The sequence below is a fragment of the Sulfitobacter sp. R86518 genome, assembly GCF_042466275.1.
Classification (GTDB): domain Bacteria; phylum Pseudomonadota; class Alphaproteobacteria; order Rhodobacterales; family Rhodobacteraceae; genus Sulfitobacter; species Sulfitobacter pontiacus.
On sequence record NZ_JAXHCA010000005.1, the window covers coordinates 1,813,710 to 2,721,649 of the forward strand.

Consider the following 907,940-nt stretch of genomic DNA (forward strand, 5'->3'; position numbering starts at 1 on the left):
GCCCTGCCAGTCGGGTGAGGAACGGGATGATCCCCATAGCGACACCGTTCAGCGTGCCGTCGATCACATTGCCGTCCCCGCGCTTCCAGAAGAAGCGACCGATGGCCATCGCGGGTTTGACGAAGATCACGTTATACAGCTCGTCGAAATACCATTTGTTCAGCAAGAACAGATAAAGCGGCCGTTGGTTCGCCGCCAGACGCGACGGCAGGGTCGGGTTCCAGATGTAGAACCACAGGGCCATCACAAGGCCAAAGACCATCGCGATAAACGGGCTGACCTTGACCCATGCCGGTGCGGCGTGGGCGTCGTCCAGAACGTGGTTGTCGGGTGCGATATACAATGCCCCCTCGCCCGGTGCACCGGCGAAGGCGGGACCGTGGTGACCGGCATCGGCACCGTGGCCGTCTTCAGCATGGTCACCTGCGTCGGCGTGGCTGTCTTCCGCCCCCTCAACATGGGTTTCACCCCCGGCGGCCATCTCGGCCATGGGGATGCCATAGAACTCGCCCACATCCTCGGCGTGGCCAAAGAAGCTGTTGTACCAGATCATACCCGCAAAGATCGCGCCAAGGCTCAACACGCCAAGCGGCACCAGCATGACCATCGGGCTTTCATGTGCGTGGTCATGGGTATGCTTGTCGCCGCGCGCCTTGCCAAAGAAGGTCAGGAGCATCAGGCGCCAGCTGTAGAAGCTTGTCATCGCAGCCGCGATCACCAGCATCCAGAAGCCATACATGGACCCGCCACCCCAGGCGCTTTCGATGATCGCATCCTTGGACAGGAAGCCCGCGAAGCCGAAATGCGTCAACGGAATACCGACACCGGTAATGGCCAGCGTACCGATCATCATCGCCCAGAACGTATAGGGGATTTTCTTACGCAGCGCGCCATAGTTACGCATATCCTGCTCGTGGTGCATCGCGTGGATCACCGACCCCGCCCCCAAGAACAACATCGCCTTGAAGAACGCATGGGTGAACAGGTGGAACATCGCGGCAGAATACATGCCAACGCCAGCAGCCACGAACATATACCCAAGCTGCGACATGGTCGAATAGGCGATGACGCGTTTGATGTCGTTCTGCACCAGACCGATTGTCGCGGCGACAAAGGCGGTGGTGGCCCCAAGGAAGGTGACGAAAGTCATTGCCTCGGGGGCGACCTCCATCAACGGGGACATGCGGCAGACGAGGAAAACACCGGCCGTCACCATCGTCGCGGCGTGGATCAGCGCCGACACAGGCGTCGGGCCTTCCATCGCGTCGGGCAACCATGTGTGCAGGAAGAGCTGCGCCGATTTACCCATCGCACCGATGAACAGCAGGATCGCGATCAGGTTCGCGGCGTTCCAGTCGGCCCAAAGGAAACCAACGGTGGTTTCCGCCAGCTCGGGGGTTGCGGCGAAGACATCGTCGAACTTGATCGAGTTGGTCAGATAGAACAGGCCAAAGATACCAAGGGAAAAGCCGAAGTCACCGACACGGTTGACCACAAACGCCTTGATCGCCGCCGCATTTGCCGAGGGCTTCTTATAGTAGAAGCCGATCAACAGATAGGATGCGACGCCCACGCCTTCCCAGCCAAAGAACATCTGCACAAGGTTGTCAGATGTCACCAGCATCAGCATCGCGAAGGTGAAGAACGACAGATAGGCGAAGAAACGGGCGCGATAGGGTTCGGCGTCCGAGAAATTCTCGTCATGGGCCATGTAGCCGAAGGAATACAGGTGCACGAGGCTGGAGACCGTCGTGATCACGATCAGCATGATCGCGGTCAGACGGTCGAGACGGATCGCCCAATCGGTCGACAGGCTGCCGCTTTCAATCCAGCGCAGGATCTGGATGTGCTGTGTTTCACCGTCAAACGAAAGGAACACGATCCAGCTTAGCAGTGCCGCGAGGAACAGCAGAGCCGTTGCCACATATTGGCCGGTCTTCTCCCCGATCAGCTTCCAGCCGAAACCACAGATCAATGCACCGACAAGTGGTGCGAAAAGAATGATCGTTTCCATGATCTTAGCCCTTCATCACGTTGACATCTTCAACCGCGATCGTACCCCGATTGCGGAAGAAGCAGACCAGAATGGCCAGCCCGATTGCGGCCTCTGCCGCAGCGACGGTCAGGACGAACAGCGTGAACACCTGCCCCACCAAATCACCCAGATAATAGGAGAAGGCGACAAAGTTGATGTTCACCGCCAAGAGCATAAGCTCGATCGACATCAACATGATGATGATGTTCTTGCGGTTCAGGAATAGCCCGAAAATGCCAATGACAAACAGCGTCGCCGCTACTGTCAGGTAATGTTCAATTCCGATCATGTCGTCCCTCGGTTCTTTTGCCCGTTTCAGGCGTTCTTTAGTTCTTGTCGCGAGATGTTTCCATCCCGATCCCGTCGCATCTAGAAAATGCTGTAGCCGCCCACGACCACGATCAAAACCACGACAAGCACCACAATTGTATTACGTGACATGGATCACATCCTTGATTGGGCAGGCCGCTTAAAGGCCCTGCCCGGGTTTCACATCATTCAGTTTCATCGCCAGCTTCGGATCACGCATCATCTGATCGACCACGTTCTGGCGTTTCACATCCGCACGGTGGCGCAGCGTCAGCACAATCGCCCCGATCATCGCGACCAGCAGGATCAGACCCGACAGCTGGAACAGCAGGAAGTATTGATCATAAAGGATCAGGCCCAATGCAGCGGTATTATGCACCTCGTCGGTGATCACCTGCGTGCGCAGCCCTTCGGCGGCAGAGTTCGCATCCCATGCGCCGAACGCCATCACGAATTGCATCAAGATCACCAGACCGATCAGCAGGGCTAGAGGCATATAGCGCGCCATTTCGGCCTTGAGCTCGGCGAAATCGACATCAAGCATCATGACAACGAACAGGAACAGCACCGCGACCGCGCCGACATAGACGATGATCAGCAGCATCGCGACGAATTCGGCGTTGAGCAGCACGAAAAGCCCCGCCGCGCTGAGGAAGGACAGGATCAACCACAGCACCGAATGCACGGGGTTGCGGCTGATCACAGTGAACAGCCCGCCAGCGATCACGCTGATCGCGAAGAGGTAAAATGCGAAAACGCTCATGCGTCACCTTCCTTGTCATCCAAAACACCCTGCGCGATTTCCATTGCGCGGGTCATGGCGGGGATGCCGGCGAAAACCGCCATCTGCCCGATCGTCTCTATCACTTGCTGCTTGTGGGCCCCTGCCTCTACCGCGTGGATCACGGCCTGACGCAGCGCCACGTCATTCTGGGCACCCTGCATGGTCAGCCCCGAAATCGTCAGCAACATCCGTGTTTTGGCATCCAACCCGTTGGGGTTCATCGTATTGCCAAAAAACGTTTCCATCATGTCTTTGGGCATCTTGCCCATCATCGCCTCGAACCCTTTGGGGGAAAACGCATCCATTGCAGGAAAGGCCTTGGCCATATCCTGCATCTGACGCATCATCTCTTCAAAAGGGTTCTGGCTGTCGGTCATCGGTACGGCGCGTCCAGTTCGAGGTTGCGCGCGATTTCAGCTTCCCAGCGTTCGCCGTTGTCCAGCAGCTTGGCCTTGTCGTAGAACAGCTCTTCGCGGGTCTCGGTCGAGAATTCAAAGTTCGGCCCCTCGACAATCGCGTCAACCGGGCAGGCTTCCTGACAAAAACCGCAATAAATGCATTTGGTCATGTCGATGTCATAGCGCGTGGTGCGGCGGCTGCCATCATCGCGCGGTTCCGCGTCGATGGTGATCGCCTGCGCCGGGCACACCGCTTCGCACAGTTTGCACGCGATGCAACGCTCTTCCCCGTTGGGATAGCGGCGCAGGGCGTGCTCCCCACGGAACCGAGGGCTCAGCGGGCCCTTTTCATGCGGGTAGTTGATCGTCGCCTTGGGCTTGAACATATACTTAATGCCCAGCTTCAAGCCTTGATAGAAATCCTGCAGCAGGAAGTATTTCGCGTGACGGGTATAGTCGGTGTTAGCCATATCAGCCCCCTACTGTCCAACGGGCATAGATACCCCAGAACCAATCGAATTTCGCGGCGAAGGATACGAAGACAACCCAGAACAGGCTGAACGGCAGGAACACTTTCCATCCCAGACGCATCAGCTGGTCATAGCGGTACCGCGGGGTGATCGCCTTGACCAACGAGAAGAAGAAGAACACCAGCCCCATTTTGGCGACCATCCAGAAGATGCCGTCCGGCAGGCCCGGGATCGGCGACAGCCAACCGCCAAAGAACATCAGCGAGATCAGCGCGCACATCAGCACCACGGCGACCAGTTCACCGATCATGAACAGCAAGAAGGGCGTGGAGGAATATTCGACCTGATACCCGGCAACCAGTTCCGATTCCGCTTCGGGAAGGTCGAACGGCGGGCGGTTGGTTTCGGCCAGCGCCGAGATGAAGAACAGGATCAGCATCGGGAAGTGCGGTAGCCAGTACCAGTTCAGCAGACCGTAGTCGCCGCTTTGCGACAGCACGATGTCCCCGAAGTTCAACGAGCCAGAGCTGATGACGACGCCGATGATGATCAGGCCGATCGACACCTCGTAAGAGATCATCTGCGCGGCAGAGCGCAGCGAGCCCAGAAACGGGTATTTGGAGTTTGACGCCCACCCGCCCATGATCACGCCATAGACTTCAAGCGACGAGACCGCGAAGACATAAAGGATCGCGACGTTGATGTTCGACAGGACCCAACCGTCGTTGAACGGGATCACCGCCCAGGCAACCAGCGCCATAACCAATGTGACCATCGGGGCCATGAAGAACACGGCGCGGTCAGCACCGGCGGGCACGACCACCTCTTTGACGATGTATTTCGCGAAATCCGCAAAGGATTGCAGCAGACCGTAGATGCCTACAACGTTCGGGCCGCGGCGCAGCTGTACCGACGCCCAGATTTTCCGGTCAGCGTACATCAGGAACGCAAGGGCAAGAAGCAGGGGAATCACAACAAGGAAAATCTGGCCAATAATCAGCAGGATCGTCCCCAGCGTGGTGTTGAAAAAGAAGTCAGCCATAGGTCCTCACACCGTCGGTATGCCTTTTTCCATGCAGTTCTGCACGGTCACTTCAGCATCTATTGTCTTCAAGCCCGCAGGCAGGCTCGGCGAGATGGTGTAAACAGCATCTGCGTGCCAGACACCACCCTCGATCTCAACATTTGTACGCACGTGGCGGGCAAAACCAAAGCCCCGGATCAAAGTATAGCGCGCCGCGGCACATTCCGCGTATTCCGCTACATTCTCGGATGACTGCGCTTTGGTCATCGCCACGTCGAACTGGACAAGATCCCCGTCCAGCAGTTTGGTTTCAACACCGCGATACTCGGGAATGAAATCTTCGGCCATGGGCGCTTGCGTCTCGCAGGCACCCAGAGCCAAAGGCAACATCATCCCCAAAATCCTCACTCCGCCGCCAGTGGTTTTTCGCGGCGGGCTTTGGCGTTGGCCGAAAGTTCTGCCATCAACTGGCTGGCGCGGGCGATGGGGTTGGACAGGTAGAAATCGGCAATCGCAAAGCGCAACGGGCTGTCGCCCAAGCTGCCCTGCGCCACCGGCTGCCATGCGTTTTCAGCGACCTGATCGATATTTCCCAGATGCGGGACATCAGCGACCAGCGCCTTGCGCAATGCTGCAAGCGAATCGAACGGCAGCTTGGCGTCCAGCTCGGCACTCAGCGCGCGCAGGATGGCCCAGTTTTCCTTGGCCTGACCGGGGGCAAAGCTGGCGCGCGCGGCAAGCTGCGGACGGCCTTCGGTATTGACGAACAAACCGCCCTCTTCCGTATAGGCGGCACCGGGCAGGATGATATCGGCACGGTGCGCGCCGCGATCCCCGTGCGAGCCTTGATAGATCACGAAGGGGCCAGCAGGAATGTCGCCCTCATCGGCCCCGAGGTTATAGATCACATCGGCGGCCAGCACATCGTTGATGCCATTTTCGGCAACGGCACCGACATCCATCGCACCCACACGGGATGCGGCAGTGTGCAAGACCATAAAGCCGGATTGCGTCGCCTCGGCCAGCGCCATGGCAGCGGCCAGAACCTCTGCCCCGTCTTCGCGCGCCAAGGCCCCCATGCCCACAACGATGACCGAGGATTTCTCGGCGATGTCGGCGTGGTCCTTTTTCAGCAGGTCATTCAGCAGCGACGGGCTGTCGCCCAGATGATCGTAATCGTAGGTCAGATCGACCGCTGGGCCCATCAGCGCCACATCCGCGCCGCGGGTCCATGCCTTGCGGATACGGGCGTTCAGCACCGGTGCTTCCACCGCGGGGTTTGCGCCGATCAGCATCACGGCTTGCGCGTGATCCAGATCTTCGACCGTGGCGGTCCCGACATAGCCCGACCGGTTACCCGCAGGCAGCTTCGCGCCATCGGTCCGGCATTCGACAACGCCGCCCTGCCCTTCGATCAGTTGTTTCAACGCATATGTCGCCTCGACCGAGGCAAGGTCACCGATCAGACCGGCGACTTTCTTACCCTTCATCGCAGCAGCGGCAGCGGCCAATGCTTCGGGCCAGTCAGCTTTGCGCAATTTTCCGTTTTCACGAATATAGGGCGTGTCCAGACGTTGGCGGCGCAGACCATCCCAGACGAAACGGGTTTTATCGGAAATCCATTCCTCGTTCACGCCATCATGGTTGCGCGGCAAGAAGCGCATGACTTCGCGGCCTTTGGTATCCACACGGATGTTCGACCCGAGCGCATCCATCACGTCGATCGATTCGGTCTTTGACAGTTCCCACGGCCGCGCGGTGAAAGCATAGGGTTTCGAGACCAGCGCCCCCACGGGGCACAAGTCGATGATGTTGCCCTGCAGGTTCGAATCGAGCGTCTGCCCCAGATAGGCTGTAATCTCGGCGTCTTCACCGCGGCCGGTCTGGCCCATCTGGTGAATGCCCGCGACCTCGGTGGTGAAACGCACACAACGGGTGCAGGAAATGCAGCGCGTCATATGGGTTTCGACCAATGGACCCAGATCCAGATCTTCGGTCGCGCGCTTCGGCTCGCGGTAGCGGCTGAAGTCAACGCCGTAGGCCATCGCCTGATCCTGAAGGTCACATTCGCCGCCCTGATCGCAGATCGGGCAATCCAGCGGGTGGTTGATCAGCAGGAATTCCATGACGCCCTCGCGGGCCTTTTTAACCATGGGCGAATTGGTTTTGACGACAGGCGGCTGGCCCTCTGGGCCAGGACGCAAGTCACGCACCTGCATGGCGCAGGACGCCGCAGGCTTGGGTGGGCCGCCCACGACCTCCACAAGACACATCCGGCAGTTACCGGCAATCGACAGACGTTCATGGTAACAGAAACGCGGAATTTCCACCCCTGCTTCCTCGCACGCCTGAATGAGCGTCATCGCCCCTTCGACTTCGACTTCCTTGCCGTCAATGATGATCTTGCGGGTATCGCTCATATGCTTATTTCGCTCTCAGTAACGAACCGATCCGGCTCGATTTTTGGATTTCTGCACGCCCTAACGCACAATAGCTTTGCGGGTCCGAAGTATCGACCCCCTTCGCCTTTAAATATGCGGCCCCACGGGCCTTCATGCGCGCCTTTTCAGCATCGCTTTTGCGGTAGGCGTCAATTTCGTCCGACGTATAGCCCAAAGATTTCGCCGTATTGTGCACATTGTTCAAATAGCTGAGTGCGCGGATCATACGGGCCGAGATATCGGGGCATTCTTTGCGAATCCGGTCGGCCAGTCCAAGATCAAGCAGCGCATCATCAACAGCCGGTACATCACGCAGCGGCGGCTTTGCGGCGACAGGGCTGGCCATCAGGGCCACGGTTGTTACGGCGATCAATACGTTACGCATCTTACTCTCCTCATGTAGCGGGGCGGACTGCCCCTTGCTACACATGGGAACTGACCCCGATGTTATTCAATAACATCTCCGGATCAGCCATTTGCCAGCGGTATGTCGCGCAAACGGTCAGGAAGGGCAAGCCCCCTGAAACGTCAAAGCGTCGTCCACAAGGCGCAAATTCTCGGGCGGGGTGTCCGGCCCCACGACCCATTTGATATCCGAACTGCCATAGTTGGTCACACAATAAACCGTCGCTTCATAGCGCGCCGCTTCGCGGGCACCGTTGATCGACTGCGACGCATTGCGCACCCGCAGGGTAAAGACATCGCGTTGCCCGTCAACTTTGGCCAGCTTGGTGCGGAAATATTTACCATCAAAGGCCAGACGGTCTTCGCGGGCGGTACAGCCGGCCAAGACCGCGGCCGTTATACAAAATAGAACAATCTGCTTCATCTTCCCTCACTCTGCCGGTGTGGCCGGACCCGTCTTTTTGTGCAGCCCCCTGCCCGATCAACGGGTGAAAGCTATCGTTCTTCAGTCGTGCCTCAGAAGGCTGCGAAAATCGCCAGGACCGCCAAGGCCAGAATACAGACCAGCCCCAGCATAAAGAACAGCGACCGCATCGGCTGGTTGGTTGTCGCGATATGCACCACGGCCATCGCGACCCGCACCACCACGAACAGCGCCGCAAAGAGGTTCACCCAAAACACAGGCGCGCCAAGCAGCACCGCCGCAAGCGTCGATGCCAGAAACGGGCCCGACGCCTCTATCGCGTTCATGAACGCGCGTTCGCGGCGATAGACCACATCGTCGTAGTTCCGCTTGGGCTTGCCGCAATCGCAGCGCCCCTCTGGCGTGCGCCCCATGGTAGAGAGCGCGCCAAGGACACTGATCAGAATGGCCCAAAAAGCCAAAGCAGTCAGCGCGTGGCTATAGGCGGCAAAGCTTTCCATCAAAGCTTACTCCGCCGCGACGGCGCTGACGCGGCCGGTGCGTTTGTGCTTGATGCGATCCTCGATCTCGTCGCGGAAGTGACGGATCAGACCCTGAATGGGCCAAGCCGCCGCATCCCCAAGGGCGCAGATCGTGTGCCCTTCGACCTGCTTGGTCACGTCGAGCAGCATGTCGATCTCTTCAGGCTCCGCATCGCCGCGCACCAAACGATCCATCACGCGCATCATCCAGCCGGTCCCTTCGCGGCATGGCGTACACTGACCACAGGATTCGTGCTTGTAGAACTTCGCCAGACGCCAGATCGCCTTGATCACATCGGTGGAGTTATCCATCACAATGACCGCAGCCGTCCCCAGGCCCGAGCGTTGTTCGCGCAGGTAGTCGAAATCCATGATCGCGTCGCGCATCTGCGCGCCGGGGATCATCGGCACCGACGACCCTCCGGGGATCACAGCCTTGAGGTTGTCCCAGCCGCCACGGATACCGCCGCAATGCTTTTCGATCAGCTCTTCAAAGGTAATGCTCATCGCTTCTTCGACGACGCAAGGATTATTCACATGGCCCGAGATCGCAAACAGCTTGGTGCCTGCGTTGTTCGGACGGCCAAAGCTTGAAAACCATTCTGGACCGCGACGCAGGATTGTCGGGACCACCGCGATGGATTCCACGTTGTTCACCGTGGTCGGGCACCCATAAAGACCGGCCCCCGCAGGGAACGGCGGCTTCATCCGCGGCATGCCTTTTTTGCCTTCAAGGCTTTCCAGCAGCGCGGTTTCCTCGCCACAGATATAGGCACCTGCCCCGTGGTGCAGATAGATGTCGAAATCATAGCCGGATTTGCAGGCGTTCTTGCCCACAAGCCCCGCGTCATACGCCTCGTCGATCGCGGCTTGCAGCGCTTCACGCTCGCGGATGTATTCGCCGCGGATGTAGATGTAGCAAGCGTTGGCGTTCATCGCGAAGCTCGCGATCAGGCAGCCCTCGATCAGCGTGTGCGGATCGTGGCGCATGATCTCGCGGTCCTTGCAGGTGCCGGGCTCGGATTCATCGGCGTTCACCACCAGATAGCTGGGGCGACCGTCGCTTTCCTTGGGCATGAAGGACCACTTCAGACCGGTGGGGAAGCCCGCACCGCCACGGCCCCGCAGCCCCGAGGCTTTCATCTGGTCGATGATCCAGTCGCGCCCGTTCTTGAGGATGCCCGCCGTGCCATCCCAATGGCCACGCGCCTGCGCGCCTTTCAGCGTGCGGTCGTGCATACCGTAGATATTGGTAAAGATGCGGTCTTGATCCTGAAGCATGAAGCTAACCTTTATGTGTCACGGCTGGCCGCGCGGGCCCGCCTCATCTGATATATATTGACCATCGCCCAGATCAGGGCTGCCAGCGCGGCAAAGTCGAACAGCAGCGCATAGCGTCCGGGCAAGCCGAACTGCGGCGCAAGCCATTGCGCCGCGATCCAAAGCAACATGGTGCCGGCAATGACAAGGCCGACCATCCGGCCCTTACGGGCCAGAGCGATTTCTTCCTTATCTGTCATTACACGGCATCCATGTCAGGCTCAGGTCTTTTTACTACGGGTGGAGAATTCGGTCTCTCCACCGGAGGCGAGGGTTTTGGCCTGCGCCATCCAGTCATCACGTTGAATACGGCCTTTGAACCGCACGCGGGCATCAACCCAAGCGATTTCAGCCGCGGTCCATTTGGCGATCTGATCAAAGTGATAGATCCCCAGCTCATTCAGCGTTTGTTCAAGCTTCGGCCCTACCCCACTGATAAGCTTGAGGTTATCGGCACCGCCAGCGCGTGGTTTCTCCAGCGTTTCGGGGCTGCTTTCCACAGTACCCGCTGGAATATCCGCGATCCCCGAACGGGTCGAGGTAGCACCCTTGACGGTGGCCGGTGCCTGCGGTGTTTCAGCCGGCGTTGGTTCTGGGATAGAGGCGACAGGTTCCGCCGCCGCTTCTGTTGCTGGCGCAGGAGCCGGAGCCGCCTTGGCCTGTGCAGGCTCGGCTGCGGGGGCTTCGTATTTGTAGCTGCCTTTGCGCGCAGCGAGTTCCTCTTGGCCCTTCAGCTTGGCCGTGGGCTTGATCCCCGAGAAAGCGGCGGGTTCGTCTTTGGCTGCTGGCGAGGTGCCCGCTGTCGCCTCTGACGCGGCACCGCCGACATCGGCCTCGGCCTGACCGCCGGTCGTATCTTCGGGGCGAGCCTCTACCGTTTCGGTGGCAGCGGGTTCCGCCTCCAGCGTCGGCTCAGGCTCTACCGCGGCGTCGCTGGTTGGTGCGGCGCTGGCCGCCTGGGTTGTGGCCGCCGTTGCAGGGGCCGCAGCCGCCGCAGGAGTGCTGGCCGTCTGCATAGGCTCATCCCCAAGCGACCCGCACATGAGTTTGGACAGGGCCACAAAGGTCACAAGCCCCAGTATGATTCCAAGGAACAGGGAGGCGATAAACCCCCAGCCGAAAACCAGCCAAAATAGCAACGCGAGGACAAGGCCGACCCCGGCCCCCCACCGCATGCAACCGCGTTTGCATTGCTCTTTTTGCGTCAAATCAGTCATGTCCGTCCCTTCGTTCGCCATTCAAGATGATCTATTATGTGTTATAGATACCATCTTTTGTGGCGCGCGACGAGAATTCTGTTTCTTCACCAGCAGCAAGCTTTTTCGCCTGCTCGACCCAGTTGTCGCGGGTCACGCGGCCCTTGAAACCTTCGAGGTTCTGATCCACCCAGGATACCTCGTTCGGGCCCCAGTCAGCGATCTGGCTAAAGTGGTAAAAGCCCATCTTGTTCACCAGCGCTTCGAGCTTGGGACCGATGCCCTTGATCATCTTGAGGTCATCCGCCGCGCCGCCTTCGGGGGCATCCAGCGTCTTGGGCTTGGTGGCTGCCGCATCCGCATTGGCCTCTGCAGATTTTGCAACCGATGCTTGTCTGGTGCCCGCGGTCGAGGCTTTGGGCGCAGGGGCCGGATCGCCGGGTGCGACGCTGCCTGCTTCGGGTTTGCCCACAGCTTCGGTGCCGTCAGCCTCCCCCGGTGCTTCGGAGCGTTGATCCGAGGCATCGCCCACATCACGTGGTGCGTCTTCCTCTGCGGCGGTACGACCGCCTTGGGCACCGTCAGGGCCTTCGGGTGGCATATTGTCATCCCGCGCAAAAGGCTGTTCCTTGTCGGAACCGGCGCTGTCTGCACCATCTTTACCCTGCCAGGGCGCTGTCAACGGCACTTCGGTACCATCGATGCGCTTGAGCGTATCGCCGATGTCCACGGCCAGTTGTGCGCTGGCGTTGTATTGTGTCTTGCCGCTGTCGTGATCGGTGAGACTGGTCAACCCGGACAGCGGTTCAGAAGGCATAGCGCCCGTTCTGCGGGCCGGGTACAGGCACCTGCCCCGCCGCCATCTCGTCGATCATGGCGCGGAAGCCGTCGACGGTCAGATCTTCGTAATAGTCCTTGCCGATCTGCGCCATCGGCGCGTTCGAACAGGCACCCAGACATTCGACTTCTTCCCACGAGAATTTGCCGTCTTCACTGATCTGATGTGCCTTGGGCGCGATCCGTTCCTTGCAGACCTCGATCAGGTCTTCAGCACCGCAGATCATGCAGGATGTCGTGCCGCAAATCTGGAAATGCGCGACCTCGCCCACAGGCTGAAGCTGGAACATAAAGTAGAATGTCGCGACCTCGAGCCCGCGGATATAGGCCATGCCCAGCATTTCAGAGACATGTTCGATTGCAGGGCGGCTCAACCAGCCTTCCTGTTCTTGCGCACGCCACAGCAAGGGGATGATCGCGCTGGCCTGACGGCCTTCGGGGTACTTCGTGATCTGCGCTTCGGCCCAGGCCTGGTTGGCAGGGGTGAAGGCAAAGCTTGTCGGTTGGTCAGGGTGCAAACGGCGCAGCATCAGATCAGGCTTTCGTTCTTGCGGAAACGGCGGGCGCCTCCGGCGGGAGTTTATTTGGCAAAATGAAGAGGACCCGGCTCAACGGTCGACCTCTCCGAAAACGATGTCCATGGTGCCGATGATCGCCGCGACATCCGCCAGCTGATGCCCCTTGGCGACATAGTCCATCGCTTGCAGGTGCAGGTAGCCGGGTGCGCGAAGTTTGGCACGGTAGGGTTTGTTCGATCCATCCGCCACAAGGTAGACGCCGAATTCGCCCTTTGGGGCCTCGACAGCGCAATAGACTTCGCCGGCGGGGACGTGGAACCCTTCGGTGTAGAGCTTGAAGTGGTGGATCAGGCTTTCCATGTCGGTTTTCATCGCGGTCCGGCTGGGGGGCGTGATCTTGCCCCGCGCCAATACATCACCCTGTCCTTCAGGCGCGCGCAGCTTTTCGATGGCTTGCTGGATGATGTAGGTGGACTGGCGCATTTCTTCCATCCGGACGAGGTAGCGGTCATAGCAATCGCCGTTCACACCGGTCGGGATCTGGAAGTCGAATTCATCGTAGCATTCATAGGGCTGAGCACGGCGCAAATCCCATGCCAGGCCAGAGCCGCGGACCATCACCCCCGAGAAGCCCCAATCCTGGATGTCCTGTTCAGACACGATGCCGATGTCAGCGTTACGCTGTTTGAAGATCCGGTTTTCTGTCAGCAGCTGATCCACGTCGACCATGAAGCCCGACAGGAACTTGTGGGTCCATGCCTCGATATCATCAAGCAGCGCGGGCGGCAGATCCTGGTGGACCCCGCCGGGGCGGAAATAGGCCGCGTGCAGACGGGCACCGCAGGCGCGTTCGTAGAAGATCATCAGATCTTCGCGTTCTTCAAAGCCCCAGAGCGGCGGTGTCAGCGCGCCCACGTCCATCGCCTGTGTGGTGACGTTCAACAGGTGGGACAGGATGCGGCCAATTTCAGAATAGAGCACGCGGATCAGCGAGGCACGACGGGGCACTTCGACACCGGTCAGCTTTTCGATGGCCAGACACCAGGCGTGTTCCTGGTTCATCGGGGCCACGTAATCCAGCCGGTCGAAATACGGCAGGTTCTGCAGGTAGGTGCGGCTTTCCATCAGCTTTTCGGTGCCACGGTGCAGCAGGCCGATGTGCGGATCGCAACGTTCGACGATCTCGCCGTCGAGTTCGAGAACCAGACGCAGAACCCCGTGCGCCGCAGGGTGTTGCGGGCCGAAGTTGATGTTGAAGTTGCGGATCTTCTGCTCGCCGGTCAGGGCGTCTTCGAAACCTTTGGTGCCGTCCATCATTTACGCTCCAGCTCGGTCAGTTTGACGCCCATCCACCACAGAAGGGCGACGGTGCCCAAAGGCACGATACAGGCAACAGACCAGTATTTATTGATCCCGAAAAACGGCAACAGCTTGACCATCGGGATGATTGTGAGGGCAGACAGTATGAACCACCACATGCCCCCCATTATTTTGCCTCCGGCTTTTCATCGCCCGGCAGAATATATTCAGCCCCTTCCCAAGGCGACATAAAGTCGAACTGGCGATATTCCTGAACGAGGCTCACGGGTTCATAGACCACGCGCTTTTCCGTCTCGTCATAGCGGACTTCGGTATAGCCGGTAGTCGGGAAATCCTTGCGCAGCGGGTAGCCGCGGAACCCGTAGTCGGTCAGCAGGCGACGCAGGTCGGGGTGGCCGGCAAAGATGATGCCGAACATGTCAAAGACCTCGCGTTCGAACCAGTTGGCCGACGGGTGGATATCGACGATCGAGGGGACCATATCCTCTTCGCGCGCGGCGACGCGCAAGCGGATGCGCTGGTTTTGGTACATCGACAGAAAATGATAGACGACATCAAAGCGTTTGGCGCGGCCCGGGTAATCCACCGCGGTGATATCCACCAGCGAGGAGAAACGGCAGGTCGCGTCGCTTTTGATAAATTCCACCAGACCGGGCAGATTGGCCTGGGTGACATCCATGTTCAGCTCGTCAAAGGCGATGTCCCAGCCGAGGATACAGTCGGGGCGTTTTGCTTCGATATACGCGCCAAGTTCGTTCAGTTGTTCTGACATATCAGCCCCTTAGCGAACAATTGTGCCGGTGCGGCGGATTTTGCGCTGCAGCTGCATGATACCATACAGCAACGCCTCTGCCGTGGGCGGGCAGCCGGGCACATAGACATCGACAGGCACGACACGGTCACAGCCGCGCACAACGGAATAGCTGTAGTGGTAATAGCCGCCGCCATTGGCGCAAGACCCCATAGAGATCACATAGCGTGGTTCCGGCATCTGGTCATAGACCTTGCGCAGGGCCGGTGCCATCTTGTTGGTCAGCGTGCCCGCAACAATCATCAGGTCGGACTGACGTGGAGACGCGCGTGGCGCGGTGCCAAAACGCTCCAGATCGTAGCGCGGCATCGAGGTGTGCATCATCTCGACGGCGCAGCAGGCCAGACCAAAAGTCATCCAGTGCAGCGAGCCGGTACGGGCCCAGTTGATGATGTCTTCGGTCGAGGTCAGCAGGAAGCCCTTGTCCTGCAGTTCCTTGTTCAGGTTCTGGGTGGCCACATCGCGGTCCATCCCGGCCACATTGGCCCCGGCGGCTGCTACTGCCATTCCAGTGCTCCCTTTTTCCACTCATATGCAAAGCCGGCGGTCAGCACGGCAAGAAAGACCATCATCGACCAGAAACCGGCCATGCTCACGTCCTGAAAGGCCACGGCCCAGGGGAAGAGGAAAGCGATTTCGAGGTCAAAGATGATGAACAGGATCGACACGAGGTAGAACCGCACGTCAAATTTCATCCGGGCGTCGTCAAAGGCGTTGAACCCGCATTCATAGGCCGACACTTTTTCAGGGTCCGGGTTGCGCACGGCCAGCACGACGGCGGCCAGGATCAAAACAATGCCAAGGACAATCGCCACGGCTAGAAAAAGTAGGATCGGCAGGTATTCCCGCATCATGTCGTCCAAGGGGAAGCTCCTTTTGCGTATGCGACGCGCCACGCGCCCTGTCAGCCAAACGGCACTATTGGCTTTGGTCGGTTTACTCCGCTGTCCGGTCAGGGTCAACCGAGCCCGCCATATTTGCGTCATCCTGTCGTGGGGCGCGGCACACCCTGCCCGCGCCCGCGTGATTGGCGCTATTTTTCCAGCAGATCGCGGCTCTCGCGCCAGCTGTGCTGCGGCGCGAACCCCAACAGGTCACGCGACTTTTCGATGCTGTAGAATGTCTCGAACTGGCCCATATCGCGGGTCTGGCGCACGTCTTTATAGTAGCGATCAATCAAGTCAGAGGTTTGTGCGGCGACAGAGGTGTCGGCGTTGGCCACATTGAACACCTCGTAGCCTAAGCCGTCCACATCAAGACAGCGCTGCACCAACTGCCCCAGATCGCGGACATCGATATAGGCGAAGATATTGCGCCGCCGTTGATCGGGGTCGTGAATGAAGCCGGGGAAAAGGCTGGCGTATTCATGCGTTTCGATCACGTTGTTGATTCTCAACCCGTAGATATCCGCCCCCGTGCGCGCCTGAAAGCTGCGCGCCGTCGCCTCGTTGCAGACCTTGGACATGGCATAGCTGTCTTCGGGCACGGTCGGATGCTCTTCATCGACGGGGATATAGTCGGGCTTACGCTCCCCCTGGGCAAAGCAGATGCCATAGGTCGTCTCGGATGAGGCAAAGATGATCTTGGGCACCCCCGCCTTCACGGCAGCATCAATGACATGATAGGTGCCAAGCGTATTTACCCGAAACACCTCTGTATCCGACGTGATCAGGATGCGCGGCACGGCGGCGAAATGCACAATGGCGTCAAACCCCTGCACGCCGGTGCCCTCATCCAGTTCGCCCAGATTCATCAGACTATGCATCACATCATGCATCTGGCCCGCATCGGTGATATCGGCAATGCGGTTGTCAACGCCGGGGTGATCCAGCGGCTGCTGGTCCACGTTCAACACCTGATGCCCCTGATCCATCAGATAGGGGATCACATGCCGCCCCGCCTTGCCGCTGCCGCCGGTGAATAGAATACGCATGGGGGCCCCTCTCGCCGTTGATGTCGTGGCAAAGCCTAGAGCCTTGCCGCCCCGCTTCAACCCGTAACCCAGGCCGCCTTGCGCTTGTCGAAGAAGGCACCGATTCCCTCGGCCGCCTCTTCGGTTTCCCAGCGGTCGGCCAATGCGGCGATGGTATGGTCCACGACCTGCGCGTCGATCCGCGGTCCCAGATCCCGCGCAAGCTGTTTCGCCGCAGCCACGGCCCCCGGCGCACAGGACAGATAGGGCACGACCTCGGCCTCGATCGCAGCGTCCAGCGCATCTGCCGGCACGGCACGGGCCAGCAACCCCAGATCGACCGCCTCTGCCGCGTCAAACAAACGGGCCGACATGAACACTCGCCGCACGCGCCCCTCGCCCATGCGGGCCAGCACATAGGGGCCGATGGTGGCCGGAATGATCCCCAGCCGCGTCTCGGTGAATCCCATCTTCAACGTATCAACCCCGATCGCCACGTCACAGACCGAGGCCATGCCGACACCGCCACCAAAGGCGTTGCCCTGCACCCGCCCGATCAAGGGCTTGGGCAGCGTGTTCAGCGCGCCCAGCATCGTGGCCAGCTTGCCTGCCTCGGCCGATCGTGTCGGCCCATCCATATCGCGCTGCGCCTGCATCCAGCCCAGATCACCGCCCGCGCAAAAGCTTTTGCCCGCGCCGGTCAGCACCACGACCCGCACAGCATCATCAGCGGCCAAGGCGGCGGCGGCCCCGGTCAGCTCCGCGATCATCTGCGCGGACATGGCGTTGTGCTTTTCCTCGCGCGCCAACGTCAAGGTCGCGACCCCGCGCGCGTCGGTCTCTAGCTTCAGTGTCTCGTACATCATCCTGCCCTCATCCGCCGCGCCATCTCGGCGGCTTCCTCGATCACCGCCTGATCCAACCCGGTGTCATAGCCAAGCGCCATCAGATGCGCGTTGACCTTTTCCGTAGCAACATTGCCCGCAGCCCCCGGCGCATAGGGGCACCCCCCCAAACCGCCGACGGCGGCATCGAACACCCGCACGCCCATGGACAGGGATGCATCGATATTGTCCATCGCCCGCCCGTTGGTGTCATGGTAATGCCCGGCCAAACGCCCCACAGGCACCACATCGCGCACAGCCAGCAACATGCGCGCAATCGTATCCGGCGTGCCCGCCCCGATGGTGTCGCCAAGCGAGACCTCATAGCAGCCCATAGAGAAAAGACGATCCGCCACTTCCGCCACCTTGGATGGCGCGACCGCCCCGTCATAGGGGCATTCCACCACACACGAGACATAGCCCCGCACCGGCATATCCACATGGCGGGCCTGCTCCAGGATCGGGGCGAAACGCTCGAACGCCTCCTCAATGCTGGCGTTGATATTTTTCTGGCTGAACCCCTCGCTGGCCGAGGCGAAGACCGCGATCTCTCCCGCTTTGGCCGCGACCGCATCCTCGTAGCCCCGCATATTCGGCGTCAACGCGGCATAACGCACCCCCTCGACCCGAGCAATCCCGCCCAGAACCTCACCCGATCCGGCCATCTGCGGCACCCATTTGGGGCTGACAAAGCTCGCCACCTCGATCCGGGAAAACCCCGCACGGCTCAGCAGGTCGACCAGCGCGATCTTCTCCGACACCGGAATTTCGCGCGCCTCGTTTTGCAGCCCGTCCCGTGGACCGACCTCGAATATCTCGCAGACCCCTTTATCCATAACGCCCACTCCCCTTCATTTTGCCAAATAAACTCACCTGCGTGACGGTAGCATCACTCGACCGGCCACGGGTCATAAAATGTCCGGTCAAACAACGGCACGTCTTTGGGCAGCGATAGCTGGAACGCCTCGCGGTCGGTGATGCGCGCATACCAGGCCGCCACATTGGGGTGATTGTCGAGCTTGGCGAAATGCTGCGCCATATAGACCGCCTGCCCCACGTTCACATCCGCCGCGGTGAAACCGCTCATCAACAGATAATCCTGTGACAGTATCCCGCCGCCCAATCGCGCCTCGATCGCGTCGTAACACTTCATCAAACGCGCGGCTTCCAGCTTCATCACGATGGGGCTGCGCATGGAATCATCGCGCAGCGCCACATGCTGCTGGGTCAGCGCGGCACAGTGCTGCGATACCGTCTCGGCAAAGTGGATCCACACCAACCACGCCATGCGATCCGGTGCCCCCGGCATCCGCCCCAAACGGTCGGGGCTGAACCGTTCGCAAAGATATTCCGCGATGGCACCCGTCTCGAACATGCGCTCCCCGTCGATCTCGAGCGAGGGCACACGCCCCGCCGGCGAAATTGCCAGATAGCCCGGATCACGCAAGGATTTGTCGAAGGCGTGGATCGACACCTCAAAGGGCACCTCCAGCTCGTGCAGCAACCAAAGGGTGCGCATGGAACGGGTCTGTTCGACGTGGTGCAGGGTAATCATGGTGCGGTCTCCTATGCCTCGGGCTCTAGCCGCACCAGTGCTACACCCGCCTCGACCTGATCACCAGCCTGCGCCAGAACCTCGGCGACCACGCCATCGCGCGCGGCAAGCAGGCTGTGCTCCATCTTCATGGCTTCCAGCACCGCAAGGCGGTCGCCCTTGGTCACCGTCTGGCCGACCTTGGCATCCACGACACGCACCAGTCCGGGCATCGGGGCCTCGATCAGGTTGCCGTCACCGTGACCACCCGCGGCACGGGCCAGCGGGTCGATAACGTCAAACACCAGCCCATAGCCGTCAAATACCGTTACGCGCCCCTCGGCGACGGATACAGCCGCTGCCTGTTGCCCGCCCACGGACCAGCGCCCGCCGATGCGCTGCGCCACCACCTCTGTCCCGTCCACGGTCCAGATCTGGTGATCCGCCGAGACGACCTGCACCTGCAGCAGATGATCCTCTCCGCCCCAGGTCAATCCGACCGCGCGGCGCAGCGGCTGCCAAAGCGTAAATCCCGCGCCCTCGGCCGGATCCAGCAACGACAGTGCCGCCATCCCGGCAAGCGCCGCATGGCGCGGCTCCACCTCTGGCGCTTGGGTCAAATCATCAATGTCACGGGCGATCAGCCCGGTATCCACATCCCCCGCGGCAAACCCTTCATGCGCCGCCAAAGCGCCCAGAAACGCAAGGTTCGTGACCGTCCCCGCCACCTCGCAGCCGGTCAGCGCCGCGCGTAGGCGCGACAGGGCAATCTCGCGCGTGTCGCCATGCACGATCACCTTGGCAATCATCGGATCATAAAACGGGCTGATCGTATCGCCGGCGCGCACACCGCTGTCGGCACGGCAGGCGGGCGTGAACTGCAAATGTGTCAAGGTGCCCGTGGCGGGCAGGAAGCCCTTGGGCACATCCTCCGCATAAAGCCGCGCCTCAAACGCATGTCCGTGGATCGACAATTCGTCCTGGCGCAGGGGCAGCCCCTCGCCCGCCGCCACGCGCAACTGCCAGGCCACCAGATCAACGCCGGTAATCGCCTCGGTCACGGGATGTTCCACCTGCAAACGGGTGTTCATTTCCATGAAAAAGAAGCCGTCCGTCTGCAACCCGCCAGAGCCGTCGACGATGAATTCAATCGTGCCCGCCCCGGCATAGCCGATCGCCTCGGCTGCTGTGACCGCCGCCTGCCCCATCGCTTCGCGCATTTCGGGCGTCATGCCGGGGGCCGGAGCCTCCTCGATCACCTTCTGGTGGCGCCGCTGAAGCGAGCAATCGCGTTCAAACAGATGCACGGCCTTTTTGCCGTCGCCAAAGACCTGCACCTCGATATGGCGCGGTTTGGTGACGAATTTCTCTACCAGCACATCGGCGTTGCCAAAGGCTGTCTTGGCCTCGGAGCGCGCGCTCTCCAGCGCGGCCTGAAAACCGTCCGCCGCCTCTACCAGCCGCATGCCTTTGCCGCCTCCACCGGCGACGGCCTTGATCAACACCGGATAGCCGATCTTATCCGCCTCTGCCGCCAGCAGCGCGTCATCCTGATCGGCCCCGTGATACCCCGGCACAACCGGCACGCCCGCCTCGACCATCAAGGCCTTGGCAGCATCTTTAAGCCCCATCGCACGGATCGCCTTGGCCGACGGGCCGATAAAGACCAGCCCCGCCGCCTCTACCGCATCCACGAAATCGGGGTTCTCGGACAAAAAGCCATAGCCCGGATGGATCGCCTGCGCGCCCGTATCCAGTGCCGCCTGAATGATCACCTCGCCGCGCAGATAGCTATCGGCAGGGGCCGACCCGCCGATATGCACCGCCGTATCCGCCATCGCCACATGGTTCGCCGCGCGGTCCGCGTCGGAATAGACCGCCACGCAGCGCACCCCCATGGCCTGCGCTGTCTCCATCACGCGGCAAGCAATCTCGCCCCGGTTCGCAATCAGGATCGTATCAAACATCACGCAGTTCCCTCACATCCATCTTATCTTCATTTTGCCCCTTAAACTCCGGGGGTCCCGGGGGCTGGCCCCCGGCTTAATTAAAAACTTGGGCTGGCCCCCGGCCGCATAAAGGCCCACCGCAGCCTACATCCGGAACACACCAAACTTCGTATCCTCGATCGGTGCGTTCAAACTGGCGCGTAGCGACAGGGACAGCACCTCGCGGCTGTGGCGCGGGTCGATCACACCATCATCCCAAAGCCGCGCGGTGGCATAAAGCGGATGCGACTGTTCTTCGAACATATCAATCGTGGGCTGCTTGAAGGCAGTCTCTTCTTCCTCGGTCCAGCTGTCGCCCGCGCGTTCGATCGCATCCCGTTTGACGGTCGCCAGAACGCCCGCCGCCTGCGCACCGCCCATGACCGAAATGCGCGAGTTCGGCCATGTCCACATGAAGCGCGGGGAATAGGCGCGGCCCGCCATACCATAGTTACCAGCCCCGAACGACCCGCCCACCAGCATGGTGATCTTGGGCACATTGGTCGAGGCGACAGCCGTCACCATCTTGGCCCCGTGCCGCGCGATGCCTTCGTTCTCGTATTTGCGGCCGACCATGAAGCCGGTGATGTTTTGCAAGAACACCAGCGGGATCTTGCGCTGCGAACACAGTTCGACGAAATGCGCGCCTTTCTGGGCGGATTCCGAGAACAAGACGCCATTGTTGGCAATGATACCGACGGGGCAGCCTTTCACATGGGCGAAACCGCAGACCAGCGTCTCGCCAAAGCGCGCCTTGAATTCGTCGAAGCGGCTGCCATCGACCATCCGCATGATGACTTCGCGGATGTCATAGGGCGTGCGCAGATCGGCGGGGACAACGCCCAGCATCTCGGCCGGATCATAGGCAGGGTCTTCGGCCGGTTGCCACTGCACATTCATCGGGGCCGCGCGGTTCAGCCCGGCCACGGCGCGTCGTGCCAAGGCCAGCGCGTGGGCGTCATCCTCGGCCAGATAGTCGGCAACACCTGACAGACGGGTATGCACATCGCCGCCGCCCAGATCCTCGGCGCTGACCACCTCGCCCGTCGCGGCCTTGACCAGCGGCGGACCGGCCAAAAAGATTGTGCCCTGCTCTTTCACGATGATCGACACATCCGACATCGCGGGCACATAGGCCCCGCCCGCGGTGCACGACCCCATGACCACAGCGATCTGAGGGATGCCCTTGCCGCTCATCCGCGCCTGATTATAGAAAATCCGGCCAAAGTGGTCACGGTCGGGAAAGACCTCGTCCTGATTGGGCAGGTTCGCGCCGCCGCTGTCTACCAGATAGATACATGGCAGATGGTTTTCCTCGGCGATCTCTTGGGCGCGCAGGTGTTTTTTGACGCTCATCGGGAAATAGGTGCCGCCCTTCACCGTGGCGTCGTTGCACACGATCATGCAGTCGATGCCCTGCACCTTGCCGACCCCCGCGATCACGCCCGCCGCTGGGGCCGCCCCACCATAAAGCCCATGTGCCGCCAGCGCACCGACCTCAAGGAAGGGCGAACCGGGGTCGAGCAGATTGGCCACCCGTTCGCGGGGCAACATCTTGCCGCGGCTCACGTGGCGCGCGCGAGATTTCTCGCCGCCGCCCAGTTCCGCCGCATCCGCCGCTTCGCGGATGGTTTGCAGGGCAGCCAGATGCGCGGCCTCGTTCGCCTTGAAGCTTTCGGACGAGGGCAAGGCTTGCGAAATCAGCTTCATGTCGGTCTCCTTGATCGGATGGAATGGGGGGACGTCACAGGGGGGTATTGCATCACGCAGCCCCTTCGGCAGCGGCGCGGGCTTTCAGCGCGCGGCGGATCACCTTGCCTGTGACGGTCATCGGCAAGGCATCCAGAAAGGCCACCTCGCGCGGGTAAGAATAGCTGGCAAGGCGGGTTTTCACCCAGTCTTGCAGGGTCTGCTCATCGACAGTCGCACCGGATTTGCGCACGACATAGGCTTTGACGATCTCTGTCCGCAGCGGGTCGGGCTTGCCCACCACACCGCAGGTTGCCACATCGGGATGGGTCAGCAGGCAATCCTCGATCTCTGCCGGACCGATGCGATAGCCGCTTGAGGTGATCACATCATCCTCGCGCCCAATAAAGCGCAGGTATTCACCGTCGAACACGCCTCGATCACCTGTCAGCATCCAGTCACCCCGGAATTTTTGTGCTGTCTCGTCGGGGCGCTGCCAATAGCCAAGCATCATCGCGGCTGATCCCTTGCGGATGGCGACATCGCCTTCGTCTGCCGTCGGCGCACCGGTATCATCCAGTACGGAGACTTCATGGCCCGGCACAGGTTTACCGATGCAACCGGGGCGCGGCGGGAACCGGCTGCCCGCGCTGGTGGCGACCATATTACATTCGGTCTGCCCGTAGAATTCGTTGATACTCAGGCCAAAGGCTTGCTGCCCCCATGCCAGCATCTCGGCCCCCAAAGGCTCCCCACCCGATGCGACAGAGCGTAGCCGCGCGATTGTGGCGCCCTCGGCCTTGAGCATCCGCAGCGCGGTCGGGGGGAAGAACACGTTGCGCACATCGCCCTCGCGGAGGATGCGCGCACAGGCGTCGGACGAGAATTTCGCCAAGCGTGCCGCGACAACGGGCACGCCAAGCGCCAGCGCGGGCATTGCCACATCGAACAGCCCGCCGATCCACGCCCAATCCGCAGGCGTCCAGAGGCAATCGCCGTCCTGCCCCAGCACATCATGGCTGAGCGAGACGCCGGGCAGATGGCGCGTCAGCACCCGATGGCCGTGCAGCGCACCCTTGGGCGACCCCGTCGTGCCCGAGGTATAGATCAGCACCGCCGGATCGTCAGGGCCGGTGTCGGCAAAGGCGACAGGATCCCCCGCCACGCCGACGCTATCTGCCATCAAGGGCGTCGCTAGCCCCCCCAGCAGATCACGTCCTTCGGGATCGGTCAGCACCAGCGTCACGCCTGCATCACGCACCCGCGACGCGAGGGCATCATACTTGAAGAGTTTGAACAAAGGCACTGAAATCGCGCCGATTTTCCAGATCGCCAGATGGGCCGCAGCACACCACGGGCTTTGCCCCAGCAGCACGCCCACACGGTCACCTGCCTGCACCCGCTGCGCCAAGGCGCGTGCCAATCCGTCGACCATATCGGACAGGGTGCCAAAGCTGACATCGCGTCGCGCGTCGCCTGTCAGATCAATGATCGCGAGCCGCGCGGGATCATGGGACAGACATTGCGCCGCCATGTTCAGCCGCGCCGGAATCTCCCACGCGCCCGTTGCGTCCAGACCTGGCAGGACGTCAGCCATCAGCCTTCCCACACGTCCAGCGACAAAGCCTGACGCGCGGTCTGTTGCATCAGACAGTTAATCGCCGCAGGTCCGCGCCCTGTGCCCCCCTGCCAAAGCGAGGCTTCGTAGGTGCACGCCTTATCGCGGAACACGATCCACGCCCGCTGCATCTCGCGCAGGGCATCCGCCACGCCGGGGCTTCCCTCGAGCCCCGGGATCGCATCGGCATCCATCCGTTTGGCCTGCACCATCACCGCGGCGTAATTATCGTTCAACCGCTGGTCCCAGAATTGCAGCTCACGGTCCAGACACCCGCCCATACCATAGGTGCTGCTCCCGCCCGGAGAATCCTCCATGCACTGGTTCGCAGAGACACCGACGCAGGCCATCTCGGCGGCAAAACCATCGGCGTCGGCGAGGCAAATCTCTGTGCCGCGATCGGTATATTGCAGATCCTGCGCGGCAAGCGGTGAGGCGCAGAGCATCAGGGCAAGGGCCAGAGGTTTCACGCCATCGCTCCCATCATCTCGCGGCCCACCAGCATCCGGCGGATTTCAGAAGGTGCCTGCCCCGATCTCCATCAGCTTGGCATCGCGGAAGATGCGCCCCACGGGGTTGTCCGACAGGTAGCCCGCCCCGCCCATGGCCTGCACCGCCTGATGCGCCTGTTTCATCGCCTCTTCGCTGGCATAAAGGCAGCAGGCGGCGGCATCCGCACGGGTGACATCACCGCGATCACAGGCCTTGGCGACCTCGTAAACATAGGCGCGGGCCGAATTCATCGCGGTGTACATATCCGCCATCTTGCCCTGCATCAGCTGGAAGTTCCCGATGGGCTGCCCGAATTGTTTACGCTCGACCATATAGGGCATGATCTCGTCCAGACAGGCGGCCATGATTCCCAGACCGATCCCCGCCAGCACCACGCGCTCGTAATCAAGCCCCGACATCAGCACCGCCACGCCGCGCCCCTCTTCCCCTAGGACGTTTTCAAACGGGACTTCGACATCGTCAAAGATCAGCTCTGCCGTGTTGGACCCGCGCATGCCCAGCTTGTCGAAATGCGGGCTGGTGGTGAAGCCTTTCATGGATTTCTCGATCAGGAAGGCGGTGATGCCTTTCGATCCGGCATCGGGGTCGGTCTTGGCATAGACCACCAGCGTGTCGGCGTCAGGGCCGTTGGTGATCCAGTATTTGTTGCCCGACAGGCGGTAGTGATCGTTGCGCTTTTCGGCGCGCAGTTTCATCGACACCACGTCGCTGCCCGCAGAGGGTTCGGACATCGCCAGCGCGCCCACATGTTGACCCGAGCACAGGCCCGGCAGGAATTTCGCCTTCTGCTCGGGGCTGCCGTTGAGACGGATCTGGTTGACGCAGAGGTTCGAATGCGCCCCGTATGACAGCGAGACCGAGGCCGAAGCGCGCGCGATTTCTTCGACCGCGACCGTGTGTGCGACATAGCCCATGCCCGAGCCGCCGAATTCTTCCTCGACCGTCATGCCCAGCAGACCAAGGCTGCCCATCTCTTCCCAGAGCGCGGGCGGGAATTCGTTCTTGGTGTCGATCTCGGCGGCCATCGGCTTGACCCGCTCCTGCGCCCAACGGTGCACCATATCGCGCATCTCGTTCACGTCGTCGCCCAGATCGAATTTCATGGTGGTGTTGAACATAGACCCCTCCCCCGAGTTTATTGAACAGTTGTTCATTACACTACACTTCTCGCGGATTCGGTCAAGCAAATGTCGCAGGCTGCGCGGAACTGCACCCGCGCCGCCGATGTTACCCCCGTGACACAGGATAGAAAGGACGCCCCGATATGAGCACGTCATTGAAGAAAGAATTCTGGGACCGCGTAGACGACACCCGCATCGGCATGCTGGCCACCGATACCGCCCGCGCCATCCCCATGAGCCACTATGCCGACCACGACGCCAACTGCCTTTGGTTCATCACCGCACGGGACACCGATCTGGCGAAATCCGCCCAAACCGGTGCTGCGGCCGAATATCTGGTGACCAGCAAGGACGAACACCTATACGCCCGGATCGACGGCACCGTTCAGGCTGTGACCGACCCTGCCAAACTGGACGAGTTGTGGAACGCCTTTGCCGCCGCGTGGTTCAAGGACGGACGCAAGGATGACGACGTGCAACTTGTGCGCATGGACCTCAAACAGGCGGAGGTCTGGCTGACTGGCGGCAGCCTGTCCTTCCTTTACGAAATCGCCAAAGCCAATGTGACCAAACAGGTTCCGGATGCGGGCGAACATGGCACGATCAGGTTCTGAACGGCGGACACTTCACTATTCACATCAAGGGCGGGCCGTTGTGTCTGCCCTTTTCGCGATGCCATGCTAGGGTGCTGCAGAACACCGGCGGGCTTTGCACCAGACCCGGCCCGATACAGCCACGAACGGATGAATTGATATGAAAATCTATGTGACCAGCATCTTCGTTGACGACCAAGACAAGGCCCAGAAGTTCTACTGCGACAAGCTGGGATTTGAGGTAAAGAACGATATCCCCCTCGGGACGCACCGCTGGCTCACCGTGGTATCGCCCGACCAGCCCGACGGAACAGAGCTTTTGCTAGAGCCCAGCGATCACCGCGCCGTCGGCCCCTACAAACAGGCGCTGGTGGAAGACGGGATCGCAGCCCATTCCTTTCAGGTTGAGGATCTGGATGCCGAAGTCAAACGGCTGACCGACAGCGGTGTCGTCTTCACCCAAGACCCTATTGATGCCGGCCCCGTCCGCATGGCGGTGCTGGATGACACCTGCGGGAACCTCATCCAGTTGATCCAGATGGCGCCTCCCGGCGCGGCTTAGCCCTGCTGGAAAACCGCCGAGACTTCCGCGCGAATGATCCGTGCGATCAGCGCGCAGTCATCCAACGAGAATGTCAGCGGGACGCGCATGTCGATGATACTGGCGAGCACCGCATCGCTGGCGGGCAGCGCAGAGGGTTCGGCATAGCGCCATGAATCGTAGCGGCTGGTAAAGCCCACAGGCTCCGCCCCGCCGAACCACTTAAGCTCCACCCCGCGGGCGGCGCAACGGGTCAGCACTGATGCAATGGCCTCGGGGGCCCAACCAGACAGCAGGAACTGGAACGACGATCCGACAAAGCGTTCCACCGCGGGGCGGTTGATGAGGGTCAGGCCGGGCGTGTCGCGCAAGCCGTCCTGAACCACATGATACCGCGCATTCCACCCGTCGATCTGTGCCTCAAGCCGCTTGAGCTGCGGCCGCAGGATCGCCGCGCGCAGGTTATCCATCCGGCCAGAGATATTCGGCGTGTCGTATTTTACCGTCTCGAAGGCTTCGGGCGGCGGCCCCGCCAGATGCCGGTCGTAAAGCATATAGGACCCTGAGAGCATGATCGCCCGCGCCGCAAGTGCGGCATCATCGGTGACCAGCAGCCCGCCCTCGCCCGCGTTGACGTGTTTATAGGTCTGGCAGGAATAGCACCCCACCGCCCCATGCCGCCCCGAGGGTACGCCGTTCCAGCTTGCCCCCATGGTATGGGCGCAATCCTCTACCACGGTGACACCGGCGGCATCACAAAGCGCCATCAACCGGTCCATATCGCAGATATGCCCGCGCATATGGCTTAGCAGCAGCACCCGCGCCTGATCCAGCTTGGCGGCCAGATCGTCCAGATCGATCACCAGCCCTTGGGTGACATCGACAAAGACCGGCGTGGCCCCGACCGCGGCAATCGCGCCGGGCACGGGGGCCAGCGTGAAAGCGTTGGACAGCACCTGATCCCCCGGCTTGACGCCAACAGCCCGCAAGGCGGTCGCGATGGCATAGCCGCCCGAGGCCACGGCAAGGCAGTAGTGCGCGCCCACCATCGCGGCGAACTCCTGCTCTAGCAGCGCGGCCTCGGCGGTTTCGCCGGGCGCGGTGTTATAGCGGTGCAACCGCCCGTGGCGCATCACGGCGACGGCGGCGTCGATGGCTTCCTCGGGGATCGGTTCTTGCTGGGTGAAGCTGCCGGCGAACACCTCTGCCGTGTCAGATGCCATGTCAGACAGCACCGATCAGACGGGTGACGATGTCGGGCAGATCGTCATAGTGGTCCAACAGGGCTTCGGGGCCAAGTGCCGCCATATCATCGCCCGAGGGACCGAAGGAGACCAACACGCAAGGCACCCCCGCCGCGCGCGCCGTCTCGCGGTCGGTATTGGTATCGCCCACAAGCAAGCACAGCGCGGGGTCGCCCCCGGCACGGCGCGCGGTTTCGAACAGATGCTCCGGATCGGGCTTGCGGATCGCCAGCGTATCGGCCCCCACCATCGCGCCAAAGGCATCGCGCACGCCAAGCTTGGTCAGCAGCGTATGCGCCAGCCCTTCGGGCTTGTTGGTGCAGATCGCCACGCGGTAGCCCGCGGCTTTCAACGCCTCCACCGCCTCCATCGCGCCGGGGTACAGCACGGTATGGGTATCGATCTCGCGGCCATAGGCTTCGAGCAGCATGGGATAGTAGCGGTCGATGATCTCGGCGTCGTCGGCGCGTCCCAAGCGTTCCATGCCCAACCGCAGCATCGCCCGGCCGCCTTTCAGCGCCGTGCCTGCATCGGTTTTGGCATCCAGCACGTCGCCCTCGCCCATGTCGCGGAAACAGGCATTGGCCGCGGCGATCAGGTCTTCGCTGGTGTCCGCGAGCGTCCCGTCGAGGTCGAATACGACTGTTTTCATCGGCATTCCTTTGCTGAATGTGTTGCAGGCGGAAATCTTCTTTGATGACCCCTAGCCTTGCGCAAAATCGCCAACAAGGTAAAGAGAGCAGACATTAAATTGATTAAAGAGATTATACATGGAAGTTGCACTGATCCTTTTGGCCGCAGGCAAAGGTACCCGTATGCAATCGGATCTGCCCAAGGTTCTACATGCGGTCGCCCACGCACCATTGTTAGAGCACGCCATGGCATCAGGTGCAGCGCTGTCGCCTGCCCGCACGGTCGTTGTTGCAGGCCACGGGGCAGATCAGGTCCGCGCCGCTGCGCAGGCTTTTGACGACGAAGCACAGGTCGTCGTGCAAGAGGAACAATTGGGTACCGCCCACGCCGTCGGTCAGGCGCGCGAGGCGCTGGCAGGCTTCGACGGCACGGCTATCGTGCTTTATGGCGATACGCCTTTCGTGCAGACCGAAACGCTTGAAAACATGTGCGCAGCACTTGAGACGAATGATGTCGTCGTGCTGGGCTTTGACGCCGCTGATCCTGCCCGTTATGGCCGGTTGGTGATGCAGGGCGACAGCCTTGACCGCATCGTTGAATACAAAGATGCCACGGATGAAGAACGCTCGATAACCCTTTGTAATAGCGGGGTTGTTGCATGCAAATCCGACCTGCTGTTTGATCTGATTGATGCGGTCGGAAACGACAACGCATCGGAAGAATACTACCTCACCGATATCATCGGCATTGCACGGGAACGCGGGCTGAAAGCCACTGCTGTCACCTGTGACGAGGCCGAGACGATGGGCGTGAACTCCCGCGCGGATCTGGCCGCTGCCGACGCCGCGTTCCAGTCGCGCGCCCGTGCAGCCATGCTTGAGGACGGTATCACGCTGATGGCCCCCGAGACGGTCTATTTCGCCCGTGACACCTATATCGGCCGCGACACGGTGATCGAACCCAATGTGGTCTTTGGCCCCGGCGTGACGATTGAATCCGGTGCCACCATCCGCGCGTTCAGCCACCTTGAAGGCTGCCACGTCGCACGCGGCGGGGTCATCGGCCCCTACGCCCGCCTGCGCCCCGGTGCAGAGCTGTCCGAGGATGTGCGCATCGGCAACTTTGTCGAGGTCAAGAACGCGCAGATCGCCGAAGGGGCCAAGGTGAACCACCTGAGCTATATCGGCGACGCGACCATCGGTGCCAAAGCCAATATCGGCGCGGGCACGATCACCTGCAACTATGACGGCGTGATGAAGCACCACACCCATATCGGGGCCAACGCCTTTATCGGGTCGAACACCATGCTGGTGGCCCCCGTGCATATCGGCGACGGAGCCATGACGGGATCGGGGTCGGTCATCACCTCGGATGTGGAGGCTGACGCATTGGCGCTGGCGCGCGCGCATCAGGTCGAGAAACCGGGCATGGCGCGGAAATTGTTGGAAATGTTAAAGGCCAAGAAGGCCAAACAGCAGAGAGGCAGCTAATCATGTGTGGTATTGTCGGTATCCTTGGCCAACACGAAGTTGCGCCTACCCTTGTCGAAGCCCTGAAACGTCTGGAATATCGCGGCTATGACAGCGCGGGGATTGCGACAATCAACGCGGGCAAGCTGGACCGCCGCCGCGCGGTCGGCAAACTAGTGAACCTGTCGGATCTGCTGGTGCACGAACCGCTCGCCGGGAAGTCGGGCATCGGGCACACCCGTTGGGCGACCCATGGCGCGCCATCGGTCACCAATGCGCACCCGCATCAGGCGGGGCCCGTGGCTGTTGTGCACAATGGCATCATCGAAAACTTCCGCGAGCTGCGCGCCGAACTGTCCAAGGACGGCGTTGAATTCGTGACCGAGACGGACACGGAAACGGTCGTGTTGCTCACCCAGAAATACATGGCCGAAGGGCTGGGCCCTGTAGACGCCGCGACCAAGACCATTGCGCGGCTGCATGGGGCTTTCGCGCTGGCGTTCCTGTTTGACGGTGAAGACGATCTGATGATCGGCGCGCGCAAGGGGGCTCCGCTAGCCGTCGGCTATGGCGACAACGAGATGTATCTGGGCAGCGACGCGATTGCGCTGTCGCCCATGACGGACCGTGTGACCTATCTCGAGGAAGGCGACCGCGCCGTGCTGACCCGCACGTCGGTCAAGATTTACGATGCCAATGATGCCCCTGTTGACCGTGTGGTCAAGAAGATCAGCCTGGATACCACCCGCATCGACAAGGCCGGCCACAAGCATTTTATGGCGAAAGAGATCGCAGAGCAGCCCGCTGTCATTGGCGAGGCCCTGTCGCGCTATCTCACCGCGGACGGAGAGATCATGCTGCCCGATCCGGGGCTCGATTTCACCAAGATCGACCGTATCACCATGGTCGCCTGCGGCACGGCTTTCTACGCCTGCCTGACCGCGAAATACTGGTTCGAACAGATCGCCCGCATGCCGGTCGAGGTCGATGTCGCGTCGGAATTCCGCTATCGTGAACCGCCCATCTCGGACCGGACCATGGCGCTGTTTGTCAGCCAGTCGGGCGAAACCGCCGACACGCTGGCCGCGCTGCGCTATTGCGCGGGCAAGGCCGATCTCATCACTTCGGTGGTCAATGTGACTGAATCCTCCATCGCGCGGGAAAGCAATCTGGCGTTGCCGATCCACGCCGGGGTCGAAGTGGGCGTCGCCTCTACCAAAGCCTTCACCTGCCAGTTGACCGTGTTGTTCCTGATGGTGCTGAAAGCCGCCGTGGACCGCGGCGCGATCACCAAGGAAGAGCTGGCCGATTATGTCTCTGGTCTGCGGTCCATGCCGTCGCTGATCAACACCGCGCTCGAACAAAACGCCGCCCTGCGCGACGAAGCCTACAAGCTTTCCTCGGCCCGTGACGTGTTGTTCCTGGGGCGTGGCGCGATGTTCCCCCTCGCCCTTGAAGGCGCGCTAAAACTGAAAGAAATCAGCTATATACACGCCGAAGCTTATGCGTCAGGAGAACTTAAACACGGCCCGATCGCGCTGATCGACGAAAACGTGCCTGTGGTGGTCATGGCCCCCAATGACACGCTTTTCGACAAGACCGTCAGCAACATGCAAGAGGTCATGGCGCGCAAGGGCAAGGTGATCCTGATCTCGGATCGTGCGGGGCTGGATGAAGCCGCCGAAGGCACGTGGGGGCAGATCGAGATGCCACCCGTCGCCGATGCGCTCGCCCCCATCCTCTATGCGATCCCGGCGCAGTTGCTGGCCTATCACACCGCGATTGCCAAAGGCACCGATGTCGACCAACCGCGCAACCTGGCAAAATCGGTGACTGTGGAATGAGCCTTACCCCCTATATGTCGCAGCTGAACGAACTGGCTGATCCCGCCGCTGTCGAGAAGATGCAGGCCTATCACAAGGTGGATCGCCCCTATCTGGGCGTTGCCAATCCGCAGATCAACGATCTGACCAAAGCGTGGCGGACCGAGCTGTCGCTGACCGACCGGATCGCGCTGGCCGATGCCCTGTGGCAGACGGATATCTTCGAGGCGCGGGTGGCGGCGGCCAAGCTGTTGACCCAGGCCCGCCTGCGTCCGGATGACGAACCCGCGTGGCAGTTGATCCAAAGCTGGGTACCGGACTTCGACAGCTGGGCCATTGCGGATCATGCCTGCATGGCGGCGCAAAAACGGTTGCTGGCAGACCCTCAACGTCTGGATGTGGTCGAGACCTGGACCCAATCGGGCGAACTCTGGTCGAAGCGGGCGGCACTTGTTGCCACCCTGCCCTGGACCAAGCAGAACAACCCCAAGCCCGAAGAGCTGGACGCGCGCGAGCGTATCCTTGGGTGGGCAGCGGGGTATCTGCCGGTCAAGAACGGCATCCTGCAAAAGGCCATCGCGTGGTGGGTCCGCGACCTCAGCCGTCATGACCCCGTGCGCGCCGCCGCCTTTATCGAGGACAACCGCGCCACCCTCAAACCCTATGCGATCAAGGAAGCCGCGCGCCATATGCCGGATTTCCCGCTGGAAGCCGCAGTGACGGCGGACGTGACGGCGGAAGACGAAGCCCCCGCATCAGACAGCTGATCCCTACCGAAAACGGGCGTCCAAGGTTCCCCCTCGGACGCCCGTTTTGTATCTTACACCATCACCGCGCGGCTTAACCGTTGGTGGACACTTCAACCTTGGTAAGATCCGTCAGCGACGCGCCAATCAGACGCAGCGCCGACAACGACATGCGGCTCCCGCCCGAGGCAGGCCCATCCAGCGGGATCAGTTCAACCGTAGAGGATTTGCCCGTCGCGGGGTTCGTCACGCGGCCCTGCATTTCCGATTTCACCAGCGGTGTTTTCATCCACAGCCCCGGCTCCGTCGCGCTACCAAGCGAGGCGACGGTGGTGCCCAGCGATTTAGCCCCTGCCTCAGCAGGTTTTGACGCCTCGGCGCGTTGTTCGGCCGTTGTGGTGTCAAGCGCGTCGGCTGTGCGTGCCCCAGCAGGCGGACGGGCAGCCGCGGTGGCGGACGACAGGGACGCCTCTGCACGCGCCTCGGCCTCGGCCGTGGGTGGGGCCGCGTCCGCCCCGCGTTTGCCCAAACCCAAACGATCCGTTACGCCCGCACATCCGGCCAGAGCAACGACAGCGACACCTAGAATAATATAATGTTTCATGGGTTAAATCTAACGCTCCGCCCCTGCCGCTTCAATCTCCTAAATGCTACTTGCCCCGGGATGGGCCGATGTTTACCTATGGGATATGAATGCACCTTTGATTGACCCGTTCGCCCGCGCTATCACCTATCTGCGCGTCTCTGTCACAGACCGCTGTGACTTCCGCTGTGTTTATTGCATGTCCGAGAATATGAATTTCCTCCCCAAGAAGGAACTTCTGACCTTGGAAGAGCTGGATCGGCTGTGCACCAACTTTGTCGATCTGGGTGTGCAAAAGCTGCGCATCACCGGCGGTGAGCCTTTGGTCCGCAAGGGTATCATGACCTTCTTCAACAGCATGACCCGCCATCTGGACGCCGGCACGCTGAAAGAGCTGACGCTGACCACCAATGGCAGCCAGTTGGAACGCTATGCCGCCGATCTTTATGCTGCGGGCGTGCGCCGTGTGAATGTCTCGCTTGATACGCTGGACGATCAGAAATTCGCCGACATCACCCGTTGGGGACGTCTGCCGCAGGTGCTGCGCGGGATCGACGCGGCGCAGAATGCCGGGCTGCGGGTCAAGATCAACGCCGTCGCGCTGAAAGGCTTCAACGAGGCAGAACTGCCGTCGATGACCGCTTGGTGTGCGGATCGCGGGATTGATCTGACCTGGATCGAGGTGATGCCCATGGGCGACTTGGGCAACGAGGACCGCTTGGGCCAGTATTGGTCGCTCAAGGATGTGCGCCGCACCTACGAGGAACATTACACCGTCACCGATCTGGCCGAGAATACGGGCGGCCCTGCCCGGTATGTCCGGCTGGAAGAGACCGGCCAGAAGATCGGCTTTATCACGCCGCTGTCCCATAATTTCTGCGAAAGCTGCAACCGCGTGCGGATCACCTGCACCGGTGAAATCTACATGTGTCTGGGGCAGGAAGATGTGGCCGACCTGCGCGCGCCCTTGCGCAATCACCCCGATGACGACGCGCCCTTGAAAGACGCAATTCGCGCGGCGATCAACCTTAAGCCCAAGGGCCACGACTTTGATTATTCACGGCAAAAGCTGGATGGGCAGATGCCCCGCCACATGAGCCACACAGGCGGCTGACGCGACCGTGTCCGCGCCTTTCCTGTACCGCGCCTGGGTTCTTGCCAGCCGCTGCCTGATCCCCTTTGCCGCCAGCGCAGAGGCGCGCAAGCTGAACGCGCAAGACGTGCCCGCCGCCCGCGCGGGAGAGAAACGCGGCATCGCCACACAGCCGCGCCCAAGCGGCGGCCCGCTGGTTTGGGTCCATGCGGCCTCCGTGGGCGAAAGCCTGTCGGTGCTGGCGCTGATCACCCGCATGGGGCACATGCTGCCCGATGCGCATTTCCTGATCACCTCGGGCACCGCTACCTCGGCTAGGCTGGTGGATCAACGTCTGCCGCCGCGCAGCCTGCACCAGTTTGCCCCGCTGGACGCCCCCGGCCCGTTAACGCGGTTCCTGGCCCATTGGCAGCCCGACGCCGCGATATTTGTCGAAAGCGAGATCTGGCCGCAGATGCTGCGACGGACCCACGCGACCGGCGCGCCGATGGCGCTGGTCAATGCGCGCATGTCCGACAAAACGGTCGAGTTCTGGGAGAAATGGCCCCGCACTGCCCGCTACCTGTTTGATGTCTTCACGCTGATCGTGACGCAGAATGACGCGATGGCGCGCAATATGATCCGCATGCATGCCCCCGCCGATCGTGTGTCGCCGGGCGTGAACCTGAAATCCATGGCCGGCCCGCTACCCGTCGATGCACAGGCGCTGGCGGCTGCGCGCACAGCGCTTGGCGGGCGGGCGGTCTGGGTCGCCTCTTCCACTCACGAAGGCGAGGAACGCAGCGTGCTTGACGCGCATAAGAAGCTGCTGCGCGAGATCCCCGATCTGTGTCTCATCCTTGCCCCCCGCCACCCCGAACGCGGCGACGCGGTAGAGGCGCTGGTTCAGGACGCGGGGCTGACCGTGCAGCGTCGCAGCCGTGGGGATGCCCCCGGGGGTCAGGTCTATCTGGCCGACACGCTGGGAGAATTGGGCCTCTGGTACAGCCTGTCCGATGTCGTGTTTCTGGGTGGGTCGCTGCTGCCCATTGGCGGGCACAACCCGTTCGAGGTGGCGCAATCGGGTGCCGCCGTGCTGTCGGGCAACCACGTTGCGGCCTTTGCGGAAACCTATGCCCAGCTCGAGGCCGAAGGCGCTGCGCGGATCGTGGCGGATGGCGATGATCTGGCCGCCCGCGTTGCCGCGCTCTTGACCAAACCGGACGAGCTGGCGACGATGACCGCAGCCGCTGCCCGCTTCATCGCGGCACAGGATGACCAGCTTGATGCCATCGCCAGCCGTCTGATCACCACATTGAAGTTGGATACCCCATGACGCACCCCCTTGCCCGCACCGATGTGATCGCGCCGAATTTCAAACGCAGGCTCAGCGGCGTCACGGCCACTGTGATGCGGCTGGTGCCGGTGCAATCGCGCGATATCTCTATCGCGGCAACGGGCCCCGTTGTGCCTGATGATGTGCCGCAGGTGCCGCTGGCCTCGCTTGTGACCATGTCGCGCCGCGGGCCGTCGCCGTCGGGCTGGCGGGTCTGGCACGCGCGGCGCAACGTCGAGATGCTGGGCGGGCTGGCGCTGCGCTATCTGCTGGGCAAGCGGCTCAAGCTGATGTTCACCTCGGCCAGCCAGCGCGAACAGACCGGCCTGACGCGCTGGCTGATCCGGCGGATGGATGCCGTTGTGGCGACCTCGGACCGGACCAACGCCTATCTGGAAAACCCCGGCCATGTGATCATGCACGGGATCGACACCGAGGGCTTTGCCCCCTCGCCCGACCGCGCCGCCCTGCGCGCCGAGCTCAAGCTGCCAGTGAACGCGACGATGGTGGGCTGCTATGGCCGTATCCGCGCACAAAAGGGCACCGATGCCTTTGTCGAGGCGATGCTGCCGATCCTGCGGGACAACCCCGATGTCGTCGCCCTTGTGATGGGGCGCGCGACCGAGAAATACGAGAGCTTCGAGAAGGGCCTGAAAGACCGCGCCCGCGCCGAAGGGCTGTCGGACCGGATGCTGTTCCTGCCAGAGGTGCCGGTGGGCGATATGGCGGATTTCTACCGCGTGCTGGACCTTTACGTCGCCCCCCAACGGTGGGAGGGCTTCGGCCTCACCCCGATCGAGGCGATGGCCTGCGGTGTACCCGTGGTCGCGACCCGTGTGGGGGCCTTTGAAAAGCTGGTGGTGCAAGGCACGACCGGCCTGCTGGTGGACCCCGATGACATTCCAGCGCTCGAGGCCGCGACGCGCGATGCTCTGTCCGACCGGACCCGACTGGCCGCATGGGCAGAGGCCGGGCGCAGCTATGTGATGTCGGATTTCTCTATCGCGCGCGAAGCGGCGGCGCTGGTCAAAATCTATCGCAAGCTGCTGGCGGCATAGGGCGCGGGTGTCCCCCCGCCCCATGCCTGTGTGATCAGCCGATGGGCATGCGTTGTTCGGCGATACCCGCCCACCAGCTGCAGCCCGCGGGAATGATATCGTCGTTAAAGTTATACATCGGATGGTGCACCATCGCGGTGTCGCCATTGCCGACCAGAATATAGGCACCGGGGCGCTCTTCGAGCATAAAGGCGAAATCCTCGCCCCCCATGACCAAAGGTGCTTCGTCGCATTGCCCCGAGATGCCGCGCGCGACATCCGCCGCGAATTCAGTCTGTTCTTCGTGGTTCACCATCACCGGATAGTTGCGCACGTATTTGACCTTTGCTGTCGCGCCGAAGGTTGCCGCGATGCCTTTGCAAATCTCTGTCACGCGCTTTTCAGCCAGATCGCGCAGGTCATTGGACAGGGTGCGCACGGTACCCAACAGATTCACCCGCTGCGGGATCACGTTGAACGCCTTGGACGAGGATTCGATCGAGGTGATCGAGACAACGATATTGCCCACGGGGTCCGCGTTCCGGCTGACGATGGTTTGCAGCGCGGTGATGATATGTGCGGTGACCACACCGGTATCGATGGTCTCGTGTGGTTTGGCCGCGTGGCCGCCCAGACCCTCGACTTCGATTTCCAGCAGGTCGGTGGCCGCAAAGAACGGGCCGGGGCGGATGCCGAATTGTCCGGCGGGGATGCCGGGCCAGTTGTGCATGCCATAGACTTCCTGAATGCCCCAGCGTTCCATCATGCCGTCCTTGCACATCTCGCGCCCGCCGCCGCCGCCTTCTTCGGCAGGCTGAAAGATCACCACAACAGTCCCGTCAAAATTCCGTGTCTCGGCCAGATACTGCGCCGCGCCTAATAGCATCGCCGTGTGGCCGTCGTGGCCGCAGGCATGCATCGCATTGGGCGTCTTGGAGGCATAGTCCAGCCCCGTCTGTTCGTGGATCGGCAGCGCGTCCATATCGGCACGCAGCCCGATGACCTTGCCCGAGCTGGTGGCATTGCCCTTGATCACGCCAACAACACCGGTACGCCCGATGCCTTCGACAACTTCGTCACAGCCGAAAGCGCGCAGTTTCTCGGCCACGGTGGCAGAGGTGCGATGCGTCTCGAACAGGATCTCGGGGTGTTCATGCAAATCACGTCGCCATGCGGTGATGTCGGTGTGCAATTCGGCAAATCGGTTCTTAACGGGCATTTTTCGAAGTCCTTGAAGTCTGTGAAAAAAGGGAACGCGCAGCGCCCCTTTCGGGCAAAGCCGGCGGCTAGGCTGGCAATCTTGTTTCAATCATTTCCGCGAACCAGCTACAACCTGCGGGGATCGCGTCATCGTTGAAATTATACATGGGGTGGTGGACGGTGGGCCCGTCGCCATTGCCCAGCATGATATAGGCACCGGGGCGCTGGTTCAGCATATACGAGAAATCCTCTCCGGCCATGATCGGAGGCGTGTCGCGGTCTACACCGGGGGCGATATTCTCGGCCACATCAGCGGCATAGGCGGTGTTCGCGTCAGCGTTCACGGTGATGGGATAGCCGCGCGCGTAGGTGATGTCGGCAGTGCATTGGTGGGCGGCGCAGGTGTGGGTCACGACAGCCTCCAGCCGGTCCTGCACCAGATCGCGGATGCCCGCATCCAGCGTACGGACCGTGCCGCGCAGCCGCACGGTTTGCGGCAGGACGTTGTGGCTGTCGGTATCGGACCGCAGGGTACAGACCGACACGACAGCATTCTTGATCGGATCAACGTTGCGTGCGGCGATGGATTGCAACGCGACAACGACATGCGCCGCGGCAAGGTTGGTATCGATCGCCTCGTGCGGGGCTGCGGCATGGCCGCCCTGCCCGGTGATGATGATGTCGAACTCATCCGCCGCCGCCAGCAAAGGGCCACTGCGGATCGCGAATGCGCCGACGGGATGGCCGGGCATATTGTGCAGCCCGTAGACCTCGTCGATGGACCAACGCTCCATCAGACCTTCCTCGACCATGACGTTGCCACCGCCGCCGCCCTCTTCGGCGGGTTGGAAGATAAGCACCGCCCGCCCGTCAAAATTGCGCGTTTCTGCCAGATATTGCGCGGCCCCCAGCAGGATCGCGGTGTGCCCGTCATGGCCGCAGGCATGCATCTTGCCCGGCGTTTTGGAGGCATACTCAAGCCCCGTCGCCTCGGTGATGGGTAAAGCGTCCATATCCGCGCGCAAGCCGATGCTGCGCCCCGAGGCATTGGTCTTGCCCTCGATCACCGCGACGATGCCGCTTTGCGCCACGCCGGTGGTGATATCGGTGATGCCAAAGCTGCGCAGCTTCTCTTCGACGAAAGCCGCGGTCTGCGGCAGATCGAATTGCAGTTCGGGAATCGTATGCAGGTGACGCCGCCACGCGGTGATGTCGGCATGGGTTTCGGCAAAGCGGTTCTTGATCGGCATCGCGTGCGTTCCTTCTTGTGTCTAGACGTTCGGGCCCAGGATCATCGGGCTTCCATCGGTGAAACGTGCGAGGCGAAAGCGGGTCAGGTCGTGCCCGGCGCTTTGCCCCGTGGCCAGACGCGCCAGAACGCGGCCCATACCCGGCCCGATACCAAAGCCGTGCCCCGACATGCCGGTGCCGATGGTCAGCCCCGGCAGTGCTGCCACAGTATCCACAACAGGTACAATGTCAGGCATGGTGTCGATCATCCCCGCCCAGGCAGATTTCAGCTTTATCGGCCCCAGATCGGGAAACATTGCTGAAAAATCACGCAGCAGGCGGCGGATCTTGGCCATATTGGGCGCGGGATTAAGGATGCGCATCGCCTCGAAGGGGGATGGGGTATCGGCCTGCCAGCGCCGCTTGGTCGTCCAGGCATCGGGAAAGCCCTTGGGCGCAAAAGGGTGAAGCCTTTGACCAAAGGGATCGGCGCGCAACTGGGTCAGGTAATGGGGCAAGGCGCGAAAGGCGTCAGGGCCCACAAAAAGCTCGGGCGCGCCGGGAGGGGCCAGCGTATAGCCGCCATCCTCGCGCCGCCGGAACGCGACCCGCCCGTCCGACACCGCCCCTGCGTAAATTTCAGGCAAGCTTTCGGTCGCCGCCACATTTTCGCGTACCGACAGCTGCGGCATAGAGATACCGTGATTGCGCAGGAACAGCGCCGACCACGCGCCACCTGCCAGCACCACCTGCGAAGACGCGATACGCCCCTGTTCCGTGATCACCCCGGCAACCCGCCCCGCCGCGATATCAAGGCAGCGCACGGCGCAATTCTCGATGATCTGAACGCCCTCTCGCGCGGCGATACCGGCAAGAGCAGGCACCGCGACCCAAGGCTCCGCCCGCATGTCCGACGGCGTAATCAGCGCGCCGATCTGAGGTGTGGCAAGGCCGGGGAACATGGCGGAGACCTCGGCCGCCGTCATCATCCGGCTGTCCGCGCCATTGGCCCGCGCATGGGGCAGCCAGTCTTCGTAGCCCGCAAGCTGTGTCGGCCTTTGCGCCAGATAGGCAATGCCGCCCTGCCGCAGCCCGATATCCACATTCGTTTGACCTGCAAGTTCGCGCCAGAGCGCCTGCGCCTCGGCCATGATCGGCATCTCGTCAGGGTCGCGCCCCTGTTGCCGGATCCACCCCCAGTTGCGGCTGGATTGTTCAGCGGCGATGCGGCCCTTTTCCAGCAAGGTGACCGAGTGACCCTCCCGGGCGAGGAACAGCGCCGTGCAGACCCCGATGATCCCGCCGCCGATAACGACGATATCCGACGTCGCTGGCTGGGGGCCTGGATAGGTAACGGGGGTGGTCGTGTGGATCGGGAAAGGCTGCATGGGTCAGGCTTTATATTGCGTGGGCATCGCGGGCAAAGCAGGCCTGGATCGGGGGCCAGCCCCCGGTGCCGCGCTGCGGCCCCTCCCCCGGGATGTGATGCCATTTGGAAGAAGGGGGCCGCTGCGCTGTGTCATTTCAAACGTTCAAGCAGGTCGCGCATGAATTTATGGCCGGCCTCGAATTGCGCGACTTCGATATATTCGTTGGGCTGGTGCGCCTGTGCGATATCGCCAGGGCCGCAGATCACCGCGCTATACCCGGCTTCCTGGAACTGTCCGGCCTCGGTCCCGTAGGAGACCTTGTGGCTGGCATTGTCGCCGGTGATCTGGCGCACGAATGTTTCAGCCAGCCCGTCTTTTTCGGGTTGTAGTGCGGGGACGTCGAAACGGGGGGTGACCTCGATATAGGTTTCGGGGACGACCTCTTGCATCTGCTTTTCGACCTCGCGCACCTTTTCCAGATAGGCGGTGCCCCAGGCGTCTTTGTCTTCGCCCGGCACGACGCGGAAATCCATGGCGAAGTGGCAATCCTTGGCGGTGATATTATGCGCTGTCCCGCCCGAGATCACGCCCACATGGGCGGTGGTAAAGGGCGGGTTGAACATCGCGGCAAGCTCGCTGGGTTTGCGGGCCATGTTTTCGGTGTTCACCTCATTGGCCCATTCGATCAGCTTGGCCCCCGCCATGATCGCGTTGACGCCTGTGTGCAGGAGCGAGGAATGCACCTCGAAGCCGACCACATGGGTGTTGAAGCCCGTGCCGCCCTTGTGGCCTGTAACGGCCTGCATGGTGGAGGGTTCCCCCACGATCACCAGCGCCCCCTTGGGCAGCACCGGTTGCATCGCCTCGATCATCGGAGGGGCACCGGTGCAGCCGATTTCCTCGTCAAAGCTGAGCGCGATCTGGAGCGGGCGTTGCACGTCGGCGTAATGCGCCTCTACCAGTGCCCAGATGGCCAGCGCATCAAAGCCCTTCATGTCGCAGCAGCCGCGCCCGTAATAGCGCCCGTCCCGTTCAACCACGATGAAAGGGTCGCTGTCCCAGGGCTGGCCGTCCACCGGCACCACATCGGTATGCCCCGACAGGACCACCGCGCCCTCTTCCCACGGGCCCACATGGGCGAAAAGCGCATGTTTGGGTTGATCGGGGTGGATATAGCGATGGGACGCGATGCCGTGGCTTTCAAGGTAATCGGCCACCCAGTCGATCAGCGGGATATTCGTATCCCGCGACACAGTGGGAAAGCTGACAAGTTTTTCCATCAGCTCGAACGGGGTCATGCGCGCAGTCATTTATGTGGTCCTTTAGTATCCGCTATCGGTGATCAAGACCTGATGGCCGGGGGATACGGTTTTGTAAACAGAGGGTTCCGCGACATAGCTTGTCGGATGGATCGGGGACGGGATCGGCTTGAAGTTCAGCTCGCTTTCCTTTTTGCGACGCCGTGGATCGGCGATGGGGACGGCTTTCATCAGGGCCTGTGTATAGGGGTGCTGCGGGTTTTCAAACACCTGCGACCGCGTGCCCATTTCTACGATCCGGCCCAGATACATCACGCCGACGTGGTGGCTGACCCGTTCGACCACAGCCATATCGTGGCTGATGAACAGGAAGGACAGCCCCATTTCCGCTTGCAGCTCCAGCATCAGATTGACCACCTGCGCCTGAACCGACACATCCAGCGCCGACACGGCTTCATCCGCGACGATCAGCTTGGGGTTCAACGCCAAGGCCCGCGCGATGGCGACGCGCTGGCGCTGACCGCCTGACAGCTCGTGCGGGAAGCGGCGCATGAAGCTGCGCGGCAGTTCCACACGGTCAAACAGCATCTCGATGCGTTTGGTCAGCTCGGCCCCTTTGAGCGTGCCATAATTGTGGATCGGTTCGGCCACCTGATCCGATAGCTGCATCTGCGGATTGAGCGAGGCAAACGGGTCCTGAAAGATCATCTGCATGTCCAGCCGCGCCTTGTGCAGGCCACGTGAATCCAGTGCCATGATGTCTTTGCCTTCGAGGTTGACCTCGCCCGATTGGGGGTCGACCAGCCGCAGCAAGGACCGCCCCGCCGTAGATTTTCCGCAGCCGGATTCCCCCACAAGGCTTAGCGTCTGGCCCTTGTTGATGGTAAACGATAGGTCCTCCACCGCATGGACATTGGCGACGGTGCGGCGCAGGAAGCCGCCCTGCACCGGAAAGCGCGTGGTCAGGTTCTTGACCGTCAGCAGCGTTTCCTCTGTGCCCTTGATGGGTTTGATCTCTTTATCCGCAGTTCCGAGCAGTTTCATCGGCTCGGGATAGGGTTTGCCGCGCATCTCGCCCAGCTTGGGCACGGCGGCCAGCAACGCCTTGGTATAGGGGTGTTGGGGATTCTCGAAGATTTCCTCGACCGTGCCTTCTTCGACCTTGTTACCGCGGAACATGACGACGACGCGATCGGCCATCTGGGCGACAACGGCCATGTCATGGGTGATGAACATGACGGCGGTGCCGGTCTCGCGTTTCAAGCGGTCGATCAGCGCGAGGATTTCGGCCTGAATGGTCACATCCAGCGCGGTGGTGGGTTCATCCGCGATCAACAGCCGCGGCGAACAGGCCAGCGCCATGGCGATCACCACACGCTGGCGCATCCCGCCCGACAGCTCGTGCGGGTATTGTGCAAGACGGCGGGCCGGTTCGGGGATGCGGACCTGGGTCAGAAGCTCCAGCGCGCGGGCCTCTGCCTGCGCCTTGGACATATTCTTGTGCAGGCGTAGCCCTTCGGTCAGCTGGCGACCGACGGTAAAGACCGGGTTCAGCGCGGTCATCGGTTCCTGAAAGATCATCCCGATTTCATTGCCGCGAATATCGCGCATCACATCCTGATCTGTGCGCGCCAAATCGACAGCGGGATCGTTCTGGCGCTCAAATAATAGGCGCCCACCCGCAATTTTTCCGCCGCCGAACTCGACCAGACGCATCAGCGACAGCGAGGACACCGATTTACCCGAGCCGGATTTGCCCACAACGCAGACAGTTTCACCCGCATTGATGTCAAAGCTGACGTTCTCCACACCTAGAACGGGTCCGTCCTGGGTTTGAAATTCGACCCTAAGCTCTTGAATTTGCGCGATTGGTGTCGGCGTTGCCTCGTCTAGCATGGTATTTTCCAGCGCTTCTCGTTTAATCAATTTGACGACGCTAAGGCACTTCGTCATCTGGTGTCAAATCGGTCCAAGGGACCGCTAACATCCGCTGCTTTGGAGGCTTGCATTTTTTTTCAAACCTGTTTCGATGCTTCGACGTTATTGGCGTGGCTGGAAAAACGGGCGTTTTGGCGGGCATCCCTGTCTGTCGCAGCACCCTGCCCCCGGCCGTGATCAAGATTGACGTTTTTGGCATTGCCAGAAAAGACAGACCATAAAAAAAGGCACCTCAAAAAACCAACGGTGTCCAACAAGGAGTAAGCTATGAACATGAAAACCCTGTTACTGGGAGCCGCGGCTTCGGTAGCGATTGCCCCCGCCGCATTCGGCGCCGCCCACGAGGGCGAGCGTGGACGCGACGGCGAGGTGAAAGTTATCTACTGGCAAGCGCCCTCGATCATGACCCCCTATCTGTCGGGCGGCACAAAAGATCTCGAGGCGGCGAGCCTCGTGCTGGAGCCTATGGGCCGCTATGACGAAACCGGCGCGTTGGTCCCCTATCTGGCGACCGAGATTCCCACCGTTGAAAACGGCGGCGTGGCCGAAGACCTGAAATCCATCACCTGGAAGCTGAAAGAGGGCCTGGTTTGGTCCGACGGCACGCCGGTGACCTCGGCGGATCTGAAATTCACCGCTGAATACTGTATGCACCCCGAAGGCGGCTGCGCGCAGGCGTCGAAGTTCGATGGCGTTGAAAGCATCGATATCGTGGATGATCTGACGGTTACCGTTCATTTCACCGACGCCAAGCCAAACCCTTACGGCCCGTTCATGGGCGCGCAATCACCGATCATTCAGGCCGCGCAGTTCAAGGACTGCCTGGGCGCGAAAGCCCCCGAATGTACCGAAGCCAACTTTAACCCCATCGGCACCGGCCCGTTCCGCGTGACAGATTTCCGTCCCAATGACGTGATCCAGATGGAAGCCAACCCCAACTACCGTGACCCCAGCAAACCTGCGTTTGCCACACTGACCCTCAAGGGCGGTGGTGATGCGAATGCCGCGGGTCGTGCGGTGATGGAAACCGGCGAATACGACTATGCCTGGAACATGCAGCTGGCCCCCGATGTGCTGGCGAAAATGGCCGAAGGCGGCAAGGGTCAGGCGATCTCTGCATTCGGGACATTGGTCGAACGGATCGAGATGAACCTGACAGACCCATCGCCGGACCTGCCAGAAGGGCGAACGCTCCACCGTGGCGCATCCGCACCCCATCCTGTCCGACTTTAAGGTCCGCAAGGCGCTGTCCATGGCGATCGACCGTCCTTTGCTGGTCGAAGTCGGCTATGGCCAGGCGGGTCGCGCGACCTGTAACCTCGTGCCCGCGCCTGAGCTTTATGCCTCCGACAACACCGAATGTCTGACGCAGGATCTGGAAGGCGCGAAAGCTCTGCTGGAAGAAGCCGGCTGGACCGACACCAATGGCGACGGCATCCGCGACAAAGACGGTGAAAAACTGTCCCTGCTGTACCAGACCTCGACCAACGCTGTCCGTCAGGATTTTCAAGCGCTGATCAAAGACTGGTGGAACCAGATCGGTGTCGAAGTCGAACTGCGCAACCTTGATGCGTCGGTCTTCTTTGGTGGTGACCCCGGTTCGCCCGATACCTTCCAGAAGTTCTATGCCGACGTTGAAATGTACGCGAACAACTTTGACGGCACCGATCCGCAGGCCTACCTGTCTGCCTATCGCTGTGGCAACGAGCCCAAGCCTTCCAGCCAGTGGCAGGGTGAGAACATCAACCGTTTCTGCAACGAAGAATACGACGCGTTGCTGGACGAACTGTCGCGCACGGGCGAGTTGGACAAGCGCGGCGAGATCGCCAAGCAGCTGAACAACATCATCACACGTGACACGATGACCATCGTTCCGCTGGTCGACCGTGGTCGGGTTTCCGCTGCGTCCAACACTCTGGGCGGCGTGATCCTGAACACATGGGATTCCGAACTGTGGAATGCCGCCGACTGGTACCGCGTGAAAGAATAATCACGCCCAAGCTCAGAGGAGCACGCTGCGCGCGTGCTCCTCATGACTTGATGCCTGTGTGAATGTGTGCGAAATCGCGCCTCCCTTCGATTTTGACATGCTTCCCCTCCCCTAGACCGACTTGCAAAGGCGCTGTGCATGCTGACCTTCACCATTCGTCGACTACTTTTGTCGATACCAACGCTTTTGTTTATCAGCCTGGTAATCTTCCTGCTGTTGCAACTGGCCCCCGGCGATCCGATGGCCCAGGTGCCGCTGACAGTCCCACCAGAGGTAAAACAGAAAATGCGCGAGGCGCTTGGCCTCGGGCAGCCGATCTATGTGCAATACTATAAATGGCTGATCCAGTTCTTCTGGGTTGAACCGCAGGTCTTCATTGACTGGGCCACCCGCGACAGCTTCCTGCTGGGCTGGCTGCCCGACACCAGCCTGTCGACCTTCATTGACCCCGACACAGGCGCTGTGCGTCCCGTTCAGCGTGCGATCAGCTGGCAGACCCGCAGCCCGATCATGGATATCGTGATCCAGCGGATGCCGCAGACGCTTTGGGTGGTTGGGCTGAGCTATATCGTGGGCATCCTGATCGCGATCCCGATTGGCATCTATTCGGCCTACCGCCACTATTCGCTATTCGATCAAGCCGGCACCTTTGTCACCATGATCGGCTTTTCGATCCCGCCCTTCTTCACCGGGCCGCTGCTGATCGTGATTTTCTCGGTCTCGCTGGGGTGGTTGCCGTCGATCTATGACACGACCCATGTGGTGACCGACTGGGAGAGTTTCAAATTCCAGTTCATGCAGATGATTATGCCCGTGATGGTGTTGGCGCTGCAAACCACCGCGCAGATCAGCCGCTACATGCGCGGCGCGATGCTGGACAACCTGAACCAGGACTATGTGCGCACCGCCCGCGCCAAGGGGCTGCGCGAGAAATCGGTCGTTCTGGTCCATGTGCTGCGCAACTCGATGATCCCAGTGGTCACGGTGATTGCCCTTGGCATGCCCGCGATCTTTGGCGGCGCGATCATTACCGAGAATGTGTTCAAGGTGAATGGTATCGGGCAGCTGCTGCTGACCGCGCTTTTTGCCAACGACCTGCCGATGGTGATGACGCTGACCTTTATCTTCGCCATCCTCATCGTTCTATTCAACCTGATTGCCGATGTTCTATACGGCCTGCTTGACCCAAGGATCCGCTATGACTGAGCAAGCCACCCCCGCAAGCCCGATCGAGGCCGACATCGAACTCTATGGTGCGCTGGTCGATAAAGAGCCGCAAAAGCCGCCGCGCAGCCAGTGGATCGACGTCTGGCAGCAGTTCCGCAAGCACAAGGGCGCTGTCTTTGGCGGAGGCTTCTTGCTGTTCATCACCCTCGCCGTGTTGTTCGGCCCCTACCTTTGGGATGTCGATCCCAAGGCGTTGGATATCCGAAACAAGAACTGGCGCCCCGTGTACCAACTGCTGTTCGACAGCGAGGCCAAGGCCGGTTGGGCACATCCCTTTGGCACCGACCAGCTGGGCCGTGATATCATGGCACAGATGATCGCCGGCGGGCGCGTGTCTATGGCGGTGGGCTGGCTGGCCATGGGGCTGGCGCTGGTCATCGGTTCGGCCATCGGCGTCATCTCGGGCTATTTCAAACGGCTCGATTTCTGGCTGATGCGCTTTACCGATCTGGTTCTGTCGCTGCCGATCCTGCCGCTGACGCTGCTGGCGGTGACCCTGTTCCGCCAACCGCTCAACGCACGGTTTGGCCCCGAAGGCGGGATGTTCATCCTGATCGTCGGCATCATCGGGCTGACCTCGTGGATGCAGACCGCGCGGATCGTGCGCGGCGACATTCTGGCGCTGAAAGAGCGCGAGTTCATCCTCGCCGCGCGGTCCATCGGGACGCGGTCGGGCAAGATCATCCGCAAGCACCTGCTGCCCAACGTCATCTCTCCGATCATGGTCTCGGCCACGCTGGGTCTGGCGACCGCGATCATCACCGAAAGTGCGCTGAGCTTTCTGGGCGTCGGCTTCCCGTCGGACTATCCGACATGGGGCAAGCTCTTGTCCGATGCCGTGTCACGGATGCAGGAATTCCCCGAGCGGGTGATCCTGCCCGGCGTCGCGATCTCGCTGACCGTGCTGAGCGTGAACTACCTGGGCGACGGGCTACGTGACGCGCTGGACCCGCGGTTGCGCGGACGGTGATCCGGATCGGACCGTCGCCTTTTGGGGCTTCTGTCGGGTTTGAGTATTTGAGAAAGGGTGAAGGGGGGCTGCGGCCTCCCTTTGTCGTGGGGGCGCAAAAGGCTTGAACTTAGGCGGTTTCCGCGTCAGGGAACTGTCGTGTTGTCGTCAAGGGGATCACGGGGATGTTTGAACAATTCGGTTTTGAGACCACCACACCGCAACAAGCGGCTGTCTGGTTCGCGCTGGCGGTTGGGGTGATCTTTGGCATACTCGGGCAGATCACCAAATTCTGTTTTCGCCGCTCGCTGATTGGCGAGGACCGGCGCGCCGCAAAAGGGGTCTGGCTGACAGCGCTGGCCTTTGCCGTGCTGGGGACGCAGGTCGCGGTCGCCATGGGCTGGATCAGCTTTGCCGAACACCGCTTTATGGTGCCGGATGTGCCCTATCTGGCGATTGGCATTGGCGGGCTGCTTTTTGGCGCGGGGATGGTGTTGACGCGGGGCTGTATCTCTCGGCTGACCATTCTGGCGGGCTCCGGCAATTTGCGCGCGGCCTTGGTCGTGGTTGTCTTTGCGGTCGTGGCCCATGCCACGTTGAAAGGCGTGCTGGCCCCGATGCGCGTGGCGCTTGGCAGTGTGACGCTTGGGCTTGGCGATTACGTCAGCCTTGCCGCCCTGCCCGGGGGGGTGATGCTATGGGGCGGGCTGATCGTGGTGGCGGCCCTTGCCGTGGCGCTGCGATCGGGCAACCGCTGGACCCATCTGGTGATGGCGGCGATGATTGGCCTGCTGGTCCCGCTGGCCTGGGTCGGGACGGGGTTTATCCTGTTTGACGCATTCGACCCGATCGCGATGGAAAGCCTGTCGTTCACCTCTCCTTCCGCCGATGCGCTGTTCTGGGTGGTGGCCAGCAGTTCGATCCCCGCGGGCTTTGGCGTCGGGCTTTTGGGGGGCGTGGCCTTGGGGGCCTGCGCGTCGAGCCTGATCTTTGGCGGCTTTGGCTGGCAGAGTTTCGAGACACCCGCCCAGACGGGCCGCTATCTGACCGGAGCAGCGCTGATGGGTGTGGGCGGTGTACTGGCGGGCGGCTGCACGCTGGGGGCCGGATTGTCCGGCGTGCCCACGCTGTCCCTTGCCGCGATCCTTGCGATTGTGATGATCGGTGTCGGCGTGCTGGCGATGCATGCCTTCCTGCGCGCAACACCAGCGGGCAGCTGACCCTATTTGATCTTGTGGCGCAGGCGGCGCAACAGCCCCCAGACCAGCACCACCACCACCGGGACGGCCACTGCCGTGAGCGTGCCCTTGCTGACCCCGATACGGTCGGCCAGCGGGTAGAGCATATAGCCCAACAGCGACACCGCGTAATAGCTGATCGCGACCACGGACAGCCCTTCGACCGTGTGTTGCAAACGCAGTTGCAGGTCAGAGCGTTTGTCCATGCTGGCCAGTATCGCCTGATTTTGCGCGGATCGTTCCACATCAACCCGTGTCCGCAACAATTCGGCCGCGCGGCTGGCGCGGGCGGACATTTTATTGAGCCGTGTTTCCGAGGATGTGACCGTACGCATCGCAGGCTCGTAGCGGCGCATCATGAATTCATCGAACCCTTGCCGCGCCATGAACCGTGTTTCGCGCAAGGCTCCGATCCGCTGTGCGACGATGGCTTGATACGCCTCTGTCGCACCCAGACGGTAAGACGCATCGGCCGAAAGCGCCTCTAGCCCGACAGAGATATCCAGCAGCCGGTGCAGCGTGTCTTCGGCCATGGCAGAGGTGCCTGCCATACCCGCCATCAGATCGTTCAGCTCTGCATCGATACGGTCCAACTGGCCCGCGAATTCGCGCACCTTGGCAAAGCCGAGCATCGACATGGATTTATAGGTCTCTATCTCGCACAGACGTTGCACGATGCGGCCCAAGCGGCGGCTGCCCGTGCCTTCGCTGGCAAAGACCGCCATGCGCATGTGACCCGCGGGATCGATGCGAAAGTCGCTGGCGATGACGGCAGCATCTTCAAGCACCGATGCCACGGCGAGGCTTTCGGGGACGAACCAGTCTTGCAACGCCTCGGCGATCTGCGCGTCCTGTGGCGGGCGGGGCACCAGCCGCAGCAGAATAGAGGTGATCCGCTGCGCGTTCAGGCCTGCGCGCCAATCCTGTGGGAAGACATCAAACTCTGCCGGATCAAAGGGGCGCTGGCCGAGCTGATCCAGAAACACGGTGTAGGTCACGAACTCGGTGTGCTGCTCCCACTTCAGCGTGTATTTCCCCATCGGGCCAAAATAATGGGTCGCGTCCGCGGCGGGCAGCGGCGCACCATAATGGGCCAAGAGATCACGGAGCTGTTGCAGATCGACAGAGCGGTCCCGCCGCGCGGCCTGCCCCGATGGGCGCACGGCCAGATAGGCCGCAACATGGGGCGCGGTGAGCGAGGGGAACGGGCGGGCGTGCAGCTCGCTATTGAGCGTATAGCGCAGGGGGTGATCGTCGAGGGCGGGCACGATGCGGGCTTTCTACAATGGGACAATCAAAGCAGTCTATCGTGACCACCGCCATTCGCCTAGATATATTTCACATATCTTTCATAGGGTTAACCGTATACCGCGGAATACCGGACCCGTTTCAGAACCGGTTGACCGGTATCTTGAGGTAGGCGTGACCGTCGTCTTCGGCCTCCGGCAAGCGCCCTGCTCGAAGGTTCATCTGCAAGACATGCAGCATCCGGTCGGGCAGCGCGAGGGTTTTGTCCCGCGCCTCGCGTTGGTCGACGAAGCTTTGCTGCGACACGCCACCGCCGATATGGGCGTTGTGCCGGCGTTGTTCGGCCACGGTGGATTCCCACATGGGTTGGCTGCGATACTCGGTGCCATAGTCATGGCCGATGAACAGGCGCGTGGCATCCGGCAGGGCAAGGATATCTTGCAAGGACTGGTAGAGTTCAGCCGCGGTGCCACCCGGGAAATCGGCGCGCGCAGTGCCCACGTCAGGCTGCATAAAGCTGTCATGCACAAAAGCCGCGTCAGAGCCTACAACATAGGTGATCGACCCTAACGTGTGCCCCGGCGACAGCATCACCCGCACGGGCAGCTCGCCGATGGTGAATGTATCGCCATCCTCGAAAAGGTGGTCGAAATCGGCGGCGGGGTCAAAGGCGTCGGGCATGTTGTAATAGTCACGCCAGAGCTCTGCGATCTCTGTCACCTTTGCCCCGATGGCATTGGGCTTGTTCAACCGCTGTTTTAGCACGTGCGAGGCCATGAGATGGTCTGCATGGGGGTGCGTGTCGAGGATCCATTGGATCTCGTAGCCCGCGGCTTCGGCGTGGCGCAGGATGGTATCGACATGCTGCGTGTCAGTCGCCGCACTTTGTGGGCTGAAGCCCAGAACCACGTCGATCACCGCCGCCTTTGAGGTCGCCGGATCCGCCACCAGATATTGGATGCTGCCGGTATCGTCATCGTAAAAGCCGGTCACTTCAGGGGAACCGGGGCCGGTCGAGGGGCTGGTGCGTGAAAACTTCATATTCAAATCCTCCTATATGACAATTCAACACGTGCCACCGGCTTGAGTTCCACTGCCTTCGCCTCAAAAGCAAAAGGGGCGGCGCATTGCTGCACCGCCCCTTAGTTTGTCGCCTGTCGCGTGATCAGTCGATCAGCGGCAGCAGCTTGTCGAGGCTCGCCTTGGCGTCGCCGTAAAGCATCCGCGTGTTGTCCTTGAAGAACAGCGGGTTCTCGATGCCGGAATAGCCTGTCCCCTGCCCGCGTTTGGACACGATGACGTTCTTAGCCTTCCAGCATTCCAGAACCGGCATACCGGCGATGGGGCTGTTGGGGTCGTCCTGTGCGGCAGGGTTCACGATGTCATTGGACCCGATCACGATCGCCACGTCGGTCGACGGGAAATCATCGTTGATCTCATCCATCTCCATCACGATGTCATAGGGCACTTTGGCCTCGGCCAGCAGCACGTTCATGTGACCCGGCAGACGCCCCGCAACGGGGTGAATGGCGAAACGCACGTTCTTGCCTTTTGCCCGCAGCTTCTTGACCAGTTCGCTTACCGCTTGCTGCGCCTGAGCGACCGCCATGCCGTAACCGGGGATGATGATGACGCTGTCGGCCTCGTTCAGCATGGTGGCAACACCGTCAGTGTCGATCGCGACCTGCTCGCCCTCGACCTCCATCTGCGGACCGGATGTCCCGCCGAAACCGCCGAGGATCACGCTGACGAACGACCGGTTCATCGCTTTACACATGATGTAGGACAGGATCGCACCGGACGAGCCGACCAGCGCCCCCACGACGATCAGAAGATCGTTGCCAAGGCTGAAACCAATCGCCGCCGCAGCCCAGCCAGAGTAGCTGTTCAGCATCGACACAACCACGGGCATATCCGCGCCGCCGATACCCATGATCAGGTGGTAGCCGATGAACAGCGCCGCCAGGGTCATGATGAACAGCGGCAGGAAGCCACCGGTGTTGAAGTACCAGACCAGACACAGCAGCGACAGACCAGCAGCCGCTGCGTTCAGGATGTGACCGCCGGGCAGTTTTGTCGCCGACGTATCCACGCGCCCCGCCAGCTTGCCATAGGCGATGACCGACCCAGTAAAGGTGATGGCACCGATGAACACACCAAGGAACAGTTCGACCCGCAGGATCGCGATCTCGACGCTGTCTTTCTTGGCCAGCAGCGCTGCGAACCCTTCGGTCGCCTGGCGGGCGGTGTCATCCATCGCCAGCACGTTGCCCAGTTCGATATGCGCGTTATAGCCGACAAAGACCGCCGCCAGACCCACAAGGCTGTGCATCGCGGCAACCAGTTCGGGCATCTGCGTCATCTGCACTTTTGTCGCCAGTTGATAGCCGATGGCACCGCCACCCGCGATCAGGATCAGCGACAGCAGCCAGAAGCCGGCCCCCGGCCCGATCAATGTCGCAGCCACGGCCAACGCCATGCCCACGATCCCGTACCATACCGCGCGCTTGGCGCTTTCCTGACCCGACAGCCCGCCAAGGCTGAGGATGAAGAGGATGGCGGCGACTACGTAAGCCGCTGTTGTAAAACCAAAATCCATTTACCTGAACCCTTTACGATTTTTGGAACATGGCAAGCATGCGCCGTGTCACGAGGAAGCCACCAAAGATGTTGATCCCGCACATAAAGACCGACAGCGCGGCCAGAATAATCACCAGGAACGACCCGGACCCGATCTGCATGACCGCCCCCAGAATGATGATCGACGAAATCGCATTGGTCACAGCCATCAGCGGTGTGTGCAGGCTGTGTGCCACACCCCAGATCACCTGGAAGCCGATAAACACGGAGAGCACGAATACGATAAAGTGCTGCATAAAGCTCGCCGGCGCGACCAGACCTACCGCCAACAGCAGCACGCCACCGATGGCCAGCAGGCCAACCTGATTGCGGGTTTGTGCCTTGAACGCGGCCACTTCGTTGGCGCGTTTCTCTTCCGGCGTCAGCTCTTTCGGCTTGTCTTTCTTCGGAGCCGCCGCAATTGCCGCGACCTTTGGGGGCGGCGGTGGGAAGGTGACTTCCTTGTCATGGGTGATGGTCGCCCCACGGATCACGTCGTCTTCCATGTTGTGGTTGACCACACCGTCTTTTTCCGGCGTCAGATCGGTCATCAGGTGACGGATATTGGTCGCATAAAGCGTCGAGGCCTGCGTTGCCATCCGGCTGGGGAAATCGGTGTAGCCGATGATGGTCACGCCATTCTCGGTCACGATTTTCTCGTCCATCTTGGTCAGCTTGCAGTTGCCGCCCTTTTCGGCCGCCAGATCGACGATCACCGACCCGGGCTTCATCGCTGCGACCATATCTTCGGTCCACAGCTCAGGCGCTTCACGGTTGGGGATCAACGCAGTGGTGATGACGATATCGACCTCGGGGGCCAGCTCGCGGAATTTGGCCAGCTGTGCCTCGCGGAATTCAGGCGAGGAAACAGAGGCATAGCCACCGGAGGCAGAGCCGTCCTGCTGCTCTTCCTCGAAATCGAGGTAGACAAACTCGGCCCCCATCGATTTAACCTGTTCGGCCACTTCAGGACGCACGTCAAAGGCCAGCGTGATCGCGCCAAGGGATGTGGACGTCCCGATCGCGGCCAGACCGGCAACACCGGCACCGACAACCAGAACCTTCGCCGGAGGCACCTTGCCCGCCGCCGTGATCTGACCGGTAAAGAAGCGACCAAAGTTGTTGCCTGCCTCGATCACCGCACGGTAGCCCGCGATGTTCGCCATGGACGACAGCGCATCCATTTTCTGCGCGCGGCTGATCCGGGGGATCATCTCCATCGCGACGACAGTGGTGCCTTTCTCGGCCGCCTCTTTCATCTTGGCCTCATCGGCCACAGGGCTGAAGAAAGATATCAGCGTCTGGTCGGACCGCAGCATCGCCATTTCTTCGGTGTTGGGGACGCGGACCTTGGCCACGACATCCGCCGTCTCCCAAAGCTCGGCCGCCGTGTCGATCACCTCTACCCCGGCTTCGACATATTTATCGTTGGAAAAACCAGCCGCCTCGCCTGCGCCAGCTTCGATCATACAGCTATGACCAAGCTTTTGCAGCTGCAGTGCTGATTCCGGAGTCATCGCAACGCGATTTTCCCCTTCAAATGTTTCTTTTGGCGTCCCGATCTTCAATCCAGAGTCCCCCGTTTGTGCTTCTACGCCCAGTGTGGCGCAATAATATTACCCAGAGCGATAGCGCTTGGGTTCCTATAGTACAAGAGACGGACATAATTAGAACAGCGTTTTGCAGCGTCAATAGCGCTAACAGCCCGATTTTTAGGTTTACGACGTTGCGTGAAAACCCGCGCGCCCTTGCACCTGCCCCCTGCTGCCGACAGCATGCCCCCCATGATGATCCATTTCATAAGGGAGAGCAGAATGGACCTACAGGGAAAACACGCGCTGATCACGGGCGGCGGCACCGGCATCGGGCTGGACATCGCGCGGGATCTGGCCGCACGGGGTGCACATGTGACCATCACAGGCCGACGCCAAGAGGTGCTGGACGAGGTCGCAGGCGATAACATGACCGGCATGGCAATGGACGTGCGCAGCGAGGAAGACGTGGTCGCCAAGATCGCCGCCGCCGTCAAAGCCCACGGTCCGATCCAGATCTGCATCCCCAACGCCGGCATCGCCGAGGGCAAGGCCGTGCATAAGACCGACATGGAATTCTGGCGCAATATGATGTCGACCAATCTCGACGGTGCCTTTCTGACCATCCGCGAATCGTTGAAAACCATGCGCGATACCGACTGGGGCCGCGTCATCGCGATCTCTTCGATGGCGGGCCTGAAAGGGCTTCCCGGGGCTGCGGCCTATTCGGCGTCAAAACACGGGATGATCGGTTTGGTCAAATCGCTGGCAGCGGATTATCTGGGGCAACCCTATACGTTCAACGCGATCTGCCCCGGCTATGTCGACACGCCCATCGTGTCGCGCAATACGGCGTCGATCTCGGAACGTGCTGGTATCTCGGAAGAAAAGGCGCGCGCGATCATGGTCAACTCCAACCCGCACAAGCGTCTGATCAAGGTGTCAGAGGTCACAGCCGCGGCCGCATGGCTCACCGGTCCGGGGTCGCAAAGCATCAATGGCCAATGCATCCAGGTCACCGGCGGCGAGATGTAATCCCCCACCGGTCATGATTTGTTAACTTTGGGGCGGCTAAGGTCGCCCCATGCACAAGATCACATACCCGATAGCCCCGCCCCCAAGCGCCGTCGCTTTTCAAAGCTGCCGCAAACGGCGCCTCCAGCAGGCGGGCAAACCACGCGCAGCGCAGCCAAGATCTGCCGCGCCGCCGGATTTCGTCTGGCAGAAGATCGACACGCTGACCGCCCGCTATCTAGCAGGGACAGGCCCCTTGCATGTGCCGCGCATCACGCTGTCGGGGTAACCTGTCAGGCGGATTTCAACATTCGCTGATGCTTGCTGTCCGCCCAGGCCTGCGCCGCCGCACCAAAGCGTTCGAACAGGGGACGCGACACCGGATCATTGCCCGCGTCCCATTCGGGGTGCCACTGCACGGCAAGGGTGAACCCCGGCGCGTCCTTGATATATATCGCCTCTGGCGTGCCGTCTTCGGCAAAACCGTCGATCACCACACGCGGACCCGCCGCCTTGATCCCCTGCCCGTGCAAGGTATTCGTCCGCACCTTCGGGGCCCCCAAGACCTCGTGGAAGACGCCCCCTTGGGTAAAGGTCACATCGTGGCGCAGCTCAAACTTCTGCTCCATCGTGCCGTCGGGGGGCATACGGTGGTTCATACGGCCGGGCAGCTCACGGATTTCGGGGTAAAGCGTGCCACCCATGGCGACATTCACCTCTTGGAACCCCCGGCAGACACCAAAGAACGGCTGCCCGCGTTCAACGCAGGCGCGCACCAGCCCCAGGGCGATAGCGTCGCGCGCACGGTCAAAGGTGCCATGAGCCTCGGTCGCGGGTTCGCCGTATTCCTCGGGGTGCACATTGGGCCGCCCGCCCGTCAGCAAAAAGCCGTCGCAAGTCTCCAACAGCTCTTCCACCGACACAAGCGACGGGTCGCTCGGGATGATCAGGGGCAAACAGCCAGACACCTGCGCCACCGCGATGGTGTTCATCGTGCCGGCGGCGTGGATCGGATATTGATCGTTCAACAGGCTGGTGTTTCCGACAATACCAACAACAGGACGCGCCATATTCAGCCTCAGAGTTTGATTTCGCTCAAAGCCTACCGCGTCCTCAATCCGACCTCAACACCCCAAAGCGGGCGTTATTCCTCGCCTTTCAGCCCTGCCGCTTCGATCCCTGCCAGCGCTGCCTTGACGTCGTTGTCCGAGGTATCCCCCGTCACGCCCAGCGCGCCAATCACCACGCCGGCGTCATCGCGCAGCAGCAAGCCGCCGGGCACAGGCACCACCGCCCCGCCGTACACACCGTTCACCGCCGCCATGAAATAGGCCTGCTGTTCGGCCCGCGCCATCTGCGCGCGCCCTGCCATCCCCAGCATCACCGCGCCATAGGCTTTGCCGTGGGCTATTCCGAAACGCCCCGGTGCGGCACCGTCTTCCCGCTCGAAGGCTTGCACGTGGCCGCCCGCATCAAGCACCACTGCCGACAAGGGCTTCAGCCCCAGCTCATGCCCCTTCTTGAACGTCTCGGCGATCATCGTCCGCGCCTGCTCTAATGTGACTGCCATGCTATCCTCACTGTTACTTCATTTTGCCAACTAAACTCCGGGGAGCGCGAGGGGCTGGCCCCTCGCCCTTTCCGAAACTTCAAACCCAGCCCTGCGCGGCTTTCAGCTCCAACCGGCGGGCATGCAGGACAGGTTCGGTATAGCCCGAAGGCTGCACGCGCCCTTTCAGCACCAGATCGCTGGCCGCTTGAAAGGCGATGCCGTCAAAACCCGGTGCCATAGGCTTATACAGCGGATCGCCCGCATTCTGCCGGTCCACGACAGCGGCCATCTTCTTGAGAGCCGCCGTCACCTGCTCTTCCGAGATCACCCCGTGGTGCAGCCAGTTCGCCAGCGCCTGAGCCGAGATGCGGCAGGTCGCGCGGTCTTCCATCAGGCCGACGTCATGGATGTCTGGCACTTTGGAGCACCCCACACCCTGATCGACCCATCGCACAACATAGCCAAGGATCCCTTGGGCGTTGTTCTCAACCTCCTGCGCGATATCCGCGTCCGACAGGTTCCGCCCGTCCAGTACCGGAATGGTCAGCAAATCGGCCAGCGTGCCACGGGCCCCACCCTGTTTGATCTCGTCCTGACGCGCCAGCACGTCGATTTTGTGGTAGTGCATCGCGTGCAGTGTGGCGGCCGTGGGCGATGGCACCCAAGCGCAGTTCGCACCCGCCTTGGGGTGACCGATCTTGGCCTCCAGCATTGCCTCCATCAGATCCGGCATGGCCCACATGCCCTTGCCGATCTGGGCACGTCCTTGCAGGCCGCAGGCCAGACCGATATCAACGTTGCGATCCTCGTAGGCGCTGATCCAGGGGGCGTTTTTCATCTCGCCCTTGGGCACCATCGGCCCTGCCTCCATAGAGGTGTGGATCTCGTCGCCGGTACGATCGAGGAAGCCAGTGTTGATAAAGGCCACGCGCGATTTGGCCGCGCGGATACACTCCGCCAGGTTGACCGAGGTGCGGCGCTCCTCATCCATGATGCCCAGCTTGACCGTATTGGCAGGCAGACCCAGCACGGTTTCCACGCGGGTAAATATCTCATCGGCAAAGGCCACTTCCTCGGGCCCGTGCATCTTGGGCTTAACCACATAAACCGATCCCGCGACCGAGTTGCGCATGCCCCCGGTCTTTTGCAGATCGTGCATCGCGATCAGCGTGGTGACCATGGCATCCATCAGCCCTTCGCCAATCTCGCGCCCGTCACGGTCCAGAATGGCAGGGTTGGTCATCAGGTGGCCGACATTGCGCACCAGCATCAACGACCGCCCCTTGATCGTCAGCGCGCTGCCGTCTGGCGCGGTATAGTCGCGATCCCCGTGCATCTCGCGCGTGACCTGCTGGCCGCCCTTCTCGAAGGTTTCCGACAGATCGCCTTTCATCAGCCCCAACCAATTCCCATAGGCCACGATCTTGTCTTCGGCGTCCACGGCGGCAACGCTGTCTTCACAATCCATGATCGTGGACATCGCGGATTCCAGCAGCACATCCGCCACGCCTGCCGGATCGGTCTTGCCAATGTTATGCGCGGCGTCGATCCGGATTTCGATGTGCAGCCCGTTGTTGCGCAGCAAGATCGCCTCGGGCGCGGCGGCATCGCCACGGTAGCCGACAAACTGCGCCGGATCTTTCAACGCAGGTATCAGTGCGCCGTCAACCACGGCATACCCCGTTACATCCGCGTGACTGCCAGAGCCAAGCGGGGCTGCGTCATCCAGAAACGCCTTGGCCTGCGCCACAACCCGTGCACCACGGTCCGCATCGTATCCCTTGCCCTGCGGCAGATCACCCAAAGCGTCGGTGCCGTAATAGGCGTCATACAGGCTGCCCCACCGCGCATTTGCGGCGTTCAGGGCAAAGCGGGCGTTGGTGATCGGCACCACCAGCTGCGGGCCAGGCACCTGAGCGATTTCAGGGTCGACGCCTTTGGTGTCAATCTCGAACGCGGGGCCTTCGGGCACCAGATACCCGATCTCGCGCAGAAAGCTTGTGTAGGCGTCCGCATCATGAGGCTGGCCGGCCCGTTCCTTGTGCCAGCTGTCGATCTTGGCCTGCATATCTTCACGGGTCTGCAACAGCGCGCGGTTCTTGGGGCCAAGGTCATGTACCAAATCGCTGAGCCCCGCCCAGAACGTTCCCGCATCGATGCCGGTGCCGGGCAGTGCTGCACCCTCGATAAAATCAACCAGTTCGGCGGCAACCTGAAGGCCGTTCTTGTCGGTACGCTGTGTCATCTCATAGCTCCTGTCGCTCGCTTGGAATTTGCTTTGCGACAAGACTTAGAAGGTATCCCCCCGTGGAGCAACATGTATTGGTAAAAACATCTTACCAATGCAGCCCCTACTGGGCGCTCGCGGCCCCCCGTGCCTTGCGGCATCGCTCAGAGCAGTATTTCACCGCCTCCCAATCGCGGGCCCATTTCCGCCGCCAGCTAAAGGGCAGCCCGCAGCTTTGGCATATCTTGGTCGGCAGATCTGCTTTCTTGCGCATTTTCGCCATTGCGCCTTACCCTCCGGATGATCCCTATCATCATAAAAAACGGCAGACCTTCTCGCCAAGGCCTGCCGTCCAAATCATTAAATCTTCAATCGTTAAAAGCGCTTATAAAACTCAGTTGCTTTCGTTTGTCCCCGGTGCGACGGGATCAACAGGCGCTGCGTTGGTGTCGTCCGCCTGTGTTGCGCCGCTTGTGTCTTCCTCGGTCACCGCGGGGACGGTGCTGTCAGTGGTGATGGCCTGCGTGCCTTCTTCGGCAGCGGGCTGACGGTCTTCGCGACCGTTGTCGATCAGGATGAAGCCAAGAATGGCCGTAATTACGATGCCGAAAATCATCGCGCCTTTGACGCCAAGCAGCGCGGGTTTGTGCTGTTTCTCTTGCTTGTCGATATTTGTGTCGGGTGCAGACATGATGCCCTCCGATGGGTTCGGTGAAAGTTGATCTTCTCGGGTGGCGACCTTGCAGGCGCCGTGTTGCAAGACTAACTTGAGCGCTGGACATCTGGTTCCAAACAGAAGGAAAAAACATGCGCGACGCTGCCCCCCAGACGATATATCTGGCCGACTACACGCCTTATGGCTTTATCATCGACGATGTCGCGCTGCATTTCGATCTGGACCCGCGCAAGACCCGCGTCAAAAGCCGTATCTCCTTTCGCCCCAACCCCGATGCAAGCGACAAGTCGTTCTTTCTGCACGGGGAGAACCTATCGCTCGTCTCGGCCGCGATTGATGGCACGCCCGTCTCGCCCGAGGTGACGCCCCAGGGGCTCACCTGTGACGTGCCGGACGCACCCTTCGTCTGGGAAGCGGAGGTAGAGATCGACCCGATGGGCAACACCGCGCTTGAGGGGCTTTATATGTCGAACGGCATGTATTGCACCCAATGCGAGGCGGAAGGCTTTCGCAAGATCACCTATTACCCCGACCGCCCCGATGTGATGGCGGTGTTTACCGTGACCATCAACGGCCCGCATCCCGTACTGCTGTCCAACGGCAACCCCGTCAGCAGCGGCAAGGATACCGCCGAATGGCATGATCCCTGGCCCAAGCCTGCCTACCTGTTTGCTCTGGTCGCGGGCGATCTGGTCGCACACCCCGGCAGCTTCACCACGAAATCAGGCCGCAAGGTTGACCTGAACCTCTATGTGCGCCCCGGTGACGAAGGCAAATGCGCCTTTGGCATGCAGGCGCTGAAAGACAGTATGAAATGGGACGAGGATGTTTATGGTCGTGAATACGATCTTGATCTGTTCAACATCGTTGCCGTGGATGATTTCAACATGGGCGCGATGGAGAATAAGGGGTTGAACATCTTCAACTCCTCCGCCGTTCTCGCGTCGCCCGAAACCTCGACCGATATGAACTTTGAACGGATCGAGGCGATTATCGCGCATGAGTATTTCCACAACTGGACCGGCAACCGCATCACCTGCCGTGACTGGTTTCAGCTGTGCCTGAAGGAAGGGCTGACGGTCTATCGCGACAGCCAGTTTACCTTCTGACATGCGCTCTGCCGCGGTGAAACGGATCGGTGATGTGATCGACCTGCGCGCCCGCCAGTTCCCCGAGGATCAAGGCCCGCTGGCGCATCCCGTCCGCCCCGAGAGCTTTCAGGAAATCAACAACTTCTACACCGCCACGGTCTATGAAAAAGGGGCCGAGGTGATTGGCATGCTCAAGCTGCTGGTCGGGGACGCGGCGTATTCAAAAGCGCTTGACCTCTATTTCGATCGCCACGACGGGCAGGCTTGTACCATCGAAGACTGGCTACAGGTGTTCGAGGATACAACAGGCCGCGATCTGGGGCAGTTCAAGCGCTGGTATTCCCAAGCGGGCACGCCGCAGCTGTCGGTCACCGAAAGCTGGGACCACGGCACATTGACGTTGCATTTCAAGCAGCACACCCCCGCCAGCGCGGCCACCGCCGACCCGCAGCCCTATGTGCTGCCGATCGCTGTCGGGCTGATCGGTCAGGACGGGGACGAGGTGCACGAGACCACGGTGCTGGAAATGACGCAGGCCGAACAAAGCTTTGTCTTTGACGATCTGGGGACGCGCCCTGTGGCATCCGTGCTGCGCGGCTTTTCCGCGCCGGTGGTGCTGACCCAAGACCTGTCGGACGCAGACCGCGCGCATCTGCTGGCCCATGACACCGATCCGTTCAACCGTTGGGAACAGGGGCGCATGCTGGCCTATGGGTCGCTGCTTGGGATGATCCGCGAGGGCAAGGCCCCGAACAAGGATTGGCTGGCCGGTATCCGTGCGGTGATCGGGGATGAAACCCTTGATCCGGCGTATCGCGCGCTGATGCTGGGGCTGCCGTCGCAATCCGATCTGGCGCGCGCGCTGTCAGAGGCAGGCGACACCCCCGATCCCGACATCATCTATGCCGCGACCGAGGCGACCCGCGCCGCGATGGCCGACGCCTTTGCCGATCTGTTGCCGACGCTTTATCGCCGTCACACCGTCGACGCCCCGTTTGAGCCAAACGCGAAACAGGCGGGCAAGCGCGCCCTGTCCAATGCCGCCCTGTCACTGCTGACGCGCAATGACGACGGCGTGCTTGCGCAAGAGCAATATGACGCGGCCGACAATATGACCCAGCAGCTTTCCGCGCTGGCCAATCTGGTCCGCGCCGGTCGCGGCAAGAAGGCTGTCGAGGCCTTCGAGGCGCAGTGGAAAGCGGACCGTCTGGTGATGGACAAATGGTTCGGCCTGCAGGTGATGGAAGCCGACCCCGAAGACGCCCACGAGGTGGTCGAGACGCTGACCAAACACCCTGACTTCAACTGGAAGAACCCCAACCGCTTCCGCGCCGTGCTGGGGGCCTTTGCTGCGCATCACGCAGGCTTCCACCATGCTTCGGGGGCGGGCTATCGTCTGCTTGCCGATTGGCTGATCCAGCTTGATCCGGTGAACCCGCAGACCACTGCGCGGATGTGTTCGGCCTTCCAGACATGGAAACGCTATGACACTGACCGTCAGGACATGATCAAGGCAGAGCTGGACCGCATCCTGTCGCAACCCGGCCTGTCGCGTGACACGACCGAAATGCTGACACGTATCCGCGGTGCATGATGCCGCCGAAGGTGTCCCGCCGCGGGGCACCTTCCACTACCGGCGTGCGGGGCGCAGCCTTTGGACGGCTTTGGTGGTCGCGGCTGTCTGGCTGGCGCTGGTCACGGCCTATGTCGTGATTGACGTGTCCCCGGTGATACTGGCGATCGTCGCCCTCTTCACCCTGCCCGCGCTATGGGATCTTACGACAAACCCCATCGCCAGCCTGAGCCTCACCCCGCAGGCGCTGATCTGGCAGCGGGGCAAGGATAAGGTCACGATCCCGCTCGACACCATCGACCACATCCGCCTTGATACGCGGCTGGACCTCTCTGTACGTGCAACGGTGGAGCTGCGCTCGGGGCAGCGGTTGCGTGTTCCCCCCGATACCATGCCCCCGCACCGCCCGTTCGAGCACGCGCTGCACGCCGCTGGCGTCCCCACGCAGCGGCACCACTTTAGCCTGCGCGGCTAGGCCGGCCACGGGCGGCGCGTTCAGGGTCACGTTCAGGGGCGCGGCTTGGGGCGCGTGGCATCCAGTGGTTTGCAATAGGCTTGCTGCTTCAGCCAGCGCGACATGTCCCGACGTTTCGCAGGGCTGCGCAACGGGCCCCAGTCCGCCGCGACACCACGCCCGCCGCGACCATAGATCACCCCGTCACGGGGCACGGTGACCGCCATGATCCGCACCGCACAGCTCAGGTTCGCGGCCCCGTTCTGCAACCCCGCGCCCGTGCCGACGTTGCAGCCATAGCCGCGCGCGGTGGCAGGCAGGATCTGCAGCAACCCGTACCACAGACCGCCGCCCCCGACCGCGCGGGACTTATAAGTACTCTCATGTTTCGCCAGCGCCGACATGAACCCGACCCAGAACGCCCTGCGGTCCGCGTCCGAGGCAGTGGGATAGGCCGGGCACCAGTCGTCGATGTCGGCGGGCACCATATCAACCAGAGGCTTGCCGTGGGACTTGAGCGCGGACAGCGCCGTGCGCGTCCAGACCGCATGCCCGCGCCGGTGCTGCCACCTTGTGCGCGGGATCACCCCGTTGCGCGCAGGCGGCGACACCTCGTAAAGATTGATCGGCGCGGCGGTCGCAAGGTCGGGGCCCGCTGTGCCATCCTCTCCGGGCACTGCAGGCGCGGGTTCGATCGGCGCGGCGGCGGTCGGCGGCGTGGTGTCAGGATCAGGGACCGCGCTGCGGGCCACCGGGCGCAGGACATTCACCGTCTCGGCCGCCAACGGCAGTGCCACGCCACCGGACAGTAGCGCGACCACCACCGGCGCGAGAATCACCCGCCCCAGACCACCGCGCCGCATGCCGCTGCGGCGTGCTGTTATCTTTGCTGACATTCCTACTCCCCCAGTCGTATTCGCGCACAACATAGCGTGTTCCGCGCCATCGTCGCCGGTCTTTGAACAATCAGGCATTATTCAGCCTTAAAGCCGCGTTCAGACGCTTGCCAAATCCCAGACTAACCATCGCGATGCCATCTTGGTGCCTAATTATCCCGCCATTTTCAGTGGCAGAAGACGGGTTCATATAGGACTGGACAAACGATGCGGCACCTCAAGAATTTATTCAAACGCAAAAGCGTTCCGACGCTGCTGTTGGATTCTGACGATATTGGCCAAACGCCGCGCAAGCAAGAGCCCCGCCCGCAGCCTCAGAAAACCGCGCAAACCGCCGTGCCGCGCCCGGATGCTGTGCCGCCTTCGCCTCATGAAATGCTCAGCATCGACTGCCCTGATCCCACCGCCGAGGACCGTCTTTGCGATGAAAACCACCAGTTGGGCCAAGGCTTGGTGCGGCAAGAGAACTGGGCGGCGCTGTCAAAGGTGATCCGCGCGGCAGATGCTGATAGCAGGCTCACCCCCGGGTCCATGCCTGTGGCCGAGCTGATCGCCTATGGTGCCCGTGCCGATGTGGTCATGGCGACAGAGCACGCGATCGAGGACGTGGACAGCGGCTTTGCCAAAGCCTTGCTGAGCGGGATCGAGGAATTCGAACATGTGCTGGACGAGCACCAAGACGATTACGTCGTCGCCTGCGTCGTGGCACAGGCGCATATCGACATCGGCTGGGCGTGGCGCGGCAAAGGCGAAAGCAACGTGCTGCCGCAACGCAACCGCGACGCCTGCATCGCCCACTTCGAGCGCGCCGGAGAGATCATCACCCACTTCATTGCCCAGCATCCCACCAGCGCGCTTGTCGCGGCCACCTGCTGCGCTCATGCGAGCGGGCCGTTCAACCACCAAGGCGGGCTGCGCGAAAGCTACGAAAAGCTGATCATGCTCAACCCGCTGAACCCGCGCCCCATGCGCGCCTTGGGCAACCACCTGCTGCCGCGCCATCACGGCGGCTATTCAGAGCTTGAGCTTGAAGCCCGACGCACCGCTGCGCGGGTACAGAATGTCTGGGGGGCCGGTGGCTATACCTGGGTGATGTTTGACGCGATCTGCTCTGATGATACGGCCTGTGCCAATCTGGACGTTGACTATTTCATCGACGGCTTGCGCGACATCCTTGCCCATCACTCCACCGCCTATTTCGCGAACCTGCTGGCGGCCTATTGCGCCAATATGACCAGCTTTGGCGGCGGCGGAAACGAACGCGCCGACAGCATTCGCGCCCGCATCGGTGCCTGCACCGAATGGATCATCCGCGCACATCTGACAGAATTGCACCCGATGATCTGGGCCCATGCCGCCCACGGCTTTGACAACAACCTGCGCATCCGGTCGCCGCATAAATTCGCCGCGTCCGGCCGCGAGGATGCGATGCAGGTGATGACCAGCCTATTCCGGTCCGAGCTCGCCTCGGGGCAGCGGATCGTGTTCACCAGCAAGGGACCACAGGCCACGCCTGCCTAAGATCGCCTTTGGGCAGCACCTCCTGGCCGGTCCGTGCGCGCATTGGCGCGGCCTGCCTCTTGCAGCACCCCGCCCCCTGTCTTATGACCAAGGCGTTCTGTTTCTGACGCCAAAGGTGCCCCCATGCTTGACCTGACCTATGACACCCCCAAAGTGCGCACCATTGCGGGTGCCAAACATGACTGGGAACTGGTCATCGGGATGGAGGTGCACGCGCAGGTTCTGTCGAACGCCAAGCTCTTTTCCGCCGCCTCGACCAAATTCGGGGCCGAGCCGAACAACAACGTCGCTTTCGTTGACGCGGCCATGCCCGGCATGCTGCCCACAATCAACGAATACTGCGTCGAACAGGCCGTGCGCACGGGTCTGGGCCTGAAGGCCGAGATCAACCTGCACAGCGCCTTTGACCGCAAGAACTATTTCTACCCCGACCTGCCACAGGGCTACCAGATCTCGCAGCTTTACCACCCCATTGTGGGCGAAGGTGAAGTGCTGGTGGAACTGGGCGACGGCACGGCGCGGCTGGTGCGCGTTGAACGCATCCACCTTGAACAGGACGCGGGCAAATCGATCCACGACATGGACCCGAACATGTCCTTCGTCGACCTGAACCGCACCGGTGTTGCGCTGATGGAGATCGTGAGCCGCCCCGACATCCGCGGCCCCGAAGAGGCAGCCGCCTATCTGACCAAACTGCGCCAGATCCTGCGCTATCTGGGGACGTGCAACGGCGACATGCAATCCGGTGCCATGCGCGCGGATGTGAACGTGTCGATCTGCCTGCCCGGTCAGTACGAAAAATATCAGGAAACGCAGGATTTCAGCCATCTGGGCACGCGCTGCGAGATCAAGAACATGAACTCCATGCGGTTCATCCAGCAAGCGATCGAGGTCGAGGCGAAACGCCAGATTGCCATCGTCGAGGCCGGTGGCGAAGTGGTGCAGGAAACCCGCCTGTTCGATCCGGACAAGCAGGAAACCCGCTCCATGCGCTCAAAGGAAGAGGCGCATGACTATCGCTATTTCCCCGACCCCGATCTGTTGCCTTTGGTGATCGAACAGGCGTGGGTGGACGACATCGGTGCCAACCTGCCCGAATTGCCTGACGCCAAGAAAGCGCGTTTCATCAACGACTTCGGCCTAAGCGACTATGACGCCTCGGTGCTGACGTCGGATCTGGACAGCGCAGGCTATTTCGAGGCGACCGCACAGGGTCGCGACGGTAAGATGGCGGCGAACTGGGTGATTAACGAACTGTTTGGCCGTCTCAAGAAAGACGAGAAAGCCATCACCGACAGCCCCGTCAGCCCTGCTCAGCTTGGTGGTGTGATTGATCTGATCGCCTCTGACGCGATTTCGGGCAAGATCGCCAAGGATCTGTTTGAAATCGTCTATACCGAAGGCGGTGATCCCGCTGTGATCGTTGAAGAGCGCGGGATGAAGCAGGTCACAGACACCAGCGCGATCGAGGCCGCCGTGGACGAAATCATCGCCGCGAACCCCGATCAGGTCGCCAAGGCGCGCGAGAACCCAAAGCTCGCCGGTTGGTTCGTCGGTCAGACGATGAAGGCCACGGGCGGCAAGGCGAACCCCAAAGCAGTCAACCAGATCGTCGCGCAAAAACTGAACGGCTAAGACATCGGGCCGGGGTTCACCAAAACCCCGGCCCTTTTCTTGCCACGCTCCCCCATCTGACATCCTGTGAAAGGTCATTTATGGAAACGCCCTTCCGGTCATCGCCGCGCATCGTTCAGCCCGAATGGATCGACTTTAACGGTCACCTGAACATGGCCTATTATTCAGTGCTTATGGATAACGCCGTCGATGATGCCTACCACCAGATCGGGTTCGGACCAGAGTATCAGAAGACCGGCCACACTACCTATGTCGCCGAATTCCACATCTGCTATCTGCGCGAGCTGCACGAAGGGGCGTCGACCCATTGCACCTTCCAACTGCTCGACTTCGATGAAAAACGTTTCCATTCCTTCACGCAGCTTTGGCACGCGGACGGATGGCTTGCCGCCACGGGCGAGGCGCTGACGCTGCACATCGACCAGTCCGGCCCCCGCGTGGCCCCCATGCCCGCCAACCTCATGGCGCGGCTTGAGGCGATGAAAACAGCCCATGCCAGCTTGCCCTATCCTGAACAGGCGGGCCGCAAAATTGGTCTGAAACGCTGAGTGTATCCCGTTGCCCACCCCCGTATTGATTTGAAAGCCAGCCGTCATGCCACGCTATGAATACAAAGTTGTGCCCGCCCCGACCAAAGGGTTGAAAGCCAAGAACGTCAAAGGGGCCGAAGCGCGTTTTTCTCATGCATTGCAAGAGCTTATGAACGGTCTTTCAGGGTATGGATGGGAATATCAACGGGCCGAGACCCTGCCATCGATCGAACGCGCGGGCCTGACCGGCAGCACGACAGAGTGGCGCAATGTGCTGGTGTTTCGCCGCCTCCGCGAGGCCGAGCCCGAGGACGAAGCCGTCACTACAGAGCTGCTTCCCCCGCCGCAGCCCGACACGCACGACACGCCCAAGCCCGAAGCTGAAACCACCCAAGCAGAGGTCACAGGCGACGCGCCCTATTTCGAGGATGAGCATGGCGAAACGAAAGACGACGGCAAGACCGCCGTGGTGGCCCCGTCCCTGCTGAACGCGCTGGCGTCGCGCCGCAAATCAACCACCGTGAAAACGCCCGCCAAGCCAAGCGCCACAGCCGCAGCGACCGCCCCGAAGACCGAGGCAGACACCACGGCACCCGAAACGGAAACGGCAAAGACGGATAAGACGGCAGACTAGCCGCGAACTGTAACGCAGGGCTTAAACGTCGAGATCCAGCGCAAGCGCGTGAATGCGGCCAATCAGATCGGGGCCAAGCGCGCCATGCACGGCACGATGCCGCGCAACACGGTTTAGCCCCTTGAAATGGGCCGACCGGATTTTCACATTAAAATGACTTTCGCCGCCCTCGCGATAGCCCCCGTGGCCGCGATGGCTTTCACTATCGTCAACGACGCTTAATTCCGACGGGGCGAACGCCTCTTCCAGCCGGTCGGCAATTTCTTGTGTCACTGACATTTTTTAGCTCAGCCCCCCTTCAATCTCACAGCCCAAGGTCTAAACTGACCGGCCTGAGTCGGAAAGGTCCATATCATGCCCAAAAGTGATCCCTTTGGATTCGACATGTCCGTGTCGTCTTCGAAAAAGAAAAATCCCCGTGGCCGTCGCGGGATGTCCGGTGCGTCCGAGACATCGCAACGCGTCTGTTCGCACGAAGGCTGCGAAGAACCGGGCAAGTACCGCGCGCCCAAAGCACCGGACGTGCTGGATGATTATTTCTGGTTCTGCCAGAAACACGTGCGCGAATATAACCTCAAGTGGAACTTCTTTGACGGCACCACAGAAGCCGAATTGAACGCCCAACAGTCCAAGGACAAAGTCTGGGAGCGCACGACCAAGCCCCTTGGCGACCCCGAAGCACGGGCCTGGGCGCGTTTGGGTATCGAGGACCCGCATCAGGTTCTGGGCAAGAACGCGACGCAGAACCCCGGCAAAGGGCCTGCCGCCGGTCGCCGCCTGCCCCCCACGGAACGCCGCGCGCTCGAAATTCTGGAAGCCAAGGACACCTGGACCAAACCCGAAGTACGCAAGGCTTATAAGGCGCTTATCAAGGTGCTCCACCCCGATATGAACGGCGGGGACCGCAGCCAGGAAGAGCAGCTGCAGCTCGTCGTCTGGGCCTGGGACCAGCTGAAGGGCAGCCGCAACTTCAAGGACTGACGCCGCGGCATTCCGGCGGGTCGAGGGCATCGGCAACCGCCTGTGACGGGCTTGAGAGCCATATAGATGGGGCGGTGCAGACAAATGCGCCGCCCCTTTTCCATGTGTCCCGGGGATTCGCGGTTTTGCCGCAGGTGCGAATTGCCCCTTTCCCTCGCGCTCAGGAAAGATATGTTGCCGTGGACGCCACCCTTGATCCGCAAGCGGTGCGCAAGACAGAAGCATGAAGGACGTACAGAATATGGCCGAGACCTCATTGGACCTCACAACCAAACCCACCAAAGAGATCTCCGTTCGCGAAGTCTTTGGCATCGACACCGACATGGTGGTGCACGGCTTTGAAGAACGTACAAGCCGCGTTCCCGATCTGGACAGCACCTATAAATTCGATCCCGACACCACGATGGCGATCCTTGCGGGGTTCAACCATAACCGCCGCGTGATGGTTCAGGGCTACCACGGGACGGGTAAGTCCACTCACATCGAACAGGTGGCAAGCCTGCTGAACTGGCCCTGTGTCCGCGTCAACCTTGATAGCCACATCAGCCGGATCGACCTGATCGGGAAAGACGCGATCAAGCTGAAAGACGGCAAGCAGGTCACGGATTTTCAGGAAGGCATCCTGCCTTGGGCCCTGCGCAACCCCACAGCAATCGTGTTTGATGAATATGACGCGGGCCGCGCCGATGTGATGTTCGTGATCCAGCGCGTGCTGGAGGTAGACGGCAAGCTGACGCTGCTGGACCAGAACCAGGTGATCGAACCTCACCCCTATTTCCGCATCTTCGCGACCGCGAACACGGTGGGTCTGGGCGACACCACGGGTCTTTACCACGGCACACAGCAGATCAACCAGGGCCAGATGGACCGTTGGTCGCTGGTGGCGACGTTGAACTATCTGAGCATCGACGCCGAAACCCAGATCGTTCTGTCGAAGAACCCGCACTACAACACCGAAAAAGGCCGCAAGACGATCAAACAGATGGTCACCGTCGCCGACCTGACGCGCACCGCCTTCATGAATGGCGAACTCTCGACCGTTATGTCGCCGCGGACCGTGATTGCCTGGGCCCAGAACGCCGAGATTTTCCGCGACGTGGGCTATGCCTTCCGCCTGTCGTTCCTCAACAAATGTGATGAGCTGGAACGCCAGACCGTGGCCGAATTCTATCAGCGTCTGTTCGACGAAGAGCTACCGGAATCCGCCGCCAGCCTGAGCCTTGGCTAAGCTACGATCCACCCCGTGCCCGCGTTGGCAGGGATGAAGAACAAGACGTCCACCGGCAGCTTGATCGGTGGACGACAGTCTGACCGCAGCGCCCCGTTTCGTGTGGCCGCGGTGACCAAAGCCGCAGGTCGGCCGCACTCGGATGGGAGAATGACATGAGCAAACAATCAGATAACCCCGCCGACGCGTTCAAAAAGGCTTTGGCCGAAGCGACCAAGGTCATGTCGAACGATCCTGACCTCACGGTCAGTTATTCCGTTGATCCGTCGGGGCTAAGCGGGGATTCCATGCGCCTGCCACAGGTCAGCCGCCGCATGACCCGCGAGGAAGTCCTGCTGGCCCGCGGCACCGCTGACGCGCTCGCGCTGAACCGCCGCTATCACAACGGCCAGACCCACGCGAAATACATGCCCGCCGGTGACATGGCCCGCGATCTTTATGAAGCGATGGAAACCGCCCGCTGCGAAGCCGTAGGTGCCCGCGACATGCCCGGCACTGCGGGCAATATCGACGCGAAGATCAAATACGACTCCCTGCGCAAGGGCTATGATCAGGCCAAGCAACCCTCGGACGTGCCTTTGGCGACGGCGGCAGGCTATCTGGTGCGCCATCTGGCGACGGGGCGTGACATGCCCGCCGGTGCCGCCAACGCAATGGAACTGTGGCGCGGCTATATCGAGGATCAGGCCGGTGGCACGCTCGAGACGTTGAAAGACACGCTGGATGATCAGGCCGCCTTTGCCCGCTTTGCGCGCAAGATGATCGTTGATCTTGGCTATGGCGATCAGCTGGGCGATGACCCCGATCAAGGCGACGACGACCAAGACAGCGCCGAGGAAGAAGGCACCGAAGAAGAGCAAGAGCCCGATAGCACCGGTCAGGACGATCAGGACGACGACGAGGCAGAAGCCTCGCCCGAGCAGTCGCAAGAGCAGCAGCAGGATGAATCTCAGGCGCAGGTGTCGATGGATGACACCGCCGATCAGGAGCTTGGCGAAGAGGCCGAGATGCCCGATGGCGACGCCCCGATGGAACCACCCGCCCCGCCGCAAGCCTCGGACGCGGACCCGAATTATCTAGTGTACCAGACCGATCATGACGAGGTGATCGGGGCCGAAGACCTTGCCGAACCGGCAGAGCTTGAACGCCTGCGCGCCTATCTGGACCAGCAGCTTGAACCGCTGAAAGGCGCGGTCAGCCGTCTGGCGAACAAGCTGCAACGTCGCTTGCAGGCGCAGCAGAACCGGTCGTGGGAATTCGATCTGGAAGAAGGCACATTGGATGCCGGTCGTCTGGCCCGTGTCGTGGCCAACCCCACAACCCCGCTGTCGTTCAAGGTCGAACAGGACACCGAATTCCGCGACACCTGTGTGACCTTGCTGCTGGATAACTCCGGCTCGATGCGCGGGCGGCCGATTTCCATCGCCGCAATCTGCGCCGATGTTCTGGCCCGCACGCTGGAGCGTTGCAACGTCAAGGTCGAGATCCTGGGCTTTACCACCCGCGCCTGGAAAGGCGGCCAAGCCCGCGAGGCCTGGTTGAACGACGGCCGTCCGGTCCAGCCGGGCCGTCTGAATGACCTGCGCCACATCATCTATAAATCCGCCGACGCCCCCTGGCGGCGCACGCGGCCCAATCTGGGTCTGATGATGAAGGAAGGCTTACTGAAAGAGAACATCGACGGGGAGGCGCTGGAATGGGCGCACCGCCGGATGATCGCCCGCCACGAGGCGCGCAAGATCCTGATGGTGATCAGCGACGGTGCGCCTGTGGATGACAGCACCCTGTCGGTGAACCCTGCGAATTATCTGGAAAAACACCTGCGCGACGTGATCGCCATGGTCGAGAAACGCAAGGCGGTGGAACTGCTGGCTATCGGCATCGGCCACGACGTCACCCGCTATTATGATCGCGCCGTCACGATCACCGATGTCGACCAGCTGGCCGGTGCGATGACCGAACAGCTGGCGGCGCTGTTTGATACCGATCCCCGCGCGCGGGCCCGTGTCATGGGCATGCGCCGCGCAAGCTGAGGGTAAGGGACGCTCCGCGGGGAGTTTTAAGAGCAAAATGAAGAATGGGGTGGGGATATGTTTCAATCGTTCGAGGTAACCTCGCGGCCGGAACAAGGGCCGCCACGGCTGGCGGCGCTGCGCAACGAGTTGCAGGCAGAGGCGCTTGACGGGTTTCTGGTGCCCCGCGCCGACGCGCATCAGGGGGAATATGTTGCCCCCCGTGACGACCGCTTGAAATGGCTCACGGGGTTCACCGGATCGGCCGGATTCTGTGCCGCTTTGCGCGATGTGGCGGGCGTGTTTATCGATGGGCGCTACCGCACGCAGGTCAAGGCGCAGGTGGCGGATGTCTATACGCCTGTGGCCTGGCCCGAAGTCTCGTTGGCCGAATGGCTGCGCGCACAGCTGCCTCAGGGTGGCGTTATCGGCTTTGATCCCTGGCTGCATGCCGCCGGGCAGATCGTCCAGCTTGAGGACGCCTTGGACGGCAGCGGCATCACGCTGCGCCGCACCGATAATCTGGTCGACCGCATCTGGGAGGACCAGCCCGCTCCGCCCATGAACCCCGCCAAGCTCCACCCGATCGGCTATGCGGGCGAGGCCCATGGCGATAAGATCGCGCGGCTGGCCGAAGGGCTGCGCGACAAGGGCCGTGGGGCCGCGGTGATCACCCTGCCCGACAGCCTATGTTGGCTGCTGAACATCCGCGGGTCCGATATCGCGCGCAATCCGGTCCTGCATGGCTTTGCCGTGCTGCATAGCGCGGGTCACGTGGACGCGTTCGTCGCCCCATCCAAGCTGGAGGGGCTTGAGGCGCATTTGGGCGCGCATGTGACCCTGCGTGCGCCTGAGGCGTTTTTAGACGCTCTCGCCGACCTGTCGGGCCCCGTGCTGGTCGAGAAGGCCACCGTGCCTGTGGCTGTTTGGGACGCTTTGGGCGACCGGATCGTCTGGGGCGACGACCCCTGCGCCCTGCCCAAAGCCTGCAAGAACGCGGCGGAGATCGAAGGCTCTGTCGCGGCGCATTTGCGCGACGGGGCGGCCTTGGTCGAGGTGCTGGCCTGGCTGGACGCGCAGCCTGCGGGCAGCGTGACGGAGACGCAAGTGGTGACCCAGCTGGAGACCGCGCGCCGCCGTGATCCGGCCTTGCAAGAGATCAGCTTTGAGACCATCGCCGGCACCGGCCCCAATGGTGCGATCATGCACTACCGCGTGACCGAGGACACCGATCGCCTTTTGCAAGACGGGCATCTGCTGGTGCTGGATTCGGGCGGGCAATATCTGGATGGCACCACCGATATCACCCGCACCATCGCCATCGGCACGCCGCCGGTCGAGGCGAAAGAGGCGTTTACCCGTGTGCTGAACGGTTTGATCGCCATGAGCCGCCTGCGCTGGCCCCAAGGGCTGGCCGGGCGCGATATCGAGGCTGTGGGGCGTTTGCCGCTCTGGATGGCGGGGCAGGATTTCGATCACGGGCTGGGCCATGGCGTCGGGGCCTATCTTAGCGTGCACGAAGGGCCGCAACGTCTGAGCAAGCTGAGCACGGTGCCCCTGTCCGAAGGGATGATCCTGAGCATCGAGCCCGGCTATTACCGCGAGGGGGCCTTTGGCATCCGGCTGGAAAACCTTGCCGTGGTGCGGTCTGCGCCTGATCTTCCGGGCGGGGACGCGCATCGCGCCATGCTGTCGTGGGAGACGCTGAGCTTTGCACCCATCGACACGCGGCTGATCGTGCCGCAGATGCTGAGCCAAGATGCGCGAGACTGGCTGAACGCCTATCATCGCGACGTTGCGGAAAAGATCGGGCCGCGGCTATCACCGGTTGCAAAACTGTGGTTGGATGCGGCAACAGCGCCGGTTTGAGCGCGATATATTTCAGTTCATTCAGGGAGGACGGTCAGCAATGGCAGACCATATCAAGATATTGAAGTCGAACGGAACATGGACAGTGCGCGCAGGGGGCGCGGTACTGGCCGAAACACGTAACGCGCTTGAGCTGCGCGAAGGCGACCACGACGCGGTGATCTATATCCCCCGTTCGGATATTGCCATGGCGTTTCTGGACAAAACCGACAAGACCACCCACTGCCCGCACAAGGGCGATGCGCATTACTTCTCGGTTGTGACCAAAAGCCGGACGTTGGAAAACGTGGCATGGTCCTACGAGGACCCCAGCGAGGATGTCGCCGAGATCAAGGGCCATCTGGCCTTCTACCAATTGCCCGAGGTTGCGGTCGAACAAATCTAGGGCCCCCGAGAGGGCCCTGGAAATTCAAGATCGAAGCAAGGGGGGCTGCGGCCCCTCTTATGCGTTCAGCAGCCAGCTTGTGTCCGCGCTGAGATCGGCGGCGCTGGTGTTTTGCACGATCACCACGACATTGCCGTTGACCACAAGTTCACTGTCGGTGCCATTGGCCGCGGCGCGGATCTCGAACATCCCGTCACCGGGGGCGAATTGCGCGGGTGAGCCTTGGGTTTCCTGCAGGTACAGCCCGTCTTCGGCGAGATTAAAGTCGGTCACGATGACCGGGGCCTTGCCCACTTGATCATAGCCGATGGCATTGATCACATCGGCCCCTTCGCCGCCTGACACGGTATCGCCGTCGTTGGCGCTGATGGTGTCGTTGCCATCGCCCCCCAGCACGACATCTGCCATCGTATCGGTATCGCCCGACACATTGCCGTTGAGGTTGAAGTCGAACGCGCGGATCACATCGTCACCGGCACCGCCGTCAATACTGTCGGTCCCCAGCCCCGAGATCAAAAAGTCATTCCCCGCCCCGCCGTTCAACGTGTCGTCGCCCATGCCGCCGAATAACGCGTCATTGCCAGCGTCGCCACCAATCAGGTCGTCGCCCCTGTTGCCCGCCAGCTTGTCCGGCCCCTCGCCGCCTGACAGTGTGTCATTGCCGGGGCCTGCATTGATCGTATCGGCACCTGCGTCGCCAGACAGCGCATCATTGCCACTGCCGCCATTGATCAGATCGCTTTGGGTGCCGCCGCTGATCACATCGTCGCCGCCATTGCCATTCAGCGTGTCGTTCAACCCGCCCCCCATCAACGTGTCATTCCCGATGTTGCCGTTGAGCAGGTCGTTGCCGCCCTGCCCGTCGAGCATATCATCGCCCGCCAACCCGCTCAGCGTATCGCTGCCAACCCCGCCCATCAGCGTGTCATTGCCCTGCCCGCCGCTGAGCCCGTCGTTGCCTTCATTGCCCATCAGGATATCGTCGCCGTCGTTCCCCTCGATGTAGTCAAAGCCTTCGCCACCGCTTAGCGTGTCATTGCCGCGCCCCCCCAGCACGGTATCCGCGCCAAAGTTACCTTGGGCGTCGTCATCGCCCGACCCGCCGTTGACCAGATCGTTGTTGGTGCCACCGCGCAGCACGTCATCGCCGGAACCGCCAAAGAGCGTGTCCATCAGCCCGCCGCCCAGAAGCGTATCATTATCGGCCCCGCCATCCAGATTGTCGGACCCGAGCCCGCCCACGAGGGAATCCGCACCGCCAAAGCCGCCAAGGCTATCGTCGCCGCTACCGCCGATCAGGGTGTCATTATCGGCACCGCCATCAAGCATATCGCTGCCGTTGTTCCCATTGAGCAGATCATCACCCAGACCACCGCGCAGCATATCGCTGCCCTGCCCGCCGGACAGGTCATCGGTGCCCCCGAAGCCTGAAAGACTGTCCGCGCCGTTCCCGCCCAGCAATGTGTCGGCACCCGGCCCGCCGTTGACGGTATCGCGACCCTCTTCGCCATTGCCAAGATTGTCGCCACCGCCAAGGTTCAGCAGGTCATTGCCCGCGCCGCCCTGCACCGTGTCATCGCCGCCAAAGCCGTTTACCGTGTCGTCACCGCCAAACGCGTCGATGTCATCATTCGCGCCCGTGCCCGTGACCAGATCAGGGCCGTTGGTGCCCTGCTGCGTGGCGATCTGCGGATCTGTCACCTCGGGCTCTGCCACGTCTTGCATGTCGTCATTGGTATCGTCGTCATCGCTGTCGCTGCCAATCAATCCCGCAAATCCCAAAAGCGCGAGCGCTGGTAGTAAAGTCAATCCAAGCATGTTCAAATCCCCCTAAGCTATACCCAGAGTGTAGCTTACGCTGAGGAACGCAAGAAAGACAAATTACCGCCGCATTTCAGATACATTTCAATATTTAGGACAGTTCAGCCCTGCTGCACCCACTGTCGCGAATACAGCGACAATCAGGAGTGTTCCTCGGCCGCTGTCTCGGCCAGGGCGCGGTTATAGGCCTTGAGCGCATCCACATGGAACAGCGCGCCCAGCAGTTCGGGCGGCGATTCGGGCTTGAGCGTGACCACGGGAATAAACGCCGCACCGGTCTGCTCGAAAATCGGCATCGCGGCCTCTAGCGTGGCGGTGCCGTCGATATAGGTACCCTCGCCAATCAGATCCCAGCAGGTTTCTTCGTTCGCAGCGCGCAGGTCGTCGGGGCGGCGCATGATGCGGCCCACCATGAACATGCCCAGCAGATAGGCCTGAGGACCGGCGGCAAGGTGGATACCGCGGCGTTCCATCTGCGTCAGGAAAAAGCTGCGGTGCACCAGACGCGAGGCCAGCGCGGTCGACATGCTGACAGCGACCATCACCGCCAGACCTGTCTGCCAGTCTCCGGTCAGTTCGAATACAATCAAGGTGGTAGAGATCGGCGCCCCCAGAACGGCAGCTGCCACTGCGCCCATGCCCGCCAGCGCATAAAGCGACGTGGCCCCCGACATCGTGGGAAAGACGCCCGTGGCGATCAACCCGAAGGCCAGTCCCGTCAGCGCCCCCAACATCAGCGAGGGCGAAAACACCCCGCCGCCCATCCGCCCGCCAAGGGTGATCGACACCGCGATGATCTTGAGCACGGCAAAGACAACGGCTTCGTGCAGGATCATATCACCGCTTAACGCACGGGTTGTCGTCTCGTATCCGACGCCGATGATATGCGGGAACCACAGCGCAATCACGCCAAGGATTGCCCCCGCCACGGCAGGGCGCAAGTAACGCGGCAGCTTGCTGCGGGCCTGTATGAAGTTGCCGAAATCTTCGGCCCAGAAGATACCGCGCATGAGAAACACTGCCACCACGCCGCAGGTAAGCCCCAGCAGCAGGAAGGCGGGCAGCTCGGCATAGAAGGACATATCGCCCACGGTGGGCAGGGCGAATTCGGTCAGGCCGCCGAATTCCAAACGGTTGATCACAGTGCCGGCGGCCGACGCGATCACGATGGGCGCAAAGGCGTGCACGGCAAAGTGGCGCAAGACGATCTCGAGCGCGAAAAGCGCGCCTGCGATCGGGGCGTTAAAGCTGGCAGAGACGGCCGCCGCAACGGCGCAGCCCAACAGGTCACGACCGGTAATACCGCTGGCATTGATCCGGCGGCTCACGAGGGTCGAGATCACGCCCGCAAGGTGGACCACCGGCCCTTCTCGCCCTGACGATCCGCCGGTGCTCAGCGTGATCAGCGAGGCCAGCGCCGACGCAATACCGGCCCGTGTTTCCACCCGACCTTCGTGCAATGCCGCGCCAAGGATCACATCGCCGACGCTGCGCACACGGGCGTCTCGGGTGAAATTATGCAAGATCAGCCCCACGGTCAGCCCGCCGATGGTGGGGATCAGAACGACCCAATACCAATCAAGGCTGCCGATAAAACTATGCAGGTGCTGCACGTCTTCAGTGCCGTAAAGAAATGCCTGTAACGCGTTGATCCCTTTGCGAAAAAACAGCGCGGCAAAGCCAGCCGAGATGCCGATTGCAAGCGCGATGAACCAGAAGGTGACCTTGCCCGGCCCTTTTTCACGCAACACATCCCACCCCAAACGCGCATGGCTGCACAATGTGTCATACTGCTGGTTCAGAAAGGGGCGCGGTTTCAAAGGCATGGCGGCTTTGCTGTCAGGGTTTACCCATGTCTAGGACAGAGCCGCCTGCGTTAAAACCCCTGCAATCAAGACTGTGCCGTTAGCTGGCGAATTCTTCGCCCAAAAGCTCGCGCGCGGCGGCGCGTGCGGCCTCGGTAATCGTATCCCCAGCCAGCATCCGCGCAACCTCGTCCACGCGTTCCGGCGCTGACAGCGGCGTAACGGTCGATAGGGTCATGCCCTTGGACACGGCCTTGGACACGCGCCAGTGATGCGCGCCCAAAGCGGCAACCTGGGGGGAGTGGGTGACAACAAGCACCTGCCCGCCCTGCGACAGCGCCGCCAGACGACGCCCCACCGCATCGGCAGTCGCACCGCCGACACCCCGGTCGATTTCGTCAAAGATCATCGTCAGACCGGTTTGCCCCTTGGCCAGACAGACTTTAAGCGCGAGCAGAAAGCGGCTGAGCTCCCCGCCCGATGCGATCTTGCCCAGTGGGCCCGCAGGCGCGCCGGGGTTGGTGGCCACGGTAAAGGACACCGCATCGCGGCCTTCCGGTCCGGGCGTTTCCTCGGTGATCTGCGTGGCAAAGACCGCGCGCTCCATCTTGAGCGGGGCAAGCTCTGCCGCGACGGCCTTGTCCAACTTGCCCGCTTTCTTGCGGCGCGCATCGGTCAGGGCGTCGGCTGCGGCATCATAGGCGGCTTGGGCGTCGCGCACGGCCTTCTCTAGGCCCGCCTGTGCGGCCTCGCCCGCGTCCAGCGCGTCCAGCTTGCCGCGCAGCGTCTCGGCAAAGCCCGCCAGATCATCGGCCAGCACCTCGTGCTTGCGGGCCATGGCGCGGATCGCAAAGAGGCGCTCTTCGGTTTCTTCCAGCTCGATCGGGTTGAACGACATGGTGTCGATGGCAGCGACCACGCCTTCCATCGCCTCGTCCAATTCGACCATCGCACGCGAAAGCGCGGCCATCGGGGCCTCTAGCGCGCCGTCGGCTTTATGGGCCACCCCGTCGAGCCAGCGCAGGGCGTCGCCCAGCTGTGTTTCGGCCCCGCCCTGCCCCATCATCTCGTAGGCGTTGACCACATCGCTGCGGATCTTTTCGGCGCTTTGCATCAGGCGGCGGCGCGCGTCGAGCTGTTCTTCCTCGCCCGCTTGCGGGTCCAGCTTGTCCAGCTCTGCCACGGCGTGGCGCAGGTATTCTTCTTCGGCGGCAATCGCCTCGCGCTCGGCGGCGGCCTGTTTGGCAGCCTTGCGCGCCGCAGCCAAGGCAGACCACGCCTGACGCACCTTGTCGCGCAGCGCGGCGGTGCCCGCGAATTCATCCAGAATGGCGCGGTGGCCCTTGGGGTCAAGCAACCCGCGGTCGTCATGCTGGCCGTGCAATTCGACCAGCGTTTCCGACAGCGCGCGCAGCACCTCGCCCGAGCAGCGGCGGTCATTGACCCAAGCCGTTTTGCGCCCGTCAGACCCGTTGATACGGCGCAAGATCAGCTCTCCCCCGCCGGGCAGGCCCGCCTCTTCCAGCACCGCGTGGGCGGCGTGGCCTTCGGGCAGATCGAACCATGCCGTGACCTCGCCCTGAGACGCGCCCTGACGCACCAGATCGGCGCGCCCGCGCCAGCCCAGCACGAACCCGAGGCTATCGAGCAAGATCGATTTACCTGCCCCGGTTTCGCCGGTCAGAACGTTCAAACCCGGCTGAAACGCAAGTTCCAGCCGGTCGATGATCAGCATATCCGAAATATCTAGGCCGCGTAGCATGGGTCACTATCCGTGTGGGCCGTCAAAAGGCGCTTGGGTCAGATCCATTCGCCCTTGATCGTTTGGCGGTAGATCGCGGTCAACCAGTTATCGCCGAAGGACTTCATTTCAAGGCCCTGACCGGTCAGCAGCTTATAGCTTGCCTCGTACCATTCGGTGGACTGGTAGTTGTGCCCCAGAATGGCACCTGCGGTCTGCGCCTCGTCCGTGAGACCCAGCGACAGATAGGCCTCTACCAGACGGTGCAGCGCCTCGGCGGTGTGGGTGGTTGTCTGGAAATCCTCGACAACGACGCGGAAGCGGTTGATCGACGCGGTATAGTGTTTGCGACGCAGATAATAGCGCCCCACTTCCATTTCCTTGCCCGCCAGATGGTCAAACGCCAGATCGAATTTCAGCACGGAAGACCGCGCATATTCGCTGTCTGGATAATCCTCGATCACGCGACGCAGCGCTTGCAGCGCCTGAAAGGTCAGCCCCTGATCGCGGCCAACTTCGTCGATCTGGTCATAGTAGCTTAGCGCGAGAAGGTAGCTTGCATAGGACGCGTCATCATCATCGGGGAAGAAATCAATATAGCGCTGCGCGGCAGAGCGGCTGTTGGGGTAATCCTGATCCTGATGATAGGCGAAAGCCTGCATGATCAGCGCCCGCTTGGCCCATTCGGAATAGGGGTAGAGGCGTTCGATCTCGGAGAAATATTCAGCGGCTTCGGCAGGGCGCTTGCGGTTCAGTTCAAATTCGCCACGCTCGTAAATCTGCTCGGCCGAGTATGTTTCAAGCGGAATTTCCTGAGGGTTGAAGAAGCTGTTGGTCGTCCGACCCGTGTCCTGAGCACCACCGCACGCGCCAAGAACGCCCGCCAAAAGCACCGCACCGACCACCCGCTTGCGCGACATCGTACCCGTCATGCGTTTCACCCTCGCTTTAAACTCTGCGTCACGTTTCACGATACGCCTTTGCCCGTGACTAGCACAAGGTTTCGCGCAACAAAACGACCATTCGGCAGTCCCCTACAAGGGCGGCTGTCGACGGGCCAAATCGTAAACAAAGGATTACCCAAGCCCCACCGGAGTTTCAACCGTCGTTAACGCCCTGCCCTGCGACATCGCGTTACCGCTTTCAGGCAACGGCGGGGATTTCGTCCCACTCAAGGCCAAAGCCGGGCAGACGCGACGCCATTTGCGCGTCACATTCAACCATGCGCACGGCACCGGGGGTCGCGAACAGCGCCCGCAGCAGCGTGTTGGTCAGGCTGTGGCCGGCGCGTACGCCGGTGTAATGGCCGATCAGCGGAGCGCCGGCCAGCGCCAGATCCCCCAAGGCATCCAGCATCTTATGGCGTACGGGTTCGTCCGCGTGGCGCAGACCACCTGGGCTCAGCACTTGGTCGCCGTCGAAGACGACAGCATTTTCACCAGCGTGACCGCCCAATGCCAGACCGTTCGCCTGCATCGCGTCGACATCCGCCTGACGGCAGAAGGTCCGGCTGTCGCAAAGTTCGCGGGCGAAGCTGCCGTTGTTCATGACCAGCGACTTTTCCTGATGGCCAATGGCGGCATCGGCGAAATCGATGACAAAGTCGATCTTCATGGTGTCTGCCGGTGCGATAGTGGCCGAGGCTTCTCCATCCGTCACGGTGACCGTTTTCAGTACTTCGAAAGCGCGCACAGGGGCCGCAAGAACGCGAACGCCGCGCTGCATGATACCACGCACGAAGGGCGCGGCAGAGCCGTCGAGGATTGGCACTTCGGGGCCGTCAATCTCGACCAGCGCGTTGTGGATGCCACAACCGGCCAGTGCGGCCATCAGGTGTTCAACAGTAGAGATTTGCAGACCCGCCGCATTTTCCAGTTTGGTGCAGAGAGGCGAGCGATTTACCGCATCCCAGCGGGCGGGGATCAGGCGATCGCCCACATCCACGTCACTGCGCGAGAACCAGATACCGTGATGCGCGCCAGCCGGACGGATCGTCACAGTTGCAGGACGGCCGGAATGAAGGCCGGTGCCGCTAAAGCTGATCGCTGTCTTAATGGTTGTCTGCACGGTCAATACTCACTGTCCAAAGATCATCTGTCTAAGTTGAACTCTGTCCTAACGGGGCCGTTCCTAATGCTCAATTCAATCATTGCTACCGTCTGAAACATCACTGTCACAATTGGGCGTTAACGTGCGCATACCCCCAATAAGCCGTTGTTATATATATGTTTTAGGTCGCAGAACGCCCCTGAAATGCCTCCGAAGCGTGAACATATAACAGCAATATTTCAAGGAATGTTACTGACTTGCGTTCACCAATTGCTGCACCGCAGCACGCTTAAAGTTGTGGCGCAAACAAAAAAGACCACCCCCAAGGGTGGCCTTTCGGACGTTTACGAGGACGTCTTAGGTAAGCTTAGTTCGCCTGACGACGCAGGAAGGCGGGGATTTCGATCCGCTCTTGATCTTCGTCCTGAACGTCGCGCGGCTGCGGCGCGGCAGAGCTCGCGCGGGTCTGAACCGGCGGCTGCTGACGTGCAGGGCGCTGCTGCTGTGTTTCCGCCTCACCGTGACCGGTCATGCGGTTGATCAACGAGTTGATGCCAAAGCGCTTCTCGCCCTGCTCCGCGGCGGGTTGTTGACGCTGCTGCTGCGGCTGCGCTTGCGGCTGACGCTGTTGCTGCTGGCTTGGCGACGCTTTTTGCGCGGCGGCGCGCAGACGGGCCAGTGCTTCGGGCGATGGGGTGCCGGGTGCAGGGGCGCGTGGCGCGACAAACGCCTCTTGCTCTTGCGCGTCGACATTCACCTCTTCGCGGCGCGGCTGGAAGGACGCAACCTCGGGACGGTAGGCGGGGGGTGGCAGATCATCTGCGTCCGACGCTTCGTCTTCGTAGGATGTGTCAGAGAAACCGCTGTGGTTGACCGCGGCTTCTTCCTTGAACAGCTGCTGCTGTGGCTCTTCTTCGTACTCGGCCTGTGCGGCAACGGGTGCAGGTGCTTCGGCGGCGGGGGCTTGTTCAACCTCTGGCGCTTTGGCAGGCAATGGCTGCGACATGGAACGGCGCGGCACGGGCATCTCTGTGTTGACGTCAACCGCATCGATCCCAGTGGCAACAACGCTCACGCGCATGACGCCACCCAGTTCGGTGTCAAGCGTGGACCCCACGATGATGTTCGCGTCCGGGTCGACTTCTTCGCGGATACGGTTCGCCGCTTCGTCGAGTTCGAACAGGGTCAGGTCGTGACCGCCGGTGATGTTGATCAGAACGCCCTTGGCACCGCGCAGGCTGATTTCGTCCAGCAGCGGGTTCGCGATGGCTTTCTCGGCGGCTTGGATGGCGCGATCTTCGCCCTCTGCCTCGCCGGTGCCCATCATCGCTTTGCCCATCTCGTCCATCACGGCGCGCACGTCCGCAAAGTCGAGGTTGATCAGGCCGGGGCGGACCATCAGATCCGTGACGCCTTTGACACCTTGGTACAGCACGTCATCCGCCATGGAGAATGCTTCGGTAAAGGTGGTTTTTTCATTCGCCAGACGGAACAGGTTCTGGTTGGGAATGATGATCAGTGTATCGACGACCTTTTGCAGCGCCTCGATACCGTCTTCAGCCTGACGCATCCGCTTGATGCCTTCAAACTGGAACGGCTTGGTCACAACACCAACGGTCAGAACACCCAGTTCACGCGCAGCCTGCGCGATGATCGGCGCGGCCCCTGTCCCGGTACCCCCGCCCATACCGGCGGTGATAAAGCACATGTGCGCGCCGGCCAGGTGGTCCACAATCTGTTCAATGCTTTCTTCGGCAGCGGCCGCACCGACAGAGGCCCGCGCGCCCGCACCCAGACCTTCGGTCACTTTGATGCCCAGCTGAACGCGGCTTTCCGCTTTGGCTTGCTGCAACGCTTGCGCGTCTGTGTTGGCAACCACGAAATCAACACCGTCGAGCTCTTTCTCGATCATGTTGTTCACGGCGTTGCCGCCTGCCCCGCCAACACCAAACACTGTGATGCGGGGTTTCAGGTCGCCCTGTCCGGGCATTGAAAGATTAAGGGTCATGAGCCATCCGCCTGTATTGTTTAGCTCGCTTACGGAGCATTTTTTGTGCAATCCCCCTTATTGTATAGGGAGAACGCCCATGCGTCACCTAGAAAACACGGTTTTGACACATTATATGGGCGTTTTTTTTGCCGGTTTTCTCATGATTTCGACGCGCGCACCGCATCTGGGGGTTACCAGTTGTCGCGGAACCACTTGACAGCGCGCTTCAACGACCGGGATGGGTAGCGGTCGGCGGGAATGTCAAAGTCCCACCACTCGTCCTGCGGGTGCGCGGCAAACAGCGCCAACCCTACAGCAGAGGCGAAACCCGGACCGGTTGCGGCTTGCGGCAGGCCATGCACGCGCAGCGGGCGGCCCAAACGGACCTGTTGGCCCAAAATCTTGCTTGCCAGACCATCAAGGCCCGGAATTTGACTGCCGCCGCCGGTTAGCACGATCTGCTGGCTTGGCAGGTGGTCAAAACCCGCGGCATCCAGACGGGCGCGGACTTCTTCCAGAATTTCTTCGACACGGGGGCGCATGATGCCGATCAGCTCGGCCCGACTGACAGTGCGACGGTCGTGTTCGTAATCACCGGTATCTCCACCGATATCGATCATCTCGCGGTCGTCCATGCCTGTCGCATGCACCCCGCCATAGAAGGTCTTGATCCGTTCAGCATTGGCCGTCGGCACCTGCAACCCCATAGAGATGTCAGAGGTGATATGATCCCCGCCCATGCGCACGCTGTCGGCATAGATCATGTGTTTGCGAATGAAGATCGAAACAGAGGTCGACCCGCCGCCAAGATCGATACAGGCGGCACCAAGTTCCTGTTCGTCCTCGACCAGCGATGAAATCCCCGAAACATAGGCCGAAGACGCAACGCCCGCCAGTTCGAGGTCACAGCGCTTGATGCAATGGGCAAGGTGTTGAACCGCCGCCGCATCCACGGTCAGCATATGCATATCGACCGACAGGGTATTGCCCAATTGGCCGCGGGGATCGGACAGGCCCGACCGGTTATCCAGCGCAAAGTTCACCGGCTGGGCATGCAGCACTTCACGGCCCTCGCCGTATTCGGGCACGTCGCAATTGGCCAGAACCTGCGCGACATCCTGCTCGGACACGACCTGCCCTTCCAGATCAAGCGCGGCATCCAGACCGTAGCTGCGCGGTTCAGCCCCCGAGAAACAGGCGATCACGTGATCCACACGGATGTTCGCCATTTTCTGTGCCGCCTGCAGCGCGGTACGCACAGCGCGTTCGGTTTCCTGCATGGCGCAGATCTCGCCAAAGCGGACCCCGCGCGACCGCGTGGTCGCAGCCCCGATCACGCGAAAACCGGATTGTCCTGCAAGCGACCCGATCTCGCCCTCCTCAGAGACGCGGCCCGTGCCGTCAAACCGCAGCACCAGGCAGGCGATCTTTGACGTGCCCACATCCAGAATAGCCACCACGCCGCGTTGCATCGCAAGCTTACGCATGTGGCGCATGGATCGCTGACTATCGTATAGGTCCATCATCTTTTCACTGTCCCGAAATCTGCCTGATGCGCCACAATTCTTGTGTGGCGTCCTTGTTCATTTGCACGGTGGGCCGTTGGGCCAACCGCATGTCTACCCGCGCAACGTCGCGGGCCAGCACATCCTGTGCGCCTTCCAGCGCGATCACCCGCTCCAGCGCCTGAACGGCCTGGGTTTCGGGCAGCAAGATACGCTGCTCACGGTCAAGAACGACGTCCCATCGCCGCTCTCCCATGCGCACCAAACCGCGCAGCCTCTCCCCCAACGGAGCCGCCGTGCGGATCAATTCAAGCGCTTCGCTCACACGCTGGTTCGCCGCCTCGCCTACCACCAAGGGCAGGTCCGTGCGATCGCCTCGCGATGCAAGCTGGCCGATGGGGCTTCCCTCGGCGTCGATCAGCAGCAGCCCGTCCTGGCTGCGCCAAACGGCGACCGGCACCCGTGGCTGTACCGACACCTGCAACACGCCGCCCGGCTTCACCCGCAGCGACGCCTGCTTGACGCCGGGAAGATCGGTGATCGCCTGCCGCAATGCAGGCAGATCAAGATCAAAGGAACTGGTTGGAAATTCGACAGGCACAGCAGCACGCACGTCGGCGGCCAAAACGCCTTCGACACCATCAATCGCCATCAGCTTGACCATGAATTCAGGGCGCTGCTGGATGCTGGTGCGGGCATTGGCATAGACATCGGCCAACTGGCCGCGTCGTGCTTCGTCCGACAGATAGATTGTCCCCGCTGCCAACGCCAAGCAGAACGGCACCCCGACGCGCAGCCCGAAACGGAACGTCGGCGTCAGCATCAAGCGCTGCATGCGCCACGCCCAACGTGATGGTGCGGGATCTGCCTTGGCCGGCTTGGCGGGTTTGACGCGTTTGATCAACGATTGCATGACGCGTCCTCGACCATCCAGGCGCAGAGCTCGCCAAAGGAAATGCCAACCGCCTGCGCCTGTTCGGGCGACAGCGACGTGGGGGTCATGCCGGGCTGGGTGTTGGTTTCCAGCAGGAACAGCCCCGCTGCCCCCTTGCTTTCATCCCACCGGAAATCCGTGCGGCTGACACCGCGACAGCCAAGCGCGTTATGCGCCCGCAGGGCGTAATCCATGCAGAGCTCAAAAATCTCGTGCGGGATATCGGCAGGGACCACATGGGTCGACCCGCCCGCCTTGTATTTGGCGTCGTAATCATACCAGCCCGTCGTGTGGATGTCGGTCACAGTCAGCGCACGTTCGCCCATCACGGTGGTGGTCAGTTCGCGACCGGGGATGAATTTCTCGACCATGACCTCGGCGGGCATGGCATCATCCAACTGTGGCGGGCCGTTGTTTTCGATCTCGACAAGGTAAACACCGACGGATGACCCTTCGTTGTTCGGCTTGACCACATAGGGCGGGTCCATCACATGGGATCCCCGCACCGTCGCCGCCGATACGATCAGGCTTTCCACAACAGGCAAACCCGCGGCACGAAAAACTTCCTTGCTGCGCTGTTTGTCCATCGCAAGGGCGGAGGCCAGCACGCCGGAGTGTGTGTAAGGCAGGCCCATCCATTCCAGCAAACCCTGCACGCAGCCGTCTTCGCCCCAGCGGCCATGTAAACAATTCAGAACGACATCGGGTTGAGCAGCGCCCAGATCGGCACAAAGGTCGGGGCCGCAATCGACCTCGATGACTTCGAAACTCCGGTCCCGCAAAGCCGCTGCGCAGGCGCGCCCTGTTGACAGAGACACCTCGCGTTCCGCCGAGGGGCCACCCAACAATACTGCAACTCTCGGGGGTGTCCTGCTCGACAATCCCACTCAATCTGCCTTTTTAAACGGGCCTGTTGCGACCCTTATTCATTCTGTTCCGGACCTTTTGGCGGCCCTAAATCATGACGCTCGAACGTTTATTTTTCGCCGATCCGCATAATTTCCCACTCTAGCGTAATCCCGCTGGAATCGTAAACCTTTTTTCGCACCATTTCCCCCAATGCTTCAAGGTCTGCTGCCGTCGCGGAACCCGTATTGATCAGGAAGTTGGGGTGTTTCGGGCTCATCTGCGCGCCACCCAAGGTGGCACCGCGCAAACCGGCGTCGTCAATGACCTTCCACGCCTTCAGATCGTGGCGGTCATCCGCCTGCCCCGTGCTGGAAAACCCCGCCGGATTGCGGAACGTCGACCCCGCGCTGCGGTCCTTGGTGGGTTGGGTTTCGTCCCGTTTGCGCAGCTGGTCCTCCATCCGTGCGTGCAGCGCTTGCGCCTCGCCTTTGGGGGGCGCGAAACGGGCAGCGGTGATGACATACCCGTCTGGCAAAGCGGTCTGGCGATAGGCAAATTGCAGATCGTCCGGCCCAAGCGTGACCTGTTCGCCTGTGCGGGTGATCGCGTCTGCGCTGATGAAATAATCAGCAGTATAGGCACCATAGCAGCCCGCGTTCATCCGTACCGCGCCGCCAATACTACCCGGGATTGTGCGCAGGAAGGTCAGGTCCAGCCCCGCGTCTGCTGCCTTGCGCGCGACATGGGCGTCCAGCGCCGCGGCACCTGCGGTGACGATTCCATCTTCGCAACTGATGGTGTTGAACCCGCGCCCCAGCCGGATCACCACAGCCCGCAAGCCGCCGTCGCGCACGATCAGGTTCGACCCGACCCCCATCGGCATGACCACGACATCGGCGGGCAGCGCCTGCATGAAAGCCGCCAGATCATCCGCATCGGCAGGCTGATAGAAATAGTCAGCAAGGCCGCCCACGCGCAGCCAGGTCAGATCAGCCAGGGGGCGGTTTTGCGTCAGCTTACCGCGCATGTCGGGAAAGGAAATATCTGTCATGCCCATCGCCTAGCCCGCTTTGGGAGGGAGGTCAATTTTCCACATGCGACCGAAGCGCGCCAAAAACCGCCCAATCAATCAGGTCGGTTCGCCCGCAGCTCGCGCGTGATACGGCCGGCCAGCCACCCTGCAAGAAACGCGCAAACCGCATAGCCCGTGGCAGCGGCTTGCGCCATGAACACCGGACGCTCCAGCGGTTTCGCGCCAAGGCCCCAGATCATCCACGCCCAGTTCAGCGCGAGCCCTGCCAGAAGGACCAGCACAAAGCCGCCATACCGGCGCATCAGACCGCACCAGCCCGCGGCAAGCATCCACACCACGAGGATGCTGATCAGGATCACCAGCGTCAGGTTCACTTTGCGGCATTCCGCACAGCGGCACCGCGCAGCCAGCGCATCAGATAGATCACCGGCCAGCGCAACACCGAACACCCGCCCGCGAACACCAGCATCCCGACCCAAGGGCCATGCTGCATGGTGACAAACCCCAGGACGGGTATGCCGACGGCAATCAGCACATAGGCGCTGCGCCAATGCTGGTCAGAACTGGGCGTCATTGCCAACACATTGGCAACGACCGCCCAAAAACAGGCAAGAACCAGTGATATACTCATTTTGGAACCTCCGGGTTTTGTCCGCGCAGCTTGGCCAGCAAAAAGCGCAAGGGATTGCGGAACATGGACACAAAGGCAGCAAGAGCAAGCAGGCTATAGAGCCAGCCCACCTGAAGACCGATCAGGATGATCAGCACCGGTGCGGCAATCAGCAGGATCACACCGGGAATATATTGCAGACGCATGGGCAGCGTCGCCACCGTGGCCGAGCAAAAGACCCACAGGATGCAAGCCCAAAGCAAGGTCATGACCGGCCCCCGTATGATGGGGTCCGCGCCATTCAGACGGCTTCCTTCTTCAAGGCTTCAAGCGCGGCAGGCAAGGCGTTGGCCCAGGTGCTGATTGTCCCTGCCCCAAGGCAGACAACCATATCCCCCGGCCCTGCCTGTTCGCGGACCAGTCGCGCCAGATCATCCTCGCTTTGGACGGCGCGGGCGTGGCGGTGACCATGACGGATCAACCCTGCGACCAGATCATCGCGCCCTGCCCCCTCGATCGGGGCCTCGCCCGCGGCATAGACCTCGGCGATGCCAACAACATCGGCATCGTTGAAACAGGCGCAGAATTCCTCAAAATGGTGGTGCAAACGGCTGTAGCGGTGGGGCTGGTGGACCGCGATCACGCGCCCTTCGGTGGCCTGACGTGCGGCTTTCAGCACGGCGGTAATCTCGACCGGGTGGTGACCGTAGTCGTCGATGATCGTCACGCCATCCACTTCGCCCACTTTGGTAAAGCGACGGTTCACGCCACCGAACCCGGCAAGCGCGGCACGGATTTCTTCGGTTTTCATGCCAAGGTGGCGCGACACGGCGACCGCCGCCATCGCGTTTGACACGTTGTGATCCCCGGGCATCGGCAGGCTGCAATCCTTGATCGTGATGCCTTCGGTCTGGAACATGATATCGAAATGCGCCACGCCCGCCTTGTAGTGCAGATTGACGGCGCGCACGTCGGCTTGGGTGTTAAAGCCATAGGTCATGACACGCCGGTCGGTGATCTTGCCGACCAAAGCCTGCACCTCGGGGTGGTCGATGCAGCAGACCGCCAGCCCGTAGAATGGAATGTTCGAGACGAAATCCAGAAACCCTTTGCGCAGGGTATCGAAGTCGCCCCAATGCTCCATATGCTCGGGGTCGATATTGGTCACGATGGCAATGGTCGCGGGCAGACGGTTGAAGGTGCCGTCGGATTCATCCGCCTCGACCACCATCCATTCGCCCTGCCCCATCCGCGCGTTCGACCCGTAAGCATGGATGATCCCGCCGTTCACAACCGTCGGATCGATCCCGCCGTTGACCAGCAGTTCGGCCACCATCGTCGTTGTGGTGGTCTTGCCGTGGGTTCCGGCCACCGCGATGTTGGATTTCAGGCGCATCAGCTCTGCCAGCATCTCGGCGCGGCGCACGATGGGAAGGCCCGCCACCCGTGCGGCATCCAGTTCAGGGTTGCCCGGCTTGATCGCCGAAGAGATCACGACAACCGCGGCCCCTTCGATATTCGCGGCCTCCTGCCCTTCGAACACCGTCGCGCCAAGGTCCACCAGACGGTCAGTGATCTTGGTCGATTTCAGGTCCGACCCCTGCACGCGGTAGCCGTGGTTCAACAACACCTCGGCAATGCCGGACATGCCGATACCGCCAATACCCACGAAATGGATCGGGCCCACATCGGTGGGGAGTTTCGTGGCTGCGTTCATCGTTTCTTTCCTTCGGTTGCCAGGGTTTCCACCATCTGGGCGAGTTCTTCTGCGGCGTCCGGCTTGGCGACAGACAGGGCGGCACGCGCCATCTGCTGCGCGCCCTCTGCGTGGGTCAGCACCATTTCGATCTGAGCCCGCAGACTGTCGGGGTTGGCCATGTTTTCGGGCACCATGATCGCGGCACCGGCGTCCACCAATCCACGGGCATTGGCCGTCTGATGATCGCCCGTCGCCGCCGCAAAGGGGATCAGGATCGACGGCCGCCCGATGATAGAGATATCGGCAACGCTGGACGCGCCAGCGCGGCTGATCACCAGCTGGGCTTCGGACATGCGCCGCGGCACGTCATGGAAAAACGGTTGCACATCGGCATTGATCCCGTTCTCGGCGTAAAAGGTAGCGACCCGTTGGCCATCCTCGTCCCGCGCCTGATGGCTGACACGGATATTGCGCAGCAGTTCCATCGGCAGATCGGCGATGGCGGGGGGGATCACCTCGCTCAAGATGCGCGCGCCCTGGCTGCCGCCCATCACCAACAGCTCCATCGGGTAATCGCCCGGCGCGATATAGCCCGCGCCCGCACGCTCCAGCACCGCGGCACGCACCGGATTGCCGGTGTGTTCGGCGTTGACACCATCGGGCAATGTGGTCGGCCATGTGCCGCAAGCCACGGCATCAACATGTTTCGAAAACAGATCATTGACCCGACCGAGCACGCCGTTTTGTTCGTGGATCATCCGGGGCTTGCGCAGCACCCAGGCCGCTGTCAGCGCGGGGATCGACGGATACCCGCCAAAGCCGACAACCACATCGGGCTTGTCGCGCAGCATACCGAAAATGCCGCCAAGCACACCGCCCAGAATACGAAACGGCGCGATGGCCTTGGCCACCAGACCGCCGCGCGCGAAAGTGGCGCTGCTGACCTGCTGAATCTCGACTGCCTCGGGGAAACCGCCGGTATAGCGCGCCCCCCGCGCGTCGGTGGACAGCTTTACCCGCCAGCCCCGCGCCAGCATGACTTCGGCAAGCGCTTGGGCGGGAAACATATGCCCGCCTGTCCCCCCTGCGGCGATGACCAGCAGCGGCGCCGTCATCGGGCACGGCTCCGGCCCAATAGATCAGAGATCTGGCCCTGTGGTCGTGTACGGGTAAACGCCAGCAACATGCCCACGGCGATGCCAGAGGCAATCACCGACGACCCGCCGTAGCTAACGAAAGGCAGCGTCATACCCTTGGCGGGCAGCAGCCGCACAGCCACGCCCATGTTGATCATCGCCTGCACGCCGAACATGCAGGCCAGCCCGGTGCCCGCCAGACGGATAAAGGGATCCCGCTCGCGCACCAGACGCAGCAGCGACCGCACCACGATCACGGCGTAAAGCGCGATCACACACATCACGAGGATCAGGCCGTATTCTTCGGCAGCAACGGCGATGATGAAATCGGTATGCGCATCGGGCAGCGACCATTTCACCTGCCCCTCGCCCACGCCGACCCCGAACAGACCGCCTTCGCGGATCGCATCGGTGGCATAGCCAAGCTGCGTGCGCGGATCGATGTCGGGCGACAGGAACCCATCAATCCGCCGGGCAAAGTGTTCAGAGTTGGAATAGGCAAAAGTCCCCGCCAAGACGACCAGCCCGGCCATACCCACCAGCAGCACCAACGGCGCACCGGCGACGAAATACATGACCCCCCAGCCGAACAGGACCAGACAGGCCTGACCAAAGTCGGGCTGCAACGCCAGCATCAGCACGATGGAAATACACAGCGCAAAGGACCACGTTTTCCCCGGAGGGCCGTTGATCTCGAGCGCGGCCGCCATCATCCACGCCGCCACAACGACAAAACCGGGCTTGAGGAACTCTGACGGCTGGAAGGACGCAAAGCCCATCGAATACCAGCGCACAGCGCCTTTGCCAAAGTCGGTGCCAAAGAACGGCAGCAAGGCCAGCGCCACAAAGGACACCAGAAAACCGACAATCGCCAGACGCCGCACCATCACCGGCGTCATCATCGATGTTAGCACCATGGCAATCACGGCAAGCACACCGAAAACAGCTTGTCGCTGCACATAATGAAAAGAGTCAAAGCCGTTTTTCGCGGCCAACGGCGGGGAGGCCGCCAGCCCCAGCAACATGCCCACGGCAAACAGCAGGAGGATGCAGGACATCGCCCATTTGTCGATCGTACGCCACCATTTGGGAAGAATCGGTTCGCCATCCCGAACGGGAACCGCGCCATAGACCATTTCTGTCATGGGACCTGCCTTACACTGCCTCGTTCCGCCCCTTTTCGGGGTCTAGCTTGCAGTGTAGCGCGAAAGGTCACGCGGGGCTAGTCTGTTTTAACCAGCCCCGCGCAAAGCTGCCTATGCCCCCGCGTGCGTGCCGCGGATCGGATAGTCGTTGTCACGCACAAACTTGATCCCGTTCAGCAGCCCCTCCAGATCAGGCCGCGCGAAGGGCGCGTTCGAGATGTCGAGGATCTGGATATTACCGTCGCCATTCACCACGAACACGCCGGGCTCTGCGAAGGGCTGATCGGTTTCTTGCGGGCTGCGCGGGTCAGAGACATAGAGCCCCAGTTCGCGCATCTGTGCGATGCTCATGTCATAGCCGATGGTCAGGGATAGATCCTGCTCTTGCGCCATCTCGCGCGCCTTGTCTTTCGGATCACCCGATACGGCAACAACGTCCACACCTGCCTTGTTGAAATCCGCGACCAGCCCGTCCAGCGTCGACAGGTATTTCTTGCAGATCGGGCAATGCAGACCGCGATAGACGACCACCAGTTGCCAGTCATTGTCGCCCCGCGGGGTGCCAAGGGTCAACATGCCGCCTTGCAGCTCTGCCACGGTCAGTTTCGGGAATGCGTTACCTGCGTCCAATACGTTCATCGGGTCTCTCCTTTAATTGCTTCGTCACTCACGGAGTTAGTCTTCATGCGCCGGGTTACCACCCCGCTCACGCCCACTTGACCGGCTTGCGTGGCGGGGGCTATGGCGGGGCCATGCAATATGACACGGTAATTTTAGGCGCAGGGGCCGCAGGCATGATGTGCGCGGCCCACGCAGGCGGATCGGTGCTGGTCGTGGATCACGCCAAAGCACCGGGCGAGAAAATCCGCATTTCGGGCGGCGGGCGCTGCAATTTCACCAATATGCACTGCACGCCTGATGCCTTCATCTGCGCCAACCCCCATTTCGCCAAATCGGCGCTGGCGCGTTATACTCAGTGGGATTTCATCGAACTGGTAGACGCACATGGGATCGCGTGGCACGAAAAGACCCTCGGCCAGCTCTTCTGCGACACTTCCGCCAAAGAGATCGTCGCCATGCTGCGCGGCCTGATGCAAAAAGCCGGTGTTGACCTGCGGCTGCACAGCACGCTGACCGATATCGCCGCGCGTGATGCCGGATATAGCATGACCTTGCACACGCCCGACGGCACCACGCCGATCACCACGCGCAACTTTGTCGTTGCCTCTGGCGGGAAATCCATCCCCAAGATGGGGGCGACGGGGCGCGCCTATGAAATCGCCGCGCAGATGGGTATCCCCGTCACCGACACGCGGGCGGGGCTGGTGCCCTTCACCTTTACCGACGCCCGTTTCGCGCCCATCTCCGGCACCGCAACGCCCGCGCGGGTGACTGCCCAAGGCCCCGCCTTTGACGAAGCCCTGCTGTTCACCCACCGTGGCCTCTCCGGCCCTGCCGTGCTGCAAGCTTCAAGCTACTGGACCGAAGGCGCGCCGATCACGGTGAACCTGCTGCCCGACAGTGATCTGCTGACCAAGCTGCGCAGCCAACGCCAGACCTATGGCCGCCGCAACCTGACGACAGAGCTTTCCCACCACCTGCCCGCGCGGCTGGTGGATCATCTGTCGGGGATCATGGACCTTGGCGGCAACGTCGCCGATTGGTCGGATGCAAAACTCGGCACCCTGATCGACACGCTGTCGCATTGGGTTATGACCCCTTCTGGCACCGAAGGCTACCGCACCGCCGAAGTCACCCTCGGCGGGATCGACACCGACGCGCTGTCCTCCAAAACAATGGAGGCCAAGACACGCCCCGGTCTCTACTTCATTGGCGAGGCCGTCGATGTGACCGGATGGCTGGGCGGCTATAACTTCCAATGGGCCTGGTCGTCTGCCATGGCCTGCGCCGCAAATATCGCACGGAAAGAGTAATTTCCAAATGGCCCTAAATCCCGGGGGAGCCGCCTTAGGCGGCGGGGGCAGCGCCCCTGGCCCGACACCATCGACCCAAAGCTGTCATCGACGCATGGAAGCGACCCCGCAATGCAGCTTCCCCAATGCAGACATGCGCCACACTATCGGTAAATTCAGAAAGGACGACCATGCGTGATCCAGAAACCGACAAGGCCAACGTCATCGCCTTTTACGAAATGATGTTCAATGATTGCCGCCCCGCCGACGCCATCGCGCGCTACGCCGGAGCGCAGTACATTCAGCACAATCCCCATGTGGCGGACGGCAAGGCGGCCTTCGTTGACTATTTCGAACGGATGGCCCGCGAGCATCCGGGTAAACATGTCGAGGTCAAGCGGTCATTCGTGGACGGCGATCATGTGATCCTGCATTGCCATCAGCTATGGCCCAACGGTCCCGATTATGCAGGGATGGACATTTTCCGTCTCGATGATCAAGGCAAGATCGTCGAGCATTGGGACGTGCTTCAGGAAATGCCTGTACAGAGTAACAATGACAACGGGATGTTTTGATGCAATGAATGCCGTGCGAGCACAGCAATGAAAGGCCAAAGCTATGCGTTGGCATTTTTGCCAAGAACCGAGCCGCAAGCCCTTTGACAGCGTCGACAACCAACGTGCCGCCAACCCCAACAAGCGTCGCAGTTATAAGAACTTGTGACGCAGGCATGTTACCTTCTTCCTTGAGGTTGGCGTTACCTTACCAGTTTTTGAGACAGTATTGGCACCGCCCTATACGCGCCGCGCCGCTTGCCAGACCAATGGCGCAAGCACGATGGCGATAAAGGGAAACATCAAGAGATTGATGAGGTGCCATCCCGACGCCTGCATCAACGCGCCGGAAAAGAACGAAAGCGCCGCGACTGTGCCGAAGACGGCGAAATCATTCAGCCCTTGGGCACGCCCGCGCTCGGCCTCTGTATGCGCGGCGGCCACCATCGCAGTCGCTCCGATGAAGCCAAAGTTCCACCCGACCCCAAGAAGGATGAGAGATATAAAGAAATGCCTCAGATCCAGACCGGTCAGCGCAACAGCACCTGAAATGCCGATGATGATCAGGCCAGCGGCGGTGACCTTTTCCTTGCCGAACCGGGCGATCAGCTTGCCCGTCACAAGGCTTGGCGCGAACATCGCCAGCACATGCCATTGAATACCCCATGCCGCGTGGTCAATCGAGTGCCCGCATCCGACCATCGCCAGCGGTGCGGCCGTCATGACGAATGACATAAGCCCGTAAGACACCACGCCAGCGGCGACCCCAAGCATGTATTTCGGCGAAGCCAGAAGCTGGAGCACGGTGCGCCCCCCGTCATCGGATGGCCTTTGCGCTGTGGCTGCGGGTTGGCGGCCCCTTAACCGGGTCAGAACAAAAAACGCGATGAGCGCCAGCGCCGCTTGGCTCAGGAAACTCCCCGCAAAGGGCACGCCCGGCACAGCGTCGCGCGTGGCAATCACCAGTTGCGGGCCGATAATGGCTGCGACCAGGCCGCCAACCATAACCCATGAAATGGCCCGCCCCCTGTCTGCCCCTTCGCGCCCGTCGGCAGCTGCGAAACGGTAAGACTGTACATAGGACGCATAGAGCCCCGCCAGAAACGTTCCCAAACAGAAGAATGTGAACGTCCCAAAGGATATCGCACCAGCGGCGACCAATCCCGACAACACGCCGATCATCGCCCCCAGAAGATAACCGCTGCGCCGCCCGTATTGTCGCATGATCCAAGCGGCAGGCACCGTTCCAAGGGCAAGCCCAAGATTATAGATGCTGACCGGAAGGGTCGCCAAAGCGGGGTCAGTCGCGAGATCCTGACCAACCAATCCCCCCCAGCGAGATTACAATCGGTCCGCTGGCAGCCCCCAAGGATTGGGCGAGGATCAGCACCGTCAGGTTGCGCCGGAACCCGGCGGTTTCAGTCGCGTCTATTGTCCGAGTCATCATATATCATCCGTATGGCCACCATGCCCGTTGGATTGGCTTGGCGCGGCGTGTTTTCATTTTTCTATTGGATGCCCAAAATCATGCGGGCGGGTGGTGATCAGGTCTGCATGGGGTCGTGCAGCGCCAGCGTGCTGGCCGCATGTTCGGCCGCCTCTAATGCGCCCTCCAGAAAGCCTCCGAATTCCGGGGCGGCTTCGGTCGACGCAAATATCATCCCGCGTGCTGACAGGGCACGCAGGTTGGACGGCAAACCATAGCGGGGATGGCTTCGAACCGGTTGTCGGTCCTGTGGGCGCGCGATGTGGGGAATGGTCGCCCAGTCTTGCAAAACAAGGTGCATCGGGTTGGCCATTTCCGGAACGAACATCGCCGTAAGCTGCGTCACCGCAAGGCGCATAATCTCATCTTTGTGCTGGGCACGCGCATCCGCAGGGACCCCGACAAAACCAAATAGCGCATAGGGACCGCCCTGCCTTGGCGAAGCATCATGGATTTCAACCATCGGTCCCTGCTGGCTCATGGCGTCGCCGGACAGCCCGGCATTGCGCCAATGAGGCTGGTCGTAAACCGCAACGATCTTGGCCTGACCGGCCATCCAGGTCGGCGTGTCTTGCAATGCCTGGATTTGGCCCGCATCCAGCGCGGGTTCAAAGGAAACGGTATCTGCAATGACCCGAGGCGGCATGGCCATCACGATCCTGTTGGCCTTGATGATCTGCGCTGTGCCGTTTTGATCAACCTGCGCCGTGATGATGCCCGCCGAATGCTCGACCGACGTCACCCGCGTGCTGGTCATGATCTTCACCGGGTCCAACCCTTTGGCCAAAGCATGCACCACGCTGCCGATCCCACCGGCCAAGCGGTACGACCCCTCCATAGAGGCGTAGCCGCGCCCGCGCTGCACGGTGCCGTTTTGCTCTTGATAGACCAAGTCACCCGTCGAGAACTGCCCAAACACAGGTATCTGAAAGCGTTCCGCGAGGGCCGCCATACGCGGCTGCCCCGGCCAGAACCATGCAGGCCCAAGGTCGAAGGCACTGCCCGAAAACTCCTGTGTAAGGATACGCCCGCCAAGGCGGTCCTGCGCTTCAACCAGCAAGAAATCGCGGCCTTGGCGGGCCAGATGGTCGGCAAGCGCAAGACCCGATAGGCCACCGCCCACAATCAGAACATCGGTCTGCATCAGAACGCCTCTCCCATCGGCCCGAGGTCCAACTCATGGGTCCAGGTGGACCGTGGTTGATCCGCCAGTGCCAGATAGGTGCGGACAATATCCTCCGGTTTCATCATCCGTGCGGGGTCCATACTGTGCAGGGCGCGGCTGGCAAGACCGGCACCCGCCCCGCCAATGATTGCAAGTGGATCTGACATCTTATCCCCCGACATTCGGTGCCGTCGGCGTGTCTGCAAGATGGCCAGATTTGACCCAAAGCCGCGCCCCATCAGGGCCGGAAACGGCGCTCAGCCGCGTGTGGGGCGGTAGACGCAGCCAGGAATTGACCGCGAAGACCTCATCCCCTTCGATAAAGCTTCCTTCGACCACAAGGGCTTCGAACCCGTTGTGGCCGGCCTGTGTCACTGCCACGTTGGGCTCCCAAAGCTCGATCCGCACCCGTTCGTGCGCATCCTTGAACAGCGGGATCTCTGAAACACCCTCACGTACCGGCTGCGGGGTCTGGGTGGTGGTGTCTATGGTGATCTGCTGACGGTCATCCATGTCAAACTGCCACAGCTTGACGAAGATCGTCGCCCCCTCGGCCGAGCTTGGCGTGTGCGAAGACGTCGGCGGGTTGCGCACGTAGGTGCCGACCGGAAAGTCACCGTGTTCGTCCTGAAACACACCCTCAAGCACCAAGAACTCTTCGCCGCCTGTATGGGTATGGGCCGAAAACGCGCTGCCCGGCGCGTAGCGGACGATGGTCGTCGCCCGCGCGACTTCGTCCCCGATCCGGTCCAGCATCCGCCGGTCTACGCCTTTCATCGGAGATGCAACCCACGGCTGCCGATCCGTATGTACAACAGCACGTTCATCAAAATTTGCGTTCAGGTTCATGGTACATCCTTCCGGTTCAGCGCGCAGCGGCGCCGCATAGCTACCTATCAGTTGATAGGCTTCCAGTTAGATATTGCCCTCCCCCCTGTCAACACCTATCTACCACATGATAGACAGGAGCCCCAAATGCCGCAGACAATGAAAGACAAAATCCTTGATGCCGCTGAAAAGCGTGTCCGCGGTGCGGGTTTCTCGGCGATGAGCTTTCGCGACCTGGCAAGCGATGTCGGCATCAAAAGCGCAAGCGTTCACTATCACTTCCCGACCAAACCTGATCTTGGCGAAGCTTTGGTGGATCGCTACACCAGCCAGTTCAAAGAGCACCTTGAACAGATCGATACGGCCAGCTTGCAAACGGCGTTGGACAGCTATGTCGCGCTTTACTCTCAAGCGCTGGTCTTGGACGAAACCATCTGTCTTTGCGCGATCATGGGCGCAGAAGCGATCGGGCTGCCCAAGAATGTAAACCAGAAAACAAAAGCATTCTTCAAAATGAACAGGTTATGGCTGCTTGACCTGTTCCAACGCCATAGCGTTCAAAACCCCGAAGACACGTCCTGCCTCATCGTCGCGGCGCTGGAAGGTGGTATGATCGTTGCATCATCCTCCGACGATCGTGCGATGTTCGACCAGATCGCCAAAGCCGCGATCCGAAGTATCGCCAAGATTTGACGTCGATATGGCAGCGCTCGCGACTGCCGTGAACTGCGTTTGCACGTCGAGAAACTATATCACCGCCCGGAACGTCCGCTTTTTCGCGGCCCGAAGTATCAAGCGCGTCATCTTGACCCCGTAAAGAGAATGCCCGCGCTCGGAAAATTCTAGGGCACTATATTTCTGTTGAATAAAAACGACGGAAAGTTGGCACGTGTCCGTTTAAGGCCTAGCTTCGGCTCAGCTGCGCCTCGACCCGAAGTTGGAAGTAAAGATACCGACATCTCATGGGAGATCAGAAAATCATGTCCAGGAAAACTCTCTATGGGACAGCCGGCGCATCGGTTGTGCTGGCCGCCGCATCCCTAATCTATTCGCCTTCATCGGCTCAGAATGCGCAACAGTCGAATGACACTGCGACGGTCGTTGAAGCGGCAAATTGGGCAGATCATGTCAAGATCACGGTCGATGCTGACGCAAAAACCTTCCGCTTTCAATCCAACGGCATCCCGGACCACGGTTTCGCGGAACAATATCTGATTCCAAGCGATCCAAACGATCAACCTTTTGCCGACAAGCCGCTGGAGTTCTTTGACGTGCAGAACTCTGCCGACTACTTCAAAGAGACCGAGATTGACGCGACAATCACAACGCAGCCGGTCTATTCGGATACATCAACGGACACCTCGCTGGGGAGAATTGGCGTGGCCTTGAGTGGCGCACAGATTTTCAACGATTACGAGAACCCCGACCGCTCCGTCGTTGCGATTGACGATCAGGTTGTTCATGATCACGTGGCATTTTTGGACAACTGCAACGGGCACACGCTCGTGGACGGGACGAATTACCACTATCATGGCATCCCTGTTTGTATCGCCGAGGCCGCGGCGCAAGCCGGGCAACATTCGCGGATGATCGGTGTTTTGGCCGACGGCTTTCCTGTCTATGGCAACAATGATGTCGGTGGCATTGTCGTGGTGAATGACGATCTGGATGCGTGCAGCGGCCACTCCGGCCCGACACCTGAATTCCCGGAAGGGATTTACCACTACCACCTCACGGCAGATGAAGCGCCCTATATGATCGACTGCTACCATGGTGAGGTCGACGTGGCCGCGAACAATGGCCCCGGTGGCGGTGGTGCCGCACCGGATTTTGCCGCAGTTGCCGATCAACTGGGCATCACAGAGGCTGAGTTGGTCGGGGCACTTGGTGACACGCGCCCGCCGGACTTTGCCGCGGCGGCTCAGGCACTTGGCGTCAGCGAAGACGACCTGCGCGCAGCTATGCCCGCCCCTGGCCAGTAAAGACCGGATCTGGTGGAAAAACTCGCCTATGCCATAATCGGGGCGTCGATGGCCCCGATCAAACAATCAGTCACGGGCCACAATCTGGACCGGAGCAGACCGAAACACCGCAATCATTGCCGATGCGGCGCTCCCTCCCCATAAACGCAGTTACGCGTCCGTCAGATGCTTCTGGACCTGCGCGACAAAATCCTCTCCGCGGCGCTCGAAACTGTCGTATTGGTCAAAGCTCGCCGCCGCAGGGGCCAGCAAAACGACGTCCCCCGCCTCGGCATCCTCGACCGCGCGCGCGACCGCAACGTCCATCGTGCCACAGACCTCGGCCTCGACCCCCAGTTTCATGGCGAACTGCGCCGCCTCGCGCCCGATCACATAGGCTTTGCGCACCGTCTCCAGCGGTTCTGACAAACTGCCCAAACCGCCCTCTTTCTCAAGCCCGCCGCAGATCCAGCGGATGTTCTTGAACGCCGCCAGTGCCTTGACCGCGCTGTCCACATTGGTCGCCTTGCTGTCGTTGACGAAGCGCACGCCGCCCGCCTCGCCCACGGTCTGGCTGCGGTGCGGCAGGCCGCCAAAGGAATGGAACGCCGCTTCGATGATCTTGGGCGCGAACCCCAGCGTGCGACAGGCGGCATAGGCGGCACAGGCGTTCTGGTGGTTATGCGCGCCGGGCAAGCCGGTGATGCTGCGCAGATCGATGGACCCGATCTGCTTGCCGCCGCGATATTCCGACAAGAAGCCTTTGCGCGCGAAGACCTGCCAACCAAGACCCGTGAGCTTGCGGTCCACCGACACGCGGATCACCCGGTCGTCGGCCGCCCCTTCGCTGAGCTGTCCCGCCAGAAAACGCCCTTCGGGTTCATCCACGCCAATGACGGCACGATCCGGCCCGCCTTCAGCAAAGAGCCGCCGTTTGGCCGCGAAATAGCCGCCCATGCCCGCATGGCGATCCAGATGATCGGGGCTAAGGTTGGTGAAGACGGCGACATCCGGCGTCAGATTGCGCGCCAGATCGGTCTGGTAGCTCGACAGCTCCAGCACCACGACCTCGCCATCAATGGCAGGCTCTATGTCCAGCACCCCGCGACCGATGTTTCCCGCCAGTTGCGTCGGACGACCCGCGTGTTTGAGAATGTGATGCACCAGCGCCGAGGTGGTGGATTTCCCGTTCGACCCGGTGATTGCGATGATCTTGGGCACAACGTCAAAATTATCCCAGGCCAGCGTCGCGAAGCTTTGAAAGAACAGCCCGATGTCATTGTCCACCGGCACACCTGCGTCCTGCGCGGCGACGATCACCGGGTTCGGTGCCGGATAAAGATGCGGGATGCCGGGCGATACGATCAGCCGCGCGATATCATCAAAGACGCCGGCCTTGCCCAGATCCACACAATCGAACCCTTCGGCCTGCGCGGCGGCGCGGGCAGCGGGGTTGTCATCCCAACAAATAGGTACAGCGCCCCCGGCGGCCAGCGCACGGGCCGCAGATAGCCCCGACCGCCCGAGCCCCAGAATGGCGACCTTTGCGCCGGTCAAACCTTGAACTGGTATCATGCCTGCTCTCCTGTTAGCGATGACCCTGAAACTTTCGGAGCCCCTTATGCCCCCTCTGCCAGAGATTTTAGCCCAGCTCAACGCCGACATGCGCGCCACGGAGGACTGGGGAGACGTGGCAGCCTATATCCCGCAGCTGGCCTCTGTCGATCCTGCGCAATTCGGTATTGCGATCACCACCGCGGACGGCGAGGTCTTTACCGCCGGGGATGCCGATACGCCGTTTTCCGTGCAATCCATCACCAAGGTCTTCACCCTTGCCATCGCCCTTGGACGGTCAGGCGACCAGCTGTGGAAGCGCGTGGGCCGCGAGCCATCGGGGCGTGCATTCAATTCCATTGTGCAGCTTGAGGCCGAACAGGGCCGCCCGCGCAATCCGTTCATCAACGCCGGTGCCATTGTCACCACGGACGAGGTGCTCACGGGCCGCGAACCGCGCGAGACCTTGGCCGAAATCCTGCAATTCGTCCGCGCCGCCGCCAGTGACGACGACATCCACATCAACGAAACCGTCGCGGCCTCTGAAACCGCCCATGGCCACCGCAACTTTGCCCTGGCGCATTTTCTGGCCTCCTGCGGAAACCTGAACAACCCGCCGGAGAAGACGCTCGGCACCTATTTCCACCACTGCGCCATCGACATGTCCGCGCGGCAGCTGGCAATGGCCGGACGGTTCCTGATCGAAACCGACAAGCTGCCCCGCATGATCCTGCCGCCCCGCATCCGGCGTCTCAATGCGCTGATGCTCACCTGCGGGCATTATGACGGGTCGGGCGATTTTGCCTACCGCGTAGGACTTCCGGCGAAATCCGGTGTGGGCGGCGGTATTCTTGCCATTGTCCCCGGCCGCGCCAGCATCGCCGTCTGGTCCCCCGGCCTGAACCGCTACGGCAACTCGAAGAAAGGCACCCAGGCCATGGCCCGCCTCGCGCGCGAAATGGGCTGGTCGATCTTCTGACGCCACCACGTCTTCCAGCCTCCCCCGCCCTTCATTTTGCCAAATAAACTCCGGGGGACGCGGCCCCTTGGCCGCGCGGGGGCTGGCCCCCGTCCGCCATAAAAAAAAGCGCGCCACATCCCTGCAGCGCGCCGTCTTGTTTCTTTCCGCTTTGATAAACGGCTCAGCGGACCTTCAGCGTCGCCAGCCCGATCATCGCGAGGATCAAAGAGATGATCCAGAAGCGGATGACGATCTGCGGCTCGGCCCAGCCTTTCTTTTCATAGTGGTGGTGGATCGGCGCCATCAGGAAGACCCGTTTGCCCGTGCGTTTGAAATAGAGCACCTGAATGATCACCGACAGCGCCTCGACCACGAACAGGCCGCCAACGATGGCCAGCACCAATTCGTGCTTGGTGGCAACCGCGATGGCCCCCAATGCGCCGCCAAGGGCCAGCGATCCGGTGTCGCCCATAAAGACCGCGGCGGGGGGCGCGTTATACCACAAAAAGCCCAGACCACCGCCAAAGATACCGGCGGTAAAGACCAAAATCTCGCCCGTCCCCGGCACATAGTGCACGTCCAGATATTCGGTGAAATCGACGCGGCCGACGGCATAGGCGATCACGCCAAGCGCCCCGGCGGCGATCATCACGGGCATGATCGCCAGCCCGTCCAGCCCGTCCGTCAGGTTCACCGCATTCGCCGCCCCCACGATCACGATGATCGAGAAGGGCACGAACAGATACCCAAGGTTGATCAGCGTGTTCTTGAACACGGGCAGTGCCAGTTGGTTCTGCAACTCTGCGGGGTGGAACTGCGCCGCCCAATAGGCCGCGCTGCCCGCGATGATAAAGCCCAGCAACAGACGCATTCTGCTGGAAACACCAGCGGTCGTCTGCTTGCTGACCTTGGCGTAGTCATCGGCAAACCCGATGGCGGCAAATGCCATTGTCACCAGCAGCACCATCCAGACAAACGGGTTGTCCAGTCGCGCCCACAGCAGGGTGGAGGTCAGCAAGGCCCCCACAATCAGCAGCCCGCCCATGGTCGGCGTCCCCGCCTTGACAAAATGCCCCTCGGGACCGTCATCCCGGATCGGTTGGCCCTTGCCCTGCCGCTTGCGCAGCACGGCGATCAGCGGCTTGCCGAACAGAAAGCCAAACACCAGCGCTGTCAGGAAGGCCCCACCGGCGCGGAAGGTGATGTAGCGGAAAAGGTTAAAGAAATCGCCGCCATCTGACAGGAGGGTCAACCAATAGAGCATCGTACGCGTCCTAACTCAAAATCTTGTGGGCTTAGCCCTGTCGTTCATTCGGGACCGGATGGCCCATTTTGTGGATCGCGTCAACGATCAGCCCTAGTTTCATGGACAAGGAGCCTTTGGCGAGCACAACATCGCCACTGTCCAGATGCGACGAAAGCGCGGGCAGCAGGTCTGCGGCGGTTTCGGCCCATTCCCCACGTTGATGCGCGGGCAGCAGGTCATAAAGCGACTTCATCAGCGGGCCCACACAGTGGATCACATCCAGCTTTTTGGTGGCGTCGAGATGGGCGAGCCCTGCGTGCAGGGCGATCTCGTCCGGTCCCAGTTCTTTCATGTCGCCCAGATAGGCGATGCGCCGCCCCTTGCTGACGCGGCCGATATCATGGGTCACCTCGGCAGCGGCCAGCACCTCTAGGGCGGCGGCCATCGACGTGGGGTTCGCGTTATAGCTATCGTCGATGAGGTTCAGCGTCAGATGGGTGTCGACCACGTCGAGATGGATAACCTCTCGCACGCCGCGCCCCTTATACGGTGTCCACCGTCCCAACGAGGCCGCAGCCAGCGCCAGATCCGCGCCCATGGCCTGTGCAGACGCCAAGGCCCCCAAGGCGTTCATCGCGAAATGCCGTCCCGGCGTTCCGATCTTGAACAGCAGTGGTGTGCCGTCCGCGTCGGCGCGCACGACGGTGGTGTCGCCCTGCACCTGCACGTCCAGCAGTTTGTACTGATAGCCATGCTCGCCAAATTCGACCTCGCGCAGGCGGCGATCCACGGCCTTGGCCATCAGGATCGCGGCGTGTTCGATGTCTGCGTTGATCACCGCCACGCCCCCCGGTTGCAGACCGTCAAAAACGGCGGCTTTCTCGACCGCGATTTCCGCGACATTGGCAAAGGCTTCCAGATGCACGGCGGCGACGGTGGTGACCATCGCGACATGCGGCTTGGCCATCTGCGCCAGCGGAGAGATCTCTCCGGGGTGGTTCATGCCGATCTCGATCACGGCATATTCCGTATCCGCAGGCATCCGCGCCAGTGTCAGCGGCACACCCCAGTGGTTGTTATAGCTGTCGACAGAGGCATGCGCCCGCCCCTGGTCGGCAAAGATCGCAAGCAGCATTTCCTTGGTCGAGGTCTTGCCGACGCTGCCCGTCACCGCGACGACCTTGGCCTGCGTTCGGGCCCGCGCGGCGGCACCAAGCGCCTCAAGGGCCTTGAGCACATCCTCGACGATCAGCAGCGGTGCATCCTCGGCCACGCCCTCGGGCACATGGGTGACCAGCGCGGCCCCGGCCCCTTTTTCCAGCGCCATGGCAACAAAATCATGACCGTCGCGCACGTCTTTCAGCGCGACGAACAGATCCCCCGGTGCGAGGGTACGGGTGTCAATCGACACGCCGTCACAGGTCCAGTCCCCGATGGCGCGGCCGCCGGTGGCGCTTTCGGCCTCTTTTGCTGTCCACAAGCTCATGCCAATCTCCCATCCAGCGCCGCGACGGCGACGCTGGCCTGTTCCACATCATCAAAGGGTAGCACATCGTCACCGATGGTCTGTCCGGTTTCATGGCCCTTGCCCGCGATCAGCAGCGCGTCGCCCGTGCCGATGGCGTCGATGCCACGCAGGATCGCCTCGGCACGGTCGCCCACCTCGGTCGCTTCTGGCGCGCCCTCCATGACGGCGGCACGGATGGTCGCCGGATCTTCGGAGCGCGGGTTGTCATCGGTCACGAACACCAGATCCGCATGGGCCGCCGCCGCCTGTCCCATCAGCGGGCGTTTGGCGCGGTCACGGTCGCCGCCTGCGCCCACGATAGCGACCAGCCGCCCCATGACATGGGGGCGCATCGCTTGCAGGGCGGTGGCAATGGCGTCGGGGGTATGGGCGTAATCCACAAACACCGCCCCGCCATTGTCCCGCGTGGCGGCAAGCTGCATGCGGCCGCGCACGGTGGTCAGATGCGGCAGCGTGTCGAACACATGGGCGGGGTCCGCCCCGCAGGCAATCACCAGCCCCGCCGCGAGCAACACGTTGTCCGCCTGAAACCCGCCAATGAGGTTCAGGCGTTTCTGGTAGGTCTTGCCGCGATAGCTGAACCGCAGGTCCTGCCCCGTCGCATCGAAGCGCTGGCCAGTCAGATGCAGATCGCCGCCGTCGCGCCCTATGGTCATCACCTCGCAGCCACGGGCGCGTGCGATAGCGACCATATCGACCCCCTTGGGATCATCGATATTGATCACCGCCGTGCCGTCCTCGGGCAGCACCCGCGAGAACAATCCAGCCTTGGCGTCGAAGTAGGCGTCGAAGGTCTCGTGGTAGTCGAGATGGTCTTGGGTAAAATTCGTGAACCCCGCCGCCTTGAGCGTCACGCCATCCAGCCGTCGCTGGTCCAGCCCGTGGCTCGACGCCTCCATCGCGGCATGGGTGATACCGTTGGCAGAGGCGTCGGCCAGAGTGCGGTGCAGGGTGATGGGCTCGGGCGTGGTATGCGCCAGCGGTGCGGTCCATGCGCCTTCGACGCCAGTGGTGCCAAGGTTGACAGCCGCCAGCCCCATCTCGATCCAGATTTGCCGCACGAAGGTGCTGACAGAGGTTTTCCCATTGGTGCCGGTGACGGCAATCATCGTCTGCGGCTGTGCGCCGTACCACAGGGCTGCCGCGCGCGACAGCGCTTCGCGGGGGGCATCGGTGACGACAAGGGCAACGTCAGCCTGTGCCAGCGCGTCAGCGGCCAGCGTGGCCCCCTCGGCGTCGGTCAACACCGCCACCGCGCCCATGCGCAGCGCATATTGGATAAACTCGGCCCCGTGGACCTTGCTGCCGGGCATGGCGGCGAAGAGGGTGCCGGGCTGGACCTGGCGGCTGTCGACGCTGATACCTGCAATGGGCGGGTTGCCCCCCCCTTTCGCGGTCAGACCAAGGGAGGATAACGGGACGGCCTGTGTGCCCATGGGGACGCTCTTTATATTAGTTGCTGCTGGAGAGCGTTATATCAGCGAGGCTGTCCGGTTCAACAGTCGGTCGCAGACCCAGCAGGGGCGCGACGCGACGGACCATTTCCGCGGCCACGGGCACGGCTGTCCAACCGGCCGTGCGACGCGGTTTGTCGCCCGAGGTCTCGACCGGTTCGTCCAGTGTGACGATCAGCACGTATTTGGGATCATGCGCCGGGAACATGCTGGCAAAGGTCGCGATGACCGTATCCTCAAGATAGCCCCCCCGGGGGCCGGGTTTATCCCCCGTACCGGTCTTGCCGCCGATCTGGTAGCCGGGCACTTCGGCAAAGCTGGCCGTGCCTTCAGTCACCACCGCACGCAACATTGCGCGGGCATCCGCCGCCGCGCGTTCAGACATCACACGCGGGCCGACCACGGGGCCGGATTGCTTGCGCAACGTCGGTGTGACCTTGTGCCCGCCATTGGCGATGGCAGAATAGCCCGCCGCCAGATGCATCGGGCTGGAGGACAGGCCGTGGCCATAAGAGACGGTTACGGTGCTCAGCTCTTGCCAGCGCTGCGGCAGCAAGGGCTTGCCGCCAGAGGCTTCGACGATCTCGAAGGGGGTTGGTTCGAAGAACCCGAGGTTTTTCAGGAACTCCTGCTGACGCTCCGCGCCGATCTCAAGCGCAAGCCGCCCTGTCCCGCGGTTGGAACTGTGCACGATGATCCCCGTCACCGTCTGCTTGCCGTAGTTCTTGCCGTGGAATTCGCCAATGCGGAAGCCGCCGACCTTCATCGGGCCAGAGGTGTCGATCACCGTATCCGCAGTGGCAATGCCAAGGTCGATCGCCTGTGCCGCGGTGAAAATCTTGAAGACAGAGCCAAGCTCGTAGACGCCTTGCACCGACCGGTTGAACAACGGGCTGTCGGACGCATCGCCTGTGACGGCGGCATGGGGCCGGTCGTTGGGGTCGAAAGAGGGCAATGATACGGCGCTGATCACCTCGCCCGTGTGGACATCCATCAGGACCGAGGTCGCCCCCTTGGCGTTCATCAGCTTCATGCCGCCATAAAGAATACGCTCGGACGCGGCCTGTACGGTCATGTCGATCGACAGTTCCAGCGGCTTGTTCCCATTGGCCGGATCGCGCAGATAATCGTCAAAGTATTTCTCTGCTCCCGCGACGCCGATCACCTCGGCGGCATGGACACCCTCGCGGCCATAGCTGGCCCCGCCCATGATATGCGCGGCAAGCGACCCGTTGGGGTAAAGGCGCATATCACGCGGCGCAAACAGCAAGCCCGGCTCGCCGATATCATGCACGGCCTGCATCTGCTCGGGGCTGATTTTCTTCTTGATCCACAAGAACTTGCGCTTACCGGTAAAGTCGCGCAGCAGGCGTTCCTCGTTCAGGTCGGGGAACACGGCCATCAGCTTTTTCACGGCCCCCTGCGGGTCGATCATGTGGTGCGGCTGCGCATAAAGCGCATGTGTCTCAAAATTGGTCGCCAGCAGATTGCCGTTGCGATCCACAATATCGGCGCGGGTGGCCGAGATCACGGAACCGGGGGCCGCCGCGCGCGGCTCTGTCGGGTCGGTGGTCGCCATGACCCCCATACGCGCGCCCACAACGGTGAAGGCGCAGAAGAAGAAGACCCCCAGAACCAGCAAACGTCCCTCGGCGCGCTGCCGAGAGGCGTCGCGCATCTGCTCGTGGCGGATACGCTTGTTCTCGCGCTCGATCGCATCGGGGTTTTCGCCCTTTTGACGGGCTTCAAGAATACGGGCCAGCGGGCGCAGCGGGGTGCGGATCATTCGGGGGCCTCCATCGAGGATACGTCAACGCCGTCGGTGATCTCGAACAGCGGCAGTTCTGGCAGCGGCGGGTAGCTCACCTGATCGATAGATCCGAACTGGTCGGGATGCAGCGGCAAGAGGTTCAGCCGGTCAAAGTTCAGCTCTGCCAGATCGCGCAGACGGTCGGGGCGGTTCTGATAGGCCCATTCCGCCTTGAGCACGGCCAGACGGCTGTAGGCTTCGCGGATTTCATAGCGCAGGTCATCGGCATCACTCAGGGCTTGCTGGGTCGCGTAATTCTCGCGGTAAGCCCAGAAGGCCAGCCCGATCACCGAAAAGGTGGTTAGGATGTAAAGCACGGTTCTCATACGGTTAATCCCCTGACCATAGGCATGCCGAGTGCCTTGGCATCGATGCTGCCCGCAGGCGCATCAGTGCGAATTGCGACGCGCAGCTTGGCCGAGCGGCTGCGCGGGTTCTCTTCCAGCTCTTGCGCATCCGGCCCGATGGCCTTGCGCTTGAGGATCTTGAATTGCGGCGCTTCTGTTTCAATTTCGGGCGCAAAGCGATTGGCGTTGCCCCCTGCCCCCGCACGCGCCGTCAGGAAGCGTTTGACCATACGGTCTTCGACCGAGTGGAAGGTCACAACGGCAAGCTGGCCACCCGGTTTCAACGCGCGTTCCGCCGCCATCAACCCGTTGAACAGCTCGCCATATTCATTGTTCACCGCAATGCGCAACGCCTGAAAGCTGCGGGTCGCAGGATGCGACTGGCCGGGTTTCGAGCGTGGCAAACAGCCTTCGACCAAGCCTGCAAGCGCCAGCGTTGTGGTGATCGGGGCCTCTTCGCGGGCGCGCACGATCGCTTTGGCGATGCGGCGGCTGGCACGTTCTTCACCGTATTGGAACAGGATATTGGCAATCACCTCTTCCTCGGCCTCGTTGACGATATCCGCCGCCGAGGGGCCGTCCTGGCTCATCCGCATATCGAGCGGCCCGTCACGCATGAAAGAGAACCCGCGCTCTGCCAGATCAAGCTGCATGGAGGACACGCCCAGATCCAGCACGATCCCGTCCAGATCCTGCGCATAATCGTACATCTTGGAAAAGACACCGCGCTGCATGACGATCCGGTCGCCATAGTCACCGGCCCAGGCCTGCGCCATTTCAAACGCAAGCGGGTCACGGTCCACGGCCACCACCTGCGCAGCACCCGCGTCCAGCAGGCCACGGGTATAGCCGCCCGCGCCAAAGGTGCCATCCAGCCAACGCCCCGAAACAGGGGCCACCGCCGCCAGCAAGGGGCGCAGCAGAACCGGTGTGTGCGGGGCGGAGGGGGTATCGCTGGGTCCGCTCATATCGATCAAGCCTCCGGCTTGCCGTCCAGGAAGGCCATCGGATCAAAGTCTTCTGGCAGATCGTCCAGCCATTCCTCTTCGCGGGCCTTTTCCTCGGTCTCGTAGGTTTCGGGCTTCCAGATCTGGAAGGTATCACCGGCGGCGATAAAGAATGCTTCGTTTTCCAGGTCGATCTTGTTGCGCAGCTTGGCTGGCAGAACCAGGCGGCCCGTTTCATCGACCGATGTGGGAAAGGACTGACCGTGGAACAGGCGCTGCAGCATCTTGCGTTCCATCGACCCGCGCGGCAGCGCGTCGATCTTGTCGTCCACCTCTTCGATGGCCTGCATGGTATAGCATTCAAGATAGCTGCGGCGGCTGTCGCCATAGACGATCACCAGCTCGGGCGTGCCACCGTTTTGCCAATTCGGGTCACCGGCTTCCAACACACGACGAAAAGAGGCTGGGATAGACACCCGCCCCTTCGTATCGACCTTGTGTTGGCTTTCGCCTCTGAACCTGCGGCTCACGTGTTTGTCCCTGCCTGCGACGCTTGTGCGCCCTAAAATCATGCCCCCGGCGGTAGATGTAGAAACGGCGGGCTGATCTGCTGCCACTGATCAACCCGCCGCCCGTCCCGCCTTGGCGGGGAAGTCCGACTGCGCGCGCCACCTGGGGGGATGTCTGCTCGCTCGCGCGCCGGATCTCTTGGTCTGATGAAAGCGAGGTGCCTGTATGAACCTGCTAGAGTTTTATTTGGTCGTTGGGGTCGTTTGGTGCCCCGTGTCTCGTTCTCATCCGATGCACTAGGGATGCCATGGGAATTGATGGGCGTCTATAAGTTTTTTGGGAAATACACACCAAATTTGGTTTTGCACAGGGTTGTAAATCAACATGTGGGAAAGAAATATCGGCCGTTTTTAGCTTATGTCGGCTAAATGTTAAATTTAGACACAACATATTGAGGTTAAAAACGCGTGCTGAAATTTCCCACAATTTCCCAACAATTTTAGACCACAGAGTTATCCACAACCTGTGTTCGCGGCTTGTTCCCCGATCGCAACGCCAATTGCAACTGTTTTATCGCGCAAACTGAGGATTCCGCGCCTCAGACAGCCATTTTCCGCCGAATCACCTTGCCAATCCGGCAGGGTCCGGCCGGCGATCTCCCATGTTTTCCCATGAGGTTTTCCCATGCGATCCCATACGCACGTCAACACGACGCCGATGAACGCGAAACGCCGCGCAGGGGGCTGCGCGGCGTTGACTACAGATAGGATGGTGAAGGAGGTTGCCCCTTAGGCCATCCCACCCTTGATCAAACCTTCGGCGATGCGGGCATAGGCCTGAGCCATCGGCCCGTCCCCCGCGGCCACCGGCGTGCCACCATCGCCAGAAAGCCGGGTATCAAGATCGATGGGAAGACTGCCGAGCAAAGGCACGTCCATCTTCGCAGCTTCGGCTGCAACCCCACCATGGCCAAAGATCTCATGTTCGGACCCACAATCAGGACAGACAAACAGCGACATATTCTCGATCAATCCCAACACGGGTGTCTTCAACGTATTGAACATATCAATCGCCTTGCGCGCATCGATCAGCGCCACGTCCTGCGGCGTCGACACCACGATCGCGCCGGACAATTCGGATTTGGTACATAGTGTCAGCTGCACATCGCCCGTGCCCGGCGGCAGATCGACAAGCAACACGTCCAGCTCGCCCCACTCTACCTGCCCCAGCATCTGCTGCAGCGCGCCCATCAACATCGGGCCACGCCAGACCACTGCCTTCCCCTCCTCCATCATAAAGCCGATGGACATCAGGGTCACACCATGGGCATGCAGCGGGATGATCGTCTTCCCATCCGGCGAGGCGGGCCGCTTGTTCACCCCCATCATACGCGGCTGACTGGGACCATATATATCGGCATCCAGCAGACCGACCTTGCGACCTGCCCGCGCCAGCGCCACGGCGAGGTTCGAGCTCACGGTCGATTTGCCCACGCCCCCCTTGCCCGACCCAATGGCGAGAATGCGCTGTACGCCAGCCGGTTTCATCGGGCCATCCTGCGCCTTCGGGTGCCCACCAATCTTGAGGCTTGGGGCCGATTGCTTTGGCGCGGGGCCATGAGCCGTCAGGGCGACTGTTACGCTGCCAACACCATCAACCTCGCGCACCACGGCCTCTGCCGCGTCGCGCAGCGGGGCCATCTGCGCGGCGACCTGCGCATTGGGGGCTTCTATAACAAAGCGCACCACATCGCCCTCAACCGTCAAAGCGCGGATCAGATCGTAATCAAGGATAGATTTCCCATCCGGCAGCATCACCCGGGCCAGAGCAGATTCGACGTCGGATTTAGAGAGCGGCATGACATATTCCTTTCGAGACTGCTTTTGACATGGCAGTTTCTGGCCAAATCGCAACCCTACGTTCGCATGCCGCACAACACCAAGGCAAAACGAACATTTAGCGCCCAAAAATTACGCAAAACCCCTATGTTTTCGCTGCATGGCAGCAATGCACAATTTGAGAATTGTGCAAACGCAGCAAATAGGTCAAAAAGGTTTCAGGAACGCAGACACTGCGAGCCAAGAATAAGACCAAACTCATCCATCCTCCTCCCGGATGTGTTTGTTTTCGGCGGCGATACCCTCCTCCTCCCTGGTATCGTCGCCATTTTTTTTCATACGACTCCTCCTGACTGCTAAAGCGTTTGCGCTAGGGTTATTTTGTTCCCGATCAAGACGTTACGTCACCTTTTGCCCATGCATTTTCTGCATAGCAGCATTGACGATCTGGCTATTGTGCAGATGCAGCATTTTACTACATAACCAACACAAGACGAATGATAACGAACACAGACGAAACAAGACGAGGTATCCGATGGCCTACTTGAACGCTACAACCGCACCGACACTGGCAGACCGCTTTGCCGCGCTGATGTCCACACTCGAGACTCGCCGCAAGCAACGCCGCGTATACCGCTCCACTTTCAACGAGCTGAGCTCCTTGTCCAACCGCGAGCTGAACGACCTGGGCATGGGCCGCTCGCAAATCCGCGGCATCGCGCTGGAAACAGCACGCAACGCTGCATAGATCATACTGGATCGGGCACACGCACCCTCCCTGTTGTGTGCCTGTAGAAAGCTTCGGGTCTCCTCCTCCTCCCTGAGACCGGCGGCTTTCATAAACGTCCCCTTCCCCCTTTCCTCCCGATTGGATTGGGGACGTAGATAAAGACGGCGGTGCTTTCCTCCCAAAGCACCGCCGTTCTTGCATCTAATTCTTGATATTTCGTAAAATTCATGACGCCCGTTTAGAACGGAACGTCATCCGATGCGCTCAGATAGCGCGACACGACCTTCTTGACCCCGGCCTTGTCAAAGCTGATCTCAAGCTTATCCCCTTCGATTCCAACAACTTCGCCATAGCCAAATTTCTGGTGGAACACCCGTTCTCCCATCGCAAAACTGCTGACGGCGGACATGTCGATTGTCACATTTCGGGCTTCCGAAGGCTGGCTCACGCTGCGCGCTTGGCTGCGCGTCTGCAACCTTCGCCACCCCGGAGAATTATATACATTCGCTTCAGCGGCTTTTTCATGCAGATTCGATTTGGGCATCGCAGCGCCATACCCGCCACCATACAGCCCCGGCGGGGTCAGCACATCCACATGGGCTTCGGGAAGTTCGTCGATAAACCGTGACGGCATGGCGCTTTGCCACTGACCAAACACGCGGCGGTTGGCCGCAAAAGAGATCGTGCAAAGCTGCTCGGCCCGTGTGATTCCGACATAGGCAAGCCGCCGCTCTTCCTCCAGCCCCTTCAGGCCGGATTCGTCCATCGATCGCTGCGACGGAAACAGCCCATCCTCCCAGCCGGGAAGAAACACCGCCGGAAACTCTAGCCCCTTGGCCGCGTGCAACGTCATGATCGACACTTTGGCACCACCATCGTCGCTTTCATTATCCATAATCAAGCTGACGTGTTCCAGAAAACCTTGAAGATTCTCGAACTGCTCCAACGCTTTAACCAGCTCCTTCAGGTTCTCGAGCCGCCCCGGAGCTTCCGGCGTTTTGTCGTTCTGCCAAAAACCAGTATATCCGCTTTCATCCAAAATAATCTGCGCCAATTCCACATGGCTGACCTCGGGCGGGCCATATTCCTCGTGAAACAGCGGCGCACCTTCGTCGATGACGCTATCGTCATCAACCACAGTCTGTAGGCGCGGGCCCCGCGCCAGTTCGGACCAGCGCTGAATCCCGTCGATGAGCAGACGCAACTGCGCCGCACCACGACCGCCAATCCCGCCATTCGCCAATAGGATCCGCGCCCCCTCCACGAGGTTCACACCGTTTTCCCGCGCGGTTTTCTGTATATTTTGTTGCGCTTTATCGCCTAAACCACGCTTGGGCGTGTTAACGATTCTCTCAAAAGCAAGATCGTCATCAGGCGAGGTAACCACCCTGAAATAGGCCATGGCGTCGCGAATTTCTAACCGTTCATAGAAACGCGGTCCACCGATCACGCGGTACGGTAGGCCAATGGTCAGGAATCGATCCTCGAACGCGCGCATCTGGTGCGATGCCCGTACAAGAATCGCCATATCGTCCAATGTGTATGGATCAAGCTCGCGTGTGCCGCGTTGCAACGCTTCAATTTCGTCGCCGATCCAGCGCGCCTCTTCCTCGCCATCCCAATGGCCGATGAGACGCAGCTTTTCACCCTCACGGGATTCCGTCCACAAAGTCTTGCCCAAACGCCCCTCGTTTCCTGCGATCACGCCCGAAGCGGCCGCCAGGATGTGCGGTGTTGACCGGTAATTCTGTTCCAAGCGCACCACATGGGCGCCGGGAAAATCTTTTTCGAACCGCAGGATATTGCCAACCTCGGCCCCTCGCCATCCGTAGATCGACTGGTCGTCATCCCCGACACAGCAGATATTCTTGTGGCCAGAAGCCAGCAGACGGAGCCACAAATACTGCGCCACGTTGGTATCCTGATACTCATCCACCAGAATATATTTGAACCACCGCTGATATTGCCCCAACACGTCTTCGTGCTGCTGGAAGATGGTGACCATATGCAGCAGCAAATCACCGAAGTCGCAGGCGTTCAAATCTTTAAGCCGCGCTTGATACTGCGCATAAAGCTCCGCCCCGCGGTGGTTATACGCCCCCGCATCGGCCGTAGGAATTTTGTCGGGCGTCAATGCGCGGTTTTTCCAGCCATCAATAACGCCTGACAGCAAACGCGCGGGCCAACGTTTGTCATCAATCCCTTCCGCTTTGATCAACTGCTTGAGCAGGCGCAGTTGGTCATCCGTGTCCAGAATGGTGAAATTCGATTTTAGCCCGACCAATTCAGCATGGCGGCGCAACAGCTTGACGCAAATCGCATGAAACGTACCCAGCCAAGGCATCCCTTCAATGCTCTGCCCCAGCATATGCCCCACACGGTTCTTCATCTCGCGCGCGGCCTTATTGGTGAAGGTTACCGCGAGAATCTCGTTCGGGCGGGCGCGCCCGGTATTCATCAGATGCACGATCCGCGCCGTCAAAGCCTTGGTCTTGCCCGTGCCTGCCCCCGCGAGCATCAAGACAGGGCCGTCCATCTGCTCCACCGCGGCACGCTGGGCCGGATTCAGCCCATCAAGATAGGGTTGCGGACGCGCAGCCATAGCGCGCGATGATAGGGAAGCGCCCTCGAAGGCGGCCATTTCGTCAAAATCATTCATACGGCCAATCTATCCCGCACACGCACCAAATAAAAGACACGTTCGCAAAATGTTCCCGCCGCATTTTCTATAATGCAGCGGCGGTTTGTTAGCCGTCTAGCGTCAAAGCCGCAGGAATTATTGTTATCTGTTCCTCCTTATTACTTATGTCATTGCATAGGTACGATCGCGCCCTCAACTCGGCGTAGCACCCCATCTCTTTCCAAATGGTTAAAAATCCCCCGCGGAGCGCAAAAAAACTTCTACTTGCACACCGCGTCAAACAGACGCAACAATGCCGCAGCGCAGCGTTAGCGCGCGCTCTAGACGCTTGAAAATTAAGATTTCTCGCCAGCAGGAAGGCCTAGCTATGACCGACTTTAAGAAAATTCTAATCGCAAACCGCGGCGAAATCGCCATTCGAATTATGCGCGCGGCCAACGAGATGGGAAAAAAGACGGTCGCCGTTTTCGCCGAGGAAGATAAGCTGGGCCTACACCGTTTCAAGGCCGATGAAGCCTATCGGATCGGGGCCGGTTTGGGGCCTGTCGCCGCCTATTTGAGCATCGATGAAATCATCCGCGTGGCCAAAGCCTCGGGCGCGGATGCGATCCACCCGGGCTATGGGCTATTGTCAGAAAATCCCGATTTTGTAGATGCTTGCGCACAGAACGGTATTACTTTTATCGGGCCGCGAGCGGAAACAATGCGCGCCTTGGGCGACAAGGCCAGCGCGCGACGCGTGGCGATGGAGGCCGGCGTGCCGGTCGTCCCCGCGACAGACGTTCTAGGCGATGATATGGAGGTCGTCCGTAAGCAGGCGGCAGAGGTTGGCTACCCGCTGATGCTCAAGGCGTCCTGGGGCGGCGGGGGTCGTGGCATGCGCCCCATCGCGAATGAAGACGAACTTAAAGAAAAAGTGATGGAAGGCCGGCGCGAGGCAGAAGCGGCCTTTGGCAATGGCGAAGGCTATCTGGAAAAGATGATCCTGAAGGCGCGCCATGTCGAGGTGCAGATTTTGGGCGACAGCCACGGCGAAATCTACCATCTATTTGAAAGAGATTGTTCTGTTCAGCGTCGCAACCAAAAGGTCGTCGAACGCGCGCCTGCCCCCTATCTTACCGAAGAACAACGCGCCGAGATTTGCGAATTGGGCCGCAAAATCTGTGCACATGTTAACTATGAATGCGCCGGTACGGTCGAATTCCTGATGGATATGGACGACGGCAAGTTTTATTTTATCGAGGTAAATCCAAGGGTTCAGGTCGAACACACGGTCACCGAAGAGGTCACCGGCATCGATATCGTCCAGGCGCAAATCTTGATTGCCGAAGGCAAGACCATCGCCGAGGCGACAGGCAAGGCCACGCAGGCAGATGTGCAGCTGAACGGCCATGCGTTGCAGACTCGGATCACCACCGAAGATCCCCAAAACAACTTCATTCCTGATTATGGCCGCATCACCGCCTTTCGTGAGGCCACCGGCATGGGCATCCGCTTGGACGGCGGTACCGCCTATTCAGGTGGGGTGATCACGCGCTATTATGACAGTCTTTTGGTCAAGGTGACGGCGAAAGCGCAAACGCCCGAGCAAGCGATCGCCCGCATGGACCGCGCCCTGCGCGAGTTCCGCATCCGGGGCGTGTCGACAAACATCGCCTTTGTCGAAAATTTGCTGAAACATCCGACCTTCCTCGATAATAGCTACCACACCAAGTTTATCGACCAGACACCCGAGCTTTTCACCTTTGAAAAGCGCCGCGACCGGGCGACCAAAGTATTAACATATATCGCTGATATTACGGTGAACGGGCACCCTGAAACCAAAGGGTTCGAACGCCCTGCGGCGGCCGCCCGCGCGCCGCAGCCGCCCGCCGCCCGAGCCGAGCCGATGATGGGCACCCGTAACTTGCTTGAACAAAAAGGGCCGCAGGCTGTTGCCGATTGGATGGGGCAACAGCGGCAGCTGTTGATCACCGACACCACCATGCGTGACGGCCATCAGTCATTGCTTGCGACGCGAATGCGCAGCCATGACATGATCAAGGTTGCCCCTGCCTATGCCGCTAATCTTCCACAACTTTTCTCGATGGAGTGCTGGGGCGGTGCGACCTTTGATGTGGCTTACCGGTTCTTGCAAGAATGTCCGTGGCAACGCCTGCGCGACCTACGCGCTGCCCTGCCAAACGTGATGACGCAAATGCTGCTGCGTGGGTCGAATGGCGTGGGCTATACCAATTATCCGGACAATGTGGTGCAAGAATTCGTCCGCGTGGCCGCGACCGAGGGTGTCGATGTTTTCCGCGTGTTTGACAGCCTGAACTGGGTTGAAAACATGCGTGTCGCGATGGATGCGGTGATTGAGAACGGTAAGATTTGCGAAGGTACCGTTTGCTATACCGGTGACATTTTTGATCCGGACCGGTCCAAATACGACCTGAAATATTATGTTGCTATGGGCAAGGAACTGAAAGCGGCCGGTGCCCATGTTCTGGGCCTGAAAGACATGGCCGGCGTGCTCAAGCCGAATGCTGCCAAAGTATTGATCAAAGCGCTGAAATCCGAAGTCGGCCTGCCGATCCATTTCCATACGCATGACACCGCAGGCACGGCGACCGCGACGATCATGGCTGCCTCCGAGGCGGGCGTGGACGCGGTAGATTGCGCCATGGACGCGCTATCGGGCAACACATCTCAGGCGACGCTCGGGTCTGTGGTCGAAGCGCTGAAACACACGGATCGCGACACGGGCCTGTCGATGGACGCGGTGCGCGAAATCTCTAACTACTGGGAAGACGTGCGTGGCGAATATGCCGCGTTCGAGACCGGCATGCAGGCCCCTTCCTCCGAAGTCTATCTGCACGAGATGCCCGGCGGGCAGTTCACCAACCTCAAGGCGCAGGCCGCGTCGATGGGGCTGGATGATCGTTGGCCCGAGGTCGCTAAAACCTATGCCGAGGTGAACCAGATGTTTGGTGATATCGTCAAGGTGACGCCGTCGTCCAAAGTGGTCGGCGACATGGCTCTGATGATGGTATCCCAAGGGTTAACCCGCGCGCAGGTCGAAGACCCGAAGGCAGAAATGTCCTTTCCTGACAGCGTGATCGACATGATGCGCGGCAATCTGGGCCAGCCTCCGGGCGGGTTCCCTGACGCGATTGTCGACAAAATCCTGAAAGGCGAAAAACCGAACACGGAACGCCCCGGTGCCCATTTGCCCCCTGCCGATCTTGAAGCGACACGCAAGGAATTGCGCGACCTTCTGGAAGGGGCTCAGGTTGAAGACGATGACCTGTCAGGGTACCTGATGTACCCCAAGGTTTTCCTGGATTACATGGGTCGTCACCGGACCTATGGCCCTGTCCGTGTATTGCCGACCCGCACCTTTTTCTACGGGATGGAACCGGGCGAAGAGATCACCGCGGAAATCGACCCGGGCAAGACGCTGGAAATTCGTCTGCAAGCCTTGAGCGAGACCAATGAAGACGGCGACGTTAAGGTCTTTTTTGAACTGAATGGCCAGCCGCGCGTGGTGCGCGTGCCCAACCGGATGGTCAAAGCGACGACCGCACAACGTCCCAAGGCCGAGATCGGCAACGTCAATCACATCGGAGCGCCGATGCCGGGGGTTGTTGCCTCGGTCGGGGCGACGGTGGGTCAAAAGGTCAAATCCGGCGACCTGCTTCTGACCATCGAGGCGATGAAAATGGAAACCGGTATCCACGCGGACCGCGATGCTTTCGTCAAAGCGGTTCATGTCACGCCGGGTGGCCAGATCGACGCCAAGGATCTGCTGGTCGAGCTGGAGTGATCCTATGCGCCTTTCTGCCCTGACCCTGATCGTTCCCAGCTACGACGAAGGAATATCCTTTTACTGTGGCACGATGGGGTTCGAGCTGACACAGGACGAGGACCAGGGGCATAAACGCTGGGTGCGCGTCACCCCTTCGGGTGGCGGCACCGGCTTTATCCTCGCCGAACCGGGCGACGATACTCAGCGTGCAGCGATTGGGAACCAAGGTGCGGGCCGGGTCTGGTTGTTTTTAGAGACCGACGATTTTGCCCGCGACCATGCCCGACTTTTGGCTGGGGGCGTGACATTCGAAGAAGCCCCCCGCCATGAGCCCTATGGCACTGTCGCCGTGTTCCGCGACGTTTTCGGCCATCGCTGGGATCTGATTGAACCGCGTACGACCCCCTAGAAAAAACATCGGCCCTGACACTTGGGGTCGGATGCATTCTGCCGCATTGATCAGGCCCGTTCTGCTGCTACGTTCAGGGCTTGGCACGACAGATGGACACCCCCCATGCCCTATGAATGGAAAACCCGACCCGACGCCTCGACGCAGGTTCTTTGCCTGTGGCCGCACCAATCCCTGCCGGCAAAGGGATTCGCCAGTTTTATCCTTATCACGTTCGTCCTAATTCTGATCCCCGTTCTGCCACTGTTGGGGACTGTTTTGCTGTGGGGGCTTCTTCCTTTCATGCTGGCCGCCGTCGCGGCGATGTATTGGGCGCTACAGCGCAACCATAAGGCCAGACAGATTGAAGAAGTGTTTACGCTCGACCACAATACAGCACATTTATCCCATCGCACCGCGCGCGGAGAGGTCAAAGAATGGCAGTGCAACCGGCATTGGGCCGTCGTGACGAAATATGAAAAAGACGGCCCCGTACCCCATTACGTGACCCTGCGCGGCATGGGCCGCGAGGTCGAAATCGGGACCTTCCTGAGCGAAGAAGAACGGATCGCCCTTTATGACGAGCTGAACCGTTCGCTGATGCGCTGAGCCTTAGCTCAGTCGCTCTTTCACTTTGGGGCCAACCGCGCCAAAATCCATTTGCCCCGTGTACTTACCTTTAAGCAGGCCGATCACTTTGCCCATGTCACGGATCGATGTCGCACCCACTTCGGCAATGGCGGCATCGACGGCCTTGGCGGTTTCTTCTTCGGTTAGCTGACGGGGCAGAAACTCTTCGATCACGGCAATCTCTTCACGCTCGCGATCCGCAAGATCAAGCCGCCCGCCCTCTTCATAGGCGCGTACGGATTCCATACGTTGTTTCGCCATTTTACTTAAAATCGCGAGCACTTCGGCATCGCCAACACCCGTGTCGCCCTCATCAGCACGCGCCGCGATGTCTTTATCCTTGATCGCCGCATTGATCAGCCGCAGGGTCGACAGCCGGTCCGCCGCCTTGTCTTTCATTGCCTGTTTCAGTGCATCCGAGATGCGAGTGCGCAGTACCATTACCATCGTCCTTTTGACCCTAGGGGGTATTAAGCCGTGCAACATAGAGATATTGCGCGGCGCAGGCAATGCCACAAGCCTCGCACAACACATTGAAAATTAACGATATTTCATTTTCAACCTGCTATTGACCCCGACGAACTGCGGCTTTAGGTTGCCACCGTTTAGCTCCATATACCTGCCGCTGGAGGCCCCCGACATGACCGCGACCACATCACCTCGTCCGACTGCCTGCCTGGCGCTAGCGGACGGATCGATTTTCTACGGCAGGGGCTTTGGCGCAACGGGAGAGACCGTGGCCGAGCTTTGCTTTAATACAGCGATGACGGGCTATCAGGAAATCATGACCGACCCGTCCTACGCGGGGCAGATCGTGACCTTTACCTTCCCCCACATCGGCAACACCGGCACCAACCCCGAAGATGACGAAACCGGCGATCCGGTCGCAGCGGGGATGGTTGTCAAATGGATGCCCACCGACCCGAGCAACTGGCGTTCGGTCCAGCCGTTGTCCGAATGGCTGGCATCGCGCGGGCGCATCGCGATTGGTGGTATTGATACCCGCCGCCTGACCCGCGCCATCCGGCAGCAAGGGGCCCCACACGCGGCATTGGCGCATAATCCTGACGGCGTTTTCGACGTCGAAGCGCTGGTCGCTGCGGCACGAGGTTTCGCGGGCCTGGAAGGCATGGATCTGGCGAAAGATGTCAGTTGCAAGCAATCCTACCGCTGGAATGAAATGCGGTGGGCTTGGCCCGACGGCTATACTGCGCAGGAAAACGCACCTCATAAAGTGGTCGCGATCGACTACGGTGCCAAGCGCAACATCCTGCGCTGCCTTGCCTCGGCCGGCTGCGATGTCACGGTGCTGCCCGCCTCTGCCACGTATGAAGATGTGATGGCGCATAATCCTGACGGAGTTTTCTTGTCGAACGGCCCCGGCGATCCGGCGGCGACCGGCGTGTATGCCGTGCCGATGATCAAGGACGTCATTGAAAAGACAGAGCTTCCGGTTTTCGGCATTTGCCTTGGCCACCAGATGCTTGCGCTGGCTCTTGGGGGCCAGACGGTCAAGATGGGTCACGGTCACCACGGTGCGAACCACCCCGTTAAAGATATTGATACCGGCAAGGTCGAAATCACCTCGATGAACCATGGTTTTGCCGTCGATGCGCAAAGCCTGCCAAGCGGAGTGGTTGAAACGCATCAGTCGCTGTTTGACGGCTCCAACTGCGGCATCCGGATGGAGGGGCGGCCCGTCTGGTCCGTTCAGCACCACCCCGAAGCGAGCCCCGGCCCGCAAGACAGTTTCTATCTGTTTGAACGCTTCGCCGCGGCGATGGCAGAGCGGGCCAGCTAAACCTGATAATTGCGGGCGTTCTCTTCATCCGCAATTAACATCCCATTAAGGCATCTCTCCCAAGGTGGTCCCATTCCGACAGGAAGGGATTCGCCCGTTGAGCAACCTTGGATTAGAGCTGAAAGCACCCAGTCCCGCGCGTGTGCGCGGGCGCTATCGTCCCTTGGGGCGCATATTGGTCGACGCAGGGTTGATCGATCAGGCCGATCTGGTGCACGCGCTTGAAGCGCAGCGCGATCTGGATGCACCGCTTGGGGAAATCCTTGTGGCTCAAGGGCTTGTCTCGCGCAGTGAGGTAACCAAAGCACTGGCGCTGCAACATCAGATCCAGCAGGTCGACCTTGACGCAGACCCACCCAAACCGATGCTTGCGCGCCATCTGTCTGCCGAAGCCAGCTTGCACCATAAGATTGTGCCGTGGCGGCGGATGGGCCAAACGCTGTTTGTCGCGACCAGCCGGCCGGATACCCTTCATACCCTTACCCGCGACGCCTTCGGTACTAGCGATCTGGACATCGTACCGGTGCTGGCAGAACCCGCGCAGATCAACCGTCAGATCACCGCACTTTACGGGTCCGAACTGGCCAAACGCGCGGCGGAGCGTGTGCCCTCTCATGAAAGCTGCCGAACATGGCGGGTTGCCGGGCCGCGCCGGCGTATTTGGGCCGCCGGTGTCATTTTTGTCGCGAGCATGCTGTTCGCGTTACTCCCCGCGGTGACGTTTACGGCGTTTGTTCTATGGGCATTGTTCTGCAGTACCATGATCATGACGCTACGATTATCGGCCTTTCTGGCGCGCTGCCTGTGGGGGAACACACCACTGCCTTCAGACCCCGCCGCGCCATCGCCCCCGACACGATGGCCAAAGGTATCGGTTCTTGTCCCGCTTCTTCATGAGGAGGAGATTGCCAGCGCCTTGATCGCACGCCTGTCGCAGCTCAGCTATCCCAAGGCGCTGCTGCAGGTCGTGCTGGTGCTGGAGGCAGGCGATCAAATGACCCGTGACACCATCGCGCGAACCGAACTGCCCTTCTGGTTCGACGTGATCGAAGTACCGCAAGCAGGCAAACTGCGCACCAAACCCCGTGCCCTGAACTATGCGCTGGAATTTTGCAGCGGCAGTATTATCGGCGTGTGGGATGCCGAGGACGCGCCGGAGGCAGATCAGATCAACCGCGTTGTACAACACTTTGATCAGGCGCACAAAAACGTCGCTTGTGTGCAAGGCGTACTGGATTTTTATAATGCGCGCACCAACTGGATCTCGCGCTGTTTCACACTGGAATATGCGACTTGGTGGCGCGTGATCCTACCCGGTGTCGCGCATCTGGGGCTGATTATTCCCCTCGGCGGCACCACATTATTTTTCCGCCGCGCCGCTTTGGAGAAACTGCGGGGCTGGGACGCCCATAACGTCACCGAAGATGCAGATCTTGGCGTCCGCCTCGCGCGGCATGGCTATAAAACCGACCTGCTACCGACTGTCACTTACGAAGAGGCCAATTTCCGTGCGTGGCCGTGGATCAAACAAAGGTCACGATGGCTGAAAGGCTTCTTGATCACATGGGTCGTGCACAGCCGTGCCCCCCTCCGGCTGATCCGTGATGTCGGGCTCATTCGGTTTTTGGGCGTGCAGGTATTGTTCCTCGCGACGTTCTGCCAGTTCATCTTTGCCCCCCTGCTCTGGTCTTTCTGCCTACCGCTGTTCGGCGCAGCACATCCTGTCCAGACAACACTGGGCGCTGACGTGTTCTACGGGCTTTTCGGATATTTCCTCTTCGCGGAAATCCTCAATATATCTGTCGCGATGACGGCGGTTTCGGGTCGGCAGCATCGCCACCTTATACCCTGGGCAATCACCCTGCCGTTTTACTTTATTCTCGGCTCTTTCGCGGCCTATAAGGCGCTATACGAATTCGTGGTCACGCCGTTCTATTGGGACAAGACCGAACATGGCGTACCACATAAATCCAGCCCCATCGGTTCTAAGGTGCCACCACTTCGTCCACCCTAGCCTTCGTCTTTGCGCTGTGCCGCTTCTTGCTTGAGCCGCGTCATGAAGGCGACAGAAATATGCGTACGCAATGCTTCATCCGCACCATCTTCGTCACGCTGTTCGATCATCTGAACAATGCGGTCATGTTCATCCTGCGCGATCGCACCGCGCCCATCCACCGCCAGTGACGATGTCGCCATCAGCGCCATGGACCGGTGCACCAGATCAAGTTGCTGCACCAGATACCGGTTGTGCGACGCGAGATGAATTTGTTTGTGAAAACGGCGGTTCGCACGCGCCAGCGCCGCTGGATTGTCGCGAAAAGCGTCGTCTTCCTCGACCATTTCGCGCAATACACGGACTTCTTCAGCGGTGGCGTGACGGGCGGCAAGCCGCGCGGCCAACCCCTCCAACTCGCCGCGTACGACGTAAAGTTCGGCCACCTGATTGTGGTCCAAGGATGCAACGATCAGGCTCCGCCCGTCCCGCGCGAGCAAGGATTGCGTCTCAAGCCGTTGTAATGCTTCACGAACCGGCGTTCTTGAGACACCGAAGCGTTCGGCCAATTCGCTTTCCACCAACCTATCACCGGGGCGATAGGTGCCCACGTCAATCGCGTCCAGGATCATGGAATAGGCGTCTGTGGGTCCGGAGCGTGGCGTCGTCATGGGTTCTCTTTCAAAAGGCTCCGGCACCTTAGCCCCCGCGTCCAATTGCGCAACCCCGTGATCTTGCGCAGATCATCTGGTCAGCGTAGCAAGTCCCCATGCCACACGCCTCTTTTTCTCATGTGAATACTTGGGTCTTTGACCTTGATAACACATTATACCCGCCATCTGCCCGCCTGTTCGACCAGATTGAACAGCGGATGACGCATTGGGTGATGACCGCCTTGAATGTCGATGAGCAGCGCGCGGATTATCTGCGCCGACATTACTGGCACACCTACGGCACCACGCTGGCCGGGCTGATGCGCGAACACGACCTTGATCCCGGCCCCTATCTGCACGAGGTGCACGAGATCTCCTTTGACGCGCTGATCCCGGATCCTCTGCTTGCCGCGCGGATCGCCGCCCTGCCGGGGCGCCGGATCATCTATACCAACGGCACTGCCCCCTACGCCGAAAAAGTCATTGCCGCACGGGGGCTGTCGGGCCTGTTCGATGCCATCTACGGCGTTGAACATGCGTCATTTTTACCCAAACCCGAACGCGCCGCCTACGACCTGATATTTGCCGCCGACGCATTGACCCCAACCACCGCCGTGATGTTCGAGGACGACCCCCGCAACCTGATCGCCCCGCATGACATGGGGATGGGCACCGTCCATGTGGCCGAACACCCCGCGCCCGCGCCGCACATCCATTTCCACACCGATGATCTTTCGGCTTTTCTTGCACAGATCACGGGCTAACTGACGGGCATGACCATGGCATGTGATATCTTGATTTCGGGCGGCGGCATTGCCGGTTTGACGGCGACAGCGGCTTTCGGCACTGCGGGTTTCAACGTGGTCTGCGTCGACCCCACGCCCCCCGTCACCGATGGTGCGGCGAAAGGGGCCGACATGCGCTCTACCGCGATGCTGCAACCGGCGCGCCGCGTGCTTGAGGCAGCGGGCATCTGGGCCCATCTGGAAGACCACGCCGCACCTTTGCAGGTGATGCGTATTGTGGATGCGGGCGGTGACGGCGATGCACCGGTGACCAGCCGCGCTTTTGATGCTGCCGATATTTCGGACCAACCTTTCGGCTGGAACTTCCCGAACTGGCTGCTAAGGCGCGCGCTTCTGGAGCGGCTAGAGGCTTTGCCGAACGTCGATTTCCGCCCCGGCACCGCAACCACCAGCTTGTTCACCCGCACCACCGGCGCACGCGTAAGCCTCAGCGATAGCACGAAAATTTCGACAAAGCTCGTGATTGCCGCAGACGGGCGCGACAGCCCCATGCGCGACGCCGCCGGCATTGAGGTGACCCGCCAAAGCTATGGCCAGAAGGCGCTTGCCTTTGCCGTGACACACCCGATCCCCCATGAAAACGTATCGACCGAGGTGCACCGCAGCGGGGGCCCCTTCACCCTTGTACCCCTGCCCGATCGCAACGGTCTGCCCTGCTCTGCCGTGGTGTGGATGGATGACGGCGCGTCCTGCCTTGCGCGGATGGCGCTTGACGCAGATGCGTTTTCCCAAGCCGCGACCGACCGCAGCGCCCATGTGCTCGGCCCGTTGACGCTGGCCTCCGAACGGGCGATCTGGCCGATCATCAGCCAGCATGCCGCGCGCCTCTCGGCCGAACGCATCGCCCTGATTGCAGAAGCCGCCCATGTGATGCCCCCCATCGGCGCGCAGGGGTTGAACATGTCGCTGCAAGACATCGCAACGCTGCTGGAACTGGCGCAAAAGCACGGCGCTGATCTGGGAAGCCAGCTGATGCTGGACGCCTACCACAAGGCGCGGTTTGGCGACATTCAACTGCGCTTGCGCGGCATCGACCTCTTGAACCGCGCCAGTCAGGCGACAACGCCGCTGGCCCGCGATGCCCGCGCCAAAGGGCTCAGCGCGCTATATGCCCTGCCCCCCGTACGGCGCATGCTGATGGAGATGGGCTTGGGCATGCGGCAGGGCTGACCTGCCGCGCGCCTTTATTTACAGTACCTTATCGACCACGGTTGCCAACCGCGCGAGCGTGGCATCCACGTCGTAAAGCTTATCCAGACCGAACAGCCCCAGGCGGAAGGTCTGGAAATCCTCTGGCTCGTCACACATCAACGGCACGCCAGCGGCGATCTGCATCCCTTCGGCAGCAAAGGCCTTGCCGTTTTGCACGGAGGGATCCGCGGTATAGCTCACCACCACCCCCGGCGCGCCAAAACCTTCCGCCGCGACAGAGGTAACGCCCCTCTCCGCCAGCATCTTGCGCACAGAATCCCCCAGACGCCACTGCGCCTCTTTCAGACGGTCAAACCCGTAGGATTTCGTCTCAAGCATGGTATCGCGGAATTGCCGTAGCGCATCGGTCGGCATGGTCGCGTGATAGGCGTGGCCACCATCTTCATAGGCTTTCATAATGCTATGCCACTTGGCCAGATCGATGGCAAAACTGTCCGATGTTGTCTCTCCCATGCGTGCAACAGCGCGATCCGACATCATGACCAGCCCGGCAGAGGGCGAAGCGCTCCAGCCTTTTTGCGGCGCAGAGAGCAATACGTCGACGCCAAGCGCCTTCATATCCACCCATGCGCAGCCCGACGCGATGCAATCCAGCACCACCAGCGCGCCGACGGCATGGGCCGCGTCTGCCATCTGCTGGATATAGTCATCGGGCAGGATCACCCCCGCACTGGTCTCTACATGAGGTGCGAAAACCACCTGCGGCTTATGCGTCTCGATGGCCTTGACGACGTCATCAATCGGGCTTGGGGCAAAGGGCGCGGGCGTGCTGTTGCCCTGCATCTGCGCCTTCATGACGGTGGCATTGCCGGTCAGATCGCCGCTCTCGATGATCTGGCTCCACCGATAGGAAAACCAGCCGTTGCGCACGACCAGCACCTCGGCCCCCCGTGCGAACTGACGGGCGACTGCCTCCATCCCGTAGGTGCCGCCCCCGGGGACGACAGCCACGGCATCGGCCTTGTATACGTCCTTGAGCAGAGTGCTGATGTCGCGCATGACCTCTTGGAACACGGCGCTCATATGGTTCAAGGACCGGTCGGTGAACACGACCGAAAACTCTTCAAGCCCTTCCGGGTCAACTGAATTTAGCAAAGCGGGCATGATATCCTCCTGATGGTTTCGCGCGAACATAGCCCCTCGCGTGGTAAAGTCACAGGCCCAATGGTCCGGTCAGTCGTTCCTCGCTTAAAAGCACATTTGCCTCGACCGCCCCCGCCCCCGGAAGGGTCATGATCCGCCGCCGCAGGACCCGTTCGAAATCCGCCAGATCCCGCGCAACAACCCGTAAACGGTAGTCATATAGCCCCAGAACATGCTCCACCGTTTGGACCTCGGGGATGGCACTGACGGCGCGTTCGAAATCCTCCAAGCTAACCCGCCCTTTGGTCGCAAGCTTGACGCCAAGAAAGACGGTGACGCCGAACCCCAATGCCTCCCGGTTCAAGCGCAACCTCTTGCCGCGCAGGATGCCTGCTTCCTCCAACCGCTTGATCCGACGCCAAGTGGCAGGCTGCGACAGCCCCAGATGGCGCCCCAGGGCTCCGGCGCTCTGTGTGGCATCCCGCGCAAGCGACCGGATCAGCCGGTGATCCACCTCATCGAGCGTAATCATAGCGGTAACGCCTCCTCTGACTTGATCCGCGCCACATGCATCAGCGCCTCGATATCGGCAATATGCGGCAAGGTCAGAATACCCTCCCGGTAAATCTGCTGATAATGCGCCATATCCCGCGCAATTACCGATAGGCGCACATCCACCCGCCCTAGAAAGGTCTGGAGCTCGATCACCTCAGGCAGTTGGCGTGCCTCTTCAAGAAAGCGGTCAAAGGCATTGCCCTGTGTCTTGTCCAAAGTGATCCGCAAGGACACCTCGACCGTGTAGCCCAATGCCGCCCAATCGACGACAGCCGCCACCCCCTGCACGATACCGGCTTCCTGCATGCGCGTGATCCGCCGCGACACCTTACCCGCAGTTAACCCCGTAAGGTCGGCCAGTTCCGCCGGCGACAGCCCCGCATCCGCCTGCCAGTGGCGCAGAAGTCGTCGATCCATATCATCAAGCATGATTTTTCCATTTTTTCCGCATACCGCGCATTACCATCTTCATTTTGCCAAATAAACTCACAATTCCGCAATAGCATCTCGCACCAGCTTCGATATGGTCTCCCTAGATTTCAACGAACCCGAAAGGACGCCCCAATGCGCGTTTATTACGACCGTGACTGCGATGTGAACCTGATCAAGGACAAGAAAGTTGCCATCCTCGGCTATGGCTCCCAGGGCCACGCCCACGCGCTGAACCTGCGTGATTCCGGTGCGAAAAACCTCGTCGTTGCGCTGCGCGAAGGCTCCGCTTCGAAAGCGAAAGCCGAAGGCGAAGGCCTGAAAGTCATGGAAATCGCCGAAGCAGCAGCTTGGGCCGATGTGATCATGTTCACCATGCCCGACGAATTGCAGGCTGAAACCTACAAGAAATACGTGCACGACAACATCCGCGAAGGCGCTGCAATCGCATTCGCCCACGGCCTGAACGTCCACTTCGGCCTGATCGAACCCAAACCCGGCGTTGATGTGATCATGATGGCCCCCAAAGGCCCGGGCCACACTGTGCGCGGCGAATACACCAAAGGCGGCGGCGTGCCTTGCCTGGTTGCGGTAGACACCGACGCCACCGGCAAAGCGCTGGAAATCGGCCTGTCCTACTGCTCCGCCATCGGTGGCGGCCGGTCCGGCATCATCGAAACCAACTTCCGCGAAGAATGTGAAACCGATCTGTTCGGCGAACAGGCTGTTCTGTGCGGCGGTATCGTTGAACTGATCCGCTGCGGCTTTGAAACACTGGTCGAAGCCGGCTACGAGCCCGAAATGGCCTATTTCGAATGCCTGCACGAAACCAAGCTGATCGTTGACCTGATCTATGAAGGCGGCATCGCCAACATGGACTACTCGATCTCGAACACAGCGGAATACGGCCAATATGTCTCCGGCCCGCGCATCCTGCCCTACGACGAGACCAAAGCGCGCATGAAGGCCGTTCTCAGCGACATCCAGTCGGGCAAATTCGTGCGTGACTTCATGCTGGAAAACTCCGTCGGTCAGCCGACGCTGAAATCCTCGCGTCGCGCCAATGACGAGCATCAGATCGAAGTCGTCGGCGGCAAGCTGCGCGAAATGATGCCCTGGATCTCTGCCGGCAAGATGGTCGACAAATCCAAGAACTGATCGCCGATGCAGCGATGTGGAAAGGCCCGGTTTTGCACCGGGCCTTTTCTTTTGCGCAACCGGCTGTCACATCTGGCGGGCCGAGTTTTCCCACAGGATATGTCATGCCGGACGCGCCCCAGATCACCAAATCCAGCTGGCTGATGATCCTGCTGCTTGCCTTCATCTGGGGAGGCACGTTTCTGGTGACCGAAATCGCCCTGACTGAAATGCCACCTTTCTGGATCGCGGCCACACGTGTCGGCTTCGCCGCCACCGTGATGATCGTTATCTGGGGTCTGCGCGGGTTTCGGCTCTTTACCCAATCCCCCACGCGCGGCGATATCGCGGCCGTGATCTTTATCGGTGCCGCCAGCTCTGCCGTGCCGTTCAGTCTGCTCGCATGGGGTCAGCAATATGTCACCTCGGGCTTCGCGGGGGTGACCATGGCCGCGACGGCGCTGATCATCCTGCCGCTTGCGCATTTCTTCGTTCCGGGCGAAGCGATGAGCCCGCGCAAGGTGATCGGGTTTGCCCTGGGCTTTGTCGGCGTTGTCATCCTGATCGGCGCGCAAGCCTTTGAAAGCACCGGCACCGCGCTTGAAACCCAGGGGCGTCTGGCCTGCCTGGGTGCGGCGGGGTGCTACGCCACCAGCTCGATCATCATGCGCCGCCTGCCCGCGGTGGACGCGATCGGCCTTGCGACCATCCTGCTGATCATTGCCACCTGCATCACCATTCCCATGGCGATCATCATCGAAGGTCTACCGCCCCGCCCCTCGCCGGCCATCTTCGCGGCGCTGGCGTTTCTGGGCCTGATCCCCACCGCCGCCGCGAACTTCCTGCGCGTGCTGGTGATCCGCAGTGCTGGCCCGGTGTTTATGTCACTGGTGAACTACCAAGTCCCCGTCTGGTCCGTCTGCCTCGGTGCGCTCTTGCTGAACGAACCGCTGCCGCCGTCCCTGCTCTACGCGATGGGGCTGATCCTCTCGGGCGTCGCACTCAGCCAATATGGCGCGTTCCGCCGCCTGTTCACCCGCACGCGCGCCTAGCTTCCAAATGGCTCTAAATCCTCGCCGAAGGCATCCCACAGACACCGCAGGCGGCGCGTCCCGCGAGGGCAAGGCAGGGCCGCCGCGCAGGACATCCCCGCCAGCAGCCCTGCGATCAGCTTAAGGTGCGACAGCCGCCGTGACCGCATCCACCACAGAATCGACAGCGCGTTCCATCAGCTGCGCGTCTTCATGTTCTGCCATCACACGCACCAGCGGCTCGGTGCCGGATTTGCGGATCAGCAAACGCCCCTGACCAGCCAGATCGGCCTCGGCCTGTGCGATAGCCCCTTGCACCTGCGCGTCTTCCAACGGCACCTGACCGGCAGAAAACCTCACGTTCTTAAGCAGTTGCGGCACGGGTTCAAAGTTATTCAGCAGCTCGGAGGAGGTCTTCTCCGACCGGATCATCTCTGCCAGAAACTGCAGCCCCGCCATCAGACCGTCACCCGTGGTGGCGTGGTCGGTCATGACGATATGGCCCGATTGCTCGCCGCCCAGATTGAACCCGCCTTCGCGCATCCGCTCGACCACATAGCGGTCGCCGACGGACGTCCGCTCAAGCCGTAGCCCCTTGCCCTGCAAGAAGTGTTCAAGGCCAAGGTTACTCATCACGGTGGCAACTAGGGCGCCATTGGCCAGCCGGTCTTCGGCCGCCCAACGGGACGCCATAAGGGCCATGAATTGATCTCCGTCACCGACCTTGCCGGTTTCGTCAATCAGGATCACGCGGTCCGCGTCGCCATCCAGACAAATGCCCACATGGGCACCGTGCTCTACCACCGCCGCTGCGGCGCGTTCGGGGTGGGTCGAGCCGCAATTCTCGTTGATGTTGAAGCCGTTCGGCGACACGCCAATCTCGATCACCTCGGCCCCGAGCTCCCACAGGGTTTCGGGTGCGACGCGGTGTGCGGCCCCATTGGCGCAGTCGATCACGACCTTCAGCCCGTCCAGACGCATCTGGCGCGGGAACGACGACTTCACCCGCTCGACATAGCGGAACCGCCCGTCATCGATCCGCTTGGCACGGCCAATCTTATCGGCGGGGTTCAACTCCACACCGCCTTCGATCAGCGCCTCGATCTCTGCTTCGACAGCGTCGCTCAGCTTGAACCCGTCGGGGCCGAAGAACTTGATGCCATTGTCCGTCGCCGGATTGTGACTGGCCGAGATCATGACCCCCAGATCAGCCCGCATCGACCGCGTCAGCAGCCCGACCGCAGGCGTGGGCACCGGCCCCAGCAACAGCACATTCATCCCCGAGGACGTCAGCCCCGCCGTCAGCGCGTTTTCGAACATATAGCCCGACAACCGCGTGTCCTTACCAATGACCACACGGTGCACACCGTCACGACCCGCGCTAAAATAGCGCCCCACAGCGGCCCCGATTTTCAAGGCGACCTCGGCTGTCATCGGATGCACATTGGCCTTTCCGCGAATACCGTCTGTTCCAAATAATTTTGTCATAAAATGCTCCCAAAATATGCGGCATGCCACAGAGCGACCGCTTGGCGGGTGTCGTCAACGTCATGCACACGGATCATTTGCACACCCTGCGCCAATCCTGCAAGCGCCACGGCGATCGACCCCGGCGCGCGGTCCTGTGCCTGCGGCGCGTTGCCGATCGTTCCGATAAACCGTTTGCGCGACACGCCTAGCAGGATAGGCGTCCCTAAAGCGTGAAACAGGCTTAGCCGCGCCAGCAGAGCCAGATTGTGATCCTGCGTCTTGCCAAACCCGATACCCGGGTCCGACAGAATGGCCCCCCGCGGGATGCCTGATGCCTCTAGCATGCTGATCTGCCGCTCCAGCGCGTCAAAAACATCAAGCAGCACGTTATCATACTGTGGGTCCAGATGCATGGTCGCGGGATCGCCTTGGGCATGCATAACGCAAACCGGCAGCGCCAGTTTTTGACACAGGGGCCCAAGGGCGGGATCAAAGGTGAAGCCCGAGACGTCGTTTACCAGATTGGCACCAGCGCTGACCGCCGCCTCGGCCACGGCGGCCTTGCGGGTATCGATGGAGATCGGCGTTTGCAGCCCCGCCCCCCGCAATGCGGCAATGACGGGAGCGGTGCGCGTGATCTCTTCGGAGACGGGCACAAAATCCGCGCCGGGGCGCGTGGACTCGCCGCCAATGTCCAGAATATCCGCGCCGGCGGCCACCATCTTTTGTGCGACGCGCAGCGCATCGGGCACGGCATTATGCTGCCCCCCGTCCGAGAAACTATCGGGCGTCGTGTTCAGAATGCCCATGATGCGCGGTCGGTCCAGCGTAAGCCCTGCCATCGCGGGTCTGGGCACGGTCAGCCGTGCCATCACACTCGCCGGGATATCGGCCGCGGGTACAACACGAGACGGCGCTCGACGCGACAAGACCTCGGCATGGGTGAACCAGCCCCACCCCCCCGCGAGAGACACCGCGGTGTCAGGCCGCGCGGGGCCGATCTGGACGAGAGGTCGAAAGTAATCGGTCATGTCTCACAGCCTGCCCTGGTCCACCGCTACGGCGCACAGCGGAACAGAGGCGTCAGCCGGCAGGTCCGCCCCGATCACCAACATCTCTGTCGCGTCGAAGCTGGCGGCGAACCACGCGGCCAAGGCCACTGCATCGCGCGGCTGCGCCGAGGGCGTATCCACGCTATCAAGCACGATCTTCGACGGAGCCCAAACGCTCGTCTGACCGTTCTTCATTGCCCAATCCAGCTCTGTCCGCGTCGCCACCACAACGCAGCGATCATCCTTTGCGGCCAGCACCCAGGCGTTCTGTTCAATCGCCAGCAGATCAATGCGGCGCTGCGCCATTTTATGCCCGACCTGCGGCGCGGCGGTGTCCGATGCGCCGACACAGAGGATCAGCGGCCGCCCCATCTGGTGCAACTGGTCCAGCCACCCCGCCAGATGCGGCGAGGCGATGGCATCATTGCTCAGATAAACCAGCTCGGGGTGTGGCACCTCGCGCGCCTCGGCCTGACTGTCGGGGGTATCATCGCGGGCGCGCACAATCTCGACGCCCAAAGCACCGGGGCCACGGTCCAGCTTTTCGATGCGCACAAACACCCGCATCGCCTGCCGTTCCAGCAGGATACGATCCGCGACCCGTTCGGCCAGCGTCTCGAGCAGGTTCAACCGTTCGTCCGACAGCTCATAGGCGATGGCCTCGGTCACGCGGTCGTAGGACAGGATACGGTCCACATCGTCGTCCACGGGGCCGGTCAGCGGCTGCACCTCGACGACGACATTGAAACAGATGCGCTGCGTTACGCCACGTTCGGCCTGAAAGGCGCCGATCTCGACCTCAACGATATGATCGCGCAGGGAAATCCGGTCCAGAGGTTCAGGCCCCGCCGTCGCAGCAGCGCGTTCGGACGGGTGCGCAAAGGCAAGCCGCGTGTCACTTGTCATGGGTTTGGGCCTTTGCTTGTCTCACTCGCAAACGATCCTAGACCGTTTGCGCGGATGTACCAAAGCCAGACACGGCTGGCCAGCCATCAAAGACGACAGAAACGCCGCTTAGTTCGACGCGGTCTGAACGCCGTCACGATAGAACATGTGCACGCCGATCTTGGTGGTGCGGGTAAAGACGCGCGACCAACGGGGGCTTACGGCGGTGGTATGATAATACGTCGCCCCCCCTGTCAGCGATGGCGCCTTGCCGTCCAGCACCGCGCGCGCGACCTTGCCGACCTGCGCATAGGCGCGAGGTTCGGCGATCACTTCGGCATTGCCATCGCAGGTGTAGGTGAACTGACACTGGTACTTGCGGCCTGTCCCCTGATTGATCACGCTGCACAAAGACCCGGGAAACTGCGCGGATTTCACACGGTTCATGATCACTTCGGCCACCGCGAACTGGCCCTTGACCGTCTCGCCGCGCGCTTCAAAGTACAGCGCCTCTGCCAGACAGCGCCATTGTTCGCCGCCCGATGCTTTCGGCTGTTCGGCCAGCCATGCGCGGGTGAATTCCACCTCGCTTGCGTTGTTCGATGCGATCATGCTTTCCAGACGTTCCGACCCGACAGAGCGCAGCCCTTTGGCTTCGATGTCAGCCAGTGCTTTGGCCTGTTGCGGGCTGGCGGACGCCACGGCAGGAGCAAGCAAAGACAGCGCCAGCAGGGCGCAGGACGAGAATTTCTGAAAAGAACGCATTGAGCGCCTCGCAAGTAGTTTCGGACAGCGCCCCCTACCCAAACTGGCACCAAGCGTAAACCCTGCCGAAACCGCCTGCGCGGGAACCCGCACAAGAAAACAACATCTAGGCGATCAGCCGCGCAAAACTACCCGATCTTGTCCGCGATGGCGAGCTGTGCCGCCGCCAATCTGGCCACCGGAACACGGAAAGGTGAGCAAGAAACGTAGTCAAAACCCGCGTCACGGCAAAAAGCAATCGATTCGGGGTTGCCGCCGTGCTCTCCGCAGATCGACAAGGTAATCCCAGGTTGTGCTTCCCGCCCCCGCGCGGCACCAAGCTGAAGCAACTCTCCGACGCCGTCACGGTCCAGCATATGGAACGGATCTTCGGGGAAAACGCCCTGCTGCACGTAGGTCGACATGAACCGTCCCGCGTCATCGCGGCTCAACCCATAGGTCATCTGCGTCAGGTCGTTTGTCCCGAAACTGAGGAAGGAACAATGGGGCGAAATCTCTCCGGCGCGCAGGGCGGCACGGGGCGTTTCGACCATCACGCCCAAACGGTAGGTAAAGCTCGCGCCGCGTTCGGATTTCACTGCCGTTGCGATCTTGTCGACGCTGGCTTTGATCAGCTCAACCTCGCGTTTGGCCGAAACAAGCGGGATCATGATTTCGGGCACCACGGGGTCGCCATCACGGCTGGCTTCGATCGTAGCCTCGAAGATCGCACGGGCCTGCATCTCGTAGATTTCGGGCACCGTCACGCCAAGACGCACGCCGCGCAGGCCGAGCATCGGGTTATATTCGGTCATCGCCTCGATCCGGCGGGTCACGTTGGACAGCGGCAAATCCAGCGCCTCGGCCAGATCGCGTTGACCGGTGCGGGTCGAGGGCAGGAATTCGTGCAAGGGCGGATCGAACAGACGGATGCATACCGGCTGACCCTGCATGATGCGGAACAGCTGGATGAAGTCATCGCGTTGCATGGGCAGCAACCGCTCTAGCACGGCGCGGCGGCCTTCGCTGGTATCGGCAAAGATCATCTCGCGCATCACGGTCAGGCGGCTGGGGTCAAAGAACATATGCTCTGTCCGGCACAGGCCGATCCCCTGCGCGTCGAAATTGCGCGCGGTTTGCGCGTCGGCAGGGGTGTCGGCGTTGGCACGTATCCCGATGTCGGCAGCGTCTTCGGCCCAGGACATGAGCTTTTGGAAGGTCGCGTCCAGCAGCGGCTCAAGCATATCCGCGGCCCCGCACAGCACCTCTCCCGAGGTGCCGTCGAGGGTGATTTCATCGCCTGCCTTGAACATCCGCCCGTCGGGGGCCGTGATCACCCCCTTGACCAGATCGAAACGCATCGACGAGGCACCGACGACGCAGGGCAAGCCCATGCCCCGCCCGATCACCGCGGCGTGGCTGGTGATCCCACCGCGTTCGGTCAGCACGGCTTGGGCGGCATGCATCCCGCGAATATCCTCGGGCGAGGTTTCGCGGCGCACCAAAATACATTTCTCGCCCCGTGCGGCACTGGCTTGCGCATCATTCGCGTTGAACACGATCCGGCCGGTGGCGGCACCGGGGCTGGCGGCAATGCCGCGCCCGATCACATCGCGTTTCACCCGGGGGTCAACCTGCCGGTGCAACAGCTCTGTCAGGGTGCGGGGCTGGACACGCATCAGCGCCTCTTCGCGGGGGATGATCCCTTCGTCCGCCAGCGCCACCGCGATCCGCACCGCCGCCCGCGAGGACCGCGACACGCGCACGCCATCAAGGATAAACAACTCTCCGTCAGAGATGACGAATTCCACCTGCATCTCGGCGCGCAGCCGCACCCGCATCAGCGCCGCGTGCTGTTTGAGCATCTCGAAAGCTTCGGGGGCGTGTTCCTCAAGCGACGGGCCGCGTGGATCGCGTGTTAGGTAAAGCGCATCGGCGGTGTCCTGCAAGGCGTCGCGCCCCTGCGACTGGCTCAGGTACCGCCCGGTGATCTGTGGCAGGCCGGTGGTGCTGTCCACCAGCTGCAACACGCCCGATCCGCATATCCCCGTGCCCACACCGAACACCATCTGCTGCACGATCAGGCCCAGCCCCGCATCCGCAGGTGCCCCCTTGGCCTGGCGTAACAGCCGCGCCGAGGTGCCCTCCCACGCCCGCGCCATGGAACTGAGCACGGCGGTCAATTGGGTCACACGATCCTGGGGGAAGCTTTCTTCGGTCTCAAGCTCGTAGGCGCGTAAGGATTGCAGCAGCGCCTCGCGCCCGTCGCCTTCGACGTCGTCGAACATATCGGGGTCCAAACGCGCCACATTGACGGCATAGGATTGCACGAAACGGGTGTAAAGCGCCGATGCGGGCCCCTCGCCCATGCGTTCGCAATAGTCGGCATAGCGGTCATCGTTCATGCCGATGTTCATCACCGCCCCCGGCCCGCCCCAATCCGGGTCCTGGCTAGAGGGGCGCACGCATAGCAGCGCGTCGTGGGGGAATTCATCAGCGACCGCTTGCAGATCGGGGATCTGCCCCTGCGCAATCTCGAGCACGACATCAAAGGGCAGCGCCACGGTGCGCGGCACCGGCAGATCAAGACGGACCAGACGCTGCAGACATTTCGCACGCCCCCCATGCGTATCATTCGCGATGGGGGCGGTTTGGGTCACAAGGGTTGTCATGGCGGTTTTCTGCACTGCGGCACCTTTTGGTTCCTGCGCAGCATAGGCTTTCGCCGTGGTGTGGCAAGGCGTGATCGCCTTGCCCACGTGTCGGGTCTGCTGCGTTACCCGTCGATTTTCGTCAGATCCGCGACCGAGCTACAGATCGTGCGGATACGGCTGAGCAGGTTCAACCGGTTGCGCCGGACCGTCGCGTTATCAGAGTTCACCTGCACCGCATCAAAGAACGCATCAATCGGGCCGCGCAAGGACGCCATCGCGGACATGGCCGTGCCGAAATCCTGTGCCTCCATCGCCGGTTTGATCTGCGCCTCTGCGGTATCAAGGGCGGCAAACAACGCGCGCTCTTCGTCCGTCTCGGCAAACTTGATGTCCGCGCCAAAGGAGTATTCCACCCCATCCGCATCCTCGGCTTGGCTCAGGATATTGTTGGCGCGCTTGAACCCCTGGATCAGGTTTTCCCCGTCGTCGGTTTTCAGCGTCTCGCTCAGCGCCTTGGCGCGTTTGACAAGCAGGGTCAGGTCGTCGTTGCCGTCCGTCGCACCAGCAGGTGCGCCATCAGAAGAACTGATGCAAGCGTCGATGATGTCATGACGGACGCCTTGGTCTTTGAGGTAGACCTTAAGGCGATGATGGAGGAAGGAGAGGAGGTTTTCTGCCGTCTCTTCGGCGCTTCCAGCAGCCGGTGCAGGGGCTTGAGACAAATGCTCAAGGATGGTGTCACGCAGTTTCAGCGACACATCATTCTCAACCAAAATCCGAATAACGCCCAAGGCCGCGCGACGCAGCGCGAACGGGTCTTTGCTCCCGGTCGGTTTTTCGTCAATCGCCCAGAAGCCGGTCAGCTTGTCGATTTTCTCTGCCAGCGCCACGGCGATGGACACGGGCGCGGTTGGCACGTCGTCGGATGGCCCCAGCGGCGCATAGTGGTCTTGGGCGGCGGCGGCGATGGCCTCGGACTTGCCTGCGGCTTTGGCATAGTAGCTGCCCATAAGGCCCTGAAGTTCGGGAAATTCATAGACCATTTCGGACGACAGATCGGCCTTGGCGAAACGGGCGGCGGCGCGGGCCTCTTCTGCGTCGGCCCCGACCATCGGGGCGAGTTCCCCAGCCAGCGCCTCCATGCGCGAGATCAGCTCGGCCTGTGTGCCCAGCTTGTTGTGGAAGGTCACGTTGGACAGGCGGTCCACCCAGGTCTGCATCCCGGCCTCCGATTGCGCGATGCGCAGATCGTTTTCCCAGAAGAATTTAGCGTCCGACAGGCGCGCAGAGAGCACTTTTTCATTGCCTGCCAGAATGGTCGCGCCATCGTCGGCGGTGGTGCGGTTGGCGACGGTGACAAAGCGTTCGATGCGGCCCGACTTGGGGTTGCGCACGGAAAAGAACTTCTGGTGCTCTTTCATCGAGGTTTGCAGCACCTCGGGCGGCAGACCAAGGAAATCATCGCCAATCTGCCCCATCAGCACGACGGGATATTCCACCAGCCCTGCGACCTCTGCCAGCAGGCCCGCATCCTCGACCACCTCAAGCCCGTTGGCAAAGGCCATATTGGTCGCGTCGTTCCAGATCGTATCGCGCCGCTCTGCCGGGTCGAGCACGACAAACGCGCGTTTCAGCTTGGCGCTGTAGTCGTCAAAGCTGCTGACGGTAATTGTATCGGGGGCCAGAAAGCGGTGCCCGCGCGTGGTGTCGCCTGCGGTGATCCCGTCGATGGTCAAGGGCACGGTCTGCGCGCCATCCTCGGCCGACAGGATACACAGGATCGAATGCAACGGGCGCACCCACCGCAAGCTGCCACTGCCCCACCGCATGGATTTGGGCCAAGGGAAATTGCGAATGGTGGTTTCCAGCACTTCTGCCACGATCTCGGCTGCGGGGCGGCCCGGCTTGTTGATCATGGCAAACAGGATCTTGCCCTTGGGCGTGTCGCGCTCTTCCAGCTGGTCGCGGGTCAGCCCTGCGCCGCGCAGAAACCCTTCGATGGCTTTTTCCGGCGCGTCGGCCTTGGGGCCTTTGCGTTCCTCGACCAGCGACGGGCTGGCGTCCAGCATCCCCTCGATCGTCAGGGTCAGGCGACGCGGCGTCGAAAAGGCCGCGGCAGAAGCATAGGTCAGCCCCGCATCCACCAGACCGTTCGTCACCAGTTTCTTTAGATCATCCGCCGCGCGCGCCTGCATGCGGGCGGGAATTTCTTCCGAGAAAAGCTCTATCAGGAGGTCGGGCATGGATTCGTACCTTTCGGGGCCGCGTGTCGCTTGGGTGCGGTTAAATATGTGTCGCGCAAACAGCGCTTATGTCAAAGGGCCTGTCGATCCGGGGTGGATCAGTCGGCGGGGCGTTCCGGGCAGGCTTCGCCCACCACGGTGCCATCATAGGATTTGTCGCCACAATCGTTCAGCTCGTGCCAGACATAGCCGCGCCCGTCCGAAGTGATCGCAACGATACGGTCAACGCCGAAATGCACGTTCTTCTGCCCCAGAAAGGTCAGCGCCGTGCCTGCCTCGATCTCTTCTGCGATGGCCCTGGCGTCGAAACAGTCGAACCAGCCCGGTGCATTGCGCGGCGTGACCTCGTCGCTGACGACATAGGTTTCGGACAGCATGGCGAGGCTGAGCGAGGTGTCGAAACATGCGCGGTAGCGGATGGGCGAGCTGTCGGCGTCGATGGCGCGGAAATTGTCGGTCAGGATCGGCTCGGACGCATTGCTGGAGATCGACACCAGCGAGACGCCCTCATCCGGTGCCGGTGCCTCGTGATAATAGCCGTAGACCTGTAGATAATAAAGCGCGAGACCCGCAATGGCTGCTGCAACCAAGATGACGCCTCCTACAATTTTACCGTTCATGCCGCGTTTTCCGACCAACCGCCGGCCCGTGTCTGAACAAAGGCGTCAGCGCAGGCTTTGGCAAGGGTGCGTACCCGCCCGATATAGGCCTGACGCTCTGTCACCGAGATGACACCGCGTGCGTCCAGCAGGTTGAAGATGTGGCTCGCCTTGATGCATTGGTCATAGGCGGGGTGCGCCATCACGATGCGCTTGCCGGTCTTGGGGTCCACGGCATCTTGCGCAAGGATCGCCTTGCACTCGTTCTCGGCCTCGACAAAGTGGTCCAGCAACACGTCGGTATTGGCGACATCAAAGTTCCAGCGGGCGTACTCTTCCTCGGTCTGTTTGAACACATCACCATAGGTCAGCGGGATCGGCGCATCGGGGCTGTTAAAGGGCATGTCCATCACGTGATCGACGCCCAGAACATACATCGCCAGACGCTCGAGCCCGTAGGTCAGCTCGCCCGATACAGGGTGGCAATCATGGCCGCCGACCTGCTGGAAATAGGTGAACTGCGACACTTCCATGCCGTCACACCAGACTTCCCAGCCCAGTCCCCATGCGCCCAAAGTGGGGCTTTCCCAGTCATCCTCGACAAAGCGGATGTCATGCAGCGCCATATCGATCCCGATCGCTTCAAGCGATCCGAGGTAGAGCTCTTGCAGGTTGGGCGGGCTGGGTTTGATCAGTGCCTGAAACTGGTAGTAATGCTGCAAACGGTTGGGGTTTTCCCCATAGCGCCCGTCGGTCGGGCGGCGCGAGGGCTGCACATAGGCGGCGGCCCAAGGGTTGGTGCCAAGCGCGCGCAGGGTCGTGGCCGGGTGAAACGTACCCGCACCGACTTCCATGTCGTAGGGCTGCAGGACAGCACAGCCCTGACGCGCCCAATAGGACTGTAGGGCGAGGATGATTTCCTGAAATGAACGGGGGCGCTGGACCGGGTCGGACATAAGATTTTGCCTTTGCTGCTGCGCGCCTTTCCTAAGGTGCTGTCGCGGTAGGGTCAATTGGCAGCTTTGTGATGATTTGCGCTGTCTCAAGCATGGTATTTTGCACAGGTTCCTGCTTATCTACTGCAAGTTTAAATCCTTGAGAGCACCCATACCTATGACGCGACTGTTTGCGGCCCTGATCGCCGCCTTGTTTATTGCCCCGTTTGCCTTTGCACAGTCTGCCGATGATGTGGTTTGGATACAGGTCGAAGCCCAGCCTAATCTGGCCGCGGCGACAGATCGCGCACGTGCCTATAGCGCCAATCTTGAGGATGTGAACGGCTTTGCCTTGGGCGGCAGCTGGTATGGAATCGCGGTCGGCCCCTATCGCCGTGATGACGCCGAGCTGTTGTTGCGCCGCTACCGCCGCGACGGGGTGATTCCGCGCGACAGCTTTATCCAGCTTTCTGAACGGTTCCAGCAGCAGTTCTGGCCCGTGGGCGCGAACGTCCTGAACATTCCGCTGATCGCACCGGTTGACCCCGCATCCCCCACCGATACGCAGACAGACAGTGAGATCACGCAAACCACACTGCCCCCCGCCAGCGAAGCGCTGGAACAAGAGAACACCGCCACCGCCGAGACAGAAACCACGCAAGTCCCCGTCCTGCCAGAACCACCACGTGACGAAACCCTGGCCGAAGCGCGCGCTAGCGAACGGGAGCTTGACCGCGCGGCGCGCGAACAGCTGCAGGTCGCGCTGAAGTGGGCCGGGTTTTACAATGCCTCTATCGACGGTGCCTTCGGACGCGGTACGCGGGGGTCTATGGCCGATTGGCAAGGGGCCAACGGCTATGACGCCACCGGCGTGCTGACAAAGTTGCAACGCGCCGCCCTTCTGAAACAATATAACGCCGTGCTCGAAGGTCTGGGCCTGCAGGTCGTGCGCAACGCCGACGCGGGGATCGAGATGGTGATGCCGACCAAGATCGTGGGGTTTGACCGGTTCGAGCCCCCCTTCGCCCATTACAATGGCACCGGCGACATCGACGCGCGGGTTCTGCTGATCAGTCAGGCGGGCGATCAGGATACGCTTTTCGGTCTGTATGACATCATGCAGACCCTTGAAATCGTCCCCGAAGAAGGCCCGCGCGAGCGGAAATCCGACAGTTTCGAGCTGATCGGCGAGAACGGCCGCATCGTCAGCCAGACGCAGGTGTCGCTGCAGAATGGCGAGATCAAGGGCTTCACCCTCATCTGGCCCGCCGGGGACGAAGACCGCCGCCGCCGCGTGATTGCCGAGATGACGAAATCCTTTACCCGCCTGCCCGGTACGCTGGATGCCGCAGCGGGGGGTGGCGACCGTCAGGCTGTCGATCTGGTGTCAGGCCTGCAAATCCGGTCGCCGAAAATCTCGCGCTCGGGCTTCTTCATTGATGGGCGCGGTACTGTTGCCACCACATCCGAGGCGGTGCAAAGCTGTGGTCGGCTGACGCTGGACGACGAGACAGAGCTTGATGTGGTTGTTGACGATGCGGCCAGCGGGATCAGCCTGCTGAAACCCCGCGCAGCGCTTTCGCCCCTGGATGTGGCGGCGTTCAACACCGTGCCCCCCCGTTTGCAATCCGAAATCGCGGTTGCGGGTTTCCCCTATGAAGGCGTGCTTGGATCTGCAACCGTGACCTATGGCACGCTGGCCGATGTGCGTGGGCTGCAAGGCGAAGAGAACATCGCCCGCCTCGCGCTAGAAGCCCGCAGCGGGGACGCGGGTGGTCCGATTCTGGATCGTGACGGGCGGGTCTTGGGCATGTTGCTGCCCCGTGCCAATGGCGCACGCGAATTGCCCGAAGATGTCGCCTTTGCGGTTGAATCCAAGGTCATCGCAGAGCTTGCGCAAAAGGCCGGTGTCACCGTGGATACCACGGCCAGCAGCACCACGATCAAGCCGCAGGACCTGCGTGAAAAAGCTAAGGGCATGACCGTACTGGTCAGCTGTTGGGAATAAAGAAAACCCCGATCCCCCGTTTAACGGGGGATCGGGGTCAGTCGTTTGAACCGCTTCGGGCAGCGCCCTTGATCAGACTGCGGTCTGGGGCGTCAGATAGATCAACGTCGGGCGGTCGGCCTTGAAGGCTTGCGCCAGGACCTCTGGCAACTCCTCCAGCGATTTCGGTGCCGCAGCATAGGCTCCGTAGGCTTCGGCCAGTTTGCAAAAATCGGGATTATGAGCGATGACCGCATTTGGCGCGATCTGCGCGCGGGTCATGCTGTCTTCGATTTCGCCCAGTTTGCCATTGTCCCACAGGATGATCGGCAAGGGCAGCCCCAGCTCTACCGCAGCCCCCAGTTCCTGCACCGTGTACTGAAAGCCATAATCCCCGATGATCGCCATGGTCGGCAGCCCGGGGCGGCCAATGGCCCCACCAATCGCAGCAGGTGTTGCGTAGCCAAGCGTGCCGAACCCGTAAGGATGATGCCAATTTCCGGGGCGGTCCATCTCCCAGACCTCTGTCGCGGCATAGGCGAATTGGGTCATATCCGAGTAGATCATCGTGCCTTCGGGCGTCGCAGCCTTGACCGCGTCCACCACGGCAAGGATGCCCGGACGCTCCATATCCACTTCTGACCGCCAGCGTTTGCGCCAGCCTGCCACCTCGGCCGCATTCCAACCCGCTGCTGTGCGTTCGTCCGGCAAGGCAGCGTCAAGCGCGGCCATTACCTGTCCCGCATCCCCAAGAATGGCAAACGGTGCCGCTTGCGGGTCCGCCAGAACCGACGGATCAATATCAACGCGCACCAGCTCGCCTGAATGCCCCAGATGATCGCGCCAGAGGTCCACCTCTGCCAGCTCGGTCCCGACGGCGATCACAAGATCCGCCTGCGCGATCACATCGACGCTGCTTTCCCGCGCGAGATAGGCCCCGAAATGCAGCGGCGCTCCGGGCGAGACGATGCCACGTCCGGCATAAGTCGTCAGGCTCGCCGCCTGCCAGCGGGCCAGCAGGGCGTCAACGTTTTGAACGCCAACGGCACCACCGCCAAAAATGAACAGCGGCTTCTGCGCTGCCGCCAGCTTTTGCGCCAGAAGGTCGATCTGCGCAGAGGGCACCGCCGGCAAGGTCGCGCTGACGGCAAGGGCGTGCGCGGGGGCGGCCTCTGCCTCCAGCAGGTGAATGGGAACAGAAATATGCTTGGACCGCGGGCGGCTGGTGGCAAATTCGGTCAGGGCGCGATCAATCAACTGGTAGGCCGCCGGTGCCGTCAGCGCCATTTCGGACCAGTCGCACACGGTTTCCGCCGCCGCGCGCTGATCGTTCATCTGGTGCAGCTGCCCCTTCCGCGCCGCCGTTTCATCCAGACAGGAGGACAACACCAGCACCGGCACGGAATCGCTGTAGGCCTGCCCCATCGGCGTCATCACATTGCACAGCCCCGGGCCGGTGATCACATAGGCGATCCCCGGCTTGCCTGTGGCCCGGGCATAGCCATCTGCCATAAAGCCCGCCCCCTGTTCGTGCCGCGCCAGCACATGGGTCAGCCCTGCTTCCTCGATCCCGCGGTACATCTCTTGGTTATGCACGCCGGGGATGCCAAAGATCACCTCTACCCCGCGAGTTTTGAGCATATGAGAAATCTGTGCCCCCAAAGGACGGGTTTGTACTGCGCTCATTATGCTCTCCAGAATTTGAATGTCAGAATGACGTATACCGCCATAAGCTCCAGCCGCCCGACCAGCATTGCGGCGGTCAGGATCCATTTGGCTGTGTCGTTGAGGGTGCTGAAATTGCCCGCCGGCCCGATGATCTTGCCCAGACCCGGCCCGATGTTCCCCAAGGCCGCCCCCGCCCCCGAGATCGAGGTCACGAAATCCAGCCCTGTCATGCTGAGCGCCACGGCCACCAGCCCTAATGTCAGCGTGAAAAACATGAAAAACGACATGACCGAGATCATGACATCGCCGCTGATCGGGCGACCGTCATAGCGCGGGGTAAAGATGCCGTGGGGTGACCGGATTCGCTGCAACTGCGCACGGATGGATGCGAACAACAGCTGATAGCGGAAGATCTTGATCGAACAGGCGGTGGACCCCGCGCAGCCGCCAATCAGCCCCGTAAAGAAAAACAGCGCCACGGGAAACGGCCCCCAGGTCATATAATCGACCGAGGCAAAGCCCGTGCCCGAAATGATTGAAGTGATGTTGAACAGCGCCTCGCGCAGGGATTGCTCCCAATGATGCGGAAAGACCGACTGGATAGAGATAAAGATCAGCCCCACCAGCACCGCAATCGTCAGCAAGAAACCCTTTACCTGCGGATCACGATGCAGCGCCAATGGATTGCCGTTCAGCAATTGCACATAGCGCACGAAAGGCAGCGCCGCGAGCACCATGAAGATCGACGCCGCATATTCCGCATTGCCGCTAAAGGTCCCGAAAGAGGCGTCATAGTTTGAAAACCCGCCCGTAGACACGGTGGTCAGCGCGTGGACCGTCGCGTCAAAGACGTTCATTCCCAAGGTCAGATAGGTCAGCGCGCAGGCGAAGGTCAGCCAGACATAAATGACCGAAATCTGGCTGGCGATCTGCCCGGCCCGCGGCAGGATTTTGCCAAAGGTATCAAAAGCTTCCGACTTGAAAATCTGCATACCACCGACGCGCAGTTCGGGCAGGAACACCATCGCCACAACAATGATCCCGATGCCGCCCAGCCACTGCAGGATCGCACGCCACAACAACAGCCCCTTGGGCAGATCATCAAGCCCGGAAAACACCGTAGATCCGGTGGTGGTCATGCCCGACATGGCCTCGAACACCGCATCGACGAAACGCGCCTCTGTCGCGCCCAGCATGAACGGCAGCGCGCCGAAGAGCGGCAGCATCAGCCACACGGCCGTCGTCAACAAAAAGGTCTGCTGGATCGTCAGCCCTTCCCTGACCCCGTTGGCACAGGCCAGCGCGATCATGCTGCCCCCCAGCATGGTGATCAGCCCGGCCTCGACGAAGACGGGCCAATGGCCGCGCCCTTCGGCAATATCGACCAACATTGGCACGATCATCGCAATGCCAAGCACCGACACCAACAGGCCGATGACATATCCAACTGGGCGCAAATCCAACATCTGCGCAGCGTTGGCGCGGCGGCGCGCCGGTGTCAAGGACGCGCCCTGCGGTAAAACGCAAAACGGCCCGGGCAAGACACACCCGGGCCGTCAATAATCAACCTGTGAACCGATCAGACGTAATATGTGTCGCGGAAAACATGGTGCACGATGTCATCACGTTTGATACCCATCGCGGCCAGCTCTTCGTCGGTCTTGGACTGCAGGAATGTCACCTGACGCATCCGGCCCGAGTTCGCACCCGCTGCGATCAAACCGTTCCAGATGGCAGCAAAAAACCCGCCGATGACGGCGAAGGGGGCTTTGATAGTGGGGACGTTGCTTTGCGAAATTGTGCTGTTGTAAGCCATAATAAACTCTCGATTTATCTTGGCATTTCTGCCGGTTACCTTGTTCTGCCTCTTAATATAACGAAGCAATCCCTAATGAGAACCGACGTTTCTGCATAGCAGCATCCCGAAGATGCCGCATCGCAGCATGGCTTTGTGCATGTTTCAAGCAAGCACCACAAACCTCCGCGCAATAAATACGCGGAATGAAAACATGTCAGAGTAACTGCCCTAAAATCGTGCGAACATCAGCCGACGTGGAACAGCGTGCTGAACAGTCTGGGGTCAATGCTTTGAGCCGCAAAGGTATCGCCCTGCGTCAGAACAGAGATCGCATCATGACTGTGCAGGCTTTCCTGGTGGCTGGCCACAACGCGAAAATCACGCACCCGCGGTTCGGCTTGCAACTGCTCGCAGAACAGCCGCGCCGCGTCTTCGACAAAGATCGGGTTAGCGGCGTTCAGCTCGGCAAACGCCTGTTCGTCCTCGCGTTTGACCATCACCTGCGTTTCTGTCGGCACCGCGCGCCGCGCCGCGTCGATCAGGTCTTCGAACCACAGGCAGCTTTCCTCGCAGTTCACCTCGACCGAGATCCGCGCGACAGAGCGTTGCGAATGCGGCGTGGCAAGTTGCCCCCGTGTCGCACGGGCATGCTCGGACAGCTCCAGCGAACAGGGACAGGTAGAGGAATAGACGTAATCAAGGTGGATGATCTTCTTGCGCGCGCCTGCGGCCTCGACCAGCTCAAGCGCAATGTCGTAATACTGGTAGCCCGACAGCCCCGACCGCAGGCTATCGATCCGTACCGGAAAGGAAAACCGCATCTGGATGCGGGCATCATAGCTTTCGAGGTCGGACTTATAATCATCCAGCGCAGCTTCCATCACCTCGAAGCTGAACACCTCATCCGCATGTTTATAGAAACTGCGCATGATGCGGGACATGTTGATGCCCTTCTTATCCGCCTCAAGGCTGACCGATCCGGTGACCGATGTCTCGAGCGTCAGATCGCTGCCCTCGCGGGTGTGAAACCGCATGGGCAAACGAAAGTTCGATATCCCCACGTGCTGGATCTGCTGTTTCGCACCACGGATTAGGCTCGACGGGCCGTTTTGCAGATCGGGCAGCGTAGCCTTGTAGTTATCTCCCACGGCGAAATCACTGGGATAATCGCGGCTAAACTGCGGATAGCTGTCAACGCTTTGCAGCAGACGGGCCAGCGACGGGTCCAGCGTCTCAATCTCGGCGGTGCTGGCCTTGCGCGCCCAGGCCCGCAACGTATCAAGTGCCGCAACCGCGTCATCACGGTCCGGTATCACTGTCGCGGCGATATTCATAGCAAGGCCCTTTCGCAAGTTGCCCCCTATATAGGCGATATCGGGGGCTTTACCAATGCTCCGTCCAGCCAAGCAGGCAAAGCCCCCAAGTGATCACTTCAATGTGTCCAGCGCCTGACGGATGTCGGCGATCAGATCATCCACGTCCTCAAGCCCCGCAGACAAGCGCACAAGGCCGGGGCTGATCCCCAGCGTGGCCTTCTGGTCATCCGGCAAACGCTGGTGCGTCGTGGTCGCCGGATGGGTCGCGATGGATTTCGCATCGGCGAAGTTGTTCGAGATGGTGATAATCTCGAGCGCATTAAGGAATGCAAAACACGCGTCCTTACCGCCCTTGACCTCTACCGCCAAGACAGTCCCCGCCGACGGCGCATGAGACGTGGCGAGCGCGTGCTGCGGATGGCTGGGATGTGTCGGATAGCGCACAGCGCTCAGCTTGGGGTGCCCGTTCAGCGCATCAGCGATCTTATAGGCGGCATCCGCCTGGGCACGCACACGCAGGTCGATGGTTTCAAGCGCCTTGAGGTGGGTCCAGGCGGTAAACGGGTTCATCGCGCCGCCGGTGTGTTTCATATAGGTTTCGACGGGTCCGCGGATCAGCTCTTTGGGGCCGCAAATCGCACCGCCCAGCATACGCCCCTGCCCGTCCACATGTTTCGTGGTCGAGATAATGGCGATATCCGCACCACATTCCTTGGCATAGGAAAATACCGGCGTCGCCATGGCGTCATCCGCCAATACCAGCGCGCCGACGGCATGGGCCGCTTTCACCACATGGCGCATGTCAACGACTTCCAGGGTAGGGTTCGAAATGCTCTCAAAGAAGACCATGGTCGTGTCAGGGCGAATGGCCGCATCCCACGCCGCGTTATCCGTGCCGTCGATCAAGGTCACCTCGACCCCGAAACGCGCCAGGATATCCTCCAGCACATACAGGCATGACCCGAAAAGCGCGCGCGCGGCGACCACGTGATCGCCTGCTTTCAGCAGCGATGTCAGCGCGCCGCTGACCGCCGCCATACCAGAGGTACAGGCGAAACAATCCTCATACCCCAAAAGGCCCGAGATCCGGTCCTCGAACATGCGCACCGTGGGGTTGCCGTAGCGGGCATAGATAAACTCGTCATCCCCCAGCGACTGGAACCGCGCCTCGGCCTGTTCGGCGCTGTCATAGACAAAACCCTGTGTCAGGAACACGGCCTCGGACACTTCGTTATACTGGCTGCGGCGGGTGCCACTGTGAACAGCCTTGGTCCGTGGTTTCCAATCAACGCTCATTCTCTCATCCTTCCTGTCCCGCCGTGCAGCGGGCGTAAAAAAACCCCAGACGCGGTCAAGCGAAAGGGGGCTTTCATCCTGACCTTTTAGCGGAATTTGGCAGGTCTCTCTGCCCGTGGCCCGCAATCCGGTATCAAATCGCCACGTGTCATCTGCTACGCCCCTCGCCCGCTCGCGTCAACTATAACAGCAAGCCGCCTTCCAAATGGCCGTAAATCCCGGGGGCGCTGCCCCATACGGGGCAGCGGGGGCTGGCCCCCGTCCTAGCTTTCGTCTTTTTCCAAACCATAGGTCTGGAACAGCCGCCCTTGCGTCATAAAAAACACAAACACCGCCGCCGTCAGCCCGAATGTCTTGAAATACACCCAAGTCTCGGTGCTGGCAAAGCGCCAGATCAGCTCGTTCGCGAGCGCCAGACCGAAAAAGCACAGCATCAGCCGCTTGGTCAGAATCATCCAGCCGGCGTCATTCAGAGGCATCATCTCCTCCATCACGAACTTGAGATAGGATTGCCCCCGCGCCAGACCTATCGCCAAAAGCACTGCAAACAAAAGGTAAATGGCGGTCGGCTTCATTTTAAAGAACCTCTCGTCATTCAGCCAAACCGACAGGCCCCCGAACAGCGTCACCAGAATGACTGTGGCAACCTGCATGCGGCTGATCTTGCCCGTCAGCGCCCACAGCGCGCCCGTCGACAGGATCAACAGCGGCACAAAGGCCGCCGTCACCACGATAAAGCCGCTGTAGTCGGTGCCCCAAAGGGTGAAAGTCTCGTCCTTGAAGCGCAGATAGGCGACAAAGAATATCAGCACCGGCCCGTATTCCAGCGCCGATTTGACGAAAGGGTTTATCTCGCGTGTCGTGCTCATCTTGCTCTCCAGTTATCCGCCCATTTCGACGATCACCGCGCCAAGCGCGATCAGCGCCATCAGGGCAATACGGCGCGGGCCTACGGTTTCTTTCAGCACCAACCATCCGATCAGCGCCGCAAACACGGTCGAGGTTTCACGCAGCACGGCGGCCTCGCCCACTTTGTCCAGACGGGTCGCCAGCATGATCGAACCAAAGCTGAAAAAGGCGACAAAGCCACCCGCCACGCCACGGGTCATCAACGGGCCAAGGTCGGGACGATCCTCCATCCGCAGCCAGCGGCGCGCGGCGATCACGGGCATGACCAGCCCGTCGATCATGAAAAACCACGCCAGAAAGGTAAACGGGTTGTCCGTCGCGCGGATGCCATAGGCGTCGAATGTCGTATAAAGCGCCACGAAAAGCCCCGTCAGCACCGCCAGCCCGAGGGCCGCGTTCAGCGTATCGCGTTCGGACACGAGGTAGACAAAGTTATACAGCGCCAGCCCGAAGATGCCGGCCACCAGCACCGCAACGCCCAACCATTGCACGCCCGAAAAGCTCTCTCCAAAAATGAGGTAGGCGCCGATCACGGTGAACAAGGGCCCCGTGCCGCGCACGACAGGGTAGACGACCGTATAGGCCCCCTTGGTGTAGGCCCAGGCCTGTAACAGCTTGTAGACAATATGGATCGCCCAAGCCCCGGCAAAAATGACCCACATATGGGGCTCGGGCCACGGCACGACAAACAGCGCAAAGGGCGCTGCCATCAGGCAATAGGAAAAGTCGATAGCCCCGCGGGTCAACCACGGATCATGGCGCCCTTTCTGAAGCGCGCCAAAAACGGCGTGCAGAAAAGCCGCGGCCAGCGCAAGCCAAAGCGCCGCTTGGTGCCCCGCTGCGGTGCCTTCAATTTGGCTGATCCATACGGTCATGTCGCCGAACCTTTATGCTGCGTCACTGCGGGTCCAGCCCCATCAAGGCATCCGCAAACTCCTGCGGGTCAAAGGGCTGCAGATCGTCAATCTGTTCGCCGACGCCGATGGCGTGGATCGGCAGCCCGAACTTATCTGCAAGCGCCACCAGTACACCGCCCTTGGCCGTGCCATCCAGCTTGGTCATGACCAGACCGGAAACATCTGAAATTTCCTGAAAAACCTTCACTTGGTTGAGCGCATTCTGCCCTGTCGTCGCATCCAGCACCAACAGAGTATTATGCGGCGCACTTGGGTCTTTCTTGCGAATGACCCGCACGATCTTGGCCAGTTCTTCCATCAGGTCGCCGCGGTTCTGCAACCGTCCGGCCGTGTCAATCAGCAGCAGATCAGCGCCGTCACGCTCCGCCTGCGTCATCGCGTCGAACGCAAGGCTCGCCGGGTCCGACCCCTGCCCTGCGGTCAATACCGGCACGTCGGCACGGTCGCCCCAGACCTGCAATTGTTCGACAGCGGCCGCGCGAAATGTGTCACCGGCGGCGATCACAACGTTCTTGCCTGCGGCTTTGAACTGGCTGGCCAGCTTGCCGATTGTGGTCGTCTTGCCCGACCCGTTTACCCCCACCACAAGCACTACCTGCGGTGTCTTGGCATAGATCGGCAAGGGCTTGGCAATCGGGTCCATGATCCGCGCGACCTCTGTCGCCATGAGGCGCTTGATCTCGTCCACAGACAGACGCTTGCCAAAGCGCCCCTCGGCCATATTCGCGGTGACGCGCAGGGCCGTATCCACGCCCATATCGGTCGAGATCAGCAGCTCTTCGAGCTGTTCGAGCATCTCGTCATCCAGCACACGCCGCACAACAGGGGCCGCGGCGCTGCGTCCCATCAAGCGGCCCATCAGACCGGGTTTGGCCGGTGCTGGCTCGGGGGGTGCGGGCACCAGATCGGGGGCCACGGGGGTCATCGTCTCGCGCAGCGGCACGGGCGCGGGCGTATCCTCTTCATCCGCTGGCATCGGTGCGGGTTCATCATCCACCGCTTCGGGCAATGCTTGGGCCGCGGCCTGCGGCGCATCCATCACCTGATCGACAGGAACCTCATCCACCGTTTCAGGGGTATCCGTCGCCCCGCCATCTTCGACAATCGCCTCAAGCCCTTCGTCGATCTTGGACGAGGATTTGAACATTTTGGATTTCAGCTTTTGAAAAAAGGCCAAGCGCGCTCTCCGAATTGTCAGGCGTTTTCTATGATCTATAGGCTCGACCGGCGGGATGGAAGGGCGACAAGAGCAATTGACAGCAAGGGGCCCGTCGCGCACCAAGTCTGTATGCGGTTTTTATGGGTGCTCTGGGTGATACTGATGGCAGGGGCGGCGCAGGCCGAGCCGGACCAGCGCTACTGTTCCAGCACCAAATGGGGTCATGCCCACTGCATCCGCCCTGCGCATTTCGTGTATGACACGTGCAACGCGATCAAGGTCTTTTCCGAGCGGCACGGGCTGGACAGCGGATTTTTCGCGCGGCTGATCTGGCAAGAAAGCAGGTTTGACCAAAACGCCTTGAGCCACGCCAATGCGCGCGGCATTGCGCAGTTCATCCCCTCCACCGCCGCGCTGCGCGGGCTGAAAGACCCATATAATCCAGCTGACGCACTGGAACACTCTGCCCAGTATCTGGCTGAAATGACGCAGAAATACGGGAACGAAGGACTGGCTGCGATCGGCTACAATGGCGGCGAGCGCCGTGCGGAGGGGTTTCTGATCGGCAAAGGGCTCGCCCCCGAGACGGTCGCCTATGTCCCCATCATCACCGGTCTGGACGCCGAGCAATGGCGCGATGCCCCGCCCAAAACGCCCGATTTCCGGCTATCAAAAACGCAAGCTTTCCTGCCCGCCTGCTACGAGATGGCACGCAATCGCCGGCTGACCGCCCTAAAGGTGACACCCCCTGCCCCGGTGATCAAACCCTGGGGGGTTCAGGTATCCTTCGGGACCAGCAAGGACCGCGCGCGGGATAAAGCCAATGCCCAGACAGCAAGCTGTCGCAGCGCGGTGAAAGGACGGCGTCTGGATTTCCTGTTCAAGAAAAACCGCGTGTCGCGCCGCAAGGGATTCTACTTCGGACAATACGGCAGCAACAGCCGCACCGACGCCCAGCGCCTGTGCGACAGGATGCGCGCGACCGGGTGCACCTGTTTGGTGGTGCAGAACTAATTCCCGCTTTGAAGAGACGTCTATCCCGTTCTAAACCTCGTCCGCGAAGTGTTTGATCACCAGGCGGATCGGGTTCGGCGCTGCCTGCCCCAACCCGCAGATAGAGGCATCGACCATAGCAGTCGAGAGCTCTTCCAGCAGGGGTTTATCCCATCGATCCGCCTGCATCAGCTTGACGGCTTTTTCGCAGCCCACGCGACAGGGGGTGCATTGCCCGCAGCTTTCATCCTCAAAAAAACGTAGCATATTCAACGCTGCGGCCTTGGCGCTGTCTTGGTCCGACAGCACCACTACTGCTGCAGAGCCGATGAAAGACCCGTGCGGCTGCAATGTATCAAAGTCGAGTGGTATATCATCCATCGCGGCGGGCAGCAGCCCCGAGGATGGCCCACCCGGTTGATAGGCTTTGAACCGGTGCCCGTCGGCCATGCCACCCGCAGCCTCGATGACATCGGTGATCGTGGATCCCGCAGGCAGTTCATACATCCCGGGTTTGGCGACGCGCCCGGATACCGAATAGCTGCGCAGGCCCTTGCGCCCGTTCTTTTCCGTGCTGTTCAGCACCTCGGGCCCTTCGCGGCAAATGCGCGCCACCCAATGCAGGGTTTCAACGTTATGCACCAAGGTGGGGCAACCAAAGATACCCACCTGCGCCACATAAGGGGGACGGTGCCGTGGCAGCCCACGCTTGCCTTCAATGCTTTCAATCATCGCGGATTCTTCACCGCAGATATAAGCCCCCGCACCGCGCCGCAGATCAATGTATCCTGCGGGAACAATGCCTGCAGCCTCGAGCGCCGCAATCTCAGTCCGAAGGAGCGCGAGCACCTGCGGGTATTCGTCCCGCATGTACAAGAACACTTTCTCTGCCTCTACGGCCCAGGCGGCGATAAGCATCCCCTCCAGGAAAAGATGTGGTAGGCGTTCCAGGTACCAGCGATCCTTGAAGGTGCCGGGCTCCCCCTCATCGCCGTTGACCGCCATATAGCGCGGGCCCGCGTTATCCCGCACGAACCCCCATTTCTTACCCGACGGGAAACCGGCGCCGCCAAGACCGCGCAAACCAGCGTCGAGCAGGTTTTGCTGCACGTCCTCCCAATCGCCGTCACGGCGCAGTTTCGTGAGCACCTCATACCCCCCGCCAGCGACATAGGCGTCGAAGGCTTCGTAGTCGGGCACATGCACATGGGTATCGCCTGCCGCGATGACCTGCTTCACCTTTTCCAGCGTTGCGTGGTCGACAAAGTTATGCCCGATCTCAAGCGCCGGTGCCGTATCACAACGCCCCATACAAGGCGCACGCACGACACGCACCTCTGACGCGTCCAACCCGTCTTCCAGTGCGGTTTTCAACGCCTGCGCACCGGCCAATTGGCAGGACAGAGAATCGCAAATCCGTATGGTCAGCGCGGGCGGTGGTGTTTCCCCCTCTTTCACCACGTCAAAATGGGCATAGAACGTTGCGACTTCGTAAACTTCCGCCATGCTCATGCGCATTTCTTCGGCCAAAGCGCGCAGGTGCGCCGCAGAAAGATGCCCGAATTTATCTTGAATAAGATGCAAATGCTCAATCAGCAGATCGGCACGTCGCGGTTTATCCGCCAATAGGGCGCGCACCTCATCCCACGCGTCCTCTTGCAGCTGACGACCCTTGGTGTGGCTGCGCCCCTTACCCTTGCCAGATTTCCACACACCTTTGCGCGGTGCGTTTGCATCTGAGGTATCATGATTATCCAACGCCATCGGGCCGCCCTCTCGTATCGCTTTCGCATCACGCTATCAAAGCCGCATCAGCTTGCGCAGAGTAAAAGCGACCAATCCGCAGCAGTTTACGCGGTAGCTGCGGCGACCTAGGCCCTTTTTCACGCGCCATTTCGCGTATAAGAAACACGCATCCCCAGCGGAGCCGCCCTATGTTCTGGTACAGCATCGCCAGCCTGACCCCAGCGATATTTCTGTTTCTCGCCTGTCTACGCGGCGGCCCCTGGCCCTTGATCGCGCTGCTGTCGATCACTGTGGTCGTGTTTTGCCTTGATAGGCTATCTCGCCGACTGCCAGTGCGAAACTCTTCGGGTCGTGTTCTAAGCCTTACACTGGGCGCTGTGCATTTCACGCTTTTACCCCTTGGGGTCTGGGCGCTGGGCGCAAGCGACACGTTGAATGTGACCGACAAGCTGTTGATTTATATCGGGCTTGGTCTGTTTCTTGGCCAGATCTCGAACTCCAACGCACATGAGCTGATCCATGCCGCGTCGAAATGGCCCCGACGGATCGGCACCGCGATTTATTGCAGCCTTTTGCACGGGCATCACGTGTCGGCCCACCTGCGCGTGCATCACATCTACGTCGCAACGGAGCATGATCCGAATTCGGCCAGATTGGGCGAAGGCTTCTATACCTATGCCCTGCGCGCCCTAAAAGGCGAGTTTATGGCCGGGCTACGGGCTGATACGCGGCAGCGGCGTGGAAAACGGCACCTGTTGTCACACCCTTATGTCACCTATGTCACTGGTGCGTTGATCACCCTCGCCGCTAGCTTTGCAGTGGCCGGCGCGCGCGGGGTCGTTGCGATGCTGGCGCTGGCGGCCTATGCGCAAATGCAGCTGTTGCTGTCCGATTATGTGCAACACTATGGCCTGCGCCGCAAAACATCTGAAAATGGCAAGCCCGAGCCCGTGGGCCCGCAGCATAGTTGGAATGCGCCTGCGTGGTATTCCTCGGCGATGATGCTGAATGCGCCGCGCCATTCGGACCATCACATGCGCCCCTCGCGCGCCTTTCCGGCGCTGGAGCTGACACCGGGCACCATGCCGATGCTGCCGCGATCCCTGCCAGTGATGGCTGTGCTGGCGCTGGTCCCACCGCTGTGGCACCGGGTGATGGACCGCCGTGTTGCGCGTTGGCAGCCGGTCCGCGATCAAGACTAGATCACGCCTCGGGTTTCTGGCACGCTGCGGCTATGAAACAGCTTGCCCTGATCCTCGCCCTGACACAGGCCTCCCCTTTGGCCGCGCAATCCATGATGTCGGCGGCAGAATTTGACGCCTATACACGGGGCAAAACCCTGTTCTACGCCCAAAACGGAGAGACCTACGGTGCGGAGCGGTATCTGAGCAACCGGCGCGTCGAATGGTCCTTTCTGGACGGTGAATGCAAGTCAGGCCGCTGGTACGAAGATACGGGAAAGATTTGCTTTACCTATGACGAGAACCCGACACCCCAGTGTTGGCGCTTTCGCGAAGGGGCGTCCGGGTTGATCGCGCAGTTCGAAAACGACCCGACCACCACCGAGCTTTACGAGGCGCAAAACAGCGGTCAGGATTTTACCTGCCTCGGCCCGAAGGTAGGTGTCTAAGACCTAGAACAGGCTGCCTTGTTCGGGCGCTTTCTTGGGGGTCTTTTTAGGGGCCGCCCCGCCGCCGATCTTCATCTTGCCGTCGATAAATTCAATCTCGAGCGCCGAAGCATCCTGCGCCGCCTGCTTGGTTGTCACCACGCCCCCGTCGCCGCGTACCACGGCGTAGCCCCGTGCCAACGTCGATTTATAGCTCAGCATCTCATGCAGACGGTCAAGCCCTGCAATCTGTTTGTGCCAGCCTTGGGTCTGCCGTTGCCCGGCATCTGAAAGGCGCCGCGCAAGCGATTGAAAGGCTTCCTCTTTCCGCTTGCGGTCCTGCTCTAACGCGTCGGGGCGGAAACGGGCGATCAAACCTTCAAGACGGCGCTTTTGCTCGCGGCCCAATGCCTCGGGGCGGAAGCGATCGGCCAGGGCGGCCAGCCTGCGCTGCTCTGCCTGAAGGCTGCGGCGCAGGCTGGCAGGGCGCAACGCGCCAGAGATGTCAGAGAGATGCACCTTGCGTTTCTGCACACCCGCGGTCAGCGCCGGACCCAGACGGGCGCCGCGCATATCGAGCCGTTGGCGCGGACCATCAAGCAGGCTGTCGGGCCGAGGCAACGCGCGCGCCATGTCGCGCAACCGCTGGTCGCGGCGCGCAAGGCCCTGACTGAGCGCTTGGGTCATCCGTGCCTCCTGCCCATCGAGCAGGGCGACGAGTTCATGGCGCACAGGCACCGCAAGCTCGGCTGCCGCCGTCGGCGTGGGCGCGCGCTTGTCAGAGACATAGTCGATCAGCGTGGTGTCGGTTTCATGCCCCACCGCCGAAATCAGCGGAATGTCGGATGCTACGGCAGCCCTCGCCACGATCTCTTCGTTGAACCCCCATAGATCCTCGACCGAACCGCCGCCGCGCGCCACAATCAACAGATCAGGCCGCGGCAAGGCTCCGCCCGGGGTCAGCGCGTTGAACCCCGCAATGGCGCGCGCGACTTCTGGCGCGCATTTCGCCCCCTGCACGGCGACGGGCCAGATCAACACCTTGCGCGGAAACCGGTCGCGCAGACGATGCAGAATATCGCGGATCACCGCCCCCGAGGGCGAGGTCACGACGCCGATCACCTCTGGCAGGTAGGGCAGCGGGCGTTTGCGTTCGGGGGCGAACAGCCCCTCGGCCGCCAGCACCGCCTTGCGTTTTTCCAGCAACGCCATCAGCGCGCCCATGCCCGCGGGTTTGATATCCTCGATCACGATCTGGTACTTCGACTGCCCGCCAAAGGTGGTGATGCGCCCCGTGGCAATCACCTCCATCCCCTCTTCGGGTTGGGTTTCAAGCCGTGCCGACACGCCTTTCCAGATCACACCGGAAATAACCGAACTGTCGTCCTTGAGGTCCAGATAGATATGCCCCGAACGTGGCCGGCTGACACGCCCCACCTCGCCGCGAATCCGCACATGGCCGAATTCGCCCTCGATCACCCGTTTGATCGCGCCCGAAAGCTCGGTCACGGTGAATTCGGGGCTGTTCTGCCCCTCGCGCGGGTCGTCGATCAGATCCATCAGCGGTGTCTTTCCGTGTTTATCTTGTGTCGGGCTCAGTCCCAGCTTAGAACGCGCAGCAACCAAGGCCAAGGGAGTGCAACCATGAACATCCTCATTCTGGGCAGCGGCGGGCGCGAACACAGCCTAGCCTGGGCCGTATTGCAAAATCCTAAATGCGACAAGCTGATCGTGGCACCGGGCAATGCCGGAATCGCCGTCATCGCGGATTGCGCCAGTCTCAACATCAACGACGGGGCGGCGGTGGTCGGTTTTGTCGATGAAAACAACATCGATTTCGTCATCATCGGGCCAGAAGCCCCGCTTGCTGCAGGCGTTGGCGATGATCTGCGCGCTGCCGGCGTATTGGTGTTTGGCCCGTCAAAAGCGGCCGCGGCGCTGGAAGCCTCCAAAGCCTTTACGAAAGAGATCTGCGACGCAGCAAACGCCCCCACTGCCGCCTATGGGCATTTCACCGACGCAGACGCGGCGCGGGCCTATCTGGCCGACCACCCTGCCCCGATCGTGATCAAGGCCGACGGCCTTGCAGCGGGCAAAGGCGTGATCATCGCCGAAACCGATGCCGAGGCGCTGGCCGCCGTCGATACGATGTTCGACGGCACCTTCGGCGACGCGGGCGCAGAGGTGGTAATCGAGGAGTTTATGGACGGCGAAGAAGCGTCCTTTTTTGTTTTATGTGACGGCGACACCGTACTGCCGATCGGCACAGCCCAAGACCACAAACGCGTCGGCGACGGCGATACCGGCCCCAACACCGGCGGCATGGGGGCCTATTCGCCCGCGCCGGTGCTGACCGACGAGATCGCCGAACGTGCGTTGGCAGAAATCATCCGCCCGACCATGGCCGAAATGGCCAAGCGCGGCACGCCTTACCAAGGGGTGCTTTATGCCGGTTTGATGATCAAGGACGGTGCCCCCCGTCTGGTCGAATACAACGCCCGTTTTGGCGACCCTGAGTGTCAGGTCTTGATGATGCGTCTTGGCGCGCAGGCTTTTGACCTGATGCATGCCGCCGCCGAAGGGCGGCTGAACGAGGCCCGCGTGAACTGGGCCGACGATCACGCTGTCACCGTCGTTATGGCCGCGCAAGGCTATCCCGGAAGCTATAACAAGGGCAGCGTTATCAAAGGGTTGGATGCCCTCCCCGAAGACAGCCGCAACATGGTGTTCCATGCGGGCACCGTCAAGAAAGACGGGGCGATAACGGCCATCGGCGGGCGGGTTCTGAACGTCACCGCGCGCGGCGACACCCTGGCCGAGGCACAGGCACGCGCCTATGAGATGGTCGAGGCGATTGACTGGCCGGGCGGGTTCTACCGCCGCGATATCGGCTGGCGTGCGCTGTCCTGAGGGCGCGGCCTGCTGGTCTGACGAGATGAACCGGGGGCTTGCCCCCGGACCCCCAGGATTTTTAACCAATTGGAAGCAGGTCTGTGTTCAGCTTGGGTTGAGCGTACAGGCCTGGGCGGCGGCGATATTGCTGGCCGTGAAGGGCACGTCGAAGCTTCGCGGGCTTAGTGTTTTGCCGTCAAGCTGAAGGGCCACCATTTGCGATGGCGCACTGCGCTGCCACGGCATCTGCGCAAGGATCACTTCGGGGTGTGGGCCGCATGTGCGGATACCCCCCGCGATTTCCGGATCACCGATGCGGTGGTTGGTGAACCCCTCTGCCGTAGCAATGACGGTGAGGCTGCTGTTATCGTAAGCAAGCAGCTGCACCGAACCGGACAGATGCGGTGTGACGACGATCGCGATCTCGAGCCGCCCATTGCCGGTGAAGTCCGCAGCACCAATCGGGGCAAGCCAGCGGTTTTTCCGCCCGATAAAGGGCGTCTGTGCGATGCGCCCGGACGCGCCATAGACCGCAAGCCGCGCACCTTTGGACTGATGGCTTTCAACCACGATCACTTCGGGTTGGCCATCACCATCCAGATCCGCAATCCGGGGCGATGTGTCTTCGAATACAAGGGCTTGGGGTAAGATTATGCGGCGGCTGGTGCCGTCAGCCAAGCCCAGCGTCAGGCTGCCCCATTCGACCGCATCGCCCAATACGCCGTGATCATAGCGTGTGGTCGGATCACCAAAGCTGGCGCGGGCGATGTCTTGCGCAGAAGCGGGCAGCGCATTGATCACGCACGCCGCAACGATCGGCAAAAGGCGCGACGAGATATGTCGCGCCAGCCGTCGCATCAGATTTGCTTTTCGGGCATTTTCACGCGCAGGCCGTCCAGCGCGTCTGTGACCTTGATCTGGCAGGTCAGACGGGACGTGGCGGGATCGGGCTCGAACGCGAAGTCGAGCATATCTTCTTCCATGTCGTCCTTGGCGGGCACTTTTTCGACCCAGTCGGGATCCACATAGACGTGGCAGGTGGAGCAGGCGCAGGCACCGCCGCAGTCGGCCTCGATCCCGGGGATGTTATTGTCACGGGCCCCTTCCATGACGGTCAGGCCATTGGCCACATCGACGACATGTTCGGTGCCATTGTGTTCTACATAAGTGATCTTGGCCATCTGAATGCCCCTTCGAATTTAGAATTTCGACATATGTAAACAGCAGCCCGCGGCTTCGCCAGCCCCTTTTCACGGCTCAGGCAAGGGGATGGCATTATTCACATCCCGATAGGCCTATCATCTAGGCATTGCTGCGAAAAGCCGCTAGCCTGCGACGGACCCTTTGACCCGCAAGGCCCGGCTGTGCAGTATTTCTCCCGATCACATTTAGTTCAATTCGCCTGCGTATTTACGGTTCTCGTCTCGCTCGGAGCGTGTAACGCCCCCTCCCAAGACGCAGAGGTACCCGAGCCTGGCGTTCGCGAGGCGACAACCAAGGGCCCGGCAGGGGCTGCACCGGGCAGCTGTTGGGGGCGGACCGTATCACCTGCAGTGATCGAAACGGTGACCGAGCAGGTACAGGTGCAGCCGGCGCAGATCAGCTCTACCGGCGAGATCCAGTCGCTGCCGATCTACCGCACGGAAACACGGCAAATGATCGTCTCTCCCCGTGTGGACAACTGGTTCGAGACCCCCTGCATCAGCGCGCTTACGCCCGACGTGATCGCAACGCTGCAACGTGCGTTAGAGGCGCGAGGGTTCTATGGCGGGGCCATTAATTCAGAGCTCGACGACGCGACACGGCGGGCAATGCGGGCGTATCAGATCAGCACTGGCGGGCCCGATAGCCCCGTTCTTGCACTGGCCACCGCGCGATCACTGGGTGTCATCGCTGTGGACATCCCCGGTGTTTCTCGGGACAGCAGCGGTTAAGAAACGACCTCAAGCGGTTGGAAAACAAAACCTTTGTCGGTGACTTCACTGAACGCAGTGATGCCGAAGACGGCTTTGACAATCTCTGTCGTCAGCGCCGCCTGTGGCAAGTCGTCTGCGACGACCGCGCCGTTGTGCAACACGATCAACCTTGTGCAGTGCCGCGCTGCCAATCCCAGATCATGAAGCGAGACGAGCACCCCGCGCCCTTGGCCCGCTGCTTTGGAAAAGCTTTCCATCGCGGCGATTTGATGGGCGGGGTCTAGCCCGGCGGTGGGCTCGTCCGCGATCAGCAAGGGTGCCTCTTGCGCGACGCTACGGGCGATCAGCACGCGCGCCTGCTCCCCACCCGATAGCTGTGTGGCGGGACGATTGCGGAAGGTGTCCAAACCCATCTGCGCAATGGCACGATCTACGGCAGCCTGATCTTCTGCCTGTATTTTCTGCCCGCCCCGTAGATGGGGTGTGCGGCCCAGTCGAATGATCGTTTCAACCGTGACCGGCCATGCAATCTCGCGCGATTGAGGCATCCACGCGGCGGCACGCCCGCGCATGCGCGGGGCAAGTGCGGCGATTGAACTTTGGCCATCAGCGGGGATCAGGCCCAGGGCCGCGCGCATCAAGGTGGTCTTGCCGGCACCATTCGGCCCGACCAGGCCTACGACCTCTCCTTCACGTAAGGTCAGGTTGATGTCGGATAAAACGGTTTTCCGCCCCCGATGAACGGAGAGGTTTTGTAGTGATAGCAGGGTCATAGCCCTTCCCTCCGCGTGCGATAGATCAGGTGGAGAAACAGCGGCGCGCCGACCAATGCCGTCACAACCCCAAGCTTGAGATCACGGTCGGGTACCACAAGGCGCACAAGGATATCCGATGCGAGGATCATCGCCGCGCCGCCAAGTGTCGCGGCCCATAGCAGCGCCCCCGGTCGCGCGCCAACAAAGCCACGTAACAGGTGCGGCATGACCAGCCCCACAAACCCGATCGCCCCCGCCACGGCGGTAGAGGCACCAACGACCGCCGCCGTACCGATAATAACCGTGAGGCGAAGCCGGAATAGGTTGATCCCCATCGCCTCTGCCGCGTCTTCGCCCAAGGTCAGCGCATCAAGCCCGCGCCCGAGGGTCGCCAACAAGACACCGCCCCCAAGCAGAAAGGGCATCGCGATCCAGACATGGGTCATGGACCTGTCCGCCAGAGAGCCCATCATCCAGAATACGATCTCATTCGCCGCATAGGGGTTCGGCGACAGGTTCAGCACCAGCGAGGTCAATGCCGCAGCAAAGGCCGATATTGCGATACCAGCGAGGATCAGCGCCAGTGACGTGCCCCGAGGGCCTGCCAACAGCAGCACCAACAACACCCCCAGCAGGGCACCGCCAAGCGCCATCGCGGGAAGCGCAAGTGCTGCAAGCGCGGCCAATCCGGTCTGTATCGCCAGCACAGCCCCCAACGCTGCAGAGCCAGATACCCCGATCAACCCCGGATCAGCCAACGGGTTGCGCAGATAGCCCTGCATCGCAGCGCCAGAAAGCCCCAAGGCACCGCCGATCATCACGCCCAATAGCGCACGCGGGAGCCGTATCTCGCGCATGACGGTGGCCAGCGGGCCGCCCTGCCCGGTGACCAACGCGTTCAAACTGTCGCCCACGGATGCGCTGGACGGGCCAATCAGCAGCGACCCGACAAATAGCACACACACAAGGCTGCCGAGACCAAGCGCCAGGACCGCTGACCGCCCCATCAGCAAGCGCCCCGGGCACTTAGGCACTTCATTTGCCCTACTGCATAGGGCGCAACACTTAACATTGGGTGAATGGATATGCTCATCGTTCCGCTCATAATTTCTTCGCGACCCTCCTATTCTCATCACAGTTGCGCGCAACCTTCGAGGGGCGTTTGGATACTGCCGCTATATAAGCTCACACACCCGTGAACTTTTCCACGCGCTACGGCGTTGAGCTTTAAATCCTTCAACTGCTGGAGCCATATTTGGAACATCTGCCCTCAATCCGGCGCTCGCTTCAGTTGCTGGTCCTGATTTCCCTTTTCGTCACCGCGTATTTCGCCAAGGACTTGATATTGCCCATTGTTCTGGGTTTTTTGCTTGCCCTGACCCTGTCGCCCGTGGGCCGTGCGCTTTATCGCATCGGCGTGCCGCATCCTGTGTCGGCCTTTTTGCTGGTGACCGCGACGAGCTTGGTGATTGCTGCCGTGGTTTTACTGTCCGCGGGCACCGTAGCGATCTGGAGCGACGAGATCCCGGAAATGGGCCGCGAGATCCAGATAAAGCTGAGCGGCGTGAGCAATGCGGTCGAAACGATGCGATCTGCCTCGGAAGAGGTAGAGAAACTGGGCACCGAAACCGGCGGCAAACCGCAAGAGGTTGTCGTGCGCCAACCTGGCTTGCTCGACACCGCGATGGATACGGTGAGCAAAACAGGGGCGTCGCTGGCGGTGATCCTGATTCTGGCGCTGTTCTTACTTGGCTCTGGCGAGCTGTTTTACTTAAAACTTGTGCAATCCATGCCGACGTTAAAGGAAAAGAAACGTGCGCTGCATACGGTCTATGACGTGGAGAAGCGGGTGTCGCGCTACCTGCTGACGATTGCCACGATCAATGCCGTGCTCGGCATATTAGTCGGGACCTATCTGACAGTGCTGGGCTTGCCGTCGGCCTATATCTGGGGGATCGCGGCGTTCATGCTGAACTTCCTGCCCTATATCGGCGGGTTTGCGGGGGTGCTTTTGGTCGCGGGTTTCTCTCTCGTGACGTTTGACACCATCGGCTATGCGATGTTGGCCCCGATTGGCTACCTGACCCTGACCCTTCTAGAGGGGCAGATTATCACCCCGTGGCTGGTCGGCCGCCGGTTAGAGATGAATACCGTCGCGGTATTTCTAACGGTGGTGTTTTGGGGGTGGCTATGGGGCATCCCCGGCGCATTGGTCGCGGTGCCCTTTCTTGTGGTGTTCAAAGTCGTTTGCGAGAACTTTGAACCGCTTCATACCATCGGGAATTTCCTGTCCGCAGAGCAGGTTAAACCCGATGATATGAAGGATCAGGAAGTCATGTCAGCCAGCGAGTGAGGGCAGCCACAACACGATGGACGGGAAGGCCACCAACAATGCGATTGTCACGGCATCCGCGATAAAGAACGGTGTCACGCCCTTGAACACGTCCTGAACGCTCAGGTCAGGGCGTACCCCTGCAACCACAAAGCAGTTGAGGCCAATGGGCGGCGTGATCAGACAGAACTCTGCCATCTTCACCACCAGGATTCCGAACCAGATCGCACACATCGGCCCCGACATGCCAAAGGCGCTATCCGCAGCAGAGACGAACTCGCCCCCGTTCAGCGCCATGACGGCAGGATAGACGACCGGAAGTGTAAGAAGCAGCATGCCAATCGCATCCATGAACATCCCCAGCACCGCATAGGCCAGCAGGATGCACACGAGGATCAGGATCGGCGAAGCCTCAAGCCCCGAAATCCAGTCGGCGAACGCGCCCGGCAGATCGGCAAAGCCCAGGAACCGAACATAAATCAGCACGCCCCAGATGATGGTAAAGATCATCACCGTCAGCTTCGCGGTTTCAAGCAGCGCGTCCTTAAGCTCGGCCCACCGCATGCCGCGATAAAGCGCCATCAGGAACACGATAAACGCGCCCACGGCCCCGCCCTCGGTCGGGGTGCCCCATGCGTCGCCGAAGGGGTTGTAAACAAAGAAAATAATGATGATCACAACCGCAAAGATCGGCATGGCCGCAGGGAGAGACGCGAACCGTTGCTTCCAAGTAAAGCCGCTTACAGGGGGGCCGACGCTTTTCCAGATGGTCGCAATGCCCACGATCAGCACGGCATATACGATGGCCGAAAACGCACCGGGGATAAAGCCCGCCAGAAGCAGTTTGCCCACGTCTTGTTCAACGATGATCGCATAGATGACAAGAATCGCTGACGGCGGGATCAACGAGGCCAAAGTGCCCCCGGCCGCCACGACGCCCGCCGCGAATTTCTTGTTGTAACCAATCGCCAGCATCTCGGGGATGGCGATGCGGGCGAACACCGCTGCCGTCGCGACCGAAGCACCGGAAACCGCGGCAAAGCCCGCGGTTGCAAAGACAGTCGACACAGCAAGACCACCGGGCAGCCAAGCAATCCAGCGTTTTGCGGCCTCGAACAAGGCGCGGGTCAGACCGGCGTAATAGGCAAGAAAGCCGATCAGAATGAAGGTGGGAATCAAGCTTAGCGTCTGGCTCGACACTTTGGAGTGTGGCACCTGCCCCGCGGTCTTGATCGCGACCGTCAGCGCCCAGTCCAGCTCGGACCACTGCATGCCTTTCTTGGACCAAAAGATCCAGATCAGGCCGACCAGACCCGCCATTGCCGCGGCGAAAGCCACGCGCATACCGAGCACCACCATAAGCAGCAGCCCGCCCGAGACCCATAGGCCAATTTCAATAGGATCCATAATCAGTCCCGCCCGTCTAGATGTTCAGCTTCCGCCATCGCCTGTTCGGCTGCGGATTGTACCAAAGGTACGGCAACAGGGTTTTCCAACCCCAATACAAAGGCCCGCCCATAGCCCCAGATCTGCAGCAGCAACCGCAGAGCCAGCACCGTAAAGGCCATTGGCACGATCAGTTTCGCAGGCCAGATCGGCAGACCGATATCGATGGAGCTGTCACGGCTCCACATCGGGGCGGCGAAGTCAAAGCTGCGCTGGAAATGCGCCCAAGAGCCCCAGATCAGCGCCAGCATAAGGATAAAGATCAGCACGACCGAGAATGTCTCGGCGGCCCATAGCGCGCGGCCTTTGAGCTGGCCGATCAGGATGTCCATGCGCACATGGCCGCCGTTCCGCTGGGTATAGGAAATCCCCATGATCGCGATCAACGGCATAGCGAATTCAATCCAGTCCACATACCCCGCCAGCGGCGTGCCAAAGAACTTGCGGCCGCCAACGGACCAAACGGCAAGCACCATCAGCATGAAAACGGCAATACCAGAGACCAGAGCAAACACGGTTTCAAGGCGTAAAAGCCCTTTGTCGATACGGCTAAGCAGACTGCCGTCTTCGAGCACGGCGGAGGAACCGGCCATGATGCTTTCCTTTCAAATGAGTGGGAGGGAGATCGTACAAACAAAGGGGGCCTGCATCGGCAAGCCCCCTCCTCGCGCCAATTAGTTGGACGCGCGTTTTTCTTCAAGCGTTTTGACGACCAGGTCATAAAGCTCTTGGCCAGGGATGCCTTGGGCTTCCATATCCTTGATCCAGGCTTCACGCGCAGGATCAGCTGCCTTGGATTTGAACTCGGCCAGAACTTCGGGCGTGAACATCACTTTTTCAACGCCCTTTTCTTCCAGCACGGCGTCCCAGCGGTTCAGCAGCTCGCCATAGTTCGCCAGATAGTGATCCAGCGCCTCATCGACAGAACCGTCCAGCGCTTCTTTTTCTGCGTCCGACAGGGCCTCATAGGCGTCGATGTTCACCACGACAGGGCAGTTCACCGTACCGGGGTTGAGGTTCGCGGTCCACCAATCGGCCTTGTTGATCGTACCAAAGCTCAGGTGGGCGTGCTGCGCGAACGCCACGGTATCCACAACACCGGATTCCATTGCGTTATATGCCTCGGAGGAGGTCACGGAGGTCGGCACAGCGCCCACGGTTTCAAAGGCTTTGCCCAGACCACCTGTCGCACGCACGCGCATGCCGTCAAAGGATTCCAGCGTATCGCGAGGCTCGCCCGTGCCGACAAGGTTGTACTGCGGCATTGGCGAGGTCATCAGCATCTTGGCGTTCCACTGTGCCATCTCTTTGGCCACGGCGGGGTGTGCATACACAGCGCGGGATACGGCGACTTCTTCTTCAAGGTTCTGAACCCCGAGGAAGGGCAGTTCTAGCACGGTGATCGCGCGGTTCTTGTCGGCGTGGTAACCAGCACAGAATTGCGCCATCTCGAAGGCGCCGATGGAAATACCATCAAGGTTGTCAGAGTTCTTGGACAGACCGCCATAGCTGACATTGATGGTGAATTCGCCATTGGTCTTTTCGGACACAAGCTCGGCAATCTTTTCGACATGCTCGGTGAACGCACGACGTTTACCCCAGACAGAGGCGTTCCATTCCGTCGCGGCCGCTTGCGAGGCAAAAGCGAAAGTCAAAGCGCAGACAGCTGCGCCGTTCAGTAGATTGTTCATTGATATCTCCCTTATGCGGGCTGTTTGGGGCCCGCTTGGGCGAAATACTATCCTTAGGGCAACTTGCTGCCAACCCCTGAACATATCTCTTGATTGCCCCTGTGGGAGCCTTCGGCGAGGATTTTTCACCATTTGGAACCATGCCCCGCGCGCGATCGGCCCCGTTAACAGGCAATCGGTGCTGTTTCCTAGGGTTTTGGCAGGGTTGTCAGCGAAATTTACTAGTCCGCGCAGCAGACGGAAAAATATTTACAGACAAACCGCGTGTTTCCATATGCTTATTTCCTTCTTTTCACTTCCCGTTATGATCTGCCAAGGGAGAGCCGCCACGCCCATGCGTCCGAGCGGCAGAAAACGAACAGAGTTCTGAGGGAGGAACCATGTCCAACGTCGCCACACAGACCTATCCGCCATCCGACGACATGGCGGCCAATGCCCATGTGAACGCCGCGAAATACGACGCGATGTATCATGCCTCTATCGCGGACCCCGAAGGGTTCTGGCTGGAGCAGGCGCAGCGCATCGACTGGATGAAGCCGTTTACCAAGGTTAAAGACGTCGACTTCACTTTCGGTCAGGTCAAGATCAACTGGTTTGCCGACGGTGCGCTGAACGTCAGCGCCAATTGCATCGACCGTCATCTTGAAACGCGCGGCGACCAGACCGCGATCATCTGGGAGCCGGACAGCCCGGACGAAGACGCGCAGCACATCAGCTATCGCGCCCTGCATGCCCAGACTTGTAAAATGGCCAATATCCTGCGCGATATCGGCGTCGGCAAAGGCGACCGGGTTATCATCTACATGCCGATGATCCCCGAAGCCGCCTATGCCATGCTGGCCTGCGCGCGCATCGGTGCGATCCATTCGATCGTCTTCGCCGGGTTCTCTCCGGATGCGCTGGCGGCACGGGTTCAGGGGTCGGACGCCAAGGTTGTGATTACCGCAGATTATGCGCCCCGCGGAGGCAAAGCGACGCCGCTGAAGGCCAACGCGGACAAGGCTTTGGCAGGCTGCGACCCATCGGTCAAATGTCTGGTGGTGCGGCGCACTGGCGGTGATGTGGCGTGGAATGATGCGCGCGACGTGGATTATACCGCGCTTGAAAAAGAGGCTTCTGACACTTGCGCGCCGGAAGAGATGAACGCCGAGGATCCGCTGTTCATCCTCTATACCTCTGGCTCGACCGGTCAGCCCAAAGGGGTCGTGCATACGACGGGTGGCTATCTGGTCTATGCCGCGCTGACCCACGAGGTCACGTTTGATTACCACGATGGCGATGTCTATTGGTGCACGGCCGATGTGGGCTGGGTGACGGGCCACAGCTATATCGTCTACGGTCCGCTTGCCAACGGGGCCACAACGGTCATGTTCGAAGGGGTGCCCACCTACCCCGACGCCAGCCGCTTTTGGCAGATCTGTGAAAAACACAAGGTAAATCAATTCTACACCGCCCCGACCGCCATTCGCGCGCTGATGGGCAAGGGGCGCGTCTTTGTTGACGGTTGCGATCTGAGCAGCCTGAAACTGCTTGGCACCGTGGGCGAGCCGATCAACCCCGAAGCCTGGAATTGGTACAATGACGTTGTGGGCAAAGGGAACTGCCCCATCGTGGACACATGGTGGCAGACGGAAACCGGCGGTCACCTGATGACGCCGCTGCCCGGTGCCCACGCCACCAAACCCGGTGCCGCGATGAAGCCCTTCTTTGGGATCAAACCGGTCGTACTTGAACCCACCACCGGTGCCGAGATCGAGGGCAATGACGTGGAGGGGGTTCTATGTATCGCTGACAGCTGGCCAGGCCAGATGCGCACGGTCTGGGGCGATCACGAGCGGTTCGAGCAGACCTATTTCAGCGACTACAAGGGCTACTACTTTACCGGTGACGGGTGCCGCCGGGACGCGGATGGCGATTACTGGATCACGGGCCGCGTGGATGACGTGATCAACGTCTCCGGTCACCGGATGGGCACGGCTGAAGTCGAAAGCGCTTTGGTCGCGCACCCTAAGGTGGCAGAGGCCGCGGTCGTCGGGTTTCCCCATGATATCAAGGGACAGGGCATCTATTGCTATGTCTCTCTGATGAGCGGCGAAAGCCCGAGCGAGGACCTGCGGGCCGAGCTGCGCAACTGGGTCCGCTCTGAGATTGGCCCGATCGCTTCGCCCGATATGATCCAATGGGCCCCCGGCTTGCCCAAAACCCGTTCAGGCAAGATCATGCGCCGCATCCTGCGCAAGATCGCAGAGAACGACTATGGCACGCTTGGCGATACATCTACCCTGGCGGAGCCCGAGGTCGTCGACGATCTGATTGCGAACCGGATGAACCGCTGACCACATAACGCGAAAGGGGCACCAAATGGTGCCCCTTCTGCATATCGCTCTATTGGCCTGAATTAACCTTCGACGCGTTGCAGTGTAATTTCACCCACGCCGATGGCAAAGTTTACGCCGTTCTGCGTGTTGACGCTCACCGGTTGCAGCGCCAGCGTGTCCTCGGAACCGCCGACCATGACATTGGCCCCAAGGCCCACACCAACAGTGGCTTCAGCAGAAACACCCTGATAGTCGCCGTTCAACCCGCCTTCGTAATATTCGGATTCAGTTGGTGCCAACACCAACCAGGACATCTGACCATTCTGGGTCTTGCCGATATCAATGCCGTAGCGTTTGATGTCGCCGATGTATGTCTCGTCAGCCAGACCCTCTTGCACAGGATTGAAGGTGCAGGTTAGCTCACGGGTAGACCCGAAGATGAAGCCCGTGCCATCACCTACGTCACAGCTCAGCGAGCCGACCTCGGTGTGGTCCACAGTCTCGCCGTCGTCGGCCAGTGCAGGCGTGGACAAAGCAGCACCGGTGACAAGGGCTGCGACAGTCAGCTTGATGGGGGCAAAACGATTCAGTGTCATAGTTAATCCTTCCGGCGGGAAACCCGCCAATAACAGTCGTGAGCGTCGGCATTCGGGTGCCTGTTGGCGGTAGCTGGAACCTCATATCCCAACACCCCTTCTCCGACAGGCAGTCCGAAATTTCGCGGTCATGCCTCTCAGTGGGGGAACAACACGGCAGGCGCTATTCGGTTCCACACAGCATTATTTAGCGACCACCATCGCCATCCGCAGAGGGCGTGCCGCAACGGGCCGGGGTTTGCTGTCTGGACAAATCCGGCTCCCCGTGGCACCGCTGCGGCATGGCTGATCCTTTGCACCACTTCATCCCCCTGCCCGATGCCACAGTCGAGCTTCGCCGCGCCTTTGGTCGTTTTGGTACGGGGGTCACGATTGTGACGGTGCAGACCGCGAATGGCCCATTGGGGATGACCGCGAACTCCTTTTCCTCGGTTTCGTTGGACCCGCCCCTGGTGCAGTGGTCCCCCGCGCTCAGCTCCAAACGTCATGACGCATTCACCAACGCGGCGCAGTTCGCTGTGCATATTCTGGGTAGCGGTCAGCGGGCACTGGCAGATGCCTTTGCTGTCTCTGGCGACGCGTTTGACCAATTCGACTGGACGATTGGCCCCAATGGCGCGCCGACACTGGCAGGCTGCCTCGCCAGCTTCCACTGTGACACCTTCGGCGTGCATCCGGCGGGTGACCACTCCATTGTCCTCGGGCAGGTCACGCATGCCGCATATGACCCCGATGACAGCGTTGCAGGCCTGATGTATGACCAGGGCCGCTATGGCCGTTTTACACCGCTGACGGAATAGCCCGTAAGCCTTTCCAGATGGTCAAAATCCCGGGGGTGTCCCGGCATCGCCGGGACGGGGGCTGGCCCCCATCCCAGCTGAACCGCAGAACAAAGCGCTCAATGGCGGGTCAATAGTCCTTCTCAAAGAAAATACCGATCCCGGTGTTCCCATCGGACCCGACCGTCCCCTTCGCCGTCAGGTTCTTGGTCAGATCAAGGTTGATAGACACATCCGCTGTCCCGTCAGAGGCGGCGGTCACATCGGTGTAGACATTCTCAGAAATGTATTTACCCGCGCGGACAGCCGTGGCACCGCTGTCGGTGGTGGTCACATCCAGATCGTCCAGCCCGAACCCTGTGCGCAGGTTAGAGATCACCCCAGCACCACCGCGCCCGGCAAGTGTCGCCACCGCGCTGGCGAGTTGCAGCGCCTGAAACGCCGAGATTTCAGAGATGTTTCGCCCAAACAGAAGCTGCGCCAGCACCTCGTCCTGCGGTGCGTCGGGTGTCGATTCAAAGGAAACCTCGGGCGATGTGGCTTTGCCTTCGATCACGATACGAACCTCGCCTGTGTTGGTGGTCGTCGAGGTTACAAACCTCAGGTAGGGCACCAGATCGCCTTGGAAGCGCACGGCCCCCTCGTCCAGCTCGAACCGTTTGCCAAGAATATCAAGACGGCCACGGATCAGGTCGAAGCGACCGGCCGAAATGATGCGATTGGTCGATCCCGTCAGCAACAGGCTACCGCCCAGTTCCGCATCCAGACCACGGCCGCGCACGAAAATCCGCCGTGGCGCATTGATGCGGACGTTCAGGCCAAACCCCGGCCCGCTGTCGCCACTTGCCGCGGGATCCGTGCCCGCGTCGGCACCGGTCAAACCGGCCTTGCGACGGGTCGCCACAACATCTGCTGGCGCGCCGATGAAATCGATCTGTGGAATATCACCGATGCTGGTCATACCGGTTGACGGCACGCTTACCTCGGTCTCGCCCACGTCGATCTGACCGGTGATATTCGCCCCCCCCGAAAGCGGTCCCGCAAGACGCAGGTTGCCATCAAGCGACGTGCGATACAGCGATGGATCGATCAGCACGAGGTTGTTCAATCCGATCTGGATATCGGCGGGCAGTGATCCGGTCAGGGTCACCGCCCCGCCCGCCTTGATCTGCCCCCCGTCCGCGCTGCGCGCAGAAAGGTCGATTTGCGCGCGGTTATTGGCCAGCCGGATATCCGCTGCGATGTCCTGCAGTGTTACCCGAAGGTTGGGGGCGGACAGCGACGCGTTGGAGGTTTGAATGCTCCCGTTGACCGACCCAAATGCCGGCGGCCCGTTCACCGTCAAATCGAACCGTGCCTGACCTTGCAAGCTCCGCGGCGCAATGAACGGGGCGGACAGCCCCAATGGCGCGTTCCCGTTCACGTCAAGGTTCAGATTGCCATCGCTGCCCACAAGCCCCGCGATCGTGGCACGGGTGCCCGCTGGTCCGGTGGCGTTCGTATTGACCCGCCAGCCAGCGCTTTCCTGCTGTGCGGTACCGGACACATTCAGCGGGCCGGACAGTTTTGGCACCACGGCCCCCAGATTGGGGATCGTGACATCATAATTCAGCGCGGGCGCATCCCCCGTGACAACGCCCTGCACAGACGCCCGTGCCGCATAGGGGCCCGTCGCGTTTGTATCTACGGCGATGCCGGCGGGCGTTTGTCGCACCGATCCTTTGGCCGCCAGGGGGCCGGACATGCCCGGCACCAGCGGCTGCACATTTGGCACCGACACGTCAAACGTCAGCGACATATCGGGGCCTGTGGCCAAGCCTTCCACCATCGCGCGCGCGCCATATGGGCCCGTCGCGTTGGTATCGACAAAGAACCCCTTTTCCGTCTGACGCACGGTCCCTGTCGCCGCAAGTGGCCCGTTCACCTGTGGCACCACCGCCTGAAGATTCGGGACCGATGCGTCGAAAGAGATATCGACCATAGGTGTTAACATCCCCTGAACGGCAACCTGCGCGGCGTAGGGGCCACTGGCTTTCGCGTCGATCTGGAACCCTTCCTCCAACTGCTTGAGGTTGCCCGACGCCTCTACCGCGCCGGTCACCTGCGGTGCAAAAGCCTCTACCCGCGGGATCGAGGCGATAAAGTCCAGATCCAGCGGAGTCAGCAGCCCCTGGACAGAGGCGGTCACATCTTCGGGGGCGGAGGCTTTGGTGTCGACCTGCCACCCGTCCGGCGTCTGGCGGAGCACGCCATCCAACGCGATAGGGCCCTCGACCGGCGCGTCGGGCACAAAGTCACGCAGTTCGGGCACATCGGCCGTGAAGTTGAGCACCGCATTCTCGCCCGTTGCCAGCCCTTTGGCGGTCAGCGCGGCACCGTAGGGGCCGTCCGTCACGGCATCAACAGTCCAGCCACGGGTGTCCTGCTCGGCCTCGGCCTTGATCGTGATGGGACCGGAATATTGCGGCAGCACAGTCGCGATATCGTTCAGTTTTGCATCAAATCGCGCTTGCGAATTATTGCTGCGCAGCTCGACGCCACCGCTGGCGGTCAATGCGTCATTTTCCAGCAGCAGGTCACGCACGAAGGTGCCCGTCTCGTCACGTGATGCGCCAAGGCTTAGCGTCGTGTCGCCGGCCAGCAATGCGTCCGCCTGTTCGATCCCCACTTTCAAATCCTGCGTCAGGCCAGAAATATTCAGGTCGAATGTCCCGTCCAGTGGCGTGATCTGCCCCGCGATCTCTACATTCGCGGCCCCGTCCATCTCGCGTCCGGCAAGAGCGGAAAAGCGGCTGATGTCAGTGGCTTCAAGGCGGGCTTTCAACTGGGTAAGAAAGCTATCGGCTGGCCCGCTAATCGTGACATCACCGGTCAGACCATAATCCGCGCCAGAAAGATCAAGCCCCGTGATCTGAACCGGTGTGCCTTCGGTATAGGCGATGGTTGTACGCCCCTTGATGGACTGACCGACCGCTTCGGAAACCGCGGCGTTGGTCAGCGTCAGCCCGTCAGCCGAGAACGCCAAATCACCCATGAATTCGCCGACCGACCCTGCCGCACCTTGCAACGTCCCGTTCAACTTCAGTTGTGTCGCGTCAATCGCTAGCGCGTCTGTGGCCAGTTCGGTCACGTCGAACGTGGCGTCAATCGCGTCGCCATCTTGCGCGTTATAGTTCACATCAAGCCCGACGCGCCGCACGTAAGTATCGCCTCCGGCCACTGGCAGCAAAACGCGACTGCCATCGGCGCTGGCGACAGTGCCCGTGATGTCGATCAGGCTGGGCCAGTTGTCGCTGTTCAGCGTGACCTTGCCCTGCAATTCCGCGGATTGCGCCTTGAGGGCAAAATCGCTGACCTCGACACCGCCTTCAGCCTGCACCAAAGCATCCACGGTCAGCGCGACATCGGGGCCAAAAAATTTGCGGTATTGCGACAGGATCAGCGCGGTCACGTCGCCGTTCAGGTCGGCCTGAATACGGCGGTCGGGCGCTGCGCTATCGCCTTGGGCGGCAACGATAACCTGACCGGCAAGCCGTTGTTCGCCGTCGGTCGACAGGTTGATATCCGTCGCGAAATCCGAAAGCGGCCCCTGCCCCGCAATCACCAGATCGACAGAAGGGCTCATCAGGCAGTTTCAACGTACGCGAGATGATGCCTTTGGCTTCCTCGGAAAGCGTTACAGCCATGTCCAGCAGGCTGTCATTGCGATCCAGATCAGCGGTGATTTTGAACTCGCCCTTCTTGCCATCGGTGCGCGCGGCCAGAATATCGATTGTCGCCGTGTCGTCATTCAACAGCGCGGTGGCTTGAACGGTCAGTGTGGCCGCTTCGCCCAGAATTGGCGCGCCCAGATTGATCTCGTCGACCGAAAAGTCAGCCACGTCGATGGCGACGGGCAGATCGGGGATCGCCGGAAAGGTAAAGGGCTTCGCCTCGGGATCGGGCAGCGTTTCTTCCTGCGCCACGGGCAATCGCGGCACGCTCAGCCGCTTTGCGGTCAGGGCCTGCACCTCCAGCCGACCGCGCAACAGTGCGGAGCGGTTCCAGTCCAACTCCACCTCTTCCAGCGTCAGCCAGACCCCTTGGTCGTCAGCGATGGTCATCCGGTCGAACCGCGCGCGCGAGCTGAGCGCACCCGCGAAACCGTCAATACTGACCGTGCGGCCCGCGCCGCTAAGGGCGTCTTGGATCGTACGGGTCAGGAAGCCTTTGTCATCCTCTTGGGCCGAAGCGACAGAGCCGACAAAGATCAGGGCGAAAACCAGAAAGCTGCGCATGAAGTGGATCAAAACGATTGTCCAATACCGATATAAACTTGAAAATTCTCATCTGTTTCGGGGCCCGACACAGGCACCGCGAGGTCTACGCGGATGGGGCCGATGCCCGTGGCATAGCGCAGACCAAGCCCTGCGCCTGACTGCCAAGTACCTGACCCGTCGTAGAATTCCTCGGCACCGATGTAGCCCGCGTCGGCAAAGGCAACGACGCCGATCTTGTCGCGTACCTGCCAACGTGCCTCTGCGGATAGGCCAGCAAAGCTGCGACCGCCCACCGTATCGCCACTAGCCAGATCAACGCCAAGCGATTGGTAGGGTTGCCCACGCACGGTGCCGCCGCCGCCGGAATAGAACAGATAGTCGGCGGGCGATTCAGCCAGCGTCGGGCCATAGACCGACCCGAGCTGTCCCCGCAGGGCAAAGGTGACGGGCCGCGTGGTGCCAAAGGTTTTATAGCCGCGCACGTCGATGTAGGTGCGCACGCCGTTATCCGACCCCGACAGCGCCACAAAAGGCGTCACGCTGGCCTTGGCGTAGTAGCCATCTTTCGCATCAAGCCGATTGTCGCGATAATCATGTTCCGCGCTTAGGGGCAGCGTCAGCAAGGTATATTTGTTCTCGCCAAAAGCGTCGCGGGTTTCAGCCGTCCGCAAACCGACACCAAGCGTATAGGTCCGTTCCTCGCTGGCGATGCGTTCGATCCCAGCCTCAAGGTCGAGCTGACGCGAGAAATAGTTCACCTCGTCAAGCTGTTCGATCTCGGCCAGCGCGTAGAAATTCGTGTCGGCGTTAAAGGTCGCAGGGCGTTCAAAACGTGTGCCAAGACGATAATCCGTGCCGCCGGAATCGCCGCCGATCCCCGACACCTCGCCTTCGACACGTAGGCTTTCGGCCCCGCCCAGCAGGTTACGGTGCAGCCAGTAGGTGCTGACGCTGAGCCCTTCAAGCGACGACAGTTCCCCGCCGAAACCAAAGCGTCGCTTGGGCGCGTCAGTGATCTGCGCTGTAATCGGCAGAACATCGGGCGCGGTGATCTGTTCGGCCTCGATCATCGCGACAGAACTGAAAGCGCCCGTGCGCCGCAACCGTGTGGCGGCCAGATCAAGTTGCTCTTGTGAATAGACCTCTCCGGTGGGCAGGCCGGCGATTTTGACAATCCGGCGCAGGCGCACATCGCTTTTTCCCTTTACCGTCAACTCTCCGAAACGCAGGCGCGGTCCCGGGCGCAGACGCAGGGTTGCCGCCAGCGTGGCATCGGGCACGCGGGCGGTCAGCTGCTGGTCGGCCAGTTCGGCTTTGGCGTGGCCCTGATCACGCCAGCCTTCAATACCGGCGGCGACGGCCTCTTTCATGACGCCAAGACTTGCGGTTTCACCTGCGGCGAATTCATCGGGCAGCTCGGTTTCGGGGGCGACTGGGGCGATTTCGGCCTTGGAAAAGCTGAACTTGCGACCGGTTTCGATGTCGATCACAGCGCGGTTGATCTGGCGCGGCGGGGCGACCGGCGCGATGGCAGAGGCGTCTACACCGTCGATGGTAATCTTGATGACGGCAGCAAAATACCCTTCGTCATAGAGCACGGCCAGAAGGCGGGCATAATCGGCCTGCGCGGCGGCCAAAAGCTCTTGCGTGGTGGGGTCTGCATCTTCGTCCGTTTGTTCGCGCAGAAGCGATCCGCCGAGCACCGTCTCGTATAGATCGGAGTCCTTATCGATGCCGGTGATGTCGAGCGTCGCCGCAAGACCCGCCGTGCATCCTCCCCAGACCAAAGCTGCCGCGGCCGTAGACGCCCGCAAGAACTTTGCAAAACTGTCTGATTGAAAATGCCCCATGCGGTGCTCCCTGTACTCATAGAACGACGTGCCGTTGGGTGAGACATAGAGCGCGCGACCGCAACGTCAGCAAACTTGTTTATTATTCTCTTGTGCATAGCGGAAAGCGCCTGCCATCGGCAAACAGTCTGTTGGTCAAAATCGCGATTGTGAACCGCAAAACACATGCGGTTGTGTCATTTTACGCAAGCAGGCGGAAGTTTGCCGTGAAAATGGGGGCGCGTATGCAAAACGCCCGCCAGGGGGAACCTGACGGGCGTTCTTTTCAAGGCCGTGCGAAACGGCCAGTGGCCGGTGGTTAGGCCGATTTCGCGAGGTTGCGCAGCACGTAGTGCAGAACGCCACCGTGTTCGATGTATTCAATCTCGATCGCGGTATCGATCCGGCATTTGATCATGATCTCTTTGACCGAGCCATCTGCCATTGTGATCGTGCAAGGCACTTCCTGCAGCGGCTTGATGGTGTCCAGACCGCTGATCGAAACGGTCTCCTCACCGGTCAGGCCCAGGCTCTTGCGGGTGTCGCCGTTGGTGAATTCGAACGGGATAACCCCCATGCCAACCAGGTTGGAGCGGTGGATACGTTCAAAATTCTCGGCGATGACCGCCTTGACGCCCAGCAACGCCGTGCCTTTGGCCGCCCAGTCACGGGACGAACCCGCGCCGTATTGTTCACCACCGAAGATGACCAGCGGCGTGCCGTTTTCCTGATGCGCCATAGCCGCGTCAAAGATCGAGGTCTGTTCGCCATCGGGGCCTTTGGTATAACCACCCTCAACACCGTCCAGCATTTCGTTCTTGATACGGATGTTGGCGAAAGTGCCGCGCATCATGACCTCGTGGTTACCACGACGGCTACCGTACGAGTTGAATTCACGGACAGGCACCTGACGTTCCACCAGATACTGACCCGCTGGCGTGGTTTCCTTGAAGGAACCGGCAGGCGAGATGTGGTCGGTCGTGATCATGTCACCCAGAACGGCAAGCACTTTGGCGTTCTCGATGTTGGTGATCACACCCGGCTCTGGCGACATGCCTTGGAAGTAGGGCGGGTTCTGCACATAGGTCGAGGTTGGTGGCCAGTCATAGGTCTTGGCGTCGGTGGTTTCGACGGACTGCCACTTTTCATCGCCCTTGAAGACGTCGGCATATTTTTCCTGGAAGGCTTCGCGGGTCACGGTCTGCTCGACCAGATCAGCGACTTCCTTGGATGTTGGCCAGATGTCTTTCAGATAGACGTCGTTGCCGTCCTTGTCCTGACCCAGCGGGCTGTTGGCCAGATCGACGTTCATGTCACCGACCAGCGCGTATGCCACGACCAAGGGAGGCGACGCCAGATAGTTGGCGCGCACGTCAGGCGAAATCCGCCCTTCAAAGTTCCGGTTACCCGAGAGGATCGATGTCCCGATCAGGTCGTAGTCGTTGATTGCCTTGCTGATCGGTGCTTCGAGCGGGCCGGAGTTACCGATACAGGTGGTGCAGCCATACCCGACGAGGTTGAAGCCTATGGCGTCCAGATCCTCTTGCAGGTTTGCGGCCTCAAGATAGGCGGACACAACCTGGCTACCGGGCGCAAGCGACGTCTTGACCCAAGGCTTGCGTGTCAGACCCAAGGCGCGTGCCTTGCGTGCAACCAGACCGGCACCGATCATCACATAGGGGTTGGATGTGTTGGTGCACGATGTGATCGACGCGATCACGATGGACCCGTCATGCAGCTGGTAGTTGCCATCTTCGGTCTGGACGTAGCCACGCTTGTGGTTGCCCTCGTCACCGGGGATGTCGCGTGGCTCGGGCTGGCCGCCCTCACCTTCCCAGCGGACTTCGGCGTTGGCTGTGGTGTCTTTACCTTCGCGCACGCCCTTCACGTATTCTGCAAATGCAGTGTGTGCCGAGGTCAGTGCAATGTAGTCTTGCGGACGCTTCGGACCCGAGATCGCAGGCACGATGGTGCCCATGTCGAGCGACAGTGTGTCGGTGTAAACCGGCGCATAATCATCGCCGCGCCACATGCCGTTTTCCTTGGCATAGGCTTCGACCAGCGCGATGCGGTCTTCATCACGGCCGGTGGTGCGCATGTAACGCAGGGTTTCGGCATCGATCGGGAAGAAGCCGCAGGTCGCACCGTATTCGGGGGCCATGTTGGCGATTGTCGCGCGGTCCGCCAGAGGCAGGCTATCAAGGCCGGCACCGTAGAATTCAACGAATTTACCAACCACGCCCTTCTCGCGCAGCATTTCGACCACTTTCAGTACCAGATCGGTCCCGGTGGTGCCTTCCATCATGGCACCGGTAAGTTCAAAGCCGATCACCTCGGGGATCAACATCGAAATCGGCTGACCCAGCATCGCGGCTTCGGCCTCGATCCCGCCAACGCCCCAGCCCAGAACGGCCATGCCGTTTACCATTGTGGTGTGGCTGTCGGTCCCGACGAGCGTGTCAGGATATGCGACTTCGACGCCGTCTTGGTCCTTGTCGGTCCAGACGGTCTGCGCCAGATATTCGAGGTTCACCTGGTGGCAGATGCCGGTGCCGGGGGGCACAACGCGGAAGTTGTTAAACGCCTTCTGACCCCACTTCAGGAAGGTGTAGCGTTCGATGTTGCGCTCGTATTCGCGGTCAACGTTCATCTGGAACGCGCGCGGGTTGCCGAACTCGTCGATCATGACCGAGTGGTCGATGACAAGATCAACAGGGTTCAGCGGGTTAATCTTGTCGGCATCGCCACCCAAGGCAACCAGCCCGTCGCGCATCGCCGCAAGGTCGACAACTGCGGGAACGCCGGTGAAATCCTGCATCAACACGCGTGCGGGACGATAAGCGATCTCGCGCGGGTTCTGGCCGCCCTTGGCACCCCATTCGGCGAAGGCCTTGATGTCATCGACGGTGACAGTTTTGCCATCTTCGAAACGCAGCATGTTCTCAAGCACCACCTTAAGCGCGGCTGGCAAGTTGGAGAAATCACCCAGACCGGCTTCCTGCGCTGCAGGAATTGAATAATAAGCGATGGATTGGCTGCCCGAAGATAGAGTTTTGCGGGTTTTGGCGGTGTCCTGGCCAACGAAGATGGTCATGGATGGCTCCCTTTATGGGTTAAAAAAGGTCGGTGACTTGGGGCCTAAATGCCTTATTGCGCGGGTCGTTTCAACTGCAAACACGCGCTTCTGGCGCTTTTGTATACCGTTGTGTACTGGATTGAGGCATTTCATACGCAATCCCGTGACGTTACAGCGCCTCAACAAAGGTTGAGTGGTAATTACAACGGGTGCAGTCTACGAATTGAGCATCCAAACCGAAAGTACCCTGCGATGCCCCGCCTGTTTACGTCCCTGATTGCCGCTGGCCTGCTGTCCATAGCGCCCGCCTTTGCTCAGGATCGCCCCGTTGTCGTCGAACTCTATACCTCGCAAGGGTGCTCTTCCTGCCCTCCTGCTGACGAGATGTTTGCCGAGCTGTCCAAACGGGACGACGTGATCGCGCTGGCGTTGCATGTGGATTATTGGGACTATATCGGCTGGCAAGACCCCTTTGGTGCGCCTGAGCACGCCGAACGCCAGCGCGCCTACGCGCTGACCGGTGGGCGGACGTCGATTTACACGCCCGAGATGATCGTCAACGGCCAGTCCGATGTGGTCGGTGCCAAACCCATGAAGTTGATGGAGGCGATCAACAAGCACAAAGAAGACGCCCCGCAGGTCGACCTATCTATCGCACGCGACGGGGAAACCCTGCGCATCAACGCGCATACCGTATCGGGTGCCGCCGGACCGTTCGACGTGCACATGTTGCGCTATCACCCGATGGCGGTCACGCAGGTCAAACGCGGCGAAAACGCGGGCCACACGTTCGAGAATTATAACATCGTCGAAGGCTGGCAGACGGTTGATCAGTGGGACGGGCAAGCGCCGCTATCACTCTCTGCCGCCATCACCGGCGATATGCCGGTGGTTGTGCTGGTGCAGCGCAGCAACGCGGGACCGATCGTGGCAGCGGCGCGGATCAAGTAGTCACTCAAAACACCTAGATGTTTAGGCATTAATTGTCGTGGATGCGCCAGCGACGATGGACCCAGAACCATTGCTCGGGATCCGCTTCGACCCGTGCGGTAAGACTGTCATTCAAAGCCTGGGTCATCGTGACAGCATCGCTGTGTGGCACAGGTGCCTCCAGCACCGTGTCGAATGACACCCCATCAGCTTGTCGAATGCCGTAGAACGGGATCAACAGCGCATCATAGCGCAATGCCAGCTCGGCGGCAGAAAGCGCTGTATTGGCAGGCTGCCCCAAGAAATCAAGCGCCGGCGCGCCAAAGACGTGTTGATCAAACAGCAGTACAAGCTGCCCGCCCTCTTTTAGATGCCGTACGAAACCCGCCGTGCCGCGTCGGCCTTGCGGGAAGACAGGACCGCCGAAAGCCTCCATCGTTTGGACGTAATGCGCGTTGAAATAGGGGTTCTTCATGTTGCGGTAGAGCCCGCCAATGTCATACCCCCGCGCCACAAGACAGGCACGCATCGCTTCGTAGTTGCCATAGTGGCCCGTCACCAAAATGACCGGCTTGCCTTGTTCCGCCGCTTTTTCCAGCGCCGCGACGCCTGCGCCGGTCGGCGTATTCTTTGCCATACGCTTGGGGAAGTCGCGCGCCGAATAGTTTTCGATAAAGCTGCGCCCCACGTTGTTAAGGCACTTTGAAGCAATTTCTGCGCGCCGTTCTTGCGGCATCTGCGGCCAGATCATGGAAAGATTATCAAGCGCCCGCGCCCGATATCCTGCTACCGGCCCGATCACATGTTGAACAACCCAGCCGACGAACGCTATGCGCGTTTTATAGGGCAGCACCAAGGCCAGTCGAATAAGGCCGACGATAAAGGCATTGGTCAGGTAGTGCCCTGCACGTCGGCTAAATCGAACGTTCTTGGGATATTTGGGACTGGCCATGCGCATCTGCCTGCAAGGAAAAGCGCCCCTAAGGGGCGGGGCCTGCCGTTCATAACGCGCAGGGCCCCGCGCAACAAGCGTGTTTCACCCAGGCGGCAATGCGCCACCGGATGCAACAGCGGCTGGTTAATAGCTAAACGTCTGACCGGTTGCGATCGCTGTCCGCAAGGAGGTTTCGGCCCATGTCCCTGCCCCGCCATGCGCGCGAATGGCACGAAGTTCGGCCAAAGCTTCGGGGATATCGCCCTGCTCTACCAAAGCTTGCCCGCGATAGGACCGCGCGAGAACATTCGCAGGGTTGGCTGACAGCGCACGCGCATAGAACGCCATTCCGCCAGCTTGGTCGCCCATTTTGCGCGTCGTGAACCCCATGTAGGTCAAGCGACGATCGTCGTGCTCAGGCATAGCGGCAAGTACGATCTGCGCATCCGAATATTCCCCTGCATAGGCCAGTTCACGAACAGTTTGATAAAGGTCATCCGGTGTTAGCCGGCTATCCTTTGCATCGATACAGGTCTTTGACTTCTTGTCATACACCTGCCCTTCTTCGCACTTCACAACGGGCTTGGGTGGGGGCGTATCATTGGAACCAGCGGCAAAGGCCGCGAAAGGCATAGCCAATGACAGGATGGACGCAAACACAACACGCATACTCAAACACTCCTGAACAAAATACACGGCTGATGTTAGACGATCCGCGCCATAGGTAAAGCATTAGGTTCCAGCCTAACGTCACGATATGGCGCGAGATAGGGCCGGAATACGCAGCTTTTGAATCAAAAAGGCTGCACCGCCGTCAAGCGATGCAGCCCTGCATGCCTGCGCGTGTATCAGTCCTTGAAGACGCGCTTAAAGATCGTATCAACATGTTTGGTGTGGTAACCCAGATCGAATTTTTCTTCGATCTCTTCTGCACTTAGTGCGGCCAGAACCTCTTCGTCAGCCAGCAGCTCGGTCTTGAAATCCTTGCCGTCTTCCCAGACCTTCATGGCGTTGCGCTGAACCAGCTTGTAGCTGTCTTCGCGGCTCACGCCGGCCTGCGTGAGCGCGAGCAAGACACGTTGCGACATTACAAGACCGCTAAACTTGTTCATATTTGCGAGCATGTTGTCAGGATAAATCAGCATATTGTCGATGACGCCGGTCAAACGGTGCAGCGCGAAGTCAAGGGTGATGGTGGTGTCGGGGCCGATCGCACGCTCCACGCTGGAGTGGGAGATATCGCGTTCATGCCACATGGTGACGTTTTCCATCGCTGGAATCACAGCCATGCGAATTGTACGGGCCAGCCCGGTCAGGTTCTCGGTGAGCACAGGGTTTTTCTTGTGCGGCATCGCCGAAGACCCCTTCTGACCCGCCGAGAAAAACTCAGCCCCTTCCAAGACTTCGGTCCTTTGCATATGCCGCACTTCGGTCGCAACGTTCTCGATAGAGCTGGCGATCACACCAAGTGCTGCGAAGAATGCCGCGTGACGGTCACGGGGGATGATCTGCGTGCTCACGGGTTCGGGCGACAGGCCCAGCTTTTCGCAGACATGTTCCTCGACCCGCGGATCGATATTCGCAAACGTCCCCACAGCGCCGGAAATCGCACCCGTAGCAATCTCGGAGCGTGCCGTTTTCAGCCGCGTCAGGTTGCGGTCCATCTCTGCATAAAAGCGCGCAAAGGTAAGGCCCATCGTTGTGGGTTCAGCGTGGATCCCGTGGCTGCGCCCGACGCGCACAGTATTTTTATGTTCCATGGCACGGCGTTTCAGCGCGGCCAGCAGCAAGCCCATATCTTCGACCAGAATATCAGCTGCGCGGGTTAATTGCACGTTAAAGCAGGTGTCCAATACGTCAGAAGAGGTCATCCCCTGATGCACAAAACGCGCCTCGTCGCTGCCCACATGTTCGGCCAAATGGGTCAAAAAGGCGATAACGTCATGTTTTGTAACGGCTTCAATCTCGTCAATGCGCGCGACATCAAACTCGACATCTTTGGCTTTCCAAACCGCCTCCGCATTTTCGCGCGGAATCACCCCAAGGTCGGCCATGGCGTCACAGGCATGCGCCTCGATCTCGTACCAGATGCGGAACTTGGTTTCGGGGGACCAGATCGCAACCATCTCGGGGCGGGAATAACGGGGAATCATGTGGTGATACCTTTGTTTTGGGGTGTTTTGATGTACGCGCGGGATAGACCGCGGGGGGGTAAAGAACAAGTCTGAACCCTTGCGCCACCAAGGCAGCGACGCTTGCTGCCTCGCCGATAGGCGCCTCCGGCGGGAGTTTTCAGAGCAAAATGAAGAAGAGGCGGGTTTGTCCCATTCTGGTCTGGCAGTTTACCTTCGGACAGGCAAAGGTGCCGCAAATTGAATATATTACGCCATTAGGGAATCGCTAAGAAATGTCTGATACGTCTCGCTTAAGCCCCGCTACGATTGCTGCCCAAGCAGCGGGAGCGGTTGATGCGCAAACCGGCGGGGTGGTCCCGGCGCTGCCTATGGCCACGACCTATCTGCGGGATGAAGCATACCAACCGCTGCGTGCAGACAACATCTATCTGCGCGATCAGAGCGATATTGTACGCGTTGCAGAAAAAGTGCTCTCTCAACTGGAGGGGGCGAAAGAATTGCTGCTGTTCCCGTCAGGCATGGCAGCGCTTGCCGCCGTCTTCCGTACCGTCCCAAATGGCGGGCGCGTGCTGGTGCAAAGCCAAATTTACTGGGGTACCACCAAGTGGATTCGGGATTTCTGCACCCGGCGTGACATTGAACTGCGAGAGGTCGAAGCCTCTGACAAGGCGGCGTTTGCGGCCGCCTGCGAGAGCTTTGGACCAACCTTGGCGCTCATCGAAACGCCATCAAACCCGTGGCTTCGCGTGGTCGATATCCAAGCTGCGGCTGATGCGGTGCATAGCGCGGGTGGGCTGCTCGTGGTGGATAGCACGGCCGCGACGCCGATTCTGCAACAGCCGCTTAAACACGGTGCCGACGTTGTAATGCATTCTGCCACAAAGGGCATTAATGGACATTCGGACGTATTGGCGGGCGTTCTGGCGACCAATGACGTCACGGGCCGCGTGTGGGAAGATATCAAAGCGGACCGGCATGATGCAGGCGCGGTTATCGGCCCGTTTGAAGCATGGTTGCTGGTCCGCGGGATGCGCACCCTGCCCCTGCGCGCCAAGCAAATGTCGTGTAACGCCATGGAATTGGCAGAATTTTTGCAAACTCACCCGAAGATTGAAAAGGTTCTTTATCCGGGTCTTGCCTCACATACGGGCCACGATTTGGCGACGCGGCAAATGTCGGAAGGATTTGGGTCGCTTTTGTCTTGCATTGTAAAGGGTGGCAGCGCAACGGCGCTGGAGGTTGTCGGTAAGCTGGAAGTTTTTCATCGCGCAACGTCTTTGGGCGGGGTCGAAAGCCTTGTTGAACACCGCCACACGATCGAACCCCACACCGGGATTCCCGAAGGGTTGCTGCGTTTATCGGTGGGGATTGAAGATATCGAAGATCTAAAACGCGACTTAAGCCAAGCGCTTGATGCATAAAGATACTTCGGGGCGCTCGCGCCCCGGGACCCCATGTCTTTCGAAGATGATTTGAAGGATACAACCAGTGGTGCGGTCGGAGAGACTCGAACTCTCACGGGTGTTACCCCACAGCGACCTCAACGCTGCGCGTCTACCATTCCGCCACGACCGCACGCCATGGTTGGTGAGGGTCGTTTAGACAAACTCTTTCACAAAGTGAAGAGCAAAATTGCGCAGATTAAGTCGTTGTTCAGATTCGTGTGATTTATCATTCAATCGGGCGGGGTGGCTTGAAAAACAGTGCGAAGACGTAAACTTAAAGGAGGATATGAATCGAGGAACAATATGACCCAAGCGCCCACAGATCCCCCTGCCCTGCAGATTGACATCGTTTCTGACGTGATGTGCCCTTGGTGTATTGTCGGGTACCGCCAGCTAGAGCAGGCGTTAGCCGCCTTGAATATCGGCGCGTTCATCCGCTGGCACCCTTTCGAGCTTAACCCCCAAATGGGCCCCGAAGGACAGAACCTGACCGAACATATTGCCGAAAAATATGGTGCATCGCCTGAGCAATCGGCGCAAAACCGTGCGCATCTTGTGCAGCTTGGCACCGAACTTGGAATCGACTTCAATTTCAACGCCGATAGCCGCATCGTCAACAGCTTTGCTGCACACCAATTGCTGGATTGGGCTCAAGATCAGAACCTGCAGCACCCACTTAAGCTTGCGTTGTTTGAAGCACATTTTACGAAGGGATTGGATGTTTCAGACCATAGTGTCCTCGTTGATGTCGCTGCAGATGTCGGATTGGATCGTAGTTCTGCGCAGGACGTTCTCGACAGCGGCAGCCATGTAGAACGTGTTCGCGAACGCCAGTCGGTTTGGACATCGCAGGGGATTTCTGGCGTGCCTTCAATGATCTTCGCGGGCAAATACCTTGTGACCGGTGCGCAGGGTGTCGATAATTATGTGCAAATTATCCAAAAAGTAATTCAAGAGGTAAGCGCCGCGGAATGACTGTCTCGTTTACCTCGGCTCAACGGTGCGCACAGAATGGTTGAATGGATCACCTCCAAGGGCCTTGTCGATTACCGGGAAGCCGAAGCATGGATGGAGGAACGCGCGTCCCTTATCGCCGCGGGGAATGCCGATGAATGCGTCTGGCTTGTAGAGCATGCTCCGCTATATTCTGCCGGCACCTCAGCAAAATCGGAAGATTTGACCGACCCCAAGCGGTTTCCGGTATATGAAACGCGCCGCGGCGGACAGTACACATACCATGGGCCGGGGCAGCGGGTTGTTTATGTGTTGCTGGACGTCGGTAAACGCGGCCGGGACGTCAGACGTTTTGTTCAAGACCTTGAACATTGGGTGATCGCGACCCTTGCAAGCTTTACCATCAAAGGCGAGATCAAGGAGGGGCGCGTCGGCGTCTGGGTGGAACGTCCCGAGAAACCGCTCACGGCGCAGGGTGGCATTCGCGAAGATAAAATCGCGGCGATCGGTATCCGACTTAGAAAATGGGTCAGCTTTCACGGAATCAGCATAAATGTTGATCCAAATCTTGAGCATTTTTCCGGGATCGTCCCCTGTGGGATCCAAGAACATGGCGTTACGTCTTTAGTTGACCTTGGCCTGCCAGTTACGATGGAAGACGTTGATATCGCCCTGAAAGCGCAGTTCGACACGGTTTTCCCTCCGCTGTCTGAATACGCGCCCAAAGACGAATAATGTACCTCGCCGCTCAAACGTTTCACTGCGCCTGTGCTATTTCCGCCGCGGCTTTACGGTTTCTTCATCGCTAAAGGCGTATGTCATCCAGCATGATGAGCACTTCTGACACCTCCTACCCCCGTCACTACAAGGCTGTGCGCCTCCGACACAGTTTGATAAATGATCTGTCTTTTTTCGTGCCCTGCGTCAAAGGCGGCCATTGCCCATATTGGCAAGCCGCACTAGAACGAACCTTAATTCAATGCGCGCCCCCTGTCGGGGCGTGAGTTGACAACCCAATCTCAGGAGGCACCGCATGGCAGACGCAGCCATTCACGGGCAAGACCATCACGACGAGCGCGGATTTTTCACGCGCTGGTTCATGTCCACAAACCACAAAGACATCGGGCTCTTGTACCTGATTGTTTCGGCCCTCGTTGGCTTCATCTCTGTATGTTTCACCATATATATGCGCTTGGAGCTTATGCACCCAGGCGTGCAATATATGTGTATGGAAGGCGCGCGGTTTATCGCTGATAGCGCAGCGACCTGTACGCCAAACGGCCACCTTTGGAACGTTCTGATTACCGCGCACGGCATCTTGATGATGTTCTTCGTGGTTATTCCCGCTTTGTTCGGTGGTTTCGGTAACTATTTGATGCCATTGCAAATTGGCGCGCCTGACATGGCGTTCCCGCGGATGAACAACCTCTCTTTCTGGCTATATGTCGGCGGCACAACGCTTGCAGTCTGCTCCGTGCTGACACCCGGCGGCAGCGGCCAGCTTGGGTCAGGTGTGGGCTGGGTTCTCTATCCGCCGCTCTCTGTTCGTGAAGGCGGCATGTCGATGGATTTCGCGATTTTCGCTGTGCACGTCTCCGGCGCATCGTCGATCCTGGGTGCGATCAACATGATCACAACGTTCCTCAACATGCGCGCCCCTGGCATGACGTTGTTCAAAGTGCCGCTGTTTAGCTGGTCCATCTTTGTTACAAGCTGGTTGATCCTTCTGTCCCTGCCCGTTTTGGCCGGTGCCATCACCATGCTTTTGATGGATCGCAACTTCGGATTCGCATTCTTTGACCCAGCAGGCGGTGGTGATCCGGTTCTGTATCAGCACATTCTGTGGTTTTTTGGTCACCCCGAAGTGTATATCATTATTCTTCCAGGCTTCGGCATCATCAGCCACGTCATCGCGACCTTCAGCCGCAAGCCTATCTTCGGATATCTTCCGATGGTTTGGGCGATCATCGCGATTGGCGCATTGGGCTTCGTCGTTTGGGCGCACCACATGTACACCGTTGGCATGTCTCTGAACCAACAAGCTTACTTCATGTTGGCCACCATGGTTATCGCGGTGCCGACGGGCGTTAAGGTATTCAGCTGGATTGCGACCATGTGGGGTGGTTCGGTTGAATTCAAAACACCTATGCTGTGGGCCTTCGGCTTCCTGTTTCTTTTCACCGTTGGCGGTGTGACAGGTATCGTTCTCTCGCAGGCAGCTGTGGACCGCTACTACCACGACACATACTATGTGGTTGCGCACTTCCACTATGTGATGAGCCTTGGTGCCGTCTTCGCGATCTTCGCCGGTATCTATTTCTACCTGCCGAAGTTCACGGGCCGCATGTATCCTGAATGGGCTGGCAAGCTGCACTTCTGGGCGATGTTCATTGGCGCGAACCTGACGTTCTTCCCACAGCACTTCCTGGGCCGTCAGGGCATGCCGCGTCGCTATATCGATTACCCTGATGCTTTTGCATATTGGAACCTGTGGTCGTCGATCGGCGCGTTCCTCAGCTTTGCGTCCTTTATCTTCTTCTTCGGTGTTATGTTCTACACGTTGACACGTGGGGCCCGCAGCTCAGCTGCGAACCCTTGGAACGAATATGCGGACACTCTGGAATGGACGCTGGCAAGCCCCCCACCAGAGCATACGTTCGAAATTCTTCCCAAGCAGGAAGAATGGGACAAACAGCCTAGCCACTAAGCTAGCACACCATTGAAATGAGAGGCTCCAACGGCGGTTGGGGCCTTTTTTCGTTCTACCCGGGCTCTCGGTACAGTTTCATAAAGACGAATGTTTATCGACGGTTAGCCGAAATCTTACCGCGTCCCCCAGTAAAATAAGGGCTTTCCAAAATTGTCTGAAATTAATTTCGGAAAATGCTATTTTTCCTCTTGCGGCTCACCGCCGCTATGGGTATTCCACGCCCTACCAGAGGATGCGGGCGTAGCTCAGGGGTAGAGCATAACCTTGCCAAGGTTAGGGTCGGGCGTTCGAATCGCCTCGCCCGCTCCAACTGGTTCTCTGCTTACCCAGCAGGACAGCAAGGCCACCTTCGGGTGGCCTTTTGCTGTTCCGGGCCCCTGTAACAATGATGCTGTTCACAGGCCTGCAAAGGGCCAGCACACTTACCAGTTCGGACAACGGTCCGTTCATTGGTGCCCAGTCTAGCACTCTGATCAGGGTTGAAGCAGGCACGGCTACGGCGCAAAATATACTGTCGCCACAATGATACGCCCAAGCGGCACGTGACAAAGCTTTCACCGCTGAATGTCCTCACTCTGCGACCTACAAGGGTTCCCTAGGCCTCTCTCTGAGGGCAGCAGCACAAACAGGCCCGATACCCCCTCCCCCGTTCTCGCGAGAGCACCTGAGGTGTCTCAGGCCTGTACCAACGAAGCTGGGGCAAGTGGATACTCGCGAGGCTCTACGCGCTCTGCCTGTCCTTGCGGATCATCGCTGATGAGGTGGATCAAACGCCCCAGCCGCGTGCGTCAGAGCCAAACACAGAGCATGTTTCAATATGGCAACGAACGAGTTTCTGCCGACGCCTAACGTCAGTCAAATACCGTTGTGATCAAAAGAAAAAGCGGGCGCTGAAAGCACCCGCCTGCGTCGGCTTATACCTGTTCGAATGATGGCACTATGAACACGACCGCCATACAGCAAACGCCGGTGACGCAATTATTTTCCGCTTAAAGAAGAGATATCGTCGAACGTGCTGATAGTGTTTCACGCTCCATCTGCTCGATGGCGCGAATGTGCCACTCCAAACCGGTTTGACCCTGATCGGCCGCTTCGGCCAGGTTGTTCTGCGCCAGCTTCGCCTGGTCGGCCGACAGAACCAACGCCTCGGCGACCTCTGCGCGGCTGGTGCGTATATCGGCAAGCTGCGCGTCATAAGCATCCTCCGAAATCGCCCCTGAGGCCTTGAGCTGATTCAACGTCGCCACATCTTCTTGCTGCTGTGCGAGCATCTGGGGAAGATGTGTCGTGATATCATCCAGCTGGTCATTGGACTTGCGGATACTGCGCACGAGGTCATTCGCGGAAACCAGCTCCATCCGTTGGGCGACTTCTCGTTTGCCAGCGAGATTCCCGCTCACCGCACCAACAACGCCACCGGCCGCAGCGGCTCGTAGGCAGCCCGAGGCATCGGATGCGGCAAGCACCGAGATACCGCAGCCCACCGCGGCACCAACCGCGGCATGCTTGATTGTGGAGTTGCGGACAATATCGCGCATCAACGCGTCAAGCGCGGCGGTTTGCTCCACCATACCGGCGTCGTTCTCACGGTTTTCTTTGAAGCTTAGCGTGCCGGACGAAGGGTCGAATTGGGCAACGCGATCGGCAGTGGGCGCAGCACATCCTGAAACAAGAACGGCAGCGGCGAGGGAAATCGTTAGAACAGTGGTTTTCATTACATGGATCCGTTGAGCTAGGCGTATTCGCGACGAATAGACGAAAATTATGCCGATTTTACGGCATCAGCGCCATGAAGTTTTCCGACGTTAACGTTTATCTATTCACCTTCGTGCCACAAATGCCCATAGTTCCCGCACAGGGTGAATTTTTTAAAAAGTCATATTGTTGCCGGTTTTGTTCACTATCGTTTAGGGAGTTCGACATAGGTTGCCTCGGAGCCCCGAAGCAAATCTTGGAAGGAGACCACATTGAAAATTCTAGCAGTCGACGATGATCCATTCATTCTAGAACTCCTTCCCGCGATGTTTGAACAGGCAGACCTGAACGATCTGCACACTGCCCCTTCGGGTCCGGCAGCGCTCGACATGATCAAAGCTCAGAAGGTGCCATTCGATTGCATGCTGCTGGACGTCGATATGCCGGAAATGGACGGGATCGAGCTTTGCCGAAGAATTCGCACTGTCCCCGGGTATGAGGACAAACCGATATTGATGCTGACGGCGAAGACGAGATTCGATCTCTATCGAGAAAGCGTTTGCCGCCGGTGCGAATGACTACATCGCCAAGCCATTTAACCTGAAGGACATCTACAACCGCATTCGCGTGGCCGAACGCCTGTTGGTGTCGTCCAAGACCATCAAGCGCATCGACGCGAGCGACCTGTCCAAAGAAGGCACACAGGTAGCTGAAGATATCACACTGGCCGACAAGGTCTTTTTGGCGAATGTCGGCAGGCTGATCCTGTCATTCTCCCTTGGAAACTACATTACGCAGCTCGATCGGAGCGAACTGGACAACTATCAGGTTTTCGGCGTGTCGATTGATGACGCGGAACGTATTTTCGAAGAAACGTCACAACAGGGGTTCCTTCATATCCTCACCAGCGTGGCAGAAACCCTGACCGACCTAATCACTTGCCCCCATCTGCTGATGTCCTACGAAGGCAACGGTGCCTTCCTGTGTATTACGCGCGACCCGAACCTGCCCGAATGGGACCGGATGGAGGCTGGCCTACAGGCCAAGCTGGATGCGCTGAACTTGCTAAGCGATGATCTGAAGCAAGAGAGCATCAGCCTGTCAGTCGGCACGCCGATTGCGCCGAATGCGAACCGGACCCAACGGGTGAAAAAGACCTTCGAACGGGCGCTATCGCGGGCTGAAATGCGCTATGCGAGCAAATGCGCTGCCGCCTGATCCTAGTTGATCGGGAATTGCACCAGACACTGCGCCGCATGTTTGCGGTAATCCTCTAGCGTCTGATCGATCGAGCGGCGGTCGCGCATTTTACCCATGGCCGCTTTCTTTTGCGCCCGCGTGCCGCTCACATGGCGTTCTAGGATCAGGACCGTCACGCCCAGCATGATGGTCTTTTCATCCTCACCGATCATGTCCGCACGCGCCAGTGTTACCGCCGTATAGGCGATCATATTGGCGCAGCGCAGCGCCGCGGCCTCTTCCCCTTCATAGGTAAGCGCATGCGCTGGCCCCCAAAGAACAGATCCGCAAAGAAGCGCAGAAAGCAGGAGCCTCAAAACGCTTTGAACGTCATCGTTGTAAGCGAACGTTCAATCCCTTCGATGTCCAGAAGGTTATCGTTGATGTAAACCCCAATATCTTTTCCCGAAGGAATATAGAGCTTCATCAAAAGATCGTAATCACCAGAGGTTGAATACAGCTCGGAGTGTATTTCCCGCAGCGCGACCTCTTCGGCAACGCGATACGTACTGCCGGGCCGGCACCGGATCTGGATAAAAACGCAGGTAGACATGGACAGGCCTTAGGCTGGTTACAACACGTCCAAGCTGACATAAGGGGGCAACAGCCGCAATCGCTGATTGGGACCGATCGGCAGCGAAACGCTTTGTCTTGGCGCGACGGCCTGCCCTGCTATAAGAGCCCGAAAGACGGAGATAATCATATGCGCCAGACCACCATCAATCGCTCGACCGCAGAGACCGAGATCAGCGTCGAAATCAACCTCGACGGGACAGGGTCCTACGCCAACCACACGGGCATCGGGTTCTTCGATCATATGCTGGATCAACTGGCGCGTCATTCGCTGATCGATATGAAAATCAGCGCAAACGGCGATCTTCACATTGATGATCACCACACCGTCGAGGACGTGGGGATCACGCTGGGCCAAGCGCTAAGCACCGCATTGGGCGACAAACGCGGCATTCGCCGATACGGCGCGTGCCTGCTCCCAATGGACGATGCCTTGGTGCGTACCGCGCTTGATCTGTCGGCGCGGCCTTTCTTGATCTGGAATGTGGACCTGCCGACTGCAAAAATCGGGAATTTCGACAGCGAATTGGTACGGGAGTTTTTCCAGGCGCTCAGCACGCATGGCGGGATCACCTTGCACATTGATATGCTGCATGGCCTGAACAGCCACCACATCGCCGAGGCCGTCTTTAAGTCTGTCGCCCGCGCCCTGCGCGAAGCGGTAGAAACCGACCCTCGGAAATCTTCTGATATCCCCTCGACCAAGGGTGCGCTGTAACGATGTTAACTGCGATTATCGATTACGAATCGGGCAACCTGCATTCGGCGCATAAGGCGTTCGAACGGATGGCGCGTGAGTGTAATGCTGGCGATGTGGTGGTCACTGCTGACGCCGATGTCGTGGCGCGCGCCGACCGCCTTGTCCTGCCCGGCGACGGCGCATTCCCCTCCTGCATGGCCGCGCTGAAAGGCCAAAGCGGCATATACGCAGCCATGGTTGAATCCGCCGTCGACAAGGGCCGCCCCTTCCTCGGAATCTGTGTGGGCATGCAGTTGATGGCATCCATGGGGCGCGAGTATGAAGACACAGCAGGCCTGGGCTGGATCAGTGGCGAAGTGACCAAGATCACGCCACGCGACCCATCCCTAAAAGTACCGCATATGGGATGGAACGACCTTGTCATAGACCACCCTCACCCCGTTTTCGACGGAATCGAAACCGGGGATCACACGTATTTTGTCCATAGTTACCATATGGATGTACACGATGAGGCCGAGCGGTTGGCGCATGTCGATTATGCTGGTGACGTCACTGCTGTTATCGGCCGTGACACCATGATCGGCATGCAATTCCACCCAGAAAAAAGCCAGACAACCGGCCTTCGTATGATTGCGAACTTTCTGAACTGGCACCCCTGAACCAGGCACCGCCTTCTATCGAAGGCGGGTCCAGATCATTTCGTCGCAAGCATTTCCTGTGCAGGTCTGTAACCGCATCGCATTGCCGTCGACCAACATCTTCGCCTTATGTTTTTTTGAGGCAGAAGGCTCCAGCAACGTGCCGACATAGCTCCCGTCTGGTTGCGGCTTCATATCCCAGAAGACCCGTTTCCCAACCGCTGTAGAGCGTTTGTCATATCCACGCCGATCCTTGGCACGCTCGACGGTCCCGCATAACGCAGGGCCGCAGGGCTTCGCCCGCACGTGAACAACCAATCCGTTAACATCCGGCGCAGATTTCCAGACACCTTCAACTACATCAGAAAATACAGTCGTCGAAGAAGCTGCAAAAATAGCAGCAAAGAAAATATATTTTGTTAAAAACATCGTATCACTCCCCCAAGCGACACATGCCTTACAGCTTTTTAGCAACGCACCAAAAAACCAAGGCGCGGGCATATTCTACACCCGCGTCCCGATTCGCGCAAATCCCACTCATTTGGGATGGAAATGAAGCTTACTGGACCCGCTGCCAGTCCTGCTTTGAACACAGCAACCCGCCCGCGACACAGCCCGACAGTTTCAGGCTGTTACCGGCGACGGTCATCTTGCCGATGTAGATTTTGTTGTTTGAAGGTCGCCAAACCTTACCTGCATATTTGCCGCTCCCGTCAGGTTTCATGTCGATGACCAACTGCTTGCCGATATTTTCAGACTTATATTCGCCCGACGCGTTGAACGTCCGCTGAATCGTGCCGCAGATCGCCCCACCACAGGGGGTCATTTTGACATGCGCATAAGCCCCGTCATCCGGTTGCGTTTTCCAAACGCCAACCGCCGGGTCAGCAGCCATGGCTGTTCCTGCAAAACCAATGCCAACGATGGCCGCAATAATCGTTCTTTTCATGATATATCCTCCCGATATGCTCTCAGATTGAAGCGAATACGACGATTCAGGCAAGCTTGACGTAGGGGACACCTCTGCCGCGTTGCAAAAACCCGCCCGCCGTGGCAATTGAAACCAACTCCCCCAATGCCAAGGGCAACACTATGATCCTCTACCCCGCTATTGACCTTAAAGACGGCCAAGCCGTTCGTCTTGTGCACGGCGACATGGAAAAATCCACTGTTTTCAACGATGACCCCGCGGCGCAGGCCCGTGAGTTTGTGGATGCGGGCTGCACTTGGCTTCACTTGGTGGACTTGAACGGTGCCTTCGCAGGGACGCCGGTCAATGCCGCCCCGGTGGAAGCGATTTTGAAGTCTTGCAACGTCCCCGCCCAGTTGGGAGGCGGCATTCGCGATATGGCGACGATCGAAGCTTGGCTGGACAAGGGTCTGGCACGCGTCATTCTGGGCACTGTCGCGGTCGAAAATCCCGCTTTGGTGCGTGAAGCAGCGCGTGCTTTTCCAGGCAAGGTCGCGGTCGGCATTGACGCCAGAAATGGTCGCGTGGCAACCAAGGGATGGGCTGAGGAAACCGATGTAATGGTTACAGATCTCGCTAAATCTTTCGAAGATGAAGGTGTCGCGGCGCTGATCTACACCGATATCATGCGAGACGGGGCCATGGGCGGTCCAAACATTGACGCCACCGCCGCTTTGGCGCGTGCCGTCAATATTCCTGTCATCGCCTCCGGGGGCGTCAGCTCCCTTGCTGACCTTGAGGCGTTGAAAGAAACTGGCGTGATATCCGGTGCCATTTCCGGCCGGGCGCTTTATGATGGCGCGATCGACCTGAGCGAAGCTTTGAAGGCCCTCGCCTGAGTTTCCAAATGGTTTCAAATCCTCGGGTGGTTTGGAGGGCAGACAGCCCTCCAACGGTTTTTTCCGCTGCCCCGTCGCGAGAAAGAAGACATGCTTAAGACCCGTATTATTCCCTGCCTCGATGTCGCCGATGGTCGCGTTGTCAAAGGCGTTAATTTTGTTGGCTTGCGCGATGCCGGTGACCCGGTTGACGCAGCGATCGCATATGACGCTGCAGGGGCGGACGAGCTTTGTTTCCTTGATATCCACGCCACGCACGAAAACCGTGGTACCATGTTCGACCTGGTCACACGCACAGCCGAACACTGCTATATCCCGCTTACTGTTGGCGGCGGTGTACGCACCGTTGCAGATGTTCGCGCCCTGCTTTTGGCTGGCGCCGACAAGGTCAGCTTCAACTCTGCCGCGGTGGCTAATCCGGACATTATTGCGCAGGCAGCAGACCAATTCGGCAGCCAGTGCATCGTCTGTGCCATCGATGCGAAAACCGTCGCCCCCGGGAAATGGGAGATATTTACCCACGGTGGCCGCAAACCCACGGGCATAGATGCAGTCGAATTCGCAAAGACGGTCACAGTGAAAGGCGCAGGAGAGATTCTGCTTACCTCCATGGATCGAGACGGTACCAAGCAAGGGTTTAACATTCCGCTTACGCGCGCGATTTCCGACGCGGTTTCTGTGCCTGTCATCGCCTCTGGCGGTGTCGGAACGCTGGATCATCTTGTCGATGGCGTCGTTCAGGGCGGCGCTTCAGCGGTGCTCGCAGCCTCGATCTTTCACTTCGGCGAATTTACGGTCGCTCAGGCGAAACAACACATGGCTGATGCCGGTATCCCAATGAGGCTCTCATGACGCTCGACGATCTATTTGAAACAATCCAATCAAGAAAAACTGCTGATCCATCAAGCAGTTGGACGGCGCAGCTTTTGGCAAAAGGTCCCGAGAAATGCGCCGAAAAATTCGGTGAAGAAGCGGTCGAAGCGATCATCGAGGCCGTGAAGGACGATAAAGCTGGCCTGACGTCGGAAGCCGCAGATGTGCTGTACCACCTGCTTGTCATGCTCGCATCCCGCGACGTCGCGCTGTCAGATGTACTGGATGAACTGAGCCGCCGACAGGCGCAAAGTGGCCTCGCTGAAAAAGCCGCCCGCTAACACGGGGCACGTTTACCACAGTATATTTCTTGACGCGTAGCAAACTGGGGTCAAAGCTTGCTGGAGATTATTCCCGTTGCAAAGCCTCCCATGCGCAATTCGCCGAAAAGGCGCTGATATTCAATCTTCGGGCATCTGTTTTGAATAACGGTCACGCCCTTTGCTTCCGCTTTTGCGGCAGCTTCAGAATGCTGCACCCCGATTTGCATCCAGATCGTCGCCAGATCAGGAAACACCTGTAATGCCTCGTCAACGATTTCTGGCACAGTCTCTGACCGTCTAAAAATATCGACCATGTCAACGCCACCCTCAATGTCTGACAGCTGCGAAACCACCGTTACCCCCAATAGTGTCTTCCCCGCATGCGCCGGATTTACCGGAACAATATCGTAGCCCTTGGTCTTCAAATATCGCGTGACATAATAGCTTGGCCGAACCGGGTTCAACGAAGCCCCCACGACCGCGATACGCTTCGTCTGCGTCAGAATATTTTTCAATTGGGTATCGGTGTAGGTCATGCTTCTTACTAAACCTCTAACGGTTCAAAAAAAGCGCCCTCGACGATAAACGTGAGGGCGCAAAGGTATGGAACGAGGGACAGTTAGGTGATCGGCGAGAGTTCCAAACTCGCCGTCATACACAATAGGTAGGAACGATTTGCTCCATTCAAAGAGCATGTGACAAATCCGTGAAGAAACGATGAATGCGCCAGCCATTTTCCGCCGAATCTCGCTTCTGGTAGCGTAAACTAGTCAAATATATCGTCGATCACATCCGTGACCTCACTCGCGATCTTTGTCGTCCAGGTTTTCTTTTTCTTCACTTTTCGATGCTTAGGCTTGCGAATAGCAGCTGCCGCTTGGGCACGTGGAAATTTCCGCATCCCCGCCGCAGGCCTGCCACTGGTACTGGGCTTTTCAGAATCGCGAGGGAGCGGAATTTGTTTCAGATCATGCAATGGTGCGCCGCATTGTGCGCAAGCCAGCTCGTGCCGCCCTGCCCCCAATGTCAGCGCTGCCTTGCTGCCGCAAAAACAGCATGTCGCGATTTTTGTCGGGTAATTCATGCAATTATGCTCAGCTGTGATCCCGCGACGCATATAGCGCGATTGCCGCTGCATTTGACACGTTTAGCGAACCGAACCCGCCCCCTGCGTCGATTCGGACCAGCGCATCGACCGTTTCTTTGGTTTTTTCACGCAGACCTGGCCCTTCGGCCCCCAGCACAAGCGCCACCGGACGGTCGCGCTTCCCCTCCAGCGCAGATTCGACGGTCATATCGGCTTCGCCGTCCAGACCAAGAACAAGATACCCCATCAATTGAAGCTCCTTGATCGCATCGGCTAGGTTCCGGACACGCAAATACGGCTGCCGCTCCAGCGCGCCACTCGCTGTTTTCGCAAGCGCCCCGGTCTCGGGCGCAGCGTGATGACGCATGCCCACAACCGCCGATGCACCTAAAACCTCTGCGGACCGCAGAATTGCACCAACGTTATGGGGGTCTGTCACCCGATCCAGCAGCAACACGCGCGGTGCTTCAGCCCCGATGCAGACATCCTTGAGCGCCCCCCAGCTCAGCGGTTTGACCTCTAGTACGGCTCCTTGATGCACCGACCCGGGGTCCAGCGGCGGGCGGAATTTTCGCGGATCAACGACCTCTGGCTCAATGCCGGCCTTGGCAATCGCCTCTTCCAGCTTGATCTGAGCATTCGGCGTCACCATCAGCTTAATCTTTTCACGCGCGGGATTTTCCAGCGCGTCGCGCACCGCATGAAGGCCAAACAACCAAACTGTTTGGTTCGCATCCGCCTTCTTTTCCTGCTCTTTTTGCACAACCCACTTAGGTTTTTTCATCGCCGAACCTTCTATCTTTCATCGCAAGGTAAAATTCCCTGCATTTCGCGCCGGTTTTCGCCTTGACGCCTATACTGCCCGCTTGTAATCACGCCTTCACATCCGGTGCAATGCACAGGGTGAAAGTGGGCGACAGGCCGCAAGGTGTGGCAGGGGACTGTAACTCCCTCGCGGAGACGCACGCCTGGTTCGATTCCAGGGTCGCCCACCACTTTCCCCTTTTCGACTATCCATAAGTATAGCGGCACAGCCGTTTGATACATTGTGTTTCGATGTGAATTTGTGACACATCTTATGCATTTAGAACGCATACGAAATGATAGGGGTGACCCGTGTCCCATGCTTCCCGGCCGGATCAGGCTTTCAACATCGCGATCGTCGGGCAACACGGGCGGCTGGCTTATGAGGCTCTGTTGTTTGCCGCATCGCTGCGCCACCACAGCCCCCATTTTTCGGGCAACCTCTATGTGATGGAGCCGCAGCCCGGCCCGCTTTGGTCGGGAGATCCACGAATCAAGAACCCCGATGTTATCAGCGCGCTCCACAATCTTGGCGCAGAGGTGATCCCGTTTGACACAAAGCACTTCGGCGAGAGCTATCCATATGGAAATAAAATCGAAATGCTCAATGCGCTTCCAAAAGCTGAGCCCTTCGTTTTCTTCGATACGGACACGTTGATCACTGGCGACCTGATGTCGGTCCCCTTCGACTTTGACCGCCCGATGGCATCCATGCGGCGCACAAACACATGGCCTGTTCCCCAGCTGTACGGACCACAATACGCCGGTCTGTGGAAATCCCTTTACGACAAGTTTGACCTAGATTTTGACAGCAGCCTCGACCTGTCTCAGCCCGACGACTATTGGCAACGGTATCTGTATTTCAACGCAGGCTTCTTTTTCTATCGCTGCCCTCACGAATTTGGTGAAAAGTTTTTGCATTATGCGCTGGCGATCCGCGATGACGCGCCGGAAGAGCTGTGCGCGCAGTCTTTTGACCCTTGGCTTGACCAAGTCGCGTTGCCGCTGGTTATTCATGCGCTTGGTGGGGCGCGCGATACCTTGCCTGACGGGCTGATCGACGGGTCTGTTAGCTGCCACTATCGCCTGCTGCCCTTGCTTTACGCACGCGAACCGGACCACGTCGTTGAGACTTTAGAAACGATTGCAGCACCAAATAAACTGAAGAAAGTTTTAAAGGGTTCGGAGCCGATCAAGCGGATGGTCTATCAAGGCCGCGGTCGCAAGGCGCGGGCTCTCTTTGATCAGGACAACTTGCCGCGCAAAGAGCAGGCTATTCGGAATCGTTTGAAATCAAACGGCTACTGGATGCGGTAGCGTCGACCGCATTTCATCCGAGTTGGCAAACAACCTCCTAAGCGTGACAGAAGCGACCTACAGCTTGTGCGTTCACATCGGTTCACCTAACCATATTGAAGACAATTTTAGGGAGAACAACGATGACAGATAGCCCCAACTATGGTTTTGATACCCTGCAGATACACGCAGGGGCCAAACCTGATCCGGCGACCGGTGCGCGGCAGACGCCGATCTACCAAACCACGGCTTATGTGTTTCGCGATGCGGACCACGCGGCGGCTTTGTTCAACCTGCAAGAGGTGGGGTTCATCTATTCCCGCCTGACGAACCCGACCGTTGCTGTCTTGCAGGAACGCATCGCCACGCTTGAGGGGGGCGTTGGTGCCGTATGTTGCTCTTCCGGGCACGCGGCACAGATTATGGCATTGTTCCCGCTGATGGGGCCGGGCAAAAATATTATCGCCTCTACCCGTCTATATGGGGGCACGGTGACGCAGTTCAGCCAAACGATCAAACGGTTCGGTTGGTCTTGCAAGTTTGTCGACTTTGACGACGTTGATGCCGTGAAAGCAGCGGTTGACGACGATACCCGTGCGATCTTTGGCGAAGCCATTGCCAATCCTGGCGGCTACATCATGGACGTACGCGCCATTGCCGACGTGGCGGATGCGGCAGGCGTTCCGCTGATCATCGACAACACAACGGCGACGCCCTACCTGTGCCGCCCGATCGAACTTGGCGCGACTCTGGTGGTACATTCGACGACGAAATACCTGACCGGCAACGGCACGGTAACAGGCGGCTGTATTGTGGATTCAGGCAAGTTCGATTGGTCCGCGAATGATAAATTCCCGTCGCTAAGCCAACCGGAACCTGCTTACCACGGTCTTAACTTTCACGAGACCTTTGGCGGCTTGGCCTTTACCTTCCACGGCATCGCCATCGGTTTGCGGGATCTTGGCATGACAATGAACCCGCAGGCTGCGCATTACACGCTGATGGGGACAGAGACACTTTCGCTGCGCATGGAACGTCACGTAGAAAACGCCCAGAAAATTGCGACTTGGCTCGAGAACGATGACCGCGTCGACTATGTCACCTATGCGGGGCTGGAATCCTCGCCCTATTTCGAGCGTGCGAAAAGCGTTTGCCCCAAGGGGGCCGGCGGGTTGTTCACCTTTGCGGTGAAGGGCGGATACGACGCCTGCGTCAAATTGGTAAATGCGTTGGAGATTTTCAGCCATGTCGCAAATCTTGGCGACACCCGATCGCTGATCATCCACTCTGCCTCCACCACGCACCGTCAGCTTAGCCCCGAGCAGCAAGAAGCCGCGGGTGCCGGCGCGAATGTTGTGCGCGTTTCCATCGGGACAGAGGATGCCGCCGACCTGATCGCCGATCTTGATCAAGCGCTGGCCAAAGCGACGTCTTAGGTTACGATCAATAAAAGACCCCCGCCGAAGCAATCCTTTGGCGGGGGTCTGTCTACCCATTCAAACCTTCAAATGCCGCGAGGCAGCAGAGGGTTAGTCAGCCTCGGCGATTTCGAACTGCAGCGTGACTTGCGCGCTGATGTCGATCTCTCCGGTCTCGATGGGCATATCCATAGTTTTCATCTGGGCACCCCGCATCTCCATCGGGCGGAAACCCTGGCTCGATTCGGACATGCTGGTGAGTTTACCAAGCTTAACGCCAGCGGCTTCTGCAAGCTGCTGCGCACGCGTAATCGCATCCTCAACGGCCCTCTCTCGGGCCTTGGCCAGCGCCGCTGCATTATCCTGCAAGCCGAACTGCAAGCCGTTGAAATCATTCGCGCCCTCGGCCACGACCGCATCCAGCAATTGCCCAAGTTTGCTTAGATCGCGAACCGTCACACTAACAGTGTTGCCCGCCTCGTAGCCCGATACTTCCACCGGGGACGCATCTTCGCGGGGGCGGTTGTCATAGACGGGCCGCAGATAAAGTCCGCTGGTCTGACGGTCGAGGCCCGCGATCTTCAATGTGTCCAATTGGTCTAGAATGCCGCGCACTTTTTCAGAAGTCTGCGCCATTGCGTCCGAAGCAGAGGCCGCCCGCTCGCTCACGCCCAACCGGATCGTCGCGGTATCAGGGGCAAGCGATACAATGCCCTCGCCATTCACGGTGATCCCCTGCGGCGCTTGTTGCGCCAGCGCCCCTGACGCGAAACCGGCACAGACGATCGCGGCAATTTTCAACATTCGCATATTCATGACCTTTTTTTACTGTGATATCCCTTGGCATCATATGTGACCTCCCGCCTAAGTTGCCGCAAGCCTCCTCTGCGCTCCGCTCTTTTCATGAGCAAACTACTGCTCTATTCTTTTGCTGTGAACGGGCGCTCTGTTTTGCAGGCGATCCGCATGGTATTGGCAATCTGCTGCCATCCGAATGTCCCACCGTCCCAATGCCTCTAGTCAAAAGCGTTCCAATGAAGCCCAATTTTGCACTGTCTCTCTCCTTCGAAGGTATTCGCCTGCTGCATCGCGCCCCTGATGGATGGCGGCAGGTGGGCGAAGTGTCCGTCGACGCGGAGGATATGGCCGCCCAACTGGCCGCCTTGCGCAGCACCGCCACCGCGCTAGAGCCGAGCGGCCTGCGCAGTAAGCTGCTGATTCCGAACGATCAAATCAAATACATGACGATCGACACCGCAGGGCTTAGCGATCAGGCGCGGCGCGAACAGGCCGAAGTGGCCCTTGATGGCGCGACGCCCTATGCCGTCGAAGATTTGGTCTTTGACATCAGCAATGACGGCCCCCGCACGCATATCGCCGCCGTCGCCCGCGAAACACTGACCGAGGCCGAAGCCTTCGCGACTGAGCATCGTTTTCACCCCGTCAGCTTTGCCGCCCAGTCCGACGATCATGATTTTACCGGCGAGGCGTTTTTCGGCCCAACAGTCTCCGCCCCCAAATGGTTGGAGCCGGGCGATTCTGTGGAGCGTGACAAAGGGCCATTCGTTATCCTGGGCGATGTGGAGCTGCCGCCGGCGGATACTTCGCCGCCGAAAGGTGATACGGCTGCTAAGGCGGAAAACCCCGGTAAAGCCGATGATGTGACGGCGGATGCGTCGCAGGAGGGTGACAGCACGTCGGATGCTCCGGCGGCTGATGCCGCAACGCCGGAAGCAAAGACGGCTGATGCTCCTCAGCCTGCAAGCCAGAAACCAGCAGGTGCCCCCGCGCCCAAAGCGGCAAAGCTTGACCCGCCTCGCGTTGCACCCGCGTCCCCATCGGTGACGCCCCCGCCAAGCAAGGTGTCGGCCCAAACCAAAACGCCCGAAGTGTCAGCTGGCAAGGCAACGGCACCCGCGGTACAGAAACCAGCCGCCCCTTCTGTTGAAAAAAATGTGGCAGCGACACCCAAGCCCGCGCCCGCCGTGTCCAAAGCCCCGCCCGCGGCACCTGCCGCTACGAAGGCCCCCGCGGATTTTTCCAGCCGACGCAGCGCACCTATCGTCACGGGTGCCGCCGCGCGCGGTAGCGTGCAGCCCTTGTCGCACACGGGCGGGCCGGTCCCCGATAGCAGTTCGTTAACCGGTGCCAAACACACACAGCCCGCCAACTCGTCGCCTTTCGGCTTTCTGAAACGCGGCAAGCCCCGCGCGACACCACCTCCGCCCAAGCCAATTGCCGCAAAAGCGGCCCCCATTCCAGGCAAGGCCCTTGCCACGGGGGCCAGCGAAGTCGACCAGATGACCGTTTTCGGGGCCCGCAAAGAGCAGTCCATCGGAGGCAAGCCGCGCTTTCTGGGGCTGGTCCTGACCGCAGCTTTGCTGGTGTTCCTCGCGGGCGTCGCAGCTTGGGCGTCTGTCTTCCTTGATGATGGGTTAGCGCTTTCGCGGCTCTTTGGCGGTCGTGACACCACGCAGACCGCTTCTGCCCCACCGGAGCCGGTGGTCAAACAGCAGGCGGAAAGCCGCGAGGACCCCATCGTACCGCAGGCCCGGCCCGAGACTACGGCTGACACCACTGTCGCCGCGCTTGATCCCACGCTCAGCGATGAAGACGGTGCGGTTTTGGACGCGATGCTCGTGCCACAGCAGCTGCAACCGCGCGAGCTGACCGCGCAGGAAATCGAAGCGAAATACGCGACAACCGGCATTTGGGCCATCGCGCCAAAGACACCAAAAGCGCCGTCGATGGTGACGCTGGATGATCTGTTCATGACCAGCATCGATCCCGTCAGCACCTCGAATGACGCTGTTGCACTGCCGACGCTCGCGTCCTTTGGCGGGGATACGGTCGATATCAGCTCGGCCCCTCCGGCGGCGGCAGGCACGTCGTTCACACTGGATGATCGTGGTCTGGTTGTTCCAAGTCCGAATGGCACGTTGAACGCGGATGGGGTTTTGGTTTTCGCCGGGCAACCGGCCCGTGTGCCCCCGGCGACCCTCGCCCGCCCCGGTGCGGTCGAAGAGGAAGAGGTTGAGGATACGGTTGTTGCCGCCCTGCTCGGCTTTCGCCCCAAGCTGCGCCCCGAGGATCTGCCCGAACAGAACGAGCGCGCTAATCTGGGTGGGGTGACCCGCAACGAACTTGCCGCATTCCGCCCAACCCTGCGCAGCGCCGATGTCATCAAGGCCGCCGCTGCAGCCAAACAAGCCGAGGTTGACGCCGCAGCAGAGGCAGCCGCCGCCGCGATCAAAGCCGCCTTGCCGCAAGAGCCGGTGAACAACGCGACGCAATACGCGACAGAAGTGTCCAAGCGGCCTGACACGCGCCCCGGTAACTTTTCGCGCATCGTACGTCGGGCCGAACGGGCGCAGCCTGCGCCTGTGACGGTCGCCAGTGCGCCGGCTGCGGTCACGCCACAGGTAGTACAGCCTTCGGTGCCGTCGAAAGCCTCCGTATCGAAGCAGGCAACTGTGAAAAATGCGATCAAACTGCGTCAAATCAATCTGATCGGGGTGTACGGCAAACCCTCAAGCCGCCGCGCCTTGATCCGGCTGAGCAACGGGCGGTACCAGAAGGTTGCCGTCGGGGATCGTCTGGATGGCGGTCGCGTCTCCGCGATTGGCGAGGCTGAATTGCGGTATAACCGCCGCGGGCGCGATGTCGTGCTCAAGATGCCGCGCGGCTAAGCCCCGCAAGATCTGACTGCTCGCTACATGAAAAAGCCGCATCCGAAGATGCGGCTTTCTGTCGTTTCAGGCTTCGCTCAACTCGCCACTGTCGATTTGTTCTTGCTCGATGCTCTCGAACAGCGCCTTGAAGTTCCCTTCGCCAAAACCGTCGTCTCCTTTACGCTCGATAAACTCGAAGAAGATCGGCCCGATGACAGTTTTCGAGAATATCTGCAGCAAAATGCGGGTTTCGCCGCCATCGACGACCCCTTCCCCGTCAATAAGGATGCCGTGTTTTTTCATCCGATCAAGCGGCTCTTGGTGGCCGGTGACGCGATCCTTGCTCATCTTATAGTAGGTCTCGGGCGGGCCGGGCATGAATTTCATCCCGTTGTCCGCAATGGCATCCGTCGCATCATAGATGTTCCGCGCGCCCACGGCGATGTGCTGGATCCCCTCGCCGTTGTATTTCTTGAGATAGGCCACGATCTGCCCCTTCTCGTCGCGATCCTCGTTGATCGGGATACGGATGCGGCCGCAGGGAGATGTCAGCGCACGCGAGGTAAGGCCGGTAAACTTGCCTTCAATATCGAAAAATCGGATCTCGCGAAAATTGAACAGATCGCCGTAGAACTTGAACCAGACGTCCATGTTCCCCTTAAACACATTATGCGTCAGGTGATCGAGATAGTAGAAACCTACGCCAGCGGGTTTGGATTGCGCGATCCAATCGTATTCCTCGTTATAGGGCGACGTGTCGTAATACTGATCCACAAAGTAGATTAACGACCCGCCGATCCCCTTGATCGCGGGCACATCCAGCACCTTGCCTGCGCCTGTATATTCCTCCGCCCCTTTAGCAACAGCGTGGTCCAGCGCCTTTTGCGCATCCACAACCCGCCAGCCCATCGACGGCGCACAAGGGCCATGTTCGGCCACAAAGCCTGCGGCAAAGCTGTCCGGATCGGCGTTCAGCACATATGTGATGTCCCCCTGCTGCCAGAGTTCGATTTTCTGCGTTTTGTGGTTCGCCACATGGGCATAGCCCATACGGGTAAATAGATCGCGAAGCTCCTGCGGGTCGGCGCTGGCGAACTCGACGAATTCGAACCCGTCGGTGCCGGCCGGGTTTTCATCGGTGATTTTGGATTTTTCGGCGTCATGCGGAAACGGACCCATGAGATGCTCCTTTGATAGCGTTCGTGCGCAGTCTATCGCCGGAACCACGCTATCTTTGCGCAAACATACAAGTGTGACTGGCTATTCGCGCGGGGTTGACGCATGGTTTTATCATTCTATGTGAGAATACCGCATGACATTAGATGATATCGATAAACGCCTGCTGGCGGCACTGCAAAAGAACGCGCATCTCACGGCTCAAGAGTTGGGAGAGAAGCTGCACCTATCCCCGTCCCAAGCAGGTCGGCGGCGGCAACGGCTTGAAACCGAAGGGTATATCCAAGGCTACACGGCCCGGCTCAACCCCGAACGGTTGGGGCTGACGGTACAGGGCTTTGTGCAGGTCCATCTGGGTACCCACGGCCCCGAACATTCCGCCAGTTTTGCGCGGCTTTTGGCCACCCGCCCCGAAATCGTTAGCGCCTGGACGATGACGGGGGATGCGGATTATTTGCTGCGCGTCTATTGTGCAGACCTGCCCAGCCTGAACCGCCTCATCCATGATGTGCTGCTCCCCCATGGTGCTGTCGCAAAAGTGCATAGCCAGATCGTTATGGATCAGCTTAAACGAGACGGGCCCTTGCCCACCTGATTGACCCGCTCGGGGCCTGCCCGACACAAAGAAAGTATGCCCCTTATGGAAGGTTTCCTGTTTCAAGCCTCGATCTATCTCGCTGCGGCGGTGATTGCGGTTCCCATCGCATCGCGTCTGGGGCTGGGGTCGGTGCTGGGATATCTCGCCGCGGGGATCCTGATCGGGCCGGCCTTCGGGCTGGTCGGATCGGAAACCAAGGATTTGCAGCACTTCGCCGAATTTGGTGTGGTGATGATGCTGTTCCTCATCGGGCTAGAGCTTGAACCCCGTGCCCTGTGGAACATGCGCCACCGGCTGCTGGGGCTTGGCGGGATGCAGGTCGTGCTTAGCGCTGCGGCGCTGATGGGCATCGCGATGGCCTATGACCAACCGATGGGTGTGGCGATTGCGATCGGCCTCACGCTGTCACTGTCGTCAACCGCGATCGTGCTGCAAACCCTGTCAGAAAAGGGTTTGATGCAAACGGCGGGCGGACGGTCCGTCTTTTCGGTGCTGCTGACGCAGGATATCGCGGTGATCCCGATCCTCGCGTTCCTGCCGCTGCTTGTGGCGCAGCTGCCTGCGCAAATGCTACCGGACGGATCGATCTCGGTGAACCCCGAGGATGCCGCCCACGGGGCAGAGGCAGCCTCGGGGCATGGTCCTGCGGCAGCAGGTCATGGTGCGGAAACCGCACAGGCGGCGATTTCACTGGTGCAGGGGCTGCCGGGCTGGGCCATCACGCTGGTCACCTTGGGTGCCATTGCCGGGATCATCATCACCGGCGTGTTCTTCACCCGCCCCGTTTTCCGGTTTATTCACGCCGCCAAGCTGCGCGAGATGTATACCGCTTTGGCCCTGCTGATCGTCGTCGGGATTTCCTTCCTGATGATGCTGGTGGGCCTGTCGCCCGCGCTTGGGGCCTTCCTTGCGGGGGTGGTGCTGGCCAGCAGCGAATTCCGGCACGAACTGGAAACCGACCTCGAGCCGTTCAAAGGGCTGCTGCTGGGGCTGTTCTTCATCACCGTGGGGGCGGGTATCAACTTTGACCTGCTGTTCGCCGATACGATCATCATCGTCGGGATGGCGCTGCTGGTCATTCTGGTGAAGGGCCTGATCCTTTACGGGCTTGGCACCCTGTTCAAGCTGCAAGGGCGCGACCGCTGGCTCTTTGCGCTTGGTCTGGCGCAGGCGGGTGAATTCGGCTTTGTGCTGGTCAGCTTCTCGGTCGCCACGGGGGTCATGCCCAATGACGTGGCCGAGACATTGTTGCTGGTCGTCGCCCTATCGATGCTGATCACGCCGCTGCTGTTCATCACCTATGACCAGATCAGCAAACGGATGGATACGAAATCCGGCCCCATCGTTGCGGACGAGATTGACGAGCAAGGCACCGTGATCATCGCGGGTGTCGGGCGGTTCGGGCAGATTGTGAACCGTCTGGTGCAAGCCAGTGGCTTTCGCACCGTCGTTCTGGACCACAACCCCGAAACCATCGCCGTTATGCGCCGCTTTGGCTTCAAGGCGTTTCTGGGCGATCCGACCCGCGCTGACATTCTGCGCAAGGCCGGTCTGCGCGATGCCAAGGTTCTGGTTGTCGCGTTGGATGATCCCAAGTCGGCCTTGCAGCTTATCGCCTATGCGCGCAAGGAACGCCCCGACCTGCATATCGTAACCCGCGCCCATGATCGGACGGATGTGTACCAACAATACCAGGCCGGCGCGAATGACATCGTGCGCGAAATGTTCGACAGCTCGCTTCGGGCGGGGCGCTATGTATTGGAAAACCTCGGGCTCTCCGATTACGAGGCGGCAGAGGCGCAGCGGATGTTCTATTCGCACGACCGTGCGTCTGTGCGCGAGCTGGCGGCCCTGTGGCGGCCTGACATCCCACCAAGCGAGAACAAAGCCTATGTGGCCCGCGCGAAAGAGCTACAAAAGGATCTGGAAACCGCTTTCCTGAACCGGATTGACCAAGAGGATAAGACTCAAGGGTAGTAGCCCCCCTCGCCCTTCAGACACCAAAAAGCCGCGCCCGATATGACATCAGGCGCGGCTTTTCAAAATTTAACGGTTGCGATCAGGCAGCGGCGACGCGGCTTTCCAACACATCACCGACCTGCTTGGAGGCCGCCAGTTCGTCCCCACCGGCGACGGCGGCAACTTCACGGGTCAGACGCTCAAGCGCGGCTTCATACAGCTGACGCTCGGAATAGCTTTGCTCGCGCTGGTCGTCGGTGCGGTGCAGGTCGCGTACGACTTCGGCGATGGCGATCAAATCACCGGAGTTGATCTTTTGCTCATATTCCTGCGCACGGCGCGACCACATGGCGCGTTTGACCTTGGCCTTACCCTTCAGGGTTTTCATCGCATGGCTGATGACGTCAGGGCTGCTGAGCGCACGCATGCCAATTTCTGTGGCCTTATGGGTGGGCACCCGCAGCGTCATCTTGTCTTTCTCGAACGCGATCACGAACAGCTCCAGCGAGATGCCCGCGACTTCCTGCTCTTCGACCGAGATGATCTGACCAACGCCATGCGCCGGATAAACAACGAATTCATTCGGGCGGAAATCTAGCTTCTTCGACTTGCTCATACAGTGGCTCCTTGGGCGCGGGGACGGCCCGCATGGGTAAATATGCTGTCACAACGACAAAGGCCGACCGGCCCAAAGAGCCGTCAGCCTCATTTCATAACTTCAGATGTTCTGGTTCAACCTGTGCAAAACGGTTGAGATTTGGCGCGTAGGTATCATCATTTGCGACAACGTATATCACAAAATTAGCCCCCCCGAAAGCGGGGGGCCGCATAAATTCGATCAAATACGTGTTAATCGAATAAATAAAGGGGATCAGGTGGCGTCACACGCAGCGATCAGCCCATGCACCCAAGTGCGAATCGCTTAGCCGCCTTCGCCGGGTGCTTCAGAGAAATACTTCTCGAGCTTGCCCTCTTCACCATCGCGTTCCTCTGCCTCGGGCAGCGGGTCTTTCTTGGTGATGATCACGGGCCACAGTTCGGAGTATTTGCGGTTGAATTCAACCCACTTCTCCATGTCCGGCTCTGTATCGGGGCGGATCGCGTCTGCGGGGCATTCAGGTTCGCAAACGCCGCAGTCGATGCATTCATCTGGATGAATGACCAACATGTTTTCGCCCTCATAGAAGCAATCCACCGGACATACTTCAACGCAGTCAGTGTATTTGCAGGCGATACAGGCATCGTTAACGATATAGGTCATAACATCATCTTTTATGGCAGGTTTAACGCAGGAGATACGTCAGCACAGCGTATCATTCAAGGTGGCGCGCCCGAGAAAGATCAAGCACGCGGCGATCACGCTTACTGGGGCGCCCTTTTCCCTCAAATGCCGGATTTTCAGGTTGTTTTTTCTCGGATCGGGGGACCGGCGGGGACAGATCGGTGTAAAGCGTTTGCGCCTCGGGGGCCGGACCACGGCGGGTGCCGATGCCCTCTATCTGGATCACCCGCACATCGTCGCCCATAGCAAAGGTCAGTACGTCGCCAACCACAACCAGCGTCGCACGCTTTTGCGCGACGCTGCCGTTGACCCTGACGGCCCCCGCTTGCACGCGGGCAGCCGCCAGAGAACGCGTTTTATAAAACCGCGCATGCCACAGCCATTTATCAAGCCGCAGCTTTGTCGGCGCTTCGGACAATTACTTGTTGTCTTTCAGCCCCATCAGCGCAGCGGCGAATGGGTTGTCGGGGTCGATCGGCTTTTCGGCACGGGCGGGCTTGCTGCTGAACTTCTGGGCTTTGCCGCCCTTGTCCCCACGCGGTGCACCCTTTTTGCCACGCGGTCCGGGCTTCCCCTTCCCTTGTGGACGATCCCCGCCGCCGCGACGCTGGCCTTGGGCATTGCCACGGGGCGTGCGCCCCCAGGTAAAGACATAATATGTCTCAAGCTCGGCACCTGCGATATCGGCGTCAGGCGCTGTGCCTTGGGGGTTTTCCTCGGCGGGGGTGTCCGGGATGTGATCGTCGACCTCTGGTGTCTCGGCCAGTTCCTCGACCATCGGGGCGATCCCGTCATCGGGCATATCCGCAGTTGCGGGCACAATGTCATCCGCCTGAGCAGCCGCCGGATCTTCGACGATACCACCGGCAGGTTGCTCGGCCGCGACATCCATCACGGGCGTCTCGGCGTCTGCGCCTTTGTCGGCAGCCATCGGTGCACCGTCATGAGGCACGACAGTATCAACTGCTTTTACCTTGGTGCGCTCGGCCTTTTCGGCCTTATAGCCCAGACCCTCCATCAGCGTGGCAAATTGTTCGAGCGTCATGCCCGTGATCGACAGCATATCGGCCTTCGCCTCGAACCCGCCGCGCGAATCTTCGGAGCGCAGCATATCTGCCAGACGTTCCAGCATATCGATACGGATCGCGCGTTCACCAGCATTACGGTACCCCGCCATCGTCGCAGCGCCTTCAGGCGCGCTTGTATCTACGGGGATGGTGACCAAACCGGGGGGCGGCGATTCAGGGAATTCGTTCAGCCCCTTGGAAATCGACCACAGCACCAGACGCAAACGGGTCGGCGCAGGCTTCAGCAACAATGGCATAAAGATGGTGAACTGACCAAAGCGCAAACCATGCTTGCGCAGCGCGCCACGGGCGTCCTGATCCAGAGCTTTCACCTCGTCCGCCACATCAGCGCGGGGCAGAATACCAAGGTTTTCAACCATGCGGAAAGCAAAGCCACGGGCCAGACCGGTCAGCGCCTCATCCTTTGAAAGGGCGATCAGGGGCTCGAACAGGGCTGCGACCTTGCGGTCGATGAAATGCTGCAAACGGCGCTGCACTTTTTGCGCAACCTCGGGGCCCGCAACGTCATCGACGAAGACCTCGACACCGGGTTTCAACGGATCGGAGCCCGCAACCAGTTTGCCCACGGCAGAGCTGCCCCACATGAGGCCGCCCTGCTCTGTAAAATCAATCTCTGTATCAGGCGCGTTGTAGAAACGATCCGCCCGCAAATGGAACTGAGGAGCCAGCGCCTGCAACGATGCAGCTTTGATCGTTTTATCTTCGGCAACGCCTGCGCCTTTGTCTTGGCGAAAGCGGAACCCGTCCAGCTTGCCAACAAATTCGCCTTCAACGGTTACTTCACCGGTCTCGTTTACTTCGGCCACCATGGCTTCCTTCTGTCCTAGCCGGCGCAAAAGCACGGATGTGCGCCGATCTACAAATCTTTGGGTCAGACGCTCGTGCAGCGCATCCGACAGTCTGTCTTCTACGACACGCGCCTCGTGTCGCCAATGGCTTTCGTCACCTGTCCAGCCTTTGCGCTGTGTCACGTAGGTCCAGGTGCGAATAAACGCCAATCGTTTGGATAACGCATCAATGTCGCCATCGGTTCGATCTATGCGTTTAATTTGCCGCGCCAGCCAGTCGTCGGGGATGGAACCGCGTTGATGCAAAAAGTTAAAAATCTGCTCTAGCAGGCTGGCGTGCTCTGCATGGCTTATACCACGAAAGTCGGGAATCCGGCAGACATCCCACAACAGACGTACTGACGGCCCATCGGTACAGCGCGCCGCGATCTCGGCATCCACGGCGAGATTCTTGAGCGCGCGCAGATCATCGGCCTCGCGCGCTTTGAACAAGCGTTCATTGTCCGGCGACATTTCAAGCGTCTGGATCAGCCGGTCAATGGACCCGAACTGCAGCGCGGGGTTGCGCCAGTTGAGCTTGTTCTGCGGGGTGAACTGATGTTCCATAATGGCTCGCGCGACACCATCATCAAGCGGAGACGCATCGCCCGTGACACCGAATGTACCGCTCTTGAACCCGCGTCCTGCCCGTCCGGCAATCTGCGCCAGTTCGTTCGGAGCCAAGGGTCGCATCCGACGCCCGTCAAACTTGCTGAGCGCCGAGAAAGCGACGTGGTCCACATCAAGGTTCAGCCCCATCCCGATGGCATCCGTGGCCACCAGATAGTCGACCTCGCCGTTTTGATACATGGCGACCTGCGCGTTGCGCGTGCGCGGGCTGAGCGCGCCCATAACCACCGCCGCACCGCCCTTCTGACGCCGGATCAGCTCTGCAATCGCATATACATTCTCAACCGAAAACCCGACGATTGCGCTGCGCGGACGCATCCGGCTTATCTTTTTCTGACCAGAATAGATCAATTCCGACATTCTCTCGCGCCGGATGAACTGCGCCTCTGGTACCAGCGCCGCGATTGAGCCGCGCATGGTGTCGGACCCCATGAAAAGCGTCTCGTGTTGACCGCGCGCACGCAAAAGACGGTCGGTAAAGACATGCCCCCTCTCTGGATCCGCACAAAGCTGGATTTCATCGACCGCAACCAGATCAGCGCCCATGCCTTCGGGCATCGCCTCGACGGTGCAGACCCAATATTGGGTGCGCGGCGGCACGATCCGTTCTTCGCCTGTGACCAGTGCCACGATGGACGGGCCACGCAGGGCAACGATGCGGTCATAGACCTCGCGCGCGAGCAACCGCAGCGGCAGCCCGATCACCCCCGTGCGATGCGCCAACATCCGTTCGATTGCATAGGTCGTCTTGCCTGTATTGGTCGGGCCTAAAACGGCCACGACCCTGCTGTCGCCTGCCACCAGAAATTCCTTAGATCGTTAAAGCGTGCGCCCGATGCCGTCGCGCCGCAGCCCGTCCAGCGCCCTTTGCGCGTTATCATGGTGAGGGTTAATGCTTAACACTCGGCGATAGAGATCGGCAGCCGCCCGCAGATCGCCAAACTCCTGCAGGATCGCCCCCAGACCGAAGATGGCGTTATACTGCTGCGGGTTCAAGGCAAGCGTGGTTTCCAGATCATCGATTGCAGGACCATAGAGACCTGCGCCAAAATAGGCCTGTGCACGGGCGTGATAGCCTTCGGCAAAATCAGGGGCGTGATCCGTCAGAGCTGTCAGATGGGCGATCGCCAAGGTGGTGTCCCCCTCTGACATGGCATCGCGGCCACGGGAATACAGCAAATCCATCGCGGCCGAGCCGGACCGCGCCCAAGCGCGCTGCACATCACGTTCGATTCGCGCCGCCTCTGCCGCGGGGGCATCGCGTAAATTCTGCAGCAATTCCGCCGCCGCGGGGAGCGACATTTGCGCGAAACTTATACCCCCAAGCAACACCCAGAGACCAAGTGCCGCGACGGTATGTTTGAGGTTGACGATGCGGTTGCCCATAACAAGAGTGAATGTAACAGGCTGCCGCCACAATTCCAGACGTGTCGGCACCATTTGCCAAGAAAAGGGCCTATGATGAGCGATATTGTGAACCAAGCTGTAACAGTGCTGAACGAAAAACTGGCGGGGGCCGACTTTGACGGCACAGCCAAGTTCGACATCGAAGACGAAGGCACTGTCATGATGGATTCGACCGGCGCACGTGCCGCGGATGAAGAAGCGGATGTAACCCTTTCTGCTGACGCAGAAACTTTCCAGGCGATCCTGTCCGGCGACACCAACCCGACCGGTGCCTTCATGAGCGGCAAGCTCAAGATTGACGGCGACATGGGCATGGCGATGAAGCTGGCGTCCGTTCTCTCCTAATATGCTGGAAACCGCGCCCTTTTTCACCGACATTGCGCCGCTGCCCGAAACGGGTCAGGCGCATTGGGCCGAGACATCGGATGGTAAAAAGCTGCGCGTCGCGCATTGGCCGCTGGACGGGGCAAAGGGCACCGTGCTGCTTTTCCCCGGCCGCACCGAATACGTGGAAAAATATGCGATGACCGCAAGCGCCTTTGCGAAAAAGGGGCTGGCGGTCATGGCGATTGACTGGCGGGGGCAAGGTCTGTCGGACCGGTTGATCCCCGACCGTAACATCGGCCATGTCGATGTCTTCTCTGACTATCAAAAAGACGTGGCGGCCATGATGCGGACAGCCCGCGCCTTGCAGCTGCCGCGCCCGTATTTCCTGCTGGCGCACTCTATGGGCGGGGCCATCGGCCTACGCGCCTGTATGGAGGGTCTGTCCGTGCAGGCCGCCGCCTTTACCGCGCCGATGTGGGGTATCCATATCGCGCCGCACATGCGTCTGGTGGCCGCGGGGCTGTCCAACCTGATGCCGCGCATCGGTCAGGGCTACAAGCTGCCCATGGGCACGCAGGCGGCATCCTATATCTCGACCGCACCGTTCGAGAACAACATGCTCACCACCGACCCCGAGATGTACGAGATGATGCGCACGCAACTGGCGGCCCATCCCGAACTGTCTTTGGGCGGGCCCAGCTTTATCTGGCTGCGCGAGGCTTTATCCGAGACCAAGCATCTGTCCCTGCGCGCCGCCCCCAGCCTGCCCTGCGCCACGTTCCTCGGGTCCAACGAACGTATCGTGCACAAGGGCCGCATCCACGCCCGTATGGAGACTTGGAAAGGCGGTAAGCTGCATATCATTGACGGCGCAGAGCACGAAGTGCTGATGGAAATCCCCGCCACCCGCGACAAAGCGGTGGATGAGATGGCGGCCCTGTTCTTTGGAAACGCCAAAAAGTAGGACGGATCGCAGGATGAATTTCCGCCTGCAACCTACTGTTATTCCGACGGAAAGCTTGACATCGGCGAGGATTTTCCTGCCCACCCTGTTCAAACGCGCGCGCCCCGCTAGCTTATGCGCATGGCCAAGCAACCTGTTCTGACATTCAACGAAAACGGCATTTATTGCCCCGCGGGTGATTTCTATATCGACCCGTGGCGGCCTGTGGACCGTGCCCTGATCACCCACGGGCATTCCGATCACGCCCGCTGGGGCATGAACCGTTACCTGGCCACCGACATCGCACTGCCCGTCATGCGCCATCGTTTGGGCGACATCACCGCTGACGGCATCGCATATGGCGAGGTGCGGCAGATCGGCGGGGCGCAGGTATCGTTTCACCCCGCTGGCCACGTCCCCGGCTCCGCCCAGATACGCGTTGAGGTCGACGGCGAGGTCTGGGTTGCCTCGGGCGATTACAAGGTGGTCGATGACGGGCTGTCCGACCCTTTCGAGCCGGTGAGATGTCATCACTTCATCACCGAAAGCACCTTTGGCCTGCCGGTGTTTCGCTGGGCCGAGCAAGCCGCCGTGGCGGCAGAGATCAACGCATGGTGGGCAGGCTGCGCGGCACAGGGCAAAACGGCGTTTCTGGGGGCTTACGCCTTGGGTAAGGCACAACGTTTGCTATCGATGCTCGACCCCGACATCGGCCCGATCCTGACCCACACCGCGACCGAGAACACCAATCGCGTCATGCGCGATCAGGGGATCACCCTGCCCGACACGATCCTCGCCGATGCGGATCTGAACCCCAAGGATCACCGCGGCGCGATTGTGCTGGCCCCACCCGGTGCCTTGGGCAGTGCGTGGTCGAAAAAATTCGGCCCGCAGGAAACCGCCTTTGCCAGCGGGTGGATGGCCGTGCGCGGCGTGCGTCGCCGTCGTGCGGGCGATCGCGGCTTTATCATCTCGGACCATGCGGATTGGGATGGGCTGCTGTCGGCGATCAAAGCGACAGAAGCCGAAAACATATATGTGACACATGGTTACACCGATGTCTTCAGCCGGTTTCTGGCCGATAGCGGTTGGCAAGCGCAGGTCGTTCCCACCCAGTTCGAAGGTGAATCCCTGGATAAGGACGCAAGCGAATGAAACGGTTTGCCGCGCTGTTCAACGCCATCGACCAAAGCACCAAGACGACAGTGAAAGTCGCCGCACTGGCCGATTATTTCAGCGCGGCACCGGATGACGACCGGCTATGGACCATCGCCCTATTTTCCGGCCGCCGCCCCAAACGCGCCGTCACGACCACCAAGCTGCGCGAATGGGCAGCCGAGCGCGCGAACATCCCCCTGTGGCTGTTCGAGGAAAGCTACAGCATCGTTGGCGATCTGGCCGAGACGATCACGCTCGTTCTGCCCCCCAACCCGACGCAGGATGATCAATCGCTTGCCGCGTGGATCGCGGCACTGCGCGAGATTTACACGCAGGATGAAGAGGCCCGCAAAGCCTTTGTCCTTGACGCATGGGCGACGCTTGGCGGGACCGAACGATTTATCTTCAACAAGCTGATCACCGGCGGGTTTCGAGTGGGCGTCAGCCAAAAGCTGATGACCCGCGCCCTGTCTCGCGCCACAGGCAAGCCCGAGCCCGAGCTTGCGCATCGCCTCATGGGCAACTGGCACCCCGACGACACCACATGGCATGGGCTGGTAGAGGCCGAAGATGCCTCTGCCGACGCATCACGCCCCTATCCCTTCTATCTGGCCTATGGGCTGGAAGCCGAGCCGCAAGAACTGGGGGATCCGCAAGACTGGCGCGCCGAATGGAAATGGGACGGCATCCGCGGCCAGTTGATCCTGCGGGACGGTGCCTATTTCGTCTGGTCGCGCGGTGAAGAGCTGATGACCGACCGCTTCCCCGAGCTCGCCCGTGCGGTGGACTTCATGCCCGACGGCACGGTTCTGGACGGCGAGCTGTTGGTCTGGCCTGACGGACAGCCTGCGCCATCATCTTTCAATGCGCTGCAAGCCCGCATTGGCCGCAAAACCGTGCCGAAGAAACTGCTTACCGAAGCCCCGGTGGTGCTGCACGCCTACGACCTGCTGGAATGGCAGGGCCAAGATATTCGCTCCCGCCCCTTCGCCGAGCGCCGTGCGCTGCTGGAACAGGCCTGCGCCGCCCTGCCCGACGATGCGCCGATCCGCCTGTCGCCGCAACTGACCTTCCCCACATGGGATGCGCTGGCCGACCAACGCGCCACGGCACGCGACGCGCAGGCCGAAGGGGTCATGCTGAAACGTGCCGACAGCCCCTATCTGGCGGGGCGTAAGAAGGGCGATTGGTGGAAATGGAAGCTGGACCCGCTGACCATTGATGCGGTGATGATCTACGCCCAATCCGGGTCAGGACGACGCGCCAACCTGTTCACAGACTTCACCTTTGCGGTCTGGAACGGCAATGATCTGGTGCCTTTTACCAAAGCCTATAGCGGTCTGACGGATGCCGAGTTTCGCAAGATCACAGCTTGGGTGCGTAAGAATACGCTCGAACGGTTTGGTCCCGTGCGCAAGGTCACCCCGCATCATGTGTTCGAGATCGCTTTCGAAGGCATCCAGCGCAGCACGCGGCATAAATCAGGCGTCGCCTTGCGCTTTCCGCGGATGCTGCGCTGGCGGCAGGACAAGCCCCTGCAAGAAGCCAACACATTGGCCGATCTTGAAGAAATGCTGCGGATTTACGGCTAATCCGCGCCGCCATCGCCTTGCTTTGCCGCGGACCCGTGCTTAGGTAGATTTAACGTCAAAAAGAGGTTTTTCATGTTTCAACTGCCCGTCCCCGTCCTTGATGCCAACGCCGGTTCCGGGGCCTCTGCCTTCGGCAAGCTGCCTGAGTGGAATCTTGACGACCTGTACACCGGTGAAGACGCGCCCGAGCTCAAGCGCGATCTGGACTGGCTTGAAGAGGCCTGCCGCAGCTTTGCCGAGGATTACGAAGGCAAACTGGCCGAATTGGATGCGAACGAATTGCTGGACTGTGTGCTGCGCAACGAGAAGATCAACCAGATCGCCGGACGCATCATGTCCTACGCGGGGCTGCGCTATTACCAGCTGACTACGGATTCCGGCCGTGCCAAATTCATGTCGGACGCGCAGGAGAAGATCACCAACTCTACCACGCCGCTGGTGTTCTTCACGCTGGAGCTGAACCGGCTGGAGGATGATCACCTTGCCAACCTGCTGAGCCAAAAAGCGGATCTGGCGCGGTATAAGCCGGTGTTCGACCGTATCCGCGCGATGAAAGATTATCAGCTTTCCGACGAGATGGAAAAGTTCCTGCATGATCTGGGCGTCGTCGGCGACGCATGGGAACGTCTGTTTGATGAGACCATCGCCGGGCTGGAATTCGAGGTAAACGACGAGCCACTGAACATCGAAGGTGTGCTGAACCTGCTGACTGACCCGTCGCGTGATCTGCGCGAAGCCGCGGCGCGCGAATTGGCGGATGTGTTTCAGGCCAATATCCGGACCTTTGCCCGCGTGCATAACACGCAAGCGAAGGAAAAAGAGGTCATCGACCGCTGGCGCGGGATGCCCACACCGCAAACCGGCCGCCACCTGTCAAACCACGTCGAACCCGAGGTCGTCGAAGCGCTGCGCGATGCGGTGGTCAACGCCTACCCTAAACTCAGCCACCGCTACTACGAGCTGAAACGCAAATGGCTGGGCCTCGACACCATGCAGGTCTGGGACCGCAACGCCCCCCTACCGATGGAAGATCCCAAAACCGTCAGCTGGGAACAGGCCGAAAAGACCGTCATGGACGCCTATAACGCCTTCGATCCCCGTATGGGCGAAATAGCGGCCCCCTTCTTTACCGAAGGTTGGATCGATGCAGGCGTCAAACCGGGTAAAGCCCCCGGTGCCTTTGCGCACCCCACCGTGACCGACGTGCACCCTTATGTGATGCTGAACTACTTGGGCAAACCGCGCGATGTGATGACACTGGCGCATGAGCTGGGCCACGGCGTGCATCAGGTGCTGGCCGCGGGTCAGGGCGAGATGCTATCCTCCACACCGCTGACCTTGGCCGAAACCGCCTCGGTCTTTGGCGAGATGCTGACCTTCCGCAAGATGCTGGACGGCGCCAAAACTAATGCCGAGCGCAAAGTGCTGTTGGCCGGCAAGGTCGAGGATATGATCAACACGGTCGTGCGCCAGATCGCCTTTTATGATTTCGAATGCAAACTGCACGACGCCCGCCGTGGTGGAGAGCTGACACCAGACGATATCAACGCGCTGTGGATGTCGGTGCAGGGCGAGAGCCTTGGGCCAGCGTTTGAATTCATGGACGGCTACGAGACCTTCTGGGCCTATATCCCCCACTTCGTCCATTCGCCCTTTTATGTCTATGCCTACGCCTTCGGCGACGGCTTGGTAAACGCGCTCTATGCGGTCTACGAGGAAGGCGAGCCGGGTTTTGAGGACAAGTATTTCGATATGCTGAAAGCGGGCGGATCGAAGCACCACAAGGAGCTTCTGGCTCCCTTCGGGCTTGATGCCTCTGACCCCGCGTTCTGGGATAAGGGCCTGTCGATGATTTCGGGCTTCATTGATGAGCTGGAAGCGATGGAGGATTGATCCTGCGGGAAGGCATAAGAGTTTAATGCCTTCGGCGAGGATTTAGGACCATTTGGAAATCGAGTGGGGCGGTGCAGATGCAGCGCCCCGTTTTGCTTTTGGCTATTTCAGCTGGCTGTCTTTGCTCCCGCGCCGGTTGATGCCACCGCGGGCCTGCGCCAGACCGTCCCGTTCGCGCACGCAATCAATGCAGAGCTTCACGCCCGGCAAGACTTGCCGGCGCTCCTCGGGGATCGGTTCTTCGCATTCGGCGCAATGGGTGCGGCTTTCGCCCTGAGGGGCCTTGCGCGCCTTGAGGCGGGCCAGTTCATCGTTAATCGACGCTTCGATCTGTTCACTGACAGCGCCGTCTTTCGCCCATCCTCCGGCCATGATCATCCCCCTTGAGTGTTACCCCTTATAGGTAGGTCGCAAGTGCCAAGGCTCAACCCCCGGCGGCAAAGGCCATATCCGTCATGCGTTGCGTGCCGCGGCTGAATTCAAGCGGACAGGGATAGGCCGTGCCCTCGGTCACTGACGCGCCAAAGTTTTCGACCTGCTGCACATAGTGGTTCACGCCGGGAAAGCGTTCGACGGTGGTGCTGTTCTGTGTGGTCTCGAGATACAGCTCGGCTTGGGAATAGACCGTCGGGTTGAACGGGCAGCTCAGACGCAGGATGCCCTTTTCGCCGTGAATAACGACCTGCTGAAACGGGAACATACGCATGGACACGGTTGCGGATAGGTCAAACCCGTCGAAGCGGGCCGCGACCTGCGCGAAGACATCGACATCGTTTTCATAGTCGATCTTGGCATGGGGGATCGCGGTCGGCTCTTGCCCCGTGACGAAACGGGTGCAGCCGAAGGCATAGGTACCGATGTCCGGCAGCCCGCCTCCACCGGCCTTGGGGTCGTTGCGGATGTTGCCGGTATCGTCGTTGAAGAACGAGAAGTTGACCGCCACGTGGCGCAGCCGACCCAGGCTGCCCGATTGCACGATCTCTCGGGCGCGTATCCATTGGGGGTGATGGACGATCATGAAGGCTTCGGCCGCGAGCAGGCCCGTGGTATCGCGTGCGGAGATCAACCGCTCATAGTCTTGCGCCTGCATCGCCATCGGCTTTTCACATAAGACATGTTTGCCCGCCTTCAGCGCCTTGAGCGTCCATTCCACATGCAAATGGTTGGGCAGCGGGATATAGACCGCGTCGATCTCCGGATCGGCAAGCAGCGCCTCGTAGCTGCTGTGCACGGCAAGCTGCGGGGCGAAGGCCTGAAATGGCGCGGCTTTGTCAGGGTGAGATGTGGCGAGGGCAACCAGTTCGGCCCCTTTCGCCGCGTGGATGGCCGGTGCCATCTGTTCTTGTGCGAATTGGGCAGCCCCGAGGATGCCCCAGCGTAGCGTTTTCATCGTGATCCCCTGATGTTTGGTGTCGCGTGACTGTAGGGGGAGCCGCGGCGGATCATCAAGGGGCGCATAAAAAATCCCCGCAAAGCGACGCGCCTTGCGGGGATCGATATTCAAAACCGTGGCTGGCGATCAGGCGGTGCCCATCAGACCTTTTTCACGGGCCAGATCACGCATGCGTTTTTGCAGTTTTTCAAAGGCGCGCACCTCGATCTGGCGGATACGCTCGCGGCTAACGTCATACTGGCTGCTCAGATCTTCGAGGGTGACCGTTTGGTCCGACAAGCGACGTTGGGTCAGGATGTCCTTCTCGCGGTCATTGAGCACATCCAGCGCCTCTGCCAGCATCTCGCGGCGGGTTTCCAACTCGTCCCGTTCCTCGTAGTCGGTGGCCTGGTCGGCGTCTTCGTCTTCCAGCCAGTCCTGCCACTGCATCGTCCCCTCGCCTTCGGAGCCGACAGTGGCGTTCAAGGACGCATCACCGCCCGACATACGGCGGTTCATGGAGATGACTTCGGTTTCAGTCACGCCAAGGTCCGTCGCGATGCGTTTGACGTTATCGGGGTGCAGATCGCCTTCTTCCAGCGCGCCGATGCGGTTCTTGGCCTTGCGCAGATTAAAGAACAACTTCTTCTGGCCCGAGGTCGTGCCCAGTTTCACCAGCGACCAGGATCGCAGGATATATTCCTGGATCGAGGCGCGGATCCACCACATGGCGTAGGTCGCCAGACGGAAGCCTTTTTCGGGGTCGAAGCGTTTGACCGCCTGCATCAGGCCGACATTGGCTTCTGAAATCACCTCTGCCTGCGGCAAACCGTAGCCGCGGTAGCCCATGGCGATCTTGGCCGCCAAACGCAGGTGCGAGGTGACCATGCGATGCGCGGCCTCGGTGTCTTGCTCTTCGACCCACCGTTTGGCGAGCATGTATTCTTCTTCCGGCTCCAACAGGGGAAACTTGCGGATTTCCTGCATATAGCGGTTCAATCCGCCTTCCGGTGTTGGCGCTGGCAGATTTGCGTAATTAGCCATCTTTGTCCCTTTCCCCAATTTCCGGGGCCCATGTTATTTGGATTAACATAGATATGGAGAGGGCCCCGCTCCGTTTCAAGTGCCCAGCCTAACGCATGGGACGGTGAATTGGGCCCAATAATCCTTAAAAAACCGTTTTACTACAGGTCGATCACACAACTGTGCACTAGGGCAAGTTGTAGCCTACGGCCCCGAGCAGCTCGGTCATATCACCGGGCAGCGGCGCTTCGAAGCGAACGTAGTCGCCCGTGACCGGATGATCAAACCCCAGTACCGCCGCATGCAGGGCCTGGCGCGGAAAGCTACGCACCGCTTCGGCGGCGGCGTCCGAGACCGCGCCTTTTGCGAGCTTGCGTTTGCCACCGTAGGTCGGGTCGCCCACCAATGCGTGACCGGCATGGGCCATATGCACCCTGATCTGATGGGTACGGCCGGTTTCAAGCCAGCATTCCATCAGCGCCAGAACCTCTGGATTGCCAAGCCGCGCAACGGTGCGCGCACGGGTCACAGCGTGGCGGCCGCCCTGAAAGAACACGGCCTGACGCTGGCGGTCGGTACGGTGACGCGCCAGCTGCGTGGTGAGCTTGAGGATATTGCCCGGCTCGAAGCTGGCACCCTTCACCCCCCGCAGGCGCGGATCGTTGGCATCCGGCACGCCGTAGACCAAGGCCTGATAATAGCGTTCAACGGTGTGTTTCTCGAACTGTTTGGCCAGCCCGTGGTGGGCTGCGTCAGACTTGGCGACAACCAGCAGACCCGAGGTATCCTTGTCGATCCGGTGCACGATGCCAGGGCGTTTCATGCCACCCACCCCCGACAGGTCATCGCCGCAATGCGCCAGCAGCGCATTGACCAACGTCCCCGACGGGCTGCCCGGCGCAGGGTGAACCACCATGCCTGCGGGCTTGTTGATCACGATCAGATCCGCGTCTTCAAAGACGACCTCCAACGGGATTTCCTCGGCGAGGATATGACTGTCTTCGGCCTCTTCCACATCGACGGTGATCTGCTGCCCCGCTTCGGCACGGCTGCGCGGATCGGTCACCACTGCCCCGTCAACCCGCACGGCCCCTTGTTCCAGCAAACGCCCCAGCCGTGTGCGCGACAGGTTCGCATCCTCTGGCACATCGCGCGCAAGCGCCTTATCAAGGCGAGGTGGCGGGCTGTCCGCGATGGTAAACGTAATTTGACGGTGCGACATGACTGATCCTTCCGAGCCCCCGAACATCAAATTCCTGCGGCGGCTGGTGACGGTGCTGACCGCCACAATGATTTTCGGCCTTCTAGTCGTGATCGGGCTACTTGTCATCCGCTTCTCGAACAAGAGCCCCGATTTACCGGCCTCTATTACCCTGCCCGATGGCGAAAAAGCGGTCACCTTCACCCAAGGCCCCGACTGGTATGCTGTGGTGACACAAGAAGATATGATTCTGATCTTTGACCGGATGACAGGCGAGCTGCGGCAGCGCGTTACGATCGAGTAACGCGCGCAGCCTATGCGCCACAGTGCCGAGGCAATGCGCACAAATACATCACGCCCATCAGACATATGCTCTAATTTTTCGGGGGGGGGGGAGAGTGGTACCACCTCCTGGTCTCGAACCAGGGACCTCCTGATCCACAATCAGGCGCTCTAACCAACTGAGCTAAGGCGGCACTGCGGTCGATCTAGCGTTCATGAAAAAGGAATGCAAGCACATATCCGTCGCAAACTTCGATTTGTCCTGTCGCAGGTGAGAATGGCAAAACTTGCCATTTCCAGCGCCGCAGGGTACGGGACCTGACACAGTTTCGGAGAAACCTTATGGGCATCGACACAGAACGCGACATTGAAGCCAACCTGCAAATCGGGCCAACCGATAAGGGCATGGTCCGGCTGTTCATCGAAGCGGAAGGCGGGATCGAGATCCCGATGGATTTCACCACGGATGAAGCCGTTGAAATCGCGGAAGAGATCATGGCCGCCGCCCATCGTGCGGGCAAAGCTGGCAAGAACAAGCGATAACGCATGTTGCCCGGTCGGGATGGGGGCCAGCCCCCGCCGCGCCTTTGCGCGGCACCCCCGGGATATTTTCCATTTGGAATATTGATGTACCCTAGCCCCACTGTGGCATGGCATGCGGGTCGCGCAGCATATGCAGCCTGCGCGCGGCATGGGTGGCAAAGAGATGGGTCATCTTTTTGCGGCGCGCGGCGGCCAGACGGGTTTCCGGCCCCATGCGCACGAGCTCTGCCCCGTAGCTATCGCCGATAAACAGGCCGGTGTCCTCGGGCAGCAGGTCGACGTCGAAATCCGCATCCACCGCCCAAAAGAACCTGTCGGCCCATTCGAGATACCCTTCCCATTTGCTGTCGGACATGAAATCGGCGCGGCTGGATTTGCATTCGACGATCCAGATCTCCCCCTTGGGGCCAAGCGCCATCACATCCACCCGCAGGCCGCGTGTCGGCACCAACTCTTCCACGCTCGCGAAACCGAGTGCGGCAAGCTGGCGGGTCACACCACGGGCAATCAACTGTCCGGGTTGCAAGGTCGGGGCGGTCATCAGGTCGGTCTGGGTCATGGGGGCAATATGAACAATTCATGAACATCAGGCAAGCGCTTGGTAATCCGCAGCGCGCAACCTATCTAGTTCAAAAGAAAACAGGGTGGGCATATGGCGCGCGACGGCGAAAACTCAACACATCAACAGCGCGGCATCCGATATGGCCGCGAACTCGAAGGGCATCTAGGCTGGCTCGATACGTTTTCGGGCACAGCGCTTGGGGTGCTGGCGGTGGCGTCGGGCATCTACACCTATCTTGGGGTGTCGTCCTTGCTGGATGACAACGGGGCGATGTCGGCCTTTGCCGCGATCGCCTATTCCGCTGCTGTTTCCGTGGGCATCTTTGTGTTCTGGTCCTATATGCTGCGCCTGTTTCCGGCGGTCCGCAGCGCCCGTGCGCGGGTCGGGCTGTTGGGGGCCATGTCGCTGGGAAGCGTCGCGATTATCGCCATGTCGAGCTGGCTGAACGCCGCCGCCCTTGCCGGATCCGCTGCGGTGGAACAGCATCTGGCCGAGACCGTGCAGGATTACCAAGGCTCGCTAGAGCGCGCGCATGAGATCACCCTTTCCGCCCAAGGGTTGGAGCGCGACGTTGCCCGTGTTCGTCAAAGCTTCGAGGATCTGAGCGAACAGGAGGCCACGGGCGGGCTGTCGGGCTTGGCAGGGCGTGGTGCCGTGTTCCGCGTGCTGCGTCAGAAATCGGCAGAGCTGTCGGGGCTGGAGGCGCAGATCGCCACCCAGACCCCGCTGGTCAATGACGCCTTTGTCGAGGGCAACCAGATCCTCAGCCGGATGCGCGCGCTGACGGTCGAACCCGGTCCGGTGGAAGCGCGATCAGTCGAATTTTCCGAACAGGCGGTACGGCTTGCCGGGTTGATCACGCGCTTGCGGCAACTGTCAGTCGCCCCGCTGGTCGAACGCGCCGCGCAGGATCTGTCGGCCTCTGTCGTGCTGCCCGAACTGGATGGCAGCAGTGTCGAGGTGCGGGGCAATCAGGCCTCGACCATCAGTGCCGTGCTTGAGGTTCTAGCCCAACGTGCCGCCACACTGGAGCGCGCGGCCCAAGACGTGCTGGCCATGGCCCCGCCAACAGAGACGACCTACACCCCGATTTCCAGCGCCGATGCGGTGATCAAATACGCGCGCAACTTCGTGCCCTCCTGGGCCGGCGCGATTGCCATTGATCTGTTGCCCGCCGTGTTGGTCTTCATTCTCGCCATCACCCAAGGGGCGATCCGCGAAGGTCGCGAGGGCAGCGCGATCGAGGAAACACTCACCCTTGCCGAACTGCGGGCCGCGGTGCTGGCAATGCGTGACATGGATGCGGCGATGAAGGGCACATCTGTTGATGAGGACGCGCATGATGACCGCGATGACACTGCGCCCCATGATATCGTGACCGAAAACCCTGCCCTTAGCACGCCTTCGAAAACCACATGAAACTGCGACGTGATCCTTCCAAACGCCCACCCGTGGCACGGGTTCTGGGCGGTGTTCTGATCTTTCAGCTGGGGTTGGCGGGGCTGCTCTTTTGGGGTGATCTGGACGAGGGGCTGCGCCTGCCCGGCTTTGGCCCGCGTGCCCCGGGGCTGACCGAACCCACGCGCCCCGGCGACCAGACCCGCCGGTTTCAACCCGACCGCGCCCGCCCCGGCGGCCGTCCCATGCCGGACACGCCCCTGCCCGAACGGCTGACCCTGACCGTGGTCGAAGGTGGCGCGCGCGTGCTGCTGGAAGGGGGCATCATGGCGGGTGATGCCGAACGCATCGAGAAACAGATCACCGCGCTTGATCCCCAACCCGAGGGCGTGATCCTGAATTCGCCCGGTGGGTCGGTCAGCGACGCGCTGCGTCTGGGGCGGTATCTGCGGGATGCCGAGCTCACGACCGCCTTGCGCAGTGGCGATATCTGCTATTCCGCCTGCCCCTATCTATTGGCTGCGGGCACCAGCCGCGACGTGCCGGAGGATGCCTCTGTCGGGGTGCACCAGCATTTTTTCGGTGAAAGCACCCTGCTGCCCGCCTTTGTCGCGGTAGAGGACATCCAGCGCGGCCAAGGCGAGGTCATGACCTATCTGGATCAGATGGGCATCGACCCGCTGGTCATGCAGCACGCGCTGGTCACGCCGCCTGATGAAATCTATCTGCTGCTGCCCGAAGAGCTGACCCGCTACCGCTTTGTCGAAAACACCGAGCCAAGCTAGAATACCCCTTGTCGCAGGCTATGGTCGCGCCTACTTAACGGGGGTGACGGGTTCTGCCCTGTTTGTAAAAGTTACATTCCAGTGGCCTTAAGCAAATCCGAGGGAGCTGGCTCTGTTCGAGCCCTGGTTCGTTTATCTGGCGCCCACCTGTACATACAGGTCCTCGGGAATATAGAACAGAACGGCAGCGGTGGTCCCGTCACACTTTCCCGAAAATATCAGCCCGAAAATATCACGTTTTTCGCTGGTCCGTCGCTGTCGACCAAAGACGATGGTCTGAGCCTGTCCGGCTCAGAACTCTTCCGGACGGGCTTCGCGGGCCATATGATCCAGAACGGCGTTCACGAACTTCGGCTCGTCGCCCCCCTCGAAGAATGCACGGGCAACGTCGACATATTCGTTGATCACAACCCGCGGCGGCGTTTCCTGCGCGCGCAGCTCGGCACCAGCAGCACGGAACAAGGCACGCAAAGTAGGGTCGATCCGCGCGATAGCCCATTTTGCCACCAGCGCACGGTCGGTCATCTGGTCAATCGCCGCCTGATAGTTCACCGCCGTCTCAAGCAGGTCTGCAAAATGCCGGATGTCACCATCGATCATTTCCTGACCGTCGTAACTCGCGCCAAAGCGGTGCTCAAGGAACTCCTTGCGCACGGTGTCAAAGCTTTGCGAAGAATGCTCCATCTGGAACAGGGCCTGCACGGCATAAAGCCGCGAAGCTGATTTCATCTTGCGTTTTTGATTGCCCGAAAGGCCGGCGGAGGATGTCATGCTGTCTTGGGTCCGTCATTGTCGCCCGCCATCAGATATTCATCCGAGCGCGGCTTGAAACCGATGTCTTTGCGAATGTCGCCCCACTTACGGCTCAGCGCGATCAGATGCAAGGCCGCAGCTGCCGCACCGCCGCCCTTGTTTTGCCCCTCCGGATCGGCGCGCACGGCGGCCTGTTCGTGGTTCTCGACGGTCAGGATGCCGTTGCCGATACAGATGCCCTGCAACCCCATCAGCTGCAAGGCGCGGCTGCTGTCGTTGCACACGGTCTCGTAATGCGTCGTCTCGCCGCGGATGACACAGCCAAGTGCTACGTAGCCGTCAAAATTGCTCTTGCGGTCAGAGATACCGATGGCGGTCGGGATTTCCAGCGCGCCGGGCATTTCCACCACGTCCCATTCAGCCCCGGCGGCCTCGAGCTCTGCCTTGGCACCTTTCAGCAAGCCCTCGGCTATGTCCGAGTAATAGGGCGAAATGACGATCAGAACCTTAACCGGCGTGTCAAAGCGCGGTGTGGTCAGCGTCGTATGATTTCCAGCGGCCATTGCATTTACTCCTGCGTGATGGGGCACGTGCCCACGATGCTAAGGTCATAGGCGTCTAGCCCCAGATAGCGCGTATCGGGATTATCCGTCAGCAAGATCAGCTTGTGCAACCCAAGGCTCGCCATGATCTGCGACCCAAGACCGGTGCGTTTGACGGTGCGGGGGCGATCATCCTCTTCGTCCTCGAAACGCAACCGCGGGTCGGGATCGCGGAACAACAGCACCGCGCCACGGCCTTCGTCCGCGATGATCTGCATCGCGCGTGGCAATTCGTCGGCGGGGCTTGGCCCGAGGCCGAGGATATCCTCAAGCGCGTTGATCGCATGGGTCCGAACCAGAACCGGCGCATCCGTTGTGATATCGCCCTTGGACAGGACCACATGATCGGTGCCGCTGATCTCGTCGGTGAAAATCTGCATCTTCCAGTCACCCCCATAGGCAGAGGTTACGGTGCGGCTGTCGCGCTCCACCAGCAGGTTGTCATGCTTGTGGCGATAGGCGATCAGATCGCTGATCGTGCCGATCTTCATGTCGTGCTGCTGACAGAATGCAACCAGATCCGGCAGGCGGGCCATGGTGCCGTCTTCCTTCATGATCTCGCAGATCACACCGGACGGATGCAGCCCCGCAAGACGCGAGATATCGACGGCAGCCTCGGTGTGGCCTGCACGGACCAGGACACCGCCATCGCGTGCGCGCAGGGGAAACACATGCCCCGGCGTGGCGATATCCACCGCGCCTTTATCCTCGTCGATGGCGACCTTCACGGTCAGCGCACGGTCGGCGGCGGAAATACCGGTGGTCACCCCCTCGCGTGCTTCGATCGATACGGTAAAGGCTGTTTCATGGCGGGCAGAGTTATTCACCGCCATCATCGGCAGACCCAGCGTGTTGACCCGTTCCTCGGTCATCGGCAGGCAGATCAGCCCGCGCCCGTGGGTGGCCATAAAGTTGATCGCATCCGCATCCGCAAATTGCGCAGGGATTACCAGATCGCCTTCGTTCTCGCGGTCTTCGTGATCGACCAGCACGAACATGCGACCCTGACGGGCCTCTTCGATGATCTCTTCGATGGGCGCGATGGCATCCGCCAATTCAGCCTCGACCGGTCCGGGCGTTTCAAATTTCATGGGGTCACCTCACTCTTTGCTGCTCTGGCACATACCCCACCCCACGCGCCTTTGCCAGAGCAGGGCCGCCCCCCGCCCTGCTTCATTTTGCCAAATAAACTCAATTCCGCACCGTCACCGCGCGCGGCGGTCCGCGTTAAGCGCCAAAATAGCGCGCGGCCTCCACATAGCCCGCCGCCTTGCTTGCAGTGGCCCAGTCCCGTTCCAATCCGGTGTCGCCGATGATCAGCACCTGATCGCCGACCAGCTTGCGCCCTTGAACCACCTGCCCCAGATGATCGCGCATCGCGCTCCAGCTGTCGGTGAACTTGGGGGCCTCGGCCACGTGATCCAGCACGGGATTCGCCTGTGCCACACTGTCGGGCCGCAGCGGGCGATGTACCAGCGCCAGCTTTTGGGCGCGCTGCACCTTGTCCAGCACCTCGGCCTCGCGCAGGGGGATATGCGGTGCCCCCGCACGCACCACCCGCAGCGCATTGGACGAGAACAGCAGCGCCAGAATATCACGCCCCGTGGCCTGACGGATCGCGGCATAGGCCTTGTAGTCCAACCCCAGCTCGCGGGCGCGCGCCACGCGCATCTTGACCACCATCAGCGGGATCGCTGAAGGCATCGCCGCCTCGCGTGCCTTTTGCCACTGGAAAGCGCGCCATTTCTGGCCGCGCTCAAGGCTGGGGCCCTGATTATGTCCGATCCCCGCGATCATGACATTTCTGCCAGCCGCGCAACATAGCGGGCCAATGTGTCGATCTCTAGGTTGATGCGGTCCCCGACAGCGACATCACCCCATGTGGTCACCTCTTTGGTGTGAGGGATAAAGTTGATGCCGAAATCGCAGCCGTCGACCTCGTTCACGGTCAGCGAGGTGCCGTTCAGCGCGACAGAGCCTTTGGGGGCAATGAAACGCGCCAGATCCTCGGGCGCGCGCAGGGTCACGCGGGTGCTGTCGCCCTCGTCGCGCAGCGCCACCACTTCGGCCACGCCATCGACATGGCCCGACACGATATGCCCGCCCAATTCGTCCCCGACCTTCAGCGCGCGTTCAAGGTTCAGACGGCGTCCGACCTCCCATGCGCCAAGGTTGGTCTTGTCCACGGTCTCGGCGCTGATCTGCACCTCGTACCAATCGGCCCCCAGATCCACCACGGTCAGGCACACGCCATCACTGGCGATAGAGGCCCCCATGTCGATGCCGCTGGTATCATAGCCCGTTTCGATCCGCGCGCGCAGGTCGCCTTGCTGTTCAAGCTTGGTGATCTTTCCGATGTCCGTGATAATGCCTGTAAACATGCGCCTGCCTCTTCTATACTGGTCGCTACCGAAGTAGACCTCTGCCCGCAGCATGACAAGTCCACAGACACGCCACATTTTCGCCGGTATCCGGTGTTTGTCTGCCCGATGACCAAGATAAACCGAAAGCAACCGATGAACGCCGCAGCACCCCGTGAACGGGTCTTCCTTTTCCTGCAAGGGCCGCATGGCCCCTTCTTCAACCGTCTGGGCAAGATGCTCCGTCTGGCGGGGGCGCAGGTCTGGCGTGTGGGGTTCAACGCAGGCGATCGGGCCTTCTGGTTCCACCCGCGCAGCTATATCCCGTTTCGCGGAACAGCTGACACGTGGAAAGACACCTTTGTTGCGCTGCTCGCCGACAAGGGTGTCACAGATATCGTGCTTTATGGCGACACCCGCCCGATCCACGCCCAAGCCGTGGCCGAGGCCAAAGCCCGCGGGCTGACCGTGCATGTCTTTGAAGAAGGCTACATGCGCCCCTATTGGGTCACCTATGAACGCGGCGGGTCCAACGGCAATTCGCGGCTGATGGACATGTCCATCGAACAGATGCAGGCAGCACTGGCCAATTCGGATATGGAGGCCCCCCTCCCCCCGGTCATTGGGGCGATATGCGCCAGCATGTGTTCTATGGCGCGCTCTATCACTGGTTTGTGCTGTTCCGGAACGGCGACTACCGTAACTTCCGCCCGCACCGGAGCTTGCCGGTGACCAAGGAGTTCAAGCTGTACCTCAAGCGGCTGCTGCTGATGCCCGCGCTGGCGCTGGACCGGCTGATCGCAACGCTGCGTATCCGGCTCGGCGGCTTCCCCTACCATCTGGCACTGCTGCAGCTGGAGCACGACAGCTCGTTCCAGGAACACTCCCCCTTCGAGACGATGACCGATTTCCTGACCGTGGTGCTGGAAGGCTTCGCCAAGGGCGCGCCGCGCCACCATCATCTAGTTGTGAAGGCCCATCCGTTGGAAGACGGCCGCGCACCTCTGCGCCGCGTGGTCAAACAGGTGGCGCGAGAGCTGGGTGTCGCGGACCGGGTGCATTTCGTGCGCGGCGGCAAGCTGGCGCAGCTGCTCAACGATGCCCGCACGGCCGTGACCGTGAACTCCACCGCCGGTCAGCAGGTGCTGTGGCGCGGAATTCCGCTCAAGGTGTTTGGCAGCGCCGTCTATGCGAAACCCGAATTCGTCTCGGACCAGCCGCTGGCGCAATTCTTTGCCGCCGCCTCGCGCCCCGATAACAAGGCCTACAAGGATTATCGCCGGTATTTGCTGGAAACCTCGCAGGTATCGGGCGGATTTTATGCGGCACGCGCGCGCACGCAGTTGATGCGGCAAGTGGTCGATATGATGCTTGCCCCCGAAGACCCCTACGACGCGCTAGAGCTGGGAACCGCGGCACCAAGGCAACAGTTGCGGGCCGTCACCTGAGCGTTTTTCGCCCAGACAGTAGCTTTTCGATCCAATCTGCGCTAAGCCGATGATAATTACGCCGAAAAAATCGGCGAATTCGAGGCAGAACAAGAACAGGTCGAGGAGACCGGGCAGTGAAATCCGTACCCTTCCGGTGGGCGCGTCCCATCGCATTACTTGCGGCTATGGCCGTGGTATCTTCATGTGGCCTTCCGCAGGTTGGCCCGAACAAACGTCAGATCTTTGCCGGATCGGTCCAGAAGGAGGGCGACGCATTTGTTGTCGCCGTCAACGACCGTGTGACCCGCGCCACCGCCGTCGCCCCCGCGCTTGGCTTTAGCCCGGGGTTCATCAACGCCGGTCAACTTGGGTCGGATACGATCAACCCCGGTGATACGCTGGGGCTGACGATCTGGGAAAACGTCGATGATGGCTTGCTGGCCGCCCAAGGGGCCAACGCCACCGTGCTGGAAGAAGTGCAGGTCGACGGATCGGGGTTCATCTTTGTGCCCTACGCGGGCCGGATCAAGGCCGCTGGCAATTCCCCCGAAGCGATCCGCCGCATCATCACCAACAAACTGTCCGAACAAACGCCGGACCCGCAAGTTCAGGTGCGCCGTCTGGCCGGTGACGGGGCGACCGTGTCGCTTGTCGGCTCTGTCGGTGCGCAGGGTGTCTATGCGATTGAACGACCGACGCGCACGCTTGCCACCATGCTGGCGCGTGCCGGTGGTGTGACCATCACCCCCCAAATCGCGCAGGTCACCGTGCTGCGTGGCAATCAGCGGGGCAAAATCTGGCTTGAAGATCTTTACAGCCACCCAGAGCTCGACATCGCCCTGCGCGGCGGGGATCGCATCCTGATCGAGGAAGACACACGGTCCTTTGTGGCCCTTGGTGCCACCGGCGCGCAGCAGAAAGTCCCGTTCGAGACCAAGAACCTGTCAGCGCTTGAAGGCATCGCACAGGTGGGCGGGCTGAACGCGGGCACCGCTGACCCGACAGGTGTTTTCGTCTTCCGCAACGAACCCGAAGCGGTCGTCGCACAGGTTCTGGGCCGCAATGACCTGCAAGGCGCACAGCGCATGGTCTATGTGCTTGACCTGACCAAGCCCAACGGCATGTTCATGGCCCGCGATTTCGTGATCCGTGATGGCGATACGCTCTACGTCACCGAAGCCCCCTTCACCCAGTGGAGCAAGGTCATCTCCTCGATCACGGGGTCGGCCAGCTCGGTCAACAACCTGTCGTCGCTCGCGTCGAGCAACTGATCTGGGCCGATGGCTTTAGGGCCTGAAATATACGACACACCCGCCGCCGGTTCCCCACGGGATCGGCGGCTTTTTGTGTTTAACGGCGGCTTCATCACCAACCGGCGGGTGCGGCGCATCTTGCAGCTGTTGGGCTATAGCCTGCATCTGGGCATGCCGCGCGACGGGGATGCGATCGCCGTATGGGGCAATGCGGGCACCGCGCATCGTGGGCTGGCCGTCGCATCCAAAAAAGGGCTACCCGTTGTCCGCGTCGAAGACGCGATGCTGCGGTCGCTGTTTCCCGGTCGCGCAGGCGAGCCGCCGCTGGGGCTCCTGGTCGATCACAAGGGGTTGCATTTCGACCCGGCACAGCCCTCCGAGCTTGAGGACATCCTGACCAGCCACCCGCTGGATGACACGGCTTTGCTGGACCGTGCGCGCGGTGCCATCCACCGCATCACCGAGACGCATCTGACCAAATACAGCGGGTTCGACACCGCGCACCCCGCGCCGGATCCCGGCTATGTGTTGGTGATCGACCAGACCTTGGGTGATGCGTCGGTCGCGGCCTCGGGCGCGGACCGGTCGCGGTTCCTTGAGATGCTGGTCTTTGCCCAGCAAGAGAACCCCGGCGCGCGGATCATCATCAAGACCCATCCGGAAACCGCAAAGGGCTATCGCAGCGGTCATTTCGGGCTTGAGGACGCCAACGACCGCATCACCCTGCTGACCGCACCCATCAGCCCCTGGACCCTGTTTGAAGGGGCCGTACGTGTCTATACCGTGTCGTCACAGATGGGGTTCGAGGCGATCTTTGCTGGCCACAAGCCCCGGGTCTTCGGGCAGCCCTTCTATGCGGGATGGGGCCTGACCGAAGATGAATTCCCCGTGCAGCGGCGGCAACGTGTGCTGACCCGTGCGCAACTTTTTGCAGGAGCGATGATCCTTTATCCAAAATGGTACGATCCGCACCGTGACTGCCTGTGTGATCTGGAAACCGTGATAGAGGCGATGGCCGCGCAGACCCGAGCCTGGCGCGAAGACCACCGGGGCTGGGTCGCCTCTGACATGCGCCTGTGGAAACGTCAGCCCTTGCAGCGTTTCTTTGGCCGCTGGGCGCCGGTGACCTACCAGAATGACCCGAAGGCCGCCCGCGCCACAGGCAAGCCCTGGATGGTCTGGGCATCGAAAGCGACGCAGGCCCATGCCGGCGCCCTGCGGGTCGAAGACGGTTTCCTGCGCTCGCGCGGATTGGGGGCCGATCTGGTGCCGCCCCTGTCGCTGATCTGCGATGATCTGGGTATCTACTATGACCCGCGCAGCCCCAGCCGGTTGGAACAGTTGATCACGTCGCGCGCCAAAATGCGCCCCGACCAGTCGCGCCGCGCGGCACGGTTGATTGCGGCGCTGCGCGACGCGGGGTTAAGCAAGTATAACCTTGGCGGCGGTGGCGATCTGGACGCCCTGCCCGCCGGACGGCGCATTCTGGTACCGGGTCAGGTGGAGGACGACGCCTCCATCCGTGCGGGCACCGATGCGGTATCCACCAATCTGGCGCTGCTACACGCCGCGCGCACCGCACATCCCGACGCCGTGATCCTGTACAAGCCCCATCCCGATGTAGAGGCCGGGCTGCGCCGCGGCGCGATTGACGCAGGCGGGCTGGCGGACCGTGTGCTCACCGATGCCGACCCCATCGCTCTGCTGGCGCATGTGGATGAGGTTTGGACCATGACATCGCTGCTGGGGTTCGAGGCCCTGCTGCGCGGCGTCAAGGTGGTGACCTTAGGTGCCCCCTTCTACGCGGGCTGGGGGCTGACCGAAGACCGCGGCGATATCCCGGCGCGGCGAAGGGCAGAGGTGAGCATCGAAGGTTTGGCGCATGCCGCCCTGATCGATTATCCGCGCTACTTTGATCCGCGCAGCGGTACCGCCTGCCCGGTCGAGGTGGTGGTGGAGCGGTTGGCTTCGGGTGATCTGCCGCGGCGCGGGGTGGCGAACCGGGTGCTGGCGAAGCTGCAGGGCGTGTTTGCCACACAGGCGCATTTGTGGCGGCGGCATGGGTGAGAGGTCGGGACTGTTGCAGATCAGAGGCGGGGGCCAGCCCCCGCGCCCCCGGGATTTTAAGCCATTTGGAAGGGGTTAGGCGGGCGTGTTGGCCCGGTGCCAGATGTGGATCAGGTCGGGGCCGATGCGCGAAGTTTCGGTCAGGGTGAAGCGCGGGGCCTGCGCCAGACGTTGAAGCTGCAGCGGCGCGATGGCGGGCAAGCCGTCCGCGCCAAGGGCCAGACCCGCCGTAAACCCGACCAGTTGATCCACGAGATTCTCCTTTAGCAGCGTCGCAGCCAGTCCGCCGCCGCCCTCGCAGAAGATGCGTGTCAGACCGTGGCGTCCAAGCTGCTGGAGCATGTCATCGGCGTCGATCTGGCCCATCTTTGGTGCGCAAGAGATCAGCGTCGCGCCAAGGCTTTCCCACGTCTCGATCAGCTCTGCCGGGGCCTTGGGGCCGTGGCAAAGGATCAGGGGGATGTCATTGGCGGTTCTGGCGAGCGTGCCATTCAGGGGGATGTCCAGCCCGTTCGACACAACAATCCGTGTCGGCTGGCGCGTGGTGCCAAGGTCGCGCACAGTCAGGCTAGGGTCATCCTGCCGCGCCGTGCCACCGCCCACCATGACCGCGTCATGGCGGCTGCGCATGGCATGAACCACGCGGCGGGCGGGCGGGGCAGTGATCCACTGACTTTCGCCCGACGCGGTGGCAATCCGACCGTCAAAGCTGCTGGCGAGTTTGAGCGTCACCATCGGGCGGCCTTCGTCGACACGCAGGAAAAAGCCCAGATGATCCGCGCGGGCTTCATCTTCGAGCACTCCTACGTCAACAATAGTGCCCGCCGCACGGAGGATCGCAATGCCCTTGCCGCTGACGCGTGGATCGCTGTCGGTGCAGGCGATCACCACGCGCGCAGGCTTGGCGGCGACAAGCGCATCGGCGCAGGGCGGCGTCTTGCCGGTATGGGCGCAGGGTTCGAGGGTGACATAGACCGTCGCCCCCTGTGCCGCAGGTCCGGCCTGAAGCAGCGCTTGGGGTTCCGCATGGGGCCTGCCGCCCGGCTGGGTCCAGCCGCGCCCGACAATGCGGCCGTGTTGCACGATGACGCAGCCGACGGCGGGATTGGGCCAGACAGCCCCCTGCCCGCGCCGGCCCAGCGACAAGGCCAGCGCCATAAAGCGCGCGTCGTCAGACATGCTTATTCGTCCGCAGGGGTATCGGGCCGCAGTTCCTGCACGAATTTATCGAAATCATCTGCCGCCTGAAAGTTCTTGTAGACGCTGGCAAAGCGGACGTAGGCGACGGTGTCGATGCGGGCCAGTGCCTCCATCACGATCTCGCCGATTTGTTTCGATCCGACATCGGTTTCGCCCATGCTTTCCAAACGGCGCACGATGCCGCTGATCATCTGATCGATCCGTTCGGGATCAATCGGGCGTTTCTGCATCGAGATCCGGATGGAGCGTTCCAGCTTGTCACGGTCGAAATCCTCGCGCTTGCCCGAGGTTTTGACGACAACCAGATCACGCAGCTGTACCCGTTCATAGGTGGTAAACCGGCCCCCGCAGGCGGGACAGAAACGGCGGCGGCGGATCGAAACGTGATCCTCGGCCGGGCGGCTGTCTTTAACTTGGGTGTCGATATTTCCGCAAAACGGGCAGCGCATAGCCGGTCCCCTTATCTTAAACCTGCTCAATAGGGGGTGAAACACCCCCATTCCCCAAAACTATAGGACCAACGCGAGGTTTTGGGTAGGGGCGAAATGCCCATCTATATGTTGTAGCGGGGAAAACTGCCCTGAACTTTGCCTGATACCATGCGTTGTGCCTGCAAGACGACTGATCTGAAAGGAATTCACTATGACCAACACGCTTTTCATCACCGGAGCCTCAAGCGGGATCGGTGCTGCCACCGCCCGCGCTGCGGCCAAGGCCGGCTGGAACGTCGGGCTTTTCGCCCGCAGCGAAGACAAGCTGAAAGATCTTGCGCGCGAGATCGGGGATCAGGCGCTTGTGCTGACCGGGGACGCCACGCAATACGACGATCAGGAACAGGCCATGAGCCGTCTTGCCCAGAAGTTCGGGCAAATCGATGCTGTCTTTGCCAATGCAGGACGGGGGACATCGCCGGGCGGCACCGAAAAGGGTGACCCGGACGACTGGAAATCGATGATCGATCTGAACGTGATGGGCGCGCTGTATACGGCCCATGCCGCGATGCCATATCTGCGCAAGACCACTGGGCAGTATGTTGTGACCGGTTCCGCCGCAGGACGCCGCCACATCAAGGGGTCGATCTACGGCGCGACCAAGTTCTTTATCCACGGCTTTGCGGGCAACCTCGCCGACGAAATGGCGGAATGGGGTGGGCGCTGTATGGTTGTCTCCCCCGGGATGGTGGACACGGCGTTCTTTGACGAAGCCAAGCCCGACAAGCTGAAACCAGAAGACGTGGCATCGGCCGTGATGCACGCGCTAGAGGCACCGGCCCACGCAGCCGTGCGCGAGATCCACTTGATGCCGGTGGATTGAGTTCAGGCGAAATGCACCGCGATGCGTCTGCTATGGGGCGCGTCGCGGTGTTCGAACAAATAGATGCCTTGCCATGTGCCCAACACCATGCGGCCTGCAACCACGGGGATGCTGAGCGTAACGGGCAGCACTGCCGCCTTGATATGCGCGGGCATGTCATCTGGTCCTTCCAGCGTATGCCGGAGGTAGGCCATTGACGGGTCATCCGCAGGCGGCACCAGACGCGAGAAATAGGCCAGCAGATCGCGCTGCACATCCGGGTCCGCGTTTTCCTGAATAAGCAGCGAGGCAGAGGTATGGCGCAGGAACAGTGTCACCAACCCGTCAGAGCGCTGCCCCGATAGCGCCTGATGCACCTGATCCGTCACCTCGTAGAGCCCCTGCCCGCCGGTCTTGACCGTAAACTCGCTATTCATTCCGCCCGCCTTGTGCTGATGGGTCAGGCTAGCCTCAACGCCCGGGCGATTGCAAACCACCGCAGAGCGTGATCCCATGGCTGATGGTCATAGCCGACCCGGCCTTGGTCAAGGATCCGCCCAGGATCACGACGGGCGATGGGGTCAGCCCCGCGGGATCCAGCGTGAAGGTGACACCATCATCGCCGCCAAAACCACGCGCGCGCGGCTCGCTTACATACAGCTTTTGACTGTCCTGCGCGCCCATTTCGCGCAGCGCATAATCCGCCGCGGCACACCAATGCCCGCGCGCACCAAAGCCGGTGCTGCCGCTGATATGCACGCCGCCCTCGGTCGGTGTGAAAGTCAGACGGTCATTCGGCACATAGGCCTGTGCGAGGGCTGGGGTCGTTGCCAATGCGGCCAGTACGAAAGCGGTGGTCAGGGTTTTCATCGTGGTATTCCTAGTTTTCAAAAGTCTTTAAGCTCAAGAATGTAGTCCTTGCAGAACTGGATGGCGTGGCCCACGGGCAGGGCCTGACCCGCGTTGCGCACCGATACCGAATAGGATTTGAATGCAGGCTCCGACAGCTCTGCATCATTCAAGGTAAAGACGACGCCCGTGCGCCCTACCCCGCTGACAGATGGCCCGCGCGGCGACTTGACGTAGATCTCAGCGGCGCTTGGCGTGCCCAGCCTTTCCTCGGCATATTCGGCGGCGGCACACCACATGCCCCGGGCCCCTTCACCATGATCCTCGATCACCTCGAAGGATGTGCCCGACAGCGGGATGACCTGCAGCTCGTTCACCGCGGTAAAGGATTGCGCAAACGCGGCGAGCGGGGCGGCAGAGAGAATGGCGGCAAGGGCAAGACGTTTCATGGCGGCTCCTGTTTGGTGCGTGGTTCACAGATAGGCTGCGCGGCGGGATTTTAAATTCACAGCTTCGAGATCGTCGTTTCAGCCATGAAAAAAGGCGGGTGCCTGAACACCCGCCTTTCAAAACTCTCGCGATCACGCGCTTACTGATCGAGGAACGACCGCAGCTTGCGCGACCGGCTTGGGTGCTTGAGCTTGCGCAGCGCCTTCGCCTCGATCTGACGGATACGTTCGCGGGTCACGCTGAACTGTTGGCCGACTTCTTCCAACGTGTGGTCGGTGTTCATGCCGATGCCGAAGCGCATCCGCAGCACACGTTCCTCGCGCGGGGTGAGGCTGGCCAGAACCCGTGTCGTGGTCTCCTTGAGGTTTTCCTGAATGGCGCTGTCGAGCGGCAGCACGGCATTCTTATCCTCAATGAAATCACCAAGCTGGCTGTCTTCTTCGTCGCCAATAGGCGTTTCAAGAGAGATCGGCTCCTTGGCGATCTTCATCACCTTGCGCACTTTCTCAAGCGGCATCTGCAGTTTCTCGGCCAGTTCCTCCGGCGTCGGCTCGCGGCCAATCTCGTGCAGCATCTGGCGGCCGGTCCGAACCAGCTTGTTGATCGTTTCGATCATGTGGACCGGAATACGGATGGTGCGCGCCTGATCCGCGATGGAACGGGTGATCGCCTGACGGATCCACCACGTCGCATAGGTCGAGAATTTATAACCGCGACGGTATTCGAACTTGTCGACGGCCTTCATCAGGCCGATGTTGCCTTCCTGAATAAGATCAAGGAATTGCAAGCCACGGTTGGTGTATTTCTTGGCGATCGAGATCACGAGACGCAGGTTCGCCTCGACCATTTCTTTCTTGGCCTGACGGGCCTCTTTCTCGCCCTTTTGAACCTGCTGCACGATGCGGCGGAATTCAGAGATATCAAGACCGACGTATTGACCCACCTGCGCCATATCAGCCCGCAGCTCGTCCACCTTGTCAGAAGGACCGTTCGATGAACATCTGCCAGCCGCGACCGGACTTCTCGGCCATCCGCTCCATCCAGTTGGGGTCCAGCTCGTAGCCGCGATAGGCGTCGACGAATTCCTTGCGGTTGATGCGCGCTTGGTCGGCAAGCTTCACCATCGCAGAGTCGATCTGCATGATGCGGCGGTTGATGCCGTAAAGCTGGTCAATCAGCGCTTCGATACGGTTGTTGTGCAGGTGCAGGTCGTTGACCAAAGCCACGATCTCGGAGCGGACGCGCTGGTATTCTTCCTCATCGGTCTTCGAAAAGGTGCCGTCCTCGTTCAGGGTGGCCGAAATCCGGCTGTCCTGAATTTGGCTCAACTTGACGTAGTCATCAGCAATGATGTCGAGCGCTTCCAGCACTTGCGGCTTCAGCGCGGCTTCCATTGCGGCCAGCGACATGTTGGCCTGTTCGTCATCATCCTCGTCGTCGTCATCGTTCGAGATCGGGTTGCCGTCGGCGTCAACTTCGCTGGTGCTTTCGGCGGGCTTTGTCTCGGTGCCCGCGGTTGGCACGACCGGAGTCGTTTCCTCTTCGTCGCCCATCTGGGTGCCGAATGTCGCCTCGAGGTCGATGACATCGCGCAGCAAAATGTCTTCGGACAAAAGTTCGTCGCGCCAGATCGTGATCGCCTGGAAGGTCAGCGGGCTTTCACACAGCCCCGCGATCATCGTGTTGCGCCCTGCCTCGATCCGCTTGGCGATGGCAATCTCGCCCTCGCGGCTCAGCAGTTCAACCGATCCCATCTCGCGCAGATACATGCGAACGGGATCATCCGTGCGGTCCAGCTTTTCGGACGTGCCAGAGGACAGCGCCACATCACGGTTGCTTTCCGTGGTCGCAATTTCTGTCCCGCCCTTGGCGTCTTCTTCTTCGGCTTCTTCGTCCTCGATCACGTTGATGCCCATTTCGGACAGCATCGACATCACATCCTCGATCTGCTCCGAACTGACCTGGTCAGGGGGCAGAACGGTGTTCAGCTGATCGTAGGTGATATAGCCCTTTTCACGGGCTTCGCCGATCATCTTTTTGACGGCGGCTTGGCTCATATCAAGCGAATGGCCGGCATCCTGGTCGTCAGACTTCGCGTCTTCGTTCGTGTCTTTGGCGGCCATGAAATTTCCTCCAGCGAATGGGTGCGAATCACGTGACGTGATTCGGTTGTTCGAATCATGCGGGGTTCTGGGTGATTCTTAAACCCGTTACCCTGTATTTTGTTAAACATCCCGGCGAAAAAGCCACGCCGGGTTCATTTTTTGTCTTTCGCATCACCCTTCAGGATCGACCCCAGCAATGCGTCAAAAGCGCTGCGTTCGTCCCGGCTGATGTGGGCACCGTTCTCGGCAATGTCGTATTCTGCGGTATCTTCCTGCCCGCTGCGCTGTGCGCGATCAGCGTTGCGTGCCGCTTCGCCCAACCGCCATGTCAGCCCTTCATCCGCGGTGCCAGTCAGATCTTCGACCGCATCGGCAATCTCTTCGTCCAGCCCGCGCACGGCTTCCAGCTTGCCCAGTTCTTCGGCGACAGTCATGCGCGTCTTTTCCAGGTTGCCAGGGCTTCGGATGCAGGGCGTGATGGCTACGTGGCGCTGCGACAGCATGTTTTCAAGGGTGTACTCCCCCACTGCGTCATAAATCTTTTCGCGCAACACCGCCGGATCGTGATGCACATGGCGCAACATCAAATCGCGGATACGCCCGTGATCAGGGTCCTGACAGCGCATCGCGGCCAGCCCGTTCTCGAACTCTTCTACAAGCTGCGGACAGCCCAGCAGAGCCATCAGGATCACCGCCTCGCGCAGATGCTCCGTCGCTCCCAGCCCGGCTGCGGTCACCAGAATAGAGGACTTCGCACTAGGGGATGGCCCCTGCGGCGCGGGGGCCCATTTGGCCCCACCGGAGCCGCGCGCGACGGGGCTAAAATCTCTCTTGGCCTTTTGCGGACGGAAGAGCTGCCAGCGCAGATCCTTGATTTCCTGGCCATAATGGCTGCGGATCGACGGGTCTTTGATCATCATGATCTTTTCGCGCAGCGCCTTGTCCAACCCTGCCTTACGCTCGGGGCTGTCGAAAACGCGGCCGTCGGTCTCGCGTTGCCAGAGCAGACGCACCATTGGCATCGCGTTATCCAGTAACTTTTGCAACGCTGGTGCCCCGTGGGCGCGGAGCAGATCATCCGGATCCTGACCGTCAGGCATCACGGCAAAACGCAAGGATTGCCCCGCCTCAAGCAGCGGCAGCGCCAGATCGATCAAGCGCATGGCCGCACGTTGACCCGCCGCATCCCCGTCCAGCGTGATGACCGGCTCGGGCGAGATGCGCCACAACATCTGCAGCTGGCTCTCGGTGATCGCCGTGCCCAAGGGGGCCACCGCCGCACCGAAACCGGCCTGCACCAATGCAATCACATCCATATAGCCTTCGGCCACGATCAACGGCTTGCCCTGCCCTGCCGCTGTCCGCGCATCACGCACATTGTAGAGGCTGCGGCCTTTGTCAAAAAGCTCCGTCTCGGGGGAGTTCAGATATTTGGCGTTGTCATTCGGGTCCATTGCCCGCCCGCCAAAGGCAATCGCCCGCCCCCGGGCATCCCGGATCGGATACATGATCCGGCCCCGGAAAGTATCATAAGGCCGCCCGCCCTTGGACGAAGGCTTGGCCAGCCCCGCCCCAAAGATCAACGCATCCTCGACATTCTTGGCCTTCAGGTGATCCCAAAGCCCTTGCCACAGGTCCGGCGCGAAGCCGATTTCCCATTGCTCCAAGGCCTGCGGCGTCAGCCCGCGCCCGGCAAGATAGTCGCGCGCGGCCCCTGCCGCGGCGGTGCGCAGCTGCAGCCGAAAATACTGCACCGCCAGCTCCATCACCTCGGCCAGTTGAGTGCGCTTATCCGCCTTCTCCTGCGCGCGCGGGTCTTGTTTGGGCATGGGCATCCCCGCCTCACGCGCCAGAATCTCTACCGCTTCCATAAAGCTGACATTCTCGGTCTCTCGCACGAAAGAGATCGCGTCCCCCTTAGCGTGGCACCCGAAACAATAGTAGAATCCCTTGCGGTCATCGACGTGGAAGCTGGCGGATTTTTCCTGGTGGAACGGGCACGGAGCCCACATATCGCCCTTGCCCTGATTGGACTTGCGCGGATCCCACATCACTTTGCGCCCCACCACCTGTGACAGGCTGGCACGGCTGCGCAGTTCATCCAAAAATCCAGGGGGCAGGCTCATACTGTTTTATATTGGGTCGGCAGGGCCAAAGTCCAGCACCCAAAGCCTGCGCGACGGGCTTCATTTTGCCGGATAAACTCCGGGGGGATCGTCCGTCAGGGCGATGGGGGCTGGCCCCCGTCTTACCGCCCCGACAAGGACTACGGCACGATCAAACGACGCGCGCGGGCGTCACTGGCCCAAACACATCTCGTTCCAGGCGGCAGAAAGGTCATTGCCCTTCACGTCGCGCATTTTCATTTCATAGACCCAAGGGGCGACCAGCGGGACAACCGCGTCATAGCGATCGGGCCATTCGGGGTTCTTGGAGGCGATGTGATCCGGCACGTCACGCTCTTTCACGCGGTCGATGCGCGCTTGCCGGACGGCCTGCACGACATCTGCCTGATACTGGCAATCGGTTTCAGCGCTGGTGGCGGCGAAGACAGGCGCGCTGGACGTCGCCAGTGCTGCGGCAATCATGAGTTTACCAAATTTCATCGTCACATCTCCTAAATGTTTCTTTGTAAGCCCGCCGCCCTTCCACGGCCTACGCCGTTTTAAGTTAAAGGCTGCAGCGGACACGAGAGCGGGTGCTCATGGCGCAGGAACCTAGCCAGCCCCCGTTGGAATACAAGTGACAGAGCGGTTTTCCGCAGTACGCGCTTGGCGGTTTGGCGCGTCTTTGCCGAAAGCCGCTATCACAGCGGCTTTCGGGGAACTTTTCAGGGGCGCAGCACAGGGCCCGCGCGAGGTTACAGCCCCTTTGCGCGGTAGCTGGCGGCGACCTTTCCGATGCTCACCAGATAGGCGGCGGTGCGCAGGTCTTCGACATCGTCGCGGCTGTGCCAGACTTCCGCCATCGACCGGTAGGCGTCGCTCATCGTGTCGTAAAGACCGGAGCGGACCAGCTCAAGCTCCCCGGCACCCCGCAGGTATTTATCCTTGAAGTTCGGGCTTAGCTGCCAGCCGACACCGCTATCGGCGCTCAGACGTTCCAGCTCGTCCACCAACAGCTGGTGGCGGCTTTCCTCGTTGCGGCGCTGCATACGGCCAAAACGGATGTGGCTCAGGTTCTTGACCCATTCGAAATATGACACCGTCACACCGCCGGCGTTGGCATACATGTCAGGGATGATCACGACGCCCTTTGCACGCAAGATATCATCGGCACCAGCGGTTACGGGGCCGTTGGCGGCTTCGACGATCAGCGGAGCCTTGATGTTATGCGCGTTGGTCAGGTTAATCACCCCTTCCAGCGCCGCAGGGATCAGGATGTCACAGTCCGCTTCCAGCAGCTTGGCACCGTCTTCTTCAAGGGGCGCATCTGGATAGCCCTTGATCGTACCATGCATGGAAATCCAGCGGTGCACCTCTTCCACATCAAGACCACGGTCATCGAACAAAGCGCCGTCGCGTTCAATGATCGCGGTGATCTTGCAGCCATCCTCTTCGCTCAGGAACTTGGCGGCGTGGTAGCCCACATTGCCCAAGCCCTGCACCACGACGCGTTTACCGTCCAGCTCACCGCCCAGACCGGCCTTTTCCATCCCCTTGGTGTCGCGGAAGAACGCGTGCAGCGCATATTGCACGCCGCGGCCTGTCGCCTCGGTGCGGCCATGGATGCCGCCCGCGTTGATCGGCTTGCCCGTCACACAGGCAACCCCGTTGATATCCGTGGTGTTCATGCGCTTGTACTGATCCGCGATCCAGGCCATCTCGCGCTCGCCCGTGCCCATGTCGGGGGCGGGAACGTTTTGCGCGGGGTTGATCATATCGCGCTTGATCAGCTCGTATGCGAAACGGCGGGTGATCAGTTCCAGCTCGTGTTCGTCATAGTCGCGCGGATCAATGCACAGCCCGCCTTTGGAGCCCCCGAACGGTGCCTCGACCAGCGCGCATTTATAGGTCATCAACGCCGCCAGCGCCTCTACCTCGTTCTGGTTCACGCCGGGGCTGTACCGGATGCCGCCCTTGACCGGCTCCATGTGTTCGGAATGGACCGAGCGATAGCCGGTGAAGGTCTGGATACCGCCGCGCAGGCGCACGCCGAAACGCACCGTGTAGGTCGCGTTGCACACGCGAATCTTCTCTTCCAGACCCGGCGACAGGTCCATCAGGGCCACCGCCCGGTTAAACATGATGTCGACGCTATCGCGAAAGCTCGGTTCGGTTCCGGGGTTCATTCTACGCTCCTAAATTGGCTCTGCGACCCTGATACGGGCCGGTTCATCGCCTCGCCTTTTGAACATGGCACCTGCGTCAAGCAAAGCTGTAAATCACCATATTTCGAAGTTTTCGCACAAATTTTAATCAGTTTGAAAACTTATCGCCCAAAGCGAGCAATCACGACACACAAGACAAGTCCTGCGCGAAGTTTCCTGACAGGGGACAGTCCGGCTGCTCCGGCGGGATCTGCCCCAAAAACGGTCTGAGTATACACTTTTTTAAACGTATTTCGCCCTATTTCGGCCAACTTCACCCCGCATATCTGCTGGCAACGCCGATCCGCCCGAAATGCGTCTGTCGCATGGGTCGCACGAATAAGGACATGGAAATGCCGGTGAACGATACAGTGAGTAAATGGGTAACCCTCCCCCTGCGCAAGCGGCTGACGCGGTTCGCCCGTGAAGACGACGGGTTGGTGACGATCCTCGCGCTTTTCATGATCATGATGATGATCGCCGTGGGTGGCATCCAGCTAGATTTCATGCGCCACGAGATGGAACGCTCGCGTCTGCAAGCTGTGTCGGACCGTGCCGTTCTAGCCGCTGCCGATCTGGATCAGATGCGTGACCCCAAAACGGTGGTGGAAGACTACTTTGCCAAATCGGGCATGACCGAGTTCCTGTCGAATGTCGTGGTGGATGACGGTCTGAACTTTCGCACCGTGACGGTCGACGCAAGCAAGGACATGGACACCCAGTTTATTGGCCGCTTTGGTTTCCCCACGCTCGAAGTGCCCGCCCATAGTCAGGCGGAAGAACGCGTTGCGAAAGTCGAAATTTCGCTCGTGCTCGATATCTCGGGTTCGATGGCCACCAATAACCGTTTGGGCGAGGTACAGGACGCCGCCGATATCTTTTTGGACACCGTGCTGAAGGACGAGAACGAAGACCTGATTTCAGTCTCCTTGGTCCCCTACTCGGAACAAGTGAACGCGGGCCCGTTGATCATGGACCGTATGAACGTGAACAGAAAGCACGACTATTCCCACTGCATCGATTTCGACAATGGTGACTTTGATTCGATCGCGATGAATAGCAGCACACGGTATAACCAGATGCAGCACTTCCAGTGGAACTACGACGGCCGCAACAACTACCGTGACGATACGGTTTGCCCGCGCTACGATTACGAGCGTATTACCCCGTTTTCACAAAACAAACGCACGTTGAAGAACCAGATCGATGATCTTGTACCGCGCGCTGGTACGTCGATCTTCCTTGGCATGAAATGGGCTGCGGCGATGCTTGATCCGGCGTTCCGGGACATCAACAACTCGCTGGTGAATGCCGGTCATGTCGACCGTGAATTCTACAACCGCCCTGCGAGCTATACCGATTCAGAAACGCTTAAGACTGTGATCCTTATGACGGATGGCGCGAATGATAACTCGTTCCGCATCAGCAATACATACTACAACGAAGATAGCGAGTATGTTCATTGGAATAAATACAACCTTTGGTGGTATCTGCGCCGCGAGGTAAACTCGCGCTATTGGGGCTACTTCTATTATCAGAAGTACAACAAATCGCTGGGCAACACCTTGCTGTCGAGTATCTGCGACGCCGCCAAAGCCAAGCGGATCGTGATCTGGTCCATCGGGTTCGAGGTCGATGACGAGGACGTGCCCGCGATGCAGGATTGCGCCTCCTCGCCCAGCCACTTCTTCCGTGTCGAAGGCGTCGAGCTGTCCGAAGCCTTCCGTGCCATCGCCCGCCAGATCAACCAGTTGAGATTGACCCAATGATCGCCCGCATTTCACAAGCGCTGCGCCGGTTCCGCCGGGGTGAGGATGGCGCAGTTGTCCTGATCGAGTTCGTGATCCTCTTTCCGGTCATCTTCGGCATGTTCCTCGCGTCAGTCGAGGTCAGTCTTTATTCCCTGCGACAGTTCCACCTGAACCGCGGGCTGGAAACGGCAGTTCGGTATATCCGGCTGAACACACGCACGACGATCACCCACGACATGATCAAAACGATGATCTGTGACAACGTGGGCTATATCGGCGATTGTAAGGATACCCTGCGCCTTGAGATGGTGCTGGTGAACCCGCGCAACTTCGCCGCGATGAACGCTTCGCCCGACTGCGTGGACAAATCCCTGCCCGTCAAACAGGAACGCGGCTTTACCCTTGGCGCGCAGCACCAGCTGATGCTGCTGCGGGCCTGCGTCAAGTTCGATCCGATGCTGCCGGGCAGCGCTATGGGCTTCAAGTTCGAAACTGATGGCGCGGGTCAGGGCAGCATGTACGCCGTATCCTCCTTTGTGCAGGAGCCAAGCTAATGGTTATCTCTTATCTCAAACGCCGTGTACTGGCGCGTTTTCTGCGCGATCAGGACGGCAGCGCCTCGATCGAAGCGGTGATCATGATGCCCATGGTCTTCTGGGTCTATCTGGCGATGTTTACCTTCTTCCAGACCTATCAGGAATATTACACCAACCAGAAAGCGGCCTATACCATCGGCGATATGATCTCGCGCGAGACGCTGCCGATGGACACCGAATATATGGACGGCATTCAGGATCTGCTGGATTATATGACCCGTTCCTCTGGCGCAACGACAGTGCGCATCACCTCGGCGAAATACGATCAGAAGAACAAACGGTTCCTGCTGCACTGGTCCCGCGCTCGCGGCAGCCTGAGCGACGCGACCCAAGCGGATGTGACCGGCTGGACTGATAAAATCCCGGAACTGGAGGATGGTGAATATATCACTGTCACCGAGACATGGACGTCATTTGCCCCGCCCTTCAACATCGGGCTGCCGGTGCAAGAGGTGAAGAACTTCGTCTTTACCCGCCCGCGCTACGCCCCTTGGGTGCTGTACTCGGACGGGGCGTAAAAGCTGACGATCACGACAGAAAGAAAAGGCCCGCGGCGATCTGCCTGCGGGCCTTTTGCTTAGGATCGTTCTGCCATCATGGCAGAGATGATCTCGGACATGAACTTGGTCTGACTGCCGGGGGTCATGCCGCCGACACCGATGCGCCGGCCAATCCGCCACCACAGGCCCGGGCGCCAGATGCGGTCACCGCCTGTGCCGGGCTTGGTGCGCAGTAGAAAACCGTTAGACGGCTTGAACGCAAAAACGCCGCGATCCAGCCCGATGATGTCTTCGACCCGTGCAATCACCGTACCGTCGCTGTCGCGTAATTCGGTGGCGGTCAGCTCGATCGCGCCCGCGGTTGCGCGGCGCATCTTGTCAGCCATCCAAAGCGCCAGCCCCCCCATTGCCAGCAAGAACACCTGCCAGCCCAGACCGGGCGACGAGGTGAACGCGACGTAGATCAGGAACAGCCCCAATATCCCAAGCGCCGTCAGCCCGATGGCCCGCCGCCCAGAGGAGGCACGCGTGGTGGCAAGAACTTCGTTCGGATCGTTGAATTCAGGGAGCATGGGGCGCGACTTTCGTTAAGGTCGCTTTGCCTACCGCGCCGGGCGCGCATTTGGCAAGCCCGCGCCGCGCAATCCCGCACGGCAGGCCCTGACCGCTTGGGCCAGTTGCCAGCCTATTGACCGGCCTTCGGAGGCTTTGCGTCGTCGCGTTTGCCCTTTTTGCCGCGCTTGAGCATTTCCTCGACTCGGTCGGCATAAGCTGCACGCTCGGTCGCCGACATCTCGGCCAACTCGGCCAGCCACGCGTTTTGAACGGTCTGCTGAACGGTCAGCGTGGCGTCGCGTTGCAGGTCCAGCACACGGCGTGCCTCTGCGGGGTCAAAGGGCTCTGCGCGGATGGCGGTCAGCGCCTCTTGATACAATGCGCGGCGTGCGGCACGGCTGACGGATTTATCCTCGCGCCCCTTGCGCGCATCGGCAAAGACGGCGCGGCGGCGTTCTTCGGGCAACGCCATGACGTAGGGCGTGCCATAGTCGCGCATGTGCCGCATCGCGCCACCATGCGGCCCGTCAAAGCGATAGACCGCCCCCGCAACCAGCCCCAGCACCAGAAGGTTCACCCCCAGCGACAGCCCCAAGGCCCACCGCAGTGTCTTCGTGCTTTTGAATGCAAAGCCTGCCATTTTCTATCCCTCGTCCAAGTCCCAGCCGAACGCCGTCAGATCTGACGTATAGGTGTCCAGCGATGTCGCATCGGCGACGATGTAATCGTCGCCGCCGGTGATGATCTGCGTCGCGACATCCGGCAAGCCGCTTGGCGGGGCGACCCCGATCCAGAACCCGACAGCCGTTGCCGTGATCAGCCCGCCCAAGGCAGGTGCGCCGCCGATGGCGCGCCAGAAACCCCGCCAGCCCCCTATCGCAGGGGCAGGCTGTGCCGCGAGCGCATCGGCGATCAGCCGGTCCATCATGCCGGCAGGCATTTGCGGCGGAGTCGCCCGCGCCTGTTCGAAATGCGCCTCTAGCGTATCTGTGTCACGTTTTGTCATCATCGTATCCCAAGGCGTCACGTCTTGCGCCCAAAAGTTTCGCCAAAGCCCTTTTGCCCCGTGCGGTCAGGCTTTCAACCGCTTCGACCCCGACATCCAGAATGGTCGCGATCTCGGGGTTCGCCATCCCGTCTATGTGGCGCAGCACCACCGCCTGCCGCTGCCGCTCGGGCAATCTGTCCAGCGCCGCTTGCAAGGCATCCTCGCGCGCCGTGCGCTGCAGCCGAGCCTCGGCGCTCTCCGCCGGATCGGTGGGTTCCGCGATGTCCTCAAGCGGGACACCACGGCCGCGTTTGCGCAGCCGGTCGGTGCACAGGTTGGCGGTCACACGGTACAGCCAGGTGGTCACCTTCGCTTCGCCATCGCGCCAGTCCGGAGCGATCTTCCACAGGCGCATCAGCGCGTCTTGCGTCACGTCTTCAGCCTCGGCCGCGTTGCCCAGAATGCGGAAGGCGTGACCAAAGATGCGCGGTGTCAACTGGAGCGTCAACAGCCGTGCCGCCGCCGCATCCCCCTGCACATAGCGGTGCAGCAAGGCGCGTTCGGGGTCATCCACCCCGTCGGCATCCGTCGTATCGTGCATATCCATCAAACCGGAGGTAGCCTTTGCGGGCGCGCCGTTCAAGCGCGCCCGCATGCTTGCCTTATTCCGTTGCAGCCGCGTCGCCGTCATCGGACTTGTCGTGCTTCATGTGTTTGCCGGGTTTGCCGTGCCCGTCCTTGCCGCCATGACCACCGCGTTTGCCGTGATGCTTGCCACCCATACGGGCTTTGGCGAACTCTTCCGCGCTCAGCGATCCGTTCTTGTCGGTGTCCAGCTTCTCGATCATCTGCTCGGGGCTGTGACGCCCGGCCATTTCTTCCATCGACAGCTTGCCGTCTTCATTGGCATCCATGCGCTTCATCATCTTGTCGTGGCGCTTGGCCATCCGGTCGCCTTTGCCTTTGCCCATGGCTTCAAGCTCGGTCGCGGAAAGCGACCCGTTGCCGTCGGTGTCCAGCTTCTCCAGCATGCGCTGGCTGCGCTCGGCGTGGCGTGCCTTGGCTGCGGCGGCCAGTTCATCCTGTGTCAGGAAGCCGTCGCCATCCGCGTCAGCAGCAGCGAAACGTGCCGCGGCGTGGGCTTTCATTTCTTCGGCAGTGACTTCACCGTTCATATCGGTGTCCAACTGGACAAAGTGGCTTTGTTTGCCGCCCTCTGCCTTATCCGCATTCTGCGCGACCAGTGTCGTGCCGCCCAATGCGATCAACCCGCTCAAGAGTGCGATCTGAAGATTTGCTCGTTTTGTCATCTGTTTCTTCCTTTGGTGATCTATCTAACGCCCGCCGTTTTCAGCGTGGCGATACCGGTTCAAACGACAGCCGCCCGTCATTCCGTCGCAGAAAATGTGAAAAAGTTTTGAGCACCCCTGCGCGGGCTTTGCGACATGGCGACGCAACTGCCCCGAGATCCCTTTATTTCGCGGCGTTTTGGCCGCATGTAGGATGGGAACAAGGAAGCCCAGATGACTGACCAGACCGTAAATATGCCTCACGTAGACACAGATGAACGCAGCATGAAGAAATCCCTGCTGCGCGGCTGGCGGCGTAAATGCCCCAACTGCGGGGCCGGTCCGATGCTGAAAAGCTATCTGAAGGTCAATGATACCTGCACCGTCTGCGGCCAAGAACTGTTCCACCACCGCGCCGATGATGGGCCCGCCTATCTGACGATCCTGCTTGTCGGGCACCTGCTGGCGCCGGGGCTGCACATCGCCTTTGTGGTCTGGCGCCCCGAACCGCTGACGTTGTTTACAATCTTTTCGGTTGGCTGCGTCGGATTGTCCCTCTACCTTCTGCCCAGACTGAAAGGAGCCATGATCGGCTTCCAATGGGCAAAGCGCATGGGCGGGTTCGGCAGCACCAGCTGACCGGCACCCCAAAAGCCCCGCTAGAAAAACAGGATATGGGGCAAGGCGATGACCATCGACAAAAGTAAAATCCGCAACGCAGCCACGGTGATCGTGATCCGCGACCGGCATACCGCGCCGCGGATCCTGATGGGGCAGCGTGGTGCGACGGCAGCCTTCATGCCCAATAAGTTCGTCTTTCCGGGCGGCGCGGTCGATCTGGGCGATGCGCAGGTGCCGCTGGCCAGCATGGTGGATGAAACCTGCCAGAGCCGTCTGGCCGAAGACGCCGATGGCAGCCTTGCACATGCCCTGGTGGTAGCCGCGATCCGCGAGCTTTGGGAAGAGACCGGCCTGATCCTTGGCCAGAAAGGCGCATGGGAGGGCACGCCCCCTGCCGATTGGCTGACCTTTGCACAGCGCGGCTATTTGCCCCACGCGGCCCCGCTGCAATTTGTTTTCCGCGCGCTGACGCCTCCTGGACGTCCGCGCCGCTTTGATGCGCGTTTCTTTCTGGTCGATGCCGAGGATATCGCCACCGATCTGGACAATTTCGACGACGCCTGTGACGAGCTTTCGCATCTGCAATGGGTGGCCCTGTCGGACGCGCGCAAATTCGACATGCCCTTCATCACCGAGGTGGTGCTGGCCGAAGTCGAGGCCCGCGCGCGGCAGCTTGACCCGCCCGCCTCGGTCCCGTTTTTCAAGAATAACGACGAAGAAAGCCTGTTCCTGCGTTTGCGCGGGCGCCCGATGCCAAGCTAGGCGACCATCACCAGCATCAGGATCGACGCGATCAGCACCGCCATGCCTGCCGCCTCTCGGGGGCTGATTTTCTCGCGGAAGAACAGGGTGGAGGCCGCGACGCTCAGGATCAGCTCTACCTGACCAAGGGCTTTGACATAGGCTGCGTTCTGCAAGGTGAAGGCGATGAACCAGCACAGCGATCCGCCCATCGAGGTCAGCCCGATCCAGACCGCGACCCGGCGCGCGCGCCAGACATCGCGAATCTGCCCCGGTTCGCGCAGCCGCAGGTACACCGCCATGATCAGCGATTGCATCGTCACCACCGCCGCAAGGGTCACGCCTGCGCGCAGCACCGGCAGATCGGTCTGCACCGCCAGCGACGCCCCGCGATAGGACACGGCTGACACCGCGAAAAGCGCGCCTGACGCAATCCCCAGCCCCGCCGCGCGATTGCGCAGGTCGCGCAGGTGAAACCCCTTGGCCTCTGCCCCGCCGGACAGCAGCAACAACCCTACCACGCCAAGGGCAATCGCGGCGAAACCGGTGGCGCTGACGCCCTCGCCCAGAATGATCCAACCCACCAGCACCGTCAGGATGACCTCGGTCTTCTTGAAGGTGATGCCCACGGCAAAGTTGCGCTGTTTGAACAGTAGCACCACACAGACCGTCGCGAGGATCTGCGCCGTGCCTCCGACCAACCCATGCGCCCAGAACCCCGGCCCAAGTGCCGGCAGGGGCGTCGCGCTGAGCGCCAGATAAGCCGCGAGCCCCAGTAGAATAAAGGGCGCGGAATACAGAAACCGCGAGAACGTCGCCCCCGCCGCCGACAGGGTCGCGGTCGCGAGGTATTTTTGCAGCATGAACCGCCCGGTCTGAAAGACCGCCGCGGCCAGCGTCACGAGGATCCACAGGTCCGGCAGCGTGTCAGCCATGGGCGCGGACCCCGATCACCGTGGCGCGGCCACATAGCGGCCCACACCCTCGGGCATCGGCAAGGCCGCATGGGCATGGGCAAAGCGCGTCAACGCCGCCGCGATCTCCGCAGACGGATCAGAGGGTTTGCGGGTTTCAAGGCTGACGTGCAGCAAGAAGTGTTCCCCCGTGGCGAGCAGCCGGTCGCCTTCGTACATCTCGTGCCAAAGGTGCATTTTCTTGCCCGCCCCCAGCAGCACGCGGGTGCGTATGTCGATCACCGCGCCTGCATGCACTTCGTCCACGTGGCGGATATGGGTTTCAGCAGTGAAAAAGCTCCCGCCCGAGGCAATATACGCCGCGTCGCAGCCGATCAGCTCCATGAATCGGTCGGTCGCGTCGGCAAAGGCCTGAAGGTATTTCGCTTCGGTCATGTGGCCGTTGTAATCGGTCCAGTCCAGCGGCACGGCACGATGGACGGTGGGCACCGGCTGGGACGGATCGTCGATATCCGCCGCTCTCGCCTCAAGCACGGTGCCCGCGCGCAAGGCCGCCTCGTGCTGTTTCATCAACCGTCCTGCGCCCCAATCCTGCTGTTTCAACGCCCGCATCATCGCGACCAGATTATTGTCGCGGATGCGTTCAAGGTCGCGGATGCCATAGGCCCCCGACTGTGCGTCCGATTGCCCCGCGATCAGATCAACAAGGGTCTCGTCAAAATCGGGCACATCCATCAGCTTGGTCCAGGGCCATTTCAATGCCGGACCGAACTGCGACATGAAATGCTTCATCCCCGCTTCGCCACCGGCAACGCGATAGGTCTCGAACAGGCCCATCTGCGCCCACCGGATGCCAAAGCCATAGCGGATGGCGTCGTCGATTTCTTCCGTGGTGGCGATGCCGTCCTTGACCAGCCAGAGCGACTCGCGCCAGACAGCTTCGAGCAGACGGTCGGCCACATGGGCGTCGATCTCTTTGCGCAGATGCAGCGGGTACATCCCAAGCCCCGTCAGCAGTTCCTTGGCGCGGTCTACCAGGGGGCCGTCCTGCCCCTCGGCCGGGACCAGCTCGACCAGCGGCAACAGGTAGACGGGGTTGAAGGGATGGGCGACCATGATCTGATCGGGGCGCGTACTGCCCGCGCGCAGTTCTGACGGTTTGAACCCCGATGTCGACGATCCGATCACCGCCTGTGCATCACAGGCGGCCTGAATTTCGGAGAGCGTGCTGTGTTTGACCTCAAGCCGCTCGGGCACGCTTTCCTGTATCCACACGGCCCCCTCCACCGCCTCGGCGATGCTGGTGCAAAACCGGAGCCCCCCTTCGGCGGGTAGGGCGACATCGGTCAGACCGGGCATGGAGCGGCGGGCGTTTGCCAGCACCTCGGCGATCTTGCGTTCGGCCTGCGGGTCGGGGTCGAACACCTGTACCTGCCAGCCATTTAGCGCAAAGCGCGCGGCCCATCCGCCGCCGATTACACCACCGCCGATGATTGCTGCGATTTTGGTCATTGTCGTATCCTCAGCTGGTCCGTGTCATAGCCGTTAAAGTCCAATATCTCGCGCGCGGCCGCGATCCGGTCCGCGCCGCCGCTGGCGCTGCGGTCAAGGATCCAGCCAAAGTCGCCAGCGGGATTGCCGACCACCGCGGTGCGGAACCCTTCGTCGACCCAAAGCACCCAAAGCGTGCGCGTGCTGCCATCGGGGCGCGACAGCGCATAGCGCCCCTGCCCCTGCTGCTGCGCCAGCCACAGCGTCCCCCCGTCGCCACAGCCGACCTGTGTGCACAACTGGAACGCGGGGCCCTGCGTCGTCTCGACCAAGGCCACCTGCGCCACGCCGTCGCCAAAGCTGTCGCGGACCAGCCACGGCCCTTTGAAGCGCGCCGCGTCATAGCGGCTGGTGGCACCGATTAGCGCCTTGCTGTCCCGCAGGCCCTGCGCGGTGTCGGGGGCCTGAGCCCCGCATCCGGCCAGAAGCGCCAGCGCCAGAGCCAGCAGCGCGCGCTTCATGCGGCGGCCCGTTTGGTCAGGCCAAGCTGTTCGCGCACCTGCGCCGGGCCGATGACCCGTGCGCCCATATTCTCGATGATCGTTCCGGCGCGTTCGACCAGCTGCCAGTTTTCCGCCAGAACGCCCTTGTCGAGCCAGAGGTTATCCTCGAGCCCGACACGCACATTGCCCCCCGCCAAAACGCTGGCGGCGACATAGGCCATCTGGTGACGCCCCAGCCCGAAGGCGCTGAAGGTCCAATCGTCCGGCACGTTGTTCACCATCGCCATAAAGGTGTTCAGATCATCGGGGGCGCCCCAGGGCACGCCCATGCATAGCTGCACCAAAGCAGGGCTATCCAGCACCCCGTCCTTGACCAGCTGTTTGGCGTACCACAGATGGCCCGTATCAAAGGCCTCGATCTCGGGCTTCACGCCAAGCTCGGTCATCATCCGGCCCATGGCGGTCAGCATACCGGGGGTGTTGGTCATCACGTAATCGGCTTCGGCAAAGTTCATCGTGCCGCAATCAAGGGTGCAAATCTCGGGCAGGCATTCCTTGATATGCTGCACCCGTTCCGCCGCGCCGATCATATCGGTCCCGGCCACAGGGGGCAGTGGCTGCTCGGTCGAGCCAAAGACGATGTCGCCGCCCATCCCCGCTGTGAGGTTCAGGATCACGTCGACCTCTGCCTCGCGGATGCGCTGCGTCACCTCGCGGTACAGATTAAGCCGACGGCTCGGCGCGCCTGTTTCGGGGTCGCGTACGTGGCAATGGACCACCGCAGCCCCCGCCTTGGCCGCCGCAATCGCGCTGTCGGCGATCTGTGCGGGCGACCGTGGCACATGGGGGCTGCGGTCCTGACTGCCCCCCGACCCCGTGACCGCGCAGGTTATGAATACGTCCTTGTTCATGGTGAGAGGCATCAAAATCTCCTTGGGTTCAGGGCCGGCGTGGCGTTTGAAGGGTCAGAACGGCATCGGATGCGCTTTATGCGCGGCATCCAGATCTGCCATCACCTCGTCATCCAGATGCAAGTCGATCCCGCCGAGGATCACCTCGAGCTGGTCAAGCGAGGTCGCGCCAAAGATCACCGAGGTCATGAAGGGCCGTTGGCGCGTGAAGGCCAAGGACATCTGCACCGGATCCAGCCCGTGTTTCTGCGCGATCTGCAGATAGGCGTCCACCGCATCGAACACGCGATCCGTTTTGCGCCCGCCCAGATCCCCATTGATCGCCATGCGCGATCCTTCGGGCAGCGCGCCATTCTGGTATTTGCCGGTCAGCAGCCCCGCCGCCAGCGGAGAATACGACAGCATCCCGATATCTTCGTTGTGGCATGTCTCGGCCACGTCGGTATCAGCGATGCGCGCCAGCAGCGAATATTCGTTCTGGACCGAAACGGCACGCGGGCCGCCCGTGCGTTCGGCGGCATTCACCCATTGGGTCAGCCCCCAAGCGCTTTCGTTGCTCAACCCGAAGGCGCGGATGGTGCCGCGGGTCACCTCGTCTTGCAGCGCGCCAAGGCAGTCTTCCATATGCGCCATCGTCTCGGCACGGTTCTGCGACGAGGGGTCATACTCCCAGTTCTTGCGGAACATGTAGCTGCCACGATTGGGCCAGTGGAGCTGGTAGAGGTCCACATAATCGGTGTTGAGCCGCTTCAGCGATCCTTCAAGCGTGCTGCGGATCGTATCGGGTGAAATCCCCGCGCCGTCACGCACCGGAGCCCCCGCGCCTGAGTGCTTCGTCGCCAACACAAAGTCGTCGCGCCGTCCTGTCTTGGCGATCCACTGACCGATGATCTCTTCAGTGCGGCCAATGGTTTCCGCCTTGATCGGGTTAACCGGATACATCTCGGCAGTGTCGATAAAGTTGATCCCCGCATCAAGGGCGCGTTCAATCTGCGCATGGCCTTCCTCGGGGGTGTTTTGCGTGCCCCAAGTCATTGAGCCCAGACAGAAATCAGTCACTTCGATACCTGTGTGACCCAGCGTGTTCTTTTGCATTGGAATTCCTCGTTTAGATTTGCGCCTACCCTTTCTGTTCCGCCACGTCACCGCAAGCGCATTTTCCGGGCAGCCGTGCCGTGCAAAAGCCGAAGGGTGAAAATTTTCGCGTGACTGTCGCTTTGACCATTGGTCTTGCCCGAAAATGGGCACAGAGTACCACGATATGCGCCTTCTCATTTCCTTCGCCGCCCTGTTTCTTTCCGTCATTCTGCTGCAACTGTCGTCAGGCGGTGTGGGGCCGTTGGACGTGCTGTCGGGCACGCAACTGGGGTTCACCAACCAGCAGATCGGCCTTTTGGGCTCGGCGCATTTCGTCGGCTTTTTTCTGGGCTGCTGGGGCGCGCCGCGCCTTTTGGGCACTGTCGGGCACAGCCGCGCCTTCGCCGCCTTTACCGCTGCGGGCGCGATCGGGCTGCTGTCGCATATGATGGTGCTGGACCCCTATGCCTGGGCGCTCATGCGGGTCGCGTCCGGGTTCTGCGTCGCCGGATGCTATACGGTGGTCGAAGCATGGTTGCAGGCCAAGGTCACGAACGAGACGCGGGGCCGCACCATGGGGGCCTACCGTGTAGTGGATACCAGCGGGTCATTGGCAGCGCAGATGATCATTGGCGTGCTCGCGCCTGCGTCCTATGTGTCCTACAATTTGTTGGCGATCCTGTGCTGTGCCGCGCTGATCCCGCTGGTGCTGACCCGCCTGCCCCAACCCGAAACCCCCGAAAAAGGGCGGCTGCGCCCCAAGCTCGCGATTGATCGATCCCCGCTGGCCGTCGCCGCCGTGGTGGTCGCGGCCCTGTCCAGCGCGTCCTTCCGGATGGTCGGGCCGATCTATGGGCAAGAGGTCGGGCTGACCGCCGGTCAGATCGCGTGGTTCCTGTCGGCTTTCGTGCTGGGAGGCGCTTTGGCGCAGTTCCCCGTGGGCTGGCTGGCCGATAAATTCGACCGCCGCTGGGTGCTGATCTGGCTGTCGGCTGCATCAATGCTTAGCTGTGCGGTCACCGTGATGTCGGCGGGCATGGGCACGCAGGCGATCTTCCTTGCCGCGACCTTCTTTGGCCTCACGACCTTTCCGATCTATTCCGTCGCGGCGTCCCACGCCCATGACTTTGCCAGCAGCTCGGAACGGGTAGAGCTTTCGGCGGCGCTGATGTTCTGGTTCGCGGTCGGTGCGATCTTTGCGCCCTACATCGCCTCGGTGCTGATCGAAGGCTTTGGCCCCGCGGCGCTGTTTACCATGATCTCGGTCGGGCACGGGGTGCTGGTGCTTTTTGGGCTGACGCGGATGCGCGCCCGCCCTACGGCTACAAAACGCACCCCCTATGTCTATGCACCGCGCACATCCTTTACCATCGGCCGCCTGATGCGCCGCAGCCGCGAACGCGACGCCCCCTAGCCCTTGCCCCGCCGCTGCGCTAGAGACGTGCAAAAGCAGTTTCGGGGTCCAAGTCATGACGCGCCACCTTATCACCTCCGCCATTCCGTACATCAACGGGATCAAACATCTGGGCAACCTTGTGGGCAGCCAGCTGCCCGCCGATCTATACGCCCGCTATCAGCGCGGGCGTGGCCAGGAGGTCTTGTTTCTCTGCGCGACGGATGAACATGGCACGCCCGCTGAACTGGCTGCTGCCAAAGCAGGTAAACCGGTGGCGGAATACTGCGCCGAGATGCACGAGGTTCAGGCCCGCATCGCGGAAGGGTTTGGCCTGTCCTTCGATCACTTTGGCCGGTCCTCCAGTGCGCAGAACAAGGCGCTGACCCAACATTTTGCCGCAGCGCTTTATGATCAGGGCCTGATCGAGGAAGTCGAACAGCGCCAGATCTATTCCGAGACCGACGGGCGGTTCCTGCCCGACCGCTATGTCGAAGGCACCTGCCCCAACTGCGGGTTCGAGGATGCCCGCGGCGACCAATGTGACAACTGCACCAAACAGCTAGACCCCGAAGACCTGATCAACCCGCGATCGACCGTTTCCGGTGCTACCGACCTCGAGATGCGCGCCACCAAGCATCTGTTCCTGCGTCAATCGCAGATGAAGGACAAGCTGGACGAATGGATCAACAGCAAGGCCGACTGGCCCGTGCTGACCACCTCTATCGCGAAGAAATGGCTGCATGACGGTGACGGGCTGCAGGACCGTGGTATCACGCGCGATCTGGACTGGGGTGTGCCTGTCAAACGCGGCGACGCCGATTGGCCGGGGATGGAGGGCAAGGTCTTCTATGTCTGGTTCGACGCCCCCATCGAATACATCGCCTGCGCGCAGGAATGGGTCGATGCGGGCAAGGGATCGGACTGGGAAAGCTGGTGGCGCACCGACAAAGGCGCCGACGACGTGCGCTATACCCAGTTCATGGGCAAGGACAACGTCCCGTTCCACACGCTCAGCTTCCCTGCAACGATCATGGGTTCGCAAGAGCCGTGGAAGTTGGTCGATTACATCAAATCGTTCAACTACCTCAACTATGACGGCGGCCAGTTCTCGACCTCGCGCGGGCGCGGGGTGTTCATGGATCAGGCGCTGGAAATCCTGCCAGCGGACTACTGGCGCTGGTGGCTACTGTCCCATGCGCCTGAAACCTCGGATGCGGAGTTCACGTGGGAGAATTTCCAGTCCTCCGTGAACAAGGATCTGGCGGATGTCTTGGGCAACTTTATCAGCCGCATCACCAAATTTTGCCGCTCGAAATTCAGCGAAGACGTGCCAGCGGCGGGCGAATACGGGCCTGAAGAACACGCGCTGATCGCGGATCTGACCGAGCGGGTAGCCCGCTATCAAACCGCGATGGAGGCGATGGAAGTCCGCAAATCCGCCGCCGAACTGCGTGCGATCTGGGCAGCGGGGAACGAATACCTGCAAGCACAGGCCCCTTGGACCACCTTCAAGACAGACCCCGACAAAGCCGCGGCGCAGGTGCGTCTGGCGCTGAACCTGATCCCGCTTTACGCGGTCTTGTCTGCGCCATTCATCCCGACGGCCGCCGCCAGCATGCTTGACAGTATGAAGGTTGAAAATGCCGCATGGCCGGATGATGTGCCAGCCGCCTTGGCCCAACTGGCCCCCGGTCACACCTTCGAGGTGCCAGAGGTGCTGTTCGCGAAAATCACCGACGACCAGCGCGACGAATGGGCCGAAAAATTCGCAGGCGGGCGCAGCTGATCTGCCAAGGCTCCGCCGTCTGACCACTCCGAAAACGATCAAAGGCCAGCGCACCGCGCTGGCCTTTGATTTAGTCCCACCAGAGAACCCTGAACGGCGTTCAGGCAGCCAGCAACGGTAAACGGAACGCAAATGTGGTAAGACCGTCATCGCAGGTCACGTCGATCTGACCGCTATGCGCCACCGCGATGGAAGATGCGATATGCAGGCCAAGCCCCAGCCCCTCGCCCTTGGTCTGGTCGCCACGTTGGTAGGGTTGGAACAGCTTTTGCTTCAGGCTTTCGGGGATTGGCGTGCCGCGGTTGGCAACGGAAATCACGGCCTCCGCCTCGCTGACGCGCCCCCGCACCGTGACCTCGCTGCCGTCATCGGCATAGCGCACGGCGTTCGATAGCAGATTCGACACCGCCTGCGCCACGCGCGCGGCATCGCAGCTCACGGGGCGGTCAAAGTCCAGATCGACGGTGATCTTGTGATCGGGTGCTGCGGCGCGCACCTCTTCGACCACGTGGTTCAACGCGTCTTCCAACCCCGCGTCCGGCGTGGCCGAGATGCGGATACCGCCGCCCAACCGCGATTTTGCGTGCAGCATGATATTGTCGATAAGCTCGCTCATCCGGTGGATAGAGGTCCCCATCAGCGGCAGAATTTTCCGCGCCTTGTCTGACAGCGGCTCCTTGTCGAGCTGGCGCACACCCGCGTTCAGCGCGGCGACCGAATTGCGCAGGTCGTGACCCAAGACGGCGACGAACTCCTCTTGCACGGCGGCCATCTGGCGTTCGTGCTCTACCAATCGCTCCTGCGCCTCAAGCCGCTCTTCGGTCTCCAGACTGCGCCCGATGATATCGGCAAACATCTCGAGCATGGCCACAACGCGGGGGTGTTTGACGTCGCGCGGTTCGGTATCAATCGCGCAGAGGGTGCCAAAGAACGACCCGTTGCTGCGGAAGATCGGGATGGAGGCATAGCTGACGATGCCGAATTGCGCGGCAATCGGATGGTTGCGATAGACATCATCCGTGGCGACATCGTTGAACATCACCTTCTCGGAGGTCTCGCGCACCGATTGGCAGAAGGTCTGGTCGATCCCGATCTCGTCACCTTCGGACAAGCCAAAGTTCACTTCGTCCACCGTGCGACAGGCGACCCAGCGATCGGTCGTCACCCGCGCCACAGCAGCAAAGCGCATATCCGTCGCCAGCATTACCGTTTCCAGCAACGTCCCCACAGTTTCGCTTGCCGCGAGCATTTCGATATCTGACTGGAAATCATGCGCACCGGCAAGATAGGCCTCATGATCCTGAATGATCGCGCGCATGTTCGTTTCGTCGTCCACCCGATATCCCCCATTTGTTTCGCATCCGCTACCATATGCACAGCCAAGAGCAACGACAATGCCATGATAACCGGCCTGTCACGCTTTTCGGAGACTGGATTTAAGTGGAGGGATGAGTGGTGCGGGCGGTGGGACTCGAACCCACACGGGCACAAGGCCCAACAGATTTTAAGTCTGGTATGTCTACCATTCCATCACGCCCGCAGTGCCGCGCACAATAGCTAGGTTGCGGGCGGTGTAAATGGTCAGATGCAGGGCAGCCGGCATCAAAATCGCGATTGGCCCCGTGCGCCTTCGCGGCTTACGCCATGTCCGCGAGCATGATTTCCTTGACCGCTTCCATCGCCACATAGGTAGAGGTGTTGGCGACATAGGGCAGCGTGGTCACCGTTTCGCCCAGAAAACGACGGTAGGCGGCCATGTCACGGGTGCGCACCTTAAGCAGGTAATCAAAGTTCCCTGCGATCATATGGGCCTGTTCAATTTCAGGCACACGGGACACGGCCTCGTTAAAGGCGCGCAGGGCGACCTCGCGGGTGTCTTCCAAACGGACCTCTACGAAAGCCACGTGATCCAGCCCCAGACGGATCGGGTCCAGCAGGGCGCGATAGCCCAGAATGACGCCGCTATCCTCAAGCCGCCGCAGCCGCGCTTGGGTGGGGGATTTGGACAGCCCGATCCGTTTAGCGAGGTCAGTGATGCTGATGCGCCCGTCTTCGGCCAGTACCGTCAGAATCGCCGCATCGAAGCGGTCCATTTTAAAGTCGTCGTTTGTCACGCAAGAGGCCCAATAATAAAGCGGTTTACCCACCAAACTGGCCGGAATCAGGAACTAATACTACTATTCCCGAGCTATTCTAGCGCAATTATCAGTTGGAGTACCTCATGGCACGCGATTCTTCCCCTATTTTGCGCCACCAGATTGACGCAGGCACCTACACCGACCAGGACAACGTCTTGCGTGAACTGGTGCGCAATGCGCACCTGTCGCCAGAGGAACGGGTCAAGATCACGCAAGACGCGGCACAGATCGTGCGCGATATCCGCGGCCATACCTCCCCCGGTATCATGGAAGTGTTTCTGGCCGAATACGGTCTGTCCACCGACGAAGGTGTCGCGCTGATGTGCCTTGCCGAAGCGCTGCTGCGTGTGCCCGACGCCGAGACCATCGACGCGCTGATCGAGGACAAGATCGCGCCCTTCTGACTGGGGCCGCCATATGGGGCACTCCACCTCGCCGCTGGTGAATGCATCGACTTGGGCCCTGATGCTGACCGGTCGCGTGCTGGACGATGACCAACCCGGCCCCGTGCGCCACCTGCGCGCAGCCATCAAACGTCTGGGCGAACCGGTGATCCGCACCGCCGTCAGCCGTGCGATGAAGGAAATGGGCCGCCAGTTTGTTCTGGGCGAGAACATCAACGCCGCGATGGAACGCGCCAAGGGCATGGAGAAGAAGGGCTATACCTATAGCTATGACATGCTGGGCGAAGCCGCGCGCACCGAAAGCGACGCCAAACGCTATCACCTGAGCTACAGCCGCGCGATCTCTGCCATCGCGACGGCCTGCGTGCACAAGGACAGCCGCAAGAACCCCGGCATCTCGGTCAAGCTGTCGGCCCTGCATCCGCGCTATGAGGTCGCGCAAGAAGCATCCGTCATGCGTGATCTGGTGCCGCGTCTGAGGGCTCTTGCCTTGCTGGCGAAATCCGCTGGCATGGGGCTGAACGTCGACGCCGAGGAAGCCGACCGTCTGGGCCTGTCGCTGGATGTGATCGAAAAAGTGCTCTCCGAACCTGCGCTGTCGGGTTGGGACGGTTTCGGCATCGTGGTGCAGGCCTATGGCCCCCGCGCTGGTGTGGTGATCGATGCGCTGTATGACATGGCGATCCGCCACGACCGCAAACTGATGGTCCGCTTGGTGAAAGGTGCCTACTGGGACACCGAGATCAAACGCGCACAGGTCAAAGGTGTCGAAGGTTTCCCCGTCTTCACCCAAAAAGCCGCGACCGATGTGTCCTATATCGCCAACGCCCGCAAACTGCTGAACATGACCGACCGGATCTATCCGCAGTTCGCCACCCATAACGCGCATACGGTCGCCGCCGTACTGCATATGGCCGAGGATAAAGAGAAGTTCGAATTCCAACGTCTGCACGGCATGGGCGAAACCCTTCATAACATCGTGATGGACAAGCACGGCACCCATTGTCGCGTCTACGCCCCCGTCGGCGCACATGCCGATCTGCTGGCCTATCTTGTGCGACGCCTGCTGGAAAATGGCGCGAACTCAAGCTTTGTGAACCAGATCGTCGACGAAGACGTCGCCCCCGAGGTCGTTGCTGCCGACCCCTTCGACAGCCTTGCGGAAAGCGGTTTGCACATCCCCACCGGGCCCGAGCTCTATGCCCCTGCGCGCGTGAACTCGATGGGGTTTGATCTGATGCATACGCCGACGCTAGACGTGATCGAATCCGCCCGCGCGCCGTGGAAAGCCCACCGTTGGGCCGCCGTGCCCCTGTTGAACGGCGAGGCAAAGCCCAAGAAATCGGCACGCCTGATGAACCCTGCTGCCTCTGGCCGCAGCCCCGGCACCGTGCGCAATGCGTCCGAGGCTGATGTCGCCAAAGCGTTGGACAATGCCGCCGTCTGGGACGCCCCGCTAGAGGAACGCCGCGAGGTCCTGTTGCGCGCAGCCGATATGCTGGAATCGCACTACGGCGAGATTTTCGCCCTGCTGTCGCGCGAGGCCGGCAAAGGCCTGCCCGACTGCGTGGCAGAACTGCGCGAGGCGGTGGACTTCCTGCGCTACTACGCACAGCAGGCGACCAACACGCCCCCCGCCGGCATTTTCACCTGCATCTCGCCGTGGAACTTCCCGCTGGCGATTTTCTGCGGGCAGGTCAGCGCGGCACTGGCTGCGGGTAATGCGGTGCTGGCCAAGCCGGCGGAACAGACCCCGCTGATCGCTTTCCTTGCCGTGACCTTGCTGCATGATGCCGGCGTGCCCCGTCACGCCTTGCAACTGCTGCCCGGCGGTGGCGAGGTCGGCGCGGCGCTGACCTCGGACAAACGGATCAACGGTGTGGCCTTCACCGGATCTACCGCCACAGCGCTGCGCATCCGGTCCGCGATGGCTGAACATTGTGACCCCGGTGCAATTCTGATCGCGGAAACGGGGGGGCTGAACGCCATGATCGTCGACAGCACCGCCCTGCCCGAACAGGCCGTGCAATCGGTTGTCGAAAGCGCGTTCCAATCTGCCGGGCAACGCTGCTCTGCCCTGCGCTGTCTCTATATTCAGGAAGACATCGCCGAAGATGTGATCGAGATGCTCGAAGGCGCGATGGACGCGCTGGTCATGGGCAACCCTTGGGACATCTCGACCGACGTGGGCCCCGTGATCGACGAGACCGCGCAAAAAGGCATCGCCGAGCATATCGAGACCGCCCGCGCCGAGGGCCGGATCATCGCCGAGCTGACCGCCCCCACCGTCGGCACTTTTATCGCGCCGACCATGATCCGCGTGAACGGGATCGCTGATCTGGAGCGCGAGATTTTCGGCCCCGTCCTGCACATCGCCACGTTCAAGGCGACCGAGCTCGACAAGGTCATCGACGCGATCAATGCCACCGGCTACGGGCTGACCTTCGGGCTGCACACCCGCATCGATGACCGGGTGCAGCATGTCTCTGAACGGATCGAGGCGGGCAACATATACGTCAACCGCAACCAGATCGGCGCGATTGTCGGCAGCCAGCCCTTCGGCGGCGAAGGCCTGTCGGGTACAGGTCCGAAAGCGGGCGGTCCGAACTACCTCCCCCGTTTCAGCGCGCCTGACCTCAAGGTGGTGGAGGACACATGGGACAGCACGCAGAAAGACCTGCCCAAGCTGCCCGGCCACAGTGGGGCCTTCCTTGAAACCATCACGCTGCCGGGGCCCACGGGCGAATCCAACCGGCTCAGCACCCTGCCGCGTCCGGCGCTCTTGTGCATGGGGCCGGGCAAGGACACCGCAGCCGAGCAAGCCCGCGCGGTCACGGCCCTTGGCGGGAATGCGGTGGAGCTGTCGGGCAGCATCGACGCGACCGCGCTGACCGATGGGCCAGCCTATGGTGGTGTGCTCTGGTGGGGTGACGAGGCGACCGCGCGCAAACTGGACCAAGCCCTGTCTGAACGCGACGGGCCGATCATCCCGCTGCTGCGCGGGCTTCCAGATACCGCCCGCGTCCGCGCCGAACGCCATGTCTGCGTTGACACCACCGCCTCTGGCGGGAATGCGCAGCTGCTGGGAGCTGCCGGCTGATCTGCCACATGGGCGGGCGTTCCGACGCCCGCCCTTGACCACACCCGCGCAATGGCTAAGGGTCAGCCCATGTTCCCCATTCGCGATCACAACCCGTCCGGCCGCACGCCCTATGTCACCTATCTGCTGATGGCGGTGAATATCGGCGTTTTCCTCAGCTATGTCGGGCTTTTCAGCGACGACCGCGCACTCAATATCTTCTTCTTCGACTGGGCGCTCATCCCCGGCCGCGTCACCACGGGGGATGGCTATACCGGCATCCTCACCTCGATGTTCCTGCATGGCGGCTGGATGCATCTCGCGGGTAACATGCTGTTTCTCTACATCTTTGGCGACAATATAGAAGACGAGATGGGCCACGGCGCCTATCTGCTGTTCTATCTCGCCTGCGGGCTGCTGTCGGCGCTGGCCCATGTGATCTCTGCCCCCTATTCGCCGGTCCCGACAGTCGGGGCATCGGGCGCGATTGCGGGGGTGATGGGCGGCTATCTGTTGCTTTACCCCAAAGCCAAGGTCGACATCCTGATCATCTTTATCGTGTTCTTCCGCATCTTCCCGATCCCCGCATGGATCATGCTCGGCTTGTGGCTGGGGATGCAGTTTATCGGTGGCGTCGGGGCGGACCCGACCGTGGGCGGTGTCGCCTATTGGGCGCACGCGGGCGGGTTTATCGTGGGGATGGTGCTGACCATTCCACTATGGCTGCGCTTGGGCGGGCCGCGCTTCTGGTCGGCCACGGACGGCCACCCGCCGCACCCGCAAGCGACCTACCCCACCTCCGCCAGCCGTATCCCGAAAGTGAAACGAAAATGACCGCCAGCACCCATAGCGCGACCTGTCACTGCGGCAGCGTCACCCTGACCGCCACCCTGCCGGAGGGGCTCTCCTCTGCCACACGCTGCACCTGTTCCTTTTGCCGCCGCCGCGCGGCACCGGCGGTGACGGCGCTCACCAGCGCGCTCAAGGTGACCAAAGGGGCCGAGCATCTGACGCTCTACACCTGGGGCACCCATACGGCGAAACATTATTTCTGCAAGATCTGTGGCATCTACATGTACCACCAGCGTCGATCCGACCCCGCGCAATGCGGCGTCAATCTGGGGTGTATCGACGGGGCTGCGCCCTGGACACAGGAACCGATCCCCTACACCGACGGGATCAACCACCCGTCAGACAAATAGCCGACGGGCGCTTCCAAATGGTTTAAATCCTCGCCGAAGGCATCCCGCCCTCGGCCACTGGATCACCCGCGTGCGATTTTTGAAAATCCGCTGAACAACGCCTCATTGGCGCAGACGATCTCACCATCGTCCAGGATGTTGCCTTCGGGGTTCAGTGGCTCGACCATGCCGCCTGCTTCGCGCACGATCAACATGCCCGCTGCCAGATCCCATTTGTTCAACCGGCGCTCCCAGTAGCCGTCATAGCGACCGGCGGCCACATAGGCCAGATCCAGCGCGGCAGAGCCCCAGCGACGCACACCGGCGCAAACCGGCAAGATGCGGCCCAGATCACGCAGGGTGTCCGGCAAATCTCCGCGACCGCCAAAGGGCAGACCGGTGGCAAAAACCGATTCAATCATCCGCGAACGGCCCGAGACGCGCAAACGGCCTTCGTTCATCCAGGCACCCGTGCCTTTTTCGGCAAAGAACATCTCGTCCTTGGCGGGATCAAAGACGACGCCCGCAACGATCTGGCCTTTATGCTCCAGCGCGATGGAGACCGCCCAGTGGGGCAGACCGTGCAAAAAGTTTGTTGTCCCGTCCAGCGGATCGACGATCCAGCGGCGTGTGGGGTCTTGCCCCTCTTCCTCGCCACCCTCTTCGGCCAGCCAGCCATAGGTCGGGCGTGCGCCCATCAGCTCGGCCTTGAGCGTCTTTTCCGCCTGAATATCGGCGCGGCTGACAAAGTCGCCGGCCCCCTTCATGGACACCTGAAGGTTCTCGACCTCACGGAAATCCTTGACCAACCCGCGCCCCGCCCGGCGGGCCGCCTTGATCATGATGTTTAGATTTGCACTGCCAACCATATTTCCGTGTCCTTTGATGGATCAGGCCGTGCGTATAAGCCCCCATGCCGCATTTGCCAAGGGGGCAGCGGCATCTGACGCAACGTGGCGCGCGCGGTTGCCTTGCTTGCCTTCGATTTCCATATAACGTGCCAGAAACATTGCTAAGGAGGAAAGCAAAATGTCCGACCAGATGAAACGAATTGTGCTTGCGTCGCGCCCTGACGGGGCCCCGACCGCCGATAACTTCCGCCTTGAAGAAGGGCCCGTGCCCACCCCCGGCGACGGCGAAGTGCTGGTCCGTGTGAAATACATGTCGCTTGACCCCTATATGCGTGGCCGCATGGACGACGCGAAATCCTATGCGGCCCCGGTGCCTGTCGGCGGCACGATGGAGGGCGGTTCGGTCGGGGAGGTCATCGCCTCCAACAGCCCCGACTTCAAACCCGGCGATCATGCGTTCGGGATGCTGGGCTGGGCCACACATGGCGTGCTGCCTGCGAACCAACTGCGCAAGGTCGATCCGGATCAGGTGTCGATCACCACGTCGCTTGGTGTTCTGGGCATGCCCGGATTTACCGGCTGGCAAGGTTTGATGGAATATGGTCGCCCGAAGGAGGGTGAAACACTCGTCGTCGCGGCGGCAACGGGTCCGGTCGGGTCGATGGTCGGCCAGATCGCCAAGTCGCACGGGCTGCGCGTCGTGGGCATTGCAGGCGGCGCGGACAAATGCGCCATGGCCAAGGAACACTTTGGCTTTGACGAATGCATCGACCACCGCGCCTATGACGACGCAAAATCGCTGCGCGCTGCGTTGAAAGACGCCTGCCCCAAGGGGATCGACATCTATTTTGAAAACGTCGGTGGCAAAGTGCTTGAAGCCGTGATCCCGATGATGAACCCGCATGGGCGTATCCCGATCTGCGGTATGATCGCTTGGTATAACGCCGGTGGTCTGGGTGCCGGTGCCGCCGAAGAGGCGCTGACCGCGCCGAAGCTCTGGCGCACGATCCTTGTGAACTTCCTCAGCGTGAACGGCTTCATCATCTCGAACCACTGGAACAACTTCCCCAAGTTCCTCAAGGAAGTCGCCCCCAAGGTCGCCGACGGCACCATTGCGGTGAAAGAGGACATTACCGAGGGTCTGGAAAACGCGCCACAAGCGTTCATGGACCTGTTGACCGGTGGCAACCAAGGCAAGGCCATCGTCAAGGTTGGCTAACACCCTACCGGCGGGGGCGTGCGCGCCCCTGCCCTTCATCGCATGAATGCGACCCCCCCCCGCCCCCTTGAAAAACACCGCGTCACGTGTCATATATTTTACGACACATGACGAAAAGGAGTTCAGCCATGGGTGCGACGGCCTTTCAATCCGACAGCAGTGCAATCCCCCTGATCGACGTGGATGCAGAGGACGCCGTGCGTGCCTTTCATCTGCTGGGCGGGCGCAAGGTGATCAACCAGACGGTGCGCAACTCGCTTGATGCGCATGATGTGATCGTCAAAGGCATCTCCTCGAAAGCGCTGCTGCATCTGGTCGATACCGTATCGGTGTTGTCCTCTGGCGATGCGCTGAACAAGGCGATCGGGATGAGCCTGCGCACGCTTCAGCGCAAGAAAGCCGACAAGGGCAAGGACCGTCTGTCCCCCGAACAAAGCAGCCGCGCGTGGCGCTTTGCCGAGCTGCTGGCACAGGCGACGGATGTCTTGGGCGATCAGGACGCCGCAGAAGCATGGATGCTGGCCCCTGCCATCGGCCTTGATAACCGCCGCCCGATTGACCTGCTGTCGTCGGCAGCGGGGGCGGAAGCCGTTGAAAACGCGCTCACCCGGATGGAGTACGGGGTCTACGCTTGACCCCTTTGCCCCCGCCGCTTGGGACGGGCGAGCTGCGTTTTTGGCGGCTGGATCAACGGCAGCATGCGCCCACATGGCACAGCGGCGAAGGGGCTTACCGCGTCGGTGGACGCTGGAACAGCAGCGGTGTGCGGGCGGTCTATACCGCGCTCGACCCTGCCACCGCGATCCTCGAGGTTGCGGTGCACAAGGGGTTCAAGGCGCTGGACACCGCGCATCACGTGCTGACATCAGGCCGTGTGATCGACCCGACGACGGTGCATATGGTGCAAGCCGCGGATGTCCCCAACCCGAACTGGCTGGTGCCCGGTGCCCATGGTGCGGGGCAAAAGGGGTTTGGCGACGCGCTGCTGCGCGATCACCTGTTTGTGCTGATCCCGTCAACGGTATCGCGGCACAGCTGGAACTTGATCTTTGACGCCCAAAAGGCAGCCGATCACTACGACGATGTGGTGCAGGAAGACTTCGCGCTCGACCCGCGGCTGCACCGCTAAGGGCAGCAGCGATCAGGCCCGCTGCAGTTTGCGCGCCTCTTCCCCTGCCAACCCCAAGAGCTTGGTCATAAACGGTTTCTCCAGATCATCCTCGCGCACCGCCGCATAAAGCCTGCGGGTGATGCCGTTCTCGGTCAGCGGACGGGTGACGTAATCATTGCTGTATTTCACCTCGCGCACGACCCAATCGGGCAGCACCGATACGCCCCTGTTCGACGCGACCAGCAGCAGGATCACCGCCGTAAGCTCCACCTGCCGGATCGCCAGCGGTTCGACCTTGGCGGGGATCAAGAGCTGGCTGAACACATCCAGACGGGTCCGTTCCACCGGATAGGTGATCAGCGTCTCGCCCCTGAAATCCGCGGCCTCAACATAGGGCTTCTGCGCCAAGGGATGCGTGCTGGAGGCGACAAAGACCGCTTTGTAATCAAACAGCTCGACGAATTTCACGCCCGGCAGTTCTTCGGGGTCGGAAGACACCACCAGATCGACCTCTTCGCGCAGCAAGGCAGGCAAGGCGTCAAAGGCCAGACCGGGGCGGATATCCACATCCACATCGGGCCAGCTTTTGCGGAATTGTTCGAGCACGGGGAACAGCCATTCGAAACAGGCGTGACATTCGATCGCGATATGCATACGCCCTGTGCTGCCCGCGCGCAGGCCCATGAATTCGGCCTGCGCTGCTTCAAGCTGCGGCAAGACCTGCTGCGCCAGCTTGAGCAGCCGCAAGCCTGCGGGCGACAGTTTCAGCGGTTTGGACCGGCGCACGAACAGTTCCACGCCAGCCTGATCCTCCAACCCCTTTACCTGATGGGACAGGGCTGATTGGGTGATGTTCATCGTCTCTGCCGCGCGGGCCAGCCCGCCTGCTTCGTGAATCGCCTGAATGGTGCGCAGGTGACGGAACTCGATATGCATATGAGGCGTTCCTCATGTTGAAAATGAAAGTTATGAGTTTGTTTCACAACCGCATCTGTGCGACAAGAGACGAAAGTTAAAAACAGGATCGTAAAAATGACCAGTCCCGCCGTTTCATTCGAAGTCTTCCCGCCCAAATCCGTGGACGCGTCGTTCCGTCTTTGGGACACGGCGCAGGCCCTGGCACCGCTGGCCCCACGTTTCTTTTCCGTGACCTACGGTGCGGGCGGGTCTACCCGCGACCTGACCCATGATTCTGCGCATGTGCTGCGCCGCACCTCTGGCCTGCCCGTTGCCGCGCATCTGACCTGCGTGGGGGCCAGCAAGGCCGAAACGCTTGAGGTCGCCGACAGCTTTGCCGAGATCGGGGTGACCGATATTGTCGCCCTGCGCGGGGATCCCGAAAACGGTGCGCCGACCTTTACGCCCCACGCGGACGGCTTTGCCGACAGTGTCGAGCTGATCGAGGCGCTGGCAAAGACCGGCAAGTTCACACTGCGCGTCGGGGCCTACCCCGAACCGCACCCTGAATCCCATGATCAGGCGCAGAACGTCGAATGGCTGAAACGCAAATTCGACGCTGGCGCGGACGAGGCGATCACCCAGTTCTTCTTCGAGACCGAAACATTCCTGCGCTTCCGTGACGCCTGTGCCGCGGCGGGGATCACCAAGACGATCACCCCGGGCATCATGCCGGTGACAAACTGGAAGTCGGCGCGCAACTTTGCCACCCGCTGCGGGGCCAGCGTGCCTGCAGCACTGGACGAAGCCTATGCCGCCGCGATCCGCGATGACCGCCACGATCTGCTGTCCACCGCGCTCTGCACCGAAATGTGCAGCGAGCTGGTGTCGGAAGGTGTCGAGAACCTGCACTTCTACACGCTCAACCGGCCCGAGCTGACCCGCGCTGTCTGTCGTGCCCTTGGGGTGACGGCGCAAACATCGCTGTCCGACGTGGCGTAAAACCACCGCACAACTTGCCCTTGGGTCAAGAACAGAACAGTCTTCTCCGGCATTCAACTGCCGGAGATTTTTTATGCCACGCCTCGCCGAAACACCCGAAGATTTGCTGAGCCAATCCGAAGCGCTCTCTCTCAGCGGGTTGGAATTCATGCAAAAGATTCTGGACGGCACCAACCCCGGCCCGCCCATTGGCGGCACCTTGGGCTATGCGCTGCATGACGTGTCCGAGGGCCGCGCGGTATTTCGCGGCACGCCCGAGTTCAACGTGACCAACCCGATGGGGACCGTGCATGGGGGCTGGTACGGCACCTTGCTCGATTCCGCGATGGCCTGCGCCGTGATGACCAAAGTCCCGCGCGGGTCGGTTTATACGACCCTAGAATACAAGATTAACATCTTGCGTTCGATCCCCTTGGGCATGCAGATCGACTGCATCGGCACGACCGATCACGTGGGTCGTTCTACCGGTGTCGCACATGGCGAAATTCGCGGGGTCGAGGATGGCAAGCTGTATGCCACCGGTTCAACCACCTGCATCGTGATGAAGATCACGGGCTAAAGCACTGCCTCGGGGCGGGTGATGCGCCCCGAGGAATGCCAAGCTCACTCTGCCGCGATGGCGCTGTCGTTCAGCAAGGCCCAGACTTTATGAGGTGTGAACGGCATGTCGGCCTGACGCACGCCACGCTCCCACAGGGCATCCTGTACCGCGTTCGACACGGCCGCCAGTGCGCCCACGGTACCCGCCTCGCCACAGCCCTTCATCCCCATCAGGTTCGCCGTAGATGGCACGGGTTCGGAGTTGAAAGACACGAACGGCACATCCGCCGCGCGCGGGATCGCGTAATCCATGAATGAGGCCGTCAGCAGCTGGCCGTCTTCGTCATAGACCACATGCTCCTGAATAGCTTGGCCGATGCCCTGCACCACCCCGCCATGCACCTGACCTTCGGCCAGCATCGGGTTTATCAGATTGCCGAAATCATCCACCACCGTATAGCGGTCGACGGTCACAACGCCTGTTTCGGGGTCGATCACCACCTCGGACACATGCGCCCCGTTGGGATAGCTGCGCCCCGGCAAAGTCGCCCGTTCGTGGTGTACCAGCAGATCGTCGCGGCCTTTCTGGCGGGCCATCTCGGCGACTTCCAGCATGTTGGGGGTCATGTTCGACCCGTCCGCGCGGAAGCGTTCGTCGTCAAAGCTGATCTGCGCCGCAGGCACGCCCATTTCGTCAGACAGAAAGGCGGTGAAAGCTTCGGTCATCTTGGCCACCGTCGCCAGCGTTGCCGTGCTTTGCGTGGTGACAGAGCGCGAGCCGCCGGTCCCGCCGCCCTGTTTGATCAGATCGCTATCGCCTTGAATGACATGGATCAATTCAGCCGGGATCCCGGTCTGATCCGACAGGAATTGCGCATAGACGGTTTCATGCCCCTGCCCGTTCGATTGAGTGCCAACATAGATGAACACGGTGCCGTCTTCGTTGAACGCGACCTTGGCCCCCTCTGCCGGATCGCCAAGGATGCTTTCGATGTAATAGCAAAGCCCCTGCCCGCGCAGCAGCCCCTTGGCCGCATCCGCCGCCTTGCGCGCTGCAAAGCCATCATGATCCGCTTCGACGGCGATGCGGGTCAGCAAGCGGTTGAATTCGCCCACATCGTAATGCTCGCCCGTGGCAGAGGTATAGGGAAACTGCTCGGGCTTGATAAAGTTGATCCGGCGCAGTTCCCACGGGTCGACGCCCAACTCGCGCGCGGCGCGGTCCATCAAGCGCTCCAGCACATAGATCGCCTCGGGTCGGCCGGCACCACGATAGGCATCGGTCTGCACCGTGTTGGTGTAGTAGCCTTCGACCTGCAGCCATGTGGTCTGCACATCATAGACACCCATCAAGACCTTGCTGAACAGCAGCGCCTGAATGGGCTGGCCGAACTGGCTGTTATAGGCCCCGAGGTTGCATTTGGTGCGGACGCGGTAGGCCGTGATCTTGTTGTTTTCGTCAAAGGCGAATTCCGCAAGCGACGTCAGATCGCGCCCGCCATTGTCGCTGAGCATGGCTTCGGTCCGGTCCGACATCCAGCGCACCGGACGCCCCAGGGCCCGCGCCGCCTGCGCGACCGAGAAATATTCGGGATAGGCGGCCGCCTTCATGCCGAAACCGCCGCCTGTGTCGGGATTTGTGACCTGCACGTGGTCATCATCCAGCCCGAAAACGCGCTTGAGGTTGCCCTTGTGCACCCAGACGCCCTGCCCGTTGTTCGCAAGATGCACCTTGCCGTCGTTCCATTCCGCATAGCAGCCGCGCGGCTCCATCGCGTTGACGATGATACGGTTGTCGCCCACGTTCAGACTGACGGTTTTCGCTGCGGCATCAAATGCCTTTTGCGTCGCCGCCTCGTCGCCCATGCCCCAGTCGAAAGCCATGTTATCCGGCGCTTCGGGGTGCAGCGTCTCTCCGCCCCGTTCCAACGTCATATGGGTGGGCAGATCGTCAACGTCGAATGCGATCAGCTCCGCCGCGTCGCGCGCCTGGTTCAATGTCTCGGCAATCACCACCGCGACGGGCTCCCCCACGAAGCGCACGCGCCCCTTGGCAAGCATCGGACGCAAGGGTTTGGCCCCTTCCGTGCCATCGCGGTTCTGCAACACGGTCGCCGCCATAGAGATATCCATCCCCGCCGCTTCCAGATCCTCGATCGTGAGCACCGCATGCACGCCCTTCTGCCTCGGCCGCATCTGTGACATCCAGCGTCGTGATCACCCCATGTGCGACGGGCGAGCGGAAGAAATAGGCATGCAGCGCGTCGGTTGGGGCGATGTCATCCACATAGCGCCCCTCGCCGGTCAGAAACCGCACATCCTCGACCCGTTTGACCGGTTGGCTTTTCCCGAACTTTTCCATCTGGCGGCATCCTTTGATCATCATCTTGGTGTTGCGCCCGACCTTAAGCGCCAAACCGGCGATGTCCATACGACGCGGGGCGAAAGCTGGGGCTGCTACGCCAAGTTTTCGGCCCCCCAGCCTTCCCCTTTACGCCCCGCTCGGCTAGATCATCCCAAAGCTCAAAGCGCTACGTGAATAGAAGGACGCTGATCATGGCCCTCGACAAGAATTTTGACGCCGCCCAGGCCGAAGCCCGCCTCTATGCCGCATGGGAAGAGTCCGGTGCCTTCAAAGCCGGTGCCAATGCCTCGCGCAAGGAAACCTTTTCGGTCATGATCCCGCCGCCCAACGTGACAGGATCGCTGCACATGGGCCATGCGTTCAACAATACATTGCAGGATATTCTGGTGCGCTGGCACCGGATGCGTGGCTTTGACACGCTCTGGCAGCCCGGTCAGGACCACGCCGGTATCGCGACGCAGATGGTAGTGGAACGCGAACTTGCCAAAGACGGCAAACGCCGCACCGATTTCACCCGCGAGGATTTCACCGCCAAAGTGTGGGAGCAAAAGCAGAAGTCCGGCGGCACGATCATCGGCCAGCTTAAACGTCTGGGCACCTCGCTTGACTGGTCACGCAACGCCTTCACCATGTCCGGTGCCCCCGGTGCCCCCGCGGGCGAGGAAGGCAACTTCCACGACGCCGTGATCAAGGTCTTCGTGGATATGTATAACAAGGGCCTGATCTATCGCGGCAAGCGCCTGGTCAACTGGGACCCGCATTTCGAGACGGCGATTTCCGACCTCGAGGTCGAATCCACCGAAGTCGACGGGCACATGTGGCACTTTAAATACCCGCTGGCCGATGGCGCGACCTATACCTACGTCGAGAAAGACGAAGACGGTAACGTGGCGCTTTCCGAGGAACGCGACTATATCTCTATCGCGACGACCCGCCCCGAAACCATGCTGGGCGATGGCGCGGTCGCGGTTCACACCTCTGACGAACGCTATGCGCCGATCGTTGGCAAGCTGTGTGAAATCCCCGTCGGCCCCAAGGCGCAGCGCCGCCGTATCCCGATCATCACCGACGAATACCCCGACAAGAATTTCGGCTCGGGCGCGGTGAAGATCACCGGCGCCCATGACTTCAACGACTACGGCGTCGCCAAACGGAACAACATCCCGCTCTACGCGCTGATGGACACCCGCGGTGCCATGCGCGCCGACGGCCTGCCCTATGACGCCGCCGCCGCACGCGCGGCCGCCATCGCCGAAGGCCGTGAAGACGCGCCCGCGGACGCGACAGAGATCAACCTCGTCCCCGACGCATACCGCGGCCTCGACCGGTTCGAGGCGCGCACCAAGGTCATTGCCGACATCACCGCCGAAGGCCTGGCCGTCATGGTGCCGCCGACCGATCCGCGTTTGGGCAAACCCGTCAAAGCCCCCCTCGCCCCCGAAGAAGGCGGCGAGGAGCGGGACGAGACGCTGGTCCCACTGGTCGAGCCCAAAAAGATCATGCAACCTTTCGGCGACCGGTCGAAAGTGGTGATCGAACCGATGCTGACCGATCAATGGTTTGTCGAGACCTCGAAGATCGTGCAACCCGCCATCGACGCCGTGCGCAACGGCGAGGTACAGATCCTGCCCGAACAGGACCGCAAAGTATACTTCAACTGGCTGGAAAACATCGAACCCTGGTGCATCTCGCGCCAATTGTGGTGGGGGCACCAGATCCCTGTGTGGTTCGACGACGAGGGCAAGGAATACTGCGCGGCAACCGAAGCCGAAGCACAGGCGATGGCCCCCGGCAAGACGCTCACCCGTGACCCTGATGTTCTCGACACGTGGTTCTCCTCGGGCCTCTGGCCCATCGGTACGCTCGGCTGGCCAGAACAGACGGATGAGCTGGCGAAATACTTCCCCACTTCAGTGCTGATCACCGGCTTTGACATTATCTTTTTCTGGGTCGCCCGGATGATGATGATGCAATACGCTGTGGTCGATCAAAAGCCTTTTGATACAGTCTATGTCCACGCGCTTGTGCGCGACGAGAAGGGCAAGAAGATGTCCAAATCGCTTGGTAACGTGCTGGACCCGCTGGATCTGATCGATGAATACGGCGCGGATGCGGTGCGCTTTACCCTGACGGCAATGGCCGCCATGGGGCGCGACCTGAAACTGTCGACCGCACGCATCGCCGGCTACCGCAACTTCGGCACCAAACTGTGGAACGCCCACCGTTTCGCCGAGATGAACGGCGTGTTCGAGGACAGCGTCGCGGCAGTGACCTACACCAGCCACACCCAGGTCGATCACACGCTGAACAAATGGATCATCGGCGAAACCGCCCGCGTCCGCGAAGAGGTCGACGCCGCACTGGACAACTACCGTTTCAACGACGCGGCAAATGCGCTCTATTCCTTTGTCTGGGGCAAGGTCTGCGACTGGTACGTTGAACTCTCCAAACCCCTGCTGCAAGACGACGCGCCAGAGGCCGCCGAGACTCGCCAGACGCTGAAATGGGTGCTGGATCAATGTCTTGTGCTGCTCCACCCGATCATGCCCTACATCACCGAGGAACTGTGGCAGACCACGGCGACCCGTTCCAAGATGCTGGTGCATGGCGACTGGCCGACCTACAGCACCGCCGAGATGCTGGATGCCGATGCCGACCGCGAACTCAACTGGGTGATCGGCCTGATCGAATCCATCCGTTCGGCGCGCGCGCAGATGCATGTGCCCGCGGGGCTCAAAGTGCCCATGCTTTATACCGATATGGACGACGCCGGCCAAACCGCATGGGACCGCAACGAGGCGATGATCAAACGTCTGGCGCGGGTCGAAACCCTTGAGAAGACAGAGAGCTTCCCCAAGGGCACCGTCTCCATCGCCGCACCGGGCGCGAGCTTTGGCCTCCCGCTTGCGGGGCTGATCGACATCGACGCGGAAAAAGCGCGTCTGCAAAAGTCGCTCGACAAGCTGGGTAAAGAAATCGGCGGGCTGAAGGGGCGTCTGAACAACCCCAAATTCGCCGCCTCCGCCCCGGCGGAGGTCGTCGCGGAAGCCCAAAGCAACCTTGATGCGCGGCAGGAAGAAGCAGACCAGCTTCAGGCCGCTCTGAACCGTTTGGCCGAGCTGGGATAATCAGCACCGCTTCCAAATGGCTTTAAATCCTCGCCGAAGGCAAAAATCTCTTTTGACGCTCCAAAAGATGCCTTCGGCGAGGATTTTTTTACCATTTGGAAACGAATACCGGCGCAAGATACGTCTGCGGTCCTCGCTGGGAAGCAAAGATCGTCCATTTGGAAGGCCCCGTCTGAGCGATCAGGCGGGGCTGACTTTTTTTGCGGCGCTAGTCTTTGAAGACCGCGGGGCGTTTGCCGAATTCGGCGGCGATGACTTCCATCTGGTGCGGGCGTCCCAGCAGCGCCGCCTGTTCACGGGATTCCGCGCGCAAAACCTCTGTTTCGGTTCCCGTCTCTGCCAAGGCGGTCAGACGTTTGGCGGCCTCGATGGCGCTTGGACTTTTGCCCGCGATGGTGGTGGCAAGCGCCATCGCGGCGGCCAGCGGGTCTTCGGCAATCTGGGTGATTAGCCCCCAGCGTTCGGCTTGCTCTGCCCCGATGGGTTGCGCGGTATAAGTCAGCAGGCGCAGCACGTCGCCGCGCACCAGTTTGGGCAGCAGGACCATGCCGCCCATGTCCGGGACGATGCCCCATTTCATCTCCATCACCGCCATTTCGGTATCAGGGGCCGCGATGCGGATATCGGCCCCGAGCGCGAGTTGCAGACCCGCGCCGTAGGTCTTGCCATGCAGCGCCGCGATCACTGGCACGCCGACACGGGTCCAGACCATCGCGACCTCTTGCCACTGGTTGGTGGTGCCGTCGCCATGGGTGCGCGTCATCATCCGTTCCGTCGGGTCACCGCCCGCCAGCGCCCCCATATTGCCGATGTCGATCCCCGCGCAGAACGCCCGGCCCTCGCCCGAGATCACCACGGCACGCGCGTTCGATGCAGCGACCTCGTTCCCGGCGGCGATGACAGCGTCGATCATATCCTGATCAACGGCATTCATTTTATCGGCGCGGGTCAGGCGCACATGGGCGATGTGATTGTCATAGGTGACGGAAACGCGGCTCATTGGGTTCTCCTCGAATTTTCGTCAGTTTGGGCATGAAGCCTGCGTGTTGCAAAGCGAAACGCTACGGCACCCAAAACCGCGCGCGGGCATGCTGATGTCACTTGCCCGAAGCAGGGCAGATGCAGTAGCTGAACCCCATGACACAGTATCGCCTCACCCCGCTTGCCGACGCCCTGCCCTCTACCGTGCCCTTTGTCGGCCCCGAAACGCAGGAGCGCGCCATGGGGCGCGCCTTTGATGCGCGGTTGGGGGCGAACGAGAACGTCTTTGGCCCCTCTCCCCGCGCGATAGAAGCAATGGCGCAGGCCCAGCAGTGGATGTACGGCGATCCGGAAAGCCACGACCTGCGCGCAGCACTTGCGGCGCATCATGGTATCTCGCCCGCCAACATCATCGTGGGCGAAGGGATCGACGGGTTGCTGGGCTATCTGGTGCGGCTCATGGTGACGGAGGGGGACGCGGTCGTGACCTCGGACGGGGCCTATCCGACATTCAATTATCACGTGGCAGGCTTTGGCGGTGTGCTGCATAAGGTGCCCTATGCCGGTGATCACGAGGATCCTACGGCCCTATTTGCCAAAGCTGCCGAGGTAGATGCCAAGCTGGTCTATCTGGCGAACCCCGACAACCCCATGGGCAGCTGGCATGAAGGGCCCGTCATTTCCAGCGCGCTAGAGGCATTGCCGAAGGGCTGTCTGCTGGTGCTGGACGAGGCCTATATCGATTGCGCCCCCGAGGGCACCGCCCCCGATCTTGCCGCCGATGACCCGCGTCTGATCCGGATGCGGACCTTTTCCAAGGCCCATGGTCTGGCGGGAGCGCGGGTTGGCTATGCCATCGGCGCACCGGATCTGATCACAGCCTTTGGGAAGGTGCGCAACCATTTCGGGATGAACCGCGCGGCCCAGGCCGGGGCGCTTGCAGCCTTGCAGGACAGCGACTGGCTGGCCCATGTGCAGGCTCGAATCGCTGAGGCGCGGGACCGGATTGCGCAGATCGCTGAGGATAACGGGTTGATTGCCCTTCCCTCTGCCGCGAATTTCGTGGCGATTGATTGCGGGGCGGACGGCAGCTTTGCCAAGGCGGTACTGGACGGTTTGGTGGCGCGCGGCGTCTTTGTGCGCATGCCCTTCGCCGCGCCGCAGAACCGCTGTATTCGGGTCAGCTGCGGCACGCCAGATAACCTTGATGCCTTTGCCGCGGCGTTGCCGGGTGCCCTTGAGGATGCGAAAAAAGGCTGACGTAGCGCATATCCCGCCTATGCTGGGCCATGATCCAGTTGCGAGGTGGCATCATGCGCTCTTCAGACCGCCGCCAACCGGCCCCTAACTATACCAGCGCCTGCGTCGTGATGTTCGGCGTCAATATCCTGTGGCTATTCGTTGTGATCTGGGCGCTATGGGGCTTGTTTGCGGTGGTGCTGTCGGGCTGGGCCGTCAATGCCATGATCGATCGCATAGCCGCGCGACGGGGCTAGGCCCCGCCGATCACCTTCGCCGCCGCCTCTAGCGCGCCGGAGCCGCGTTTGATCTCGAGTGCGGACATCCCGGCCTCTATCCCGCCGAGCATCCCCATGATCATCTGTCCGTTCACGTGCCCCATGTGGCCCAGACGGAAGAAACCGTGGCTTTCGGGGCTGCCCTTGGGGGCCATGCCCAGTCCAATACCGAGGGTCAGGCCGATGTTGCCTTCGACCCAGTCGCGCAGCTCTGTCGCTTGGGGGGCCTTGAGCCGCAGCGCTGTCACCGCATGGCTGCGCAAAGCGGGATCGGCGATGTTCAGGGAAAGATCGCCCTCTGCCCCCCACGCGTCACAGGCCGCCCACACCGCGCGCGCCAAGGTCTCGTGACGCTGCCAGACGGCTTCCAGCCCCTCGTCGTGGATCATATCCAGCGCCGCGCGCAGGCCGTAGATATGGTGCGTCGGGGCTGTGCCGCAGTGGTACTGATAGAACTCCTCGGGATTGGCGCGCGGGGTCCAATCCCAGAAACGGCTGACCCGTGGCATCGCATCGCGCACCGCAGCCGCACGGTCGTTGAAAAAGACGAAGCTCACCCCGGGCGGGACCATCAGCCCCTTCTGGCAGGCGGTGACCATGACATCAGCCCCCCAGTTGTCCATCTCGAAGCGGTCGCACGCGAAGGACGCGATACAGTCCACCATCAGCAGCGCGGGGTGATCTGCCGCATCCAGTGCCGCGCGCAGACCGGCGATGTCGTTGACCACCGAGGTCGAGGTATCCACATGCACGGCCAGCACGGCTTTGATCTCGTGGTTGGTGTCCGCCTCAAGACGATCGGCGATCTGGTCGATGTCCATTGTGGATTGCAGGCCGAAATCCATCACCTCGACGTCTGCCCCGATGCCTGTAGCGGCATCGCCCCAGCCGTGACCGAACCGCCCTGTCGCGGGCACCAGCACCTTGTCACCGGGGGCTACGACATTGCTCAGCGATGCCTCCCAGACGGCGTGGCCGTTGCCAATATACATCGCCACATGATGCTGCGTGCCCGCGATACGGCGCAGATCCTCCATCAACGGCGGCATCATATCGACGATCTCACCGGCATAGATATTGGGGGCCGGACGGTGCATCGCGTTCAACACAGCCTCGGGCATGACCGACGGTCCGGGGATCGCGAGGTAGCCGCGCCCTTGTGACAGGTTGGAAAGTTTCGGCATGACACGGGGGCCCTTCAGCAGGAAAAATCTCTTGCAACTTATCCGCAGCCAGCGCCGCGTCAATCACACAAAGCGCGCAGGCAGCTTGCCCTGCCCCTAAGGGCTGCGTAAACCCGTAACTGTATATGCCCAAAGGAACCGGCCTTTATATGAGTGATGTGACCTATACCTCGCGCGAACTGCTGACCTGGCTTTGGCGCGACTATCTGAAAAAGCATATGTGGGTGCTGCTTGTCGCGGTCATTTTCATGTCGATCGAGGCCTCGACCATGGGCGGGTTGGCAAAGCTGATGCAGCCGATGTTCGATCAGGTGTTCGTCGCCGGTGAGAAAGGCGCATTGCTGTGGGTTGGTCTGATGCTGGTGGGCATTTTCGTCCTGCGCGCCGTATCGGGTGTGGTGCAGAAGGTGCTGCTGACACGCATCAAGCAGAAATCGGCGGCTGATATGCGGATCGATCTGCTGGACCGGATGATGGTGCAGGACGGGGCCTTTCACCAACAGAACCCCCCGGGTTTTCTGATCCAGCGCGTGCAATCGGATGTGAATGCCATCGGGTCGGTCTGGCAGGCGGTGATCACCGGTGCCGGTCGCGACTTGATCGGGCTGATCGTGTTGCTTGGCGTCGCGATCTCTATCGACCCGGTCTGGGCGCTACTGGCCTGCATCGGCTTGCCGCTGATGGTCATGCCCGCAGCATTGGCGCAGCGCTTTGTGCGCGCGCGGTCGCGCGAGGCACGGGATCTGGGCGCGACCCTGTCGACACGGCTGGACGAGGTTTTCCACGGCATCGTGCAAATCAAGCTCAACGCGCTTGAGAAGTATCAGGCCAAGCAATACCGAGACCTGACCAGAACCTATATCCGTACCGAGGTACGTGCCTCTTTCGGGAACTCGGCCATTCCGGGGATGATCGACATCATCTCGGGCCTCGGGTTCATGGCCGTGATCCTTTATGGCGGCAACGAAATCATCGAGGGCGAGAAAACCATCGGTCAGTTCATGACCTTCTTTACCGCGATGGGGTTCACTTTTAACCCGCTGCGCCGTCTGGGGGCGATCAGCGGGTTGTGGCAGACGGCTGCTGCCGCGCTGGAACGCCTGAAAGAGCTGATGGACGAGCCGGTACATCTCACCTCGCCCGCCAAACCCACGCCTGTGCCCACCACCCCACCGCATATCGCGCTGGAGGGGGTTAGCCTGTCTTACGGTGATGCCAAGGTGCTGGACAATCTCACGCTGCACGCGGCGGCAGGCGAGACGACGGCGCTCGTCGGCGCATCTGGCGCGGGGAAATCGACGATATTCAACCTGCTGACCCGTCTGATCGACCCGCAAGAGGGCAACGTCAGCATCGCGGGCGTCCCCCTGACAGAGATGGACATCCCCGCGCTGCGCGGCTTGTTCTCTGTCGTGACGCAAGAGGCGCTTTTGTTTGACGAAACCCTGCGCGAGAATATCGTATTGGGCCGCGAGAATGTATCTGACGAAGAGCTGCAGCAGGCGCTGGATGCGGCGCATGTGTCGGACTTTTTGCCCAAACTTGAACACGGGCTGGAAACCCGCGTCGGCCCGCGCGGCTCTGCCCTGTCGGGGGGGCAGCGCCAACGTGTCGTGATCGCCCGCGCCCTGCTGCGCAACACACCGATCCTGCTGTTGGACGAAGCCACCAGCGCGTTGGACGCGCAGTCAGAGAAAGTCGTGCAGCAAGCGCTGGACCGCCTCTCGCAGGGGCGCACCACCTTGGTCATCGCCCACCGTCTGTCTACCATCCGCGGCGCGGATAAGATCGTTGTGATGGACCGTGGCCGCGTCATGGATGAAGGCAAACACGAAGACCTTCTGGCCCGTGGCGGCATCTATGCCGATCTCTATCGGCTTCAGTTCGAGGATGGAAAAACCGTCAGCGACGGGCGCAATCTAGCGGCGATGCGGCGGATGGAACGCGGCCTCAAACCTGTCGAGCCGAACCTGCTGCAACGTATCGGGCTCCGGCTGTTCGGCAACTAGGCCACCCCCCGGCACGCGGGTCACTTGGCATAACCCTCGGCCAGCTTGGCCGGGGCGACCCCCGCGAAATAGCGGATCAATGTCCATAGGTTACGCCCCCCGCGACGCAACCAGCCCTGCCGCGCGTATTTGTCGGCCGACGTCACCGCGGTGACCTCCAGCCCCAGCAGATGGCCGCGCAGGGCACGCGCTAGCGCTACATCCTCCATCAGCGGCTGATCAGGATACCCACCAACCGATTGATAAAGCGCACGTGGCAGCAGCAGCCCCTGATCGCCATAGGGAAGCCCCAAACGGCTACGCAGGTTCGCCCAAGCGGCCACCGCTTTGCCGGCCATGCCGCCCTGATCGAATTGAAGCTGGCACCATCCCGCTTTCTGCCCCTGCAGATGCGCGGTGACGGGCCCCGTCCACCCCGGTGCCAGCCGCGTATCGGCGTGTAATACCAGCAGCCAGTCGGATTGCGCTTTCGCACAGCCTCGCCGCAACTGTCCGCCCCGCGATGCCGGACCGATGACGATCTCTGCGCCCCATGCTTCTGCCATTGTCAGGGTCATGTCGGTTGATCCCCCGTCGCTGATGATCAGCTCGCGGATGAGCCCCGCCTCCAGCCCCTCCATCAGGGCGGTTAGGCAGCCGGTCAGGGGCGCTTCGGCATTCAAGGTCGGAATGACAACAGATATAGGCGCGCGCATGGTTGCCCCTTTCAGCTTCGAACTGCGCTGCTATATGTCATGTTAACCATTGAAAGGACAAGCGATATGACCAGCCGCCGCATCCTGAGACTGTCAGGCCCCGACACCCGCGAGTTTCTGCAGGGCCTTGTGACCAACGATATCCGCAAGCTGGATCAGGCCCCGATCTATGCCGCGATCCTGACGCCCCAAGGCAAATTCATCACCGATTTCTTCTTGTCCGCCGACGGGGACAGCGTTTTTCTGGACGTGGCCGAGGCGGATGCCGACGCGCTGGTGCAACGCCTGACCATGTACAAGCTGCGGGCTGATGTCACGATAGACGCGACCGGCCTGCATCTGCACCGCGGGCTAGAGAGCGCACCGGACAATTCCTATAGCGACCCCCGCGATGCCCGCATGGGCTGGCGCGCCTATCGCGACACACCGCAAACCGATGACACCACCGATTGGGACGCGCTGCGGGTGACCTATATGATCCCTGAAACCGGGGCAGAGCTTACCTCGGACAGCTTTATCCTCGAAATGGGGTTCGAGCGGCTGAACGGCGTGGATTTTCGCAAGGGCTGCTATGTCGGACAAGAGGTAACGGCCCGCATGAAGCACAAGACCGAGCTGCGCAAAGGTTTGGCCCAGGTCGAGATCAGCGCGCCAGTAGAACCCGGCACGGACATCACCGCCGATGGCAAACCTGCTGGTACGATCTTTACCCGCACCGGCACCCATGCGCTGGCCTATCTGCGGTATGACCGTGCCAAGGCGGCGATGCAGGCGGGGGATGCCACGGTGACCATGGTGACGGACGGCTAAGGCCCCGCAACGGCGCTGCGCAAATATTAGGCACCCTGAAATGACAGCGTGCGCAGCCCGCCGGAAAAGTTGCATATCGGCAACAAATACCCGTGATTGGGGAGTTTCGAGGCTCCCAAATCCGATACCCCGCAGCCCCGCAACGCAAAAGAGCCCCGGCGTTCACCGGGGCTCTGCATCGCAGCGAAGCTATGACGTAGCGTCACACCACAGCTTACGCGCGTTCGGAATATTCCATCGTTTCGGTGTTCACGATGATCTCTTCGTCCTGTCCGACGAAGGGCGGCACCATCACTTTGACGCCGTTATCAAGCACCGCTGGCTTGAAGGAATTCGCCGCTGTCTGGCCTTTGACGACCGGTTCAGTTTCGACAATTTTACAGGTTACTTTTTGTGGCAAGGACGCGTTCAGCGCCTCTTCCTCGTGATACTCGACCACGACCATCATACCGTCCTGCAAGAAGGGGCGACGCTCACCGAGAAGCTCGGCTGAAAGCTGCACTTGCTCGTATGTTTCGGTGTCCATCAGAACCAGCATACCTGCGTCTTCATACAGGAATTGTTGGTCTTTTTGCTCGAGCCGGACCTTTTCAACCTTGTCGGCGCTGCGGAAGCGTTCGTTCAGTTTCGACCCGTTGCGCAGGTTGCGCATTTCGACCTGAGCAAAGGCACCGCCCTTGCCCGGTTTGACATGATCGACCTTGACCGCTGCCCAGAGACCACCGTTATGCTCGAGCACATTTCCTGGCCGAATTTCGTTCCCGTTAATCTTTGGCATGTATCAGCACCATAGCAATGAAGTTGAAGAGAGATTGGACCGACCTATATATATCAACGTCGACCCCCGCAAGACAGCGCACCCGATGCTGCAACCGCGAAAGCCATGCAGTAAATGCATGAGTGTTATGCAATAAAGGTGTATCCGAATCGAGCTCTTTCAGTCATAAGGAACCCCACGCCTAAATGACAAGAGCAAGAATAATAGAAAGGACGACGAGATGAAAGATTTCGTTGATGGCACTGCCTTTAACAATGAACAAGGTAACCGTGCCCGCAAACTTTTCGCAGCTGTGGTACTGGCTGCATTGGACGATGCGATTGCCGATGACAAGAAATACGGCAACGGTCCTGAACAGATTGCCCGTTGGGCCCGCTCCCGCGATGGCCGCGAAGTATTGAGCTGCGCGGGCATTGACCCCAACGAGCGTGTTGTCGAAGGTCTGATGGACTTTGTTGGCAAAGGTGTCCGTACCTCTGTCGCCCTGTCCCGCGAAGAGTCCGAGCGTCGCCACGCTGCACAACAGGCTGAAGCTGCCTGAAGACTGCCAAAAGTTTGAACAAAAAGACGCGGCTCACGGGCCGCGTTTTTTTTGGCTAAATGCGATTGTGTTATGCCGGAAAGCGTCGCGCCCGCCTGATGCGCAAAAGGGCAAGGTGTGACGCCCTGCCGCTTACCTGATGCGTTGCGCCGAAACGGTAAAGCCCCGACAGTGGCGGATTTCTGCGAGAGTGCTGGGTTCTTGAATCTAGGTTGCAGCGACGAAGCTGGCGTTCGCTGAGGGTGCGCGATCAGGAAAAGTGCTCGCGCTGCTTTCCAAAAAAGATGGGGAGTAGAATTTATCTGCGCATGAACTTCTGGCGAGCTTCACGAGCGATATTGTATCGCAGTTCAAGGCGAGCGAGTTCAGCCATCGCTTCCTTCCGTTCAGGCCCGTTCGCAAGTGTGGCAAGATGGCCCTGATGCGCAGCCATCTTCTTCTTGAGTTCGATTTCTTCGGGCACGACACCGGCTTGAGCCATAATCCGGAACCCCGCAGCTTCTCCCGCATCCACAAAAGCATCTGCTGAGCGATCAGGCAGTGGTTTGCCTTCGCCCTCAAGACCTTCAAGCTGACCTTGCAGCTTCGCCTTCTGTATCTGGCGCTCGATGAGTCTCTGAAGGTTTCGGATCATGCTGACCAATAGCTCAGTGTTGAGGTAACGGATACTACGGGCTCGAAGCGGACGTTGCGGCGGCGGCGTCTTGGCCTGAGATGCAAAACATCTGGCAAGGGGCTTGCGTGACGCCCTGCCCTCTTATCCACTAAGATGCGCCTTCGCGCTAAAGGCTCTTTATTCCAGATCTTGCGACGTCAGGGCGCGGTGAATTTCACGGCGCACTAGTTTGCGGACGTTGCGGGTGATCCGTTCACCCAAAGCCCCCTGCAGCTCTGTGCGGACGATTTCAGACACCAGATCACGCAACATCTCTTCGTCCAGATATTCATCCGGCCCGAACCCGAGCGTTGCATCATCATTCTGCGCCGTTTCGACATGCGCGTCGGTGGCATCGGTCACAGTCGCATCTGCTGCGGTCACACGGGTGGCAAAGGGGCCGTCCACAACACGATCTTGGGGTTCGGCACGAGCTTGGGGTGCATGGGGCTCGACAGCATCTTGCCAGCCCATATCCTCGTCCAGCGGGGCCTCTTCCGCAGCGTTTTGGGCGGCATCGGACACAGGCGCGCCGGTGGCGTCGAATTCGACGTCGTCTTCCCAGGCCATCGCGGGGTCTTCGCTGCCGGAATAATCGCTTTTGCCGGGCTCGTCAGGTTCCCAGTTTTCGGGAATGCGGCTGATCGCTGTTTCGAGGGCAGCGATTTTCGCGCTCAACCGATCCGGCGTCGGTGGCACGTCATCGACCAGCTCGGATGTTCCAAGGTTGAGCATATCGGTGGAGTATGCCGCAGCACGTGGCGCGCTAAAGGCCAACTTGCGCGGCGGCTCGGCCGTATCCTGCGGCTTGCCATCCCCTGCGGGCGTGGCGAACTGGGCGCGAAAACGCGGTTCGCGTCCGGAAATAAACTTAAAATCTTCGGCAACTTGATTGCGATCCGAGGCGGACGAATCCGCCCCCTCGTCCGTCTCAACGTCCGTATCCATGTCCTGCATCGCATCCTGATAGGACGCCGACCGGGGCTGAACCGCCTCTGGCGTCGCCTCTTTCCGAGGGGCGGCCACAGGCGCGTCATTCGACACGCGCAAGGACGGCGTCAGCACAAGTTTCTCTTCAATCGCAGGCGCTTCCGACGGCTTCTGCGCCGGTTTGCGATCCTCTGAGACCAGACGGCGGATCGAAGACAGAACGTCTTCGACCTCTGCATTCGTGACGGTTTCGGACATATTTAATCACCACTCGTTCTTCGCGAATAGTCTAACCCGAAGGTTGGCTTCTCACAATGGGGGTGGTGAAAATGTCAGTCTTTTTGCAGCGCCTTCAGCACACGATCCAACTGCTTCCCCTCTTTGGAGTATTTTGTCGGGCCGTCCTTAACCATATTATAATAGGCGGATGGATCATAGATTTGCACCGGCAGTTTCAGGTCCTGCGCGGTCAGCTGACCCGTCGCGGAGAGCACGGAATAGGCCGCAACATAAAGCTGCGATTGCGCCGACACACGGGCAGAACGGGCGTCGAGCAAGGATTGCTCTGCGTCCAGCACATCAAGTGTGGTGCGCGCGCCCAAGCTGGCTTCCTCGCGGATACCGTCAAAGGCGATCTGTGCGGCGCGAACCTGACGCTGGGAGGCTTCGATCTGCGCCCGGGCGGAGGCAAGCCCCGCATAGGCATCGCTGACCGCGCGTTCCACGTCTTTAACCACAACATGCAGATTGCCGCGCTGTGCGTCGCGCTGCGCCTGGCTTTTGCGAACACCGGCCGACAAGGCACCGCCTTGATAGATCGTTTGCCCGACCTGAAAGCCGATCGACCCGCTGCGTGTCGAGGCTTGGGAATCAAACGTCTCGGTCAGACCGTAAGACCCCTGCACCGAGACATTGGGCTTCAGCGCGGTTTCGTTGCTGCGTACCAGCAGATCGGCAGCCGCGACCTGGTGCTGGACGGTCAGGATATCGGGGTGCTGACGCACCGCCAGTGCCTTGGCCGTGGCGATGCTGTTGGACAGTTTCGGCAGGCTTGGTGGCGGGCTTAGACGACCGGGCTCGCGCCCCACGGCCACCTTGTAATAGGCTTTCGCGCTGATGAAATCGCCCTGCGCACCGGCAAGATTGCTGCGTGCGGCGGCCAGCTGTGCTTCGGCCAGCGATACGTCGGTGCGAGTCACCTCCCCCACTTCGAAACGGTCACGGGCAGCCCGCAATTCCTGCGTCAGAACCCGCACGTTATTCTCGGCCAGAGAGACAAGCTGCTGCGTCTGGATCACGGTCATATAGGCATCAACCGCGCGCAGCAGAATCTGCTGTTCGGCGCTGACCAGCGTTTCGCGCGTGGCAAGCACGGTTTCTTTTGCCGCCTCGATCGAATAGCGCGACGACCCGAAGTCATAGACCAGCAGCGACGCCACAAGGTTCACCGATGTCGTCAGTGAATCGGTGGAGTTCTTAAAACCTGCCGGTGTTGTGCCACCACCGCTGACCGACCGGTTGTAGGATTGTGTCAGGTTCCCCGTCCACTGTAGCACCGGCTTGAGCGCGGATTTCGCGATCGCCACATCTTCGTCTGCGGCGCGCAACACGGCGCGGTTCTGGTCCAGCAGGCCCGAGTTGTTATAGGCCCCGACCAGCGCATCGGCCAATGTCTCTGCCTGTGTGGCCATCGGTGCCAGCAGCCCCAAACCGACGCAGGACGCCGCGATCATGCTGCGGACAGACCGCATCTTGCCCGTATTCATCATATTTCACACTCCATCGGTGTCACTGCATCTGCCGTCATCTGCAGCAGTTCTGATAGCTTAAAGCTGGAATTCTTTCGCGCGGGTAAACCCGTCCAGGACAGGTGCGGCGGCGTTGAAACTTTTGCGCCAGCTGATGCCACGTTCGCTTTTGTAGCCCAAACGCACCTCGCCCAGGGGGCCGTCCATGAACAGGCAAGCGATCCGCCCGCCATCCTTGAGCTGCGCCAACAGAGCTTCGGGCACGTCGGCGACGCCGCCTTGCACGATCACTACATCATAGGGCCCATGTTGCTGCGCCCCTTCGGCCAGCGGGCCGTGGTGCACGATGACATTGTCGATATCCGCGTTGATCAGGGTTTCCTGCGCTTCTTTCGCCATCTGCTCGTCATCCTCGACGGCGACGACCGCTTCGGCCATATGTGCGATCACGGCAGAGGAATAGCCGTAGCCACAGCCGATATCGAGCACCAGCTCGTCATTCTCGACCCCAAGATCGTCCAGCATCTTGGCCAGCGTCCGCGGCTCAAGCAGCACGCGCCCTTCGCCCAAGCTGATGTTTTCGCCCAGATAAGCTGCCTCACGGCGGGCCACCGGCACAAAATCCTCGCGCGCCACCTTGAGCATCGCATCAATTATCGGGAACTTGGTAACATCCGAAGGGCGCACCTGAGTATCAACCATCATGGTGCGGCGGGCTGTGAAATCTGTCATCAGCTAAACTCTTTCGTTCAGTTATTTGTCTCGTGAGATGCCACATCACCGCCCGCCGGGCAACGGCCAGTCGGGTCAATAGGCGCAATTTTCCGTGTTTGGCGGATAATACGGTTAAAACATAGAGGATGCCATAGCCACGACGCATGCCACGCGCGGCCAGCCTGTGAGAAACATAATTTAGAGAGGGAAATATAGTGGAGGCGAGTAGGAGAATCGAACTCCTGTACACGGATTTGCAATCCAGAAAGAGCGTAAGCGAAAACAACGACTTAAGGGTGCAAAACACCCCCTGACAAAAAGTGAACAAAAAGCGAAAGTTTCAAAGCCAAATTCGCCGGTTCAAAACGAAAAAGGCCCCGTCACAGCGGCAACTGTGAACCGGGGCCAAATAGAAAAAGCCTGTCAGCTTTCACTGCACATTAGCATGGGCCAGTGCCGTATCGCAAATGCTCAGTCGGCTTTTTCCTGGCCTCTGACCGGTGAGGTAATCCAATGAGTTGGCGCATCGCAAACGAATGCGCCGAGCGCCGCTTTGGCAGCGCCGCGCGCAAGCAGATCATCATGTTCCTGGCCGACAAGGCGAGCGATGATGGCTCGGGCATCTGGTGTTCCAAGGGGACGATCCAGCGCCACACAGAGCTTAGCGAAAGCACGGTGAAGCGCACCATCATCGACTTCTTGCGAGAAGGCATTCTGATCGAGACAGGGCGGCGGCACTGCAAGAACGGCTACACCGTCATTTACCGCATCGTTCTGGAGCGCGTGGCTGCTCTCGAACCCACAGCCGAGCCCGACATTGAGACGGGGGTCACTGTGAACCCCGTCCAGCCTGAACCCGGTACGGGGTCCATGGTGAACGGGGTACGGGGTTCACGGTGGACCCCAAACCATCCTAAAACCATCCATAAACCACCTACGCGCAGGCGCGAGGCAGCGGAGGAGGTTGAAGATCTTGAATTTGACAAGATCCTGGCGGCCTATCCCGAGGACAGGATCCGAGACCGGCGAACCAGTCTGCGCCTGATCGCAGCAGCTGTGAAGGCCGGAGTGGAGCCCGATGACCTGCTTCAGGCGGTCAGAGCCTATGCCAAGGAAAGCGAAGGCTACACGCGCAGCAAGGTCTGCTTCTCGGACAATTGGTTCAAGATGCGCCGATGGGAGAAGGGACTGGTTCAGATCCAGGCCGACCGCGAGAAAACACGAGAGGCCGAAGTCAAAGGCCGTGCGAGCCTCGCCGAGTGGATCCACGAGCGCCATCCCCTGTGCCGCCATATCACGAACCGCCAGATCGAAGACTTGATCGCGTCAAAGCTGGTAACGCCCGAACAGGCGCGCGCTGCGGGGTTGCAGGTGTGAGTGCAGCTCGCATGTTACGCTGTGGCGCAAAATTTATATTTTTACGTTGCAGCGCAATTTACTTTGATTTACTCTGCGCCGTAAAAGGAGCCATATCATGGACCTCACAGCACGAACGGCCGAGCAGATCGGCGAGGCATTCCGCCGGACGCGCAAAGCGCGCGGCTGGACCCAAAGCGATATCAGTGCGCGCACGAATTTGCGCGTTGCGACGATTTCGTCGCTGGAGAATGGCGACGCGGGAACCAAGCTTGCCACTGTGCTCGCTGTCATGGCGGCACTTGGGCTTGAGTTCCGATTGGTGGAGCGCGGTGGCTCGCTTGAGATCGAGGATATCTTCTGATGGCCAAACACGGGCGTAGTGGCACGATGCAGGTGCTTCTGAATGGACGATTGGTGGGTGCCTTGCGTCTTGCAGGTTCAGGCGCAATCAGCTTCACATATGATCCGGACTGGCTGTCGTGGGAACACGCCATGCCCATCTCGCAGTCACTGCCTTTGCGCGAAGAGGCTCACCTAGGCGGACCTGTAATCGCTTATTTGGAAAACCTGCTGCCGGATAATCAGGCGATACGCGAACGCGTTGCCGCTCGGGTGCGTGCTGGCGGTACGGACGCATGGCACATGCTGGAGAAGATCGGGCGCGATTGCGTGGGGGCTTTGCAGTTTGTTTCGGGGGAGATGCCCGAGGTTGGCGCGTTCGGGGGCGAGCCCGTTTCCGAGGCACAGATTGCGGATATGCTGCGCAACCTCGCGAGCGCTCCGCTCGGTCTGGATGAGGAAGACGACTTTCGCATTTCAATCGCAGGGGCGCAGGAGAAAACAGCGCTGCTGCGCCACGAGGGCGCGTGGATCCGTCCATCGGGGCTCACTCCTACGACCCATATCTTCAAGACCCAGCTAGGTGTTTTACCAGCGGGGATTGATTTGTCTGACAGTGTTGAGAACGAGTTTTTCTGCATGAGCTTCTGTCGCGCCATGGGTTTGGATGTAGCAGAGGTCGAAATTACTGACTTCGAAGACGTACGAAGCCTTGTCGTGACGCGGTTTGATCGGCGCTGGACCAAAGATGGCCGCTTGATCCGCCTCCCGCAGGAGGATTTTTGTCAGGCGCTCTCAGTCCCACCCAGCCAAAAATATCAAATGGATGGCGGGCCGGGGATCACCGAAGGAATCGGGTTGCTGACAGGCAGTGATGACCCCGAGGCGGATCAGCGCGTGTTCTTCCGCGCGCAAGTGCTGTTTTGGCTTTTAGGGGCGACAGACGGGCACGCTAAGAATTTCAGCATCGCATTGCGCCCTGGCGGGTTCCGCATGACCCCGCTCTATGATGTGCTGAGCGCTCAGAAAGCCGTGGATGACGGTCAAATCCGCCAGAACCGGATGCGCCTCGCGATGGCCGTCGATGGACACTACCGGATCAACGAGGTGGTGCCGCGCCATTTCCTACAGGCTGCGAAGGTGGCAGGTTTTGGTGTGGCGCTGGCGGAAGAGGTCTTGTCGAGCGTCGCGACGGAGCTTGAACCCGCCTTGGACAAGTCACTCGCAGACCTGCCGGATGGGTTTCCACAGCCATTGGCGGAAGCCATTGCTGCTGGCGTGCGACATCGGGCGGCTGCCTTTCATGCTGTATGATCCGCAGATCATATTTCCGTTTTATGGTCTGTAGATCATATTTACTGCGCGCAATCTGCAGGCCCAGCACAGTAGTTGCAGCGTTCCAGGCCAGCTTTGACGAGCCAACCCAGAGATTGACGGCCAAACTCAGATCCTCAACGCCGTGTTTCTGATTGCTGAACATACCTAGAACAAATCGAAGGCTTCGCAGCTTAATTCGGTACATATGAGGCTGCAGCAACCTCATTCTGATCTTCTGCTGTTAAGATTAATGGTCAGCCTGCTCTCTGAGCACTGAGACATAAACAATGCAATCGGTTTCCAGGTGTGTAAGCTTCGACCAAAGTGTTTATCCTTGACCACCCGGCCTCGCGAAGCACTCATAACCACTGGGTCAATTGATCTGGGACATGTCGCAATGAGAACATTCCGACGGTCCTCTCGAACTGTGGTGAGAACGCTATTTGCCTTCATCCACTAAGCAGAGCCTCGGCTAAAGCCGATGCTAACAGTGTATCTTCCCACTTCATTCTTCCATGGCGTGACCCAGTGTGTTTGCTCTGGGTGAACCGGCAACAGCACCGCGTCGCGGCTTGAAGGGAGGAAGGTTCGTTCTTGTCCGGCTTTATTGCGGGCAACCAGAACCCCACCTCCTGCGTGCAGATTTTCCTGATCGAAATACGTCACCAAGTTTGCAACCCGTGTACCTACAGCGTCCGTGTGGGGCGAAATGAAATCTTCTGAGGCATACCGAGTAAACTCAACACTAGTCGCGCTTATCTGGTCAGTATCCAAAACCATCGACACCCATGTTGATAGCGCCGGTGTCAGTATGGCGAAGGCAAAGAAATACCTGAGGGCCTTTTGCTCAATCTCTGTAAGAGTACCGTTGCCATTGAGCGCCTCATCGAGGCAAATTGCTCGGTCATGAGCACTGAAGCGGAGAGCTTGCGGAGACGCGTAGAACTCCAGCTCAGTCACTTGACGAACCGCGGCTCCGCCATCGCGCAGTACGCGCATTTTCTCCCAAGTCAAATTAGGAACCGCCTTCGACAATGCTAAGAAAGGTACCTCTTTCCACAAACCTTTGAACGGGAGCGCCGCCTCTCCGGCTCGGATGGCATCTTGGGCTTGGGCGAAGGTATCCGGCGAAGTATGACGTTCGTTGATCCAGTTAGCCCACATTCCCGAGAGGCGGTTAGATTGTGAAGAGGCGGCGTTCAATGCAGGCAACCTACTGATCAAATGGGAGGAATATGCCTTTTGAGGACATAACATCGATAAGAAAGACCAACTCGTCAGGATTGTGCGCGTTACCAATCAGGTCGTCGTAACAAAAACCGTTGCTGAAGCTTTGCGCACGCTCATAAATCGGCAAAAGGCCCTGTGAAGCCACCCATTTTTCGCGGGTTCTCCAGTTGAAAATATGCAACTCATCTCCATTGCACTGCAAATCAACGTCATTTTCTGCAACAAGCAAGCGACGCCTTGAGCCAACACCAACCGCTTTTTCGCGGGGCGTTGTCGTCTTGTGGTTTTGACGTGCGCTGACACGATCGGCAAAGTCCTGGTAAAGTACAATTACCTCCTGTAGCTCATCCGCACTCATGGCGGGGTCTTCGACTGAAAGGTGATTGTCAGCGAAGAGCGCTTGGCCTTCCGAGGTCTCTGTCTTTGCAAGCTTCAGACCAAATTTCTCAGGAGTCCGACCAATTTGGGAAGAACGAGTTGCCTCAAAAGGGAAGACCGCGACGCTAGTCAAAGTGTGCGCAATCTCTTCAAGCTTGTTCAGACTATCAATAGCGTCCTGATAAGTGGTCGTTGGTAAATTTGGTATCAAATTGATGTACAGCGATATTCCTGCTTCACTGGCATCTCTTAGAAATGCTTCGTTGTCGTCGCATGTGGCGTATTTCTCGACTCCCTGCAGTACTCGATCGCTCATCGTTTCAAGTCCGATGACCAAGTGGTCACAACCAGAGGCGGCCATTGCTTCGAAATGCTCTGGTGAGAAGTGTCGGTCGACCATCGCGAAGGAATTCCACGATATATCTATACCTTTGTCCAATATTAGCTTTGAGAAACGCAACGCAAAGCTGGGCGGGATTGCTTCGGTGATCAAAGAGAATTTTCGTGTTTTGTGCTTTGAAATCTGCGCCTCGACCTCGGCCACAAAACTGTTAGCCGAGCGTCCACGATACTTAGGACTTCCCTCATAAAGTTCGACGAAGTCACAATAGGCGCAACGCCCCCAATAACATCCTCGAGTCTGGATGATACCAAGTTCAGGCTTTTCCAGCCGCCTCACCAAAGCTGGATCATAGTCGGCAAACGGAATCTCAGCGAGTTTCGGTCCAGGTGCTGGCGGAAGGTGGCGAACGCGTTCTCTTACCAGGGCTGATGTACCCGGAACCTTGGTCGGCTCCCAATCCTCGGAAAGAGCTTGATCTGCAAGCATCGCTATTGGCCCTTCGCCATCGTAACGAACCACCGCGTCAACTTCTCGGCATTGGTCCAGCAAAAGCGCCAACGCCTCGTCTTGCATAAGGCTCATCGTCGGTCCGCCAAAGATAACTTTTGCTTTGGGACGCAGACGCTTGAGATGTAGGCAGAGAATTAATGCAGGCAACAATTGGGGACCCATAGGTACGGAAATCCCGATTAACGCTACATCAGTCGCAATGCGTTCCGTAAGATTGAGGGATTTGTAGAAAGCACTGTACCATCTCACTAGAACCCCTTGTTCTGACAAGACCGCCAGGGTCTCTGGAACAGTCTCGTCAAATTGAAAGGGTTGCGATAGGGCTGACAACAAGTACCCGGGGGCAGAGGCTCTTTCTGCGAACTGGATCCCACCGTTATCAGAATACAAGAGCGCCCGGTTCTTTTGTATCAACCGCGCTGCGGTACTTGGCATTGCCGCGGTGTCGTCTCCCTTATCGGACTCGTCAAAGAAATATCCTTGACCGAGTCTCTCGAGGTGTTCTGGAGCCAAAAGGTACTCCGCTGCCTCAGTGTTTAGGTCGAACTGTTGTACTTTGTGCCCCCACGCTGTGAGGTGGCCAGACAAAACAGCCAACGACGGATAGTAGGCTCCAAAACCTGAACTCACTATCGGAGGAAAGAAAATTGCAACTGTCACGTTGGTAGCCTCTCTCCGGATGCGGGACGCAAAACGCCATCGCGCTCTATCCTGAACCCTGCAGCACGAGGCGACACAAGGCATCTCGATCGAACTCTCAAAATCGGGACCAGAGGCATAACTTCATTTAGCATATCTTGCGCAGGCATGCAGGCTTCTAGGCGATCGAGTGGTTCCAAGACCGCCTGCGCGTTCTGCAGGGTTGAGACGAAAGCTTCACTGGTCCGCCCAAGCCAGCTGTCGCTTCCGAACATTTGCCCCAAACTTGTTGGGTCGTCGAAGGGCGGTTGGATCAGAGAGTAAACGAGGTCCACATCTGGCGCCGCGAGACAGTCTAGGAAATCTTGATAATTCAAAGCCCGAAGACTGATGTTCAATCCTAAAGCGCGCGCAAGCTGATCGGACAATTGGTCTACGACCGTGTCATTTGGAGGAAAGTTTGCATACGCGAGCGTTAGGTCTCTTTTGGGAAAAAAAACTTCAGATGAGTTTGTTTCCGCTGCCGGAGCTGCGGCTTCCGGAGCCCATAATTCGAATAAGGACCACAGAGGCCGCACTGTATCGTCGCATACCTTCGCAATCGCAGGGCGGTCGAGAGCAGTCGAAATAGCGCGCCGAAAATTGGTTGCATTCGGCTGCATGAGCATCGAGTTTGTGAAGAAAAGCGCACCTGCTAGCAGCATATCTCCTTGTATGAGCGAAGCTGTTCCAGTGTATTTTGGAATAGCTGAGACAGGTAGATTGGGATTGCTAGTAACATCGATTAAGCCGCGCTCGAATGCGCGCAGTCCGCGTGCGGGATCCCGTAAGATTGCAAAAGTCACAATATCAGGGCCATCAGGCCAGATCCGATCACCCACAGCATTTTTTTTCATGCCGAGACACTTCCCAGGTTTGTCAATCACCAAGTCATAAGGCCCAAGACTGCGGGAGTTACTGTGCACTGAAAACAAGTCTGACGTTAGGACTGCTTCGAAACATGCAATCGGCCGCTTCATATGCAAGGTTATTATCCCATTGGCGTTAGCGATCCGTTCAATGCTCCGTTCGTTCTCAAAGGAAAGTGCAAGCTTGTCGATGGAAATTGGCTCACCATCCGACCAAGTGTTGTTGGGATCCGGGTAAAGCTTCCAAGTCCATCCGCAATCAGAAGTCGTGGCATCTGTTAGTAGTCCCAACGGTCCGCCTTGCCCACCGACAAGTGCCTCGAACATCCGTCTGTTATTAAAAACCGCGACTTGCCTGCCGGCGAAATCCAATGCACGCCCCCTTCTTGGAGGCGCTGGCAGGACGTCCAATTCAATCGTCAAGCTATTGTCCTCAGTGCGTTCCGTAGCCCTTCCCCTTTTAGTGAGCTTTCCACCTTTTCTTTATTCAATAAACGCCGCGAGAGCGCTGCCAAATAACTTTCAACTTGGTTGATCAAACTTTCAGGCTTGTCCAAGTTAAGGGAGGCACTGGGCAGCCTCGCCTTGAAAGCGTCTTATGCAGTTTTTCATAGTATGCGATGACCGGAAGGCGTTTGGCAATCATAACTGCTGACAAAGCTGCCAATTTGACTTATTGGTGGTGTTGAAGTTCAACTTAAGGAGTTTTTGATGTCAGAAGAAAAAAAGACTGAACTTGTATCCGTCCAAGAAACGGCTCCCTCGATCAGTATTGAAGGTTGGGACCTTGAAGATGACCAACTTGCTGATTTGCTCGAAGAGACTGCAAAATTCTTGAAAGAAAACAAAGGCACGGATGCGGTAAAGGTAGGTAGCGGTCAGTTGCGCTTTAGGTCTGTCGAAACCGGCCAGCTGTTTGATCTGGTCCACCGTAGCTGAGCAAAGGACTGACCTCCTGATTTATGCTACCGCCTGAGGCGAAGATTGCTTTCCCGCGTGACGTGCATATTAAGTGGCAAAAGTGCGCTTGCTGGATTGTGTCAGAAACGACGGCGCTTAAGATAGATGGCGACACCGCGGCATTAGAAAAGGTGACGTCAGCACTTACGTCTGGAACGACCTTTCAATCCATTCTCGCGACATTTGATCCGGATTGGGTTACGGCGTTAATGCGGCAACTATTGTCCGACAAGCTGCTATTGGTTGAAGTTGAACCGGACGAAATCAACGAACGCCACAACCAGACTTACGGTTGGCTGTCCAGTCTTACTGCGCGGCCTCAACGTGCGCTCAAAAGGCTGCAGCGCGCGCATGTGTGCGTGATTGGAGTTGGAGGATTGGGCGGGCAAGTGTTGGAACACTTGGTGGGCAGTGGTGTAACCAATTTTGTTTTGGTGGACGGTGACCGCGTTGAGAGGTCGAATCTCAATCGGCAATACCAGTTCAACATGACAGACATCGGTAGCAGCAAGGTCGCATCAACTAGAAGTGCGCTATTGGCTAAGGCACCCGATTTGAATTTGACGATCATTGACCGCTATATTGTGGGGCCAGGAGAATTCGACGTTTTGAACGCTTATACCTTGGATTTGATAATCAATTGCGCTGACACTCCAAATGACATCGAAGCGTTGGTTGCGGACTTTGCAGATCGCCAAGGCGCAGCTTTCCTGACCGGAGGTCTAGGGTTGAATCGAGGCTATTGGGGGCCACTTTTGAAAGGCCAGGCAAATGAAAAATTACGAAATTTAAAGTCTTCTATACAAGCGGAGCTTTCAGATGATCTGCGCGATTGGTCTGGGGAGCATGTTTGCAGGTCTTCTCATGGGCCTTACAATAGCATGATAGCTGCCATGATGGCGTCGGATGCAATTCATTACTTGACTCGTCTGCACCGCCCTCGTAGCGCCGATACTAAGTGGGTGATTGACTTTCAAACGATGGCGGTGACCGAAATCGCTCTGGGTGAGAAGCAGGTTTAGATATGGATCCAAGTAGCAACGCGACTGCTGGCAATCTAGATGCCGCGGCACGAGAGAATAGCCTATGTGCTATGGTTCAGGCCAGTGAGCGAGTATTGATGAAGGCCATTTGCAGCTATAGCGAGAGCGACGGTTATCGGACCTACAAGGCGGAGGAATTTCCCGGCTTTTATGCGGGCAACGGTTTGGCGATTTCTCAACCAGCAGCCCGAAATATCCAAGGATGGGTTGCAGCTTTTCATGAAGAATTTCCGGCTGCAGACTATGCCCATGTAACGTTGTCGTTCGAAGATTGTTCTTTGCCTGATACTTTGCGCGTTGAAGCTGAGGAGGTGGGGTTTCATTCAATAACAGAGGTTTATTTGGTGGCTCGCTGTGCGGATGTTGCGAGCAACAGCTTGGATGAGGGGTTTCGCGATCTTTCAATGAGTAAACCGGATGACCAATCTGTTCTTAGACTACTTCATTTGGACGAAGCCAGTGACCAAAACTGGTTTGAGGACGAGAATTCATTTTATGACCTTTTTGCCAAGACAGTCGTTGTATCCCGCAGAACAGGTATCTCTTGGCTTGGAATCCCTCATGCTGAAAAGCCGGACCAGCTAGCCTCGGCGCTTGGGTACTTTGATGCTGGTGGTCTCTGCCGCTTGCAAGACGTTATTACTGCAAGAGATAGCCGAAATCGCGGACACGCATCAGCGCTGATCCGTGAGGTGGCCCGCCGAGCGCTAAAAAGAGGCACCCCAACGATCGGCCTAGCCGCTGAAAAAGGTGGGACGGCAGAAATGCTATATGAGAGACTTGGCTTCTTCCCGGTTGGAACTAGCGATGTGTTGATGAAGTTCTAAACAACAAATGGGCTGTACAGGAGTTTCCCGTCCGCTAGCGACGCTCTAATCCCTTGAAAACTTTCGGTTTCAAGTAGTCACTTTTTGCCGTTGGAAACTGCTATTATTGCCTCGCTGGCATCAGAACAAAGGTATGCTACGATCACTTCTTCGATGCGCGGTAGATATTTCGGCAACGCTCCCCGATTGACCTTACGCGGATGGGACTTGGCGCTGATCTTCCGGTCATCCGGCTCGTCCTCGACGAGCACAGCTTTCTGGACGGCCTCAATACTCGAATGAAATTCCGCAGTGACGGCGTGACGGCCGTTAGAGCGCAGCGGCTTTTTGGTTTCCTTCTGAATCGCCCCGAGTTTGTCGGAGACCATCAACTTAAGTAAGGATGATGGTTATGACAAAAAGCAAAATGGCAAATCGCTACTCGCCAGAGGTCCGCGCTCGCGCGGTCCGAATGGTGTTCGAGCATCAAGGCTCCTACGAAACGCAGGCGGGCGCGATCGCGGCCATTGCACCCAAGATCGGCTGTATTCCCCAAACCTTGAGCGGATGGGTCAAGCAGGCTGAGAAGGACAGCGGCATGCGCGACGGAGTGACAACCGAAGAGCGTGATCGCATCAAGACGCTGGAACGGGAAAACCGTGAGCTGCGCCAAGCGAATGAAATTCTCCGCAAGGCATCAGCTTATTTTGCGCAGGCGGAACTCGACCGCCCACTCAAGCGATGATCGGCTTCATTGATGATCAAAGGGCTGTTTACGGTGTCGAGTCAATCTGCAGGGTGTTGCCGATTGCGCCGTCAACTTATTACCATCGTCTGGCATGCCTCGCTGATCCGGCCAAAGCTTCTGCCCGGTATCAGCGGGATACAGAGCTGCGCCCGGAGATCAAACGTGTCTGGGATGAGAATTATCAGGTCTACGGGGTGCGCAAGGCCTGGCATCAGTTGAAACGTGAGGGCTTTGAGGTTGCAAGATGCACGGTGCAACGGTTGATGAAACAGATTGGCATCCGTGGGGCTGTGCGGGGCAAGGTGGTCAAAACAACCGTGCCTGACACGTCAGCGCCTTGTCCGCGTGACAAGGTGAACCGCGTGTTCCGAGCACCAGCTCCGAACCTTCTCTGGGTCAGCGATTTTACGTATGTGTCGACGTGGCAGGGCTTTGTCTATGTGGCCTTCGTCATCGATACGTTTGCTGATCGCATCGTCGGATGGCGGGTCTCACGATCCGCCAAAACGGACTTTGTTCTCGATGCTTTGGAGCAGGCCCTGCATGACCGACGGCCGGTCCAGAAAAGTGGATTGGTTCACCATTCGGATCGCGGCGGTCAATATTTGTCCATTCGTTACACCGAGCGTTTGGCTGAGGCTGGCATCGAACCGTCGGTAGGCAGCGTCGGGGATTCCTATGATAACGCCCTCGCTGAGACAATTAACGGTCTCTACAAAACAGAGCTGGTCCATCGCCAAGGACCGTGGCGCAACATGCAGGATCTGGAACTGGCCACCCTCGGCTGGGTCGATTGGTTCAACAACCGGCGTCTACTTGGTCCCATCGGAAACATCCCGCCAGCAGAGGCTGAACAGAACTTCTATGCACAGCACGACGTGCTCGATATGGTCGCGTGAAATGAAGCTATAGGTCTCCGGTAAATCCGGGGCGATTCAATGCTGTTGACGCCATCAAGGCGTAGGCACTGTAACAGAGCATTGCCGCGCGTGCGGACCGTCACGTCATTCACGAGGCTGACATATGGAAGCATGCTGGCCATCGGGCGCTCTTTGCGCGCCCAGTCCGGTAGCACGGCAAGATCATCCGAAGGATCACTGAGCATAGCTGTCCCCTGAATGGATCTTGCGGTTTGGCGTCGGGGGCGTTTCCTGCAGGGCGGTGACCATCACCTCAAGAAAGGCCGGATCCCAATCTGCCGCTTTCCACAACGCGGGATAGGCCAGAGCGGCAATGATGATCACCGGCCAGCTCTGAACCCACAGAAACAGCAACACAAACCCGAACAGCCAAACCATGGCATACATGATGGGCAAGCCGATGAGCTTTGGCGGCCGGATCAGGCCCAGGAAGAGGCGGGTTTGCGTTGCCATGCCGGATTTACGCGCCCCAGATGGCGGTCACGATGGTGGGCGCAGCTGCGATGCCTGCAATGGCAACAAGCACCCAGAGGGCTTGGCGGAAATCCAGAATGCCAAAGAGCCAGGAGAGGAACACACCAATCAGGGCCAAGGTGCCGATAACAATGCCCAGGGGACCGGTGATCGTGTCGACGATGCCTTGCAGCAGGTTTTGGACCGGCGAAAGGTCGATGCTCTGCGCAATGGCGGGATTGGCAACCATCAAGCTGGCCAGAGCCAGCGACAGGATCGTGCGGATTTGTGTGTGCATCAGGAGGCTCCAGTCAGTCGATCACGCACGGCCATGACGCGGCGCACGTGATTTTGGGTTTCTTGGTAGGGAGGGATGCCGCCGTGACGCGCGACCGCGTCTGGCCCCGCGTTGTAGGCGGCAAGAGCAAGCTCAGGCGTGCCGAACTGCGCCAGCATCATGAGAAGGTAGCGTGCAGAGCCATCGAGGTTGGCCTGCCAATCATGGGGATCCACACCGAGTTGCGCGGCCGTCGCGGGCATCAACTGCCCAAGGCCAATCGCGCCTGCGGAACTGCGCGCGTTCGGGCGATAGGCGCTTTCAATCTCGATATTCGCTTGGAAGAGCGCCTGCCATTCGGAAACAGACAGACCCGCGCGGCGCAATGCGGGGTGCCCGCCATAGCGATGTGCGGTGCTTTCAAGGGCGTCGAGGATTTCGGGACGCGGGATCGCGCGGGCAGGTGTGGGAGGCTGTGTTTCAGGCTCAGGCGCTGCAAACACGATTAGCTCTGGTGGGTTTGCACCAATCCCGTCGACGTAGCTTTGCGCGAAACCTGATTGCGGTGCTTTGGTCTCCAACTGACCATCTGCACGCATGGAAAGCACGAAGCCTTCAGAATAGGCGGGGGCAGCAAAGAGTGCTGCGAGGACGGCAAGTGGTTTAGCCCGCGTCGTCCAGTTTGTGAGAGGCGACTTTGCCCTCAAACATGGGGATAGAAATGATCGAAGCGCCGAGCCCGGCAAGGAAGCTGGATAAGCCGTTGATTGTCTTGAACTCTCGCGCAGCCATGTTGTTGCGCGCGGTAACGAGCAAGCGGCGCGTCTCGCCGTCTGGCGAGACGCAATGCACGGTCCAAACCCCGGACCACTGGGCACCTGTACGTGTGGGCGTAACTCGGCACACGACATCCGCCGAATGTCCTTCGGCAAGCAGTGTGCGCAGCCCTTCTTCGCTGACAACATTGGGGGCGTCTTGCATCAAATTCATAGGATCGAGCCTTGCAGAATTGTGCATTGGCCCGGCAGTCCCTCATGGACTACCCAACCGATACAATATTATAATTATGCAATCAATAGGTGTATTTTGATGTAGTGCACCTTTCATGCTTTGAAACGAATTTACTGCAACGGAGTGGCTGAGCCAAGATAATATGGTGCGTTTGAAACAAACATGGGTGGTTATGGTCGTTCTGAGTTGGGGGTCAGCTTCGATCGCGGGCAGTTGCCTGCCGCCCGTGCCGCCCTTTATGCCGACCAATACCGATGACGTGGGGGCTAACCTGTTGCTGCGAAACGTAGAGTTCTATTCCGCGGACGTCGACTAGCATTTTCGTTGCGTAGACCATGAGCTAGGTGCGGTCTTCGAACAGGCGCTTGGGACAAGTGCAGGTTCGGCGCGTGTTTGGGGGCGTGAATGAGGTGTAGGAATTATGAAAAAACCAAGCTGGCACGAAACTGCGTAGAATTGTGTCAACTATATTTCCTGCACGATTTACCCGGCTTCATTAAAGGGCTCCAGCGCTGACCAAGATATCTACTCTTCGTTCTTGACGCCGTATCCTAACTCAACGAGTTTTAGCCAAACACGAACTTGCTTATTCCATCTATTTTCCAGCTTTTCTCGGATGTTGAAACAAATCCTGTCTTTCGATTTGATGCGGTCCGCAAAAAAGTGCGCGGTGATGACTAGTTCCACTTCACCGATGAGTGCGCCCTCAATCTCGTGAATTCGCAAACTTATGTGACTTTCATCCATTGGCCACTCCTCGACGCTAAGTTCATCGGCAACGAATTGTCTTAGGAAAAGAATCTCATCTCTTGCATCACCCAATGTCTCTCGGTGCCCAAATATATCTAGAATCGGCATGGCTCAATCATCCCAAAAAGTTGAGGTTCGCAAAGACCTGAAGGGCGCGGTCGAAAACAACCCCAGTAGATGTTCAGTGTGTATAGTCGTTGTAACAACTTTCAAGGCATCGAACCGAACTTCGAGTGTTGCCTCAGCGAGAGTGTATCGATTGCCCTCATGTTCTAGAGCGATCCGTGCATAATCGACGATTTCCACATCTGACAGAGTTGTTGCTTCTACCGTTGGTAGTCGTTCGGGGATGGCCGGAGCCTTTACTCTTTGTACAGTCAGGCCGTCTCCAAACAGCTTTGAGTTGGGCCAATCTGCTTCCGACAACTTATATGATCTCTCTTCGAAGATTTTAGAAATGTCAGGGAGCGCGTTTCCAGTTCTCGAGAAAATATCAGTCAGACAATCCATTGCGGTCGTCCAAACAGGTTGAAGTGGCACGTTGGCATCAATAGGCTGGCGCTCCACTGCAAAAACTGTTGTGGCTTCTGTGCTTGAATGGACATCACGATAACTTGTTGAGAGGCATTTGCTTGTGGCGAATATCGATTTGTAGCCAGTGGAAATGAGAGCTTCAAATAATTGGGGCAAAGGCGACGGTACAAGAAATACGTTGTGGCCGAAGCCTGGATACTGAGCGCGCAACGGCTCAAGTCCATTGCCCCTCCACTCCGTAGACATCAGCCTTGGCTCAATTTCTAGAAAACCCAAAGATCGAAGCTTCTGTTCCAAAACTTGTACTATTTGAGCCTGTATCATCAACGTACCAGACGCAAGATATGGTTTATCTCCCAGTTCATGGGAGTTCTCCGCGTTTATCAACACTACTTCAGGGGGATGTGACGCAAAAATCGACGTGGTCTTCGAACTATCGCTTTCTCCTACAGACCCTTTCACTGCGATGATGTCACCTTTCCGGAGGGATACGCATTTGTTTTCGTATTCATCATCTGTGAAGCGATCTGCACTCATTAAAATTTGAATTTTTCCTGTTACATCAACTAATTCAATGAATAGCGTTCTGCCAGCTTTCTTTCTCTTAGTGATGATACCCCTAAGGCTTGCAGACTGCCCGTCAGCGCCATTGGCTTCAAAGTGACTGTGCACGTCACGAGCGTAGCGTAAAATAGTTTCTAACATTTATATCTTTTCCGTAGCCCTAATGAATTTTTCTATATCTTCATTAGAATTTATATAGTGTGGAGACACCCTAAGCAGAGTTGGTAGACCCTTGTTGGTGAAATCCCATGGGGCGTCCCAGTCACTCAAAGTTGAAACGTTAATATTAAGGTCCGCGTAATACTTTTTTAATTCAGCTGCATCAATTTCGTGACTATAGAAGGTTATAACACCGCTCTCTGAGTTGCCACCGGGGTACAGAACAAGCTTTGGGTTTTTTGACACTGCATCAGCTATCATCTCTCGAAATTCCTGGATCGCAGAGGTGATTGCACCCTTAGCATTCGCTGACATATATTCGAACATAGCGTTTGCCAAACCGAGTTGCCCTGCTAGTGAGCGTTCCCATGTTTGAAGTCGTTGTGCTTTCTTAAAAAACGAAACCTGGGAGCCTGATTCAGGGGATGCCAGCCAATCGGCGTTCGCTAAGTCCACCGATACGGACTGAAGCGAAGTAGCAAATCTATCATTTGCATAAATAAATCCAGTTCCCCGTGGTCCCCTTAGCCATTTTCTTCCAGTACCAACGAGCGCGTCGCACCCAATATCATCAACTTCAACGTCAAATTGCCCCACTGATTGGCATGCATCAAGCAGATAGAACGCTTCACTACCTTCAAGCTGCTTTCCGATTTCTCGAGCGTTTATTACGCTACCATTCTGTGCCGGTGCGTGCGACAAGGCTACCAGCTTAAGCCGCTCATCAATATGGTCATCAAGATGTTGAAGATCGAGTTTTCCATGATTGTCCAAATCAAGGACGATTAGTTCCGCGCCAGTGCGTTCAGAAAGTGCTTGCAACGAAACTACATTGCTTCCGAACTCTGTCGAGACCGTAACGATTTTGTCGCCTTCACCAAGTTTCATGGAGAACAAAATCGTGTTCCAAGCGCGAGTGGCACTATCTGCAAACGCAATTTTATCGGGTTGACACTTGAGCAATTTAGCCGCCGTCGAATAGAAATCCTCTATTCTGTCGTGTTCTTGTGCAGCTGCTTCGTAGCCCCCGATTTCTTGTTCAAGTCGCAAATAGGAAATCATGACGTCAAGAGTTTGATTGGACACAAGAGACGCGCCCGCATTATTGAGATGTATTCGATTAGCCATCGTTCTTGAAAACCTTTCGTGCATTTAAAACTATGTCGACCAAGGCCTTACCTAGATCACTAAGTTCCCAGGCTATCTCGTTCGTCGGTGGGTCAGACAGACGGTTGGCGTCCAATATCAAACCATGGTGCTCCAAGGTCCGTACCATTGAACGTACAACGTCCTTATAGGCCGGGAAACCAGCTATCAGTTTCTCGGGGGACATCACAGAATGTGGATCGTCGATTTTTTTCTGGTCAATGAATAGAAGGACTTCGATGTGAGGCCCCCTAAGTTCTGATAGAATATCAGCGAGAATTTCGGTAGAGCCAAAGTCGCTTGTTTCCTCGTCGCCAAGCGCCTGTGAAATCAAATATGCGATTGCGTTGTCTCGGTCTGGCTGTTCGTGTTTAGACGCAATTTCTAGCAGCCGATGACCTAGGTCAGATACACTTGATTTTTCCATAAGTTTCTTAAAGAAGTCATCCAAGGACAGGCCTGCGAAATCCGCTGCTTTGATTGCCAAAGCTTCCGCACGCTCTTGTCTACGAGCTCTAACTTGCAGCAAATAGTCTGCCAAGGGGCCCACTGCACCGCCAACTACTGCGCCTGCAGGGCCCCCAATTGCCGCTCCAACTAGCGCCCCGCCTGTCGCTGTGGCTAAGCCTTTGCCTAGTTGCTTTTCACCCTCAAATTTCTTAGTCATGTTTTTGTTTCAACTCCGAACCAGTAGCGTAGTAAATCTGCGGTCCACTTTTGCACCGCCGTCTCATAGCGGAACGCCTCTTCTACGTGATGAGCTTTCGATTTCTCACTATGTTGAGTCACTGTACCTTCACCTAGATCCATCCAAGCAGCCACCGTCGTCGGTGTCGCGTCAGGATGAAATTGTAGAGCTAACGATTTATCCACAGAGAAGGCTTGGCACTCAAATTCATCAGTCGAGCCAAGGTTAATTCCCTCCGCAGGGCAGGGCATATCATCCCAATGCCACTGGAAGAACTTTCGGTGGTTCCAGAGATCTTGCGGCGCGGCGGCCGATGGTTTTATTTCACAAAATCCGATCTCAGGCCGTTGGGCTGTCTTCACTGTGGGGGCCCCTCCATAGATCTTGGAAAGCAATTGGCCACCAAGGCAAATACCTATGATTGGCACGCCGTGCTCGATGCAGCTCTCTAGAAAGCGAAGCTCTGGTTGGTAACCCTTTCCAAGGCCTTGTGCCAACGAATCCATCCCGCCGAACACTACGACCCCATCATACAGATCGGACCCGTGGAGTGGCTTTTGCCCCACGAGGAAGTTAACCCTTTCATGGGTGAAGCCGATTTCAGAGAGCGTTGCCGGAAAACGGCCCAGATCATTGTGGTTGCTGTGCGCGATACAAAGTGCATTATTTACCATAAATTGAACCTACTAGGCCTTAGCCAAAATTTGCAAGGAAGCTATGCATCGTGACTGTAGAAAATCAAAAGCTGGTTGAGCCGTTTGGTCATTTTTCTCCACTTTCAAAGCTTGAGCGCATTTGGAGCGCGCGAGTTCCAGGAAAGGCCATCTGCAGGAAAAGGGTTCAGAGCTTTGATCCTTTAAGTGGGGCATCCTTTTCGCCGATGGAGTACTCATTCGAGGACATTGATCACTTGCACGTCAAGGAGGCACCCACGAAAAGCTGGATCGACGATGCGTTCCTGGCATTCGTGAAGGGTGAGTTTAGCAGCGGTGAGGAAAGAAGGCCGGCTCCCGGACTGCCAGAGATCATAGCTGAAAGGTACATCGAAAGAGACATATTTGCTCACTACATGCTTAGTTGCGAGCGTGAGATGTTGTATCCTTACCATGAGGCAACTGACCGTCATACAGATCAGGACCTTTTTGAAAATTTCAAGCGTCTCTTGACCGACGACGGCTTGGGAAACAAAAAGAATGCTGGTTTTGCGCCGTTTGAGGAATTGTCCCGACGAATAGAAGAATGGGCAGAAGGCGAAAACAGGCTTCTCTGTGTTTTACCGTCCTTTCCTTTCAAAGATCAAAGCCGTCTGAGAGTTGGTCCTGCCACAGCAGACGCATTTGATCTTGGTGAGATCGCTCTTCTAATCCGGCTGCATCTATTATCGTTGGCATTTTATCAATTTCATCCTTGGGGCGTTGACTGGCTGATTGCCGCAGATGGGAATTTCTATGCCGATATGTTTGGGATACCACGCGAACAGGCAGAATCTTACTTCGAAAAAATTCGTCTTGAGAGAACTGCAATGAATCTGTCTGGAACCCTTTCGATACTGGATCTTGAGGAGATCATGCTACATTATAGACAAGGTTGTTCTACAGCTTTCGACCGCGACAAGGATCTGATTCTAAATAGAATTCAAGAAATTTCGGTTTCAGATGATGAAAATTTGAGCAAAGCGTTCGCAGTTCTCAAGCGGGGGATGAGGCAGAATCAATCCACTCGAGAGTTTGAAACTTATGTGACTGCGGATGAGCTTTGGAAAATTTGCAACTGGGAATCCCTTCAGGGCGACGAGTCCGAAAACGTTAAAGGGTTACACCGGGACTTAGAAGTGAAAGCAACGGAGATTGCTATTCATTATGCAGCAGAGAACATTGTTCTAAAAAGGCACGATGTGCTGAATAGGGTTTTTCCGGACTCGATGCGAACAACTATCCATGCAAAGGAAGGTCAAGTTGCAGTACCTCAACTTGGTTCATGCTTCCCATGGAATGGGGTTGCGTACATTCCAGATCCAAACAATTTTTCTGCTAAGAGCCTTCAAGTGAAGCGCTTCCATGATCTAACAAGAAAATCGCCACAGCTTGTTGCATACAAGGATCGAATTTCGGGATCGACCTTGTTTTACTCTGACCCTTGAGGGCAATCATGAACTTTGAAACTAATAGGGCTGAGTTTGATTTTCCAACTTGGGGCGGAACACCAAATATCTCATATTTGCTGTTGTCCACGCCTAGAAGCGGTAGCAACATGTTGGTTCGCGCGTTGTGGCAATCTGGGGTCGCAGGAGCACCGGAAGAGTATTTGACAAAGCAGTTTATGGAAGACTTTTCCTTGCGTTTTGCACTTACTAAAGAGAACCTGGTAAGCGAGAATGCATGGCGAAGTGGAGCAGTTGTAGCGTTTGGTAGCATTGAGGAGTATTTTCGGCGTTTGATGGAAGTTAGGACATCGCCAAATGGTGTTTTTGGGCTGAAAATGCACGCCAGTCACTTTTTTTTGGATCACCTCCGGTTAACAAACATTCGTCACCAATTATCTATCGAAAAACTAGTGAGAATACGCCGTCGCGACTGCGTAAAGCAGGCTATATCATTGATTTTGGCTAAGGAAACAAATCAGTGGATTGTTGATCCAGAGTGGAATTCTGTGTCTCAGGAAAAAAGTAGACCGTCTCAATCGATTGAGTACAATCGCAAACGTATTTCTAACACAATCCAGTACTTGAACTGTTTGGAGCTTTTTCTTGATGAGTTAGTTTCTGATTGGGGGTTGCCGCTTAAGACGGTCTATTATGAAGACCTTTGCAAGGACTACAGAAAGGAAATGTTTCGTATTTTTTCATTCATTGGTGTTCCAGTTTCGGAGCGGGTGGACGAGGTCAACATAAAAAGGCAAGTAGATCAAACTAAGGCTATTTGGTACGAAAAATATAATCGAGAGACATAACTTTGCACACTCTGACCGCTTTACGATGGCTGCGTGAAGCCTCATCTGTCCTACAGATTTAGTCGGATTATTAGCGGTTGTGATGACTGTGGCAACTACAACTTGATCATACGTCACCCCTAGCAGCGAACTGGCTAGTATCGGATTCTTCTTTTTGGGTTATTGAGATTTGTATTCTGTGATAGCTGTCGTCAGATAGGCAAGGCTGTAAGTCGCCGTTATCCCACTGATACAGCAGACCGATTTCTTCGCCTGTCTTGATACACGTAATGCGGCCGATGGCTTCGGCCGTTGAGCGAACACTTTCATGTTCGGGCATAACTAGCCCCTCTCGTTAAGCAATTCCTTGGGAGCAACATCAAGGGCAAGCGCAATCTGCTCCAGAATATCGATTGATACTGAATTCTTGGCGAGTTCGATCTCGCTGATGTAGCTGCGGTCCACGTCCGCAGCCAAAGCTAGCTGTTCTTGGCTCATACCTTTGGAATTTCTTAGATTCCGGATATTTAACCCTACTTCTTCCCTCAATCTCATGGCCTGTATTCGGCCAGATCGCTGAGATTGCTCTACGGAATATATTCCACAAAACGCGCGCGAGCCTCGCAAAATGGATACTCGCATATGGTGTAAAGGTGGAGTGTGAACGTAAGCTATCAATAATGTAGTAATGACATCAAAAGGCGTATATTGATATGTGGCGCAGACTTATCAGAAATTGGACTGCCGGAACGGTTTTGGCTTTGCTTTCAACCGTGGCTCCACAAGCGGCGAAAGCCTATCAGGTCGATTGTGCCATTCTGCTTTGCCTGGCCGGTGGATGGCCCGCGTCAGCAGAATGCGCCCATGCCCGTGCCGTGTTTATCCGTCGGATCACGCCATGGCCGATTGAGCCGCCTTTGCAAATCTGGCGTTGCCCGATGGGTGTTTCTGAGCGCGCGCCGCTGCAAAGTACGACCCCTAAAATCTGGGAGGCCAGCAACCAAACAGGTCAGACGCTCGGCCAAATCATCCTGGCTCAGGTGGTCGAAGACGGTGCCGATATCGACATCAGTGGCTTGGAATTCGACTTCGTGCGCTCGATCCGCGTCTGGGATGTGCGGTACTACAGTCATCGCGAACGTGGCCGCGACGATGATTGCTCTGAGAGTTACAACATGCGCCTCGGGACCTACGGCACACAAGGCGAATTCGGCTGGCAACGCACAACACCAGCGGCCGCTCCACAATGGGTCCTGCCGTCACGGCGCTGTTCGTCATCGAACTGGCGGCGCGGGGTGGGTGTTGAATGGGAAGATCACGAAGGCAACCACGGATATGAGTGGGTGGCCTACTAGTGCCCAGTGCCCCTTTTTCCGTTCCCGTTTTGCCGTTTGGTGACTTGTGCTGTTGTTCGACAACGAGGGAAGGAAGAGCACCCAAGGAACGGTTCGTCGTCTGGCCCCATTCGGAGAACCATATTGCCTTGATTGCATGTTGGGCATTTCGCCCTTTCAGCTATGGGGTCTTTTAGTCGAATGGATTTCACTGCAGAAGCGCTGCCTCTACCACCCGAAAGTAGTCGCTTGGTATAATCACATTCTGGATGCGCGCTGCACGCTTCAAACGGTCCAAATCGTCCGTTCTTTTGGCTCAGTGTGCCAGCCCCGCATTTTGGGCAGACCTTCAACGTAGCCTTTTCGCTTTTGATCTCGGTGTGCCCGTCTTTGGCGAGCTCGACGACAAACCTCGAAGGCTTGTCCTGCAATGTGTAGATGCGTGTTTGTCGACGGGCGCGTGTCAGGGCAACATAGAAAAGGCGGCGCTCCTCAGCCAGTGGGAAGTCATCGGGCTCTGGCATCGCGAGCTGCAATGCAGGGTCGTCAACTATTTGGCTTGGAAAACCCATCAAGCCCTCGGTGACATTGAGAAGCATCACATAGTCAGCCTCGAGGCCTTTTGCGGCATGGGCAGTAGAATAACGGAGCTCAAGTTGATCGCCATAGGCGCGCTTCCAGCTGTTGAAGCTGGCGGGATTATCCTTGTGATAACGGCCCAAGAGCATGATGGTGATTTTGTTGCCGTCGGGCACGTCAAGCTGGCCATTTTTGGCGGCACCATGCAGTTGCCTAAGATCTTTCTCAATGCGCTCAAGAGCGCCACTCATCGTCTCAGCTGCAAATGTATGAAGTCCGGCTCTTTCATAAGTGTGTAAGCATTCGGCGAAGGCCGTGGGCGCGCCGTATTGATCAGAGGCGTTTGGGTGCGGCTTTTGGTTTGCGCGGTTTCGGGGCCCATTTCTTTGCAAGACGCTCGAAGTTATCGAGGATGCGGCCGATCTCTGCCTCATCCGGGTCGAACTGCCCCCCATACCATTCCAGCATCTGGCTGTGTTCTTCGTGCTTGGGGTCGGCTATGGCATCGAGGAAGTCAGCGTAGCCGGAGAAGCCACCCACATCCTCCGGAGGGCAAGCACCGATAGCCCTGACAAGGCGTGGATATGCGGCGCCCGCGATAGAGCCATCGATTTTCTCGATCTTGATCACGTGGTGCCAGTTGTCGCCAAAGTCATAGATGTAATGGATGGTCTTGGTTCCCACATCTTCGATCACGTCAAGCAGGCTGGTTTTGCTGGCGGGCATCGGGCCATCGTAAAAACCATCTGGGTCTGGCACGCCCCAGCCGCTGCCACCGGCTCTGAACTCATACAAGTGACTGTCAGTCCATCCCATGGCAGCCTGGATCACATCATGCAGGCGGTTCAGCTTGATCTTGAGGGGCACATCAAAGCGTCGAAGCACCTGAGGCTCGACATCGGACAATGTGACCTTGATGCGCGCGACCAGCGTCATGCAGCAATCCTCTTCAATCCTATGGCGGCCTTCCAATTCCAGGGTAACAGCTCTGGCAAGCGTGACACAGGCATCTCGGGCAGTCGCGCCAAGACGTCTGCCATCCATGCCTGCGGGTCGATGTCGTTCATCTTTGCTGTGACAATGAGGGTATACATGAAGGCTGCCCTGTCGCCACCGCGTTCAGACCCTGCAAAAAGCCATGACTTTCTGCCCAATGCGATCCCTCTGAGCGCCCGTTCGGCGGCATTGTTCGTGAGGCAGAGACGCCCGTCATCAAGGAATGCGGTGAAGGCCTCCCAGCGACCTGTGCCCTCGAGCATGTAGTTGATCGCCTTGGCAACTGGGTTGTGCTTTGACATCCGAGCCCGCTCGGCCTGCATCCAATCATGCAGATCATTGACCATCGGCGCTACCCACTGCTGGCGAGCTTCACGACGCGCTGCATCTGACAGGCCGGTGATGTTACGCTCGGCCGCAAAGATCGCATCGATCCGCGTCACAGCGTCCAGCGCGATGGGCGAGATTTCTTTTGCTACCTTTTTACCTTTGCGGGCTATGGCCTTGATGTCGGCCAGTTCAAAGAACTTGCGTCTTGCGTGGCTCCAACACAGCGCACTACGGACCGGGCCCGGGCTACGATCTGCGAGATACAAATCATTGTAGCCGCCATAGACGTCCGACTGAAGAACACCGTGCCATTCGGCCAGATGCCGTGTCGGGTGTTCTTTCCGGCGATCTGTTGAGAAGTGGAAGAGTGCGGCAGGTGGCGCACCCCCACCCCACGGTCGATCGTCGCGCACATAGGTCCACAGTCGCGCCGTTTTTGCGCCACCACGCGCCAGTAGCGGCACGGTGGTATCGTCACCATGCAAACGGCCAGCATCCAGCACGTGGCGCGCGATTAACGCATGAATGGGGGCCAGCGCCACACAGGTATGGCCGATCAGATCAGCCAAGGTGGACAGGCTCAGATCAATCCCCTCCCGTGCAATGCGCTCGGATTGCCGGTTCAAAGGTTGATGTTGTCCATACTTGTCGAAGGCGATCATCGCGATCAGTTGCGGCCCTGCCCAACCGCGCGGAATGGCGTGGAACGGGGCCGGCGGTTGGCTGATCTTCTCGCAAGCTCGGCAAGTGAACTTCTCGCGGACCGTTTGGATCACCTTCCACTGGCGGGGGATCACCTCCAGCGTCTCGGTGACATCTTCACCCATCTTTACGATCCGGTCCGAGCCACAGCAGGTGCAGGCGGCAGGTGCTTCGACGACGACCCGCTCGCGAGGCAAATGATCGGGGAACGGTTTGCGCACGGGCTTGCGTCGCGTGAAGACACGCACGGCGTTCGCCTTGTCCGCAGCATGCTCAGCTGCCAGCGCATCCTCGGTTGCGGCCGCTTCCAATTCCTCAAGCTGCAATTCCAGCTGATCAATCAGCCGCGTGCGACGCTCGGAGGTGATGCCATATTTGTCACGCCGAAGCTTGGCGATCTCCAGCTTCAATTCTTGGATCATTGCGTCTGTGCAGGAGGCCAGAGCGCGAGCCTGCGCCAATTCGGTTTCCGCAGCCTGCGCACGGGCGGTCTGCGCGGCAAGTGCAGCGCTTAATCTGGCAATTTCGGAAGCGGCGTCGGACATGGCAAATATTTACCACAGAAGCCGCTAAATACCAATAAAAACAGGCGCTTCAGCATAAATTATCCAGCCGCGTTGGGCCTTTGCGTCCAGCGTGGATTGCGCCAATCTATCCCCTCAAGAAGATAGCCCAACTGCGCCGCAGATATCGCAACAGCCGTCCCGTCTTGGCTCACCGGCCAGATGAACTTCCCCGCCTCAAGACGCTTCAAATATAACGACATGCCCACCCCGTCATGCCAGAGCAGCTTCACCAGGTCACCCTTTCGACCTCTGAAGCAAAAGATCTCGCCCGCATGCGGATCACGCCCAAGCCCCTGTTGCACTGTCAGCGCCAAAGTATTCATGCCTCGGCGCATATCCGTCACACCACCTGCAATCCACACCTTCGTTCCAGCCGGAAACGCGATCATGACCGCACCATCAAGCCGTTAAGCAGCTGCGCAGCAGCTTCCATGTCAAAACCTGACGGGATCGCCACACGACACCGCTTTCCGAGATCAATAGTCATGACAGGAGCTTGCGGCGCTGGCGCAGTGTCAGTGCCATCAGAAGCATCTTCGATCTTCATAACGCGCAAAAATTGCGGGCCAGAACCAAGCAATCCATTCTTATGGCGATAACGCCAATCATAAAGCTGAGACCGCGATACCTCATGGCGTCGTGCTACCTCCGCCACTGTCACGCCGTCGCCAAAGCTTTCCTCAACGATACGGATTTTTTCGTCATCAGACCAACGCCGGCGGCGGCCGGTATCAGAGACTGACAAAACTTGAATGCGGGGGGTGTCTTCGTGTGCGTCCATAAGGACACTCGATAAACGATCTCACAGCTCAGCAGCCAGACGGCCCTCGGCGGAGGTTTACATAAGTGTTGGTGGTTTCAACGGTCTTTTTTATTTGGACCGGATTCTTCTGGATGAAGTCGCTGGATGCTTCGCACAAAACCTTAGGGCATCGGAACGTTTTGCTTAGTGTGAGCTGTGTGGCGTTCGGGAATGTTCGGTCGAAACCGGTCATGACAGAAATATCGGCACCAGCGAAACGGTTGATCCCTTGCCAGTCGTCGCCAACAACGCACAAGCTGGCGGAAGCCCCTGCGCTTTCCTTTAGGGCTTTGAGTAAACGTAACTTCGCCTGAGAAACATCCTGAAACTCGTCTGCAAGAACCATGTTGAAGGGGCTTTGATATGTCCCTTCATTGAGGTGCTTGATCGCATCGAGCAACATGTCATCGAAATCGATGCAGTTTTCGACAGAAAGACGCTGCTGCCATTCCTCGGCGACTCTTTCGTAGAGTTTAACGAAGCGCGTTAGCCGGTCGCGGTGGCCACGCTCATGATCAGCAATCTTTTGGCGCAAGTCCCTCGGGCTCAGTCCATTGCTTTTGACATGCTGCTGGAAAGCACGGATCGTCGAGGCTAGTTGCTTGGTTGGAATTGGCTCTTGGCCGGTGGATTTGCGGTTTTCGTCGAATTCTAGAACTTTGCCGTGTTTCTCCAGTTCGGATTTCAGCCGATCCAAGTCGTTACCGTTTCGCAAGCCATGCGAGGTGGTTTCGAATAGCTGGGTTCCTTTTTCGTCGTGTAGCTCCCTTTTCCAGAGGACACCGGAGACATAGTCGCCGGAAAAATGGGCCGGTGCTTTGCCATGCGCGTCTAGCGCAAAATGCTCGTGGTAGAGGTGTAAGCGGGGGTAATAAAAGTCAGGATGGTATTGGGAGTGCGCTTCTGTGGCAGTGTCGTGTTCGTATGCTCGTTCGTACTCATATGGCACGCCGTGGTAGAAGAGAAAATCGCAGACCATGCGCTCTTCTTGGCTCTTCACCAGTTTTCCGTCTGCAGTTGGAATGCTGCCTTTACCTATGACGTCGGTTTGCGGTTGTTTGAGGTTGTCCCACTCATCAATGCCGCGACCGTAGACCGTTCTGAACAGATCCCAGTCAAGCCGGAAGCGGGGATCGCGTTGGCGAAGATCTTCGACAATTTCTGAGATGGCTTGAACGTCTCTACCTGGTTCAACCCAGTCAGCCAACCTTGGCTTTCGCCCGGTGCTCTTTCCGATTACCTCCAGGCCGAAAGCATTGAATGTCTTTACATTAATGCGTTGGACATTGGGAAAATCACCAAGGCGTTCCTTGATGCGAGCTTCCAGTTCGTCCTTTACAGATCGGTTGAACGCAAGAATCAAAATCTCCTCAGGTGGGACCAAGCCTTCTTTTAGGGCATACCCGACACGTGCAACGATAGTTGATGTTTTACCGGATCCTGCGGCGGCAACGATTTGAAGCGCGTTGTCCATGCGGATGCAGCAATCCATTTGCTCATCGGTAAGAGGGTTCCGCTCAACTGACGAAAAAAAATTGTTCAACCGGTCTTTCTGTTTTTTGCTAAAAGTGGCGTTGGCCGCATCGAACTCTTTCGAAAGCGCCTTCTGAAAACGTGGATGCTGCGAAGTGGGTTCAGCGTCTTCGCTCCCGTTCCTAAATGGTGGAAAGCGTCGGATAATGTTCTCGGCCGCACCTCTAGGGACCCACCTATCTGGGTCAACTTCGCCTTCCCACTTTGCTCGCCAGGCGGAGTATTCAGAGTCTTTGGTTATCGAAAGCGTTGGCTCCACTAGCTTTAAGCTAGTGCGTGCCAATTTGGGGCCAGGGTCTTTCGATTGCCCTTTGCCACCAAATAGTAAGCCGCCGAGTACGGCCGTTCCAATAATCCACTCAATCAATTCGAGCTCTTTCCTGCGTGCTTAGCCGCGCTCGTTCTTCGCATCGCCGCGTTCAATAGTGACCATCCGCGCAACTATCTCGTTGGCAATTGTCTCGTAGAGCGCCGCTTGGCGCTCCCTCGCTGAACCCGGTTTGGGTGTTCTGCGTCGTATTCTTTTGGCAAGCCAATAAAGAAGCCTTGCGGCAGGATCGGTGACGTTTTCCGGGACAGGAGCCGGATAGTTTTCTTCGAGAAGGGCAACGACCTCAGCATTCATGCTGCGATGGTTAGCCTCAGCCGCAAGGCGTATTCGATCGCGCAAGCCATCGGGCAGCCGTACGATGAATTTGTCCTGATTTTGAGAGCTTTGTTCTGACATGGTGGCACAGTGCCATAAAAAGCAATTGACGCAATAGTGGCTAAATGCCACTAACAGGGTGTGGTTTCAACCTGGAGGCGTTTCATGAACAGTCGTAAACCAATGCAGCTTCGGCTTCCGCAAGAGCTCAAAGAGTGGATCAAGGCGGAGTCAGATCGCAATGGAAACTCCCAAAACTCAGAAGTGATCCGTGCCATTCGCGCGGCAAAGGACAGACGTTCTGCACCTAGTGCATTTGGAAAAATCACTATGGATCAGGGTGATAATGCGCGTTGTTAACGATGTAAGGGAGGTGCCGATACGATGACCAAAGCAAGTGCACAGACAAAGGCGAAACAGGCAGCCTCGGCCTTCATCCGCGAGGCGCGGGAGGCAGGTTGGCAACGCGCGAAGTTCGAGATCAAGCCTGATGGCAGTGTCATCGTCGATGCCAACATGGTCGCGCCAGACGCTGCAGACGACTTTCTCAACAGTGACTTGAGAATGGGCGAATGACCCGAAAGAGCCTGCCCAAATACGTCTATAATGACAGGGGGTATCTCCGGTTCATCCGGCGTTCGCGCGGTATCTCGGTCATGATGCACGAGGAAGCGGGCACGCCGGAATTTTGGGATCACTACAATCGTTTGCTGAAAGGAAAACCCGCGCCAGCGCCGTTGAAACGCAATTTTGAGGCGCTGATTCTTAGCTACTACGAGAGCGACGCCTACAAAAAGCTGAAGCCCCGAACTCGGTCCGATTATCGGCGGTACATCAGCCACATTCGTGAGATCTGGGCCGACAAAGACCCGGCGAGGATCGAAACCCATCACATTTACGAATTGCACCGCGCCAATGCGGATCACTGGCGGCAGGCCAACTACCTTGTCCAGGTCATGGTCGTCTTGATGAATCACGCCCGGTTGATCGGCTTCATCAAGAAAGAGCACGGCAATCCGGCGAAGGGTATTCCGCTTTTCAAGCAGCAGAGCGACGGCTGGGAGCCGTGGCCAGATGATGTTCGGGAAGAGTTCGAAGCGCTGGCTTCAAAACGGGCGCGGCTGGTCTACGAGCTTTGCGTTGGCACAGGCCAGCGCATTGGCGATGTCGTGAAGATGAGGTGGGAGCACTTCTCCGATGAAGGATTCGATTTCACGCAGGGCAAAACCGACAAGCCTCTTTGGATCCCGCTCACGGACCGCCTGAAAACCCACCTCGAAGGCATTGCGCGAACAGACGGCACTGTCGTGACCGACACCAAGGGGCGGCCAGTGAGCTACCGGATCGTTGCGGAGGAAATGCGCACCATCAAAAAGAAGATGAAGCACGAGAAGGCGAGCTACTACAAAACCCACGGGCTAAGGAAAAATGCGACGATCGAGCTGTATCTGGCTGGATGTGATGACGAAATGGTTAAGGCGGTCACCGGCCCTTCAGGCGTTGAGATGCTGAAAAAGTACGGTGGGCCGATCCGGCAAAGAGAACTTGCGAAGCGCGCTCAAGAGGCAAGAAATCAAATGGAACGAAGCAAGACCGAACCGTGAAAGTTTCAACGGTTGTTTCAAAAATGGCAGTGAAGGAGAGTAAGGATGACGCAAGTCATTGATTTTATTGGAGGCGAGTACCGGAATCGAACCGGTGTACACGGATTTGCAATCCGCACGTTTTCGACTGATTTTAAACAGTTTTTTGTGCACCAAACCAGTGGAACATATCAGAAACATATCAGGAATGTGCGGCAACGAAAAATGCATGGCGACGAAATAACGGAGGTTTGGTGTGCGGACCAATCGACCGTTCGCCTAAGCGGCACCATCACCCGCGATCAGGCCGAAGTGGGCATTCTCATAATATAAAAAACGGGCTAACGAGCCCTACAATGCTAGCGCCCGTACCACATGTTTCAATAGATTGGGCTGAAACTCCGCTCCAACCTTTGTATCGGGTGCCTGGGTTCAGCTGCTTATATAGGGCGAGCGGCCCCTAGTTTTGCCTACTCAAGCTGCCATAAAACAGAATCGATTTATTGCACAAGGAACTGTATGGTCTGCGCATCAACGCGTGGGAAAATCGTGAGCGCTTCAGAACCCACCTTTACGCTCATCGCGCCAAGCGAGAAATCAAATTCAAATCCAATATTGGAATAAGTATAGCGCCCTGTAATGAGAGCTTTCGCTTCCTCAGGTAGATTGACTAGTCCGATCATATCAAGAAGACCTCCAGCGCCCAGAGCAAATTCTGCCACAGTACATGATAGCGCAAACCCTTTGTCTTTGGTCAAACTGTCCCACGGGGATGGGCGAACTGTAATCATTACGGGATCACCCACTGCCGTCACTTGCCCCCTTAATACCGCACCGCCATCTGCGATTTCAAATTTAATATCACCTCTTACACTGTAATCGTTTTCCAAAACTGCAACCGGCGATCGAAGAGACGGCTTTTCGCTCCACAAACAGACAATGTGCCCGACAACGCCTTCCGGGTTCAAAGTCAAATCAACTGCTAAATCAGCGACCAATGCGATATTAGACACGATTTCTACCTGTGAAAGATCCGGCGCAAATTTAATCCCAGTCACAGAGATGTCGGTTGAGATGTTTGAAACTTGTACGGTCCCATCAATCTCTCCAATGTCTAAAAAGTCTTCAACAACGCGCAAAGTCTCCAGCTCTGTTTTGCAAGCGGCCACTTTAACTTCATTGTTGAGCTTACAGTTTTTGACCTCTAGGTCCTGCCCTGCGCGACAAACTTCAGCCTTAACTCGCTCTTTCGCGCGGCAGGCCTCTGCCTCTGCTCGCGCTGTCACCCTACATGCCTCAGCTTTTGTGCGTTCGGTTGCACGGCAAATCTCGGCTTTGGATTTACAATAGAAATCGTATTTGCTGCAGTTTCTCGCACAGCTGCTACCTGCACAACTTCTTGAATTAGAGCAACTGCTTCTGTTTTCGCAGCTTTTTCTCTTTGCTTCACAATTTTGTTTTAAGTCTCCGCACCGCACATCTTCTTTTTTGTATAGTTGAGGGTGCGCGCTAAAGTGGTGAATGACATCCGGAGCCCGCGTTTCAATCCTTAAGATATCAGAATTACTAGCACCAAGGAATGCATTCATACGTTGAGAAATAAAGCCTTTAGCGATCAACGCGCCACTCGATGCGGTAAAAGCGGGGAAAGCGGCCTGATAAGTGGATGTGAAAGCATCGTTAAGTAAGTCAAAGTTGTAATCGAAGTCGTTAGATTTTAGAGCAGCGGGCTCTACGTCAACGGTGCTATCGATCGCGGCCTTAAAACCATCGTCAAACTGAGCAAGCAACGCCAAACCGTCTTTATTAATCCGTATCGCCGCGCGCTTAAGATCAAGTTCAATTTTTCTGATATCATTAGACACCGAGAGGCCATCAATATCTGCTATGTTTTCATCAGTGATCAGTACAATACTGTCAAAATTAAGTTCCAGATCAATCGGGTCCGAGAACGCTACAGCGTTCAATTGGGAGCTGAGTTGAGATATGACTCCATCAACCAGTTTCGCAGTAAATTTGCTGCGCCAACTCCAATGTCTGCCAGAAGATATTTTTCCTCCGGTAATAGACGGTAAAAGCTTCACATTTCCATTCTCAAAATACGCTGTAATGACGCCCCTTAAGTTTCCAGCTAAGGAGACATTGTAACTATCAACTTGAGCCACAAAGTTGATATCCAATGATATTCCTTGCTTTCCAAAATCATATTTTATGTCAGAAATGTTTAGTATGTCACCCTTCTCTAGGGTGATGCGGCTGAGTTTTTCCTCAATCACAGGTGCAAGGAATTGTAAGAAATCGGATTTAGATAGTTGAAAATACAAACTTGGATCTTGCAGCTGGTGAAGCTCTTGAATGGCTAACAGAGTCGCCTCACTTGATTGATCGTGAGAACTCACACCCTCAAATATTTTCGAAACATCGGACCTTAAGGCAAAAACCGCAATGAAGGCACCAAGGGTAACCAATGCAAATATAACATATATATATCTACGCATACAGTGAATCCATTTCTCGATAAATATTCCTAAAAGATCTGATTTGAGCTAATGATACTAAGTTTTTAATATGCTTACTCATAGTAGTATGGACCTATTCTGGGATCTTGCATAGACTTCCTAGAAAAAGATTGGGGATAGCGCAGGCTTCCCTCATTCACACCTACAAGGGCCTTCTGCATAAACTCCTGATTCCAGATGATTTTCGTAGGGCCTTCAAAGCACACTAAGTGTACTTGGCGAATATCCGAATCTGGAACCAATACTAACCCATTGGGCTCACTACGGCCCCTCCCTGCACCGAGAATCCCCCCCCCTTCAATTAGAGCCTACGGCTCAACCGGCACAGCAGTGCAACTGCGGTTTGCCCGGATCGGCGCATCCCCGTGCGACATACCAGGACAGCTTGTATAGAGCGGCTCCAAGCAAAACTCAGCGTTGGGTTCTAAACCAAATGGTGCGGTTACCTGATACTGGAACGTGACCGGCTTTGACCCGACGTTTTGACTTTGCACCGGCCGATCGAGGCTAACGTATAAGCTGGCGTCGGTGCGCGGATTGCGGAAGGAATAGCGCGTTTGTCCGGGCACGATTTGGCAGTTTCGTCCTTCCTCGGTCCGCTCAATCTCGACCTCGATCGCGCAGCTGCGCCCGCCCCCGCACCGGGGCCCCAATACATCTGATCGCGATATTCGGAAAATCACATCCGGCCGCTGCAGCAATTTGACGTCTTCGACCAGATGCGACAGCGTCTGGGTATTGGCATCTACCTTGTCGCCTAAGCGCCATGGCGAGAACACCAGCTCGTTAACCACGGGCACATAGGCACCGCCCCATGCGGCGAAGGCCCCAATGACGGTGATGCGGAAAAACTTTCCGCCATCCTTTCGCCACTCCGACCAGTTGATCAGCCCCACGCGCGGGGTTTCTTCTTCAGACATGCAGACAGGCTCCAGGTGCAGACATTTCAAGCCAAGATGCCCTTGGGGGCGTTTAGGAGCCTCTGGCGGGTTCCCTACTCCGGCCGCTCGCATTCGGCCATCGTGCGGTAGCCGCCCTCGGAGACTTCATGCGTCGCTGTTTTCACAACCCAAACGCCGGATGCGGCCGCGCTGAACCCGATCGGGATCAAGCGCCCCTCGGCCGCGATCGAGGGGTTTCCAGGAAGCTCCACCTCGAGCGTCTCCTTTGCGCGGCCGGCACGGCGCGACTCGGCCGTCGCGACGGCGCGCGCCTCTTCCTCAGAGCGGAACCGCTGCCGCAGCCGGCGCACCGGCTCCGCGTCCCCGACCTTCACCTCGACATCTTCGGCCTTCTCGAGATCCCGATAGGTAGCGATGATCGTACCGGTCGCCTCGCTGAGCCCCCGGCGCATTGACCAGCGGGTTACATCCGCCTCCTGCAGCACCACTGTCGCAGTGGGCTGCCCCGAGGCTTTCACCCCCTCAGCCCTGCGGCCGACGTAGAGAACGCCTCCGGCCGGCTTCGCAATTAGATCATACAGCACCGCAATCCGCGTCAGAACCGACAGGTCGCTTTCATCCAGCTGATCGATGTGACCAGGCACGATAGAGCCCGCGGCCTCGGTTACGGCCGGCTCGAGCCCGTTGTCGCCAGCAATGGTGGTGGCGATCGTTTTCAGCGTCATGCCGGCCGGCCACGACCGGGATTTCTGCTGACTGATCGGGGCAAAGCCGCTCTGCGTCTCGCCTTGCGCTTTGGCACGGCACACGGCCGTGATCATGCGAGGGGGCGAGCTCTCCTCAACCTCATCGGCGATATAGATCCCCATCTGCAAGAACGCCCCGAGATACCCCAGGGCGATCGCGACCTCGGCCCCCGGCTCCGGCATGGCAAAGCGCGACAGCGGCGAGGTATTGGCGAAAGTGATCTCGGCAGTATCAGAGATGAAGCCGGCCGTGTCGGACACGCGCACCGAACTCAGCTGCGAGAACACGAACCCCGACAGCGGCACCCCGTTGATCGTGACCTGCACCAACGGTCGATAATCCATCAGCCCCATAGCTGCGCCGTTTCAGAAGGCTCAGAGGTGTCCAGATTCGGCAACCGGATGCGAACGCCAGGATCGAGCACAGCCCCCAACGCGCCCAGACCAGGGTTAGCAGCAAGAACCGCCTCGACCTTGCCGCCCAAGGTATCCCCGTAGTGCGCGGCCACGACCCGGTCCAGGACATCGCCCTCAGAAGAAACGAAGTAGAGATCGGACACCGCCGTCATATCTTGCCATCCTCATTGTAAAATCTTGCCGATGCGGGATGCCCTGCGAGGCAAAGACTTCCTGCCCCTCGGTGACGCCTTCCACGACCCACAGGCCGAGCACCTTGCCGATGCCAGACACCAAGGGCAGTGGCAGCCCAAGGCTGGCCTGTGTGCGCATCTTATCGATCTGCTTCAGCCCGCCCCGGAAGTGGGGATAGATCACCCCCTCGAGCTCCACGGTCTCCGGGCCCAGGCCGGTGAACTGCAGCGCATCATTGGTCCCAATCCGCGCCTGACGGGCCCACCGATACTCAGCCGATCGACTGAGCCGCTGGTAGGCTGCGCTATCCAGGGAGAACTGAAAGAACCCGAGCTGCATCATGACTTCTGCCATCGTTATCTCCCAAACGGCCCCGTGGCCGGCGCGCGATCGAATAGACCGTTGCCGGCGTTGCGTTGTTCCTCACGCTTCAGGAGCCGCAAGACTTCATGAGCGTCAGCCCCAGGCGCGTTGATCGTGTAGTAGTTGGTGACGGTTTGCGATGCCTGCGCAGGAGCTGCTGCCAGTGCCGGCGCGGCCGTCTGGGAGAATACGGCCTCGATGCGCGCCATCATGCCGTCCACGTCGGGACGGCGCGACTGACCGCGCTCACTCGAGGTGAGCGGAGCGGATCCCATGCGCCGCGCCGGCTGCGCAGGAATACCCACCCGCGGGCTGCTGCGACGAAGTTCATCCAGGACACGGGCACCTCGATCGCGAACCGGCCGCGCGGCCGAGCTGCTGCGACGTGCCGCCTCCGCTGGAATGCTTACCCTCGGGCTGCCGCGGCCCAGATTAACAGGCATTACACCGCGATCGCTGACCGGCCGCGCGACCCCGCCGCTTCCGCGCACCGTATCCAGAACACGCGCGCCTTGTTTTTTCACAGACCGCGCGGCCGGGCTGAACACAGAGCCGACACGTTCGGCATAGCCGGCAAGCTGGCGCATGGCGCGATTGTTCGCCACATACCCCGACCGGTTCTCAAACTTGAGCTCCGGACCGAGCTCGCCGGTCAGGTGCCAGCCAGGACGGAAGGGTCCGCCCAAGGCGTTCTTCTGCGGTTTGATTCCGTATAGCTTCTCCGCGGCCGAGCTGGTCATCGGTGCCGCGTTGTCGTTTGATGCCGTATTGCCAAGCCCCGAGACTTTGCCAGGCTCAACGCGCGCGGCCACCGCAGACCCAACGGCCGAGCCGATCGCATTGCCGGCGCGCTGCGCGTTCTCATAGCCCCACTTCAAAGCCTCGATCACTGGTTTGATCAAGGTCATCAGCGTGGTGAACTTGTCGCCGATCCAGGTCAGCACAGGATCAATGGCGGTTTTGACCGCCTCCCAAGCCGCCCCGATGCCACCGGTCGCAGCCAGCCCATCGATGAGCGGCTTAACCAGCCCAGACCAGGTCGTGTCGAAGACGGACCCGATCGCACTAAGCGTCGTGTCGATCGCAACGGAAAGGGTCGACCAGGCGCGCTCGATCGGCGCGGTCACCCCCATAGCATCGGTCACCGGTTTGATGACATTGTCATAGATCCACCGGAACCTGTCGCCGATGCCGCCCAGGATCCCGTCCATGACAGACCGTGCCGACTTCCACATCCGCCCGAGCCCATCTGACGCGCGCTGCATGTCACCGGAAAAGGCGCCAGCGACCACATCGCCCAGACCCGAATAGTACGAACCGATATCGGACAGCACCGGACCCAACACGCTGCCAGCCTGCCGCCATGCTGCCTCGATTGGCCCAGTGATCCCCATCGCATCGGTCGCCGGCTCGATGAGGTTTGTATAGGTCGCAGAGAACACGGCACCAATGCCGCTCAAGGTCCGATCGAAGAACGACGTGGTGCCGTCCCACATTGCCCGAACCCCCTTCTCGGCGCGCTCCATATCCCTGGAAAAGACCCCACCGACGAAGTTGCCGAACCCCTGAAAGTACCCCTTCGCATCGCCCCATAGGCCCTTGAACCAGGGCGCGACGCTTTCCCAATTGCGGTAGATGAGATAGGCCCCACCCGCGACGACGGCGATCGCCGCCCCGATCGGGTTCATGACCAGAGCAGACCCGATCGCCCGGATCGCACCAACGACGATCGGTGACGCTGTGGCCAGGGACAGCATGGCGCGGCCGAGGCTGAACACTGCGCCCCCAAACTTGGCAACACGCACGATCGTGCGCGACGCCAGAACCGCCCCGACCACCATCCCGAAGTTTTCCCAGCCGCCAATCATATCGGCCGAGCCTTCGGTCACCGACCAGACCACGGACCCGATCGCACCGATGCCCGCGGCAACCTCGCCGATCACTGGCAGCGCCCTCTCAGCGCCATCAGCGAACCCGTTCGCCCACCGTTCCACATCGGCCCGGTTGCCGATCAGAGCGTCGCCGATGCGGCGCATAGAGCGCGTCACCACCGGCATCAGTGCAGAGCCGACCGTGTTCTTCAGGCCGGCCATGACCAGCTGTGTATCGAGCAGCGTGTCCTTAAAGACTTCGGCATCCCGCGCGGCCTGATCCGACAGCACATAGCCGGTGCGCCGCGCATCTTCGCGCAGCTGCGTCAGCCCGTTTGAGCCGTCCTTCAGCATGTTGAGCAGACCGATGCCCGATCGGCCGAATAGATCGTTTGCGAGCGCGGCCTTTTCTGCCTGCGTCTCTACCCCCTGCAGCTTGTCCGCGATCGAGGCCAGCGCCTCCTCTGGCAGCTGATTGGCGAGCTGGCCGGCTGAAAGACCCAAGGCGTCCAGGGCGTCCTTCTGGGCACCGGTCCCCTCAATCGCCAGACCGATGTTCTTGGTCATTTTTTCCAGAGCGCCGTCGAAGGTACCTGTCGCAACCCCTGACCGCTCGGCCGCATAGCGCAGCTCCTGCAGCGCGCCCAAGCCGATCCCCAACTTGTCGGCCGTCTTGGCGACGTTATCCCCGAGATCCGCTGTCGAATTGGCAAGGCCGAAGATCGCGCCACCCGCCAAGGTCGCGCCGATCGCGATCTGGCGCGCGTTCCGGCCGATGCCAGATGCCATATTACTGAAGGTGGACCCGACACGGCGCGACGCTGCGGCCGCGCGGTTCCATCGCTCCTGGGCGCGGCGCAGATCCACAAGCGTCCGCTCGAGCTTTTCATACTCACGATCTAGGTGCTCAACGGACTGACCCTGCTTGCGCAGAACGTTACGCTGGCGATCGAGCTCCTTTTGCCGGCGCTCGACACCCTTGATCGCGTCGCCGACTTGGGACAGCCCAGATTTTAGGAAGCCCATGTTGCGCTTGACCGACTGCTCGAGAACCGAACCGATCGTGATCGTTGCGTTTAGGCGTTGGTTTTTACTCATTCTTCGGAAGGCCTTCTATCCACCAGATGAAACGACTGACCGGCATGGCCATGATTTCACGCTCGGCCCATCCGGTGTGCCGGGCGAGCCGAAGTGACCCCGCCCGGACTTGTTCACGGGTCAGCCAATAAAAACCGAGAGCGCCGTCTGCAGCCGGCTGTACTGGCGCATTGTCATCAAGCGCACCGCTTCCGGTGAGATTTCACACAGGTTGGAAATCAGCGCGATTTCAGACAGCGCACTGCTGGACCCCGCAGAATCCGCAGCCAGCTGATCATCAACGAACGGCTCACGCATCTTCAGGCTTTTGACTTCCGTCCCGTCGATCTTCGGCGGCCGGCTTTCAAAGTTGATAGTGAGCGACCCATCGTCATTTTCGACCAGCCAAGCCGGCTTAGTTTGATTGTCCATGAAAGCTCCTTACAGGCCGATGTTTGCGCGGTGCTCTGCGAGCTGATCCACGCCGCGCACTTTGCGCACCATATTGACGACATCGATCTCATTGATATCGACGCCACCGTGCACCTCGCGGTAGTACCGAAGGCTCACAGTGAAGGTCAGCGACGGCTTCGCCCCCGAGCCCCAGGTACCGCGCGCCACCGAGACGATTTTGCCCTGCATGTGATGCGCCACGGCCGTCTTGGTGCCATCCAGGCTTTCAAGGGACCCGCGCGCCGTCAGCTGAACCAACGAGCCGTCTTTGATGCCCCAGAGGGACAGCACATCACGGTCGTAGGACGTGAGCACGAAGGACGTGGTCATCTTCTCTTGGCCCATGTCGAGATCGATGGGCGCGTCCATGCCGCCCCCGCGGAACTCTTCGGTCGAGACCGTCAGATCGGGGGGACTGTATTCCTCGATCTTGCCCGCGTGGCCACGGCCATCAACGAACAGATTTAGATATTTCAGGATATCTTCAGCAGCCATCAGTTAAACACCTCCTCGATGTAGTCGTTCACCAGGTGCGAACGGAACGTGATATGCTCGGCCGGATAGACCGGGGTAAAATCAAAGTTGAAGAATACTTTGCCGAGCTGGATATTTGCGGCCGAGTTCAGGTCCGGATCGGCCCAGCACCGCCCGCCCAGGATCGCGCCCAAAGCGACTAGATCCCGAAGGTAGGCATTCACGCTTTCCTCTACGTCCGAGACGTAAGTTTTGGTGATGCCCCGATCGACGGCCCACAGATGAGCGCGCAGCAGCGAGTCGTTGATGATGTCGGCCGTGCGACGAACGCTGAGGAAGATCCACTTGGTATCGTCGGTAAGGGTCCGGTTGCCCCAAAGACGGTAGCCATTCTGGCGGATCGTTGTGGCAACCTTAGCCTCGTTCAGCAGATTGGCGCGCGCACTCGCATCGCCCAGCTTGAAGTCAACCGGCCGGCTGGTTCCGATTACGCCCCCCAGCAGATTGTTAGATGGCGATGCCCAGAACCCGGTGTCGTTGTCCACTTTGGCGATCAAGCCGGCAACGCGGGACGAAGCCGGCACCGACACAATATCAGACCCGACCATGACCTTGTGCCACGGATCGATCAGATAGATGCGGTCCGACCCAAAGTCGCCGGCCGCGGTGATCGCGTCGGCATCGTTGGTATTGGGCCCATCGGCGATGATGACAGCGCGCAGACGGTCACCGATGCCCTGCAGTTCAGCCACAACCGGGTTGGCGTTGCCCTCGGGGCGTTGGTGGGTGAAGCCAGGCGCGCTCAAGATGCGCGGGGAAAACCCGACGACGCTCTCGGCTCCGACCAGAGCATGCACCCCTTCAAAGTTGCCATCAACCGCGTTCACGCCACCGATGACATTGGCGAGGCTTTCAGCTTCAGTAGCCCCCTCTTCGACCCGCACAACAATGACGACCGCACCGATCTGGTCGAAGATGCCGTCCATCGCGGCCGGCAACGTGCCGAGCGCGGTGCCGATGGTATCCAGACCGGCCGCTTCTTTGCGCGAGCCGGCGACCAGGACCGGTGTGTTTAGGGGGAAGGCATCAGGATCGGCGTCGGGCGCGGTGCCCACAATGCCGATGACGGATGACTTGACCGTCTGAATGGGACGTGGACCTGCATCGATCTCGATGACCTCGACGCCGTGAAGAAATGCCATAGTGACCTCGCTTGCGGATGTGAACTGTTGTCCAAGCATTCCACCGCGCCGCGGCTCAATCCTCTGGCGGTTCCCCCGCGCGCGTCCAGCCGGCGAGATAGGCGCGGTTCATTTCCAAAACACGGCAGTATAGCCCGCCTGGCGACAGCTCCTGCGGCGCACTCAACTCAAGCGCATGGGCGCAGATTTCAGAGCAGAACCACTGGTCACGGCGATGCCGGCGCAGGTTCAGCGCCTGTGATGCCAATAAGCCGGCATAGTCATAGGGATTGCCAATCTCGGCGATCACCCGGTCGATCGCGGCCGGCCCCGCCCAGGGAATGGTTACGAACTCCCAATGCCCCGGTTTGAAGGTGATCGACTTCTCGCGCACCCCGCCATCGCGGCCGCTCGATGACCAGGCGCGCGCATCAGAACCATAGTCAGGCCCTGCCGGTACCTCGCGCAGAATTTCGACATGGCTAAACGAAGATCGGGTGACCCAACGGATCACCCGATCGAGCACCTGCCCGCGCCCTTTGTAGAAAGCCAAGGCGATCATTGGATCTACCTCGCCCCGGCTCAGAACTTGTCGACAACGTCGCGCGCGCCATCCGGCAAGGGAGGCCAATTGGCGTCATCAGCGATATCAAGCGTCGGATCATCCGCCAGCTCGGTTACACGGCCGCGCATCTGCGCCACCCACCCGATCGCATCATCGAGCCCTGACAAGATCGAAGCCTCGTCTTCGGTCCGCGCGCTGGCCTCTTTCGCAGAGATGACCGCGGCCGCAGTTGCCATGTTCATCTGGGTCTCAGCAGATGCTGCAGCATAGATACGGCGGCGGCACTCTGCTTTAGCCGTAGAAACACGAACACCGTTTTCTGCGGCTGAAACGACAGCCTCCGGATACCCCGCCTGAAGAGCGTGTTCACGGGTGGTCGCAAGAGTAGTTCGACCTTCATGAGTAATATCAAATCGCATATTAGCCTCCATTTTCCAGAATGTTAGGAAGATCGCCCGTTGTTGATCGGACCAAGGCACCATTTAGCAAAGTCAGACTTTGCTTTGAAATGATGGACACACCAGATGCCGTTCGACTGACCCCAACAATAGTCCCGTCAAGCGTTGTGCTGTGAAGTCCAAGAACGTTTGTGCAACTCCCGTTGCCGGTTACTAGGGCGAACGGTGCATCTCCCGATACCTTACAATCCGTCAAAGACAGATGGTTGAAGCCGCTGACCGTATATTGAAGCAAAACGGAAGATGCCTCATTCCACTCCAAACTGTCGTCAATTTTTTCGGCGGGAAATTCAATTTCGCAAGACTTTATGTAAACGGCACCATTCCGGCAGTCATCAAAATGATACGGGTAATTGAAAACATCTGAAGCACGAGCCTTGAGACGAATTACCGGCTTTTCGACACCATTTTTGTCGATGTAAATCATCCTGTTTCCCACAGGAATATCACTAGTGACTTCATGGATACCCGGGTCCAAAAAGAGCATGACCTGTGCGCCATAAGGGGAGCGAACGACCGCATCATAAATCGTGAGGAATGTACCGCCGTCGATATTTGTAGGGTTTGGCTCATTGGGTTTAACGTACCCAACAAAATACATTTGGCCGTTTACCACACCCTTTAGATCAGCGGCCAAACCATCGTAAGCCGCACGGCGCTGCGCAATCTGCGCATCCGCATCACCAACAAAATTGTTCATACGAGCGGTTAGCGCGTTCATTGCCGTAGCGGCTTGGTTAATATTCTCAATGCTCATGGTGGTCTCCTTCAGAGGGCTTCTTGCAGAGCGCGAATGGCGATCCGCTGATCGAACTGCTCAGCCGCAAAAATCGCCTGGGTTTCTAGATTTGTTAGAACGTGGTCGAACAGGTCGTCGTCTGGTGCATCGACGATGATCAGCCCCTCGGCGACCCGGCTAAAGTTCAGCACGTGGTCGATCAGATAGACGATCGCCCCGGTGCGACGGACCTCAGCCACTGGAAATGTGCAAAGTGCAATCAGATCCCCATCAGCATCGAAGAACCCCGCCTCGCGCACATCGAACGCGAGAGTGTCGACCCCAAACTCGGCCTTCACGCGCCAAGCGCTCAGTGAGACAATATGCCGGCGCTCGATCGGCACCCGGACACGTTCCCGTCGCAAAGAGGTCTGATCAAAGTCCCCGTTGTAGCTGGCCCCATTGCCGTCACCCAACGCCACATGCGTGATCGCAACCTGTGAACCTGAGCCGGCAGCCTGGGTGATTTTCGCCTCGGCGATATCGGTGAGAATGGTGGTGGGCATTAGGCGGCATCCCTTGGCTGAACATCATGGTAAACTGTGCTGATCTGGCGCGCCCGCGACCCGACCCGCATATGCGTGGTCCCGACCGAAACGCGCGTTCGGGGATTGGGGTCATGGCTCAGATCGGAGCGCGCACGACCCCGAGTGCCGGCACGGGCATAAACGGCCGTATCGAACCGCTCCCCAATGCGGAGCTCAAAATGAGAGCGCTGAGGTTTAAGATTGACCAGGATCGAAGTGACCAACGCCAAGGTCCGACTGTCGATCGACATCCCTGCTGCGAACACATCGTCCCCGTAGGCATCAATTCGGAATGTATGGGGTTCCCCACCATAGTCGAACCATTCCGCAATCTCCGCTTCAAAGCCGATGCCCCCGAGCGCGCGACGAACAGACCCGATTGTGCCCTTTGCCCGGTGAACCTGCACCGCATCGATTAGAACCTGGCGCTTTTGGTTCTCAGGCCAAGCACTATCCCAAACCTCAACGGAGAATGCCCACGCCAGATAGGAGAGCAGATGCTCAGGGCACAGCGATGCGTCCCAAAGCGCTGCGATCGGATTGCCAAACCCGAGCAAGCGGCCGGACAGCTGCTCCAGCTCGCGCTCAATCTCTTGCGCATTTGGCGGGAGAATGGTGGGCAGATCAGACATCACGCCCTCCGACCGTCACGGATACCGACGTACAATAGGCAGCCTCAGACGCATCAATCTCGAGATCAGCGCCGGGGCTGACTAGGGTAACCTTCTGCACCCCCGCCAAATGCAGCGCTGCATGCAGCCCAGAAACCGTGATGTCATGCCCCAGGCGGTGCTGGTCCCATACGAACGCAGAAACTGACGCCTCAGCGGCCGCGCGCACAACATCGGCATCGGGCCCCTCATACAGCGTCAGCACGGCCTCGAGCTGATACGGTACGATCGATGCGCCTTGCACGATGACTTGATCGGTCAGCGGCCGGATGTCCTCATCGTTTAGCTTGTCAGACACCGTCTGGATCAGCGCGGCATCGCCGCTGCCGTCCCCGACATCCGACAGCACCGTGACCAGGATTTGACCAGGCGATGGCGATTCGACGCTGATGTCTTTCACCAAGGACGAGGCCGACAGTCCCCAGAATACATACGACCCGCGCGGGCCGGCCGTGGTGAACCCTTCAAGTGCCAGCTGCACCCGCGAGCGGAACCGGACGTCATCCTCAAGCACGGCCGGCACAGGCAGAAGTGCCGCAGGATCGGCCGGCTGGATCACCGCGCGCTCGACCCCGTAGAACGCCGCCAAATGGTCCAGCTGCGCACCACCAGCGAACGCCAGCATGTTGCCGCGGCCGGCATCGTCAATTTCAGCGCGCAGTAGCAGCTCTCGATACGCCCAAGCCTCTAGCACCTTGGTGATCGGCTCGCTTTCCAACCCCATGATCGGCGCGAGGCTCGGATCGCGAGCGACCAGCCATGCCTTGATTTCCGCCAGGATCGTCTCGAAGTCCTTGCGATCGATGATCTCGGGAGCGGGCAGACGCTCAAGATTGATTGCCGTAAACGCGCTCATCCGACCTCGATCCCCGCGATGGTAACTTCGCGGCCGTCGGGCAGATAGCGGCCGCTGAGATCAATGATGATTTTGCCAGGCTCAAAGGTCCGAAGTGTCACAGTGTCCACATCGATGCGCGGCTCCCATGTAATCAATGCCTCGGCCGTTGCCGCGATGATCGCCAGCTTGGTCGCTGAGGAATATGGCGCATCGATAAGATCGAACAAACGGGATCCATAGTCGCGCCGCATCACCCGCGACCCGATCGGGGTCGTCAGGATATCCCGGATTGATTGCCGGAGGTGGTCGATGCCGCCCAATTTACGGCCTGTGAGTGCGCTGATCCCATACATGCGCCCACATTGGACAGGACACGCGCTGCGATCCTCTGGCGGTTCCCCACTGCGCTACTTCGGAGCGCCGGTGTCGCTAGGCCCAGGCTGAATGCCCCCATGCACGTGAGACACCAAGCTGACCTCAGACGCCACGACATCGCCGGCCCCAGTGATCGTGCCGGCAAAGTTGCCGGCCGGCACACCACCCGCAAAGGGACCAGGATAGATGATGCCATGCGCAGTATTGCCACCAGGCGAAAGAACCACCACCTGAGTGCCCACCGATGGCGGGATCCAGAATTTCAGCTGCTCCGATCCGAGCTGCGCAATCTTAAGCCAATCGCTTTCCGCCCCGTCAGCCCATTTGACCTTGGCACGATCGCCTTCGCGCGCCGTGACCGTGGCCACCATGATCATCCGCTCCACGGCTTGCATCAGCTGCGACAAGGTGAACTCAGACATCGCCGCCCTCTGCCACATACTCCTGCTCATGCGCAGGCCCAATCTCCGGCGACCAGGACGTCAGCAGCTGGGTCGGTGTCACGCCGTCATCGATAAAGAAGCTCGGACCGATATCCGCTGCATGGGCCCACTCGACGCGCCAAACGTCGTACTGATCCGCTTGCGGCGCAAACTCATCTGGCTCAACAGCCAAGACTGCGGCCGCGCCCCAGGCCACCCCTAGTCGGTTGCTGTGCACCGCGGCCGCGAGCGCGCCGGCTGCCTTCAGCACCTCGCGCCGCACCTTCGGTGTCCGGTACCCGAGCACGATGCGCGCCTCGATCCGGACCAGGCACGGAAACTGCCCCGTATGTGGATCCTTGTCGGGATCAGGCTCGAGCTCCGACATCTGAACGATGATGGCCGGCACTTCTAAAGTTTTGCGCGTCTCATCTTCGGCCGCGACCGTCTTAAAGGTCGGAAACGCCGCCGCCAGCGTGGCTACGACCGTGTCCAGGGCATCGCCCAAATCAAGTGCTTCAGCCATTATCCAACTCCCAAGATTGTGCGCGCCCGAATTTCTGCCAGAAAGTGCTTCATGTAGATGCTGTCGATATCCACAAAGACCTCGTCCTCGAGGTAGATCATCATCCGATCGGCAACCGACAGCGTAGCCTCGCCGATCGCCCACCGCTTCGACCCGTACCGCTGCATGACTTTGCGCTTGCCGCCCACCTTAGCAAAGAACGCGCCGTGGACCATCGTGTCGCCAAACTTGATCCCGCCATCGACCTTTTGCGGCCGGCCTTTGAACGCTGACACCGGCAGATCATTGGCACCGAACCACAGCTTCAAAGCGTTGTTACCCTTGCCCACCTTGTACTCCTTCAGGCGACGGCGCAGTGCTTTGGCATTTCGCAGCCCGAGCTCCGTCTGCAGGCCAGTGGATGCCAGACGCCGAAGGGTCGCAGCCGTGCGTTTCAGCGCGCGCGATCGAGAGAGGTCTACCTGTTTGGGGGTTGCCGCATACTCGGCCGCGATCTTGTCGAGCTGACCGTCGTCAAAGTCAAAGGCCAGCATTGTAGATCACATTCGGCACCGCAAGGATCAGCGTGGCGATCCCCGTACCGTCCAACTGTGGCTCTTCCAGAACATCGAAGGTGCGGCCCTCGATCACGGCCGTGTCGCCGCGCAGAACCTGCGACACCTCGTCTTCGCGGCAAACGAACCGCGGCCCAGGGCCGTCGAATTCGAACTCGCCCAAGGTTGCCATCTGGCTCGGGTCGTCAAAAATGCCAAGGACATCTGCCACCTTTTCCGAAGCTCTGGTGATGCTTGCCGTGGTAGCAAATTCCTCGAGCTCAAAAAAAGCGGAGATGTCCTCCCAATCGGGATGGGGCATCGGTTACGCGTCGCGCGCTTCTTCGATGGCAGCAATCAACTTGGCTTGGTTCATGCCGTCATACCCGTCAATCTCAAGCTCGGCCGCGATGACCTTCAGGTCCGCGACCTTCATCTTGCCCAAATCGCCTTCAGCTTTGGCAGCCTTACCCTTTGCCAGCTCGGCGCGGCCGCGGTTGATCAGGTTCTTTGCCAGATCCTCGCCGATCTCCACCGTGGTGCCAGGCGTTTTGATTTTGCCCGCAATCGCGATCGCGGAGGTGATTTTAACTTTCACTGTCTTTTCAGCCATTTTGAAATCCTAAGATTAAAGAGGTCAGAGGGAGCGAACCGGCCTGATCGGCCGGCTCAGATCGTTACGCCGTCGGCTTGCGGCCGAGGCAGAAGCTCTCGGTGCGGCGCGCGGCGATATCGAAGTCCTGGTGCAGCACAACGCGGCGCGTCCCTGACAGCGACTGGGTGTAGGGATCGACCAGGATATCCAGAGCGCCCCACAGGCCGATGTAGACATCGCGCAGGTTGCCAAACAGCACGTCGCCGTTATCGAACTGATTGGTGATTTCGGCTGTCGACCCGTTCACGGTACCGCCGTCTTCCCAGATCGTCTGGCCATTCGAGTTGGCAAACTTCTCGGTCGACTTGCAGTGACCGCGGAACTTGGAGTTACCCACGTAGCGCACCGAATCCGTCAGAGCGTTGTCGAGGGCGACCTCGCTCTCCATTTCGATGATTTCCGCATAGGTCGGCTGGATACCCGCGAAGGCCACCGCGTTGATACCGGAGTGGTTCAGGATGCCCAGGGGGTTATTCCCGACGCCGTCGCCATAGTAGCCGTACCAATCGATACCGAGTGCCAGATCCGTTGCCAAAGAGCTGCGGAACTGCAGCTCAACATCCATCGAGGACTGCTGCATCATACGACGCGTCACCCGGCCAAAGACACCGATGGTGGTCGGGCTCATTTTGACCAGCCCAGCGTCCATGCTGCCCTCGCCGACATCTTCGTCTTCACCGACGATAAACACGTTACCCGAGCCGGTTTGACCAGGCACATCCAGATTGCCGACCAGACCGCCCATCGGCGTCCCCAGCTGCAGCAACGTGGCGCGGTTGCGCAACATCTCGATAAAGGACTGCGTGGCAAGGTTGGTATCGATCAAGAACCCGCCTGTGTCACCCGGCGTGGCACCGGAGGTCGACGTGTTCAGTGCGCGGGTCAGGACGTCGACGGGGACTGTGATCCCTTCGGAGCTGCGCCCCATCGTTTCCTGCGCGGCCGCCGATGCTTCGAATTCGAATGCAGCTGCGGCTTGTGCTGACCGGTCGCTTGGATTGAGCAAGGCCCGAGCTGCGCGAAGAAAGCTAAACCGACCCACCTCGGAGTCCGTCATGCCAACGACGCCTGCGTTGTCATCCAATGCGCGGTTGCCAGTATCATCGGAACGGCCGCTGTTGCCGTTGCCATTCCCGCGCCCACCACCAACGTGATCGAGCAGAGTGCGGGTGAATTCATCGACGGACGTGCTGCCGCGGATCGCATCTGCTGCCAGCTGCTGCGCCGAATACTGCTCGCCCATTTCCAGCAATGCCGCAACGCGGGTCTGCTCGGCTTCTTGGCCGCGCGTCACCAGCGCTTGTGTTTCGGATGCCCGCTCAAGCACCTCGATCTCTTCCACGATGTTGCCGTTGTCGTCCACCTTGGCACGGACCAGGTGACCGGCTGCGTTGCGGAGATTGCGAATGTTCATATCGCCTGATCCTTCTGTTTCAGTTTGCGCTGTGCGCGTTTGAGAATGGTTTGGAGTATTGGAGCCATCGCCGGTCGGTTCCTCTGGCGGTTCCCCCGCCGATCGACCGACCCCCACAGATGCATCCGCAGGAACGCTGACCATCGAGATTTCAAACGGCTCCCAATCGGTGATCGTGACCTTGTCGCGCTCGCCTTCGACCTCTTCGGTTTTGATTGCGCGCACGAAGTAACCGACCGACACGTGACGGATCACACCGTCCACAATATCGGCCCAGATTTCGGCAGCCTTGGCGGAACGCCCGAACCGCAAAACGGCACGGCCGCGGCGATCACCGTCCACCGACGACGTCTCGACCACACCGATCTGGAGATCGGGGTTGTGGTTCCAGAGCACGGCCGCGCCATTGCGCAGGCGCGCGTCCGACATTGCCCCCGGCGAGTGGTCCAGGATTTCATCGCCGAACCAACGCGCAACCGGCTCCTCAGAGCTGAACGCCACCTCAACGGTGCGCGCCTCTTCATCGATCGTGCGCACAGCCGCCTGCCGGCGCAAAGGTGCCCCGCCGCGGTTGGCGTTGACCTGCTCCACGGTCACCGACCGGGTCAGAGCAGATCCGATCAACGAAGCGGCCAAGCCGCTATTCTGCGTCAGGAGTTTCATTTTTGTCATCGGACACGTCCTCTTCTTGATTTGCGTCGCCAGCTGGTGGCCGAACAGCGCCGGGCACCACGCCCAGAACCGAGGCCATAATGAACTCATCGGGGATGCCGGCCTTGCGCATGGCCTGGATATCGTCGGCGTAGGTGCGCCAAGTGGTGTCGGGATCGTCTCCGCGACGCCGGATGATTTCAGACGGCGATGTGAGCATGTTGTTTTTGGCGTCGATTTCCGCTTTCACGTCCTTGGTCGGATCGACCCATGCCCACCGACGGCCCTGCCAATAAACATTGCGGAACTTCTCGATGCGCTCCGGACGCAGCCGGATCGAGTTGTTCACGACCAGCCCCATCAACAGCGCCGGCTCGAGCGCCGACTGATAGCAACGGTCGATCAGCGTCTCGATGAGCCACTCCTGCAGGTCCATCCAGTGATCGCGCTCATCCAGAACGCCCTGGCGGATTGAGCTGAAGTTCACCCCCTCAAGATCGTTGGCAAAGCTGACATAGGCCACGCCCATGCCGGCACCGGCACCGCGCAGCATCGACTTGTGGAATGGGGCGAACTCGCCCGAGGGATACTGCTGGGTGAATGCCTTTGATTTCAGACCCGTCGGAAGCTCTTGGAACACACCACCCGCGCTTTCGATGTAGAGCTCTTCGTCCTCCTGCTGTTCCTCATCGGGTTCAGGCCCATAGCCTTCCTCCCACTCGAGGAAACCACCGACCGACGCGCCGGTCCGCGCGCTGGTCAGCGCCGCATTTTCCAACCCGCCCAGCATGTGCAGACGCCACAGCGACGTGGCAGCCCAGGGAATGCCCCGGCGCTGGCCCGTGATATCTTCCAAGAACCCATGAATGATCTCATCGGCCGGCACCCGGTCGAGGCTGGTCCCGTTGAACGTGTATCCGGAGCCGGCTGGATCACCCGTCATGAAGTAGAACGCCAGCGGCCGACCTTCACGGCTGAACTCGATCCCCTGGCGCACGAAGCGGCCATTGGCGAGACGATCGACGTTATAGTCGACCGGGCACCGCTGCGGATCCAGCACCTGCAGCGCATAGCGCATGGGGCCCGCGTTACGGCCGCGGATTTCGCGGATCATGAACTCGCCGTCTTTGGCAGCGGTTTTGACCGCCCCCTTGCAGATCATCCGGAAGCTGCGCTTGCCAGTGATGTCGCAGTTAGACGCCCGCTGCCATTTGCGCCACCAGGCCTCGAGCGCTTCGTTTGCCCCCCGATCGAGCCCGCCGTTATTGTCACGCGCCTGCGCCTGAAGCGCAAAGCCGCGGTGCCCGACAATATTCTGATCGCACAGACGCAGGAACGATTTCAGATAGTCGTTCTTCTGCGCCTCCTCGCGCGAGCGCGCGACCAGGACACGCTGATTGCGATCGATGACCTGGTCAGCGGTCAGCGGAGTGGTTGACCAATTCGATGTCAGCCGATCCGAGATCGCGGCATCAAACCCGCGTTGACCCACCGCGGGGCGCATCGGCTTATTGCGCCGGCTCACTTTCGGGATCGAGCTCTCGACCATGACCACGGGCGCGCTCGGCTCCTGGCGATTGCCCTCGCCGGAATCGCGCGTTTTACCAAAACCAAACATTAACGACCAAACCTCACTTTAACCTGCCGGCCGGTCAGACGTCGGCGTTTTCCATTGGGGCTCTCGCGCGCGATCTCGCGCTTGTACCGATCGCGCAGCAACAACAGGTCAGCGATAGATGTACGGACCAGCGACCGGCCGTTGATCGCGTAGCTTTCCTGATCCTTCGTGGCGCGCCCCTCGATGACCGCCTCGATCGAGGCAAGCACCCGCTGCGCGTGACCACGTGCCTCAAACCCGGCATCGACCGACACCAGATCCCCGGCGATAGTCAGCTGGCCGGCTTCGACCTCATGTACATCCTCCCCCGAGACGGCACGGACCGACACCGCATAGGTGCCAGCGTTCCAACCCGAGGTGACGGCCGCGGTTACGGCGAACAAATGCCCAGACCCGAGCGGTGCCGCTTCCAGATCGATCGAAGACGGACCACGGATGATCGCCGTCAACGTCCACTCCGGTGCCGGATATGCATCGACATGCACCTCGGCCTTGATGCTTAAGCCGGCCGTGACTGAGCTGGGAAACTGATGGAGCAAACCTGACTACCTATTGTTGATCCGCCCTGATCCACGAGGTCGTGTGCGGCGCGTTTTACCTCGCCTAGTCTTGCGAGCCTTTGGCTTTGCTTCCTCTGGCGGTTCCCCCGCGGCCGTTTCATCCTCCGCAATATGATCGTCGTCGGGTTTGAGCCGGCGCAGACGCACCGAGATATTCGGGTTCAAGATTTTCAACGCGGCATAGGCATAGACCCGACAATCGAGCGCCTCGTTTCGGTCGCGGGTTTTCTTCCACTCGCGGATTGGGAAGCCCCGCACGAACCGGGTCACCAACCGCTCGGCCGTCAGCTGGTGAAACCACTCCGGATCCCGATCGACAGGCCAGTGGCAATAGCCCTGCCCAGGCGTGTCTTGCTTCGCCCGGCGCATCACAATCAGCTTGGCGTCATTGACCCCGATCGTGAACAAGGTCACCGGCCGCGCGCGCTTGCCAGACTTGGACTTCTTCGGAGCAGATGCGATCGGATTGTCCCACCCTTTGCCCCCCTTGATGGCAAAGATATTGCGCCGCTGCTTCCCACGCAGCTGCTCATAGGCTGCTTGGGTCAGGCCACCGGAACCACCGGTGTCGACACACGCAGAGGCAATCCGCATCTGCGCACCGGATTCATGCTCGAAGGTTTGATCGAGATAGTCAAAAAGCTGGTTCCAGACTTCAGGCTTAAGCGGATCGCCCCAGAACACTTGATGATCGAGGCTCCAACTTTCCTCGCCCAACCCCCAGCCGACGCGCTCGAGCTCGAGGCGATCCTCCTGCATGTCGACACCGCAGGTCTGAACGCCGACTTCCATCGGAACCTTCGATGGGAACGGCTCAGCGCGCGCGATCAGCTGCTCGACCTCGAGCGTCTCGGCCTCTTCCTCCCAGGCTTCCGCGAGCGTGACGTTGACGAAGGTCTGCAGATCCCCGGCCGCTTTCTTGTCCAGGAAGGACTGCACGATCATCTTCAGCTTCACAAAGCAGGAATAGAGCCCGTTGAGATGATAGGACGCATGCCCCCGGAACGGCTTCTTTGCCTTCCACCCATGCCCCAGCCGCTCGGCGTTGCGGATGGCAAAGTACCGGTCGGTGTCCGACCAAACGCAGCCATTCGCCCGGCACTCATAGTAGGCGCTCTCGGGCATGTGCTCGCCCTCGGCGTTCTTGTCCCATTTGACGTTTGACCACTCGATCGTCTGCACGGCATCGCAGTGCGGACAAGCTACGTGGAACTGACGCTGGTCCCCCTGCTCGTAGGCATGATCAATCCACGAAATCCCGCGAATTGTCGGCGTCGAAATCTCTACCAACTTGCGCTGATCATCAAAGGTGTTGGCGCGCTCCCACAGCAGACCGACGGGATGACCCTCGGCCGTGCGATCGTAGCCGTCGGTTTCGTCACAGACGATGAACGGCGCAGACCGGCCGCGCTGCGTCTTGGGCGATCCGGACCAGGCGAACATGATGAAGCCGCCCGGGTAGGACTTCATCCGCGTGTTGTTCACCCCCTTGCGCGCCCGCGGGGTGGCGATCCGCGTCTCAAGGTCGGGGTTGGCTTCGACCAGCGGGTTAAACTTCGTCGTCAGCCATGTCTGCAAATCGCCTTCCGACGGCTGCATCATCAGCTGAGACACCGGGTCATGCACTATCTTGAAACCCTGAGCACAGAGTGCCAGCTGCGTCTTGCCAACCTGCGCGCCCCATTTGAGCGTGATCCGGTGACACGATGGGTCGGCCGTCATGTCCAATGGCTCGCGCTGATACGGCGCGTTGTCGAAACTGATCAAACCCGGGATCGCATTCCCGACCGGGATTTGAACCGATTGCTCCGCCCACTCGGACGGCTTCAGGTCGGGAGGTGGTGCCAATCCTGCGAGAAACGAAGTGGCCACCATCAGAGCGGCGCTACCAAATGGCCAGGACATCAGTCAGCTCCAACCAGCGAAGTCGGATCAGTGGTCGACAGCTTGCGCAGAGCCGCGCCGATCTCTTCCTTTGCGATGAGCTTGATCGAAGCCTCTTTCTTTTCTGACTTCGCGCGCGCCGCGATCCGAGTGGGCGCGTTGTTCAAAAGATTGGCGCGCACCTCGGCGATCACCAAGTCCAGTGCTTCCTTCATCTGCTCGGCATCCACTAGGGCACCGCGCATCTTCGCCGCTTCCATTTCTGCCATGTCAGCCTGCGACTTGGTCAGCCGCGCCTTTTCGGTATGGTAGTCAGCCTTTTCGGGATCACCATCGGCACCGCGGGGTGCAATCCGTTCCTGCAGGTACCCGACATAGCCTTGAACCGCGGCCGCAAGCTCATAGCGGCCGTGCTCGGCCTTCGGGATCACGCCCTCCTTCGACAGCTGCTGGACCCGGCGCTCGGTCAGCTTCAGCAGCTTCGCAATCACGCTGACCGGATATGTTGGATTGCTCGAACTGCTCATTCAACATCCGAGCAATCCAGTGCGGGCAGCCAACCTACGCGCCTTGTCACTTGCCTGCCTCCCCACGTTTGCCACGCAGATCGTCAAAGCGATCCGACGTGCCCTCCAGGACAGCCTGCCCCCCGGTGAAATCCTGCCAGCGTTTCACGATCACATCCGCGAACCGTGGATCCAGCTCCATCAGCCGCGCTACACGTCCGATCTTCTGCGCCGCAATCATCGTGCTTCCCGAACCGCCGAAAGGATCCAGGACCAGATCACCGCGCCGGCTGCTGTTCTTCAGGTACTGCATCACCAGCCCGACCGGCTTCATTGTTGGGTGCTCGGTGTTGCGGCTCGGCTTTTCGTGGCGCAGCACCGAAGACACCAGCTCCTCGATTTGAAGGTCAGAACCCGAGACCCGCAGCTGGCCGGATCCCGTGTCGATCAACAGCGACCCGTCCTCTTTGACGACGAACGGCAGATCCTCTGCATCGATGACAGTTGTCTGCTTACGGCCGCCAAACCACCGGTGCGGCGCGCCAGGCTTCCAGCCGTAAAGGATCGGCTCGTGCCGCCACTGATAGTCCGACCGGCCCAGGACAAGGCTCGGCTTCACCCAGACAAGACACCCTGACAGTTTGAACCCAGCGGAGCTGAAGGCTGTGCGAAACGGCAGCCCCTCGGTGTCAGCATGGGCGACATAGAGCGCCCCGCCTGGCTTGACGGCCGAGAACACAGAAACAAAAGCATCGGTCAGAAAGGCAAGGAACGCATCCGCGCCCATGTTGTCGTTCTCAATCTTGCCGGCCGTGCCCTCGTAATTCACGTTGTAGGGGGGATCGGTCCAGCACATATCGACCAGCTCGTCAGCGATCAGCCGCTCGATATCAGACATGACCGTGGAGTCCCCACACATGATCCGGTGATCACCGCAGATCCAAACATCACCACGCCGAGAAACGAAGTCCCCCCCGATCGGCGGCACCTCGTCGTCTTCGGTTTTTCCTTCCTCTTCCAGGCCGTCAAGATCGACAAAAAGCTCGTCTAATTCGGATTGATCAAAGCCCACAACCCCGAGGTCAAATCCCAGATCGCGCAGCTCGCCGAGCTCCAGCTTCAGCAGCTCATCATCCCATCCGGCGTTCAGCGCCAGCTTGTTGTCGGCGATGATATAGGCGCGCCGCTGCTCGTCTGTCAGGCCGGTAATTCTGAGGCACGGAACCTGCGACATCCCTATTTCTAAGGCTGCAAGCACCCGACCGTGGCCGGCGATGATGGTACCGTCCTCACCAACCAACACCGGGTTGGTGAACCCGAACTCGCGGATCGATGCCGCGATCTGGCTGACCTGCTCAGAACTGTGGGTCCGCGAGTTTCGGTCATAGGGCGTCAGGTCGCCAGGCGGCAACATCTCGACGTCGGTGTAAGAAATTAGATCAGACAAGCGCTGCTCCTAAAACGAAACGAAATGGAAAAAATAGCGCTCTCACAAGTTGATTTTTGCGCACATGCGCACCCACTGGCCCTCCCGGCCGAGGAAGGACCCCTTTTTTATATGACGATTTCACTGCGACCTGCCCGCGCGCAGCTGCTCACGCAGCACGGCATAGTCGCCGATCAGCACTGGCAGCACCGAACCCTCGGGCAGCGCCTCAAGCTCATCAGCGGCCTGCGCTTGCACCGCGCGCGGGTAGTCCTTCACGATCGGCAGCACACTAGAAGGCTCCCTTCCGCAAGCGTGTAACGACAGACCGACGATCAGTAGCAACGGAAGCGCCTGCATCCTGCATTCTCCTCATGGTTTTGATGTTTTCCAGCGATTGACGCTCTTTAGCGTCAACTCTGCCCTCGCGCTCTCTGAGCTCGCCCCAGCCTTTCAGCCCAGCCAAGATCGCAAGCCCAAGCATTAGATAGCGTCCCCATGCCGAGCGCATGAATCGATGTGCAAGCAATCCGATCATCGCGCTAGGCTCCGGTTTTCACGCGCATCCAACAGCCGGCGACGACGGGTAGAATACCCAAGAGCGCGCAGTGCAAACCATGCCGTTACGCATAGCCCGCACAGCAGTAGCGCAGGCCAGTGTTCGGAAATCATCGCACTCAGCTGTCCCATCACCCCGGATGCGGCCTGCGCCGCTTCACCTGCCTGTTTGGCTTGGGTGGCAATGCCGGCAACTCCGCCCAGGCCGACTAAGTCTCCTACACGCGCTGTCATCTGGGCATCCTGCGCCGTACCGCTTTCACGATCGATCTCTTCCTGAGTGACGAAACGCTCAGGCCGTGATGTCGCCTTAGCCATTTGAAGCCAGTCATCAGCGTTCACGACGCCATCGGATGGCAGATCGTTATCGGCTTGGAAAGCGAGGGTTGCAGCACGGGTGAGCCGGCCGAAATCTTTGTCAGCACGCCCCAGATGATATCCTCGATCGGATAGCTCGACCTGCCAAACGCCGACATCAACAGACCTGTCACCAAAGCGTAGGATCGGGCGGTTGGACTGAAGCACTTCCACGCCACCCAGCATCAAGGCGATACGCTGGCGCATGAAGTCACCGACGGATCGAGCCCCGCGGAGGTCGTCTCGCCAAGGAAGCCGCGCAACGTCCCATTTGCCCCGCTGCTGCACCCCAAGCGTTGTTTGGACCTCTGCGTGCGTGAGGACCGTCTGGGGTGTGACGGGGATGCCGTACTCGACGCAAAGATCAGCGACCAGTTTGCAAAAGGCGTTGAACTGCGCCTCATTGAGTGGCGAGGGTCCGGCATCAAAGGGATGTTCCACAGCGCCACGCATGCCGCACATAGCAACGCCAATCGATCCTGTGTTCAGCTGCAGAGTATGGGCCGCATAGTCGCCATCAGACGTGACTATGTTGTCCTCAACGGCCTCTGCTCCAGCAACGACTGTGCCGTCGTACTCGACCAGCCTGTGGTAGTGGGCCTTGTCTTCAGCAGAGGCGCGCCCTGCCCCGGCAGTCCAGTGCGCGATGACGCGCTTCATTCGTCCGCCACTCACGGTACGTCCCTTTCATTGGGTTGGATTGCGGGTCGCATCATGCTGACCCTTCCTGCAGCGCGATGATCTCTCGAACCCGATAGGTTGAAAGCTCGACACGGTCTGCGATTTCGTTGATTTCCATGCCTTCATTCAGCATCCGCATGATCTCGCGATCGCGATGCTTGCGATGGATGAAGCGGCAGTTACTTGGCTGCAGGATCATTCCTGAGAAGGCGTAGACCATCTTGCAAGCATCCTGCCATCCGAGCAGCTCGACCAGCTTGTGATCAAGTGAAATTCGCTTTGGGATGTAGACACAAACACGCCAAGAGCGTGATCCGGAAACCGGCAGCTTGCCAATGAACTCGAGCGCCTTGTCACGCCCAATCACTTCCGCAATCTCTTGCACGGACTCTGGCAGCCGTGCGACCAACTCACGTCCCATCAGACCTCCACCACCTCGATGCCTTGGGCACCGGCGACAGCCCGACGGACCTCGTAGTCACGGGTGGGCATGCCCTTTGCGTCCTCGTAGACCTGCAGCCCGGTCTTCAGATCGACATAGCCAAAATCAACCGTGATCCGCATCTGCCGCCCTTTCCGAGACAGCAACGGTCCGTCGCGCCCAACAAGCGGAACGACCACCTGGCGCTTTAGGTCAGATATCTGCCCAGCGCGCTGGCGAAGGCAAAGCTGCGCCCAGCGCGCTGCCTCTTTCTTGGAATCGAAGGTTACCCCATCCACCACGGTGCGCTGGGCCCCGTACTTTTGGCTCTTTGGCTGGGATTGCGTCGCACGTAGATCGGCGGCGGTCATACGTTCAACCACGCTCGGCCCCCTTCCGCTTCGCCATCAATTGGGTAGCCGCGAATTTCAGAGCCCGCGCAACATTGGCCGCCACAGGATCGGTAACGCCGAGCCCGAACTGGACCTGGTAGGCTCCTTGAATCTCATCGATGGAATGAAAACGTTTCCGGTATGGGATATCCCTATAGGGCCCAGGCCGCTGCGAGTGGATGACGCAATCCCCCGCGATCAGATCGACGGTCACAGTGACGCCATCGAAAGTGGTGCCATTGGTTGACGGATCGTTGTGGACCGAGCTCATAGGTCGATCCACACTGCCCGGCACTCTTGGGCGGAAACTAGGCCCTCGGTGCACAGCTGACGGGCCATCGCTGCCGAACAATGCCGCGCATTCTCAGCCTTCGTTCGGATCCAGCGCGCCCAGCGCTTTTTGACGGCATCGGCGTTGACCGTGTTTTTAGCTGCCGACTTAGCAAGGAACTGAACCCACCCCTGACGAGTGAGCCAATTCTGCGAATACGACACGTAGCGAAGTTCGTTGTCCTTCTGCTCCAGGGCGTAGGCTTTGGCACCGGAGAGGATGGCAGCGGGATCGGCACCGGCGGCAATCGCCTTCTTCAGCGCAGCCTCGGTTTCGACGGGGTCACCGGGACGCGGATGCGCTTCAAGGAACTCTTCCAAGAAATCCGAAGAAATTCCATTTGTCTGCGGGTCGGCTTCCGACGCGCAAGGTTCCTTTACAGGTTCTCTTACTGGTTCTTCTATATACAACTCCACCCCAGTGGAGACGGACCCCTCTAAAAGTGGAGACGGAACTGCCTCAAAAGTGGAGTCGGCTCCGGCTCCACTGAGTGGAGTTGGCTTTTGGGCTTCTGACAGCTCGAAACCAAGGACATATCGGGTCGGTTTTTGCCGGTTTGTGCGCTCGTCACGTTCCTGCTTTCTGCGGATCAATCCCTTACGCTCGAGCTCGCCCAGCGCCTTGTTCAGTCCACCATTCGACAGGCCTGTGTGGTCGCGCAAATAGGTCTGCTTCGGAAAGCAGCCCATGCTGGCATTGTGACAATCGCATAGGTGAAACAGCACCCTAAACTCGCCATGCGTCATGTCGTTGGGCGGCACCGTTGCCAACCAGTGGGTAGCAGCGTGGCTCATAGCATTTCCTCACACCAGCGCGCCCGGGGCAGGCTCACGCCCAGCGCAACCATGCAAACGATCCGACGAGCAGACCGAATGCACTGAATTGAAAGTGATAATTGATTTACTGCCGCACCCACGAATTTGCTGCTGTGCAGCATGTCAGGCAGTAACCGCCCCGCCATAAGTCCGGCGATAAGTCCGATGCAGGGCAAAAAAATATGCGGAGCGCCCATGTCAGCTGGCCTCCGCAAATAGCATCTGAAAAGCGATCAGGCCGTGCTCACGCATTGCCACGGCAACGTGGCCACCATTGGCCCCAAATTGCCCTTTCCACCAGTTTCTGGCGGTTCTTTCGGACACTCCGAACACATTCGTGACATGGCCGATGTTTCGATAGTTGGCGACGATGTATGCCTGCCAGCGCGCTGGGAAGTCACGGTGTACTTGATACGCATCGTACCCCGCACGGGACCCGGAGGAAGGTCCGCTCGTCTGCGAACCCTCTACCGTGACAGTGTCACCGTATGGAGAGCCATTCACATAAATCACGATTGGGGAACCCGCCGGCAACGCATTCATGTCGCGAAACTCCCTTTGGAGGTAACATTCGGAAACGAATCAACTTGGGGAAGACTGTGGATATCGAATTCCAATCCATCAGAGACGCGATTGAACTCGCGGAAGACACTGGCACGTCTGCGAAGCGGGCAACTGAAACCCTCGTCGAAATCAAACAGCTGTCGAAAACGGTGGAAGAGATCCCAGCTCCGGTAATCAAACTCGCCGCTAGCGAATTGCTGGCACAGGTGGCTAGCATCCAGGTCGCGAACGCGACGCTGATACAACGGTTGTCGGTGCTTGCCGCTTCGCTTGCGGCATCGAAGACAAAGCAGTCTGACTTCGACCGCTATGAACTTTGGAATACTCCTGCCGGCAGCCTCATGTATCGGCTGAAAGAAGGCCATGACATGGGAGAACCAGAGCATTTCATTTGTCCGAACTGCATGGCCAACAAGAGAAAGTCGTTTCTGCAAGGGAACAACACTAAGATCTGCAGTGGCTGCGAGACAGTATTCACCGTCGAGCCTCTCGGACACCCCTCCGCGATAAACAGGGTGGTAAACTGAAGGTGACCAGCTCATGCCGCGTCCTCCTCAATCTGCAGAAAGGAGAACATCGAACGTGGGGGTTCTTCCAAAGACGCATCGATCGCCATTTGGCAAAGCGCGTCGTACCAAGATGCAGGCAATACGCCGCTTTGCATCGCGGTATGCACGGTCGAAGGCTTCTTTCTCAAAATTCGCGCAACGGCCTGATAGCCACCCAATGCCGCAATTACAGTTCGTGTTGGTTTATCCATAAATCGCACTTATTACGGTTTTTCCGTAATAGCAAGATTTTGGTGCTCCTCTGATGCGGAAATTCCAAAATCGAGCGATGTAGAATTATGGATTACTTAGAGCGCCAACGCCGACTTCGAGAGAAAATTGTCACACAGGAGGCCATTCACACACGGATGGTGGCCGCCCGATTGGCTACCGGGAAATCAGCAAAGCAATTAGCCGAGAACGCTGGCATCACATACTCGACATTTAAAACCCAAGAGTACGCAGGATCACCGTCACTGAAAACTTTGGACTTCTACTGGAAGGCACACCAAATCGATCCCAATTACATCATGGGCGGCGACGCCGCGAGAATCCCAGCCGACGTTCTTGAAGAGCTTCTGAAGCACCTGGACGACCCCGAAGCCAATACCTAACGAACAGCACGCGCGTAAGATCCCAGCCCATAAATAAACAAATCCTTGCGACAATGCGCAGCCACATCCACCTAGCCCCCAAGATGTTCACGTTTTACCCTCACACCCCGAGAACCCAAGATCAATCGCAATATCAACATTTACGGTTTTTCCGTATTTCTGATTGACATTCTACGGTTTTTCCGTAATTACTCCCTCAACCAAGGAGGTAATCATGAAAAGTCACATTGGAAAGCCACCAACTGGTGCCGACCTAGCCAAGGCGATAAATGGCGCAAGCAGCAAGCAGACACAGTGCCATGACTATCAAGCACACTGCCAAAAAGATGGTGAGACCGGGGTTGTCGTACATGATGGTCAGCATTCGCTGAGCCTCCTTAAATTTTCTCCACGCTCCAGCGAGCTTGAGATCACAGCTGCGTTTCATCCCGTATTTCCTTTGTTTTTGCGGGATGGATTGGATGTCGGTGTTGGTAGCGCCGGCATCCTGCCCGCGGACAAGTCATGCAAACAGACTTGCCCGCGGGTAATCCAATTTCCTCTGGCGGTTCCCCCGCCTACTCAACTCGGCAATGCGATGGCGATCGCTAGCCACCCTGAGGTGGCCTACGATCGCCCTCTCCTACGCCGTCTTGCCTGGTCGACGCTGATGGCGGATCGCGGCCACAGGGTGAACCAGACACGCTTAGCGCAGTTGCAACGGGAGATGGCACTATGAGCACCCGGAAGCTGACAGAGTTGCAGCTAGCAGCGTTGATCGATGCACACCGATCGCTGAACTACGGCGGCCTCATCGAAATGCCCTCTCGCAACCCACTGGACATCGTCTGGACTGCTATGAACCCAACCTACAAAAAGCGCCACGCCGACAGCACAGTGCAGCTGCTGGTGCGGGCTGGATTGCTTCAGGTCTCCGGTGAGAAGCCCGATCGCAGAGCACATCTCACTGAAAATGGGCTCATGGAACTGGATATCGAGGGCATCTGCGAATGACGCCTCTGCTGCAAGGAATGTTGACATGCCATTAGGATCTGCCACACTCATCAGTGGAATTGCACTCCGCAACAGTGTTGCAATTTCCCATCGGCCCTCGAGCAGTAACTCCCGCTCGGGGGCACCCCTTCCCTGCGAAGCACTAGGTCAATCCGGATTGCGCAACTCAATCCGGATTGGCTCTTTTCCCAAAGGCACCGCCTTTACGTGCGAAAAAGTTGACAAATTCGCAGTTTTTCCCAAACTTATAGGCAGGCTTGCAACTAGCGTGGCCCACGCCGCACCTTGGTTGCACCTAAGGTCTCAGCGCAGCTTAGGTGCAACCAAGCCATTCGGTTGGCGAGATATCCTCCATCACTCGAAGAGCGGACATATCAGAATGGACACATCGAAACCCAAGCCCTCTGGCCACTCTGAGCAAACGGCTGAGGCGGCACCGAATGTCGATGTGCAGACGAGCGCCTCCGTGAACTCGCGCTTCCCGTTTCACTTCCCCGAAGTAGGTGACGAGGTAATCTTTACCCGATCCCCCTCCCACGAGAGGGAAACCGGATACGTTATGTCGCGCGAATACGGTACAAGATGCATCGAGATAGTCGACGTTAATGCGAAGCCTCTGCGACTGCGACCCGGACAGTACAGGAGTGCAGCACGATGAACGCACACGTCAAACCGGCTTCGGGCACTACCATCTTGTCTCCTGCCCGCGTCGCTCTCTATGTGTCGACGTTGGAACAGAAGCTCGGCCGACAAATCGGCAAGGCAACGATTTTGCCAGGCGGCGGAATTGAGGTGGAGATAGCAGGCCATGACAAATCTTCTAACCCAGCTGACCTTGTGGACATGACTGAATGAAGGGACGCGATCTTCCCTCCTACATCCATCGGCGCAAGCGGGACGGTAAGCTGTTCTTCCGGAAGCGCTACGGCGCGAAGATCGTGGAGATCCCGCTGCAGACCCAGTTCCCAGCGGGCGACCCTGTACCCTTTGCTCTGCACCAGGAACGTGAGCGCCTACTGAACGCCCCCATGCCGGTGGCTGAGGATAAGACAGTCACTCACGTGATCGAGCGCTACGAGCGATCAGACGACTTTGCGAACCTCGCGCTGCGAACGAAGGCTGACTACCGGCAGCACCTAGACTTTCTTCAGGACAAGATCGGACACTTGCAGCCCAAGGCGATCGAACGTCACCACATCATCAAGTGGCGGGATACATGGGCAAAGAAAAGCCCGCACAAAGCCAACTATCGCCTGCGGATCCTGAAGATCGTGATGGAGCGGGCGATCGACTTTGGCCTGCTGCCAACGGGTGGCAACCGGGCAAAGGGCGTGTCCGAGGTGAAGTATGAGAAGAAAGAGCGCTTGCCGTGGCCGACCGTGATGATCGAAGCAGCCAGGGAACATGCCGAGCCTCGCACCCGGCTGCTGTTCGAACTTCTGCTCGGCACCGGCCAACGCATCGGCGATGTGCTCAAGATGAAGTGGTCAGACTTCGACGGAGAGGCGATCAGCGTCCGCCAGGGCAAGACCAAGGCCAATTTATGGATCCCAGCGCCCCAGATACTCCTGCAGTCGCTAGCAAGCGCCCAGCGCAGCTCGGTGTTCATTCTGACGAACCAGGCGCAGACAGGCCCTTGGTCGTACCGAGGTGCGGCCGACGGCATGATGAAGCTGAGACGCCAAATCGGTGCTGAACCTTACGACATCCACTCCCTGCGCTATACAGCGACAGCCGAACTGGCCCGAGTTGGCTTAGACGACGACTTGATCATGGCCATTACCGGCCACAAGACGCACCGTATGGTTCAGTTATACGCAGGCGCGGAACGGCAGAAGCTTCGTGCAAAGGCAGCTTACGTGGCGAGGTACCGCGGTTCTTCATGAATGCAGCGCCAGCCCCATAGCGCGCAGCCCGTCGGACACCGCAAGTTCCTACCGGCGCATTCGTACTAGTTGTGTGCATTCTACCCAGAGAAGAATCGTTGACGATCTGGCTTGAGCGGCGGACCTTGCACGAGCGGACCAGCCATACATCGAATTCAGCGCCTCGGCAGGTCCAGCATTTCGGCTGAGGTGAATAACGGATAATAATATGAAATTTCGCACCTTAGCTTTCGCCACGATGGTCGCATGCCAAAGCAGCACATCAATAGCGGATACAAATTTAGCCAAGACGACACCCGTTCAGTCTACCGCGGAAAGCAGCACGCCTGTAGACTTTTGGTCCCAAATTCTAAACGCTCGCGACGGCGCGGTCGTATATTCGGCAGCTTGCTGCAAGGTATGTAGCAAAGGAAAGGCGTGTGGGGATAGCTGCATCAGCCGGTCGTACACCTGCCGCAAAGGCGTCGGATGCGCTTGTGACGGTTAAACCTAGCAGCGAGACGCCAGAGCAAATCTTATGTAGTGCCGTACTCATACAGCGGATGGTGAAGTAGTGTCAGAATTGCGCCATCTATGCTGCCGAGTCATGTTTGCTCGACACCTCTATGAAAGCCCCTTGAACCGATGACGCTCGAAGATTTTATCGTATTGCTAGAACGGTTTCAGACTTCGATCGTTGGATTTTTCGGCTTTTTGGGCGTAATAATCACTCTGTTCGTGACGTCCTGGAGCTCTAAAAAAGGACATCAACGAGAGGTCACGACAAGGCGAAATGCGTTGCGACGTATTTTAGCTGCCGAGCTAAGGAACTATGCTCGAGCACTTAGAAAAAATGTTGATCAACAAAAGCCGACCGAAGCGAACATATCTGTTGGGCGCATACGCAGATTACTTTCAGATCATCTAACAGCCGATCTTGGCCTACTTGCGCTACATGAGATTGATATCGTGGTGAATGCTTTGATCACCTTAGATGGCATGGATACTGTTCTGTCGAATATCGCAACGCAAACCTTAGATGACCGGTTTCTATTTGCCTCTAGTTCATGGGAGGAACTATGCAACATAAATGCGACGGCGGCAGAAGCTCTGGATTATGCAGTTCAGGCTCTCGAAATTTCAAATAAGGGCTGAACCATTGACTATCAAAAAGAGTAAGCAACCTCGTAGCGTTAGCGATTTTCTCGAGGCAATATATCAAATAGACCCTGAGGACGAAGTGCTCTGCTTTCGGGGAGAGGCCAACGGCGCTTGGCAAACTAAGCCATCTGTCATGAGAGCGCTCAAAGACGACGCAGAACGTCACATTATCAGCGAACTCACATTAGAAGCTTCAAGCGAATTCCTATCTGATACGTCGATGTTCAAAAAGCTTGTACGAGCCCAGCATTTTGGGCTGCCTACAAGACTTTTAGACGTTAGCCTCAATCCATTAGTGGCCTTGTATTTTGCCTGCTCAGATCATTCGCAAATGGGGAGTGCAGGCCAATTAATCATATATAGATTCAAGCGCAACAGGGTTAAATTTGCAGATAGCGATGCCGTAAGTATTGTGAGTAATCTCGCAAACTTGCGCGATGATGAAAGAATCGAGCTCAACACAGAAGCAAAAGCATATCTAAACAAATACACTACAGAGGAGCGCAAAAACCCAGATCTTCGCACGGATTTCAACAAGCTGAAGTCGGCGGACAGGTTGGCCCAATTTGTGAGAGTTGAAAAGCCATATTTTCGCGCAAATATAAACCCTGTTGATCTCAGGAAATACTATTTCGTTTACCCTCATAAGGATAATCGAAGGATAATTGCACAGTCTGGTGCATTTATCATCGCTGGACTTTTATCCTACCAGCGGGCGAGCTCATCTAAAGGCTTTGCGGTTGAAAAGATTGAAATACCCGCAAACGCAAAAGAGACGATAATCAGCCAACTTGACAAAATAAACATCAATAAAAGAACATTATTCCCTGAAATAGAATCTACGTCAAGATACATTAAGGAGCGATGGACGGCATCGAACGAGGTGATCGAAGATGTTGACGATTCAGATGATGAGGGCGGCGAATAGTGCATCCCTCCAAAATTTGCCTGTCGCATTTAATCGAAACGATCAAGATCATAAGAATTGACGATAAGATATGCGAAGCACACTCTTTGTGCAGTGATGTCTATGCCCAAGGTTTTTTAAGATAGCACGCAGGAGGCTTTAATCAATGGCATTTGAAGGCGATATACACACAGTTGGGCATCACCTACAGAGCCACGCCCACAATCTTGGAGGTACTGAGAGGGATGCATACGCTCGATCCGCTTTCAACCGATATTATTACAGCGTCTTTTTGAAAACTCGCGATCTTTTCAAGTTTCTCAATCCTGAGTGGTCAAGGTTACCACATTCGCAATATCCCATCACACTGAGAAGTGCGGTACGCAAACGGATGAAAGTTGGATGGAGTAGAGCCCGTAGAGACGATGATTCCAAACTTTTACGTGATATAGAATCTGCTATGAGAGCTATAGATGCTTTAAGCAACCTGCTTGAGCAAGCGTACGCAGTCAGGGTGGTGGCCGATTACGAGCCCGAACAAGTGGTCGAGTTTAGTGGGGCAAACCGATTTTCTCTTAAAGAGGTTGAAATAACTTCAGCTCATGAATGGCGAGCTAAATGCGATACGTTTTGCACCGATATACAATCAGCATGGGTTCAAATAAATGTTTAATAAAGAGAAAATATCCAAAATAGCGCTTGGAAGTGGCCTCGCTTTGATCGGAGAACCCGTAAATGATCCAGATACCGAAAAAGGTTTAATACTTTTTGTAAAAGCAATCGGAGGAGATGCCTCTCCGATAAATAAAAGAATTTCGAAATTTCACAATCGCCTAGCCGCCGAAGACATCGTAGCGAAAATTGCAGCTCCAGACGATAGGACCAAGCAGATTGAGGCGTTTCTGAGCGCGACTTTAAAGGGTGCTCTCCCAGACCTTGAAGCTGATGTAACCCTAGCGTTCGAAAAGAATAGCGCAGCAGTTTGGATAAGTTTGCCAGATGGCAGTCAAAAACAAGAAGCGGAGGCAGTTGAGGCGTCTGCACGACGCTTTCTCTCCGAGCTAGGCATAAACGACGTAATCGTCAAATTTAAAGCAGACCAGAATTTTCTCTCTAATACTGCGTGCTTACGGATTTTACGACGAAACTCTCCTTGCAGTGCTGAAGAGTTAGTCCAATATTTGGTTCGTCCTGGCTTTGATCAGATGAGTCTAGACGATGTTAGACGTTTCCTTGATACAGCACGGCGCAAAGGCCTTGTAATCCGCCGACACGATAAAAAATACATTGTTACCCTAAAATGTCTTATGGACCTTGGCAGCAGTCGTGATCGATTCAGCCCTGATATCTCGCGGGCACTTGCGCTGCGAAACTTGGGGGCTTAAGTTGGTATCGTGGGAACCTCCGGCGAAGGTGTGTATCACACCTGTTTGTCGAGGCTATATATAGAAGGTTCCGCCATCTTCGCTTGGCGATGCCTTCAGATCGCCAATCGAAGATGGCGGTACTTACGAAAGGTAACTTTGCTAATGAGGTTCCCACACCCAGATTTCGATGAAATCTGCTTATTTGCACATGAACCTGGTATCCTTATTAAGGCCCTTGGAACTTATTCCAACGAAGACGAGCACCGGTTGATACGAGCTTACTGCGACCAGAAACTCCCTCCGGTTACTTCTGTCGAGGCCCTATCAGTAATGACTGGATTTAACCCTGGCTTCATATGGTCGATATTAACCCGTACAAGTAGGCATTACAGGACATTCGAAATACCCAAGGGCAATGGAGCCCCCCCCCGGGTAATAAACGCCCCAAAAGTTGGTCTGAAAGCTATACAGTCATGGCTTTCGATCCAGTGGGTAAAGAAATTCGTTCACCACCCAAATTCTTTTGGTTTTACACCCGGAAGATCTCACGTGGATGCCGCCAAATCGCATGTGGGTGCTGAATGGGTGATATCGGTAGATATCGAGAACTTCTTTCCCTCAATTCAGGAGGCAAGGGTAAGAGACGCGCTACACGATCTTGGGTACCAGGAGAACTCAGGTTCGCTTATGCTATCTAAGTTGCTATGTTTTAATGGCGCATTGACTCAGGGGTCCCCTGCAAGCCCGGTCATATCAAATGTGGTATTGCGAAAATTAGACGAAAAACTGACCGCATTGGCCGAAGTTACAGGTGCAGTCTATACGCGGTATGCCGACGATATTGTGTTCTCGGGTCAAGGTTTACCACCTACCTTATTGTCAGAAGCACTGCTGACCGAGATTACAGACGACGGGTGGAGAGTCGCTGAGAACAAATCAACCGTCAGCATCTTGCCTGAGAGATTAAAAGTACACGGCCTTCTGGTTCACGGATCTTCTGTAAGACTGACGAAGGGTTACAGGAATAAGATTAGAGCTTATCGACATCTTTTGAAATCCGGAAAAATTTCGGAAAAGGATCTGAAGAGCGTCCATGGACACGTGGCTTATGCGGCGTATGTTGAAAAATCGGCCGCTTCTTAGTGATATCAGTTTTATCGAAAAAACTGACTAAACCTCTGAACCGGGGCGGCACAAAAGGCCAATATCTTCATCGGTAATAGCTGATATAAAATCCGAAAATGTACCTTTAATCTAAATATTTCGATTAGCCCCAAAATTTCCAAAAATATGAAACGATCTTTGATTTGCTAGCCGAAGGGTGTCACCAACTTGTATTGAATTTGCGCTGCGTCGAAATCCACCATTCGGTGTTATTACTTGTATATCCGGATTTATCATTATTGCTTCGTTGATATCATTAGCATGTGCAGGGGTATCATTATAGGCGCTTTGGTAAAAATCCTCTACAAGCATGGCATCGCCTGATGACTTAATCCAGTCGGGGATATCGTCATATAGAGCTCTTAGCGCACCTTCTCTCGCCGCCGTATCGAAGAAATATGGGCTACCTTCGTCGTCCGGGTTATAGGACATCATATTGAGACCGGATCGACCGAAGTGAGCCTGTGAGCTAGCATTGTCATGTAGCACTTGATTGTAAACCTGCCTTGCACGGTAGTTTTTCGAAAAGTGTACTAGCCAGTAACGCCATCCCTCAGGATTGTTAATTGAGAACGGGCTGTGAAATTGAGCAACATCCTTAAACACATTGTATACAAGCATTTCGGCTCTTCCTAACCACGTCTCACAATTCATAAACCCGTCAAGCGTCGAGACTTGTGCTGGTTCTACACCGTAGGAGCCCAACTGTTTAACAAGCCCGGCCGGATTAGTCCTCTTGAGGTAAGCCAATAGAGAGTCGATCATGAACGTATAAAATATTTCGACCGAGCCGTTGAGACGCATGATACGCTTTAGAGTATCTATTTCGATATGTCGCGTTCCGCACTGATCAAGATTAAACAGAACATTTTTGAATTTCACTATACGGAGTATTTCTTCAACCTCAGGATAAAGCTCTTCAAATTTTTTGCACCTAAATTCGACGCGAAGCGTTAGTTTCGGCGCGGTTTCTCGCAAATTAGTTATCGTGGCGGCTACTGCCTCTTCAAGAACCGTAACGACATCTGGTTGAGCATCATTTAGGATTAATAGACATTCCAACTCTATTGGCTTCATGCCGCTAACGGCTCGATCTATGTTCAGCTTGTTGCTGGCCTTAATTAGCTCTTCAATAAAAATTATGGGGGAACCAGCTCCACCATCCAAGTATCGCCCGCCACCCGCAAAACCGTCGACGACGGCGACCCTGAACCTTTCTTGCTGAGGTAGGCCGCAGCGGACCCGAAGGTATTCCGCAAAATATTCGCGTACCACCTTGTGTTTTCTAGCAGTATGCAAGTCTAACTTAGGTCCGCTCTCCCAATCATACTGTTTTTTTACCAAATTAAGATCCTAGTGTTGGTTATGAGCTAGCTATCCTAGGAAGTTGGTCCCAATGTTGACCATCTAGAACCCGCCCGGCCAACTTCTTTCCGATGCGAATCATTGTAGTACCGTCGGACACAACCTTCGAGTGAGTCGGTCTAGCCGTCAACATATTGATACCATCTCCTGGGGCCCAATCCCCCCACTGCTTGAAGTGAAAGGCTGTCTCAGTTCGCATACACTGTGAATGAAGGTCTTTGAACCAATGAGGTGAAGCTGGCCTTGCTTTGGGCCCGCTCTCACCACCGGTGATCACCCAATCGATTGAGCTGCTCAGCCAGCCTTCGATGTCTAGGGGCCCCAGAAGTGGCTCCGCTGATATAAACCGAACCTTAGCAGGTATCTTTGCCAGAAACGGGAGAAGCTCGTCAGCTCTATGCTGAAGCTCAACAGTTGTGCCCAACCAGATGTTATCTGGCCACTCCTGATGCCACCGTGCCATTCGTGAAACGTTCTGAGGACGTTTGGTTAGTATTAACCAATCAAGGTTCGGTGTCGCCTCAATCAGATCAAACAGGCGATCTCTTAGAGGTATGAGGTCATCACGATCTTCAAACACATCGGCCATAGAAGCACAGAAAACCCTAGGGCGACTCCCCTGCCCTTGCGCATCGCGGTTCCATTTTAATGGTTGCCGCCAGTGAGTGTCGCTTAACCGACGGCGCTCTGGTTTTGGTCCCCACACATCCTGCCCGACCCGTTTCGCCCATGCTTCAGCATAACAATTTTTGCAGGCTTCGGACACTTTCGTGCAGCCCCACCAAGGATTAAAAGTGTGTGTCGTCCACTCGATTTTTGAATTCGCGCCCATATCACCCTCCTGCGTTCACTAATGTTCTCGCATAGTTCCAACATCGGTTAAAGAACTTTAGAATACGAGTGACTGACCAAAGTTCTTGCTTCCAGCACAGCACAATGGGACTTCGGAAACAAAACGAAAACAGAACAAGAATGTGCGGCAGAGTGTGTGGCAACCACATTCTTGCGTCTGAGTGGCGTGGTCTAACTCTTTGAAATTAAATGGAGGCGAGTAGGAGAATCGAACTCCTGTACACGGATTTGCAATCCGCTGCGTAACCACTCCGCCAACTCGCCTCGGCCGCGATGACGCGGCTGGCACATGGGCCGCTGGCCCCTATGCGTTTGGCGCTTATCCCGATTTTCTCGGGAAATGTCTAGCCCAGTTTAAAGCAAAACGGCGGGAAAAATATCTCCCGCCGTGAAATGGTCAATTACAGGGAAATGACGGGCTTGTCGTCTTCTTCGGGCGCGTCGAGCTGCAGGTGGTGATCTTCGAGGATCAGGATGTTTTCCGCCCCCACAACCGCGCTTTTGGTTTTGTAGCCGATGACGTCTTCGATCTCCATCTCGGGGTTACGCGCCATCAGGATCGTCTCTTCGGACGAGAAGTTGGTCAGCCCGCGGGCGAACTCGTTGCCCTGCTCGTCATAGACGTGCAGCACATCACCTTTAGAGAATTCGCCCTGAATCGACACCAGATCATCACGCTGCAAGCCGCGTTCCTTGGCGGTGATCGCGCGGACAGCCTCGTCCGTGACGACCAGCGTTCCGGCAACCTGCAAACGGTTGCTTAGCCAGATCATCAGCGGCGACGCGGCCTTGGCCGACGCCAGACAACGGGTGTGGCGGCGTTCGTTGTTCAGTACCGAGGAAATCGGGCGTTCAATGATACCGTCGGCGATGATCGTCTCGACACCGGCGTTCTGTGCCATATTGGCCGCCAGCATCTTGGTCAGCATGCCGCCGCTGCCCAATTCGCTGATGCTTTTGGTGGATTCGAGGTGTTCGGACACATCTTCGATTTCCTCGATGAACTGGGCACCGGGTTCGGAGGGGTCACGGTCATACAACCCTTCGACGCTGGTCAGGATGATCAGGTGATCGGCCTCGACCATCTGGGCCACCTTGGCGGAAAGACGGTCATTGTCGCCCACTTTCAGGTCGCGAGTGGCAATGGAATCGTTCTCATTGATGATGGGCAAGATCTGGTTTTCAAACAGCCGCAGCATGGTGTTCTTGATGTTCAGAAAGCGGCGACGCTCTTCCATATCTTCGACGGTCACCAGCATTTGCGCCACGTCAAAGTTGTATTCGTTCGCAACCTGACGGTAGGCGTTCATCAGCAGTGGCTGACCACAGGCGGCCGCCGCTTGCTTGTCCAGAATACCGGCCTCTTCGGGGCGTTTCCCGATCATGTTCAGGCCAAGCGCGACCGAGCCTGACGAGGTCAGGATGATCTCGTATCCTTGGTCCTGAAGGTCCCCCAAATCCGCCATGAGACCGTTCATGAAAGCATAGCGCAATGTCAGCTTTTCTTCATTTGCCAACAGGCTGGATCCGATTTTAACGACGATACGTTTCTTCTTGGACACGGGGAGATTTCTCCGGTTTATTGTTAAATTTCAACACGTCATCCCGCACGACACAGAATGCCGCAACGCAGAAAAACGCTGTGATTCGGGGATGTATAACATGTGGACACCAAGCATTTGCAACCGCCAAGCTAGGGCGCGCGGGATTACGCCACGCTCAGCCCGTGGTTTTCAGCCCTTCTAGCGCGGTACGGGTCGCGGTGGGAATCTCGGTCGGGCGGTGGTCGTCGCGGTTCACATAGACATGCACAAAGAACCCTTCGGCAGAGGCGTTTTCCTCGTCGTTCCGGAACAGGCCCAGCTCCATCCGGACGGAGCTTTTGCCAAGCTGCGCCACCCGCAGCCCCGCTGTCACACGATCGGGGAAGGCCATCTCTCCGAAATAGCGGCAACCGGTTTCCACGACGAGCCCGAAGGCGGAGCTGGTCTGTGGGTCCAGCAGCCCCCGTTCGATCAGCCAGCCGTTTACGGCCGTGTCAAACAGCGCATAGTGCACGACGTTGTTCATATGCCCATAGGTGTCATTGTCGTTCCATCGCGTCTGCAATGGATAGAAATCCGCGAAATCGGCACGGGTGGCGGCAGGTGCGCGGGCGGCCATTACCAAGCCGCCTCGTAAATCGCCTGAGCATCGGCCTGTGTCACCTCGCGCGGGTTGTTCACAAGCAGACGGGCCTGCACCATCGCGTCTTCGGCCATCTTGGGGATCGCGGACCGGGGGATATCGACGTCGCGCAGGCGGGGCGGCAGCCCAAGCCGCCTGGACAGATCCGTCAGCGCATCAACGAAGGCGGCGGTGCGGGCCTGACCGCCTTCGACCTCTGCCAGGTCGGGGAAGGCATCGGCAGCGATCTCGGCATAGACACTGCCCGCTTGGGGCGCGTTGAAGCTCAGCACGTGGGGCAGCACCAGCGCGTTGGACAGCCCGTGCGGGATATGGAAGGTGCCACCGATGGGATAGGCCAGCGCGTGTACCGCCGCGACGGGCGCGTTGGCAAAGGCTTGCCCCGCCAGCATCGACCCCAGCAACATCGCGCCGCGGGCCTCTAGATTGCTGCCATCTGCGACAACGGTTTCGATATTGGCCCCCAGTAGGCGCAGCGCCTCGCGGGCAAGTAGCTTGGACACAGGGTTGTTGTTGGCATTGACCGAGGCATAGGATTCGATCGCGTGTACCATCGCGTCAACGCCTGTGGCCGCGGTGATCGACGCGGGCAGACCGACGGTCAGGGAGGCGTCCAGAATGGCCATGTCAGGCAGGATCACGGGCGAGGAGACGCCGCGCTTTTCCTCTGCCCCGACGGTGATGATTGACACAGGCGTGACCTCTGACCCGGTGCCAGCGGTGGTGGGGACCAAAACCAGCGGCAGGCGCGGCCCCTTGGCCTGCCCTACCCCCCAAGCGGCATCCAGATCCTCGTCAGAGCCAAGCAAAAGCGCCACAAGCTTGGCCACATCCTGCGATGACCCGCCGCCAAAGCCGATGACTCCGGTCGCCCCCGCGCTGCGCCCTGCCTCTACCGCGCGCATCAATGTCTCGCGCGAGGGGTCGGCCTCTACATCATCAAAGACGGTGACCTGATGACCGGCTTTCTCAAGCGCATCGATGCAAGGGTCGCACAGGCCAAGTTTGCGCAAACCTGGGTCGGTGATCAACAGGCACGTCTTGCCCAGCAACCCGCCTGCCAGCGCGGCGATACGCACGGCGGCCCCGTTTTCGAATACGACGGATTTTGTGGTGTTGAATACAAAAGGGTTCATATGCCCGCGCCTCTCCCATAGCTGGCTGCAGCGTTCCTCCGCGCTGCGACTTGGGGGCATTAAAGGGAATTATCCTGCACGCGCATAGCCGTTATTTCGGTTTCTTTTTTCGCTCTGCGAAACTGGGGTAAGAGCTTGGCCCGCCACGCGGCACATGTGCATACCCGCCCTGCGCGATTGGCTTTTTCGACGCGGCATCCAGCGTCTGCGTGGATAACTCGGGCGCGTTTGACACATCAGACAAGCCGTCAGGCCCTTCAGGGCAAGCGGCGGACTTCGTTGGTCTGGCTGCGTAGATACTCCATCACCGCGGGACGTACCGATTGATCCCCGCGATCACGTGCGGCATGGATCACCTCGCGGATTTCCCCCAGATCAGAGCGGTGCAACATGCTTTTGACCGGCCCGATGGACGCGGGACGCATGGACAGCGTTGTGATCCCGATGGCAGCAAAGCACAGCGCCTCTATGGGGCGGCCCGCATCCTCGCCACAGAACGATAGTGGCGTACCGGTTTCGCGGCAACGGTCTACGATGTTCTCTAGGAAGGTCAGGAAACTGACGTTCAACGTGTCATAGCGGCGGCGCACCAGCTCGTTCTCGCGGTCGGCGGCAAAGAAGAACTGCTTCAGATCGTTGCCCCCGATCGACAGGAATTCGACCTCTTCGAAGAACTTCGTCGGGGCAAAGGCCAGCGACGGGGTCTCGAGCATCGCGCCCACTTCGATTTGCGACGGCAGCACATGGCCCAAGCGCGCCTCGCGGGCGAGCGTCTTGTCCATCTCGGCACGGGCGGCGCGGTATTCTTCGAACTGCGCGACAAAGGGGAACATCACAGACAGGGGGCGCCCGTTCGCCGCACGGATCAACGCCTGCAACTGCATCCGCATCATGCCCGGTTTGTCCAGCCCGACACGGATCGCACGCCAGCCCAAAGCGGGGTTCGGTTCGTCGTTGGGCTTCATATAGGGCAGCACCTTGTCCGACCCGATATCCAACGTACGGAACACCACACGTTTGCCCGACGCGGCATCCAACACGCGGCTATAAAGCGCGGACAGTTCCGACCGTTTCGGCATCTGGCTGCGTACAAGGAACTGAAGCTCCGTGCGGAACAGCCCCACCCCTTCGGCCCCAGACCCGTCAAGCGAGGGAAGATCCGCCATGAGACCCGCGTTCATATGCAGCCCGACCCGCGTGCCGCATTTGGTGATCGCCGGTTTGTCGCGGATCGACGCATAGCGTTCCTGCGCCTCGGCCTGCATCGCGATTTTGTCGCGGAAGGCAGAAGCAACGGTTTCCTCGGGGCGCAGATGCACCACGCCCTGTTCGCCGTCCACCATGATCCGGTCGCCGTTCAGCGCATCATTGGTCACGCGGCTGGCGTGGACGATCAGCGGGATCGCCAGCGCCCGTGCGACAATCGCGGCATGGCTGCCAACCGATCCGCCCTCCAGCACGATACCGCGCAGGGAACGGCCGTATTCCAACAGCTCAGCCGGTCCGATGTTGCGCGCCACCAGAATAGGGTCGGTGGGCATCTCGGCCCCCGTGTTCGACCCCTGCCCTGTCAGAATACGCAGCAAGCGATTGCTGAGGTCATCGAGATCGGACAGACGTTCGCGCAGATAGGCGTCGGCGGCCTGCCCCATACGGGCGCGCGCCAGAGATTGCTCTTTCTCGACAGCCGCTTCGGCAGACAGGCCACGGCCGATGTCTTCCTCCATCCGGCGCAACCACCCTTTGGAGTTGGCGAACATCCGATAGGCTTCAAGCACCTGTTGCTGGTCCTTGTCCCCGCCCGCCATCGCCATCATCTGATCCACGCTGACGCGCAAATCATCGACCGCCTCGTTCAGGCGTGCGGTTTCACTGGCAGGATCGTCGGCCACAAGCTTTGACACAACAACGCGCGGCTCGTGCAGCCAGACGTGACCCTCGGCCACGCCCTCTTGCGCCACGGTGCCGCGGATCAGCACCGCCTGACTGTGCCGCGCCGACATCGCGGCACCCTCACCGACAAAGGCCCCCAGCTCGGTCATTTCGGCCAGTACCATGGCAACCACTTCCAGCGCATAGACCTCGTCAGCCGAGAATTCCCGCGCGGCCTTGGATTGCACCACCAGAACGCCCAGCATCTCGCCCAAGCGCTGCACCGGTATCCCCAGAAAGCTTGAATACAGTTCTTCGCCCGTTTCCGGCATAAAGCGGAAACCGGGGGCCTGCGGGGCATTGGGCGTGTTGATAATACGTTTGCGTTTGGCGACGCGGCCGACCAGCCCCTCGCCCATCTTCATGCGCGTCTCGTGGACCGCATCGGCCTTTAGCCCTTCGGTCGCGCAAAGCTCCAGCGTGTCTTCATCGCGGAACAGGTAGATAGAGCAGACCTCGCAGCCCATAGAGGACGCGATCAGATGCGTGATCTTGTCCAGCCGCGCCTGCCCTGCATCATCACTGGCCATGGCATCGCGTAAGCGACCCAACAGCTTGCGGCTTTCTGTCTCTATCCCATCAGCCATGTGATCATTTCCCCCCGGCGATGCCAGCTTAGATCACAGGCGTCCCAAAATTGAAACGCCTGATATCATTGACATCTATCATCTGCTCCCCGAGGCCGGAAGATGCGTTTTCCCCTGTTGCGGGAAAACGCTGTGATCTTCGCAGGTGGGGTGCCCGGGAATTAGGCGCGTTTGTCCAGCTCGAACGCGTCATGCAGCGCCTGAACGGCCAGCTCCATGTATTTGCGGTCGATCAGAACAGAGATTTTGATCTCGGAGGTGGTGATGACCTTGATGTTCACACCCTCGTTCGACAACACCTGAAACATCTTCGCCGCAACGCCGGTGTGGCTGCGCATGCCGATACCCACGACGGACACTTTCGCCACATCTGTGTCCGCGATCAGATCGTCGAAATTCAGCTCGCCCGATTTTTTCGCGGCATCAATCGCGACTTCCGCGCGTTTAATCTGATCGACGGGGCAGGACCACGTCATATCGGTGCGCCCCTCTTCCGAGATGTTCTGAACGATCATATCGACGTTCACGCCACCATCGCTGAGCGCGGTGAAGATCGCGGCGGCAATGCCGGGGCGGTCCGCGACCGATACCAGCGTCATCTTTGCTTCGTCACGCGAAAACGCGATACCGGATACTACATTGCTTTCCATAATTTCCTCCTCGGCGCAGACCAGCGTTCCAGCCTCGTCTGTTTGTTCCTCAAAACTGCTCAGCACGCGCAGCTTGACCTTGTACCGCATGGCCAGTTCGACCGACCGGGTTTGCAGGACCTTGGCCCCCAGCGACGCCAGTTCCAGCATCTCTTCAAAGGCGATCTTGTCGAGCTTGCGCGCCTTGGCGCTCACCCGCGGGTCGGTGGTGTAGACCCCGTCCACATCGGTGTAGATATCGCAACGCTCTGCATCAAAGGCAGCGGCAAAGGCGACGGCAGTGGTGTCCGACCCGCCACGCCCCAGCGTGGTGATCCGGCCCTCGGGGGAAACGCCCTGAAAGCCAGCGACAACCGCGACGCGCATGCCTTCGCCGAATTTCGCCATGATGTTTGCAGGCGGAATTTCCTCGATCCGGGCCGAGGAATGCGCAGAGGTCGTCTTGACCGGCACTTGCCAGCCCTGCCAACTGCGTGCCGGTACGTCCATTTCCTGCAAGGTCAGCGCCATCAGACCCGCGGTCACATTCTCGCCCGAGGAGACGACAGCGTCATATTCGCGCGCGTCATATAGCGGAGAGGTTTCGTTCACCCAGCCGACCAGCTCGTTCGTCTTTCCCGACATGGCGGAAACGATGACGATCACGTCATAGCCCTTGGCCACTTCAACGCCCACGCGTTTGGCCGCGCGGCGGATACGGTCCAAGGTGGCCACCGACGTGCCACCAAACTTCATCACCAGAACAGGCATATGTCCCCCGTTGCAAAACTCCGGCGCGGTGTACGCGCAAGCGCCGCCCTTAGCAAGCCCGCAGGCCGCTGTCGTAACGCAGGGAAATTATGTGTGAACCGCAAGTTGCAAGGTGACGCGGCGGGGTATTCGCCCGCCCAAGGTCGCCTGCGACCCGCCGTCTATGACGTGGTGCGCTTGGCCCGAAACGGCAGCGGCGTCAGCGGGATACCCTCTTCGATCAGGGCGACGGCTTCGTCCAGACGCGCCTCGCCATAGATTGACCGGTCGGGCGCATCCCCGATGTGGATGGCACGGGCTTCACGCACGAAATCATCGCCCACATATTCCGAGGAGGTTTCGACCTCTTTGCGCAGCGCCTTCAGCGCCTCTTCCAACGCGCTTTGAGGTTTCGATAGTACCGGCACTGCGGCGTCCGGCTTTTGATCACCCTCATTGCGGTTCTCGCGGCGCTCGCCGGTTGTGACACGGGGGGCCATCATGCCCTTGGTCACCTTGGTCGACCCACACAGCGCGCAGGTCAGATGCCCCGCCTGCGCCAGCGCATCAAAGGCGGCGGCAGATTTGAACCAGCTTTCAAACTGGTGGTCCTGATCACATTTCAGCGAAAACTTGATCATCGCGCCCGCAGGCATCCTCTCATCGTTAAGATACGTTAGAAATGGGGGCGCAAGCCGGTCCCGTCAAGCGGCTCAACTCCGCCCCCGCGGATCGAAGTCCCGGATCATGCGCGCCAGCTCGGGCTCTGACACCATTTTGGCGGCCTTCTTGCGCGACATCCACTTGCGCCGGCGCTGGCCGGCTTCGGGGTATTTATCGGCGGTGATCTTGACCTCTACGGGGTAGAGCATGGCCACCACCGGCAGCATCTCTCCATCGTCCATTTCCTTTGTGTAGGAATAGACGCCAAGGCAGCCACCCGTGACCCGCCCGCGCACGCCCGCTTCTTCCCATGCCTCGCGCGCGGCGGCGGCACCGGGGGTTTTGGCATCCATCGGCCAGCCTTTCGGCACAATCCAGCGTTTCGCCCCCCGAGACGTGATCAACAGCACCTGCACCTTGCCTTGGCGCACGCGGTAACACAGCGCGGCGAACTGTGTTCGCACCTCTCCCTTGCGGGCACCTTGCAGTGATATGGGCAACTGTTTCATGCGGGGCATTCTGTCTCCGGGGTGGTACGATAACAAAAGCCTACCCGTGCCGTGATGACAAGACCAGTCGCCCTTGCACGCCCCTACGGCATGGCGGATACTGCGGGAATGAAACGTTTTTTGCCGCTCATTTTTGCAGCGCTGCTGCCCACCCTCGCGCAGGCAGAGCAGCCTTCGGTGACGGTCTTTGCGGCCGCCAGCCTGCGCGGTGCCCTGGACGAGGTCGCGCGCGGCTATGACGGCGATGTGGCGCTGTCTTTTGGCGGGTCCGGCACGATGGCGCGGCAGATCGATGCGGGTGCCCCTGCCGATGTGGTCTTGCTGGCGGCACCGGTCTGGATGACATGGCTGCGGGATCGCGGCGCGGTCAAATCGGACGCGGTGGTTGATCTGCTGAGCAATTCGCTTGTGCTGATCGCACCCGCAGACAGCAATATCGCCCCGGACCCCGCCGATCTTGCGGGTGCCCTTGGCGATGCGCGGTTAGCGATGGGTCAACGGGACGCGGTGCCCGCTGGTATCTATGCGCGCGAATGGCTTGAGGCGACCGGACAATGGGAAGCGATCGCCCCGCATCTGGCAGAAACGGATAACGTGCGCAGCGCACTGGCTTTGGTCGCACGGGCAGAGACGCCTTTGGGCGTGGTTTACCGCACCGATGCTTTGGCCGAACCACAGGTCCGCATCCTTTACGATATCCCGCAGGGGACACACAGCCCGATCACCTACCCCGCCGCCGCGCTTACTGACAGCGGCGCGGCCTTCATGGCGCATCTGCAGTCCCACGACGCCCGCGCGGTCTTTGCCCGCCACGGCTTCAAGCCGCTGCCCGAATGACCGCAGACGCCGCCGCCTGGGACGCGCTGCGTCTGTCGCTTTGGGTTGCAGTTTGGGCGACGCTACTGGCGATCCCGCTGGCGCTTTGGGTGGCGTGGCTGCTGGCGCGGCGGGATTTCTGGGGCAAGGCGCTGCTGAATGCCGCCGTGCATCTGCCGCTGGTTTTGCCGCCCGTGGTCACGGGATATCTGCTGCTGATGGCATTCGGGCGGAACGCGCCCTTGGGCCGCGCATTGGACGCCATCGGGTTGCAACTGGCGTTCCACTGGTCCGGCGCGGTGCTGGCGGCGATCATCATGGGGTTCCCCTTGATGGTCCGCGCCATGCGCCTCGCGATAGAGGCGGTGGACCCCAAGCTTGAAAACGCCGCTGCCACGCTCGGTGCCCCCCGCGCGGCGGTTTTCGCCCGTGTCACCCTCCCCCTCATTTTGCCGGGTGTGCTGGCGGGGACCGTGATGGGCTTTGCCAAAGCTATGGGCGAATTTGGTGCCACGATCACCTTTGTCGCCAATATCCCCGGCCAAACGCAAACCCTGCCAAGCGCCATCTGGGCCGCCTTGCAGATACCCGGTGGCGAGGGTCAGGCGGTGGCGATGGTGCTTATGTCTTCGGCCATCGCGGTCAGCGCCGTGCTTCTGTCCGAGCTGCTCGCCCGCCGCGTTGCCAAAAGGATCGCGGGCACATGACGCTTTCCCTGTCCCTGTCGCACCGTTTTGACGGCTTCGCGCTGGACCTCGCGCTTGAAGCCGGGCCAGGAATCACCGCGCTGTTTGGCCGGTCGGGGGCCGGAAAATCCACCGTGATCAACGCTGTTGGCGGCTTGCTCCACCCCGACCGCGGGCGCGTCGTGATCGAGGACGAGGTGCTGCTGGACACCGAAGGCGGCATCTATGTCCCCCCCCACAAGCGCCGCCTTGGCACCGTGTTTCAGGACGCGCGGCTGTTCCCGCATCTCAGCGTGGCGCAAAACCTGATGTTCGGTGCCCGCTATGCGCCGCGGGGCAGCAGCGGCCCGTCACAACGCGACGTGGTGGCACTGCTTGGGCTAGAGACATTGCTCGACCGCGCGCCCGCCACGCTATCAGGCGGCCAAAAGCAGCGCGTCGCCTTGGGCCGCGCCTTGCTGAGCCACCCGCGCATGTTGCTGATGGATGAACCGCTCGCCAGTCTGGACGGGCCCCGCAAGCAAGAGATTTTGCCCTTTCTCGAACGGCTGCGCGACGGGCCGCTGGGGCTGCCGATCCTGTATGTCAGCCACGCAGTGGACGAGATCGCGCGGCTAGCCGATACGCTGGTACTGATCCAGAACGGACAGGTTCAGGCGCAGGGCCCGCTGTTCGATGTCATGGCCGATCCCGCCGCCGTGCCCCTGCTTGGTGTCCGCGAGGCGGGTGCCGTGATCGAGGCGGATGTCCTTGAGCATGGCAATGACGGGATCACGACCCTGCGGATCAGCGCCGGAGAGCTTGAGCTGCCCGGCGTGCACGCCGATGCCGGTGCCCGCGTGCGGCTGCGGGTGCTGGCCCAAGATGTGATCCTGTCCCTGACCCGCCCCGAGGGGCTAAGCTCGGTCAATGTGCTGCCCGTCACGGTCGAGGCGATTCATCCCGGCGACGGTCCGGGCGCGGCCATTGCCCTGCGTGCGGGGCGTGACCGGTTGCTCAGCCGTGTGACGGCCCGCGCTGTCGCCGAGCTTGGCCTGACACCGGGCATGATCTGCTATGCGATCCTCAAGGCCACCACGGTCGCGCCGGGCAGTATCGGACGCTAGGCGATCTTGCGCAGCCCGACCTTGGCGCGCAGCCGCTCGACCAGTTCTTCGTGGGGGACATCCGCATCAATCGCCAGCTTGCGCAGCCCGAAATGCACATGGGCCATGTCTTCGTAATAGCTGGTATAGGCATAGTTGGTCGCCGCACCGGCCACCGCCCCCAGCACCGGCACCGCCTGCGCGGCCAGCTTCTGCCCCAAGACCAGCGCCAGACGCGGAGCCACTTTGGCAATCACCGCCTGCATGGCGCGCCCGCTTAACGCGACCCGTGCAGATAGGAACGCCAGATCGGCGCCGTCATCCTCGGACAAGGGCCCCGCGGCGCTGAACACCTGCACGCAATCGAACTGCACATTCTCGGCATGGGCATCAAAGCCGTGTTCCACCGCCACCCCCTGAATAACGCGGAGCAGCAAGGTCGTCGTCACCGGCAGTTCTGCCAGTGCCGTGGGCAGGCCACCTGCGCCGCCCGCCGCCCCCATCGCCGCGCTGACCGCCTGGTTCAGCCAGCTTTTCTGGTCCGGCACCATCGACCGCGTCGACGTCGCTGCCTTCATCGCCTGGCCCAATGCCTTGACGGTGGCGCTTTCAAGATTGCGGCGCACGGGCGAGGGAAGCTTGTCGATCAGCCCCTCGGCGCTGCCGCCGATGACGTTCAACACATTGATACCCACGCCGCCCGCGCTTTTGTAGCGCTTGGCGATCTGGTCCAGCCGTGCCTCTACGTCAATGGTGCTGGGTAGGTTGCTTTCAATCTGCATGGGGTGGGGCCTCCGCCTGTTTGGCTAGAATGTGGGCCATCCCGCCGCCGCTTTCAATGTGGCCAAGCGGTGACATCGCCCGCGATGCCTTCCCACGCGCCATCGACCAGCGCACGGCCCAACACCCGTTCAGGGTTCGTTGGCGGCGGCATCACCACATCGGTCAGCAAGGTAAAGCCGAAGCGGTTATAGTAAGGCGCATCCCCCACCAGCATCACGCGCGACCACCCCAGCGGGGCCGCTTGCGCCAGACTCCCCTCGATCAGCAAGGCACCCAAGCCTTCGCCCTGCCGCGTCGGGTGCACGGCAACGGGGCCCAACAACAGCGCGGCATGGGCACCGATACAGATCGGCCAATAGCGTATGGCCCCGGCAAGGATACCGCCCGCGTCACGTGCCACATGGTTCAGCCCCGCCACAGGCGGCACCCCGTCGCGCAGGCGATAGGACGACAACGCTTCGCGTCCCGGCGCAAAGCAGGTGTCGTACAACGCTTCGACTTCCCAGTGATCGGCAGCCGTCTCGGGGGTAATATGATACAAGGCGTGGCCCTCTGGACGGTTTTCCTGTGGCGCTGCCTTTATCATGGCGCTAGCCATAGGTGCAAACCATGAGGAGAGTTTGATGTTCTACCGCCCGCAAGACGGCCACCCCCTGCCCCATAACCCGTTCAACGCGATCGTCACCCCACGCCCGATCGGATGGATTTCCACCCGAGACGCGGACGGGAACGACAATCTGGCCCCCTATTCGTTTTTCAACGGGGTCGCCTATACGCCGCCGCAGGTGATGTTTGCCTCTACCGGGACCAAGGCCGATGTGGACGGGACCAAGGACAGCATGGCCAACATCCGCGAGACCGGCGTCTTCTGCGTTAACATTGTCGAATACGCGATGCGCGACGCGATGAACGCCTCCTCTGCGACGCTGCCCCATGGCGCGGATGAATTCGGCCACGCTGGCATCGAAAAAGCGAGCTGCGACCAGATCAACTGTGCCCGTGTGGCGACCGCCCCTGCAAGCCTGGAATGCCGCATGACCCAGATGGTCAAGATCGAGGGAGAGAATAACTTTGTCGTCTTCGGCGAGGTCGTCGGCGTGCATATGCGCGACGATTGCATCAAGGACGGGCGGTTCGACGTGACGACCTACCAACCGCTGTCCCGCTTGGGCTACCGCGATTATGCCCGCGTGACCGACGTGTTCGAGATCATCCGCCCCGACGATTGATCCCGCCCCATCCCGAAAAGCGAAAAGCCCCCGATGCGGACTGCATCGGGGGCTTTTTGTTTCCCTTGGTCGGGCGGTTTAGTGCCCGCCAAGAATGCCGGTACGGACCTGATAGTTCGCCGCGATCTCATAGTCGGGATCATCGTCGCTATCGATCATCAGATGCCCGGCCTTCTTCAGCAAACGGTGACAATCGCGGCTGAGGTGGCGCAGCTGGATGCGCTTGCCCGCGCCTTCGTATTTCGCGGCAATCGTCTCGATCGCTTGCAGGGCGGATTGATCCACAACGCGGCTGTCCTCAAAATCGACGATCACCTCGCTGGGGTCGGCCTTGACGTTAAAGAGCTCGGCGAAACCTTCGGACGATCCAAAGAACAGCGGCCCCTGAATCTGGTAGACCTTGGCCCCTTCAGGTGTGGTGTATGTCTTGGCGTGGATGCGACGCGCATTGTTCCACGCATAGGCCAGCGCCGACACGATCACACCGACGACCACCGCGACCGCAAGGTCTTCATATACGGTGACGACGGTGACCAGCAGGATCACGAAGGCATCGGTCAGGGGCACTTTGCGCAGAATCCCAAAGGAGTTCCACGCGAAGGTGCCGATCACGACCATGAACATCACACCGACCAGCGCTGCCAGCGGGATCTGTTCGATCAGCGGCGCGCCGACCAGAATGAACAGCAGCAAAAAAACCGCAGCCGCAATCCCCGCAACCCGCGTGCGCCCGCCGGATTTCACGTTGATCATGGACTGACCGATCATGGCGCAGCCGCCCATACCGCCGAAGAAGCCGGTCACGGTATTGGCCACGCCCTGCGCGATACATTCCTGGCTGGCCCCGCCGCGGGTGTTGGTCAGGTCGCTGACAAGGTTCAACGTCAGCAGCGATTCAATCAGGCCGATGGCCGCAAGGATCACCGCATAGGGCAGGATGATATACAGCGTCTCGAGCGTGAAGGGTGCCAAGGCGGTGCCGTACAGGCCGACACCTTCGCCAAACGGCATGTGGAACGTCGGAAAGCCGCCCTCGATCGAGGCCAGATCGCCGACCCGTGGCACATCCATGCCCGTCGCGATCACCAGAATGGCGATGATGCCGATGCCTGCCAGCGGTGCGGGGATCAGCTTGGTGATGCGCGGCATGACCCAGATGATCGCCATCGTCGCGGCGACAAGCGCCAGCATCAGATACAACGGCCCACCCGACAGCCATTCGCCACCCGACATGCCGTGACCTGTATCAACCATCGTGCCCGGTACTTTGAACTGGCCCATCTGGGCAAGGAAGATCACGATGGCCAGACCGTTCACAAACCCCAGCATAACAGGGTGCGGCACCAGCCGCATGAACTTGCCCCATTGCATGACACCCGCGAAAATCTGGATCAGCCCCATCAGCACGACCGTGGCGAACAGATATTCCACACCGTGCTGCGCGACCAATGCGACCATCACAACCGCCAAAGCCCCTGTCGCCCCCGAGATCATCCCCGGACGCCCGCCGATCAACGCGGTGATCAACCCCACCAGGAAGGCCGCATAGAGGCCCACCAACGGGTGGACCCCCGCGACAAAGGCAAAGGCAACCGCTTCGGGCACAAGGGCCAGAGCGACGGTCAGCCCCGACAGCAATTCAATGCGCAGCCGCGACGGAGAGAACCCCTCTCCCGGCATCCATCTCAGGTCGGTCACATCAAGATTTTTGGTAAAACTACGGAACGTGGTACGCGCCATCGGGCATCCTTCGGGTCAAATCGCATCAATAAGTCGGAAAGGTCTTTGCGGCCTCCTAGCTGAAACGTGAACAAAATGGAAGGCGCGCAACAGCGCGGGCCGGATTTGAGGCTTTCCCTATGGGCCCAGCTTGATACTCTGCGCACAACTCAATCCAAGGGCGACTTCATGACTCAGACGAAAATTGCCGTGATCGGCGGCTCCGGCATCTATGACATCAACGGGCTGGAGGGGGCCGAATGGCTTACCGTGGAAAGCCCGTGGGGGCCGCCATCCGATGCGATCCTGACCGGCACGCTTGACGGGGTAGAGATGGCCTTTCTGCCGCGCCACGGGCGCGGACATGTGCATGCGCCCTCTACCGTCCCCTACCGCGCCAATATCGATGCGCTGAAACGGCTCGGCTGCACGGATGTGATCAGCGTTTCGGCTTGCGGGTCGTTCCGTGATGAAATGGCACCGGGAGATTTCGTGATCGTGGACCAGTTCATCGACCGCACCATCGCGCGGGAGAAATCTTTCTTCGGCACCGGCTGCGTGGCCCATGTCAGCGTGGCGCACCCTACCTGCCCGCGTTTGGGCGACGCCTGCGAAACCGCTGCGCGCGACGCGGGCATCAACGTGCACCGCGGCGGCACCTACCTTGCGATGGAGGGGCCGCAGTTCAGCACATTGGCGGAATCAAAGATGTACCGCGAAAGCTGGGGGGCGGATGTGATCGGCATGACCAATATGCCCGAAGCGAAATTGGCCCGCGAGGCAGAGCTTTGCTATGCCTCTGTCGCGATGATCACGGATTACGACAGCTGGCATCCGGACCACGGCGAGGTCGATGTGACCAAGATCATCGAGACGTTGATGGGCAATGCCGACAAGGGCCGTCAACTGGTCGCGCGCCTGCCCAAACTGCTAGGAGCCGACCGCGCCCCCTGCCCGCATGGCTGCGACCGCGCGTTGGAATATGCGATCATGACCCAGCCAGAAATGCGCGACGCGGCACTGGTGGCCAAGCTGGATGCCGTCGCGGGCCGCGTGCTCTAGGCGCACTGCAAACGCCGTCGCAGCGCCCGTGGCGGGTGCTGTGGCAGGTGAGTTTATTTGGCAAAATGAAGCGGGGCCTTGCGGCTTTGACGTGATGTCCCGCGGGGCCGCGCTGTTGAAGATGCTTGCTGACAGGGGGCGTGTCGCTTAACGCTGTGGCGCGGTTGTTGCGCTGGTGTGGCGACCGACCAAAGCCCAACGACCGGAGCACTGCATGAAACAGGTTCAAGATTACATCCGTACCATTGTCGATTTCCCCCACGAAGGGATCATGTTTCGCGATGTGACCACGCTTTTCGCCGACCCGCGCGGGTTCCGTATGGCCATCGACCAGATGCTGCACCCCTATGCCGGCATCGACATCGACAAGGTCGTCGGACTTGAGGCGCGCGGCTTTATTCTGGGTGGCGCGATCGCGCATCAGCTGTCCGTCGGCTTTGTGCCGATCCGCAAGAAGGGCAAGCTGCCCGGTCGCACCATCTCTCAGGATTACAAGCTGGAATACGGCGAGGCGATTGTGGAGCTGCACGACGACGCGATCAAACCCGGTGAGAAGGTGTTGGTTGTCGACGATCTACTGGCCACCGGTGGCACCGCCGAGGCGGGGATCAAGCTGATCCAGCGTTTGGGCGGCGAGATCGTGTCCTGCGCCTTTATCATCGACCTGCCGGAACTTGGCGGGCGCAAGCGGCTGGAAGCGATGGGGATGGAGGTCAACGCGCTCTGTGCCTTTGACGGCGCGTAAACCGCGTTGCCGAGACTTTATTCCGGCGCGGGGAACATCGCGCCGGGGTTCATGATCCCGTTCGGGTCCAGCGCCGCCTTGATCGCGCGCAACGCAGAGAGCTTCGCCGGATCGCTATAGCGTTCGAGGTCTTTGACCTTGAGCCGCCCGATCCCGTGCTCCGCACTGACAGAGCCGCCGAGCTCGTGTACCAGATCATGGATCGCCGTCTTGATGGGCAAGCGATCCTCCAGATGATCCTCGCGGCTTCGGCCCTGCACCGGGAAAACGTTGTAGTGCAGGTTGCCGTCGCCCACATGGCCGAAACAATTGATCCTGAAATCGCCCAGCGCGCCGATCTTTTCCCCCGCGCGGATGATAAACTCGGGCAGCGCGCCCAGAGGGACCGAGATATCGTGGCTGGAGATCGACCCGATCTGGCGGTTGGCGTGGGGCATCATCTCGCGGACGGCCCAGAAATCTTCGGATTGCTGCTGACTTTGCGCGATGAGCCCGTCTGCCACCAGCTCCGCCTCGAAGGCGGCGGCAAACAGCGTCTCGAGCGCCGCCATCGGTTCCAGACCACCGCTGAGGCCCAATTCGATCAGCACGCTCCATTCTGGCGGGGTGTCGAAGGGCTGGCGCAGTTCGGGCATCTTTTCGGTGAGGAAATCCAGCCCGACGCCGTTCATGATCTCGAACGCGCTGATCATCTCGCCCAACTGACTGCGCGCGAGCGACAGCAGCTTCAGCGCCGCCGCCGGAGAGTTCACGACCAGCAGCGCGGTCCCCGTCTTGGCGGGCCGCGGGAAGAGTTTGAGCGCAGCGGCGGTGATGACGCCAAGCGTGCCCTCGGCACCGACCAGCAGGTGACGCAGATCATAGCCGGTGTTGTTCTTGCGCAGCCGTGTCAGGCCGTTCCATATCTGGCCATCGGGCAGCACGGCCTCTAGCCCCAGACAGAGATCACGGGCGTTGCCATAGCGCAGCACGCCGGTGCCGCCCGCATTTGTCGCGAGGTTCCCCCCAATTCGGGCAGAACCCTGTGCCGCGAGGGTCAGGGGAAACAGGCGATCCGCCGCCTCGGCGGCGTCTTGCACGTCGGACAGGATCATCCCCGCTTCGGCCACCAGCACGTTTTCATCGGGGTAGACTGCGCGAAGTTTGTTCATGCGTTCCAGCGACAGGATCAGCGGAGCGGGGCCAGTTTCTGCCACTTGACCGCCCACAAGTCCGGTACCTCCGCCATAGGGGATCACGCCGACCCGTGCTGCATTGGCATGGCGGATCAGTATCGCGACCTCTTCGACCGTGCGTGGCAGGGCCAGCACGGCCGATTTTCCGGCATACAGCCCGCGGGGTTCTTCCAGATAGCGGGGTTCGACCGCGCGGAAGACGTCGGGCGACAGATCGGCACGCAGCGCGGCCTCGAATGCGGGATCGGCGGGGTTCAATGTCATGGCCTATTGATCGCGCCAAGCGGGGCGGGATGCAAGCGGCTTTGGTCCTCGCTAATGCAGGATCGGCGGCTTTGACGGGTCAGAGCCGGGGGCCTCCATCCGCGGGGTTTTTTCCAGCGGGTCCATCTGGGGCAGATCAAAACGCAGCCCGACTTTCGACAGTTTTTCAACCGTCGGATCAGAGGGCGCGAAGAAGCCCACATCCATCGCCCCCGCATCGATACCCGAGAATGTCAGCGCCTCGGAAGCGGCACGAACCAGCGCGTCTTGTGCGCGCGGGATGGCCCCGACAAAGCCCAGCAGATGCCCGCGCCCGCCGCCGGTGTATTCAACCCCGACCAGCCACGCCCCTGCCGCCATGCCTGTGGCGGTCGCCAGCTTGGCATCAATCGCGGCAATCAGCGTTTCGGGCAGACCCTTGGGCGGCAGAACACGGTCGATGCGCGCCTCGACCTCTCCGGCTTCATGGGCGAGTGTGTCGCGCAGCCAAGCCACGGCGCTGTCGGGCAGCAGGATCGCCGAAGGGGCAACATCCAGGTTCACCGCCATGCCAAGCGGTTGGCCATCCAGCATCCCCGCAATCGCGCGCCCCGACAGCGCCACATAGGGCGCGGGCTGCCCGACATAGGCCGCAAGCCGTTCGATCCGGTCAAAGACCAGCACATAGGCGTCCTCGAGCAGGACAGGGCTGACCTGATCGGCGTCCGGTTCGTCTTCGAGCAGCAGGAAAAGCTCCACATCGGCCATGCGTTCATAGAACCGCAGGCGGGCAGCGTCATCGCTTTCATCGGCCATCATGGCGGCATGGGCGATGTCCAGGGGCGTCGCTTCAGTCATCCAGTACATTCCTTACAGCAGCGCGGAGCCGGGGAAGCACGTCCTCCTCGAACCACGGATTTTTCTTGAGCCAACCGGTATTGCGCCACGAGGGATGAGGCAAGGCAAAGACGCCCTTCGGGTGGTTTTGCCAATCGGCGACGGCGCGGGTGACTGTGGTGAACCCGGGCAGGTGATAGCGCATGGCATAGGCCCCGATCAACACGGTCAGCCGGACATCGGGCACGGTATCCAGCGCCCGGGCCCGCCATGTTTTCGCACAGATCGGCGGCGGCGGCAGATCGCTGCCCTTGGCGTCATAGCCCGGAAAGCAGAAGGCCATGGGGATGATCGCCACGCGGTTGCGGTCATAAAAGGTCGTCTCGTCCACGCCCAGCCAGTCGCGCAACCGTTTGCCGGAGGCATCCCAGAAGGGGGTGTTCGCCTCGTGCACTTTCAACCCCGGCGCTTGCGAGGCGATCAGCAGCCGCGCGCCCGGTTGGAACCAGACCACCGGATTGGGCCGGTGCCCCGTCGCCGTAGCCGCAAAGCGGTCGGCGCAGAGGGTGCATTGGCTGAGTTCGGAGCGGATGTCGGTCATGGGGGTAGACCTAAGCGGTGGCGCGCCGGTTTCAAAGGGGGCGGTGCGGTGACGCGGTGGTGCCTGACCATCGTTTCGAGACATTTCGAAATGAGCTTGACGCGGCCAATCATTTCTATATTTCTAAAACCATGAAAATGAATCCCACCTCCCCCCGTGACCTTGCCTTGGCTGCTGCGCGCTTTGCCGCGCTCGGGTCAGAGCAACGGTTGCAAGTTCTCCGCTTGCTGGTGCGCGCAGGCCCTGACGGGCTGACCATCGGCACGCTGGGTGATCGCGCGGGCATCACCGGGTCGACGCTGACCCATCATCTGAAACTGCTTGTGGCCGCGGGGCTGGTGCGCCAGCAGCGGCAGGGGCGCAGCACCATCTGCGCGGCGGTATCCCATGACGCGGTACAGGATCTGTCCGAGTTCCTGATGACAGAGTGTTGCGCCGACGCCGCGGTACCCTGCCCTGATCATCTCCACGGTTAACACCACAGATAGCGAAAGTCCCCCCATGTCACACGGTCACCACCATCACGTCGATCCCGACAGCGGCGACGGCAAGATTGCCCTCGCGGTGGCGATCAACCTCGGCCTCACGGTCGCGCAGGTCATCGGCGGGATCGTCGCGGGCAGCCTGTCGCTGATCGCCGATGCGCTGCATAACTTCAGCGACGCCATCGCGCTGATCATCGCCTTTGCCGCGCGCAAGATCGCCCGCCGTCCAGCCAATGCAGATATGACCTTTGGCTACGGCCGGATCGAGGCGGTCGCGGCGCTGATCAACTATACCACGTTGATCGTGATCGGCCTGTATCTGGTCTATGAGGCCGCGATGCGCTTTGCCAATCCCGAACCCGTGGCGGGCTGGATCGTAGTGATCGTCGCCGGCATCGCCTTGCTGGTGGATCTGGGCACCGCCGCGTTGACCTTTCGCGCATCCAAATCCAGCGTGAACATCCGCGCGGCCTTTTTGCACAATGTGGCCGATGCCTTGGGGTCGGTTGCCGTGATCGTGGCGGGGACGCTGATGATCCTGTTCGGCTGGGCTTGGGTGGACCCGTTGGCCACGCTGCTGATTGCCGGATACATCCTTTGGCAATCCGCGACCGAACTGCCGCAGGTCGCGCGGATCTTGATGCTTGCCTCGCCCGATGCGCTGCGCACCGAAGACGTGATCGCGGCACTGCGCGACCAGCCTAGTGTTACAGATGTCCATCATGTGCACCTGTGGCTGATGGAGGAACACGGCGCTGCCTTTGACGCCCATATCGTTGCCGAACAAGGCACCGACCCAAGCGCCCTGCGCCAAGCGTTGAAATCCTACCTGAAGTCCGAGTTCGATCTGAACCACGTCACGCTGGAGCTTGAGACCCAGGACGCCCAGTGCCACGGTGCCAAGGTGATCGGTCACTAGCACCCGCACCCGTCGACCTTTCGTATAGCGCGCCCTGCAAACCATCGCCGATGGCACTGCCTTCGGGCGCGTGGGTCGTTTTGGCTCCTTGTAAATTCGGCCTCAACTACGACATAATATAGTCAAAATAGAGGGCTAGACACCGCCCAAGGCTCGGGAAACAGGGCGCGACATACCCGCAACAGCACCAATCGGAGCAGGCATGCTGGAATTCGACAACGTCTCCAAGTCCTTTTGGACTGGCACGCAACACAAGGTCATTCTCGACCATGTGTCATTTCGTGTGGATTTGGGTCATTCCCTTGGCATCCTCGCCCCGAACGGCACCGGCAAGACGACCCTCATTAATATGATGGCGGGGCTGGAAAAGCCGGACGAAGGCGAGATCCGGCGCGGCTGCAACATCAGCTTCCCGCTGGGGTTCATGGGCGGTGTCGTCAACAAGGTTTCCGCGGTAGAGAATGCCCGCTATATTGCCCGTCTCTATGGGCTGGACCCTGACTACGTCGAAAGCTTTTGTCGCTGGCTGTGTGGGTTGGGGGAATATTTTGACCAGCCCGTCGGGACATATTCGGCCGGGATGAAATCACGGTTTTCGTTTTCACTGCTGCTTGCGCTTGATTTCGACATCTATTTGATCGACGAAGGCATGCCGAGCACCACAGATGTGGAGTTCAACCGCAAGGCGGGCGAAATTCTGCAAGAACGGCTGCGCACGACGACGATCATCATCGTTTCGCACCAAGCCGAGACGTTGGAACAATTCGCGCGGTCCGCTGCTGTCTTGCTTGGCGGAAAGCTACATATCTTCGACACCTTGGAAGAGGCCAAACAGCTTTATGACTACGAAACCCAAGGCTAGAAAATTCCGCATCAAACGTGCGACCCCTGCTGCGGCCCCAAAAGGAACCGACGCGGTCGAACGTGATGCCCCCGCGGCAGCCCCGCTAAAGCCGCAGGCCCCCGACGCGCCACGCGCTGCGGCTGCATCACGCGGCGAAGCACCGAAAGCTGCAGCGCCCAGCCAAGCTGCCGCTGCCTCCGCTGCGCGCCCGACCCCGCCCTCCGACGCCCGCAGCGGCGAGGTGTCATCAGCGACCGAAGTCAGTGGAGAGCAGGACATCGACGCGATCCGCCGCGAAGGGCTGACTGGCCGCCAGTTGCGCATGGCGCGTCGCGTGGCGCAAAAACACGGGCTTGCCCCGACCTCTGACTTCGATGCGGTGCGGTTGCTGCGCGCCGAAGGGATCGACCCGTTCCAACGCTCCAACATGCTGGAACTGGTCGTTCCTCAGGACAAGCAATCCACCGGCACGGCACTGCAAAAAGGGCGCATCCAGCTTCCCCAGACAGTCCCTGCCGGAGGTCGCAATCTGCCCTCGACCGACGTTAATCCGATGGAACGCCGCATGCGCGAGATCTCGGACATCCAGCGTGACATCACCAAGCGCCGCCGTCGCAAGATGGGGCTGCTTATGGTGCGTCTGGCGTTCTTTGTCGGGCTGCCCACAATCATGGGCGGGTATTATTTCTACAACATCGCCACGCCGATGTATGCGACAGACAGCCAGTTCCTGATTATCCAGAACGAAGGCACAGGCGGGCTTGGCCCCCTTGGCGGGCTGCTGCCAACGCAATTTGCCAACTCTGCCGATAGTATCGCGACACAAAGCTACCTGCAGTCAAAAGACGCGATGCTGCGGCTGGACCGTGATGTCGGCTTTATGAAGCATTTCTCGGACCCCGCGATCGACCCGATCCAGCGGATGAACCCCGATGCCTCGAACGAGGAAGCGTATAAACACTATAAGGACAACGTTAAAATCGGATACGATCCGACCGAAGGCATGATCCGGATGGAGGTGATTGCCGCCGATCCCGAGGTTGCGAAAGACTTTTCCGAACACCTGCTGGAATATGCCGAAGAACGCGTGAACGCCCTGTCGCAGCAAAAGCGCGAAGATGGCATGCGCGACGCCCGCGAAGCCTATGAGCAGACGGTCGCCAAACGCCGCGAGGCGCAGGAAGCGCTGATCAAGCTGCAGGTCGATAACGGGGTGGACCCGCAGGCGGTGATCGCGTCGATCCGCGGGCAGATCACCAATTATGAAACCTTGCTGCTGGAAAAAGAGCTTGAACTTGCCGCCCTGCTCGACAACCCGCGCCCGAACCGCGCCAAGGTGGACGGTGCCCAAGGCGACGTGCGCCGGCTTAGCGCGCAGCTGGACAAGCTGAACGAACGCATGAACAGCGCGACCGAGGGCACCAACTCGCTTGCACAACAAGCGGTCAGCTTGCAACTGGCGCAGGCCGATCTGGCAGCGGCGGATGCCGCCTTGCAGGCGTCCCAGACCCAGATGGAGCAAGCCCGCACAGAGGCTAGCCGTCAGGTCCGATATCTGACCGTCGCGGTGCGTCCGGTGGCGTCGCAAAGCGCCTCATACCCGCGCAAGTTCGAGAACACGATTTTGACATTCCTGATCTTTGCGGGCATCTACCTCATGCTATCGCTGACCTCCTCCATTCTGAAAGAACAGGTAACAAAATGACCCAAGTCACCGTTGGAAATGTCGTCATCGGGAATGATCGCCCGCTGACGGTGATCGCAGGCCCCTGCCAGCTGGAAAGCGAAACCCACGCCCAGATGATCGCCGGCCAGATGAAAGAGGCATGCGATGCCGTGGGCGCGCAGTTCGTGTTCAAGGCGAGCTATGACAAAGCCAACCGCACCTCCCTTGGTGGCAAACGCGGGCTTGGCATCGACGAAGGTCTGGCTGTGCTGCAATCGGTGGGCAAATCCATCGGCGTCCCCGTCCTGACCGACGTGCATACCGAAGCGCAATGCGCCATCGCGGCCGAGGCTGTCGACATCCTGCAAATCCCCGCCTTCCTGTGCCGCCAGACCGATATGCTGCTGGCCGCGGGCAATACGGGCAAGGTTGTGAACGTCAAAAAGGGTCAGTTTCTGGCTCCGTGGGATATGCCAAACGTCGTCGCCAAGATCGAATCCACCGGCAACAAGCGCATCCTGCTGACCGAACGCGGCACCTCCTTTGGCTACAACACGCTGGTCGCTGACATGCGCAGCCTGCCGCAGATGGCGCAAACCGGATACCCTGTCGTGATGGACGCGACGCATTCGGTCCAGCAGCCCGGCGGGCAAGGTGGCTCCAGCGGCGGACAACGCGAGTTCGCCCCCGTCATGGCGCGTGCAGCGGTCGCGATTGGCGTGGGTGCGGTGTTTATCGAGACCCACGAAGACCCGGACAACGCACCGTCGGACGGGCCGAACATGATCTATCTGGATCAGATGCCTGCGCTGGTTGCGTCGTTGATGAAATTCGACGCGCTGGCCAAGGAATACCCCCTCACCTTCTAAGGGGCCATCCTGCCAATACTAGACCTTCGCGGCGTTTCCGAATGCCGCGATCAGCCCTGCGTCCTTTACACCCGGCGCGCTTTCCACACCGGAAGAGACATCTACCTGCCGTGCGCCGGTCATACGGGCGGCCTGAGCCACATTGTCAGGGGTCAGCCCCCCTGCCAGCATCCACGGCTTGTCCCATGTGCGATCTGCGATCAGACGCCAGTCAAACGACAATCCATTGCCACCGGGCAGCGCGGCCCCTTTGGGCGGTTTTGCGTCGATCAGGATCTGGTCCGCCACGGCCATATAGGCATCAATCTGTGGCAGGTCATCTGCATCGGCCACACCGACCGCCTTCATCACCGGCAGCCCATAGCGCGCCTTGACCTCGGCGACACGCTCGGGCAATTCCTTGCCGTGTAGCTGCAGCATATCAATAGGCACAGCGGCCGTCAGCGCATCCAGAAAGGCGTCATCCGCGTTGACCGTCAACGCGACCTTACACAGCCCCATTGGCACCTCTATGGCCAGTTCAGCGGCTTGATCAATCGTGACGTGCCGAGGGGATTTTTCAAAGAAAACAAAGCCGACATAGCGCGCGCCGGCCGCAGCGGCCGCCGCAATATCCTGCGTGCTGCGCAAGCCGCAGAATTTCACGTGCAAATTTTGGGTCATCGGTTGGTTCCTGCGCTAAGGGGCATAGGCCCGCTTAGCTTGCTTGATCCAGCAGCGCCAGAACCTCGTCCTGGTCCTGATATTTCTCGCCCTTCAGGCGTGCGACTTCACGTTCCAGCCGGCGCATTTCGCGGGCCTGACGTGCGGCTTCGGCACGCTGGCCGTATTCGCGGATCCACTCCCAGACGAAACCCACCAGCAGACCGGCGATGATGCTGCCCAGAATAACAAGGAACAGCGGCACCTGAATTTCAGGGTTCAACGCGAACCAGCCCGATACCTCGGTCGGTAGCAACTTCAGCGACACCATAGACCGGTTGGCCAAGGCAACCGCGATCAGTGCAATGGCGAAGATTGCGATGCAGAGGTAGCGAACATAACGCATTAGGAATTCCCGTTTAAACGATCTCTAAGCAGTTTACCGGTCTTGAAGAACGGCACGTGCTTTTCTTCTACATGAACCGTTTCCCCAGTGCGAGGGTTCCGGCCCACACGGGCGTCACGTTTTTTCACTGAAAAGGCACCAAAGCCGCGCAGCTCTACCCGATCACCGTCGGACATCGCGCCGGTGATCTCTTCGAAGATGGTATTTACGATCCGTTCCACGTCGCGCTGATAGAGATGGGGATTGTCGTCGGCAATCTTCTGGATCAGTTCTGACCGGATCATTTAACGTCCTCCGAGGTGCGCAATTAATGTCTTAACTAGATGGGACTATAGCAAACCAAACGCGTTCGTGAAGTCATGCATATTTCTATTATTGCGATTAAGTAGCGGGAAGTCGCTGTTTTCCAGTCATTTTTTAGCCACATTTCACGCAACCACCCGGAATAGCGCTGCCAGCCGCCCTTCCTTGCCCCTCGCCACAGATTGCGATTCGCAACGAAAAAGGGCCCCGCAGTCTGCACTGCGAGGCCCCTGATCTGTGCAACAAGCGCTAAGGCTTATTCGTCGCCTTTCAGAGCGGCACCCAGGATATCACCCAAGGATGCGCCGGAGTCAGAGGAGCCATACTGCTCGACTGCTTCTTTCTCTTCTGCGATTTCACGTGCTTTGATCGACACGCCCAGACGGTGCGCTTTCGCGTCAACGTTGGTGATGCGTACGTCAACCTTGTCACCAACCGAGAAACGCTCGGGGCGCTGTTCGGCACGGTCACGCGACAGATCGGAGCGACGGATGAAGGCTTTCATGCCTTCGTATTCGACTTCGATGCCACCGTCTTCGATGGAGGTCACGGTCACAGTCACAACGGAACCGCGCTTCACGCCGCCCACTGCTTCTGCGAACTTGTCGCCGCCCACACCTTTGATCGACAGGCTGATGCGTTCTTTTTCCACGTCAACTTCGGAAACAACGGCCTGAACCGTGTCACCTTTGCGGTAGTCCTGGATCGCTTCTTCGCCGCGCTGGTCCCAGCTCAGGTCAGAGAGGTGAACCATGCCGTCGATGTCGCCTGGCAGGCCAACAAACAGACCGAATTCGGTGATGTTTTTGACTTCGCCTTCAACTTCGGTGCCTTCTGGGTGCGTTTCAGCAAACACTTCCCATGGGTTGCGCATGGTCTGTTTCAGACCAAGGGAAACGCGACGCTTGGCGCCATCGATTTCCAGAACCATGACTTCGACTTCTTGGCTGGTGGAAACGATCTTGCCGGGGTGTACGTTCTTCTTTGTCCAGGACATTTCGGAAACGTGAACCAGACCTTCAACGCCTGGCTCCAGCTCAACAAATGCACCGTAATCGGTGATGTTGGTGACACGGCCAGTGTGCGTGGATTCCAGCGGGTACTTGGCTTGAACCAGATCCCATGGATCTTCTTGCAGCTGTTTCATACCCAAGGAGATGCGGTGCGTCTCTTTGTTGATCTTGATGACCTGAACCTTGATGGTTTCGCCGATCGACAGGATCTCGGATGGGTGGTTCACACGGCGCCATGCCATGTCTGTGACGTGCAGCAGGCCGTCAACACCGCCCAGATCAACGAAGGCACCGTATTCGGTGATGTTCTTGACCACACCGTCAACTTCCTGACCTTCGGTCAGGTTGCCGATAACTTCGGCACGCTGTTCGGCACGGGATTCTTCAAGGATTGCACGACGCGATACAACGATGTTGCCACGACGACGGTCCATTTTCAGAACTTGGAACGGCTGCTTCAGACCCATCAGAGGGCCGGCATCGCGCACGGGGCGCACGTCAACTTGGGAACCGGGAAGGAAGGCAACTGCGCCGCCCAGATCAACGGTAAAGCCACCTTTAACGCGGCCAAAGATCGCGCCTTCAACGCGCTCTTCTGCGGCATAGGCTTTTTCCAGACGGTCCCAGGCTTCTTCACGACGGGCCATCTCGCGCGAGATAACAGCTTCGCCACGGGAGTTTTCTACCTGACGCAGGAATACTTCGACTTCGTCGCCGACTTCCACTTTGGGTGCTTCGCCAGGCTCGGCAAATTCTTTCAGTTCTACGCGGCCTTCCATCTTGTAGCCTACGTCGATAATAGCTTGGCCCGCTTCGATCGCGATAACCTTGCCTTTGACAACAGAGCCCTCTTCGGGCGTGTCCATTTCAAAGCTTTCTTCCAAAAGTGCTTCGAAGTCTTCCATTGAGTTCATAGCCATGTAGCTTGATTTTCCTTTAGCATTTGGTTTCTGGCCGCGCGGTTGTCTCCGCCGGTCTGTGGTTAAAATTGTCATCCGCGATGGGATTCGATCCGCAAAACAAAGAGGGCCGGATGAAACCGACCCTGCCTGATATTTCGCGCCCGAAACGTGTATCCGCCCCTTAGACAGTCGCGCGTATAGCCCTGTTTCGGGGCAAAGGCAAGGGCTGGCACGGGTGAACCCCTGTTCACACAAGGCGATGTCAGCAAAAAGGGCAGACCGTAGTCTGCCCTTGCTCATTCGGTCATCCGCGTAGTGGCGCGATCAGCTTTCAGTCGGGCCGCCCGCCTCTTTCCAGCCGGGAAAACCGCCGATGTTGGTGACATTCGTATAGCCCATGTCGTGCAGCGTTTTACCCGACAGCGCGGCCTGACCGCCCGCGCCGCAGACCAGGTAAATCTCCGCGTCTTTTTCGAAGATCGGGTTGTACATCTCTTCCTTGTTGGGGTCGGCGCGGAATTCGATCATGCCGCGCGGCACACGATGCGCGCCCTTGATGGTCCCTCTTTTTGCGATGTCGCCAGAATCGCGCACGTCGATAAAGACACCCTTGCCTTCGGCATGTTTCGCAATCGCGTCCTTGGCGTCCATCTTGGGGACAACGGCATTCGCATCGTCGAGATAGTCTTGAGCGGTCTTCATAGTCAGCACCTCTTGTTTATTCCTATCGTGCCCAGCCTACCGCCAGACACATCCCAAACCAACGTCGGGCACCGACATTCGTTCCGCCGCGTTTAGTCACGTCTACGTGCGGCCACCAGTTCGATGGCGCGGGCCACGGCTGTCTCGATATCCATGGTCGAGGTATCCATCAGCTCTGCATCCTCGGCGGGCTTCAACGGTGCCTCGGCGCGGGTGCTGTCGCGGGCATCGCGGGCCTGCACATCGGCCAGCACCCCTTCCAGCGTGACCTCGGCCCCCTTGGCGCTAAGCTCGACAAAGCGGCGCTGTGCACGGACCTCGGGCGTGGCGGTAATGAACAGCTTGACCGGCGCATCGGGGCAGATCACCGTGCCAATGTCGCGCCCGTCCAGCACCGCGCCCCCTGCCCGCATGGCAAAGCTGCGCTGGAAATCGACCAAGGCGGCCCGCACAGCGGGGATCGCAGCCGCGCGGCTCGCGGCCTCTGCCACGGCATTGGTGCGCAGCTGGTCATTCTCAAGATCATCGGCTTGCAGGGTCAAGGCGGCCTCTTCGGCGGTCATGCCCTCCAGCACTTTCGCCCCTACGGCGCGATAGAGCAGGCCAGTGTCCAGATGCGCAAAACCGAAATGCGCCGCAACAGCGCGCCCGACGGTGCCCTTGCCCGCCGCAGCCGGCCCGTCAATCGCAACGGTAAAGCCCAGCATCACGCCCCCCCCCGCGTCACATCCGCGCCAAGGCGTTTCATCAGCGGCTCGAAGATCGGGAAAGACGTGGTGATTGGCGACCCGTCGTCCACACTGACAGGCGAGGTTGCGGCCATGCCAAGGATCATAAAGGACATCGCGATGCGGTGGTCCAGCTGGCTGGCGCAGGTGGCCCCGCCCGGCACGTTCCCGTGCCCCCGTCCGGTGACCGCCCACCAATCGGGGCCCTCGTCCACTTCGATCCCGTTGGCGCGCAACCCCTTGGCCATCGCGTCGATCCGGTCGCTTTCCTTGACCCGCAGCTCTTTCACGCCGCGCATCATGGTCTGGCCCTGCGCAAAGGCGGCCACGACAGAAAGCACCGGATATTCGTCGATCATCGACGCCGCGCGCGCTGGCGGCACCTCGATCCCTTTGAGGTCGGGCGAGAATTTGGCGCGCAGGTCGGCGACAGGCTCGCCGCCCTCGGTCCGCTCGTTCTCATAGGTCAGATTGGCCCCCATCTCGCGCAGTGTGGTGAACAGCCCTGCCCGTGTCGGATTCAGCCCGATCCCCGGCACCAGCACGTCGGAGCCCGGCACAATCAAGGCAGCACAGACCGGAAACGCAGCCGAGGACGGATCGCGCGGCACATCAACATGCTGGGCCTGTAGCTCCGGCTGGCCGGTCATAGTGATCACACGGCCCTCATCCGTGTCTTCCACCGAGATCTCGGCACCGAAGCCCGCCAACATCCGCTCCGTATGGTCGCGCGTGGCCTCGGCCTCTATCACGACGGTCTTGCCGGGCGCGTTCAGCCCTGCCAGCAAGACGGCGGATTTCACCTGCGCGGACGGCACTGGCACGGTGTAGCGCACGGGCACAGGGTCAGCCGCCCCCACGATGGTCATCGGCAGGCGTCCGCCCTTGCGCCCGACAGATTGCGTGCCGAACAAGGCCAGCGGATCGGTGACCCGTGCCATGGGGCGGCCGTTCAGGCTGGCGTCGCCGGTGAATGTCGCGGTGATGGGGGAGGTCGCCATTGAGCCCATGATCAAGCGCACGCCCGTGCCCGAGTTTCCGCAGTCGATCACCCCGTCCGGTTCGGCAAAACCGCCCACGCCCACACCGCGCACAGACCAGTTGCCGCCGCCCATATTGGTCACTTCCGCGCCAAAGGCCTGCATCGCCTTGGCCGTGTCCAGCACGTCGTCGCCTTCAAGCAATCCGCTGATGGTGGTTTCGCCGATGCACATCGCGCCCAGAATCAAGGACCGGTGCGAGATCGACTTGTCCCCCGGCACCTCGGCCACGCCGGACAGCGGGCCGCATGCGGTAGAGGTCATCGGGACGGGCGTGGCGTGGCTGGACATGGATAACCCTCAAAAAAACTTCCTGAAAGCCCGTCTTAAACCAGCGATCCCGCCCCGTCCATCGCCAGCGTTCTTGCCCGCGCCCGCCCGCTTAGGTCTTGCGGAAAGTCAGGTAGTGCGGCACGCGCCCTTCGCGCAGGGCTTTTTGTTCGTAGCGGGTGGAAATCCAGTCGCCCCACGGCTCTTTCCAGTCGCCGGGGCGTTCCGCCAGCCATTCGAACCCGTGACGCGGCACCTGCTCAAGCGTCTGGCGCACATAGTCTTCGATGTCCGTGGCAACGCGAAAGATCGCGCCGGGCTTGAGCACCTTTGCCAGCGGCTCAAGATGTTCCGGCGTCACAAAGCGACGACGGTGGTGGCGCGTTTTCGGCCACGGATCGGGGTAAAGCAGGAAAGCGCGGTCAATCGACGCCTCTGGCAGCACGTCAAAGATATCGCGTGCATCGCCGGGGTGGATCGCCACGTTATCGACACCCGCGCGGCGGATCTTGCCCAACAGCATCGCGACCCCGTTGATGTAAGGTTCGCAGCCGATGATGCCTACGTCAGGGTTTTGCGCCGCCTGATGCACCATATGTTCGCCGCCGCCAAAGCCGACCTCGAGCCAGACGGGTTTGCCGCCAAACAGCGTCGGCAGGTCCAGCGGTGTACGGTCGGGGTTCGCATCCCAATCGACAGGACCGGGCGACAGCGCCTCTAGATCCTCTTCGATATAGCCTTTCTGGCTTTGCTTAAGCGATTTGCCTTTAAGGCGACCGTAGAAATTGCGGCGGGGGCGTTCAGGATGTGTCATGGCGCTGGCTTTAGCCTGCGCGGGGGACGGGCGCAACATTTCGCGTAAGCCCGCGCTGCAAAAGCCCACGCGCGCCCTGCGCAACGGCGGTGCCGCCCCTGTGAAGCGCAGCAAACCCGGAACGATCACAGGGACTTTACGTTGAGCCACAGGGTTCTACCTGACCAAGAACCGATAATAATGCAGCGGAGGACATGCGAATGCGGGAACTGGCAAGCCGACTAGGACTACGAACGGACCCTACGATATTCTTTGTTTCCGCCCTGTGTACCGCCCTATTTGTACTGGCTCTTGTCCTTGCCACTGAACCGATCGGGGATGCTTTCGCCGCAGGCCGCGCCTGGATCGTATCGCATCTGGGGTGGTTCTTTATTCTTGGCGTCAACGTCTGGCTGGGCTTTTTGATCTGGGCCGCGATGAGCCGTCACGGCCATATCCGCCTTGGCCCGCGCGACAGCCGTCCCGAGTATACAAACCTGTCGTGGTTCACCATGCTTTTCGCGGGCGGCATCGGCACCGTGCTGATGTTCTGGGGCGTGGCCGAACCGATCAGCCATTTTTCGGACCCGCCCCTGCCCGGCGTTGAACCTTTCACGGAACAGGCCGCACAAGACGCCATCTCTATCGCCACATACCACCTTGCGCTGCACACCTGGACGATCTTCGCGCTGCCCGGTCTTGCCTTTGCCTATTTCATCAACCGCTATGATCTGCCCGTGCGGGTCAGTTCGGTCTTTTACCCGCTGTTGAAAGAGCGCATCCACGGCCCTTGGGGCAAGGCGATCGACATTGCGTCGATCCTCGGCACGCTGTTCGGCGTCGCGGTCTCGCTTGGGCTGGGGTCGTCGCAGATCGCAGCGGGTCTGTCGGCGCTGTTTGGGTGGAACGACGGCGTGCCGCTGCAGGTCGGCATCCTGACCGCGCTGACCGCCGTTGCCGTGGTGTCTATCGTGGCGGGGCTCGATAAGGGGGTAAAGCTGCTGTCCAACCTCAATATCGGCATGGCCGTGGCGTTGATGGTCTTTGTGCTGGTGACCGGTTCGACCCTGTTCCTGCTGCGCGGCATGGTCGAGACCTTTGGCCTGTACCTAAGCAACCTGCCACGGCTCGCCTTCTGGAATGATATGCTTGCCGATACCAATCCCGCGAATGGGGATTGGGGCTGGCAAGGCAGCTGGACGGTGTTCTACTGGGCCTGGACGGTCACGTGGTCGCCCTTCATCGGGCTTTTCGTCGCGCGGATTTCGCGGGGGCGCACGATACGGGAGTTCGTCTTTGGCGTGCTGCTGGCCCCGTCCCTGTTCACGCTGATCTGGTTCTCTATCTTCGGCTGGCAAGCGATGGAGATTGACGGCATCGGCACCGCCGCGCGCGCGGCTCTTGGCGCGCAGGCCGGTTCGCTGAGCGCCGCTGTGGCTGATTCCGTCCCGCTTGCCATGTTCGCGTTTTTCGAAAGCTTCCCTTTCGCCGATATTGTGCAGGGTATCGCCGTGCTGGTGGTGGCGATCTTCTTTGCAACATCCTCGGATTCCGCGTCGCTGGTTGTCGACATGTTGTGCACCGGTTCGCCCGAACCCGGCCCCACCCGCCAGCGGGTGTTCTGGGGCGTGTCCGAAGGGCTGGTCGCCGCGATGCTGCTGATCCTTGCAGGCGATTTGGGGCTGACCGCCTTGCAACAGGTGATCACCGTCGTCGGCTTGCCGATCTTCCTGCTGGTCTTTGCGATGATCCCCTCGCTGATCAAAGGGTTCCGGACCGAAGATATCGACCACGTCTCTATCGGCAAACGCCCCGGCCTAGGGGATCTATAGCAGCCCCCACCAACGCAAAAGGGCAGCCCATTGGGGCTGCCCTTTCTTGTACCATGAAGCATGTGTTTACAGCGCGGCCTTCAGCGCATCGACCAGATCGGTCTTTTCCCAGCTAAAGCCGCCATCCGCTTCGGGCGCGCGTCCAAAGTGGCCGTAGGCCGCGGTGCGTTCAAAGATGGGGCGGTTCAACTGCAGATGCTCGCGGATGCCGCGCGGTGTCAGGTCGATGATCTGACGGATCGCCTTTTCAATCGCCGCATCCGTGACATCCGCGTCGCCACCATAGGTATCGCAGTAGATCGACAGAGGCTTGGACACGCCGATGGCATAGCTCAGCTGGATCGTACACCTTTCGGCCAGACCGGCAGCCACGACGTTTTTCGCCAGATAGCGCGCCACATAGGCGGCAGAGCGGTCAACCTTCGTCGGATCTTTCCCCGAGAACGCGCCGCCCCCATGAGGAGCCGCACCGCCATAGGTATCCACAATGATCTTGCGCCCGGTCAGGCCCGCGTCGCCGTCAGGGCCGCCGATGACAAAGGTCCCCGTCGGGTTCACCCACCATTCGGTGTCGGGGGTGATCCAGCCTTCGGGCAGAACCTGGGTGATATAGGGTTCGACGATGTCGCGGATGTCGGCACTGGTCTGGCCTGCATCGGCGTGCTGCGTCGACAAGACGATAGAGGACACGCCAACAGGCTTGCCGTCTTCATAGCGCACGGAAAGCTGGCTTTTGGCGTCGGGGCGCAATGTCGGCTCTGTCCCGTCTTTGCGCACTTCGGCCAGACGGCGCAGGATCGCATGGGCATAGTGGATCGGCGCCGGCATCAGCTCTGGCGTCTCGTTGGTGGCGAAACCGAACATGATGCCCTGATCGCCCGCGCCTTCTTCCTTGTCGCCTGACGCGTCTACGCCTTGCGCGATATGCGCCGACTGCGGGTGCAGCAGGTTGGTGATCTCGCAGGTGGCGTGGTGGAATTCATCCTGCTCGTAGCCGATGTCCTTGATGCAGGCGCGGGCGATGCCGTCGATCTTGCCAAGGTATTCATCCAGCTTGTCCTTGTTCGACAGGCCAACCTCGCCGCCGATGACCACGCGATTGGTGGTGGCAAAGGTCTCCGCTGCGACACGCGCTTCGGGTTCTTCGGTCAGAAAGGCATCAAGTACGGCGTCGGAAATCCGGTCGCAGACCTTATCCGGGTGGCCCTCGGAAACGGATTCCGAAGTGAACGTGTAGTTTTTGCGGGACATTTAGTGCTCCAATAGATTTCTTAGCCACGTCAGGAAGCCGTTGTGGCCGATTAACGGGGCTTAGCTTTGCCTGCCCCTTTGGTCAAACTTTAAGTTGCGTCGTCGGCGCAGGATAACAAGGGCAAACCCCGCCAAAGTGATGAAAAGAAACGGCCATTCGCCCCATCTGCTATAGGGTGTCGCAGGGCGTGGGGCGGGCAGCGGGGCATCCAGAAAGCCTGCCTCGTTCAAAGCCAAACTCTTTGTGATGCGGCCCCAGGGGTCAATCATCGCCGAAACGCCCGTGTTGGCGACGCGTGCCATGGGCAGACCTTGCTCTATCGCGCGCATCCGGGCCTGAGCCAGATGCTGCAACGGCCCCTGCCCCTTGCCGAACCACGCATCATTCGTGAGCTGCATCAAGAACGCGGGCCGCGCCGGTGCAGCGTTGACGTCCCGCGCAAAGACGGCCTCGTAGCAGATCAGGGGCAGCGCCTGGCCCAAGGGCCCCAGATCCATCAGATCTGCCCCCGGACCCGAGGAAAACCCGCTGCCAAACTGCGCCGCCATGCCGCGCAGACCGACACGGCCCAACAGATCGCCAAAGGGGATATATTCGCCAAAGGGCACGAGGTGGTGCTTGTCATAGGTCTGCACAACCTCGGCGTCTGGCCCCAGCACCACGGCCGAGTTGTAATAGGCCATGTCGTCGCGCCGCTGCACCCCCAGCACCACAGGCGTACCAGCGGCGGCTTCGCTGATATAGGTCAGCGCGCCATGGGCCAAATCAAGCGGCCACGCGATGGCGGTTTCGGACCAGAGTATCAGATCAGGCGCCGCATCCCCCTGCGCAGGCGGTGCAGCGGTCAGCGCCAGCTGACGATCAAAGAATTCGGGAATTTTGACGGGGTCCCATTTGTCTTTCTGCGCCGCGTTCGGCTGCACCATACGGATCATATGGTCCGTGATTGGAGCGTCGCCCCCTCCAAAGGGCACCGTCAACGCCGCCACACCCAAGACCCGCGCGCCCCAGACAGCGCCCTGCCGCAGCAATGTGCCCCGCGCGCGCTGCACCATCGCCACAGCCAGCGCGACAAAGGCAAGGGTCATGCCGTAGGGCCCCACCAGCGCAAGCCCCTGCCCCGGCCAATGGTTGACCAAAGACTGAGAGAACATCCCCCACGGGAAGCCGGTGAACAGATAACCGCGCAGCATTTCCGCGACGGGCAGGACGAAGATCAGCGGCCAGACCTGTGCCGACAACCGGCGGGACAGGTAGAACGCCAAAGCCCAATACAACGCCAAACCGCCCGTCAGCCCCACCACAGCAAAAGGTGCCATCCAGGCATAGCGTTCAGGGTCGACCATGAAGGGCGATACCAGCCACGACCATCCATGCAAGAAGTAGCCAAAGCCAAAGCCCCACCCGATCGCTGCGGCCTGCCGGGGCGTTGCAGCAGCACGGTAGATCAACAGAACAGCCGCAAATGCAGCCAGCAAGACCAACGGCAAATCATAGGGTGCCTGCCCAAAGGCCGCGACACCTCCCGCAAGCACCGCGGCACCGAACCGCATCCAAGCGGCACTGCGCAAAGTCATCAGTGAGTTCCGGCCATACGCACGCGCAAACGCTTGATCCGGCGCGGATCGGCGTCGATCACCTCGAACTCGGGGCCATCGGGATGCACGACCACTTCGCCACGTGCCGGCACCCGTCCCGACAGCATGAAGACCAACCCGCCAAGCGTGTCGATCTCTTCTTCGTCAACATCATCGTGGTCGGTCAGCGAATGGCCAATCTCGGCCTCGAAGTCATCCAAGGGTGTCTTGGCCAGCGCGAGGTAGCAGCCGGGCTTTTCGACCGTCCAATATTTGCCTTCGTCCACGTCGTGTTCGTCTTCGATCTCGCCGATGACCTGTTCGATCAGATCCTCGATCGTGACCAGCCCGTCGACCCCGCCGTATTCGTCAATTACCAGCGCCATATGGCGCCGTTCGGCCTGCATCTTGGTCAGCAAGACGCCGATGGTCATGGACGGCGGCACGAACAGCAAGGGACGCAGCATCGCCTGAAGGTCAAATTCGGTGTTTCGGCCGTTAAAGCCGTGGGTCAGCGCCAGATCCTTGAGGTGGGCCATGCCAACGGGGGTATCGAGCGTGCCGTCATACACCGGCAGGCGCGTCAGACCGCTGTCCTTGAACACGCCGACCAGTTCATCCAGCGTCGAGGTCACCGGCACGGCGGTGATATCCGCCTTGGGCACCGCCACATCATCCACCCGCATCCGGCGCAGGTTCATCATGCCGCGGGTCGACAGCCTGTCAGCCTGTGCCGCGGTGATCTCCTCCTCTTCCTCGTTGTCCGACGCGCTGAGTGCGCCCATGACCCGGGAAAAGAAGCCACCGGATTTCGGGGTGTCTTCGGTTTCTTCGGCCTCGGAGGCCGGTATGATGTCTTCCAACTGCGCGCTCTGCGCCGCCTCAGATGATCCGTCTGTGTCGCCCATCGGGTCCTGTCTTTATGTGTTTAGGCAGGCGGTTGCACTGCGTCGTCTCTATATGGGTCATCCAACCCCAGTTTGCCAAGTATTTCTACCTCTAACCGTTCCATCAAGGTCGCATCCCCGTCCCGTTCGTGGTCATATCCCAACAGGTGAAGCAGCCCGTGCACGATCAAATGGGTCACGTGATCGGCCATCGGGCGGCCTGCGGCCTCTGCCTCGGCGTGGCAGGTGTCATATGAAATCGCGATGTCGCCCAGTTCCAGCATATTGTCGAACCCCGGCGTGACCGGTAGCGGAAGTTCGCCGTCGCGCGCGGCTCCGCGTTCCTCGGCCGGCCAGCTGAGCACATTTGTCGGCGTGGGCTTGTCACGGAAATCTGCGTTCAACGTGGCGATATGTGCATCGTCGCAGGCCAGCACCGTCACCTCGGCGGTGTCGGCATCCAGCGACAGATGCGCCAATGTGGCGCGCATCGCGCGGGGGCATAGGGTATCAAGGTCCAGACCGGCCCAACGGGGGTCTTCCTCTATCACGTCAAGCGCCTGCATCAGCGCCCCACCGGGGGCCAGCCCCCGTCCCCCCGGAGTTTATCTGGCAAAATGAAGCAGCCGGGCATCACGCGTGGCCTGCATCTGCTTCATAGGCTTCGATGATCGCGGCCACGAGCGGGTGCCGCACCACGTCTTTCGAGGTGAAGTAGTTAAAGCTGATCTTGGGGATCGTCTTGAGCAGCCGTTCCGCGTCTTGCAAGCCCGATGGCACGCCGCGTGGCAAGTCGATCTGGGTCCGGTCACCGGTGATCACCATCCGCGAGCCTTCGCCCAGACGGGTCAGGAACATCTTCATCTGCATCGAGGTCGCGTTCTGCGCCTCGTCCAGCACAACAAAGGCGTTGGACAGGGTCCGCCCGCGCATGAAGGCGAGCGGGGCGATCTCGATCTTTTTCTCTTCGATCAGCTTGGCCAGTTGCTTGCCGGGCAAGAAATCATTCAGCGCGTCATAAAGGGGCTGCATGTAGGGATCGACTTTGTCCTTCATGTCACCGGGCAGGTAGCCCAGCTTCTCCCCCGCCTCAACGGCAGGGCGCGACAGGATGATGCGGTCCACGTGGCCACCAATGAACATCGACACGCCGACGGCCACCGCAAGATAGGTTTTACCCGTACCGGCAGGGCCGATGCCGAAGGCCAGTTCGTTGTCGAACAGTGATTGCACATAGGCTTTCTGCGCAGCCGTGCGGGGTTCGACGCGTTTCTTGCGGGTCTGGATTTCGACGCCGCCCAAATTCGGCATCTCGATCTGGTCACCCGGGCGCACCCCCGTCCCAGCCGCTGAATTGCCCATGCGTAGCAAACTGGTGACATCGGCGGGCTCCACACTGCGCCCGCCTTCCAGTCGGGCGTAAAGCCCTTCGAGCACTGAGGCCGCGCGGGTGGTCGCGTCTTCCTCTCCCATCACCGACAGGTGGTTGCCCCGACGCACGATCTGGACCTCAAGCGCCGTCTCTACGGCGGTCAGGTTGGCGTCATAGGGGCCGCAGAGATCGATCAGAAGCCGGTTGTCCGGAAATTCAAGCTGCTGCGCGTGAGAAGCGGGAGGCGTCATTGTGTCACTAGATGGCAAAGCGTTTTCCTAATTGGAGGTGTCTTTGGATTAATATGGGTCCCATATTCAAACTATGTACCCCTTTGAGCCGACAAAAAAGGGCCGGAGCGTAAAACGCGCCGGCCCGATCCTATGTGCAGGAGTGGTCGCAAGATCAGTTGGGATCTCGGACGCGCGAGCCGCCTTTGAAGTCGCCCGCCGTATATGTGGGCTGGGCCACGCCAGAGCAGACCGGCTTGCCGTATTTGTCCAGTCGCTGGCTCAGGTAGCCTTCGACGCCGTCGTCGATGATCCAGTGGTCGCAGCCATTGGGATCGACCCAGATGCCGGCCTGAAGCTGGCTCAGGTGCTTTTTGTCAAAGCCACGGTCGACGGTTTTATCGGCGGGATAGCCCCGGCCTTCGTAGTCAGCGCAGGCACCCAGTGTCAGGGCGCAGGCGGTGACCATCATAATCTTAGCTTTCATCACGTTACTGTCCCCTTAGCGAATGCAGATGATTTCGACGCGGCGGTTCTTGGCCATACCGCCCGCTGTGCCATTGGACGCCGCTGGCATCCGTTCGCCATAGCCGCGGACATCCGCGATGCGGGCCCCCGATTGCTGGGCGATGCTGGCAACCGCATTGGCACGGTTCAGCGACAGCTTCATGTTATAGGCATCCGACGCGCGGCTGTCTGTGTGCCCGCTGATGATATAGGACACGGCACCCGTGGTCTTGAAGAATTCAGCCAGACGGGCGCGGCCCTGCGGGTGCACACGGTAGCTGTCGGTGTTGAAAAACTGGTCCGTATTCATCACGCCGCAGACGTTACCCCGGCGGCAGACCGGAATACCCTGACGGGTGACATGCGGTGTCATATAGCCTTCGGCACCGTCATCCATGACCCAATGTTCACACCCATCGGGGTCAACCCAGATCGTTGGAATATACTGGCCCTTGTCGCGGCCCTGTTGAGATCTTGTTTGTGCATCGGCAGCAGATGCCTGAAGCACGAATGTTGCGGCAATCATCGTGCCCGCAAACAGCCGTAGCCCCTTGGAAATTGTATTAAACACAGCCCTCGTCCTTTTCTTACTGTCCCCCAGTCGGAAGACCCACAGATACCCCAGGCACCACGGTCGTCCGCTATATGTTGTGAGATTAAGAGGTAAACGCGCTTCTGTGAAGCGCGAATGCGGCCATATTTACTATATTACTGCCACACTTACGCCATTTTCCGGCCATTGCAGTCGTTTTGGTCTACAATCATTGCGGGCAAATCGCGGCCGGTGACACCTAAATCTGACGTGCCGTCAGCGAATTGGTTTTGGCATCAACGATTCTGACGCGGACAACGTCGCCAATTTCGGCCTGCGCCTCGTCGATATGCACAGAGTGGAGGTATTCGGATTTCCCCACCATCTGCCCAGCCTCGCGGCCCGTTTTTTCGACAAGAACAGAAACATCGCGCCCCACCATGCTGTTCTGGATCTCGCGCTGTTGACCGGTGATCAGCCCTTGCAAGCGCTGGAGGCGTTCGTCAGCTATGGCGGGTTCTACCTGCGGGCGTTCGGCGGCGGGGGTGCCGGGACGGGTCGAGTATTTGAACGAATAGGCGTAGCCGTATTTCACCTCGCGGACGAGCTCCATCGTGGCTTCGAAATCCGCGTCGGTTTCTTCGGGGAAGCCGACGATGAAATCACCCGACATCACGATATCGGGGCGCGCGGCGCGGATGCGTTCGATCAGCCGCAGATAGCTTTCGGCGGTGTGGCTGCGGTTCATCCGCTTGAGGATACGGTCCGAGCCGGATTGCACGGGCAGGTGCAGATAGGGCATCAGCTTGTCGATCTCGCCATGGGCGGCGATCAGCGCGTCGTCCATATCGTTGGGGTGGCTGGTGGTGTAGCGGATACGCTCTAGCCCGTCGATCTTGGCCAACTCCTTGATCAGGCGGGCGAGCGTGTAATCCGCCCCCTCTTCCCCCACGCCGTGATAGGCATTGACATTCTGACCCAGCAGGGTGACTTCGCGCACGCCGCGTTCTACCAGTTCGCGCGCTTCGGTCAGCACGCGGGTCGCGGGGCGCGAGACTTCGGCCCCGCGGGTATAGGGCACCACGCAGAAGGCGCAGAATTTGTCGCAGCCTTCCTGCACGGTCAGAAACGCAGAAGGCGCACGCGTCGCTTTGCCGCGGCCTTTCAGCTTTTCGAATTTATCCTCTTCGGGGAAATCCGTATCAAGCGCGGTTTTGCCAGAGCGCACGCGCGCCTCCATCGCGGGAAGGCGGTGATAGGATTGCGGCCCCACGACCAGATCAACGGCCGGCTGACGGCGCATGATCTCGGCCCCTTCGGCCTGCGCCACACAGCCTGCGACGCCAATCTTCAGATCGGGGTTCAGTTCCTTAAGAGGCTTCAGGCGGCCCAGTTCGGAATAGACTTTTTCTGCTGCCTTTTCACGGATGTGACAGGTGTTCAGCAGGATCATATCGGCGTCAGCTGCGGTCTTTGTCTCGACGTAGTTATCGCCCAGAGACTCGGCCATACGTTCACTGTCGTAGACATTCATCTGGCAGCCGTAGGTCTTGATGAACAGCTTTTTTGGCGCGGTCATGGCAGGGTCCGTTGATCAAAGGTGCAAAAGCGCGGTCTAACAGCGCCAGCGTTCTCTTGCAATGCGTCCCGATTTGACAGATTTAGGGCACAGTACAAATAGAGCCGGGGTGTCATGCAGTACCGCAGTCTTGACCATTTTATCAGTGACAGCAAAGCGGTGCTGAGCAAGGGGCCCATTGCCCTCATCATGGTCGAGGACGCGATAGAGATCGAGACGACCCTGCGCCACCACCAGCAGCTTGGCTTTGCCACCGTTGTCGCCTTTATGCCCGCCAGCTTCGTGCTGGCCCGTGATGTCGCCGAAAGCAAAGGCGTGCTGCGCGTGGATTACGACATGGACCGCGAGGGCGCGCTGGAAAATGCCGTAAACGCCGTGATCGAGGCCGCACCGGGGCAATGGCTTTATACCTGCTACAACGCCGAATATCTGTTCTACCCTTTCTGCGAGACGCGCACAGTGGGGGAGTTGCTGGCCTTTCACACAGAAGAGCGCCGCGATGCAATGCTCACCTATGTCGTTGATCTTTATGCAGATGATCTAGGTGCCGCTCCGAACGCGGTATCGCTGGACAACGCCTTTCTGGACCGGTCCGGCTATTACGCGCTGGCGCGGCCTGACGGCACGCCGGACAACCATCCCAAGGAACGGCAGCTTGATTTCTTTGGCGGATTGCGTTGGCGGTTCGAGGAACATGTGCCCGCCGCGCGGCGCAAGATCGATCGTATCTCGCTGTTCCGCGCCAAGCCCGGCTTGCGGATGCGGGACGATCACACCTTCACGGATGAAGAATACAACACCTACGCCTGCCCGTGGCACCACAATATCACGGCGTCGATCTGTTCTTTCCGCACGGCCAAGGCGCTCAAGTCCAACCCGGGCAGCAGGGATAGTATCGCCAGCTTCAAATGGCACAACTCCGCGCCGTTTGAATGGCATTCTCGCCAACTGCTGGATCTGGGGTTGATGGAACCGGGGCAGTGGTTCTGAACGCAGGGGACCGGTAAAAACCGTATCCCAGACCGAATGGCCCTAGCCCTTGCGGCGCAGACGGATCACCACATCGACCGAGGCGATCTCGGCCCCTTCGGGGGCGTCGGGCAACTGCGCGATCACCAATTGGTCAGAGGGCGCATCGGACAGGCGTGCCTCGTCCTCCCAGAAAAAATGGGGGTGATCATGGGTGTTGGTATCGAAATAGCTTTTGGACCCATCAACCGTGACTTCCTGCATCAGCCCCGCGTCGCAAAAGGCGCGCAGGGTGTTGTAGACCGTTGCCAGCGACACGGCATCGCCCTGCCCCTTGGCCGCGTCAAACAGGCTTTCGGCGGTGACATGCCGGTGCTGACCGTCGCCCACCAACAGATGCGCCAGCGTCATGCGCTGCCGCGTGGGGCGCAGGCCCGCTTTGGCAAGCCACTCAGAACTGATCTGCTGTGTTGTTTGGGTCATTGGCTATAAGTACCTCTCATGCGCTATATATAAGGGGCAATGGGGGCGGTTTTCAAACGGAAATCCGGAAACTCTTGCCAGCGCCGCCTTTCGCCGTCGCGTAAATGCGGTGTGCCTGCGCCCTTGCGGGCCTGCGGCGCGCAATGCTAAACCTGCCGGGATTTGAAATTCAGCCCTCAGGAGCCGCGATAATATGGCCGACTACCCCACCAGCTTTGACAAAGAAGCCCTGCTCAAATGCGCCCGTGGCGAGCTTTTCGGCGAAGGCAATGCGCAGCTGCCCGCCCCGCCGATGCTGATGATGGACCGGATCACAGATGTCTCGGCTGACGGCGGTGCCCATGGCAAAGGCCACATCACAGCGGAATTCGACATCACGCCGGACCTGTGGTTCTTTGACTGCCACTTCCCCGGCAACCCGATCATGCCCGGCTGCCTTGGCCTGGATGGTCTGTGGCAGCTGACCGGCTTTAACCTTGGCTGGCGCGGCTGGCAGGGGCGCGGCTATGCGCTTGGCGTGGGCGAAGTGAAGCTGACCGGCATGGTACGCCCTGACCGCAAGATGCTGACCTACAAGATCGACTTTACCAAAGCGATCCAGACCCGTCGCCTGACCATGGGCGTTGCCGATGGCATCGTCGAAGCCGACGGCGAAGTGATCTATCAGGTCAAGGACATGAAGGTCGCGCTGAGCGAGAGCTAAGCCCACCCGTCAGATCATCGCTCGGATCACCTTGCTGATCATCCAGACAGACTGATGACTTGATTTGTCGCCCCATAGGCGGCAAACGGGAAACGAACGTGCGGCCCCGCGACAAGCGTGCGGGCCGCGCAGCATCAAGAGGGCACCCGCCCCACACAGATCAAGGGAGTGCAGCCCATGCGCCGCGTCGTCGTCACAGGATTGGGAATTGTCTCGTCCATCGGAAACAATGCAGAAGAAGTTCTGGCATCGCTGAAAGACGGGACCAGCGGCATCGCCGCCAGCCCCGAAATGACAGAGCACGGCTTTCGCAGCCGCGTTGCAGGGACGCTCAAGATTGATGTGGCCGACCACATCGACAAACGCGCGCTGCGTTTCATGGGCGGCGGTGCGGCTTATGCCTATATCGCCATGCAGCAGGCCATCGCGGATGCGGGCCTGAGCGAAGACCAGATCAGCAACCCGCGCACCGGCCTTGTGGCGGGCTCTGGCGGGCCGTCGACATCGGCGCTGTTCACCGCGCATAACGTGGTGCGTGACACCGGCGCGACCAAGCGGATCGGGCCGTTTGCCGTGCCGAAATGCATGTCCTCCACCGTCAGCGCGAACCTGTCCACCGCCTTCAAGATCAAGGGCATCAACTATTCCATCACCTCGGCCTGCTCTACCTCGCTGCATTGCATCGGCAACGCGGCGGAACAGATCATGCTGGGCAAACAGGACGTGATGTTCGCTGGCGGCGGCGAAGAGCTTGACTGGACGCTGTCCTGCCTGTTCGACGCCATGGGCGCGATGAGCAGTAAATATAACGACGCCCCCGAAACCGCGAGCCGCGCCTTTGACGCCAACCGCGACGGGTTCGTCATCTCGGGCGGCGGCGGCATGCTGGTGCTCGAAGAGCTTGAGCACGCCAAGGCGCGCGGTGCCACGATCTATGCCGAAGTCACCGGCTATGCGGCGACATCCGATGGTCACGACATGGTGGCCCCGTCCGGCGAGGGCGGCGAACGCGCCATGCGCTTGGCACTGGAAACCCTGCCCGAGGGCCGCAAGGTCGGCTATATCAACGCGCATGGTACCTCCACACCGGTCGGCGACGTGGGCGAGATCGAAGCGGTCCGTCGCGTTTTTGGCCAGGGCAGCACGCCCCCCGTCAGCTCGACCAAGTCGATGACCGGCCACGCCCAAGGCGCTGCCGGCGCGCTCGAGGCGATCTTCTGCCTGCTGATGCTCAAGAATGACTTTATCGCCAAATCCATCAACGTCGTTGATCTGGACCCGAAACTGGACCCGTCCGAAATCGCGCTGGAGCGTGTGGACAATGCCGGTCTGGATTCTGTGATGACCAACTCCTTCGGGTTCGGCGGCACCAACGGATCGATGATCCTTTCCAAATTCCAAGAGTAAGGGCAGCAGATGTCAGACATGCTTAAAGGAAAACGCGGCCTGATCATGGGTGTCGCGAACGAACGCTCCATCGCTTGGGGCATTGCCAAGGCGATGGCTGAAGCCGGTGCGGAACTGGCGTTCACCTATCAAGGCGATGCCTTTGGCTCGCGCCTCAAGCCCTTGGCCGAAAGCGTCGGGTCGGACTTCATGGTCGATGTCGATGTCACCGACGACGCCTCGCTTGATGCCGCGTTTGACCAATTGGGCGCGCGTTGGCCCACGATCGATTTCGTCGTCCACGCCATCGCCTTTTCCGACAAGTCCGAGCTGACTGGCCGATTCCTGAACACCAGCCGCGCGAACTTCAAGAACTCGATGGATATCTCGGCCTATTCCTTCATCGAGATCGCCCGCCGTGCGCACCCGCTGATGGTCGAGAATGGCGGCACCCTGCTGACGCTGACCTATATGGGATCAAACCGCGTGACGCCCAACTACAACGTCATGGGCGTGGCAAAGGCCGCATTGGAAAGCGCCACGCGCTATCTGGCGAATGATCTGGGCCCCGAAGGCATCCGCGTCAACGCGATCAGCCCCGGCCCGATGAAAACGCTTGCGGGTGCCGCGATTGGCGGGGCGCGCAAGACCTATAAACACACCGACACAAACGCCCCCATGCGCGCCAATGCGACGTTGGAAGCGGTTGGCGGGACCGCGGTCTATCTGGCCTCGGATGCCGGTGCTTGCACAACGGGCGAGATTATCCGCGTGGATGGCGGGTTCCATGTGCTGGGGATGCCGCAGGCGGAGAATCTTTGACGGTACTGGCGGACCGGGGCGCTGCCACAAATTCTATTTCCGGGGCTCTGCCACAAAGTTCTATTTACGGGGCTCTGCCCCGGCCCCCGGGATTTCAGACCATTTGGAAATAGGCCGTCGCGTCTGGAAAGGGCCGTCGCGTTTACCGTAGGGGCGGGGTTTGATAGAGCCAGACCTTCATGCCGCCATGGGCGATGGCGGGACCTTGGGGTTTCCACGGCAGGCCGGTGGCTTTGGCCAAGGGCGGCTCGGACGTGACAAGGCCGACGCGCCAGCCCTTGAAGCGCGTGAGCAGCGTTTGGCCGAGCGTGCCATACAGCGGATAAAGCAGTTTCTTGTTGCCGATGCGCCCGCCGTAGGGCGGGTTCACCATGACAAGGCCGGGGGGGCCATCGGGCGGGGACAGCTCCCCCGCGGCGTGGTTTTCGAAGGTTACGGCATCGGCCACCCCTGCCCGTTCGGCATTCATACGGCTCATCCGGACGGCACCCGCGTCACGGTCGGAACCATAGAAACGCAGCGACGTGGATGTGGTGGGAGTGTCGCGCATGGCGGCCCATTGTGCAGCGTCAAAGCTCGCGAGGTCTTCGAAAGCGAAAGGGCGCGAGCGCCCGGGGTTGAGGCCCATGGCGATCTCGGCCGCCTCGATCACGAAGGTCCCTGAGCCGCACATCGGATCGACCACCGTCTCGGTGCCCGTGTACCCCGCTTGACGTAGCATCAGATAGGCCAGGTTTTCGCGCATCGGCGCTTTGCCCACGGCTTCCTTGTGGCCGCGCTTGTGCAGCGCATCGCCCGAGGTATCGAGGCTGATGGTCACCACATTGTCGTCGATCCGAACCTTGAGCACGAGAGCCGCCTCGGGCGAGATCGTGACCCCGAGGCTTTCGCGCAAGGCGGTTTCAATCCGCTGGGTCGCGGCACCGGCGTGATAGATTTTAGAGGCTTTCGTGGTCACCTGCACCCGCAGCGGCACATCGGCGCGCAGCACATCGCCCCAGGGGAACTTGCGCGCGCGTTTGTCCAGCTGCGCCAGATGGAACGCCATGAAGGACCCGATCCGCGCCAGCACGCGCGAGGCTCCGCGCAGTTGCAGGTTCGCGCGCCAGACCTCGGGCCAGCCGCCCTGCACCGTGATCCCGCCGGGCGAGGCCACAGGATTGGCAAAGCCTTTTTCTGTCACCTCGGCGAGAAGCATGTCTTCCAGACCGGGGGTGGCCACGATAAAAATGTCGAAGGTGTTTTGACTGTCCATGACCGCTGCTTACTGCGCGGCGCGCGAGGTTTCGAGCGGTTTCTTGGAGCAAGACAGTCCGGCGCGATCAAAAGCGCCGGACTGTATGGGCCTGGTTCAGGCGATTTTTACCAGTTCGATGTCGAACTGCAGGTCTTTGCCCGCCAGCGGGTGGTTGGCGTCAAGTGTCACAGTGGCGTCGTCAACCTCGACAACCATCACCGGCATCGCCTGCCCGTCCGGGGTTTGCATCTGCAGTTGCGTGCCGATTTCCAGCGGGATATCCGCAGGGATGCCTTCGCGTGGCACGGCCTGACGCATCTCGGGGTTCACATCGCCGTAGGCCTCTGCGCTGCCGATCTTGACGACTTTCTTGTCGCCGACTTCCATGCCGGGCATCGCGCTGTCGAGGCCGGGGATGATCTGGCCGGACCCGACCGTGAACTCCAAAGGCTCGCGCCCTTCCGAGCTGTCGAAGGTGCTGCCGTCAAGCAGGGTACCAGTGTAGTGAATAGCAACAGTATCGCCGGATTTAACCTGCGTCATAGAAAGCTCCGATCCATAAAGGGAAAATACAGGAGGCCGCGTATCTGCGCGGGTGCTCCGGGTTCGGCGCGCAGTGTTTCAAGCCTGCGTCCCGTCGTAAACCCCCATGAGGCCAGTTTTTCGGCCTTTTCTGTCGTGACGGGTCGTGACAGTCTTGCGAAAGAAATATTCAGGGGGGAAATCATGGCGATTACAACATGCGTGTTCGACGCATATGGCACCTTGTTCGATGTGGCCGCAGCCGCACGACAAGCCGCGTCAGAGCCGGATTTTGCAGCGATAAAAGACAGCTGGCCGCAGGTCGCCGAACATTGGCGGCAAAAGCAGCTTGGCTATTCCTGGCTGCGCGCTGTCACCAGTAAACACGATGATTTCTGGCAGGTCACCCAAGAAGGTCTGGACTGGGCACTGGAAAAGACCGGAAACGATAACGACCCTGCCCTGCGCGAACGCCTGCTGGCGCTTTACTGGGAGCTGCAGGCCTTCCCCGAAGTTCCCAAGATGCTGAAAACGCTAAAGGAAGCTGGGCTGAATACCGCGATCTTGTCGAACGGATCACCAGCCATGCTGGACGGTGCGGTTTCTTCCGCCAATCTGGGTGACACGCTGGATGCGGTGCTGTCGGTGGAAAGCGTCGGCGTCTTCAAGCCACATACGAAAGTCTATGAACTGGTCGGTCAGCGCTTTGCCTGCGCGACCTCCGAGGTGTTGTTCGTCTCGTCCAACGGATGGGATGCGGCGGCGGCGACAGGCTTTGGCTTTACCACCGCTTGGGTCAACCGCGCGGGAGAGCCGATGGACCGGCTGCCGTGGCAACCGGCCCATGTGCTGCAGGACCTCAACGGCATCCCAGAACTGGCAGGCGTATAATGGCTCATTTCACCACATCCGACGGGCTATCGCTCTATTTCACTGACGAAGGGGCGGGTCTGCCGATTCTCTGTCTTGCAGGATTGACCCGGACCACAGCGGATTTCGACTATGTCACCCCCCATCTGAAGGGCGTGAGGCTGATCAAGATGGACTATCGCGGGCGCGGGCGCTCTGACTTCGACCCCGACTGGTCACACTACTCCCCCCCGGTTGAATGTCGTGATGCGCTGGAGCTGCTGGATCATCTTGGCATCGACAAGGCCGCCGTGCTTGGCACCTCGCGCGGGGGGCTGAATGCATTGGGGCTGGCCAAGGGAGCCAAGGATAGGTTGCTGGGCGTCGCCTTTAACGACGTTGGCCCGCATATTGACCCGCAGGGGCTGAATTTCATCATGGGCTATATCGGCCGCAATCCTGCTGCCAAGACCCATGCCGAGGCCGCCGCCGCCATGCCGCGTGTGTTTCCCGAATTTGATGGCGTGCCCGACAGCCGTTGGATGGAAGAGGCGCAAAAGCATTACACCCAGAGCGAAAGCGGCTTGCAGATCACGTATGACAAGCACCTGCGTGATGCGGTGGCCAAGGCGTTCTCCGCCCCCTCCCCCGACCTGTGGCCGTTCTTTGACGCGCTTGACGGGCTGCCGATTGCCTGCATCCGTGGCATGGCGTCCAATCTGCTGAGCGAGGAAACCTTGCAAGAGATGGAACGCCGCCGCCCCGATATGGTGGTCGCGCGGGTGCCGGGACGTGGGCATATTCCGTTTCTGGACGAACCAGAGGCGGTTGCGGCCTTGAACGAATGGATCGGGAAGATGCAATGAATATCGACATGATCCGCGCGGCAGCGCGGCGGCTGGAGGGGCACGTGCGGCGCACGCCTTTGCTGAACTCTCCGTTTCTGGATGACATCGCGGGGCGGCGCGTTTGGGTCAAGCCCGAGTGCCTGCAACACACCGGCAGCTTCAAGTTTCGCGGCGGCTGGTCGGCGGTGTCGGCACTGGAGCCCTCCGTGCGCGCCAAGGGGGTCATCGCCTTTTCCAGTGGCAACCACGCCCAAGGAGTCGCCTATGCGGCCAAGCTGCACGGGGTGCCTGCGGTGATCATTATGCCCGCCGACGCCCCCCGTCTGAAGATCGCCAACACCCGCGCACTTGGGGCCGAGGTCGTGCTTTATGACCGCATGACCGAGGACCGCGACGCCATCGGCGCGGCTATGGCGGAGGAACGCGGCCTCACGCTGGTCAAGCCTTTCGACGATCCGCTGGTGATTGCCGGTCAGGGGACAACGGGGCTCGAGATCGCGCAGCAGGCCGCCGACGCGGGGATCGCCCGCGCCGATGTGATTGCCTGCTGTGGTGGCGGGGGGCTGACCTCTGGCATCGCGCTGGCGCTTGAAGCCGAGGCACCGGGGCTGCGCGCGCGCACCGCCGAGCCCGAAGGCTTTGACGATGCCGCGCGGTCGCTCGCCGCAGGAGAGATCACGCGCAACGCCGCCCTTGGCGGGTCGATCTGCGATGCCATCGTTACGCCGCAACCGGGTGATCTGACCTTTCCGATCCTCAAGCGGCTTTGCGGCCCCGGCCTTGTGGTCAGCGACGCAGAGGCGCTGCAGGCGATTGGCCATGCGTTCAACCGGCTGAAACTTGTGGCCGAACCCGGCGGGGCTGTGGCCCTCGCCGCCGCGCTGTTCCGGCAAGACGAGATCGACGGCGACGATGTGATCGTCACCATCTCGGGCGGGAATGTAGACAGTGATATTTTCTCGCGGGCGCTTGCCACGCTTGACTGACGCCCCACAGGAGGTTCTGACATGAAGATTTTCGATACTGGCGATGTGCGTCTGCATTACCGTGTGGATGGCCCCGAGGACGGTGCGCCTGTGGTCTTTGCCAATTCACTGGGGACTGATCTGCGCCTGTGGGATCCGATCCTGCCGCTGCTGCCCAAGGGTCTGCGCATCATCCGTTTTGACAAACGCGGGCATGGGCTGTCGTCCTGCCCACCTGCGCCCTATGCGATGGGGGCGCTGATTGGTGATACGGAAAAGCTGCTGGATCATCTGGGCGTAAAGGGCTGCGTCTTTGTCGGGCTGTCGATCGGCGGGATGATCGCCCAAGGGCTTGCGACCAAGCGGCTGGACCTGATCCGCGCCATGGTGCTGTCCAATACCGCCGCCAAGATCGGTACCAAGGATATGTGGGCAGACCGCGTGCGCGCCGTGCAAGAAAGCGGGATCGAACCGATGGCAGATACCATCATGGAACGCTGGTTCGCCGCCCCCTTCCGCGCCACGCCCGAGCTTGAGCTTTGGCGCAGTATGGTCGTACGCCAACCGGCCGAAGGCTATGCCGGTTGCTCTGCCGCGATTTCGGGAACCGATTTCTACACGCCCACGGCGGCGCTGCGCCTGCCAGTGATGGGGATCGCGGGCTCCGAAGACGGGTCAACGCCCCCTGATCTGGTACGCGAGACCATCGAGCTGATCCCGGGATCCAAGTTCAAGATCATCCGCAAGGCCGGCCATCTGCCCTGTGTCGAACACCCACAGGAATATGCAGCGCTGCTGACCGAGTTTTTGCAGAGCGTCGGCCATGTCTGACATCCTTTTGGTCCACGGCTCGTGCCACGGCGCGTGGTGCTGGCGCGATCTGATCCCTGCGTTGCAAGAAGTGGGCCACAGCCCCCGTGCGATTGATCTGCCCAGCCACGGCGACGACACGACGCCGGTCAACGCGGTCACGCTCGACAGCTATGCCGATGCGGTGCTTGCGGCCTCTACCCCCGATACGGTGGTGGTGGGTCATTCGATGGGCGGTTTCGCCATCGGGGCGGCGGCACAGAAAAATCCAAGCGCCATGGCGCGGCTGATCTATCTATGTGCCTACGTCCCTGCGGCGGGGCTATCGCTGGCCGAGATGCGCAAACAGGCCCCGTCGCAACCGCTGATGCCCGCTGTGCGCCTCGCCCCCGATGGCAAAAGCTTTACCCTTGATCCCGCGATGACAGAGGCGCTGTTCTATCACGACTGCCCGCCGGATGTCGCAGGTTTTGCCGCACCACGCCTCTGCGCGCAGGCCGTGGCCCCGACGATCAAGCCTCTGCCAGATACTGCCCGTGCGGACGCCATGCCGCGCAGCTATATCCGCTGTATGGACGACCGCACCATCTCGCCCGCCTATCAGGTCACGATGACGAAAGACTGGCCAAGCGCGGATGTTCATGAGATGGCCTGCGGGCATTCACCCTTCTTTACCGATCCCGCCGGTCTGGCGCGGATCATTGACGACATTATCCCGAGGTAACCCATGGCCGCCAGCGTCTTTGACAGCCCCCTGTTCGCACAGCTTTTCAACACCGGTGACGCAGGCCGCCTGTTCTCGGACAGCGCTGCGATCCGCGCGATGCTGCTGGTCGAAGGGGCGCTGGCCAAGGTGCAGGGCAGCCTTGGTATCATCCCCGAGATGAGCGCCGCCGCGATCCACCGCGCCTCTCTCGAGATTCAGGTCGACCCCGGGGCGATTGCCGCCTCTACCGGAGAGAACGGCGTGTCCGTGCCCGGGCTTCTGGCGCAGTTCCGCGCTGAGATGCAGGCACCGGAATTTGCCCAGCACGTCCATTGGGGCGCGACCAGTCAGGACATCATCGACACGGCGCTGATGCTGCGCCTACGTCAGGCGCTCAAGCTGGCGGAAACCGATCTGCGCGAGATCATCGCGGCCCTTGCGGCAGGTGCCGAACAACACCAATCCCTGCCGATGCCTGCCCGCACCTATGGCCAGCACGCCACCCCCACCAGCTGGGGCGCGGTGCTGGCGGAATGGGGTATGCCGCTGTGCGATGCGCTCGACCAGCTTGAGGCGCTGCGCGAAGGGTCGCTGTTCGTGTCCCTGTCGGGGGCGGCGGGGACGGGATCTGCCCTTGGTCCCAAGGCTGCCGAGACCCGCGCGCAGCTGGCCCAAGCGCTTGGGCTGCAAGACCCCGGGCGCAGCTGGCATGTGGACCGCGGCCCCGTGCTGCGCATCGCCGATTGGCAGGGCCGCGTGATGGCGGCGCTGGCGCATATCGCGCAAAGCACGCTGGCGCTGGCCATGACCGAAACCGCCGAGCTTGCCCTTGGGGCGGCAGGCGCGTCGTCGACCATGCCGCAAAAACAGAACCCCGTGGGGCCCTCGGCGATTGTTGCCCTCGGGCACCAGTTCACCGGCCAGCGCGCCACGCTACAGGCCGCCGCGGCGCATCAGCATCAGCGTGATGGCGGCGCGTGGTTCGCGGAATGGATGGCCGTGCCCCAGCTGGCACTGAGCCTTGCCGCCGCGCTGAACCACACGAAAAGCCTTGTCGCGGGGCTGACGCCGCACCCTGTGAAAATGCGCAGCGCGCTGACAGACGGGCTGGGCCTGATCCACGCCGAAGCGCTGAGCTTTGCCCTAGCCGAAACGATGCCCCGCCCCGAGGCCCAGAAGATCACCAAACAGCTTTGTCAGGATGCGCTGGCCAAACAGGTGCCGCTGGCCGATCTGGTCCACGCGGATTACCCCGACGTGGCCGAGACCCTTTTCGACCCGTCAACCCAGATGGGACAGGCCCCCGCAGATGCAGCCGCCTTCGTGGCCCGCGCGCGTGCGCTGTAACCGCGCAACCGGCGCGCGATAGCCCATGCGTCCGGCGGTCATATTTATCATCCTGACCGTCATGATCGATGCCATGGGCATTGGTCTGATCATCCCTGTGATGCCGGACCTGATCGCGCAGGTCCAATCCGCCGATCTGTCACGCGCCGCGCTGTGGGGCGGTGTGTTGGCGACGACATTCGCGGTGATGCAATTCCTGTTCAGCCCGCTGGTGGGCAGCCTGTCCGACCGCTTCGGGCGCAGGCCGGTGCTGCTGACCTCGCTGAGTGTGATGGCGCGGGTGGTCGCCTTGGTGGTCTTCCGGCGCGTGCGTATTAATCCCGCGCATGTGGACTGACATAACGTAAGCCTGAGCCAGCGCGGCGCATATAGGCTTGCGGGAGGGGGCAGAGCTTGCCACCCTTCCCAAAACTCACGCGCCCGGAAGGACCCGTTATGCCGTTGATCAAAGCCGCCGTTTGCCATAAATTTGGTGCTCCCCTGAAAATCGAAGACGTAGAACTCCGCGCCCCGGAGGGGGCCGAGGTCGAGGTGACGCTGGATGCCGTAGCGATCTGCCATTCGGACATTTCTTTTGCCAGCGGCGGCTGGGGCGGATCGCTGCCCGCGGTCTATGGTCACGAGGCCGCGGGACGGGTGACCGCTGTGGGCGACAGGGTAAGCGGTGTCTCGGTCGGGGATAGCGTCGTGGTCACGCTGATCCGCGCCTGCGGCAGCTGCCCCAACTGCGCTAGCGGTCGTCCTGTGATCTGCGAAACACCCTATGACGGCGACACCGGCCCGCTGAAAACCAAGGACGGCGGCAAGCTGCATCAGGCCATGGCATCGGGTGCCTTTGCCGAAAAAGTCGTTGTGGATCAGGCGCAGGTCGTCAGGATCAGCGCCGATATTCCCAAGGATGCCGCCAGCCTTATCGCCTGCGGGGTGATTACCGGCGTCGGTGCGGTGGTCAATGCTGCGCAATTGCGGGCCGGTCAGGACGTTGTGGTCATCGGTGCCGGTGGCGTCGGGCTGAACGCCGTTCAGGGCGCGCGCATCGCCGGGGCCCGCCGCATCGTCGCCGTGGATATGAGCGCCGAGAAGCTGGAGATCGCCAAGGAGTTCGGGGCCACGGATGGTATCCTTGCCACCGAAGACAAACCCTGGGGGCAGTTGGAACAGGCGATTGGCCGCAAGGGTGTGGATGCGGTGATCGTGACCGTTGGGGCGATCCCTGCCTATAACGACGCGCCGAAATACCTTGCCGCGGGGGGGCGTGTGGTCATGGTCGGCATGCCTCATATCGGCGACGGCGCGACCTATGACCCCGGCACATTCGCCGCAATGGGTCAGGGCACGGTCGGCTCCAAAATGGGCGACGTGGTGATCCAGCGCGATATTCCGTGGATGGTCGATCTATATGCCCAAGGACGGCTGAAACTGGACGAGCTGATCTCGGGGCGGTGGTCACTGGAGCAGATCAACGACGCAATCGAGGATACCAAGACCGGTGCCGCGCGGCGCAATGTCATCCTGTTTGACCGCTAGCGCCACGGGGGCCAGCCCCCGTACCCCCGGGATTTTGAACCATTTGGAAAAGAGGATCACGCGATGAAATTGCAAGATCTTGAGGTTATCGTCACAGCGCCCCCTGCCCCCGGTTGGGGCGGGCGCTATTGGATTTTGGTCAAGCTGACCACGGATACCGGCATTGTGGGCTGGGGCGAATGTTATGCGGCGTCGGTTGGGCCGCAGGCCATGCGCGCGGTGATCGAGGATGTTTTTGCACGTCACATGCAGGGCGAGAATCCCGAAAATATCGAGCTGATGTACCGCCGCGCCTATTCGTCAGGCTTTACGCAGCGGCCCGACCTGACCGTCATGGGCGCATTTTCGGGTCTGGAAATCGCCTGCTGGGATATTCTGGGCAAGGATCGCGATCGTCCGGTCTATGCCTTGATCGGCGGCAGGATGAACGAACGCGTGCGGGGCTATACCTATCTTTACCCGCTGCCGCATCACGATATGACCGCTTTCTGGACCTCGCCCGAGATGGCGGCGGAATTGGCGCTGGACTGTGTGGCGCGTGGCTATACCGCGATCAAGTTCGATCCGGCGGGGCCCTATACCATGCGCGGCGGGCATATGCCGGGGATGACCGACATCTCGCAATCTGTCGCCTTTTGCAAAGCGATCCGCGCGGCCGTTGGCGACAAGGCCGATCTGCTGTTCGGCACCCACGGGCAATTCACCACCGCAGGCGCAATCCGGCTGGGACAGGCCATCGCGCCCTATAGCCCGCTCTGGTACGAAGAGCCGATCCCGCCAGATGCGGTCGAACAGATGGCCGCCGTGGCGCGGGCCGTGCCGATCCCTGTCGCGACCGGAGAACGGCTGACCACCAAGGCCGAGTTCGCGCCGGTGCTGCGGTCGGGGGCGGCGGCGATCCTGCAGCCTGCCTTGGGCCGTGTCGGTGGCATCTGGGAGGCCAAGAAGATCGCCGCCATGGCAGAGGTCTATAACGCGCAAATCGCGCCGCATCTTTATGCGGGTCCAGTGGAATGGGCGGCCAATATCCATCTGGCAACATCGATCCCGAATGTCCTGATGTGCGAATGTATCGAAACGCCGTTCCACGACCAGTTGATCAAGAGCACGATAAAGGTAGAGGACGGGTTTATCACAGCCCCCACCGCCGCTGGCCTGGGCATAGAGGTGGATGAGGCATTGGCCCGCGCGCATCCGTATACCGGCAACGGGCTGCACCTGGAAATGCAGGAAGCGCCTTGTGATTACGTCAACGGGAATGCGTTTGAAGGGGGGGCACCGTCGGTCAAATCCTGACGGGTCCGGTGGTATGAGGGGGCCGCAGCCCCCTCAGCCAGAGATTTAGAAGAACGCCTGCAGGCCGGTCTGGGCGCGGCCCAGGATCAGCGCGTGCACGTCGTGCGTGCCTTCATAGGTGTTCACCGTCTCGAGGTTCATCATGTGGCGGATCACCTGGAATTCGCCGCTGATGCCGTTGCCGCCGTGCATGTCGCGGGACATGCGGGCGATGTCCAGCGCCTTGCCGCAGTTGTTGCGCTTGACGATAGAGATCATTTCCGGCGCGGCGTTGGCGTTGTCCATCAGACGGCCCACTTGCAACGAGGCTTGCAGGCCAAGCGCGATTTCGGTCTGCATGTCGGCAAGTTTCTTTTGGAACAGCTGTGTCTGCGCCAGCGGTTTGTTGAACTGTTTGCGGTCCAGACCGTATTGACGCGAGGCGTGCCAGCAGAATTCAGCGGCCCCCAGTGCACCCCAGCTGATGCCATAGCGGGCGCGGTTAAGACAGCCGAACGGGCCTTTCAGACCTTCGACATGGGGCAGCAGGGCATCTTCACCGACTTCGACGTTGTCCATCACGATCTCGCCTGTGATCGAGGCACGCAGCGACAGTTTGTTGCCGATTTTTGGCGCGGACAGACCCTTCATGCCTTTTTCAAGGATGAAGCCGCGGATCTTGCCGCCGTGCTCTTCGGACTTGGCCCAGACCACGAAGACATCCGCGATCGGCGCGTTCGAGATCCACATCTTGGAGCCGGTCAGCTTGTAGCCGTTGGCGGTTTTCACCGCACGGGTTTTCATGCCCGCAGGGTCGGAGCCCGCATCAGGTTCTGTCAGGCCAAAGCAGCCGATGAATTCGCCGCTGGACAGTTTGGGCAGATACTTCATGCGCTGCTCTTCCGAGCCATAGGCGTAGATCGGGTACATGACGAGGCTGGATTGCACGGACATCATCGACCGATAGCCGCTGTCCACACGTTCCACTTCGCGCGCGACCAGACCGTAAGACACATAATTGCCGCCCAAGCCGCCGTATTGTTCGGGCACGGTGACGCCCAGAAGGCCCATGTCGCCCATCTCGCGGAAGATCGCGGGGTCGGTGGTTTCATTGGCGAAAGCGTCGATCACGCGGGGCTGTAGCTTTTCCTGCGCATAGGCGCGCGCGCTTTCCTGGATCATGCGTTCGTCTTCGGTCAGCTGTTCGTTCAGGCGGAACGCATCCGCCCAATCAAAGCTGCCCATGTCGGGGGCGTCTTTGGCTTTCAATACGGGCAATTCGGTGCTCATGGTATGTCCTCCTCGGGGTTCGGATTTGGGCGCAGTATTGCAAAGCCCGGCGGCAATGACTATCGCTGGTTACTCCTGAACCTATGAGTCAAAGTCATATGATCGCCCCGCGTCGCTTCCTTCCGTCGGTCAACGCCCTGCTCGCATTCGAGGCAGTGGCACGCTTGGGCAGCGCCACTTTGGCGGCGCAGGAACTGTCCCTGACGCAAAGCGCGATCAGCCGGCAGCTCAAGACGCTCGAGGCGCAGTTGAATGTGGCGCTGCTGGATCGCCAAGGGCGTCAGCTGGTGCTGACAGAGGCGGGAAAAAGCTATGTAATTCAGGTGCGTGACGTTTTGAACAGGCTGGCTCAGGCCTCCATCACCGCGCGCACGAACCCAATTGCGGGGGCGCTGAACCTTGCCATTCTGCCGGGGTTCGGCATGCATTGGCTGGCCCCGCGGCTGCGCGACTTTGCCCAGTCCCACCCGGAGGTGACAGTGAACCTCAGCACGCGGCTGCATCCGTTTTCCTTCCAGAACAGCCCCTTTGACGCTGCAATACATTTTGGCAAGGAAGACTGGCCCGGTGTGCGCTATTTGCCGCTGATGCCCGAGACGGTGGTCCCCGTCTGCGCGCCCGAGCTGCTGACCGAACCGCTGGAGGATCCCAGCCAGATCCTGCGCTATGCGCTGCTGCATCTGGATACCCGCCCGCGCGGCTGGTCGCGGTGGCTGAGCGCGCTTGGTGTCACGCAAGAACCCCCTGCCGGCATGATGTTCGACCAGTTCTCAACCATGGCGCAGGCGGCGGTACACGGGTTGGGCGTGGCGCTGCTTCCTACCTTTTCGGCCGAGCCCTATCTGCGCGACGGGCAGCTTGTGCTGGCATCAACGCAGACGACACAGAGCATCGGGAATTACTACCTCGTCTGGCCCGAGGACCGTGCCGAAACCGCGGCCTTGCAGTCGTTCAAGACGTGGCTCGACGGGCAGACGGGTCAGGTTCTTTAGCATAGGCCAAGGTTCTGAAGCATATTCGCCCTATTTCCGCCGCAATCCTGCATTAGCACACCCTTCATCAGTTTTAGGGGGGGGCCCCTTTGAAAGGGAGCATGGATATGCCAATTTCACTTACCAAACTCATTTCTGCGGGCGCGACAGCGGTCACACTTGCGGCTGCCACCGCAGCGACCGCGCAAACCCACGACGTCGTGATCTTTGACGACGCCTTCTTTCCTGCCGTGATCTATGTCGATGCCGGGGACGAGCTGCGTTTTGTCAACAACGCCAGCGCCGCGCGCAACGTCAGCGCGGGTGACGGGTCGTGGTCATCCGGCACGCTGGAAACCGGCAGCAGCTTTAGCCAAACGGTAGAGGCAAACAGCCAAGTGACCTTTATCGGCACATCGCTTGGGGAAAACCCCAAAAGCTACTCCGGCGAGATCAGCTTTGATCCCGCACCGCTGAGCGAGTGATCGGGTCCATCCCTGCGCTTGTCGCAGGTGCTTGAAATAAAAACGGCGCGCCCCTGTTTCCAGCGGCGCGCCGTTTCGCGTTGATATGGCGACTTGGCTTATTTCACTGTGATGCGGCCATCGGTATAGGGTGTGTAGGCCCCGTTGGCGGCGATGAATTCAGCCGTCACATCCGCCAGATCGGGACCGTAGTCATAGGCATTCTGCGCAGAGGTAAACGGCGCATAGCCGTCGCCGCCATTGCGCACATAGTTGTTGGACACGACGCCATAGGTCTTTTCGGGATCAAGCGGCATGCCGGATACGGTGACATCGCTGATGCGGCTGCCCGGCTCGGCGCTGGTGTCCACGGTAAAGGTCATGCCCGCCACTTGCGGGAAACGACCTGCGACCTCTTCGATCTGGCTCACGCCATTTTCCAGCGCCTCTACCAGTGCCGCACCGGTGACCTGAAAGGTCGACAGGGTGTTCTGGAACGGCAGCACCGCCAGCACTTCGCCCATGGTCACCTCTCCGGCGTCGATGGAAGAGCGTAAGCCGCCGCTGTTCTGGATCGCGACCTCGATCCCCTGATCCGCCACACGGGCCAGCATCGCATCGGCGACGAGGTTGCCCATCTGACATTCCTGCACGCGGCAGACCGACCGGTCGCCCTCGATCGGCTCGGTGGTTTCGGCGACGACCTTGCTGCGCAGTTCTTCCAACGGTTGGGCCAGCTCACCGATACGGGCGACGGTGGTCTCGTCCTCTGCGACGCCTGCGTCGATCAGGATCGGATCGCCCGAGGCTTCCTTGATCTTACCTTCGTCATCGAAGGTCACGTTCAGCTCGCCCAGATATTTACCGTAGGCATAGGCCTGCACGATCGCCGTATCCTTGACCATCGTCGGATAGGCCCCTTCGGCTTTTTCATCGGTATTGGACAGCAGCGTATTGGTGTGCCCGCCGACGATCACATCAACACCTGTGGTATTCTCGGCGACCATCTGGTCGACCCCATAGCCCGAGTGGCTGAGCACGATGATCTTGTTGATACCCTGCGCGGTCAGCAGATCGACCTCGCCCTGCACGGCAGCCACGGAATTGGTGAAGACGACGTTGTCTCCGGGGCTCGACAGTTCGTGGGTGTCTTCGGTGGTCAGTCCGATCAGGCCGATCTTTTCACCGCCACGCTCGATCACGGCAGATTTCGCCAGCTTGTCCGCCAGCAGCGGTTCGGCAGAGACATCGGCATTCGACATCAGGATGGGAAAGTCGATCGCTTCCATGAAACCGGCAAGCACTTCGGGGCCATCGTCGAATTCGTGGTTCCCCACGGTCATGCCGTCATAGCCCAGCATGTTCATCATCTCGGCTGCCATCTTGCCCTTGTAGTGGGTGTAGAACAGCGAGCCCTGAAACTGGTCCCCGCCGTCGACCAGCACATAGTTGTTGGTGCGCGCCTTGGCGTCCTTGATCGCGTTGACCAGCCGCGCGGTGCCCCCGAAACATTCACCGGCGGTATTGTCCTCGGCGGAGCAAGGGCCATCGTATTTGCTGATCGGTTCAAACCGCGCGTGGAAATCATTGGTGTGCAGGATGGTCAGACTATAATCCGCCGCTGCCATGCCCGAGGTCAGCGCAAGCGCTGCCGTGGCTGTCAGGAATTGTTTCATGATGGGTCCCCCCTTTGGGTTGAATTATGCACCTATGGTGACCCCCAGTTTGCTCCCTTGTCAAAGACCATCTGAGCGCAAACCCGCCCTTCCCCAAGGTCACCGCCCTACGCTGCCGCAAAGCGCACAGCCCTTGACCGTTTGCACCGACCAAGGCATCACAGCGGCTATGTTGATTTACAAAATTTTCCGCTCCGATGAATGGCAGGCTCTGCGCCGCGACGGCTCTACCACGGGCGCGCCGGTTGATGTCGCCGATGGCTATGTGCATTTCTCGACCTCTGAACAAGCGGCTGAAACCGCTGCGAAATACTTTGCCGGTGAGGCAGACCTGTTTCTTCTGGCCGTAGAGACCGACCGCCTTGGTGATGCGCTGAAATGGGAGGTGTCGCGCGGCGGCGCCGAGTTCCCGCATCTGTACCGCATGCTCATGCTAGAGGATGTGGTTTGGGCCCAGCCCCTGCCCTTGCTGAACGGGGCGCATGATTTTCCCGCTGGCTTTAAGGAAGCTCAATGATGACAGGATATATCGACCCGGATCGCGCACAGTTCGACGCCTTCAAGGGGCTGGACCGCGACACGCCGCTGAATATGGTGAACCTTGTCAAACTGCGCGACAAGGCCGCCTACCCAGACGATCACGCGCTGGCCGCCAAGGCGCTGACAGGGGCGCAAGCCTATAAGAACTACGGTGCCGAAAGCGGTCCGGTGCTGGCGGATGTCGGCGGATCGATCCTGTGGCGCGGCCAGTTCGAGGTGACGCTGATCGGCCCCTCGGACGAGGATTGGGATGTGATGTTCATCGCGCAATACCCCAACGCCCACGCATTTTTGCAGATGATCTCGGACCCGCGGTACAAACAGGCGGTGGTTCACCGTCAGGCCGCGGTTGTGACATCGCGCCTGATCCGCAGCGCACCGCTGCCTCTGACGGATGAATTTGCATGAAGCGCATGGCCGAGCAGCTGGGGCTGCGCGCCCTGCATCAGGTTGACCCCGAAACGGCCCATGGTCTGGCGATCACCGCGCTGCGGCTTGGCTTGGCCCCGACACCCGGTCCGGTCACATCGAAACGGCTGAAAACCTCGCTTGCCGGGATGAGCCTGCCCAACCCTGTCGGCCTTGCCGCGGGGTTTGACAAGAACGCCACCGCCGTCGCGCCGCTGTCCAACGCGGGTTTCGGCTTTATCGAGGTCGGGGCCGCAACGCCCCTGCCCCAACCCGGCAACGACAAACCCCGACTGTTCCGCCTGCCCGAGGACCGCGCGGCGATCAACCGCTTTGGCTTTAACAACGAAGGCATGCAGGCGATCTGCACACGCTTGGCGCGCCGCGGCGCGGGCGTGCCCGTGGGGCTCAACCTTGGGGCCAACAAGACCAGCACCGACCGCGCCGCCGATTTCGCCCGCGTGATGGCGCTTGCCCGCGATCACGTGGATTTCGCCACGGTCAATGTATCCTCGCCCAATACCGAAAAGCTGCGCGACCTGCAGGGCAAGGCCGCCCTCGCAGCACTTCTGGCTGGCGTGATGGAGGTGCGCGGCGATACGCCCGTGTTCCTGAAAATCGCCCCCGACCTCACCGAGGCGGAGATCGCCGATGTGGCAGAGGTCGCCAATGACGCAGATGTGGCCGCGATCATTGCCACGAATACAACGCTGGACCGCACCGGCCTGAAGAACGCGCAGCGTGACCAGATGGGCGGGCTGTCGGGCGCGCCCCTGTTCGAAAAATCCACGCGCGTGTTGGCGCGCCTGTCGACGCTTACCGATATTCCGCTGGTGGGCGTCGGGGGCATCGGCTCGGCCGAGGATGCCTATGCCAAGATTTGCGCAGGCGCTTCGGCGGTGCAGCTTTATACGGCGCTCGTCTATGGCGGGCTGTCACTGGTGACGGATATCGCCAAGGGGCTCGACAAACTGCTGAAGCAGGACGGGTTCGATACCGTGGCCGATGCCGTGGGCAGCAACCGCAGCGCTTGGCTTTGACAGGACGCACAGGCGCAGATCGGGGCGCGATCCGCGCGACTTCACCCCGACCTTGCGCGGGCGGGGCCTATCCCGCGGCACGCTCCAACGCGGGGTAGCGCAGCGCCAGCGTGACCCCACGCGCGACAAAGGACACCAATAGCGAAATCCACAGCCCGTGGTTGCCCAGCCACGGCACCAGCAGCGCCGCACTTGCACAGTAGATCACAAACGACACCGCCATCATGTTGCGCATGTCCCGCGACCGCGTGGCCCCGATAAAGATCCCGTCCAGCATCCATGACGCCCACCCCAGCAGCGGGGCCGCGACCATATAGGGCAAGAACACCCGCGCCTCTTCGCGCACAAGCGGGGCCGTGGTCATGAGGTCGATGATCATACCCCCGCCCCATGCGAAGCCCACGGTCATCAAGGCACAGGCCAGCAGACCCCAACCGCTGGTCAGCACCGCGCCGCGCCGCAGGACATCACGCTGCTTGCCGCCCATGGCCCGCCCGACCAACGCCTCGGCCGCAAAGGCGAAACCGTCAAGCGCAAAGGCCGTGATCATCAGGAATTGCAAGAGCACCTGGTTGGCGGCGAGTTTCACGTCCCCCAACCCCGATCCCAGAAACAGGAACGAGACGAACACCGCCTGCAACAGAAGCGACCGCACAAGGATGTCGCCGTTGACCTTCATCATGTTAATCCAGCGCGGCCCGTCGAACACCTGCGCCCAGTCCCGCCATGCGGGCACTCCGAAAGCCGCACGGCAGAACCACAGCCCAAGTGCCGCACCCGACCATTCCGCCAGAAAGGTCGCGATGGCGACGCCCTGGATACCCCAGCCGAGCCCCAGCACGAACCACAGATCCAGCGCGATATTCAGCCCGTTCATCCACAGTTGCACCACCAGCACGGCACGGGTGCGTTCCTGCGCGATCAGCCAGCCGGTGATTGCGTATATCGCAATCGCCGCCGGGGCGGACCAGACGCGGATCCCCATATAGGACCGGGCGAGGTTTTCGACCTCTGCGCTGGCCGGAGAAACCTGAAACGCCGCCCAGAACAGCGGTATCTGCAGCATCACCAGCGCAAGGCCCGCTAGCCCGCCGATCAGCAGCCCGCGTGTCAGCAGTGCCGCGACCTTTGCCGCGTCGTTGTTGCCTGCCGCCTGCGCGGTCAGCCCGACGGTGCCCATCCGCAGAAAGCCGAATACCCAGTAGAGCGATGACAGGATGATCGCGCCGATGCCCACGGCTCCGATGGGGGCCGCCAGCCCGATCTGCCCGACGACGCCGGTATCCACCGCGCCCAAGATGGGCACGGTGGCGTTGGAGATAACAATCGGGATGGCGATGTTCAGCACGCGGCGGTGGGTCACCACGTCTTTCGCGGATAGTTTGCCTTGGGCGACGGCGCTGACTTCGCCCTTGGGGATCGCGTCAGTCACGGCGTTGGGGCATCAGGAAATGGCCCGTTGCCTGCGCGAAAAGCTTGCTGCGGTTGTCCTGCCATGCCTCGACATGCACCGAGGCATAGCGCCGCCCCGACCGGTTGATCCGCGCGCGCGCATAGGCATCGCGCGGCAGGCCCGAGCGCAGGTAATCGACGGTAAAGTCGATGGTCTTGGGCAGTCGTGGCAAATGCGTCGCATCCATCTTGTCGACGGCCAGCGCACCGGATTCAAGATCCTCCCACAGGTATTCCCAGCTCAGCGTGATGATCGACGTGACCTCAAGGAACGAGGCCGTGGCCCCACCGTGCAGCGCCTGCAACAGCGGGTTGCCGATCAGCTTGTCGGAAAACGGCAGAACGCCGGTCAGCTCGTCGCCGCGGCGGTCGAACTCGATCCCCAGAAAGCTGATGTAGGGCACCCCGTCCACCAGCGCACGCAGCGCCGCATCGCGACGCTTTTTAACGACCTGTACCGCCTCGGGTTTGCTCCGTGTGCTCATCGTTTGCCCTCCACCGTGAAACTGCCGGTGGCGGTGGCGACCGGGCTGCCGTCTTCTTCGTCCTGTGCCGTGGCGCGCACAAAGGCGACATTCCGCGTCACGTGATAACATTCCGCCCGCGCCGTGATCCGTTGACCGGGCACAGCCGCGCGCAGATATTCGATGCGCAAATCAATCGTCGCCGTCCCACCGGGATTGCTGGGGTGGCTCATCACCGCGGCCCCGCAGCAGGTATCCATCAACGCCGACACGGCCCCGCCATGCAAGACACCGGTGCGCGGATCGCCGATCAGCCGCTCATCATAGGGCATGTCGATCACGGCAACGCCGCCATCCAGCTCTTGCAGCTCCATCCCTAGGGCACCGCTGTAAGGCAGCGCCGCGATGAACTGCTTGGCGATGCGAAGTTTGTCTGACATTTTTTACTTCCTTGGCGTTATTCTCCCCATATCAACCGAGCGACCAAGCAAGAGCAACCCCAGTGTTGCGCTTGGAAAGTGAACCGCATAGTTTCCGAACTTGAGGAGACCAAGATGACAGACAAACGCCTGAACTTTAAAGAAATGTGTGCGGAGTTTGACGTCACGCCGCGCACGCTGCGCTATTACGAGTACATAGAATTGCTCCACCCCGAGCGCGAAGGCCGGTCCCGCAGCTATGGCGCGCGGGAAATCGCCCGCATGAAGCTGATCATGCGGGGACGCAAGTTCGGGTATTCGCTGGAAGGCATCCGCCAGTGGCTGCTGATCTATGAAAACGAAGGCACCGAAGCGCAAATGCGGGCGTGGGTCGTGAGCGCGGACCGCCAGTTGGGAGAGCTGGCAGAACAGCGCAAGCAGTTGGACGAAGCCATCGAAGAGCTGCAGAAATCTCGCGACGATACAGAGGCCGCATTGGCCAAGCGCGACTGATATTTGGGTAGCGCCTTGGGTTTACGGGGCGCTACCACATCTGACAGCCGCTGGCCGGATGACGCCGTCGTTGGCAGCATCGAGCGGTGGTATGAGAAACCGATGGGATGCGGGCTGGCTTACGCCTGCCGCGCGGCCATCCGACCCATCACATCGGAAAGACGGGTAAGATCTGCGGCTGTCACAATCAGCTCCGACAGTGAATCAGCGTCGAGACAGGCAGCAAATTCATACGCCACGTCTTCAACAAGCTTGGCCGCATCCTTGAGCCCCCGCGATGCGGAAGACGCGGAAATCACCGGCCCCTGCGCAAGATCATAGGTATTCGGTGTTGTTGAGGGTTTCGGGGGTTTGTTCTGCGCCACGGCCTGTCCACTTACGGTTGAGAATTCGCCACGACTATGCGTCCGACAGGTGATGCGCACGTCCCGTAAGTGCGCGACATCCGGTCACGCTCCCTGCATTACGACAGGTTATCCAGCGACGGGTCGATCAGGCCAAAGGCCAGGCCCCGCACCGCCGCGCGAGTCCGGTCGGTCACATCCAGTTTGCCAAACAGACGCCGCATGATCGTATCGACCGTGTGCCGCGACACCCCCATGATCTGCGCGATCGAGGTGTTGCTCTTGCCGCGCGCGATCCAACGCAGCAATTCCAGCTCGCGCGGGGACAAGCGCCGATTGGGTGCAGCAGGGCCTGCCACAAGCGCGCAGAACCGCATATGGGCAAACTGGCTGGCGACGTGCAGGTCCAGAACCTCTGCATCGCTCGGGCGCGGCCTGTCGTGGTGGAAGCCGATACTGACCAAAGCATTGCGCGCCTGTGGCCCAAAGACCTGACAGACCAGACCATCGGCAAAGCCGAATTCTCTCGCTCTGTTCAGATAGGCTTTCTGCTTTTCGGTCAAGGTGGTCAGCTGCGGCAGGTCACGCCAGAAAAACGGGGTGATCTGTGAGGCCGCGAAGGGGGGGAAGGGATCGTCCAGATACAGGTGCTCTTCGGTATACATCCGGTGAAACTCTGCCGGGATACCGATCGCGACAGCGCCAAAGCTGGAGTCCCCAAGCGATTGCACATCAATACTGTGATAGGTGACCGTGCGAAAATCCTGCGCTTTGGCAAAGCGTTGCACCAGCAGCCATAGCGCCGAAACGCTGCTGACCTCGCGCAGACACTCTGTGAATAATCGCGGATCCATATCCTCGGGCATATCACCTCCCCCCGGCCGATAAAACTTGCTCCCCCACACCACTTAGTCGGCACGAGATACCTATCAATGACCGCCCGGGGAAAATCCCTGAGGGGTTACGCAGATTTACTCAACGTAAAGCAAATGTTTGACGTAGCGTCCAAGTTACGTAAGCTTGTTTCTGGGTTATACCGCTCCCAGTTTAGGTGAAGTTGACCGTTCTACAGCAGTGATAGAATAGCGAGTAACTGATATGTCCAACACTACGATGACCATCCGCGAGATGTGCACCGCCTTCGATGTGACCCCGCGCACCCTGCGGTTTTACGAAGCGAAAGAACTGCTTTTCCCCGAACGTCAGGGACAAAAGCGCCTGTTTACCAAACGGGACCGTGCGCGGCTGAAACTGATCCTGCGTGGCAAGCGCTTTGGCTTCAGCCTCGAAGAAATCCGCCAGTTGCTGGACCTGTACCACATGGGCGACCAGCAACAGACCCAATTGGCGCGCACCTATGACATCGCGCGCGAACGTCTGGCCGACCTCGAAGCACAACGCGAGGATCTGAACAACGCCATCGACGACCTGCAAAACCAGTTAAAATGGGGTGAGAAAATGATCGCCTCCATCAACAGCGCCCGCAACGCGGCAGAATAGGCCCGCAGTCCGGCGCACCCGAACACCTGATACACCGACCTAGATATACTGACCAAACGACGGCCAGATGGCCAAGGGAGAACACCACATGCCGAGCTACACCGCCCCGATCAAGGATATGCAATTCGTCCTGCACGATGTGCTGAACGTCACCGCGTCGTCCACCCCCGGTTACGACGAGCTTGAGGCGGATTTCACCTCTGCCATTCTGGAAGAAGCAGGCAAGCTGACCTCCGAAGTCCTCGCTCCGCTGAACGCGGTAGGTGATCAGGAAGGCTGCCGTCTGGAGAACGGCGTCGTCTACACCCCCAAAGGGTTCAAGGACGCCTTTGCGAAGGTCAAGGAAGGCGGCTGGACCGGTCTGGACATGCCAGAGCAATACGGCGGCCAGAACATGCCCTATATCCTCGGCACCGCCGTGGGCGAGATGTTCTCGGCGTCCAACCAGGCGTTCACCATGTATCAGGGCCTGACCCACGGTGCGGCCTCGGCGATCCTCGCGCACGGCTCTGACGCCCAAAAGGATACATATCTGCCCAACATGGTGTCCTGCGAATGGACCGGCACCATGAACCTGACAGAGCCCCACTGCGGCACCGATCTGGGCCTGATGCGCACCAAGGCAGCGCCACAGGAAGACGGCAGCTATAAGATCACCGGCCAGAAGATCTTTATCTCGTCCGGTGAACACGACATGGCCGATAACATCATCCATCTGGTGCTGGCCAAGATCGAAGGCGGCCCCGAAGGCATCAAGGGCGTATCGCTGTTCATCGTGCCCAAGTTCATGGTCGAGGAAGACGGCTCGCTTGGCGAACGCAACGCGGTGTCCGTCGGCTCCATCGAAGAGAAAATGGGCATCCACGGCAACTCTACCTGTGTGATGAACTATGACGGCGCGGTCGGCTACCTGCTGGGGGACGAACACAAAGGCATGCGCGCGATGTTCACCATGATGAACGAAGCCCGCGTGGGCGTCGGCATGCAGGGTCTGGCGCAGGCCGATGTGGCCTATCAGAACGCGCTGGCCTACGCCAAGGACCGCCTGCAAGGCCGTGCCGTCACCGGAACAGAGCACCCCGACAAGCCTGCCGATCCGTTGATCGTCCACCCCGATATCCGTCGCAGCCTGATGGAGCAGAAATCCTTTGTCGAAGGGGCCCGGGCGTTCATCCTCTGGGGGGCCAGCCTGATCGACGCGGCACACCGCGCGGATGACAAGGATGCCGACGGGCTTGTCTCGCTGATGACCCCCGTCATCAAAGGCTTCCTGACCGACATCGGCTATGACATGACGGTCAAGGCGCAGCAGGTCTATGGCGGCCACGGCTATATCGAGGAATGGGGCATGTCCCAGTTCACCCGGGACGCCCGTATCGCCATGATCTACGAAGGGGCCAATGGCGTTCAGGCGCTGGACCTCGTGGGCCGCAAGCTGGCTCAGGACGGTGGCAAACACGTCATGGCCTTCTTTGATATGGTCAAGACCTTCATCAAGGAAAACGCAGGCCAGGACGCCGAGTTCGACGCTAGCTTTATGGAGCCGCTGAAGGCTGCCAGCAAAGACCTGCAATCGGCGGGCATGTACTTCATGCAGAACGGCATGAAGAACCCCAACAACGCGCTCTCGGGGTCGAATGATTTCATGCATATGTTCGGGCATGTCTGTCTGGGCCTGATGTGGGCGAAAATGGGTCTGGCCGCGAAGAAAGCGCTGAAAGATGGCACCGGCGACGCGTCCTTCTACGAGACCAAGCTGGCAACCGGCCGTTTCTACATGGCCCGCCAGCTGCCCGCGACTTCGCTGCACCTCAAGCGGATCGAAACCGGCGCGGATACTGTGATGGCGCTGGACGCGGCAAACTTCTAGGTTGCACCGGGGTGGGGACATCCCCCACCCCGATGCTGACTGAAAGGACGCCCGATGCCCAAACGTTTCCGCCTGACCCGCCGCTTCCCTGTCGCCATGACCGAAGACGGCTACCGCCGCCTGAAGAAATTCGCGGCAGAGGCCGGATTGGATGAAGGCGAAGCGCTGTCGTTTCTCTTCGAGAACTTCAACAGCGTGATCGACGAAGAGAACCTGACCGCGCGACTGCGGCTGTTCAACGCGGAACTGGACGGACGAAAGAGGTAGCACACCACCACACCCCGAACGCCCTGCCGAACCCGACCCTTCGGGGAGAGTTTAAGGGGCAAAATGAAGCGCAAACACCCTGCCCTGATCCTGCGACCCGCACGACCAAAGCAGGGCTTCACTTTGCACGCGGCTCAGCTCTCCAGCCTGCCGCGCGGGGGTTGAATACGACAGGATGATTAGTAACTGATTAACGCAAACCCGCGCATCTTCATTTTGCCGGATAAACTCCACGGGGGTGTGGGGGTGTGAAACCCCCACGGGACGACGATCGACACACAGGACTTGAGGGAGGGTTCAGATGACCATCAAACTGCATTGCTTCGGCGAAAGCGGAAACGCCTATAAGGCGGCGCTTGCGCTGCAGCTGTCGGGGCTCGACTGGGAGCCGGTGAAAGTTGATTTCTTCGGCGGCGAAACCCGCACGCAGGATTACCGCACGACGATCAACAACATGGGCGAAGCGCCGGTGATGATTGATGGCGATATCCGTCTGACCCAATCCGGCGTGATCCAGGATTATGTCTCGGAGCAATCCGGCAAATTCGGCGGGGGCAATCCCGAAGAGCGCCGCGAGATCCTGCGGTGGGTGCTGTGGGACAACCACAAGCTTAGCTCGAACGCCGGTATGACGCGTTTTTTGATGAACTTCCTGCCCGAAGACAAGCAACCCAAAGAAGTCATCGGCTTTATGCAGGGGCGTTTGTCTGCTGCCTATGCCGTGCTGAACGACCATCTGAACGGCCGCGACTGGATTGTCGGCGACGGGATCACCAACGCCGATCTGAGCTGCTGCGGCTATCTGTATTACCCCGAGCCTTTCGGCTTTGTCCGCAAGGACTGGCCCCATATCGACGCGTGGCTCACGCGTCTGAGCGACACACCGGGCTGGAAAGCCCCCTACGACCTGATGCCCGGCAGCCCTGCTGACCGCGCCTGACCCAAAGGGAGACACCACATGACCGAAGCATATATCTACGACGCCCTGCGCACCCCGCGTGGTAAGGGCCGCAAAGACGGCGCCCTGCACGAACTGACTTCGTTGCGCCTGTCCGCGCTGACCCTCAATGCGATGAAAGAGCGCAACAACCTTGAAGGCCACGCCGTCGAGGACGTGATCTGGGGGAACGTGACCCAGGTGATGGAACAGGGCGGCTGTCTGGCGCGCTCTGCCGTGCTGGCATCCGATCTGGATGAACGCATCCCCGGCCTTGCCATCAACCGTTTCTGCGCCTCTGGCATGGAAGCTGTGAACCTTGCCGCCAACCAGGTGCGCGGCGGCGCAGGCATGGGCTATATCGCCGGTGGCGTTGAAATGATGGGCCGCGTGGCCATGGGCAGCGACGGCGCGGCGATTGCCGTTGATCCTTCGCTCGCGATGGAGCGGTATTTCGTGCCGCAGGGCATCTCGGCTGACATCATCGCGACCGAATACGGCTTTACCCGTGACGAGGCCGACAAGCTGGCGATGCAGTCGCAGCAGCGTGCCAAGAAAGCCTGGGACGAAGGACGGTTTGATAAATCCGTGATCGAGATCAAGGACCAGAACGGCCTGTCGATCCTCAGCCATGACGAATACATGCGCCCCCAGACCGACATGCAGTCGCTCGGGTCGCTGAACCCTGCGTTCCAGCAGATGGGCGAGGTCATGCCGGGCTTTGATAAGGTCGCGCTGATGAAATATCCGCACCTCGAGAAGATCAACCACATCCACCACGCGGGGAACTCCTCGGGCATCGTGGACGGTGCGGCGGCTGTCCTTATCGGGAACAAGGAATTCGGCGAGAAATACGGTCTCAAGCCACGCGCGCGCATCCGTGCCACCGCCAAGATCGGAACCGACCCGACTATCATGCTGACCGGCCCTGTTCCTGTGACCGAAAAGATCCTTGCCGACAATGGCATGAACATCAACGACATCGATCTGTTCGAGGTCAACGAAGCCTTTGCCGCCGTGGTCATGCGCTTCATGCAGGCGTTCGACGTTGATGAAAGCAAGGTCAACGTGAACGGCGGGTCGATCGCCATGGGTCACCCCTTGGGAGCCACCGGCGCGATGATCATCGGCACGCTGCTGGACGAGCTTGAGCGTTCGGACAAGGAAGTCGGGATGGCCACGCTTTGTATCGCCTCCGGCATGGGCGCCGCCACCATCATCGAGCGCGTTTGATGGGCGACCAGCCGCATCCTTTCCACGCCGTGGCCGATCTGGCAGCGCGGCGTGGGCTGAGGGACCTTAAGCTCGCAGAGGAACGCGGGGGGCAATATGTGCGCCTGTATCAGGCCACGCCGCCGCTGTTCTTCAAGCATCGCAACGATCCAAGCGACAGCTATGACCGCGAGCGGTTCAAGGACTTCAAACGGATACTGCTAAGCGAGGAAGACTGCGACAAAGGCCCCGAAGCCACCATCGCCTTGATCCGCTCACTGCTTGAAAAATTCGCTGACTATACGCCTCAGCGCTCGTAACACACTCCAAATCAGGGAGAGATTTAAATGACCGATTTCACCATGAAGACAGACGCCGACGGCGTCGCCATCATCACCTGGGACGTGCCCGGAAAATCCATGAACGTCATGTCGATCGAGGGCCTGTCCGAGCTGGACAGCATCATCGACACGGTCCTGTCCGACGACGCCATCAAGGGGGCCGTGATCACCTCTGGCAAGGACGGGTCCTTTGCCGGTGGTATGGACCTGAACCTGCTCGCCAAGATGCGCGAAGACGCAGGGGACGACCCCGCACAGGGGCTGTTTGACGGCACGATGAAAATGCATGCCCTGCTGCGCAAGATCGAACGCGCGGGCATGGACGCCAAGACCAACAAGGGCGGCAAGCCGATTGCCTCTGCCCTTCCCGGCACTGCCGCCGGTATCGGGCTTGAACTGCCGCTGGCCACGCACCGCATCTTTGTCGCAGACAACCCCAAGGCGCGTATCGGCCTGCCCGAGATCATGGTCGGTATCTTCCCCGGCGCGGGCGGCACCACCCGTCTGGCGCGCAAACTCGGCGCGATGGCCGCATCGCCCTTCTTGCTGGAAGGCAAGATGGTTGCCCCTGCTGCCGCGAAATCTGCCGGTCTGATCGACGAAGTTGTCGCTGATCCGGTAGCCGCCGCGAAAGAATGGGTGCTGAATGCCAAGGATGCGGACATTCTGAAACCCTGGGACGCCAAGGGCTACAAGATGCCCGGTGGTGCCCCCTATCACCCTGCGGGCTTCATGACCTTTGTCGGGGCCAATGCGATGGTCAACGGCAAGACCCAAGGTGCCTTCCCTGCGGCCAAGGCCCTGCTGAGCGCCGTATACGAAGGCTCGCTAGTGCCGTTTGATACCGCGCTGAAGATCGAGGCGCGCTGGTTCACTAACATCCTGCTGAACCCGTCCTCCTCTGCCATGATCCGGTCGCTGTTCCTGAACAAGGAAGCGCTGGAAAAAGGCGCGGTACGTCCCGAAGGCGTTGCCGATCAGCGCGTCAAGAAACTGGGCGTTCTGGGGGCTGGCATGATGGGTGCGGGCATCACGCTTGTTTCCGTGCAAGCCGGGATCGAAGTCGTGCTGATCGACCAGACCCAAGAAGCCGCCGACAAGGGCAAAGCCTATTCCGCCAGCTTCTTTGACAAAGGCATCGCGCGCAAGAAATCCACCGAAGAAAAGAAAGCCGCAGCCCTTGATCTGATCACCGCGACCACCGATCTGGACGCGCTGAAAGGCTGTGACCTGATCATCGAAGCCGTCTTCGAAGACCCTGCCGTCAAGGCCGAGATGACCAAAAAGGTCGAAGCCGTGATCCCCGAGGATTGCATCTTTGCCTCCAACACCTCGACCCTGCCGATCACCGAGCTGGCCAAAGCCTCCAGCCGGGCGGATCAGTTCATCGGCATCCACTTCTTCTCGCCCGTCGAAAAAATGGCACTGGTAGAGATCATCAAGGGTGCCGAGACTGGCGACCGTGCGGTGGCCAAATCGCTCGACTATGTGCGCCAGATCCGCAAGACGCCGATCGTGGTCAATGACGCGCGCTTCTTCTATGCCAACCGCTGCATCATCCCCTATGCCAACGAAGGCGCGCGGATGATCACCGAAGGGGCGGCACCGCAACTGGTCGATCACGCGGCACAGCTTCTGGGTTTCCCTGTGGGGCCGGTGCAGCTGACCGATGAGACCTCGATCGATCTGGGGGCCAAGATTGCCCGCGCGACCAAGGCGGCCATGGGCAATGCCTATCCTGCCAGCCAAGCGGATGATCTGATCTTCTGGATGGAAGATCTGGGTCGTCTGGGCCGCAAGGCGAACGCGGGCTTCTTTGACTATGACGAAAAGGGCAAGCGTCAGGGCTATTGGAAGGGGATGCACGACAAGTTCCCGCTGGCCGAGGAACAGCCAGACCTGCGCGATGTGCAGGACCGTCTGATGTTCGTTCAGGTGCTCGAAGCGGTACGCGCGCTGGAAGAAGGTGTGTTGGAAGATATCCGCGAAGGCGACGTGGGCGCGATCCTTGGCTGGGGCTTTGCGCCTTGGTCCGGCGGCCCGTTCAGCTGGCTCGACATCATCGGCACGCCCTATGCCGCGGAACGTTGTGACCAGCTGGAAGCGCAGTTCGGCGAGCGGTTCAAATGCCCTGACCTGCTGCGCGAAATGGCCGAGAAGAACCAGACCTTCTATGGTCGCTTCGGGCCGGACGCCAAAGCCGCCTGAGACGGCAACGCCCGATAGAGAAAACGGAAGCGGCCAGCAGTTCTTGCTGGCCGTTTTGCTTTGCGGGGGATGTACCGCCCGCGCGCTCAGCCGTCGAAACTGTAGCCGAAACGCGCGATATCCTCGGCGCAGGTCGTGGCGATCAGGTCGCGGGTTTGGGGGGTGTAGTAGTCCCGATAGCCCGCCGCGCGGTCCGACGCATTCACATGCGGCAACGTCAGATCAAAGCCCAGATGGTCGAACAGCGGCTGCGCGTCCTGCGCGAAATGTTCGATCCGGATGAACAGGTTGCTTTGATCCTCGCCCGCCCCGTCACGCAGATATGACCCGTAGGGAGAGGCCAGAAGGCTGCCCTGCACGGTAGGCGTCTGCACGAAGGCATCAAACGCCAGCGACTTGGCAAGCCCCACGGCGGGATGATCGAACCCCTGCGCGCGCAGCCAATGGTAATAGCTGACCATCCGGTCCCACGGGTTACGCACCAGTGCAAAGGCGAACATCCGGGCAATCTCTTGGCGGGTGACCACGCCTTCGATATCGGCGAGGGTTGCGTGTTTCCAAAGCCGTCCTGCCGACGCCGCCCCTGACAGACGCTTGCGCCGCTTGACTGCCTTGGGCGTGTCGCCCAGCATCAGATCGTCCTTCATCGCCCGCGCTTCCAGCGCGAGAGCAAGGGACGTGCCTCCGGTCTTGGGGATATGCACAAAGATGTAGTTGCGCCCGCGGCTGATGATCATGACCGCCCCGCCGCATCTGTGATTGGCCGCTTTACGCTCGTGCCCATATCCTGCCTCTGCCCTGCTTTTATCATCCTTCCCAAAACGGGGGATGCTGCGCAATAGTAACCGGGACAAAGCGAATAAAGACAGGGTGCGCCATGGGCTGGATGACGAACGAAGACGGGTTGGACAAATGCGCCGCGAATTACGTGCCGCTCACGCCGCTATCGCACCTGAAACGCGCTGCCCATGTCTTTGCCGATATGACGGCGGTGATCTACGGCGCGCATCGGGTGACCTATGCGCAGTATCACGCACGCTGTTCACAGCTTGCTTCGGCTTTGGTGGCCGCGGGGGTTGAACCGGGTCAGGTTGTGGCGACGATCCTGCCCAATATCCCCGCGCAGGCAGAGGCGCATTTCGGCGTGCCCGCCTGCGGTGCCGTGCTTAACACCATCAACACACGGCTGGATGTGGATACGGTGGGCTACATCCTCGACCACGGCGAAGCGCGGGTGCTGCTGGTCGATACGCAGTTCGTCGATCTGGCAGAGGCGGCCTGTGCAACGCTCGACGGCCCGCCCCCGCTGCTGATCGAAGTCCCTGATCCCGCGGCGGGGTTTCCGGCAACGGGTCGCCACACCACATACGATGATTTCATCGCCACCGGCGACCCTGCGTTCAACTGGATCATGCCCGACGACGAATGGGAAAGCCTTGCGCTCAACTATACCTCTGGCACGACGGGGCGGCCCAAGGGCGTGGTCTATCACCATCGCGGGGCCTATCTGATGACCATGGGCACGGTGGTCAGCTGGCGTATGGTGATGCGGCCCGTGTTCATGCAGATCGTACCCCTGTTTCACTGCAACGGCTGGAACCACACGTGGATGATGCCCCTCTTGGGGGGCACACTGGTCTGCTGCCGCGACATCACTGCCGCTGCGATCTATGACGCCATCGCCGACGAAGGCGTGACCCATTTTGGCGGTGCCCCCATCGTGCTGAACATGATGGTGAACGCAACAGAAGCCGAACGCCGCGCCTTTGATCATCAGGTGGAGGTCTTCACCGCCGGTGCGCCCCCTGCCCCTGCCACCCTGTCCAAGATCGAAGCCTTGGGGTTCAACGTCACGCAGGTCTACGGGCTGACCGAGACCTACGGCCACGTCACCGAATGTCTGTGGGACCCCGCATGGGACAGCGCCCAAGGGGCCGAGCGCGCCGCGATCAAGGCCCGTCAGGGCGTCGCCATGCCGATGATGGAAGAGATCACCGTCATGGACAGCGAAATGGCCCAAGTCCCGCTGGACGCTGCCACACAGGGAGAGATCATGATCCGCGGCAATTCGGTGATGAAGGGATACTTCAAGAACCCCGCCGCCACGCGCGCGGCCTTTGCGGGCGGGTATTTCCATTCGGGCGATCTGGCGGTGCAGCATCCGAACGGACATATGCAGATCGCAGATCGCGCCAAGGACATCATCATCTCGGGCGGCGAGAACATCTCGTCCGTCGAGGTCGAAGGCGTATTGATGGGGCATCCGGATGTGAACCTCGCCGCCGTTGTCGCGCAACCAGACGAGAAATGGGGCGAAGTGCCCTGTGCTTTTGTCGAGCTGAAACCGGGCCGGAGTGGAGACGAAGCTGCCCTGATCGCCTTTGTGCGCGACACGCTTGCGGGTTTCAAAGCACCCAAACGCGTGGTGTTTCAAGAGCTGCCGAAAACCTCGACCGGGAAGATCCAGAAATTCGAACTGCGCGCACAGGCCGCCAGGCTTTAGTGCGGTCTACATCGCGCGCTGTGTGACGACCGGATCGGCGACGATCACCGCCTCTGCCTGCTCTTGCGGGCCGAGCCGTTTTTCATACCGCCAGACGTCGATCTGCAACGGCCCCTCGCCGGTTTCGACCTCGTAGGGGATCGTGCCCGCCTGCACCCAGCCGCAGGCCTCGTAGAACCGCGCGGCGCGGGTGTTGCCAACCGAACAGGCCAGCCATTTCAGCCCATGCCCTAGTTCTGCTTCGGTCGCCGCCATCATCTGCTGCGCCAGACCGCTGCCCTGAAAGGCTTCACTGACATAGAACTGGTAGATCTCGTCATGGTCCACCATGAAGAACCCGGCGATCTGCCCTTCGACCCAGACCACCTGCGTATGCTTAAGGTGCACCCGCATCCGCATCGTGAACTCTTCGAAACTGCGCAGGGCGGTCAAGGCGGGCGGCACGACATCGGCATGGGCCTGATGCCAACCACGATACCAGATCTCGACAAGTCTGGCGGCATCATCGGGATGTGCGGGCTTGATCTGCATGGGACGCTCCTTTCGAATTCTCCTATGCTGTCTTAAGTCCACCCATTGCTCAACCCGTGTCAGGTGGTAAACTATCCAAAACAGTTAGGCACTATACTTCAGGATATGACAGCCCTTTCCAAATACGCTCGGTTGGAAGCAACCGGACTATGGCGTTCGGCCCCCGATGCCCAACGTCGCGAGGTCATCGTGTCGATCGGCGATGCGACACTGGTGATTTCCGACCTCAAGGATCAGGCGCTGACCCATTGGTCTCTGGCGGCTTTGGCGCGGTCAAACCCTGGCACCCGCCCTGCGATTTTCCACCCCGACGGCGACCCCAGTGAAACGCTGGAAATCCCCGACAGCGAGGGAGAGATGATCGACGCCATCGAAACCCTGCGCCGCGTGGTCGAACGCCGTCGCCCCCGCCCGGGGCGGCTGCGGTTTGCCGGGGTGCTGACCTCGGCGCTGGTGGTGGCGGCGGTGGCGCTGTTCTGGCTGCCGGGCGCGCTGCAAGATCACACGCTGCGGGTGGTGCCCAAGGTCAAACGCGCCTCCATCGGGGCGGCGCTTCTGAAAAAGATCGAACGGGTGTCCGGCCCCGCCTGTACCAACGCCCGCGGGCGCACGGCGCTGGCAAAGCTCGGCGCGCGGCTGTCGTCTGATCCGATGGTGGTTCTGCCCGCCATGACCCGCCCCAGCCTGCACCTGCCCGGCGGGCTGATCGTGCTGAACAAGACCCTCTTCGAGGATTACGAGTCCCCCGATATCGCGGGCGGCTATATTCTGGCGGAGCAAGCGAAACGCGCCGTCACAGACCCGCTTGAACATATGCTCGCCACCATCGGCATCCGCGAAAACTTCCGCCTGCTGACCACCGGCGATGTGTCGGATGCGGCCCTCACACGCTACGCCGAACATCTGATGGCCGAACCCGCGCCGGAACCGCCCGTTGACGCCCTGCTTGCCCGTTTCGAAAAACAGCGCCTGCACAGCACCCCTTACGCGCAAGCCCGCGACATCACCGGAGAGACGGTGCTGCCCCTGATCGAAGGCGATCCGATGAACGGCAAGGAAACCGACCCTCTGCTGAACGATGCCGACTGGCTACGGCTGCAAAATATCTGCGGCGGCTAAGGCAGAGGTTCACGAACGAACCTTCCACGCAAAAGGCCAGCCGGATCGCCCCGACTGGCCTTTTATCTGCACTGTCGTGCGGATGCGTCAGCGAATATAGGCATCGCCGTAACCGGCACCGCGCAACTTACCCAAAGCCGCCGGGGCCGCGGACGCGCCAAAGGGCCCTGCCTGCACCGACAGATAGGTCTTGCCGCCGCGGATGGACTTACCGATGCGCGCGCCCATCCCCATCCGCGCGATACGTTGTGCCGCACGCTGCGCGTTCGCGCTGTCCCCATAGACACCGATCTGCACATAGGTCTTACCTGCGGCACGCGGGGTCGCTGGGGCTGTGGCGACTGGCTTGGGGGTCGAACGGCTGGAGTAGACCGGCTTGCGCGCGGCGGGCGCTGCGTTCTTGTTGCGTACGATACGTTTGACCAGCTGGCCGTTGCGCTTGGCAAAACTCACCTCGCCCAACTCGCGGCGCTGCTGCTCGACCGAGGTATAGGGGTAGACCAACGGCAAACGCGCGGTCACGTCCTGCCCTGTGCTTTGGTTCACTAGACGGCGCGGCACGGTGTTGGTCCAGATCAACAACATCTTGGACCGCCCCTCAAGGTTCTGTTCGGCCCGCTTGGGGTTCAGACGGTCGTCTTCCCACACGGGGCGATATCCTTTGGGCACCGAGACGTTGGCATAGGTGTTCTGGCGGTTGATCGCGACATGTTTCGGTACGATCCGCGTATGCGCATGCGCTGCTGCGGGGGCCGCAGTGGCCGCGACGCTGCCTGCGGCTGCCCCATAGGACGGCGCAGATGCCACGGCCCCGGCCTGCGCGGTGGAGGGCAGGATCGGCGCGGTTTGCGGGCCGCAACGCACGGCGAGCCCCTTGGTCCGCGACCCGGAATATTGCTGGCTGATGGCAGAGCGTCCGGCACAGGTGGTCGGCACCTGCGCCACGGCCACCGGCGCTTGCGCGCGCGGTGCGGCTGGCACGTCGACCGAGCGTGGCACCGGCTGGCGCACCGGCTTGGGTGCTTTCTGGCGTACAACAACCGGCTTGGCCTTGCGCTGTGGCAGAGGGCGTGCCGCAACCGTGGGCTGTTTGGCCGCGGCGGGCGCGTTGTTCACGGTGATCTGCACCGGCGCATCAGCACCACCGGCAGGCGCGCTGGCCGCTGTCTGCACATTGGTCGGCTTGAAGCCGCAGACACCCTGACGCTTGCGCGACACGCGCGGCACCCAGGTCACATTGCCGTCGATACCGGCCCGAATAAACACACAGCCTTTGCTGTCGACATATTGCTTGCCCTTATACGAGGCCGACGGGAATTCCGCCGGTTGATCGCGAAAGCTTTGCGCTTGGGAAATACCTGCCCCAAACGTCGTCATCAATGCCGCAACTGCCACAATACTAGTAAATTTCATCTGCGCCCCCACACAATGTAGTAAATAAACCATGCGCGATCCCGGTTTCAGAGTAAAGCACCCTGATCACCGGATCGCCCATTTTGCGCCTTACTTGGTCCCGAACATCCGGTCACCGGCGTCACCAAGCCCGGGAATGATATATCCCTGCTCGTTCAGCTTCTCGTCGACCGCCGCGGTGACGATCGGCACATCGGGATGCGCCTCTTTCATGCGGGCCACGCCTTCCGGGGCCGCCAACAGACACAGGAAGCGGATATTGGTCGCACCGGCTTTCTTCAGCATGTCGATCGCAGCCACGGATGAATTACCGGTGGCGAGCATCGGGTCCACGGCGATCACCAGACGGTCGTCCATACCCTCGGGCACCTTGAAATAGTATTCCACCGGCTGCAATGTTTCCTCGTCACGATACAGGCCAACAAAGCCCACCCGTGCCGACGGGATCAGCTCAAGCACGCCATCCATCAACCCGTTGCCCGCCCGCAGGATAGAGATCAGCGCCAGCTTCTTGCCGTCCAGCGTAGGTGCGTCCATCGGCTGCATCGGCGTGTCGATCCGCTTGGTCGTCATCGGCAAGCCGCGGGTCACCTCATAGGCCAGAAGCTGGCTGATCTCGCGCAGCAACTGGCGGAACGCCGCGGTCGATGTCGATTTATCCCGCATGATTGTCAGCTTGTGCTGCACCAGCGGATGATTAACGACGGTCAGGTGTTCTACGATATCGGACATCGGGGCGCTCTCCATATTACTTGGCTGAACTCATGCCCCGAAAAGCCGTGCCCCGCAACCATCGCATCTTCGCCAGCTTCATTTTGCCAGTCAAACTCCGGGGGGATCGCGGCCCTGCCGCGATGGGGGCTGGCCCCCATCCGACCGATACGCCTCCGAACAGAGTTTAGTCGGGCACCGCAACCCCAAGATGCCGCGCCACCAGCCCAGCGACATCGCGAAAGCCGATCTGCCCCAAGCGGCCAGCACCCTGCCCTGCCACCAGAACCGGGGCCCGTTCGCGGGTGTGGTCGGTGCCCACCCATGTCGGGTCGTTCCCGTGATCTGCGGTCAGCACCAGCAAATCCCCGTCCCGCAGTTGCCCCAGCAGCTTACCAATCTCGGCATCAAACCACTCAAGCGCGCGGGCATAGCCTGACACATCGCGCCGATGCCCATAAAGACTGTCAAACTCCACAAAATTTGCAAACGTCAGGCTGCCGTCCTCGGCGCTCTCGACCAGATCGCGAAGATGCCCCATCAACGTCTCGTCCGACCCTTTGCGCACCTCGTCAAAACCGGTCATCGAAAAAATGTCGCCGATCTTTCCAACGGCATAAACACGGGCACCACTGTCCTGCACCCAGTTGCTCAGCACCGGCGCGGGTGGCGTGATCGCGAAATCACGACGGTTGGTGGTGCGGGTAAAACCGCTTTGCGCATCCCCGATGAAGGGACGCGCGATCACCCGCCCGACTTTCATCTCATGCGCGATCGGGGCCATCTTTTCGCATAGGTCCAACAGCCGTTGCAGGCCGAAACTCTCTTCATGCGCGGCGATCTGCAACACGCTGTCAGCCGAGGTATAGCAGATCGGGAAACCGGTCTTGATATGCTGCGCGCCGAACTCCTCGATAATGGCGGTGCCGGGGGCGTGGCAATTCCCCAAAATCTCGTCCGTGCCGGCAAAGGCCGCAAGCTGCGCAACAAGCGCAGGCGGAAAGGACTTCGACACATCGGGAAAGTAATGCCACTCCCACGGGACCGGCAAACCGGCCAATTCCCAATGGCCCGAGGGCGTATCCTTGCCGCGCGAAATTTCGGTCGCCGCGCCCCATGTGCCGCTGACGGCGCCATCAAGGCTTGCGATATGCAGCCCGCTGGCCAGTTCAATCGCGGGGCCAAGCCCCAGCGACGCCATATGCGGCACGTTCAATGGGCCGCTGCGCCCGTCTTCTGCACGGCCCTCCGCACAGGCCTGCGCGATATGACCAAGGGTATTCGCGCCGGTGTCCGGCACGCGCCCGTTAAAGAAGGTGTCCGCATCGGGGGCACCGCCGATACCGACTGAATCCATCACAACCAGAAAAGCACGCGCCATCAGCCGACCCTCTCTACAATCAAATCCGGCACGGCGACCGGCTTCGGGCCGATGGTAATCGCACCGCGCACCGCCTGTGCGGCCCGCTCTGCGTCACCGGCGCGGGCGGCATGGACCACCGCCAGTGGCCCCTTGGACGATACTTTCGCGCCTAGGCGGACGACATCCGAAATCCCCACGGCCGGGTTGATCTGGTCCGTCTCGACCGCGCGCCCGCCGCCCAAAGCGACGACGGCAAGGCCCAAGGCCTCGCCGTCAATCGCGGTCACATATCCGGTTTTCGGTGCGGGGACCTCTCCGATGATCGTCGCCTCGGGCAGGAACCGCGTCCAGTTTTCGACAAACTTCGCAGGCCCGCCCATGGCCGCGATCATTACGCCAAAGCGTTCCGCCGCGCGGCCCGACCGGATCGCCTGCACGATCATATCCGCCCCGACCTGCACATCGCCCGCCAGCCCTGCATTGGCCAGCAACACCCCCCCAAGAGCCGCACAGACCGAGACAATCGGCCCCTTGTTGTGCCCCGTCAGCACGCGCATCACTTCGGCCACTTCCAGCGCGTTCCCAAGGCTGGGCACCAGGGGCTGGCTCATATCGCTGATCACCGCCGTCGTCCGGCATCCACTCGCATTCGCAGTCTTGGTCAACGCCGTCGCCAGCGCCTGCGCCTGCGCCAGATCTTTCATGAAGGCACCGCTGCCGACCTTGACGTCCAAGACCAAACCATCCAGCCCCGCCGCCAGCTTCTTCGACAGGATCGACGCGGTGATCAGATCAAGGCTGTCCACGGTCGAGGACACATCGCGCACCGCATAAAGCCGCTTGTCCGCGGGGGCGATACCGTCGGTCGCACTGACAATCGCACAGCCTGCCTTGACCACCACGGCGCGAAACTGTGCCTCGTCCAATGTGGTATTCACACCCGGAATGGCCTCGAGCTTGTCCAGCGTCCCGCCGGTATGCCCCAGCCCACGGCCCGAGATCATCGGCACATAGGCCCCGCAGGCGGCCAAGGCAGGGGCCAGCACAAGGCTGACGCAATCGCCCACACCGCCCGTCGAATGTTTATCCAGCACCGGCCCGTTCAGATCCCAGTCGAACACCCGCCCGCTGTCGCGCATGGCGAGCGTCAGGGCCACGCGGCCCACATCGCTCAGCCCGACCTGACAGACCCCCATCGCAAAGGCCCCCGCCTGCGCATCACTGACCCGCCCATCGGCAAGGGCCATCGCGAACCAGACAAGCTCTTCTCGGTTCAGCGACCGCCGGTGTCGCAGTTTGGACAGGATCGCGCGGGCATCCATGGCTTAGCCCTCCATATGCGCGCGGCCAAAGGCACCGGGCAACAGCTCGGCCATGGTCATCACCTCTTCAACGCCCGACAGGGTCGCCATGGTCACCCGCGCGTCCCCCTGACCGAATTCCGCCAGTTTCTGACGGCAGCCGCCACAAGGGGTGACGGGCGTGGGGCTGCCCGCAATCACATAGGCCTCGACAAAAGCCGTCTCGCCCGCCGCGATCATGGCGGCGATGGCACCGGCTTCGGCACAGGTCCCTTCCGGGTAGGCGACGTTTTCCACGTTGCAGCCCACAAACACCGCACCCGAGGCCGTGCGCAACGCGGCCCCCACCTTGAAATTGGAATAGGGCGCATAGGCATTTTCCTGCACGGCGCTGGCGTGCTGTCGCAAATCACTGGTCATAATTCCCCCAAGTTTCACAAAACTATAAAAACCTTTCGCCAAAGTTGCGATGCCAAAAGCGGAAAAATGCCATGCTTCATATTGCCAAACAAACTCCGGGGGAATCGTGGCCTGTCACGATGGGGGCTGGCCCCCTTCCCGCCCCATGATCTGCGCCGCATGGGCGGTGACACGCCCCGCTCCAAAAGTCGTGTTGGCGCGGCTGGCAAAATAGTTTAACGCTAAACTACTCTCTTAAAGGACCGCCAAAACATGACCGATGCGCCCAATCTGCGCCAAGCCGCACTTGACTATCACGCTTTCCCCAAGCCCGGAAAACTCGAAGTGCGCGCGACCAAACCACTGGCGAACGGCCGCGATCTGGCGCGCGCCTATTCCCCCGGCGTGGCTGAAGCCTGCCTTGAGATCAAGGCCGACCCGACCACAGCCGCGCATTACACTACCCGCGCGAACCTTGTGGGTGTGGTGACCAATGGCACGGCGGTTCTGGGGCTTGGCAACATCGGCGCGCTGGCCTCCAAACCGGTGATGGAGGGCAAGGCCGTCCTTTTCAAGAAATTCGCCAATATCGATTGCTTCGACATCGAGCTGGACCAGAACGACCCCGAAAAGCTCGCCGAACTGGTCTGCGCGCTAGAGCCGACCTTCGGCGCGATCAACCTCGAAGACATCAAGGCCCCCGATTGCTTTACCGTCGAACGCATCTGCCGTGAGCGGATGAACATTCCAGTTTTCCACGACGACCAGCACGGCACCGCGATTGTCGTTGGGGCCGCCGTGAAGAACGCGCTTTTCGTGGCGGGCAAGAAGTTCGAGGACATCAAGATCGTCTCCACAGGCGGCGGCGCGGCGGGCATTGCTTGTCTGAACATGCTGCTGAAACTCGGCGTGAAGCGCGAGAACGTCTGGCTTTGTGACATTCACGGTCTGGTCTACGAGGGCCGCGAGATCGACATGAACCCGATCAAATCGGAATACGCGCAGAAATCCGACCTGCGTGATCTGGCCGATGTGATCCATGACGCCGATCTGTTCCTCGGCCTCTCTGGTCCCGGTGTCCTGAGCCCCGAAATGGTGCAGAAAATGGCGCCGCAGCCGATCATCTTTGCGCTGGCCAACCCCACGCCGGAAATCATGCCCGATCTGGCCCGTGCGGTGGCCCCTGATGCGATTATCGCAACGGGCCGGTCGGATTTTCCCAATCAGGTCAACAACGTATTGTGCTTCCCCTTTATCTTCCGCGGTGCGCTGGATGTGGGGGCGACCACGATCAATGACGAGATGAAGATCGCCTGTATCGACGGGATCGCCGCGCTTGCCCGTGCCACCACCTCGGCCGAGGCTGCCGCCGCCTATCAGGGCGAACAGCTGACCTTTGGCCCCGACTACCTGATCCCCAAACCCTTTGACCCGCGCCTGATCGGGGTCGTCTCTACCGCCGTCGCGAAAGCCGCGATGGACACCGGCGTCGCCACCCGCCCGATCGAGGATCTGGCCGCCTATCGCCACAAGCTGGACAGCTCGGTCTTCAAATCGTCCATGCTGATGCGCCCCGTGTTCGAGGCCGCGCGCGTGGCCCCGCGCCGGATCGTCTTTGCCGAAGGCGAAGACGAACGCGTGCTGCGCGCCGCCCAAGCCATGGTTGAGGAGACCAAGGAACGCCCGATCCTGATCGGCCGCCCCGAGGTGATCGAACGGCGCATCGAGAAGGCCGGTCTGACAATCAAGCTGGGCGAGACAGTGGATCTGGTGAACCCCGAAAACGACCCGCGCTACCGCGACTATTGGGAGACCTATCACAACCTGATGGCCCGCCGCGGCGTGTCACCTGATATCGCGCGCGCCATCATGCGCACCAATACCACCGCCATCGGCGCGGTGATGGTGCACCGAGAAGAGGCTGACAGCCTGATCTGCGGCACCTTCGGGGAATTCCGCTGGCATATGAATTATATCGAACAGGTTCTCGGTCGCGACGGGCGGCGCCCCCACGGGGCCTTGTCGCTGATGATCCTGGAAGATGGGCCGCTGTTTATCGCGGATACGCAGGTGCATCTGCACCCCACCCCCGAACAGATCGCCGAGATCGCCATCGGTGCCGCGCGCCATGTGCAACGTTTCGGCATCGAGCCCAAGATCGCCCTGTGTTCGCAAAGCCAGTTCGGCAATCAGGGCGAAGGGTCGGGCAAACGTCTGCGCGCGGCGCTGCGGCTGCTGGATGCGGGCAACCATGATTTCTGCTATGAGGGCGAGATGAACATCGATGCCGCCCTCGACCCCGAGCTGCGCAGCCGTCTGCTGCCCTCGAACCGGATGGAAGGTGCCGCGAATGTTCTTGTCTTTGCCCATGCGGATGCGGCATCGGGCGTGCGCAATATTCTGAAGATGAAGGGGGGCGGGCTTGAGGTTGGGCCGATCCTGATGGGGATGGGCAACCGTGCCCATATCGTCTCTCCGTCGATCACCGCGCGCGGGCTGCTGAACGTCGGTGCTATCGCCGGTACGCCGGTCGCCGAATACGGCTGACGCCCCGCGTGAAAACGCCGCCCTTATGCGGGGCGGCGCATGGACCGGAACCGGCCGGATATTACTTGGCCGGTTTGGTGCCCTTGGCCGCAAAAGGTGCCTTGATGTCAGACACGCTGCTTGGCATCGGCTTGGCAGGCCGTGCGTCTGCTTTGGCCTTTTTCTTCTTGTTGGCGAGCTTATCACCCATTGTTCTGAACCTTTGTTCAAAGACGAAGGGCGGCGACATGCCGTCCCTATCCACGATGCTGCGCCCCTTTGCGCGATTGATCTGATCCAAATTCGACGCGGTGGGTCATATTCGACACGCGCTGTGCGAATTTCTGTGCGCTACCGGAAATAGGCCGAAACGCGCTTGTAAATTTTGACACCGCGCGCGGGGGAGCGGCTGTAAACTTTGTTGCCGGATGGCCGCGATATAGGCGCAAGCTCTTGCTCTTTCCCGCAGCCGTGGCCTACCAAATGGTATTCGCGTTCACGGGAGGGAGCCGCATATGGGATATCACGACATTTACAAAAGCTGTCAGGACAACCCTGAAGCCTACTGGCTAGAGCAGTCCAAAGCCATCGATTGGGAGGAAGAGCCCCGTCAGGCGTTGTTCGACAAGGGCAATGATCTGTACGAATGGTTCGCCGACGCCAAAGTAAATGCGTGCTATAACGCCGTTGACCGCCATGTGGAAAACGGCCGTGCCGATCAGGTGGCGATCATCCATGACAGCCCGATCACCGGCACCCAGACCAAGATCACCTTTGCCGAGCTGCAAACCCGCGTCGCCGCTGTCGCCGGCGCGCTGCAGGCCAATGGGGTGGGCAAAGGCGACCGCGTGATCATCTATATGCCGATGGTTCCCGAAGCGCTTGAGGCGATGCTCGCCTGTGCGCGGATCGGGGCGGTACATTCGGTCGTGTTCGGCGGCTTTGCCTCGAACGAACTGGCCGTGCGGATCAACGATTGCACCCCCAAAGCGATCATCGCCGCATCCTGCGGGTTGGAACCGGCACGCGTCGTGGCCTATAAGCCGCTGCTTGACGGGGCCATTGAACAGGCCGACCACAAACCCGACTTCTGCCTGATCCTGCAACGCGAACAGGCCCCCTGCGATCTGACACCGGGGCGCGATCTGGATTGGCACGCGGCGCAAAAAGGCACCACCCCCGCGCCCTGCGTCGCGGTGGAGGGCAACCACCCCGCCTATATTCTTTACACCTCGGGCACGACCGGCGCGCCCAAGGGCGTGGTGCGCCAAACCGCGGGGCATCTGGTGGCGCTGAACTGGACGATGAAGAACATCTACAACGTCGATCCGGGCGATGTCTTCTGGGCCGCCTCCGATGTGGGCTGGGTCGTGGGGCACAGCTATATCTGCTATGGCCCGCTGGTGCATGGCAACACCACCGTTGTGTTCGAAGGCAAGCCCGTGGGCACACCCGATGCGGGGACCTTCTGGCGCGTCATTTCCGAACACAATGTCCGCAGCTTCTTTACCGCCCCCACCGCGATCCGCGCCGTCAAACGCGAAGATCCCAAGGGCGAGGAGATTGGCAAATACGACATTTCCTGCCTGCGCGCGCTGTATCTGGCGGGCGAGCGCGCCGACCCAGACACCGTGATCTGGGCGCAGGAAAAGCTGGGCATACCCGTCTATGACCATTGGTGGCAGACCGAAACCGGCTATACCATCGTCGGGAACCCCGCCGGACTAGAGGCGCTGCCGGTCAAGGTCGGCTCCCCCACGGTGCCGATGCCGGGCTATGACGTGCAGATCCTGAACGAGGCGGGCGAGCCGCAACCCGCTGGTACTTTGGGGTCTATCGCGATCAAGCTGCCCCTGCCCCCCGGCACGCTGCCCACCCTGTGGAATGCCGAAGATCGCTTCCGCAAAAGTTACCTCACGACCTATCCCGGATACTACGAAACGGGCGATGCGGGCAGGATCGACGAGGATGGATATCTTTATATCATGGCGCGCACCGATGACGTGATCAACGTCGCCGGTCACCGCTTATCCACCGGCGCGATGGAAGAGGTTCTGGCCGGCCACCCCGATGTGGCTGAATGTGCCGTGATCGGCGTCAGCGATCCGCTGAAGGGCCAAGCCCCGATGGGGTTTGTGTGCCTGTCCAAAGGGGTCGACCGCCCCCATGCCGAGATTGCAGCCGAATGCCAGCAACGGGTGCGTGACCAGATCGGGCCAGTGGCAGCCTATAAGATGACGCTGGTGGTGGATCGTTTGCCCAAGACGCGTTCAGGCAAGATCCTGCGGGCGACGATGGTCAAACTGGCCGATGCAGAGCCGTTCAAACTGCCCGCCACGATCGACGATCCGGCCATTCTGGACGAGATAAAGTCGGCGCTGCAAACCATCGGCTACGCCAAGGACACCTGATAGATCCGGCCCCCAGAACGCGAAAAAGGCGGCTGTAACAGCCGCCTTTTCTAATCGATATCTAGGCCAGTTAGTGTTTGGCCACGAAGCTGTCTACCTGACGCTCCGCCTCGTCTTTGGCAACGCCGTAGCGCGCCTGAATCTTGCCGACCAGCTGGTCGCGCTCACCGGCGGCTTCTGTCAGGTCATCGTCGGTCAGATCACCCCATTCTTCTTTAACCTTACCGGTCATCTGGCTCCAGTTACCTTTGATTGTATCCCAATTCATGTCAGGTCTCCTTTTGCTATAATTCCAAACGATGAAAGCACCTGAGCGGCCTCTCATGCGTCTCGGAATATCAACGCGCCAAAGGCACCGCGGTTCCGTCTGAAACGCGGATTAGTTGAACTGCTCGCTGATCAGCCGTTCTTCCAGACCGTGGCCCGGATCGAACAGGATACGGTGCTTGATCAACGGGTCCGAGGTGATCTCGACCGCAACGACATCGCGGTAGGAATTCCCGTCGGCGTCGGCCATCACAGGGCGTTTGGCGGGCTCTAACACATCAAAGCGCACGGTCACCGTTTTCGGCAGCAAGGCCCCGCGCCAGCGCCGTGGCCGAAACGCCGCCATCGCCGTCAGGGCCAGCACATCCGCGCCAATCGGCAGGATCGGGCCGTGCGCGGAGTAATTATAGGCGGTGGACCCGGCAGGCGTCGCCACCAGTGCGCCATCGCAGACCAGCTCTTCCATCCGCACGCGCCCGTCGACGCTGATCCGCAGCTTGGCGGCCTGCGGCCCCTCGCGCAGCAAGGCGACCTCGTTCAAGGCCAGCGCCTTGGATGTCTCGCCATTCGCATGTGTGGCGACCATCACCAGCGGGTTGATCACCGCCTCTTCTGCTGCGCGCAGACGATCCACCAGATCCTCTTCGGCATAGGCGTTCATCAAGAACCCGATGGTGCCGCGGTTCATGCCATAGACCGGCGTCGACAGTTCTTGCGAGTCGTGCAGCGCCTGCAGCATGAACCCGTCCCCCCCGAGGGCGACGATAACCTCTGCCTCCTCGCGCGTGACATTGCCGTATCGTGCGCTCAGCGCCGTCAACGCATCCTGTGCAACATCAGAGCGGCTGGCGATAAAAGCGATCTTCATGGGCGGATGTTTCCAATGAGGGATATTCACAGTCAAAAGAACCACATATCGCGCCGACCTACCAGCTTTGCCGCATATGACGGTGCGACCGGCGCATTACGACCTTCACCCCCGTGCCGGATTAAGCTAGATAGCCCGCAACCCGCACACGTAGTCAAAGGAACCACGCCCATGTCCGGTTTTTTCACCACCCCCCTGTCCGAAGCCGATCCCGAAATCTTTGGGTCCATTACAGACGAGCTGGGTCGCCAGCGTAACGAGATCGAACTGATCGCCTCCGAAAACATCGTGTCTGCGGCTGTCATGGCGGCGCAGGGGTCGGTGATGACCAACAAATACGCCGAAGGCTACCCGGGCCGCCGCTATTATGGCGGGTGTGATTTTGTCGATGTGGCGGAAAACCTGGCGATTGAACGCGCGTGCAAATTGTTCAACTGCGACTTCGCCAACGTGCAGCCGAATTCGGGCAGCCAAGCCAACCAGGGCGTGTTCACCGCGCTGCTGCAACCCGGTGACACCATTCTGGGCATGAGCCTCGACGCGGGCGGCCACCTGACCCACGGGGCCAAGCCGAACCAATCCGGCAAATGGTTCAACGCCATCCAGTACGGCGTGCGCAAACAGGACAACCAGCTTGACTATGACCAGGTCGAAGCGCTCGCGAAAGAACACCAGCCCAAGCTGATCATCGCCGGTGGCTCCGCCATTCCGCGCCAGATCGACTTCAAGCGGATGCGCGAGATTGCCGATATGGTCGGTGCCTACCTGCAAGTGGACATGGCCCATTTTGCCGGTCTGGTCGCTGCGGGCGAACACCCCTCCCCCTTCCCCCATGCGCATGTGGCGACAACCACCACACATAAAACCCTGCGCGGTCCGCGCGGCGGCATGATCCTGACCAACGACGAAGCACTGGCGAAAAAGTTCAACTCGGCCATCTTCCCCGGCATTCAGGGGGGCCCGCTGATGCATGTGATCGCGGCCAAGGCCGTGGCCTTTGGTGAAGCGCTCAAGCCCGAGTTCAAGACCTACATCCAACAGGTCATCAAGAACGCCCAAGCACTGAGCGACCAGCTGATCAAAGGCGGGCTCGACACGATCACCCATGGCACCGACACCCACCTGCTGCTGGTCGACCTGCGCCCCAAAGGCGTCAAAGGGAACGACACCGAAAAAGCCCTGGGCCGCGCGCATATCACCTGCAACAAGAACGGTGTGCCGTTTGACCCTGAAAAGCCCATGGTCACCTCCGGCATCCGTTTGGGCTCGCCTGCGGCAACAACACGCGGGTTTGGCGAGGCGGAATTCCGTCAGATCGCCGACTGGATCATCGAGGTCGTCGACGGGCTGGCCGCCAATGGGGCCGATGGCAACGCCGAGGTCGAAGCCAAGGTCAAAGCCGAAGTCGAAGCGCTCTGCACCCGCTTCCCGATCTATCCCAACCTCTGAAGCCCCAACCTCTAAAGCAATGCGCCCCGGGCCCTTCCAAATGGATTAAATCCCGGGGGGGCCTGCAAGGGCGGGGCAGCGCCCCAAACCACGCCTCGAAACAAAGCCCCGCTTGCAGGTCCGCAGCGGGGCTTTTGCGTATTCGATCGTAACGTCAGCGGCCGTTAGACGTAGCCGCGCCACCACAGAAACGTGATGAACGCCACCGCAACGCACATCAGGTTGAACGCCACGCTGGCCGCAAGACCAAGCCAGCGGTCCTTGCGCCGTTCGGCCACGTCGATCCCGGCAAGATGCTCCATCACACGGTCATAGGCGGTCTGCACCGTTGCCCCCTCGAGCCTGCGTGCCATCTTGGGGTTGCGCGCCATAAAAGCCGCCTGTGCAAAGACCTTACCCTCACGCCGCACCCGCGCGGGCAGACGTCGCCCTGCGCGCGCCAACGCATGAGAGACATCGCGCCCCTGCACACCCAGCTTTGCCTGCAAGCCGCGCTGCATTTCACGTGCCTTGGTCTCTAGGTCTTTTTGATCCAGCATGTTTCAACCCTAAACGGTCTGGCACATCGGCTGCAATGGCCCTACATCTTGGGCATGTTGAATTACACTGAATATGGCACCACAGGCGACGCCCCTGCCCTGCTGATCGTGCATGGTCTTTTCGGGTCAGGCCGCAATTGGGGCGTGATCGCCAAACGGATGTCCGACCAGCGCCGCGTGGTGACCGTCGACATGCGCAACCACGGGGACAGCCCGCGCGCGCAGACGCAAAGCTACCCCGAGATGGCCGCCGATCTGGCAGAGGTCATCACCCATCTTGGCGCGCCAATGGACGTCTGCGGGCATTCGATGGGCGGTAAGGCGGCCATGATGCTGGCGCTGAACCATCCCGAACTGGTGAACCGTCTGGTGGTCGCCGATATCGCGCCCGTCGCTTATGGCCACAGCCAGCAAGAATTTATCGATGCGATGCGCACGGTCGATCTGGGTACGCTCACCCGCCGCGCCGACGCCTCTGACCAATTGGCGGCGGCGGGGGTCGAGCCCGCATTGCAAAGCTTTTTCACCCAGTCTCTGGATGTGCCCAACAAAACGTGGAAGCTGAACCTTGATGTGCTTGAGGCAGAGATGTCCAAGATCGTCGGCTGGCCCGATGGGGTCGATGGACAATACGAAGGGGAGGTGCTGTTCCTGTCCGGCGGCAACTCCACCTATGTCAAACCCGAAGACCGCCCTGTGATCAAGGCGCTGTTCCCGCAAGCGCGCTTTGCCAAGCTGCCGGACACGGGCCATTGGCTGCATGCAGAAAAGCCGCGCGACTTCGAGGCGTCTTTGCGGGCCTTCCTGACGCTCGGGTGAGGCAAAGGCGCACCGCATCGGGCGGTGCTGCGCCCCTGCCACATGGGTGTTGCCTGAAAACACGCCCCATATCCCGACATGCCCCCTTGCACCTCTCCCCCCAAAGCCTATAACGCGGAGAATTTGCAAACATCCGGGGGCCTGAGCCATGCCAAAAAGAACCGATATCCAGTCGATCATGATCATTGGAGCGGGGCCCATTGTCATCGGTCAGGCGTGCGAGTTCGACTACTCCGGCGCGCAGGCCTGTAAGGCCCTGAAAGAGGAAGGCTACCGCGTCATCCTCGTGAACTCCAACCCTGCGACGATCATGACCGATCCGGGGCTGGCGGATGCCACCTACATCGAACCCATCACCCCTGAAATCGTCGCCAAGATCATCGAGAAAGAACGCCCCGACGCGCTGCTACCCACCATGGGCGGTCAGACCGGGCTGAACACTTCGCTCGCGCTCGAAGAGATGGGCGTGCTGGAGAAATTCAACGTCGAGATGATCGGCGCGAAACGCGAAGCCATTGAAATGGCAGAAGGATCGCAAGCTCTTCCGCGAGGCGATGGACCGTTTGGGCATCGAAAACCCCAAGGCGACCATCGTCACCGCGCCCATTGCCGCCAGCGGTAAGAAAGACCTTGCGGCAGGCGTGCAGCTTGCGCTCGACGCGCTGGAATATGTCGGCCTGCCCGCGATCATCCGCCCTGCCTTCACAATGGGCGGCACCGGCGGCGGCGTGGCTTATAACCGCGACGATTACGAATTCTACTGCCGCTCGGGGATGGACGCGTCGCCGATGGGGCAGATCCTGATTGATGAAAGCCTGCTTGGCTGGAAAGAATACGAGATGGAAGTGGTGCGCGACACTGCTGACAACGCGATCATCGTCTGCTCGATCGAGAACGTCGACCCGATGGGCGTGCACACAGGCGATTCGATCACCGTGGCCCCTGCCCTGACGCTGACCGACAAAGAATACCAGATCATGCGTAACCACTCGATCGCAGTGCTGCGCGAAATCGGCGTGGAAACAGGCGGATCGAATGTGCAGTGGGCCGTGAACCCCGAAGATGGCCGCATGGTCGTGATCGAGATGAACCCGCGTGTATCGCGCTCCTCTGCGCTGGCGTCCAAGGCGACGGGCTTCCCCATCGCCAAGATCGCGGCCAAGCTGGCGGTGGGCTTTACCCTAGACGAGCTGGACAACGACATCACCGGCGTGACCCCTGCGTCCTTCGAGCCGACAATCGATTATGTCGTCACCAAGATCCCGAAATTCGCGTTCGAGAAATTTCCCGGCTCCGAACCCTATCTGACGACCGCGATGAAGTCTGTCGGAGAAGCGATGGCGATTGGCCGCACGATCCACGAGTCGCTGCAAAAGGCGCTGGCGTCGATGGAATCCGGGCTGACCGGCTTTGACGAAATCGACATCCCCGGTCTGGACAGTGACCTGCCCGCCGACGCACCTCAGAACGAAGCCGCGCTGATTGCCGCGATCAGCAAGCAGACCCCCGACCGGATGCGCACCATTGCTCAGGCGATGCGTCACGGTATGTCCGACGTGGATATCCACGGTGTGACCATGTTCGACCCGTGGTTCCTTGCCCGCATCCGCGAGATCGTAGACGCCGAGGCGCAGGTCCGTAAAGACGGGCTGCCGCTGACCGAAGACGGGATGCGCAAGCTCAAGATGATGGGCTTTACCGACGCGCGCCTTGGCACGCTGACCGGTCGCGACGAAGACAACGTGCGCCGCGCGCGTCTGAACCTTGGCGTCAAGGCCGTGTTCAAACGGATCGACACCTGCGCCGCCGAATTCGAAGCGCAAACGCCCTACATGTATTCTACCTACGAGGCACCCGCCTTTGACGAGGTTGAATGCGAAGCCCGCCCCAGCGACCGTAAGAAAGTCGTCATTCTGGGCGGTGGACCGAACCGGATCGGCCAAGGGATCGAGTTCGACTATTGCTGCTGTCACGCCTGCTATGCGCTGACCGACGCGGGTTACGAGACGATCATGGTCAACTGTAACCCCGAAACCGTCTCGACCGACTATGACACCTCGGACCGGCTGTATTTCGAACCCGTCACCTTTGAACACGTGATGGAAATCCTGCGGGTCGAACAGGAAAACGGCACGCTGCACGGCGTCATCGTGCAGTTCGGCGGCCAGACACCGCTGAAGATCGCGCACGCCCTGCAAGAGGCGGGCATCCCGATCCTTGGCACCACGCCCGACATGATCGACCTTGCCGAAGACCGCGAACGGTTCCAGCAGCTGGTGCAATCGCTGGGCCTGAAGCAGCCGCATAACGGTATCGCCCACTCCGACGCCGAAGCGCTTGAGATCGCAGCAGACATCGGCTTTCCGCTGGTGATCCGCCCGTCTTACGTTCTGGGCGGCCGCGCGATGGAGATCGTGCGCGATCAGGCCAGCCTTGAACGCTATATCCGCGACGCGGTGGTCGTATCGGGCAAAAGCCCCGTGCTGCTGGATCACTACCTCTCGGGCGCGGTAGAGCTGGACGTAGACGCGCTGTCAGACGGCACGGATGTCCACGTTGCGGGTATCATGCAGCACATCGAAGAGGCCGGCGTTCATTCGGGCGACAGCGCCTGTTCGCTGCCCCCCTATTCGCTGAGCCGCGAGATCATTGCCGAGGTCGAAAAACAGACCAAGGCGCTGGCGCTGGCGTTGAATGTAGTGGGCCTGATGAACATCCAGTTCGCGGTCAAGGACGGCGAGATCTACCTGATCGAAGTCAATCCCCGCGCCTCGCGCACCGTGCCCTTTGTCGCCAAGGCGACGGACAGCGCGATTGCGTCAATCGCTGCGCGGATCATGGCGGGCGAAAAGCTGTCGGCCTTTCCGCAACGCGCGCCCTACCGTGACGATGCCGCCTATGACGACGTGCTGCCTTTGGGTGATCCAATGACACTGGCGGACCCGAACATGCCTTGGTTCTCGGTCAAGGAAGCCGTGCTGCCCTTCGCCCGCTTCCCCGGCGTCGACACGCTGCTTGGGCCGGAAATGCGGTCAACGGGCGAGGTTATGGGCTGGGACCGCGATTTCCCCCGTGCCTTCCTCAAGGCGCAGATGGGCGCGGGCAACCCGCTGCCGCGCAACGGCTGTGTGTTCTTCTCGATCAAGGATATGGACAAGTCGGATGACATGCTGACCGCCGCGCGTATCCTGCTTGAGCAAGGGTTCACCCTGCGCGCCACCCGTGGCACCGCCGCCTGGCTGACAGAGCATGACATCGCCTGCGAGATCGTGAACAAGGTCTACGAGGGTCGCCCGAACATCACCGACATGATGAAGGACGAAGCGATCCAACTGGTGATGAACACCACCGAAGGCGCGCAGGCGGTCGAGGACAGCAAATCCATCCGCTCTATCGCGCTGTATGACAAGATCCCGTATTTCACCACGGCCGCCGGTGCCTATGCCGCAGCGCTGGCCATCAAGGCACAAGCCGAAGACGAGATCGGCGTTAAATCGCTTCAGGGCTAATCTGCCCTTTCTGACCTGCGCCGCGTCTTTGACGCGTGGCGCAGGTCTTTCCCCTTTCCTCCCCTCTCTCATTGTCCGTCGCCCTTGCATGCCAGCCCCCGCTGGACTTGACCCCGCAGCCGTTTCTTGGCCTACTCGGACAACGCTGAAAAAGGTTTACCCATGTACACACCCGCCATTACTGGTAGCGGCATCTTTACGCCGGAACAGGTCATCACCAACGCCGAGCTGGTCAAGGCGTTCAACGCCTATGCCGATCTGTACAATGCCGAACACGCCGCCGAGATCGACGCCGGGGAATTGCCCGCCAAGGAACACTCGTCAGAGGAGTTCATCGTCAAGGCGTCGGGGATCGAACAGCGCTATGTCATGGATAAGACGGGTATTCTGGACCCCAAGGTGATGCACCCGCTGCTGCGCCAACGGTCCGACGACGAACCCGGCCTGATGGCCGAGATGGCGCTGGATGCGGCACAAAAGGCGTTGCAGGCGGCGGGGAAAACCGCGGCTGATGTTGATGCCGTCATCTGCGCGGCGTCGAACCTTGAACGCGCCTATCCTGCCGTTGCGATCGAAATCCAGCAATTGCTGGATATCAACGGCTTTGCCTTCGATATGAACGTCGCCTGTTCGTCCGCGACCTTCGGCATCCAAGCGGCGGCGGATATGATCCGCTCCGGCTCGATCCGCTCGGCGCTGGTGGTCTGCCCCGAGATATGCTCGGCCCATCTGGAATGGCGCGACCGTGACTGCCACTTTATCTTTGGGGACGTGGCCACCGCCGTGCTGATCGAACGCGCCGAAGATGCAGCCGGTGCTTATTTCGAGATCAAATCGACCCGTTGCGCGACCGAGTTCTCGAACAACATCCGCAACAACAATGGCTTTTTGCGCCGATCCCGCCCCGATGGCGTCGCGGACCGCCGCGACATGCAGTTCATGCAGAATGGGCGCAAGGTGTTCAAGGAAGTGCTGCCGATGGTTGCCGAACACATCGCGGGCCACATGGCTGACGAAGGCGTTGAGGCCGCTGATCTAAAGCGTCTGTGGCTACATCAGGCGAATAAATCGATGAATGACTTTATCGGTCGCAAAGTGCTGGGTCGCGCGCCCGAAGCGGGCGAGCAGCCCAACATCCTGCAAGACTACGCCAACACCTCCTCTGCCGGGTCGATCATCGCGTTTTCAAAATACTCCGACGATCTGACCGATGGGGACACCGGGCTGATCTGTTCCTTCGGGGCCGGATATTCCGTGGGTTCTGTGCTGGTGCAGCGCCACGGCTAAGCCCACCGGCACAGAGCCACCTCAACACCTGTGACATGTGGGGCGCGGTCTGCGACAGACGCGCCCCCGCTGCCCTCCCCCCACCTTGAACGCCAAGGTCGCCTGACGCTAAAGAGGGCCATGGCAAAGCTTTACTTTCATTATTCGACCATGAACGCGGGCAAATCGACCGTGCTTCTGCAGGCGGCTCATAACTATGTCGAACGCGGCATGGTCCCCTATCTGATGACCGCGAAATTCGACCACCGCGCCGGACACGGGCGGATCGCATCGCGTATCGGGATCGGGCACGAGGCCGACACCTTCGAGACGGACGAAGACCTTCTGGCGAAGATCGAAAAGCGTTTGGCTGAAGGCCCTTGCGCCTGCATCTTCATCGACGAGGCGCAGTTTCTCAGCCCTGATCAGGTCTGGCAATTGGCCCGTGCGGTGGATGACCTGCGGGTGCCTATCATGTGCTATGGGTTGCGCGTGGACTTCCGTGGTCTGCTCTTCCCCGGATCTGCGACGCTGCTCGCCCTTGCCGATGAAATGCGCGAGGTGCGCACGATCTGCCACTGCGGCAAGAAAGCGACGATGGTGGTGCGGCAGGATGCCGAAGGCAAAGCGATCCGCGAAGGGGCGCAGGTGCAGATCGGCGGCAACGAGACCTATATCTCATTATGCCGCCGACATTGGCGCGAGGCCGTGGGCCGTTAAACGAGGTTCGGGGGCGTTTCGCCCGCGACGCCCGCTTTCAAATTCTCAACCGCCATCATCCACATATCCACACGCACCTCCCGGGAGGACGTGCCTAGATGCGGTAATAGCACCACGCTATCCAGATCCCGCAGGGCTTGCGGCACCTCTGGTTCGAACTCATACACATCCAGCCCTGCGCCGCCGATGGTGCCCGTTTGCAGGGCCTCGATCAAAGCGGCTTCCTCGACGATATTGCCGCGCGCGATGTTGATCAGGAAGGCATCGGGCTGCATCGCCGCCAGCACATCCGCATTGATCAGATGCTGCGTGTCGTCCCCGCCCGGCACGGCGATAACGACCACATCAACAGCGGCGACCAACTGTTTGAGATCACTGATATGTTCCGCCGGATAGGCGACGCTTTTCGCACTGCGGCTAAAGTATTTCACATCCATCGAAAAGCCGTAGTGACAGCGCCGCGCGACGGCTTGGCCGATCCGACCCATCCCGACGATCCCGACAGTCTTGCCCGTCAGATGCATACCCAAAAGCTGCGAAGGCTCCCATCCGGACCATTGACCTGACCGCACCAGCCGTTCGCCTTCTCCCGCACGCCGTGCGGCCATCAGCATCAGCGTCATGGCGATATCGGCGGTGGCATCGGTCACAGCACCGGGCGTGTTAGAGACCTGAAGCCCCGCCGCCTTTGCCGCCTCGACATCGATGTGGTTATAGCCGACCCCGAAATTGGCAAGCATCTTGCACCGTGGCATGCCGACCTTGCCAAAGACATCCGCGGTAAAGCGGTCGCCCAAGGTGGCCAGCACCCCGTCATAGTCGCGCAGGGCATCCTGCATCTCGTCTTCGGACAAGGGCGCGCTGTCCTCGCGATAGGTCACGTCAAAGCCTTCCAAGGCCTCGTGCACTTCGGGGGGCGCAGGGCGGGCGATCAGTAGTTTCGTCAATGCAGACGTCCTCCGTTCGGGGTGGGTTGCGTGGGGCGCATCAGCACAATCGCCCCGTCCTCGTCCGGCACCCCAAGCACCAAAACTTCGGACATGAACGGCCCGATCTGACGTGGCGGGAAGTTGACCACCCCCATCACCTGCGTCCCGATCAGCGTCTCGGGCGTGTAATGCACCGTCACCTGAGCCGAGGTTTTACGCTCACCGATATCGGGACCAAAGTCGATCCACATCTTGATCGCGGGCTTGCGCGCCTCGGGGAAGGGTTCGGCACGGGTGACCGTCCCGACCCTGATGTCGACTTTCATGAAGTCGTCAAAGCTGACCTCAGCCATTCGAAAGCTCGCGCGAACGATCGGCGGCCGCCGCCACAGCGCGTTTGAGCAGGACCGGAAAGCCGTCTTGCTCGTTCATCAGCACGTCCAGCGCGGCCTGTGTGGTGCCGTTGGGGCTGGTCACGTTGATGCGCAGTTGGTCCGGGCCTTCGTCCGCGGATTTCGCCAGCGCCCCGGCCCCTGCCACCGTCGCCGTGGCGAGCTTTAGCGCGAGCTCGGGGCTGAGCCCTTGTGCAACGCCACCTGCGGCCATGGTTTCGATCATGTGGAAAACATAGGCCGGACCCGACCCGCTGACCCCTGTGACTGCGTCGATCTGGGATTCCTCCTCCAGCCGGACAACGTCGCCCACGGCTGACAGCAGCTCTTCAGCTTCATCCATATCCTTGGCGTCGACGTGGGCGTTGCCGACGATGGCGGTGATACCTTGGCTGATGGCGGCGGGTGTGTTGGGCATGGCGCGCACGATCGGCGTCTGTTCCCCAAGCGTTTTCTCAAACGTCGCGATGGTGGTGCCGGCGGCGACGCTGACAAAAACCGTCTTGCCGTTGCCCATGGCCTGCAACGTGGGCAGCGCGTCACCCATCATCTGCGGCTTCACCGCCACAAGAACCACAGCGGGCTCCTTGGGCAGATCGACGTTCAATTGCACGCCCTGCTCTTTCAACCAATCAGAGGGTTTCGGATCGATGACATATACCGAAGATGTCGGAAGCCCGCGTGCCAGCCAGCCCGCCAGCATCGCGGATCCCATCTTGCCACAGCCCAGTAGAACCAAACCGTCTTTGGCGATGCGCGTATCTTTCATATCTGTACCCCTAAATTAACATTCGGGGATACACCTATGCGTGGCCGTACGCCTCTGCAATGGCAACCTGAAGGGCTTGTCGGGGCGTCTGGTCGCCCCAAACCGCCAGTTGCACCGCGGGATAATACCGCTCTGCGTTGTTCACGGCGGCGTTGATCATGGTATCAATCTGCTGCGCAGAGGCATCCTGCCCCCCGGCAAGAACCAGCCCATAGCGATAAACCATCAGCTTTTGTTCCGGCCAATAGGTGAAAGCACCGGTCCAGCATTGATCGTTCACATCGTTGAGCAAGTGATAGAGCACCGGCAGTTTTTCCGCGGGCGGATCCATTTCGAAGGTGCAGACAAGGCGCAGGGTTTCGTCAAAGGGCGACCACGCGAGGGTGATGGAATAGGTCCGCCACTGCCCTTCGACGGCCATCGCGATCTGTTCGTCCGATATACGGTCGAAGTCCCAGTCGTGATACGCCGCGAGATTTTCTACGATGTCGATGGGGTGAATGTCTTCTTCAAGATACTGCTCTGTCAGGGCCATGTGGTCACCTCTTTGGATCCGGGTATTCATATGCGCAGGCACATCAATACATGGGTGCATCTACCATAAATCGCCGAAGCTCTTAGCGACCTATACCAAATATGGTGCGCGCAACGCGGCCCTGAGGCAAGTCTTTTTCTGGGGGTAACCACGAAAGATAGGGGATAACCTCAGTATCTTGTGGATAAAAGCAGCATAACCCCCAATTTATAGAATGCCGCCCGAGACTGACAGCATTAGAAGCGAAGGCGCCACCCCAAAAACGAACACACCCGCCAAAAGGCGGGTGCGGATCACATCGTACAGAGTTGGCCGAGGATGAGCGCGGCGATCAGCCCTTGCTGTCCATCGCATCAAGCCGCGCCTTCAGCGCTTCATTCTCTTCGCGGGCTTTTTGCGCCATGGCGCGCACCGCGTCGAATTCTTCGCGTGTCACGAAATCACGGTCTGCCAGCCAACGGTCCAGCATTCCCTTCATCGCGGTCTCTGCTTCGGTCTTGGCCCCTTGGGCCACGCCCATGGCATTGGTCATCATCTGCGAGATGTCGTCGAAAATCTTGTTGCGCGTTTGCATGGTCATTCTCTCCTGATCGGCTGTTGCTCACTATATGGTGTGCAAAGCGGGTTCTCGCAAGGTTGACTTCCGTTTACGGTCAGGCTCAATCAGCGCATGAATGCAATGCTCCCCTTCCCCGACCTATCGCCCGAGATTTTCTCGTTCACATTGTTTGGCATGACCGTCGCCCTGCGCTGGTATGCGCTGGCCTATATCGTCGGCATCCTCGTTGGCTGGCGCATCGTTGTGCGCGCGGTTGAGCGGCCCAAGCTCTGGGCGGGCAATACCCCCGTCATGACCAAACAGCAGGTCGAGGATCTGCTTTTCTGGGTCATTCTGGGCGTCATTCTGGGCGGGCGTCTGGGATATGTACTGTTCTATCAACCGGGCTATTACCTCAGCAATCCCGCGCAGATCCTGCGGATCTGGGAGGGTGGCATGTCGTTCCACGGCGGCGCGCTTGGGGTGATCTTTGCGGGCATCGCCTATACCAAACGTCACGGCATCAGCACGATCTCTACCGGTGATGTCGTCTGTCTGGGGCTGGCACCCGGCCTGTTTCTGGGGCGTCTGGCGAATTTCATCAATGCAGAGCTTTGGGGCCGCCCCACCGATCTGCCCTGGGGCGTGGCCTTTCCCACGGTGGCCGCACAGGACTGCCCAGACATTGCAACGATCTGTGCGCGGCATCCCTCGCAGCTATATGAGGCGCTGCTTGAGGGGCTGATCCTTGGGGCCCTGCTGATCTATCTGGCATGGCGGCGCGGCGGGCTGAAATCGGAGGGGCTGATTGGCGGCGTCTTTCTGGCCGGCTACGGGGCCGCGCGTTTCATCGTCGAATTCGTACGCCAACCTGATGCGCAATTTGTCAGCGCCAACAACCCGCTGGGGCTGGCGTGGCATGTAAACGGCTGGGGGCTGACCATGGGCCAACTGCTGAGCCTGCCGATGATTGCCATCGGGGTGTTCCTGATCTTGCGGGCGACGCGCAAGGCATGACCACACTGCGCGACATTCTACACAGCCGCATCGCGTCCAACGGGCCGATGCGGATCGACGAATATATGGCCACCTGCCTGCTGCATCCGACGCAGGGCTATTATACCACCCGTGACCCCTTTGGCACCCAAGGCGATTTTACCACTGCCCCCGAGATCAGCCAGATGTTCGGAGAGCTGTTGGGCCTGTGTCTCGCGCAGAGCTGGCTCGCCCAAGACGCGCCCTCGGCCTTCACCTTGGCCGAGCTCGGCCCCGGCCGCGGCACCCTGATGGCCGATATCCTGCGCGCGACCCGCAACGTGCCCGGCTTTATCGAGGCGGCGCGGATTACGCTGGTAGAGGCGTCCCCGACGCTGCGCGATGTGCAGGCCAAGACCCTTGCGGGGCATCAGGTGATCTGGGCCGACGGGACCGACGCGCTGCCCGACCAGCCGCTTTTTCTGGTGGCGAATGAATTTTTCGACGCGCTGCCGATCCGCCAGTTCGTCCGTGGCGAAACATCGTGGCGCGAACGGCAGATTGGGCTGGCGGACGGCGCGTTGAGCTTTGGGCTGGGGCCCGAACTGCCGCAACCCGCGCTGGCCGACCGGCTGGCTGATACCAAGCCCGGCGATCTGGTCGAGGATTGCACTCAGCTTGCGCCGATCCTCCACCCTGTGTCGGAACGGATCGCGACCCACGGCGGTGCCGCGCTGATCGTGGATTATGGCGACTGGCACAGTCTGGGCGATACCTTGCAGGCGCTGCAGGGGCATGAAAAAGCCGATCCGCTGGCCGACCCTGGCCAGGCCGATTTGACAGCACACGTCGATTTTGAAAAGCTTGCCCTCGCAGCCGCACCGGCCAGCCACACCCGCATCACCCCGCAGGGCGTCTTTCTAGAACGCCTCGGGATCACACAACGCGCACAGACCCTTGCCAAGGGCATGACCGAGGACGCGCTGAACGCCCATGTCGCCGCACATAGACGCTTGACGCATCCGTCAGAAATGGGAAATTTGTTTAAAGTGATGGGGATTTATCCTCCGCACCGCAGCCCGCCCCCAGGATTGGAACCATGACGCTGGAAATACTCACCTCCGATAGTCTTGGCGACGTGCGCCACGGGTTCTTTACGCGCCGCGGCGGAGCCTCCTCTGGCGTGTTTGCCGGGCTGAATTGCGGGGTTGGCAGTTCCGACCAGCGCGAGGTCGTAGAGATCAATCGTGCCCGTGTCGCCGATGCAATGGACGTGGCACCGGACCATCTGGTTGGCGTGCATCAGATCCATTCCGCCACCGTCATTAGCGTCGATGGCCCCCTGAACGAGAAGCCCCGCGCCGATGCGCTGGTCACCGCGACACCGGGGCTGGCCTTGTCGATCCTGACCGCCGATTGCCAGCCTGTGCTGTTCCACGACGCCGAAGCCGGCGTGATCGGGGCGGCGCATGCCGGTTGGCGCGGCGCGCTTGACGGGGTGCTGACGGCCACGGTCGAGGCGATGGAAGACCTTGGGGCCACGCGCGACAATATCACAGCGGTGATCGGCCCCTGCATCAGCCAGCGCGCCTATGAGGTCGGGCCAGAGTTCATCGATGCCTTCCTAGCAGAAGATCCGACATTCGCCCGCTATTTCGCAAATGGCACCGATGACCGGATGCAGTTCGACCTTGCGGGCTTTGGCCTGAACCGACTGCGCGCGGCAGGTGTCGGCCATGCGGAATGGACGCGCCACTGCACCTATAGCGATGCGGATCGTTTCTATAGCTACCGTCGCAGCACCCACGCGAAAGAGGCTGACTATGGCCGGCTGATCGCTGCGATTGTGCTATAGAAGCGTGAATTTAGGCAGCAATGCGACAGGCACCTGCCCAAATTTCGCCCCATAGCCGGCCAGCAGCCTGTTTGAATGGCGGCGCATTTTCTACCACAGGTCATAAATTCAAGGGTGTTCCGCGCTTTTGAGGCCGTGCCACAAACCGCGCCCAGGTCTGCTCGAATTATCTGTATTTTTTCGCGAAATGCCCCATCGGTGCCCGAAAGCATTTGCATAGTGATCCTCGACGAAAGGGCATTGCCCATAGACAATAGGATACAGAGCATGAAAACCAATGCACGCTTCATCAAATCGGTTATCGACGCTTCCAACAAGGAAGGCGTGAACCTGCCTTGGTCCCGTGGCACACGCCGCGCCGCGTTTATCGCGAAACGCGCTGCCCTGACGTCCCAGCAAAAAGCCGCCTGAACAGGGTCGGCTTATGGCCCGGGGGTTCTCGGGCCAGCCGGTGACCCTGCGCGCGACGGGCGGGTGCCTGTCCGCACAGATGGTTTGAGACCGATCACAAACATTCTCTGCGCGCGGGCCTCTCTCGCGCGGATTAATCCGGATCGCAGGTGTTTCAGCGGGGGCTAGGCATGTGGGATCGACCATATAAAGGTCACGTTATGACATTGCATACTGCCCCTGATTTCATCCCCTCCCCTACACATACGGCGCAATCCGCAGCCTCCCGTTCGGTTCTGCGGGAAGCGCGTGCCAGATCTACCGGACGCACCCGCGCGTATGAGATTGCGGTGCTGCGTCAGGACGGCTCCGTCTTTGTGACCGAAGGCTACGCCCCTGCCACACCGTTGTTCGAAGAACCGTTTTCCGCTTTCGCCCATGGCACATTGATCCGCACGACCCAAGGGGAAATCCCGGTCGAAGACCTTTGCCCCGGTGACCGGATCGTACAGGCCGACGGGCTGCACACTCCGCTTCTTTGGGTTGGATCAAGCAAGTTCGTCCCTGCGGATATCGGCCATCGCACGCCGCTTGTACGGGTCATGGCGGACAGTCTGGGGCTGGCCCGCCCCTCTGGTTTCCTGACCTTCGGTCCCGCTGCGCGCATTCTGCATACGCCGCAAAGTCTTCGCGGCGCAGAGCAGACGCGCAAGGTCTTTACCCTGATGCGAGATCTGGTGGACGGGGTGAACATAATCGAAATTCAGCCTCCGACGCCGGTACGGCTGTATCACTTGGGTCTTGCCCGTCATGCCGCGATCAGCGTCAGCGGTCTGGAGATGGAGACATTTCACCCCGGCCCGTCGACAATCGCAGCCCTGCCGCTGCATCAACGTGACGCGTTTTTATCAATGTTTCCGCATATCAGTACTGCCAAAGATTTTGGCCCGCTGTGTCACCCCCGCGCGTCAGAACGGTCAGACCCGATCTACGCTGCGCAATAGCCCTTAGGGTTCGCTTTTCAGACGGCTTTCCAGCACATCAAAAGGCACGCCCGGTTCGTCTTTGGCCGGGCGGATCACAAGGCTGGTTTTGACGCTTTCCACATTGGGCGTCGTCAGCAATTGTCCGGTCAGAAAGCTCTGGAAGCTCGACAGATCGGGGGCGACGCATTTCAGCAGGAAATCCACCTCGCCGTTGAGCATGTGACATTCGCGGACCAGCGGCCAGTTGCGGCACTTCTCTTCAAAAGCGGTGAGGTCGGATTCAGCCTGGCTGGCCAGACCGACCATCGCGAAGACCTGCACCTCGAACCCCAGCTCACGCGCGTTAACATTCGCGTGGTAGCCGCGGATATATCCGCTTTCCTCAAGGGTCCGGACCCGGCGCAGGCACGGCGGTGCAGAGATGCCTACCCGTTTGGCCAACTCAACGTTGGTCATGCGCCCGTCCGCCTGCAATTCGGCTAAAATTTTCCGATCAATCGGATCAAGCCGCGTCCCTGCCATAATACCCCCATAGGATTTTCAATTGTTATAGCACCAACATCGTTGGACGCAATAATCTTTCGCCGGTGCGCAATGTTCTGAATTCAAGCAAAAATCAACCGCATTTTCGATGACGGCGATCTTTGCAGGGCGGATATGCAAACTTGGGGTTTAAGGCAACCCGAGGGGCGTCTATATCGGTTGGAACGCAACAAATGATACATTCTGGGGTTCTTTATCATGGCCGAAACTCGCGAAACCAAGCTTTTGATCATCGGCTCCGGCCCTGCCGGATATACTGCCGGTGTCTATGCCAGCCGCGCGATGCTGAACCCGATCCTTGTACAAGGCATCGAACCGGGCGGGCAGTTGACCACCACGACCGAGGTTGAAAACTGGCCCGGCGACAGCGAGGTCCAGGGCCCCGATCTGATGATCCGCATGCAGGACCACGCCAAGGCGATGGGGACCGAGATCATCGGCGACATCATCACCGATCTGGACCTGTCCAGCCGCCCCTTCCACGCCAAGGGCGACAGCGGCACGACCTATGTGGCCGACGCCGTGATCCTTGCAACAGGCGCACGGGCAAAATGGCTGGGGCTTGAGACCGAAGAGAAGTTCAAAGGCTTCGGCGTTTCGGCCTGTGCCACCTGCGACGGCTTCTTCTATCGCAATCAGGAAATCGTGGTCATCGGGGGTGGCAACACCGCCGTGGAAGAAGCGCTGTTCCTGACCAACTTCGCCTCCAAGGTCACCTTGATCCACCGCCGGGACGAGCTGCGCGCCGAGAAGATCCTGATCGACCGGCTGATGAAAAATCCAAAGATCGAACCGCTGTGGTTCCACCAACTGGATGAAGTTTATGGCACCGATGCGCCGCTTGGTGTCGAAGGGGTCAAGGTCAAGCACGTCGAAACCGGCGAGATCACCGATATTCCGTGCAAAGGTGTTTTCGTCGCCATCGGCCACGCGCCCGCGAATGAACTGGTCAAGGATACGCTGGAAACGCATATGGGCGGCTATGTCGTCACCAAGCCGGACAGCACCGAAACCTCTGTCCCCGGTGTATTCGCGGCGGGCGACCTGACCGACCACAAATACCGTCAGGCCGTGACCAGCGCCGGCATGGGCTGCATGGCCGCGCTAGAGGCTGAACGATTCCTTGCAGAAGTTGGCGATGACGAAGGCAAAGACACATCGCTGCCGCTTGGCTATGGAGCCGAGGTAAAAGACGACGCATAACGTTCGCCTAGGATGGCATTTGCTGGGATAAGATTGCCTTTTCCCAGCAAAAAACACGTCGCTGTCCGTAATTCGCCGCAAAGCGGCTACAAAGGTTGCCTAGCCCAATCGGTGCGGTCTATCAGCCCGAATATTCGAATTTGAACCTAAAATATTGCGAGACGCCCATGCAAACGCCCAACCTTGCTCCGATCCCTGAACTCTATGTCTCTTACAACTCGGCGCAGAAGCTGAAGGTGGAAGCTGGCGATCTGGTCAGCCATGACCTGACGCCGCGCCAGATCTGCGATCTAGAGCTGCTGATGAACGGTGGCTTCAACCCTCTTAAGGGTTTCTTGACCGAAGAAGACTATGACGGTGTTGTCGAAAACATGCGTCTGGCAGATGGGTCGCTGTGGCCGATGCCGATCAACCTTGATGTGTCCGAGAAGTTTGCCGAAGGGCTCGAGATCGGGCAGGACATTGCGTTGCGCGATCAGGAAGGCGTGATTTTGGCGGTCATGACCGTCACAGACCGTTGGGTTCCAAACAAGGCCCGCGAAGCAGAGAAAGTCTTTGGCGCGGATGACAGCGCGCATCCGGCGGTGAACTATCTGCATAACACCGCGGGCAACGTCTATCTGGGCGGCCCTGTGACTGGCATCCAGCAGCCCGTCCACTATGATTTCAAGGCGCGTCGCGACACGCCGAACGAGCTGCGTGCCTATTTCCGCAAGATGGGTTGGCGCAAGGTTGTGGCCTTCCAGACCCGCAACCCCCTGCACCGCGCGCACCAGGAACTGACCTTCCGCGCCGCGCGTGAAGCGCAGGCGAACCTGTTGATCCACCCCGTTGTCGGCCTGACCAAGCCCGGCGATGTGGACCACTTTACCCGCGTGCGCTGCTACGAGGCCGTGCTGAACAAATACCCCGCCGCCACCACCGCGATGAGCCTGCTGAACCTCGCCATGCGCATGGCTGGCCCCCGCGAGGCCGTGTGGCACGGTCTGATCCGCAAGAACCACGGCTGCACCCATTTCATCGTGGGCCGCGACCACGCGGGCCCCGGCAAGAACTCTGCCGGTGAGGATTTCTATGGCCCCTATGACGCACAGGATCTGTTCCGCGCCCATGAGGAAGAAATGGGCATCGAAATGGTCGACTTCAAACATATGGTTTGGGTCGCCGAGCGCGCGCAATACGAGGCGATTGACGAGATCGAGGACAAGGATGACATCACCATCCTCAACATCTCGGGCACCGAGTTGCGCCGCCGTCTGCAGGAAGGGCTGGAAATCCCCGAATGGTTCTCCTTCCCCGAGGTGGTTGAAGAGCTGCGCCGCACCAAGCCGCCACGCAACAAGCAGGGCTTTACCGTCTTCTTCACCGGTTTCTCCGGCTCGGGGAAATCGACAATCGCCAATGCTTTGATGGTCAAACTGATGGAGATGGGCGGCCGTCCCGTCACGCTTCTGGATGGCGATATCGTTCGCAAGAACCTGTCGTCGGAATTGGGCTTTAGCAAAGAGCACCGCGATCTGAACATCCGCCGCATCGGCTATGTCGCGTCCGAGATCACCAAGAACGGCGGCATCGCCATCTGTGCGCCGATTGCGCCTTACGCCACCACACGCCGCGCGGTGCGCGAAGACGTGGAGAGCTTTGGTGCCTTCGTCGAGGTGCATGTCGCCACCTCCATCGAGGAATGCGAACGCCGCGACCGCAAGGGGCTGTACAAGCTGGCGCGTGAAGGCAAGATCAAGGAATTCACAGGGATCTCAGACCCCTATGACGTTCCCGAAACCCCCGAACTGCGCGTCGAGACAGAGAATGTCGACGTCGACAACTGCGCCCATCAGGTGCTGCTCAAGCTGGAAAGCATGGGGCTGATTAAAGGGTAATCCTTTCGCCAAGTCGGACACAGAAAGGCCAGCCCTCATAGGCTGGCCTTTTACGTGCGCGTTGTTGGACGTCGTGCACAAAAAAGGGCCGCAAAACAGCGACCCTTTTTGTTCAATTTTATATGTTAAGCCTTAATGCACCATCACAGGCGCATAGTCATGATCGCGCGCGAGGCTAAAGGCGAGCTTGCGGTCACCGACCAGCGCCAGCTGCTGCCCTTCAGCGTCATGCACGGCGTATAGCTGTTTTAGCCCTTCCGCCTGTTCGCGCACTTCGAGGGGAAGGTCGGACACGGCAATCATCTTGACGTAGACGGTACGGTCCTGAACATGCGTTTCTTCGTTATGCATTTTATTCCCCTTTTCTGATCTTAATGGTCTGAACGACTTTTTCGGGCTTCGCGCGGGTGAGATCGACGTGTAGCAGGCCGTTTTCAATCAGCGCTTCGCCAACGTCTACACCGTCGGCCAGTACGAAAGATCGCTGGAACTGGCGTGCGGCGATCCCGCGGTGCAAAAAGATTCGGTCTTCTTGCGTGTCGACCTGACGGCCACGGATCACAAGCTGTCTATCCTCAACGGTTATAGAGAGATCTTGTTCCGCAAAACCTGCAACCGCAAGCGTAATGCGGTAGCTATAGTCCGACGTTTGTTCAATGTTGAACGGTGGATAGCCTTCGTTTCCGGCCTTCGCCGTACGTTCCATCACCCGTTCCAACTGCTCGAAACCCAGCATATGCGGGTAGGAAGCCAGCGTTAATTTCGTCATAAGACACGTCCTTTAAGATAAGCGACAGTCAGTCATCCGGCCCCGTATTCGGCGACCTGCATCAAATATGGGGGCCATGGGGGCAGGACGCAAGGGCTATGCCTTTGAATTGCAACCGCCTATATTCGCAGGCCTAGATATAGCAAGAATCAGCCAAACCTATGAATCCTCCCTCCGACCTGTCGATGAAGAATGACGATGTCCTGCGTGTCGAGCTTGAGGTGTTTCGCCGCGAGCATCGCGATCTGGACGATGCCATTCAGGCGCTGGTCGATAAGGGGACGGGCGATCAACTGACGCTGCAGCGGCTGAAAAAACGCAAGCTGCGCCTGAAAGACCTGATTGCCCAAATCGAAGACCGGCTGACCCCCGATATTACCGCCTGACAGCGCCCGCCAGCGGATTGCCACGCGGGCGATCATGGCTATAGTGCGCGCTTCTTATACGCTCTAGCAAAGGCCCTTTTTCATGGAAAATCCACCTGTCGGCATCATCATGGGCTCGCAGTCCGATTGGGCCACGATGCGCGAGGCAGCGACGCTGCTGGATGAACTTGGTATCGCTTACGAGGCCAAGATCGTATCGGCACACCGCACCCCCGACCGGTTGTGGAGCTATGGGAAAACCGCCGCCGACCGTGGCCTGCAGGTGATCATCGCCGGTGCGGGCGGTGCTGCGCATTTGCCCGGCATGATGGCGTCCAAGACCCGCGTGCCGGTGATCGGCGTACCGGTGCAGACCAAGGCGCTGTCGGGTGTGGATTCGCTTTATTCTATTGTGCAGATGCCCCGGGGCTTTCCGGTCGCGACGATGGCGATCGGTGCGGCAGGTGCTGCGAATGCCGCGTTGATGGCGGCGGGCATTCTGGCCCTCCAAGACCCTACCCTTGCCACCCGTCTTGACGCTTGGCGCGACGCGCTCAGCGCCTCCATCCCAGAGGAGCCTTCGGATGACTGAAGCATTGAAGACAGGGGCCACCATCGGGATTTTGGGCGGCGGGCAATTGGGGCGCATGCTGGCCGTTGCCACCGCACGTCTGGGGTTTCGCACGCATGTCTTTGAACCCGGTGCCAACCCGCCTGCAGGTGATGTCGCCCATGCGCTGACCACCGCTGGCTATGATGACGTCGACGCGCTGACCGCCTTTGCCAAATCGGTTGATATTGTCACCTTCGAGTTTGAAAACATCCCGACAGATGCGCTGGATGTGATCGAAAACATCACCCCCATCCGTCCCAACCGCGAGGCGCTGCGCACCAGTCAGGACCGTCTGGTGGAGAAACAGTTCCTCGAAGGTTTGGGCCTGACTGTCGCCCCCTTTGCCGATATCACCAATGCCGCCGATCTGGAGGCCGCGATGACGACCATTGGCGCGCCGTCGATCCTGAAAACCCGTCGCTTCGGCTATGACGGCAAGGGCCAGTCGCGTCTGCGCAGTGCGGATGATGCGGCGGGGGCCTTGGCGGATATGGCTGGCAATCCTGCGGTGCTGGAAGGCTTTGTGAACTTCACCGCCGAAGTGTCCGTGATCGCCGCGCGCAGCCCCTCGGGCGAGGTTGCCTGTTTCGATCCGGGCGAGAATGTGCACCGCGATGGCATCCTGCACACCACCACCGTCCCTGCCCGGCTCAGCGCCGCACAGCGCATGGATGCGGTACTGCTGGCCGCCAAGATCCTGAATGCGCTGGATTATGTCGGCGTGCTGGGGGTCGAGCTTTTCGTCACGCCGCAAGGTTTCATCGTGAATGAGATCGCGCCACGGGTGCATAACTCGGGTCATTGGACGCAGAACGGCTGTGCGGTGGACCAGTTCGAACAGCACATCCGTGCCGTGGCGGGATGGCCCTTGGGCGACGGCAGCCGCTATGCAGATGTGGTGATGGAGAACTTGATCGGCGACGATATGGACCGCGTGCCCGAGCTGGCGAAACAGCGCGACACAGCGCTGCATCTGTACGGCAAGGCCGACGTCAAACCGGGCCGTAAGATGGGCCATGTGAACATCGTTAAACGGCCCAGCTAGGGCGATATCCGCGCGGGCCTAGCGAAGGAACCGCGCGGCAATATCACCGGACATATAGCTGACGCGCCCGCCCGACATCGTCAGGGCCACACGGCGCGTCTGCGCGTCCAGCACCAGTAGATCAGCCCGTTTTCCGGTGGCGATCACGCCCCGATCCGACAGCCCCAGTACCGTCGCGGGCCCTGCCGACACCAAGTGCCACGCCTGCGCCAAGGGCAATACGCCACGATCCGCCAGCATGAAGGCCGCGCGTCGTGGCGACGGGTAATGGTAGTCAGAGGCAAGCGCCCCGCCGATCCCCATCGAAATCAGGTCAAGCGCGGAAACATTGCCGTTGTGCGACCCGCCGCGCACCACATTGGGCGACCCCAGCACCACATGATCCCCCGCCGCCGCTGCGGCTTCGGCTGCCTCCAACGTCTCGGGGAACTCGGCGACGCGCACGCCACGCTTGCGCCATAGGGCGCGCCCTTCGGCGGTGGTGTCATCATGGCTGCCCATCTGGATGCCCCGCGACGCCAGCACCTTGCACAGCCAGTCCAGCGCGCCGGGCACATCCGCGCTTTGGGCGTGCAGGTCTTGCATCATACGCAGATGGTCGTCCGGATTGCGTCCTGCCTTAAGCGCTTGCCCTACCATGCGTTTGGGCACCTGCCCTTTCGCCAGCCGGTCGTGCGGCAGATGGTCGTTGAACACGACATAGGACAGCCCCCAGTCCTGCATGCGCTGCGGCAGATCGGCGTAGAGGTCCAGCAGATGCGTCTCGAGCCGGAGCTGTCCGCGCAGGTCTGTAACCAACGTATCCGACACCTGCTGGATCGCGCCAAAGACCTGTTCGGCAAATTCATAGCCGCGCAGGCCGCCTTCCCAGCTGATGAACTGCGCCAGCACGGCGGTGGTGATGCCATTGGCGGCCAGCTCTGCCTCGGCGGCGACCAGACCCTCTTGCATGGTTTTCATCGCACCGCGACGGGGGGCGAGGTGCCGTTCGAACCCGTCCCCATGCACATCGACGATCCCCGGCACGATCATGTAACCGTCAAGATCAACGCGCGTGGTTTGCGCCACATCGGTAATCAGCCCCTGCGCAACCGCCAGCCGGCGGGGCTCAAGCACATCCGCGCCCAAGACGTGCGCCCCCGTAAATTCAACGTTCAGCATCGTTAGCCTTTTGTCCCGGCAAGCAGGCCCCATCGGGGCAGCCGATTGAATCCAGCACCGCGTCCACGAACCCCAGCGACCGGTCGAATTTCCCTGTGTCCAGATAGGTCATCGTCTGCGCAATCACCGTCGGGTTCATCATCATGAACGTATGCGTCACCGGCAGCATCAGAAAATCGCGCATCCCGTCGACCCGCGCGGATTGGACGGACACTTTGCCATCATCGCGCCCCGGCAGCAGCGACGAGAAATAGGGGTTCAGCGATTGCGTCCCCGCGATCACGCCCAGATCAAAGGTAACCGGAGGCAACCGCAGCGGGAGGGAGTTTTCACCCGTCCCCATCTGCGCCCCTGCGGGACCGTTCATCCAGTCAAAGGCGGCAAGATCACCCAGCGTGTCCACCACTTCGCTGCCGTGATTGGGCGGGGCCAGCATGACGACGCGGCCGATACGCGCATCTCCCGTCTCGGCAACCCATTGCCGCAGAAGGATACCGCCCATGGAATGGGTCACAAAATCAACCTTTTGCGTCCCGCATGCCGCGACTGCGTCGGGCAAGGTGCGGCGGGTCAGCTCTTCGACGGGGGCGGTGGTTGACGGGTAACCGGGGCGCACCACGGTGTAGCCCTCGGTCTCGAGCGCGGCCTCCATCACGGCAAAGGAGGTCTCTGTTCGGGCGAGCCCGTGCAACAGCACCACGCAGCGCCCCTTTCCGGCTGTGGAAAGCGACGCTTGCGCCTGTGCCATGCCCGACAGCACGCCAAGCGAGAAAGTGATTGTGACCAGTGTTTTCATAGCTAGGGTCAAATAGACTGAAAACGCCGCATGTGAAATGCTTTGACGCATGCGCCGCGAGATTGAGGGTAAGATGGCGGAAAATAGCCCGCGTTTGGCGGTTCGTGCCGTGTTGGTCCATGAAGGCCGCTTGCTGCTGGTCAACGCCTATCCCGATGGCAAAAGCGACCTGATGTGCGCGCCCGGTGGCGGGGTAGAACGCGGCAGCGCCCTGCCCGACAATCTGGTCCGCGAGGTGTTTGAGGAAACCGGCCTGCAGATCGCCGTGGGGGTGCCCTGCTTGGTGAATGAATTCCACGACCCCGAGGGGGATTTCCATCAGGTGGATATCTACTTTCGCTGCACGGTGACCGGCTCTGCCGAAGTGGACCCCGCGTGGCAGGACGCCGAAAGGATCGTGACCGACCGCCGCTGGGTCACCCCCGACGAGATGCGCGGTCTGCGGGTCAAGCCGGACAGTCTGGCGCAGGTCGCCTTTGGCAACGACCCGATCAGCTACGACCCGCTGGAGCCGATCGTGCGCTGACCGCCAGCCCGATCCCGCCAAGCACCAACGCGGTGGAAATGATCACCTTTGCGCCCAAAGGCTCTGCCAGCAAAAGCGCACCGGCAAGGATCGCGATGACCGGCACCGACAGTTGCACCACCGCCGCCGTCGCCTGCGCCAGCCTTGGCAGCACCGCATACCAAAGCGCGTATCCGAGGCCCGAGGTGACGGCCCCGCAGACCACGCCAAGAACAATGCCCGTGGGGGTGTAGAATGTCGGCTGCACCAGCAGCAGCATAGCGACCAAGGGCGTACAGATCACAAAGTTCCCCGCGCTGCCTGCCAGCGGGTCAGACGCACCGCGGCCAATGATCGTATAGGCGGCCCAGCCGAGCCCTGCGGCGATCATCAACATGGCGCCCAATGGGTCAACCGCCACGCCTTGCGACGGCCAGAGCACCAGCACCAATCCGGCAAACGCCACCCCCGCCCCTAACAGCTTGCGTGGTGTCGGTGTCACGCCGAACAGCGCACCATGGGCGAACATGGCGATCTGGACCACACCGAACAGGATAAGCGCGCCCAAGCCTGCGTCCAGCGTCAGATAGGCGAGCGAGAAACCGATAATATAGATCGCCAGCGTGACCGCCCCCAGCCCCTGTTGACGTCGCAGCAAGGGCACCCGCCCGCCGCGCAGCACGACCAGCAGCGCCAAGAGCACCGCCCCTGACAACACCCGCACCACGGCAAATCCGGTTGGATCAATATGCCCGCCGGCAATGGCAAAGCGGGTCAGGACAGAGTTGGCCGCGAAGGCGACCATCACAAGGGCGGTGAGCAAGAAAATACGCATGGCGACTGCTTAGGCTACCGACGCGCGACGTACCATGAAAAAGGGGCGCATCTGGTGATGCGCCCCTTCATTCTGTCAGCACAAGGGCGTGATCGCCCCCGCGGCGTGATTTACATCATGCCGCCCATGCCGCCCATGCCGCCCATGTCGGGCATGCCGCCGGCTGCGCCGCCGTCTTTCGACGGTTTGTCGGCAACCATGGCTTCGGTTGTGATCAGCAGACCAGCAACGGATGCCGCGTCTTGCAGCGCTGTACGCACAACTTTGGCAGGGTCGATAACACCGAATTTGAACATGTCGCCATATTCTTCGGTCTGAGCGTTGAAGCCGAACTTCAGGTCGTCGCTTTCGCGGATTTTGCCGGCCACTACGGAACCGTCAACACCAGCGTTTTCAGCGATCTGACGCAGAGGCGCTTCGAGCGCTTTGCGGACGATGCCGATACCAACGTTCTGGTCTGCGTTGTCGCCTGTCAGCCCTTCGAGCTTTTTGCCCGCTTGAACCAGTGCAACACCACCACCAACAACGATACCTTCTTGAACAGCGGCACGTGTCGCGTTCAGGGCATCATCAACGCGGTCTTTACGCTCTTTAACTTCGACTTCGGACATGCCGCCAACGCGGATCACGGCAACACCGCCTGCCAGTTTGGCAACGCGTTCTTGCAGCTTCTCTTTGTCGTAGTCGGATGTGGTTTCTTCGATCTGGTTACGGATCTGAGCAACACGTGCTTCGATCTCGGCCTTCTCGCCAGCGCCGTCAACGATGGTTGTTTCGTCTTTGGTGATGGTGACTTTCTTGGCCGAACCCAGCATGTCCATTGTAACGGACTCGAGCTTCATGCCCAGATCTTCGGAGATCACTTGACCGCCTGTCAGGATCGCAAGGTCTTGCAGCATGGCTTTGCGGCGATCGCCGAAACCAGGTGCTTTGACCGCTGCGATTTTCAGACCGCCGCGCAGTTTGTTGACAACCAGAGTTGCCAGCGCTTCGCCTTCAACATCTTCGGAGATGATCAGCAGTGGTTTTTGCGACTGGATCACTTGCTCAAGCAGGGGAACCATTGGCTGCAGCGAGGACAGTTTTTTCTCGTGCAGCAGGATGATCGCGTCTTCCAGCTCGACAGTCATCTTGTCGGAGTTGGTCACGAAGTAAGGGGACAGGTAACCGCGGTCGAACTGCATGCCTTCAACAACATCGGTCTCTGTTTCCAGACCTTTGTTCTCTTCGACGGTGATCACACCTTCGTTGCCGACTTTCTGCATCGCGTCCGCGATCTGACGGCCGATTTCTTTCTCGCCGTTTGCAGAGATGGTGCCGACTTGGGCAACTTCGTCGCTGTCGTTGACAGGGCGCGCTGCTGCTTTGATCGCTTCGACGACAGTGGTGGTCGCCATGTCGATGCCGCGCTTCAGGTCCATCGGGTTCATGCCAGCGGCAACCGATTTCATGCCTTCTTTAACGATGGCTTGGGCCAGAACGGTTGCGGTTGTTGTACCGTCACCCGCTTCGTCGTTGGTCCGGGAAGCAACTTCCTTGACCATCTGTGCGCCCATGTTTTCGAACTTGTCTTCCAGTTCGATTTCTTTCGCTACGGATACACCGTCTTTGGTGATGCGAGGCGCGCCAAAGGATTTGTCCAGCACAACGTTACGGCCTTTGGGGCCCAGTGTGACTTTGACGGCATCGGCAAGGATGTTCACACCCTTAAGCATCTTGTTACGGGCGTCGGTCCCGAATTTTACGTCCTTAGCAGACATAGTGTCTCTCCTAAAATCTTGGGTTGATGTCAGCGTATCTTGGGTGAGGCGCTAGGCCCCGGTCTGCCTGAGCTCAGGACAGGATCCCCATGATGTCGCTTTCTTTCATCATCAGCAGTTCTTCGCCGTCCAGGGTGACTTCTGTGCCGGACCATTTGCCGAACAGAACCTTGTCGCCGGCTTTTACAGCCATTGCGATCAGCTCACCGCTGTCCTTGCGCGCGCCTTCGCCACAAGAAACAACTTCACCCTCGGAGGGTTTTTCTTTTGCGGAATCAGGGATGATCAAGCCACCCTTGGTTTTTTCTTCGCTTTCGGTGCGGCGCACCAGCACACGGTCATGCAGCGGTTTAAATGCCATCTTTCAGCTCCTTAAGGCTCAAAGTTATTCTCCCAAGCCGCCCCTCCGGTCGAGGGGTGCAGCCATTAGCACTCAGCCCTGCCGAGTGCTAACGAGGGATAGCTAAGGATGTGCACGGCCCTAGTCAACCACGGTAATTTGAAAAATTTTAGCCAACTTGCACCGTGGCCCGAGCAGGCTAGTCCGACCCGAGCACCCGCCCCGCGGCGGAAACGGCTTCGGCACCTGTCGGGGTCAGGCCGTATATGCCTGTCTCGATCTTTTCAAACCATCCGTAGTGATTGTCGCGCATCATGGCGGTGGCCCGCTGAACCTGGGTTTCGCGCGCGACATGGGCACCTTTGCTGGCCCCTGCCTCGAACAGGTACATCGCGAGCTTCAGCGCATCCTGCCGATAGGCCGTGACCAGCCCTGCCCGCGTCTGCCCGCCGTCATTCGGGTCCCCCTGACGCCGTGCGAATTCACGCAGCAGCCGCGCCTGCCGCTTGGCGCTTTTGCGCGGCGCATAGGGGCCCGGATCGCAATGCACTTCGACCAGACCATCCTTCAGCCGCACGGTGATCAACCCCAACCCCAAACGCCGCGCCAGCGCTGTGTTGTCCTTGACCGCCTTGGCAAAACGTTTGCCCGGCTGACGGGCGACCGCCAGATAGACATCATCGCTAACCGACAGACGCGCGATACATTGATGGAACAGCGCGAGGCTAAAGCCCAGCTTCAGTTCGACCACCACCGGCGGCTCTGCCCCGCGAACGGCCACGACATCGGCAGCCCCCACCTCTGACTTCACGACATAGCCCTGATCCTCGAGAAAGGATTTGATCGGCGGGTAAAGGTCGGTTTCGCGCGGGTTTGTCATGGGTGCAGTGCTACCAGCTTTGCCCCGCTGCTGAGAACCCCAAAGCCGCGGCTATCAGGCAGGTGGTGACAACTGCGCCAACCAACCATATAAGGCGCGCAAATCAACACTCTCCCACTGCAGGACATTCCTATGACAACGCTTGTTTTTGGCCATAAATCCCCCGACACAGACAGCACCGGCAGCCCGATCATCTGGGCATGGTACCTGAATGAAATCAAAGGCGTCGACGCCGCCCCCGCCCTGCTGGGCGAGCCCAACACCGAAGCGCTGTTCATGCTGGACCACTGGAAGCTGGACAAGCCACAGATCATCGACGACGTGCAAGCCGACCAGCCCGTTGTGATCGTTGACACCAACAATCCTGCCGAACTGCCCGCCAGCATCAATGACGCGGACATCACCGCCATCATCGACCACCACCGTCTGGTGGGCGGGCTTGAAACCAAAGGCCCCGTCAACATCGTGATGGAGACGCTCGCCTGCACCGCGACGATCATGTACAAAATGATCGGTGATGACATGGCGCAGATGCCCGCCAATATCAAAGGCGCGATGCTGACCTGCATCCTGTCCGACACGCTGGAATTCCGCAGCCCGACCACAACGCAAGAAGACACCGCCATCGCCCACGCGCTGGCCAAGGATCTGGGTGTCGACATCGCTGAATATGCGGCGCAGATGTTTGCGGCGAAATCCGACGTCTCGTCCTTCTCCGAGGCAGAGCTGCTGCGCATGGATTCGAAAGAATACGAAGTCGACGGCAAGAAATTCCGCGTCTCCGTTCTGGAAACTACATCGCCCGCAGCCGTGCTGAACCGTAAAGACGCGCTGATGGCTGCTATGCCCGGCGTTGCCACAGAAGACGGGGCCGATCAGGTATTGCTTTTCGTAGTCGACATCCTGAACGAAGAAGCCACCATGCTGATCCCCAACGACTTTACCAAGTCTGTGGCAGAGAAAAGCTTTGGCGCGACCGTCACCGGTGACAGCGTTGTCCTGCCCGGTGTGATGAGCCGTAAAAAGCAGATCATCCCGAACATCAAAGTCTAAACGGACCTAACTGGCCCCTTGCTTAGCGGGGGCACAAACGCAAAAGCCCCCCTGAGATCAGGGGGGCTTTTGTCATTTCAGCGCCGCGCCGAAGCGTGAGGGGCTTATACCTTCAAAGGGGTATCGCCGCGTTCCCATGCCAGCGGCTTGAACACGTCGTCGACGGGTGTCTGCGCGACGTGGTTCACGTAGTTGGACATGGTTTTCTGCGCCATCCCAAGGATCACATCCAGCACCGCGCGGTGGCCATAGCCCGCGTCAAAGAACGCTTTCATCTGATCGTCGGACACATTGCCGCGCTGGCGGAACATCTGGACGGTAAAGGTGCGCAGCGCTTCCAGCTTGGGTGTCGGCAGCGCGGTTTCGTTGCGTAGCGCGTCCGAGATTTCGTCCGATACCTTCATCATCTTGGCGATACCTGTGTGCGCAGGGACGCAGTAGTGGCATTCGTTTTCGACGTTGATCGCCTGCCAGACAACTGTCAGCTCTTCCGCATCAAAATCGGTTTCGGTGAACAGCTTGTGCAGCACCTGATAGCCTTCGTAAGCCTGTGGGCTTTCGGCCAGAACCTTGTGCAAACCGGGCAGACGGCCAAAGGCCTTCTGCGACTGCTCAAGCAGCGGCTTGGAGGCTTCGGGTGCGGTATCAAGATCGTGAGAGGGGAAGGACATGGAAAAGCTCCTGTAAATGTTTCGCTAAAGTACATTTAGGGTTTATTGAGCGATCACTCAAGTATATAATTGAGCAATCATTCAAGAAAAGGTGATCCCATGCCCCGCAAACCCAGCTATGACCGTGAAGATCTGATCGAACGCGCCCGCGATCTGTTCTGGCAACGCGGTTGGGCGGGCACGTCGCTGAAGGACCTGGAGGCGAGCCTTAAGATGAAGCCGGGCAGCTTCTATGCAGCGTTCGGGTCAAAGGATGCGCTGTTCGAACTGGCGCTTGATCGCTACGCCGCTGACGGGTCAGAGCGGATGAAGACGCTTGCCCGTAACGAAGGCCCCCTGCCCGCGCTGCAAAAATTTCCCCGCATGGTGATTTCGAATGACACCGCACCGGCCAAAGCCTGCATGCTCTCGAAAACCCTGCTTGAACTGCAAGCCCACCGTCATCCGCTGGCGCAAAAGGCAAACGCCCATCTGCTGAAGATGGAGCAGATGTTCGCAGAGCTGTTTTTCCAAGCCCAAGCCGCCGGTGACATCAGCACCGAACACGATCCGCGCAGTCTGGCGCGGCGCTACCAGTCCGATGTGCTGGGGCTGCGCGTCTCGGCGGAACGTGAGGGGGTGGATGCCGCCGCCATCGCGGGCGAAATCGCGGACGGGTTGGCGCGGCTCTGACACGCATCACGGCGCGGGCCTGTTGCGCTGCCCAGTTGCCCCGCGGGGGGATGTGTGCTTTCTGCGGTGCAAAGCTCTTGCAGATTGGAAAGCGGCCCATGACCCAGATTATCAATAACCTTTTCGAAATCTCTGACCGCTATGACGCCTTGTTCGTGGACCTTTGGGGCTGCGTTCACGACGGGGTCAAGGCGCTGCCGGATGCGGTCACCGCGCTGCAAGCCTATCGCAACGGCGGCGGCAAGGTGGTGCTGGTCACAAACTCCCCCCGCCCCCGCGACGGCGTGATCAAACAACTGGCGCATTTCGGGGTACCGGATGATGCGTGGGACGATATTGCCACCTCGGGCAATTCTGCGCGCACGGCGATGTATCGCGGCATGGTGGGCACGCAGGTCTGGCACCTCGGCCCGCCCACGGACAAACACTTCTTTGATCCCAGCGACGTGCTTGATGATCCTGTCGATATCCAACGGGTTGATCTGGAAGACGCCGAAGGCATCGTCTGCACCGGCCCTTTCGATCCGTCCGAAGACCCCTCAGTGCTGCGCCCGCAACTGCTTTATGCCAAGCAAAAGGGGCTCAAGCTGCTTTGCGCGAACCCTGATATCGTGGTGGACCGTGGCGATGTGCGCGAATGGTGCGCCGGTGCGGTCGCGGCGCTTTATACCGAGATGGGCGGGGAAAGCCTGTATTTCGGCAAGCCGCACCCGCCGATTTATGACCTGGCCCGCCGCAAGCTCTACGCATTGGACAAGGACATCACCGACAATGGCATTCTCGCCATCGGCGACGGCATCCATACCGATGTCAAAGGGGCCATGGGCGAGGATATCGATTCGCTTTTCATCTCTGGCGGTCTGGCCGCGCGGGAAACCGAAACGCAGACCCAGCCCGATCCCGAGGCGCTAATCCGTTATTTGGAAAAGGAAACATCGGCTCCGACCTACACAATTGGGCACCTACGCTGACCTACTTTTTCCTTGCGTTTCTGCGCCTGCAAAGTAATTAAGTTTCACACTGGATAAAACTGGCGTCACTTTATTACTGAAAGGGCTGGCATGTTGGATAATCTGCCCCGTGGAACGATCTGTATTGAAGATATCGAAATCGGCATGACGCGCTATCTGCGCAAGGTCATCACCGACGAAGACATCGAGATGTTCGCGCAAGTGTCCACTGATCGCAATCCGGTACATCTGGACGACGCCTATGCGCAGGACACCATCTTTGAGGGGCGGATCGCCCACGGCATGCTGACTGCTGGCCTGATCTCAGCCGTGATCGGAGAGCAGCTGCCGGGGCATGGCACCGTCTACATGGCGCAGTCGCTCAAGTTCCTGGCCCCCGTGCGCCCCGGCGATCTGGTCTATGCCGAGGTGAAGGTCACCAATATCGAATTCGACAAGCGCCGTGTGAAACTGGATTGCCACTGTGCGATTGACGGCAAAAAGGTCCTGATTGGCGAAGCAACCGTTCTGGCCCCGTCGCGCAAGTTCGACTGACGATAGCCCTCCCGCCAGCGCCCGCCCCACGACGCTGCGGTTTTTCGGCACCGTGACCCGCCCCGCTGCTTGTCAGCACCGGCAGAGGGGGCTACCACCAAGCGCATGGAAATCATTCGCGACTATCAATTTGTATCCGCTTCCGATCAGGGGGCGACCGCCGCTATTGGCAATTTCGACGGGGTGCATCTGGGGCATCGGTCGGTCATCGATATGGCCCGCGCCGCCCTGCCCGACGCGCCCTTGGGCGTGGTCACATTCGAGCCACACCCCCGCGAATATTTCGCCCCCGACGCCCCGCCCTTCCGCCTGATGGGCGCAGAGGCGCGCGCGCACCAGTTGCAAAAGATCGGCGTCGACAAGCTGTATGAGCTGGGGTTCGATGCCGCCCTCTCCGGCCTCAGCCCCCGCGCCTTTGCGCAGGAGGTGATCGTTGATGGGCTGGGCCTGCGCCATGTCGTCGTGGGCGCGGACTTCCGCTTTGGCAAGGCGCGCGCGGGCACCGCTGAACAGCTGCAGGCCTTCGGTGCCGAGATGGGGTTCGGCGTGACCATCGCTCCGCTGATGGCAAAGGGCCCTGATACCGTGTCTTCGACCGCGATCCGCAACGCGCTGACAGAGGCACGCCCCCGCGACGCCGCCGCGATGCTGGGCCATTGGCACCGCGTTGAAGGCCCGATCCTGCACGGTGAAAAGCGCGGGCGCGAACTGGGCTACCCCACGGCGAATATGTCGATCGACGGGCTGCACCCGCCGGCCTTTGGTGTCTATGCGGTGCTTGTCGATGTGCTTGAAGGGCCGCAGGCAGGGCGCTACCACGGCGTTGCCAGCCTTGGCGTGCGCCCTATGTTCGGCGAGAACAAGGCCAACCTCGAGACATTCATCTTCGACTTCAAAGGCGATCTCTACGGCAAGCATGTCTCGGTCGCGCTGGTCGACCACCTGCGCGGCGAGGAAAAATTCGACAGTCTTGACGCCCTGATCACCCAGATGGACGCCGACAGCGCACAGGCCCGCAGCATTCTGGCCGCGCTATGACCGATCCGATTGCCGCCAAAGGTCTTGCCAAACGGTTCTGGGAAAAGAAGCCGCTGAACAAGATGTCGCAAGACGAATGGGAAGCGCTGTGTGACGGCTGCGGAAAATGCTGCCTGAACAAGCTTGAAGACGAAGACACCGAAGAAGTCGCCCTGACCCGCGTGGCCTGCCGCCTGCTGGATGATGCGACCTGCCGGTGCAGCCACTACGAGAACCGGCACCAATTCGTGCCCGACTGCATCGTTCTGAAGCCCGACAATCTGGATACCCACGCCTATTGGATGCCACTGACCTGCGCCTATCGGCTGCTATGGCAGGGCAAGCCGCTGTATGACTGGCACCCGCTGATCAGCGGTGACCCTGATAGCGTGCATCGCGCGGGGATCTCGGTGCAGCATAACACCGTCTCGGAATTCGACACCCCGTTCGAGGAATGGGAAGACCACATCATTGAGGAGCCAACCTGATGTTTTTTGCCTCTGACAACGCGGGCCCTGTTCACCCCCAGATCATGAACCGTCTGGCACAGGCAAACACCGGACACGCGATGCCCTATGGCAACGATCCCATCATGGACGAAGTCCGCGACGCGATCCGCACCGCGTTCGAGGCACCCGAGGCCGCGGTCTATCTGGTCGCAACCGGCACCGCTGCCAATGCGCTCGCGCTGGCGTGCTACACCCAGCCGTGGCAGACGATCTTTTGCTCCGTCACCTCGCATATCCACGAAGACGAATGCAACGCGCCCGAGTTCTATGCCGGTGCCGCAAAGCTGACCGTGGTTGAAACCGACGACAAGATGACGCCCGAGGCGCTGACAAAGGCGATCGAGAAACACCCCGAGGGCAATGTACATGGCGCGCAGCGCGGGCCGGTGTCGATCACGCAGGTGACCGAACGGGGCTCGGTCCACTCGCTGGAAGAGCTGAACGCCCTCACCGCTGTTGCCAAAAGCTATGACCTGCCTGTGCATCTGGACGGGGCGCGCTTTGCCAATGCGCTGGTTGCCCTGGGCTGCACCCCGGCAGAGATGACGTGGAAAGCGGGCGTCGATGTCGTCAGCTTTGGCGGCACCAAGAACGGTTGCATGGGTGTCGAGGCGGTGATTTTCTTCGACCCCTCCAAGGCTTGGGAGTTCGAGTTGCGGCGCAAACGCGGGGCGCATCTGTTTTCCAAGCACCGGTTCCTGTCTGCGCAGATGGCGGGCTATATGCAGGATGATTTGTGGAAGACAACCGCCGCCTTGGCCAATGACAACGCGCGCCATCTGGCCGACGGTTTGCGCGCCGCAGGGGCAACGCTGCTACATAAACCCGACGCCAATATGATCTTTGCCAAATGGCCCCGCCGCATCCACCAGAAGCTGCATGATGCGGGGGCGAAATACTATGTCATGGATGGCCCGTTAGAGGGCGACGACCCGAATGAGCCCTTATCGGCGCGGCTGGTCTGTGACTGGTCGATCGGCACAGAGGCGATCGACCAGTTCCTATCGTATTTCTGACCGCTATACCGTTTCGAGAAAGCTGCGGATTTCAGCGGCGACGGCCTGCGGGTGTGTGATCGGGGCCATGTGCCCCGCCCCTTCGATTGCCTTGCGTGTTACATTCGGCAAACGGCGGGCGATGGACGTGCTGATCGCATCTACCATATCCGCCGATGTGCCCCCGTCCATCAACAGCACCGGCATCGCGGCGCGGGCGAACTTGCCCGGCTCTAGCAGCCCGGCATTGTCGTCCCGCAAGAACGGCTGGCTGGCGGGCACATAATGGATACGGTCAGCCATATACTGGCGCAGCTTTTCCGGCGTCTGTTCCCATCCGCTGCCATCGCCCCAGCCGGTGTTGAAGATGCGCGCGGCCTCCATCCGGTCGCCCGCGTCAAAAGCCGCATCGAACCCGCCGGAGTTGCGATCCGCGGCCGCCACCCGTGCCGGATCGTCAGCCAGAGCCGCCGCGAAATAGACCGGTTCGATCATCGTCAGGCTGCGCACCAGTTCGGGGGTCTCGATGGCAATCCGCAAGCCGATCGTCGCGCCAAAAGAATGGCCGATAATATCAATCGGTTCGGTCACCAGTTCCCGCACCAGATCGGTCGCCCGGGCATGGATATCCCCCAGCCCGTCCCAATCAGCGGATTTCCCGTGGGAGGGCAGATCGGGACACAGCAGCGTCAGTTCATCTGCCAACGCCTCGCCCACGCCGCGCCACGCGCCGGAATGGGCAAGCGTGCAGTGAACAGCCAGCGCGTGCCGCGGACCATGCCCGAATTGACGTGTATATAAACCTGAACTCACAATTTACCTGCCATCACGAGGTCAAGGTCTTCAAGCCGGTCCTGGCCCCAGAACTTGTGGCTGTCGTCCAGAATATAGAATGGCGCGCCAAAGACGCCCTTTTCGACCGCCTCTTCCAGATTGCGCGCGTAGGTATCAGCCCCCTGCAGCAAGCCTTTATCGGCCAGCGCGGGGTCAAACCCGGCTTTTTCAAGACAGTCGCGCACGACCGCATCTTCGGCAATATCGCGTTCCTCGGCCCAGACGGCGGTCATGATCAGCTGGCACAACTTGCCTACATCGCCACCTTCGTTCTGCGCTGCGATAATGGCGTACGAAGACGGCGCGCCGTTGGTGGGCCAATGCGCGGGTTTGAGGTTGAACGGCATCCCCAGCTTCTTGGCCTGGCGCGGCAGTTCAATCGCGCGATACTCTTGTCGCGACGGATGCCGATCTTTCGGAGGCTGCCCGCCGGTGCGCCCGAAAGCGGTAATCAGATCGAAAGGTTTATAGGTGATCGTCGCCCCGTGTTTGGCGGCGATTTCCTCAAGCCGGTTTCCCGCCAGATAGGCATATGGTGAAAGTGTCGCAAAAAAATAGTCGATATGGGGCATTTGGGTCTCCGATCAGGGCTGTGCAGCTTTGCCAGACCGTAAGGCCATGCTAAGCGGTGTCAACGTCACGATTCTGTCACATGTTCTGCATCCAGGGACCCTTTGCACATGGCTCAAACCACCGAACCCAAACTGATCTCAGGTAACGCGAACATGCCGTTGGCCAAAGCCATCGCACGGCGGATGTCGCTGCATCGGGGGGTCAACGTAGGGCTGGTCGACGCACGGGTCGAACGGTTCAATGACGGCGAAATCTTTGTGGAGGTTTACGAAAACGTCCGCGGCGAGGATATGTTCATCATCCAGCCAACGTCGAACCCAGCCAATGACAACCTGATGGAACTGCTGGTCATGGCCGACGCGCTGCGCCGGTCCTCTGCGGCGCGTGTCACGGCTGTTCTGCCCTATTTCGGGTATGCCCGTCAGGACCGCCGCACCAAGGCTCGGACGCCGATCACCGCCAAGATGGTCGCCAATATGATGGTCGGCAGCGGTATTGAGCGTATCCTGACGATGGACCTGCACGCCGCACAGATCCAGGGTTTCTTCGATATCCCTGTCGACAACCTCTATGCCTCCCCCGTTTTTGCGCTGGACATCCAGAACGAATTCAAGGGCCGCATGGACGAGCTGATGGTCATCTCGCCGGATGTGGGCGGCGTGGCCCGCGCACGCGAACTGGCGAAGCGCATCAACTCCCCCCTCGCCATCGTGGACAAGCGCCGCGAAAAGCCCGGCGAGATCGCAGAGATGACAGTGATCGGCGATGTGACCGACAAGGTCTGCCTGATTGTGGACGACATCTGTGACACCGCCGGCACCCTGTGCAAAGCGGCGGAGGTGCTGATGGAAAACGGCGCGAAGGAAGTCCACTCCTACATCAGCCACGGCGTTATGTCCGGCCCTGCGGTCGAACGCGTTAGCAATTCGGTGATGAAATCGCTGGTCATCACGGACAGCATCGCGCCGACGCCCGCCGTCAAACAAGCAACAAACATCCGGATCGTGCCTACAGCGCCGATCTTTGCGCAGGCGATCCTGAACATCTGGAACGGCACCTCGGTCTCGTCCCTGTTCGACGCCGACACGCTAGAGCCGATCTACGACGGCATGTACAAACCCGGCTAAGCGCCCCTGAAACAACGGCTGGGGGCGCTGCTTAAAGCTCCCAGTCGTCTTGCTGCGGCAACGGCCCAATGGCCATCCAAGACGCCCTGACGCGCGCGATACGCGTATCGCCCCAGGTGCGGAACACCAGTTCAAAACCTTCCTTCGTCACATTCTCTGATCGCAGATCCGCGCGCATGACCGTGGCGTTATCCACGTCCCACAGCGCAAGCGAGGCGTGTACAGTGGGGATATCGCGGTATGGCGCGGAAAAGGTGATATGGTTGCGCCGCTCGCGCTGGCCCTTGCCCGTCCACATCTCGCCACCATCCTGAAAATCGGAGAACAACACCGTCTCTCCGCTATCGATACCAACGCTGCTTGCGTTCATTCTTTTCATGGTGATGGCCTGCCCCAACCTGTCCTACCCCTACAATCCGACAACCATAAGTTAAGGTTAACAAATAGAAAAGGCCCCGCGGATGCAGGGCCTTTTCATCAAAACGGGCAAGGAAACGTCAGAGGCTGGGTTGCTTGCTCGACAAGCCGATTTCGTCCCCCATGGCAACCATGTCGGACAGCAGCTTGGCTGCGTCGTCTACGGGGCCAGGTTCATTCACGAAACCCTCTTTTGCCGTTGTGTACATGGCTTTGGCTTCGGCGATCATTTCGTCCAGATGCTCTTGGGTCATATCACCCTTGGACACCGCGCGTTCGGCCAGGACCGATACGCCTTCGGAAGAAATCTCGGCAAAGCCGCCGGTTACCACATACTCAGCAGTGCCTTCCGGGCCTTCAACACGCAGCACACCGGGGCGCAGCGTGGTGATGGTGGGGGCATGATCAGGCATTGCTGTCATGTCCCCGTCCGCACCCGGAATCTGAACGGCCGTCACCTGCATCGAGGCCAGCCGCCGCTCGGGCGAAACGAGGTCGAATTGCATTGTGTCTGCCATTTTCAGCGCTCCTTAAGCGGCGTCTGCCGCCATTTTTTCAGCTTTCGCTTTCACTTCTTCGATGCCGCCAACCATGTAGAAGGCACCTTCGGGCAGGTGATCGTATTCACCGGCAACAACCGCCTTGAAGGAGGTGATTGTCTCTTCCAGTGGAACCTGCTTACCGTCGGAGCCGGTGAACACTTTCGCAACGTCGAAAGGCTGGCTCAGGAAGCGTTCGATCTTACGCGCACGGGCAACGGTCAGTTTGTCGTCTTCCGACAGTTCGTCCATGCCGAGAATCGCGATGATGTCCTGCAGCGACTTGTAGCGTTGCAGGATACCCTGAACGTCACGTGCCACGTTGTAGTGCTCTTCGCCAACGATGGATGGGTCCATCAGACGCGATGTGGAGCCAAGCGGATCAACAGCAGGGTAGATACCCTTTTCCGAGATCGAACGGTCCAGAACGGTTGTCGCGTCAAGGTGCGCAAAGGATGTCGCGGGCGCAGGGTCGGTAAGGTCATCCGCAGGAACGTAAACGGCCTGAACCGATGTAATCGAACCGGATTTGGTCGATGTAATACGTTCTTGCATCGCACCCATGTCGGTCGCCAGTGTTGGCTGGTAGCCCACGGCCGAAGGAATACGACCCAGGAGAGCCGAAACCTCGGAGCCGGCTTGGGTAAAGCGGAAGATGTTGTCGACGAAGAACAGAACGTCGGTACCGGATTGGTCGCGGAACTGTTCGGCCAGTGTCAGACCGGTCAGAGCAACACGCATACGCGCTCCGGGAGGCTCGTTCATCTGGCCGTACACCAGCGCAACCTGCGATTTTTCCAGATCATCAGGGTTGATAACGTTGGATTCGATCATCTCGTGGTACAGGTCGTTCCCTTCACGGGTACGTTCACCAACGCCCGCGAAAACCGAATAACCGGAGTGCACTTTGGCGATGTTGTTGATCAGTTCCATGATCAGAACGGTTTTACCAACACCGGCACCACCGAACAGACCGATCTTACCACCCTTGGCGTAAGGTGCCAGAAGGTCGATAACCTTGATGCCTGTTTCCAGTACTTCGGATGTGGTCGACTGTTCCGCGAATTCGGGCGCGTCAGCGTGGATCGAGCGACGCTCGGCCGACTGGATGTCGCCTTTTTCGTCGATGGCTTCGCCAACAACGTTCATGATGCGGCCCAATGTGGCGTTACCCACTGGGATCGAGATTGGCGCGCCTGTGTCTTCGACGCGCTGGCCGCGAACCAGACCTTCGGTCGCGTCCATCGCGATGGTACGCACGGTGTTTTCGCCAAGGTGCTGAGCCACTTCGAGGATCAGTTTCTTGCCGTGGTTTTCAGTTACAACAGCGTTAAGGATCTCTGGCAGGTGATCCTCGAACTGCACATCGACGACGGCGCCGATGACTTGTGTGATTTTGCCGACTGCATTTGCCATGTCGTTTCTCCGATTTGTCCTACAGCGCTTCCGCGCCGGAAATGATTTCGATCAGCTCGTTGGTGATGACGGCCTGACGCGAACGGTTATACTCGATGGTCAGATCTTCGATCATGTCACCGGCGTTCCGTGTAGCGTTGTCCATTGCCGACATCCGGGCACCCTGTTCAGAGGCCGCGTTTTCCAGCAGAGCCGAGAAGATCGCCGTTGCAACGCCGCGCGGCAGCAGGTCGGCCAGGATGGCCTCTTCGCTGGGCTCGTAGTCGAACAGTGTCGTCGCCTCGTCCGCGCCTTCGGTCTCTTCGAAGGTCGCCGGGATGATCTGCTGTGCCGTCGGGATCTGGCTGACGACGTTCACGAACTTCGCATAGAAGATCGTGGCGATGTCATATTCACCCGCGTCAAAACGGCCAAGTACGTCCTTGGCGATCCCCTGCGCATCGGCATAGCCAAGGCGCTTGACGTCGCTGAGGTCAACGTGACCGACCAAAAGGTCGCCAAAGTCACGACGGATGCTGTCGCGGCCTTTCTTGCCAACGGTCAAAATCTTGACCTCCTTACCCTTGGCGATAAGGCCACGGGCATGGGCTTTGGCAAGCTTGGCGATGTTGGCGTTAAAGCCACCGCACAGGCCACGTTCAGCGGTCATGACAACCAACAGGTGAACCTGATCCGACCCCGTGCCGTTCAGCAGCTTGGGGGCGGTGTCAGACCCACCTACCGATGCAGCTAACCGCGACATCACAGCGTTAAAACGCTCTGTGTAGGGGCGGGACTGCTCGGCAGCTTCCTGCGCGCGGCGAAGCTTCGCCGCGGCAACCATTTGCATGGCTTTCGTGATCTTGCGGGTCGATTTGACCGACGCGATCCGGTTTTTTAGGTCCTTGAGGTTTGGCATGTGCCCTCCCTCCCTTAAGCGAAGTCAGCGGCGAAAGAATTGATGGCAGCTTTGATCTTGTCTTCCAGCTCACCCTTCACCTTGCGGTCGTTGTTGGTGATGTCAGCCATCAGGTCGGCGTGCTTGCTGCGCAGATGCGCCAGCAGGCCCGCTTCGAAGCGGCCGACTTCTTTGACGTCGATCTTGTCGAGGTAGCCGTTTGTACCCGCATAGATCACGCAGACGATTTCCGCGTTGGTCAGGGGGGAGTACTGAGGCTGCTTCATCAGCTCTGTCAGGCGCGCACCACGGTTCAGCAGCTGCTGAGTGGAGGCATCAAGGTCGGAACCGAACTGAGCAAAGGCCGCCATTTCGCGGTACTGAGCCAAGGACAGTTTAACCGGACCGGCAACAGAAGACATCGCTTTGGTCTGAGCCGAGGACCCAACGCGCGAAACCGACAGACCGGTGTTCACAGCAGGACGGATACCTTGGTAGAACAATTCGGTTTCCAGGAAGATCTGACCGTCGGTGATCGAGATCACGTTGGTTGGAATAAACGCGGAAACGTCACCACCTTGGGTTTCGATGATCGGCAGAGCTGTCAAAGAGCCGTTGCCTGCGTCATCGCCCAGCTTCGCCGAACGCTCGAGCAGACGGGAGTGAAGATAGAAAACGTCACCTGGGTAAGCTTCACGCCCGGGCGGACGACGCAGCAGCAGGGACATCTGGCGGTAGGACACGGCTTGCTTGGAAAGGTCATCATAGATGATCAGCGCGTGACGGCCGTTGTCGCGGAAGAATTCCGCCATAGCTGTTGCGGAGTATGGTGCGAGGTACTGCATTGGCGCAGGCTCGGACGCGGTGGCGGCAACAACGATGGAATAATCAATCGCGCCTGTTTCCTCGAGCTTTTTAACAAGCTGGGCAACAGTCGAACGTTTTTGGCCGATCGCAACGTACACGCAGTACATTTTCTTGCTCTCGTCGTCGCCTGCGGCGTCGTTGATCTGCTGTTGGTTCAGGATCGCGTCCAGAGCAACGGCAGTTTTACCGGTCTGACGGTCACCAATGATCAGCTCGCGCTGGCCACGGCCAACGGGGATCATCGCGTCAACGGATTTCAGGCCAGTCGCCATTGGCTCGTGTACCGATTTCCGTGGGATAATGCCGGGGGCTTTAACGTCCGCGAGGCCACGCTCGGTGGATTCGATGGGGCCTTTGCCGTCGATGGGGTTACCCAGACCGTCAACAACACGACCCAGCAGACCGTTGCCGATTGGCACGTCCACGATGGAGTTGGTGCGCTTGACGGTGTCGCCTTCTTTGATGTCGCGGTCGGAACCGAAGATAACAACACCGACGTTGTCTGTCTCGAGGTTCAGGGCCATGCCCATGATGCCGCCGGGGAATTCGACCATCTCGCCAGCCTGGACGTTGTCCAGACCATACACGCGAGCGATACCATCACCAACGGACAGAACGCGGCCAACTTCGGCAACTTCTGCTTCTTGACCAAAGTTCTTGATCTGGTCCTTCAGGATCGCAGAAATCTCTGCAGCTTGGATACCCATTTATCCGACCTCTTTCATTACATTCTGGAGGGAATTGAGCTTTGCGCGGATCGACGTGTCGATCATCTTAGAGCCCACTTTTACGATAAGACCGCCAATGAGGGAGTCATCAACGGTCGCATTCAACGTTACTTTTTTGCCTGTGGTCGCGGCGAGCGACTTGGACAGCTTTTCGGACTGCGCTTTGGTCAGCGCCTTGGCCGAAATCACATCAGCAGTCACTTCGCCTTTTTCGACGGCGATGATGTCACGCAGGTTCTGGACCAGCTGCGGCAGGACGAACAGACGGCGCTTGTTGGCCATCAGTTCCAGCGTGCTGGCGAGCGTCTGAGACAGGTCCATCTTTTTGGCGATGGCACTGATCGACGCGGCTTGCTGTTCGCGCGTGTAGATCGGCGAATTGATCAGATCGCGGAAATCTTCGCTTTCGGCCAATGCGGCTTGCAGCGCATCAAGATCTTTCTCGATCTGGGGAAGGGCTTTGGCCTCTTGGGCCAACTCGTACACGGCGGTCGCATAGCGTTGTGCGATACCTGTAGAGATTGATGCTGTTTCGGACACGTCCATCCTCTCATACGTCAGGGCCGGATAAGCGAATACATCGCGTCACCGGGGTGTTGGCGCGACTTGAAATTACCCAAGACGTCTAAATCAGGGCGGATGTAGCAGACGGACCCGCATCCCGCAACACAGTATAGTGAGGTTGCCACAGGAAAGCGCCCCTTATTCTTAGCGCAATGCACCCCTGCGACGCTTTGACCTGATCAACCTGCCTAAAAATCAATAGACATCCGGCAATTTCGGGTGTGCCAGCAATTCTTGCCGCCGTGGCGCGGGGGTCACATAGGCTGCGGCAGGGCCGCCTAAACTGCCGAAGGCGTCACCGCGCCGACCCCTTCCAAAACGCGGATCGACCGGCGCGCTGGTGTGCGTGCAACCTTGCCTTTGGGCGGGTACACCAGCTTGGTCACCTCGACCATAAACGCCCCGCCCGCCATGATCGTCGGCATGTGCCGCCCGACCTTTTCAAACAGCGGCCCCGCGCGCCGGAACGTCCGTCTGGTCGAGGGCATCAGATACAGCGCACCCAACTGGCGCTCTGGCAGGAACTGGTGTTTGCGCAGTTGCGTTTCGAGCTGCCCCAGCGAATAGGGCCGCCCGTATCCGAAGGGCGTGATATCGCTACGCGCCCAGAAGCCTGCACGGTTGGGCACGATGAACAGCGCCCTGCCCCCCGGCCCCAACACGCGCCAGCATTCCTCCAGCAGGTCGCCCTGCCGGTCAGACGTTTCAAGCCCGTGCATCAGAACCAGCCGGTCGACATGTCCGGTTTCAATCGGCCAAAGCGTTTCTTCGGTCAGCACAGAGGTATTGGGCATGCCCGCGGGCCAAGGCATGACCCCCTGCGGCCCCGGCATCAGCGTCATCACCCGCCGCGCATCCGCCAGATAGGGGCGCAGCAAGGGGGCCGCAAAACCAAAGCCCACAACGGTCTGCCCCTTCGCCTCGGGCCAAAGCTCAAGCATGCGGGTACGCAGGGAATGCTGCGCCGCGCGGCCAAGGGCACTGCGATAGTAAAAGTTGCGCAGGTCTTGGACATCAAGGTGCATGGGCAAAGGGCCTTGTTGGGTGGATCGCCCCGACCCTAGACCAAAGCCACGCGCCGCAAAAGAGCGGACTGCGCGAAACCCGTTTGCAGCACCGCCCTGCCCGCGCTAGCGTGGTGATCCGCATCCCGAAACCCCGACCGGAGCCGCTGCCATGTCCTTTGATCTTGTGACCATACCCTGCCTGTCCGACAACTACGCCTTCCTGCTACGCGACCAGACCAGCGGCAAGGTCGTCTTGATCGACGTGCCCGAGGCCGCGCCGATCGCTGCCAAGCTGGACGAGTTGGGCTGGACGCTGACAGAAATCTGGCTGACCCATCACCACCCCGACCACATTCAGGGCGTGCCCGCGCTGGTGGCCGACCACCCTGCCCGCGTGATCGGTGCCAAGGCTGATGCCGAACGCCTGCCCCCGCTGGACGCGGCCTATGACGACGGGCAATCCTTCACCTTCGGCGCGCATACGGTCGATGTGATCGATGTGTCGGGCCATACCGTCGGGCATATCGCCTTTCACGTCCCCGCGGCCAAATGCGTCTTTACCGCCGACAGCCTGATGGCGCTTGGTTGTGGTCGTTTGTTCGAAGGCACGCCCGCGCAGATGTGGGACAGCCTGCAAAAGCTGATGCGCCTGCCCGCCGATACCACCGTATGTTCGGGTCACGAATACACGCAGTCGAACGCAAAATTCGCCCTGACGGTTGATCCGGAAAACGCGGCACTTATATCTCGTGCAAGAGAGATCGATCAGGCCCGTGCTGATGGCGAGCCGACAGTTCCCTCGACGCTTTCAACGGAACTTGAAACCAACCCCTTCCTGCGCCCGTCCGATCCGGGCATCCGTGCGCAACTGGGGATGGTCAACGCCACCGACACCGATGTGTTTGCCGAAATTCGCGCGCGCAAAGACCGTTTCTGACCGCCGCAATCATGGTCTAAAATCGACGTTCACGATAAATGTGACAGCGATATTGCAGAAAAACCTTGAAGCTGCGCCGTGATCAACCAAACTCTAATACTATGAGGCCATGCTCGGTTGCGGCGCGTCCTGTTTCTGACGCCCCCTCCGACACAGATCGAAAAGGAGCACGCCTGTGCCTTCATTCTCGTCTACCCTAGAACAAGCCATTCACGCGGCGCTGGCCCTTGCCAATGCGCGCAAACATGAATTCGCTACGCTTGAACATCTTCTTTTGGCCCTGATCGACGAACCCGACGCCGTGCAGGTGATGAAAGCCTGTTCTGTCGATATGACCGAACTGCGCGAAACGCTGGTCGAATTTGTCGATGAAGACCTGAACAATCTGGTCACCGATGTTGACGGCTCCGAAGCGGTGCCAACGGCAGCGTTCCAGCGGGTGATCCAGCGCGCGGCGATCCATGTGCAATCCTCTGGCCGGACCGAAGTGACCGGCGCGAACGTGCTGGTCGCGATCTTTGCAGAACGCGAAAGCAACGCCGCCTACTTCCTGCAAGAACAGGATATGACGCGCTATGATGCGGTCAATTACATCGCGCATGGCGTCGCCAAAGATCCGGCTTTCGGTGAACCACGCCCCGTGTCCGGTGCGCCGGATCACGAGGAAGAAGCCCAAGGCGTCACCGATGGCGACAAGAAAGAATCCGCGCTGGCGAAATACACCGTTGATCTGAACGCGAAATCCCGCGAAGGCGACGTTGATCCGCTGATCGGCCGGTCGGACGAGGTGGAACGCTGCATCCAGGTGCTGTGCCGCCGCCGCAAGAACAACCCGCTGCTGGTGGGTGACCCCGGCGTCGGGAAAACCGCCATCGCCGAAGGGCTGGCGCGCAAGATCGTTGCCGGTGAAACGCCCGAGGTCTTGGCCGAAACCACGATCTACTCGCTCGACATGGGCGCGTTGCTGGCGGGCACCCGCTACCGCGGTGATTTCGAAGAACGTCTGAAAGCCGTCGTGACCGAGCTGGAAGAACATGACAACGCCGTCCTGTTCATCGACGAGATCCACACCGTTATCGGTGCCGGTGCCACATCCGGCGGCGCGATGGATGCCTCCAACCTGCTGAAACCCGCGCTTGCGGGCGGCAAGCTGCGCACTATGGGGTCGACCACCTACAAGGAATTCCGCCAGCATTTCGAAAAAGACCGTGCCCTTGCGCGTCGTTTCCAAAAGATCGATGTGAACGAGCCTTCGGTCGAGGATGCGGTGAAAATCCTGCGGGGCATCAAACCCTATTTCGAGGATCACCACTCGGTCAAATATACCTCTGACGCGATCCGGACCTCGGTTGAACTGGCGCACCGCTATATCAACGACCGCAAACTGCCTGACTCCGCCATCGATGTGATCGACGAAGCGGGCGCGGCGCAGCATCTGCTGGCGGCCTCGAAACGGCGCAAGACCATCGGCACCAAGGAGGTCGAAGCTGTGGTCGCCAAGATCGCGCGCATCCCGCCCAAGAACGTGTCCAAGGATGATGTGATTGTGCTCAAGGATCTTGAGGCATCGCTGAAACGCGTCGTCTTCGGTCAGGACAAGGCGATCGAAGCCCTGTCGTCCGCGATCAAACTGGCCCGTGCCGGCCTGCGCGAGCCCGAAAAACCCATCGGCAACTACCTGTTCGCAGGGCCGACAGGTGTAGGTAAGACCGAGGTGGCGAAACAGCTGGCCGACACGCTTGGTGTGGAACTGCTGCGTTTCGACATGTCTGAATACATGGAGAAACACGCCGTGTCCCGCCTGATCGGTGCCCCTCCCGGCTATGTCGGGTTTGATCAGGGCGGCATGTTGACCGATGGCGTTGACCAGCACCCGCACTGCGTACTGCTGCTCGACGAGATGGAGAAAGCCCACCCGGACGTCTACAACATCTTGTTGCAGGTGATGGATCACGGCAAGCTGACGGACCATAACGGCCGGACAGTGGATTTCCGCAATGTCGTGCTGATCATGACGTCGAACGCAGGCGCGTCCGAGCAGGCGAAAGAAGCGATCGGCTTTGGCCGTGACCGTCGCACCGGCGAGGATACCGCCGCGATCGAACGGACCTTCACGCCCGAATTCCGCAACCGTCTGGACGCGGTGATCAGCTTTGCTCCGCTTCCGAAAGACGTGATCTTGCGGGTGGTCGAAAAATTCGTGCTGCAGCTTGAAGCTCAGCTGATGGACCGCAACGTGACGATTGAACTGTCCACAAAAGCCGCCGAATGGCTGGGCGACAAAGGCTATGATGCACGAATGGGTGCGCGCCCCCTTGGACGCGTCATCCAAGAGCACATCAAAAAGCCCCTCGCCGAAGAGCTGCTGTTCGGCAAGCTGGCGAAAGGTGGTGTGGTCAAGGTCAACGTCAAGAAGGGCGAGCTGGACCTGACGATCCTCGGGTCGGAAAACCCCAAGCTGACCGGCAACAAGCCACCGTTGCTGACAGCTGAATGATACCACGCAGCGCCGTATTTGCGCTTGCCCTGCCCTTTGCCAGCCCCATGCTGGCAGAGGGTTTTCTTATCTCCCCTCCCCTTGACTGCGACCTTGGCACAGACTGCTTCATCCAGCAGTATGTCGATAGCGACCCGTCGTCTGATGCGATGGATTTCACCTGTGCCGCGCTAAGCTATGACGGGCACAAAGGCACGGATTTCGCACTGTCCAGCCGGGCCCGTATCGCCGACAACATCCCCGTCCTTGCCAGCGCCGCAGGCCGTGTCACCGGTATGCGCGACGGTATGGCTGACAGCGGCTATACCAGCGAAAACGCCGCCAACATCGACGGTAAGGAATGCGGCAACGGCGTCGTGCTTGACCACGGGAACGGTTGGGAAACGCAGTACTGCCACCTCAAACAAGGCTCCGTCAGCGTCACCAAGGGGCAAGAGGTCGCCTTGGGCGATACCATCGGCTTTGTCGGGCAGTCGGGAAAGGCCGCCTTCCCCCATGTGCATCTGTCGGTGCGCAAAGACGGGGCCGTCGTTGATCCCTTCGATCCCGATGGGACCACCAGCTGCGACGCGCCCGGTGATAGCAATCTTTGGGCCGAACGGCCCGACTACCGCGCCGGTGGGCTGATCAGCATTGGTTTTGCCGATGCGGTCCCCGCCTATGACGCCATCAAACAAGGCGAGGCAACGGCGGCGTCCCTGCCCGTGGATGCGGATGCGCTGGTGATCTGGGGCTACATGTTTGGCACGCGGGCGGATGACATCGTGAACCTGTCCATCACCGGCCCTGACGGCATGGTGATCGCGGATGATGTGACGCTGACCAAAACCCAGGCCCAAGCCTTTCGCGCCATCGGCAAACGTGGCCGCGTCGACTGGCCCGCGGGCACCTATAACGGCACGGTGACGATGATCCGCGGCCTGCAGATCATTAGCCAACGCAGCACGGAAATCGAGGTCAAATAACGCTACCTCTCAGTCAGCTTAAGCTCGATCCGGCGGTTTTGCGCGCGGGCGGCTTCGGTATTGCCACTGGCAACGGGCTGATATTGGCCAAAGCCGTTCGCGGCCAACCGTTCAGGTGCGATCCCGAGAAAGTTGATCATATATTTGACCACAGATAAGGCGCGCGCCTGACTAAGCTCCCAGTTATCCGCAAATTCGCCCAACCCCGACAGCGGCTGGTTGTCGGTATGCCCGTCTACGCGAATGACCCAGTCGATTTCAGGCGGGATATCGGCTGCGATGTTGCGTAGGATACCGGCGACCTTGGCGATTTCTCCGCGACCATCGGCGGACAGCGTGGCGGCCCCCGGGGGGAACAACACCTCGGAAGAGAAGACGAAACGGTCCCCCTCGATGCGCACACCCTCCTGGTTGCCCAAAAGCGCGCGCAGACGGCCAAAGAACTCGGACCGGTATTGTTCGAGGTTCTTTGTCTCGGCCTCAAGCCGCGCACGTTCAGCCGCTTCAAGCTCGGCGCGGCGGCGTTCTTCGGCGGCGACCCGTGCGAGAGCGGTGTTCAGGTCTGACCCCAGCGATTGCAACTGCACCTCTTTCGCGGCATCGCGTGCGACGGCATCATCCAGCAGGGATTGCAGCTCTCCCAACTGGCCGCGCAGGGCGGCGACCTGCTGGTTCAATAGTTCTGTCTGGCGTTGTGCCGCAGCAGTCGCCGCTTCTTCCTGCGCCAGCTCGGACCGGGCGGCATCCAGCAAAGCGGCCTGTTTCTCTGCATCCGACAGCTCTGCCTCGGCGCGGTTCTCAGCGGCAAGCTTTGCCGCAAGCGCATCCGCCAGTTTAGCGCGCAGCTCTGCCCGATCGGCCTGAGTTGCTTCAAGAGTTTCGGTTTCCGCCAGCGCAGCGGCAAGTTCTGCATCCAGCGTTTCCTTGGCCGCGCGGGCGGCGGCGAGCAGGGTCAGCGTATCCTCGGCTTCCTTGCGCTGCGCCTCTAGCGCCAGCGTCATTGCGGTCAGCTCTGCATCGGCATTTTCCAGCTTTTTGCGCAAGCGTTCGGCGGCGGCGGCTTCGGCCAGACGGGCGGCTTCGGCCTCTGACAGCGCGGCGGCATTCTGCGCGGCGGCGGTTTCCAAAGCGGCCTGCGCATCCTGATTTTGCGCCCGCAGATCATCCACCAGCGCTGTCAGCGCATCACGGCGGGCGGCGGCAAGGCGGGCGGCTTCGGCCTGGGCGTCCGTCTCTGACCGCGCCTGCGCCAAGGCAAGGTTCAACGCCTCTTGCGCGCTCAGTAGTTCTTCTTGTCGTGTCTCAAGCGCTTCTCCACGGGCGACCGCCGCATCCCGCTGGGACAACAGACTTGCCACCTGAGCTTCGAAACCGGTGATCTTGGCCTCTGCCGCGTCAAGCTGTGCGGCCTGCGCATCGCGTGTCGCGGTCAAGGAGGCGATCATCGCCGCCTGCTCTGCCGCCTGATCGCGTGCAGCGGTGAGGGATGTGTTCAGCGTCCCCAGTTCTGCCTCAAGCTCGGCCGTGGTCTGCCGTTCCATCCCAAGCGCTTGCGCCAGTGCCGCGACTTCGCCCGACAATGAATTCAGTTCGTTCTCTTGCCCGTTGATCCGCTGGGTCTGTACGGCTTGCAGCACCATAAAGATGGTCAACACGAACATCAGCACCAGCAAAAGACCCGTCATCGCATCCACGAATCCCGGCCAGATCGAGCCCTGAAACCGTGCCCCAGTGCGTCGGGAAAGCGCCATGATCAGCTGCCCTCGGTGTCGGTACGGTCAGGGGTGCGCAAGCGGCGCGGCTCAGCGCCACGCGGGGCCGACAGCGCCTTGGCCAGCAAGGATATATCCTTGCGCAACTCGGCCATCGTCTCCTGCCGTCCGGCTGAAATCTCTTCGAGAATACGCAGCATCTGCACGTCGATCGACCGCAGGCGCATCCGGCTTTCCGCATCCGCGCGTTCGTGTTCACCCTGCCCTTCAAGCACGGCCAACATACGCTCCTGCCCTTTGGCGATCCGGTCAAGGCTTTCGGCCGGCATATCGGTCTGTGCGGCCCGCGCCGACAGTTCCTCCATCGTGGCGGCCAGCGCACCGATCTTGCTGTTCAGCGCGGTCTGGCTTTCCGCCGACTGTCCGATCAGCTGACGCAGGCTGTCCATCTGTTCGGCCATGTGATCCAGCACACCTGCCACCGCGTTTTGATCCGACGCCCCGTCCTCGCCCGAGGAAAAACCGACGCGAGTGATCGAGCTGAGCCAATCTTCAAGCTCTTGATAAAAGCGGTTCTGCCCGTGACCGGCAAAGAGTTCAAGCAAGCCAACCACCAGCGACCCCGCCAGCCCCAAAAGGGACGACCCGAACGCCACCCCCATACCGCCAAGCTGCGATTCCAGCCCTGTCATCAGGCGCGCGAACATATCGGTGCTGCCGTCCCCTTCTTGCGGGGCGAGGCTGCGGATGGTTTCAACCACCGCCGGTACGGTCGTCGCCAAGCCGTAGAACGTGCCCAGAAGCCCGAGGAAGATCAGCATGTTGACGATATAGCGCGTAATCTCGCGCGCTTCGTCGATGCGGGTGGCGACGGAATCCAAGATAGATCGGGTAGAGGTCGCGTTCACCTGCATCCGCGCGCCGCGTGTGCGCAGCAGCGATGCCAGCGGTGCCAGCAGCTGCGGGGCGACGGCATCGGCATTGGGCGCGTCAGAGGCAAAATTCTCGATCCAGCGGACAGAGCCGATCAGCTGCACCACCTGATAAAAGCATGCGATCACACCGATGAAGAAAACGACAATAATGACCCCGTTCAAATAGGGGTTCGCCGCAAAAATAGGCAAAACGCTTGGCAGCGCCAGAAAAGCCCCGATGCAGGTCAGCCCGAGGGCGATCAGCATCAGCGTGATCTGCCGCACCGGCTGGGAAAACTGTGGTTTGGATTCGCGATCTGACTGCGCCATGCCTCGTGGCTCCTGACACTTTTGTGCTTCTGTTGCCGCAGCCTACACTTAATCCCGACGGTTATGCCACGGGTTTATGCGCATAAAGTCTTTACGCGGTCGTGCAGCCACGCCAGCGACGGATCATGCAGCCCGATCTGCGTCAGATGCGCTGCGGTGTTAAATAAATATTCGGTATTCGGCCCCATGCCGCCAACCGCGCCCGAGATGATCTGCGCCTGCTCTTCCAGCGGCAAGCCGCCGCAGTATTGGTCATGTTCCGCGTCAATCACATAGACCAAGGCCGCAACCGTGCGCCCGTCCTCTAGCTGCACATCCAGGGTTTTCTCTACATAAGCCGACGAGACAAGCTCGCGTTCGCGCAAATAGGCCAGCGTCGCCTCTTCGGTGCCCGGTGCCACGCGCAGCGCCATGCCATCGCAGGCCGTGCCGGTATCCGCATCCAGCGCCAGCACAAGCCCCGGACGTTCGACCGAGCCACGGTGGTGGATGGAGCGCATGCAGAAAGATCGCGCATACCCGGGCAACCGCCCGATCACGCTTTCCGCGACGTCAAACCCCGGTTTCCACAATAAGCTGCCGTAACCGAACACCCACATTGCCATGTCTCTGGTCCTTTATCATTGGCTTGTTTAAAGCTGCGCTATCGCAGGCGTTAATAAGGTGTTGGGTAAAATGGGCAAGGTCGTGTTGGTTATTGTCGTTCTGGCGGCGGTTTGGTGCGGATGGTGGGTCGCTGCCTCGTCCGGATTGCAGCGGGGCATCGCGAAACTGATCGAAACGCGCCGCGCAGCCGGGTGGCAGGCAGACGTGGGCGAAATGAAAAAGCAGGGCTTCCCCACGCGGTTGCAAACCCGTCTGACCGATGTGACCCTGACCCCGCCGGCCCAAAGTGCCGGGCGCGGGATCTCCAGTGCCGTCGCGGCAAAGCGCATCGACATCTCTACCCCCGCATACTGGCCCGGATATGTCACCGTTGCCTCGCCCTATATCGAGCTTGGCCTGTCCGGCCCCAACCTGCGCGCCATGTTGTCGGCCGAGGACGTGACAACCGATCTGCGCCTACGCCCCAGTGTTTCCGGCCAGCTGGAACGGTTGACGCTGGACGGCGGTGCCTGGGTGCTTGACCTGCCCGTCACCGGCCCTGTCGAGGGGCGCGGGTTGAACGTCAGTGCTGTGCAACAGACCGTCGGCCAGCCGATTTATGAACTGGCGCTGGACGCGCAACACGTCACCCCCAGTGCCGCACTGCGCGGCCTATTCGGCCTGCCCGACGATTGGGCAGAGGCGTTTGACACCGTCACCGCCAAAGCGACCATCACCTTTGACCGGCTGTGGGATCGTAAGGCCCTTGGCCGGACCCGCCCCCAGCCCCGCGTGATCGACCTGCGTCACGCCGAGCTTGCCTGGGGCGACATTGCCCTGTCCCTGAGCGGCACAATTGCGGTCGCCGAAGATGGTCTGGCGACAGGGACATTGTCGGTCGCGGCACAAGACTGGCCGACGATGCTGACCATGGTTGAGAGCGCGGGATACATTCCCCCCAACTTCCGCCCCCAAGCGGAACAAATGCTGAAGGGGTTGGCGCAAATGTCGGGAAACACCGATGCGCTGGATCTGGACATCACCGTGAAGGACGGAAAAATGTCTATGGGTTTCATCCCCTTGGGCCGAGCACCCAAGATTATCTTGCGCTGAATTGCGTTAAATCAACGGCAATAGGTCCCCTTGCGATACCGCGCCGTGTCGAAATGAAAGTGATCCAGATGGAAGCGGTTCGCTTTCGGGCCAAGCACGGTGCCAAACGGCCCGCAGGCTCCCTTGTGCACCCGACGCATGGCCTTACGGCTGGCGGGGGCATTCCAGCCCTTCAACACACTGACCTCAGCGCCGCTGTGCATCTGGAAACCCGAGATATCGATCGCCCGCCCGCGCCCGTGTTCTGATATCTTGCCACCCGGCTGGTTATTGCGCGTCCGGCAGGCGTAATGGGCGGCGACACGCAGCCCGCGCAGGCCACCCTGACCGGCAAAAGCGGGCTTTGCCGATTGATCAATCCATGTTTTCAATGCTTTGGCAGTCTTGCAATCCATCACCGCCGCTTGGCTCAACCGCACGCCCGACACCGACTGGATCTGCACCGCATCGCTGACGCCGCAGCCCTTTAGCTTGGGTTGCACCCGTCCGATCGCCTTGCCCTGAATGGAAATATCCCCGCATACAGCGCCCTTGGCCAGCAGGCGGCGTTTGGCCTTTGCCGCTTGTTCTAGCTTACGGCTGCGCAGGCTGGGCCGCAGCGAGGAGGCGATCCCGCCCGTGGCCGCTATCGCGCGTTTGGCCCCCGCATTGCGCGGCGGCGTGGCAATCGACCCTTGGGGTGTCAGCGCAGCCCCCCCGGCCAAAGCGGGCGGGCGCAAAGAGGTATCGGGTCCGGCCAGTGCGGCACCGGAAAGCAGCGCGTATATCAGCGCCGCCCGGATCATTTATTGCCGGGTTGGCGACCAAAGTTCGGCGCGTCCGTGTCCTGCCCCGCTTCGATAATACCGCGACGGATCGCGCGGGTACGGGTGAAGTAATCATGTAGATGATCGCCATCCCCCATACGGATCGCGCGCTGCAATGCGAAAAGCTCTTCCGTAAAGCGGCCCAAAATCTCGAGCGTGGCCTCCTTGTTGGTCAGGAACACATCGCGCCACATGGTCGGATCGCTTGCCGCGATGCGGGTAAAGTCGCGAAAACCCGCGGCGGAATATTTGATCACTTCGCTATCGGTCACGCGGCGCAGATCATCGGCCACGCCTACCATCGTATATGCGATCAAATGCGGCGCATGGCTGGTCACCGCAAGCACCAGATCGTGATGCTCCGCATCCATTTCCTCGACATTGGCACCCATACCATCCCAGAGGTTCCGCAACCGCGAGATCGCATTGGCGTTGGTGTCGGGCACAGGCACCAGCAGGCACCAGCGGTTGTCAAAAAGCTCTGAAAAGCCGCTGCGTGGGCCGGAGTGTTCGGTCCCCGCCAAAGGGTGTGCGGGGATGAAATGCACCCCGTCGGGCAGCAGTGGGCCCACTTGCGCGATCACATCCGCCTTGACCGACCCCACATCCGTCACCGTGCAGCCGGGCTTGAGATGCCCGGCCATCTCGGCCGCGACCGACCCCATGACGCCAACGGGTACACAAAGCACCACCAGATCCGCGTCTTTCACCGTCTTGGCGATGGAATCGCAGACCTCGTCGCACAGGCCAATCTCGCGGGCGGTGTCGCGGGTTTCGGCGCTGCGTGCAAAGCCCGACACATGGCCCGCAAGCCCGCCGCGCTTCATCGCCCAGAACATCGAAGAGGCGATCAGCCCCAAGCCGATCAGTGCGACTTTCTCGTAAATTACGGGCATATCAGTCGCCTTTAAACTGTCGGATCGCATGCACCACGCGGCGGCATGCGCTTTCATCGCCCACGGTGATCCGCAAGCAGGTCGGCAGCTGGTAGCCCGCCACGCGCCGCACGATCAACCCTTGGGTCTTGAGGTATTCATCACAGGCCTCAGCCTCTTCCTGCGACTTGAACCGCGCGAGGATGAAGTTCGCGCAAGACACATCAGACGGCACGCCGATCTCTGCCAGCGCATCAGCCATCCAACTGCGCCATTTGGCGTTCTCGCTCCGGCAATGGGCGGCGTAGCCGGTATCCTTGATCGCCGCCGTCGCCGCATTCAGCGCGGCTTGCGACAGGTTGAACGGCCCGCGCACACGATTCAGCACGTCGATAATGTGCGCCGGTGCATAGCCCCAACCGATCCGCAGCCCGCCCAGACCGTAAAGCTTGGAGAACGTCCGCGTCATCACGATATTATCTTGGCTATCCACCAAAGCCGCGCCGCCGTCATAGCCTTCGACATATTCGGCATAGGCCCCGTCGAGCACCAGAATTGCCTGCTTGGGGATACCGGCGGCAAGACGTTCAATCTCGCTCAGCCCGATCATGGTGCCGGTGGGGTTGTTCGGGTTCGCAATGAACACCAGCCGCGTTTTGTCGGTGCACCCCGCGAGCAGCGCGTCCACATCCGTGACCCGTTCGTTTTCCGGCACCTCGACCGGGGTCGCCCCGTTGGCCAGCGCGGAGATCCGGTACATGCCAAAGCCGTGCACCGTGTGCAGCACCTCTGTCCCCTCGCCCGAGAACGCTTGGCACAAAAAGGCGATGATCTCGTCCGACCCGGCCCCGCAAATGATGCGGTCAGCGTCCAGCCCGTGCACCTGCGCGATCGCCTGACGCAGCGCGGTATGATCAGAAGGACGGATAGCGGTGCAGATCATAGGACGCATCGCGGAACGCTTTGACGGCCGCGTCGGACGGGCCAAGTGGGTTCTCGTTCGAGCTGAGCTTGATCACATTATCAAGCCCCGCCACATGGGACGCCCCGCCTTGATACAGCGCGATGTCCATAATGCCGGGTTGCGGGCGAATAGCGGTTGTCATCTGTCATGTCTCCTGTCGGGCGGACCATAAACGCGCGCCGAGGCCAGCGCCACTACGATCTTGTCCCAGCGTCATATGGCCCCGCGCTAAAGGCGCGTCACCAAACGCAAAAAGGGCCACGCCGGTCTTTCCAGCGTGGCCCCTTCGGCATTGATATGCGAGGAACCTTAGTTCTTCGCGTAGAATTCGACCACGAGGTTCGGTTCCATCATAACAGGGTATGGCACGTCGCCCAAAGCGGGGGTGCGCACGAATGTCGCTGTCATCTTGGAGTGATCCGCCTCGATGTAGTCAGGCACGTCACGCTCTGCCAGTTGTGTCGCTTCGAGCAGGGCAACCATTTGCTTGGAACGGTCACGCACTTCGATCACGTCGCCTTCTTTGACGCGGTAGGAAGGAATGTTAACCTTCTTGCCGTTCACTTTGACGTGGCCGTGGTTCACGAACTGGCGCGCAGCGAAAACGGTCGCGACGAATTTGGCGCGGTATACAACGGCGTCCAGGCGACGCTCCAGCAGACCGATCAGGTTTTCACCTGTGTCGCCTTTTACACGCTCGGCTTCGCCGTAGATGCGGCGGAATTGCTTTTCGGTCAGATCGCCGTAGTAGCCTTTCAGCTTCTGCTTGGCGCGCAGCTGAATGCCGAAGTCGGACATTTTGCCCTTGCGGCGCTGACCGTGCTGGCCGGGGCCGTATTCACGACGGTTCACTGGGGACTTAGGACGGCCCCAGATGTTTTCGCCCATACGGCGGTCAATTTTGTGCTTGGCAGCTGTACGCTTAGTCACGGCTGTTCTCCTTTTTGAGGCCCCCGCAGGATTGCGACGGGCGGTAAAGGGCGTTGTCCTCTGGCCGAAGCCTGACAGGGTTCCCCTTGCGGGGTCCACCAACACCAATCAAGCGGCGCTTATACGGTGCTGCGGGTTGGAGTCAATGCACGAACTTGGCCCAATTAGCCTCAAATCGTAGCTCAATAGGCAGTAACGGTCGGGAAGTCCGCGAAAATGCGCGTTTCGATGAACGCTCCGCCGCCCTACGTCATGTGACCCGCCGAACGCTGCCTTAAAATCGCCAAAATCGTTAACAAAAGGTTAAAGCGAGCACTTTTAAGTTGAAATGTTAACGATTGTCACGCAGCATCAATGTGTTGAACGGTTTGAGGGGGCTAGTGTGACGCATAACATGGGCTATCGCGGCGGATACCGTTGGCATCCAAGGCACTTCATCGGAACTCGTAATGCAGTTGTGGTGCGTAGCGTTCAAAGGCCACACGCATGAGAATCTTGGCCGTCGAGGACAATCAAGATCTGCGCAATTTGCTAGAAGAATATCTTCGGACGCAAGATCACGAATATGTCCGCACGGCCGCCTCCGGCAAGGAGGCGCTTGAAATCATCCATAGCGCGCCGGTTATTTTCGACTGCCTCCTGCTCGACATCCAGATGCCGGAAATGTCCGGCGTAGAGCTGATCCCCCACATCCGACAAATCGACGGGTACGAATTCGTGCCCATCATCATGCTCACCGGCGTAAAGAACAGCGAAAGCATCGCGAAATCCTTTGTGGCGGGCGCGTGGGACTATATCATCAAACCGTTCGAGTTCTTCGACCTTGAGGCACGCATTCATGGTGCAGAAATGCGCAACGCCGAATTTGTCCGGCACCTGAAACGCCCGCATGAATCCCCCAACCAAGAGAATTTCGACGTTCTGAAAGAGCTCGCGCTCGACCGTCCGATGTCGCCGTCCGAGCTTTCCGAGAGCGGCCTTGTCCCGCAGGACGCCTTTGAAAACTGCATTATGCGCATGCAATCCGAGTTTGGTGGCGGCATGCAGATTGCTGTGATCGTGCTGCAGAACTTTGCGGATGTGCTTGCGCAGGTTCCGCAAGACCAGCGCGTCGAGTTTTCCGTCGGATTGGCACGCAGGTTGACCGATGCGCTCAGCAGCCTGAACCTGATCGTGACATATCGATCAAACGGCACCTTCGCCGCGCTCTCGCCCGCGCTAAAAACGCAATCCACGCTCAACATCGCTGACGTGGTAAAGAACGCGGTCCAGACCTCGCCAGAGGCAGGATGTCATCGCGATATCGTGGTCAACGTCGACTACTGCCGCACCAAGGCATTCTCGACCAGCGGCGACACGATTGTGATGCTTGACCAACTCGCAAAGCGCCTAAGTTCCGTTACCGCCTAACACGGTCAAAGTGACCTAGCCGGCGTCCCAGTCATGTTTGGGCCTTTGCGCCACAGCCTGATGACGGGGACAGCACGTCAAATGGTCATTCACCATGCCCACAGCCTCCATGAACGCATAGACGATTGTCGGGCCGCAGAACTTAAACCCCCGTTTTTTCAAGTCAGCCGATATCTGCTTTGAAAGCGGCGTCCATGCGGGAACATCCGACTGACGCTCAAACCGGTTTTGCAGTGGCTCGAACCCCACGTATTTCCATAAATACCGATCAAATCCCTCCTTCTTTTCAATCTCTTGCCAAACGCGTGCATTTGTAATCGCCGCCTCGATCTTTCCGCGGTGGCGGATAATGCCGGGGTTGGCGAGCAAGCGTTCAACCTCGGCGTCACCCCATGTGGCGATGACATTAGGGTCAAAACCGGCAAAAGCCTCGCGGAAATTCTCTCGCTTTTTAAGTATCGTGATCCAACTCAGCCCTGCCTGAAAGCCGTCAAGGATCAGTTTTTCCCAAAGCGCGCGGCTGTCATACTCCGGCACACCCCAGTCAGTGTCATGATAATCCAGATAAATTTGCTCTGGCCCAGCCCAGTCACACCGCTGCATCCGCATCCCCTTCTCCGACGGATCTGGCCGGATAGCTAAAATTTGTACTGCATTGCCGCGTTAACCCGGCGTTACAAGTTTCCGCGCCAAGGTGACATGAGTACAGCGATAAATGGAAGCGCCACTTTGGAAGATATATCACCACACCCGCTCGCCGATCTGCCCGAGGGGACGAAAAACCCGCTCGACTACGCGCTGACCCAACGCGACGGCAGCACATTGGCCATGGTCAGGGCTGCTGTCGCGCATAATCAGACGTTGATGGCTTACCAGCCCGTCATGCGGGACGCGGACGATCCCAAAATCGCCTTTTACGAGGGGTTCATTCGCATTCTGGATCCCACCGGTCGCGTCATCCCCGCCCGCGAATTCATGCCCGTGGTAGAGAAAACCCAGCTTGGCCGCGAGATTGATGTGCTGTCGCTCAATGCGGGGCTTGCCGCGCTGAGCGAAAACAAAGGGTTGCGCCTTTCGATCAACATGTCCGCGCGCTCTATCGGGTATGCGGGATGGACGACCCTTTTGAACCGGTGGCTGTCGCGCGACGGCACCATTGGCGAACGTCTCATCCTGGAAATTAGCGAAAAATCGGCGATGCAAATGCCCGAACTCGTCGCCAGCTTTATGGACCAGCTCCAGACACGGGGCGTTTGCTTTGCATTGGATAACTTTGGCTCTGACTACATCGCCATCCGCTATTTGAAAGAGATGTTCTTTGACATTCTGAAGATCGACGGGCAGTTCGCCCGCGGCGTAAGCGACCACCCCGACAATCGTGCAATCGTGTCGATCATGGTGTCGATCGCGCGCAACTTCGACATGATAACCGTCGCCGAACAGGTTGAAAATCAAGACGATGCATCCCTGCTTCTCGCGCTTGGGGTCGATTGCCAACAGGGCTTTCTGTATGGCGCACCAACCACCCAACCCTACTGGCAGAGCACGCCGGAAGAGCGCAAAAATGCGTAAGCGAACATGGCGCGATTGCCGCATGTGCAGCAATGGGATATGTCCAAACCATAGAAGACGGGGGAACGGGGAAACGCCGTATTATATTACCCCACGTCAGTAGTTCAGGGGAAGAACACATATGACCAACGTTGTCATCGCATCCGCAGCGCGCACGCCTGTCGGCAGCTTCAGCGGATCCTTTGCAAATACACCCGCGCACGATCTGGGCGCCGCGGTGCTGAAAGAGATCGTCGCCCGCGCAGGCATCGACCCTTCCGAGGTCAATGAAACAATTCTGGGTCAGGTTCTGACCGCCGCTCAGGGGCAAAACCCTGCCCGTCAGGCACATGTGAATGCGGGTCTGCCTATCGAAAGTGCTGCATGGTCGATCAACCAGGTCTGCGGATCTGGTCTACGCGCGGTCGCTTTGGCAGCGCAGCACATCCAATTGGGCGACGCCGATATTGTGGCAGCCGGTGGTCAGGAAAACATGTCGATGAGCCCCCACGCACAAAATCTGCGTCCGGGTCAGAAAATGGGCGACATGCAACTTATCGATACGATGATCCGCGACGGTCTGTGGGATGCGTTCCACGGGTACCATATGGGCCAAACAGCTGAAAACGTTGCCGCTAAATGGGATATCAGTCGCGACGCCCAAGACGCATTCGCGGTGGCCTCGCAGAACAAAGCCGAAGCCGCCCAGAAGGCCGGTAAATTCCAGGACGAAATCGTGCCGTTCACCGTCAAAACCCGCAAGGGCGAGGTGGTTGTCGATCAAGATGAATACATCCGCCACGGTGCCACGATGGAAGCGATGCAGAAACTGCGCCCCGCCTTCACCAAAGACGGTTCCGTCACAGCAGCCAATGCGTCCGGCCTGAACGACGGGGCCGCTGGCGCATTGCTGATGTCCGCGGACAACGCCGAAAAGCGCGGCATCACACCTTTGGCGCGCATCGCGTCCTATGCGACCGTTGGCCTGGACCCGACGATCATGGGTGCCGGCCCGATCTATGCATCGCGTAAAGCGCTTGAGAAAGCGGGTTGGAAGGCCGAGGATCTGGACCTTGTCGAAGCCAACGAAGCGTTCGCGGCGCAGGCCTGCGCGGTCAACAAGGACATGGGGTGGGATCCATCGATCGTGAACGTGAACGGCGGTGCCATTGCAATCGGCCACCCCATCGGTGCCTCCGGCGCGCGCATCCTGAACACGCTTTTGTTCGAGATGCAGCGGCGCGGCGCGAAAAAAGGCCTCGCGACCCTGTGCATCGGCGGTGGCATGGGCGTGGCCATGTGTCTTGAGCGCCCATAACGCTGTATAATCGATCAAGCCTGGCGCGTGTTCGGCAAGAACGCGCGCCACGCGAAAAACATCTGCTTTTTCCCTGCGTAAACTGTTGCAATGAATTTCAAGCCTGACTACAAATTCTCCACGTAATTAAATTACGAAATTAATAAGGCAAACGAAACAACATTGCCTTAAGGGGAGAGATTTATGTCACGTGTTGCACTTGTAACAGGGGGAAGCCGCGGGATCGGGGCGGCTATTTCCACAGCTTTGAAAGACGCAGGATACACCGTCGCGGCAACATATGCCGGGAACGACGAGGCAGCCGCGCAGTTTACAGAAACCACGGGCATCAAAACCTACAAGTGGAACGTCGCCGACTATGACGACTCCAAAGCCGGGATTGCAAAAGTCGAAGAAGACTTAGGCCCGATTGACGTGGTCGTAGCAAACGCAGGTATCACCCGCGACGCCCCTTTCCACAAGATGACGCCCGACCAGTGGAACGAAGTGGTTGGCACCAATTTGACGGGTGTTTTCAATACGATCCACCCGGTTTGGCCTGGCATGCGCGAACGCAAGTTCGGTCGGATCGTCGTCATCAGCTCGATCAACGGGCAGAAAGGTCAGTTCGCCCAGGTGAACTATGCCGCGACCAAAGCAGGCGATCTGGGCATTGTGAAGTCACTCGCGCAGGAAGGCGCGCGTGCCAACATTACCGCGAATGCGATCTGCCCCGGCTATATTGCGACGGATATGGTGATGGCGGTGCCCGAGAAGGTGCGCGACTCTATCGTGGCGCAAATCCCGACCGGCCGCTTGGGCGAACCCGAAGAAATCGCCCGCGCGGTTGTATTCCTAGTCAGTGATGACGCGGGCTTTATCAACGGGTCCACGATCACCGCAAATGGTGCGCAGCATCTGGTCTGAACGGCCTACTTGAACGCAAAAGGCCAGCGCATTTCGCGCTGGCCTTTTTGTCGGCGGCCCAATGGGCACGCCAACGGAATTGTAATCTATCAGGCGGAAAGCCGGGTAATTTCCTCTTTCAAGCGCAGCTTTTCCTTTTTCATATTCGCAACCTTTAGCCCATCCATACTCGGCGATCGTTGGGCCTGTTCTACAGCGTCACTCATTGCCAAATGCTTCCGTTTCAGAGCATCCAGATGTGCGTCAAAAGCCATGTAACTCTCCTTAGGTTATGTTGCGTAGAATGATTGAAGCACGAAATATTCCACCTGTCACGCGGCAGCGCAGCAAAACTATCGACAAGTTGAGATATCGGCGAGAGGCTGCTTAGAATGGCAGCGCTGCGCCCTCGCGCAGGACCGCTCTTATTTCGGGCACATAGCTGTCGCCGTCGCTTAAATGTTGTGCGCCTTCGTGCATGATAAGGGGCGCGTTCAAGCGAAACGCCCCCCGCCCGCTTTTGCGCGCACGCAGGATGACCAGTTCAGCCATGCGACCAATGCGCGGTGCGATCGGCAGCACCTCTATGCTGCCCATATCATGGGGTAGCGAGCGGATCAGATCGGGCAGGCGTTCCGCCCGATGGATAAAATGCGCCTGCCCTTTCGGGGCAAGGCGTTTGGCCGCGATCTTGACCCAGGTTTCCAACGGAGTCGCTTCACCCAAGGCGGTTTCACGACCGCTATTTGTCGCAGCGACAGAGGCATGTCGATCAAAATACGGCGGGTTGGCAAGAACGTGGTCAAATTGTCGCTGCCGCAGGGCCAGCGGCATGGCATCAATGTCGGCCTCAACCACTTCAAATGCTGGATTATTACGCCGTGCAAGCGCGGCATAGGCAGGCTGGATCTCGACCCCCGTCAGCTGCAAGCCCGGCACCCGCGCGCCCAGACAAAGCGACGCCGCCCCTACCCCGCAGCCCAGCTCTAGCACGCGCTGACCGGCCTGCGCCGGCACCGTTGCAGCCAATAAAACAGGGTCGACGCCCGCACGGTAGCCTTTACGCGGCTGCCACAAATGCAGTTTGCCGCCCAGAAACGCATCCCGCGTGAGCGCGTCGGGGTCATAGACGTCCACAGCGGTTACTTGGGCAACCCGGTGGGGATGTCGTTGTCGCGCAACACCCGCGATGCGGCGGTGTGATCGTCGTCGTGCACCATCAAGCGGCGGGGGAAAATGCCGATCCCGCCTTCAAGCACGCTCATGTTTACGTCCAGCGGAAAGCAGTCTATATCCTCGCCCTGAAGAAGGGCGCTGGCAAAGGCGATTATTGTCGGATCGGTTGTGCGCAAAAGTTCCTTCATAACAGAGATGTAAGGGCAATCGACGTTGATTGTCGAGCCTTCCAATTAAGGTCGTGTAAATGACGAGCGAAAACACCCAGAAACCACATGACCGGATGGCGGCCTATCTTAGCGCGGATATGACCGCGGTGAACGATCTGATCCGCGACCGCATGGCGTCAGAACATGCGCCGCGCATCCCCGAGGTCACGGCGCATCTGGTAGAGGCAGGCGGCAAGCGGTTGCGCCCGATGCTGACCCTCGCTGCGGCGCGTTTGTGCGGCTATGACGGCCCCTACCACGTGCACCTTGCCGCCACGGTGGAATTCATTCACACCGCGACCCTGCTGCACGACGATGTGGTCGATGAAAGCGCGCAGCGTCGCGGGCGGCCGACGGCTAACTTGCTGTGGGATAACAAATCTTCGGTGCTGGTGGGCGATTACCTTTTCGCGCGTAGCTTCCAGCTGATGACCGAGACGAATAACATGCGCGTGCTGGCGATCCTTGCCAATGCCTCCGCCACGATTGCAGAGGGCGAGGTGCTGCAACTGACCGCCGCGCAGAATCTGGCTACGGATGAAGGCATCTACCTACAGGTCGTGCGCGGGAAGACGGCGGCATTGTTTTCGGCAGCGACGCAGGTGGGCGGGGTGATTGCCGCGGCCCCTGACGCACAGGTTCAGGCCCTGTTTGACTATGGTGATGCCTTGGGGATCGCGTTTCAGATTGTCGACGATCTGCTGGACTACCAAGGCGACCCGAATGCCACCGGCAAGAACATCGGTGATGACTTCCGCGAGCGTAAGCTGACCCTGCCGGTTATCAAGGCGATCGCCAAGGGCGACGCGGCCGAACGTGCCTTCTGGACCCGCACCATCGAGAAGGGCAAGCAGGAGGACGGCGATCTTGAACACGCTCTGTCGCTGCTGAATGCACATGGCACTCTGGATGAAACCAAGGCAGAGGCGCTGGCATGGGCGGAACAGGCCAAGACTGCGCTGAACACCCTGCCGGACCACGAGCTGACGCAGATGCTGCGCGATCTGGCCGACTACGTCGTTGCGCGTATTAGCTAATCGCCCCCCCCATTGGGGCGCGTCGAAGCTACCCCAGCATCGGTGCGGCGGTGACCCACCAGTCGGGCTGTGCCGCGGCAATACGCATGACGGCGCGCTGCGCCAGCGCCTCGGTCTCGTAAAGGCCAAAGCAGGTCGCACCAGAGCCCGACATACGCGCCAGCAGCGCGTCCTGTAGGCTGTCCAGACAATCTGCCACCTCTGGCACCACCTCGATCGCCGGTGCCTCCAGATCGTTGCGCTGTGTGGCCAGCCAGGCGGCGAACGCAGGCGCGCTGGTGAATGCGGGAAGCTCTTTGGGCATGGGCGCGTTGGCGCGGGACTCGAGCCTTGAGAAGACCTCGGGCGTGGCGGCGGATTTATTCGGGTTGATCAGCACCAGCCAGCAGGGCGGCAGCTTGGGCGCGGGCGTCAATCGCTCGCCGATCCCCTCCATCCGCTGGGGGGTGTCATGCAGGCAAACCGGAACATCGGCACCCAGTCGCGCCACGTCCTCGGGCACCGGAAGCCCCCAATGCGCCGAGAGCAAGCGCAGCGCCGTGGCTGCATCTGCTGATCCTCCGCCGATCCCTGCCGCGGCGGGGAGGTTTTTCGTCAAATGCAACCGCGCCCCCCTGCCCGCGCCCGCGTCCAGCAGCCTTGCCGCACGCACCACGAGGTTGCGGTCATCATGGGGGGCGGCACCGCCATAGGGACCATCGATAAACAGCTCAAGCTGGTCAGAGGGAGATACCGCGATCCGGTCGCCAAAGCCCGCGCGCACCACAAGACTATCCAGCAGATGGTAGCCATCGCTGCGCTGCCCAGTGACATGCAGGGTCAGGTTCACCTTGGCCCAGGCGAAACCCGCGTTGGCAACCCCGAGGACAGCGGCTTGGGTCGTCATTTCTCGGCAGAGGCTTTGCTGAGCGGCTCGGCCCCTTCTTCGGCCAACACCGCGTCCAGCCCCACCTCGAGCTTGCGGCGCATGCGGTCGGGATCGGCCTCGCTGTCTTTGTCTTCGGGATCAACAAACGATAGCGCCCGACGCCATTGGAATTCAGCCTCGCGTTGACGGCCAACGGACCAGTAAACGTCACCCAGGTGATCGTTGACCACCGGATCGACGGCGACCAGTTCAACGGCCCTTTCCATCTGGTCGACGGCCTCTTCGTAGCGGCCCAAACGGTACAAGACCCAGCCCAGTGAATCGACGATATAGCCTGATTCAGGGCTCGCCGCGACGGCGCGTTCGATCATGTTCAACGCTTCGTCCAGATTGCGCCCCTGTTCCACCAGCGAATAGCCGAGGTAGTTCAGCACCTGAGGCTGATCGGGGTTGATCTTGAGAGCGGCGCGAAAATCGCGTTCGGATGCCTCGCCATTGCCAGAGCGTTCTTCGGCAATGCCGCGGGCGTAATACAGCACCCAGCGTTGCGGATTGCTGTCGGGTGTCAGCTCTATCGCGCGGTCATAGGATTTGATTGCGGCCTTGAAGTTGTCCTGCGCCCGCAAAGCATCCCCCAAGGCGGAATGGACCGACGGCAAGGTGCCGTGGCTGCGGGTCAGCTGTTGCAGAACCTCGATCGCCTGTTCCGGTTTGTTCGACCGTCGCAGCGCCGCCGCACGCCCGAGTTCGGCTGCGTGATAGGCGGGGTTGTCGGCGGGTACGTCCTGCAGTTCCTCGATCGCCAGCTCGTACTGGCCGATGTTTTCCAGCAGATCCGCGGTCAGCAACAGGTCGTCGATATGCTCGGGGCGCAGGTAACGCGCGATGCGCGAATAAAGCAGCACATAGTAGTCACCGGCACTTTCATTGCGCAACACGGCGGCGAAGGTAAAGAAGACTTCGGCAATGCCTGCCTTGGCATCGGGGATCTGGGTAAAGGCGACCTGCCCCTCCCCCTGCAAGGCGGCGACCAACCCGTCAAGTTCGGGGTCGCTGCTGGCCCCGAAACTATCGGTCAGCAGCGCAAGCGCCTGTTCATTTCGCCCTAGCTGGCCAAGGATTTCCGCCCGCGCGATCACACCGCGACGAGTTTGCCCTGCCGATCCCGCTTGGTTCGAAGCAAAGATCGCCTCCGCTCCTTCGTAGTCGCCGACCGACGCCAGTGCCAAAGCCTTGTGATACAGCACGAACCCCTGCATGCCGGCTTCTTTGCTCAGATCGTCGAACTGGGTGATGGCGGCGGTCATGTCGCCCACGCCCACATGCGCCCAAGCCTTGACCAAACCGTCCACCCAAGGGCCGATCCCGCCCTCGTCTGCAGATTGTTCGATCAGACCCGCATAGTTTTCTTCCTGCGCCATGCCAGCGGTTGTCACCAGATAGGCGATCTGCCCGGGCTGGTCCGACGCGGCCATAATGCGCGCCAAAGGCAGGGCGCGGTCGATATCCCCCAGCGAGAGCAACGCCAGAACCGTGCTTTCAAGGAATTCGGGGTTCTTGGGATCAAGCGCCAGCGCCTCGCCATAATACTTGGCAGATTCCGCAAAATCGCTGCGCACCGCAGCATGCCGACCGGCAAGATAGGCCCCCGCCGCCGATTGCGCCTGTACGGGCATTGCAACGGCTCCGGTCAGCGCCAAAACGCTTGCGGTCAACAGAAGGTTACGGATCATACTGGCACGCCTCATTTGTATTTGCGCGCAAGGCTAACAGGTTCACGACCAAGCGCAATGCCGCCTATCCAAAGGGACATCCCGCTTATCCTCTATCGGCGGAACCTTGCATGAAAAAAGGCGCGCCGCAGCACGCCTTTGATCGATTTCATCCAGTAAGTGACGCTTACACGTTAGGCCCGCAAGCGACGCTTACATATTGGGATAGTTCGGGCCATCCCCACCCTGCGGCGTGGTCCAGACGATATTCTGCGTCGGATCCTTGATGTCGCAGGTCTTGCAGTGCACGCAGTTCTGGAAGTTGATGACAAAGCGCGGGTCCTTGCCGTCTTCCTCGACGAATTCATACACGCCGGCAGGACAATACCGCGCCGAGGGGCCAGCGTATTCCGGCAGGTTGATGTTCACCGGCACCGACGGATCCTTAAGCGTCAAATGCGCGGGCTGGCTTTCGTCGTGGTTGGTGAAGGAAAACGCCACGTTGGTCAGACGGTCAAAGCTGAGCTTGCCATCGGGCTTGGGGTAGTCGATCTTCTTGTGCTTGTCGGCCTTTTCGGTCGCTTCAGCATCGGATTTACCATGCCCCAGCGTCCCTAGCAGCGAGAAGCCGAAGGTATTGGTCCACATGTCGAACCCACCCACGGCGAGCGAGGTCACAAGGCCGTACTTGCTCCACAACGGTTTGACGTTGCGCACTTTTTTCAGGTCTTTGCCGATCTCGCCGCTGCGGACGTCTTCCTCATAGGCGGTCAGCTCGTCACCGGCGCGGCCCGCCTGGATCGCGTCATAGGCCGCTTCGGCGGCAGCTTTGCCCGACAGCATCGCGTTGTGGTTACCCTTGATGCGCGGCACGTTGACCATGCCCACCGAACAGCCCAGCAACGCCACACCGGGTGCGACCATCTTGGGCATCGACTGGTAGCCGCCTTCGGTGATGGCGCGCGCGCCGTAGGCCACGCGCTTGCCGCCTTTCAGCAGCTCAGCAACCATCGGGTGGTGCTTGAAGCGCTGGAATTCCATGTAGGGGAAGACATGCGGGTTTTTGTAGCCAAGGTGGACAACGAAACCGACGTACACCTGATTGTTTTCGATGTGATAGATGAACGACCCGCCGCCCGCGTTGCTGTTCAAAGGCCAGCCCATCGTGTGGGTCACGGTGCCCTCTTTGTGCTTGGCGGGGTCGATCTCCCAGATTTCTTTCATGCCAAGGCCGTATTTCTGCGGCTCTTTTCCGGCGTCCAGATCGTATTTCGCAATCACCTGCTTGGACAGGCTGCCGCGCACGCCTTCGGACAGGAAGACGTATTTGCCGTGCAGCTCCATGCCGGGCTCATAGCCGTCGCCCTTGGTGCCATCGGCGCTGATGCCGAATTCACCGGCCACAACGCCTTTGATCTCGCCATTGTCGCCATAGACCAGCTCGGAGCACGCCATGCCTGGGAAAATCTCGACCCCCAGCTCTTCGGCCTGTTCTGCCATCCAGCGGCAGACATTGGCCATGGAAACGATGTAGTTCCCGTGGTTGTTCATCAGCGGCGGCATGGGGAAGTTCGGCACCCGGATTTTTCCCGCCTCGCCCAGCATGTAAAAGTTGTCTTCCTCGACCTTGGTCTTGATCGGCGCGCCTTTTTCCTTCCAGTCGGGCATCAGGGCGTCCAGACCGATCGGGTCCAGAACCGCACCCGACAGGATATGCGCCCCCACCTCAGAGCCCTTTTCCAGCACGACCACATTGCAGTCAGCGTCGAGTTGTTTCAGACGGATCGCGGCGGACAGACCGGCAGGGCCCGCACCGACGATAACGACGTCATATTCCATTGCTTCGCGTTCAACTTCGGCCATTTGGGGCTCCTCTTCGGGCAGAAAACGGTTTGGATTTCGCTAAACCAGCACGGTCGCTATTGCAATCGCAACACAGCGTAAATTAGCGCACCCACGACAGTTTGCATCTTAAATGTTGCAGGTGCAGCAATATTGTTTCGCATCGCAAAATGCTAGCTGCGCGGATCTCCCATCAGATAGCGCGGCCCCTGCCCTTTCTCCCCCGCGCGGTCTTGGGGGTTATAAAGCGCACAGGCCTGTAGGCTCAGGCAGCCGCATCCGATACATCCATCTAGGTCGTCACGCAGGCGGGTCAACGTCGCGATCCGGTCGTCCAGCGTTGTACGAAACGCCTGGCTGATACGCGCCCAGTCCTCTTTGGTGGGGGTGCGCCCATCCGGCAGGCGATCCAGCTCTTGCTTGATCTGCGGCAAGGTAAAGCCGAATTGCTGCGCGATCATCACAAAGCTCAGCCGCCTCAGATCGGCACGCTCGAAACGCCGCTGCCCGCCGTTGTTGCGCCACGGTTTGATCAACCCTTGCGCCTCGTAATAGCGGATGGCGGACACCGCCAAGCCTGTGCGCCGCGCCAAAGCGCCAATCGACAACCCGTCATTCACCGCCATAGACATTCCCCGAAATAGTCTTTGACCTAAAGTTAGGTTTAGAAATTACACACCATAGGGTCAACGTCACAAACACGGAAGGAAGACCCGACAATGCCAGCACAATTGGAACACGCAAACATCACCGTAACCGACCCGCAAGCCACCGCCGCCTGGATGGCGCAGATCTTTGGCTGGCGCATTCGTTGGCAAGGCGATGCGATAGCGGGTGGACATACTATTCACATCGGAACCGACAGCTCATACGTAGCGCTCTACGCACCGGAAAAGACGCCGGCCACGGGCACCAGCAGCTATGACACCACCGGCGCGCTGAACCATATCGGGGTGACCGTCGATGATCTGGACGCCGCCGAAACCTTGGTCAAAGCGCAGGGGTTCACGCCGGTGAACCACGCCGATTACGAACCCGGGCGGCGCTTCTATTTTCGCGATCACGACGGTGTCGAATACGAGCTGGTCCAATACGATGACTAAGCGCGGATTGCCGCGGACGGGCTGACTCTGCTCTTGCAATCGCGGGGCAGTTTGGGTCAGGTAAGGATCAATTCAAATCGGTTGCACCCTCGGACGACAGTTCGGGGGCTGTGACCCTCATTGCGTGGACGCCCCCTGATGGAAAAAATCCCCATGACCCGCGCCGGTCACACGGCTTTGGAAACCGAACTCAAGCATCTGAAGTCGGTTGAACGCCCTGCCATCATCAAAGCCATCGCCGAAGCCCGCGAACACGGTGACCTGTCCGAGAACGCCGAATACCATTCCGCCAAGGAAAAGCAGTCCTTCATCGAAGGCCGCATCAAAGAGCTCGAAGGCGTGATCTCCCTTGCGGATGTGATTGACCCGGCCAAGATGTCCGGCGCGATCAAGTTCGGCGCGACCGTGACCCTCGTGGACGAGGACACCGACGAAGAGAAGACCTACCAGATCGTTGGTGAATACGAGGCCAACATCGAAAAAGGCCTGCTGAACATCAAATCCCCTATCGCCCGCGCCCTGATCGGCAAGGAAGAAGGCGACAGCGTCGAGGTGCGGACACCCGGGGGGGACAAATCCTATGAGGTTCTCAAAATCGTCTACGCATAAGCCGGGGACAAAGAGATGACCGACAAACCGCAGCTGACACCGAACGCGCCGCGCCTATCCGCGCGGTCGACCCCCTTTGGCGTCTATTCGCGCCCGAACGACGGCGGGATCTCGAACATCGAACTCATCGCCGCAGCGCTAAGCGCTGTATGGTTGCTGGGGTCCGCGATCTTTTTCTTGATGCTGCCGTCGGATCAGCAACCCGATACGGGCGGTGCCGGCTTGCGGTTCCTGATGACGATGCTGGCGATCTTCATGCCCGTTGGCATGATCTGGGTCGCCGCCACAGCGGCCCGCGCCAGCCGTGTCATGCGCGAGGAAAGCAAACGCTTGCAGGCCGCGATCGACGCGATCCGGCAGGCGTATATCGCGCAACAGCAAGGGCAGAACCTTGGGGCAGACGCGACCGTCGCGCGCAAGCTGGATGAAATTGCCGCCGCCGCCCGCAAGACCGAAAGCACGCTGGCCACCTTCCAAAGCCGCCGCGACGCCAGCACCCGCCTGGCGCCTCTCAAGCCTGCGGTGGTCGATGACCAGCCCGCGCTGGCGCTTGGCACCTCGGCCGCGGATATGACCCCACCGCTGTCACATGAAGATTTTATTCGCGCGCTGAATTTCCCCGAAACGGCAAAGGATACCGAAGGCTTTTCGGCACTGCGCAAGGCGTTGAAAGACCGCAATGCGTCCCAGCTGGTGCAGGCGTCGCAGGACGTGCTGACGCTGCTTAGTCAGGACGGTATCTATATGGATGACCTGCGCCCCGACCGTGCACGCCCCGAAATCTGGCGCCAATTTGCCCAAGGGGCCCGAGGCCGTCCGATCGCAGCTTTGGGCGGCATCCGTGACCGGTCCTCGCTGGCGCTGACCAGTGCCCGCATGAAGCAAGACCCGATCTTCCGCGATGCTGCGCATCACTTCCTGCGCCGTTTCGACCGCGCCTTTGCCGCCTTTGAAGCCGAGGCCTCTGACGCCGACATCTCGGCACTGACCGACACGCGCACCGTGCGGGCCTTCATGTTGCTGGGCCGCGTTGCGGGGACGTTCGACTAGCGGTCAGGTGATCCCGAAAGACCCATAGGGAATATAGCGCACCAGATCGCCCGGCTGGATGTCGGCCGCGGCGTCCGGGAGCTCCACCAATCCTTCGGCCCAAGCCAGCCCGCTGATCCGCCCCGACCCTTCAGAGGCAAAGACCTGCACCCGCCCGTCGCGCATTCGCGCGCGCAGATACTCGCGCCGCCCCGGTTTCTTGCGTTTGCTGAAATCTGCGGGCACGTCGAACCCCTGCGGTACAGGCCAGTCCTGCCCCGCCAGCCGCGCTAACGCGGGGCGCGCGAAAATCAGGGTGCAGACCATAGCCGCCACGGGGTTGCCCGGCAGACCAAAAACCGGCGCGCCTTGCCACATGCCAAGCGCTAAGGGCCGCCCCGGTTTGACCGCAATGCGCCACAGGTCAAGCGCCCCCGCCTCGGACAAAAGGGCCGACACGTGGTCCTCATCCCCCGCCGACGCACCACCGCTGGTCAGGATCGCGTCGACACGGCCCTGCGTCTCATCCAGCCGCCTGCGCAAAGCAGCGCGATTGTCACCCACATGCCCCAGATCCACCCCCTGATGGCCGAACTGCGATACCAACCCCAGCAACATCGGGCGGTTCGCGTCGAATATCTGACCCTCGGCCGCGGTCCGACCGGCCTCGACGATCTCGTCCCCTGTCGATAGCACACCAACGCGCAGCGACCGATGGGTCGACACAGACGCCGCCCCCGTGGCCGCGAGCAAGGCGATATCCGCCGCTGTGATCCGTCGTCCCGCACGCAGGGTTACGGCACCCGCCGTCACATCCTCCCCCGCTTTGCGGGTATTGGCACCCTGTTTCACCGGACCGTTAAACCGCAGGGTGCGCCCGTCAATGGTCACGTCTTCTTGCAGCACCACGGTATCGACGCCTTCGGGCAGCGCGGCCCCTGTCAGCACGCGGATCGCCTGCCCTTCGGCAAGCGCCCCCGGCGCGTCCCCCGCAGCCGCGCGGCCCTCGGCCAGCGGCATCGCATGGGCCCCGGCCGCGCGCCCGCCGGCAAAGCCATAGCCATCAACAGCCGTATTGGGCAGCGGCGGATTGGCGCGGCGTGCCAGCACATCCGCCGCGGCGATGCGCCCCAAGGTGGCAGCCAAAGCCACGTCTTCGACAGGGGTCACCGGATGCAGCCGTGCCCGCAGCTGCGCCAGCGCCTCGTCCACCGGCGTCCAATGCACGCCCGGCGGCAGGGCAAAACAATCGTTGCGCAGGGGTGGCGGGGCCTTGAGCAGATGTTCGAACCCCAGACCGAAAATCCAACCCTCCTCCGCTGCCTCAACATCAAGCATCTGCGCCAGATCGGGGGCGGGGACGGCGGCCAGCTGCCGTGCAAGCTCCTGCACCTGCCACGCATCCTTGGTCATGTTGTCAGGGGCTGGCCCCACGGTGAGCGACGGCCAGATCTCGGCGAAGACCACCTGCGCATCCGGCTTTTCAAACGGCCAGACCGCGACATGATCGGCAAAGCGAGCACGCAGGCGTGACAGCACAGGCAGCCCCATGACCACCTGCGACCCGACAGCCCCTGCCCCCGCCATTTGCCAGCAGGTGAAACTGCCCTTGGCACGCTGTTCCGCCGCGCGCTTGTCGGGAAACGGGTTGGCGTAGCCCGCCTTGGTGCGCGGCAGCCCTGCGATATCGCGGTTCGGCAGGCCGTTGGCCCAGAAAGGGCCGCTGCCATCGCCCAGCCCCAGATTGATCTCTGCCACCAGATCGAAACGGTTGTTACGGTCTGGCGCGTCTTCGACCCGCGCCTCGAACCACTCCCACAGGGCGAAGGGATCGTCGCTGCCCGTCAGGGCCTCGGCAAAACCGCTAGGGTAGGCAAAGGGGAAATCGAAGCCGATGAACAGGCGGCGACCCTGCTCCAGCTCTGCTTCGATCAACGCGGCGATCCAAGCCTCTGCCTCGGACCGGTTGCGCAGATAGACAGGCGGGTCCGAGATGCCCCCCCGCGACACCCCCGCCCAAATCGCATCTTTGCGCGGGGTTGGTCCGGTGTCATTACCGCCGGACCAATCGACCACAACAAACGTGTCGAAAGGGCTCACAAGCCCACCTCGGCCAGAATGAAATCGGCGATGGCGCTGGTATCATTCAGATCGAATACGGGGCGATCCAACGTCATGGGGGTGTCGCTGGCAATCGCCTTGATCGTCGGATCCTCAGGCGCGATCAGCGCGTTGCCGGTTTCGGCCCGATGCGCTTCGACCTTGGCGTGACCGTCGCGCTTGTAGCCTTCGACCAGCACCAGATCGACGGGCGCAAGCTTGGCCAGCAGCGCGTCGAGCGTCGGTTCATCCTCGCCGTGCAACTCATGCATCAGGGCAAAGCGGTTGCGCGAGGCCAACAGCACCTCGCGCGCGCCAGCGACACGGTGGCGGTGGCTGTCCTTGCCCGGGTGATCTACATCAAAGCTGTGGTGCGCATGTTTCACGGTAGACACTGAAAACCCGCGGCCCGTGATTTCGGTCACGAGGCGTTCCATCAGCCCCGTTTTGCCTGCGTTTTTCCAGCCGACAACGCCGTAAACTCTCATATCATCTCCTGTGCGCGGGCCAGATCTTGGGGGGTGTTGATGTTAAAGAACGCGTCCTCATGGGGGAACAGCGCTTCGCGCCCCTCATGCGTTTGGGTCCACATCACGACCTTGCGCAGCCCCCCTTGCAAGGCGGCGCGCAAATCGTCGCGTAAGGCCACGGGCCAGAGGCCAAAGGTCGGATGCCGCGCGGTGCCGCGTTTGGCATCCGGCGTGGCGGCAAGCACCAGCGGATGGGTCATCCCCTCGCTTGCCAGCAACAGCTGCGGCACCAGATCACCGGGGAAGAACGGCGTGTCTGCCGCCGCCGTGACGATGGTATCCGCGCCCTGTTCAGCGGCCCAATCCAGCCCGGCCAGCACGCCCGCAAGGGGACCGGCGAACCCGTCGATACTATCGGGCAACACCGGCAGCTTCAGCCCCGCAAACCGCGCGGCATCACCATTGGCATTCAACGCGACGCGATCCACCTGCGGGGTCAGCCGTTCAATCACATGACCCAGCACGCTTTGACCGCCAAGCTGCAACAGTCCCTTGTCGCCGCCGCCCATCCGCGTCGCCTGCCCACCGGCAAGGATCACCCCAAGTGGCTGTTTCATGCGCTGCCCTTTCGCCCAGATCGTTTCGGTTCATCCGCAATTCCGTCGGGGTCCGCGTCACGGATCAGACGGTCCTCGCCCGCCAGACACATAAAGCGTTTGCCCTTCATCCGGCCGATCAGCGTCAGCCCGACCTGCTGCGCGATCTCTACCCCCCAGGCGGTAAAGCCGGAGCGCGACACCAGCGCGGGGATGCCCATCATCGCGGTCTTGATCACCATCTCGGAGGTTAACCGCCCCGTGGTATAGAGGATCTTATCCTCGGCCGAGACTTTCTCAGAAAGCATCCAGCCCGCGATCTTGTCGACCGCGTTGTGGCGGCCCACGTCCTCCATATAGACCAGCGGGCGATTGCCCTGACATAGCACCGTGCCGTGAATCGCCCCGGCTTCCAGGTACAGGCTCGGCGTGCGGTTGATCTGCGCGCTAAGGTCATACAGCCACGAGGTCCGCAGCGCGGTCGTGGGCAGGATCACGCCCTCCAGCCCCTCCATCATATCGCCGAAAACCGTACCGACCGCACAGCCGGAGGTACGGGTCTTCTTGCGCATCTTGTCTTCGTAATCGGTTTTGCGGGCGGTGCGGACCACGACGACCTCCAGCTCTTCGTCGTAGTCGACGCTCGTGATATCCTCACCGTCGCGCAGCATGCCCTGATTGCGCAAGAACCCAAGCGCGAGGTATTCAGGGTAATCGCCAATCGTCATCGCGGTGACAATTTCCTGCGCATTCAGATATATCGTCAGCGGGCGTTCCTCGACCACATTGATCGTTGTTTCTGCCCCTGTTTGGTCGCGCCCGGTCACAGCACGGGTCAGCCGCGCCAACCCCGGTTGCGGTGCGATCAAATAAGCATCGGTGTCTGTCTTGACGGACAATTGCATCCCCCCAAAGCGGCAGTTAAGCATGTCCCGGCAATCTAGGGGGAACGCATGGCCATCACCACCACGAAATCGGCCTTTCGAAAAGGTCTTGCCGACGCCGCACCCTTTGTTCTGGTGATCATCCCCTTTGCGTCCCTGTTTGGCATCCTCGCCACCGAGGCGGGATTGAACGTATTCGAAACGCTCGCCTTTTCGGTTGTGGTCATTGCGGGGGCAGCACAGTTCACCGCGTTGCAACTGATGCAGGAACATGCCCCGACCGCGATCGTGCTGGCCTCTGCGCTGGCGGTGAACCTGCGGATGGCGATGTATTCCGCGTCGCTGACCCCTTACATCGGCTCCGCCCCCCTGTGGCAGCGCGCGCTGGCGGCCTATCTGACGGTCGACCAATCCTATGTCTGCGCAATGGCGCAGTACGAGAAACAGCCCGATATGACGATCCCGCAACGGATGGCATATTTCTTTGGCTGTGTGACCCCGATTGTGCCGCTGTGGTATTTGTTCACGCTGGTGGGGGCGATGGTGGGCGCGCAGATCCCCGAAAGCTGGGCGCTGGACTTTGCGCTGCCGATCACCTTTCTGGCCATGATCGCGCCGATGTTCCGCACGCCGGCCCATGTGGTCGCGGCGCTGGTCGCCTCTGTCGCGGGGCTGCTGACGGCGGGTGTGCCCTATTCGCTGGGGCTGATCATCGCGGGGCTTGCGGGGATGATGGCCGGTGCGCAGACAGAGCTTTGGCTGGAACGGCGCCAGCCCCAAAACCCTGAACAGGACGCGGTATAATGGATCATATCAACACCGGCACACTTTGGTTCGTGATCATCGCCCTTGGCATCGGCAGTTTCGGGCTGCGCTTTGTCTTTACCGGATTGGTTGGCGACCGCGAGATGCCCGCATGGCTGCTGCGGCACCTGCGCTATACGGCGGTAGCGATCCTGCCCGCGCTTGTGGCTCCGCAGGTGATCTGGCCCGCAGCCACGGACGGGCAGCTTGACCTGCCGCGCATGGCGGCAGCGGCTGCGGCCCTGACAATCGGGGTGATCACCAAAAACGTGCTGCTCGCCATCATCAGCGGTGCAGCCACGCTTTACAGTCTGCTTTGGTTACTGGGCTAGAAGCGACGCCTGCACCGCGTCGATCACATCGCCTTCGTCATTCTCGTAGTATTTTGTCGTCGTGACACCGGGCAAGCTGGCGAACTGTTCGCTGAGCTTGGCCGGATAGAAAGTCTTAGAGATGCTTTCGAACCCTTGGACCTGCGACAGAATGCCCGAGGTCGCATTGGCGCAGAACGCCCCTGCTACCGTGCCGTTCGACATCACAAGCTGCAAGATCTGTTCCGCCTGCGCGTCCGTCACCTGAAGTTCCTGGCTGACAACATGGTAGGTGCTCCGTGCGTGCGAGGATTTGTAGCCTTGAATCCACTTGGGCGTCATACCGTAAAGCACGTCGCCGCGTTCGATCACGCGCGGATCGCGGAAGGAACCGGCGGGGTCAAAGATTACCTGCTGCGAGCCATTGACCACCAGCGCCGTATGGCCGCCGCTGCCGGTGCGGTTGTTGATCATCGTCATCAACGTGATGGATCGCGGCCCCGGTGCCACATAGGCGGCCGCCGCGACTTCTGCCGGTGTGTTATCAATCCCGGTATCATTCGCACAGGCCGCAAGCAGCCCGACGCAGGCCAAAGCCATCCAAACACGCATAGAAATATCCTGTCGGTTAGGTTTGCCCGCCTTAGCGCGCGAAGATCGCCATAAAGACCAGAATGGCAATAATCACGATGCACGACCATTTGACGAAGTTCATGAAGCTGTCAAAAGTCTTCTCGTGCGTGCTGGTGTCCATCGAGCCGTGTTCATGTTTGGCCATTTGCGCGATCCTTGTCTTAACGTGCGTATGATTTGAACTGGGGAATACTGTATTCATCTGTCTATGTCACGGCATCAAAATGCGCGGGATCAGGTGTTTTCGCCTGTCTGTGCCGCCTCTTGCGTCTCAAGGTCTTGCGCCAAGCGGAAACCGATACAATTCGCGGGGGCTTCCTGCACCGCTTTGGGCAGCGCACGCAGGGCGACATTCAACTGGGTGACATGCTGCACCAGCTGCATCCGTGCCCCGGCGTTGTCCTTGCCGTAAAAGGTCACGATGTCCGGGTCGAAATAGCCCATACCCTCGATCCGCAACACACCGGCGTCACCGCCTGCGAACCCCATCGCGACCTCGTGATCGCCATCCAGCTGCTCTTCGAAATTTCTAAGGTAAAGCACGACCCGCTCGTAGGCCCATTGCGCCGGTGATTTCTGCGCGGCGGGCTTTTGGGTCATCCCCTTGGGCACCGGCTGGTCAGAGGCATTGCGTCTGTCGGGGTCCGAATGCACCTCGTAGAGGCGCGGCAGCGCGTCGGCCTCGATCGCTTCGGCCGCTGTCTTGATCTCGTTATCCATCGGTCAGCCCTTTGATTGATACACCCAAGCCCCGTCCAGCGCCCGCAAGCTGCGTGTGGCACGGCCCGTTTGGTAAAGATGGCTGAGATGGGCGACCGCTTCAACCAGCGCCAGACCGTATTCGCCTTCGCCAATGTTGCGCTTGAACAGGGTCGAGAAACATTCAGACGCCGACTTCGGCTCTGCAATCGCCTTTTCCAGACGGCGCAGGGCGCTGTGGTGATTCTCTATCAACTGGCGCATGCGGGTGGGCAGACCGGTGAAGGGCAGCTTGTGCCCGCCAAGCACCAGATGATCCTCGCGCGCCAGCAATGACAGACGGTCACAGGCCTCGATCCATTCGCCAATAGGGTCGGCCATGGGTTCGGTGGCATAGACCCCGACGTTAGGGCTGATGGACGACAGGATCTGATCGCCAGCTATCACCAGATTGTCATCACGGCTCCAGAAGGTGGCGTGTTCGGGGGCGTGGCCATTGCCCATATGCACGTCAAACACACGCCCCCCGATGGTGATCTCGTCGCCCTGTTTGATCCGCGTAAAGCCAAGCGGCAGAGGCGAGACGATGTCGGCAAAGTTGAATGGCCGCTCGGAGGCGCGTTTCTCGTACAGCGCGGCATCCATCCCCGACAGTTTGTAGAAAGCCAAAGTCTCGGCTGGCGGTGCCTCTTGCGGGTCGAGGGTCAGCATTCGCGCGGTCAACCACGCGGTGCGCGTCGTCACCAGCTCTGCCCCGTGCTCGGTCTGGAACCAGCCCGCCAACCCGATGTGATCGGGGTGGTGGTGGGTCACGATCACCCGCGACACCGGCTTGCCGCCCAAGGGCCCCGCGATCAGATCCGTCCACAGCGCCTTGGACTTTTTCGACGCGAACCCCGTGTCGATGATCGTCCAGCTGTCGCCTTCGTCAAAGGCATAGACGTTGACGTGATCCAGCTTCATCGGCAGCGGCAGACGCAGCCAAAGCACGCCGGGGGCGACCTCTATCGCCGCATCATGGGCAGGCGGCGTCTCCCAGGGGAAACGTAATCCGGTGGGTGCGGTATCAGGCATCAGGCGGCCAGTTCGTCAGCGGAAAGCGCGAAAAGATCAGCCTCGCCCGCTTGGGCATGGGCCAGCAGGCCAACGTGTTCCGGCAACAGACGCAGGATGTAGAACCGCGCCAGCTTTTCGCGCGGCCCGCCCTTATCGGCCAGCGCCGCCTTGAGGTGCATATGCGCGCCAAGCACCCGTGCAAAGGCCCGCAGATACGGCACCGCTCCGGCAAAGCGCGTGTCCATGTTCGATTGCTCGGTCAGCCAGTCGGTCGCCTCGCGCAGGGTTTCCGATGCTTGCCACAGGGCATCCGTCATATTCGGGAAAACGTCGCGGGCGGCTTCGGCGTCTGCCTCGATCTCGTCCAGCAAACGGTTCGCGGCCTCGCCCCCGTCCATCATCTTGCGCGCGACCAGATCCATCGCCTGAATGCCATTGGTGCCTTCGTAAATGGCGGTCACACGCACGTCGCGGCTGTACTGCGCGGCACCGGTTTCTTCGATAAAGCCCATGCCACCGTGGACCTGAACGCCCATCTCAGCGACGGCCATGCCGGTGTCAGTGCCAAAAGCCTTGGCGATCGGGGTCAGGAAGGCCGCGCGGGCTTTCCACTCGGCCTGACCGGTGGCGTTTGTCATGTCGATGGCCTTGGCACAGCACAGCGCGATGGCGCGAGCTGCAAAGGTTTCGGCCTTCATCGTCATCAGCATGCGGCGCACATCGGCGTGGTCCACGATGGTGCCGGTGCCGTCAGGGCGCGATGTCTTGCCCTGTTTACGGTCCAGCGCATAGGCCAGCGCGTGCTGATAGGCCGCTTCGGCGATGCCGATGCCCTGCCCGCCGACGCCAAGCCGCGCGTTGTTCATCATTGTGAACATCGCCGCCATGCCGCCTTGCTCGGGCCCGACCAGCCAGCCGGTCGCCTTGTCATATTGCATCACGCATGTCGGAGACCCGTGAATCCCCAGCTTGTGCTCAAGGCTCACCACCTTGAGGCTATTGGCATTGCCAAGGCTGCCGTCGTCATTGGGCAGGTATTTCGGCACAAGGAACAGGCTGATGCCTTTGGTGCCCGCAGGCGCACCGGGCAGACGCGCCAGGACAAGGTGGCAGATGTTGCCGCCAAAGTCGTTGTCGCCCCAGGTGATATAGACCTTCTGACCCGAGATCGCATAGGTGCCGTCGCCATTGTCTTCGGCCTTGGTCGCCAGCGCCCCCACGTCCGACCCCGCTTGCGGTTCGGTCAGGTTCATCGTGCCGGTCCATTCGCCGCTGATCAGCTTGGGCAGGTACAGCTCCTTGATCGCGTCGCTGGCGTGATGCTCAAGCGCTTCGATCTGACCCTGGCTCATCAAGGGGGCAAGTTGCAGGGACAGGCAGGCGCCGCTCATCATTTCGTTGACGGCGGTCGTCAGGGTCATGGGCAGGCCCATGCCGCCGAATTCGGGGTCGGCGGACATGCCGATCCAGCCGCCTTCGGCCACGGCCTTGAACCCGTCGGCAAAACCGGGCGAGGTGCGCACGACGCCGTTTTCAAGCTTGGCAGGGCTCTGGTCGCCGGCGCGTTGCAGCGGGGCCAGAACGTCATTGGTCATCTTGCCTGCCTCTTCGAGGATCGCGCGGGTGACGTCTTCGCTGGCGTCCTCGAAGCGGTCGGTCTGACGCACAGCGTCCAGCCCTACGACATGATCAAACAGAAAGGCAAAATCTTCGACAGGGGCGCGATAGGGCATAGTTTTCCTCCATTAACGCGTTCGTCTGCTTGGCAAACCGAACAGCGACCTGATAAGCCCAAGGCGATACTCCGGGCTGTTGCGGCGAGAATGTCGCTCAAGCCTGCGCACCGCAACCCAAAACGCGGCGTCATCCCCCGTGAGAGAAGCCAATGACCGAGATTCTTCCAGCCGACCCTTCCGGCATTGCCCACGCCGCCACCCTGCTGCAGCAAGGCGCATTGGTCGCGCTGCCGACTGAAACGGTCTATGGTCTGGGGGCGGATGCGCGTAACGGGACGGCGGTAGCGGGCATCTACGAAGCCAAGGGGCGGCCCAGCTTCAACCCGCTGATCATCCATGTCGCCGATGTGGACCAAGCACGGCGTTACGGGCGCTGGTCCGACACCGTCGAGATTTTGGCAAGCGCCTTCTGGCCCGGTCCGATGACACTCGTGCTGCCTCTGGCCGACGGGCACGGGCTATCGTCGCTGGTGACGGCGGGGCTGGACAGCGTCGGCATCCGCGTGCCCGCGCACCCCACGGCCCGCGCCATTCTGCGTGCGCTTGGCGGTCCGGTGGCGGCCCCCTCGGCCAACCCCTCGGGCAAGATCAGCGCCACGACGGCGCAACATGTTCTGTCGGGGCTGGGGGGGCGGATCGCCGCTGTGGTTGATGACGGCCCCTGCACCGTGGGTCTGGAAAGCACCATCATCGGCCTGAACCAGCCCCGCCCGACGTTGTTGCGCGCAGGCGGGCTGCCGTCGGAGGCGATAGAGGCAGCTCTTGGCGCACCGCTGGATGTGGCCGACGGGGCAGAGATTATCGCCCCCGGTCAGCTCGCGTCTCACTACGCGCCCCATGCCAGCGTGCGTCTGAACGCCCAAGCGGCGACGGATGAGGAGGTTTACCTAGGCTTTGGCGCGGCAAGCGGGAGCGGGCCGGATGACCTGACCCTATCGGCCAGCGGCGATCTGGTGGAAGCGGCGGCGCATCTGTTTGACCGACTGCACGCGCTTGACCGGCTGCGAAAGCCGATTGCGGTGGCCCCGATCCCTGAAACCGGTCTGGGCCGTGCCATCAATGACCGTTTGCGCCGAGCGGCGGCACCGCGTTAGGGCTTTTGCCCCGCAGATCCTCGCAAGTCAGGCGCGCCCTGCTGTCGCGCTGAGCCCCAAAGGGTCCACCCCGATAGAGGTCAGTGCCGCTTCCCATTTGCGCGCATCGGGCAGGTCGAACAGGATAGCGCTATCGCCTTGGCAGGTCAGCCAGCCGTTCTGGGCAATCTCAGCCTCTAGCTGGCCCGCGGCCCAACCGGCATAGCCCAGCATCAACATCGCCCGACGCGGCCCCTTGCCGCGGGCAATGTCTTCGAGGATGTCCAGCGTCGCGGTCATCGCCACCCCGTCCGCGATATCCGTCGTCTGCATCACGGACCGGTATTCGGCGCTGTGTAGGACAAATCCGCGCTCTGTCTCGACGGGGCCACCCACATGCACCCCCAGACCGGAAACATCGTCCATATCCACATCGCTGAGCCGGTCAAGCACATCGCCAAGCTTCAGATCAGCGGCAGGTTTATTGACGATCAACCCCATCGCGCCTTCGTCATCATGCGAGCAGATAAAGATCACCGAATGATCAAACCGAGGATCCCCCATGCCGGGCATCGCCACCAAAAGCTGGCCGGTCAGATCCATTTTCATGCTGTCGTCCTTATGCGTCATCACAATAGCATGACCTGCGCCCCTGCGGCTTTCAACCCCCGCGACTGCAACACATCATAATGCAAACGTGACTTGGCAAACGGGGGGCAGATGGCCCATGAAAGCGCCATGACCAGAAAAATTCTTGGCCTGATGGCCGCTGCCCTTATCGCCCCGCTGCCCGCTTCTGCAATGGAAGTTATCCACGGGGAAATCCTGCAAGGCTGGGTACTGCCCGATGGCAACCGTATGGCCGCGATCCGCATGACGGTGGAGCCGGGCTGGAAGACCTACTGGCGCGCGCCCGGTGACATGGGTATCCCGCCCAGCTTCGACTGGTCCGGCTCGCGCAACCTGTCGGCGGTGGCCGTGGAATGGCCCGCGCCCACGGTGTTCCGCGAACCCAATCTGACCACGATCGGGTATAAGGATCAGGTCGTGTTGCCGCTGCGGATCAGCGTACCCGACAAAGGGGCCCCAGTCACGGTCCAGACCACCATTGATCTGGGCGTGTGCAGCGACATCTGCGTGCCCGCCTCGCTTGAGCTGAGCGGCGTGATCGACACCACCACAACCCACGCCGATCCAGCGATTGCGGCCTCATTGGCGCAGCGGCCGTTTTCGGCGAAAGAGGCCCGTGTGAAAGACGTGACCTGCACCATCGGTATGGCAGGCGCGGACCTGACCCTGGATGCCGCGATCACCCTTCCCCCCGCGGGCGGGCAAGAGCTGGTGGTGATCGAAACCGGCAACCCAGATCTCTGGGTCAGCGAGGCAGATACCACCCGCAAGGGCAACGTCCTACATGCGCGGGTGGACGTGGGTCACGTCAGCGGCGGCCCCGTGGCACTGAACCGGTCGCATATCCGCATGACGGTCTTGGGCAGCAAGCAGGCCGTCGATATTGTGGGATGCAATGCGGGCTGATCACACGGCCCGTTTGCGGCGCGACAGCAGCAACGCCACCGCGCCGACGATATAGCCCACCAGCGCGATCAAAGCCGCCCCGGCCAGGAACAGCAGCAGCGCCGCGCTGCGCGGGGCCATCGCCCCGAGCTCAGGCAGCAGCTCGACCAGTGCGGGATGCAAGCCGCCCATCACCGCAACCCACCCCAGCGTGGCCCCGCCCCACAGCACCACCAGCACCCAAAGCGCCAGAATGCCAAAGCGCAGCCCCCCTGCCCGTGCCCGCATGGCCCGACGCATCGCCCGGATCTGGCGACCGATATCATGCTGCGCCGCGACCAGCGCAGGCACGACCAGCAACACCAGAAACATGCCAAAACCCAAACCATAGACCAGCGTGATCACCGTGGGCTTCAGGAACTGCGCCTGCTGGCTTTGCTCATAGAGCAGCGGCGCCATGCCAAGGACGGTTGTCAGCGTGGTCAGCATCACCGGCCGCAACCGGTCCGCCGCACCATCGATGATCGACGGGATCACCCCACGGGTGGCTCCGTATTCGTCAATCGTACCCACCAGAACAATGGAATCGTTGATGATGATCCCTGTCATCCCCAGCAGGCCCACGACCGTGAACATGCTCAGCGGCACCTCCCACAGGGCGTGCCCGTAGATTGTGCCGACCAGACCAAAGGGGATCACCGCCATCACCACCATGGGCCGCGTCCAACTGCCAAAAACCCAAGCGAGAACAAGGTAGATGCCCGTCAGCACAAGGATCAGGCCGGTCAGCGCATCCGACAGAAACGTACCTTCCTGCTCGCTCAACCCGCCGATGCGGAAATCCACCTGCCGTTCAGAGGCGATGCGCGGCAGGATATCCTCGCGCAGGGCCGTCGTGATCTCGCTCGCGCGGGCGGGGTCATCCTCTGATATGTCGCCCGTGACCGAAATCAGACGGATGCCATTCTCGCGACGGACCGTGCTGAAGCCGGTGCGTCGGTCCACGCTGACGATATCGGCCAGCGGTACATATTGCCCGTCCGGCGTGCGCATCAGCGTCCGTTCAAGGAAATCCGCGGTCAGCTCTCCCTCGGGCAGTTCAACCCGGATTGTCGCCGATCGTGGGCCGTCGGGATAGGTCGCCGCCTCGATCCCGCCCAGACGGTGGCGCAGCACCCGCCCCAAGGTATCAATCGTGAACCCAAGCGCCTGTCCCTGCGGCGTCAGATCAAGGATCAACTCTTCCTTGTCATAGGCCAGATTATCCTGCACCGCGCTGACTTCGGGATATTGCCGCAGGGCATCCTGCAGGTCCTGTGATGCGGCTTTCAACACCTGCGTGTCAGCGCCGTAGAACTGCACATCCAGCGCGTCCCCCCCGGGACCCGACCGCCAGCCGCGAAAGCTGACGGTTTCGGCAAGGGGATGATTGACCACCGCGTCTTGCAGTTCAGCGACAAAGGCGAAGCTGGAATAGGGGCGCAGGTCGGCGTCGATCAGCTCGATCGAGATGCCGCCCAGCAGATCGGCGTCCTTGCTGTCGGCCCCGTCCAGACCGCGCCCCGCATTGCCCCCGATCTGCGCGATCACATAGTCGATGGGGTTGGTGCCGTATTCCTCGGCGTATTGCGCGCCCAGCGCCTCTGTCGCGCGTTGCATTTCGCGCATCATCGCCAGCGTATCGGCGCGGGTGGCCCCTTCGGCCATGACAAAATTACCCGTCACCGACCCGCGTTCCGGCGCATTGAAGAACCGCCATTGCACGTCACCACGGATGAACAGTGCCACCTGCGAGGCAAGCACAGCGACCACACCGGCAAGCACCACATAGCGCGCGCGGATCACCCCCGCCATGAAGGGGCGGAACAGCCGTTCGCGCACCCAAAGAAACCCGCGATTGACCACTCGGCTGGGCAGGTCATACCACCGTTGCTTGGCCCCTGCTGCCATCGCATGGGCCATATGGTTCGGCAGGATCAGAAAACATTCAACCAGTGACGCGGCCAGCACGGCAATCACTGTAAGGGGGATATCCCCGATCAGACTGCCAAAGCGCCCACCCACGGCAAGCAGACCGAAAAAAGCAATGATCGTCGTCATCGTTGCGGCAAAGACCGGCATCGCCATCCGCCGCGCCGCGTTCTCTGCCGCTTGCATGGGGGGCTCGCCCAGCTCTTTGTGGCGATAGTCCGCGTGTTCGCCCACAACGATCGCATCATCAACCACGATGCCAAGCGTGATAATCAACCCGAACAAAGAGATCATATTGATCGTGATCCCTCCCGCATACATCAGCGCAATCGCCGCGGCCATCGACGCAGGTATGCCCGCGGCCACCCAAAAGGCCGTGCGCGCATTAAGAAAGAGGAACAGCAACCCCACCACCAGTGCGAGCCCCATCAGCCCGTTATCAATCAGCAGGTCCAATCGCCCGGTGATCGCCTCGGCCCGCGTGCGGATCAGCTCTATCGTCACGCCCTTGGGAAGCATCACAGACATATCCGCCGCGACGCTTTCGACGCTGTGCTGGATACCGATGGCATCCCCCCCGTCAGAGCGGTCAATACGCACAGAGATTGCGGGATCATCCCCCACGAAATACCCTACCTCGCGGTCGGAGCCCTGCTCGATCACCCGCGCCACGTCCCCGACCAGCAATGACGACCCGTCCGCATTGCTGCGCAACACGACGCGAGACAGGGCATCCGCGCTACGCTTCGCGGTGCCGGTGCGCACGCGCGCATTGGCACCTGTCACATCACCGGCGGGATTGGCGTCCACCTCGGCCGCGATCACGGCGGCGATTTCGGCCATGGTGATGTCGTGACGGATCAGTCTGGTCGACGGCACCTCGATCAGGGTTTGCGGCGCCGCGACCCCCTGAATGGTGCTGCGCGTTACACCCGCCGCGAACAGCCGCGTGACGAATTCATCCGCGAAACGCCCCAGCTGTTCCGCGCTGATCGGGCCGGTGATCACCACATCGGTCACACGGTCGCGCCAGATACCACGCCGGACCACCGGATCTTCGGCATCTTCTGGCAGTGTGGTAACCGAATCCACCGCCGTTTGCACATCCGTCGCGGCGCGGGCCATGTCCCAATTGGGCTCGAACTCGAGCGAGACGGTCCCGCTGCCCTCACGCGAGGCAGCGGTGGAGCTTTCGACCCCTTCGACCGCCAGCAAGACCGGTTCAAGCACCTGCACGATAGCGCTGTCCACATCGTCGGCCCCCGCCCCTTCCCAAACGGTAGTGACCGACACGCTGTCGATGATCACATCAGGAAAGAACTGCGCCCGCATATTCGGCGCAGCGGCCGCCCCGCAGACCAGCAGCACCACAAGCAGCAGGTTGGCTGCCGTCCGGTGACGGGTGAAATACGACAGGATTCCCCCTGCACGACCGGACATGCTGCGCGCCATCTCCCTAGCCTCCCATCCGGCTTTCAAGGCGTTCGATCATGCGCGCCGGCACCTGCGGCTCGGCGAGCTGCGCCAGCACGCGCGCCTTCGCCTTTTGGGGCATGCGGCTATTCCCCTCGATAAAGGCCACAAGCTTTGCGCGACGCTCCTCTGTCAGGGCGATCATGCTGGGGACATCTCCCTGCGCGGTCTCATCCGCCCCCGGACGCAACGGCTTTACCGCGATACCGGCCCCCAGCAGGGGCGACCGCGCCTCGACCACGTCGCGACCTTCGACCGGACCACGGACCAACACGTCGTCGCCCACGCGGCGCAGAACAGAGACCTGAATGCTTTCCAATCGGTTCTCCGCATCCAGCACCAAGACCGCTCCCGTGGCATCAAGGGCAGAGCTTGGCAGGCGGATCACATCGTCCAGCGCAGGTTCACGCACATGTACCGTCGCGAAATCCCCCGGTTTGAACCCCGGTGCCTGCGTCAACGCGGCAAAGATCAGACGCCCGCTGGCCCCCTCGCCCGCAGCGGCCCCCGCGCGGGTGATCTGGCCGCGGGCCTCAAGGTCCACGCCCGCGACATCAAGGCGCGCGGTGATCTCTGCCTTGATCAACCGGCCCTGCGCATCCAGCAGCCGCGCGTATTGCGCGGTCGAGATGCGGAAGGAAATCTCAAGATCATCCGGCGCAATCAGCTCTGCCAGCCTCTCGTTCGCAGAGACCAAGCGCCCCTCGACGACCGAGGTTTCGCTTAGCGCCCCATCGAACGGCGCGGTGATCGTGGTTTCCTTTAGCGCGCGCTGCGCATCCTCCAACGCAATTTGAGCGTTGGACAACAAGCGCACCGCGTTATCCACGCGCGCTTCTGTCTGGGTCACCACCTGTCGACGCGCAAGAACGGCCTGTCGTGCGCTTGAGGCAGCAAGCTCCGCCGTTTCTGTCGCCGTCGCGGTGCCGACACCGCGTTCGCCCAGATCACGCTGGCGGTCAAACGCGCGGGTGCGCAGCGCGGCCTGCTCTTCGGCGGCGGCAAGCTCGTCCAGTCCCAAAGCCAGCGCGCGGTCCGCATCGCGCCCCTCTGCCTCTGCATCGCGTACGGCACTTTGCGCCCGCGCGACCTCGGCCAAAGCATCCGACCGGTCAAGGCGCACCAGAACCTGACCCGCTGTGACCTGCCCGCCCTCTTCGAATTCCGGTGCCAGCTCGACCACGCGCCCGCCCACGGCCGCACGCAGCTCTAGCGTGCGGCGACTTTGCACCGCGCCAAAACTCTGCAGCACCGGCACTTCGGTCCCAGCCTGCGCACGCACCACATTGACCGAGAATACCCGCTCACGCGGGGCGCGCTCGGGCGGCGTGTCGGTCAGACGCTGCTGGACCGCCCCGCCAATGAGGTCCGCCGCAAGCACCAGAAACCCCAATGTCGCCGCTGCCAGAAACAACCCGATCATGCTTTGCCGTAGAAAACGCATCTTGCCCCGATCCTATTTCGTCCATGCCAGCTTACCCCGCAGGCCTGCAGAACAAAATCACAGTTGTGACAGCCGCGCACGGCTTATCACGCGCATCGCAAAGCAGCGCGGAGGAATTGGGTTAAATTCATCGCCCCAGCTGCTATTTCCGGCGTTGGTGTTCATCCAGACGCGGCATGATCTCAACGAAGTTGCAGGGCTTGTGCCGATAGTCGAGCTGCTTGACCAAAATCTCGTCCCACGCATCCTTGCACGCCCCCGGAGACCCGGGCAGCGCAAAGAGATACGTCCCCTGGGCGATGCCAGCGGTGGCCCGGCTTTGCACCGCCGAGGTGCCGATCTTCTGCATGGATACGATCGTGAACACGGTGCCGAATGCATCGATCTCTTTCTCGTAGACATCACGATGTGCCTCGACCGTCACATCGCGCCCCGTCAGCCCTGTGCCCCCCGTGCTGATCACCACGTCAATCTCAGGGTCGGCACACCAGTCGCGCAACTGGTCGGCAATCTCGCCGCGCTCATCGCGGATGATGCTGCGTGCCGCGAGGAAATGCCCCGCTTCGGCGATGCGCGCGACCAATACATCGCCTGACCTGTCTTCGGCCAAACCGCGGGTATCGGATACCGTCAGCACCGCGATGCGCACGGGGATAAAATCAATCGTCTCGTCAATCCGGCTCATGTCCGCTCCAATACTGCAAGGCGTGCGGCGAGGGCCACGAAAATACCGCTGCTGATCCAGCGCAGCGCCTGCCCGCCCCCCACCATCCGGCGGCCCAGACCACTGGCAAACACACCGACCAAGGCGTTGATGATCAACCCGCCAAGCGACAGTACGGACCCCAGCATCAAAAACTGCAGCAAAACCGGCCCCGCTTCTGGCACGACGAACTGCGGGACAAAGGCCAGCACGAAAAGGATCACCTTGGGGTTCGTCAGGTTCACGATCAAACCGCTGCGAAACGCGGATTTCGGCGCAGGCACGGGATTTGCGGCCGCCCCGCTGCTACGCCAGGTCTGCACGGCCAGCCACAAAAGATAGCCAACCCCGATCCAGCGGATCACATCAAACGCCCACGGCAGCGCCGCCACCACCGCACCAAGGCCAAGCCCCGCCAAGGTCACATGCACCATACCGCCAAGGGCGACCCCCGCACTTGCCGCAACCGAGGCGCGCGGACCAAAGCGCATGCCCTGCCCCAGACAAAACATCATATCCGCGCCCGGTGTCAGGTTCAGCGCCAGGGCGGCGGGCACAAAGGCCAGCAATGTGAGGGGATCAACCATGCGTCAATTTCGCTTTCAGTGAGAGTAAATCGGCCCAGGCCTCGCGTTTGAACTCGGGGCTGCGCAGCAGATAGGCGGGGTGGAACATGGGCAACGCGGGCAACCCCTCGGCTTGCGTCCACTGACCGCGCAAGCGGGTGATGCCACGTTTGCCCAGCAATGCCTGCGCGGACCAATTGCCAACGATGACCAATACCTCGGGCTTGGCCAAAGCGATATGCCGCGCCAGAAACGGCTTCATCATCGCGATTTCATCCGGCTTCGGATCGCGGTTCTGCGGCGGCCGCCAGGGCAAGACATTGGTGATATAGACAGGCGACGTCTGGTGATGGCGCCCCATGTCGATGGCCGCGAGCATCTTGTCCAGCAACACGCCGGCACGCCCGACAAAGGGCCGGCCCTCGCGGTCTTCGTCCCGACCCGGAGCCTCGCCCACGATCATCACCCGTGCCCCCGGCGTCCCGTCCGAGAAAACCATTTTGCGCGCGCCGCGTTTCAGCTCGCAATGCTCGAAGGCGGCCATGGCGGCACGCAATTCATCCAGCGTCGCAGCCCCAGCCGCGGCCTGTGTCGCCTCTGCCACCACGTCCGGCCCTTGGGCAGCCAAAGGCACCGGTCCGCTCTTGCCCTTTTGCGCCTTCGGCTTCTCGACCGCGGCGGGCACCTCGTAGCGGTTCACCGGCGCATCGCAAATCGCCTCGGTCGCGCCAAGTTCGATCTGCCAATGCAAAAGCGCAAGGGCCTGATGATAATCCACTGATTCCATGCGCCCAACTTACGCGCTGGTGTCGGCAATAAAAATGCCAACTTCCAAATGGTTTTAAATCCAACGCGGCCCCCTCGGCCGGATGCCCCCGCCCGACGACTTGCCCCGCCCTGCGCCGCCGCCTATAACGCCAAAAATAACGTGGGGTCCCCCGTCATGAGTTTCGCACACCGCCATCTTCTGGGCATTGAACACCTGTCCCAGGACGACATCACCACCCTGCTTGATCTGGCCGACAGCTATGCCGATCTGAACCGCCAGCCCCATAAACACAGCGACGCGCTGAGCGGGCTGACACAGATCAATATGTTCTTCGAAAACTCCACCCGGACGCAGGCGAGCTTCGAGATCGCAGGCAAGCGGTTGGGGGCGGATGTGATGAATATGGCTATGCAGGCGTCCTCGATCAAAAAGGGTGAAACCCTGATTGATACGGCGATGACGCTGAACGCCATGCACCCCGATCTGCTGGTGGTCCGCCATCCGCAATCCGGTGCCGTCGATCTGCTGGCGCAGAAGGTGAACTGCGCCGTGCTCAATGCGGGTGACGGGCGGCATGAACACCCTACGCAAGCACTGCTGGACGCGCTGACGATCCGCCGCGCCAAGGGCCGCTTGCATCGCCTGTCCATCGCCATCTGCGGCGACATTGCCCATAGTCGCGTGGCACGGTCCAACATCATGCTGCTTGGCAAGATGGAGAACCGCATCCGCCTTATCGCGCCGCCGACGCTGATGCCCGCGCAAATCGGTGAATTCGGCGTCGAAGTCTTCGATGATATGGAAAAAGGGCTGAAAGACGTTGATGTTGTGATGATGCTCCGCTTGCAAAAAGAACGCATGGATGGCGGCTTTATCCCCAGCGAACGTGAGTATTATCACAGATATGGGCTGGACGCCGAAAAACTGGCCCATGCCAAGCCCGATGCCATCGTGATGCACCCCGGCCCGATGAACCGCGGGGTAGAGATCGACGGAACGCTTGCCGATGACATCAACCGCAGCGTCATTCAGGATCAGGTAGAGATGGGCGTCGCCGTGCGCATGGCCGCGATGGACCTGCTGGCGCGCAACCTTGTCGACAGCCGCAAGGCCAGCGCATGACCGCAGCCCCGCCCGAAGAACAGGACCTGCTGCACTGGCGTATCTCGCCGCGGGCGTTCTTTTGGCGGTGCGTGGCGCTGGCGGTGCTGACCATGTTGTTCACGCTGCCCTTGCTCATCTGGCTGGACCCGATCACCTGGCTGCTGGCCTCGGTCCTGATTGCGGTCTTCTACATGTGGGTGTTTGAGGAATTCCAGATCTGGTTCAGCAACCGCAATACCGTCTGGCGGCTGACCAACCGTGCGCTCTATATCAACGCCCCCGATACAGCAGAGCCGCTGGTCCTGCCGCTAACCGACATCCGGTCGATCGGGAAACTGTCCTTGTGGTCGATCAGTCTTGGCCTGCCCGACGGTCAGCGGATCACCTTGCCGCTGGTGCCGAACCGGGCAGAGACCAAGGCCCGCCTTGCCCAAGCGATAGAGGCTGCATCATGAGCGATCGTTTTTGGCAAGACCTGCTTGAACCCGAGGAAGAGCTGCTCTGGACAGGGCGCCCCCGCCCCAAGCTGTCGCTGCGCAATTTTCAGCTGTTCGGCCCCTTTGTCGGGGCCATTGGCACCGTGATCGCGGGGGCATTTGTGCTGCGGGGCAACACCCTGCCCGTATCGCAATCGGTGGTGGTGGCGGTGATCGTCGCGCTGGTGGCGCTATCGTTGCTGCGCGGGATGAAACGCCTGACCGACCTGCACCGCACCCGCTATGCGCTGACCAACCACCGCGCCCTGTTTTTCAAACTGACCCGCGACGGCACCCGTGCCAAAGCTTTCTCCCGCAGCGCCGAGACGAAACCCGATCTGCGCCCGACCAGCCCGCCGTCGGTTTTCTTTATCCGGCATGAACAGCCGGGCAATCCGGCACGCGCTGCGCATCTAGGATTTGAATATGTCGAAGACAGCGACAGATTAAGTGCATTGATGGTAACCCCGTACAAAGGTGCAACACGATGACACAACTCGAAATCCCCAAGGGCGAGATCGGCCAGATCCGCCTGTTTGCCGTGAACCGCCCGATTGACGAATTGGCCCGCGACCTGCGCAACGACAGTAAAGAGGCGCTGATTGCTGAACTGCTGGGCCGCCCTGTCCCCGAAGGCGCGGCCGAGCTGTTCCCCGTGTCGGATCTGACCGGCGTGGGTCTCGCCTCCTATCTGGGTGATGGATATGCGGTGCCGCGTGAACAGATCAGCCGCGACCGCGCGCGATTGGATGCGCTGGACGGCTATGTATTGCTACTGTTCTCCTCGGCCTTTGACGGGCAGGAAGCGACGCTGGACCTTGGCCCCGAACTGACGATGATCGGCACCTATGGCGAGGCGCAGCCCGATATGTCCGTCACCCCGCTTGAGGCTGACTCCGCGCAGCCCTACACCGGTGCCGCGGATATGACCCCGAAATCCCCGCCCAAGGGCGGTGCCGGCGGTATGATCGTGCTTTTGGCGGTGATCGTGCTGATCGGTCTTATTCTATGGTGGCTGCTGTGAAAGAACCCAAACCCGATCCCAAGATGTCCGGCCGTATCGCCATGATTGCCCTGCTTGTCGCCTTTGGCGTGGCGGGCATGATGGTGTGGATCGGGTCCTGACCTTTCTGATTGCCCCTGCGGCACCCCTGTTTTCCTAACGACGAAGGCCCCTCCATGACCCTGCATTTTATCAACGCGCAGCTGATCGACCCCGAAGCAGGCACAGTCACCCGCGGCACGCTTCGGGTCGAGGATGGAAAGATCGCGGCGGTACTCGACGATACCGCACCGATCCCCGGGGATGCGCAGGTCGTGGATTGCCGTGGGAAATACCTGGCCCCCGGTATCGTCGATCTGGGCGTCAAGGTTTGTGAACCCGGGGAGCGGCACAAGGAAAGCTTCCGCTCTGCTGGGCTGGCAGCGGCCGCGGGTGGGGTCACGACAATGGTCACCCGCCCCGACACCGACCCCACCATCGACAGCCCCGAAGTGCTTGAATTCGTCACCCGCCGTGCGAACGAGGCCGCGCCGGTCAACGTCGTGCCCATGGCTGCGCTGACCAAGGGCCGCGAAGGCCGCGAGATGACAGAGATCGGGTTTCTCATGGATGCCGGTGCCGTGGGCTTTACCGATTGTGATCGCGTGGTGACGGATACCAAAGTGTTCTCCCGCGCGCTGACCTATGCCCGTAGCCTTGGCGCGCTTGTCATCGCGCACCCGCAGGAACCCATCCTGAGCAAGGGGGCGGCGGTGACCTCTGGTAAATTCGCGTCGCTGCGCGGGCTGCCTGCCGTCTCGCCCATGGCTGAACGCATGGGGCTGGACCGCGACATCGCCCTGATCGAAATGACGGGTGCCCGCTATCACGCCGACCAGATCACCACCGCCCGCGCCCTGCCCGCGCTGGAGCGCGCAAAGAAGAACGGTCTGGATATCACCGCCGGGGTCGGCATCCACCACCTGACGCTGAACGCGCTGGATGTGGCCGACTATCGCACCTTCTTCAAGCTCAAGCCCCCCCTGCGCGACGAAGAGGATCGCATCGCCGTGGTAGAGGCCGTGGCCTCTGGCCTGATCGATATCATCTGTTCCATGCACACCCCGCAGGACGAGGAATCCAAACGGCTCCCGTTCGAGGAAGCCGCATCGGGGGCCGTCGCATTGGAAACCCTGCTGCCCGCAGCCTTGCGACTGGTCCATTCCGAGATGATCGACATCGCCACATTGTGGCGTGCGCTGTCGTTCAACCCTGCGAAACGTCTGGGGCTGCCCGGGGGGCGGATGTCCGTCGGTGCCCCCGCCGATCTGGTGCTGTTTGATGATGGCGCGCCTTTCGTGATGAACCGCGAGGTTTTGCGGTCGAAATCGCGCAACACCCCCTTTGACGGGATGCGCATGCAAGGTAAGGTCTTGGAAACTTACGTTTCCGGCACCTGCATCTATAAGGCCTCCTGAATATGCCCCTGATCAACTCTTCCCTATTCGTGCTCCTGTTCTGGGCCGTTGCGGCCTATCTGATCGGGTCGGTCCCCTTTGGCATGGTGCTAACCCGCGCGATAAATCTGGGCGATCTGCGCAACATCGGGTCGGGCAATATCGGTGCCACCAATGTGCTGCGCACAGGTTCCAAAAAAGCGGCGGCGCTGACGTTGATCCTGGATGGGGGCAAAGGGGCCGTTGCGGTGCTGCTGGCACGGCTCTTCGCGGGCGAGGACGCCGCCCAAATTGCCGCATTGGCCGCGATGCTGGGCCATTGCTATCCGGTCTGGCTGGGGTTCAAGGGCGGCAAGGGTGTCGCGACATTCCTTGGTGTGTTGCTGGCACTTGCATGGCCCGTCGGCCTCGCCTGCTGTCTGGCGTGGCTGATCGCCATGGCCGTCACCCGCACCTCGTCCATCGGGGGGCTGGCATCCGCCGCGGCATCGACCTTTTTTATGATCTTCCTGGGCTACGGCAGCGCGTTATTTCTGGGCATCCTGCTGACCCTGCTGGTGTTCTGGCGCCACCGCGAGAACATCAAACGCATCCGCGCGGGCACCGAACCCAAGATCGGCGCCAAGAAAGACTGACCCTGTGACGGCTACCGTAGACGCGCGCTTTTTGGACGCGTTCCACGCGCTGCCTGACGGCACTCACACCGGCAGATATCAAACCCGCCGCTATGTTTGGTCAAAAAGCACCTTTAATTCAGGTAAAAGCTGGAAACTGGTTGCCGAGGAATTAGGCGGTCCGGACTATATCAGCCTGAACCTCTATGCGCTTGCCAGCGGCGCACGTCTTTATCCCTGCGAAATGCCCGCGGCCAAGGTCATCGCCTTCGTCCGCGGGCTGATCATCGAGGATCAGTAAGAATAATCGGCGTAGATCCGGCTGAGGTCGCCCTTCCACTTACCGTCATAATCCTCCAGCAGCTCGTCCGCGGGGACCTTGCCGGTCTCGATGCTTTCCTTCAGCGCGTTCAGGAAATGCGTCTCGTCCGGGACCATACCGCCCGCGCCGCTGCGCGCCCGTGCTTTCAGCCCTTGTTCGGACAGGGCCACGGCCTCGCGCGCGATGTCGTGCATGCGCACGCCGCCCACCTTGGCCTGCAACCCGTCGACAGAGGCCGCGACCCGCAGCGCCTCGCGCGTTTCGGCATCCCAGCCTTTAACCAGATCCCAAGCGCCATCCAGCGCCTGTTGGTCATAAGTCAGCCCGACCCAAAACGCGGGCAAGGCACATAGACGACGCCACGGCCCGCCATCAGCACCGCGCATTTCGATGAATTTCTTGATCCGCGCCTCGGGGAAGGCGGTGGTCAGGTGGTCCGCCCAATCGCTCAGCGTCGGCATTTCCCCGGGCAGCGCAGGCAGCTTGCCTTTCAGGAAGTCGCGGAAAGACTGCCCCAGGGCATCGATATATTTTCCATCGCGGTAGACAAAATACATCGGCACATCGAGCGCATATTCCACCCAACGCTCAAAGCCCATGCCGTCTTCAAACACCCAGGGCAACATGCCCGTACGCGCCGCATCCAGATCACGCCACACGCGGCTGCGCCATGATTTATGGCCATTGGGCTTGCCTTCGAAAAACGGCGAATTCGCAAACAGCGCCGTCGCGACAGGTTGCAAGGCCAGCGCCACGCGCAGCTTTTGCACCATGTCCGCTTCGGACCCGAAATCAAGGTTCACCTGCACCGTGCAGGTCCGACGCATCATGACCCGGCCCATAGTCCCGACCTTGGTCATATATTCGTTCATCAGCTTGTACCGGCCCTTGGGCATCAGATCCATCTGGTCGTGGGACCATTCCGGTGCCGCGCCCAAGCCAATGAACCCCGCGCCGATCCGGTCCGCCACATCGCGCACTTCGCGCAGATGGGTATTCACCTCGTCGCAGGTCTCGTGGATGGTTTCGACGGGCGCGCCCGACAGCTCCAACTGACCGCCCGGCTCGAGCGAGATATTGGCCCCGTCCTTGACCAACCCGATCAGCTTGCCGCCCTCTTCCACAGGATCCCAGCCGTGGCCGTCGCGCAGCCCCTCCAACATGGCGCGGATCGAACAATCGCCCTCATAGGGCAAGGGCAGCAGCGTCTCTTTGTTGTAGCCGAATTTCTCGTGCTCGGTGCCAATGCGCCAATCTTCCTTGGGCTTGCACCCGTCCGCGAGATAGTTGACCAGCTGGTCGTAACTTTCGATCGGGCCGCCGCCGGATTGAGGGATAGACATGTGGGGTGGCTCCGAGTTCAATTTCTGTGGTCTAAGGGATGGTGCGATTTGGACGGGGTGTCAATGCAACAGGGTCGAGGCCGGCCGCATCGAACGCCGCTCCCAAATCACGACGGACAGGGTCTTGTCATCGGCCAATTCGGCCAACATTCTTTCGGTACGCAGCCCCGGAAGTGCCGCAAAAGCGTCAAAAAGCGCGTCCGCCCCCGCGGCATCCACGGGGATCATCACGGGATTTTGTCCAGGCTGTTCCAGTTTCCAATGCGCCGGATAGGCCCCGCGCTCAAGGCTCAGACGCTCCATCTCGCGTAGCGCGATGACGCCGCCGGTCAGGGGACCGAAATAGGCGATCTGCCCTTCATCCACCTGCACCGCTCCGGCCCCGAGGCCGGTCTTGCGAAACCGCACACGCTGCCCGCCGATCCAGACAAAGATCACCCCCGCAAGGATCAGCGCATAGCCCGGTATCGCCAACAGCAACCCCGGCCCCGCCACCAGCCAAAGCCCGATCAAAGCGACCGCGATTCCGCCCAGAACCTCGCGCCAACGCCACAGTTCAGCCTTCGCCTCAGGTCGCAGAAAACTCATCGTGCTCTCCTAGTGCAGGCTTCATTTTGCCAGATAAACTCCACGGGGGCGTGGGGGTGTGAAACCCCCACTCCGACGCGCGTGCCGGAAACCGCACTCACGCCCAATCTCCCAATGTCTTTTGCCACAGGGTCATAGCCGCCACTGCTGCCGTATCCGCCCGCAAGATGCGCGGCCCCAAGGCGACGGGGCGCGACCAGTCCAACCCGCGCAAACGCGCGCGTTCACTGTCGGAAAACCCACCCTCTGGTCCAATCAGGATGGCCCAAGGACCAGGCCGCGCGGATGCGAGCCCCTCTTCCTCGCCCGCCAGCGCCTCGTCGCAGAACATCAAGGACCGCTCGGACTCCCAGCGATCGATCAGACGGTCCAGCCGGACCATATCGGCCACCTCCGGAACGAAAGTCCCGCCGCATTGCTCCGCTGCCTCGACCGCGTGGGCTTGCAGACGATCGCGCTGCACGCGGCCGGCGTTGGTAAATTCACTTTGCACCGGGACAATGCGCCGCGCCCCCATTTCGGCAGCTTTCTCGACAATGAAATCCGTGCGCGCCTTTTTGATCGGCGCAAAAATCAGCCACAAGTCGGGCGGCATGTGCAGCGGTTTCGTCTGCTCGGCGCAGGCCAGCACACCGCCGCGTTTACCCGCCTCGGCGACCTCGGCGCGCCATTCGCCATCAATGCCATTAAACAAAAGAACCGACGCGCCCACCGATTGGCGCATCACGCCAAAGAGATAATGCGCCTGCGCCTTATCCAAAGGAACGGATTGCCCCTGCCCCAACGGATGATCTACATAAAGTCTGATTTTCGCGTTCATGGGCACAGATATATGTACGACACCTCGCCGACACCAGATGGCAATGATGCGACACGCGTGGTCGATGCCCCTGCGGACAATTGGGTCGACCGTTTTGCGCCGCGTTTCACCCGCCCCTACCTGCGGCTCAGCCGCGCCGACCGCCCTATTGGCACCTGGCTTTTGCTGCTGCCCTGCTGGTGGGGGCTGACGCTGGCGATGCTGTTTGACCAGCAACCGCGCTGGTTTGACCTGTGGATTTTCATCGGCTGCGGTGCCGGTGCCTGGCTGATGCGCGGCGCGGGGTGCACGTGGAACGACATCACCGACCGGCATATCGATGGCAAGGTCGCCCGTACGCGGTCACGACCCATCCCCTCGGGTCAGGTCAGCGTCAAAGGTGCGCTGGCATGGATGATCGCCCAGATGCTGATCGCGCTTGGCATTTTGTTGACCTTCAACGGGGCTGCCATCGCCCTTGGTGTGCTGGCCCTGCTGCCCGTCGCCGTTTACCCTTTTGCCAAACGTTTCACGTGGTGGCCGCAGGTTTTCCTTGGCATCGCATTTAACTGGGGCGCGCTGCTGGCCTGGACCGCCCATACCGGCAGCCTCGGCGCGCCTGCGGTGGTGCTCTATGTCGCGGGCATCGCGTGGACGCTTTTTTATGACACGATCTATGCCCATCAGGACAAGGAAGATGACGCCCTGATCGGGGTCAAATCCACAGCCCGCCTGTTCGGAGACAATACCGGCCATTGGCTGCGCCGTTTCCTGATCGCCACCGTGGGCCTGATGGGGCTGGCGGTGATCTTTGCCCTGCGCGATTCCGCATCCTTTCTGGCGATGGTCATCGCCCTTGGCGGGCCCTGGGCAATGGGGTGGCATATGGCGTGGCAGTTGCGTGGTATCGACATCAACGACAATGACAAGCTTTTGCGCCTGTTTCGTGTGAACCGCGATACCGGCATGATCCCGCTGGTGTTTTTTGCCGCAGCCCTGCTGGCGTGATTGCACCCCTGTCCCCTCGGGCGTATCAAAGGCTCCAACGTTAACGGTTTCAGAAACGAGCTTATGCGCCTATCTGCACTCCTGATCATCGCGATGACCTTTACCGCCGCTGCGACCGTCTCATTGGTGGCTGCGAATTTTTCGGTAACCCTGATCGAGGAAAACTCCGAGATCGGCGTGCGTGATGCGCTTGATGCAAAAGAGATGACATGGGCCGAAGTGCAGGCAGACGGGTTGCAGGTCACCCTGTCGGGCACCGCGCCGGACGAAGTCGCGCGGTTCAATGCGCTAAGCACCGCAGGCACCATCGTCGATGCTGCCCGCGTGATTGACCAGATGGATGTGACCGCGCAGGCCGCAATCGCCGCGCCGAAATTCTCGGTCGAGATTTTGCGCAATGATTCCGGCGTCTCGATCATCGGGCTGATTCCCACGACCACCGACCGCGATGCGGCCATCGACCGTTTCCAATCCATCGCCGGTCAAGATCATGTCGCGGACCTACTGGAATCAGCGAATTACCCTGCCCCCGACGGATGGGAAGACGCCTTCGGTTTCGCCATTTCCGCGATGGAGAAACTGCCCCGTGCCAAAGTCTCTGCCGAAGCGGGGCGTGTGGCGATCACGGCCATTTCCGACAGCGCAGAAGCCAAGGCACGGCTGGAAAACCAGCTGAAACGTGCGGCCCCTCCCGGGCTGGTGGTGACACTGGAGATCGCCGCGCCGCGCCCGGTGATCACGCCCTTTACCCTGCGCTTCCAGATCGAGGAAGACAGCACCGGCTTTGACGCCTGCAGCGCGGATACCGAACAGGCCAGCGCCCGGATCCTCAAGGCGGCCGTTGCGGCTGGCGCACCGGGGTCGGCACGCTGCACGGTGGGTCTTGGCGTGCCAAGCCCGCGGTGGTCGGAAGCCGTGGAGAAAGCCATCGGCGCGCTGTCCAAGATCGGTGGCGGCTCCGTCAGCTTTGCCGATGCCGATATCAGCCTGATCGCCGCCGAAGGCACCGAACGCGCCGTCTTTGACCGCGTCGTCGGAGAGCTGGAAAACGCCCTGCCTGACGTCTTTGCGCTGAATGCCCGCCTGCCCGAAACCGTCGACCCTGACGCCGGCCCGCCCGAATTTGTCGCCACGCTCTCGCCCGAAGGTCAGGTGCAACTGCGCGGCCGTCTGACAGACGACGCGCTGCGCGAATTGGCCGACAGCTACGCCAAGGCGAGCTTTGGCTCGGACAAGGTCTATACCGCCGCGCGGATTGTCGATGATCTGCCCGCCGATTGGCCGACGCGCGTGTTGTCGGCGCTCGACGCGCTGTCCAAGCTCGCCAACGGCACGGTCATCGTGACCCCCGATAGCGTCAGCGTCGCGGGCAACACCGGTAACCCCGATGCCAGCACGCAGATCGCAACCTTGTTGGCAGGCAAACTGGGCGAAGGCAAAGACTATGAGGTCAAAGTCGCCTATCAAGAAAAGCTCGACCCCGTTCTGGGCCTGCCCACCCCGCAGGAATGCGAAGCCGAGATCGGCAAAGTTGTGGCCAAGGGCAAGATCAACTTCGAACCCGGCAGCGCCACCATTGACGCCTCGGCGCTCGGTACGATGGATCAAATTGCCGAAATCCTGCAAGACTGCCGCGACATAGCACTTGAGGTACAGGGATATACCGACAGCCAGGGCCGCGAGGAAATGAACCTCGCGCTCAGCCAGTCGCGGGCCCAATCGGTGCTGAACGAACTGCGCGCCCGCCGCGTAATCACCGGCTCCTTCGTGGCCAAGGGCTATGGCGAAGAATCGCCCGTTGCCTCCAACGACACCGAAGAAGGCCGCGAGGCGAACCGCCGGATCGAATTTAAGCTGATCAATGAAGGCACGTCGGAAGATTCTGACGAAACAGCGCTGGAAAATGGCGCGGATACAGGCGATACAGACACACCATCCGACCAGACCCAAGAAGGCAACTAACATGAGCAGAACCGAATTTGTCATCGCGACAGCGATTATCCTATTCGTCGCTTTCTGCCTTGGATGGTTTGCCAACTGGCTGCTGCACCGCTTTACCCGCGTGGCGGCCGACGATGTCGCCCAGCTTGACCGGATGAGCCAGGAATTGCACGAAGCGGAAGAAACCCGCGATCAGGCGATCACCTATCTGCAACAGCGCGAGGCAGAGCTGACGAACCAGCTCAACCAGACCGAGGCAGAGCTGCGCGCGGCGATGGACGGGTTGCGCGATGCACGTCACGAAGCGGAAGAAATGCGCGCCTATATCGATCGTCAACAGGCCAGCTGAAAGGCCGACGTGCCGCTTACCACCGGGCCAGCGCGTCTTCGTCTTCTGCCTTTGATTCAACCCAATCCGCCCCTTTGGCAGTGATCTCGCGCTTCCAGAAGGGCGCGCGCGACTTCAGGTAATCCATCAGGAATTCAGCCGCTTCAAACGCATCCTTGCGGTGGCGCGCAGCGGTGGCGACCATCATGATCATCTCGCCCGGCAGCAGTCGGCCAAAGCGGTGAATGACCAGCGCATCCCCCAGCGAAAACCGCACCATCGCGGTTTCGGCCATCTCGGTCAGGGCAAATTCGGTCATGCCGGGGTAGTGTTCAATCTCCATTGCCTGCAACGGATCATCGGGCAGATCGCGCACGATGCCGGTGAAGGTCACGATTGCGCCCATATCCCGATGGCCGGCAGCAAAATCCTGGCTTTCCTGCCCCAGATCAAAACCCGCTTCCTGAACCGAGATCTTCATCTCAACCCCCTGTCATCGGCGGGAAAAACGCCACTTCGCGCACCCCTTCCAAAGAGGCATCGAAATCGGCAAGTTCCTGATCCACGGCGACACGCAGGCCGGACAGATCGGAAAAGGCGACCGCATAGCGCTCTTCACGCGCGCGCAATTCCTCTACAAGGTCCAGAACAGTGCGCGCCGACGTATCGACCTTCTCACGAGGCAGCCCGATACGTTCTCGGACCCATGCAAAATACAAGATATTCATCAGCGTGGCTCCACCAGATGGGGCATCGATTTGCGCAGATAATCATAGCCGGTGATCGCCGTCAGCGCCGCCGCAATCCAAAGCAGCACCAACCCGATCCGACCGGCCCAGATCATCCCGTGGAACTTCCAGGTGAGCCCTAGAACGTCCTCTTCCTCGCCAGAGAGTATGGCACCGACCAAGGCGTTATCCATGCCGAAAATCGACATGCCAAAGTAATGTTCAAACAGCCCCTGCCCGAACAGCACGGCGATCGCGACCATCTGCGCGGTTGTCTTCCACTTGGCCAGCGCCGTGACCTTCAAGGTGCCGGACACATCCCCCAGAAACTCCCGCAGGCCCGAAACAAAGACTTCGCGAAACAAGATCACGGTGGCAGGGAGCACCAGCCATGGCGACCAGCTTGAAAACGCGACGATCACCATCAGCGCAATCACCACCATCGCCTTGTCGGCAATCGGGTCCAGCATGGTCCCCAGCTTGGTTTCCTGCCCCCATGCGCGCGCAAGATAGCCGTCAAACCAATCGGTGACCGCGGCGGCGATAAACAGGAACATCGCCAAAGCATCCGCATAGGGACGCGTAAAATACAAGAACATCACAGCCACACCCGGGGCCGCGACAAGACGCAAGAGCGTCAGGATATTGGGGATATTCCACTTCATAGCGTCACCCTACAGTGGCAAGACGACAGGGGAAAGTGCCAAGACATCGCCTTCATTTTGCAAAATAAACTCCCCGCGGAGCGTCCTGTCCCCACCACGTGCCCGAAGGCTGAAATTTTGGGCTATCCGCGTTCATGGAAAAACGCATAAATCCGTTCGGCCAAAGCAACCGACACCCCGTCGACCGCCTTCAAGTCGCTCAGGTTCGCACGACCAACGGCCTTGGCTGACCCGAAATGGGCCAACAGCGCGCGCTTGCGGGCGGCACCGACGCCGGGCACGTCATCAAGGGGCGTCGCCCCCACGGCCTTGGCACGTTTGGCGCGGTGGGTGCCGATGGCGAAACGGTGGGCTTCGTCGCGCAAACGCTGGATGAAATACAAAACCGGATCATTATGCCGCAGGGCCATCGGGCGCTTGCCGACGCGGTAAAATTCCTCTTTGCCCGCATCACGATCCACACCTTTGGCCACGCCGACCATCGGAATATCCTCGACCCCGTATTCGCGCATGATGGATGCCACAGCACTCACCTGCCCTGCACCACCGTCGATCAACAGCAGGTCAGGCCACATGCCTAGTTTGCGGTCCGGGTCTTCCTTGAGCAACCGTTTGAAACGGCGGGTCAGCACCTCTTTCATCATGCCAAAGTCATCTCCCGGCGTCAGGTCATCGCCGCGAATGTTGAACTTGCGGTACTGGTTTTTCATCATCCCGTCGGGGCCGGCGACAATCATACCGCCAACCGCGTTCGTCCCCTGGATGTGGGAGTTATCGTAGACCTCGATCCGTTGCGGCGGTGCAGGCAGGTCAAAGGCGTCAGCGATACCTTTAAGAAGGTTCGTCTGGGTCGCTGTCTCTGCCAGTTTACGCGCCAGAGATTTGCGCGCGTTGCGCAGCGCCCCATCGACCAGCTCTGCTTTTTCGCCACGTTTGGGGACCACGATATCAACTTTACGCCCCAGCTTGCCCGATAGCGCCTCGACCATCAGATCGGGGCTTTCGATCTCGTTCGACAGGATCAACTGTCGCGGTGGTTCGCGGGTGTCATAGAACTGACCGATAAAGGCCTCCAGCACCTCGGCGGCATCCACATCGGGGCCCACACGGGGGTAGTAGTCGCGGTTCCCCCAGTTCTGGTTGGCGCGGATAAAGAAGACCTGCACGCAAGCCTGCCCCTGATCCATGTGCAGCGCGATAATATCCGCTTCCGCAACGCCTTGCGGGTTGATCCCCTGTGCCGTTTGCACCTGCGTCAGCGCCTTGATCCGGTCGCGCAGGGCGGCGGCGCGTTCAAACTCCATCGCCTCTGACGCCTCGGCCATCTCGGTCGCCAGCCTGCCCTGAATATCGGTGGACTTACCGTTGAGGAATTTCTCCGCGTCCTGCACCGTCTTGCGATATTCCTCGGGCGAGATCTTACCCACACAGGGGGCAGAGCAGCGCTTGATCTGATGCTGCAAGCAGGGACGCGAGCGGCTTTCGAACATCGCGTCAGAGCAATCGCGCAGCAGGAACACCCGTTGCAGCTGGTTCAGCGTACGGTTCACCGCACCGGCACTGGCGAAGGGCCCATAGTAATTGCCCTTTTCCTTTTTGGCCCCACGGTGCTTTTTGATCTGCGGATAATCATGCGTGGCCGTGACCAGAATATTGGGAAAGCTTTTGTCATCGCGCAGCAGCACGTTGAACTTCGGCTTGAGCTGTTTGATCAGGTTCTGTTCAAGCAACAACGCCTCGGTCTCTGTCTTCGTGGTCAGAAACATCATCGACGCAGTGTTTGATATCATCCGCGCGATCCGGCCCGAATGACCCGACGTCCGCGCGTAGTTGCTCACCCGCGCCCGCAGATTCCGCGCCTTGCCCACGTAAAGGACACGGCTTTCCGAATCGAGCATCCGGTACACACCAGGAGAGCCATCAATCGTTTTCAGGTACGATTGAATCACCTCATGGCCGGTTTTCGGTTTTTCGTTAGCGTCTGACATTGATTCGAGCGTTCGGACCTTTTGGCTGCAACAGTGTTAGCGGTAGGACAAGATTAAACATACCCACGACTCTTGTGGATAACCTTGCAGATAACTTTCAAACAGCGCGGATTTTCCCATGTATTAATGGGGCTTCCGGTGTTTGCCTAATTTTTAGGCATATGTGCAAGTCATTGATTTTAGACGTTATTTTTATTAACACTTTCCAACCCACTGAAAACACGCCCCTTTTTGTAACGGTTTTGTTACCGATGTGACCGCGGTGCACAACTTGCGTGGAAAGCCTATTCTAGGCCTTGCGCGTCGGGGGTTTTCCAGCCTAGGTGCTGCCCCCCGTCAGTGCAGATCAACTGCCCCGTGACCGACGGCGCATCAAGGAAATAGCCCAATGCAGCAGTAATATCGCGGGGATTCGCCCCCCGTTCGAGAATCACCTTGGACCGCTGCCGCGCAAAGTGTTCGTCGGTCTGCTTGGCCCCCTTCAGGGTCGGCCCCGGACCGATTGCATTGACCCGTATCGCCGGTGCCAGTGCTTGGGAAGATGTCTGGGTCAGCGCCCACAACCCCATTTTGCCGATGGTATATGTCATGAACTCCGGCGTGAGCTTGCGCACACGCTGGTCCAGCATATTGATGATCAGCCCCACGGCGACGGGCTCGTCCTGTGCGTCAGTCTCCGGAGCCAAGCCTTGCGCGGCCATGGCCTGTGTCAGAATGAAAGGTGCCCGCAGGTTGCTGCCGATATGGCGGTTCCAACTTTCCTCTGTCGCGGTAGAAATGTTATCGTATTCAAAAATCGACGCGTTGTTCACAAGGCAGGTGATTGGCCCGCCAAGCGCCACTGCCGCGCGTGGCAGCAGATCATGCGTCGCGGTCTCGTCCAGCAGATCGGCTTGCAGGGCGACAGCCTGCCGCCCCTTTGCCTTCAACTCGGACACAACCTCGTCGGCACCGTCGCACGAGCTGTTGTAATGCACCGCAACGTCATACCCGCGATCCCCGAGATATAGCGCCATCGCACGCCCCAAACGGGCTCCGGCTCCGGTTACCAACGCGTGTTTCATACCGCACCTCTTTTAGATCAGAACAGCCGCCATATAGCCCGCATAGACGGCACATAGAACGATGCCCCAGATGCGGTTGATGTCACGCCCCAGATAGACAAAGGGGATCAACAGCAGCGACGCCCCCAGCATGATCCACAGATCGAACCGCAGGAATTCCGGATCAACATGGATCGGCCCTACGAGGCTCGCGATACCGATAATGCCCAGCAGGTTGAACAGGTTGGACCCGATCACGTTACCCAAGGCGACATCAGCCTGACGGCGCAGCGCTGCCATAACGGTTGTGGCGAGTTCGGGCATCGAGGTTCCGATCGCCACCAACGTCAGCCCGATGACCGTGTCGCTCACCCCGTAGGCGCGCGCGATCATGGACGCATTATCCACCAGCAGCCCCGCCCCGAGGGGCAAACCCACCAACCCGAGCACAAGGAATACCGCAATGCGCCAGCCCGGCATATCGGGATCGGCCCCTTCGGGTTCTTCCAGGTCCGCGGCGGCAGCGTTTTTACATTCGCGGCGATGCTCTTTGCCGTCGCGGTACATGTCGTACAGCACATAGGCCAAGGCCCCCAGCAACACGAAACCCGCCCAGAAATCGAAAACGCCACGATACGCCAGCCCGATGAACAACACCGAAGCGGCAATCATCATGTTGAACGTCTTGCGCGTGCTACACTCTGACGTGTGCATCGTCGCCAGCAAGGCGGGCACCCCGAGGACCAGCAGGATGTTCGCGGTGTTCGACCCCACGACATTGCCCAATGCGATCCCCGGTGAATCGTCCAACACCGCCTTGATCGACACCAGCAATTCGGGCGCAGACGTCCCGAACGCCACAATCGTCAGGCTGACGATCAAAGCGGGCACGCCGAGGCGCAGGGACAGGTTAACCGCCCCCTTAACCAACGCATCCCCGGCCAGCAACAAAATCACCAGCCCCAAAACACTTAGAACCCAAGGCATAATCATCCGCGTTTACCCCCGCATCCGCAGGGAGATTTCCCAATGCGATAGCGTCCACAATTATTACATTTCTTCTGGCTCAGGCGCTTACCGCCCAGCCAGTGCATCTTTCCAAACCATGCGAGCATGCCCATGGCGACCAGAAACAATAAGACAATCTTAAAGACCATGCGTCAGAGCCCGAACCGCGCATAGGCCGCGCGCTCTTCAATACTGTCGACCGCGTCGCCGATGATCTGCGCACCAAAACGGGACAGCAGCCCCTTTTTGGTGCCGTAGCGGTTGAACTTCACCTTGTCGCCAAAACGTTGCTTGATCATCGGGCGCAGGTGGCCGATGCCGTCGATCAGCCCCAGCTCGGTGGCGCGTTTCGCCAGCCAGACCTCTCCGGTGAACAGGTCAGTGTCAGAGGAGAGCTTGCTCCCGCGGCGTGATGTAACGTGATCGATAAAGTTTCCGTGGATATCCTCCAGCAGTTGCTTCAACCGCGCGACATCTTCGGGCTTTTCAGGGCGGAACGGGTCGAGCATGGATTTGGACTGGCCTGCGGTATAAACCCGCCGCTCTACCCCGTGGCGTTGGATAAATTCATCCGCACCAAAAGACGCCGAAATCACACCGATAGACCCCAGAACCGAACTGGGATCGGCATAGATTTCATCCGCAGCCGCGGCCAGCCAATATCCGCCAGAGGCCGCGACATCTTCGACAAAGGCGATGACGGGGATGTTCTTTTCCTCAGCCAGACGCCGGATGCGCGCGCCGATCAACGACGATTGCACCGGGCTACCGCCGGGACTGCTGATTTCCAAAACCACAGCCGCAGGTTTGCCGCGGTTGAATGCTTTGTCGATGGCGGGGCCAATGCCGCTGTCGTTCAGGCCACCACGGGTGCGGCCCCCGATCACGCCGGACAGTCGCACCACGGAAACCGTCGGACGGGAGGCCAAAAAGGGAAGGTATTTTCTCATACCTTCCCATGTAGAGTGCACCATACCTGCAAACAAGGAGGGCACCCGATACTTACTGCCTAATCCGCCAGCCGGTACGGAAAATCCAACCGATCACCGCAAGACACAGCGCCGTAAAGCCCGCGATGGCCAAAAGGCTCGTCACAATCGGCACATCCGCCGATCCGAAGAAGGCCCAGCGGAAGCCAGAGATCAGATAGACCACCGGGTTAAAGTGAGAGATCACCTGCCACACCGGCGGCAACATAGAGATCGAATAGAACGATCCCCCAAGAAAGACCAAGGGCGTCACAATCAACAGCGGCACAAGCTGCAACTGTTCAAAGTTGCCCGCCCAGATCCCGATGATGAAGCCCATCAGCGAAAAACTGATGCAGGTCAGCACCAGAAAGGCCACCATCCAGATTGGATGCTGAATGGTGATGTCCACAAAGAAGAACGCCGTGAGCAGGATGATCACCCCGATAAACAGTGCTTTGGTCGCCGCAGCCCCGACATAGCCGCAGACAATTTCGATAAAGTTAACTGGCGCGGATAAAAGTTCGAACACGGTGCCGATGAACTTGGGGAAATAGATGCCAAAGGACGCGTTCGAGATCGACTGCGTGATCACGCTCAGCATGATCAGCCCCGGTACGATGAACGCGCCATAGCTGATGCCTTCGACCTCTTGAATGCGGCTGCCGATGGCCGCGCCGAACACCACGAAATACAGCGACGTCGACAACACCGGAGAGATCAGACTCTGCGTGATGGTGCGAAAGAAGCGCGCCATTTCAAACGTGTAGATGGATTTGACAGCGATCCAGTTCATGCCGCGTCCTCCTTGACCAGATCGACAAAAATATCCTCAAGACTGCTTTGCGACGTCTCAAGATCAGACAGCACAAGCCCCGCGGCCGCGACATCGGACAACAGCTTGGTGATGCCCGTCCGCTCTGCCCGCGTGTCATAGGAATAGATCAACGCATGCCCGTCGTCGGACAGGGTCAGCGCGTCAGAAGCAAGACTGTCGGGGATCGCGTCAATCGGTTGGGTCAGCTGCACCACCAACTGCTTTTTCCCCATGCGTGACATCAACGTGTCTTTATCCTCGACCAGCAGCAGCTCGCCGTGGGCGATCACACCGATCCGATCGGCAATCGCCTCGGCTTCCTCGATATAGTGGGTGGTGAGGATGATGGTCACGCCACTGGCCTTCAGGTCCGCGACGATATTCCACATATCGCGGCGCAGTTCTACGTCGACGCCGGCGGTGGGTTCGTCCAAGAACAGGACGCGGGGCTCATGCGCCAATGCCTTGGCAATCAAGACACGACGTTTCATCCCGCCCGACAAGGCGCGGATCTGGCTGTCTTTCTTGTCCCAAAGCGATAGCTGCCGCAGGATCTTTTCAACTGCTGCATCATCCTTGGGTTTCCCAAACAACCCGCGCGAGAAACGCACAGTGCTGATGACTTTTTCAAAGGGTTCAAGGTTGATCTCTTGCGGTACCAGCCCGATCATCGACCGCGCACCACGGTAGTCGTTTACCGTGTCGAAACCGCCCACAGTGACGCTACCGCCTGTGCCGGTCGTGATCCCGCAAATAGTTGAAATAAGTGTTGTTTTCCCTGCGCCATTAGGGCCAAGCAGGGCAAGGATTTCGCCCTCTCGGATGTTCAGCGACACGCCTTTCAGCGCCTCGAACCCATCTGCATAGGCCTTGCGCAGGTCGGTGATCTTTACGATGTCAGGCATGGGCGTCTCCGGTGTTGTTGGCCGGAAACTAGACTGATTATCCCAAAGTGAACAGGCCCTACCCGTCAGCTTTTGCTGCGGCCGAACCAGCCCTTTTTCTCGGCTGGTGCATCCGCTGCCTCTGCTGCTTCCGCCGGCGCATCTTCGGCTGGGCCCTCAAGCGTTTCTTGCAGGTTGTTAAAGAACTGGTCCGCCATCTTTTTGGCAAACCCGTCGATGATCCGGCTGCCAAGCTGCGCAAGCTTGCCGCCGACCTTGGCCTCGACGTCATAGGAAAGCTCGGTCCCGCCATCGACAGCAGCCAGCGTCACGTCCGCCTCGCCCTTGGCAAAGCCCGCAGCACCGCCTTTGCCTTCGCCGCTGATCTTGATCGACTGGTCAGGCACCATATCGGTCATGGTGACCTGCCCCTTGAACGTGGCTTTGACGGGGCCGACCTTCTGCACCACGGTCGCCTCGAACCCTTCTTGCGGCGATCCGGTCACCTCGGTCGCGCCGGGGACGCATTTGATCAGCATGTCAGGGTCCAGCAGCGCGGCATATACCTCTGCCGGGCTGGCTGCGATCTGGCGGGTCTCTGACATTTTCATGGGGGGCTCTCCGTTGATGGCTTTGCGACAACCTAGCGCACATCAATTGGCGACGCCAAGGTCAAACGCACGGGTCCGACTATTGCGATAGGGCCGCTAATGACCTCAACAGTCGCCACATCGCCAATAAATCGCAGACCCTAGCTGACCCGTACGATAACCTTGCCCGTCGCCTTGCGCGTGCGCAGCAGATCCAGCGCTTCGTTCGCTTGATCCAGCGGCAGTACGTGGCTCACATGGGGTTTCAGCTTGCCCGCGCTATACCAGTCGATCAGCACCTTGAAGCTGTCTGTCAGCACCTGCGGTTTGAAATTCTTGTAGCCGCCCCAGAAAAAACCCAGCACGTCGATGTTCTTGACCAGCAGGATATTGGCAGGGATCTGCGGCACCTCGCCCGAGGCAAACCCAAGCGGCAGGATGCGAGCCTCGGGGTTGCAGGCCCGCAGCGCCGCCTTGAACTGGTCGCCGCCGATCGGGTCATAGACCACATCTGCCCCGCCCAAGGATTTCACCACCTCGCGGATGTCATCGGTTTCTGAATCGATCAGATGGTCGGCACCGGCAGCGCGGCAAATCTCCAGCTTGGCCGCACCACGGGCGCAGGCGATGACCTCTGCCCCCATGAGCTTGCCCAGCTCCACCGCGGTCAGCCCGACCCCGCCTGATGCCCCCAGCACCAGCAGACGTTCCCCCGGTTGCAGCCGCGCCTTGTAGTCCAGCGCCACATGACTGGTGCCATAGGCCACAAGAAAGGCCGCGGCATCCTCGGCCGGCATATCGTCGGGGATCGGCACGCAGACATTGGCGGGAATGGCGGCATATTCGGCCAGCCCCAGCAGGCCGCTATAGGCCGCGATACGTTGACCAACGGCCAGATCGGTCACGCCCTCCCCCACGGCGGCGACGCTGCCCGAAAGCTCCATCCCAAGCGTGAAGGGCAGATCCGGCTTTTGCTGATAGGTGCCCTTGATCATCAGCAGGTCACCAAAGTTCAACCCGCAGGCATCGACCTTGATCAACACTTCGCCAGCGGCGGGGACGGGCATTTCCAGCTCTTGCTCGGACAGGGGCTGGTCATAGGCGGTGACTTGCATGGCGCGCATCTGGGGATCCTCTTGCTATTTCACGCAAAAGGGCCAGAGCATTGGCGGCTTTGCAACCCCCTTACCCCGGCCCATTTGAAATTACCCAACGGCAGATGCCTGGCCCCGCCATGCCCCCCTCAGGGCATGATCATCAGCCGGATCCCATAGGCCACCAGCCCAAGCGCTGCGACGCTCAGCACCCAGATCAGGACAAACCACCCAGTGCGTGTCATCCAGTTGCGTCGCATCAGTGGTAACCCTCTTCGGGGTCGATCTTCCCGCGGAACACCCAGTAGGTATAGATCGTGTACGACAGGATCATCGGCAGCAGCACCAAGGTGCCGACCAAGGCGAACTTGAGGCTGCTGTCTGGTGCCGCGGCCTCGACGATGGTCAGCGAGGAAGGCACGATATAGGGGTAAAAGCTGATCCCGATCCCGATAAAGCCCAGCACGAACAGCGCCAGCGCGCAGAGGAACGGCGTCACATCCCAATGACGTTGCAGCCCGTGGAACAGCCCATAGACGGCCGCGGCCACCAAGGCAGGCACCAGAAAGCTGAAGATCGCGGTCGGAAAGGCGAACCAGCGGCCAAAGAAAGCGTCGTTCAGGAAGGGCGTCCAAAGGCTGACGAGCCCCATGAACACCAGTGTCGCAATGGCAAAGGGCCAGGCCAGCCGCCGCATATGCGCCTGAATACGCCCCTCGAGCTTCATGTTCAGCCAAGTCGCGCCCAGCATCGCATAGCCGACGGTCACCGCGAAACCGGTCAGGACAGAGAATGGCGTCAGCCAGTCCCACCAACCGCCGGCATAGGCGCGGTTCTCGATCTCGATCCCCTGCACCAGCGCGCCAAGCGCGATCCCCTGACACATGGAGGCCACCAGCGAGCCCCCGAAGAACGAGATATCCCACAGATGTTTGCCGCGCACCGTGCGCCAGCGGTATTCGAAAGCGACGCCACGAAAGACCAACCCCAGCAGCATCAGGATGATCGGCATATACAGCGCGGGCATCACCGTGGCATAGGCCAGCGGGAAAACGGCGAACAAACCGCCGCCGCCCAGAACCAGCCAAGTTTCATTGCCGTCCCAGATCGGCGCGACAGAGTTCATCATCACATCGCGTTCGACCTCGTCCTTGGACAGCGGGAACAGCAGCCCGACCCCAAGGTCGAACCCGTCGAGGATGACATAGATCAGCACCGCAAGCGCGATGATGCCGGCCCAGATAAACGAAAGCTCTAATCCAAACATCTGCTGTCTCCTACTCTGACGCTGCTATGTCTTGGGTCTTGTCCTGCGCCACCGGAGTCGTCCCCGCCGCCCGCACCGGCCCGTCGGTGATCTCTCCTTGCGCGCCCACATGGGGGCGTTTGCGCATCAGCCCGAGGATATAGAACACCCCCGCCCCGAAGACGAAGAAATAGACCACGATGAAAGAGATCAACGATGCACCAACCGCAGGCGCGCTTACTGGAGCAAGGCTGTCACTGGTGCGCAGCAGCCCGTAGACGGTAAAGGGCTGACGCCCGACCTCGGTCGTGATCCAACCGGCCAACACGGCGACAAAGCCCATCGGCCCCATGACGATCGCCGCCCGATGCAACCAGCGCGAGCTGTGTAGCGTCCCGCGCCAGCGCGCGATCCCGCCCCAAAGGCCAAAGCCCAGCATGGCAAAACCAAGCCCCACCATCACACGGAACGAGAAAAAGACGATGGCAACCGGCGGCTCGTCCTCGTCAGGGATCGTGTCCAGCCCGGCCAGCGGCGCGTTCAGGTCATGTTTGAGGATCAGCGACGACAGTTTCGGCACCTCGATAGCGTAATCGACCCGTTTTTCTGCCTGATTAGGAATACCGAACAGGATCAGCGGCGCGCCGTCGGGGTGGCTGTCGAAATGCCCCTCCATCGCCATGACCTTGGCGGGCTGATGCTCTAGCGTGTTGATGCCGTGAAAATCCCCTGCCGCGATCTGCAAGGGGGTGACAAGTAGCAGCATCCACATCGCCATAGAGAACATGCGCCGCGACGCAGGGCCCTGATTGTCCTTCAGCAAATGCCACGCACCCACAGCGCCCACAACCAGCGCCGTCGTCAGATAAGCCGCCAGCACCATATGCAGCAAGCGGTAGGGGAACGACGGGTTGAAGACGATCTTCCACCAATCCAGCGGAATAAACTGCCCCACATCGTTAAAGCCATAGCCCGCAGGGGTCTGCATCCAGCTGTTCACCGACAGGATCCAAGTGGCCGAAAGCAACGTGCCAAAAGCCACCATCGCTGTGGCAAACATATGCAGCCCCGGCCCGACCCGTTTCAGACCAAACAGCATGATGCCCAGAAAGCCGGCCTCGAGGAAGAAGGCCGACAGCACCTCATAGGCCATGAGCGGCCCGACCACCGGCCCCGCCTTGTCAGAGAAGACCGACCAGTTGGTGCCGAATTGATAGGACATCACAATGCCCGACACGACGCCCATGCCAAAGGCCACGGCAAATATCTTTTTCCAGTAGTCGAAAAGCACCCTGTAGGTTTCGTCCTTGGTCCAAAGCCAAAGCGCATTCACCACCGCCAGAAAGCTGGCCAACCCGATCGAGAACGCCGGAAAAATAATGTGAAACGAAACGGTAAAGGCGAATTGGACCCGTGCCAGAACCTCGGCGGAAAACCCATCAAGCATGTCGTACCTCGTAGTGAATGGCCAAAAACAACGGGTTTCGGCCCTTACACCCTAGATAGCGCTGCACCCCTCATAAGTCACATGCTCAAATCGCCGCAGAAGACGGGCGTGCTATAGGGTGATCCGCACAAGAAGCCCCGGCGCGTTGTCCAGCAGCGCGATCTGCCCGCCGTGCAGCTTTACCACCCCCTCCACAAGGCTGAGCCCCAGACCGTTGCCCGGCGTGTGGCGGCTGGCATCCAATCGGTACAAGCGGCGCAGCACTTTGTCGCGCGCGTCTTCGGGGATGCCGGGACCATTGTCGGCCACCTCGATCACAGGCTGACCCTGCGCATGGGAAAGCGTCAGGGTGATCTCGCTGCCCTCGGGCGTGTGGCGCATGGCATTTTCCAGCAGGTTCGACATCATCTGTCCCAACAGGTTTTTATCGCCCGAGACGGTGATTTGCGCGTCGGGCACGACGCTGTGCAACCGCTGCTGCTTGGCCGCGGCGGCGGGCTCGTACACTTCGGTGAGGGTCTCGCAAAGCTGGTTCAGATCGACAGACGTGAAATGCGTCTTGGGCGACCCTGCCTCGACCGAAGCGATCTGTAGCAGCGATTGAAAGACCGAAGCGATGCCCGCGACCTCCTCCTGCGCCTTGGCCAGCAAGATGCCTTCGTCCGTGTCTTCGGGCAGGCTGCGCGCCAGATCGTCCAGATGCACCGCGACGCGCTGGATCGGCGTCTTGAGGTCATGGGCAATGTCCGACGATACCTGCCGCAGCATCTGGGTTTGCGCCTCTTGTGCGCCTGCCATCTGGTTCACCTTGCTGCCGATACGCTGCAGATCATCGGCCCACCCCGGCGACACGGTCACCCGCGCGGCAAGATCGCCGGTCGTCAGGTCATCCAGCGTGCGTCCGATAACATCCACATGCCGCTTGCTGCGCCGCGCCAGATAAAGCCCGCCCGACAAGGCGACCAGCACCGTGGGCAGCAGGCTGATCAGCAGGATATTGAGAAACACCGTGCGCAGCCCTTCGATCTGTGCACGGCTACGGGCGACGGTCAACTGCCCGCCATAAAGCGGCGTTGTCAGCGACAGGTAGACTCCGTCATATTCGGCCCGTCCCTCGGCCAGCGACACGATATGATAGCCTTCGTCATCCCGCGCGATGGCCCCGTTGCCATAGATACGCCCCGACGGGGTGATATAGCTGAGCACAACGCGGCTGGGATCGGCGTCGCGCGATTCAGCGTCCACCAGCAGGGCCACGGCGCGGGCATTGGGGGCCGCGCGAAAACCCGCGATATCCTGTTCCAGATCCGCACGGATCGCGGTTTCAAATGAATTCTGCGTCACCGCATAGCTGGCCGCCAACCCCATCAGGCTGACGGTCGAGAACAGCAAGACCAGCAGCAGCGCCAACCGCACCGGCATGGACCGCCAAAGCTGCGCCAGACGCGCAGTCATCCGTCGATCCGGTAGCCGGCACCGCGCACGGTCTGGATCAGCTCGCGGTCAAAGGGTTTGTCCACCTTGGCCCGCAAACGGCTGATGTGGGTTTCGACAACGTTGGTCATCGGGTCAAAGCTGATGTCCCACACTGCCTCAAGCAGCATGGTCCGGGTCTGCACCCTGCCCTTGCGACGCAGCAGATGTTCAAGCAGGGCAAATTCACGGGGCAGCAGGTCGATCTCCTGTCCGGCGCGGGTCACCTTGCGGGTGATCAGTTGCATTTCAAGATCGCCTGCACGCAGCACGGTTTCCTGCTCCATCGCTTGGGGGCGCCGTGCGAGGGCGGTGACACGCGCCGAAAGCTCGCCAAAGGCGAAGGGTTTGACAAGATAGTCGTCGCCGCCTGCGTTCAATCCGCTGATACGGTCATCAACGCTGCCCATGGCAGTCAGAAACAGCACCGGCGTCAAGTTACCCGCGCCACGCAAGGTCTTGACCAGCGTCAGCCCGTCGATCTCTGGCAGCATCCGGTCGACGATCAGCACGTCGTAAGCACCCGAGGTCGCCTGTATCAGCCCCTCGCGCCCTTCAGCGACAAGATCAACGGTATGCCCTTCTTCGCGCAATCCCCGCGCAATATAGGTTCCGGTGGTGGCATCATCTTCGACGACAAGCAGTTTCATATACAATGGTCCATTGAGGCTTTGATCCTTCGATACCTGATATAGGGCGTGCTGCCACCTGCGAGAGACAAGTTTACACATTTGTATAGCCCGCAAAAACCCGCTGTTAGAATGGGCTGCCATTTGGGTGTCATCTCTGAAGACGAAGGAACCATGCATGACATCTCTTTTCTCCTCCCCCCGCCGCGCCGCACCTTTTGTGCTCGCAGCGGCCCTTGCCTCTACCTCGGCCATGACGCTTGCCCCGTCGGCGGCTCTGGCGGTGCCCGCCGGCGGCTATGCCGATCTGGTCGAACAAATCTCACCCGCTGTTGTCTTCATCGAGGTGACCGGCACGGCAGAGCAGGCCAGCGCGCAGGTGCAACTGCCCGAAGGCATGCCAGAGGAACTGCGCAAACGTTTTGAGCAGTTGATGCCGCAAGGACCGGCTGGCGCACAGCCGATGCACGGGCTTGGGTCGGGCTTTATCGTGTCCAAGGACGGAATGATCGTGACGAACAACCACGTTGTCGCCGGTGCCGACACGGTCAAGGTCAAGCTGGCCGATGGCCGCAGCTTTGACGCCAAGGTGGTCGGCAGCGATGTGCTGACAGATATTGCCGTGCTCAAGGTCGAAGCGGATGTTGACCTTCCAGCGGTGAAATTCGGGTCTTCCGATGACATGCGCGTCGGCGACGAGGTGGTCGCTATGGGCAACCCCTTTGGTCTGGGTGGCACGGTCACCACCGGCATCATCTCGGCCAAGTCGCGCAATATCAACGCGGGCCCCTATGATGACTTTATCCAGACCGATGCGGCGATCAACCGTGGCAACTCCGGCGGGCCGCTGTTCAATAACGCGGGCGAAGTGATTGGCGTGAACACGGCAATCCTGTCGCCTGATGGCGGCTCTGTCGGGATCGGCTTTTCCGTACCATCCGATCTGGTGCAGGACATCGTGGCCGACCTGTCCGACGACGGGGAAATCACCCGCGGCTGGCTCGGCGTTCAAATCCGTCCGATGACGGCAGAGGTCGCGCAAGTGCTGGGGCTGGACGCGCCGAAAGGGGCGGTGATCGAAGCCATCGGCGATGACAGCCCGGCCAAGAAAGCGGGTCTTGAGAAAGGCGATATCATCCTGTCGTTCAACGACACAGAGATCAAGGAACTGCGCGACCTGACCCGCGCTGTGGCTGAAACCGATCCGGAAGCCAAAGCCGAGGTCATGGTCCTGCACAAGGGCAAAGAGGTCACGCGGACGGTCACCATCGGCACATTGGCCGATCAAAAAGCGTAAGCGTTTTCCAGCGGGCTTACCTCGTTCCCTGCTGGATTTGCCCGACCGCGTTCCCCAACGCGGCGGGCCCCACCGCCCGTCCCCCCGGTGCGGCAGACCACCTCCGACGCAGACCGTCGGGGGTGGTTTTCTTTTGGGCCCTCTACGGAAGTTTAGATTGTCGCCTCGAACAGCTTGCGCAGGTTTTCGGTGGTCAATGTCACGGGGTTGCCACCGCAAGACGGATCTTCAAGCGCCATCGCGACCAGATCGTCGATCCGGTCTGCGCTCACGCCCATTTCCGACAGTTTGCGCGGGATACCGAAGCTGTCGTTGAACTCCTGCACGAAGGCGCGGAAGCCGTCATAGCCGCCGTCGATCCCCAGATACCCTGCCGCGCGGTCAAAGCGTTCGCGGATTTCAGGCTCGTTCAGGTCCAGCACCGCGGGCATGCAGACCGCATTGGTGGTGCCGTGGTGCGTGTTAAACACCGCGCCGATCGGGTGGCTCATGGCGTGGATCGCGCCCAGACCCTTCTGGAACGCCGTCGCCCCCATCGCCGCCGCCGACATAAGCTGCGCGCGTGCTTCGATGTCGTTGCCGTCTGCATAGGCACGCGGCAGATAGTCGATGACCAGCCGCATGCCCTCCAGCGCGATACCCTGCGACATGGGGTGGTAATGCGGGCTGCTGAACGCCTCGACGCAATGGGCAAAGGCATCAAGGCCGGTGCCTGCGGTGATATGTTTGGGCATCCCCACCGTCAGCTCGGGGTCGCAGATCACGATGCTGGGCAGCACTTTGGGGTGGAAAATGATCTTTTTCACATGGGTTTCAGAGTTGGTCAGCACCGACGCGCGCCCCACTTCGGACCCGGTGCCCGCCGTGGTGGGCACGGCGATGATCGGCGCGATGGCGTCGGCATCGGCGCGGGTCCACCAATCGCCCACATCTTCGTAATCCCACACAGGCCGCGACTGCCCCGCCATGAAGGCGACCATCTTGCCCAGATCAAGGCCAGAGCCACCGCCAAAGGCGATCACACCGTCGTGCCCGCCCTCGCGGTAGACCTTCAGCCCCGCCTCGAGGTTCAGTTCGGTCGGGTTCGCGTCCACTTCCGAGAACATCGCGCGGCCAAAGCCCGCGCCGTCCAGCAGGTCCAGCGTGCGGGTCGTGATTTCCATCGAGGCAAGGCCCTTATCCGTCACCAGCAAGGGGTTTTTCATCCCCGTGGCCACGCAGGCCTCTCCGATTTCAGAAATACGGCCCGCGCCAAAGCGGATGGCGGTGGGGTAGGACCAGTTGTTTTGCAGTGCCATAAGGATCAAGCCTTTTTCAGGTGGTAAGATTTGGGGCGCGTCAGCGCCTGATAGCCAAGCTCGGACAGGCCCGCGCCCTGCCCTGTGTCCTTGCAGCCGGTCCAGCACAGGGCCGGATCAAGGTAATCGCAGCGGTTCATGAACACGGTGCCGGTTTCCAGCTGCGCGCCGATGGTATCGGCGGCATCCGCATCCTTGGTAAAGATCGCGGCGGTCAGGCCGAACTGGCAGTCGTTCATCAGCGCAATTGCTTCCGCGTCGTCCTTGACAGGCATGATGCCCACGACGGGGCCAAAGCTTTCGTCGCGCATCACGCGCATGTCGTGGGTGACGTTGGTCAGGATCTGCGGCGTGAGATACGCACCGCCGTCATCCGCCTCAAAGGTATCGATCAGCGCGGTCGCACCGGCGGCGACGGCCTCGGATATCTGGGCGCGGACCTCGGCGGCGAAACGGACGTTCGCCATGGGGCCGATATCGGTATCCGCCTCAAGCGGGTTGCCAAGCTTGAGCGCATTGGCCCAAGCCACAGCCTTTTCGACAAAGGCATCATACAGGCTTTCGTGCACATAAATCCGTTCGATCCCGCAGCAGCACTGCCCCGCGTTGAACATCGCCCCATCCATCAGCCCGTCAACGGCGGCGTCAACATCCGCGTCGGCGCGCACATAGCCGGGGTCTTTACCCCCCAGTTCGGTCGCGACGGTGGTGAAGGTGCCTGCGGCTGCAATCTCCATCGCCTTGCCGCCCCCGACAGATCCGGTGAAGTTCACGAAGCCGAACTGCCGTTCAGCGATCAGCGCCGAGGTGGTGTCGTGATCAAGAAAGACGTTCTGGAAGACATCGTCGGGGATACCTGCGGCGTGGAAAGCTTCGGCCAGACGTTCACCCACTTGCAGGGTTTGGGTGGCGTGTTTCAGCACCACGGTATTCCCCGCGATCAGCGCTGGCGCGACCGTGTTGATCGCCGTCATATAGGGGTAGTTCCACGGGGCCACGACCAATACAACGCCGCGCGCCTCGCGGGAGATCTTGCGGGTGGCCTTGTCGCTGTCTTCGACAATCGTCGGGGCCAGCGCCTTTTCGGCGATATCTGCCATATAGTTGCCGCGCTCGGCAAAGCCGCCAAACTCGCCGCCATAGCGCACGGGACGGCCCATCTGATGCGCCAGTTCCTGCGCCATACGATCGGTGGTTTTGCCCACCTCGGCAATGGCATCGCGCACCAGTTGCACACGTTCGGACAAGGGGCGCGCGGCCCATGCGCCTTGTGCTGCCTTGGCGCGGGCGCAGACATCGCGTGCCCCCTCCAGCGACAGGACAGGGCGTTCAAGGTAAACCGATCCGTCAATCGGTGAGATACATTTCAAAGTGTTTGTCATGGTTTATGCTCGCTCAAATCCGCGGTTGATTTCCCAGTCGGTCACGACCTTGTCGTATTCCTCCTGCTCCCATTCGGCTGCGCGGGTGTAGTGGTCAACCACGTCGTCGCCAAGGGCCTCGCGCAGCATGGCAGAGTTGCGCAGCGTTTGGGTCGCGGCACGCAGGGTGCGGGGGATTTCGGTGACGTTGGCGTCTTCGTAGACATCGCCCATCGTCGGCTCTTGCAAAGGCAGCTTTTCCTCGATCCCCTTCAGCCCTGCCGCCAGCAACACAGCCTGCGCCAGATAGGGGTTCAGGTCAGACCCGCCAATGCGACATTCAACGCGAATACCCTTGGTGCCATCGCCACACAGCCGGAAGCCCGCGGTGCGGTTATCGACAGACCAGACGGTTTTCGTAGGCGCAAAGGTGCCTTTGGCAAAGCGTTTGTAGCTGTTGATATAGGGCGCGAAGAAATACGTAATATCAGGGGCATAGGCGATCAGACCGGCCATGAAATGCTGCATCATCTGCGACATGCCCAGCTTGGCGTCCTTGTCATAGAACGCAGGCGCGCCGTCTTTCCACAGCGACATATGCACGTGGCTGGACGACCCCACCTTATCCGCCGACCACTTGGGCAGGAAGGACGCCGAGAACCCCTGCTGATAGGCGATCTCTTTCACCGCTTGTTTCGAAATCGTGTGATGATCGGCACAGGCCAGCGCATCGGCATAGCGGATGTTAAGCTCTTGCTGGCCGACCTCGGCCTCACCCTTGGTGCATTCGACCGGAATCCCCGCCCCCACGAGATGGTTGCGCAGCGGCTGAAGGAAGCTTTCCTCTTTCGTGGTCTGGAACAGGCAGTAATCTTCGTTGTGGCCGTTCAGGGGCACGAGGTTGGCGTATTTCTCTTTCTGCAAGGTGCGGTAATCGCCCTCGAACAGAAAAAACTCAAGCTCGGTTGCCATCATCGCGTCAAAACCAAGCGCATCCAGTCGGGCGATCTGCTTTTTCAGCATGGCGCGCGGCGAATGGGAGACAGGTTCGTGGGTGTGGTGATCGAGCACATCGCCAAGCACCAGCACGGTTTTATCCAGCCACGGCACATGGCGCATGGTCGACAGATCGGGGCGCAGCACATAGTCGCCATAGCCGGTTTCCCAGCTGGTCGAGGCAAAGCCCTCGGGCGTGGACATCACCAGATCGGTTGCCAGCAGATAGTTGCAGCAATGCGTCTCCGCATGGGAATGGTCGATGAAATTCGTGACGTGAAAACGCTTGCCCATCAGGCGGCCCTGCATGTCCACCAGTGCCACCAGCACCGTGTCCACCTCGCCTTTGGCGGCCAGGTCCTTGAGCGTGTCGAAAGTAAGGTTGCCCATCTGCAAACGTCCCTTTTGATGTGAGGGGGCGGCACAGATGCGCCGCCCCGATGGTCATGATGTCAAAGCCGGATCAGCCGAAAGTATAGGGCGGGCCCGCTTTCGAGATGACGTTGTTATAGTCGCGGAAAATCTGCACGATCTTGGCGGCGGTTTCGCCTTCTTCCGCCATCTCGTCCCAGAATTTCACCGCCGCTTCCTCGACCACTTTCCATTCGTCCTGCGGTACGGATGTCAGCTCCAGCTTCTCGCCCGATGCACGCAGGCGCGCCTCGCCGCCCCAGTACCATTGGTTGCGGTAGGTGTGGCTTGCCTCGATCGCGGAGTTCACAATCTGCTTGAGGTGGTCAGGCAGCTCTGCCCATTTCTCGGCGTTGACGAAGAACGACCCGATCCACGCCCCCGAGATGTTGTTGGTGCAGAAGTAGTTGGTCACATCGGCCCAGCCCACGGTGTAGTCTTCGGTGATGCCGGACCACGCCATACCGTCCAGCTCGCCCGTCTGCACCGCGACTTCGGCGTCTTCATAGGGGATGTTGACCGGCACGACGCCGAATTGCGACAGGAAGCGACCCGCCGTCGGGAAGGTATACAGCTTCAGCCCGTCCATGTCTGCCAGCGATTTGATCGGTTTGACGGTGTTGAAGTTACACGGGTCTTGCCCCGCCGCAGATAGCCAGTGCACGCCAACCTTGGCGTATTCCTCGCGCCAGATGTCGGCCAGACCGTATTGGTTGAACAGCACCGGCACGTCGAGCGCGTGTTTCGTCGCCAGCGGGAAATACCCGCCGAAGGACCGGACAGGCGTGGGCGACGCCATGGAGTCATCATCCGAGTGCACGCCGTCGATGGTGCCGCGTTGCAGCGCCTGGAACAGCTCGCCCGTGGGGACGATCTGGTCGGCATAGAAAAGCTCGATTTCCAGCTCACCTTGGGCAGCAGCGTTGATCGCGTCGATGGCGGGTTTCGTCACCTCTTCGCCAAGTGCAGACCCCGCATAGGTCTGGAAACGCCAGCGGATCGGCTCTTGGGCGTGCAGGATCGATGGTGCGGCAAGGGTTGCCGGACCGGCAACGGCGGCTCCTTTCAGGAACTTACGTCTTGTTGTCATGTCTCATACTCCTTGTTGGGGTTGGGATGAAAAGGGCCAGTTGCTCTGACCGCTTGGTTGTTAATGCTTATTTTCCATAGACATAGTCCGGCAGCCAAAGCGCGATCTGCGGGAAGATCATGACCACCGCGAGCGCCAGCACCATGACCCCGACAAAGGGGATGATCGACCGGTAGATATCGCGGATCGTGATCTCTGGCGGGGCCATGGCGCGCATCAGGAACAGGTTATAGCCGAAGGGCGGCGTCATATAGGCGATCTGGCAGGTGATCGTATAAAGCACACCATACCACACCAGATCGAACCCGAGCGCACCCACCAGCGGCACGTAAAGCGGGGCCACGATGACCAACATCGCCGTGTCGTCCAGAAACGTCCCCATGACCAGAAACGACAGCTGCATCAGGATCAGGATCACCCAAGGGTTCAGACCCCATTGTTCTGTAAACAGGTTTTCAATCGCCTTGACCGCCCCAAGCCCGTCGAACACCGCACCAAAGGCCAGCGCGGCGAGGATGATCCACATGAACATGCACGTGATCGCAAGGGTCTGGCGCACCGACGTCTCGAACACCGCCCGCGTCATCCGCCCCTTGAGCACGGCTGCCAGAAAGGCCGCAATCGCACCAATGGCAGAGCTTTCGACAAGCGAGGTCCAGCCGTTCACAAAGGGCACCATCATCACGGCAAAGATCACAACCGGCAGCAGGCCCGCGCGCAGCAAGCGCAGCTTTTCGGGCCAGCCCACATCGCGTTCCTCGGCGGAAAGGGCGGGGCCCAGGTCGGGGTTCAGGCGGCAGCGGATGGCGATATAGATGATGAACATCGTGGCCATCATCAGCCCCGGGATCGCGCCGGCCAGCCACAGCTGCCCCACTGGTTGCCGCGCGATCATGGCATAGAGCACCAGCACGACCGACGGCGGCACAAGGATACCAAGGCTGGACCCCGCCTGAATGACCCCTGTCACCATCAGCTTGTCATAGTTGCGTTTCAAAAGCTCGGGCAGCGCAATCGTGGCCCCAATCGCCATGCCCGCCACCGACAGGCCGTTCATGGCAGAGATCAGCACCATCAGCCCGATCGTCCCGATGGCCAGCCCCCCGCGCAGACCACCCATCCACACGTGAAACATTTTATATAGATCGTCGGCAATTTTACTTTCCGACAGCACGTACCCCATGAAGATGAACATCGGCAGGGTCAGCAGCGGATACCAACGCATCAGCTTGATCGCGGCAGAGAACCCGATGTCATAGCCGCCGCGATCCCCCCAAAGAAACAGCGCCGCAATCACCGCGACAAAGCCGATGGCCCCGAACACCCGCTGTCCGGTCAGCAGCATCAGCATCATGGTCGAAAACATCAGGATGGCGATCAACTCATAGGGCATCGCGGGTCTCCTCTGCCGATTTGAGGAAAAGGATGTCCTTGAACAGTTCAGAGACAGCTTGAAGCAGCATCAGGGTGATGCCGATGCACATGGTCACTTTGACCGGCCACATATAGGGGCGCCACGCGGTCGGGCTGCGCTCCCCCCCGTACTTGAACGAATACATCGTGGATTCGATACCGCCCCATAGTAGTATCACCAGATAGATCAGCAGGAAAAAGACGGTGATACAGTCCGTCCAGGCCTTCTTGCGCGGGGTCAATTCGGCATAGAACAGGTCCATCCGCACGTTCGCTCCCATCTGCAAAGCATAAGGCCCGCCAAGGATGTAATAGCCCACCATCACGAACTGCGCCATTTCCAGCGTCCAGATCTGCGGCGAGGCGAATGTCTTGTTATAGGACGACCACAGCAGGATCCCCATGAGCACGAAAATCCCGTACATCATGATCCGGCCAAGGCCATAGTTAAAGCCGTCGACCACCCGGATATATCTGCGCATCGCGTTCATTCTGCGGCCTCGCTGTCGGGGATGGGAAAGGCTTGGGTCAGGCTTTCGGCCAGATGCCGCGCCATGTCCTGCGCTTTTTCGGGTGTATCGATCAGATCATTGCGAATCTCGATCATCACGGCGGGCAGCGCCTGCGCCTCGCCATGTTTTTCAAGCGTATAGGTCACGCCGTCCGTCGCGGCATAGGGTTCGTTCAGCGCCGACGCATAGCGCCCCCGCGCCTGTTCAACCGCCAGCAAGGCCTGCGCGGCGGCGGGCTGCGCGTGATAGAGAAAGCCGAGTTCAACCGCGCGGGTCGCCCCGTTATAGACAGGCGTAAAGCTGTGGATCGTGACCAGCACCGGTGCGGCTTGGGTGGGCTGCCAGCTTTCGCGAACACGGGCGACCGCATCGTGAAATGGCGTATGCACCTGATCAAAACGCTGCTGCCGTCCGGCATCGTCCAAAGCGGCATTTCCGGGGATGTCATAGATCTCGCTGCGCGCCGGAATACAGTCCGGGGCCTCAAGCGGGCGGTTGCAATCATAGACCAGACGGGAGATGTCACCGGCCACCAAAGGCGCGTCCAGAGCATCTGACAGCGCGTGCGCCACATCCAGCGCGCCAATGTCCCATGCGGCGTGCGAACAGCTTGCCGCAGGGGACATCCCCAACCCGTCCAACGCATCGGGTATCCGGCGCGAGGCGTGTTCACACACCAACAGCCAGCCCCCCTGCCCCTGCGGGTTCACGATGTTTACGGCATTCCAGTCAGTATTGGTCACGGCGCCCCTATCGTCTTGTTGCCTCACAATCACTACAGAATTTTCTAGCCTGTCAAGATTTTTTCTGTAATCTTTGCTTCACACTGATCTGCGCTGTACCGAAAGGAACATGAGTTGCACAAAAAAGCACTGGTCCGCGATCTGCTGAAAGAAAAGCAGACCGAGCTAACGGCGGCAGAGCGTAAACTGTCGGCTGTTCTGCTGGACGACCAGTTGCTCACGGGGCTGCAATCCATCACACGGCTGGCCGAGCTGGCCGAGGTGTCATCGCCCACCATCATCCGGCTGGCGCGCAAGCTGGGGTTCGACGGTTTCTCGGATATGCAGGACGCCATCCGCGACGAAATCGGCGCACGGATGAAAAAGCCGCTGGCCAAGCTCGACACCCCCGGTGACAGCAGCGATCACGTGGTATCGCGCTTTATTCAGGCGGTATCGGGCAATGTGAACCGCACGCTTGAACGGCTTGATCTGGCTGAATTCGACGAGGTTGCGGCGCTGCTTTCCGATCCGTCGCACAGGCTCTATCTGCTGGGCGGGCGGATCACGCGGTCCAACGCGCATTACTTTTTCAACCACCTGCAGATCATCCGGCCGCAGGTCACCCTGCTCAATTCCTCCCCCAGTGCATGGCCGCAATCCTTGCTGGATATGGACGCGGGTTCAGTGCTGATCGTCTTTGACATCCGCCGCTACGAAAAAGAGCTGGAAAAGCTCGCCGATCTTGCGGTCAAGCAAGGCACGACCATCGTGCTGTTCACCGATGCCTGGGGGTCGCCTATCGAAAAACACGCCCGCCACTGTTTCCGCGCCATGGTCGAGGTGCCGTCGAGCTGGGACTCAACGCTGGCGATTAGCTTTCTGATCGAAGCGCTGGTCGCCGACGTGCAATCGCGCAGCTCCGACCAGAGTGCCGAGAGGATCGCGGCGCTGGAACAAATGATCGGCGAGTCGCGCATTTTCCGCAGCAACTAAGCCCCAGCCGCCCCCCCCCCGCACACCGCCACTGCGTCCTCCGTTCGTGACACATCAGAGTTTGCGTTGAACGGCAACATCCCCTAATCGGAACGCGCACCGCGTCTGCGTCGTTTTGTAAAGGATCTGCCATGAAGACCCCGTATTATCTGATCGACAAATCCCGCCTTCAGGCCAACATGGAAAAGATCGCCTGGCTGCGCGAGGCATCCGGCGCGAAATCCTTGCTGGCATTGAAATGCTTTGCCACATGGTCGGTCTTTGACTTCATGGCGCAGTATATGGATGGGTCCACGTCCTCCTCGCTCTATGAGGTCAAACTGGGGTACGAGAAATTCGGCGGCGAAACCCACGCCTATTCAGTCGCCTACGACGATGACGAGATCGCCGAGGTGCTGGCCAATAGCGACAAGATCATCTTCAATTCCATCGGCCAGCTGGACCGTTTCGATGCGGCATCGGCAGGGCATACGCGCGGGCTGCGGGTGAACCCCGGTGTATCGACATCGGAATTCGATCTGGCCGACCCCGCCCGCCCCTTCAGCCGTTTGGGCGAACACGATCCGGCGCAGATCGCGGCCGTGGCCGATCGCATCACTGGGCTGATGTTCCACAACAACTGCGAGAATGACGATTTTGACCGTTTCGCTGACATGCTGACGTTGATCGAGGACCGCTTTGGCGACACGATCCGCCGGATGGACTGGATCAGCCTTGGTGGTGGCATCCATTTCACCGGCGAAGGCTACCCGTTGGACCGTCTGGCCGCGCGGCTGAAAATCCTGTCGGATACCTATGGCGTGCAGGTCTACCTCGAACCGGGCGAAGCCGCGATTACCGGTGCCGCCACGCTAGAGACGACCGTGCTCGACACGCTGCACAACGGCAAGAACCTTGCCATCGTCGACAGCTCGATCGAGGCGCATATGCTTGATCTGCTGATCTACCGCGAGCCCGCCAAAGTGGCCCCGAACACCGGCGATCACGACTGGATGATCTGCGGCAAATCCTGCCTTGCGGGCGACATCTTTGGCGAGTTCAAGTTCGACGCCCCGCTTAAACCCGGTGACCGCATTTCGTTTCAGGACGCTGCGGGCTATACTATGGTCAAGAAGAACTGGTTCAACGGCGTCAAGATGCCCGGCATCGCCATTCGTGAACTTGATGGAACGATCACATCGGTCCGGTCATTCGACTACGAGGATTTCAAATCCGCCCTCTCCTAACCCTTCCCTTACAAGAGGTGTACTGAATACATGAAACGTAACGTTCTTATCATCGGCGCCGGTGGCGTGGCTCAGGTCGTGGCGCATAAATGCGCGCAAAATAATGACGTGTTGGGCGATCTGCATATCGCCAGCCGCACCGTGTCAAAATGCGAAGCGATCATTGAAAGCGTGCATGCCAAAGGCGCGATGAAACAGGACGGCGTATTCAAGGCCCATGCGGTCGACGGGATGGACAGCGACGCGGTTGAGGCGCTGATCAACGACCTCGGCGTGCAAATTGTGATTAATGTCGGTTCGCCCTTCGTGAACATGACCGTGCTCGAAGCCTGCATCCGCACCGGTGTCGCCTATATCGACACGGCCATTCACGAAGACCCGACCAAAATCTGCGAAACGCCCCCGTGGTACGGCAACTACGAATGGAAACGCCGCGAGGATTGCGCCAAGGCCAACACCACCGCTATTCTGGGGGCAGGCTTCGATCCCGGTATGGTTAACGCCTTCGCCCGTTTCGCCGTGGACGAATTCATGGACGACGTGAAATCCATCGACATCGTCGACATCAACGCGGGCAATCACGGCAAGTACTTCTCGACCAACTTCGACCCCGAGATCAACTTCCGCGAATTCACCGGCACGGTCTACAGCTGGCAGGACGGCGCGTGGCAAGAGAACAAGATGTTCGAGGTCGGCCGCGAATGGGATCTGCCCGTCGTTGGCAAGCAAAAGGCCTATATGTCCGGCCATGACGAGGTGCATTCGCTCGCCGCGAACTATCCGGAGGCCGACGTGCGCTTCTGGATGGGCTTTGGTGATCACTACATCAATGTCTTCACCGTGCTGCAGAACCTTGGCCTGCTGTCTGAACAGCCCGTTGTGACCGCCGAGGGGCTCGAGGTCGTGCCGCTGAAGGTGGTCAAAGCCGTGCTACCCGACCCATCGACCCTTGCCCCGAACTATACTGGCAAGACCTGCATTGGCGATCTGGTCAAAGGCACCAAGGACGGCAAGGATGTAGAGGTGTTTGTCTACAACGTCGCCGACCACAAGGACGCCTATAACGAGGTCGGCAGCCAGGGCATTTCCTATACCGCTGGCGTGCCCCCCGTGGCGATGGCGATGCTGATTGCCGATGGCACCTATGACACCGGCACGATGGTGAACGTCGAAGAGCTGGACCCAAAGCCGCTGTTCGCCCTGCTCGACACCATCGGTCTGCCGACCCGTGTCAAACTGGCGGATCAGGACACCGGCTGGGACGAGGCCATCGCCTAAGCCTGCCGCATGAGGCAACCTCACCAACAACCCGCGCGCCCTTGCACCCGCGCGGGTTACCTTGCCCCCAGGGGCCATACCCCCATAAAATCAAACGATTAAACACAAACAGCCCAGCGCGCGATCATGCGTGCAGGGTGATCAATTTGATTATGAAAGTTGCGGACGGTTGTGCCGCCAAGTTCAAAATCTAACGATGTTTGAAAGTGGCGGACCGAGGAGGATTCGAACCCCCGACCCCCTGATTCGTAGTCAGGTACTCTATCCAGCTGAGCTATCGGTCCGTTAAGGCGGGGTTTAGTTCTGGGCGCGGGGGTTTGCAACCCCTTCTTTTGCCTAACGTGAATTTTCTTCAAACAAATTAGAAAGACCCGTCGCCCTTGGGCAATGTCACGATGAATACCGTGCCCGACGCGCTTGTCTCTGACAGTTTGAGCGTCCCACCGTGACCGCGCACCAGCTCTGCCGCGATGGCAAGGCCCAGACCGGAGCCCCCCTTGCGCGCACCGCCCTTGAACGCAGTAAACAGATGCTCCCGCGCCTTGGGGGGAAGGCCGGGGCCGTTGTCGCTGACGCGGATCACCCAGTCGCCGGCCTGTTCACTGGCAGCAACGATGATTTCGCCGGATTTACCCGTGGCGATGATCGCCTGTCGGGCGTTGCGCACAAGATTTGCCAAGACCCTGAACAAATGCTCCGGATCGGCGCGCACGTGCAAATCTTGCGGCACGTCGCAGGTGAACGTCAGGTCCGCCCCGTTGATCGCCAGCCGCTCGCTATCAACGACGTCATCGACGATGCGCAACAGTGGCGTGACCGTCAGCGTCGGACTTGGCTCTTCTGCGCGGCCAAAGGCCAGCGTGGATTCGCACAGGTGCACGGCGCGGGTGATTGAGCTGACCAGCTTGGGGGCCATGCGTTTGACCGTCGGATCCTCGGACATTTCGATCCGGTCGGTAAACAACTGTGCCGATGTCAGTATGTTACGCAGATCGTGGCTGATCTTGCTCACCGCCTGCCCCAGCTGCGCCAGACGCTCTTTCTGGCGCAGGGCTTGGGTCAGTTCGGTTTCAAGCTTCATCAAAGCTTCTTCGGCCTCTCGCACCTCTGTCACACCAGCAGAAGGTGAAATGATTCGTCGCGCATCCTCGGGGGCAAGCGCGTAGTTCTGCATATGCCCGACCACACCCTTGATCGGTTTCAGCAAAAACGCCCGCATGGTCAGAAACAGCAAGAACGCCGTGATCATCGAGATGGCGGCAGAAAGCACCAGAATGCGAATACCATAGTCGATCATGGCGGTCCGTAAGGAGCCCGCCTCCATTGTGATTTCGATCAGCAAGCCCGCATCCTGCACCGGGGCACCGATCACGCGGATCACCCCCGGCTCTGTTTCGGCCAGCTGATGAAACGCATCGCGAATCAACACCCATGCGGAGGCATCGCGCAGATCGTATGTTTCTTTGATCGTCTGCGACATCGGGGAGGACAGTGCCAATTGCCGTATGCGGTCCCGCCGCAGCACCACATTAAACACCTGCGCGGTGCGCAACAGCTCTGCCTCAAGCTCGGGGTCGATCATATCGCTTGCGAGCAGGGTCAGCGACGCGATCTGCGCCCTCTCTAGCCGGTTCATCATGTATTCTTCGCGAAACCGTGCGATAGAGGGCACAAAGATCAACACTTCCGCCAGCATCACAAAGATGGTGGTCAGAATAAGAAGCCTGCCAGAGAGGGATTTGAGCATAGGCGCGCGCTTTATGGGATGAACCGCTGCACCAGTCGAACGACAGTCTTGACCAAATCGCTTTCGAACAGACGCGGGCTGAAATACGCCCCCGCCGCACGTTTGTTGATTTCGCCGATGGTAGGGTAAGGTGCAACCATAGACGCAATCTGGCTCATTTTCATGTTATTTGCCAGCGCCAAAGCCCACAGGTTGATCAGCTCTCCTGCTTGGTAACCGACGATGCTTGCGCCCACGGGGCGCCCCTTGACCACCATGACCTTGATCAAACCTTTGGTTTTACGCTCCGCGATGGCGCGATCATTGTGGTTATAGTGAAAGCGCACGACCTCCAGCTTGTCACCGTGTTTCTCTTTGGCTTGCGCCTCGGTCAGGCCCACTTGCGACAGTTCAGGGTCGGTGTAGGTGGCCCACGGGATATGCGCCGTCTTCGCCTTGGCAGGCAGCGCGAACATCAGCGACCGGATCACGACGCCGCCGTGATAGCCCGCGACATGAGTAAATTGCATCCCGCCTGCAACGTCGCCAATGGCGTAGACCTTGCGGTTGGTGGTGCGCAGGGAATCGTCAACCTTGATCCCGTTCTTGATCGGTTCGATCCCCGCCTTTTCCAGATCCAGACGATCCGTGTTTGCCTTGCGGCCGACGGCTACCAGAAGATGCGAGCCTTTGAATACGCGCCCGTCTTTTGCTTCCACCTCTATCGCGCCGACATCCCCACGGATTTCAGCAGCTTGCGCACCCTCTGCAATCTCGATGCCTTCGTCCTTGAGCGTTTGCAAAACGATGGCGGCAAGTTCGGGGTCGTCCTTTGAAAGCGCTTTATCTCCCTCGATCACGGTAACCTTGCACCCCATGCGTATGTGGGCCTGCGCCATTTCCATCCCGATCGGCCCGCCACCGATGATCAGCAGATGCTCAGGCTTTTCGCGCAGATTGAACAAGGTCTCGTTCGTCTCGTACGGCGTTTTATCCAGACCTGTAATCGGGGGCACCAACGGCGATGACCCCGTCGCGATGACGATGCGCCGCGCCTTGATCACCGTATCCCCGGCCTGCACTTCGTCTTCGGAGATGAAGCGCCCGTACTCCCGGATCACGTTGACCCCGAAGCCTTCGAAGCGTTCCTGACTATCGACGGGCGCGATCTGAGCAATCACGTCCGCCACATGATCTTTTGCAGCGGCGTAATCCACCTCGCCCGCCGCATTGGCCACGCCATATTCCGCGCTGTGCCGCTGCCCATAGGCCGCCTTGCCCGTAGCAATCAGCGCCTTCGACGGCACGCAGCCAAAGTTCAGGCAGTCGCCGCCCATCTTGTGCCCTTCAAGCAGCACAACGTCCGCCCCCATTTGTGACGCCCCCGCCGCGACGGACAACCCGCCGGAGCCTGCGCCAATGATCAACAGGTCAGTTTTGATGCGATTCATTTCAAAAGTTCCTTTTTGCCGGTGACAGCTTTCAACACGACGGGCAGCACCGACAAAGCGCAAAGCCCCAGAATGGGAAGCAGGATGTGAGGTTCGAATATAATGCCGAAGTCTGGCGTTTCACCCCGTGCAAAAACGGAACCCAGCCCAGCACCGATTGAGGTGAACACAAGCGACCCGGGAATGATCCCTAGAAAGGTAGAAATCACAAAACGATAAAGAGGCACGCCCAGAAAGGCAGGAATAAGGTTCGCCACAAAGAAGGGCACCACGGGCACCAATCGTATGAAGAAAAGCATCGACCACTGGTTTTCGTCAATGCCCGCTTTGACCTTCCGCACAAGCCCTTCCGACGCGTCCATGCGCGCCTTCAATGTCTCTCCGAGACCCATACGCGCGGCAAGAAAGATCACGACCGCCCCCAGTGTCGCGCCGGTGACATTTGCCAGAACGCCGAACACTGTCCCGAATAGAAAACCGCCGGTGATTGTTGCCACGCTCGCCCCTGGAAGGGAAAACCCCACAATCATGACATAAATACCCAGAAAAACGAGGATCGTCAGCGCATAGTTCTGGTCACGAAAAGCGATCAACGCCTCGCGGTTGTCGCGCAGCGTCTCGAAGGTAAGGAAATCGCGCAGGGCGAAATAGCCGATCACCGCGACCGCCAAGATGACCACAAAGGGCAAGTAGCGAAACCACGAAGGCTTTTCAGAGGCTTGTGCGGACATATTGTCGGGTCACTTTCAAAAAGGTATAAGTTGCTCCTTATTAGATGGGTCAAATATCGCCAGTCAGATAGGGTGCTCACGTGTGGTTGATGTGAAGGCGGCTTTTATGACGATGTCACGGCAATTCCCAAGAAAACTGTAACATTGCGCAGATAAGCTGGCTTAATTTGTTGCAAAGGCCGAAATAACGGCACCAAGGGTTTGACTTGCCCGTGCTGCAGCTTTAGGAGCAGGGCTTGAAATGACAGTGACGCGCCGAATCTGGTCGCGTGCTAAAGTATAAAGTGGAGTCGGAGCGATGAAACGCACCTATCAACCTTCAAACCTTGTGCGCAAACGGCGCCACGGTTTCCGCGCACGCATGGCAACCAAAGCGGGTCGCAAGATCATCAACGCGCGCCGTGCACAAGGCCGGAAGGAACTGAGCGCGTAATACGCGACCTCGGTTTCAAAAAGATATGACACCGTCGGAGGCACCTATGGATGGCAGCATCGCCACACCAGAGGAAACGCTTCCGGCGGTTTCTTTACGTGTGCAAACGCTCAAAAATCGCCCCGACTTTCAACGGGCATCCCGTGCCCCTCGGGTCGCCATGCCCGGTTTCATCCTGCAGATGCGTAAACGCGCAGCGGGCGAAGCCGATGGCATACGGGTTGGGTTCACCTGCTCTAAAAAAGTGGGCAACGCTGTCGCGCGCAATCGGGCCAAACGACGTCTACGCGAAGTCGCACGCCTGACGCTCCCTCACGAGGGACGCGACGGTATGGATTATGTCCTCGTAGGTCGCAGCGATGCCACGGCATCCATCCCTTTTGACAAATTGCAGTCGGATTTTACCAAAGCCTTGGGGATCCTGCACGGCAAGCAACGCTCTGGCTCAAAAAAGTGACCCCTTTGGCGCGCGTTTTGGCACTGCCTGTGAAAGGGTATCGCCTCGTCTTCAGCCCCTGGGTTGGCCACAACTGCCGTTACCATCCGACATGCAGCGCATATGCGCTGGAAGCACTTGCTAAACATGGCGGCCTCAAGGGCGGCTGGCTCACCCTGCGGCGCATCGCTCGCTGCCACCCTTGGGGCGATAGCGGCATCGACAACGTACCCGACTAGCCCTTTCGCTTCTCTCCTTTCTCTACATCACCAATCGCCGCCATACACATGCACTGGCGCTTGATCGGCAAACTCAGTTGCACTAAGCCAAGCCCATGCTTGATCATCCCGAAGATATTCACCCGCTCTTCAACGGTGCCCCCCAAAGCACCGAGTTTCGCAAACTGCGCAAACGTCTTGTGCGACAAACGCGCGAGGCGATTGAGCAATACGGGATGATCGAACCCGGCGGCAAATGGCTGGTTTGCATGTCCGGGGGCAAAGATAGCTACACCCTGCTGGCCATCTTGCACGAGCTCCAATGGCGCGGTCTTCTGCCCGTCGAACTGGTCGCCTGCAACCTCGATCAAGGTCAGCCCAATTTCCCCGCCACGGTCTTGCCCGCGTTTCTTGAAAAGATGGGTGTCAAACACCGCATCGAATACCAAGATACCTATTCCATCGTCATGGATAAAATACCCTCGAGCCGCACATTCTGTGCGTTGTGCAGTAGGCTTCGTCGCGGGCACCTCTATCGCATCGCACGCGAAGAAGGATGTACCGCTGTTGTCCTAGGCCACCACCGTGATGACATCCTAGAGACGTTTTTCATGAACCTGTTTCATGGCGGGCGCTTGGCGACCATGCCGCCAAAACTCGTGAACGAAGAAGGCGATCTGTTCCTATACCGCCCCCTCGCCCATGTCGCGGAGGTCGATTGCGAAAAATTCTCTACTGCCATGAATTATCCAATCATTCCGTGTGATTTGTGCGGCTCGCAAGACGGTCTGCAACGCCAGCAGGTAAAATCGATTCTAGACGGCTGGGAGGCGAATAGCCCCGGACGCCGCCAGGTGATGTTCCGCGCGCTGATGAACGCACGCCCTTCGCATCTGTTGGACCCGAACCTGTTTGATTTTGCGGGCCTCACTCGAGACAAGTAAACCCTCGAAAAGCTGAGAGTTTTATTCAAATTCTGTAGATCAAAGGCAGAACATTAATCTTTTGGTCAGAGGCAAGGGCTATCGGTATGGCGATAACACTGTCAGCCGAGGCTTCATTTGCAACAGGATCTTCAATCTAATCGTTCCGAGCGTAGCACAACCCGTCGTCATTTACCCGCTGGCCTCGTGCTTTTGCTGGGGTTTGCGTTGTCCGTGCTTTGGTTCGGCTGGCAGGGGTTAATTTTCATCGGCTTTATCGCCCCCCCTTTGCTGTATTTGGCTTCAGATAGGTGGCGTAGTACACCATCAGAACCAATGCGAACGCGCCCCCTGGATAGGACGGCCACTGCCCGACCAAGCGGCGGCACCGATCCTACACCTCGGGAACCGATGCAGCACGCTCGAACTCTATTTCAGCCTCAGATATCCACCCATTCCGGCATGATCACCGGATTTTCTGCAGTTCCGGCCTGCCACACCAGCATGAACACCGACATGGCCGCGCCGGTCAGCACCTCGGAAATTGCAGAGGATGAAACCCTTTTCAGTCACTTCAGCAGTCTGACCCACGCGCTGCACAGGGCCAAAACCCTGCAACGAGCGCCTCACTTTCCTATTCTCATCACATGCAGCCTTTCTACCGAGCAAGTCGAGGACGTGCAGCTGGCGGCAAAACTGGAATGGGAACTTGATCGTCTTGACGTCAAACCCGGTACTTTGCGACTAGCCCTACCGCAACACCTTTGCCAGCATACGCCTTCTCACCCACTGATTTACACATGCCGTGACCTTCGTACGCTAGGATGCGGTATCGCGCTTAACGGTTTTGGCAGCGGTCCGCACTGCGTTGAGATTATTCAAAAATGCGGCGTTGACCTCGCTATTATCGACCCGTCTCTCACTAATGACGTTGATAAACACCCCAACCGTCGCCGCATCCTGTCAGCGGTAGTTGCGATGGCTCATGATTTAGGCGTCGAAACCCTGGCCTGTGATATACGAACCGCCGGAGAGCATAGCTTATTGTCTCAACTGGGCTGCGACCATGTTCAAGGCGACGGCATCGCGCCGCCCATGCAGATACACGAAGCGACCACATGGATGCATACACATAGCCAAAAACTGACACGCCTGCCCAGTGTGGTAGGTGGCATTCGTTGATGTTCAGCTTCGACAGATCAGTATGCACCAAAGGGGAAAAGGCGAATCTACTTGACCTTTGGTGCCTTACTCTGTTGAACCCACGCTGATATTACAGGCATCAGGTGACGGTCACATGGACGATCAAAACAAGAATCTCATTTTCGCGACGGTTCTAAGTTTCATAGTCATCCTAGGATGGTTCGTGTTGTTTCCGCCTCCGGAAACCGAAACCATCACTGACCCGGCTGCCACACAGCAAGTGACGGACGCAACCTCGACAGAGGCTGTTGTCCCTTCAAGTGCAGGCGCAGCGGACAATGTTACCGACGCGTCGGACGAGGCAACGGCAGCTCTCGAAGAAGCACCGCGTATTCCCGTTGAAACGGCTCGCATTTCCGGCTCAATCTCACTGCTAGGGGGGCGGGTCGACGACCTTCATTTGAAGGATTACAACACAACTATCGAAGACGATGCTCCCATCGTAAGCTTGCTATCACCTGCAGGCACACCCGACGCATACTATGCGCTATACGGCTGGGCTCCAGGTGCGGGGATTGCCCCTGAACAAGTTCCAGGACCAAACACCCTTTGGACGCTTAGCCAAGGTGAAACGCTGTCAGTCGAAACCCCGGTCACGCTCACTTGGGACAACGACGCCGGCCAGCTTTTCTCACGCACCATCTCAATCGACGAAAACTATATGTTCAAGATCGAACAGAAGGTTGAGAACACTTCCGAAAACTCGGTTTCGCTTGCACCTTACGGGCTAATTGCACGCCACGGTATTCCAAGCGACGCGCAGAATTTCTTCATTCTTCACGAGGGTCTTGTCGCCATGAACAATGGTGAACTGCTTGAGACCGCTTGGGATGACATTCCCGAGCTGGATGTCGTGAACGGCGTGCCATCCAAACGTATTGACGGTGTAACCAACGGCTGGATCGGCTTCACCGGGCACTATTTCATGACCAACCTGATCCCGGATCCGGCACAGCCAACGCGCTTGTCAGTCAAGTACCTGCCACGCACCGAGATTTTTCAAACCGAATCCGTGATGCCGACGCAAACTGTCGCAAGCGGTCAGACAGCAACGGTCACCACACAGTTGTTCGCCGGCGCCAAAGAATGGGAAATTCTGCGCGACTATGAGGCGCAAGGCGTGTACAAGTTTATCGACTCCATCGATTGGGGCTGGTTCTTTTTCCTGACCAAACCGATCTTTTGGGTACTTCACCATCTAAACCTGCTGATCGGCAACATGGGTGTCGCGATCATCGGCCTGACGTTGCTGATCAAAGCTCTGCTCTTCCCACTTGCGTATAAATCCTACGTTTCGATGGCGAAGATGAAAGAGCTTCAGCCACAGATGGAGAAGCTGAAAAAGGATGCAGGCGACGACCGTCAAAAGCTTCAACAGGGCATGATGGAGCTATATAAACGCGAGAAAGTGAACCCAGCCGCCGGCTGTCTGCCGATTTTGATGCAGATCCCGATTTTCTTTTCCCTCTACAAAGTGATCTTCGTCACGTTGGAACTGCGCCACGCGCCCTTCTTCGGCCCGTTTCAGGATTTGAGCGCCCCAGACCCGACATCTATCTTCAATTTCTATGGACTGCTGCCATGGGCTGCGCCCGAAGCAGGGACCGTTCTGGCCTTGGTCTTTATCGGGATCCTACCGCTGCTGCTGGGTATTTCGATGTTCCTGCAACAGAAACTGAACCCGGCTCCTACCGATCCCACACAGCAGATGATCTTTGCTTGGATGCCCTGGGTCTTTATGTTCATGCTTGGCGGTTTCGCATCTGGCCTCGTTGTCTACTGGATCGCAAACAACACGATTACCTTTACGCAGCAGTACCTGATCATGCGCAGCCAGGGCTATAAGCCTGATATCCTAGGAAATATCAAAGGCAGCATGAAATTCGGACGGAAGGGTGATCCGAAATAATGACAACGGTGACCCAGCTCTATCGCCACCCGCTCAAAAGCAATGGTCGCGAAGAGCTGGATCATACAGCGCCCTCCACGGGGCAGTCGATGCCGTGGAACCAGACCTGGGCGGTAGCGCATGGCGCGGCGCGTCTAGATGAGAGCGAATGGGCGCATTGTACGAATTTGAGCACCGGGTCAAAAGCACCATTTGGTTTGATACCACAACACAATGGAGCGATCTTGATTGGGTCGGGCACGACGTGTCAGGTGGCGAAACTGTCCTACGCATACGGGACCGCACCAAGCGGTGCCAAGCTACCACCGCGAATCTACACAAAGGCGAACGCGACATCGACATGTTGCGCGTATTGAGCACTTGGGGTCACCAAGATTTCTGCGTATACGCTGAGGTCATTCACACGGGCTCCGTCGCACTTAGCGACCAGGTAAAGGTACTTTAACTCATGCAAGTCCAATTTAGCATCGCCGAAGAGCCTGATGCCTATGCAGCCGAAAAAGGCCGCATGCTATTTGCAGGCGAAACGCTGTTTGTGAAAGGCGTTGTCGCGATGGACGGCCTGCCACCCGCCGACCGGATGGAGGTGTGTTTTGCAGGGCGATCAAATGTTGGTAAATCGACTTTGATCAATGCCTTGACGGGCACAAAAGCGTTGGCAAGAGCGTCCAACACGCCGGGGCGCACGCAAGAGATCAACTATTTTACTGCGGCCGACGATCACTACCTCGTCGATTTGCCCGGGTATGGCTATGCAAACGCCCCTCTACCCGTCGTCGAAAAATGGCAGCGGTTGCTGAAACAGTACCTGTCAGGTCGGCAAACGCTCCGCCGGGCGTTTGTGCTGATCGACGCGCGGCATGGCGTGAAGAAGGTCGATGACGAAATCATGTCCTTGCTGGATAGCTCAGCCGTGACTTTTCAATGTGTCCTCACGAAAGCCGACAAAGTTAAAGAAGCAGAGCGTCAGAAGGTTCTGGATCAGGTCCGCGGTGCGCTTGCCAAGCACCCAGCCGCCTACCCCGAAATCGTGGTTACGTCTTCTGAAAAGGGCTGGGGCATCCCTACGCTCCGTGCCATTATCGCGACGTTGGAGTGACGAGCACTTCGGCGTTTACCGAGGCAGAGAATGAGAAAACAAGACATGAATCGCGACTGGATCGCCACCGCACGCACCCTGAGCCAAGCGCTCCCCTACTTGCAGCGTTACGCTGACGCGACCGTTGTTATAAAGCTGGGCGGTCACGCCATGGGCAGCGACGATGCGATGGAAGAGTTCGCACGCGACGTAGCACTTATGCGCCAGGTCGGCGTGAACCCCGTCATCATTCACGGCGGCGGCCCGATGATTAACGACATGCTCGGCCGGCTGAACATCAAGTCCGAATTCGTAAACGGCAAACGGGTGACCGACGCTGCTACGATGGAAATCGTTGAAATGGTTCTGTCGGGCCTTGTGAACGCCCGCATTGTGCAAGCGATCACGGCACAGGGTGGGCGTTGCGTCGGTGTGTCTGGCAAGGATAGCGGCCTAATTATCTGTGACCAAGAGGACCCAGAGCTGGGGTTGGTTGGCGCACCGACCGAAGTAAACCCCCGTTTGCTCCGCGATCTAGCCGACAAAGGGATTATCCCGGTGATTGCGCCCCTTGGCATGGGCCGCAACGGTGAAACATTTAACATCAACGGCGATACTGCGGCGGGCGCGATTGCAGCTGCGCTGAAGGCAGACCGCTTGCTGCTGCTTACCGACGTTGCGGGCGTGAAGAATGCCGAAGGCGACGTGCTGACGGAGCTAACAGCGAGCCAGATACGCGAGATGGTGGCAGACGGAACGATTGCCGGTGGCATGATACCCAAAACACAAACTGCGCTTGATGCGATCGACGGTGGCGTGCGCGCAGCGGTGATTTTGGACGGGAGAGCCCCTAACGCCTGCTTGTTGGAGCTTTTCACCGAACATGGTGCAGGGAGCATCATCCGCGGCCAGTAACAACGACTATATAAATTACTGCATAATGCCCCCCCCTGTTTCCGGCTGTTTGAGCTTCTTGTTTATGCGGCCGATACATTAAGGAAACGTTGATGAGACGCCTTATTCTGATGCGCCATGCAAAAGCAGGTTGGCCGGCGGGGATCGCGACGGACTTTGACCGGCCTTTGGATGACAAAGGTCGGCAAGACGCACATGCAATCGGGCGATGGCTCGACGCCGAAGACTACAGACCTGATCTTGTGCTATGTTCTGCATCTCGGCGAACGTCGGAAACGCTCGAACTTTTGGAAATTCCCTCCGCTGTTAAACGAATCTTCACAGACCGCCTTTATCTAGCAGATACAGAACGGCTGATGGCGGCCATACAGGGCGCTGAAGGGTCCACAGTATTACTTCTGGCGCACAACCCCGGCGTGGCGGAGATGGCGCACCTCCTGCCTCGTGTAGGTGCCACAGCTCATCTTGCAGCGGGAAGCCCACCGGGTGCGACAATGGTGATGTCATTCGAAGTGGACGACTGGAGGGGTGTGCACTGGCACAGCGGCGACGTACAGGCGTACATGACGCCACGGATGCTTGCCCAATAAAAAAGGGCGGGGAAATCCCCGCCCTTGAAACTTAGTGGCCCAAAATCTGGCTGAGGAACAGCTTGGTCCTCGGGCTTTGGGGGTTGTTAAAGAACTCTTCGGGTTCGTTCTGTTCGACGATCTGACCTTCATCCATAAAGATGACGCGGTTTGCCACCTGACGGGCAAAGCCCATCTCGTGCGTCACGCAGAGCATCGTCATGCCTTCCTCAGCCAGTTCGACCATCGTGTCCAGAACCTCTTTGATCATCTCCGGGTCCAGGGCTGAGGTTGGTTCGTCAAACAACATGATACGCGGACGCATACACAGGCTGCGCGCGATCGCCACGCGTTGCTGCTGACCACCAGAAAGCTGACCTGGGTACTTGTCCGCCTGATCCGGGATCTTAACCTTTTCAAGGAAATGCATCGCGATTTCTTCGGCTTCCTTCTTAGGTGTTTTTCGCACCCAGATCGGAGCAAGCGTGCAGTTTTCGAGGATCGTCAAGTGTGGGAAAAGGTTGAAGTGCTGGAAACACATCCCAACTTCGGAGCGGATCTTGTCGATGTTCTTAACGTCCGAAGACAGCACCGTACCGTCGACTTCGATCCGGCCTTTCTGGTGCTCTTCCAAGGCATTGATACAGCGGATCAGAGTTGACTTCCCCGAGCCCGACGGTCCGGCAATAACGATACGTTCACCACGGTAAACGGTCAGATCAATATCCCGCAGCACGTGAAACGTGCCGTACCACTTGTTCATGTTCTCGATGCTGATCGCGACCTCGTTCGAGACTTTCAGCGCTTGTGCTTGTTCAGCCATAATTACAGCCTTTCCTTAATGGTGGTCGGTCTGGAGTTGACGTTCCAGCCATTGTGAATATTGCGAGATGCCGTAGCAGACGACGAAGAAGAGCAAGGCGGCAAAGCCCCACAGTTCCCAGTAAACGCCGTTCCAGTCAGTCGACGCTAGGATCGGCCCGCGGATCATCCCAACCAGGTCGAACATCGAAATAATCGACACCAGCGTAGTATCCTTGAACAGCCCGACGGCCACGTTAACGATCCCTGGGATCGAGATTTTCAAGGCTTGGGGCAAAATAATCAGGCGCATGGCCTGCGCATAATCTAGGCCCAAGCTATCTGCAGCCTCGTATTGACCACGTGGCAAGGCTGCCAACCCGCCGCGGATCACCTCGGCGATATAGGCAGACGCGAACATGGTGATCATGATGATAACACGCAGGATCAGGTCGAAGTTTGTGCCCGGTGGCAGGAAGTAAGCCAGGACCACGTTGGCAACAAAAAGCAACGTAATCAGAGGCACCCCTCGGATAAACTCAATGAAAACAACGCAGATCAGTTTGATGATCGGCAAGCTCGATTGACGACCCAGCGCAAGCAGAATGCCCATCGGCAAGGACAAAGACACGCAGATCACGCCCAAGATCATGTTGAGCATAAAGCCCCCCATGTTTCGCGAGGCGACCGGTTCCAGCGCGAGTACGCCGGATAGGCTTGGCGTAATGAAGCCGCAGATAAACCACGTCACGACGCCTGCAATGAGACCCGCAAAAAGGCCGCCTGCAAAGCTTGTCTTAACGATTCTGCTGTAGACCACATAGCCAACCACAACGGCCAGCAACGCCGACAACGGTACTAAAAGGGAACCGCCCCAGATCAACCAAAAGGCGATGAAAGGATAGATGACGGTAAAAAGAATGAGCCCGCGTGGCAGATTGCTAAACAGCACCGGTGACACAGCAACGAACAGGAGCACGAATGCCAATGTCGGGCGCCAGTAGCCGTCCTGTGGATAGGCGATACCAAACAACAGTTGGTTCCAGCGTTCTGTCAGCACCGAGAAACAGCCGGCTTGGACGCCGTCCAATACTTCGCGACACTCGCGAATGTTGGATGTCGTCCAAACGCCGCCCAGCAACCAAGGAAGGAAGCCGGAAAGGATCAGGTAGATAACGTAAAGCGCTGCGAACGTGAGAATGGTGTAAGGGATCGACGAAAACAGGCTTTCGCGGACCCATTTTACAGGCCCCTGCGCGGTTGGCGGGGGCGCGTGCTGTGGCAACATGGTGTCCCGCACATAAGGGACGGAGGCGGCGTGTGTATCTGACATCTTACCGCTCCTTCAAGCTGACAGAGTTGTTGTAAACGTTCATGATCGCAGAGATCGACAGCGAGATCGTGAGATAGAACAGCATCAGCAAAAGCACGCATTCGATCGCGCGGCCGGTTTGGTTCAATGTGATCCCCCCCAGTGTCGCAGTGATATCGGCATACCCTACGGCAATCGCGAGCGACGAGTTCTTCGTGATGTTGAGGTATTGCGAAATCAGCGGCGGGATGATCACGCGCAACGCCTGCGGCAGAACCACAAGGTTCATGACCCGCTTCGGGCGCAAGCCAAGCGACGAAGCAGCTTCGGTCTGCCCTTTTGAGATCGCCTGAATACCTGCACGCACGTTTTCGGCGATGAAGGCACCGGTGTATACGGACAAAGCCAACCACAATGCGATCAGCGGCGCGCCGATCTGCAGACCACCACGGAAGTTAAAGCCCTTAAGCTCGGGGTAATCCAATGCGATGGGGCTGCCCATGATGAAGAACATCACAATCGTCGGCACCAACAAGATCGCGACAGTGGGCCATCCCATCGGCAGCAGTTTGCCCGTACGGAACAGAAGGCTAACCGCATAGCGGCGATAGATAATCGCGGCGATGATCGACAGCACAAAGGTCGCAACCACGATCATAGACCCCGGGCCCCAAACCGGTGCGGGAATGTAGATGCCGCGGTTGGTGAAGGCGAAGGCGTCGAAAAGCATGCTCGACGTGGCGTTGTCACCGCGGAATTTGTTGGGCGCGGGCAATACGGCCGTCATCAAGGTGTAGATCATCAGGATCCAGATCAGCACCGGAATATTCCGGAAAATCTCGACGTAGACCGACATCAGTTTGGACACGAGCCAGTTCTTGGACAGGCGCGCCACACCGGCGATCACACCCAGAATTGTCGCAGTGACACAGGCCAGAAACGCAACAAGAAGCGTGTTGATGATACCGACCATTGCGGCACGCAGGTTCGATGACTGGCTGTTATAATCGATTAAGGATTGGTTGATATCGTAGCCGGCTGGCACGTTCAAAAACCCGTAAGAGATGTTCAATCCGGCCTCTGCCAGATTTCGTACCAGGTTAATGCCCAGAAACGACATCAATGCGATAAGCAGTATCAGCGCGATAAACTGGAAGGTGTAGGATCTATAGCGGGTGTCGTTAAGCAACATCGACAGCCGGAACGAGCCCTGTTGAGGGTCGGACATTGTCGTCATCAGATTTTCCCTGTGTGCCGGACCTGTTTTTCACGCACCATTCGGTGTCGCGGGCCGGGTTTTATTTTTGCGTCGTATAGGCGCAAAGGGCGCGGAATTGCTCCGCGCCCCTCGACGGATGTGTTTAGCGGAAAGGAGGCGCGTACATCAGGCCGCCGTCTGTCCACTGAGCGTTCAGGCCACGGGCCAGACCGATTGGTGTTTCTTCGCCGATGTTCTTGGCAAAGATTTCGCCGTAGTTACCTTGCGACGCGATGGCTTTCTTCGCCCAGTCAGCTTCCAGACCCAGCATTTCACCCAAAGTACCTTCAGTGCCAAGCAGACGGGCAACTTCTGGGTTTGTGGTGTTTGTTGTCATCTCTTCGACGTTTGCCGATGTGACACCCAGCTCTTCAGCTGCGATCAGAGCGTAGAGAACCCAGCGGGTTACATCGCCCCAGTCGTTGTCGCCATGGCGAACAAGCGGGCCCAGAGGCTCTTTGGAGATGATTTCGGGCAGGATGATGTGCTCACCTGGGTTTTCAAAGGTCGCGCGTGTCGCGGCCAGACCGGATGCGTCGGTAGTATAGGTGTCGCACGCACCGGCCAGATACTGCTGTTGGCCTTCGGCGTTTGTTTCAACAGGCACGGGCTCGTAGCTGATGTTGTTGTTGCGGAAGAAGTCCGCGAGGTTCAGCTCGGTCGTGGTACCGGTTTGGATGCAGACAGTCGCGCCATCCAGATCCTTGGCAGAGGAAACGCCAAGCTCTTTCGGAACCATGAAGCCCTGACCGTCATAGTAGTTCACGCCGATGAAGTCGAACTTGAGGTCGACATCGCGGCTGAAGGTCCATGTGGTGTTACGTGCGAGGAAATCGATCTCGCCCGAAGCCAGCGCGGTGAAGCGTGTTTTGCCGGTTGTGGGGATGAATTCGACAGCTGCGGGGTCGCCCAGTACAGCAGCGGCAACGGCGCGGCATACCGCCACGTCAAAGCCTTCCCATTCACCATTGGCGTTGGGGGCCGCAAAGCCAGCCAGACCGGTGGTAACGCCGCAGTTCAGCTTGCCGCGCGCTTTGACATCGTCAAGCGTGGACGCAGCAGCTGCACCAGCCGCAAGGCCGGCTACTGTTAGCGCACCAAAAAATACGGATTTGTTCATTTTAACCTCTTCCTGATTTTCCGCCACGTTTTAGGGCGGTTCACCCGGCACCTTTTCGGACCGGAGATGTTTTGGCGGGATTATCCCCGTCAGTGGAAGGGAGTTTGGGCGAATTTACGCCGGAACGTCAAGTCAGTGTGCTTAAAAAATGCCCTCAATCCTATGTATTGGGGTCACCGTGAAACCTATTCGGGCACGCTCAGGTCAAACATCAACTTAGCGTGTAAGAAACTAGTCTTTTTCACTGCGGCCAAGGCGTCTGCCTCGTCATCATTGCCCCACTGCTCGGCCTGCCAAATCTCGTCCAGACGCGAGATTTCCCAAATCGATTCCGCTTCCTTCGCGTCAAGCGCCGCCGCAAAGCCCAAGATTAGTGAGCCAGACAGGCTCACAAGGTCGTGGAAGGCAGCGAGTTGAAAGTTGCTTAACGCATGGGTGCGCGCCGACAGGCGTGCGACATCCGCAGGTGACTGGGGTTCGTGCATGATCCCCACTCGGGTCTGCAAGCTCACGCCCAAGGCCTCGCGGGCCCACTCCAGCATGGGGTCCCATTGTTCGGCTTGCCGCGCGACCAGCTCAGCCGGGCTATCCGCGCGATAGCACAGCAGATCACAGTCGCCGTAGGCCGCCAACATATCCGCAACCTCGGCATGTTGCAGCGCAACCTTGTCGATCGCTGCATTGGCGGTTTTGGTAGCGGGCATGGTGTCGGGGTTGATCACCCCGTCCTGTGCCTGCCACTCAGCAGCGATTTTCTGCGCCATAGCGCGGGTTGGCACCACCAGCGCACGTTTGGCCGGCGTCTTGATCCCGCGCCCGTCAAGCTCGACAGTATAGCCACCCTCCGCCTCGACAATGGCCGCCTCTTTCCAGAAACGTTTCGCTTTCCAATCGCTCACCCCCAATCCTCCTCGAACGGGTCAGCAGGCACGTCGGAGGGTGCCCACTGGAACGTGTCCCAGGTGCGCGCCATGTGGTCCGGCAGCGGGGCCGTTAGGTTCAGCCGCGCCTTGGTGACAGGATGCTCCAGCGTCAGGGATCGCGCATGCAGGTGCAGCTTCTTAGAGATATCGCCCCCCAGTTGCGCGCCCCATCCGTCGCCCATGTTTTCCTGACCTGAACCGCCATATTTGCCATCTCCGACAATGGGATGCCCGATTTCAGCCATATGCGCACGTAGCTGGTGCGTCCGGCCCGTCACAGGGATCAGCGCCATCCAGCAGGTCCGCTTGCCGGCTTGTGCGAGGGTCGCATAATCGGTGGTCGCGCGTTTGGCGCCTTCGGTTGTTTCCATGTCTTTCGGGTGGACGCAGTACATCTTTTCGCCCTCACCACGGGCGCCGTGACCGAAGGCTTTGACCAGCCCGAATTTGATCGTCCCGTTGCGCGGATGCGGGACGCCCGCGACCGCAGCCCAGTAAATCTTGCGGGTTTCGCGATGGCGGAACGACGCTGTCAGCGCGGCGGCAATTGACCGTGTCCGGGCCATGATCAGCACGCCAGAGGTGTCTTTATCCAACCGGTGCACAAGGCGCGGCTTTTCATCAAGCTCGAACATCAAAGCATCAGCAAGCGCGTCGACGTGGCGGTCCGATTGACCAGACCCGCCCTGCACCGGCAGCCCCGGCGGTTTGTTCAGCGCAATGATGTGATCGTCGCGATAGATCACACAGGACCGGATAAACTTGGTATCCGCCTCTGATATCCGCGTGCGCTTGGGCGGCGGCGGAGCCTTTTCATCAGGCAGTGGGGGAATACGTACGGTCTGCCCGACCTCAAGCCGAGTAGAGGCTTTGACCCGTCCCCCATCAACACGGATATCACCTTTACGGCACATCTTTTCGATCAGCCCTTGGCCAATCAGCGGAAAGGTCCGTTTGAACCAACGGTCCAACCGTTGATCCCCGTCGCCTTCTTCTACGACCAGATGTTGAACCCGGCTCATGCAAATACCCCTCTGGCCACGAAAAGGCCCAGCATTAATCCTAGCACCGATAGCCCGACGGACAGTGCCACATATATCCCTGCCGCCCCGATCTGGCCGCGCTCCATCAACGTGACCGTCTCGAGCGAGAAGGACGAGAACGTTGTAAAGCCGCCAAGCACACCGGTCATCACAAATGGGCTGAACTGCGTCAGCCCTTTTTGTGCGGCACACACCACAAAGAGGCCCATCAAGAACGACCCGATGATGTTGACCGTCAACACCGCGATCGGAAAATCGGACAGCCCGACCAGCCGCGTCACGACGACACCAAACAGATACCGCAAGGAGGCACCGATCGCGCCGCCCATAGCGACAAGGGACAGGGTTGAAATCATCTGCGGTCTCTCACGGTTCACGCCCCGAATGTCAAGTTTTCCGCGTTGCCCGCAGCTTTTCGAAATACTCGACACGTTTTTTCAGGTCACGTTCAAAGCCTCGTTCGACAGGTTGATAGAATTGCGGTCGCTCCATCCCGTCGGGAAAGTAGTTCTGGCCGGAAAACCCGTCTTCGGCATCATGGTCATAGGCATACCCCGCGCCGTAGCCCTGTTCTTTCATCATCTTGGTGGGCGCGTTCATGATGTGCTTTGGCGGCGGGGAGGACCCGGTTTGCTTGGCCGCACGCCGCGCAGCCTTATAGGCCACGTAGGCCGCGTTCGACTTCGGGGCCAGCGCGAGATAGGTCAACGCCTGCGCGATCGCCAGTTCCCCTTCGGGCGAGCCGAGCCGCTCGTAGGTCTCCCACGATTGCAGGCAAACAGACTGCGCCTGCGGATCGGCAAGCCCGATATCCTCGACCGCCATGCGCGTGATCCGGCGCATCAGATACCGCGGGTCTTCGCCCCCCTCCAGCATCCGCGCCAACCAGTACAGCGCCGCGTCAGGGTCAGAGCCGCGCACGGATTTATGCAGCGCTGAGATGAGGTTATAATGCGCGTCCCCCCCTTTGTCGTATTGCGCCGCGCGCCGCATCAACCGCACCGACAGGGCCTTGCCGTCCAGCTTGCCCTCGACCTTCCAGGCGGCGACTTGCTCTATCAGGTTGAGCAACGCACGCCCGTCGCCATCGGCCATCTCAAGCAGGTTTTCACGTGCAGGCCCGTCCAATGGTAAGCCACGACCCAGTTCCTTTTCGGCCCTTTGGGCCAGCCGTTCCAGATCAGACAGCGGCAAGCGCTCCAACACCAGAACCTGCGACCGGCTCAGCACAGCGGCGTTCAGCTCGAACGATGGGTTCTCCGTCGTGGCCCCGACCAGCAGGATCGTTCCATCCTCCATATGAGGCAGGAAGCCGTCCTGCTGCGCCTTGTTAAAGCGGTGGATCTCGTCGACAAACAGCAGTGTCCCCTGCCCGTTCTGCCGCCGGATTTTCGCCGCATCAAAGACCTTGCGCAGCTCAGGCACACCGCTGAAAATCGCGCTGATCTGCACGAAATGCAGGTCCGTCTCATCTGCCAGCAGTCGCGCGATCGTCGTTTTGCCAACGCCGGGCGGGCCCCAGAAAATCAGCGACCCCAGCGACCCCGACTGCAGCATGACCGTCAGCGGCGCGTCCGGCCCCAGCACCTGTGACTGGCCGATGACCTCGCCCAAGCTCCGCGGGCGCAGCCGGTCCGCCAACGGGCGGTGCCCGCTTTCCACAGCCGGCGCGTCCGATCCAAATAGGTCCGCCATCGCGCTAGACCCGGAATTGCAGCGACAGACGCTGCACGCCACGCTGCACCACCATCGACACCTGACGGCTGCCCGCCATCTGGTCGCTGACATCCGACGGTGTTTGCACTTCGGCCCCGTTCACGGCCAGGATCACATCCCCCTGCCGCAACCCCACGCGCGCACCATAGGGCCCGGTATCCATCACCGCCACGCCCGCTACCTCAAGCGGGAGGTTCAATTCAGCCATCACAGCAGGATTGATCCGCGCCAACGCCAACCCTGGTAGCAAGCTGCTGTCATCCAGCGTCAGAGCGGCACGCGATGGTTCTTCCGGTGCGGCGATCAAGGCGACCTCAACCTCTTCCACCGCGCCATCGCGCAGCCGCGTGATCCGCGCTTGCGCCCCCATCCCGGCCACGCTCATGCGGTAGATCATCTCGGCGGGTGTATGTACCTCTTGCCCATCGACCGCCGTGATCACATCGCCGACAGCCACACCGGCCTCAAGAAACGGGCTGGCAGGGTGCATCCCAGACACGATGATGCCACCAGGCCGGTCCAGCCCCAGCGGGCCCGCCATATCCGCGTCCACCGGCTGCCCGCTCATCCCCGCCCAAGGTCGGGTAAATTCAACGGCCCCGTCGCGCGCCTGCGCCATGAACGCCGCGATCAAATTGGCAGGTATCGCAAAGCCAATCCCGTTTGACCCGCCAGAGCGTGTTAAGATCGAGGTGTTGATCCCGATCAACCGCCCCTCTACGTCGATCAACGCACCGCCAGAGTTGCCCGGGTTGATCGGCGCATCGGTCTGGATGAAGTATCCCTGCCCGCCACCGTTCATCCCGCCAGACCGCGCAAGCCCTGACACGATCCCGCTGCTCACCGTTTGCCCGACCCCAAAGGGGTTACCGATGGCCAGCGTCAACTCGCCGACCTCGACGGTATCGCTATCGCGCAACGACAAAGGGGTAAGACCGTCTACGTCATCGATTTTCAGGATAGCCAGATCGCTCTCTGCATCGCTCAGCAGCACACGGGCGGAAAACTCGCGACGGTCCGACAGGACGATCCGAATGTCCGTCGACATCCCGACCACATGATAATTCGACACGACGATCCCGTCCTCCGACAAAATCACGCCGGACCCAAGCGAGTTCTGAACCCGCGGGCGGCCGGCGTCTGGCCGCCGGAAGAAACGTTCAAAGAATGGATCAGCCTGCAGCGGCGTGCGGCTTTGTTCGACGATGGTGCGGGCGTAGATGTTCACCACGGCGGGCGCGGCCTCCCGCACAAGCGGCGCAAAGCTCAACTGGATCTGCGCGGCAGAGCTTGGCACCGTTTGCGCAGCGGCAGGGAAAGACAGAACGGTCAGCAGGATCAGAAGTATTCTCATGCCCCCAGATATGCGCAGCCATAGGCCCTTGCGCAACACCCGAGTTCCAAATGGATTTAAATCCTCGCCGAAGGCATAAAAGCAAAAAGCCCCTGCGTTGGCAGGGGCTTTCAGAATTCTTAACAAAAGCGGGTCGCTTTAGTCTTCGGCAACCTCATAGGCCGCAACGCGCGCCTTGTCGTTTGCACCCTTCGCGTCGCGGTCGCGATCTACAAATTCGATGATGGCCATAGGTGCCATATCGCCATAACGGAAGCCCGCCTTCAGAACGCGGACATAGCCACCCTGACGGTCTTTGTAGCGAGGGCCCAGGATGTCGAACAGTTTCGCGACATACTGGTCTTGCTTCAGCTTGCTTGCAGCCTGACGACGCGCGTGCAGGTCGCCGCGCTTTGCCAATGTGATCATCTTTTCGATGATTGGCTTCAATTCTTTGGCTTTTGGCAATGTTGTTTTGATTTGCTCATGTTCGATGAGCGAGCCTGCCATGTTCGAGAACAACGCCTTGCGGTGTTCATGTGTACGGTTCAGGCGGCGGTAACCACGTGCGTGACGCATTTTCTAGTCTCCAATTTAATGCCCTCTACGGGCGGTTTTGCTTTGTCTGGCTGGCGTGCGTAGCGCCAACTCTCCTTGGGGCCGATGCCCGGTCGTATTGTCGGGCGGGGAAACCCCACCCGACAAATCTCTTAGAACGAATCCTCGAACTTTTTCGCGAGGTCTTCGATGTTGTCTGGTGGCCAGTCCTCGACGTCCATACCAAGGTGCAGGCCCATGCCCGACAGCACTTCCTTGATCTCGTTCAAGGACTTGCGGCCAAAGTTCGGCGTGCGCAGCATTTCGGCTTCGGTCTTCTGGATCAGATCGCCGATGTAGACGATGTTGTCGTTCTTCAGGCAGTTTGCCGAACGGACGGACAGTTCCAGCTCGTCTACTTTCTTCAGCAGCAGCGGGTTGAATTCCAGACCGTCGTCGTCGTCCTGACGCGATGCGGATTCAGGCTCGTCGAAGTTGACGAAGATTCCCAGCTGATCCTGCAGAATACGCGCAGCAAAGGCCACGGCATCGTCAGGAGAGATGGAGCCGTCTGTTTCGACTTTCATCGTCAGCTTGTCATAATCCAGCACCTGACCTTCGCGGGTCGGTTGCACGTCATAGGACACTTTCTTGACCGGCGAATAGATCGCGTCGATCGGGATAAGACCGATGGGCGCATCTTCTGGCTTGTTCTTGTCTGCCGCAACATAGCCCTTGCCGGTGTTAACCGTCAGTTCCATGTAAACGTCAGCGTTGTCATCCAGGTGGCAGATCACGTGATCGCGGTTCAGAATTTCGATACCAGCGCTTTCGGAGATGTCACCAGCTGTGACAACACCCGGTCCCTTGGCAGAAATCGACAGGCGCTTGGGCCCTTCGACTTCCATGCGCAGGGAAACGCCTTTGAGGTTCAGAACGATGTCGGTGACATCTTCGCGAACTCCCGCAACGCTCGAAAATTCGTGCAAAACATTATCAATTTGTACAGATGTGATGGCGGCACCTTGCAGCGACGACATCAGAACGCGGCGCAGCGCGTTGCCCATTGTCAAACCAAAGCCACGCTCGAGCGGCTCGGCGATGACAGTAGCCTGACGTGCAGGGTCATTGCCCGGCTTGACGTCCAACTGCTGTGGCTTGATCAATTCAGCCCAATTTTTGTGGATCATACGTCCCTCCATTCCTGTTCTGCGCCCCATGTCCAAATGGCGAAGAACTCCCGAGGTTTCAACAAAGCAGTAAGAGGCCGTGCGCAAAGGCGCGGCCCCTTTTGTAACTTATACTCTTAGACGCGGCGGCGTTTCGGAGGGCGGCAGCCGTTGTGCGCCATTGGGGTCACGTCACGGATCGATGTGATGTTGAACCCGGCAGCTGCCAGCGCGCGCAGGGCGCTTTCACGGCCGGAGCCGGGGCCTTGCACTTCGACTTCCAGCGTTTTCACGCCGTGGTCCTGGGCTTTTTTACCTGCATCTTCAGCAGCCATCTGAGCCGCGTAAGGTGTCGATTTACGCGACCCTTTAAAGCCCATGGTACCTGCGGAGGACCAGGAAATTGCGTTACCCTGAACGTCGGAGATCAGGATCTTTGTGTTGTTGAAGCTGGAGTTAACATGCGCCACACCTGCGGCGATGTTCTTGGAAACCTTACGCTTCGTCTTTGTCTTTTCGCGTGCCATTGATCAGACCCTCCCTTACTTCTTCTTACCGGCAATGGCCTTTGCAGGGCCTTTGCGCGTACGAGCGTTGGTGTGGGTACGCTGACCACGAACCGGCAGGTTACGACGGTGGCGCAGGCCACGGTAGCAACCAAGGTCCATCAGACGCTTGATGTTCATCTGCGTGTCGCGACGCAGGTCACCTTCGACGGTGTAGTTTTCGTCGATATACTCACGGATTTTCAGGATTTCAGCATCCGAAAGTTCGTTGATACGACGTGTGGAATCGATGCCAACAGCTTCGCAGATTGCAGCTGCGGAGGAGTTACCGATACCGGTGATATATGTGAGGGCGATTGGAACCCGCTTTGCAGTCGGGATGTTTACGCCGGCAATACGTGCCACGTGTGTGCTTCCTTTTCGTTGCGGGTCCGTCATGCCAGACCCTTTTTTCACAACGTGAAGCCCGAGGCGAATGTGCCGTCGGGCTCCAGCTGATCAGGTGTTCATGCGCAGGGCGTGATCGGTGCCCGTTGCAATTCGATTCTCTTACGAGATACGGCTGGTTATGAGGAATTGACCGGCGCGTCAACCCATAGCGGCGGTACGCCGTATGGATATCCCTTTCAATCCGAAAGCACCCCGCCCTGCCCCATATAATCGCAAAACGGCGCGCCTAGAAAAGCGCGCCGTTGCCTATCGGTCGTAAGGTTGGATTAAGCGTCCAGAACCTTGGCGATGCTGTCCTGCACCTCTTTAATGTCCGCCAGACCGTCAACGCGCGTGAGCATGTTGTGGGCGTAGTAGTAACCCAACAGCGGCGAGGTCTTCTTGTAGTATTCCATCAAACGATTACGGAGGCTTTCCTCGTTATCGTCTGCGCGGCGTTTGAAGTCAGACGCGCCGCATTTCTCGCACTTTCCGTCGGCGGGCTGAGGCTTGGTCACGTCGTGATAGACTTCGCCACAGTTGCCGCAGGTGGACCGACCGGAGATACGCGTAACCAGCGCTTCGTCATCCACGCCCAACTGGATCACGTGATCCAATGGCTTGCCTGTCGCTTCCAGCAGCTCACCAAGCGCGGTGGCCTGCGCCAGCGTGCGTGGAAAACCGTCAAAGATGAAACCGCCGTGGTCAGTGGTGTCTTCCAGCTTTTCGCGGATCAGGCCGATCACGATCTCGTCGGTCACCAGATCACCGCGCGCCATGACATCGGCAACCATGTTGCCCATCTCTGTCCCGCTGTCTTTAGCTTCCCGCAGCATGTCACCAGTGGAAAGCTGTACCATATTGCGTGTCTCAACCAGATGACGCGCTTGTGTACCTTTACCCGCTCCGGGTGGTCCTAAGAGAATAATGTTCATCGACGTACCGGGCTCCGTTTTTTCCGTGGTTTGCCAGACTTACCGCGCAACTGGGAACGTTCAAGCAGACCTTCATACTGATGTGCAAGCAAATGGCTTTGTACCTGCTGGATCGTGTCCATGGTCACGGACACAACAATCAGCACCGACGTACCGCCAAAGTAGAACGGGATCGCAAACTGGCCACGCAGGATTTCGGGCAGAATACAAACAGCCGCGAGGTAAAGCGACCCGAGCACCAGAATGCGGTTCACAACATATTCCAGATACTCGGCGGTTTTCTTACCGGGACGGATGCCGGGGACGAAACCGTTCTGGTTCTTCAGGTTGTCCGCAACCTCGTCAGGTTTGAAGCTGACGTTGAACGTGTAGAAATACGCAAAGAAGACGATCATCGCGACAAAGAACAGCAGGTACAGCGGCTGGCCGGGGCCGAAGTTGGCCAGCAGAACCGACATCACCGGACCGGTAGAATTGCCCGAGAACGTGCTGATCGTGACCGGCAGCAGCAGCAAAGAGCTGGCAAAGATCGCAGGGATAACACCGGCGGGGTTCACCTTGACCGGCAGGTGCGAAGAACCGCCATCGTACATCTTTTGCCCAACCTGACGGCGCGGGTACTGGATGTGGATCTTGCGCAAGGCGCGTTCCATAAAGACGACGAACATGATCGTCGCGATAACCATAACCAGCACGCCAACGATAATCGCGGGGCTGATCGCACCGGAACGACCCGAAGAGAAGAACTGCGCGATCGCGGCAGGAACCTCGGCGATGATGCCAACAAAGATGATCAGCGAGATACCGTTACCGATGCCGCGTGCGGTGATCTGCTCACCCAGCCACATCAGGAACATCGTGCCACCGACCAGCGTGATCATACAAGCGATGCGGAAATACATGCCCGGATCAGCGGCGATATCGCCAGCCTCAAGGGAGACCGCCAGGCCATAGGCCTGGAGCGTCGCCAGAGCCACCGTACCGAAGCGGGTGTATTGGTTGATCTTCTTGCGCCCCTGCTCGCCCTCTTTCTTGAGCTGCTCAAGCGCGGGCACCATCGAGGTCATCAGCTGAACGATGATCGATGCAGAGATGTAGGGCATGATACCCAAGGCAAAGATCCCCATACGGCCAAGTGCGCCGCCGGTGAACATGGAAACCATGCCGCCGATGCCTTGACCCGCGCTTTCCATAAACTGGCGCAGGGCGGTGCCGTCGATCCCGGGAACCGGAATGAACGTGCCAAGGCGATAAACGATCAACAACCCCAGAGTGAATAGAATCCGGTTGCGCAGGTCTGTCGCCTTGCCCAACGCGGACCAACTGGTGTTGGCGGCCATGCTTTCGACGGCTGATACCATGATATAGGGCTCTTTCTTTGCAAAAACGCCGCCCAAGCCGTTTTCCGGCGGGCGGCATTTGGGAAAACTCGATTGACTATGTAAGCGGGACGCGTCCCGCTCACAAGGCAAAAGGTCGGGTTACGCGTCTGCGTTTGCCGCGGCAGGTGCTGTGACGGTCAGTTTGCCGCCCGCTTTTTCTACGGCTTCAACCGCGGATTTGGATGCACCGGATACCTGCAGTTCAACCTTGGCGTTGAAATCGCCTTTGGCCAGAACGCGGATACCGTCCAACTTGCGACGAACCAGACCGGAGGAAATCAGGGCGTCCTCGGTGATCGCAGCGGAGGCGTCGATCTTTTTGGCGTCGATGAATTTCTGGATCAGGCCCAGGTTTACAACGGCATAGGACTTCCGGTTTGGCTTGGTGAAGCCGCGCTTTGGAAGACGTTGGTACAAGGGCATTTGACCGCCTTCGTAACCGTTGATCGATACACCCGAACGGGATTTCTGACCTTTGATACCACGGCCACCCATTTTACCGGTGCCGGAACCAGGACCACGGCCTACGCGCTTGCGTTTCTTGGTGGCGCCTTCGTTGTCAGACAGTTCATGAAGTTTCATGTCGCTTCTCCTTTTGCCGGATGTGGCCCCCAGCGACGGGAGCGGCCAAACGCGGCGTTGCATGATTCTTGTGGCGGATTGGTCGCCACTGGGGGCGTATAGACGGGAGGCCTGAAGGTTTCAAGCCCTGCCCCAACTCCCAGGTGCCCGAGACAAATGAAAACGCCCCGTAGTTTCCCACGGGGCGTCGATACCGAGCAGCAAGACCATTATAAAGTCTCTAGCTTTCTAGGAAAGCGTTCAGCCTTTTTCTTCGATGATCTCAACCATGTGAGAAATCTTGCGGATCATGCCACGAACGGAAGGTGTGTCTTCCAGTTCACGCACACGGTGCATTTTGTTAAGACCCAGACCAATCAACGTAGCGCGCTGGTCGGCGGGGCGGCGGATTGGCGAGCCAACCTGCTTGATTACGATCGTCTTAGCCATGCTTATGCCTCCTCAGCGACTTGTGCGGACGATTCAACATTGTCCTCACGCTTGGGCAGAATGTCTGCAACTTTCTTGCCGCGACGCTGAGCAACAGCACGTGGCGAAGATTCTTTTTTCAGGCCGTCCATGGTGGCGCGGATCATGTTGTAAGGGTTCTGGGTCCCGATCGACTTCGATACAACGTCCTTAACACCCAGCATTTCGAATACAGCACGCATTGGACCACCGGCGATGATCCCGGTACCTTCTGGTGCTGTGCGCATTACAACGCGACCGGCGCCGTGACGGCCTTCCATGTCGTGGTGCAAAGTGCGGCCTTCGCGCAGCTGAACGCGGATCATTTGGCGCTTAGCTTGCTCGGTGGCTTTGCGAATGGCTTCTGGAACCTCTTTCGCTTTACCTTTGCCGAAGCCTACGCGGCCCTTTTGGTCGCCAACAACGACAAGTGCAGCGAAGCCAAAGCGCTTACCACCCTTAACGGTTTTGGAAACGCGGTTGATCGCCACTAGGCGGTCGGCGAATTCGGGTGTCTCGTCGCGTTGATTGCGGCGGTTGCCACCCCGGTTGTCATCTCTTGCCATGCGGCATCATCCTTTTGGTGCTGCGCTTGCGCGCGTCATAGAGTCAATCCAAGTGGGCAAAGCCCCCGGATCATCGAGGCGGCGCGAGACCCGCGCCGCCTACGTTCGCTTAGATTTTCAGACCGCCTTCACGGGCTGCATCGGCCAAAGCTTTGATCTTGCCGTGGAACAGGAAACCGCCACGGTCAAAATATGCTTCGCTTACACCGGCCTTCTTGGCACGCTCGGCGATTGCCGAACCAACCTTGGTCGCTGCTTCGATGTTGTTCTTGCCAACAACGCCCAAGTCTTTTTCCATCGAGGACGCGGAAGCCAATGTGACCCCGTTTACGTCGTCGATCAGCTGGGCGCTGATGTTTTTGTTCGAGCGGTGAACGGAGAGGCGAAGACGCCCTGCGTTGACCCGGCGAAGTTTGTTCCGAACGCGCAGGCGGCGTTTCAGAAACAGTTGTCTTTTGCTGTTTGCCATCTGTGCGATCCTTACTTCTTCTTGCCTTCTTTGCGGAAGACGAACTCACCCTTATAGCGGATGCCTTTGCCCTTGTAGGGCTCGGGCTTGCGCCATGCGCGGATGTTCGCAGCGACCTGACCAACAAGCTGTTCGTCAATGCCTTCTACCACAATCTCGGTCTGTTTCGGGGCTGTGACCGTCACACCTTCGGGTGCCACATAGTCAACATCGTGGGACAGGCCCAGGTTCAGTTTCAGCGTGTTGCCGTTCATGGCAGCACGATAACCAACACCCTGGATCTCAAGCTCTTTTTTGAAGCCTTCGGTGACGCCGGCAACCAGATTGCTTACCATTGTGCGGCTCATGCCCCACTGCTGGCGTGCGCGCTTGGATTTGCCGCGTGGTGTGATGGTGACCACGTTGTCTTCGACAGCCAATGTAACGTCGTCAGTTGCCTTGAAGGAACGTGTTCCCTTGGGGCCTTTGACTTCAATGGTCTGGCCGCTCACGGATGCTGTAACACCGCTTGGCAGGTCGACCGGTTTTTTACCAATACGAGACATTTTGCTCTCCTTAGAATACGGTGCAGAGCACTTCGCCGCCAACGTTCTGGCTGCGTGCATTCTGATCCGACATCACACCCTTGGGGGTGGAGACAATCGACACACCAAGGCCCTGACGGACAACAGGAATGTCATTGACGCCCATGTAGACGCGGCGACCGGGCTTGGAAACCCGCTTCAGCTCGCGAATAACAGGTTCGCCCTCGTAGTACTTGAGGCTGATTTCAATCGCGGGGTGGCCATCGGCGCCCGTTTTTGCTTCGTAGCCACGGATGTAGCCTTCGTCTGCAAGCACGTCCAGAACCCATGCACGCAGCTTGGAAGCTGGTGTCATGACGGTGGATTTGCCGCGCAGCGAAGAGTTACGGATGCGTGTCAGCATATCTGCGATAGGATCGTTCATCTGATGCGCTCCTTACCAGCTCGACTTGACCATGCCGGGGATTTGGCCCGAAGAGCCAAGGTCCCGTAGCGCGATCCGCGAAATTTTCAGTTTACGGTAGTAAGCGTGTGGACGGCCTGTCAGCTGGCAGCGGTTGTGCAGACGCACAGCGCTGGAGTTGCGAGGCAGTTTTGCCAGCTTCAGGGAGGCGCGGAAACGCTCTTCCATCGGCTTGGATTCGTCGCTTACGATCTCTTTCAAGGCAGCGCGCTTGGCAGCGTACTTCTTGACCAGTGCTTCGCGCTTCTTTTCGCGCTCGATCATGGATTTCTTAGCCATATCTAAATCCTCCCCGCGCTTACGATGTGAAGGGCATGTTGAACGCTTTCAACAGTGCCTTCGCTTCAGCGTCGGTTTTCGCCGTGGTGGCGATCACGATGTCCATTCCCCAAGTCTCATCAACTTTATCAAAGTCGATTTCGGGGAACACGATGTGCTCTTTCAAGCCCATGGCGTAGTTGCCACGGCCGTCAAAGCTGTTGCCGTTGATGCCGCGGAAGTCGCGGATACGAGGCATTGCGATCGTGATCAGACGATCCAGGAATTCGTACATACGCTCGCCACGCAGGGTCACTTTCGCACCCAAAGGCATGTCTTCACGTACGCGGAAACCAGCGATGGATTTCTTGGCAACAGTTGTCAGCGCTTTTTGGCCGGCGATTGTTGTCAGGTCTTCCTGTGCGGATTTGGCTTTCTTGCTGTCACGAACAGCTTCTGCACCACAGCCAATGTTCAGAACGATCTTATCCAGACGCGGGATCTGCATTTCGTTCTTGTAACCGAACTCTTCCTTCAGAGCAGCGCGGATTTTGTCCGCGTATTCGCCCTTCAGGCGGGGTGTGTATGTTGCGTTATCAAGCATCGATCACGTCCCCCGTGGTTTTTGCAAAGCGCACTTTCTTGTCGCCTTCGATTTTAAAGCCAACGCGGGTTGCTTTGCCGTTGGCATCAACCAGCGCCAGGTTGCTCAGATCGATGGGCATCGCTTTGGGAATACGGCCGCCTTGCGACGTCTGGGACTGACGCGTGGCGCGGATTGCCATGTTGATACCATCTACGATTGCTTTGTTGGCCTTTGGGTCAACGGACGAGATGGAACCCGTCTTGCCCTTGTCCTTGCCAGCAAGCACGATGACTTTGTCACCTTTGCGAAGTTTAGCAGCCATTACAGCACCTCCGGCGCAAGCGAGATAATCTTCATGAAGTTTTTGGCGCGCAGCTCACGAACAACTGGCCCGAAGATACGTGTACCTACAGGTTCATTCGAGTTGTTCAGGATGACGGCGGCGTTACGATCGAAACGGATGGCTGTGCCATCTTCACGACGAACTTCCTTGGCAGTGCGAACGACAACGGCTTTACGCACGTCACCCTTTTTCACACGACCGCGAGGGATGGCTTCCTTGACCGACACGACAATGATGTCGCCGACGGATGCGTATTTACGCTTGGAACCACCCAATACCTTGATGCACTGAACACGGCGCGCGCCGCTGTTGTCAGCAACATCCAGGTTGGTCTGCATCTGGATCATTTGGTTTCTCCCGACCTTCTGGGGGGCGATGCGTGCCCTAACCCCAGGGTTTCGATTATATTGGTCCGCCCGAAATGGGCACCTCGCTCGTGCCTTTGGGCCTTGCCGCCCTCAGAGTCAAGGGAAACAAGGACCTCAGGCCCGAGCGAGCAGTACCTTAAGCCTCAGCGGCTTGCAGCACTTCCCAACGTTTGGTTTTCGACTTTGGTGCACATTCGATGATGCGAACAGCGTCGCCCACTTTGAATGTGTTGTTCTCATCGTGCGCCCGGTATTTTTTGGACTTACGGATGGTTTTCTTCAGAACCGGGTGCGTAAAGCGACGCTCTACGGAAACGGTTACTGTCTGTGCGTTGGCATCGCTTGTCACGGTGCCTGTCAGGATACGTTTGGGCATACTCTCAGGCTCCTATTATTCAGCAGATGCCGCGGCAGCGGCTTTCTGGTTCAGAACGGTTTTGACACGTGCGACGTCACGCTTAACGGTCTTCAAACGTGCGGAGTTTTCCAGCTGGCCTGTGGCTTGCTGGAAACGCAGGTTGAAGGATTCTTTTTTCAGGTTAAAAAGCTCATCGCGGAGTTGATCCGGCGTCTTGTCGTGCAGTTCTTTGGCGTTCATCGCCTCTTCCTTTCGACATCACCAGTAGGCCCCTTATGGGTGACCATGATTCTGGTGGAGTTCATGTGAAAGGTTCCTCTACAGGCCCTACCCCTGTTTGGCAAGCAAGCTTTCTATAAAACCGTATCGCCACCCAGAACAGGCTGATATAGAACGGCCCTATGTCACAGATAGAATCCCTTTTCGTCACCCGTCTTTACCGCGCCGCCCTGTCCGAGCACGGTCAACCCGTTGATCCGGCCGAGCTGGAGGCCGCGTGCCTGTCCATCGCCGAGGATGACGAGGCCGGGCAGGAATGGTGCGAGGAACATGATTTCCCGGGCTACACCAGCTATGCATCGCTCACCGATCTGCCGTGGCGCTTCCCGATCTTCAAGACGGTCAAGAAAGCGCTGGATAAACACGTCAAAGCTTTTGCAAAGGAACTGGCGTTTGATCTGGACGGGCGCAAGCTCAAGCTTGAAGATCTCTGGATTAACATCCTACCCGAAGGCGGTATCCATACGGCGCATATCCATCCCCATTCGGTGATCTCCGGCACGACCTATGTGGCGATGCCCGAAGGCACGAGCGCGCTTAAGCTCGAAGATCCGCGGCTGCCGATGATGATGGCTGCCCCCGGTCGCAAGAAAGACGCCCCGCGGGAGCTGCGCCAGTTCGTCTATGCAGAACCCGTCGTCGGCGACGTGCTGCTTTGGGAAAGCTGGCTGCGGCACGAAGTGCCGATGAACATGTCCGAAGACGATCGCATCTCGGTCTCGTTCAACTACGCCTGGGGTTAACCACGTTTGGGCGGCGTTGCCTTGCGCGCCGCCTCTTGCTCTTTGATCGCGGCCTTTTCCTCTTTGGTCAGCTTATTGCCCCACTGATTATTGCTAAGCCCCAGATCATCCGGCATCGGCTTGGTCTTGCCCTTTTTGATCGTACCCCCCTTCTCAAGAAATGCTTTGATCAGGTCTTCGTCGGTGGTGGGCTTGGGCACATGTTTCATGTCAGCTCCTATAGGCAGGTTAGCCCGAGCCTATGCGCCACGCCTTGCGCTGGCTAGACCCTGCCGCCGCTTATTCATCGTGCATTAATGTTTCAAAAATCGCGGGCTGGATCACGTCACCGCGGGTTCAACAGCTTGTGACTAGGATTGCATGTGTCCCGGTGCCATCTCGACCCCGTTACCGTAAACGATGCGCACATAAGGAAGCCCCACGTGGATACCCCAAACCAAAGCCCCCTGCCCGCCCTTGCCCTTGCCCTTGCCGGTCTGGTCGGCGAACTCACATTCGAGGCCTACGCATGGCTCGCCTCTCCCGTCCTGTTCGGCGTCAAGCTAGAGCCCGCGAACCTGGTCATCGGGCTAAGCAAAAAGCTTTTGGGCCTCGACCTGACTTACGGCGCGGCCTTCGCCGTCCACTTCCTGATTGGCGCGTTAGGATTTGCAGCGGTGGTCTATCTGACCAAGCGGATGACCCAGCTCGGCTATTTCGGTGCGGGTGCCCTGGCCGGAGTCATCTTGTGGTTTGTCGCCCAAGGTATTTTGGCACCGCTGATGGGGCGTAGCTTCATGATGGGTTTTGGCACCTACACGCAGTCATCCTTCGTGGGGCATGTGGGCATGACCATTGTCATCGCGATGGTCTGGCAAAAACTGGCACGCCGCCCCGCCACGCTATTTACCTAACCCTTACAGAGACCGACAAAAATAAAAGCCCCCGCTGATGTCTCAGCGGGGGCTTTTCTATTCATTCCTCCGACAGATGTCGAAGCGAAGGTCTTACCAATCTTCGCGTACAACGACGCGGGTTTTGATAGGCAGCTTCATCGCGGCAAGACGCAGAGCTTCTTGTGCAACGTCCTCGGCGACACCGTCGATTTCGAACATAACACGGCCTGGCTTGACCTTGCAGACCCAACGATCCACGGAACCTTTACCTTTACCCATACGAACTTCGATGGGCTTTGCGGTGACAGGTACATCCGGGAAAATACGGATCCAGACACGGCCTTGACGCTTCATGTGACGCGTCATGGCACGACGAGCAGCTTCGATCTGACGTGCAGTTACACGCTCGGGCTCGAGAGCCTTCAGACCGTAGGTACCAAAGTTCAGGTCAGACCCGCCCTTTGCCACACCTTTGATACGGCCTTTGTGCTGCTTGCGGAATTTAGTACGCTTTGGTTGTAGCATCTTTCATTCCCCCTTAGCGACGACCGCCGGCACCGCGTGGTGCTGGGCCGTCTTGCATTTCTTGTGCCTTGCGGTCACGCGCAGCCGGGTCATGTTCCATGATCTCGCCTTTGAAGATCCAGGTTTTGATCCCGATGATGCCGTAAGCGGTCGACGCTTCAACATGCGCGTAATCGATGTCGGCACGCAGAGTGTGGAGCGGCACGCGGCCTTCACGGTACCATTCGGTACGCGCGATTTCTGCACCACCCAGACGACCAGCAACGTTCACACGGATACCCAGGGCACCCATACGCATGGCGTTCTGTACCGCTCGCTTCATGGCGCGACGGAAAGAGACCCGGCGTTCCAGCTGCTGTGCGATGGATTCACCAACAAGGGCTGCGTCCAGCTCTGGCTTGCGCACTTCAACGATGTTGAGGTGCAGGTCAGATTTGGTGATCTTGGCGATTTTCTGACGCAGACCTTCGATGTCTGCACCTTTCTTGCCGATGATCACACCGGGGCGCGCTGTGTGGATCGTGACGCGGCACTTCTTGTGTGGGCGTTCGATGATCACACGGGCGATACCGGCCTGTGCACATTCTTTCTTGATGAAGTCACGGATGGCGAGGTCTTCGAGCAGAAGATCACCATAGTCCTTCGTATCGGCGTACCAGCGGCTGTCCCAGGTGCGGTTGACCTGAAGACGCATACCGATCGGATTTACTTTGTTACCCATCAGGCTTGCTCCTCAACTTGACGCACGACAATCGTGATTTCCGAAAACGGCTTGATGATCTTGCCGAAACGGCCACGCGCACGTGGACGACCACGCTTCATGATCAGGTTCTTGCCGACATATGCTTCGGCAACGACCAGTTCATCCACGTCAAGGTTGTGGTTGTTTTCGCCGTTCGCGATGGCGGACTGAAGACATTTCTTCACGTCCTGTGCGATCCGCTTTTTCGAGAAGGTCAGGTCCGTCAGGGCCTTGTCTACCTTCTTGCCACGGATCATCGCGGCGACGAGGTTCAGTTTCTGCGGGCTTGTGCGAAGCATGCGCAGTTTTGCACGGGCTTCGTTGTCAGCCACGCGGCGGGGATTTTTATCCTTGCTCATGGCTTATTTCCGCTTCGCTTTTTTGTCAGCTGCGTGACCATAATAGGTGCGAGTTGGCGAATACTCACCAAACTTCTGACCGATCATTTCTTCGCTGACGTTTACTGGGATATGCTTGTGACCGTTGTACACGCCGAACGTCAGGCCAACAAACTGTGGCAGGATCGTGGAACGGCGCGACCAGATTTTGATCACTTCGCTGCGACCGCTTTCGCGGGAGGCTTCGGCCTTCTTGAGGACATAAGAGTCAACAAAAGGACCTTTCCATACTGAACGAGACATCTATTAACGCCCCTTCTTCTTGGCGTGGCGCGAGCGTAGGATAAGCTTGCTGGACGCTTTGTTCTTGTTGCGGGTTTTTGCACCCTTCGTGGGCTTGCCCCAAGGCGTAACAGGGTGACGACCACCCGATGTACGGCCTTCACCACCACCGTGAGGGTGGTCGATCGGGTTCATAACAACACCACGTACCGAAGGGCGGATACCCTTGTGACGCATGCGGCCCGCTTTACCGTAGTTCTGGTTGGAGTTGTCAGGGTTGGACACGGCACCAACGGTGGCCATGCATTCCTGACGCACCAGACGCAGTTCGCCCGAGGACAAACGGATCTGAGCGTATCCACCATCACGGCCTACGAACTGTGCGTAGGTACCGGCGGCGCGTGCGATCTGGCCGCCTTTGCCTGGCTTCATTTCGATGTTGTGAACGATTGTACCGATTGGCATGCCCGAAAATGGCATAGCGTTCCCAGGCTTGATGTCGGCCTTGGCCGAGGAAATCACCTTGTCGCCAACAGCGATACGCTGTGGGGCCAGGATGTAAGCCTGTTCGCCGTCTTCGTACTGGATCAGTGCGATGAATGCGGTCCGGTTAGGGTCATATTCGATACGTGCGACAACCGCGGACATGTCCAGCTTGTTGCGCTTGAAATCGACGATACGGTAAAGGCGCTTTGCCCCACCGCCTGTGCGACGCATTGTGATCCGTCCGGTGTTGTTCCGACCGCCAGATTTGGTCAAACCCTGTGTAAGGGATTTGACCGGGCGGCCTTTCCAAAGCTCCGAACGGTCGATCAGTACCAGCCCACGCTGGCCTGGCGTCGTCGGTTTGTACGACTTGAGTGCCATGTTCTCTGTCTTCCGTTTTGCTTGTCCCCGGCCCCGTCGTGCTGGTGCCGAGATGGTTGTAGGGCCCCGAAGGTCCCCAATTTGAAATGCCAGACAAAGAACCCCTTTGCCCAACCTCGCGCGTGGCTAGAACTCACCAATGCGCAAAACGACACAGCCCCGGACGAATCCGGGGCACTGCCGATGGGGTCGTTTAGGGGAGGATCAGCCGAGGGTCAAGGGAGCGTTCGGGAATAGTCTCGAAAACCCGACGTAGACCTACGCGGTGCCCGTCAGGACGCCATCGCCTTGACCTTGCGCGCGACGCTTTCAACCGACGGGTCGGCAGCCTTCGGTACAATACGGTAGACCGCATTCACAAAGCAGAACAGCGAAAACATCAGCAATCCAGTACAGAGCAGCCCAACCAGCACCCGTCCGTAGGCCTGCTGGTGCAACCATTCAAACGCCGCATCAATGCCGCCTGCACTCGACGCATTGGCGCTTATCGCGGCATAGGCGATCAAACCACCGATGATCAGCACCACGACACCCTGCGCAGCCACGCCGATACGCAACAGCGGATTCCAATGCAGGGTAAAGTGGTTCGCTTCCAAATGTTCGCGATACGACTGCGACGCGGCCTTGTAGAAATAGTAGAACCCCGTGCCCATCGTCGCCAGACCGATCCCGCCCACAACCCACACGCCCGCTGTGGTCTGCAAAAACTGGTTCAGCAACTCCTTACTGCTAGAGCCAGACGACGCCACCCCCAGCACCGTCACAGCCAGCGCACCGATGGCACCGTGGATCAGGCCTGTGACCAGCATCCCGAACCGCGCAACGATGCCCTTGGCCCCGCTGCCATATGCCTCAAGATCCCAAAAGCTATCAACTGCGCGCCAGATCGCATAGGCGAACATGCCCGTGGCGATCGCAAAAATCACTGCAACCCCCGTCGCGCCGTCTAACGACTGCAGCGTCGACTTGGTGCCCTCGGCCTGACCACCAGATACAACGGACCAGAGCGACAGCCCGGCCACGACAAGGTAAACCAATCCGCGCCCGGCATACCCCGTCCGCATGATCGGCACGGCCCAGGCGAAATCGTCGGGGTCATTATGAGACAGGATCTCTGATCGGGTGGACTGGACGGAGTTGGTCGACATTGTGGCGCTATCCCTTCGGGCAAAGCCGGCCACCATTCAGCGGGGCCATTCCTTTGACGTGATGTGCAAGGTCAACGCGCCGTAGGTCGGCAGGTTCCCGCGCGACATGCGCAGCGGGTATCATCCAGGCACCACCGCCCTGAAAACGGAAAAGGCCCCCCGCCTTGCAGCGAGGGGCCCTTTAACTTTTACGTCCAGGCTGACTTACAGACCGGTGGATACGTCGATGGAGTTACCTTCTTCAAGCGTAACGTAAGCCTTCTTCACGTCTTTCCGGCGACCCATCTGGCCTCGGAAACGCTTTGCCTTGCCTTTGGTGATGGTCGTGTTCACGGCCTTCACCTTGACACCAAAGAGAGCCTCAACAGCTTCTTTGATCATTGGCTTGTTGCTGTCGATCGCAACTTCGAAAACGACTGCATTGTGCTCGGAAGCCATTGTCGCTTTTTCAGTGATGATCGGCTTGCGGATCACATCGTAATGTTCGTGCTTGGCGCTCATTTCAAACGGGCCTCCAGTGCTTCGATCCCCGCTTTGGTGATCACGAGAGTGTCACGCTTGAGGATGTCATAGACGTTTGCACCCATCGTCGGCAGGATATCCAGACCTTCGATGTTGCGCGCGGCTTGCAAGAAGTTCTCATTTACCGAGGCACCGTCGATGATCAACGCGCGTTTCCAGCCCAGGTTCTTAACCTGTTTGGCCAAAGCAGCGGTTTTCCCATCGGATGTGGCATCGTCGATGATGACCAGGTTGCCGGTTTTTGCCTTGGAAGACAAAGCGTGGCGCAGACCCAGTTTGCGGAACTTCTTGGTCAGGTCGTGGCCATGGCTACGAGGGGTTGGACCCTTGTAGATACCACCCGAACGGAAGATCGGTGCAGAACGTGCGCCGTGGCGTGCGCCGCCGGTGCCTTTCTGACGATAGATCTTCTTGGTCGAATAGCTGACCTCGGACCGTGTCTTGACCTTGTGCGTACCCTGCTGCGCGTTGTTACGCTGCCAGCGGACAACACGGTGCAGAATGTCGGCGCGTGGCTCAAGACCGAACAGGGCCTCGTCCAAGTCTACCGAACCGGCTGCGCCGCCGTCGAGTTTGATGACATCAAGTTTCATTCGTCACCTTCCTTCTTGTCCAACTCAATGGATGCTTCGGCTTCGGCAAGTGCGGCAGCTTCGGTCGCTGCTTGCTCTTCTGCCAAGCGTGCTGCTTCTGCTTCGGCCTCTGCAGCGGCTGCTGCGGCGGCTTCTTCAGCGGCTTTCGCGGCTTCGTCAGCGGCGGATTTCAAAGCGGCAGGCAGGATCGCGTCTGCTGGGAACGGCTTTTTCACCGCGTCCTTAACAGTCACCCAACCACCTTTGGAGCCTGGTACGGCACCTTTGACCATGATCAGACCGCGTGCGCTGTCAGTTTTGACAACTTCGAGGTTCTGCGTGGTAACACGGGCAGCACCCATGTGACCGGCCATTTTCTTGCCTTTGAAAACCTTGCCTGGATCCTGACACTGACCTGTCGAACCATGCGAACGGTGAGAGATCGAAACACCGTGTGTCGCACGCAGACCGCCAAAGTTGTGGCGTTTCATCGCACCGGCAAAACCTTTACCGATGGAGGTGCCTGCAACGTCAACATACTGACCAGCAAAGTAGTGATCGGCGATGATTTCTTCGCCAACGTTCAACATGGCTTCGGGGTCCACACGGAACTCCGCAACCTTACGCTTGGGTTCAACCTTTGCCGCAGCAAAGTGACCACGCATGGCCTGCGACGTCCGCTTGGCCTTAGCTGTACCTGCACCAAGCTGAACAGCTGTGTAGCCGTCCTTCTCGGGGGTACGCTGAGCAACAACCTGCAGTTTGTCGAGCTGAAGAACGGTCACAGGGATCTGCTTGCCGTCTTCCATGAACAAACGGGTCATGCCCATCTTTTTTGCAATAACGCCTGAGCGCAACATATTATTACCCTCCTACGCTTATGACTGCAGCTTGATCTCGACGTCCACACCAGCGGCCAGGTCGAGCTTCATCAGCGCGTCCACGGTCTGGGGGGTCGGATCAACGATATCCAGCAGACGCTTGTGCGTGCGGATTTCGAACTGGTCACGGGATTTCTTGTCAACGTGTGGGCCACGCAGAACTGTGAATTTTTCGATCTTGTTCGGCAGCGGGATTGGGCCGCGAACAGATGCACCGGTACGCTTGGCGGTGTTAACGATTTCCTGTGTGGACGCATCCAGCACGCGGTAATCGAACGCCTTCAAACGGATGCGGATATTTTGGCTTTGTGCCATATGTCATCATCCCTCATTGGGAGTAGAAACGAAGAGGAAGAGACGCCTCATCACGGCCCTTCATTGCGTTTTGTCGTAAATCAAACGGGGCGCGTAAAAACGCACCCCGCTGAGACTTGCGCTCTATAGGTCGAGTCGCGCCATGTGGCAAGGGGGGAATCCGAGGTTTCGCTCAAATCCGCCCAGTACGACCGCAATCAGCGGTCAAAGCAGTAGTGTCACAGCCAGCACCGCACGCCCCTAAGCCACGAAAAAGGCCGCCCCGATTGGGAGCGGCCTTCGTCTTGTCGCCGGTGCGCGGGGTGACCCGCGGGATGGCTTACTCGGTGATTTTGGAAACCACGCCCGCGCCAACGGTACGACCGCCTTCGCGGATCGCGAAGCGCAGACCGTCTTCCATCGCGATGGGGGCGATCAGTTCCACGTCGAACTGCAGGTTGTCGCCAGGCATAACCATTTCAGTGCCTTCTGGCAGCTGAACGGTACCGGTGACGTCTGTGGTCCGGAAGTAGAACTGTGGACGGTAGTTCGCGAAGAACGGCGTGTGACGGCCACCCTCTTCTTTGGTGAGGATATAGGCTTCGGCTGTGAACTTCGTGTGCGGCTTAACCGAACCTGGCTTACACAGAACCTGACCACGCTCAACGCCTTCACGGTCGATACCGCGCAGCAGGGCGCCGATGTTGTCGCCAGCTTCCCCACGGTCCAGCAGTTTGCGGAACATTTCAACGCCGGTACATGTGGTTTTCTTGGTGTCGCGGATGCCAACGATTTCGATTTCGTCGCCAACGTTGATCACGCCACGCTCAACACGGCCGGTCACAACTGTACCACGACCGGAGATCGAGAAGACGTCTTCCACAGGCATCAGGAACGGCTGGTCAACAGCGCGCTCTGGTGTTGGGATGTAGTTGTCGACTTCTTCCATCAGCTTGCGGATGGAGTTCTCGCCGATGTTCTCGTCACGGCCTTCCATCGCCGCCAGAGCGGAACCGGGGATCACAGGGATGTCGTCGCCTGGGTAGTCGTAGGAAGACAGCAGTTCGCGGATTTCCATTTCAACCAGTTCCAGCAGTTCTTCATCGTCCACCTGGTCTACTTTGTTCATGTAGACAACCATGGCGGGGATGCCGACCTGACGGCCCAGCAGGATGTGCTCGCGGGTCTGTGGCATGGGGCCATCAGCAGCGTTCACAACCAGGATCGCGCCGTCCATCTGCGCCGCACCGGTGATCATGTTTTTCACATAGTCAGCGTGGCCTGGGCAGTCGACGTGGGCGTAGTGACGACCTTCGGTCTCATACTCAACGTGTGCGGTCGAGATGGTGATGCCGCGTGCTTTTTCTTCGGGCGCGCCGTCAATCTGGTCATAGGCGCGGAAGTCGCCGAAGTACTTGGTGATCGCCGCGGTCAACGTGGTTTTGCCGTGGTCAACGTGACCAATGGTACCGATGTTAACGTGTGGTTTATTACGTTCAAACTTTGCCTTAGCCATGGTGGCCTCCTTGGTTTTCAAATTGGGCGGTGGGTTGGACACCCACCCTACGGTTTGGGTAGGGCGGGGTTATCCCCGCCGTCCCAGTTATTGCAACGCGCCAGTTACGCGAATTTCGCTTGGATCTCGTCAGAGATGTTCTGCGGAACAGGTTCGTAGTGCGAGAACTGCATGGTGAAGTTCGCACGACCCGACGACATCGAACGCAGCGTGTTGATGTAGCCGAACATGTTGGCCAGCGGCACCTGTGCGTCGATCGCGATTGCGTTCCCGCGTGTGTCCTGCCCCTGAACCTGACCGCGACGCGATGTCAGATCGCCGATGATCCCGCCTGTGTAGTCCTCAGGAGTGATAACTTCGACTTTCATGATCGGTTCGAGCAGTTTCGCACCAGCTTTACGCATGCCTTCGCGCATACCCATACGGGCCGCGATTTCAAACGCAAGAACGCTGGAGTCGACGTCGTGGAATTTACCGTCGATCAGAGCAACCTTGAAGTCGATGACCGGGAAGCCCGCCAAAGGACCGGAGTCCATGACCGAGTTGATCCCTTTTTCGACGCCTGGGATGTATTCTTTCGGAACGGCACCACCAACGATGCGGCTTTCGAAGGAATAGCCTTCGCCTGGCTCGGTTGGCATCAGGATCATCTTCACCTCGGCGAACTGACCGGAACCACCGGACTGTTTCTTGTGGGTGTAGGTGATTTCTGCTTCGCGCGAGATGGTCTCGCGGTAGGCAACCTGAGGCGCACCGATGTTCGCTTCAACTTTGAATTCACGACGCAGACGGTCCACCAGAATGTCGAGGTGAAGTTCGCCCATGCCCTTCATGATGGTCTGACCGGATTCCAGATCCGTTTCAACGCGGAAGGAGGGATCTTCTGCAGCCAGACGCGCCAGACCGGTGGACATCTTCTCTTGGTCAGCCTTGGTTTTAGGCTCAACCGCGATTTCGATAACCGGATCTGGGAAGGTCATTGTTTCAAGAACAACAGGGTCGTTGACGGCGCAAAGCGTGTCACCGGTTGTTGTGTCTTTCAGACCTGCCAGCGCGATGATGTCGCCCGCGAACGCTTCTTGAATTTCTTCACGATCGTTGGAGTGCATCATCATCATACGACCGACGCGCTCTTTCTTACCTTTGGTGGAGTTCAAGAGCGTGTCGCCCTTGTTCAGCACACCGGAGTAGATGCGGGTAAAGGTCAGCGAGCCAACAAAGGGGTCGTTCATGATTTTGAACGCCAGACCGGAGAAGGCCATGTCGTCATCCGCACGGCGTGGGATGTTACGTGTCTCTGTCTCGTCGCCTGGTTTGAAGCCCATGTAGTCAACAACGTCCATCGGGGATGGCAGATAGTCGATAACAGCGTTCAACAGAGGCTGAACACCTTTGTTCTTGAACGCGGAGCCGCAGAGTACGGGGATGAACTTGATCGCCAGTGTCCCTTTACGGATCAGACCGCGCAGGGTGTCGACGTCAGGCTCTGCGCCGTCCATCAGGTAGTTTTCCATGGCTTCGTCATCCATCTCGACCGCAGTCTCGATCAGATGCGCGCGCCATTCGTCGGCCAGGTCTTTCAACTCGGCACGGATTTCGCGTTGTTCCCAGCTCGCGCCAAGATCTTCACCGGCCCAGACCCATTCTTTCATGGTAACCAGATCGATCATGCCTTCCAGCTCGGTTTCGGCACCGATCGGAATTTGGATCGGCGCAGGTGTCGCACCGGTACGGTCTTTGATCATCTTCACGCAGTTGAAGAAGTCAGCGCCGATTTTGTCCATTTTGTTGACGAAAACGATGCGTGGAACCTTGTAGCGGTCCGCTTGGCGCCAAACGGTTTCGGTCTGGGGCTCAACACCGGCGTTGGCGTCAAGAACAGCAACCGCGCCGTCAAGAACGGCCAGCGAACGTTCAACTTCGATGGTGAAGTCAACGTGGCCGGGGGTGTCGATGATGTTCATCCGGTACTTGGTGTCGGATGTCGCGTCGGCTGTTGGCTCTTCCTGGCGCTGCCAGAAAGTTGTCGTCGCAGCGGAGGTAATTGTAATACCGCGTTCCTGCTCCTGCTCCATCCAGTCCATCGTAGCGGCACCGTCGTGCACTTCGCCGATGTTGTGGGACTTACCAGTGTAAAACAGGATCCGTTCGGAGCAGGTGGTTTTGCCTGCGTCGATGTGGGCCATGATGCCGAAATTGCGGTAGCGTGAGAGCGGATAGTCGCGTGCCATTGGGCTGCTTCCTCGAATATATCTGAAACGGATAAATCGCGCCCCGGGGTGGGACGCGACGGGAACGGCTTATGCCGCCCGAATTACCAGCGGTAGTGGCTGAACGCTTTGTTCGCGTCGGCCATCTTGTGGGTGTCTTCGCGCTTCTTAACAGCAGTACCGCGCGATTGAACAGCGTCCAGAAGCTCACCTGCAAGGCGCTCTTCCATGGTGTTCTCGTTGCGGGCGCGGGACGCTTTGATCAACCAGCGGATCGCCAGTGCTTCGCGACGCTCGGGGCGTACTTCGACAGGAACCTGATACGTGGCACCACCAACGCGGCGCGAACGCACTTCGACGGACGGCTTGATGTTGTCCAGCGCTTCGTGGAAGACTTCGATGGGCGCGCGTTTGATTTTGTCTTCAACACGGTTCATCGCGTTGTAAACGATACGCTCGGCAACCGACTTCTTACCGTCGATCATCAGGTTGTTCATGAATTTGGTGAGAACCAGATCACCGTACTTGGCGTCTGGCAGTACTTCGCGTTTTTCAGCGGCGTGACGACGTGACATTTAAAGCTCCTAATTGTCAGTTGCCGAGGCAGGTTTGGTCCAGTGCGTCTGGTGCATATTGCACCCCGATCGTCCGGCGCTCAGTCTTACTCGGCTCACTCCCTTACGGGAAAACATGGCGGGCGGCGGGATCCGGCATCGTGTATCCGCGATGCGCGACCCCAAACCGACCCAAATTACTTTGGCTTCTTTGCACCATATTTGGAGCGACGCTGCTTACGGTCTTTAACGCCTTGCGTATCGAGAACACCGCGCAGGATGTGGTAGCGCACACCGGGAAGGTCTTTTACACGGCCGCCGCGGATCAGAACAACGGAGTGTTCTTGCAGGTTGTGCGATTCACCCGGGATGTAGCTGATGACTTCGAAACCGTTGGTCAGGCGCACTTTGGCAACCTTACGCATGGCCGAGTTCGGCTTCTTAGGTGTGGTGGTGTAAACACGTGTACAAACGCCGCGCTTTTGCGGGCATTCTTGCAGGTGCATGGATTTCGAACGTTTGATTTTAGGCTGGCGCGGTTTGCGGATCAGCTGTTGGATCGTTGGCATTCCGGTTTTATCCCCGTTTAGCTCACATAAGTGGTGCAGCGGGGCGGACCCCAGTGCGGTTTCAAATTCGGTCACTTCGCACGTCCACGAAGCCTATCTTTCGCCCTACACCACTGGCGCAAAGCAAAATCACCGCAGCGTTCCCGTACCGAGGAAAACGAAGCGGTGGGGTAACAGAGGATCGAGTCAGCAGTAGACCGGATCGTGACCACAGTAGATATGATGTCGGCAAAGCAGGGCGACCCCCGCATCCGAGATAAGGGGCGTATAGGCAGAGTCGTCCACGCTGTCAACAGCCCCCGCCCCCAAGCCGCCCACGGCACGCCAAACGGGTATTCCACCTTGCAAGACACCCCGGCTACCGCGCATATTTACGCCACATTATTCGGACAGGGCGGATCACGATGCAGGTACTTGGGCTATGCCGCTTTTCCTATCCGGCGCTTGGCGGGTTTCAGGTCGGGCATGACACCACCGCTGATCGTATCGCCTACCTTTATGATCCTGCGCGGCTTGAAGAAAGGTTCCGCCTGTTCGAAACCGTCGCCCTGCCCTGCCTGATGGCGCAAACAGACCCGGATTTCGAAATGATCGTGCTGATCGGCGATCGCTTTCCCCCTGTCCATCTGGAACGTCTCAGGGCCCTGCTCGCCCCCCTACCCCAAGCGCGGATTGTGGTAGAGCCGCCACGCCCGCACCGCGAGGTGATGAAGGAAATTCTGAACAAGGCCCGCCACGCGCGCTCTGAACCCTGTGTGCAATTCCGCTTTGATGACGACGACGCAATTGCGGTCGATTTCGTGGCCAAGTTGCGTAAAGCTGTTGATGACGCCGCCCCGCTACTGGTCCAGCACAAATCCGTCGCGCTTGACTGGAACAAGGGCTACGTGGCCGAGTTCGGCGCGGATGGTATCGCGGCGACCCCGTCGTTCCGGCCGTTCTACACCGCGGCGTTGGCCATGTTCGTGAACGCGGGGTGTCCGCTTACGATCATGAACTTTGCCCACGACAAGCTGCCCCGCTTCATGCCTGCGCTCAGCTTTCCCGACCCTGCGATGTATGTCCGCGGCCACAATGGATTTAACGATTCACGCCAAAAGAATGCACGGGCGGTCGACCTATCCCCACTCAGCTCCGAGGAAGAGATCCTGTTCAAGGACCGCTTTGCCATCGACATCTGCACTGTGCGCCGCGTCTTTGCCAAAGGTTAAAGCGGCGGCAGCGGGCGGGTAGTGATGCGTTCACGGTAGAGTGTGAACAGCCCCGTCGCAGCGACGATAGAGGCCCCGGCGAGCGTTGACGGCACCGGCCAGTCGCCGAACACCAACCACCCGAGAATAAGCGCCCAGATCAACCCTGTGTAGCGGAACGGCGCGATGAACGATACGTCGCCCACCCGCATCGTCTGCACGCTGAAATAATACCCCATCAGCACAAAGACCGCGGCCGCCGTAATGGCGATCCAATGCGCGGAAGAGACCGGAGCCCACGGCGTGGTGAACTGCGCGAAGGTCGAAAATGCCGTCACGGCCAGCACAGCGGCGAAGGTCACGGTCATCGACGGCACCTCCTTCGACAGACGGCGGGTGCTGAGGTCGCGCACGGTAACGAAGAACACCGCGATCAGCGCGTAGATCGACCAGATGTTGAAGCCCTCGGTGCCCGGCTTGACGATCAGGATCACGCCGAAGAACCCCACAAGGATCGCAGAGAAGCGCCGCCAGCCGACCTTTTCGCGATAGACCAGCGCCGCGCCCAAAGTCACCGTCAGCGGCAGGGATTGCAGAATGGCGCTGAGGTTCGCCAAGGGCATATTGAACAACGCGGTCACGAAGAAAAAGCTCGCCCCGACTTCGGCACCAGACCGGATTGCGACCAGTTTCCAATCGCGCCGGCTAAGACGCAGGTGCATCGGGCCGAGCCGCCCCCAAAGCATCACGATCAACGAGATAGAGATCACACCGCGCAAGAACAGCAGTTGGAACAGGGGCACCGCCCCGCCGGTCGTCTTGGTCATCGTGTCGTTCAACACAAAGGCCGCCATGGAGCCCATCATGAAAAGTGCTCCGGCAAGGTTTGGCGACATCGGGTGGCTTTCAGTTTATTAGGTTGGCTTATCATTGGCGCAAGCCGCAGTGGAAAACCAGCCCACCTGCGCAAATTTTCGACGCTATTTCATCGTAAGCATTCGGCGAAGGCCGTGGGCGCGCCGTATTGATCAGAGGCGTTTGGGTGCGGCTTTTGGTTTGCGCGGTTTCGGGGCCCATTTCTTTGCAAGACGCTCGAAGTTATCGAGGATGCGGCCGATCTCTGCCTCATCCGGGTCGAACTGCCCCCCATACCATTCCAGCATCTGGCTGTGTTCTTCGTGCTTGGGGTCGGCTATGGCATCGAGGAAGTCAGCGTAGCCGGAGAAGCCACCCACATCCTCCGGAGGGCAAGCACCGATAGCCCTGACAAGGCGTGGATATGCGGCGCCCGCGATAGAGCCATCGATTTTCTCGATCTTGATCACGTGGTGCCAGTTGTCGCCAAAGTCATAGATGTAATGGATGGTCTTGGTTCCCACATCTTCGATCACGTCAAGCAGGCTGGTTTTGCTGGCGGGCATCGGGCCATCGTAAAAACCATCTGGGTCTGGCACGCCCCAGCCGCTGCCACCGGCTCTGAACTCATACAAGTGACTGTCAGTCCATCCCATGGCAGCCTGGATCACATCATGCAGGCGGTTCAGCTTGATCTTGAGGGGCACATCAAAGCGTCGAAGCACCTGAGGCTCGACATCGGACAATGTGACCTTGATGCGCGCGACCAGCGTCATGCAGCAATCCTCTTCAATCCTATGGCGGCCTTCCAATTCCAGGGTAACAGCTCTGGCAAGCGTGACACAGGCATCTCGGGCAGTCGCGCCAAGACGTCTGCCATCCATGCCTGCGGGTCGATGTCGTTCATCTTTGCTGTGACAATGAGGGTATACATGAAGGCTGCCCTGTCGCCACCGCGTTCAGACCCTGCAAAAAGCCATGACTTTCTGCCCAATGCGATCCCTCTGAGCGCCCGTTCGGCGGCATTGTTCGTGAGGCAGAGACGCCCGTCATCAAGGAATGCGGTGAAGGCCTCCCAGCGACCTGTGCCCTCGAGCATGTAGTTGATCGCCTTGGCAACTGGGTTGTGCTTTGACATCCGAGCCCGCTCGGCCTGCATCCAATCATGCAGATCATTGACCATCGGCGCTACCCACTGCTGGCGAGCTTCACGACGCGCTGCATCTGACAGGCCGGTGATGTTACGCTCGGCCGCAAAGATCGCATCGATCCGCGTCACAGCGTCCAGCGCGATGGGCGAGATTTCTTTTGCTACCTTTTTACCTTTGCGGGCTATGGCCTTGATGTCGGCCAGTTCAAAGAACTTGCGTCTTGCGTGGCTCCAACACAGCGCACTACGGACCGGGCCCGGGCTACGATCTGCGAGATACAAATCATTGTAGCCGCCATAGACGTCCGACTGAAGAACACCGTGCCATTCGGCCAGATGCCGTGTCGGGTGTTCTTTCCGGCGATCTGTTGAGAAGTGGAAGAGTGCGGCAGGTGGCGCACCCCCACCCCACGGTCGATCGTCGCGCACATAGGTCCACAGTCGCGCCGTTTTTGCGCCACCACGCGCCAGTAGCGGCACGGTGGTATCGTCACCATGCAAACGGCCAGCATCCAGCACGTGGCGCGCGATTAACGCATGAATGGGGGCCAGCGCCACACAGGTATGGCCGATCAGATCAGCCAAGGTGGACAGGCTCAGATCAATCCCCTCCCGTGCAATGCGCTCGGATTGCCGGTTCAAAGGTTGATGTTGTCCATACTTGTCGAAGGCGATCATCGCGATCAGTTGCGGCCCTGCCCAACCGCGCGGAATGGCGTGGAACGGGGCCGGCGGTTGGCTGATCTTCTCGCAAGCTCGGCAAGTGAACTTCTCGCGGACCGTTTGGATCACCTTCCACTGGCGGGGGATCACCTCCAGCGTCTCGGTGACATCTTCACCCATCTTTACGATCCGGTCCGAGCCACAGCAGGTGCAGGCGGCAGGTGCTTCGACGACGACCCGCTCGCGAGGCAAATGATCGGGGAACGGTTTGCGCACGGGCTTGCGTCGCGTGAAGACACGCACGGCGTTCGCCTTGTCCGCAGCATGCTCAGCTGCCAGCGCATCCTCGGTTGCGGCCGCTTCCAATTCCTCAAGCTGCAATTCCAGCTGATCAATCAGCCGCGTGCGACGCTCGGAGGTGATGCCATATTTGTCACGCCGAAGCTTGGCGATCTCCAGCTTCAATTCTTGGATCATTGCGTCTGTGCAGGAGGCCAGAGCGCGAGCCTGCGCCAATTCGGTTTCCGCAGCCTGCGCACGGGCGGTCTGCGCGGCAAGTGCAGCGCTTAATCTGGCAATTTCGGAAGCGGCGTCGGACATGGCAAATATTTACCACAGAAGCCGCTAAATACCAATAAAAACAGGCGCTTCAGCATAAATTATCCAGCCGCGTTGGGCCTTTGCGTCCAGCGTGGATTGCGCCAATCTATCCCCTCAAGAAGATAGCCCAACTGCGCCGCAGATATCGCAACAGCCGTCCCGTCTTGGCTCACCGGCCAGATGAACTTCCCCGCCTCAAGACGCTTCAAATATAACGACATGCCCACCCCGTCATGCCAGAGCAGCTTCACCAGGTCACCCTTTCGACCTCTGAAGCAAAAGATCTCGCCCGCATGCGGATCACGCCCAAGCCCCTGTTGCACTGTCAGCGCCAAAGTATTCATGCCTCGGCGCATATCCGTCACACCACCTGCAATCCACACCTTCGTTCCAGCCGGAAACGCGATCATGACCGCACCATCAAGCCGTTAAGCAGCTGCGCAGCAGCTTCCATGTCAAAACCTGACGGGATCGCCACACGACACCGCTTTCCGAGATCAATAGTCATGACAGGAGCTTGCGGCGCTGGCGCAGTGTCAGTGCCATCAGAAGCATCTTCGATCTTCATAACGCGCAAAAATTGCGGGCCAGAACCAAGCAATCCATTCTTATGGCGATAACGCCAATCATAAAGCTGAGACCGCGATACCTCATGGCGTCGTGCTACCTCCGCCACTGTCACGCCGTCGCCAAAGCTTTCCTCAACGATACGGATTTTTTCGTCATCAGACCAACGCCGGCGGCGGCCGGTATCAGAGACTGACAAAACTTGAATGCGGGGGGTGTCTTCGTGTGCGTCCATAAGGACACTCGATAAACGATCTCACAGCTCAGCAGCCAGACGGCCCTCGGCGGAGGTTTACATTTCATCCCCCCTGCCCCACAACGAAAAACCCCCGCCGATCTCTCGGCGGGGGCTCTGTTAGTCAGCTATCAAGCCTAGGCTTAGCTGCGGCTTTCGTCGTCGCTGGGGACGTTGTCGAAAACATCGCCACCAACGACATCGTCGGCTGTAGGCTCTGGCGCGGCCAGACGTGCTGCGGCTTCGGCTTCTTCGCGACGGGCCTCGATGACCACGTTGTCACGATCTGTCGCAACCTTGCGCATCTGCTGCGTCGCTCCACCGGTACCGGCTGGGATCAGACGGCCCACGATGACGTTCTCTTTCAGGCCAACCAGCTTGTCGCGCTTACCCTGAACCGATGCTTCGGTCAGAACGCGTGTGGTTTCCTGGAAGGACGCCGCCGAGATGAAGCTGCGTGTTTGCAGCGACGCCTTGGTAATCCCCAGCAGGATCGGTTCGCCCTGCGCAGGACGCCCGCCTTTGGACAGCGCTTTGGCACAGGCCTGGTCGAACTCTTGCTTGTCGACGTGTTCGCCTTTCAACAGGGTGGTATCACCGCTGTCTTGGACTTCCCACTTCTGCAACATCTGACGCACGATCACTTCGATATGCTTATCGTTGATCTTAACGCCCTGCAGACGATAAACATCCTGCACTTCGTCGATCATGTAGTCAGCCAGCGCTTCGACACCCATAATCGCGAGGATGTCATGCGGCGCGGGGTTGCCGTCCATGATGTAGTCGCCCTTCTGGACAAAGTCACCTTCCGCAACGGGAATGTGCTTACCCTTAGGCACCATGTATTCGACCTTGTGATCCGGATCCTCGGACAACTCGATCGAGATACGACGCTTGTTTTTGTAGTCCTTGCCGTAGCGGACGTAGCCGTCGATCTCGGCGATGATCGCGTGGTCTTTGGGGCGGCGTGCCTCAAAGAGTTCCGCAACACGTGGCAGACCACCGGTAATATCCTTGGTCTTGGCACCTTCACGCGGGATACGCGCAACGATGTCACCGGCCTTGATTTCAGTCTGGTCCTCAACGGACAGAATGGCATCAACGGACATTGGGTAGGTCACCGGGTTGCCCGCATCGTTGCGGACCGGCTCGCCATCGGCATCCACCAGAATGATTTCCGGCTTCAGCTCATTGCCTTTGGGTGCTGCACGCCAGTCGATCACGATCTTCTGTGTCATACCGGTTGCATCATCGGTTTCATCCTTGACCGCGATCCCCGACGTCAGGTCGACGAACTTGGTCATACCGGATTTCTCCGCGATGATCGGCAGCGTGTAGGGGTCCCATTCGAACAGCTTGTCACCGCGCAAGATCGACTGACCCTCCTTGACGAACAGCTTGGTCCCGTAGCCGACCTTGTGGCTGGCACGCTCGTCGCCGTTATCATCAACGATGGCAAGCTTCATGTTCCGGCCCATTACCATGATCTCGCCTGCGGCGTTCTCAAGGGTTTGAGCGTTCTCGAACACGACCTTACCGGACTGCGATGCCTCGAGGAAGGACTGTTGGCCACCCTGCGCAACACCACCAATGTGGAATGTACGCATGGTCAGCTGCGTGCCGGGTTCACCGATCGACTGAGCAGCGATAATGCCGACAGCTTCACCTTGGTTCACCAGCGTACCGCGTGCAAGGTCACGACCATAGCACATGGCGCAGACGCCCTCTTCGGCCTCACAGGTCAGCGGGCTGCGGATCCGTGCGGATTGAACAGCCGCTTCATCGATGATGTCAGCCAGACGTTCGTCGATCACAGTCTGCGCAGGTACCAACACTTCGTCGGTCCCGGGGCGCAGGATGTCATCGGCCGCAACGCGACCCAACAGACGTTCCGCCAGCGAAGAGACAACCTCACCATCGTTCACAGCCGCTTCGGCCGTGATCGCGGTTTCGGTGCCACAGTCATGCATACGAACGATACAGTCCTGCGCAACATCCACCAGACGACGGGTCAGGTAACCCGAGTTCGCTGTTTTCAAAGCGGTATCCGACAGACCCTTACGGGCACCGTGGGTGGAGTTAAAGTACTCCAGAACGGTCAGACCTTCTTTAAAGTTCGAGATAATCGGAGTCTCGATGATGTCGCCGTTCGGCTTCGCCATCAGACCGCGCATCCCGCCCAGCTGTTTCATCTGTGTGACCGAGCCACGCGCACCGGAGTGCGCCATCATGTAGACCGAGTTCGGCTCCATCACCGCGCCGTCATCGTTGCGACGTTCGGCCGAAATGGCCCCCATCATCGCGTCGGTGACCTTGTCGTTACACTTGGACCAGGCATCGACGACTTTGTTGTACTTTTCACCCTGAGTGATCAGGCCGTCCATGTACTGCTGTTCAAAGTCTTTAACCTGCTCGCGCGTTTCGTCCACCAAGGTCCACTTGGTTTCTGGAATCAGCATGTCGTCCTTACCGAAGGAAATGCCGGCACGGAAAGCTTCACGGAAGCCCATGGTCATGATCTGGTCACAGAAGATAACGGATTCTTTCTGACCACAGTAGCGGTAGACCGTATCGATGACCTGCTGCACTTCTTTCTTACGCAGCAGACGGTTCACCAGATCAAACGGCGCTTTGGCGTTCAGCGGCAGCAACGCGCCAAGGCGGATACGGCCCGGCGTGGTATCGTAACGCTTCATCACCTCGTTGCCTTCGGCATCGATCTGTTTGATCCGCGCCTTGATCTTGGAGTGCAGGTGGATCGCACCGGCACCAAGCGCGTGCTCGACTTCCTCGACAGAGCCGAACACCATGCCTTCGCCCGGCATGCCTTCGCGTTCCAGGGTCGTGTAGTACAGACCCAAGATCATATCCTGCGACGGAACGATGATCGGCGCGCCGTTTGCAGGCGACAGAACGTTGTTCGTCGACATCATCAGGACGCGTGCTTCAAGCTGTGCTTCCAGCGAAAGCGGCACGTGCACAGCCATTTGGTCGCCGTCAAAGTCAGCGTTAAAAGCGGAACAGACCAGCGGGTGAAGCTGGATCGCTTTACCTTCGATCAGTACCGGTTCGAACGCCTGAATGCCCAAACGGTGCAAGGTAGGCGCACGGTTCAACATGACGGGGTGTTCGCGGATCACTTCGTCGAGGATGTCCCAGACTTCGGGACGCTCTTTTTCCACCAACTTCTTAGCTTGCTTCACAGTGGAAGACAGACCTTTGGCTTCAAGACGCGAGTAGATAAACGGCTTGAACAGCTCGAGCGCCATCTTCTTGGGCAGACCGCACTGGTGCAGCTTCAGCTCGGGGCCGGTCACAATGACCGAACGACCGGAGAAGTCGACGCGCTTACCCAAAAGGTTCTGACGGAAGCGACCTTGCTTACCTTTCAGCATGTCGGACAGCGACTTCAGCGGGCGCTTGTTGGCACCAGTGATGACGCGGCCGCGACGGCCGTTGTCGAACAAGGCATCGACGGATTCCTGCAACATCCGCTTTTCGTTGCGAACGATGATGTCAGGTGCGCGCAGTTCGATCAGACGCTTCAAGCGGTTGTTCCGGTTGATCACGCGGCGATACAGGTCGTTCAGATCCGACGTCGCGAAACGGCCACCGTCCAGCGGCACCAGCGGGCGCAGCTCTGGCGGGATCACGGGAATGACGGTCATGATCATCCACTCGGGCCGGTTGCCGGACTCGAGGAAGGATTCAACGACTTTCAGACGCTTGATGATCTTCTTGGGCTTCAGTTCGCCGGTCGCCTCTTTCAGATCGGCACGCAACTGGTCTGCTTCAGCTTCCAGATCGATGGCGGCCAGCATTTCGCGGATCGCTTCGGCACCGATATTGGCGGTGAACGCGTCCATGCCATAGGCATCCTGCGCGTCCATATACTCTTCCTCGGTCATCATCTGACCATAGGTGAGATCCGTCAGACCGGGTTCGATCACAACGTAGTTTTCAAAGTAAAGAACACGTTCCAGATCGCGCAGGGTCATGTCCAGCATCAGGCCGATGCGCGACGGCAGCGACTTGAGGAACCAGATGTGCGCAACAGGCGACGCCAGCTCGATGTGTCCCATACGCTCGCGACGGACCTTTTGCAGCGTTACTTCAACACCACATTTCTCGCAGACAACGCCGCGATACTTCATGCGCTTATATTTGCCGCACAGGCATTCGTAGTCTTTGATCGGGCCAAAGATACGCGCGCAGAACAGGCCGTCACGCTCTGGTTTGAACGTCCGGTAGTTGATGGTTTCTGGTTTCTTGATTTCACCGAACGACCACGACAGGATCCGCTCTGGCGATGCCAGAGAGACCTTGATTTCGTCGAACGTCTTCATTGGCGCGACGGGGTTGAACGGGTTGTTTGTCAGTTCCTGGTTCATCTTAAATCCTTAGATAAGTCTCGAAAGCGGAGGGAGTGAGGTGTTTCCTGCTTCAGGAAACGGTCCGGGGTTTATGAAAACCCCGGCGCGTGCCTCACTCGTCTTCCTCCGCATCCAGGAGTTCCATGTTCAGGCCAAGACCGCGTACCTCTTTCACAAGTACGTTGAACGATTCCGGAATACCGGCTTCGAAGTTGTCTTCGCCTTTGACGATGCTTTCATAGACCTTGGTCCGTCCGGCCACGTCATCCGATTTCACAGTCAGCATCTCCTGCAGGGTGTATGCAGCGCCGTAAGCTTCCAGAGCCCAGACCTCCATCTCACCGAAGCGCTGACCACCGAACTGCGCTTTACCGCCCAATGGCTGCTGGGTGACCAGCGAGTATGGACCAGTTGAACGCGCGTGGATTTTATCGTCCACAAGGTGGTGCAGTTTCAGCAGGTATTTCACGCCGACGGTCACCGGACGCGCAAACTGCTCGCCTGTGCGGCCGTCAAACAGAACCGACTGACCGGAGCTGTCGAAACCGGCCCGTGTCAGACTGTCGTTGACATCCGCTTCCTTGGCACCATCGAAAACCGGCGTGGCGATTGGGACACCGCGCGCGACATTCTTGGCTGCGTCCAGCAATGTTTCCTCGTCCATACCCGAGATGCCTTCTTCGTAGACATCGTCGCCATAGGCGTGGTGCATTGCTTCGCGCACAGGTGTCAGATCACCGGAGCGTTTGTATTCCTGCAGCGCCTCGTCGATGTTGATGCCCAGGCCACGTGCGGCCCAACCCATGTGGGTTTCAAGGATCTGACCGACGTTCATACGCGACGGAACACCCAGCGGGTTCAAACAGAAGTCGACCGGCGTACCATCCGCGAGGAACGGCATGTCTTCCATCGGTACAACCTTGGAAATAACACCTTTGTTGCCGTGACGACCGGCCATCTTATCGCCCGGTTGCAGCTTGCGCTTCACCGCGACGAAAACCTTGACCATCTTCATCACGCCCGGGGGCAGATCGTCACCACGACGGACTTTTTCGACTTTGTCCTCGAAACGCGCGTCCAAGGTCCGTTTCTGGATCTCGTACTGCTCGTTCAGGGCCTCGACGATCTTGGCATCATCTTCGTCGGCCAAAGCCAACTGCCACCACTGACCGCGCGACAAGGATGCCAGCAGGTCTTCGGTGATTTCAGAGTTTGCCTTGACGCCTTTCGGGCCTTTGACAGCCGTCTTGCCGATGATCATCGACTGAAGACGCGCGTAGATGTTGCGGTCAAGAATGCCAAGTTCGTCGTCCCGGTCACGGGCCAGACGTTCGACTTCTTCACGTTCGATCTGCAGCGCACGTTCGTCTTTTTCAACGCCGTGACGGTTGAACACGCGGACTTCAACAACGGTACCGAAATCACCGGGCTTCACACGCAGCGACGTATCGCGCACGTCCGAGGCTTTCTCACCAAAGATGGCGCGCAGCAGTTTTTCCTCTGGCGTCATCGGGCTTTCGCCCTTGGGAGTGATCTTGCCGACGAGAATGTCACCGGGTTCAACATCCGCGCCGATGTACACGATGCCCGCCTCGTCGAGGTTGCGCAGCGCTTCTTCACCGACGTTCGGAATATCGCGTGTGATTTCCTCTGGCCCCAGCTTTGTGTCACGAGCGGCGACTTCGAATTCCTCGATGTGGATCGAGGTAAACACGTCGTCACGCGATACACGTTCAGAGATCAGGATGGAGTCTTCGTAGTTGTAGCCGTTCCAGGGCATGAACGCGACGACCACGTTCTTACCAAGCGCCAGTTCACCCATATCGGTCGATGGACCGTCCGCGATAACCTGACCCTTTTGAACCGTCTCGCCCACTTTTACCAGCGGACGCTGGTTAATGCAGGTGTTCTGGTTCGAACGCTGGAACTTGCGCATGCGGTAGATGTCTACGCCCGCGTCGCCCAGTTCAAGGTCTTCGGTGGCGCGGATAACGATACGGCTGGCGTCGACTTGGTCGATGATACCACCGCGTTTCGCCATATAGGCAGCACCGGAATCCCGTGCGACGACTTCTTCGATACCTGTCCCCACCAGTGGTGCTTCGGCTTGAAGCAAAGGCACCGCCTGACGTTGCATGTTCGAGCCCATCAAGGCCCTGTTCGCATCGTCGTTTTCAAGGAACGGGATCAAGGATGCAGCGACCGAGACCAACTGTTTTGGCGAAACGTCGATCAGATCGACATTCTCGGAAGGCGACAGCGTGTAGTCACCGGATTTCCGTGTCGACACCAGATCGTTGACGAACTTCATGTTCTCATCAAGGTTCGCGTTCGCCTGCGCCACGGTGTGACGCATTTCTTCGGTCGCGGACATGTACTGCACGTCATCGGAAACAACACCGTTCGTTACTTTACGGTAGGGTGTTTCGATAAAGCCGTATTTGTTGACGCGGGCGAATGTTGCCAACGAGTTGATCAAACCAATGTTCGGACCTTCGGGCGTTTCAATCGGACACATACGACCGTAGTGGGTCGCGTGAACGTCACGCACCTCAAAGCCGGCACGTTCGCGTGTCAGACCACCTGGCCCAAGCGCGGACAGACGACGCTTGTGCGTCACCTCGGATAGCGGGTTGGTTTGGTCCATGAACTGCGACAGCTGGCTGGAGCCGAAGAATTCACGTACCGCAGCAGCCGCTGGCTTCGCGTTGATCAGGTCTTGTGGCATGACAGTGTCGATCTCGACCGAGGACATACGTTCCTTGATCGCACGCTCCATCCGGAGCAGGCCAACGCGGTACTGGTTTTCCATCAGTTCGCCAACGGAGCGTACACGACGGTTCCCAAGGTGGTCGATGTCGTCGATATCGCCACGGCCGTCACGCAGATCAACCAGCGCCTTGATACAGGCAACGATGTCGTCACGGTCCAGCGTGCGCTGCGTGTCTTCTTTGTCGAGCGCAAGACGCATGTTCATCTTAACGCGGCCAACCGCGGAAAGGTCGTAGCGGTCCGCATCAAAGAACAGCGTGTCGAACAGGTTCGACGCGGCTTCGACTGTGGGCGGCTCACCCGGGCGCATCACACGGTAGATGTCCATGAGCGCGGTGTCGCGGTTCATGTTCTTGTCTGCCGCCATGGTGTTACGCATGTAGGGGCCAACGTTGATGTTGTCGATGTCGAGAAGTGGGATCTCGGTGATGCCCGCGTCGATCAGCTCTTTCGCTGTACCGCCGATGAGCGTGCCGTCTTTGTCGTGCTCGAGCGTCAGCTCGTCGCCCGCTTCGACATAGATCGCGCCGGTTTCTTCGTTGATGATGTCACGCGCGGCGAATTTGCCAGCGATGTGACCGAAGGGCAGCAGCAGTTCTGTCACTTTGCCTTCGTCGATCAACTGCTTCACGGCACGAGGCGTAACCTTCTTGCCCTTCTCGAACAGGATCTCGCCTGTTGCGGCGTCAACCAGATCATACGATGGACGTGTGCCCCGCACACGGTCAGGGAAGAAAGGTGCAACCCAGCCTTCGCCGTCTTTCAGCGTATAGTTCACGGTGTTGTAATACGCGTTCATGATCGCTTCTTGGTCAAGGCCAAGCGCGTAGAGCAGCGTTGTTACAGGCAGCTTACGACGACGGTCGATGCGCGCGAACACGATGTCTTTGGCGTCGAATTCGAAGTCGAGCCACGACCCGCGGTATGGGATGATGCGGCAAGCAAACAGCAGCTTACCCGAAGAGTGGGTCTTGCCTTTGTCGTGGTCAAAGAAAACGCCGGGCGAACGGTGCATCTGGGATACGATAACACGCTCTGTACCGTTCACAACAAAGGTACCGTTTGGCGTCATCAGGGGCATGTCGCCCATGAACACGTCTTGTTCTTTGATGTCTTTTACCGATTTCGCACCGGTGTCTTCATCCACATCAAATACGATGAGGCGCAGCGTCACCTTCAAAGGCGCGCTGTAGGTCATGTCGCGTTGCTGACATTCCTCGACATCATATTTGGGTTTTTCGAGCTCGTACTTGACGTATTCAAGCACCGACGTCTCGTTGAAGTCCTTGATCGGGAAAACCGACTGGAACACGCCTTGGATGCCGTCACCGTCTGTCGGTGTTTCCGCATCGCCGGAGAGCAGGAACAAATCATAAGAGGATTTCTGAACCTCGATCAGGTTCGGCATCTCCAGCACTTCGCGGATTTTGCCATAGTATTTACGTAGACGTTTCTGGCCAAGGAAGGTTTGCGCCATGTGTCTGTCACCTTTCGTATCTCTTGCCGAGCTCGCCATCACCGGGGCCGTGATGCGCGCCCATAAGAGCGGTAAATCCTGATCAATTCTTGAGGCACGTCCCACCGTACCTCTTCCGACCACTAGGACCTATCCAGAGAAGCATTTCGCTCGAAATACTTTTCAAAACAGATCAGGCTGGACAGGGAATTCCCCGTCCAGCCTTAATTTTTATGGGCTTGCCCAAAGCTTTACAAACTTCGGTCTGCTTTCATCAAGCAAAAACAGCACCCAGATCTAATGGCTTAGGCCAGTTCGATCTCTGCGCCAGCTGCTTCCAGCTTGGCTTTGATGTCTTCGGCTTCGGCTTTGTCGATGCCTTCTTTGATCTTGCCGCCAGCTTCAACCAGATCTTTGGCTTCTTTCAGGCCCAGACCGGTGATGCCGCGAACTTCTTTGATCACGTTGATTTTGGATGCGCCGGCGTTCTTCAGAACGACGTCGAATTCAGTTTTCTCTTCAGCAGCCGCGCCTGCATCGGCAGGGCCAGCCATCATCACTGCGCCGCCAGCTGCGGGCTCGATGCCATACTCGTCTTTGAGGATGGTTTTCAGTTCTTGTGCTTCCAGCAGTGTCAGACCAACGATGTCTTCTGCCAGTTTTTTCAGATCAGCCATGTTTAGCTCTTTCCGTTAACGATATGTGTGTTCCAACGCGAGTGTTCAACCCTGCGCCAGCTTGACGATATTGCTTTACGCAGCCGCCTTGTCCTCGATGGTGGACAAGATGGAAGCGATGTTGCTTGCAGGTGCGCCAATGGCCCCGGCGATGTTGGAAGCAGGTGCGCCCAGCATACCCGCGATGGTGGAGATAAGCTCCTCCCGCGAAGGCATCTTGGACACGGCTTCAACACCGGCGACATCCAGTGCGTTCTCACCCATTGCGCCGCCGAGAATGACAAACTTTTGATTCTCTTTAGCGAATTCCTGAGCGACCTTGGCAGCTGCCACGGGGTCTTCGGAATAGGTCAGAACGGTCATACCCGTCAGGAGATCTGCAATGCTTTCGCATGGCTTTCCGTCTAGGGCAATTTTGGCGAGCCTGTTTTTGGCAACACGCACGGCCCCGCCCGCAGCGCGAGCGCGCGCACGAAGGTCCTGCATATCAGCAACTGTCAGGCCGACGTAGTGGCTTACCACAACGACGCCAGAGCTTTCGAAGATTTGGCCGAGCTCTTCGACCAACTGTTCTTTCTGGGCTCTATCCACAGTTTCACTCCAAATCTGGGGGTTACCCCCCGGCTCAATTAAGTCCGCTTACGCGAACAGTCTTGGTCCATTTTACGGGAATAAGCCAAAATAGCCCCACGCTTACGCGAACGGTAATTCTTGCATCTCCCATCTCAGAAAGGAATTAAGGCTTGCGCCACCCTTCGTCTCGGACAGAAGACTCACCATGCGATGCATAGTGAATCGAGGGCTTCTTAGGGAATGCAGCGCGGAATGCCAAGGGGAAACTCGACTTTCTTGCGCCGAGTTTAGGCTAATCTGTTTCAAACACCATCAAACCGCGTTTATCCGGCCGGTTTCCGCATAAAAAATCCCCGCATCGGATGACCCAATGCGGGGATCTGATAGCAGGCGCAGGACTGCGCCTATCGCTGGACCTTACTCGGTTACAGCGTTGTCGACTTCTACAGTCACACCTGGGCCCATTGTGGAGCTCAGCGCGATCTTTTTCATGTAGGCACCCTTGGAACCGGTAGGTTTGGCTTTGGACACAGCGCCAACAAAGGCACGTACGTTTTCAACCAGCTTGGCTTCGTCAAAGGACAGTTTACCGATGCCAGCATGCACAACGCCGCCTTTTTCAGCTTTGAACTGAACCTGACCGCCTTTAGCAGCTTCAACAGCTTCTTTGATGTCCATTGTCACGGTGCCGACTTTTGGGTTTGGCATCAGGTTACGTGGGCCGAGAACCTTACCAAGACGACCAACGATGGGCATCATGTCAGGTGTCGCGATGCAGCGATCAAAGTCGATCTTGCCACCTTGGACAGCGTCCATCAGGTCTTCGGCGCCAACGATGTCGGCACCTGCTGCTTGTGCTTCGTCAGCCTTGGGGCCACGGGCGAATACAGCAACGCGAACGGATTTACCGGTGCCGTTTGGCAGACCGACAACACCGCGAACCATTTGGTCGGCGTGACGGGGGTCAACACCAAGGTTCATCGCGATTTCGATGGTTTCGTCAAATTTCGCGGTTGCGTTGGCTTTGATCAGTGCGACTGCTTCTTCAACGGTCAGATCTTCTTTGCCTACGAATGCTTCGCGTGCGGCGCGGGTGCGTTTTCCGAGTTTTGCCATCTTACTTAACCTCGATGCCCATGGAGCGGGCAGAGCCCAGAATGATTTTCATCGCGGATTCAACATCCACAGCGCTCAGGTCGGCCATTTTGGCTTCTGCGATTTCGCGCAGTTGCTTGGTGGTCACGGTGCCGACGGTCTCGCGGCTTGGTGTTTTCGCGCCGGAGTTAACCTTGGCAGCTTTCTTCAGGTAGTAGGACGCAGGAGGCGTCTTGATGTCCATGGTGAAGGACTTGTCCTGATAGTAGCTGATCACGGTCGGGCAAGGGGCACCTGGCTCCATGTCCGCTGTCTTGGCGTTGAACGCCTTACAGAATTCCATGATGTTGATCCCGCGCTGACCCAATGCGGGGCCGACGGGTGGGGATGGGTTCGCTTGTCCCGCTTTAACTTGCAACTTCATCGTACCGACGAGTTTCTTGGCCATTGGCCTTCTCCTTTTAATGTCGGTGAACTTTCGTTCACCCTATACAACCACATCGCGATGTGGCCGCTTGCTAGCGTGGTGCGGTTGGGCGGCGCGCCGCTATCCCCTCCCACAAACGAACGGTGTTGCCACCGCATAGCGGGTCGCCCCGCCGATCGCTCAGACCTGTTTGTTGACCTGAGTGAATTCCAATTCAACCGGTGTTTCCCGGCCAAAGATCGACACCGACACCTTGAGGCGCTGGTTCTCGTCGTCGACCTCTTCGATCATACCGTCGAAGTCTTCGAACGGGCCGTCCGCAACTTTGACCTTCTCACCCACTTCGAAGTGGATCAGCGTGCGTGGTGCTTCTTCGCCCTCTTGGACGCGGCCCAGGATCGCGGTGACTTCGGCGTCACGCATCGGCATCGGACGACCCTGCGGGCCTAGGAAACCAGTGACGCGGTTGATCGAGTTGATCAGGTGATACCCGCGATCGGACATCTCCATATGGACCAGCACATAGCCGGGCATAAAGCGACGCTCTGTCGTGACTTTCTTGCCGCGCCGGACCTCGATCACCTCTTCGGTGGGGACCAGCACTTCGTCGATTTGGTCCTCAAGCTCTTGCTCGGCGACCGTGGTGCGGATTTGCTCGGCAATCTTCTTTTCGAAGTTCGACAAAACACTGACCGAATACCATCTTTTCGCCATCTGAACTTGGTCCCTGTCTTGTGATGCAGCAACGGCCACATCTAATTCTCGTAAAAACCAGCCTGTCGCAGCATGCCGGCGGTGAACAAAAAATCGGCGCGCAACACGAATCGCCGCACGCCCCTCTTGATCAGGTCTGCGGGATAGCCCGCAATCGCACATGTTTCAAGAGGGCCACGGCGTTTTAAGGTGCCGCGCCCCTGGATCAGCCGAAGGCGGCCAGGATGTACTGCAACCCGCCACGGATGAGGATATCGACGATCGCAAAGAACACCGCTGTCAACGCGGCAAGGATGAACACCATAACCGTGGTGAGCATGACCTCGCGACGGGTGGGCCAGACGACCTTGGATACTTCGGAACGCACTTGCTGGATGAACTGAAGCGGGTTGACTGTGGCCATGTCGGTTTTCCTGTATACGAACGATTGTGGGGATGTATCTGTCAAAAGCGCTGAATTCAAGGCTTCATATCAAGCTCGCCTACTGGCGAAGCTGGTACACCAAAGTGCGCGTTCTCACATGTTTTGAGATTGGCAGGGGCTGAGGGACTCGAACCCACGACCCTCGGTTTTGGAGACCGATGCTCTACCAACTGAGCTAAACCCCTATGCCGAGTGGTGAGGTAGTCGATATTCGCTGGGGGATCAAGGGCAGATAGACGCATTGCGCAGGAATAATGTCGCCCGCCCTCAAGCCACGAAAAAGGCCGCCCCGATTGGGAGCGGCCTTCGTCTTGTCGCCGGTGCGCGGGGTGACCCGCGGGATGGCTTACTCGGTGATTTTGGAAACCACGCCCGCGCCAACGGTACGACCGCCTTCGCGGATCGCGAAGCGCAGACCGTCTTCCATCGCGATGGGGGCGATCAGCTCGACGTCGAACTGCAGGTTGTCGCCAGGCATAACCATTTCAGTGCCTTCTGGCAGCTGAACGGTACCGGTGACGTCTGTGGTCCGGAAGTAGAACTGTGGACGGTAGTTCGCGAAGAACGGCGTGTGACGGCCACCCTCTTCCTTGGTGAGGATATAGGCTTCGGCTGTGAACTTGGTGTGCGGCTTAACCGAACCTGGCTTACACAGAACCTGACCACGCTCAACGCCTTCACGGTCGATACCGCGCAGCAGGGCGCCGATGTTGTCGCCAGCTTCCCCACGGTCCAGCAGTTTGCGGAACATTTCAACGCCGGTACATGTGGTTTTCTTGGTGTCGCGGATGCCAACGATTTCGATTTCGTCGCCAACGTTGATCACGCCACGCTCAACACGGCCGGTCACAACTGTACCACGACCGGAGATCGAGAAGACGTCTTCCACAGGCATCAGGAACGGCTGGTCAACAGCGCGCTCTGGTGTTGGGATGTAGTTGTCGACTTCTTCCATCAGCTTGCGGATGGAGTTCTCGCCGATGTTCTCGTCACGGCCTTCCATCGCCGCCAGAGCGGAACCGGGGATCACAGGGATGTCGTCGCCTGGGTAGTCGTAGGAAGACAGCAGTTCGCGGATTTCCATTTCAACCAGTTCCAGCAGCTCTTCATCGTCCACCTGGTCTACTTTGTTCATGTAGACAACCATGGCGGGGATGCCGACCTGACGGCCCAGCAGGATGTGCTCGCGGGTCTGTGGCATGGGGCCATCAGCAGCGTTCACAACCAGGATCGCGCCGTCCATCTGCGCCGCACCGGTGATCATGTTTTTCACATAGTCAGCGTGGCCTGGGCAGTCGACGTGGGCGTAGTGACGGCCTTCGGTCTCATACTCAACGTGTGCGGTCGAGATGGTGATGCCGCGTGCTTTTTCTTCGGGCGCGCCGTCGATTTGGTCATAGGCGCGGAAGTCGCCGAAGTACTTGGTGATCGCCGCGGTCAACGTGGTTTTGCCGTGGTCAACGTGACCAATGGTACCGATGTTAACGTGTGGTTTATTACGTTCAAACTTTGCCTTAGCCATGGAGCAGCCCTTTATATTAATGAGGGCCTGAACCCAGACCCAAACCTATCTGGCGGGCGATGTATTGGGTCTGGCGCATAAAATCAAGCACCTGTTCGCCTCACACCGCCGCAGAATTCATGTAAATGCGCACTAGTTCGCTGTTACCGCCGGCGCAGAGGGGATTTCAGCGCGCTCGATGACCGCGTCCGCCGGGCGTTCGAACCAGCCTTCGGCCTTATTTTGCTTAACCAAATAGGTCTCGATCGACTTTGCCGCATTCTGGCTGAGGTTCTTAAGCTGTTCTTCAGCAGTCTTGGTGTAGCCAGACCCCACGATAGGCCCCTGATCAAGGGATTCGAAAACGGTGATCTGGTGCGGTTCGTCCGTAAGCTTCTTACCCGCGGCGTCGTCCCAAACGGTAAGGTTCAGGATCATGATCGACTTGGGCGCAAGCACAAGCGGAATACCCGGAGGGGCAAGAACATAGCCTTCGACACTGACGCCAAAATGGTAATTGCGCGCGCCTTCATATCGGTCAAAACGTTCGGCAATGGCGTCTTTGACGGCCGTGGTCAGCACCTCTTCACTGACTTCGCGACTGATCGGCAGTTTCTGTACCTTCGGCGCGACAACGATGTTGTGGTAGAGATTAAAGTCACCCAAAGGCACCGCCGGCTTGTCGAGGTCGGATGCCCCGTTACACGCAGAAAGGACCACGATACTGATCAAAGCTGATAAAATTCGAACCATTTCATGCCTCCTCGGCGCATTTATGCCCTTTGCGATACCCTAAGGCTGAATAGGGTGCAACGTTTGCTAAAGTGGCACGCACGGGGTGGCGTGCTACCCTATATCCGTCTGATGAAGGATAATTGCCATGGATCGCCCCCTGCCCGCCCGCGTGGCCTTGGTTAACCAGCCCCTAGGCCTGTTTCGCAGCCTCGCTATGGCGCGACGAAATGTGCTTAGCATTATTCCTGAAATAGCTGTCAAACAGCCGATGGTCTCTGGCAAAATGGGCAAGCGTTGGCACATGGTTATGGACCCGACTGCCATCCGCGAGATGCTGTTGGATCGGGTTGACGACTACCCTAAATCCTTGATGACAAAAAACCTTTTGCGCCCCGCGATCGGAGAATCCCTTTTCATTGCAGAGGGTGCGCATTGGCGCTGGCAACGCCGCGCGGTGGCACCGGCCTTTTCACACCGCAATATGCTGAACCTGTCGCCCATCATGACCGCAGCAGCGCAAAGGTCGGCCGACCGGATCGCCACCGCTGGCCCGCGGGCCATCAATATGCTGGACGAGATGGTCACGTCGACATTCGACGTCATCTCGGATGTAACATTCTCGGGCGGCGACGGGTTTGACCGCGACGCCGTGCTCCGCGCCATTGACGACTATATTGCAGAGGCCGGGAAACTGAGCCTTTTCGATATTCTTGGCCTGCCAGACTGGCTTCCGCGCCCAGGACGGGCGATGTCGGGCCGTGCCCTGAAAGACATGAAACGCATTGCCGACGGCGCGATAGATGCGCGGGCCGAACGGGGGCCCAGCGATACGCCGGACCTGCTGGATCTTCTCCTTGATGGCACCGACCCCAAGACCAAACGTCAGATGAATACGGCCGAGCTACGGGACAATCTGTTAACCTTCATCGTCGCAGGGCATGAGACGACGGCCCTTACCCTGTCTTGGGCGCTCTATCTGATGGGCTTTGATCAGGCCGTGCAGCAAAACGCCCGCGCCGAGGCGCAAACCGTGTTGCAGGGGCGCGCGGCGACGGGTGCAGACGTCGAAAACCTACCATACATCCGCCAAATTATCGACGAAACCCTGCGCCTTTACCCGCCGGCGGGGGTGATTTCACGCACCGCGCAGAGAAACGACACCTTGTGCGGCAGGGAAGTTCGGCCCGGCGATACTGTCATGGTGCCGATTTACGCGCTTGGCCGCCATCAGCAGCTTTGGGACCAGCCCGATGTTTTCGACCCCGACCGTTTCAAAGATCGCAAAGCGATCGACCGATACGCCTACCTGCCCTTTGGCGATGGCCCGCGTATCTGCATCGGCGCGTCCTTTGCGCAGCAAGAGGCGGTGATCATCCTCGCGACCTTGCTTTCGCGGTTTCGTTTCACACCGGTCGCCGGGAAAAGCCCTGAACCGGTTATGATCCTGACCCTACGCCCCGAAGGCGGAGTATGGTTAACCGCAACACCTGCCTAGTCGCAAATCCGCCGCAGGTCGCCCCAGGCGTTCGCGTCGACAATAGCAGAGTATTCAGACTGCGCGCGCGCCGCATTTTGCGCGGCAGTGATGCGGTCATCGAATGATGGATGGCTCAGGAAATGGGCCATCAGTGGGTTCGCTTCGCCTTGGGTCCGGCGCAGGCGCTCGAACATGGCCCCCATCGCTTTCGGAGACACGCCCGCAGTCGCCAGAAGTTTATGCCCGAACGCGTCTGCCTCTGTTTCGGCCTGCTGGGTATAGGTCGCGCTGATCAAACGCTCTGCCAGAAACAACACCACGGCTCCGCCTGCGAAGTCACCGAACAAAAGCCCCAATACGCCAATCGATCCGGCGGACCGCAACGCATGGCGTGTCGGGTCACGACTGACAACGTGACCAATTTCATGCGCCAACACAGCGGCGACCTCATCCGGGGACTGGGCTTGCTGGATCAGCCCGTCGAACAGCACGACAATCCCGCCGGGCAGCGCAAAAGCGTTAACCATTGGGTGGTCCAGCACCAGGACATTCAAATCCTGCACTGCCCCCTCGCCCGCGTTAAGCGCGGTGATCATGCTGGTGAGCGCCGCTTCGCCCGCCGAGGCGTCGCAAATGGCGAGGGGCTGCATGCCGGTTTCGTCCAAGGCCCTGCGAATCTGGCCCAATGTCGCCTCACCCAAGGCGGCCTCTCCTGCTGGCGGGATGAAATTCGCCAAGCGGTCCGCCAAAAATGGCACCAGCACTGTAATCTGAAGCGCAACAGCCGCGACAGCTGTCATCGCCCAAGCGAACAACCTGCGTCGCCCTCGGGCCGGCGCAGGGCGGCGAGCGGCAGGAAGATGTCGTAGCAGCGTCTTATCCGCAACGATAAGCCGCGCCAGCGGATCGGTAACCGAGCGCAGGGTATAGTCTTTCCCGCGCGCCTGATCGGGCACCAACCTAATATCGCCAAGCCGCCAGAAGATAATATCTTCGCTATCCAGTCCAATCTGCAGATTATCGTTCGCAATATGCAGGCTGACATCTTCGGCAACCGGACGATCACCATCAAAATAGGCCGCCCCCATGCCGTTAAACCCGACGCTCATATCGCGGCTCCCAGGTCCAACGCCTCTGCAAACCCTTCGGCTTCGGCGAAGTCATCCCGCCCTGACTGGCTGATGCTTTGCAAACCGTCATACCGCGGAAGCGCACTGGTTTTGGCCATGTGACGCATTAACGGAAAGGTGACAAATGTGTTGTAGCAAACGTTCCACATCAAAAAGACCGAGAGGTAAAAACCCGCCAACACTACGATCGCCAAAGCCCGCGAGATCGGAAGCGTTTCAATGTCGATCCCCAAATCAAACCCCATAAAGGCGCTTGGTCCAATGACGACAAATGCCCCTAACACTAGCAAAAACACCCCCAGAACGAGGACGGAATATGCGATAAAGCTGCCGAATACGTAGATGAACGCGATACGCGGTGCGCTTAGCCTCGACGTTATGGCAATACCATTCGCTGTCTTGTGGTTTGCCATTATTCTTTTCGAAACGAAGCGATAGTGCACTGCACCGTAGACCATGCCTAGCAGGCTCACGGGGAAAAGGAGCAACCACCAAGCGCCTTGCATAGGAAATGCTGCGCCCTGCCCGTCAGCCAGCGTTTCGAGCATCTGCGAGGCGAAGCCCGACGTGTCGAAAGTCTGGGACGCGGCAGATATGTACGCGTAGGCCACGCTACCAAGAAGCAGCAAGGTGAACAAAGCAAACGGAATCGCGGCACGATAGAGCATGCCCCAACGCCCCCCTTGATGCAGCTGTGCCGATCCGAAATAGGTGCGGTCCGTCGTGTATTTCTCAAGGTGGAAAGTCATACGTGGCCAAAGCAGCCCTAGCGAGAAAATGGTGACCAACCAATGCAGCATAGCGCGCCAGACATACCCCCATGCGCCTTTATCAAGGCCAAACCGCACCCCGCGCCATCGCGTCCGTCCCAAGACGTACCGTCGCGCACGATATCGGGCATAGAACCACAATGGAACAACCCCGAATCCCGCTGCGAAGTACCCTAAGGTCGCGCTCGAAAACACCGAGAAGCTGACGAACATCAGAATCAGATTAATGATTCCGATGTAGAAGGTGAGGATCACAACGGCGATAAAAAATCCCAATAGCTTCTCAATCGGATCGCCGACGTATTCCATCGGATGCCCGCCCGGCCGGATTGCGGACCAATACCATCGCCGCAAACGGGTCTTCATCCAGAACCGGTAAAAACCCAGCGTAATAATCGTGAGAAAACCGGCTTTGAACGCCAACCAAAAGAGCGCGCCGCGCCCCCCGACGAATTGAACCGACATCGCGGGTGCCGAACCACTGGGGTATGACAGTTCGGCGTCACTCACGTCGTTTGCGATCAACCGAAGCGGTTATCACGCGGGAACCCACGCGGTGCCATGCGCCCCGCTGTCGCGCGCTTGCCAGTCCATTCGGTCAGGTCAGCTTCGGTACGTGTCCGTCCCGCGGGATCCTGCCAGCTTAGCCCGTTCTCGCGGCTAAACGTGATCGCATCAGACATGCCCCCGTCTTTGTACTTTTGCAGCCGCACACCTTTGCCGCGTCCCATTTCGGGAAGCTCGTCCAAGCCGAACACCAAGACTTTGCGATTCTCACCCACAACGGCAACGGCATCCGCATCGCCGGTTACCGGCGCGCAAATCATTGCTTTCGCGTCGCCGCGCACGTTCAGCACCTGTTTACCGCTGCGTGTCTGCGCCAGAACATCATCCTCCGGCACGATAAATCCATCCCCGGCCGAGGAAGCCACCAATAGCTTGCGCCCCGCCTTGTGGATCAAAATATCGACAATTTGAACTTCGTTGGGCAGATCCACCATCAACCGCAATGGCTCCCCCATGCCGCGCCCGCCGGGCAAGGTCGATGCAGACACCGTGTAAAAGCGCCCGTTCGACCCGAAGACCAGCAGCCTGTCTGTTGTTTCTGCATGGAAAATAAAGCGGGGGCCGTCGCCATCCTTGAACTTCAACTCGCGATTCAGATCGATATGTCCCGTCATCGCACGGATCCAGCCCATCTGCGAACAGACAACTGTAATCGGTTCGCGGTCGATCATCGCCTCCAGCGGGACTTCCTCGATCACGCCAGCTTCGGAGAAGCTCGTTCTACGACGACCGATGTTCTTACCGTCCAGCGACCAGTCCTTGCCGAACTGCTTTTTCGTCTCGCGCAGCTGGTCGATGATCGTATCCCATTGGGTACCTTCATTTTCCAGCAGATCTTCGAGGCCCGAGCGCTCCTCCATCAAGGCGGCTTGCTCGCGCAGCAGCTCGATTTCTTCCAACCGGCGCAACGACCGCAGGCGCATGTTCAAAATCGCGTCGGCTTGAACTTCGGATAGCGCGTTTTCTGTGGAGGGCGCTGGCGGTACATAGCTCGCCTCGTCCATCGCGCGCACGTGATCCTTACTCCAATCCTCGGCCATCAACGCCGATTTCGGATCCTCGTCATAGCGAATGATATCAATCACGCGATCGAGGTTGAGAAACGCGACGATAAAACCTTCCAAGACCTCTAGTCGGTGGTCGATCTTTTCCATCCGGTGGGTCGAGCGCCGCTGAAGCACCTCGCGCCGATGATCAAGAAATGCGCGCAGCACTTCCTTCATCGAACATACTTTAGGTGTCACCCCGTCAATCAAGACGTTCATGTTCAACGAGAATCGCACCTCAAGATCAGAGCTGCGATACAGCATCCCCATCAGGACCTCGGGATCAACGTTCTTGGAACGCGGCTCGATGATCAGGCGAATATCGTCGGCCGATTCGTCGCGTACATCGCCCAGAATCGGAATTTTCTTGGTCTGAATAAGCTCTGCGATCTTTTCGATCAGCTTGGATTTCTGTACCTGATAGGGAATTTCAGTGATGACAATTTGCCAAGCACCGCGCCCCAGATCCTCTGTTTCCCACCGACAACGAAGGCGGAAACCGCCCTTACCCGTACGATAGGCATTCGCAATGTTTTCAGGGGGTTCAACGATAATACCGCCGGTCGGAAAATCGGGACCGGGAACGTATTTGAGCAAGGTATCGTCGCGGGCATCGGGCGTTTTGATCAGGTGGATACAGGCGTCCACCAGTTCCGAGATATTATGCGGCGGGATGTTGGTGGCCATACCGACAGCAATACCCGACGACCCGTTTGCCAGGAGGTTCGGGAACTGCGCGGGCAGAACGGCAGGCTCGGTCAGTGTGCCGTCGTAATTCTCTCTAAAATCGACAGCATTTTCATTCAGACCTTCCAGCATGGCCTCGGCCACGGCGGTCATGCGCGCTTCGGTATATCGGCTCGCAGCGGGGTTATCCCCGTCGATGTTGCCAAAGTTCCCCTGCCCGTCAACCAACGGATAACGCACGTTAAAATCTTGCGCGAGACGCGCCATCGCATCGTAAATCGCAGCGTCGCCATGCGGGTGATAGTTCCCCATCACGTCGCCAGAAATTTTCGCAGACTTCCGGAATCCCCCGGTGCTGTTAAGCCTCAGTTCACGCATCGCGAATAGAATCCGACGGTGAACGGGCTTTAACCCGTCGCGCGCATCGGGCAGCGCGCGGTGCATAATAGTAGACAGCGCATAGGTCAGATACCGGTCGCCCAATGCACGGCGCAAAGGCTCTGACGAATTGCGAGAATCTGGATCGGCGGGGGTGGTTACATCTGACATCTTCATTGTTTAGCCAAGGCCGCGAGACGCGGCAAGCGACTGTTTGGGGCGCAGCGCCCCAGCACGGCGTGCGGTGTCTCTGTCATGCAACTTTGCAAACATATTGGAACGATTAGGCAGCATTTTATGTTATACTTGATATTACAGCCTTGGGGAGACCTGCTGCGGGTCTAGGCTGTCTGCTATTTCGAGGAATGTGTGATGAAGCGGTTTATTTTGTTGACCTTCGGGTTTCTTGGTTGGGCATTCTACGAGATGAGCGGCGGGGCCGATTTTCAACCCGCGAGCGCTCGGATGGCTGCGAATGCAGACCAAATGCCAGCACAGGAGAACGAAATCACCGCTGAAACCTCAAACGAACCAGTCGAGACGGCAAAGGTCATCCCGGCGGTCGCGACGGCTCCGGTTGATACGACCCCGCCGGGTTTTGAAAGCACCGCGCAAGCTGATGATGCCGAACGCGTTTCTGTCACCCTCACCACCGCATTGAATACCGCGGACACCGGTGCTGCGACTGACGTATCGTATGTGCCTGTCGCCCAGAATATCGCGGCGAACGGGGCGGACACGCCAGCAATTATTCCCAGCCTGATCGTTCCGAACGACAGCGGTTCCGCGATCGTAGAGGCACGTGCTGAAACGAACCTGAGCAGCGAAGCGGATATTCGTTCTGTATCCGGCAACCGTGTGAATGTCCGTGGTGGCCCGGGCACCGAGTTTCAGGTCGTGAGCAAGCTAGGTCGCGGCGATTCGGTCGAGATTATTCAGGATAACGGCGATGGATGGGTAAAGATGCGTCCCGTAGACGGCGGGCCAGAGGGCTGGATGGCCGATTTCCTGTTGTCGAACGGGTAAACTACTCAACAACTCCCGAGACAACAGTTAATGCAACAACGTACAATTTTAATTACCGGCTGCTCCTCCGGGATCGGCTACGCCGCTGCGCATGCATTGCGCGAACGCGGCTGGAGGGTTTTCGCTTCGTGCCGCCAAACGCGCGATTGCGAGAGGCTAGCCGCCGAAGGATTTGATGCGCCCCAGCTCGACTATACGGATGCCAGTAGCATCGCCACTGCGCTGGATCATGTACTTGAGCAAACCGGTGGCACGCTCGATGCCCTTTATAACAACGGTGCCCATGCGACACCCGGTGCCGTCGAAGACCTTCCCACAGACGCGCTGCGCGAGATATTCGAAAGCAATTTCTTCGGCTGGCACGAGCTTACGCGCAAGATCATCCCTGTGATGCGGGCACAGGGTCACGGACGCATTATCCAATGCTCGTCCGTCCTGGGTCTTGTCACAATGCCGTGGCGTGGCGCTTACAATTCTACGAAATTCGCGCTGGAAGGCTTAACGGACACGCTTCGTATTGAGCTGCGCGACACCCCCATCCACGTGACCCTGATCGAGCCCGGGCCCATTACATCCAACATCCGCGCGAACTCTATCCCGCACTTCGAGCGTTGGATCGATTGGAAAAGCTCTGCCCGAAAGGCGCAATACGAAAGCGCGTTGTTAGACAGGCTATACACTGCGAGAGGGCCCGACAGGTTCGAGCTTCCGCCACAAGCAGTCGTTGACAGGCTTATCCATGCGCTGGAGGCCGACCGCCCACGGCCGCGGTATTATGTCACGACGCCGACGCGCATCTCGGGCATTTTAAAGCGTATTTTACCAACACGTGCCCTAGACTGGGTGCTCTCTCGATAAATTCGGGTTGCGCTACTGCATGACCCCGCTACATCTTTCAGCAACACAAAGGATGCTTATGTTCGCTGATCCGTTATATATCCTGACCGTCGTTGCCGTGATTGCGGTGGTTGTCGTATTGATTTTTGGGCTTGGGGGCTTCGCGGGTGGCGGAGAATTCAATAAGCGCAATTCAAATAAACTTATGCGCATGCGCATCATCGCACAGTTCATCGCTGTCGTTCTCATCGTCATATATGTGTACCTGCGAAAGGACGCTGGCTGATGGTTGTTCTTAATAAAATCTACACCCGCACCGGCGACAAAGGCGAAACCGCGTTGGGAAACGGGGACCGTGTGGCCAAACACGACCTCCGGGTCGAGGCATATGGCACATCCGACGAATTGAACTGTTTTGTTGGTGTCGCGCGGCTTGAAGCGAAAGGCGAAACCGACGCCGCGCTGTCGCGTATCCAGAACGACCTGTTCGACCTGGGCGCTGACCTGTGCCGCCCCGATATGGAAGCGGATGCAGACGCCGAATACCCGCCTCTGCGCCTCGCGGCGGAGCAGGTCGACAGGCTTGAACGTGAAATTGACGTGATGAACGCTGATCTGTCCCCGCTGAGAAGCTTTATTCTACCCGGCGGCACCGCACTTGCCGCGCATTTGCACGTGTGCCGGACAGTTGCCCGCCGCGCTGAACGGCTTGCGGTGCATTTGGCTGACAGAGATTCTATTAATCCGGCCGCCGTCAAATATCTGAACCGGCTAAGCGATTGGTTTTTCGTCGCGGCGAGGGCTTCAAATAACGGCGGTAAGGACGATGTATTATGGGTGCCCGGGGCAAATCGCTAAGGCCGTCAGTCAGAAACGCCGCGTCGAAAGACAATAAATTACTATTTTTGACTGTTTTGCATTCGATTGCTTCGTTACACCGACGAAGAGTTCACATGATCGGGGCCGAACCGGCCCGGATCGTCAACTGAGGAGAGAGAACGCTCATGAAGGTACTGGTACCTGTAAAGCGCGTGATCGACTACAACGTGAAAGTACGCGTCAAAGCGGACGGCACGGGTGTTGATCTTGCCAACGTAAAGATGTCGATGAACCCGTTTGACGAGATTTCCGTCGAACAAGCGATCCGCATGAAAGAGGCCGGCCAGGTCGAAGAAGTTGTGGTCGTCTCTATCGGCGTAAAACAGGCGCAGGAAACACTGCGCACAGCGCTGGCAATGGGCGCCGACCGCGCGATTCTGATCGTGGCGGCCGACGATGTGCACAACGATATCGAGCCTTTGACCGTTGCCAAAATTCTGAAAGGCGTCGTCGAACAAGAGAAGCCCGATCTTGTTCTTTGCGGTAAGCAAGCGATCGACAACGACATGAACGCCACTGGTCAGATGCTGTCCGCTCTGCTGGGGTGGTCGCAAGCGACCTTCGCCTCCAAAGTCGACATCGATGGCGACAGCGCTGTTGTGACACGTGAAGTCGACGGTGGTTTGCAGACTATTAAGGTTTCCATGCCTACAGTCGTGACTGTGGATCTTCGCCTGAACGAACCACGCTATGCGTCGCTACCCAACATCATGAAGGCAAAGAAAAAGCCTTTGGATGAGAAGACACCTGCCGATTATGGCGTCGAGGTTTCCAACCGTTTGGAAATCATCAAGACGGCTGAGCCAGCAGAACGTGCTGCGGGCATCAAGGTCGAGTTGGTCGATGAACTGGTTGCGAAACTTAAAGAAGCGGGGGCTGTGTAATGGCTGTTCTACTCCTTGCAGAAGTAACTGATGGCGAACTGGCACTTGACGCGACATCCAAAGCCGTTGCTGCGGCCAAGATGCTCGGCGATGTTACTGTTCTCTGCGCTGGTGGTTCCGCCGCTGCGGCGGGCGAAGCGGCTGCGAAAATCAACGGTGTTTCCAAAGTTCTGGTCGCCGAGGATGAGACCCTTGGCCACCGCCTCGCGGAATCCACGGCGGCGTTGATCGTATCGCTCGCCGGTGATTACGACCACATCACCGCGCCAGCGACCACAGACGCCAAAAACGTGATGCCACGTGTTGCTGCGTTGCTTGACGTCATGTTGCTGTCCGATGTGTCCGGTGTTGTCGATGCCGACACGTTCGAACGTCCCATCTATGCGGGCAACGCGATCCAGACGGTCAAATCCTCGGATGCGAAAAAGGTCATCACCTTCCGCACCACGACGTTTGACGCCGCGGGCGACGGTGGCTCCGCCTCTGTAGAGACGGTATCCGCTGCGGCCGATCCCGGCCTGTCTTCCTGGGTAGAAGACCACGTTGCAGAAAGCGATCGCCCCGAGCTGACATCGGCTGGCGTGGTTGTTTCCGGCGGCCGTGGCGTTGGCTCCGAAGAAGACTTCGCCTTGATCGAAAAGCTGGCTGACAAGCTGGGTGCCGCTGTTGGCGCTTCGCGCGCTGCCGTTGATTCGGGCTATGCTCCGAACGACTGGCAAGTTGGTCAGACCGGTAAGGTTGTCGCGCCCGAGCTTTATGTGGCGGTTGGTATCTCCGGTGCGATCCAGCACTTGGCCGGCATGAAAGACAGCAAGATCATCGTCGCCATCAACAAAGACGAAGAAGCGCCGATCTTCCAGGTTGCGGACTATGGTCTGGTGGCAGATCTGTTCGAAGCCGTTCCCGAGCTGATCGAAAAACTGTAAGCCGTAAGGGCTTTAAATGGATAAGGCCCGCAATCACCTGCGGGCCTTTTTCTATTTCAGACGTTCAATTGCCTGCGCGACCGCCTTCGCAATCTCTTGATGTGCCCGAACGCCGGGGAGCTGTAACTCCCGCTCCTTCTCTATCGCAGGGAACACCATCCCCGCCGTCCCCTCGGATATGGCCGCGTGTGACGGTGTCAGATATACCACCCCGGACGCCAGACGACTCACCCGAGAAACCATAGCTTTGGTCACGAACAGAAGGCCCCGCGCGAGCCTGCGCCCCCATGTCCCGCGTGGGCTTTTCGGGACTAAGGTGAAGCAGCACGCATGGCCCCGTCATCCGGCCAAGCAGCAGCGTCATCCGTGCGATCCAAGCCTGTTGAAGCTCATGCACCACCATTGCGAACCGAGTGGGCGAGACTTGCTTGAGCGCTTCCAATAGGTGGCGTGTGAAATGAAACTCCGCAAAATCAACCTCGGGGTAGATGGAGCAAAGTAGTTTCGACGGTGCGATAAATCTGTCGTTTCGACGCGGGTGCACTGAGTAGTAACGATTCGACATGTTGTGTGCGCCCAACACTTGCACCACGGTCACATGCCCCCCGGCGGCAATTTTCATGACTTCGGCATCATGTAGAAACACATCCAGACCCGCATTTTGTAACCCGAAATTGATGCAAGGCACCCCGCTAGACAGTTCTACCAACGTAGGGAACGGAGTTTCGACGTAGCGGCCAAGCGTCTGGGTGCCGCCAACAAAAACCACATAGGGCGCGGAAGTTTTACGTAGAGGTCCGCGAAACAGTAGTTTCGACGTACCATAGCGGCACAACGCGTAGTCCAACCGCCGCCTGCCATCATCCGTAGCGCCCATACCATTCACCCTGTTCCACCGCTTTACGGACGCAGAATCGCCCTAAGTATTTTCGATTTCCTTAATGTTCGGATTTGAGAAAAGCTGTCGTGAATTCCGACCCTTGCGGCTGCTACCCCGCCCGCTTTATGCTGCGGCGAAACAAAAGGGGACAGCGCATGGATATCCAGACAATCGGCATCGTTGGCGCAGGCCAAATGGGCAACGGCATCGCCCATGTTATGGCTTTGGCGGGCTACGACGTGCTGTTGAACGATGTAAGCGCTGAAGCACTGCAAAAGGCGGTTGATACAATTACCGGCAACCTCGACCGTCAGGTTGGCCGCGGTAAGGTAACCGAAGCAGACCGTGACGCGACGCTCAAAAGAATCGTGACAACCCAAACACTTGCAGAGTTGGGCCAAAGCGATCTGGTGATCGAGGCGGCGACTGAACGCGAGACCGTCAAGCAAGCGATTTTTGAAGATCTGATCCCCCACCTCAAACCGACCACAATCCTGACGTCGAACACGTCGTCGATTTCGATTACAAGGCTCGCCAGCCGAACCGATCGCCCTGAAAAGTTTATGGGGTTCCACTTCATGAACCCGGTGCCCGTGATGCAGCTGGTGGAGCTGATCCGCGGGATTGCGACGGACAAGGAAACCTTCGAAGCCTGCCGCGGCGTTGTTGATAAACTGGGCAAAACTGCGGCCTCTGCCGAAGACTTCCCAGCATTTATCGTAAATCGTATCTTGATGCCGATGATCAACGAGGCTGTCTATACACTCTATGAAGGTGTGGGCTCTGTCGAATTTATCGATAGTTCACTCAAGCTGGGGGCCAACCACCCGATGGGGCCGCTGGAGCTTGCAGATTTCATCGGTCTAGACACCTGCCTGGCGATTATGAACGTGTTGCATGACGGGCTGGCCGATACGAAATATCGTCCCTGCCCGCTGCTGACAAAATACGTTGAAGCGGGCTGGCTGGGGCGGAAATCTCAGCGGGGTTTCTATGACTACCGCGGCGATGTGCCTGTTCCCACGCGATAAAACTGCGGCGAGCAGCGGGGGCCAGCCCCCGCGCCCCCGGGATTTATCCCATTTGGAAGATAGCGTTAGTCTTTAAGCGCAAGTGTATGCGCCCGTAGCCACGCCATGAAACCGCGCGGGTCGTCCGCATGAGCGGCCATCTGCTCTGGCGAAAGCGGCGCGCCTACGATCGGGCCCTGCGGCTTGTCGCATGCATGCACAATCTCGTGGAGCAGAAGCCCCTGCCGCAAGATTGGCGAGATTTTATTCGCAATTTGATAGGCTCTGCTATTTTGCCCTGGAAAGCGCATCGGCACCACTTGCGCGCCCGAGCGCCGGATCATTTTCGCGGTGAAAACGTTCCACTCCGCCTCTATGGCAGGGCCGAACATGGTATCCGAAGCCGCTACGACCCCTGATGGGAACAGCGCGACAACACCGCCATCCTTGAGGTGCGCCATCGCTTTGGCGCGCATTTCGACACCTTTGCGCTGCGCATCAGGGTCATGGGGAAACGGCACGGGGATCATATAGCTGCCCGCGACCTCATCGATAGAGGTCAACAAAGAGCGCGTCAGGATCCGATAATCAGGGCGTACCCGTCCGATCAGATCGGCGAAAATCATGCCATCGACCATCCCGTGCGGGTGGTTCGCAACAACGACCACTGGACCCGTTTTCGGAATTCGATCCAGCTGTTCCTGCGGGGTCGTCAGGTCGATACCCATCGTATCAAGTGCCGCGCGCCAAAAGCCCTGCCCTGTGGGCGCGCCCTGTTTCTCGAACTGTCGGATCAGGCGCAGAACCTTGAGCTTGCCGGTGAAAAGTTCGATTGCGCTGATGATCCCCGATTTGACAGGATGATCAAACGTGGATGCATAAGACAGGCTTCGACGGTCATACTTCGTGAAGGTCACCGGTTCGCCGCTGCCATCGTTCAGCAGGGGCGCAGGGCCGGTTGGCGCATTCTCCGTCATGTGGTTAACCCTTTACGCATCACAGTGACCACCGGCCGCATTGCAAACACCGCCGTTACTGGCCTTCGCCGAACTTGTCAGCCACCAAGGCTGTCAACGCATCGGCCAATGCGTCCTGATCCGGGCCGGAGGTCTGTACATCAATCGTACACCCTTTGGACGCCGCGAGCATCAGCAACCCCATAATGCTATCACCAGAGGCGGACATCCCGTCCTTACTGACTTCAGCGCGCGCATCAAAAGCCTCGACGACCTCAACCAGCTTGGCGGAGGCGCGGGCATGCAGGCCTTTTTCGTTTACGATTGTCAATGAAACTTGGGTCATACAATAGGGGCCTTGCTATTCCGCACTAACATTCTGGCTATCAATATATTTTCTGCCGGCCGCCAGGGCCGCGCGCACCGCCTCGGGCACTTCCAGATCACGTGACTTTGCCAGCTTGATCAACATGGGAAGGTTTGCGCCGTAAAGGATCCGACGGTTTTCGGGACGGCATGCAAGCAAGCTGAGGTTCGACGGAGACCCACCGAAAAGGTCCGTTACGACGACAACACCATTGCCCGTATCCACGGCATCGGCAGCCTCGCAGATTTCCCGCTGCTTTTCGGTACGATCATGGTCTGCATGGATCGCAATAGCGCGCACGCCGTTTTGCGACCCAACAACATGTTCGATCGCAGCCAAATACTCTTTGGCCAATCCGCCGTGTGCAACAATCACAATACCAATCAACGCGATGTCTCTTCCCGTTTACTACGATCCAGTTCGCGGTGTCTGATGGACACCTGCCAGCCGTCGTTCGAAAGTTTGAACGCCAGATGTTCGGCCAAAGTTACGGAACGGTGTTGCCCCCCTGTGCAGCCAAACGCAAGAGAGATATGCGATTTACCTTCAGTCTTGCATGCTGGCAGGATCAATTGACACAGAGAGTTTACCTGTGCGGCAAAGCTTTCGAACAGCGGGTCGGCATGCACGTAATCGGCGACCTCTTTTTGTGTGCCGTTCATACCACGCAGCGAGGGTTCCCAATAGGGATTGCGCAAAAACCGGCAGTCAAACACCATATCCGCGCTGCGGGGCAAGCCGCGCTTATACGAGAAAGACTGTACGGATACGCTGAGGTGATGCTCCCCATCAAGCGCGAACCAGCGCTCCACTTCCGCACGCAACTGGTGCACATTCAGCTCGGACGTGTCGATCAGGACATCCGCCAGCGCCAGCACCGGTTCAAGCAGCTCTTTCTCGCGCACTATCCCCTCGACAGGCGTAGCGGTGGCCGCCATGGGGTGACGCCGGCGTGTTTCGGAGAAGCGCCGAAGCAGGACGTTGGTCGCACAATCCAAATATAGCAATTCAATATCTACATCGGGACGAGACCGCATGTCCGACATCAGTTCGATCACGCGATCGGTCGAAAAATCGCGGTTCCGCAAATCGACACCAAGAGCCATCGGACGCAGTTGACCCGGGGCTTCGAGCAAAGCGCGCAGCATCCGCATGGGAATATTGTCGATCGCTTCAAAGCCTGCATCCTCCAACACATTGAGCGTTGAAGATCGCCCTGCCCCCGCGGGGCCGGTCACCAGCACCATACGCCGGTTGGGTGTTACATCATCAGTCATCTGCTGTGTATTTCATCATCTTTGCCATCAAGTAAACAGAGGCAGCAAAATGAGGCCCGTCGCATCGTTTCAGGCATCGGATTTGGATGCCCATAACGTTTTGGTATGTGATTTCGGGAAGGCGGTCGGGCTCATCTTGGTCAAGGTCTACGATAAGAAAGATCGGTATCGCACTGCGATGTTTCAAGGTCAGCAAGCCGACGCCGCGCGCCTCGATCAACCCTTTGATCGCGGCGGGTGGATGCGCGATAATCTGGGCATCCTGAACGATCAAATCCGTGCGATCATCGGCAACCAGCTCGGCCCCCATCGCAATCATCTGCAGCGCCAGCGCGGACTTGCCTTTACCCGAGCCCCCCCTGATCATCACGCCACGCCCATCAATCGCGACGGTGGTGGCGTGGATCGTGCTTTTGGTCATGGCCGGTTCAGGTGGGCAGGCCGACTACAAAGCGCGCGCCAAGGGGATCCGAGGAGATATCGGCATCCGTGGGCCGGATATTTTCTGCCCAGATCACGCCGCCATGCGCTTCGACAATCTGCTTCGAGATCGCCAGCCCGAGGCCGGAGTTATTGCCAAAATGCTCTTCCGGGCGCTGCGAATAAAAACGTTTAAAGATCTTCGACAGAGCTTGCTCTGGAATGCCGGGCCCCGTGTCTTCGACGACCACAAGAACGCGATTTTCACGTTTACGTGCCCAGACCCGAATGGCATCGCCGTCTTCGCAGAACGAGACGGCATTGCTGATCAGATTCACAAAAACCTGTGCCAAGCGTGCTTCCAACCCGTGCACGATGATCGGCTGTTCGGGCAGATCGGTGATAAAATCGATGCCACGTTTGCGCGCATCTTCGCCAAGATACTGACCCAGATTGCTGATCATCATCAGCAGATCAAACGGCTCTTCCTCTTCCTTAACCAATTCGCTGTCCAGACGGGACGCATTCGAAATATCACTCACCAAACGATCCAACCGGCGAACGTCATGGTCGATGACATCCAGCAGTTTCTCGCGCTGGTCCTCACGCTTGATCAGGCGCAGCGTGCCTACCGCAGAACGGAGCGAAGCAAGCGGGTTCTTGATCTCATGCGCGACATCGGCGGCAAACTGTTCGTTTCCGTCGATGCGGTTGTATAATGCGGAAACCATCCCGCGCAGTGCGCCCGACAAGCGCCCTATTTCATCAGGACGCGCCGTCAAATCAGGGATCCGAATGCGGCCCGGGTTCATCTTACGCGCATCTTTATCACGCCCAAGCTCTGCCGCGGCAGCAAGATCGGACAACGGATTTGCGATGGTCGAGGCCAGCACGAGGCTCAACCCGATCGAAACCAGCGTCGCGATCACGAACATCTGGAGCACCCTCTCCCGTTCGCCGCGAACCAGTTTGTCAATTTCACCCGCAGCCGAGGTGACGGCGACAACCCCGACGGGCAATCCGTTCTGCACGATCGGCGTAGCAACGGAGAAAAGCGTGCCGCCAGTGCCGACAAGATCGTTCCGCACCTTGGTCCCGCCTACCAATGCACCCGAGACCAACGGCTGCAACTGTTCCGCCAACGGAGCAGGATCTGCCGTGGCGGCGCTTTCGAAGGGTCGGGAGAGCAGCCCCCAAAGCCAGCTCAACCCATCGGAAATCAGCGCCGTGTCATCTTCGGCACCGACGTTATTTCGCGCGGCAGCACCCGCGTTCTGCGCAACAAGGCTTTCGGTAGAATCGAATACAAACACCTCGATCCCGCTGCGCAAATCAAGCCGGCCAAGGCTTGCATCCACATCCATCGCGTCGCTCAGGCTGTCAGGCGCACCCGCCGTTGCCAACTGCGCCTCAAAAACGTCAGCGATCAGTTCAGCTTCCGAAACCAGTGACGCACCACGCTGCACGGCCAGGCTATCGCGAGAAGAGTTAAGATAAAGAATACCGGCGGCCAAAACATTCAACGCAATCAAGTTAAATGTGATGATCTTGCGCGTCAGCGGCGACGCACGCAGAGAGAAGAGCCCCCGCCGCGCGCGTTTGCTGCGCAATTCATCTGTCGCGGTTTTGTCCGGAGCGACCCAATCGTCGCCCAATACAACATCACCGTCCCGATAAGGTGTGGTCATGTCTCGCACAAAATTCCTTTCGACAATGGCCATGGCTCAGGTCACTCTTCGTTGTATCTGTAGCCGATGCCATAGAGTGTTTCGATCGCGGAAAATTCGTCATCCGCAGTCCGCATTTTTTTGCGCAACCGTTTGATATGACTATCGATTGTACGGTCGTCGACGTACACTTGATCATCATATGCCACGTCCATCAACTGGTCACGCGACTTCACAAAGCCGGGGCGCTGTGCAAGCGCTTGCAGCAGCAGGAATTCTGTCACCGTCAGGGATACGTCCTTACCCTTCCAGCTGACTGCATGGCGCAACGGATCCATGCGCAAATCACCACGTTCGATCACTTTGGTTTCTTCGGTGTCGCCGACCTCATTGGTTTCCACCGCATCCTGACGGCGCAACAGCGCACGGATACGTTCAACCAAAAGCCGCTGACTAAAGGGTTTTTTCACGTAGTCGTCAGCCCCCATCCGCAGGCCGAGCACCTCATCAATCTCGTCATCTTTGGATGTCAGAAAGATCACGGGCATCGCGGTTTTCTGGCGAAGCCTTTGCAGCAAATCCATGCCATCCATGCGAGGCATCTTGATGTCCAACACCGCCATGTCGGGCAGTTTTTTGTTGAACGCATCCAACGCGGCTTGCCCGTCATTATATGTCTCGACTTCGAAACCTTCGGCTTCCAACGTCATTGAAACCGACGTCAGGATATTCCTGTCGTCATCCACCAATGCAATTTTAGACATTGCCTGTTCCTTTTATATGCTGCTCAACTGCCATAATATTTTTTCTTTCATTGATCATCAATTTACGCGGCCGAATCAATCGGAAACTGCGAATCGCTCCTCATCTTGGCCATAATCACGCCACAATTTGCTAATGAATGGCTAAATTGCCGCACATATGGGGTGCAGACGCCACGTTATCCCATAGCACTTTACGTTCAATTAACGACAGTTTCCGCAAACAGTTACATGGTGGCGCTAACTGCGACTAACCTACCTGTTCATACTGTAAATCAACGTGCTAAGAGGCGGACACGACCCCTTGGGTCGAGCCATTTGTGCAAGAATTGGCACCTTTTCTCGGTGCAGCTACAGGAGACATCACATGACGTTAGGCCGCGTAAATCCGCAATTCCGCCTCGAAGACCAAGGCATAAGCGGGCTTGGTGATGTCTATTACAACATGATCGAACCCGCGTTGGTCGAAGCCGCGCTGAAACGGGAAGAGGGCACGTTAGGCAAGGGCGGCGCGTTTCTTGTGACGACGGGCAAATTCACCGGACGCTCCCCCAAGGATAAACATGTCGTAAAAACCGACAGCGTTGCCGATAAAATCTGGTGGGAAAACAACGCCGAGATGTCGCCTGAAGGCTTTGATGCGCTTCACAAGGACATGTTGGCGCACATGCAGGGGCGTGATTACTTCGTCCAGGATCTGGTCGGTGGGGCCGATCCGAAACACGCCATCAACGTTCGTATGGTGACCGAGCTGGCTTGGCACGGTCTGTTCATTCGCCACATGCTGCGCCGCCCCGAGCGCGACGCGCTGGATGATTTCATCGCGGACTTCACCGTGATCAACTGCCCGAGCTTTTCGGCTGATCCAGCCAAACACGACTGCCGCTCGGAAACCGTCATTGCGATGAACTTCGACAAAAAGATGATCTTGATCGGCGGAACAGAATACGCAGGTGAGAACAAGAAATCTGTATTCACCCTGTTGAACTACCTGTTGCCGGAAAAAGGGATCATGCCGATGCACTGCTCGGCCAACCATGCTACCGGCAATCCCGTTGATACCGCTGTATTCTTCGGTCTGTCAGGTACAGGAAAGACCACGCTATCCGCCGATCCGGGCCGCACATTGATTGGTGACGATGAACACGGCTGGTCGGATAACGGGACCTTTAACTTCGAAGGTGGCTGCTACGCCAAGACGATCAACCTCAGCCGCGAGGCAGAGCCCGAGATTTACGCGACTACCGAAAAATTCGGCACCGTGATCGAGAACATGATCTTTGATGAAGACACCAAAGAGCTTGATTTCGACGATGACAGCCTCACCGCCAATATGCGTTGCGCTTACCCGCTTCACTACATTTCTAACGCCTCGGCGAAAGCGACGGGTGGGCACCCCAAGAATATCATCATGCTAACCTGTGATGCGTTCGGTGTCCTTCCCCCTATCGCGCGTTTGACCCCGGCGCAGGCCATGTACCACTTCCTGTCTGGCTTCACCTCCAAGGTTGCCGGTACCGAACGTGGCGTGACTGAACCCGAGCCTACATTCTCGACCTGCTTTGGTGCGCCCTTCATGCCGCGTCGCCCCGAAGTCTACGGGAACCTTCTCCGCGAGAAGATCGCGGCGCATGGCGCAACCTGCTGGCTGGTAAACACTGGCTGGACTGGGGGTGCTTATGGCACAGGCAGCCGCATGCCGATCAAAGCAACGCGCGCGCTGCTGACCGCAGCATTGGAAGGGGCGCTCGCGGGCGTAGAGTACCGCAAAGATCCAAACTTCGGCTTTGATGTTCCCGTGGCGGTTACGGGTGTTGCTGACATCCTGCTGGATCCACGCCGGACATGGGACAACCCTGAATCCTACGATCGTCAGGCTGACAAGCTGGTAAAGATGTTTGCAGAAAACTTCGAACAATACCTCCCTTATATTGATGACGACGTGAAAGCGGCCGCCATCGGCTAAAGCTTACCGGAGCCGCGCTATAGCGCGGCTCTTTTTCCATGCGCAGACTATGCTGCTTTCGAAGCTCGGTCCGAGAGCGGCATATCCAAAATAAAGCGCAAATCATCGCGCCCCATATAGGCCATGAACCCCTCGACCGGCGCATCCATTCCGTTGATGAACCACCGCAACGTGCCTGGCTCCGTATGCATGTAGCCATGCCGCGCTGGAAAGCCCTTATACACGACCGAGTTGGTCATAAACGCGATGACATGGTCAGGATCCCAATGCTGCATCGCCTGCCAGAATGCATAGCGCCCCAGCACAGAAGATAGACCTGCGTTTCTGAACTCTCGCGGCGTTGTGCCCACCCAGAACTCCCCATGATAGCACACGTCGCCAGCGATGCGCTGCGCACCCGGCCCCGCGCGATACCGTGATCGGAGAAAATCGATGTCAACGCCGGGCGGCGGAAACTCGACAAATGACCGACGAAGATACTCGGCTAGCTTGGCTCCTTTCAAATCCAGCATACGCATTGCCTGCGTATGCATAACATCGCCTTTGGCATTTCGGCCGACAATCCAAAAGGCATTGGTTTCGTTCAGGTCGTGCGTTTCAGGGTCAAACGGCAGCCCTAGCAAGTGATCCGGACGCGCGTCCTGCAATATCGTCTTATACGCAGCAAAATCATAACCGACCGTTAATGCGATCCCGGCCTCATGTAAAAGTGCGGAACTGCTGGCGATAAACCGTTCGCCGTCGTGAAAACTCAACAACGTCATACTGAACTCTCCTTTGATGCAAGCTGATCAAAGGGTAGCTTATTTATCAGGAATTTTCTTCGATTTTTCGGTAACCGGCTAGAAGCCGACGATCGCATCCTCGGGCATGCCCACCATCGCATCTTGATCCAACCCAGAGATGGTGACGTGACGTGATCTATCTACCGCGGATATCAAAGCAAAGCTTCCGTCAGGGAAACGGCTCGCCATCAAAAGTCGTTTATAGGCCAATGGGATAAGCTCGCCGCCTGCCGTGTTTCTCGGCATTTGCGTTACAACCTCGTCAAGGCGGACCCCGCCATTCGCCTGAACCTCCCGAAAGGGGAAATCCAGCATCGCCTCAAACTCGGGACCGCCCGGAAAATTACCGAGAGGGCGGCCAATACTGCTGCGCGCATTCTCCCAACCCCACCAACTTGTGTAGAATGATTCTTGTCCGACTTCGATACAAATCCAACCACTGGGTGAGTCGCGATACACTAGGACATAGGGGCGAATTTGTTGAAAATTCTCGTGTTCCAACCGGCCCTCGCTCTGCACCCAGGCCAAGAATGCCTCCTTGATCATTTCAGATTCACCGTCCCAAATCTGGGTAAGTGGCCGTTGCTGCTGATAAAAATTCCATCCGTTGGGTGTTTCGTGGGACAGCCGTAAAAGCCCACCCGTGCTCCGCGTGTTGCCCTTGATCCAGACCTTGCCCCGCGCGAGAAACTCACGCGCTTCTGGCAAAGCTTCTTCACCACGCTGTGTTAATTTGTACCGGCGCTCATCAACCTCAAACATAGGAGCCCCCAAGAACTCCTCAATTTGGGCAATATGGCGCCGAACCGTCTGACGCGTACTTCCCAACAAGCGCACAGCTTGACTAAGGTTCAACGTATCCGCGAGGACGGTAAAAGATCTAACCATTTCATATAGTAACGGCGGAATTCGATCCGCGTCAAAATCAACTGGCTTTGGGCTGTCGACAGTGTTCATTCGTCACCAATGGTAAATCAATCATACATTAAAGCATTATTCATAATACACCCTTGGCCACTTTGTAACCACAAATTGAATAAATCTATCCAATTGAACGGAAAGAGTGATTTGGGGATGACTAATTCAACAACAACCGGAGGTAATTAATATGTCGCATCCAGTGGACATCCACGTCGGCAAAAAACTTAAACAGATCCGTACGCTGCGTCGGCTTTCCCAAACTGATGTGGCCAAGCGGTTAAATCTGTCGTTCCAGCAAATCCAGAAATACGAAATCGGGTCAAACCGGGTCGCGGCAAGCCGCCTGTTTGAACTATCCCAGATTTTAGACGTAACGCCCGCGTATTTCTTTGAAGGTCTGCATGACAACACGAATGATGCGCCCAAAGCCGACCCGAGCATCGAGATTGTCAGCGCCTTGGCCGCAATAAACGATGACGCGCTCAAAACGCGTATTGTGACGTTTATCGAAGATGTGTCTGGGCTGACGGTCGCGCGTCAGGGCTAAGCCTTAACCAAACACGCCTCGGCGCACCAAGTTTGCGCCTGCAATCAATAGGATGACCAGCGTCGCTTTCTTAAAGGACGCTTGGTCAATCTTATCCATGACTTTGCTGCCAAGCCACATACCGGTGAGCGACGGCAAGATCATGACGGCAGAAAAGGGCACGGTTTCGGCGCGAAGCACGCCAGATCCAAAGTGCGAAAACAACAATAGCACCGCGCCGAGTCCGTAGATGACACCCTGAACCCGCATTTGGTCGTGCTTGGGCGTGCCCAATGCGGTCAGGTAGGCGACGGTAGGCGGCCCCCAAACGGCCGATACGCCACCGACCGCCCCGGCGAAGGCACCTATAAACGCTTCTAGTTTTGTAGATCGGTGCGACAGGGTGAAGCTACGCCCCGTCACCTGCCACAGCGCGAACAATGTGATCGGAATACCGATCACCAGCAGCATCGTATCGGCGGCGAGAAAACGCACGGTCTGCGCTGACAAGCTAAGCGCTATGCCGCCCGCGATCAGAAAAACCTTAAACATTTTGATGGAGTCCCAAGCCGCGGCCACCCCCTGCCGCAGTGCCTGAAACATATTGGTAATTACAGTCGGGAAGATCAGCCCGGCAAGGGCAAGCTCAGGCGACAAGAACATCGTCAGCCCTGAGATTAGCACCAGCGGCATCGCGAACCCCACGACGCCCTTAATGAATCCCGCCACAAGGCCAATTACAAAGGCGAACGCCCATTCTGACGGCGTCAATAAACTGAAAAACATGTCCATACCGCACGTCATATCAAGATTGCGGCGAAGCGCACGCGAAATCCTCAACGTAATTTTAAACCAAATTGACGCAGCAAAACGTATCTTTATTGTGCTGCACCTGCGAAAAGGGTATGCCGTGCTTATCCAAACAAGGGAGCTTACAGATGGCACATGATGGACAAGACGTGATTTCTGGCGCGAACATCGTGATCGATGACCTGCTCGCAACCACCAGATCGACGCTGGCCCCGGTAGACCGCCTTTTAGAAGCCGCTAAATCCGCGGTTCGTGCGACCGTTTCTCAAGACGGGAAAGTGTCGAATACACTGGTCGAAGAAAACCAAACCGCCGCGCATGGTCTTGCGTGGCTTGCAACCTACGCTCAATCGCTTCACCAGATGCAGCTATGGGCAGAGAAGCTCGACGCAGATGGCACGTTTTCAGAAACAGAAAAGCTGATCCATCAAATCGCATTCGGCGAATATCTGTGCCAGATTTCCGGCGGCATTCAGATGAACCAAGGGGAAATTCTGCGCCTGCATGATCTTGGCGTCTCTACCGAAGATCAGAACGCGTTTTCCAATGCCGGCATCACGACACTGCAGCAACGAGGCAATTCGCAGGCTGCACGCACGCGCCTTGTCGAACTCATGCAAGAGCAAAGCGCCAACATCACCGTCGGGCGGACTGGCCTTGACGAAGAGCTGGAGATGATCCGCGAACAGTTCCGTCGTTACGCTGTTGAAAAAGTGGAGCCATTTGCCCACGAATGGCACCTGAAGGACGAGCTGATCCCGATTGAAGTCATCAATGAATTGGCAGAAATGGGCGTTTTTGGTCTGACGATCCCAGAAGAATTTGGAGGCTTTGGGCTGTCCAAAGCCTCTATGTGCGTCGTTTCGGAAGAGCTGTCGCGCGGCTATATCGGCGTGGGCTCGCTCGGCACGCGGTCTGAAATCGCGGCCGAACTGATCATCGCCGGCGGGACGGACGCCCAAAAAGAAAAATGGCTCCCGCGGATCGCAAGCGCCGAGACCTTGCCCACAGCCGTCTTCACGGAACCGAACACCGGCTCTGACCTTGGTTCATTGCGCACGCGCGCGGTGAAAGATGGTGACGATTATAAGATAACTGGCAATAAAACCTGGATTACGCACGCGGCCCGAACCCATGTGATGACGCTGCTGGCGCGCACGGATCCGCAGACGTCGAACTACAAGGGCCTGTCGATGTTCTTGGCCGAGAAAACGCCGGGCGACGACGCGAACCTTTTCCCTTCCGAAGGCATGACGGGCGGCGAGATCGAAGTGCTCGGCTATCGCGGCATGAAGGAATACGAGCTCGGTTTCGACGGCTTCCACGTCAAAGGTGAAAACCTGCTGGGTGGCGAAGAGGGCAAAGGTTTCAAACAGTTGATGGAAACCTTTGAAAGCGCGCGCATCCAGACAGCCGCGCGTGCCATCGGGGTCGCGCAATCCGCGCTCGACATTTCGATGCAATACGCGATTGATCGCAAGCAGTTCGGCAAGTCTCTCATCAACTTCCCTCGCGTGTCGTCCAAACTGGCGATGATGGCGGTCGAAATCATGATCGCCCGCCAGCTCACCTATTTCTCGGCGTTTGAAAAAGACGAAGGCCGGCGCTGTGATGTCGAAGCGGGCATGGCCAAACTGCTCGGCGCACGGGTCGCTTGGGCGGCAGCTGACAATGGCTTGCAGATCCATGGCGGCAACGGTTTTGCACTCGAATACAAAATTAGCCGTGTCCTATGTGACGCACGTATCCTCAACATTTTCGAAGGCGCGGCAGAGATTCAGGCGCAGGTCATCTCGCGCCGTTTGCTCGGATGAAGTTCAGGCAGCCTGACGCGTGAAATCGTTGGGCTGCCTATCCGGACCCCATGATCAAGCTGACCTCCCTCTTTTTGGCCATAGCCCTGACAACGCAGTGCAGTCAGGACGAAACTCTGCGGGCGTATGGGGCCGCCGATCGCCTATGGCGCTTGCAAGAACTAAACGGGGTCCCGTTCTCAGCAAACACACAGCTGTCCTTTCCAGAAAAAGAACAGGTTACCGTTCAAGGCCCCTGCAATCGGATGTCCGGCACGAACACGCTGCCCTACCCCTGGTTTTCTTTTACGCTCATATCCTCCACCAAAATGGCATGTCCTGATCTCAGCCAAGAAAACATTGTTATCGACGCGCTCAACAACGCCACCCTCGTCGAGATTCTGAATGACGTCATGATTCTGTCTAACACCGAGAACCTTAATATGGTGTTTCGCGCCGTCGACTAAATGCCTCGACGTAGCGCGCGCGCGCCTCGGGTAGGGGCTTGTCCCCTAGATCGCGCGCCAGATGCCGCTCTAGGAAATATCCCGTGGTTTTGAACGCCAGCGCAATATCCGCATCGCTTGCATCCCCTTCCCCACGTAAAACGGGCGACAATGGCAGCATTTTATCAACCCACTCCCCCGCCCCTTCTCGGGTCACGGCACGCCCCGTTTTCGGAGATACAAAGACCAGCCCGCTGGTCCGTCCGGTCACCGCACAGGCGCTCAGATCAAGCCCATAGCCAAGCTCCTCTAACAGGCTGATTTCCCATTGAAGATAGGCCAACGGCCACAGGTCCCCCTGCCCCAATAGATCCAGAAGCGCTTCAGTTCGACGATATAATGGCGGATGCGCTTCGCGTTCGGGCAATGCAAAGGCAAGCAGCCCCGTTACAGCATTCAACCCCGCAAGGCTAAGCCGACCATGCATAGCCAATGCGGCACGGCTGCGTACGGGCTCTACAGTAAACGCGCCGATATGATCCTCAAGCCGCGCGCGCCATGCGATGTCTAACTGCGCACCCGGTTGGAGAATTGGTGCGATCTTGCGACTGGTACCGCCGCGTACGATCCCGGCGTGGCGGCCGCGCTCGGGGGTGAACACCTCGATGATGGCCGATGTCTCACCATGGCGGCGCGCGCTTAGCAAAATGCCTTGATCGCGCCATTCCATCAGCTCAGCCCGCCCTCATGCAGCAGATGCCGACCCTGCCTGTCTTCCACCTCGATCACCCAGAGGTCCGGATCAAAACTGCGCTGTCGGCTGATCGACGCATCAACCTCCTGCTCCTGTCCACTTGTCATTTCGACCCAGGTCCGCTCACCACTGATCAAATCGAAACTTTTCTGAAAAAGCTGTGCATTTCCGTCGAGCGTTGCAAGCTTCACCAGAACAGCGCCGCCGGTGTCATCCCCATGCGCGACCACGAACGCAGGAATATCATACACCCGCAGCCGCGCCAGATAGGCATCGACCCAGAACCGCGCGGTCAGCCGGGCCATGACAGCCCCGTCGTTCCAAATGGTGTAAAATCCTCCCCGAAGGGTCGGGCCGCACCAGATCTAGACATTGCCGTCTTTGAACTCCAGCCCCATCTCGGAGTAGCGCTCCGCCTCGTCCAGCCAGTTCGGGCGCACTTTGACCTGCAAAAACAGATGCACTTTCCGCCCCAGAAACTCTTCAAGCTCCTCGCGAGAGGCTTTGCTGACCGCCTTGATCGTCTCGCCCTTGCTGCCAAGCACGATCCCCTTGTGACCGTCGCGCACCACATAGATCAACTGATCCACCCGCGCAGAGCCGTCTTTGCGCTCTTCCCAGTTTTCCGTCTCGACCGTCAGCTGATAGGGCAGCTCCTGATGCAGACGCAGGGTCAGTTTCTCGCGGGTCATTTCAGCGGCGATCATGCGCATAGGCAGATCGGCAATCTGATCTTCAGGATAGAGCCACGGCCCCTCGGGCAATTCGCCCGCCAGCCAGTGGCGCAACGTATCCACACCATGCCCCCGCTCGGCCGAAATCATGAATGTTTCGGCAAAATCATAGCGGTCGTTCATCTCTTTGCTCAGCCCCAACAGGACCGGTGCCTCGACACGGTCGATCTTGTTGATTGCAAGCGCGACCTTGCGCCCCTGACCGATGTCAGCGAGCCCTTCCAGGATACGTTCGACCCCTTCGGTGATCCCGCGGTTGGCCTCGATCAGCAGAATGACAACATCCGCATCGGCAGCGCCCCCCCAAGCCGCGGCGACCATGGCGCGGTCCAGACGGCGACGGGGCTGGAACAGACCGGGCGTGTCCACGAACACAAGCTGGCTTTCCCCTTCCATCGCGACCCCACGAATACGGGCGCGTGTGGTCTGCACCTTATGGGTCACGATCGACACTTTCGCGCCGACCATGCGGTTCAGCAACGTCGATTTGCCCGCGTTGGGCTCGCCGATCAGGGCGATAAATCCGGCGCGCGTGGTCATGAGGGTCTCTCCAATTGGGCCAAGAGCGTCTTGGCAGCGGCCTGTTCGGCCTGACGTTTCGATGGGGCGGACGCGACGGCGCTGGCCCCGTTTTCAATCCGGGCGGTGATGGTAAACACCGGGGCGTGGTCTGGCCCCTGCCGGTCGGTCTGAACATAGGCGGGGGGCGGCAAGCCGCGCGCTTGCGCCCATTCTTGCAGCGCGGTCTTGGCGTCGCGGGCGTCTTGCTTGACCTGCATCACGCGGTCACCCCACAATCGCAGGATCAACGCTTTGGCCTCGTCAAATCCGCCATCCAGATAGACAGCCGCGATGATAGCCTCGATCGCGTCCCCCAACAACGCCTGCTTGCGGCGGCCGCCAGACAACATCTCTGACCGGCCAAGCTTCAGAACCGCGCCCATGTCGATCTCGCGCGCGACCTCGGCGCAGGCTTCCTTGCGCACCAATGCGTTGAACCGCGGGGCCAGTTGCCCTTCGGTTGCGGCCGGATCAAGTTTCAGCAGCGCTTCGGCCATCACCAGCCCCAGAACGCGATCCCCCAGAAACTCAAGCCGCTGGTTGTCGTCACGATTGGCCGACGACATAGAGGCATGGGTCACCGCGCGGTTCAACAGCTCCGGCTTGGCAAAGTGGTACCCGATGCGGCCTTCAAAGGCCCGGAGATCAGCATTTAACTTCACTTGATCGCCTTAAAGAAACGATCGCTGCGCCATGTCCAGAAGAACAACATCGACCGACCGGCCGAGCTGAACATGATCCGGTCAGCGCGACCGATCAGGTTTTCATACGGCACGAAACCGACGCCACCGGCCTGCTGTGCCAGACGGCTATCGGCAGAGTTGTCGCGGTTGTCACCCATGAAAAAGTAATGCCCTTCTGGCACCGTGTAGACACCGGTATTGTCCGACGCCTGATTGCCAATGTTCAGGATCGCATGTTCGACCCCGTTAGGGAGCACTTCGATCTGACGGGATTTTTCACATACACCACCGGTGCCGACGGCACCGTTCTCGCAACGCGGACGCATGCCCTGCGGGCCCTGACGGTCCATCACCTCTTCGAAGACACCATCGTCACGCAATTCGACCGCCGTGCCATTGATGCTGACCACACCGTCGGTGATCTGAACCTTGTCACCCGGCAAGCCGATCAGACGCTTGATGTAATCGCGACCAGACACGGGATGACGGAAGACCACCACATCGCCGCGCTCGGGCTCTGACCCGAACAAACGCGTGTTGTCGCCGTCAAACACACCGCAGACGTCTTTCGCGTCGACCTCAATGCCGAACCGCGGCATCATCACGCTGGGACAGGAGGCGTAGGAATAGCCGTAGGCCATTTTGTTCACGAACAGGAAATCCCCGATCAACAACGTTTCCTTCATCGACCCCGAAGGGATCCAGAAAGGCTGGAAAAACAGGGTCCGAAAGACCCCTGCGATCAACAGCGCATAGACGATTGTTTTGATGGTTTCGACAAAGGCGTTGCCGGTTTTCTCTTTGGCGGCCATTTTGGCGCTCCTGTTCATGCGTTCGAGCGTTACATGCGGGTGCCATTGACGCAAGTCAAGCAACCCTGCCCCCGATCCATCGACCGAATGGGCTATGATCTGCCGTTAGGTCTGAATACCTGCCTTGGGGCGGGCTTCGATGACGACAAAGGCCTGTGCCCAAGGGTGATCATCTGTCAGCGTGACGTGAATGATCGCCTCGTGGCCGTCGGGTGTCATCTTGGCCAAACGCTCCGCCGCCCAGCCGGTGACCTCCATCACGGGCTGGCCGGTGCGCAGGTTGCTCACCGCCATGTCGCGCCAAGCGATCCCCATGCGCAGACCGGTGCCAAGCGCCTTTGAACATGCCTCTTTCGCGGCCCAGCGTTTGGCGTAGGTGCCCGCGACATCACGGCGACGTTCGGCCTTTAGCTGTTCGACCTCGGTGAACACACGATTGCGGAAACGGTCGCCAAAGCGGTCCAGCGTGCCTTGAATCCGTTCGATATTCGCGAGGTCGGTGCCGATTCCCAAAATCATGCCGCGCCCTCAGCCCTTGCGGGCGTCATCCATAAGGCGGCGCATCTCGGCGATGGCGGGGCCGAGGCCTAGAAAGATCGCCTCGCCAATCAGGAAATGCCCGATGTTCAGCTCTTGCACCTCGGGGAAAGCTGCGACGGGGCCGACGGTATCATAGGTCAGGCCGTGGCCCGCGTGCACCTCAAGCCCCAGACTATGGGCGAATTTTGACATCTCTTCGAGCTTTTGCAGCTCTTTTTGTGCTTCTTCCCAATGCCCTTCGGCATAGGCGTCGCAATAGGCACCGGTGTGCAGTTCGATCACCTCTGCCCCGATGCGGTTCGCCGCCTCGATCTGGCGCTGATCGGCGGCGATGAAGATGCTGACGCGGCTGCCCGCTTCGCGCAGAGGAGCAATGAAATGCGCCAGCCGGTTTTCCTCGCGTGCGACTTCAAGCCCGCCTTCGGTTGTCCGCTCTTCGCGCTTTTCCGGCACGATGCAGACGGCATGGGGTTTGTGGCGCAGGGCGATGGCCTGCATCTCTTCCGTGGCGGCCATCTCGAAGTTGAGCGGCACGTTCAACACCTCTTGCAGCCCTTCGATATCCGCATCGGTAATGTGGCGTCGATCCTCGCGCAGGTGCGCGGTGATGCCATCAGCGCCTGCCTCTTGCGCGGCGCGGGCTGCGCGCAGCGGGTCCGGATAGGCACCGCCGCGCGCATTCCGCACAGTCGCCACGTGGTCAATATTTACGCCCAGCCGAAGCTTACCTTGTGCCGCCATGGTCTTTCCCCTCCAGAGCCGCCTGCTCTGCCTTGCGTTTCGCCTCTGCCTTGGCCGAGGCTTTCTTTTTCAACAAATCGAACTTGGCCTTGATCGCGCCCTTGCGCCGCTTTTGATAGGCCCGCAGCAAGGGCACGGCCAGATAATAGGCGATCGTGGCACAGATCATGCCGGGCACGATCCCCCCGATCAGATATGGATAGAACACCTGATGCCAGAAGACCTCAAGCCCCGACCAATCCATGTCACGGCTGGTAAAGATCGCCACAAAGTTGGCCAACAAGTCGTGACCGGCGTCAAAGAATTTGCCCCCGAAGGACCGGTGCTCCCCCGTCCGCATGTGGGAACCGAGAATCCAGTGCCCCATGGACAGCGATGACAACCCGATCGGGACATAGGTCAGCGGGTTGCCAAAAAACGTCCCCATCAATGCGGCCAGCAGATTGCCCCGCATGACACGCGACACCAGCGCCGCCACGATAAAATGCATACCGTAGAAGGGCGTAAACGTGGTAAAAACACCGGCCCAGATGCCACGCGCAATGCGTTCGGGCGTATCGGGCAAGCGGCGCATCCGGTGTTTGACATAGTGAAACGCCCGCGTCCAACCACCCCGAGGCCACATGAATTCAGCCATCGCGCGCACTGTCGGCTTTGGATCGCGGCGTTTGAAAATCAACAGTTCGTCCTTGGGTCAGTGCAGTCCGGGCGGATCATGCGTCTTTGGTACCTGCCTTGAACAAGTCGGGGTTCCGGTATCGGCTGATCTCGGCCACCTCGCTCTCGGCCTCCAACATCGGGATCAAAGAATGCAGATGCGCAATGTCTCGCAGTTCTACGTAGATCAACAACCGGTAAAAGTCAGGCTTGCGGTCCAAAAATTCCAGATCGGCGATATTGGCAGAGGATTGGCCGATGAGCGTACAAATCCGCCCCAGCACGCCCGCCCCATTGCCGATGGTCAGATCCAGTGTCGCCCCATAGATCGCGGGATGTGGCCCGTCGTGCCAACGCAGATCCAGCCAGCGTTCGGGCTGGTCCTCGTAATGCGACAGACGCTCGCAATCGATGGTGTGGATTTTGACGCCCTGCCCGCGGAAGGTGATGCCGACAATGCGTTCCCCCGGCAGCGCCTGACAACAAGGCGACCGGTCAAAGGATTGCCCCGCTTCCAGCCCCACCACCGCGCGCTTGCGGTCGACATGTTCGCCCGGTTTGGGGCGCAGGTTGGGATAGACGGCCTGCACCACCTCTTGGCCCGTCAGTTCGGCAGAGCCAAGCTGCGCCAAAAGCTCCTCCGCGCTGGAGAGGCGCAGGTTGCGCGCCGCGGTGCGCAGCACTTTCTCCGTCGCCGATTTATTCATCTGCTCGAAGGCAGAGCGGGCAAGTTCGCGCCCGAGGCTGACAAAGCGCGCGCGATCCAGTTCACGCAGCGACCGACGGATCGCCGTCTTGGCCTTGCCCGTCGTTGCGATATCCAGCCATGTCGCCTGCGGTGTCTGACCTTGGGCGGTGATAATCTCGATCGACTGGCCGTTTTTCACCCGCGTCCACAAAGGCACGCGCATCCCGTCGATCTTGGCACCCACGCAGGCAGACCCGATTCGCGTGTGGATCGCATAGGCGAAATCAATCGGCGTCGCCCCACGCGGCAGCTTGACCACCTCGCCCTTGGGGGTAAAGCAGAACACCTGATCGGCGTACATCTCAAGCTTGACCGCCTCGAGGAAATCCTCGTGATCCTCCTCTAAATCGAGCTGCTCTGTCAGTTGCGCGACCCATTTGACCGGATCAACAGCAAAGGGGTTCCGCGACCGCACACCGTCGCGATAGGACCAATGCGCCGCCACACCGGATTCAGCGACATCATGCATCTGCCGCGTTCTGATCTGCACCTCGACCCGTTTGCCGTCACGGCCAGAGACGGTGGTATGGATCGACCGGTAACCGTTCGTCTTGGGCTGACTGATATAATCCTTGAACCGGCCCGGCACGGCCCGCCAGCGCCGATGGATAGTGCCAAGCGCGCGATAACATTCATCCTCCGAGGTGGTGATAACGCGGAAACCGTAAATATCCGATAAACGGGAAAAGGATTGCTGCTTTTCCTGCATCTTGCGCCAGATCGAATACGGTTTTTTCGCCCGCCCAAAGACTTCGGCCTCGATCCCGGCTTTCTCAAGCTCGTGCCGCATGTCGCCGGTGATTCGCTGGATGACATCGCCCGTCTCGCGCTGAAGGGTGATAAAGCGCCGGATGATCGACTGTCGCCCTTCGGGGTTGAGCACGCGAAAGGCCAGATCCTCAAGCTCTTCGCGCATCCATTGCATGCCCATACGCCCCGCAAGAGGCGCATAGATATCCATCGTTTCACGAGCTTTCTGGATTTGCTTGTCAGGGCGCATCGACTTGATCGTGCGCATATTATGCAGCCGATCCGCCAACTTAACCAAAATGACCCGCAGGTCTTTCGACATTGCCATGAACAGCTTGCGAAAGTTCTCGGCCTGTTTTGTCTCGTTGGAATTCAGTTGCAGGTTGGTCAGCTTGGTCACGCCATCGACCAGTTCAGCGACATCATGTCCGAACTTTTCATCGACGCTGCTATAGGACGCTTTCGTGTCCTCGATCGTGTCGTGCAGCAATGCGGTGATGATGGTCGCATCGTCCAGCTGCTGTTCGGTCAAAATGGCCGCGACAGAGACCGGATGCGTGAAATAGGGCTCTCCGGAATGGCGGAACTGGCCCTCGTGCATCTGCTGGCCATATTCATAGGCCAGCCTGATCTGATTTTCGTTCGTCTTAGGGTTATAGGCGCGCACAAGCGCGATAAGGTCGTCAGCCGTAATGTCGGCGGTATTCATACCTGTCCTGCCTATAAGCCCCGAAGGGCGCGGGCCTTAGCCCTGCCCTTGTGCCGCCATCAACTGCCGCAGCAGCATTTCTTCGGACATGCTGTCCTCTTCGGGCTTGTCTTGCTCAGCCCCCATAAGAAGCGCCATTGCGTCCTCTTCGGGTTCATCAACCTCGATCTGGTTCTGGTTGCTTTCGATCAGACGCTCGCGCAGCTCGTCGGCCGATTGGGTTTCATCCGCAATCTCGCGCAGGGAAACGACAGGGTTTTTATCGTTATCGCGATCAACAGTAACCGTAGAACCAGCCGCAATTTCACGCGCACGATGCGCGGCAAGCATGACAAGCTCGAACCGGTTTGGCACTTTATCTACACAATCTTCGACAGTGACGCGGGCCATGGGGATGCTCCAATCATGAATGCTGCAAGAAGCCGACTATTTAGAAGCCATCGGCGGAATTTACAAGGGCTTATTCCAGCGGCCATACCCCCTTTTTATCTGCCTCTGGCAGGTCATTCAACATCTCGCGAACGGTTTTGCCGATCAGGGGATGACGCCAGTCCGGCGCGATGTCCGCCAGCGGCACCAAAACAAAGGCACGATCCTGAAGCCGCGGGTGCGGCAGGATCAGCTGGTCAGGCGCTTTGGCCATTTGCTGTTCAAGCGGAATCTCCCGCCAATCGGTCTGGGTCTGTACATCCGGCAACACTACATCCCCCATCGCGATCAGATCCAGATCGACCGTCCGAGGGGCCCAACGGCTTTGCCGCTCGCGCCCAAGCTCTGCTTCGACGGCATGAAGAATAGCTAAAACTTGATCCGGCTCCCCTTCTACCCTTATACTAGCGGTTGTATTTACGAAATTCGGACCTGACCCTGCAGGAAACGCATAGGTTGAGTAAAACGGGCTAAGAGCGACAACCCGCACGCCCATACCAACCATAATATCAAGGGCCCGTCGCAGAGTTTCTGCCGGCCCTCCCGCAACTGATGATTGATTGCTCCCGAGGGCGATCAGCGTGCACTTGCCGATTTCACCCCCCTTGGGGTCAGGGATGGCCAATGTCTTCACTTGCTGCCTCTCGAAAAAACCTTAGTTAGTATTGTATTCATAGTCGGAAACTAAATTTGAAACATTTCGTTTTATAGCGGCTCTACACGACGCAAATTTCCGAACGACGTGTATTAGGAAGGCACTTCATGTTCTACAAGGACGAACGGCTCGCTTTATTCATAGACGGCTCCAACCTTTACGCAGCGGCCAAGAACCTGGGTTTTGACATTGATTACAAGCTACTGCGGCAGGAGTTCATGCGCCGCGGCAAACTGCTGCGTGCCTTTTATTACACCGCTTTGCTGGAAAATGACGAATACTCTCCCATACGCCCGCTGGTCGACTGGCTGAACTATAACGGGTTCTCCATGGTGACCAAACCGGCCAAGGAATACACCGACAGCATGGGCCGCCGGAAGGTCAAAGGGAACATGGATATCGAGCTTGCGGTCGACGCGATGGAGCTTGCGCCACATCTTGACCACATCGTGATCTTCTCCGGTGACGGCGATTTCCGCCCGTTGGTCGAAAGCCTTCAACGCCAGGGCGTGCGCGTCTCTGTTGTCAGCACGATCCGCAGCCAACCGCCCATGATCTCGGACGAACTGCGCCGCCAAGTGGACAACTTTATCGAACTCGAAGACCTGCGCGACGTTATTGGCCGGCCTCCACGTGAAACATCTGACGAATAACCCGCGACGGCGCGCCTAAATCTCCGCATCCCTCATGCCCCCGCAATACGTGCGCGCGCATTTGAAGCATCAGACTGTGCCGCCGCTGGTCTGGACGATGCGCCGCGCAACCCTTACCTATGGCCCATGCCCAAGGAGAGTGTGATGACCAAACCGCCTTTGACCCTGTATCTTGCCGCACCACGCGGGTTCTGTGCGGGCGTCGACCGCGCGATCAAGATCGTCGAAATGGCCATCGAGAAATGGGGCGCGCCGGTTTATGTGCGCCACGAGATCGTGCACAATAAATTCGTCGTCGACGGGCTGCGCGAACGGGGTGCGATCTTTGTCGAGGAACTGTCGGAATGCCCCGATGACCGGCCCGTGATCTTCTCGGCGCACGGCGTACCGAAAGCCGTTCCCGCCAAGGCCGAGGCACGCAATATGGTCTATGTTGACGCGACCTGCCCGCTTGTCTCCAAGGTGCATATCGAGGCGCAACGCCACGCCGACGCGGGGCTGCAGATGATCATGATCGGCCACGCGGGCCATCCCGAAACCATTGGCACCATGGGGCAGCTCCCCCCGGGCGAGGTTTTGCTGGTTGAAACGCCCGCCGATGTCGAAACCGTCGAGGTGCGCGACCCGACCAAGCTGGCCTATGTCACCCAGACAACGCTAAGCGTTGATGACACAGCCGAGATTGTCGCCGCCCTGAACAAACGTTTCCCGCAGATCATCGGGCCGCACAAAGAAGACATCTGCTACGCCACGACCAACCGGCAAGAAGCGGTGAAGGCAATGGCACCGAAGTGTGATGCGATGCTTGTTGTAGGCGCGCCAAACTCATCGAACTCCCGCCGACTGGTCGAGGTCGGATCGCGTGCGGGCTGCGATTACGCCCAACTGGTGCAGCGCGCGACGGACATCGACTGGCGCAGCCTCGAGGGGATCAAAAGCATCGGGATCACCGCCGGTGCCTCGGCCCCCGAACAGCTTATCAACGAGGTCATTGGCGCGTTCAAAGACCGATACGATGTAACCACCGAAATGGTCGAAACCGCGGTAGAGAATGTGGAATTCAAAGTCCCCCGTGTGCTGCGGGTACCCGCATGACCGGCATCCCCCGCGCGCCGCTTTGGCTTGGCCTTGCCGGGCTTACTCCCTTTATCTGGGGGGCCTTGACCGGGCTGGTCGATCCTTTAGCGAACTGGGGGGCGGCGACGTTCGGCGGCCGTTTTGTCGGGCCATATATCCAGCTGTTCTACGGCACAGTTATTCTTTCCTTCATGTCCGGCGTGCTATGGGGATTCGCAACCAAGACCAGCGGGGCGAAGGCGACGGCCGGCTATATCCTCGCCGTGATCCCGGCGCTTTGGGCGTTCTTCATGACAAGCGGCGGCCCCGTGGGTGCGGGGCTGAACCTGATGTTCGGTTTTGCGGGTCTACTGGTTCTTGATGCCGCCTTCTGGCACTGGCGTCTTGCGCCGCGCTGGTGGCTAAAGCTGCGCACGCTTCTGACCGCCGTCGTGCTGGCGTGTCTGGCTGTGGGCGTCTTTCTGTAGCAGCGAAACTTGCGGGCGGGGCGCAAATTAGGCTGGACGCCCCCACGCCAGACTGGATAAGGCAGCCCCATGACCAAGCTGATTGCATATACTGATGGTGCCTGTTCCGGCAATCCCGGCCCCGGTGGCTGGGGTGCCCTGATGCGGGCGATGGATGGCGACAAGATCGTTAAGGAGCGCGAGTTGAAAGGCGGCGAACCCGCCACCACCAACAACCGGATGGAACTGATGGCCGCCATCAGCGCGCTCGAAGCGCTGGCCCGCCCGACCGAGATCACAATCGTCACCGACAGCAACTATGTCAAAAATGGCATCACCGGCTGGATCTACGGCTGGAAGAAAAACGGCTGGAAGAATGCCGCTAAAAAGCCCGTCAAAAACGCGGAGCTTTGGCAGCGGCTGGATGCGGCAAATGCGCGGCATCAGGTCACCTGGGAATGGGTCAAAGGCCACGCGGGCCACCCCGAGAACGAGCGCGCGGATGAACTGGCGCGGGCGGGCATGGCCCCGTTCAAAACCAAATGAGCCTGATCACCCTGCTGGAATATGCCTCCGTTCTGGTCTTTGCGATTACGGGGGCGCTGGTCGCCAGCCGCGCCCAACTTGACCTTGTAGGCTTCGCCTTTATCGCCTGTCTCACGGCCTTGGGCGGCGGCACACTGCGCGACCTGTTGCTGGATCGAAACCCGATTTTCTGGATTGCGAACCCCACCCATCTCGCCGTGGGCGTCACTGCCGCAATGGTGGTTTTCTTTACCGCACATCTTCTCGAAAGCCGCTATCGCGCGCTGCTATGGCTCGATTCTGTGGCGCTCGCCGTGGCGGTTGCTGCGGGGACAGGCGTGGCAATCTCGCTTGATCAATCCGCTGTGGTCGTGGTGCTGATGGGGATGATCACCGGCTGCATGGGCGGGTTGATGCGCGATGTTGTCGTGGGGGAAGTGCCGCTTGTTCTGCAACAGGGCGAACTTTATGTGACTGCCGCTTTCGCGGGTGCCGCAACCGCTGTCATCATCCGTAGCATTCTGGGCGATGATGCGCTGGCGCTGTTTGCCGGTGCCTGTATGACGTGGATTTTGCGTGCCGGATCGCTGTATTTCGGGTGGCACCTACCCGTGTACAAAAGCCGCCCGCCGCGGGTGTAACGTTACTTTCGACGCCAGTGAAACGGCACGATGATCAGCGCCCCGATAGAGGACGCGATGGCGTTCATGCCAGCCGAGTTAAACCCGAAGCCGAACATCAACCGCACGAAATAAAACAGAAAAGCGCCGCCAACGCAGATGATGATCGAGGCAAGATAGCCGTTGCGGGTAAAGCCTGACTTTTCGGCGAAAAAGCCGACAAGCCCCGCGATCACAACCGTGCCAATAAGCGTCGGAAGCATGATTTACCCTTTGCTTAGAACTGTGCCCGCAGCAATCTGCGCACCACGCTGGAATGTCTGCGCATCTTGCGCCGCTTTCCCCGCACGTTGCAAGCGGATCAGTTGAACCGCACCCTTCCCGCAACCGACGCGCAAAGTATCATCCAGAACCTCGCCCGCTGCACCCTCGCCCTCGGCAAGCTTCGAGGCCAGCACCTTTACCCGCGTGCCGTCCAGATCGAACCATGCACCAGGAAACGGCGACAATCCCCTGATTTGCCGGTCCACCTCTGTTGCGGGGCGCGACCAATCGATGCGCGCCTCGGCCTTGTCAATTTTACTGGCATAGGTCACGCCCTCTTCGGGCTGCGGTTCTGGTTGCAAGTCAGGCAGTTCCCGAAGTGCTTCCACGATCAACTCTGCGCCCATGGCGCTTAGTCGGTCATGCAGTTCGATCGTCGTCTCGGTGGTGCGGATCGGCGTCGCTGCGCGCAACAGCACGGGTCCTGTATCCAACCCCGCCTCCATCTGCATGATGCACACACCCGTTTCAACGTCGCCCGCCATGATCGCCCGATGGATCGGCGCGGCACCCCGCCATCGGGGCAACAAACTCGCGTGGATATTCAGACACCCGGATTTCGGCGCATCCAGTACGGCTTGGGGCAAAATCAGACCATAGGCCACAACAACAGCGACATCCGCTTCGAGCCCTGCAAACTCCGCCTGCGCTTCGGCGGTTTTCAACGAAACGGGGTGACGTACCAGCAACCCCAAAGCCTCTGCCCGTTGCTGCACCGGGCTGGGGCGGTCCTTTTTGCCTCGCCCTGCAGGGCGCGGCGGCTGGCAATAGACGGCGGCGATTTCGTGGCCGGCCAAGACCAACGCATCCAACACTGGCACTGAAAAATCAGGTGTGCCCATAAAGATAACACGCATCGAACACTTCCCTTCAAACCGTAGAGGCAATCAGCCCTTGTATTTGCGCGCCTTGCGCAGCAGCATATCACGGCGCGTTTTACTCAGATTGTCGACAAACATTTTTCCGGCAAGATGGTCGATCTGATGCTGCACGCTGGTCGCCTCCAACCCGACGAAATCGCGCGTCACTGTCGCGCCCTGCTCGTCAAGATACTGCACTTTCACACCGCGTGGACGCCGGATCTTGGCCGATATTCCGGGCAAATTCGGGCTCGCCTCTTCGTAGTCATTCATGATCGCCGAAGCGTCGATGACGACAGGGTTTGCCAAACGGATCCGTTTATCCCGCGCTTGCGAGGCATCGACAACGGCGACCTGCAGCGACACCCCGATCTGCGGTGCGGCCAGCCCGACCCCCGGCATCGCGTCCATCGTGTCGATCATGTCGTCCCAGAGCGCACGAATTTCATCATGGATTTCTGCCACTTGGGCGGCGGGTGTCAGCAAACAAGCGTGCGGCCACGGAAGAATGCGACGAACGGTCATTGGCTTTGCTCCTGCGCGACACGGTCGTAAATGACGATGCCATCAAGGTGGTCATATTCATGCTGCACGATCACGGCCTCTGCGCCGGTAAACTTTCGTTCGTGGGTGCCATCAGCATCCGTCCACCGCAAGGTAACCTCGGTCGCGCGGGCAATATCCATTGGCACGCCGGGGATCGACAAACATCCCTCTTCGCCAATCGCGCGGGTGTCAGACAGGCTGACGATCTGCGGATTGATACAGGCGACAGGCGTCGGGGTGCCTTCCTTCCAGCCCGCATCGAAAACGAAAATACGCTCGGTCCGGCCAACTTGCGGGGCCGCCAACCCGCGACCGGGCGCGGCATACATCGTCTCGAACATGTCAGCGATCAGCTGGTCGATCTCGGGCGTGCGCGTGGCGACGGGCGCGCACACAGCTGTCAGCCGCGCGTCAGGCCAGGTCACGATGTCCAACACGCTCATCCGCGCGCCAGCTCGCGTTTCAGCTTGGTCATTTTGCGCGTGATCATCTGCCGTTTCATCGGTTTCAGATAATCGATAAAAAGCTTGCCATCCAGATGGTCGATCTCGTGCTGCACGCAGGTCGCCCATAGTTTGGTAAAGGTCTCGGTCTGCTCGTTCCCGTCGATATCGATCCAGCGCACGTCCACATCTGCGGGGCGCGTCACATCGGCAAACTGCTCGGGGATCGACAAACACCCTTCTTCATAGGTGTTCAGCGCGTCCGAGGCCGCGATGATTTCGGGGTTGAACATCACCAGCGGTCGCGGCGTCTCCCCCTCTTCTTTTACGCAATCCATGACGATCAAGCGGTGCATCACCCCGATCTGGGGGGCCGCAAGACCGATCCCCGGTGCGTCATACATCGTGGCGAGCATATCATCAGCCAAGCTGCGCAACTCGTTCGTCATATCGGTCACGGGGGCGCATGGCTTTTTCAGCCGCGGGTCAGGGTGTAGTAAAATATTGCGTATCATTTGGTTGATTTAGGCCAACACCTGCGCCGCTGCAACCTCGGGGCTTGCGGTCTGGTCGATTAGGTTTAGCGTGTCGGCCAAATCTGACAGGAGAACCCCATGAGCTTTGACGAAATCATCGACCGGCGTGGCACCCATTGCGCGAAATGGGACAAGATGGAGCCGATCTACGGCGTCCCCGCGGATACGGGCATTGCCATGTGGGTTGCGGATATGGATTTCCGCCCGCCTCAGGTGGTTCAAACCGCGCTGCAAGATATGTTGGACCATGGCGTCTATGGCTATTTCGGCGATGACAGCAAATATCTGGGTGCCATCCAATGGTGGATGGAGCATCGACACGGCTGGAAAGTCGCACCCGAGTGGATTTTCACCACGCACGGCTTGGTTAACGGAACTGCGATGTGCGTAGACGCCTTCACCAAGCCCGGGGACGGAGTTGTCCTGTTCACACCGGTTTACCACGCCTTTGCGCGTGTGATCTCCGCCGCAGGGCGGCAGGTGGTCGAATGCGAAATGGCGATAGAAGACGGCCAGTATACGCTCGATTTTGATGCCTATGACGCGCAAATGACGGGCAACGAGACGATGCTGGTGTTCTGTTCCCCCCATAACCCGGGCGGGCGTGTTTGGTCCAAGTCAGAGTTGGAGCAAGTCGCAGCCTTTGCCAAACGTCATGACCTTGTCCTCGTCTCGGACGAAATTCACCATGATCTGGTGATGCCTGGTCATACGCACATCCCAATGGCCCTTATCGATGGCGTGGCTGATCGGTTGGTCATGATGACTGCGACAACCAAAACCTTTAACATTGCCGGTTCCCACTCCGGCAACGTGATCATCCCCGATCCGAAGCTCCGCGAAACCTTTGCGGCACGCATTGCAGCGATGGGGCTTTCGCCAAACTCCTTCGGTCTGTTTATGGCGACCGCAGCCTATTCGCCGGAAGGGGCCGCATGGGTTGATGATCTGGTCAGCTATCTGGACGGCAACCGGCAGATCTTTGACGCTGCGATTCAGGACATTCCCGGGCTGCAATCCATGCCGCTTCAATCAACCTACCTTGCTTGGGTCGATTTCAGCGGGACCGGAATGGACAGATCAGAGTTCACCCAACGGGTCGAAAACTCCGCTGGGATCGCTGCGAACCACGGGCCAACTTTTGGCAAGGGCGGGGAAAGCTTCCTGCGGTTCAACATCGCCACCCCGCGCGCCCGGGTTGAAGAAGCCTGCAACCGTCTGCGCGAGGCGTTCAAAGACCTGCAATAAAATCAATGCGGTGCGTCGACGGTGATCAAACCCGCCGGCGCATCTGCAGCCCGTTCGAAATCCAACGCCGCAGACTTCGCGACACGGGTCGCGCGTTTGAAATCAAACAGCATTTCGCCGCCCTCTTGCTCTACCGCGACGATCAAACATTGAAACAGATGAGCCGCGCCATCGAATAAATCGACCCGACCGCGCAACTGCGGTGCCGTCTGCGCATCAAGCGAGAAGCCGGTGTCCCAATAACGCAGGACCTTATGCTCCACCCCGTCCGCGTGTACCCGCAAACGCGACGATTTTCGCAGGCTATCGACCCGTGCGGCATCCAGCCCGGCCTGAATGTCTTTCGGCAATATGGCTTCCACAGCTTCCTCCCTCCAAAGGCTTCCAACATGAAGCGTGACGTGCTGGGATTCAAAATCAAGTGCGCCCCAAGAATTTATTCGACGTGCATCAACGCAGCCCCTCTGTGCGTCGCGTGCTATGGCCTTTCGCCCGTCTGAACTTACCTTGAACAGAAACAAGTAAAGGAGTGATGTATGGGACTGCTGATCGACGGAGAATGGCGCGATAAATGGTACGATACGGAGTTTACCGGAGGTAAGTTTGAACGCTCCACCTCCAAATTTCGCAACTGGGTCACAGCGGACGGCAGCGCGGGCCCGTCAGGAAAATCAGGCTTTCAGGCACAATCAGGGCGGTTTCACCTCTACGTCAGCTATGCCTGCCCTTGGGCTCATCGCGCGCTGATTTTCCGCGCGCTGAAAGACCTTACCGACCATATCAGCGTGTCGGTCGTACACCCCGACATGATGGAAGACGGCTGGACTTTCGCAACAGATTTCGAAGGCGCGACCGGAGACACCCTCTTTGGCAGCAACTTTTTGCGTGACATTTATATCAAAGCCGATCCAAATTTCACAGGCCGCGTCACGGTGCCTGTGCTTTGGGACAAGGCGCAAAACACGATCGTATCGAACGAATTGGCCGAGATCATTCGCATGTTCAACAATGCGTTTAATGAAATCACCGGCAATACTGATGATTATTGGCCGACTGACCTGCGCGAACAAATCGCCGACATCAACGAACGCGTTTACGAGACCGTTAACAATGGCGTCTATAAAGCCGGGTTCGCGACGTCTCAAGATGCCTATGACGACGCGGTTCATCCGCTTTTTGACAGTCTGGCGTGGCTCGAGAGCATCCTCGAAAACAACCGTTTTCTCGCCGGCGACAAGTTGACCGAGGCCGACTGGCGGCTGTTCACAACCCTCGCGCGCTTTGACCTCGTGTATCACACCCATTTCAAGTGCAACCATAAGCGCCTTACCGATTACCCGAACCTTTGGGCCTATACGCGGCAGCTTTATCAACACGCTGATATCGCCGAGACCGTGCATTTTGATCACATTGTTCGGCACTACCATTTCAGTCAGACCACGGTGAACCCGCATCAGATCATCCCGATTAACCCGACGGTCGATTTCACCGCCCCACATGGGCGCGATTAGGGACACGAGCGTTAGGCCACCAGCGTCTCTGCCTTCTTCAAATCGACAGAGACCAGCTGGCTGACGCCCTGTTCCGCCATGGTGACGCCGAACAGCCGATCCATTCGCGCCATTGTGACTGCATGGTGCGTGATGATCAAAAAGCGCGTGTCAGTCTGTCGGCACATCTCGTCCAACAGGTCACAAAAGCGCGTCACATTCGCATCATCCAAAGGCGCGTCAACCTCGTCCAACACACAAATTGGCGCAGGGTTCGCAAGGAACACTGCAAAAATCAGCGCCATCGCGGTCAAGGTCTGTTCGCCCCCCGACAATAGGCTAAGCGTGCTAAGCTTTTTGCCCGGCGGCTGGCACATAATCTCCAACCCCGCCTCCAGAGGATCGTCCGATTCGACCATCACAAGGTTGGCCTCACCACCGTTAAAAAGATGTTTAAACAGCATAGAGAAATTGCTGTTCACCTCTTCGAATGCGGTCAGCAAGCGTTCACGGCCTTCTTTGTTCAGGCTCGCGATACCGCTGCGCAATGTCCGGATCGCCTCGGTCAAATCCGCCTTTTCACCAACCAAAGTGTCGTGTTCCGCCTGAACCTCTTTCGCGTCTTCCTCGGCACGCAAGTTCACAGCACCCAAGGCTTCGCGCTGCCCCTTCAAACGGCTCAGCTGGTTTTCAAGAACCTCGACATCTGACATCTCATCAGCGTTGATCTCAAGTGTTTCTGCCAGCGCTTCGGGGGTCGTGTCACGTTCTTCATCAATGCGCTCTGCGGCAAGGGCCACCGTTTCCTTCGCCGCATCCGCGCGCGCCTTTGCCCGCGCCCGCGCCTCGCGCGCCTCCGACGCCAAGCGCTCTGCGTCACGCTCAGCCAATGTCGTATCGCGCAAATCGGCTTCCCCGGTAGACAACTCTGCGCTGGCCGTCTGCTTGCGGGTCTCTGCCGCAGAAATTGCGCCCGTCAACTCTTCACGTTTCGCCGCGATCTCTCCGGGGGCAGAGCTCGCTTCGGTCAACTCTCTTTCGGACGCTTCTTTACGCTCAAGAAGCTCGGCGCTGCGTTTACCCGCCGTGTCCAGGCGGTTCCGCCAGCCGCCCAACTCCTTGGCGACATCCTGGACACGTCTCTCGCGCGCGGTGCCCTCGCGACGCAGTTCGTCCAGCGCAGAACGCCTCGTCATCATCGCAATGCGCGCGCCTTCAACGGTCTTTCGCAACAACTCCACATAGGCGCGGGCACTTGATACGTCGTCAAGTGCGGCAATCGCATTCTCTGCCTCCGACACCAAACGTCGACCCACGATCGCCTCTTCCTCGTGGCGGGCGACGGCCAATCCCAAACTGTCCAACCGGCTCTCCGCCAGGTTCCGATCCGCCTCAGCCCGGCTTAGGGCCCGTCCTGCATCGGCAACAGCACGGTCCGCATCGCGCCGCAGCGCCCGCGCATTTTTGTCTGCCTCTGCCTGAGCAAGCAGAAGCTTTTGCAATGTTTCATGTGCATCACGCGCAGCCTCTGCCCGTTGATTCGTTTGCTCTAACCCCTGCTTGAGTACCTCTAAACGGTTAATTTGTTGCAAACGAAGCGCGGCGGCAGAGGGCGCATCCTCCGCCCACGCCCGGAAACCATCCCACCGCCACAAATCGCCCTCTGGCGAAACGAGACGCTGGCCCGGCAGCAGCAGCGGTTGAAGCCGCGTGCCGTCGTCCGCGTCGACCAGACCAATCTGGCTCATCCGGCGGTTCAGAACGTCGGGCACCGAGACATGCGCCGTCAGCGGGGTGATCCCCTCGGGTAGAGGCTGGACCGTTGAATAGGCAGGTAAATATGCCCACCCCGAGGGTCCGTCGGCCTCGACATCCGGGGCGCGCAGATCATCGGCCAGGGCAGCACCAAGCGCTTTTTCAAACCCGTGTTCGACCTGCAGGCGGTCCAGAATTTGACCACCCTCGGCGGTGTCACGCTCTACCAGCTTCGCCAGCGCGCCTGCTTCGGCGCGAATGGCGTTCAGTTCGCCCTCGGCCTCTGACCGTTCGGCACGGGCATCTGCTTCGCGACTTTGGGTGGCAGCGCGGTCGTCCTCCGCCTTTTGCAAGGCTTCCTCGGCAGCGACAGAGGCCGCATGCGCCTGCGTCTCTGCAGCTTGGGCGGCGCTGAAATCGGCGTTTGCCTTCTCTAGTGCGGCGGCACTCTGCGCGACGGCGGCACGCGCTTTATCCGCTTCCGCTTCCGATCGTTGAAGCGTTTTGCGGTGATCGTTCAGCAAGCGTTCGGCAGAGCTGTGACGCGCGACCAAACGGGCGACATCCTCGGTCAGCTTCGACAGATCCGCTTCCTGTTTTTCGAGCACGCCGGCGGCCTCTTTCGCGCGCTCTGCCGCTTCCGCGACCGCGGCTTCATGGCCCTCGCCCGCATCCGACAGGTCACGTTCTTCCCGCTCCAACCGCGTGATCGTTTCTTCGGCGTCGCGGTTTAACTCACCTTCGCGGTCCAGATCACGGGTCAACTGCGCGATGCGTTTGGTCAAGGCGTCAATCGCGGCCCGGGCGCGGTTTTCCTGATCGCTCAAGGTATCGCGCTGCACGCCAAGCCGCTGCACGATAGCGGCCGCGATCGCTTCTTCCTCACGCAGGGGCGGCAAAGCCTCTTCGGCTTTTTGCCGTGCTACAGTGGCCTGACGTACGGCTTTTTCCGCCTCGGCGGCGGTGGCCATCTGGCTGCGCAGCGCTTCGGCCGTCGTTTGACGCGCATCCTCGGCCACGCGCCAGCGCCGATACAGCAGCACCCCTTCGGTCCGGCGCAGGGCATCCCCGATATCGCGATAACGCGCAGCCTGACGGGCCTGGCGCGCCAATTGCGAAAGCTGACCAGCAAGCTGTTCAACCACATCGTCGACGCGCGCAAGGTTGGCTTCGGTACCATTCAACTTCAGTTCAGCTTCGTGACGGCGGGCATAAAGCCCCGAAATACCCGCGGCTTCTTCAAGAATACGGCGCCGGTTCTTCGGTTTGGCGTTGATCAGTTCCGAAATCTGGCCTTGGCGTACCAACGCTGGCGAATGGGCTCCCGTTGATGCGTCGGCAAACAGCATTTGCACATCGCGCGCGCGCACATCCTTTCCAGCCGCTTTATAGGCGCTACCGACATCACGGGTGATCCGCCGGATGATTTCGATGCTATCACCGTCGTTAAACCCAGCCGGCGCGAGACGTTCGGAGTTGTCGATATGCAACGCGACTTCGGCGAAGTTCTTGGCCGGACGAGAGGACGCGCCGGCGAAAATCACATCTTCCATACCGCCACCGCGCATAGCGGTCGGACGGTTTTCGCCCATCACCCAACGGAGCGCTTCAAGCAGGTTGGACTTGCCACACCCATTCGGGCCAACAACGCCGGTTAGACCATCCGAGATGATCAGATCAGTGGGGTCTACAAAGCTTTTAAAGCCTGTCAGCCTGAGTTTGGAAAACCGCAATGTTCGTGCCCGCCTGATTCTTATGGATAGCCAGAATTGCGGATCATCGGGTTTAGAGTCAACGCGACCCCGCTAGGTAGAGCGGGAAGTAGCCGCCTTATCCACAAGATATTGTTATTCTATGTCTGTTATCGCGTTTCCCTTTCCCTATGGTTGTTTGATGGTTCTGCCCCTCATCCGCAGTCCAGCTTCCCGACGGCAAGCGCTTGATCCCCCGCGACATGCGTGACCTCGCACCCGCTGACCTGCGCCATCGCCCGCGCCGCACGGTCGCGGATTGGGCCGAAGCGGGGGGCGTATTCCATATTGGTGCGTATCGCTTCAGCCTGATTGCCGTTAACGCGGACGTCAAAGTCAGAACCGTCCACCGTTATGGCAGTTGCAGGCAGGCCGCTGAAATGCGCACTCGGCATGTTGCAGCCCGTGGCAAACACCATCACCAAGGCGCACAGCAAGACGGTAAGGAATCGCGTATCTCTCATCATATGCCCATCTAACGCGCGGCACCCTAAGCAAGTGTTAATGCGGTCCAACATTGTGCAGAAAACAATCGCGTTGCCGCCCCGCCCCTCCGGTCATATAATTTGACCAATCCAAGGAAACGCCGATGCCCTTTCAGCCTATCACCTCCGAAAAACTGTCAGCCGCTGTCGTAAGACAGGTAGAACAGTTAATCCTGCGTGGCATTCTGCGGCCCGGCGAACGGCTACCCGCAGAGCGGGAGCTGGCAGAGCGTCTGGCCGTTTCGCGCCCCTCGCTTCGGGATGCTATTGCCCAGCTTCAGGCCAGCGGATTGCTGACCGCAAAGCCCGGCGCCGGGGTCTATGTCGCCGATGTGCTCGGCAGCGCGTTCTCCCCTGCCCTGACAGAGCTTTTTGCACGTCACGACGAAGCCGTGTTCGACTATCTTTCGTTCCGCCGCGACATGGAAGGGCTGGCAGCCGAACGGGCCGCGCGGCTTGGTTCTGACACCGACCTTGGGGTCATTCAGGCGGTTTTCGACAAGATGGAAGCCGCACACCAGAAGCGTAACGCAGATGACGAAGCGCAACTGGACGCGCAGTTTCATATGGCGATCACAGAGGCGAGCCATAACGTCGTCATGCTGCATATGATGCGGTCGATGTATGATCTGCTGCGTGGCGGCGTGTTCTACAATCGCGAAGTCATGTTCAAACAGAGCACAACGCGCACCGCCCTGCTGGATCAACACCGCGCCATCAACGACGCATTACAGGCACGTGATCCCGCCGCAGCACAAGCCGCGGTAGAGGCGCATCTGACCTATGTCGAGAACGCCCTGCGCGATCATCAAAAGGCCGAGCGTAACGAAGATGTCGCGCGACAACGTCTTCAACACGAGACAAACACCTAGCCCAACGTAAAAAGGCCCCGGTCAATACCGAGGCCTTTTAAAGTCAGTTCGTTAAAACTTAGTGAAGCTTTGTGTCGACTTCTGCAATTGCACTGTCGATCAATGCATTGCCTTCTGCGGCTGTCATCTTCTTGGCGATAACATCCTTGGCAGCAGCAATGGCCACAACAACAGCTTGATCGCGGACTTCTTTAACGGCAGCAGCCTGAGCGGAGTCGATCTGCTCTTCCGCGGCGGCCATACGGCGCGCGATGGATTTCTCCAGGTCGGCACGTGCCTGATCCGCGGCTTCGTTCGCTTCGGCCTTGGCCGATGTAACGATACGGTCCGCTTGCTCTTTCACTTCCTGCTGCTTGCGTTCGTAGCTGGCAAGAAGCGTCTGCGCTTCTTCACGCAGCGCACGGGCTTCGTCCAGTTCGGACTTGATGCCTTCGGCGCGGCTGTCGAGCATGCTGCCCATCATCTTTGGCACTTTGAAATAGATCAAAACACCGACGAAAAGCAGGAAAGCCAGCAGGACGATAAAGTCCGTATTGCGCAGCGAAAAGAACACGTCACCAGCTGCAAAAGCAGGGGAGGCAACCAGACCGGCGATGAGGGCTGAGAAGGTCAAACGCATGGCTTATCCTTTCATCCGGGCATCGACGGCCGCGGAAATTGTTTTCGCGTCAGCAGAGCCACCGACGGCGGCGACGATTGCCTCGGCTGTGTCTTTGGCGACAGCTTCAACGTTCTCCATCGCGGAGGCGCGGATTTCACTGATCGCTTTTTCGGACTCGGCGGATTTTGCGGCGATCTCGGCGTCTGCCTTGGCAATCGCCTTGTCCAGATCGGCCTGAATGTCGGCTTTCGCGGCGGCGATGATCTGCTGTGCTTCTGCACGGGCGTCGATCAAGGCTTTGTCGTAAGCGGCTTCTGCCTCGGTCGCTTTGACCTTCAGGTCTTCGGCGGCGGCGATGTCATTGGTGATGGTGCCCTGGCGCTCCGCCAGAACAGCGCCGATGCGTGGCAGGGCAACGCGCGACAGAATAAAGTAAATTGCGACCAGAGCGACGATAAGCCAGAAAATCTGGTTGCCGAACCAATCAATGCAAAGCTGTGGCATACCAATGGCGCTGCCAAATTCGTTGACACATGTGCCAGCGATTTCCCTAGTAATCGGTTCCGTCGCCATAGCGGGCTCCTGTTAAAGCGTGGAAGTCTTTCGGGCAGCGCGCCATAGCGCACTGCCCGAAGCGTAAGGACGTAGGTGTCTTAAGCTTAGACAGCGAACATCAGCAGCAGAGCGACGAGGAACGAGAAGATCCCCAGGGCTTCTGCAAAGGCGATGCCGATGAACAGAGTTGCTGTTTGACCAGCAGCAGCAGATGGGTTGCGCAGTGCGCCAGCCAGGTAGTTGCCTGCAACGTTGCCCACACCGATGGCTGCGCCACCCATGCCGAATGCTGTCAGACCTGCGCCAATGAATTGGCCCATTTGTGCGAGTTCGCCTTCCATGTCATTTCTCCTTACAATGGAATTTTGGTGATTGGTCAGGCGGGAATATCCCGCCTTGGTGTTAGTGGTGCGGGTGCAATGCGTCTTTCAGATAAACGCATGTGAGGATCGCGAAAACATATGCCTGGATGAAGGAAACCAACACCTCGAGACCATACATCGCCGTGATCGCAAGAACCGAGAAGGGGGCGATGGCAGCAAGTGCCGCGAAGCCCGCGAATACCTTGATCACGGCGTGACCCGCCATCATGTTACCCGCAAGCCGGATAGAGTGGCTGACCGGACGTACAAAGTACGAGATCAGCTCGATCAAGGCCAGAACCGGACGCAGTGCCAGGGGCGCGCTGCTGACCCAGAACAGGCTCAGGAACGATGCGCCGTTCTTGACGAAACCCAGAATGGTCACACCAAAGAACACGGCAAAGGCCATCACGGCGGTGACCGAGATATGCGATGTCGGGGTAAACGCCATCGGCAGCAGGCCCAGGAAGTTCGAGAAGACGATAAACATGAACAGGGTCATGATGTAGGGGAAGTATTTCACCCCTTCTTTACCGCAGATATCCTCGACCATCTTGTAGATGAAGCCATAGGCCAGTTCAGCGACCGACTGCATGCGCGACGGGATAACCGACCGTTTGGAGGTGCCCAGAACCAGCAGCGCAAAGATCGCCAGAACGGCAACGGCCATCCAGACTGTTGCGTTGGTGATCGTGTACCAGGATACAGCGCCGTCGCCAAAGAATGGCTTGACGATGAACTGATCCATCGGGTGAAAAGCCAAACCGCCTGTTTCTTCGCCGTGTGCTTCTGCCGCCATATCAGGGCCCTTTTTCTTCATCGGCCACATCGGCCATCTTCTTTTCCTGGATTTCCTGCGCGGAGCGGAGCATCGTCTTCACCCCTGCCGCAAGGCCCAGCATTACAAACAGCACCATGAAAATCGGGAGCGTTCCTAAGAACCAATCCAACGAGTATCCGATGCCAAAACCGATCCCCAGACCGGCGCAAAGTTCGATCACCATCCGCCAGGCCAGCGATGCCTGGGAATAATGTTCATCCGCCCGGGGTTTTGGAGCCTGCGCCCGTTTGGCCGCTTCGATCTTTGCCTCAAGCTGCTTTAGCCGCTGCTGTTGGTCCGGATCGGTCACGCCAAAATCCCTATTGGATGTGTTGCGCAGTAGCTACTTTCACACCGCTTCAGAGTCAACTCTGTTAGCCGACCACCCAAGGGACTGTAATCAAAAGATTTTACGCTGAGCCGCAGTTCATATCCAGGTGCAAACTCCCCGCACCCCTTGCAAATTCGCGCGGCAATCATATTCAACCTTTTGGTTAAGCGTGGTTTCCGCTACCTCATAAGAACCGCCCCTACCCGCGCATCAAGGACATCCAGACAGCCGTGCCCCAACCGCCCGCCACACAGCTCGACGCGATTTTTGCCGCGCTCGCCGATCCCACGCGGCGCGCCATTCTGGCGATGCTTCTTGAGGATGATATGGCCGTCACAGACGTCGCCGACCCCTTCGGCATTTCGCTCGCTGCGATATCGAAACATCTGTCGGTGCTGGAACGTGCAGGTCTGATCGTGCAGGAAAAGCGCGGGCGGCTCAAATGGTGCAAGCTCGAGCCGGCAGCCCTAAAGGCCCCGTCCGTGTGGATGCAGGGCTTCGGTCAATATGACCCGATCAATCTTGATGACTTTGAAAGGTTTCTGGCCGCCGAAATACGCGAAACGTCAGGGGATGCGGCGCAGAATGATCCGGGGACGTTGGAAGAGTAGGTAAATATTGGCCCTCCTGCGACGAGGTTTTACACAGAAGGGCCAAACTTGATGTTATTAAATGACGCCGAACGCAAAGCGCAGGATCGCCAGAACAACAACAATCAAACCGATCAGATAAATAATGCTACGCATTAGAATAGTCCCTTTATAAACTTTATGTGATCTTAACGCTGGATATGTCGGATCGGTTCCCGCCCTTTTGATCAAACCGCTTTGGTATCGTCCCGCAACAGTAGATACAGCGCCACAATCGTCAGCCCGACGCCCCCGAAAACAAGCGGGCCGGGTGCGCCATTGCCCAATGCGACTTCCCACAGAATAACCCAGCTGGGCGTCAGATAGGTATAGGCCATCACCTTGGCCGACGGCAGCCGCAGGGACGCAAATTGCAGCAATACAAAAGTCGCGGCAGACGCAGCGATCGCGACGTAGAGGATGGTGATCCAGACAATCGCGGGCAGCGCGGTCCAATCCGTCCCCATCACATCGCGCCAGCCATAGATGAACAGCAACACACCACCGGCGATCAGCGTGCCCAAGGTGAACACCACCGCCGGCTCTCCGCGGTTCAGCTTGCGCACCATCGGCGTATAAAGCGCATGGCTTACGCAGCCGACGAAATACACCGCTTCGCCATACCCGAGCTCGAACCGCCGCAGCGCGGCCAGATCAGCACGAAAAATCACCCAAAGCGCGCCGACCGCACCGATGGCCAGCGCCAGCGCCATCCGCCCTGTCGTGATCTGCCGCAACAAGAGCCACCCAAACCCCGCAGCAATCACCGGCGTCAACGTAAACACCGCCGCCGCACTGACGGGGCGCGCGGTCTTCAACCCTTCAAACATCAGCACGAAATAGACAGCGAAAAGCCCCCCAAGCACCAGATAGCGCCAAGGCGCGCGCGTGGCCCCTTTCGGCACACCTGTCGTCGCAGCGACCGCCACGGCAATCACCATGCCCGCGATCACGAACCGCGCCGCATTCAACGCCGTGGGCGAGATCAGATTGGCCGACAGCGACCCAAGCGAAAATGACCCCGCCACCAGCGCCGAAAATGCCAGCATCGCCAGATGCCCCTGCAGATCAGATCGCATCACAGCCCCGTCTTGACGGCTTTTTTCAGGTACGACAGCAAGGCCTGCACCTTGGGCGTGCGGTGCAGATCAACATGGGTGACCAACCACAGCATCGAATCCCATTCCGGCAGATGCGGGTGCACCTCGACCAGATCGGGGTTGGCGCGCCCCTCGATCAGATCGACAAACCCGATCCCCGCCGCCTCCAGCACCGCAACGCGGAGCGCGTCTGCATGGAGACCGCGAAAGGAGATCGCATGTGCCGGCACCACCTCGCGCATCCATTTGAAGAAGGGCGCACGCATCTGCGCGTCGTCATGGCCGACAAACCGATGGTTGCCATACTCCTCGACCCCCGACGGCATCCCGAAGGCCGCGATATAGTCCTTATGCGCGAACAGCCCCATCTGGAACTGATAGAAAGGCTGCACCACATTGTCCGGCTGCTCGGGCACCTGCCCCGCGCGGATCGCGATATGCGCCTCGCCATACTCCAGCCGGAACAATCGCTCCCCGGTCAGAAAGCGCAGGGTCACATCCGGGTTTTCCCTCTGGAACGCGACCAACAAAGGGGTCATCCATCTTGAAAGCTCCATCAGGGAGGTCACGACCAGCTCGCCCGACACCGCTTCGCCGCGCCCCTTGATGCGACTGGCAAGCTGGCTGAACTGGTCATCCGTGGCAGAGGCCACACGCAGCAGATCCTCGCCTGCCTCCGTCGTTTTGTAGCCGCGCGCGTGCCGTTGGAATAGCTTTACCGACAACCGTCGTTCCAGCGCATCCACATGGCGGATCACCGTCGCATGATGGACCCCCAGAACCTCGGCCGCGCCACTGACGGTGCCCATGCGCGCCACCTGATAGGCCGTCTTGATTTCTTCCCAATTGTCCATTCTCGGCCCCTCGTCTGCCCGACTGTGCATTATTGAACACATCACCCGCAGTTTCGCCAGTTGCGTTCGTACGGGCAAGGGTCATGTAAAGGGAAGAAAGTTAACACGAAAGGATATCCTCCCATGTCTATCTTGCGTATCAATTCCTCTGCAAACACCACCAGCTCTGTGACCCGCGGCCTCACCGACCGGATCATCGCGCAACTGGCCGACAGTGATGTAACCGTCCGCGATCTGGCCCTCGAGCCCCTGCCCCAGATCACCGAAACATGGGCCATCGCCCGTGCCACCCCCGAGACAGACCGCACGCCCGAGCAAAGCGAAGCGCTGGTTGAATCCGACAAGCTCGTCGCAGAGCTTCTGGCCGCCGACACAATCGTCATCGGCGCGCCCATCTATAACTTCAGCGTGCCCGCGTCGCTGAAGGCGTGGATCGATCTGGTCGCCCGTGTCGGCGTTACCTTCCGCTATACCGAAAACGGCCCCGAAGGTCTGGTCAAAGGCAAGCGCGTGATCGTGGCGATGGCCTCCGGTGGCGTGCCCGCCGGGTCCGAGGCGGATTTCAACACCGGCTACCTCAAGGCCGTTCTGGGCTTCATGGGCATGACTGACGTGACCATCGTGGCCGCCGACGCGCTCGCAACGGATGCCGAAGGCACCATCGCCCGCGCGAACGAAGCTGTGGATGCGCTCAAAGCAGCATAATCCTCGGGCGGTGCGGCGGGTTGACTCAGACCCGCCGCTCGCCTAAACGATCCGCAATCTCCGGAAGCACCATGTCTTCCGGTCTCTGGCGCGGCCAGAGATCGCCCCCCACCAGCGTGTTACGCCCGTGGGGGCATTTGCGTATTCAACGCGGGCATCCTATCTGAGGGGCACCGCAACCGATCGAAGGGGGCCATGGCCCATGTTTGAGAATCTTTCCGAACGCCTCTCCGGCGTCTTTGACCGTCTCACCAAACAGGGTGCCCTCTCGGAAGAGGATGTGAAAACCGCCCTGCGCGAAGTCCGCGTCGCCCTGCTCGAGGCCGACGTGTCCCTGCCCGTCGCGCGTGATTTCGTCAAAGCGGTGCAGGACAAGGCCACCGGTCAGGCCGTCACCAAATCGATCACCCCGGGCCAGCAAGTCGTCAAGATCGTCCACGACGCGCTGATCGACACGCTGAAAGGCGAAGGCGAACCCGGCGCGCTGAAAATCGACAGCCCCCCCGCCCCGATCCTGATGGTCGGTCTGCAAGGCTCCGGTAAAACCACGACCACGGCAAAGCTCGCAAAACGTCTGAAAGACCGCGACGGCAAGCGCGTGCTGATGGCCTCGCTCGACGTGAACCGCCCTGCGGCGATGGAACAGCTGGCGATCCTCGGCGTGCAGATCGGCGTCGATACACTGCCCATCGTCAAAGGCGAAAACCCCGTCCAGATCGCCAAACGCGCAAAGACGCAGGCATCGATGGGCGGCTACGACGTCTATATGCTCGACACCGCGGGCCGCCTGTCGATCGACGAAGAGCTGATGCGCCAGGTCGAAGCGGTGCGCGATGTCGCCAACCCCCGTGAAACCCTGCTGGTCGTCGATGGTCTCACCGGCCAGGACGCCGTGCAAACCGCCGAAAACTTTAACGACCGCATTGGCATCTCGGGCGTCGTGCTGACCCGTATGGACGGCGACGGCCGCGGCGGTGCTGCGCTGTCGATGCGCGCCGTCACCGGCAAGCCGATCAAATTCGTCGGCCTGGGCGAAAAGATGGACGCGCTGGAAACCTTCGAACCCGACCGCATCGCGGGCCGTATCCTTGGCATGGGCGACATCGTCGCCCTGGTCGAGAAAGCGCAAGAAACCATCGAGGCTGAACAAGCCGAAAAGATGATGAAGCGCATGGCCAAAGGTCAGTTCAACATGAACGACCTGAAAATGCAGCTTGAACAGATGCTCAAGATGGGCGGCATGCAAGGCATGATGGGCATGATGCCCGGCATGGGCAAAATGGCGAAACAGGTCGAAGACGCGGGCTTTGATGACAAGATCCTCAAACGCCAGATCGCCCTGATCCAATCCATGACCAAGAAAGAGCGCGCCAACCCCGCGCTGCTTCAAGCCAGCCGCAAAAAGCGCATCGCCAAAGGCGCAGGTCTGGAAGTGTCCGAATTGAACAAGCTCATGAAGATGCACCGCCAGATGGGCGACATGATGAAAAAGATGGGCAAAATGGGCAAGGGCGGCATGCTCAAACAAGCCATGAAGGGCATGATGGGCAAAGGCGGCATGCCCGGCGGCATGGACCCGTCCCAGATGGACCCCAAAGCACTGGAAGCCGCGGCCAAACAGATGGGCGGCAAACTGCCTGGTGGTCTGGGCGGAATAGGCGGCGGCGCCGGCCTGCCCGGCGGCCTCTCCGGTTTCGGGAAAAAGAAATGATCCGCGCTTCATTTTGCCAGACAAACTCCTGCCGGAGACACCTGCCCGTGCATCGCGCCCTCCCCTTCGCCGTGAAAGGAGCCGCCGCATGACCGATCCCGTCACCCGCGCCGCCGAGGTTCTGAAAGAACACCGCGCCTCCATCGACCGTCTGGACGCGATCCTGGTCTATACTCTGGGCGAGCGGTTCAAACACACGCAGGCTGTGGGGAAACTCAAAGCCGAACACGACCTTCCCCCCTCTGATCCGGACCGCGAAGCGAACCAGATCAAGCGGCTCGAAGATTTGGCGAAAGAGGCTGACCTCGATCCCGAATTCGCCAAGAAGTTTCTGAACTTCATCATCGCTGAAGTCATTCAGCACCACAAACAACACCAATCATAGGTCCGGGCGCGTCCCTGACCCCAGTCTCAACTAAAGGAAACTACCTATGTCCATGAAAATTCGTCTCGCCCGTGGCGGTTCCAAAAAGCGCCCCTTCTACCGCATCGTTGCAGCGGACAGCCGCATGCCACGTGACGGCCGCTTCATTGAAAAGCTGGGCACCTACAACCCGCTGCTGGCAAAAGACAGCGAAGAGCGCGTGAAAATGGACGTCGAGCGCGTTCAATACTGGATCAGCCAAGGCGCGCAGCCAACCGACCGTGTTGCACGCATGCTGGAAGCCGCTGGCGTGAAAGAGAAAACCGAGCGGAACAACCCCAAGAAGGGTACCCCCGGCAAGAAAGCGCAAGAGCGCGTTGAAGAGAAAGCAGCAAAGGCCGCCGCTGCTGCCGAAGCCGCTGCTGCACCTGCAGAAGACGCCGCCGAAGAATAATCGGCACATCCCCCGGCGCGGTTCCTGCCGCGCCGGGGATTTCAGGTATATCCGACAGCCCGCATCTTTGCGCGTGCAGCCTGTCCGATGTACGTGGTACACGAAATGACACGTCCCGCCGCAGCGGCCCGCTCTCATCGGTCCCCTGCGCCCCGCCCCTGGACCAGATTGGAAGCTGACAATGTTTCGTCTTTTGCGCCTTCTTCTCATCCTCGGTATCGGTGTCGCCATCGGCATCTGGTTCGAACGCACGCTTATGAAATCGGAATGCCGCGCGGGCGAGGGTCAATGGACCGGTACAATTTGCTTAAACTCGGAGCTTTTGCAGTGAGCGATAAAATTTCGGTGGGCGCGATCTCTGGCGCATATGGTGTCCGTGGGGAACTGCGGATCAAAAGCTACTGCGCGGTGCCCGAAGATATCGAAAGCTACAGCCCGCTCTCTAGCGAGGATGGCACGCGCAGCTTCAACCTCGCGCTGGTGCGTCCGGTCAAAAACGGCTTTGTCGCGCGCATCACTGATGTGACCTCTAAAGAAGAGGCCGACGCCTTGCGCGGCACCGTGCTGTTTGCGCAGCGCGACCAGCTGCCGTCGCTGCCCGACGATGAATTCTACCACACCGACCTGATCGGGCTAGAGGTCTATGACACCGGCGGCACGCTGATCGGCAAGGTCAAGACCGTCCAGAACCACGGCGCTGACGATCTGCTGGAAACGCAGCTTGCGGGCAGCGCGCAGACCGTGTTCCTGCCCTTTACGAAGGCGGCGGTGCCCACGGTCGATCTGGCCACGGGCCGCATCATCGCCGACCCGCCCGAGGGCATTCTGCCCGATGCAAAAGACGTCTAAGCCCGTACGAAAGGCCCGCATGACACAGGCCGCGATCACATGAGCACCCCTTCACGCTCCCACGGGCGGCAATCCGTCCGTCCGACATTCAAGCCGCGCGAGCTGATGCAGGACACGCCCGATTACGCCGGCGTCTGGCGGGCCGAGATCGTGACCCTCTTCCCCGAATTATTCCCCGGTGTGCTGGGGGCCAGCCTGACGGGCCGCGCCCTGCAAGAAGGCACATGGCAGCTGCGCACCCATGATCTGCGCGGCTACGGCGTAGGCAAACACCGAAATGTTGACGACACCCCCGCGGGCGGCGGCGCAGGTATGGTCATGCGCGCCGATGTCGTCGGCCCCGCAATCGAGGATGCGATGGCCGGTGCCGCCGGACGCTGGCCCATCCTCTATATGTCTCCGCGCGGGCGGCGGTTTGATCAGGCGATGGCGCAGGATCTGGCCACCTGCTCCGGCGTGACCATCCTTTGTGGCCGTTTCGAAGGCGTCGACGAGCGGGTGATCGACCATTACGGCATCACCGAAGTCTCCCTTGGCGATTTTGTCATGACCGGCGGAGAGTTGGCCGCGCAAGCCATGATCGACGCCACCGTGCGGCTCTTGCCCGGTGTCTTGGGCAATGCCGACAGCGTGGTCGAGGAAAGCCATTCCTCTGGCCTGCTGGAACACCCGCAATACACCCGCCCCGCCGAATGGAAAGACCGCCCCATTCCGCCGGTTCTCATGTCCGGCAACCATGGCGAAATTGCCAAATGGCGGCAGGCCCAGTCAGAAACCCTGACAGAACAACGACGCCCCGACATGTGGGCGACATATACGTCCAAGAAGTGACCCCCACGGAAGGCAGACCATGACAGACCTGACCCGCACCCTCGATCACGCCCGCATTGATGAGCTGCCGAACCCCTATTTCGGCAAGGTGCGTGACTGCTACGACCTGCCCGACGACCGGCGCATCCTGATTTCCTCTGACCGTATTTCAGCCTTTGACCGTATCCTCACCTCCATCCCGTTCAAGGGTCAGGTGTTGACCCAGACCGCGCGGTTCTGGTTCGACAACACCTCCGACATCTGTCCCAACCATGTGCTCGACTACCCCGACCCCAATGTGGTGATAGGCAAGCATCTGACCATCCTGCCCGTAGAGATCGTCGTGCGCGGCTACCTTGCCGGCTCCACAGGGACATCGGTGCTGACGCTATACAAGAAAGGTGAACGGGAGATGTACGGCCACCGCTTCCCCGATGGCCTGCGCGACAATCAGGCGCTGCCCGCGCCGATCATCACCCCCACCTCCAAGGAATTCGACGGCGGACACGATGCTCCGCTGACCGCCCAAGAGATCGTAACCCAAGGGCTGCTGACCCAGGCGCAATGGGACCAGATCAGCGACATCGCCCTGAAACTCTTTGCCCGCGGTCAGGAAATGGCGGCGAAAAACGGGCTGATCCTCGTGGACACAAAATATGAATTCGGCACCGATGCGCAGGGCAATATCCTGCTGGCCGATGAAATCCACACCCCCGACAGCTCGCGGTTCTGGCTCGCCGAAGGCTATGACGCCGCGCTGGAAAACGGCACACGCCCGCCGTCCTTCGACAAGGATGTGATCCGGTCCTGGGTCGATGCCCGCTGCGACCCCTATCACGATGACATCCCCGAAATCCCCGCCGACCTGATCGCCGCCACCTCGCAAGTCTATATCGACGCGTTCGAGGCGATTACCGGCCAACGTTTCGTCCCCGATCTGGAGGGCGACACCGTGCTGGACCGCGTGCGGCACAATCTTCGCCCCTATTTCACCGGCTGAAAACATGCGCGCGTACGGGTGATACGCTCTTGATCTGAAGGGGCATCCCGCCTATACGACGCGCAAGTCTGGAATCGCGCATGTGCGGCTCCAGTCTTTTCTGCATCCGCAGATGACAAGCAAAGATGACCCTACCTTCGATGGGACGCCACGGCGGGCCCGCCAGACAGACCGAAGCTATTGGATCGCACAAAACTTCGTGGACTAACCGCGAGCATTCATAGGAGACGATCAGATGAACCTGATTGCACAGATCGAGGCGGAACAAATCGCCGAACTGGGGAAAGAAATCCCAGACTTCCGCGCCGGTGACACCATCCGCGTGGGCTTTAAAGTGACCGAAGGTACACGTACCCGCGTTCAGAACTACGAAGGCGTCTGCATTGCACGCAACAACGGCCACGGCATTGCCGGTTCGTTCACCGTGCGCAAGATTTCCTTTGGTGAAGGCGTAGAGCGCGTATTCCCGCTGCACTCCACCAACATCGAAAGCATCACCGTTGTCCGTCGTGGCCGTGTGCGTCGTGCGAAACTGTACTACCTGCGCTCGCGTCGTGGTAAGTCGGCACGTATCGTTGAAAACGTACACTACAAGCCAAAATCTGGCGCGAACGCGTAAGGAGAGCTGTCATGAAAGCCGATACACACCCCGATTACCACACCATCAACGTCAAAATGACAGATGGCACCGTTGTGGAAATGAAATCGACCTACGGCAAAGAAGGCGACCAACTGGCGCTGGATATTGACCCCTCCGTGCACCCTGCATGGAACGGCGGCACATCCCGCCTGATGGATACCGGCGGCCGCGTGTCCAAGTTCAAAAACAAATACGCAGGTCTGGGCTTCTAAACCCTTTCCATTGCGGAATTCAGGAATGGCGTGCCCTCGCGGGCGCGCCATTTTTCGTTTCGCGACTGTGGCTTAGCCCGAGGTGCGACATCGCGTCCTTGCCCAAGGGTCAGGTCACATTTTACGGAACAAAGCGGCGGCTGTTTAGGTTTTAGAAAGCAACTACGGCCCATAGTCTTCTCAGCCCTCCACGAAAGGTTCGCTGATGCCCGCTTTCCCGCTCTCTACTCCACCCCGACCGCCTCGCGGTGCCAACAGCAGCAAGGCTCCGCGCGCGCAGGCTGATCCCGCTCCCCTCCCGGCCGAGGATTTGACCGCGGCTCGTGATCTGGTCGCCCGTGGCAGCTATGCGCAGGCGCTGGTGCTTGCTGGCGCGCTGGAACGTCTGCACGGGCCCCATGATGCGCTGACCCAGATCGCCGCTGATTGCCGCGCCCATCTGGCTGTGCCCCAGGATACCGCCGTCGCGATCGACACCGGCGGCATGGGCGCGCACACCCCGCCGCTGCGCCGATCGGGCTAGCAGGCACTGCCCCTGCACGGCGCGTTCCAGCGGGTGAATTTCGCAACAATAACCACAATCTAGAGCCACAAACGCTTTCAAAAGCGCCATCGCTGCCATATGGTTTTTCCCAATGTGACCCCGATAAAAACGGGGAGTGAAAGGGACAAAAGGCAATGGCGCATATCATCGTCGTCGGGAATGAAAAAGGCGGGGCGGGGAAATCCACCGTTTCGATGCATGTGGCGACAGCCCTTGCGCGGATGGGGCATAAGACCAGCGTGCTGGATCTGGACCTGCGCCAGCGCACCTTCGGGCGCTATGTCGACAACCGCAAATCCTTCCTCGCCAGTGCCGAGCTCGACCTCCCCTCGCCCGAGATGCACGAATTGCCAGAGATCGAGGCAAGCAGCCTGCAGCCCGGCGAAAACATCTATGACCATCGCCTCAGCGCCGCCGTGGCAGAGCTTGAACCGACGTCCGATTTCATCCTGATCGACTGCCCGGGGTCCCATACCCGTCTCAGCCAGGTGGCGCATTCGCTGGCCGACACGCTGATCACGCCGCTGAACGACAGCTTTATCGATTTCGACCTGCTGGCGCGCACCGACGCTATGGGCGACAAGATCACCGGCCCCTCTCGTCTATTCCGAAATGGTCTGGAACGCGCGGCAGTTGCGGGCACAGGCGGGCCTTGCCCCGATCGACTGGATCGTCGTGCGCAACCGCATGGGCGCGCAGCGCATGGTCAACAAGGACAAGATGGAACGCGCCATCGCCAACCTGAGCAAACGCATCGGGTTCCGCATTGCCCCCGGTTTTAACGAACGCGTCATCTTCCGCGAACTCTTCCCCCGTGGCCTGACCCTGCTCGACCTCAAGGATATCGGCGTCAAGCAGCTGAACATCTCGAATGTCGCGGCACGGCAAGAGCTGCGCGACCTGATGAAAGCGCTGGACCTACCCGGCGTCGACATCAACTTTTGAACCTGCGCGCGGGGGCATGTGCCCCCCCGTCGCCCTCCGGCCCGCCGTCAGCCCGCGCTGCCCTGTCCCGCCGCCAGCTTGACCAGCAACCGCTTCAGCGTCTCCCGCTCCGCCTCCGTTAAATCCGCAGTCAGACGCGCGTCATAGGCCTTTGCCACCTCGTAAAGATGCTCATAGGCCGCGCGACCCTGTGTCGTCAGCGACAGCATCTCGGTCCGTCGGTCGTGATCCCCGCGCAGCCGCGTCACAAATCGTCGCTCTGTCAGCTTTTGCACGGCACGGCTGATCTTGGTCTTATGCATATTCGCCCGCTGCCCGATATCGCTGGCCGTCATCTCGCCATAAAGCCCCAGATGAAACAGCACCCGCCACTCGGTCCGCAGCATACCATAGCGATCTTTATAGGTGCGCTGAAACGCCAGACTGCTCGCTTCCGCTGCCTGATTTAGAAGGTAGGGCAGAAAATGGGTCAGCTCGAAATTCTGGTCTGGCATCAGGGCAATCGCTTGTTAGTTACACAAAGGACTATTACCAACGAAGCAGATTTTGCAAGGTAGCTTTCAGGCACCCGCAGCGACACGCAAGGAACACCGATGACATTGCTGACCTCTTGGGTTGAAAGCGCGAACAGCGCCGACACCGACTTCCCGCTCAACAACCTGCCTTACGGTGTGTTTTCCACCGACACGCTCGAACCGCGCTGCGGCGTGGCGATCGGGGATATGGTGCTCGACATGGCCGCGGTAGAGGCCGAAGATCTGATCCTGCTCCACTTCGATCCCGTCTTCGATGTGCCCTATTGGAATGACGTCATGGATCTGGGCCCCGACGCATGGGCCACCCTGCGCGACCGCCTGACCGACCTGCTGGCAACCGGCAGCCCCGACCAGGCCAAGGTCGCCCCGCATCTTGTCCCCATGGCTGACATCCGCCTGCACATGCCGATTGTCGTCTCGGAATACACCGATTTCTACGCGGGCCGGCACCATGCCACCAACGTCGGCACCATGTTTCGGGGCGCGGAAAACGCGCTGCCCCCGAACTGGCTGCATATGCCCATCGGATACAACGGTCGCGCCTCGACCGTTGTGGTCTCCGGCACCGACATCCGCCGGCCCAACGGGCAGATCAAACCGGCGGACGCCGAGACCCCGTATTTCGGCCCCAGCCAGCGCCTTGATATCGAGCTCGAGATGGGGGCCATCGTCGGCACCTCCACCGATATGGGCGACACCCCCAGCGTGGCCGAAGCGGACGAGATGATCTTTGGCTATGTGCTGCTGAATGATTGGTCCGCGCGCGACATTCAGGCGTGGGAGTATCAACCGCTCGGGCCGTTTCAGGCCAAGGCCTTCGCCACCAGCATCTCTCCGTGGATCGTGACGAAAGCGGCGCTTGAACCCTTCCGCGCCTCCACGCCCGAGCGCGAGGTTGATCTGCTGCCCTATCTGGCAGAGCCGAAACCGATGCTCTACGACATTGACCTCTCGGTGATCATTCAGCCCGATGGCGGCGAACAACAGGTCATCGCGCGTACCAATTACAACACGATGTATTATTCCGCCCCGCAACAGCTGGCGCATCACGCGGCGTCGGGCTGCGCGATGAACGCGGGCGATCTGCTCGGCTCCGGCACCATATCCGGCCCCGACAAAGATGCCCGCGGCAGCCTGCTCGAACTCAGCTGGGGCGGCGCGGAACCGATCGCGCTGAACGATGGCACCACCCGCAGCTTTGTGCAGGACGGGGATACGATGATCCTGACCGGCCACGCCGCAGGCGACGGCTATCGCATCGGCTTCGGGGCCTGCGCCGGTACGATCCTCCCCGCGAAACCCACGCCGTAACCGCGCTTCATTTTGCCAAATAAACTCCCGCCGGAGGCGCCCAACAGCGCGCCACGGGTCGCGCGTCTGATCCTGAACCGGATCGGGCGCGCAGTGCGTTTTGCGCAAACTCCGGTGACCGCCGCTGCTGTGGGTTGACGCACCGCCGCGCAATGCTTGAAACTCTGTGATACATGCTAGTTACATTCCTAGCCAATAAACGCAGCAAAGCTGCATCACCGCAAAGCATCCAGCGCCTGTGCTTGTGCTTCGTATCCGCCGCCCGAACCACAGGGGCAGCACCCGACCAGAGAGGAAGATCATGACGTTCTTAACCCGTACCGGCACCCCCTTACCCGCCGCCATCCACGCCTCTGCCGAAGCTGCCAAACGCGATCCGGTCAACCGACGCGAATTTCTGGCTCTCGCCAGCGCCTTTGGGGCCACGGCGACAACCGCCTATGCGATGATCGGCATGGCAGCGCCCGCACATGCGGCCGCGCATAAATCCGGCGGCACCGTACGGATGCAGATGGAGGTCCGCGCGTTGAAAGATCCGCGCACCTACGACTGGTCGCAGATCGCCAACATCACCCGTGGCTGGCTTGAATATCTGGCGATCTGGGAGAACGACGGCACCTTCACCCCCGCATTGCTCGAAAGCTGGGAGATCAACGAAGACGCCACCGAATATGTGCTGAACGTGCGCAAAGGTGTCACGTGGAACGATGGCACGCCCTTCACCGCCAACGATGTGGCGCGCAACATCACGGGCTGGTGCGATAAATCGGTCGAGGGCAACTCGATGGCCGGGCGCTTTGCCACGCTCATCGACGAGGACTCCGGTCAGGCGATCGAAGGCGCGATCACCGTGGTGGATGACCATACGGTCAAGCTGTCGCTGCCCCGCCCCGACATCACCCTGATCCCCGGCATGGCCGATTATCCCGCCGCCATCGTCCCCGAAGGGTTTGATCCGGAAACGATGCTCGACAACCCTGTCGGCACCGGCGCCTACCTGCCCGAATCTGTCGAAGTCGGGATCAAGGCCGTGTTGGTCAAGAACCCCGACCACACGTGGTGGGGCACCGAGGTCTACGGCGGGCCCTATATCGACCGGCTGGAATACATCGACTACGGCACTGACCCTTCGGCCTTTGTCGCCGCCGCCGAAGCAGAAGAGATCGACGCCACCTATTCCATCGAGGGTGAATTCATCGACGTGTTCAGCACGCTGGACGGCTGGAACCAGAACGAAATCGCCACGGGTGCAACCATCGTGATCCGCCCCAACCAACTGGCCGAGGTGGATGGCAAGACACCCTACGCCGATGCGCGTGTCCGCCGGGCGCTGGCCATGGCGGTCGATAACGCCGTGCTACTTGAACTGGGTTATGCAGGTCGCGGGCTGGTCGCCGAAAACCACCATGTCGGCCCGATGCACCCCGAATATGCCGAGCTTCCCCCGCGCGAAGCGGACCCCGAAGGTGCCCGCGCCCTGATGGAAGAGGCCGGCATGGCCGAGTACGAGCACGAGCTGTTTTCGATCGACGATGCATGGCGCAAGGACACCACAGATGCGGTCGCCGCACAGTTGCGCGACGCTGGCATCAAGGTGAAACGCACGATCCTGCCGGGGTCGACCTTCTGGAATGACTGGACGAAATACCCCTTCTCCTCGACCAACTGGAACGCGCGTCCGCTGGGTGTGCAGATCTGGGCGCTGGCCTATCGCTCGGGCGAGGCATGGAACGAATTTGGCTGGTCCAACCCCGAATTCGACGCCCTCCTGACCGAGGCCCTCTCGGTCGCCGATGTCGAAAAACGTCGCGCTCTGATGGCCAAGGGCGAAGCGCTGATCCAGAACGAAGGCGTCACGATCCAGCCTTACTGGCGCTCGCTTTATAACCACACCCGCGAAGGGCTGGTCGGGGCCGGACACCACATCGGCTTTGAATACCACCCTGCGCGGATGGCCTGGACGTCGTAACCACCCGTTTGCAATTCCAAAAACGAAAGGGCCGCGTCAAACGCGGCCCTTTTTCATGTCACATCGCTGTGTCCCTTCAGGGCAGCAGGAACAGCGTGATCGCGGGGAACATCACCAGAATGATCACCCGCACGATGTCGGAGCCGACAAAATACATCACGGCCTTATAGGTCTCTGTCATCGGAGTTTCACGGTCCATCGAGTTGATGATGAACAGGTTCATCCCCACCGGCGGCGTGATCAGACCGACCTCGACCACGATCAGCACAAGGATGCCGAACCAGATCGCCAGATGCTCTGTGCTCATCCCGAAATCCATCGCCGAGATGACGGGGAAAAAGATCGGCACGGTCAGCAGGATCATCGACAGGCTGTCCATCAGGCAACCGAAAACGAGGTAGAAGACAAGGATCACGACCAGCACGAACCACGGGCTATAGCCCTGCCCCACGACCCAGTCAGCCATGAATTGCGGCACGCCCGACAGGGCCAGAAAGCCGTTATAGAACCCCGCCCCCAGCACGATGAAAAAGATCATCCCCGTGGTTTTGGCCGTGCCCATCAGGCTTTCGCGCAAGACCGCCCAGTTCAAACTACCCGCCAGCAACGCCGCCAGACCGGTGCCCGCAGCGCCCACAGCAGCGCCTTCGGTCGGGGTGAACCACCCCAGATAGATGCCGCCCACGACGACGAAAAAGATCACCAGCACCGGCCATGTATTCGCCAGCGCCTTGAAGCGGTCCCCCATGGGCACCGCAGGGCGCACGCCCGCGGATTTGGGGTTCAGACGCACGTAGATCGAGATCGTGATAACATAGCCGATGGCCGCCAGCACACCGGGAAGGAAGGCCGCCAGAAACAGCTTGGCGATATTCTGTTCTGTCAGGATCGCATAGATCACCAGAATGACCGACGGCGGGATCAGGATGCCCAATGTCCCCCCCGCGGCCAGTGTCGCGGTGGAAAACCCGCCGGAATAGCCATAGCGGCGCAGCTCGGGCAGCGCGACCTTCGACATGGTCGCCGCTGTCGCCAGCGAGCTGCCGCAGATCGCGCCAAAGCCCGCGCAGGCCCCCACGGCCGCCATCGCCACACCCCCGCGACGATGCCCCAGAAAGCTTTCTGCTGCTTTGAACAGGGCTTGGCTCATCCCCGATAGGGTCGCAAATTGGCCCATCAACAGGAACATGGGAATGATACTCAGCGAATAGCTGGAAAACGTCGTATAGGTCTCGGACTTGAGCTTTGACAGCAGCGGCGTGGGGTTACCCCCCATTGCCAGATACCAGCCGCCAAACCCGCACAGCAGCATCGCCAGCCCGATGGGGGCGCGCAGAAAGATCATCAGCAGCAGCACAGGAAAGGACCAGAAGCCCAGTTCTAGGTTGGTCATTTTAGTGGGCCCCTTGTTCGCTGGGAAGAATATCGGTGCCGCGGATCGCCTCTATCAAGCGGATCACGGCGCAATAGACGGACACAACACTGGCAATCACGCCGGACGCAAAGCTGGCGGCATAGGCCCACCACACCGGAAATTGCAGGAACAATGTCGTCTCGCCATTGCCAAGATAGCGTTGCATCCCCTCGTAGAGACGCCAGATGATCAGCACGATCACCGCGGCCAGAACGATCTCCCAAAAGGCCATGATCCAGCGGTTCACCCGCGCCGGCAGGAAAGAGGTAAACACATCCACCGTGGCATGCGCGCCGTAATACTGGCAGATCGGCAGGAACGAGAAGATGGCGAAGGCGACCCCCGCCTCCAGCAATTCGTAATTGCCGTTGATCTCGCCGATGCCCATGTCAATCAACCCCTGTGACAGGCCGGTCAGCTTCTCCTGAAAGAAGGGGCTATGCAGCATCTTGTTGACCGTGCGCCCGATGATAGAGGCCGTGGTCATCAGCACCAGCGCCATCAGCACCAGCCCTCCAATCACGGCGGTAAAGCGGGCAAGAAAATATATCAGCCGACGCATGGTTCTCTCAATCTTGTCTAGGTATTTTGGGGTGTATCAAGCAATCAGGCCCGCGGCGCAGGGATGCACCGCGGGCCTGCTATCGTTGTCAGGGATTATTTGCCGTAGGCATCCATCAGTTCACGCGCTTCGTCGATCAGCGCCTGACCGTCGATGCCCTTGCTGTCCATATCGGCAATCCAGCTGTCATAGATCGGCTGCGACGCGTCGCGCCAGACCTGGGTCTCTTCTTCGTTCAGCTCGACAATGTTGTTGCCCAGATCAACCGCGACCTGACGCGCAGGGCCATCGGCATCCGCCTGCGTGCCCCCCGCAAAGACCGAGAATTCCAGACCGGAGTTTTCATCCAGAACCTTTTTCAGCTCATCCGACAGCCCGTCATAGCGGTCCTTGTTCATCGCCAGCACGAAGGTCAGCGTATAAAGTGCGGCACCGTCAAATTCGGTGTGGTTCTTCACCAGTTCCGGCACTTTCAACGATGGCGTCACTTCCCACGGGATCGTGGTGCCGTCGATCACGCCCTTGGACAGACCTTCGGGAATTGCCGGAACCGGCATGCCCACTGGCGTCGCGCCGGTAATCTCGAGCAGCTGGTTCACCAGACGCGACCCGCCGCGAATCTTCAGACCCTGCATATCGTCGGGCGACCGCACCTCGGTGTTGGTGTGCAGCATGCCGGGGCCGTGAACCCATGTGCCCAGAATATGTACGTCCTTGAACTCGGTGTCTTTCATGTGCTTTTCGAACATCTGCCAATAGGCAGAGCTCGCCGCGCGGGCATCGGTGACCATAAAGGGCAACTCGAACACTTCGGTCGTGGGATAGCGACCGGGGGTATAGCCCACCACGGTCCAGACGATATCGGCCACACCGTCAATCGCCTGATCCATCAGCTCCGGTGGCTTCCCGCCAAGCTGCATGGAGGGGTAGCGTTCAATCTTGATCTTGTTGTCGCTGGCGGCTTCGACCTTATCGGCCCAGACATCCAGAATAAGTTTGGGCACATTGGCCTGTGGCGGCAGGAACTGGTGCATGCGCAGGGTGACCTCTTGCGCCATCGCGCCGGTCGCGCTCATGCCAACGGCAAGGGCCGCACCCGCGATCCCCATCAGGGTTCTTCTCATCATCATTCTAATCTCCCGTGTTCAGTCAAAACGGACCGCTCTGTTGCCGAGCAGTTCCGAGCCTTTAGCTGAGTGACACTCTGACACCAGCGACAGGGGATTATCAATCACCTCCGGTACAAGCAGATGAAAAACACGCAGCTCGGGAACACGACACACGACGGGCCATGCTGAACAACAGCTAACCTACAAAAGTCATATCTGTGCGGGGGGGGGAGATGGTGGCGTTACCTGGATTTGAACCAGGGACCTAACGATTATGAGTTGTTCGCTCTAACCAACTGAGCTATAACGCCATCGGCGCTCCGAGTATGACAGGCTTCGGCCCCCGTCAAGAGCCAAAGCCAATCTTATTTGATTATTCGCCCTCGCGCACCGTATCAATCATGCGCTGCACGTTGTCAGGGTCGGCATCCGGCGTGATCCCGTGGCCAAGGTTAAAGATATGCGGGCCCTTGGAAAAGGCTTTGACGATCTGCCGCGTCTCATCCACCAGCGCCTGCCCGCCGGTAACCATATGGGTCGATGCAAGGTTGCCCTGCACGCAACCGTCCACCTGCACATGTTTGGCCGCCCAATCCGCCGAGACGGAATTATCCAGCGCCACACAATCCACCCCCGTAGCCTTGGCGAACCCGATGTATTTATCGCCGGCCTCGCGCGGGAAACCGATGATCGGAATACCGGGATGGCGCTTCTTCAGCTCTTGCGTGATCTCGCGCGCAGGGGCCAGCGCGTATTTCTCGAAAGCATCGCCCGGCAGCGACCCCGCCCAGCTGTCAAAGATCTTCATCACCTCGGCACCTGCGTCAATTTGCGCAGACATATATTCGATGGTTGCCTTGGTAATCAGGTCCAACAGCTTCTCGAACAGGGCGTTATCCTGGGTGCGCAGCTGATGCGCAGGCCCCTGATCCTTGGTCCCCTGCCCCGCGATCATATAGGTCGCCACAGTCCAGGGCGCACCGGCAAAGCCGATCAACGTCGTCTCGCGCGGCAGTTCACCGGCAAGGTTGCGCACCGTCTGATAGATCGGGTTCAACGTCTCGTGGATATCGCCCACCGGCCGCAGCCGGTCAAAATCCACCTGTGTGGTGACCGTGGACAGGCGCGGCCCTTCGCCGGTGACAAACCACAGATCAGCGCCAAGTGCCTGCGGTACAAGCAAAATATCCGCAAATAGGATCGCCGCATCAAACCCGTAACGACGGATCGGCTGCAAGGTGACCTCGGTCGCCAGCTCGGGGTTGTAGCACAAAGACAGGAAATCCCCCGCCTGCGCCCGCGTCGCCTTATACTCGGGCAGATAGCGTCCGGCCTGCCGCATCATCCAGATCGGCGGCACCGGCAGCGTCTCTCCGGCCAATGAACGCAGAATGGTTTTGCTTTGCGTGTCGGTCTGCGGCATCGGGGATTCCTACTCTTCAATGGTTTTGTCTTAGGTCAAGATGTAGCGCCGCGATGTCAAGGCAATGGCACCGCTTGTCAGATCAAATCCACACCCCTAAAGAAGGGCCATGACTGTGAACCTGCCCACCCCCGAAAACCCCATGCGCATCGGCACCCGCGGCTCGCCACTGGCGATGGCCCAGGCCTATGAAACCCGCGCCCGTCTGGCCGCCGCGTTTGAGATCCCACAGGCGGCGTTTGAAATCGTCGTGATCAAAGTCACCGGCGATGTCATTCAGGATCGCCCGCTCAAGGATATCGGCGGCAAGGGCCTGTTCACCCGCGAAATCGAAGAAGACCTGCTGGCAGGCAAAATCGACATCGCCGTGCATTCGATGAAAGACATGCCCACGATCCAGCCGGGGGGCCTGCTGCTTGATACCTACCTGCCGCGCGAAGACCCGCGCGACGCCTTTGTCGCGCCCACCCTGTCGGCGCTGGACCAACTCGCCGAAGGCGCGGTTGTCGGCACCTCCAGCCTGCGCCGCCGTGCGCAGCTGCTGCACCAGCGTCCCGACCTGCAGGTCGTCGAATTCCGCGGCAATGTGCAGACGCGGCTTAAAAAGCTCGCCGATGGTGTGGCCGAATGTACCTTCCTCGCCGTGGCCGGTCTGAACCGTTTGGGCATGCAACACGTCCCCGCCACGCCGATCGACGATACGCTGATGCTGCCCGCGGTCGCGCAAGGGGCCATTGGCATCGAACGCCGCGCCGGTGACCTTGATACCGAAGCCATGCTCGCCGCGATCCACGACACCCCCACGGGCCAACGTCTGGCCGCCGAACGCGCCTTTCTGCTCACGCTTGACGGATCCTGCGAGACACCGATTGCGGGACTGGCCACGCTGGACGGCGACACGCTCCACCTGCGCGGCCAGGTCCTGCGCCCCGACGGGTCAGAGGCGATTGCCGGCGACCGCAGCGGCCCTATTGCGCAAGGCGGTCAGATGGGCGTCGATCTGGCGCAGGACCTGCTGGCCCAGGCAGGGCCCGGCTTCTTCGACTGGCACGTCAAAGGATAACATCCAAAATAAATTCGCGCTCTGTTTGAAACTAAGCGCAGCATGGCCCCGTTGCTTCGGCATGATCAACAAATGATCACGATATAAACCGAGGAGAACACCATGACTTTCGCTAAAAAGATGATGACCGCAACCGCAGCTCTGGCCCTGACTGCTGGTGCGGCTTTCGCCGACGAGATGAAGAACCCCATGGTCGGTGGTGCTGAAATGTTCGCCGACAAGAACATCGTTGAAAACGCCGTGAACTCTGCCGACCACACCACATTGGTTGCTGCTGTGAAAGCTGCCGGTCTGGTTGATACCCTCGCAGGCGAAGGCCCCTTCACCGTGTTCGCCCCCACCAACGCCGGTTTCGACCGTCTTGAGCCAGGCACCGTCGAAATGCTGGTCAAGCCAGAGAACAAAGAGCGTCTGACCGAAATCCTGACCTGCCACGTGGTCGGCAAGGCCGTGATGTCCGACGCGCTGCAAGGCATGATCAAGGACGACGGCGGCGAGCACCCCGTGCCGACACTGGGCGGCTGCACGCTGCAAGCCTCCTACGCCGATGATGGCCGCATGAAGCTGGTGGATGAAAACGGCAACGCCGCCTTCGTAGAGATCGCGGACGTCAAACAGTCCAACGGTGTGATCCACGTTATCGACGGCGTGATGCTGCCAAAGCAATAAGCTGATACCAGTTTAGACGAAAAGGCCCCCGACCTGAACGGTCGGGGGCCTTTTTCATTCCAAATGGCAGCTATCCCGGGGGAGCCCGCAGGGCGGGGGCTGGCCCCCTAGATCCACTTCGCCAAAGGCGGCAGGCTCATAAGAACCGCATTGGCGTCATGGCCGGTCTCCAGCCCGAATTTCGTACCGCGGTCATAGACAAGGTTATATTCGGCATAAAGCCCGCGATGCACCAGCTGCGCTTCTTTGTCCGCCTCTGACCAGTCTTGCGTGATCCGCTTTTGCACCAGCGGCAGATAGGCGGGCAGGAAGGCGCGGCCGATATCCTGTGTCAGGGCAAAATCCGCCTCCGAATCGCCTGTCGCGTGATCGTCCATAAAGATACCGCCGACCCCGCGCGCGCGGTGACGGTGCGGGATATAGAAATACTCGTCCGCCCAGGCCTTCAGCCGCGGGTAGAGATCGCTGCCATGAGGGTCCAGATGCGCCTTTTGCACAGCGTGGAAATGCGCGGTGTCTTCGTCATATTCGATGCAGGGGTTCAGATCGGACCCGCCGCCAAACCAGCTGGCATGGGGGGTCCAGAACATGCGGGTGTTCATATGGACCGCCGGGGCATGGGGGTTCTGCATATGCGCGACCAGACTGATGCCCGACGCCCAGAACCGCGGGTCTTCGGCCATGCCGGGGATGCCCTTACGCGCCGCCATCGCGACCTGCGCACGCTCTCCCAAGGTGCCGAACACCGTAGAGACGTTGACGCCGACCTTTTCGAACACACGCCCGCCACGCATCACGCTCATCAGACCGCCGCCCGCGTCACTGCCGTCGTCGCTGCTGCGTTTGGTGGGGGTCACCTCGAACGTGCCGGGCGCGGCATCCGACAACGGGCCCTCGGCGTGGTCACGCTCCAGCGTTTCGAATGCCTCCACGATCTGGTCGCGCAGGCTGCGGAACCACTCAGCGGCGCGGGTCTTCTCCGCCTCGAAATCAACGGTCATGCGCAAAGCCTTTCGTTACTGCGTACTCTAGTGTGCCGGCGCGTCCACCGCGTCCAGCAAGGACCGCCCCCCGTCCACAACGATCACTTCGCCGGTCAGGAAGCTGGAGCTGTCGGCGGCAAGATACTGGATCGTGTCGGCCAGCTCTGACGGCGAAGCGATGCGCCCCAGCGGCGTGTGGTTGCGGATGTCGTCGCGCCACTCGCGGTTCTCGGCGCAGGACGCTTTCAGCGACCCGCTCATCACCGACCCGAAGGCCACAGCGTTCACCCGGATGCGATGCGGGGCCAGCGTCAGCGCCATCGACCGCGTCATCTGCTCAAGCGCTGCCGCCGCCATGGAATAGGCCATCAACTCTGGCCGTGTGTGCCGCGAGGTGGTCGAGCTGAGGTTGACGATGCTGCCTACGCTGCCCTCTTCCTTGCCCTCGGACTGTTTGATCATGCGTTTGGCGACCTGCTGCGTCAGCTGCATCGCGGTCATCACGTTTTCCTGCCACAGGGTTTCAACGCTGGTGTCATCACTGTCCAGCGCATCCGTCGGCAGGAACTGCCGCGAGGCATTGACCAACACGTCGACCTCGTCGAAAGCGTCAATGGTGGCAGAGACGAGGTTCGCAATCGTCAGCCGTTGCCGCAGATCGCCCGCGAAAAAGCGGATGTTGCCGTCGTCCTTGGCATCGCCCAGCTGTTCGACCAGCGCTTTCTCGTCGATGTCGGCACACATCACATTTGCGCCCTTGTCGGCGAATTGCCGGGCAATCGCCAAACCGATGCCGTTCGCGGCCCCGGTGACGATGACGCTTTTGCCAGAGATTGAGAATGACATAAATCGTTCCTTAATCAGGCGCGGCCCGCCTATCGGCGTTTGCGCAAAGGCCGTGCCGCGTGAAACAGTTTGAACCGCGCATCGCCGCCGATTTCCTCGACATGGGCGAAACGGGTTTTCAGCTCTGCCTCATAGGGCAGATGACGGTTCGCGACCATCCACAGCTTGCCTTGTGGCGACAGGATGCGTGCTGCCGTGGCAACAAACGCCTGCCCGATCTGCGGTTCAGCCGCGCGACCGATGTGGAAGGGCGGGTTCATGATCACGCTGTCCATGCGGTGGGGCGGCTCCCAGCTTGTGGCATCCTCCCATGCAAAGGACGCGCGATCATCGGTGACATTGCGGCGCGCACATTCCAGCGCCATATGTCCCGCTTCAACAAGATAAAGGTTCTTGATTTCAGGCCGTGTCAGCGCGTGGGCCGACAAAAAACCCCAACCGGCCCCCAGATCGGCAACCTCGGACCCGAGCTTCTCGGGCAAGGCATCCACCAGCAACGCCGAGGCCAGATCGACACCATCGGCGGAAAAGACCCCCGGCGCGGTCCAGAACCCGCCTTCGGTCAGCTCCGGCCCCTGACGCCAGTCGGAAAAGAACTCCGCCGCCGGTTCCGAGATCCAGAACATCTTGCCGTGGGCCTTCGAGATCGGCCCCTGCACGGTCACACGGTCGCGCATCTCGCGCAGGACACTATCGGCACCGTCGGTCTTTTGCCCGTCGATCACAACGATCCCGTCGCAGACCTCGCAGGCGGCGGCGATCACGGCGCGGGCTTCGGCCTTGGCGCGTGGCAGGCAGACGATACAGGCCGCATAGCGGTCCTTGATGGTGCGCACGACATCATAGCCGCGCGCGGCCCATGCGTCATAATCCGGTTTGAAATCGTGGATAATCTGCACGCGGTCTTTGTCCAGACCTGGCAAATCACTGTCACGGGGGGGCTGAAAGACGGCAATCGTCCCTTCAGCTGGCAACTCAAGACCACCGCCGTCAAGCGCCAGTTGCAGACGTGCATCAATCACGTGTTATTCTTCTTTTTCCATGGTGCATTGCAGCGGGTGCTGGTGACGCCGGGCGAAATCCATCACCTGCGCAACTTTGGTTTCCGCGATCTCGTGGCTGAACACGCCCACGACCGCCAGCCCTTTTTTATGCACGGTCAACATGATCTCGAAGGCTTGGGCATGGTTCAGCCCGAAGAAGCGTTCAAGCACGATCACCACAAATTCCATCGGGGTGAAATCGTCGTTCAACAGCATCACCTTGTACAAAGGCGGCCGCTTGGTCTTTGGTTTGGTCTTGGTCAACAGATCGGTTTCGTCGTCGTCCCGGTCTTTGCCCGCCATCATAAGATCATCAAGGCGCATTGCTGCTCCTGCCTGAGAAGTCGTTTCAAGTGAGTCGTGTAGGCGTCTATATAACCCTAAAGCAGAATTAGAAAAGAGGGCGCGCCAAAGATGGGCAATCCGCTAACGACCATCGGTTTTGATGCCGATGACACTTTATGGCACAACGAACGCTTCTTTGCTTTGACACAGGTCAAATTCGCGGAACTTCTTGCCGATTACACCGACCGCGACAGCCTGATGGACCGGCTGCTGGAGGCAGAGCGGCGCAACATCCCCCACTACGGCTTTGGCATCAAAGGGTTCACCCTCTCGATGATCGAAACCGCGATAGAGGTCACCGAGGGCCGCGTGCCGGCCGATGTCATCTCCGAACTGCTGGCGGCGGGGCGGGATATGCTGGCCCATCCGGTCGAACTGCTGCCGGATGTGCGCGAAACCCTCGAAACCCTGCAAGACGACTATCGGCTGGTGTTGGTGACCAAGGGCGATCTGCTGGATCAGGAACGCAAGCTCGCTGAATCCGGGCTGCGCGATATGTTCACCGCGATTGAAATCGTGTCGGACAAGACCCCGCAAACCTACCAGCGCATCTTTGATACCCACGGCGACGGCCCGGCCCGCGGCATGATGATCGGGAACTCCATGAAATCGGACGTGGTGCCGATGATCCACGCGGGCGGGCATGGCGTCTATATCCCCCACGGCGTCACCTGGGCGCTGGAGCACGCCCCCGCCCCGAGTGATTCGCCCCGCTTCCACCAGATCACGCGCCTGTCCGAAGTGGCAGAACTGCTGCCCTGATCGCCGCTGTATTCTCGCCTTACCTTCGCTGCGTTGTCGCCCAACTCTTGCCACATTCCCGCCACAATCGCCCCTATAGTGGCGGAGTTTTGGGCACACGCTATATGTGCTGCGCGGAAATCGCCGCTTTTCCGGGCTGCACCACATCGAACGCCTTTATCGAAAACACGTCCTATGGTAACCTTACCTTAATAATAATGGTCAGTTGAAAAATCGACGGCCGAGGCAGAGCAAAGGCAGTTATGATGAGAGTGCGGCGTGTGCAGCCAGCCCGGTATGGGCTATTTATTCTTGCGGCTATATGGATCTTGCTGATCCTGCCGCTCAGCGCAATGGCGGCCCCTTACGCCGCCTATGTGATCGACGCCCGAACCGGCGAAGTGTTGCACTCCCGAAACGCGGATACCCGTCTGCACCCGGCCTCCCTCACCAAAATGATGACACTTTATATCGCATTCGAGGCGATTAAACGTGGTGAGATCTCGCTCGACAGCAAGGTCAAGATCACCAGCCACGCGGCGTCCGAACCGCCCAGCAAATTGGGGCTGAAATCGGGCCAGACCATCGCCCTGCGCTACCTGATCCGCGCCGCGGCCGTCAAATCTGCCAATGACGCCGCCACCGCCATCGGGGAAGCCATCGAAGGGTCCGAAGCCAAATTCGCTCGCCGCATGAACCGCACCGCCAAGGCGCTTGGCATGACCAACACCACCTTCAAGAACGCCCACGGCCTGACAGAATCCGGCCACATGTCGACCGCACATGACATGACCATCATGGGCCGCCACCTGCTGTATGATCACCCCGAATACTACAACCTGTTCTCGCGCATCACTGCCGACGCGGGCGTGCGCAAGGTCAGCCACACCAACCGTCGCTTCCTGTCGTCCTACAAAGGCGCCGACGGGATCAAGACCGGCTACACCCGCGCCGCTGGCTTCAACCTCACCGCCTCGGCCGAACGGGGCAATGAACGCATTATCGTGACCGTCTTCGGCGGCACCTCCACCAGCGCGCGGAACGCCAAAGTGGCCGAGCTGATGGATCTGGGCTTCCGCCGCGCCCCCTCCAGCGCACCGCTGAAAAAACCCTCCAAACCTGCTTACGCCGATGTCGAAGATACGCCCGTTGCATCCGACGGGGCCGCGGGCAAGGTCATCCGCCTCGTGGGGGCCGTCACCACATCCAAACGTCCCACATTGCGTCCGGGCCACCAGCCTCAGGTCGTGGTTGCCACCGCAGAGGTGCCCCAAGCGACCTCGCCGATCCTGAACTCGGACATCACCGCCGCGCTGAAAGAGGCGCAGAAAACCGCGCCGCCCGTCGTCGCAGAGGCCCCTGCCCCGACACCGGAACCCGCAGCAGAGGCGGAAACCCTGCTCGCCTCGGTCTCGGTCCGGCCCACGCTGCGCCCCTCGGCTGCCGCATCGCTGGTTGAAACCGCCGCGGTCAAACAGGTCACACCCAAAGCGCCCCCCGCCCCCGAGGTCATCACCCGCGTGTCGACATCTGGCGGCCGTCACTGGGGCGTGAATGTGGGCCGCTACCCCAGCCGCTATGCCGCCGAGAAAGTGTTGCTGAAAACCGCATTGTCCGAAATCTCGACCCTCGACGGCAGCCTGCGCAAAGTCGTGCGTCGCCCACAAGGGTTCGACGCCAACTTCCTTGGCATGACCCGCGAGACAGCCGATCTGGCCTGCCGCCGTCTGGTCGCCCGCAATGTGAACTGCTTTATGATCGGGCCAAGCTCTTAAGCTTGGCCTGCTCAGGTCGTCGCCTGTAGCAAGGTGCGCGTATAGTCGGACTGCGGATTGTCATACAGCGTATCGACATCGCCATATTCGACCACGTCCCCCCGCTTCATCACCATCACCTTATGCGACATCGCGCGCACGACCTTCAGGTCGTGGCTGATGAACAGATAGGCCAGCCCGTATTTGCGCTGCAGATTGCGCAGCAGGTCCACGATCTGCACCTGTACGGTCATATCCAGCGCCGAGGTCGGCTCGTCCAGCACCAGCAGCTTGGGCCGCAGCACCATCGCCCGCGCAATCGCGATCCGCTGACGTTGCCCGCCGGAAAACTCGTGCGGATAGCGGTCCATCGTGGCCGGGTCCAAGCCCACCTCGATCATCACATCGCGTACCAGTTCGCGCGGATTGCGGTCGGGGTCCACCTTATGCACGCTCAGCCCTTCGGCAATGATCTGCATACAGGTCATCCGCGGCGACAGGCTGCCGAACGGATCCTGGAACACGATCTGCATATCCTTGCGCAACCGCCGCAACTGCCGCGTGGACCAACTGCGCACGTCCTGCCCCATAAAGCTGATCCCCCCTTCAGAGGAGATCAAGCGCATGATCGCCAGTGCCAGCGTCGTTTTGCCCGACCCGGATTCACCCACGATACCAAGGGTTTCCCCCGCGCGCACCGACAGCGACGCGTCGTTTACCGCCTTCACGTGATCCACCGTCTTGCGCATGAACCCCTTCTGGATCGGGAACCAGACCTTCAGATGATCGGTGCTGGCGATCACCTCGGCATCGGGTGCAACCGGGTCCGGTCGGCCCGATGGCTCCGCCCCCAAAAGCTTGATCGTGTAGGGGTGCTGCGGGTTGTCAAAAATCTCGTGCGTGGGGCCGTGTTCGACAATCTCGCCCTGTTTCATCACGCAGACGCGGTCGGCAATGCGGCGCACGATACCCAGATCATGGGTGATGAACAGCAGGCCCATGCCTTCGCTGTCTTTCAGCTCTTTCAGCAGGTCCAATATCTGCGCCTGAATGGTCACGTCCAAGGCCGTGGTCGGCTCATCCGCGATCAGCACATCGGGCTTGTTGGCCAACGCCATCGCGATCATCACCCGTTGACGTTGCCCACCCGACAGCTGATGCGGGTAGGCACCCAACCGGCTTTCCGCATCCACGATCCCGACCTTGTCCAGCAGTTCAAGGATACGCGCCCGCGCCTCGGCCCCCGCCACGCCCTGATGCAGCGCCAGCGATTCCGCCAGCTGCTTTTCGATCGTATGCAGCGGGTTCAGCGAGGTCATCGGCTCTTGAAAGATAAAGCTGATGTCATTGCCACGCACCTTGCGCAGCAGCTTGTCGCTCGCCCCGACCATCTGCTGCCCGTCATACAGCACCGATCCCGACACCTCGGCACTGTCGCCCAACAGCGATACGGTGCTCAGCGCCGATACCGATTTACCCGAGCCGGACTCCCCCACCAGCGCCACGGTCTCCCCGCGCTGCACGGCAAAGCTCACGCCCTTGACCGCATGGGTCAACGCGCCTTCCTGACGGAAGGAGACGCGCAGGTCATCCACTTGCAGCACCGCGGCGTTCTGGGTCGAAGGCGTCATGAGAACGTCTTTCTCGGGTCAAAGGCGTCGCGGATCCCTTCAAAGATAAAGATCAGCAGCGACAGCATGATGGCAAAGGTGAAGAATGCGGTGAACGCCAGCCAGGGCGCTTGCAGGTTCTGCTTGGCTTGCAACGTCAGCTCGCCCAGGGACGGGGCCGACGACGGCAGGCCGAAGCCCAGAAAATCAAGGATCGCAAGCGTGCTGATCGTGCCGGTGATGATGAACGGCAGCATCGTCAGCATCGCGACCATCGCATTGGGCAGCATGTGGCGGAACATGATCGTCATATTCCCCACCCCAAGCGCGCGCGCTGCACGCACATATTCAAGGTTCCGTGCGCGCAGGAATTCGGCCCGCACCACACCCACCAGCGACGTCCAACTGAACAGCACCAGCAAGAACACCAGCAGCCAGAAACTGCGCCCCAGAATGGCGAACATGATGATGATCACATAAAGCGACGGGGTCGAGGTCCAGATCTCGATCACGCGCTGGAAGATCAGATCCGTCCAGCCGCCAAAGAACCCCTGCACCGCCCCCGCGATGATCCCGATCAACGATGCCGCCCCCGTCACAATCAGGGTAAAGATGATCGACAGCCGGAAGCCATGAATGACCCGCGCCAGCACGTCGCGTTTGGTGCCATCGGTGCCCAGCAGGTTCTGCCCGTTCGGCGGCAGCGGGGCCGCGCCGGGCCGGTCCACGGCGGTGTCAAAGCTATAGGGGATGGGCGGCCAGATCGACCAGCCCGCCGAAATCGCCTCGCCCGCAACCTCGCCATCCTGCGCGTCCTCGATGATCCCCTCGGGGTCGTCCAGACAGTCGATCAACCCGCCCGAGGCGATCAGACATTGCACTTCGGGGTCGCGGTACACCGCTTCGGTCAGGAAATCACCGCCGAACTCGGTCTCGGGGTAGAACTTGAAGATCGGCATGTAATAGTCGCCGCGATAGTTCACGAGGATCGGTTTGTCGTTGGCCACAAATTCAGCGAACAGCGAGATGCCAAACAGGATCGCAAAGATCCAAAGGCTCCAATAGGCGCGGCGGTTACGGGTAAAGTTACGCCAGCGGCGTTGGTTCAGCGGGGATAGCGCCATCGGGTTCAGCCCTCGCGTTTTTCAAAGTCGATGCGCGGGTCGACGACCACATACATCAGGTCAGACAGGATACCGACCAGCAGACCGATAAGGCCGAAGATGAACAGCGTGCCGAAGACGATCGGATAATCCCGCGCGACCGCCGCCTCGAACCCCAGACGGCCCAGCCCATCAAGGCTAAAGATCGTCTCGATGATCAGCGAGCCGCCAAAGAACACACCGATAAACACCGCTGGAAAGCCCGCGATCACGATCAGCATCGCGTTGCGGAATACGTGGCCGTACAACACCTTACGCTCTGACAGCCCCTTGGCCCGCGCCGTGACGACATATTGCTTCTTGATCTCGTCGAGAAAGCTGTTCTTGGTCAGCAACGTCAGCGTCGCAAAGGCCGAGATGGTCGAGGCCAGCACCGGCAGCGTGATGTGCCAGAAGTAATCCGCGACCTTGCCCAAGGGGCTCAGCTGGTCAAAGTTATCCGAGGTCAGCCCCCGCAGCGGGAATATCTGCCAGTAGGACCCGCCCGCGAACAGCACCAGCAGCAGGATCGCGAACAGAAAGCCCGGGATCGCATAGGCGGCGATAATCGCGCCCGATGTCCATGTATCAAAGGCCGTGCCATCCTTGACCGCCTTGCGGATGCCAAGGGGGATCGACACCAGATAGGCAATCAACGTGGACCACAGCCCCAGCGTGATCGACACGGGCAGCTTTTCCTTGATCAACTCGATCACGCTGATCGACCGGAAGTAGCTGTCGCCGAAATCGAACCGCATGTAATTCCACAGCATGTTCACGAACCGCTCTACCGGCGGTTTGTCGAAGCCGAACTCTTTCTCAAGCTCTGCGATGAATTCGGGCGGCAGGCCCCGTGCGCCAACGTAATTCTCGTTGCCGCCGGTATCTGCGGCATTCCCCGCATCCGATCCCCCGCCAGAGAACCCTTCGAACACGTCACCACCGCCCTGAATACGCGCGATCGCCTGCTCAACAGGGCCACCCGGCACAAACTGCACCAGTGCAAAGTTGATCAGCATGATCCCAAGCAACGTCGGTATGATCAGCAACAGCCGTCGAAGAATATATGCGCCCATGGCCGGCGTTTACCTCAGTGCGCCTGCAGCGCGCAAGGCGTCTGCTTTATCGGCATTGTACCACCAGAAATCGAGGTAGCCCAAAGCGTAAGGCGGCTGCGTTTCGGGGTGTTCGTACTGGTCGTAATAGGCGGTCCAGAAACTGTCGTTATACCAGGTCGGGATCATGAAAAATTCATAGCGTAGTGCCCGATCCAGCGCCATCAGGCTGGCGTCCTCTTCCTCTTTCGTGTCGGCGGCCAGCGACGCGGTCACAATCGCATCTACCAGCGGGCTGGCAAGCCCCGCAGGGTTGAACAGCGAATAGGCCGCCGCCTCTGACCCATAGCGTTGTTCCAGCCCGGTGCCTGTGCCCAGAAACGCCCCATAGCTGTCATAGACCATGTCGTAATCACGGTCCCGTTCGCGGGCCGTGTATTGGGAACTGTCGACTTTCTCGAGCACGGCATCAATGCCCATGTTCTGCAAATTTGACGTAAAGTTTTCGATCACCGCCGACAGCGTCGCCGACCCCGAGGAGTTCAGCAAGAACCGCAACTGCAAGGGTTTTCCCTGCGCATTATAGCGTTTGCCGTCATCGCCCACGGCCCAACCGGCCTCGTCCAGCAGCTTCATTGCGCGGCGCAGGTTGCGACGGTCCGACAGACGGCTCGCATCCGACGTATGCGGCACCACCGCGTCTTGCGTCAGCAGTTCGGGCGGCACGACATCGCCAAGGCTTTCCAGCAGCGCCAGTTCCGCCCCTTGGGGTGCGCCCGTGGCCATCAGGGGCGTGTCCTGCGTAAAGGACGCCCGCTGTTTGAACAGCCCGTATTGCAGCGATTCATTGGTCCATTCAAAGTTGAACCCCAGGGCCACGGCCTCGCGCACGCGCTTGTCCTGCAAGACCTCGCGGCCAAGGTTGAATACGATGCCCGAGGGCGTAGGAGGCGACCCGTCGGGGATATCCTCTTTCACCACCTGCCCCGCGGTCACCTTGGGGAAGTCATAGGATGACGCCCATTGTTTCGAGCTGCCCTCGGTGCGGAAGGTATATTCACCCGCCTTGAAGGCCTCGAACGCGGAATTCTCGTCACCGAAGTATTCAACGCGGATTTTATCGAAATTGTTGCGGCCCACGTTGAACGGCAGGTCCTTGCCCCAGTAATCGGGGTTGCGTTTATAGACGATGCGACGGTTCACATCGATGCTGTCGATCATATAGGGGCCGGACCCGGGCGAGGTTTCCAGCCGCGATTCGTCGAGCCGCGCGCCGGTTTCCTCGTACCATTTTTTCGACCACGCCGGCACGCCGCCGACCTGTTCGATCAGGCTGCGCCGGGACACGCCGGGGCTGAAATAGAACTTGATGGTGTAATCGTCGATCACCTCGACCTTGGGGATCAGCTTGCGCACTGCATCGGCATAGGATTTCAGCCCCTGATCCAGCAGCAGGTTGTGGCTGAAGGCGATGTCATGGGCCGTCACCGGATCGCCGGTCGAGAATTTGGCGTCCTTGCGCATGTGGAACACCACCCAATCCTTGCTCTCGGGGTATTCAAGGCTCTCGCACAGCAGGCAATAGGCTTCGCCGTAAACATCGGCGGGCACGATCTCTCCGCCGACGCCCTCACCGAGCAGGCTTTCATACATCACCGTGCTCAACGCACCGCCACGACCCTTGCGCGAATAGGGGTTCATCGAATCAAACGTCCCGAGGGTAGAGATCGAAATCTCGCCGCCCTTGGGGGCGTCGGGGTTCACATAGTCGAAATGGGTGTAATCAGCGGGGTATTTCAGATCGCCGTAAAAGGAATAGCCATGCGCGGTGATGATCTTGTCACTGCCCTGCGCGGCGTCATCCTGCCCCCAAGCGGCACCGCCCAGCATCGCGGCCCCGAAAACAAGCAAGGCCGCGCCAGCGACGCGCAGCATGGGGGTTTGCGATTTTGTGTCAGCACGGGCATGGGTCCGGGGCATCGGGCGTATCCTTTATAACAACAGGCGATAGACAAGGGTCGTCGCGGCAGATCACTGCCGGATACACGCTAACGGCCCGACCGCCCAAGTTACAAGTTGCGAATATGTTACCTGACTGAAAACAGGACACTTCACAGCAAAAGGCCGCCCACGAGGGGGCGGCCTTGCAATCGGAATATGGGGTGGATCAGTTGTCCAGGCTGTCGAGATAGGCGATCACATTCGCCCGGTCTTCGATCTTGGGCAGACCCGCGAAACCCATTGTGGTGCCTGGCGCGAAACCGGCAGGCTTGGTCAGGAAGGCGTTCAGGTTCTCGGGGGTCCATGTCTCTGCCGCTTTCTCAAGCGCGCCGGAGTAGGACGCATACCCGTCAGCGGAATCAACCGGACGCCCGACAACACCGTAGAGGTAGGGACCAACCGCATTCGTACCATCCTCAACCTTGTGACAGGCCGAACATTTGCGGAAAACCTTTTCACCCTTGGCCGGATCAGCGGCCGCCATGATCTCGGCGAAATCGACTTCTTCAGCGGGCTCACCGCCACCAGAGGCGTCTGCCACTTCAATGACATAGCCTTGTTCGCCATGCGCTTCGGCATGATAAAGCTCTTCGCCCGCGAATTTGCCAAGCAGAAGGACAAGCCAAGCGCCAAACAGGCCGGCAGCGATTTTGGTAACGGTCATTGTATCGAACATGCGTGAAGGTCCATCGTTGGTATTCGGGCATCGTATTGCAGGCGTATCTATTGCTTTCCCTTCGTCGGGGCAAGGTGTAGTTACCGCGACCAAACGCCATAGTTGGCAACGGCTTGAAGAAGGATGCCCCTGATGACCAGTAAAACCGCGCCGCGCATCGCTTTTCAAGGTGCTTTGGGGGCCTATAGCCACGAAGCCTGCCTGCAAGCCCGCCCCGACATGATCCCGGTGCCCTGCATGACCTTCGAAGGGGTGATCCGCGCCGTGCGCGAAGGCCGCGCCGATCTGGCGATGCTGCCGGTCGAAAACTCGACCTACGGGCGGGTTGCGGACATCCACCGGCTGTTGCCGCAAAGCGGGCTGCGCATCATCGCAGAGGCTTTCGTGCGCGTGCGCATCAGCCTGATGGCCCATGACGGCGTGAAGCTCGAAGACATCAAACACGTGCGCGCGCATATGGTGCTGATCCCGCAGGCGCGCAGCTGGCTAGACGCCCATGGCATCACCTCAGAGGCAGCGGCGGACAGCGCAGGGGCTGCGGCAGATCTTGCAGTGTCGGAGGAACGCGATGTCGGTGTGCTGGCAAGCGAGGTCGCGGCGGATATTCACGGGCTCAAGGTGCTGGCCCGCGACATCGAGGATCTGGACCATAACACCACCCGCTTTTTGCTGATGTCGCCCGAGCTGGACCGGACCCGCCGTGCGGAAAACATGCTGACCACCTTTGTCTTTCAGGTGCGCAACATCCCGGCAGCACTTTACAAGGCCATGGGCGGTTTCGCGACCAATGGCGTCAACATGACCAAGCTGGAAAGCTACATGGCGGGCGGGTCGTTCACGGCGACACAGTTCTATGCCGATATCGAAGGCCACCCCGAAGACCCCGCCGTTGCCCGCGCGCTGGAGGAGTTGGCGCATTTCACCAACTTCATCGATATTCTGGGCGTCTACCCCGCGCATCCCGACCGTCACGGCCAGTAAGCGCGGTAACCAGCGCCCCCCCCCTAGCGGGGTTTGTGGTAGCGGTCTTCCATGTCCTTGGCGTAGTCGCCGACACGTTTCTTGAACTTCTTGGTCAGCGAATTCTTGGCCAGTTTCAACGACTGCACCAGCAGACGGGCCGACAGGTTTTGCGGCTTGAGCTCTAGCGCGACCATGATGCGCGTGCGGCTGCGTGACAGGGCGACGAGATCAAAGCTCATATCGCCGGTCAGCCCCTGCGAACGGGTGTTCAGCTTCATTTCGGTCGGGCGGTCAAAACGGTCCATCTCGATCTGAAGCTCGCGTCGTTTGCCGCGCATGTCAAAGGCAGCTTCCCACTGCATCCCCGGTCCCGCTTCTGCGAGCCGGTCCACGCGCTGCACCTCTGCGCCGCGGCGCATGGCGGCGCGTTCGAACTGGTCAAATTCGCACAGCATGTCGAATACCGCATCAATCGGCGCGTCGATGTCTTCTTTGGTGGAAAATTTCATGTTCTGCCTTGTTCGTCGTCTTTCCCGAAGGTTGCCTTAATCCAGCGTATCCGCAAGCCAGTTTTCCAGCAGGAAATGCGCAATCGCCCCCTTTCGGGCCGGTTTGATCTTGGGGTGTTGCCCGGCAAAGACATCCATCATGTCCTCTTTGGACACCCAAAGGGCCTCTTCGATCTCTTTGGGGTCGATGGTGATCTCGTGGCTTGTCGCCTCTCCGGCGCAGCCGAACATAAGCGACGCGGGAAACGGCCAAGGCTGGCTGGCAAGATAGCTGACCTGACCGACCTGCACGCCCGCCTCTTCGAACACCTCGCGGCGCACGGCGGCTTCGAGCGTTTCACCCGGTTCGACAAACCCCGCCAAAAGCGAGAACATCCCCTCGGGCCAGCCCGGCGACCGCCCCATCAGGACAGAGTTGCCGTGGGTAATCAGCATGATCACAACCGGATCGGTGCGCGGAAAATGCGACGCGCGGCACGCGGGGCAGTTGCGTTGCCAGCCTGCGTCATTCACCACGGTTTCAAAGCCGCAGCGGGCGCAGTAGCCGTGGTTTTCGTGCCACGCCAGAATGGCCTTGCCGGTCGCGGCGAGTTCGGCGTCACGCGGGCTGAGCCATGTCATCACGCGGCGCATTTCGACGAAAGCATAGTCGGGCGGCAACATCGGGTGGCGCTGTTCGCTTTGATCGACGAAAGACCCCAGCTGGCGCGGGTCGAAGTCATCGGGCATCCACGGCGACAGGTCATAGGCAAAACGCGCGGCCCCCTCTTCGCGCCCCAGCAAAATCGGAGCAGAGCCGGCATCCGCCAGAACGGGGTGATCCAGCGGCAAACGCACAACAGACGCGGGGCGCGCGGGGTCGATCAGGACCTTACCCCGCCAGAACAGAATGGCGCGGGCGGCATCATCGGCGCGCAATGCGGCCACGGCCTCCTTGTCGGCGCGAACCTCTCCGGCGCGGTCAAGCGCTGACCCTCCGAAAGTGACCGTCTCGGCGTGCTTCATGCGTATCCTCCCGTTTGCGTGCACCATGCCTATTGGCCAAATCGCGCGATGCCAAGGCTGCATGGCGCCGTGCCCGTTAAAAACGCCCGAGATAAAATCGCCTTTGGGCCCGTCTTGCATCCCATCCGGCCCTATACTATATGGGCGGTGAGAGGTTGGTGCGGGCAGGTGCCTCGCCAACCCGGTCAGATCCGGAAGGAAGCAGCCGTAACGAGACCCACTTGGGTCGTTATCAGCCTCTCACCCCAGCGTATTTTGCCCCGCAAAATACGCGTCGCCCCGCAGGGTCATCCAAAGGATGGCCCGAGAGGGGCAGCCCACCCCGCCACATATAGATTGCTTATCGTCCCTGCCCCGCAGCGCCCCGATGCGGTTGGCTATCGGCATTTCGGCACGGCCACAGGCAACAGGTCAGGTTACCCATGGGTAACTTAACCTGTTGTTTATACTCATTATTTTTCCGTTATAGCACCGAACGCTGTTACAGCTGCTCTGCCGCGAATGTGTCGCATTGGCCGACCTGACCGCTATCGAACCCGCGCTGGAACCAGCTTGAACGCTGCTCGGACGTGCCGTGGGTAAAGGTGTGCGGCTGCGGGACGCGACCGGCCTGACGTTGCAGGTGGTCATCGCCGATCTTGCGTGCGGCGTTCAATGCCTCGTCCAGATCGCCCCGCTCCATCAGACCTTTGACGTTCTTGGCCCAGATCCCCGAAAAACAATCGGCCATAAGCTCGAGCCGCACGGTCAGGGCGTTCGCCTCGGCCGTAGAGGATTGGCGGCGCAGCGCGTCAACCTTGGGCAGGATACCCAGTTCGTTCTGAACGTGGTGGGCGACCTCGTGGGCAATCACATAGGCGGCGGCGAAATCCCCGCCTGCCCCCATGCGCTGCGCCAGAAGATCAAAGAATTGCGTGTCGATATAGGCCTTTTCATCCGCAGGGCAGTAGAACGGCCCCGTCGCGCCAGAGGCCCCGCCACAGGCACTTTGCGTGACGTTGGAAAAGACAACGAGCTTTGGCGGTACATATTCGCGACCCAACTGCTGCGGGAAAATCGCACCCCAGACATCTTCGGTCGTGGCCAGCACCTGCGCGGTGAACTGCGTGGCCTGCGCGTCAAAGTCAGAGACCGGCGCGCCCTGCTGGGTTTGCGGCGCGCCGCCCCCGTTCAGCAAGGGCGATACGTCGATGCCGGTGAAATAGCCGATCGCCAGCACCGCCAAAACGCCGACGATCCCCAGACCGCCCGCACGCCCGGCACCGCCCCCGCGCCCGCCGCGGCGGACCTCTACGTTTTTGCTTCTTCTGATGCCGCGCAACCGCATAAATCTGTCCCCGCTATGTCAAATATTATTGTCAGCGTAACGCGCGACGCGCACAATAGTTCAATGAATAAAAGCAATGAGCTGGCCGAGAACCGCACCGACTGGGCCGAAGACCGCACGATTTTGGCGAACGAGCGCACCTTTGCAGGATGGATGCGCACGGGGATGGCGTCGCTTGCGGTGGCGATCGGGCTTAAGGCGGTGTTCGGTGATTTTGACCCGACCTGGGCCGCGAAAAGCGTGGCGACGATCTTTGTCGTCGCGGCGGTCTATATCTTCTGGGCGGCCCATGATGCGGCGACCAAGACGCTGGACCGGCTGAACGACCACCATGCCAATGCGCAACCCAATGCGCGGATGAAGACGCTGGCGGTGATTTTCAGCTTTGCCTCGGTTGCGGTTGGCGGCATCCTTTGGATGCTCTAGGTTCAGGGCTTCAATCGAATCTTGCAGGATCGTCATGACAGCACCCTCTGCCTATCGCGTATTGGCCCGCAAATACCGGCCTGAAACCTTTGCCGATCTGGTCGGGCAGGACGCGATGGTGCGCACGCTGAAAAACGCGTTCGAGGCGGATCGCATTGCGCAGGCGTTTATCATGACCGGCATCCGCGGGACCGGCAAAACGACGACAGCACGGATCATCGCCAAGGGGATGAATTGCATCGGGCCGGACGGCAACGGCGGGCCGACGACGGAACCCTGCGGGGTCTGCGAACATTGCGTCGCCATCATGGAGGGCCGTCATGTCGACGTGATGGAGATGGACGCCGCATCGAACACCGGCGTCGGCAATATCCGCGAGATTATCGACAGCGTGCATTACCGCGCGGCCTCGGCCCGGTACAAAGTCTATATCATCGATGAGGTGCACATGCTGTCGACCGGCGCGTTCAACGCGCTGCTGAAGACGCTTGAGGAACCGCCAGAGCACGTCAAATTCATCTTCGCCACGACCGAGATCCGCAAGGTGCCCGTGACCGTGCTGTCGCGCTGCCAACGCTTTGATTTGCGCCGGATCGAGCCCGAGGTGATGATCGCGCTGATGCGCAAGATCGCCACCGCCGAAGGGGCCGAGATTGCAGACGATGCGCTGGCGCTGATCACCCGTGCCGCCGAGGGGTCGGCGCGCGATGCCACGTCCTTGCTGGATCAGGCAATCAGCCACGGGGCGGGTGAAACGACGGCGGTGCAGGTGCGTGCGATGCTGGGGCTGGCGGATCGCGGGCGGGTGCTGGACCTGTTCGATATGATCCTGCGCGGCGATGCGGCCGGCGCGCTGGACGAGCTGGGCAACCAGTATTCCGACGGGGCCGACCCGATGGCCGTGCTGCGCGATCTGGCCGAGATCACCCATTGGGTATCGGTGGTCAAGATCACCCCCGATGCCGCCGAAGATCCCACCGTCTCGCCCGAGGAACGCAGCCGTGGCGTCACCATGGCGGAAACCCTGCCGATGCGGGTGCTGACCCGTCTGTGGCAGATGTTGCTGAAAGCGCTGGACGAGGTGGCAAGCGCGCCCAATGCGATGATGGCCGCCGAGATGGCCGTGATCCGCCTGACCCATGTCGCCGATCTGCCCAGCCCTGAAGAGCTTGCCCGCAAGCTGGCCAATACCACGCCTCCTCCCGCCCCGCCGCAGGGTCCGGGGGGCGGGGCCGCCGTGCCCGCCGGGGGTGGATCGACCAGCGCTATGGGCAGCCAGCAGATGTCGGGCGGGCCAGCGGGCGGCGCGACGATGGCGGCACTTGCGCCGGCGGTGGTGCAGGCTTTGGCGCACTACCCGACATTTGAACATGTGGTCGAGCTGATCCGCAGCAACCGCGACGTGAAGCTGTTGGTGGAGGTCGAGACCTCGGTCCGGCTGGCGGCCTATCAACCGGGGCGGATCGAATTCACCCCCACCGACAGCGCCCCCCGCGATCTGGCGCAGCGTCTTGGCACGCGGCTGCAACTGTGGACCGGCAACCGCTGGGCCGTGACCATCGTGGGCGACAGCAGCGCGAAAACCATCGCCGAGATCCGCGACGCCAAGGAAAACGCGCTGAAATCGCAGGCGGAAAACCACCCGTTGATGCAGGCCGTCATGGCGAGCTTTCCCGGTGCCAAGATCCTGTCGATCCGCACGCCCGAGGAAATCGCCGCCGCCGCCGTGTCCGAAGCGCTGCCCGAGGTCGAAGACGAATGGGACCCTTTCGAGGACGACTGACCCCGCCTGCCCCTGCTCTGCCCGCGACCTGTCCACGCCGGGGCACCCCTTGTCGGGGGGCGGCAAAGACCGCATATACGTAAGCAAATAAAGCTACAGGAGACGACCACATGCTTAAAGGTTTGGGTGCCATGGGTGACATGGCCAAGATGATGAAGACGGCGCAGCAGATGCAGGGCAAGATGGCGCAGCTGCAAGAAGACATGCATAATATCATCGTCGAAGGGGAATCCGGTGCCGGTCTGGTCAAGGCGACCTGCACTGCCAAGGGCGAGCTGAAGTCGCTGGATATCGATCCGTCGATCTTCAACGGCGACGAGAAAGAAGTCGTCGAGGACCTGATCCTCGCCGCGATCAAGGACGCGCAGACCAAAGCCACCGACCGCGCCCAATCCGAGATGAGCAAGCTGACCGAAGGCATGGGTCTGCCCGCGGATATGAAGCTGCCGTTCTGATCCTTCCAAATGGGGTTAAATCCTCGCCGAAGGCATTAAAACTCTTTCACACCAACGCCATGGGGGTCCACAGATGAGCAGCACACGCGACATTGATGCGCTCATCGACCTGATGGCGCGGCTGCCCGGATTGGGGCCACGCTCGGCCCGCCGGGCGGTGCTGCATCTGATCCGCAAGCGCGCGCTGTTGCTGACGCCTTTGGCCGATATGATGCAGACCGTGGCGGCGACGGCGCGCGAATGCATCAACTGCGGCAATGTGGGTACCGCCGATATCTGCGACATCTGCACGTCGGAAAAACGCGCCAATGGCGAGATTTGCGTGGTCGAGGATGTTGCCGATCTGTGGGCGATGGAACGGTCGGGCGTGTTCAAGGGGCGTTATCATGTGCTGGGTGGCACGCTGTCGGCACTGGATGCCATCGGCCCGCAGGAATTGCGCATCCCCCGGCTGATGGACCGTGTGCGCGACGAGGCCGTGTCGGAGGTTATTCTGGCGCTGAACGCCACCATCGACGGGCAGACCACGGCGCATTATATCGCGGACCAGCTTGAGGGTCAGGTGCGGTTGACCTCTCTGGCACAGGGTGTGCCGATCGGCGGGGAACTTGATTACCTTGACGATGGGACGATCACCGCAGCGATGCGCGCTCGCAAATCCATCTAGGGCCGCGTGGCCTTAGGCTTTCCGATCCGCCAGCCGTTTGCGCATCTGTGCAAGTTCAATCAGGGCGGCGTCGCGTTCGGCCTCTAGCTGGGCGATGCTGCGGCCTGCAGCCTCAATGTTCACCCCGTCGACCAGACGCGCGCAGGTATTGGCGTCGAGCGTAGGCGCGCCGAGATTATCCCAACGTTTCTGCTGGCTTGGCCCGAGATGGGCCAGATAGCCCGCCATGCCTCCGGCGCCCCCGCCAAGGTGATAGGCCACATGCGCCCCCAGCACCGACCAGCGCAGCCCCGGTCCGTTGACCAGCGCCTGATCCACCGCTTCGACATCGGCGATGCCCTCGGCGACGATATGCACCGCCTCGCGCCAGAGCGCCGAGGACAGCCGGTTGGCGATATGCCCCACCGCATCTTTTTTCAGCCGCACCGGCGCAGAGCCGAGGCTGCGGTAGAACCCTTCGGCCCAGTCGAGCACCTGAGGATCGGGGCCGTAGACTTCGACCAGCGGCACCAGATGGGGCGGATTGAAGGGATGTGCGGTGATCAGCCTGTCGGGGTGCTGCATCCCCGGCACAAGATCCGACCACGGGTGCGCCGAAGTGCTGGAGGCAATGATCACATCCGGCGCGACGATGCCTTCGATCTGTGCGTAAAGCTGGTGTTTCAGCGGCACGTTCTCGGGCGCGTTTTCCTGGATCAACACAACGTCTTGCAGGGCGTCTTGCAAACTCTCGTGGGTTGAAAGCGCGCCTTGGGGGGCCGCCCCCGCCGAGATTTCTTGCAGTTGCGCCAAGGGGCCCGCCACGCGGGCGGCGAAACCGTCGCGGGCATCTGTGTCAGGGTCCCACGCGCGGACGCTGTGGCCTGCGTGCTGGAACAGCGCGGCCCAGCTTGCGCCGATCAAGCCGCAGCCGATGACGGCCACGGTGCAGGGGGGCATCATCGAGGTCGTGTCAGTCAACCGACAGCACCGTTTCCTGCCCGTTTTCAAGCACATAGACGCAGCCCTGCCGGTTTGACAACTGGCCCAGCTCGGCGCGGCTCAACCCGCAGAGCGCACCGCGCAAAAGCTGGCCGCTGAGCCCGTGAGCGACCACGACGGTAGGTTCGGTCAGCGTGTCGACAAAGGCATTCACCCGCGCCTGAAACACGTCAAAGCCTTCGCCACCGGGAGCGGCGCAATAGAATTCCATATGGGGGCTTTGCGCCGTGATGCCTTCGGGCAGGTTCTTGAAGATATCGGCGCGCAGGTGGCCTTCCCAATCGCCGGCGAAAATCTCTTTCAGGCGATCGTCGGTCTGGTAGTCCCGCCCGCCAAGGGCGATATCCGCGGTCTGGCGCGTGCGTTTGAGCGGCGACACGATGCAGGGCGGGTTATCCGCAAGGATAGGGGCCATCAGCTCGGCCTGCTGCTGCGCATGGACCCTGCCCCGTTCGGAGAGCACGGATTCGGTCTGGCCCTGCACCCTCCCTTCTGCGTTCCATTCGGTTTCACCGTGCCGCAGGAACCAGACTTTGGGATAGGATTTCATGACGTGGGGCCTTTTATCGCGTTGAGTTGCCTAGCACTTTGGCTCAAGCGCGCGCAGAACGCCACCCACACAAAAATCAAGCAAGAGCGGGCGGTACACCATAGGGCTTTCGCGCCGATCACTTTGCGACAGGCCCGCGATGCGGATGCCGCTTGCGACGATGGACACCATCGAGGACACGGTCAGCGACAGCACCGCGGCAAGCTGTTCACGGTCGGAATCGGGACGCAGACGCGCCATTTCATCAAGGTAGATAGAGGCGACGCGATCATAAAGCGGCCCTGCCTCGCGGTAATAGCGTTCGTCAGACATGATCCGCGCCACCAGCTGCGCATAGGCCCGCCATTGCGGATCCCCGCGCGAGGCGATTTCGAGATACGGGGTGACATAGGCGTCGATCAGCGTCTCCAGCGTAAGCCGCTCTGTCGATTTGAGCGCATCGAGCCGCGCCATGCGCATGGCGTTGAGCGTTTCGACCCGCCGTTTCAGCACGGTCACGAAAAGCTCTTGTTTGGTGCCCCCGTGAAAGCCGACCACCCCCAGCGTGACTTCGGCTTCGCGCGCGATCCGGCGGATGCTGACCGCATCAAAGCCAAGCTCGGCGAAGCACCGCTCTGCCGCGTCGAGCACGCGTTCGCGGGTGATCTCGCCGCGGGCGACGCGACCATCCTTGCTTGTGCCGTCTTCCTTTCGGTCCGTCATGACACCCCGGTCCCTCTGATCAGGCCATCAAGGTGCATGACCTGCGCGTTGCGCGGTCCGGCAGTGGTCACACATGCCCCGCGGCTATTATTATTGCGGCGCTTCAGCATTTTTTACAAACTTTATCAAAAATCAAAGTAAACCAGTTCGTTGCCTCGGGATTTGGGTGCGCTTAGCGACATCGGCTTTGGTTTGCGACCAAGAATTGCACCGAATCACCTGTTACCAGAGGGCACATCCCCCTGATGGTTGAACAAATAGGCAGCGTGACACGGTATGGGTTCATTGCCCGCACTTACCGCGTGTGTGAGCGTTAACGGCATCAACCCCGCTCGCCCCACGGAGAGGTGAGTGATTCGTTTTGCAATGCTGCGGGGGGCGCTGTGTGGTGGCTTGGGCATCGCCCTGCGCGTTTCGCCGCCGCTGGCCGCAGTTTCGCTGCCTTCGCGACGCGGGGGAGGTGGATATTTCAAACTAAGTGTACTATCGCATACCAAACTTCAGGAAAGGCTGGATACCATGGCTGAGACACAGACACCCGACATCATTTACACGCAGGTCGATGAGGCCCCCGAACTGGCAAGCTATTCGCTGCTGCCGATCATCCGCAGCTTTGCCGATGCGGCAGGGGTTTCTGTGGGCACCCGTGATATCTCTTTGTCGGGGCGTATTCTGGCGGCCTTCCCCGACGCGCTGACCGAGGCGCAAAAACAGTCCGACGATCTGGCGATTCTGGGCGATCTGGTGAAAACGCCCGACGCCAATGTGATCAAGCTGCCGAATATCTCTGCCTCGGTGCCGCAGCTGGTGGCGGCGATCAAGGAATTGCAGGGTCAGGGCTATGCGCTGCCCGACTATCCCGAAGCGCCAAGCACCGACGCGGAAAAGAAAGCCCGCGCGGCCTATGACGCGATCAAGGGCTCTGCGGTGAACCCCGTTCTGCGCGAAGGCAACTCGGACCGTCGCGCGGCCAATGCGGTCAAGAAATACGCGATGGCGAACCCCCATTCGATGGGCACATGGTCCAAGGACAGCAAAACCAAAGTGTCGTCGATGTCGGGCGGTGATTTCTTCTCGAACGAGAAATCCCTGACGCTGACCGACGCGCAGGCCGGTGCGGCCAAGATCGTGCATGTTGCCGCCGACGGGACCGAGACCGTGTTGAAGGATGGCGTTTCTTTCCCTGCGGGCACTGTGGTCGACACCACCTTCATGTCTGCCAAGGCGCTGGACACATTCCTCGCCGAGCAGATCGAAGAGACCAAGAAAGACGGCACGCTGTTCTCGTTGCACATGAAAGCGACGATGATGAAAGTGTCGGACCCGATCATCTTTGGCCACGCTGTGCGGGAATATCTGAAGCCCGTCTTCGACAAATACGGTGACGAACTGAAAGCGGCGGGTGTGAACCCGAACGCAGGCATCGGCGACATGATGGAGCGGATCAAGGACAACGCCGAGATCACCCAAGCCGTCGAAGACGCGATGGCGGCACGCCCGCCGATGTATATGGTGAATTCCGACAAAGGGATCACCAACCTGCACGTGCCATCCGACGTGATCATCGACGCGTCCATGCCCGCGCTGATCCGTGCTGGCGGCAAGGGCTGGGGCCCAGACAACAAGGAACACGACACCAACTGCGTGATCCCCGACAACTCTTACGCCCCTGTCTATGAAGAAAGCATTAATTACTTCAAGGAAACCGGCGCGCTGGACCCGACGACCTCGGGCACTGTGCAGAACATCGGTTTGATGGCGCAGAAGGCCGAGGAATACGGGTCGCACCCCACCACGTTCGAGATCCCCGCTGACGGCACCGTGAAAATGATCGCCGCCAATGGCGACGTGATTTCCGAGCACAGCGTCGAGGCGAACGACATCTGGCGCGCGGCCTCGGCCCGCAAGGCCCCGATCGAGGATTGGGTGCAGCTGGCCATCGACCGTCAGAAAGCCGAAGGCTGCGAGGCGATCTTCTGGCTGGACGAGAACCGCGCCCATGACGCAGAGCTGATCGCCTATGTGAAGCCGATCCTTGAAGCCAAGGGCGTGGCCGACAAGTTCCAGATCATGTCCCCCGCGAAGGCCACGCGCCAGACGCTGGAGACAATCCGCAAGGGCGAGAATTCGATCGCGATCACCGGCAACGTGCTGCGCGACTATCTGACCGACCTGTTCCCCATTCTGGAACTGGGCACCTCGGCCAAGATGTTGTCGATCGTCAAGCTGATGCAGGGCGGTGGCCTGTTTGAAACCGGCGCGGGCGGGTCTGCCCCCAAGCACGTGCAGCAGCTGGTTGAAGAAAACCACCTGCGGTGGGACAGCCTGGGCGAGTTCTGTGCGCTTGGGGAAAGCCTCAAGTTCCTCGCGGACCAGAAGGACAATGCCAAGGCCGCCGTCCTGGGCAAAGCCGTAGATGCCGCGACCCAAGGCATTCTGGACAACAACAAATCGCCATCGCGCAAAGTGGGCGAGCCGGACAACCGCGCCAGCCACTATTACTTTGCCCTTTACTGGGCGCAGGCGCTGGCCAGCCAGAGCGACGACGCCGCATTGGCCGAACATTTTGCCCCCATCGCCGAAAAACTGGCGGCGAATGAGGACAAGATCATGGCCGAGCTGGCAGAGGTTCAGGGCAAGCCTGTCGATCTGGGCGGGTACTTCCATTCGGACCCCGCCAAGACCGAAGCGGTGATGCGCCCCTCGGCCACGTTGAACGCCATCATCGGCTAAGGCACCACAGCATCGCGACCTATCCGCCCCGTCCTTTTGCAAAAGGGCGGGGCGTTTTCTTTGGGAACCATTCGCAGGCACTGCCGGTTGTTTGACCGGCACCTTGCCGCCCCGTCGGCAACAAACCGTCCCGCGCCCTTGCTGTCAGTTGATCCCTGCACGCATTCCTTCTATCGAAGAGGGCAGTATTTTAACGCTGATAGATCAGGATATTTCATGACCAAGCCGTTGCCCAAAGTCACGCCGAACACATGGGAATTTCTGCGCGACCCCATGATCGCCCCCACCGGTTTTCGCGAATATGACGCGCGCTGGCAGTACCCCGAGGCGATTAACCTGCCGGGCATCACCGCGCTTGGCCTTGGTCTGGGCACGCAGATGCAACAGCGCGGGATCGAGCCCGTTATCGCTGTGGGCAATGATTACCGCGACTATTCCCTATCGATTAAAAATGCGCTGATTTTGGGCCTGATGCAGGCGGGTATTCACGTTAAGGATATCGGCCCCTGTCTGTCGCCCATGGCCTATTTCGCGCAATTCCATCTGGATGCGCCAGCGGTGGCGATGGTCACCGCCTCGCATAACCCCAATGGCTGGACCGGCGTGAAGATGGGCTTTGAACGCCCGCTGACCCACGGCCCCGACGAGATGGCCGAACTGCGCGATATCGTTCTGGAAGGGCGTGGCGAACAGCGCGACGGCGGCAAGTATGAATTCGTCGATGGCGTGCGCGAAGCCTATCTGGATGATCTGGTGGGTGACTTCAAAATGACCCGCAAGCTCAAGGTCGTCTGCGCCACGGGGAACGGCACCGCGGCCGCCTTTGCGCCCGAACTGTTCCGCCGTCTGGGGGTCGAGGTGGTCGATAGCCACAACACGCTGGATTACACGTTCCCGCATTACAACCCGAACCCCGAAGCAATGGAAATGCTGCATGATATGTCCGACAGCGTAAAAGCCTCGGGCGCGGATTTCGCGCTTGGGTTTGACGGCGACGGCGACCGCTGCGGCGTGGTGGATGACGAGGGCGAAGAGATTTTCGCCGACAAGATGGGCGTCATCATGGCGCGCGATCTGTCCGCGATTTACCCCAACAGCACCTTTGTCGCCGATGTGAAATCGACCGGGCTATATGCCTCTGACCCTGTTTTGCAGGCCAATGGGGTTACGGCGGACTATTGGAAAACCGGCCACAGCCACATGAAACGGCGGGTCAAACAGTTGGGCGCGCTGGCGGGGTTCGAGAAGTCGGGTCACTACTTCCTGGCTGAACCCATCGGGCGTGGCTATGACTGCGGCATGCGCGTTGCGGTCGAAGTCTGCAAACTGATGGACCGCAACCCCGACATGAAGATGTCGGACCTGCGCCGCGCCCTGCCCCACACATATTCCACCCCCACCATGTCGCCCTATGCGTCGGACGAGGACAAATACGATATCCTCGACCGGATCGTCGCCAAGTTGAAAGACGTGAGTGAGTTGGGCGGCCGCCCCGTGAAAGAGGTCGTGGCCGTGAATGGCGCGCGGGTGATCCTGGACAACGGCAGCTGGGGGCTGGTGCGCGCCTCTTCGAACACGCCGAACCTTGTGGTGGTCTGCGAAAGCTCTAAATCCGAGGAAGAATTGCGCGCGATCTTTGCCGATCTGGACGCGGTGATCCGGACAGAGCCGGAGGTTGGCGACTACGACCAAACCTTCTGATTGCATCAAGACTCGCCAGAATCCTCTAAGTTGAGTAAATGTTGATGTGTCTGCCCCCTCGGGCAGGCACATTTTTCGTTTAGGGGCCCTGATGGTAAAACGCGCGCTGATCACCGGTATCACCGGTCAAGACGGGTCCTATCTGGCGGAGTTTTTGCTGGACAAAGGATACGAGGTGCACGGGATCAAGCGGCGGTCGTCATCTCTTAATACGCAGCGGATTGATCATATTTATCAAGACCCTCACGAGGATGATCCCGATCTGATCCTGCATTATGGCGATCTCACCGACAGTTCGAACCTGACGCGGATCATGCGCGAGGTGCAGCCGGACGAGGTCTATAACCTTGGCGCGCAAAGCCATGTCGCGGTCAGTTTCGAGACGCCCGAATATACGACAGAGGTGAACGCCAATGGTGCCCTGCGGTTGTTAGAGGCGATCCGGTTTCTGGGGTTGGAAAAAAAGACCCGCTTTTACCAAGCATCAACTTCTGAGCTGTATGGCTTGGTCCAAGAGACACCACAGACGGAGGAAACACCATTTCACCCGCGCAGCCCCTATGCGGTTGCCAAGATGTACGCCTATTGGATCACGGTTAATTATCGCGAGGCCTATGGGATCTATGCCTGCAACGGCATCCTTTTAACCACGAAAGCGCCCGCCGTGGCGAAACCTTTGTCACGCGCAAGATCACGCGCGGCTTGGCCAATATCGCGCAGGGGTTGGAGGGGTGTCTTTATATGGGCAATATCGACGCGCTGCGCGATTGGGGGCACGCCAAAGATTATGTGCGCATGCAGTGGATGATGCTACAGCAGGACGTAGCGGAGGATTTCGTGATCGCCACCGGCGTGCAGTATTCCGTGCGCCAGTTCATCACGTGGTCGGCGGCAGAGCTTGGGATCAGCCTGCGGTTTGAAGGCACGGGCGTGGATGAATATGCTGTTGTCGATAGCGTCATTGGGGAGGATGCCCCCACGGTCAGCCCCGGCGATGTGGTGATGCGCATTGATCCGCAGTATTTCCGCCCCGCCGAGGTGGAGACGCTGCTGGGGTCGCCCGCCAAGGCGAAGAAGAAACTCGGGTGGGAACCGCAGATCACCGCGCAAGAGATGTGTGCAGAGATGGTGGCGAATGACCTCAAGGTCGCACGGCGGCATGCGTTGTTGAAAGAGCACGGGCTGGATCTGCCGATCCCGCTCGAGAACGGGTAGGCCCATGCGGAAGATCTATATCGCTGGGCATCGCGGCATGGTCGGCGGGGCGATCTTGCGGCAGTTGCAGGCGCGACAGGATGCTGGGGAGGCGTTGGAACTGGTGACTCGGACCCGTGCAGAGTTGGACCTGACCGATCAGGCCGCAGTGCGTGACTTTATGCGTTCTGAGGCACCGGATGTGGTGATCCTCGCCGCGGCCAAGGTTGGCGGAATCATGGCGAACAACAGCTATCCCGCTGAGTTTATTTATAAAAATCTGATGATCGAATGTAATGTGATCCATCAGGCGTTTGCGGCGGGGGTTCAACAGCTGCTGCAACTGGGCAGCTCATGCATCTATCCGCGCGACGCGGCGCAGCCGATGGCGGAAGAGGCCCTGCTGACCGGCCCGCTAGAGCCCACGAACGAGCCCTACGCCATCGCCAAGATCGCGGGCATTAAACTTTGCGAAAGTTATAACCGGCAATATGGCGTGGATTATCGCAGTGTGATGCCAACGAATCTCTATGGGCCGGGGGATAATTTTCATCCGCAGAACAGCCATGTTTTGCCCGCCCTGATCCGCCGTTTCCACGGGGCCACGCGCGACGGGGCGACGGAGGTCGTGATTTGGGGCAGCGGCAAACCGATGCGGGAATTCCTGCATGTGGACGATATGGCGGAAGCGTCGCTGTTTGTGCTCGACCTGCCGCGTGATGTCTACGCTGCGCAGACGCACCCGATGCAAAGCCATATCAACTTGGGCACGGGCCGCGACATCAGCATCGCGGCGCTGGCGCAGATGGTGGCGGAGGTGACGGGGTTCAAAGGACGGCTGGTGTTCGACACGTCGAAACCCGACGGGACGATGCGCAAGCTGATGGATGTCTCGCGTTTGGCGGATATGGGCTGGCGCGCGCGGATCGATCTGAAAGACGGGCTGCGCGAGACGTATGATTGGTTTTTGCGACAGGATCACCTGCGCAGCTAAATCTCTCGCATTTGATTAATCTCTCGTTAGAATTTTTCAGATTAACTGCCTCTCATGATGCACGCTATTCTCCTTTGCGGCGGGTCGGGGACGCGTCTTTGGCCCCTGTCGCGCAAATGCTACCCCAAACAGTTTGCCAAGCTGATGGGGGATGAAAGCCTGTTCCAGATTTCGGCAAAGCGTCTGACCGGCCCCGGATTCGCCCCTCCGATTGTGGTGACCGGCGACCCGTTCCGGTTCATCGTGACCGAACAACTGGCGCAGGTGGAACGGGCGGCGCAGGCGATCCTGATCGAACCCGAGGGGCGCAATACCGCCCCTGCGATCCTTGCCGCGGCGCTGTATATTGCGCGCAGTGACGCGCAAGCGCTGATGCTGGTCGCCCCGTCGGATCATGTGATCCCCGACTGCGATGCTTTTGCCCAGACCGTGCAAGCCGCGGTGCCGCGCGCGCAGGCAGGTGATCTGGTCACCTTTGGCGTCACGCCTACGCGGGCCGAAACGGGCTATGGCTATCTTGAGCTGGCCGAGGGGGCGAATGCGAGCGCCAAAACCCCGCAACCCCTTGCGCGCTTTGTCGAAAAGCCGGATCGCGCACAGGCGCAGGGGATGTTGCAGGCGGGGAATTTTCTGTGGAATACCGGGATCTTCCTGTTCACGGCGCAGACGATAATTGCGGCCTATCAGACCCACGCGCCCGAGATGGTGCGCGCGGTGCGCGCATCGCTTGACGGGGCGACCTCTGATCTGGGGCTGACCCGTCTCGCGCCCGAGGCTTGGGACCAAGCCGATGATATCTCTATCGATTATGCGATCATGGAGAAGGCGGATAACCTCGCGGTGATGCCGTTCGCCGCCGGATGGTCCGATCTGGGCGGTTGGGATGCGGTCTGGCTGGAAAGCGGGCCTGACGCGGCGGGAAATGTCTGTTCGGACAATGCCACCGCGATTGACTGTGCGGGCACGCTGCTGCGGTCTGAAACCGACGGGTTGCAGCTGGTCGGCATCGGGCTGGACAACATCATCGCCGTCGCCATGGGCGATGCGGTGCTGGTGGCGGATAAATCGCAAGCGCAGCGGGTGAAGGAAGCGGTTGATGCGCTTAAGCAACGGGATGCCAGCCAAGCGGTCCAACTGCCGCGCGATTACCGCCCGTGGGGCTGGTACGAAAGCCTTGTGATCGGCGGGCGGTTTCAGGTGAAGCGCATCGTGGTGAACCCCGGTGCAGCCTTGAGCCTGCAAAGCCATCACCACCGGTCGGAACATTGGATCGTGGTCGAAGGCACCGCGAAAGTAACTGTGGACGACACCGTGAAACTGATCAGCGAGAACCAGTCAGTCTACATCCCGCTCGGGTCTGTGCACCGGATGGAGAACCCCGGAAAACTGCCCATGGTGCTGATCGAGGTGCAGACCGGCAGTTATTTTGGCGAAGATGATATTATCCGCTACGAAGATGTCTATGCGCGGGCGTAAGGCTTCGTCTGTCTTGGCAACGAAAAAAGCGCCCCCCTCTAGGGGCGCTTTCGCTGTTCCAGGCTTTGCGTCGGATCAGCTGCGCGACAGGACGCTGGCGGGGCGCGCTTTGGCCAGACCGCTGGTAATAAACCCTGCAAGCACCGCTTTGATGATGTCACCGGGGATGAACACGGTCACCAGCGCGGCGGATTCCAGCAGCGATTTATCCAGCGCGATCGACAGGCCGATGATCCCGAAGATATAAAGCACGACGATCCCGCCGATAACCGAAGCAACCGCCGCAACGATGGTCAGCGAGGGCCCGTACCATTTTTCGACGATCAGGCCGGTGACGAAAGCCGCCACGGGGAAGCCGATCAGGAAGCCCGAGGACGGCAGCATGAAGGCACCCAGCCCACCGTTGCCACCGGCCAGAAGCGGCAGCCCCAAAGCGACCAGCAGCAAGAAGAGCAGCACGGCCAGCGCGCCGCGTTTGGCCCCCAGCACGGTCCCGCAAAGCATGATGCCCAAGCTTTGCGCCGTGATCGGCACGCCGAAGCCAAGCGAGAATTTCGGGATCAACGCAAGTGCTGCAATCAGGGCAGCGAACAGCGCAACGAGGGTCAGGTTACGTTCCATAACAAAGGGTCCTTTGCGTAAATTTGACGGCATGTATCCCCGCGATCACAAAATTAAGCAAGCGTCGTGATCGTGACCAAAGGTCAGCGCGGGTGTTATGCAACCGGTGCGGCACAGGCCAGCAGGGCGGACACGTCCAGATGGGTTTCCATATGGTCGGCCAGCGCGTCGAGCGTATCTTCCACGGTCTGACTGTAGGAGGTCGGCCCTGCCCTCAGCCCCAGTTGCGCCAACCAGGCACTGCGGAAACTATCGTTGGTAAAGAGCCCGTGCAGATAGGTGCCGGTGATCTTGCCATCGCGCGACCCTGCCCCGTCGGGGGTGCCGTTGATATGCGCAAAGGGCGTGGCGCAATCGGCCCCCACCGTCTGCCCGATGTGGATTTCATAGCCGTCAATCTGCGTGCCCGTGGCGGCATGGTCGGCGGTGACGCGGGTCAGGGTCTTGTCCGGGGCCATGCGGGTTTCGACATCCAGCAGGCCCAGCCCCTCTTCGCGGCCCGCAGGTCCCTCGAAGCCCTGCGGATCCTCGATAAACCGGCCCAGCATCTGGTAGCCGCCGCAGATTCCCAGCACCGCGCCGCCGCGCCGCACATGGGCATAAAGGTCGATGTCCCAGCCTTGGGCGCGCAGGAAAGCCAGATCGCCGCGGGTGGATTTCGTGCCCGGCAGGATCACCAGATCGGCGTCCGCGGGCAGCGGCGTGCCGGGGGGGACCATGGTCAGCCGCACCGACGGCTCCGCCGCCAGCGGGTCGAGGTCGTCGAAGTTCGAGATGCGCGAGAGCATGGGGCAGACGATGTGGAACCCGCCGTCGGAGGGCGCGCGCGACAGGTCCACCGCGTCTTCGGCGGGCAGCAGATGCGCATTGGCAAACCACGGCAATGTGCCGAACCCCGTCCAGCCGGTGCGGCGTTCAATCTCGCGGTAGCCGTCGTCAAAAAGGCTGACATCGCCGCGGAACTTGTTGACCAGAAAGCCGGTGATCATTGCCGCGTCCTGCGGGTCCATGACCACTTGGGTGCCGACGATCTGGGCGATGACGCCGCCACGGTTGATGTCTCCGGCCAAGACAACGGGTACACCTGCGGCGCGGGCAAAACCCATATTGGCAAGGTCGTTCTGGCGTAGGTTCGTTTCAGCCGGACTGCCGGCGCCTTCGACGATGATCAGATCGGCGCTTTGCCCGAGGATTCCGAAGCTTTCGAGCACGGGGGCCATCAGCCCTGCGCGGGCCTTGCTGAAGTCACGCGCTTGCAGGGTGCTATGGCGCTGCCCCTGCACGATCACCTGCGACCCGCTGTCGGTTTCGGGCTTCAGCAGGATGGGGTTCATATGCACCGACAGGGGCCGCCCGCAGGCGATCGCTTGCAGAGCTTGGGCGCGGCCGATCTCTCCGCCGTCCTCGGTGACGGCGGCGTTGTTCGACATGTTCTGCGGCTTGAACGGCGCGACGGAAAGCCCCCGACGCGTGGCCGCGCGGCACAGGCCCGCCACCAGCATGGATTTCCCCACATTCGATCCGGTGCCCTGGATCATGATGGCGCGGGTGGGCATGGCGGGACCTCCTGTTTTTTGTGCAGCCCTTGGTGTCAGCCTGCGGTGATCCCGTCAAGCATCCGCGGGCGGCCTCTGCGCATTGGCCACCATCGGGAAAATCCGCGCAAAGCGGGTTTGGCCCCTGCGTTATGACAGGCGTCGCTTGACAGAGGCGGGCAAATGACCAATGCAGGGCGTATGTTGGTTCCTGTCCCAGACAGGCGAAGAGGGAACGCGATACGCATTGATCCAGCCTTGGGTCAGCGCCAAGCGCAGCCGCCCCCGCGACCGTGACCGGAGAGAGCTTTCAACCACTGGCCCGCAGGCTGGGAAGGTGAAGGTTCGCAAGGCAAGCTGCCTTAGATCCGCAAGCCGGGAGACCTGCCAGCATAGTTTGTAACGGGCGAACGGGGTGTTTCGCGACTGGCCTAGAACGCTGTTCGCATGTCGTTCGCTGCTGGCGATCCCCCTTGGCCCATCGACGTATGAGGCAAGATATGACCACCACGGATCAACCGGTCACCGTCACCATCTGCACCACCTGTCGCGCAGGTCAGATCACCGCCGAGGACGCGCCGCGCCCCGGGCAACAACTGTTTGACGCGCTGTCGGGGCATCTGCCCGACGGTGTGCAGCTGCGCGGAGCCGAATGTCTGTCGGCCTGTTCGCGGGGCTGTTCGATGGTCCTGTCGGGTGGGCCGTCGCGCTGGACCTATGTGTACGGCGATCTCGACACGGACGCGCATTTGTCCGATATCGTGAATGGCGTCTCTGCCTATGCCCAGACCTCTGATGGCGTGGTGCCCTGGCGCGAACGCCCCGTGGTCTTCCGCAAACAATCCATCGCCCGCATTCCCCCACAGGAGCCTACCGAATGACCAACCTTACCAAAATCCCCGTTACCGTGATCACCGGCTTTCTGGGCGCTGGCAAAACCACCTTTATCCGTCACCTGATGGAGAACGCGGGCTCCAAGCGTCTGGCCGTGCTGGTCAATGAATTCGGCACCGCCGGTGTGGATGGCGACATCCTGAAATCCTGCGCGATTGACAATTGCCCCGCCGAGAACATCGTCGAGCTGGCAAACGGCTGTATCTGCTGCACCGTGGCCGATGACTTTATCCCCACCATCGAAGCCCTGATGGCCCTGCCCGAAACGCCTGATCACATCCTGATCGAGACGTCGGGGCTGGCGCTGCCCAAACCCTTGCTCAAGGCGTTTGACTGGCCAGCGATCCGGTCGCGCATCACCGTGGACGGCGTGATTACGCTTGCCGATGCCGAAGCCGTGGTCAGCGGGCAGTTCGCCCCCGATCTGGAGGCCGTGGCCGCGCAACGTGATGCTGACGACAGTCTGGACCATGAAACGCCCTTGTCCGAAGTCTTCGAGGACCAGATCGCCTGCGCCGACATCGTGCTGCTGTCCAAGGCCGATCTGGCGGGCCCCGAGGGCGTCGAGGCTGCGCGCAAGGTGATCGAGGCGCATGCGCCGCGCAAGCTGCCGATCATTCCGATGACCGAAGGCGTGATCGACCCCCGCGTTGTACTGGGTCTGGAAGCCGCCGCCGAAGATGACATCGACGCGCGCCCCAGCCACCACGACGGGCATGACGATCACGAACATGACGACTTTGAAAGCGTGGTGATCGACATGGGCGAGGTCGCCGATGTCGCCACGCTTGAGGCTGCCGTGTTGCGCTTGGCGCGCGAACAGAAAATCCTGCGCGTCAAAGGCTATATCGCCGTTCAGGACAAACCGATGCGTCTGCTTGTGCAGGCCGTGGGCGAACGCGTGCGCAGCCAGTTCGACCGCCCTTGGGGGGACATGCCGCGCCGCAGCCAGCTGGTTGTGATCGCGGAACATGATCACGTGAACGAAGCCGCGATCCGCGCGGTGCTGGAGGGCTAAGCCGCCATGCATGTCGTCTTTCGCGAAAGCCACGGACTGGACCAAAGCGATCTGCCCCAAGATCTGGGGCAGACGCCGGCGGATCTGGTGGTGCTGTCCTTTTCGGACAGTGATCTGGGGGCTTTCGCGGCAGGCTGGCATCGTGCGGAAGGGGGCTTGCCGTCGTTGCGGCTGGCCAATCTGGTCGCGCTGAAACATCCGTTGTCGGTCGATACCTATGCCGAACAGACCCTTGCGGGGGCCAAGGCGGTATTGGTGCGGCTGATCGGGGGCGAAAGCTATTGGCCTTACGGGCTTGCGACCTTGCAGGATATGGCGCGCAAACAGCAGATCGCGCTGGCGGTGCTGCCTGCGGACGGCCAACCCGACCCGCGGCTCGACGCACTGTCGACGCTGCCGCATTCGACGTTAAGACGCTTGCAACATTTGTGCGATACGGGCGGGGCGGTGGCTGCGCAGGCGGCACTGGCGCAGCTGTCGCTGGCCGCAGGTCTTTACGCGGGGCCAGCCAAAGGGGCCAAGACCGTGCCCGAGGCGGGGTTCTACCGCCCCCATACCGGTGTGATCCCTGCGCCGGAACCCTCCGACAAGCCGCGCGCGATTGTGACCTTCTACCGGTCCTATCTGACGGCTGCCGATACCGATCCTGTGGATGCGCTGATCACCGCGCTTGACGCGCGTGGCTTTGACGCCGTGGGGCTATTCGCGCCCAGCCTCAAGGGGGACACCGCGCCGTGGATCGCGCAGCAGATCGCCCGGCTTGATCCGGCGGTGATCGTGAACGCCACCGCTTTCTCCGCCCAGCGCGGGCCGGATGAACCATCTGTTCTGGGCGCATCAGATTGCCCCGTGGTGCAGGTCGCCCTATCGACCGCGCGTCGGCGCGACTGGGCCGGATCAGAGCGCGGGCTGTCGCCTACCGATCTGGCGATGCACGTCGTCTTGCCCGAGGTGGATGGCCGTCTGTTTGGCGGTGTCGTCAGCTTTAAGCAGCCCGGCAAACGGGACGAGGCGCTGCAATACAGCCGTTTCGCCCATCGCGCCGACGCGAACCGCGTGGATTTCATCGCCGATCGCGTGCAGCGCTTGCACCAGCTACGGGTGCAGGGCAACGCGGCAAAGTCTGTGGGTGTGGTGCTGTCCACCTACCCCGGCAAAGACTGGAACATGGCCCATGCGTTGGGGTTGGATGCGCTGGCCTCCCTGCGGGAGATGACGGCCCAGCTGGCGGCGCAGGGCTATGACGTGGCTGCGCAGGACTTTAGCGATACGCAAACGGTTGCCAGCCGTCTTGGCACCGAAACGCTCCGCTGGCCGCTGGCAGAGTATGAGGTCGCGCTTGCAAAGCTGCCACAGGCGTTGCGCGATGACCTGACCGACAGCTGGGGCGCGCCGCAGGATGATCCGCTGTTTCACGACGGGGCGTTCTGTTTTCCGGCGCTGCGCAGTGGCAAGCTGCTGGTCGCCTTGCAACCCGAACGCGGGGCGCTGGCCGAACGGGACGAAGACTATCACGACCTGAGCCGCACGCCGCGCCCGGGCTATGTCGCCTTCTATCTGTGGCTGCAACAGCAGGCGGATGCGATGGTGCATGTCGGGGCCCATGGCACGCTGGAATGGCTGCCCGGCAAATCCGTCGCCCTGTCTGACGCCTGCTGGCCCGAGGCGCTGATCGGCCCGATGCCGGTGATCTATCCCTTTATCGTCAATGACCCCGGTGAGGCCGCGCAGGCCAAGCGCCGTATCGGGGCCGTGACCGTGGGCCATATGCCGCCCCCTTTGGTGACATCGAAACTGCCCGATGCATTCGGACGGTTGGAACGGCTGCTGGATGAATACTCGACCGCGGACGGGCTGGACCCTGCGCGGCGCGACCGGCTGATCGCGGACATCCGAGCCGAGGCGCAGGGCCGCGGGGTTGAACAGGACCTCGGCCTTGATGCCAGCGCCAGCGCGGCAGAGGCGCTGACCCGCATCGACCGCTTCGTCTGCGACATCAAGGAAACGCAATATGGCGACGGGCTGCATGTCTTTGGCGCAGGCGATCATGGGACGGGCGAGATTGACGGGCTGATCGCGGCGCTGTCTGCGCGGTTTGTGCCCCCCGGCCCGTCCGGGTCCCCCTATCGCGGGCGCAGCGATGTGCGGCCCACGGGGCGCAACCTGTTTACCACCGATCCACGGGCCGTGCCCTCGCGTGCGGCCTATACCCAAGGGGTGAAGCTGGCCGAGGAATTGTTGCGCAAGCATTTGCAGGATCACGGCGACTGGCCCAAGGGGTTGGTCATGGACATGTGGGGCTCTGCCACCATCCGCACGGCGGGCGAGGAGTTTGCCATGGCGCTGCATCTGGCGGGTCTGTCCCCCCGCTGGGATGACGGCAGCGACCGTGTGAGCGGGTTCGACATTCTGCCGCTTGCGCTGTTGAACCGTCCGCGCATTGATGTGACCCTGCGGGTGTCCGGCCTGTTCCGCGATATGTTCCCCGGTCTAGCGCAGCTGTTCGAGACGGCAATTGCCAAGCTGGCCGAGCGTCCCGAAACGGCTGCTGATAACCCCTATCTGGTGCAGACCCCCCGTGTCTTTGGCCCGCGCCCGGGATCCTATGGCTTGGGGATCGGCACCGCGATGGACGATTATTCCGACGAGGCGCGCACGGCGGCGGGCGAGGCGTGGCTGGCTGCCTCGTCCTACGCGATCGACGCGCGCGGAGAGATCACCTATGCCCGCGACGCGCTTGAGACGCAGCTGACGCGGGCCGATAGTTTCGTGCACCTGCAAGACCTGCCCGAGACCGATCTGTTGATGGCAGAAGGATTACGCCGCACATGAAGCCGGCTTTGCCGCCGCGATGCAGCGTTTGGGCAAGGGCGGGGCTGCCGCGCTGTACCATCTGGATGCCACCCGCCCCGACCAGCCCCGTGCCCGCACCCTGACCGAGGAGCTCGCCCGTGTAGTGCGCGCCCGTGCCGCCAACCCCGATTGGGCCACTGGCATGATGGCGCATGGTTTCCGCGGTGCCGCCGAGATTGCCGCGACACTGGATCACCTTGCCGCCTTTGCGCATCTGGCAGGCGTCGTGCCGGACCATCTGTTCGACGCCATGTTCGATGCAACATTGGGGCGCGATGATCTGGTCGACTTTATGCAGGACGCCAACCCGCAAGCGCTTGCTGCATTGCGCGCGCGGTTTGATGCCTTGCACCGGGCGGGGCTTTGGACGTCGCGCCGCAACTCTGTCCTTGCCGAATTAGGCACCCCCGCATGAGCGCGCCGCAGGTCTTTGGCTGGTGCCCCGGTGCGCTGCGGCCGATGATGTCCGGCGACGGGCTGGTGGTGCGGCTGCGTGTGCCGATGGGGCGGCTGAGCCCTGACCAGATCCGCCGCGTTGCCACGCTGGCGCGCACCCATGGCAACGGGATGATCGACCTGTCGGCCCGCGCGAACCTGCAACTGCGCGGGGTGACAACGGATAGCCATGCCGCATTGGTCGACGGGCTGCGCGAGATTGGCCTTGTCGATGCCGATCTGGCGGCAGAGGCACGGCGCAATATCACCGTGACGCCGTTCTGGCAGGATGGGGACGACAGCCACCGCGTGGCGCAAGCCCTGGCCCATGCGCTTTCCGATGATGGCGCACCCGACCTGCCCAGCAAGTTCGGCTTTGCGATCGATTGCGGAGCGCGGCCCGTGCTGACGCGCACCTCTGCCGACATCCGGATCGAACGTAGCGCTGCTGGCCTGATCTGCCGGGCGGACGGGGCAGAGGTGGGCCAGCCAGTCACAGTGGATACAGCCGCAGATGCCGCACTGACGCTGGCCCGCTGGTTTCTGGACACCGGTGGCGTGACCGACGGAAGGGGGCGCATGGCGGCGCATATCGCGACGCGGGGGGCTCCGGTGGGCGCTGATACCGTCCCCCTGCCCGCTGCGCCCGTCCCTGAGCCCGGTATGACCCCGCAAGGCACACTTCTCGGGTTTGCCTTTGGCCAGACCACGGCGGAAAGCTTTGCGCAGCTGGCGGAGCTTGGTGCGCTGCGGCTGACCCCTTGGCGCATGGTGTTGATGGAAGAGGTCACCCCCTCAGGTCCGCTGCCCGATTTCATCACCGACGCCCGCGATCCGCGCCGCCGTGTGCAGGTCTGCACCGGTGCCCCCGGCTGCCGTCAGGCTTTGTCGGACACACGCGATGCCGCCCGCGCCATTGCCGCGCATCTGTCGCCAGACAGCGATGACACGATCCATATCTCGGGCTGTGCCAAAGGCTGCGCCCATCCCGCCCCTGCCCCCGTCACGCTGACCGCCAGTCATGACAGGCATTTCACCCTTATCCGCCACGGGCGCGCAGGCGATCCGCCGCAAAGCGCGCCGCTGACAGTGACCCAAATTCAAGACAGGAGGCTTTGAGTGCCCCACACCTACGAGACCAACGGTGCCGCGATCTATCTGGAGAGCTTTGCCACCATCCGCGCCGAGGCCGATCTGGCGCGGTTCACCCCCGATGAAGAACGTGTCGCCGTTCGGATGATCCACGCCGCCGGTCTGGTCGGACTGGAAAAGCACGTACAGTTTTCTGAAAACATGGCGCAGATTGCACGGGCGGCGCTGGCGGATGGCGCGCCGATCTTATGTGATGCGCATATGGTGTCCGAAGGGATCACCCGCACGCGATTGCCCGCTGACAACCAGATCATCTGCACCCTGCGCGACCCCAAGGTGCCAGAGCTGGCGCAGCAGATGGGCAACACACGCTCTGCCGCAGCGCTTGAACTGTGGCGGCCGCATCTGGCAGGGGCCTTGGTGGCCATCGGCAATGCGCCCACGGCGCTGTTCCACCTGCTGAATATGCTCGAAGATCCCGACTGCCCGCGCCCTGCGGCCATCATCGGCTGCCCCGTCGGCTTTGTCGGCGCGGCGGAATCGAAAGAGGCGTTGATGCAGGATTTGCCCGTGCCGTCGATGATCGTGCAGGGGCGTTTGGGCGGTTCGGCGATTACAGTGGCGGCGGTGAACGCGCTGGCCACGTGGAAGGAATAACGATGGGCAAGGTCATTTGCATCGGGCTTGGCCCCGGCGATCCCGAATTGATGAGCGTCAAGGCGCACCGTTTGCTGACCGGCGCGCAGCACGTCGCGTTTTTCCGCAAACCCGGACGGCGTGGGCAGGCCCGCACCATCGTGGACGGCATCATGGCCGAGACGGCGGTGGAACATGCGATGGAATACCCCGTCACGACAGAGATCCACTTTAGCGATCCCGAGTATAACCGTCTGCTGTCGGCTTTCTACGACGATTGGGCTGACCGTTTGACCGACCTTGCGCAGACCGAAGATGTGATCGTGCTCTGTGAAGGGGACCCGTTCTTTTACGGGTCGTTCATGCATCTGCACAGCCGCCTTCAGGGCCGCGCCGAGGTCGAGATCGTGCCCGGCATCACCGGCATGTCAGGCTGCTGGACCGCGACAGGGCATCCGATCACCTGGGGTGATGATGTGCTGACCGTGCTCATGGCGACGCTGGACGAGGAAGAGCTGGCCACGCGGGCCGCTAATACCGATGCGCTGGTGGTGATGAAAATCGGGCGCAACCTTGAAAAGTTGAAGCGCGCACTGACCAAGGCGGGCCGCTTGCAAGACGCATGGCTGGTCGAGAAGGGCACGATGGCGGGGCAGACGGTGCAAAAGCTGACGGAAGTCCCGGCCGACGTGCCCTATTTCTCGATCGCGATCGTGCATGGTCAGGGACGGCGGCCATGACCGGCTGGGTGCGCGTTGTCGGCCTTGGCCCCGGAGACGAGGCGCTGGTCACGCCAGAGGTGCGCGCCACCGTGGACGAGGCGACCGATATTGTCGGCTACATCCCCTATGTGCGCCGGATTGCCCCGCGCGACGGGCTGACCCTGCATGAAAGCGACAACCGGGTAGAGCTGGACCGCGCCGCACATGCGCTTGAAATGGCGGCGGCGGGGCGGCGTGTGGTGGTGGTGTCTTCGGGCGATCCGGGGGTCTTTGCCATGGCCTCTGCCCTGTTCGAGGCGTTGGAGAAAGGCCCGGAAGACTGGCTGGCAATCGATATAGGCGTCCTGCCCGGCATCACCGCGATGCTCGCGGCGGCGGCGCGGTTGGGGGCACCGTTGGGGCATGATTTCTGCGCGATCAACCTGTCGGACAATCTGAAACCCTGGTCGCTGATCGAAAAACGGCTGCGGCTGGCGGGGGAAGCGGGGTTTGCCATGGCGTTCTACAACCCGCGGTCGGCCTCGCGGCCGCATCAGTTCGCCACCACGCTTGATATTCTGCGCGAGGCCTGCGGGCCGGAAACCTTGATCTCTTTTGCGCGCAACGTCAGCCACCCGGACGAGTCATTGCGCACCGTCACGCTGGCCGAAGCGACGCCAGAGATGGCCGATATGCGCACGGTCGTGATCGTCGGTAACGCCGACACCCGCCGCGTCGGGACACATATCTACACGCCACGGTCCGTCGTATGATCAAGCCATGCCAGGATATCGTCGAGCCGCGCAAATGTCCTGCGAGGGGGCACCGCGGGGCGCTGGATCATCAGCACGCGCAGCCCCAGTTCGCGCGCGGCGATAAGCTTGGCCTCGGCCCCCGTGCCGCCGGCGTTCTTGGCGATGATCAGCTTGGTCCCGTGGTCGCGCAGCAGGACGATGTCTCCGGCCACGTCGAACGGTCCTCGGGCGAGGGTCACGGTCGTATGCGGCAAGGGCAGCGGCGCGTCAGGCTGGTCCACCAGCCGCAGCAGATAATGGTGCTGCGGATGGTTGGCAAAGACGGACAGCGCCTGCTTGCCGATGGCCAGAAAGACCCGCGTCGGCACCTGCGGCAGGGATGCGGCGGCGGCTTCGATACTTGGCAGATGGGTCCAATTGTCGGCGGCAGTCTCGGCCCACGGGGCACGTTCAAACGCGGCCAGCGGGATGCCTGCCTGCGTGCTGGCGGCATGGGCGTTACGGCTCATCTGTGCGGCGAAGGGATGGGTCGCGTCGATCACGCGGGTGATGTTATTTTGTGCTATGAACGCCAGCAATCCGGCCACGCCGCCAAAGCCACCCACGCGGGTGGGCAAGGGCTGCGCCACGGGGGCGGCCGTGCGTCCGGCATAGCTGAACAGCGCATCATCGCCACGGTCGGCCAGCGCGCGCGCGAGGTTGGACGCCTCTGTCGTGCCGCCAAGAATGAGGGTGCGCGTCATGGCTGATCCTGTTGCTGCCTGGGTGACCCTGATTGGTCTGGGCGAAGATGGCCTTGCTGGGCTGACCGATGCAAGCCGAAACGCGCTGGCAGAGGCCGACGTGATCTTTGGCGGGGCGCGGCATCTGGCGCTTTGTGACGCGGGCGCGCGCGGGCGGGAATGGCCGTTGCCGTTCAGCGTAGCGCCGGTGTTGGAACATCGCGGGCGTGCGGTTGTGGTGCTCGCCTCGGGTGATCCGTTCTGGCACGGCGTGGGCGGTACGCTGGCGCAGGTGCTGGACCCGTCGGAATGGCGCTGCTTTCCCGCGCCGTCCTGCATGACGCTGGCGGCTGCGCGGCTTGGCTGGCGGTTGGAGGAGGTCACGACCCTTGGCCTGCATGCGGCCCCGTTCGAGGTGTTGCTGCCCCATCTGGCGGCAGGTGCGAGGCTGATCTGCACGTTGCGCGATGGAGCGGCCCCTACGGCGCTGGCAGATTATCTGACCGCGCAGGGTTTAGGCGCGTCCCGCCTGACGGTGATGGAGGCGCTTGGCGGTCCGCGTGAAATCGCGCGCGCGGCCGATGCCGCGACGTTTGACCTGAGCGACATTGCCGCCCCTGTGGTGGTGGCGATTGCGGTGTCGGGTAGCGCGGGTATCAGCCACGCGCCCGGACGGCCCGAGGCGCTATTTGCCCATGACAGCCAGATCACCAAATCACCCATGCGCGCGTTGACGCTGGCCGCGCTGGCCCCCCGCGCGGGGGAGCTGCTGTGGGATGTGGGGGGCGGGTCGGGCTCTGTCTCTGTTGAATGGTGTCTGGCCGCGCCGCACGCGCAGTCCATCGCCATCGAGCCGCGCGAAGGCCGCTGCGATAACATCACCGAGAACGCCCGCCGCTTTGGTCTGGCGCGCCGGATGCGCTGCGTACACGGCACGGCCCCCGATGCGCTGGCCGATCTGCCCCTGCCCGCAGCGGTCTTTCTGGGTGGTGGCGCATCAGAGGATGTTTTGCAGGCGATCTGGCACAGGATCACGCCGGGCACGCGGCTTGTGGCGAATGCGGTGGCGCTTGAAACCCAAGCCTTGCTGATCCGCTGGCACGGGATGCACGGCGGGCAATTGCTGCGGATCGATCTGGCACAGGCGGCCCCCTTGGGGACCATGCAGGGCTGGCACCCCAGCCGCCCGCAACTGCAATGGAGCGTGACCCGATGATCGTCGCTGGGATAGGATTGCGCGCGGATGCGACCGAGGCGGATTTACGCGCGGCCCTTGCGCTGACACGGCGCAGGCCGGACACGCTCGCGACCCTCGCGATCAAGGTGACGCCGGCGCTACGGCGCTTTGCCGACAGTCTGGCATTGCCGCTGATCGAACTGTCGGAAGCCGATATCGCAGACATCCCGACGCGTACCGTGTCGCCACGCGTGCAAGCGCGCTTCGGGACCGGATCACTTGCCGAGGCCGCCGCATTGCGCGTTGCTGGTCGCGGTGCCAAATTGACGACCTTGCGTGTGGCCAGCCCCAATGGCATGGCCACCGTAGCTATCGCGGAAGGAATTGCCCCATGACTGTTCACTTTATCGGCGCGGGCCCCGGTGCCCCTGATCTGCTGACCCTGCGAGGGCGCGACCTGATCGCGGCCTGCCCTGTGTGTCTGTATGCCGGATCGTTGGTCCCGTCTGAGCTGCTGTCCTACTGCCCTGCGGATGCGAAGATCGTGAACACCGCGTCGCTGTCGCTGGACGAGATCATGGCAGAGATCAAGGCCGCCGATGATGCGGGGCAGGATGTGGCGCGGCTTCATTCGGGTGATCTATCGGTCTGGTCCGCCATGGGCGAGCAGCTGCGCCGCTTGCGCGAGTTGGACATCGACTATGACATCACCCCCGGTGTGCCCGCCTTTGCTGCTGCCGCCGCCGCTTTGGGGAACGAGCTGACGCTGCCCGGTGTGGCGCAGTCGCTTGTTCTCACGCGGACCTCGGGTCGGGCGTCAGCCATGCCCGAGGGTGAAACGCTCGAGAATTTTGCCGCCACGGGTGCCACGCTGGCGATCCACCTGTCGGTGCATGTGCTGGATGATGTGGTCGCGCGGCTCACCCCTCATTACGGAGAGGACTGCCCCGTCGCCATCGTCTGGCGCGCAAGCTGGCCGGATCAACGGGTGGTGCGGGCGACCTTGGGCAGCGTGATTGACGCCACCGACGGCGAACGCGGGCGCACGGCGCTGATCCTTGTGGGCCGCGCACTGACGGCAGAGGAGTTCCGCGAAAGCTGTCTGTACGCGGGCGATTACGACCGCCGCTTCCGCCCCGTCGGCACAGAGCCGCGCTTTCCAGAGGGCACAGAATGATCGAGACAACGCAACTGCCCAAGGGCCTGATGATCTCGGCCCCCGCGTCGGGTACGGGCAAGACCACCTTGATGCTGGGCCTGCTCAACGCGCTCAGCCGGCGCGGCGTTGACGTGCGCCCGTTCAAGAGCGGGCCGGATTACATCGACCCCGGCTTTCACCGCGCGGCTTGCGGGCGGTCGTCCTATAATATCGACAGTTGGGCCATGGGCTCGGGCGTGTTGTGCAATCTGATCGGCACCGCCCATGGCGGCGATCTGGCCCTGATCGAAGGGTCAATGGGGCTGTTCGATGGTGTGGCGCAACCGGGGGAAACCTCGAACGGGGCGAGCGCCGATATCTCTGCCATGACGGGCTGGCCGGTGGTGTTGCTGCTGGATGTATCGGGTCAGGCGCAATCGGCTGCGGCCACCGCCCTTGGGTTCAAGACGATGCGCCCGGATGTGCATGTCGCGGGTGTGGTGCTGAACAAGGTCGCCAGCCCCCGTCACGAGGCCCTGCTACGTCTGGGGATGGAGCAGGTCGGCATCCCCGTTCTGGGCGCGCTGCCCCGACAGGGATCGGTCACGCTGCCGGAACGCCACTTGGGTCTGGTGCAGGCCGAGGAACAGCCCGAGCTGATGAAGCTGCTGGATGCGGCGGGAGATTTCATCGCGCAGCATATCGATCTTGATCTGATCGTCGCTGCCGCCCAAGGGCGCAGTATCCCCGACGGGCCAGATGTCTTGCCCCCGCCCCCCGGTCAACGGATCGCTTTGGCCAAGGACGCCGCGTTTTCGTTCATCTATCCGCATTTGCTGGACCACTGGATCGCCGCGGGTGCGCAGGTGTTGCCCTTCTCGCCGCTGGCGGATGAGGCACCGGACGACAGCGCCGACATCTGCTGGCTGCCCGGCGGCTATCCCGAGCTGCATGCCGGACGCCTTGCCGCTGCCGCGCAGTTCCGCGACAGCCTGCAACAATTCGCCACGACGCGCCCGGTGCATGGGGAATGCGGGGGCTATATGGCGATGGGGGCCGGGTTGGTCGACAAGGAAGGCGTGCGGCACCAGATGGCGGGGCTGCTGGGGCTGGAAACCAGCTATGAGAAGCGCAAGATGCATCTGGGCTACCGGCTTGCCACGCTGAACGAACCCGGCCCCGGCTATGACGCGGGCGCGCGGTTGCGGGGACATGAATTCCACTATTCTACGATCCTGTCGCAGCCCGATACACCGCTGGCGCGGGTGGTCGATGCCAATGGGGCCGAAGTGCCCGAGACAGGCTCGCGCCGCGGCCATGCGACGGGCACCTTCTTTCACCTGATCGCGGGGGCGTCATGAGCGGCTTTGTCTCTTTCGTCTCCTCCGGTCCGGGTGATCCCGAGCTGCTGACCGTGAAGGCGGTAAAGCGGTTGCAAGAGGCCGAAGTCGTGCTGTTCGACGATCTGTCGGCGGGTCCGATCCTTGAACATGTCTCGCCCGAGGCGGATCTGATCGGGGTGGGCAAACGCGCCGGACGGCTGTCTCCGAAGCAGGATCACGTGAGCCGTTTGCTGGTCGAACACGCATTGACCGGCGCGCGGGTGGTGCGGCTGAAAAGTGGGGACGCGGGCGTGTTTGGCCGGCTTGAAGAAGAGCTGACCGCACTGAAAGCGGCAGGCGTCGCCTTCGAGATCATCCCGGGCGTCACGGCGGCGTCTTCGGCGGCGGCGGCGGCGATGATCCCACTGACCCGGCGGCTGACCGCGCGGCGGGTGCAATTCATCACCGGCCACGGCGAATCGGGGGCCTTGCCCGAAGATCTGAACATGGCGGCGCTGGCCGACCCTACGGCGACAACGGTCGTCTACATGGGCCGCCGCACCTTTGCGGGTTTCGCCGCGCGGCTGATCGAGGCGGGCTTGCCGCCCTCCACCCCTGCCCTGCTAGCAGAGGCGGTATCGACCCCCGATCAAAAGCTGAGCCGCCACACCGTGGAAAGCCTTGCCCATCTGCCGCTGGATCCCGCAACGTCAGCGCCTGCGCTGATCCTTTACGGGCCTTTGACCGAATAGATGACTTGACAAAACCGGCCCGAAAATGACCACCTATTCCGGACGGTTCCCCGTGCGCCTTCGGGCAATCGGGGTGAAAAGGGAATACGGTGCGGTGCCAAAGCAAAGGTGCCAAATCCGGAACTGCCCCCGCACCTGTAAGTGAAGAGCAACCCGCATTGCCACTGGGCCACACCGCCTGGGAAGGCGCGGCACGCATGGACGCACAAAGTCAGGAGACCTGCCGTCATGGGGATGATCCCTGTTCCAACTGGCTGCCCCCCGGGGCGGCTTTCACATTATGCCGTCGGGGAAGACGGTAAGGAGACCTGAATATGCATATCGAACCCGAAGTCGTGACCGGCGCCAAGCTGGTCCTGTCCTATGGCACCGCCGCCGGTGCTGCGGCCTATACCGCGAAAACCGCAATAAACTCTGTCCGTGAGAAAGGCGTCGTACCTTTTGCGGGCGGAGCCGTGGTGGCCACCGCGCTGACCTTTGTCTTTTTTCAGGTCTTCCCGCATTTCCCCGTGGGCGTGAGCGAAGTGCACCTGATCCTCGGGTCGACCCTGTTCCTGCTGTTCGGCGTGGCCCCTGCGGCTGCGGGTCTGGCGCTTGGTCTGCTGGCGCAGGGCGTGTTCTTTGCCCCCATCGACCTGCCGCAATACACGATGAACGTCACCACGCTGCTGGTGCCCTTGTTCATGGTCTCGGCGCTGGCCAAACGCATCATTGCGCCCAACACCGCCTATGTTGATCTGACCTATGTTCAAGCGCTCAAGCTGTCGACCGCGTTTCAGGCGGGCGTTGTGGGCTGGGTGGCGTTCTGGGCCATCTACGGTCAGGGCTTTGCCGCCAGCAACATCGCCGCTGTGGCCAGCTTTGGCGGGGCCTATATGATGGTCATCCTGATCGAGCCGCTTGTGGATCTGGCCGTGCTCGCCGCCGCGAAAACCCTGCGCGATTTCGCGGGCAGCGCGCTGTTCACCAAACGTCTGACGCAGACCGCCGCTGAATAATCCAAGACCCGACGCGGCCCCCTACTCTGCGGGCCGCGTCACCCCCTGCCGGAGCCTCAAGATGTTTACGCTTTCACTGATCGGCATCGGGTCCGGCAATCCCAAACACCTGACATTACAAGCCATCGACGCGCTGAATGCCTGCGATGTGATCCTGATCCCGTCCAAGGGCGCGGGCAAGGATGATCTGGCTGGCCTGCGGCACGAGATTTGCGCCCAGGTGCTGCGGTCGGACGGGCCTTATATTCACGAATTCACCCTGCCCAAACGCGACGCCGCCAACCCTGATTATCACGCGGGCGTCCACGATTGGCATGATGCCATTACACAGGTCTGGCTGGCCGAGATGCAGCGCACCCTGCCCCAAGGCGGCCGTGTCGGTTTCCTCGTCTGGGGGGATCCGTCGCTGTATGACAGCACCCTGCGCATTGCGGAGCGGTTGCAAAAGGTCGTCACACTCACCGTCGATGTCGTGCCGGGAATTACCTCGCTTCAGGTACTGACGGCGGGCCATGCGATCCCGCTGAACACCATCGGTAATCCCGTCACGATCACCACCGGTCGGCAGCTGCGCGATCATGGTTGGCCGCAGGGTGTGGATACGATTGCCGTCATGCTGGACGGCACCTGCGCCTTCGAGGTGTTGCGGCAGCACAGCGACATACACATCTGGTGGACCGCCTATGCCGGCATGCCGAACGAGCGTCGCATCGCGGGCCCGCTGGATCAGGTCTGCGACCGCATCATCGCAACACGGGCAGAGGCCCGCGCCGCCCATGGCTGGATCATGGATATCTACCTGCTGCGCCGGTAGACACGCGCGCTACAGCTTTTCGAGCCGTTGCAAAATCGGGCAATCGGGGCGGTCATCGCCAGCGCATTCATGCACCAGATGGGTCAAGGTCTGACGAATATCTTGTAGGTCCGCGATCTTGCTTTCGATCTGCACCAGATGTTGCTGGGCGATGGCACGGACATCGGCGCTGGCGCGATCCTGATCATCCCAAAGCGCCAGCAGGTCGCGGCAATTCTCGATCGTGAAGCCCAAGGCCCGCGCACGGCCCAGAAACGTCAGCTTGTGCACGTCGCTGTCGCAAAAGCTGCGATACCCGTTGGTGTCACGCGCGGGCGTGATCAGACCGATGTCTTCGTAGTAGCGGATGGTCTTGGCAGGCAGACCTGCGCTTTTCGACACGTCACCGATGTTCATGGACGTCTCCTTTCGTTGAATTAGGCGGTTGCTGCGGCGGCGATCCACCGCAGGCGCAGGGCGTTGAACAGGACAAAGACGCTCGACAATGCCATGGCGGCGGCGGCAAGCACGGGCGACAGCAGCACACCGAACAGCGGATAGAGCACACCGGCTGCAACGGGGATCAGCAGCGCGTTATAGCCAAAGGCCCAAAAGAGGTTCTGGCGGATATTGCGCATGGTGTGCTGGCTGATGTGCAGGGCGTTCACCACCCCTTGCAGATCGCCCGACATCAGCACCACGTCGGCCGCTTCGATAGCGACATCCGTTCCGGTACCGATGGCAATACCCACGTCGACCCCCGCCAGCGCGGGCGCATCATTGATCCCGTCCCCCACAAAGGCGACCTTGTGGCCCGCCTGTTGCAGGTCCTCCAGCGCGGCGACCTTGCCGTCGGGCAGTACTTCGGCGACCACGGTATCGATCCCCAAACGGTCGGCAATGGCCTGCGCCGTCGCCTTGTTATCACCGGTGATCATCGCAATTTTCAGCCCCGCTTTGTGCAGTGCCTCCAGCGCTTGGGGCGTCGTTTCCTTGATCGGGTCGGCGACGCCGATTATCGCGACAAGCGCCCCATCCACGGCGGCGAAAAGCGGTGTCTTGCCCTCTGCCCCCCATGCTGCCGGCCGCCCCTCTGCCGCGGCGAGAGAGACCCCTTCGGCCTCCATGAAACGGTCCGCCCCGACAAGCACGCGACGCCCTTCGACTTCGGCGCGTACACCGTGGCCGGTTTGCGAGGCAAAAGAGGTCACCGCTGCCAGCGACAGCCCCTGTGTTTCGGCATGGCGCAGGATGGCGCTGGCAATCGGGTGCTCTGACTGCGCCTCGACGGAAGCGACGAGCCTCAACGCATCGGCCTGCGACCAGCCGTTGAAGACATCCAGATCCGTCACCTCAGGCCGACCGGCGGTCAGCGTGCCGGTTTTATCAAGCGCGATGGTATCGACCTCGGCCAAGACCTGCAGCGCGTCCCCCTTGCGGAACAGCACGCCCATCTCGGCCCCTCGCCCTGTGCCCACCATGATAGAGGTCGGCGTGGCCAGCCCCATCGCACAGGGGCAGGCGATGATCAGCACCGCGACGCTTGCCACCAAAGCGTGCCCCAAGGACGGCTGCGGCCCGAACGCCAGCCAGACAAGGAAGGTGGCCGCGGCAATCGCCATGACGACGGGCACGAACCACATGGTGATGCGGTTAACCATATCCTGCACCGGCAGCTTGGCGCCTTGGGCGTCCTCGACCATGCGCACAATCTGCGACAGGGTCGTGTCCGCGCCCACATGGGTCGCGCGGTAGACCAGCGCGCCGGTGCCATTCACCGTCCCCCCGACCACATGCGTGTCGGGCAGCTTTTCGACGGGCACGGGTTCGCCGGTGATCATGCTTTCATCGACATAGGAACTGCCACGTGTCACGGTCCCGTCTACGGCGATCTTTTCACCGGGGCGCGCATGGATCAGATCGCCGACGGTGATCGCGTCGATCGCAACCTCTGACACGTTGCCGTCTCGCTCTACCCGCGCGGTTTTGGGGCGCAGCCCGATCAGCTTGCGGATCGCTTGCCCGGTCTGGCCCTTTGCCCGCGCCTCTAGCGTGCGCCCCAGCAGGATCAACGTGACGATCATCGCGGCGGCTTCGAAATAGACCGCTTGCGCACCGGCGGGCAGCAACTGTGGCAAGAACAGCGCCACGGTGGAAAAGCCCCATGCCGCCGTGGCCCCCAGAAACACCAGAGAGTTCATGTCAGGCGTGCGTTTCAACAGCGCTGGCACGCCGGTGACAAAAAAGCGCCGCCCGGGCCATGCCAGAACGATGGTGGTCAGTACGAACTGGATCGACCAGCTTAGCTGCTGCCCCAGCGTCGACATCACCCAATGGTGGAACGCGGGGATCATATGGCCGCCCATCTCGAGCACAAACACCGGCAGGGTCAACGCCGCGGCGAGCAGCGTCATACGTTTAAGATGCGCGGCTTCTTCAACCTTGCGGTCCGGCACGGGGGAAGATGCGGTGTCCGTCACAGGGGTGGCGGGGTAGCCCGCGGCTTGCGCAGCCTGCACAATGGCGGCATCCGGCTCTGCGGTAAGCGACTGCACCACGGCCTCTTCCCGGGCGAGGTTGACGGTGACATCGACCACACCCGGCACGGCCGCCAAGGCGCGTTCGACCCGCCCGACGCAGGATGCACAGGACATGTTTTCAATGGTATAGCGCCGCGTTTGCACGGTGGCGGGATAGCCTGCGGTCGCAAGTGCGGCGACGGCGTCCTTGGGGTCGAAACCCGATGCCACCTGCAGCGACGCCGTTTCCGAGGCGAGGTTCACGCGGGCGTCCTGCACACCCTCCACGCGTCCAAGCGCGGTCTCGACCCGCCCCACGCAAGAGGCGCAATTCATACCGCCAATGCCAAAATTTATCGCAACTACATCGCCCATCAGCCATCTCCTTGGGGTGTCTTGCCCCTCAGATAGGGCTTCCAGTTAATGGAAGGTCAAGCGGTGATATGGATTTTATTCGATTTCGCTGCAGATTCCGGAGTCTTCCCTAGGCCGGTTAAGACTTTGGAAAGACATCCGCGCGATGGTGAGCGTCAAACGATGAGCGGAGGGTGTGTATCGACGGATGCAGTCAAGAACACTGGTGATCAAGGGAAAAGGCGGATTGGGCAACCGCATCCTGTCTGCGATCTCGGGTCTGGTTTACGCCGACCTATCCGGCCGCAAGCCAGTGATCGACTGGCGCGACGGCAGCTATGCGCCGCTTGGTGAAAACGCTTATCCGCTGCTATTCCAGTCTCCGATCGGGGACGAAGCGATTGAGGGTGCCACAATGGATGACGGGGCCGATGTTTGCCCCGCGATCTGGGCTGGCAATCTGCATCGCCAGCCGCAAGACATGATCGACACCTATATGCCGCAGTCACATTCAAACCCCTGGGGCTATCGGCGGCTTTGCGTGGACCTCAAGCGGTTGGACCAGTCTCAGACGGTGGCGATCTATTGGTCTTACCTGCCAAAGCTGGGCCGTATGCGGCACCATCTGCGCCGGGATGCACGCTTTGCCAAACGGGGGGAGCGCGAGGTTTTCGCCGATTATCTCGGCCGCTATTTTACCCCCAACGCACGGGTCCGCCATGCGCTATCGCACATGCGCCCCACGGCAAAACTGCCAAGCATCGGGGTTCATATCAGGTTCACCGATCGAAAAATCCCGCTTGGCCCGGTGTTGAAGACCCTGGAGCAGCTAAAGGCCCGCCATCCGAACGCAACCATCTTTCTTGCGACGGACAGTGCCGAAATCGAGGATCGTTTGAAGCGTGCGTTCGACAAGATCATAACCCATCCCAAGCGGCTAGGCCTTGCCGGCGCGCGTTTGCATGGGCCGGATACAACATGCAACCCGCTGCAAGAGGCGGAAAATGCCCTGATCGACATGTGGCAATTGTCGCGTTGTGATCACCTGATCTATTCCCGCCGCTCGACCTTCTCTGTCACCTCTGGCTACTTGGGGCGTTTTGCCCCTGCGCGTATCCACGATGTCGAACGGTATTCTCCGACGCTTTGGGCGAAGGAACTGTTGCAACGCTATGCTTGATCATACCCCCGCAACCATGTCTTGCGGGCGGCCCAGACCGCCGACCAATGCGCCGCCCGCGCCCGTCTTTGCGCATCGCGCGAAGCCACGAACGGCCGCGTAGCCAAATACCGAAGCGCCGACCAAAGCCACATCAGAAAGACCCCCGCCCCCTGTTGCCACGCCGGCCAGTGATCGCGGACCAATGACGCACGCGATGTCATCACCGCGATCGCCTTTACCTCTGTCACCGTGGTAGAGGCCCCGACATGATGCAAAATCTGCGCCTTCGGCGTGATCAACGGCTGATGCCCCAAATAAATCGCGCGCAGGCAAAGATCGGCATCCTCGCCATACATGAAATATTTCTCCGAAAAGCCGCCCAGTTGATGCCACAAGGAACGGTCGATCAACAGAAAACACCCCACAACGATATCGACAGGGCGCACAGAATCCCGCGGCCAGCGCCCGTAGGCTTCGGGGTTGAACACGGCGCTGCGCGGAAAAGCAGTGCTGAGCCCGGTCGCTTTGAACAACAGGCTGGCCACGGTGGGCCGCGCCCAACAAGACGCGATGTTAAGCGACCCATCAGCAAAAATGGTGCGCCCACCCCATATCCCCGCCTGCGGATTTTCGCGCGCAAAGGCGACGAGTTGATCGACCGCATCGGTATGAAGCTCGGTATCAGGGTTCAGTAACAGTAAATAGTCGGAACAACACTGCTGCGCGGCAAGATTATTCGCGCGCGCAAAGCCCAGATTCTGTGCCGAGCGGACCAGCCGGACCTGCGGAAACGCCGCAGCTATCGCATCTGCCGAACCGTCAGAGGAGGCGTTATCCCAAACAATACACTCAAATTGAGTCAACTGCGTGTGTTCATACAGCGTTTCTATCGCCCTAAGCGTCAATTCCCGCGTGTTGTAGCTGACGATCACGACACTAAGGGCAGGCCCGCGATCAACCGTCGCCGGCTTCAGCACCCCGTCGCCCGCAATACGACACCCACGGTTGCCTTTAGTATTCGCAGATCCTCAGACAGTGACAGGGCGCTGAAGTAGTGCGTGTCGAAAACTGCGCGCTCTGAAAACCTTGCTCTGTTCCGGGATGAAACCTGCCAGTTCCCACTGATCCCCGGCCGCAGGCTTTCGTAGTGGTCACCCTGATAAAGCCCCTTTTGAGACACCAACATGGGTCGGGGCCCGACGAGGCTCATCTCTCCTCTCAGCACGTTAACGAACTGGGGTAGTTCATCCAGTGACGTGCACCGCAAGAACCGGCCCACCGTTGTAACACGGGGATCGTGGCGCAGCTTCTGGTTTTGTCGCCATTCATCCCTGGCCTTTGGATTTTGTGCTAAATAGTCTCTTAACGAGTGCGGATCGTGGGGATGCATTGTTCGCAGCTTCCACATCTTGAAGACCCGCCCATCTTTACCAACTCGTTCCTGGGTGAAGAACGGAGACTGCCCAGTTGCTGCCACAAGACAGGCAAGAAGGCAGATCACGAGAACCACGATCGGTGCAGATAAAATGCAAAAGACGATGTCAAAACAGCGCTTGCCATATAGACGATAAAGCTCCCGATGCAGATCGCTCCGCTGCAGGGTGTTCACGCGTGGATAGGGTTGGCGTTTAAAGACATTTGTATGATGCACCGGAAACTCCTTCTTCGGCTCAGGCCCGGGGGAAAGGTCGATGCATCAATGGTTATGGGGACAGGCTTACTACGGGGTTAAGGAAAAACATCCAATTTGAATGACTGTGTAGAAAAGCCTTTCATCATGACGTGTTCCAAACGCGAAGACGGCTATAAACCCGTTATACTGCATGATTTAATTTACGGTAAACTATGGTTTGCGCCGGCCACTCAGCGCAGGCGCTTGTCGCAAAGTCGCGTATATGCCGCCAAGAGATGCGGTTCGGACGAAGACCATGCCAGCGCATTCACGACCCTCTCGCGCCCGGCCTTCCCCATCGCCGCTCTTAATGACGGGTCGTCGATGAGCTGTTTAATGCAATCGGCAAATCGAATCGGATCATTTGAAGCCGCGTAGAGGGAGGCCGTTTCGGCGGTGCGCCGTCCTTCGGTCAGGTCGAACTGAACGACAGGTTTGCCCAGCGCCATGTATTCAACCACCTTGTTCATTGATGATATGTCGTTCATCGCATTGCAGGGATCTGGGGCAAGCCCCAGATCTATCGTGTTCAAGGCGTCCACCAAAGCGCGGCCATAAAGTGCGCCGGTAAACGTGAAGTAACCCGTCAGCCCAAGGTCATCGACCTGACGTTTCATGTCAGGCAATGAGGGACCAAAGCCGATAATCAAAAAGTGGATATCGCGCGTACCCGAAGTCACAAGGTGATGCGCCGCGAAAAGCAACAGATCCATCCCCTCCTGCTGTCCAATCACGCCGACATACCCAAGAAGCGTCTTTCCCTCGCGCCGGTATCTCTGCGACCCTGGCCCAGGCGTAAAATCTGTCAGGTTCGGAGCGGAGCGCACAACGAATATGTCATCGTGGCATTTGCCGCCCCGTGTCATCGCGATTTCGCGAAAGCTTTCATTCGGGGATATCACCACGAATGCAGCACGGTAGCTGAGCAATTCACACTTTCGCATGACGTGGTAACCTACGCCTTGTTTGCCAAACTTGGCGACAAAAAGTTCTGGGCAGACATCGTGCTGGTCAAACACATAAGAAACACCCTTGCGTCGGTACCACATGGCAAGAAGGCAGATCAGATCAGGTGGATTGCACCCGTGGATCGCCTGAAAAGGATTTTGCCGCCAAATACGCCGCGCAAGCCGAAACCAATGCCAGATTGCGCTAGCATATTCCCTTGCATATGAAACCGCGCCGCCTCCGGTTTCAGGAGCAGCGGGGTACCGGTAAATATCCACGCCTTCGCGCCGTTCAAATGGCGCAACCCATCCCTGACCCGTGGGCGAAATGATAGAGACCTGGTAGCCCGCGCGGACCAACGTCGTCGCTTCCAGCCAGACCCGGCGATCGAGCGGCACTGGTAGGTTTTCAACCACGATCAAGATATGACGCACGGGCGGTTCGGGCATAGGTCCTTCAACATCAGAATCAGATTGGCCTCCGTTTTGGCAGCCACGGGTGAACATGAAGTTAATTCCGAAGCGCCGTCGCCCTAAGTTGTCTCCAATAGGAAACATCACCGGTTGGTTCAGCCAATTACCCGGTATTTGCATCAATCTTGCTTGATTTGAGGGCTTGCCGCGCCCTTTCGCCCCGCGTATTCCAGCACGTGGGACACCCTTCCCCAACGAAGGGCGCTTATCTGAAAGGGTAGCTACATGGCTATTACGACACCGACCTCGCGGCCCACGAATCCGCGTTTTTCCTCTGGCCCGTGCGCCAAACCCCCCGTTTATGACCTGACCAAGCTTGCGAGCGCGCCTTTGGGGCGTAGCCACCGCGCGGCACCGGGCAAAGCGAAATTGCTTGAAGCAATTGAAACCACCCGCGACATTCTGGGCGTGCCTGCCGACTATAAGATCGGCATCGTTCCGGCGTCTGACACTGGCGCTTATGAAATGGCGATGTGGTCGTTGCTGGGCGAACGCCCTGCGGAAATGGTCGCATGGGAATCCTTCGGCGCAGGCTGGGTGACCGACGCCGTGAAACAGCTCAAGATCGAGCATACGGTACATACCGCGGATTATGGTCAAATTGTCGACATGTCGGCGTTGAACTACGACAACGACGTGTGCTTCACTTGGAACGGGACAACCTCTGGCGTGCGCGTCCCAACGGGCGATGTTATCCCTGCCGACCGCAAGGGGCTGACCCTATGTGATGCGACATCGGCTGCCTTTGCGATGGATCTGCCGTGGGACAAACTGGATGTGACGACATTCAGCTGGCAGAAAGTTCTGGGCGGCGAAGCAGCACATGGCATGCTGATCCTCAGCCCTCGTGCCGTCGAACGGCTTGAAAACTATACGCCTGCTTGGCCCCTGCCCAAGATCTTCCGCCTGACCAAAGGTGGCAAGCTAATCGACGGGATTTTCAAGGGCGAGACGATCAACACGCCTTCGATGCTTTGCGTTGAAGATTACCTGCTGGCGCTTGATTGGGCGAAATCCGTCGGCGGCCTGCAAGGTCTGATCGCGCGCGCCGATGCGAATACGGCAGCGATCACGGATTTTGTGGACACGCATGACTGGATCGAATTCCTTGCGGTTGATCCGGCGACACGGTCGAACACATCGGTCTGCCTGAAATTCAATGACGACCGGATCACAGACGGCGCAGCCTTCGCAAAAGCGGTTGCGAAACGTCTCGCGGACGAGGATGTCGCATTGGACATCGGCGCCTACCGCGATGCCCCTTCCGGTCTGCGGATCTGGTGCGGCGGCACCGTCGAAACCTTCTGACATCCAGGCCATGCTGCCTTGGTTGGAATGGGCTTTCGAAGCCGAGATCAACGCTTAATTTCGGGTTCCCCGCTTGGCGATCACGCCAGGCGGGTGGCTAACCCACGCCCCCCTTCTATTCAAAAAAGGAGCGCCAATCATGGCCCCCAAAGTGCTTATTTCCGACAAACTCTCGGACGCCGCCGTTCAAATCTTCAAAGACCGCGGTATTGACGTCGACTTCCAACCCGATCTTGGCAAAGACAAGGACAAGCTTGCCGCTGTGATCGGCGATTACGACGGGCTCGCCATCCGGTCCGCGACGAAAGTGACCGAAAAGATCCTCGCCAATGCGACCAACCTCAAGGTGATCGCCCGCGCCGGTATCGGCACCGATAACATCGACAAGGATGCGGCCTCGAAAAAGGGTGTCATCGTCATGAACACCCCCTTCGGCAACATGATCACCACGGCAGAACACGCGATTGCGATGATGTTCGCCGTTGCCCGCCAAATCCCCGAGGCATCGGCCTCCACCCATGCCGGCAAATGGGAAAAGTCCAAATTCATGGGGGTCGAGCTTACGGGCAAGACCCTTGGCGTAATCGGCGCCGGCAACATCGGCGGCATCGTCTGCGATCGCGCCCGCGGGCTGAAGATGAAAGTCGCGGCCTATGACCCCTTCCTGAGCGAAGAAAAAGCCAAGAAGATGGGTGTCGAGAAAGTCGAGCTGGACGATCTGCTGGCGCGCGCGGACTTCATCACGTTGCACGTGCCTTACACGGATCAAACCGCAAATATCCTGTCCAAGGAAGCCTTGGCGAAAACCAAAAAAGGTGTGCGGATCATCAACTGTGCCCGCGGCGGTCTGGTCGACGAAGAAGCATTGGCCGAAGCGCTGAAATCCGGCCATGTCGCTGGCGCAGCCTTCGACGTGTTCAAGGAAGAGCCCGCGACCGAAAACCCGCTGTTCGGCCTACCCAACGTCGTCTGCACCCCCCACCTTGGGGCCGCCACGACGGAAGCGCAGGAAAACGTGGCACTTCAGGTCGCTGAACAGATGTCCGACTACCTGCTGACTGGTGCCGTCACAAACGCCCTGAACATGCCGTCCGTCACCGCCGAAGAGGCAAAGGTCATGGGCCCGTGGATCACTTTGGCGGGTCACCTTGGGGCCTTCATTGGCCAGATGACGGATGAAGCCGTGAAGGCGATCAACATCCTTTACGACGGTCAGGTGTCCGAGATGAACCTGAACGCGCTGAACTGCGCGGTCGTGGCGGGCATCATGAAACGTGCCAACCCCGACGTGAACATGGTCAGCGCCCCCGTTGTTGCGCGCGAAAAAGGCATCCAGATCAGCACCACCAATCAGGACAAATCCGGTGTCTTCGACGGCTATGTGAAAGTGACCGTTGTCACCGAGAAACGTGAACGGTCGATCGCGGGCACCGTGTTCTCGGATGGCAAACCACGCTTCATCCAGATCAAAGGCATCAATATTGAAGCCGAAGTTGGTGCGCATATGCTTTACACCACCAACAACGACGTGCCCGGGATCATCGGGACGCTGGGTCAGACCCTGGGTGCAAACGACGTGAACATCGCGAACTTCACCCTCGGCCGGTCCACCGCCAAAGGGGAGGCGATTGCCTTGCTCTATATTGACGGCCCTCTGCCCGAGAAAGCGCTGAAAGACCTGCGTGATACAGGTCTGTTCAAACAGGTCAAAGAGCTCGAATTCGAAGTCGCCTAAGACCCACAGCGCATCAAGGAAACGCAAAGCGCCCCCATCACCGGGGGCGCTTTTGTTTTGCCTGCTTTCAATTGGCCTAAATCCCGGGGGAGCAGCCAAAGGCTGCGGGGGCAGCGCCCCTACAGGCTCACCCCTACCGCTGCCCCCGACGCATCACGCGCCGGTCCAGTCCAGCACCACTTTGCCAGAGGCCCCCGATTTCATCGTCGCAAATCCCGTCTGGAAGTCGTCGACGTCAAAACGATGGGTGATGATCTCACTCACGTCCAAGCCGTTCTCCAGCATGGCGATCATCTTGTACCACGTCTCGAAGATCTCGCGGCCATAGACCCCTTTGACGGTGATCGCCTTGAACACGATGCGCGACCAGTCGACGGGCGATTTGCCCGGCGGGATGCCCAGCATCGCGATCCGCCCGCCCATGGTCATTGCCTCTACCATCTGATCCAGTGCTACCTGATTGCCCGACATCTCCATCCCGACGTCGAAGCCCTGTTTCATCTTCAGCCGCGCGATGACATCGGCAAGGTCTTCGTGACGCACGTCGACGGGGACGACATCGGCGACCTTAGCGGCGAGCTCTAGCCGGGCGGGATTCACATCCGTGATCACCACATGACGCGCGCCGACGTGGCGGGCGACCGCTGCGGCCATGATACCGATGGGGCCTGCACCGGTGATCAGCACATCTTCCCCCACCAGATCAAAGCTCAGCGCGGTGTGTACCGCATTACCAAGCGGGTCGAGGATCGCTCCGATATCGTCCGAGATCGTGTCGGGCAGCGGGACGACATTGAACGCGGGCAGCCGCAGATATTGCGCGAAGGCACCTTGTTCATTCACGCCGATACCACGCGTGGCGGGATCAAGGTGGAACTTGCCGGACCGCGACTGGCGCGAGGTTTTTCCGATCAGATGCCCCTCGCCCGAGCAGCGCTGCCCGATGGTCAGATCCGTGACATTGCGGCCCAGTTCCACAATCTCTCCGGCAAATTCATGGCCGGTGATCAGCGGGACAGGCACGGTATTCTGCGCCCATTCATCCCAGTTCCAGATGTGGATATCCGTGCCACAAATGCCGGTTTTGTTGATCTTGATCAGCACGTCATCCGGCCCGATTTCCGGCACCGGCGCGCGGGTCATCCACAGCCCCTCGCGGGGCTCGGACTTACATAGCGCCTTCATTTCGTTGCTCATGACAGAACCCCACAGGCTTTGCCCGCCACCTTGAAGGCTTCGAGCGCGCGGTCGAGCTCATCGCGGGTCAGCGCGGCATTCATCTGGGTGCGGATGCGGGCCTGACCGCGGGGCACAACGGGAAAGAAAAAGCCGCTGACATAGACGCCTTCCTCGAACAGGCGCGCTGCCATATCCTGCGCCAACTGCGCCTCGCCCAGCATCACGGGGATGATCGGATGTTCACCGGGCAGCAGGTCAAAGCCGAGATTGGTCAGCCCCTCGCGCCAGTATTTCGCGTTCTCGAACAGTTGCGTGCGACGATCGTCCCCTTGTTCGACCAGTTCAAGCGCCTTGATCCCGGCCATGACAATCGACGGCGGCAGTGAATTCGAGAAGAGATAGGGCCGCGCGCGTTGGCGCAGCAGGTCGATCACCGGCTGCGGCCCTGCGATATAGCCGCCGATGGCCCCGCCAAGCGCCTTGCCCAAGGTGCCTGTCAGGATATCCACGTCAACCCCGAAGTGCGCTGGCGTGCCCTCCCCCTTCGGGCCCATAAAGCCTGTCGCGTGGCAGTCGTCGACCATCACCAGCGCTTCGTACTTCTCGGCCAGTTTGGTGATTTCGGGCAGTTTCGCCAGATAGCCGTCCATGCTGAACACGCCGTCGGTTGCGATCATGATAAACCGCGCGCCTTCCTCGCGGGCGAGCTTGAGCTGCCCTTCTAGGTCGTCCATGTCCGAGTTGGCATAGCGGTAGCGTTTGGCTTTGCACAGGCGGATGCCGTCGATGATCGAGGCGTGATTCAGACTGTCCGAAACGATGGCGTCCTCTGGCCCGAACAGGGGCTCAAACAGCCCGCCGTTGGCGTCAAAGCAAGCCGCGAAGAGGATAGAATCGTCTTTCCCGAGGAAGGCAGCCAGCTTTTGCTCCAGCTCGCGGTGGATGTCCTGTGTACCACAGATAAAACGGACAGAGGCCATGCCGAACCCCTTGGGGTCCATCGCGTCACAGGCAGCGGCGATGAGATCGGGGTGGTCTGCCAGCCCCAGATAGTTGTTTGCGCAAAGATTGATCACCTGACGCCCGCCCACCGTGATCTCACCGGATTGGGGCGAGGTGATCATGCGTTCTTGCTTCATCATACCGTCCGCGGCGATGCCGGACAGGGTGGCGTTGACGTGATCTAGGTAGGCTTGGGTCATGATAGAACTCCTTTTCTCAGGTGAGTTCTATCATATCGGACACGGTTCCGAAATAGAGGAAATCCATTATAGCGGATTTTTTCCTATATCGTGGATATCACCTCATAGCCCAGAGCGGTCAGGCGTCCTGCACGACCAGAAAAGCCCGCACAGGGCCATCTGTCGCAGCGATCCGGTGCGGGACATCTGCGGGATAACGTGCCGTGTCGCCAGCGTGGACAGTGCCAACGGCATCGCCGCTCCGCAGCTCTACCGTGCCTTGCGACACGGTCAGATGCTCGCGCGCGCCGCGGGTATGGGGCTGGCTGTCCAGCATGCCGCCTGCGTCGATCAACAGTTCGTAAACCTCGTGTTTGCCTGCCTCTTCGGGGGGCGACAGGATGCGGATGCGGCAGCCGGAGCCGAGATTGTTGATCGTCGGCACCTCAGCCGCGCGCAAAACCTCGATCTGCGCGGGCGTTGGCGCGCTGTCCAGAAGGCCCGCGAAATCCACCTGTAGCGCACGGGTCAGGTTCCACAGGGTGGCGATGGTGGGGCTGCTTTCACCGCGTTCGATCTGGCTGACCATGGACCGTGACACGCCCGAAAGCTTGGCCACCGCATCAAGGCTCAGGCCCTGAGCGGTGCGCGCGGCCTTCAGGCGGGCGGGAAGTTGCGTCAGTATAGCGTCTGGATTATCCGTCATGCCGGATAGATGGGCCGCAGCGCGCCCCTTTGTCAATGGCAGGCGCTAGCTGAGCGCCTGTAAAATCGCGATAATCCCCGTCGCCGTCCCTGCCCCGACAATGGCGGAAAGGATGATCCACCGGCGGAATGCCGGACGTTGTGGCGGTGTTTCGTCTTGCTGCCGGATCAACGCGTTTTCGACAAGCGCAGGCAGACGCGGGCCAAAACGGGCGAGGACCATCGCGGTCTTGCTCAGATCCTTGATCACGGCACGGGGGCCGATGGACTTAGAGATGTAGTCCGTCACGATCGGGTTCGACACTTCCCAGATGTTGATATGCGGGTTGAGCGAACGGGCGACGCCCTCGACGACGACCATGGTGCGCTGTAGCAAGATCAGCTCTGTCCGTGTTTCCATGCCGAAACGTTCCGTGACCTCGAACAGGTAGGTCAGCAGCCGCGCCATCGAAATGCGGGTCGCGTCCATGCCAAAGATAGGCTCCCCCACGGCGCGCAGGGCGCGGGCGAATTCGTCGACATCCTTGTCGGCAGGCACGTAGCCCGCTTCGAAATGCACCTTCTGCCACCCGTTTGTAATCCTTGCGGATAAAGCCGAACAGGATCTCGGCATATACGCGGCGGGTGTATTCATCGATGTGGCCCATAATGCCGAAATCATAGGCGATAATATCGCCGTTCGGCGCGACCTTGAGGTTGCCCTGATGCATATCCGCGTGGAAATACCCGTCGCGCAGCGCGTGGTTCAGGAACAGCTGCAACACGCGGTCGCCAAGCGCCACACGGTCATGGCCCGCAGCATCAATCGCGGCGTTGTCGCCCATCGGGACGCCATCTGCCCAGCCCAGGGTCATGACGCGGCGGGCAGAATATTCCCATTTGATCGCAGGCAGTTGGAAGCCGGCATCGCCCTTGGTGTTCGCCGCAAATTCCGACGCGGCGGAGGATTCGAGCCGCAGATCCAGCTCGCCCCGCACCACACCATCGAAATGTTCGATCACCTCCATCGGGCGCAAGCGGCGCGATCCGGGCGAGAAAAGCTCGACCATTCGCGCGGCAAGATAGAAGGCATCGACATCCTTGCGAAAGGCTTTCTCGATCCCCGGACGCAGCACTTTGACAGCGACGTCTTCCTGCGTTTCGGCGATGGTGGCGCGGTGCACCTGCGCGATAGAGGCAGCGGCGACGGGAGCGCTAAAATCAGAGAATATCGCATCGACCGGCAGGCCGAGCTCTTTTTCGACTTCTGCCTTGGCCTGTTCGATGGAAAACGGCGGCAGCTTGTCTTGCAGCACGCGCAGTTGCACGGCCAGCTCGTCGCCCACGACATCGGGGCGGGTAGAGAGCACCTGACCGAACTTGATGTAGGCAGGGCCAAGCGCGGTGAGCGCACGGGTCGCGGGCGGCATGGACGGATCACCGGCATAGCCCAGAAACTTGAACGGTTTGCCAAGCGCCTTGGCGACAAAGCGCAACGCGGGCGTTGCATCAAAGGCGTCCAGCACGACATTCATCGCGCCGGTCCGCTCCAAAGTTGCACCGGTGCGGATCAACCGCCAGATATTATGAGGTCCGCGCATGGGTTAAATCTTCCAACCAGAATGAAGCGCCGCGATCCCCAGCGACAGGTTCCGGTATTTCGCCTGCCCAAAGCCCGCGGTGCGCAGCATGCCGAGGAAGGTTTCCTGATCAGGGAAGTTTCGGATCGATTCCACGAGGTACTGATAGCTGTCGCGGTCGTTCGCGATCATCTGCCCCATGCGGGGGATGACGTTAAAGCTATAAAGATCATAGGCTTTCTGCATCATCGGGTTGGGCAGCTGGCTGAATTCAAGCACCATGAGACGCCCGCCGGGACGCAGCACGCGGTAGGCTTCGTTCAGCGCTTCTTGGGGGCGGGTGACGTTCCGGATGCCAAAGCTGATGGTATAGACGTCAAAGGTATTATCCTCGAACGGCAGCGCCATGGCGTCGCCGACGACCCAATCAAGGCTATCGGCCATCGCTGCGGCCTCTGCCCGTTTGCGCCCTTCGACCAGCATCGGTTCGGTCAGATCCAGAACGGTGGCGTGGCCCGATCCGGCACGGCCCAGAAACTTGAACGACACATCGCCGGTCCCCCCGGCGACATCCAGCAGCTTTTGACCGGCGCGCGGTGCCAGCCAATCCATCATCGCCTCTTTCCAGACGCGGTGGATGCCGACGCTCATCACATCGTTCATGATGTCGTATTTGCTGGCCACAGAGTTAAAGACACCCTGCACGCGCCCGGCCTTGTCGCTTTCGGCTACGGTTTCAAATCCGAAATGAGTGGTTTTGTCGCTGTCGTTTGTCATGGGGTCTTGTAGTCCTTTGATCTGCACCTTTGTTATAGGGCGCGAGGGGGCAGGTACAATGCGCCCCTTTTGTCACAGGGGAAACAACCATGCCTGAGTTGCCAGAGGTCGAAACAGTGCGTCGCGGTCTATCCCCCGTGATGGAGGGTGAGGTGATCGCCCGCGCCGAGGTAAATCGCCCCGATCTGCGCTGGCCTTTCCCCCCAGATATGGCGGCACGGCTGACAGGACAACGGGTGACCCAGTTGCGGCGGCGGTCAAAATATATCCTCGCCGATCTGTCGTCGGGGGAATCGCTGCTGGTGCATCTGGGGATGTCGGGGCGGATGCTGATCTCGGGCGATCCATTGGGGCAGTTCGTGCATGACCACCCTGCCCCCGAGAAACACGACCATGTGGTGTTTCATATGGGCAACGGTGCGCGGGTGACCTTTAACGACCCGCGCCGCTTTGGCGCGATGGACTTGTTGGACACTGCAAGCGCTGACAGCCACAAGCTGCTGTCGTCGATCGGGCCGGAGCCTTTGGGCAATGACTTTAACGAAGACCACCTGATTGCCGCGCTCAGGGGAAAGAATACCCCGATCAAGACCGCGCTACTGGACCAGCGGATCGTGGCGGGGCTGGGAAATATCTATGTCTGCGAAACCCTTTACCGTGCGGGCATCCACCCTGCGCGCAAGGCAGGGCGGATCGCGGCGAAACGGGTGGGCAGCTTGGTCCCGATCATCCGCGATGTGCTGAACGAGGCGATCACCGCAGGCGGGTCCACCTTACGCGATTTCAAACGCGCGGACGGTGAATTGGGCTATTTCCAGCACAGCTTTGACGTGTACGGCCGCGAGGCAGAACCCTGCCGCAGTGAAGGCTGCACCCATCAGATTGCACGAATTGTCCAGTCGGGGCGGTCTTCCTTCTACTGCCCGCAATGCCAAAGATAACTTGAAACACCCCACCCCCGTGGTATGCACATCTTTCAAAGCGTAACAAACGAGAGCATTCTTGATGGCTTATGAAACGATCACGGTCGACGTCGACAACCACATCGCGCTTGTCACGCTGAACCGTCCCGATGCGATGAACGCACTGAATGACCAGCTGATGACAGAGCTGGCCGATGCGTTGAAATCGGCTCAGGAAAACGAAAAAGTCCGCTGCATCGTGATCACCGGCTCGGAAAAGGCTTTTGCCGCCGGTGCCGATATCGCCATGATGCGCAACAAAAGCTTCGTCGATGTCTTTGCCGGTGACCTTTTCACCCCCGAGACAGACCAGATCATGCGCGTGCGCAAACCCATCATTGCCGCTGTGTCGGGCTATGCCCTTGGCGGCGGCTGCGAACTGGCGATGATGTGTGACTTTATCATCTGTTCCGAAAGCGCAAAATTCGGGCAGCCTGAAATTAACCTTGGCGTTGTTGCAGGTATTGGCGGCACGCAGCGCCTGACCCGCGCCATCGGCAAATCCAAAGCGATGGACATGAACCTGACTGGCCGCTTCATGGATGCCGCCGAGGCAGAGCGTGCGGGCCTTGTATCGCGCGTCGTCCCCGTCAAGAAACTGATGGAAGAAGCCATGGCCGCCGCCGCCAAGATCGCCGAGAAATCGATGATCTCGACCATGGTGGTAAAGGAAGCCGTGAACCGGTCGTTCGAAGTGCCCCTGCGCGAGGGCCTGCTGTTTGAGCGTCGTATTTTCCATTCGCTGTTCGCGACGGAAGACCAAAAAGAAGGCATGTCAGCCTTCCTTGAAAAGCGCGAAGCGCAGTTCCGGGACAAGTAAATGGCTTTGCGGGTTTGCATTGCGTGTCGGGTTGGACTATAGGCAGCCCTAATACATGCGCGTGCAGCCCGCTCTGGCTAGAATCACCTTATCGGATATCGGTTCCGGTCGTTGGGTTTGTGTCGCGTATTTGCAATTTGAACATACCCAAGATGAAGGCTGATCCTCATGGCAAACACACCTCAGGCTAAAAAACGCGCCCGCCAGAACGAAGCACGTTTCCAAATCAACAAAGCACGTCGTTCGCGCATCCGTACCTTCCTGCGCAAAGTCGAAGAAGCCATCGCATCCGGCGACAAAGAAGCAGCAACTGCCGCTCTGCGCGCCGCTCAGCCCGAGCTGATGCGCGGTGTGACAAAAGGCGTTTTCCACAAGAACACAGCGTCGCGCAAAATGTCGCGTCTGGCGTCGCGGGTCAAAGCACTGGGCTAAGCCCAGTTGACCTAACGTCATCTTTTACAACTTAAAAGCACCGCTTCGGCGGTGCTTTTTTTGTTTCTGTAGCACTCGCATCACGGGAATGAGATTCTTTTGCACCAATCTCTGAGTCAAGTTTGAAGATGTGTTGTATCAGTCCGACCGAGATTGCTAACACTATCAAACGCGATTCACTTCGCTTGGGGGGACAGGCCCGAACGGTTCGAGATATTTGATAGAATATCGAACATCCGCCGGGGAAATTTGGATGGTCTTGCTAGGGGCCACCTGACGTCTGCAGATGCTGCTGCCAGCACATTTGCCCTGTCTTTTTAAAAACGACGAACGGTGTGTTCGGCAGCGACGTTTGGCGATTTGCTTCGCCAACGCACGCGTCAGGCATGCCTTATGTAAAAATGTCCGAAGGACGGCGGGCCGGTTCTCTGTGTGGGACCGGGTAAACGGTCTGTTGTCTTTTGACTGGGTAAAATAGCGTTTCAGTATGTGCTGAAGCGATCAAAGAATGGGACGGCAGGGCGCATGATGCAGGCAGAATGGACGACAATTCGGGACCGGCTTTTAAAGACGGTTGGACAGAACAACTTTACTACCTGGATTGACCCGCTGACTGTTGGCCCCATCGAAGACGGCATTTGCACGTTGTTCGTACCGACCAATTTCTTTGGCAATTATGTCAGCCAGAACTTCGCCGATCTGCTGCTGCATGAAATGCAGTCCGAAGACATCAGCATCAGCCGTCTGAAATTCGCGGTCGCCCCACAGGACAAGCCCGCCGCCATTGATCCTGCCCCAGCCCGCCCCAAGCCCGCCGCCGCAGCCCAGCCTGCGAACAGCCAGATCAACGCCGCCCCGCTTGACGCCCGCTTTAGCTTTGACAACTTTGTGGTCGGCAAACCCAACGAACTGGCCCACGCCGCCGCACGTCGCGTTGCCGAAGGTGGCCCCGTCACCTTCAACCCGTTGTTTCTTTATGGTGGTGTCGGCTTGGGCAAAACCCACTTGATGCACGCCATTGCGCAAGAGCTTCAGGTTCGCAAACCCGAACTGAACGTGCTGTATCTGTCGGCTGAACAATTCATGTATCGCTTCGTGCAAGCGCTGCGTGATCGCAAGATGATGGACTTCAAGGAAATCTTCCGCTCGGTCGACGTGCTGATGGTGGACGATGTTCAGTTCATCGCGGGCAAGGACAGCACGCAAGAAGAATTCTTTCACACGTTCAACGCCCTCGTGGATCAGAACAAACAGATCATCATTTCCGCAGACCGCGCCCCGGGCGAGATCAAGGATCTTGAGGATCGCGTAAAATCGCGCCTGCAATGCGGTCTGGTTGTTGACCTGCATCCGACCGACTACGAACTGCGTCTTGGCATTCTGCAAAACAAGGTGGAAGCGCAGCGCAAGAACTACCCCGGTCTTGAGGTCGAAGCTGGCGTGCTCGAGTTTCTGGCGCATCGCATCACCACCAACGTCCGTGTGCTGGAAGGCGCGTTGACCCGTCTGTTCGCCTTTGCTTCGCTTGTCGGCCGCGAGATCAACATGGACCTGACGCAGGATTGTCTGGCCGACGTACTGCGTGCCTCTGAACGCAAAGTCAGCGTCGAAGAGATCCAGCGCAAAGTGTCCGAGCATTACAACATCCGCCTCAGCGATATGGTCGGCCCCAAGCGTCTGCGCAGCTATGCCCGCCCGCGTCAGGTCGCCATGTATCTGTGCAAGAAAATGACCAGCCGTTCATTGCCCGAAATTGGCCGCCGTTTTGGCGGGCGCGACCACACGACCGTTATGCACGGCGTGAAACGTATCGAAGAGCTCAAGCAGAACGACGGTCAGATCGCCGAAGATCTGGAACTGCTGCGCCGCTCTCTCGAGGCTTAAGAGCACCAGCTTGCACAGAAGACACGCGAGGGCCTTGACGGGCCTTCGTTTCGTGCTGAAAAGTCAACAAAACTCTTGTGAATACATTGGTATCGGGTAGTTTGCCCTCCCGGACTGCCGGAATGGAGATGGCATATGAAATTCAGCATTGAACGCGCCGCGCTGCTTAAGGCCGTATCACAGGCCCAATCCGTGGTAGAGCGCCGCAATACCATCCCAATCCTCGCCAACGTGCTGATCGAGGCCGAAGGCTCTGACGCGTCGTTCCGCGCGACCGATCTGGATATCGAAGTGGTCGACAAGGCCGCGGCGCAGGTCGAACGTGCCGGTGCGACCACGGTTTCCGCGACCACATTGCATGAGATCGTGCGCAAGCTGCCTGATGGCGCGTTGATCAGCCTGACCGCCGACAGCGCCGCGGGGCGTCTGACCGTCGAAGCAGGCCGGTCCAACTTCTCGCTCGCGACATTGCCGCGCGAAGATTTCCCCGTCATGGCGACTTCTGAATACCAGTCGAACTTCAAGGCCCCTGCCCCCGTGCTGCGCCGTCTGTTCGACAAATCCAAATTCGCCATCTCGACCGAAGAAACACGGTACTATCTGAACGGCGTTTACATGCATATTTCGGACAGCGAAGGCAGCAAGGTGCTGCGCTGCGTTGCCACCGATGGCCACCGTCTGGCCCGCATCGACGCGCCCATGCCTGAGGGTGCCGCCGAAATGCCCGGCGTGATCGTGCCCCGCAAAACCGTGGGCGAGCTGCGCAAGCTGCTGGACGACGACGATATGGAAATCGCCGTTTCCGTGTCCGAGACCAAGATCCGCTTTGCCACACCGGACATCACGCTGACCTCCAAGGTCATCGACGGGACGTTCCCCGACTACACCCGCGTGATCCCGCAGGGCAACACCCGCAAGATGGAAGTCGACGCCAGCGATTTCGCCCGCGCCGTGGACCGTGTTGCGACCGTAAGCTCCGAACGGTCCCGCGCCGTCAAGCTGCAACTGGACGAAGATCGTCTGGTGCTGTCCGTCAACGCGCCTGACAGCGGTGCCGCCGAGGAAGAACTGGTCGTCGCCTATGCCGACGAACGGCTGGAGATCGGGTTTAACGCGAAATACCTGCTTGAGATCGCAAGCCAGGTGGATCGTGAAAACGCCGTGTTCCTGTTCAACTCCTCCGGTGATCCGACGTTGATGCGCGAAGGCAATGATATGTCTGCGGTCTATGTCGTTATGCCGATGCGTGTGTGACGCTGACCGGCTACGTCGAACATCTTAACGCATTCATACCAATCGTATGAGCGGCCTTTACCTCTCCCAGCTGACGCTGTCGCATTTTCGCTCGCATAAACGTGCGGTGATCGATTGCGACGCGCGGCCTGTGTCTATTTTCGGGCCCAATGGCGCGGGAAAAACCAATATTCTGGAAGCCGTGTCTTTGTTGTCCCCCGGCCGCGGCCTGCGCCGGTCAAGCGCGTCGGATATGACGCGCCGGCCAGAGGCGCTTGGCTGGAAGATCACCGCACATCTACACAGTCTGGGCCAGATCCACGAGGTCGAGATCTGGTCAGAGGCGGGGGCCGCACGGCAGGTGCGGATTGACGGCAAGGCGACGGCGCAGACCGGATTAGGGCGCATTGCGCGGGTGCTCTGGCTGATCCCGTCGATGGACCGTCTGTGGATCGAAGGCGCCGAAGGTCGCCGCCGTTTTCTTGACCGCATGACGCTCAGCTTTCTGCCTGACCATGCAGATCAGTCGCTTGCCTATGAAAAGGCCATGCGCGAACGCAACCGCCTGCTGAAGGATATGGTGCGCGAACCGTCGTGGTATGTCGCGCTGGAACAGCAAATGGCCGAGGCCGGAAGCGCGATCCACGCCAACCGTGTTGCCGCCTTGCAAGCCATCACCGAGGCGCAGGCGCAGGCAGAGACCGCCTTTCCCACCGCGACGCTTGATCTGATCTGCGACATGCCCACCACCGCCGAGGGGTTGCGTCAGGCGCTCGCCGACAACCGGATGCGGGATCTGTCAGCGGGACGGACCCTGATCGGACCGCATCGCGCCGATCTTGAAGGGGTCTATGCCGCCAAGGACGTGCCCGCGCGTGATTGTTCAACCGGAGAGCAGAAGGCCCTGCTGGTGTCGCTGATCCTTGCGAACGCCCGCGCATTGGCCACTGATTTCGGCGCACCGCCTCTGCTGTTGCTGGACGAGGTCGCCGCCCATTTAGACGCCGACCGCCGCGCCGCGCTCTATGACGAACTATGCGCCCTTGGTGCCCAAGCCTGGATGACCGGTACCGGAGAAGAGCTGTTCGACACGCTCGGCCCCCGCGCCCAACGGCTTGAGGTGACAAAGTCCCTCGGCCTTTCAACTGCAAGGATGCTTTCATGACCATCGCCCTGCCCGATCTGCTGCTGTACTGCGGCGCGTTGGTGATCCTGTTTCTGACCCCGGGCCCTGTCTGGCTTGCAATTATGGCACGCGCGCTGTCGGGCGGGTTTGGCGCGGCTTGGCCGCTCGCCCTTGGGGTCGCGATCGGTGATATGCTCTGGCCGCTGGTGGCGGTGCTTGGCATCAGCTGGATCCTGTCGGTGTTTGATATGTTCATGCTTGGCATGCGCTGGATCGCCTGCGCCGTGTTCCTGATCATGGGCGTGTTGCTGATCCGCCATGCCGACGCCAAGATCGACCGCGACAACCGTCTGACCCGCCCCGGCGCATGGGCCGGTTTCGGTGCCGGGCTGTTGGCCATTCTGGGCAACCCAAAGGCCGTTCTGTTCTATATCGGTGTGCTGCCGGGCTTCTTTGATCTGCGCCATGTCACGGCATTGGACGTCGGCGCGATCATCGCCGCATCCGTCGCGATCCCGCTGTTCGGGAACCTCGCGATCGCCGCTTTAGTGGGCAAATTGCGCGGCCTGATGACCGACCCGGCGACCCTGAAACGCATCAACATCGTGGCCGGTGCGCTGCTGATCTGCGTAGGTTTGCTCATCCCCTTCGTCTAACGCAAAATCTTGTGTCAGGCGCGTGACAATCGTGGCGGAAAACACTATAAATTGGGTAACAAAAGAAGGTTTCCCAAAATGTCCGACACCGATCAGCTCCCCGAGGAATATGGCGCAGATTCCATTAAGGTTCTCAAAGGCTTAGAAGCGGTTCGCAAACGTCCGGGCATGTATATCGGTGACACCGATGACGGGTCGGGTCTGCACCACATGGTCTATGAGGTCGTGGACAACGGCATTGACGAGGCGCTGGCCGGTCATGCGGATGCGGTGAACGTCACAATTCACGACGACAGCTCTGTTTCGGTCAGTGACAACGGGCGCGGTATTCCCGTCGGCATCCACCAGGAAGAAGGCGTTTCCGCCGCCGAGGTCATCATGACCCAGTTGCACGCGGGCGGTAAGTTCGACAGCAACTCGTACAAGGTATCCGGCGGTCTGCACGGCGTGGGCGTATCGGTTGTGAACGCGCTGTCCGATTGGCTGGAACTGCGCATCTGGCGCGAAGGCAAGGAACATGTCGCGCGCTTTGAAGGCGGTTTCACCACCAAACACCTGGAGGTCGTGGGCCCCACCGAACGCACCGGCACCGAAGTCCGGTTCATGGCCTCGACCGAGACGTTTTCGAACCTCGACTATAGCTTCGAGACGCTGGAAAAACGTCTGCGCGAACTGGCGTTCCTGAACTCCGGCGTGCGCATCATCCTGACTGATGAACGCCCTGCCGAACCTCTGCGGACCGAGCTTTTCTATGAAGGCGGCGTGAAGGAATTCGTAAAATACCTCGACCGGTCGAAAACCTCTGTCATGCCCGAACCGATTTTCATTTCGGGCGAGAAAGACGATATCGGCGTCGAAGTCGCGATGTGGTGGAACGACAGCTACCATGAAAACGTGCTGCCCTTTACCAACAACATCCCGCAGCGTGACGGCGGCACCCATACCGCGGGCTTCCGCGGGGCGTTGACGCGGACAATCAACAACTACGCGCAGTCCTCAGGTATCGCGAAGAAGGAAAAAGTATCCTTCACCGGGGATGACGCCCGCGAAGGCCTGACCTGCGTGCTGTCGGTCAAGGTGCCGGACCCCAAGTTCAGCTCGCAGACCAAGGACAAGCTTGTCAGCTCCGAAGTGCGCCCCGCCGTTGAAGGCCTGGTGAACGAAAAGCTGGCCGAATGGTTTGAGGAAAACCCGCAGATAGCAAAGATCGTCGTCGGCAAGATCATCGAAGCCGCCCACGCCCGCGAAGCGGCGCGTAAGGCCCGCGACCTGACCCGCCGCAAGACCGCGATGGATGTGAACTTCCTTGCGGGCAAGCTCAAGGATTGCTCTGAAAAAGACCCGTCCAAAACCGAAGTCTTTCTGGTGGAGGGTGACTCCGCCGGTGGCTCTGCGCAAACGGGCCGTGACCGCCAGACACAGGCGATCTTGCCCCTGAAAGGTAAGATCCTGAACGTCGAACGCGCCCGGTTTGACCGGATGCTGGGCAGTCAGGAAATCGGTAACCTTGTTATGGCGCTCGGCACCGGGATTGGCCGCGATGAATTCAACATCGATAAACTGCGCTACCACAAGATCGTCATCATGACCGATGCGGATGTTGACGGCGCACACATCCGTACGCTGTTGCTCACGTTCTTCTACCGTCAAATGCCGCAGCTGATCGAGAACGGCCACCTCTATATTGCGCAGCCGCCCTTGTACAAAGTGTCGCGTGGCAAGTCCGAGGTCTACCTCAAGGATCAGGCCGCGATGGAGGACTACCTGATCCAGCAAGGCATTGAAGGCGCTATGCTAAAGCAGGGCAATGGCGAGGAAATCACCGGTCAGGATCTGGCCCGCGTCGTCGATCTGGCCCGCCAGATGCGTCGTGTTCTTGAAGCTTTCCCGACCCATTATCCCCGCCATATTCTGGAACAGGCCGCCATCGCCGGTGCCTTTGTGCCGGGCGCGGTTGATGCTGATCTGCAAGGCGTGGCCGACAAGGTCGCAGAGCGTCTGAACCTGATCGCATTGGAATGGGAACGTGGCTGGCAAGGCCGCATCACCCAAGACCACGGCGTCCGCCTCGCCCGCATCCTGCGCGGCGTGGAAGAGGTGCGCACCCTCGACGGCCGTATGCTGCGGTCGGGCGAGGCCAAACGCTCGGGCGGGTTCACAGAGCATCTGCAAGACGTCTACGGCACGCCCGCCAAACTGGTGCGCAAAGACCGTAACCAGCTGATCCACGGCCCCATGGACCTGCTTGAAGCGATCCTTGCCGAAGGTGAAAAAGGCCTGTCCCTTCAACGCTACAAAGGTCTGGGCGAAATGAACCCCGACCAGCTGTGGGAAACCACGCTCGACCCCGACGCCCGCACCCTGTTGCAGGTTAAGGTCGCGGATATGGCCGAAGCAGACGACCTGTTCACCAAGCTGATGGGCGACGTCGTAGAACCCCGCCGCGAATTCATCCAGCAAAACGCGCTGAGCGTCGAGAACCTGGATTTTTAAGCGTTTGTAGTGTCAATCGCAGAGTAAAAGTGGGCCAGGTCGCGGCATAAAAAGGGGCCACTGCGTTTGATGTTGTTTTGCGCTTTGGCGCGCGTGCTCTTCACAAAGCTGAAGCGGGCCAAAGCGCATGCTGGCCCTTGGGCCAGCATTTTCCTGTCTTTGATTGTGGGTGGATTATTGTCGGTTTTTGCGACTGTGTTTGAGCCGGTAGCTTTCGCCATTCATCTCGAGGATGTGGACGTGATGGGTCAAACGATCCAGCAACGCGCCAGTCAGGCGTTCTGATCCAAAGACCTCGGTCCATTCATCAAAAGGCAGATTTGAGGTTATGATGACGGATCCGCGTTCGTAGCATTGCGATATGACCTCAAAGAGCAATTCTGCGCCGGATTTGCTGAGGGGCACAAAGCCCAACTCATCAATGATCAAGAGGTTCTGGCTGGTCAGTTGTTTTTGAAGACGCTGCAATCGCCGCTCATCTTGGGCTTCGATCAGATCATGAACCAAGGCTGCCGCCGTTGTGAAGCGTACTTTCAACCCGCGTTGACATGCAGCCAATCCAAGTCCCAAAGCGATGTGCGTCTTGCCCGTGCCTGACGGTCCAAGGGCGATGATGTTTTCCTTGCGATCAACGTAATCACAGCGTGCCAGCTCCATCGTCAGCGGCTTGTTCAAGCTGGGTATGATCTTGAAGTCAAAGCTATCCAAGCTCTTGGTACTGGGGAACTTTGCCGCTTTGATGCGCCGCTCAATCATCCGGCGCTCGCGATCAATCAGTTCCATCTCACACAGCCGTGCCAGGTAGTGCACATGGTCTTTGTTCTCGGCCGCACAAAGCTGCGCTTGTTTGGCATACTCGCCTTGGAACGTTGGCAGTCGCAGCTTTTTGAGATGGTGGTGCAGAAGGATTTGAGGCGCGTCAGTCATGCTGCTGTCCCTCCGATCAAACTCATGTAGCTGGATGGCCGCGTCATGGCGACATTGGCCTTGGGCAGATACGGATAGAACTCTAAATCCAACCTCGGCGGTCGTTTCTCAACCCGGCACAGCACGAGATGCTTTACAGCGTCATAGCCAATTGCACCCAGATCAATGGCATGACTGATTGCGCCCTGTACAACATCCATGTCGAATGTTTCCAACAGACGCAGGACCTGAACGTATTCCCGCTTGCCCGGTTTGCCCATGCGGGCTTCGAGCAGGCGGTGCAGGGTCGCGAAGACGTCCGGCAGTTCCCAACCCTGCAAAGGCGCTGCCTGATCCAAGGCCCCAACCTTCTGCTCAATCAGCGGCAAGAAGTGCAGCGGATCAAAGATCATATCCGCGGATGCGTAAGACCGCTGGTGCCGTGCGATCACCTCATTGCCGCAACCGATCAGTACCTCGTGTACAAAGCCACGCACATGAACGTCATGGTGTGCATAGGCCACCGGTACCGAGTAATCATTGCCTTTGTAGCGCACCATCGAGATCGATGTGGCCCGTGTGCTGACGTGTCAACGGCGGAGTAAAATTCGGCCATTGTGGCGGAGCAAAAGTCGGCCAGTTTGGGGCGAGCGCCTTGGAGCGTGCGGCCCTCATATAGCAAGCCCGGTCCAAGGCGCATTGGCCGTCAGGCCAATTCTGTGAGGTTCATTTGTTAGCGGCGGCGAGGCGGGCGCGGCTTTGATTGAGGCGGTAGCTTTCGCCGTTCATCTCTAGGATGTTGACGTGGTGTGTCAGCCGGTCCAGCAGCGCGCCGGTCAGGCGTTCGGTGCCGAAGGTTTCGGTCCACTCCTCGAAGGGCAGGTTGCTTGTGATCAGGGTCGACCCTCGCTCGTAGCGCTGTGAGATCAGCTCGAACAGAAGCTCGGCGCCGGTTTTGCTCAAGGGGACGAATCCCAGCTCGTCGATGATCAGCAGTTTGACCTTGGCGAGTTTGCGCTGGAGTTGCAGGAGGCGTTTTTCGTCGCGGGCCTCCATCATCTCGTGCACGAGGGCTGCGGCGGTCACGAAGGCGACAGGCAATCCTTTCTGGCAGGCAGCCAGTCCCAGCCCGAGGGCGACATGGGTCTTGCCGGTGCCGGAGGGACCGAGCGCGATCACATTCTCCTTGCGTTCGATCCATTCGCAGCGCGCCAGCTCCAGGACCATCATCTTGTTGAGCGACGGGATCGCCTTGAAGTCGAAGCTGTCCAGGCTTTTGATGGTCGGGAACTTTGCGGCCTTGATCCGGCGTTCCACCATGCGCCGTTCCCGGTCGATCAGTTCCAGCTCGGTCAGCCGGGCCAGGTAACGCACGTGATCTACGCCTTCAGCGGCGCAGATACGGGCCTGCTTGTCATGTTCACGCAAGAACGTGGGCAGCCGAAGCGTTTTGAGATGGTGGGCCAGCAGCAGTTCGGGTGCATCCGTCATGCCCCACCTCCTGCCAGCAGGCTCATGTAGGATGCGGCGGAGGTGGTGGTGATGTTGGTTCTGGGCAGGAAGGGATAGACATCCAGATCCAGCCTCGGAGGCCTTTGCTCGACCCTGCACAAGATCAGGTGCTTGATTGCATCGAAGCTGACCGCTCCCATTCGCAGGGCATCTTTGACGGCAAGATGCAGCACGTCAATCTCGAAGCGCTCCAGAAGGCGCAGGACCTGCACATACTCGCGCTTGCCGGCCTTTCCCTGCCGGGCTTCCAGCAGTCGGCGCAGGGTTTTGAACGCTTCGGGCAACTCCCAGCCCTGCAGAGGCGCGGCCTGATCGAAGGACATGATCTTGCGTTCGATCAGCGCCAGGTAATGCAGTGGATCAAACACCATGTCGCCGGTGTCATAGGAGCGCGAATGCTCAGCGATCACCTCGGCGCCGCAGCCGATAACAACCCGGGTCACGAAGCCCTTGATCCAGACCGCACGGTGGCCGTAGGCAACCGGCACCGAGTAATCATTGCCGCGATAACGCACCACCGATGTCGATGTGACCTGGCCACTTTGCAACTCACAGGCCTCAAAGGGGGTGCCGGGCAAATCCCGCATCGCCGCGAGATCGGCCTTCAGCCGTTCCCCGATGCTGACCTTGTGGCCACGCAGAACATCACCCTGGCGCTTGCGGCACTGCTCTTCCAGGTGAGCGTTGAACGCGTGCCAGTCCGGAAAGGACGGGATCGGCACCATGAAGTTGCGACGTCCGTAGCCGACCAGCCCCTCCACGGCCCCTTTGTCATTGCCCTTGCCGGGACGGCCATAGCGGTCCCGGATCACGTAATGCGACAACATCGCGCTGAACCGCTGGGTTCTTTGCCGGGAGCCATCCGGCAGAATCCGGGCTACCAGGCAGCGGTCATTGTCATAAAGAACCGACTGGGGAACCGCGCCGAAGAACGCAAAGGCATGGACATGGCCGTCAAGCCACGCCTCGGTATTGGCCGCAGGATAGGCCCGGATGTAGCATGCGTCGCTGTGCGGCAGATCGAGGGCAAAGAAGTGTGCCTTCTGCTCGACGCCGCCGATCACGACAAGCGCTTCACCAAAATCGGCCTGTGCATGACCGGGCGGATGGCTCAGCGGCACGAACATCTCCTTGCCGGTCCGCTTACGGTCTCGAACGTAATCCTTGACGATGGTGTAGCTGCCATCAAAACCGCACTCGTCCCGCAACCGCTCGAAAATACGCTTGGCGGTGTGACGCTGCTTGCGAGGGCGGCTCCTGTCTTCAGCAAGCCATTGGTCCATCTGGCTGGTGAACGCATCCAGCTTCGGGCGCCTGATCGGCGCTGTCCGCCGATATCCCGGCGGTTCCGAATAGGCCAACATCTTCGCAACACTGTCCCGGCTGATCCCAAAATCCCGGGCAATCTGACGCCCGCTCAATCCATCTTGGAAATGAGCGTGACGCACCTTCAAATACAAGTCCACGGTGTATATCCCCAAGCCCTCCCGAAATCCGAAAGGGCAAAAGTGGACGACTTTTACGCCGCCCGCGACAACACTATGCCGTCGCTACCGTGGCCGAGTATTGCTCCGCCGTTCACAAGTGACTCACGGGGTCGTTTGCGCGGGTCATTCTACCCTTGTTTTGTTATGAGATGGGGCATGACTGTGCCTGACAAATTGCCCGATGACATTGCCGAACTAAAGGCGATCATCCGTGCGCAGCAGGATCAGAATGCGCGGCTTGAGGCCTTGCTTGCCTCGTTCAAGAAGGCGCTCTTCGGGGCCAAATCCGAGAAGATTGACCCGGCCCAGTATAAACTGGAACTCGAGGATATCGAGACCGCCATCGCACAGGTGGAAGCCGAGATCGACGCGGACGAGGGGACCGCGCCCGTGCAGCCCCCAAAGCCGCGCCAGACCAATCGCGGATCACTACCCAAACATCTGGAACGGGTTGAGGTGGTCATTGAACCCTACCGATCCTGCGCCTGCGGAACTGAGCGTCACGTCATTGGCGAGGATGTCAGCGAGCGACTGGACATCATCCCGGCCCAGTTCCGGGTGATTGTTACCCGCCGCCCAAAGTACGCCTGTAGGTCCTGCGAAGGCAGGATCGCCCAAGCTCCGGCACCAGCCCATATCATCGCAGGCGGCATGCCGACCGAGGCCACTTTGGCACATGTCTTGGTCTCCAAATATGCCGATCACTTGCCGCTCTATCGACAGGCCCAGATTTACAGCCGCCAGGGGATTGATCTGGATCGCTCAACCCTGGCCGCCTGGGTTGGCAAGTCGGCGTTCGAATTGACCCCGGTCTATGTTGCGCTCATGGCCGATCTGAAGCGCGCCACCAAGCTCTTCATGCCCTCTCGGCAGCATGCTTTGCATGCGCCTGCCGGGTAATAGACGAAACACCCGCACCCGTTCTGTCACCCGGGCGCAAACGCACCAAAACCGGATACTTCTGGGCGCTGGCCCGTGATGACAGGCCTTGGGGCGGTGATGATCCTCCCGGAGTAGCCTTCACCTATGCGCCCGGACGATCCGGCCAGCATGCAGACAATATTTTGAAAGGCTTCAGCGGTGTCCTGCAGGTCGATGGATATGCTGGTTACAACCGCTTGCTCAAACGCCCTGCGCAGGATGTGACGCTGGCCTATTGCTGGGCCCATGCCCGCCGCAAACTGCATGATGTGACCCAATCTGGCGCAGCTCCAATCGCGCAGGAGGGCCTGACTCAAATCCAGGCACTCTACCGTATCGAAAAGGACCTGCACGGCCTGCCTGCCGATCAACGGCACGCTGCACGACAGGACCGCTCAAAACCCATCACCGACGCCTTCGAGCTCTGGCTCGCCCAGAACCGCGCCCGCGTCTCGGCAAAATCGCCGACCGGAGAGGCCCTAAAATACATCGCTAAATACTGGGAAGGGTTATGCCGGTTCCTCGACGACGGTCGCATCGAACTGGATTCCAACGCCGTCGAGCGCACCATCCGTCCCATCGCCCTCAACCGCAAAAACGCGCTCTTCGCAGGCCATGATGCCGGAGCGCAAAACTGGGCCGTCATCGCATCCCTGATCGAGACCTGCAAACTCAACGGGATCGAGCCCCACGGCTATCTGTCCGGTGTCCTGAAAGCCATAGCAGGCGGGCACAAACAAACCGATATCAACCAGCTGTTGCCCTGGAACTACGTCAATCCGGTGTGAACGGCGCACCGCTTACGGTGGTGGTGAGCTGGAACGAACAGAAGGAACATCACGAGCTCGATATCCAAGGTAAGCTGCTGGAACTATTGAGCGTTGGGGACAGCAAAAAGGCCACGAGTCTTTCGACTGCGGCCTGTTCTTTAAATCTGGTTGCGGGAGTAGGATTTGAACCTACGACCTTCAGGTTATGAGCCTGACGAGCTACCGGGCTGCTCCATCCCGCGCCGGGTGCCAATGTTTTTGTATTGGCTTATTAATTGTCATCGTTGAGAGATACGTAGAGGTTTTGCTAGGTTTGGCGGTGACCTACTCTCCCACGTCTTAAGACGCAGTACCATTGGCGCAGTAGCACTTAACTGCCGAGTTCGGGATGGGATCGGGTGTTTTGCTTACGCTATGACCACCAAACCGAGTAAAACCTCTATGTTGCTGCTTTTGCCATTGGCAAAAGAGCAACAAGCGGGAGAGAGCGTATCCGAAGGATGCGCGTTCCCGCCCCCCTCACCATTCTGGGTAAGGATTTGTCCAAGTCAGTACGACTGATTGTATGTGTATGCTTTTGTCCGAGTAGAAAGTCTTTCTTCTACTGGATCAAATCAAGCCTATCGAGCAATTAGTACCAGTCAACTGAACGTATTACTACGCTTACATCTCTGGCCTATCGACGAGATGGTCTATCTCGGCTCTCAGGGATACCTTGTTTTGAGGGGGGCTTCCCGCTTAGATGCCTTCAGCGGTTATCCTGTCCGATCATAGCTACCCAGCACTGCTATTGGCATAACAACTGGTCCACCAGTGGATCGTTCACCCCGGTCCTCTCGTACTAGGGGCAACTCCTCTCAAGTATCCTACACCCACGGAAGATAGGGACCGAACTGTCTCACGACGTTCTAAACCCAGCTCACGTACCTCTTTAAACGGCGAACAGCCGTACCCTTGGGACCTGCTCCAGCCCCAGGATGAGATGAGCCGACATCGAGGTGCCAAACACTGCCGTCGATATGGACTCTTGGGCAGTATCAGCCTGTTATCCCCGGCGTACCTTTTATCCGTTGAGCGATGGCCCTCCCACTTGGGACCACCGGATCACTATGGCCGTCTTTCGACTCTGCTCGACTTGTCAGTCTCGCAGTCAGGCTGGCTTCTGCCATTGCACTCAACGAGCGATTTCCGACCGCTCTGAGCCAACCTTCGCGCGCCTCCGTTACGATTTAGGAGGCGACCGCCCCAGTCAAACTACCCACCACACAGGGTCCCGGATCCGGATAACGGACCGCGGTTAGACATCAAGCAGAACAAGGGTGGTATCTCAAGGGAGGCTCCACGCAGACTGGCGTCCACGTTTCAAAGCCCACCACCTATCCTGCACATGTTCGGCCTAATGCCAGTGTGAAGTTGTAGTAAAGGTGCACGGGGTCTTTCCGTCTAACCGCGGGTAACCGGCATCTTGACCGGTAATTCAATTTCGCTGAGTCTATGTTGGAGACAGCGGGGAAGTCGTTACGCCATTCGTGCAGGTCGGAACTTACCCGACAAGGAATTTCGCTACCTTAGGACCGTTATAGTTACGGCCGCCGTTTACCTGGGCTTCAATTCAGAGCTCTCACTCCTCCTTTTAACCTTCAGGCACCGGGCAGGCGTCAGACCCTATACGTCGTCTTACGACTTCGCAGAGCCCTGTGTTTTTAATAAACAGTCGCCACCCCCTGGTTTGTGCCCCCAGCCCCTAGTTGCCTAGGAACCGGGCCTCCTTCTCGCGAACTTACGGAGGTATTTTGCCGAGTTCCTTCAACATAGTTCTCTCAAGCGCCTTGGTATTCTCTACCTATCCACCTGTGTCGGTTTAGGGTACGATCTAGCGATGGAGCTATTTCCAGGGACCTCTAAGCAGCCCATTCAATCCGATAAGGATGAACTACCCTCGAGATCCGTCACTTCCATCTGGCCCAGGAATATTAACCTGGTTCCCATCGACTACGCCTTTCGGCCTCGCCTTAGGGGTCGGCTTACCCTGCTCAGATTAGCTTTAAGCAGGAACCCTTGGATTTTCGGCGAGAGTGTCTCTCACACTCTTTGTCGCTACTCATGTCATCATTCTCACTAGTGATCTCTCCACCGGATCGCTCACGCGCCGGCTTCACAGAAAGCTCCGCGTCTCCAATACCCCGAAGGGCTAAGGAGACATGGAACTATGTCACACTACGCTCTGCTACCATGCAATTAATGCATCCTAAGCTTCGGCTCATGGCTTGAGCCCCGTTACATCTTCGCCGCAAGACAACTTATTTAGACCAGTGAGCTGTTACGCTATCTTTAAAGGATGGCTGCTTCTAAGCCAACCTCCTGGTTGTTTTGGTCGTCTCACCTGCTTTCCCACTTAGCCATGAATTAGGGGCCTTAGCTGTAGGTCAGGGTTGTTTCCCTCTTCACAACGGACGTTAGCATCCGCTGTGTGTCTGCCATCTAGTACTCCTCGGTATTCGGAGTTTGGTTAGGATCAGTAAGCCTGTGGGGCCCCATTACCCATCCAGTGCTCTACCCCCGAGGGTATTCGGATGACGCTCTACCTAAATAGATTTCGCAGAGAACCAGCTATCTCCGAGTTTGATTGGCCTTTCACCCCTAGGCACAGCTCATCCCGATCCTTTTCAACGGATGTGGGTTCGGTCCTCCAATAAGTGTTACCTTATCTTCAACCTGGCCATGCCTAGATCACTCGGTTTCGGGTCTGATCCCACAAACTCAACGCCCTATTAAGACTTGCTTTCGCTACGCCTACACCTAACGGCTTAAGCTTGCTTGTGAGACCAAGTCGATGACCCATTATACAAAAGGTACGCTGTCAGGCCGTAAAGACCCTCCAACTGATTGTAGGCGTTCGGTTTCAGGTACTGTTTCACTCCCCTCGTCGGGGTGCTTTTCACCTTTCCCTCACGGTACTGGTTCACTATCGGTCAGTAAGGAGTACTTAGCCTTCGAAGGTGGTCCTCCGATCTTCAGACAGAATTTCACGTGTTCCGCCCTACTTAATACGTCCAATCATGCTTCTTATACGGGACTATCACCCACTTTGGTTGCGCATTCCAACGCATTCTAACCACATTCATGGCTCGGCTGGTCCCCGTTCGCTCGCCGCTACTAGGGGAGTATCAATTGATTTCCTTTCCTCCGGGTACTTAGATGTTTCAGTTCCCCGGGTTTGCTTTTATAAACCTATGTATTCAGTCTATAAATACCTGGTTCTGCTTACTGATGAACCCACCGTCTGTTACCTGCGAACTTACGTCCTCAAGTAGCAAAGCGGTAGGACAACAATAAACAATCAGGTGGGTTGCCCCATTCAGAAATCCATGGATCAAAGCTTATTCTCAGCTCCCCATGGCTTATCGCAGAGTATCACGTCTTTCATCGCCTCTTACTGCCAAGGCATTCACCAAACGCCCTTTTCGCGCTTGATTTGATCCAGAAAAAGAAAGACTGATTTAATGTCCTACCGCCTATTCGGCTACTTGAGGACAATTTAGACCCTCAAACGGCCGGTAGAGTGCAGGACGTCAGTCCAACGCGGGAGACAGAAGCTGGTAAGAAACTGTCTTCCCTTATTCCAGATCAAAAGCATACTTTTACCCGCCCACTCTCTCAGAGTGGACAGCGAGTAGTGCATCTAGCCTACCTTCCGTGCAGGAAGCAGGCGTCACTACTCTGGTTAGTGTACTTGACTTGGACAACACGTCGCTTTCAGTCGCGATACGTTCAAAAGACCGAGGAAACAGTCAAGTAAACGCCGGCTCCAAAAGGAGCAGCAACCGAGATCATCACCTAACGCGGTGCGATCAGATCGTGTTGTTTGTTACTTCAAGATTACTCTCAAAGTAACTGTATCTCTCTTTACGATGTCAATCAGATGCATTCCAAAGGAATGTCACCCATGCGCTTTCGCGCCGTCCGATTGGACGATTAAGAACTGCGTACAGTGCTTAATGGTCAAATCGTGTGCTTACCCAACGCGTGCTTTGCTGCGCAAAACCCTGTTTGGGCGACGATCTTTAGTTGGCAAAGATCTTGGTGGGTCGAGGAGGACTTGAACCTCCGACCTCACGCTTATCAGGCGTGCGCTCTAACCACCTGAGCTACCGACCCAGCGTGTTTTGCAAAGCAAAACCGCGACGTCCCGGCAGGGCATTCCGAAGGAATGTCCCGAGAGGGACCAGCCCAAGCGGTTATTCAAGGGCCGTATGCTTGGTGGAGCCTAGGAGGATCGAACTCCTGACCTCCTGAATGCAAATCAGGCGCTCTCCCAGCTGAGCTAAGGCCCCAGCGTAGCCCGAGGGCTGCGTGTTACGTTGGCTGCATGAAGCAACCCGGCCCCTTTCGGGACACCGCTGCGCGGTACCCTGTCGGGGCTTCGCGCCTCACTGCGTGAGACGCTTGCTGAAGAGATATGAGGACGGCTCGGTCCGAAAGGTCATCTTGCGATGCCTTGAATATGGTCAGTTTTGTTTACTGACCTGCTAAGTGATCTACGAGTGAGAACAAGTTCTCGCTGCTAAGATCATCCTTAGAAAGGAGGTGATCCAGCCGCAGGTTCCCCTACGGCTACCTTGTTACGACTTCACCCCAGTCGCTGATCCTACCGTGGCCGCCTGCCCCCCGAAGGTTAGCGCAGCGTCGTCGGGTAGAACCAACTCCCATGGTGTGACGGGCGGTGTGTACAAGGCCCGGGAACGTATTCACCGCGTCATGCTGTTACGCGATTACTAGCGATTCCGACTTCATGGGGTCGAGTTGCAGACCCCAATCCGAACTGAGACAGCTTTTTGGGATTAACCCATTGTCACTGCCATTGTAGCACGTGTGTAGCCCAACCCGTAAGGGCCATGAGGACTTGACGTCATCCACACCTTCCTCCCGCTTATCACGGGCAGTTTCCTTAGAGTGCCCAGCCGAACTGCTGGCAACTAAGGATGTGGGTTGCGCTCGTTGCCGGACTTAACCGAACATCTCACGACACGAGCTGACGACAGCCATGCAGCACCTGTCACTGCGTCACCGAAGTGAACGCCCGATCTCTCGGGTTAGCACAGGATGTCAAGGGTTGGTAAGGTTCTGCGCGTTGCTTCGAATTAAACCACATGCTCCACCGCTTGTGCGGGCCCCCGTCAATTCCTTTGAGTTTTAATCTTGCGACCGTACTCCCCAGGCGGAATGCTTAATCCGTTAGGTGTGTCACCGAACAGTATACTGCCCGACGACTGGCATTCATCGTTTACGGTGTGGACTACCAGGGTATCTAATCCTGTTTGCTCCCCACACTTTCGTACCTCAGCGTCAGTATCGAGCCAGTGAGCCGCCTTCGCCACTGGTGTTCCTCCAAATATCTACGAATTTCACCTCTACACTTGGAATTCCACTCACCTCTCTCGAACTCTAGACTGATAGTTTTGGAGGCAGTTCCAGGGTTGAGCCCTGGGATTTCACCCCCAACTTTCCAATCCGCCTACGTACGCTTTACGCCCAGTAATTCCGAACAACGCTAACCCCCTCCGTATTACCGCGGCTGCTGGCACGGAGTTAGCCGGGGTTTCTTTACCAGGTACTGTCATTATCATCCCTGGCGAAAGTGCTTTACGATCCTAAGACCTTCATCACACACGCGGCATGGCTAGATCAGGCTTGCGCCCATTGTCTAAGATTCCCCACTGCTGCCTCCCGTAGGAGTCTGGGCCGTGTCTCAGTCCCAGTGTTGCTGATCATCCTCTAAAACCAGCTATAGATCGTAGACTTGGTAGGCCATTACCCCACCAACTATCTAATCTAACGCGGGCCAATCCTTTCCCGATAAATCTTTCCCCCGAAGGGCTTATACGGTATTACTCTCAGTTTCCCGAGGCTATTCCGTAGAAAAGGGTATGTTCCCACGCGTTACTAACCCGTCCGCCGCTCACCCGAAGGTGCGCTCGACTTGCATGTGTTAGGCCTGCCGCCAGCGTTCGTTCTGAGCCAGGATCAAACTCTCAAGTTGAAACGCATTACTGCGTATCCTTGACGTCGAACCTCTGCACATCAAACCTGCATCACTTACTGAATGATACAGGCGTTTTCTCCGTTTGAAGTGCTTAAAGTTACCAAAGTAACGAAAAGCCGTCCAAACAGTGAAGCTGACACTCCATCATCGGCCGAAGCCTAAGAGCGCGATATACAGACGTTGATCCATCGAATGAACCAAACCGCCCACATATCTCTTCAGATATCTATCAATTTCAAAGAGCGTCGAGACAAAAGAAACCAAGATGCGCCGTAAACTCTCAGCGCGCCCCGCCTCAATTACCTCAGAATTTTCCCGCTACGTAAGACCCGAACCGTAACCCGTTGTCCCCGTCTAGCGCCCCGTGTCAGCGTGTCTGCGTCTCCGGTAAGGGGCGTTCTAAGGTTTGTTCCAAATACCCGCAACCCCTTTTTTCGGATTATGACAGTTTTTCGCTACTTTCCGAATTTTCCTATAAAAACAATGGTTTGATTTTTGAAAATTCCGCGGGCCTCGTGTTTTGCGCAGCTTTATTTCGCACGCCAACACGTCATTGCCCCGCATCACTTACGCCCGCGCGGGTTATCCACAAACTCGGAGCGTTAATGTGGATTGTTTCCCCTCCCCCGGTCCGAATCCGGCACAATCCCTGGCCCGTGCCACCGCCCAGATTCGGAATCAGCGCCGCTTGGGGAGTCGGAGCAGCAGCAAAGCCAGAATCGCCGCCATATAGAGGAGAGGTTCGATCTGGAAACCTTTGACCAGCCAGATGAAGTGCACCCCAGCCAAAATTGCAGCCAGATAGGTTAACCGGTGCAGCTTGCGCCACGTGGCCCCAAGCTTGCGGATCGAGAAGTTGTTCGATGTCGCTGCCAAGGGGACAAGACAGGCAAAACCCGCCATGCCGATCGTGATATACGGGCGCTTCAGAATGTCGGCCCAGATCTGCGACAGAATCCCGACATCCAGCACCAGCCATACCAACAGGTGCAACGAGACATATATAAAGGCGAGCAATCCCAGGGCGCGGCGAAACTTGATGAGGTTCAGCCGAAGGTAGCGCCGCGCGGGCGTGATCGCCAACCCGGCGATCAACAGTTGCAAGGCCAGCAACCCCAGTTCTTTTTCCAACGCCTTGATCGGCTCCGCCCCCAGCCCGCCGGTCTGTGCCTGAAACAGCAACCACGGGATTGGCAGAAGCCCCACTATATATACGACCCATGTCGGAACACGTCGCGCGACGGTATTCAGGCGATCGATCATACCGCCCTGCTCACTTCTATAGAGGACACGGGTTTAGATATCCTTGCTCAGGTCCATACCGGCATAGAGCTCTGCGACCTCGGCCTCGTACCCGTTGAACATCAGCGTCGGGATCCGCTTGGAGAAAAGACCGCCACCGATGACCCTTTCGCTGGCCTGCGACCAACGGGGGTGATCGACCTCGGGGTTCACATTACTATAGAAGCCGTATTCCCCTGCATTCGCCTTGTTCCAACTGGTCGGCGGCTGAGTGTCCGTGAGGGTGATCCGCACCACGGATTTGATCGACTTATAGCCATATTTCCACGGCACGACCAACCGCAGCGGTGCGCCGTTCTGTTTCGGGATGTCCTTGCCATAGATGCCAGTGGCCATAATCGTCAGCGGGTGCATCGCTTCGTCCAGACGCAACCCTTCGACGTAGGGCCAGTCGAGCACATTATAGGCGACGCCGGGCATTTCATCAGGACGCAGCGCAGTCTCGAAGGCGACGTATTTCGCGCCGGACTGCACACCGGCCATATTCAGCAGGTCCGCCAGTTCGAACCCGTTCCACGGGACCACCATTGACCACGCCTCGACACAGCGGAAACGATAGATACGCTCTTCGATCGTCATCTGTTGCATAATGTCGTCGAACCCATAGGCACCGGGCTTGTCGACCAGCCCGTCAATCTGCACCGTCCAGGGTTCAATCGTCAGACGGTCCGCGTATCTGGCGGGGTCGTCCTTACCGGTGCCGAATTCATAGTAGTTATTGTAGCTGGTGATATCTTCATAACTGTTCGGCTCTAGCCCCTCGGGCGCGGCAGAGCTGCGCCCCGCGATACCGGCCAACCCGATCCCCGCCAAAGCGCCCCCCATGATCTGACGTCGGTTCATAAATGCAGCATGCGGGGTGACGTCTTTATCCGTGAGTGTGTTGATCCAGCGATAGGCCATAACAGGCGCTCCTTACCAATATACGTGGGTAGCCTACTGCGGGTTGTCGCGCCTACCAAATGCAATCCGCTACATTTCAGGAGACACACCGGAATGTCAGGGCAACACATGCGAACAGGGCCGAGGTTTCCCCCGGCCCTGCCCGATCACATCACCACACTATATACTATGTACCTAGTGGACGGTCGCTTCGTCCGGTTTGGCGCGGTTGCTGGCGGCCACGCGGTCGCCGATGATCAGCCCTTCGGCACCAGCCTGCACGGGGATAAGATCCCCATCCAGCACGTCACCGGCCAAGATCATCTCGGCCAGCGGGTCTTGCAATGCACGCTGGATCACCCGCTTCAGCGGCCGCGCCCCGAACACCGGATCATAGCCTTCGTCGGCAAGCCACTTGCGCGCAGCTTCGTCCAACTCCAACCCGATCTTGCGACCGGCGAGACGCTTCAGCAGACGGTTCACCTGAATGTCGACGATCCCCGCCATGTCGGCACGTGCCAAGCGGTCAAAGATCACCGTTTCATCCAGTCGGTTCAGGAATTCGGGGCGGAAGTGAGCCCGCACCGCATCCATCACATCCCGTTTCGCCTGCGCCATGTCGCCCCCTTCGGGCAACTGGCTCAGCGCTTGCGCCCCAAGGTTGCTGGTCAGCACGATCAGCGTCTGCTTGAAGTCGACCTTACGGCCCTGACCATCCGTCAGCACACCATCATCCAAGACCTGCAGCAACACGTTGAACACGTCGGGGTGCGCCTTCTCGACCTCGTCGAACAGCACGACCTGATAGGGTCTGCGCCGCACGGCTTCGGTCAATACGCCACCTTCGTCATAGCCAACATACCCGGGAGGCGCGCCGATCAGACGGGCCACGGCATGTTTCTCCATGAACTCAGACATGTCGATCCGCACCATCGCGTTCTCGTCGTCGAACAGGAATTCGGCGACGGCTTTGGTCAGCTCGGTCTTACCGACACCAGTCGGCCCGAGGAACAGGAAGCTGCCCAAGGGGCGGGCCTCGTCGTTCAGGCCAGCACGCGCACGGCGCACCGCGTTCGACACAGCTTTGACGGCGAGGTTCTGACCAATGACACGGTTGTGCAACTGGTCCTCCATGCGCAGCAACTTGTCCCGCTCACCTTCCAGCATACGACCCGCGGGGATACCCGTCCAACGTTCGACGACGCTGGCGATCTGGTCCGGGCGCACGGCCTCTTCGACCATAACGTCGGCTTCGTTCTCTTCGGCCTCGCCCAGTTTGCGTTCAAGCTGCGGGATCACGCCATAGGAAAGCTCCCCCGCTTTGGCGAGGTTGCCTTCGCGCTTGGCGATCTCAAGCTCGGCGCGGGCACGGTCCAGCTGCTCTTTCAGCTCGCGCGCGCCCTCAAGGCGATCACGTTCGCCCTGCCACTGCGCGGTCATGGCATCGGCCTTTTCCTGCAGATCCCCCAGCTCTTTCTCCAACTTGTCCAGGCGGTCCTTGCTGGCAGCGTCGTCCTCTTTCTTCAACGCCTCGGCTTCGATCTGAAGCTGCATGATCTGACGGTCCAGCGCATCCAGCTCTTCCGGTTTGCTGTCGACTTCCATCCGCAGACGGCTCGCGGCCTCGTCCACAAGGTCGATTGCCTTGTCGGGCAGGAAACGGTCCGTGATATAGCGGTGCGACAGGGTCGCCGCCGCCACAAGGGCAGAGTCGCTGATCCGCACACCATGGTGCAGCTCGTACTTCTCCTTAATGCCTCGCAGGATCGACACCGTATCCTCGACCGTAGGTTCGCTGACCATCACAGGCTGGAACCGACGGGCAAGCGCTGCATCTTTTTCGACATACTTACGGTATTCGTCCAAGGTCGTCGCACCAACGCAGTGCAATTCACCCCGTGCCAAAGCCGGTTTGATGAGGTTGGCCGCGTCCATCGCGCCGTCCGCCTTGCCGGCACCCACCAGCGTGTGCATCTCGTCAATGAACAGGATTACCTCGCCCGCAGCTTCGGTGACTTCGGTCAAGACGGCTTTCAACCGTTCTTCGAACTCGCCACGATACTTCGCACCAGCAATCAGCGCGCCCATGTCCAGCGCCAGCAAGCGTTTGTTGCGCAGGGATTCGGGCACATCGCCATCCACGATCCGCAGGGCGAGCCCCTCGGCAATCGCGGTTTTACCCACGCCGGGCTCACCGATCAGCACAGGGTTGTTCTTGGTACGGCGGCTCAACACCTGCATGGCGCGACGAATTTCCTCGTCCCGACCGATGATCGGGTCGATTTTGCCTTCGCGGGCACGTTCCGTCAGATCAAGGCTGTACTTCTTGAGCGCCTCATACCCGTCTTCCGCACTGGCTGTATCAGCCGTGCGCCCTTTCCGGATATCATTGATAGCGGCGTTCAACCCCTGTGCGGTGACCTTACCCGCATCCAACGCGGTTTTCGCACCGGATTTCACCATCGCAAGGGCCATCAGCACGCGTTCGACCGGCACAAAGCTGTCGCCCGCTTTTTTGGCCAGTGTCTCTGCTTCGGCCAGCACCTTTGCGGTGGTATTATCAAGGTATACCTGCGCGGCGTCGCCCGACACCTTGGGCAGCTTGCCCAAAGACAGCGTCAGAGTTTCAGTCACACGTGCAGGATCGCCACCGGCAGCAGCAATCAGATTGCTCGCCAGCCCTTGGTCGTCATCCAGCAGTGCTTTCAATAAATGTTCCGGCGTCAGCCGTTGGTGGCTTTCACGCGTCGCGATTGTTTGCGCAGCCTGAATAAAGCCGCGCGACCGTTCTGTGAACTTGCTCAAGTCCATGAGCTTCTCCTTTTCTTAAAGCGACCACAAAGAAGATGCCTGCTTTGCAGCACATCATGGCGTGATCCTCGGGATTGAATTTGGGGACAGAAGGAAGGGATTCAAGAGAGTCGCCTCACAAATACGTCAACAGAAAAATACATCTTTTGAGATTATTTATCAGACTGGTGGGATTTCGCCACATTGCGAACACATTGGAATCCCACAAGAAAAATGCAGTTTCGCAATTTGTCGCTCATGGCAAGAAATAATTACAAAAATGTTAATTGACTGATTTTAGGCGAAAATTTATATTTATCCACATGACGGATGCGCCCCAGTGGAACCATTTAGTCACACATACATTGTACTGTCAGATGAACGAAAACAAATCGAGCCGACTTTAATCAGTACAACAAATTCTTGAGGTACGAACATGCAGACGCGCCAGATCCAGATGAACGACGTTATCTACAACGCGGCAGAGCAGTGCTTTGAAGCTTTGGTCACCGTCCACGATGGCGATCGGTCCCGCAAATATGCCTGCGCCATCAACGCGCCGATGACGATGTCTTTTGATCAAGCTGCCAAAGGCCTGACTAAACAGGCCGAGCGTCGCCATATAAGCCGCGGCGGCATGTATTCCGAGATCCGCGCCCAGAAGCCCGCACAACGCAGTGGCCGCCCTCGGTTCGACCCAAAAGCCTGGTTGCGTCATGTCGCCAACCTTCCCGGCCTTCGCGCCGCCTGATTTACAGTTTTGGCGGAACTGCCTGCGCGCCCGTCCCGGCGCGTGTCCCGCCCAATCCAGAGACAACTGCCTGCCTGCACGTCTCTGATACTCGCCCGGACAGCGATTGCGCTGCCCGGGCCTTTTTCTTTGCGCGATCCCTGTTTTCATAGACATGTCATGTCGAACACCGTAAGCCTCCGGCGTTTGCCAAATCTCATCACTTCGGAGCCCGCCCCATGTCAGATGACCGCCTGATCGTTGCCCTTGATGTCCCCCACGCTGTTGCCGGCCTTGAACTAACCCAAAAGCTGGGCGACGCGGTGAGCTTTTATAAAATTGGTCTGGGCATGTTGACGGGCGGCGGCCTAGCGCTTGCGAACGAGCTGATTCAGGAACACGGCAAACGCATTTTTCTGGACATGAAACTGTTCGATATCAGCGCGACAGTCGAAGCAGCGGTGCGCGGGCTTGCGCAGTTCGACCTCGATTTTCTGACCGTGCACGGTGACCCCCATGTTGTCCGCGCCGCGATGGAAGGCGCCGCGGGATCCCGCACCAAGATTTTGGCGGTGACCATCTTGACATCTCTGGACCGCAACGATCTGGACGCGGCGATGATTCAGTCGGGCGATATCCCCGATCTGGTCCAGACCCGTGCCGCGCGCGCGCTGGAGGCCGGTGCTGACGGCGTCATCGCCTCCCCGCAAGAGGCGCGCCTGATCCGTGCCCTACCCGAGGCGAACGGCAAGCTGATCGTCACCCCCGGCGTGCGACCAAGCGGGGCGGCCCTTGGCGACCAGAAACGCGTGGCAACACCGGGTCAGGCGATCTTGGATGGGGCGGATCACATCGTCGTTGGCCGCCCGATCTGGCAGGCCGAAGACCCTGCCGCCGCCGCCCGCGCGGTGCTGGCAGAGCTGCCCTGAACGCAGCCGAAATGCGCGAAACCCAACAAATAGCGCATTTTCGCCTATGTGATAAATCGGTAACAAACGTGAACTGGCTGCCAGCAACTGGAAGTTCCGTGTATGTTTTATGACATTCATATGGCAACCTTACTTTGGTGATACTCCCCGACGGGCTGGTTCTTCCTGAAGCCCGTCACCTCCCCCCGCTTCAGGCGGGGGTCTTTCTTTGCCCACCTCGCATCCGCTTTCCTCACTCTACTCGACGCTGCACGTATGTGCATGGCGAAGTCGCGTGTGATCGGGTAGACTTGCGTTAACCAGCTCTTAACCCTACCTGACCGCCATGCCCGCCCTCTGCCGAGACTGCCTGTCCGAAATCGCGCCCGCGCGCCGGTGCTCTGCCTGCGGCAGCCCGCGTATCTCGTCACACCCCGAATTATTCGACCTTTCCATCGCCCATATGGATTGCGATGCCTTCTACGCCTCCGTGGAGAAACGCGACAATCCGGCGCTGAATGGCAAGCCCGTGATCATCGGGGGCGGACGCCGTGGGGTCGTGTCGACCGCCTGCTATATCGCGCGGATCAAAGGGGTCCGGTCTGCCATGCCGATGTTCCAGGCGCTCAAACTCTGCCCCGAAGCGATCATCATCAAGCCACGCATGGATGCATATGTCGAAGCCTCCCGCGCGATCCGCGCCATGATGGAAGAGCTCACCCCCGCCCTGCAGCCGCTGTCGCTGGACGAGGCGTTTCTGGACATGACCGGCACAACCAAGCTGCACGGGGCACCCCCTGCCGTGATGCTTGCGCGACTGGTGCGTCGCATGAAGGTCGAACTGGGGCTAACCGGCTCTATCGGACTGTCACACAACAAGTTTTTGGCCAAAGTCGCCTCTGACCTTGATAAGCCGCACGGGTTTTCAGTGATCGGCAAGGAAGAAACACAGAGGTTTCTAAACGACAAACCGGTGAGCATGATCTGGGGCGTGGGCGCGGCCACGCTCGGGTCGCTGAACAAGGCCGGCATCCAGACCTTCGCGGACCTGCTGCGATGGGAAAGGACCGACCTGATCGCGCGTTTCGGCAGTATGGGCGACCGCCTATGGCATCTGGCACGCGGCCAAGACAACCGCCGTGTTTCCGCGCATGAACCGATGAAATCCATCAGCAACGAAACCACCTTCAACGAAGACACCTCCGACCCCGACCTGCTGGACGGACATCTGTGGCGCATGGCGCAAAAGGTGGCGGACCGCGCCAAGGCCAAAGACCTTGCTGGCCGGGTTGTCGTGCTCAAGCTCAAACGGGCCGATTTCTCGCTGATCACGCGGCGGGTGTCGCTGTATGACCCGACGCAACTGGCCGACCGCATCTACCGCACCGCGCGCGGGCTGTTTGACCAGCTTGGTGAACCGGGGCCTTTCCGCCTGCTTGGGTGTGGCATTTCGGACCTGAGCGCCGCTGACGGCGCCGATACCGCGGGCGACCTGCTGGACCCGGATGCCGCCCGCCGGGGTCAGGCAGAGCGGGCAACAGATGCCATCCGCAACCGGTTCGGGGACAAGGCAATCGTCAAGGGGCGTGCGCTGCGCTGATCACTCCGCTGCGAGGGCGAGGCTTTCGGGACGGATCCGCGCAATCTCTGCCACAACGCCGCGAAGCGCTTTTTGGACATCCTCGAAATCACCGTTGGGGCGCACCAGAGATTCGTTCATATACATCGACCGGTCCAATTCGACCTGCACCGCGTGCTGCCCCCGTGCCGGACGACCGTAAGCTTGGGTGATATAGGCCCCCGCAAACGGCGTGTTGCGTGTGACCGTGAACCCTGCCTTGACGAAAGCGGCCTCTATCTGATCCACAACATCGCTGCTGGCTGCCGCGCCGAACCGGTCACCCAAGACCACTTCAGGCCGTTTCAATCCCATACGCGCGACGCCATCCATCGCCTCGTGCGGCATCGAATGGCAATCCACCAAGATCGCCTGCCCGTGATCCGCCCGCGCGTCGTTCAGCAGGCTTTGCAACATATCGTGGTACGGCACCCAATAGGTGGCAATTCGCGCCCGTGCTTCATCCAGTGTTAATTTGCCTTGATAAATCGAGCGCCCGTTCGCCACGACACGCGGAATAACCCCCAATCCGGAGGCAACCCGCGGGTTATGCGCCTGCCGCCGAACCCCTTCGATCAGGGCCGGGTCAAGCTCGTCTCGGGACCGGTTCAGATCAAGGAACGCACGAGGTGCCCCCGCCATCAGAAACGGGGCCCCGAAATGGGGGGCAGAATTAAACAAAAGATCAACAAACGCGTCCTCTGACGAGCGTATACTATGCCCGTCCAACACCGTGGACCGCAGGAAGGAAAAGCTGTAATTCCGCCCCGAATGAGGGGATGCAAACACCGCGCAGGAACGGGCTTGATCGGGGCGAACGACTTCGTAGGCGATGTGTGGCATTGTTGCACCTTTCAAGAATGATCATAGCGCATGTTTTTACAAAGCCAAAACCCCTTGATCATGCCTCCGACTCTATTTATAGACCCCGCTACCGGCGCGAATATCTCGCGCCCCGATTTGGTTTGGGGTGCAAATTTCGTGCTACATAGGGGGTGATTAGCTCAGCGGTAGAGCACTTCGTTGACATCGAAGGGGTCACTGGTTCGATCCCAGTATCGCCCACCACCTAATTCATGGTTCAGCATTCGCTGAACTGCCCGCAACCCGGCGCTGGCCCGCGCCACGACACAGGAGAACGACCATGAAGGTTCGCAATTCGCTCCGCTCGCTCAAGAACCGGCACCGTGACTGCCGCGTTGTGCGTCGCAAAGGCCGCGTTTACGTAATCAACAAAACGCAGCGCCGTTTCAAAGCCCGTCAGGGTTAAGCTTCGCGCGCATTTGATTAAAGGCCGCTCCTTCGGGGGCGGCTTTTTTCGTTTGGGCCGCCGTCAACCGCGCCCCCCCCCTGCCTCAGCCAATCTGTGCTGACCTCTTGCGATCCCCCCAATACCGCTTAGGTTCTCTTCAGACTTCATCAGACGAACTGAAAGGGATCTCATGACCGATCTGCCCGACTACACCCCACCCGCCGTATGGGAGTGGGAACCCGGCAATGGCGGCAAATTCGCCAATATCAACCGCCCCATCGCAGGCCCCACCGCAGACAAAGAGCTGCCGGTCGGCAAACATCCCTATCAGCTTTACTCCCTCGCGACGCCCAATGGCGTCAAAGTCACCGTGCTGCTGGAAGAACTTCTGGCCGCCGGGCACAAGGGCGCCGAGTATGACGCGTGGCTGATCAACATCGGCGAAGGGGATCAATTCGGATCCGGCTTTGTCGACATCAACCCGAACTCCAAAATTCCCGCGATGATGGACCGGTCCGGCGACGCGCCGCAGCGCCTGTTTGAATCCGGGTCGATCATGCTGCATCTGGCCGAGAAATTCGGCGAGTTCATCCCCAAAGACCCAAGCCAGCGCACCGAATGTATGTCGTGGCTGTTCTGGCAAATGGGCAGCGCGCCATATCTTGGCGGCGGCTTTGGCCATTTCTACGCCTATGCGCCGGTCAAAATTAAGTACTGCATCGACCGTTTCGCGATGGAGACCAAGCGCCAGCTTGACGTGCTCGATCGTCACCTTGCCGATAACGAATACATGGCGGGCGAATATTCGATCGCGGATATGGCGATCTGGGCATGGTACGGGCAGCTGGTTCTGGGCCGTCTCTATGACGCGGCAGAGTTCCTGAATGTCGATTCCTACGAAAACCTGATGAAATGGGCCAAGAAGATCGACGCGCGCCCTGCCGTTACACGTGGTCGCATGGTCAACCGACCCTTCGGTGAACCCGAAATGCAGCTGCACGAACGGCACGATGCCAGCGATTTTGACACAAAGACTCAGGACAAAATCGGCGACTGATCCCGCGCGTCTTGCCGCCCCTTCGCGGCAAGACGCTTGTCCTATTAATTCACTCAAGTATTCCTTGATATCAGCCCTCAAATCTGTTTCTTACTTTTTTTATAGGTTTTACACAGATGGAGGTCACCTGATGACTCTGACGAAATCCGCTTTCACGGCCGCCTTGATGGCCACAGTTGCGATGCCAGCATTGGCCGAAGGGCAGCTGAACCTCTACTCCTCGCGTCACTACGACACAGACGAACGTCTGTATTCCGACTTTACCGAGCAGACCGGCATCACCATCAACCGCATCGAAGGCAAAGCAGACGAGCTGCTGGCGCGTATGGAAGCCGAGGGTGCAAACTCCCCCGCGGACGTTCTGATCACCGTCGACACCAGCCGCCTGAGCCGCGCCAAGGAAATGGGCCTGCTGCAATCCGTTGACAGCGACATCCTCGAAGAGCGTATCCCCAGCAACCTGCAAGACGCCGACAACGACTGGTTCGGCTTTTCTCAGCGCGCGCGGATCATCTTTTACAGCAAGGACGCTGTAGACAACCCACCACAGAACTATCTGGATCTTGCCGATCCTGCCTATGAAGGTCAGGTCTGCATCCGTTCCTCCACCAACTCCTACAACCAGACCCTGCTGGCGGCGTTGGTCACGCACCACGGCGAAGAGAAAGCCACCGAATGGGCACAGGGCGTTGTGAACAACATGGCACGTGCACCACAGGGCGGTGACACCGACCAGCTGCGCGGTCTGGTATCGGGCGAATGCGAAATCTCCGTCTCGAACTCCTACTACTTTGCCCGTGCCATCCGCACCGAAGTAGACGGGCTGAGCGCCGATCTGGATAAAATCGGTCTGGTGTTCCCCGACCAGGAAGGCAACGGCGCGCACATGAACCTGTCGGGTGCCGGTGTTGCAGCCAATGCGCCAAACCGTGACAACGCGGTCAAGTTCCTCGAGTATCTGTCCTCCGACAGCGCGCAGTCCTACTTCTCTGCTGGGAACGACGAATTCCCCGCCGTCGAAGGTGTAGAGCTTGCGGACTCGGTCGAGAAGCTTGGCGAATTCAAAGCAGACGAGGTGAACCTGTCCGAAGTGGCCAAGAACATCCCCACAGCACAGAAAATCTTTAACGCGGTTGGCTGGGAATAATCCCAGCCTGCCACGGCAGAGACACGACATTGAACCGCATCGGCCCCTGGCCGGTGCGGTTTTTTCATGCGCAAAGCAAAATGTTTATTTCTGCCGTCCGACCTGACGGCAGATCAGGATCACGGGGAGCAATCCCATTGCCACGATCACAAGGCTCGGCACCGCCGCCCCGTCCAGCCGCTCGTCGCTTGCCAGCCGGTAAGCCTGTACCGCCAGCGTGTCGTAGTTGAATGGCCGCATGATTAGCGTTGCAGGCAGCTCTTTCATCACATCGACGAAAACGATCAGCAACGCGGTCAGCAGGCTTGGCGACAGGATCGGTAGATGCACACGGCGCAGCGTGCCCACAGGGGTTTCCCCCAATGACCGTGCGGCAGAGTCCATGTTGGCATGCACCATCGCCTGCCCGCCCTCATACGCCCCCAGAGCCGCCGCAAGGAAGCGTACCATATAGGCGGCGACGAGCAGCCAGATCGACCCGGTGACCAGCAGCCCGGTCGATATGTCGAAGGTGCTGCGCATCCAGGCATCAAGCTGGTTATCAAAGGTCGCAAAGGGCACCATCAGCCCCACGGCAATCACCCCGCCCGGCACCGCATAGCCCAACCGCGCGATATAGCCTGCACCGAACGACAGCTTGCCCGGACGCAACCGCTGGAAGAACCCCACGCAGACTGCAGCGGCCACGGTCAGCACCGCCGCCACCCCCGCCAGCGTGGCAGAGTTGCGGATGAAGCCCAGATAGCGCGGGCTCAGCAGGTCTTGCTCTGACCCGATGCCCATCCAGATCAGCACGATCACCGGCAGGATCGCCCCAAAGATAACGGGAATACCGCAGGCCAGCATCGCGGCGGCGGCCTGCCACCCCTTAAGCTGCGCGGGCGGCATCGCCACGGCACGACGCGCCGGATCGTGGTATTGCGCCTTGCCGCGCTGGATACGCTCCAGCATCGCGAGCAGCAGCGCAAAACTGAGCAAGCACAGTGCAAGCTGGGCCGCACCAGCGCGGTCGAACAGGGAAAACCAGCTGGTGTAGATCCCTGTCGCAAAGGTCTGCACACTGAAATAGGCGACAGTGCCGAAATCGGCGATTGTCTCCATGACGGTCAACAGAACACCTGCGGCAATCGCCGGTCGGGCCAGCGGCAGGCTCACCTTGAAGAAGGCCGCCCAGGCACTGCTACCCAAGGCACGTGCTGCCAGAAACGTCGTGGCGGATTGCTGCAAGAACGCGGCGCGCGCCAAGAGGTAGACGTAGGGATAAAGCACCAGCACCAGCATCAAGGCCGCGCCCCCAAGGGACCGGATTTCCGGGAACCAGTAGTCGCGCGGCCCCCAACCCGTGACGTCACGCAGCACCGTTTGCACAATTCCGGGGTGGTCAAGGATATGCGTGTAGGCATAGGCCAGCACATAGGCGGGAAAAGCCAGCGGCAGCACCAGCGCGATCTCAAGCATGCGGGCACCGGGGAAGCGGGTCATGGTCACCAGCCACGCGGTCCCCACGCCCAAGGCAAAGGTGCCCGTGGCCACCATTGCGACCAGCAGAAGGGTGGTGCCCGCGTACCCCAGCAGCACCGTATCGATCAGGTGGCGCACGGTATCGGTGCCCCCAACCAGCGCGGCCAGCAAAACGGCCACCATCGGCAAGGCACAGGTCGCCGCAATCGCGACCGCAACCCCCGCCAGTAAACGCACGCCATCCCGCGATCTTTTCACGGCGGCGGGGCTTGTATTGATATCCTGTGTCGTCATGCGATCGGTTTCGACTAATTCAGTCGGAAATACCAGCGGGATGACTGAAAATTGTAGCGCGAGGCGCAAGTGCAAAGGCGTGATCCTGCCTTTGTGCCTGAATCTCCGGTGCCATAATGCGTGCCTTCAGCACGGGTCAGTCATAGCTACGCTGGTCTTCGATCACCAATCCGTCGTTGGGCAGGCTGCCCGGCGCGGCCAGCACGACCTTGCCCTTCAGCTTGAGAAGCGCGGCAACAGAGGCACCGTAGCTGTCCGCGTCATCACCCGTCGTCTCAAGATGCACGGTCATGACGTCCTGTTCATTCGCACGGCTTGCCACCACGCGGGCCTTCGTGACCTCGGGGTGATGCGCGACAAGCGCCGCGACCTGTTCGGGGCGTACGAACATGCCCTTGATCTTGGTGGTCTGATCCGCACGGCCCATCCAGCCCTTGATGCGCATATTGGTCCGCCCGCAAGGAGACGCCCCCGGCAGCACGGCGCTCAGGTCGCCTGTGGCGAAACGGATCAGCGGATAGTCGGAGTTCAAGGTGGTCACCACGACCTCGCCCACCTCGCCCGGAGCGACGGGGGTGCCGGTGCCGGGGGTCACGATCTCGACGATTACATTCTCGTCCACGATCATGCCTTCGGCGGCGGGGCTTTCGTAGGCGATGTTGCCCAGATCCGCCGTTGCATAGCTTTGCAAACAGGTGATCCCCCGCTCTGCATAATAGTCGCGCAAGGACGGGAACAGCGCGCCCCCGCCCACGGCCGCCTTGGTGATGCCAAGGGTCACCCCCATCTCATCCGCTTTTTCGAGAATGATCTTGAGGTAATCCGGCGTGCCAGCATAGGCGGTCGTGCCTATATCGCGCGCGGCAATGACCTGCAGTTCGGTCTGCCCGGTGCCCGCCGGCAGCACCGCCGCCCCCACAGCCCGCGCACCGGATTCAAAGATCATGCCCGCAGGTGTCAGGTGATAGCCGAAACAGTTCTGGACGATGTCGCCCTCGCCAATCCCCACCGCATGCAGGAACCGCCCCATGCGCCACCAGTCCGGCGCGTCGGACGAGGGTTCGTAGATCGGGCCGGGAGACTGGAAGATATGGGTAAACGCATGGGCGGGTTTGGTGGTGAAACCGCCAAAGGGGGCCGACTGCGCCTGCTGTTTCCCGATCTCGGATTTACGCAGAACCGGCAGCGCGGCCAGCGCCTCGACATTGGTGATCGTGTCTGGCGCGACCCCGTCCAACGATCCGGCATAGCCCGGCAGCGCCTGCGCCCGAGCGATCTGCGCGGGCAAGGTCCGGGCAAGATCGGCCGCCCGTGTCTCGGGGCTGCGGGTCTCTAGGCTGTCAAAATAAGACGTCTGTGCCATGTCGCTTACTCGCAATTCATCTGGGTGGTCAGGAAATGGAAAACTCGTGGGCCGTGCGCTGGATCAGCTGAGCCAGCGTTTGCGGCGCCGATAGCTGCGGACATCGCGGAAGGATTTGCGCCCCTCGTCCGACATGCCAAGGTAGAATTCCTTAACGTCCTGGTTCTCGCGCAGGTCGGCGGCAGGGCCGTCCATCACGACGCGACCGGATTCCAGAATATAGCCGTAATGCGCAAAGCGCAGGGCAACGTTGGTGTTCTGTTCGGCCAGCAAGAAGGTCACACCTTCGTTTTCATTCACCGATTTGACGATCTCGAAAATCTGTTCGACCAACTGCGGCGCAAGACCCATCGATGGCTCGTCCAGCAGGATCGTTTCAGGGCGCGACATCAGAGCGCGACCAATGGCGCACATCTGCTGTTCCCCGCCCGAGGTATAGCCCGCCTGCGATTTGCGCCGTTCGCGCAGCCGTGGGAAATAGTCGTACACCATTTCCAGATCCCGCGCGATCGCCGCCTTGCCGTCACTGCGGGTATAGGCACCGGTCAGCAGGTTCTCTTCGATGGTGAGGTGTTCAAAGCAATGCCGCCCCTCCATCACCTGCACGACACCGCGTTTCACCATCTCTGCGGGGTCGAGCTTGTGCACCGGATCATTGCGGTATTTGATCGACCCTTTGGTGACCTCGCCCCGTTCGGAATGCAGCAGGTTGGAAATCGCCTTGAGCGTCGTGGTCTTGCCCGCGCCATTGCCGCCCAACAGGGCCGTGATACCGCCCTTGGGCACCTTCAGGCTCACGCCCTTCAGCACCAGAATGACCGAGTTATAGATCACCTCGATATTATTGACCTCAAGAAGGGTCTCGACCTGCGCGTCGGGCGTTGGGGTGGCATCCAGCATGGGTGTCTCTTTCACTAGGTGGCGTGGGGGTCGGGCGCGGCAACAATGCCGCCGCGCCCCTGTTCAAGGGCTGCGCTTAGCAGCTGGGTTCGATACCGGATTCCGCGGCAAAGGCCTGCGCATCTTCGGTCACCAGCGGGGCCAGCACGTCTTGGTCCGACTGGATGTAGTCGGTGATCAGGCTCCAGCTGTCGGCAGCAGCATCCCACTGCGCCACAGCACCATAGCCGTTCCCACCGTGGTTTTCACAAGACACCGTGAACTCTGGCCCAAAGTTCGGCAGACCCAGATCCGCCATCTTGGCTTCGGTGATATCCAGTGCTTCCATGCCGTCACGCATCTGCGCCGGTGTCAGCGCCTTGGTGTCATGGATACCCTGCGCCGTTTTGGCAGCTTCGGCAGCCAGCATCGCGGCGTAAAGGCCACGGTTATACAACGCGGTCCCGATCTGGTCGCCCGCGCCTGCGGCCTTGCCAGTATCAACAACATACTTCTGGATGTCGTCGAACACGGGGAAGTCATCGCCCACGTTATGGAACGTCAGCGCCTTGTAGCCATTGGCTTTGTCACCCGCTGGACGCACGTCGTTCTCGGAACCGGACCACCAGATGCCGATGAACTGATCCATCGGATAGCGGATGTTCGCGGCTTCCTGCACGGCGACCTGGTTCATCACACCCCAACCGTACATGATCACATTGTCCGGCTTTTCACGACGGATCTGCAACCACTGGGATTTCTGTTCCTGACCGGGGTGGTCAACGGGCAGCAAGGACAGTTCGAACCCGTGCTTTTTGCCCAGCTCTTCCAGGGTGCGGATCGGCTCTTTGCCGTAGGCAGAGTTGTGATAGACCAGCGCGATCTTCTTACCTTCAAGGCTGCCACCGTTCAGATCCAGCAGGTGCTTGATCGCGACCGAAGCGCCGTCCCAGTAGTTGGTGGGGTAGTTGAAGATATTCTTGAACACCGACCCGTCTTTGGCGGATGTCCGGCCATACCCCATGGAGTGGACAGGGATGCCATCTGCCGTCGCTTTGGGGATCAGCTGATAGGTGATGCCGGTGGACAGCGGTTGATAGACCAGCGCGCCTTCGCCCTTGGTGCTTTCATAGCATTCCACACCCTTTTCGGTGTTATAGCCGGTTTCACATTCGATCATCCGGATCGGTTCGCCGCCGATACCGCCATCACGTTCGTTCAGCAGCGTGAAGTAATCCGCATAGCCGTCGGCAAAGGGAATCCCGTTTGCCGCATAAGGGCCCGTGCGATAGCTGAGCGACGGGAATACAAGCTCTGCCATTGCGGGGCCCGCAGCCAGAGCAGCGCCAAGCGCCAACGTAGTCATCTTCAGTTTCATCGGTGTTTCCTCCCTTGGATGTATCCGATCTTGCCGGGTTGTCCCGGTCGTCTCTTCTTCGGCCTTGGGTCTCCTCCCCCCGGCCATGCGTCCTTCCCTAGTGCGGGAAGGGCCACAATCTCAGTTTTTCCTTGGCGACGCGCCACAACTGGGCCAACCCATGCGGTTCCGCGATCAGGAAGATGATGATCAACCCGCCCACGATCACAAGCTGCAGATGCGCCACGATATCCGTCGGCCAGCCGAACCAGTCCACGCCCACGATTTTCAACGCAACCGGCAAGAGCACAAGGAACGCGGCCCCGGCAAAGCTGCCAAAGATCGATCCCAGCCCGCCGATGATGATCATAAAGAGCACAAGGAACGATTTCTGGATGCCAAAGGCCTCGCCCACTTCGACCGCGCCCAGATAGACCGCAAAGAACAGCGCCCCCGAGATGCCGATGAAGAAAGAGCTGACCGCAAAGGCCGTCAGTTTTGCCCGCAGCGGGTTTACCCCGATGATCTCGGCCGCGATGTCCATATCACGGATCGCCATCCATTTGCGCCCCACCGACCCACGGGTCAGGTTGCGTGCCACATAGGCGCTGAAGATCACGAACATCAGGCAGAACAGATAGGTCGCCCAGGCCTGCGTATTCGGTCCGGTGATCTCGATTCCGAAGAATGTCCGCTCCGGCGCGCTGATCTGGCCCGAGGCAGAGTAGTTGTAGAACCACGGCACACGGTTGAAGAGCCAGACCAGAAAGAACTGCGCCGCCAGCGTTGCCACGGCCAGATAGAACCCTTTGATCCGCAGCGATGGCAGGCCGAACAACACGCCGACACCGGCGGTCACCAGCCCCGACAGCAACACATGCACCAGCATGCTCACGTCGGGAAAGGCGGTCATGAATTTGTAGCAGGCATAGGCCCCCACGGCCATAAAACCACCGGTCCCCAAGCTCACCTGCCCGCAATAGCCCACCAGAATGTTCAGCCCGATCGCCGCGATGGCGTAGATCAGGAACGGCAGGAACAGCGAGTTCACCCAATAGTCATTGATCACAAACGGGATCACGGCAATGGCGATGAACAACACCAGATAATAGCGATACCGGTCGAACTTGATCGGAAACGTCTGGCTGTCTTCTTCGTATGAGGCGCTGAAATCCCCGGCTTCACGATAGAACATCAGATGCTCCCCCCGTTCCAAATGGTTTTAAATCCTGGGTTCCGGGGCAAAGCCCCGGTCAGGGAGTTGCCAAAACTACACACGTTCAATGATCTTCTCCCCGAACAAGCCCTGCGGACGGAACACCAGAAAGATCAGCGCCAGCATGTAGGCGAACCAGTTCTCTGTCGCACCGCCAAGGAAAGGCGCACCGATCAGGAATTCGAACAGCTTCTCCCCCACACCGATGATCAATCCGCCCACGATGGCACCGGGGATAGAGGTGAACCCCCCCAGCATCAGCACCGGCAACGCCTTCAGCGCGATCAGCGAGAGCGAGAATTGGACCCCCGACTTCGTGCCCCACATGATGCCCGCGACAAGGGCGACAAAGCCCGCCAGCGACCATACGAGGATCCAGATAAAGTTCAGTGACACGCCGACAGACAAAGCCGCTTGGTGATCGTCCGCCACAGCCCGCATGGCGCGGCCCTGTTTGGTGTATTGCGCGAACATCACCAAGCCGATCACCAGCAACGCGGCAATGATGCTGGCCACGATATCCAGATTATCGATAAAGAACCCGTAGCCAAAGGCATTAAAGGTGGTGTCGTCGATCCAGGTGTTCAGCCCCTGCGGCAGCCCCACATCCATAGACTTGATGTCGGACCCCCACATCAGATCGCCCACCCCTTCCAGAAAATAGGCCAGACCGATGGTCGCCATGAAAAGGATGATCGGCTCTTGCCCGACCAGATGGCGGAAGACCAACCGCTGCACCGCATAGGCCAGCGCGATCATCACCACCATCGTCAGCAAAATCGCGAGGAACGCCGGCACGTGCCAGCCGAAATGGTGAATATCCGTGCCCAGGATCGCGTTGATCAGGTGGCTAAACGGCACCTGCCCATCGATGATCCCCGCCAGAGTCAGGGCCGCAAACAGCGCCATAACCCCTTGGGCATAGTTAAAAATACCCGAGGCTTTGTAGATCAGAACAAACCCCAGGGCGACCAGTGCATAGAGCACACCCGCCATAAGCCCGTTCAGGAACACCTCGATTGTAAAGGCCAGTTGCTCAGGCATATCAGACCCTCCCCATCGCAAAACCAGTGGCAAAATCAGTCATGTGCAACCCCCAGATATGCGTCGATCACGTCTTGGTTGTTGCGCACCTCGCTCGGGGTGCCGTCGCCGATCTTCTTGCCGTAATCCATCACAACCACACGGTCGCTCAGGTCCATCACAACGCCCATATCGTGTTCGATCAGGGCAATCGTCGTGCCGAATTCATCGTTCACATCCAGAATAAAGCGGCTCATGTCCTCTTTTTCCTCGACGTTCATACCCGCCATCGGTTCATCCAGCAGCAGGATCGACGGCTCGGCAGCCAGCGCGCGGGCCAGTTCGACCCGTTTCTTCAAGCCGTAGGACAGACGCGACACGGGCGTCTTGCGGATCGCCTGAATCTCAAGGAAATCGATGATCTTTTCGGCGACTTCGCGGTTCGCGGTCTCTTCGCGCTCCGCCTTGCCCTTCCAGATCGACTGCCAGAACATGCCGGTCTTCATATTGGTCAAACGCCCCGTCATGACGTTGTCCAGCACCGACATCCCTTCGAACAGGGCGATGTTCTGGAAGGTGCGTGCGATCCCCTGCTGCGCCACCTCAAAGGGTTTCATCGCCGGACGGCGGCTGCCCTTGTACCAGACCTCGCCTTCCTGCGGCACATAGAACCCGCTGATCACGTTCAGCATGGATGATTTGCCCGCGCCATTCGGCCCGATGATCGCGCGGATCTCGCCCTGACGGATGTCGAAAGAGATATCCTTGATCGCCTCCACCCCACCGAACCGCAGGGTGATGTTTTTCATTTCCATCACAACGGGGCCAATCTGGCGCCCATCCGCTGTGACATAGCCGTCGGTCATATCTTTCACGCCGCAGCCCCCTTCCAAATGGTCTTAAAATCCACTGCGCAACCGCAGCGCCCGCATGCTCCGCCTGATGTCATGCTCATTGCGCGGCCATCTTACGGGTGTCTGCGAACACCTTGGCGTCGCGTACCTCCAGCGTGGCCGAGATCGACCCCTTGCGCCCGTCTTCATAGGTCACTTCAGTAACCGTGCTGACAGAAGGGCGACCCGTCGTAGAGCGCGGTGATGATATCGTCGAACTTCTCGCCGATGACCTTGCGACGGACTTTGCGCGTGCGCGTCAGCTCTCCGTCGTCGGCATCAAGTTCCTTGTGCAGCACAACAAAGCGATGCACCTGACAGCCCGACAGCATTTCGTCTTCGGCGATAGAGGCGTTGACCTCTTCCACATGGCTCTGGATCGTGTCCATCACCTGCGGATGCCGCGCCAGTTCCTGATAGGACGCATAGCCGATGTTGTTGCGCTCCGCCCAGTTTCCGACCGCGGTCAGGTCGATATTGATAAAGGCGGTGCATTCGTCGCGTCCGTTGCCGAATACCACCGCTTCAAGGATGTTGGGGAAGAACTTCAGCTTGTTTTCCACGTATTTCGGCGCAAACAGGCTGCCATTAGCCATTTTGCCAACGTCTTTGGCGCGGTCGATAATGCGCAGATGCCCGGTGCCTTCCTCGATAAAGCCCGCGTCGCCTGTCGCGACCCAGCCTTCGGCATCCTTGGTATCGGCGGTGCTTTCGGGGTTCTTGTAATACTCCACAAAAACGCCGGGGCTGCGGTAGAAGACTTCGCCGTTCTCGGCGATCTTCAGCTCCACGCCGGGGCAGGTCACGCCGACCGTGTCACTGCGCACTTCGCCATCGGGCTGCGCGGTGATGAAGACGGTGGCTTCGGTCTGGCCATAAAGCTGTTTCAGGTTGATCCCGAGCGAGCGGTAGAAATCGAAAATCTCCGGCCCGATCGCCTCGCCCGCGGTATAGCCGACGCGCACGCGGCTGAGGCCAAGCGTGTTTTTCAGCGGGCCATAGATCATCAGCTCGCCCAAGGCGTATTTCGCACGGTCCATCGCACCCACGGATTTCCCGTCCAGAATGGCGGGGCCCACCTTGCGCGCATGGGCCATGAATTTGTCGAACAGCCACTTTTTGAAACGGCTCGCGTCTTCCATCCGGATCATCACCGATGTCAGCTGGGTTTCGAACACGCGCGGTGGGGCGAAATAATAGGTCGGGCCGATCTCGCGCAGATCCACATGCATCGTGTCTGCGCTTTCAGGGCAGTTCGTGCAGAACCCCGTCCACAGCGCCTGCCCGACGGAAAAGATGAAATCCCCCACCCAAGCCATCGGCAGATAGGCCAGAATATCGTCCGTCTGACGCAGCTTGTCGAAAGCGGAAGAGGATTTGGCCGTCTCGATAATATTGCGGTTGCTCAGCACCACACCTTTGGGCTTGCCCGTGGTGCCAGAGGTATAAAGCATGACGCCCGTGCTGTCGTAGTCCAGCTTGGCCTGACGCGCTTCAAGCTCTTTGATGTGCTTGTCGCGGGCCTTGCGACCCATGTCTTGGACGGCGCTATACTGGTCCAGCGCGGCGTGGTCGTATTTGCGCAATCCGCGTGGATCAAGATAGATCATACGCTCGAACTGGGTCAGCTGATCCTGAACGTCCAGCACCTTGTCGACCTGTTCCTGATCACCGGCGATCACAAAACGCGCGCCACAATGATCCAGCACATAGGCCATCTCTTCTGCGTTGGCGTCCTGATACAGCGGCACAGGCACGGCACCGACCATCTCTGCGGCCATCATGGCCCAATACAGATAGGGACGGTTGCGGCCGATGATGGCGATAAAATCACCCTCGTTCGCGCCAAGCTCCAGCAGGCCAAGCGCAAGCGCTTCTACCTCGTCGCGGGTCTGTGCCCACGTCCAGCTTTGCCAGATGCCATATTCTTTTTCGCGATACGCAGGCGCGTTCGCAAATTGCTTTGCATTACGATGCAGCAGCGCCGGAACCGATTGCGGTCCGTCGGCGCTCACGAGCGTGTGAGCCAAATGTCTTCCTCCCAAACCCTGCTCTTTTTCGGCAGGTCGATCGCTGGTGCGATTCTGATGTCACACCATGATGTTGACCTGATGCTCTGCGTCAACTTTTACCTAATGATTTCTCAATTCTAACGAATTGTAACAGGCGTGATTTCCCAAGGTTGCGCTTGGCGGCGCTGTGGGGATGGTGCAGTCTGCCGCGGGGGGAGGCTGCATGCAGATCGACGATCACCAGACAAAACTCATGACCGCTGCGGGGCTGAACCTGATCGCGCAAGCGCTGACGATCTATGACGCGGATTTGCGGCTGGTGCTGTGTAATGCACCGTTCCAGCAGATGTTCGACCTTCCCAAAGCGCTGGTCACCCCAGGTGCGAGCTTTCAAGAAACGATCACCCTGCTGGCACAGTTGGGGGAATACGGTGACGTGGACGACGTGGCGCGTTTTGTGGCCGAAAGGGTGGAACAGGCCCGCGCGTTTGAACCCCATTATATGGAACGCACCCGCGCCAATGGCCGCACCATCTCGGTCGAAGGCTCCCCCCTGCCCCAAGGCGGCTGGGTCACCGTCTACACCGACATCACCCGCACCAAACAGCAAGAGGCCCTGCTGCGCGCCCGGTCTGATGCGCTGTCGGGGCAGGTGCTGGCCCATGCCGAAGAACTGTCAGCCACCAACCGCGAACTTGCCGCGATGAACACCGCGCTGGAAGAGGCAAAACGCCAGCTCACCCTGTCCGAAGCCCGCACGCGGCTGACCACAGAAATGATGCCGGCCCATATCGCCCATGTGGATGCAAACGCCTGTTACACCTATTCAAACCGGCGGTTGGCCTCTGTCATGCCGGGGCGGCGCGCGGATCTGATCGGCCGCCATATCGCAGAGGTTCTGGGGCAGCAGGCCTACAACTCTATTGCCCCCTCGCTCACCCAAGCCTTTGCCGGAAAGCCGTCGGTGATCGAATTCACGGACGAGATGAGCGCCCGGCGCATCCGCGGCGCCTTCACCCCCGATACAAACGGCGGGGTCTATATCCTGTCGATGGATGTGACCGAGGAAACCCAGAACCGTGTCGCCCTGCAGCAAACCCGACGACGCGAGATCGCCGCGCAGGTGATCTCGGGGCTGGCGCATGATTTTTCCAACCTGCTGACGATCATCCTTGGCCTTCAGTCCCGGCTAGGTCGGCTGGACGGCCAACCGGCAGAGGCCGCCCCCCTCATCGAAGGCACCCTTGCGGCAGCGCGCCGGGGCGGCACGTTGCTCAGCTCTATTGCCGATATGACAGGCGCGCGCACGCTGCGTCCGACTGCGACCCATATCCCGCGGCTGCTGGAAGATCTGACCCTTATCGCGCGCCCCACCCTGCCCAAGGGCATGACGCTAAGCATCGACAACCAGATGGATGACACCCCCGTACTGCTGGACAGCGGTCTGGTGCAGGACGGGCTGCTGAACCTGATCCTGAACGCCCGCGATGCCTGCGGGGCTGCGGGGGCGATCTCGCTCGAAATACGACAGGTCCATGACACATGGATCGAATGGGTCTTGCGCGATACCGGCCCCGGTTTTTCGCCCTCGGCGCTAGAACACGGGTTTGATCCGTTTTTTACCACCAAAGGGGCCGAAGGATCGGGGCTGGGGCTGCCGATGGTCTATGACATGGTGAAATCGGCGGGGGGCGATCTGCGCCTTGGCAATACGGCCCATGGCGCGCAGGTGACCATGCGGCTGCCCTACCGCCCCGCCGTGGCTGCCACCACCGGACTGGTTCTGCTGGTCGAAGACGCCGATGACCTGCGCGCGCTGGTGCGAGACATGTTGATGGGGCTGGGCCATTCCGTGATCGAAGCCGCCAGCGCGGATGAGGCCACCGCCCTGCTGGCCGATCTGCCCGACATCGCGCTGATCCTGTCCGACATCCAGCTTATGGGCGAGGCGACGGGGCTGGACCTTGCCAAACGCCTACCCGCCGATGCGCCGCCGCTGGTATTGATGACCTCGCTCCCGCCCGATGATGCCCAGTTTCTCGAGGCGCAAACCCTTGCCCCCGTGCTGCGCAAACCCTTCGAGATTGCGGATCTGACCGCGCTGATTGCCCCGAAAGAGAGTGCCGCCCAATGACCCGCCCCCTCGTCACCATTCTGGACGATGAACCCGAAATCCGCACGCTTCTCGCCGACGCTTTAGAGGAAGCGGGCTTTGACACGCTGTCCTTCAGCCGCGCCCGCGCGTTCGAGGCCGCCTTGGCGACCCACACCCCCGATGTCTGTCTGGTGGACCTGTCCCTGCCGGATTCAGACGGGCTGACGCTGGTGCATCGACTGGCGCTGGAACAAGGGGCCATCGTGATCATCATCTCGGGCCGCGCACAGGTGCAGGACCGCGTCACGGGGCTGGAACTTGGCGCGGATGACTACATCATCAAGCCCTTTGATCCGGCAGAGGTCGTCGCCCGTATCCGTGCCCGTCTGCGCAGCGCCAAACCCACGCCGCAAGCCGGCACCGTCGCTGCGTTCAGCGGGTGGAAGGCGCATTTCGACCGCTACGCGCTTGAGGATGAAAACGGCGTCGAAACCCCCTTCTCCCACGCGGAGGGGGAGGTGCTGCGCCTGTTTCTGGACGCGCCCAAACGTCTGCTCAGCCGCGCGCAGATGCAGTCGAGCCTTGGCGGCGTCGCCTCTGAAAGCTTTGACAGGGCGATGGACGTGCGGATTTCGCGGCTGCGGACCAAACTGCGCGAAGACCCCAAAAACCCGCAGTTGATCAAGACGATCTATGGCGCGGGCTACATCTTTCTAGGCGACGTCACATGGAGCTGACCCCCCGTCGCATCAGCGGTGGCAGCCCCCATCTGGGCGACGTGCTGCATCTGATGCGCGACTGCTTTGCCTATATGGAGGGGCGCATTGACCCGCCAAGCTCGCTTGGTCAAACCACGTTGCCTTCGCTGCAAGCCACGGCGGATAGGGATGAAATCTGGGTGATCGGCGCGCCGCCTCTGGCGTGTGTGGTGCTGAGCGTGAAACCGGCGGTTCTGTATCTGGGCAAGCTCTGCGTCGCCCCCAGCCATCAGCGACTGGGGCTGGCACGCCATCTGATCACCCACGCCGAGAGCCGTGCCCGTGCCCTGCACCTTGGCCAGCTGGAACTGCAAACGCGGGTGGAGCTGTTGGACAACCACGCCACCTTTCGCGCGCTCGGCTTTCACGAATATGCCCGCACAGCGCACGCGGGGTTTGACCGCCCCACCAGTATCACCCTGCGCAAAACCGTCGCCTGAGCCACGCGGTGCCACCTGCCGCCACAGATGGCATCGCTGTCTTTTCTAACACGGGCGCTGCCGTTTTTTATTGCGCGCCTGCCCCTTGGCCCGCTAGATTCTACCCATGATCGAATGCTTGCTGTACAGGACCAACCCCGCCCAGAGACGGCTGTTCTATCGCGTCGAAATCGCGATGAACCTGTTCAGCGAAGTCTCTGTCCTGCGCGAATGGGGCGTCGCAGGTGGCCAGCCCAAAGCGGTGATCCAGTGTTTCGGCAACCTGCGCGAGGCGTCAAAAATGGCGGACCGCTATCGCACAAGGGCCGAGCGTCGCGGCTATCTACGTCACTGACCCCAGCCGCGTCACCGCGCGGGCAAGCACCTGAACACCGGCCACCAAATCGGCCTCGTCCGTGTCTTCCTCGAAAGTATGGGACAGCCCCCCGATCGACGGCACAAACAGCATTGCCACCGGTATCTTACGCGACACATTGGTCGCATCATGCAGCGCCCCTGACGGCATCTTGCGCCAGTTGCCCGGCGCGACCTCTTCCGCGCCGGCTTCCAGCGCGGTGCGCAGGGTCGGGTCCATCGCGACGGGTTCCAGCCCCAGCATTGTGCCAAAGCTGACCGCCAGCCCCTGCTGCGCCGCGATCTCGGTGGCGGTGTCGCGGATGATCTGTTCCATCCGGCCCAGACGGTCCGCATCCGCGTCGCGCCACTGCATCGAAAACACAGCACGCCCCGGCACGATAGAGGATGCATTTGGGTGCAGCGTGACATGGCCGATGGTCCAGACGGTCTGCGGTGTGACGACATTGCGCAGCCGGTCATTCAACGCGGCATTGAAGGCAGAGACCGCCTGAAACGCATCCCGCCGCAGATGCATCGGTGTGGTGCCCGCGTGGTTCTGCTGCCCGTCAAAGGCGATCTTCATGTCGCGGATGCCGACGATATCGGTGACCACACCAATCTGTTCGCCGCTGGTATCCAGCGTCGGCCCCTGTTCGATATGCAACTCGACAAAGCTGGTGAACAGATCGGGCGACACCTCGCCCGTGACCAGATGCGCCACGGCCTGACGCGCGTCGCCAAGGGTCACGCCCGCATGATCGGTCAGCGCATCGGCGGCGGCCTGATCCAGATGCCCGCCCCAAACGGCGCTGCCCGTGGTGACGCCAAACCGCCCCTCTTCATCCTGAAACGACACGACAGAGATCGCGGGGCCGCCGGCCTCGGCTGCGGCGCGGGCGACCTCGAGCGCGGTAATCACGCCCAGCGCGCCGTCCAGCCATCCGCCTTCGGGCTGGCTATCGGAATGTGACCCCATCAACAGCGACGGCCCGTCGGCCAAGCCGAAAAGATTGCCCATCTGGTCCATTTCAACCCGCAGTCCGGCATCGCGCATCTGATCGGCCAGCCAATCCCGCGCGGTGACATCGGCGTCGCTATAGGCCGGGCGGATCACCCCTTTGCCCACCCCCGCTGCGCCGAACGAACGCAATTTGTGAAGGTCGGCGAGAAAGCGGTCGGGGTTGATCTGCATGGTTACTCCGCGGGTTGGGGGGCTGTTGCGGCCTCTACTTTCACGGCCGAGAATTTAAACTCGGGGATTTTTCCATAGGGGTCAACCGCTGGATTTGTCAGGATATTTGCCGCCGCTTCGACATAGGCAAAGGGCAGAAACACCATATCGGGCGACACGGCGCGGTCTTCGCGCGCCATCAGTTCGATCGACCCGCGCTTGGTCGTGAGCCGGATATAGGCCCCCGGCTCTACCCCCAGCTTGCGTAAGGTAGACGGGTGGAGCGAACAGTTCGCCTCGGGCTCAAGCCCATCAAGCACATAGGACCGCCGCGTCATCGACCCCGTGTGCCAATGTTCAAGCTGCCGGCCCGTGGTCAGGATCATCGGATAGTCTTCATCCGGCGCGTCATCGGGTGCGATGATGCTGGCGGGGGTAAACCGTGCGCGTCCGTCCTGTCGCGGGAAGCCATCGGCAAAGACAATCGCCTGCCCCGGATCGGTGGGGCTGGTGGACGGGTAGGTCACCGCCCCTTCGCTCTCTAACCTGTTCCAAGTGATGTTATTGAGCGACGACATATTCAGCTTCATCTCGGCGAAAACCTCGCTCGGGTCGGTATAGGTCCAGCCCAGCCCCAGACGCTTGGCCAGTTCAACCTCGATCCACCAATCCTCTTTCGCGTCGCCGGGCGGTGGCACCGCGGGGCGGCCCATCTGCACCTGTCGGTTGGTATTGGTCACCGTGCCGGATTTCTCGGCAAAGGCGCTGGCGGGCAGGATCACATCGGCAAAATTCGCGGTCTCGGTCAGGAAGATATCCTGCACCACCAGATGATCGAGCTTGGCCAGCGCGGCACGGGCGTGTTCCACATCGGGGTCAGACATCGCCGGGTTTTCACCCAGCACATAGAGGCTGCGAATATCCCCGTCATGCACCGCGTCCATAATCTCGGTCACGGTAAGGCCCTTCTTGTCGCTGAAATCGCTGCTTTGCCACACCTCGGTAAAGGCAGAGCGGACGCCATCATCAGACACCGGCTGGTAATCGGGCAGGAACATCGGGATCAGCCCCGCGTCAGACGCGCCCTGCACATTGTTTTGCCCCCGCAACGGATGCAGCCCCGCACCGGGTCGCCCGATTTGTCCCGTCATCAGCGCAAGCGAGATCAGGCAGCGCGAATTATCGGTGCCGTGGATGTGCTGCGAAATGCCCATCCCCCAGAAAATCATCGCGGCATTCGCCCCCGCAAAGGTCCGCGCCACATCGCGCAGCACCTCCGCATCGATGCCGCAGATCTTGGACATCTTTTCAGGGGTGAAGGTTTTCAGGTGGGCTTTCTCGATCTCCCAGTTTTCGGTGTAGGCTTCGATATACTGCTGGTCGTAAAGCTTTTCCTCGACGATCACATGCATGATCGCGTTCAGCATCGATACATCGGTGCCGGGGCGGAATTGCAGCATATGCGACGCGTGCCGCTTCAGCGCCTGGCCTCGCGGGTCCATCACGATCAGCTTGCCGCCGCGCTTGGCAAACTGCTTGAAGAAGGTCGCCGCGACGGGGTGGTTCTCGGTCGGGTTTGCGCCGATCACAATCGCAACATCGGCGTTTTCGATCTGGTTGAAGGTCGCGGTGACCGCACCGGATCCGACATTCTCCATCAGCGCGGCCACTGACGAGGCATGACACAGCCGCGTGCAGTGATCCACGTTGTTGTGACCAAAGCCCTGCCGGATGATCTTTTGAAACAGGTAGGCTTCCTCGTTCGTGCATTTCGCTGATCCAAAGCCCGCCACACCCGCGCCGCCGATCTTTTTCATACCGCCCGCAGCGAAATCCAGCGCCTCGTCCCAGGTGGCTTCGCGGAAGTGGGTTTGCCAGTTGCCCGGGTCCACGTTCAGTCCCTTGGGCGGGGCGTCCTTGCGACGGATCAGCGGTTTGGTCAGACGATGGGGATGGTGGATATAGTCAAAACCAAAGCGCCCCTTGACGCAAAGCCGCCCTTCGTTCGCGGGACCGTTGATGCCCTCGACGTATTTGATCTTGCCGTCCTTGACCTTCAGCGACACCTGACAGCCAACACCGCAGAACGGGCAGATGCTGTCGACTTCGCTATCAAAATCGGCGCTGTCGCCCACCTGCGCGTCATCGACCACGGTGGCGGGCATCAGCGCCCCCGTCGGGCAGGCCTGCACACATTCACCGCACGCCACACATGAGGACGCGCCCATCGGGTCGGCCATGTCGAACACCGGATAGCTGTCATGCCCGCGACCGGCCATCCCGATCACATCATTGACCTGCACCTCGCGGCAGGCGCGCACACACAGGTTGCACTGGATACAGGCATCAAGGTTCACACGCATCGCCACATGGCTGTCGTCGAGCAACGGGATGCGTCCCTCTTCCAGCTTGGGGAAGCGGCTTTCCGAGATACCTTCCATCGCGGCCATGTCCCACAGGTGGCTGGATTTATCGTGGGCAACTTCGGGGGCGGGCTGATCGGTGACCAGCAGTTCCATCACCATCTTGCGGGCATTTTCGGCGCGCGCGTTGTTGGTGGTGACGACCATACCGTCGCTCGGTTCGCGCAGGCAGGAGGCGGCCAGCACGCGTTCGCCTTCGATCTCGACCATACAGGCACGGCAGTTGCCATCGGGGCGATACCCCGGCTCCGGTGTGAAACACAGATGCGGGATTTTCAGACCGCGCCCATTGGCGATTTCCCAGATGGTCAGCCCGGTGTCGGCCTCGACCTCTTCGCCGTCGAGCGTGAATTTTACCTTATCCGCCATGGGGAACCCTCCTGTACCGCCCCGCAGTATAGGCAGGGCACGCATGCGACGGCAGTCATATTCCCGACACCCTGCCCCGTTTTTGCGCCACCGGCGTTTCCGATACGCGACGCGGGGGGCCGCTTGCAAAAAATCGACATGCGAGCGGCGGGCAGGCTTTCCACCCGCGCATGGCTTGCCTATCAATGGCGCAACAGAAAAAGGCGCGCTATGTCCCATATTACCCTCATCCGTCACGGTCAGGCAAATTCCCAGGCCAAGGACGAAATCAGCTATGACAAGCTAAGCCCGCTTGGCCACGAACAGGCTGCGTGGCTGGGCGACCACCTGCGCCAGTCCGAAACCCACCACACGCGGCTGTATACCGGCACGCTGCGCCGCCATATCGAGACGGCAGAGGGGATGAACACCGGGCTTGAACCGATACGCGACGCGCGGCTGAACGAGCTTGAGTATTTCACCCTCGCCACCATGATGGAGCAGCAGCACGGCATCCCTTTCCCCACGGAACAGGGTGGGTTCACCAACCACCTGCCGCTGGTGTTCGAGACGTGGAAAAGCGACAAACTCGAAAACCCGCCCGAGAGCTACGCCAATTTCGAAGGGCGCATCAAATCCGTGCTATCAGAGATATCGGACGGGGACGGGCCGGCGCTGGTCGTGACCTCTGGGGGGCTGATCTCGATGGTGATGGCGCAGGCGATGGGGCTGGGCATTCCGGCCATGTCGCGCATCGCGCTGGCGATCATGCACACATCGATGCACCGGCTGTTCCCCATTGGCGGCCACTGGTCGCCGGTGCTCTTCAACGCGGTGCCCCATCTGGACACCCCCGCACGCCGTGTCGCGCAGACCCATATCTGAAAGGCAAAACGATGCTTACGCTATATTTTACGCCCGGAACCGTCTCTGTCGCGGTGGCGATTGCCATCGAAGAAGCCGCCCTGCCCTATCAGCCGGTGCGCGTCGACTTCGCCACGGCAGAGCAGACGAAACCGGAATATCTGGCGATCAACCCCAAGGGACGCGTGCCTGCGCTGCGGCTTGAGGATGATACGATCCTGACCGAAACCGGTGCGCTGCTGGACTATGTCGCTGCCATTGCGCCCAAAGCCGGGCTGGTCCCCACGGACCCGACCGCCGCCGCACAGATGCGCAGCGCGATGTACTACCTCGCCTCTACCATGCATGTTGCCCATGCCCACAAGATGCGCGGATCGCGGTGGGCCAAACAACAATCCAGCTTCGAGGATATGACGGCTCAGGTACCAGAAACCATGGCCGCCTGTGCCGATTTTGTCGAAAGCGATATCCTGCGCGGGCCCTATGTGTTGGGCGAGGATTTCAGCCTTGCCGATCCCTATCTGTTCGTCGTGTGCAACTGGCTTGAGGGCGACGGCGTGGATACGGCGGCCTACCCCAAGATCACGACATTCATGCAGCAGATGACCGCCCGCGCCAGCGTGGCAGCGGTGAAAGACAAGGGGATGCTATGACCGCACCACATCTATGGGTCCGCGCCGAACAGCGCGACAATGAAACCCGCGTCGGCATCACTCCCGAAGGGGTTACCGCGTTGATGGAACAGGGGTTTCGCGTCACCGTCGAAGCCTCGGACAGCCGCGTGATCGCGACCGATGCCTATGCGGCCACGGGCTGCACCATCGCGCCACAGAACAGCTGGCCCGACGCGCCTGCCGATGCGATCATCTTTGGCCTGAAGGAACTGCCAGAAGGACGGCACACCGCTGGTGCACCGGCACATCATGTTCGGTCACGCCTACAAGGGCCAATCGGCGGGGCGTATCCTGTTGCAACGTTTCAAGGCGGGCGGCGGCACCTTGCTGGACCTTGAGTATCTGACCGACGAGACCGGCCGGCGCGTCGCCGCCTTTGGCTATTGGGCGGGGTTCGCGGGGGCGGCGGTGGCCGTCAAATGCTGGGCCGCCCAAACCCGTGGGCAAGCTGTCGCCCCCATCACCCCCTACCCCAACGCCGATGCGCTGACCCGCGACCTCGCGGCAGAGATCGACGGGCTCGCCACGCCCGACGCTTTGGTCATCGGTGCACTTGGTCGGGTGGGCAGCGGTGCCGCCGATCTTTGCGGCCGTCTGGGGATCAAGGTCACCGGGTGGGATATGAAGGAGACCGCCCACGGCGGCCCCTTCCCCGAGATTTTGCAGCATGTGCTGTTTTTCAACTGCATTCTGGCGGGGCCGCAGACACCGGTTTTCGTGCCCAAAAGCGCGCTGGACAGGGATCGCGCGCTGCGGGTGATCGGCGATATCGCCTGCGATCCCGACAGCGACTTCAACCCCGTGCCGGTTTATGACCGCGCGACCACATGGGAAGAGCCCGCCTTACGCGTGCATGACGCCCCACCTCTGGATGTCACCGCAATCGACAACCTGCCGTCGATGCTGCCGCTGGAAAGCTCTGAAGACTACGCCGCGCAGCTGCTGCCGACGCTCTCGGCACTGGCGGAAGATGCCTCGCCCGTCTGGGCGCGGGCTCGTGCGCTGTTTGAAGAACACAGCGCCGCCGTTTGACGCGTTCAGATCAGGCGGATCACCTGCCCGGTCAACTCACCCGAATAGACGGTAGTAGATGCCGTCGGGCAGGAACTGCGCCAGCCGGAAGAAAAGCGAGAACCCGAAGGGGAAGCTTTTCTTAAAGCTGCTGCCGCTCATATGCTCGACCACTTGCTGCGCGGCGGCCTCGGGCTCCATCAAAAAGGGCATCTTGAAGTCGTTCTTGTCGGTCAGCTGCGTGCGGATGAAACCGGGGTTGATCACCTGAACTTTCACACCGGTCTTGCGCAGGTCGGCGTGCATACATTCCGCCAAGGACAAGGTGCCCGCCTTGGACGCCGTATAGCCGATAGACTTTGGCAGCCCGCGGTAGGCCGTGAGGCTAGAGGTGATCACGATGTGGCCCGCGTCGCGCTTGACCATATCGGGCACCACTTCGCCCATCACGCGCACCAGCCCGGTGAGGTTCACATCGATCATTGTGGTCGCATGCTCCGGCTCCCACTCCTTGGCCCCAAAGGGCCAATAGGCCCCCGCCAGATAGACGACGCCATCCACCGGCCCGACGGCTTTGACCGCCGCGCGAATGCTGTCGATATCCTGAACGTCGATGGTCTGGTAGCTTGCCGAAACGGGCAGTTCATCGACCAGCGCCGCCAGCTTGTCTTCAGACCGGGCAGAGACGATGACCTCGGCCCCCAGTCGGCCCAGCTTATGTGCCAGCGCTTCGCCCAGTCCGGCGCTCGCCCCGATCAGCCAATAGCGTTTTCCTGTCCATTCGGTCATGCTGCGTCCTTTCTTCGGATGGTGGCGACCAATTCGGCCATCTTCACCCCAAATTTTCGGAACTGACTGCGGTTGATGATCGTGCCATCGCCGGTCAGATACATCCAGTCCACGGTATTCAGCAGGTGCCCGCCCACGTCATCGGGCAGCCTGATGGTGTATTTCGACTGCACCGTCGCACCGACGTTGCGGCCCTTGGCCGTGCCTTTGACGTCCGGGGCGGTGGCGGTGAAATGCCCCGTCTCGCCCAATGTGATCGTCCATGTGCGGTCTTGGGTCGTGTTGTCGTCATAGACGAAATGTTCTTCGATACATGCGGTGTCGCCGTCCCATGTCACGTTGAAATCTGCCACGAAGCTGCTGGTGACCCGGCCCGCGGGGCCAAAGATTACGCCTTCGCAAACCATTGCCCCGTCCAGATGTTTCTTCATGTCAAATACGGTGTAGTCATCCGCATAATCCGACGGCTTTTGCGCAGGGAAATCGGTGATCCGCCGCCGCGCCAGCCAGATTGCGGCCACCACTGCGGCCCCCAGAGCAAACTGCAACATGTCCATCATTCTTCATCATCCTTTTGCATCGGCGTGGCGGCCAGAAAACAGATGGCCAACAGCTTGAGCCCGCAAGGCACGCCAGCATAGAGCCATATGAGCGTCGAGATTGCCACCGGTCCATTGCCCGTCGTACCGCTGTCAAAGCCGGACGCCTGCAGGGTGGGAAGTAGCGTTATCGCCGCGAAGGCAAGGGCGAATTTCGACACCAGCGACCACAGCCCGAACCCCTCGGCGGCCTGCGGGGCGACCACCGCCATCCGCGCGGAGAACATCGCGGGCAGCAGTGTCAGGTCGGCCCCCAGCACCGCGCCAGAGGCGATGCAGACCAGCACGAACCACGCCACATCCCCCGCCCCCAGCAGCAAAGTCCCTGCAAACACAAGGATCGCCAAGCCCATTGCGGACAGCAGGACGGGTTTGGGGCTGAAACGCTCTGCCAGCTTGCCCCACAACGGGGCGGCCACCGCAGCCGAAAGAAAGAAGAGCAACAGCAGCGCCCCCGCCCACCCCGGTGCGCGCAGCACGCTTTCGACGTAGAACAGAAATAACGTAGATGTGACCGCGACAGGGGCCGCATTGAACAGCGCGATCAGCAGCAACCGACGGGCAATCGGATCGCGCAACACCACGGCGATCCCCGTCGGACCCGCGATATCCGCGCCGCGCCATTCGCCCCGCATGGCAAAAACGCTGCCCAGACCAAGCGCGGCAAAACCGATGGCAAACCCTGTAAACGGGGCCCCCATCACCAGCCCCAGCATCACAGGCAGTACCGAGGCCGCGCAGACACCCAGCAACGCCCCCGTCTCGCGCCAGCGCGCCAGCACCAGGTGCCCGCGCCCGGGCAACTGCGCGGCTTTGGCGACGCCTTGCGCATAAAAGCAGATCGTCAGAAAGCTGAACGCCGAAAACACCCCCGTCAGTGTCAGCGCGAACCACATCAGCGGCGGCAGCAAGGGCGGCACTGCAAACAGGGCAAACATCGATACAGCCATCAGGGCGACACCGACGGCGACCGCCGCGCCGCGCCTGTGACGCAAGGCTTGCGATAGCCGCCCCAGCAACGGGTCCTGCACCACATCCAACAGGCGCAGCGCAAAAAGCACCGTGCCCAAAGCCCCGAGAGACACCCCGTATTCATCAACAAAGAACTTGGGCGCGTGAATATAAATCGGCAGCCCCGCCGCCGCCAGAAGCGACGCAAACAGCGCATAGGCAGGCAGTTGATGTGCCGAACGGGTCACGTGCCCGACACGTCTTTCACCGGCGGTTCAGGACGCGGGCGATAGCCGCCGCCTTTCCACCACAGCTTTAGCGCCTGCCAGTGGATCAAGGCCAACACCCGCCGCGCCCCGAAGGGACGCCGCAGCAGCGACCACAGGATTGCCCGGTTCGTGAGAGGGCCACGACGGCCCGTCAGGGTGGCGATCAAGCCCCCTTCGGACTGGGTATAATCGATCCAGACACCAATACGGTCGGCGCGGATATCAAAGCGAAAACTGTATCCCCCTTCGACCGGCTGAAATGGCGATACGTGGAAAATCTTGGTCGCGTGCAGATGATCTGTGGCCGTGATCGGGCGCAGGTCATCGTGGTGGCATAGATAGCTGTGCCGGTCACCGAAGGTATTCGATACCTCTGATATCACGGCGATCAGCGCCTCGTCCGCGCGGTGGCACAGCCAAAAGCTGACAGGGTTGAACACATGCCCCAGCACGCGCGGTTGCGCCATCAACTCTATCCGCGCGACGCCCGTGACCTCGTGCTGCGCCAGAACATCGCGCACCCACGCGGCCCCGCGACCCGCGCCTTTGGCTCCGCCGTGGTCTTCGTCCCACAGCGATGTCACGGCCCCGCGGTTGCGCCCGAACAACGCCGGTGTTTGCAGCGATGCCTCTGCATCCAGAACCACGTAATCGACCGAATAGCGAAAGCTGTTTTCGACCGCCCCCTTGCGCCCATGATAGGTCACACCACGGATATGATCGACGCCGGCGCTCATTCTGCGGCCAGTGCGACCTTTGCCTTGGCCCGCAGCCCCTGCACAACGTCAACCGCGCTAGACAGCCCGTCCTCGTGGAAGCCATGCTTCATCCAAGCGCCGCAGAACCAGGTGTTCTGCGTGCCGTTGAAGGCGCGCACCTGTTCTTGTGCGGCCAGCGCGCCCAGATCATAGACCGGATGGCGCAGGGTGACCTGATCATAGATCAGCTCTTCGCGGATCGGGCGCTTGGTATTAAGCGTCACAAAATGCGGGTCGTCCATCGGGATCGGTTGCAGCGAGTTCATCCAGTAGGTCAGGTCGATCCGGTCGGACTTTTGGCCCTGATCCTCGGCATAGATCCACGAGGCCCAGGTCTTGCGCAGCTTGGGCATAACAGAAGGCATCGGCATGTAGCACCACGTCGTTGGGCTGGTATTTCACCGCACCCAAGGCCGCGCGCTCTGCCGCGCTTGGGTCGGCCAGAAGGGCAAGCGTATCATCCGAATGGCTGGCAAAGACGACCTCGTCAAACGCTTCCCATTCCGCGCCATGGGTTTTCACCTCTGCGCCCAAGGGCGTGCGGCGGACGGATTGCACCGGCGTGCCAAGGCGAATGTCGACGCCCTTGGCTGTCAGCGATGCCCCCAGACGGTTCACATATTCCTGCGACCCGCCCTCAACCGTATACCACTGGTGCTGGCCTGTGTGGCTTAGCAAGGCGTGGTTCTCGAAGAAGTCGATCATGGAATAGGCGGGGAAATCCATGATCTTGTCTACCGGCGTCGACCAGATCGCGCCCGACAGCGGCGTCAGGTAGTATTTTCGAAAATATTCACCCGCGCCCAGCTTGTCCAAGAACCCCGCGATGGTCAGCGTACGGTCCTGCGCCAGCTTGGTCGCCGTGCTGTTGAACCGCACGATATCGGTCAACATACGCAGGAATTTCGGATTCAGCGCATTGCGCCGCTGCGCGAAGATCGAATCCAGCGTCATCAGCCCGTATTCCAACCGCCCCCCGTCGATGGAGGCCCCGAAGCTCATGTTGGATTTGACCACCGGCACGTCGAGCTCTTTGAACAGCGCGGCGAGGTTGGGATAATTGGCGTAGTTGAAGACGATAAAGCCCGTATCTACAGGCTGGTCGCCGTTCTTGCCCGCCATCTTCGTGCGCGCGTGGCCACCCAGACGGGGGCAGCTTTCGAACAAGGTCACCTGATGGTCGTCGCCCAGCATATACGCCGCCCCCATGCCGGAAATACCCGCGCCGATGACGGCAATCTTTCGGTGGCCTGCCAAAGAGTTATTCTGTGGCGGGTCGATGGCTTCAAATGGCATAAGGCGAGAATTTCCAGTCTGTCAGGTTTGTATCGGCACTTTCGGTGATACACGGGCTGGACGGTACATGAATTGCAGTTAATCAGACACTAACTACGACTTTTTGTGACACCCTTGTCGTGGCTCCTCGCTTAGATAGCCCGTCAGGGCCGTTTGTCAGGGCGCGAAAGCGGCACAACGCGATTATCCTGCTCTGACAGTTCTTCGAAATCGAAATTATCCAGTTTGGCCGCACGTTTACCCGCGCGTTCAGCAGCCGTGCCCAAACCTTCAAGATCAGCGCGGGCCTGCCCGAAATGGGTGTTCAGCTTGCCCACACGTTCGACCACGATCTCGACATCGCGGTGCAGCATCTTGAGCGTTTTGCGGATAGCCCCTGCCTGTTCCCGCATCCGCGCATCCTTGAGGATCGCGCGCATCGTATTCAGCGTTGCCATGCAGGTGGTCGGCGATACGATCCAGACCCGCGCATCAAAACCTTCGCGGACGAGTTCAGGGAAGTTCGCATGCAGCTCGGCATAGACGGCTTCCGAGGGCAGGAACATCAGCGCGCCATCCGCGGTCTCGCCCTCGATGATGTATTTCGTGGTGATCGCCTGAATATGCGCCTTGACCGCAACCCGCATGGCGCGGGCAGCATCCTTGACCTCGTATTCCGTCTTGGCACGGCGCAGGGCTTCATAGGCTTCAAGCGGGAATTTACTGTCGATCACGATCGGGCCGGGCGGATTCGGCAGGTGGATCAGGCAATCCGCGCGCCTGCCGTTGGAAAGCGTCGCCTGCATCGTATAGCTGTCACTTGGCAGCGCCTTAGAGACGATATCGTGAAGCTGGATTTCACCGAATGCGCCACGAGTTTGTTTGTTGCTCAGGATATCCTGCAGCGACAACACGTCGCCCGACAGTTTGGTGATATTGTCCTGCGCCTTGTCAATCGCGGCCAGCCGTTCCTGTAGCTGGGTCAGGCTGGTCGTCGTCTGCTTGCTGGAACCGTGAAGTGTCGCGCTCATGCGTTCCTGCATCTCGGCCAAGGACCGGGCAGAGCGGGCCGCGTTCTCGGCCAGCCGGTCCTGCATTTGCTGCTGAACATGGGCCATGCGGGCCTCGATGCTTTGCACCATCTGGGCCTGTGCATTGGCTTGGGTATCCGACACGGTTTGCAAGCCGCCGCGCAGTTGTTCCTGCCCCATGCCAAGCTGTTGCACATGGCCGCCCAGTATCTGCATCTGGCGCGCCAGCGGCGCCGCCACCCGCGCCGACCGCCCCGCCGCACGCACCGCCATCACCAACAGGATCAGCACCAGCAAGACCACGCCCCCGCCGCCAATCAGCAGCAGCATGGCAGGGTCTGTCAGCGCGTAGGTTTCACCGCCAAGCTGGATCATGTGCGCCCGAACAGACGTTCGATATCGCTCAACTTCAGCTCGACATAGGTGGGGCGGCCGTGGTTGCACTGGCCGGAATGGGGCGTCGCCTCCATCTCGCGCAGCAGCGCGTTCATTTCCTCGCCCCGCATCCAGCGACCCGAACGGATGGAACCGTGACAGGCCACACGGCTGAGGATCGCCTCGATCCGGGCCTGTAACGTGTTGCTTTCGTTCTGATCCGCGAGCTCATCAAGAATATCCAGCACCATCGCTTTGGCGTCAACTGTGCCAAGGATCGCGGGCGTTTCGCGCACGGCAATCGCACTGCCGCCAAAGGGTTCGATCCCCAGTCCAAACCGCGCGAGGTCTTCCGCGACCTCAAGCAGCCGCGCGCAGTCCGACGCTGACAGATCCACGATCTCGGGGATCAGCAAGGCCTGCGCCGCGACACCGTTTTCGGCCATCTGGCGTTTCAGCTTTTCATAGACCAGTCGTTCATGCGCTGCGTGCTGGTCCACGATGACCATGCCCGTCGCCGTCTGTGCGATGATATAATTCTCGTGCACCTGTCCCCGCGCGGTCCCAAGGGGGAAGTCCGGCGCGGGTTCGGCGGCGGGCGTGTGTGCGTCGTGGGTCCGAGTGTCGTGGGTCTGGAAGTCAGCGCCGCCAGCCTCGTACTGGGGGGGCGTTTCAACACGGCCCCACATGCCGGCGGTTTCGGCAAAGCCGGGTTCGGGCGCTTGCGCTTGATAGGCAGCGCTGCGCGCCCCAAGCGAGGGGCGGTCCATCTGATACACCCGCGCACCGGGCTGTTCGGGGCGCATCGCCCCCAAAGTCGCATTCGCCACGGTGGTCGAGGCACGGTGCCCGGCATCTGCCAGCGCATGGCGCAGCGCCGATACGATCAACCCGCGTGCCAGTCCGGGATCGCGAAAGCGCACTTCGGATTTGGCCGGGTGGACGTTCACATCCACAAGCTTGGGATCGCAATCGACAAAGAGCGCGGCGGCGGGATGGCGGTCACGGCTCAGCAGGTCGAAATAAGCCCCGCGCAACGCCCCCACCAGCAGCTTGTCACGGACGGGACGCCCGTTCACAAACAGGTATTGCGTCACGGCAGAGCCGCGCGAATAGGTCGGCAGGGCTGCGTAGCCCGTCAGGTGCAGCCCTTCGCGTTCGGCATCGATGGCCAGCGCGTTTTCAGCAAACTCGCGCCCTAGCACTTGCGCCAAACGCCCGTGCAGCGCGGCGAACATATCGCCCTGTTCGGCCTCGGCGCGAAACACCTCGCGGCCCGGTCCGTCGCCGGACACATCGCGCAGGGTGAACCGCACGAAGGGTTCCGCCATCGCCAGCCGCTTGATGATGTCAGAGATCGCCTGCGCCTCGGCGCGATCGGTGCGCAGGAACTTCAACCGTGCGGGCGTGGCAAAGAAGAGATCGCGCAGCGTGACCACCGTGCCACCATTCAGCGCAGCAGGGCGCACAGGGCCGGTCACGCCGCCGTTGACCGAAATCTCGGCCCCGTCTTGCCCAGCCACGCGGCTGCAAATGGTCAGCCGCCCGACAGCCCCGAGCGAGGGCAATGCCTCGCCGCGAAACCCGAAGGTGTGGATGTTCAACAGGTCCGTCCCGTCGATCTTCGAGGTCGCGTGCCGTGACAGCGCCAGCGTCAGATCGTCCGCGGCGATGCCGCAGCCGTCGTCGGTGACGCGGATCAGCGTCTTGCCACCATCGGCATATTCGACCGTGATTTGCCGCGCGCCCGCATCGATCGCGTTCTCGACCAGCTCCTTGACCGCAGAGGCAGGGCGTTCAACGACCTCTCCGGCGGCGATACGGTTAATCGCCGAGTTGTCGAGCTGCCGGATCACCGGGCGATTTTCGCTTATATTGGGGTTTGGATGCGCCATGCGGCTAGACCTAGCATAGAGGCGCGCGATTCTGAAAGCCGCGAATACGGATGGTTAACGCTCGTCGGCGAGGTTAATCCTGTGTGGCTGCATTGAACCAGGCGACGATCTCGGCGCGTTCGCTGGCCTGCATATGGCTCAGGTTGGCAGGGGGCATCGCATCGGTCACGCCTGCTTGCAAATAGATTTGTTTGGCCGCGCTGGCGATCTGATGTTCTGTCTCAAGCCGGATGGATTTCGGCGGCCAAAGCAGCCCGTCCCACGCGGGTTCTGCCGCATGACACATGCTGCACCGACCGCGCACGATATCATGCACCCGGTCAAACCCTTCGGCCTGGGCAAAGCGCAGTGCGGGGCCGGTGGCCTCTTCCGGCTCGACGCTGCGAAACATCGGCGCGGTCGACAGCCACATGATCGTAACGAACAACAGCGCGGTGACCGCCCATGTCCATGTCGGATTGCCCTGACGCGCGTGCAGGCTGTTGAAGTAATGGCGGATCGTGACCCCCATCAGAAACACCAGTGCCGCAATCAGCCAGTTCATTTCCGACGCGAAGGCCAGCGGGTAGTGGTTGCTGAGCATCAGGAAGATGACTGGCAAGGTCAGATAGTTATTATGTGTGCTGCGCTGTTTGGCGATCTTGCCGTATTTCGCATCCGGCACCCGCCCCGCCTTGAGGTCGGCCACCACGATCCGCTGGTTCGGCATGATGATGAAGAACACGTTCGCCGACATGATCGTCGCGGTGAACGCGCCCAGATGCAGCAACGCTGCACGCCCCGAGAAGACCGAGGTATAGAAATAGGCCATCCCCACAAGGATCACATAGAGGCCGATCATCAGCCGTGTGTTGTTATCGCCGAATTTGCTTTTGCAGATCTGGTCGTAGACAAGCCAACCAAAGCCAAGCGACAGAAGGGAAATTCCCACGGCCTGCCAGTTCGCGAGTTCTGCGACAGCGGGATCGACAAGATAGAATTCCGCCCCGAGATAGTAGACCAGGATCAGCAAGGCAAAGCCGGAAAGCCACGTCGAATAGCTTTCCCATTTGAACCAGATCAGATCGTCGGGCATCTGTGCGGGGGCCACCAGATATTTCTGCACGTGATAGAACCCGCCGCCGTGGACCTGCCATTCTTCCCCGTCCGCGCCGGTTTTGAGGTTGCGGTCGCGGTGCAGGCCCAGATCCAGCGCGATAAAGTAGAACGACGACCCGATCCACGCGATGGCCGTGATGACATGCACCCAGCGAACCGCAAACTCGATCCAAGCGCCAATGGCGGCCATATCGTACATGGGGTGGCTCCTTAGTGTAGCGTCTTGGGTGTATGCGGCAGTTTACCCTTAGAACTGCCTGACAACCCGCCCGAGACTTCCTCGGTTGATTCCTCTGCCAGTTCTTCGGGCAGAAGCAGGTTCAGTACAATAGCAATCAGGGCCGCGGGAAGCAGGCCGCTGGTCAGCAGGATCTTGGCCGTATCGGGCAGGTGTTGCACCGCGCCGGGTTCCAGCTGAAGCCCCAGACCGATCGAGATCGAGATGGCAAAGATCACCATATTGCGGCGGTTCCAGTCCACGTCGGACAACATCGACATGCCAGCGGCCACGACCATGCCGAACATCACGATAACCCCACCGCCCAAAACCTCGATCGGGATGGTGCGGATTACACCGCCGACCTTGGGGACCAGCCCGCAGAGGATCAGGAACAGCGCGCCGACGGTGACGACGTGGCGGCTCATCACGCCTGTCATGGCGATCAGGCCGACGTTCTGGCTGAAGGATGTGTTGGGCAGCCCCCCAAAAAGACCGGCGACGGCGGACCCGATCCCGTCGGCATAGGTCGCGCCCTGGATTTCGCGGTCGGTCGCCTCACGGCCCGCGCCGCCCTTGGTGATCCCGGCAACGTCACCCACGGTTTCAATCGCCGAGATAAACGCCATCAGACAAAAGCCGATGATCGCCGCTGCCGAAAACTCGAACCCGTATTTCAGCGGATTGGGCAGCGCGAAGGCGGCAGAGCGTGACCACGACCCGCTGATGTCGCCAAAGCTGAGCATCCCCACGGCCAGCGCATAGATATACCCCACGATCAAGCCGATCAGCACAGCCGAGATCGACAGCATTCCGCGGGTGAAAAACTTGATCCCCAATGTGACAAAGATCACCACCAGCGCGGCCGACCAGTTCAGCAGGCTGCCATAGGCAGGCGTGCCAATCGCGGGCACACCACCGGCAGCGTATTGGATTCCCACCTTGACCAGCGCCAGGCCGATCATCGTGACCACCAACCCCGTAACAAGCGGCGGCAGGGCAAATCGGATCTTGCCGATGAACAGCCCTAGAAAGGCGTGGAACATACCGCCGATCACAACCCCTCCGAACAGCGCGGCAAGCCCGTCCACACCCTTACCCGCCACCAGAGGGATCATGATGGGGATGAACGCGAAAGACGTGCCCTGCACAATCGGCAGCCCTGCCCCGACAGGCCCCAGCGTCAGCGTTTGCAGCAGCGTCGCGACACCGGCAAACAGCATCGACATCTGGATCAGGTACAGCAGTTCGGGAAAGTCGGGCGAGTTCGACCCGAACCCAAAGCCCGCCGCGCCCGCGATGATGATGGCGGGGGTGACATTGGACACGAACATCGCCAGCACGTGCTGAACACCCAGAGGAATAGCGCGATACAGCGGCGGCATGTAATTGGGGTCGCGCAGTTGTTCCGGCGTGCCGATGGCGTGGCGTGTCATATCAAATGTCCCTTGTTGATCACTGGCCGCTATTTGTGCGGTCCGATTATCTGCGGGGTTTACCCCTTGATCACATAAGGCGGGTCCAGCGGGTATTCGTCAAGGTTGGGGCTGGTGCCGATGCGGTCCACCACGGCGAAAAGCCCGGGCTCTGCCAAAGGGGTAAGCACGCCGTGCCATGTCCCGCGGTGAAAGTTCACGCCTTGATGCGGTGCCGTCAAGAACGCCAGCGGTGTGCCGGGGGTATCGCCCTCGTCGGGTGCCACGATCACAAGAAACGGCGCGCCCGTCAGTGGCAGGAAGGCTTGCGACCCTTCGGGGTGCCGTTCAAGCAGGTCCAACTGATACGGCAGACTACGGGCCTGCGCGTTAAAGATGCTGATGCCCGCGCGACCCTCGGGCCCGAAATCCAGCTTTGCCAGATCATGGTGCCGCCCACACAGCCCCGCGTTGATGATCCGGTCCGGCGCGCCCGACGCGTCCAGCACTTCACCGAAAGGGGCGAAGGCATCTGCGGTCAGGGGCTGCACAGTGATCTCGCGCAGGCTCATAGCGACAGCGGCATGTGGCGGTTCACATCCTTATACAGCAGATAACGGAAGGGTTCTTGCCCCGTTGCAATACAGGCCTGCGGACAAAAAGCACGCAGCCACATGAAATCTCCCGCTTCAACCGGCACCCAGTCGCGGTTCAGCAAATAATCCGCCTTGCCCTGAATGACGTAAAGCCCGTGTTCCATCACATGGGTCTCTGCGAAAGGGATGCGCCCGCCCGGTTGGAAGGTCACGATATTGACGTGCATGTCGTGGCGCAGATCGCCTGGGTCCGCGAAACGCTGGGTCGCCCAAGCGCCATCGGTATCGGGCATGTCAATCGGCGCGACTTCGTCGTCATGGGTCACGAATGCCTCCGACGCATCCATACCCTCCACGGGCACATAGCGCTTGCGCACCCAGTGCAAGCCGCAAGGCGTATCGCCGGTGTTCCACAGCGTCCATTTGGCCGCAGGGGGAATATAGGCGTAAGACCCTGCCACAAGATCATACCCCTGCCCGTCCAGCGTCAACCGTGCGCGGCCTGTGGCCACGAACAAGACCGCTTGCGCCTGCGCGTCCGGTTCGGGTGTGTCGCTGCCGCCCTTGGGGGCAAGCTCTACCGCGTATTGCGCGAAGGTTTCTGCAAATCCGGTCAGCGGCCGCGCCAGCACCCAAGCGCGTGTGTTCACCCATCCGGGCAGCAAGCTGGTTACGATGTCCCGCTGCACCGAAGCTGGGATCACCGCGTAGGCGTCGGTGAACACAGCCGTGCTTTCAGGCGAGACAGTCTGGTCCGGCAGACCGCCGGGGGGGAAGGCATAGGTCATAGCATATCCTCTAAACGCAGCCGTGCGATCCGTTCGACCTGTGCGCATGCGGTGGTAAATTCATCTTCGGTTGCGTTGGCGATGCGGGTCTCGAACTGGCGCAGGATGCCGTCCTTGTCGTGATCCTTCACCGCGATGATAAAGGGAAACCCGTGTTTCGCGACGTATTGGCTGTTCAACGTCTCGAAGCGGGCGCGCTCGGCATCGGTCAAGGCGTCCAGCCCGGCGCTGGCTTGTTCTTGCGTGCTTTCAGCCGTCAGCCGTTTGGCCGCCGCCAGCTTGCCCGCCAGATCGGGGTGCGCGGTCAGCACGCCCAAGCGTTCCGCCCGCGTCGCCGACCGGAACATCCGCGCCAAAGCATTATGTATCCCCGCGACAGAATTATGCGCGGGCCCTAGTTCAAGCTCGTACGCGCGTTCGGCGATCCACGCTGAATGTTCGAACACCCCACCGAATTTCGCGACAAAGCTGGCGCGGTCCATCTGGTCCAGACGCAGGCGCGGCTGAGGCGGATGGGTGACACGCCAATGCTCTGCGATGTCGATGCGGCGCGGCGTCCAGACGCCTTCGAACCCTTTGATATAGTCGATAAAGCGTTTCAACGCCTGTATCCGTCCGGGCCGCCCGATCAGACGGCAATGCAGCCCGACCGACATCATCTTGGCCTGCCCGGCGCTGCCTTCGGCATAAAGCGCATCGAAGGTATCGCGCAGATAGGCATAGAACTGATCGCCCGAATTAAAGCCCTGCGGCGTGGCAAAGCGCATATCGTTGCAATCAAGAGTATAGGGGATAATCAGCTGATCGCGCCCTGCCACCTGCATCCAATAGGGCAGATCATCGTCGTATGTATCCGAGATATAGTCGAAGACCCCCGTCTCTGCCGCCAGCGCGACCGTGTTCACAGAGCTGCGCCCCGTGTACCAGCCACGCGGCGCTGTGCCGACGACCTCGCGGTGCAGGCGGATCGCCTCGTCCATGTCGGCGCTTTCAACCTCGGCGGTGTGGTCCTTGTAATCGATCCATTTCAGCCCGTGGCTTGCGATTTCCCAATCGGCCTGGGTCATCGCCTCTACCTGCTGCGGGGACCGCGCCAAGGCGGTGGCGACGCCATAAACGGTAACAGGGATATCCGCTCCGGTGAACAGGCGGTGCAACCGCCAAAAGCCCGCCCGCGCGCCGTAGTCATAGATGGATTCCATGTTCCAGTGACGTTGCCCCGGCCAAGGGGCGGCCCCGACGATCTCGGACAAGAAGGCCTCTGATGCGGCATCCCCGTGAAGCAGACAGTTCTCGCCGCCTTCTTCATAGTTCAGCACGAATTGCACCGCGATCCGCGCGCCGCCCGGCCATTGTGCATCAGGCGGTGTGGGGCCGTAGCCGTGAAAATCACGAGGGTAGCGTGTCATGGGATCGTCCTTTGGTCAGCGCCTGCGCGCGCGCGGGGAAACCGCGCGCTGCGGGCCGTTGTTTTAGTCAACCAACGGTTTTCTGGCACTGATTTTTCGCAATGTACAGCCAGCCAACCCTTCCCGAAAGGTCGGCCGGCTGCCAGATCGGCTCGAGTGGCCCTGCTCTCTTATAGCGAAAGTTCTAAGGCGCTGGCCGGCCTGAAACTCAAACACATACAGGGGGCATATCGGGCGGGAAAGTGAGTGGAAGGGGCCGCTCTTGCTGCGCTATGCAACACGAGTCCTGTCGGCCCCTGCCCAATGATCGTCGCACCACGTGCGACTTGCCCGATCATAAGAATTCTGTCCCCCAGAATACATACTCGGATTGTATGGGTCGCTGGCAGGCAACACCTCCGATTGAATGTTGTGTACCATATAGGCGCAGGATGATTCGCGGCTCAAGCAAAAACGATTCGGTAGGCGAATTATTTTTCGCCATCGCCCGAATCACCGCCTCTTTCAGCGCTGGCGCGCCCAGAAAGCCGACTGCAGATCCGCCATTGACCTAGCCCGACACCCACCTATCGTAAGGGTCCAACGGATCAGGAAAGACCCCACCCATGGCAAACGGCTATTTGACGACGCATGTTCTGGACACCGCACGCGGCCGCCCCGCAGGCGGGCTGGAGATCACGCTTTACCGGATCGAGGGGGCCAACCGCATGAAACTGGTGCAGATGACCACCAATGCTGACGGTCGCACCGACACCCCGATCTTGCCTAAGGGCCAGTTTGCGGCTGGCACCTACGAGCTGGTGTTCGAAGCCGGGGCCTATCTTGATGCCATCGGAGCGGAGCCCGAAGCACCGCGTTTCCTTGACCAGATCCCCCTGCGCTTTGGCATTTCGGATGCGGATGCGCATTATCACGTGCCGCTTTTGCTGTCGCCGTTCGGCTATTCAACCTATCGCGGCAGCTGAACGCCGCTGGCGGATGTGACGTGAAGGCGCGATGCTTGCATTGCGCCGTTGCCCCGTGGCACATTGCCTGTCTGATCAGACAGGAAAGCGCCCATGTCCACGCATGTATATGACCCGACCGAACTGGCCCAAAGCCACCTGCCACAGGTGACTGAACCCCGCAATCCGGGGATGCCGCTGGATATGGATTGGATGCGCGCCGTGCAGGTGAACTCCTCTGCGGTGGAGCGCCGCGCCGTGGGTTTGCCCGCGCGCCGTTCCGTGAAGAAAGAGTATCAGGCCGCGTGGCTGCTGCGCGCCGTCAGCTGTATCGACCTGACCACGCTGTCAGGGGATGATACCGCCCGCCGTGTCGAGCGGCTTTGTGCGAAGGCACGTCAACCGATTGCGCCCGCGCTGCTGGACGCGCTTGGCATGTCGCAGATCACCGTGGGCGCGGTCTGTGTCTACCACGAGATGATCGCCCCCGCCAAAGCAGCACTGCAGGGCACAGGCATCCCGATTGCCGCCGTCTCGACAGGATTTCCCGCCGGTCTCTCCCCGTTCGAGCTGCGTCTGCGCGAGATCGAGATGAGCGTCGCCGCCGGAGCCGCCGAGATCGATATCGTTATTTCGCGCCGCCATGTGCTGTCAGGCGACTGGCAGGCGCTGTATGATGAAATGCGTGCCTTCCGCGCCGCTTGTGGCGATGCGCATGTCAAGGCGATCCTCGCGACCGGAGAGTTGGGCAGCCTGCGCAACGTCGCGCGTGCCTCGCTGATCTGCATGATGGCGGGTGCTGACTTCATCAAGACCTCCACCGGTAAGGAAAGCGTAAATGCGACCCTGCCCGTGACCCTCGTGATGATCCGCGCGATCCGCGACTATTTCGACCGCACCGGCTTCCGCGTTGGCTACAAGCCCGCGGGCGGGATATCGAAGGCGAAGGACGCGCTGGTCTATCTAGCCATGATGAAAGAGGAATTGGGCGACCGCTGGTTGCAGCCCGACCTCTTCCGTTTCGGGGCCTCGTCGCTGTTGGGCGACATCGAACGTCAGCTCGACCACCATGTGTCGGGCAGCTATTCCGCAAGCCATCGTCACGCTATCAGCTGAGCCGCGTGAAACCAATGTCGGATTTGAGTATTTTGAAAAGGGTGAACCCATGAGCGTGTCCGAAATCTATGAAACCATGGACTATGGGACGGCACCGGAAAATGCCGCTGACGCACTGGCGTGGCTGGTCGATCAGGGCAGCCGTTTCGGGCATTTCATCGACGGCGCGTTCACCGAGGCGCGGGATGATTTCGAAAGCCGCAACCCCGCCAATGGCAATGTGCTGGCGACGTTGACGCAGGCCAGCCAGGCAGAGGTCGACACCGCGGTTGCCGCGGCGCGCAAGGCGCAGCCCAAATGGGCCAAGCTGGGCGGTCACGGGCGGGCGCGGTTCCTTTATGCGCTGGCGCGGTTGTTGCAGAAACACAGCCGGTTGTTCGCCGTGCTGGAAACGCTGGACAACGGCAAACCCATCCGCGAGGCGCGCGATGTGGATGTGCCCTTGGCGCAGCGGCATTTCTATTACCATGCGGGCATGGCCCAGTTGATGGAGTCCGAACTACCCGACGCAGAAGCGCTTGGCGTATGCGGGCAGATCATCCCGTGGAACTTCCCGCTGCTGATGCTGGCGTGGAAGGTGGCCCCTGCTTTGGCGATGGGGAATACGGTGGTATTGAAACCGGCGGAGTATACGTCGCTGACCGCGCTGCTGTTTGCCGATATCTGTGTGCAGGCAGGCCTGCCCAAGGGTGTCGTGAATATTGTCACCGGTGACGGTGCCGTGGGCGAGATGATCGTGCAGGCTGAAGTAGACAAGATCGCCTTTACCGGATCGACCCCTGTCGGGCGGCGCATCCGCGAGGCGACCGCCGGAAGCGGCAAGGCGCTGACGCTCGAGCTGGGGGGCAAGTCGCCCTATATCGTGTTCGACGATGCGGATCTGGATTCGGCCGTCGAGGGGTTGGTCGACGCGATCTGGTTCAATCAGGGGCAGGTCTGCTGTGCAGGCTCGCGTCTGCTGGTGCATGAGCCCGTGGCGGATCGGTTCTATGCCAAGCTGCGGGCGCGGATGGCGAAGCTGCGGGTCGGTGATCCGCTGGACAAATCCGTGGATGTGGGCGCGCTGGTGGACCCCGTTCAGGTGCAGCGCGTGACCGAAATGGTTGCCGCCAAGACCAGTGGCGAGGTGTTTACCGCGGGCGATATCCCCGCGACCGGATGCTACTATCCACCCACATTGATCACCGGCATGAACCCTGCCGATCCCTTGATGCAGGACGAGATCTTTGGCCCCGTGCTGGTATCCACCACCTTCCGCACCCCTGCCGAGGCGGTCGAGCTGGCCAATAACACCCGCTACGGGCTGGCGGCGACGGTCTGGTCCGAGAATATCAACCTCGCGCTGGATATCGCGCCCAAGCTGGTATCGGGCATCGTCTGGGTGAACGGCACCAATATGATGGATGCGGCGGCGGGCTTTGGCGGTGTGCGCGAAAGCGGCTTTGGCCGCGAAGGCGGCTGGGAAGGGCTGGCGGCCTATACCCGTCCAAAAACTACGCAAAAACCGTTGAAAGAGATCACGGCCTTTTCCGGCAGCGGCACGCCAACGGACCCGATCGACCGGACAGCCAAGCTTTATATCGGCGGCAAGCAAAGCCGCCCCGACAGCGGATATTCCATACCGGTCTGGGGCAAGTCCGGCGATCTGCTGGGCCATGTCTCGCTCGCGTCGCGCAAGGATGTGCGCAATGCCGTGGAAGCGGCTCATGCCGCAAGGGGGTGGAGCAAGACCACCGGTCATCTGCGCGCGCAGATCCTGTATTACATCGCTGAAAATCTGGCGGCACGCGGGGATGAATTCGCGCGGCGTTTGGATGCGATGCAGGGCACAAAATCCGGCAAATCCGAGGTCGATCTCGCGGTCAAACGTCTGTTCACCTACGCGGCCTGGGCCGACAAATATGATGGGCAGGTGCATGGCGTACCGATCCGCGGCGTGGCGCTTGCCATGAAGGAACCTGTGGGCGTGATCGGCGCGCTTTGCCCGGCGGAGGCACCTTTGCTGGGGCTGATCTCTTGCATGGCACCGGCGATTGCGATGGGTAACCGGATCATTTTGTCCGCCAGCGGCCCCTTCCCGCTTGCTGCGACGGATTTCGTGCAGGTGCTTGAAACATCTGACGTGCCGGCGGGTGTGGTGAATATCCTGACTGGGCCGCAGAAGGACATCGCCGAAACACTGGCGCGGCATATGGACGTGGATGCGGTCTGGAGCTTTGGCGACAAGGCGCAAAGCGAAACCGTCGAGCGGGCCAGCGCGCAAAACCTGAAGCGCACATGGGTCAACAACGGCATGGCCCGCGACTGGGACGGCGCAGAGGGTGAAGGCAAAGCGTTCTTGCACGCCGCGACCGAGGTCAAGAATATCTGGATCCCTTACGGCGAATAACCTGCCGATGTTCTGAAACGAAAAACGGGCGCTGAGAAGCGCCCGTTTTTTGTGTCTAGTCCTGTGGTGAAAGCAGCGGTCAGTCGCTTTCCTGCGCCGTGGCCTCGATCCCTTCGGGTTGGCCGACAACAACAAAGGCCAGCCCGTCAGGGTCCAGCAGGTCGCCGGCAACACGTTTCACATCATCCAGCGTCACCGCCTCGACCTTGTCGTTGCGCGTGGCGATATAGTCGATGGGCAGGTCGATCATCTGCATCCCCACAAGGATGCTCGCGATGGTCTGGTTGCCGTCAAATCGCAGCGGGTAGGAGCCTGTGATATAGGTCTTGGCATCGTCCAACTCTTGCTGGGTCACGCCCTCGGCCGCGGCTTTGGCCCATTCGTCCTTGATCACATCCATCGCCTGCCCGATCCGGTCGTTCGCCGAACTGACCGATCCTTGCCATGTTTCAGCCAGATCCATTGGCACCAGATAGGAATAGACGCCATAGGTCAGCCCGCGTTTCTCGCGCACTTCGGTCATCAGACGGCTTTCGAACGATCCACCGCCAAGCACTTGGTTCAACACGGTCGCGGCAAAGTAATCATCATCCTTCTGGGAAATGCCCTTTTGCGCAAAAATCGCGACAGATTGGGGCGTCGGGAAATCGACGACCGTGGTGCCCGACGGGATAGAGACCTCGGCCTGTGGGGGCAGCGGTGCACCGGTTTCAGGCAGGTCGCCCAACAGTTCGTCAAGCATCAGGCCCAGCTCTTCTGGCGTGATGTCCCCCACCGCACCGATGAAGATACGGTCGCGCGCCAGCACAGCCTTATGTGCCGCGACGAGGTCATCGCGTGTCAGAGCGGTCACCGTTTCTTCGGTCCCGCTGAGCGGCGAGCCGTAGGGGTGATCGCCATACAGCAGCTCGTCCATCTTTTTGCGTGCGATATCGTTCGGGTCTTTCGCGCTGGAGCGGATCCCCGAAAGCACCTGCCCGCGCACCCGTTCAATCGCATCCGGGTCAAACCGAGGCGTCTGCAACGCCTGTTTCAACAACGCGATCGAAGCATCCTGATTTTCGGTGAGAAACCGCGAGGATACGGAAAGCGCGTCGTCATCCACGCTGAACCGGAAGCTGCTGGCCAGCCCTTCGGCGGCACGGGCGAACTCGCGTGCGTCCATGTCACCGGCCCCCTCTTCCAGCAGGCCCGTCATCAGGTTGATTGCGCCGCGTTTTTCGGGGGCATCCAGCGATGCACCGCCGCGAAAGCGCACATCAAGTGCGACGAAGGGGATCGAATGTTCCTCTACCAGCCACGCGGTGATGCCACCGGGGGACGTCACCTCTTGGATGTCCACCTCTGCCCGGGCGGGCAGCGCGGCCAGAACCGTCAGGACGATTGCGTAAAACAGTCTCATTCCGTCACCTCTTCGCGCATCAGCCACCCTGTGACAGAGGCTTCGCGGTTAAACACATCTTTGGCGGCCTGCATGATGTCTTCGGCTGTCACGGCCTCAAGCACATCCGGCCAGTCCTGCACGTCCTGCACGGTCAACCCGATGGCAAGGGCGCTGCCATAGCGGTTGGCGACGCTGTCGGCGTTATCGCGGGCATAGATTTGTTCGGCACGGACCTGTTGCTTGATCCGTTCAAGTTGCTCGGCATCCACCCCGTCTTTCATGAAACCCGCGATGGCGGCGTCCATGGCATCTTCGGCGTCCTGCAAGGACACGCCCGGTTGCGGTACGACGACAAGGTTAAAAGTCGTATCGTCCAGCGATTGACCGCTATAGAACGCCGCTGAATAGGTCGCGACAGGCGCGTCAAACTGCAGTTTTTCAGCGAAATAGGATGTGGTGCCACCGCCCAGCAGTTCGGCCAACATGGTCAGGGCCGCTGCGGTTTTCTGGTCGCCGGGATCACGTTCCTGCGCCAGATAGGACCGGCTGACGTATTCCTGTGCAACGCGGTCATCGCGAAAGATCAGGCGCCGTTCGGCGGTCTGTGGCGGCTCTTGCGTCCGCGATCGGTCGGGCAGATCCGGATTGGCGGGGATCTTGCCGTAATATTGCTCTGCCAGGGTGCGAACGTTTTCAGGCTCTACATCCCCAGACACGACAAGGATCGCGTTGTTGGGGGAGTAATACAGCTTGTAGAAATCCAGCGCATCCTGCAGGTCCAGCGCGCGCATCTCGTGCATCCATCCGATGATCGGCGTGCCGTAGCGGTGGTTGAGGTATTGCGCGGCATTAAGCTGTTCACGGAACAGTGCGCTCGGATCATTTTCGGTGCGCTGGTTGCGTTCTTCGATGATCACATCCCGTTCGGTCGCGATGTTTTCCGGTGTCAGACGGATGTTTTTCATCCGGTCGGATTCCATCTGCATCATCAGTTCAAGCCGGTCCGCGGCAACCCGTTGGAAATAGGCGGTATAATCATAGCTGGTGAACGCGTTATCGCGCCCGCCATTCTTGGCAACCGTGGCTGAAAACTCGCCCGTCTCCATCTTGTCGGTGGCTTTGAAAAGCAGGTGTTCCAGAAAATGCGCCACGCCCGACGACCCTTTGGGTTCGTCCGCCGAGCCAGCGCGGTACCACACCATCTGCTGCACAGCGGGGGCGCGGTGGTCTTCGACGACCACGACCTCCATCCCGTTGTCCAAGGTGAAATGCGTGACGTCTTCGTTGTCACGCGCAAGCGCGGCTGTGGTGGGCAGCGCAAGCGCCAATAGGGCCCCGAGGGCCGGTAATCTGATCATGGTCGGTCCTTTGAGCAGGGTCCTGAGACCTCTTACTTACGCCACCCCACGGGGTGATCAAGGGACCTAACAGAATTGTAATTCGGCCAGCGTCACTCTGCCGGAGGGGCGGAGGGCGTGCGTGCACCGGCCCGACGCCAGCGCGCGGCTTCGCGGGGGGCATCAAGGATCTGGCGTTTGTAGGCTTGGTCGTAGCGATCTGTCGGCACGATCTTGATCTGCGTGAACCGCGCCTTGCGCTTGCGGAACGCAGCATCGGTTTCGGCAAGTTCCTGACGGATGTTCGCTGTCACGCCCATGCGGCTGGCCTGTTGCACCAGCGCGGCGTCCGAGGCGGGGATGCCGGTTGCATTGCTTTGCGGTGTGCCGCCAAAGGCCAGAACCCCTTCGGCAATCGCGTTGCGGTCCGTCAGGTTCGCCTGCCCCGGCGTTGGCACGGGCAGCGCGTTATAGCTGTCAGGCTGCTGCAGGGGTTTGGAGGGCTGGACCATGAATTCGTCAGGCCCTTTCGCAGTGCTGCGAATGTCCCGCAGGCCAGTGTTGCCGCAGGCCCCAAGGGCAAGCGGTAGCAAGACAAGAGCGGCGACAAAGCGCATGACGGATCTCCTTAAGGACTTGTTAAGGTCTTTGTACCAATATCGCAGTCACGCGGTAATTGTCACTGGCCTTTTTTCTGGGCCTTTTTCGGTGTGGCTTTCGCCGGTTTTTTGGTGTCGCCGGTAAAGTAAATCAGCCCCAAAGCGCCCGCAAAAATGAAGACATCGGCGATGTTGAACACGAAAGGATTATTGATTCCGCAGCAAGACATGTTCAAGAAATCAAGTACATAGCCGTAGATCAGGCGATCAACCACATTGGCCAACGCACCCCCGATCAGCAGACCTGCGCTGATATTGGCCCAAAGGCTCATGGTTTGGCGGCTTGCCCAGATCAGCACGCCCACGCAGATTGCACAGGCCAGCCCGATGAGGATCCAACGGCTTGCGTCGGACCCATCACCGAAAAGGCCAAAATTGATCCCGCGGTTCTCGCCGTAGCGAAAGTTGATCAGCGGCGGCAATACGTCGATGGACCGGATACGGCTAAGCTCCATCGTATGCACGACAAGATACTTGCTGAGCTGATCCGCAAGAAACGCCGCAAAACCGGCCCAAAAAATAGTACGCATAACGACCGCTTTCCGTGGTTAGTGGCGGAAGTGGCGCATGCCGGTAAAGACCATGGCAAGCCCGGCCTCATCCGCTGCTGCGATCACTTCGTCATCCCGCATCGACCCGCCGGGCTGGATAAGCGCTGTCGCCCCTGCTTCTGCGGCAGTGATCAACCCGTCAGCAAAGGGGAAGAACGCATCGGAAGCGACGACAGAGCCCTGCGTCAGCGGTGCGGGCAAGCCCATGGCTTCGGCCATATCCTGCGCTTTGCGTGCGGCGATACGCGTGCTGTCGACACGGCTCATCTGGCCGGCACCGACGCCCACGGTCGCGCCATCCTTGACGTAGATGATTGCGTTGGATTTTACGTGTTTCGCGACGGTCCAGGCGAACATCAGGTCCGACAGCTCTTGATCGGACGGCTGGCGCTTTGTCACGACCTTCAGGTCATCCATGGTGATGCGGCCAACGTCTTTGTCCTGCACCAGATAGCCCCCCGACACCTGACGAAACGACAACGCTGCCTGTGCCGGATCGGCCAGACCGTTGGTGGTCAGCAAGCGCAGGTTCTTCTTCTTGCCAAAAATCTCCATCGCTTCGGGTGTAGCGTTCGGCGCGATCACGACCTCGGTAAAGATCGCGCTGATCGCCTCGGCTGTTTCGGCGTCAAGCGTCTGGTTCAGCGCGATAATCCCGCCAAAGGCGCTGGTGCGGTCGCAGTCGAACGCGCGGGTATAGGCATCCACCATCGACGTGCCTTGCGCCACGCCGCAGGGGTTGGCGTGCTTGATGATCGCACAGGCAGGCCCTTTGGCCGGATCGAATTCGCTGACTAGTTCAAAGGCGGCATCGGTGTCGTTGATATTGTTATACGACAGTTCTTTACCCTGATGCTGGGTCGCCGTAGCAACACCGGGACGTGCCGAGCCATCGGTGTAGAAGGCCGCTTGCTGGTGGGGGTTCTCGCCGTAGCGCAAGGTCTGCGCCAGCGTGCCGCCCACGGTACGACGACGCGGGGTGTCCCCGACCTGCGCGGCCATCCATGTGCTGACAGCCGTGTCATAGGCCGCCGTGCGGGCATAGGCTGTCTGCGCCAAACGCTGGCGCAGCGCATAGGTGGTCTGCCCGTTATTCTCGGACAGTTCGTTGATCACTGTCGCGTAGTCTTCCACATCGACGATCACATTCACAAAACCGTGGTTCTTCGCGGCAGAACGGATCATCGCAGGGCCACCGATATCGATATTCTCGATCACCTCGGCATATTCCGCCCCTTTGGCGACGGTTTCTTCGAACGGGTACAGGTTCACCACAACCAGATCGATCACGCCAATGTCATGTTTGTCCATCGCCGCGACGTGTTCGTCATTGTCACGCAGCGCCAGCAACCCACCGTGCACGACGGGGTGCAGCGTCTTGACCCGACCGTCCATCATCTCGGGGAAGCCGGTGACCTCGGACACATCTTTCACCTTCAGACCTGCGTCGCGCAGCGCCTTGGCGGTGCCGCCGGTGCTCAGCAATTCGACCCCATGCGCCGCGAGCGCCTGCCCCAGCTCGACCAGACCGGTCTTGTCAGATACGGAAAGAAGCGCGCGGGAGACGGGGTGTAGATCAGGCATCGGGGAGGTTCCTTTGGTCAGTCTTGGTCATCATATGGATCGTCGAGCGATAAATCTCGCACGCCAATCGCAGTTTCCTGCGCTTTGGACAAGGACCACCTGACCCTGCTCGCATAGTCGACGACCCGCCCGCTAAGCAGAATTTGCACCGACGCGCGGGGTTTCAGCCGGTTGCGCTCAAGGTAAACACTTGGTTCCAAAGACAGTTTATGCGTCCCATCATGACGGAACACCCAGATCTCGCCGCTTTTCTGAGCCATGGAAATTGCCGCCCCGCCCAGATCGACGGTGGCATCCACATCCGGGTGCAGATGGAAACGAATCTCGAACGGGATACCGGCAAGTTTCACCGCATCCATTTCCCGATCAAAGACACGCTTTTCAGCGGGCTCTATCGCGAGCAGCATGTCCTCCCCCGCGAGGCCGCGACCGTCGTGGGTCAGTTCCAGGCTGCGGGCATGGGTCAGGCCAAAGCCCGCGACATAGCCATTATGCGCGCCCTGAAACTGGGTGCCATCCCCGACGGAGCCGATTTCGACGGGCACGTAGGTCGGGCATTCGATCAAAGCCTCGGCGCCCGTGTGCCGGTCGGGCTCTGCCAGACGCGCGCTGGAATAGCCGCCAAGTGACAGGCCGGAATGCGACGGTGTCGCACGCCCCGCGCGCCGCCAATCAGCGCCAAATGAATTGCCCGGCCCGCAGTTCACGACCAAAGGCCGCCGCCCGCTGGTCAGTTCGAACGCAAGCGTAGAGGCATGGGCATTGAACGATGCGGCCCCGCCAGGGGGCGGGCTGGCGTCGACGATCACACTGGTGCGCCCTGCGGACAGGCGCGCATACCCCATCGACAGCCCGTCCGGCTGGCGCGTCTTGATCTTCGCCGTGGCCAGCGCGTGATCCAGCCAGCCTTCGGCCCCGCGCCCGCCGCCATGAAACCGCGCCAGCCCGCCGTCGGAATGCCGCAGGGTGCGTAGGGTGGGCGCGATGCGTTCGATCGCCTCCATATGCGCAGTTGGCGTGCCGCGTCCCGCATCGCTTAGCGCGGCGGCGGCCCATGTCAGAAGGGTAAATGCGTGCAACAGCTCTTCGGGGTTGCGGGTGGGCAGGCCGCCCTGCGCATCAATCTGCGCCTCGCATTCGCGGGCCAGTGCCTTGATCGCCGGATCGGCGCGCGCCTCTTGCCCCTCAAGCGAAAGACCGGCGTAGATCAACCCGGTCAGCGCCTCGAACCGCGGCAATCCCGGGGCTGCGGCATGCCAGCGACGCGACAGGAAATCCGTTTGTTCGACCAGCGAGCGATAGAAGACATCGCTTTCGTCCTGCGAGGTGCCACGCAGTACAAACAGCGCGTGGTTGATCCAGCGGATCAGCCGCCGGCCGGTCAGATCAGGGGTCCAGCCGATGCCTCGGCCCTTGCCGTAATGGTCGATCCAGCCCCAAAGCCAACGCTGCGCCGTGCCGCGGGCGCGCACATCGCCAACCGCAGCCAGATCATCCATCCAGGCGAAACCGTGCAGATCACGCGCGAAATCCTGATCCGGCGTGGCGACTTCCCACAGGCTTGACGCGTCCGGCGCTTCGATCAGACTGCCGGAAAACAGGAGGTTGCCCGCGATCAGCTGCCGGCCCCGCGCAAAAGACCCGATGGTGCGCGGTTCGGGAGAGGAAACGAATCCCCTCGCTTGGGTACGCGTTTTGGTCGCGGCACGGGCGTGCCACCGGTTTAGAAAACGCGTTTTTCGCGCATTGAAGCTGGTACTTGTCATGCGGCTGCCCTTGTACGCTCTGCTGGCGTTTTGCGGATGTTAGCCGCTGTTGCCACCTGAGTCACCGCATTTTGACACGGGTTTTTGCGGGCGACGCAAATCCTCCCGCGTCAGGTTAGGCCTTTAGGCGTCCTTGCGCAGGCAGGCGATGTAAAACCCGTCCATGCCACCCAGTTCAGGCCAGTAATCGGGGCGCAAACGCAGGCCGCCCTCTTGGGTTGTCCACGCGGGATCAACACCGGGCACAGCCAAAGCGTCGCGGTCGACGCGCATATCCGCATGACGTTCCAACGCCTCGTCGACCTGCACTTCGCCTTCGTCGGGCAGCAGGGAGCAGGTGCAGAAAATCAAGCGCCCCCCGGGGTTGAGCAGGGACCACGCATGGTCGATCATTTCCGACTGCAGCTCGATCAGATCACCGAATTCGGACCCATCCTTGGCGTGGGGCAGATCGGGGTGACGACGGATCGTGCCCGTAGCAGAGCAAGGCGCATCCAGCAGAATCGCGTCAAACGTCCCCTCGAACCGGCGCGCATCGACGACAACGACTTTGGCTGGCAGATGCACCCGTGCAAGGTTTTCCCGAACCCGCTGCATCCGCTGCTTGGAGTTATCGACCGCCGTCACCTGCGCACCTGCGGCGGCAAGCTGCATGGTTTTGCCCCCGGGCGCGGCGCAAAGGTCGAGCACGGCCTCGCCTTTTTGTGGCGCAAGGATTTTAACGGGCAGCGCCGCGGCGGCGTCCTGCACCCACCAATCGCCTTCGGCAAAACCGGGCATGGTGGTGACCTGCCCCGCATCGGCGACGCGCACCGAACCGGTGGGCAAGACGGTGCCGCCCACGGCCGCGGCTAAACCTTCAGGATCTCGTTTCGCGGTCAGATCCAGTGGCGCACCTGCGAAATGCGCGGCTTCGATACCTGTCATCGCGTCGGGCCCCCAGGCTTCGGTCAGCGGGCCGCGCAGCCATTTTGGCAAGCGCGGCGCGCGCAAGGCCGCCCATGCCTCTGGCCCTTCGGCGGCGATTTTGCGCAAAACGGCATTGGTCAGCCCCTTGAGGTGCCCGAGTTTCTTATGCGTTGCCACCAGTTCGACCATCGCATTCACCACGCCGTGGGCCGCGCCGCCCTGACACAGTTCGACGGTGCCGACGCGCAGCGCGTTGCGCACGGTCAGCGGCGGGTATTTCGACAGGTGTTTCTGCAACAGACGGTCGGCGCGTTCCATTCCGCGCAGGGTATCCATTGCCAGACGCTGCGCCCGTGCGCGGTCATCGGGGGGCAGCTTGTCCAACGCCCCCGCCGACAAGAGCTCTGACATCAGACGTTCTTCCCCCAGGATCATATCCAAAAGGTACACCGCACTTCTGCGGGCCTGAACGCCGGTGTCTGACATGCGATACGCTTTCTTCTTTGGGGTGCCCGGGTTGTCTGGGCTTGGTTCCGGCGTATATCAAGGGGACAGTGGCCTCAAGAGGATGAGAGTATGACCGAAGCCGGCAAACGCCCCATGCCAAGCCCACCCCATGATCCGACACCCATGCCGGAGCCCGGGCCGGATATCCCGCCAGAACCCACGCCCGACCCGATGCCGATGGTACAAGAGCTTCCCGCCGCCGCGCAGCGCGCGCTGGCGGAGGCCGCCGAACGCCGCAAGGCCGCGCAGGCGCTGGACCTGCCGACAGAGCTTGGTGGTCGCGACGGACCAGAGCCTGTCCGCTACGGCGATTGGGAGAAAAAGGGCATCGCTGTCGATTTTTAAGACACGTGCCCCCTATGCGCTGAATCCCCCATGCGCTGACAATGCGTCGCGCAGATCGAGATTACGGCCAAGCGCCCTGTGGCGCTTGCACATAGGCGAGGCTACTTCAACGAAAAGACCGCTGACTGCCCTGCCCCCTTATCCGAGGTAAAGCGGATTTTCCCACCGTTTACAGCGACTTCCTGACAATTGTAGCCAAGGTCGTCATCGCCCCAGATCAGGCTGCGGCAGAAATACCCGCCCTTCCAGACCCATTGGCCCGACACATCCCACACGGCACCTGTACCCGATATGCCGCCGCTTTCGGTGACGCGCAATTCGACCAGCGGGCGAGTCAGTGTTTTACCTTCCACCACCGAAACGAAATCGCGCTGGCTGTCCAGTTTCTGGAATTCTGCCCAAGCGGCCCCGGTCAGCGCAAAGAACGCCGCGCAGGTCAGTAACGTCAGTTTTTTCATCACACCCTCCAACCAGATTGTTCCCATGAACATACGGGCCAGAGGTTAAGATAGTTTCACCACGGTTAAGCGACAGGGCGGCGGGAGCGTCAGTCGTTCAGGCCCAGAACATCCAGCATATCATAGGCTCCGGCAGGTTTGCCCTGCCCCCAAACGGCAGCTTTGATGGCACCGCGCGCGAAAACCGCGCGATCCGACGCGATGTGGCGCAAGATGATTCGCTCGCCCGCGGCGGCGAACATAACGTCATGTTCGCCCACAATGTCGCCCCCGCGGATCGCTGTGAACCCGATGTCACCCCGCTTGCGCGCGCCGGTGATCCCGTCACGCCCGCGGTCAGAGACATCCGCCAGCGCGACGCCGCGCCCTTCCGCGGCGGCTTCGCCCAGCATCAGCGCAGTGCCCGACGGCGCGTCGACCTTCTGGTTGTGATGCGCCTCTATCACCTCGATATCAAAGTCTTCATCAAGCGCGGCAGCGACACGTTTGGTCAACTGGGTCAAAAGGTTAACACCCAGGCTCATGTTGCCCGCCCGCACGATCACCGTCTGCTTTGAAGGTCCGTCCAGCTCGCCGATCTGCGCGTCGGTCATACCGGTGGTGCCGATAACATGAACCACACCCGCATCAGCCGCGATCTTGGCAAAGGCGAGTGTCGCTTCCGGAGCGGTGAAATCAATGACGGCCTGCGCGCCTTGCATCGCCTCTGCCGCGTTATCGGTCACGATCACGCCAACGGCAGTGCCGCCCATAGCAACACCGATATCCTGACCGACCCACGCATGTCCGGCACGTTCAACCGCACCCGCCAGATGCACCCTGTCGCTGGCAGAAACCTGCCCAATCAACATCTGGCCCATGCGGCCCGAAGCCCCTGTAATCACTATGCCGGGTGTATCGCTCATGTTATGCTCCTTATTCGGTTCCGGTTTAGCGCGTGGTGATCTGCTTGGCAAAACCTCAGCGAACCCTTAGATGAAGCGCATGGCAAAGAACAAGTTTCATGAGGGCTCAGGCCCGTCGCAACGGCAGCTTCGCGTAGGCGAAACCATTCGTCGCGCCCTATCGGATGTTCTGGCGCGTGGCGATGTCCACGACCCTGAGCTGAACCGGATGTCGATCACCGTGGGCGAAGTACGCGCCTCCCCCGACCTGAAGATCGCGACGGCCTATGTGCTGCCTTTGGGCGGAGACGGTCAGGAAGACGTGCTTAAGCTGCTGGCGCGCAACAAGGGCGAGCTCCGCCGGTTGATGGCGAAGAAGCTGGTCCTGAAATACGCACCGGACCTGCGGTTCCAATTGGACGAAACGTTCGACCGTATGGACGAAACGCGCCGGATGCTGGCGCAGGACGTGGTGCGCCGCGATGCTGACGCCCCCGACCGCGGATCGGAAGACGCGTGAAACGGTTCTGGGCCGCGCTTGGCTTCATGGGCTGGGCCGCCGCGCCCGTCCAAGCCGAAACCTGCGAAACCCTGACCTATAACGGCACCGGCTATACCCTGTGCCACGTCGACCTGACGCAGGACCGGCTTGAGCTGTTCCTCTACGATGCGGACGGCAAGCCGCATGGGTATTTCAACACATTGAATACGGCGTTGAAAAAGCGCGGCGCACAGCTGGGCTTTGCGATGAACGCGGGCATGTATCACGATACCCGTGCGCCGGTGGGCTATTATCTTGAGAATGGCAAAGAATATCAGCAGGTGATCAGCAGCGACGGCCCCGGTAACTTTGGCCTGCTGCCCAACGGCGTGCTCTGCCTGCGCGACGGGCGTGCCGATGTGATCGAAACCAAAGCGTTTCTGCGCGACGCCCCCGACTGCCGCAGCGCCACACAATCGGGACCCATGTTGGTGATCGATGGCAAGATGCACCCGCGCTTTTTGAAAGATGGCACCTCGCGCTATATCCGCAACGGCGTTGGCACCAGCGCCGATGGCAAACGCGCGGTTTTTGCCATCTCGAACGAGACGGTGAACTTCTATGATTTCGCGCTGCTGTTCCGGGATCACCTAAAGCTGCCAAACGCGCTTTATTTTGATGGCAATATCTCGAGGATGCGCGCACCCGATCTGGGCCGCAATGACTTGGGCTTTAGCGCGCTTGGCCCTATCATTGGCGTCGTGAAGCCCGACGCGCCGTAACGCAACAAGAGTTTTCTTGCCTTCGGCGAGGATTTTTCACCATTTGGAAGCCAGAGTCTCTGGGCAATCTTGCCGGACCTTTGATAGGAGGCGGGCAAATCAGTTAAGGGCATTTGATATGGGACGCAGGCGCAAGGGACGGGATATTTCGGGGTGGTTGGTGGTGGACAAGCCCGCTGGCCCGACCTCTACGACCGTGGTGAACAAGGTCCGTTGGGCGCTGAACGCGAATAAGGCGGGCCATGCGGGCACCCTTGATCCCGAGGCCACCGGCGTTCTGGCGATCGCGCTTGGCGAGGCGACCAAGACGGTTCCCTTTATCACGGACGCGATGAAAGCCTATGAGTTTACGGTCCGCCTTGGGATCGCGACAAATACCGATGATGCCGAGGGCGAGGTCATCGCAACCTCGGAGCTGCGGCCTGATGACGACGCGATCAAGGATGCTTTGGGCAAATTTATCGGTGACATCCAGCAGGTGCCGCCGCAGTTTTCCGCAGTGAAGATCGACGGCCAGCGCGCCTACAAACTGGCGCGCGACGGTGAAACGATGGAGCTGGCAGCCCGCCCGCTTTTTGTCGAACAGCTACTGCTGGTGGACCGCCCCGATACCGACCACGTGACGTTGGAGATGGTGTGCGGCAAGGGCGGCTATGTCCGGTCGATTGCGCGCGATCTGGGGCAAGCCTTGGGATGTCTGGGCCATGTGCGCGAATTGCGCCGCATCTGGTCGGGCCCGTTCGAGGCCTCTGAAGGGCTGACGCTGGCGCAGATCGAAGAGATGGCGCGCACAGACGCTTTGGACGCGCATTTGCTGCCGTTAGAGCAAGGGTTGCAGGACCTGCCAGAGGTGAAAGCCACGCCGGAAGGGGCCACCCGTCTGCGCAACGGCAACCCCGGCATGGTGATCGCCCATGACGTTGAATATGGCGACGAGGTCTGGGCGTCGTTTGAGGGCCGCGCCGTTGCTGTTGGGCGTTTCAAGGCGGGCGAATTGCATCCGTCGCGTGTGTTCAACCAGCCCGGTTCTGCGTGATCACGCGCAGCCATACCAAGGGCGATGCGCCGTCGACGGCTGTCTATTCGGACTGCGAAAACTACCGCTACAGTCTGACCCGCGTCTGGCACCCCGAGGCGGAGCGGGTGCTGTTCGTCATGCTAAATCCGTCAAAAGCGACGGAAATCGAAAACGACCCAACGGTCGAGCGATGCGAGCGCCGTGCCCGCGCCTTGGGCTTCGGGGGGGTTCAGGTCACCAGTATCTTTGCCTGGCGCGAAACCAGCCCCAAGCTGATGCGTCAGGCCAAAGACCCCGTCGGCCCTGATAACGATATGATTTTGAACGAAGGTATCTTGTGGGCCGATCAGGTGATCGCGGCTTGGGGCACTCATGGCGCACATCTTGGACGGGGTGCGCAGGTGCAAGAATTGCTGTCGCGCAGCCAAACGCCCGTGTACCATTTGGGCCTGTCCAAGGACGGGCATCCCAAGCATCCTTTATATATCCGATATACTCAGGAACCGATTTTCTGGGGCCTTTAGGGCAAGCTTAACTTTCTTGATTCTATGATGCTGATGCGGCCTTGGGTTTTGGGGCTGTTTCATCTGTATCCCCGCGTGATGCGGGCAATAGGGTCGGGTTTGCACATGCTGTTTCTTGCCGGATTAATGGGGTTGATCACCGTCGGGGCCGCCGCCTTTATCGACATCGGGGTCGAGGAAGAGGAGTTTGCCACCGACGAAGATGCACCGGCCGGCGATGTGATCTCCGGCACCCCCCGGGATGACCTGATTATCGGCTCGGGCGGCAGCGATCAGATCGCGGGCGATGGCGGCAATGACCTTGTGGAGGCGCGGAATGGCGATGACACCGTTTTTGGGGACAGCGGCGATGATACATTGAGGGGCGGCGCGGGCAACGATGACCTGCATGGCAATGATGGCGATGATCTATTGGCAGGGGCCGAGGATGCGGATGGGCTTACCGGCCATAATGACGATGACATCCTGCAGGGCGGCGCGGGCCACGATACGCTAAACGGCTCTGCCGGGGGTGATACGCTCTTCGGGGATAGCGGGGATGACGCCGTGATGGGCGGTTTGGGCGATGACCTGCTGATTGGGGGGCGCGGGCAAGACGCGCTCTTTGGTGGATGGGGGAACGATACGCTTGACGGCACCGTCGATCCGGACCGGCAGGATGCGCGCGTCACCGATATCGACGAAGGGGATTACCTGAATGGCGGTGGCGGCGATGATGTGATCCTTGCGGGAACAAACGATACGGTGACCCCGGGCGCAGGGCGTGATGATGTGATCCTTGGCGATTGGGTCAGCCCCGATGGCATCGTCGATATCCGCAGTTTCGACATAGAAGATGACAGCCTGCTGCTGGTCTGGGACGACAGCGATGCAGCCGCGACAGCGCCCAAGGTGGCAGTTGAACCGGATCCGGAGGATCTGCACTCCCATCTGATTTCAATGGACGGGGCGATTGTGGCGATGGTGCAGTCGGACCAGTTGCTGATGCCGGGCGACCTATCGCTTATCCCCCTCAGCTCGGCCCTCGCTGCGGGGCTAACGCGCGGCTGAGCCGCCGATGCCCTCTCACCGGTCAAAGAAGCCAACGCGCCCCGCGACGCATTAATCCTTTGCCAAGGGGGCGAAACTTTCCTATACGCCCCCATCGCCCGATGATTCCTGTCAGCGGGTGATACTCCATGGGCCTGTGCTGGACGACATCCCGGCCTGTGCCATCACTTTAACCTTTCGAAAAGGAGACCCCGATGTCGATTACGCAAGAAGAAAAAGCACGCGTCATGAAAGAATTCGGCACCAAAGAAGGCGACACCGGTTCGCCCGAAGTACAGGTTGCCATTCTGTCCTCGCGCATCGCAACGCTGACCGAGCACTTCAAAACCCACAAGAAAGACAACCACGGTCGCCGTGGCCTTTTGAAAATGGTTGCGACACGCCGGAAGCTTCTGGACTATGTCAAAGGTAAAGATGACGCGCGTTATCAGGACCTGATCAAACGTTTGGGCCTGCGCCGCTAACCAGCGCTGCACCGCCACAACGATGAAAACCGCGCCCTGGCAACAGGGGGCGGTTTTTTCGTTTCCCCCTGTGCTTTAGTGATGTGCGCCACAAGGAGAGCCTATGCCAATCAACCTGCGTGACCTCGCCCCGCAAGATACCGATGCAGCCGCGTTGCTTTTCTTTGCCGCGGTGCATCAGGGCACCGCGGATGTATATGCGGCCGAACAACGCATCGCTTGGGCCGGGACAGCGCCCGCACCCGCCACATGGCGAGGGCGGTTTGATACCGTGTCGGGTATCGTGGCCGAGATAGACAACCGTATGGCGGGCTTCATGACCCTTGACCGCGAGGGGCTGATCGATCTGGCCTTTGTGCACCCCGATCATATGGGCACGGGCGTGGGGCGCACTGTCTATTTTGCCATCGAAGACCGTGCCCGCACATTCGGTGTGCGACGTCTTCGGACCTTTGCCAGCGAAAAGGCAAAGCCGTTTTTCACGCGTATGGGCTGGACCGTCGAGGCCCCCAATATCGTCACCAAAGGCGGGGTCACTTTGCAAAACTACAAGATGTTCAAGACCTTGTCAGGCTGACCCCCTTGCCGCTCTGCTGCGGCTTGCAATCTGTGGCGTGCAGAGCCGCGTGCAGCGATCAACGCTTCCCTTCCCATCGCAGGCAAACTGCTGTATGGCCGCACAATCTGAAAGCCGGCGCCCGGACTCCAGCGCCCGACAAAGAAGATACCGGAGTCAGGGGGAATATGCCCTCTACGCAAATGGCCCGATCCGGGCCGAAACAGGAAACGTAGATGTTTAATGTAACGAAAAAATCCATGCAGTGGGGCGAAGAGACGCTGACACTGGAAACTGGCAAAGTGGCCCGTCAGGCAGACGGTTCGGTGATTGCGACACTGGGCGAAACCAGCGTCATGGCGAACGTCACCTTTGCACGCCAGCAAAAACCCGGTCAGGACTTCTTTCCGCTGACCGTCCACTACCAAGAGAAATACTATGCCGCCGGTAAAGTACCGGGTGGCTTCTTCAAGCGTGAGGCCCGCCCCACCGAGAAGGAAACCCTGACAGCCCGTCTGATCGACCGTCCGATCCGTCCGCTGTTCGTTCCCGGCTTCAAAAACGAAGTTCTGGTGATGTGTACTGTTCTCAGCCACGATCTGGTTAACGATCCCGACATGGTCGCGATGATCGCTGCCTCCGCAGCGCTGACCATTTCCGGTGCGCCGTTCCGCGGCCCGATCGGTGCCTGCCGCGTTGGTTTCGAGGATGGCGATTACGTTCTGAACCCGACCGTCGACGACATGCAGGACCTGCGCCTGAACCCTGATCAACGTCTTGATCTCGTTGTCGCCGGCACCAAAGAAGCCGTGATGATGGTTGAATCCGAAGCCTATGAGCTGTCGGAAGAGGAAATGCTGGGTGCGGTGAAATTCGCGCACGAGCAGATCCAGCCTGTTATCGACCTGATCATCGATCTGGCCGAAGACGCCGCGAAAGAGCCGTTTGACTTCCAGCCGGTTGACTATTCGGACCTGTCCGCTGCTGTCAAAGCCGCTGGCGAAGACGCCATGCGCGCCGCCTTTGCAATCGCCGACAAGCAAGAGCGCACCGCCGCTGTTGCCGCTGCCCGCGAAACAATCAAAGCCGCGCTGACCGAAGAGCAACTGGAAGACGCGAACCTCGGGTCCGCTCTGAAAGGCCTCGAAGCGTCCATCCTGCGTGGTGACGTGGTTAAAACCGGTAAGCGTATCGACGGCCGTAAGACCGACGAAATCCGCGACATCGTGGCCGAAACCGGCATCCTGCCCCGTACACACGGGTCGTCGCTGTTCACACGTGGCGAAACACAGGGTCTGGTTGTGACCACTTTGGGCACCGGCGATGACGAACAGTTCATCGATGCGCTGCACGGCAACTTCAAATCCAACTTCATGCTGCACTATAACTTCCCGCCCTATTCGGTTGGTGAAGTTGGCCGTGTCGGTGGCCCCGGCCGTCGCGAAATCGGTCACGGCAAGTTGGCTTGGCGTGCGTTGCAGGCGGTTCTGCCTGCCTCCACCGACTTCCCCTACACCATCCGCGTTGTGTCCGAGATCACCGAATCGAACGGCTCCAGCTCGATGGCGTCGGTTTGCGGTGGCTCCTTGTCCATGATGGACGCAGGTGTGCCATTGAAAGCGCCCGTCGCGGGTGTTGCCATGGGTCTGATCCTGGAAGAAGACGGCTCCTACGCGATCCTGTCCGACATCTTGGGTGACGAAGACCACCTGGGCGACATGGACTTTAAAGTGGCCGGTACCGAAGCAGGTATCACGTCGCTGCAAATGGACATCAAGATCGCCGGCATCACGCCCGAGATCATGGAGAAAGCTTTGGCACAAGCCAAAGCCGGCCGTGTGCACATTCTGGGCGAGATGAACAAAGCCATCTCCGGCGCGGGTGAATTCTCTGTCCACGCCCCACGCATCGAAACGATGCAGATCCCAACCGACAAGATCCGTGAAGTGATCGGGTCCGGCGGTAAAGTGATCCGCGAGATCGTTGAAGTGTCCGGCGCGAAAGTCGACATCAACGACGAAGGCATCATCAAGATCGCATCGCCAAACGGCGACTCGATCAAGAAAGCCTATGACATGATCTGGTCCATCGTGGCCGAGCCTGAAGAAGGTGCGGTTTACACCGGTACCGTCGTCAAGATCGTTGATTTCGGTGCCTTCGTGAACTTCTTTGGCAAGCGCGACGGTCTGGTCCACGTATCCCAGATCGAAAACCGCCGCCTGAACCACCCTTCGGATGTTCTGAAGGAAGGTCAGGAAGTGAAAGTGAAGCTGCTTGGCTTTGACGATCGCGGCAAGGTGCGCCTGTCGATGAAAGTTGTCGATCAGGAAACCGGCGAAGAGATCAAGAAAGAAGAAGGCGGCGAAGCGTAAGCTTCTCCACCCCTTCTGAAATGACGAAAGCCCCGGCCTATGTGCCGGGGCTTTTTTTGTGCCGTGACGGATTTGTCCCGTTTGGCTTTAGCTTTCCATAAAGCTGTCCAGACGGTCCCAGAGCGAGTTATCCAGCAGCAGCTTGAAGCGCAGGTAGAAACCTTCCTGATACAGATCGCTGCGCAGGGCCGACTTGTTCATCGCGCGGTTATAGCCCAGTGCAACCAGCGCACCTTTGGTGGGGGCAAACCCGATCTCTGCGCCGATACCGTTGGTGGCATTGCCTTGGTTGTCCCACAAATGCGCGGCGTTCAAGCCGATCTGGAACCGGTTGTCGCCGAACTCGTAGTTAAAGCCAGCCTGCACCAGTTGGGTGGTGGCGCGGGCAGAGAACCCGCCAAGGGTGGTCAGCTTTTGCGACTGGCCCGCGTATTTCGCGTTCAGGCGCAGGTCGGCGTCTACTTCATAGGCCGCGTCTACGGACCACATATGGGTCACCGATTTGGTCTCGCGCTGTTCGATGCGGTGCTCGTACCATGCCAGCACTTCGAGGCGTGGATCGTGAACCGGACGGTAGGCGATACCCGCACGCGACCGGATCCGGCGGTGGTCACGACCGTCGCGCTTGTCCAGTGCAACACGGGTACGGCCCAGCACGGTGAAGTCAGGTGTGATCTTACCCGCGATGCCAAAGCTGGCGTAATGGGTGTTGCCACTGTCTTCAAAGGTGGTGTCCGCGTCGGCATCGCCCACCCAGCTTTCCGCGCTGGACCCCCACTTCGCGCCAAGGGCAACGCTGGTCAGACGGTGATCGTCGCTTTCCATGCTGCGGGAATGTTCAATCCCGAAGCTGAAGCTGGTGTTCCCGTTCATGGCCCATTTGCCCATCATCGCCTGGGTAAACATGGTGTCCGAAGATCCCAGACCTTTGACGAAATCGGTGCTTCCGCGCAGCCAGTCATTCAGGTCGTAAGAGAAACCCAGCTTGGAGTGTGTGGTCACGGTGTCGTCGCCAAAGGTCATTTCGACCTCGCTATAGGCACGCCAGCCGGGCACGGGCTCGCGGTACATGCCCAGGGTCAGCTCTGTCGGACGGTCCGAGCCGCCAAAGGGGTGACGCAGCTCTGCGGTGATGACGGTGCCGGGGCGGTTCGCAGGGGTCCAGTGGCCGCCAAGGATCAGACCGGGATGGGCCTTCTTCGAGGTTGCGGTGTGATCCAGGCGATACTCCAGCCCGATGTAGCCTTTGAAGTTCGTGCTGAACTCTTTGGCATAGACGGCATCCACGGTCAGACGCTCGATGTCAGAAGGTGCGGTCACGTACATAGTCCACACCAAGAACAAAGTCGCTGGTCCCGTCGATCTCAAAACCGTAGTTCAGACGTGCGCGGGTGGTGCCGGGCAGTGCCAGACCGCCGCGCGAGGCAAACTTCTCGCCGGTGTGAACCATCTCGAAGTTGAAGTGTCCGGTTTCCTTGCGGATGTCGTAGGACAGACGGTAGGCGGTATCCGATACGCCATTTGCATCTTCGGAGCGCGCAGCCTCGGCTTCCCACACGCCACCCTGCGTCCCCTCGTGACGGATATAGGCAGAGTGCAGACGCTCGCGGGCGGTGTTGCCACGGTCGGCATCGGCATGCACAATACGTGCGCCAACGGTGGTGCGGTCGGTCAGCGCGAGGTTCACCTCACCGCCATAGAGCCAGTAGCGGTCGGCCCCTTCCACATCGACTTCGTAGGTGACGCGCACCGACACAGGGTTGCCCTGACCGTCGAACTGGCGCACCGCATCGTCAAAAGTGATCGAGTTGCCAAAGAAGTCCAGCAGGTAGTCGCTGCCGCGGCGCAGCGGCGTGGTCGAGATGACATCCCCGCCCTCTTCATCGCGCACCAGCAGTTCAACCCGCTCGGAGCCTTGTACATAGCCGTCCAGATCCAGGTCATAGGGGCCGGACACACCACGCCCGAGGAATTCCTGCACGCGCTGCTCTTGGGCGGTACGGGCACCGAACAGGGTCACGCCGACCTTGTCGTTTTCCCAATGGGCTTTGGCACCGGTCACCACACGACGCATGCCGTCAAGCTTCAGCGCGCTGGCTTCGGGTTCGATCGCGATGTCACCGTAAAGGATGTACGAACGACCCTTCTCGACCTTAACGTACAGGTTTTCCGAGGATTGCGCGTCGAAGCCACGTTCGGAGTTGTCACCATACACAGGGTAGAACTCGTCGCCACGAATGTCGCGGAACAGACGGTCTTCGGTGTCACGGTCCGAGCTATAGCGCAGTGTCAGCAGCGCATCACCCGAGATCACGCCCTTAAGGTACACTTCACCCCGCAGACCGGTGGTTGTGTCTTCGAAAGAGCTGAAACGATCCGCGTCCAGCAGCTCACCCTTCGCACCGCCCAAGGCCACGGCCCCTTCGATCACGCCAACCATGATGCGCTGGTCCAGATCAGGTGTGAAAGTGATGGTTTCTTCGGCGCGGCCAAAGGCACCGCTGATGGTGATACGGTCTGTGCCTGCAACCTGTGGCGGGATCAGCCCAAAGGTGGCCTCGCCGTTGTCCAGATAGACCTGCACGCCGGGGGTGCCTTCGCGGATGTCGGCCACGTCCCACAGGGCCAGCTTGGCGCTAAGGGTCACGGTACCGGAGGCAGGTACAGGCATGCCACGGGCATCCAGCACACGCACCACAACCGGGATCACATCGGTCGGCGATGCGGGCGCGGTGTCGGGCATGATCACCTCGAATTTGGCGGGCTTGCCGGGGGCAACCACGGTGATTTCCCCGCGGACACGTTCGATGCCGAAACCGTCACGGCCGACCAGCGTCAGGGTGTTCTGCCCCGCGTCCAGTTTCACCGCGACAAAATCCAGTGCCTGCGTGTTGTTCTTCTCGAAGCTTGTACGCTCGCCTACGCGGTCGCTGCTCAGCTCGCGGCCGTTCACTAGCAGGCCCAGCGACAGATCGCCCTTGCCCTTGACGCGCACGCTTTGGGTGCGGCGATCCAGTGTCTGACCGTTGGTCAGGTCCACGAAACCGGGTGCATCGTCCAGCGTTTTGATCAGCATCTCGAGCGACTGGCGCTGTGCCTTGCCAGACGCTTTCTCAGAGACGGAGTTCGCCGCGCGGTTTTCATCCAGACGCTGCATCAGACGCGAGGTCAGCTGCGTGGTGGTCGCCACACCGGCTTCGCTGCGCACCGAACGTACCGGCGCACGCTGGCCTTCAATCGGCAGGTCGGCAGCGGTCAGCGCGTTGGATTGCGGCTGCTCGGCAAAGTACTTCTGACGCTGGTCAACCTCGGCCATCGCTTCGGGGGTGCAGTCCAGCACGGCGAAGTGCTCGGCGCGCAGTTCCCCCTTGCGCAGCGGGATCAGGCGCGACCCACCACGCAGCAGATCGTTGGTGCGGGTTACGGTCACTTCGGTACCAACGGGCAGGGTTTCGTCCTGCACAAGGAACGCATGGGTCACGGGGCGCAGACCGAAAAGAGAGTATTTACCATCCAAATCGGTCACAACCGACAGGCCCTCTTGGGTCACGATACGGACGCCGGGGATGCCTGGTTCAGTGTGGTCGCCACGGATACCGTCTTTGTCACAGTCCATAAAGACCGACCCGATGACAGTGGCTTCGCGGGCGAAGACACCACCGCTGTTGTTCAGCTTGACCATTGCGCGGGCAGTCTGGGACTGCATCACGGTACCGGTGCCCGCCTGACGACCCGTCAGAACCGCGGTGTTCTCGTTGCGGCCTTCGCGGGCGGCTGCGGTGAACTGCATGACATAGGTCAGCTCGTGGCTCGACAGGGGGGCCAGCATGCCCAGGTCATAGGTCATGTCACCCGACGCATCGACGGCAGGGTCTTCCATTGTCTCGCCGTTGAAGGTCACCGACCCTGCAACCAGCTGGCTGCCAAAGGCGGGGCGATCCATAATTTCGGCACCGATCAGCGCCTGGTTCATGTTGTTGGTGAAGTTCAGGGTGTAGACCACGAACTCGCCCGCGCCGACCATCTCCTTGTCGGCCTGCTTGTCCAGCGCCAGCGGTACGCCATAGTGTGGGTCCGCAGGAATGTCCGAGATATCGAGCATCCCACCCGCGTGGCGGAAGCTTGCCATATAACCGGCCCCCGCAACGCGACGGTTAAAGCCAGGGAAGTCGGCGCGCACGGAAGGAACCTCCCATGCGGGGGCGTTCATCACGGCATACTGGTATTCACCGGCAGGCATGTCACCGAAGCTGAAGAAGCCGCGGGCATCGGTCATACGGCGCGCCATTTCGGCACCGCTGTTCATGTCCATCAGCGCGATGGCCACATCACCGATCGGCTCGTTGGTCAGCGCATTGAACAGGAAGTTACCGGGGGTGATCAGCAGCTCGTCTTGCAGCGCGGCACCGGCACAATCGGCAATGGCGATCAGACGGTCACCGTCGGTGGTCGCGATCACATTGTCGCCGGATACGGGCACATCCATCCGCGCCATAGGGACGGCGGCGGTAAGGAAAACACCATTGTTAGGGTCTGTTTCTGTGGCGGTCACACGCTCTACATCGCCGGTCAGGAAGCTGCGCAGCGTGATGATCGCACGATCTGCGGACATCGTTTCGTTGCACGCACCGGCGGTCAGACGCAGGCGGGTATCGCTGTTTGGCACAGCATGAGGCTGGTCTGCTGCGGTTTCAGGATGTTCAAAGTGCAAGGCACCGGTCCCGGCAGCATCGCGGCTGTAAACCGTTGTGTTAGAGTCTACATCAACTGTGCGATCTTCCATTTTCACGAAGCTGCGCGCGGTGTTGGCGACCTCTACGTCGCCCAGGTTCATGGGAACCGTCACAGTGAACGCAGGGTCGCGGGCAAAACCGATTTCATAGTCGCCCTCGTGAAAGAAAGCCACGGCGTCGACCTCGCCAGCAGGGCGCGCCGTCTGGTAATCATGACGCGCATCGCCTGCCGCGTGATACAGCGCAACCATGCCGCTTGGGTCGGTGATGCTGTGGAAACGGGCGTTCAGTGGCACCTCGTCGCGCAGCAGAACGCCTGTGGCGGCGGCCCCGTCGATGCGGATCTGGGCACCGTGTACGTCACCATAAGCCAGCACATCACCGTCCGAGTCGTTGCGCAGGCGCAGCATGTAGGTCAGCTGTGTTTCGTCTTCCATCTCGCGGACGGATTGTTCCTTTTGCAGCTCAAGCGAGCTGCCCATGATGGTGGTCTTGCCAGCTGCGGCACCCGTCAGGATGCGCCGGGCCGCGAAGCCTATGGTGCTTGTGGCGGATACCGACAACACCGACTGCATCAGCGTGGCGGGCGTGGCGTAGAAGGAGGTGCGGAATTCGTAGATGAGCTGAGCACTGTCGCCCACATCCATGAACATCGGCGCGCCTGCGCTGATCGTGGCTTCGCCATTGTCGATGCGGCCATTGGCATTCGCGTCATAGACAAGGCGGGCGTCGTTCATCATGGCGGCACCCTCTTGGTGCTGCATGGTCATGGCGGCGTTCAGCGGGACGTTCCCGATGTTGGCGACCTCGAAGTAGTATTGCGCCATCGCGCCACGGGTCAGCATCAGTTCGGAGTATCCGTTGACATCCAACGCAGGCACTGCGGCTACTTTGGCGTCTACGGCGTTCGAGTATACAGTCTCGATGATGCCCAGCGCTTCGTTAAAGTAGGTGGTCTGCGCGACGTTCCGGATGAAGGTTCCTGCGGGTACCTGCTTGGCAGCGGCGCCGTGCGGCAGGAGGGAGATCACCAGCGCGACGATCCAGAAACACGACATCATGCGGAGGGCGGTTTTGTGAAAGTTGCGGTCCATTTGATCAATCCCTGTTCTATCTTTTCTAAGAGGAGAGGAAGTGTGGTTCCCCCGGAGCGAGGGGGGGAAGGGTGCTCCGGGGAAACCTGGGGTTCGTTTACTCGTCCACCTGAACGGTGAATTCTAGCGTGGCGAACCCACCCGGAAGGACCGTGCCGTGGTCGCTCGAGATGTTGCTCGAGGTGACTGTGGCGGTGCTACCTGCCGGGAAGAGCGTCTCGCTGCATGTGCCACCACAGTCGGTTACCGATGTGTAGGCAGGGGCGGCATCAGAGATGATGACGTTTGCAGCGGGAGAGGAGCCGGTGTTTTCAGCTTCCACTTTGTAGCGGATGCACTGACCGGGAGAGACGTCCTGACGGGTCTTGGTAAAGGTCCCGACCGTGCCGTCGCAGTTGGCGTCGATGTACTGGTACTTGCTCAGCGTGACGTCGCCAGAGATGATCACGATCCGGTCTTCTACTGCGTTGTCGGCAGTATCCGCGTCGGTCGCTGTGCCACCGTTCAGCGAGGGATCAAGGCTGATGGTACCGATTTCGGTCACACCGCTTGTCGCTGTCGATGGTGTTTGCACACGGTAGATGACCGAGATGCTTTCACCGGGGGCAAGCCCGTTCACACCAGCCGAGACACCGTCCGTCAGATCATCAAAGTTGTCGATCACCAGCTCGGAGGGGTCGATCACACCGTTGCCGTTGGCATCCCAGAACAAAGCGCCCGAGAAGTTGTTCAACCCTGTGTCGTTGATCGCACCTTCGGTGATCGCAACGTTACCGGTGTTGGTGATGGTGTGCACCATGTCGACGATACCACCGGGCGAGGCCTGGGCGTTCTGGTCATCGATGATCTCTACGTTGTAGATCTCGTTCACGGTCACTTCGTTGACGATCCGGTCGCCTTGGCCCGAGACAGAGGACACCAGCGCGATGTCGACCAATGTGTCACCCGGTGCCTGATCTGCCGGCGGGGTTACCACAACGGTGAAGGTATCGCTTGCACCAGCAGGGATGGTCCCGGTGTTGCTGATCGCGGACCCGTCAGCGGAGCGGAATTCGACGGTCCAACCGGCGGGCAGCGCTTGTGCCAGCGAGAGGTTGTAGCTGTCGGATACCGGGCCGTTGTTTTCAACGACCATGTCGTAGGTGACCGGTGCACCTGGATCGGTGGCATAGTTCACCCAAGGCGCGCCGCCGTTGGTGGGGTCAAGGCCATCGCCTTCGGAGCCTGCGACTGCGTTCTCAAGATCAACGGCAGAGGCAAGGATCGCACCGGTGAAGGTCGCTGTCGATGTATCCGAAACACCCGAGGCATCGGAGGTGGTGGATACGGTGGCGTTGAAGTTGGCAGCAGCCGTTGGGGCCACATCCGTTGGCAGTGTTGCGATCAAGGTGACCTTGGCGCTGTCACCCGCTGCAAGCGGACCGACGGAACCGATGATCGGTGTCACACCGTCTGCACCCACAAAGCGGAAGGTTGTGCCCGCGGGGTAGTCGATGTTGCTGACATCAAGCGTCAGGCTGTCGGTCTGGTTCGACCGGTTGGTCAGCACGAATTCATGCTTCACTGTGCCACCCTGGGCCGCATCGCCAGTTTCGGTCACGACATCGTTGTTTGCCGCGTCATCATCTGTTGCCGAAGCCGTCGTTGGATCCGCCGCACCAGCACCGTCGATGGCTGTATCAGCGATGGAGACCGCGAATTGGTCATCCACAATGATCGAAGCTGTGTTCGAGGGTGGGAAGGCAACGTTGTCGATTTCCTGTGTGGCGACGTTTTCAATGATACCCGCATCAGCAGTGTCGAGGATCACAGCTTGGAACGTCACACTACCGGAGCGGCCGGAACCGACGCTCGAGATGTTGAAGTTGACGCTCTGGCCGTTGGTATCAAAGGCGATTGTCTCGCCCGAGCCATTGGTCGCATCGACCGAAGAAGACCCGTTGGCGTCATCCAGAATACCCGCGGCGTCAGACCACCGTGCCGAACCGGGCACATAGGCCAAGCGACCGTCCAGAATGTCATCGACGGTATAGTTGTTCGCAGCAGCCAGACCGGTGCTGGAATATGTCAGCTCGATGCTCACGGTATCGCCGGCATCGACGATGTTGGGGTTACCACCGGACGCTGCATCAGCGACCATGGATTTGACCAGTTCGACAATCGCGTCGTTCGAGATGGTTAGCGTATCGGTGTTGACGGCTGTCTCTGTGCCATCAAGATCAGACCTTGCGGTCACTGTGATGCTGTCCGACCCTGTTGCGTTGGAGGGGACAGAGACTTCGATGACGACGCCGAACTGCTCGCCCGGTGCCAATGTTGGCGTTTCGGTCAGCGGTGTGGCGCTATCGGCGACACCATCCATGTTCGCATCCGGATAGAAGACGATGGCAGAGGTATCGAGCGTGCCTGTGTCTGTCTCTACTGCGGTCAGTGCGAAGAAGTCTGCGCCGTTCCCTTCGTTGGTAACAATGTGCGGCAGGAAGGCTTTACCACCGGGTGCGATGGTTTCGTTGTTGTCCGAGGTCAATGTCACGCCAGCAACCTGCTGAACGATCGTTTCAACCGTGTTCGACGTGACCGTGATGGTATCGCCGGCTTGGTTTGTATAGGTCGCAACCGCTTGGTTGCCGATCACGGACCCGGCTTCTGGTGCGGCGGCCAAAGCAGCTGCGCCAAATGCGGCGGTAACCGCCATCGCGCTTGCAGAGCGCATGAAGAAAGATTGATGTTTCACGTTAGTCATTCCTTTGATTTATCTAGATTAGGTAAATTGGATCAGGTTCCCCCCGATCAGTTGACGCGCACCCGATAGCTGTTGAGTGCGATTTCGCCTGACTCCAAAGGTTCGCTGAGCGTCCAACGGACGGCAGCGATCTGATCCTCAGGAAGTGGTTCTGGTTGAAGTGTGCCATCTGCACCGGCGACCATGCGGGTGGCGGGAAGTGTGGACCATTCAAGGCCATCGTTTTCAGGGTCGAGATCAGCCTGGACTTCGAACACGGCCTTGATCGATGTGCTCTGTGCGCCAAGCGTCAGGGTGACCCCTTCGGGTACGGGGGCCGCAATAACGATCCCCGCAAGTGCGTCTGCAGTCGTGTTCTCGTGCTGCAGTTGGTATTGGATGACCTCGCCAGGGCGCACGGTGCCCCGCTCGATCAACTCCTCTTCGCCACCGTCATTGGTTTCGACGATGCGGAAAGAAAATGTGCTGGAAAGTGCGTCAGCAAAAGCCGGCACGCCGGCGACAGAAATCGCGACACCAGCAAGCAGTGCACGGGCGATTTGTTGAGTTTTGAAAGTCATAATTTTTCCCCTAGTTGCCGACCACCGCCGGCGGTTTTGATGAACCGGCCCAGTGTTTGGGCTGTCCTGAACTCATCATCAGGGGAAATGTCTCGGGGTGCATTCTCGCTTAGGGCTAGGTTTTTGATCTACTGGGCAGCCCCCTACCCGTCCGTATATGCGGCGCTATCAATTCGATGGCGAAACACGCAATTCGCGCGGTGATTGCAGACGCAAACCCGCATCGCGCCGCGCAAAGCAGGCGATTCACCCTCATGTAAAAGGGCGTTGATTCTATTTATTTTGGGGAATGTTTCGCCCGATCCGGGCCCAGATCAGGGAAAACCCCGACCGGATAGCCGGACAGGGCGTTTCGTATAGTTAACTGTCAGTGAGAATGGCCGTGCCCGCCATGATCGTCATCGTCTAACGATCCGTGTACCGCAAACTGGTCAATTCCCGCATCCTGCGGTTCAATGAAGCGATAGCTTTCGCGCACACCGCTGTCGGAAAGCTCGCGTGCGACGGTCAGCAAGGTGTTTGGCGCGTGGTCGGCGCAAAGCTCCATCATCTGGGCGACTTCCTCTTCCGCGACGGGGCGGGCCGCTTCGGGCGATGGCGCGCCATAGATCTCGACGAAATGCTTCATCAGCTGCAAGGTGATCGCTTCAACCTCGAAGGGTTCGGCTTTGGTCACAGCGACAAAGGTGACGCGGCCAAACGTCTCTACGCCCATCCAGCCATTCGCGAAGGCCTGCCGCGCCTTGCCGGTCAGATCACCTTCGGACCAGTTCGAAAATTCGAACCCGCCAGAGACGCACCATTCGCCCGTGCGCGCGGGCGTGTGGAACACATTGCGGTCGCTTTCATCAAAGTGGATGGCGCGGGCGAGGAAAAGATCGCTCATGGGGCTGGCTCCAGCAGGTCGGTCAGAGGGATAAGATGCGTGGTCGTATCGGTTTTCAGCAGCAGGCCAAAGTTTTCGTCGATACCGGTAAAGTCGCCCGTCAGATCGCCATAGGTGATCTGATCGCCCATGGCCCAGGCCAATCCGGTCCATTCCTTATGCAAGGGGCCCGCGCCCTCGTCATCCCAGCGGTTCAGCGCCACCAGCATATGCCGCGCCCAGGCCTCTAGCAGCTCGACCGGGCTCACCTCGGCACACCCCTCGCCATAAAGCGTGGTGACATCCGGCGTTTCGCCCGGCGTGTCGGATTGCGGCAATAGCTTCACGTGAAACGCAACGACCAGCCAGTCGGGCACGTGATGAGGGTCTGTATCAGACGCCGCCGCCCGCATCTGGCCGCAGATCGCACCGTTCAAACGCAGATCGCCGTTCCACGCGAGATGCACCCCCACCTCTGGCGGGGCGAGCGCGCCAAGCGCGTTCTGGAAGCCCACCGCACAAAGCGGGAGCATCGCCATCGCTTGGGCCAGCGGCACCTCGGGCGCAAAGACGATGGCGGCCTGCAATACGCTTGGCCCCAGATTATACAGCACCAGCCCCGCATCACACCCCTGCCGCGCCTCTGCGCAGGCCTGAGCGAACGGGTCCTCCGCCTGTACGCCGGTCAACAAAGGGGGGAAGACGGGGCTGTCGCTCATGCGTGCCCGCCCGCGATCAGGGCCTTGGCCACCTTGCGGAAGCCTTCGGCCTGCGTGCTGTCGGGTTTCGACACCACAATCGGCGCGCCCCCGTCAGCCGCGACACGAATATCCAGATGCAACGGAATCTCGGCCAACAAAGGCACGCCCAGCTTTTCAGCCTCGGCGGCGACGCCCCCATGCCCAAAGACATGTTCCTCGTGCCCGCAGTTAGAGCAGATATGCGTGCTCATGTTCTCGATCATCCCGAGGATCGGGGTCTTCAGTTGGTTGAACATGTCGATCCCCTTACGGGCATCCAGCAGCGCCACGTCCTGCGGTGTGCTGACGATGATCGCGCCGTCCACATGGGCCTTTTGCGCCAGCGTCATCTGCACATCGCCGGTGCCGGGGGGCAGATCAACAATCAACACATCCAGCGCGCCCCATTGGACCTGCATCATCATCTGCTGCAACGCGCCCATCAGCATCGGCCCGCGCCAGACGACCGCCTGATCGTCATTGGTCATCAACCCGATCGACATCATCGTCACGCCAAAGTTGCGCATCGGCAGGATCGTCTTGCCATCGGGGGACGCAGGCCGCCCGGACACGCCCAGCATCCGCGGCTGCGAGGGGCCGTAGACATCGGCATCCAGCATGCCCACGCGACGCCCTTCGGCGGCCAGCGCACAGGCAAGGTTCGCGGCAACGGTAGATTTACCCACCCCGCCCTTGCCCGACGCAATGGCGATGATCCGGTCCACGCCGGGGATCTTCTCGGGCCCCGCGGGTTCGGACTTGCGCCCCAGCTTCAGGTCGGGCGGCGGTGCCTGCTTGGAATGGGCCGTCAGCACGGCCGAGACAGAAGGCAACGCCCTCAAGCGCCTTTACAGCCGCGTCGGCCTCGTCGCGCAGCTTGGCGTAGGCGTCGGCGTGGCTCGGGTTGACCTCAAGCACAAAGCGCACCGCGCCGTCGTCGACGGTCAGCGCCTTCACAAGCCCAAGCTCTACAATATCCTTACCGGAGACGGGATCGTTCAGGGTTTTCAGGCAGGCCAGTACGGCATCACGGGTGACGCTCACGCTTCGGACTGCCCTTGGATCTTGCCAGTCACGACATGTTCAAGGTCCAGCCCGTCGATGGTCAGCACCACCTTGGCCTCGAATGTCTTGCCGCCGGTGTCGCCGTTTTCGCGCATCGCTTCTTCGATCGCCTGCTGCGAGGTCACCCCGACCTGCTTGAGGAACTTGCGCATCGACATGTTGAAATCATCGCTCATGATTTTCTCCTGTTCTTTGGGTGGGTCGGCACAGCGCTTAGTGATCTTTGCGCTTGCTGAAATAGTCTTCGGATGTGCGCACACGCGGGCGTTCTTTGCCAGCCAACGGATTGTTCTGCGCGTGGTACTGCGCGTTGATCCGGCAGTTGTCGCACATCTGGATCATCTTCGCCGCCTCAGAGGAGGCGAACATCGCGTGTTTTCCTGCCAGCTTTTCGGTGATCTTCTCAACCGTGGATTTCACGCCGAAAAGCGACCCGCATTCGATACAGGCAAAGGGCTCTTCCTCGTGCAGCACCACTTGGGTGAAGGCCTGCGCGGTCAGGTTCAACTGCGGCTTTAGTGTAATCGCATTCTCGGGGCAGACGTTCGCACATAGCCCGCATTGCAGGCAGGCGTCTTCCTGAAAGCGCAGCTGGGGCAGATCGGGATTATCGCCAAGCGCCCCGGACGGGCAAAGCGACACACAGGACAGGCAGAGCGTGCAGGCATCGGTATCCACCAGCACTGCGCCATAGGGGGCGGCGTCGGGCAGATCGATCACCTTGGCCTCGGGCTGAAGGGTCTTGCCCGCAAGCCGTGCGACCTGACGGCGGCTGCCAAGGGGCAGCAGCGTGTCATGCGCGGGCTGCGCGGTTTCGGTGACCAGCGCGGTGTCCAGCGCATCGGGGTCGGCCACATCAACGAGGCGGATCGTATCGCTGCCGCTGATCGCGCGGGCAATCTCGGCCTGCACCTCGATCACGTCACGCTCTGTACGCGGCGACAGCAATACATCCACATGCACAAAGCCGCAGCCAAGTGCGGCGAGCATTTCTGCATGGCCAAACCCCGCCAGCGCATCCACGGCCAGCGGGATGACATCCACCGGCAAGCCCGCGCCAAAACGCGCGTAAAGGCGGATCATCTCGGCCCCGTGGTCGTCGTCATGCACCAGCAAGCGCGGCGCGGTGCCGCCCGCCTTGCGATAGGTCGATGCCAGCGTCGACAACCGGCGGAACAGGGTATCAACAGGCGGCGCATCATAGGTGATCGCCCCCGAGGGGCAAACCGCAGAACAGCTACCGCAACCCGCGCAGATCATCGGGTCAATCGCCACATGCTCCCCGGCCGAGGTGATCGCCCCCGTCGGGCAGAGGTCCAGACAGTTGGAACAGGCGGCCTGCCCGGCCCGCGAATGGGCGCAAAGACTTTCAGTCAGCCGCACGTAAAGCGGCTTTTCAAAGGTGCCGACCATCTGCATGGCCTCGCGCACGGCCTCTGCCACGGCGGGCTTGCTGCCCGGATCGGCCCGCAGATAGCCGTCGCGTTTGTGCGGCGCGGGAAACAGCGATGTATTCCCCGTCAAATCCAGAATGATATCGCATTGCGACTTGGCCCCGTCCCGCGGCGCGGTGAACGAAGGCGCGCCGCGCCCACCGGGGATCAACATCTGCAACTGGTCAAAGGTCAGGCTGAAATCGCCCAATGCGCCCGATGCCTTGCGCAGATCGCCTTTGACCACGTCAAAACGCGGATCAACCGCCCCGTCATAATCGCCCTGCCACAGCACCGTCACCGCAAGCGTATCGGCCACCATCTCTGCCACCTCAAGCGCGAGGGCGGGCGGGGCCATGATCAGACACGTGCCCTCAGACACGACATCCATCACCCGTGGTGCCGGTGCGGCAAGCTGCTGCTCCGCCATTAGGGCGGCCATCTTGGGCGTCGCGTCGCCCCGATCGTCGTGCCAGCCGGCGCGATCGCGAATATCGACGAACTGGGGCACCTCTGCGTTGATCTCGGCGGCCAGCTCTTCGAAGCGGGGGCGTTCCTGCTGGCACGCGATCACGGTATTGCCCGCGGCTATCGCCTCTGCCGCGGTGCCGATCTGGTCGGTGCACAGACAGCTATAGACCTTGGAGCACGGCAGACCCGTCGCCTTTGACAAGGCAGGCGCGTCAATATCCTGACTGCCCAGACAGTCGCACAGCAGAAAAGTCTTTTCCATAATCTCCTCGGGGACAGCACCGGATGGGATGGGTCAAGCGGCGGGGCACTGTCAGCGCTCGCACGCCAAGCTAGTGGTGTTCGCGACCCGCCGCAAACCCCTAATTGCCCCTGCGTCCCGCAAAAGGGCCGTTCGCACCCACGGCATGAATTACCCAACAAAAACAGTCGGAAAGACAGAAACCCCAGTCAAATATGGCAAATGCTGACGCACGGTAAATGCCGCACTGCAGCAATCACAAAACTGTGTGATTCAACCCTAGAATCCTCTTTGATACGCGTTATGATTACGTCAATATGAGGCCGGAAACGCCTGAAACATCATCGGAAACCAAATTGAACGCACCGCTTAAATCAGCGCAAACGATGCCCGTCGGGGTAGTCCTTCGCAAGTCACCCGGCGTGACGAAATGGGCGAAGGTCGTTTGGCGTGCGGTTTGTGTCCTGCCCGGTGCCGACCCCGCCGACTGGAAGCTGCTGCGTACCGAAGGCGAGGTGTCCGACTATCACGTGACCACTGTCCCGCTAACGCTGTACCGCTCCGATACCGAAGCCTATGTGCACGGGCTCGCCGCGAATGTGCCCTGTCTTTATGTCATCTGCCGCGAAACCCGCGACCCTGCCCGCCCGCTTGATGTCGTGATGGTCACCGCCTCTCCCTATGAGGCGCAGGATTACAGCGACAATGGCGAAGATATCGTCGAAAAGGTCATGATGACGCCGCAGGTCCATGCCTGGATCAGCGCCTATGTCGACACGCACCACGAAGAAGAAGCCTTTGTGAAGCGTCGGCGCGACAAATACCAAGAGCCGAAGCAAGACGGGATCGGCGACGCGCGCATCTCGCAGACAACCGATGTCTACCGCGCACCGCGCACGTCGCGTTCGGGGTCGTCACAATGACCCGTCACACATCCTTCTGGGATCGCCGCCGCGCTGCCGTCAAGGCAGAGGAAGCCGCCGCGCAGCAAGCCGCCGCAGAGCAGGCAGAGGCGCAGCATCAGGCCACGCTGGCGGAAAAATCCGACGCCGAACTGCTGGCCGAGTTCGATCTGCCCGATCCTGATACGATGAAAGCGGGCGATGATTTCTCGGCCTTTATGGCGCGTGCCATCCCCGAACACCTGCGCCGCCGTGCGCTGCGCAAACTGTGGGTGTCCGATCCGGCGCTGGCCTGTCTGGATGATCTGGTCGACTACGCTGACGACTATACCCAAGCCTCTGCCGTGACGAATTTCACCACCAGCTATGAGGTTGGCAAAGGGCTGCGCCGTCATATCGAAGATGTCGCGCGCAAGGCTGCGACCGCGCTCGACACCGCCACCGATGCGGCAGAAACACCTGTTGAAACAGAGCCGACACCGACCGTCGTTCCGGCAGAGGTCGACGCACCCGCCGTCGCCGTAGCCCAAGCGGATACCCCCGCAGAGCCCCCCGTCGCCGAAACAGCGATAGAAGAACCCGCAGCCCTGCCCCCGCGCCGCATGGCCTTTCGTTTTGAGGAGCAAAGCGCATGACCGCTGCCGCCCAAGCCACCCAAGTCTCTGCCGAAGATCGCCTGCGCGCTGATCTGTACAATTACCTTGGCGTGATGCTGGCCTGCCCTGCGGATCAGATGTTGCTGGACCAGACCGCCGGCCTGTCCGGCGATGACAGCCCGTTGGGCGAGGCGATAAACGGGCTTGCGCGCGTGGCCAAGGCCATGACCCCCAAGAAAGTGCAAACCGAATTCAACGCCCTGTTCATTGGTCTTGGTCGGGGCGAGCTGCTGCCCTATGCCAGCTATTACCTGACCGGCTTTCTGAACGAAAAGCCCCTCGCCGCCCTGCGCAGCGATATGGCCGCACAGCGCATCAGCCGCGCCGAAAACGTCTTTGAACCCGAAGACAACATCGCGTCCCTGATGGAGATGATGGGCGGTATGATTGTCGGGCGCTTTGGGGCTCCGGCCAGCGACGCCACGCAGCGGGCGTTTTTCAACAAACACATCGCCCCTTGGGCGGGTCACTTCTTTACCGACCTGCAAGGGGCCAAGAACTCCGTCCTATATGCCGGGGTTGCCGCAGTCGGCAGCGCCTTCATGGACATTGAACGCGAAGCATTTCGTATGACGGCGGGATAACCGCACCACATCAGGCGGGCTTCCCCCCGCATAACCAAGGAAAGGGGTACAACCCATGACCCAGGATACCAAAGGCACCAACCGCCGCAATTTCCTGAAACTGGCAGGGACAGCCGCACCGGCAGCCGCCGTTGCCGTGGCCAGCAGCGGCACCGCCGCCGAGGCGCAGCCAGTCGATCTGCAATCGGACAAGATGCAAGATACCGCGCACACCCGCGCCTATCTGGAAAGCACACGCTTCTAATTCAGTGATCAACAACCCGCGCGCCTAACCACCGCGGGAGGGAAACTCAGCCCCGGTCCGACCCACGCGGTCAGAGCACGCGGGCATCAAGGGAGACTATTATGCTTCGGAAAAAGACCAACGGGATGGCACGGCGGCCCCAGCGGGCGGGCATGCTATCCGACATCGCGGAAAAATCCGTTGACCGTCGCGCATTCCTGCGCGGATCCGGTCTGGCCATCGGCGGCCTTGCGGCGATCGCATCGACCGCGGGCTCTGTCACACAAGCGTCTGCTGCCACCGCCGTCAGCGGCGCGGTAGAGACGATCAAATCCGTCTGCACCCACTGTTCGGTTGGCTGTACCGTCATCGCCGAAGTGTCGAACGGCGTCTGGACGGGTCAGGAACCCGGCTGGGACAGCCCGTTCAACCTTGGCTCGCATTGCGCCAAAGGGGCGTCGGTACGCGAACACGCCCACGGTGAACGCCGCTTGAAATACCCGATGAAAAAAGAGGGTGGCCAGTGGGTTCGGATCAGCTGGGAACAGGCGATCAACGAGATCGGCGACAAGATGAACGTGATCCGCGAAGAAAGCGGCCCCGATTCCGTCTACTGGCTCGGCTCGGCCAAGCATAACAACGAACAGGCGTATCTGTTCCGCAAGTTCGCGGCCTATTGGGGCACCAATAACGTCGACCACCAGGCGCGTATCTGTCACTCCACCACCGTTGCGGGCGTTGCGAACACATGGGGCTACGGTGCCATGACCAACAGCTACAACGACATCCACAACAGCCAGGCGATCTTTGTCATCGGCGGCAACCCTGCCGAGGCGCACCCCGTATCGCTGCTGCACCTGCTGAAAGCGAAAGAGCAGAACAACGCGCCGATGATCGTGTGCGATCCACGCTTTACCCGTACGGCGGCCCATGCGGATGAATATGTCCGCTTCCGTCCCGGTTCGGACGTGGCGCTGGTCTGGGGTATCCTCTGGCACATCTTCGAGAACGGGTGGGAAGACAAGGAATTCATCCGCACCCGCGTTTGGGGCATGGACCAGATCCGTGACGAAGTCGCGAAGTGGACCCCCGAAGAAGTCGAACGCGTTACCGGCGCACCTGCGTCGCAGCTTGAACGCGTTGCGCGCACCCTGGCCAACAACCGTCCCGGCACCGTGATCTGGTGCATGGGCGGCACGCAGCACAGCAACGGCAACAACAACACCCGCGCGTACTGCATCCTGCAGCTGGCTCTTGGCAACATGGGTACCGCCGGCGGCGGCACCAACATTTTCCGCGGCCACGACAACGTGCAGGGTGCCACCGATCTGGGCGTTCTGGCCGATACGCTGCCGGGCTACTATGGTCTGTCCGCAGGGGCATGGGCCCACTGGGCGCGGGTTTGGGAAGAAGACCTTGAATGGTTGCAATCCCGCTTCTCCAAGGCGTCGTTCAACGACACCTCGATGATGAACCTCACCGGTATCCCCGTGAGCCGCTGGATTGACGGCGTGCTGGAAGACAAGGAAAACATCGACCAGCCGGACAACACCCGCGCGATGGTTCTGTGGGGCCACGCGCCCAACTCGCAGACTCGTCAAAAGGAAATGGTCACCGCGATGGAGAAACTCGACCTGATGGTCGTTGTCGATCCGTATCCAACGGTGTCCGCCGTGATGCAGGACCGCCAAGACGGGCTGTATCTGTTGCCCGCAACGACCCAGTTCGAAACCCGCGGCTCTGTCACCGCGTCCAACCGGTCGCTGCAGTGGCGTGATCAGGTCGTCGAGCCCCTGTTCGAATCCAAGCCCGACCACACGATTATCAAGCTGTTCGCGGACAAGTTCGGTTTCAGCGACCGTCTGTTCAAGAACATCGCGCTGGACGGGGACGAACCCAACATCGAGGACCTGACCCGCGAGTTCAACCGCGGCATGTGGACCATCGGTTACACCGCACAAAGCCCCGAGCGCATGAAGATGCACATGGCCAACCAGCACACCTTTGACCGCACCACGCTGCGCGCCAAAGGCGGACCGGCCGACGGGGACTTCTATGGTTTGCCTTGGCCCGCATGGGGCACCCCCGAGATGAACCACCCCGGCACAGCGAACCTGTACGATATGTCGCTGCCCGTTGCCGAAGGTGGCCTGACCTTCCGCGCCCGCTTCGGTGTGGAACGTGACGGGGACAACCTGCTGGCCGAAGGCGTCTACAGCGCCGGGTCCGAGATCAAGGACGGCTACCCCGAGTTCACCATGGCCATGCTGCGTGAGCTGGGCTGGGACAAAGATCTGACCGACGAAGAGATGGCCGTGATCAACTATGTTGCGGGCTATCCCGAAGGCCAACCGGCGAATGCAAAGCCGGACGAGGAAGTCGGTGAAACATCCCAGACCGGCGAGACCCCGTCGGACTATATCGCCGACACCGGTGGCGTGAACTGGAAAACCGACCTTTCGGGCGGCATCCAGCGCGTCGCAATCAAGCATGGCTGCGCCCCCTTCGGCAACGCCAAGGCCCGTGCCGTGGTCTGGACCTTCCCCGATCCGGTGCCAATCCACCGCGAACCGCTGTACACCAACCGTCGTGATCTGGTCGCCGACTACCCGACCTATGACGACAAGAAGTTCTGGCGCCTGCCCACCATGTATAAGTCCATTCAAGAGAATGACTTCTCCAAGGACTATCCGATCGTGCTGACCTCGGGTCGACTCGTCGAATACGAAGGGGGCGGCGACGAAACCCGATCCAACCCCTGGTTGGCCGAGCTTCAGCAGGACATGTTCATCGAGATCAACACCCGTGACGCCAACAATCTGGGCGTGCGTGACGGGGCCGATGTCTGGGTCGAAGGCCCCGAAGGCGGCAAGGTCAAGGTGATGGCGATGGTCACGGAACGTGTCGAAAGCGGCGTGGCGTTCATGCCATTCCACTTTGGCGGCCACATGGAAGGCGTTGATTTGCGGGACAGATACCCAGAGGGGGCAGACCCTTATGTCCTGGGTGAATCCACCAACACCGCACAAACATATGGCTATGACTCAGTAACTCAGATGCAAGAGACCAAAGCGACTCTCTGCAAAATCTGGACAGCGTAAGGAGACTATTAAGATGGCAAGAGCAAAGTTTCTCTGCGACGCCGAACGCTGCATCGAATGCAACGCCTGCGTCACGGCCTGTAAGAACGAGCACGAAGTACCGTGGGGCATCAACCGCCGTAAGGTCGTCACCATTCAGGACGGCCAACCCGGCGAACGGTCGATCTCGGTTGCGTGTATGCATTGTTCCGATGCGCCCTGTATGGCGGTCTGCCCTGTAGACTGCTTCTACCAGACCGACGACGGCATCGTTCTGCACTCAAAAGACCTGTGCATCGGCTGCGGTTACTGCTTTTACGCCTGCCCCTTCGGCGCGCCGCAGTACCCACAGGCGGGCAACTTCGGGTCGCGCGGCAAAATGGACAAATGTACCTTCTGCGCCGGTGGCCCCGAGGAAAACCACTCCGAAGCGGAATTCCAGAAGTACGGCCGCAACCGGATCGCCGAAGGCAAGCTGCCGATCTGCGCCGAGATGTGTTCGACCAAAGCGCTGCTGGCCGGTGACGGCGATGTCGTCTCGGGCATCTACCGCGAACGCGTTGTCGCACGCGGCTTTGGCTCGGGCGCCTGGGGCTGGGGCACGGCATACGAGCAAAAGGGCGGCTAATCCCCCTTTCGCATATTCATGCTTTCCTTGGCCCGCTGGCACCTGCTGCTGGCGGGCCAACTATCTTTATCCTGTCGGAGGTCCCGATGACATTGCTGCGCGTTCTGCTGCCTCTCATATTTCTTGTGTCCTTTGCCGGTCTTTCCGCCGCGCAAGACAGCTCGGGCGATGCCTCGGTCCTGCAACCGGGCCAACAGTCGCTTGAAGACATCATGGCCCGCCAACGCGGCGAGGACGTGCCCTTTGGGGCCGAGCTTCCCTTACCGCTAGAGGGCAACCCGCCCCCCGCCGAATCTCACCTTGGACCGCTTGGTAGCGCATCCGATGCGGACCTGTGGCGCGAGATCCGGGCCGACGCCCTGCCCGACGCGCGCGCCAGCAACCGCGGACCTGCGGCCAAGGTTCTCATGCAGGACGGCGGCATGTGGTGGCTGAACTTCCGACACGGCCCGCTGCTGACCTATGGCAGCCTGCTGTTGGGAGTCACCGTCGTGCTGATGGCGATTTTCTATCTGATCCGCGGACGTATCCGTATCGAACACGGGCGCGCGGGTATCACCATCGAACGGTTCAAATTCATCGAACGCTTCGGCCACTGGCTGATCGCAAGCTCTTTCATCCTGCTGGCCATCACCGGTCTGCTATCGCTTGCGGGGCGTAAACTGCTGATCCCGCTGTTCGGGCACGAGGCGTTTTCGACCTTCGCCATCGCGGGCAAGTGGATCCACAACAACGTGTCATGGGCCTTTATGCTGGGGCTGGTGATGGTGTTCGTCATGTGGATCGTCCACAATCTACCGGATCGCACAGACATCAACTGGATCCTCAAGGGCGGCGGGATCTTCGGCAAGGGTCACCCCCCCGCCAAGAAGTTCAATGCAGGTCAAAAGCTGATCTTCTGGGCCGTCATCATTCTGGGCACCTCGATCTCTGTCTCGGGTATTTCGCTGCTCTTCCCCTTCGAACTGACGATGTTCGAGCCCACGCTGGCGCTGTTGAATGACATGGGCGTGCCGCAACTGTTGGGGCTTGGCACAATAGACGCCACGCTGACCCCGCAAGAGGAAATGCAATACGCCCAGCTGTGGCACGCCGTTATCAGCTTTGTCCTGATGGCTGTGATCATCGCGCATATCTATATCGGGACACTCGGCATGGAAGGCGCGTTCGAGGCGATGGGGTCGGGCGATGTCGATCTTGAATGGGCCCGCGAGCACCACAGCATCTGGGCCGACGAAGTTGTCGCGAAGCAGGGTAAACCTGCCTCTGGCACGCAGCCGGCAGAGTGATATGATGCACCCAACGCCCCCCACCCAACGTGCCAATGCGCATCAACGAGGTACGGAATGAAAGCTTTTATCACTGCCATCGTCGCCTTGGTCATTCTTGCTGCGGGCATGAACTTTGCGTTGGACAACGCAGGGTTCTCCGCGGCCGAGCAGACCTCGTCTGATCGCAATGTCCGGCTGGGCGACTAAGACCGCATCCTATGCATAGCAAACTCCGACGGCCCGCCCGATGAATGATATCTGGGCGGGCCTTTCTTCTGCGTTCTGGCTGGTTGTCACCGGCGATCCCGACCTGATCGAGATTACGCTCAGGTCGTTGCAGGTCAGCCTGACGGCGCTGGTCATTGCCTCGACCATCGCGCTGCCCTTCGGCACATGGCTCGCCATCCGCCGTTTCCGCTTCCGCCGTACCGCGATTGCGGTGCTGAACTCCCTCATGGGATTGCCGCCCGTCGTGGTGGGGTTGATCGTCTATCTGCTGCTGTCGCGCGCCGGTCCCTTCGGGGTGCTGGGGCTGCTGTTCACGCCGACGGCGATGATCATTGCGCAGGTGATCATTATCACGCCGCTCATCGCCTCTATCACCCATCAGGCGATGCGTGATCTTTGGGCTGAATACCACGATCTGCTGATCTCGCTGAACACCACCCCGACGCGGCGCATCCTGACGTTGATCTCGGACGGGCGGCGGGCCTTGTTGACGGCGGCGCTGGCAGGCTTTGGCCGCGCCATCGGGGAGGTCGGCGCGATCATGATCGTGGGCGGCAACATCGACCACGCCACCCGCGTGCTGACCACCGCCATCGCGCTGGAAACCGGAAAGGGTGATTTCGCACTGGCGCTTGGTCTGGGCTTTGTGCTGATCGCGCTTGCGCTGAGTGTGAACCTGATCATCCACGCCCTGTCGCGCACAGAAAGAGAGGGCAGATGGTGACCCCCCTGCTGCCCGCCCATATGCGCGACGTCAGCGTGACCCGCCGCGGCAAGCGATTACTGGGCCCCGTGGACCTGACCCTTGGCAAAACCGGCTTCACGATCCTGCTGGGGCCCAATGGTGCGGGCAAGACGACATTCCTCAAGGCGCTGCACGGGCTTGAACGGCTGTCGACGGGCGCGGTCACATGGGCCGTTCCGGATGACCTTGCGCGGATGCGACAGGCCTATGTCTTCCAAAGCCCAGTGATGCTGCGCCGGTCGGTGCGCGCCAATCTGGGCTATCCGCTGGCGATACTAGGCCAGCCCAAGGCGCAGGTGAACAAAGCGGTAGAGGCATGGGCGGCTCGTATCGGCCTGACGCCCGCGCTGGATCGCCCCGCGACGGGGTTGTCCGGCGGCGAGAAACAAAAGCTCGCCCTCGCCCGCGCCTTGATCCGCACCCCCGAGATGCTGCTGCTGGATGAGCCCTGCGCCAATCTGGATGGCCGCTCCGTCAAGGATATCGAGGCACTGTTGCAGTCCGCCCATCAGTCAGGGACGCGCATCGTGATGGCGACCCATGATCTGGGTCAGGCGCGGCGCCTTGCAACTGAAATATTGTTTCTGTTTAAAGGTCGCATTCACGAGGCTGGCCCGGCGCCCGATGCGTTTGACGCCCCGCAGACCCCGGAATTCAAATCGTTCCTGAATGGAGATATTTTGATATGAAATCCTTGATTACCGCTCTTGTTCTCGCACTTGGCACCACGGCTGCGCAGGCGGAAACCATGAAAATGGCTGTCACCACGTCCTTCAACAACTCTGGTCTGTCCGACGTTCTGCTGCCCGCCATCAAAGAAGATCTGGACCTTGACGTGCAACTGCTGATCGTCGGCACCGGTCAAGCCTTGCGCTTGGGCGAAGCAGGCGACGTCGATGCCATTCTGGTGCACTCCAAGAAAGCCGAAGAGGCCTTTGTCGCCGACGGCTATGGCACCCACCGCCGCGAGATCATGTATAATGATTTCGTCCTGATCGGCCCAAATGACGACCCCGCCGCAATCGCAGAGGCAGAGGCAGCCAAAGACGCGCTTGCCAAGATCGAAGCGGCCGAGGTGCCTTTCGTGAGCCGTGGCGACGACAGCGGCACCCACAAAAAAGAACTCTCGCTTTGGGCCGGTGCTGATCTGGACCCCGCGACATTCGGTGAATGGTACAAAGCTGTCGGCGCGGGCATGGGCGCGAGCCTCAACACCGCTGCAGGGATGGGAGCCTATATCATGTCCGACCGCGCAAGCTGGCTGAACTTTGACAACAAGGCCGATCTGGCAATCCTCTTTGCAGGCGATCCGGTGCTGTTCAACCAATATGCCTATATTCCGGTGAACCCCGAGAAACACGCGCATGTGAACAAAGACGCCGCGGCCCAGTTGGAAGACTGGCTGGTCGGCGACCGCGCCAAAGACCTGATCGACAGCTATACGATCAACGGCGAAAAGCTGTTCACCTTTAACGCCGAGCAGTGATTTTAAACGGTTTGAGAACGTCACCAAGCGCGGTATCAAACCGTATGAAATCATTGATCATCCATATGTCCACCAGCACCGCGCGGCACGCCAATGTCGCGCGGTTGCTGCAGGATCTGCCCGATGCGCAGGTCGTCGAAGCTGTAAATGGCCGCGACCCTACGCAGGTCGCAGATGTGCGCACCCACTCTGGCAACCTGCACAGCCCGTCCTATCCATTCGCCCTGACACCGGCCGAGATCGGCGTGTTTCAAAGCCATCGCAAATGCTGGCAGATGATCGTCGATCAGGGCTGGGATTACGCGATGATTGTCGAGGATGACCTCGCCGTGTCGCGGCCAGAGCTGGACCGCGCGTTGCAGCTTATCCACCAGAATATGACGCCCGATATGTACCTGCGCCTGCCGCCCAAAATGCGAGAGCTGCCCGCAGATATCGTGGCGCGTGACGGCGATATGGCGTTGATCCTGCCCAAGCGGATCGGCTTGCAGTGTTGCTGTCAGGTGGTGGGGCGTGACGCCGCGCAGCGCTTGCTTGACGGATCGACCCAGATTGACCGCCCTGTCGATACATGGCTGCAGATGCATTGGGTGACGGGGCAAAAGCTCCACGCCCTGCTTCCCAACGGGCTAAGTGAAATCGCCAATCAGATCGGCGGGTCAACCATCCAGCAAAAAACCCGCACCAGCGGCAAGCTGATGCGGGAATTAAAGCGGGCGTGGTATCGCACGCTGGTTAAATTGCGACCTCAGAGAGCCTGAGATCCGGCCCTTAGCTGGGCGCTTTGGTCGTGCGCAGGTAGGGCAGGATCTTGTTGAAGTCGCCGAACTTCGCCTTGGCGTCGTCATCCGACAGGGTTGCGGGGATGATCACGTCGTCGCCGACATTCCAGTTCGCCGGTGTCGCCACGCCCTTTCCGGTCGAGGTTTGCAGCCCGTCCAGCGCGCGCAAGACCTCGGCAAAGTTGCGGCCCACGGTCATCGGGTAGGTCATCGACAGCTTCAGCTGCTTGTCCGGCCCGATGATGAACACCGCGCGGACTGTGGCGCTGTCGTTGGGGGTGCGGCCATCGGGCAGATAAGCGTCGGCGGGCAGCATGTCGAAGGCTTTGGCAACGGTCAGGTCGTTATCCGCGATGATCGGAAAGCCCGCTTTGGCACCGGCGAAGGTCTCGATATCGCCTTTCCATTTCTTGTGCTCTTCAACACCGTCCACGGAAATGCCCATCACCTTGGTGCCGCGCTTTTCCCATTCGTCGGCAAGCTGTGCGACCGCCCCGAATTCGGTGGTGCAGACCGGCGTGAAATCCTTTGGGTGCGAAAAAAGGATCGCCCAGCTGTCGCCCACCCAGTCGTGCAGGCTGATCGTGCCCTGATCGGTTTCGACAGTCAGATCGGGGATGGTATCGTTGATGCGCAAGGACATAATATTCTCCGGCTTCATGGTTTCGGTTTGTCGTTCTCCACTTATGTAAGACGTTGCGCTGCCGGTTTCACCCCCTCACTTGCGGGTCCCCAGATGTGGTGACATGGTACGCGCAACAGGCTGGGGGAAACGTCCCCGGCACCGCATGACAAAAGGAGTTTTCCCATGCTGGAGAAGCGCGAGTTTTACATCAACGGTGAATGGGTATCCCCCGCCAAGCCGAATGACTATCACGTGATCGACCCCACCACAGAGGAGCCCTGCGCGGTCATCTCGCTTGGGGATCAGGCGGATACCGATGCCGCGGTTGCCGCCGCCAAGGCCGCCCTGCCCGGCTGGATGGCGACGCCTCCGGCGGAACGCATAGCCTTGCTGGAAAAGCTGCTAGAGGTTTATCAGGCCCGCGCCGAGGATCTGGCCAAAGCGATGAGCACGGCCATGGGTGCGCCGATGGATCTGGCCCGCACATCGCAGGTTGGTGCCGGCTCTTATCACCTGAGCAACTTCATCAAGGCCGCGAAAGAGTTCAAATTCGAACAGCCGCTTGGCGATCACGCCCCGAATGACCGGATCATCCGCGAAGCCGTGGGCGTTGCCGGTCTGATCACGCCGTGGAACTGGCCGATGAACCAGATCACGCTCAAGGTCGGCGCAGCGATCGTGTCGGGCTGCACGATGGTGCTGAAACCGTCCGAGGAAAGCCCGCTGGACGCGATGATCTTTGCCGAACTGATTGACGAGGCAGGCTTCCCCAAAGGGGTGTTCAACCTTGTGAACGGCGATGGCGTCGGTGTCGGCAGCCAGATGTCGTCGCATAAAGACATCGACATGATCAGCTTCACCGGCTCCACCCGCGCGGGCACGCTGATCTCGAAAGCGGCGGCGGATACGCTGAAAAAGGTCCACCTTGAACTGGGTGGCAAAGGCGCGAACATCATCTTCAACGATGCGGATGACAAGGCTGTCAAACGCGGCGTGCTGCACATGATGAACAACACCGGTCAGTCGTGTAACGCCCCCAGCCGTATGCTGGTGCAGTCGGATGTCTATGACAAAGCCGTTGAAGAAGCAGGCGCTGTGGCGTCGCAGGTTACCGTTGGTCCTGCCTCCGAAGATGGGCGTCATATCGGCCCCGTGGTCAATGAATCGCAGTTCAACAAGATTCAGGACCTGATCCAGAAGGGTATCGACGAGGGCGCGCGTTTGGTTGCGGGCGGCACCGGACGTCCCGACGGCTTGAACCGCGGCTTCTTTGTCAAACCCACTGTCTTTGCAGACGTGACCCCCGACATGACCATCGCGCGCGAGGAAATCTTTGGGCCGGTTCTGTCGATCATGAAGTTCGACAGCGAAGAGCAAGCGGTCCAGATCGCCAATGACACGGTTTACGGCCTGACGAACTATGTCCAGTCGCAAGATGGCGAGCGTCGCAACCGTCTGGCGCGTCAACTGCGGTCGGGCATGGTCGAGATGAACGGCCAAAGCCGCGCCGCAGGGTCGCCCTTTGGCGGCATGAAGCAGTCGGGCAATGGCCGCGAGGGTGGCATGTACGGGATCGAGGACTTTACCGAGATCAAGGCCGTCTCGGGTTGGGCCGCTGAATAAGCTGTCCTTCGGACACGCTGTAAAAAACCAAGGCCACCCTGCGGGGTGGCCTTTCTCGTCTGCGCCCTATGGCCTTTAGAACGGTGCCTTGGCGCGGATCTTGGTCGAATGTCCGCCCTGAGGATGGTTGAACCGCAGCTCCTCTGAATGGAGCATCAGGCGCGGATACGCCAACGCGGGCCCCGTGGCGTAAAACGGATCGCCCAGAATTGGATGGCCGAGGCTCAGCATATGCACCCGCAGCTGATGGCTGCGCCCTGTCTTGGGGCTAAGGCGCACCCGTGCGGTGTCGCCTTCGTCTTTCAGCACACGCCAGTCGGTTTGTGCGGGTTTACCCGTTTCATGGCAGACCATCTGGCGCGGGCGGTTCGGCCAATCCACGATCAGCGGCAGATCGATGGTGCCGGTCTTTTCCTGCGGTACCCCCCAGACCCGCGCGACATAGGTCTTGCGCGTCATCCGCTTTTCAAACTGCAATCCCAGATGGCGCTGCGCATGGGGCGTCAGCGCAAAGATCATCACGCCCGAGGTGTCCCGATCCAGTCGGTGCACCAGCAGCGCGTCCGGAAATGCATCCTGCACCCGCGCGATGAGACAATCGGCCAGATGCGGCCCCTTGCCCGGCACCGACAGCAAGCCCGCGGGCTTGTCGACCAGCAAAACTTCGGCGTCTTCATGCAGGACAACCAGCGGATCTTGGGGCGGATTATATTCTGTTTCCATAAGTGTCCGTCTCAGAGTTAGGGTAGGTTTTCAAGCCAATCTGTACCAAAGGACCCGGAATGCATCCTACTATTACCAAGATGATTGATGTTGTCGCCAAGGGGGATTCGGAAAAGATCGCCCCGCTGCTGGCGGAAGACATCACCTTCATGCCGCCGACATATTACAAGACCTGGACCGGCCGCGCCCCTGTGGCAGCGGTCCTGGGGCACGTCGGCAATGTCTTTAGCGAGTTCAAATACCGCCGCATCATGGGGGAAGGGACAGATTGGGCGCTAGAGTTCCAGTGCAAAATCGGGGATCTGGATGCCGTTGGCGTCGATCTGATCACCTTGGGTGACGACGGTCTGATCGCCAAATTCGAGGTGGTGATGCGCCCCTATAAATCCATCGGTGCCCTACGTGAGGCGATGAACGCACGGGTGATGAAGGATCCCAGCTTCCTCGCATTCAAGGACGCGCTGTCCTGAGCGAATGATATAATGATCGAGGGGCGCGACATGTCTGCGCCCCTCCTCCCCCCTTGTCACGCCGGTTTGTGCCGCATCTGCCGGAACAGCGAGATCGAATAGATCACCAGCGCACCCCAGATCAGCGGAAAGGCAATCATGCGCGCGCGCCCAAAGGGTTCGTCAAAGACCAGCACAGCGCAAAGGAAGATCATCGTCGGCGCGATATACTGCAAGATACCGATGGTCGACAGCCGCAGCCGCTTGGCTCCGTTGGCATAAAAGATCAGCGGCACCGCCGTGACCACGCCGCAGCCCACCAGCATCCACGTATTGAACGGCACGCCCTGACCAAAGTGGTTTTGCCCCGTCATGATCAGGTAAACCAGATAGGCCAGCGCAGGGGCCAGCAGGATCAGGACCTCAAGCAGGAAACCCTGGTTCGGCCCGATCGGCAGCCGCTTTTTCGCCAGCGCATACAGGCCGAAGGTGAATGTCAGGCTCAGCGCGACCCAAGGGAAGCGACCGGAATCGAGCGTCAGGATCGCGACGGCGACGGCTGCCAGCCCGATTGCCGCAAGCTGAAGTCTCGACAGACGCTCCCCCAGCAGCAGCGCCCCCAGCAGGATGCTGAACAACGGGTTGATGTAATAGCCCAAGGCCGCGTCCAGCGCATGACCCGAATTCACCGCCCAGATATAGATGCCCCAGTTGACCGAGATCAGCGTCGCCGTGACACAGCCCATCGCCAAGGTGCGCGGCGACCGGAACGCCTCGCGCAGGGTGGCGGTGCGCCCCAGAAGGATCAGCACCAATGCGCCCACGGGCACTGACCAGATGACCCGATGCACGACAATCTCTGCCGCGGGAATATGGGCGATGGCCTTCATGTACAGCGGCAGAAACCCCCAAAGACCATAGGCCCCGATCGCAAAGGCAAGCCCTTGGGGCGTGTCCTCGGGCGGGGCGGGCTGGGTGTTGGATAGGGTATCTGGGTTGCGCATATCGTGTCTCCTTGGGGTCTGCTTACGCCCGCAGGACCGCAGGGGCCAGAGGGAAAGACTGACCCAAGGGCACTTGCCCCACAGGCGCGCAAGATCAGCCCTTGATCACCCCTTAGGCATCGGCGTATGCGCGCTGCCCAACAGCACCCCGTAGATGATAAAGCTAACGGCCATCACGCGGCGGAACCAGACGTTGAACACCGCCCCCAAGGCAGCCCGCCCCAGCCCCGCCCCAAGCGCTGTAAACCCGGTATAGCTGGCCGCGGTCAGGGTCAGCGCCGTCGGCACGATCACGATCATCTGGTCCCAGATCGGGACATCCGGCTGCACGAACTGGCTGAAGGCCGCGAGATATCCGGCGACCGATTTGGGGTTGATCGTCGCAATCGCAAAGGCACGCCAATAGACCGACGCGGCGGGGCGATCCTCCATCACCACGGGCTTGCCCGCCATGACCAGCCCGCGCACGCCCAGATAGATCAGAAACCCTGCCCCGATCATCTTGGCCACAAAGAACCCCGTGGCCGAGGCCGTCAGCAGCGCCGTCACGCCAATCGCTGACAGCGCCAGAAACAGCGAGGCCTGCGTCAGGATCGCCAGCACCCCGACCATCGCCCGCGCGAAGCCCAGGTTCATCCCGTTGCTGATACAGTTCACCGCGTTCGGCCCCGGCGTGGTGACAAACACCACCCAGAACAGGGCAAACACGAGCCAAGCGTCAAAGCTCATGACATTTCCTTTGATCGACGGGCAGGATCACCGGCCTAGACGTTTGCGAAAACAGATTTCAGAATTGCGGCGAGTTCATCGGCGTCGGCCTGGTCAAACGCGGCGGGCTGGTTACTGTCGATATCAAAGACACCCAGCAGCTCTCCGGTGCCGTTCCAGACAGGCAGGACCAGTTCAGACCGCGTGGAGGACGCGCAAGCGATGTGGCCCGGAAAGGCATCCACATCCGCAACCAGCTGCGTTTCGCCCGTGCGCGCGGCAGCACCGCAAACGCCACGCGCGAAGGGGATCACCAGACAGCCATGCCCGCCCTGATAGGGCCCGATCTTAAGCAGCTCTGGCGCGGTCACACGGTAGAACCCCGTCCAGTCAAAGCGGTCGTCGGCGTGGTGCACCTCGCAGGCGACGGTGGCCATCAGCGCGACGCTGTCGGTTTCGCCGTCCGTCAAGGCGTGGAGGGTTTTGGAGAGGGTAGGATAGTCAACGCGCATAAAAGTGCCTTTTGTTACTGTCGGACCGGGGGGCTGTCTGCCCCCCGACCCCCGAGGATTTAGTCCATTTGGAGAATCAGGGGCGTTCGATCGCAATCGCGGTGCCTTCACCGCCACCAATGCAGATCGCCGCGATGCCCCGTTTCAGCCCGCGTTTTTCCAGTGCGTTCAGCAGGGTCACGATAATACGTGCGCCAGAGGCCCCGATGGGGTGGCCAAGCGCACAGGCACCGCCGTTCACGTTCACGATGTCATGGGACAGCCCCATTTCATGCATGAAGGCCAGTGGCACGACGGCAAAGGCCTCGTTCACTTCCCACAGATCAACGTCGTCTTTCTGCCAGCCCAACCGATCCAGCAGTTTCTGCGCCGCCGGTACGGGCGCGGTGGTGAAAAGCCCCGGTGCCTGTGCGTGACTGGCGTGGCCGAGGATATGCGCGCGGACATTCAACCCTTGGGATTTGGCTGCTGTTTCAGATGCCAGCACCAATGCCGCCGCCCCGTCCGAGATGGAAGACGCATTCGCCGCCGTGACTGTGCCGCCCTCGCGGAAGGCGGGTTTGAGTTCGGGGATCTTCTCGGGCCGTGCGTTGCCGGGCTGTTCATCCGCCGAGATGGTGACCGACCCTTTACGCGATTTCAGATCAACCGCTGCGATCTCGCCATCGAACGCGCCGCTGCTTTGCGCGTCGAGCGCGCGGGACAGGGAGGCCAGCGCATAGTCATCCTGCACGGCGCGGGTGAATTGAAATGTCTCGGCGCAGTCTTCGGCAAAGGTGCCCATCAGGCGACCCTTGTCATAGGCGTCTTCCAACCCGTCGAGGAACATGTGATCGATCACCTGACCGTGCCCCAACCGCGCGCCGCCGCGCATTTTCGGCAGCACATAGGGCGCGTTTGTCATGCTCTCCATCCCGCCGGCGATCATGGTATCGGTCTGACCCAAGGCGATCTGGTCGAAGGCGATCATCGCCGCCTTCATCCCCGAGCCGCACATCTTATTCAGCGTTGTCGCCGGCACCTCTTCGCCCAGACCTGCCTTGAAGCCGGCCTGACGCGCGGGAGCCTGGCCCTGCCCTGCGGGCAACACACAGCCCATCAGCACCTCGTCCACAGTATTGGTGCCGGCACCATCCAGCGCCGCCTTGATCGCATGCCCCCCCAGATCGGCCGCGGTCAGATCGGCAAAAGCCCCCTGAAACCCGCCCATCGGCGTCCGCGCAGCCCCTGCTATCACGACTTTTTCCATTTCGTCCCCTCCCCGGGAAATGATCATCTTTTGGTAAGGTATCGGCGCTATGTCTTCTGGCGTCCGGGACACCTTGGAGATGACCATATGAAACTCTCAACCAGAACAGAAGGGCAGCTGCAAATCATATCCGTGGTGGAAGACCGTATTGATGCCGCCGTTGCCCGCGCCTTTAAAGAAGCCATGCGGGATATGATCGAAGATGGGCCACCTTTGGTTATTCTGGATCTAGGGCAGGTGACCTTTATTGATTCCAGCGGGCTTGGCGCGGTGGTGGCGACGTTAAAACTTCTGTTACCGGACCGCAGCCTCACGCTGGCGGGGCTGACGCCCTCGGTTGATCGGGTGTTCCGATTAACGCGGATGGACAGCGTTTTTCCCCTTTTCCCCACATTGGACGCCGCATTGGCCGCACAGGTGCCCGCATGAGCGCCCCGAACCGGAACGAAGGCACAGTCGGTCAGCCGGATACCCCCTATGGGTTCGAGGTGACGTTGGAAGCCTCTGCCGATGCGGTACGCGCGGCCCTTGGACATATCCGCACAGAACTGGCCGATCGGGGGCTATCGCAAGAAAATCTCGAGATTGTGGAACTGGTGCTGGCCGAGACGTTGAATAACGTGGTCGAGCACGCCTATGCCGGATTGCCCCAAGCGGGGTTAATCGGGGTGCGCGGGGCCTATGCGCCTGATGACTTGCGGTTTCGCATCACCGATCTGGGCAAACCGATGCCGGGGTTCACCCTACCCCCGGGTGAAGCATTCGATGTGCTGAAACTTGCTGACGAACTGCCCGAAGGTGGATTCGGCTGGAGCCTGATCCGGTTGCTGAGCTGCGAGCTGGAATATTCGCGCACCGGTGATATGAACCTGCTGGCGCTGCGCATTCCGCTTGCCGCGGGATAAGCTGGGTACGGGGGGGCCGCCACTAGGGGGCCTTTGCCGCAAAGGGTTAAGTGTTGGTCACCCTTGGGGCAGCTTGAAGCAACGCTTCGCAATAGCGCCTCAAAGGTTTCATAATTCCGCCCAGCTTTGCGGGCAACGTCGGTTCTGTAGCTGCATATGGCTTCCCTCGGCGTTGCGTTTTAATAGCCCCCACCCAGTACGCAACGCCGAGGCACATTTGCTGTGCCCAGCTCCCCTTTATGTACCCAGCTCCCCTTTAAGTGCCCAACTGCCCTTTAGTGATTGCCCGCCCGTCCTGCACCGCGCTACGTTCAGCCCGATGACAGCAACCTGAGGCCAATGACATGCGCGACTTTCACCTTCCCGGACGATCCCCCGTTCTGGCGAGCAATGGCATGTGTGCCACGTCCCATTCTTTGGCCGCAAAGACCGCTGTCGATATTCTTGAGCGGGGCGGCAACGCGATGGATGCCGCGATTGCCGGTGCCGTGCTGCTGGGGATTTGCGAGCCGCAGATGACCGGAATCGGCGGGGATTGCTTTGTGCTGTATTCGCCAGCGGGCAGCGACGAGGTGCACGCGCTGAACGGATCGGGCCGCGCCCCTGCTGCGTTGGATGCCGCCCATTTGCGGGACGCTGGTGAAAAGACGGTACCGCTGCGCAGCGCCCATGCCGTGACCATTCCCGGCGCGATCGACGCGTTTTGCCACCTGTCCGACACCATCGGCACCATGGGTCTGGACACGATTCTTGCCCCGGCGATCCGCTATGCCGAAGAAGGCGTGCCCGTCGCGGCACGTGTCGCCTTTGATTGGGGCAATGATGCGGGCACCTTGCAGGGGGCCGCACGCGATTTCTATCTGACCGGCGGCAAGGCCCCAACGACCGGCGACATCTTCCGCGCCCCCGGTCAGGCCGAAGTCCTGCGTCGCATCGCCAAGGAGGGGCGCGATGCCTTCTATACCGGTGAGGTGGCCGAAGATATCGTCGCCTCTCTCAATGCGATGGGGGGCAAGCACACGGCAGAGGATTTCGCCGCCACCGCTTGCACCCCCGGTGAGCCCCTTGCCTCCAGCTATCAGGGCGTTGATGTGCTGGAACATGCGCCGAACGGTCAGGGGGCCACAGCACTGTTGATGATGAACATGCTGTCGCATTTCGACATTGCATCCATGGATCCTTGGGGCGCGGAGCGTGTGCATATCGAGGCGGAAACCGCCAAGCTGGCGTATGATGCGCGCAATCGTTTTCTGGCGGACCCGGACCATACCGCGCGTCTGGCCCATATGCTTGCCCCCGAAACGGCGCGGGCGCTGGCGGCGTTGATCGACCCGAAGAAAGCCATGCCCGACCCCGTCGCCCTGTCAGAGGCGGTGCATAAGGATACGATCTATATCACCGTGGTGGACAAGGATGGGATGTCCGTGTCGTTGATCTATTCGATCTTCCACGGTTTCGGGTCGGGCATCGCGTCGGATAAATTCGGTATCCTGCTGCAAAACCGCGGTGCGGGTTTCACCCTTGACCAAGAGCACGCGAACGAGCTGAAGGGCGGCAAGCGGCCGATGCATACGATCATTCCGGGGATGATCAAACGCGACGGTAAGGTGATCATGCCGTTTGGCGTGATGGGCGGGGCCTACCAGCCCAATGGCCACGCGCGGTTTGTCTCTAACCTGACGGATTTCGGGCTAGACCCTCAGGCCGCCATCGACGCCCCCCGCGCGTTTTCCGACAATGGCATCCTCAAGGTCGAACGCGGCTATAGCGATGCGGTCCGTGCCGAGCTGGCCGAGATGGGGCATAAGGTCGAAATTCCGGCCACAGCCATCGGCGGCGCGCAGGCGATCCAGCTGCATGACAACGGTTTGCTGGAGGGGGCGAGCGACGCACGCAAGGATGGGTGTGCCCTGGGCTATTGAACAAGGATGCAGGGCGCGGGTCACCCACGCTTTGCCTCAGTTCAGTTGGAAGTGCAGCGGATAGGCCCCATCGGTGAACGGGCCGAAGAGATCGGGGATATCGGGATGGTCCACAGGTACGCCCGAGTAATCGGCCACGAGGTTCTGCTCGGACACATAGGCCACGTAATAGCTTTGTTCGTTTTCGGCCAGCAGGTGATAATAGGGCTGGTCTTTCTCGGGGCGGCTGTCTTCGGGAATAGCCTCGTACCATTCTTCGGTATTGGCAAATTCGGGGTCCACGTCAAAAATCACCCCTCGGAAGGGATGTTTTTTGTGCCGGACGATCTGGCCCAAGTGGTATTTCGCGCGCGTTCTTATCATAACATCGGTGCACCTACCGTTCGTTCGTAGTCCCTTCAAGGGGCTTTTGTCCAATCCTGCGACGCGCAACCAAGGAAACAGTTTGTGAACCTCGTCCTGACAGTGCTTGAAATTGTGGCTCCTGTGTTCCTGCTCGCGGGGATCGGCTTTGCCTGGGTGAAGCTGGGGTTCGAGTATCGCATCCAGTTTGTGACCCAGCTGGCGATGACCCTATCGGTGCCCTGTCTGATTTTCGTGTCGCTGATGACAACGCAGATCGACCCCGCCGCGCTGAGCGCTTTGTCACTGGCGACAGTGGCGGCCTATGGCGGGGTAACGCTGCTGGCTGCGCTGATCGTGCGCGTGTTCGGGTTGAACCGGCGGACGTATCTGGCCCCGATGATCTTCGGGAATACCGGCAATCTGGGTCTGCCGCTCGCGCTTTTTGCCTTTGGCGACACGGGGTTGGGTTATGCCGTTGTGGTCTTTGCCATTATGGCCATATGGTCGTTCACCTTTGGCATCTGGCTGGTCGCGGGCTCTGGCTCCTTTGGCAAGGTCATCCGTGAACCGCTGGTCTGGGGCACGGCATTGGGCGCATTGTTTCTGGTGCAAGGCTGGGAAACGCCGGTGTTTCTGACCAATACGCTGTCCCTGCTCGGTCAGATGGCGATCCCGATTATGCTGATCACATTGGGCGTTGCCGTGGCACGGCTGTCCCCCGGCGGGATCGGGCGCGCAGTGGTGTTGTCGCTGATCAAGCTTGCGATCTGCATCGGCATCGCCGCCTTGGCGGGCTGGTTCTTTGACCTTGATAAAATCGCGTTTGGCGTGCTGGTCTTGCAGGTTGCGACACCGGTGGCGGTGACATCCTACCTGCTGGCAGAGAAATACGGTGCGGATGCGCAGTCTGTCGCGGGGCTGGTTGTCGTCTCTACCGTGCTATCGGTTGCCGCTTTACCGCTTATGCTGGGGTTTCTGCTGTAATTTCTGGTGGGCGTCGGCAGGGCAATCTGATAAACTAAATGTAATAAAAACACGATAAAAGCGAGAGGCCGATGAGCAGAACCTTTTGCGCCCTGATAATTGCTGTGCTTTTGGCATCATGTAGTGGCGGTCCGACCAGTGCCCCACGAGACCTTGATAACGCATGTGCGATTCTCAAAGAGCGCCCAGAATATTACCGCGCATTCCGTGCAGCTGAACGCCGTTGGGGCGTGCCTGTCCATGTGCAGATGGCGACGATCCATCAGGAAAGCAAATTCATCGCGGACGCCCGTACGCCGTTCCGCTATGTCATCGGCGTGATCCCCATGGGCCGCCAGTCCAGCGCCTTTGGCTACAGCCAGGCGCTTGATGCGACATGGGATGAATATCTGGCCGAAGCTGGCGGTTTCCGCGCCAAGCGAGACCGGATCAACGACGCGTCGGATTTCATGGGGTGGTACATGAACAAGAGCCGCGACAAGAATGGCATTCCCCTGCATGACGCGGAAAACCAGTATCTGGCCTATCACGAAGGCAACACAGGCTATGCGCGCCAAAGCTATAATTCGAAACCCTGGCTGGTCGCCGTGGCCCGCAAGGTGCGTGCGCGCTCCGATATGTATCAGCAGCAGATTGCAGGGTGTCGCCTGTCACGTTGGTAAGCTAACCAACACCGGATAAAGAAAGGGCCCCGAACGTATGTTCGGGGCCCTTTTTCCTTAGCGGTTCACCTGACCGGGACTGCCGACGTCAAACAGTTTGTTGGGCAGGCTGCCGCCTTTCTGCAGGTCGCCCAGAACCACGGTGGTCTTGGTGCCGTTGCCGTCGTTGATGATCCACTGGCGCAGCTCGACCGGGTTGCCGGTGAACTTCAGCTCGATATTGCCATATTCAGGATGCGCGGGGTCTTGGGCGCGCACGGTGGTCGCGGTGCCGTCATAGTTATGACCCGTCACCATCTTGGCCTGACCAAGGTTCACATTCGCGGCCAGAATGATCGACAGCGGCGTTTTGGACAGCGGGTATGTCTCTGCCGGTTGGTTGGATTTCTTGTCGTAGATCACAACCGTATTGCTGCCCGCCACGACAATCCCCGAATCCGGTGCGTTGTATTCAAAGCGCACTTTGCCCGGACGTTTGATGTAGATCGTGCCGGTGCTGATCGAGCCGTCGTCGTTGATCTGGGTGAATTCGCCCTTGGCGGTTTTCAGATCGTTAAGATAGCCGGAAATCGCGTTCAGCGGCAGTTTGTCGGCGGCGGCGGGCATCACAGCTGCCAACCCCAGACCAATGGCCAGAACGGTGGTGGTAACAAAACGCATCATAGTCTTCCTATTCTTATTCCAGTGCCTTGCCTTCGACATAGGGCTTCGCGTCATGATATACGATATCACGCAGCAGGATATCGCTTAACACGCCCGAAATGCAAAAGGGGCTGGCCTGTTCCCAAGCCAACCCCCGGCGTCGCAATGACGTTCCGATTATTTTTGCGCGCTACCCCTGCTCTGGTATCAGGATCTCGCGCTTGCCCACGTGATTGGCTGGCGAAACAAGGCCCGCGTCCTCCATCTGTTCGACCAGACGCGCGGCTTTGTTATAGCCGATGCCCAGTTTCCGCTGGATGTAGGATGTCGAACATTTGCGGTCTTTTGCAACGATCGCCACGGCCGTGTCATATTGCGCGTCCTCGCTGTCGGTATTGCCGCCCAGACCCAGAACCGCGTCGATGTTCCCTTCTTGGTCATCGGATGGCCCTTCGACCACGCCCGACACATAATCAGGCTCACCATAGGCCTTGAGGTGGTTCACGATCTCTTCGACCTCTTCGTCGCTGACAAAGGGACCGTGGCAGCGCACGATCTTGGACCCGCCCGCCATATAGAGCATGTCACCCATGCCAAGGAGCTGTTCGGCGCCCATCTCGCCCAGGATCGTACGGCTGTCGATCTTGGAGGTCACCTGGAAGGAAATCCGCGTCGGGAAGTTCGCCTTGATCGTGCCGGTGATGACATCGACCGAAGGACGCTGTGTCGCCATGATCAGGTGAATACCCGAGGCCCGTGCCATCTGCGCCAGACGCTGGATGCAGGCTTCGATCTCTTTGCCCGCGACCATCATCAGGTCGGCCATCTCGTCCACGATTACGACGATATAGGGCAGCGCTTCGGGCTTGAACTCATCCGTCTCGAAGATCGGCTCGCCCGTATCCTCGTCAAAGCCGGTCTGGACGGTGCGGCTGAACATCTCTCCCTTGGCCAGGGCCTCGCGGACACGACCGTTATAGCCTTCGATGTTGCGCACGCCCATCTTGGACATCTTGCGATAGCGCTCTTCCATCTCGCCAACGGTCCATTTCAGCGCGACAACGGCCTTTTTCGGGTCGGTCACAACGGGGGACAGCAGATGCGGGATGCCGTCATAGACCGACAGTTCCAGCATCTTGGGATCGATCATGATCATCCGGCATTCCTCCGGCGTCAGCTTATAGAGCAGCGACAGGATCATTGTGTTGATCGCAACGGATTTACCCGAACCGGTGGTCCCCGCGATCAGCAGGTGAGGCATCTTGGCAAGGTTCGCGACCACAGGGTCACCGCCAATGTCTTTGCCCAAGGCCAGCGGCAGACGCATGGTGCTGTCGCCGAAATCACGCGCGGCGAGGATTTCGCGCAGCACAACTTTCTCGCGGTTCTCGTTAGGTAGTTCGATGCCAATCACGCTGCGCCCCGGCACGGTGGACACACGCGCCGACAATGCCGCCATAGAGCGCGCGATATCGTCCGCCAGACCGATCACACGGCTCGCCTTGAGGCCCGGTGCCGGTTCCAGCTCGTACATGGTGACAACGGGGCCCGGACGGACGGCGACGATTTCACCCTTCACGCCATAGTCATCCAGCACGTTTTCCAGCATGCGCGCGTTCTCTTCCAGCGCGTCGTCGCTCAGGTGCAGGCGTTCGACATTATCCGGGCTTTCCAGCAGGTTCAGCGGCGGCAGTTCAAATCCGGGGTGCGTGTCCTCAAAGGTCAACGCAGGCTGTGCCTCGGCTTGAGCCTGTTTGCTGGGCTGCACCGGCTTGCGCATCTGCGGCTGCACCACCTTGCGCGGCTGAGCCACGGGGATCTGCATGGCCGGTTCCCGCTCTGCCTCTTGCAGTGGCAGGTGGCTGTCGGTCATCGGTTCATCATCCAGAACCGCCATATCCGCGTCGTGATCCGGTTCGGAGGGGGTAAGCTCAAGCACGGGGCGCTCCGCGACCAAAGGTGCACGGCTTGCGGTTAAAGGCGGCTCCGCCCGAGTAGGGGAGGGGGCCGGCGCACCGGTTAATGGCGGCTCTTCGCGGCGGGCACCACGCGCGGTGGTATCCAGCAGCAGCGGATCAGGGCCACGCCCGCGACCACGGGTCAAGGGTGCGGTGGTGGCCGTATGCACAGCCCCGCCGGTGCGCACGCGGCTTTTGATCACATCGGCGATCTTGGATTTGATACGGTCGCTGCTGGGGGCTTCGTCCAGTTCGGGTTCGGCCCATGTCTCGACCAGTTCAGGTTCGGGCAGCGGGTCGGCGCGTTTGACCAGCGTCGGCATTTTCGACAGCAGGCCGGTTTTCGGCGCAGGTGCAGGCGCGTCGCTATAGGCCAGTTCGTCGTCATAGTATCCTTGGCTGGCCGCGAATTGCGCGTTCTCCTCGGCCTCGATCCGGTTGCGTTCGCGGCGTTCAAGCTGGCGGGCCTGAATGCCCTGCGCGGCGGCAACCGCCCCCGACGCACCACGCCCCAGAAGCGTCATCAACCCGGCATAAGCCATGATCAGCCCGACCAGCATGAAGCGGAACAGACGTTGCAGTTCTAGTCGGGTGAAGCCGACAACAAAGGCACCAAAGGCAAGGATCGCCACGCCCATCAACAGTGACATCAGCTTGATCGTAAAGGTCGACCCGATCGGCAGGACGGTCAGGATCACGCCCATGACCGTGTCGCCAAAAAGCCCGCCCAGACCAAAGCTATGGGTTTGCAGCCAAGACGCATCCGGCGTCAGCGTTGCCCCGTAGATCGAACACAAGGCGACAGCAATCGGGGCAAAGATCAAACGGCCAACGGCGCGTTCCTCGCCGCGGTGCAGGGCAAAGCGTGCGCCCCAGGCCAGCAGGATTGCCGCGACAGACCACGCGCCCCAGCCCACGATCATGAACAAAGGCGCGGCCAGCGACGCGCCCATGCGCCCCAGCCAGTTCTGCACCGGCGCATCGGTGGACACCATAAAGTTGGGATCATCAGGGGTGTAGCTGCCGATCATCATGGCGGCCATAAGGCCCAGGGCGATCAGCCCGAGGCCCAGCAGCTCCTTGCCGCGTTTTTCGATCGCTTCGGCCATGTTGGTGTCTAGCAAAGGGTCGCGCCCACGTGTCTGATATGCCATTGCTCTGATCCCTCGTCTTATTCTGGATAGAGACAGCGGCGGATCGCTTCGATCCCGCGCGTTGTCTCTTCTTTTGGGGCGACCATCGCCACCCGAATATAGTGTTTTCCGGGGTTTTCGCCGTTCACGCTTTGCGCCAGATAGCCGCCCGGCAGCACCCGCACGCCGGTTTCACGCCAGAGTTTCAGCGCCGCAGCTTCGTCATCTTCCACCGGCAGCCACAAAAAGAACCCGGCCTCGGGGCTTTGGTACCCGGGGACGTTGCCGAGAATACGGTCGGCGACCTCGTATTTCTCGATGTAAAGCGCGCGGTTCTCGGCCACATGGGCTTCGTCGTCCCAGACCGCAGCCGACGCCGCTTGCAACGGTAACGGCAGCGGTGCACCGGCATAGTTCCGCAGCTGCTTGATCTCGCGCATGGTATTGGCACCCGATGCGACAAAGCCGGACCGCAGCCCGGGCAAGTTCGACCGTTTCGACAATGAATGGAAAATCACCACACGATCCGGATCGGCCCCGACCTCTTGCGCGACTTGTAGCGCCCCGACGGGCGGCGTGTCGCGGTAGATCTCTGAATAGCATTCATCCGCGAAAATCTTGAAATCGTATTTTTCTGCCAGCGCGATCAGATCGGCCCAATACGCATGGGTGGCCACGGCCCCCTGCGGGTTGGCGGGCGAGCAGATATAGGCCGCAGTGGTCCGGTTCAGCACATCTTCGGGCAGGCTGGCAAAATCGGGCAGATGCCCTGTTTCGCGCGTGGCAGGCACCATCACCGGATCAGCGGCACCGGAAATCGCGGCGATCATATAGACCTGATAGAACGGGTTCGGCATCAGAATGGCGGGCTTGCGGCCATTCTTCATCTCGGGACAGGTGGCCATGACGGCGTTATACAGCCCTTCGCGGGTGCCGTTCAGCGGCATCACCTGCGTGTCTGCATCCACATCCACACCGTAGCGTCGGTTGATCCATCCGGCAATCGCGCCGCGTAACTGGGGCGTGCCGTCGTTGGCCGGGTAGCTGTTAAATCCGGCAGCATTTTCGGCAATCACATCGGTGACCCATGCCGGAAAAGCATGTTTCGGCTCGCCAATCGTCATGTGGATCGGCGTGCCACCGCCTTCATGCGCATCAAGCAATGCGCGCAGGCGCGGCCACGCGTGGGCCGGAAGGTTCGAAAACCGCTCGGGGTACATCATTTCACTGCCTCGGGTTCGGGATCATTCACGCCCCGTTTGTTCCAGAGTACCCAAGGGCTTGCCCCGCGTCCAGACATTGCAGGACGCAGGGCAAGGTTTGTGTCATTTAGGCCAATGCCTCTTCGGCGGCTGCGGCAATGCGCAGCAGGTGCTCTTCGCCAAAGGGCTGGCCCATCAGCATGATCCCGCAGGATGGGGTGCCCGTGGGCAGGGTCACCGCCGCTAGCCCCATAAGATTCCCGATACGCGTGTTGCGCAGGGTCATGAGGTTGGCCGAGACGTAATAGTCATGCTCGGTTTCCAGCCGGTCCAGCTTGGGGGGTAGCAGCGGTGCGGTAGGGATCAGCACCGCGTCATAGCCCGCCACAGCTTTCACATAGGCCGCGCGGATCTGGTCGATCTTGGCCCAGGCTGCCACATAATCGGGGCCGGAGTGGGATTTACCCAAGCGGAACCTTTCAAGGATCTCGCCGTACATCGCATCCGGGTTCGCCTCGATCACGTCGCGCCACAGGCCGTAGGCTTCGGCGGTGTAAAGGCACCCGCTCAGCGGCATCGCCTCTTTGATAGGGTCGAAATCGATGTCCTCGATCACCGCCCCCGCTTCCTTTAGCCGCGCGACGGCATCGTCGAACGCCGCCGCGGGGGCGTCTTCAATATCGTCGAATGCCACCGTGCGCAGGATCGCAAAGCGACGCCCTTCGATGTCGGTGCTGCCCATGTCCATCGGCCTGGACCCTTCGGTGAGCGCCAGCAGCAGGCTCGCATCCTCGACCGAGCGGCAAAGCGGGCCCACCGTGTCGAACTTGGCAGCCAGCGGCACGGTCCCC

885 protein-coding genes, 14 tRNA genes, 3 rRNA genes, 1 other RNA gene, 24 pseudogenes, 3 riboswitches and 1 other annotated feature (2 of these 931 cut by a window edge) are annotated in these 907,940 nt (G+C 60.0%); of the genes and pseudogenes, 355 read left to right on the top strand and 572 right to left on the bottom strand.

Translation table 11 applies throughout. From position 1 onward, the window contains the following. The 29 genes and pseudogenes from nuoL to SJY36_RS09915 all read right to left on the bottom strand — a co-directional run. Positions 1–2,014: the 5' portion of an NADH-quinone oxidoreductase subunit L gene (gene nuoL, locus SJY36_RS09775; RefSeq protein ID WP_386174646.1), read on the bottom strand. The gene continues 98 nt to the left of window position 1, outside the view; 2,014 of the gene's 2,112 nt are visible here — the first part of the coding sequence; the start codon lies at positions 2,012–2,014; the stop codon falls past the left edge of the window. Positions 2,015–2,018: 4 nt separating this feature from the next. Continuing rightward, positions 2,019–2,324 carry an NADH-quinone oxidoreductase subunit NuoK gene (gene nuoK, locus SJY36_RS09780; RefSeq protein WP_005853964.1) on the bottom strand — a complete coding sequence of 102 codons (306 nt, stop codon included), beginning with the start codon at positions 2,322–2,324 and terminating at the stop codon, positions 2,019–2,021. Positions 2,325–2,504: 180 nt separating this feature from the next. Next, positions 2,505–3,107, bottom strand: coding sequence for an NADH-quinone oxidoreductase subunit J (locus SJY36_RS09785; protein WP_005853967.1), 603 nt, complete (start codon positions 3,105–3,107; stop codon positions 2,505–2,507). Continuing rightward, positions 3,104–3,505 carry a carboxymuconolactone decarboxylase family protein gene (locus SJY36_RS09790; RefSeq protein ID WP_005853969.1) on the bottom strand — a complete coding sequence of 134 codons (402 nt, stop codon included), beginning with the start codon at positions 3,503–3,505 and terminating at the stop codon, positions 3,104–3,106. Before SJY36_RS09790 ends, SJY36_RS09785 begins: the two co-directional genes overlap by 4 nt. Then, entirely contained in the window at positions 3,502–3,996 is a 495-nt protein-coding gene (gene nuoI / locus SJY36_RS09795) for an NADH-quinone oxidoreductase subunit NuoI (RefSeq protein ID WP_005853971.1), read from the bottom strand. The genes SJY36_RS09790 and nuoI overlap by 4 nt, the downstream gene beginning before the upstream one ends. Before the next feature lies 1 nt (position 3,997). Then, on the bottom strand, positions 3,998–5,038 hold the full coding sequence (gene nuoH, locus SJY36_RS09800) for an NADH-quinone oxidoreductase subunit NuoH (protein ID WP_386174649.1): 1,041 nt from the start codon (positions 5,036–5,038) through the stop codon (positions 3,998–4,000). 6 nt (positions 5,039–5,044) lie between these two features. Beyond that, entirely contained in the window at positions 5,045–5,413 is a 369-nt protein-coding gene (locus SJY36_RS09805) for a hypothetical protein (protein WP_386174652.1), read from the bottom strand. Positions 5,414–5,424: 11 nt separating this feature from the next. Further along, positions 5,425–7,440: an NADH-quinone oxidoreductase subunit NuoG gene (gene nuoG / locus SJY36_RS09810; RefSeq protein ID WP_340241274.1), complete on the bottom strand. Its 2,016-nt coding sequence runs from the start codon at positions 7,438–7,440 to the stop codon at positions 5,425–5,427. A 4-nt stretch (positions 7,441–7,444) separates the two neighbouring features. Then, positions 7,445–7,846 carry a DUF5333 domain-containing protein gene (locus SJY36_RS09815; RefSeq protein WP_005853978.1) on the bottom strand — a complete coding sequence of 134 codons (402 nt, stop codon included), beginning with the start codon at positions 7,844–7,846 and terminating at the stop codon, positions 7,445–7,447. Between the two features lie 117 nt (positions 7,847–7,963). Further along, positions 7,964–8,251 carry a hypothetical protein gene (locus SJY36_RS09820; RefSeq protein ID WP_386174657.1) on the bottom strand — a complete coding sequence of 96 codons (288 nt, stop codon included), beginning with the start codon at positions 8,249–8,251 and terminating at the stop codon, positions 7,964–7,966. 131 nt (positions 8,252–8,382) lie between these two features. Continuing rightward, on the bottom strand, positions 8,383–8,790 hold the full coding sequence (locus SJY36_RS09825; protein ID WP_386174660.1) for an MAPEG family protein: 408 nt from the start codon (positions 8,788–8,790) through the stop codon (positions 8,383–8,385). Positions 8,791–8,796: 6 nt separating this feature from the next. Next, a complete protein-coding gene (gene nuoF, locus SJY36_RS09830; RefSeq protein ID WP_009824861.1) occupies positions 8,797–10,092 on the bottom strand; it encodes an NADH-quinone oxidoreductase subunit NuoF in 1,296 nt (431 codons plus the stop codon). A gap of 11 nt (positions 10,093–10,103) precedes the next feature. Then, a complete protein-coding gene (locus SJY36_RS09835) occupies positions 10,104–10,331 on the bottom strand; it encodes a DUF5337 domain-containing protein (protein WP_005853987.1) in 228 nt (75 codons plus the stop codon). Between the two features lie 21 nt (positions 10,332–10,352). Further along, the gene (locus SJY36_RS09840) at positions 10,353–11,348 is read right to left on the bottom strand and encodes an endonuclease (RefSeq protein ID WP_386174663.1); all 996 of its coding nucleotides are present in this window, start codon (positions 11,346–11,348) and stop codon (positions 10,353–10,355) included. Positions 11,349–11,382: 34 nt separating this feature from the next. Continuing rightward, positions 11,383–12,694, bottom strand: a pseudogene (locus SJY36_RS09845) (NADH-quinone oxidoreductase subunit E). Positions 12,695–12,772: 78 nt separating this feature from the next. After that, positions 12,773–13,996 carry an NADH-quinone oxidoreductase subunit D gene (locus SJY36_RS09850; RefSeq protein WP_005853993.1) on the bottom strand — a complete coding sequence of 408 codons (1,224 nt, stop codon included), beginning with the start codon at positions 13,994–13,996 and terminating at the stop codon, positions 12,773–12,775. Next, the gene (locus SJY36_RS09855; protein WP_005853995.1) at positions 13,996–14,160 is read right to left on the bottom strand and encodes a hypothetical protein; all 165 of its coding nucleotides are present in this window, start codon (positions 14,158–14,160) and stop codon (positions 13,996–13,998) included. The genes SJY36_RS09850 and SJY36_RS09855 overlap by 1 nt, the downstream gene beginning before the upstream one ends. 8 nt (positions 14,161–14,168) lie before the next feature. After that, positions 14,169–14,774 carry an NADH-quinone oxidoreductase subunit C gene (locus SJY36_RS09860; RefSeq protein WP_037944466.1) on the bottom strand — a complete coding sequence of 202 codons (606 nt, stop codon included), beginning with the start codon at positions 14,772–14,774 and terminating at the stop codon, positions 14,169–14,171. Between the two features lie 9 nt (positions 14,775–14,783). Next, positions 14,784–15,320 carry an NADH-quinone oxidoreductase subunit B family protein gene (locus SJY36_RS09865; protein ID WP_005853998.1) on the bottom strand — a complete coding sequence of 179 codons (537 nt, stop codon included), beginning with the start codon at positions 15,318–15,320 and terminating at the stop codon, positions 14,784–14,786. Next, positions 15,311–15,676, bottom strand: a complete 366-nt coding sequence (locus SJY36_RS09870) for an NADH-quinone oxidoreductase subunit A (RefSeq protein ID WP_005854000.1) — start codon at positions 15,674–15,676, stop codon at positions 15,311–15,313. Before SJY36_RS09870 ends, SJY36_RS09865 begins: the two co-directional genes overlap by 10 nt. 170 nt (positions 15,677–15,846) lie before the next feature. Further along, positions 15,847–16,746 carry an NAD-dependent epimerase/dehydratase family protein gene (locus SJY36_RS09875; protein WP_386174667.1) on the bottom strand — a complete coding sequence of 300 codons (900 nt, stop codon included), beginning with the start codon at positions 16,744–16,746 and terminating at the stop codon, positions 15,847–15,849. A 56-nt stretch (positions 16,747–16,802) separates the two neighbouring features. Continuing rightward, positions 16,803–17,588: a crotonase/enoyl-CoA hydratase family protein gene (locus tag SJY36_RS09880; RefSeq protein WP_386174670.1), complete on the bottom strand. Its 786-nt coding sequence runs from the start codon at positions 17,586–17,588 to the stop codon at positions 16,803–16,805. Next, a complete protein-coding gene (locus tag SJY36_RS09885; RefSeq protein WP_037944468.1) occupies positions 17,588–18,445 on the bottom strand; it encodes a hydroxymethylglutaryl-CoA lyase in 858 nt (285 codons plus the stop codon). The genes SJY36_RS09880 and SJY36_RS09885 overlap by 1 nt, the downstream gene beginning before the upstream one ends. Before the next feature lie 53 nt (positions 18,446–18,498). Then, positions 18,499–19,164, bottom strand: coding sequence for a glutathione S-transferase family protein (locus SJY36_RS09890; protein WP_005854006.1), 666 nt, complete (start codon positions 19,162–19,164; stop codon positions 18,499–18,501). Positions 19,165–19,175: 11 nt separating this feature from the next. Further along, positions 19,176–21,110, bottom strand: coding sequence for an acetyl/propionyl/methylcrotonyl-CoA carboxylase subunit alpha (locus SJY36_RS09895; protein WP_386174674.1), 1,935 nt, complete (start codon positions 21,108–21,110; stop codon positions 19,176–19,178). Positions 21,111–21,236: 126 nt separating this feature from the next. Further along, positions 21,237–22,841, bottom strand: coding sequence for a carboxyl transferase domain-containing protein (locus tag SJY36_RS09900; protein ID WP_386174677.1), 1,605 nt, complete (start codon positions 22,839–22,841; stop codon positions 21,237–21,239). A gap of 52 nt (positions 22,842–22,893) precedes the next feature. Then, the gene (locus SJY36_RS09905) at positions 22,894–24,417 is read right to left on the bottom strand and encodes an AMP-binding protein (RefSeq protein ID WP_386174679.1); all 1,524 of its coding nucleotides are present in this window, start codon (positions 24,415–24,417) and stop codon (positions 22,894–22,896) included. Next, complete coding sequence (locus SJY36_RS09910; RefSeq protein ID WP_386174682.1) at positions 24,417–24,908, bottom strand: lysozyme inhibitor LprI family protein; 492 nt, start codon at positions 24,906–24,908, stop codon at positions 24,417–24,419. The genes SJY36_RS09905 and SJY36_RS09910 overlap by 1 nt, the downstream gene beginning before the upstream one ends. Continuing rightward, positions 24,905–26,069 (bottom strand): annotated as a pseudogene (locus tag SJY36_RS09915) (isovaleryl-CoA dehydrogenase). Before SJY36_RS09915 ends, SJY36_RS09910 begins: the two are co-directional and overlap by 4 nt. 146 nt (positions 26,070–26,215) lie before the next feature. Between SJY36_RS09915 and SJY36_RS09920 the strand changes: the two are divergent. Together SJY36_RS09920 and SJY36_RS09925 are read left to right on the top strand one after the other, a co-directional pair. After that, positions 26,216–26,686: a pyridoxamine 5'-phosphate oxidase family protein gene (locus SJY36_RS09920; RefSeq protein ID WP_005854017.1), complete on the top strand. Its 471-nt coding sequence runs from the start codon at positions 26,216–26,218 to the stop codon at positions 26,684–26,686. Between the two features lie 139 nt (positions 26,687–26,825). Continuing rightward, on the top strand, positions 26,826–27,227 hold the full coding sequence (locus tag SJY36_RS09925; RefSeq protein WP_386174685.1) for a VOC family protein: 402 nt from the start codon (positions 26,826–26,828) through the stop codon (positions 27,225–27,227). Here the strand turns inward: SJY36_RS09925 and SJY36_RS09930 are convergent. Both SJY36_RS09930 and SJY36_RS09935 read right to left on the bottom strand, forming a co-directional pair. Next, positions 27,224–28,429: a DegT/DnrJ/EryC1/StrS family aminotransferase gene (locus tag SJY36_RS09930; protein WP_386174688.1), complete on the bottom strand. Its 1,206-nt coding sequence runs from the start codon at positions 28,427–28,429 to the stop codon at positions 27,224–27,226. The genes SJY36_RS09925 and SJY36_RS09930 overlap by 4 nt on opposite strands. A 1-nt stretch (position 28,430) precedes the next feature. Further along, positions 28,431–29,102 (bottom strand): HAD-IA family hydrolase, encoded by a 672-nt coding sequence (locus SJY36_RS09935; RefSeq protein ID WP_386174690.1) that lies wholly within the window; start codon positions 29,100–29,102, stop codon positions 28,431–28,433. A 118-nt stretch (positions 29,103–29,220) separates the two neighbouring features. On the opposite strand from SJY36_RS09935, the gene glmU reads away from it, so the two are divergent. From glmU to SJY36_RS09950, 3 genes are read left to right on the top strand one after another with little or no spacing between them, the layout of a single operon-like run. Next, entirely contained in the window at positions 29,221–30,573 is a 1,353-nt protein-coding gene (glmU, locus tag SJY36_RS09940) for a bifunctional UDP-N-acetylglucosamine diphosphorylase/glucosamine-1-phosphate N-acetyltransferase GlmU (RefSeq protein ID WP_386174693.1), read from the top strand. A gap of 2 nt (positions 30,574–30,575) precedes the next feature. Continuing rightward, on the top strand, positions 30,576–32,396 hold the full coding sequence (gene glmS, locus SJY36_RS09945; protein WP_386174695.1) for a glutamine--fructose-6-phosphate transaminase (isomerizing): 1,821 nt from the start codon (positions 30,576–30,578) through the stop codon (positions 32,394–32,396). Continuing rightward, positions 32,393–33,142: a DNA alkylation repair protein gene (locus SJY36_RS09950; RefSeq protein ID WP_386174698.1), complete on the top strand. Its 750-nt coding sequence runs from the start codon at positions 32,393–32,395 to the stop codon at positions 33,140–33,142. The genes glmS and SJY36_RS09950 overlap by 4 nt, the downstream gene beginning before the upstream one ends. Before the next feature lie 73 nt (positions 33,143–33,215). Here SJY36_RS09950 and SJY36_RS09955 read toward each other — a convergent pair whose 3' ends face one another. Next, positions 33,216–33,725, bottom strand: coding sequence for a hypothetical protein (locus SJY36_RS09955; RefSeq protein WP_039912098.1), 510 nt, complete (start codon positions 33,723–33,725; stop codon positions 33,216–33,218). An 85-nt stretch (positions 33,726–33,810) separates the two neighbouring features. On the opposite strand from SJY36_RS09955, the gene moaA reads away from it, so the two are divergent. The 3 genes from moaA to SJY36_RS09970 are packed head-to-tail and all read left to right on the top strand — an operon-like array spanning position 33,811 to position 37,170. After that, positions 33,811–34,818, top strand: coding sequence for a GTP 3',8-cyclase MoaA (moaA, locus tag SJY36_RS09960; protein ID WP_237279482.1), 1,008 nt, complete (start codon positions 33,811–33,813; stop codon positions 34,816–34,818). Positions 34,819–34,825: 7 nt separating this feature from the next. Continuing rightward, complete coding sequence (locus SJY36_RS09965; protein ID WP_386174701.1) at positions 34,826–36,112, top strand: 3-deoxy-D-manno-octulosonic acid transferase; 1,287 nt, start codon at positions 34,826–34,828, stop codon at positions 36,110–36,112. Beyond that, positions 36,109–37,170 (top strand): glycosyltransferase family 4 protein, encoded by a 1,062-nt coding sequence (locus tag SJY36_RS09970; RefSeq protein ID WP_386174704.1) that lies wholly within the window; start codon positions 36,109–36,111, stop codon positions 37,168–37,170. Before SJY36_RS09965 ends, SJY36_RS09970 begins: the two co-directional genes overlap by 4 nt. 34 nt (positions 37,171–37,204) lie before the next feature. On the opposite strand, the gene SJY36_RS09975 is transcribed toward SJY36_RS09970, so the two are convergent. From SJY36_RS09975 to SJY36_RS09995, 5 genes are all read right to left on the bottom strand, one after another. Next, positions 37,205–38,368: a M20 aminoacylase family protein gene (locus tag SJY36_RS09975; RefSeq protein ID WP_386174707.1), complete on the bottom strand. Its 1,164-nt coding sequence runs from the start codon at positions 38,366–38,368 to the stop codon at positions 37,205–37,207. A 67-nt stretch (positions 38,369–38,435) separates the two neighbouring features. Next, on the bottom strand, positions 38,436–39,599 hold the full coding sequence (locus tag SJY36_RS09980; protein WP_009824884.1) for a M20 aminoacylase family protein: 1,164 nt from the start codon (positions 39,597–39,599) through the stop codon (positions 38,436–38,438). Between the two features lie 21 nt (positions 39,600–39,620). Further along, on the bottom strand, positions 39,621–40,967 hold the full coding sequence (locus SJY36_RS09985; protein ID WP_386174710.1) for an NAD(P)/FAD-dependent oxidoreductase: 1,347 nt from the start codon (positions 40,965–40,967) through the stop codon (positions 39,621–39,623). A 131-nt stretch (positions 40,968–41,098) separates the two neighbouring features. Beyond that, entirely contained in the window at positions 41,099–42,259 is a 1,161-nt protein-coding gene (gene argE, locus SJY36_RS09990) for an acetylornithine deacetylase (protein ID WP_386174713.1), read from the bottom strand. A 12-nt stretch (positions 42,260–42,271) separates the two neighbouring features. Further along, complete coding sequence (locus SJY36_RS09995; RefSeq protein WP_386174716.1) at positions 42,272–44,104, bottom strand: ABC transporter ATP-binding protein; 1,833 nt, start codon at positions 44,102–44,104, stop codon at positions 42,272–42,274. Positions 44,105–44,413: 309 nt separating this feature from the next. Here SJY36_RS09995 and SJY36_RS10000 point away from each other — a divergent pair. The 4 genes and pseudogenes from SJY36_RS10000 to SJY36_RS10015 all read left to right on the top strand — a co-directional run bounded on the left by SJY36_RS10000 (position 44,414) and on the right by SJY36_RS10015 (position 49,532). Further along, positions 44,414–46,136: pseudogene (locus SJY36_RS10000) on the top strand (peptide ABC transporter substrate-binding protein). Between the two features lie 138 nt (positions 46,137–46,274). After that, positions 46,275–47,342, top strand: coding sequence for an ABC transporter permease (locus SJY36_RS10005; protein WP_009824889.1), 1,068 nt, complete (start codon positions 46,275–46,277; stop codon positions 47,340–47,342). Then, positions 47,335–48,333 carry an ABC transporter permease gene (locus SJY36_RS10010; protein ID WP_005854057.1) on the top strand — a complete coding sequence of 333 codons (999 nt, stop codon included), beginning with the start codon at positions 47,335–47,337 and terminating at the stop codon, positions 48,331–48,333. The genes SJY36_RS10005 and SJY36_RS10010 overlap by 8 nt, the downstream gene beginning before the upstream one ends. A 164-nt stretch (positions 48,334–48,497) precedes the next feature. Further along, positions 48,498–49,532 carry a YeeE/YedE family protein gene (locus SJY36_RS10015; RefSeq protein ID WP_289080491.1) on the top strand — a complete coding sequence of 345 codons (1,035 nt, stop codon included), beginning with the start codon at positions 48,498–48,500 and terminating at the stop codon, positions 49,530–49,532. A 2-nt stretch (positions 49,533–49,534) separates the two neighbouring features. Here the strand turns inward: SJY36_RS10015 and SJY36_RS10020 are convergent, their stop codons facing one another. The 4 genes from SJY36_RS10020 to SJY36_RS10035 form a co-directional block, all read right to left on the bottom strand. Further along, on the bottom strand, positions 49,535–50,818 hold the full coding sequence (locus tag SJY36_RS10020) for a DUF3422 family protein (protein WP_386174721.1): 1,284 nt from the start codon (positions 50,816–50,818) through the stop codon (positions 49,535–49,537). 121 nt (positions 50,819–50,939) lie between these two features. After that, positions 50,940–51,839 (bottom strand): MBL fold metallo-hydrolase, encoded by a 900-nt coding sequence (locus SJY36_RS10025; RefSeq protein ID WP_386174724.1) that lies wholly within the window; start codon positions 51,837–51,839, stop codon positions 50,940–50,942. 124 nt (positions 51,840–51,963) lie between these two features. Then, positions 51,964–53,397 carry an NAD(P)(+) transhydrogenase (Re/Si-specific) subunit beta gene (locus SJY36_RS10030; protein WP_386174727.1) on the bottom strand — a complete coding sequence of 478 codons (1,434 nt, stop codon included), beginning with the start codon at positions 53,395–53,397 and terminating at the stop codon, positions 51,964–51,966. A 13-nt stretch (positions 53,398–53,410) separates the two neighbouring features. Then, entirely contained in the window at positions 53,411–54,985 is a 1,575-nt protein-coding gene (locus SJY36_RS10035) for a Re/Si-specific NAD(P)(+) transhydrogenase subunit alpha (RefSeq protein WP_386174730.1), read from the bottom strand. Between the two features lie 246 nt (positions 54,986–55,231). Here SJY36_RS10035 and SJY36_RS10040 point away from each other — a divergent pair, with 246 nt between their 5' ends. Together SJY36_RS10040 and SJY36_RS10045 are read left to right on the top strand one after the other, a co-directional pair. Next, complete coding sequence (locus SJY36_RS10040; RefSeq protein WP_386174733.1) at positions 55,232–55,984, top strand: SDR family NAD(P)-dependent oxidoreductase; 753 nt, start codon at positions 55,232–55,234, stop codon at positions 55,982–55,984. Between the two features lie 49 nt (positions 55,985–56,033). Continuing rightward, positions 56,034–56,252, top strand: a complete 219-nt coding sequence (locus SJY36_RS10045; protein ID WP_386174736.1) for a hypothetical protein — start codon at positions 56,034–56,036, stop codon at positions 56,250–56,252. A gap of 4 nt (positions 56,253–56,256) precedes the next feature. Here the strand turns inward: SJY36_RS10045 and SJY36_RS10050 are convergent, their stop codons facing one another. From SJY36_RS10050 to SJY36_RS10070, 5 genes are all read right to left on the bottom strand, one after another. After that, the gene (locus SJY36_RS10050; protein WP_005854066.1) at positions 56,257–57,033 is read right to left on the bottom strand and encodes a gamma-glutamyl-gamma-aminobutyrate hydrolase family protein; all 777 of its coding nucleotides are present in this window, start codon (positions 57,031–57,033) and stop codon (positions 56,257–56,259) included. A 74-nt stretch (positions 57,034–57,107) separates the two neighbouring features. Next, positions 57,108–57,533, bottom strand: a complete 426-nt coding sequence (locus tag SJY36_RS10055; RefSeq protein ID WP_005854068.1) for a heme-binding protein — start codon at positions 57,531–57,533, stop codon at positions 57,108–57,110. Positions 57,534–57,612: 79 nt separating this feature from the next. Next, complete coding sequence (locus tag SJY36_RS10060; protein ID WP_386174739.1) at positions 57,613–59,760, bottom strand: malate synthase G; 2,148 nt, start codon at positions 59,758–59,760, stop codon at positions 57,613–57,615. A 106-nt stretch (positions 59,761–59,866) separates the two neighbouring features. Beyond that, on the bottom strand, positions 59,867–60,025 hold the full coding sequence (locus SJY36_RS10065; RefSeq protein ID WP_289080497.1) for a DUF2256 domain-containing protein: 159 nt from the start codon (positions 60,023–60,025) through the stop codon (positions 59,867–59,869). Between the two features lie 111 nt (positions 60,026–60,136). Then, a complete protein-coding gene (locus SJY36_RS10070; RefSeq protein WP_005854072.1) occupies positions 60,137–60,433 on the bottom strand; it encodes a hypothetical protein in 297 nt (98 codons plus the stop codon). Between the two features lie 116 nt (positions 60,434–60,549). On the opposite strand from SJY36_RS10070, the pseudogene pepN reads away from it, so the two are divergent. Together pepN and SJY36_RS10080 are read left to right on the top strand one after the other, a co-directional pair. Then, positions 60,550–63,103, top strand: a pseudogene (pepN, locus tag SJY36_RS10075) (aminopeptidase N). Beyond that, positions 63,096–63,557 (top strand): hypothetical protein, encoded by a 462-nt coding sequence (locus SJY36_RS10080; RefSeq protein ID WP_386174742.1) that lies wholly within the window; start codon positions 63,096–63,098, stop codon positions 63,555–63,557. The pseudogene pepN and the gene SJY36_RS10080 overlap by 8 nt, the downstream one beginning before the upstream one ends. Positions 63,558–63,589: 32 nt before the next feature. On the opposite strand, the gene SJY36_RS10085 is transcribed toward SJY36_RS10080, so the two are convergent. Then, positions 63,590–64,432 carry a transglycosylase SLT domain-containing protein gene (locus SJY36_RS10085; protein WP_386174745.1) on the bottom strand — a complete coding sequence of 281 codons (843 nt, stop codon included), beginning with the start codon at positions 64,430–64,432 and terminating at the stop codon, positions 63,590–63,592. A gap of 258 nt (positions 64,433–64,690) precedes the next feature. On the opposite strand from SJY36_RS10085, the gene SJY36_RS10090 reads away from it, so the two are divergent. The 4 genes from SJY36_RS10090 to SJY36_RS10105 all read left to right on the top strand — a co-directional run bounded on the left by SJY36_RS10090 (position 64,691) and on the right by SJY36_RS10105 (position 68,752). After that, entirely contained in the window at positions 64,691–65,953 is a 1,263-nt protein-coding gene (locus SJY36_RS10090; protein ID WP_386174748.1) for a hypothetical protein, read from the top strand. Between the two features lie 123 nt (positions 65,954–66,076). Further along, a complete protein-coding gene (gene gatB / locus SJY36_RS10095; protein ID WP_005854083.1) occupies positions 66,077–67,588 on the top strand; it encodes an Asp-tRNA(Asn)/Glu-tRNA(Gln) amidotransferase subunit GatB in 1,512 nt (503 codons plus the stop codon). A gap of 80 nt (positions 67,589–67,668) precedes the next feature. Continuing rightward, the gene (locus tag SJY36_RS10100) at positions 67,669–68,136 is read left to right on the top strand and encodes a thioesterase family protein (protein ID WP_386174751.1); all 468 of its coding nucleotides are present in this window, start codon (positions 67,669–67,671) and stop codon (positions 68,134–68,136) included. 46 nt (positions 68,137–68,182) lie between these two features. Next, positions 68,183–68,752 carry a hypothetical protein gene (locus tag SJY36_RS10105; protein ID WP_386174754.1) on the top strand — a complete coding sequence of 190 codons (570 nt, stop codon included), beginning with the start codon at positions 68,183–68,185 and terminating at the stop codon, positions 68,750–68,752. Positions 68,753–68,773: 21 nt separating this feature from the next. Here the strand turns inward: SJY36_RS10105 and SJY36_RS10110 are convergent, their stop codons facing one another. Beyond that, positions 68,774–69,031 (bottom strand): BolA family transcriptional regulator, encoded by a 258-nt coding sequence (locus tag SJY36_RS10110; protein ID WP_005854089.1) that lies wholly within the window; start codon positions 69,029–69,031, stop codon positions 68,774–68,776. 75 nt (positions 69,032–69,106) lie between these two features. Between SJY36_RS10110 and SJY36_RS10115 the strand changes: the two genes are divergently transcribed. The 5 genes from SJY36_RS10115 to SJY36_RS10135 all read left to right on the top strand — a co-directional run bounded on the left by SJY36_RS10115 (position 69,107) and on the right by SJY36_RS10135 (position 75,227). Next, positions 69,107–69,733 carry a J domain-containing protein gene (locus tag SJY36_RS10115; protein WP_005854091.1) on the top strand — a complete coding sequence of 209 codons (627 nt, stop codon included), beginning with the start codon at positions 69,107–69,109 and terminating at the stop codon, positions 69,731–69,733. 223 nt (positions 69,734–69,956) lie between these two features. Next, positions 69,957–70,961, top strand: coding sequence for a cobaltochelatase subunit CobS (cobS, locus tag SJY36_RS10120; protein WP_009824910.1), 1,005 nt, complete (start codon positions 69,957–69,959; stop codon positions 70,959–70,961). Positions 70,962–71,116: 155 nt separating this feature from the next. Continuing rightward, on the top strand, positions 71,117–72,994 hold the full coding sequence (cobT, locus tag SJY36_RS10125) for a cobaltochelatase subunit CobT (RefSeq protein WP_386174757.1): 1,878 nt from the start codon (positions 71,117–71,119) through the stop codon (positions 72,992–72,994). A gap of 57 nt (positions 72,995–73,051) precedes the next feature. Further along, positions 73,052–74,842, top strand: coding sequence for an aminopeptidase P family protein (locus SJY36_RS10130; RefSeq protein WP_386174760.1), 1,791 nt, complete (start codon positions 73,052–73,054; stop codon positions 74,840–74,842). 40 nt (positions 74,843–74,882) lie between these two features. Beyond that, on the top strand, positions 74,883–75,227 hold the full coding sequence (locus SJY36_RS10135) for a DUF427 domain-containing protein (RefSeq protein WP_005854099.1): 345 nt from the start codon (positions 74,883–74,885) through the stop codon (positions 75,225–75,227). 57 nt (positions 75,228–75,284) lie between these two features. Here SJY36_RS10135 and SJY36_RS10140 read toward each other — a convergent pair whose 3' ends face one another. The 17 genes from SJY36_RS10140 to SJY36_RS10220 all read right to left on the bottom strand — a co-directional run bounded on the left by SJY36_RS10140 (position 75,285) and on the right by SJY36_RS10220 (position 94,183). Further along, positions 75,285–77,045: a calcium-binding protein gene (locus SJY36_RS10140; RefSeq protein WP_386174763.1), complete on the bottom strand. Its 1,761-nt coding sequence runs from the start codon at positions 77,043–77,045 to the stop codon at positions 75,285–75,287. Between the two features lie 143 nt (positions 77,046–77,188). Further along, positions 77,189–78,874: a chloride channel protein gene (locus SJY36_RS10145; RefSeq protein ID WP_168592772.1), complete on the bottom strand. Its 1,686-nt coding sequence runs from the start codon at positions 78,872–78,874 to the stop codon at positions 77,189–77,191. A 79-nt stretch (positions 78,875–78,953) separates the two neighbouring features. Then, positions 78,954–80,615, bottom strand: a complete 1,662-nt coding sequence (gene recN, locus SJY36_RS10150; protein ID WP_386174767.1) for a DNA repair protein RecN — start codon at positions 80,613–80,615, stop codon at positions 78,954–78,956. A 38-nt stretch (positions 80,616–80,653) separates the two neighbouring features. Next, complete coding sequence (locus tag SJY36_RS10155) at positions 80,654–81,526, bottom strand: outer membrane protein assembly factor BamD (protein WP_005854107.1); 873 nt, start codon at positions 81,524–81,526, stop codon at positions 80,654–80,656. A 211-nt stretch (positions 81,527–81,737) separates the two neighbouring features. Then, positions 81,738–82,661 (bottom strand): UDP-3-O-acyl-N-acetylglucosamine deacetylase, encoded by a 924-nt coding sequence (lpxC, locus tag SJY36_RS10160; protein WP_037964582.1) that lies wholly within the window; start codon positions 82,659–82,661, stop codon positions 81,738–81,740. Between the two features lie 349 nt (positions 82,662–83,010). After that, complete coding sequence (gene ftsZ, locus SJY36_RS10165; protein ID WP_037944511.1) at positions 83,011–84,651, bottom strand: cell division protein FtsZ; 1,641 nt, start codon at positions 84,649–84,651, stop codon at positions 83,011–83,013. A 173-nt stretch (positions 84,652–84,824) separates the two neighbouring features. After that, the gene (gene ftsA / locus SJY36_RS10170) at positions 84,825–86,159 is read right to left on the bottom strand and encodes a cell division protein FtsA (protein ID WP_037944512.1); all 1,335 of its coding nucleotides are present in this window, start codon (positions 86,157–86,159) and stop codon (positions 84,825–84,827) included. Between the two features lie 4 nt (positions 86,160–86,163). Further along, positions 86,164–87,051 carry a cell division protein FtsQ/DivIB gene (locus SJY36_RS10175; protein WP_005854115.1) on the bottom strand — a complete coding sequence of 296 codons (888 nt, stop codon included), beginning with the start codon at positions 87,049–87,051 and terminating at the stop codon, positions 86,164–86,166. Further along, complete coding sequence (locus tag SJY36_RS10180) at positions 87,039–87,959, bottom strand: D-alanine--D-alanine ligase (RefSeq protein ID WP_074634488.1); 921 nt, start codon at positions 87,957–87,959, stop codon at positions 87,039–87,041. Before SJY36_RS10180 ends, SJY36_RS10175 begins: the two co-directional genes overlap by 13 nt. A gap of 89 nt (positions 87,960–88,048) precedes the next feature. Then, the gene (gene murB / locus SJY36_RS10185) at positions 88,049–88,978 is read right to left on the bottom strand and encodes a UDP-N-acetylmuramate dehydrogenase (protein ID WP_386174772.1); all 930 of its coding nucleotides are present in this window, start codon (positions 88,976–88,978) and stop codon (positions 88,049–88,051) included. 68 nt (positions 88,979–89,046) lie between these two features. Beyond that, the gene (locus SJY36_RS10190; protein WP_009824920.1) at positions 89,047–89,328 is read right to left on the bottom strand and encodes a hypothetical protein; all 282 of its coding nucleotides are present in this window, start codon (positions 89,326–89,328) and stop codon (positions 89,047–89,049) included. Next, positions 89,325–89,585 (bottom strand): DUF2484 family protein, encoded by a 261-nt coding sequence (locus SJY36_RS10195; RefSeq protein WP_037944515.1) that lies wholly within the window; start codon positions 89,583–89,585, stop codon positions 89,325–89,327. Before SJY36_RS10195 ends, SJY36_RS10190 begins: the two co-directional genes overlap by 4 nt. Further along, a complete protein-coding gene (locus SJY36_RS10200) occupies positions 89,582–89,833 on the bottom strand; it encodes a DUF2484 family protein (RefSeq protein ID WP_005854125.1) in 252 nt (83 codons plus the stop codon). Before SJY36_RS10200 ends, SJY36_RS10195 begins: the two co-directional genes overlap by 4 nt. 32 nt (positions 89,834–89,865) lie before the next feature. Beyond that, the gene (gene murC, locus SJY36_RS10205) at positions 89,866–91,281 is read right to left on the bottom strand and encodes a UDP-N-acetylmuramate--L-alanine ligase (protein ID WP_005854127.1); all 1,416 of its coding nucleotides are present in this window, start codon (positions 91,279–91,281) and stop codon (positions 89,866–89,868) included. Further along, positions 91,278–92,378, bottom strand: a complete 1,101-nt coding sequence (locus SJY36_RS10210) for a glycosyltransferase (protein ID WP_064215590.1) — start codon at positions 92,376–92,378, stop codon at positions 91,278–91,280. Before SJY36_RS10210 ends, murC begins: the two co-directional genes overlap by 4 nt. Further along, entirely contained in the window at positions 92,375–93,544 is a 1,170-nt protein-coding gene (gene ftsW, locus SJY36_RS10215) for a putative lipid II flippase FtsW (protein ID WP_005854131.1), read from the bottom strand. The genes SJY36_RS10210 and ftsW overlap by 4 nt, the downstream gene beginning before the upstream one ends. Before the next feature lie 111 nt (positions 93,545–93,655). After that, positions 93,656–94,183, bottom strand: coding sequence for a peroxiredoxin-like family protein (locus tag SJY36_RS10220; protein ID WP_386174778.1), 528 nt, complete (start codon positions 94,181–94,183; stop codon positions 93,656–93,658). Between the two features lie 113 nt (positions 94,184–94,296). On the opposite strand from SJY36_RS10220, the gene SJY36_RS10225 reads away from it, so the two are divergent. Further along, positions 94,297–95,478 carry an NAD(P)/FAD-dependent oxidoreductase gene (locus SJY36_RS10225; protein WP_386176490.1) on the top strand — a complete coding sequence of 394 codons (1,182 nt, stop codon included), beginning with the start codon at positions 94,297–94,299 and terminating at the stop codon, positions 95,476–95,478. A gap of 170 nt (positions 95,479–95,648) precedes the next feature. Next, positions 95,649–96,032 (top strand): nuclear transport factor 2 family protein, encoded by a 384-nt coding sequence (locus tag SJY36_RS10230; protein ID WP_037944519.1) that lies wholly within the window; start codon positions 95,649–95,651, stop codon positions 96,030–96,032. Between the two features lie 219 nt (positions 96,033–96,251). Here SJY36_RS10230 and SJY36_RS10235 read toward each other — a convergent pair whose 3' ends face one another. The 5 genes from SJY36_RS10235 to SJY36_RS10255 form a co-directional block, all read right to left on the bottom strand. After that, positions 96,252–97,304 (bottom strand): MFS transporter, encoded by a 1,053-nt coding sequence (locus SJY36_RS10235; RefSeq protein ID WP_386174782.1) that lies wholly within the window; start codon positions 97,302–97,304, stop codon positions 96,252–96,254. Positions 97,305–97,311: 7 nt separating this feature from the next. Then, positions 97,312–97,455: a hypothetical protein gene (locus SJY36_RS10240; RefSeq protein ID WP_386174785.1), complete on the bottom strand. Its 144-nt coding sequence runs from the start codon at positions 97,453–97,455 to the stop codon at positions 97,312–97,314. Between the two features lie 100 nt (positions 97,456–97,555). Next, positions 97,556–98,641: a flavin monoamine oxidase family protein gene (locus SJY36_RS10245; RefSeq protein WP_386174787.1), complete on the bottom strand. Its 1,086-nt coding sequence runs from the start codon at positions 98,639–98,641 to the stop codon at positions 97,556–97,558. Next, positions 98,641–98,829: a hypothetical protein gene (locus SJY36_RS10250; RefSeq protein WP_386174790.1), complete on the bottom strand. Its 189-nt coding sequence runs from the start codon at positions 98,827–98,829 to the stop codon at positions 98,641–98,643. The genes SJY36_RS10245 and SJY36_RS10250 overlap by 1 nt, the downstream gene beginning before the upstream one ends. Position 98,830: 1 nt before the next feature. Then, the gene (locus tag SJY36_RS10255) at positions 98,831–99,511 is read right to left on the bottom strand and encodes a cupin domain-containing protein (protein ID WP_386174793.1); all 681 of its coding nucleotides are present in this window, start codon (positions 99,509–99,511) and stop codon (positions 98,831–98,833) included. A 126-nt stretch (positions 99,512–99,637) separates the two neighbouring features. Between SJY36_RS10255 and SJY36_RS10260 the strand changes: the two genes are divergently transcribed. Next, complete coding sequence (locus SJY36_RS10260; protein WP_386174796.1) at positions 99,638–100,183, top strand: TetR/AcrR family transcriptional regulator; 546 nt, start codon at positions 99,638–99,640, stop codon at positions 100,181–100,183. A gap of 287 nt (positions 100,184–100,470) precedes the next feature. Next, positions 100,471–101,472 carry a YHYH protein gene (locus tag SJY36_RS10265; RefSeq protein ID WP_386174799.1) on the top strand — a complete coding sequence of 334 codons (1,002 nt, stop codon included), beginning with the start codon at positions 100,471–100,473 and terminating at the stop codon, positions 101,470–101,472. A gap of 150 nt (positions 101,473–101,622) precedes the next feature. On the opposite strand, the gene murD is transcribed toward SJY36_RS10265, so the two are convergent. After that, positions 101,623–103,026 (bottom strand): UDP-N-acetylmuramoyl-L-alanine--D-glutamate ligase, encoded by a 1,404-nt coding sequence (gene murD / locus SJY36_RS10270; RefSeq protein ID WP_340286435.1) that lies wholly within the window; start codon positions 103,024–103,026, stop codon positions 101,623–101,625. A 46-nt stretch (positions 103,027–103,072) separates the two neighbouring features. Here murD and SJY36_RS10275 point away from each other — a divergent pair, with 46 nt between their 5' ends. Next, complete coding sequence (locus tag SJY36_RS10275; RefSeq protein ID WP_254655113.1) at positions 103,073–103,984, top strand: glutaminase; 912 nt, start codon at positions 103,073–103,075, stop codon at positions 103,982–103,984. 163 nt (positions 103,985–104,147) lie between these two features. Here the strand turns inward: SJY36_RS10275 and mraY are convergent, their stop codons facing one another. The 8 genes from mraY to SJY36_RS10315 all read right to left on the bottom strand — a co-directional run bounded on the left by mraY (position 104,148) and on the right by SJY36_RS10315 (position 113,667). Beyond that, entirely contained in the window at positions 104,148–105,230 is a 1,083-nt protein-coding gene (gene mraY / locus SJY36_RS10280; RefSeq protein WP_005854153.1) for a phospho-N-acetylmuramoyl-pentapeptide-transferase, read from the bottom strand. Between the two features lie 31 nt (positions 105,231–105,261). After that, on the bottom strand, positions 105,262–106,698 hold the full coding sequence (gene murF / locus SJY36_RS10285) for a UDP-N-acetylmuramoyl-tripeptide--D-alanyl-D-alanine ligase (protein ID WP_386174804.1): 1,437 nt from the start codon (positions 106,696–106,698) through the stop codon (positions 105,262–105,264). Next, on the bottom strand, positions 106,695–108,176 hold the full coding sequence (locus tag SJY36_RS10290; protein ID WP_386174807.1) for a UDP-N-acetylmuramoyl-L-alanyl-D-glutamate--2,6-diaminopimelate ligase: 1,482 nt from the start codon (positions 108,174–108,176) through the stop codon (positions 106,695–106,697). Before SJY36_RS10290 ends, murF begins: the two co-directional genes overlap by 4 nt. Positions 108,177–108,192: 16 nt before the next feature. Further along, positions 108,193–109,980, bottom strand: a complete 1,788-nt coding sequence (locus SJY36_RS10295; protein WP_386174810.1) for a peptidoglycan D,D-transpeptidase FtsI family protein — start codon at positions 109,978–109,980, stop codon at positions 108,193–108,195. Next, positions 109,977–110,330, bottom strand: coding sequence for a hypothetical protein (locus SJY36_RS10300; protein WP_005854161.1), 354 nt, complete (start codon positions 110,328–110,330; stop codon positions 109,977–109,979). Before SJY36_RS10300 ends, SJY36_RS10295 begins: the two co-directional genes overlap by 4 nt. After that, positions 110,327–111,319, bottom strand: coding sequence for a 16S rRNA (cytosine(1402)-N(4))-methyltransferase RsmH (gene rsmH / locus SJY36_RS10305; RefSeq protein ID WP_386174813.1), 993 nt, complete (start codon positions 111,317–111,319; stop codon positions 110,327–110,329). The genes SJY36_RS10300 and rsmH overlap by 4 nt, the downstream gene beginning before the upstream one ends. A gap of 5 nt (positions 111,320–111,324) precedes the next feature. Further along, entirely contained in the window at positions 111,325–111,828 is a 504-nt protein-coding gene (gene mraZ, locus SJY36_RS10310; protein WP_081781250.1) for a division/cell wall cluster transcriptional repressor MraZ, read from the bottom strand. Between the two features lie 768 nt (positions 111,829–112,596). Further along, positions 112,597–113,667, bottom strand: coding sequence for an Mrp/NBP35 family ATP-binding protein (locus SJY36_RS10315; protein WP_386174816.1), 1,071 nt, complete (start codon positions 113,665–113,667; stop codon positions 112,597–112,599). Positions 113,668–114,181: 514 nt separating this feature from the next. On the opposite strand from SJY36_RS10315, the gene SJY36_RS10320 reads away from it, so the two are divergent. Then, the gene (locus tag SJY36_RS10320) at positions 114,182–114,394 is read left to right on the top strand and encodes a DUF1127 domain-containing protein (RefSeq protein WP_005854169.1); all 213 of its coding nucleotides are present in this window, start codon (positions 114,182–114,184) and stop codon (positions 114,392–114,394) included. Between the two features lie 220 nt (positions 114,395–114,614). Here the strand turns inward: SJY36_RS10320 and SJY36_RS10325 are convergent, their stop codons facing one another. Further along, positions 114,615–117,035, bottom strand: coding sequence for an ATP-dependent helicase (locus tag SJY36_RS10325; protein WP_064215604.1), 2,421 nt, complete (start codon positions 117,033–117,035; stop codon positions 114,615–114,617). A gap of 349 nt (positions 117,036–117,384) precedes the next feature. On the opposite strand from SJY36_RS10325, the gene SJY36_RS10330 reads away from it, so the two are divergent. The 3 genes from SJY36_RS10330 to SJY36_RS10340 all read left to right on the top strand — a co-directional run bounded on the left by SJY36_RS10330 (position 117,385) and on the right by SJY36_RS10340 (position 121,804). Beyond that, on the top strand, positions 117,385–120,825 hold the full coding sequence (locus tag SJY36_RS10330; protein ID WP_386174819.1) for a pyruvate carboxylase: 3,441 nt from the start codon (positions 117,385–117,387) through the stop codon (positions 120,823–120,825). A gap of 4 nt (positions 120,826–120,829) precedes the next feature. Beyond that, positions 120,830–121,216, top strand: coding sequence for a VOC family protein (locus SJY36_RS10335; RefSeq protein ID WP_278375420.1), 387 nt, complete (start codon positions 120,830–120,832; stop codon positions 121,214–121,216). 105 nt (positions 121,217–121,321) lie between these two features. Then, a complete protein-coding gene (locus tag SJY36_RS10340; RefSeq protein WP_386174824.1) occupies positions 121,322–121,804 on the top strand; it encodes a DUF2244 domain-containing protein in 483 nt (160 codons plus the stop codon). 3 nt (positions 121,805–121,807) lie between these two features. Here the strand turns inward: SJY36_RS10340 and SJY36_RS10345 are convergent, their stop codons facing one another. Then, positions 121,808–122,266 carry a GatB/YqeY domain-containing protein gene (locus SJY36_RS10345; protein ID WP_386174827.1) on the bottom strand — a complete coding sequence of 153 codons (459 nt, stop codon included), beginning with the start codon at positions 122,264–122,266 and terminating at the stop codon, positions 121,808–121,810. A gap of 199 nt (positions 122,267–122,465) precedes the next feature. Between SJY36_RS10345 and carA the strand changes: the two genes are divergently transcribed. Beyond that, positions 122,466–123,626 (top strand): glutamine-hydrolyzing carbamoyl-phosphate synthase small subunit, encoded by a 1,161-nt coding sequence (gene carA, locus SJY36_RS10350; RefSeq protein WP_386174830.1) that lies wholly within the window; start codon positions 122,466–122,468, stop codon positions 123,624–123,626. 97 nt (positions 123,627–123,723) lie between these two features. Next, positions 123,724–125,640, top strand: coding sequence for a glycosyltransferase family 2 protein (locus SJY36_RS10355; RefSeq protein WP_386174833.1), 1,917 nt, complete (start codon positions 123,724–123,726; stop codon positions 125,638–125,640). Here the strand turns inward: SJY36_RS10355 and SJY36_RS10360 are convergent. Then, on the bottom strand, positions 125,637–126,290 hold the full coding sequence (locus SJY36_RS10360) for a GntR family transcriptional regulator (RefSeq protein WP_005854182.1): 654 nt from the start codon (positions 126,288–126,290) through the stop codon (positions 125,637–125,639). The two genes, SJY36_RS10355 and SJY36_RS10360, sit on opposite strands and share 4 nt — an antisense overlap. Positions 126,291–126,388: 98 nt before the next feature. On the opposite strand from SJY36_RS10360, the gene SJY36_RS10365 reads away from it, so the two are divergent. Together SJY36_RS10365 and SJY36_RS10370 are read left to right on the top strand one after the other, a co-directional pair. Next, positions 126,389–127,036 carry a pyrimidine 5'-nucleotidase gene (locus SJY36_RS10365; RefSeq protein WP_005854183.1) on the top strand — a complete coding sequence of 216 codons (648 nt, stop codon included), beginning with the start codon at positions 126,389–126,391 and terminating at the stop codon, positions 127,034–127,036. A gap of 9 nt (positions 127,037–127,045) precedes the next feature. After that, a complete protein-coding gene (locus SJY36_RS10370; protein WP_386174837.1) occupies positions 127,046–128,248 on the top strand; it encodes a UbiH/UbiF family hydroxylase in 1,203 nt (400 codons plus the stop codon). An 18-nt stretch (positions 128,249–128,266) separates the two neighbouring features. Here the strand turns inward: SJY36_RS10370 and SJY36_RS10375 are convergent, their stop codons facing one another. From SJY36_RS10375 to SJY36_RS10385, 3 genes are read right to left on the bottom strand one after another with little or no spacing between them, the layout of a single operon-like run. Further along, positions 128,267–129,394, bottom strand: a complete 1,128-nt coding sequence (locus SJY36_RS10375; protein ID WP_386174840.1) for an aminotransferase class V-fold PLP-dependent enzyme — start codon at positions 129,392–129,394, stop codon at positions 128,267–128,269. A gap of 49 nt (positions 129,395–129,443) precedes the next feature. Further along, positions 129,444–129,905, bottom strand: a complete 462-nt coding sequence (locus SJY36_RS10380; RefSeq protein WP_005854186.1) for an Lrp/AsnC family transcriptional regulator — start codon at positions 129,903–129,905, stop codon at positions 129,444–129,446. Beyond that, on the bottom strand, positions 129,902–130,357 hold the full coding sequence (locus SJY36_RS10385; protein ID WP_037944539.1) for an Lrp/AsnC family transcriptional regulator: 456 nt from the start codon (positions 130,355–130,357) through the stop codon (positions 129,902–129,904). Before SJY36_RS10385 ends, SJY36_RS10380 begins: the two co-directional genes overlap by 4 nt. A 135-nt stretch (positions 130,358–130,492) precedes the next feature. On the opposite strand from SJY36_RS10385, the gene ilvC reads away from it, so the two are divergent. Beyond that, positions 130,493–131,515: a ketol-acid reductoisomerase gene (gene ilvC, locus SJY36_RS10390; RefSeq protein ID WP_009824953.1), complete on the top strand. Its 1,023-nt coding sequence runs from the start codon at positions 130,493–130,495 to the stop codon at positions 131,513–131,515. 104 nt (positions 131,516–131,619) lie between these two features. Further along, positions 131,620–132,546: a DMT family transporter gene (locus SJY36_RS10395; RefSeq protein ID WP_386174843.1), complete on the top strand. Its 927-nt coding sequence runs from the start codon at positions 131,620–131,622 to the stop codon at positions 132,544–132,546. A 120-nt stretch (positions 132,547–132,666) separates the two neighbouring features. On the opposite strand, the gene glmM is transcribed toward SJY36_RS10395, so the two are convergent. The 8 genes from glmM to SJY36_RS10435 all read right to left on the bottom strand — a co-directional run bounded on the left by glmM (position 132,667) and on the right by SJY36_RS10435 (position 143,128). Continuing rightward, positions 132,667–134,013 carry a phosphoglucosamine mutase gene (gene glmM / locus SJY36_RS10400; RefSeq protein WP_037944541.1) on the bottom strand — a complete coding sequence of 449 codons (1,347 nt, stop codon included), beginning with the start codon at positions 134,011–134,013 and terminating at the stop codon, positions 132,667–132,669. Further along, positions 134,010–135,026: a dihydropteroate synthase gene (folP, locus tag SJY36_RS10405; protein WP_386174847.1), complete on the bottom strand. Its 1,017-nt coding sequence runs from the start codon at positions 135,024–135,026 to the stop codon at positions 134,010–134,012. The genes glmM and folP overlap by 4 nt, the downstream gene beginning before the upstream one ends. A gap of 3 nt (positions 135,027–135,029) precedes the next feature. Then, positions 135,030–135,953, bottom strand: a complete 924-nt coding sequence (locus tag SJY36_RS10410; RefSeq protein WP_386174849.1) for a dihydroneopterin aldolase — start codon at positions 135,951–135,953, stop codon at positions 135,030–135,032. 108 nt (positions 135,954–136,061) lie between these two features. After that, a complete protein-coding gene (locus SJY36_RS10415) occupies positions 136,062–136,697 on the bottom strand; it encodes a cell wall hydrolase (RefSeq protein WP_037944544.1) in 636 nt (211 codons plus the stop codon). 128 nt (positions 136,698–136,825) lie between these two features. Next, complete coding sequence (locus SJY36_RS10420; RefSeq protein WP_243251824.1) at positions 136,826–139,348, bottom strand: putative PEP-binding protein; 2,523 nt, start codon at positions 139,346–139,348, stop codon at positions 136,826–136,828. 104 nt (positions 139,349–139,452) lie between these two features. Then, entirely contained in the window at positions 139,453–141,573 is a 2,121-nt protein-coding gene (glyS, locus tag SJY36_RS10425) for a glycine--tRNA ligase subunit beta (protein ID WP_386174853.1), read from the bottom strand. A gap of 98 nt (positions 141,574–141,671) precedes the next feature. Beyond that, a complete protein-coding gene (locus SJY36_RS10430; protein WP_386174856.1) occupies positions 141,672–142,193 on the bottom strand; it encodes a DUF6446 family protein in 522 nt (173 codons plus the stop codon). After that, entirely contained in the window at positions 142,190–143,128 is a 939-nt protein-coding gene (locus tag SJY36_RS10435) for a glycine--tRNA ligase subunit alpha (RefSeq protein WP_005854198.1), read from the bottom strand. The genes SJY36_RS10430 and SJY36_RS10435 overlap by 4 nt, the downstream gene beginning before the upstream one ends. A gap of 157 nt (positions 143,129–143,285) precedes the next feature. Between SJY36_RS10435 and SJY36_RS10440 the strand changes: the two genes are divergently transcribed. Further along, positions 143,286–145,115 (top strand): serine protease, encoded by a 1,830-nt coding sequence (locus tag SJY36_RS10440; protein ID WP_386174859.1) that lies wholly within the window; start codon positions 143,286–143,288, stop codon positions 145,113–145,115. A gap of 72 nt (positions 145,116–145,187) precedes the next feature. On the opposite strand, the gene SJY36_RS10445 is transcribed toward SJY36_RS10440, so the two are convergent. From SJY36_RS10445 to ftsY, 8 genes are all read right to left on the bottom strand, one after another. Beyond that, a complete protein-coding gene (locus SJY36_RS10445; RefSeq protein WP_386176492.1) occupies positions 145,188–146,735 on the bottom strand; it encodes a 5-guanidino-2-oxopentanoate decarboxylase in 1,548 nt (515 codons plus the stop codon). 44 nt (positions 146,736–146,779) lie between these two features. After that, on the bottom strand, positions 146,780–148,228 hold the full coding sequence (locus SJY36_RS10450) for a TrkH family potassium uptake protein (RefSeq protein ID WP_037945061.1): 1,449 nt from the start codon (positions 148,226–148,228) through the stop codon (positions 146,780–146,782). A 113-nt stretch (positions 148,229–148,341) separates the two neighbouring features. Beyond that, entirely contained in the window at positions 148,342–148,578 is a 237-nt protein-coding gene (locus SJY36_RS10455; RefSeq protein ID WP_005854202.1) for a hypothetical protein, read from the bottom strand. A gap of 227 nt (positions 148,579–148,805) precedes the next feature. Further along, positions 148,806–149,894, bottom strand: a complete 1,089-nt coding sequence (folE2, locus tag SJY36_RS10460; RefSeq protein WP_386174862.1) for a GTP cyclohydrolase FolE2 — start codon at positions 149,892–149,894, stop codon at positions 148,806–148,808. Between the two features lie 93 nt (positions 149,895–149,987). Next, entirely contained in the window at positions 149,988–151,172 is a 1,185-nt protein-coding gene (locus SJY36_RS10465) for an aminotransferase class V-fold PLP-dependent enzyme (protein WP_386174865.1), read from the bottom strand. 263 nt (positions 151,173–151,435) lie between these two features. After that, positions 151,436–152,041 (bottom strand): inner membrane-spanning protein YciB, encoded by a 606-nt coding sequence (locus SJY36_RS10470; RefSeq protein WP_005854205.1) that lies wholly within the window; start codon positions 152,039–152,041, stop codon positions 151,436–151,438. Positions 152,042–152,053: 12 nt separating this feature from the next. Continuing rightward, complete coding sequence (locus SJY36_RS10475) at positions 152,054–152,956, bottom strand: DMT family transporter (protein WP_386174868.1); 903 nt, start codon at positions 152,954–152,956, stop codon at positions 152,054–152,056. A gap of 22 nt (positions 152,957–152,978) precedes the next feature. Next, positions 152,979–154,175: a signal recognition particle-docking protein FtsY gene (ftsY, locus tag SJY36_RS10480; RefSeq protein ID WP_005854207.1), complete on the bottom strand. Its 1,197-nt coding sequence runs from the start codon at positions 154,173–154,175 to the stop codon at positions 152,979–152,981. A gap of 111 nt (positions 154,176–154,286) precedes the next feature. On the opposite strand from ftsY, the gene SJY36_RS10485 reads away from it, so the two are divergent. Then, positions 154,287–155,171: a lytic transglycosylase domain-containing protein gene (locus SJY36_RS10485; RefSeq protein ID WP_386174872.1), complete on the top strand. Its 885-nt coding sequence runs from the start codon at positions 154,287–154,289 to the stop codon at positions 155,169–155,171. Between the two features lie 30 nt (positions 155,172–155,201). Here SJY36_RS10485 and SJY36_RS10490 read toward each other — a convergent pair whose 3' ends face one another. Further along, positions 155,202–156,914: an NAD(P)H-dependent oxidoreductase subunit E gene (locus tag SJY36_RS10490; RefSeq protein WP_386174875.1), complete on the bottom strand. Its 1,713-nt coding sequence runs from the start codon at positions 156,912–156,914 to the stop codon at positions 155,202–155,204. Positions 156,915–157,084: 170 nt separating this feature from the next. Between SJY36_RS10490 and SJY36_RS10495 the strand changes: the two genes are divergently transcribed. Continuing rightward, the gene (locus SJY36_RS10495) at positions 157,085–158,098 is read left to right on the top strand and encodes an alkane 1-monooxygenase (protein ID WP_386174878.1); all 1,014 of its coding nucleotides are present in this window, start codon (positions 157,085–157,087) and stop codon (positions 158,096–158,098) included. A 32-nt stretch (positions 158,099–158,130) separates the two neighbouring features. Further along, positions 158,131–158,526, top strand: coding sequence for a hypothetical protein (locus tag SJY36_RS10500; protein ID WP_386174881.1), 396 nt, complete (start codon positions 158,131–158,133; stop codon positions 158,524–158,526). A 3-nt stretch (positions 158,527–158,529) separates the two neighbouring features. Here SJY36_RS10500 and xseA read toward each other — a convergent pair whose 3' ends face one another. Next, positions 158,530–160,065, bottom strand: a complete 1,536-nt coding sequence (gene xseA / locus SJY36_RS10505) for an exodeoxyribonuclease VII large subunit (RefSeq protein WP_386174884.1) — start codon at positions 160,063–160,065, stop codon at positions 158,530–158,532. Between the two features lie 84 nt (positions 160,066–160,149). Between xseA and purD the strand changes: the two genes are divergently transcribed. Next, on the top strand, positions 160,150–161,415 hold the full coding sequence (purD, locus tag SJY36_RS10510; protein ID WP_386174887.1) for a phosphoribosylamine--glycine ligase: 1,266 nt from the start codon (positions 160,150–160,152) through the stop codon (positions 161,413–161,415). Between the two features lie 87 nt (positions 161,416–161,502). On the opposite strand, the gene SJY36_RS10515 is transcribed toward purD, so the two are convergent. Next, positions 161,503–162,255 (bottom strand): FG-GAP repeat domain-containing protein, encoded by a 753-nt coding sequence (locus SJY36_RS10515; RefSeq protein ID WP_386174890.1) that lies wholly within the window; start codon positions 162,253–162,255, stop codon positions 161,503–161,505. Beyond that, positions 162,255–162,578, bottom strand: coding sequence for a 2Fe-2S iron-sulfur cluster-binding protein (locus tag SJY36_RS10520; protein ID WP_005854231.1), 324 nt, complete (start codon positions 162,576–162,578; stop codon positions 162,255–162,257). Before SJY36_RS10520 ends, SJY36_RS10515 begins: the two co-directional genes overlap by 1 nt. Positions 162,579–162,962: 384 nt before the next feature. Between SJY36_RS10520 and SJY36_RS10525 the strand changes: the two genes are divergently transcribed. Next, entirely contained in the window at positions 162,963–163,331 is a 369-nt protein-coding gene (locus SJY36_RS10525; protein WP_386174893.1) for a peptidoglycan-binding domain-containing protein, read from the top strand. Here the strand turns inward: SJY36_RS10525 and SJY36_RS10530 are convergent. After that, positions 163,328–164,086 (bottom strand): ABC transporter ATP-binding protein, encoded by a 759-nt coding sequence (locus SJY36_RS10530; RefSeq protein ID WP_386174895.1) that lies wholly within the window; start codon positions 164,084–164,086, stop codon positions 163,328–163,330. The genes SJY36_RS10525 and SJY36_RS10530 overlap by 4 nt on opposite strands. Beyond that, a complete protein-coding gene (locus SJY36_RS10535; RefSeq protein ID WP_037963938.1) occupies positions 164,083–165,075 on the bottom strand; it encodes an iron ABC transporter permease in 993 nt (330 codons plus the stop codon). The genes SJY36_RS10530 and SJY36_RS10535 overlap by 4 nt, the downstream gene beginning before the upstream one ends. A 248-nt stretch (positions 165,076–165,323) precedes the next feature. Between SJY36_RS10535 and SJY36_RS10540 the strand changes: the two genes are divergently transcribed. After that, a complete protein-coding gene (locus tag SJY36_RS10540) occupies positions 165,324–166,421 on the top strand; it encodes an AI-2E family transporter (protein WP_064215626.1) in 1,098 nt (365 codons plus the stop codon). Here the strand turns inward: SJY36_RS10540 and SJY36_RS10545 are convergent. From SJY36_RS10545 to dctP, 3 genes are all read right to left on the bottom strand, one after another. Further along, positions 166,407–167,807 (bottom strand): TRAP transporter large permease, encoded by a 1,401-nt coding sequence (locus SJY36_RS10545; RefSeq protein ID WP_005854245.1) that lies wholly within the window; start codon positions 167,805–167,807, stop codon positions 166,407–166,409. The two genes, SJY36_RS10540 and SJY36_RS10545, sit on opposite strands and share 15 nt — an antisense overlap. Positions 167,808–167,809: 2 nt before the next feature. Beyond that, entirely contained in the window at positions 167,810–168,439 is a 630-nt protein-coding gene (locus SJY36_RS10550) for a TRAP transporter small permease subunit (RefSeq protein ID WP_005854247.1), read from the bottom strand. An 81-nt stretch (positions 168,440–168,520) separates the two neighbouring features. Then, positions 168,521–169,537, bottom strand: coding sequence for a TRAP transporter substrate-binding protein DctP (gene dctP / locus SJY36_RS10555; protein WP_005854249.1), 1,017 nt, complete (start codon positions 169,535–169,537; stop codon positions 168,521–168,523). Between the two features lie 380 nt (positions 169,538–169,917). Here dctP and acs point away from each other — a divergent pair, with 380 nt between their 5' ends. After that, positions 169,918–171,873 carry an acetate--CoA ligase gene (gene acs / locus SJY36_RS10560; RefSeq protein ID WP_386174900.1) on the top strand — a complete coding sequence of 652 codons (1,956 nt, stop codon included), beginning with the start codon at positions 169,918–169,920 and terminating at the stop codon, positions 171,871–171,873. A gap of 62 nt (positions 171,874–171,935) precedes the next feature. Here acs and SJY36_RS10565 read toward each other — a convergent pair whose 3' ends face one another. Continuing rightward, the gene (locus SJY36_RS10565) at positions 171,936–172,451 is read right to left on the bottom strand and encodes a DUF992 domain-containing protein (protein WP_037944573.1); all 516 of its coding nucleotides are present in this window, start codon (positions 172,449–172,451) and stop codon (positions 171,936–171,938) included. Positions 172,452–172,732: 281 nt separating this feature from the next. Between SJY36_RS10565 and SJY36_RS10570 the strand changes: the two genes are divergently transcribed. Further along, positions 172,733–173,251 carry a flavin reductase family protein gene (locus tag SJY36_RS10570; protein ID WP_005854255.1) on the top strand — a complete coding sequence of 173 codons (519 nt, stop codon included), beginning with the start codon at positions 172,733–172,735 and terminating at the stop codon, positions 173,249–173,251. A 109-nt stretch (positions 173,252–173,360) separates the two neighbouring features. Here SJY36_RS10570 and SJY36_RS10575 read toward each other — a convergent pair whose 3' ends face one another. From SJY36_RS10575 to acnA, 4 genes are all read right to left on the bottom strand, one after another. Then, positions 173,361–176,834, bottom strand: a complete 3,474-nt coding sequence (locus SJY36_RS10575; protein WP_386176494.1) for a translocation/assembly module TamB domain-containing protein — start codon at positions 176,832–176,834, stop codon at positions 173,361–173,363. Beyond that, positions 176,725–177,507, bottom strand: a complete 783-nt coding sequence (locus SJY36_RS10580; protein ID WP_386174903.1) for a hypothetical protein — start codon at positions 177,505–177,507, stop codon at positions 176,725–176,727. The genes SJY36_RS10575 and SJY36_RS10580 overlap by 110 nt, the downstream gene beginning before the upstream one ends. 8 nt (positions 177,508–177,515) lie before the next feature. Then, complete coding sequence (locus SJY36_RS10585) at positions 177,516–179,339, bottom strand: autotransporter assembly complex family protein (RefSeq protein ID WP_289085337.1); 1,824 nt, start codon at positions 179,337–179,339, stop codon at positions 177,516–177,518. Positions 179,340–179,637: 298 nt separating this feature from the next. Then, positions 179,638–182,412: an aconitate hydratase AcnA gene (acnA, locus tag SJY36_RS10590; protein WP_037963926.1), complete on the bottom strand. Its 2,775-nt coding sequence runs from the start codon at positions 182,410–182,412 to the stop codon at positions 179,638–179,640. A gap of 234 nt (positions 182,413–182,646) precedes the next feature. On the opposite strand from acnA, the gene SJY36_RS10595 reads away from it, so the two are divergent. Next, complete coding sequence (locus SJY36_RS10595) at positions 182,647–183,345, top strand: thioredoxin family protein (RefSeq protein WP_037944578.1); 699 nt, start codon at positions 182,647–182,649, stop codon at positions 183,343–183,345. Between the two features lie 28 nt (positions 183,346–183,373). Here SJY36_RS10595 and SJY36_RS10600 read toward each other — a convergent pair whose 3' ends face one another. The 3 genes from SJY36_RS10600 to purB all read right to left on the bottom strand — a co-directional run bounded on the left by SJY36_RS10600 (position 183,374) and on the right by purB (position 186,411). Continuing rightward, on the bottom strand, positions 183,374–184,276 hold the full coding sequence (locus SJY36_RS10600; protein ID WP_386174908.1) for a lysophospholipid acyltransferase family protein: 903 nt from the start codon (positions 184,274–184,276) through the stop codon (positions 183,374–183,376). A gap of 126 nt (positions 184,277–184,402) precedes the next feature. Next, positions 184,403–184,927, bottom strand: coding sequence for a hypothetical protein (locus SJY36_RS10605; RefSeq protein WP_386174910.1), 525 nt, complete (start codon positions 184,925–184,927; stop codon positions 184,403–184,405). A 179-nt stretch (positions 184,928–185,106) separates the two neighbouring features. Next, positions 185,107–186,411, bottom strand: coding sequence for an adenylosuccinate lyase (gene purB, locus SJY36_RS10610; RefSeq protein ID WP_348001235.1), 1,305 nt, complete (start codon positions 186,409–186,411; stop codon positions 185,107–185,109). A gap of 254 nt (positions 186,412–186,665) precedes the next feature. Here purB and SJY36_RS10615 point away from each other — a divergent pair, with 254 nt between their 5' ends. Next, positions 186,666–187,814: a trans-sulfuration enzyme family protein gene (locus SJY36_RS10615; protein ID WP_386174914.1), complete on the top strand. Its 1,149-nt coding sequence runs from the start codon at positions 186,666–186,668 to the stop codon at positions 187,812–187,814. Positions 187,815–187,882: 68 nt separating this feature from the next. Here SJY36_RS10615 and SJY36_RS10620 read toward each other — a convergent pair. Continuing rightward, positions 187,883–187,968: transfer RNA gene (locus tag SJY36_RS10620), tRNA-Leu, on the bottom strand. A gap of 173 nt (positions 187,969–188,141) precedes the next feature. On the opposite strand from SJY36_RS10620, the gene SJY36_RS10625 reads away from it, so the two are divergent. From SJY36_RS10625 to SJY36_RS10640, 4 genes are all read left to right on the top strand, one after another. Then, complete coding sequence (locus SJY36_RS10625) at positions 188,142–188,813, top strand: DsbA family protein (RefSeq protein ID WP_386174917.1); 672 nt, start codon at positions 188,142–188,144, stop codon at positions 188,811–188,813. Positions 188,814–188,849: 36 nt separating this feature from the next. Further along, on the top strand, positions 188,850–189,527 hold the full coding sequence (gene lipB / locus SJY36_RS10630; protein WP_386174920.1) for a lipoyl(octanoyl) transferase LipB: 678 nt from the start codon (positions 188,850–188,852) through the stop codon (positions 189,525–189,527). Positions 189,528–189,825: 298 nt separating this feature from the next. After that, on the top strand, positions 189,826–191,499 hold the full coding sequence (ctaD, locus tag SJY36_RS10635; protein ID WP_386174923.1) for a cytochrome c oxidase subunit I: 1,674 nt from the start codon (positions 189,826–189,828) through the stop codon (positions 191,497–191,499). Positions 191,500–191,736: 237 nt separating this feature from the next. Continuing rightward, positions 191,737–191,811: transfer RNA gene (locus SJY36_RS10640), tRNA-Gly, on the top strand. Between the two features lie 680 nt (positions 191,812–192,491). Here the strand turns inward: SJY36_RS10640 and SJY36_RS10645 are convergent. After that, positions 192,492–193,217: a hypothetical protein gene (locus tag SJY36_RS10645; protein ID WP_386174926.1), complete on the bottom strand. Its 726-nt coding sequence runs from the start codon at positions 193,215–193,217 to the stop codon at positions 192,492–192,494. A gap of 252 nt (positions 193,218–193,469) precedes the next feature. Here SJY36_RS10645 and SJY36_RS10650 point away from each other — a divergent pair, with 252 nt between their 5' ends. Further along, positions 193,470–193,775, top strand: coding sequence for a PleD family two-component system response regulator (locus SJY36_RS10650; RefSeq protein ID WP_386174929.1), 306 nt, complete (start codon positions 193,470–193,472; stop codon positions 193,773–193,775). A gap of 49 nt (positions 193,776–193,824) precedes the next feature. Next, positions 193,825–194,415 (top strand): hypothetical protein, encoded by a 591-nt coding sequence (locus tag SJY36_RS10655; protein WP_386174932.1) that lies wholly within the window; start codon positions 193,825–193,827, stop codon positions 194,413–194,415. Between the two features lie 2 nt (positions 194,416–194,417). Here SJY36_RS10655 and SJY36_RS10660 read toward each other — a convergent pair whose 3' ends face one another. Next, positions 194,418–194,753, bottom strand: coding sequence for a hypothetical protein (locus SJY36_RS10660; RefSeq protein WP_386174934.1), 336 nt, complete (start codon positions 194,751–194,753; stop codon positions 194,418–194,420). Beyond that, entirely contained in the window at positions 194,750–194,989 is a 240-nt protein-coding gene (locus SJY36_RS10665; RefSeq protein WP_005854294.1) for an Lrp/AsnC ligand binding domain-containing protein, read from the bottom strand. The genes SJY36_RS10660 and SJY36_RS10665 overlap by 4 nt, the downstream gene beginning before the upstream one ends. Positions 194,990–195,139: 150 nt before the next feature. On the opposite strand from SJY36_RS10665, the gene hisB reads away from it, so the two are divergent. Both hisB and hisH read left to right on the top strand, forming a co-directional pair. Further along, positions 195,140–195,727: an imidazoleglycerol-phosphate dehydratase HisB gene (hisB, locus tag SJY36_RS10670; RefSeq protein WP_005854296.1), complete on the top strand. Its 588-nt coding sequence runs from the start codon at positions 195,140–195,142 to the stop codon at positions 195,725–195,727. 2 nt (positions 195,728–195,729) lie between these two features. Then, entirely contained in the window at positions 195,730–196,368 is a 639-nt protein-coding gene (hisH, locus tag SJY36_RS10675) for an imidazole glycerol phosphate synthase subunit HisH (RefSeq protein WP_386174937.1), read from the top strand. Positions 196,369–196,383: 15 nt separating this feature from the next. Here the strand turns inward: hisH and SJY36_RS10680 are convergent, their stop codons facing one another. Both SJY36_RS10680 and SJY36_RS10685 read right to left on the bottom strand, forming a co-directional pair. Beyond that, the gene (locus SJY36_RS10680; RefSeq protein ID WP_386174940.1) at positions 196,384–196,776 is read right to left on the bottom strand and encodes a DUF2147 domain-containing protein; all 393 of its coding nucleotides are present in this window, start codon (positions 196,774–196,776) and stop codon (positions 196,384–196,386) included. Positions 196,777–196,906: 130 nt separating this feature from the next. Continuing rightward, positions 196,907–197,296, bottom strand: coding sequence for a DUF2147 domain-containing protein (locus SJY36_RS10685; RefSeq protein WP_005854302.1), 390 nt, complete (start codon positions 197,294–197,296; stop codon positions 196,907–196,909). A gap of 143 nt (positions 197,297–197,439) precedes the next feature. Between SJY36_RS10685 and hisA the strand changes: the two genes are divergently transcribed. The 3 genes from hisA (at position 197,440) to SJY36_RS10700 (ending at position 199,310) form a co-directional block, all read left to right on the top strand. Continuing rightward, positions 197,440–198,156: a 1-(5-phosphoribosyl)-5-[(5-phosphoribosylamino)methylideneamino]imidazole-4-carboxamide isomerase gene (gene hisA / locus SJY36_RS10690; protein ID WP_005854303.1), complete on the top strand. Its 717-nt coding sequence runs from the start codon at positions 197,440–197,442 to the stop codon at positions 198,154–198,156. A gap of 90 nt (positions 198,157–198,246) precedes the next feature. Continuing rightward, the gene (hisF, locus tag SJY36_RS10695) at positions 198,247–199,008 is read left to right on the top strand and encodes an imidazole glycerol phosphate synthase subunit HisF (RefSeq protein WP_037963902.1); all 762 of its coding nucleotides are present in this window, start codon (positions 198,247–198,249) and stop codon (positions 199,006–199,008) included. Then, a complete protein-coding gene (locus SJY36_RS10700) occupies positions 199,005–199,310 on the top strand; it encodes a phosphoribosyl-ATP diphosphatase (protein ID WP_037944588.1) in 306 nt (101 codons plus the stop codon). Before hisF ends, SJY36_RS10700 begins: the two co-directional genes overlap by 4 nt. Before the next feature lie 50 nt (positions 199,311–199,360). On the opposite strand, the gene SJY36_RS10705 is transcribed toward SJY36_RS10700, so the two are convergent. From SJY36_RS10705 to rlmB, 3 genes are all read right to left on the bottom strand, one after another. Next, positions 199,361–199,828: a CoA-binding protein gene (locus SJY36_RS10705; protein ID WP_037944589.1), complete on the bottom strand. Its 468-nt coding sequence runs from the start codon at positions 199,826–199,828 to the stop codon at positions 199,361–199,363. Positions 199,829–200,058: 230 nt separating this feature from the next. Further along, positions 200,059–200,376, bottom strand: a complete 318-nt coding sequence (locus SJY36_RS10710; protein WP_386174945.1) for a hypothetical protein — start codon at positions 200,374–200,376, stop codon at positions 200,059–200,061. A gap of 10 nt (positions 200,377–200,386) precedes the next feature. Further along, positions 200,387–201,163: a 23S rRNA (guanosine(2251)-2'-O)-methyltransferase RlmB gene (gene rlmB / locus SJY36_RS10715; protein WP_386174948.1), complete on the bottom strand. Its 777-nt coding sequence runs from the start codon at positions 201,161–201,163 to the stop codon at positions 200,387–200,389. Between the two features lie 127 nt (positions 201,164–201,290). On the opposite strand from rlmB, the gene SJY36_RS10720 reads away from it, so the two are divergent. The 3 genes from SJY36_RS10720 (at position 201,291) to SJY36_RS10730 (ending at position 203,915) form a co-directional block, all read left to right on the top strand. Continuing rightward, positions 201,291–201,374: transfer RNA gene (locus tag SJY36_RS10720), tRNA-Tyr, on the top strand. 121 nt (positions 201,375–201,495) lie between these two features. After that, positions 201,496–202,500: a hypothetical protein gene (locus tag SJY36_RS10725; protein ID WP_180827918.1), complete on the top strand. Its 1,005-nt coding sequence runs from the start codon at positions 201,496–201,498 to the stop codon at positions 202,498–202,500. A gap of 122 nt (positions 202,501–202,622) precedes the next feature. Next, positions 202,623–203,915, top strand: a complete 1,293-nt coding sequence (locus tag SJY36_RS10730; RefSeq protein ID WP_386174951.1) for an O-acetylhomoserine aminocarboxypropyltransferase/cysteine synthase family protein — start codon at positions 202,623–202,625, stop codon at positions 203,913–203,915. Between the two features lie 93 nt (positions 203,916–204,008). On the opposite strand, the gene SJY36_RS10735 is transcribed toward SJY36_RS10730, so the two are convergent. Continuing rightward, positions 204,009–204,707 carry an SIMPL domain-containing protein gene (locus tag SJY36_RS10735; RefSeq protein ID WP_386174954.1) on the bottom strand — a complete coding sequence of 233 codons (699 nt, stop codon included), beginning with the start codon at positions 204,705–204,707 and terminating at the stop codon, positions 204,009–204,011. Positions 204,708–204,931: 224 nt separating this feature from the next. Here SJY36_RS10735 and SJY36_RS10740 point away from each other — a divergent pair, with 224 nt between their 5' ends. Beyond that, positions 204,932–207,586 (top strand): hypothetical protein, encoded by a 2,655-nt coding sequence (locus SJY36_RS10740; RefSeq protein ID WP_386174957.1) that lies wholly within the window; start codon positions 204,932–204,934, stop codon positions 207,584–207,586. 66 nt (positions 207,587–207,652) lie between these two features. On the opposite strand, the gene hppD is transcribed toward SJY36_RS10740, so the two are convergent. Then, complete coding sequence (gene hppD, locus SJY36_RS10745) at positions 207,653–208,747, bottom strand: 4-hydroxyphenylpyruvate dioxygenase (protein ID WP_386174959.1); 1,095 nt, start codon at positions 208,745–208,747, stop codon at positions 207,653–207,655. 133 nt (positions 208,748–208,880) lie between these two features. Between hppD and SJY36_RS10750 the strand changes: the two genes are divergently transcribed. Next, positions 208,881–209,339 (top strand): Lrp/AsnC family transcriptional regulator, encoded by a 459-nt coding sequence (locus SJY36_RS10750; protein WP_005854326.1) that lies wholly within the window; start codon positions 208,881–208,883, stop codon positions 209,337–209,339. Positions 209,340–209,384: 45 nt separating this feature from the next. Further along, positions 209,385–211,319, top strand: a complete 1,935-nt coding sequence (locus tag SJY36_RS10755) for a cation:proton antiporter (RefSeq protein WP_386174963.1) — start codon at positions 209,385–209,387, stop codon at positions 211,317–211,319. 82 nt (positions 211,320–211,401) lie between these two features. Here the strand turns inward: SJY36_RS10755 and SJY36_RS10760 are convergent, their stop codons facing one another. From SJY36_RS10760 to SJY36_RS10780, 5 genes are all read right to left on the bottom strand, one after another. Continuing rightward, the gene (locus SJY36_RS10760; protein ID WP_009825020.1) at positions 211,402–211,917 is read right to left on the bottom strand and encodes a CarD family transcriptional regulator; all 516 of its coding nucleotides are present in this window, start codon (positions 211,915–211,917) and stop codon (positions 211,402–211,404) included. Between the two features lie 306 nt (positions 211,918–212,223). Next, a complete protein-coding gene (gene fdxA / locus SJY36_RS10765) occupies positions 212,224–212,562 on the bottom strand; it encodes a ferredoxin FdxA (RefSeq protein WP_005849180.1) in 339 nt (112 codons plus the stop codon). Between the two features lie 52 nt (positions 212,563–212,614). Then, positions 212,615–213,001 (bottom strand): RNA-binding S4 domain-containing protein, encoded by a 387-nt coding sequence (locus SJY36_RS10770; RefSeq protein ID WP_005849182.1) that lies wholly within the window; start codon positions 212,999–213,001, stop codon positions 212,615–212,617. After that, positions 213,002–215,929, bottom strand: coding sequence for a helicase-related protein (locus SJY36_RS10775; RefSeq protein ID WP_386174966.1), 2,928 nt, complete (start codon positions 215,927–215,929; stop codon positions 213,002–213,004). An 18-nt stretch (positions 215,930–215,947) separates the two neighbouring features. Next, positions 215,948–216,514: a tetratricopeptide repeat protein gene (locus SJY36_RS10780; protein WP_386176496.1), complete on the bottom strand. Its 567-nt coding sequence runs from the start codon at positions 216,512–216,514 to the stop codon at positions 215,948–215,950. 75 nt (positions 216,515–216,589) lie between these two features. Here SJY36_RS10780 and SJY36_RS10785 point away from each other — a divergent pair, with 75 nt between their 5' ends. The 5 genes from SJY36_RS10785 (at position 216,590) to SJY36_RS10805 (ending at position 222,448) form a co-directional block, all read left to right on the top strand. After that, on the top strand, positions 216,590–216,880 hold the full coding sequence (locus SJY36_RS10785) for an SCP2 sterol-binding domain-containing protein (RefSeq protein ID WP_037944601.1): 291 nt from the start codon (positions 216,590–216,592) through the stop codon (positions 216,878–216,880). Position 216,881: 1 nt separating this feature from the next. Continuing rightward, a complete protein-coding gene (locus SJY36_RS10790) occupies positions 216,882–217,826 on the top strand; it encodes an alpha/beta fold hydrolase (protein WP_037944603.1) in 945 nt (314 codons plus the stop codon). A 114-nt stretch (positions 217,827–217,940) separates the two neighbouring features. Next, the gene (locus SJY36_RS10795; protein WP_037963879.1) at positions 217,941–218,960 is read left to right on the top strand and encodes a ligase-associated DNA damage response exonuclease; all 1,020 of its coding nucleotides are present in this window, start codon (positions 217,941–217,943) and stop codon (positions 218,958–218,960) included. Continuing rightward, positions 218,957–220,555, top strand: a complete 1,599-nt coding sequence (locus tag SJY36_RS10800; protein ID WP_386174970.1) for an ATP-dependent DNA ligase — start codon at positions 218,957–218,959, stop codon at positions 220,553–220,555. Before SJY36_RS10795 ends, SJY36_RS10800 begins: the two co-directional genes overlap by 4 nt. 72 nt (positions 220,556–220,627) lie before the next feature. After that, positions 220,628–222,448, top strand: coding sequence for a M3 family oligoendopeptidase (locus tag SJY36_RS10805; RefSeq protein ID WP_386174973.1), 1,821 nt, complete (start codon positions 220,628–220,630; stop codon positions 222,446–222,448). Positions 222,449–222,550: 102 nt separating this feature from the next. Here SJY36_RS10805 and SJY36_RS10810 read toward each other — a convergent pair whose 3' ends face one another. The 4 genes from SJY36_RS10810 to SJY36_RS10825 all read right to left on the bottom strand — a co-directional run bounded on the left by SJY36_RS10810 (position 222,551) and on the right by SJY36_RS10825 (position 226,065). Then, complete coding sequence (locus SJY36_RS10810; RefSeq protein WP_386174977.1) at positions 222,551–222,820, bottom strand: DksA/TraR family C4-type zinc finger protein; 270 nt, start codon at positions 222,818–222,820, stop codon at positions 222,551–222,553. A gap of 52 nt (positions 222,821–222,872) precedes the next feature. Then, on the bottom strand, positions 222,873–223,838 hold the full coding sequence (locus SJY36_RS10815) for a Gfo/Idh/MocA family protein (RefSeq protein ID WP_386174980.1): 966 nt from the start codon (positions 223,836–223,838) through the stop codon (positions 222,873–222,875). A 129-nt stretch (positions 223,839–223,967) separates the two neighbouring features. Beyond that, positions 223,968–224,864: an RNA polymerase sigma factor RpoH gene (gene rpoH / locus SJY36_RS10820; protein ID WP_005849199.1), complete on the bottom strand. Its 897-nt coding sequence runs from the start codon at positions 224,862–224,864 to the stop codon at positions 223,968–223,970. 166 nt (positions 224,865–225,030) lie between these two features. Beyond that, entirely contained in the window at positions 225,031–226,065 is a 1,035-nt protein-coding gene (locus SJY36_RS10825; RefSeq protein ID WP_348000487.1) for an RluA family pseudouridine synthase, read from the bottom strand. On the opposite strand from SJY36_RS10825, the gene SJY36_RS10830 reads away from it, so the two are divergent. Continuing rightward, a complete protein-coding gene (locus SJY36_RS10830; RefSeq protein WP_386174984.1) occupies positions 226,064–226,348 on the top strand; it encodes a DUF6476 family protein in 285 nt (94 codons plus the stop codon). The two genes, SJY36_RS10825 and SJY36_RS10830, sit on opposite strands and share 2 nt — an antisense overlap. Before the next feature lie 95 nt (positions 226,349–226,443). On the opposite strand, the gene SJY36_RS10835 is transcribed toward SJY36_RS10830, so the two are convergent. After that, positions 226,444–226,520, bottom strand: a tRNA-His gene (locus SJY36_RS10835). A 148-nt stretch (positions 226,521–226,668) separates the two neighbouring features. Here SJY36_RS10835 and SJY36_RS10840 point away from each other — a divergent pair. Further along, on the top strand, positions 226,669–226,869 hold the full coding sequence (locus SJY36_RS10840; protein ID WP_005849205.1) for a DUF6324 family protein: 201 nt from the start codon (positions 226,669–226,671) through the stop codon (positions 226,867–226,869). A 91-nt stretch (positions 226,870–226,960) separates the two neighbouring features. Here SJY36_RS10840 and SJY36_RS10845 read toward each other — a convergent pair whose 3' ends face one another. After that, the gene (locus SJY36_RS10845; protein ID WP_288960453.1) at positions 226,961–227,428 is read right to left on the bottom strand and encodes an MmcB family DNA repair protein; all 468 of its coding nucleotides are present in this window, start codon (positions 227,426–227,428) and stop codon (positions 226,961–226,963) included. A 93-nt stretch (positions 227,429–227,521) separates the two neighbouring features. On the opposite strand from SJY36_RS10845, the gene SJY36_RS10850 reads away from it, so the two are divergent. Continuing rightward, positions 227,522–228,850 carry a hypothetical protein gene (locus SJY36_RS10850; RefSeq protein WP_386174988.1) on the top strand — a complete coding sequence of 443 codons (1,329 nt, stop codon included), beginning with the start codon at positions 227,522–227,524 and terminating at the stop codon, positions 228,848–228,850. Next, positions 228,847–229,614 carry a hypothetical protein gene (locus SJY36_RS10855; protein ID WP_074634566.1) on the top strand — a complete coding sequence of 256 codons (768 nt, stop codon included), beginning with the start codon at positions 228,847–228,849 and terminating at the stop codon, positions 229,612–229,614. The genes SJY36_RS10850 and SJY36_RS10855 overlap by 4 nt, the downstream gene beginning before the upstream one ends. Positions 229,615–229,905: 291 nt before the next feature. Here SJY36_RS10855 and nusB read toward each other — a convergent pair whose 3' ends face one another. From nusB to SJY36_RS10880, 5 genes are all read right to left on the bottom strand, one after another. Then, positions 229,906–230,385 (bottom strand): transcription antitermination factor NusB, encoded by a 480-nt coding sequence (nusB, locus tag SJY36_RS10860; RefSeq protein ID WP_005849213.1) that lies wholly within the window; start codon positions 230,383–230,385, stop codon positions 229,906–229,908. Next, positions 230,382–230,930, bottom strand: a complete 549-nt coding sequence (locus SJY36_RS10865; RefSeq protein WP_005849215.1) for a 6,7-dimethyl-8-ribityllumazine synthase — start codon at positions 230,928–230,930, stop codon at positions 230,382–230,384. The genes nusB and SJY36_RS10865 overlap by 4 nt, the downstream gene beginning before the upstream one ends. 5 nt (positions 230,931–230,935) lie before the next feature. After that, on the bottom strand, positions 230,936–232,060 hold the full coding sequence (gene ribB, locus SJY36_RS10870) for a 3,4-dihydroxy-2-butanone-4-phosphate synthase (protein WP_386174992.1): 1,125 nt from the start codon (positions 232,058–232,060) through the stop codon (positions 230,936–230,938). A gap of 136 nt (positions 232,061–232,196) precedes the next feature. Continuing rightward, positions 232,197–232,673, bottom strand: a complete 477-nt coding sequence (locus tag SJY36_RS10875) for a hypothetical protein (RefSeq protein WP_289083844.1) — start codon at positions 232,671–232,673, stop codon at positions 232,197–232,199. An 89-nt stretch (positions 232,674–232,762) separates the two neighbouring features. Further along, on the bottom strand, positions 232,763–233,350 hold the full coding sequence (locus SJY36_RS10880) for a riboflavin synthase (RefSeq protein WP_037944614.1): 588 nt from the start codon (positions 233,348–233,350) through the stop codon (positions 232,763–232,765). Between the two features lie 135 nt (positions 233,351–233,485). Here SJY36_RS10880 and SJY36_RS10885 point away from each other — a divergent pair. From SJY36_RS10885 to SJY36_RS10895, 3 genes and pseudogenes are all read left to right on the top strand, one after another. Next, positions 233,486–234,777, top strand: a pseudogene (locus SJY36_RS10885) (capsule biosynthesis protein). Positions 234,778–234,944: 167 nt separating this feature from the next. Next, on the top strand, positions 234,945–236,030 hold the full coding sequence (locus SJY36_RS10890; RefSeq protein ID WP_005849224.1) for a polysaccharide biosynthesis/export family protein: 1,086 nt from the start codon (positions 234,945–234,947) through the stop codon (positions 236,028–236,030). A 9-nt stretch (positions 236,031–236,039) separates the two neighbouring features. After that, complete coding sequence (locus SJY36_RS10895) at positions 236,040–238,079, top strand: capsular polysaccharide biosynthesis protein (RefSeq protein WP_386174997.1); 2,040 nt, start codon at positions 236,040–236,042, stop codon at positions 238,077–238,079. 75 nt (positions 238,080–238,154) lie between these two features. Here SJY36_RS10895 and ribD read toward each other — a convergent pair whose 3' ends face one another. Both ribD and nrdR read right to left on the bottom strand, forming a co-directional pair. Then, positions 238,155–239,258, bottom strand: coding sequence for a bifunctional diaminohydroxyphosphoribosylaminopyrimidine deaminase/5-amino-6-(5-phosphoribosylamino)uracil reductase RibD (gene ribD / locus SJY36_RS10900; protein ID WP_386174999.1), 1,104 nt, complete (start codon positions 239,256–239,258; stop codon positions 238,155–238,157). Between the two features lie 2 nt (positions 239,259–239,260). After that, on the bottom strand, positions 239,261–239,728 hold the full coding sequence (gene nrdR / locus SJY36_RS10905) for a transcriptional regulator NrdR (protein ID WP_005849229.1): 468 nt from the start codon (positions 239,726–239,728) through the stop codon (positions 239,261–239,263). Positions 239,729–239,921: 193 nt separating this feature from the next. On the opposite strand from nrdR, the gene SJY36_RS10910 reads away from it, so the two are divergent. Then, positions 239,922–240,593, top strand: coding sequence for an SDR family oxidoreductase (locus SJY36_RS10910; RefSeq protein WP_386175002.1), 672 nt, complete (start codon positions 239,922–239,924; stop codon positions 240,591–240,593). A 2-nt stretch (positions 240,594–240,595) separates the two neighbouring features. Here SJY36_RS10910 and SJY36_RS10915 read toward each other — a convergent pair whose 3' ends face one another. The 7 genes and pseudogenes from SJY36_RS10915 to SJY36_RS10945 all read right to left on the bottom strand — a co-directional run bounded on the left by SJY36_RS10915 (position 240,596) and on the right by SJY36_RS10945 (position 248,267). After that, positions 240,596–241,009 (bottom strand): secondary thiamine-phosphate synthase enzyme YjbQ, encoded by a 414-nt coding sequence (locus SJY36_RS10915; RefSeq protein ID WP_386175005.1) that lies wholly within the window; start codon positions 241,007–241,009, stop codon positions 240,596–240,598. Positions 241,010–241,043: 34 nt separating this feature from the next. Continuing rightward, positions 241,044–241,442, bottom strand: coding sequence for a hypothetical protein (locus SJY36_RS10920; protein WP_386175008.1), 399 nt, complete (start codon positions 241,440–241,442; stop codon positions 241,044–241,046). A gap of 17 nt (positions 241,443–241,459) precedes the next feature. Further along, entirely contained in the window at positions 241,460–241,870 is a 411-nt protein-coding gene (locus SJY36_RS10925) for a hypothetical protein (RefSeq protein ID WP_386175011.1), read from the bottom strand. 140 nt (positions 241,871–242,010) lie between these two features. Further along, positions 242,011–243,994 (bottom strand): annotated as a pseudogene (gene rpoD, locus SJY36_RS10930) (RNA polymerase sigma factor RpoD). Between the two features lie 134 nt (positions 243,995–244,128). Further along, positions 244,129–246,102, bottom strand: coding sequence for a DNA primase (gene dnaG / locus SJY36_RS10935; protein ID WP_386175013.1), 1,974 nt, complete (start codon positions 246,100–246,102; stop codon positions 244,129–244,131). A gap of 171 nt (positions 246,103–246,273) precedes the next feature. Beyond that, entirely contained in the window at positions 246,274–246,582 is a 309-nt protein-coding gene (locus SJY36_RS10940) for a hypothetical protein (RefSeq protein ID WP_005849241.1), read from the bottom strand. Positions 246,583–246,836: 254 nt separating this feature from the next. Further along, positions 246,837–248,267: a Glu/Leu/Phe/Val dehydrogenase gene (locus tag SJY36_RS10945; protein WP_005849243.1), complete on the bottom strand. Its 1,431-nt coding sequence runs from the start codon at positions 248,265–248,267 to the stop codon at positions 246,837–246,839. A gap of 344 nt (positions 248,268–248,611) precedes the next feature. On the opposite strand from SJY36_RS10945, the gene SJY36_RS10950 reads away from it, so the two are divergent. The 3 genes from SJY36_RS10950 to SJY36_RS10960 are packed head-to-tail and all read left to right on the top strand — an operon-like array spanning position 248,612 to position 251,150. Continuing rightward, on the top strand, positions 248,612–250,054 hold the full coding sequence (locus SJY36_RS10950) for a pilus assembly protein TadG-related protein (protein WP_386175018.1): 1,443 nt from the start codon (positions 248,612–248,614) through the stop codon (positions 250,052–250,054). Beyond that, a complete protein-coding gene (locus tag SJY36_RS10955; RefSeq protein WP_005849245.1) occupies positions 250,051–250,590 on the top strand; it encodes a TadE/TadG family type IV pilus assembly protein in 540 nt (179 codons plus the stop codon). The genes SJY36_RS10950 and SJY36_RS10955 overlap by 4 nt, the downstream gene beginning before the upstream one ends. Further along, on the top strand, positions 250,590–251,150 hold the full coding sequence (locus SJY36_RS10960; protein WP_386175021.1) for a TadE/TadG family type IV pilus assembly protein: 561 nt from the start codon (positions 250,590–250,592) through the stop codon (positions 251,148–251,150). The genes SJY36_RS10955 and SJY36_RS10960 overlap by 1 nt, the downstream gene beginning before the upstream one ends. Positions 251,151–251,209: 59 nt before the next feature. Here SJY36_RS10960 and SJY36_RS10965 read toward each other — a convergent pair whose 3' ends face one another. The 5 genes from SJY36_RS10965 to SJY36_RS10985 form a co-directional block, all read right to left on the bottom strand. Continuing rightward, positions 251,210–251,704, bottom strand: a complete 495-nt coding sequence (locus tag SJY36_RS10965; protein ID WP_005849249.1) for a hypothetical protein — start codon at positions 251,702–251,704, stop codon at positions 251,210–251,212. Positions 251,705–251,817: 113 nt separating this feature from the next. Next, positions 251,818–252,327: a periplasmic heavy metal sensor gene (locus SJY36_RS10970; RefSeq protein WP_386175024.1), complete on the bottom strand. Its 510-nt coding sequence runs from the start codon at positions 252,325–252,327 to the stop codon at positions 251,818–251,820. 3 nt (positions 252,328–252,330) lie between these two features. Continuing rightward, positions 252,331–252,693 (bottom strand): hypothetical protein, encoded by a 363-nt coding sequence (locus SJY36_RS10975; protein WP_386175027.1) that lies wholly within the window; start codon positions 252,691–252,693, stop codon positions 252,331–252,333. Further along, complete coding sequence (locus SJY36_RS10980; protein ID WP_386175030.1) at positions 252,680–253,366, bottom strand: RNA polymerase sigma factor; 687 nt, start codon at positions 253,364–253,366, stop codon at positions 252,680–252,682. Before SJY36_RS10980 ends, SJY36_RS10975 begins: the two co-directional genes overlap by 14 nt. Then, positions 253,338–253,985 (bottom strand): EF-hand domain-containing protein, encoded by a 648-nt coding sequence (locus tag SJY36_RS10985; RefSeq protein WP_009825057.1) that lies wholly within the window; start codon positions 253,983–253,985, stop codon positions 253,338–253,340. The genes SJY36_RS10980 and SJY36_RS10985 overlap by 29 nt, the downstream gene beginning before the upstream one ends. Before the next feature lie 213 nt (positions 253,986–254,198). On the opposite strand from SJY36_RS10985, the gene SJY36_RS10990 reads away from it, so the two are divergent. Together SJY36_RS10990 and SJY36_RS10995 are read left to right on the top strand one after the other, a co-directional pair. Next, positions 254,199–254,603, top strand: a complete 405-nt coding sequence (locus SJY36_RS10990) for a DUF983 domain-containing protein (RefSeq protein ID WP_005849256.1) — start codon at positions 254,199–254,201, stop codon at positions 254,601–254,603. Between the two features lie 48 nt (positions 254,604–254,651). Continuing rightward, positions 254,652–255,347: a DNA mismatch repair protein MutT gene (locus SJY36_RS10995; RefSeq protein ID WP_386175033.1), complete on the top strand. Its 696-nt coding sequence runs from the start codon at positions 254,652–254,654 to the stop codon at positions 255,345–255,347. Here SJY36_RS10995 and SJY36_RS11000 read toward each other — a convergent pair. From SJY36_RS11000 to SJY36_RS11020, 5 genes are read right to left on the bottom strand one after another with little or no spacing between them, the layout of a single operon-like run. Continuing rightward, positions 255,344–256,261, bottom strand: a complete 918-nt coding sequence (locus SJY36_RS11000) for an EamA/RhaT family transporter (RefSeq protein WP_386175036.1) — start codon at positions 256,259–256,261, stop codon at positions 255,344–255,346. The two genes, SJY36_RS10995 and SJY36_RS11000, sit on opposite strands and share 4 nt — an antisense overlap. A gap of 15 nt (positions 256,262–256,276) precedes the next feature. After that, positions 256,277–257,752, bottom strand: a complete 1,476-nt coding sequence (locus SJY36_RS11005; protein WP_386175039.1) for a carnitine 3-dehydrogenase — start codon at positions 257,750–257,752, stop codon at positions 256,277–256,279. Next, the gene (locus tag SJY36_RS11010) at positions 257,749–258,252 is read right to left on the bottom strand and encodes a lipocalin family protein (RefSeq protein ID WP_386175041.1); all 504 of its coding nucleotides are present in this window, start codon (positions 258,250–258,252) and stop codon (positions 257,749–257,751) included. The genes SJY36_RS11005 and SJY36_RS11010 overlap by 4 nt, the downstream gene beginning before the upstream one ends. After that, positions 258,249–259,157 (bottom strand): 3-keto-5-aminohexanoate cleavage protein, encoded by a 909-nt coding sequence (locus SJY36_RS11015; RefSeq protein ID WP_386175044.1) that lies wholly within the window; start codon positions 259,155–259,157, stop codon positions 258,249–258,251. The genes SJY36_RS11010 and SJY36_RS11015 overlap by 4 nt, the downstream gene beginning before the upstream one ends. Before the next feature lie 42 nt (positions 259,158–259,199). After that, positions 259,200–260,240, bottom strand: coding sequence for an aldo/keto reductase (locus tag SJY36_RS11020; RefSeq protein WP_386175047.1), 1,041 nt, complete (start codon positions 260,238–260,240; stop codon positions 259,200–259,202). 166 nt (positions 260,241–260,406) lie between these two features. Here SJY36_RS11020 and SJY36_RS11025 point away from each other — a divergent pair, with 166 nt between their 5' ends. Both SJY36_RS11025 and metG read left to right on the top strand, forming a co-directional pair. Continuing rightward, entirely contained in the window at positions 260,407–261,636 is a 1,230-nt protein-coding gene (locus tag SJY36_RS11025; RefSeq protein WP_005849273.1) for an MFS transporter, read from the top strand. Between the two features lie 55 nt (positions 261,637–261,691). Further along, on the top strand, positions 261,692–263,404 hold the full coding sequence (gene metG, locus SJY36_RS11030; protein WP_180827941.1) for a methionine--tRNA ligase: 1,713 nt from the start codon (positions 261,692–261,694) through the stop codon (positions 263,402–263,404). 100 nt (positions 263,405–263,504) lie between these two features. On the opposite strand, the gene SJY36_RS11035 is transcribed toward metG, so the two are convergent. The 3 genes from SJY36_RS11035 to SJY36_RS11045 all read right to left on the bottom strand — a co-directional run bounded on the left by SJY36_RS11035 (position 263,505) and on the right by SJY36_RS11045 (position 265,497). Next, positions 263,505–264,740 carry an ATP-binding protein gene (locus SJY36_RS11035; protein WP_386175051.1) on the bottom strand — a complete coding sequence of 412 codons (1,236 nt, stop codon included), beginning with the start codon at positions 264,738–264,740 and terminating at the stop codon, positions 263,505–263,507. Positions 264,741–264,857: 117 nt separating this feature from the next. Beyond that, positions 264,858–264,944 (bottom strand) — tRNA-Leu (locus SJY36_RS11040). A 97-nt stretch (positions 264,945–265,041) separates the two neighbouring features. Beyond that, positions 265,042–265,497 carry an Lrp/AsnC family transcriptional regulator gene (locus SJY36_RS11045; RefSeq protein ID WP_005849280.1) on the bottom strand — a complete coding sequence of 152 codons (456 nt, stop codon included), beginning with the start codon at positions 265,495–265,497 and terminating at the stop codon, positions 265,042–265,044. Positions 265,498–265,625: 128 nt separating this feature from the next. Here SJY36_RS11045 and putA point away from each other — a divergent pair. The 3 genes and pseudogenes from putA (at position 265,626) to SJY36_RS11060 (ending at position 270,227) form a co-directional block, all read left to right on the top strand. After that, positions 265,626–269,046 (top strand): annotated as a pseudogene (putA, locus tag SJY36_RS11050) (bifunctional proline dehydrogenase/L-glutamate gamma-semialdehyde dehydrogenase PutA). Positions 269,047–269,115: 69 nt separating this feature from the next. Beyond that, positions 269,116–269,859, top strand: coding sequence for a rhomboid family intramembrane serine protease (locus tag SJY36_RS11055; RefSeq protein WP_005849284.1), 744 nt, complete (start codon positions 269,116–269,118; stop codon positions 269,857–269,859). Then, complete coding sequence (locus tag SJY36_RS11060) at positions 269,856–270,227, top strand: GFA family protein (RefSeq protein ID WP_009825079.1); 372 nt, start codon at positions 269,856–269,858, stop codon at positions 270,225–270,227. Before SJY36_RS11055 ends, SJY36_RS11060 begins: the two co-directional genes overlap by 4 nt. Positions 270,228–270,289: 62 nt before the next feature. Here SJY36_RS11060 and SJY36_RS11065 read toward each other — a convergent pair whose 3' ends face one another. After that, positions 270,290–271,075, bottom strand: coding sequence for an inositol monophosphatase family protein (locus tag SJY36_RS11065; RefSeq protein ID WP_005849287.1), 786 nt, complete (start codon positions 271,073–271,075; stop codon positions 270,290–270,292). A 160-nt stretch (positions 271,076–271,235) separates the two neighbouring features. Between SJY36_RS11065 and SJY36_RS11070 the strand changes: the two genes are divergently transcribed. The 3 genes from SJY36_RS11070 (at position 271,236) to SJY36_RS11080 (ending at position 273,405) form a co-directional block, all read left to right on the top strand. Continuing rightward, entirely contained in the window at positions 271,236–272,276 is a 1,041-nt protein-coding gene (locus SJY36_RS11070; protein ID WP_005849292.1) for an NADP-dependent oxidoreductase, read from the top strand. 128 nt (positions 272,277–272,404) lie between these two features. Further along, a complete protein-coding gene (locus SJY36_RS11075) occupies positions 272,405–272,911 on the top strand; it encodes an antitoxin Xre/MbcA/ParS toxin-binding domain-containing protein (RefSeq protein ID WP_037963804.1) in 507 nt (168 codons plus the stop codon). Beyond that, positions 272,908–273,405: an RES family NAD+ phosphorylase gene (locus SJY36_RS11080; protein WP_005849296.1), complete on the top strand. Its 498-nt coding sequence runs from the start codon at positions 272,908–272,910 to the stop codon at positions 273,403–273,405. Before SJY36_RS11075 ends, SJY36_RS11080 begins: the two co-directional genes overlap by 4 nt. A 12-nt stretch (positions 273,406–273,417) precedes the next feature. On the opposite strand, the gene SJY36_RS11085 is transcribed toward SJY36_RS11080, so the two are convergent. Next, entirely contained in the window at positions 273,418–274,323 is a 906-nt protein-coding gene (locus SJY36_RS11085; protein ID WP_005849298.1) for a LysR family transcriptional regulator, read from the bottom strand. A gap of 96 nt (positions 274,324–274,419) precedes the next feature. On the opposite strand from SJY36_RS11085, the gene metF reads away from it, so the two are divergent. Both metF and SJY36_RS11095 read left to right on the top strand, forming a co-directional pair. Then, complete coding sequence (gene metF, locus SJY36_RS11090) at positions 274,420–275,286, top strand: methylenetetrahydrofolate reductase [NAD(P)H] (protein WP_005849299.1); 867 nt, start codon at positions 274,420–274,422, stop codon at positions 275,284–275,286. 73 nt (positions 275,287–275,359) lie between these two features. Next, the gene (locus SJY36_RS11095; RefSeq protein WP_005849301.1) at positions 275,360–275,845 is read left to right on the top strand and encodes a PaaI family thioesterase; all 486 of its coding nucleotides are present in this window, start codon (positions 275,360–275,362) and stop codon (positions 275,843–275,845) included. A gap of 44 nt (positions 275,846–275,889) precedes the next feature. On the opposite strand, the pseudogene SJY36_RS11100 reads toward SJY36_RS11095, so the two are convergent. After that, positions 275,890–278,188, bottom strand: a pseudogene (locus SJY36_RS11100) (xanthine dehydrogenase family protein molybdopterin-binding subunit). A gap of 194 nt (positions 278,189–278,382) precedes the next feature. Here SJY36_RS11100 and SJY36_RS11105 point away from each other — a divergent pair. Then, positions 278,383–281,319 (top strand): valine--tRNA ligase, encoded by a 2,937-nt coding sequence (locus SJY36_RS11105; protein ID WP_386175058.1) that lies wholly within the window; start codon positions 278,383–278,385, stop codon positions 281,317–281,319. Positions 281,320–281,527: 208 nt separating this feature from the next. On the opposite strand, the gene SJY36_RS11110 is transcribed toward SJY36_RS11105, so the two are convergent. After that, positions 281,528–282,319 carry a crotonase/enoyl-CoA hydratase family protein gene (locus SJY36_RS11110; protein ID WP_386175061.1) on the bottom strand — a complete coding sequence of 264 codons (792 nt, stop codon included), beginning with the start codon at positions 282,317–282,319 and terminating at the stop codon, positions 281,528–281,530. A gap of 137 nt (positions 282,320–282,456) precedes the next feature. Here SJY36_RS11110 and SJY36_RS11115 point away from each other — a divergent pair, with 137 nt between their 5' ends. Both SJY36_RS11115 and SJY36_RS11120 read left to right on the top strand, forming a co-directional pair. After that, positions 282,457–283,560, top strand: a complete 1,104-nt coding sequence (locus tag SJY36_RS11115; protein WP_386175064.1) for a pyridoxal phosphate-dependent aminotransferase — start codon at positions 282,457–282,459, stop codon at positions 283,558–283,560. Between the two features lie 53 nt (positions 283,561–283,613). Then, the gene (locus SJY36_RS11120) at positions 283,614–283,796 is read left to right on the top strand and encodes a hypothetical protein (protein ID WP_386175066.1); all 183 of its coding nucleotides are present in this window, start codon (positions 283,614–283,616) and stop codon (positions 283,794–283,796) included. Here the strand turns inward: SJY36_RS11120 and SJY36_RS11125 are convergent. Beyond that, positions 283,793–285,001: a pyridoxal-phosphate-dependent aminotransferase family protein gene (locus SJY36_RS11125; RefSeq protein ID WP_386175069.1), complete on the bottom strand. Its 1,209-nt coding sequence runs from the start codon at positions 284,999–285,001 to the stop codon at positions 283,793–283,795. The two genes, SJY36_RS11120 and SJY36_RS11125, sit on opposite strands and share 4 nt — an antisense overlap. A 149-nt stretch (positions 285,002–285,150) precedes the next feature. On the opposite strand from SJY36_RS11125, the gene SJY36_RS11130 reads away from it, so the two are divergent. Further along, a complete protein-coding gene (locus SJY36_RS11130; protein ID WP_386175071.1) occupies positions 285,151–287,010 on the top strand; it encodes an ABC transporter ATP-binding protein in 1,860 nt (619 codons plus the stop codon). A gap of 20 nt (positions 287,011–287,030) precedes the next feature. Here SJY36_RS11130 and SJY36_RS11135 read toward each other — a convergent pair whose 3' ends face one another. Next, complete coding sequence (locus SJY36_RS11135) at positions 287,031–287,705, bottom strand: glycosyltransferase (protein WP_386175074.1); 675 nt, start codon at positions 287,703–287,705, stop codon at positions 287,031–287,033. A 66-nt stretch (positions 287,706–287,771) separates the two neighbouring features. Here SJY36_RS11135 and SJY36_RS11140 point away from each other — a divergent pair, with 66 nt between their 5' ends. Next, positions 287,772–288,515 (top strand): YgfZ/GcvT domain-containing protein, encoded by a 744-nt coding sequence (locus SJY36_RS11140; RefSeq protein WP_386175077.1) that lies wholly within the window; start codon positions 287,772–287,774, stop codon positions 288,513–288,515. A gap of 214 nt (positions 288,516–288,729) precedes the next feature. Here SJY36_RS11140 and efp read toward each other — a convergent pair whose 3' ends face one another. Then, positions 288,730–289,293, bottom strand: a complete 564-nt coding sequence (gene efp / locus SJY36_RS11145; RefSeq protein ID WP_009825091.1) for an elongation factor P — start codon at positions 289,291–289,293, stop codon at positions 288,730–288,732. 220 nt (positions 289,294–289,513) lie between these two features. On the opposite strand from efp, the gene SJY36_RS11150 reads away from it, so the two are divergent. Further along, positions 289,514–289,834: a DUF6280 family protein gene (locus SJY36_RS11150; protein ID WP_005849321.1), complete on the top strand. Its 321-nt coding sequence runs from the start codon at positions 289,514–289,516 to the stop codon at positions 289,832–289,834. Positions 289,835–290,132: 298 nt separating this feature from the next. Here the strand turns inward: SJY36_RS11150 and SJY36_RS11155 are convergent, their stop codons facing one another. The 4 genes from SJY36_RS11155 to SJY36_RS11170 form a co-directional block, all read right to left on the bottom strand. Continuing rightward, positions 290,133–290,468: a DnaJ family domain-containing protein gene (locus SJY36_RS11155; RefSeq protein WP_340248669.1), complete on the bottom strand. Its 336-nt coding sequence runs from the start codon at positions 290,466–290,468 to the stop codon at positions 290,133–290,135. A gap of 159 nt (positions 290,469–290,627) precedes the next feature. Next, positions 290,628–291,677, bottom strand: a complete 1,050-nt coding sequence (locus tag SJY36_RS11160) for a hypothetical protein (RefSeq protein ID WP_386175080.1) — start codon at positions 291,675–291,677, stop codon at positions 290,628–290,630. Positions 291,678–291,751: 74 nt separating this feature from the next. Next, positions 291,752–293,188, bottom strand: a complete 1,437-nt coding sequence (locus tag SJY36_RS11165; protein ID WP_386175083.1) for a TolC family outer membrane protein — start codon at positions 293,186–293,188, stop codon at positions 291,752–291,754. Positions 293,189–293,245: 57 nt separating this feature from the next. Further along, a complete protein-coding gene (locus SJY36_RS11170; protein WP_005849328.1) occupies positions 293,246–293,899 on the bottom strand; it encodes a protein-L-isoaspartate O-methyltransferase in 654 nt (217 codons plus the stop codon). 495 nt (positions 293,900–294,394) lie between these two features. Here SJY36_RS11170 and SJY36_RS11175 point away from each other — a divergent pair, with 495 nt between their 5' ends. From SJY36_RS11175 to SJY36_RS11185, 3 genes are all read left to right on the top strand, one after another. Then, on the top strand, positions 294,395–295,258 hold the full coding sequence (locus SJY36_RS11175; protein ID WP_386175086.1) for a hypothetical protein: 864 nt from the start codon (positions 294,395–294,397) through the stop codon (positions 295,256–295,258). Between the two features lie 97 nt (positions 295,259–295,355). After that, on the top strand, positions 295,356–295,601 hold the full coding sequence (locus SJY36_RS11180; RefSeq protein ID WP_148056145.1) for a helix-turn-helix domain-containing protein: 246 nt from the start codon (positions 295,356–295,358) through the stop codon (positions 295,599–295,601). Then, a complete protein-coding gene (locus tag SJY36_RS11185; protein ID WP_386175090.1) occupies positions 295,601–296,893 on the top strand; it encodes a type II toxin-antitoxin system HipA family toxin in 1,293 nt (430 codons plus the stop codon). Before SJY36_RS11180 ends, SJY36_RS11185 begins: the two co-directional genes overlap by 1 nt. Before the next feature lie 459 nt (positions 296,894–297,352). On the opposite strand, the gene SJY36_RS11190 is transcribed toward SJY36_RS11185, so the two are convergent. Genes SJY36_RS11190 through SJY36_RS11200 form a run of 3 tightly spaced genes read right to left on the bottom strand, consistent with a single transcriptional unit; the run spans position 297,353 to position 301,327 of the window. Continuing rightward, positions 297,353–298,099: a 2OG-Fe(II) oxygenase gene (locus SJY36_RS11190; RefSeq protein WP_386175093.1), complete on the bottom strand. Its 747-nt coding sequence runs from the start codon at positions 298,097–298,099 to the stop codon at positions 297,353–297,355. A 10-nt stretch (positions 298,100–298,109) separates the two neighbouring features. Beyond that, positions 298,110–300,017 carry a B12-binding domain-containing radical SAM protein gene (locus tag SJY36_RS11195; RefSeq protein WP_386175096.1) on the bottom strand — a complete coding sequence of 636 codons (1,908 nt, stop codon included), beginning with the start codon at positions 300,015–300,017 and terminating at the stop codon, positions 298,110–298,112. Further along, the gene (locus SJY36_RS11200; RefSeq protein ID WP_386175099.1) at positions 300,014–301,327 is read right to left on the bottom strand and encodes an ABC transporter substrate-binding protein; all 1,314 of its coding nucleotides are present in this window, start codon (positions 301,325–301,327) and stop codon (positions 300,014–300,016) included. Before SJY36_RS11200 ends, SJY36_RS11195 begins: the two co-directional genes overlap by 4 nt. Before the next feature lie 288 nt (positions 301,328–301,615). Here SJY36_RS11200 and SJY36_RS11205 point away from each other — a divergent pair, with 288 nt between their 5' ends. The 3 genes from SJY36_RS11205 to SJY36_RS11215 all read left to right on the top strand — a co-directional run bounded on the left by SJY36_RS11205 (position 301,616) and on the right by SJY36_RS11215 (position 303,734). Then, positions 301,616–301,843 carry a hypothetical protein gene (locus SJY36_RS11205; RefSeq protein WP_386175102.1) on the top strand — a complete coding sequence of 76 codons (228 nt, stop codon included), beginning with the start codon at positions 301,616–301,618 and terminating at the stop codon, positions 301,841–301,843. Positions 301,844–301,866: 23 nt separating this feature from the next. Then, positions 301,867–302,886 (top strand): HesA/MoeB/ThiF family protein, encoded by a 1,020-nt coding sequence (locus SJY36_RS11210; RefSeq protein ID WP_386175104.1) that lies wholly within the window; start codon positions 301,867–301,869, stop codon positions 302,884–302,886. Positions 302,887–302,957: 71 nt separating this feature from the next. Then, positions 302,958–303,734 (top strand): GNAT family N-acetyltransferase, encoded by a 777-nt coding sequence (locus SJY36_RS11215; protein ID WP_386175107.1) that lies wholly within the window; start codon positions 302,958–302,960, stop codon positions 303,732–303,734. A gap of 77 nt (positions 303,735–303,811) precedes the next feature. Here the strand turns inward: SJY36_RS11215 and SJY36_RS11220 are convergent, their stop codons facing one another. Then, on the bottom strand, positions 303,812–304,102 hold the full coding sequence (locus tag SJY36_RS11220; protein ID WP_386175110.1) for a hypothetical protein: 291 nt from the start codon (positions 304,100–304,102) through the stop codon (positions 303,812–303,814). A gap of 23 nt (positions 304,103–304,125) precedes the next feature. On the opposite strand from SJY36_RS11220, the gene SJY36_RS11225 reads away from it, so the two are divergent. After that, positions 304,126–305,360 (top strand): IS3 family transposase gene (locus SJY36_RS11225; protein WP_386172136.1). Its coding sequence is split into 2 segments (ribosomal slippage): positions 304,126–304,420 and positions 304,420–305,360, totalling 1,236 coding nucleotides; the frame shifts between segments, so codons are not numbered across the junction. Further along, positions 304,413–304,529, top strand: a sequence feature (AL1L pseudoknot). It overlaps the preceding gene by 117 nt. Here SJY36_RS11225 and SJY36_RS11230 read toward each other — a convergent pair. The 10 genes and pseudogenes from SJY36_RS11230 to SJY36_RS11275 all read right to left on the bottom strand — a co-directional run. Continuing rightward, positions 305,348–305,566: pseudogene (locus SJY36_RS11230) on the bottom strand (type IV secretion system protein B4); the annotation flags it as partial. The gene SJY36_RS11225 and the pseudogene SJY36_RS11230 sit on opposite strands and share 13 nt — an antisense overlap. Next, positions 305,556–305,834, bottom strand: coding sequence for a type IV secretion system protein VirB3 (locus SJY36_RS11235; protein WP_386175112.1), 279 nt, complete (start codon positions 305,832–305,834; stop codon positions 305,556–305,558). The pseudogene SJY36_RS11230 and the gene SJY36_RS11235, both read right to left, overlap by 11 nt. 7 nt (positions 305,835–305,841) lie before the next feature. Further along, a complete protein-coding gene (locus SJY36_RS11240) occupies positions 305,842–306,132 on the bottom strand; it encodes a TrbC/VirB2 family protein (RefSeq protein WP_386175115.1) in 291 nt (96 codons plus the stop codon). After that, positions 306,132–306,710, bottom strand: a complete 579-nt coding sequence (locus tag SJY36_RS11245) for a lytic transglycosylase domain-containing protein (RefSeq protein ID WP_386175118.1) — start codon at positions 306,708–306,710, stop codon at positions 306,132–306,134. Before SJY36_RS11245 ends, SJY36_RS11240 begins: the two co-directional genes overlap by 1 nt. A gap of 64 nt (positions 306,711–306,774) precedes the next feature. Beyond that, on the bottom strand, positions 306,775–307,101 hold the full coding sequence (locus tag SJY36_RS11250) for a hypothetical protein (RefSeq protein WP_386175121.1): 327 nt from the start codon (positions 307,099–307,101) through the stop codon (positions 306,775–306,777). Between the two features lie 546 nt (positions 307,102–307,647). Continuing rightward, positions 307,648–307,980: a hypothetical protein gene (locus SJY36_RS11255; RefSeq protein WP_386175123.1), complete on the bottom strand. Its 333-nt coding sequence runs from the start codon at positions 307,978–307,980 to the stop codon at positions 307,648–307,650. Positions 307,981–307,983: 3 nt separating this feature from the next. Beyond that, positions 307,984–309,111, bottom strand: a complete 1,128-nt coding sequence (locus tag SJY36_RS11260; RefSeq protein WP_386175125.1) for an OB-fold nucleic acid binding domain-containing protein — start codon at positions 309,109–309,111, stop codon at positions 307,984–307,986. Further along, positions 309,112–310,281 carry an aminotransferase class V-fold PLP-dependent enzyme gene (locus SJY36_RS11265; protein WP_386175128.1) on the bottom strand — a complete coding sequence of 390 codons (1,170 nt, stop codon included), beginning with the start codon at positions 310,279–310,281 and terminating at the stop codon, positions 309,112–309,114. Beyond that, complete coding sequence (locus SJY36_RS11270) at positions 310,250–310,942, bottom strand: hypothetical protein (RefSeq protein ID WP_386175131.1); 693 nt, start codon at positions 310,940–310,942, stop codon at positions 310,250–310,252. The genes SJY36_RS11265 and SJY36_RS11270 overlap by 32 nt, the downstream gene beginning before the upstream one ends. Further along, positions 310,939–311,637 carry a type 1 glutamine amidotransferase gene (locus SJY36_RS11275; protein WP_386175134.1) on the bottom strand — a complete coding sequence of 233 codons (699 nt, stop codon included), beginning with the start codon at positions 311,635–311,637 and terminating at the stop codon, positions 310,939–310,941. Before SJY36_RS11275 ends, SJY36_RS11270 begins: the two co-directional genes overlap by 4 nt. Positions 311,638–311,687: 50 nt before the next feature. Here SJY36_RS11275 and SJY36_RS11280 point away from each other — a divergent pair, with 50 nt between their 5' ends. Continuing rightward, on the top strand, positions 311,688–313,103 hold the full coding sequence (locus SJY36_RS11280) for an L-tyrosine/L-tryptophan isonitrile synthase family protein (RefSeq protein ID WP_386175137.1): 1,416 nt from the start codon (positions 311,688–311,690) through the stop codon (positions 313,101–313,103). 8 nt (positions 313,104–313,111) lie between these two features. Beyond that, positions 313,112–313,912, top strand: coding sequence for a Stf0 family sulfotransferase (locus SJY36_RS11285; protein WP_386175140.1), 801 nt, complete (start codon positions 313,112–313,114; stop codon positions 313,910–313,912). Positions 313,913–314,018: 106 nt separating this feature from the next. Here SJY36_RS11285 and SJY36_RS11290 read toward each other — a convergent pair whose 3' ends face one another. Further along, positions 314,019–314,231, bottom strand: coding sequence for a hypothetical protein (locus tag SJY36_RS11290; RefSeq protein ID WP_386175143.1), 213 nt, complete (start codon positions 314,229–314,231; stop codon positions 314,019–314,021). A gap of 2 nt (positions 314,232–314,233) precedes the next feature. Then, on the bottom strand, positions 314,234–314,533 hold the full coding sequence (locus SJY36_RS11295) for a helix-turn-helix transcriptional regulator (RefSeq protein WP_366140679.1): 300 nt from the start codon (positions 314,531–314,533) through the stop codon (positions 314,234–314,236). Between the two features lie 71 nt (positions 314,534–314,604). On the opposite strand from SJY36_RS11295, the gene SJY36_RS11300 reads away from it, so the two are divergent. After that, complete coding sequence (locus SJY36_RS11300) at positions 314,605–315,246, top strand: hypothetical protein (RefSeq protein WP_386175147.1); 642 nt, start codon at positions 314,605–314,607, stop codon at positions 315,244–315,246. On the opposite strand, the gene SJY36_RS11305 is transcribed toward SJY36_RS11300, so the two are convergent. The 7 genes from SJY36_RS11305 to SJY36_RS11335 form a co-directional block, all read right to left on the bottom strand. After that, complete coding sequence (locus SJY36_RS11305; RefSeq protein WP_386175150.1) at positions 315,243–316,055, bottom strand: topoisomerase DNA-binding C4 zinc finger domain-containing protein; 813 nt, start codon at positions 316,053–316,055, stop codon at positions 315,243–315,245. The genes SJY36_RS11300 and SJY36_RS11305 overlap by 4 nt on opposite strands. Positions 316,056–316,137: 82 nt before the next feature. Continuing rightward, positions 316,138–316,740, bottom strand: coding sequence for a plasmid pRiA4b ORF-3 family protein (locus SJY36_RS11310; protein WP_009827082.1), 603 nt, complete (start codon positions 316,738–316,740; stop codon positions 316,138–316,140). Then, positions 316,737–318,377, bottom strand: coding sequence for an IS66 family transposase (locus tag SJY36_RS11315; protein WP_386173297.1), 1,641 nt, complete (start codon positions 318,375–318,377; stop codon positions 316,737–316,739). The genes SJY36_RS11310 and SJY36_RS11315 overlap by 4 nt, the downstream gene beginning before the upstream one ends. 59 nt (positions 318,378–318,436) lie before the next feature. Next, entirely contained in the window at positions 318,437–318,787 is a 351-nt protein-coding gene (gene tnpB / locus SJY36_RS11320) for an IS66 family insertion sequence element accessory protein TnpB (protein ID WP_009827084.1), read from the bottom strand. After that, positions 318,784–319,179: an IS66-like element accessory protein TnpA gene (locus SJY36_RS11325; RefSeq protein ID WP_009827085.1), complete on the bottom strand. Its 396-nt coding sequence runs from the start codon at positions 319,177–319,179 to the stop codon at positions 318,784–318,786. The genes tnpB (SJY36_RS11320) and SJY36_RS11325 overlap by 4 nt, the downstream gene beginning before the upstream one ends. Before the next feature lie 28 nt (positions 319,180–319,207). After that, a complete protein-coding gene (locus SJY36_RS11330; RefSeq protein ID WP_386175153.1) occupies positions 319,208–321,100 on the bottom strand; it encodes a UvrD-helicase domain-containing protein in 1,893 nt (630 codons plus the stop codon). A 21-nt stretch (positions 321,101–321,121) separates the two neighbouring features. Continuing rightward, entirely contained in the window at positions 321,122–321,460 is a 339-nt protein-coding gene (locus tag SJY36_RS11335; RefSeq protein ID WP_386175156.1) for an Arc family DNA-binding protein, read from the bottom strand. Positions 321,461–321,544: 84 nt separating this feature from the next. Here SJY36_RS11335 and SJY36_RS11340 point away from each other — a divergent pair, with 84 nt between their 5' ends. Genes SJY36_RS11340 through xerC form a run of 3 tightly spaced genes read left to right on the top strand, consistent with a single transcriptional unit; the run spans position 321,545 to position 322,983 of the window. Next, positions 321,545–321,739, top strand: a complete 195-nt coding sequence (locus tag SJY36_RS11340; RefSeq protein WP_082626233.1) for an Arc family DNA-binding protein — start codon at positions 321,545–321,547, stop codon at positions 321,737–321,739. A 24-nt stretch (positions 321,740–321,763) separates the two neighbouring features. Beyond that, complete coding sequence (locus SJY36_RS11345) at positions 321,764–321,955, top strand: hypothetical protein (RefSeq protein WP_058243072.1); 192 nt, start codon at positions 321,764–321,766, stop codon at positions 321,953–321,955. After that, positions 321,952–322,983, top strand: coding sequence for a tyrosine recombinase XerC (xerC, locus tag SJY36_RS11350; RefSeq protein ID WP_386175161.1), 1,032 nt, complete (start codon positions 321,952–321,954; stop codon positions 322,981–322,983). Before SJY36_RS11345 ends, xerC begins: the two co-directional genes overlap by 4 nt. Positions 322,984–323,051: 68 nt before the next feature. Here the strand turns inward: xerC and SJY36_RS11355 are convergent. From SJY36_RS11355 to SJY36_RS11525, 35 genes are all read right to left on the bottom strand, one after another. Further along, a tRNA-Cys gene (locus SJY36_RS11355) sits at positions 323,052–323,142 on the bottom strand. A gap of 320 nt (positions 323,143–323,462) precedes the next feature. Then, positions 323,463–325,460: a hypothetical protein gene (locus SJY36_RS11360; protein WP_386175164.1), complete on the bottom strand. Its 1,998-nt coding sequence runs from the start codon at positions 325,458–325,460 to the stop codon at positions 323,463–323,465. 329 nt (positions 325,461–325,789) lie between these two features. After that, complete coding sequence (locus tag SJY36_RS11365; RefSeq protein ID WP_386175167.1) at positions 325,790–326,401, bottom strand: hypothetical protein; 612 nt, start codon at positions 326,399–326,401, stop codon at positions 325,790–325,792. A gap of 74 nt (positions 326,402–326,475) precedes the next feature. Continuing rightward, positions 326,476–327,483 carry a phage late control D family protein gene (locus tag SJY36_RS11370; protein WP_386175170.1) on the bottom strand — a complete coding sequence of 336 codons (1,008 nt, stop codon included), beginning with the start codon at positions 327,481–327,483 and terminating at the stop codon, positions 326,476–326,478. Then, entirely contained in the window at positions 327,474–327,698 is a 225-nt protein-coding gene (locus SJY36_RS11375; protein ID WP_386175173.1) for a tail protein X, read from the bottom strand. The genes SJY36_RS11370 and SJY36_RS11375 overlap by 10 nt, the downstream gene beginning before the upstream one ends. Then, a complete protein-coding gene (locus tag SJY36_RS11380; RefSeq protein ID WP_386175176.1) occupies positions 327,661–328,074 on the bottom strand; it encodes a phage tail protein in 414 nt (137 codons plus the stop codon). Before SJY36_RS11380 ends, SJY36_RS11375 begins: the two co-directional genes overlap by 38 nt. A 2-nt stretch (positions 328,075–328,076) precedes the next feature. Further along, positions 328,077–331,052, bottom strand: coding sequence for a phage tail tape measure protein (locus SJY36_RS11385; protein WP_386175179.1), 2,976 nt, complete (start codon positions 331,050–331,052; stop codon positions 328,077–328,079). Between the two features lie 120 nt (positions 331,053–331,172). Then, complete coding sequence (locus SJY36_RS11390) at positions 331,173–331,463, bottom strand: phage tail assembly protein (protein ID WP_386175182.1); 291 nt, start codon at positions 331,461–331,463, stop codon at positions 331,173–331,175. A gap of 9 nt (positions 331,464–331,472) precedes the next feature. Then, positions 331,473–331,979: a phage major tail tube protein gene (locus tag SJY36_RS11395; protein ID WP_386175184.1), complete on the bottom strand. Its 507-nt coding sequence runs from the start codon at positions 331,977–331,979 to the stop codon at positions 331,473–331,475. Further along, entirely contained in the window at positions 331,979–333,160 is a 1,182-nt protein-coding gene (locus SJY36_RS11400) for a phage tail sheath C-terminal domain-containing protein (RefSeq protein WP_386175187.1), read from the bottom strand. Before SJY36_RS11400 ends, SJY36_RS11395 begins: the two co-directional genes overlap by 1 nt. Positions 333,161–333,215: 55 nt before the next feature. Next, entirely contained in the window at positions 333,216–333,701 is a 486-nt protein-coding gene (locus tag SJY36_RS11405) for a hypothetical protein (protein ID WP_386175190.1), read from the bottom strand. Between the two features lie 20 nt (positions 333,702–333,721). Continuing rightward, on the bottom strand, positions 333,722–333,940 hold the full coding sequence (locus SJY36_RS11410; RefSeq protein ID WP_386175193.1) for a hypothetical protein: 219 nt from the start codon (positions 333,938–333,940) through the stop codon (positions 333,722–333,724). A 184-nt stretch (positions 333,941–334,124) separates the two neighbouring features. Next, entirely contained in the window at positions 334,125–334,919 is a 795-nt protein-coding gene (locus SJY36_RS11415; protein WP_386175196.1) for a hypothetical protein, read from the bottom strand. Between the two features lie 11 nt (positions 334,920–334,930). After that, a complete protein-coding gene (locus SJY36_RS11420; protein WP_386175199.1) occupies positions 334,931–335,446 on the bottom strand; it encodes a phage tail protein in 516 nt (171 codons plus the stop codon). Further along, positions 335,446–336,099: a phage tail protein I gene (locus SJY36_RS11425; protein ID WP_386175202.1), complete on the bottom strand. Its 654-nt coding sequence runs from the start codon at positions 336,097–336,099 to the stop codon at positions 335,446–335,448. Before SJY36_RS11425 ends, SJY36_RS11420 begins: the two co-directional genes overlap by 1 nt. Next, positions 336,092–336,994 carry a baseplate J/gp47 family protein gene (locus SJY36_RS11430; protein ID WP_386175205.1) on the bottom strand — a complete coding sequence of 301 codons (903 nt, stop codon included), beginning with the start codon at positions 336,992–336,994 and terminating at the stop codon, positions 336,092–336,094. Before SJY36_RS11430 ends, SJY36_RS11425 begins: the two co-directional genes overlap by 8 nt. After that, positions 336,991–337,329 carry a GPW/gp25 family protein gene (locus SJY36_RS11435; RefSeq protein WP_037963754.1) on the bottom strand — a complete coding sequence of 113 codons (339 nt, stop codon included), beginning with the start codon at positions 337,327–337,329 and terminating at the stop codon, positions 336,991–336,993. The genes SJY36_RS11430 and SJY36_RS11435 overlap by 4 nt, the downstream gene beginning before the upstream one ends. Positions 337,330–337,383: 54 nt before the next feature. Further along, positions 337,384–337,773 (bottom strand): phage baseplate assembly protein V, encoded by a 390-nt coding sequence (locus SJY36_RS11440; protein WP_386175209.1) that lies wholly within the window; start codon positions 337,771–337,773, stop codon positions 337,384–337,386. Further along, positions 337,766–338,299 (bottom strand): hypothetical protein, encoded by a 534-nt coding sequence (locus SJY36_RS11445; RefSeq protein WP_386175212.1) that lies wholly within the window; start codon positions 338,297–338,299, stop codon positions 337,766–337,768. The genes SJY36_RS11440 and SJY36_RS11445 overlap by 8 nt, the downstream gene beginning before the upstream one ends. Then, the gene (locus SJY36_RS11450) at positions 338,299–338,832 is read right to left on the bottom strand and encodes a phage tail protein (RefSeq protein ID WP_132998313.1); all 534 of its coding nucleotides are present in this window, start codon (positions 338,830–338,832) and stop codon (positions 338,299–338,301) included. Before SJY36_RS11450 ends, SJY36_RS11445 begins: the two co-directional genes overlap by 1 nt. Further along, positions 338,819–339,154: a head-tail joining protein gene (locus SJY36_RS11455; RefSeq protein ID WP_341204791.1), complete on the bottom strand. Its 336-nt coding sequence runs from the start codon at positions 339,152–339,154 to the stop codon at positions 338,819–338,821. Before SJY36_RS11455 ends, SJY36_RS11450 begins: the two co-directional genes overlap by 14 nt. Positions 339,155–339,157: 3 nt before the next feature. Next, on the bottom strand, positions 339,158–339,445 hold the full coding sequence (locus tag SJY36_RS11460; RefSeq protein ID WP_132998315.1) for a Rho termination factor N-terminal domain-containing protein: 288 nt from the start codon (positions 339,443–339,445) through the stop codon (positions 339,158–339,160). A gap of 64 nt (positions 339,446–339,509) precedes the next feature. After that, complete coding sequence (locus SJY36_RS11465; protein ID WP_386175217.1) at positions 339,510–341,573, bottom strand: phage major capsid protein; 2,064 nt, start codon at positions 341,571–341,573, stop codon at positions 339,510–339,512. Beyond that, positions 341,542–343,170, bottom strand: a complete 1,629-nt coding sequence (locus SJY36_RS11470; RefSeq protein ID WP_386175220.1) for a phage portal protein — start codon at positions 343,168–343,170, stop codon at positions 341,542–341,544. Before SJY36_RS11470 ends, SJY36_RS11465 begins: the two co-directional genes overlap by 32 nt. Next, on the bottom strand, positions 343,170–343,709 hold the full coding sequence (locus SJY36_RS11475; RefSeq protein WP_386175223.1) for a hypothetical protein: 540 nt from the start codon (positions 343,707–343,709) through the stop codon (positions 343,170–343,172). Before SJY36_RS11475 ends, SJY36_RS11470 begins: the two co-directional genes overlap by 1 nt. 6 nt (positions 343,710–343,715) lie before the next feature. Beyond that, a complete protein-coding gene (locus SJY36_RS11480; RefSeq protein WP_386175226.1) occupies positions 343,716–345,635 on the bottom strand; it encodes a phage terminase large subunit family protein in 1,920 nt (639 codons plus the stop codon). Continuing rightward, entirely contained in the window at positions 345,635–346,141 is a 507-nt protein-coding gene (locus tag SJY36_RS11485) for a terminase small subunit, Nu1 (RefSeq protein WP_386175229.1), read from the bottom strand. Before SJY36_RS11485 ends, SJY36_RS11480 begins: the two co-directional genes overlap by 1 nt. 46 nt (positions 346,142–346,187) lie before the next feature. Continuing rightward, positions 346,188–347,567 (bottom strand): site-specific DNA-methyltransferase, encoded by a 1,380-nt coding sequence (locus SJY36_RS11490; RefSeq protein WP_386175231.1) that lies wholly within the window; start codon positions 347,565–347,567, stop codon positions 346,188–346,190. Positions 347,568–347,687: 120 nt separating this feature from the next. Then, entirely contained in the window at positions 347,688–347,906 is a 219-nt protein-coding gene (locus tag SJY36_RS11495) for a hypothetical protein (protein WP_386175234.1), read from the bottom strand. 174 nt (positions 347,907–348,080) lie between these two features. Then, positions 348,081–349,121, bottom strand: a complete 1,041-nt coding sequence (locus SJY36_RS11500; RefSeq protein WP_386175237.1) for an N-acetylmuramoyl-L-alanine amidase — start codon at positions 349,119–349,121, stop codon at positions 348,081–348,083. A gap of 52 nt (positions 349,122–349,173) precedes the next feature. Beyond that, entirely contained in the window at positions 349,174–349,563 is a 390-nt protein-coding gene (locus SJY36_RS11505; RefSeq protein ID WP_197145784.1) for a hypothetical protein, read from the bottom strand. Beyond that, on the bottom strand, positions 349,563–349,946 hold the full coding sequence (locus SJY36_RS11510; protein WP_386175240.1) for a DUF1064 domain-containing protein: 384 nt from the start codon (positions 349,944–349,946) through the stop codon (positions 349,563–349,565). Before SJY36_RS11510 ends, SJY36_RS11505 begins: the two co-directional genes overlap by 1 nt. Further along, positions 349,939–350,226 carry a hypothetical protein gene (locus tag SJY36_RS11515; RefSeq protein WP_386175243.1) on the bottom strand — a complete coding sequence of 96 codons (288 nt, stop codon included), beginning with the start codon at positions 350,224–350,226 and terminating at the stop codon, positions 349,939–349,941. The genes SJY36_RS11510 and SJY36_RS11515 overlap by 8 nt, the downstream gene beginning before the upstream one ends. After that, positions 350,223–351,080, bottom strand: coding sequence for a helix-turn-helix domain-containing protein (locus SJY36_RS11520; RefSeq protein ID WP_386175246.1), 858 nt, complete (start codon positions 351,078–351,080; stop codon positions 350,223–350,225). Before SJY36_RS11520 ends, SJY36_RS11515 begins: the two co-directional genes overlap by 4 nt. A 219-nt stretch (positions 351,081–351,299) precedes the next feature. Beyond that, positions 351,300–351,644, bottom strand: coding sequence for a hypothetical protein (locus tag SJY36_RS11525; protein WP_386175249.1), 345 nt, complete (start codon positions 351,642–351,644; stop codon positions 351,300–351,302). A 56-nt stretch (positions 351,645–351,700) separates the two neighbouring features. On the opposite strand from SJY36_RS11525, the gene SJY36_RS11530 reads away from it, so the two are divergent. Further along, on the top strand, positions 351,701–352,192 hold the full coding sequence (locus tag SJY36_RS11530) for a hypothetical protein (RefSeq protein ID WP_386175252.1): 492 nt from the start codon (positions 351,701–351,703) through the stop codon (positions 352,190–352,192). A gap of 11 nt (positions 352,193–352,203) precedes the next feature. Here SJY36_RS11530 and SJY36_RS11535 read toward each other — a convergent pair whose 3' ends face one another. Then, positions 352,204–352,425 carry a hypothetical protein gene (locus SJY36_RS11535; RefSeq protein ID WP_386175255.1) on the bottom strand — a complete coding sequence of 74 codons (222 nt, stop codon included), beginning with the start codon at positions 352,423–352,425 and terminating at the stop codon, positions 352,204–352,206. A gap of 87 nt (positions 352,426–352,512) precedes the next feature. Here SJY36_RS11535 and SJY36_RS11540 point away from each other — a divergent pair, with 87 nt between their 5' ends. The 9 genes from SJY36_RS11540 (at position 352,513) to SJY36_RS11580 (ending at position 360,263) form a co-directional block, all read left to right on the top strand. Continuing rightward, complete coding sequence (locus SJY36_RS11540; protein WP_386175258.1) at positions 352,513–352,827, top strand: hypothetical protein; 315 nt, start codon at positions 352,513–352,515, stop codon at positions 352,825–352,827. A gap of 214 nt (positions 352,828–353,041) precedes the next feature. Continuing rightward, on the top strand, positions 353,042–353,545 hold the full coding sequence (locus SJY36_RS11545; protein WP_386175261.1) for a hypothetical protein: 504 nt from the start codon (positions 353,042–353,044) through the stop codon (positions 353,543–353,545). Beyond that, positions 353,542–353,820: a hypothetical protein gene (locus SJY36_RS11550; protein ID WP_386175264.1), complete on the top strand. Its 279-nt coding sequence runs from the start codon at positions 353,542–353,544 to the stop codon at positions 353,818–353,820. Before SJY36_RS11545 ends, SJY36_RS11550 begins: the two co-directional genes overlap by 4 nt. Before the next feature lie 654 nt (positions 353,821–354,474). Further along, entirely contained in the window at positions 354,475–354,675 is a 201-nt protein-coding gene (locus SJY36_RS11555; RefSeq protein WP_386175266.1) for a hypothetical protein, read from the top strand. Then, positions 354,672–355,706, top strand: coding sequence for a tyrosine-type recombinase/integrase (locus SJY36_RS11560; RefSeq protein WP_386175269.1), 1,035 nt, complete (start codon positions 354,672–354,674; stop codon positions 355,704–355,706). Before SJY36_RS11555 ends, SJY36_RS11560 begins: the two co-directional genes overlap by 4 nt. Before the next feature lie 624 nt (positions 355,707–356,330). Further along, complete coding sequence (locus tag SJY36_RS11565; RefSeq protein ID WP_386175270.1) at positions 356,331–356,840, top strand: hypothetical protein; 510 nt, start codon at positions 356,331–356,333, stop codon at positions 356,838–356,840. 4 nt (positions 356,841–356,844) lie between these two features. Then, entirely contained in the window at positions 356,845–357,774 is a 930-nt protein-coding gene (locus tag SJY36_RS11570) for an FRG domain-containing protein (RefSeq protein WP_386175273.1), read from the top strand. A 644-nt stretch (positions 357,775–358,418) separates the two neighbouring features. Further along, the gene (locus SJY36_RS11575; RefSeq protein WP_386175276.1) at positions 358,419–359,138 is read left to right on the top strand and encodes a hypothetical protein; all 720 of its coding nucleotides are present in this window, start codon (positions 358,419–358,421) and stop codon (positions 359,136–359,138) included. Positions 359,139–359,282: 144 nt separating this feature from the next. Then, positions 359,283–360,263 carry a reverse transcriptase family protein gene (locus SJY36_RS11580; protein ID WP_386175278.1) on the top strand — a complete coding sequence of 327 codons (981 nt, stop codon included), beginning with the start codon at positions 359,283–359,285 and terminating at the stop codon, positions 360,261–360,263. A gap of 111 nt (positions 360,264–360,374) precedes the next feature. Here the strand turns inward: SJY36_RS11580 and SJY36_RS11585 are convergent, their stop codons facing one another. The 10 genes from SJY36_RS11585 to SJY36_RS11630 form a co-directional block, all read right to left on the bottom strand. After that, entirely contained in the window at positions 360,375–361,628 is a 1,254-nt protein-coding gene (locus tag SJY36_RS11585) for a three-Cys-motif partner protein TcmP (RefSeq protein ID WP_386175281.1), read from the bottom strand. 19 nt (positions 361,629–361,647) lie between these two features. After that, positions 361,648–362,481, bottom strand: coding sequence for a DUF5131 family protein (locus tag SJY36_RS11590; protein ID WP_386175284.1), 834 nt, complete (start codon positions 362,479–362,481; stop codon positions 361,648–361,650). A 210-nt stretch (positions 362,482–362,691) separates the two neighbouring features. Then, a tRNA-Cys gene (locus tag SJY36_RS11595) sits at positions 362,692–362,765 on the bottom strand. A gap of 137 nt (positions 362,766–362,902) precedes the next feature. Beyond that, complete coding sequence (gene proB, locus SJY36_RS11600; RefSeq protein ID WP_005849359.1) at positions 362,903–364,063, bottom strand: glutamate 5-kinase; 1,161 nt, start codon at positions 364,061–364,063, stop codon at positions 362,903–362,905. 157 nt (positions 364,064–364,220) lie between these two features. Then, complete coding sequence (locus SJY36_RS11605) at positions 364,221–364,664, bottom strand: acyl-CoA thioesterase (protein WP_386175288.1); 444 nt, start codon at positions 364,662–364,664, stop codon at positions 364,221–364,223. After that, positions 364,664–365,824, bottom strand: a complete 1,161-nt coding sequence (locus SJY36_RS11610; RefSeq protein ID WP_386175291.1) for an iron-containing alcohol dehydrogenase — start codon at positions 365,822–365,824, stop codon at positions 364,664–364,666. Before SJY36_RS11610 ends, SJY36_RS11605 begins: the two co-directional genes overlap by 1 nt. Positions 365,825–366,081: 257 nt before the next feature. Next, the gene (gene ptsP, locus SJY36_RS11615) at positions 366,082–368,343 is read right to left on the bottom strand and encodes a phosphoenolpyruvate--protein phosphotransferase (protein WP_005849365.1); all 2,262 of its coding nucleotides are present in this window, start codon (positions 368,341–368,343) and stop codon (positions 366,082–366,084) included. 161 nt (positions 368,344–368,504) lie between these two features. Further along, the gene (locus tag SJY36_RS11620; protein ID WP_386175294.1) at positions 368,505–369,743 is read right to left on the bottom strand and encodes an aspartate kinase; all 1,239 of its coding nucleotides are present in this window, start codon (positions 369,741–369,743) and stop codon (positions 368,505–368,507) included. A 161-nt stretch (positions 369,744–369,904) separates the two neighbouring features. Beyond that, entirely contained in the window at positions 369,905–370,378 is a 474-nt protein-coding gene (locus SJY36_RS11625) for a DUF1178 family protein (RefSeq protein ID WP_168592513.1), read from the bottom strand. 57 nt (positions 370,379–370,435) lie between these two features. After that, positions 370,436–370,894 (bottom strand): NUDIX hydrolase, encoded by a 459-nt coding sequence (locus SJY36_RS11630; RefSeq protein WP_005849371.1) that lies wholly within the window; start codon positions 370,892–370,894, stop codon positions 370,436–370,438. A gap of 108 nt (positions 370,895–371,002) precedes the next feature. Between SJY36_RS11630 and modA the strand changes: the two genes are divergently transcribed. The 3 genes from modA to modC are packed head-to-tail and all read left to right on the top strand — an operon-like array spanning position 371,003 to position 373,502. Beyond that, positions 371,003–371,731 carry a molybdate ABC transporter substrate-binding protein gene (gene modA / locus SJY36_RS11635; protein ID WP_386175298.1) on the top strand — a complete coding sequence of 243 codons (729 nt, stop codon included), beginning with the start codon at positions 371,003–371,005 and terminating at the stop codon, positions 371,729–371,731. Continuing rightward, positions 371,728–372,417 (top strand): molybdate ABC transporter permease subunit, encoded by a 690-nt coding sequence (gene modB / locus SJY36_RS11640; protein WP_341205182.1) that lies wholly within the window; start codon positions 371,728–371,730, stop codon positions 372,415–372,417. Before modA ends, modB begins: the two co-directional genes overlap by 4 nt. After that, on the top strand, positions 372,414–373,502 hold the full coding sequence (gene modC / locus SJY36_RS11645; protein WP_386175303.1) for a molybdenum ABC transporter ATP-binding protein: 1,089 nt from the start codon (positions 372,414–372,416) through the stop codon (positions 373,500–373,502). The genes modB and modC overlap by 4 nt, the downstream gene beginning before the upstream one ends. On the opposite strand, the gene SJY36_RS11650 is transcribed toward modC, so the two are convergent. Next, on the bottom strand, positions 373,499–374,263 hold the full coding sequence (locus SJY36_RS11650) for an EcsC family protein (RefSeq protein ID WP_005849379.1): 765 nt from the start codon (positions 374,261–374,263) through the stop codon (positions 373,499–373,501). The genes modC and SJY36_RS11650 overlap by 4 nt on opposite strands. Before the next feature lie 53 nt (positions 374,264–374,316). Next, the gene (locus SJY36_RS11655) at positions 374,317–374,850 is read right to left on the bottom strand and encodes a GNAT family N-acetyltransferase (RefSeq protein WP_009825105.1); all 534 of its coding nucleotides are present in this window, start codon (positions 374,848–374,850) and stop codon (positions 374,317–374,319) included. A 37-nt stretch (positions 374,851–374,887) separates the two neighbouring features. Between SJY36_RS11655 and SJY36_RS11660 the strand changes: the two genes are divergently transcribed. Continuing rightward, positions 374,888–375,493, top strand: a complete 606-nt coding sequence (locus tag SJY36_RS11660) for a flavin reductase family protein (RefSeq protein ID WP_005849383.1) — start codon at positions 374,888–374,890, stop codon at positions 375,491–375,493. Between the two features lie 78 nt (positions 375,494–375,571). On the opposite strand, the gene SJY36_RS11665 is transcribed toward SJY36_RS11660, so the two are convergent. After that, positions 375,572–377,233: a SulP family inorganic anion transporter gene (locus tag SJY36_RS11665; RefSeq protein WP_005849385.1), complete on the bottom strand. Its 1,662-nt coding sequence runs from the start codon at positions 377,231–377,233 to the stop codon at positions 375,572–375,574. Positions 377,234–377,401: 168 nt separating this feature from the next. Here SJY36_RS11665 and SJY36_RS11670 point away from each other — a divergent pair, with 168 nt between their 5' ends. Further along, a complete protein-coding gene (locus SJY36_RS11670) occupies positions 377,402–378,274 on the top strand; it encodes an S-methyl-5'-thioadenosine phosphorylase (RefSeq protein ID WP_009825108.1) in 873 nt (290 codons plus the stop codon). 214 nt (positions 378,275–378,488) lie between these two features. Then, positions 378,489–379,019 (top strand): adenine phosphoribosyltransferase, encoded by a 531-nt coding sequence (locus SJY36_RS11675; RefSeq protein WP_093733578.1) that lies wholly within the window; start codon positions 378,489–378,491, stop codon positions 379,017–379,019. A 17-nt stretch (positions 379,020–379,036) separates the two neighbouring features. Here the strand turns inward: SJY36_RS11675 and SJY36_RS11680 are convergent, their stop codons facing one another. The 3 genes from SJY36_RS11680 to SJY36_RS11690 are packed head-to-tail and all read right to left on the bottom strand — an operon-like array spanning position 379,037 to position 381,875. After that, a complete protein-coding gene (locus tag SJY36_RS11680; protein WP_386175308.1) occupies positions 379,037–380,458 on the bottom strand; it encodes an FAD-binding oxidoreductase in 1,422 nt (473 codons plus the stop codon). Between the two features lie 51 nt (positions 380,459–380,509). After that, entirely contained in the window at positions 380,510–381,295 is a 786-nt protein-coding gene (locus SJY36_RS11685; RefSeq protein WP_132997710.1) for an SseB family protein, read from the bottom strand. Further along, a complete protein-coding gene (locus SJY36_RS11690; RefSeq protein ID WP_197145813.1) occupies positions 381,288–381,875 on the bottom strand; it encodes a uracil-DNA glycosylase family protein in 588 nt (195 codons plus the stop codon). The genes SJY36_RS11685 and SJY36_RS11690 overlap by 8 nt, the downstream gene beginning before the upstream one ends. A gap of 131 nt (positions 381,876–382,006) precedes the next feature. Here SJY36_RS11690 and SJY36_RS11695 point away from each other — a divergent pair, with 131 nt between their 5' ends. The 5 genes from SJY36_RS11695 (at position 382,007) to kdsA (ending at position 386,658) form a co-directional block, all read left to right on the top strand. Next, positions 382,007–382,351, top strand: coding sequence for an ArsR/SmtB family transcription factor (locus SJY36_RS11695; RefSeq protein WP_386175313.1), 345 nt, complete (start codon positions 382,007–382,009; stop codon positions 382,349–382,351). Positions 382,352–382,376: 25 nt separating this feature from the next. After that, positions 382,377–383,279: a cation diffusion facilitator family transporter gene (locus SJY36_RS11700; protein WP_386175316.1), complete on the top strand. Its 903-nt coding sequence runs from the start codon at positions 382,377–382,379 to the stop codon at positions 383,277–383,279. 202 nt (positions 383,280–383,481) lie between these two features. Next, on the top strand, positions 383,482–384,141 hold the full coding sequence (locus SJY36_RS11705; protein ID WP_005849402.1) for an ABC transporter ATP-binding protein: 660 nt from the start codon (positions 383,482–383,484) through the stop codon (positions 384,139–384,141). Further along, a complete protein-coding gene (locus tag SJY36_RS11710; RefSeq protein ID WP_386175318.1) occupies positions 384,119–385,828 on the top strand; it encodes a capsule biosynthesis protein in 1,710 nt (569 codons plus the stop codon). Before SJY36_RS11705 ends, SJY36_RS11710 begins: the two co-directional genes overlap by 23 nt. Further along, complete coding sequence (gene kdsA, locus SJY36_RS11715; RefSeq protein WP_005849405.1) at positions 385,825–386,658, top strand: 3-deoxy-8-phosphooctulonate synthase; 834 nt, start codon at positions 385,825–385,827, stop codon at positions 386,656–386,658. Before SJY36_RS11710 ends, kdsA begins: the two co-directional genes overlap by 4 nt. Positions 386,659–386,676: 18 nt before the next feature. Here kdsA and SJY36_RS11720 read toward each other — a convergent pair whose 3' ends face one another. The 8 genes from SJY36_RS11720 to trmB all read right to left on the bottom strand — a co-directional run bounded on the left by SJY36_RS11720 (position 386,677) and on the right by trmB (position 393,478). Then, the gene (locus SJY36_RS11720; protein WP_386175321.1) at positions 386,677–387,321 is read right to left on the bottom strand and encodes a phosphoribosylanthranilate isomerase; all 645 of its coding nucleotides are present in this window, start codon (positions 387,319–387,321) and stop codon (positions 386,677–386,679) included. A 34-nt stretch (positions 387,322–387,355) separates the two neighbouring features. Further along, on the bottom strand, positions 387,356–387,706 hold the full coding sequence (locus SJY36_RS11725) for a LapA family protein (protein ID WP_005849409.1): 351 nt from the start codon (positions 387,704–387,706) through the stop codon (positions 387,356–387,358). Beyond that, entirely contained in the window at positions 387,706–387,990 is a 285-nt protein-coding gene (ihfB, locus tag SJY36_RS11730) for an integration host factor subunit beta (RefSeq protein WP_005849411.1), read from the bottom strand. The genes SJY36_RS11725 and ihfB overlap by 1 nt, the downstream gene beginning before the upstream one ends. Positions 387,991–388,265: 275 nt before the next feature. Next, positions 388,266–389,942 (bottom strand): 30S ribosomal protein S1, encoded by a 1,677-nt coding sequence (gene rpsA / locus SJY36_RS11735; protein ID WP_235183804.1) that lies wholly within the window; start codon positions 389,940–389,942, stop codon positions 388,266–388,268. Positions 389,943–390,248: 306 nt separating this feature from the next. Then, a complete protein-coding gene (locus SJY36_RS11740; RefSeq protein ID WP_386175325.1) occupies positions 390,249–390,626 on the bottom strand; it encodes a rhodanese-like domain-containing protein in 378 nt (125 codons plus the stop codon). A gap of 92 nt (positions 390,627–390,718) precedes the next feature. Next, a complete protein-coding gene (locus SJY36_RS11745; protein ID WP_386175328.1) occupies positions 390,719–391,333 on the bottom strand; it encodes a (d)CMP kinase in 615 nt (204 codons plus the stop codon). After that, positions 391,333–392,685, bottom strand: a complete 1,353-nt coding sequence (gene aroA, locus SJY36_RS11750; protein WP_386175331.1) for a 3-phosphoshikimate 1-carboxyvinyltransferase — start codon at positions 392,683–392,685, stop codon at positions 391,333–391,335. The genes SJY36_RS11745 and aroA overlap by 1 nt, the downstream gene beginning before the upstream one ends. Positions 392,686–392,776: 91 nt before the next feature. After that, positions 392,777–393,478, bottom strand: a complete 702-nt coding sequence (trmB, locus tag SJY36_RS11755; RefSeq protein WP_235183805.1) for a tRNA (guanosine(46)-N7)-methyltransferase TrmB — start codon at positions 393,476–393,478, stop codon at positions 392,777–392,779. Here trmB and SJY36_RS11760 point away from each other — a divergent pair. Continuing rightward, positions 393,477–393,623: a hypothetical protein gene (locus SJY36_RS11760; RefSeq protein ID WP_386175334.1), complete on the top strand. Its 147-nt coding sequence runs from the start codon at positions 393,477–393,479 to the stop codon at positions 393,621–393,623. The two genes, trmB and SJY36_RS11760, sit on opposite strands and share 2 nt — an antisense overlap. Positions 393,624–393,678: 55 nt before the next feature. Next, complete coding sequence (locus SJY36_RS11765) at positions 393,679–395,289, top strand: BCCT family transporter (RefSeq protein WP_386175336.1); 1,611 nt, start codon at positions 393,679–393,681, stop codon at positions 395,287–395,289. Between the two features lie 66 nt (positions 395,290–395,355). On the opposite strand, the gene metK is transcribed toward SJY36_RS11765, so the two are convergent. The 8 genes from metK to miaB all read right to left on the bottom strand — a co-directional run bounded on the left by metK (position 395,356) and on the right by miaB (position 403,225). Beyond that, positions 395,356–396,540, bottom strand: a complete 1,185-nt coding sequence (metK, locus tag SJY36_RS11770) for a methionine adenosyltransferase (RefSeq protein WP_386175339.1) — start codon at positions 396,538–396,540, stop codon at positions 395,356–395,358. 4 nt (positions 396,541–396,544) lie between these two features. Further along, positions 396,545–396,592: riboswitch (SAM-SAH riboswitch) on the bottom strand. 8 nt (positions 396,593–396,600) lie between these two features. Next, on the bottom strand, positions 396,601–398,118 hold the full coding sequence (gene lnt / locus SJY36_RS11775) for an apolipoprotein N-acyltransferase (protein ID WP_386175342.1): 1,518 nt from the start codon (positions 398,116–398,118) through the stop codon (positions 396,601–396,603). Beyond that, positions 398,118–399,026, bottom strand: a complete 909-nt coding sequence (locus SJY36_RS11780; RefSeq protein WP_168593240.1) for a hemolysin family protein — start codon at positions 399,024–399,026, stop codon at positions 398,118–398,120. Before SJY36_RS11780 ends, lnt begins: the two co-directional genes overlap by 1 nt. A gap of 20 nt (positions 399,027–399,046) precedes the next feature. Then, positions 399,047–399,571: an rRNA maturation RNase YbeY gene (gene ybeY / locus SJY36_RS11785; protein WP_005849428.1), complete on the bottom strand. Its 525-nt coding sequence runs from the start codon at positions 399,569–399,571 to the stop codon at positions 399,047–399,049. A gap of 67 nt (positions 399,572–399,638) precedes the next feature. After that, positions 399,639–400,628 carry a PhoH family protein gene (locus SJY36_RS11790; RefSeq protein ID WP_386175346.1) on the bottom strand — a complete coding sequence of 330 codons (990 nt, stop codon included), beginning with the start codon at positions 400,626–400,628 and terminating at the stop codon, positions 399,639–399,641. A gap of 154 nt (positions 400,629–400,782) precedes the next feature. Further along, positions 400,783–401,094 carry a hypothetical protein gene (locus tag SJY36_RS11795; RefSeq protein WP_005849430.1) on the bottom strand — a complete coding sequence of 104 codons (312 nt, stop codon included), beginning with the start codon at positions 401,092–401,094 and terminating at the stop codon, positions 400,783–400,785. 15 nt (positions 401,095–401,109) lie between these two features. Continuing rightward, the gene (locus SJY36_RS11800) at positions 401,110–401,685 is read right to left on the bottom strand and encodes an OmpA family protein (protein ID WP_005849431.1); all 576 of its coding nucleotides are present in this window, start codon (positions 401,683–401,685) and stop codon (positions 401,110–401,112) included. A gap of 220 nt (positions 401,686–401,905) precedes the next feature. Continuing rightward, positions 401,906–403,225, bottom strand: coding sequence for a tRNA (N6-isopentenyl adenosine(37)-C2)-methylthiotransferase MiaB (gene miaB, locus SJY36_RS11805; RefSeq protein ID WP_037944700.1), 1,320 nt, complete (start codon positions 403,223–403,225; stop codon positions 401,906–401,908). A gap of 114 nt (positions 403,226–403,339) precedes the next feature. Between miaB and SJY36_RS11810 the strand changes: the two genes are divergently transcribed. Beyond that, a complete protein-coding gene (locus tag SJY36_RS11810) occupies positions 403,340–404,215 on the top strand; it encodes a glycosyltransferase family 2 protein (protein WP_386175350.1) in 876 nt (291 codons plus the stop codon). 42 nt (positions 404,216–404,257) lie between these two features. Here SJY36_RS11810 and irrA read toward each other — a convergent pair whose 3' ends face one another. Then, positions 404,258–404,677 carry an iron response transcriptional regulator IrrA gene (irrA, locus tag SJY36_RS11815; protein WP_005849434.1) on the bottom strand — a complete coding sequence of 140 codons (420 nt, stop codon included), beginning with the start codon at positions 404,675–404,677 and terminating at the stop codon, positions 404,258–404,260. A gap of 193 nt (positions 404,678–404,870) precedes the next feature. On the opposite strand from irrA, the gene fabA reads away from it, so the two are divergent. The 3 genes from fabA to SJY36_RS11830 all read left to right on the top strand — a co-directional run bounded on the left by fabA (position 404,871) and on the right by SJY36_RS11830 (position 407,588). Beyond that, complete coding sequence (fabA, locus tag SJY36_RS11820) at positions 404,871–405,380, top strand: bifunctional 3-hydroxydecanoyl-ACP dehydratase/trans-2-decenoyl-ACP isomerase (protein ID WP_005849435.1); 510 nt, start codon at positions 404,871–404,873, stop codon at positions 405,378–405,380. 177 nt (positions 405,381–405,557) lie between these two features. Then, positions 405,558–406,787, top strand: a complete 1,230-nt coding sequence (fabB, locus tag SJY36_RS11825) for a beta-ketoacyl-ACP synthase I (RefSeq protein WP_386175353.1) — start codon at positions 405,558–405,560, stop codon at positions 406,785–406,787. 9 nt (positions 406,788–406,796) lie between these two features. Then, positions 406,797–407,588: an enoyl-ACP reductase gene (locus SJY36_RS11830; RefSeq protein ID WP_386175355.1), complete on the top strand. Its 792-nt coding sequence runs from the start codon at positions 406,797–406,799 to the stop codon at positions 407,586–407,588. Positions 407,589–407,730: 142 nt separating this feature from the next. Here the strand turns inward: SJY36_RS11830 and SJY36_RS11835 are convergent, their stop codons facing one another. After that, positions 407,731–408,843: a class I SAM-dependent RNA methyltransferase gene (locus SJY36_RS11835; RefSeq protein ID WP_386175358.1), complete on the bottom strand. Its 1,113-nt coding sequence runs from the start codon at positions 408,841–408,843 to the stop codon at positions 407,731–407,733. A 96-nt stretch (positions 408,844–408,939) separates the two neighbouring features. Continuing rightward, entirely contained in the window at positions 408,940–409,368 is a 429-nt protein-coding gene (locus SJY36_RS11840) for a peptidylprolyl isomerase (RefSeq protein WP_005849439.1), read from the bottom strand. 183 nt (positions 409,369–409,551) lie between these two features. On the opposite strand from SJY36_RS11840, the gene SJY36_RS11845 reads away from it, so the two are divergent. The 9 genes and pseudogenes from SJY36_RS11845 to SJY36_RS11885 all read left to right on the top strand — a co-directional run bounded on the left by SJY36_RS11845 (position 409,552) and on the right by SJY36_RS11885 (position 417,695). After that, positions 409,552–410,238, top strand: coding sequence for a haloacid dehalogenase type II (locus SJY36_RS11845; RefSeq protein ID WP_386175361.1), 687 nt, complete (start codon positions 409,552–409,554; stop codon positions 410,236–410,238). Continuing rightward, the gene (locus SJY36_RS11850; RefSeq protein WP_386175368.1) at positions 410,238–411,062 is read left to right on the top strand and encodes an alpha/beta fold hydrolase; all 825 of its coding nucleotides are present in this window, start codon (positions 410,238–410,240) and stop codon (positions 411,060–411,062) included. Before SJY36_RS11845 ends, SJY36_RS11850 begins: the two co-directional genes overlap by 1 nt. Continuing rightward, positions 411,059–412,030 carry a threonine/serine dehydratase gene (locus SJY36_RS11855; protein WP_386175371.1) on the top strand — a complete coding sequence of 324 codons (972 nt, stop codon included), beginning with the start codon at positions 411,059–411,061 and terminating at the stop codon, positions 412,028–412,030. Before SJY36_RS11850 ends, SJY36_RS11855 begins: the two co-directional genes overlap by 4 nt. Before the next feature lie 21 nt (positions 412,031–412,051). Beyond that, positions 412,052–412,840, top strand: a complete 789-nt coding sequence (pcaD, locus tag SJY36_RS11860) for a 3-oxoadipate enol-lactonase (protein WP_386175374.1) — start codon at positions 412,052–412,054, stop codon at positions 412,838–412,840. Then, a complete protein-coding gene (locus tag SJY36_RS11865) occupies positions 412,833–413,543 on the top strand; it encodes an alpha/beta fold hydrolase (RefSeq protein ID WP_386175377.1) in 711 nt (236 codons plus the stop codon). Before pcaD ends, SJY36_RS11865 begins: the two co-directional genes overlap by 8 nt. Positions 413,544–413,546: 3 nt before the next feature. Further along, positions 413,547–414,872, top strand: a complete 1,326-nt coding sequence (locus tag SJY36_RS11870) for a lyase family protein (RefSeq protein ID WP_386175379.1) — start codon at positions 413,547–413,549, stop codon at positions 414,870–414,872. A gap of 25 nt (positions 414,873–414,897) precedes the next feature. After that, positions 414,898–415,164, top strand: a pseudogene (locus SJY36_RS11875) (MFS transporter); the annotation flags it as partial. Between the two features lie 143 nt (positions 415,165–415,307). Next, the gene (locus SJY36_RS11880; RefSeq protein WP_386175382.1) at positions 415,308–416,399 is read left to right on the top strand and encodes a zinc-binding dehydrogenase; all 1,092 of its coding nucleotides are present in this window, start codon (positions 415,308–415,310) and stop codon (positions 416,397–416,399) included. Between the two features lie 63 nt (positions 416,400–416,462). Continuing rightward, positions 416,463–417,695 (top strand): mandelate racemase/muconate lactonizing enzyme family protein, encoded by a 1,233-nt coding sequence (locus tag SJY36_RS11885; protein ID WP_386175385.1) that lies wholly within the window; start codon positions 416,463–416,465, stop codon positions 417,693–417,695. A 45-nt stretch (positions 417,696–417,740) separates the two neighbouring features. On the opposite strand, the gene SJY36_RS11890 is transcribed toward SJY36_RS11885, so the two are convergent. Then, positions 417,741–418,964, bottom strand: a complete 1,224-nt coding sequence (locus SJY36_RS11890; RefSeq protein ID WP_005849449.1) for an acyl-CoA dehydrogenase — start codon at positions 418,962–418,964, stop codon at positions 417,741–417,743. 98 nt (positions 418,965–419,062) lie between these two features. Between SJY36_RS11890 and SJY36_RS11895 the strand changes: the two genes are divergently transcribed. Together SJY36_RS11895 and SJY36_RS11900 are read left to right on the top strand one after the other, a co-directional pair. Next, positions 419,063–419,956 (top strand): LysR substrate-binding domain-containing protein, encoded by an 894-nt coding sequence (locus SJY36_RS11895; protein ID WP_037945092.1) that lies wholly within the window; start codon positions 419,063–419,065, stop codon positions 419,954–419,956. A 107-nt stretch (positions 419,957–420,063) separates the two neighbouring features. Continuing rightward, a complete protein-coding gene (locus SJY36_RS11900) occupies positions 420,064–420,420 on the top strand; it encodes a hypothetical protein (protein WP_005849451.1) in 357 nt (118 codons plus the stop codon). Between the two features lie 98 nt (positions 420,421–420,518). On the opposite strand, the gene SJY36_RS11905 is transcribed toward SJY36_RS11900, so the two are convergent. Then, complete coding sequence (locus SJY36_RS11905) at positions 420,519–422,075, bottom strand: bifunctional metallophosphatase/5'-nucleotidase (protein ID WP_386175390.1); 1,557 nt, start codon at positions 422,073–422,075, stop codon at positions 420,519–420,521. A gap of 169 nt (positions 422,076–422,244) precedes the next feature. Here SJY36_RS11905 and SJY36_RS11910 point away from each other — a divergent pair, with 169 nt between their 5' ends. The 3 genes from SJY36_RS11910 to SJY36_RS11920 are packed head-to-tail and all read left to right on the top strand — an operon-like array spanning position 422,245 to position 424,063. Further along, positions 422,245–422,592: a DUF952 domain-containing protein gene (locus SJY36_RS11910; protein ID WP_386175392.1), complete on the top strand. Its 348-nt coding sequence runs from the start codon at positions 422,245–422,247 to the stop codon at positions 422,590–422,592. Next, on the top strand, positions 422,592–423,023 hold the full coding sequence (locus SJY36_RS11915) for a DUF1330 domain-containing protein (RefSeq protein WP_005849454.1): 432 nt from the start codon (positions 422,592–422,594) through the stop codon (positions 423,021–423,023). Before SJY36_RS11910 ends, SJY36_RS11915 begins: the two co-directional genes overlap by 1 nt. Then, positions 423,020–424,063: a quinone-dependent dihydroorotate dehydrogenase gene (locus SJY36_RS11920; RefSeq protein WP_386175395.1), complete on the top strand. Its 1,044-nt coding sequence runs from the start codon at positions 423,020–423,022 to the stop codon at positions 424,061–424,063. Before SJY36_RS11915 ends, SJY36_RS11920 begins: the two co-directional genes overlap by 4 nt. Positions 424,064–424,130: 67 nt before the next feature. Here the strand turns inward: SJY36_RS11920 and SJY36_RS11925 are convergent, their stop codons facing one another. The 3 genes from SJY36_RS11925 to SJY36_RS11935 are packed head-to-tail and all read right to left on the bottom strand — an operon-like array spanning position 424,131 to position 426,419. After that, positions 424,131–425,495, bottom strand: coding sequence for an MATE family efflux transporter (locus SJY36_RS11925; RefSeq protein ID WP_386175397.1), 1,365 nt, complete (start codon positions 425,493–425,495; stop codon positions 424,131–424,133). Continuing rightward, positions 425,488–426,000, bottom strand: a complete 513-nt coding sequence (locus SJY36_RS11930; RefSeq protein ID WP_009825150.1) for a PaaI family thioesterase — start codon at positions 425,998–426,000, stop codon at positions 425,488–425,490. The genes SJY36_RS11925 and SJY36_RS11930 overlap by 8 nt, the downstream gene beginning before the upstream one ends. Beyond that, positions 425,997–426,419, bottom strand: a complete 423-nt coding sequence (locus tag SJY36_RS11935) for a PaaI family thioesterase (protein ID WP_005849458.1) — start codon at positions 426,417–426,419, stop codon at positions 425,997–425,999. Before SJY36_RS11935 ends, SJY36_RS11930 begins: the two co-directional genes overlap by 4 nt. Positions 426,420–426,533: 114 nt before the next feature. Between SJY36_RS11935 and SJY36_RS11940 the strand changes: the two genes are divergently transcribed. Next, on the top strand, positions 426,534–426,911 hold the full coding sequence (locus SJY36_RS11940; protein ID WP_005849459.1) for a MerR family DNA-binding transcriptional regulator: 378 nt from the start codon (positions 426,534–426,536) through the stop codon (positions 426,909–426,911). A 119-nt stretch (positions 426,912–427,030) separates the two neighbouring features. Here SJY36_RS11940 and SJY36_RS11945 read toward each other — a convergent pair whose 3' ends face one another. Together SJY36_RS11945 and SJY36_RS11950 are read right to left on the bottom strand one after the other, a co-directional pair. Next, the gene (locus SJY36_RS11945) at positions 427,031–427,276 is read right to left on the bottom strand and encodes a hypothetical protein (RefSeq protein WP_005849460.1); all 246 of its coding nucleotides are present in this window, start codon (positions 427,274–427,276) and stop codon (positions 427,031–427,033) included. A 98-nt stretch (positions 427,277–427,374) separates the two neighbouring features. After that, positions 427,375–428,121 (bottom strand): LuxR family transcriptional regulator, encoded by a 747-nt coding sequence (locus SJY36_RS11950; RefSeq protein ID WP_289080750.1) that lies wholly within the window; start codon positions 428,119–428,121, stop codon positions 427,375–427,377. A gap of 232 nt (positions 428,122–428,353) precedes the next feature. Here SJY36_RS11950 and SJY36_RS11955 point away from each other — a divergent pair, with 232 nt between their 5' ends. From SJY36_RS11955 to SJY36_RS11985, 7 genes are all read left to right on the top strand, one after another. After that, the gene (locus SJY36_RS11955) at positions 428,354–428,755 is read left to right on the top strand and encodes a MerR family DNA-binding transcriptional regulator (RefSeq protein WP_037944722.1); all 402 of its coding nucleotides are present in this window, start codon (positions 428,354–428,356) and stop codon (positions 428,753–428,755) included. Between the two features lie 88 nt (positions 428,756–428,843). Beyond that, complete coding sequence (locus SJY36_RS11960; protein ID WP_278425555.1) at positions 428,844–430,625, top strand: acyl-CoA dehydrogenase C-terminal domain-containing protein; 1,782 nt, start codon at positions 428,844–428,846, stop codon at positions 430,623–430,625. Positions 430,626–430,679: 54 nt separating this feature from the next. After that, entirely contained in the window at positions 430,680–430,892 is a 213-nt protein-coding gene (locus tag SJY36_RS11965) for a hypothetical protein (RefSeq protein WP_005849464.1), read from the top strand. A gap of 301 nt (positions 430,893–431,193) precedes the next feature. Further along, positions 431,194–431,832 carry a glutathione S-transferase family protein gene (locus SJY36_RS11970; RefSeq protein WP_074634677.1) on the top strand — a complete coding sequence of 213 codons (639 nt, stop codon included), beginning with the start codon at positions 431,194–431,196 and terminating at the stop codon, positions 431,830–431,832. A gap of 18 nt (positions 431,833–431,850) precedes the next feature. Next, positions 431,851–433,062, top strand: a complete 1,212-nt coding sequence (locus tag SJY36_RS11975) for an acetyl-CoA C-acetyltransferase (RefSeq protein WP_005849466.1) — start codon at positions 431,851–431,853, stop codon at positions 433,060–433,062. Beyond that, entirely contained in the window at positions 433,062–433,361 is a 300-nt protein-coding gene (locus SJY36_RS11980) for an acetyl-CoA acetyltransferase (RefSeq protein ID WP_005849467.1), read from the top strand. Before SJY36_RS11975 ends, SJY36_RS11980 begins: the two co-directional genes overlap by 1 nt. Positions 433,362–433,388: 27 nt before the next feature. Beyond that, the gene (locus SJY36_RS11985; RefSeq protein ID WP_005849468.1) at positions 433,389–435,590 is read left to right on the top strand and encodes a 3-hydroxyacyl-CoA dehydrogenase NAD-binding domain-containing protein; all 2,202 of its coding nucleotides are present in this window, start codon (positions 433,389–433,391) and stop codon (positions 435,588–435,590) included. 86 nt (positions 435,591–435,676) lie between these two features. Here the strand turns inward: SJY36_RS11985 and SJY36_RS11990 are convergent, their stop codons facing one another. Next, positions 435,677–436,327 carry a sulfotransferase family 2 domain-containing protein gene (locus SJY36_RS11990; RefSeq protein ID WP_386175403.1) on the bottom strand — a complete coding sequence of 217 codons (651 nt, stop codon included), beginning with the start codon at positions 436,325–436,327 and terminating at the stop codon, positions 435,677–435,679. 140 nt (positions 436,328–436,467) lie between these two features. Between SJY36_RS11990 and SJY36_RS11995 the strand changes: the two genes are divergently transcribed. Beyond that, the gene (locus SJY36_RS11995; RefSeq protein ID WP_386175406.1) at positions 436,468–438,093 is read left to right on the top strand and encodes an AMP-binding protein; all 1,626 of its coding nucleotides are present in this window, start codon (positions 436,468–436,470) and stop codon (positions 438,091–438,093) included. Between the two features lie 6 nt (positions 438,094–438,099). Here SJY36_RS11995 and SJY36_RS12000 read toward each other — a convergent pair whose 3' ends face one another. Next, the gene (locus SJY36_RS12000) at positions 438,100–438,624 is read right to left on the bottom strand and encodes a GNAT family N-acetyltransferase (RefSeq protein WP_037966173.1); all 525 of its coding nucleotides are present in this window, start codon (positions 438,622–438,624) and stop codon (positions 438,100–438,102) included. A gap of 105 nt (positions 438,625–438,729) precedes the next feature. Between SJY36_RS12000 and SJY36_RS12005 the strand changes: the two genes are divergently transcribed. Beyond that, positions 438,730–439,743: a hypothetical protein gene (locus tag SJY36_RS12005; RefSeq protein WP_037966171.1), complete on the top strand. Its 1,014-nt coding sequence runs from the start codon at positions 438,730–438,732 to the stop codon at positions 439,741–439,743. A gap of 87 nt (positions 439,744–439,830) precedes the next feature. Here SJY36_RS12005 and SJY36_RS12010 read toward each other — a convergent pair whose 3' ends face one another. The 5 genes from SJY36_RS12010 to SJY36_RS12030 form a co-directional block, all read right to left on the bottom strand. Continuing rightward, positions 439,831–441,156, bottom strand: a complete 1,326-nt coding sequence (locus SJY36_RS12010; RefSeq protein WP_386175410.1) for an SPOR domain-containing protein — start codon at positions 441,154–441,156, stop codon at positions 439,831–439,833. A 90-nt stretch (positions 441,157–441,246) separates the two neighbouring features. Then, the gene (upp, locus tag SJY36_RS12015) at positions 441,247–441,888 is read right to left on the bottom strand and encodes a uracil phosphoribosyltransferase (RefSeq protein ID WP_005849474.1); all 642 of its coding nucleotides are present in this window, start codon (positions 441,886–441,888) and stop codon (positions 441,247–441,249) included. Positions 441,889–442,054: 166 nt separating this feature from the next. Continuing rightward, a complete protein-coding gene (locus SJY36_RS12020; RefSeq protein ID WP_386175413.1) occupies positions 442,055–443,248 on the bottom strand; it encodes a phosphopentomutase in 1,194 nt (397 codons plus the stop codon). After that, a complete protein-coding gene (locus SJY36_RS12025; protein WP_386175416.1) occupies positions 443,248–444,552 on the bottom strand; it encodes a thymidine phosphorylase in 1,305 nt (434 codons plus the stop codon). The genes SJY36_RS12020 and SJY36_RS12025 overlap by 1 nt, the downstream gene beginning before the upstream one ends. Positions 444,553–444,555: 3 nt before the next feature. Continuing rightward, positions 444,556–444,951 (bottom strand): cytidine deaminase, encoded by a 396-nt coding sequence (locus SJY36_RS12030; RefSeq protein WP_005849478.1) that lies wholly within the window; start codon positions 444,949–444,951, stop codon positions 444,556–444,558. Positions 444,952–445,203: 252 nt separating this feature from the next. On the opposite strand from SJY36_RS12030, the gene SJY36_RS12035 reads away from it, so the two are divergent. Then, positions 445,204–447,477, top strand: coding sequence for an NADP-dependent malic enzyme (locus tag SJY36_RS12035; RefSeq protein ID WP_005849479.1), 2,274 nt, complete (start codon positions 445,204–445,206; stop codon positions 447,475–447,477). Positions 447,478–447,538: 61 nt separating this feature from the next. Here the strand turns inward: SJY36_RS12035 and SJY36_RS12040 are convergent, their stop codons facing one another. Beyond that, positions 447,539–447,667 (bottom strand): hypothetical protein, encoded by a 129-nt coding sequence (locus SJY36_RS12040; RefSeq protein WP_005849481.1) that lies wholly within the window; start codon positions 447,665–447,667, stop codon positions 447,539–447,541. Positions 447,668–447,971: 304 nt separating this feature from the next. Here SJY36_RS12040 and SJY36_RS12045 point away from each other — a divergent pair, with 304 nt between their 5' ends. Beyond that, positions 447,972–449,867 (top strand): propionyl-CoA synthetase, encoded by a 1,896-nt coding sequence (locus tag SJY36_RS12045; protein WP_386175419.1) that lies wholly within the window; start codon positions 447,972–447,974, stop codon positions 449,865–449,867. Positions 449,868–449,937: 70 nt separating this feature from the next. Here SJY36_RS12045 and SJY36_RS12050 read toward each other — a convergent pair whose 3' ends face one another. Further along, positions 449,938–450,135: a CsbD family protein gene (locus tag SJY36_RS12050; protein WP_005849485.1), complete on the bottom strand. Its 198-nt coding sequence runs from the start codon at positions 450,133–450,135 to the stop codon at positions 449,938–449,940. A 111-nt stretch (positions 450,136–450,246) separates the two neighbouring features. Beyond that, positions 450,247–451,002, bottom strand: a complete 756-nt coding sequence (locus SJY36_RS12055) for an NAD kinase (RefSeq protein WP_005849487.1) — start codon at positions 451,000–451,002, stop codon at positions 450,247–450,249. A gap of 171 nt (positions 451,003–451,173) precedes the next feature. Between SJY36_RS12055 and glyA the strand changes: the two genes are divergently transcribed. Further along, the gene (glyA, locus tag SJY36_RS12060; protein WP_386175422.1) at positions 451,174–452,451 is read left to right on the top strand and encodes a serine hydroxymethyltransferase; all 1,278 of its coding nucleotides are present in this window, start codon (positions 451,174–451,176) and stop codon (positions 452,449–452,451) included. A gap of 164 nt (positions 452,452–452,615) precedes the next feature. Here glyA and SJY36_RS12065 read toward each other — a convergent pair whose 3' ends face one another. Then, the gene (locus tag SJY36_RS12065) at positions 452,616–452,990 is read right to left on the bottom strand and encodes a hypothetical protein (protein WP_340241597.1); all 375 of its coding nucleotides are present in this window, start codon (positions 452,988–452,990) and stop codon (positions 452,616–452,618) included. A gap of 54 nt (positions 452,991–453,044) precedes the next feature. Here SJY36_RS12065 and SJY36_RS12070 point away from each other — a divergent pair, with 54 nt between their 5' ends. The 4 genes and pseudogenes from SJY36_RS12070 (at position 453,045) to SJY36_RS12085 (ending at position 459,304) form a co-directional block, all read left to right on the top strand. After that, positions 453,045–453,809: an alpha/beta fold hydrolase gene (locus SJY36_RS12070; RefSeq protein WP_005849493.1), complete on the top strand. Its 765-nt coding sequence runs from the start codon at positions 453,045–453,047 to the stop codon at positions 453,807–453,809. 148 nt (positions 453,810–453,957) lie between these two features. Continuing rightward, positions 453,958–457,318, top strand: a pseudogene (gene carB / locus SJY36_RS12075) (carbamoyl-phosphate synthase large subunit). Between the two features lie 162 nt (positions 457,319–457,480). Next, positions 457,481–458,605, top strand: a complete 1,125-nt coding sequence (locus tag SJY36_RS12080; RefSeq protein WP_037966144.1) for a beta-ketoacyl-ACP synthase III — start codon at positions 457,481–457,483, stop codon at positions 458,603–458,605. A gap of 120 nt (positions 458,606–458,725) precedes the next feature. Then, a complete protein-coding gene (locus SJY36_RS12085) occupies positions 458,726–459,304 on the top strand; it encodes a thymidine kinase (protein WP_005849498.1) in 579 nt (192 codons plus the stop codon). On the opposite strand, the gene SJY36_RS12090 is transcribed toward SJY36_RS12085, so the two are convergent. The 5 genes from SJY36_RS12090 to SJY36_RS12110 all read right to left on the bottom strand — a co-directional run bounded on the left by SJY36_RS12090 (position 459,301) and on the right by SJY36_RS12110 (position 462,503). After that, positions 459,301–460,251 (bottom strand): 2-hydroxyacid dehydrogenase, encoded by a 951-nt coding sequence (locus tag SJY36_RS12090; protein ID WP_386175426.1) that lies wholly within the window; start codon positions 460,249–460,251, stop codon positions 459,301–459,303. The genes SJY36_RS12085 and SJY36_RS12090 overlap by 4 nt on opposite strands. After that, the gene (locus tag SJY36_RS12095) at positions 460,248–460,586 is read right to left on the bottom strand and encodes a tRNA-binding protein (protein ID WP_386175429.1); all 339 of its coding nucleotides are present in this window, start codon (positions 460,584–460,586) and stop codon (positions 460,248–460,250) included. The genes SJY36_RS12090 and SJY36_RS12095 overlap by 4 nt, the downstream gene beginning before the upstream one ends. Beyond that, complete coding sequence (proC, locus tag SJY36_RS12100) at positions 460,579–461,394, bottom strand: pyrroline-5-carboxylate reductase (RefSeq protein ID WP_386175432.1); 816 nt, start codon at positions 461,392–461,394, stop codon at positions 460,579–460,581. The genes SJY36_RS12095 and proC overlap by 8 nt, the downstream gene beginning before the upstream one ends. Before the next feature lie 34 nt (positions 461,395–461,428). Continuing rightward, positions 461,429–461,929 (bottom strand): YbjN domain-containing protein, encoded by a 501-nt coding sequence (locus SJY36_RS12105; RefSeq protein WP_386175435.1) that lies wholly within the window; start codon positions 461,927–461,929, stop codon positions 461,429–461,431. 331 nt (positions 461,930–462,260) lie between these two features. Beyond that, a complete protein-coding gene (locus SJY36_RS12110) occupies positions 462,261–462,503 on the bottom strand; it encodes an accessory factor UbiK family protein (protein WP_005849508.1) in 243 nt (80 codons plus the stop codon). Between the two features lie 96 nt (positions 462,504–462,599). Here SJY36_RS12110 and lgt point away from each other — a divergent pair, with 96 nt between their 5' ends. The 5 genes from lgt (at position 462,600) to SJY36_RS12135 (ending at position 466,691) form a co-directional block, all read left to right on the top strand. Beyond that, positions 462,600–463,484 carry a prolipoprotein diacylglyceryl transferase gene (lgt, locus tag SJY36_RS12115; protein WP_005849509.1) on the top strand — a complete coding sequence of 295 codons (885 nt, stop codon included), beginning with the start codon at positions 462,600–462,602 and terminating at the stop codon, positions 463,482–463,484. Beyond that, positions 463,481–464,545, top strand: a complete 1,065-nt coding sequence (locus SJY36_RS12120) for a class I SAM-dependent methyltransferase (RefSeq protein ID WP_386175438.1) — start codon at positions 463,481–463,483, stop codon at positions 464,543–464,545. Before lgt ends, SJY36_RS12120 begins: the two co-directional genes overlap by 4 nt. Beyond that, a complete protein-coding gene (pgeF, locus tag SJY36_RS12125) occupies positions 464,542–465,297 on the top strand; it encodes a peptidoglycan editing factor PgeF (protein ID WP_005849512.1) in 756 nt (251 codons plus the stop codon). Before SJY36_RS12120 ends, pgeF begins: the two co-directional genes overlap by 4 nt. A 267-nt stretch (positions 465,298–465,564) precedes the next feature. Beyond that, the gene (locus SJY36_RS12130; RefSeq protein ID WP_005849514.1) at positions 465,565–465,708 is read left to right on the top strand and encodes a hypothetical protein; all 144 of its coding nucleotides are present in this window, start codon (positions 465,565–465,567) and stop codon (positions 465,706–465,708) included. Between the two features lie 200 nt (positions 465,709–465,908). After that, complete coding sequence (locus SJY36_RS12135; RefSeq protein WP_386175442.1) at positions 465,909–466,691, top strand: Hint domain-containing protein; 783 nt, start codon at positions 465,909–465,911, stop codon at positions 466,689–466,691. Positions 466,692–466,694: 3 nt separating this feature from the next. Here the strand turns inward: SJY36_RS12135 and SJY36_RS12140 are convergent, their stop codons facing one another. Beyond that, positions 466,695–467,195 carry an Lrp/AsnC family transcriptional regulator gene (locus tag SJY36_RS12140; protein ID WP_005849518.1) on the bottom strand — a complete coding sequence of 167 codons (501 nt, stop codon included), beginning with the start codon at positions 467,193–467,195 and terminating at the stop codon, positions 466,695–466,697. Positions 467,196–467,414: 219 nt separating this feature from the next. Between SJY36_RS12140 and trxB the strand changes: the two genes are divergently transcribed. Both trxB and SJY36_RS12150 read left to right on the top strand, forming a co-directional pair. Further along, positions 467,415–468,419 carry a thioredoxin-disulfide reductase gene (trxB, locus tag SJY36_RS12145; protein ID WP_005849520.1) on the top strand — a complete coding sequence of 335 codons (1,005 nt, stop codon included), beginning with the start codon at positions 467,415–467,417 and terminating at the stop codon, positions 468,417–468,419. A gap of 167 nt (positions 468,420–468,586) precedes the next feature. After that, positions 468,587–470,299 (top strand): bifunctional sulfate adenylyltransferase/adenylylsulfate kinase, encoded by a 1,713-nt coding sequence (locus SJY36_RS12150; protein WP_386175445.1) that lies wholly within the window; start codon positions 468,587–468,589, stop codon positions 470,297–470,299. Positions 470,300–470,431: 132 nt separating this feature from the next. Here the strand turns inward: SJY36_RS12150 and SJY36_RS12155 are convergent, their stop codons facing one another. Together SJY36_RS12155 and SJY36_RS12160 are read right to left on the bottom strand one after the other, a co-directional pair. Further along, positions 470,432–470,650 carry a DUF1150 family protein gene (locus tag SJY36_RS12155; RefSeq protein ID WP_009825186.1) on the bottom strand — a complete coding sequence of 73 codons (219 nt, stop codon included), beginning with the start codon at positions 470,648–470,650 and terminating at the stop codon, positions 470,432–470,434. Position 470,651: 1 nt separating this feature from the next. Beyond that, positions 470,652–471,068 (bottom strand): Hsp20 family protein, encoded by a 417-nt coding sequence (locus SJY36_RS12160; RefSeq protein ID WP_005849527.1) that lies wholly within the window; start codon positions 471,066–471,068, stop codon positions 470,652–470,654. A gap of 161 nt (positions 471,069–471,229) precedes the next feature. Between SJY36_RS12160 and SJY36_RS12165 the strand changes: the two genes are divergently transcribed. From SJY36_RS12165 to SJY36_RS12175, 3 genes are all read left to right on the top strand, one after another. After that, entirely contained in the window at positions 471,230–471,454 is a 225-nt protein-coding gene (locus SJY36_RS12165; RefSeq protein ID WP_005849528.1) for a YdcH family protein, read from the top strand. 82 nt (positions 471,455–471,536) lie between these two features. Beyond that, the gene (gene purE / locus SJY36_RS12170) at positions 471,537–472,025 is read left to right on the top strand and encodes a 5-(carboxyamino)imidazole ribonucleotide mutase (protein ID WP_064217128.1); all 489 of its coding nucleotides are present in this window, start codon (positions 471,537–471,539) and stop codon (positions 472,023–472,025) included. Continuing rightward, positions 472,018–473,091 carry a 5-(carboxyamino)imidazole ribonucleotide synthase gene (locus SJY36_RS12175; protein WP_386175449.1) on the top strand — a complete coding sequence of 358 codons (1,074 nt, stop codon included), beginning with the start codon at positions 472,018–472,020 and terminating at the stop codon, positions 473,089–473,091. Before purE ends, SJY36_RS12175 begins: the two co-directional genes overlap by 8 nt. Positions 473,092–473,109: 18 nt before the next feature. Here the strand turns inward: SJY36_RS12175 and SJY36_RS12180 are convergent, their stop codons facing one another. Further along, a complete protein-coding gene (locus SJY36_RS12180) occupies positions 473,110–474,252 on the bottom strand; it encodes an alpha-D-ribose 1-methylphosphonate 5-triphosphate diphosphatase (protein ID WP_386175452.1) in 1,143 nt (380 codons plus the stop codon). Continuing rightward, positions 474,239–475,048 (bottom strand): alpha/beta fold hydrolase, encoded by an 810-nt coding sequence (locus SJY36_RS12185; RefSeq protein WP_341205233.1) that lies wholly within the window; start codon positions 475,046–475,048, stop codon positions 474,239–474,241. The genes SJY36_RS12180 and SJY36_RS12185 overlap by 14 nt, the downstream gene beginning before the upstream one ends. Positions 475,049–475,097: 49 nt before the next feature. On the opposite strand from SJY36_RS12185, the gene SJY36_RS12190 reads away from it, so the two are divergent. Next, positions 475,098–475,574: an NUDIX domain-containing protein gene (locus tag SJY36_RS12190; RefSeq protein WP_386175456.1), complete on the top strand. Its 477-nt coding sequence runs from the start codon at positions 475,098–475,100 to the stop codon at positions 475,572–475,574. On the opposite strand, the gene SJY36_RS12195 is transcribed toward SJY36_RS12190, so the two are convergent. The 4 genes from SJY36_RS12195 to SJY36_RS12210 all read right to left on the bottom strand — a co-directional run bounded on the left by SJY36_RS12195 (position 475,540) and on the right by SJY36_RS12210 (position 479,368). Continuing rightward, a complete protein-coding gene (locus tag SJY36_RS12195; protein WP_386175458.1) occupies positions 475,540–476,388 on the bottom strand; it encodes a DMT family transporter in 849 nt (282 codons plus the stop codon). The genes SJY36_RS12190 and SJY36_RS12195 overlap by 35 nt on opposite strands. 110 nt (positions 476,389–476,498) lie before the next feature. Then, a complete protein-coding gene (gene groL, locus SJY36_RS12200) occupies positions 476,499–478,148 on the bottom strand; it encodes a chaperonin GroEL (protein WP_005849541.1) in 1,650 nt (549 codons plus the stop codon). Between the two features lie 73 nt (positions 478,149–478,221). Further along, the gene (locus tag SJY36_RS12205) at positions 478,222–478,509 is read right to left on the bottom strand and encodes a co-chaperone GroES (RefSeq protein WP_005849542.1); all 288 of its coding nucleotides are present in this window, start codon (positions 478,507–478,509) and stop codon (positions 478,222–478,224) included. Between the two features lie 178 nt (positions 478,510–478,687). Then, the gene (locus SJY36_RS12210; protein ID WP_037944755.1) at positions 478,688–479,368 is read right to left on the bottom strand and encodes a DUF2161 domain-containing phosphodiesterase; all 681 of its coding nucleotides are present in this window, start codon (positions 479,366–479,368) and stop codon (positions 478,688–478,690) included. 132 nt (positions 479,369–479,500) lie between these two features. Between SJY36_RS12210 and SJY36_RS12215 the strand changes: the two genes are divergently transcribed. Further along, positions 479,501–480,421 carry a manganese-dependent inorganic pyrophosphatase gene (locus SJY36_RS12215; RefSeq protein ID WP_306285104.1) on the top strand — a complete coding sequence of 307 codons (921 nt, stop codon included), beginning with the start codon at positions 479,501–479,503 and terminating at the stop codon, positions 480,419–480,421. Positions 480,422–480,525: 104 nt separating this feature from the next. On the opposite strand, the gene SJY36_RS12220 is transcribed toward SJY36_RS12215, so the two are convergent. After that, complete coding sequence (locus tag SJY36_RS12220) at positions 480,526–481,092, bottom strand: carboxymuconolactone decarboxylase family protein (RefSeq protein WP_009825196.1); 567 nt, start codon at positions 481,090–481,092, stop codon at positions 480,526–480,528. Between the two features lie 99 nt (positions 481,093–481,191). On the opposite strand from SJY36_RS12220, the gene SJY36_RS12225 reads away from it, so the two are divergent. From SJY36_RS12225 to SJY36_RS12250, 6 genes are all read left to right on the top strand, one after another. After that, positions 481,192–481,764, top strand: a complete 573-nt coding sequence (locus SJY36_RS12225; protein WP_386175464.1) for a TetR/AcrR family transcriptional regulator — start codon at positions 481,192–481,194, stop codon at positions 481,762–481,764. 98 nt (positions 481,765–481,862) lie between these two features. Continuing rightward, positions 481,863–482,735: a TIGR01459 family HAD-type hydrolase gene (locus tag SJY36_RS12230; protein WP_386175467.1), complete on the top strand. Its 873-nt coding sequence runs from the start codon at positions 481,863–481,865 to the stop codon at positions 482,733–482,735. A 90-nt stretch (positions 482,736–482,825) separates the two neighbouring features. Next, on the top strand, positions 482,826–483,269 hold the full coding sequence (locus SJY36_RS12235) for a MaoC family dehydratase (protein ID WP_005849555.1): 444 nt from the start codon (positions 482,826–482,828) through the stop codon (positions 483,267–483,269). A gap of 105 nt (positions 483,270–483,374) precedes the next feature. Further along, a complete protein-coding gene (locus SJY36_RS12240; RefSeq protein ID WP_037944760.1) occupies positions 483,375–484,307 on the top strand; it encodes a bifunctional riboflavin kinase/FAD synthetase in 933 nt (310 codons plus the stop codon). Beyond that, positions 484,304–484,774 (top strand): YcgN family cysteine cluster protein, encoded by a 471-nt coding sequence (locus SJY36_RS12245; protein WP_289080219.1) that lies wholly within the window; start codon positions 484,304–484,306, stop codon positions 484,772–484,774. Before SJY36_RS12240 ends, SJY36_RS12245 begins: the two co-directional genes overlap by 4 nt. Then, complete coding sequence (locus SJY36_RS12250; protein WP_386175471.1) at positions 484,774–485,811, top strand: threonine aldolase family protein; 1,038 nt, start codon at positions 484,774–484,776, stop codon at positions 485,809–485,811. The genes SJY36_RS12245 and SJY36_RS12250 overlap by 1 nt, the downstream gene beginning before the upstream one ends. A 3-nt stretch (positions 485,812–485,814) precedes the next feature. Here SJY36_RS12250 and SJY36_RS12255 read toward each other — a convergent pair whose 3' ends face one another. Together SJY36_RS12255 and SJY36_RS12260 are read right to left on the bottom strand one after the other, a co-directional pair. Continuing rightward, positions 485,815–486,603, bottom strand: coding sequence for an alpha/beta fold hydrolase (locus tag SJY36_RS12255; RefSeq protein ID WP_386175474.1), 789 nt, complete (start codon positions 486,601–486,603; stop codon positions 485,815–485,817). Continuing rightward, on the bottom strand, positions 486,600–487,196 hold the full coding sequence (locus SJY36_RS12260; RefSeq protein ID WP_184581550.1) for a 2-hydroxychromene-2-carboxylate isomerase: 597 nt from the start codon (positions 487,194–487,196) through the stop codon (positions 486,600–486,602). Before SJY36_RS12260 ends, SJY36_RS12255 begins: the two co-directional genes overlap by 4 nt. Before the next feature lie 108 nt (positions 487,197–487,304). Here SJY36_RS12260 and SJY36_RS12265 point away from each other — a divergent pair, with 108 nt between their 5' ends. Continuing rightward, on the top strand, positions 487,305–488,324 hold the full coding sequence (locus SJY36_RS12265; protein ID WP_005849565.1) for a ribose-phosphate pyrophosphokinase: 1,020 nt from the start codon (positions 487,305–487,307) through the stop codon (positions 488,322–488,324). A gap of 31 nt (positions 488,325–488,355) precedes the next feature. Here SJY36_RS12265 and SJY36_RS12270 read toward each other — a convergent pair whose 3' ends face one another. The 7 genes from SJY36_RS12270 to SJY36_RS12300 all read right to left on the bottom strand — a co-directional run bounded on the left by SJY36_RS12270 (position 488,356) and on the right by SJY36_RS12300 (position 494,757). Further along, positions 488,356–488,694 carry an H-type lectin domain-containing protein gene (locus SJY36_RS12270; RefSeq protein WP_386175477.1) on the bottom strand — a complete coding sequence of 113 codons (339 nt, stop codon included), beginning with the start codon at positions 488,692–488,694 and terminating at the stop codon, positions 488,356–488,358. Positions 488,695–488,821: 127 nt separating this feature from the next. Then, positions 488,822–489,259 carry a F0F1 ATP synthase subunit epsilon gene (locus SJY36_RS12275; protein ID WP_005849569.1) on the bottom strand — a complete coding sequence of 146 codons (438 nt, stop codon included), beginning with the start codon at positions 489,257–489,259 and terminating at the stop codon, positions 488,822–488,824. Positions 489,260–489,271: 12 nt separating this feature from the next. Then, on the bottom strand, positions 489,272–490,696 hold the full coding sequence (gene atpD, locus SJY36_RS12280) for a F0F1 ATP synthase subunit beta (RefSeq protein ID WP_005849570.1): 1,425 nt from the start codon (positions 490,694–490,696) through the stop codon (positions 489,272–489,274). Between the two features lie 19 nt (positions 490,697–490,715). Continuing rightward, positions 490,716–491,594, bottom strand: a complete 879-nt coding sequence (locus tag SJY36_RS12285) for a F0F1 ATP synthase subunit gamma (protein ID WP_386175480.1) — start codon at positions 491,592–491,594, stop codon at positions 490,716–490,718. Positions 491,595–491,608: 14 nt separating this feature from the next. Beyond that, positions 491,609–493,147, bottom strand: a complete 1,539-nt coding sequence (gene atpA / locus SJY36_RS12290; protein WP_386175483.1) for a F0F1 ATP synthase subunit alpha — start codon at positions 493,145–493,147, stop codon at positions 491,609–491,611. After that, positions 493,148–493,708 (bottom strand): F0F1 ATP synthase subunit delta, encoded by a 561-nt coding sequence (locus tag SJY36_RS12295; protein ID WP_174226613.1) that lies wholly within the window; start codon positions 493,706–493,708, stop codon positions 493,148–493,150. It lies immediately after the preceding gene. Between the two features lie 302 nt (positions 493,709–494,010). Next, positions 494,011–494,757, bottom strand: a complete 747-nt coding sequence (locus SJY36_RS12300) for a methyltransferase domain-containing protein (RefSeq protein WP_386175485.1) — start codon at positions 494,755–494,757, stop codon at positions 494,011–494,013. Between the two features lie 151 nt (positions 494,758–494,908). Between SJY36_RS12300 and gloB the strand changes: the two genes are divergently transcribed. From gloB to SJY36_RS12315, 3 genes are all read left to right on the top strand, one after another. Beyond that, entirely contained in the window at positions 494,909–495,676 is a 768-nt protein-coding gene (gene gloB / locus SJY36_RS12305; RefSeq protein ID WP_386175488.1) for a hydroxyacylglutathione hydrolase, read from the top strand. A 175-nt stretch (positions 495,677–495,851) separates the two neighbouring features. Next, positions 495,852–498,173 carry an ATP-dependent Clp protease ATP-binding subunit ClpA gene (clpA, locus tag SJY36_RS12310; RefSeq protein WP_005849580.1) on the top strand — a complete coding sequence of 774 codons (2,322 nt, stop codon included), beginning with the start codon at positions 495,852–495,854 and terminating at the stop codon, positions 498,171–498,173. After that, entirely contained in the window at positions 498,170–499,138 is a 969-nt protein-coding gene (locus SJY36_RS12315) for a M23 family metallopeptidase (protein WP_386175492.1), read from the top strand. The genes clpA and SJY36_RS12315 overlap by 4 nt, the downstream gene beginning before the upstream one ends. Positions 499,139–499,140: 2 nt before the next feature. Here the strand turns inward: SJY36_RS12315 and SJY36_RS12320 are convergent, their stop codons facing one another. The 3 genes from SJY36_RS12320 to SJY36_RS12330 form a co-directional block, all read right to left on the bottom strand. Further along, positions 499,141–500,889 carry a peptidoglycan -binding protein gene (locus tag SJY36_RS12320; protein WP_386175495.1) on the bottom strand — a complete coding sequence of 583 codons (1,749 nt, stop codon included), beginning with the start codon at positions 500,887–500,889 and terminating at the stop codon, positions 499,141–499,143. A gap of 2 nt (positions 500,890–500,891) precedes the next feature. Then, positions 500,892–502,094, bottom strand: coding sequence for a biopolymer transporter ExbB (locus SJY36_RS12325; protein ID WP_243250639.1), 1,203 nt, complete (start codon positions 502,092–502,094; stop codon positions 500,892–500,894). Positions 502,095–502,168: 74 nt separating this feature from the next. Then, entirely contained in the window at positions 502,169–502,699 is a 531-nt protein-coding gene (locus SJY36_RS12330; RefSeq protein WP_005849587.1) for a gamma-glutamylcyclotransferase, read from the bottom strand. 70 nt (positions 502,700–502,769) lie between these two features. On the opposite strand from SJY36_RS12330, the gene SJY36_RS12335 reads away from it, so the two are divergent. Beyond that, positions 502,770–503,792 carry a DUF2125 domain-containing protein gene (locus SJY36_RS12335; protein WP_386175498.1) on the top strand — a complete coding sequence of 341 codons (1,023 nt, stop codon included), beginning with the start codon at positions 502,770–502,772 and terminating at the stop codon, positions 503,790–503,792. Between the two features lie 11 nt (positions 503,793–503,803). Here the strand turns inward: SJY36_RS12335 and SJY36_RS12340 are convergent, their stop codons facing one another. From SJY36_RS12340 to rpsD, 4 genes and pseudogenes are all read right to left on the bottom strand, one after another. Beyond that, entirely contained in the window at positions 503,804–504,577 is a 774-nt protein-coding gene (locus SJY36_RS12340) for an extensin family protein (RefSeq protein ID WP_005849591.1), read from the bottom strand. Next, positions 504,574–505,494: a prephenate/arogenate dehydrogenase family protein gene (locus SJY36_RS12345; protein WP_386175502.1), complete on the bottom strand. Its 921-nt coding sequence runs from the start codon at positions 505,492–505,494 to the stop codon at positions 504,574–504,576. The genes SJY36_RS12340 and SJY36_RS12345 overlap by 4 nt, the downstream gene beginning before the upstream one ends. Position 505,495: 1 nt before the next feature. Then, a pseudogene (gene hisC / locus SJY36_RS12350) lies at positions 505,496–506,579 on the bottom strand (histidinol-phosphate transaminase). Positions 506,580–506,746: 167 nt separating this feature from the next. After that, positions 506,747–507,367: a 30S ribosomal protein S4 gene (gene rpsD, locus SJY36_RS12355; RefSeq protein WP_005849596.1), complete on the bottom strand. Its 621-nt coding sequence runs from the start codon at positions 507,365–507,367 to the stop codon at positions 506,747–506,749. A gap of 486 nt (positions 507,368–507,853) precedes the next feature. Here rpsD and SJY36_RS12360 point away from each other — a divergent pair, with 486 nt between their 5' ends. Further along, complete coding sequence (locus SJY36_RS12360) at positions 507,854–508,777, top strand: PleD family two-component system response regulator (RefSeq protein ID WP_386175505.1); 924 nt, start codon at positions 507,854–507,856, stop codon at positions 508,775–508,777. A gap of 15 nt (positions 508,778–508,792) precedes the next feature. On the opposite strand, the gene SJY36_RS12365 is transcribed toward SJY36_RS12360, so the two are convergent. Beyond that, positions 508,793–509,380 (bottom strand): DNA-3-methyladenine glycosylase I, encoded by a 588-nt coding sequence (locus SJY36_RS12365; protein ID WP_289083938.1) that lies wholly within the window; start codon positions 509,378–509,380, stop codon positions 508,793–508,795. 126 nt (positions 509,381–509,506) lie between these two features. Here SJY36_RS12365 and SJY36_RS12370 point away from each other — a divergent pair, with 126 nt between their 5' ends. The 3 genes from SJY36_RS12370 (at position 509,507) to phbB (ending at position 512,552) form a co-directional block, all read left to right on the top strand. Beyond that, positions 509,507–510,349, top strand: coding sequence for an EAL domain-containing protein (locus SJY36_RS12370; RefSeq protein WP_037966077.1), 843 nt, complete (start codon positions 509,507–509,509; stop codon positions 510,347–510,349). A 121-nt stretch (positions 510,350–510,470) separates the two neighbouring features. Beyond that, entirely contained in the window at positions 510,471–511,646 is a 1,176-nt protein-coding gene (locus tag SJY36_RS12375) for an acetyl-CoA C-acetyltransferase (protein WP_005849602.1), read from the top strand. A 183-nt stretch (positions 511,647–511,829) separates the two neighbouring features. After that, positions 511,830–512,552, top strand: a complete 723-nt coding sequence (gene phbB / locus SJY36_RS12380; protein ID WP_005849603.1) for an acetoacetyl-CoA reductase — start codon at positions 511,830–511,832, stop codon at positions 512,550–512,552. A gap of 89 nt (positions 512,553–512,641) precedes the next feature. Here phbB and SJY36_RS12385 read toward each other — a convergent pair whose 3' ends face one another. From SJY36_RS12385 to SJY36_RS12395, 3 genes are all read right to left on the bottom strand, one after another. After that, positions 512,642–512,806, bottom strand: a complete 165-nt coding sequence (locus SJY36_RS12385) for a YdcH family protein (RefSeq protein WP_005849604.1) — start codon at positions 512,804–512,806, stop codon at positions 512,642–512,644. 112 nt (positions 512,807–512,918) lie between these two features. Continuing rightward, on the bottom strand, positions 512,919–513,668 hold the full coding sequence (locus SJY36_RS12390) for a tRNA1(Val) (adenine(37)-N6)-methyltransferase (RefSeq protein WP_386175510.1): 750 nt from the start codon (positions 513,666–513,668) through the stop codon (positions 512,919–512,921). A 5-nt stretch (positions 513,669–513,673) separates the two neighbouring features. Continuing rightward, positions 513,674–513,895 carry a DUF2007 domain-containing protein gene (locus SJY36_RS12395; RefSeq protein ID WP_386175513.1) on the bottom strand — a complete coding sequence of 74 codons (222 nt, stop codon included), beginning with the start codon at positions 513,893–513,895 and terminating at the stop codon, positions 513,674–513,676. A gap of 59 nt (positions 513,896–513,954) precedes the next feature. On the opposite strand from SJY36_RS12395, the gene SJY36_RS12400 reads away from it, so the two are divergent. Further along, positions 513,955–514,953, top strand: a complete 999-nt coding sequence (locus SJY36_RS12400; protein ID WP_386175516.1) for a polyprenyl synthetase family protein — start codon at positions 513,955–513,957, stop codon at positions 514,951–514,953. A 28-nt stretch (positions 514,954–514,981) separates the two neighbouring features. Here SJY36_RS12400 and SJY36_RS12405 read toward each other — a convergent pair whose 3' ends face one another. The 4 genes from SJY36_RS12405 to soxR all read right to left on the bottom strand — a co-directional run bounded on the left by SJY36_RS12405 (position 514,982) and on the right by soxR (position 520,001). Beyond that, on the bottom strand, positions 514,982–515,839 hold the full coding sequence (locus SJY36_RS12405) for a 4-(cytidine 5'-diphospho)-2-C-methyl-D-erythritol kinase (RefSeq protein WP_386175519.1): 858 nt from the start codon (positions 515,837–515,839) through the stop codon (positions 514,982–514,984). Then, entirely contained in the window at positions 515,836–517,554 is a 1,719-nt protein-coding gene (locus SJY36_RS12410; protein WP_386175522.1) for a tetratricopeptide repeat protein, read from the bottom strand. Before SJY36_RS12410 ends, SJY36_RS12405 begins: the two co-directional genes overlap by 4 nt. 192 nt (positions 517,555–517,746) lie before the next feature. Continuing rightward, entirely contained in the window at positions 517,747–519,396 is a 1,650-nt protein-coding gene (locus tag SJY36_RS12415; protein WP_005849615.1) for an electron transfer flavoprotein-ubiquinone oxidoreductase, read from the bottom strand. 152 nt (positions 519,397–519,548) lie between these two features. Further along, positions 519,549–520,001 (bottom strand): redox-sensitive transcriptional activator SoxR, encoded by a 453-nt coding sequence (gene soxR, locus SJY36_RS12420; RefSeq protein WP_037966272.1) that lies wholly within the window; start codon positions 519,999–520,001, stop codon positions 519,549–519,551. Between the two features lie 93 nt (positions 520,002–520,094). Between soxR and SJY36_RS12425 the strand changes: the two genes are divergently transcribed. The 3 genes from SJY36_RS12425 (at position 520,095) to SJY36_RS12435 (ending at position 522,137) form a co-directional block, all read left to right on the top strand. Continuing rightward, positions 520,095–520,478: a VOC family protein gene (locus SJY36_RS12425; protein ID WP_386175525.1), complete on the top strand. Its 384-nt coding sequence runs from the start codon at positions 520,095–520,097 to the stop codon at positions 520,476–520,478. 138 nt (positions 520,479–520,616) lie between these two features. Next, positions 520,617–521,087, top strand: a complete 471-nt coding sequence (greA, locus tag SJY36_RS12430; RefSeq protein WP_005849618.1) for a transcription elongation factor GreA — start codon at positions 520,617–520,619, stop codon at positions 521,085–521,087. 15 nt (positions 521,088–521,102) lie between these two features. Continuing rightward, on the top strand, positions 521,103–522,137 hold the full coding sequence (locus SJY36_RS12435) for a hypothetical protein (RefSeq protein ID WP_386175528.1): 1,035 nt from the start codon (positions 521,103–521,105) through the stop codon (positions 522,135–522,137). 3 nt (positions 522,138–522,140) lie between these two features. Here SJY36_RS12435 and glp read toward each other — a convergent pair whose 3' ends face one another. Genes glp through SJY36_RS12455 form a run of 4 tightly spaced genes read right to left on the bottom strand, consistent with a single transcriptional unit; the run spans position 522,141 to position 526,187 of the window. After that, positions 522,141–524,216 (bottom strand): gephyrin-like molybdotransferase Glp, encoded by a 2,076-nt coding sequence (gene glp / locus SJY36_RS12440; protein WP_386175531.1) that lies wholly within the window; start codon positions 524,214–524,216, stop codon positions 522,141–522,143. Further along, on the bottom strand, positions 524,213–524,704 hold the full coding sequence (gene mobB / locus SJY36_RS12445) for a molybdopterin-guanine dinucleotide biosynthesis protein B (RefSeq protein WP_064217161.1): 492 nt from the start codon (positions 524,702–524,704) through the stop codon (positions 524,213–524,215). The genes glp and mobB overlap by 4 nt, the downstream gene beginning before the upstream one ends. After that, positions 524,701–525,303, bottom strand: coding sequence for a molybdenum cofactor guanylyltransferase MobA (mobA, locus tag SJY36_RS12450; RefSeq protein WP_386175535.1), 603 nt, complete (start codon positions 525,301–525,303; stop codon positions 524,701–524,703). Before mobA ends, mobB begins: the two co-directional genes overlap by 4 nt. After that, positions 525,300–526,187 (bottom strand): formate dehydrogenase accessory sulfurtransferase FdhD, encoded by an 888-nt coding sequence (locus SJY36_RS12455; protein ID WP_386175538.1) that lies wholly within the window; start codon positions 526,185–526,187, stop codon positions 525,300–525,302. Before SJY36_RS12455 ends, mobA begins: the two co-directional genes overlap by 4 nt. Positions 526,188–526,235: 48 nt before the next feature. On the opposite strand from SJY36_RS12455, the gene SJY36_RS12460 reads away from it, so the two are divergent. Both SJY36_RS12460 and SJY36_RS12465 read left to right on the top strand, forming a co-directional pair. After that, the gene (locus SJY36_RS12460; RefSeq protein ID WP_386175541.1) at positions 526,236–526,970 is read left to right on the top strand and encodes an AzlC family ABC transporter permease; all 735 of its coding nucleotides are present in this window, start codon (positions 526,236–526,238) and stop codon (positions 526,968–526,970) included. After that, positions 526,970–527,302 (top strand): AzlD domain-containing protein, encoded by a 333-nt coding sequence (locus SJY36_RS12465; protein ID WP_009825231.1) that lies wholly within the window; start codon positions 526,970–526,972, stop codon positions 527,300–527,302. The genes SJY36_RS12460 and SJY36_RS12465 overlap by 1 nt, the downstream gene beginning before the upstream one ends. On the opposite strand, the gene SJY36_RS12470 is transcribed toward SJY36_RS12465, so the two are convergent. From SJY36_RS12470 to SJY36_RS12490, 5 genes are all read right to left on the bottom strand, one after another. After that, a complete protein-coding gene (locus tag SJY36_RS12470; RefSeq protein WP_037966046.1) occupies positions 527,291–527,893 on the bottom strand; it encodes a hypothetical protein in 603 nt (200 codons plus the stop codon). The two genes, SJY36_RS12465 and SJY36_RS12470, sit on opposite strands and share 12 nt — an antisense overlap. A 31-nt stretch (positions 527,894–527,924) precedes the next feature. Then, positions 527,925–528,059 carry an aa3-type cytochrome c oxidase subunit IV gene (locus tag SJY36_RS12475; RefSeq protein WP_005849635.1) on the bottom strand — a complete coding sequence of 45 codons (135 nt, stop codon included), beginning with the start codon at positions 528,057–528,059 and terminating at the stop codon, positions 527,925–527,927. An 89-nt stretch (positions 528,060–528,148) separates the two neighbouring features. Then, entirely contained in the window at positions 528,149–528,634 is a 486-nt protein-coding gene (locus tag SJY36_RS12480; RefSeq protein ID WP_386175544.1) for a DUF6173 family protein, read from the bottom strand. A 3-nt stretch (positions 528,635–528,637) separates the two neighbouring features. Next, the gene (locus SJY36_RS12485; RefSeq protein ID WP_005849639.1) at positions 528,638–529,687 is read right to left on the bottom strand and encodes an MBL fold metallo-hydrolase; all 1,050 of its coding nucleotides are present in this window, start codon (positions 529,685–529,687) and stop codon (positions 528,638–528,640) included. Continuing rightward, complete coding sequence (locus SJY36_RS12490; protein ID WP_386175548.1) at positions 529,687–531,402, bottom strand: acyl-CoA dehydrogenase; 1,716 nt, start codon at positions 531,400–531,402, stop codon at positions 529,687–529,689. Before SJY36_RS12490 ends, SJY36_RS12485 begins: the two co-directional genes overlap by 1 nt. Before the next feature lie 152 nt (positions 531,403–531,554). On the opposite strand from SJY36_RS12490, the gene SJY36_RS12495 reads away from it, so the two are divergent. Beyond that, a complete protein-coding gene (locus SJY36_RS12495) occupies positions 531,555–532,499 on the top strand; it encodes an L-threonylcarbamoyladenylate synthase (protein ID WP_386175551.1) in 945 nt (314 codons plus the stop codon). A gap of 27 nt (positions 532,500–532,526) precedes the next feature. On the opposite strand, the gene SJY36_RS12500 is transcribed toward SJY36_RS12495, so the two are convergent. Continuing rightward, positions 532,527–533,108, bottom strand: a complete 582-nt coding sequence (locus SJY36_RS12500) for a YqgE/AlgH family protein (RefSeq protein WP_235602557.1) — start codon at positions 533,106–533,108, stop codon at positions 532,527–532,529. A gap of 108 nt (positions 533,109–533,216) precedes the next feature. Between SJY36_RS12500 and SJY36_RS12505 the strand changes: the two genes are divergently transcribed. Then, positions 533,217–534,014, top strand: coding sequence for a protein-disulfide reductase DsbD domain-containing protein (locus SJY36_RS12505; protein WP_386175554.1), 798 nt, complete (start codon positions 533,217–533,219; stop codon positions 534,012–534,014). On the opposite strand, the gene SJY36_RS12510 is transcribed toward SJY36_RS12505, so the two are convergent. From SJY36_RS12510 to SJY36_RS12530, 5 genes are all read right to left on the bottom strand, one after another. Continuing rightward, the gene (locus SJY36_RS12510) at positions 534,015–537,416 is read right to left on the bottom strand and encodes an efflux RND transporter permease subunit (protein ID WP_386175557.1); all 3,402 of its coding nucleotides are present in this window, start codon (positions 537,414–537,416) and stop codon (positions 534,015–534,017) included. 4 nt (positions 537,417–537,420) lie between these two features. Beyond that, positions 537,421–538,881 (bottom strand): efflux RND transporter periplasmic adaptor subunit, encoded by a 1,461-nt coding sequence (locus SJY36_RS12515; RefSeq protein WP_386175560.1) that lies wholly within the window; start codon positions 538,879–538,881, stop codon positions 537,421–537,423. A gap of 142 nt (positions 538,882–539,023) precedes the next feature. Then, complete coding sequence (gene moaB, locus SJY36_RS12520) at positions 539,024–539,566, bottom strand: molybdenum cofactor biosynthesis protein B (protein ID WP_386175563.1); 543 nt, start codon at positions 539,564–539,566, stop codon at positions 539,024–539,026. Beyond that, the gene (locus SJY36_RS12525) at positions 539,563–540,171 is read right to left on the bottom strand and encodes a LysE family translocator (protein ID WP_005849655.1); all 609 of its coding nucleotides are present in this window, start codon (positions 540,169–540,171) and stop codon (positions 539,563–539,565) included. Before SJY36_RS12525 ends, moaB begins: the two co-directional genes overlap by 4 nt. Next, a complete protein-coding gene (locus tag SJY36_RS12530; protein WP_005849657.1) occupies positions 540,164–540,937 on the bottom strand; it encodes a uracil-DNA glycosylase family protein in 774 nt (257 codons plus the stop codon). The genes SJY36_RS12525 and SJY36_RS12530 overlap by 8 nt, the downstream gene beginning before the upstream one ends. Positions 540,938–541,093: 156 nt before the next feature. Here SJY36_RS12530 and SJY36_RS12535 point away from each other — a divergent pair, with 156 nt between their 5' ends. The 7 genes from SJY36_RS12535 (at position 541,094) to SJY36_RS12565 (ending at position 545,853) form a co-directional block, all read left to right on the top strand. Further along, a complete protein-coding gene (locus tag SJY36_RS12535) occupies positions 541,094–542,041 on the top strand; it encodes an aspartate carbamoyltransferase catalytic subunit (protein ID WP_386175568.1) in 948 nt (315 codons plus the stop codon). After that, positions 542,038–542,478: a hypothetical protein gene (locus SJY36_RS12540; protein WP_064215845.1), complete on the top strand. Its 441-nt coding sequence runs from the start codon at positions 542,038–542,040 to the stop codon at positions 542,476–542,478. Before SJY36_RS12535 ends, SJY36_RS12540 begins: the two co-directional genes overlap by 4 nt. Further along, on the top strand, positions 542,475–542,990 hold the full coding sequence (locus SJY36_RS12545; protein WP_322343286.1) for a hypothetical protein: 516 nt from the start codon (positions 542,475–542,477) through the stop codon (positions 542,988–542,990). The genes SJY36_RS12540 and SJY36_RS12545 overlap by 4 nt, the downstream gene beginning before the upstream one ends. Then, positions 542,987–543,523, top strand: coding sequence for a hypothetical protein (locus SJY36_RS12550; RefSeq protein ID WP_243250663.1), 537 nt, complete (start codon positions 542,987–542,989; stop codon positions 543,521–543,523). Before SJY36_RS12545 ends, SJY36_RS12550 begins: the two co-directional genes overlap by 4 nt. A 155-nt stretch (positions 543,524–543,678) precedes the next feature. Continuing rightward, the gene (gene pyrC, locus SJY36_RS12555; RefSeq protein ID WP_005849668.1) at positions 543,679–544,959 is read left to right on the top strand and encodes a dihydroorotase; all 1,281 of its coding nucleotides are present in this window, start codon (positions 543,679–543,681) and stop codon (positions 544,957–544,959) included. A 2-nt stretch (positions 544,960–544,961) separates the two neighbouring features. Next, positions 544,962–545,573: a glycerol-3-phosphate 1-O-acyltransferase PlsY gene (gene plsY, locus SJY36_RS12560; RefSeq protein ID WP_386175572.1), complete on the top strand. Its 612-nt coding sequence runs from the start codon at positions 544,962–544,964 to the stop codon at positions 545,571–545,573. Positions 545,574–545,577: 4 nt separating this feature from the next. Continuing rightward, complete coding sequence (locus SJY36_RS12565; protein WP_037944810.1) at positions 545,578–545,853, top strand: hypothetical protein; 276 nt, start codon at positions 545,578–545,580, stop codon at positions 545,851–545,853. On the opposite strand, the gene SJY36_RS12570 is transcribed toward SJY36_RS12565, so the two are convergent. The 3 genes from SJY36_RS12570 to SJY36_RS12580 all read right to left on the bottom strand — a co-directional run bounded on the left by SJY36_RS12570 (position 545,847) and on the right by SJY36_RS12580 (position 548,625). Next, entirely contained in the window at positions 545,847–547,217 is a 1,371-nt protein-coding gene (locus SJY36_RS12570; protein WP_037944812.1) for a glutamate--cysteine ligase, read from the bottom strand. The genes SJY36_RS12565 and SJY36_RS12570 overlap by 7 nt on opposite strands. 60 nt (positions 547,218–547,277) lie before the next feature. Then, on the bottom strand, positions 547,278–547,805 hold the full coding sequence (locus SJY36_RS12575) for a hypothetical protein (RefSeq protein ID WP_005849675.1): 528 nt from the start codon (positions 547,803–547,805) through the stop codon (positions 547,278–547,280). 97 nt (positions 547,806–547,902) lie between these two features. Continuing rightward, positions 547,903–548,625 carry a 16S rRNA (uracil(1498)-N(3))-methyltransferase gene (locus SJY36_RS12580; protein WP_386175575.1) on the bottom strand — a complete coding sequence of 241 codons (723 nt, stop codon included), beginning with the start codon at positions 548,623–548,625 and terminating at the stop codon, positions 547,903–547,905. Between the two features lie 12 nt (positions 548,626–548,637). On the opposite strand from SJY36_RS12580, the gene ubiA reads away from it, so the two are divergent. The 3 genes from ubiA (at position 548,638) to SJY36_RS12595 (ending at position 551,902) form a co-directional block, all read left to right on the top strand. Next, positions 548,638–549,612 carry a 4-hydroxybenzoate octaprenyltransferase gene (ubiA, locus tag SJY36_RS12585; protein ID WP_289082744.1) on the top strand — a complete coding sequence of 325 codons (975 nt, stop codon included), beginning with the start codon at positions 548,638–548,640 and terminating at the stop codon, positions 549,610–549,612. A 63-nt stretch (positions 549,613–549,675) separates the two neighbouring features. Continuing rightward, positions 549,676–551,574: an OmpA family protein gene (locus SJY36_RS12590; RefSeq protein ID WP_386175578.1), complete on the top strand. Its 1,899-nt coding sequence runs from the start codon at positions 549,676–549,678 to the stop codon at positions 551,572–551,574. Position 551,575: 1 nt separating this feature from the next. Continuing rightward, positions 551,576–551,902, top strand: coding sequence for a hypothetical protein (locus SJY36_RS12595; RefSeq protein WP_005849689.1), 327 nt, complete (start codon positions 551,576–551,578; stop codon positions 551,900–551,902). 16 nt (positions 551,903–551,918) lie between these two features. On the opposite strand, the gene SJY36_RS12600 is transcribed toward SJY36_RS12595, so the two are convergent. The 16 genes from SJY36_RS12600 to SJY36_RS12675 all read right to left on the bottom strand — a co-directional run bounded on the left by SJY36_RS12600 (position 551,919) and on the right by SJY36_RS12675 (position 566,482). Continuing rightward, positions 551,919–552,362, bottom strand: coding sequence for a molybdenum cofactor biosynthesis protein MoaE (locus SJY36_RS12600; protein ID WP_386175581.1), 444 nt, complete (start codon positions 552,360–552,362; stop codon positions 551,919–551,921). Position 552,363: 1 nt separating this feature from the next. After that, positions 552,364–552,609, bottom strand: coding sequence for a molybdopterin converting factor subunit 1 (moaD, locus tag SJY36_RS12605; RefSeq protein ID WP_064215838.1), 246 nt, complete (start codon positions 552,607–552,609; stop codon positions 552,364–552,366). Then, the gene (gene pgsA, locus SJY36_RS12610) at positions 552,609–553,274 is read right to left on the bottom strand and encodes a CDP-diacylglycerol--glycerol-3-phosphate 3-phosphatidyltransferase (protein WP_005849692.1); all 666 of its coding nucleotides are present in this window, start codon (positions 553,272–553,274) and stop codon (positions 552,609–552,611) included. The genes moaD and pgsA overlap by 1 nt, the downstream gene beginning before the upstream one ends. 122 nt (positions 553,275–553,396) lie before the next feature. Further along, on the bottom strand, positions 553,397–555,262 hold the full coding sequence (uvrC, locus tag SJY36_RS12615) for an excinuclease ABC subunit UvrC (RefSeq protein ID WP_386175584.1): 1,866 nt from the start codon (positions 555,260–555,262) through the stop codon (positions 553,397–553,399). A gap of 284 nt (positions 555,263–555,546) precedes the next feature. Continuing rightward, positions 555,547–556,326, bottom strand: a complete 780-nt coding sequence (locus SJY36_RS12620; RefSeq protein ID WP_386175587.1) for an SDR family oxidoreductase — start codon at positions 556,324–556,326, stop codon at positions 555,547–555,549. 12 nt (positions 556,327–556,338) lie between these two features. Further along, positions 556,339–557,292, bottom strand: coding sequence for a calcium/sodium antiporter (locus tag SJY36_RS12625; RefSeq protein WP_386176498.1), 954 nt, complete (start codon positions 557,290–557,292; stop codon positions 556,339–556,341). A gap of 173 nt (positions 557,293–557,465) precedes the next feature. After that, the gene (locus SJY36_RS12630) at positions 557,466–558,263 is read right to left on the bottom strand and encodes a S49 family peptidase (RefSeq protein WP_037944821.1); all 798 of its coding nucleotides are present in this window, start codon (positions 558,261–558,263) and stop codon (positions 557,466–557,468) included. A 52-nt stretch (positions 558,264–558,315) separates the two neighbouring features. Further along, complete coding sequence (locus SJY36_RS12635; protein WP_005849702.1) at positions 558,316–559,077, bottom strand: ABC transporter permease; 762 nt, start codon at positions 559,075–559,077, stop codon at positions 558,316–558,318. After that, on the bottom strand, positions 559,074–560,003 hold the full coding sequence (locus SJY36_RS12640; RefSeq protein ID WP_386175590.1) for an ABC transporter ATP-binding protein: 930 nt from the start codon (positions 560,001–560,003) through the stop codon (positions 559,074–559,076). Before SJY36_RS12640 ends, SJY36_RS12635 begins: the two co-directional genes overlap by 4 nt. A gap of 65 nt (positions 560,004–560,068) precedes the next feature. Next, positions 560,069–560,593: a CoxG family protein gene (locus tag SJY36_RS12645; RefSeq protein WP_009825262.1), complete on the bottom strand. Its 525-nt coding sequence runs from the start codon at positions 560,591–560,593 to the stop codon at positions 560,069–560,071. A 140-nt stretch (positions 560,594–560,733) separates the two neighbouring features. Beyond that, the gene (locus SJY36_RS12650; RefSeq protein WP_009825263.1) at positions 560,734–561,696 is read right to left on the bottom strand and encodes an NADPH:quinone oxidoreductase family protein; all 963 of its coding nucleotides are present in this window, start codon (positions 561,694–561,696) and stop codon (positions 560,734–560,736) included. Between the two features lie 119 nt (positions 561,697–561,815). After that, the gene (locus SJY36_RS12655) at positions 561,816–561,926 is read right to left on the bottom strand and encodes a DUF2474 family protein (RefSeq protein WP_005849709.1); all 111 of its coding nucleotides are present in this window, start codon (positions 561,924–561,926) and stop codon (positions 561,816–561,818) included. Beyond that, positions 561,926–562,933 (bottom strand): cytochrome d ubiquinol oxidase subunit II, encoded by a 1,008-nt coding sequence (cydB, locus tag SJY36_RS12660; RefSeq protein WP_386175594.1) that lies wholly within the window; start codon positions 562,931–562,933, stop codon positions 561,926–561,928. The genes SJY36_RS12655 and cydB overlap by 1 nt, the downstream gene beginning before the upstream one ends. Positions 562,934–562,943: 10 nt before the next feature. Further along, on the bottom strand, positions 562,944–564,359 hold the full coding sequence (locus tag SJY36_RS12665; RefSeq protein ID WP_037965991.1) for a cytochrome ubiquinol oxidase subunit I: 1,416 nt from the start codon (positions 564,357–564,359) through the stop codon (positions 562,944–562,946). Between the two features lie 111 nt (positions 564,360–564,470). After that, positions 564,471–565,814: a sensor histidine kinase gene (locus tag SJY36_RS12670; RefSeq protein ID WP_386175597.1), complete on the bottom strand. Its 1,344-nt coding sequence runs from the start codon at positions 565,812–565,814 to the stop codon at positions 564,471–564,473. Then, positions 565,811–566,482: a response regulator transcription factor gene (locus SJY36_RS12675; RefSeq protein ID WP_005849717.1), complete on the bottom strand. Its 672-nt coding sequence runs from the start codon at positions 566,480–566,482 to the stop codon at positions 565,811–565,813. The genes SJY36_RS12670 and SJY36_RS12675 overlap by 4 nt, the downstream gene beginning before the upstream one ends. Positions 566,483–566,639: 157 nt before the next feature. Between SJY36_RS12675 and SJY36_RS12680 the strand changes: the two genes are divergently transcribed. After that, entirely contained in the window at positions 566,640–567,758 is a 1,119-nt protein-coding gene (locus SJY36_RS12680) for a Do family serine endopeptidase (protein WP_340269401.1), read from the top strand. A gap of 152 nt (positions 567,759–567,910) precedes the next feature. Here the strand turns inward: SJY36_RS12680 and SJY36_RS12685 are convergent, their stop codons facing one another. The 7 genes from SJY36_RS12685 to SJY36_RS12715 all read right to left on the bottom strand — a co-directional run bounded on the left by SJY36_RS12685 (position 567,911) and on the right by SJY36_RS12715 (position 575,582). Then, positions 567,911–569,056, bottom strand: a complete 1,146-nt coding sequence (locus tag SJY36_RS12685; protein ID WP_037944829.1) for an iron-containing alcohol dehydrogenase — start codon at positions 569,054–569,056, stop codon at positions 567,911–567,913. A gap of 5 nt (positions 569,057–569,061) precedes the next feature. Further along, a complete protein-coding gene (locus SJY36_RS12690; RefSeq protein WP_386175602.1) occupies positions 569,062–570,438 on the bottom strand; it encodes an aldehyde dehydrogenase family protein in 1,377 nt (458 codons plus the stop codon). A gap of 3 nt (positions 570,439–570,441) precedes the next feature. Continuing rightward, positions 570,442–571,803: a glutamine synthetase family protein gene (locus SJY36_RS12695; protein ID WP_184581482.1), complete on the bottom strand. Its 1,362-nt coding sequence runs from the start codon at positions 571,801–571,803 to the stop codon at positions 570,442–570,444. A gap of 73 nt (positions 571,804–571,876) precedes the next feature. Next, entirely contained in the window at positions 571,877–572,914 is a 1,038-nt protein-coding gene (locus SJY36_RS12700; RefSeq protein ID WP_005849726.1) for a TRAP transporter substrate-binding protein, read from the bottom strand. A gap of 67 nt (positions 572,915–572,981) precedes the next feature. Continuing rightward, positions 572,982–574,307 (bottom strand): TRAP transporter large permease subunit, encoded by a 1,326-nt coding sequence (locus SJY36_RS12705; protein ID WP_005849728.1) that lies wholly within the window; start codon positions 574,305–574,307, stop codon positions 572,982–572,984. Continuing rightward, a complete protein-coding gene (locus SJY36_RS12710) occupies positions 574,297–574,818 on the bottom strand; it encodes a TRAP transporter small permease subunit (protein ID WP_005849730.1) in 522 nt (173 codons plus the stop codon). Before SJY36_RS12710 ends, SJY36_RS12705 begins: the two co-directional genes overlap by 11 nt. After that, positions 574,815–575,582 (bottom strand): N-formylglutamate amidohydrolase, encoded by a 768-nt coding sequence (locus SJY36_RS12715; RefSeq protein ID WP_289081716.1) that lies wholly within the window; start codon positions 575,580–575,582, stop codon positions 574,815–574,817. The genes SJY36_RS12710 and SJY36_RS12715 overlap by 4 nt, the downstream gene beginning before the upstream one ends. A gap of 114 nt (positions 575,583–575,696) precedes the next feature. Between SJY36_RS12715 and SJY36_RS12720 the strand changes: the two genes are divergently transcribed. From SJY36_RS12720 to SJY36_RS12730, 3 genes are all read left to right on the top strand, one after another. Next, the gene (locus tag SJY36_RS12720; RefSeq protein WP_386175608.1) at positions 575,697–576,557 is read left to right on the top strand and encodes a MurR/RpiR family transcriptional regulator; all 861 of its coding nucleotides are present in this window, start codon (positions 575,697–575,699) and stop codon (positions 576,555–576,557) included. A 131-nt stretch (positions 576,558–576,688) separates the two neighbouring features. Next, complete coding sequence (locus SJY36_RS12725; RefSeq protein ID WP_386175611.1) at positions 576,689–577,783, top strand: carboxynorspermidine decarboxylase; 1,095 nt, start codon at positions 576,689–576,691, stop codon at positions 577,781–577,783. 30 nt (positions 577,784–577,813) lie between these two features. Next, a complete protein-coding gene (locus SJY36_RS12730) occupies positions 577,814–579,061 on the top strand; it encodes a saccharopine dehydrogenase family protein (RefSeq protein WP_005849740.1) in 1,248 nt (415 codons plus the stop codon). 207 nt (positions 579,062–579,268) lie between these two features. Here the strand turns inward: SJY36_RS12730 and SJY36_RS12735 are convergent. The 4 genes from SJY36_RS12735 to SJY36_RS12750 all read right to left on the bottom strand — a co-directional run bounded on the left by SJY36_RS12735 (position 579,269) and on the right by SJY36_RS12750 (position 582,969). Next, positions 579,269–579,345: transfer RNA gene (locus SJY36_RS12735), tRNA-Arg, on the bottom strand. A 77-nt stretch (positions 579,346–579,422) separates the two neighbouring features. Then, on the bottom strand, positions 579,423–580,808 hold the full coding sequence (locus SJY36_RS12740; RefSeq protein ID WP_037944838.1) for a HAMP domain-containing sensor histidine kinase: 1,386 nt from the start codon (positions 580,806–580,808) through the stop codon (positions 579,423–579,425). Between the two features lie 11 nt (positions 580,809–580,819). Beyond that, positions 580,820–582,238: an NAD(P)/FAD-dependent oxidoreductase gene (locus tag SJY36_RS12745; protein ID WP_037965969.1), complete on the bottom strand. Its 1,419-nt coding sequence runs from the start codon at positions 582,236–582,238 to the stop codon at positions 580,820–580,822. After that, positions 582,235–582,969 carry a TVP38/TMEM64 family protein gene (locus SJY36_RS12750; RefSeq protein ID WP_386175616.1) on the bottom strand — a complete coding sequence of 245 codons (735 nt, stop codon included), beginning with the start codon at positions 582,967–582,969 and terminating at the stop codon, positions 582,235–582,237. The genes SJY36_RS12745 and SJY36_RS12750 overlap by 4 nt, the downstream gene beginning before the upstream one ends. Before the next feature lie 298 nt (positions 582,970–583,267). On the opposite strand from SJY36_RS12750, the gene rpmH reads away from it, so the two are divergent. The 10 genes from rpmH (at position 583,268) to SJY36_RS12800 (ending at position 590,674) form a co-directional block, all read left to right on the top strand. Further along, positions 583,268–583,402, top strand: a complete 135-nt coding sequence (gene rpmH, locus SJY36_RS12755; protein ID WP_005849748.1) for a 50S ribosomal protein L34 — start codon at positions 583,268–583,270, stop codon at positions 583,400–583,402. A gap of 25 nt (positions 583,403–583,427) precedes the next feature. Next, positions 583,428–583,859, top strand: a complete 432-nt coding sequence (gene rnpA / locus SJY36_RS12760) for a ribonuclease P protein component (RefSeq protein WP_386175619.1) — start codon at positions 583,428–583,430, stop codon at positions 583,857–583,859. Then, positions 583,856–584,077, top strand: a complete 222-nt coding sequence (yidD, locus tag SJY36_RS12765) for a membrane protein insertion efficiency factor YidD (RefSeq protein ID WP_386175622.1) — start codon at positions 583,856–583,858, stop codon at positions 584,075–584,077. The genes rnpA and yidD overlap by 4 nt, the downstream gene beginning before the upstream one ends. Positions 584,078–584,172: 95 nt before the next feature. Then, positions 584,173–585,000 (top strand): tRNA 2-thiocytidine(32) synthetase TtcA, encoded by an 828-nt coding sequence (gene ttcA / locus SJY36_RS12770; RefSeq protein ID WP_386175625.1) that lies wholly within the window; start codon positions 584,173–584,175, stop codon positions 584,998–585,000. Positions 585,001–585,390: 390 nt separating this feature from the next. Continuing rightward, complete coding sequence (locus SJY36_RS12775; protein WP_386176500.1) at positions 585,391–586,161, top strand: EAL domain-containing protein; 771 nt, start codon at positions 585,391–585,393, stop codon at positions 586,159–586,161. Between the two features lie 115 nt (positions 586,162–586,276). Then, complete coding sequence (gene yidC / locus SJY36_RS12780) at positions 586,277–588,091, top strand: membrane protein insertase YidC (RefSeq protein WP_288960297.1); 1,815 nt, start codon at positions 586,277–586,279, stop codon at positions 588,089–588,091. Positions 588,092–588,239: 148 nt separating this feature from the next. Next, positions 588,240–588,536: an MOSC domain-containing protein gene (locus tag SJY36_RS12785; protein WP_386175627.1), complete on the top strand. Its 297-nt coding sequence runs from the start codon at positions 588,240–588,242 to the stop codon at positions 588,534–588,536. Positions 588,537–588,539: 3 nt separating this feature from the next. Then, a complete protein-coding gene (gene yihA, locus SJY36_RS12790) occupies positions 588,540–589,190 on the top strand; it encodes a ribosome biogenesis GTP-binding protein YihA/YsxC (RefSeq protein ID WP_037944854.1) in 651 nt (216 codons plus the stop codon). 30 nt (positions 589,191–589,220) lie between these two features. Next, positions 589,221–590,084, top strand: coding sequence for an acetylglutamate kinase (gene argB, locus SJY36_RS12795; RefSeq protein WP_174226614.1), 864 nt, complete (start codon positions 589,221–589,223; stop codon positions 590,082–590,084). Positions 590,085–590,176: 92 nt separating this feature from the next. Then, the gene (locus SJY36_RS12800) at positions 590,177–590,674 is read left to right on the top strand and encodes a SixA phosphatase family protein (RefSeq protein WP_386175630.1); all 498 of its coding nucleotides are present in this window, start codon (positions 590,177–590,179) and stop codon (positions 590,672–590,674) included. A gap of 31 nt (positions 590,675–590,705) precedes the next feature. Here the strand turns inward: SJY36_RS12800 and SJY36_RS12805 are convergent, their stop codons facing one another. From SJY36_RS12805 to rpmC, 27 genes are all read right to left on the bottom strand, one after another. Continuing rightward, positions 590,706–591,476 carry an amino acid ABC transporter ATP-binding protein gene (locus SJY36_RS12805; protein WP_005849767.1) on the bottom strand — a complete coding sequence of 257 codons (771 nt, stop codon included), beginning with the start codon at positions 591,474–591,476 and terminating at the stop codon, positions 590,706–590,708. 15 nt (positions 591,477–591,491) lie between these two features. Continuing rightward, a complete protein-coding gene (locus SJY36_RS12810; protein WP_386175633.1) occupies positions 591,492–592,787 on the bottom strand; it encodes an amino acid ABC transporter permease in 1,296 nt (431 codons plus the stop codon). Position 592,788: 1 nt separating this feature from the next. Next, a complete protein-coding gene (locus tag SJY36_RS12815; RefSeq protein WP_037944857.1) occupies positions 592,789–594,003 on the bottom strand; it encodes an amino acid ABC transporter permease in 1,215 nt (404 codons plus the stop codon). A gap of 124 nt (positions 594,004–594,127) precedes the next feature. Continuing rightward, positions 594,128–595,144, bottom strand: coding sequence for an amino acid ABC transporter substrate-binding protein (locus SJY36_RS12820; RefSeq protein WP_037944858.1), 1,017 nt, complete (start codon positions 595,142–595,144; stop codon positions 594,128–594,130). Positions 595,145–595,329: 185 nt separating this feature from the next. After that, positions 595,330–596,043 (bottom strand): ATP12 family chaperone protein, encoded by a 714-nt coding sequence (locus SJY36_RS12825; protein ID WP_386175636.1) that lies wholly within the window; start codon positions 596,041–596,043, stop codon positions 595,330–595,332. Next, entirely contained in the window at positions 596,040–597,089 is a 1,050-nt protein-coding gene (locus SJY36_RS12830; RefSeq protein WP_005849777.1) for an RluA family pseudouridine synthase, read from the bottom strand. Before SJY36_RS12830 ends, SJY36_RS12825 begins: the two co-directional genes overlap by 4 nt. Further along, positions 597,086–597,466: a fluoride efflux transporter CrcB gene (gene crcB, locus SJY36_RS12835; RefSeq protein WP_386175639.1), complete on the bottom strand. Its 381-nt coding sequence runs from the start codon at positions 597,464–597,466 to the stop codon at positions 597,086–597,088. The genes SJY36_RS12830 and crcB overlap by 4 nt, the downstream gene beginning before the upstream one ends. 31 nt (positions 597,467–597,497) lie before the next feature. After that, positions 597,498–598,805, bottom strand: a complete 1,308-nt coding sequence (locus tag SJY36_RS12840) for a replication-associated recombination protein A (RefSeq protein ID WP_386175642.1) — start codon at positions 598,803–598,805, stop codon at positions 597,498–597,500. 4 nt (positions 598,806–598,809) lie between these two features. Beyond that, positions 598,810–600,180, bottom strand: a complete 1,371-nt coding sequence (locus SJY36_RS12845) for a trypsin-like peptidase domain-containing protein (RefSeq protein WP_386175645.1) — start codon at positions 600,178–600,180, stop codon at positions 598,810–598,812. A 138-nt stretch (positions 600,181–600,318) separates the two neighbouring features. After that, positions 600,319–600,738 (bottom strand): 50S ribosomal protein L17, encoded by a 420-nt coding sequence (rplQ, locus tag SJY36_RS12850; RefSeq protein ID WP_005849785.1) that lies wholly within the window; start codon positions 600,736–600,738, stop codon positions 600,319–600,321. A gap of 131 nt (positions 600,739–600,869) precedes the next feature. Further along, positions 600,870–601,886 (bottom strand): DNA-directed RNA polymerase subunit alpha, encoded by a 1,017-nt coding sequence (locus SJY36_RS12855; RefSeq protein WP_005849787.1) that lies wholly within the window; start codon positions 601,884–601,886, stop codon positions 600,870–600,872. A gap of 116 nt (positions 601,887–602,002) precedes the next feature. After that, a complete protein-coding gene (rpsK, locus tag SJY36_RS12860; protein WP_005849789.1) occupies positions 602,003–602,392 on the bottom strand; it encodes a 30S ribosomal protein S11 in 390 nt (129 codons plus the stop codon). A gap of 15 nt (positions 602,393–602,407) precedes the next feature. Further along, positions 602,408–602,776: a 30S ribosomal protein S13 gene (gene rpsM, locus SJY36_RS12865; protein WP_005849790.1), complete on the bottom strand. Its 369-nt coding sequence runs from the start codon at positions 602,774–602,776 to the stop codon at positions 602,408–602,410. Positions 602,777–603,087: 311 nt separating this feature from the next. Next, positions 603,088–603,735: an adenylate kinase gene (locus SJY36_RS12870; RefSeq protein WP_037944866.1), complete on the bottom strand. Its 648-nt coding sequence runs from the start codon at positions 603,733–603,735 to the stop codon at positions 603,088–603,090. After that, positions 603,732–605,096 carry a preprotein translocase subunit SecY gene (gene secY, locus SJY36_RS12875; protein WP_037945112.1) on the bottom strand — a complete coding sequence of 455 codons (1,365 nt, stop codon included), beginning with the start codon at positions 605,094–605,096 and terminating at the stop codon, positions 603,732–603,734. The genes SJY36_RS12870 and secY overlap by 4 nt, the downstream gene beginning before the upstream one ends. 120 nt (positions 605,097–605,216) lie before the next feature. Further along, on the bottom strand, positions 605,217–605,699 hold the full coding sequence (rplO, locus tag SJY36_RS12880; protein WP_005849796.1) for a 50S ribosomal protein L15: 483 nt from the start codon (positions 605,697–605,699) through the stop codon (positions 605,217–605,219). A gap of 240 nt (positions 605,700–605,939) precedes the next feature. Beyond that, the gene (rpmD, locus tag SJY36_RS12885; RefSeq protein WP_005849797.1) at positions 605,940–606,128 is read right to left on the bottom strand and encodes a 50S ribosomal protein L30; all 189 of its coding nucleotides are present in this window, start codon (positions 606,126–606,128) and stop codon (positions 605,940–605,942) included. A gap of 2 nt (positions 606,129–606,130) precedes the next feature. Beyond that, positions 606,131–606,712: a 30S ribosomal protein S5 gene (gene rpsE / locus SJY36_RS12890; protein WP_005849799.1), complete on the bottom strand. Its 582-nt coding sequence runs from the start codon at positions 606,710–606,712 to the stop codon at positions 606,131–606,133. A gap of 109 nt (positions 606,713–606,821) precedes the next feature. Continuing rightward, positions 606,822–607,181: a 50S ribosomal protein L18 gene (gene rplR, locus SJY36_RS12895; RefSeq protein ID WP_005849801.1), complete on the bottom strand. Its 360-nt coding sequence runs from the start codon at positions 607,179–607,181 to the stop codon at positions 606,822–606,824. 11 nt (positions 607,182–607,192) lie between these two features. Continuing rightward, entirely contained in the window at positions 607,193–607,726 is a 534-nt protein-coding gene (gene rplF, locus SJY36_RS12900; RefSeq protein ID WP_005849804.1) for a 50S ribosomal protein L6, read from the bottom strand. A 10-nt stretch (positions 607,727–607,736) separates the two neighbouring features. Beyond that, positions 607,737–608,129: a 30S ribosomal protein S8 gene (gene rpsH, locus SJY36_RS12905; RefSeq protein WP_005849806.1), complete on the bottom strand. Its 393-nt coding sequence runs from the start codon at positions 608,127–608,129 to the stop codon at positions 607,737–607,739. Between the two features lie 12 nt (positions 608,130–608,141). Next, entirely contained in the window at positions 608,142–608,447 is a 306-nt protein-coding gene (rpsN, locus tag SJY36_RS12910) for a 30S ribosomal protein S14 (RefSeq protein WP_005849808.1), read from the bottom strand. A gap of 19 nt (positions 608,448–608,466) precedes the next feature. Next, on the bottom strand, positions 608,467–609,030 hold the full coding sequence (rplE, locus tag SJY36_RS12915; RefSeq protein ID WP_005849810.1) for a 50S ribosomal protein L5: 564 nt from the start codon (positions 609,028–609,030) through the stop codon (positions 608,467–608,469). Next, entirely contained in the window at positions 609,023–609,334 is a 312-nt protein-coding gene (rplX, locus tag SJY36_RS12920) for a 50S ribosomal protein L24 (RefSeq protein ID WP_005849812.1), read from the bottom strand. Before rplX ends, rplE begins: the two co-directional genes overlap by 8 nt. Continuing rightward, a complete protein-coding gene (gene rplN, locus SJY36_RS12925) occupies positions 609,334–609,702 on the bottom strand; it encodes a 50S ribosomal protein L14 (RefSeq protein ID WP_005849814.1) in 369 nt (122 codons plus the stop codon). Before rplN ends, rplX begins: the two co-directional genes overlap by 1 nt. A 157-nt stretch (positions 609,703–609,859) precedes the next feature. Continuing rightward, positions 609,860–610,099 (bottom strand): 30S ribosomal protein S17, encoded by a 240-nt coding sequence (rpsQ, locus tag SJY36_RS12930; RefSeq protein ID WP_005849816.1) that lies wholly within the window; start codon positions 610,097–610,099, stop codon positions 609,860–609,862. A gap of 15 nt (positions 610,100–610,114) precedes the next feature. Next, positions 610,115–610,321, bottom strand: a complete 207-nt coding sequence (rpmC, locus tag SJY36_RS12935; RefSeq protein ID WP_386175650.1) for a 50S ribosomal protein L29 — start codon at positions 610,319–610,321, stop codon at positions 610,115–610,117. Positions 610,322–610,482: 161 nt separating this feature from the next. Between rpmC and SJY36_RS12940 the strand changes: the two genes are divergently transcribed. Then, entirely contained in the window at positions 610,483–611,103 is a 621-nt protein-coding gene (locus SJY36_RS12940) for a TIGR02466 family protein (RefSeq protein ID WP_009825297.1), read from the top strand. Here the strand turns inward: SJY36_RS12940 and SJY36_RS12945 are convergent. Then, on the bottom strand, positions 611,100–611,312 hold the full coding sequence (locus tag SJY36_RS12945; protein WP_005849822.1) for a hypothetical protein: 213 nt from the start codon (positions 611,310–611,312) through the stop codon (positions 611,100–611,102). The genes SJY36_RS12940 and SJY36_RS12945 overlap by 4 nt on opposite strands. Positions 611,313–611,525: 213 nt before the next feature. Between SJY36_RS12945 and SJY36_RS12950 the strand changes: the two genes are divergently transcribed. Further along, positions 611,526–611,996, top strand: a complete 471-nt coding sequence (locus SJY36_RS12950; protein WP_386175652.1) for a hypothetical protein — start codon at positions 611,526–611,528, stop codon at positions 611,994–611,996. 93 nt (positions 611,997–612,089) lie between these two features. Here SJY36_RS12950 and rplP read toward each other — a convergent pair whose 3' ends face one another. The 14 genes from rplP to rpsL form a co-directional block, all read right to left on the bottom strand. Further along, positions 612,090–612,503, bottom strand: coding sequence for a 50S ribosomal protein L16 (gene rplP / locus SJY36_RS12955; RefSeq protein WP_005849828.1), 414 nt, complete (start codon positions 612,501–612,503; stop codon positions 612,090–612,092). A 13-nt stretch (positions 612,504–612,516) separates the two neighbouring features. Beyond that, positions 612,517–613,224 carry a 30S ribosomal protein S3 gene (gene rpsC, locus SJY36_RS12960; RefSeq protein WP_005849830.1) on the bottom strand — a complete coding sequence of 236 codons (708 nt, stop codon included), beginning with the start codon at positions 613,222–613,224 and terminating at the stop codon, positions 612,517–612,519. After that, positions 613,224–613,604, bottom strand: coding sequence for a 50S ribosomal protein L22 (gene rplV, locus SJY36_RS12965; RefSeq protein WP_005849831.1), 381 nt, complete (start codon positions 613,602–613,604; stop codon positions 613,224–613,226). The genes rpsC and rplV overlap by 1 nt, the downstream gene beginning before the upstream one ends. Before the next feature lie 3 nt (positions 613,605–613,607). Then, a complete protein-coding gene (rpsS, locus tag SJY36_RS12970; protein ID WP_005849833.1) occupies positions 613,608–613,886 on the bottom strand; it encodes a 30S ribosomal protein S19 in 279 nt (92 codons plus the stop codon). A gap of 3 nt (positions 613,887–613,889) precedes the next feature. Next, complete coding sequence (gene rplB / locus SJY36_RS12975; protein WP_005849835.1) at positions 613,890–614,732, bottom strand: 50S ribosomal protein L2; 843 nt, start codon at positions 614,730–614,732, stop codon at positions 613,890–613,892. A gap of 272 nt (positions 614,733–615,004) precedes the next feature. Then, entirely contained in the window at positions 615,005–615,880 is an 876-nt protein-coding gene (locus tag SJY36_RS12980) for a DUF1206 domain-containing protein (protein WP_386175655.1), read from the bottom strand. 204 nt (positions 615,881–616,084) lie between these two features. Next, positions 616,085–616,381 (bottom strand): 50S ribosomal protein L23, encoded by a 297-nt coding sequence (locus SJY36_RS12985; RefSeq protein WP_005849839.1) that lies wholly within the window; start codon positions 616,379–616,381, stop codon positions 616,085–616,087. Beyond that, positions 616,378–616,995 (bottom strand): 50S ribosomal protein L4, encoded by a 618-nt coding sequence (gene rplD / locus SJY36_RS12990; RefSeq protein WP_009825301.1) that lies wholly within the window; start codon positions 616,993–616,995, stop codon positions 616,378–616,380. The genes SJY36_RS12985 and rplD overlap by 4 nt, the downstream gene beginning before the upstream one ends. Next, positions 616,992–617,834: a 50S ribosomal protein L3 gene (gene rplC, locus SJY36_RS12995; RefSeq protein ID WP_367581208.1), complete on the bottom strand. Its 843-nt coding sequence runs from the start codon at positions 617,832–617,834 to the stop codon at positions 616,992–616,994. Before rplC ends, rplD begins: the two co-directional genes overlap by 4 nt. An 18-nt stretch (positions 617,835–617,852) precedes the next feature. Further along, positions 617,853–618,170: a 30S ribosomal protein S10 gene (rpsJ, locus tag SJY36_RS13000; RefSeq protein ID WP_005849850.1), complete on the bottom strand. Its 318-nt coding sequence runs from the start codon at positions 618,168–618,170 to the stop codon at positions 617,853–617,855. Between the two features lie 319 nt (positions 618,171–618,489). Further along, on the bottom strand, positions 618,490–619,665 hold the full coding sequence (tuf, locus tag SJY36_RS13005; protein ID WP_005849852.1) for an elongation factor Tu: 1,176 nt from the start codon (positions 619,663–619,665) through the stop codon (positions 618,490–618,492). Positions 619,666–619,769: 104 nt separating this feature from the next. Beyond that, on the bottom strand, positions 619,770–621,896 hold the full coding sequence (gene fusA, locus SJY36_RS13010) for an elongation factor G (protein ID WP_037941636.1): 2,127 nt from the start codon (positions 621,894–621,896) through the stop codon (positions 619,770–619,772). Between the two features lie 83 nt (positions 621,897–621,979). Continuing rightward, positions 621,980–622,450, bottom strand: coding sequence for a 30S ribosomal protein S7 (rpsG, locus tag SJY36_RS13015; protein WP_005849857.1), 471 nt, complete (start codon positions 622,448–622,450; stop codon positions 621,980–621,982). Between the two features lie 176 nt (positions 622,451–622,626). After that, the gene (gene rpsL, locus SJY36_RS13020; protein ID WP_005849863.1) at positions 622,627–622,998 is read right to left on the bottom strand and encodes a 30S ribosomal protein S12; all 372 of its coding nucleotides are present in this window, start codon (positions 622,996–622,998) and stop codon (positions 622,627–622,629) included. Positions 622,999–623,402: 404 nt separating this feature from the next. On the opposite strand from rpsL, the gene SJY36_RS13025 reads away from it, so the two are divergent. Continuing rightward, a complete protein-coding gene (locus SJY36_RS13025) occupies positions 623,403–624,209 on the top strand; it encodes a putative rhamnosyl transferase (RefSeq protein ID WP_386175659.1) in 807 nt (268 codons plus the stop codon). Here the strand turns inward: SJY36_RS13025 and SJY36_RS13030 are convergent. The 16 genes from SJY36_RS13030 to SJY36_RS13105 form a co-directional block, all read right to left on the bottom strand. Next, complete coding sequence (locus SJY36_RS13030) at positions 624,206–625,084, bottom strand: DMT family transporter (protein WP_386175662.1); 879 nt, start codon at positions 625,082–625,084, stop codon at positions 624,206–624,208. The genes SJY36_RS13025 and SJY36_RS13030 overlap by 4 nt on opposite strands. 132 nt (positions 625,085–625,216) lie before the next feature. Next, entirely contained in the window at positions 625,217–625,819 is a 603-nt protein-coding gene (locus SJY36_RS13035) for a plasmid pRiA4b ORF-3 family protein (RefSeq protein ID WP_009827082.1), read from the bottom strand. Further along, positions 625,816–627,456, bottom strand: a complete 1,641-nt coding sequence (locus SJY36_RS13040) for an IS66 family transposase (RefSeq protein ID WP_386173297.1) — start codon at positions 627,454–627,456, stop codon at positions 625,816–625,818. Before SJY36_RS13040 ends, SJY36_RS13035 begins: the two co-directional genes overlap by 4 nt. Positions 627,457–627,515: 59 nt before the next feature. Continuing rightward, entirely contained in the window at positions 627,516–627,866 is a 351-nt protein-coding gene (tnpB, locus tag SJY36_RS13045) for an IS66 family insertion sequence element accessory protein TnpB (RefSeq protein WP_009827084.1), read from the bottom strand. Continuing rightward, positions 627,863–628,258 carry an IS66-like element accessory protein TnpA gene (locus tag SJY36_RS13050; protein WP_009827085.1) on the bottom strand — a complete coding sequence of 132 codons (396 nt, stop codon included), beginning with the start codon at positions 628,256–628,258 and terminating at the stop codon, positions 627,863–627,865. Before SJY36_RS13050 ends, tnpB (SJY36_RS13045) begins: the two co-directional genes overlap by 4 nt. A gap of 143 nt (positions 628,259–628,401) precedes the next feature. Next, positions 628,402–632,649, bottom strand: coding sequence for a DNA-directed RNA polymerase subunit beta' (gene rpoC, locus SJY36_RS13055; RefSeq protein ID WP_386175665.1), 4,248 nt, complete (start codon positions 632,647–632,649; stop codon positions 628,402–628,404). Between the two features lie 94 nt (positions 632,650–632,743). Further along, a complete protein-coding gene (rpoB, locus tag SJY36_RS13060) occupies positions 632,744–636,880 on the bottom strand; it encodes a DNA-directed RNA polymerase subunit beta (RefSeq protein ID WP_386175668.1) in 4,137 nt (1,378 codons plus the stop codon). 284 nt (positions 636,881–637,164) lie between these two features. Next, complete coding sequence (rplL, locus tag SJY36_RS13065; RefSeq protein WP_005849872.1) at positions 637,165–637,536, bottom strand: 50S ribosomal protein L7/L12; 372 nt, start codon at positions 637,534–637,536, stop codon at positions 637,165–637,167. A 75-nt stretch (positions 637,537–637,611) separates the two neighbouring features. Beyond that, positions 637,612–638,127, bottom strand: a complete 516-nt coding sequence (gene rplJ, locus SJY36_RS13070) for a 50S ribosomal protein L10 (RefSeq protein WP_037941629.1) — start codon at positions 638,125–638,127, stop codon at positions 637,612–637,614. 399 nt (positions 638,128–638,526) lie between these two features. After that, on the bottom strand, positions 638,527–639,225 hold the full coding sequence (rplA, locus tag SJY36_RS13075) for a 50S ribosomal protein L1 (RefSeq protein ID WP_386175671.1): 699 nt from the start codon (positions 639,223–639,225) through the stop codon (positions 638,527–638,529). Between the two features lies 1 nt (position 639,226). Continuing rightward, a complete protein-coding gene (gene rplK / locus SJY36_RS13080; protein ID WP_005849876.1) occupies positions 639,227–639,652 on the bottom strand; it encodes a 50S ribosomal protein L11 in 426 nt (141 codons plus the stop codon). A 159-nt stretch (positions 639,653–639,811) separates the two neighbouring features. After that, positions 639,812–640,345, bottom strand: coding sequence for a transcription termination/antitermination protein NusG (nusG, locus tag SJY36_RS13085; protein WP_005849878.1), 534 nt, complete (start codon positions 640,343–640,345; stop codon positions 639,812–639,814). A 205-nt stretch (positions 640,346–640,550) separates the two neighbouring features. Then, positions 640,551–640,748, bottom strand: coding sequence for a preprotein translocase subunit SecE (gene secE / locus SJY36_RS13090; protein WP_005849880.1), 198 nt, complete (start codon positions 640,746–640,748; stop codon positions 640,551–640,553). 130 nt (positions 640,749–640,878) lie between these two features. Then, positions 640,879–640,954, bottom strand: a tRNA-Trp gene (locus SJY36_RS13095). Between the two features lie 161 nt (positions 640,955–641,115). Continuing rightward, positions 641,116–642,291 (bottom strand): elongation factor Tu, encoded by a 1,176-nt coding sequence (gene tuf / locus SJY36_RS13100; protein ID WP_005849852.1) that lies wholly within the window; start codon positions 642,289–642,291, stop codon positions 641,116–641,118. Positions 642,292–642,423: 132 nt separating this feature from the next. Continuing rightward, positions 642,424–643,023: a hypothetical protein gene (locus SJY36_RS13105; RefSeq protein WP_235208576.1), complete on the bottom strand. Its 600-nt coding sequence runs from the start codon at positions 643,021–643,023 to the stop codon at positions 642,424–642,426. Positions 643,024–643,150: 127 nt separating this feature from the next. Here SJY36_RS13105 and SJY36_RS13110 point away from each other — a divergent pair, with 127 nt between their 5' ends. After that, positions 643,151–644,500, top strand: coding sequence for a cytochrome P450 (locus SJY36_RS13110; RefSeq protein ID WP_386175674.1), 1,350 nt, complete (start codon positions 643,151–643,153; stop codon positions 644,498–644,500). Here the strand turns inward: SJY36_RS13110 and SJY36_RS13115 are convergent. Genes SJY36_RS13115 through SJY36_RS13125 form a run of 3 tightly spaced genes read right to left on the bottom strand, consistent with a single transcriptional unit; the run spans position 644,497 to position 649,231 of the window. After that, complete coding sequence (locus SJY36_RS13115) at positions 644,497–645,591, bottom strand: M48 family metallopeptidase (protein ID WP_386175676.1); 1,095 nt, start codon at positions 645,589–645,591, stop codon at positions 644,497–644,499. The two genes, SJY36_RS13110 and SJY36_RS13115, sit on opposite strands and share 4 nt — an antisense overlap. After that, positions 645,588–646,892, bottom strand: a complete 1,305-nt coding sequence (locus SJY36_RS13120; RefSeq protein ID WP_386175679.1) for a DUF898 family protein — start codon at positions 646,890–646,892, stop codon at positions 645,588–645,590. Before SJY36_RS13120 ends, SJY36_RS13115 begins: the two co-directional genes overlap by 4 nt. Positions 646,893–646,903: 11 nt before the next feature. Continuing rightward, a complete protein-coding gene (locus SJY36_RS13125) occupies positions 646,904–649,231 on the bottom strand; it encodes a DNA topoisomerase IV subunit A (RefSeq protein ID WP_386175682.1) in 2,328 nt (775 codons plus the stop codon). A gap of 201 nt (positions 649,232–649,432) precedes the next feature. On the opposite strand from SJY36_RS13125, the gene SJY36_RS13130 reads away from it, so the two are divergent. The 6 genes from SJY36_RS13130 to SJY36_RS13155 all read left to right on the top strand — a co-directional run bounded on the left by SJY36_RS13130 (position 649,433) and on the right by SJY36_RS13155 (position 653,612). After that, the gene (locus SJY36_RS13130; protein ID WP_386175685.1) at positions 649,433–650,086 is read left to right on the top strand and encodes an SH3 domain-containing protein; all 654 of its coding nucleotides are present in this window, start codon (positions 649,433–649,435) and stop codon (positions 650,084–650,086) included. 30 nt (positions 650,087–650,116) lie between these two features. Then, positions 650,117–650,944 (top strand): SDR family oxidoreductase, encoded by an 828-nt coding sequence (locus SJY36_RS13135; protein WP_306285147.1) that lies wholly within the window; start codon positions 650,117–650,119, stop codon positions 650,942–650,944. Positions 650,945–651,002: 58 nt separating this feature from the next. Next, positions 651,003–651,209 carry a twin transmembrane helix small protein gene (locus SJY36_RS13140; protein ID WP_005849896.1) on the top strand — a complete coding sequence of 69 codons (207 nt, stop codon included), beginning with the start codon at positions 651,003–651,005 and terminating at the stop codon, positions 651,207–651,209. Beyond that, positions 651,209–651,781 (top strand): cob(I)yrinic acid a,c-diamide adenosyltransferase, encoded by a 573-nt coding sequence (locus SJY36_RS13145; RefSeq protein WP_289082769.1) that lies wholly within the window; start codon positions 651,209–651,211, stop codon positions 651,779–651,781. Before SJY36_RS13140 ends, SJY36_RS13145 begins: the two co-directional genes overlap by 1 nt. A gap of 146 nt (positions 651,782–651,927) precedes the next feature. Next, positions 651,928–652,686 carry an electron transfer flavoprotein subunit beta/FixA family protein gene (locus SJY36_RS13150; RefSeq protein ID WP_386175690.1) on the top strand — a complete coding sequence of 253 codons (759 nt, stop codon included), beginning with the start codon at positions 651,928–651,930 and terminating at the stop codon, positions 652,684–652,686. Then, a complete protein-coding gene (locus SJY36_RS13155; RefSeq protein ID WP_005849902.1) occupies positions 652,686–653,612 on the top strand; it encodes an electron transfer flavoprotein subunit alpha/FixB family protein in 927 nt (308 codons plus the stop codon). Before SJY36_RS13150 ends, SJY36_RS13155 begins: the two co-directional genes overlap by 1 nt. 51 nt (positions 653,613–653,663) lie before the next feature. Here SJY36_RS13155 and SJY36_RS13160 read toward each other — a convergent pair whose 3' ends face one another. Next, positions 653,664–653,855: a DUF6473 family protein gene (locus SJY36_RS13160; RefSeq protein WP_386175693.1), complete on the bottom strand. Its 192-nt coding sequence runs from the start codon at positions 653,853–653,855 to the stop codon at positions 653,664–653,666. Between the two features lie 79 nt (positions 653,856–653,934). Continuing rightward, positions 653,935–654,489: pseudogene (locus tag SJY36_RS13165) on the bottom strand (DUF6473 family protein); the annotation flags it as partial. Positions 654,490–654,647: 158 nt separating this feature from the next. Here SJY36_RS13165 and SJY36_RS13170 point away from each other — a divergent pair. Continuing rightward, a complete protein-coding gene (locus SJY36_RS13170) occupies positions 654,648–655,523 on the top strand; it encodes a 3-hydroxybutyryl-CoA dehydrogenase (protein ID WP_386175696.1) in 876 nt (291 codons plus the stop codon). 65 nt (positions 655,524–655,588) lie between these two features. Here the strand turns inward: SJY36_RS13170 and SJY36_RS13175 are convergent, their stop codons facing one another. From SJY36_RS13175 to SJY36_RS13205, 7 genes are read right to left on the bottom strand one after another with little or no spacing between them, the layout of a single operon-like run. After that, entirely contained in the window at positions 655,589–656,479 is an 891-nt protein-coding gene (locus tag SJY36_RS13175) for a lysophospholipid acyltransferase family protein (RefSeq protein ID WP_005849907.1), read from the bottom strand. A gap of 55 nt (positions 656,480–656,534) precedes the next feature. Further along, the gene (locus SJY36_RS13180) at positions 656,535–656,804 is read right to left on the bottom strand and encodes an HPr family phosphocarrier protein (protein WP_386175699.1); all 270 of its coding nucleotides are present in this window, start codon (positions 656,802–656,804) and stop codon (positions 656,535–656,537) included. A gap of 15 nt (positions 656,805–656,819) precedes the next feature. After that, positions 656,820–657,212, bottom strand: coding sequence for a PTS sugar transporter subunit IIA (locus SJY36_RS13185; RefSeq protein WP_005849910.1), 393 nt, complete (start codon positions 657,210–657,212; stop codon positions 656,820–656,822). Beyond that, complete coding sequence (rapZ, locus tag SJY36_RS13190; protein WP_009825323.1) at positions 657,209–658,102, bottom strand: RNase adapter RapZ; 894 nt, start codon at positions 658,100–658,102, stop codon at positions 657,209–657,211. Before rapZ ends, SJY36_RS13185 begins: the two co-directional genes overlap by 4 nt. Then, the gene (locus SJY36_RS13195) at positions 658,095–658,523 is read right to left on the bottom strand and encodes an HPr kinase/phosphorylase (RefSeq protein ID WP_386175702.1); all 429 of its coding nucleotides are present in this window, start codon (positions 658,521–658,523) and stop codon (positions 658,095–658,097) included. Before SJY36_RS13195 ends, rapZ begins: the two co-directional genes overlap by 8 nt. A 7-nt stretch (positions 658,524–658,530) precedes the next feature. Continuing rightward, complete coding sequence (locus tag SJY36_RS13200; RefSeq protein WP_304950889.1) at positions 658,531–660,210, bottom strand: sensor histidine kinase; 1,680 nt, start codon at positions 660,208–660,210, stop codon at positions 658,531–658,533. Positions 660,211–660,251: 41 nt separating this feature from the next. After that, complete coding sequence (locus SJY36_RS13205; protein ID WP_005849917.1) at positions 660,252–660,953, bottom strand: response regulator transcription factor; 702 nt, start codon at positions 660,951–660,953, stop codon at positions 660,252–660,254. Positions 660,954–661,317: 364 nt separating this feature from the next. Between SJY36_RS13205 and SJY36_RS13210 the strand changes: the two genes are divergently transcribed. Then, positions 661,318–662,916: a phosphoenolpyruvate carboxykinase gene (locus tag SJY36_RS13210; RefSeq protein ID WP_340248245.1), complete on the top strand. Its 1,599-nt coding sequence runs from the start codon at positions 661,318–661,320 to the stop codon at positions 662,914–662,916. A 47-nt stretch (positions 662,917–662,963) separates the two neighbouring features. On the opposite strand, the gene SJY36_RS13215 is transcribed toward SJY36_RS13210, so the two are convergent. Both SJY36_RS13215 and SJY36_RS13220 read right to left on the bottom strand, forming a co-directional pair. Then, positions 662,964–663,680 (bottom strand): hypothetical protein, encoded by a 717-nt coding sequence (locus SJY36_RS13215; protein WP_386175706.1) that lies wholly within the window; start codon positions 663,678–663,680, stop codon positions 662,964–662,966. Between the two features lie 78 nt (positions 663,681–663,758). Then, entirely contained in the window at positions 663,759–664,658 is a 900-nt protein-coding gene (locus SJY36_RS13220) for a LysR family transcriptional regulator (protein ID WP_317938599.1), read from the bottom strand. A gap of 151 nt (positions 664,659–664,809) precedes the next feature. On the opposite strand from SJY36_RS13220, the gene SJY36_RS13225 reads away from it, so the two are divergent. Then, positions 664,810–665,169: a helix-turn-helix domain-containing protein gene (locus SJY36_RS13225; protein WP_005849925.1), complete on the top strand. Its 360-nt coding sequence runs from the start codon at positions 664,810–664,812 to the stop codon at positions 665,167–665,169. A gap of 3 nt (positions 665,170–665,172) precedes the next feature. Here SJY36_RS13225 and SJY36_RS13230 read toward each other — a convergent pair whose 3' ends face one another. After that, positions 665,173–665,940: a sulfite exporter TauE/SafE family protein gene (locus tag SJY36_RS13230; RefSeq protein WP_386175709.1), complete on the bottom strand. Its 768-nt coding sequence runs from the start codon at positions 665,938–665,940 to the stop codon at positions 665,173–665,175. 146 nt (positions 665,941–666,086) lie between these two features. Between SJY36_RS13230 and SJY36_RS13235 the strand changes: the two genes are divergently transcribed. Then, a complete protein-coding gene (locus SJY36_RS13235) occupies positions 666,087–667,772 on the top strand; it encodes an acyl-CoA dehydrogenase family protein (protein ID WP_386176503.1) in 1,686 nt (561 codons plus the stop codon). A gap of 50 nt (positions 667,773–667,822) precedes the next feature. Continuing rightward, positions 667,823–668,218, top strand: coding sequence for an META domain-containing protein (locus SJY36_RS13240; protein ID WP_386175712.1), 396 nt, complete (start codon positions 667,823–667,825; stop codon positions 668,216–668,218). On the opposite strand, the gene recO is transcribed toward SJY36_RS13240, so the two are convergent. The 11 genes from recO to folK all read right to left on the bottom strand — a co-directional run bounded on the left by recO (position 668,190) and on the right by folK (position 676,949). Further along, the gene (recO, locus tag SJY36_RS13245; RefSeq protein ID WP_386175715.1) at positions 668,190–668,927 is read right to left on the bottom strand and encodes a DNA repair protein RecO; all 738 of its coding nucleotides are present in this window, start codon (positions 668,925–668,927) and stop codon (positions 668,190–668,192) included. The two genes, SJY36_RS13240 and recO, sit on opposite strands and share 29 nt — an antisense overlap. Continuing rightward, the gene (locus SJY36_RS13250) at positions 668,927–669,256 is read right to left on the bottom strand and encodes a DUF1491 family protein (RefSeq protein WP_341205164.1); all 330 of its coding nucleotides are present in this window, start codon (positions 669,254–669,256) and stop codon (positions 668,927–668,929) included. Before SJY36_RS13250 ends, recO begins: the two co-directional genes overlap by 1 nt. Before the next feature lie 60 nt (positions 669,257–669,316). Continuing rightward, a complete protein-coding gene (gene era, locus SJY36_RS13255) occupies positions 669,317–670,225 on the bottom strand; it encodes a GTPase Era (RefSeq protein ID WP_005849932.1) in 909 nt (302 codons plus the stop codon). Continuing rightward, the gene (rnc, locus tag SJY36_RS13260) at positions 670,222–670,908 is read right to left on the bottom strand and encodes a ribonuclease III (protein ID WP_005849933.1); all 687 of its coding nucleotides are present in this window, start codon (positions 670,906–670,908) and stop codon (positions 670,222–670,224) included. The genes era and rnc overlap by 4 nt, the downstream gene beginning before the upstream one ends. Next, positions 670,905–671,741, bottom strand: a complete 837-nt coding sequence (gene lepB / locus SJY36_RS13265) for a signal peptidase I (protein ID WP_386175719.1) — start codon at positions 671,739–671,741, stop codon at positions 670,905–670,907. Before lepB ends, rnc begins: the two co-directional genes overlap by 4 nt. A gap of 105 nt (positions 671,742–671,846) precedes the next feature. Beyond that, complete coding sequence (acpS, locus tag SJY36_RS13270) at positions 671,847–672,260, bottom strand: holo-ACP synthase (RefSeq protein ID WP_005849935.1); 414 nt, start codon at positions 672,258–672,260, stop codon at positions 671,847–671,849. A 9-nt stretch (positions 672,261–672,269) separates the two neighbouring features. Beyond that, complete coding sequence (locus SJY36_RS13275; RefSeq protein ID WP_386175722.1) at positions 672,270–673,022, bottom strand: pyridoxine 5'-phosphate synthase; 753 nt, start codon at positions 673,020–673,022, stop codon at positions 672,270–672,272. Further along, the gene (locus tag SJY36_RS13280; protein ID WP_005849937.1) at positions 673,006–673,701 is read right to left on the bottom strand and encodes a DUF2062 domain-containing protein; all 696 of its coding nucleotides are present in this window, start codon (positions 673,699–673,701) and stop codon (positions 673,006–673,008) included. The genes SJY36_RS13275 and SJY36_RS13280 overlap by 17 nt, the downstream gene beginning before the upstream one ends. Before the next feature lie 34 nt (positions 673,702–673,735). Continuing rightward, a complete protein-coding gene (locus tag SJY36_RS13285; RefSeq protein ID WP_386175725.1) occupies positions 673,736–675,886 on the bottom strand; it encodes a RelA/SpoT family protein in 2,151 nt (716 codons plus the stop codon). 36 nt (positions 675,887–675,922) lie between these two features. Then, positions 675,923–676,276 carry a DNA-directed RNA polymerase subunit omega gene (rpoZ, locus tag SJY36_RS13290; RefSeq protein WP_005849941.1) on the bottom strand — a complete coding sequence of 118 codons (354 nt, stop codon included), beginning with the start codon at positions 676,274–676,276 and terminating at the stop codon, positions 675,923–675,925. Between the two features lie 70 nt (positions 676,277–676,346). Next, positions 676,347–676,949, bottom strand: coding sequence for a 2-amino-4-hydroxy-6-hydroxymethyldihydropteridine diphosphokinase (gene folK / locus SJY36_RS13295; protein WP_386175728.1), 603 nt, complete (start codon positions 676,947–676,949; stop codon positions 676,347–676,349). 128 nt (positions 676,950–677,077) lie between these two features. Here folK and SJY36_RS13300 point away from each other — a divergent pair, with 128 nt between their 5' ends. From SJY36_RS13300 to SJY36_RS13320, 5 genes are all read left to right on the top strand, one after another. Then, on the top strand, positions 677,078–677,623 hold the full coding sequence (locus tag SJY36_RS13300) for an NYN domain-containing protein (RefSeq protein ID WP_005849944.1): 546 nt from the start codon (positions 677,078–677,080) through the stop codon (positions 677,621–677,623). Between the two features lie 144 nt (positions 677,624–677,767). Then, positions 677,768–678,718, top strand: a complete 951-nt coding sequence (gene ispH / locus SJY36_RS13305; protein ID WP_386175730.1) for a 4-hydroxy-3-methylbut-2-enyl diphosphate reductase — start codon at positions 677,768–677,770, stop codon at positions 678,716–678,718. After that, on the top strand, positions 678,715–679,167 hold the full coding sequence (locus SJY36_RS13310) for a DUF3429 domain-containing protein (protein WP_005849947.1): 453 nt from the start codon (positions 678,715–678,717) through the stop codon (positions 679,165–679,167). The genes ispH and SJY36_RS13310 overlap by 4 nt, the downstream gene beginning before the upstream one ends. Before the next feature lie 69 nt (positions 679,168–679,236). Continuing rightward, positions 679,237–679,692 carry a ribonuclease HI gene (gene rnhA / locus SJY36_RS13315; protein ID WP_005849948.1) on the top strand — a complete coding sequence of 152 codons (456 nt, stop codon included), beginning with the start codon at positions 679,237–679,239 and terminating at the stop codon, positions 679,690–679,692. Further along, positions 679,689–680,312 (top strand): trimeric intracellular cation channel family protein, encoded by a 624-nt coding sequence (locus tag SJY36_RS13320; RefSeq protein ID WP_009825341.1) that lies wholly within the window; start codon positions 679,689–679,691, stop codon positions 680,310–680,312. Before rnhA ends, SJY36_RS13320 begins: the two co-directional genes overlap by 4 nt. 2 nt (positions 680,313–680,314) lie before the next feature. Here SJY36_RS13320 and SJY36_RS13325 read toward each other — a convergent pair whose 3' ends face one another. From SJY36_RS13325 to def (SJY36_RS13345), 5 genes are read right to left on the bottom strand one after another with little or no spacing between them, the layout of a single operon-like run. After that, positions 680,315–680,554 (bottom strand): hypothetical protein, encoded by a 240-nt coding sequence (locus SJY36_RS13325; RefSeq protein WP_005849950.1) that lies wholly within the window; start codon positions 680,552–680,554, stop codon positions 680,315–680,317. Positions 680,555–680,557: 3 nt separating this feature from the next. Then, positions 680,558–681,472 (bottom strand): methionyl-tRNA formyltransferase, encoded by a 915-nt coding sequence (fmt, locus tag SJY36_RS13330; protein WP_386175734.1) that lies wholly within the window; start codon positions 681,470–681,472, stop codon positions 680,558–680,560. Between the two features lie 30 nt (positions 681,473–681,502). Continuing rightward, a complete protein-coding gene (gene def / locus SJY36_RS13335) occupies positions 681,503–682,000 on the bottom strand; it encodes a peptide deformylase (RefSeq protein WP_386175737.1) in 498 nt (165 codons plus the stop codon). Next, a complete protein-coding gene (gene def, locus SJY36_RS13340; protein WP_005849953.1) occupies positions 681,997–682,464 on the bottom strand; it encodes a peptide deformylase in 468 nt (155 codons plus the stop codon). Before def (SJY36_RS13340) ends, def (SJY36_RS13335) begins: the two co-directional genes overlap by 4 nt. Beyond that, positions 682,461–682,979, bottom strand: a complete 519-nt coding sequence (def, locus tag SJY36_RS13345; protein WP_386175741.1) for a peptide deformylase — start codon at positions 682,977–682,979, stop codon at positions 682,461–682,463. Before def (SJY36_RS13345) ends, def (SJY36_RS13340) begins: the two co-directional genes overlap by 4 nt. Positions 682,980–683,078: 99 nt before the next feature. Between def (SJY36_RS13345) and SJY36_RS13350 the strand changes: the two genes are divergently transcribed. Continuing rightward, on the top strand, positions 683,079–684,248 hold the full coding sequence (locus SJY36_RS13350) for a MalY/PatB family protein (protein WP_386175744.1): 1,170 nt from the start codon (positions 683,079–683,081) through the stop codon (positions 684,246–684,248). A gap of 2 nt (positions 684,249–684,250) precedes the next feature. On the opposite strand, the gene SJY36_RS13355 is transcribed toward SJY36_RS13350, so the two are convergent. Continuing rightward, a complete protein-coding gene (locus SJY36_RS13355; protein ID WP_005849957.1) occupies positions 684,251–684,610 on the bottom strand; it encodes a hypothetical protein in 360 nt (119 codons plus the stop codon). 174 nt (positions 684,611–684,784) lie between these two features. On the opposite strand from SJY36_RS13355, the gene SJY36_RS13360 reads away from it, so the two are divergent. Further along, entirely contained in the window at positions 684,785–685,759 is a 975-nt protein-coding gene (locus tag SJY36_RS13360) for a glutathione S-transferase family protein (protein WP_386175748.1), read from the top strand. Positions 685,760–685,770: 11 nt separating this feature from the next. On the opposite strand, the gene smc is transcribed toward SJY36_RS13360, so the two are convergent. Together smc and SJY36_RS13370 are read right to left on the bottom strand one after the other, a co-directional pair. Beyond that, a complete protein-coding gene (gene smc / locus SJY36_RS13365) occupies positions 685,771–689,226 on the bottom strand; it encodes a chromosome segregation protein SMC (RefSeq protein ID WP_386175751.1) in 3,456 nt (1,151 codons plus the stop codon). 173 nt (positions 689,227–689,399) lie between these two features. Then, the gene (locus tag SJY36_RS13370; protein WP_342580160.1) at positions 689,400–689,708 is read right to left on the bottom strand and encodes a hypothetical protein; all 309 of its coding nucleotides are present in this window, start codon (positions 689,706–689,708) and stop codon (positions 689,400–689,402) included. A gap of 125 nt (positions 689,709–689,833) precedes the next feature. Between SJY36_RS13370 and SJY36_RS13375 the strand changes: the two genes are divergently transcribed. Continuing rightward, complete coding sequence (locus SJY36_RS13375) at positions 689,834–690,601, top strand: FCD domain-containing protein (protein ID WP_386175755.1); 768 nt, start codon at positions 689,834–689,836, stop codon at positions 690,599–690,601. A 58-nt stretch (positions 690,602–690,659) separates the two neighbouring features. Here SJY36_RS13375 and SJY36_RS13380 read toward each other — a convergent pair whose 3' ends face one another. From SJY36_RS13380 to SJY36_RS13400, 5 genes are all read right to left on the bottom strand, one after another. Then, on the bottom strand, positions 690,660–691,220 hold the full coding sequence (locus SJY36_RS13380) for a F0F1 ATP synthase subunit B (RefSeq protein WP_037941252.1): 561 nt from the start codon (positions 691,218–691,220) through the stop codon (positions 690,660–690,662). A gap of 3 nt (positions 691,221–691,223) precedes the next feature. Beyond that, positions 691,224–691,775 carry a F0F1 ATP synthase subunit B' gene (locus SJY36_RS13385; protein WP_005849969.1) on the bottom strand — a complete coding sequence of 184 codons (552 nt, stop codon included), beginning with the start codon at positions 691,773–691,775 and terminating at the stop codon, positions 691,224–691,226. Between the two features lie 86 nt (positions 691,776–691,861). Continuing rightward, positions 691,862–692,098 (bottom strand): F0F1 ATP synthase subunit C, encoded by a 237-nt coding sequence (locus SJY36_RS13390; RefSeq protein ID WP_005849971.1) that lies wholly within the window; start codon positions 692,096–692,098, stop codon positions 691,862–691,864. 61 nt (positions 692,099–692,159) lie between these two features. Further along, the gene (locus SJY36_RS13395) at positions 692,160–692,918 is read right to left on the bottom strand and encodes a F0F1 ATP synthase subunit A (RefSeq protein ID WP_237277710.1); all 759 of its coding nucleotides are present in this window, start codon (positions 692,916–692,918) and stop codon (positions 692,160–692,162) included. A gap of 1 nt (position 692,919) precedes the next feature. Further along, positions 692,920–693,249 (bottom strand): AtpZ/AtpI family protein, encoded by a 330-nt coding sequence (locus SJY36_RS13400; RefSeq protein WP_005849975.1) that lies wholly within the window; start codon positions 693,247–693,249, stop codon positions 692,920–692,922. A gap of 251 nt (positions 693,250–693,500) precedes the next feature. On the opposite strand from SJY36_RS13400, the gene SJY36_RS13405 reads away from it, so the two are divergent. After that, positions 693,501–693,881, top strand: coding sequence for a helix-turn-helix transcriptional regulator (locus SJY36_RS13405; protein ID WP_074637233.1), 381 nt, complete (start codon positions 693,501–693,503; stop codon positions 693,879–693,881). 206 nt (positions 693,882–694,087) lie between these two features. On the opposite strand, the gene SJY36_RS13410 is transcribed toward SJY36_RS13405, so the two are convergent. Continuing rightward, a complete protein-coding gene (locus SJY36_RS13410) occupies positions 694,088–694,978 on the bottom strand; it encodes a DMT family transporter (RefSeq protein ID WP_386175758.1) in 891 nt (296 codons plus the stop codon). Beyond that, a complete protein-coding gene (locus SJY36_RS13415; protein WP_386175760.1) occupies positions 694,978–695,853 on the bottom strand; it encodes a LysR family transcriptional regulator in 876 nt (291 codons plus the stop codon). Before SJY36_RS13415 ends, SJY36_RS13410 begins: the two co-directional genes overlap by 1 nt. 123 nt (positions 695,854–695,976) lie before the next feature. Here SJY36_RS13415 and SJY36_RS13420 point away from each other — a divergent pair, with 123 nt between their 5' ends. From SJY36_RS13420 to SJY36_RS13470, 11 genes and pseudogenes are all read left to right on the top strand, one after another. Beyond that, positions 695,977–696,558, top strand: coding sequence for an FMN-dependent NADH-azoreductase (locus tag SJY36_RS13420; RefSeq protein WP_386175763.1), 582 nt, complete (start codon positions 695,977–695,979; stop codon positions 696,556–696,558). Between the two features lie 202 nt (positions 696,559–696,760). Then, a complete protein-coding gene (ffh, locus tag SJY36_RS13425) occupies positions 696,761–698,269 on the top strand; it encodes a signal recognition particle protein (protein ID WP_386175766.1) in 1,509 nt (502 codons plus the stop codon). Positions 698,270–698,357: 88 nt separating this feature from the next. Beyond that, positions 698,358–698,654: a chorismate mutase gene (locus SJY36_RS13430; protein WP_005849985.1), complete on the top strand. Its 297-nt coding sequence runs from the start codon at positions 698,358–698,360 to the stop codon at positions 698,652–698,654. A gap of 46 nt (positions 698,655–698,700) precedes the next feature. Then, positions 698,701–699,087, top strand: a complete 387-nt coding sequence (rpsP, locus tag SJY36_RS13435) for a 30S ribosomal protein S16 (protein ID WP_005849986.1) — start codon at positions 698,701–698,703, stop codon at positions 699,085–699,087. 327 nt (positions 699,088–699,414) lie between these two features. Further along, positions 699,415–699,936: a ribosome maturation factor RimM gene (gene rimM / locus SJY36_RS13440; protein WP_005849988.1), complete on the top strand. Its 522-nt coding sequence runs from the start codon at positions 699,415–699,417 to the stop codon at positions 699,934–699,936. Positions 699,937–699,975: 39 nt separating this feature from the next. Further along, positions 699,976–700,767: a tRNA (guanosine(37)-N1)-methyltransferase TrmD gene (trmD, locus tag SJY36_RS13445; RefSeq protein ID WP_037941238.1), complete on the top strand. Its 792-nt coding sequence runs from the start codon at positions 699,976–699,978 to the stop codon at positions 700,765–700,767. 19 nt (positions 700,768–700,786) lie between these two features. Further along, positions 700,787–701,746, top strand: coding sequence for a phosphoribosylaminoimidazolesuccinocarboxamide synthase (locus tag SJY36_RS13450; protein ID WP_037941237.1), 960 nt, complete (start codon positions 700,787–700,789; stop codon positions 701,744–701,746). Positions 701,747–701,981: 235 nt separating this feature from the next. Then, a complete protein-coding gene (rplS, locus tag SJY36_RS13455) occupies positions 701,982–702,365 on the top strand; it encodes a 50S ribosomal protein L19 (RefSeq protein ID WP_005849991.1) in 384 nt (127 codons plus the stop codon). 11 nt (positions 702,366–702,376) lie between these two features. Continuing rightward, complete coding sequence (rpmE, locus tag SJY36_RS13460; RefSeq protein WP_005849993.1) at positions 702,377–702,598, top strand: 50S ribosomal protein L31; 222 nt, start codon at positions 702,377–702,379, stop codon at positions 702,596–702,598. A gap of 310 nt (positions 702,599–702,908) precedes the next feature. After that, positions 702,909–703,121, top strand: a complete 213-nt coding sequence (locus SJY36_RS13465; protein ID WP_386175770.1) for a hypothetical protein — start codon at positions 702,909–702,911, stop codon at positions 703,119–703,121. 155 nt (positions 703,122–703,276) lie between these two features. Next, positions 703,277–704,087: pseudogene (locus SJY36_RS13470) on the top strand (division plane positioning ATPase MipZ). 47 nt (positions 704,088–704,134) lie between these two features. Here the strand turns inward: SJY36_RS13470 and SJY36_RS13475 are convergent. Continuing rightward, entirely contained in the window at positions 704,135–704,581 is a 447-nt protein-coding gene (locus SJY36_RS13475) for a MarR family winged helix-turn-helix transcriptional regulator (protein WP_386175773.1), read from the bottom strand. A gap of 99 nt (positions 704,582–704,680) precedes the next feature. Between SJY36_RS13475 and fahA the strand changes: the two genes are divergently transcribed. Both fahA and SJY36_RS13485 read left to right on the top strand, forming a co-directional pair. Further along, positions 704,681–705,934: a fumarylacetoacetase gene (gene fahA / locus SJY36_RS13480; RefSeq protein WP_278424423.1), complete on the top strand. Its 1,254-nt coding sequence runs from the start codon at positions 704,681–704,683 to the stop codon at positions 705,932–705,934. 301 nt (positions 705,935–706,235) lie between these two features. Continuing rightward, positions 706,236–707,903, top strand: coding sequence for an ABC transporter substrate-binding protein (locus tag SJY36_RS13485; RefSeq protein WP_386175776.1), 1,668 nt, complete (start codon positions 706,236–706,238; stop codon positions 707,901–707,903). A gap of 76 nt (positions 707,904–707,979) precedes the next feature. On the opposite strand, the gene SJY36_RS13490 is transcribed toward SJY36_RS13485, so the two are convergent. The 5 genes from SJY36_RS13490 to hemE all read right to left on the bottom strand — a co-directional run bounded on the left by SJY36_RS13490 (position 707,980) and on the right by hemE (position 712,411). Beyond that, the gene (locus tag SJY36_RS13490) at positions 707,980–709,296 is read right to left on the bottom strand and encodes a TRAP transporter large permease (RefSeq protein ID WP_037941225.1); all 1,317 of its coding nucleotides are present in this window, start codon (positions 709,294–709,296) and stop codon (positions 707,980–707,982) included. 1 nt (position 709,297) lies between these two features. Further along, positions 709,298–709,879, bottom strand: a complete 582-nt coding sequence (locus SJY36_RS13495; RefSeq protein WP_386175781.1) for a TRAP transporter small permease — start codon at positions 709,877–709,879, stop codon at positions 709,298–709,300. 95 nt (positions 709,880–709,974) lie between these two features. Beyond that, positions 709,975–711,009, bottom strand: a complete 1,035-nt coding sequence (locus tag SJY36_RS13500) for a TRAP transporter substrate-binding protein (RefSeq protein ID WP_037953934.1) — start codon at positions 711,007–711,009, stop codon at positions 709,975–709,977. 213 nt (positions 711,010–711,222) lie between these two features. Next, positions 711,223–711,299 (bottom strand) — tRNA-Ile (locus tag SJY36_RS13505). Between the two features lie 62 nt (positions 711,300–711,361). Further along, positions 711,362–712,411 carry a uroporphyrinogen decarboxylase gene (hemE, locus tag SJY36_RS13510; RefSeq protein ID WP_386175785.1) on the bottom strand — a complete coding sequence of 350 codons (1,050 nt, stop codon included), beginning with the start codon at positions 712,409–712,411 and terminating at the stop codon, positions 711,362–711,364. Positions 712,412–712,520: 109 nt separating this feature from the next. On the opposite strand from hemE, the gene hemC reads away from it, so the two are divergent. After that, on the top strand, positions 712,521–713,474 hold the full coding sequence (hemC, locus tag SJY36_RS13515; RefSeq protein WP_005850014.1) for a hydroxymethylbilane synthase: 954 nt from the start codon (positions 712,521–712,523) through the stop codon (positions 713,472–713,474). A gap of 102 nt (positions 713,475–713,576) precedes the next feature. After that, the gene (locus tag SJY36_RS13520) at positions 713,577–714,143 is read left to right on the top strand and encodes a fasciclin domain-containing protein (protein ID WP_005850016.1); all 567 of its coding nucleotides are present in this window, start codon (positions 713,577–713,579) and stop codon (positions 714,141–714,143) included. A 107-nt stretch (positions 714,144–714,250) separates the two neighbouring features. Here the strand turns inward: SJY36_RS13520 and hemF are convergent, their stop codons facing one another. Genes hemF through clpS form a run of 4 tightly spaced genes read right to left on the bottom strand, consistent with a single transcriptional unit; the run spans position 714,251 to position 717,339 of the window. Then, positions 714,251–715,144, bottom strand: coding sequence for an oxygen-dependent coproporphyrinogen oxidase (hemF, locus tag SJY36_RS13525; protein ID WP_386175789.1), 894 nt, complete (start codon positions 715,142–715,144; stop codon positions 714,251–714,253). Between the two features lie 27 nt (positions 715,145–715,171). Continuing rightward, complete coding sequence (locus SJY36_RS13530; RefSeq protein WP_180828153.1) at positions 715,172–715,972, bottom strand: SDR family NAD(P)-dependent oxidoreductase; 801 nt, start codon at positions 715,970–715,972, stop codon at positions 715,172–715,174. Positions 715,973–716,001: 29 nt separating this feature from the next. Beyond that, a complete protein-coding gene (locus SJY36_RS13535) occupies positions 716,002–716,994 on the bottom strand; it encodes a class I SAM-dependent methyltransferase (protein WP_289081630.1) in 993 nt (330 codons plus the stop codon). Between the two features lie 3 nt (positions 716,995–716,997). After that, positions 716,998–717,339, bottom strand: coding sequence for an ATP-dependent Clp protease adapter ClpS (clpS, locus tag SJY36_RS13540; protein ID WP_005850026.1), 342 nt, complete (start codon positions 717,337–717,339; stop codon positions 716,998–717,000). A gap of 90 nt (positions 717,340–717,429) precedes the next feature. On the opposite strand from clpS, the gene SJY36_RS13545 reads away from it, so the two are divergent. Then, entirely contained in the window at positions 717,430–718,122 is a 693-nt protein-coding gene (locus SJY36_RS13545; RefSeq protein ID WP_037966822.1) for an HAD family hydrolase, read from the top strand. Positions 718,123–718,367: 245 nt separating this feature from the next. Beyond that, on the top strand, positions 718,368–719,876 hold the full coding sequence (locus SJY36_RS13550; protein ID WP_037941210.1) for a D-alanyl-D-alanine carboxypeptidase family protein: 1,509 nt from the start codon (positions 718,368–718,370) through the stop codon (positions 719,874–719,876). Between the two features lie 11 nt (positions 719,877–719,887). On the opposite strand, the gene SJY36_RS13555 is transcribed toward SJY36_RS13550, so the two are convergent. The 5 genes from SJY36_RS13555 to SJY36_RS13575 form a co-directional block, all read right to left on the bottom strand. Beyond that, positions 719,888–721,486 carry an ABC transporter ATP-binding protein gene (locus tag SJY36_RS13555; protein ID WP_009825375.1) on the bottom strand — a complete coding sequence of 533 codons (1,599 nt, stop codon included), beginning with the start codon at positions 721,484–721,486 and terminating at the stop codon, positions 719,888–719,890. Further along, complete coding sequence (locus SJY36_RS13560; RefSeq protein WP_037941205.1) at positions 721,483–722,589, bottom strand: ABC transporter permease; 1,107 nt, start codon at positions 722,587–722,589, stop codon at positions 721,483–721,485. The genes SJY36_RS13555 and SJY36_RS13560 overlap by 4 nt, the downstream gene beginning before the upstream one ends. Before the next feature lie 5 nt (positions 722,590–722,594). Next, positions 722,595–723,683 (bottom strand): microcin C ABC transporter permease YejB, encoded by a 1,089-nt coding sequence (locus SJY36_RS13565; protein ID WP_005850034.1) that lies wholly within the window; start codon positions 723,681–723,683, stop codon positions 722,595–722,597. 9 nt (positions 723,684–723,692) lie between these two features. After that, the gene (locus SJY36_RS13570) at positions 723,693–725,642 is read right to left on the bottom strand and encodes an extracellular solute-binding protein (protein ID WP_386175796.1); all 1,950 of its coding nucleotides are present in this window, start codon (positions 725,640–725,642) and stop codon (positions 723,693–723,695) included. A 187-nt stretch (positions 725,643–725,829) separates the two neighbouring features. Continuing rightward, positions 725,830–726,339, bottom strand: coding sequence for a c-type cytochrome (locus tag SJY36_RS13575; protein ID WP_386175799.1), 510 nt, complete (start codon positions 726,337–726,339; stop codon positions 725,830–725,832). Positions 726,340–726,471: 132 nt separating this feature from the next. Here SJY36_RS13575 and SJY36_RS13580 point away from each other — a divergent pair, with 132 nt between their 5' ends. Next, on the top strand, positions 726,472–727,320 hold the full coding sequence (locus tag SJY36_RS13580; protein WP_005850039.1) for a prephenate dehydratase: 849 nt from the start codon (positions 726,472–726,474) through the stop codon (positions 727,318–727,320). 23 nt (positions 727,321–727,343) lie between these two features. On the opposite strand, the gene SJY36_RS13585 is transcribed toward SJY36_RS13580, so the two are convergent. Together SJY36_RS13585 and nudC are read right to left on the bottom strand one after the other, a co-directional pair. Then, positions 727,344–727,811 (bottom strand): SRPBCC family protein, encoded by a 468-nt coding sequence (locus SJY36_RS13585; protein WP_386175802.1) that lies wholly within the window; start codon positions 727,809–727,811, stop codon positions 727,344–727,346. A 36-nt stretch (positions 727,812–727,847) separates the two neighbouring features. After that, positions 727,848–728,816: an NAD(+) diphosphatase gene (nudC, locus tag SJY36_RS13590; protein WP_132998169.1), complete on the bottom strand. Its 969-nt coding sequence runs from the start codon at positions 728,814–728,816 to the stop codon at positions 727,848–727,850. 148 nt (positions 728,817–728,964) lie between these two features. On the opposite strand from nudC, the gene ffs reads away from it, so the two are divergent. Next, positions 728,965–729,062, top strand: an RNA gene (gene ffs, locus SJY36_RS13595) — signal recognition particle sRNA small type. A gap of 235 nt (positions 729,063–729,297) precedes the next feature. On the opposite strand, the gene SJY36_RS13600 is transcribed toward ffs, so the two are convergent. Next, entirely contained in the window at positions 729,298–730,143 is an 846-nt protein-coding gene (locus SJY36_RS13600; protein ID WP_386175805.1) for a neutral zinc metallopeptidase, read from the bottom strand. Positions 730,144–730,206: 63 nt separating this feature from the next. Here SJY36_RS13600 and SJY36_RS13605 point away from each other — a divergent pair, with 63 nt between their 5' ends. The 4 genes from SJY36_RS13605 to recR all read left to right on the top strand — a co-directional run bounded on the left by SJY36_RS13605 (position 730,207) and on the right by recR (position 733,474). After that, positions 730,207–730,569 (top strand): DUF202 domain-containing protein, encoded by a 363-nt coding sequence (locus tag SJY36_RS13605; protein WP_037966831.1) that lies wholly within the window; start codon positions 730,207–730,209, stop codon positions 730,567–730,569. Positions 730,570–730,603: 34 nt separating this feature from the next. Continuing rightward, a complete protein-coding gene (locus SJY36_RS13610) occupies positions 730,604–732,352 on the top strand; it encodes a DNA polymerase III subunit gamma/tau (protein WP_386175808.1) in 1,749 nt (582 codons plus the stop codon). Between the two features lie 110 nt (positions 732,353–732,462). Then, positions 732,463–732,807, top strand: coding sequence for a YbaB/EbfC family nucleoid-associated protein (locus tag SJY36_RS13615; RefSeq protein ID WP_005850050.1), 345 nt, complete (start codon positions 732,463–732,465; stop codon positions 732,805–732,807). Positions 732,808–732,880: 73 nt separating this feature from the next. Then, positions 732,881–733,474 carry a recombination mediator RecR gene (gene recR, locus SJY36_RS13620; protein WP_005850052.1) on the top strand — a complete coding sequence of 198 codons (594 nt, stop codon included), beginning with the start codon at positions 732,881–732,883 and terminating at the stop codon, positions 733,472–733,474. A gap of 12 nt (positions 733,475–733,486) precedes the next feature. On the opposite strand, the gene SJY36_RS13625 is transcribed toward recR, so the two are convergent. The 3 genes from SJY36_RS13625 to SJY36_RS13635 are packed head-to-tail and all read right to left on the bottom strand — an operon-like array spanning position 733,487 to position 735,707. Then, on the bottom strand, positions 733,487–734,434 hold the full coding sequence (locus tag SJY36_RS13625) for a 3-hydroxyacyl-CoA dehydrogenase NAD-binding domain-containing protein (RefSeq protein ID WP_386175812.1): 948 nt from the start codon (positions 734,432–734,434) through the stop codon (positions 733,487–733,489). Then, positions 734,427–735,005 carry a histidine phosphatase family protein gene (locus SJY36_RS13630; RefSeq protein ID WP_005850056.1) on the bottom strand — a complete coding sequence of 193 codons (579 nt, stop codon included), beginning with the start codon at positions 735,003–735,005 and terminating at the stop codon, positions 734,427–734,429. The genes SJY36_RS13625 and SJY36_RS13630 overlap by 8 nt, the downstream gene beginning before the upstream one ends. A gap of 30 nt (positions 735,006–735,035) precedes the next feature. After that, positions 735,036–735,707, bottom strand: coding sequence for a TetR/AcrR family transcriptional regulator (locus SJY36_RS13635; RefSeq protein ID WP_037941187.1), 672 nt, complete (start codon positions 735,705–735,707; stop codon positions 735,036–735,038). A 519-nt stretch (positions 735,708–736,226) separates the two neighbouring features. Here SJY36_RS13635 and SJY36_RS13640 point away from each other — a divergent pair. The 5 genes and pseudogenes from SJY36_RS13640 (at position 736,227) to SJY36_RS13660 (ending at position 743,805) form a co-directional block, all read left to right on the top strand. Then, positions 736,227–738,440 (top strand): NADP-dependent isocitrate dehydrogenase, encoded by a 2,214-nt coding sequence (locus SJY36_RS13640; protein WP_037941185.1) that lies wholly within the window; start codon positions 736,227–736,229, stop codon positions 738,438–738,440. 216 nt (positions 738,441–738,656) lie between these two features. Beyond that, positions 738,657–740,141, top strand: coding sequence for a phosphomannomutase/phosphoglucomutase (locus SJY36_RS13645; protein WP_386175817.1), 1,485 nt, complete (start codon positions 738,657–738,659; stop codon positions 740,139–740,141). A 91-nt stretch (positions 740,142–740,232) separates the two neighbouring features. Then, a pseudogene (gmd, locus tag SJY36_RS13650) lies at positions 740,233–741,356 on the top strand (GDP-mannose 4,6-dehydratase). Positions 741,357–741,360: 4 nt separating this feature from the next. Further along, positions 741,361–742,329 carry a GDP-L-fucose synthase family protein gene (locus SJY36_RS13655; RefSeq protein ID WP_386175820.1) on the top strand — a complete coding sequence of 323 codons (969 nt, stop codon included), beginning with the start codon at positions 741,361–741,363 and terminating at the stop codon, positions 742,327–742,329. A 54-nt stretch (positions 742,330–742,383) separates the two neighbouring features. Continuing rightward, positions 742,384–743,805 carry a mannose-1-phosphate guanylyltransferase/mannose-6-phosphate isomerase gene (locus SJY36_RS13660; RefSeq protein ID WP_386175823.1) on the top strand — a complete coding sequence of 474 codons (1,422 nt, stop codon included), beginning with the start codon at positions 742,384–742,386 and terminating at the stop codon, positions 743,803–743,805. Positions 743,806–743,880: 75 nt separating this feature from the next. Here the strand turns inward: SJY36_RS13660 and SJY36_RS13665 are convergent, their stop codons facing one another. Both SJY36_RS13665 and SJY36_RS13670 read right to left on the bottom strand, forming a co-directional pair. Then, complete coding sequence (locus SJY36_RS13665; RefSeq protein WP_005850072.1) at positions 743,881–744,426, bottom strand: biotin transporter BioY; 546 nt, start codon at positions 744,424–744,426, stop codon at positions 743,881–743,883. 95 nt (positions 744,427–744,521) lie between these two features. Further along, positions 744,522–745,982 carry a cobyric acid synthase gene (locus SJY36_RS13670; protein WP_386175827.1) on the bottom strand — a complete coding sequence of 487 codons (1,461 nt, stop codon included), beginning with the start codon at positions 745,980–745,982 and terminating at the stop codon, positions 744,522–744,524. Between the two features lie 167 nt (positions 745,983–746,149). Further along, positions 746,150–746,368, top strand: a riboswitch (cobalamin riboswitch). 93 nt (positions 746,369–746,461) lie between these two features. Between SJY36_RS13670 and SJY36_RS13675 the strand changes: the two genes are divergently transcribed. From SJY36_RS13675 to cobJ, 7 genes and pseudogenes are all read left to right on the top strand, one after another. Then, on the top strand, positions 746,462–746,842 hold the full coding sequence (locus SJY36_RS13675) for a DUF1636 domain-containing protein (protein ID WP_074637282.1): 381 nt from the start codon (positions 746,462–746,464) through the stop codon (positions 746,840–746,842). Beyond that, positions 746,839–747,873: a cobalamin biosynthesis protein CobW gene (gene cobW, locus SJY36_RS13680; RefSeq protein ID WP_005850078.1), complete on the top strand. Its 1,035-nt coding sequence runs from the start codon at positions 746,839–746,841 to the stop codon at positions 747,871–747,873. Before SJY36_RS13675 ends, cobW begins: the two co-directional genes overlap by 4 nt. A 6-nt stretch (positions 747,874–747,879) precedes the next feature. Beyond that, positions 747,880–751,141: pseudogene (gene cobN, locus SJY36_RS13685) on the top strand (cobaltochelatase subunit CobN). Beyond that, a complete protein-coding gene (gene cobG, locus SJY36_RS13690) occupies positions 751,138–752,280 on the top strand; it encodes a precorrin-3B synthase (protein WP_386175832.1) in 1,143 nt (380 codons plus the stop codon). The pseudogene cobN and the gene cobG overlap by 4 nt, the downstream one beginning before the upstream one ends. Then, a complete protein-coding gene (locus tag SJY36_RS13695) occupies positions 752,281–752,910 on the top strand; it encodes a precorrin-8X methylmutase (protein WP_005850082.1) in 630 nt (209 codons plus the stop codon). Positions 752,911–752,912: 2 nt separating this feature from the next. After that, a complete protein-coding gene (locus SJY36_RS13700; protein ID WP_386175835.1) occupies positions 752,913–753,629 on the top strand; it encodes a precorrin-2 C(20)-methyltransferase in 717 nt (238 codons plus the stop codon). Beyond that, a complete protein-coding gene (gene cobJ, locus SJY36_RS13705) occupies positions 753,626–754,363 on the top strand; it encodes a precorrin-3B C(17)-methyltransferase (protein WP_386175838.1) in 738 nt (245 codons plus the stop codon). The genes SJY36_RS13700 and cobJ overlap by 4 nt, the downstream gene beginning before the upstream one ends. On the opposite strand, the gene SJY36_RS13710 is transcribed toward cobJ, so the two are convergent. After that, positions 754,339–755,088, bottom strand: coding sequence for a cobalt-precorrin-6A reductase (locus tag SJY36_RS13710; RefSeq protein ID WP_386175841.1), 750 nt, complete (start codon positions 755,086–755,088; stop codon positions 754,339–754,341). The genes cobJ and SJY36_RS13710 overlap by 25 nt on opposite strands. Between SJY36_RS13710 and cbiE the strand changes: the two genes are divergently transcribed. The 7 genes from cbiE (at position 755,087) to cobF (ending at position 761,268) form a co-directional block, all read left to right on the top strand. After that, complete coding sequence (cbiE, locus tag SJY36_RS13715) at positions 755,087–756,283, top strand: precorrin-6y C5,15-methyltransferase (decarboxylating) subunit CbiE (protein ID WP_386175844.1); 1,197 nt, start codon at positions 755,087–755,089, stop codon at positions 756,281–756,283. The genes SJY36_RS13710 and cbiE overlap by 2 nt on opposite strands. Further along, positions 756,280–756,639, top strand: a complete 360-nt coding sequence (locus SJY36_RS13720) for a cobalamin biosynthesis protein (RefSeq protein ID WP_386175847.1) — start codon at positions 756,280–756,282, stop codon at positions 756,637–756,639. The genes cbiE and SJY36_RS13720 overlap by 4 nt, the downstream gene beginning before the upstream one ends. After that, a complete protein-coding gene (gene cobM, locus SJY36_RS13725) occupies positions 756,636–757,421 on the top strand; it encodes a precorrin-4 C(11)-methyltransferase (protein WP_037941160.1) in 786 nt (261 codons plus the stop codon). Before SJY36_RS13720 ends, cobM begins: the two co-directional genes overlap by 4 nt. Next, a complete protein-coding gene (locus SJY36_RS13730) occupies positions 757,418–758,743 on the top strand; it encodes a cobyrinate a,c-diamide synthase (protein WP_386175850.1) in 1,326 nt (441 codons plus the stop codon). The genes cobM and SJY36_RS13730 overlap by 4 nt, the downstream gene beginning before the upstream one ends. Further along, positions 758,740–759,456 (top strand): uroporphyrinogen-III C-methyltransferase, encoded by a 717-nt coding sequence (gene cobA, locus SJY36_RS13735; RefSeq protein ID WP_009825406.1) that lies wholly within the window; start codon positions 758,740–758,742, stop codon positions 759,454–759,456. Before SJY36_RS13730 ends, cobA begins: the two co-directional genes overlap by 4 nt. 26 nt (positions 759,457–759,482) lie before the next feature. Next, a riboswitch (cobalamin riboswitch) is annotated at positions 759,483–759,699 on the top strand. Between the two features lie 71 nt (positions 759,700–759,770). Then, positions 759,771–760,454 (top strand): energy-coupling factor ABC transporter permease, encoded by a 684-nt coding sequence (locus SJY36_RS13740; RefSeq protein WP_386175853.1) that lies wholly within the window; start codon positions 759,771–759,773, stop codon positions 760,452–760,454. Between the two features lie 61 nt (positions 760,455–760,515). Then, positions 760,516–761,268, top strand: coding sequence for a precorrin-6A synthase (deacetylating) (gene cobF, locus SJY36_RS13745; RefSeq protein WP_386175856.1), 753 nt, complete (start codon positions 760,516–760,518; stop codon positions 761,266–761,268). A gap of 9 nt (positions 761,269–761,277) precedes the next feature. Here the strand turns inward: cobF and cueR are convergent, their stop codons facing one another. Further along, entirely contained in the window at positions 761,278–761,664 is a 387-nt protein-coding gene (cueR, locus tag SJY36_RS13750; RefSeq protein WP_386175859.1) for a Cu(I)-responsive transcriptional regulator, read from the bottom strand. A 20-nt stretch (positions 761,665–761,684) separates the two neighbouring features. Next, a complete protein-coding gene (locus SJY36_RS13755; RefSeq protein ID WP_386175861.1) occupies positions 761,685–764,141 on the bottom strand; it encodes a heavy metal translocating P-type ATPase in 2,457 nt (818 codons plus the stop codon). Positions 764,142–764,328: 187 nt separating this feature from the next. On the opposite strand from SJY36_RS13755, the gene SJY36_RS13760 reads away from it, so the two are divergent. Further along, on the top strand, positions 764,329–765,300 hold the full coding sequence (locus SJY36_RS13760) for a NodZ family protein (RefSeq protein ID WP_386175864.1): 972 nt from the start codon (positions 764,329–764,331) through the stop codon (positions 765,298–765,300). On the opposite strand, the gene SJY36_RS13765 is transcribed toward SJY36_RS13760, so the two are convergent. From SJY36_RS13765 to SJY36_RS13775, 3 genes are all read right to left on the bottom strand, one after another. Continuing rightward, positions 765,291–766,259: a glycosyltransferase family 2 protein gene (locus SJY36_RS13765; RefSeq protein WP_386175867.1), complete on the bottom strand. Its 969-nt coding sequence runs from the start codon at positions 766,257–766,259 to the stop codon at positions 765,291–765,293. The genes SJY36_RS13760 and SJY36_RS13765 overlap by 10 nt on opposite strands. Next, the gene (locus SJY36_RS13770; RefSeq protein ID WP_386175870.1) at positions 766,253–766,933 is read right to left on the bottom strand and encodes a sugar transferase; all 681 of its coding nucleotides are present in this window, start codon (positions 766,931–766,933) and stop codon (positions 766,253–766,255) included. The genes SJY36_RS13765 and SJY36_RS13770 overlap by 7 nt, the downstream gene beginning before the upstream one ends. Before the next feature lie 212 nt (positions 766,934–767,145). Next, positions 767,146–768,351: a glycosyltransferase family 4 protein gene (locus SJY36_RS13775; RefSeq protein WP_386175873.1), complete on the bottom strand. Its 1,206-nt coding sequence runs from the start codon at positions 768,349–768,351 to the stop codon at positions 767,146–767,148. Between the two features lie 249 nt (positions 768,352–768,600). On the opposite strand from SJY36_RS13775, the pseudogene SJY36_RS13780 reads away from it, so the two are divergent. Both SJY36_RS13780 and serA read left to right on the top strand, forming a co-directional pair. Beyond that, positions 768,601–769,741 (top strand): annotated as a pseudogene (locus tag SJY36_RS13780) (phosphoserine transaminase). Positions 769,742–769,822: 81 nt separating this feature from the next. Continuing rightward, the gene (serA, locus tag SJY36_RS13785) at positions 769,823–771,418 is read left to right on the top strand and encodes a phosphoglycerate dehydrogenase (protein ID WP_009825417.1); all 1,596 of its coding nucleotides are present in this window, start codon (positions 769,823–769,825) and stop codon (positions 771,416–771,418) included. Positions 771,419–771,571: 153 nt separating this feature from the next. On the opposite strand, the gene tdh is transcribed toward serA, so the two are convergent. The 5 genes and pseudogenes from tdh to ubiE all read right to left on the bottom strand — a co-directional run bounded on the left by tdh (position 771,572) and on the right by ubiE (position 776,819). Further along, the gene (tdh, locus tag SJY36_RS13790) at positions 771,572–772,615 is read right to left on the bottom strand and encodes an L-threonine 3-dehydrogenase (RefSeq protein ID WP_005850114.1); all 1,044 of its coding nucleotides are present in this window, start codon (positions 772,613–772,615) and stop codon (positions 771,572–771,574) included. Then, on the bottom strand, positions 772,612–773,799 hold the full coding sequence (locus SJY36_RS13795) for a glycine C-acetyltransferase (RefSeq protein WP_386175876.1): 1,188 nt from the start codon (positions 773,797–773,799) through the stop codon (positions 772,612–772,614). The genes tdh and SJY36_RS13795 overlap by 4 nt, the downstream gene beginning before the upstream one ends. A 118-nt stretch (positions 773,800–773,917) precedes the next feature. Further along, positions 773,918–774,484, bottom strand: coding sequence for a helix-turn-helix domain-containing protein (locus SJY36_RS13800; protein WP_009825419.1), 567 nt, complete (start codon positions 774,482–774,484; stop codon positions 773,918–773,920). Positions 774,485–774,529: 45 nt separating this feature from the next. Further along, positions 774,530–776,063, bottom strand: a pseudogene (ubiB, locus tag SJY36_RS13805) (2-polyprenylphenol 6-hydroxylase). A gap of 3 nt (positions 776,064–776,066) precedes the next feature. After that, positions 776,067–776,819 (bottom strand): bifunctional demethylmenaquinone methyltransferase/2-methoxy-6-polyprenyl-1,4-benzoquinol methylase UbiE, encoded by a 753-nt coding sequence (gene ubiE / locus SJY36_RS13810; protein WP_005850121.1) that lies wholly within the window; start codon positions 776,817–776,819, stop codon positions 776,067–776,069. Positions 776,820–776,908: 89 nt separating this feature from the next. Between ubiE and mutM the strand changes: the two genes are divergently transcribed. The 8 genes from mutM (at position 776,909) to gyrB (ending at position 786,425) form a co-directional block, all read left to right on the top strand. Continuing rightward, positions 776,909–777,760 (top strand): bifunctional DNA-formamidopyrimidine glycosylase/DNA-(apurinic or apyrimidinic site) lyase, encoded by an 852-nt coding sequence (gene mutM, locus SJY36_RS13815; RefSeq protein WP_386175879.1) that lies wholly within the window; start codon positions 776,909–776,911, stop codon positions 777,758–777,760. Between the two features lie 64 nt (positions 777,761–777,824). Further along, positions 777,825–778,601: an enoyl-CoA hydratase gene (locus tag SJY36_RS13820; protein ID WP_386175881.1), complete on the top strand. Its 777-nt coding sequence runs from the start codon at positions 777,825–777,827 to the stop codon at positions 778,599–778,601. Positions 778,602–778,769: 168 nt separating this feature from the next. Beyond that, positions 778,770–779,033 carry a 30S ribosomal protein S20 gene (gene rpsT / locus SJY36_RS13825; protein ID WP_005850127.1) on the top strand — a complete coding sequence of 88 codons (264 nt, stop codon included), beginning with the start codon at positions 778,770–778,772 and terminating at the stop codon, positions 779,031–779,033. 525 nt (positions 779,034–779,558) lie between these two features. Then, positions 779,559–780,917, top strand: a complete 1,359-nt coding sequence (gene dnaA, locus SJY36_RS13830) for a chromosomal replication initiator protein DnaA (RefSeq protein WP_005850129.1) — start codon at positions 779,559–779,561, stop codon at positions 780,915–780,917. A gap of 135 nt (positions 780,918–781,052) precedes the next feature. Continuing rightward, complete coding sequence (dnaN, locus tag SJY36_RS13835) at positions 781,053–782,171, top strand: DNA polymerase III subunit beta (protein WP_005850131.1); 1,119 nt, start codon at positions 781,053–781,055, stop codon at positions 782,169–782,171. Between the two features lie 46 nt (positions 782,172–782,217). Further along, complete coding sequence (gene recF, locus SJY36_RS13840; protein WP_386175883.1) at positions 782,218–783,315, top strand: DNA replication/repair protein RecF; 1,098 nt, start codon at positions 782,218–782,220, stop codon at positions 783,313–783,315. Further along, positions 783,312–783,932, top strand: coding sequence for a LysE family translocator (locus SJY36_RS13845; protein WP_005850134.1), 621 nt, complete (start codon positions 783,312–783,314; stop codon positions 783,930–783,932). Before recF ends, SJY36_RS13845 begins: the two co-directional genes overlap by 4 nt. A gap of 78 nt (positions 783,933–784,010) precedes the next feature. Further along, entirely contained in the window at positions 784,011–786,425 is a 2,415-nt protein-coding gene (gyrB, locus tag SJY36_RS13850; RefSeq protein WP_386175886.1) for a DNA topoisomerase (ATP-hydrolyzing) subunit B, read from the top strand. A gap of 174 nt (positions 786,426–786,599) precedes the next feature. On the opposite strand, the gene istB (SJY36_RS13855) is transcribed toward gyrB, so the two are convergent. The 4 genes and pseudogenes from istB (SJY36_RS13855) to istA all read right to left on the bottom strand — a co-directional run bounded on the left by istB (SJY36_RS13855) (position 786,600) and on the right by istA (position 790,318). Then, entirely contained in the window at positions 786,600–787,352 is a 753-nt protein-coding gene (gene istB / locus SJY36_RS13855; RefSeq protein WP_286699791.1) for an IS21-like element helper ATPase IstB, read from the bottom strand. Further along, positions 787,349–787,909: pseudogene (locus SJY36_RS13860) on the bottom strand (IS21 family transposase); the annotation flags it as partial. The gene istB (SJY36_RS13855) and the pseudogene SJY36_RS13860, both read right to left, overlap by 4 nt. Before the next feature lie 148 nt (positions 787,910–788,057). Then, positions 788,058–788,822 (bottom strand): IS21-like element helper ATPase IstB, encoded by a 765-nt coding sequence (gene istB / locus SJY36_RS13865; RefSeq protein ID WP_058317429.1) that lies wholly within the window; start codon positions 788,820–788,822, stop codon positions 788,058–788,060. Then, positions 788,819–790,318: an IS21 family transposase gene (gene istA, locus SJY36_RS13870; protein ID WP_139246466.1), complete on the bottom strand. Its 1,500-nt coding sequence runs from the start codon at positions 790,316–790,318 to the stop codon at positions 788,819–788,821. The genes istB (SJY36_RS13865) and istA overlap by 4 nt, the downstream gene beginning before the upstream one ends. 168 nt (positions 790,319–790,486) lie before the next feature. Here istA and SJY36_RS13875 point away from each other — a divergent pair. Beyond that, a pseudogene (locus SJY36_RS13875) lies at positions 790,487–792,039 on the top strand (IS66 family transposase). A gap of 147 nt (positions 792,040–792,186) precedes the next feature. On the opposite strand, the gene SJY36_RS13880 reads toward SJY36_RS13875, so the two are convergent. The 9 genes from SJY36_RS13880 to clpB all read right to left on the bottom strand — a co-directional run bounded on the left by SJY36_RS13880 (position 792,187) and on the right by clpB (position 803,059). Beyond that, positions 792,187–792,263: transfer RNA gene (locus SJY36_RS13880), tRNA-Met, on the bottom strand. A gap of 69 nt (positions 792,264–792,332) precedes the next feature. After that, positions 792,333–792,447: ribosomal RNA gene (rrf, locus tag SJY36_RS13885) — 5S ribosomal RNA — on the bottom strand. A gap of 184 nt (positions 792,448–792,631) precedes the next feature. Next, positions 792,632–795,497: ribosomal RNA gene (locus SJY36_RS13890) — 23S ribosomal RNA — on the bottom strand. Positions 795,498–796,102: 605 nt separating this feature from the next. Then, positions 796,103–796,179 (bottom strand) — tRNA-Ile (locus SJY36_RS13895). 100 nt (positions 796,180–796,279) lie between these two features. Further along, positions 796,280–796,355 (bottom strand) — tRNA-Ala (locus SJY36_RS13900). A gap of 246 nt (positions 796,356–796,601) precedes the next feature. Then, positions 796,602–798,061, bottom strand: a 16S ribosomal RNA gene (locus tag SJY36_RS13905). The 16S, 23S and 5S rRNA genes sit together here with 3 tRNA genes alongside, the layout of an rRNA operon. A gap of 681 nt (positions 798,062–798,742) precedes the next feature. Beyond that, complete coding sequence (gene msrQ, locus SJY36_RS13910; RefSeq protein ID WP_386175888.1) at positions 798,743–799,327, bottom strand: protein-methionine-sulfoxide reductase heme-binding subunit MsrQ; 585 nt, start codon at positions 799,325–799,327, stop codon at positions 798,743–798,745. A gap of 33 nt (positions 799,328–799,360) precedes the next feature. Then, a complete protein-coding gene (msrP, locus tag SJY36_RS13915) occupies positions 799,361–800,269 on the bottom strand; it encodes a protein-methionine-sulfoxide reductase catalytic subunit MsrP (RefSeq protein WP_180828294.1) in 909 nt (302 codons plus the stop codon). Between the two features lie 174 nt (positions 800,270–800,443). Then, positions 800,444–803,059: an ATP-dependent chaperone ClpB gene (gene clpB / locus SJY36_RS13920; protein ID WP_386175890.1), complete on the bottom strand. Its 2,616-nt coding sequence runs from the start codon at positions 803,057–803,059 to the stop codon at positions 800,444–800,446. Between the two features lie 415 nt (positions 803,060–803,474). On the opposite strand from clpB, the gene SJY36_RS13925 reads away from it, so the two are divergent. From SJY36_RS13925 to SJY36_RS13935, 3 genes are all read left to right on the top strand, one after another. Continuing rightward, complete coding sequence (locus SJY36_RS13925) at positions 803,475–803,789, top strand: hypothetical protein (protein WP_037942855.1); 315 nt, start codon at positions 803,475–803,477, stop codon at positions 803,787–803,789. A 218-nt stretch (positions 803,790–804,007) separates the two neighbouring features. Continuing rightward, positions 804,008–804,697, top strand: a complete 690-nt coding sequence (gene pyrF, locus SJY36_RS13930; protein WP_386175893.1) for an orotidine-5'-phosphate decarboxylase — start codon at positions 804,008–804,010, stop codon at positions 804,695–804,697. Positions 804,698–805,022: 325 nt separating this feature from the next. Continuing rightward, a complete protein-coding gene (locus SJY36_RS13935; protein WP_074636303.1) occupies positions 805,023–806,276 on the top strand; it encodes a DNA polymerase IV in 1,254 nt (417 codons plus the stop codon). On the opposite strand, the gene SJY36_RS13940 is transcribed toward SJY36_RS13935, so the two are convergent. Then, on the bottom strand, positions 806,277–807,137 hold the full coding sequence (locus SJY36_RS13940; protein WP_074636305.1) for an N-formylglutamate amidohydrolase: 861 nt from the start codon (positions 807,135–807,137) through the stop codon (positions 806,277–806,279). A 150-nt stretch (positions 807,138–807,287) separates the two neighbouring features. On the opposite strand from SJY36_RS13940, the gene SJY36_RS13945 reads away from it, so the two are divergent. From SJY36_RS13945 to SJY36_RS13960, 4 genes are all read left to right on the top strand, one after another. After that, a tRNA-Val gene (locus tag SJY36_RS13945) sits at positions 807,288–807,362 on the top strand. Between the two features lie 76 nt (positions 807,363–807,438). Next, entirely contained in the window at positions 807,439–807,564 is a 126-nt protein-coding gene (gene ykgO, locus SJY36_RS13950) for a type B 50S ribosomal protein L36 (protein ID WP_005850168.1), read from the top strand. A 172-nt stretch (positions 807,565–807,736) separates the two neighbouring features. Beyond that, positions 807,737–808,603 carry a glutathione-dependent disulfide-bond oxidoreductase gene (yghU, locus tag SJY36_RS13955; RefSeq protein ID WP_037942849.1) on the top strand — a complete coding sequence of 289 codons (867 nt, stop codon included), beginning with the start codon at positions 807,737–807,739 and terminating at the stop codon, positions 808,601–808,603. Positions 808,604–808,733: 130 nt separating this feature from the next. Then, positions 808,734–809,750 (top strand): Fe(3+) ABC transporter substrate-binding protein, encoded by a 1,017-nt coding sequence (locus SJY36_RS13960; protein ID WP_132997901.1) that lies wholly within the window; start codon positions 808,734–808,736, stop codon positions 809,748–809,750. A gap of 84 nt (positions 809,751–809,834) precedes the next feature. Here the strand turns inward: SJY36_RS13960 and SJY36_RS13965 are convergent, their stop codons facing one another. From SJY36_RS13965 to SJY36_RS14000, 8 genes and pseudogenes are all read right to left on the bottom strand, one after another. After that, positions 809,835–811,505: an iron ABC transporter permease gene (locus tag SJY36_RS13965; protein ID WP_005850174.1), complete on the bottom strand. Its 1,671-nt coding sequence runs from the start codon at positions 811,503–811,505 to the stop codon at positions 809,835–809,837. 136 nt (positions 811,506–811,641) lie between these two features. Beyond that, positions 811,642–812,868: a phenylacetate--CoA ligase family protein gene (locus SJY36_RS13970; RefSeq protein WP_386175899.1), complete on the bottom strand. Its 1,227-nt coding sequence runs from the start codon at positions 812,866–812,868 to the stop codon at positions 811,642–811,644. A gap of 63 nt (positions 812,869–812,931) precedes the next feature. After that, on the bottom strand, positions 812,932–813,768 hold the full coding sequence (locus SJY36_RS13975; RefSeq protein ID WP_037942846.1) for an ABC transporter ATP-binding protein: 837 nt from the start codon (positions 813,766–813,768) through the stop codon (positions 812,932–812,934). Positions 813,769–813,844: 76 nt separating this feature from the next. Next, on the bottom strand, positions 813,845–815,125 hold the full coding sequence (locus SJY36_RS13980) for an ABC transporter substrate-binding protein (RefSeq protein ID WP_386175902.1): 1,281 nt from the start codon (positions 815,123–815,125) through the stop codon (positions 813,845–813,847). Positions 815,126–815,222: 97 nt separating this feature from the next. Then, the gene (locus SJY36_RS13985) at positions 815,223–816,299 is read right to left on the bottom strand and encodes a branched-chain amino acid ABC transporter permease (RefSeq protein ID WP_005850182.1); all 1,077 of its coding nucleotides are present in this window, start codon (positions 816,297–816,299) and stop codon (positions 815,223–815,225) included. Between the two features lie 75 nt (positions 816,300–816,374). Next, the gene (locus tag SJY36_RS13990; protein ID WP_037942843.1) at positions 816,375–817,364 is read right to left on the bottom strand and encodes a branched-chain amino acid ABC transporter permease; all 990 of its coding nucleotides are present in this window, start codon (positions 817,362–817,364) and stop codon (positions 816,375–816,377) included. Between the two features lie 35 nt (positions 817,365–817,399). Beyond that, positions 817,400–818,209 (bottom strand): ABC transporter ATP-binding protein, encoded by an 810-nt coding sequence (locus SJY36_RS13995; protein ID WP_174226616.1) that lies wholly within the window; start codon positions 818,207–818,209, stop codon positions 817,400–817,402. Between the two features lie 85 nt (positions 818,210–818,294). Beyond that, positions 818,295–820,251 (bottom strand): annotated as a pseudogene (locus SJY36_RS14000) (AMP-binding protein). A 220-nt stretch (positions 820,252–820,471) separates the two neighbouring features. Here SJY36_RS14000 and SJY36_RS14005 point away from each other — a divergent pair. The 4 genes from SJY36_RS14005 (at position 820,472) to SJY36_RS14020 (ending at position 823,875) form a co-directional block, all read left to right on the top strand. After that, entirely contained in the window at positions 820,472–822,382 is a 1,911-nt protein-coding gene (locus SJY36_RS14005) for a PAS-domain containing protein (protein WP_386175906.1), read from the top strand. Then, complete coding sequence (locus tag SJY36_RS14010; protein ID WP_132997895.1) at positions 822,379–823,080, top strand: response regulator transcription factor; 702 nt, start codon at positions 822,379–822,381, stop codon at positions 823,078–823,080. Before SJY36_RS14005 ends, SJY36_RS14010 begins: the two co-directional genes overlap by 4 nt. After that, positions 823,071–823,541 carry a GNAT family N-acetyltransferase gene (locus tag SJY36_RS14015; RefSeq protein ID WP_386175909.1) on the top strand — a complete coding sequence of 157 codons (471 nt, stop codon included), beginning with the start codon at positions 823,071–823,073 and terminating at the stop codon, positions 823,539–823,541. Before SJY36_RS14010 ends, SJY36_RS14015 begins: the two co-directional genes overlap by 10 nt. Positions 823,542–823,647: 106 nt before the next feature. Then, the gene (locus SJY36_RS14020) at positions 823,648–823,875 is read left to right on the top strand and encodes a WGR domain-containing protein (RefSeq protein WP_005850193.1); all 228 of its coding nucleotides are present in this window, start codon (positions 823,648–823,650) and stop codon (positions 823,873–823,875) included. Here SJY36_RS14020 and SJY36_RS14025 read toward each other — a convergent pair. Together SJY36_RS14025 and fdhF are read right to left on the bottom strand one after the other, a co-directional pair. Beyond that, a complete protein-coding gene (locus SJY36_RS14025) occupies positions 823,864–825,069 on the bottom strand; it encodes a Zn-dependent hydrolase (protein ID WP_386175912.1) in 1,206 nt (401 codons plus the stop codon). The two genes, SJY36_RS14020 and SJY36_RS14025, sit on opposite strands and share 12 nt — an antisense overlap. Before the next feature lie 2 nt (positions 825,070–825,071). Continuing rightward, positions 825,072–827,840, bottom strand: a complete 2,769-nt coding sequence (gene fdhF / locus SJY36_RS14030) for a formate dehydrogenase subunit alpha (RefSeq protein WP_386175914.1) — start codon at positions 827,838–827,840, stop codon at positions 825,072–825,074. Between the two features lie 210 nt (positions 827,841–828,050). Between fdhF and SJY36_RS14035 the strand changes: the two genes are divergently transcribed. From SJY36_RS14035 to SJY36_RS14045, 3 genes and pseudogenes are all read left to right on the top strand, one after another. Continuing rightward, positions 828,051–828,704 carry a histidine phosphatase family protein gene (locus tag SJY36_RS14035; protein WP_132997892.1) on the top strand — a complete coding sequence of 218 codons (654 nt, stop codon included), beginning with the start codon at positions 828,051–828,053 and terminating at the stop codon, positions 828,702–828,704. Positions 828,705–828,715: 11 nt separating this feature from the next. Next, positions 828,716–829,336 (top strand): glutathione S-transferase family protein, encoded by a 621-nt coding sequence (locus tag SJY36_RS14040; protein WP_386175917.1) that lies wholly within the window; start codon positions 828,716–828,718, stop codon positions 829,334–829,336. After that, positions 829,333–830,389: pseudogene (locus tag SJY36_RS14045) on the top strand (saccharopine dehydrogenase). Before SJY36_RS14040 ends, SJY36_RS14045 begins: the two are co-directional and overlap by 4 nt. 36 nt (positions 830,390–830,425) lie before the next feature. Here the strand turns inward: SJY36_RS14045 and SJY36_RS14050 are convergent. The 12 genes and pseudogenes from SJY36_RS14050 to puuE form a co-directional block, all read right to left on the bottom strand. After that, on the bottom strand, positions 830,426–831,157 hold the full coding sequence (locus SJY36_RS14050) for an SDR family oxidoreductase (protein ID WP_237277815.1): 732 nt from the start codon (positions 831,155–831,157) through the stop codon (positions 830,426–830,428). After that, positions 831,154–831,717, bottom strand: coding sequence for a DUF3833 family protein (locus SJY36_RS14055; protein ID WP_386175921.1), 564 nt, complete (start codon positions 831,715–831,717; stop codon positions 831,154–831,156). The genes SJY36_RS14050 and SJY36_RS14055 overlap by 4 nt, the downstream gene beginning before the upstream one ends. Beyond that, the gene (locus SJY36_RS14060) at positions 831,714–832,955 is read right to left on the bottom strand and encodes an MFS transporter (RefSeq protein ID WP_386175924.1); all 1,242 of its coding nucleotides are present in this window, start codon (positions 832,953–832,955) and stop codon (positions 831,714–831,716) included. The genes SJY36_RS14055 and SJY36_RS14060 overlap by 4 nt, the downstream gene beginning before the upstream one ends. After that, the gene (locus SJY36_RS14065; RefSeq protein WP_278374881.1) at positions 832,952–833,713 is read right to left on the bottom strand and encodes a DUF1365 domain-containing protein; all 762 of its coding nucleotides are present in this window, start codon (positions 833,711–833,713) and stop codon (positions 832,952–832,954) included. The genes SJY36_RS14060 and SJY36_RS14065 overlap by 4 nt, the downstream gene beginning before the upstream one ends. After that, a pseudogene (locus SJY36_RS14070) lies at positions 833,710–835,030 on the bottom strand (NAD(P)/FAD-dependent oxidoreductase). Before SJY36_RS14070 ends, SJY36_RS14065 begins: the two are co-directional and overlap by 4 nt. A 143-nt stretch (positions 835,031–835,173) precedes the next feature. After that, positions 835,174–836,415, bottom strand: a complete 1,242-nt coding sequence (locus tag SJY36_RS14075; protein WP_306285200.1) for a DNA recombination protein RmuC — start codon at positions 836,413–836,415, stop codon at positions 835,174–835,176. Continuing rightward, the gene (gene mutL / locus SJY36_RS14080; RefSeq protein WP_386175929.1) at positions 836,412–838,310 is read right to left on the bottom strand and encodes a DNA mismatch repair endonuclease MutL; all 1,899 of its coding nucleotides are present in this window, start codon (positions 838,308–838,310) and stop codon (positions 836,412–836,414) included. Before mutL ends, SJY36_RS14075 begins: the two co-directional genes overlap by 4 nt. Positions 838,311–838,383: 73 nt before the next feature. Continuing rightward, the gene (locus SJY36_RS14085) at positions 838,384–839,607 is read right to left on the bottom strand and encodes a urate hydroxylase PuuD (RefSeq protein WP_386175932.1); all 1,224 of its coding nucleotides are present in this window, start codon (positions 839,605–839,607) and stop codon (positions 838,384–838,386) included. Positions 839,608–839,618: 11 nt separating this feature from the next. After that, entirely contained in the window at positions 839,619–841,061 is a 1,443-nt protein-coding gene (locus SJY36_RS14090; protein ID WP_005850223.1) for a uracil-xanthine permease family protein, read from the bottom strand. 59 nt (positions 841,062–841,120) lie between these two features. Continuing rightward, positions 841,121–841,612: an ureidoglycolate lyase gene (locus SJY36_RS14095; RefSeq protein WP_386175935.1), complete on the bottom strand. Its 492-nt coding sequence runs from the start codon at positions 841,610–841,612 to the stop codon at positions 841,121–841,123. Next, positions 841,609–842,424 carry a bifunctional allantoicase/(S)-ureidoglycine aminohydrolase gene (locus SJY36_RS14100; protein ID WP_386175938.1) on the bottom strand — a complete coding sequence of 272 codons (816 nt, stop codon included), beginning with the start codon at positions 842,422–842,424 and terminating at the stop codon, positions 841,609–841,611. Before SJY36_RS14100 ends, SJY36_RS14095 begins: the two co-directional genes overlap by 4 nt. Next, positions 842,421–843,833: an allantoinase PuuE gene (gene puuE, locus SJY36_RS14105; protein WP_386175941.1), complete on the bottom strand. Its 1,413-nt coding sequence runs from the start codon at positions 843,831–843,833 to the stop codon at positions 842,421–842,423. Before puuE ends, SJY36_RS14100 begins: the two co-directional genes overlap by 4 nt. Positions 843,834–844,438: 605 nt before the next feature. Here puuE and uraH point away from each other — a divergent pair. The 3 genes from uraH to SJY36_RS14120 all read left to right on the top strand — a co-directional run bounded on the left by uraH (position 844,439) and on the right by SJY36_RS14120 (position 848,282). Next, on the top strand, positions 844,439–844,798 hold the full coding sequence (uraH, locus tag SJY36_RS14110) for a hydroxyisourate hydrolase (protein ID WP_005850231.1): 360 nt from the start codon (positions 844,439–844,441) through the stop codon (positions 844,796–844,798). A gap of 93 nt (positions 844,799–844,891) precedes the next feature. Next, a complete protein-coding gene (gene deoC, locus SJY36_RS14115) occupies positions 844,892–845,893 on the top strand; it encodes a deoxyribose-phosphate aldolase (protein WP_386175944.1) in 1,002 nt (333 codons plus the stop codon). Positions 845,894–845,942: 49 nt separating this feature from the next. Continuing rightward, positions 845,943–848,282: an aldehyde dehydrogenase family protein gene (locus tag SJY36_RS14120; protein ID WP_386175947.1), complete on the top strand. Its 2,340-nt coding sequence runs from the start codon at positions 845,943–845,945 to the stop codon at positions 848,280–848,282. Positions 848,283–848,361: 79 nt separating this feature from the next. Here the strand turns inward: SJY36_RS14120 and SJY36_RS14125 are convergent, their stop codons facing one another. The 7 genes from SJY36_RS14125 to SJY36_RS14155 form a co-directional block, all read right to left on the bottom strand. Continuing rightward, on the bottom strand, positions 848,362–849,684 hold the full coding sequence (locus tag SJY36_RS14125) for a M16 family metallopeptidase (RefSeq protein ID WP_386175950.1): 1,323 nt from the start codon (positions 849,682–849,684) through the stop codon (positions 848,362–848,364). Continuing rightward, positions 849,681–851,024 carry a M16 family metallopeptidase gene (locus SJY36_RS14130; protein ID WP_386175953.1) on the bottom strand — a complete coding sequence of 448 codons (1,344 nt, stop codon included), beginning with the start codon at positions 851,022–851,024 and terminating at the stop codon, positions 849,681–849,683. Before SJY36_RS14130 ends, SJY36_RS14125 begins: the two co-directional genes overlap by 4 nt. Before the next feature lie 92 nt (positions 851,025–851,116). Further along, positions 851,117–851,620 (bottom strand): DUF3035 domain-containing protein, encoded by a 504-nt coding sequence (locus SJY36_RS14135; RefSeq protein ID WP_386175956.1) that lies wholly within the window; start codon positions 851,618–851,620, stop codon positions 851,117–851,119. A gap of 62 nt (positions 851,621–851,682) precedes the next feature. Further along, positions 851,683–852,192: a signal peptidase II gene (gene lspA, locus SJY36_RS14140; RefSeq protein WP_168592271.1), complete on the bottom strand. Its 510-nt coding sequence runs from the start codon at positions 852,190–852,192 to the stop codon at positions 851,683–851,685. Positions 852,193–852,210: 18 nt separating this feature from the next. Continuing rightward, a complete protein-coding gene (purH, locus tag SJY36_RS14145) occupies positions 852,211–853,797 on the bottom strand; it encodes a bifunctional phosphoribosylaminoimidazolecarboxamide formyltransferase/IMP cyclohydrolase (RefSeq protein WP_386175960.1) in 1,587 nt (528 codons plus the stop codon). A 17-nt stretch (positions 853,798–853,814) separates the two neighbouring features. Beyond that, positions 853,815–855,563 (bottom strand): heparinase II/III family protein, encoded by a 1,749-nt coding sequence (locus SJY36_RS14150; protein ID WP_386175963.1) that lies wholly within the window; start codon positions 855,561–855,563, stop codon positions 853,815–853,817. Positions 855,564–855,686: 123 nt separating this feature from the next. Beyond that, positions 855,687–856,958, bottom strand: coding sequence for an RsmB/NOP family class I SAM-dependent RNA methyltransferase (locus SJY36_RS14155; RefSeq protein WP_005850248.1), 1,272 nt, complete (start codon positions 856,956–856,958; stop codon positions 855,687–855,689). A gap of 90 nt (positions 856,959–857,048) precedes the next feature. Between SJY36_RS14155 and SJY36_RS14160 the strand changes: the two genes are divergently transcribed. Then, complete coding sequence (locus SJY36_RS14160; protein WP_005850250.1) at positions 857,049–857,324, top strand: DUF1674 domain-containing protein; 276 nt, start codon at positions 857,049–857,051, stop codon at positions 857,322–857,324. Between the two features lie 101 nt (positions 857,325–857,425). Here the strand turns inward: SJY36_RS14160 and SJY36_RS14165 are convergent, their stop codons facing one another. Together SJY36_RS14165 and dapB are read right to left on the bottom strand one after the other, a co-directional pair. Next, complete coding sequence (locus SJY36_RS14165; protein WP_235183737.1) at positions 857,426–857,782, bottom strand: dihydrodipicolinate reductase; 357 nt, start codon at positions 857,780–857,782, stop codon at positions 857,426–857,428. Between the two features lie 89 nt (positions 857,783–857,871). Further along, complete coding sequence (gene dapB, locus SJY36_RS14170; RefSeq protein WP_386175966.1) at positions 857,872–858,687, bottom strand: 4-hydroxy-tetrahydrodipicolinate reductase; 816 nt, start codon at positions 858,685–858,687, stop codon at positions 857,872–857,874. Between the two features lie 79 nt (positions 858,688–858,766). On the opposite strand from dapB, the gene rbfA reads away from it, so the two are divergent. The 8 genes from rbfA to pnp all read left to right on the top strand — a co-directional run bounded on the left by rbfA (position 858,767) and on the right by pnp (position 865,913). Further along, on the top strand, positions 858,767–859,186 hold the full coding sequence (rbfA, locus tag SJY36_RS14175; protein WP_037953962.1) for a 30S ribosome-binding factor RbfA: 420 nt from the start codon (positions 858,767–858,769) through the stop codon (positions 859,184–859,186). Further along, positions 859,183–859,929, top strand: a complete 747-nt coding sequence (locus SJY36_RS14180) for a phosphodiester glycosidase family protein (protein WP_005850259.1) — start codon at positions 859,183–859,185, stop codon at positions 859,927–859,929. The genes rbfA and SJY36_RS14180 overlap by 4 nt, the downstream gene beginning before the upstream one ends. Positions 859,930–860,047: 118 nt before the next feature. Further along, entirely contained in the window at positions 860,048–860,965 is a 918-nt protein-coding gene (gene truB, locus SJY36_RS14185; protein ID WP_386175969.1) for a tRNA pseudouridine(55) synthase TruB, read from the top strand. After that, a complete protein-coding gene (locus SJY36_RS14190; RefSeq protein WP_386175972.1) occupies positions 860,962–861,471 on the top strand; it encodes a DUF1643 domain-containing protein in 510 nt (169 codons plus the stop codon). Before truB ends, SJY36_RS14190 begins: the two co-directional genes overlap by 4 nt. Before the next feature lie 105 nt (positions 861,472–861,576). Continuing rightward, positions 861,577–862,521: a calcium-binding protein gene (locus SJY36_RS14195; RefSeq protein ID WP_386175975.1), complete on the top strand. Its 945-nt coding sequence runs from the start codon at positions 861,577–861,579 to the stop codon at positions 862,519–862,521. A gap of 194 nt (positions 862,522–862,715) precedes the next feature. Further along, a complete protein-coding gene (gene rpsO, locus SJY36_RS14200; protein WP_005850267.1) occupies positions 862,716–862,985 on the top strand; it encodes a 30S ribosomal protein S15 in 270 nt (89 codons plus the stop codon). Between the two features lie 103 nt (positions 862,986–863,088). Next, complete coding sequence (locus SJY36_RS14205) at positions 863,089–863,562, top strand: GNAT family N-acetyltransferase (protein ID WP_386175978.1); 474 nt, start codon at positions 863,089–863,091, stop codon at positions 863,560–863,562. Positions 863,563–863,777: 215 nt separating this feature from the next. Next, the gene (pnp, locus tag SJY36_RS14210; protein ID WP_009825473.1) at positions 863,778–865,913 is read left to right on the top strand and encodes a polyribonucleotide nucleotidyltransferase; all 2,136 of its coding nucleotides are present in this window, start codon (positions 863,778–863,780) and stop codon (positions 865,911–865,913) included. An 87-nt stretch (positions 865,914–866,000) separates the two neighbouring features. On the opposite strand, the gene SJY36_RS14215 is transcribed toward pnp, so the two are convergent. The 9 genes and pseudogenes from SJY36_RS14215 to SJY36_RS14255 form a co-directional block, all read right to left on the bottom strand. Then, positions 866,001–867,233 (bottom strand): hypothetical protein, encoded by a 1,233-nt coding sequence (locus SJY36_RS14215; RefSeq protein ID WP_386175981.1) that lies wholly within the window; start codon positions 867,231–867,233, stop codon positions 866,001–866,003. Next, positions 867,217–871,740 (bottom strand): hypothetical protein, encoded by a 4,524-nt coding sequence (locus SJY36_RS14220; protein WP_386175984.1) that lies wholly within the window; start codon positions 871,738–871,740, stop codon positions 867,217–867,219. Before SJY36_RS14220 ends, SJY36_RS14215 begins: the two co-directional genes overlap by 17 nt. Positions 871,741–871,837: 97 nt before the next feature. After that, positions 871,838–874,483 carry an NEW3 domain-containing protein gene (locus SJY36_RS14225; RefSeq protein ID WP_037942780.1) on the bottom strand — a complete coding sequence of 882 codons (2,646 nt, stop codon included), beginning with the start codon at positions 874,481–874,483 and terminating at the stop codon, positions 871,838–871,840. A gap of 47 nt (positions 874,484–874,530) precedes the next feature. Next, the gene (locus tag SJY36_RS14230; RefSeq protein ID WP_243250790.1) at positions 874,531–875,043 is read right to left on the bottom strand and encodes a hypothetical protein; all 513 of its coding nucleotides are present in this window, start codon (positions 875,041–875,043) and stop codon (positions 874,531–874,533) included. A gap of 367 nt (positions 875,044–875,410) precedes the next feature. Then, positions 875,411–875,929: a DUF6505 family protein gene (locus tag SJY36_RS14235; protein ID WP_064217021.1), complete on the bottom strand. Its 519-nt coding sequence runs from the start codon at positions 875,927–875,929 to the stop codon at positions 875,411–875,413. Then, on the bottom strand, positions 875,926–876,627 hold the full coding sequence (locus SJY36_RS14240) for a DUF4444 domain-containing protein (RefSeq protein ID WP_386175989.1): 702 nt from the start codon (positions 876,625–876,627) through the stop codon (positions 875,926–875,928). The genes SJY36_RS14235 and SJY36_RS14240 overlap by 4 nt, the downstream gene beginning before the upstream one ends. Further along, a pseudogene (apbC, locus tag SJY36_RS14245) lies at positions 876,624–877,692 on the bottom strand (iron-sulfur cluster carrier protein ApbC). Before apbC ends, SJY36_RS14240 begins: the two are co-directional and overlap by 4 nt. Continuing rightward, a complete protein-coding gene (locus SJY36_RS14250; protein WP_009825478.1) occupies positions 877,689–877,889 on the bottom strand; it encodes a DUF6494 family protein in 201 nt (66 codons plus the stop codon). Before SJY36_RS14250 ends, apbC begins: the two are co-directional and overlap by 4 nt. 37 nt (positions 877,890–877,926) lie before the next feature. Beyond that, on the bottom strand, positions 877,927–879,879 hold the full coding sequence (locus SJY36_RS14255) for a 4Fe-4S binding protein (protein ID WP_386175992.1): 1,953 nt from the start codon (positions 879,877–879,879) through the stop codon (positions 877,927–877,929). 365 nt (positions 879,880–880,244) lie between these two features. Between SJY36_RS14255 and SJY36_RS14260 the strand changes: the two genes are divergently transcribed. The 12 genes from SJY36_RS14260 (at position 880,245) to SJY36_RS14315 (ending at position 890,422) form a co-directional block, all read left to right on the top strand. Then, positions 880,245–880,781, top strand: coding sequence for a DUF3305 domain-containing protein (locus SJY36_RS14260; RefSeq protein ID WP_132997911.1), 537 nt, complete (start codon positions 880,245–880,247; stop codon positions 880,779–880,781). After that, positions 880,778–881,395 carry a DUF3306 domain-containing protein gene (locus tag SJY36_RS14265; RefSeq protein WP_386175995.1) on the top strand — a complete coding sequence of 206 codons (618 nt, stop codon included), beginning with the start codon at positions 880,778–880,780 and terminating at the stop codon, positions 881,393–881,395. Before SJY36_RS14260 ends, SJY36_RS14265 begins: the two co-directional genes overlap by 4 nt. Continuing rightward, on the top strand, positions 881,392–882,000 hold the full coding sequence (locus SJY36_RS14270; protein ID WP_386175998.1) for a molecular chaperone: 609 nt from the start codon (positions 881,392–881,394) through the stop codon (positions 881,998–882,000). Before SJY36_RS14265 ends, SJY36_RS14270 begins: the two co-directional genes overlap by 4 nt. Before the next feature lie 55 nt (positions 882,001–882,055). Next, on the top strand, positions 882,056–882,244 hold the full coding sequence (locus SJY36_RS14275; protein WP_005850294.1) for a twin-arginine translocation signal domain-containing protein: 189 nt from the start codon (positions 882,056–882,058) through the stop codon (positions 882,242–882,244). Positions 882,245–882,345: 101 nt separating this feature from the next. Then, positions 882,346–885,324, top strand: a complete 2,979-nt coding sequence (locus SJY36_RS14280; protein ID WP_005850296.1) for a formate dehydrogenase subunit alpha — start codon at positions 882,346–882,348, stop codon at positions 885,322–885,324. Positions 885,325–885,337: 13 nt separating this feature from the next. Continuing rightward, positions 885,338–885,931 carry a formate dehydrogenase FDH3 subunit beta gene (fdh3B, locus tag SJY36_RS14285; RefSeq protein WP_005850298.1) on the top strand — a complete coding sequence of 198 codons (594 nt, stop codon included), beginning with the start codon at positions 885,338–885,340 and terminating at the stop codon, positions 885,929–885,931. Between the two features lie 86 nt (positions 885,932–886,017). Then, positions 886,018–887,220: a formate dehydrogenase subunit gamma gene (locus tag SJY36_RS14290; protein WP_386176002.1), complete on the top strand. Its 1,203-nt coding sequence runs from the start codon at positions 886,018–886,020 to the stop codon at positions 887,218–887,220. Positions 887,221–887,277: 57 nt separating this feature from the next. Beyond that, on the top strand, positions 887,278–887,409 hold the full coding sequence (locus SJY36_RS14295; RefSeq protein WP_005850301.1) for a hypothetical protein: 132 nt from the start codon (positions 887,278–887,280) through the stop codon (positions 887,407–887,409). A 40-nt stretch (positions 887,410–887,449) separates the two neighbouring features. After that, positions 887,450–888,154 carry an ABC transporter permease gene (locus SJY36_RS14300; RefSeq protein ID WP_037942756.1) on the top strand — a complete coding sequence of 235 codons (705 nt, stop codon included), beginning with the start codon at positions 887,450–887,452 and terminating at the stop codon, positions 888,152–888,154. Next, positions 888,148–888,864, top strand: a complete 717-nt coding sequence (locus SJY36_RS14305) for an energy-coupling factor ABC transporter ATP-binding protein (protein WP_237277866.1) — start codon at positions 888,148–888,150, stop codon at positions 888,862–888,864. Before SJY36_RS14300 ends, SJY36_RS14305 begins: the two co-directional genes overlap by 7 nt. Beyond that, a complete protein-coding gene (locus SJY36_RS14310; protein WP_386176007.1) occupies positions 888,861–889,661 on the top strand; it encodes a substrate-binding domain-containing protein in 801 nt (266 codons plus the stop codon). The genes SJY36_RS14305 and SJY36_RS14310 overlap by 4 nt, the downstream gene beginning before the upstream one ends. 44 nt (positions 889,662–889,705) lie before the next feature. Next, positions 889,706–890,422 carry a glycosyltransferase family 25 protein gene (locus SJY36_RS14315; protein WP_386176010.1) on the top strand — a complete coding sequence of 239 codons (717 nt, stop codon included), beginning with the start codon at positions 889,706–889,708 and terminating at the stop codon, positions 890,420–890,422. 10 nt (positions 890,423–890,432) lie between these two features. Here the strand turns inward: SJY36_RS14315 and SJY36_RS14320 are convergent, their stop codons facing one another. After that, complete coding sequence (locus SJY36_RS14320; protein ID WP_037965330.1) at positions 890,433–891,086, bottom strand: peroxiredoxin; 654 nt, start codon at positions 891,084–891,086, stop codon at positions 890,433–890,435. A 165-nt stretch (positions 891,087–891,251) separates the two neighbouring features. Between SJY36_RS14320 and SJY36_RS14325 the strand changes: the two genes are divergently transcribed. Beyond that, complete coding sequence (locus SJY36_RS14325; RefSeq protein WP_005850313.1) at positions 891,252–892,691, top strand: aldehyde dehydrogenase family protein; 1,440 nt, start codon at positions 891,252–891,254, stop codon at positions 892,689–892,691. A gap of 75 nt (positions 892,692–892,766) precedes the next feature. On the opposite strand, the gene SJY36_RS14330 is transcribed toward SJY36_RS14325, so the two are convergent. Continuing rightward, positions 892,767–893,414: an RluA family pseudouridine synthase gene (locus SJY36_RS14330; RefSeq protein ID WP_005850315.1), complete on the bottom strand. Its 648-nt coding sequence runs from the start codon at positions 893,412–893,414 to the stop codon at positions 892,767–892,769. Positions 893,415–893,473: 59 nt separating this feature from the next. Between SJY36_RS14330 and SJY36_RS14335 the strand changes: the two genes are divergently transcribed. Next, on the top strand, positions 893,474–893,884 hold the full coding sequence (locus tag SJY36_RS14335) for a nuclear transport factor 2 family protein (protein WP_386176012.1): 411 nt from the start codon (positions 893,474–893,476) through the stop codon (positions 893,882–893,884). A 56-nt stretch (positions 893,885–893,940) separates the two neighbouring features. On the opposite strand, the gene rarD is transcribed toward SJY36_RS14335, so the two are convergent. The 4 genes from rarD to SJY36_RS14355 form a co-directional block, all read right to left on the bottom strand. Further along, on the bottom strand, positions 893,941–894,867 hold the full coding sequence (gene rarD, locus SJY36_RS14340) for an EamA family transporter RarD (RefSeq protein ID WP_037942744.1): 927 nt from the start codon (positions 894,865–894,867) through the stop codon (positions 893,941–893,943). 105 nt (positions 894,868–894,972) lie between these two features. Then, a complete protein-coding gene (locus SJY36_RS14345) occupies positions 894,973–895,596 on the bottom strand; it encodes a LysE family translocator (RefSeq protein WP_009825491.1) in 624 nt (207 codons plus the stop codon). 35 nt (positions 895,597–895,631) lie between these two features. Continuing rightward, positions 895,632–896,087, bottom strand: a complete 456-nt coding sequence (locus SJY36_RS14350; RefSeq protein ID WP_386176017.1) for a GAF domain-containing protein — start codon at positions 896,085–896,087, stop codon at positions 895,632–895,634. Positions 896,088–896,163: 76 nt separating this feature from the next. Then, complete coding sequence (locus SJY36_RS14355; RefSeq protein ID WP_037942735.1) at positions 896,164–897,336, bottom strand: acetyl-CoA C-acyltransferase; 1,173 nt, start codon at positions 897,334–897,336, stop codon at positions 896,164–896,166. 87 nt (positions 897,337–897,423) lie between these two features. Between SJY36_RS14355 and SJY36_RS14360 the strand changes: the two genes are divergently transcribed. The 3 genes from SJY36_RS14360 to SJY36_RS14370 all read left to right on the top strand — a co-directional run bounded on the left by SJY36_RS14360 (position 897,424) and on the right by SJY36_RS14370 (position 900,163). Continuing rightward, positions 897,424–897,765: an STAS domain-containing protein gene (locus SJY36_RS14360; protein ID WP_386176020.1), complete on the top strand. Its 342-nt coding sequence runs from the start codon at positions 897,424–897,426 to the stop codon at positions 897,763–897,765. Further along, positions 897,762–898,241 (top strand): ATP-binding protein, encoded by a 480-nt coding sequence (locus SJY36_RS14365; RefSeq protein WP_064216077.1) that lies wholly within the window; start codon positions 897,762–897,764, stop codon positions 898,239–898,241. Before SJY36_RS14360 ends, SJY36_RS14365 begins: the two co-directional genes overlap by 4 nt. Positions 898,242–898,585: 344 nt before the next feature. Next, positions 898,586–900,163 carry a gamma-glutamyltransferase family protein gene (locus SJY36_RS14370; protein ID WP_386176024.1) on the top strand — a complete coding sequence of 526 codons (1,578 nt, stop codon included), beginning with the start codon at positions 898,586–898,588 and terminating at the stop codon, positions 900,161–900,163. A gap of 36 nt (positions 900,164–900,199) precedes the next feature. On the opposite strand, the gene hspQ is transcribed toward SJY36_RS14370, so the two are convergent. After that, positions 900,200–900,526, bottom strand: a complete 327-nt coding sequence (hspQ, locus tag SJY36_RS14375; protein WP_386176027.1) for a heat shock protein HspQ — start codon at positions 900,524–900,526, stop codon at positions 900,200–900,202. An 84-nt stretch (positions 900,527–900,610) separates the two neighbouring features. Here hspQ and SJY36_RS14380 point away from each other — a divergent pair, with 84 nt between their 5' ends. Together SJY36_RS14380 and SJY36_RS14385 are read left to right on the top strand one after the other, a co-directional pair. Then, positions 900,611–901,492 (top strand): AEC family transporter, encoded by an 882-nt coding sequence (locus SJY36_RS14380; protein ID WP_005850335.1) that lies wholly within the window; start codon positions 900,611–900,613, stop codon positions 901,490–901,492. 71 nt (positions 901,493–901,563) lie between these two features. Then, a complete protein-coding gene (locus tag SJY36_RS14385; protein WP_174226590.1) occupies positions 901,564–902,154 on the top strand; it encodes a lytic transglycosylase in 591 nt (196 codons plus the stop codon). Positions 902,155–902,211: 57 nt separating this feature from the next. Here SJY36_RS14385 and SJY36_RS14390 read toward each other — a convergent pair whose 3' ends face one another. The 4 genes from SJY36_RS14390 to SJY36_RS14405 all read right to left on the bottom strand — a co-directional run. Next, positions 902,212–902,814 (bottom strand): outer membrane lipoprotein carrier protein LolA, encoded by a 603-nt coding sequence (locus SJY36_RS14390; protein ID WP_005850339.1) that lies wholly within the window; start codon positions 902,812–902,814, stop codon positions 902,212–902,214. 172 nt (positions 902,815–902,986) lie between these two features. Then, positions 902,987–905,908, bottom strand: coding sequence for a DNA translocase FtsK 4TM domain-containing protein (locus SJY36_RS14395; protein WP_386176031.1), 2,922 nt, complete (start codon positions 905,906–905,908; stop codon positions 902,987–902,989). Between the two features lie 17 nt (positions 905,909–905,925). Then, positions 905,926–907,107, bottom strand: coding sequence for an aminotransferase class I/II-fold pyridoxal phosphate-dependent enzyme (locus tag SJY36_RS14400; protein ID WP_386176505.1), 1,182 nt, complete (start codon positions 907,105–907,107; stop codon positions 905,926–905,928). A 109-nt stretch (positions 907,108–907,216) separates the two neighbouring features. Further along, positions 907,217–907,940 carry the 3' portion of an amidase gene (locus SJY36_RS14405; protein WP_386176034.1) on the bottom strand. It continues 605 nt past the right edge of the window, so 724 of the gene's 1,329 nt are visible here — the last part of the coding sequence; its start codon lies beyond the right edge, outside the window — the gene reads right to left on this strand; the stop codon is at positions 907,217–907,219.

Excerpts from the sequence above, each read along its gene's own strand:
- nuoK (WP_005853964.1), bottom strand. The coding sequence starts at position 2,324 with ATGATCGGAATTGAACATTACCTGACAGTAGCGGCGACGCTGTTTGTC.
- SJY36_RS09785 (WP_005853967.1), bottom strand. The coding sequence starts at position 3,107 with ATGAGCGTTTTCGCATTTTACCTCTTCGCGATCAGCGTGATCGCTGGC.
- SJY36_RS09790 (WP_005853969.1), bottom strand. The coding sequence starts at position 3,505 with ATGACCGACAGCCAGAACCCTTTTGAAGAGATGATGCGTCAGATGCAG.
- nuoI (WP_005853971.1), bottom strand. The coding sequence starts at position 3,996 with ATGGCTAACACCGACTATACCCGTCACGCGAAATACTTCCTGCTGCAG.
- nuoH (WP_386174649.1), bottom strand. The coding sequence starts at position 5,038 with ATGGCTGACTTCTTTTTCAACACCACGCTGGGGACGATCCTGCTGATT.
- SJY36_RS09805 (WP_386174652.1), bottom strand. The coding sequence starts at position 5,413 with ATGATGTTGCCTTTGGCTCTGGGTGCCTGCGAGACGCAAGCGCCCATG.
- nuoG (WP_340241274.1), bottom strand. The coding sequence starts at position 7,440 with ATGAGCGATACCCGCAAGATCATCATTGACGGCAAGGAAGTCGAAGTC.
- SJY36_RS09815 (WP_005853978.1), bottom strand. The coding sequence starts at position 7,846 with ATGCGTAACGTATTGATCGCCGTAACAACCGTGGCCCTGATGGCCAGC.
- SJY36_RS09825 (WP_386174660.1), bottom strand. The coding sequence starts at position 8,790 with ATGGAAAGCTTTGCCGCCTATAGCCACGCGCTGACTGCTTTGGCTTTT.
- nuoF (WP_009824861.1), bottom strand. The coding sequence starts at position 10,092 with ATGCTTCAGGATCAAGACCGCATCTTTACCAATATCTACGGTATGCAC.
- SJY36_RS09835 (WP_005853987.1), bottom strand. The coding sequence starts at position 10,331 with ATGACAGATAAGGAAGAAATCGCTCTGGCCCGTAAGGGCCGGATGGTC.
- SJY36_RS09840 (WP_386174663.1), bottom strand. The coding sequence starts at position 11,348 with ATGACTGATTTGACGCAAAAAGAGCAATGCAAACGCGGTTGCATGCGG.
- SJY36_RS09850 (WP_005853993.1), bottom strand. The coding sequence starts at position 13,996 with ATGGACGGCACCAAAGGTTTCGAAGACGCCCTGACCGGCGAGCAGAAG.
- SJY36_RS09855 (WP_005853995.1), bottom strand. The coding sequence starts at position 14,160 with ATGTGGTGGTTCATACTGTCTGCCCTCACAATCATCCCGATGGTCAAG.
- SJY36_RS09860 (WP_037944466.1), bottom strand. The coding sequence starts at position 14,774 with ATGTCAGAACAACTGAACGAACTTGGCGCGTATATCGAAGCAAAACGC.
- SJY36_RS09865 (WP_005853998.1), bottom strand. The coding sequence starts at position 15,320 with ATGGCAGTAGCAGCCGCCGGGGCCAATGTGGCCGGGATGGACCGCGAT.
- SJY36_RS09875 (WP_386174667.1), bottom strand. The coding sequence starts at position 16,746 with ATGCGTATTCTATTCACCGGCGGCAGCGGCAAGGCGGGGCGGCATGTG.
- SJY36_RS09880 (WP_386174670.1), bottom strand. The coding sequence starts at position 17,588 with ATGTACGAGACACTGAAGCTAGAGACCGACGCGCGCGGGGTCGCGACC.
- SJY36_RS09885 (WP_037944468.1), bottom strand. The coding sequence starts at position 18,445 with ATGGATAAAGGGGTCTGCGAGATATTCGAGGTCGGTCCACGGGACGGG.
- SJY36_RS09890 (WP_005854006.1), bottom strand. The coding sequence starts at position 19,164 with ATGATTACCCTGCACCACGTCGAACAGACCCGTTCCATGCGCACCCTT.
- SJY36_RS09895 (WP_386174674.1), bottom strand. The coding sequence starts at position 21,110 with ATGTTTGATACGATCCTGATTGCGAACCGGGGCGAGATTGCTTGCCGC.
- SJY36_RS09900 (WP_386174677.1), bottom strand. The coding sequence starts at position 22,841 with ATGAAGCTGATTTCGCAAGCCTTGCCCTCGTCCGAAAGCTTCAAGGCG.
- SJY36_RS09905 (WP_386174679.1), bottom strand. The coding sequence starts at position 24,417 with ATGGCTGACGTCCTGCCAGGTCTGGACGCAACGGGCGCGTGGGAGATT.
- SJY36_RS09920 (WP_005854017.1), top strand. The coding sequence starts at position 26,216 with ATGAGCACGTCATTGAAGAAAGAATTCTGGGACCGCGTAGACGACACC.
- SJY36_RS09925 (WP_386174685.1), top strand. The coding sequence starts at position 26,826 with ATGAAAATCTATGTGACCAGCATCTTCGTTGACGACCAAGACAAGGCC.
- SJY36_RS09930 (WP_386174688.1), bottom strand. The coding sequence starts at position 28,429 with ATGGCATCTGACACGGCAGAGGTGTTCGCCGGCAGCTTCACCCAGCAA.
- SJY36_RS09935 (WP_386174690.1), bottom strand. The coding sequence starts at position 29,102 with ATGAAAACAGTCGTATTCGACCTCGACGGGACGCTCGCGGACACCAGC.
- glmU (WP_386174693.1), top strand. The coding sequence starts at position 29,221 with ATGGAAGTTGCACTGATCCTTTTGGCCGCAGGCAAAGGTACCCGTATG.
- glmS (WP_386174695.1), top strand. The coding sequence starts at position 30,576 with ATGTGTGGTATTGTCGGTATCCTTGGCCAACACGAAGTTGCGCCTACC.
- SJY36_RS09950 (WP_386174698.1), top strand. The coding sequence starts at position 32,393 with ATGAGCCTTACCCCCTATATGTCGCAGCTGAACGAACTGGCTGATCCC.
- SJY36_RS09955 (WP_039912098.1), bottom strand. The coding sequence starts at position 33,725 with ATGAAACATTATATTATTCTAGGTGTCGCTGTCGTTGCTCTGGCCGGA.
- moaA (WP_237279482.1), top strand. The coding sequence starts at position 33,811 with ATGAATGCACCTTTGATTGACCCGTTCGCCCGCGCTATCACCTATCTG.
- SJY36_RS09970 (WP_386174704.1), top strand. The coding sequence starts at position 36,109 with ATGACGCACCCCCTTGCCCGCACCGATGTGATCGCGCCGAATTTCAAA.
- SJY36_RS09975 (WP_386174707.1), bottom strand. The coding sequence starts at position 38,368 with ATGCCCGTTAAGAACCGATTTGCCGAATTGCACACCGACATCACCGCA.
- SJY36_RS09980 (WP_009824884.1), bottom strand. The coding sequence starts at position 39,599 with ATGCCGATCAAGAACCGCTTTGCCGAAACCCATGCCGACATCACCGCG.
- SJY36_RS09985 (WP_386174710.1), bottom strand. The coding sequence starts at position 40,967 with ATGCAGCCTTTCCCGATCCACACGACCACCCCCGTTACCTATCCAGGC.
- argE (WP_386174713.1), bottom strand. The coding sequence starts at position 42,259 with ATGACTGCGCGCATGACCCCGTTCGAGCTGATGGAAAAACTTGTCAGC.
- SJY36_RS09995 (WP_386174716.1), bottom strand. The coding sequence starts at position 44,104 with ATGCTAGACGAGGCAACGCCGACACCAATCGCGCAAATTCAAGAGCTT.
- SJY36_RS10005 (WP_009824889.1), top strand. The coding sequence starts at position 46,275 with ATGCTGACCTTCACCATTCGTCGACTACTTTTGTCGATACCAACGCTT.
- SJY36_RS10010 (WP_005854057.1), top strand. The coding sequence starts at position 47,335 with ATGACTGAGCAAGCCACCCCCGCAAGCCCGATCGAGGCCGACATCGAA.
- SJY36_RS10015 (WP_289080491.1), top strand. The coding sequence starts at position 48,498 with ATGTTTGAACAATTCGGTTTTGAGACCACCACACCGCAACAAGCGGCT.
- SJY36_RS10025 (WP_386174724.1), bottom strand. The coding sequence starts at position 51,839 with ATGAAGTTTTCACGCACCAGCCCCTCGACCGGCCCCGGTTCCCCTGAA.
- SJY36_RS10030 (WP_386174727.1), bottom strand. The coding sequence starts at position 53,397 with ATGGATTTTGGTTTTACAACAGCGGCTTACGTAGTCGCCGCCATCCTC.
- SJY36_RS10040 (WP_386174733.1), top strand. The coding sequence starts at position 55,232 with ATGGACCTACAGGGAAAACACGCGCTGATCACGGGCGGCGGCACCGGC.
- SJY36_RS10045 (WP_386174736.1), top strand. The coding sequence starts at position 56,034 with ATGCACAAGATCACATACCCGATAGCCCCGCCCCCAAGCGCCGTCGCT.
- SJY36_RS10050 (WP_005854066.1), bottom strand. The coding sequence starts at position 57,033 with ATGGCGCGTCCTGTTGTTGGTATTGTCGGAAACACCAGCCTGTTGAAC.
- SJY36_RS10055 (WP_005854068.1), bottom strand. The coding sequence starts at position 57,533 with ATGGCAGTCACATTAGAGCAGGCGCGGACGATGATCGCCGAGACGTTC.
- SJY36_RS10060 (WP_386174739.1), bottom strand. The coding sequence starts at position 59,760 with ATGACACAGCGTACCGACAAGAACGGCCTTCAGGTTGCCGCCGAACTG.
- SJY36_RS10065 (WP_289080497.1), bottom strand. The coding sequence starts at position 60,025 with ATGGCGAAAATGCGCAAGAAAGCAGATCTGCCGACCAAGATATGCCAA.
- SJY36_RS10070 (WP_005854072.1), bottom strand. The coding sequence starts at position 60,433 with ATGTCTGCACCCGACACAAATATCGACAAGCAAGAGAAACAGCACAAA.
- SJY36_RS10085 (WP_386174745.1), bottom strand. The coding sequence starts at position 64,432 with ATGTCAGCAAAGATAACAGCACGCCGCAGCGGCATGCGGCGCGGTGGT.
- gatB (WP_005854083.1), top strand. The coding sequence starts at position 66,077 with ATGCTTGACCTGACCTATGACACCCCCAAAGTGCGCACCATTGCGGGT.
- SJY36_RS10100 (WP_386174751.1), top strand. The coding sequence starts at position 67,669 with ATGGAAACGCCCTTCCGGTCATCGCCGCGCATCGTTCAGCCCGAATGG.
- SJY36_RS10105 (WP_386174754.1), top strand. The coding sequence starts at position 68,183 with ATGCCACGCTATGAATACAAAGTTGTGCCCGCCCCGACCAAAGGGTTG.
- SJY36_RS10110 (WP_005854089.1), bottom strand. The coding sequence starts at position 69,031 with ATGTCAGTGACACAAGAAATTGCCGACCGGCTGGAAGAGGCGTTCGCC.
- SJY36_RS10115 (WP_005854091.1), top strand. The coding sequence starts at position 69,107 with ATGCCCAAAAGTGATCCCTTTGGATTCGACATGTCCGTGTCGTCTTCG.
- cobS (WP_009824910.1), top strand. The coding sequence starts at position 69,957 with ATGAAGGACGTACAGAATATGGCCGAGACCTCATTGGACCTCACAACC.
- cobT (WP_386174757.1), top strand. The coding sequence starts at position 71,117 with ATGAGCAAACAATCAGATAACCCCGCCGACGCGTTCAAAAAGGCTTTG.
- SJY36_RS10130 (WP_386174760.1), top strand. The coding sequence starts at position 73,052 with ATGTTTCAATCGTTCGAGGTAACCTCGCGGCCGGAACAAGGGCCGCCA.
- SJY36_RS10135 (WP_005854099.1), top strand. The coding sequence starts at position 74,883 with ATGGCAGACCATATCAAGATATTGAAGTCGAACGGAACATGGACAGTG.
- SJY36_RS10140 (WP_386174763.1), bottom strand. The coding sequence starts at position 77,045 with ATGCTTGGATTGACTTTACTACCAGCGCTCGCGCTTTTGGGATTTGCG.
- SJY36_RS10145 (WP_168592772.1), bottom strand. The coding sequence starts at position 78,874 with ATGCCTTTGAAACCGCGCCCCTTTCTGAACCAGCAGTATGACACATTG.
- recN (WP_386174767.1), bottom strand. The coding sequence starts at position 80,615 with ATGCTACGCGGCCTAGATATTTCGGATATGCTGATCATCGACCGGCTG.
- SJY36_RS10155 (WP_005854107.1), bottom strand. The coding sequence starts at position 81,526 with ATGACGGGTACGATGTCGCGCAAGCGGGTGGTCGGTGCGGTGCTTTTG.
- ftsZ (WP_037944511.1), bottom strand. The coding sequence starts at position 84,651 with ATGACCCTTAATCTTTCAATGCCCGGACAGGGCGACCTGAAACCCCGC.
- ftsA (WP_037944512.1), bottom strand. The coding sequence starts at position 86,159 with ATGATGGACCTATACGATAGTCAGCGATCCATGCGCCACATGCGTAAG.
- SJY36_RS10175 (WP_005854115.1), bottom strand. The coding sequence starts at position 87,051 with ATGCAATCGTTGATCAAACGCGTCAAACCCGCCAAGCCGGCCAAGGCA.
- murB (WP_386174772.1), bottom strand. The coding sequence starts at position 88,978 with ATGGGCATGACAGATATTTCCTTTCCCGACATGCGCGGTAAGCTGACG.
- SJY36_RS10195 (WP_037944515.1), bottom strand. The coding sequence starts at position 89,585 with ATGAGTATATCACTGGTTCTTGCCTGTTTTTGGGCGGTCGTTGCCAAT.
- SJY36_RS10200 (WP_005854125.1), bottom strand. The coding sequence starts at position 89,833 with ATGACCTTGCTTTGGGCTTGCATCCTGTGGGTCTTTTGCTCGGCCACG.
- murC (WP_005854127.1), bottom strand. The coding sequence starts at position 91,281 with ATGAACGCAGCCACGAAACTCCCCACCGATGTGGGCCCGATCCATTTC.
- SJY36_RS10210 (WP_064215590.1), bottom strand. The coding sequence starts at position 92,378 with ATGACGGCGCCGCTGCTGGTCATCGCCGCAGGGGGGACAGGCGGGCAT.
- ftsW (WP_005854131.1), bottom strand. The coding sequence starts at position 93,544 with ATGACAGAAATGGTCTATGGCGCGGTTCCCGTTCGGGATGGCGAACCG.
- SJY36_RS10220 (WP_386174778.1), bottom strand. The coding sequence starts at position 94,183 with ATGAACGTATTGGACGCAGGTAACGCATTCCCGAAACTGACCGTGGCA.
- SJY36_RS10225 (WP_386176490.1), top strand. The coding sequence starts at position 94,297 with ATGCAATATGACACGGTAATTTTAGGCGCAGGGGCCGCAGGCATGATG.
- SJY36_RS10230 (WP_037944519.1), top strand. The coding sequence starts at position 95,649 with ATGCGTGATCCAGAAACCGACAAGGCCAACGTCATCGCCTTTTACGAA.
- SJY36_RS10240 (WP_386174785.1), bottom strand. The coding sequence starts at position 97,455 with ATGACTCGGACAATAGACGCGACTGAAACCGCCGGGTTCCGGCGCAAC.
- SJY36_RS10245 (WP_386174787.1), bottom strand. The coding sequence starts at position 98,641 with ATGCAGACCGATGTTCTGATTGTGGGCGGTGGCCTATCGGGTCTTGCG.
- SJY36_RS10250 (WP_386174790.1), bottom strand. The coding sequence starts at position 98,829 with ATGTCAGATCCACTTGCAATCATTGGCGGGGCGGGTGCCGGTCTTGCC.
- SJY36_RS10255 (WP_386174793.1), bottom strand. The coding sequence starts at position 99,511 with ATGAACCTGAACGCAAATTTTGATGAACGTGCTGTTGTACATACGGAT.
- SJY36_RS10260 (WP_386174796.1), top strand. The coding sequence starts at position 99,638 with ATGCCGCAGACAATGAAAGACAAAATCCTTGATGCCGCTGAAAAGCGT.
- SJY36_RS10265 (WP_386174799.1), top strand. The coding sequence starts at position 100,471 with ATGTCCAGGAAAACTCTCTATGGGACAGCCGGCGCATCGGTTGTGCTG.
- murD (WP_340286435.1), bottom strand. The coding sequence starts at position 103,026 with ATGATACCAGTTCAAGGTTTGACCGGCGCAAAGGTCGCCATTCTGGGG.
- SJY36_RS10275 (WP_254655113.1), top strand. The coding sequence starts at position 103,073 with ATGCCCCCTCTGCCAGAGATTTTAGCCCAGCTCAACGCCGACATGCGC.
- mraY (WP_005854153.1), bottom strand. The coding sequence starts at position 105,230 with ATGCTCTATTGGTTGACCCTCCTGTCAGATGGCGGCGATTTCTTTAAC.
- murF (WP_386174804.1), bottom strand. The coding sequence starts at position 106,698 with ATGAGCTTGTGGACAGCAAAAGAGGCCGAAAGCGCCACCGGCGGCCGC.
- SJY36_RS10290 (WP_386174807.1), bottom strand. The coding sequence starts at position 108,176 with ATGGGCACACAGGCCGTCCCGTTATCCTCCCTTGGTCTGACCGCGAAA.
- SJY36_RS10295 (WP_386174810.1), bottom strand. The coding sequence starts at position 109,980 with ATGATCCGCACCCCGCTGCGCCCGCTGGCCCGTATTCTTGAAGCCCGT.
- SJY36_RS10300 (WP_005854161.1), bottom strand. The coding sequence starts at position 110,330 with ATGAGAACCGTGCTTTACATCCTAACCACCTTTTCGGTGATCGGGCTG.
- rsmH (WP_386174813.1), bottom strand. The coding sequence starts at position 111,319 with ATGAGCGGACCCAGCGATACCCCCTCCGCCCCGCACACACCGGTTCTG.
- SJY36_RS10315 (WP_386174816.1), bottom strand. The coding sequence starts at position 113,667 with ATGCCGCTCTCTAAATCCGACGTCGAATCTGCTCTGGCCCGGGTGATG.
- SJY36_RS10320 (WP_005854169.1), top strand. The coding sequence starts at position 114,182 with ATGGCCTACTTGAACGCTACAACCGCACCGACACTGGCAGACCGCTTT.
- SJY36_RS10325 (WP_064215604.1), bottom strand. The coding sequence starts at position 117,035 with ATGAATGATTTTGACGAAATGGCCGCCTTCGAGGGCGCTTCCCTATCA.
- SJY36_RS10330 (WP_386174819.1), top strand. The coding sequence starts at position 117,385 with ATGACCGACTTTAAGAAAATTCTAATCGCAAACCGCGGCGAAATCGCC.
- SJY36_RS10335 (WP_278375420.1), top strand. The coding sequence starts at position 120,830 with ATGCGCCTTTCTGCCCTGACCCTGATCGTTCCCAGCTACGACGAAGGA.
- SJY36_RS10340 (WP_386174824.1), top strand. The coding sequence starts at position 121,322 with ATGCCCTATGAATGGAAAACCCGACCCGACGCCTCGACGCAGGTTCTT.
- SJY36_RS10345 (WP_386174827.1), bottom strand. The coding sequence starts at position 122,266 with ATGGTACTGCGCACTCGCATCTCGGATGCACTGAAACAGGCAATGAAA.
- carA (WP_386174830.1), top strand. The coding sequence starts at position 122,466 with ATGACCGCGACCACATCACCTCGTCCGACTGCCTGCCTGGCGCTAGCG.
- SJY36_RS10360 (WP_005854182.1), bottom strand. The coding sequence starts at position 126,290 with ATGACGACGCCACGCTCCGGACCCACAGACGCCTATTCCATGATCCTG.
- SJY36_RS10365 (WP_005854183.1), top strand. The coding sequence starts at position 126,389 with ATGCCACACGCCTCTTTTTCTCATGTGAATACTTGGGTCTTTGACCTT.
- SJY36_RS10370 (WP_386174837.1), top strand. The coding sequence starts at position 127,046 with ATGACCATGGCATGTGATATCTTGATTTCGGGCGGCGGCATTGCCGGT.
- SJY36_RS10375 (WP_386174840.1), bottom strand. The coding sequence starts at position 129,394 with ATGCCCGCTTTGCTAAATTCAGTTGACCCGGAAGGGCTTGAAGAGTTT.
- SJY36_RS10380 (WP_005854186.1), bottom strand. The coding sequence starts at position 129,905 with ATGATTACGCTCGATGAGGTGGATCACCGGCTGATCCGGTCGCTTGCG.
- SJY36_RS10385 (WP_037944539.1), bottom strand. The coding sequence starts at position 130,357 with ATGCTTGATGATATGGATCGACGACTTCTGCGCCACTGGCAGGCGGAT.
- ilvC (WP_009824953.1), top strand. The coding sequence starts at position 130,493 with ATGCGCGTTTATTACGACCGTGACTGCGATGTGAACCTGATCAAGGAC.
- SJY36_RS10395 (WP_386174843.1), top strand. The coding sequence starts at position 131,620 with ATGCCGGACGCGCCCCAGATCACCAAATCCAGCTGGCTGATGATCCTG.
- glmM (WP_037944541.1), bottom strand. The coding sequence starts at position 134,013 with ATGACAAAATTATTTGGAACAGACGGTATTCGCGGAAAGGCCAATGTG.
- folP (WP_386174847.1), bottom strand. The coding sequence starts at position 135,026 with ATGACCGATTACTTTCGACCTCTCGTCCAGATCGGCCCCGCGCGGCCT.
- SJY36_RS10410 (WP_386174849.1), bottom strand. The coding sequence starts at position 135,953 with ATGACAAGTGACACGCGGCTTGCCTTTGCGCACCCGTCCGAACGCGCT.
- SJY36_RS10415 (WP_037944544.1), bottom strand. The coding sequence starts at position 136,697 with ATGCGTTCTTTTCAGAAATTCTCGTCCTGCGCCCTGCTGGCGCTGTCT.
- SJY36_RS10420 (WP_243251824.1), bottom strand. The coding sequence starts at position 139,348 with ATGACAACCCTTGTGACCCAAACCGCCCCCATCGCGAATGATACGCAT.
- glyS (WP_386174853.1), bottom strand. The coding sequence starts at position 141,573 with ATGCCCGACCTCCTGATAGAGCTTTTCTCGGAAGAAATTCCCGCCCGC.
- SJY36_RS10430 (WP_386174856.1), bottom strand. The coding sequence starts at position 142,193 with ATGAACGGTAAAATTGTAGGAGGCGTCATCTTGGTTGCAGCAGCCATT.
- SJY36_RS10435 (WP_005854198.1), bottom strand. The coding sequence starts at position 143,128 with ATGTCCGACCCGGTCCAGCGCCCCCGTTCATTTCAGGAAATCATCCTC.
- SJY36_RS10440 (WP_386174859.1), top strand. The coding sequence starts at position 143,286 with ATGACGCGACTGTTTGCGGCCCTGATCGCCGCCTTGTTTATTGCCCCG.
- SJY36_RS10445 (WP_386176492.1), bottom strand. The coding sequence starts at position 146,735 with ATGCTCAAAACTCGCGGGGTAGAGGTGATCTTTGGCATCCCCGGCGTG.
- SJY36_RS10450 (WP_037945061.1), bottom strand. The coding sequence starts at position 148,228 with ATGTTGGATTTGCGCCCAGTTGGATATGTCATCGGCCTGTTGGTGTCG.
- SJY36_RS10455 (WP_005854202.1), bottom strand. The coding sequence starts at position 148,578 with ATGGCTTACAACAGCACAATTTCGCAAAGCAACGTCCCCACTATCAAA.
- folE2 (WP_386174862.1), bottom strand. The coding sequence starts at position 149,894 with ATGAATATCGCCGCGACAGTGATACCGGACCGTGATGACGCGGTTGCG.
- SJY36_RS10465 (WP_386174865.1), bottom strand. The coding sequence starts at position 151,172 with ATGAGCGTTGATTGGAAACCACGGACCAAGGCTGTTCACAGTGGCACC.
- SJY36_RS10470 (WP_005854205.1), bottom strand. The coding sequence starts at position 152,041 with ATGAGCACGACACGCGAGATAAACCCTTTCGTCAAATCGGCGCTGGAA.
- SJY36_RS10475 (WP_386174868.1), bottom strand. The coding sequence starts at position 152,956 with ATGACCGTATGGATCAGCCAAATTGAAGGCACCGCAGCGGGGCACCAA.
- SJY36_RS10485 (WP_386174872.1), top strand. The coding sequence starts at position 154,287 with ATGCGGTTTTTATGGGTGCTCTGGGTGATACTGATGGCAGGGGCGGCG.
- SJY36_RS10490 (WP_386174875.1), bottom strand. The coding sequence starts at position 156,914 with ATGGCGTTGGATAATCATGATACCTCAGATGCAAACGCACCGCGCAAA.
- SJY36_RS10495 (WP_386174878.1), top strand. The coding sequence starts at position 157,085 with ATGTTCTGGTACAGCATCGCCAGCCTGACCCCAGCGATATTTCTGTTT.
- SJY36_RS10500 (WP_386174881.1), top strand. The coding sequence starts at position 158,131 with ATGAAACAGCTTGCCCTGATCCTCGCCCTGACACAGGCCTCCCCTTTG.
- xseA (WP_386174884.1), bottom strand. The coding sequence starts at position 160,065 with ATGGATCTGATCGACGACCCGCGCGAGGGGCAGAACAGCCCCGAATTC.
- purD (WP_386174887.1), top strand. The coding sequence starts at position 160,150 with ATGAACATCCTCATTCTGGGCAGCGGCGGGCGCGAACACAGCCTAGCC.
- SJY36_RS10515 (WP_386174890.1), bottom strand. The coding sequence starts at position 162,255 with ATGCGACGGCTGGCGCGACATATCTCGTCGCGCCTTTTGCCGATCGTT.
- SJY36_RS10520 (WP_005854231.1), bottom strand. The coding sequence starts at position 162,578 with ATGGCCAAGATCACTTATGTAGAACACAATGGCACCGAACATGTCGTC.
- SJY36_RS10530 (WP_386174895.1), bottom strand. The coding sequence starts at position 164,086 with ATGACCCTGCTATCACTACAAAACCTCTCCGTTCATCGGGGGCGGAAA.
- SJY36_RS10535 (WP_037963938.1), bottom strand. The coding sequence starts at position 165,075 with ATGGGGCGGTCAGCGGTCCTGGCGCTTGGTCTCGGCAGCCTTGTGTGT.
- SJY36_RS10545 (WP_005854245.1), bottom strand. The coding sequence starts at position 167,807 with ATGGATCCTATTGAAATTGGCCTATGGGTCTCGGGCGGGCTGCTGCTT.
- SJY36_RS10550 (WP_005854247.1), bottom strand. The coding sequence starts at position 168,439 with ATGGCCGGTTCCTCCGCCGTGCTCGAAGACGGCAGTCTGCTTAGCCGT.
- dctP (WP_005854249.1), bottom strand. The coding sequence starts at position 169,537 with ATGAACAATCTACTGAACGGCGCAGCTGTCTGCGCTTTGACTTTCGCT.
- acs (WP_386174900.1), top strand. The coding sequence starts at position 169,918 with ATGTCCAACGTCGCCACACAGACCTATCCGCCATCCGACGACATGGCG.
- SJY36_RS10565 (WP_037944573.1), bottom strand. The coding sequence starts at position 172,451 with ATGACACTGAATCGTTTTGCCCCCATCAAGCTGACTGTCGCAGCCCTT.
- SJY36_RS10570 (WP_005854255.1), top strand. The coding sequence starts at position 172,733 with ATGGCTGATCCTTTGCACCACTTCATCCCCCTGCCCGATGCCACAGTC.
- SJY36_RS10580 (WP_386174903.1), bottom strand. The coding sequence starts at position 177,507 with ATGCGCAGCTTTCTGGTTTTCGCCCTGATCTTTGTCGGCTCTGTCGCT.
- SJY36_RS10585 (WP_289085337.1), bottom strand. The coding sequence starts at position 179,339 with ATGGGGCATTTTCAATCAGACAGTTTTGCAAAGTTCTTGCGGGCGTCT.
- acnA (WP_037963926.1), bottom strand. The coding sequence starts at position 182,412 with ATGACCATCTTCGTTGGCCAGGACACCGCCAAAACCCGCAAAACTCTA.
- SJY36_RS10595 (WP_037944578.1), top strand. The coding sequence starts at position 182,647 with ATGCCCCGCCTGTTTACGTCCCTGATTGCCGCTGGCCTGCTGTCCATA.
- SJY36_RS10600 (WP_386174908.1), bottom strand. The coding sequence starts at position 184,276 with ATGGCCAGTCCCAAATATCCCAAGAACGTTCGATTTAGCCGACGTGCA.
- SJY36_RS10605 (WP_386174910.1), bottom strand. The coding sequence starts at position 184,927 with ATGCGTGTTGTGTTTGCGTCCATCCTGTCATTGGCTATGCCTTTCGCG.
- purB (WP_348001235.1), bottom strand. The coding sequence starts at position 186,411 with ATGATTCCCCGTTATTCCCGCCCCGAGATGGTTGCGATCTGGTCCCCC.
- SJY36_RS10615 (WP_386174914.1), top strand. The coding sequence starts at position 186,666 with ATGTCTGATACGTCTCGCTTAAGCCCCGCTACGATTGCTGCCCAAGCA.
- SJY36_RS10625 (WP_386174917.1), top strand. The coding sequence starts at position 188,142 with ATGACCCAAGCGCCCACAGATCCCCCTGCCCTGCAGATTGACATCGTT.
- lipB (WP_386174920.1), top strand. The coding sequence starts at position 188,850 with ATGGTTGAATGGATCACCTCCAAGGGCCTTGTCGATTACCGGGAAGCC.
- ctaD (WP_386174923.1), top strand. The coding sequence starts at position 189,826 with ATGGCAGACGCAGCCATTCACGGGCAAGACCATCACGACGAGCGCGGA.
- SJY36_RS10645 (WP_386174926.1), bottom strand. The coding sequence starts at position 193,217 with ATGAAAACCACTGTTCTAACGATTTCCCTCGCCGCTGCCGTTCTTGTT.
- SJY36_RS10665 (WP_005854294.1), bottom strand. The coding sequence starts at position 194,989 with ATGTCTACCTGCGTTTTTATCCAGATCCGGTGCCGGCCCGGCAGTACG.
- hisB (WP_005854296.1), top strand. The coding sequence starts at position 195,140 with ATGCGCCAGACCACCATCAATCGCTCGACCGCAGAGACCGAGATCAGC.
- hisH (WP_386174937.1), top strand. The coding sequence starts at position 195,730 with ATGTTAACTGCGATTATCGATTACGAATCGGGCAACCTGCATTCGGCG.
- SJY36_RS10680 (WP_386174940.1), bottom strand. The coding sequence starts at position 196,776 with ATGTTTTTAACAAAATATATTTTCTTTGCTGCTATTTTTGCAGCTTCT.
- SJY36_RS10685 (WP_005854302.1), bottom strand. The coding sequence starts at position 197,296 with ATGAAAAGAACGATTATTGCGGCCATCGTTGGCATTGGTTTTGCAGGA.
- hisA (WP_005854303.1), top strand. The coding sequence starts at position 197,440 with ATGATCCTCTACCCCGCTATTGACCTTAAAGACGGCCAAGCCGTTCGT.
- hisF (WP_037963902.1), top strand. The coding sequence starts at position 198,247 with ATGCTTAAGACCCGTATTATTCCCTGCCTCGATGTCGCCGATGGTCGC.
- SJY36_RS10700 (WP_037944588.1), top strand. The coding sequence starts at position 199,005 with ATGACGCTCGACGATCTATTTGAAACAATCCAATCAAGAAAAACTGCT.
- SJY36_RS10705 (WP_037944589.1), bottom strand. The coding sequence starts at position 199,828 with ATGACCTACACCGATACCCAATTGAAAAATATTCTGACGCAGACGAAG.
- SJY36_RS10710 (WP_386174945.1), bottom strand. The coding sequence starts at position 200,376 with ATGAATTACCCGACAAAAATCGCGACATGCTGTTTTTGCGGCAGCAAG.
- rlmB (WP_386174948.1), bottom strand. The coding sequence starts at position 201,163 with ATGAAAAAACCTAAGTGGGTTGTGCAAAAAGAGCAGGAAAAGAAGGCG.
- SJY36_RS10730 (WP_386174951.1), top strand. The coding sequence starts at position 202,623 with ATGACAGATAGCCCCAACTATGGTTTTGATACCCTGCAGATACACGCA.
- SJY36_RS10735 (WP_386174954.1), bottom strand. The coding sequence starts at position 204,707 with ATGCGAATGTTGAAAATTGCCGCGATCGTCTGTGCCGGTTTCGCGTCA.
- SJY36_RS10740 (WP_386174957.1), top strand. The coding sequence starts at position 204,932 with ATGAAGCCCAATTTTGCACTGTCTCTCTCCTTCGAAGGTATTCGCCTG.
- hppD (WP_386174959.1), bottom strand. The coding sequence starts at position 208,747 with ATGGGTCCGTTTCCGCATGACGCCGAAAAATCCAAAATCACCGATGAA.
- SJY36_RS10750 (WP_005854326.1), top strand. The coding sequence starts at position 208,881 with ATGACATTAGATGATATCGATAAACGCCTGCTGGCGGCACTGCAAAAG.
- SJY36_RS10755 (WP_386174963.1), top strand. The coding sequence starts at position 209,385 with ATGGAAGGTTTCCTGTTTCAAGCCTCGATCTATCTCGCTGCGGCGGTG.
- SJY36_RS10760 (WP_009825020.1), bottom strand. The coding sequence starts at position 211,917 with ATGAGCAAGTCGAAGAAGCTAGATTTCCGCCCGAATGAATTCGTTGTT.
- fdxA (WP_005849180.1), bottom strand. The coding sequence starts at position 212,562 with ATGACCTATATCGTTAACGATGCCTGTATCGCCTGCAAATACACTGAC.
- SJY36_RS10780 (WP_386176496.1), bottom strand. The coding sequence starts at position 216,514 with ATGGGCAACCGCATCGTCAACCTCAAACATACCGTCGCGGCACTTGGT.
- SJY36_RS10785 (WP_037944601.1), top strand. The coding sequence starts at position 216,590 with ATGAGCGATATTGTGAACCAAGCTGTAACAGTGCTGAACGAAAAACTG.
- SJY36_RS10790 (WP_037944603.1), top strand. The coding sequence starts at position 216,882 with ATGCTGGAAACCGCGCCCTTTTTCACCGACATTGCGCCGCTGCCCGAA.
- SJY36_RS10795 (WP_037963879.1), top strand. The coding sequence starts at position 217,941 with ATGCGCATGGCCAAGCAACCTGTTCTGACATTCAACGAAAACGGCATT.
- SJY36_RS10800 (WP_386174970.1), top strand. The coding sequence starts at position 218,957 with ATGAAACGGTTTGCCGCGCTGTTCAACGCCATCGACCAAAGCACCAAG.
- SJY36_RS10805 (WP_386174973.1), top strand. The coding sequence starts at position 220,628 with ATGTTTCAACTGCCCGTCCCCGTCCTTGATGCCAACGCCGGTTCCGGG.
- SJY36_RS10810 (WP_386174977.1), bottom strand. The coding sequence starts at position 222,820 with ATGGCCGGAGGATGGGCGAAAGACGGCGCTGTCAGTGAACAGATCGAA.
- SJY36_RS10815 (WP_386174980.1), bottom strand. The coding sequence starts at position 223,838 with ATGAAAACGCTACGCTGGGGCATCCTCGGGGCTGCCCAATTCGCACAA.
- rpoH (WP_005849199.1), bottom strand. The coding sequence starts at position 224,864 with ATGGCTAATTACGCAAATCTGCCAGCGCCAACACCGGAAGGCGGATTG.
- SJY36_RS10830 (WP_386174984.1), top strand. The coding sequence starts at position 226,064 with ATGACTGATCCTTCCGAGCCCCCGAACATCAAATTCCTGCGGCGGCTG.
- SJY36_RS10825 (WP_348000487.1), bottom strand. The coding sequence starts at position 226,065 with ATGTCGCACCGTCAAATTACGTTTACCATCGCGGACAGCCCGCCACCT.
- SJY36_RS10840 (WP_005849205.1), top strand. The coding sequence starts at position 226,669 with ATGGGCATCGACACAGAACGCGACATTGAAGCCAACCTGCAAATCGGG.
- SJY36_RS10845 (WP_288960453.1), bottom strand. The coding sequence starts at position 227,428 with ATGACCCAGACCGACCTGATGACCGCCCCGACCTTGCAACCCGGACAG.
- SJY36_RS10850 (WP_386174988.1), top strand. The coding sequence starts at position 227,522 with ATGGCGCGCGACGGCGAAAACTCAACACATCAACAGCGCGGCATCCGA.
- SJY36_RS10855 (WP_074634566.1), top strand. The coding sequence starts at position 228,847 with ATGAAACTGCGACGTGATCCTTCCAAACGCCCACCCGTGGCACGGGTT.
- nusB (WP_005849213.1), bottom strand. The coding sequence starts at position 230,385 with ATGACATCCTCCGCCGGCCTTTCGGGCAATCAAAAACGCAAGATGAAA.
- SJY36_RS10865 (WP_005849215.1), bottom strand. The coding sequence starts at position 230,930 with ATGGCCGCTGGAAATCATACGACGCTGACCACACCGCGCTTTGACACG.
- ribB (WP_386174992.1), bottom strand. The coding sequence starts at position 232,060 with ATGAAATTTGAAACGCCCGGACCGGTCGAGGCTGAATTGGCGGATGCC.
- SJY36_RS10875 (WP_289083844.1), bottom strand. The coding sequence starts at position 232,673 with ATGCCTTCAGCGATCCCGCTGATGGTGGTCAAGATGCGCGTGGCGCGC.
- SJY36_RS10880 (WP_037944614.1), bottom strand. The coding sequence starts at position 233,350 with ATGTTTACAGGCATTATCACGGACATCGGAAAGATCACCAAGCTTGAA.
- SJY36_RS10890 (WP_005849224.1), top strand. The coding sequence starts at position 234,945 with ATGGCCGTGGTATCTTCATGTGGCCTTCCGCAGGTTGGCCCGAACAAA.
- SJY36_RS10895 (WP_386174997.1), top strand. The coding sequence starts at position 236,040 with ATGGCTTTAGGGCCTGAAATATACGACACACCCGCCGCCGGTTCCCCA.
- ribD (WP_386174999.1), bottom strand. The coding sequence starts at position 239,258 with ATGTCTGACGACGCGCGCTTTATGGCGCTGGCCTTGTCGCTGGGCCGG.
- nrdR (WP_005849229.1), bottom strand. The coding sequence starts at position 239,728 with ATGCGCTGCCCGTTTTGCGGAAATATCGACACCCAAGTTAAAGACAGC.
- SJY36_RS10910 (WP_386175002.1), top strand. The coding sequence starts at position 239,922 with ATGACCAACACGCTTTTCATCACCGGAGCCTCAAGCGGGATCGGTGCT.
- SJY36_RS10915 (WP_386175005.1), bottom strand. The coding sequence starts at position 241,009 with ATGAATAGCGAGTTTACGGTCAAGACCGGCGGGCAGGGGCTCTACGAG.
- SJY36_RS10920 (WP_386175008.1), bottom strand. The coding sequence starts at position 241,442 with ATGAAAACCCTGACCACCGCTTTCGTACTGGCCGCATTGGCAACGACC.
- SJY36_RS10925 (WP_386175011.1), bottom strand. The coding sequence starts at position 241,870 with ATGAAACGTCTTGCCCTTGCCGCCATTCTCTCTGCCGCCCCGCTCGCC.
- dnaG (WP_386175013.1), bottom strand. The coding sequence starts at position 246,102 with ATGAGCCTGCCCCCTGGATTTTTGGATGAACTGCGCAGCCGTGCCAGC.
- SJY36_RS10940 (WP_005849241.1), bottom strand. The coding sequence starts at position 246,582 with ATGAAATTTGGTAAACTCATGATTGCCGCAGCACTGGCGACGTCCAGC.
- SJY36_RS10945 (WP_005849243.1), bottom strand. The coding sequence starts at position 248,267 with ATGAACCCCGGAACCGAACCGAGCTTTCGCGATAGCGTCGACATCATG.
- SJY36_RS10950 (WP_386175018.1), top strand. The coding sequence starts at position 248,612 with ATGGGTCGCACGAATAAGGACATGGAAATGCCGGTGAACGATACAGTG.
- SJY36_RS10955 (WP_005849245.1), top strand. The coding sequence starts at position 250,051 with ATGATCGCCCGCATTTCACAAGCGCTGCGCCGGTTCCGCCGGGGTGAG.
- SJY36_RS10960 (WP_386175021.1), top strand. The coding sequence starts at position 250,590 with ATGGTTATCTCTTATCTCAAACGCCGTGTACTGGCGCGTTTTCTGCGC.
- SJY36_RS10965 (WP_005849249.1), bottom strand. The coding sequence starts at position 251,704 with ATGCTCCCTGAATTCAACGATCCGAACGAAGTTCTTGCCACCACGCGT.
- SJY36_RS10970 (WP_386175024.1), bottom strand. The coding sequence starts at position 252,327 with ATGGCAGGCTTTGCATTCAAAAGCACGAAGACACTGCGGTGGGCCTTG.
- SJY36_RS10975 (WP_386175027.1), bottom strand. The coding sequence starts at position 252,693 with ATGACAAAACGTGACACAGATACGCTAGAGGCGCATTTCGAACAGGCG.
- SJY36_RS10980 (WP_386175030.1), bottom strand. The coding sequence starts at position 253,366 with ATGACGGCGACGCGGCTGCAACGGAATAAGGCAAGCATGCGGGCGCGC.
- SJY36_RS10985 (WP_009825057.1), bottom strand. The coding sequence starts at position 253,985 with ATGACAAAACGAGCAAATCTTCAGATCGCACTCTTGAGCGGGTTGATC.
- SJY36_RS10990 (WP_005849256.1), top strand. The coding sequence starts at position 254,199 with ATGACTGACCAGACCGTAAATATGCCTCACGTAGACACAGATGAACGC.
- SJY36_RS10995 (WP_386175033.1), top strand. The coding sequence starts at position 254,652 with ATGACCATCGACAAAAGTAAAATCCGCAACGCAGCCACGGTGATCGTG.
- SJY36_RS11000 (WP_386175036.1), bottom strand. The coding sequence starts at position 256,261 with ATGGCTGACACGCTGCCGGACCTGTGGATCCTCGTGACGCTGGCCGCG.
- SJY36_RS11005 (WP_386175039.1), bottom strand. The coding sequence starts at position 257,752 with ATGACCAAAATCGCAGCAATCATCGGCGGTGGTGTAATCGGCGGCGGA.
- SJY36_RS11010 (WP_386175041.1), bottom strand. The coding sequence starts at position 258,252 with ATGAAGCGCGCGCTGCTGGCTCTGGCGCTGGCGCTTCTGGCCGGATGC.
- SJY36_RS11015 (WP_386175044.1), bottom strand. The coding sequence starts at position 259,157 with ATGCCTCTCACCATGAACAAGGACGTATTCATAACCTGCGCGGTCACG.
- SJY36_RS11020 (WP_386175047.1), bottom strand. The coding sequence starts at position 260,240 with ATGCAAAAGAACACGCTGGGTCACACAGGTATCGAAGTGACTGATTTC.
- SJY36_RS11025 (WP_005849273.1), top strand. The coding sequence starts at position 260,407 with ATGCGCCTTCTCATTTCCTTCGCCGCCCTGTTTCTTTCCGTCATTCTG.
- metG (WP_180827941.1), top strand. The coding sequence starts at position 261,692 with ATGACGCGCCACCTTATCACCTCCGCCATTCCGTACATCAACGGGATC.
- SJY36_RS11045 (WP_005849280.1), bottom strand. The coding sequence starts at position 265,497 with ATGGACCGCTTCGATGCGGCGATTCTGACGGTACTGGCCGAAGACGGG.
- SJY36_RS11055 (WP_005849284.1), top strand. The coding sequence starts at position 269,116 with ATGTTCCCCATTCGCGATCACAACCCGTCCGGCCGCACGCCCTATGTC.
- SJY36_RS11060 (WP_009825079.1), top strand. The coding sequence starts at position 269,856 with ATGACCGCCAGCACCCATAGCGCGACCTGTCACTGCGGCAGCGTCACC.
- SJY36_RS11065 (WP_005849287.1), bottom strand. The coding sequence starts at position 271,075 with ATGGTTGGCAGTGCAAATCTAAACATCATGATCAAGGCGGCCCGCCGG.
- SJY36_RS11070 (WP_005849292.1), top strand. The coding sequence starts at position 271,236 with ATGTCCGACCAGATGAAACGAATTGTGCTTGCGTCGCGCCCTGACGGG.
- SJY36_RS11075 (WP_037963804.1), top strand. The coding sequence starts at position 272,405 with ATGGGTGCGACGGCCTTTCAATCCGACAGCAGTGCAATCCCCCTGATC.
- SJY36_RS11085 (WP_005849298.1), bottom strand. The coding sequence starts at position 274,323 with ATGCATATCGAGTTCCGTCACCTGCGCACCATTCAGGCGATTCACGAA.
- metF (WP_005849299.1), top strand. The coding sequence starts at position 274,420 with ATGACCAGTCCCGCCGTTTCATTCGAAGTCTTCCCGCCCAAATCCGTG.
- SJY36_RS11095 (WP_005849301.1), top strand. The coding sequence starts at position 275,360 with ATGCCACGCCTCGCCGAAACACCCGAAGATTTGCTGAGCCAATCCGAA.
- SJY36_RS11105 (WP_386175058.1), top strand. The coding sequence starts at position 278,383 with ATGGCCCTCGACAAGAATTTTGACGCCGCCCAGGCCGAAGCCCGCCTC.
- SJY36_RS11110 (WP_386175061.1), bottom strand. The coding sequence starts at position 282,319 with ATGAGCCGCGTTTCCGTCACCTATGACAATCACATCGCCCATGTGCGC.
- SJY36_RS11115 (WP_386175064.1), top strand. The coding sequence starts at position 282,457 with ATGACACAGTATCGCCTCACCCCGCTTGCCGACGCCCTGCCCTCTACC.
- SJY36_RS11120 (WP_386175066.1), top strand. The coding sequence starts at position 283,614 with ATGCGCTCTTCAGACCGCCGCCAACCGGCCCCTAACTATACCAGCGCC.
- SJY36_RS11125 (WP_386175069.1), bottom strand. The coding sequence starts at position 285,001 with ATGCCGAAACTTTCCAACCTGTCACAAGGGCGCGGCTACCTCGCGATC.
- SJY36_RS11130 (WP_386175071.1), top strand. The coding sequence starts at position 285,151 with ATGAGTGATGTGACCTATACCTCGCGCGAACTGCTGACCTGGCTTTGG.
- SJY36_RS11135 (WP_386175074.1), bottom strand. The coding sequence starts at position 287,705 with ATGCGCGCGCCTATATCTGTTGTCATTCCGACCTTGAATGCCGAAGCG.
- SJY36_RS11140 (WP_386175077.1), top strand. The coding sequence starts at position 287,772 with ATGACCAGCCGCCGCATCCTGAGACTGTCAGGCCCCGACACCCGCGAG.
- efp (WP_009825091.1), bottom strand. The coding sequence starts at position 289,293 with ATGCCAAAGATTAACGGGAACGAAATTCGGCCAGGAAATGTGCTCGAG.
- SJY36_RS11150 (WP_005849321.1), top strand. The coding sequence starts at position 289,514 with ATGAAAGATTTCGTTGATGGCACTGCCTTTAACAATGAACAAGGTAAC.
- SJY36_RS11155 (WP_340248669.1), bottom strand. The coding sequence starts at position 290,468 with ATGATCCGAAACCTTCAGAGACTCATCGAGCGCCAGATACAGAAGGCG.
- SJY36_RS11160 (WP_386175080.1), bottom strand. The coding sequence starts at position 291,677 with ATGTCCGAAACCGTCACGAATGCAGAGGTCGAAGACGTTCTGTCTTCG.
- SJY36_RS11165 (WP_386175083.1), bottom strand. The coding sequence starts at position 293,188 with ATGATGAATACGGGCAAGATGCGGTCTGTCCGCAGCATGATCGCGGCG.
- SJY36_RS11170 (WP_005849328.1), bottom strand. The coding sequence starts at position 293,899 with ATGACAGATTTCACAGCCCGCCGCACCATGATGGTTGATACTCAGGTG.
- SJY36_RS11175 (WP_386175086.1), top strand. The coding sequence starts at position 294,395 with ATGAGTTGGCGCATCGCAAACGAATGCGCCGAGCGCCGCTTTGGCAGC.
- SJY36_RS11180 (WP_148056145.1), top strand. The coding sequence starts at position 295,356 with ATGGACCTCACAGCACGAACGGCCGAGCAGATCGGCGAGGCATTCCGC.
- SJY36_RS11185 (WP_386175090.1), top strand. The coding sequence starts at position 295,601 with ATGGCCAAACACGGGCGTAGTGGCACGATGCAGGTGCTTCTGAATGGA.
- SJY36_RS11205 (WP_386175102.1), top strand. The coding sequence starts at position 301,616 with ATGTCAGAAGAAAAAAAGACTGAACTTGTATCCGTCCAAGAAACGGCT.
- SJY36_RS11210 (WP_386175104.1), top strand. The coding sequence starts at position 301,867 with ATGCTACCGCCTGAGGCGAAGATTGCTTTCCCGCGTGACGTGCATATT.
- SJY36_RS11215 (WP_386175107.1), top strand. The coding sequence starts at position 302,958 with ATGGTTCAGGCCAGTGAGCGAGTATTGATGAAGGCCATTTGCAGCTAT.
- SJY36_RS11220 (WP_386175110.1), bottom strand. The coding sequence starts at position 304,102 with ATGGTCTCCGACAAACTCGGGGCGATTCAGAAGGAAACCAAAAAGCCG.
- SJY36_RS11235 (WP_386175112.1), bottom strand. The coding sequence starts at position 305,834 with ATGGCAACGCAAACCCGCCTCTTCCTGGGCCTGATCCGGCCGCCAAAG.
- SJY36_RS11240 (WP_386175115.1), bottom strand. The coding sequence starts at position 306,132 with ATGCACACACAAATCCGCACGATCCTGTCGCTGGCTCTGGCCAGCTTG.
- SJY36_RS11245 (WP_386175118.1), bottom strand. The coding sequence starts at position 306,710 with ATGCGTGCAGATGGTCAGTTGGAGACCAAAGCACCGCAATCAGGTTTC.
- SJY36_RS11250 (WP_386175121.1), bottom strand. The coding sequence starts at position 307,101 with ATGAATTTGATGCAAGACGCCCCCAATGTTGTCAGCGAAGAAGGGCTG.
- SJY36_RS11255 (WP_386175123.1), bottom strand. The coding sequence starts at position 307,980 with ATGCCGATTCTAGATATATTTGGGCACCGAGAGACATTGGGTGATGCA.
- SJY36_RS11260 (WP_386175125.1), bottom strand. The coding sequence starts at position 309,111 with ATGTTAGAAACTATTTTACGCTACGCTCGTGACGTGCACAGTCACTTT.
- SJY36_RS11265 (WP_386175128.1), bottom strand. The coding sequence starts at position 310,281 with ATGCACGAAAGGTTTTCAAGAACGATGGCTAATCGAATACATCTCAAT.
- SJY36_RS11270 (WP_386175131.1), bottom strand. The coding sequence starts at position 310,942 with ATGACTAAGAAATTTGAGGGTGAAAAGCAACTAGGCAAAGGCTTAGCC.
- SJY36_RS11275 (WP_386175134.1), bottom strand. The coding sequence starts at position 311,637 with ATGGTAAATAATGCACTTTGTATCGCGCACAGCAACCACAATGATCTG.
- SJY36_RS11285 (WP_386175140.1), top strand. The coding sequence starts at position 313,112 with ATGAACTTTGAAACTAATAGGGCTGAGTTTGATTTTCCAACTTGGGGC.
- SJY36_RS11290 (WP_386175143.1), bottom strand. The coding sequence starts at position 314,231 with ATGCCCGAACATGAAAGTGTTCGCTCAACGGCCGAAGCCATCGGCCGC.
- SJY36_RS11295 (WP_366140679.1), bottom strand. The coding sequence starts at position 314,533 with ATGCGAGTATCCATTTTGCGAGGCTCGCGCGCGTTTTGTGGAATATAT.
- SJY36_RS11300 (WP_386175147.1), top strand. The coding sequence starts at position 314,605 with ATGTGGCGCAGACTTATCAGAAATTGGACTGCCGGAACGGTTTTGGCT.
- SJY36_RS11305 (WP_386175150.1), bottom strand. The coding sequence starts at position 316,055 with ATGAGTGGCGCTCTTGAGCGCATTGAGAAAGATCTTAGGCAACTGCAT.
- SJY36_RS11310 (WP_009827082.1), bottom strand. The coding sequence starts at position 316,740 with ATGACGCTGGTCGCGCGCATCAAGGTCACATTGTCCGATGTCGAGCCT.
- SJY36_RS11315 (WP_386173297.1), bottom strand. The coding sequence starts at position 318,377 with ATGTCCGACGCCGCTTCCGAAATTGCCAGATTAAGCGCTGCACTTGCC.
- tnpB (WP_009827084.1), bottom strand. The coding sequence starts at position 318,787 with ATGATCGCGTTTCCGGCTGGAACGAAGGTGTGGATTGCAGGTGGTGTG.
- SJY36_RS11325 (WP_009827085.1), bottom strand. The coding sequence starts at position 319,179 with ATGGACGCACACGAAGACACCCCCCGCATTCAAGTTTTGTCAGTCTCT.
- SJY36_RS11335 (WP_386175156.1), bottom strand. The coding sequence starts at position 321,460 with ATGTCAGAACAAAGCTCTCAAAATCAGGACAAATTCATCGTACGGCTG.
- SJY36_RS11340 (WP_082626233.1), top strand. The coding sequence starts at position 321,545 with ATGAACAGTCGTAAACCAATGCAGCTTCGGCTTCCGCAAGAGCTCAAA.
- SJY36_RS11345 (WP_058243072.1), top strand. The coding sequence starts at position 321,764 with ATGACCAAAGCAAGTGCACAGACAAAGGCGAAACAGGCAGCCTCGGCC.
- xerC (WP_386175161.1), top strand. The coding sequence starts at position 321,952 with ATGACCCGAAAGAGCCTGCCCAAATACGTCTATAATGACAGGGGGTAT.
- SJY36_RS11360 (WP_386175164.1), bottom strand. The coding sequence starts at position 325,460 with ATGCGTAGATATATATATGTTATATTTGCATTGGTTACCCTTGGTGCC.
- SJY36_RS11365 (WP_386175167.1), bottom strand. The coding sequence starts at position 326,401 with ATGTCTGAAGAAGAAACCCCGCGCGTGGGGCTGATCAACTGGTCGGAG.
- SJY36_RS11370 (WP_386175170.1), bottom strand. The coding sequence starts at position 327,483 with ATGGGGCTGATGGATTATCGACCGTTGGTGCAGGTCACGATCAACGGG.
- SJY36_RS11375 (WP_386175173.1), bottom strand. The coding sequence starts at position 327,698 with ATGACGGCGGTGTCCGATCTCTACTTCGTTTCTTCTGAGGGCGATGTC.
- SJY36_RS11380 (WP_386175176.1), bottom strand. The coding sequence starts at position 328,074 with ATGGCAGAAGTCATGATGCAGCTCGGGTTCTTTCAGTTCTCCCTGGAT.
- SJY36_RS11385 (WP_386175179.1), bottom strand. The coding sequence starts at position 331,052 with ATGAGTAAAAACCAACGCCTAAACGCAACGATCACGATCGGTTCGGTT.
- SJY36_RS11390 (WP_386175182.1), bottom strand. The coding sequence starts at position 331,463 with ATGGACAATCAAACTAAGCCGGCTTGGCTGGTCGAAAATGACGATGGG.
- SJY36_RS11395 (WP_386175184.1), bottom strand. The coding sequence starts at position 331,979 with ATGGCTGCTGAAGATATCCTGAAATATCTAAATCTGTTCGTTGATGGC.
- SJY36_RS11400 (WP_386175187.1), bottom strand. The coding sequence starts at position 333,160 with ATGGCATTTCTTCACGGCGTCGAGGTCATCGAGATCGATGCAGGTCCA.
- SJY36_RS11405 (WP_386175190.1), bottom strand. The coding sequence starts at position 333,701 with ATGATCGCCTTGGCTTTCTACAAAGGGCGCGGGCAGGTGCTCGATCGG.
- SJY36_RS11410 (WP_386175193.1), bottom strand. The coding sequence starts at position 333,940 with ATGGCAACTGCGGCCGCGGTCATCTCTGCGAAAGAGGCCAGCGCGCGG.
- SJY36_RS11415 (WP_386175196.1), bottom strand. The coding sequence starts at position 334,919 with ATGAGCATTGAGAATATTAACCAAGCCGCTACGGCAATGAACGCGCTA.
- SJY36_RS11420 (WP_386175199.1), bottom strand. The coding sequence starts at position 335,446 with ATGCCCACCACCATTCTCACCGATATCGCCGAGGCGAAAATCACCCAG.
- SJY36_RS11425 (WP_386175202.1), bottom strand. The coding sequence starts at position 336,099 with ATGTCTGATCTGCCCACCATTCTCCCGCCAAATGCGCAAGAGATTGAG.
- SJY36_RS11430 (WP_386175205.1), bottom strand. The coding sequence starts at position 336,994 with ATGAGCGCGTTTACGGCAATCAATCTTGAGCGTCTGCCCGCTCCCGAG.
- SJY36_RS11435 (WP_037963754.1), bottom strand. The coding sequence starts at position 337,329 with ATGTATGGGATCAGCGCACTCACAGGCCGTAAATTGGGCGGCATCGAC.
- SJY36_RS11440 (WP_386175209.1), bottom strand. The coding sequence starts at position 337,773 with ATGTCTGAGTTCACCTTGTCGCAGCTGATGCAAGCCGTGGAGCGGATG.
- SJY36_RS11445 (WP_386175212.1), bottom strand. The coding sequence starts at position 338,299 with ATGGCTGAAGCACTTGATTTGGGCGATGCCCTGGACACGGTCGTAGCC.
- SJY36_RS11450 (WP_132998313.1), bottom strand. The coding sequence starts at position 338,832 with ATGCTGGCCTTTGACTTTGACGACGGTCAGCTCGACAAGATCGCGGCC.
- SJY36_RS11455 (WP_341204791.1), bottom strand. The coding sequence starts at position 339,154 with ATGCCCCATCCCGATTGGGAGGACATCTCCGCTTTTTTTGAGCTCGAG.
- SJY36_RS11460 (WP_132998315.1), bottom strand. The coding sequence starts at position 339,445 with ATGGCTGAAAAGACAGTGAAAGTTAAAATCACCTCCGCGATCGCGATT.
- SJY36_RS11465 (WP_386175217.1), bottom strand. The coding sequence starts at position 341,573 with ATGACAAAAATGAAACTCCTGACGCAGAATAGCGGCTTGGCCGCTTCG.
- SJY36_RS11470 (WP_386175220.1), bottom strand. The coding sequence starts at position 343,170 with ATGTTTGGTTTTGGTAAAACGCGCGATTCCGGCGAGGGCAATCGCCAG.
- SJY36_RS11480 (WP_386175226.1), bottom strand. The coding sequence starts at position 345,635 with ATGTCCTGGCCATTTGGTAGCGCCGCTCTGATGGTGGCCACTTCGTTT.
- SJY36_RS11485 (WP_386175229.1), bottom strand. The coding sequence starts at position 346,141 with ATGAGCAGTTCGAGCAATCCAACATATCCGGTCAGCGTGATTGCGAAG.
- SJY36_RS11495 (WP_386175234.1), bottom strand. The coding sequence starts at position 347,906 with ATGCAGGCGCTTCCGTTGCTACTGATCGTCGGTCTGTCGTTACACGCT.
- SJY36_RS11500 (WP_386175237.1), bottom strand. The coding sequence starts at position 349,121 with ATGAAGCGCGTCATCGCGCACTGGACTGCCGGGGCAGGGCGCGCCTCT.
- SJY36_RS11505 (WP_197145784.1), bottom strand. The coding sequence starts at position 349,563 with ATGGGACGTGAGTTGGTCGCACGGCTGCCAGAGTCCGTGCAAGAGATT.
- SJY36_RS11515 (WP_386175243.1), bottom strand. The coding sequence starts at position 350,226 with ATGAGCTCGGTCCACAACGATCCGTCAACCAATGGCACCACTTTCGAT.
- SJY36_RS11520 (WP_386175246.1), bottom strand. The coding sequence starts at position 351,080 with ATGAGCCACGCTGCTACCCACTGGTTGGCAACGGTGCCGCCCAACGAC.
- SJY36_RS11525 (WP_386175249.1), bottom strand. The coding sequence starts at position 351,644 with ATGAATGCGTTGCCGGCGGGTTCCCCAATCGTGATTTATGTGAATGGC.
- SJY36_RS11535 (WP_386175255.1), bottom strand. The coding sequence starts at position 352,425 with ATGGATAAACCAACACGAACTGTAATTGCGGCATTGGGTGGCTATCAG.
- SJY36_RS11540 (WP_386175258.1), top strand. The coding sequence starts at position 352,513 with ATGGATTACTTAGAGCGCCAACGCCGACTTCGAGAGAAAATTGTCACA.
- SJY36_RS11545 (WP_386175261.1), top strand. The coding sequence starts at position 353,042 with ATGAAAAGTCACATTGGAAAGCCACCAACTGGTGCCGACCTAGCCAAG.
- SJY36_RS11550 (WP_386175264.1), top strand. The coding sequence starts at position 353,542 with ATGAGCACCCGGAAGCTGACAGAGTTGCAGCTAGCAGCGTTGATCGAT.
- SJY36_RS11555 (WP_386175266.1), top strand. The coding sequence starts at position 354,475 with ATGAACGCACACGTCAAACCGGCTTCGGGCACTACCATCTTGTCTCCT.
- SJY36_RS11560 (WP_386175269.1), top strand. The coding sequence starts at position 354,672 with ATGAAGGGACGCGATCTTCCCTCCTACATCCATCGGCGCAAGCGGGAC.
- SJY36_RS11565 (WP_386175270.1), top strand. The coding sequence starts at position 356,331 with ATGACGCTCGAAGATTTTATCGTATTGCTAGAACGGTTTCAGACTTCG.
- SJY36_RS11575 (WP_386175276.1), top strand. The coding sequence starts at position 358,419 with ATGTTTAATAAAGAGAAAATATCCAAAATAGCGCTTGGAAGTGGCCTC.
- SJY36_RS11580 (WP_386175278.1), top strand. The coding sequence starts at position 359,283 with ATGAGGTTCCCACACCCAGATTTCGATGAAATCTGCTTATTTGCACAT.
- SJY36_RS11590 (WP_386175284.1), bottom strand. The coding sequence starts at position 362,481 with ATGGGCGCGAATTCAAAAATCGAGTGGACGACACACACTTTTAATCCT.
- SJY36_RS11605 (WP_386175288.1), bottom strand. The coding sequence starts at position 364,664 with ATGGCCGCCCGCGCACCTGCCGCCACCCGTGCCGATTTCGCGGATTTC.
- SJY36_RS11610 (WP_386175291.1), bottom strand. The coding sequence starts at position 365,824 with ATGAACCCTTTTGTATTCAACACCACAAAATCCGTCGTATTCGAAAAC.
- ptsP (WP_005849365.1), bottom strand. The coding sequence starts at position 368,343 with ATGGCTGATGGGATAGAGACAGAAAGCCGCAAGCTGTTGGGTCGCTTA.
- SJY36_RS11620 (WP_386175294.1), bottom strand. The coding sequence starts at position 369,743 with ATGCCTGTTCTGGTGATGAAGTTTGGTGGCACGTCGGTGGCCACCTTG.
- SJY36_RS11625 (WP_168592513.1), bottom strand. The coding sequence starts at position 370,378 with ATGCCTGCGGGCGCGATGATCAAGTTTTCGCTGAAATGTGATCAGGAC.
- SJY36_RS11630 (WP_005849371.1), bottom strand. The coding sequence starts at position 370,894 with ATGAAACAGTTGCCCATATCACTGCAAGGTGCCCGCAAGGGAGAGGTG.
- modA (WP_386175298.1), top strand. The coding sequence starts at position 371,003 with ATGAAACGTTTTTTGCCGCTCATTTTTGCAGCGCTGCTGCCCACCCTC.
- modB (WP_341205182.1), top strand. The coding sequence starts at position 371,728 with ATGACCGCAGACGCCGCCGCCTGGGACGCGCTGCGTCTGTCGCTTTGG.
- modC (WP_386175303.1), top strand. The coding sequence starts at position 372,414 with ATGACGCTTTCCCTGTCCCTGTCGCACCGTTTTGACGGCTTCGCGCTG.
- SJY36_RS11650 (WP_005849379.1), bottom strand. The coding sequence starts at position 374,263 with ATGCAGATTGAAAGCAACCTACCCAGCACCATTGACGTAGAGGCACGG.
- SJY36_RS11655 (WP_009825105.1), bottom strand. The coding sequence starts at position 374,850 with ATGATAAAGGCAGCGCCACAGGAAAACCGTCCAGAGGGCCACGCCTTG.
- SJY36_RS11660 (WP_005849383.1), top strand. The coding sequence starts at position 374,888 with ATGTTCTACCGCCCGCAAGACGGCCACCCCCTGCCCCATAACCCGTTC.
- SJY36_RS11665 (WP_005849385.1), bottom strand. The coding sequence starts at position 377,233 with ATGGCGCGTACCACGTTCCGTAGTTTTACCAAAAATCTTGATGTGACC.
- SJY36_RS11670 (WP_009825108.1), top strand. The coding sequence starts at position 377,402 with ATGACTCAGACGAAAATTGCCGTGATCGGCGGCTCCGGCATCTATGAC.
- SJY36_RS11675 (WP_093733578.1), top strand. The coding sequence starts at position 378,489 with ATGAAACAGGTTCAAGATTACATCCGTACCATTGTCGATTTCCCCCAC.
- SJY36_RS11680 (WP_386175308.1), bottom strand. The coding sequence starts at position 380,458 with ATGACATTGAACCCCGCCGATCCCGCATTCGAGGCCGCGCTGCGTGCC.
- SJY36_RS11685 (WP_132997710.1), bottom strand. The coding sequence starts at position 381,295 with ATGACTGAAGCGACGCCCCTGGACATCGCCCATGCCGCCATGATGGCC.
- SJY36_RS11690 (WP_197145813.1), bottom strand. The coding sequence starts at position 381,875 with ATGACCGACATCCGCTCCGAACTCAGCCAATGCACCCTCTGCGCCGAC.
- SJY36_RS11695 (WP_386175313.1), top strand. The coding sequence starts at position 382,007 with ATGAAAATGAATCCCACCTCCCCCCGTGACCTTGCCTTGGCTGCTGCG.
- SJY36_RS11700 (WP_386175316.1), top strand. The coding sequence starts at position 382,377 with ATGTCACACGGTCACCACCATCACGTCGATCCCGACAGCGGCGACGGC.
- SJY36_RS11705 (WP_005849402.1), top strand. The coding sequence starts at position 383,482 with ATGCTGGAATTCGACAACGTCTCCAAGTCCTTTTGGACTGGCACGCAA.
- SJY36_RS11710 (WP_386175318.1), top strand. The coding sequence starts at position 384,119 with ATGACTACGAAACCCAAGGCTAGAAAATTCCGCATCAAACGTGCGACC.
- kdsA (WP_005849405.1), top strand. The coding sequence starts at position 385,825 with ATGACCCAAGTCACCGTTGGAAATGTCGTCATCGGGAATGATCGCCCG.
- SJY36_RS11720 (WP_386175321.1), bottom strand. The coding sequence starts at position 387,321 with ATGACCCAAAATTTGCACGTGAAATTCTGCGGCTTGCGCAGCACGCAG.
- SJY36_RS11725 (WP_005849409.1), bottom strand. The coding sequence starts at position 387,706 with ATGCGTTATGTTCGCTACCTCTGCATCGCAATCTTCGCCATTGCACTG.
- ihfB (WP_005849411.1), bottom strand. The coding sequence starts at position 387,990 with ATGATCCGGTCAGAACTGATCCAGAAGATTGCCGACGACAATCCCCAT.
- rpsA (WP_235183804.1), bottom strand. The coding sequence starts at position 389,942 with ATGGCTATGAACTCAATGGAAGACTTCGAAGCACTTTTGGAAGAAAGC.
- SJY36_RS11740 (WP_386175325.1), bottom strand. The coding sequence starts at position 390,626 with ATGAAGACCGCTCAAGACTATCTCGACGATGCGAATGCCGTTGTCCCC.
- SJY36_RS11745 (WP_386175328.1), bottom strand. The coding sequence starts at position 391,333 with ATGCTGGGCTTTACCGTTGCGATTGACGGGCCGGCTGCGGCGGGCAAG.
- aroA (WP_386175331.1), bottom strand. The coding sequence starts at position 392,685 with ATGTCCAGCCACGCCACGCCCGTCCCGATGACCTCTACCGCATGCGGC.
- SJY36_RS11760 (WP_386175334.1), top strand. The coding sequence starts at position 393,477 with ATGGCGCTGGCTTTAGCCTGCGCGGGGGACGGGCGCAACATTTCGCGT.
- trmB (WP_235183805.1), bottom strand. The coding sequence starts at position 393,478 with ATGACACATCCTGAACGCCCCCGCCGCAATTTCTACGGTCGCCTTAAA.
- SJY36_RS11765 (WP_386175336.1), top strand. The coding sequence starts at position 393,679 with ATGCGGGAACTGGCAAGCCGACTAGGACTACGAACGGACCCTACGATA.
- metK (WP_386175339.1), bottom strand. The coding sequence starts at position 396,540 with ATGTCCCGCAAAAACTACACGTTCACTTCGGAATCCGTTTCCGAGGGC.
- lnt (WP_386175342.1), bottom strand. The coding sequence starts at position 398,118 with ATGACTTTGCGCAGTGCCGCTTGGATGCGGTTCGGTGCCGCGGTGCTT.
- SJY36_RS11780 (WP_168593240.1), bottom strand. The coding sequence starts at position 399,026 with ATGGGCGACACAGACGGATCATCTGAGGCGGCGCAGAGCGCGCAGTTG.
- ybeY (WP_005849428.1), bottom strand. The coding sequence starts at position 399,571 with ATGCAGGCGCTTGACGTGATAGAGGAAGACCCCCGTTGGGCCGGTCTG.
- SJY36_RS11790 (WP_386175346.1), bottom strand. The coding sequence starts at position 400,628 with ATGACGCCTCCCGCTTCTCACGCGCAGCAGCTTGAATTTCCGGACAAC.
- SJY36_RS11795 (WP_005849430.1), bottom strand. The coding sequence starts at position 401,094 with ATGAAAGCTAAGATTATGATGGTCACCGCCTGCGCCCTGACACTGGGT.
- miaB (WP_037944700.1), bottom strand. The coding sequence starts at position 403,225 with ATGACCGCGCCAAAAAAGCTGTTCATCAAGACCTACGGCTGCCAGATG.
- SJY36_RS11810 (WP_386175350.1), top strand. The coding sequence starts at position 403,340 with ATGCAGTACCGCAGTCTTGACCATTTTATCAGTGACAGCAAAGCGGTG.
- irrA (WP_005849434.1), bottom strand. The coding sequence starts at position 404,677 with ATGACCCAAACAACACAGCAGATCAGTTCTGAGTGGCTTGCCAAAGCG.
- fabA (WP_005849435.1), top strand. The coding sequence starts at position 404,871 with ATGGCCGACTACCCCACCAGCTTTGACAAAGAAGCCCTGCTCAAATGC.
- fabB (WP_386175353.1), top strand. The coding sequence starts at position 405,558 with ATGCGCCGCGTCGTCGTCACAGGATTGGGAATTGTCTCGTCCATCGGA.
- SJY36_RS11830 (WP_386175355.1), top strand. The coding sequence starts at position 406,797 with ATGTCAGACATGCTTAAAGGAAAACGCGGCCTGATCATGGGTGTCGCG.
- SJY36_RS11835 (WP_386175358.1), bottom strand. The coding sequence starts at position 408,843 with ATGGACAGTCAAAACACCTTCGACATTTTTATCGTGGCCACCCCCGGT.
- SJY36_RS11840 (WP_005849439.1), bottom strand. The coding sequence starts at position 409,368 with ATGACGCAGGTTAAATCCGGCGATACTGTTGCTATTCACTACACTGGT.
- SJY36_RS11845 (WP_386175361.1), top strand. The coding sequence starts at position 409,552 with ATGGCGATTACAACATGCGTGTTCGACGCATATGGCACCTTGTTCGAT.
- SJY36_RS11850 (WP_386175368.1), top strand. The coding sequence starts at position 410,238 with ATGGCTCATTTCACCACATCCGACGGGCTATCGCTCTATTTCACTGAC.
- SJY36_RS11855 (WP_386175371.1), top strand. The coding sequence starts at position 411,059 with ATGAATATCGACATGATCCGCGCGGCAGCGCGGCGGCTGGAGGGGCAC.
- pcaD (WP_386175374.1), top strand. The coding sequence starts at position 412,052 with ATGAAGATTTTCGATACTGGCGATGTGCGTCTGCATTACCGTGTGGAT.
- SJY36_RS11865 (WP_386175377.1), top strand. The coding sequence starts at position 412,833 with ATGTCTGACATCCTTTTGGTCCACGGCTCGTGCCACGGCGCGTGGTGC.
- SJY36_RS11870 (WP_386175379.1), top strand. The coding sequence starts at position 413,547 with ATGGCCGCCAGCGTCTTTGACAGCCCCCTGTTCGCACAGCTTTTCAAC.
- SJY36_RS11880 (WP_386175382.1), top strand. The coding sequence starts at position 415,308 with ATGCCGTTGATCAAAGCCGCCGTTTGCCATAAATTTGGTGCTCCCCTG.
- SJY36_RS11885 (WP_386175385.1), top strand. The coding sequence starts at position 416,463 with ATGAAATTGCAAGATCTTGAGGTTATCGTCACAGCGCCCCCTGCCCCC.
- SJY36_RS11890 (WP_005849449.1), bottom strand. The coding sequence starts at position 418,964 with ATGAGCACCGAATTGCCCGTATTGAAAGCCAAAGACGCCCCCGACATG.
- SJY36_RS11895 (WP_037945092.1), top strand. The coding sequence starts at position 419,063 with ATGATCGCCCCGCGTCGCTTCCTTCCGTCGGTCAACGCCCTGCTCGCA.
- SJY36_RS11900 (WP_005849451.1), top strand. The coding sequence starts at position 420,064 with ATGCCAATTTCACTTACCAAACTCATTTCTGCGGGCGCGACAGCGGTC.
- SJY36_RS11905 (WP_386175390.1), bottom strand. The coding sequence starts at position 422,075 with ATGAAACAATTCCTGACAGCCACGGCAGCGCTTGCGCTGACCTCGGGC.
- SJY36_RS11910 (WP_386175392.1), top strand. The coding sequence starts at position 422,245 with ATGTTGATTTACAAAATTTTCCGCTCCGATGAATGGCAGGCTCTGCGC.
- SJY36_RS11915 (WP_005849454.1), top strand. The coding sequence starts at position 422,592 with ATGACAGGATATATCGACCCGGATCGCGCACAGTTCGACGCCTTCAAG.
- SJY36_RS11920 (WP_386175395.1), top strand. The coding sequence starts at position 423,020 with ATGAAGCGCATGGCCGAGCAGCTGGGGCTGCGCGCCCTGCATCAGGTT.
- SJY36_RS11930 (WP_009825150.1), bottom strand. The coding sequence starts at position 426,000 with ATGAGCACACGGAGCAAACCCGAGGCGGTACAGGTCGTTAAAAAGCGT.
- SJY36_RS11935 (WP_005849458.1), bottom strand. The coding sequence starts at position 426,419 with ATGTCAGACAAACTTCGCATCGCCAAGCAGTTCATCGCGGCGCTGCCT.
- SJY36_RS11940 (WP_005849459.1), top strand. The coding sequence starts at position 426,534 with ATGACAGACAAACGCCTGAACTTTAAAGAAATGTGTGCGGAGTTTGAC.
- SJY36_RS11950 (WP_289080750.1), bottom strand. The coding sequence starts at position 428,121 with ATGCCCGAGGATATGGATCCGCGATTATTCACAGAGTGTCTGCGCGAG.
- SJY36_RS11955 (WP_037944722.1), top strand. The coding sequence starts at position 428,354 with ATGTCCAACACTACGATGACCATCCGCGAGATGTGCACCGCCTTCGAT.
- SJY36_RS11960 (WP_278425555.1), top strand. The coding sequence starts at position 428,844 with ATGCCGAGCTACACCGCCCCGATCAAGGATATGCAATTCGTCCTGCAC.
- SJY36_RS11965 (WP_005849464.1), top strand. The coding sequence starts at position 430,680 with ATGCCCAAACGTTTCCGCCTGACCCGCCGCTTCCCTGTCGCCATGACC.
- SJY36_RS11970 (WP_074634677.1), top strand. The coding sequence starts at position 431,194 with ATGACCATCAAACTGCATTGCTTCGGCGAAAGCGGAAACGCCTATAAG.
- SJY36_RS11975 (WP_005849466.1), top strand. The coding sequence starts at position 431,851 with ATGACCGAAGCATATATCTACGACGCCCTGCGCACCCCGCGTGGTAAG.
- SJY36_RS11980 (WP_005849467.1), top strand. The coding sequence starts at position 433,062 with ATGGGCGACCAGCCGCATCCTTTCCACGCCGTGGCCGATCTGGCAGCG.
- SJY36_RS11985 (WP_005849468.1), top strand. The coding sequence starts at position 433,389 with ATGACCGATTTCACCATGAAGACAGACGCCGACGGCGTCGCCATCATC.
- SJY36_RS11990 (WP_386175403.1), bottom strand. The coding sequence starts at position 436,327 with ATGATCATCAGCCGCGGGCGCAACTACATCTTTGTGCATATCCCCAAG.
- SJY36_RS11995 (WP_386175406.1), top strand. The coding sequence starts at position 436,468 with ATGGGCTGGATGACGAACGAAGACGGGTTGGACAAATGCGCCGCGAAT.
- SJY36_RS12000 (WP_037966173.1), bottom strand. The coding sequence starts at position 438,624 with ATGCAGATCAAGCCCGCACATCCCGATGATGCCGCCAGACTTGTCGAG.
- SJY36_RS12005 (WP_037966171.1), top strand. The coding sequence starts at position 438,730 with ATGACAGCCCTTTCCAAATACGCTCGGTTGGAAGCAACCGGACTATGG.
- SJY36_RS12010 (WP_386175410.1), bottom strand. The coding sequence starts at position 441,156 with ATGAAATTTACTAGTATTGTGGCAGTTGCGGCATTGATGACGACGTTT.
- upp (WP_005849474.1), bottom strand. The coding sequence starts at position 441,888 with ATGTCCGATATCGTAGAACACCTGACCGTCGTTAATCATCCGCTGGTG.
- SJY36_RS12020 (WP_386175413.1), bottom strand. The coding sequence starts at position 443,248 with ATGGCGCGTGCTTTTCTGGTTGTGATGGATTCAGTCGGTATCGGCGGT.
- SJY36_RS12025 (WP_386175416.1), bottom strand. The coding sequence starts at position 444,552 with ATGGATGCCCGCGCGATCCTGTCCAAACTGCGACACCGGCGGTCGCTG.
- SJY36_RS12030 (WP_005849478.1), bottom strand. The coding sequence starts at position 444,951 with ATGACCAGTGATTTGCGACAGCACGCCAGCGCCGTGCAGGAAAATGCC.
- SJY36_RS12035 (WP_005849479.1), top strand. The coding sequence starts at position 445,204 with ATGACCGATGCGCCCAATCTGCGCCAAGCCGCACTTGACTATCACGCT.
- SJY36_RS12040 (WP_005849481.1), bottom strand. The coding sequence starts at position 447,667 with ATGGGTGATAAGCTCGCCAACAAGAAGAAAAAGGCCAAAGCAGACGCA.
- SJY36_RS12045 (WP_386175419.1), top strand. The coding sequence starts at position 447,972 with ATGGGATATCACGACATTTACAAAAGCTGTCAGGACAACCCTGAAGCC.
- SJY36_RS12050 (WP_005849485.1), bottom strand. The coding sequence starts at position 450,135 with ATGAATTGGGATACAATCAAAGGTAACTGGAGCCAGATGACCGGTAAG.
- SJY36_RS12055 (WP_005849487.1), bottom strand. The coding sequence starts at position 451,002 with ATGAAGATCGCTTTTATCGCCAGCCGCTCTGATGTTGCACAGGATGCG.
- glyA (WP_386175422.1), top strand. The coding sequence starts at position 451,174 with ATGTCCGGTTTTTTCACCACCCCCCTGTCCGAAGCCGATCCCGAAATC.
- SJY36_RS12065 (WP_340241597.1), bottom strand. The coding sequence starts at position 452,990 with ATGCTGGATCAAAAAGACCTAGAGACCAAGGCACGTGAAATGCAGCGC.
- SJY36_RS12070 (WP_005849493.1), top strand. The coding sequence starts at position 453,045 with ATGTTGAATTACACTGAATATGGCACCACAGGCGACGCCCCTGCCCTG.
- SJY36_RS12080 (WP_037966144.1), top strand. The coding sequence starts at position 457,481 with ATGTACACACCCGCCATTACTGGTAGCGGCATCTTTACGCCGGAACAG.
- SJY36_RS12085 (WP_005849498.1), top strand. The coding sequence starts at position 458,726 with ATGGCAAAGCTTTACTTTCATTATTCGACCATGAACGCGGGCAAATCG.
- SJY36_RS12095 (WP_386175429.1), bottom strand. The coding sequence starts at position 460,586 with ATGGCTGAGGTCAGCTTTGACGACTTCATGAAAGTCGACATCAGGGTC.
- proC (WP_386175432.1), bottom strand. The coding sequence starts at position 461,394 with ATGAAAGATACGCGCATCGCCAAAGACGGTTTGGTTCTACTGGGCTGT.
- SJY36_RS12105 (WP_386175435.1), bottom strand. The coding sequence starts at position 461,929 with ATGGCCCTGACAGAGCAGTATCTTGAAGAAGACATTCACCCCATCGAC.
- SJY36_RS12110 (WP_005849508.1), bottom strand. The coding sequence starts at position 462,503 with ATGCAAACGCGCAACAAGATTTTCGACGACATCTCGCAGATGATGACC.
- lgt (WP_005849509.1), top strand. The coding sequence starts at position 462,600 with ATGAATGCAATGCTCCCCTTCCCCGACCTATCGCCCGAGATTTTCTCG.
- SJY36_RS12120 (WP_386175438.1), top strand. The coding sequence starts at position 463,481 with ATGACCACACTGCGCGACATTCTACACAGCCGCATCGCGTCCAACGGG.
- pgeF (WP_005849512.1), top strand. The coding sequence starts at position 464,542 with ATGACGCTGGAAATACTCACCTCCGATAGTCTTGGCGACGTGCGCCAC.
- SJY36_RS12130 (WP_005849514.1), top strand. The coding sequence starts at position 465,565 with ATGAAAACCAATGCACGCTTCATCAAATCGGTTATCGACGCTTCCAAC.
- SJY36_RS12135 (WP_386175442.1), top strand. The coding sequence starts at position 465,909 with ATGACATTGCATACTGCCCCTGATTTCATCCCCTCCCCTACACATACG.
- SJY36_RS12140 (WP_005849518.1), bottom strand. The coding sequence starts at position 467,195 with ATGGCAGGGACGCGGCTTGATCCGATTGATCGGAAAATTTTAGCCGAA.
- trxB (WP_005849520.1), top strand. The coding sequence starts at position 467,415 with ATGGCCGAAACTCGCGAAACCAAGCTTTTGATCATCGGCTCCGGCCCT.
- SJY36_RS12150 (WP_386175445.1), top strand. The coding sequence starts at position 468,587 with ATGCAAACGCCCAACCTTGCTCCGATCCCTGAACTCTATGTCTCTTAC.
- SJY36_RS12155 (WP_009825186.1), bottom strand. The coding sequence starts at position 470,650 with ATGCATAACGAAGAAACGCATGTTCAGGACCGTACCGTCTACGTCAAG.
- SJY36_RS12160 (WP_005849527.1), bottom strand. The coding sequence starts at position 471,068 with ATGACGAAATTAACGCTGGCTTCCTACCCGCATATGCTGGGTTTCGAG.
- SJY36_RS12165 (WP_005849528.1), top strand. The coding sequence starts at position 471,230 with ATGAATCCTCCCTCCGACCTGTCGATGAAGAATGACGATGTCCTGCGT.
- purE (WP_064217128.1), top strand. The coding sequence starts at position 471,537 with ATGGAAAATCCACCTGTCGGCATCATCATGGGCTCGCAGTCCGATTGG.
- SJY36_RS12175 (WP_386175449.1), top strand. The coding sequence starts at position 472,018 with ATGACTGAAGCATTGAAGACAGGGGCCACCATCGGGATTTTGGGCGGC.
- SJY36_RS12180 (WP_386175452.1), bottom strand. The coding sequence starts at position 474,252 with ATGCTGAACGTTGAATTTACGGGGGCGCACGTCTTGGGCGCGGATGTG.
- SJY36_RS12185 (WP_341205233.1), bottom strand. The coding sequence starts at position 475,048 with ATGAAAACACTGGTCACAATCACTTTCTCGCTTGGCGTGCTGTCGGGC.
- SJY36_RS12190 (WP_386175456.1), top strand. The coding sequence starts at position 475,098 with ATGCGCCGCGAGATTGAGGGTAAGATGGCGGAAAATAGCCCGCGTTTG.
- SJY36_RS12195 (WP_386175458.1), bottom strand. The coding sequence starts at position 476,388 with ATGCGTATTTTCTTGCTCACCGCCCTTGTGATGGTCGCCTTCGCGGCC.
- groL (WP_005849541.1), bottom strand. The coding sequence starts at position 478,148 with ATGTCTGCTAAGGACGTAAAATTCGGGACCGACGCCCGTAACAAGATG.
- SJY36_RS12205 (WP_005849542.1), bottom strand. The coding sequence starts at position 478,509 with ATGGCATTTAAACCGCTGCATGACCGTGTGCTGGTGCGCCGCACCGAA.
- SJY36_RS12210 (WP_037944755.1), bottom strand. The coding sequence starts at position 479,368 with ATGACAAACCCGCGCGAAACCGACCTTTACCCGCCGATCAAATCCTTT.
- SJY36_RS12215 (WP_306285104.1), top strand. The coding sequence starts at position 479,501 with ATGACAACGCTTGTTTTTGGCCATAAATCCCCCGACACAGACAGCACC.
- SJY36_RS12220 (WP_009825196.1), bottom strand. The coding sequence starts at position 481,092 with ATGTCCTTCCCCTCTCACGATCTTGATACCGCACCCGAAGCCTCCAAG.
- SJY36_RS12225 (WP_386175464.1), top strand. The coding sequence starts at position 481,192 with ATGCCCCGCAAACCCAGCTATGACCGTGAAGATCTGATCGAACGCGCC.
- SJY36_RS12230 (WP_386175467.1), top strand. The coding sequence starts at position 481,863 with ATGACCCAGATTATCAATAACCTTTTCGAAATCTCTGACCGCTATGAC.
- SJY36_RS12235 (WP_005849555.1), top strand. The coding sequence starts at position 482,826 with ATGTTGGATAATCTGCCCCGTGGAACGATCTGTATTGAAGATATCGAA.
- SJY36_RS12240 (WP_037944760.1), top strand. The coding sequence starts at position 483,375 with ATGGAAATCATTCGCGACTATCAATTTGTATCCGCTTCCGATCAGGGG.
- SJY36_RS12245 (WP_289080219.1), top strand. The coding sequence starts at position 484,304 with ATGACCGATCCGATTGCCGCCAAAGGTCTTGCCAAACGGTTCTGGGAA.
- SJY36_RS12250 (WP_386175471.1), top strand. The coding sequence starts at position 484,774 with ATGTTTTTTGCCTCTGACAACGCGGGCCCTGTTCACCCCCAGATCATG.
- SJY36_RS12260 (WP_184581550.1), bottom strand. The coding sequence starts at position 487,196 with ATGCCCCATATCGACTATTTTTTTGCGACACTTTCACCATATGCCTAT.
- SJY36_RS12265 (WP_005849565.1), top strand. The coding sequence starts at position 487,305 with ATGGCTCAAACCACCGAACCCAAACTGATCTCAGGTAACGCGAACATG.
- SJY36_RS12270 (WP_386175477.1), bottom strand. The coding sequence starts at position 488,694 with ATGAACGCAAGCAGCGTTGGTATCGATAGCGGAGAGACGGTGTTGTTC.
- SJY36_RS12275 (WP_005849569.1), bottom strand. The coding sequence starts at position 489,259 with ATGGCAGACACAATGCAATTCGACCTCGTTTCGCCCGAGCGGCGGCTG.
- atpD (WP_005849570.1), bottom strand. The coding sequence starts at position 490,696 with ATGGCAAATGCAGTCGGCAAAATCACACAAGTCATCGGCGCCGTCGTC.
- SJY36_RS12285 (WP_386175480.1), bottom strand. The coding sequence starts at position 491,594 with ATGCCAAACCTCAAGGACCTAAAAAACCGGATCGCGTCGGTCAAATCG.
- atpA (WP_386175483.1), bottom strand. The coding sequence starts at position 493,147 with ATGGGTATCCAAGCTGCAGAGATTTCTGCGATCCTGAAGGACCAGATC.
- SJY36_RS12300 (WP_386175485.1), bottom strand. The coding sequence starts at position 494,757 with ATGCACCTTGATGTCCAAGACCTGCGCAACTTTTACTATCGCAGTGCC.
- gloB (WP_386175488.1), top strand. The coding sequence starts at position 494,909 with ATGTCCTTTGATCTTGTGACCATACCCTGCCTGTCCGACAACTACGCC.
- SJY36_RS12315 (WP_386175492.1), top strand. The coding sequence starts at position 498,170 with ATGATACCACGCAGCGCCGTATTTGCGCTTGCCCTGCCCTTTGCCAGC.
- SJY36_RS12320 (WP_386175495.1), bottom strand. The coding sequence starts at position 500,889 with ATGGCGCTTTCCCGACGCACTGGGGCACGGTTTCAGGGCTCGATCTGG.
- SJY36_RS12325 (WP_243250639.1), bottom strand. The coding sequence starts at position 502,094 with ATGGCGCAGTCAGATCGCGAATCCAAACCACAGTTTTCCCAGCCGGTG.
- SJY36_RS12330 (WP_005849587.1), bottom strand. The coding sequence starts at position 502,699 with ATGGCAATGTGGGTGTTCGGTTACGGCAGCTTATTGTGGAAACCGGGG.
- SJY36_RS12335 (WP_386175498.1), top strand. The coding sequence starts at position 502,770 with ATGGGCAAGGTCGTGTTGGTTATTGTCGTTCTGGCGGCGGTTTGGTGC.
- SJY36_RS12340 (WP_005849591.1), bottom strand. The coding sequence starts at position 504,577 with ATGATCCGGGCGGCGCTGATATACGCGCTGCTTTCCGGTGCCGCACTG.
- SJY36_RS12345 (WP_386175502.1), bottom strand. The coding sequence starts at position 505,494 with ATGCCCGTAATTTACGAGAAAGTCGCACTGATCGGCTTGGGGCTGATC.
- SJY36_RS12360 (WP_386175505.1), top strand. The coding sequence starts at position 507,854 with ATGAGAATCTTGGCCGTCGAGGACAATCAAGATCTGCGCAATTTGCTA.
- SJY36_RS12365 (WP_289083938.1), bottom strand. The coding sequence starts at position 509,380 with ATGCAGCGGTGTGACTGGGCTGGGCCAGAGCAAATTTATCTGGATTAT.
- SJY36_RS12375 (WP_005849602.1), top strand. The coding sequence starts at position 510,471 with ATGACCAACGTTGTCATCGCATCCGCAGCGCGCACGCCTGTCGGCAGC.
- phbB (WP_005849603.1), top strand. The coding sequence starts at position 511,830 with ATGTCACGTGTTGCACTTGTAACAGGGGGAAGCCGCGGGATCGGGGCG.
- SJY36_RS12385 (WP_005849604.1), bottom strand. The coding sequence starts at position 512,806 with ATGGCTTTTGACGCACATCTGGATGCTCTGAAACGGAAGCATTTGGCA.
- SJY36_RS12395 (WP_386175513.1), bottom strand. The coding sequence starts at position 513,895 with ATGAAGGAACTTTTGCGCACAACCGATCCGACAATAATCGCCTTTGCC.
- SJY36_RS12400 (WP_386175516.1), top strand. The coding sequence starts at position 513,955 with ATGACGAGCGAAAACACCCAGAAACCACATGACCGGATGGCGGCCTAT.
- SJY36_RS12405 (WP_386175519.1), bottom strand. The coding sequence starts at position 515,839 with ATGACGACCCAAGCCGCTGTCCTCGGGGTTGCCAACGCGGGTTTCGCC.
- SJY36_RS12410 (WP_386175522.1), bottom strand. The coding sequence starts at position 517,554 with ATGATCCGTAACCTTCTGTTGACCGCAAGCGTTTTGGCGCTGACCGGA.
- SJY36_RS12415 (WP_005849615.1), bottom strand. The coding sequence starts at position 519,396 with ATGGCCGAAGTTGAACGCGAAGCAATGGAATATGACGTCGTTATCGTC.
- soxR (WP_037966272.1), bottom strand. The coding sequence starts at position 520,001 with ATGGCGGTGAATGACGGGTTGTCGATTGGCGCTTTGGCGCGGCGCACA.
- SJY36_RS12425 (WP_386175525.1), top strand. The coding sequence starts at position 520,095 with ATGCCAGCACAATTGGAACACGCAAACATCACCGTAACCGACCCGCAA.
- greA (WP_005849618.1), top strand. The coding sequence starts at position 520,617 with ATGGAAAAAATCCCCATGACCCGCGCCGGTCACACGGCTTTGGAAACC.
- SJY36_RS12435 (WP_386175528.1), top strand. The coding sequence starts at position 521,103 with ATGACCGACAAACCGCAGCTGACACCGAACGCGCCGCGCCTATCCGCG.
- mobB (WP_064217161.1), bottom strand. The coding sequence starts at position 524,704 with ATGAGAGTTTACGGCGTTGTCGGCTGGAAAAACGCAGGCAAAACGGGG.
- mobA (WP_386175535.1), bottom strand. The coding sequence starts at position 525,303 with ATGAAACAGCCACTTGGGGTGATCCTTGCCGGTGGGCAGGCGACGCGG.
- SJY36_RS12455 (WP_386175538.1), bottom strand. The coding sequence starts at position 526,187 with ATGCAATTGTCCGTCAAGACAGACACCGATGCTTATTTGATCGCACCG.
- SJY36_RS12460 (WP_386175541.1), top strand. The coding sequence starts at position 526,236 with ATGGCCATCACCACCACGAAATCGGCCTTTCGAAAAGGTCTTGCCGAC.
- SJY36_RS12465 (WP_009825231.1), top strand. The coding sequence starts at position 526,970 with ATGGATCATATCAACACCGGCACACTTTGGTTCGTGATCATCGCCCTT.
- SJY36_RS12470 (WP_037966046.1), bottom strand. The coding sequence starts at position 527,893 with ATGCGTGTTTGGATGGCTTTGGCCTGCGTCGGGCTGCTTGCGGCCTGT.
- SJY36_RS12475 (WP_005849635.1), bottom strand. The coding sequence starts at position 528,059 with ATGGCCAAACATGAACACGGCTCGATGGACACCAGCACGCACGAGAAG.
- SJY36_RS12480 (WP_386175544.1), bottom strand. The coding sequence starts at position 528,634 with ATGGATAACGAGATCAAGACAGCGGCCGAAGCGATCGAGGCCGACGCG.
- SJY36_RS12485 (WP_005849639.1), bottom strand. The coding sequence starts at position 529,687 with ATGCCTGATACCGCACCCACCGGATTACGTTTCCCCTGGGAGACGCCG.
- SJY36_RS12490 (WP_386175548.1), bottom strand. The coding sequence starts at position 531,402 with ATGCCCTATCGCGCCCCTGTCGAAGATTTTGCCTTTCTGTTTGATCAT.
- SJY36_RS12495 (WP_386175551.1), top strand. The coding sequence starts at position 531,555 with ATGACCGAGATTCTTCCAGCCGACCCTTCCGGCATTGCCCACGCCGCC.
- SJY36_RS12500 (WP_235602557.1), bottom strand. The coding sequence starts at position 533,108 with ATGACGCATAAGGACGACAGCATGAAAATGGATCTGACCGGCCAGCTT.
- SJY36_RS12505 (WP_386175554.1), top strand. The coding sequence starts at position 533,217 with ATGACCAGAAAAATTCTTGGCCTGATGGCCGCTGCCCTTATCGCCCCG.
- SJY36_RS12510 (WP_386175557.1), bottom strand. The coding sequence starts at position 537,416 with ATGGCGCGCAGCATGTCCGGTCGTGCAGGGGGAATCCTGTCGTATTTC.
- SJY36_RS12515 (WP_386175560.1), bottom strand. The coding sequence starts at position 538,881 with ATGCGTTTTCTACGGCAAAGCATGATCGGGTTGTTTCTGGCAGCGGCG.
- moaB (WP_386175563.1), bottom strand. The coding sequence starts at position 539,566 with ATGAGCCGGATTGACGAGACGATTGATTTTATCCCCGTGCGCATCGCG.
- SJY36_RS12525 (WP_005849655.1), bottom strand. The coding sequence starts at position 540,171 with ATGGTTGATCCCCTCACATTGCTGGCCTTTGTGCCCGCCGCCCTGGCG.
- SJY36_RS12530 (WP_005849657.1), bottom strand. The coding sequence starts at position 540,937 with ATGGAATCAGTGGATTATCATCAGGCCCTTGCGCTTTTGCATTGGCAG.
- SJY36_RS12535 (WP_386175568.1), top strand. The coding sequence starts at position 541,094 with ATGAGTTTCGCACACCGCCATCTTCTGGGCATTGAACACCTGTCCCAG.
- SJY36_RS12540 (WP_064215845.1), top strand. The coding sequence starts at position 542,038 with ATGACCGCAGCCCCGCCCGAAGAACAGGACCTGCTGCACTGGCGTATC.
- SJY36_RS12545 (WP_322343286.1), top strand. The coding sequence starts at position 542,475 with ATGAGCGATCGTTTTTGGCAAGACCTGCTTGAACCCGAGGAAGAGCTG.
- SJY36_RS12550 (WP_243250663.1), top strand. The coding sequence starts at position 542,987 with ATGACACAACTCGAAATCCCCAAGGGCGAGATCGGCCAGATCCGCCTG.
- pyrC (WP_005849668.1), top strand. The coding sequence starts at position 543,679 with ATGACCCTGCATTTTATCAACGCGCAGCTGATCGACCCCGAAGCAGGC.
- plsY (WP_386175572.1), top strand. The coding sequence starts at position 544,962 with ATGCCCCTGATCAACTCTTCCCTATTCGTGCTCCTGTTCTGGGCCGTT.
- SJY36_RS12570 (WP_037944812.1), bottom strand. The coding sequence starts at position 547,217 with ATGTCTATCCCTCAATCCGGCGGCGGCCCGATCGAAAGTTACGACCAG.
- SJY36_RS12575 (WP_005849675.1), bottom strand. The coding sequence starts at position 547,805 with ATGAGTTTTCTGCGACCTGAGGCGAAGGCTGAACTGTGGCGTTGGCGC.
- SJY36_RS12580 (WP_386175575.1), bottom strand. The coding sequence starts at position 548,625 with ATGAACGCGAAAATCAGACTTTATGTAGATCATCCGTTGGGGCAGGGG.
- ubiA (WP_289082744.1), top strand. The coding sequence starts at position 548,638 with ATGTACGACACCTCGCCGACACCAGATGGCAATGATGCGACACGCGTG.
- SJY36_RS12590 (WP_386175578.1), top strand. The coding sequence starts at position 549,676 with ATGCGCCTATCTGCACTCCTGATCATCGCGATGACCTTTACCGCCGCT.
- SJY36_RS12595 (WP_005849689.1), top strand. The coding sequence starts at position 551,576 with ATGAGCAGAACCGAATTTGTCATCGCGACAGCGATTATCCTATTCGTC.
- SJY36_RS12600 (WP_386175581.1), bottom strand. The coding sequence starts at position 552,362 with ATGAAGATCTCGGTTCAGGAAGCGGGTTTTGATCTGGGGCAGGAAAGC.
- moaD (WP_064215838.1), bottom strand. The coding sequence starts at position 552,609 with ATGAATATCTTGTATTTTGCATGGGTCCGAGAACGTATCGGGCTGCCT.
- pgsA (WP_005849692.1), bottom strand. The coding sequence starts at position 553,274 with ATGAAGTGGAATATCCCCAATATCCTGACGCTCTTGCGTCTTGTCGCG.
- uvrC (WP_386175584.1), bottom strand. The coding sequence starts at position 555,262 with ATGTCAGACGCTAACGAAAAACCGAAAACCGGCCATGAGGTGATTCAA.
- SJY36_RS12620 (WP_386175587.1), bottom strand. The coding sequence starts at position 556,326 with ATGAAACACGCGTTGGTAACCGGAGCCGGAGCCCGTTTGGGGCGTGCG.
- SJY36_RS12625 (WP_386176498.1), bottom strand. The coding sequence starts at position 557,292 with ATGCCTTGGGTTCTAAGTGTTTTGGGGCTGGTGATTTTGTTGCTGGCC.
- SJY36_RS12630 (WP_037944821.1), bottom strand. The coding sequence starts at position 558,263 with ATGAGAAAATACCTTCCCTTTTTGGCCTCCCGTCCGACGGTTTCCGTG.
- SJY36_RS12635 (WP_005849702.1), bottom strand. The coding sequence starts at position 559,077 with ATGAACTGGATCGCTGTCAAATCCATCTACACGTTTGAAATGGCGCGC.
- SJY36_RS12640 (WP_386175590.1), bottom strand. The coding sequence starts at position 560,003 with ATGCCTGACATCGTAAAGATCACCGACCTGCGCAAGGCCTATGCAGAT.
- SJY36_RS12645 (WP_009825262.1), bottom strand. The coding sequence starts at position 560,593 with ATGAAAATGTCAGAGACCCGCCAGATCGCAGCCAGCCCGGCAGAGGTA.
- SJY36_RS12650 (WP_009825263.1), bottom strand. The coding sequence starts at position 561,696 with ATGCGCGCCATGCAAGTCACCGCCTATGACCAGCCCCTGTCCGAGCAA.
- SJY36_RS12655 (WP_005849709.1), bottom strand. The coding sequence starts at position 561,926 with ATGCGACGCAACTGGATGACACGCACTGGGTGGTTTGTCCTGATCTGG.
- cydB (WP_386175594.1), bottom strand. The coding sequence starts at position 562,933 with ATGTTTGGATTAGAGCTTTCGTTTATCTGGGCCGGCATCATCGCGCTT.
- SJY36_RS12665 (WP_037965991.1), bottom strand. The coding sequence starts at position 564,359 with ATGCTTGATGGGTTTTCCGCCGAGGTTCTGGCACGGGTCCAATTCGCC.
- SJY36_RS12670 (WP_386175597.1), bottom strand. The coding sequence starts at position 565,814 with ATGACTGCGCGTCTGGCGCAGCTTTGGCGGTCCATGCCGGTGCGGTTG.
- SJY36_RS12675 (WP_005849717.1), bottom strand. The coding sequence starts at position 566,482 with ATGAAACTGCTTGTCGTCGAAGATGATGCCACCACCGGAACCTATATT.
- SJY36_RS12680 (WP_340269401.1), top strand. The coding sequence starts at position 566,640 with ATGACATCTCTTTTCTCCTCCCCCCGCCGCGCCGCACCTTTTGTGCTC.
- SJY36_RS12685 (WP_037944829.1), bottom strand. The coding sequence starts at position 569,056 with ATGGCACTGCAAAACAACTGGTCCTACCCCACCGCCATCCGCTTTGGC.
- SJY36_RS12690 (WP_386175602.1), bottom strand. The coding sequence starts at position 570,438 with ATGACAAACACTTTGAAATGTATCTCACCGATTGACGGATCGGTTTAC.
- SJY36_RS12695 (WP_184581482.1), bottom strand. The coding sequence starts at position 571,803 with ATGGGCAACCTTACTTTCGACACGCTCAAGGACCTGGCCGCCAAAGGC.
- SJY36_RS12700 (WP_005849726.1), bottom strand. The coding sequence starts at position 572,914 with ATGACAACAAGACGTAAGTTCCTGAAAGGAGCCGCCGTTGCCGGTCCG.
- SJY36_RS12705 (WP_005849728.1), bottom strand. The coding sequence starts at position 574,307 with ATGCCCTATGAGTTGATCGCCATCCTGATGTTTTCGACCATGATGCTG.
- SJY36_RS12710 (WP_005849730.1), bottom strand. The coding sequence starts at position 574,818 with ATGAACGCGATGCGCAGATATATCCGGGTGGTCGACGGCTTTAACTAT.
- SJY36_RS12725 (WP_386175611.1), top strand. The coding sequence starts at position 576,689 with ATGAAGACCCCGTATTATCTGATCGACAAATCCCGCCTTCAGGCCAAC.
- SJY36_RS12730 (WP_005849740.1), top strand. The coding sequence starts at position 577,814 with ATGAAACGTAACGTTCTTATCATCGGCGCCGGTGGCGTGGCTCAGGTC.
- SJY36_RS12740 (WP_037944838.1), bottom strand. The coding sequence starts at position 580,808 with ATGCTCAAATCCCTCTCTGGCAGGCTTCTTATTCTGACCACCATCTTT.
- SJY36_RS12745 (WP_037965969.1), bottom strand. The coding sequence starts at position 582,238 with ATGAATCGCATCAAAACTGACCTGTTGATCATTGGCGCAGGCTCCGGC.
- SJY36_RS12750 (WP_386175616.1), bottom strand. The coding sequence starts at position 582,969 with ATGTCCGCACAAGCCTCTGAAAAGCCTTCGTGGTTTCGCTACTTGCCC.
- rpmH (WP_005849748.1), top strand. The coding sequence starts at position 583,268 with ATGAAACGCACCTATCAACCTTCAAACCTTGTGCGCAAACGGCGCCAC.
- rnpA (WP_386175619.1), top strand. The coding sequence starts at position 583,428 with ATGACACCGTCGGAGGCACCTATGGATGGCAGCATCGCCACACCAGAG.
- ttcA (WP_386175625.1), top strand. The coding sequence starts at position 584,173 with ATGCTTGATCATCCCGAAGATATTCACCCGCTCTTCAACGGTGCCCCC.
- SJY36_RS12775 (WP_386176500.1), top strand. The coding sequence starts at position 585,391 with ATGCAGCACGCTCGAACTCTATTTCAGCCTCAGATATCCACCCATTCC.
- yidC (WP_288960297.1), top strand. The coding sequence starts at position 586,277 with ATGGACGATCAAAACAAGAATCTCATTTTCGCGACGGTTCTAAGTTTC.
- SJY36_RS12785 (WP_386175627.1), top strand. The coding sequence starts at position 588,240 with ATGGGCGCATTGTACGAATTTGAGCACCGGGTCAAAAGCACCATTTGG.
- yihA (WP_037944854.1), top strand. The coding sequence starts at position 588,540 with ATGCAAGTCCAATTTAGCATCGCCGAAGAGCCTGATGCCTATGCAGCC.
- argB (WP_174226614.1), top strand. The coding sequence starts at position 589,221 with ATGAGAAAACAAGACATGAATCGCGACTGGATCGCCACCGCACGCACC.
- SJY36_RS12800 (WP_386175630.1), top strand. The coding sequence starts at position 590,177 with ATGAGACGCCTTATTCTGATGCGCCATGCAAAAGCAGGTTGGCCGGCG.
- SJY36_RS12805 (WP_005849767.1), bottom strand. The coding sequence starts at position 591,476 with ATGGCTGAACAAGCACAAGCGCTGAAAGTCTCGAACGAGGTCGCGATC.
- SJY36_RS12810 (WP_386175633.1), bottom strand. The coding sequence starts at position 592,787 with ATGTCAGATACACACGCCGCCTCCGTCCCTTATGTGCGGGACACCATG.
- SJY36_RS12815 (WP_037944857.1), bottom strand. The coding sequence starts at position 594,003 with ATGACGACAATGTCCGACCCTCAACAGGGCTCGTTCCGGCTGTCGATG.
- SJY36_RS12820 (WP_037944858.1), bottom strand. The coding sequence starts at position 595,144 with ATGAACAAATCCGTATTTTTTGGTGCGCTAACAGTAGCCGGCCTTGCG.
- SJY36_RS12830 (WP_005849777.1), bottom strand. The coding sequence starts at position 597,089 with ATGAGCCGGGTTCAACATCTGGTCGTAGAAGAAGGCGACGGGGATCAA.
- crcB (WP_386175639.1), bottom strand. The coding sequence starts at position 597,466 with ATGATTTCAACCCTGTCCCTTGTCGCTATGGGCGGCGCGATCGGTGCC.
- SJY36_RS12840 (WP_386175642.1), bottom strand. The coding sequence starts at position 598,805 with ATGGCGGACCTATTTGGATCGGACGCGCCGGCTGTGGAAAGCGGGCAC.
- SJY36_RS12845 (WP_386175645.1), bottom strand. The coding sequence starts at position 600,180 with ATGAGAATACTTCTGATCCTGCTGACCGTTCTGTCTTTCCCTGCCGCT.
- rplQ (WP_005849785.1), bottom strand. The coding sequence starts at position 600,738 with ATGCGTCACGCACGTGGTTACCGCCGCCTGAACCGTACACATGAACAC.
- SJY36_RS12855 (WP_005849787.1), bottom strand. The coding sequence starts at position 601,886 with ATGATCCACAAAAATTGGGCTGAATTGATCAAGCCACAGCAGTTGGAC.
- rpsK (WP_005849789.1), bottom strand. The coding sequence starts at position 602,392 with ATGGCACGCGAAAAGACAAAGACGAAGCGTAAGGTTTCCAAGAACATC.
- SJY36_RS12870 (WP_037944866.1), bottom strand. The coding sequence starts at position 603,735 with ATGAACATTATTCTCTTAGGACCACCCGGAGCGGGTAAAGGTACACAA.
- secY (WP_037945112.1), bottom strand. The coding sequence starts at position 605,096 with ATGGTATCAGCCGTCGAAAGCATGGCCGCCAACACCAGTTGGTCCGCG.
- rplO (WP_005849796.1), bottom strand. The coding sequence starts at position 605,699 with ATGAAACTTCATGAACTGTCTGACAACGAAGGCGCCACCAAGAAACGC.
- rpmD (WP_005849797.1), bottom strand. The coding sequence starts at position 606,128 with ATGGCTAAGACGATCGTAATCAAGCAGGTTGGCTCGCCAATCCGCCGC.
- rpsE (WP_005849799.1), bottom strand. The coding sequence starts at position 606,712 with ATGGCAAGAGATGACAACCGGGGTGGCAACCGCCGCAATCAACGCGAC.
- rplR (WP_005849801.1), bottom strand. The coding sequence starts at position 607,181 with ATGGCAAACAGCAAAAGACAACTGTTTCTGAAACGCCGCCTGCGCGTT.
- rplF (WP_005849804.1), bottom strand. The coding sequence starts at position 607,726 with ATGTCTCGTATTGGTAAAAAACCGGTCGACCTGCCAAGCGGTGTTACA.
- rpsH (WP_005849806.1), bottom strand. The coding sequence starts at position 608,129 with ATGAACGATCCTATCGCAGATATGCTGACACGCATCCGTAACTCTTCG.
- rpsN (WP_005849808.1), bottom strand. The coding sequence starts at position 608,447 with ATGGCTAAGAAATCCATGATCGAGCGCGAAAAGAAGCGCGAAGCACTG.
- rplE (WP_005849810.1), bottom strand. The coding sequence starts at position 609,030 with ATGCTTGATAACGCAACATACACACCCCGCCTGAAGGGCGAATACGCG.
- rplX (WP_005849812.1), bottom strand. The coding sequence starts at position 609,334 with ATGGCTGCTAAACTTCGCAAAGGTGACAAAGTCATCGTGCTTGCTGGC.
- rplN (WP_005849814.1), bottom strand. The coding sequence starts at position 609,702 with ATGATCCAGATGCAGACCAACCTGGATGTTGCTGACAACAGCGGCGCG.
- rpsQ (WP_005849816.1), bottom strand. The coding sequence starts at position 610,099 with ATGCCCAAACGTATCCTGACAGGCACCGTGACAAGCGATGCCAACGCA.
- rpmC (WP_386175650.1), bottom strand. The coding sequence starts at position 610,321 with ATGAACGCCAAAGAACTGCACGACAAGACGCCGGATCAACTCCGCGAT.
- SJY36_RS12940 (WP_009825297.1), top strand. The coding sequence starts at position 610,483 with ATGTCACAGATAGAATCCCTTTTCGTCACCCGTCTTTACCGCGCCGCC.
- SJY36_RS12945 (WP_005849822.1), bottom strand. The coding sequence starts at position 611,312 with ATGAAACATGTGCCCAAGCCCACCACCGACGAAGACCTGATCAAAGCA.
- rplP (WP_005849828.1), bottom strand. The coding sequence starts at position 612,503 with ATGCTACAACCAAAGCGTACTAAATTCCGCAAGCAGCACAAAGGCCGT.
- rpsC (WP_005849830.1), bottom strand. The coding sequence starts at position 613,224 with ATGGGTAACAAAGTAAATCCGATCGGTATGCGTCTTCAGGTCAACCGC.
- rplV (WP_005849831.1), bottom strand. The coding sequence starts at position 613,604 with ATGAGCAAGGATAAAAATCCCCGCCGCGTGGCTGACAACGAAGCCCGT.
- rpsS (WP_005849833.1), bottom strand. The coding sequence starts at position 613,886 with ATGTCTCGTTCAGTATGGAAAGGTCCTTTTGTTGACTCTTATGTCCTC.
- rplB (WP_005849835.1), bottom strand. The coding sequence starts at position 614,732 with ATGGCACTCAAGTCGTACAAACCGACGACGCCAGGCCAGCGTGGGCTG.
- SJY36_RS12980 (WP_386175655.1), bottom strand. The coding sequence starts at position 615,880 with ATGTCGACCAACTCCGTCCAGTCCACCCGATCAGAGATCCTGTCTCAT.
- SJY36_RS12985 (WP_005849839.1), bottom strand. The coding sequence starts at position 616,381 with ATGAGCGCCAAGCACGAACATTACGATGTGATCCGCAAGCCGATCATC.
- rplD (WP_009825301.1), bottom strand. The coding sequence starts at position 616,995 with ATGAAACTTGATGTCATCAAACTCGACGGCGGCGCAGCCGGTTCGGTA.
- rplC (WP_367581208.1), bottom strand. The coding sequence starts at position 617,834 with ATGTTGCGCTCAGGCGTTATTGCAAAAAAGATGGGCATGACCCGTTTG.
- rpsJ (WP_005849850.1), bottom strand. The coding sequence starts at position 618,170 with ATGGCACAAAGCCAAAATATCCGCATCCGTTTGAAGGCGTTCGATTAC.
- tuf (WP_005849852.1), bottom strand. The coding sequence starts at position 619,665 with ATGGCTAAGGCAAAGTTTGAACGTAATAAACCACACGTTAACATCGGT.
- fusA (WP_037941636.1), bottom strand. The coding sequence starts at position 621,896 with ATGGCACGCGACTATCCGCTCTCACGCTACCGCAATTTCGGCATCATG.
- rpsG (WP_005849857.1), bottom strand. The coding sequence starts at position 622,450 with ATGTCACGTCGTCACGCCGCTGAAAAACGCGAAGTACTGCCAGACGCC.
- rpsL (WP_005849863.1), bottom strand. The coding sequence starts at position 622,998 with ATGCCAACGATCCAACAGCTGATCCGCAAACCGCGCCAGCCTAAAATC.
- SJY36_RS13025 (WP_386175659.1), top strand. The coding sequence starts at position 623,403 with ATGCAGGTACTTGGGCTATGCCGCTTTTCCTATCCGGCGCTTGGCGGG.
- SJY36_RS13030 (WP_386175662.1), bottom strand. The coding sequence starts at position 625,084 with ATGTCGCCAAACCTTGCCGGAGCACTTTTCATGATGGGCTCCATGGCG.
- SJY36_RS13035 (WP_009827082.1), bottom strand. The coding sequence starts at position 625,819 with ATGACGCTGGTCGCGCGCATCAAGGTCACATTGTCCGATGTCGAGCCT.
- SJY36_RS13040 (WP_386173297.1), bottom strand. The coding sequence starts at position 627,456 with ATGTCCGACGCCGCTTCCGAAATTGCCAGATTAAGCGCTGCACTTGCC.
- tnpB (WP_009827084.1), bottom strand. The coding sequence starts at position 627,866 with ATGATCGCGTTTCCGGCTGGAACGAAGGTGTGGATTGCAGGTGGTGTG.
- SJY36_RS13050 (WP_009827085.1), bottom strand. The coding sequence starts at position 628,258 with ATGGACGCACACGAAGACACCCCCCGCATTCAAGTTTTGTCAGTCTCT.
- rpoC (WP_386175665.1), bottom strand. The coding sequence starts at position 632,649 with ATGAACCAGGAACTGACAAACAACCCGTTCAACCCCGTCGCGCCAATG.
- rpoB (WP_386175668.1), bottom strand. The coding sequence starts at position 636,880 with ATGGCGCAAACCTTCCTTGGCCAGAAACGTCTACGTAAATACTATGGC.
- rplL (WP_005849872.1), bottom strand. The coding sequence starts at position 637,536 with ATGGCTGATCTGAAAAAACTGGCAGAAGACATCGTTGGTCTGACACTG.
- rplA (WP_386175671.1), bottom strand. The coding sequence starts at position 639,225 with ATGGCAAAACTCGGAAAACGCACCCGCGCCGCACGCGAAGCATTCGTA.
- rplK (WP_005849876.1), bottom strand. The coding sequence starts at position 639,652 with ATGGCCAAGAAACTCGTCGGTACGATGAAGTTGCAAGTTAAAGCGGGA.
- nusG (WP_005849878.1), bottom strand. The coding sequence starts at position 640,345 with ATGGCGAAAAGATGGTATTCGGTCAGTGTTTTGTCGAACTTCGAAAAG.
- secE (WP_005849880.1), bottom strand. The coding sequence starts at position 640,748 with ATGGCCACAGTCAACCCGCTTCAGTTCATCCAGCAAGTGCGTTCCGAA.
- tuf (WP_005849852.1), bottom strand. The coding sequence starts at position 642,291 with ATGGCTAAGGCAAAGTTTGAACGTAATAAACCACACGTTAACATCGGT.
- SJY36_RS13105 (WP_235208576.1), bottom strand. The coding sequence starts at position 643,023 with ATGGTTCGAATTTTATCAGCTTTGATCAGTATCGTGGTCCTTTCTGCG.
- SJY36_RS13110 (WP_386175674.1), top strand. The coding sequence starts at position 643,151 with ATGGATCGCCCCCTGCCCGCCCGCGTGGCCTTGGTTAACCAGCCCCTA.
- SJY36_RS13115 (WP_386175676.1), bottom strand. The coding sequence starts at position 645,591 with ATGAGCGTCGGGTTTAACGGCATGGGGGCGGCCTATTTTGATGGTGAT.
- SJY36_RS13125 (WP_386175682.1), bottom strand. The coding sequence starts at position 649,231 with ATGTCAGATGTAACCACCCCCGCCGATCCAGATTCTCGCAATTCGTCA.
- SJY36_RS13130 (WP_386175685.1), top strand. The coding sequence starts at position 649,433 with ATGAAGCGGTTTATTTTGTTGACCTTCGGGTTTCTTGGTTGGGCATTC.
- SJY36_RS13135 (WP_306285147.1), top strand. The coding sequence starts at position 650,117 with ATGCAACAACGTACAATTTTAATTACCGGCTGCTCCTCCGGGATCGGC.
- SJY36_RS13140 (WP_005849896.1), top strand. The coding sequence starts at position 651,003 with ATGTTCGCTGATCCGTTATATATCCTGACCGTCGTTGCCGTGATTGCG.
- SJY36_RS13145 (WP_289082769.1), top strand. The coding sequence starts at position 651,209 with ATGGTTGTTCTTAATAAAATCTACACCCGCACCGGCGACAAAGGCGAA.
- SJY36_RS13150 (WP_386175690.1), top strand. The coding sequence starts at position 651,928 with ATGAAGGTACTGGTACCTGTAAAGCGCGTGATCGACTACAACGTGAAA.
- SJY36_RS13155 (WP_005849902.1), top strand. The coding sequence starts at position 652,686 with ATGGCTGTTCTACTCCTTGCAGAAGTAACTGATGGCGAACTGGCACTT.
- SJY36_RS13160 (WP_386175693.1), bottom strand. The coding sequence starts at position 653,855 with ATGGTTTCTCGGGTGAGTCGTCTGGCGTCCGGGGTGGTATATCTGACA.
- SJY36_RS13170 (WP_386175696.1), top strand. The coding sequence starts at position 654,648 with ATGGATATCCAGACAATCGGCATCGTTGGCGCAGGCCAAATGGGCAAC.
- SJY36_RS13175 (WP_005849907.1), bottom strand. The coding sequence starts at position 656,479 with ATGACGGAGAATGCGCCAACCGGCCCTGCGCCCCTGCTGAACGATGGC.
- SJY36_RS13180 (WP_386175699.1), bottom strand. The coding sequence starts at position 656,804 with ATGACCCAAGTTTCATTGACAATCGTAAACGAAAAAGGCCTGCATGCC.
- rapZ (WP_009825323.1), bottom strand. The coding sequence starts at position 658,102 with ATGACTGATGATGTAACACCCAACCGGCGTATGGTGCTGGTGACCGGC.
- SJY36_RS13195 (WP_386175702.1), bottom strand. The coding sequence starts at position 658,523 with ATGACCAAAAGCACGATCCACGCCACCACCGTCGCGATTGATGGGCGT.
- SJY36_RS13200 (WP_304950889.1), bottom strand. The coding sequence starts at position 660,210 with ATGACCACACCTTATCGGGACGGTGATGTTGTATTGGGCGACGATTGG.
- SJY36_RS13205 (WP_005849917.1), bottom strand. The coding sequence starts at position 660,953 with ATGTCTAAAATTGCATTGGTGGATGACGACAGGAATATCCTGACGTCG.
- SJY36_RS13210 (WP_340248245.1), top strand. The coding sequence starts at position 661,318 with ATGACGTTAGGCCGCGTAAATCCGCAATTCCGCCTCGAAGACCAAGGC.
- SJY36_RS13215 (WP_386175706.1), bottom strand. The coding sequence starts at position 663,680 with ATGACGTTGTTGAGTTTTCACGACGGCGAACGGTTTATCGCCAGCAGT.
- SJY36_RS13220 (WP_317938599.1), bottom strand. The coding sequence starts at position 664,658 with ATGAACACTGTCGACAGCCCAAAGCCAGTTGATTTTGACGCGGATCGA.
- SJY36_RS13225 (WP_005849925.1), top strand. The coding sequence starts at position 664,810 with ATGTCGCATCCAGTGGACATCCACGTCGGCAAAAAACTTAAACAGATC.
- SJY36_RS13230 (WP_386175709.1), bottom strand. The coding sequence starts at position 665,940 with ATGGACATGTTTTTCAGTTTATTGACGCCGTCAGAATGGGCGTTCGCC.
- SJY36_RS13235 (WP_386176503.1), top strand. The coding sequence starts at position 666,087 with ATGGCACATGATGGACAAGACGTGATTTCTGGCGCGAACATCGTGATC.
- SJY36_RS13240 (WP_386175712.1), top strand. The coding sequence starts at position 667,823 with ATGATCAAGCTGACCTCCCTCTTTTTGGCCATAGCCCTGACAACGCAG.
- recO (WP_386175715.1), bottom strand. The coding sequence starts at position 668,927 with ATGGAATGGCGCGATCAAGGCATTTTGCTAAGCGCGCGCCGCCATGGT.
- SJY36_RS13250 (WP_341205164.1), bottom strand. The coding sequence starts at position 669,256 with ATGGCCCGGCTGACCGCGCGGTTCTGGGTCGATGCCTATCTGGCGCGG.
- era (WP_005849932.1), bottom strand. The coding sequence starts at position 670,225 with ATGACCACGCGCGCCGGATTTATCGCCCTGATCGGCGAGCCCAACGCG.
- lepB (WP_386175719.1), bottom strand. The coding sequence starts at position 671,741 with ATGGCCGCCAAAGAGAAAACCGGCAACGCCTTTGTCGAAACCATCAAA.
- acpS (WP_005849935.1), bottom strand. The coding sequence starts at position 672,260 with ATGATTTTGGGAATCGGCACCGACCTCGCGAATATCGAACGGATTCAA.
- SJY36_RS13275 (WP_386175722.1), bottom strand. The coding sequence starts at position 673,022 with ATGGCGGCACAAGGTAAGCTTCGGCTGGGCGTAAATATTGACCACGTG.
- SJY36_RS13285 (WP_386175725.1), bottom strand. The coding sequence starts at position 675,886 with ATGAATACCGCCGACATTACGGCTGACGACCTTATCGCGCTTGTGCGC.
- rpoZ (WP_005849941.1), bottom strand. The coding sequence starts at position 676,276 with ATGGCCCGCGTCACTGTCGAAGATTGTGTAGATAAAGTGCCAAACCGG.
- SJY36_RS13300 (WP_005849944.1), top strand. The coding sequence starts at position 677,078 with ATGTTCTACAAGGACGAACGGCTCGCTTTATTCATAGACGGCTCCAAC.
- ispH (WP_386175730.1), top strand. The coding sequence starts at position 677,768 with ATGACCAAACCGCCTTTGACCCTGTATCTTGCCGCACCACGCGGGTTC.
- SJY36_RS13310 (WP_005849947.1), top strand. The coding sequence starts at position 678,715 with ATGACCGGCATCCCCCGCGCGCCGCTTTGGCTTGGCCTTGCCGGGCTT.
- rnhA (WP_005849948.1), top strand. The coding sequence starts at position 679,237 with ATGACCAAGCTGATTGCATATACTGATGGTGCCTGTTCCGGCAATCCC.
- SJY36_RS13320 (WP_009825341.1), top strand. The coding sequence starts at position 679,689 with ATGAGCCTGATCACCCTGCTGGAATATGCCTCCGTTCTGGTCTTTGCG.
- SJY36_RS13325 (WP_005849950.1), bottom strand. The coding sequence starts at position 680,554 with ATGCTTCCGACGCTTATTGGCACGGTTGTGATCGCGGGGCTTGTCGGC.
- fmt (WP_386175734.1), bottom strand. The coding sequence starts at position 681,472 with ATGCGTGTTATCTTTATGGGCACACCTGATTTTTCAGTGCCAGTGTTG.
- def (WP_386175737.1), bottom strand. The coding sequence starts at position 682,000 with ATGACCGTTCGTCGCATTCTTCCGTGGCCGCACGCTTGTTTGCTGACA.
- def (WP_005849953.1), bottom strand. The coding sequence starts at position 682,464 with ATGAGCGTGTTGGACATCGTGACCTGGCCTGACGCGCGGCTGACAGCT.
- def (WP_386175741.1), bottom strand. The coding sequence starts at position 682,979 with ATGATACGCAATATTTTACTACACCCTGACCCGCGGCTGAAAAAGCCA.
- SJY36_RS13350 (WP_386175744.1), top strand. The coding sequence starts at position 683,079 with ATGAGCTTTGACGAAATCATCGACCGGCGTGGCACCCATTGCGCGAAA.
- SJY36_RS13360 (WP_386175748.1), top strand. The coding sequence starts at position 684,785 with ATGGGACTGCTGATCGACGGAGAATGGCGCGATAAATGGTACGATACG.
- SJY36_RS13370 (WP_342580160.1), bottom strand. The coding sequence starts at position 689,708 with ATGAGAGATACGCGATTCCTTACCGTCTTGCTGTGCGCCTTGGTGATG.
- SJY36_RS13375 (WP_386175755.1), top strand. The coding sequence starts at position 689,834 with ATGCCCTTTCAGCCTATCACCTCCGAAAAACTGTCAGCCGCTGTCGTA.
- SJY36_RS13380 (WP_037941252.1), bottom strand. The coding sequence starts at position 691,220 with ATGCGTTTGACCTTCTCAGCCCTCATCGCCGGTCTGGTTGCCTCCCCT.
- SJY36_RS13385 (WP_005849969.1), bottom strand. The coding sequence starts at position 691,775 with ATGGCGACGGAACCGATTACTAGGGAAATCGCTGGCACATGTGTCAAC.
- SJY36_RS13390 (WP_005849971.1), bottom strand. The coding sequence starts at position 692,098 with ATGGAAGGCGAACTCGCACAAATGGGCCAATTCATTGGCGCAGGTCTG.
- SJY36_RS13395 (WP_237277710.1), bottom strand. The coding sequence starts at position 692,918 with ATGGCGGCAGAAGCACACGGCGAAGAAACAGGCGGTTTGGCTTTTCAC.
- SJY36_RS13410 (WP_386175758.1), bottom strand. The coding sequence starts at position 694,978 with ATGCGATCTGATCTGCAGGGGCATCTGGCGATGCTGGCATTTTCGGCG.
- SJY36_RS13415 (WP_386175760.1), bottom strand. The coding sequence starts at position 695,853 with ATGGACAATTGGGAAGAAATCAAGACGGCCTATCAGGTGGCGCGCATG.
- SJY36_RS13420 (WP_386175763.1), top strand. The coding sequence starts at position 695,977 with ATGTCTATCTTGCGTATCAATTCCTCTGCAAACACCACCAGCTCTGTG.
- ffh (WP_386175766.1), top strand. The coding sequence starts at position 696,761 with ATGTTTGAGAATCTTTCCGAACGCCTCTCCGGCGTCTTTGACCGTCTC.
- SJY36_RS13430 (WP_005849985.1), top strand. The coding sequence starts at position 698,358 with ATGACCGATCCCGTCACCCGCGCCGCCGAGGTTCTGAAAGAACACCGC.
- rpsP (WP_005849986.1), top strand. The coding sequence starts at position 698,701 with ATGTCCATGAAAATTCGTCTCGCCCGTGGCGGTTCCAAAAAGCGCCCC.
- trmD (WP_037941238.1), top strand. The coding sequence starts at position 699,976 with ATGAGCACCCCTTCACGCTCCCACGGGCGGCAATCCGTCCGTCCGACA.
- SJY36_RS13450 (WP_037941237.1), top strand. The coding sequence starts at position 700,787 with ATGACAGACCTGACCCGCACCCTCGATCACGCCCGCATTGATGAGCTG.
- rplS (WP_005849991.1), top strand. The coding sequence starts at position 701,982 with ATGAACCTGATTGCACAGATCGAGGCGGAACAAATCGCCGAACTGGGG.
- rpmE (WP_005849993.1), top strand. The coding sequence starts at position 702,377 with ATGAAAGCCGATACACACCCCGATTACCACACCATCAACGTCAAAATG.
- SJY36_RS13475 (WP_386175773.1), bottom strand. The coding sequence starts at position 704,581 with ATGCCAGACCAGAATTTCGAGCTGACCCATTTTCTGCCCTACCTTCTA.
- fahA (WP_278424423.1), top strand. The coding sequence starts at position 704,681 with ATGACATTGCTGACCTCTTGGGTTGAAAGCGCGAACAGCGCCGACACC.
- SJY36_RS13485 (WP_386175776.1), top strand. The coding sequence starts at position 706,236 with ATGACGTTCTTAACCCGTACCGGCACCCCCTTACCCGCCGCCATCCAC.
- SJY36_RS13490 (WP_037941225.1), bottom strand. The coding sequence starts at position 709,296 with ATGACCAACCTAGAACTGGGCTTCTGGTCCTTTCCTGTGCTGCTGCTG.
- SJY36_RS13495 (WP_386175781.1), bottom strand. The coding sequence starts at position 709,879 with ATGCGTCGGCTGATATATTTTCTTGCCCGCTTTACCGCCGTGATTGGA.
- SJY36_RS13500 (WP_037953934.1), bottom strand. The coding sequence starts at position 711,009 with ATGATGATGAGAAGAACCCTGATGGGGATCGCGGGTGCGGCCCTTGCC.
- hemE (WP_386175785.1), bottom strand. The coding sequence starts at position 712,411 with ATGCCGCAGACCGACACGCAAAGCAAAACCATTCTGCGTTCATTGGCC.
- hemC (WP_005850014.1), top strand. The coding sequence starts at position 712,521 with ATGACTGTGAACCTGCCCACCCCCGAAAACCCCATGCGCATCGGCACC.
- SJY36_RS13520 (WP_005850016.1), top strand. The coding sequence starts at position 713,577 with ATGACTTTCGCTAAAAAGATGATGACCGCAACCGCAGCTCTGGCCCTG.
- hemF (WP_386175789.1), bottom strand. The coding sequence starts at position 715,144 with ATGACCGTTGATTTCGAGGCGGAGAAGACCCGCGCCGCTGAGTGGTTC.
- SJY36_RS13530 (WP_180828153.1), bottom strand. The coding sequence starts at position 715,972 with ATGTCATTCTCAATCTCTGGCAAAAGCGTCATCGTCACCGGGGCCGCG.
- clpS (WP_005850026.1), bottom strand. The coding sequence starts at position 717,339 with ATGCGCCTTGATGATCTTATGATGGCGGGCAAAGACCGGGACGACGAC.
- SJY36_RS13545 (WP_037966822.1), top strand. The coding sequence starts at position 717,430 with ATGGGCAATCCGCTAACGACCATCGGTTTTGATGCCGATGACACTTTA.
- SJY36_RS13550 (WP_037941210.1), top strand. The coding sequence starts at position 718,368 with ATGAGAGTGCGGCGTGTGCAGCCAGCCCGGTATGGGCTATTTATTCTT.
- SJY36_RS13555 (WP_009825375.1), bottom strand. The coding sequence starts at position 721,486 with ATGACGCCTTCGACCCAGAACGCCGCGGTGCTGCAAGTGGATGACCTG.
- SJY36_RS13560 (WP_037941205.1), bottom strand. The coding sequence starts at position 722,589 with ATGGCGCTATCCCCGCTGAACCAACGCCGCTGGCGTAACTTTACCCGT.
- SJY36_RS13565 (WP_005850034.1), bottom strand. The coding sequence starts at position 723,683 with ATGGGCGCATATATTCTTCGACGGCTGTTGCTGATCATACCGACGTTG.
- SJY36_RS13570 (WP_386175796.1), bottom strand. The coding sequence starts at position 725,642 with ATGCCCCGGACCCATGCCCGTGCTGACACAAAATCGCAAACCCCCATG.
- SJY36_RS13575 (WP_386175799.1), bottom strand. The coding sequence starts at position 726,339 with ATGTTCGATACAATGACCGTTACCAAAATCGCTGCCGGCCTGTTTGGC.
- SJY36_RS13580 (WP_005850039.1), top strand. The coding sequence starts at position 726,472 with ATGACCAGTAAAACCGCGCCGCGCATCGCTTTTCAAGGTGCTTTGGGG.
- SJY36_RS13585 (WP_386175802.1), bottom strand. The coding sequence starts at position 727,811 with ATGAAATTTTCCACCAAAGAAGACATCGACGCGCCGATTGATGCGGTA.
- nudC (WP_132998169.1), bottom strand. The coding sequence starts at position 728,816 with ATGAAGCACGCCGAGACGGTCACTTTCGGAGGGTCAGCGCTTGACCGC.
- SJY36_RS13600 (WP_386175805.1), bottom strand. The coding sequence starts at position 730,143 with ATGCGGTTGCGCGGCATCAGAAGAAGCAAAAACGTAGAGGTCCGCCGC.
- SJY36_RS13605 (WP_037966831.1), top strand. The coding sequence starts at position 730,207 with ATGAATAAAAGCAATGAGCTGGCCGAGAACCGCACCGACTGGGCCGAA.
- SJY36_RS13610 (WP_386175808.1), top strand. The coding sequence starts at position 730,604 with ATGACAGCACCCTCTGCCTATCGCGTATTGGCCCGCAAATACCGGCCT.
- SJY36_RS13615 (WP_005850050.1), top strand. The coding sequence starts at position 732,463 with ATGCTTAAAGGTTTGGGTGCCATGGGTGACATGGCCAAGATGATGAAG.
- recR (WP_005850052.1), top strand. The coding sequence starts at position 732,881 with ATGAGCAGCACACGCGACATTGATGCGCTCATCGACCTGATGGCGCGG.
- SJY36_RS13630 (WP_005850056.1), bottom strand. The coding sequence starts at position 735,005 with ATGAAATCCTATCCCAAAGTCTGGTTCCTGCGGCACGGTGAAACCGAA.
- SJY36_RS13635 (WP_037941187.1), bottom strand. The coding sequence starts at position 735,707 with ATGACGGACCGAAAGGAAGACGGCACAAGCAAGGATGGTCGCGTCGCC.
- SJY36_RS13640 (WP_037941185.1), top strand. The coding sequence starts at position 736,227 with ATGGCTGAGACACAGACACCCGACATCATTTACACGCAGGTCGATGAG.
- SJY36_RS13645 (WP_386175817.1), top strand. The coding sequence starts at position 738,657 with ATGACCAAGCCGTTGCCCAAAGTCACGCCGAACACATGGGAATTTCTG.
- SJY36_RS13655 (WP_386175820.1), top strand. The coding sequence starts at position 741,361 with ATGCGGAAGATCTATATCGCTGGGCATCGCGGCATGGTCGGCGGGGCG.
- SJY36_RS13660 (WP_386175823.1), top strand. The coding sequence starts at position 742,384 with ATGATGCACGCTATTCTCCTTTGCGGCGGGTCGGGGACGCGTCTTTGG.
- SJY36_RS13665 (WP_005850072.1), bottom strand. The coding sequence starts at position 744,426 with ATGGAACGTAACCTGACCCTCGTTGCGCTGTTCGCTGCCCTGATTGCA.
- SJY36_RS13670 (WP_386175827.1), bottom strand. The coding sequence starts at position 745,982 with ATGCCCACCCGCGCCATCATGATCCAGGGCACCGGATCGAATGTGGGG.
- SJY36_RS13675 (WP_074637282.1), top strand. The coding sequence starts at position 746,462 with ATGACCACCACGGATCAACCGGTCACCGTCACCATCTGCACCACCTGT.
- cobW (WP_005850078.1), top strand. The coding sequence starts at position 746,839 with ATGACCAACCTTACCAAAATCCCCGTTACCGTGATCACCGGCTTTCTG.
- cobG (WP_386175832.1), top strand. The coding sequence starts at position 751,138 with ATGAGCGCGCCGCAGGTCTTTGGCTGGTGCCCCGGTGCGCTGCGGCCG.
- SJY36_RS13700 (WP_386175835.1), top strand. The coding sequence starts at position 752,913 with ATGGGCAAGGTCATTTGCATCGGGCTTGGCCCCGGCGATCCCGAATTG.
- cobJ (WP_386175838.1), top strand. The coding sequence starts at position 753,626 with ATGACCGGCTGGGTGCGCGTTGTCGGCCTTGGCCCCGGAGACGAGGCG.
- cbiE (WP_386175844.1), top strand. The coding sequence starts at position 755,087 with ATGGCTGATCCTGTTGCTGCCTGGGTGACCCTGATTGGTCTGGGCGAA.
- SJY36_RS13710 (WP_386175841.1), bottom strand. The coding sequence starts at position 755,088 with ATGACGCGCACCCTCATTCTTGGCGGCACGACAGAGGCGTCCAACCTC.
- SJY36_RS13720 (WP_386175847.1), top strand. The coding sequence starts at position 756,280 with ATGATCGTCGCTGGGATAGGATTGCGCGCGGATGCGACCGAGGCGGAT.
- cobM (WP_037941160.1), top strand. The coding sequence starts at position 756,636 with ATGACTGTTCACTTTATCGGCGCGGGCCCCGGTGCCCCTGATCTGCTG.
- SJY36_RS13730 (WP_386175850.1), top strand. The coding sequence starts at position 757,418 with ATGATCGAGACAACGCAACTGCCCAAGGGCCTGATGATCTCGGCCCCC.
- cobA (WP_009825406.1), top strand. The coding sequence starts at position 758,740 with ATGAGCGGCTTTGTCTCTTTCGTCTCCTCCGGTCCGGGTGATCCCGAG.
- SJY36_RS13740 (WP_386175853.1), top strand. The coding sequence starts at position 759,771 with ATGCATATCGAACCCGAAGTCGTGACCGGCGCCAAGCTGGTCCTGTCC.
- cobF (WP_386175856.1), top strand. The coding sequence starts at position 760,516 with ATGTTTACGCTTTCACTGATCGGCATCGGGTCCGGCAATCCCAAACAC.
- cueR (WP_386175859.1), bottom strand. The coding sequence starts at position 761,664 with ATGAACATCGGTGACGTGTCGAAAAGCGCAGGTCTGCCTGCCAAGACC.
- SJY36_RS13755 (WP_386175861.1), bottom strand. The coding sequence starts at position 764,141 with ATGGGCGATGTAGTTGCGATAAATTTTGGCATTGGCGGTATGAATTGC.
- SJY36_RS13760 (WP_386175864.1), top strand. The coding sequence starts at position 764,329 with ATGCAGTCAAGAACACTGGTGATCAAGGGAAAAGGCGGATTGGGCAAC.
- SJY36_RS13775 (WP_386175873.1), bottom strand. The coding sequence starts at position 768,351 with ATGCCCGAACCGCCCGTGCGTCATATCTTGATCGTGGTTGAAAACCTA.
- serA (WP_009825417.1), top strand. The coding sequence starts at position 769,823 with ATGGCCCCCAAAGTGCTTATTTCCGACAAACTCTCGGACGCCGCCGTT.
- tdh (WP_005850114.1), bottom strand. The coding sequence starts at position 772,615 with ATGAGCAACGAAATGAAGGCGCTATGTAAGTCCGAGCCCCGCGAGGGG.
- SJY36_RS13795 (WP_386175876.1), bottom strand. The coding sequence starts at position 773,799 with ATGACCCAAGCCTACCTAGATCACGTCAACGCCACCCTGTCCGGCATC.
- SJY36_RS13800 (WP_009825419.1), bottom strand. The coding sequence starts at position 774,484 with ATGACGGATAATCCAGACGCTATACTGACGCAACTTCCCGCCCGCCTG.
- ubiE (WP_005850121.1), bottom strand. The coding sequence starts at position 776,819 with ATGACAAACGACAGCGACAAAACCACTCATTTCGGATTTGAAACCGTA.
- mutM (WP_386175879.1), top strand. The coding sequence starts at position 776,909 with ATGCCTGAGTTGCCAGAGGTCGAAACAGTGCGTCGCGGTCTATCCCCC.
- SJY36_RS13820 (WP_386175881.1), top strand. The coding sequence starts at position 777,825 with ATGGCTTATGAAACGATCACGGTCGACGTCGACAACCACATCGCGCTT.
- rpsT (WP_005850127.1), top strand. The coding sequence starts at position 778,770 with ATGGCAAACACACCTCAGGCTAAAAAACGCGCCCGCCAGAACGAAGCA.
- dnaA (WP_005850129.1), top strand. The coding sequence starts at position 779,559 with ATGATGCAGGCAGAATGGACGACAATTCGGGACCGGCTTTTAAAGACG.
- dnaN (WP_005850131.1), top strand. The coding sequence starts at position 781,053 with ATGAAATTCAGCATTGAACGCGCCGCGCTGCTTAAGGCCGTATCACAG.
- recF (WP_386175883.1), top strand. The coding sequence starts at position 782,218 with ATGAGCGGCCTTTACCTCTCCCAGCTGACGCTGTCGCATTTTCGCTCG.
- SJY36_RS13845 (WP_005850134.1), top strand. The coding sequence starts at position 783,312 with ATGACCATCGCCCTGCCCGATCTGCTGCTGTACTGCGGCGCGTTGGTG.
- gyrB (WP_386175886.1), top strand. The coding sequence starts at position 784,011 with ATGTCCGACACCGATCAGCTCCCCGAGGAATATGGCGCAGATTCCATT.
- istB (WP_286699791.1), bottom strand. The coding sequence starts at position 787,352 with ATGACTGACGCGCCTCAAATCCTTCTGCACCACCATCTCAAAAAGCTG.
- istB (WP_058317429.1), bottom strand. The coding sequence starts at position 788,822 with ATGACGGATGCACCCGAACTGCTGCTGGCCCACCATCTCAAAACGCTT.
- msrQ (WP_386175888.1), bottom strand. The coding sequence starts at position 799,327 with ATGATCGATCGCCTGAATACCGTCGCGCGACGTGTTCCGACATGGGTC.
- msrP (WP_180828294.1), bottom strand. The coding sequence starts at position 800,269 with ATGGCCTATCGCTGGATCAACACACTCACGGATAAAGACGTCACCCCG.
- clpB (WP_386175890.1), bottom strand. The coding sequence starts at position 803,059 with ATGGACTTGAGCAAGTTCACAGAACGGTCGCGCGGCTTTATTCAGGCT.
- SJY36_RS13925 (WP_037942855.1), top strand. The coding sequence starts at position 803,475 with ATGCAGACGCGCCAGATCCAGATGAACGACGTTATCTACAACGCGGCA.
- pyrF (WP_386175893.1), top strand. The coding sequence starts at position 804,008 with ATGTCAGATGACCGCCTGATCGTTGCCCTTGATGTCCCCCACGCTGTT.
- SJY36_RS13935 (WP_074636303.1), top strand. The coding sequence starts at position 805,023 with ATGCCCGCCCTCTGCCGAGACTGCCTGTCCGAAATCGCGCCCGCGCGC.
- SJY36_RS13940 (WP_074636305.1), bottom strand. The coding sequence starts at position 807,137 with ATGCCACACATCGCCTACGAAGTCGTTCGCCCCGATCAAGCCCGTTCC.
- ykgO (WP_005850168.1), top strand. The coding sequence starts at position 807,439 with ATGAAGGTTCGCAATTCGCTCCGCTCGCTCAAGAACCGGCACCGTGAC.
- yghU (WP_037942849.1), top strand. The coding sequence starts at position 807,737 with ATGACCGATCTGCCCGACTACACCCCACCCGCCGTATGGGAGTGGGAA.
- SJY36_RS13960 (WP_132997901.1), top strand. The coding sequence starts at position 808,734 with ATGACTCTGACGAAATCCGCTTTCACGGCCGCCTTGATGGCCACAGTT.
- SJY36_RS13965 (WP_005850174.1), bottom strand. The coding sequence starts at position 811,505 with ATGACGACACAGGATATCAATACAAGCCCCGCCGCCGTGAAAAGATCG.
- SJY36_RS13970 (WP_386175899.1), bottom strand. The coding sequence starts at position 812,868 with ATGGCACAGACGTCTTATTTTGACAGCCTAGAGACCCGCAGCCCCGAG.
- SJY36_RS13975 (WP_037942846.1), bottom strand. The coding sequence starts at position 813,768 with ATGCTGGATGCCACCCCAACGCCCGACGCGCAGGTCGAGACCCTTCTT.
- SJY36_RS13980 (WP_386175902.1), bottom strand. The coding sequence starts at position 815,125 with ATGAAACTGAAGATGACTACGTTGGCGCTTGGCGCTGCTCTGGCTGCG.
- SJY36_RS13985 (WP_005850182.1), bottom strand. The coding sequence starts at position 816,299 with ATGTTCTATCGTGAAGCCGGGGATTTCAGCGCCTCATACGAAGAAGAC.
- SJY36_RS13990 (WP_037942843.1), bottom strand. The coding sequence starts at position 817,364 with ATGCCTGAGCAACTGGCCTTTACAATCGAGGTGTTCCTGAACGGGCTT.
- SJY36_RS13995 (WP_174226616.1), bottom strand. The coding sequence starts at position 818,209 with ATGACCGACGGCTATGTCACAGCGGATGGGCGCCAGATTGGCCCCGTT.
- SJY36_RS14005 (WP_386175906.1), top strand. The coding sequence starts at position 820,472 with ATGCAGATCGACGATCACCAGACAAAACTCATGACCGCTGCGGGGCTG.
- SJY36_RS14010 (WP_132997895.1), top strand. The coding sequence starts at position 822,379 with ATGACCCGCCCCCTCGTCACCATTCTGGACGATGAACCCGAAATCCGC.
- SJY36_RS14015 (WP_386175909.1), top strand. The coding sequence starts at position 823,071 with ATGGAGCTGACCCCCCGTCGCATCAGCGGTGGCAGCCCCCATCTGGGC.
- SJY36_RS14020 (WP_005850193.1), top strand. The coding sequence starts at position 823,648 with ATGATCGAATGCTTGCTGTACAGGACCAACCCCGCCCAGAGACGGCTG.
- SJY36_RS14025 (WP_386175912.1), bottom strand. The coding sequence starts at position 825,069 with ATGCAGATCAACCCCGACCGCTTTCTCGCCGACCTTCACAAATTGCGT.
- fdhF (WP_386175914.1), bottom strand. The coding sequence starts at position 827,840 with ATGGCGGATAAGGTAAAATTCACGCTCGACGGCGAAGAGGTCGAGGCC.
- SJY36_RS14035 (WP_132997892.1), top strand. The coding sequence starts at position 828,051 with ATGTCCCATATTACCCTCATCCGTCACGGTCAGGCAAATTCCCAGGCC.
- SJY36_RS14040 (WP_386175917.1), top strand. The coding sequence starts at position 828,716 with ATGCTTACGCTATATTTTACGCCCGGAACCGTCTCTGTCGCGGTGGCG.
- SJY36_RS14050 (WP_237277815.1), bottom strand. The coding sequence starts at position 831,157 with ATGACCGAATGGACAGGAAAACGCTATTGGCTGATCGGGGCGAGCGCC.
- SJY36_RS14055 (WP_386175921.1), bottom strand. The coding sequence starts at position 831,717 with ATGATGGACATGTTGCAGTTTGCTCTGGGGGCCGCAGTGGTGGCCGCA.
- SJY36_RS14065 (WP_278374881.1), bottom strand. The coding sequence starts at position 833,713 with ATGAGCGCCGGCGTCGATCATATCCGTGGTGTGACCTATCATGGGCGC.
- SJY36_RS14075 (WP_306285200.1), bottom strand. The coding sequence starts at position 836,415 with ATGATCCAGCTTGGCGGTGAAACCTACGCGCTGACAGACCCTGCCATG.
- mutL (WP_386175929.1), bottom strand. The coding sequence starts at position 838,310 with ATGGCGCATCCAAACCCCAATATAAGCGAAAATCGCCCGGTGATCCGG.
- SJY36_RS14085 (WP_386175932.1), bottom strand. The coding sequence starts at position 839,607 with ATGTACGATATGGCCGCCATTGGCGCTTGGATCGAGTTTGCGGTTCGC.
- SJY36_RS14090 (WP_005850223.1), bottom strand. The coding sequence starts at position 841,061 with ATGACACGCCACGCCATCGGCACGCCGGAACAACTGCGCGACCCCAAT.
- SJY36_RS14095 (WP_386175935.1), bottom strand. The coding sequence starts at position 841,612 with ATGAGCCTGCGCGAGATCACTGTGCAGCCCCTGACCGCAGATGCCTTC.
- SJY36_RS14100 (WP_386175938.1), bottom strand. The coding sequence starts at position 842,424 with ATGACCTATGCCTTCCCCCCCGGCGGTCTGCCGGACCAGACTGTCTCG.
- puuE (WP_386175941.1), bottom strand. The coding sequence starts at position 843,833 with ATGACACGCTACCCTCGTGATTTTCACGGCTACGGCCCCACACCGCCT.
- uraH (WP_005850231.1), top strand. The coding sequence starts at position 844,439 with ATGGCAAACGGCTATTTGACGACGCATGTTCTGGACACCGCACGCGGC.
- deoC (WP_386175944.1), top strand. The coding sequence starts at position 844,892 with ATGTCCACGCATGTATATGACCCGACCGAACTGGCCCAAAGCCACCTG.
- SJY36_RS14120 (WP_386175947.1), top strand. The coding sequence starts at position 845,943 with ATGAGCGTGTCCGAAATCTATGAAACCATGGACTATGGGACGGCACCG.
- SJY36_RS14125 (WP_386175950.1), bottom strand. The coding sequence starts at position 849,684 with ATGAGACTGTTTTACGCAATCGTCCTGACGGTTCTGGCCGCGCTGCCC.
- SJY36_RS14130 (WP_386175953.1), bottom strand. The coding sequence starts at position 851,024 with ATGATCAGATTACCGGCCCTCGGGGCCCTATTGGCGCTTGCGCTGCCC.
- SJY36_RS14135 (WP_386175956.1), bottom strand. The coding sequence starts at position 851,620 with ATGCGCTTTGTCGCCGCTCTTGTCTTGCTACCGCTTGCCCTTGGGGCC.
- lspA (WP_168592271.1), bottom strand. The coding sequence starts at position 852,192 with ATGCGTACTATTTTTTGGGCCGGTTTTGCGGCGTTTCTTGCGGATCAG.
- purH (WP_386175960.1), bottom strand. The coding sequence starts at position 853,797 with ATGCCTGATCTACACCCCGTCTCCCGCGCGCTTCTTTCCGTATCTGAC.
- SJY36_RS14150 (WP_386175963.1), bottom strand. The coding sequence starts at position 855,563 with ATGACAAGTACCAGCTTCAATGCGCGAAAAACGCGTTTTCTAAACCGG.
- SJY36_RS14155 (WP_005850248.1), bottom strand. The coding sequence starts at position 856,958 with ATGTCAGACACCGGCGTTCAGGCCCGCAGAAGTGCGGTGTACCTTTTG.
- SJY36_RS14160 (WP_005850250.1), top strand. The coding sequence starts at position 857,049 with ATGACCGAAGCCGGCAAACGCCCCATGCCAAGCCCACCCCATGATCCG.
- SJY36_RS14165 (WP_235183737.1), bottom strand. The coding sequence starts at position 857,782 with ATGAAAAAACTGACGTTACTGACCTGCGCGGCGTTCTTTGCGCTGACC.
- dapB (WP_386175966.1), bottom strand. The coding sequence starts at position 858,687 with ATGAGCGATACACCCGGCATAGTGATTACAGGGGCTTCGGGCCGCATG.
- rbfA (WP_037953962.1), top strand. The coding sequence starts at position 858,767 with ATGGCAAAGAACAAGTTTCATGAGGGCTCAGGCCCGTCGCAACGGCAG.
- truB (WP_386175969.1), top strand. The coding sequence starts at position 860,048 with ATGGGACGCAGGCGCAAGGGACGGGATATTTCGGGGTGGTTGGTGGTG.
- SJY36_RS14195 (WP_386175975.1), top strand. The coding sequence starts at position 861,577 with ATGCTGTTTCTTGCCGGATTAATGGGGTTGATCACCGTCGGGGCCGCC.
- rpsO (WP_005850267.1), top strand. The coding sequence starts at position 862,716 with ATGTCGATTACGCAAGAAGAAAAAGCACGCGTCATGAAAGAATTCGGC.
- SJY36_RS14205 (WP_386175978.1), top strand. The coding sequence starts at position 863,089 with ATGCCAATCAACCTGCGTGACCTCGCCCCGCAAGATACCGATGCAGCC.
- pnp (WP_009825473.1), top strand. The coding sequence starts at position 863,778 with ATGTTTAATGTAACGAAAAAATCCATGCAGTGGGGCGAAGAGACGCTG.
- SJY36_RS14220 (WP_386175984.1), bottom strand. The coding sequence starts at position 871,740 with ATGGACCGCAACTTTCACAAAACCGCCCTCCGCATGATGTCGTGTTTC.
- SJY36_RS14225 (WP_037942780.1), bottom strand. The coding sequence starts at position 874,483 with ATGACTAACGTGAAACATCAATCTTTCTTCATGCGCTCTGCAAGCGCG.
- SJY36_RS14230 (WP_243250790.1), bottom strand. The coding sequence starts at position 875,043 with ATGACTTTCAAAACTCAACAAATCGCCCGTGCACTGCTTGCTGGTGTC.
- SJY36_RS14235 (WP_064217021.1), bottom strand. The coding sequence starts at position 875,929 with ATGAGCGATCTTTTCCTCGCCCGCGCCATCCACTTTGATGAAAGCGAC.
- SJY36_RS14240 (WP_386175989.1), bottom strand. The coding sequence starts at position 876,627 with ATGAGCGACAGCCCCGTCTTCCCCCCTTTGTTGACCGGCGTACAGGCG.
- SJY36_RS14250 (WP_009825478.1), bottom strand. The coding sequence starts at position 877,889 with ATGAGCGATGATTTCAACATGTCGATGCGCAAGTTCCTCAAGCAGGTC.
- SJY36_RS14255 (WP_386175992.1), bottom strand. The coding sequence starts at position 879,879 with ATGGAAAAGACTTTTCTGCTGTGCGACTGTCTGGGCAGTCAGGATATT.
- SJY36_RS14260 (WP_132997911.1), top strand. The coding sequence starts at position 880,245 with ATGCCCGTCGGGGTAGTCCTTCGCAAGTCACCCGGCGTGACGAAATGG.
- SJY36_RS14265 (WP_386175995.1), top strand. The coding sequence starts at position 880,778 with ATGACCCGTCACACATCCTTCTGGGATCGCCGCCGCGCTGCCGTCAAG.
- SJY36_RS14270 (WP_386175998.1), top strand. The coding sequence starts at position 881,392 with ATGACCGCTGCCGCCCAAGCCACCCAAGTCTCTGCCGAAGATCGCCTG.
- SJY36_RS14275 (WP_005850294.1), top strand. The coding sequence starts at position 882,056 with ATGACCCAGGATACCAAAGGCACCAACCGCCGCAATTTCCTGAAACTG.
- SJY36_RS14280 (WP_005850296.1), top strand. The coding sequence starts at position 882,346 with ATGCTTCGGAAAAAGACCAACGGGATGGCACGGCGGCCCCAGCGGGCG.
- fdh3B (WP_005850298.1), top strand. The coding sequence starts at position 885,338 with ATGGCAAGAGCAAAGTTTCTCTGCGACGCCGAACGCTGCATCGAATGC.
- SJY36_RS14290 (WP_386176002.1), top strand. The coding sequence starts at position 886,018 with ATGACATTGCTGCGCGTTCTGCTGCCTCTCATATTTCTTGTGTCCTTT.
- SJY36_RS14295 (WP_005850301.1), top strand. The coding sequence starts at position 887,278 with ATGAAAGCTTTTATCACTGCCATCGTCGCCTTGGTCATTCTTGCTGCG.
- SJY36_RS14300 (WP_037942756.1), top strand. The coding sequence starts at position 887,450 with ATGAATGATATCTGGGCGGGCCTTTCTTCTGCGTTCTGGCTGGTTGTC.
- SJY36_RS14305 (WP_237277866.1), top strand. The coding sequence starts at position 888,148 with ATGGTGACCCCCCTGCTGCCCGCCCATATGCGCGACGTCAGCGTGACC.
- SJY36_RS14310 (WP_386176007.1), top strand. The coding sequence starts at position 888,861 with ATGAAATCCTTGATTACCGCTCTTGTTCTCGCACTTGGCACCACGGCT.
- SJY36_RS14315 (WP_386176010.1), top strand. The coding sequence starts at position 889,706 with ATGAAATCATTGATCATCCATATGTCCACCAGCACCGCGCGGCACGCC.
- SJY36_RS14320 (WP_037965330.1), bottom strand. The coding sequence starts at position 891,086 with ATGTCCTTGCGCATCAACGATACCATCCCCGATCTGACTGTCGAAACC.
- SJY36_RS14325 (WP_005850313.1), top strand. The coding sequence starts at position 891,252 with ATGCTGGAGAAGCGCGAGTTTTACATCAACGGTGAATGGGTATCCCCC.
- SJY36_RS14330 (WP_005850315.1), bottom strand. The coding sequence starts at position 893,414 with ATGGAAACAGAATATAATCCGCCCCAAGATCCGCTGGTTGTCCTGCAT.
- SJY36_RS14335 (WP_386176012.1), top strand. The coding sequence starts at position 893,474 with ATGCATCCTACTATTACCAAGATGATTGATGTTGTCGCCAAGGGGGAT.
- rarD (WP_037942744.1), bottom strand. The coding sequence starts at position 894,867 with ATGCGCAACCCAGATACCCTATCCAACACCCAGCCCGCCCCGCCCGAG.
- SJY36_RS14345 (WP_009825491.1), bottom strand. The coding sequence starts at position 895,596 with ATGAGCTTTGACGCTTGGCTCGTGTTTGCCCTGTTCTGGGTGGTGTTT.
- SJY36_RS14350 (WP_386176017.1), bottom strand. The coding sequence starts at position 896,087 with ATGCGCGTTGACTATCCTACCCTCTCCAAAACCCTCCACGCCTTGACG.
- SJY36_RS14355 (WP_037942735.1), bottom strand. The coding sequence starts at position 897,336 with ATGGAAAAAGTCGTGATAGCAGGGGCTGCGCGGACGCCGATGGGCGGG.
- SJY36_RS14360 (WP_386176020.1), top strand. The coding sequence starts at position 897,424 with ATGAAACTCTCAACCAGAACAGAAGGGCAGCTGCAAATCATATCCGTG.
- SJY36_RS14365 (WP_064216077.1), top strand. The coding sequence starts at position 897,762 with ATGAGCGCCCCGAACCGGAACGAAGGCACAGTCGGTCAGCCGGATACC.
- SJY36_RS14370 (WP_386176024.1), top strand. The coding sequence starts at position 898,586 with ATGCGCGACTTTCACCTTCCCGGACGATCCCCCGTTCTGGCGAGCAAT.
- hspQ (WP_386176027.1), bottom strand. The coding sequence starts at position 900,526 with ATGATAAGAACGCGCGCGAAATACCACTTGGGCCAGATCGTCCGGCAC.
- SJY36_RS14385 (WP_174226590.1), top strand. The coding sequence starts at position 901,564 with ATGAGCAGAACCTTTTGCGCCCTGATAATTGCTGTGCTTTTGGCATCA.
- SJY36_RS14390 (WP_005850339.1), bottom strand. The coding sequence starts at position 902,814 with ATGCGTTTTGTTACCACCACCGTTCTGGCCATTGGTCTGGGGTTGGCA.
- SJY36_RS14395 (WP_386176031.1), bottom strand. The coding sequence starts at position 905,908 with ATGGCATATCAGACACGTGGGCGCGACCCTTTGCTAGACACCAACATG.
- SJY36_RS14400 (WP_386176505.1), bottom strand. The coding sequence starts at position 907,107 with ATGTACCCCGAGCGGTTTTCGAACCTTCCGGCCCACGCGTGGCCGCGC.